The 922,746-nt window shown below is 35.2% G+C and carries 862 protein-coding genes, 7 tRNA genes, 1 other RNA gene, 35 pseudogenes, 1 riboswitch and 3 other annotated features (2 of these 909 running past the window's edge); of the genes and pseudogenes, 699 read left to right on the top strand and 206 right to left on the bottom strand.

The features are described 5' to 3' along the window. From tilS to EGX96_RS04960, 15 genes are all read right to left on the bottom strand, one after another. A protein-coding gene (gene tilS, locus EGX96_RS05035) for a tRNA lysidine(34) synthetase TilS (protein ID WP_000282856.1) crosses the window boundary here: on the bottom strand, positions 1–863 show its 5' portion. The gene continues 412 nt to the left of window position 1, outside the view; only the first 863 of its 1,275 coding nucleotides appear in the window; the start codon lies at positions 861–863; its stop codon lies beyond the left edge, outside the window. A 1-nt stretch (position 864) separates the two neighbouring features. Then, entirely contained in the window at positions 865–2,151 is a 1,287-nt protein-coding gene (locus tag EGX96_RS05030; protein ID WP_000757205.1) for a serine hydrolase, read from the bottom strand. Then, positions 2,151–2,285: an SP_0009 family protein gene (locus EGX96_RS05025; protein WP_001061058.1), complete on the bottom strand. Its 135-nt coding sequence runs from the start codon at positions 2,283–2,285 to the stop codon at positions 2,151–2,153. Before EGX96_RS05025 ends, EGX96_RS05030 begins: the two co-directional genes overlap by 1 nt. Before the next feature lie 2 nt (positions 2,286–2,287). Next, positions 2,288–2,659: a septum formation initiator family protein gene (locus EGX96_RS05020; protein ID WP_000042845.1), complete on the bottom strand. Its 372-nt coding sequence runs from the start codon at positions 2,657–2,659 to the stop codon at positions 2,288–2,290. Further along, positions 2,646–2,918, bottom strand: a complete 273-nt coding sequence (locus tag EGX96_RS05015; RefSeq protein ID WP_001234967.1) for an RNA-binding S4 domain-containing protein — start codon at positions 2,916–2,918, stop codon at positions 2,646–2,648. The genes EGX96_RS05020 and EGX96_RS05015 overlap by 14 nt, the downstream gene beginning before the upstream one ends. A gap of 290 nt (positions 2,919–3,208) precedes the next feature. Further along, positions 3,209–6,706 (bottom strand): transcription-repair coupling factor, encoded by a 3,498-nt coding sequence (mfd, locus tag EGX96_RS05005; protein WP_001021202.1) that lies wholly within the window; start codon positions 6,704–6,706, stop codon positions 3,209–3,211. Continuing rightward, complete coding sequence (gene pth, locus EGX96_RS05000) at positions 6,703–7,278, bottom strand: aminoacyl-tRNA hydrolase (RefSeq protein ID WP_000240196.1); 576 nt, start codon at positions 7,276–7,278, stop codon at positions 6,703–6,705. The genes mfd and pth overlap by 4 nt, the downstream gene beginning before the upstream one ends. A gap of 83 nt (positions 7,279–7,361) precedes the next feature. Then, a complete protein-coding gene (gene ychF / locus EGX96_RS04995; RefSeq protein ID WP_001218687.1) occupies positions 7,362–8,477 on the bottom strand; it encodes a redox-regulated ATPase YchF in 1,116 nt (371 codons plus the stop codon). Between the two features lie 159 nt (positions 8,478–8,636). Next, on the bottom strand, positions 8,637–8,840 hold the full coding sequence (locus EGX96_RS04990) for a hypothetical protein (protein WP_000369332.1): 204 nt from the start codon (positions 8,838–8,840) through the stop codon (positions 8,637–8,639). Between the two features lie 201 nt (positions 8,841–9,041). Continuing rightward, a complete protein-coding gene (locus EGX96_RS04985) occupies positions 9,042–9,239 on the bottom strand; it encodes a DUF951 domain-containing protein (protein WP_000285199.1) in 198 nt (65 codons plus the stop codon). Between the two features lie 9 nt (positions 9,240–9,248). Beyond that, entirely contained in the window at positions 9,249–10,142 is an 894-nt protein-coding gene (locus EGX96_RS04980) for a diacylglycerol/lipid kinase family protein (protein ID WP_000987446.1), read from the bottom strand. Positions 10,143–10,199: 57 nt separating this feature from the next. Beyond that, positions 10,200–11,336 carry a DNA polymerase III subunit beta gene (dnaN, locus tag EGX96_RS04975; RefSeq protein WP_000581132.1) on the bottom strand — a complete coding sequence of 379 codons (1,137 nt, stop codon included), beginning with the start codon at positions 11,334–11,336 and terminating at the stop codon, positions 10,200–10,202. A gap of 154 nt (positions 11,337–11,490) precedes the next feature. After that, a complete protein-coding gene (gene dnaA / locus EGX96_RS04970; protein ID WP_000138202.1) occupies positions 11,491–12,852 on the bottom strand; it encodes a chromosomal replication initiator protein DnaA in 1,362 nt (453 codons plus the stop codon). Between the two features lie 198 nt (positions 12,853–13,050). Continuing rightward, positions 13,051–13,824: a ParB/RepB/Spo0J family partition protein gene (locus EGX96_RS04965; RefSeq protein ID WP_000456087.1), complete on the bottom strand. Its 774-nt coding sequence runs from the start codon at positions 13,822–13,824 to the stop codon at positions 13,051–13,053. Positions 13,825–13,921: 97 nt separating this feature from the next. Continuing rightward, complete coding sequence (locus EGX96_RS04960; RefSeq protein WP_000728358.1) at positions 13,922–15,151, bottom strand: S1C family serine protease; 1,230 nt, start codon at positions 15,149–15,151, stop codon at positions 13,922–13,924. A gap of 200 nt (positions 15,152–15,351) precedes the next feature. On the opposite strand from EGX96_RS04960, the gene rlmH reads away from it, so the two are divergent. Continuing rightward, positions 15,352–15,831 carry a 23S rRNA (pseudouridine(1915)-N(3))-methyltransferase RlmH gene (rlmH, locus tag EGX96_RS04955; RefSeq protein WP_000768335.1) on the top strand — a complete coding sequence of 160 codons (480 nt, stop codon included), beginning with the start codon at positions 15,352–15,354 and terminating at the stop codon, positions 15,829–15,831. Positions 15,832–15,902: 71 nt separating this feature from the next. Here the strand turns inward: rlmH and EGX96_RS04950 are convergent. After that, positions 15,903–15,976 (bottom strand) — tRNA-Arg (locus EGX96_RS04950). A 191-nt stretch (positions 15,977–16,167) separates the two neighbouring features. Between EGX96_RS04950 and EGX96_RS04945 the strand changes: the two genes are divergently transcribed. Both EGX96_RS04945 and EGX96_RS04940 read left to right on the top strand, forming a co-directional pair. After that, positions 16,168–16,239, top strand: a tRNA-Glu gene (locus tag EGX96_RS04945). 29 nt (positions 16,240–16,268) lie between these two features. Further along, positions 16,269–16,342 (top strand) — tRNA-Asn (locus tag EGX96_RS04940). 67 nt (positions 16,343–16,409) lie between these two features. Here EGX96_RS04940 and EGX96_RS04935 read toward each other — a convergent pair. From EGX96_RS04935 to EGX96_RS04925, 3 genes are all read right to left on the bottom strand, one after another. Beyond that, the gene (locus tag EGX96_RS04935) at positions 16,410–18,989 is read right to left on the bottom strand and encodes a YfhO family protein (protein ID WP_000154437.1); all 2,580 of its coding nucleotides are present in this window, start codon (positions 18,987–18,989) and stop codon (positions 16,410–16,412) included. A gap of 122 nt (positions 18,990–19,111) precedes the next feature. Then, positions 19,112–20,731 (bottom strand): ABC-F family ATP-binding cassette domain-containing protein, encoded by a 1,620-nt coding sequence (locus EGX96_RS04930; protein ID WP_000958804.1) that lies wholly within the window; start codon positions 20,729–20,731, stop codon positions 19,112–19,114. Positions 20,732–20,796: 65 nt separating this feature from the next. Further along, on the bottom strand, positions 20,797–21,669 hold the full coding sequence (locus EGX96_RS04925; RefSeq protein WP_000037681.1) for a YitT family protein: 873 nt from the start codon (positions 21,667–21,669) through the stop codon (positions 20,797–20,799). Positions 21,670–21,912: 243 nt separating this feature from the next. Here EGX96_RS04925 and EGX96_RS04920 point away from each other — a divergent pair, with 243 nt between their 5' ends. Beyond that, positions 21,913–22,605: a YoaK family protein gene (locus EGX96_RS04920; RefSeq protein ID WP_123957847.1), complete on the top strand. Its 693-nt coding sequence runs from the start codon at positions 21,913–21,915 to the stop codon at positions 22,603–22,605. Between the two features lie 107 nt (positions 22,606–22,712). Then, on the top strand, positions 22,713–23,738 hold the full coding sequence (trpS, locus tag EGX96_RS04915) for a tryptophan--tRNA ligase (protein ID WP_000165475.1): 1,026 nt from the start codon (positions 22,713–22,715) through the stop codon (positions 23,736–23,738). Between the two features lie 109 nt (positions 23,739–23,847). On the opposite strand, the gene arcC (EGX96_RS04910) is transcribed toward trpS, so the two are convergent. From arcC (EGX96_RS04910) to EGX96_RS04885, 6 genes are all read right to left on the bottom strand, one after another. Next, on the bottom strand, positions 23,848–24,804 hold the full coding sequence (arcC, locus tag EGX96_RS04910) for a carbamate kinase (protein WP_000237848.1): 957 nt from the start codon (positions 24,802–24,804) through the stop codon (positions 23,848–23,850). Positions 24,805–24,824: 20 nt separating this feature from the next. Beyond that, positions 24,825–26,252 (bottom strand): arginine-ornithine antiporter, encoded by a 1,428-nt coding sequence (arcD, locus tag EGX96_RS04905; RefSeq protein WP_000410015.1) that lies wholly within the window; start codon positions 26,250–26,252, stop codon positions 24,825–24,827. Between the two features lie 62 nt (positions 26,253–26,314). Next, positions 26,315–27,328 (bottom strand): ornithine carbamoyltransferase, encoded by a 1,014-nt coding sequence (argF, locus tag EGX96_RS04900; protein ID WP_000195397.1) that lies wholly within the window; start codon positions 27,326–27,328, stop codon positions 26,315–26,317. Positions 27,329–27,343: 15 nt separating this feature from the next. Further along, complete coding sequence (locus EGX96_RS04895; protein ID WP_000772114.1) at positions 27,344–27,775, bottom strand: GNAT family N-acetyltransferase; 432 nt, start codon at positions 27,773–27,775, stop codon at positions 27,344–27,346. A gap of 5 nt (positions 27,776–27,780) precedes the next feature. Beyond that, complete coding sequence (gene arcA / locus EGX96_RS04890; protein ID WP_000194841.1) at positions 27,781–29,013, bottom strand: arginine deiminase; 1,233 nt, start codon at positions 29,011–29,013, stop codon at positions 27,781–27,783. A 266-nt stretch (positions 29,014–29,279) separates the two neighbouring features. Beyond that, positions 29,280–29,984, bottom strand: coding sequence for a B3/B4 domain-containing protein (locus EGX96_RS04885; protein WP_000159980.1), 705 nt, complete (start codon positions 29,982–29,984; stop codon positions 29,280–29,282). 207 nt (positions 29,985–30,191) lie between these two features. Here EGX96_RS04885 and EGX96_RS04880 point away from each other — a divergent pair, with 207 nt between their 5' ends. From EGX96_RS04880 to EGX96_RS04860, 5 genes are all read left to right on the top strand, one after another. Next, positions 30,192–30,872, top strand: coding sequence for a Crp/Fnr family transcriptional regulator (locus EGX96_RS04880; RefSeq protein WP_000628851.1), 681 nt, complete (start codon positions 30,192–30,194; stop codon positions 30,870–30,872). 9 nt (positions 30,873–30,881) lie between these two features. Next, complete coding sequence (locus EGX96_RS04875) at positions 30,882–31,367, top strand: arginine repressor (protein ID WP_001034427.1); 486 nt, start codon at positions 30,882–30,884, stop codon at positions 31,365–31,367. 156 nt (positions 31,368–31,523) lie between these two features. Next, positions 31,524–33,005, top strand: coding sequence for an IMP dehydrogenase (gene guaB / locus EGX96_RS04870; RefSeq protein WP_000073440.1), 1,482 nt, complete (start codon positions 31,524–31,526; stop codon positions 33,003–33,005). Between the two features lie 74 nt (positions 33,006–33,079). Then, entirely contained in the window at positions 33,080–33,742 is a 663-nt protein-coding gene (locus EGX96_RS04865) for a helix-turn-helix domain-containing protein (RefSeq protein ID WP_001865840.1), read from the top strand. Positions 33,743–33,797: 55 nt separating this feature from the next. Further along, a complete protein-coding gene (locus EGX96_RS04860) occupies positions 33,798–34,664 on the top strand; it encodes a GRP family sugar transporter (protein ID WP_000398683.1) in 867 nt (288 codons plus the stop codon). 11 nt (positions 34,665–34,675) lie between these two features. Here EGX96_RS04860 and recF read toward each other — a convergent pair whose 3' ends face one another. Both recF and yaaA (EGX96_RS04850) read right to left on the bottom strand, forming a co-directional pair. Then, on the bottom strand, positions 34,676–35,785 hold the full coding sequence (recF, locus tag EGX96_RS04855) for a DNA replication/repair protein RecF (protein WP_000264863.1): 1,110 nt from the start codon (positions 35,783–35,785) through the stop codon (positions 34,676–34,678). A 2-nt stretch (positions 35,786–35,787) separates the two neighbouring features. Continuing rightward, positions 35,788–36,141 (bottom strand): S4 domain-containing protein YaaA, encoded by a 354-nt coding sequence (gene yaaA, locus EGX96_RS04850; protein ID WP_000384871.1) that lies wholly within the window; start codon positions 36,139–36,141, stop codon positions 35,788–35,790. Positions 36,142–36,379: 238 nt separating this feature from the next. On the opposite strand from yaaA (EGX96_RS04850), the gene yfmF reads away from it, so the two are divergent. The 8 genes from yfmF to EGX96_RS04810 all read left to right on the top strand — a co-directional run bounded on the left by yfmF (position 36,380) and on the right by EGX96_RS04810 (position 43,583). Continuing rightward, complete coding sequence (gene yfmF / locus EGX96_RS04845; protein WP_000706188.1) at positions 36,380–37,624, top strand: EF-P 5-aminopentanol modification-associated protein YfmF; 1,245 nt, start codon at positions 36,380–36,382, stop codon at positions 37,622–37,624. A gap of 1 nt (position 37,625) precedes the next feature. Continuing rightward, positions 37,626–38,909, top strand: a complete 1,284-nt coding sequence (yfmH, locus tag EGX96_RS04840) for an EF-P 5-aminopentanol modification-associated protein YfmH (protein ID WP_000217754.1) — start codon at positions 37,626–37,628, stop codon at positions 38,907–38,909. Between the two features lie 122 nt (positions 38,910–39,031). Then, positions 39,032–39,574, top strand: a complete 543-nt coding sequence (gene pgsA, locus EGX96_RS04835) for a CDP-diacylglycerol--glycerol-3-phosphate 3-phosphatidyltransferase (RefSeq protein WP_000976003.1) — start codon at positions 39,032–39,034, stop codon at positions 39,572–39,574. Next, entirely contained in the window at positions 39,574–40,413 is an 840-nt protein-coding gene (locus EGX96_RS04830) for an energy-coupling factor ABC transporter ATP-binding protein (protein WP_000181757.1), read from the top strand. The genes pgsA and EGX96_RS04830 overlap by 1 nt, the downstream gene beginning before the upstream one ends. Continuing rightward, positions 40,389–41,231 (top strand): energy-coupling factor transporter ATPase, encoded by an 843-nt coding sequence (locus EGX96_RS04825; protein WP_000510606.1) that lies wholly within the window; start codon positions 40,389–40,391, stop codon positions 41,229–41,231. The genes EGX96_RS04830 and EGX96_RS04825 overlap by 25 nt, the downstream gene beginning before the upstream one ends. Continuing rightward, entirely contained in the window at positions 41,224–42,018 is a 795-nt protein-coding gene (locus EGX96_RS04820) for an energy-coupling factor transporter transmembrane component T family protein (protein ID WP_000359358.1), read from the top strand. The genes EGX96_RS04825 and EGX96_RS04820 overlap by 8 nt, the downstream gene beginning before the upstream one ends. A gap of 215 nt (positions 42,019–42,233) precedes the next feature. Further along, positions 42,234–42,773, top strand: a complete 540-nt coding sequence (locus tag EGX96_RS04815) for a LysM peptidoglycan-binding domain-containing protein (RefSeq protein ID WP_000029068.1) — start codon at positions 42,234–42,236, stop codon at positions 42,771–42,773. Positions 42,774–42,878: 105 nt separating this feature from the next. Further along, positions 42,879–43,583: a transglycosylase SLT domain-containing protein gene (locus tag EGX96_RS04810; protein ID WP_001042655.1), complete on the top strand. Its 705-nt coding sequence runs from the start codon at positions 42,879–42,881 to the stop codon at positions 43,581–43,583. Positions 43,584–43,717: 134 nt separating this feature from the next. Here the strand turns inward: EGX96_RS04810 and sdaAA are convergent, their stop codons facing one another. Together sdaAA and sdaAB are read right to left on the bottom strand one after the other, a co-directional pair. Continuing rightward, positions 43,718–44,590, bottom strand: coding sequence for an L-serine ammonia-lyase, iron-sulfur-dependent, subunit alpha (gene sdaAA, locus EGX96_RS04805; protein ID WP_000500146.1), 873 nt, complete (start codon positions 44,588–44,590; stop codon positions 43,718–43,720). A gap of 14 nt (positions 44,591–44,604) precedes the next feature. After that, a complete protein-coding gene (gene sdaAB / locus EGX96_RS04800; RefSeq protein ID WP_000681579.1) occupies positions 44,605–45,273 on the bottom strand; it encodes an L-serine ammonia-lyase, iron-sulfur-dependent subunit beta in 669 nt (222 codons plus the stop codon). A gap of 245 nt (positions 45,274–45,518) precedes the next feature. On the opposite strand from sdaAB, the gene mnmA reads away from it, so the two are divergent. The 9 genes from mnmA (at position 45,519) to EGX96_RS04755 (ending at position 55,039) form a co-directional block, all read left to right on the top strand. After that, positions 45,519–46,640, top strand: coding sequence for a tRNA 2-thiouridine(34) synthase MnmA (gene mnmA / locus EGX96_RS04795; protein ID WP_000131746.1), 1,122 nt, complete (start codon positions 45,519–45,521; stop codon positions 46,638–46,640). Between the two features lie 31 nt (positions 46,641–46,671). After that, entirely contained in the window at positions 46,672–47,283 is a 612-nt protein-coding gene (locus EGX96_RS04790; RefSeq protein WP_000623752.1) for a MarC family protein, read from the top strand. A gap of 169 nt (positions 47,284–47,452) precedes the next feature. Next, positions 47,453–49,354 (top strand): tRNA uridine-5-carboxymethylaminomethyl(34) synthesis enzyme MnmG, encoded by a 1,902-nt coding sequence (gene mnmG, locus EGX96_RS04785; protein ID WP_000149487.1) that lies wholly within the window; start codon positions 47,453–47,455, stop codon positions 49,352–49,354. A 66-nt stretch (positions 49,355–49,420) separates the two neighbouring features. Next, positions 49,421–51,403 carry a DHH family phosphoesterase gene (locus EGX96_RS04780; protein WP_123957822.1) on the top strand — a complete coding sequence of 661 codons (1,983 nt, stop codon included), beginning with the start codon at positions 49,421–49,423 and terminating at the stop codon, positions 51,401–51,403. 5 nt (positions 51,404–51,408) lie between these two features. Further along, the gene (gene rplI / locus EGX96_RS04775; protein ID WP_000864242.1) at positions 51,409–51,861 is read left to right on the top strand and encodes a 50S ribosomal protein L9; all 453 of its coding nucleotides are present in this window, start codon (positions 51,409–51,411) and stop codon (positions 51,859–51,861) included. Positions 51,862–51,903: 42 nt separating this feature from the next. Next, complete coding sequence (gene dnaB / locus EGX96_RS04770; RefSeq protein WP_000230635.1) at positions 51,904–53,259, top strand: replicative DNA helicase; 1,356 nt, start codon at positions 51,904–51,906, stop codon at positions 53,257–53,259. Positions 53,260–53,270: 11 nt separating this feature from the next. Next, positions 53,271–53,558, top strand: a complete 288-nt coding sequence (locus EGX96_RS04765; RefSeq protein ID WP_001278152.1) for a Veg family protein — start codon at positions 53,271–53,273, stop codon at positions 53,556–53,558. 329 nt (positions 53,559–53,887) lie between these two features. After that, positions 53,888–54,499, top strand: coding sequence for a 30S ribosomal protein S4 (rpsD, locus tag EGX96_RS04760; protein WP_000092759.1), 612 nt, complete (start codon positions 53,888–53,890; stop codon positions 54,497–54,499). 243 nt (positions 54,500–54,742) lie between these two features. Next, on the top strand, positions 54,743–55,039 hold the full coding sequence (locus tag EGX96_RS04755) for a DUF4298 domain-containing protein (protein WP_001052251.1): 297 nt from the start codon (positions 54,743–54,745) through the stop codon (positions 55,037–55,039). Positions 55,040–55,124: 85 nt separating this feature from the next. On the opposite strand, the gene EGX96_RS04750 is transcribed toward EGX96_RS04755, so the two are convergent. After that, positions 55,125–55,664 (bottom strand): TetR/AcrR family transcriptional regulator, encoded by a 540-nt coding sequence (locus EGX96_RS04750; RefSeq protein ID WP_000245860.1) that lies wholly within the window; start codon positions 55,662–55,664, stop codon positions 55,125–55,127. Positions 55,665–55,802: 138 nt separating this feature from the next. On the opposite strand from EGX96_RS04750, the gene EGX96_RS04745 reads away from it, so the two are divergent. The 5 genes from EGX96_RS04745 (at position 55,803) to EGX96_RS04720 (ending at position 63,379) form a co-directional block, all read left to right on the top strand. Continuing rightward, a complete protein-coding gene (locus tag EGX96_RS04745; RefSeq protein WP_123957821.1) occupies positions 55,803–58,121 on the top strand; it encodes a YhgE/Pip domain-containing protein in 2,319 nt (772 codons plus the stop codon). Between the two features lie 66 nt (positions 58,122–58,187). Next, positions 58,188–58,544: a DUF1304 domain-containing protein gene (locus EGX96_RS04740; RefSeq protein WP_000105939.1), complete on the top strand. Its 357-nt coding sequence runs from the start codon at positions 58,188–58,190 to the stop codon at positions 58,542–58,544. A gap of 133 nt (positions 58,545–58,677) precedes the next feature. Further along, positions 58,678–59,421, top strand: a complete 744-nt coding sequence (locus EGX96_RS04735) for an alpha/beta fold hydrolase (protein ID WP_000138570.1) — start codon at positions 58,678–58,680, stop codon at positions 59,419–59,421. After that, complete coding sequence (mprF, locus tag EGX96_RS04730) at positions 59,405–61,945, top strand: bifunctional lysylphosphatidylglycerol flippase/synthetase MprF (protein ID WP_000733242.1); 2,541 nt, start codon at positions 59,405–59,407, stop codon at positions 61,943–61,945. The genes EGX96_RS04735 and mprF overlap by 17 nt, the downstream gene beginning before the upstream one ends. 88 nt (positions 61,946–62,033) lie before the next feature. After that, a protein-coding gene (locus EGX96_RS04720) for an IS3-like element IS861 family transposase (protein WP_165727796.1) occupies positions 62,034–63,379 on the top strand; the annotation gives its coding sequence in 2 pieces (ribosomal slippage) (positions 62,034–62,490 and positions 62,490–63,379; 1,347 coding nt in all). A gap of 80 nt (positions 63,380–63,459) precedes the next feature. On the opposite strand, the gene EGX96_RS04715 is transcribed toward EGX96_RS04720, so the two are convergent. The 4 genes from EGX96_RS04715 to EGX96_RS04700 all read right to left on the bottom strand — a co-directional run bounded on the left by EGX96_RS04715 (position 63,460) and on the right by EGX96_RS04700 (position 68,046). Next, complete coding sequence (locus tag EGX96_RS04715) at positions 63,460–64,974, bottom strand: ABC transporter permease/substrate-binding protein (RefSeq protein WP_000209288.1); 1,515 nt, start codon at positions 64,972–64,974, stop codon at positions 63,460–63,462. Between the two features lie 2 nt (positions 64,975–64,976). Next, positions 64,977–65,699 (bottom strand): ABC transporter ATP-binding protein, encoded by a 723-nt coding sequence (locus EGX96_RS04710; RefSeq protein ID WP_000622721.1) that lies wholly within the window; start codon positions 65,697–65,699, stop codon positions 64,977–64,979. 221 nt (positions 65,700–65,920) lie between these two features. Then, positions 65,921–66,754, bottom strand: coding sequence for a DNA-binding domain-containing protein (locus EGX96_RS04705; RefSeq protein ID WP_000675241.1), 834 nt, complete (start codon positions 66,752–66,754; stop codon positions 65,921–65,923). Then, positions 66,751–68,046 carry an ATP-binding protein gene (locus tag EGX96_RS04700; RefSeq protein ID WP_000884296.1) on the bottom strand — a complete coding sequence of 432 codons (1,296 nt, stop codon included), beginning with the start codon at positions 68,044–68,046 and terminating at the stop codon, positions 66,751–66,753. The genes EGX96_RS04705 and EGX96_RS04700 overlap by 4 nt, the downstream gene beginning before the upstream one ends. A gap of 102 nt (positions 68,047–68,148) precedes the next feature. On the opposite strand from EGX96_RS04700, the gene argF (EGX96_RS04695) reads away from it, so the two are divergent. The 3 genes from argF (EGX96_RS04695) to EGX96_RS04685 all read left to right on the top strand — a co-directional run bounded on the left by argF (EGX96_RS04695) (position 68,149) and on the right by EGX96_RS04685 (position 71,732). Then, a complete protein-coding gene (gene argF / locus EGX96_RS04695; RefSeq protein WP_000793622.1) occupies positions 68,149–69,147 on the top strand; it encodes an ornithine carbamoyltransferase in 999 nt (332 codons plus the stop codon). An 11-nt stretch (positions 69,148–69,158) separates the two neighbouring features. Beyond that, on the top strand, positions 69,159–70,085 hold the full coding sequence (gene arcC / locus EGX96_RS04690) for a carbamate kinase (RefSeq protein ID WP_001074357.1): 927 nt from the start codon (positions 69,159–69,161) through the stop codon (positions 70,083–70,085). 93 nt (positions 70,086–70,178) lie between these two features. Beyond that, complete coding sequence (locus EGX96_RS04685; RefSeq protein WP_001114296.1) at positions 70,179–71,732, top strand: YfcC family protein; 1,554 nt, start codon at positions 70,179–70,181, stop codon at positions 71,730–71,732. 109 nt (positions 71,733–71,841) lie between these two features. Here EGX96_RS04685 and EGX96_RS04680 read toward each other — a convergent pair whose 3' ends face one another. From EGX96_RS04680 to EGX96_RS04645, 8 genes and pseudogenes are all read right to left on the bottom strand, one after another. Continuing rightward, on the bottom strand, positions 71,842–73,206 hold the full coding sequence (locus EGX96_RS04680) for a sensor histidine kinase (protein ID WP_000898853.1): 1,365 nt from the start codon (positions 73,204–73,206) through the stop codon (positions 71,842–71,844). Continuing rightward, the gene (locus EGX96_RS04675; protein ID WP_000699614.1) at positions 73,190–73,861 is read right to left on the bottom strand and encodes a response regulator transcription factor; all 672 of its coding nucleotides are present in this window, start codon (positions 73,859–73,861) and stop codon (positions 73,190–73,192) included. Before EGX96_RS04675 ends, EGX96_RS04680 begins: the two co-directional genes overlap by 17 nt. Positions 73,862–73,945: 84 nt before the next feature. After that, positions 73,946–74,617: a PepSY domain-containing protein gene (locus EGX96_RS04670; RefSeq protein ID WP_000186293.1), complete on the bottom strand. Its 672-nt coding sequence runs from the start codon at positions 74,615–74,617 to the stop codon at positions 73,946–73,948. 450 nt (positions 74,618–75,067) lie between these two features. Then, positions 75,068–75,877 (bottom strand): hypothetical protein, encoded by an 810-nt coding sequence (locus tag EGX96_RS04665; protein WP_001125681.1) that lies wholly within the window; start codon positions 75,875–75,877, stop codon positions 75,068–75,070. 227 nt (positions 75,878–76,104) lie between these two features. Further along, a pseudogene (locus EGX96_RS04660) lies at positions 76,105–76,830 on the bottom strand (Fic family protein); the annotation flags it as partial. Positions 76,831–76,845: 15 nt separating this feature from the next. Further along, positions 76,846–77,651 (bottom strand): IS5-like element IS1381A family transposase gene (locus EGX96_RS04655; protein ID WP_088181596.1). Its coding sequence is split into 2 segments (ribosomal slippage): positions 76,846–77,274 and positions 77,277–77,651, totalling 804 coding nucleotides; the frame shifts between segments, so codons are not numbered across the junction. Positions 77,652–77,685: 34 nt separating this feature from the next. Beyond that, positions 77,686–78,087, bottom strand: a pseudogene (locus EGX96_RS04650) (Fic/DOC family N-terminal domain-containing protein); the annotation flags it as partial. A gap of 20 nt (positions 78,088–78,107) precedes the next feature. Beyond that, complete coding sequence (locus tag EGX96_RS04645; RefSeq protein ID WP_000461681.1) at positions 78,108–79,028, bottom strand: helix-turn-helix domain-containing protein; 921 nt, start codon at positions 79,026–79,028, stop codon at positions 78,108–78,110. A 322-nt stretch (positions 79,029–79,350) separates the two neighbouring features. Here EGX96_RS04645 and EGX96_RS04640 point away from each other — a divergent pair, with 322 nt between their 5' ends. From EGX96_RS04640 to EGX96_RS04605, 8 genes are all read left to right on the top strand, one after another. After that, entirely contained in the window at positions 79,351–79,566 is a 216-nt protein-coding gene (locus EGX96_RS04640; protein WP_001077089.1) for a hypothetical protein, read from the top strand. Beyond that, positions 79,566–80,021 (top strand): hypothetical protein, encoded by a 456-nt coding sequence (locus EGX96_RS04635; protein WP_001008113.1) that lies wholly within the window; start codon positions 79,566–79,568, stop codon positions 80,019–80,021. The genes EGX96_RS04640 and EGX96_RS04635 overlap by 1 nt, the downstream gene beginning before the upstream one ends. Then, positions 80,018–80,227, top strand: a complete 210-nt coding sequence (locus tag EGX96_RS11290; protein ID WP_000860007.1) for a hypothetical protein — start codon at positions 80,018–80,020, stop codon at positions 80,225–80,227. The genes EGX96_RS04635 and EGX96_RS11290 overlap by 4 nt, the downstream gene beginning before the upstream one ends. A 69-nt stretch (positions 80,228–80,296) precedes the next feature. Next, the gene (locus EGX96_RS04625) at positions 80,297–80,728 is read left to right on the top strand and encodes a hypothetical protein (RefSeq protein ID WP_000159997.1); all 432 of its coding nucleotides are present in this window, start codon (positions 80,297–80,299) and stop codon (positions 80,726–80,728) included. A 2-nt stretch (positions 80,729–80,730) separates the two neighbouring features. After that, positions 80,731–81,759 carry a replication initiation factor domain-containing protein gene (locus EGX96_RS04620; RefSeq protein ID WP_000370558.1) on the top strand — a complete coding sequence of 343 codons (1,029 nt, stop codon included), beginning with the start codon at positions 80,731–80,733 and terminating at the stop codon, positions 81,757–81,759. Positions 81,760–81,824: 65 nt separating this feature from the next. Beyond that, positions 81,825–82,073: a hypothetical protein gene (locus EGX96_RS04615; RefSeq protein WP_000212595.1), complete on the top strand. Its 249-nt coding sequence runs from the start codon at positions 81,825–81,827 to the stop codon at positions 82,071–82,073. 9 nt (positions 82,074–82,082) lie between these two features. Next, positions 82,083–83,567, top strand: a complete 1,485-nt coding sequence (locus tag EGX96_RS04610; protein WP_001205484.1) for a tyrosine-type recombinase/integrase — start codon at positions 82,083–82,085, stop codon at positions 83,565–83,567. A 97-nt stretch (positions 83,568–83,664) separates the two neighbouring features. Then, positions 83,665–84,186 (top strand): ClbS/DfsB family four-helix bundle protein, encoded by a 522-nt coding sequence (locus EGX96_RS04605; RefSeq protein WP_011058389.1) that lies wholly within the window; start codon positions 83,665–83,667, stop codon positions 84,184–84,186. A 147-nt stretch (positions 84,187–84,333) separates the two neighbouring features. On the opposite strand, the gene rpmG (EGX96_RS04600) is transcribed toward EGX96_RS04605, so the two are convergent. After that, entirely contained in the window at positions 84,334–84,483 is a 150-nt protein-coding gene (rpmG, locus tag EGX96_RS04600) for a 50S ribosomal protein L33 (RefSeq protein WP_001265622.1), read from the bottom strand. Positions 84,484–84,498: 15 nt separating this feature from the next. Beyond that, positions 84,499–84,681, bottom strand: a complete 183-nt coding sequence (gene rpmF / locus EGX96_RS04595) for a 50S ribosomal protein L32 (RefSeq protein WP_000290414.1) — start codon at positions 84,679–84,681, stop codon at positions 84,499–84,501. Between the two features lie 219 nt (positions 84,682–84,900). Here rpmF and hisS point away from each other — a divergent pair, with 219 nt between their 5' ends. From hisS to EGX96_RS04575, 4 genes are all read left to right on the top strand, one after another. After that, the gene (gene hisS, locus EGX96_RS04590; protein ID WP_000775901.1) at positions 84,901–86,181 is read left to right on the top strand and encodes a histidine--tRNA ligase; all 1,281 of its coding nucleotides are present in this window, start codon (positions 84,901–84,903) and stop codon (positions 86,179–86,181) included. Positions 86,182–86,273: 92 nt separating this feature from the next. Beyond that, the gene (gene aspS, locus EGX96_RS04585; RefSeq protein ID WP_000830929.1) at positions 86,274–88,025 is read left to right on the top strand and encodes an aspartate--tRNA ligase; all 1,752 of its coding nucleotides are present in this window, start codon (positions 86,274–86,276) and stop codon (positions 88,023–88,025) included. Further along, positions 88,015–88,959 carry a YitT family protein gene (locus tag EGX96_RS04580; RefSeq protein WP_000857770.1) on the top strand — a complete coding sequence of 315 codons (945 nt, stop codon included), beginning with the start codon at positions 88,015–88,017 and terminating at the stop codon, positions 88,957–88,959. Before aspS ends, EGX96_RS04580 begins: the two co-directional genes overlap by 11 nt. Positions 88,960–89,066: 107 nt before the next feature. Beyond that, complete coding sequence (locus EGX96_RS04575) at positions 89,067–89,939, top strand: YitT family protein (RefSeq protein WP_000915479.1); 873 nt, start codon at positions 89,067–89,069, stop codon at positions 89,937–89,939. 26 nt (positions 89,940–89,965) lie between these two features. On the opposite strand, the gene EGX96_RS04570 is transcribed toward EGX96_RS04575, so the two are convergent. After that, complete coding sequence (locus EGX96_RS04570; RefSeq protein ID WP_001138859.1) at positions 89,966–90,274, bottom strand: bacteriocin immunity protein; 309 nt, start codon at positions 90,272–90,274, stop codon at positions 89,966–89,968. An 87-nt stretch (positions 90,275–90,361) separates the two neighbouring features. Next, entirely contained in the window at positions 90,362–92,053 is a 1,692-nt protein-coding gene (gene argS / locus EGX96_RS04565; protein WP_000379868.1) for an arginine--tRNA ligase, read from the bottom strand. Positions 92,054–92,274: 221 nt separating this feature from the next. On the opposite strand from argS, the gene argR reads away from it, so the two are divergent. After that, on the top strand, positions 92,275–92,712 hold the full coding sequence (gene argR / locus EGX96_RS04560; protein ID WP_001033152.1) for an arginine repressor: 438 nt from the start codon (positions 92,275–92,277) through the stop codon (positions 92,710–92,712). Positions 92,713–92,768: 56 nt separating this feature from the next. Beyond that, positions 92,769–95,345 carry a DNA mismatch repair protein MutS gene (gene mutS, locus EGX96_RS04555; protein ID WP_001118377.1) on the top strand — a complete coding sequence of 859 codons (2,577 nt, stop codon included), beginning with the start codon at positions 92,769–92,771 and terminating at the stop codon, positions 95,343–95,345. Positions 95,346–95,401: 56 nt separating this feature from the next. Here mutS and EGX96_RS04550 read toward each other — a convergent pair whose 3' ends face one another. Beyond that, positions 95,402–95,605, bottom strand: a complete 204-nt coding sequence (locus EGX96_RS04550) for a cold-shock protein (protein ID WP_000191849.1) — start codon at positions 95,603–95,605, stop codon at positions 95,402–95,404. A gap of 225 nt (positions 95,606–95,830) precedes the next feature. Between EGX96_RS04550 and mutL the strand changes: the two genes are divergently transcribed. The 17 genes and pseudogenes from mutL (at position 95,831) to nrdG (ending at position 111,082) form a co-directional block, all read left to right on the top strand. Then, a complete protein-coding gene (gene mutL / locus EGX96_RS04540) occupies positions 95,831–97,804 on the top strand; it encodes a DNA mismatch repair endonuclease MutL (protein ID WP_000034617.1) in 1,974 nt (657 codons plus the stop codon). A 31-nt stretch (positions 97,805–97,835) separates the two neighbouring features. Further along, the gene (locus EGX96_RS04535; RefSeq protein ID WP_000657476.1) at positions 97,836–99,068 is read left to right on the top strand and encodes an MDR family MFS transporter; all 1,233 of its coding nucleotides are present in this window, start codon (positions 97,836–97,838) and stop codon (positions 99,066–99,068) included. Position 99,069: 1 nt separating this feature from the next. Next, positions 99,070–99,660 carry a Holliday junction branch migration protein RuvA gene (gene ruvA, locus EGX96_RS04530; protein WP_000272487.1) on the top strand — a complete coding sequence of 197 codons (591 nt, stop codon included), beginning with the start codon at positions 99,070–99,072 and terminating at the stop codon, positions 99,658–99,660. A gap of 22 nt (positions 99,661–99,682) precedes the next feature. Then, complete coding sequence (locus EGX96_RS04525; protein ID WP_000817341.1) at positions 99,683–100,234, top strand: DNA-3-methyladenine glycosylase I; 552 nt, start codon at positions 99,683–99,685, stop codon at positions 100,232–100,234. An 88-nt stretch (positions 100,235–100,322) separates the two neighbouring features. Then, positions 100,323–101,584: pseudogene (locus EGX96_RS04520) on the top strand (competence/damage-inducible protein A). 73 nt (positions 101,585–101,657) lie between these two features. Then, positions 101,658–102,797, top strand: a complete 1,140-nt coding sequence (gene recA / locus EGX96_RS04515) for a recombinase RecA (protein WP_001085741.1) — start codon at positions 101,658–101,660, stop codon at positions 102,795–102,797. 215 nt (positions 102,798–103,012) lie between these two features. Next, positions 103,013–103,411, top strand: coding sequence for a transcriptional regulator Spx (gene spx, locus EGX96_RS04510; RefSeq protein ID WP_000591161.1), 399 nt, complete (start codon positions 103,013–103,015; stop codon positions 103,409–103,411). A gap of 201 nt (positions 103,412–103,612) precedes the next feature. After that, positions 103,613–103,879 carry an IreB family regulatory phosphoprotein gene (locus tag EGX96_RS04505; RefSeq protein ID WP_000507056.1) on the top strand — a complete coding sequence of 89 codons (267 nt, stop codon included), beginning with the start codon at positions 103,613–103,615 and terminating at the stop codon, positions 103,877–103,879. Then, positions 103,879–104,298 carry a Holliday junction resolvase RuvX gene (ruvX, locus tag EGX96_RS04500; protein WP_001222109.1) on the top strand — a complete coding sequence of 140 codons (420 nt, stop codon included), beginning with the start codon at positions 103,879–103,881 and terminating at the stop codon, positions 104,296–104,298. The genes EGX96_RS04505 and ruvX overlap by 1 nt, the downstream gene beginning before the upstream one ends. Before the next feature lie 25 nt (positions 104,299–104,323). Next, the gene (locus EGX96_RS04495; protein ID WP_000940932.1) at positions 104,324–104,641 is read left to right on the top strand and encodes a DUF1292 domain-containing protein; all 318 of its coding nucleotides are present in this window, start codon (positions 104,324–104,326) and stop codon (positions 104,639–104,641) included. 81 nt (positions 104,642–104,722) lie between these two features. Further along, on the top strand, positions 104,723–104,845 hold the full coding sequence (locus tag EGX96_RS11270; RefSeq protein WP_001285711.1) for a hypothetical protein: 123 nt from the start codon (positions 104,723–104,725) through the stop codon (positions 104,843–104,845). A gap of 45 nt (positions 104,846–104,890) precedes the next feature. Continuing rightward, positions 104,891–106,432, top strand: coding sequence for a membrane protein (locus tag EGX96_RS04485; RefSeq protein ID WP_000230040.1), 1,542 nt, complete (start codon positions 104,891–104,893; stop codon positions 106,430–106,432). A 98-nt stretch (positions 106,433–106,530) separates the two neighbouring features. Then, the gene (gene nrdD, locus EGX96_RS04480) at positions 106,531–108,729 is read left to right on the top strand and encodes an anaerobic ribonucleoside-triphosphate reductase (protein ID WP_000989500.1); all 2,199 of its coding nucleotides are present in this window, start codon (positions 106,531–106,533) and stop codon (positions 108,727–108,729) included. Between the two features lie 74 nt (positions 108,730–108,803). Then, on the top strand, positions 108,804–108,947 hold the full coding sequence (locus EGX96_RS04475; protein ID WP_000521645.1) for a hypothetical protein: 144 nt from the start codon (positions 108,804–108,806) through the stop codon (positions 108,945–108,947). 12 nt (positions 108,948–108,959) lie between these two features. Then, the gene (locus tag EGX96_RS04470) at positions 108,960–109,892 is read left to right on the top strand and encodes a Gfo/Idh/MocA family protein (RefSeq protein WP_000939688.1); all 933 of its coding nucleotides are present in this window, start codon (positions 108,960–108,962) and stop codon (positions 109,890–109,892) included. A gap of 8 nt (positions 109,893–109,900) precedes the next feature. Further along, positions 109,901–110,392, top strand: a complete 492-nt coding sequence (locus EGX96_RS04465) for a GNAT family N-acetyltransferase (protein WP_000776874.1) — start codon at positions 109,901–109,903, stop codon at positions 110,390–110,392. A gap of 72 nt (positions 110,393–110,464) precedes the next feature. Further along, positions 110,465–111,082 (top strand): anaerobic ribonucleoside-triphosphate reductase activating protein, encoded by a 618-nt coding sequence (gene nrdG / locus EGX96_RS04460; protein ID WP_001287943.1) that lies wholly within the window; start codon positions 110,465–110,467, stop codon positions 111,080–111,082. 356 nt (positions 111,083–111,438) lie between these two features. On the opposite strand, the gene yaaA (EGX96_RS04455) is transcribed toward nrdG, so the two are convergent. Both yaaA (EGX96_RS04455) and EGX96_RS04450 read right to left on the bottom strand, forming a co-directional pair. Further along, entirely contained in the window at positions 111,439–112,170 is a 732-nt protein-coding gene (gene yaaA / locus EGX96_RS04455) for a peroxide stress protein YaaA (protein WP_000590612.1), read from the bottom strand. A gap of 42 nt (positions 112,171–112,212) precedes the next feature. Next, positions 112,213–113,073, bottom strand: coding sequence for a VOC family protein (locus EGX96_RS04450; RefSeq protein ID WP_000121548.1), 861 nt, complete (start codon positions 113,071–113,073; stop codon positions 112,213–112,215). 185 nt (positions 113,074–113,258) lie between these two features. Here EGX96_RS04450 and EGX96_RS04445 point away from each other — a divergent pair, with 185 nt between their 5' ends. The 6 genes from EGX96_RS04445 to groL all read left to right on the top strand — a co-directional run bounded on the left by EGX96_RS04445 (position 113,259) and on the right by groL (position 119,380). After that, the gene (locus EGX96_RS04445) at positions 113,259–114,056 is read left to right on the top strand and encodes a Cof-type HAD-IIB family hydrolase (protein WP_000251908.1); all 798 of its coding nucleotides are present in this window, start codon (positions 113,259–113,261) and stop codon (positions 114,054–114,056) included. Between the two features lie 464 nt (positions 114,057–114,520). Beyond that, on the top strand, positions 114,521–115,483 hold the full coding sequence (locus tag EGX96_RS11195; RefSeq protein ID WP_000724426.1) for an ABC transporter substrate-binding protein: 963 nt from the start codon (positions 114,521–114,523) through the stop codon (positions 115,481–115,483). A gap of 15 nt (positions 115,484–115,498) precedes the next feature. Beyond that, positions 115,499–116,395 (top strand): ABC transporter permease, encoded by an 897-nt coding sequence (locus EGX96_RS11190; protein ID WP_000884162.1) that lies wholly within the window; start codon positions 115,499–115,501, stop codon positions 116,393–116,395. Between the two features lie 4 nt (positions 116,396–116,399). Further along, positions 116,400–117,203 (top strand): ABC transporter ATP-binding protein, encoded by an 804-nt coding sequence (locus EGX96_RS04435; RefSeq protein WP_000054430.1) that lies wholly within the window; start codon positions 116,400–116,402, stop codon positions 117,201–117,203. 174 nt (positions 117,204–117,377) lie between these two features. Further along, on the top strand, positions 117,378–117,662 hold the full coding sequence (gene groES, locus EGX96_RS04430; protein ID WP_000917302.1) for a co-chaperone GroES: 285 nt from the start codon (positions 117,378–117,380) through the stop codon (positions 117,660–117,662). 95 nt (positions 117,663–117,757) lie between these two features. Then, positions 117,758–119,380 (top strand): chaperonin GroEL, encoded by a 1,623-nt coding sequence (gene groL / locus EGX96_RS04425; RefSeq protein WP_001029978.1) that lies wholly within the window; start codon positions 117,758–117,760, stop codon positions 119,378–119,380. Between the two features lie 99 nt (positions 119,381–119,479). On the opposite strand, the gene EGX96_RS04420 is transcribed toward groL, so the two are convergent. Continuing rightward, positions 119,480–119,776 (bottom strand): hypothetical protein, encoded by a 297-nt coding sequence (locus tag EGX96_RS04420; protein ID WP_001181229.1) that lies wholly within the window; start codon positions 119,774–119,776, stop codon positions 119,480–119,482. Positions 119,777–119,788: 12 nt separating this feature from the next. Continuing rightward, a complete protein-coding gene (locus EGX96_RS04415; protein ID WP_001125581.1) occupies positions 119,789–120,526 on the bottom strand; it encodes a GntR family transcriptional regulator in 738 nt (245 codons plus the stop codon). 157 nt (positions 120,527–120,683) lie between these two features. Between EGX96_RS04415 and udp the strand changes: the two genes are divergently transcribed. The 5 genes from udp to EGX96_RS04390 all read left to right on the top strand — a co-directional run bounded on the left by udp (position 120,684) and on the right by EGX96_RS04390 (position 126,475). Further along, positions 120,684–121,463: a uridine phosphorylase gene (gene udp, locus EGX96_RS04410; protein ID WP_001182060.1), complete on the top strand. Its 780-nt coding sequence runs from the start codon at positions 120,684–120,686 to the stop codon at positions 121,461–121,463. Positions 121,464–121,483: 20 nt separating this feature from the next. Next, positions 121,484–122,686, top strand: a complete 1,203-nt coding sequence (locus tag EGX96_RS04405) for a NupC/NupG family nucleoside CNT transporter (protein ID WP_001159687.1) — start codon at positions 121,484–121,486, stop codon at positions 122,684–122,686. 29 nt (positions 122,687–122,715) lie between these two features. Next, the gene (gene deoC / locus EGX96_RS04400; protein ID WP_000453154.1) at positions 122,716–123,387 is read left to right on the top strand and encodes a deoxyribose-phosphate aldolase; all 672 of its coding nucleotides are present in this window, start codon (positions 122,716–122,718) and stop codon (positions 123,385–123,387) included. Positions 123,388–123,453: 66 nt separating this feature from the next. Then, positions 123,454–124,665: a phosphopentomutase gene (locus tag EGX96_RS04395; RefSeq protein WP_000077187.1), complete on the top strand. Its 1,212-nt coding sequence runs from the start codon at positions 123,454–123,456 to the stop codon at positions 124,663–124,665. Between the two features lie 169 nt (positions 124,666–124,834). Beyond that, positions 124,835–126,475, top strand: coding sequence for a zinc ribbon domain-containing protein (locus EGX96_RS04390; protein WP_000459236.1), 1,641 nt, complete (start codon positions 124,835–124,837; stop codon positions 126,473–126,475). 24 nt (positions 126,476–126,499) lie between these two features. Here the strand turns inward: EGX96_RS04390 and EGX96_RS04385 are convergent, their stop codons facing one another. Continuing rightward, on the bottom strand, positions 126,500–127,384 hold the full coding sequence (locus EGX96_RS04385) for an RluA family pseudouridine synthase (protein ID WP_000010476.1): 885 nt from the start codon (positions 127,382–127,384) through the stop codon (positions 126,500–126,502). Positions 127,385–127,427: 43 nt separating this feature from the next. Here EGX96_RS04385 and pbp2a point away from each other — a divergent pair, with 43 nt between their 5' ends. The 5 genes from pbp2a to nusG all read left to right on the top strand — a co-directional run bounded on the left by pbp2a (position 127,428) and on the right by nusG (position 133,423). Next, positions 127,428–129,749 carry a penicillin-binding protein PBP2A gene (gene pbp2a, locus EGX96_RS04380; protein WP_000764800.1) on the top strand — a complete coding sequence of 774 codons (2,322 nt, stop codon included), beginning with the start codon at positions 127,428–127,430 and terminating at the stop codon, positions 129,747–129,749. Between the two features lie 48 nt (positions 129,750–129,797). Continuing rightward, the gene (gene rpmG, locus EGX96_RS04375; protein WP_000057521.1) at positions 129,798–129,950 is read left to right on the top strand and encodes a 50S ribosomal protein L33; all 153 of its coding nucleotides are present in this window, start codon (positions 129,798–129,800) and stop codon (positions 129,948–129,950) included. 35 nt (positions 129,951–129,985) lie between these two features. Then, positions 129,986–130,159 carry a preprotein translocase subunit SecE gene (secE, locus tag EGX96_RS04370; protein WP_000497678.1) on the top strand — a complete coding sequence of 58 codons (174 nt, stop codon included), beginning with the start codon at positions 129,986–129,988 and terminating at the stop codon, positions 130,157–130,159. Positions 130,160–130,470: 311 nt separating this feature from the next. Further along, the gene (locus EGX96_RS04365; RefSeq protein ID WP_001063248.1) at positions 130,471–132,678 is read left to right on the top strand and encodes a YSIRK signal domain/LPXTG anchor domain surface protein; all 2,208 of its coding nucleotides are present in this window, start codon (positions 130,471–130,473) and stop codon (positions 132,676–132,678) included. Between the two features lie 205 nt (positions 132,679–132,883). Further along, the gene (gene nusG, locus EGX96_RS04360; protein WP_000887149.1) at positions 132,884–133,423 is read left to right on the top strand and encodes a transcription termination/antitermination protein NusG; all 540 of its coding nucleotides are present in this window, start codon (positions 132,884–132,886) and stop codon (positions 133,421–133,423) included. 46 nt (positions 133,424–133,469) lie between these two features. Here nusG and EGX96_RS04355 read toward each other — a convergent pair whose 3' ends face one another. Both EGX96_RS04355 and EGX96_RS04350 read right to left on the bottom strand, forming a co-directional pair. Then, the gene (locus EGX96_RS04355) at positions 133,470–134,675 is read right to left on the bottom strand and encodes a glycosyltransferase family 8 protein (protein WP_000409544.1); all 1,206 of its coding nucleotides are present in this window, start codon (positions 134,673–134,675) and stop codon (positions 133,470–133,472) included. A gap of 64 nt (positions 134,676–134,739) precedes the next feature. Then, positions 134,740–135,936, bottom strand: a complete 1,197-nt coding sequence (locus EGX96_RS04350; RefSeq protein WP_000222146.1) for a glycosyltransferase — start codon at positions 135,934–135,936, stop codon at positions 134,740–134,742. Between the two features lie 204 nt (positions 135,937–136,140). Here EGX96_RS04350 and EGX96_RS04345 point away from each other — a divergent pair, with 204 nt between their 5' ends. Beyond that, positions 136,141–136,986, top strand: coding sequence for a patatin-like phospholipase family protein (locus EGX96_RS04345; protein WP_000953624.1), 846 nt, complete (start codon positions 136,141–136,143; stop codon positions 136,984–136,986). A gap of 42 nt (positions 136,987–137,028) precedes the next feature. On the opposite strand, the gene EGX96_RS04340 is transcribed toward EGX96_RS04345, so the two are convergent. Beyond that, positions 137,029–138,276, bottom strand: a complete 1,248-nt coding sequence (locus EGX96_RS04340; protein WP_000074744.1) for an MFS transporter — start codon at positions 138,274–138,276, stop codon at positions 137,029–137,031. A 376-nt stretch (positions 138,277–138,652) separates the two neighbouring features. Between EGX96_RS04340 and leuS the strand changes: the two genes are divergently transcribed. Then, the gene (gene leuS / locus EGX96_RS04335; protein WP_000145178.1) at positions 138,653–141,154 is read left to right on the top strand and encodes a leucine--tRNA ligase; all 2,502 of its coding nucleotides are present in this window, start codon (positions 138,653–138,655) and stop codon (positions 141,152–141,154) included. 86 nt (positions 141,155–141,240) lie between these two features. On the opposite strand, the gene EGX96_RS04330 is transcribed toward leuS, so the two are convergent. From EGX96_RS04330 to EGX96_RS04315, 4 genes are all read right to left on the bottom strand, one after another. After that, on the bottom strand, positions 141,241–141,849 hold the full coding sequence (locus EGX96_RS04330; protein ID WP_000903268.1) for a hypothetical protein: 609 nt from the start codon (positions 141,847–141,849) through the stop codon (positions 141,241–141,243). A gap of 92 nt (positions 141,850–141,941) precedes the next feature. Next, positions 141,942–143,330, bottom strand: coding sequence for a sensor histidine kinase (locus EGX96_RS04325; protein ID WP_000730417.1), 1,389 nt, complete (start codon positions 143,328–143,330; stop codon positions 141,942–141,944). Beyond that, entirely contained in the window at positions 143,327–144,013 is a 687-nt protein-coding gene (locus tag EGX96_RS04320; RefSeq protein ID WP_000161338.1) for a response regulator transcription factor, read from the bottom strand. Before EGX96_RS04320 ends, EGX96_RS04325 begins: the two co-directional genes overlap by 4 nt. 232 nt (positions 144,014–144,245) lie before the next feature. Beyond that, the gene (locus tag EGX96_RS04315) at positions 144,246–148,958 is read right to left on the bottom strand and encodes a S8 family serine peptidase (RefSeq protein WP_001093389.1); all 4,713 of its coding nucleotides are present in this window, start codon (positions 148,956–148,958) and stop codon (positions 144,246–144,248) included. Between the two features lie 322 nt (positions 148,959–149,280). On the opposite strand from EGX96_RS04315, the gene EGX96_RS04305 reads away from it, so the two are divergent. The 5 genes from EGX96_RS04305 (at position 149,281) to EGX96_RS04285 (ending at position 155,836) form a co-directional block, all read left to right on the top strand. After that, positions 149,281–149,973 (top strand): AzlC family ABC transporter permease, encoded by a 693-nt coding sequence (locus EGX96_RS04305; protein WP_000410681.1) that lies wholly within the window; start codon positions 149,281–149,283, stop codon positions 149,971–149,973. Continuing rightward, positions 149,963–150,286: an AzlD domain-containing protein gene (locus EGX96_RS04300; protein ID WP_000610953.1), complete on the top strand. Its 324-nt coding sequence runs from the start codon at positions 149,963–149,965 to the stop codon at positions 150,284–150,286. The genes EGX96_RS04305 and EGX96_RS04300 overlap by 11 nt, the downstream gene beginning before the upstream one ends. Before the next feature lie 369 nt (positions 150,287–150,655). Then, the gene (metE, locus tag EGX96_RS04295) at positions 150,656–152,893 is read left to right on the top strand and encodes a 5-methyltetrahydropteroyltriglutamate--homocysteine S-methyltransferase (protein WP_000241563.1); all 2,238 of its coding nucleotides are present in this window, start codon (positions 150,656–150,658) and stop codon (positions 152,891–152,893) included. Positions 152,894–152,937: 44 nt separating this feature from the next. Next, positions 152,938–154,782: a bifunctional homocysteine S-methyltransferase/methylenetetrahydrofolate reductase gene (locus EGX96_RS04290; RefSeq protein ID WP_000032989.1), complete on the top strand. Its 1,845-nt coding sequence runs from the start codon at positions 152,938–152,940 to the stop codon at positions 154,780–154,782. A 346-nt stretch (positions 154,783–155,128) separates the two neighbouring features. Further along, a complete protein-coding gene (locus tag EGX96_RS04285; protein WP_000227144.1) occupies positions 155,129–155,836 on the top strand; it encodes a DUF1003 domain-containing protein in 708 nt (235 codons plus the stop codon). Positions 155,837–156,000: 164 nt separating this feature from the next. Here the strand turns inward: EGX96_RS04285 and EGX96_RS04280 are convergent, their stop codons facing one another. Both EGX96_RS04280 and EGX96_RS04275 read right to left on the bottom strand, forming a co-directional pair. Then, a complete protein-coding gene (locus EGX96_RS04280; protein ID WP_000210838.1) occupies positions 156,001–157,086 on the bottom strand; it encodes an iron-containing alcohol dehydrogenase family protein in 1,086 nt (361 codons plus the stop codon). A 200-nt stretch (positions 157,087–157,286) separates the two neighbouring features. After that, a pseudogene (locus EGX96_RS04275) lies at positions 157,287–157,827 on the bottom strand (DNA topology modulation protein). Between the two features lie 768 nt (positions 157,828–158,595). On the opposite strand from EGX96_RS04275, the gene cfb reads away from it, so the two are divergent. Both cfb and EGX96_RS04260 read left to right on the top strand, forming a co-directional pair. After that, positions 158,596–159,363 carry a CAMP factor pore-forming toxin Cfb-I gene (gene cfb / locus EGX96_RS04265; protein ID WP_001101136.1) on the top strand — a complete coding sequence of 256 codons (768 nt, stop codon included), beginning with the start codon at positions 158,596–158,598 and terminating at the stop codon, positions 159,361–159,363. A 172-nt stretch (positions 159,364–159,535) separates the two neighbouring features. After that, positions 159,536–159,838, top strand: a complete 303-nt coding sequence (locus EGX96_RS04260; protein ID WP_000162435.1) for a rhodanese-like domain-containing protein — start codon at positions 159,536–159,538, stop codon at positions 159,836–159,838. A gap of 156 nt (positions 159,839–159,994) precedes the next feature. Here EGX96_RS04260 and EGX96_RS04255 read toward each other — a convergent pair whose 3' ends face one another. The 3 genes from EGX96_RS04255 to EGX96_RS04245 form a co-directional block, all read right to left on the bottom strand. Then, complete coding sequence (locus tag EGX96_RS04255; protein ID WP_001071071.1) at positions 159,995–160,858, bottom strand: CPBP family intramembrane glutamic endopeptidase; 864 nt, start codon at positions 160,856–160,858, stop codon at positions 159,995–159,997. Positions 160,859–161,162: 304 nt separating this feature from the next. Then, the gene (locus tag EGX96_RS04250) at positions 161,163–161,723 is read right to left on the bottom strand and encodes a TIGR00730 family Rossman fold protein (protein WP_001223119.1); all 561 of its coding nucleotides are present in this window, start codon (positions 161,721–161,723) and stop codon (positions 161,163–161,165) included. Between the two features lie 16 nt (positions 161,724–161,739). Beyond that, positions 161,740–162,036, bottom strand: a complete 297-nt coding sequence (locus tag EGX96_RS04245; protein ID WP_000355473.1) for a MazG nucleotide pyrophosphohydrolase domain-containing protein — start codon at positions 162,034–162,036, stop codon at positions 161,740–161,742. 213 nt (positions 162,037–162,249) lie between these two features. Between EGX96_RS04245 and EGX96_RS04240 the strand changes: the two genes are divergently transcribed. The 14 genes from EGX96_RS04240 (at position 162,250) to EGX96_RS04175 (ending at position 172,912) form a co-directional block, all read left to right on the top strand. Beyond that, positions 162,250–162,864: a phosphatase PAP2 family protein gene (locus tag EGX96_RS04240; protein WP_001036318.1), complete on the top strand. Its 615-nt coding sequence runs from the start codon at positions 162,250–162,252 to the stop codon at positions 162,862–162,864. A 216-nt stretch (positions 162,865–163,080) separates the two neighbouring features. After that, a complete protein-coding gene (locus tag EGX96_RS04235; protein ID WP_123947962.1) occupies positions 163,081–163,884 on the top strand; it encodes an IS5 family transposase in 804 nt (267 codons plus the stop codon). Between the two features lie 87 nt (positions 163,885–163,971). After that, positions 163,972–165,048: a helix-turn-helix domain-containing protein gene (locus EGX96_RS04230; RefSeq protein WP_000900244.1), complete on the top strand. Its 1,077-nt coding sequence runs from the start codon at positions 163,972–163,974 to the stop codon at positions 165,046–165,048. A gap of 1 nt (position 165,049) precedes the next feature. Then, positions 165,050–165,256, top strand: a complete 207-nt coding sequence (locus tag EGX96_RS04225; protein WP_001090962.1) for a PLDc N-terminal domain-containing protein — start codon at positions 165,050–165,052, stop codon at positions 165,254–165,256. After that, entirely contained in the window at positions 165,253–166,155 is a 903-nt protein-coding gene (locus tag EGX96_RS04220) for an ABC transporter ATP-binding protein (RefSeq protein WP_000644459.1), read from the top strand. Before EGX96_RS04225 ends, EGX96_RS04220 begins: the two co-directional genes overlap by 4 nt. Continuing rightward, positions 166,152–166,913 (top strand): ABC transporter permease, encoded by a 762-nt coding sequence (locus EGX96_RS04215; RefSeq protein WP_000838139.1) that lies wholly within the window; start codon positions 166,152–166,154, stop codon positions 166,911–166,913. The genes EGX96_RS04220 and EGX96_RS04215 overlap by 4 nt, the downstream gene beginning before the upstream one ends. 168 nt (positions 166,914–167,081) lie before the next feature. Next, positions 167,082–167,570: a GNAT family N-acetyltransferase gene (locus EGX96_RS04210; protein ID WP_000403109.1), complete on the top strand. Its 489-nt coding sequence runs from the start codon at positions 167,082–167,084 to the stop codon at positions 167,568–167,570. Between the two features lie 521 nt (positions 167,571–168,091). Beyond that, positions 168,092–168,427 (top strand): PadR family transcriptional regulator, encoded by a 336-nt coding sequence (locus tag EGX96_RS04205; protein ID WP_000827865.1) that lies wholly within the window; start codon positions 168,092–168,094, stop codon positions 168,425–168,427. Beyond that, entirely contained in the window at positions 168,414–169,022 is a 609-nt protein-coding gene (locus EGX96_RS04200) for a DUF2812 domain-containing protein (protein ID WP_000589231.1), read from the top strand. Before EGX96_RS04205 ends, EGX96_RS04200 begins: the two co-directional genes overlap by 14 nt. A gap of 434 nt (positions 169,023–169,456) precedes the next feature. Then, positions 169,457–169,849 carry a DUF2785 domain-containing protein gene (locus tag EGX96_RS04195; RefSeq protein ID WP_001191784.1) on the top strand — a complete coding sequence of 131 codons (393 nt, stop codon included), beginning with the start codon at positions 169,457–169,459 and terminating at the stop codon, positions 169,847–169,849. A gap of 178 nt (positions 169,850–170,027) precedes the next feature. Beyond that, positions 170,028–170,882, top strand: coding sequence for an aminoglycoside 6-adenylyltransferase (locus tag EGX96_RS04190; RefSeq protein WP_123957820.1), 855 nt, complete (start codon positions 170,028–170,030; stop codon positions 170,880–170,882). A 485-nt stretch (positions 170,883–171,367) separates the two neighbouring features. After that, positions 171,368–171,511 (top strand): epipeptide YydF family RiPP, encoded by a 144-nt coding sequence (locus EGX96_RS04185; protein WP_223295589.1) that lies wholly within the window; start codon positions 171,368–171,370, stop codon positions 171,509–171,511. A gap of 57 nt (positions 171,512–171,568) precedes the next feature. After that, positions 171,569–172,186 carry an ATP-binding cassette domain-containing protein gene (locus EGX96_RS04180; protein WP_000470461.1) on the top strand — a complete coding sequence of 206 codons (618 nt, stop codon included), beginning with the start codon at positions 171,569–171,571 and terminating at the stop codon, positions 172,184–172,186. 3 nt (positions 172,187–172,189) lie between these two features. Beyond that, positions 172,190–172,912 carry an ABC transporter permease gene (locus EGX96_RS04175; protein WP_000901036.1) on the top strand — a complete coding sequence of 241 codons (723 nt, stop codon included), beginning with the start codon at positions 172,190–172,192 and terminating at the stop codon, positions 172,910–172,912. Between the two features lie 567 nt (positions 172,913–173,479). Here EGX96_RS04175 and EGX96_RS04170 read toward each other — a convergent pair. Next, the gene (locus EGX96_RS04170) at positions 173,480–175,048 is read right to left on the bottom strand and encodes an Nramp family divalent metal transporter (protein WP_001053209.1); all 1,569 of its coding nucleotides are present in this window, start codon (positions 175,046–175,048) and stop codon (positions 173,480–173,482) included. Between the two features lie 705 nt (positions 175,049–175,753). Between EGX96_RS04170 and merR the strand changes: the two are divergent. The 24 genes and pseudogenes from merR (at position 175,754) to EGX96_RS04050 (ending at position 197,779) form a co-directional block, all read left to right on the top strand. Continuing rightward, a pseudogene (gene merR / locus EGX96_RS04165) lies at positions 175,754–176,146 on the top strand (Hg(II)-responsive transcriptional regulator). A gap of 28 nt (positions 176,147–176,174) precedes the next feature. Then, on the top strand, positions 176,175–177,815 hold the full coding sequence (gene merA, locus EGX96_RS04160; protein ID WP_001031945.1) for a mercury(II) reductase: 1,641 nt from the start codon (positions 176,175–176,177) through the stop codon (positions 177,813–177,815). 159 nt (positions 177,816–177,974) lie between these two features. Continuing rightward, positions 177,975–179,228 (top strand): ISL3 family transposase, encoded by a 1,254-nt coding sequence (locus EGX96_RS04155; RefSeq protein ID WP_001281641.1) that lies wholly within the window; start codon positions 177,975–177,977, stop codon positions 179,226–179,228. Further along, a pseudogene (locus EGX96_RS04150) lies at positions 179,215–181,713 on the top strand (SspB-related isopeptide-forming adhesin); the annotation flags it as partial. The gene EGX96_RS04155 and the pseudogene EGX96_RS04150, both read left to right, overlap by 14 nt. A 59-nt stretch (positions 181,714–181,772) precedes the next feature. After that, positions 181,773–182,069 carry a hypothetical protein gene (locus tag EGX96_RS04145; RefSeq protein WP_000808311.1) on the top strand — a complete coding sequence of 99 codons (297 nt, stop codon included), beginning with the start codon at positions 181,773–181,775 and terminating at the stop codon, positions 182,067–182,069. 21 nt (positions 182,070–182,090) lie between these two features. Continuing rightward, complete coding sequence (locus EGX96_RS04140) at positions 182,091–182,552, top strand: hypothetical protein (protein ID WP_001062569.1); 462 nt, start codon at positions 182,091–182,093, stop codon at positions 182,550–182,552. 19 nt (positions 182,553–182,571) lie between these two features. After that, positions 182,572–184,273 (top strand): annotated as a pseudogene (locus tag EGX96_RS04135) (cell division protein FtsK). 287 nt (positions 184,274–184,560) lie between these two features. Then, positions 184,561–185,793: a replication initiation factor domain-containing protein gene (locus EGX96_RS04130; protein WP_000338839.1), complete on the top strand. Its 1,233-nt coding sequence runs from the start codon at positions 184,561–184,563 to the stop codon at positions 185,791–185,793. Positions 185,794–185,808: 15 nt separating this feature from the next. Next, positions 185,809–186,186, top strand: a complete 378-nt coding sequence (locus EGX96_RS04125; protein WP_000287186.1) for a hypothetical protein — start codon at positions 185,809–185,811, stop codon at positions 186,184–186,186. Next, positions 186,170–186,469, top strand: coding sequence for a helix-turn-helix domain-containing protein (locus EGX96_RS04120; protein ID WP_000737133.1), 300 nt, complete (start codon positions 186,170–186,172; stop codon positions 186,467–186,469). Before EGX96_RS04125 ends, EGX96_RS04120 begins: the two co-directional genes overlap by 17 nt. 196 nt (positions 186,470–186,665) lie before the next feature. After that, positions 186,666–188,015 carry an AAA family ATPase gene (locus EGX96_RS04115; RefSeq protein ID WP_000491712.1) on the top strand — a complete coding sequence of 450 codons (1,350 nt, stop codon included), beginning with the start codon at positions 186,666–186,668 and terminating at the stop codon, positions 188,013–188,015. A 2-nt stretch (positions 188,016–188,017) separates the two neighbouring features. Next, positions 188,018–188,587 (top strand): hypothetical protein, encoded by a 570-nt coding sequence (locus EGX96_RS04110; RefSeq protein WP_000010056.1) that lies wholly within the window; start codon positions 188,018–188,020, stop codon positions 188,585–188,587. Between the two features lie 134 nt (positions 188,588–188,721). Further along, positions 188,722–188,994, top strand: coding sequence for a hypothetical protein (locus EGX96_RS04105; protein ID WP_000017154.1), 273 nt, complete (start codon positions 188,722–188,724; stop codon positions 188,992–188,994). Positions 188,995–189,046: 52 nt separating this feature from the next. Beyond that, entirely contained in the window at positions 189,047–189,529 is a 483-nt protein-coding gene (locus EGX96_RS04100; RefSeq protein ID WP_000383283.1) for an antirestriction protein ArdA, read from the top strand. Positions 189,530–189,536: 7 nt separating this feature from the next. After that, positions 189,537–190,010, top strand: a complete 474-nt coding sequence (locus tag EGX96_RS04095) for a hypothetical protein (protein ID WP_000560386.1) — start codon at positions 189,537–189,539, stop codon at positions 190,008–190,010. Positions 190,011–190,154: 144 nt separating this feature from the next. Further along, the gene (locus EGX96_RS04090; RefSeq protein WP_000387490.1) at positions 190,155–190,421 is read left to right on the top strand and encodes a type II toxin-antitoxin system Phd/YefM family antitoxin; all 267 of its coding nucleotides are present in this window, start codon (positions 190,155–190,157) and stop codon (positions 190,419–190,421) included. After that, on the top strand, positions 190,414–190,668 hold the full coding sequence (locus tag EGX96_RS04085; protein WP_000481712.1) for a Txe/YoeB family addiction module toxin: 255 nt from the start codon (positions 190,414–190,416) through the stop codon (positions 190,666–190,668). The genes EGX96_RS04090 and EGX96_RS04085 overlap by 8 nt, the downstream gene beginning before the upstream one ends. A 52-nt stretch (positions 190,669–190,720) precedes the next feature. Further along, positions 190,721–191,674 (top strand): conjugal transfer protein, encoded by a 954-nt coding sequence (locus EGX96_RS04080; RefSeq protein ID WP_000565540.1) that lies wholly within the window; start codon positions 190,721–190,723, stop codon positions 191,672–191,674. 20 nt (positions 191,675–191,694) lie between these two features. Beyond that, positions 191,695–191,961, top strand: a complete 267-nt coding sequence (locus tag EGX96_RS04075; protein WP_001055037.1) for a hypothetical protein — start codon at positions 191,695–191,697, stop codon at positions 191,959–191,961. Positions 191,962–191,971: 10 nt separating this feature from the next. After that, positions 191,972–192,382, top strand: coding sequence for a conjugal transfer protein (locus EGX96_RS04070; protein WP_000390747.1), 411 nt, complete (start codon positions 191,972–191,974; stop codon positions 192,380–192,382). A gap of 20 nt (positions 192,383–192,402) precedes the next feature. Further along, positions 192,403–192,606 (top strand): annotated as a pseudogene (locus tag EGX96_RS11320) (hypothetical protein); the annotation flags it as partial. A gap of 36 nt (positions 192,607–192,642) precedes the next feature. After that, positions 192,643–193,445 (top strand): annotated as a pseudogene (locus EGX96_RS04060) (IS5 family transposase). A 46-nt stretch (positions 193,446–193,491) separates the two neighbouring features. Continuing rightward, a pseudogene (locus EGX96_RS04055) lies at positions 193,492–195,763 on the top strand (ATP-binding protein). 15 nt (positions 195,764–195,778) lie between these two features. Further along, positions 195,779–197,779 carry a hypothetical protein gene (locus tag EGX96_RS04050; protein WP_000357668.1) on the top strand — a complete coding sequence of 667 codons (2,001 nt, stop codon included), beginning with the start codon at positions 195,779–195,781 and terminating at the stop codon, positions 197,777–197,779. Between the two features lie 189 nt (positions 197,780–197,968). Here EGX96_RS04050 and EGX96_RS11185 read toward each other — a convergent pair whose 3' ends face one another. Further along, positions 197,969–198,043 (bottom strand): hypothetical protein, encoded by a 75-nt coding sequence (locus EGX96_RS11185; protein ID WP_228775696.1) that lies wholly within the window; start codon positions 198,041–198,043, stop codon positions 197,969–197,971. A 231-nt stretch (positions 198,044–198,274) separates the two neighbouring features. On the opposite strand from EGX96_RS11185, the gene EGX96_RS04040 reads away from it, so the two are divergent. The 6 genes from EGX96_RS04040 to EGX96_RS04015 all read left to right on the top strand — a co-directional run bounded on the left by EGX96_RS04040 (position 198,275) and on the right by EGX96_RS04015 (position 203,407). Then, entirely contained in the window at positions 198,275–199,648 is a 1,374-nt protein-coding gene (locus tag EGX96_RS04040) for a phage tail tip lysozyme (protein WP_000511832.1), read from the top strand. Next, complete coding sequence (locus EGX96_RS04035; protein WP_000829082.1) at positions 199,648–200,196, top strand: hypothetical protein; 549 nt, start codon at positions 199,648–199,650, stop codon at positions 200,194–200,196. The genes EGX96_RS04040 and EGX96_RS04035 overlap by 1 nt, the downstream gene beginning before the upstream one ends. Before the next feature lie 16 nt (positions 200,197–200,212). Continuing rightward, complete coding sequence (locus EGX96_RS04030; RefSeq protein WP_000048871.1) at positions 200,213–201,004, top strand: LPXTG cell wall anchor domain-containing protein; 792 nt, start codon at positions 200,213–200,215, stop codon at positions 201,002–201,004. Between the two features lie 80 nt (positions 201,005–201,084). Then, a complete protein-coding gene (locus EGX96_RS04025) occupies positions 201,085–201,717 on the top strand; it encodes a hypothetical protein (protein WP_000578743.1) in 633 nt (210 codons plus the stop codon). 192 nt (positions 201,718–201,909) lie between these two features. Continuing rightward, positions 201,910–202,236, top strand: a complete 327-nt coding sequence (locus EGX96_RS04020; RefSeq protein ID WP_001188031.1) for a DUF771 domain-containing protein — start codon at positions 201,910–201,912, stop codon at positions 202,234–202,236. Positions 202,237–202,285: 49 nt separating this feature from the next. Further along, on the top strand, positions 202,286–203,407 hold the full coding sequence (locus tag EGX96_RS04015; RefSeq protein ID WP_000257255.1) for a site-specific integrase: 1,122 nt from the start codon (positions 202,286–202,288) through the stop codon (positions 203,405–203,407). A gap of 100 nt (positions 203,408–203,507) precedes the next feature. Here EGX96_RS04015 and EGX96_RS04010 read toward each other — a convergent pair. From EGX96_RS04010 to EGX96_RS03995, 4 genes are all read right to left on the bottom strand, one after another. Beyond that, positions 203,508–203,580, bottom strand: a tRNA-Lys gene (locus tag EGX96_RS04010). Further along, a non-coding RNA gene (gene ssrS / locus EGX96_RS11315) (6S RNA) lies at positions 203,581–203,773 on the bottom strand. Between the two features lie 88 nt (positions 203,774–203,861). Then, entirely contained in the window at positions 203,862–205,130 is a 1,269-nt protein-coding gene (locus EGX96_RS04000; protein ID WP_000774760.1) for a replication-associated recombination protein A, read from the bottom strand. Next, complete coding sequence (locus EGX96_RS03995; protein ID WP_000586891.1) at positions 205,123–205,614, bottom strand: GNAT family N-acetyltransferase; 492 nt, start codon at positions 205,612–205,614, stop codon at positions 205,123–205,125. Before EGX96_RS03995 ends, EGX96_RS04000 begins: the two co-directional genes overlap by 8 nt. A 326-nt stretch (positions 205,615–205,940) precedes the next feature. Between EGX96_RS03995 and EGX96_RS03990 the strand changes: the two genes are divergently transcribed. The 4 genes and pseudogenes from EGX96_RS03990 (at position 205,941) to EGX96_RS03975 (ending at position 207,447) form a co-directional block, all read left to right on the top strand. Beyond that, on the top strand, positions 205,941–206,411 hold the full coding sequence (locus EGX96_RS03990; protein WP_001051348.1) for a DUF3013 family protein: 471 nt from the start codon (positions 205,941–205,943) through the stop codon (positions 206,409–206,411). A 5-nt stretch (positions 206,412–206,416) separates the two neighbouring features. Next, positions 206,417–206,560 (top strand): annotated as a pseudogene (locus EGX96_RS11310) (RNA-binding protein); the annotation flags it as partial. Beyond that, positions 206,547–207,005 (top strand): NUDIX hydrolase, encoded by a 459-nt coding sequence (locus tag EGX96_RS03980; protein ID WP_000350744.1) that lies wholly within the window; start codon positions 206,547–206,549, stop codon positions 207,003–207,005. The pseudogene EGX96_RS11310 and the gene EGX96_RS03980, both read left to right, overlap by 14 nt. Continuing rightward, a complete protein-coding gene (locus tag EGX96_RS03975) occupies positions 206,977–207,447 on the top strand; it encodes a GNAT family N-acetyltransferase (RefSeq protein ID WP_000631751.1) in 471 nt (156 codons plus the stop codon). The genes EGX96_RS03980 and EGX96_RS03975 overlap by 29 nt, the downstream gene beginning before the upstream one ends. A gap of 38 nt (positions 207,448–207,485) precedes the next feature. Here the strand turns inward: EGX96_RS03975 and EGX96_RS03970 are convergent, their stop codons facing one another. Continuing rightward, positions 207,486–208,202, bottom strand: coding sequence for a MerR family transcriptional regulator (locus tag EGX96_RS03970; RefSeq protein WP_000859572.1), 717 nt, complete (start codon positions 208,200–208,202; stop codon positions 207,486–207,488). 117 nt (positions 208,203–208,319) lie between these two features. Between EGX96_RS03970 and EGX96_RS03965 the strand changes: the two genes are divergently transcribed. The 17 genes from EGX96_RS03965 (at position 208,320) to EGX96_RS03885 (ending at position 224,338) form a co-directional block, all read left to right on the top strand. Then, positions 208,320–208,784 (top strand): MepB family protein, encoded by a 465-nt coding sequence (locus EGX96_RS03965; RefSeq protein WP_306341185.1) that lies wholly within the window; start codon positions 208,320–208,322, stop codon positions 208,782–208,784. Then, complete coding sequence (gene prmA, locus EGX96_RS03960) at positions 208,781–209,734, top strand: 50S ribosomal protein L11 methyltransferase (protein ID WP_001099294.1); 954 nt, start codon at positions 208,781–208,783, stop codon at positions 209,732–209,734. Before EGX96_RS03965 ends, prmA begins: the two co-directional genes overlap by 4 nt. Beyond that, the gene (locus EGX96_RS03955) at positions 209,734–210,474 is read left to right on the top strand and encodes a 16S rRNA (uracil(1498)-N(3))-methyltransferase (protein ID WP_001188235.1); all 741 of its coding nucleotides are present in this window, start codon (positions 209,734–209,736) and stop codon (positions 210,472–210,474) included. Before prmA ends, EGX96_RS03955 begins: the two co-directional genes overlap by 1 nt. Next, a complete protein-coding gene (locus EGX96_RS03950) occupies positions 210,471–211,058 on the top strand; it encodes an AAA family ATPase (protein WP_000582354.1) in 588 nt (195 codons plus the stop codon). The genes EGX96_RS03955 and EGX96_RS03950 overlap by 4 nt, the downstream gene beginning before the upstream one ends. 200 nt (positions 211,059–211,258) lie before the next feature. Then, positions 211,259–212,140 (top strand): substrate-binding domain-containing protein, encoded by an 882-nt coding sequence (locus EGX96_RS03945; RefSeq protein WP_000716331.1) that lies wholly within the window; start codon positions 211,259–211,261, stop codon positions 212,138–212,140. A gap of 14 nt (positions 212,141–212,154) precedes the next feature. Then, positions 212,155–213,000 carry a phosphate ABC transporter permease subunit PstC gene (gene pstC, locus EGX96_RS03940; protein WP_000814831.1) on the top strand — a complete coding sequence of 282 codons (846 nt, stop codon included), beginning with the start codon at positions 212,155–212,157 and terminating at the stop codon, positions 212,998–213,000. 1 nt (position 213,001) lies between these two features. Continuing rightward, on the top strand, positions 213,002–213,880 hold the full coding sequence (gene pstA / locus EGX96_RS03935; RefSeq protein ID WP_000427927.1) for a phosphate ABC transporter permease PstA: 879 nt from the start codon (positions 213,002–213,004) through the stop codon (positions 213,878–213,880). Further along, entirely contained in the window at positions 213,873–214,622 is a 750-nt protein-coding gene (pstB, locus tag EGX96_RS03930) for a phosphate ABC transporter ATP-binding protein PstB (RefSeq protein WP_000041121.1), read from the top strand. The genes pstA and pstB overlap by 8 nt, the downstream gene beginning before the upstream one ends. Further along, a complete protein-coding gene (phoU, locus tag EGX96_RS03925) occupies positions 214,619–215,275 on the top strand; it encodes a phosphate signaling complex protein PhoU (RefSeq protein ID WP_000621376.1) in 657 nt (218 codons plus the stop codon). The genes pstB and phoU overlap by 4 nt, the downstream gene beginning before the upstream one ends. Then, positions 215,275–215,952, top strand: coding sequence for a winged helix-turn-helix domain-containing protein (locus EGX96_RS03920; protein WP_000638639.1), 678 nt, complete (start codon positions 215,275–215,277; stop codon positions 215,950–215,952). Before phoU ends, EGX96_RS03920 begins: the two co-directional genes overlap by 1 nt. Beyond that, positions 215,945–217,600 (top strand): sensor histidine kinase, encoded by a 1,656-nt coding sequence (locus EGX96_RS03915; RefSeq protein WP_000162279.1) that lies wholly within the window; start codon positions 215,945–215,947, stop codon positions 217,598–217,600. The genes EGX96_RS03920 and EGX96_RS03915 overlap by 8 nt, the downstream gene beginning before the upstream one ends. Positions 217,601–217,757: 157 nt before the next feature. Further along, the gene (locus EGX96_RS03910) at positions 217,758–219,941 is read left to right on the top strand and encodes a PTS transporter subunit IIBC (protein ID WP_000795063.1); all 2,184 of its coding nucleotides are present in this window, start codon (positions 217,758–217,760) and stop codon (positions 219,939–219,941) included. Positions 219,942–219,994: 53 nt separating this feature from the next. Further along, a complete protein-coding gene (locus EGX96_RS03905; protein WP_001029867.1) occupies positions 219,995–220,810 on the top strand; it encodes an endonuclease/exonuclease/phosphatase family protein in 816 nt (271 codons plus the stop codon). A gap of 276 nt (positions 220,811–221,086) precedes the next feature. Beyond that, complete coding sequence (locus EGX96_RS03900; RefSeq protein WP_001019932.1) at positions 221,087–221,839, top strand: response regulator transcription factor; 753 nt, start codon at positions 221,087–221,089, stop codon at positions 221,837–221,839. A gap of 68 nt (positions 221,840–221,907) precedes the next feature. Continuing rightward, positions 221,908–222,207, top strand: a complete 300-nt coding sequence (locus EGX96_RS03895) for a GHKL domain-containing protein (protein WP_000002567.1) — start codon at positions 221,908–221,910, stop codon at positions 222,205–222,207. Between the two features lie 122 nt (positions 222,208–222,329). Further along, entirely contained in the window at positions 222,330–223,178 is an 849-nt protein-coding gene (locus tag EGX96_RS03890) for an ABC transporter ATP-binding protein (protein ID WP_000926594.1), read from the top strand. A 5-nt stretch (positions 223,179–223,183) separates the two neighbouring features. Beyond that, positions 223,184–224,338, top strand: coding sequence for an ABC transporter permease subunit (locus tag EGX96_RS03885; protein WP_000623418.1), 1,155 nt, complete (start codon positions 223,184–223,186; stop codon positions 224,336–224,338). On the opposite strand, the gene EGX96_RS03880 is transcribed toward EGX96_RS03885, so the two are convergent. Continuing rightward, positions 224,333–224,515, bottom strand: coding sequence for a hypothetical protein (locus EGX96_RS03880; RefSeq protein ID WP_001866975.1), 183 nt, complete (start codon positions 224,513–224,515; stop codon positions 224,333–224,335). The genes EGX96_RS03885 and EGX96_RS03880 overlap by 6 nt on opposite strands. A gap of 51 nt (positions 224,516–224,566) precedes the next feature. Here EGX96_RS03880 and EGX96_RS03875 point away from each other — a divergent pair, with 51 nt between their 5' ends. The 8 genes from EGX96_RS03875 (at position 224,567) to EGX96_RS03840 (ending at position 232,044) form a co-directional block, all read left to right on the top strand. After that, positions 224,567–225,601 carry a hypothetical protein gene (locus EGX96_RS03875; RefSeq protein WP_000369172.1) on the top strand — a complete coding sequence of 345 codons (1,035 nt, stop codon included), beginning with the start codon at positions 224,567–224,569 and terminating at the stop codon, positions 225,599–225,601. Positions 225,602–225,847: 246 nt separating this feature from the next. Continuing rightward, positions 225,848–226,273 carry a PTS mannose transporter subunit IIA gene (locus tag EGX96_RS03870; protein ID WP_000823120.1) on the top strand — a complete coding sequence of 142 codons (426 nt, stop codon included), beginning with the start codon at positions 225,848–225,850 and terminating at the stop codon, positions 226,271–226,273. 17 nt (positions 226,274–226,290) lie between these two features. Then, the gene (locus tag EGX96_RS03865; protein WP_000632643.1) at positions 226,291–226,782 is read left to right on the top strand and encodes a PTS system mannose/fructose/N-acetylgalactosamine-transporter subunit IIB; all 492 of its coding nucleotides are present in this window, start codon (positions 226,291–226,293) and stop codon (positions 226,780–226,782) included. Between the two features lie 15 nt (positions 226,783–226,797). Next, on the top strand, positions 226,798–227,607 hold the full coding sequence (locus tag EGX96_RS03860) for a PTS mannose/fructose/sorbose/N-acetylgalactosamine transporter subunit IIC (RefSeq protein ID WP_000605775.1): 810 nt from the start codon (positions 226,798–226,800) through the stop codon (positions 227,605–227,607). Further along, positions 227,604–228,431: a PTS system mannose/fructose/sorbose family transporter subunit IID gene (locus EGX96_RS03855; protein ID WP_000841957.1), complete on the top strand. Its 828-nt coding sequence runs from the start codon at positions 227,604–227,606 to the stop codon at positions 228,429–228,431. Before EGX96_RS03860 ends, EGX96_RS03855 begins: the two co-directional genes overlap by 4 nt. 137 nt (positions 228,432–228,568) lie before the next feature. Beyond that, positions 228,569–230,218 (top strand): sensor histidine kinase, encoded by a 1,650-nt coding sequence (locus tag EGX96_RS03850; protein ID WP_001215128.1) that lies wholly within the window; start codon positions 228,569–228,571, stop codon positions 230,216–230,218. A gap of 3 nt (positions 230,219–230,221) precedes the next feature. Beyond that, on the top strand, positions 230,222–230,995 hold the full coding sequence (locus EGX96_RS03845) for a response regulator transcription factor (RefSeq protein ID WP_000286068.1): 774 nt from the start codon (positions 230,222–230,224) through the stop codon (positions 230,993–230,995). Positions 230,996–231,006: 11 nt separating this feature from the next. Continuing rightward, positions 231,007–232,044 carry an extracellular solute-binding protein gene (locus EGX96_RS03840; RefSeq protein ID WP_000660662.1) on the top strand — a complete coding sequence of 346 codons (1,038 nt, stop codon included), beginning with the start codon at positions 231,007–231,009 and terminating at the stop codon, positions 232,042–232,044. A gap of 221 nt (positions 232,045–232,265) precedes the next feature. On the opposite strand, the gene EGX96_RS03835 is transcribed toward EGX96_RS03840, so the two are convergent. The 4 genes and pseudogenes from EGX96_RS03835 to EGX96_RS03820 all read right to left on the bottom strand — a co-directional run bounded on the left by EGX96_RS03835 (position 232,266) and on the right by EGX96_RS03820 (position 236,824). Next, positions 232,266–232,763: a kinase gene (locus EGX96_RS03835; protein WP_000226648.1), complete on the bottom strand. Its 498-nt coding sequence runs from the start codon at positions 232,761–232,763 to the stop codon at positions 232,266–232,268. Next, on the bottom strand, positions 232,763–233,800 hold the full coding sequence (locus EGX96_RS03830; RefSeq protein WP_000450417.1) for a M42 family metallopeptidase: 1,038 nt from the start codon (positions 233,798–233,800) through the stop codon (positions 232,763–232,765). The genes EGX96_RS03835 and EGX96_RS03830 overlap by 1 nt, the downstream gene beginning before the upstream one ends. Before the next feature lie 10 nt (positions 233,801–233,810). Next, the gene (nrdI, locus tag EGX96_RS03825) at positions 233,811–234,266 is read right to left on the bottom strand and encodes a class Ib ribonucleoside-diphosphate reductase assembly flavoprotein NrdI (RefSeq protein WP_001125401.1); all 456 of its coding nucleotides are present in this window, start codon (positions 234,264–234,266) and stop codon (positions 233,811–233,813) included. A 156-nt stretch (positions 234,267–234,422) separates the two neighbouring features. Beyond that, positions 234,423–236,824, bottom strand: a pseudogene (locus EGX96_RS03820) (bifunctional 2',3'-cyclic-nucleotide 2'-phosphodiesterase/3'-nucleotidase). A gap of 259 nt (positions 236,825–237,083) precedes the next feature. On the opposite strand from EGX96_RS03820, the gene EGX96_RS03815 reads away from it, so the two are divergent. The 4 genes and pseudogenes from EGX96_RS03815 to EGX96_RS03800 all read left to right on the top strand — a co-directional run bounded on the left by EGX96_RS03815 (position 237,084) and on the right by EGX96_RS03800 (position 243,539). Continuing rightward, positions 237,084–239,300, top strand: a complete 2,217-nt coding sequence (locus EGX96_RS03815; RefSeq protein ID WP_000237872.1) for a RelA/SpoT family protein — start codon at positions 237,084–237,086, stop codon at positions 239,298–239,300. Positions 239,301–239,309: 9 nt separating this feature from the next. Further along, the gene (gene dtd, locus EGX96_RS03810; protein WP_000691430.1) at positions 239,310–239,753 is read left to right on the top strand and encodes a D-aminoacyl-tRNA deacylase; all 444 of its coding nucleotides are present in this window, start codon (positions 239,310–239,312) and stop codon (positions 239,751–239,753) included. A gap of 254 nt (positions 239,754–240,007) precedes the next feature. Further along, the gene (locus EGX96_RS03805) at positions 240,008–240,931 is read left to right on the top strand and encodes a metal ABC transporter solute-binding protein, Zn/Mn family (protein ID WP_000822457.1); all 924 of its coding nucleotides are present in this window, start codon (positions 240,008–240,010) and stop codon (positions 240,929–240,931) included. 26 nt (positions 240,932–240,957) lie between these two features. Beyond that, positions 240,958–243,539, top strand: a pseudogene (locus tag EGX96_RS03800) (pneumococcal-type histidine triad protein). A 281-nt stretch (positions 243,540–243,820) separates the two neighbouring features. Here EGX96_RS03800 and EGX96_RS03795 read toward each other — a convergent pair. Continuing rightward, positions 243,821–244,597 carry a DeoR/GlpR family DNA-binding transcription regulator gene (locus EGX96_RS03795; RefSeq protein WP_000919197.1) on the bottom strand — a complete coding sequence of 259 codons (777 nt, stop codon included), beginning with the start codon at positions 244,595–244,597 and terminating at the stop codon, positions 243,821–243,823. Positions 244,598–244,806: 209 nt separating this feature from the next. Here EGX96_RS03795 and EGX96_RS03790 point away from each other — a divergent pair, with 209 nt between their 5' ends. The 13 genes from EGX96_RS03790 (at position 244,807) to galE (ending at position 258,842) form a co-directional block, all read left to right on the top strand. Continuing rightward, positions 244,807–245,280: a PTS sugar transporter subunit IIA gene (locus EGX96_RS03790; RefSeq protein WP_000458431.1), complete on the top strand. Its 474-nt coding sequence runs from the start codon at positions 244,807–244,809 to the stop codon at positions 245,278–245,280. 1 nt (position 245,281) lies between these two features. Continuing rightward, positions 245,282–245,587, top strand: coding sequence for a PTS sugar transporter subunit IIB (locus EGX96_RS03785; RefSeq protein ID WP_000590543.1), 306 nt, complete (start codon positions 245,282–245,284; stop codon positions 245,585–245,587). A gap of 39 nt (positions 245,588–245,626) precedes the next feature. Continuing rightward, complete coding sequence (locus EGX96_RS03780; RefSeq protein WP_001195834.1) at positions 245,627–247,075, top strand: PTS transporter subunit IIC; 1,449 nt, start codon at positions 245,627–245,629, stop codon at positions 247,073–247,075. A gap of 238 nt (positions 247,076–247,313) precedes the next feature. Continuing rightward, positions 247,314–249,764: a sialidase family protein gene (locus EGX96_RS03775; protein WP_000176333.1), complete on the top strand. Its 2,451-nt coding sequence runs from the start codon at positions 247,314–247,316 to the stop codon at positions 249,762–249,764. A 247-nt stretch (positions 249,765–250,011) separates the two neighbouring features. Continuing rightward, positions 250,012–250,437, top strand: a complete 426-nt coding sequence (gene lacA, locus EGX96_RS03770; RefSeq protein ID WP_000152527.1) for a galactose-6-phosphate isomerase subunit LacA — start codon at positions 250,012–250,014, stop codon at positions 250,435–250,437. A gap of 20 nt (positions 250,438–250,457) precedes the next feature. Continuing rightward, entirely contained in the window at positions 250,458–250,973 is a 516-nt protein-coding gene (lacB, locus tag EGX96_RS03765) for a galactose-6-phosphate isomerase subunit LacB (protein WP_000686152.1), read from the top strand. Between the two features lie 10 nt (positions 250,974–250,983). Further along, positions 250,984–251,916 carry a tagatose-6-phosphate kinase gene (locus EGX96_RS03760; RefSeq protein ID WP_000604238.1) on the top strand — a complete coding sequence of 311 codons (933 nt, stop codon included), beginning with the start codon at positions 250,984–250,986 and terminating at the stop codon, positions 251,914–251,916. A gap of 1 nt (position 251,917) precedes the next feature. After that, positions 251,918–252,895, top strand: coding sequence for a tagatose-bisphosphate aldolase (lacD, locus tag EGX96_RS03755; RefSeq protein ID WP_000524689.1), 978 nt, complete (start codon positions 251,918–251,920; stop codon positions 252,893–252,895). Between the two features lie 53 nt (positions 252,896–252,948). Further along, the gene (locus tag EGX96_RS03750) at positions 252,949–253,845 is read left to right on the top strand and encodes an aldose 1-epimerase family protein (RefSeq protein ID WP_001018631.1); all 897 of its coding nucleotides are present in this window, start codon (positions 252,949–252,951) and stop codon (positions 253,843–253,845) included. 94 nt (positions 253,846–253,939) lie between these two features. Further along, entirely contained in the window at positions 253,940–254,791 is an 852-nt protein-coding gene (locus EGX96_RS03745) for a helix-turn-helix domain-containing protein (protein WP_000345946.1), read from the top strand. A 100-nt stretch (positions 254,792–254,891) separates the two neighbouring features. After that, positions 254,892–256,025, top strand: coding sequence for an ABC transporter ATP-binding protein (locus EGX96_RS03740; protein ID WP_000229966.1), 1,134 nt, complete (start codon positions 254,892–254,894; stop codon positions 256,023–256,025). A 126-nt stretch (positions 256,026–256,151) separates the two neighbouring features. Then, a complete protein-coding gene (locus EGX96_RS03735) occupies positions 256,152–257,759 on the top strand; it encodes a glycoside hydrolase family 13 protein (protein ID WP_000716723.1) in 1,608 nt (535 codons plus the stop codon). An 87-nt stretch (positions 257,760–257,846) separates the two neighbouring features. Further along, positions 257,847–258,842, top strand: a complete 996-nt coding sequence (galE, locus tag EGX96_RS03730) for a UDP-glucose 4-epimerase GalE (protein WP_000279626.1) — start codon at positions 257,847–257,849, stop codon at positions 258,840–258,842. 12 nt (positions 258,843–258,854) lie between these two features. Here galE and EGX96_RS03725 read toward each other — a convergent pair whose 3' ends face one another. Both EGX96_RS03725 and EGX96_RS03720 read right to left on the bottom strand, forming a co-directional pair. Continuing rightward, on the bottom strand, positions 258,855–259,544 hold the full coding sequence (locus tag EGX96_RS03725; protein ID WP_000382775.1) for a response regulator: 690 nt from the start codon (positions 259,542–259,544) through the stop codon (positions 258,855–258,857). Position 259,545: 1 nt separating this feature from the next. After that, positions 259,546–261,072 carry a cache domain-containing protein gene (locus EGX96_RS03720; RefSeq protein WP_000728117.1) on the bottom strand — a complete coding sequence of 509 codons (1,527 nt, stop codon included), beginning with the start codon at positions 261,070–261,072 and terminating at the stop codon, positions 259,546–259,548. 171 nt (positions 261,073–261,243) lie between these two features. On the opposite strand from EGX96_RS03720, the gene EGX96_RS03715 reads away from it, so the two are divergent. The 12 genes from EGX96_RS03715 to EGX96_RS03655 all read left to right on the top strand — a co-directional run bounded on the left by EGX96_RS03715 (position 261,244) and on the right by EGX96_RS03655 (position 276,204). Then, positions 261,244–262,563 carry a 2-hydroxycarboxylate transporter family protein gene (locus tag EGX96_RS03715; RefSeq protein WP_306341182.1) on the top strand — a complete coding sequence of 440 codons (1,320 nt, stop codon included), beginning with the start codon at positions 261,244–261,246 and terminating at the stop codon, positions 262,561–262,563. Between the two features lie 24 nt (positions 262,564–262,587). After that, positions 262,588–263,751 carry an NAD(P)-dependent malic enzyme gene (locus EGX96_RS03710; RefSeq protein WP_001293702.1) on the top strand — a complete coding sequence of 388 codons (1,164 nt, stop codon included), beginning with the start codon at positions 262,588–262,590 and terminating at the stop codon, positions 263,749–263,751. A gap of 190 nt (positions 263,752–263,941) precedes the next feature. After that, complete coding sequence (locus tag EGX96_RS03700; protein ID WP_000286792.1) at positions 263,942–264,286, top strand: thioredoxin domain-containing protein; 345 nt, start codon at positions 263,942–263,944, stop codon at positions 264,284–264,286. Positions 264,287–264,362: 76 nt separating this feature from the next. Further along, on the top strand, positions 264,363–264,704 hold the full coding sequence (yajC, locus tag EGX96_RS03695; protein WP_000056607.1) for a preprotein translocase subunit YajC: 342 nt from the start codon (positions 264,363–264,365) through the stop codon (positions 264,702–264,704). A 166-nt stretch (positions 264,705–264,870) separates the two neighbouring features. Continuing rightward, entirely contained in the window at positions 264,871–265,623 is a 753-nt protein-coding gene (locus EGX96_RS03690) for an isoprenyl transferase (protein ID WP_000469562.1), read from the top strand. Between the two features lie 14 nt (positions 265,624–265,637). Next, the gene (locus EGX96_RS03685; protein WP_000664686.1) at positions 265,638–266,432 is read left to right on the top strand and encodes a phosphatidate cytidylyltransferase; all 795 of its coding nucleotides are present in this window, start codon (positions 265,638–265,640) and stop codon (positions 266,430–266,432) included. A gap of 30 nt (positions 266,433–266,462) precedes the next feature. Further along, a complete protein-coding gene (gene rseP, locus EGX96_RS03680; protein WP_123957819.1) occupies positions 266,463–267,722 on the top strand; it encodes an RIP metalloprotease RseP in 1,260 nt (419 codons plus the stop codon). Positions 267,723–267,813: 91 nt separating this feature from the next. Continuing rightward, entirely contained in the window at positions 267,814–269,667 is a 1,854-nt protein-coding gene (locus EGX96_RS03675) for a proline--tRNA ligase (RefSeq protein ID WP_000814045.1), read from the top strand. Positions 269,668–269,791: 124 nt separating this feature from the next. Continuing rightward, a complete protein-coding gene (locus tag EGX96_RS03670; RefSeq protein WP_000842268.1) occupies positions 269,792–270,376 on the top strand; it encodes a glycoside hydrolase family 73 protein in 585 nt (194 codons plus the stop codon). Between the two features lie 122 nt (positions 270,377–270,498). Further along, positions 270,499–274,905, top strand: a complete 4,407-nt coding sequence (locus EGX96_RS03665) for a DNA polymerase III subunit alpha (protein WP_001292137.1) — start codon at positions 270,499–270,501, stop codon at positions 274,903–274,905. Positions 274,906–275,031: 126 nt separating this feature from the next. Beyond that, the gene (locus tag EGX96_RS03660) at positions 275,032–275,457 is read left to right on the top strand and encodes a MarR family winged helix-turn-helix transcriptional regulator (protein WP_000526288.1); all 426 of its coding nucleotides are present in this window, start codon (positions 275,032–275,034) and stop codon (positions 275,455–275,457) included. Between the two features lie 132 nt (positions 275,458–275,589). After that, positions 275,590–276,204, top strand: coding sequence for a nitroreductase family protein (locus tag EGX96_RS03655; protein WP_000008878.1), 615 nt, complete (start codon positions 275,590–275,592; stop codon positions 276,202–276,204). 170 nt (positions 276,205–276,374) lie between these two features. Here the strand turns inward: EGX96_RS03655 and EGX96_RS03650 are convergent, their stop codons facing one another. The 5 genes from EGX96_RS03650 to dhuD all read right to left on the bottom strand — a co-directional run bounded on the left by EGX96_RS03650 (position 276,375) and on the right by dhuD (position 282,085). Next, positions 276,375–277,736 (bottom strand): hypothetical protein, encoded by a 1,362-nt coding sequence (locus EGX96_RS03650; protein ID WP_000440334.1) that lies wholly within the window; start codon positions 277,734–277,736, stop codon positions 276,375–276,377. A 1,198-nt stretch (positions 277,737–278,934) separates the two neighbouring features. Beyond that, positions 278,935–279,573 (bottom strand): bifunctional 4-hydroxy-2-oxoglutarate aldolase/2-dehydro-3-deoxy-phosphogluconate aldolase, encoded by a 639-nt coding sequence (locus tag EGX96_RS03640; RefSeq protein ID WP_000597408.1) that lies wholly within the window; start codon positions 279,571–279,573, stop codon positions 278,935–278,937. Between the two features lie 11 nt (positions 279,574–279,584). Further along, a complete protein-coding gene (locus EGX96_RS03635) occupies positions 279,585–280,592 on the bottom strand; it encodes a sugar kinase (RefSeq protein WP_000034943.1) in 1,008 nt (335 codons plus the stop codon). A gap of 25 nt (positions 280,593–280,617) precedes the next feature. Beyond that, the gene (dhuI, locus tag EGX96_RS03630; protein WP_000684791.1) at positions 280,618–281,256 is read right to left on the bottom strand and encodes a 5-dehydro-4-deoxy-D-glucuronate isomerase DhuI; all 639 of its coding nucleotides are present in this window, start codon (positions 281,254–281,256) and stop codon (positions 280,618–280,620) included. Positions 281,257–281,272: 16 nt separating this feature from the next. Next, the gene (dhuD, locus tag EGX96_RS03625) at positions 281,273–282,085 is read right to left on the bottom strand and encodes a monomeric 2-dehydro-3-deoxy-D-gluconate 5-dehydrogenase DhuD (protein WP_000139169.1); all 813 of its coding nucleotides are present in this window, start codon (positions 282,083–282,085) and stop codon (positions 281,273–281,275) included. Positions 282,086–282,361: 276 nt separating this feature from the next. On the opposite strand from dhuD, the gene EGX96_RS03615 reads away from it, so the two are divergent. The 7 genes from EGX96_RS03615 (at position 282,362) to EGX96_RS03585 (ending at position 289,313) form a co-directional block, all read left to right on the top strand. Then, positions 282,362–282,796, top strand: a complete 435-nt coding sequence (locus tag EGX96_RS03615; protein ID WP_000590444.1) for a PTS sugar transporter subunit IIA — start codon at positions 282,362–282,364, stop codon at positions 282,794–282,796. 2 nt (positions 282,797–282,798) lie between these two features. Then, positions 282,799–283,995 carry a glycoside hydrolase family 88 protein gene (locus tag EGX96_RS03610; protein WP_000975716.1) on the top strand — a complete coding sequence of 399 codons (1,197 nt, stop codon included), beginning with the start codon at positions 282,799–282,801 and terminating at the stop codon, positions 283,993–283,995. 54 nt (positions 283,996–284,049) lie between these two features. Beyond that, positions 284,050–284,544, top strand: a complete 495-nt coding sequence (locus tag EGX96_RS03605; RefSeq protein WP_000718802.1) for a PTS sugar transporter subunit IIB — start codon at positions 284,050–284,052, stop codon at positions 284,542–284,544. 35 nt (positions 284,545–284,579) lie between these two features. Next, positions 284,580–285,446, top strand: coding sequence for a PTS mannose/fructose/sorbose/N-acetylgalactosamine transporter subunit IIC (locus EGX96_RS03600; RefSeq protein ID WP_000355267.1), 867 nt, complete (start codon positions 284,580–284,582; stop codon positions 285,444–285,446). After that, positions 285,433–286,248, top strand: coding sequence for a PTS system mannose/fructose/sorbose family transporter subunit IID (locus EGX96_RS03595; RefSeq protein WP_000147949.1), 816 nt, complete (start codon positions 285,433–285,435; stop codon positions 286,246–286,248). Before EGX96_RS03600 ends, EGX96_RS03595 begins: the two co-directional genes overlap by 14 nt. A gap of 79 nt (positions 286,249–286,327) precedes the next feature. Further along, entirely contained in the window at positions 286,328–288,232 is a 1,905-nt protein-coding gene (locus tag EGX96_RS03590; RefSeq protein WP_000654954.1) for a heparinase II/III domain-containing protein, read from the top strand. A 79-nt stretch (positions 288,233–288,311) separates the two neighbouring features. Continuing rightward, positions 288,312–289,313 carry a LacI family DNA-binding transcriptional regulator gene (locus EGX96_RS03585; RefSeq protein WP_000038817.1) on the top strand — a complete coding sequence of 334 codons (1,002 nt, stop codon included), beginning with the start codon at positions 288,312–288,314 and terminating at the stop codon, positions 289,311–289,313. A 70-nt stretch (positions 289,314–289,383) separates the two neighbouring features. Here EGX96_RS03585 and def read toward each other — a convergent pair whose 3' ends face one another. Beyond that, a complete protein-coding gene (def, locus tag EGX96_RS03580; protein ID WP_001272875.1) occupies positions 289,384–289,998 on the bottom strand; it encodes a peptide deformylase in 615 nt (204 codons plus the stop codon). Between the two features lie 65 nt (positions 289,999–290,063). Next, complete coding sequence (locus tag EGX96_RS03575) at positions 290,064–290,708, bottom strand: cyclic nucleotide-binding domain-containing protein (RefSeq protein WP_000350703.1); 645 nt, start codon at positions 290,706–290,708, stop codon at positions 290,064–290,066. Positions 290,709–290,819: 111 nt separating this feature from the next. On the opposite strand from EGX96_RS03575, the gene EGX96_RS03565 reads away from it, so the two are divergent. Next, positions 290,820–291,983 carry an MFS transporter gene (locus EGX96_RS03565; RefSeq protein WP_000689135.1) on the top strand — a complete coding sequence of 388 codons (1,164 nt, stop codon included), beginning with the start codon at positions 290,820–290,822 and terminating at the stop codon, positions 291,981–291,983. Between the two features lie 45 nt (positions 291,984–292,028). Here the strand turns inward: EGX96_RS03565 and EGX96_RS03560 are convergent, their stop codons facing one another. Further along, positions 292,029–293,012 carry a Gfo/Idh/MocA family protein gene (locus EGX96_RS03560; RefSeq protein WP_000570859.1) on the bottom strand — a complete coding sequence of 328 codons (984 nt, stop codon included), beginning with the start codon at positions 293,010–293,012 and terminating at the stop codon, positions 292,029–292,031. A 147-nt stretch (positions 293,013–293,159) separates the two neighbouring features. On the opposite strand from EGX96_RS03560, the gene EGX96_RS03555 reads away from it, so the two are divergent. Then, positions 293,160–295,055 carry a M13 family metallopeptidase gene (locus EGX96_RS03555; protein WP_000599038.1) on the top strand — a complete coding sequence of 632 codons (1,896 nt, stop codon included), beginning with the start codon at positions 293,160–293,162 and terminating at the stop codon, positions 295,053–295,055. A 49-nt stretch (positions 295,056–295,104) separates the two neighbouring features. Here EGX96_RS03555 and EGX96_RS03550 read toward each other — a convergent pair whose 3' ends face one another. Next, on the bottom strand, positions 295,105–296,058 hold the full coding sequence (locus tag EGX96_RS03550; protein ID WP_000737091.1) for a S66 family peptidase: 954 nt from the start codon (positions 296,056–296,058) through the stop codon (positions 295,105–295,107). 166 nt (positions 296,059–296,224) lie between these two features. Here EGX96_RS03550 and EGX96_RS03545 point away from each other — a divergent pair, with 166 nt between their 5' ends. Both EGX96_RS03545 and EGX96_RS03540 read left to right on the top strand, forming a co-directional pair. Then, on the top strand, positions 296,225–296,461 hold the full coding sequence (locus tag EGX96_RS03545; protein ID WP_000080854.1) for a hypothetical protein: 237 nt from the start codon (positions 296,225–296,227) through the stop codon (positions 296,459–296,461). A 1-nt stretch (position 296,462) separates the two neighbouring features. Further along, positions 296,463–298,532, top strand: a complete 2,070-nt coding sequence (locus EGX96_RS03540; RefSeq protein ID WP_000393084.1) for a cation:proton antiporter — start codon at positions 296,463–296,465, stop codon at positions 298,530–298,532. Positions 298,533–298,603: 71 nt separating this feature from the next. Here EGX96_RS03540 and EGX96_RS03535 read toward each other — a convergent pair. From EGX96_RS03535 to ahpC, 3 genes are all read right to left on the bottom strand, one after another. After that, positions 298,604–298,674, bottom strand: a tRNA-Cys gene (locus EGX96_RS03535). Between the two features lie 134 nt (positions 298,675–298,808). Continuing rightward, positions 298,809–300,341, bottom strand: coding sequence for an alkyl hydroperoxide reductase subunit F (gene ahpF, locus EGX96_RS03530; protein ID WP_000242129.1), 1,533 nt, complete (start codon positions 300,339–300,341; stop codon positions 298,809–298,811). 17 nt (positions 300,342–300,358) lie between these two features. Then, on the bottom strand, positions 300,359–300,919 hold the full coding sequence (ahpC, locus tag EGX96_RS03525; protein WP_000060540.1) for an alkyl hydroperoxide reductase subunit C: 561 nt from the start codon (positions 300,917–300,919) through the stop codon (positions 300,359–300,361). 276 nt (positions 300,920–301,195) lie between these two features. Here ahpC and rpsB point away from each other — a divergent pair, with 276 nt between their 5' ends. Together rpsB and tsf are read left to right on the top strand one after the other, a co-directional pair. Next, positions 301,196–301,966, top strand: coding sequence for a 30S ribosomal protein S2 (rpsB, locus tag EGX96_RS03520; RefSeq protein ID WP_000268454.1), 771 nt, complete (start codon positions 301,196–301,198; stop codon positions 301,964–301,966). A gap of 93 nt (positions 301,967–302,059) precedes the next feature. Further along, positions 302,060–303,100, top strand: a complete 1,041-nt coding sequence (gene tsf / locus EGX96_RS03515) for a translation elongation factor Ts (RefSeq protein ID WP_000808080.1) — start codon at positions 302,060–302,062, stop codon at positions 303,098–303,100. Positions 303,101–303,258: 158 nt separating this feature from the next. Here the strand turns inward: tsf and EGX96_RS03510 are convergent, their stop codons facing one another. Then, on the bottom strand, positions 303,259–303,720 hold the full coding sequence (locus tag EGX96_RS03510; protein ID WP_123957817.1) for a COG2426 family protein: 462 nt from the start codon (positions 303,718–303,720) through the stop codon (positions 303,259–303,261). A gap of 172 nt (positions 303,721–303,892) precedes the next feature. On the opposite strand from EGX96_RS03510, the gene EGX96_RS03505 reads away from it, so the two are divergent. Together EGX96_RS03505 and EGX96_RS03500 are read left to right on the top strand one after the other, a co-directional pair. Further along, positions 303,893–304,357, top strand: coding sequence for a CtsR family transcriptional regulator (locus EGX96_RS03505; RefSeq protein WP_000985641.1), 465 nt, complete (start codon positions 303,893–303,895; stop codon positions 304,355–304,357). Beyond that, positions 304,354–306,801 (top strand): ATP-dependent Clp protease ATP-binding subunit, encoded by a 2,448-nt coding sequence (locus EGX96_RS03500; RefSeq protein ID WP_000020289.1) that lies wholly within the window; start codon positions 304,354–304,356, stop codon positions 306,799–306,801. The genes EGX96_RS03505 and EGX96_RS03500 overlap by 4 nt, the downstream gene beginning before the upstream one ends. A 219-nt stretch (positions 306,802–307,020) precedes the next feature. Here EGX96_RS03500 and EGX96_RS03495 read toward each other — a convergent pair whose 3' ends face one another. The 8 genes from EGX96_RS03495 to EGX96_RS03460 form a co-directional block, all read right to left on the bottom strand. Next, positions 307,021–307,512, bottom strand: coding sequence for a GNAT family N-acetyltransferase (locus EGX96_RS03495; protein WP_000586895.1), 492 nt, complete (start codon positions 307,510–307,512; stop codon positions 307,021–307,023). 13 nt (positions 307,513–307,525) lie between these two features. Beyond that, positions 307,526–308,167: a deoxynucleoside kinase gene (locus EGX96_RS03490; protein ID WP_000909526.1), complete on the bottom strand. Its 642-nt coding sequence runs from the start codon at positions 308,165–308,167 to the stop codon at positions 307,526–307,528. A gap of 120 nt (positions 308,168–308,287) precedes the next feature. Next, entirely contained in the window at positions 308,288–309,265 is a 978-nt protein-coding gene (dusB, locus tag EGX96_RS03485) for a tRNA dihydrouridine synthase DusB (RefSeq protein ID WP_000192730.1), read from the bottom strand. Next, positions 309,249–310,124 (bottom strand): Hsp33 family molecular chaperone HslO, encoded by an 876-nt coding sequence (hslO, locus tag EGX96_RS03480; protein WP_000357824.1) that lies wholly within the window; start codon positions 310,122–310,124, stop codon positions 309,249–309,251. Before hslO ends, dusB begins: the two co-directional genes overlap by 17 nt. Positions 310,125–310,263: 139 nt before the next feature. After that, entirely contained in the window at positions 310,264–311,520 is a 1,257-nt protein-coding gene (locus EGX96_RS03475; protein ID WP_001285393.1) for a toxic anion resistance protein, read from the bottom strand. Further along, the gene (locus EGX96_RS03470; RefSeq protein WP_000239572.1) at positions 311,517–312,335 is read right to left on the bottom strand and encodes a hypothetical protein; all 819 of its coding nucleotides are present in this window, start codon (positions 312,333–312,335) and stop codon (positions 311,517–311,519) included. The genes EGX96_RS03475 and EGX96_RS03470 overlap by 4 nt, the downstream gene beginning before the upstream one ends. A 123-nt stretch (positions 312,336–312,458) precedes the next feature. Then, positions 312,459–314,711 (bottom strand): bifunctional glutamate--cysteine ligase GshA/glutathione synthetase GshB, encoded by a 2,253-nt coding sequence (gene gshAB, locus EGX96_RS03465; RefSeq protein WP_000582678.1) that lies wholly within the window; start codon positions 314,709–314,711, stop codon positions 312,459–312,461. 169 nt (positions 314,712–314,880) lie between these two features. After that, positions 314,881–315,555: a helix-turn-helix transcriptional regulator gene (locus tag EGX96_RS03460; protein WP_000356661.1), complete on the bottom strand. Its 675-nt coding sequence runs from the start codon at positions 315,553–315,555 to the stop codon at positions 314,881–314,883. Between the two features lie 361 nt (positions 315,556–315,916). Here EGX96_RS03460 and EGX96_RS03455 point away from each other — a divergent pair, with 361 nt between their 5' ends. Together EGX96_RS03455 and EGX96_RS03450 are read left to right on the top strand one after the other, a co-directional pair. After that, positions 315,917–316,939, top strand: a complete 1,023-nt coding sequence (locus EGX96_RS03455; protein WP_001021300.1) for a PTS fructose transporter subunit IIC — start codon at positions 315,917–315,919, stop codon at positions 316,937–316,939. 370 nt (positions 316,940–317,309) lie between these two features. After that, complete coding sequence (locus tag EGX96_RS03450) at positions 317,310–318,602, top strand: adenylosuccinate synthase (protein ID WP_000205037.1); 1,293 nt, start codon at positions 317,310–317,312, stop codon at positions 318,600–318,602. 22 nt (positions 318,603–318,624) lie between these two features. On the opposite strand, the gene EGX96_RS11095 is transcribed toward EGX96_RS03450, so the two are convergent. Then, on the bottom strand, positions 318,625–318,918 hold the full coding sequence (locus EGX96_RS11095; protein ID WP_000600819.1) for a hypothetical protein: 294 nt from the start codon (positions 318,916–318,918) through the stop codon (positions 318,625–318,627). Between the two features lie 338 nt (positions 318,919–319,256). Here EGX96_RS11095 and EGX96_RS03440 point away from each other — a divergent pair, with 338 nt between their 5' ends. From EGX96_RS03440 to EGX96_RS03340, 20 genes are all read left to right on the top strand, one after another. Beyond that, positions 319,257–319,874 carry a hypothetical protein gene (locus EGX96_RS03440; RefSeq protein WP_001224528.1) on the top strand — a complete coding sequence of 206 codons (618 nt, stop codon included), beginning with the start codon at positions 319,257–319,259 and terminating at the stop codon, positions 319,872–319,874. Positions 319,875–320,041: 167 nt separating this feature from the next. After that, positions 320,042–321,481, top strand: a complete 1,440-nt coding sequence (locus EGX96_RS03435) for a PTS sugar transporter subunit IIC (protein ID WP_000427087.1) — start codon at positions 320,042–320,044, stop codon at positions 321,479–321,481. 27 nt (positions 321,482–321,508) lie between these two features. Then, positions 321,509–321,787 carry a PTS sugar transporter subunit IIB gene (locus EGX96_RS03430; RefSeq protein WP_000241475.1) on the top strand — a complete coding sequence of 93 codons (279 nt, stop codon included), beginning with the start codon at positions 321,509–321,511 and terminating at the stop codon, positions 321,785–321,787. Between the two features lie 66 nt (positions 321,788–321,853). Continuing rightward, positions 321,854–322,339, top strand: coding sequence for a PTS sugar transporter subunit IIA (locus EGX96_RS03425; protein WP_001049921.1), 486 nt, complete (start codon positions 321,854–321,856; stop codon positions 322,337–322,339). A 112-nt stretch (positions 322,340–322,451) separates the two neighbouring features. Continuing rightward, positions 322,452–323,117, top strand: a complete 666-nt coding sequence (locus tag EGX96_RS03420; protein ID WP_000166859.1) for a 3-keto-L-gulonate-6-phosphate decarboxylase UlaD — start codon at positions 322,452–322,454, stop codon at positions 323,115–323,117. A gap of 3 nt (positions 323,118–323,120) precedes the next feature. Then, a complete protein-coding gene (locus EGX96_RS03415; protein ID WP_000197821.1) occupies positions 323,121–323,984 on the top strand; it encodes an L-ribulose-5-phosphate 3-epimerase in 864 nt (287 codons plus the stop codon). Position 323,985: 1 nt separating this feature from the next. Next, a complete protein-coding gene (locus tag EGX96_RS03410) occupies positions 323,986–324,702 on the top strand; it encodes an L-ribulose-5-phosphate 4-epimerase (RefSeq protein WP_001129982.1) in 717 nt (238 codons plus the stop codon). A 10-nt stretch (positions 324,703–324,712) separates the two neighbouring features. Further along, positions 324,713–325,360 carry a fructose-6-phosphate aldolase gene (gene fsa / locus EGX96_RS03405; RefSeq protein ID WP_000873297.1) on the top strand — a complete coding sequence of 216 codons (648 nt, stop codon included), beginning with the start codon at positions 324,713–324,715 and terminating at the stop codon, positions 325,358–325,360. 163 nt (positions 325,361–325,523) lie between these two features. Beyond that, the gene (locus EGX96_RS03400; protein WP_000462134.1) at positions 325,524–326,507 is read left to right on the top strand and encodes a LacI family DNA-binding transcriptional regulator; all 984 of its coding nucleotides are present in this window, start codon (positions 325,524–325,526) and stop codon (positions 326,505–326,507) included. A gap of 234 nt (positions 326,508–326,741) precedes the next feature. Further along, positions 326,742–327,761, top strand: coding sequence for a hypothetical protein (locus EGX96_RS03395; protein ID WP_000700534.1), 1,020 nt, complete (start codon positions 326,742–326,744; stop codon positions 327,759–327,761). Positions 327,762–327,779: 18 nt separating this feature from the next. Then, positions 327,780–328,736, top strand: a complete 957-nt coding sequence (locus tag EGX96_RS03390) for an NAD(P)-dependent oxidoreductase (protein ID WP_000358398.1) — start codon at positions 327,780–327,782, stop codon at positions 328,734–328,736. A gap of 97 nt (positions 328,737–328,833) precedes the next feature. Then, on the top strand, positions 328,834–330,285 hold the full coding sequence (locus EGX96_RS03385) for a PTS galactitol transporter subunit IIC (RefSeq protein ID WP_000888344.1): 1,452 nt from the start codon (positions 328,834–328,836) through the stop codon (positions 330,283–330,285). Positions 330,286–330,306: 21 nt separating this feature from the next. After that, entirely contained in the window at positions 330,307–331,296 is a 990-nt protein-coding gene (locus EGX96_RS03380; protein ID WP_000717730.1) for an amidohydrolase family protein, read from the top strand. A gap of 65 nt (positions 331,297–331,361) precedes the next feature. Beyond that, complete coding sequence (locus EGX96_RS03375) at positions 331,362–332,879, top strand: FGGY-family carbohydrate kinase (RefSeq protein WP_000222918.1); 1,518 nt, start codon at positions 331,362–331,364, stop codon at positions 332,877–332,879. Positions 332,880–332,898: 19 nt separating this feature from the next. Then, the gene (locus tag EGX96_RS03370; RefSeq protein ID WP_000806822.1) at positions 332,899–333,660 is read left to right on the top strand and encodes a hypothetical protein; all 762 of its coding nucleotides are present in this window, start codon (positions 332,899–332,901) and stop codon (positions 333,658–333,660) included. Positions 333,661–333,725: 65 nt separating this feature from the next. Next, positions 333,726–335,405 (top strand): BglG family transcription antiterminator, encoded by a 1,680-nt coding sequence (locus EGX96_RS03365; protein WP_000584681.1) that lies wholly within the window; start codon positions 333,726–333,728, stop codon positions 335,403–335,405. Positions 335,406–335,721: 316 nt separating this feature from the next. Beyond that, positions 335,722–336,813 (top strand): L-ascorbate 6-phosphate lactonase, encoded by a 1,092-nt coding sequence (gene ulaG / locus EGX96_RS03360; protein ID WP_001134214.1) that lies wholly within the window; start codon positions 335,722–335,724, stop codon positions 336,811–336,813. 89 nt (positions 336,814–336,902) lie between these two features. Beyond that, positions 336,903–339,281, top strand: a complete 2,379-nt coding sequence (locus EGX96_RS03355) for a phosphoketolase family protein (protein WP_001288399.1) — start codon at positions 336,903–336,905, stop codon at positions 339,279–339,281. A gap of 376 nt (positions 339,282–339,657) precedes the next feature. Then, the gene (locus tag EGX96_RS03345) at positions 339,658–340,881 is read left to right on the top strand and encodes a quaternary amine ABC transporter ATP-binding protein (protein ID WP_000181803.1); all 1,224 of its coding nucleotides are present in this window, start codon (positions 339,658–339,660) and stop codon (positions 340,879–340,881) included. Positions 340,882–340,899: 18 nt separating this feature from the next. Beyond that, positions 340,900–342,627 (top strand): ABC transporter permease/substrate binding protein, encoded by a 1,728-nt coding sequence (locus EGX96_RS03340; RefSeq protein ID WP_000429363.1) that lies wholly within the window; start codon positions 340,900–340,902, stop codon positions 342,625–342,627. A gap of 398 nt (positions 342,628–343,025) precedes the next feature. On the opposite strand, the pseudogene EGX96_RS03335 reads toward EGX96_RS03340, so the two are convergent. Then, positions 343,026–344,191, bottom strand: a pseudogene (locus EGX96_RS03335) (IS30-like element ISSag9 family transposase). A 231-nt stretch (positions 344,192–344,422) separates the two neighbouring features. Between EGX96_RS03335 and EGX96_RS03330 the strand changes: the two are divergent. The 72 genes and pseudogenes from EGX96_RS03330 to EGX96_RS02975 all read left to right on the top strand — a co-directional run bounded on the left by EGX96_RS03330 (position 344,423) and on the right by EGX96_RS02975 (position 417,302). Beyond that, a complete protein-coding gene (locus EGX96_RS03330; protein WP_000712231.1) occupies positions 344,423–345,778 on the top strand; it encodes a YjiH family protein in 1,356 nt (451 codons plus the stop codon). A gap of 181 nt (positions 345,779–345,959) precedes the next feature. Next, a complete protein-coding gene (locus EGX96_RS03325) occupies positions 345,960–346,154 on the top strand; it encodes a hypothetical protein (protein WP_001016565.1) in 195 nt (64 codons plus the stop codon). After that, on the top strand, positions 346,154–347,128 hold the full coding sequence (locus EGX96_RS03320) for a replication initiator protein A (protein ID WP_000323285.1): 975 nt from the start codon (positions 346,154–346,156) through the stop codon (positions 347,126–347,128). Before EGX96_RS03325 ends, EGX96_RS03320 begins: the two co-directional genes overlap by 1 nt. After that, positions 347,121–347,285 (top strand): hypothetical protein, encoded by a 165-nt coding sequence (locus tag EGX96_RS11090; RefSeq protein ID WP_017646570.1) that lies wholly within the window; start codon positions 347,121–347,123, stop codon positions 347,283–347,285. Before EGX96_RS03320 ends, EGX96_RS11090 begins: the two co-directional genes overlap by 8 nt. 233 nt (positions 347,286–347,518) lie before the next feature. Further along, on the top strand, positions 347,519–347,845 hold the full coding sequence (locus EGX96_RS03315) for a hypothetical protein (protein ID WP_000067506.1): 327 nt from the start codon (positions 347,519–347,521) through the stop codon (positions 347,843–347,845). Positions 347,846–347,855: 10 nt separating this feature from the next. After that, positions 347,856–348,605: an LPXTG cell wall anchor domain-containing protein gene (locus tag EGX96_RS03310; protein WP_000756051.1), complete on the top strand. Its 750-nt coding sequence runs from the start codon at positions 347,856–347,858 to the stop codon at positions 348,603–348,605. A 33-nt stretch (positions 348,606–348,638) separates the two neighbouring features. After that, a complete protein-coding gene (locus tag EGX96_RS03305; protein WP_000268727.1) occupies positions 348,639–351,854 on the top strand; it encodes an SEC10/PgrA surface exclusion domain-containing protein in 3,216 nt (1,071 codons plus the stop codon). Between the two features lie 192 nt (positions 351,855–352,046). Beyond that, positions 352,047–356,570, top strand: a complete 4,524-nt coding sequence (locus tag EGX96_RS03300) for an SspB-related isopeptide-forming adhesin (protein WP_000066170.1) — start codon at positions 352,047–352,049, stop codon at positions 356,568–356,570. 217 nt (positions 356,571–356,787) lie between these two features. Continuing rightward, positions 356,788–357,015, top strand: coding sequence for a hypothetical protein (locus EGX96_RS03295; protein WP_000379151.1), 228 nt, complete (start codon positions 356,788–356,790; stop codon positions 357,013–357,015). An 80-nt stretch (positions 357,016–357,095) separates the two neighbouring features. Continuing rightward, the gene (locus EGX96_RS03290) at positions 357,096–357,653 is read left to right on the top strand and encodes a hypothetical protein (protein ID WP_001030969.1); all 558 of its coding nucleotides are present in this window, start codon (positions 357,096–357,098) and stop codon (positions 357,651–357,653) included. Positions 357,654–357,711: 58 nt separating this feature from the next. Then, positions 357,712–358,461 (top strand): hypothetical protein, encoded by a 750-nt coding sequence (locus EGX96_RS03285; RefSeq protein WP_000358017.1) that lies wholly within the window; start codon positions 357,712–357,714, stop codon positions 358,459–358,461. Between the two features lie 63 nt (positions 358,462–358,524). Further along, positions 358,525–358,985 (top strand): annotated as a pseudogene (locus EGX96_RS11305) (helix-turn-helix domain-containing protein). Between the two features lie 106 nt (positions 358,986–359,091). Continuing rightward, positions 359,092–359,448: a PrgI family protein gene (locus EGX96_RS03275; protein ID WP_001037294.1), complete on the top strand. Its 357-nt coding sequence runs from the start codon at positions 359,092–359,094 to the stop codon at positions 359,446–359,448. Continuing rightward, complete coding sequence (locus EGX96_RS03270; protein ID WP_001014608.1) at positions 359,423–361,783, top strand: VirB4-like conjugal transfer ATPase, CD1110 family; 2,361 nt, start codon at positions 359,423–359,425, stop codon at positions 361,781–361,783. The genes EGX96_RS03275 and EGX96_RS03270 overlap by 26 nt, the downstream gene beginning before the upstream one ends. Positions 361,784–361,826: 43 nt before the next feature. Beyond that, complete coding sequence (locus EGX96_RS03265) at positions 361,827–364,490, top strand: phage tail tip lysozyme (protein ID WP_000066069.1); 2,664 nt, start codon at positions 361,827–361,829, stop codon at positions 364,488–364,490. A 16-nt stretch (positions 364,491–364,506) separates the two neighbouring features. Next, a complete protein-coding gene (locus EGX96_RS03260) occupies positions 364,507–365,112 on the top strand; it encodes a hypothetical protein (protein WP_000564599.1) in 606 nt (201 codons plus the stop codon). Between the two features lie 11 nt (positions 365,113–365,123). Beyond that, positions 365,124–365,510 (top strand): single-stranded DNA-binding protein, encoded by a 387-nt coding sequence (locus EGX96_RS03255; protein ID WP_000934359.1) that lies wholly within the window; start codon positions 365,124–365,126, stop codon positions 365,508–365,510. A 15-nt stretch (positions 365,511–365,525) separates the two neighbouring features. Further along, entirely contained in the window at positions 365,526–365,801 is a 276-nt protein-coding gene (locus EGX96_RS03250; protein WP_001006384.1) for a hypothetical protein, read from the top strand. Further along, the gene (locus EGX96_RS03245; RefSeq protein ID WP_000488495.1) at positions 365,801–366,610 is read left to right on the top strand and encodes a hypothetical protein; all 810 of its coding nucleotides are present in this window, start codon (positions 365,801–365,803) and stop codon (positions 366,608–366,610) included. Before EGX96_RS03250 ends, EGX96_RS03245 begins: the two co-directional genes overlap by 1 nt. 14 nt (positions 366,611–366,624) lie before the next feature. Next, positions 366,625–367,116 carry a DUF3801 domain-containing protein gene (locus EGX96_RS03240; protein WP_000434501.1) on the top strand — a complete coding sequence of 164 codons (492 nt, stop codon included), beginning with the start codon at positions 366,625–366,627 and terminating at the stop codon, positions 367,114–367,116. Next, complete coding sequence (locus tag EGX96_RS03235; protein ID WP_000775822.1) at positions 367,116–369,182, top strand: VirD4-like conjugal transfer protein, CD1115 family; 2,067 nt, start codon at positions 367,116–367,118, stop codon at positions 369,180–369,182. The genes EGX96_RS03240 and EGX96_RS03235 overlap by 1 nt, the downstream gene beginning before the upstream one ends. Before the next feature lie 35 nt (positions 369,183–369,217). After that, on the top strand, positions 369,218–369,361 hold the full coding sequence (locus EGX96_RS11085) for a hypothetical protein (protein ID WP_000235823.1): 144 nt from the start codon (positions 369,218–369,220) through the stop codon (positions 369,359–369,361). A 76-nt stretch (positions 369,362–369,437) separates the two neighbouring features. Further along, entirely contained in the window at positions 369,438–369,872 is a 435-nt protein-coding gene (locus tag EGX96_RS03230) for a hypothetical protein (RefSeq protein WP_001202059.1), read from the top strand. A gap of 18 nt (positions 369,873–369,890) precedes the next feature. Beyond that, positions 369,891–370,211: a hypothetical protein gene (locus EGX96_RS11080; protein WP_153299004.1), complete on the top strand. Its 321-nt coding sequence runs from the start codon at positions 369,891–369,893 to the stop codon at positions 370,209–370,211. 591 nt (positions 370,212–370,802) lie between these two features. Continuing rightward, positions 370,803–372,539, top strand: a complete 1,737-nt coding sequence (locus EGX96_RS03220; protein ID WP_000876324.1) for a DNA topoisomerase — start codon at positions 370,803–370,805, stop codon at positions 372,537–372,539. 53 nt (positions 372,540–372,592) lie between these two features. Continuing rightward, positions 372,593–377,230: a PBECR4 domain-containing protein gene (locus EGX96_RS03215; RefSeq protein WP_000002616.1), complete on the top strand. Its 4,638-nt coding sequence runs from the start codon at positions 372,593–372,595 to the stop codon at positions 377,228–377,230. Positions 377,231–377,287: 57 nt separating this feature from the next. After that, positions 377,288–377,581 carry a hypothetical protein gene (locus EGX96_RS03210; RefSeq protein ID WP_000627206.1) on the top strand — a complete coding sequence of 98 codons (294 nt, stop codon included), beginning with the start codon at positions 377,288–377,290 and terminating at the stop codon, positions 377,579–377,581. A gap of 313 nt (positions 377,582–377,894) precedes the next feature. Next, positions 377,895–378,269, top strand: coding sequence for a plasmid mobilization protein (locus EGX96_RS03200; RefSeq protein WP_000763943.1), 375 nt, complete (start codon positions 377,895–377,897; stop codon positions 378,267–378,269). After that, on the top strand, positions 378,241–379,875 hold the full coding sequence (locus EGX96_RS03195; RefSeq protein WP_000261846.1) for a helical hairpin domain-containing protein: 1,635 nt from the start codon (positions 378,241–378,243) through the stop codon (positions 379,873–379,875). Before EGX96_RS03200 ends, EGX96_RS03195 begins: the two co-directional genes overlap by 29 nt. A 75-nt stretch (positions 379,876–379,950) precedes the next feature. Beyond that, positions 379,951–381,171, top strand: a complete 1,221-nt coding sequence (locus EGX96_RS03190) for a DNA cytosine methyltransferase (RefSeq protein WP_000204634.1) — start codon at positions 379,951–379,953, stop codon at positions 381,169–381,171. A 74-nt stretch (positions 381,172–381,245) separates the two neighbouring features. Then, complete coding sequence (locus EGX96_RS03185) at positions 381,246–382,556, top strand: NgoFVII family restriction endonuclease (RefSeq protein WP_000029653.1); 1,311 nt, start codon at positions 381,246–381,248, stop codon at positions 382,554–382,556. Positions 382,557–382,662: 106 nt separating this feature from the next. Next, the gene (locus EGX96_RS03180; RefSeq protein WP_000238803.1) at positions 382,663–383,247 is read left to right on the top strand and encodes a recombinase family protein; all 585 of its coding nucleotides are present in this window, start codon (positions 382,663–382,665) and stop codon (positions 383,245–383,247) included. Positions 383,248–383,355: 108 nt separating this feature from the next. Further along, entirely contained in the window at positions 383,356–383,721 is a 366-nt protein-coding gene (locus EGX96_RS03175; protein ID WP_000200816.1) for a hypothetical protein, read from the top strand. Positions 383,722–383,724: 3 nt separating this feature from the next. Continuing rightward, the gene (locus EGX96_RS03170; RefSeq protein ID WP_000687630.1) at positions 383,725–384,036 is read left to right on the top strand and encodes a hypothetical protein; all 312 of its coding nucleotides are present in this window, start codon (positions 383,725–383,727) and stop codon (positions 384,034–384,036) included. 20 nt (positions 384,037–384,056) lie between these two features. Then, positions 384,057–384,320 (top strand): hypothetical protein, encoded by a 264-nt coding sequence (locus EGX96_RS03165; RefSeq protein ID WP_000387308.1) that lies wholly within the window; start codon positions 384,057–384,059, stop codon positions 384,318–384,320. Between the two features lie 223 nt (positions 384,321–384,543). Further along, entirely contained in the window at positions 384,544–385,341 is a 798-nt protein-coding gene (locus EGX96_RS03160; RefSeq protein ID WP_000692236.1) for a ParA family protein, read from the top strand. Positions 385,342–385,408: 67 nt separating this feature from the next. Continuing rightward, positions 385,409–385,633: a hypothetical protein gene (locus tag EGX96_RS03155; protein WP_000863341.1), complete on the top strand. Its 225-nt coding sequence runs from the start codon at positions 385,409–385,411 to the stop codon at positions 385,631–385,633. Between the two features lie 119 nt (positions 385,634–385,752). Further along, entirely contained in the window at positions 385,753–386,577 is an 825-nt protein-coding gene (locus tag EGX96_RS03150) for a Fic family protein (protein WP_000364300.1), read from the top strand. 81 nt (positions 386,578–386,658) lie between these two features. Next, positions 386,659–388,008 (top strand): ISLre2 family transposase, encoded by a 1,350-nt coding sequence (locus EGX96_RS03145; RefSeq protein ID WP_000147286.1) that lies wholly within the window; start codon positions 386,659–386,661, stop codon positions 388,006–388,008. 421 nt (positions 388,009–388,429) lie between these two features. Further along, on the top strand, positions 388,430–388,564 hold the full coding sequence (rpmH, locus tag EGX96_RS03140) for a 50S ribosomal protein L34 (protein ID WP_000831903.1): 135 nt from the start codon (positions 388,430–388,432) through the stop codon (positions 388,562–388,564). Between the two features lie 355 nt (positions 388,565–388,919). Further along, positions 388,920–389,594, top strand: a complete 675-nt coding sequence (gene dltR, locus EGX96_RS03135) for a two-component system response regulator DltR (protein WP_001238594.1) — start codon at positions 388,920–388,922, stop codon at positions 389,592–389,594. Then, positions 389,594–390,781: a two-component system sensor histidine kinase DltS gene (gene dltS, locus EGX96_RS03130; RefSeq protein ID WP_000490535.1), complete on the top strand. Its 1,188-nt coding sequence runs from the start codon at positions 389,594–389,596 to the stop codon at positions 390,779–390,781. The genes dltR and dltS overlap by 1 nt, the downstream gene beginning before the upstream one ends. A 10-nt stretch (positions 390,782–390,791) precedes the next feature. Further along, positions 390,792–390,914 (top strand): teichoic acid D-Ala incorporation-associated protein DltX, encoded by a 123-nt coding sequence (gene dltX / locus EGX96_RS03125; RefSeq protein WP_000806142.1) that lies wholly within the window; start codon positions 390,792–390,794, stop codon positions 390,912–390,914. A 12-nt stretch (positions 390,915–390,926) separates the two neighbouring features. Continuing rightward, positions 390,927–392,462: a D-alanine--poly(phosphoribitol) ligase subunit DltA gene (gene dltA, locus EGX96_RS03120; RefSeq protein WP_000581010.1), complete on the top strand. Its 1,536-nt coding sequence runs from the start codon at positions 390,927–390,929 to the stop codon at positions 392,460–392,462. Continuing rightward, on the top strand, positions 392,459–393,724 hold the full coding sequence (dltB, locus tag EGX96_RS03115) for a D-alanyl-lipoteichoic acid biosynthesis protein DltB (RefSeq protein ID WP_000613599.1): 1,266 nt from the start codon (positions 392,459–392,461) through the stop codon (positions 393,722–393,724). Before dltA ends, dltB begins: the two co-directional genes overlap by 4 nt. A 14-nt stretch (positions 393,725–393,738) precedes the next feature. After that, positions 393,739–393,978: a D-alanine--poly(phosphoribitol) ligase subunit DltC gene (gene dltC / locus EGX96_RS03110; RefSeq protein ID WP_000351975.1), complete on the top strand. Its 240-nt coding sequence runs from the start codon at positions 393,739–393,741 to the stop codon at positions 393,976–393,978. Further along, positions 393,971–395,233 (top strand): D-alanyl-lipoteichoic acid biosynthesis protein DltD, encoded by a 1,263-nt coding sequence (gene dltD / locus EGX96_RS03105; protein WP_000919740.1) that lies wholly within the window; start codon positions 393,971–393,973, stop codon positions 395,231–395,233. The genes dltC and dltD overlap by 8 nt, the downstream gene beginning before the upstream one ends. 174 nt (positions 395,234–395,407) lie before the next feature. After that, positions 395,408–395,800, top strand: a complete 393-nt coding sequence (locus tag EGX96_RS03100; protein WP_000835879.1) for a DUF1310 domain-containing protein — start codon at positions 395,408–395,410, stop codon at positions 395,798–395,800. Continuing rightward, on the top strand, positions 395,800–397,092 hold the full coding sequence (locus EGX96_RS03095) for an Mbeg1-like protein (RefSeq protein ID WP_000416815.1): 1,293 nt from the start codon (positions 395,800–395,802) through the stop codon (positions 397,090–397,092). The genes EGX96_RS03100 and EGX96_RS03095 overlap by 1 nt, the downstream gene beginning before the upstream one ends. Then, the gene (locus EGX96_RS03090; RefSeq protein ID WP_123957816.1) at positions 397,083–397,475 is read left to right on the top strand and encodes a hypothetical protein; all 393 of its coding nucleotides are present in this window, start codon (positions 397,083–397,085) and stop codon (positions 397,473–397,475) included. The genes EGX96_RS03095 and EGX96_RS03090 overlap by 10 nt, the downstream gene beginning before the upstream one ends. Positions 397,476–397,484: 9 nt before the next feature. Beyond that, on the top strand, positions 397,485–397,766 hold the full coding sequence (locus EGX96_RS03085; RefSeq protein ID WP_000055643.1) for a hypothetical protein: 282 nt from the start codon (positions 397,485–397,487) through the stop codon (positions 397,764–397,766). 181 nt (positions 397,767–397,947) lie between these two features. Continuing rightward, positions 397,948–398,730, top strand: a complete 783-nt coding sequence (locus EGX96_RS03080; protein ID WP_000590336.1) for a TatD family hydrolase — start codon at positions 397,948–397,950, stop codon at positions 398,728–398,730. Further along, positions 398,717–399,277, top strand: a complete 561-nt coding sequence (rnmV, locus tag EGX96_RS03075; protein ID WP_000717745.1) for a ribonuclease M5 — start codon at positions 398,717–398,719, stop codon at positions 399,275–399,277. Before EGX96_RS03080 ends, rnmV begins: the two co-directional genes overlap by 14 nt. 18 nt (positions 399,278–399,295) lie before the next feature. Then, positions 399,296–399,787 carry a hypothetical protein gene (locus EGX96_RS03070; protein ID WP_000456288.1) on the top strand — a complete coding sequence of 164 codons (492 nt, stop codon included), beginning with the start codon at positions 399,296–399,298 and terminating at the stop codon, positions 399,785–399,787. A gap of 79 nt (positions 399,788–399,866) precedes the next feature. Beyond that, the gene (gene rsmA, locus EGX96_RS03065) at positions 399,867–400,739 is read left to right on the top strand and encodes a 16S rRNA (adenine(1518)-N(6)/adenine(1519)-N(6))-dimethyltransferase RsmA (RefSeq protein WP_001216818.1); all 873 of its coding nucleotides are present in this window, start codon (positions 399,867–399,869) and stop codon (positions 400,737–400,739) included. Between the two features lie 3 nt (positions 400,740–400,742). Next, the gene (locus tag EGX96_RS03060) at positions 400,743–401,594 is read left to right on the top strand and encodes a putative RNA methyltransferase (protein WP_000959497.1); all 852 of its coding nucleotides are present in this window, start codon (positions 400,743–400,745) and stop codon (positions 401,592–401,594) included. Between the two features lie 155 nt (positions 401,595–401,749). After that, a complete protein-coding gene (gene rsgA / locus EGX96_RS03055) occupies positions 401,750–402,622 on the top strand; it encodes a ribosome small subunit-dependent GTPase A (RefSeq protein ID WP_001162036.1) in 873 nt (290 codons plus the stop codon). A gap of 6 nt (positions 402,623–402,628) precedes the next feature. Continuing rightward, the gene (gene rpe / locus EGX96_RS03050; protein WP_000106173.1) at positions 402,629–403,291 is read left to right on the top strand and encodes a ribulose-phosphate 3-epimerase; all 663 of its coding nucleotides are present in this window, start codon (positions 402,629–402,631) and stop codon (positions 403,289–403,291) included. Then, positions 403,284–403,916, top strand: a complete 633-nt coding sequence (locus EGX96_RS03045) for a thiamine diphosphokinase (RefSeq protein WP_000160920.1) — start codon at positions 403,284–403,286, stop codon at positions 403,914–403,916. The genes rpe and EGX96_RS03045 overlap by 8 nt, the downstream gene beginning before the upstream one ends. A gap of 1 nt (position 403,917) precedes the next feature. Further along, positions 403,918–405,192, top strand: a complete 1,275-nt coding sequence (gene rmuC, locus EGX96_RS03040; RefSeq protein ID WP_000960187.1) for a DNA recombination protein RmuC — start codon at positions 403,918–403,920, stop codon at positions 405,190–405,192. Beyond that, on the top strand, positions 405,182–406,123 hold the full coding sequence (locus EGX96_RS03035; protein ID WP_000700694.1) for a 3'-5' exoribonuclease YhaM family protein: 942 nt from the start codon (positions 405,182–405,184) through the stop codon (positions 406,121–406,123). The genes rmuC and EGX96_RS03035 overlap by 11 nt, the downstream gene beginning before the upstream one ends. Positions 406,124–406,219: 96 nt before the next feature. Then, complete coding sequence (gene purR, locus EGX96_RS03030) at positions 406,220–407,032, top strand: pur operon repressor (protein ID WP_000776878.1); 813 nt, start codon at positions 406,220–406,222, stop codon at positions 407,030–407,032. A gap of 218 nt (positions 407,033–407,250) precedes the next feature. After that, entirely contained in the window at positions 407,251–407,664 is a 414-nt protein-coding gene (rpsL, locus tag EGX96_RS03020) for a 30S ribosomal protein S12 (RefSeq protein WP_001142328.1), read from the top strand. A 21-nt stretch (positions 407,665–407,685) separates the two neighbouring features. Continuing rightward, complete coding sequence (rpsG, locus tag EGX96_RS03015) at positions 407,686–408,156, top strand: 30S ribosomal protein S7 (protein ID WP_000087842.1); 471 nt, start codon at positions 407,686–407,688, stop codon at positions 408,154–408,156. 154 nt (positions 408,157–408,310) lie between these two features. Continuing rightward, positions 408,311–410,389 carry an elongation factor G gene (gene fusA / locus EGX96_RS03010; RefSeq protein WP_000090323.1) on the top strand — a complete coding sequence of 693 codons (2,079 nt, stop codon included), beginning with the start codon at positions 408,311–408,313 and terminating at the stop codon, positions 410,387–410,389. Between the two features lie 203 nt (positions 410,390–410,592). Then, a complete protein-coding gene (gap, locus tag EGX96_RS03005) occupies positions 410,593–411,603 on the top strand; it encodes a type I glyceraldehyde-3-phosphate dehydrogenase (protein ID WP_000260656.1) in 1,011 nt (336 codons plus the stop codon). A 208-nt stretch (positions 411,604–411,811) separates the two neighbouring features. Continuing rightward, complete coding sequence (locus EGX96_RS03000) at positions 411,812–412,681, top strand: 5'-nucleotidase, lipoprotein e(P4) family (protein WP_000858929.1); 870 nt, start codon at positions 411,812–411,814, stop codon at positions 412,679–412,681. 134 nt (positions 412,682–412,815) lie between these two features. Continuing rightward, on the top strand, positions 412,816–414,012 hold the full coding sequence (locus tag EGX96_RS02995; RefSeq protein ID WP_001096753.1) for a phosphoglycerate kinase: 1,197 nt from the start codon (positions 412,816–412,818) through the stop codon (positions 414,010–414,012). Positions 414,013–414,274: 262 nt separating this feature from the next. Next, positions 414,275–414,814 carry an FUSC family protein gene (locus EGX96_RS02990; RefSeq protein WP_000854121.1) on the top strand — a complete coding sequence of 180 codons (540 nt, stop codon included), beginning with the start codon at positions 414,275–414,277 and terminating at the stop codon, positions 414,812–414,814. Between the two features lie 79 nt (positions 414,815–414,893). Next, positions 414,894–415,265, top strand: coding sequence for a MerR family transcriptional regulator (locus tag EGX96_RS02985; protein WP_000664338.1), 372 nt, complete (start codon positions 414,894–414,896; stop codon positions 415,263–415,265). A 33-nt stretch (positions 415,266–415,298) separates the two neighbouring features. Next, positions 415,299–416,645, top strand: coding sequence for a type I glutamate--ammonia ligase (gene glnA / locus EGX96_RS02980; RefSeq protein ID WP_000156221.1), 1,347 nt, complete (start codon positions 415,299–415,301; stop codon positions 416,643–416,645). A 147-nt stretch (positions 416,646–416,792) separates the two neighbouring features. After that, entirely contained in the window at positions 416,793–417,302 is a 510-nt protein-coding gene (locus EGX96_RS02975; protein WP_000392202.1) for a CHAP domain-containing protein, read from the top strand. A gap of 157 nt (positions 417,303–417,459) precedes the next feature. Here EGX96_RS02975 and rnjA read toward each other — a convergent pair whose 3' ends face one another. Continuing rightward, positions 417,460–419,139 (bottom strand): ribonuclease J1, encoded by a 1,680-nt coding sequence (gene rnjA / locus EGX96_RS02970; protein ID WP_000065498.1) that lies wholly within the window; start codon positions 419,137–419,139, stop codon positions 417,460–417,462. 53 nt (positions 419,140–419,192) lie between these two features. Beyond that, a complete protein-coding gene (locus tag EGX96_RS02965) occupies positions 419,193–419,423 on the bottom strand; it encodes a DNA-dependent RNA polymerase subunit epsilon (protein ID WP_000639570.1) in 231 nt (76 codons plus the stop codon). Between the two features lie 178 nt (positions 419,424–419,601). On the opposite strand from EGX96_RS02965, the gene tsaB reads away from it, so the two are divergent. The 4 genes from tsaB (at position 419,602) to EGX96_RS02945 (ending at position 422,934) form a co-directional block, all read left to right on the top strand. Beyond that, positions 419,602–420,294 carry a tRNA (adenosine(37)-N6)-threonylcarbamoyltransferase complex dimerization subunit type 1 TsaB gene (tsaB, locus tag EGX96_RS02960; RefSeq protein ID WP_000978604.1) on the top strand — a complete coding sequence of 231 codons (693 nt, stop codon included), beginning with the start codon at positions 419,602–419,604 and terminating at the stop codon, positions 420,292–420,294. A 1-nt stretch (position 420,295) separates the two neighbouring features. Continuing rightward, a complete protein-coding gene (gene rimI, locus EGX96_RS02955) occupies positions 420,296–420,703 on the top strand; it encodes a ribosomal protein S18-alanine N-acetyltransferase (RefSeq protein WP_000445945.1) in 408 nt (135 codons plus the stop codon). Between the two features lie 75 nt (positions 420,704–420,778). Then, a complete protein-coding gene (gene tsaD / locus EGX96_RS02950; protein WP_000655087.1) occupies positions 420,779–421,789 on the top strand; it encodes a tRNA (adenosine(37)-N6)-threonylcarbamoyltransferase complex transferase subunit TsaD in 1,011 nt (336 codons plus the stop codon). Between the two features lie 119 nt (positions 421,790–421,908). Next, positions 421,909–422,934 (top strand): threonine aldolase family protein, encoded by a 1,026-nt coding sequence (locus EGX96_RS02945; protein WP_000902186.1) that lies wholly within the window; start codon positions 421,909–421,911, stop codon positions 422,932–422,934. 360 nt (positions 422,935–423,294) lie between these two features. Here the strand turns inward: EGX96_RS02945 and rpsN are convergent, their stop codons facing one another. Next, entirely contained in the window at positions 423,295–423,564 is a 270-nt protein-coding gene (gene rpsN / locus EGX96_RS02935) for a 30S ribosomal protein S14 (protein WP_001085659.1), read from the bottom strand. Between the two features lie 176 nt (positions 423,565–423,740). Here rpsN and EGX96_RS02930 point away from each other — a divergent pair, with 176 nt between their 5' ends. Further along, positions 423,741–424,505: a DUF4931 domain-containing protein gene (locus EGX96_RS02930; protein ID WP_001005780.1), complete on the top strand. Its 765-nt coding sequence runs from the start codon at positions 423,741–423,743 to the stop codon at positions 424,503–424,505. Positions 424,506–424,548: 43 nt separating this feature from the next. On the opposite strand, the gene EGX96_RS02925 is transcribed toward EGX96_RS02930, so the two are convergent. Further along, on the bottom strand, positions 424,549–425,721 hold the full coding sequence (locus tag EGX96_RS02925) for an NAD(P)/FAD-dependent oxidoreductase (protein WP_000683561.1): 1,173 nt from the start codon (positions 425,719–425,721) through the stop codon (positions 424,549–424,551). 134 nt (positions 425,722–425,855) lie between these two features. Here EGX96_RS02925 and EGX96_RS02920 point away from each other — a divergent pair, with 134 nt between their 5' ends. The 3 genes from EGX96_RS02920 to EGX96_RS02910 all read left to right on the top strand — a co-directional run bounded on the left by EGX96_RS02920 (position 425,856) and on the right by EGX96_RS02910 (position 427,875). Further along, the gene (locus EGX96_RS02920; protein ID WP_000215421.1) at positions 425,856–426,392 is read left to right on the top strand and encodes a DUF536 domain-containing protein; all 537 of its coding nucleotides are present in this window, start codon (positions 425,856–425,858) and stop codon (positions 426,390–426,392) included. A gap of 43 nt (positions 426,393–426,435) precedes the next feature. Further along, entirely contained in the window at positions 426,436–427,023 is a 588-nt protein-coding gene (locus EGX96_RS02915; protein ID WP_000811662.1) for a 3'-5' exonuclease, read from the top strand. 126 nt (positions 427,024–427,149) lie between these two features. Next, positions 427,150–427,875, top strand: coding sequence for a MerR family transcriptional regulator (locus EGX96_RS02910; protein ID WP_001292007.1), 726 nt, complete (start codon positions 427,150–427,152; stop codon positions 427,873–427,875). 69 nt (positions 427,876–427,944) lie between these two features. On the opposite strand, the gene EGX96_RS02905 is transcribed toward EGX96_RS02910, so the two are convergent. Together EGX96_RS02905 and EGX96_RS02900 are read right to left on the bottom strand one after the other, a co-directional pair. Next, positions 427,945–429,135 carry an SAM-dependent methyltransferase gene (locus EGX96_RS02905; protein WP_000244923.1) on the bottom strand — a complete coding sequence of 397 codons (1,191 nt, stop codon included), beginning with the start codon at positions 429,133–429,135 and terminating at the stop codon, positions 427,945–427,947. A 159-nt stretch (positions 429,136–429,294) separates the two neighbouring features. Then, complete coding sequence (locus EGX96_RS02900; RefSeq protein ID WP_000981511.1) at positions 429,295–429,594, bottom strand: YbaB/EbfC family nucleoid-associated protein; 300 nt, start codon at positions 429,592–429,594, stop codon at positions 429,295–429,297. Between the two features lie 882 nt (positions 429,595–430,476). Here EGX96_RS02900 and EGX96_RS02885 point away from each other — a divergent pair. The 7 genes from EGX96_RS02885 to cydC all read left to right on the top strand — a co-directional run bounded on the left by EGX96_RS02885 (position 430,477) and on the right by cydC (position 439,461). After that, a complete protein-coding gene (locus EGX96_RS02885) occupies positions 430,477–430,923 on the top strand; it encodes a hypothetical protein (protein WP_001037494.1) in 447 nt (148 codons plus the stop codon). A 408-nt stretch (positions 430,924–431,331) separates the two neighbouring features. Beyond that, positions 431,332–432,231, top strand: coding sequence for a prenyltransferase (locus tag EGX96_RS02880; protein WP_000174552.1), 900 nt, complete (start codon positions 431,332–431,334; stop codon positions 432,229–432,231). A 12-nt stretch (positions 432,232–432,243) separates the two neighbouring features. Beyond that, on the top strand, positions 432,244–433,452 hold the full coding sequence (locus tag EGX96_RS02875; protein ID WP_000659003.1) for an NAD(P)/FAD-dependent oxidoreductase: 1,209 nt from the start codon (positions 432,244–432,246) through the stop codon (positions 433,450–433,452). A 102-nt stretch (positions 433,453–433,554) separates the two neighbouring features. Further along, a complete protein-coding gene (locus EGX96_RS02870) occupies positions 433,555–434,982 on the top strand; it encodes a cytochrome ubiquinol oxidase subunit I (protein ID WP_000151499.1) in 1,428 nt (475 codons plus the stop codon). After that, a complete protein-coding gene (gene cydB / locus EGX96_RS02865; protein ID WP_001275291.1) occupies positions 434,983–436,002 on the top strand; it encodes a cytochrome d ubiquinol oxidase subunit II in 1,020 nt (339 codons plus the stop codon). After that, positions 436,002–437,720 carry a thiol reductant ABC exporter subunit CydD gene (cydD, locus tag EGX96_RS02860; RefSeq protein WP_000884540.1) on the top strand — a complete coding sequence of 573 codons (1,719 nt, stop codon included), beginning with the start codon at positions 436,002–436,004 and terminating at the stop codon, positions 437,718–437,720. Before cydB ends, cydD begins: the two co-directional genes overlap by 1 nt. After that, the gene (cydC, locus tag EGX96_RS02855; RefSeq protein ID WP_000472825.1) at positions 437,713–439,461 is read left to right on the top strand and encodes a thiol reductant ABC exporter subunit CydC; all 1,749 of its coding nucleotides are present in this window, start codon (positions 437,713–437,715) and stop codon (positions 439,459–439,461) included. The genes cydD and cydC overlap by 8 nt, the downstream gene beginning before the upstream one ends. 84 nt (positions 439,462–439,545) lie before the next feature. Here cydC and EGX96_RS02850 read toward each other — a convergent pair whose 3' ends face one another. The 4 genes from EGX96_RS02850 to EGX96_RS02835 are packed head-to-tail and all read right to left on the bottom strand — an operon-like array spanning position 439,546 to position 443,903. After that, the gene (locus tag EGX96_RS02850; RefSeq protein WP_000100665.1) at positions 439,546–440,526 is read right to left on the bottom strand and encodes a polyprenyl synthetase family protein; all 981 of its coding nucleotides are present in this window, start codon (positions 440,524–440,526) and stop codon (positions 439,546–439,548) included. Positions 440,527–440,571: 45 nt separating this feature from the next. Next, positions 440,572–440,931: a hypothetical protein gene (locus EGX96_RS02845; RefSeq protein WP_000771945.1), complete on the bottom strand. Its 360-nt coding sequence runs from the start codon at positions 440,929–440,931 to the stop codon at positions 440,572–440,574. A 3-nt stretch (positions 440,932–440,934) separates the two neighbouring features. Continuing rightward, positions 440,935–443,220, bottom strand: coding sequence for a Xaa-Pro dipeptidyl-peptidase (locus EGX96_RS02840; protein WP_001270172.1), 2,286 nt, complete (start codon positions 443,218–443,220; stop codon positions 440,935–440,937). A gap of 23 nt (positions 443,221–443,243) precedes the next feature. Further along, on the bottom strand, positions 443,244–443,903 hold the full coding sequence (locus EGX96_RS02835; RefSeq protein WP_001016380.1) for a Crp/Fnr family transcriptional regulator: 660 nt from the start codon (positions 443,901–443,903) through the stop codon (positions 443,244–443,246). Between the two features lie 156 nt (positions 443,904–444,059). Here EGX96_RS02835 and EGX96_RS02830 point away from each other — a divergent pair, with 156 nt between their 5' ends. The 3 genes from EGX96_RS02830 (at position 444,060) to gla (ending at position 446,748) form a co-directional block, all read left to right on the top strand. Continuing rightward, complete coding sequence (locus EGX96_RS02830; RefSeq protein WP_000389617.1) at positions 444,060–445,262, top strand: MFS transporter; 1,203 nt, start codon at positions 444,060–444,062, stop codon at positions 445,260–445,262. A gap of 17 nt (positions 445,263–445,279) precedes the next feature. Next, complete coding sequence (locus EGX96_RS02825) at positions 445,280–445,732, top strand: universal stress protein (RefSeq protein ID WP_000192462.1); 453 nt, start codon at positions 445,280–445,282, stop codon at positions 445,730–445,732. A 167-nt stretch (positions 445,733–445,899) separates the two neighbouring features. Further along, the gene (gene gla, locus EGX96_RS02820) at positions 445,900–446,748 is read left to right on the top strand and encodes an aquaglyceroporin Gla (protein WP_000570241.1); all 849 of its coding nucleotides are present in this window, start codon (positions 445,900–445,902) and stop codon (positions 446,746–446,748) included. A 78-nt stretch (positions 446,749–446,826) separates the two neighbouring features. Here the strand turns inward: gla and EGX96_RS02815 are convergent, their stop codons facing one another. Continuing rightward, positions 446,827–447,723 (bottom strand): sulfite exporter TauE/SafE family protein, encoded by an 897-nt coding sequence (locus EGX96_RS02815; protein WP_001006190.1) that lies wholly within the window; start codon positions 447,721–447,723, stop codon positions 446,827–446,829. A gap of 124 nt (positions 447,724–447,847) precedes the next feature. Between EGX96_RS02815 and EGX96_RS02810 the strand changes: the two genes are divergently transcribed. After that, the gene (locus tag EGX96_RS02810) at positions 447,848–448,603 is read left to right on the top strand and encodes a CppA family protein (protein WP_000171839.1); all 756 of its coding nucleotides are present in this window, start codon (positions 447,848–447,850) and stop codon (positions 448,601–448,603) included. Further along, complete coding sequence (locus EGX96_RS02805; RefSeq protein WP_000598176.1) at positions 448,600–449,529, top strand: serine hydrolase domain-containing protein; 930 nt, start codon at positions 448,600–448,602, stop codon at positions 449,527–449,529. Before EGX96_RS02810 ends, EGX96_RS02805 begins: the two co-directional genes overlap by 4 nt. A gap of 34 nt (positions 449,530–449,563) precedes the next feature. Here the strand turns inward: EGX96_RS02805 and EGX96_RS02800 are convergent, their stop codons facing one another. Both EGX96_RS02800 and pflB read right to left on the bottom strand, forming a co-directional pair. Beyond that, positions 449,564–449,938, bottom strand: a complete 375-nt coding sequence (locus EGX96_RS02800; RefSeq protein WP_000931877.1) for a pyridoxamine 5'-phosphate oxidase family protein — start codon at positions 449,936–449,938, stop codon at positions 449,564–449,566. A 100-nt stretch (positions 449,939–450,038) separates the two neighbouring features. Then, positions 450,039–452,351, bottom strand: a complete 2,313-nt coding sequence (pflB, locus tag EGX96_RS02795; RefSeq protein WP_000246708.1) for a formate C-acetyltransferase — start codon at positions 452,349–452,351, stop codon at positions 450,039–450,041. 184 nt (positions 452,352–452,535) lie between these two features. Here pflB and dinB point away from each other — a divergent pair, with 184 nt between their 5' ends. Beyond that, positions 452,536–453,630 carry a DNA polymerase IV gene (dinB, locus tag EGX96_RS02790; protein ID WP_000904560.1) on the top strand — a complete coding sequence of 365 codons (1,095 nt, stop codon included), beginning with the start codon at positions 452,536–452,538 and terminating at the stop codon, positions 453,628–453,630. A gap of 70 nt (positions 453,631–453,700) precedes the next feature. Here the strand turns inward: dinB and EGX96_RS02785 are convergent, their stop codons facing one another. The 4 genes and pseudogenes from EGX96_RS02785 to rnhC all read right to left on the bottom strand — a co-directional run bounded on the left by EGX96_RS02785 (position 453,701) and on the right by rnhC (position 458,348). Continuing rightward, a complete protein-coding gene (locus EGX96_RS02785) occupies positions 453,701–454,183 on the bottom strand; it encodes a hypothetical protein (protein ID WP_000255475.1) in 483 nt (160 codons plus the stop codon). A 331-nt stretch (positions 454,184–454,514) separates the two neighbouring features. After that, positions 454,515–456,717, bottom strand: a pseudogene (gene recD2, locus EGX96_RS02780) (SF1B family DNA helicase RecD2); the annotation flags it as partial. Between the two features lie 128 nt (positions 456,718–456,845). After that, positions 456,846–457,439: a signal peptidase I gene (gene lepB, locus EGX96_RS02775; RefSeq protein ID WP_000657514.1), complete on the bottom strand. Its 594-nt coding sequence runs from the start codon at positions 457,437–457,439 to the stop codon at positions 456,846–456,848. A 15-nt stretch (positions 457,440–457,454) separates the two neighbouring features. After that, complete coding sequence (gene rnhC / locus EGX96_RS02770; RefSeq protein ID WP_001092527.1) at positions 457,455–458,348, bottom strand: ribonuclease HIII; 894 nt, start codon at positions 458,346–458,348, stop codon at positions 457,455–457,457. Between the two features lie 110 nt (positions 458,349–458,458). On the opposite strand from rnhC, the gene zapA reads away from it, so the two are divergent. The 5 genes from zapA to trxA all read left to right on the top strand — a co-directional run bounded on the left by zapA (position 458,459) and on the right by trxA (position 462,638). Beyond that, a complete protein-coding gene (gene zapA, locus EGX96_RS02765; RefSeq protein ID WP_000448289.1) occupies positions 458,459–458,770 on the top strand; it encodes a cell division protein ZapA in 312 nt (103 codons plus the stop codon). A gap of 2 nt (positions 458,771–458,772) precedes the next feature. Further along, positions 458,773–459,315 (top strand): CvpA family protein, encoded by a 543-nt coding sequence (locus tag EGX96_RS02760; RefSeq protein ID WP_000949954.1) that lies wholly within the window; start codon positions 458,773–458,775, stop codon positions 459,313–459,315. 84 nt (positions 459,316–459,399) lie between these two features. After that, positions 459,400–461,739 (top strand): endonuclease MutS2, encoded by a 2,340-nt coding sequence (locus EGX96_RS02755; protein ID WP_001060323.1) that lies wholly within the window; start codon positions 459,400–459,402, stop codon positions 461,737–461,739. Positions 461,740–461,742: 3 nt separating this feature from the next. Beyond that, entirely contained in the window at positions 461,743–462,243 is a 501-nt protein-coding gene (locus EGX96_RS02750) for a phosphatase PAP2 family protein (RefSeq protein WP_000446812.1), read from the top strand. A 62-nt stretch (positions 462,244–462,305) separates the two neighbouring features. Then, on the top strand, positions 462,306–462,638 hold the full coding sequence (gene trxA / locus EGX96_RS02745) for a thioredoxin (RefSeq protein WP_001932060.1): 333 nt from the start codon (positions 462,306–462,308) through the stop codon (positions 462,636–462,638). Positions 462,639–462,683: 45 nt separating this feature from the next. On the opposite strand, the gene EGX96_RS02740 is transcribed toward trxA, so the two are convergent. Continuing rightward, complete coding sequence (locus EGX96_RS02740; protein WP_000402394.1) at positions 462,684–463,277, bottom strand: helix-turn-helix domain-containing protein; 594 nt, start codon at positions 463,275–463,277, stop codon at positions 462,684–462,686. Between the two features lie 176 nt (positions 463,278–463,453). After that, complete coding sequence (gene mutY, locus EGX96_RS02735) at positions 463,454–464,608, bottom strand: A/G-specific adenine glycosylase (RefSeq protein ID WP_000566235.1); 1,155 nt, start codon at positions 464,606–464,608, stop codon at positions 463,454–463,456. 1,063 nt (positions 464,609–465,671) lie between these two features. Between mutY and rpsF the strand changes: the two genes are divergently transcribed. The 19 genes and pseudogenes from rpsF (at position 465,672) to nusB (ending at position 480,278) form a co-directional block, all read left to right on the top strand. Then, positions 465,672–465,959 (top strand): 30S ribosomal protein S6, encoded by a 288-nt coding sequence (gene rpsF, locus EGX96_RS02730; RefSeq protein WP_001151773.1) that lies wholly within the window; start codon positions 465,672–465,674, stop codon positions 465,957–465,959. Between the two features lie 11 nt (positions 465,960–465,970). Next, entirely contained in the window at positions 465,971–466,462 is a 492-nt protein-coding gene (locus EGX96_RS02725; protein WP_000609585.1) for a single-stranded DNA-binding protein, read from the top strand. 44 nt (positions 466,463–466,506) lie between these two features. Continuing rightward, the gene (gene rpsR / locus EGX96_RS02720) at positions 466,507–466,746 is read left to right on the top strand and encodes a 30S ribosomal protein S18 (RefSeq protein WP_000068665.1); all 240 of its coding nucleotides are present in this window, start codon (positions 466,507–466,509) and stop codon (positions 466,744–466,746) included. Positions 466,747–466,915: 169 nt separating this feature from the next. Further along, on the top strand, positions 466,916–467,860 hold the full coding sequence (locus EGX96_RS02715; RefSeq protein ID WP_000812121.1) for a magnesium transporter CorA family protein: 945 nt from the start codon (positions 466,916–466,918) through the stop codon (positions 467,858–467,860). A gap of 24 nt (positions 467,861–467,884) precedes the next feature. Next, positions 467,885–468,556 (top strand): DUF1129 domain-containing protein, encoded by a 672-nt coding sequence (locus EGX96_RS02710; RefSeq protein WP_000174846.1) that lies wholly within the window; start codon positions 467,885–467,887, stop codon positions 468,554–468,556. Positions 468,557–468,687: 131 nt separating this feature from the next. Beyond that, a complete protein-coding gene (gene uvrA, locus EGX96_RS02705; RefSeq protein ID WP_001152939.1) occupies positions 468,688–471,516 on the top strand; it encodes an excinuclease ABC subunit UvrA in 2,829 nt (942 codons plus the stop codon). Between the two features lie 335 nt (positions 471,517–471,851). Then, the gene (locus EGX96_RS02695; protein WP_000208365.1) at positions 471,852–473,351 is read left to right on the top strand and encodes an MDR family MFS transporter; all 1,500 of its coding nucleotides are present in this window, start codon (positions 471,852–471,854) and stop codon (positions 473,349–473,351) included. A 1-nt stretch (position 473,352) separates the two neighbouring features. Then, entirely contained in the window at positions 473,353–474,069 is a 717-nt protein-coding gene (locus tag EGX96_RS02690) for a DUF4811 domain-containing protein (RefSeq protein ID WP_000584718.1), read from the top strand. A gap of 99 nt (positions 474,070–474,168) precedes the next feature. Continuing rightward, positions 474,169–475,236, top strand: a pseudogene (locus EGX96_RS02685) (M24 family metallopeptidase). 11 nt (positions 475,237–475,247) lie between these two features. Further along, a complete protein-coding gene (locus tag EGX96_RS02680) occupies positions 475,248–475,700 on the top strand; it encodes a deoxycytidylate deaminase (RefSeq protein ID WP_001081097.1) in 453 nt (150 codons plus the stop codon). A 301-nt stretch (positions 475,701–476,001) separates the two neighbouring features. Then, on the top strand, positions 476,002–476,166 hold the full coding sequence (locus EGX96_RS02675) for a hypothetical protein (protein ID WP_000927756.1): 165 nt from the start codon (positions 476,002–476,004) through the stop codon (positions 476,164–476,166). Positions 476,167–476,301: 135 nt separating this feature from the next. Further along, positions 476,302–476,742, top strand: a complete 441-nt coding sequence (locus EGX96_RS02665; protein WP_000927730.1) for a hypothetical protein — start codon at positions 476,302–476,304, stop codon at positions 476,740–476,742. 12 nt (positions 476,743–476,754) lie between these two features. Beyond that, complete coding sequence (locus EGX96_RS02660) at positions 476,755–476,925, top strand: hypothetical protein (protein WP_001033639.1); 171 nt, start codon at positions 476,755–476,757, stop codon at positions 476,923–476,925. 12 nt (positions 476,926–476,937) lie between these two features. Continuing rightward, the gene (locus EGX96_RS02655) at positions 476,938–477,168 is read left to right on the top strand and encodes a hypothetical protein (protein WP_000511719.1); all 231 of its coding nucleotides are present in this window, start codon (positions 476,938–476,940) and stop codon (positions 477,166–477,168) included. 417 nt (positions 477,169–477,585) lie between these two features. Continuing rightward, positions 477,586–477,885 carry a DUF4176 domain-containing protein gene (locus EGX96_RS02645; protein WP_000926393.1) on the top strand — a complete coding sequence of 100 codons (300 nt, stop codon included), beginning with the start codon at positions 477,586–477,588 and terminating at the stop codon, positions 477,883–477,885. A gap of 76 nt (positions 477,886–477,961) precedes the next feature. After that, positions 477,962–478,084: a hypothetical protein gene (locus EGX96_RS11265; RefSeq protein WP_016480118.1), complete on the top strand. Its 123-nt coding sequence runs from the start codon at positions 477,962–477,964 to the stop codon at positions 478,082–478,084. 728 nt (positions 478,085–478,812) lie between these two features. Then, positions 478,813–479,373 carry an elongation factor P gene (gene efp, locus EGX96_RS02630; RefSeq protein WP_000568636.1) on the top strand — a complete coding sequence of 187 codons (561 nt, stop codon included), beginning with the start codon at positions 478,813–478,815 and terminating at the stop codon, positions 479,371–479,373. Between the two features lie 88 nt (positions 479,374–479,461). Then, positions 479,462–479,851 carry an Asp23/Gls24 family envelope stress response protein gene (locus EGX96_RS02625; RefSeq protein ID WP_000206139.1) on the top strand — a complete coding sequence of 130 codons (390 nt, stop codon included), beginning with the start codon at positions 479,462–479,464 and terminating at the stop codon, positions 479,849–479,851. Further along, complete coding sequence (gene nusB, locus EGX96_RS02620; protein ID WP_000204940.1) at positions 479,844–480,278, top strand: transcription antitermination factor NusB; 435 nt, start codon at positions 479,844–479,846, stop codon at positions 480,276–480,278. Before EGX96_RS02625 ends, nusB begins: the two co-directional genes overlap by 8 nt. Positions 480,279–480,364: 86 nt before the next feature. Here nusB and EGX96_RS02615 read toward each other — a convergent pair whose 3' ends face one another. Further along, positions 480,365–481,327 carry a LacI family DNA-binding transcriptional regulator gene (locus EGX96_RS02615; protein ID WP_000225972.1) on the bottom strand — a complete coding sequence of 321 codons (963 nt, stop codon included), beginning with the start codon at positions 481,325–481,327 and terminating at the stop codon, positions 480,365–480,367. 1 nt (position 481,328) lies between these two features. Then, complete coding sequence (locus tag EGX96_RS02610; protein WP_001053051.1) at positions 481,329–482,768, bottom strand: sucrose-6-phosphate hydrolase; 1,440 nt, start codon at positions 482,766–482,768, stop codon at positions 481,329–481,331. 184 nt (positions 482,769–482,952) lie between these two features. On the opposite strand from EGX96_RS02610, the gene EGX96_RS02605 reads away from it, so the two are divergent. From EGX96_RS02605 to aroE, 11 genes are all read left to right on the top strand, one after another. Further along, a complete protein-coding gene (locus EGX96_RS02605; RefSeq protein WP_050153218.1) occupies positions 482,953–484,872 on the top strand; it encodes a sucrose-specific PTS transporter subunit IIBC in 1,920 nt (639 codons plus the stop codon). A 67-nt stretch (positions 484,873–484,939) separates the two neighbouring features. Then, complete coding sequence (scrK, locus tag EGX96_RS02600) at positions 484,940–485,821, top strand: fructokinase ScrK (protein ID WP_000164273.1); 882 nt, start codon at positions 484,940–484,942, stop codon at positions 485,819–485,821. 117 nt (positions 485,822–485,938) lie between these two features. Continuing rightward, positions 485,939–486,886, top strand: coding sequence for a mannose-6-phosphate isomerase, class I (manA, locus tag EGX96_RS02595; protein ID WP_001294263.1), 948 nt, complete (start codon positions 485,939–485,941; stop codon positions 486,884–486,886). Between the two features lie 108 nt (positions 486,887–486,994). Beyond that, the gene (gene secA, locus EGX96_RS02590) at positions 486,995–489,523 is read left to right on the top strand and encodes a preprotein translocase subunit SecA (RefSeq protein WP_001284141.1); all 2,529 of its coding nucleotides are present in this window, start codon (positions 486,995–486,997) and stop codon (positions 489,521–489,523) included. Positions 489,524–489,648: 125 nt separating this feature from the next. Next, positions 489,649–490,656 (top strand): 3-deoxy-7-phosphoheptulonate synthase, encoded by a 1,008-nt coding sequence (locus EGX96_RS02585; RefSeq protein ID WP_000505724.1) that lies wholly within the window; start codon positions 489,649–489,651, stop codon positions 490,654–490,656. A gap of 24 nt (positions 490,657–490,680) precedes the next feature. Further along, on the top strand, positions 490,681–491,040 hold the full coding sequence (gene acpS / locus EGX96_RS02580; RefSeq protein WP_000635015.1) for a holo-ACP synthase: 360 nt from the start codon (positions 490,681–490,683) through the stop codon (positions 491,038–491,040). Further along, positions 491,037–492,137, top strand: a complete 1,101-nt coding sequence (alr, locus tag EGX96_RS02575) for an alanine racemase (RefSeq protein ID WP_000625941.1) — start codon at positions 491,037–491,039, stop codon at positions 492,135–492,137. Before acpS ends, alr begins: the two co-directional genes overlap by 4 nt. Positions 492,138–492,229: 92 nt before the next feature. Then, positions 492,230–493,768 (top strand): CHAP domain-containing protein, encoded by a 1,539-nt coding sequence (locus EGX96_RS02570; RefSeq protein WP_000043255.1) that lies wholly within the window; start codon positions 492,230–492,232, stop codon positions 493,766–493,768. 79 nt (positions 493,769–493,847) lie between these two features. Continuing rightward, positions 493,848–495,863, top strand: a complete 2,016-nt coding sequence (gene recG, locus EGX96_RS02565; protein WP_047200354.1) for an ATP-dependent DNA helicase RecG — start codon at positions 493,848–493,850, stop codon at positions 495,861–495,863. Between the two features lie 290 nt (positions 495,864–496,153). Next, positions 496,154–497,068: an aldo/keto reductase gene (locus tag EGX96_RS02560; protein ID WP_000939997.1), complete on the top strand. Its 915-nt coding sequence runs from the start codon at positions 496,154–496,156 to the stop codon at positions 497,066–497,068. Positions 497,069–497,165: 97 nt separating this feature from the next. Further along, a complete protein-coding gene (gene aroE, locus EGX96_RS02555; RefSeq protein WP_001086864.1) occupies positions 497,166–498,044 on the top strand; it encodes a shikimate dehydrogenase in 879 nt (292 codons plus the stop codon). 34 nt (positions 498,045–498,078) lie between these two features. Here the strand turns inward: aroE and EGX96_RS02550 are convergent, their stop codons facing one another. Continuing rightward, positions 498,079–499,041 (bottom strand): asparaginase, encoded by a 963-nt coding sequence (locus EGX96_RS02550; RefSeq protein ID WP_000723059.1) that lies wholly within the window; start codon positions 499,039–499,041, stop codon positions 498,079–498,081. A gap of 68 nt (positions 499,042–499,109) precedes the next feature. On the opposite strand from EGX96_RS02550, the gene EGX96_RS02545 reads away from it, so the two are divergent. After that, positions 499,110–500,492 (top strand): HAD-IIB family hydrolase, encoded by a 1,383-nt coding sequence (locus EGX96_RS02545; RefSeq protein WP_050153216.1) that lies wholly within the window; start codon positions 499,110–499,112, stop codon positions 500,490–500,492. 55 nt (positions 500,493–500,547) lie between these two features. Here EGX96_RS02545 and EGX96_RS02540 read toward each other — a convergent pair whose 3' ends face one another. Then, positions 500,548–501,000, bottom strand: coding sequence for a universal stress protein (locus tag EGX96_RS02540; RefSeq protein WP_000080032.1), 453 nt, complete (start codon positions 500,998–501,000; stop codon positions 500,548–500,550). Positions 501,001–501,266: 266 nt separating this feature from the next. Here EGX96_RS02540 and EGX96_RS02535 point away from each other — a divergent pair, with 266 nt between their 5' ends. From EGX96_RS02535 to EGX96_RS02525, 3 genes are all read left to right on the top strand, one after another. Next, positions 501,267–502,478, top strand: coding sequence for a pyridoxal phosphate-dependent aminotransferase (locus EGX96_RS02535; RefSeq protein WP_000688108.1), 1,212 nt, complete (start codon positions 501,267–501,269; stop codon positions 502,476–502,478). Between the two features lie 125 nt (positions 502,479–502,603). Next, on the top strand, positions 502,604–503,389 hold the full coding sequence (codY, locus tag EGX96_RS02530; protein ID WP_001133183.1) for a GTP-sensing pleiotropic transcriptional regulator CodY: 786 nt from the start codon (positions 502,604–502,606) through the stop codon (positions 503,387–503,389). 66 nt (positions 503,390–503,455) lie between these two features. Beyond that, complete coding sequence (locus EGX96_RS02525) at positions 503,456–504,004, top strand: cysteine hydrolase family protein (protein WP_000158740.1); 549 nt, start codon at positions 503,456–503,458, stop codon at positions 504,002–504,004. Positions 504,005–504,050: 46 nt separating this feature from the next. Here EGX96_RS02525 and EGX96_RS02520 read toward each other — a convergent pair whose 3' ends face one another. After that, positions 504,051–505,016: a 3-hydroxyacyl-CoA dehydrogenase gene (locus EGX96_RS02520; RefSeq protein ID WP_000153115.1), complete on the bottom strand. Its 966-nt coding sequence runs from the start codon at positions 505,014–505,016 to the stop codon at positions 504,051–504,053. Between the two features lie 245 nt (positions 505,017–505,261). On the opposite strand from EGX96_RS02520, the gene EGX96_RS02515 reads away from it, so the two are divergent. From EGX96_RS02515 to EGX96_RS02425, 19 genes are all read left to right on the top strand, one after another. Beyond that, positions 505,262–505,834 carry a helix-turn-helix transcriptional regulator gene (locus EGX96_RS02515; protein ID WP_306536365.1) on the top strand — a complete coding sequence of 191 codons (573 nt, stop codon included), beginning with the start codon at positions 505,262–505,264 and terminating at the stop codon, positions 505,832–505,834. A gap of 10 nt (positions 505,835–505,844) precedes the next feature. Then, entirely contained in the window at positions 505,845–506,675 is an 831-nt protein-coding gene (locus EGX96_RS02510; RefSeq protein ID WP_000390093.1) for a pyruvate, water dikinase regulatory protein, read from the top strand. A 12-nt stretch (positions 506,676–506,687) separates the two neighbouring features. Then, positions 506,688–509,333, top strand: coding sequence for a pyruvate, phosphate dikinase (gene ppdK, locus EGX96_RS02505; RefSeq protein WP_000448266.1), 2,646 nt, complete (start codon positions 506,688–506,690; stop codon positions 509,331–509,333). Between the two features lie 137 nt (positions 509,334–509,470). Then, positions 509,471–509,773 (top strand): Asp-tRNA(Asn)/Glu-tRNA(Gln) amidotransferase subunit GatC, encoded by a 303-nt coding sequence (gene gatC / locus EGX96_RS02500; protein WP_000703032.1) that lies wholly within the window; start codon positions 509,471–509,473, stop codon positions 509,771–509,773. Further along, complete coding sequence (gene gatA / locus EGX96_RS02495) at positions 509,773–511,239, top strand: Asp-tRNA(Asn)/Glu-tRNA(Gln) amidotransferase subunit GatA (RefSeq protein WP_000009530.1); 1,467 nt, start codon at positions 509,773–509,775, stop codon at positions 511,237–511,239. Before gatC ends, gatA begins: the two co-directional genes overlap by 1 nt. Next, positions 511,239–512,681 (top strand): Asp-tRNA(Asn)/Glu-tRNA(Gln) amidotransferase subunit GatB, encoded by a 1,443-nt coding sequence (gene gatB / locus EGX96_RS02490; protein WP_001008627.1) that lies wholly within the window; start codon positions 511,239–511,241, stop codon positions 512,679–512,681. Before gatA ends, gatB begins: the two co-directional genes overlap by 1 nt. Before the next feature lie 129 nt (positions 512,682–512,810). Next, the gene (locus EGX96_RS02485) at positions 512,811–513,725 is read left to right on the top strand and encodes a DMT family transporter (protein ID WP_000161968.1); all 915 of its coding nucleotides are present in this window, start codon (positions 512,811–512,813) and stop codon (positions 513,723–513,725) included. Positions 513,726–513,841: 116 nt separating this feature from the next. Further along, positions 513,842–514,369, top strand: coding sequence for a YqeG family HAD IIIA-type phosphatase (locus EGX96_RS02480; RefSeq protein WP_000020580.1), 528 nt, complete (start codon positions 513,842–513,844; stop codon positions 514,367–514,369). Further along, complete coding sequence (gene yqeH / locus EGX96_RS02475) at positions 514,369–515,487, top strand: ribosome biogenesis GTPase YqeH (protein ID WP_000391739.1); 1,119 nt, start codon at positions 514,369–514,371, stop codon at positions 515,485–515,487. Before EGX96_RS02480 ends, yqeH begins: the two co-directional genes overlap by 1 nt. A gap of 92 nt (positions 515,488–515,579) precedes the next feature. After that, positions 515,580–515,897, top strand: coding sequence for a ribosome assembly RNA-binding protein YhbY (yhbY, locus tag EGX96_RS02470; RefSeq protein ID WP_123957815.1), 318 nt, complete (start codon positions 515,580–515,582; stop codon positions 515,895–515,897). 129 nt (positions 515,898–516,026) lie between these two features. Next, positions 516,027–516,659, top strand: a complete 633-nt coding sequence (locus EGX96_RS02465) for a nicotinate-nucleotide adenylyltransferase (protein ID WP_001162767.1) — start codon at positions 516,027–516,029, stop codon at positions 516,657–516,659. Continuing rightward, positions 516,656–517,243 (top strand): bis(5'-nucleosyl)-tetraphosphatase (symmetrical) YqeK, encoded by a 588-nt coding sequence (gene yqeK, locus EGX96_RS02460; RefSeq protein ID WP_000221169.1) that lies wholly within the window; start codon positions 516,656–516,658, stop codon positions 517,241–517,243. Before EGX96_RS02465 ends, yqeK begins: the two co-directional genes overlap by 4 nt. Before the next feature lie 62 nt (positions 517,244–517,305). Then, positions 517,306–517,827 (top strand): cysteine hydrolase family protein, encoded by a 522-nt coding sequence (locus EGX96_RS02455; RefSeq protein ID WP_000128173.1) that lies wholly within the window; start codon positions 517,306–517,308, stop codon positions 517,825–517,827. A gap of 1 nt (position 517,828) precedes the next feature. Next, positions 517,829–518,185, top strand: a complete 357-nt coding sequence (rsfS, locus tag EGX96_RS02450; RefSeq protein ID WP_000136424.1) for a ribosome silencing factor — start codon at positions 517,829–517,831, stop codon at positions 518,183–518,185. A 65-nt stretch (positions 518,186–518,250) separates the two neighbouring features. After that, positions 518,251–518,985 carry a class I SAM-dependent DNA methyltransferase gene (locus EGX96_RS02445; protein WP_000257073.1) on the top strand — a complete coding sequence of 245 codons (735 nt, stop codon included), beginning with the start codon at positions 518,251–518,253 and terminating at the stop codon, positions 518,983–518,985. A gap of 22 nt (positions 518,986–519,007) precedes the next feature. Beyond that, on the top strand, positions 519,008–519,259 hold the full coding sequence (locus EGX96_RS02440) for a hypothetical protein (protein ID WP_000583229.1): 252 nt from the start codon (positions 519,008–519,010) through the stop codon (positions 519,257–519,259). Next, on the top strand, positions 519,256–520,365 hold the full coding sequence (locus EGX96_RS02435; protein ID WP_000218985.1) for a nucleotidyltransferase: 1,110 nt from the start codon (positions 519,256–519,258) through the stop codon (positions 520,363–520,365). Before EGX96_RS02440 ends, EGX96_RS02435 begins: the two co-directional genes overlap by 4 nt. 92 nt (positions 520,366–520,457) lie before the next feature. Then, complete coding sequence (locus EGX96_RS02430; protein WP_000859559.1) at positions 520,458–521,171, top strand: MerR family transcriptional regulator; 714 nt, start codon at positions 520,458–520,460, stop codon at positions 521,169–521,171. Positions 521,172–521,309: 138 nt separating this feature from the next. After that, the gene (locus EGX96_RS02425) at positions 521,310–521,714 is read left to right on the top strand and encodes a cupin domain-containing protein (RefSeq protein ID WP_000675692.1); all 405 of its coding nucleotides are present in this window, start codon (positions 521,310–521,312) and stop codon (positions 521,712–521,714) included. Between the two features lie 264 nt (positions 521,715–521,978). Here the strand turns inward: EGX96_RS02425 and EGX96_RS02420 are convergent, their stop codons facing one another. The 4 genes from EGX96_RS02420 to dhaK are packed head-to-tail and all read right to left on the bottom strand — an operon-like array spanning position 521,979 to position 524,681. After that, positions 521,979–522,692 carry an MIP/aquaporin family protein gene (locus tag EGX96_RS02420; RefSeq protein WP_000191476.1) on the bottom strand — a complete coding sequence of 238 codons (714 nt, stop codon included), beginning with the start codon at positions 522,690–522,692 and terminating at the stop codon, positions 521,979–521,981. A 9-nt stretch (positions 522,693–522,701) separates the two neighbouring features. Next, on the bottom strand, positions 522,702–523,076 hold the full coding sequence (dhaM, locus tag EGX96_RS02415; protein ID WP_001279899.1) for a dihydroxyacetone kinase phosphoryl donor subunit DhaM: 375 nt from the start codon (positions 523,074–523,076) through the stop codon (positions 522,702–522,704). Continuing rightward, complete coding sequence (gene dhaL / locus EGX96_RS02410) at positions 523,076–523,654, bottom strand: dihydroxyacetone kinase subunit DhaL (RefSeq protein ID WP_000453282.1); 579 nt, start codon at positions 523,652–523,654, stop codon at positions 523,076–523,078. Before dhaL ends, dhaM begins: the two co-directional genes overlap by 1 nt. 37 nt (positions 523,655–523,691) lie before the next feature. Then, positions 523,692–524,681: a dihydroxyacetone kinase subunit DhaK gene (gene dhaK, locus EGX96_RS02405; RefSeq protein WP_000722647.1), complete on the bottom strand. Its 990-nt coding sequence runs from the start codon at positions 524,679–524,681 to the stop codon at positions 523,692–523,694. 173 nt (positions 524,682–524,854) lie between these two features. Here dhaK and dhaS point away from each other — a divergent pair, with 173 nt between their 5' ends. The 9 genes from dhaS (at position 524,855) to EGX96_RS02345 (ending at position 533,227) form a co-directional block, all read left to right on the top strand. Then, positions 524,855–525,391, top strand: a complete 537-nt coding sequence (gene dhaS, locus EGX96_RS02395) for a dihydroxyacetone kinase transcriptional activator DhaS (RefSeq protein WP_000204281.1) — start codon at positions 524,855–524,857, stop codon at positions 525,389–525,391. A 9-nt stretch (positions 525,392–525,400) separates the two neighbouring features. Beyond that, positions 525,401–526,387 (top strand): DhaKLM operon coactivator DhaQ, encoded by a 987-nt coding sequence (gene dhaQ / locus EGX96_RS02390; RefSeq protein ID WP_001232461.1) that lies wholly within the window; start codon positions 525,401–525,403, stop codon positions 526,385–526,387. A gap of 117 nt (positions 526,388–526,504) precedes the next feature. Beyond that, a complete protein-coding gene (locus tag EGX96_RS02380; protein ID WP_000532903.1) occupies positions 526,505–527,221 on the top strand; it encodes a YebC/PmpR family DNA-binding transcriptional regulator in 717 nt (238 codons plus the stop codon). Between the two features lie 154 nt (positions 527,222–527,375). Then, positions 527,376–528,065 carry a gamma-glutamyl-gamma-aminobutyrate hydrolase family protein gene (locus tag EGX96_RS02370; RefSeq protein ID WP_000956420.1) on the top strand — a complete coding sequence of 230 codons (690 nt, stop codon included), beginning with the start codon at positions 527,376–527,378 and terminating at the stop codon, positions 528,063–528,065. A gap of 101 nt (positions 528,066–528,166) precedes the next feature. Continuing rightward, positions 528,167–529,000 (top strand): amino acid ABC transporter substrate-binding protein, encoded by an 834-nt coding sequence (locus tag EGX96_RS02365; RefSeq protein WP_000152903.1) that lies wholly within the window; start codon positions 528,167–528,169, stop codon positions 528,998–529,000. 140 nt (positions 529,001–529,140) lie between these two features. Then, entirely contained in the window at positions 529,141–529,965 is an 825-nt protein-coding gene (locus EGX96_RS02360) for a MetQ/NlpA family ABC transporter substrate-binding protein (protein ID WP_000768250.1), read from the top strand. 133 nt (positions 529,966–530,098) lie between these two features. Then, positions 530,099–531,475, top strand: a complete 1,377-nt coding sequence (locus EGX96_RS02355) for a M20/M25/M40 family metallo-hydrolase (protein ID WP_000176657.1) — start codon at positions 530,099–530,101, stop codon at positions 531,473–531,475. Continuing rightward, complete coding sequence (locus EGX96_RS02350) at positions 531,468–532,538, top strand: methionine ABC transporter ATP-binding protein (RefSeq protein WP_000032379.1); 1,071 nt, start codon at positions 531,468–531,470, stop codon at positions 532,536–532,538. Before EGX96_RS02355 ends, EGX96_RS02350 begins: the two co-directional genes overlap by 8 nt. After that, complete coding sequence (locus EGX96_RS02345) at positions 532,535–533,227, top strand: methionine ABC transporter permease (RefSeq protein WP_000574037.1); 693 nt, start codon at positions 532,535–532,537, stop codon at positions 533,225–533,227. Before EGX96_RS02350 ends, EGX96_RS02345 begins: the two co-directional genes overlap by 4 nt. 48 nt (positions 533,228–533,275) lie before the next feature. Here the strand turns inward: EGX96_RS02345 and EGX96_RS02340 are convergent, their stop codons facing one another. Both EGX96_RS02340 and brnQ (EGX96_RS02335) read right to left on the bottom strand, forming a co-directional pair. Next, positions 533,276–534,331 carry a zinc-dependent alcohol dehydrogenase family protein gene (locus EGX96_RS02340; RefSeq protein ID WP_001200719.1) on the bottom strand — a complete coding sequence of 352 codons (1,056 nt, stop codon included), beginning with the start codon at positions 534,329–534,331 and terminating at the stop codon, positions 533,276–533,278. Between the two features lie 113 nt (positions 534,332–534,444). Continuing rightward, positions 534,445–535,812 carry a branched-chain amino acid transport system II carrier protein gene (gene brnQ, locus EGX96_RS02335; protein ID WP_000769341.1) on the bottom strand — a complete coding sequence of 456 codons (1,368 nt, stop codon included), beginning with the start codon at positions 535,810–535,812 and terminating at the stop codon, positions 534,445–534,447. Between the two features lie 175 nt (positions 535,813–535,987). On the opposite strand from brnQ (EGX96_RS02335), the gene sstT reads away from it, so the two are divergent. The 4 genes from sstT to EGX96_RS02315 all read left to right on the top strand — a co-directional run bounded on the left by sstT (position 535,988) and on the right by EGX96_RS02315 (position 540,429). Beyond that, entirely contained in the window at positions 535,988–537,196 is a 1,209-nt protein-coding gene (sstT, locus tag EGX96_RS02330) for a serine/threonine transporter SstT (RefSeq protein ID WP_000819596.1), read from the top strand. 168 nt (positions 537,197–537,364) lie between these two features. Next, a complete protein-coding gene (locus EGX96_RS02325; protein ID WP_001095696.1) occupies positions 537,365–537,913 on the top strand; it encodes an ECF-type riboflavin transporter substrate-binding protein in 549 nt (182 codons plus the stop codon). 16 nt (positions 537,914–537,929) lie between these two features. Next, on the top strand, positions 537,930–539,606 hold the full coding sequence (locus tag EGX96_RS02320) for an ABC transporter ATP-binding protein (RefSeq protein ID WP_123957814.1): 1,677 nt from the start codon (positions 537,930–537,932) through the stop codon (positions 539,604–539,606). Further along, positions 539,599–540,429 (top strand): energy-coupling factor transporter transmembrane component T family protein, encoded by an 831-nt coding sequence (locus EGX96_RS02315; protein ID WP_001118813.1) that lies wholly within the window; start codon positions 539,599–539,601, stop codon positions 540,427–540,429. The genes EGX96_RS02320 and EGX96_RS02315 overlap by 8 nt, the downstream gene beginning before the upstream one ends. Before the next feature lie 34 nt (positions 540,430–540,463). Here EGX96_RS02315 and EGX96_RS02310 read toward each other — a convergent pair whose 3' ends face one another. The 3 genes from EGX96_RS02310 to rsmG are packed head-to-tail and all read right to left on the bottom strand — an operon-like array spanning position 540,464 to position 543,255. Continuing rightward, a complete protein-coding gene (locus EGX96_RS02310; RefSeq protein WP_000850144.1) occupies positions 540,464–541,135 on the bottom strand; it encodes a potassium channel family protein in 672 nt (223 codons plus the stop codon). Positions 541,136–541,147: 12 nt separating this feature from the next. Continuing rightward, complete coding sequence (locus EGX96_RS02305) at positions 541,148–542,527, bottom strand: TrkH family potassium uptake protein (protein WP_000680112.1); 1,380 nt, start codon at positions 542,525–542,527, stop codon at positions 541,148–541,150. Positions 542,528–542,541: 14 nt separating this feature from the next. Continuing rightward, entirely contained in the window at positions 542,542–543,255 is a 714-nt protein-coding gene (rsmG, locus tag EGX96_RS02300; protein WP_000188793.1) for a 16S rRNA (guanine(527)-N(7))-methyltransferase RsmG, read from the bottom strand. A gap of 127 nt (positions 543,256–543,382) precedes the next feature. Here rsmG and EGX96_RS02295 point away from each other — a divergent pair, with 127 nt between their 5' ends. From EGX96_RS02295 to EGX96_RS02205, 18 genes are all read left to right on the top strand, one after another. Continuing rightward, complete coding sequence (locus tag EGX96_RS02295; RefSeq protein WP_000537055.1) at positions 543,383–543,937, top strand: LemA family protein; 555 nt, start codon at positions 543,383–543,385, stop codon at positions 543,935–543,937. A gap of 20 nt (positions 543,938–543,957) precedes the next feature. Further along, positions 543,958–544,848, top strand: a complete 891-nt coding sequence (gene htpX, locus EGX96_RS02290; RefSeq protein WP_000966817.1) for a zinc metalloprotease HtpX — start codon at positions 543,958–543,960, stop codon at positions 544,846–544,848. A gap of 104 nt (positions 544,849–544,952) precedes the next feature. Then, entirely contained in the window at positions 544,953–545,486 is a 534-nt protein-coding gene (locus EGX96_RS02285) for a YceD family protein (RefSeq protein ID WP_000927545.1), read from the top strand. A 234-nt stretch (positions 545,487–545,720) separates the two neighbouring features. Further along, positions 545,721–546,410, top strand: a complete 690-nt coding sequence (locus EGX96_RS02280) for a response regulator transcription factor (protein ID WP_123957813.1) — start codon at positions 545,721–545,723, stop codon at positions 546,408–546,410. Continuing rightward, on the top strand, positions 546,400–547,905 hold the full coding sequence (locus EGX96_RS02275; RefSeq protein ID WP_123957812.1) for a HAMP domain-containing sensor histidine kinase: 1,506 nt from the start codon (positions 546,400–546,402) through the stop codon (positions 547,903–547,905). Before EGX96_RS02280 ends, EGX96_RS02275 begins: the two co-directional genes overlap by 11 nt. Positions 547,906–548,053: 148 nt before the next feature. After that, positions 548,054–548,533, top strand: a complete 480-nt coding sequence (gene nrdR / locus EGX96_RS02270; RefSeq protein ID WP_001203682.1) for a transcriptional regulator NrdR — start codon at positions 548,054–548,056, stop codon at positions 548,531–548,533. After that, positions 548,533–549,708 carry a DnaD domain protein gene (locus tag EGX96_RS02265; protein ID WP_000074512.1) on the top strand — a complete coding sequence of 392 codons (1,176 nt, stop codon included), beginning with the start codon at positions 548,533–548,535 and terminating at the stop codon, positions 549,706–549,708. The genes nrdR and EGX96_RS02265 overlap by 1 nt, the downstream gene beginning before the upstream one ends. After that, on the top strand, positions 549,705–550,607 hold the full coding sequence (dnaI, locus tag EGX96_RS02260) for a primosomal protein DnaI (protein WP_000843626.1): 903 nt from the start codon (positions 549,705–549,707) through the stop codon (positions 550,605–550,607). Before EGX96_RS02265 ends, dnaI begins: the two co-directional genes overlap by 4 nt. A gap of 47 nt (positions 550,608–550,654) precedes the next feature. Then, entirely contained in the window at positions 550,655–551,965 is a 1,311-nt protein-coding gene (gene der, locus EGX96_RS02255) for a ribosome biogenesis GTPase Der (RefSeq protein WP_000244022.1), read from the top strand. A gap of 154 nt (positions 551,966–552,119) precedes the next feature. Continuing rightward, positions 552,120–555,218 carry a DEAD/DEAH box helicase gene (locus tag EGX96_RS02250; protein ID WP_000089135.1) on the top strand — a complete coding sequence of 1,033 codons (3,099 nt, stop codon included), beginning with the start codon at positions 552,120–552,122 and terminating at the stop codon, positions 555,216–555,218. A 164-nt stretch (positions 555,219–555,382) separates the two neighbouring features. Next, positions 555,383–556,000, top strand: coding sequence for a hypothetical protein (locus tag EGX96_RS02240; protein ID WP_001079334.1), 618 nt, complete (start codon positions 555,383–555,385; stop codon positions 555,998–556,000). Positions 556,001–556,009: 9 nt separating this feature from the next. Further along, complete coding sequence (gene murC, locus EGX96_RS02235; RefSeq protein ID WP_000048107.1) at positions 556,010–557,341, top strand: UDP-N-acetylmuramate--L-alanine ligase; 1,332 nt, start codon at positions 556,010–556,012, stop codon at positions 557,339–557,341. 85 nt (positions 557,342–557,426) lie between these two features. Further along, on the top strand, positions 557,427–557,930 hold the full coding sequence (locus EGX96_RS02230) for a GNAT family N-acetyltransferase (RefSeq protein ID WP_123957811.1): 504 nt from the start codon (positions 557,427–557,429) through the stop codon (positions 557,928–557,930). 86 nt (positions 557,931–558,016) lie between these two features. Beyond that, positions 558,017–559,819: an endolytic transglycosylase MltG gene (mltG, locus tag EGX96_RS02225; protein WP_000134312.1), complete on the top strand. Its 1,803-nt coding sequence runs from the start codon at positions 558,017–558,019 to the stop codon at positions 559,817–559,819. 72 nt (positions 559,820–559,891) lie between these two features. After that, positions 559,892–560,374, top strand: a complete 483-nt coding sequence (gene greA, locus EGX96_RS02220; RefSeq protein ID WP_000818772.1) for a transcription elongation factor GreA — start codon at positions 559,892–559,894, stop codon at positions 560,372–560,374. A 102-nt stretch (positions 560,375–560,476) separates the two neighbouring features. Beyond that, positions 560,477–561,937, top strand: a complete 1,461-nt coding sequence (locus EGX96_RS02215; RefSeq protein ID WP_000231326.1) for an amidase — start codon at positions 560,477–560,479, stop codon at positions 561,935–561,937. Positions 561,938–562,097: 160 nt separating this feature from the next. Continuing rightward, complete coding sequence (locus EGX96_RS02210) at positions 562,098–562,955, top strand: transporter substrate-binding domain-containing protein (RefSeq protein ID WP_000751026.1); 858 nt, start codon at positions 562,098–562,100, stop codon at positions 562,953–562,955. A gap of 23 nt (positions 562,956–562,978) precedes the next feature. Beyond that, on the top strand, positions 562,979–563,644 hold the full coding sequence (locus EGX96_RS02205; RefSeq protein WP_000611499.1) for an amino acid ABC transporter permease: 666 nt from the start codon (positions 562,979–562,981) through the stop codon (positions 563,642–563,644). A 199-nt stretch (positions 563,645–563,843) separates the two neighbouring features. Here EGX96_RS02205 and yidC read toward each other — a convergent pair whose 3' ends face one another. Both yidC and EGX96_RS02195 read right to left on the bottom strand, forming a co-directional pair. Next, complete coding sequence (gene yidC, locus EGX96_RS02200; RefSeq protein WP_000751931.1) at positions 563,844–564,776, bottom strand: membrane protein insertase YidC; 933 nt, start codon at positions 564,774–564,776, stop codon at positions 563,844–563,846. An 84-nt stretch (positions 564,777–564,860) separates the two neighbouring features. After that, the gene (locus tag EGX96_RS02195; protein ID WP_000755490.1) at positions 564,861–565,139 is read right to left on the bottom strand and encodes an acylphosphatase; all 279 of its coding nucleotides are present in this window, start codon (positions 565,137–565,139) and stop codon (positions 564,861–564,863) included. 31 nt (positions 565,140–565,170) lie between these two features. Between EGX96_RS02195 and EGX96_RS02190 the strand changes: the two genes are divergently transcribed. From EGX96_RS02190 to yidD, 15 genes are all read left to right on the top strand, one after another. Then, the gene (locus EGX96_RS02190) at positions 565,171–565,914 is read left to right on the top strand and encodes a TrmH family RNA methyltransferase (protein ID WP_000207505.1); all 744 of its coding nucleotides are present in this window, start codon (positions 565,171–565,173) and stop codon (positions 565,912–565,914) included. A 37-nt stretch (positions 565,915–565,951) separates the two neighbouring features. Continuing rightward, the gene (locus EGX96_RS02185) at positions 565,952–566,455 is read left to right on the top strand and encodes an HD domain-containing protein (protein ID WP_000760496.1); all 504 of its coding nucleotides are present in this window, start codon (positions 565,952–565,954) and stop codon (positions 566,453–566,455) included. Between the two features lie 22 nt (positions 566,456–566,477). Then, on the top strand, positions 566,478–567,167 hold the full coding sequence (locus EGX96_RS02180) for a Bax inhibitor-1/YccA family protein (protein ID WP_000999457.1): 690 nt from the start codon (positions 566,478–566,480) through the stop codon (positions 567,165–567,167). Positions 567,168–567,234: 67 nt separating this feature from the next. Then, positions 567,235–567,756: a transcription repressor NadR gene (locus EGX96_RS02175; RefSeq protein WP_123957810.1), complete on the top strand. Its 522-nt coding sequence runs from the start codon at positions 567,235–567,237 to the stop codon at positions 567,754–567,756. 61 nt (positions 567,757–567,817) lie between these two features. Then, positions 567,818–568,360: a hypothetical protein gene (locus tag EGX96_RS02170; protein WP_000039538.1), complete on the top strand. Its 543-nt coding sequence runs from the start codon at positions 567,818–567,820 to the stop codon at positions 568,358–568,360. Positions 568,361–568,517: 157 nt separating this feature from the next. Further along, a complete protein-coding gene (locus tag EGX96_RS02165; protein ID WP_000108275.1) occupies positions 568,518–568,757 on the top strand; it encodes a YneF family protein in 240 nt (79 codons plus the stop codon). 174 nt (positions 568,758–568,931) lie between these two features. Continuing rightward, entirely contained in the window at positions 568,932–569,726 is a 795-nt protein-coding gene (gene racE, locus EGX96_RS02160; RefSeq protein ID WP_000378349.1) for a glutamate racemase, read from the top strand. After that, positions 569,723–570,697, top strand: a complete 975-nt coding sequence (locus EGX96_RS02155; protein ID WP_000167813.1) for a nucleoside-triphosphate diphosphatase — start codon at positions 569,723–569,725, stop codon at positions 570,695–570,697. The genes racE and EGX96_RS02155 overlap by 4 nt, the downstream gene beginning before the upstream one ends. Continuing rightward, complete coding sequence (locus tag EGX96_RS02150) at positions 570,679–571,200, top strand: metallophosphoesterase (protein WP_001007722.1); 522 nt, start codon at positions 570,679–570,681, stop codon at positions 571,198–571,200. The genes EGX96_RS02155 and EGX96_RS02150 overlap by 19 nt, the downstream gene beginning before the upstream one ends. Beyond that, entirely contained in the window at positions 571,197–571,670 is a 474-nt protein-coding gene (gene cbpB, locus EGX96_RS02145; RefSeq protein ID WP_000560703.1) for a cyclic-di-AMP-binding protein CbpB, read from the top strand. Before EGX96_RS02150 ends, cbpB begins: the two co-directional genes overlap by 4 nt. Beyond that, positions 571,660–572,400: a site-specific tyrosine recombinase XerD gene (xerD, locus tag EGX96_RS02140; protein WP_000606411.1), complete on the top strand. Its 741-nt coding sequence runs from the start codon at positions 571,660–571,662 to the stop codon at positions 572,398–572,400. The genes cbpB and xerD overlap by 11 nt, the downstream gene beginning before the upstream one ends. Continuing rightward, positions 572,400–573,107: a segregation/condensation protein A gene (locus EGX96_RS02135; RefSeq protein WP_000351869.1), complete on the top strand. Its 708-nt coding sequence runs from the start codon at positions 572,400–572,402 to the stop codon at positions 573,105–573,107. Before xerD ends, EGX96_RS02135 begins: the two co-directional genes overlap by 1 nt. Next, positions 573,104–573,688, top strand: coding sequence for an SMC-Scp complex subunit ScpB (gene scpB / locus EGX96_RS02130; protein ID WP_000221690.1), 585 nt, complete (start codon positions 573,104–573,106; stop codon positions 573,686–573,688). The genes EGX96_RS02135 and scpB overlap by 4 nt, the downstream gene beginning before the upstream one ends. Beyond that, complete coding sequence (locus EGX96_RS02125; RefSeq protein ID WP_001222207.1) at positions 573,678–574,400, top strand: pseudouridine synthase; 723 nt, start codon at positions 573,678–573,680, stop codon at positions 574,398–574,400. The genes scpB and EGX96_RS02125 overlap by 11 nt, the downstream gene beginning before the upstream one ends. Next, positions 574,400–574,651, top strand: a complete 252-nt coding sequence (gene yidD, locus EGX96_RS02120) for a membrane protein insertion efficiency factor YidD (RefSeq protein ID WP_000920196.1) — start codon at positions 574,400–574,402, stop codon at positions 574,649–574,651. Before EGX96_RS02125 ends, yidD begins: the two co-directional genes overlap by 1 nt. A 23-nt stretch (positions 574,652–574,674) precedes the next feature. Here the strand turns inward: yidD and EGX96_RS02115 are convergent, their stop codons facing one another. Next, a complete protein-coding gene (locus EGX96_RS02115; RefSeq protein ID WP_001043409.1) occupies positions 574,675–576,114 on the bottom strand; it encodes a TrkH family potassium uptake protein in 1,440 nt (479 codons plus the stop codon). 4 nt (positions 576,115–576,118) lie between these two features. Beyond that, positions 576,119–577,468: a Trk system potassium transporter TrkA gene (trkA, locus tag EGX96_RS02110; protein WP_001220338.1), complete on the bottom strand. Its 1,350-nt coding sequence runs from the start codon at positions 577,466–577,468 to the stop codon at positions 576,119–576,121. Between the two features lie 205 nt (positions 577,469–577,673). Between trkA and EGX96_RS02105 the strand changes: the two genes are divergently transcribed. Next, positions 577,674–579,026 (top strand): APC family permease, encoded by a 1,353-nt coding sequence (locus EGX96_RS02105; protein WP_000427463.1) that lies wholly within the window; start codon positions 577,674–577,676, stop codon positions 579,024–579,026. A gap of 172 nt (positions 579,027–579,198) precedes the next feature. After that, positions 579,199–579,747, top strand: coding sequence for a tRNA (cytidine(34)-2'-O)-methyltransferase (locus tag EGX96_RS02100; protein ID WP_001019793.1), 549 nt, complete (start codon positions 579,199–579,201; stop codon positions 579,745–579,747). A 69-nt stretch (positions 579,748–579,816) separates the two neighbouring features. On the opposite strand, the gene EGX96_RS02095 is transcribed toward EGX96_RS02100, so the two are convergent. Further along, complete coding sequence (locus EGX96_RS02095) at positions 579,817–580,620, bottom strand: IS5 family transposase (protein WP_123947962.1); 804 nt, start codon at positions 580,618–580,620, stop codon at positions 579,817–579,819. Positions 580,621–580,741: 121 nt separating this feature from the next. Here EGX96_RS02095 and EGX96_RS02090 point away from each other — a divergent pair, with 121 nt between their 5' ends. From EGX96_RS02090 to EGX96_RS02045, 10 genes are all read left to right on the top strand, one after another. Continuing rightward, entirely contained in the window at positions 580,742–581,911 is a 1,170-nt protein-coding gene (locus EGX96_RS02090) for a MalY/PatB family protein (RefSeq protein ID WP_000634087.1), read from the top strand. Between the two features lie 109 nt (positions 581,912–582,020). Beyond that, positions 582,021–582,650, top strand: coding sequence for a uracil phosphoribosyltransferase (gene upp / locus EGX96_RS02085; RefSeq protein ID WP_000514490.1), 630 nt, complete (start codon positions 582,021–582,023; stop codon positions 582,648–582,650). Between the two features lie 124 nt (positions 582,651–582,774). Further along, the gene (locus tag EGX96_RS02080; RefSeq protein ID WP_000613483.1) at positions 582,775–583,365 is read left to right on the top strand and encodes an ATP-dependent Clp protease proteolytic subunit; all 591 of its coding nucleotides are present in this window, start codon (positions 582,775–582,777) and stop codon (positions 583,363–583,365) included. A 99-nt stretch (positions 583,366–583,464) separates the two neighbouring features. After that, positions 583,465–583,710, top strand: a complete 246-nt coding sequence (locus tag EGX96_RS02075; protein ID WP_001041186.1) for a DUF2129 domain-containing protein — start codon at positions 583,465–583,467, stop codon at positions 583,708–583,710. Positions 583,711–583,864: 154 nt separating this feature from the next. Next, positions 583,865–585,031, top strand: a complete 1,167-nt coding sequence (locus tag EGX96_RS02070) for an ABC transporter substrate-binding protein (RefSeq protein ID WP_000415515.1) — start codon at positions 583,865–583,867, stop codon at positions 585,029–585,031. A gap of 105 nt (positions 585,032–585,136) precedes the next feature. Then, the gene (locus EGX96_RS02065; protein WP_000941400.1) at positions 585,137–586,006 is read left to right on the top strand and encodes a branched-chain amino acid ABC transporter permease; all 870 of its coding nucleotides are present in this window, start codon (positions 585,137–585,139) and stop codon (positions 586,004–586,006) included. A 2-nt stretch (positions 586,007–586,008) separates the two neighbouring features. Further along, entirely contained in the window at positions 586,009–586,962 is a 954-nt protein-coding gene (locus EGX96_RS02060; RefSeq protein WP_000662323.1) for a branched-chain amino acid ABC transporter permease, read from the top strand. Then, the gene (locus tag EGX96_RS02055) at positions 586,963–587,727 is read left to right on the top strand and encodes an ABC transporter ATP-binding protein (protein ID WP_001185981.1); all 765 of its coding nucleotides are present in this window, start codon (positions 586,963–586,965) and stop codon (positions 587,725–587,727) included. Beyond that, positions 587,727–588,437, top strand: a complete 711-nt coding sequence (locus EGX96_RS02050; RefSeq protein WP_000178146.1) for an ABC transporter ATP-binding protein — start codon at positions 587,727–587,729, stop codon at positions 588,435–588,437. The genes EGX96_RS02055 and EGX96_RS02050 overlap by 1 nt, the downstream gene beginning before the upstream one ends. A gap of 18 nt (positions 588,438–588,455) precedes the next feature. Beyond that, positions 588,456–589,115 carry a CBS domain-containing protein gene (locus EGX96_RS02045; protein WP_001144248.1) on the top strand — a complete coding sequence of 220 codons (660 nt, stop codon included), beginning with the start codon at positions 588,456–588,458 and terminating at the stop codon, positions 589,113–589,115. Positions 589,116–589,366: 251 nt separating this feature from the next. Here the strand turns inward: EGX96_RS02045 and EGX96_RS02040 are convergent. Continuing rightward, a pseudogene (locus EGX96_RS02040) lies at positions 589,367–590,543 on the bottom strand (IS30-like element ISSag9 family transposase). A 208-nt stretch (positions 590,544–590,751) separates the two neighbouring features. On the opposite strand from EGX96_RS02040, the gene tmk reads away from it, so the two are divergent. Genes tmk through rsmI form a run of 4 tightly spaced genes read left to right on the top strand, consistent with a single transcriptional unit; the run spans position 590,752 to position 593,495 of the window. Beyond that, entirely contained in the window at positions 590,752–591,387 is a 636-nt protein-coding gene (gene tmk / locus EGX96_RS02035; RefSeq protein WP_000715592.1) for a dTMP kinase, read from the top strand. A 19-nt stretch (positions 591,388–591,406) separates the two neighbouring features. Then, on the top strand, positions 591,407–592,270 hold the full coding sequence (locus EGX96_RS02030; protein ID WP_000364565.1) for a DNA polymerase III subunit delta': 864 nt from the start codon (positions 591,407–591,409) through the stop codon (positions 592,268–592,270). Positions 592,271–592,299: 29 nt separating this feature from the next. Then, positions 592,300–592,626, top strand: coding sequence for a DNA replication initiation control protein YabA (gene yabA / locus EGX96_RS02025; RefSeq protein WP_000358198.1), 327 nt, complete (start codon positions 592,300–592,302; stop codon positions 592,624–592,626). Next, positions 592,626–593,495: a 16S rRNA (cytidine(1402)-2'-O)-methyltransferase gene (rsmI, locus tag EGX96_RS02020; protein ID WP_000425856.1), complete on the top strand. Its 870-nt coding sequence runs from the start codon at positions 592,626–592,628 to the stop codon at positions 593,493–593,495. Before yabA ends, rsmI begins: the two co-directional genes overlap by 1 nt. 269 nt (positions 593,496–593,764) lie before the next feature. Here rsmI and EGX96_RS02005 read toward each other — a convergent pair whose 3' ends face one another. Further along, positions 593,765–594,400 carry a copper homeostasis protein CutC gene (locus EGX96_RS02005; RefSeq protein ID WP_000603277.1) on the bottom strand — a complete coding sequence of 212 codons (636 nt, stop codon included), beginning with the start codon at positions 594,398–594,400 and terminating at the stop codon, positions 593,765–593,767. Between the two features lie 132 nt (positions 594,401–594,532). Here EGX96_RS02005 and serC point away from each other — a divergent pair. The 5 genes and pseudogenes from serC to EGX96_RS01980 all read left to right on the top strand — a co-directional run bounded on the left by serC (position 594,533) and on the right by EGX96_RS01980 (position 598,373). Continuing rightward, positions 594,533–595,625, top strand: a pseudogene (serC, locus tag EGX96_RS02000) (3-phosphoserine/phosphohydroxythreonine transaminase). 67 nt (positions 595,626–595,692) lie between these two features. Next, positions 595,693–596,241, top strand: coding sequence for an acetyltransferase (locus tag EGX96_RS01995; RefSeq protein ID WP_001167085.1), 549 nt, complete (start codon positions 595,693–595,695; stop codon positions 596,239–596,241). A 62-nt stretch (positions 596,242–596,303) separates the two neighbouring features. Further along, a pseudogene (locus EGX96_RS01990) lies at positions 596,304–597,484 on the top strand (phosphoglycerate dehydrogenase). 54 nt (positions 597,485–597,538) lie between these two features. Next, on the top strand, positions 597,539–598,015 hold the full coding sequence (locus EGX96_RS01985) for a methylated-DNA--[protein]-cysteine S-methyltransferase (protein WP_000966772.1): 477 nt from the start codon (positions 597,539–597,541) through the stop codon (positions 598,013–598,015). A gap of 1 nt (position 598,016) precedes the next feature. Then, entirely contained in the window at positions 598,017–598,373 is a 357-nt protein-coding gene (locus EGX96_RS01980; protein WP_000287944.1) for an arsenate reductase family protein, read from the top strand. Positions 598,374–598,412: 39 nt separating this feature from the next. Here the strand turns inward: EGX96_RS01980 and EGX96_RS01975 are convergent, their stop codons facing one another. The 3 genes from EGX96_RS01975 to EGX96_RS01965 all read right to left on the bottom strand — a co-directional run bounded on the left by EGX96_RS01975 (position 598,413) and on the right by EGX96_RS01965 (position 601,360). Beyond that, positions 598,413–599,240 (bottom strand): exodeoxyribonuclease III, encoded by an 828-nt coding sequence (locus EGX96_RS01975; RefSeq protein WP_000767484.1) that lies wholly within the window; start codon positions 599,238–599,240, stop codon positions 598,413–598,415. Positions 599,241–599,316: 76 nt separating this feature from the next. Continuing rightward, the gene (locus tag EGX96_RS01970) at positions 599,317–600,159 is read right to left on the bottom strand and encodes an alpha/beta hydrolase (protein WP_000735436.1); all 843 of its coding nucleotides are present in this window, start codon (positions 600,157–600,159) and stop codon (positions 599,317–599,319) included. Continuing rightward, positions 600,143–601,360 (bottom strand): PTS sugar transporter subunit IIC, encoded by a 1,218-nt coding sequence (locus tag EGX96_RS01965; RefSeq protein ID WP_000556335.1) that lies wholly within the window; start codon positions 601,358–601,360, stop codon positions 600,143–600,145. The genes EGX96_RS01970 and EGX96_RS01965 overlap by 17 nt, the downstream gene beginning before the upstream one ends. A gap of 335 nt (positions 601,361–601,695) precedes the next feature. On the opposite strand from EGX96_RS01965, the gene EGX96_RS01955 reads away from it, so the two are divergent. Then, positions 601,696–602,391 (top strand): YoaK family protein, encoded by a 696-nt coding sequence (locus EGX96_RS01955; protein ID WP_000039372.1) that lies wholly within the window; start codon positions 601,696–601,698, stop codon positions 602,389–602,391. Positions 602,392–602,548: 157 nt separating this feature from the next. On the opposite strand, the gene tehB is transcribed toward EGX96_RS01955, so the two are convergent. Then, complete coding sequence (gene tehB, locus EGX96_RS01950; RefSeq protein ID WP_000248364.1) at positions 602,549–603,424, bottom strand: SAM-dependent methyltransferase TehB; 876 nt, start codon at positions 603,422–603,424, stop codon at positions 602,549–602,551. 142 nt (positions 603,425–603,566) lie between these two features. On the opposite strand from tehB, the gene metG reads away from it, so the two are divergent. The 20 genes and pseudogenes from metG (at position 603,567) to EGX96_RS01845 (ending at position 621,945) form a co-directional block, all read left to right on the top strand. Next, positions 603,567–605,564, top strand: coding sequence for a methionine--tRNA ligase (gene metG / locus EGX96_RS01945; protein WP_000136757.1), 1,998 nt, complete (start codon positions 603,567–603,569; stop codon positions 605,562–605,564). 195 nt (positions 605,565–605,759) lie between these two features. Next, on the top strand, positions 605,760–607,097 hold the full coding sequence (gene brnQ / locus EGX96_RS01940; RefSeq protein ID WP_000239244.1) for a branched-chain amino acid transport system II carrier protein: 1,338 nt from the start codon (positions 605,760–605,762) through the stop codon (positions 607,095–607,097). Positions 607,098–607,461: 364 nt separating this feature from the next. Continuing rightward, the gene (locus EGX96_RS01935; protein WP_001006714.1) at positions 607,462–608,157 is read left to right on the top strand and encodes a polyphosphate polymerase domain-containing protein; all 696 of its coding nucleotides are present in this window, start codon (positions 607,462–607,464) and stop codon (positions 608,155–608,157) included. Positions 608,158–608,208: 51 nt separating this feature from the next. Then, positions 608,209–608,886 carry a DUF4956 domain-containing protein gene (locus EGX96_RS01930; protein ID WP_000654037.1) on the top strand — a complete coding sequence of 226 codons (678 nt, stop codon included), beginning with the start codon at positions 608,209–608,211 and terminating at the stop codon, positions 608,884–608,886. Next, positions 608,879–610,324 carry a CotH kinase family protein gene (locus EGX96_RS01925; protein ID WP_000533132.1) on the top strand — a complete coding sequence of 482 codons (1,446 nt, stop codon included), beginning with the start codon at positions 608,879–608,881 and terminating at the stop codon, positions 610,322–610,324. The genes EGX96_RS01930 and EGX96_RS01925 overlap by 8 nt, the downstream gene beginning before the upstream one ends. 6 nt (positions 610,325–610,330) lie before the next feature. Beyond that, positions 610,331–612,490: a hypothetical protein gene (locus EGX96_RS01920; protein ID WP_000760433.1), complete on the top strand. Its 2,160-nt coding sequence runs from the start codon at positions 610,331–610,333 to the stop codon at positions 612,488–612,490. 139 nt (positions 612,491–612,629) lie between these two features. Beyond that, on the top strand, positions 612,630–614,042 hold the full coding sequence (locus EGX96_RS01915; RefSeq protein ID WP_001173123.1) for a glycosyltransferase family 2 protein: 1,413 nt from the start codon (positions 612,630–612,632) through the stop codon (positions 614,040–614,042). A 239-nt stretch (positions 614,043–614,281) separates the two neighbouring features. Then, positions 614,282–614,782 (top strand): GNAT family N-acetyltransferase, encoded by a 501-nt coding sequence (locus EGX96_RS01910; protein ID WP_000752176.1) that lies wholly within the window; start codon positions 614,282–614,284, stop codon positions 614,780–614,782. Positions 614,783–614,979: 197 nt separating this feature from the next. Then, positions 614,980–615,228, top strand: coding sequence for an aminoacyl-tRNA synthetase (locus tag EGX96_RS01905; RefSeq protein ID WP_000411787.1), 249 nt, complete (start codon positions 614,980–614,982; stop codon positions 615,226–615,228). 89 nt (positions 615,229–615,317) lie between these two features. Continuing rightward, positions 615,318–615,554, top strand: a complete 237-nt coding sequence (locus EGX96_RS01900; RefSeq protein ID WP_000141918.1) for a DUF2829 domain-containing protein — start codon at positions 615,318–615,320, stop codon at positions 615,552–615,554. Continuing rightward, complete coding sequence (locus EGX96_RS01895; protein ID WP_000170241.1) at positions 615,547–616,245, top strand: 3-oxoacyl-ACP reductase; 699 nt, start codon at positions 615,547–615,549, stop codon at positions 616,243–616,245. Before EGX96_RS01900 ends, EGX96_RS01895 begins: the two co-directional genes overlap by 8 nt. A gap of 8 nt (positions 616,246–616,253) precedes the next feature. Further along, positions 616,254–616,487, top strand: a complete 234-nt coding sequence (locus tag EGX96_RS01890) for a DUF3977 family protein (RefSeq protein WP_079739338.1) — start codon at positions 616,254–616,256, stop codon at positions 616,485–616,487. Next, positions 616,484–616,935 (top strand): annotated as a pseudogene (locus EGX96_RS01885) (ASCH domain-containing protein). Before EGX96_RS01890 ends, EGX96_RS01885 begins: the two are co-directional and overlap by 4 nt. Further along, positions 616,932–617,888: a Gfo/Idh/MocA family protein gene (locus tag EGX96_RS01880; protein WP_000762189.1), complete on the top strand. Its 957-nt coding sequence runs from the start codon at positions 616,932–616,934 to the stop codon at positions 617,886–617,888. Before EGX96_RS01885 ends, EGX96_RS01880 begins: the two are co-directional and overlap by 4 nt. Before the next feature lie 88 nt (positions 617,889–617,976). Beyond that, positions 617,977–618,353 (top strand): annotated as a pseudogene (locus EGX96_RS01875) (VOC family protein). 12 nt (positions 618,354–618,365) lie between these two features. Beyond that, the gene (locus EGX96_RS01870; RefSeq protein WP_000237569.1) at positions 618,366–618,779 is read left to right on the top strand and encodes a VOC family protein; all 414 of its coding nucleotides are present in this window, start codon (positions 618,366–618,368) and stop codon (positions 618,777–618,779) included. Between the two features lie 243 nt (positions 618,780–619,022). Then, on the top strand, positions 619,023–620,402 hold the full coding sequence (glmU, locus tag EGX96_RS01860) for a bifunctional UDP-N-acetylglucosamine diphosphorylase/glucosamine-1-phosphate N-acetyltransferase GlmU (RefSeq protein WP_000073770.1): 1,380 nt from the start codon (positions 619,023–619,025) through the stop codon (positions 620,400–620,402). A 20-nt stretch (positions 620,403–620,422) separates the two neighbouring features. Continuing rightward, positions 620,423–620,977, top strand: a complete 555-nt coding sequence (locus EGX96_RS01855; protein ID WP_000344991.1) for an NUDIX domain-containing protein — start codon at positions 620,423–620,425, stop codon at positions 620,975–620,977. Then, complete coding sequence (gene macP, locus EGX96_RS01850) at positions 620,977–621,246, top strand: cell wall synthase accessory phosphoprotein MacP (RefSeq protein WP_000517852.1); 270 nt, start codon at positions 620,977–620,979, stop codon at positions 621,244–621,246. The genes EGX96_RS01855 and macP overlap by 1 nt, the downstream gene beginning before the upstream one ends. A gap of 9 nt (positions 621,247–621,255) precedes the next feature. Beyond that, entirely contained in the window at positions 621,256–621,945 is a 690-nt protein-coding gene (locus EGX96_RS01845; protein WP_000689757.1) for a 5'-methylthioadenosine/adenosylhomocysteine nucleosidase, read from the top strand. 39 nt (positions 621,946–621,984) lie between these two features. Here the strand turns inward: EGX96_RS01845 and EGX96_RS01840 are convergent, their stop codons facing one another. Next, on the bottom strand, positions 621,985–622,632 hold the full coding sequence (locus tag EGX96_RS01840) for a metal-dependent transcriptional regulator (protein WP_000188485.1): 648 nt from the start codon (positions 622,630–622,632) through the stop codon (positions 621,985–621,987). 166 nt (positions 622,633–622,798) lie between these two features. Between EGX96_RS01840 and EGX96_RS01835 the strand changes: the two genes are divergently transcribed. The 3 genes from EGX96_RS01835 to EGX96_RS01825 all read left to right on the top strand — a co-directional run bounded on the left by EGX96_RS01835 (position 622,799) and on the right by EGX96_RS01825 (position 625,447). Next, positions 622,799–623,725 carry a metal ABC transporter substrate-binding protein gene (locus EGX96_RS01835; RefSeq protein ID WP_000759089.1) on the top strand — a complete coding sequence of 309 codons (927 nt, stop codon included), beginning with the start codon at positions 622,799–622,801 and terminating at the stop codon, positions 623,723–623,725. A gap of 170 nt (positions 623,726–623,895) precedes the next feature. After that, positions 623,896–624,612: a metal ABC transporter ATP-binding protein gene (locus EGX96_RS01830; protein ID WP_000587174.1), complete on the top strand. Its 717-nt coding sequence runs from the start codon at positions 623,896–623,898 to the stop codon at positions 624,610–624,612. Position 624,613: 1 nt separating this feature from the next. Then, positions 624,614–625,447: a metal ABC transporter permease gene (locus EGX96_RS01825; RefSeq protein WP_000494347.1), complete on the top strand. Its 834-nt coding sequence runs from the start codon at positions 624,614–624,616 to the stop codon at positions 625,445–625,447. Between the two features lie 51 nt (positions 625,448–625,498). Here the strand turns inward: EGX96_RS01825 and EGX96_RS01820 are convergent, their stop codons facing one another. Beyond that, positions 625,499–626,302 (bottom strand): peptidylprolyl isomerase, encoded by an 804-nt coding sequence (locus EGX96_RS01820; protein ID WP_000721136.1) that lies wholly within the window; start codon positions 626,300–626,302, stop codon positions 625,499–625,501. A gap of 165 nt (positions 626,303–626,467) precedes the next feature. Here EGX96_RS01820 and EGX96_RS01815 point away from each other — a divergent pair, with 165 nt between their 5' ends. Both EGX96_RS01815 and pabB read left to right on the top strand, forming a co-directional pair. Beyond that, the gene (locus EGX96_RS01815; protein ID WP_000231576.1) at positions 626,468–628,918 is read left to right on the top strand and encodes a DNA translocase FtsK; all 2,451 of its coding nucleotides are present in this window, start codon (positions 626,468–626,470) and stop codon (positions 628,916–628,918) included. An 81-nt stretch (positions 628,919–628,999) separates the two neighbouring features. Continuing rightward, the gene (gene pabB, locus EGX96_RS01810) at positions 629,000–630,715 is read left to right on the top strand and encodes an aminodeoxychorismate synthase component I (RefSeq protein WP_123957809.1); all 1,716 of its coding nucleotides are present in this window, start codon (positions 629,000–629,002) and stop codon (positions 630,713–630,715) included. Positions 630,716–630,763: 48 nt separating this feature from the next. Here the strand turns inward: pabB and EGX96_RS01805 are convergent. From EGX96_RS01805 to EGX96_RS01790, 3 genes and pseudogenes are all read right to left on the bottom strand, one after another. Next, positions 630,764–632,107: pseudogene (locus EGX96_RS01805) on the bottom strand (IS3-like element IS861 family transposase). Between the two features lie 70 nt (positions 632,108–632,177). Continuing rightward, complete coding sequence (locus tag EGX96_RS01795; RefSeq protein WP_079398546.1) at positions 632,178–632,531, bottom strand: DUF3397 domain-containing protein; 354 nt, start codon at positions 632,529–632,531, stop codon at positions 632,178–632,180. A gap of 60 nt (positions 632,532–632,591) precedes the next feature. Next, complete coding sequence (locus EGX96_RS01790; protein ID WP_000795892.1) at positions 632,592–633,497, bottom strand: LysR family transcriptional regulator; 906 nt, start codon at positions 633,495–633,497, stop codon at positions 632,592–632,594. Positions 633,498–633,754: 257 nt separating this feature from the next. Here EGX96_RS01790 and EGX96_RS01785 point away from each other — a divergent pair, with 257 nt between their 5' ends. Continuing rightward, positions 633,755–634,969 carry a M20 family metallopeptidase gene (locus tag EGX96_RS01785; RefSeq protein ID WP_001262295.1) on the top strand — a complete coding sequence of 405 codons (1,215 nt, stop codon included), beginning with the start codon at positions 633,755–633,757 and terminating at the stop codon, positions 634,967–634,969. 7 nt (positions 634,970–634,976) lie between these two features. Continuing rightward, positions 634,977–636,359 carry an MFS transporter gene (locus EGX96_RS01780; RefSeq protein ID WP_000958259.1) on the top strand — a complete coding sequence of 461 codons (1,383 nt, stop codon included), beginning with the start codon at positions 634,977–634,979 and terminating at the stop codon, positions 636,357–636,359. Between the two features lie 333 nt (positions 636,360–636,692). Here EGX96_RS01780 and EGX96_RS01775 read toward each other — a convergent pair whose 3' ends face one another. Then, a complete protein-coding gene (locus EGX96_RS01775; protein ID WP_000160532.1) occupies positions 636,693–637,859 on the bottom strand; it encodes an IS30-like element ISSag9 family transposase in 1,167 nt (388 codons plus the stop codon). 261 nt (positions 637,860–638,120) lie between these two features. Here EGX96_RS01775 and rplK point away from each other — a divergent pair, with 261 nt between their 5' ends. From rplK to EGX96_RS01705, 14 genes are all read left to right on the top strand, one after another. Beyond that, positions 638,121–638,546, top strand: coding sequence for a 50S ribosomal protein L11 (gene rplK / locus EGX96_RS01770; RefSeq protein ID WP_001085802.1), 426 nt, complete (start codon positions 638,121–638,123; stop codon positions 638,544–638,546). 103 nt (positions 638,547–638,649) lie between these two features. After that, positions 638,650–639,339 carry a 50S ribosomal protein L1 gene (gene rplA / locus EGX96_RS01765; protein WP_001085664.1) on the top strand — a complete coding sequence of 230 codons (690 nt, stop codon included), beginning with the start codon at positions 638,650–638,652 and terminating at the stop codon, positions 639,337–639,339. 388 nt (positions 639,340–639,727) lie between these two features. Further along, entirely contained in the window at positions 639,728–641,344 is a 1,617-nt protein-coding gene (gene nikA, locus EGX96_RS01760) for a nickel ABC transporter substrate-binding protein (protein WP_001866044.1), read from the top strand. After that, positions 641,331–642,275 (top strand): ABC transporter permease, encoded by a 945-nt coding sequence (locus EGX96_RS01755; RefSeq protein ID WP_000281507.1) that lies wholly within the window; start codon positions 641,331–641,333, stop codon positions 642,273–642,275. The genes nikA and EGX96_RS01755 overlap by 14 nt, the downstream gene beginning before the upstream one ends. Further along, positions 642,275–643,081, top strand: coding sequence for an ABC transporter permease (locus EGX96_RS01750; protein ID WP_000044261.1), 807 nt, complete (start codon positions 642,275–642,277; stop codon positions 643,079–643,081). The genes EGX96_RS01755 and EGX96_RS01750 overlap by 1 nt, the downstream gene beginning before the upstream one ends. Then, positions 643,069–643,857, top strand: coding sequence for an ATP-binding cassette domain-containing protein (locus EGX96_RS01745; protein WP_000436149.1), 789 nt, complete (start codon positions 643,069–643,071; stop codon positions 643,855–643,857). The genes EGX96_RS01750 and EGX96_RS01745 overlap by 13 nt, the downstream gene beginning before the upstream one ends. After that, positions 643,844–644,524, top strand: a complete 681-nt coding sequence (locus tag EGX96_RS01740; protein ID WP_000959468.1) for an ABC transporter ATP-binding protein — start codon at positions 643,844–643,846, stop codon at positions 644,522–644,524. Before EGX96_RS01745 ends, EGX96_RS01740 begins: the two co-directional genes overlap by 14 nt. 120 nt (positions 644,525–644,644) lie before the next feature. After that, on the top strand, positions 644,645–645,373 hold the full coding sequence (pyrH, locus tag EGX96_RS01735) for a UMP kinase (protein ID WP_000433491.1): 729 nt from the start codon (positions 644,645–644,647) through the stop codon (positions 645,371–645,373). A gap of 15 nt (positions 645,374–645,388) precedes the next feature. After that, entirely contained in the window at positions 645,389–645,946 is a 558-nt protein-coding gene (gene frr, locus EGX96_RS01730; protein WP_000159519.1) for a ribosome recycling factor, read from the top strand. Positions 645,947–646,063: 117 nt separating this feature from the next. After that, positions 646,064–646,918, top strand: a complete 855-nt coding sequence (gene cvfB / locus EGX96_RS01725; RefSeq protein ID WP_001094275.1) for an RNA-binding virulence regulatory protein CvfB — start codon at positions 646,064–646,066, stop codon at positions 646,916–646,918. Between the two features lie 137 nt (positions 646,919–647,055). Continuing rightward, the gene (gene msrA, locus EGX96_RS01720) at positions 647,056–647,565 is read left to right on the top strand and encodes a peptide-methionine (S)-S-oxide reductase MsrA (protein WP_000438899.1); all 510 of its coding nucleotides are present in this window, start codon (positions 647,056–647,058) and stop codon (positions 647,563–647,565) included. Continuing rightward, positions 647,562–647,777: a YozE family protein gene (locus tag EGX96_RS01715; RefSeq protein WP_001232073.1), complete on the top strand. Its 216-nt coding sequence runs from the start codon at positions 647,562–647,564 to the stop codon at positions 647,775–647,777. Before msrA ends, EGX96_RS01715 begins: the two co-directional genes overlap by 4 nt. 156 nt (positions 647,778–647,933) lie before the next feature. Continuing rightward, the gene (locus EGX96_RS01710) at positions 647,934–649,706 is read left to right on the top strand and encodes an oleate hydratase (protein ID WP_001270884.1); all 1,773 of its coding nucleotides are present in this window, start codon (positions 647,934–647,936) and stop codon (positions 649,704–649,706) included. Positions 649,707–649,829: 123 nt separating this feature from the next. Then, entirely contained in the window at positions 649,830–650,816 is a 987-nt protein-coding gene (locus tag EGX96_RS01705) for a PhoH family protein (protein WP_001158916.1), read from the top strand. Positions 650,817–650,906: 90 nt separating this feature from the next. Here the strand turns inward: EGX96_RS01705 and EGX96_RS01700 are convergent, their stop codons facing one another. Next, positions 650,907–651,710, bottom strand: a complete 804-nt coding sequence (locus EGX96_RS01700; RefSeq protein WP_000349559.1) for a DUF4037 domain-containing protein — start codon at positions 651,708–651,710, stop codon at positions 650,907–650,909. Between the two features lie 191 nt (positions 651,711–651,901). On the opposite strand from EGX96_RS01700, the gene EGX96_RS01695 reads away from it, so the two are divergent. From EGX96_RS01695 to EGX96_RS01645, 8 genes are all read left to right on the top strand, one after another. Then, positions 651,902–652,378: an NUDIX hydrolase gene (locus EGX96_RS01695; RefSeq protein WP_000806807.1), complete on the top strand. Its 477-nt coding sequence runs from the start codon at positions 651,902–651,904 to the stop codon at positions 652,376–652,378. A gap of 321 nt (positions 652,379–652,699) precedes the next feature. Further along, a complete protein-coding gene (locus EGX96_RS01680; protein ID WP_000705140.1) occupies positions 652,700–653,506 on the top strand; it encodes a class I SAM-dependent methyltransferase in 807 nt (268 codons plus the stop codon). A gap of 394 nt (positions 653,507–653,900) precedes the next feature. Further along, positions 653,901–654,398 carry an rRNA maturation RNase YbeY gene (ybeY, locus tag EGX96_RS01675; RefSeq protein WP_001867191.1) on the top strand — a complete coding sequence of 166 codons (498 nt, stop codon included), beginning with the start codon at positions 653,901–653,903 and terminating at the stop codon, positions 654,396–654,398. Next, the gene (gene dagK / locus EGX96_RS01670; RefSeq protein WP_000365222.1) at positions 654,379–654,777 is read left to right on the top strand and encodes a diacylglycerol kinase; all 399 of its coding nucleotides are present in this window, start codon (positions 654,379–654,381) and stop codon (positions 654,775–654,777) included. The genes ybeY and dagK overlap by 20 nt, the downstream gene beginning before the upstream one ends. Positions 654,778–654,818: 41 nt before the next feature. Then, a complete protein-coding gene (era, locus tag EGX96_RS01665) occupies positions 654,819–655,718 on the top strand; it encodes a GTPase Era (RefSeq protein ID WP_000143288.1) in 900 nt (299 codons plus the stop codon). 236 nt (positions 655,719–655,954) lie between these two features. Continuing rightward, entirely contained in the window at positions 655,955–656,356 is a 402-nt protein-coding gene (locus tag EGX96_RS01660; protein ID WP_000551536.1) for a hypothetical protein, read from the top strand. A gap of 459 nt (positions 656,357–656,815) precedes the next feature. Next, positions 656,816–657,067 (top strand): hypothetical protein, encoded by a 252-nt coding sequence (locus EGX96_RS01650; RefSeq protein ID WP_000973012.1) that lies wholly within the window; start codon positions 656,816–656,818, stop codon positions 657,065–657,067. A 27-nt stretch (positions 657,068–657,094) separates the two neighbouring features. After that, positions 657,095–657,340 carry a CPBP family intramembrane glutamic endopeptidase gene (locus EGX96_RS01645; RefSeq protein WP_011058359.1) on the top strand — a complete coding sequence of 82 codons (246 nt, stop codon included), beginning with the start codon at positions 657,095–657,097 and terminating at the stop codon, positions 657,338–657,340. Between the two features lie 338 nt (positions 657,341–657,678). Here the strand turns inward: EGX96_RS01645 and EGX96_RS01635 are convergent, their stop codons facing one another. Continuing rightward, positions 657,679–657,873, bottom strand: a complete 195-nt coding sequence (locus EGX96_RS01635; protein ID WP_000606014.1) for a hypothetical protein — start codon at positions 657,871–657,873, stop codon at positions 657,679–657,681. Between EGX96_RS01635 and EGX96_RS01630 the strand changes: the two genes are divergently transcribed. Continuing rightward, a complete protein-coding gene (locus tag EGX96_RS01630) occupies positions 657,872–658,066 on the top strand; it encodes a hypothetical protein (RefSeq protein ID WP_001876109.1) in 195 nt (64 codons plus the stop codon). The genes EGX96_RS01635 and EGX96_RS01630 overlap by 2 nt on opposite strands. Before the next feature lie 50 nt (positions 658,067–658,116). Here EGX96_RS01630 and EGX96_RS01625 read toward each other — a convergent pair whose 3' ends face one another. From EGX96_RS01625 to shp2, 3 genes are read right to left on the bottom strand one after another with little or no spacing between them, the layout of a single operon-like run. Beyond that, entirely contained in the window at positions 658,117–658,293 is a 177-nt protein-coding gene (locus EGX96_RS01625) for a hypothetical protein (RefSeq protein ID WP_000039430.1), read from the bottom strand. 35 nt (positions 658,294–658,328) lie between these two features. Continuing rightward, positions 658,329–659,921 (bottom strand): transglutaminase domain-containing protein, encoded by a 1,593-nt coding sequence (locus EGX96_RS01620; RefSeq protein WP_000694240.1) that lies wholly within the window; start codon positions 659,919–659,921, stop codon positions 658,329–658,331. 60 nt (positions 659,922–659,981) lie between these two features. Continuing rightward, positions 659,982–660,050, bottom strand: coding sequence for a peptide pheromone SHP2 (gene shp2 / locus EGX96_RS11065; RefSeq protein WP_132833258.1), 69 nt, complete (start codon positions 660,048–660,050; stop codon positions 659,982–659,984). Between the two features lie 87 nt (positions 660,051–660,137). On the opposite strand from shp2, the gene rgg2 reads away from it, so the two are divergent. The 10 genes from rgg2 to smpB all read left to right on the top strand — a co-directional run bounded on the left by rgg2 (position 660,138) and on the right by smpB (position 669,780). Continuing rightward, on the top strand, positions 660,138–660,986 hold the full coding sequence (rgg2, locus tag EGX96_RS01615; protein WP_000410032.1) for a quorum-sensing system transcriptional regulator Rgg2: 849 nt from the start codon (positions 660,138–660,140) through the stop codon (positions 660,984–660,986). Positions 660,987–661,134: 148 nt separating this feature from the next. Next, positions 661,135–661,956, top strand: a complete 822-nt coding sequence (gene mutM / locus EGX96_RS01610) for a DNA-formamidopyrimidine glycosylase (protein WP_001114602.1) — start codon at positions 661,135–661,137, stop codon at positions 661,954–661,956. Beyond that, positions 661,947–662,540: a dephospho-CoA kinase gene (gene coaE, locus EGX96_RS01605; protein ID WP_000930246.1), complete on the top strand. Its 594-nt coding sequence runs from the start codon at positions 661,947–661,949 to the stop codon at positions 662,538–662,540. Before mutM ends, coaE begins: the two co-directional genes overlap by 10 nt. Before the next feature lie 123 nt (positions 662,541–662,663). Then, positions 662,664–663,365 (top strand): ABC transporter ATP-binding protein, encoded by a 702-nt coding sequence (locus EGX96_RS01600; RefSeq protein WP_000424353.1) that lies wholly within the window; start codon positions 662,664–662,666, stop codon positions 663,363–663,365. Further along, positions 663,355–665,001 carry a hypothetical protein gene (locus EGX96_RS01595; RefSeq protein ID WP_000200922.1) on the top strand — a complete coding sequence of 549 codons (1,647 nt, stop codon included), beginning with the start codon at positions 663,355–663,357 and terminating at the stop codon, positions 664,999–665,001. The genes EGX96_RS01600 and EGX96_RS01595 overlap by 11 nt, the downstream gene beginning before the upstream one ends. 195 nt (positions 665,002–665,196) lie before the next feature. Then, positions 665,197–666,366 (top strand): multidrug efflux MFS transporter, encoded by a 1,170-nt coding sequence (locus EGX96_RS01590; protein ID WP_000312381.1) that lies wholly within the window; start codon positions 665,197–665,199, stop codon positions 666,364–666,366. Beyond that, on the top strand, positions 666,363–666,509 hold the full coding sequence (gene rpmG / locus EGX96_RS01585; RefSeq protein WP_001873241.1) for a 50S ribosomal protein L33: 147 nt from the start codon (positions 666,363–666,365) through the stop codon (positions 666,507–666,509). The genes EGX96_RS01590 and rpmG (EGX96_RS01585) overlap by 4 nt, the downstream gene beginning before the upstream one ends. Positions 666,510–666,555: 46 nt before the next feature. After that, positions 666,556–666,792: a preprotein translocase subunit SecG gene (secG, locus tag EGX96_RS01580; RefSeq protein WP_000282513.1), complete on the top strand. Its 237-nt coding sequence runs from the start codon at positions 666,556–666,558 to the stop codon at positions 666,790–666,792. A gap of 112 nt (positions 666,793–666,904) precedes the next feature. Next, positions 666,905–669,310, top strand: a complete 2,406-nt coding sequence (gene rnr / locus EGX96_RS01575; protein WP_123957808.1) for a ribonuclease R — start codon at positions 666,905–666,907, stop codon at positions 669,308–669,310. Positions 669,311–669,312: 2 nt separating this feature from the next. After that, positions 669,313–669,780 carry an SsrA-binding protein SmpB gene (smpB, locus tag EGX96_RS01570; RefSeq protein ID WP_000238455.1) on the top strand — a complete coding sequence of 156 codons (468 nt, stop codon included), beginning with the start codon at positions 669,313–669,315 and terminating at the stop codon, positions 669,778–669,780. An 83-nt stretch (positions 669,781–669,863) separates the two neighbouring features. On the opposite strand, the gene EGX96_RS01565 is transcribed toward smpB, so the two are convergent. From EGX96_RS01565 to EGX96_RS01550, 4 genes are all read right to left on the bottom strand, one after another. Next, positions 669,864–671,252, bottom strand: a complete 1,389-nt coding sequence (locus tag EGX96_RS01565) for an amino acid permease (RefSeq protein ID WP_000042126.1) — start codon at positions 671,250–671,252, stop codon at positions 669,864–669,866. Between the two features lie 128 nt (positions 671,253–671,380). After that, positions 671,381–672,307: a glycosyltransferase family 2 protein gene (locus EGX96_RS01560; protein WP_001196763.1), complete on the bottom strand. Its 927-nt coding sequence runs from the start codon at positions 672,305–672,307 to the stop codon at positions 671,381–671,383. Positions 672,308–672,435: 128 nt separating this feature from the next. Continuing rightward, on the bottom strand, positions 672,436–672,828 hold the full coding sequence (gene gloA / locus EGX96_RS01555; protein WP_001116199.1) for a lactoylglutathione lyase: 393 nt from the start codon (positions 672,826–672,828) through the stop codon (positions 672,436–672,438). Positions 672,829–672,915: 87 nt separating this feature from the next. After that, entirely contained in the window at positions 672,916–673,590 is a 675-nt protein-coding gene (locus EGX96_RS01550) for an NAD(P)H-dependent oxidoreductase (RefSeq protein ID WP_000159251.1), read from the bottom strand. A 266-nt stretch (positions 673,591–673,856) separates the two neighbouring features. Between EGX96_RS01550 and EGX96_RS01545 the strand changes: the two genes are divergently transcribed. From EGX96_RS01545 to EGX96_RS01530, 4 genes are all read left to right on the top strand, one after another. Then, positions 673,857–674,699: an aldo/keto reductase gene (locus EGX96_RS01545; protein ID WP_000451355.1), complete on the top strand. Its 843-nt coding sequence runs from the start codon at positions 673,857–673,859 to the stop codon at positions 674,697–674,699. A 190-nt stretch (positions 674,700–674,889) separates the two neighbouring features. Then, on the top strand, positions 674,890–675,612 hold the full coding sequence (locus tag EGX96_RS01540) for a pseudouridine synthase (RefSeq protein ID WP_001234927.1): 723 nt from the start codon (positions 674,890–674,892) through the stop codon (positions 675,610–675,612). 84 nt (positions 675,613–675,696) lie between these two features. Beyond that, entirely contained in the window at positions 675,697–677,739 is a 2,043-nt protein-coding gene (locus EGX96_RS01535) for an amidase family protein (protein ID WP_000824615.1), read from the top strand. 109 nt (positions 677,740–677,848) lie between these two features. Then, positions 677,849–678,427: an LPXTG cell wall anchor domain-containing protein gene (locus EGX96_RS01530; protein ID WP_001865292.1), complete on the top strand. Its 579-nt coding sequence runs from the start codon at positions 677,849–677,851 to the stop codon at positions 678,425–678,427. Between the two features lie 33 nt (positions 678,428–678,460). On the opposite strand, the gene EGX96_RS01525 is transcribed toward EGX96_RS01530, so the two are convergent. Beyond that, complete coding sequence (locus EGX96_RS01525) at positions 678,461–679,702, bottom strand: aminopeptidase (RefSeq protein ID WP_000244040.1); 1,242 nt, start codon at positions 679,700–679,702, stop codon at positions 678,461–678,463. A 196-nt stretch (positions 679,703–679,898) separates the two neighbouring features. Between EGX96_RS01525 and EGX96_RS01520 the strand changes: the two genes are divergently transcribed. From EGX96_RS01520 to EGX96_RS01510, 3 genes are read left to right on the top strand one after another with little or no spacing between them, the layout of a single operon-like run. Then, positions 679,899–680,027, top strand: a complete 129-nt coding sequence (locus EGX96_RS01520; RefSeq protein ID WP_000863865.1) for a DUF4044 domain-containing protein — start codon at positions 679,899–679,901, stop codon at positions 680,025–680,027. Positions 680,028–680,087: 60 nt separating this feature from the next. Next, the gene (obgE, locus tag EGX96_RS01515) at positions 680,088–681,401 is read left to right on the top strand and encodes a GTPase ObgE (protein ID WP_000061665.1); all 1,314 of its coding nucleotides are present in this window, start codon (positions 680,088–680,090) and stop codon (positions 681,399–681,401) included. 25 nt (positions 681,402–681,426) lie between these two features. Next, positions 681,427–681,585 (top strand): hypothetical protein, encoded by a 159-nt coding sequence (locus EGX96_RS01510; protein ID WP_000502594.1) that lies wholly within the window; start codon positions 681,427–681,429, stop codon positions 681,583–681,585. 91 nt (positions 681,586–681,676) lie between these two features. On the opposite strand, the gene EGX96_RS01505 is transcribed toward EGX96_RS01510, so the two are convergent. The 3 genes from EGX96_RS01505 to EGX96_RS01495 all read right to left on the bottom strand — a co-directional run bounded on the left by EGX96_RS01505 (position 681,677) and on the right by EGX96_RS01495 (position 685,099). After that, the gene (locus tag EGX96_RS01505; RefSeq protein WP_000656279.1) at positions 681,677–682,027 is read right to left on the bottom strand and encodes a hypothetical protein; all 351 of its coding nucleotides are present in this window, start codon (positions 682,025–682,027) and stop codon (positions 681,677–681,679) included. A gap of 148 nt (positions 682,028–682,175) precedes the next feature. After that, positions 682,176–682,916 carry an amino acid ABC transporter ATP-binding protein gene (locus EGX96_RS01500; protein WP_000818887.1) on the bottom strand — a complete coding sequence of 247 codons (741 nt, stop codon included), beginning with the start codon at positions 682,914–682,916 and terminating at the stop codon, positions 682,176–682,178. Continuing rightward, entirely contained in the window at positions 682,916–685,099 is a 2,184-nt protein-coding gene (locus EGX96_RS01495; protein WP_000681005.1) for an ABC transporter substrate-binding protein/permease, read from the bottom strand. The genes EGX96_RS01500 and EGX96_RS01495 overlap by 1 nt, the downstream gene beginning before the upstream one ends. A gap of 182 nt (positions 685,100–685,281) precedes the next feature. On the opposite strand from EGX96_RS01495, the gene EGX96_RS01490 reads away from it, so the two are divergent. Continuing rightward, a complete protein-coding gene (locus EGX96_RS01490) occupies positions 685,282–686,202 on the top strand; it encodes a CPBP family intramembrane glutamic endopeptidase (RefSeq protein ID WP_001042316.1) in 921 nt (306 codons plus the stop codon). A 60-nt stretch (positions 686,203–686,262) separates the two neighbouring features. Continuing rightward, complete coding sequence (uvrB, locus tag EGX96_RS01485) at positions 686,263–688,254, top strand: excinuclease ABC subunit UvrB (RefSeq protein ID WP_000567072.1); 1,992 nt, start codon at positions 686,263–686,265, stop codon at positions 688,252–688,254. A 96-nt stretch (positions 688,255–688,350) separates the two neighbouring features. On the opposite strand, the pseudogene EGX96_RS01480 reads toward uvrB, so the two are convergent. Then, positions 688,351–688,638, bottom strand: a pseudogene (locus tag EGX96_RS01480) (helix-turn-helix domain-containing protein); the annotation flags it as partial. Positions 688,639–688,675: 37 nt separating this feature from the next. Here EGX96_RS01480 and EGX96_RS01475 point away from each other — a divergent pair. The 4 genes and pseudogenes from EGX96_RS01475 to EGX96_RS01460 all read left to right on the top strand — a co-directional run bounded on the left by EGX96_RS01475 (position 688,676) and on the right by EGX96_RS01460 (position 690,852). Continuing rightward, positions 688,676–689,479, top strand: a pseudogene (locus tag EGX96_RS01475) (IS5 family transposase). Positions 689,480–689,492: 13 nt separating this feature from the next. Next, positions 689,493–690,116: pseudogene (locus tag EGX96_RS01470) on the top strand (accessory Sec system glycosylation chaperone GtfB); the annotation flags it as partial. Positions 690,117–690,126: 10 nt separating this feature from the next. Beyond that, a complete protein-coding gene (locus EGX96_RS01465) occupies positions 690,127–690,315 on the top strand; it encodes a hypothetical protein (RefSeq protein WP_000728848.1) in 189 nt (62 codons plus the stop codon). Positions 690,316–690,398: 83 nt separating this feature from the next. Further along, a pseudogene (locus EGX96_RS01460) lies at positions 690,399–690,852 on the top strand (8-oxo-dGTP diphosphatase). A gap of 44 nt (positions 690,853–690,896) precedes the next feature. On the opposite strand, the gene EGX96_RS01455 reads toward EGX96_RS01460, so the two are convergent. The 4 genes from EGX96_RS01455 to EGX96_RS01440 all read right to left on the bottom strand — a co-directional run bounded on the left by EGX96_RS01455 (position 690,897) and on the right by EGX96_RS01440 (position 696,151). Then, the gene (locus EGX96_RS01455) at positions 690,897–692,369 is read right to left on the bottom strand and encodes a peptide MFS transporter (protein ID WP_000416074.1); all 1,473 of its coding nucleotides are present in this window, start codon (positions 692,367–692,369) and stop codon (positions 690,897–690,899) included. 230 nt (positions 692,370–692,599) lie between these two features. Beyond that, a complete protein-coding gene (locus tag EGX96_RS01450; RefSeq protein WP_001035401.1) occupies positions 692,600–693,436 on the bottom strand; it encodes a sugar ABC transporter permease in 837 nt (278 codons plus the stop codon). Next, entirely contained in the window at positions 693,436–694,806 is a 1,371-nt protein-coding gene (locus tag EGX96_RS01445) for a carbohydrate ABC transporter permease (RefSeq protein WP_001035541.1), read from the bottom strand. Before EGX96_RS01445 ends, EGX96_RS01450 begins: the two co-directional genes overlap by 1 nt. A gap of 97 nt (positions 694,807–694,903) precedes the next feature. Then, positions 694,904–696,151 (bottom strand): extracellular solute-binding protein, encoded by a 1,248-nt coding sequence (locus tag EGX96_RS01440; protein WP_000414616.1) that lies wholly within the window; start codon positions 696,149–696,151, stop codon positions 694,904–694,906. A gap of 255 nt (positions 696,152–696,406) precedes the next feature. On the opposite strand from EGX96_RS01440, the gene EGX96_RS01435 reads away from it, so the two are divergent. The 4 genes from EGX96_RS01435 to EGX96_RS01415 all read left to right on the top strand — a co-directional run bounded on the left by EGX96_RS01435 (position 696,407) and on the right by EGX96_RS01415 (position 703,117). Continuing rightward, positions 696,407–697,435, top strand: a complete 1,029-nt coding sequence (locus EGX96_RS01435) for a LacI family DNA-binding transcriptional regulator (RefSeq protein WP_000256312.1) — start codon at positions 696,407–696,409, stop codon at positions 697,433–697,435. Positions 697,436–697,555: 120 nt separating this feature from the next. Next, the gene (malQ, locus tag EGX96_RS01430; protein ID WP_000745458.1) at positions 697,556–699,052 is read left to right on the top strand and encodes a 4-alpha-glucanotransferase; all 1,497 of its coding nucleotides are present in this window, start codon (positions 697,556–697,558) and stop codon (positions 699,050–699,052) included. 11 nt (positions 699,053–699,063) lie between these two features. Continuing rightward, positions 699,064–701,328: a glycogen/starch/alpha-glucan family phosphorylase gene (glgP, locus tag EGX96_RS01425; protein WP_000197731.1), complete on the top strand. Its 2,265-nt coding sequence runs from the start codon at positions 699,064–699,066 to the stop codon at positions 701,326–701,328. Positions 701,329–701,743: 415 nt separating this feature from the next. Next, positions 701,744–703,117, top strand: a complete 1,374-nt coding sequence (locus tag EGX96_RS01415) for an MFS transporter (RefSeq protein WP_000914221.1) — start codon at positions 701,744–701,746, stop codon at positions 703,115–703,117. A gap of 157 nt (positions 703,118–703,274) precedes the next feature. Here EGX96_RS01415 and EGX96_RS01410 read toward each other — a convergent pair whose 3' ends face one another. Continuing rightward, entirely contained in the window at positions 703,275–703,580 is a 306-nt protein-coding gene (locus EGX96_RS01410; RefSeq protein WP_000220571.1) for a hypothetical protein, read from the bottom strand. Positions 703,581–703,742: 162 nt separating this feature from the next. Here EGX96_RS01410 and trhO point away from each other — a divergent pair, with 162 nt between their 5' ends. From trhO to EGX96_RS01320, 15 genes and pseudogenes are all read left to right on the top strand, one after another. Beyond that, the gene (gene trhO, locus EGX96_RS01405) at positions 703,743–704,729 is read left to right on the top strand and encodes an oxygen-dependent tRNA uridine(34) hydroxylase TrhO (RefSeq protein WP_001290916.1); all 987 of its coding nucleotides are present in this window, start codon (positions 703,743–703,745) and stop codon (positions 704,727–704,729) included. A gap of 339 nt (positions 704,730–705,068) precedes the next feature. After that, on the top strand, positions 705,069–705,383 hold the full coding sequence (locus tag EGX96_RS01395; RefSeq protein WP_000420682.1) for a YdcP family protein: 315 nt from the start codon (positions 705,069–705,071) through the stop codon (positions 705,381–705,383). A gap of 15 nt (positions 705,384–705,398) precedes the next feature. Further along, positions 705,399–705,785 (top strand): YdcP family protein, encoded by a 387-nt coding sequence (locus tag EGX96_RS01390; protein ID WP_000985015.1) that lies wholly within the window; start codon positions 705,399–705,401, stop codon positions 705,783–705,785. A 28-nt stretch (positions 705,786–705,813) separates the two neighbouring features. Further along, positions 705,814–707,199, top strand: a complete 1,386-nt coding sequence (locus tag EGX96_RS01385; RefSeq protein ID WP_000813488.1) for an FtsK/SpoIIIE domain-containing protein — start codon at positions 705,814–705,816, stop codon at positions 707,197–707,199. 177 nt (positions 707,200–707,376) lie between these two features. Then, positions 707,377–708,582, top strand: coding sequence for a MobT family relaxase (gene mobT, locus EGX96_RS01375; RefSeq protein ID WP_000398284.1), 1,206 nt, complete (start codon positions 707,377–707,379; stop codon positions 708,580–708,582). Between the two features lie 42 nt (positions 708,583–708,624). After that, positions 708,625–708,846, top strand: a complete 222-nt coding sequence (locus EGX96_RS01370; RefSeq protein ID WP_001009056.1) for a hypothetical protein — start codon at positions 708,625–708,627, stop codon at positions 708,844–708,846. Positions 708,847–708,962: 116 nt separating this feature from the next. After that, positions 708,963–709,460 (top strand): antirestriction protein ArdA, encoded by a 498-nt coding sequence (locus EGX96_RS01365; protein WP_000342539.1) that lies wholly within the window; start codon positions 708,963–708,965, stop codon positions 709,458–709,460. 88 nt (positions 709,461–709,548) lie between these two features. After that, a complete protein-coding gene (locus tag EGX96_RS01360) occupies positions 709,549–709,941 on the top strand; it encodes a conjugal transfer protein (protein ID WP_000723888.1) in 393 nt (130 codons plus the stop codon). Then, entirely contained in the window at positions 709,925–712,372 is a 2,448-nt protein-coding gene (locus EGX96_RS01355; RefSeq protein WP_000331160.1) for an ATP-binding protein, read from the top strand. Before EGX96_RS01360 ends, EGX96_RS01355 begins: the two co-directional genes overlap by 17 nt. Positions 712,373–712,374: 2 nt before the next feature. Then, the gene (locus tag EGX96_RS01350) at positions 712,375–714,552 is read left to right on the top strand and encodes a CD3337/EF1877 family mobilome membrane protein (protein WP_000804748.1); all 2,178 of its coding nucleotides are present in this window, start codon (positions 712,375–712,377) and stop codon (positions 714,550–714,552) included. After that, positions 714,549–715,550: a bifunctional lytic transglycosylase/C40 family peptidase gene (locus EGX96_RS01345; protein ID WP_000769868.1), complete on the top strand. Its 1,002-nt coding sequence runs from the start codon at positions 714,549–714,551 to the stop codon at positions 715,548–715,550. Before EGX96_RS01350 ends, EGX96_RS01345 begins: the two co-directional genes overlap by 4 nt. After that, positions 715,547–716,479, top strand: a complete 933-nt coding sequence (locus EGX96_RS01340; protein ID WP_001224319.1) for a conjugal transfer protein — start codon at positions 715,547–715,549, stop codon at positions 716,477–716,479. The genes EGX96_RS01345 and EGX96_RS01340 overlap by 4 nt, the downstream gene beginning before the upstream one ends. A 313-nt stretch (positions 716,480–716,792) precedes the next feature. Continuing rightward, positions 716,793–716,840, top strand: a pseudogene (locus EGX96_RS11280) (hypothetical protein); the annotation flags it as partial. Positions 716,841–716,855: 15 nt separating this feature from the next. Beyond that, positions 716,856–718,775: a tetracycline resistance ribosomal protection protein Tet(M) gene (gene tet(M) / locus EGX96_RS01325; RefSeq protein ID WP_000691727.1), complete on the top strand. Its 1,920-nt coding sequence runs from the start codon at positions 716,856–716,858 to the stop codon at positions 718,773–718,775. 100 nt (positions 718,776–718,875) lie between these two features. Then, positions 718,876–719,061, top strand: coding sequence for a cysteine-rich KTR domain-containing protein (locus tag EGX96_RS01320; RefSeq protein ID WP_011058338.1), 186 nt, complete (start codon positions 718,876–718,878; stop codon positions 719,059–719,061). 59 nt (positions 719,062–719,120) lie between these two features. Here EGX96_RS01320 and EGX96_RS01315 read toward each other — a convergent pair whose 3' ends face one another. Continuing rightward, positions 719,121–719,474: a helix-turn-helix transcriptional regulator gene (locus tag EGX96_RS01315; RefSeq protein ID WP_001227347.1), complete on the bottom strand. Its 354-nt coding sequence runs from the start codon at positions 719,472–719,474 to the stop codon at positions 719,121–719,123. A 504-nt stretch (positions 719,475–719,978) separates the two neighbouring features. Between EGX96_RS01315 and EGX96_RS01305 the strand changes: the two genes are divergently transcribed. From EGX96_RS01305 to EGX96_RS01285, 4 genes are all read left to right on the top strand, one after another. After that, positions 719,979–720,401 carry a sigma-70 family RNA polymerase sigma factor gene (locus EGX96_RS01305; RefSeq protein ID WP_000804885.1) on the top strand — a complete coding sequence of 141 codons (423 nt, stop codon included), beginning with the start codon at positions 719,979–719,981 and terminating at the stop codon, positions 720,399–720,401. Beyond that, positions 720,398–720,628, top strand: coding sequence for a helix-turn-helix domain-containing protein (locus EGX96_RS01300; protein WP_000857133.1), 231 nt, complete (start codon positions 720,398–720,400; stop codon positions 720,626–720,628). Before EGX96_RS01305 ends, EGX96_RS01300 begins: the two co-directional genes overlap by 4 nt. Before the next feature lie 460 nt (positions 720,629–721,088). Next, positions 721,089–721,292, top strand: coding sequence for an excisionase (locus tag EGX96_RS01290; RefSeq protein ID WP_000814511.1), 204 nt, complete (start codon positions 721,089–721,091; stop codon positions 721,290–721,292). An 81-nt stretch (positions 721,293–721,373) separates the two neighbouring features. Next, on the top strand, positions 721,374–722,591 hold the full coding sequence (locus EGX96_RS01285) for a tyrosine-type recombinase/integrase (RefSeq protein ID WP_001291561.1): 1,218 nt from the start codon (positions 721,374–721,376) through the stop codon (positions 722,589–722,591). Between the two features lie 212 nt (positions 722,592–722,803). Here the strand turns inward: EGX96_RS01285 and EGX96_RS01280 are convergent, their stop codons facing one another. Beyond that, positions 722,804–723,931 carry an NAD(P)/FAD-dependent oxidoreductase gene (locus tag EGX96_RS01280; RefSeq protein WP_047200365.1) on the bottom strand — a complete coding sequence of 376 codons (1,128 nt, stop codon included), beginning with the start codon at positions 723,929–723,931 and terminating at the stop codon, positions 722,804–722,806. Between the two features lie 103 nt (positions 723,932–724,034). Here EGX96_RS01280 and EGX96_RS01275 point away from each other — a divergent pair, with 103 nt between their 5' ends. The 4 genes from EGX96_RS01275 to rpsU all read left to right on the top strand — a co-directional run bounded on the left by EGX96_RS01275 (position 724,035) and on the right by rpsU (position 727,051). After that, positions 724,035–725,054, top strand: coding sequence for an ammonium transporter (locus tag EGX96_RS01275; RefSeq protein ID WP_001866555.1), 1,020 nt, complete (start codon positions 724,035–724,037; stop codon positions 725,052–725,054). A 324-nt stretch (positions 725,055–725,378) separates the two neighbouring features. Next, positions 725,379–726,185 carry a transporter substrate-binding domain-containing protein gene (locus EGX96_RS01270; protein WP_000037656.1) on the top strand — a complete coding sequence of 269 codons (807 nt, stop codon included), beginning with the start codon at positions 725,379–725,381 and terminating at the stop codon, positions 726,183–726,185. 82 nt (positions 726,186–726,267) lie between these two features. After that, positions 726,268–726,771 carry a YkgJ family cysteine cluster protein gene (locus EGX96_RS01265; RefSeq protein WP_000249815.1) on the top strand — a complete coding sequence of 168 codons (504 nt, stop codon included), beginning with the start codon at positions 726,268–726,270 and terminating at the stop codon, positions 726,769–726,771. 103 nt (positions 726,772–726,874) lie between these two features. Continuing rightward, the gene (rpsU, locus tag EGX96_RS01260; RefSeq protein ID WP_000048058.1) at positions 726,875–727,051 is read left to right on the top strand and encodes a 30S ribosomal protein S21; all 177 of its coding nucleotides are present in this window, start codon (positions 726,875–726,877) and stop codon (positions 727,049–727,051) included. A gap of 96 nt (positions 727,052–727,147) precedes the next feature. On the opposite strand, the gene mscL is transcribed toward rpsU, so the two are convergent. Further along, positions 727,148–727,525: a large conductance mechanosensitive channel protein MscL gene (mscL, locus tag EGX96_RS01255; RefSeq protein WP_000588846.1), complete on the bottom strand. Its 378-nt coding sequence runs from the start codon at positions 727,523–727,525 to the stop codon at positions 727,148–727,150. A 189-nt stretch (positions 727,526–727,714) separates the two neighbouring features. On the opposite strand from mscL, the gene dnaG reads away from it, so the two are divergent. From dnaG to EGX96_RS01150, 19 genes are all read left to right on the top strand, one after another. Further along, positions 727,715–729,523 (top strand): DNA primase, encoded by a 1,809-nt coding sequence (gene dnaG, locus EGX96_RS01250; protein ID WP_000540259.1) that lies wholly within the window; start codon positions 727,715–727,717, stop codon positions 729,521–729,523. A gap of 7 nt (positions 729,524–729,530) precedes the next feature. Further along, positions 729,531–730,640, top strand: a complete 1,110-nt coding sequence (gene rpoD / locus EGX96_RS01245; RefSeq protein WP_000818341.1) for an RNA polymerase sigma factor RpoD — start codon at positions 729,531–729,533, stop codon at positions 730,638–730,640. A 108-nt stretch (positions 730,641–730,748) separates the two neighbouring features. Continuing rightward, the gene (locus tag EGX96_RS01240) at positions 730,749–731,090 is read left to right on the top strand and encodes a metal-sulfur cluster assembly factor (RefSeq protein ID WP_000005640.1); all 342 of its coding nucleotides are present in this window, start codon (positions 730,749–730,751) and stop codon (positions 731,088–731,090) included. Between the two features lie 89 nt (positions 731,091–731,179). Beyond that, entirely contained in the window at positions 731,180–732,034 is an 855-nt protein-coding gene (gene rfbD / locus EGX96_RS01235) for a dTDP-4-dehydrorhamnose reductase (RefSeq protein WP_000600896.1), read from the top strand. Positions 732,035–732,150: 116 nt separating this feature from the next. Beyond that, the gene (gene cps2T, locus EGX96_RS01230; protein WP_001154382.1) at positions 732,151–733,305 is read left to right on the top strand and encodes a beta 1-4 rhamnosyltransferase Cps2T; all 1,155 of its coding nucleotides are present in this window, start codon (positions 732,151–732,153) and stop codon (positions 733,303–733,305) included. After that, positions 733,295–734,236: a glycosyltransferase family 2 protein gene (locus EGX96_RS01225; RefSeq protein WP_000867340.1), complete on the top strand. Its 942-nt coding sequence runs from the start codon at positions 733,295–733,297 to the stop codon at positions 734,234–734,236. The genes cps2T and EGX96_RS01225 overlap by 11 nt, the downstream gene beginning before the upstream one ends. A gap of 1 nt (position 734,237) precedes the next feature. Continuing rightward, entirely contained in the window at positions 734,238–734,969 is a 732-nt protein-coding gene (locus EGX96_RS01220) for a glycosyltransferase family 2 protein (RefSeq protein WP_000976127.1), read from the top strand. After that, a complete protein-coding gene (locus tag EGX96_RS01215) occupies positions 734,966–735,319 on the top strand; it encodes a DUF2304 domain-containing protein (RefSeq protein ID WP_000050394.1) in 354 nt (117 codons plus the stop codon). The genes EGX96_RS01220 and EGX96_RS01215 overlap by 4 nt, the downstream gene beginning before the upstream one ends. Next, on the top strand, positions 735,312–737,045 hold the full coding sequence (locus tag EGX96_RS01210; RefSeq protein ID WP_000037459.1) for a SpaA isopeptide-forming pilin-related protein: 1,734 nt from the start codon (positions 735,312–735,314) through the stop codon (positions 737,043–737,045). The genes EGX96_RS01215 and EGX96_RS01210 overlap by 8 nt, the downstream gene beginning before the upstream one ends. Before the next feature lie 24 nt (positions 737,046–737,069). Further along, on the top strand, positions 737,070–737,894 hold the full coding sequence (locus tag EGX96_RS01205) for a LicD family protein (RefSeq protein WP_000661823.1): 825 nt from the start codon (positions 737,070–737,072) through the stop codon (positions 737,892–737,894). Beyond that, positions 737,894–738,616: an IspD/TarI family cytidylyltransferase gene (locus EGX96_RS01200; RefSeq protein WP_000981011.1), complete on the top strand. Its 723-nt coding sequence runs from the start codon at positions 737,894–737,896 to the stop codon at positions 738,614–738,616. Before EGX96_RS01205 ends, EGX96_RS01200 begins: the two co-directional genes overlap by 1 nt. Further along, positions 738,616–739,674 carry an NAD-dependent epimerase/dehydratase family protein gene (locus EGX96_RS01195; RefSeq protein WP_000972791.1) on the top strand — a complete coding sequence of 353 codons (1,059 nt, stop codon included), beginning with the start codon at positions 738,616–738,618 and terminating at the stop codon, positions 739,672–739,674. Before EGX96_RS01200 ends, EGX96_RS01195 begins: the two co-directional genes overlap by 1 nt. A gap of 1 nt (position 739,675) precedes the next feature. Beyond that, a complete protein-coding gene (locus tag EGX96_RS01190) occupies positions 739,676–740,611 on the top strand; it encodes a glycosyltransferase family 2 protein (RefSeq protein WP_000241096.1) in 936 nt (311 codons plus the stop codon). A gap of 8 nt (positions 740,612–740,619) precedes the next feature. Then, positions 740,620–741,567 carry a glycosyltransferase gene (locus tag EGX96_RS01185; RefSeq protein ID WP_000241104.1) on the top strand — a complete coding sequence of 316 codons (948 nt, stop codon included), beginning with the start codon at positions 740,620–740,622 and terminating at the stop codon, positions 741,565–741,567. Position 741,568: 1 nt separating this feature from the next. Then, positions 741,569–742,933 carry a DUF2142 domain-containing protein gene (locus EGX96_RS01180; protein WP_001049706.1) on the top strand — a complete coding sequence of 455 codons (1,365 nt, stop codon included), beginning with the start codon at positions 741,569–741,571 and terminating at the stop codon, positions 742,931–742,933. Further along, positions 742,933–744,357, top strand: coding sequence for an oligosaccharide flippase family protein (locus EGX96_RS01175; protein WP_000771251.1), 1,425 nt, complete (start codon positions 742,933–742,935; stop codon positions 744,355–744,357). The genes EGX96_RS01180 and EGX96_RS01175 overlap by 1 nt, the downstream gene beginning before the upstream one ends. After that, positions 744,354–745,202 (top strand): glycosyltransferase, encoded by an 849-nt coding sequence (locus EGX96_RS01170; RefSeq protein ID WP_000875981.1) that lies wholly within the window; start codon positions 744,354–744,356, stop codon positions 745,200–745,202. Before EGX96_RS01175 ends, EGX96_RS01170 begins: the two co-directional genes overlap by 4 nt. Next, positions 745,192–746,331: a glycosyltransferase family 4 protein gene (locus EGX96_RS01165; RefSeq protein WP_000428969.1), complete on the top strand. Its 1,140-nt coding sequence runs from the start codon at positions 745,192–745,194 to the stop codon at positions 746,329–746,331. Before EGX96_RS01170 ends, EGX96_RS01165 begins: the two co-directional genes overlap by 11 nt. 289 nt (positions 746,332–746,620) lie before the next feature. Beyond that, positions 746,621–747,425 (top strand): IS5-like element IS1381A family transposase gene (locus tag EGX96_RS01150; protein ID WP_088181596.1). Its coding sequence is split into 2 segments (ribosomal slippage): positions 746,621–746,995 and positions 746,997–747,425, totalling 804 coding nucleotides; the frame shifts between segments, so codons are not numbered across the junction. Here the strand turns inward: EGX96_RS01150 and EGX96_RS01145 are convergent. After that, complete coding sequence (locus EGX96_RS01145; protein ID WP_253257584.1) at positions 747,414–748,772, bottom strand: helix-turn-helix domain-containing protein; 1,359 nt, start codon at positions 748,770–748,772, stop codon at positions 747,414–747,416. The genes EGX96_RS01150 and EGX96_RS01145 overlap by 12 nt on opposite strands. A 281-nt stretch (positions 748,773–749,053) precedes the next feature. Here EGX96_RS01145 and pilA point away from each other — a divergent pair, with 281 nt between their 5' ends. From pilA to EGX96_RS01080, 13 genes are all read left to right on the top strand, one after another. Continuing rightward, the gene (gene pilA / locus EGX96_RS01140) at positions 749,054–751,759 is read left to right on the top strand and encodes a PI-2a pilus adhesin PilA (RefSeq protein ID WP_001233997.1); all 2,706 of its coding nucleotides are present in this window, start codon (positions 749,054–749,056) and stop codon (positions 751,757–751,759) included. Between the two features lie 129 nt (positions 751,760–751,888). Further along, positions 751,889–754,006, top strand: a complete 2,118-nt coding sequence (locus EGX96_RS01135) for a pilin N-terminal domain-containing protein (RefSeq protein WP_000822370.1) — start codon at positions 751,889–751,891, stop codon at positions 754,004–754,006. 111 nt (positions 754,007–754,117) lie between these two features. After that, positions 754,118–754,999, top strand: a complete 882-nt coding sequence (locus tag EGX96_RS01130; protein WP_123957807.1) for a class C sortase — start codon at positions 754,118–754,120, stop codon at positions 754,997–754,999. Then, entirely contained in the window at positions 754,999–755,883 is an 885-nt protein-coding gene (srtC4, locus tag EGX96_RS01125; protein ID WP_000508990.1) for a PI-2a pilus assembly sortase SrtC4, read from the top strand. The genes EGX96_RS01130 and srtC4 overlap by 1 nt, the downstream gene beginning before the upstream one ends. Continuing rightward, the gene (gene pilC / locus EGX96_RS01120; RefSeq protein WP_000723817.1) at positions 755,880–756,806 is read left to right on the top strand and encodes a PI-2a pilus subunit PilC; all 927 of its coding nucleotides are present in this window, start codon (positions 755,880–755,882) and stop codon (positions 756,804–756,806) included. The genes srtC4 and pilC overlap by 4 nt, the downstream gene beginning before the upstream one ends. An 86-nt stretch (positions 756,807–756,892) precedes the next feature. Continuing rightward, positions 756,893–757,038: riboswitch (FMN riboswitch) on the top strand. A 68-nt stretch (positions 757,039–757,106) separates the two neighbouring features. Further along, positions 757,107–757,691: an ECF transporter S component gene (locus EGX96_RS01115; protein WP_000185809.1), complete on the top strand. Its 585-nt coding sequence runs from the start codon at positions 757,107–757,109 to the stop codon at positions 757,689–757,691. Then, entirely contained in the window at positions 757,672–758,313 is a 642-nt protein-coding gene (locus EGX96_RS01110) for a phosphatase PAP2 family protein (protein WP_000952715.1), read from the top strand. Before EGX96_RS01115 ends, EGX96_RS01110 begins: the two co-directional genes overlap by 20 nt. 92 nt (positions 758,314–758,405) lie before the next feature. Then, on the top strand, positions 758,406–759,341 hold the full coding sequence (locus tag EGX96_RS01105) for a TIGR01212 family radical SAM protein (protein ID WP_000747784.1): 936 nt from the start codon (positions 758,406–758,408) through the stop codon (positions 759,339–759,341). Then, the gene (locus tag EGX96_RS01100; RefSeq protein ID WP_000596036.1) at positions 759,334–759,900 is read left to right on the top strand and encodes a tRNA (mnm(5)s(2)U34)-methyltransferase; all 567 of its coding nucleotides are present in this window, start codon (positions 759,334–759,336) and stop codon (positions 759,898–759,900) included. Before EGX96_RS01105 ends, EGX96_RS01100 begins: the two co-directional genes overlap by 8 nt. A gap of 179 nt (positions 759,901–760,079) precedes the next feature. After that, positions 760,080–761,414 carry a hemolysin family protein gene (locus EGX96_RS01095; protein ID WP_001153940.1) on the top strand — a complete coding sequence of 445 codons (1,335 nt, stop codon included), beginning with the start codon at positions 760,080–760,082 and terminating at the stop codon, positions 761,412–761,414. Positions 761,415–761,481: 67 nt separating this feature from the next. After that, entirely contained in the window at positions 761,482–762,270 is a 789-nt protein-coding gene (gene pflA / locus EGX96_RS01090; protein WP_000807697.1) for a pyruvate formate-lyase-activating protein, read from the top strand. 116 nt (positions 762,271–762,386) lie between these two features. Beyond that, positions 762,387–763,322, top strand: a complete 936-nt coding sequence (locus EGX96_RS01085) for a manganese-dependent inorganic pyrophosphatase (protein ID WP_000036019.1) — start codon at positions 762,387–762,389, stop codon at positions 763,320–763,322. Positions 763,323–763,381: 59 nt separating this feature from the next. Further along, positions 763,382–764,035, top strand: coding sequence for a DUF1803 domain-containing protein (locus tag EGX96_RS01080; protein WP_000604056.1), 654 nt, complete (start codon positions 763,382–763,384; stop codon positions 764,033–764,035). Positions 764,036–764,063: 28 nt separating this feature from the next. On the opposite strand, the gene EGX96_RS01075 is transcribed toward EGX96_RS01080, so the two are convergent. The 5 genes from EGX96_RS01075 to EGX96_RS01055 all read right to left on the bottom strand — a co-directional run bounded on the left by EGX96_RS01075 (position 764,064) and on the right by EGX96_RS01055 (position 769,463). After that, positions 764,064–765,065 (bottom strand): FecCD family ABC transporter permease, encoded by a 1,002-nt coding sequence (locus tag EGX96_RS01075; protein ID WP_000615138.1) that lies wholly within the window; start codon positions 765,063–765,065, stop codon positions 764,064–764,066. Beyond that, positions 765,062–766,087 carry a FecCD family ABC transporter permease gene (locus EGX96_RS01070; RefSeq protein ID WP_000471519.1) on the bottom strand — a complete coding sequence of 342 codons (1,026 nt, stop codon included), beginning with the start codon at positions 766,085–766,087 and terminating at the stop codon, positions 765,062–765,064. Before EGX96_RS01070 ends, EGX96_RS01075 begins: the two co-directional genes overlap by 4 nt. Before the next feature lie 15 nt (positions 766,088–766,102). Beyond that, complete coding sequence (locus tag EGX96_RS01065) at positions 766,103–767,035, bottom strand: ABC transporter substrate-binding protein (protein ID WP_000719460.1); 933 nt, start codon at positions 767,033–767,035, stop codon at positions 766,103–766,105. A 23-nt stretch (positions 767,036–767,058) separates the two neighbouring features. Beyond that, positions 767,059–767,853 carry an ABC transporter ATP-binding protein gene (locus EGX96_RS01060; protein WP_000018231.1) on the bottom strand — a complete coding sequence of 265 codons (795 nt, stop codon included), beginning with the start codon at positions 767,851–767,853 and terminating at the stop codon, positions 767,059–767,061. Between the two features lie 155 nt (positions 767,854–768,008). Beyond that, positions 768,009–769,463 carry a UDP-N-acetylmuramoyl-L-alanyl-D-glutamate--L-lysine ligase gene (locus EGX96_RS01055; RefSeq protein ID WP_000628269.1) on the bottom strand — a complete coding sequence of 485 codons (1,455 nt, stop codon included), beginning with the start codon at positions 769,461–769,463 and terminating at the stop codon, positions 768,009–768,011. 123 nt (positions 769,464–769,586) lie between these two features. Here EGX96_RS01055 and EGX96_RS01050 point away from each other — a divergent pair, with 123 nt between their 5' ends. From EGX96_RS01050 to EGX96_RS01040, 3 genes are all read left to right on the top strand, one after another. Further along, a complete protein-coding gene (locus tag EGX96_RS01050) occupies positions 769,587–771,221 on the top strand; it encodes a putative polysaccharide biosynthesis protein (protein ID WP_000080002.1) in 1,635 nt (544 codons plus the stop codon). Positions 771,222–771,355: 134 nt separating this feature from the next. Beyond that, the gene (gene pepT / locus EGX96_RS01045) at positions 771,356–772,576 is read left to right on the top strand and encodes a peptidase T (protein WP_000119586.1); all 1,221 of its coding nucleotides are present in this window, start codon (positions 771,356–771,358) and stop codon (positions 772,574–772,576) included. A 28-nt stretch (positions 772,577–772,604) separates the two neighbouring features. Continuing rightward, on the top strand, positions 772,605–773,096 hold the full coding sequence (locus EGX96_RS01040; protein ID WP_000593178.1) for an EbsA family protein: 492 nt from the start codon (positions 772,605–772,607) through the stop codon (positions 773,094–773,096). Here EGX96_RS01040 and EGX96_RS01035 read toward each other — a convergent pair. Beyond that, on the bottom strand, positions 773,083–773,280 hold the full coding sequence (locus EGX96_RS01035; protein ID WP_000861358.1) for a ferredoxin: 198 nt from the start codon (positions 773,278–773,280) through the stop codon (positions 773,083–773,085). The two genes, EGX96_RS01040 and EGX96_RS01035, sit on opposite strands and share 14 nt — an antisense overlap. A 45-nt stretch (positions 773,281–773,325) precedes the next feature. Between EGX96_RS01035 and EGX96_RS01030 the strand changes: the two genes are divergently transcribed. The 5 genes from EGX96_RS01030 (at position 773,326) to rplT (ending at position 775,892) form a co-directional block, all read left to right on the top strand. After that, positions 773,326–773,850 carry an SAG1386/EF1546 family surface-associated protein gene (locus tag EGX96_RS01030; protein WP_001085536.1) on the top strand — a complete coding sequence of 175 codons (525 nt, stop codon included), beginning with the start codon at positions 773,326–773,328 and terminating at the stop codon, positions 773,848–773,850. A gap of 10 nt (positions 773,851–773,860) precedes the next feature. Then, a complete protein-coding gene (gene cmk / locus EGX96_RS01025; protein WP_001084720.1) occupies positions 773,861–774,544 on the top strand; it encodes a (d)CMP kinase in 684 nt (227 codons plus the stop codon). A gap of 20 nt (positions 774,545–774,564) precedes the next feature. Continuing rightward, positions 774,565–774,690: a sequence feature (ribosomal protein L20 leader region), on the top strand. 14 nt (positions 774,691–774,704) lie between these two features. Next, entirely contained in the window at positions 774,705–775,235 is a 531-nt protein-coding gene (gene infC / locus EGX96_RS01020; RefSeq protein WP_000691023.1) for a translation initiation factor IF-3, read from the top strand. 39 nt (positions 775,236–775,274) lie between these two features. Next, positions 775,275–775,475 carry a 50S ribosomal protein L35 gene (rpmI, locus tag EGX96_RS01015; RefSeq protein ID WP_001125940.1) on the top strand — a complete coding sequence of 67 codons (201 nt, stop codon included), beginning with the start codon at positions 775,275–775,277 and terminating at the stop codon, positions 775,473–775,475. A 57-nt stretch (positions 775,476–775,532) separates the two neighbouring features. Next, positions 775,533–775,892 (top strand): 50S ribosomal protein L20, encoded by a 360-nt coding sequence (gene rplT / locus EGX96_RS01010; protein ID WP_000124839.1) that lies wholly within the window; start codon positions 775,533–775,535, stop codon positions 775,890–775,892. 241 nt (positions 775,893–776,133) lie between these two features. On the opposite strand, the gene EGX96_RS01005 is transcribed toward rplT, so the two are convergent. Then, positions 776,134–778,278: an LTA synthase family protein gene (locus tag EGX96_RS01005; protein ID WP_000721255.1), complete on the bottom strand. Its 2,145-nt coding sequence runs from the start codon at positions 778,276–778,278 to the stop codon at positions 776,134–776,136. Between the two features lie 134 nt (positions 778,279–778,412). Between EGX96_RS01005 and EGX96_RS01000 the strand changes: the two genes are divergently transcribed. From EGX96_RS01000 to gorA, 6 genes are all read left to right on the top strand, one after another. After that, entirely contained in the window at positions 778,413–779,570 is a 1,158-nt protein-coding gene (locus tag EGX96_RS01000) for a class I SAM-dependent rRNA methyltransferase (protein ID WP_001037601.1), read from the top strand. Further along, positions 779,570–780,247, top strand: a complete 678-nt coding sequence (gene aroD, locus EGX96_RS00995; protein WP_000707048.1) for a type I 3-dehydroquinate dehydratase — start codon at positions 779,570–779,572, stop codon at positions 780,245–780,247. The genes EGX96_RS01000 and aroD overlap by 1 nt, the downstream gene beginning before the upstream one ends. 93 nt (positions 780,248–780,340) lie before the next feature. Continuing rightward, positions 780,341–781,408, top strand: a complete 1,068-nt coding sequence (gene aroB, locus EGX96_RS00990; protein WP_001195725.1) for a 3-dehydroquinate synthase — start codon at positions 780,341–780,343, stop codon at positions 781,406–781,408. After that, a complete protein-coding gene (aroC, locus tag EGX96_RS00985; protein WP_001269904.1) occupies positions 781,409–782,575 on the top strand; it encodes a chorismate synthase in 1,167 nt (388 codons plus the stop codon). It abuts the gene before it with no gap. An 83-nt stretch (positions 782,576–782,658) separates the two neighbouring features. Beyond that, complete coding sequence (locus EGX96_RS00980; RefSeq protein WP_000024629.1) at positions 782,659–782,994, top strand: YlbF/YmcA family competence regulator; 336 nt, start codon at positions 782,659–782,661, stop codon at positions 782,992–782,994. Between the two features lie 174 nt (positions 782,995–783,168). Further along, positions 783,169–784,518 (top strand): glutathione-disulfide reductase, encoded by a 1,350-nt coding sequence (gorA, locus tag EGX96_RS00975; protein WP_000043884.1) that lies wholly within the window; start codon positions 783,169–783,171, stop codon positions 784,516–784,518. A gap of 42 nt (positions 784,519–784,560) precedes the next feature. Here gorA and EGX96_RS00970 read toward each other — a convergent pair whose 3' ends face one another. Beyond that, the gene (locus EGX96_RS00970) at positions 784,561–785,013 is read right to left on the bottom strand and encodes a DUF6556 family protein (protein ID WP_000033715.1); all 453 of its coding nucleotides are present in this window, start codon (positions 785,011–785,013) and stop codon (positions 784,561–784,563) included. A 246-nt stretch (positions 785,014–785,259) separates the two neighbouring features. Here EGX96_RS00970 and EGX96_RS00965 point away from each other — a divergent pair, with 246 nt between their 5' ends. The 39 genes from EGX96_RS00965 (at position 785,260) to EGX96_RS00775 (ending at position 823,275) form a co-directional block, all read left to right on the top strand. Then, complete coding sequence (locus EGX96_RS00965; protein ID WP_000638895.1) at positions 785,260–786,405, top strand: cysteine desulfurase family protein; 1,146 nt, start codon at positions 785,260–785,262, stop codon at positions 786,403–786,405. Between the two features lies 1 nt (position 786,406). Next, complete coding sequence (gene thiI / locus EGX96_RS00960) at positions 786,407–787,621, top strand: tRNA uracil 4-sulfurtransferase ThiI (RefSeq protein ID WP_001200105.1); 1,215 nt, start codon at positions 786,407–786,409, stop codon at positions 787,619–787,621. Between the two features lie 101 nt (positions 787,622–787,722). Continuing rightward, positions 787,723–788,901, top strand: a complete 1,179-nt coding sequence (locus tag EGX96_RS00955; RefSeq protein WP_000101231.1) for a CapA family protein — start codon at positions 787,723–787,725, stop codon at positions 788,899–788,901. A 75-nt stretch (positions 788,902–788,976) separates the two neighbouring features. Continuing rightward, positions 788,977–789,056: a sequence feature (ribosomal protein L21 leader region), on the top strand. A 34-nt stretch (positions 789,057–789,090) separates the two neighbouring features. After that, positions 789,091–789,405: a 50S ribosomal protein L21 gene (gene rplU / locus EGX96_RS00950; RefSeq protein ID WP_000109135.1), complete on the top strand. Its 315-nt coding sequence runs from the start codon at positions 789,091–789,093 to the stop codon at positions 789,403–789,405. A gap of 6 nt (positions 789,406–789,411) precedes the next feature. Beyond that, complete coding sequence (locus EGX96_RS00945; protein WP_000588481.1) at positions 789,412–789,750, top strand: ribosomal-processing cysteine protease Prp; 339 nt, start codon at positions 789,412–789,414, stop codon at positions 789,748–789,750. A 21-nt stretch (positions 789,751–789,771) separates the two neighbouring features. Then, positions 789,772–790,065: a 50S ribosomal protein L27 gene (rpmA, locus tag EGX96_RS00940; protein WP_000916503.1), complete on the top strand. Its 294-nt coding sequence runs from the start codon at positions 789,772–789,774 to the stop codon at positions 790,063–790,065. A gap of 215 nt (positions 790,066–790,280) precedes the next feature. Next, on the top strand, positions 790,281–791,186 hold the full coding sequence (locus tag EGX96_RS00935; RefSeq protein ID WP_001025683.1) for a LysR family transcriptional regulator: 906 nt from the start codon (positions 790,281–790,283) through the stop codon (positions 791,184–791,186). An 8-nt stretch (positions 791,187–791,194) separates the two neighbouring features. Beyond that, on the top strand, positions 791,195–791,659 hold the full coding sequence (lspA, locus tag EGX96_RS00930; RefSeq protein ID WP_001226253.1) for a signal peptidase II: 465 nt from the start codon (positions 791,195–791,197) through the stop codon (positions 791,657–791,659). Next, positions 791,643–792,533 (top strand): RluA family pseudouridine synthase, encoded by an 891-nt coding sequence (locus EGX96_RS00925; protein WP_000406597.1) that lies wholly within the window; start codon positions 791,643–791,645, stop codon positions 792,531–792,533. The genes lspA and EGX96_RS00925 overlap by 17 nt, the downstream gene beginning before the upstream one ends. Before the next feature lie 175 nt (positions 792,534–792,708). Then, positions 792,709–793,230, top strand: a complete 522-nt coding sequence (gene pyrR / locus EGX96_RS00920; protein WP_000823056.1) for a bifunctional pyr operon transcriptional regulator/uracil phosphoribosyltransferase PyrR — start codon at positions 792,709–792,711, stop codon at positions 793,228–793,230. Between the two features lie 48 nt (positions 793,231–793,278). Next, positions 793,279–794,349 carry a carbamoyl phosphate synthase small subunit gene (locus tag EGX96_RS00915; RefSeq protein WP_001085243.1) on the top strand — a complete coding sequence of 357 codons (1,071 nt, stop codon included), beginning with the start codon at positions 793,279–793,281 and terminating at the stop codon, positions 794,347–794,349. A gap of 55 nt (positions 794,350–794,404) precedes the next feature. Then, on the top strand, positions 794,405–796,003 hold the full coding sequence (locus EGX96_RS00910) for an ATP-binding protein (protein WP_001865330.1): 1,599 nt from the start codon (positions 794,405–794,407) through the stop codon (positions 796,001–796,003). A gap of 201 nt (positions 796,004–796,204) precedes the next feature. Further along, complete coding sequence (locus tag EGX96_RS00905; protein ID WP_000044620.1) at positions 796,205–797,449, top strand: efflux RND transporter periplasmic adaptor subunit; 1,245 nt, start codon at positions 796,205–796,207, stop codon at positions 797,447–797,449. Positions 797,450–797,451: 2 nt separating this feature from the next. Then, positions 797,452–798,162 (top strand): ABC transporter ATP-binding protein, encoded by a 711-nt coding sequence (locus EGX96_RS00900; RefSeq protein WP_000210674.1) that lies wholly within the window; start codon positions 797,452–797,454, stop codon positions 798,160–798,162. A gap of 14 nt (positions 798,163–798,176) precedes the next feature. After that, positions 798,177–799,424, top strand: a complete 1,248-nt coding sequence (locus EGX96_RS00895) for an ABC transporter permease (RefSeq protein WP_000432854.1) — start codon at positions 798,177–798,179, stop codon at positions 799,422–799,424. A gap of 128 nt (positions 799,425–799,552) precedes the next feature. Further along, a complete protein-coding gene (rpsP, locus tag EGX96_RS00890) occupies positions 799,553–799,825 on the top strand; it encodes a 30S ribosomal protein S16 (protein ID WP_000268757.1) in 273 nt (90 codons plus the stop codon). 9 nt (positions 799,826–799,834) lie between these two features. Next, positions 799,835–800,077 (top strand): KH domain-containing protein, encoded by a 243-nt coding sequence (locus EGX96_RS00885; RefSeq protein ID WP_000379626.1) that lies wholly within the window; start codon positions 799,835–799,837, stop codon positions 800,075–800,077. Between the two features lie 131 nt (positions 800,078–800,208). Beyond that, entirely contained in the window at positions 800,209–801,720 is a 1,512-nt protein-coding gene (locus tag EGX96_RS00880) for a M protein trans-acting positive regulator PRD domain-containing protein (protein ID WP_000895685.1), read from the top strand. Between the two features lie 107 nt (positions 801,721–801,827). Continuing rightward, a tRNA-Gln gene (locus tag EGX96_RS00875) sits at positions 801,828–801,899 on the top strand. Between the two features lie 8 nt (positions 801,900–801,907). Then, positions 801,908–801,979: transfer RNA gene (locus tag EGX96_RS00870), tRNA-Glu, on the top strand. A gap of 62 nt (positions 801,980–802,041) precedes the next feature. After that, positions 802,042–802,560, top strand: a complete 519-nt coding sequence (rimM, locus tag EGX96_RS00865; RefSeq protein ID WP_000455620.1) for a ribosome maturation factor RimM — start codon at positions 802,042–802,044, stop codon at positions 802,558–802,560. Continuing rightward, positions 802,547–803,302: a tRNA (guanosine(37)-N1)-methyltransferase TrmD gene (gene trmD / locus EGX96_RS00860; protein WP_000975542.1), complete on the top strand. Its 756-nt coding sequence runs from the start codon at positions 802,547–802,549 to the stop codon at positions 803,300–803,302. Before rimM ends, trmD begins: the two co-directional genes overlap by 14 nt. Further along, positions 803,283–804,275, top strand: coding sequence for an NAD(P)/FAD-dependent oxidoreductase (locus tag EGX96_RS00855; protein WP_001044158.1), 993 nt, complete (start codon positions 803,283–803,285; stop codon positions 804,273–804,275). Before trmD ends, EGX96_RS00855 begins: the two co-directional genes overlap by 20 nt. Positions 804,276–804,411: 136 nt before the next feature. Continuing rightward, positions 804,412–805,482 carry a PTS sugar transporter subunit IIC gene (locus EGX96_RS00850; RefSeq protein WP_000185920.1) on the top strand — a complete coding sequence of 357 codons (1,071 nt, stop codon included), beginning with the start codon at positions 804,412–804,414 and terminating at the stop codon, positions 805,480–805,482. Between the two features lie 12 nt (positions 805,483–805,494). Further along, a complete protein-coding gene (locus EGX96_RS00845) occupies positions 805,495–806,418 on the top strand; it encodes a 2-dehydropantoate 2-reductase (protein ID WP_000964162.1) in 924 nt (307 codons plus the stop codon). Between the two features lie 211 nt (positions 806,419–806,629). Further along, entirely contained in the window at positions 806,630–808,264 is a 1,635-nt protein-coding gene (locus tag EGX96_RS00840; protein WP_000976031.1) for an SH3 domain-containing protein, read from the top strand. A gap of 143 nt (positions 808,265–808,407) precedes the next feature. Then, the gene (locus EGX96_RS00835) at positions 808,408–809,643 is read left to right on the top strand and encodes an aminoacyltransferase (RefSeq protein WP_000175197.1); all 1,236 of its coding nucleotides are present in this window, start codon (positions 808,408–808,410) and stop codon (positions 809,641–809,643) included. 130 nt (positions 809,644–809,773) lie between these two features. Then, entirely contained in the window at positions 809,774–810,517 is a 744-nt protein-coding gene (locus EGX96_RS00830) for a DeoR/GlpR family DNA-binding transcription regulator (protein WP_000920253.1), read from the top strand. Then, a complete protein-coding gene (gene pfkB / locus EGX96_RS00825) occupies positions 810,514–811,425 on the top strand; it encodes a 1-phosphofructokinase (protein WP_000640758.1) in 912 nt (303 codons plus the stop codon). The genes EGX96_RS00830 and pfkB overlap by 4 nt, the downstream gene beginning before the upstream one ends. Then, a complete protein-coding gene (locus EGX96_RS00820; protein WP_000701402.1) occupies positions 811,422–813,386 on the top strand; it encodes a PTS fructose transporter subunit IIABC in 1,965 nt (654 codons plus the stop codon). The genes pfkB and EGX96_RS00820 overlap by 4 nt, the downstream gene beginning before the upstream one ends. A gap of 188 nt (positions 813,387–813,574) precedes the next feature. Beyond that, positions 813,575–814,069, top strand: a complete 495-nt coding sequence (locus EGX96_RS00815; RefSeq protein WP_000598909.1) for a DUF2127 domain-containing protein — start codon at positions 813,575–813,577, stop codon at positions 814,067–814,069. A 50-nt stretch (positions 814,070–814,119) separates the two neighbouring features. Next, complete coding sequence (locus tag EGX96_RS00810) at positions 814,120–814,653, top strand: hypothetical protein (protein ID WP_000178080.1); 534 nt, start codon at positions 814,120–814,122, stop codon at positions 814,651–814,653. A gap of 71 nt (positions 814,654–814,724) precedes the next feature. Further along, complete coding sequence (locus tag EGX96_RS00805; RefSeq protein ID WP_000452063.1) at positions 814,725–815,105, top strand: DUF1149 family protein; 381 nt, start codon at positions 814,725–814,727, stop codon at positions 815,103–815,105. Then, positions 815,105–815,953: a DegV family protein gene (locus tag EGX96_RS00800; RefSeq protein WP_000761620.1), complete on the top strand. Its 849-nt coding sequence runs from the start codon at positions 815,105–815,107 to the stop codon at positions 815,951–815,953. Before EGX96_RS00805 ends, EGX96_RS00800 begins: the two co-directional genes overlap by 1 nt. Positions 815,954–816,137: 184 nt before the next feature. Next, positions 816,138–817,346, top strand: a complete 1,209-nt coding sequence (locus tag EGX96_RS00795) for a CCA tRNA nucleotidyltransferase (protein ID WP_001238959.1) — start codon at positions 816,138–816,140, stop codon at positions 817,344–817,346. 10 nt (positions 817,347–817,356) lie between these two features. Continuing rightward, positions 817,357–819,225: an ABC-F family ATP-binding cassette domain-containing protein gene (locus EGX96_RS00790; protein WP_001279326.1), complete on the top strand. Its 1,869-nt coding sequence runs from the start codon at positions 817,357–817,359 to the stop codon at positions 819,223–819,225. Next, positions 819,222–819,695 carry a GNAT family N-acetyltransferase gene (locus tag EGX96_RS00785; RefSeq protein WP_000586885.1) on the top strand — a complete coding sequence of 158 codons (474 nt, stop codon included), beginning with the start codon at positions 819,222–819,224 and terminating at the stop codon, positions 819,693–819,695. Before EGX96_RS00790 ends, EGX96_RS00785 begins: the two co-directional genes overlap by 4 nt. 66 nt (positions 819,696–819,761) lie before the next feature. Further along, positions 819,762–821,501, top strand: a complete 1,740-nt coding sequence (locus EGX96_RS00780; protein WP_050153232.1) for an ABC transporter ATP-binding protein — start codon at positions 819,762–819,764, stop codon at positions 821,499–821,501. Between the two features lie 4 nt (positions 821,502–821,505). After that, entirely contained in the window at positions 821,506–823,275 is a 1,770-nt protein-coding gene (locus EGX96_RS00775; RefSeq protein ID WP_001227935.1) for an ABC transporter ATP-binding protein, read from the top strand. Between the two features lie 40 nt (positions 823,276–823,315). Here the strand turns inward: EGX96_RS00775 and EGX96_RS00770 are convergent, their stop codons facing one another. Beyond that, positions 823,316–823,825 carry an HdeD family acid-resistance protein gene (locus tag EGX96_RS00770; protein ID WP_000870956.1) on the bottom strand — a complete coding sequence of 170 codons (510 nt, stop codon included), beginning with the start codon at positions 823,823–823,825 and terminating at the stop codon, positions 823,316–823,318. Between the two features lie 167 nt (positions 823,826–823,992). On the opposite strand from EGX96_RS00770, the gene gdhA reads away from it, so the two are divergent. Beyond that, positions 823,993–825,342, top strand: coding sequence for an NADP-specific glutamate dehydrogenase (gdhA, locus tag EGX96_RS00765; protein WP_000200435.1), 1,350 nt, complete (start codon positions 823,993–823,995; stop codon positions 825,340–825,342). A gap of 69 nt (positions 825,343–825,411) precedes the next feature. Then, positions 825,412–825,822, top strand: coding sequence for a peptide deformylase (locus EGX96_RS00760; RefSeq protein WP_000594935.1), 411 nt, complete (start codon positions 825,412–825,414; stop codon positions 825,820–825,822). 36 nt (positions 825,823–825,858) lie between these two features. On the opposite strand, the gene EGX96_RS00755 is transcribed toward EGX96_RS00760, so the two are convergent. Then, on the bottom strand, positions 825,859–827,931 hold the full coding sequence (locus tag EGX96_RS00755) for a surface-anchored 5'-nucleotidase (protein ID WP_000726920.1): 2,073 nt from the start codon (positions 827,929–827,931) through the stop codon (positions 825,859–825,861). Between the two features lie 268 nt (positions 827,932–828,199). Here EGX96_RS00755 and EGX96_RS00750 point away from each other — a divergent pair, with 268 nt between their 5' ends. The 11 genes from EGX96_RS00750 (at position 828,200) to EGX96_RS00700 (ending at position 839,082) form a co-directional block, all read left to right on the top strand. Next, entirely contained in the window at positions 828,200–828,640 is a 441-nt protein-coding gene (locus EGX96_RS00750; protein ID WP_000431168.1) for a MarR family winged helix-turn-helix transcriptional regulator, read from the top strand. A gap of 46 nt (positions 828,641–828,686) precedes the next feature. Further along, a complete protein-coding gene (locus EGX96_RS00745) occupies positions 828,687–830,504 on the top strand; it encodes an ABC transporter ATP-binding protein (protein ID WP_000481813.1) in 1,818 nt (605 codons plus the stop codon). Then, entirely contained in the window at positions 830,494–832,248 is a 1,755-nt protein-coding gene (locus tag EGX96_RS00740) for an ABC transporter ATP-binding protein (protein ID WP_123957806.1), read from the top strand. The genes EGX96_RS00745 and EGX96_RS00740 overlap by 11 nt, the downstream gene beginning before the upstream one ends. A gap of 107 nt (positions 832,249–832,355) precedes the next feature. Further along, positions 832,356–832,982, top strand: coding sequence for a GTP pyrophosphokinase (locus tag EGX96_RS00735; RefSeq protein ID WP_000449644.1), 627 nt, complete (start codon positions 832,356–832,358; stop codon positions 832,980–832,982). 1 nt (position 832,983) lies between these two features. Continuing rightward, positions 832,984–833,670 carry a response regulator transcription factor gene (locus tag EGX96_RS00730; RefSeq protein WP_001264419.1) on the top strand — a complete coding sequence of 229 codons (687 nt, stop codon included), beginning with the start codon at positions 832,984–832,986 and terminating at the stop codon, positions 833,668–833,670. Further along, on the top strand, positions 833,670–834,899 hold the full coding sequence (locus tag EGX96_RS00725) for a sensor histidine kinase (RefSeq protein WP_000489528.1): 1,230 nt from the start codon (positions 833,670–833,672) through the stop codon (positions 834,897–834,899). The genes EGX96_RS00730 and EGX96_RS00725 overlap by 1 nt, the downstream gene beginning before the upstream one ends. 115 nt (positions 834,900–835,014) lie before the next feature. Further along, the gene (gene mvk, locus EGX96_RS00720; protein ID WP_000659719.1) at positions 835,015–835,893 is read left to right on the top strand and encodes a mevalonate kinase; all 879 of its coding nucleotides are present in this window, start codon (positions 835,015–835,017) and stop codon (positions 835,891–835,893) included. Then, positions 835,875–836,819 (top strand): diphosphomevalonate decarboxylase, encoded by a 945-nt coding sequence (gene mvaD / locus EGX96_RS00715; protein WP_000348821.1) that lies wholly within the window; start codon positions 835,875–835,877, stop codon positions 836,817–836,819. The genes mvk and mvaD overlap by 19 nt, the downstream gene beginning before the upstream one ends. Beyond that, complete coding sequence (locus EGX96_RS00710; RefSeq protein WP_000241523.1) at positions 836,812–837,804, top strand: phosphomevalonate kinase; 993 nt, start codon at positions 836,812–836,814, stop codon at positions 837,802–837,804. The genes mvaD and EGX96_RS00710 overlap by 8 nt, the downstream gene beginning before the upstream one ends. Then, positions 837,801–838,796: a type 2 isopentenyl-diphosphate Delta-isomerase gene (gene fni / locus EGX96_RS00705; RefSeq protein WP_000184902.1), complete on the top strand. Its 996-nt coding sequence runs from the start codon at positions 837,801–837,803 to the stop codon at positions 838,794–838,796. Before EGX96_RS00710 ends, fni begins: the two co-directional genes overlap by 4 nt. Before the next feature lie 67 nt (positions 838,797–838,863). Further along, the gene (locus EGX96_RS00700; RefSeq protein WP_000594209.1) at positions 838,864–839,082 is read left to right on the top strand and encodes a DUF4649 family protein; all 219 of its coding nucleotides are present in this window, start codon (positions 838,864–838,866) and stop codon (positions 839,080–839,082) included. 45 nt (positions 839,083–839,127) lie between these two features. On the opposite strand, the gene EGX96_RS00695 is transcribed toward EGX96_RS00700, so the two are convergent. From EGX96_RS00695 to EGX96_RS00670, 6 genes are all read right to left on the bottom strand, one after another. Continuing rightward, positions 839,128–839,982 carry a glutathione S-transferase C-terminal domain-containing protein gene (locus tag EGX96_RS00695; RefSeq protein ID WP_000206690.1) on the bottom strand — a complete coding sequence of 285 codons (855 nt, stop codon included), beginning with the start codon at positions 839,980–839,982 and terminating at the stop codon, positions 839,128–839,130. 100 nt (positions 839,983–840,082) lie between these two features. Further along, positions 840,083–840,997: a diacylglycerol/lipid kinase family protein gene (locus tag EGX96_RS00690; protein ID WP_000833757.1), complete on the bottom strand. Its 915-nt coding sequence runs from the start codon at positions 840,995–840,997 to the stop codon at positions 840,083–840,085. A gap of 86 nt (positions 840,998–841,083) precedes the next feature. Then, the gene (gene trhA / locus EGX96_RS00685; RefSeq protein WP_000910676.1) at positions 841,084–841,740 is read right to left on the bottom strand and encodes a PAQR family membrane homeostasis protein TrhA; all 657 of its coding nucleotides are present in this window, start codon (positions 841,738–841,740) and stop codon (positions 841,084–841,086) included. Further along, positions 841,733–842,182 (bottom strand): DUF1836 domain-containing protein, encoded by a 450-nt coding sequence (locus tag EGX96_RS00680; RefSeq protein WP_001039194.1) that lies wholly within the window; start codon positions 842,180–842,182, stop codon positions 841,733–841,735. Before EGX96_RS00680 ends, trhA begins: the two co-directional genes overlap by 8 nt. A gap of 91 nt (positions 842,183–842,273) precedes the next feature. Further along, the gene (locus EGX96_RS00675; protein ID WP_000161685.1) at positions 842,274–843,557 is read right to left on the bottom strand and encodes a hydroxymethylglutaryl-CoA reductase, degradative; all 1,284 of its coding nucleotides are present in this window, start codon (positions 843,555–843,557) and stop codon (positions 842,274–842,276) included. A gap of 1 nt (position 843,558) precedes the next feature. Beyond that, the gene (locus tag EGX96_RS00670; protein WP_025195382.1) at positions 843,559–844,731 is read right to left on the bottom strand and encodes a hydroxymethylglutaryl-CoA synthase; all 1,173 of its coding nucleotides are present in this window, start codon (positions 844,729–844,731) and stop codon (positions 843,559–843,561) included. A 153-nt stretch (positions 844,732–844,884) separates the two neighbouring features. Between EGX96_RS00670 and EGX96_RS00665 the strand changes: the two genes are divergently transcribed. The 4 genes from EGX96_RS00665 to yihA all read left to right on the top strand — a co-directional run bounded on the left by EGX96_RS00665 (position 844,885) and on the right by yihA (position 848,349). Continuing rightward, a complete protein-coding gene (locus EGX96_RS00665; RefSeq protein WP_000158595.1) occupies positions 844,885–845,724 on the top strand; it encodes a thymidylate synthase in 840 nt (279 codons plus the stop codon). Between the two features lie 79 nt (positions 845,725–845,803). Continuing rightward, entirely contained in the window at positions 845,804–846,298 is a 495-nt protein-coding gene (locus EGX96_RS00660; protein WP_000166043.1) for a dihydrofolate reductase, read from the top strand. A 217-nt stretch (positions 846,299–846,515) separates the two neighbouring features. Beyond that, positions 846,516–847,742 carry an ATP-dependent Clp protease ATP-binding subunit ClpX gene (gene clpX, locus EGX96_RS00650; RefSeq protein WP_000918415.1) on the top strand — a complete coding sequence of 409 codons (1,227 nt, stop codon included), beginning with the start codon at positions 846,516–846,518 and terminating at the stop codon, positions 847,740–847,742. A gap of 10 nt (positions 847,743–847,752) precedes the next feature. After that, positions 847,753–848,349: a ribosome biogenesis GTP-binding protein YihA/YsxC gene (gene yihA / locus EGX96_RS00645; RefSeq protein ID WP_000796925.1), complete on the top strand. Its 597-nt coding sequence runs from the start codon at positions 847,753–847,755 to the stop codon at positions 848,347–848,349. A gap of 61 nt (positions 848,350–848,410) precedes the next feature. Here yihA and EGX96_RS00640 read toward each other — a convergent pair whose 3' ends face one another. After that, positions 848,411–848,959 carry a TetR/AcrR family transcriptional regulator gene (locus EGX96_RS00640; RefSeq protein ID WP_000140663.1) on the bottom strand — a complete coding sequence of 183 codons (549 nt, stop codon included), beginning with the start codon at positions 848,957–848,959 and terminating at the stop codon, positions 848,411–848,413. Between the two features lie 91 nt (positions 848,960–849,050). Here EGX96_RS00640 and EGX96_RS00630 point away from each other — a divergent pair, with 91 nt between their 5' ends. The 4 genes and pseudogenes from EGX96_RS00630 (at position 849,051) to mmuM (ending at position 852,817) form a co-directional block, all read left to right on the top strand. Further along, the gene (locus EGX96_RS00630) at positions 849,051–849,554 is read left to right on the top strand and encodes an HXXEE domain-containing protein (protein WP_000645482.1); all 504 of its coding nucleotides are present in this window, start codon (positions 849,051–849,053) and stop codon (positions 849,552–849,554) included. 157 nt (positions 849,555–849,711) lie between these two features. Beyond that, positions 849,712–850,362, top strand: a complete 651-nt coding sequence (locus EGX96_RS00625) for an HXXEE domain-containing protein (RefSeq protein ID WP_000120088.1) — start codon at positions 849,712–849,714, stop codon at positions 850,360–850,362. 129 nt (positions 850,363–850,491) lie between these two features. After that, a pseudogene (locus EGX96_RS00620) lies at positions 850,492–851,868 on the top strand (amino acid permease). Between the two features lie 4 nt (positions 851,869–851,872). Next, complete coding sequence (gene mmuM / locus EGX96_RS00615; RefSeq protein WP_000532339.1) at positions 851,873–852,817, top strand: homocysteine S-methyltransferase; 945 nt, start codon at positions 851,873–851,875, stop codon at positions 852,815–852,817. A 92-nt stretch (positions 852,818–852,909) separates the two neighbouring features. Here mmuM and EGX96_RS00605 read toward each other — a convergent pair whose 3' ends face one another. Next, a complete protein-coding gene (locus EGX96_RS00605; RefSeq protein ID WP_000002814.1) occupies positions 852,910–855,018 on the bottom strand; it encodes an AAA family ATPase in 2,109 nt (702 codons plus the stop codon). A 269-nt stretch (positions 855,019–855,287) separates the two neighbouring features. Further along, positions 855,288–855,421 (top strand) — a sequence feature (ribosomal protein L10 leader region). A gap of 29 nt (positions 855,422–855,450) precedes the next feature. Here EGX96_RS00605 and rplJ point away from each other — a divergent pair. Next, positions 855,451–855,951, top strand: a complete 501-nt coding sequence (gene rplJ / locus EGX96_RS00600) for a 50S ribosomal protein L10 (RefSeq protein WP_001287288.1) — start codon at positions 855,451–855,453, stop codon at positions 855,949–855,951. A 63-nt stretch (positions 855,952–856,014) separates the two neighbouring features. Further along, complete coding sequence (rplL, locus tag EGX96_RS00595; RefSeq protein ID WP_001196975.1) at positions 856,015–856,380, top strand: 50S ribosomal protein L7/L12; 366 nt, start codon at positions 856,015–856,017, stop codon at positions 856,378–856,380. Positions 856,381–856,514: 134 nt separating this feature from the next. Here the strand turns inward: rplL and EGX96_RS00590 are convergent, their stop codons facing one another. From EGX96_RS00590 to EGX96_RS00575, 4 genes and pseudogenes are all read right to left on the bottom strand, one after another. Beyond that, positions 856,515–857,750, bottom strand: a complete 1,236-nt coding sequence (locus EGX96_RS00590; RefSeq protein WP_000248014.1) for an AbiH family protein — start codon at positions 857,748–857,750, stop codon at positions 856,515–856,517. 86 nt (positions 857,751–857,836) lie between these two features. Further along, positions 857,837–858,642, bottom strand: a protein-coding gene (locus tag EGX96_RS00585; RefSeq protein WP_088181596.1) for an IS5-like element IS1381A family transposase whose coding sequence is annotated in 2 segments (ribosomal slippage) — positions 857,837–858,265 and positions 858,268–858,642 — 804 coding nt in all. Because the reading frame shifts where the segments join, the coding sequence is not laid out codon by codon here. Between the two features lie 93 nt (positions 858,643–858,735). After that, positions 858,736–859,839, bottom strand: a pseudogene (locus EGX96_RS00580) (IS3-like element ISSag2 family transposase). Positions 859,840–859,909: 70 nt separating this feature from the next. Beyond that, positions 859,910–860,433, bottom strand: a pseudogene (locus tag EGX96_RS00575) (transposase); the annotation flags it as partial. Between the two features lie 35 nt (positions 860,434–860,468). Here EGX96_RS00575 and EGX96_RS00570 point away from each other — a divergent pair. The 8 genes and pseudogenes from EGX96_RS00570 to EGX96_RS00535 form a co-directional block, all read left to right on the top strand. After that, a pseudogene (locus tag EGX96_RS00570) lies at positions 860,469–860,828 on the top strand (ParA family protein); the annotation flags it as partial. 68 nt (positions 860,829–860,896) lie between these two features. Continuing rightward, positions 860,897–861,127 carry a hypothetical protein gene (locus EGX96_RS00565; protein WP_000863581.1) on the top strand — a complete coding sequence of 77 codons (231 nt, stop codon included), beginning with the start codon at positions 860,897–860,899 and terminating at the stop codon, positions 861,125–861,127. 49 nt (positions 861,128–861,176) lie between these two features. After that, on the top strand, positions 861,177–861,785 hold the full coding sequence (locus tag EGX96_RS00560; protein WP_001866489.1) for a hypothetical protein: 609 nt from the start codon (positions 861,177–861,179) through the stop codon (positions 861,783–861,785). Positions 861,786–861,892: 107 nt separating this feature from the next. Continuing rightward, positions 861,893–863,226 (top strand): annotated as a pseudogene (locus tag EGX96_RS00555) (ISLre2 family transposase). 654 nt (positions 863,227–863,880) lie between these two features. Next, on the top strand, positions 863,881–867,333 hold the full coding sequence (scpA/B, locus tag EGX96_RS00550; RefSeq protein WP_001227841.1) for a C5a peptidase ScpA/B: 3,453 nt from the start codon (positions 863,881–863,883) through the stop codon (positions 867,331–867,333). Between the two features lie 581 nt (positions 867,334–867,914). Beyond that, positions 867,915–869,192, top strand: a complete 1,278-nt coding sequence (ltrA, locus tag EGX96_RS00545) for a group II intron reverse transcriptase/maturase (RefSeq protein ID WP_001292555.1) — start codon at positions 867,915–867,917, stop codon at positions 869,190–869,192. A 233-nt stretch (positions 869,193–869,425) separates the two neighbouring features. Then, positions 869,426–870,346: a metal ABC transporter substrate-binding lipoprotein/laminin-binding adhesin Lmb gene (lmb, locus tag EGX96_RS00540; protein WP_000755138.1), complete on the top strand. Its 921-nt coding sequence runs from the start codon at positions 869,426–869,428 to the stop codon at positions 870,344–870,346. Positions 870,347–870,358: 12 nt separating this feature from the next. Beyond that, positions 870,359–872,827 (top strand): pneumococcal-type histidine triad protein, encoded by a 2,469-nt coding sequence (locus tag EGX96_RS00535; RefSeq protein WP_000754589.1) that lies wholly within the window; start codon positions 870,359–870,361, stop codon positions 872,825–872,827. A 198-nt stretch (positions 872,828–873,025) separates the two neighbouring features. Here EGX96_RS00535 and EGX96_RS00530 read toward each other — a convergent pair. The 4 genes and pseudogenes from EGX96_RS00530 to EGX96_RS00515 form a co-directional block, all read right to left on the bottom strand. Beyond that, positions 873,026–873,265, bottom strand: a pseudogene (locus EGX96_RS00530) (integrase core domain-containing protein); the annotation flags it as partial. Between the two features lie 39 nt (positions 873,266–873,304). After that, positions 873,305–874,440 (bottom strand): annotated as a pseudogene (locus tag EGX96_RS00525) (IS3 family transposase). A gap of 220 nt (positions 874,441–874,660) precedes the next feature. Continuing rightward, positions 874,661–875,766, bottom strand: a protein-coding gene (locus EGX96_RS00520; protein ID WP_123957805.1) for an IS3-like element ISSag2 family transposase whose coding sequence is annotated in 2 segments (ribosomal slippage) — positions 874,661–875,490 and positions 875,490–875,766 — 1,107 coding nt in all. Because the reading frame shifts where the segments join, the coding sequence is not laid out codon by codon here. Between the two features lie 188 nt (positions 875,767–875,954). Further along, a complete protein-coding gene (locus EGX96_RS00515) occupies positions 875,955–876,551 on the bottom strand; it encodes an Ltp family lipoprotein (protein WP_123957804.1) in 597 nt (198 codons plus the stop codon). A gap of 221 nt (positions 876,552–876,772) precedes the next feature. Here EGX96_RS00515 and EGX96_RS00510 point away from each other — a divergent pair, with 221 nt between their 5' ends. From EGX96_RS00510 to EGX96_RS00500, 3 genes are all read left to right on the top strand, one after another. Beyond that, positions 876,773–877,270, top strand: coding sequence for a hypothetical protein (locus EGX96_RS00510; RefSeq protein WP_000582587.1), 498 nt, complete (start codon positions 876,773–876,775; stop codon positions 877,268–877,270). Positions 877,271–877,273: 3 nt separating this feature from the next. Next, positions 877,274–877,690, top strand: a complete 417-nt coding sequence (locus EGX96_RS00505) for a VOC family protein (RefSeq protein ID WP_000245056.1) — start codon at positions 877,274–877,276, stop codon at positions 877,688–877,690. A gap of 99 nt (positions 877,691–877,789) precedes the next feature. Then, the gene (locus EGX96_RS00500) at positions 877,790–879,130 is read left to right on the top strand and encodes an MATE family efflux transporter (protein WP_000285045.1); all 1,341 of its coding nucleotides are present in this window, start codon (positions 877,790–877,792) and stop codon (positions 879,128–879,130) included. A gap of 59 nt (positions 879,131–879,189) precedes the next feature. On the opposite strand, the gene EGX96_RS00495 is transcribed toward EGX96_RS00500, so the two are convergent. Beyond that, on the bottom strand, positions 879,190–879,957 hold the full coding sequence (locus EGX96_RS00495) for an epoxyqueuosine reductase QueH (RefSeq protein ID WP_000567585.1): 768 nt from the start codon (positions 879,955–879,957) through the stop codon (positions 879,190–879,192). A 158-nt stretch (positions 879,958–880,115) separates the two neighbouring features. On the opposite strand from EGX96_RS00495, the gene uvrC reads away from it, so the two are divergent. Then, on the top strand, positions 880,116–881,897 hold the full coding sequence (uvrC, locus tag EGX96_RS00490; RefSeq protein WP_001003958.1) for an excinuclease ABC subunit UvrC: 1,782 nt from the start codon (positions 880,116–880,118) through the stop codon (positions 881,895–881,897). Between the two features lie 41 nt (positions 881,898–881,938). Here uvrC and EGX96_RS00485 read toward each other — a convergent pair whose 3' ends face one another. Further along, complete coding sequence (locus EGX96_RS00485; protein WP_000942626.1) at positions 881,939–883,720, bottom strand: glycerophosphodiester phosphodiesterase; 1,782 nt, start codon at positions 883,718–883,720, stop codon at positions 881,939–881,941. A gap of 169 nt (positions 883,721–883,889) precedes the next feature. Here EGX96_RS00485 and EGX96_RS00480 point away from each other — a divergent pair, with 169 nt between their 5' ends. The 6 genes from EGX96_RS00480 to EGX96_RS00455 all read left to right on the top strand — a co-directional run bounded on the left by EGX96_RS00480 (position 883,890) and on the right by EGX96_RS00455 (position 892,354). Next, positions 883,890–884,492, top strand: a complete 603-nt coding sequence (locus tag EGX96_RS00480; RefSeq protein WP_000670189.1) for a nitroreductase family protein — start codon at positions 883,890–883,892, stop codon at positions 884,490–884,492. A 46-nt stretch (positions 884,493–884,538) separates the two neighbouring features. Beyond that, the gene (pepV, locus tag EGX96_RS00475; protein WP_123957803.1) at positions 884,539–885,945 is read left to right on the top strand and encodes a dipeptidase PepV; all 1,407 of its coding nucleotides are present in this window, start codon (positions 884,539–884,541) and stop codon (positions 885,943–885,945) included. Between the two features lie 96 nt (positions 885,946–886,041). Beyond that, positions 886,042–886,626, top strand: a complete 585-nt coding sequence (locus EGX96_RS00470) for a uracil-DNA glycosylase family protein (RefSeq protein WP_000130594.1) — start codon at positions 886,042–886,044, stop codon at positions 886,624–886,626. Positions 886,627–886,640: 14 nt separating this feature from the next. Further along, positions 886,641–887,375, top strand: coding sequence for a PHP domain-containing protein (locus EGX96_RS00465; RefSeq protein ID WP_001205490.1), 735 nt, complete (start codon positions 886,641–886,643; stop codon positions 887,373–887,375). Positions 887,376–887,543: 168 nt separating this feature from the next. Then, positions 887,544–891,302: a pullulanase gene (locus EGX96_RS00460; RefSeq protein WP_000823032.1), complete on the top strand. Its 3,759-nt coding sequence runs from the start codon at positions 887,544–887,546 to the stop codon at positions 891,300–891,302. A 134-nt stretch (positions 891,303–891,436) separates the two neighbouring features. Next, entirely contained in the window at positions 891,437–892,354 is a 918-nt protein-coding gene (locus EGX96_RS00455; RefSeq protein ID WP_000800363.1) for a TDT family transporter, read from the top strand. 41 nt (positions 892,355–892,395) lie between these two features. On the opposite strand, the gene EGX96_RS00450 is transcribed toward EGX96_RS00455, so the two are convergent. After that, positions 892,396–892,572 (bottom strand): DUF3042 family protein, encoded by a 177-nt coding sequence (locus EGX96_RS00450; protein WP_000239229.1) that lies wholly within the window; start codon positions 892,570–892,572, stop codon positions 892,396–892,398. Positions 892,573–892,682: 110 nt separating this feature from the next. Here EGX96_RS00450 and miaA point away from each other — a divergent pair, with 110 nt between their 5' ends. The 15 genes from miaA (at position 892,683) to rfbB (ending at position 909,077) form a co-directional block, all read left to right on the top strand. Further along, positions 892,683–893,573 (top strand): tRNA (adenosine(37)-N6)-dimethylallyltransferase MiaA, encoded by an 891-nt coding sequence (gene miaA / locus EGX96_RS00445; protein WP_001226480.1) that lies wholly within the window; start codon positions 892,683–892,685, stop codon positions 893,571–893,573. Between the two features lie 90 nt (positions 893,574–893,663). Further along, positions 893,664–894,902: a GTPase HflX gene (gene hflX / locus EGX96_RS00440; protein WP_000573352.1), complete on the top strand. Its 1,239-nt coding sequence runs from the start codon at positions 893,664–893,666 to the stop codon at positions 894,900–894,902. Then, positions 894,895–895,542 carry a cystathionine beta-lyase gene (locus EGX96_RS00435; RefSeq protein ID WP_000568321.1) on the top strand — a complete coding sequence of 216 codons (648 nt, stop codon included), beginning with the start codon at positions 894,895–894,897 and terminating at the stop codon, positions 895,540–895,542. The genes hflX and EGX96_RS00435 overlap by 8 nt, the downstream gene beginning before the upstream one ends. Positions 895,543–895,583: 41 nt before the next feature. Beyond that, positions 895,584–896,513 carry a ribonuclease Z gene (rnz, locus tag EGX96_RS00430; RefSeq protein WP_000405388.1) on the top strand — a complete coding sequence of 310 codons (930 nt, stop codon included), beginning with the start codon at positions 895,584–895,586 and terminating at the stop codon, positions 896,511–896,513. A gap of 1 nt (position 896,514) precedes the next feature. After that, positions 896,515–897,276, top strand: coding sequence for an SDR family NAD(P)-dependent oxidoreductase (locus tag EGX96_RS00425; protein WP_000124583.1), 762 nt, complete (start codon positions 896,515–896,517; stop codon positions 897,274–897,276). After that, positions 897,273–899,471, top strand: coding sequence for a single-stranded-DNA-specific exonuclease RecJ (recJ, locus tag EGX96_RS00420; protein WP_000622237.1), 2,199 nt, complete (start codon positions 897,273–897,275; stop codon positions 899,469–899,471). The genes EGX96_RS00425 and recJ overlap by 4 nt, the downstream gene beginning before the upstream one ends. Before the next feature lie 151 nt (positions 899,472–899,622). Beyond that, the gene (locus EGX96_RS00410; RefSeq protein WP_001247505.1) at positions 899,623–902,187 is read left to right on the top strand and encodes a GBS Bsp-like repeat-containing protein; all 2,565 of its coding nucleotides are present in this window, start codon (positions 899,623–899,625) and stop codon (positions 902,185–902,187) included. Between the two features lie 122 nt (positions 902,188–902,309). Beyond that, positions 902,310–902,828, top strand: coding sequence for an adenine phosphoribosyltransferase (locus EGX96_RS00405; protein WP_000365343.1), 519 nt, complete (start codon positions 902,310–902,312; stop codon positions 902,826–902,828). A gap of 117 nt (positions 902,829–902,945) precedes the next feature. After that, positions 902,946–903,626, top strand: a complete 681-nt coding sequence (locus EGX96_RS00400) for a DnaD domain-containing protein (protein ID WP_000221656.1) — start codon at positions 902,946–902,948, stop codon at positions 903,624–903,626. 103 nt (positions 903,627–903,729) lie between these two features. Continuing rightward, on the top strand, positions 903,730–904,413 hold the full coding sequence (locus EGX96_RS00395; protein WP_000365673.1) for a tRNA (adenine(22)-N(1))-methyltransferase: 684 nt from the start codon (positions 903,730–903,732) through the stop codon (positions 904,411–904,413). Beyond that, positions 904,403–905,191, top strand: coding sequence for a Nif3-like dinuclear metal center hexameric protein (locus EGX96_RS00390; protein ID WP_000647415.1), 789 nt, complete (start codon positions 904,403–904,405; stop codon positions 905,189–905,191). The genes EGX96_RS00395 and EGX96_RS00390 overlap by 11 nt, the downstream gene beginning before the upstream one ends. A gap of 8 nt (positions 905,192–905,199) precedes the next feature. Beyond that, the gene (locus EGX96_RS00385) at positions 905,200–906,303 is read left to right on the top strand and encodes an NAD(P)/FAD-dependent oxidoreductase (protein WP_000716829.1); all 1,104 of its coding nucleotides are present in this window, start codon (positions 905,200–905,202) and stop codon (positions 906,301–906,303) included. A 58-nt stretch (positions 906,304–906,361) separates the two neighbouring features. Next, a complete protein-coding gene (gene rfbA / locus EGX96_RS00380) occupies positions 906,362–907,231 on the top strand; it encodes a glucose-1-phosphate thymidylyltransferase RfbA (protein WP_000676114.1) in 870 nt (289 codons plus the stop codon). Continuing rightward, a complete protein-coding gene (locus EGX96_RS00375) occupies positions 907,231–907,824 on the top strand; it encodes a dTDP-4-dehydrorhamnose 3,5-epimerase family protein (protein ID WP_000139164.1) in 594 nt (197 codons plus the stop codon). The genes rfbA and EGX96_RS00375 overlap by 1 nt, the downstream gene beginning before the upstream one ends. A gap of 206 nt (positions 907,825–908,030) precedes the next feature. Continuing rightward, a complete protein-coding gene (rfbB, locus tag EGX96_RS00370; RefSeq protein ID WP_000134282.1) occupies positions 908,031–909,077 on the top strand; it encodes a dTDP-glucose 4,6-dehydratase in 1,047 nt (348 codons plus the stop codon). Between the two features lie 51 nt (positions 909,078–909,128). Here rfbB and hylB read toward each other — a convergent pair whose 3' ends face one another. Next, on the bottom strand, positions 909,129–912,347 hold the full coding sequence (gene hylB, locus EGX96_RS00365) for a hyaluronate lyase (RefSeq protein ID WP_000403401.1): 3,219 nt from the start codon (positions 912,345–912,347) through the stop codon (positions 909,129–909,131). Positions 912,348–912,563: 216 nt separating this feature from the next. Here hylB and EGX96_RS00360 point away from each other — a divergent pair, with 216 nt between their 5' ends. The 6 genes from EGX96_RS00360 (at position 912,564) to budA (ending at position 918,520) form a co-directional block, all read left to right on the top strand. Continuing rightward, positions 912,564–913,046, top strand: a complete 483-nt coding sequence (locus tag EGX96_RS00360; RefSeq protein WP_000163512.1) for an NUDIX hydrolase — start codon at positions 912,564–912,566, stop codon at positions 913,044–913,046. After that, a complete protein-coding gene (locus EGX96_RS00355; RefSeq protein WP_000796045.1) occupies positions 913,036–913,497 on the top strand; it encodes an NUDIX hydrolase in 462 nt (153 codons plus the stop codon). Before EGX96_RS00360 ends, EGX96_RS00355 begins: the two co-directional genes overlap by 11 nt. Before the next feature lie 91 nt (positions 913,498–913,588). Next, positions 913,589–914,779: an AI-2E family transporter gene (locus tag EGX96_RS00350; protein WP_001081540.1), complete on the top strand. Its 1,191-nt coding sequence runs from the start codon at positions 913,589–913,591 to the stop codon at positions 914,777–914,779. Continuing rightward, the gene (locus EGX96_RS00345) at positions 914,769–915,995 is read left to right on the top strand and encodes a tetratricopeptide repeat protein (protein WP_000934876.1); all 1,227 of its coding nucleotides are present in this window, start codon (positions 914,769–914,771) and stop codon (positions 915,993–915,995) included. Before EGX96_RS00350 ends, EGX96_RS00345 begins: the two co-directional genes overlap by 11 nt. Before the next feature lie 109 nt (positions 915,996–916,104). Continuing rightward, positions 916,105–917,787, top strand: coding sequence for an acetolactate synthase AlsS (gene alsS, locus EGX96_RS00340; protein WP_000140346.1), 1,683 nt, complete (start codon positions 916,105–916,107; stop codon positions 917,785–917,787). Positions 917,788–917,800: 13 nt separating this feature from the next. Beyond that, on the top strand, positions 917,801–918,520 hold the full coding sequence (budA, locus tag EGX96_RS00335) for an acetolactate decarboxylase (RefSeq protein ID WP_000005482.1): 720 nt from the start codon (positions 917,801–917,803) through the stop codon (positions 918,518–918,520). Positions 918,521–918,573: 53 nt separating this feature from the next. Here budA and EGX96_RS00330 read toward each other — a convergent pair whose 3' ends face one another. Next, positions 918,574–920,229, bottom strand: a complete 1,656-nt coding sequence (locus EGX96_RS00330; RefSeq protein ID WP_000006720.1) for an Rqc2 family fibronectin-binding protein — start codon at positions 920,227–920,229, stop codon at positions 918,574–918,576. Positions 920,230–920,586: 357 nt separating this feature from the next. On the opposite strand from EGX96_RS00330, the gene trpX reads away from it, so the two are divergent. The 3 genes in view from trpX to EGX96_RS00315 are tightly spaced (at most 12 nt apart) and all read left to right on the top strand, a layout consistent with a single transcriptional unit that may run on beyond the window. Continuing rightward, positions 920,587–921,591, top strand: a complete 1,005-nt coding sequence (gene trpX / locus EGX96_RS00325) for a tryptophan ABC transporter substrate-binding protein (protein WP_000790854.1) — start codon at positions 920,587–920,589, stop codon at positions 921,589–921,591. A gap of 12 nt (positions 921,592–921,603) precedes the next feature. Then, a complete protein-coding gene (locus EGX96_RS00320) occupies positions 921,604–922,467 on the top strand; it encodes an ABC transporter permease (RefSeq protein WP_123957802.1) in 864 nt (287 codons plus the stop codon). Next, positions 922,467–922,746, top strand: partial view of an ABC transporter ATP-binding protein gene (locus tag EGX96_RS00315; protein ID WP_000245079.1) — the beginning only. Its footprint extends 482 nt past the window's final position; 280 of the gene's 762 nt are visible here — the first part of the coding sequence; it begins with the start codon at positions 922,467–922,469; its stop codon lies off the right edge, out of view. The genes EGX96_RS00320 and EGX96_RS00315 overlap by 1 nt, the downstream gene beginning before the upstream one ends.

Genomic DNA, 922,746 nt, shown 5'->3' with positions numbered 1-922,746 from the left:
TGAAGAAAATAGCCCGATTTAATAGTATAGTCAATATTGGCTTTAGTTCTAATCAATTTTAATATTACTCTGAACTGTTCTTTACTCACTTGTAAATCTGGAAATTTGCTAATGTAATCTTGCAATAAAAATTCTTGGACAGAATGAGTTTGCCTTAAAAAATCATAGCAGTTTGTTACTTCGATGCTCCTTGTTAGGTCTGTTAAAGCCGTGAATAAACACTCTGTTTCCTCAGAGAGAGTTATGAGAGAATCTTTCAATTGATTATTTTCTCTTTCCAAAGCAGGAAAGTAGACGTTTCTTATTCGATTTCTTAAATAATCAGACGAAGCGTTGCTAGCATCTTCAAAATGAAAAATATTTGGTAATAACTCCTTTTTATATGGAAGAAATGGTCTAATCAATTGACCGTTTGCAAAAGCACTCACTTGCTTAATCCCTGATAAATAGCGTAGCCTGCTTCCTCTTAAAATTCTCATAAATACAGTTTCAGCTTGATCATCAGCATGGTGAGCTGTTACTAAAGCCGTGTAACCTTCTTCACGCATAACTTTTGAAAAAAAATTGTAGCGATGGTTACGTGCTCTATCTTCTGAAAATATTCCTTGAAAATAAGAGATAAAGACAGGGACATCATGTATCTGTCCCCACTGTCTGATATATTCTTCTTCTTTTTCTGATTCTTTTCGCTGTCCATGATTTATGTGTGCAATACCAATACTAATCGATAACTCTTTTTGATACTGGTATAAAAATTGCAACAAATTTATTGAATCAATGCCACCAGAAACAGCAATTAGAACTTTCTGATGAGCGGTAAATAACCCTTTGGATAAGGTATCTTTCAAAATAGTGTTATACATATTATTTTAAAACCTGGTAAACGTCGTCAGCAATCTTAGTGATATCATCGTAAGATGATTTATCCGTAAAGATAATCATAATAAAAGGTTGTTCTGCATAAACAATAGCCGCATCATGTTTGTAGTCATAAGCATCTCCAATTTTATGTGCTACTTTAACTGGTATATTTTTAGGGATTCTTGTATTATCAAAATCAGTCTTTGATAGGTAATTAACAATATCTCCATTTTGATAATAAATTGCTTCCATCATTTTACCCGCAGCTTGTGGAGAAATCTGGCGTTTTTTCATATCCCAGTGCATACCAGAAATTGTGTCTACTTGTGTTTGAAACATTGAATCATATTGATTATTGACATAATAACCTAGCATATTTGTTGCAACATTATCTGATTCCTTGGCAGTTGCTTCAAGTAACTCCTTAACGGTATATAATTTATGATCAGCTTTTTTCTCTAATTTCCCACTACCACTTGGATCATAGCTATTAGGAAATTGATTAACATTATCTTTGTATTCAAATTTGCTGTCCAATGACAGTTTTCCTAATTTTACTTGCTCTTGGCTAGCATAAAGTGTTGCTAATTTTGCAATACTTGCAGAGTACATTGACCTATCAATATTAATACCAGCTACTGTCTGTGTATTTAATTGTTTGATGTATATACCATATTTATCTTTATTATATTTTTCCAATAATACTTCTTGAACCTTAGCCATACGATTATCAGCAACCGATAGATCTTCTACTGATATCCAAAAACCACTGTCCGTTTTATAATAAATACCATGTTCTGTTTCTGCTTGTTCTACTAAATGCACTCTGGAATAAGGTTTTAAATTATTTTTAACTTCACTAACACCATTTGTGTAAGGTGCTTCATAAGTCACAAAAGAAGGTTTTAACCAATAATCCAATGAGACAGATTGCTGCTTAGAAACTAAATCATTAAAAATAGCTTCACGACTAGCCTTTATGAACTGTCCATTGGACAAAGTAAATACTGGAATTCCATTTGAATTAATTGTAAGAGAAACAATCGACAATAAAGTATTTGGAACTAAAGTCTCTCCTGTTATGGTTAAAGCTTCATCTTGAAAACTGCTTATTTCAATTTTTGTAGTTGGTCTCTCTGGAATAGCATCAAAATACATTTCCTTATCCACAACTGTCTGAGTTAAGGCGTATCGTCTATTTTGAGAAAGCGTTAATGGCTCCTCGGTACTTATAGCTGGGATTGATACAAAATATAAGCTACATAATAAGAAGGTTAAAACTTTCTTCATTACTTTTCTCTGCTCTCAATCTTTTCTTTTTCTACAATTGTTTGCCTAAGTTGATAGTTCTTATCAGCTAATTCTTCTAGTTTGTCATCCGAGTAGGCTAGAAAATGTTCTATTGTTTCAATTAAATTATTCATAATTATTTTGGTAAAAGGTCTGGTAATGGGTAAATCATTTCGCCGGTCTTAGAGAAATAATACTTAGCTCGAGCATATTTTTGAACGTAATCTGGATTTTTTAGTTGTTTTGCTAGCAACTTCTGGTTCTCAGTTCTATTAGTTAATGTCTGATAGTCTTTCGTTAATTTTACAACTTCTTGACGACGTTCTTGTAAAGTTCTGTAACTCTTAACTAAATTATAAGTGGGTAAAATAAATAAAAGCATGACAAAAATAAGAACCCAACCCATTAAACGATTTTTTCGGCGTAACTCCTCAGCTTCGTAACGTTTTTTTAGATTCTCATCGTTAATATATTGATTATTTAACTGAACAACATTAGGCTTGCTCATCTGTTTCTATCCTTGTTTCATTAATAATTTCATACATTTTGATAGCATCTTCTTTCTTAGTGCTATCTTTCATTTCTAATACTTTAACGGTCAACAATTTATTACCAAAACGAATTTCAACTTGGTCATTAAGCTTTAGGTCAGTTGATGACTTTGCTAATACGCCATTCACCTTGACACGTCCTTTGTCTGCAACTTCTTTAGCAACGGGACGACGCTTAATGATACGCGACACTTTTAGATACTTGTCTAATCTCACTGATGATCACATCCTTCTATCTAAATTAACTCTACTATTTTAGCATTTTTTTGGAAAAATATCTGAACTGATAATATTTGTCAATATAATGTAACAAAAAGAGAGCTAATAGCTCTCTTAATTCTCTCAAATATCAAGTAAAAAACTTCTATTTTAATAACCTCTAAAAATATTTATGTCTTTCAAAAGTTGAGATGTTTGACGTGAAACATAATGTTGCTCGTACTATTCTTCTTGAACCAAACATTTTCTAAAAGAGTATCCAAATTTCCTTGCAACTTTTCACTTAGTTATTCTTCTACTGGTTTACGTGACTTAATCTCGATAAAACATTCGGCAAATTTTAGAAGTTCTTCAATAATTTCATAATTTTTCTTATGTTTGATATTAAAAACAACTTCCATCTTACCATTTGTTTCGCTAATTCTAGCCTTAAGTTGAGTTTTTGATAGTGCTTCAAAATAATCTTGAGTTAAAAAATACTTCAAAGATGCTTTTTCAAATAGGATGCTTATTTCATTACCTTTTCTTTCTACTAATTCAGTAAAGGCAAGGTCCAGATAAGCTTTTAAAAGTCCTATTTCTAAAAGGTATGCAACTTGATCAGGATATTCTCCAAAACGATCTATTAACTCATCTTGTAAGGCTTCATAATCAGCCCTAGTTTCTAATTCACGAATACGCTTATATATTTCTATTTTTTGGCGCTCATCTGATATATATTCTGCTGGTAAATAGGCGTCAATTTGTAAGGCTAATTCAGCATTACCTTTTTGACGAATTAATGATTTCCCTTGTTTGGTGGCAATCGCTTGCTCTAGAAGCTGTGAATACATCTCGAATCCAACCGAATCAATAAAACCACTTTGTGAAGCTCCTAAAATATTTCCTGCACCACGTATAGATAAATCACGCATCGCTATTTTAAAACCAGATCCCAATTCTGTAAACCCTTTGATTGCATCTAGTCTTTTCTCAGAAATTTCTGTTAAAACTTTATCAGGTCTGTACATAAGGTAAGCATAAGCAATGCGATTACTTCTACCCACACGGCCTCTTAATTGATAAAGGGTTGACAAGCCCATATGATCTGCATTTTCAACAAAGAGGGTATTAACATTTGAAATATCGACTCCTGTCTCAATTATTGTCGTTGCAACTAAAACATCGTAATCTCCATTGATAAAGTCTATTAATGTATTTTCTAATTGAATTTCAGACATTTGACCATGAACAAAACCAATACTAGCTTCTGGTACTAACTCCTGAAGTTCTGAAACTTTCTGATCAATAGTGTCAACTTTATTGTAAACATAAAAAACCTGTCCTCCTCTGTCTATCTCACGAATAATAGCTTCTCTAACTAAACCAGGATTTGTCTCCAAAACGTAAGTCTGCACAGGATAACGATTAGTTGGAGGTGTTTCAATGACTGATAAGTCTCTAATGCCAAGCATTGACATATGTAATGTTCTAGGTATTGGGGTCGCTGTCAAAGTTAATACATCAACTTTTGTTTTTAATTCTTTTAACTTTTCTTTATGCTTTACACCAAATCGCTGTTCCTCATCAATAACTATTAACCCTAAATCCGAAAATACAACATCTTGAGAGAGAAGTCGATGTGTTCCAATAATAATATCAACTTGGCCCTTAGATAATCTTTTTAGTGTATCTGTTTGTTCTTTTTTGCTACGAAAACGACTAAGTACATCAACTGTAACAGGATAATTGCTAAAACGTTCTTTAAAATTTTCAAAATGCTGCTGGGCTAGAACTGTTGTTGGGACTAAAACAACAACTTGTTTATGGTCATTGACAGCTTTGAAAGCCGCACGCATAGCAACCTCTGTCTTACCAAAACCAACGTCTCCAACCAATAATCGATCCATCGGACGATTACCTTCCATATCCTGTTTAATTTCTTTTATAGACCGCAATTGATCCTCTGTCTCTACATATGCAAAATCATTATCAAAGTCATTTTGCATATTATCGTCAGGAGAAAATGCAAATCCTTGTAATTGACTACGCTCTGCATAAAGTTTCAACAAATCATCAGCAATATCTTCTACTTGCTTTGCAACTCTCTGTTTTGCTTTTTTGAAGCGACCATCATTTAACGTATTAATTTTAGGCTCTTTGCCATCTGCAGAGACATATTTTGTTAGAAGTTCAATTTGTTCTACGGGGATAGAGATACGATCAGCATTTTGATATTGAATAGTCAGATAATCACGATGAATACCTTGTATCTCAATTGTTTCAATACCTAAAAATTTTCCTACGCCATGAACATTATGAACAACATAATCGCCAACTGAAAGTTCATTATAATCTTTTAGACGTTCTGCATTACTAATATTACTGCGTCTAATTTTCCTTTTAACACGCCTATGATAAATCTCACGTTCAGTAATCAGAACAATTTTCTCATCTGCAAAATAAAAACCATTTGAAAGATGCCCAACAATAAGTTGTGACTCCTTTTGAACGATATCGTTTTTATCTGAAATGATTAAATCTAACCCATATTCTTTTAAATTTTCTTGAAGGAGATTTAAACCTTTTTGAGAATCTACTTGCAACAGTACTGTCGCTCCAGATTTCTTATAACGATTGATTTCATCGACCAACAATGGAAATTGATTAAAAAATTCTTGCATTCCATATTGAGTAAAATGATGAAGTTTATCAAATTTCAGATTTCCTAATCCTTTGTGGAAATTTGAAAAGAAGGTTGCTGGTTGGTATTGTCTTAATTGCTTATAAGGATCTGAAAAATAGTTCAAACTAGAATGAGACTTGCCTTGTTGTAAATCTTCCGTCAGAAGGCTAGCTATTTCTAAATCTAACTTAGCATTTCGATCTACAATTTTTTGAAAATCATCAACAAAAAGTGGAGTTCCCTCAGGAATATAGTCTAATATTCCCCATTCTTTTTCATAAAAGATACTTAGAAAACGACGAATATCTGAGTGCTTAAAATGATTCTCAGTTGTAGATAAAACCTCGCTCAAATAGGTGCGTTGTACCTCACTAGCTGTTACTAGATAGCCCTCAAGTTTTTTCTTTGCACGCTCGAAATCTGCATCTTGTAAAATAATATCATCTGCTGGCGAAATCTGTACTGACTCTAATTGTTTAAGAGACTTTTGAGTGTCAATATCAAACTGCCTGATGCCATCTATTTCATCTCCGAAGAATTCCAAGCGATAAGGATATTCTTGTGTCATCTCAAAAATATCTAAAATATCTCCTCTTTGGCTAAATTCACCAGGACTAAATACTTGAGAAACTTTCTGATAACCTAAATTGACTAGGTTCTTACACAATTTATCTAAATAACATTCTTGACCGATTTCAAACTTATATTGACTTTTCGAGAAAACTTCCGGATTTGGTAATAGTAACCTTAAACCACTGATACTAGTAATCAAAACACCGTTTTTTTCTGGATCTTTTAGAAACCTCAGGGCACTGAGTCGTGAAATTGATTTATCTAATGAAGAGAAAATAAACTCTGCTGCAGGAACGTCATCAGCAAAAAATTGATAAACGTTATCTTCTCCAATTAAACTTGATATATCACTTGATAATTTATCAGAATCGGTTTGAGTGGCAGTGACTACCATAATTTTTTTAGATAACTTCTCGTAGGCTGATGCTATGGCAATAGCTTTACTTGCTCCTGAAAACCCCATAACTAATTGGCGACTATTAGTTACTAATCCAGAGTGCCATGTCCGCACCACTTTATTTTGGCTAAATAATTCTATAATATTCATTTTAAACCGTTGTATTTCTGCATTGTTTTTTGAAAATCATTCGTCTGTAAATAATAATTGACAGCATTGTCAACCTTATCAAGGGTATTTAATATCATAATTTCATCATTTTTATCAAATTTCCCTAGAACATGATTAATAACTGTCATACGTCCATTCGGACGTCCTATACCTACTTTAATACGATCAAATTCTTGAGTACCTAAATGAGCAATAATAGACTTGATACCATTATGTCCCCCAGCAGATCCTTTTTGACGAAAACGTATTTTACCGACTTCCATGTCTAAATCATCATATATGATAATCATATCCTTAATAGAAATGTTGTAGTAAGTAAGCAGGGCTTTTACAGCAATACCACTGTTATTCATAAAAGTAGTCGGTTTGATAAAATAAATTTTTTCACCGTTGATAAAATCACTACCTATCTCTGCTTTAAAATTTTTATCTTCTGTAAAGTTGACGTCAAGGTCTTTTACAATTCTGTCAACAGCCATAAATCCAATATTATGTTTTGTATCATTATATTTACTTCCTGGATTTCCTAATCCAACAATCATTTTTACCATTATCTTCTCCATTAAAACGCAAAAATGGTTAAGGATATTAACAATATCCTTAACCTAAAAGTTAACAAATCGATTATTTATTACTAGACATTGAAACGGAATTCCATGATATCGCCATCTTGAACAATATACTCTTTTCCTTCTTCACGTAACCGGCCAGCTTCTTTTACTGCTTTTTCAGATCCATATTGAATAAGGTCATCATATGACATCGTTACTGCACGAATAAAACCTCTTTCAAAATCTGAATGGATAATACTAGCAGCTTGTGGAGCTTTTATACCACGCTTAAACGTCCAAGCGCGAACCTCTTTTTCACCAGCAGTAAAGTAAGTTCCAAGGCCTAAAAGATGATAAGCAGCTCGTGTTAATTTATCAACACCAGATTCTGTTAATCCAATAGCTTCTAAAAATTCTAACTTATCTTCATCATCAAGTTCAGATATTTCTTCTTCAGCTCGAGCAGAAATCACGACTACTTCTGCATTCTCTGTTTCTGCAAATGCACGAATTTGATTAACATAGTCGATATCATCAGGATCAGCTACTTTGTCCTCATCAACATTAGCAACATATAAAACAGGTTTAGTTGTTAATAAAAAAAGACCTTTAACAACTTTTGCTTCCTCTTCTGTAAACTCAATGGTACGAGCTGATTTCCCATCTTCCAAAACAGGTTTAATCTTTTGTAAAACATTGAACTCTGCTACTGATTCTTTATCTTTTTGAGTTCGTGCCATTTTTTCAACACGCGCATAACGTTTATTGATTGACTCTAAATCAGCTAAGATTAATTCAAGATTAATAGTATCAATATCTGCTATAGGATCAACGAAAGCATCCTCACGACCTTGTTCACGCATAACATTTTCATCATCAAACGCACGTACCACATGAACAATAGCATCCACTTCACGAATATTAGCTAAAAATTTATTACCTAGACCTTCCCCCTTCGAAGCACCTTTAACAATACCTGCAATATCAGTAAATTCAAAGGTTGTCGGAACTGTTTTTTTAGGCGTAATCAATTCTGTCAATTTTTGTAGACGCTCATCTGGTACTTCTACCATACCAACATTGGGATCAATAGTCGCAAAAGGATAATTAGCAGCTTCTGCTCCTGCTTTTGTAATTGCGTTAAATAAAGTTGATTTACCAACATTTGGTAAGCCTACAATACCTGCTGTTAAAGCCATTTAGTGAGTCTCCATTCAAATTTCAATCAAGACTATTATATCAAAAAATAGAAGAAAAAGCGGTATGATAAGAAGAAAATTTCAGATTTGCTTATCATTATGCCACTCTTTCACCTTCATTTAAATTATCCACTCCGAAACAAAGGGAATACCTAGAGCTTATAAGAAAGTTAATATAGCTAAAATAATTAGTAGAGATCGAATAATATTTCGAAAAATAAACCAATAAATTTTATTGTATTTTCGTAGATCAAGGGGTTTATTTTCATAAATACGTTCAACTTTAACTTCATTTGTTTTAGCTAAAACATGTTCATCTAAGCTCACGTCAAAAATCTCAGCTAACCTGATTAAATTATCCAAATCTGGTGTGGTATCCCCATTTTCCCATTTTGATATGACTTACCGAAAAATAAATAACTGTTCTGCAACTTTCGTCATTGTCAATGACCACCTTTCTTCTTTCGATAACATTAGAATAGCTAATTTTCCAACGGCATACTAGCATTATTTAGGAAAGTATTGGTTGCAAATATAGCTATAATTATTTGTTTAAAAGGACTTTCATGGTTGCAGTACTTTTTTTAATTTTCGCTCAAAATCATAACGACTCATCATAATCACATGCTGACAGTTAGTACACTGAATTTTAATATCAGCTCCTACTCTCAGTACCTTCCATTGATTAGCCTTTTTACCAGTTTCTTTAATTACACAAGCATGAGGTTTTTTCATTTCAACAAGTGATCCAACTTGATACATCTTTTCTCCTTACATATATAAATACCTTTTTTGACATTTTAAACTAATCTGATCTAACTCAACTATTTCGCCATCTATTTCAATCAAACTATTTTTAGGAAAATATACGGTCATAGCTTTGAAAGTCTGGTGTTTTATACTTTTAGAGGTAGTATGCCTTTTAAAAACCAAAGATAATAAAATACTTAATCGTTTTAGAAAAGTATGCCCTTTAGCGTAAACCATATCTAACTCTGCAGTTAAAGCACTTGCTTTAGGCCAAATAGTAATGCCACCTCCAAAATAAGTGTTATTTGCTAATGCGAAAAAATAAAGGTCATTTAGTTTTATCTGCTGTCCTGTCTCTCCTTCCACTAATACTTGTACTTTAGAAGAATGTAATAATGATTTGATAGCTATAACAATGTAAGTTATTTTTCCTAGACGATATCTATTCAAAATATTTTTTATTTTAGAGTTAGATGCTTTCCAAACGACATAGGCTGCAAAACCTAAATCTAAACTATTCAAAATCAGCCCTTTATCATAAATAAAGCAATTAATTTCCTTTAATCTTTCTGTCTGAATAGCGGTAAGGGTTTCTTTGAGGTTAGGAATTTTCAAAGCTCTGGCAAAATCATTTCCCGAACCAACAGGATAATAAGTGCACGGAATATGTTGGGGGAGATAAGTCATTACTTTTGATAAGGTACCATCTCCTCCTATAATCATTAGATGATCACTTTCTTTAAAAGACCTTAGTATATTAATGACTTGTTTTTTTTCATCATCTTTCTGTTCTGTATAGAACACAGAAATATCTTCAGTATGATAAAGCTCCTGAATTTTACCAACAATAGTGGAGGCATTTTTATTACCAGCATGGGGGTTAGCTATTATATATAGAGTCATATTACTCATCATTATAGCATATCTTAGAATAAGAAAACTACCCAAGAATAACTTGGGTAGTTTTCTTATTTAGTTAGTACGAACAGGAGTTATTAATTGGATGAAATCTTCAGTATCTTCACCAGGTGTCAAAGTAAATGGACGTACTGGAGAAATAAATCGAATCGTAACTGTTTCGCTTTTTACTGCTTTTAAAGATTCAATTAGGTAAGTTGGATTAAAGCTAATATTTAAACTATCACCTTTAAGACTAACAGTATCCAATTCCTCATTAACTTTACCAACTTCTGGAGAGTTTACATGAGCTGAGACTGTCTCATTTTGAATTTCTAAACGAACAGTACCGTTCTGAGTTGCATTCGAAATTAAATAAGCACGTTCCATAGCATGGCGTAAAGCATTTGTATTAAAGATAATTTCGGTTTCAAACTGATTAGTTAGGAGGCGATCAGTATCAGGGTAGTTTCCTTCAAGCAAACGTGTATAGAAGCTGATATTTTCACTTCTAAATAACATTTGACTATCTGAGAAGAAAACCTCTACAGTTTCAATATCATCTGTAAAAACAGCCGAAAATTCTCGAAGGGATTTACTTGGAACAACCAAATCAAAATTATTAGCCGATTTCTCTAATTGGAAAGTGCGTTGACTCATACGGTGTGAATCTGTCGCAACAGCCTTAAAGTATTTATTTTGACTGATAACCAAATGAACACCTGTTAAGATTGGACGGCTTTCTTGTTGGCTAGCAGCAAAAGCAGTTTCATTAATAATTGATTTTAACAGTTTAGTTTCTAATGTTAATGGAGTATCTGTTGTCATTTCCTGCAGACGAGGGTATTGATCGACATCCTTACCTTTCAAAGTAATCTCTGATTTTCCACTAGTAAGAACAATTTGATGTTGTTCAATCTCTGTAAATTCTAAAGTTACATCTGGTAAACTTGAAATAATATTAATAAAGAAACCAGCTTCTAACAAAATAGAGCCTGGATTCGTTACTAGTAAACCTGCATTTTCATTTGAAGCAGGAATAGTATTTTCAATTGAAATTTGTCCATTTGACCCCGTTAAAATGATAGCATCCCTAGTCACTTCTATTTTAACAGTTGAAAGGATTGGAATCGCATTTTTATGACTAATAGCTCGTTTGGTTACCGTTAGAGCATGCAAGAAGAAATTTTTATTTATTGAAAAATGAATCATAGTATATCCTTTATATATTAGTATAAATTTAGTAGTAATAGTAGGTCCTGTTAAAGTTGTGAATAAGTATTATAACTTTAATATTCATAAGGAAAATAACTTGTTCACAACCTGTGGAAAAGTCTCGTATTTTTCTGATACTTATCCACAAAGCCTATCTGATTTTATTTTTGATAGTTTCTATCTCAATTCGTAAGTTGTCATCTTGAGCAACCATATTTTTTATTTTATTATAAGCGTGGAGAACAGTTGAGTGATCTCGTCCCCCAAATTCTTTACCTATTTTTGGGAGACTGTTATCTGTCATCTCACGAGCTAAGTACATGGCTACCTGTCTTGCAAGGACAATATCTTGTGTTCTTTTAGTTGCTTTTATCTCTTTTACAGTTACGCCATAGAATTTACCAACTTGTATTTGAATTTCTTCTATAGGAATGACAGTAACAATAGGACCATCATTTTTACGTGCTCTGATAGCTTCTGCAGCTATATCTACTGTAATAGTTTTAGCATGCTTAAAGTCAGCAACTAGACTAATATTTTTCAAGGCTCCTTCTAATTCACGTACGTTGGAATCAAATTCTCCTGCTAAGTATTCAATGGTATCTTGAGGAAAATCATAAGGATATTCTTGAATTTTATTGGTTAAAATAGCAACTCGTGTTTCAAAATCAGGTGGTGTGATATTTACTGGGAGTCCCCAACTAAAGCGCGTGACTAGACGTTCTTCTAGATCATTTAATTGATTTGGATTTCGGTCACTGGTCAATACGATTTGTTTATCGTTTGTATGTAAAGCATTGAAAGTATTGAAGAACTCCTCTTGGGTCCCCCCTAAGGTTTTCTTAGCAAGCGACTGAATATCATCAATCAGGAGTAAGTCTAAGTTGCGAAACTTTTCTTTTAATTCTTCCATCGAATCTAAACGAATATGACTGACAAATTCATTAATAAAATTCTCAGCAGTGATGTATAAAACCCTCGCGTTTGGATTATCTCTTAAGACTTGATTTCCAATAGCATTTAGTAGATGCGTCTTTCCTAGACCAGGTCCCCCCCAGATAAATAGAGGATTATAAGTCGTGCCAGGACTATCAGCTACAGCAATTGATGCTGAAACAGCCCATCTATTTTCATCTCCTTGAACAAAATTAGCAAAAGTATATTTCTCTTTAAGGTTAGAGTCGATTTTTCTAATTGGTAAAGTATTTACTTCATTGCTAGATTGCTGGTAGTTAGAAAAACTAGTTTCTTGTAAATGTAAATCGTTTGAGACATAGTTAGCTGTAATTTCAGCATTGAAAATTTCAAAACCAGCTGTTAGGATAACAGGCCCCAAATTTTGTTCCCAGAATAGCTTTTTCATTTCAATGTTATCTAAAGTAATAACTGCAGTTTGATGTTCAATTTTGAGGAGTCTAGCCTCTAGAACAAAAAATTCATAAGCTGCTGGTGCTATTTGAGAACGAGATAGCTCTAGTACTCTATTCCAAAATAGTTGTTCGTTTTCCGTCATAGCTTCTTCCTTATTGTCTTGTGGATAATTATTGTTATATTGTACCATAAAAAAATAAAGTTTTCCACAGATGTTGAAGAATAAAATCAACAATGTTAATTAAAGTTTTCCACAGACTGTGGAAATTAGAGAATCAACAGAAAAATAGCAAAATACCTTGTGGATAAGTTTGATTAAATAAAAAAATAATCAACACCCTTATTTTAGAGTGTTGATAATTCTGTTTAATTCTTCTTGGTTAGCGAAAGCAATCTTTATATTGCCAGCACCATCTTTATTAATAGTAAGTTTCACTTTGCTACCTAGAAATTGAGCTAACTCATTTTCTTGATGTTTTAGAAAGACATCTTTATTTTGAAGTGACTTATGATTTGTTTTCTTTTCTTGTTTTAATAACTTCTCTAGTCGTCTTACACTAATATCTTCAGTGAGGATTCTCTGATACCAATCTTTCTGTTGACTAGCATCTGGTAGACTGAGTAGTGCACGCGCATGACCAGAGGAAAGTTTTCCTTCTTCAATAGCTGAAGTAATTAGTGGCGGTAAATTTAGTAGTCGTATCGTATTTGATATATAGGGACGAGATTTTCCCATATATTTTGCTAACTCTTCATGTGTCATACTTTTCTTTTGTAGAAGTTGAGAGTAGGCTTTAGCCTCTTCAATAGGTGACAAATTAGATCGTTGTAAATTTTCGACAATAGCTAATTGCATACTATCATCATTATTATAGGATTTTATAATTGCAGGTATACTTTCCAATTTAGCTAACTTTGCGGCTCTTAGCCGTCGTTCTCCGGCTACCAGTTCGTAACCAAAGACTGCTGACGGTCTTACAATAATGGGTTGGATAAGGCCATTAATTTTAATAGAGTTGGCTAATTCTTCTAGTTCTTTTGTATTAAATTCTAGGCGAGGTTGATACGGATTTGGAGCAATATGATTGATGTTGATCGTTTCTAAATATTCCATTTTAGACCTCAGATTCTATAGACTTACTAAAGGGATTGGTCTATCTGACCAACCCCTTTAATTTTACTATATCTTAGTTAAAATAACTAGAATTGATTTAGTTATTTGCTCGTTGTTTAGCTAAATCTTTACTAGTTTTAGTAAGTTTTATAGTGACTGTTTGTTTATTTTCACCACGATAAAAGGTTACTGTTATGGAATCCCCTACCTGGTGGCCATAGAGTAAACTTTGTAAATCACTTGGAGATACTACTTCTTTATCGTCAACTTTAGTAATGACATCGTATTTCTTTAGTTTGCCTTGAGCTGGCATGCCAGATTGGATAGATGCTACTACAATACCATTAGTAACATTACTTGGGATTTTCAGTTTACTAATAACATCGGATGGTAAATTACTTAATCCAGCCATAGAAATACCTAGAGCAGGTCTCTCTACTTGTCCGTTACTCTCAAGTTGATTGATAATCTTAACAACATCATTTGAAGGAATGGCAAATCCCATACCTTCAACGCTATTTCCTGACGATTGTCCTGAGGTTTGATTTGATGTAGAAGAAATTTTACTAGAATTAATTCCAATAACCTGTCCTTCAATATTGATAAGTGCTCCACCTGAATTACCAGGATTGATAGCAGCATCAGTCTGGATAGCATTTGTAGAAACTGTTTGTCCTTCTTCATTAGTCATTGTTACAGTTCTTTTTAAACTAGATACAATACCTTGAGTTACAGAATTTGCATACTCAGTTCCAAGAGGGCTTCCGATCGCTATAGCAGTTTCACCAATGTTGAGTTTTGATGAATCAGCAAATTCTGCAATATTTGAAACCTTATCTGATGGAATTTTGACGACGGCTAAATCAGAGTAGGTATCTGACCCAACAAGTTTCCCAACTGCTTTTGAGCCATCAGCTAGTTGAATTTCAATTTGTTTAGCCCCATCAATGACGTGGTTATTAGTGACAACATAGGCATTTTTACCATCTTTTTTATAGATGACTCCAGAGCCTTCACCGTAAACTTGTAAGCCCTTATCAGTGTTGCCCCCCTGATTACCAAAAAAATGACTATAGAAGTCTGATAGGTCAGAACGACTCTCTTGTTGTTTATAATTGATAACAGAAACAACACTATTTTGTACCTTTTTAACAGCTTTTGTTGTAGGCGTTATGTTATTATAATTTACTTTACTAGTTTTAGTGACACCACCATTTGGAATATTGTCATTATGATTCATGACAAAACTAGCAAATGCTCCACCAGCAAAGCTAACAATAATGATTAGAGAACACTTTAGAAGTGATGAGACTAATTTTTTTTTCACAAATAGCTACCTCCGTAAATTTTTATACTAATCTTATGACAAGCTTCTTAATTATACCTTAAAAGCTAAAAAAAGGAAATATCCACAACTTGTGGATAACCTTGATTATAGTTATAGAATACCTATAAAATAAGGGGATATGTAAGGATAAACATGTGGATAAATTGTGAAAATATTGTGGATTATGTTATAATGTAGCTATGAAATTAAAAATAATTACAGTTGGAAAATTGAAAGAGAAATACCTTAAAGAAGGTGTTGCAGAGTATCAGAAACGTCTGAATCGCTTTTCTAAAATTGAGACAATTGAGCTAGCTGATGAAAAGACACCTGATAAAGCTAGTATATCTGAAAATCAAAGAATTTTAGATATAGAAGGGGAACGTATTTTGAGTAAAATAGGTGAGAGGGATTATGTCATTGGTTTAGCTATAGAAGGGAAACAATTGCCATCTGAATCATTTAGCCATCTAATCGATCAAAAAATGATATCCGGCTACTCTACTATTACTTTTGTTATTGGTGGTAGTTTGGGTTTATCTCAAAAAGTGAAAAAACGTGCTGATTATTTAATGAGTTTTGGACTGTTAACCTTACCTCATCAACTTATGAAATTAGTCTTGATGGAACAAATTTATCGTGCTTTTATGATTCGTCAAGGCACTCCTTACCACAAATAATCGTTCCATTTATGAAACAACTGCTAAAAACAAATAAAAAGCCTAGATAATCTATCTAGGCTTTCAATATCTGATTCCAGCAGGATTCGAACCTGCGACCGTTCGCTTAGAAGGCGAATGCTCTATCCAGCTGAGCTATGGAACCATCAACTCTGTTATTCTACCAAAATATTAGGCAGGCTGTCAAGTTTTCATATGTACTATTTATGAGTTGGAAATATATTTTTTTGCTCATAAGTAGGTTCAATTTTTTTGTAAAAATTATTGAACAAAAGTATAGACAAACCTTTTTTTTCTGATATAATATTAAGAGTACTAAGGAAACACCTAACCTATGGTCCGTTGGTCAAGGGGTTAAGACACCGCCTTTTCACGGCGGTAACACGGGTTCGAATCCCGTACGGACTATTGATAACTGCTTTGCAGTTTTTTATTTATCCGGCATAGCTCAGTTGGTAGTAGCGCATGACTGTTAATCATGATGTCGCAGGTTCGAGTCCTGCTGCCGGAGTGATAAGACACATCTAAACGTTGATTTGTCGGCGTTTTTTTGTTAATAAAATAGGATGAGAATACTCTCATCCTATTTTATTTTTTCCAAATTTAAAATAATAGACAGTAAATAATACTATTCCAGTAATAGATAGGCCTACCCCAAATTTAAAGCCGTAAGGGATAAAAATTAATGTTACTTTGCCTTTTCCTTTAGGAATATTTATTTTCATAAAACCTTTCTGAGCTTTGAAAATTTTTATTTCTTTATTATTTTGATAAGCTTTCCAACCCCTATCATAGGGAATAGTGAAGAAAAGAGAACTTCTATTAGGACTTGTATAATTAGCAATAACTTTATTGTGATCAGTTCTTACTTTTACTTTTCGTTTATTAATAACAGTCATAGCTTTTTGATAAGCTTCTAACTTGAGCCCATAAAAGTGAGGAATTGGGAAAGAAACTTGATCATTGTGTGGAAATTGAAATTTTACTTTGATACGACTGTTTTCAGCAAAGGAACCAATATTAAAAAATGAATAAGCATTATCAAGAGTATTAGGTACAAATGGTCCATTATTAACGGAGATTTGAACAATTTTATTTTCCTCATTATTAAAATTTATAAACGGCATACTAACATATAACTGACTGTTTTTAGGGATAGTTATGTTATAGGTAATTTCAGTATTCCCTTGTTTATTCTTTTTAACAAATACTTGTTTATTAAGAGTGGTTTGCCCAGAAACGCTATTTGGAATAAGATGCTCAAAATACGTCTCTTTCAAACCACTTAATTGATTTAAAAGAGTTGTCTGATTATCCAAAGTATTCACAGTAAATGGTTTATCTTGATATACTTGATTCGTTAGTATAGCTAATTGACTGGCAAACTGATTTTTGTAAAGAATGGTTTGTTTATCTTGAGCTTTTTTGATAAAACCAAATTTATCAAAAGGATATTCTGTAAGGTTATACTTCACACCAAATAGACTATCTGCGATCAAAGTATTATTTTGATAACGTAAATTTAAATTTGTACCATCTGATTTAAAGCCAAGTCTATCAAGCACTTGACTTGAAGAACGATTTCTAATAGATGAAAATTGTGAAATACCATTATAATTATATTTCATAGAGTCGTTGCCGGTTTGTCCTAACCAGCGCTCTGTACGGAAGAATGTAGAGTTATTTCTCTCAGTCTTTCTGACAAGTTTGCTAATGCTGTGATTATATTTAGCATATCCTTGCCTAGATGGAAATATCCATTCATCGTTAAGACTATTTAGTTGGTAAAAGGTGTTTAATGTCATCTCTAATACAACAAAACCAATAAGAAAGGGATAAAAAACTAATTTAGGGATTTGCTTACTGACAAAACTAATAGTTAGAATAATATAAGCTGAGAGGAAAGTTAAGGTTAAAAGAAGTAATTCAAGATTAAGGTAATGATAATGCTTTTTAAATAAAAACGTGATTATGAAACCACTTACTAAAATTAAATTGACCCCTAAAATCTTTTTCCAAGAAATGTTGTCTAAATACTCAAGGCATTCAGCAGCTAGCAGACAGATAAGTACTGAAAGTACCCAAGAGTAGCGATGGAGAAACATATTTGGAGCATGCATCCCTTGCCAAAATAAATCTAGAGGTGTTATATAAAAACTAGCAATAACAAATATTATTAAAAATCCATATGCTAATCTAGTCCTTCGAGGAACTTCCTTTATTGTAAAGTAAAGTAAAGAAAGGAGTAAAGGAAGTAAACCTACATAAATCATAGGAATAGAGCCAAATTTTGTTGTATCATAGGCTCCAATCATATTTTTAGCAAACAAATCCATGTACCAAGAATTTTCTGTAAACATCTTCGATACCTTTGTCAACTTTTCACCATGAGTAGTTAAATCAAAATAAGTTGGCAAAATCATAATGCTACTAGTCATACCAGCTAAAAGAGATAAAAAGGTAAAATGAAGAAATTGTTTAAATGCAACCTTACTATCAGTATTACGGGTTATTTGTACGATGAAGTAAAGGCTAGTAAAGATGGCAGTCATAAAACCAAAATAATAGTTTTGGATGAATAAGGCTGTCAGAGAGAGGAAATAAAGTATAGGTTTTCTTTCCCATAGTAGCTGATCAACTCCTAAAACAACAAGGGGAATTAGAATAAATACATCTAGCCACATATTAATTTCAATTTGGCTAATTGAGAAACTCATTAAGCTATAGCAAGTAGAAATTACTAAAAGTAAGACACGATTAACTTTACAATGACGTTTACAAAGAGTGACAAACATTGACAAACCTATCAACCCTATTTTACATATTGTTAAAAGGTAGATAGCATCAGGCATATTTTTTAGGTTAAAGAAATAAACTATTGGGGATAAAAAACTTCCCAAATAGTAACTACTCAGAGCATAAAAATTTAAACCTAAACCGCTTGTAAAGGTATAGAATAAGCTGTTTGAACCATGAAGAATATTTCTTAATGCTTGATTAAAGATAACATATTGATGAAAGCCATCGCTTGCTAATATGGTTGTTGGACTTCCCCAATAAATATTCTTAGTAAAGAGGATACAGACTATGATTATGAAGGGAAGTAGAAAGCTTATTGTATAGTAAGGTATACGAAGCTTATAGTGGTTAATTGTCATATATATCTCCTAAGATAAAAAGGCTGGACACTATTTGTTCCAACCTTTTTATTTAAATGATTAATATAGTTTTAAGATTTTCAATCTTGACACGTTTATTAGGTTAGAGATATGCCAAAGGATTATTTCCAGAGTTGAGCGACCTTAGCTTGTACTTCGGTATTTTCAAGAAATTCATCGTAAGTTTCATCGATACGATCGATAACTCCGTTTTTAGAAAGAACAATAATATGGTTCGCTAAAGTTTGAATAAACTCGTGGTCATGACTTGCAAAAATAATAGATTCTTTGAAATCTTTTAGTCCATCGTTGAGACTTGAAATAGATTCCAAATCTAAGTGGTTTGTTGGATCATCAAGAACAAGAACATTAGATTTTAATAGCATTAATTTCGAAAGCATAACGCGTACTTTTTCACCCCCAGATAAGACATTAACAGATTTGTTAACCTCATCTCCAGAGAAAAGCATACGACCTAGGAAACCACGTAAGAAGGTATTATCGTCTTCTTCTTTACTAGCAAATTGACGAAGCCATTCTAAGATTGACTCGCCAGAAGCAAAATCTCGTGAATTGTCTTTTGGAAGGTAAGAACGACTAGTTGTTACTCCCCATTTGATTGTTCCTTCATATTCGATATCCCCCATCAATGCTCGAATAAGTGCAGTAGTTTGGATATCATTTTGTCCAATAAGTGCAGTTTTATCACCAGGACGAAGAATGAAACTGATATTATCAAGGATTTTTTCCCCATCAATAGTGACAGAGAGATTTTCAACGGTCAATAAATCATTTCCCATTTCGCGTTCGGCTTTAAAGTTAACGAATGGGTATTTACGGCTTGATGGTACAATCTCTTCAAGTTCAATTTTATCAAGCATTTTTTTACGAGAAGTTGCTTGTTTTGATTTTGAAGCATTCGCTGAAAATCGTGCAACGAATTCTTGAAGTTGTTTAATTTTTTCTTCTGCTTTAGCATTACGATCAGCTTGTAAACGAGCTGCTAATTCTGATGATTCTTTCCAGAAATCATAGTTACCGACGAACAGTTTAATTTTTCCAAAATCAAGGTCAGCCATATGTGTACATACTTTATTCAAGAAATGACGGTCGTGGGAAACTACAATAACTGTATTTTCAAAGTCAATCAAGAAATCTTCTAACCAAGTAATAGACTGGATATCAAGTCCATTGGTAGGCTCGTCAAGGAGAAGTACATCTGGTTTACCAAAGAGAGCTTTTGCAAGGAGAACTTTAACTTTGTCTCCATTAGCTAGTTCACTCATATTTTGATAATGAAGCTCTTCTGAAATATTTAGATTTTGGAGTAATTGAGAAGCCTCACTTTCAGCCTCCCATCCACCGAGTTCAGCAAATTCTCCTTCTAATTCCGCAGCGCGAACACCATCTTCATCAGAAAAATCTTCTTTCATGTAGATAGCATCCTTTTCTTTCATGATACTATAAAGTGTTTCATTACCCATGATAACGACATCAATGACGCGCTCATCTTCATAATCAAAATGATTTTGGCGAAGTACAGAAAGGCGTTCATCTGGGCCAAGTGCAATATGTCCTGTTGTTGGTTCAATATCACCAGCTAAAATTTTAAGGAAAGTTGATTTACCAGCGCCATTTGCTCCGATAAGACCATAGGTATTTCCTGCTGTAAAGTTAATGTTAACTTCATCAAATAATTTGCGATCACTAAAACGTAGTGAAACATCTGAAACTGTAAGCAATTTTGTTACCTCTTGTGTATATTCTATCTGCTATTCTACTAGAAAAAGCTTTAATTATCAATCGATTACATTGGCATAAGAATGTCTTCATCAAGACGTCCATGATTTTTTTGAAGACTAAATCCACGTCCAGAAGCTTGTGATGTTGGAGTTACTGTTATGAAGGCTGTTTCGTCAATTTCTGCTATTGCCTCTTGTAATTTAGCAAACTCATAACCAGCAATAGTTGTCATAAGCATGATTTGATTAGTTCCAGAATATCCCCCTTTAACGGGAATTTCTGTTACTCCTCTATCTGCGACAGTATTGATATATGTCTTAATTTTTTGGTGCTCTTGAGAAACGATTAAGACAGTGCTTAAGGTTGTAAATCCAGTTTGGATAGCATTAATAATATAACTAATAGTTATCAACCCAATAATAGAAAACATAACCGTATCACTGTCAAAAGCTAGGAAACCAACAATTGTAACAAGTCCATCAATCAATATAACCCCTTGTCCAAGGCTTATAGGAGTATATTTTCCTAAGAATTGAATGATAATCCCCGTTCCACCAGTTGAAGAGTCGCTCCAAAAAACAATCCCCAAACCACATCCTACAATAACACCTCCAAAAAGTGCTGCGAGGAGTGGGTTGTGGGTCAAAGTTGGTACACTTTGTGTTAACTTAATAAAAACAGGAAAAATCCAAGAACCATAGACAGTTTTTAAAAAGGTTTGTTTACCTAAGCCAAAGTAGCAAAGAAGGAGCAATGGAATATTGATAATCATAATAAAAAAAGCAGAATCCCAACCAAATACTTCATGAAAACTAACTGCCAAACCACTAATCCCCCCCGTGACAATATGATTATGAAGAAAGAAAGCGTTGAAACCAAATGCAACAATTAGAGATCCAATATTTAATAGTATAAAATTCTTAATTTTTTTAGACATGATAAGCTCCTTAACTTTAGTAATAATAACATGATAAAAAGAGAAAGCTGTCAATAAATAATATTGACAACTCAGTCATAACATTTTTATTTTATCAAAACTTATTATTACCTATTATCTAACAGCGAGACTTGGTAGTCAAGTAAATTTAGAAAAGAAATTTCTCGATATTTTTGAGTTGAATGCCTATTTTATTGGTATATAATAGAAAACATGATAATACAAGAAGGAGAATTTGCTATAATGCGCAGAGATGATATTATAATGCCACAAGATGGAAGAAAAATGGCTGTATTATTGGGTTTTATTGGTGGTTTTATTGACGTTTATAGTCACATGCAGTTTCACTCCCTTGTTGCAACACAGACAGGTAATATTATCTTGATGGTGGCAAATCTCGGACAAAATGATTTTCACTTTTTTATCACTAAATTATTTTCTATTTCCTTTTTTTCAATTGGTTTTTTGGTTGGTATTGTGATTAAAGAACGTGCAGTAACAGCTTTTTGGCGTCTATATGCATTATGTCCCCTTTTACTTTCTACGATGTTTATTCCTTTTGTTGAAAATGTAAACCACAATATCTGGGTAGCTTTATTAGCCTTTAGCACAGGTATTTTAATGTTGACATTTTCAGGAAGTCGCATTGAATCGGAACCATATACTATCTTAATGACTTCTGGTAATTATCGGAAAATGCTACAATTTTGGTATGAGTATATTGTTAATCGTCAGAGAACGGCTATGCAAAAAAGACGAGCTATCAATTATTCACTGGTAGTTCTAGCATTTATTATTGGAGCATTGGTAGCTGCAATAGTTTACGATATTTTTGCATATAGAGCTATTTTAGGTGTGACGATAACGCTTTTAATTATTATGATTCATTATACGATTGAAATTATTAAGAACGATTTAACGTTACATAATGTTTAATCATCTTAATAAGGTGAATGTTTCTTGTAGGGATGAATTGCAATAGGGCTTGTGACATGATAAGATAACTATATGAAATGATATCTTTGGTATATTAAGGAGTAAACATGACAAAACCAATTATCTTAACAGGTGATAGACCGACAGGAAAGTTGCATATTGGACATTATGTAGGTAGCTTAAAAAATAGAGTTCTACTTCAAAATGAGGGTAGCTATACTTTATTTGTCTTTTTAGCAGACCAACAAGCACTGACAGACCATGCTAAAGATCCGCAAACTATTGTTGAATCAATTGGTAATGTTGCACTTGATTATTTAGCTGTTGGGTTAGATCCAAACAAGTCGACTTTATTCATTCAAAGTCAAATTCCTGAGTTAGCAGAATTAAGTATGTATTATATGAACTTGGTTTCACTTGCACGTTTAGAACGTAATCCAACTGTAAAAACAGAAATTGCTCAAAAAGGTTTTGGTGAGTCTATTCCAGCAGGATTCTTAGTTTATCCTGTTGCACAAGCAGCTGATATAACCGCTTTTAAAGCTAACCTTGTTCCTGTAGGGACTGACCAAAAACCAATGATTGAACAAACACGTGAAATAGTTAGATCTTTCAATCATGCTTATAATTGTCAGGTTTTAGTTGAACCAGAGGGAATCTATCCAGAAAATGATGCAGCAGGTCGTCTGCCAGGGTTAGATGGTAATGCAAAAATGTCTAAGTCATTAAATAATGGAATCTTTTTAGCAGATGATATGGATACAGTTAAGAAAAAAGTTATGAGTATGTATACTGATCCAAACCACATTAAAGTAGAAGAACCAGGACAAATCGAAGGTAATATGGTATTTCATTACCTTGATGTTTTTGGAAGAGATGAAGACCAAAAAGAGATTACTGCTATGAAAGAACACTATCAAAAAGGTGGACTTGGGGATGTTAAAACAAAACGTTATCTACTTGATATCTTAGAGCGTGAATTATCACCTATTAGAGAACGTCGCCTCGAATATGCTAAAGATATGGGACAAGTTTATCAAATGTTACAAAAAGGTAGTGAGAAAGCTCAAGCTGTTGCAGCCTCTACTTTGGATGAGGTTAAATCAGCCATGGGTTTGAACTATTTTAAATAATATATGTCCTATAATAAAAGAGAGCTAGATATATCTAGCTCTCTTTTATTATAGGAATGCCTAAGGAGTGACATTAATAAGGAGTGTATGTAATGGTAATCTACATTGTTTAATTTGCAACAATTTGTGTCCCTGCATTTTGGGCTAAAACATTATCAATATTTTCAAGTGAAGTAATAATAGCTCGTGATTCAGGTTTATTTTCAACAAAAGCAATCGCAGCTTCGACCTTTGGTAGCATACTTCCAGGGGCAAATTGATTTTCAGTGATATATTGTTTCATTTGTGAAACAGTAACTTCTTCTAATTTTTCTTGATTAGGTTTATTAAAATTAACAAAAACGTTGTCAACGCCAGTTAAGACGATGAATAAGTCAGCATCAACAAGTTCTGATAAAGTTTGACTGGCAAAGTCTTTGTCAATAACAGCTTCAACCCCTTTTAATGCCTTTGTATTAGCATCTTCAATAACTGGTACACCTCCGCCACCTGCGCTAATAACAACCACACCAGAGTCCACTAACCGTCTAATAACAGAAGCTTCTTTGATACCAACCGGTTTTGGTGAAGGAACGACTTTACGCCATCCACGGCCAGCATCTTCTTTAAATTTTGAACCTGTTTCTTGGGCTTGTTTCTTGGCATCTTCTTCAGATAAGAATGGGCCAATAGGTTTTGTTGGATTAGTGAAAGCTTGATCTTTTTCATCTACAATAACTTGAGTTACCACTGTTGCAACCTCTTTGTCAATGCCTTGTTCTTGTAATTCATTGTTAAGAGCATTTTGTAACCAAAAACCAATACTTCCTTCTGTCATGGCAACACAAGTATCCAAAGGCATTGCTGGATTCTTTTCAGAATCTGAAGCTGCTTGCTGTAGCAATAAGTTACCAACTTGGGGACCATTTCCATGAGTAACAATGACATCATGGCCTTCTTTAATCAGTTTGACCAGTGATTTTGATGTGTTGATTAATGCTTCTTGTTGTGCTTTTGCTGAAGCATCTGTTGATAGAATAGCGTTGCCACCTAAGGCAACTACGATTTTTTGATGTTCTTTTACCAATTTATCCCTCTTTCTAATGACTAACCTGCTAGGATTGCAGCAATGTCAATTTGTCCAGTCATAATTTCAATAATACATAATAAGCAAAGCGCTAGAATGACAATGGCACTAATTTTTTCATATCCCACAAAGATAGGAAGCTTGTCATCTTTTCTCATTTTAATATAGAGAATCATACCTAGAGTGTAAGCAATCATTGTCAAAAGTAAGTAATCAAAACCACCAGCGTAGATAAGGTAAACAGCATAGATTGTAGCGAGGATACCGATAATTAAATTCTTTTGATGTCCTGGAGTTGACTTATCCTCACGGAGTGTGAATTGTAATTGATATAGTGCTGTAAAAGCATAAGGAATTAAGATAGCAGATGATGCTAATGCGAAACCAAAACGATAAGCACTTTGTGTGAATAAGAACGTGATTAAGAATGCTTGTACACAAAGATTAGTGACTAAGAGTGAATTGATTGGAGCTTTGTTTTTATTTTCTTTTGCAAAGAATTTAGGAAAAGCACCTTCTTTAGCAGCTTGATATGGTAATTCTGCTGCAAATAAAGTCCAAGCAAGAATAGCGCCAAATACTGAAATGATAACACCAAGGTTAACTAAGATAGCGCCCCAGTGACCAACAGCCTTTTCTAGAACGTAAGCCATAGCTGGTGTTTTTAAGTTTGCAAGTTCTGGACGTGACATGATACCAAGTGATAAAACAGAAATCAATACATAAAGTGAAATCATAGTGAATAATGCTAGGATACTTGCTTTACCAATATCAGAGTGTTTTTTAGCACGACCTGAGAAGACAACGGCGCCCTCAATACCAATAAATACCCAAACAGCGGTTTTCATAGTTGAATTGACTTGGTTGAAAATTGATTGATGTAATCCATTTCCCCAGATATCAAGACTAAAAATGTTAAATTTGAAAGCTAATAACGCTGAAATTAAGAAAATAATAACAGGTACTAATTTTGCAAAGGTAACTATGGTATTAATAAATGCAGCTGTATTAACACCTCTTAAAATTAAGAAATGGACAACCCAAATAACTATACTTGCTCCAATAATTGAGATGATATTATTTCCATTACCAAAGAATTTAAAGAAATAACCGAGTGAACTGAATAAGAGTGCAGCGTAGGCAACATTTCCAAGCCAAGCTGATAACCAATAACCCCATGCAGAGTTAAATCCCATAAAGTTTCCAAACCCCTCTTTAGCGTAACTAAAGATTCCAGCTGTTAGGTCCGGCCTTTTTTCAGATAAATTTTGAAAACTTAAAACGAAAGTCCCCATCCCGATAGCAGTAATTACCCAAGCAATAAGCATTGGTACCAAACCGGCTCTGGAACTCATATTTTGCATTAAATCAAAGATTCCGCCACCGATAAGAGAGCCAATGACAAGCATTGTTAGTGGTAAAAGACCTAATTTTTTTTCTTTTTCCATTTTATACCTCATTTCCTAAAATAGGGAATTGACTATATGTCAACTCCCTATAGTCGTTTAATTTAAACTTTTGGAATGAAAAGATTTCCAAGGGTTGCAGCCATTACAGCTTTAATAGTGTGCATACGATTTTCAGCTTGGTCGAAATGACGAGCATATTTGCTACGGAAGACTTCATCAGTAACTTCCATTTCCTTGACGCCAAATTTTTCAGCGACGTCTTTGCCGTAAACGGTATTTGTATCATGGAATGCAGGTAAGCAGTGTAAGAAGATAAGATTATCATTATTAGCTTTTTTAATCAGTTCCATGTTTACTTGATATGGTTGAAGAAGTTCAACGCGTTCTTTGAACTTATCTTCTTCTCCCATCGATACCCAGACATCAGTGTAAAAGACATCTGCTCCCTTTACAGCTTCGTCTACATTATCAGTAACGAGAACGTGAGCCCCGGACTCTTTGGCATATTCTTCAGCCAATTTAACAATCTCTTCAGCAGGGAAAAGTTCTTTTGGAGAAAAGATGTGTACATTGACCCCCATCAAAGTCCCAGCCACTAAAAGCGAGTTGGCAACATTGTTACGTCCGTCACCACAGTAAACAAGAGTAATACCTTCAAGTTTACCGAAGTTTTCTTTGATAGTAAGGTAGTCAGCTAGCATTTGTGTTGGATGCCATTCATCTGTTAAACCATTCCAGACAGGTACTCCAGAAAATTCAGCAAGCTCTTCAACCATTCTTTGGCTAAAACCACGGAATTCAATACCATCAAACATACGTCCTAAAACCTTAGCAGTATCTTCTGTTGATTCTTTTTTACCAAGTTGAATATCATTTGCACCAAGGTATTCCGGATGAGCGCCTAGGTCAATTGCTGCAGTTGTAAAGGCTGCGCGAGTACGAGTAGATGTTTTTTCAAATAAGAGAGCAATATTTTTACCTTCAAGATAATGATGAGGAACACCACGTTTTTTAAGGTCTTTTAAATGAGCTGAAAAATCAATAAGATATTCAAATTCCTCACGAGAAAAATCTTTTTCTGCTAAGAAACTACGTCCTTGAAATACTTGTGTCATATGTTAATGTCTCCTTTAAATTAAATATTTTTCGAGTGTTTGACAGGCTTCCCCGTCTTCCATATAAATATTCCCAGTAGCTTGATACCCAAGTGTCTGGTAGAAATCTTTTGCTGTCAATTCAGCATGTATAGTTAGATAGTGATAACCATTTTCTTTTGCATAATTTTCTAGTGCTATAATAATTTTGGTACCATAGCCGTTACCACGATAACCTTTTAAAGTCGCAATTCGAGTCAAACGAGCTTCTGTTTGAGTTTCAGGAAGAAAGCGTCCTGTTGAAACTGGCTGTTTCCCATCATAAAGAACAGCATAAATAGTATCTTGCTCGTCATTATCATCGAATTCTTCTTCCATTTTTATATTTCTTTCGATAACGAAAACAGAAAAGCGAATATATAGGCTTGCAGCTCTTTGGTAAGGCAAGTGATTGACTAATAGCTTCATAAATTTTAAAGGTCTTCACGTTCAAATGGCATTGACATGCAGCGTGGTCCACCACGCCCACGAACTAATTCACTTCCATTAATCTTAATTAATTTCAATCCTTTGGACTCTAAGATTGCATTTGTGATTGTATTTCTGTTGTAAACGATAACGACACCTGGTGCTATAGTTAATGTATTTGAACCATCATTCCATTGTTCACGTCCAGCAGCGACTAAGTTGTCACCCCCACAACGAATCAATTCCACTTTCTCAACTCCTAGGTTTTTCGCTAGAAGATCTGCCAAATCACCTTTTTCTTCTTCAATATGAAGATCTTGGTTTTCGTAAGTTACAGAGTAAACGCGAAGATCGCCTTCAATTTCTGGGTGAATTGTAAACTTGTCATAGTCAACCATTGTAAAGACTGTGTCAAGGTGCATAAATTTACGATTATTTGCAAATTCAAATGCTAAAACCTTTTTAAAACCTAAATTTTGTTTAAAAATATTGACTAAGAGTTTTTCAATAGAGGCAGCATCAGTACGTTGAGAGATACCAACGGCAAGGACATCTTTAGAAAGGACAAGCTCATCTCCACCTTCAATACGAGTTGTTTCTTCACGTTCATAGACCATAGGGACTTTTCCACCGTACTCTGGGTGATGTGTAAAGATATATTTACCGTATAAAGTTTCGCGATTACGTGTTTCAGAGAACATATGATTTAATGAAACTCCATTCCCAATAGTTGCAAATGGATCACGTGTAAAGTAAAGATTTGGCATCGGATCTATGGCAAATGGATAATTAGATTCGACAAGATCAGTTAGACCTTTTTCAGAAGATGGGATTTCAGGTAGCTCAGACTTTTGGATACCTGCCATAGTTTTTTCGATAAGTTCTTTATTATCTTTGATATTGAGTAATAATTCTCGAATAGCTTTTTTAGTAGCACGACCGCGAACATTTGCTTCGCCAATGTACTCATCGATAAACTGTTCACGAATTTCTTGGTTTGTTAACGACTCGGCAGCAAGATTTTCAAGGTAAAGTACTTCGACTCCTTCGTTGCGAAGTGCTTGTGCAAACGCATCGTGTTCTTTTTGTGCATCTTCCAAAAATGGGATATCATCAAACAAGAGTCTCTCTAAATAATCAGGCATCAGATTTTCTATTTCTTTACCTGGACGGTGTAGCATAACTTTTTTAAGTTTTCCAATTTCTGAGAAAACATGAATTGGATGTGTTTGAGTCATATTTTACTCCTTTCTTAGTTAGAGATTTGTATTGAAACAGGATTTATCTCTATATCTACATTTACATTCTACTTTCTTTTGAATATAAAATAGGGAAGTTATTCGCATTAAAAGTGTTAAGAATGTCACGATTATATCCAAAAAAATTTAAATTTATAGAAATGAAAGCGATTTCTATACAATTTCTTTCTTTTATCGTTGGAAAGTGAGAAATTATTAACCTAAAAAAATAACGAAAAGTAAAATTTTTACTTTTCGTTTTAATGTTATAGCGTTATTTCACTGTGTTCTTTATCTAATATGATGGTCTGTGTTTTAGCTTTTAGAAAACGATTTGTATTGGTGGCGATAAAGTCCAACGCTTCTTTAAAAATAATTTCTCTTCCATTATCAATTAATTCGATAACTAAAAAAGCATTCTGAGTATTATCGGTAATCATAGTACGTTTTCCATCACGCCAATTAAAACAGCGGCAAACTGCTCCAACATCATCAACATAGGCAAGCTCACCTGAAAGAGTTGGTCTGTTAAAATCTTCGCCAATCAAGTAAAATTCATCACCACCATTGGTAATAGTTAGTTTTAAATCACCTCTAAATGTATCACTATCCTCAGCACCAATAGGTAATCCAAACCTAAGGCTAGCGGCATTATAGATATCAACTAGAGGATTTATACTAGTAATTTCGTTTCCTGAATTAACTCGCTTCAATAATGCTTCGATACTTGAACGTGCACCTTTTTTAGTTTTAAAGGTTTGATATGCTTTGCGATAAGTTTGGATAACTCTGTTTTGACTGAATTCTTTCTCTTGCAAATATTTTTTTGCTAAAGAATGACTATCAGACAGTAACTGTTTAAGTTCTGTTTCAAGGTTTCTGTCCATGTGATAATCTTTGATTAAGATTACTCCAATTTTAGAAGTTGGAAACAAATTCCAGTACGATGAATCAACAATAAATTTAGTCATGAAGGCCTCTCAATTTTTTTAAAAGATATCAGAACAATTACATTTTCTCAAAAGCGTTTTCAAAATTCAACGAAAAACGTTCTTTCTACGAATTTTTTTGCTATAATGAAGGAGGATTTATCGTGACAAGAAAATTTTATACATTAAAAAATTTTCATTATACAAAAAATGTTTGCATCTAATGATTAGAAAGGTCTAGAAAATCAGGTGATTACAAAAGAACAATATTTTTATTTCAGACAACTAGATGATTTTAAACACTTTACTATTGAACAATTTGACCATATTGTGAGCCACATTAAACATCGTACAGCTCTAAAAAATCATACCTTATTTTTTGAAGGTGATTACCGTGAAAAACTGTTTTTAATCCAGTCAGGACATGTAAAAATTGAACAATCAGACGCTTCTGGTTCTTTCATTTATACAGATTATGTTAGACAAGGTACGGTTTTTCCTTATGGAGGTCTCTTTTTGGATGATGATTACCATTTTTCAGCAGTGGCTATTACGGATATTGAGTATTTTTCTCTGCCAATGGCTTTATACGAAGAATACTCTCTTCAAAATATCAATCAAATGAAGCATCTTTGTCGGAAATATTCTAAGCTATTACGAGTTCATGAAATACGACTTCGTAATATGGTGACTTCAAGTGCCAGTATGAGAGTTATCCAATCGCTTGCAACTCTACTTTTGCAAGTTCCTACAGAAAGGGGACATTTACCTTTTCCTATTACAACGATTGAAATTGCCAATATGAGCGGAACTACTCGCGAGACAGTTAGTCATGTTTTAAAGGAATTACGCCAAAAAGATATCGTTGAAATGAAAGGAAAGAAGCTTCTCTATAATAATAAAAATTATTTCAAGAAATTCATTGAATAAGGAGTTTATATGAATAAAAAAGAAACAAGACACCAATTAATTCGTTCCTTAGTCTCTGAGACTAAGGTGCGTACACAACATGAGTTAAGGGAATTACTAGAAAAAAATGGCGTTTCAGTGACGCAAGCAACATTATCTCGAGATATGAAGGAACTTAATTTAATTAAGGTTAACGAAAGCAGTGATAATGCTACAGAAACTTATTATGAGATTCATAGTATATCTCAGAAGCGTTGGGAAGAACGGTTACGTTTTTACATGGAAGATGCCCTAGTCATGCTGTTTCCAGTTCAAAACCAAATCGTTTTGAAGACACTACCTGGCTTAGCTCAATCTTTTGGCTCCATATTAGATTCGATTTTATTACCTGAGATCTTAGCAACTGTCTGTGGTGATGATACTTGTTTGATTATTTGTAATAATAGTGAAGAAGCTCAAAAGTGTTTTGAGAAATTAAGTCAGTATACGCCGCCTTTCTTCTTCTCAAAAAAATAGAAAATTAAGAAGATTTTTTCATTACTTTAAAGAGCTAGAAGCTATTAATTCTATGCTCTTTTTATATTGACAAATGATTTTAGCGTGATATGATAGTAACAATATAATTTTAATGGGATTTTTTATATCTACTATCTAAGAAAAGAGGATTTTTTGATGTCAAATTGGGATACTAAGTTTTTGAAAAAAGGTTTTACTTTTGATGATGTTCTGCTTATTCCTGCTGAAAGCCATGTTTTACCAAATGAAGTTGATATGAAGACAAAGTTGGCTGATAATTTGACATTAAACATTCCAATCATTACAGCTGCAATGGATACAGTTACAGATAGTAAGATGGCTATTGCTATTGCACGTGCTGGTGGGCTTGGTATCATTCATAAAAATATGTCAATAGTTGATCAAGCAGAAGAAGTTCGTAAAGTTAAACGCTCAGAAAATGGTGTTATTATTGACCCATTCTTCTTGACACCAGATAATACTGTCTCTGAAGCTGAGGAATTGATGCAAAACTATCGCATTAGTGGAGTTCCTATTGTAGAGACACTCGAGAATCGTAAATTAGTTGGAATTATTACTAACCGTGATATGCGTTTCATTTCTGATTATAAACAACTAATCTCAGAGCACATGACAAGTCAAAATCTTGTAACAGCTCCTATTGGTACAGATCTTGAAACTGCAGAGCGTATTCTTCATGAGCATCGTATTGAAAAGCTACCTTTAGTAGATGATGAGGGACGTCTTTCAGGACTTATTACTATTAAGGATATCGAAAAAGTTATTGAATTTCCTAAGGCAGCAAAAGATGAATTTGGACGTCTCTTAGTTGCAGGTGCAGTAGGTGTAACCTCTGATACTTTTGAACGTGCAGAAGCTTTGTTTGAAGCAGGTGCAGATGCTATTGTCATTGATACAGCACATGGACATTCAGCTGGTGTGCTCCGTAAAATTGCTGAAATTCGTGCTCACTTCCCTAATCGCACATTGATTGCGGGAAATATTGCTACAGCAGAAGGAGCGCGTGCACTTTATGATGCAGGTGTGGATGTCGTTAAAGTTGGTATTGGTCCAGGTTCAATTTGTACGACTCGTGTCGTTGCTGGGGTAGGTGTTCCTCAGATTACAGCTATTTACGATGCAGCGGCTGTTGCGCGTGAGTACGGTAAGACTATCATTGCTGATGGTGGTATTAAATATTCAGGTGATATTGTAAAAGCACTTGCAGCAGGTGGAAATGCAGTTATGCTAGGTTCAATGTTTGCAGGAACAGATGAAGCGCCAGGAGAAACAGAAATTTTCCAAGGGCGTAAGTTCAAGACATACCGTGGTATGGGCTCAATTGCAGCAATGAAAAAAGGTTCAAGCGATCGTTATTTCCAAGGTTCTGTAAACGAGGCTAACAAATTGGTTCCAGAAGGTATTGAAGGTCGTGTAGCATACAAAGGTTCAGTAGCCGATATTGTTTTCCAAATGCTTGGTGGCATTCGCTCTGGTATGGGATATGTAGGTGCAGCGAACATAAAAGAACTTCATGATAATGCTCAATTTGTTGAAATGTCAGGAGCTGGCTTGAAAGAAAGCCATCCCCATGATGTTCAAATTACAAATGAGGCACCAAATTATTCAGTACACTAAAATAAGGGCAAAAAGCATCCCCTATGAGGATGCTTTTTGTTGCATAAAAGAAACAAATATAGTAAAGTTTTTGTATGAAAAATTATGGAAAAATTTTAAAAGAGTTGAGAGAGGACAAAGGTATATCCCTAAGTTCTCTAGCCAAAAGTGCTCAATTATCAAAATCAACTCTATCACGTTTTGAAAATGGTGAGACACAAATAGGTATTGATAAATTTATTAAAGCTTTACAAACGTTGGAGGTTGGGGTAACTATCAATGAAGTATCCATTCTAGATTCAAAAGTTAAGGCTGGAACTTCTAATACTGATTTAGAGCAATTAACTTTACTGGAATCTTATCGAGATAATGAAGATATCATGAGAATTTTCAGTTTCCAAAAACAACAATCCTGTGATAGAATAGAAAGCAATGTTCTCAAAATATTGGCTAAACTTTTTATTTCAAATTTAGGGTTAAATATGAGGCTGCCTCAAGATGAGATTAACCTGGTAGTTACTTATCTGAATGGTGTGACACAGTACAATGATTTTTATTTCAAAGTCATCTGCTATTTTCAAGATATTTTACCTGAAGATGTTATTTTAAATAAGATTAGTAATATGACTAAAGAACAGTTACCTTATTCTAAATCACTGGTCAATTTATTGATAAAACAAGTCATTATAGCTTTGGAAAAAGATAGTGTTGATAAAGCTATAGTATTTGCTGATCTTGCTAATAAAGTTAGTCAATAGATTCTCTAGGATTGAAAATAGGTAATACTTAATATTCCATTGTAAGGAGAAAGAATTGGAAGGTTTACTTATTGCATTGATTCCCATGTTTGCGTGGGGAAGTATTGGATTTGTTAGTAATAAAATTGGAGGACGTCCAAATCAACAAACATTTGGAATGACTTTAGGAGCATTGCTATTTGCGATTATCGTATGGTTATTTAAACAGCCAGAGATGACTGCCTCATTGTGGATTTTTGGTATCTTAGGTGGTATCCTATGGTCAGTCGGCCAAAATGGTCAATTCCAAGCAATGAAATATATGGGAGTCTCTGTTGCTAATCCACTGTCAAGTGGTGCACAATTAGTAGGTGGAAGCCTAGTTGGTGCTTTAGTCTTTCATGAATGGACTAAGCCAATCCAATTTATTTTAGGATTGACAGCGTTGACATTATTAGTTATCGGCTTCTATTTCTCAAGTAAACGTGATGTCTCAGAACAAGCTTTGGCAACACATCAAGAGTTTTCAAAAGGATTTGCTACAATTGCTTATTCAACTGTAGGTTACATCTCATACGCAGTTTTATTTAATAACATTATGAAGTTCGACGCTATGGCCGTTATTTTACCCATGGCTGTTGGAATGTGTCTAGGTGCAATTTGTTTCATGAAGTTTCGTGTTAACTTTGAGGCTGTTGTTGTTAAAAATATGATTACAGGTCTCATGTGGGGCGTTGGTAATGTCTTCATGTTATTGGCAGCAGCTAAAGCAGGGCTAGCAATTGCTTTTAGTTTTTCTCAACTTGGAGTAATTATCTCTATTATTGGTGGTATTTTATTTTTAGGTGAGACAAAAACGAAGAAAGAGCAGAAGTGGGTTGTCATGGGTATCCTTTGTTTTGTTATGGGTGCTATATTACTTGGTATTGTTAAATCTTATTAAAAAGCAACAGATTAATCTGTTGCTTTTTTTTCATTAATACTAATAGTACCATCACTAACGTTAAAGATTTTGAGTTGATCAGGTAAAGCACTTAAATGTTCTAAACTTGTTGTAGTAATAAATGTTTGAACATTCTCTTTGATTCCCTCTAAGAGTTTTAGTTGACGATGGTTGTCAAGTTCACTCATGACGTCGTCAAGTAAGAGAATCGGATAATCGTTGGTAACGGTTTTTATTAGCTCAATTTCTGCTAATTTCAATGATAAAATAAGGCTTCTTTGTTGCCCTTGGCTAGCAAAAGTAGCATTGATATCATTAATAAAGAAAGTAATATCATCACGATGAGGTCCGATGCTTGTGTTTTTCTTAAAGATGTCTCTTGAGTGGCTTTTAGATAATTGGTTTAAAAAATGTTCCCTAATACTTGACTTATCTGTAAACTCTATTGACGATTTGTAGTGAATAGATAAATGTTCTAACTCAGTACTGATAATGTAGTGATGTTTGTCCGCTTCATCATTTAGGGCTTGGATAAAATCAAAACGGTGTTCAATGACACGACTTCCATAATCAGCTAATTGTTCATCAAGGACTGTTAAAAAAGTTTTGTCGACGTTATTAGTAGTTTTTAGATAAGTGTTTCTTTGTTTTAATACATGATTGTAATTTGAAAGTTCAGCTAAGTACGTTGGCTTAATTTGTCCAATATCTATATCTAAAAATTTTCGTCTTAGACTAGGTGCACCTTTAACTAATTGAAGATCTTCAGGGGCAAAAAGTACGACAGTCATAGCCCCAATATAATCAGATAATTTTGCCTGTTTAAGATGGTTAACTTTAGTGATTCTTCCTTTTTCAGATAATTGAATATCTAAGTTAAGATGGCCACTTTTGCGGATTACCTCACCTGTAATTTGTACATCATGGTGTTTAAAATGTACAAGTTCTTTATCAGAACGGGTACGGTGACTTCGAGTCAAAGCCAAGAAGTAGATTGCTTCTAAAAAATTTGTCTTTCCTTGAGCATTGCGGCCAATGAAAATATTGAGGTTGGGTGAAAAATCTACTTGTGCTTCTTCATAATTACGATAATGTTTTAAAGAAATATTTTTTATCCACATTTTTATGTCCCTGGAAAGCGAACTGGTTTTTTGCTAGTTTTTGATTTACCTTTGTTGGTGTTTTTATTCATTTCTTTAACGATTGCTGAAACACGCTGTTTTTCAGCTATTTCTATATTACGTTCTTCAATTTCTTGATCTGATGGCTTCCTTATAATGATCTCGATATTTTGATCAGGAATAGTAATAATATCCCCCAGGCGGAGTTTCTTTCCACGCCTATTTTCAAGGTCACCGTTAAACAATACTCGATTATCCGCTAAAAATTTTTTAATGGCTCCGCCACTTTGAATGATACCAATCTCTTTTAGAAGTGATTGTAAAGTAATATATTCATCAAATAATTTATAATCCATGACTTTTTAATCTCCAATTTTAGATATCACATCATTATAGCATAAAATTATTTTTTGAGTTGAACTTATGATATGGAGACAAGGTATAAAAAATGGGAGTAAATATTGGTTGACGACTTTGTCAATTTTGAAGAAGATTGAAATTTAGAATTAATCATATCTTGGATGTTTAATCTTTTTTAACGCCTTTAAAAATGATATAATCTTAGCTAACAATACAGAACACAAAGGATATTGAATGAAAATAGTTGAAGGCGTTTCTCTACATTTAATTAAAAACCAACAATTTAAGACTAATCATCTTACTTTTCGATTTTCAGGTGATTTTAATAATAAAACAGTAGCACGTAGATCGCTCGTTGCTCAAATGTTAGTTACTGCAAATGCTAAGTATCCTAAGGTACAAGAATTTCGAGAAAAGTTAGCTTCCTTATATGGCGCTAGTTTATCAACTAAGATTTCTACTAAGGGTCTTGTTCACATTGTTGATATTGATATTGTATTTGTTAAAAATACCTTTACTTTAGAACAAGAAAATATCGTTGAACAAATTATTACATTCTTGGAGGATATGCTGTTTTCTCCTTTAATTTCTTTAGAACAGTATCAAACATCTATTTTTGATACTGAGAAGAAAAACCTTATTCAATATTTAGAGGCTGATATTGAAGATAATTTTTATAGCAGTGACTTAGCACTAAAATCTTTATTCTACAATAATAAGACACTTCGTTTACCTAAGTATGGTACAGCATCTTTAGTGGAATCAGAAAATTCATTTACAGCTTATCAAGAATTTCAGAAGATGCTTAAGGAAGATCAATTAGATATTTTTGTCGTAGGGGATTTTGATGACTATCGAATGATTCAGGCTTTTAATCGTATGGCATTTGAGCCACGTCACAAAGTATTAGCTTTTGATTATACGCAGACTTATGAAAATATAACGAGAAGTCAAGTAGAAGATAAGGACGTTAATCAATCTATTATGCAATTGGCTTATCATCTTCCAATAACTTATAAAGATGAAGATTATTTTGCTTTAATAGTATTTAACGGTTTATTTGGTGCTTTTGCCCACTCCTTGTTGTTTACAGAAATTCGAGAAAAGCAAGGTTTAGCCTATACTATAGGTAGTCAATTTGACAGCTTTACAGGTCTCTTTACGATATATGCAGGTATTGATAAAGAGAATCGTGAGCGTTTTTTGAAGCTTATTAATAAGCAATTCAATAATATTAAGATGGGCAGGTTTTCTTCTACATTATTGAAACAAACAAAAGATATATTGAAAATGAACTATGTTTTAGCTTCTGATAATCCTAAGGTCATAGTTGACCACATTTATCATGAACATTATTTAGATCAGTTTCATACTTCAGCACTATTCATTGACAAAGTAGACGATGTAACAAAATCAGATATTGTCAGCGTAGCAACAAAATTAAAATTACAAGCTTTTTATTTTTTGGAAGGAAACTAGGATGACAGTTAATAAAATAACTTATCAGAACCTTCAGGAGGAAGTATATAAGTTAACATTAGAGAGCGGACTAAATGTATACCTTATTCCAAAGCCATCATTTAAGGAAACTGTTGGAGTATTGACAGCAAATTTTGGATCACTCCATACAAAATATACGAGGAATGGTTGTGTAGAACATTATCCGGCAGGAATTGCTCACTTCTTAGAACATAAATTATTTGAACTGGATAAAGGACAAGACGCTGCAACTCAATTTACTAAATATGGCGCCGAGAGTAACGCCTTTACAACTTTTGATAAAACTAGTTTTTATTTTTCAACTATAAGTCACATTACAAACTGCTTAGATATACTACTTGACTTTGTATTGACAACAAACTTTACAGAAGAGTCAATTACTAAAGAAAAAGATATTATCAAACAAGAAATTGAAATGTATCAAGATGACCCAGAATATAGGCTTTATCAAGGAGTGTTATCGAACCTTTACCCCAACTCTCCATTAGCATTTGATATCGCTGGAGATTACCAATCAATCTCTCAAATAACCTTAACCGATTTACAAGAAAATCACAAAGACTTTTATCAGTTGTCTAATATGAATTTAGTTCTTGTTGGACAATTTAGTCCACAAGAAATTATAACTTACCTTCAAAAAAATTCTCATTTCACAAGTTACTCACAGAATATTGACCGAGATTCTATTAGCCTTGAGCCTGTTATAAAAAACAACTCTTGCCATATGACAGTGACAAAACCTAAATTAGCTATTGGTTATCGAAAATCAAATCATATGATACATGGTTCTTACCTAAAAGAGAAAATCGGATTACAGCTATTTTTTGCAATGCTTTTAGGATGGACTTCTACAATTAACCAAGACTGGTACGAATCTGGTCAAATTGATGATTCTTTTGATATAGAAATTGAAGTTCATCCAGATTTTGAGTGCGTTATTATTTCTTTAGATACGACAGAGCCAATTGCTTTTTCAACTCAGTTGAGGTTATTGCTAAAAAATGCTTTGCAATCATCTGATCTTACCGAAAGCCACTTAAAAAACGTTAAGAGAGAGCTCTATGGCGATTTTTTAAGAAGCTTAGATTCTATTGAAAATCTCGCAATGCAATTCGTCACCTATTTATATGATGGAAAAACGATGTATTTGGATTTGCCATCTATCGTTGAAGAATTAGATTTGGAAGATGTCATTACGATTGGTAAGGATTTCTTAGATAATGCTGACACATCTGACTTCGTTATTTTTCCAAAATCTTCGTAAATAATCTGAAATTTTGATATAATAAGGAAGCTTAGACATCTATAAAGTTGGTATGTCAAAAGTCTTTTACTAGTTTTGAAATAACATAATATAGGAATACTATGTTTCCAAAAGGAGAATTTATGATGAAGAAAGAAAATATTCCGAATCTATTAACTGTAGTCAGAATTTTAATGATTCCGTTATTTATAGTATTAACTTCAGTAACAACAAGTACAACTTGGCATATTGTTGCAGCTATTGTATTTGCTATTGCAAGTTTGACCGATTACCTAGATGGTTATCTAGCACGTAAATGGCAAGTAGTAACAAATTTTGGGAAATTTGCAGACCCATTAGCTGATAAAATGCTAGTTATGAGTGCTTTTATCATGTTAGTTGGACTAGACTTAGCACCAGCTTGGGTTTCAGCTATTATCATTTGTAGAGAGTTAGCAGTTACAGGTTTGCGTTTACTTTTAGTTGAAACAGGTGGAACAGTACTTGCTGCAGCTATGCCAGGGAAAATAAAGACGGCTACTCAAATGTTTGCAGTTATTTTTTTGTTAGTACATTGGATGACACTTGGTAACATCATGTTATACATTGCTCTATTCTTTACCTTGTATTCAGGCTACGACTATTTTAAAGGTGCAGGCTTCTTATTTAAGGATACTTTTAAATAATGACAAATATTATTACCGTTAATAATCTCTTTTTTAAATATGATAGTAATCAAACACATTATCAATTGGAGAATGTATCGTTTCATGTGAAACAAGGAGAATGGCTATCTATTATTGGTCATAATGGTTCTGGGAAATCCACTACTGTTCGTTTAATAGATGGACTTTTAGAGGCGGAGTCTGGCCAGATTATCATTGATGGACAAGAGTTAACCGAAGATAATGTCTGGGAGTTACGTCACAAGATTGGCATGGTATTTCAAAATCCTGATAACCAATTTGTAGGGGCAACTGTTGAAGATGACGTCGCCTTTGGTTTGGAAAATAAAGGTATTCCTTTGAAAGACATGAAAGAAAGAGTGGACCAAGCACTTGATTTGGTAGGAATGTCTGAATTTAAAATGAGGGAGCCTGCACGTTTATCTGGAGGACAAAAGCAGCGTGTAGCCATTGCAGGAGCTGTAGCTATGCGTCCACAAGTTATCATCTTGGATGAGGCGACTAGTATGCTTGATCCTGAGGGACGATTGGAACTGATAAGAACGATACGAGCTATTCGTCAAAAATATAATCTTACTGTTATTTCAATTACACACGACTTAGATGAAGTTGCATTGAGTGATCGTGTCATCGTTATGAAAAATGGTAAAGTTGAGTCGACATCCACTCCAAAAGCGTTATTTGGTCGTGGAAATCGTTTGATTAGTTTAGGTTTAGATGTTCCCTTTACAAGTAGGTTAATGGCAGAACTGGCTGCTAATGGTCTTGATATAGGGACAGAGTATCTTACAGAGAAGGAATTAGAAGAACAATTATGGGAATTGAATTTAAAAATGTAAGTTATACCTATCAAGCCGGCACTCCTTTTGAAGGGCGTGCCCTTTTTGACGTCAATCTGAAAATTGAAGATGCTTCCTATACCGCGTTCATTGGGCACACAGGTTCTGGAAAATCAACTATTATGCAACTTTTGAATGGTTTACATATTCCTACAAAAGGTGAGGTAATTGTCGATGATTTTTCTATTAAAGCAGGGGACAAGAACAAAGAAATCAAATTTATAAGGCAAAAAGTTGGTTTAGTTTTTCAATTTCCAGAAAGTCAGCTTTTTGAAGAGACAGTTTTAAAGGATGTTGCTTTTGGACCACAAAATTTTGGTATTTCTCAGATTGAAGCTGAAAGGCTGGCTGAAGAAAAATTAAGGTTAGTTGGTATCAGTGAGGATTTATTCGATAAAAATCCATTTGAACTTTCTGGAGGGCAGATGAGGCGGGTTGCTATAGCTGGTATTTTAGCGATGGAACCCAAAGTACTAGTACTGGATGAGCCAACAGCTGGACTTGATCCTAAGGGAAGAAAAGAATTAATGACTCTTTTTAAAAATCTTCATAAAAAAGGAATGACTATCGTCTTAGTGACTCACTTAATGGACGATGTAGCGGATTATGCTGACTATGTGTATGTTTTAGAAGCAGGGAAAGTAACCTTATCAGGACAACCAAAACAGATTTTTCAAGAAGTAGAACTTTTAGAAAGTAAACAATTAGGAGTTCCCAAAATCACCAAGTTTGCTCAAAGACTATCTCATAAGGGATTAAATTTACCTAGTTTACCAATTACTATTAACGAATTTGTGGAGGCTATTAAGCATGGATAAATTGATTTTGGGACGTTACATACCAGGTAATTCTCTCATTCATAAATTAGATCCTCGAAGTAAGTTACTAGCCATGTTGCTTTTTATCATTATTGTTTTTTGGGCAAATAATGTAGTGACAAATGTGATCGTATTCATTTTTACGTTGGTTATTGTGGGTTTATCTCAGATAAAATTTTCCTATTTTTTCAATGGTATTAAACCGATGGTTGGTATTATTTTATTTACAACCCTCTTCCAGATGCTGTTTGCACAAGGCGGGCAGGTTATCTTCTCGTTTTGGATTTTTAGCATCACTAGCCTTGGGTTACAACAAGCAGCACTTATTTTTATGAGATTTGTTTTAATTATCTTCTTTTCGACATTACTTACCTTAACTACTACTCCGTTAAGTTTAGCAGATGCTGTTGAATCTTTGTTAAAACCATTGGAAGTACTGAGAGTACCAGCACACGAGATTGGTTTGATGTTATCCCTTAGCTTACGTTTCGTTCCTACTTTAATGGATGATACAACACGTATCATGAATGCTCAAAGAGCTCGTGGAGTTGATTTTGGAGAGGGAAACCTAATTCATAAGGTTAAGTCTATTATCCCTATTTTGATTCCATTATTTGCTTCTAGTTTTAAAAGAGCAGATGCGTTGGCAATTGCTATGGAAGCAAGAGGTTATCAAGGCGGAGCCAATCGTAGTAAGTACCGTTTATTGAAGTGGACTGTTCGGGATACTTTTAGTATATTACTTATGTTATTATTGGGTTTGAGTTTGTTTCTATTAAAAAATTAAAAGGTTAAGATCAGTTTATGGTCTTAGCCTTTTCATTTATATAATGTGAAAAGCTCAACAACTTTACTTAAAGAAAACTAAAAATTGTTTTTTGGAGGCCTTTTCTTTATTAATTTACAATTTATTTGTAATAAATTTCATCTAAGGCAAAACAATTAGTAATATTTACAAGGTATGATAGTACGCGTATCAATTAATGAAAGAGAGCATATATTATGTCAATAACCTCGGTTAAAAAATCAAAACCATTTAAATTAGGAGTGGCAGGTCTTTTAGTGGGTGCTTCATTAGCTTTACCACTTTCAGTAAGCGCAGCATCTTATACCGTGAAATCAGGTGATACCTTATCAGCTATTGCTAAAAATCATAAAACTACGGTACAAGAGTTAGTGTCTCTCAATAGTATCAGTAACGCTGATGTCATCAGTATAGGTGATGTTTTAAAATTGGATAATTCTACAGCTAGTCAAGCAGAAGCAAAATCTCAACCAACAATTGAAAATTCAATGAATTCTTCATCAAATTTGAGTTCAAGTGATTCAGCCGCAAAAGAAGAAATAGCTCGTCGTGAATCAAATGGTAGTTATACTGCACAGAATGGACAATATTATGGAAGATATCAACTGTCTCAATCTTACCTAAATGGCGACTTATCTCCTGAAAATCAAGAAAAAGTAGCGGACAATTATGTGGTTTCTCGTTACGGATCTTGGTCGGCAGCGCTATCATTTTGGAATAGTAACGGCTGGTATTAATAAAAGTTGATAAAACAAAGAGATTTACTTAAAATTAAATCTCTTTGTAATATTTTTAACATCTATTCAATTGCAAGGTAACAAATAAAGTATAATATAGGTAACATGAATAAAAGAAGAAAATTATCAAAATTGAATGTAAAAAAACATCATTTAGCTTATGGAGCTATCACTTTAGTAGCCCTTTTTTCATGTATTTTGGCTGTAATGGTCATCTTTAAAAGTTCACAAGTTACTACTGAATCTTTGTCAAAAGCAGATAAAGTTCGCGTAGCCAAAAAATCAAAAATGACTAAGGCGACATCTAAATCAAAAGTAGAAGATGTAAAACAGGCTCCAAAACCTTCTCAGGCATCTAATGAAGCCCCAAAATCAAGTTCTCAATCTACAGAAGCTAATTCTCAGCAACAAGTTACTGCGAGTGAAGAGGCAGCTGTAGAACAAGCAGTTGTAACAGAAAACACCCCTGCTACCAGTCAGGCACAACAAGCTTATGCTGTTACTGAGACAACTTATAGACCTGCTCAACACCAGACGAGTGGCCAAGTATTGAGTAATGGAAATACTGCAGGGGCTATTGGCTCAGCAGCTGCAGCACAAATGGCTGCTGCAACAGGAGTCCCTCAGTCTACTTGGGAACATATTATTGCCCGTGAATCAAATGGTAATCCTAATGTTGCTAATGCCTCAGGAGCTTCAGGACTTTTCCAAACGATGCCAGGTTGGGGTTCAACAGCTACAGTTCAGGATCAAGTTAATTCAGCTATTAAAGCTTATCGTGCTCAAGGTTTATCAGCTTGGGGTTACTAGTGAATAGCTATAAATTAACTTTACACTGTTGTCAACAATAATTACAGATTGCTAAAACAAATAAATAAAAACGCTACAGTAAAGCTGTAGCGTTTTTATTTATTTTCAGGGAAAGAGTAGAAAATTGATAAACTTTATTCCCCAAAAATTTCTTTACTATAACGTCTTCCTGTCGGCGTGGCAGCAAGTCCTCCTTCTGCAGTCTCACGAAAAGCAGTCGGTAAACTTGATCCAACTTGATACATTGCATCAATAACTTCATCTACTGGAATTTGCGATTCAATACCAGCCAAGGCCATATCAGCAGCAACAAGTGCAAAACTTGATCCAAGAGCATTCCGCTTCACACAAGGGACTTCAACTAAACCTGCAACAGGGTCACAGATAAGTCCAAGCATATTTTTAATAACAAATGCTATAGCTTGGCTAGCTTGGAAAGGAGTACCTCCAGCAGCCATAACTAAAGCAGCCGCAGCCATAGCACTAGCTGACCCAACTTCAGCTTGGCAACCTCCTTCTGCACCTGAGATAGAGGCATTATTACCAATGACGAGACCAAATGCGCCGGCTGTAAATAGAAAATCAAGTTGCTCTTCTTCTGTTAAATTAAGCTTTTCAATGGCTGTAGAAATCACAGCTGGTAAACATCCTGCACTACCTGCAGTTGGTGTTGCACAGACCAGTCCCATCTTAGCATTTAACTCATTAACAGCCATAGCATTCCTAACGGCAGCTAGGATTGTGGTATCTGAAATAGTTTTTCCTGATTGTAAATATTGATCCATCTTGACAGCATCACCGCCTGTTAAACCACTGATTGATTTACTAGGGGTTAATCCATCAATAACAGAAGCTTTCATGACTTCAAGATTTCGGGACATAATATAACGAATTTCTTCACGACTTCTACCAGTCATTTCAATTTCCGTTTGGATCATGAGCTCTGCTATGTTACCCTTATGTTGGCTATTAGCTTGCTCTACCAGCTCTTCAATTGTATAAAACATAGTTACCCTTTCTCTTAATCAAAGAAGTTGACATTGTGTAAATGAGGAATAGCTTCTATCTTTTTGACAGCTTGTTGACAATCTCGTGAATCTACTTCTATAATCATGATAGCTTTTTCTCCTGCACTTTCGCGTGTTACATTCATTTGAGCAATATTAATGTTAAAGTCAGATAAAATATCAGTTACTTTAGCAATCATGCCAGGTATATCTTGATGAACGATAATTAAAGTAGGAGTATTCATTGTTAATGAAACTGAGAATCCATTCAACTCAGTAACTTGGATGTTTCCGCCACCAATTGACACTCCTGTAATACTCATGCTCCTATCCCCATTTTTAACAGTTATTTTCGCAGTATTTGGATGTGGTGAATTACTATCTTTTAGGATATCCCAGTAAATCTTAATTCCTTTTTGATGAGCAATTTCAAGAGAGTTTTTAATATCTGGATTATCTGTATCCATTCCTAGAATCCCTGCAACCAATGCTTTATCAGTACCGTGTCCTTGGTAAGTTTTAGCAAAAGAATTGTATAAATGAAAGGTTACTTCACTAGGTTCACCAAAAATAGAATGGACAACTTTACCAATGCGGACAGCTCCTGCAGTATGACTACTTGATGGTCCAATCATAACAGGACCAATAATGTCGAAGACCGATTGAAATTTTAAATGTTTCATAGTTTTTCCTCGTGATTTTTGTACATTCTCATTATAACAGATTATTTCTAAAAAATATCATAAAAAGATAAAAAAACTGCAATGTAATAAATATTTATCACAACAAAAACATACAACTTGACAACAAATAGTGCTATAATATATAAGCACTTTTATAGTGTTTCTTAGTCAATATGATTGATCTAAGAACAACTTGGCCCTTCAAGCCTAAGTTAAAAATAAAACTTTTTGATGGGAGAATTCTTATGACTGATAATTCAAACATTCGTGTCGTTGTAGGCATGAGTGGAGGTGTTGATTCATCAGTAACTGCCCTGCTTTTAAAAGAGCAAGGTTATGATGTTATTGGTGTTTTTATGAAAAATTGGGATGACACAGATGAATTTGGTGTTTGTACGGCTACTGAAGATTATAAAGATGTTGCTGCTGTTGCTGATCAGATCGGCATACCATACTACTCTGTCAACTTTGAAAAAGAGTATTGGGACAGGGTTTTCGAATATTTTTTAGCAGAATATCGAGCAGGTCGTACGCCAAATCCAGATGTTATGTGTAATAAGGAAATTAAATTTAAAGCATTTCTAGATTATGCGATGACATTAGGTGCTGACTATGTAGCAACAGGTCATTATGCACAAGTAACACGTGATGAGAACGGAATAGTTCATATGCTTAGAGGAGCAGATAATAATAAGGATCAAACTTATTTTCTAAGTCAATTATCTCAGGAGCAATTGCAAAAAACGTTATTTCCACTTGGTCATTTACAAAAACCAGAAGTTCGCCGTATAGCTGAAGAAGCAGGACTTGCGACCGCTAAGAAAAAAGACTCTACTGGTATTTGTTTTATTGGAGAAAAAAATTTCAAGGATTTCCTGGGTCAATATTTACCGGCTCAACCAGGTCGTATGATGACTGTTGATGGTCGTGACATGGGTGAACATGCTGGTTTAATGTATTATACTATTGGTCAAAGAGGGGGCCTTGGTATTGGTGGGCAACATGGTGGAGATAATAAACCTTGGTTTGTAGTTGGAAAGGATTTAAGTAAAAACATTCTTTATGTAGGTCAAGGTTTCTATCATGACTCATTGATGTCAACTAGCTTGACAGCTTCTGAAATCCACTTTACACGTGATATGCCTAATGAATTTAAGCTAGAATGTACAGCTAAGTTCAGATATCGTCAACCTGACAGTAAAGTTACAGTTTACGTAAAAGGTAATCAAGCAAGGGTTGTGTTTGATGATTTACAACGAGCAATCACACCAGGTCAAGCTGTTGTTTTTTATAATGAACAAGAATGTTTAGGCGGTGGGATGATTGATCAGGCTTATCGTGATGATAAAATCTGTCAATACATTTAATTGACACTTAATTATTAAGTGAGGTAATCGTATGATTTCAAAATTTATTTTAGCTTTCATGGCTTTTTTCGCCATTATGAATCCCATTTCTAATTTGCCAGCTTTTATGGCTTTAGTAGCTGATGATGATCAGAAGATTTCACGTCGGATTGCAGCAAAAGGAGTATTACTTGCTTTTGTCATTATTGTAATCTTTGTATTAAGTGGCCACTTACTTTTTAACTTATTTGGGATTACCCTAGCCGCCCTAAAAATATCTGGTGGAATATTGGTAGGCATTATAGGTTATAAAATGATTAATGGTATACATTCACCAACCAATAAAAACCTAGAGGAGCATAAGGATGATCCAATGAATGTGGCAGTTTCACCATTAGCAATGCCCCTTTTGGCAGGTCCGGGTACTATTGCAACTGCTATGGGGTTATCAAGTGGTGGTTTATCTGGCAAACTCATTACTATACTTGCTTTTGCCATATTATGTGTGATAATGTATGTTATTTTAATAAGTGCAAACGAAATTACTAAATTTCTTGGAAAAAATGCAATGACTATAATCACCAAAATGATGGGACTTATTTTGATGACTATCGGGATAGAGATGCTAATAACAGGCATAAAAATTGGTTTTCATTTAACATAGCCTATCCCCTCTGGTTGACTTTTAAAAGATAAATGCTAAAATAAATTTAACAATAACTATGATGGTCAAAGCTCATGGAATTTGTAAGTCTTTTTGACGTACAATTTTCGAGAGTTTTGGCTATTTTTGTGTTTTAATGAATTAGACTTTGAAATTGGAAAGGAATAAAATGACACATAATTTTGCAGAAAACTATGATATTATCGTTGTTGGAGCGGGTCATGCAGGTGTGGAAGCTAGTCTAGCTGCTAGTCGTATGGGATGTAAGACACTTCTAGCCACTATCAACTTAGAAATGTTAGCATTTATGCCTTGTAATCCTTCTATAGGTGGCTCTGCTAAAGGTATCGTTGTCAGAGAGATTGACGCTTTAGGTGGTGAAATGGGTAAAAACATTGATAAAACCTATATACAAATGAAAATGCTTAATACAGGTAAGGGGCCTGCTGTCCGTGCCTTAAGAGCACAAGCTGATAAAGCCCTCTATGCACAAACAATGAAGCAAACTGTAGAAAAGCAAGAAAATCTTACCTTAAGACAAGCTATGATTGACGAAATACTTGTTGAAGATGGAAAGGTTGTGGGGGTTCGTACAGCAACTAATCAGAAATTTTCAGCAAAATCTGTTGTTATAACAACAGGTACTGCTCTTCGAGGAGAGATTATATTAGGTGATCTTAAGTACTCCTCGGGCCCTAATAATAGTTTAGCTTCTGTGACATTGGCAGATAATTTAAGAGACCTAGGATTAGAAATTGGTCGTTTCAAAACTGGAACACCTCCTCGTGTAAAAGCCTCCTCTATTAATTATGAAAAGACAGAGATACAACCTGGGGATGAGCAACCAAATCATTTTTCATTTATGTCTAGGGATGAAGATTATATTACTGACCAGGTACCGTGCTGGTTGACCTATACGAATACTTTGAGTCATGACATCATCAATCAAAATCTACACCGTGCTCCTATGTTTTCTGGAATCGTTAAGGGAGTTGGTCCTAGATATTGTCCGTCAATTGAAGATAAAATTGTGCGTTTTGCTGATAAAGAGCGCCACCAACTCTTCTTAGAACCAGAAGGTAGATACACTGAAGAAGTTTATGTTCAAGGGCTATCAACGAGTCTTCCTGAGGATGTTCAAGTTGATTTATTACGTTCTATAAAAGGGCTTGAAAATGCTGAAATGATGCGTACAGGCTATGCTATTGAGTATGATATTGTATTGCCTCATCAATTAAGAGCAACACTCGAAACAAAAGTAATTGCTGGTTTGTTTACTGCAGGACAGACTAATGGTACTTCAGGTTATGAAGAAGCTGCTGGTCAAGGGTTGGTTGCTGGGATCAACGCTGCTCTTAAAGTTCAAGGGAAGCCAGAACTTATTTTAAAACGAAGTGATGCTTACATTGGTGTCATGATTGATGATTTAGTTACCAAAGGGACTCTAGAACCATATCGTCTGTTGACAAGTCGCGCAGAATATCGTCTGATTCTTCGTCATGATAATGCAGATATGCGTTTAACAGAAATCGGTTATGAGATTGGCCTAGTAGATGAAGAGCGTTATGCGATATTTAAAAAGCGTCAAATGCAATTTGAAAATGAATTAGAACGTTTAGACTCTATAAAGTTAAAGCCAGTTTCTGAGACAAATAAACGGATTCAAGAATTGGGCTTTAAACCTTTGACAGATGCTTTAACTGCCAAAGAATTTATGCGCCGCCCACAAATCACATATGCAGTAGCAACGGATTTTGTTGGTTGTGCTGATGAGCCATTAGACAGTAAGGTTATTGAACTTTTGGAAACTGAAATTAAATACGAAGGCTATATTAAAAAGGCTTTAGATCAAGTTGCAAAAATGAAACGAATGGAAGAAAAACGTATTCCCCCTCATATTGACTGGGACGACATTGATTCTATCGCAACAGAAGCTAGACAAAAATTCAAAAAAATTAACCCAGAAACGCTAGGTCAGGCTAGTCGTATTTCAGGAGTTAATCCAGCCGATATTAGTATTTTAATGGTTTACCTTGAAGGAAGACAAAAAGGTCGTAAAAATATCAATTGATAATAGTGTTCGCCCCTGTTTATCAGGGGCGTTTTGTGTTATAATTAGGTCTTAAGAGGTTATTTAATGAAAAGATTTCGTTTTGCAACCGTCCATTTAGTTTTAATAGGCCTGATTTTATTTGGACTATTAGCTATTTGTGTTAGGTTATTTCAATCCTATACGGCTCTATTATTGGCTATTTTTGTTGCTTTATCTTTTGTTGTTGCCTTATTATATTACCAAAAGATAACTTATGAACTATCTGAAGTTGAACAAATTGAATTACTTAATGATCAAACAGAAGTTTCTCTTAAGAGTCTTCTTGAACAAATGCCAGTTGGTGTTATACAATTTGATCTTGAAACAAATGATATTGAGTGGTTTAACCCTTATGCAGAATTGATTTTTACTGGGGATAATGGTCATTTTCAGTCTGCTACTGTTAAAGATATCATTACTAGTAGACGTAATGGAACGGCTGGGCAATCATTTGAATACGGTGATAACAAATATTCAGCTTATTTGGATACAGAGACGGGTGTTTTCTATTTCTTCGATAATTTCATGGGGAATAGAAGAAACTATGATAGTTCAATGCTACGTCCAGTTATTGGTATTATTTCCATTGATAACTACGATGATATTATGGATACTATGTTAGAGGCTGATATGTCAAAGATTAACGCCTTCGTGACTAGTTTTATTTCTGATTTTACACAGTATAAAAATATTTTTTATCGTCGTGTCAATATGGATCGATACTATATTTTTACCGACTATAGCGTTTTAAATACATTGATAAAAGATAAATTTGATATTTTAAATGAGTTTCGAAAACGCGCTCAGGAAAACCATTTATCATTAACATTAAGTATGGGAATTTCTTATGGTGATGGTAACCATAATCAAATTGGGCAAATTGCTTTAGAAAATCTTAATACAGCACTCGTTCGCGGAGGAGATCAAATAGTAGTACGTGAAAATGATAGTAGTAAAAAAGCACTTTACTTTGGTGGTGGTGCTGTTTCAACTATTAAACGTTCACGAACACGTACCAGAGCTATGATGACTGCTATTTCTGACCGTTTGAAAGTAGTTGATAGTGTCTTTATTGTGGGACACAGGAAATTGGACATGGATGCACTAGGTGCATCTGTAGGGATGCAATTTTTTGCTAGTAATATTGTTAATGCCAGTTATGTAGTTTATGACCCAAATGACATGAATTCTGATATTGAAAGAGCAATTGATTACTTGCAAGAAGACGGCGAAACACGTCTCGTAAGTGTTGAGAGAGCTTTTGAATTAATTACTCAAAATTCTTTATTAGTCATGGTAGACCATTCTAAAACAGCTTTAACCTTATCTAAGGAATTCTTTAACAAGTTTGCAGATGTTATTGTGGTAGATCATCATAGAAGAGATGAAGATTTTCCAAAAAATGCTGTTCTTTCATTTATAGAAAGTGGCGCAAGTAGTGCCAGCGAATTAGTTACAGAATTGATTCAATTTCAACAAGCTAAAGATAAATTAAGCCGCAGTCAAGCAAGTATTTTAATGGCTGGTATCATGCTTGATACAAGAAATTTTGCATCTAATGTAACGAGTAGAACTTTTGATGTGGCAAGCTATTTACGCGGTTTAGGTAGTAATAGTATGGCTATTCAAAAAATATCAGCTACAGATTTTGATGAATATCGTTTAATTAATGAATTGATTTTAAAAGGTGAGCGTATTTATGATAACATCATTGTTGCTACCGGAGAAGAACATAAAGTTTACTCGCATGTTATAGCTAGTAAAGCAGCTGACACCATGTTGACAATGGCAGGTATTGAGGCTACTTTTGTTATTACTAAAAACAGTTCAAATATTGGTATTTCAGCGCGCAGTAGAAATAATATCAATGTCCAGCGTATTATGGAAAAACTTGGTGGTGGCGGACATTTTAGTTTTGCTGCTTGTCAAATACAAGACAAGTCTGTAAAGCAAGTTAGACGTATGTTACTGGAAATAATTGACGAAGATTTAAGAGAAAATAGTACAGTCGAAAATAGAAGGGATTAATTGAGATGAAAGTTATTTTTTTACAAGATGTTAAGGGGAAAGGAAAAAAAGGTGAGGTTAAGGAAGTACCTACTGGTTATGCTCAAAACTTCTTATTAAAAAAGAATCTAGCTAAAGAAGCAACGACACAAGCTATCGGTGAATTAAAAGGAAAACAAAAGTCCGAAGAAAAAGCACAAGCAGAAATTTTAGCACAGGCAAAGGAGCTGAAAACACAATTAGAATCCGAAACTACCCGAGTGCAATTTATTGAAAAGGTAGGTCCAGATGGTCGTACGTTTGGTTCTATCACAGCCAAAAAGATTGCTGAAGAGTTACAAAAACAATACGGCATTAAAATTGACAAACGTCATATTGATTTAGATCATACTATTAGAGCGATTGGTAAGGTTGAAGTACCAGTAAAATTACATAAACAGGTTTCTTCACAGATTAAGCTTGATATCAAAGAAGCGTAAACTGAGAGATGATAAAGGTTGACAAGTCAGGAGGAATGAAGTTTGGTAGAAGTATCTGAGCTAAGAGTACAACCTCAAGACCTGTTGGCAGAACAGGCCGTTCTAGGATCTATCTTTATCTCACCAGAGAAACTGATTATGGTGAGAGAATTTATAAGTCCAGATGATTTTTATAAATATTCACACAAAGTTATCTTCAGAGCGATGATTACCTTAGCTGATAGAAATGATGCAATTGATGCTGCTACTGTTAGAAATATTTTAGATGACCAAGGTGATCTTCAAAACATTGGTGGGTTGGGCTATATTGTTGAATTAGTTAATAGTGTTCCAACAAGTGCTAATGCGGAGTTTTATGCCAAAATAGTTTCTGAGAAAGCCATGTTGCGAGATATCATTTCTAAGTTGACAGATACTGTCAACATGGCCTATGAAGGAAATGATTCTGATGAAATTATTGCCACCGCTGAGAAGGCTTTAGTTGATATTAACGAACACAGTAATCGTAGCGGGTTTAGAAAGATATCTGATGTTTTAAAAGTTAATTACGAAAACTTAGAATTACGTTCACAGCAAACCTCAGATGTCACAGGTTTACCAACTGGATTTAGAGATTTAGACAGGATTACTACAGGTTTACATCCAGATCAATTAATCATCTTAGCGGCCCGTCCTGCAGTAGGTAAAACAGCCTTTGTTTTAAATATTGCTCAAAATGTTGGAACTAAACAAAATAGACCTGTAGCTATTTTTTCACTTGAAATGGGGGCTGAGAGTTTAGTTGACCGTATGTTGGCAGCAGAGGGAATGGTTGATTCTCATAGTTTACGAACTGGTCAGTTGACGGATCAAGATTGGAATAATGTAACGATTGCTCAAGGAGCTTTGGCGGATGCGCCAATTTATATTGATGATACGCCCGGGATTAAAATTACAGAAATTAGAGCACGCTCTAGGAAGTTATCTCAAGAAGTTGATGATGGTTTAGGTTTAATCGTCATTGACTACCTCCAATTAATTTCAGGAACTAGACCAGAAAATCGTCAGCAAGAAGTTTCTGAAATTTCAAGGCAGTTGAAGATTTTAGCTAAAGAATTAAAGGTTCCTGTTATCGCATTAAGCCAGCTCTCTCGTGGGGTTGAGCAAAGGCAGGATAAACGACCGGTCTTATCTGATATTCGTGAATCTGGATCGATTGAACAAGATGCTGACATTGTTGCTTTCTTATATCGAGATGATTATTATCGTAGAGAGGGCGAAGAAGCAGAGGAAATTGTAGAAGATAATACTGTTGAGGTTATTTTAGAAAAGAACCGTGCTGGTGCGCGTGGGACAGTAAAATTAATGTTTCAAAAGGAATATAATAAATTTTCTAGTATAGCTCAATTTGAAGAATAGGAGATGTTAATATGAGTGATGCATTTGCAGATGTTGCAAAAATGAAAAAAATAAAAGAAGATATCAAGTCACATGAGGGACAGATGGTCGAACTTACTCTCGAAAATGGTCGTAAGAGGGAAAAAAATAAAATTGGGCGCCTAATTGAAGTTTACCCATCTTTGTTTATCGTAGAGTATAAGGATACTGCAGCTGTACCAGGAGCAATTGATAATACTTATGTAGAGTCTTACACTTATTCAGATATTTTAACTGAGAAAACTTTAATTCGTTATTTTGATGACGAGTCAGCAGAATAGTATGAAAACCTCGACTGAGGTTTTTTGTTTCTATAAAAAAATTTACTAATTCTCTATTGGTGGTTAGAATTAAGAATCTTTCTTATTATAATTGGAAATACTTATTAGATGTCTATTTGTATTTAAGGTTTAAGAGACATAAAAACTTGATTCAATATTATTTTCATGATATAATATAGCTTGTGTGAAATAACAGCAGAAAAATATGAAGCTCGTCAACAGGTGGTTAACTAATCTAGTACCCTTTGCTGTTTAGGCGAAAATCCCCTGCACGAATCAGGATTTTTTAAATCGTTATTTCCTCAATTATTTTAGAGGAGGACATTTAGATGTCACGTTATACTGGTCCATCATGGAAACAATCACGTCGCCTTGGTTTATCACTTACAGGCACAGGTAAAGAATTGGCACGTCGTAACTACGTACCTGGTCAGCACGGTCCTAATAACCGTAGCAAGCTTTCAGAATATGGCTTGCAGTTAGCTGAGAAACAAAAACTTCGTTTTTCATACGGACTTGGTGAAAAACAATTCCGTAACTTGTTCGTACAAGCTACTAAAGCAAAAGAAGGAACTCTTGGTTTCAACTTTATGGTTCTTTTAGAGCGTCGTCTTGATAACGTTGTTTATCGTTTAGGACTTGCAACAACTCGTCGCCAAGCTCGTCAATTTGTTAACCATGGTCATATCCTTGTTGATGGTAAACGTGTTGATATCCCATCATACCGCGTTACTCCAGGACAAGTTATTTCAGTTCGTGAAAAATCAATGAAAGTACCTGCAATCCTTGAAGCTGTTGAAGCTACTTTAGGACGTCCAGCTTTCGTATCATTTGATGCTGAAAAACTTGAAGGTTCATTGACTCGCCTTCCAGAACGCGATGAAATTAACCCAGAAATCAATGAAGCACTTGTCGTTGAATTCTACAACAAAATGCTTTAATTATTACATTACATACTTTAAAAGCCTATTTTATAGGCTTTTTTTGCTATATACTTTTTAGTGAGTCATTATATTTAATGAACCAAAAAGATTTTAAACTAACATTAGAATAAAAATCAACACTGTCAGTTTGTAATGAGTAATTTTTTACTTTGTAAAAAGGATATAGTAGAGTTAACGTTACAAATACTTGAGAATGATAACTTATCTCGTCGAATCTTATATAACTAAGGAGATTTTATTATGAATCTAAATGATAGATTAAAAATAGAAGAAATGGAAGAGAAGTATGATAGCTTCAAACCTAGAATCAATGCATTAGTAGAAGCTATAGATGATTTTCAAAAGCACTATGAAGATTACGTGAAATTAAGAGAATTTTATGGTAGCGAAGACTGGTTTAGACTATCAGAACAAACAGAAAATAATCTCAAATGCGGTGTACTGAGTGAGGATCAGCTCTTTGATTTTATAGGAGAACATAACGAGCTTGTAGGCCAATTTTTAGATATGTCTTCTCAAATGTATCGTCATTTATAATGTCAGTCCTTATTAGTGTTGTTATCCTATAATGAGGATAAAATAAACCTAACTAAAAATGACCAGCCTATAAGGAAGGCTGGTTTTAAGTTTGAGGTAATAAACTGAGTAGCACTTGTGTAATTTGTTGAGGGCTTTCTTTTTTTCCTCGTGTTATCCACATTTGATAGACTCCAAAAATAGCATGACTGAGATAGACACTATAATACAAACGGTTGATATCAGACTTTGTTGCATCTGGATTGACCACAGGTAATTCTTTAGAAAGCATTAATTGTAATTTATTAAGGATGTAGGTCTGAATTTCTTTTGTTCCATTTTGGGTTAAGAGAGCAGCAAATAATGATTCTCTATCTAAGAATTGAAAAATTTCGAGCAAGGCATCTTCTTTTTTAAATTGATTGCGATCAAAAATATATTCGACTTTATTGAAGAGTGACTGTTGGTATTGATCAATCATTTCATATTTATCTTTATAATGAGTATAAAAACTAGAACGACTGATTCCAGCTGTTTTAGTTAGATTAATCGTTGAAATTTCATCGAAGCTCTGATCTTTTAATAACGTAATCATAGCTGCTTCAATAGCTCTTTTTGTTTTTTCTCTCCTCGTATCGTTTACCATATTAATTACCCCTTAATATTTTTGTACATTTTTAAACACAGTGTCCAAAAACGAGATTTTTATCTTGAAATTATCTATCATCACTGTATAATATATTTTATCAAAAAAATGAACAATATGTCCAAAATAGGAGAAAAAATGTTAGACGAATTAAAAGCAATCATAAAAAGCCCAAAATTATGGATTACGATGGCTGGGGTTGCACTGATTCCAACGCTATATAATGTTATCTTTCTAAGCTCAATGTGGGATCCTTATGGGAATACTAAAAATTTACCTGTGGCAGTCGTTAACCAAGATAAATCGGCTAAATTAAATGGAAAAACTATTTCAATTGGCAAAGATATGGAGGACAATTTGTCTAAAAATGATAGCTTAGATTTCCATTTTACAACAGCTAAAAGAGCAGAAAAAGAATTAGAAAAGGGTCACTATTATATGGTTATTACCTTTCCTAAAGATCTTTCTAGAAAAGCGACAACTCTCATGACAGAAAAACCAGAAAGGTTAAATATTACTTATAAAACTACTAAGGGGCGTAGTTTTGTAGCTTCAAAAATGAGTGAGACAGCAGCTAATAAACTAAAAGATGAGGTAGCAGAATCTATTACAGGGACTTATACTGAATCAGTTTTTAAAAATATGGGTTCTATGAAAACAGGTATCAATAAAGCTGCTGATGGGAGTCAAGAATTATTAAATGGTTCTAATAAGCTACAGGATGGGAGCCAAACCTTGACAAGTAATTTAGATGTTTTAGCAAGCTCTAGTCAAACTTTTTCTGGAGGAGCTAATAAACTAAATAGTGGAATAAACCTTTATACAGATGGTGTGGGGACCCTATCTAACGGGTTAGAAACATTATCAGATGGTGTTACTGCTTACACAACAGGTGTGCATAAGTTGAGTGAAGGTAGTCAAAAATTAGATGATAAGTCTCAAGCATTGGTGGAAGGATCAGAAAAGTTGACGGATGGTTTACAACAATTGTCACAAGCAACTCAACTAAAACCAGAGCAAGAACGTACTTTGCAGAACCTTTCAGATGGATTAAAGAATCTAAATCAGATTATTACAAATTTACAATCGACAGCAACTACTGATAGCGATACTAATAGTAAGTTATTTAATTTTTTATCAACTATTGAATCAAGTACAAAGGCTTTGATGAATACGGCTGCTGCTGATAAACAAAAGCAAATGACTGCGGTACAATCAACGTCAGCTTTTAAAAGTTTAACCCCTGAACAACAATCTCAAATCACCTCAGCGGTTACTGGAACACCTACTTCAGCTGAGACAATTGCAGCAAATATTTCTTCAAATATAGAAAATATGAAAACTGTGCTTAGTGAAGCATCTAGTTCAGCCCCTTCTAATAATGGATCACAAAATCTTCAAACTTTGTCAGGAACAGCTAACAATTTAGTATTAAAAGCTATCTCAGATTTAGATAAAATTCAAAAATTGCCAACGGCTACTAAGCAGTTATATCAAGGTAGTCAAACCTTGACAAAAGGAATCACGGATTATACGAATGCTGTAGGGAAATTACGCAAAGGTGCAGTAACTTTAGATAGTAAATCCAATCAATTGATTTCAGGAACACAAAAAGCAAGTCAGGGAGCTCAAACTTTAGATAGTAAATCGGATCAATTGAGAGACGGAGCGGGGCAATTAGCTAGTGGTTCTGATAGAATTGCAGATGGTTCTAATAAGCTTGCTGGGGGAGGACATCAGTTGACAGATGGGTTGACAGAGTTGTCAGGTGGTGTTTCTCAATTATCAAGTTCTTTGGGGAAAGCTGGGGACCAGTTGTCCATGGTTTCTGTAAATAAAGATAATGCCAATGCAGTATCTAGCCCAGTCACTATCAAGCATGAAGATTATGATAGCGTTGATACGAATGGTGTTGGAATGGCACCATACATGATTTCAGTTGCGTTGATGGTGGTAGCTTTATCAGCCAATGTTATTTTTGCGAAAGCTTTATCTGGCAAAGAGCCAGCTAATCGTTTTAGTTGGGCTAAAAATAAATTATTAATCAATGGATTCATTGCAACTCTAGCAGCAACTATCTTATTTTTTGCAGTTCAATTCATAGGTCTTAAACCAGATTACCCTGGAAAAACCTACTTTATTATCCTATTGACAGCATGGACTTTGATGGCATTAGTAACTGCTTTAGTGGGATGGGATAATAGGTATGGTTCCTTCTTGTCGTTATTAATATTATTATTCCAGCTTGGTTCAAGCGCAGGAACTTACCCAATAGAATTGAGTCCTAAGTTCTTTCAAACAATTCAACCATTTTTACCGATGACTTACTCTGTTTCAGGATTAAGAGAGACCATCTCGTTGACGGGAGACGTTAACCATCAATGGAGAATGCTAGTAATCTTTTTAGTATCATCGATGATACTTGCTCTTCTTATTTATCGTAAACAAGAAGATTAATAGAAAGTATCTAGTGATAGACTAACAGTATGATATGGTATGTCAAAGTATTTAGGAGGAGAAGATATGTCTACTTTAACAATAATTATTGCAACATTAACTGCTTTGGAACATTTTTATATTATGTATTTGGAGACGTTAGCCACCCAGTCAAATATGACTGGGAAGATTTTTAGTATGTCTAAAGAAGAGTTGTCATATTTACCCGTTATTAAACTTTTTAAGAATCAAGGTGTATACAACGGCTTGATTGGCCTATTCCTCCTTTATGGGTTATATATTTCACAGAATCAAGAAATTGTAGCTGTTTTTTTAATCAATGTATTGCTAGTTGCTATTTATGGTGCTTTGACAGTTGATAAAAAAATCTTATTAAAACAGGGTGGTTTACCTATATTAGCTCTTTTAACATTCTTATTTTAATACTACTTAGCCGTTCGATTTAGTTGAACGGCTTTTAGTAATCATTTTTTTCTCATAATACAGGTAGTTTAAGTAATTTGTCTTTAAAAATAGTATAATATAACTACGAATTCAAAGAGAGGTGACTTTGATTATGACTGAGAACTGGTTACATACTAAAGATGGTTCAGATATTTATTATCGTGTCGTTGGTCAAGGTCAACCGATTGTTTTTTTACATGGCAATAGCTTAAGTAGTCGCTATTTTGATAAGCAAATAGCATATTTTTCTAAGTATTACCAAGTTATTGTTATGGATAGTAGAGGGCATGGCAAAAGTCATGCAAAGCTAAATACCATTAGTTTCAGGCAAATAGCAGTTGACTTAAAGGATATCTTAGTTCATTTAGAGATTGATAAAGTTATATTGGTAGGCCATAGCGATGGTGCCAATTTAGCTTTAGTTTTTCAAACGATGTTTCCAGGTATGGTTAGAGGGCTTTTGCTTAATTCAGGGAACCTGACTATTCATGGTCAGCGATGGTGGGATATTCTTTTAGTAAGGATTGCCTATAAATTCCTTCACTATTTAGGGAAACTCTTTCCGTATATGAGGCAAAAAGCTCAAGTTATTTCGCTTATGTTGGAGGATTTGAAGATTAGTCCAGCTGATTTACAGCATGTGTCAACTCCTGTAATGGTTTTGGTTGGAAATAAGGACATAATTAAGTTAAATCATTCTAAGAAACTTGCTTCTTATTTTCCAAGGGGGGAGTTTTATTCTTTAGTTGGCTTTGGGCATCACATTATTAAGCAAGATTCCCATGTTTTTAATATTATTGCAAAAAAGTTTATCAACGATACGTTGAAAGGAGAAATTGTTGAAAAAGCTAATTGAAAAAGTCAAATCACTGACTTCTGTGATTAAAATTGTATTTTTTATATCTGTTTTAGTGCTTATTATTGTTGAAATGATTCATTTGAAACGAACTATTTCTGTTGAGCAACTAAAGAGTGTTTTTGGGCAATTATCTCCAATGAATCTTTTCTTAATTATCCTTGTGGGGGTTATCGCTGTCTTACCGACAACCGGATATGACTTTGTACTGAATGGACTTTTACGTACAGATAAAAGCAAAAGGTATATTTTACAGACTAGTTGGTGTATCAACACTTTTAATAACTTGTCAGGATTCGGTGGCTTAATCGATATTGGGTTGCGCATGGCTTTTTATGGTAAAAAAGGTCAAGAGAAGAGTGACCTAAGAGAAGTGACTCGTTTTTTACCCTATCTTATTTCTGGTCTGTCATTTATTAGTGTGATTGCCTTAATCATGAGCCATATTTTTCATGCCAAAGCTAGTGTTGATTACTATTATTTGGTATTAATTGGTGCTAGTATGTATTTTCCTGTTATTTATTGGATTTCTGGTCATAAAGGAAGCCATTATTTCGGAGATATGCCATCTAGTACTCGTATAAAATTAGGTGTTGTTTCTTTTTTTGAATGGGGATGTGCGGCCGCAGCATTTATAATTATCGGTTATTTAATGGGCATTCATCTACCAGTTTATAAAATTTTACCACTATTTTGTATTGGTTGTGCCGTCGGGATTGTATCCCTTATTCCCGGTGGATTAGGAAGTTTTGAATTAGTTCTATTTACAGGGTTTGCTGCCGAGGGACTACCTAAAGAAACTGTGGTTGCATGGTTATTACTTTATCGTTTAGCCTACTATATTATTCCATTCTTTGCAGGTATCTATTTCTTTATCCATTATTTAGGTAGTCAAATAAATCAACGTTATGAAAATGTCCCGAAAGAGTTAGTATCAACTGTTCTACAAACCATGGTGAGCCATTTGATGCGTATTTTAGGTGCATTCTTAATATTTTCAACAGCATTTTTTGAAAATATTACTTATATTATGTGGTTGCAGAAGCTAGGCTTGGACCCATTACAAGAACAAATGTTATGGCAGTTTCCAGGTTTATTGCTGGGGGTTTGTTTTATTCTCTTAGCTAGAACTATTGATCAAAAAGTGAAAAATGCTTTTCCAATTGCTATTATCTGGATTACTTTGACATTGTTTTATCTTAATTTAGGTCATATTAGTTGGCGACTATCTTTCTGGTTTATTTTACTATTGTTAGGCTTATTAGTCATTAAGCCAACTCTCTATAAAAAACAATTTATTTATAGCTGGGAAGAGCGTATTAAGGATGGAATCATTATCGTTAGTTTAATGGGAGTTCTATTTTATATTGCAGGACTACTATTCCCTATCAGGGCTCATATTACAGGTGGTAGTATTGAACGCCTGCATTATATCATAGCATGGGAGCCGATAGCATTGGCTACGTTGATTCTTACTCTCGTTTATTTATGTTTGGTTAAGATTTTACAAGGAAAATCTTGTCAGATTGGTGATGTGTTCAATGTGGATCGTTATAAAAAACTACTTCAAGCTTACGGTGGTTCTTCGGATAGCGGTTTAGCCTTTTTAAATGATAAAAGGCTCTACTGGTACCAAAAAAATGGAGAAGATTGCGTTGCGTTCCAATTTGTAATTGTCAATAATAAATGTCTTATTATGGGGGAACCAGCCGGTGATGACACTTATATTCGTGAAGCTATTGAATCGTTTATTGATGATGCTGATAAGCTAGACTATGACCTTGTTTTTTACAGTATTGGACAGAAGTTGACACTACTTTTACATGAGTATGGTTTTGACTTTATGAAAGTTGGTGAGGATGCTTTAGTTAATTTAGAAACGTTTACTCTTAAAGGGAATAAGTACAAACCTTTCAGAAATGCCCTAAATAGAGTTGAAAAGGATGGTTTCTATTTCGAAGTTGTACAATCGCCACATAGTCAAGAGCTACTAAATAGTTTGGAAGAGATTTCTAATACTTGGTTAGAAGGACGTCCTGAAAAAGGTTTCTCACTAGGATATTTTAATAAAGATTATTTCCAACAAGCCCCAATAGCTTTGGTAAAAAATGCTGAACACGAAGTTGTTGCTTTTGCTAATATTATGCCAAACTATGAAAAGAGTATTATCTCTATTGATTTAATGCGTCACGATAAACAGAAAATTCCGAATGGCGTTATGGATTTCCTCTTTTTATCATTATTCTCTTATTATCAAGAGAAGGGATACCACTATTTTGATTTGGGGATGGCACCTTTATCAGGAGTTGGTCGCGTTGAAACAAGTTTTGCTAAAGAGAGAATGGCGTATCTTGTCTATCATTTCGGTAGTCATTTCTACTCATTTAATGGTTTACACAAGTATAAGAAGAAGTTTACACCATTGTGGTCGGAACGTTATATTTCTTGTTCTCGTTCGTCCTGGTTAATTTGTGCTATTTGTGCCCTATTAATGGAAGATAGTAAAATTAAGATTGTTAAATAAGCTTTATTTGGCAATTAAAAAGAGCATGTCATGCTGAACTGCACCCCAAAAGTTAGACAAAAAATCTAACGATTGGGGTGCTTTTCTGATGAAATTAAGTTATGAAGATAAACTAGAAATATACGAGTTAAGAAAGATCGGGATGTCCTGGTCTCAGATTAGTCAACGATATGATGTTCGTATCTCGAATCTTAAATACATGATAAAACTCATGGATCGGTATGGTGTAGAAATCGTCGAAAAAGGTAGAAATGAGTATTATCCACCTGAATTAAAGCAGGAAATGATAGATAAAGTCTTGATTCATGGTTGTTCTCAACTCTCTGTTTCTCTTGATTATGCTCTCTCTAATTGTTCTATACTCACAAATTGGCTTTCCCAATTTAAGAAAAATGGTTATACTATTGTTGAGAAAACAAGAGGGAGACCGAGTAAAATGGGACGTAAGCGTAAGAAAACTTGGGAAGAAATGACAGAGCTCGAGCGACTTCAGGAAGAAAATGAGCGCTTGAGAACGGAGAATGCCTTTCTAAAAAAGTTGAGGGATTTGCGCTTGAGGGACGAAGCCTTACAGAGCGAACGGCAGAAACAATTAGAGAAATGGTCACAGGAGGATTCCGACTAGACCTCTTACTTGAGATAACTAAGATAGCTCGTGCAACTTACTATTATCAACTAAAGAAACTGAATAAACCAAATAAAGACAAAGCAATCAAATCTGACATTCAATCCATTTATGATGAACATAGAGGAAACTATGGCTATCGTCGGATTTATTTAGAACTGCGAAATCGTGGCTTTGTCATCAACCACAAAAGGGTGCAAGGCTTGATGAAAAGTATGGGCTTGACTGCTCGTATTCGTCGTAAGCGCAAGTATGCCTCTTACAAAGGTGAGGTTGGTAAGAAGGCTGATAACCTGATTCAACGCCAGTTTGAGGGGTCGAAGCCCTATGAGAAGTGCTATACCGATGTGACGGAGTTTGCTTTACCTGAAGGGAAACTTTATCTATCGCCTGTTCTTGATGGCTATAACAGTGAGATAATTGATTTTACCCTGTCTCGGTCTCCTGACTTGAAACAGGTTCAAACCATGCTTGAGAGGGCTTTTCCTGCGGCTTCATACAGCGAAACCATTCTCCACAGCGACCAAGGCTGGCAGTACCAGCACAAGTCCTACCATCAATTTCTGGAGGACAAAGGCATTCGTCCTTCTATGTCACGGAAGGGGAACAGTCCTGACAACGGTATGATGGAATCTTTCTTTGGGATTCTAAAATCTGAGATGTTCTATGGCTTGGAGAAGTCTTACAAATCACTTGATGACCTTGAGCAAGCTATCACAGATTACATTTTTTACTACAACAACAAGCGAATCAAAGCAAAACTAAAAGGACTTAGTCCTGTGCAATACAGAACTAAATCCTTCACTTAAAATAAATTGTCCAACTTTTGGGGGTCAGTACAATGCGACATGCTCTTTTTAAATCATTTAATACCATTGATTGCTTGAATCTACTTTATAATATGATGTGCTTTTAAATATTGTTTAGCTACTGTAGCTGCTGATTTATGCTTTACAGCTACTTGGTAGTTCATTTCTTGCATTTCTTTTTCAGTGATATGACCAGCAAGTTTATTGAGAGCTTTTTTTACTTGAGGGTATTTTTTAATCGTATCTTGCCTTAGTAGCGGTGCTCCTTGATATGGCGGAAATAGATGCTTATCGTCTTTGAGAATTTGAAGTTGATACTGGATTAATTCACTATCGGTAGAGTAAGCGTCAATAATATTGACATCTTTACTATTGATAGCTTGGTATCGTAAAGCAGGTTCTAAGGTTGAGATATCAAGGTTTAAACCATAATGTTTCTGTAAACCAATACTCCCATCCTCTCTATCCTTAAATTCTAAAGTGAAACCAGCTTTTAGTTTATCTAATTTTTTTAGGTCGCTGATATTTTTGAGTTGATTAGCTTCAGCGTAATCTTTTTTAACAGCTACAGCGTAGGTGTTTTGATAAGCCATAGGTGACAAAAGTGACAACTTATCTTGTTTTAAAATACCGTTTTTGGCTAAGTTGTAAACCTGTTTAGGGTTATTACTTACTTTAGGAGGATTTTTAAGTAAACTTGATGTAATAGTACCTGTAAACTCTGGGTAAAGATCAATATCACCAGATTTTAGGGCTTGATATAAGAAAGTTGTTTTTCCGAAATTAGGTTTAAGCTTAACTTTGATATCTGTCTGATCCTCAATAAGTTCTTTGTACATATTAATTAAAATATCTGGTTCAGTTCCTAACTTCCCTGCAACAGTTATCGTTGCAGTATTTGTTCCAGGCATCCATTTTGGAGCATAGGATAGTCCTAAGCCTGCTAGTAAAAGTATACCAGAAACGGCTATGGTTCGTAATCTAGCCTTTTCTAGTAATCCAATTAAACCACTAAATATAATAGCTAAGACAGCAGAAGAGATTGCCCCTATGAGAATTAGAGAAGGATTGTTGCGATCAATCCCTAACAAAATAAATGATCCAAGGCCACCAGCTCCGATAAGACTAGCTAATGTAGCTGTACCAATAATCATAACAGAGGCAGTTCTAATGCCTGAGATGATAACAGGCATACTTAAAGCTAACTCAAACTTTTTAAGCCTTTCCCAACGTGTCATTCCAAAAGCGGTTGCTGCCTCAATGAGATTAGCATCAATTTGCATCAGTACTGTTACAGTATTTTGTAAAATTGGAAATAGAGCGTAAATAATTAGTGCAACGACAGCTGGTACAGTTCCAATTCCCATAAAAGGTATAAATAAACCAAGCAAGGCTAAAGAAGGAATTGTTTGAAATATCCCAGTTATCTGAAGGACAACATGACTGATTTTTTTATAATGACTAATGATGATACCGAGTGGAATAGCAATTAAAGTTGCTAAAATAAGTGTTAGTAGTGATAGCTGGAGGTGTTCAATAAGACTTTGAGTCCAATCTCCAAAACGCTCTTGAAAGGTAGTGATTAGTGTTGTCATACTCAGTTCTCCTCTTCAAATAGGGTTCTAACAAATTGGTCAGAGGGATTATTTTGAATTATTTCTGGTCTATCCAATTGCACTATCTTACCTTCCTTAATAACACAAATTCTATCTGCAAGACGCATAGCTTCCTTCATGTCATGGGTGACAAACACTAATGTAATACCCAATTCAGACTGTAATTGTTTGGTGATATCTTGTAATTGACGTCTTGAGATAGGGTCTAAAGCAGAAAATGGCTCATCCATAAGTAGTACCTTAGGTTTAGCAACGATTGCTCGTAGGATACCTATGCGTTGTTGTTCCCCACCAGAGAGCTCATGAGGATAGCGATTAAAGTAGTCCTTAGCAGGTAAACCCACCTTATCAAGAAGGTCGCTAGCGGCTTTTTTTTGGTCACCTTTTGACCAGCCCTTCATTTCAGGGATAAGTTCTATATTTTCTCCAACTGTTAAATTAGGGAAAAGTGCAATTTGTTGCAAGACATAACCAGTTTCTAAGCGTAATTGTCGCAAATCAAGTGATGTAATGTTTTCCCCATCTAAAGTAATAGCGCCTTGGCTTGGTTCGATGAGACGATTAATCATCTTGAGGATGGTAGTTTTACCACTGCCACTGGCCCCCACAAGGACAAAGAATTCTCCTCTTTGAATATGGCAACTAATATTATCAATGATGGTATGATCACCATATGATTTACTAACATTTTCAAATGAAATCATGTAATTTACTTTCTAGTGCGTAACGAGTGTAGGTCGTATGATATTAGGGTTATATTAGCATAAAGTAGACATTCAAACAACTATCTGACATTTAAATTGTCAGAAACGATAAACTAGAAGCAAAAACAAACACCTTGCGGTAGACAAGGTGTTTGTTGGAGATTTATGAAAAGAAAAGTTTTAGGATGGTTATAGTATATAAGGCCATGCTTAAACAAGTCTTAAAACGTTTTACTCTGTAAAATAAGTTCATCGAAAAAATGTTTAAGTGAAATTTTACCACCATACATGCTTTTTCCTTGAATAAGTTGTGCCTCATTATGGATATTCTGAAATCCAAACAATGCATTAGCATATTGCAGTGTTAATTCATTTTCAAAATCATCAATGTACAGATGAGCCATATTTATCATAGCTTTTTTAACGGCACGACGAATACGTTGTAAAATGATTTTTTGTTGGTGTTCATCGATAGAAAGTTCTTTTTGAAAATCAAATTGGGCAAAATTTAATTCTTGTTTTAATAAAAGTTCACAGATGTTAAGAATATCTGTGTAGGCTGTCTCTGAAGTAATACCTAAATAACTGAGTATTGAACGGATTTTAGTGAGGTTACTAGTCGTTATAGGCTTTTGATATGATGGCGTATTTTCTAGGAGATTTTGGATTGTATTTAATTTTTTTTGCATTTCGATAGTATCAGTGACACGTTTCACGACGCTTTTTACTTCAATAATATTAATGGGTTTATTAATAAAAAATTCGATTCCTGCTTTATATGCTTCTTGTCGTAAATCATTATCTTTGACTTGGGAAATCATAATAAATTTTAAATCGGAACGCTGTTTATAGATTTTTTGGACTAATGTTACACCGTCTAATATTGGCATTAATAAATCAATCAATACGATATCAACATCTGCAATCAGCAATTCGTTGTATGCTTTACTGGAGACATTATTCACTCTGACTACTGTATTATTGAAATCTTCTTCAATAATATCTTGTAAAATCATAGTGATAGTGGGGTCATCATCAATAATATAGAATTTCACGTATTATCTCCTAACTTAAATCGATTTTTACGGAATAACAGTGTAAATGTTGTTCCATTTGGCTGATTAGGACAAACAGTTATCGTTCCTTGATATTGCTCTTCCATTAAAATACGCACGTGGGATAGCCCGATTCCTCGATAGATATCACCATTAGCATCAAATTTAGTCGAAAATCCAGGTTTGAAAATCATGTGTTTCATTTTATCAGGTATTCCTGGTCCGTTATCACTAATCTCAATTTTAATAAAATCTTCTAATTCTTCTGTGTGAACACTGATTGTACCCTTTTTTTGTTTATCAATAGCTTCTACTGCATTTAAAACGATATTGGAAATAATGGTTAGTAAATAGTAATAGTTTGATATTATCAAATTACATTTATTATTTTCGAGAATAATGATATCTTGATGCCGAAATTGAATAATACTCCTAGTATAAGATAAAACAATTTGAAAGATATCTTTCAATGCCATAGTTGATTCATTTTTTACACTAAAATAGGTTCCTAAGCCTTTAATAATATTTTGGTAATCTTTCTTAACTTCGTGAACGTCCCGCGAAATATCTAGAGAGAGGTGTTGGTATTCTTTAGGTAGATGATATTTGGATAACTCTTTATCTAATAAATAAGCATTTTTCATGATGTTTTCAATTTCAATGATATTTTTTTGCATAAAATAAACCTCGCTTTTAACGGCTGAAGTTGACCACATAAAATAATAGTATCGACGTTCGTGATCGTCTTTTTGTAAGAGAAGTGATAGATAACTATAAGTATAAGCCACAGCGCAACTAATAAAAGCTCGCAAAAGTGCTATGGCAAATAAAGTAGCGAATATAGTTATAGTATAATTGTTAAACTTTATGAGAAAACTAATTTCTACAAGGTTGGCAAAATAATCACAAATAATGATAGAAAAGAAAAAAGTACCTTTATTACGGTAGGAACGATGCCAATAAATAGTATAAAAGGTGATGCCATAACAAATATAAAACGCCATATCAGTTAAAACGAATTCAATTATTTGATGAATCTCAGCCTCGCCAGCGATACTTAATATGATTCCTCTGAAGATAGGAGAAGCAAAAGTAATTCCTAGACAGAGAAGAATTGGATTAATGTCGTCATTAAAATATAAAAAGACAGGCAAAATGAACAAAGATAAGGTCATAATAAACCCATCAGCAAGTATTGAGATATTGATTTGAGCAGCTAAGGCGATAGCTATTGCAGAGATAATAATACGCTGCCTTCTTTCTAGATGTTTTTCTGATAATATATCTAGCATATAAATGTCCTTAAAGTTTTTTTGAAGATTTTTGATGAATTTTGATTATTTTTGAAAGCGATATCTACAATAAGAGTATAAAAAAAAAGGAGGCAATAAGCAATGAAAAATTTACGTAACCGTAGTTTTCTTACTTTATTGGATTTTAGTACAGCAGAAGTTGAATTTCTTTTAAAACTTTCAGAAGATTTAAAACGTGCTAAATACGCAGGAATTGAACAACAAAAACTTGTTGGTAAAAATATCGCTTTGATTTTTGAAAAAGATTCTACACGGACACGTTGCGCTTTTGAAGTTGCTGCTCACGATCAAGGAGCTCATGTTACTTATTTAGGTCCAACAGGCAGTCAGATGGGTAAAAAAGAGACCTCAAAAGACACTGCGCGTGTGCTAGGTGGTATGTATGATGGTATTGAGTATCGTGGATTTTCTCAAGAAACAGTTGAGACTTTAGCCGAATTTTCAGGAGTTCCTGTGTGGAATGGTTTAACCGATGCTGATCATCCAACGCAAGTACTAGCCGATTTTCTGACCGCTAAGGAATGCTTACATAAGCCCTATAAAGATATTCGCTTTACGTATGTGGGTGATGGACGTAACAATGTCGCTAATGCCTTGATGATCGGTGCTTCTATTGTAGGCATGACTTATCATTTGGTTTGTCCTAAAGAATTAGAGCCAGATCCTGAACTACTCTCTAAATGTCAAGAAATTGCGAAAACTACTGGTGCTTCTATTGAAATCACTGCTGATATTGCAGAAGGCGTCAGAGATTCAGACGTCCTATATACAGATGTTTGGGTTTCAATGGGAGAACCGGATGAAGTTTGGAAAGAAAGAATAGCTCTTTTAGAACCCTATCGTATTACCCAAGAAATGCTTAATATGACAGAAAATCCAAACGTTATTTTCGAGCATTGCTTGCCCTCATTTCATAATATAGATACTAAAGTTGGATACGACATTTATGAAAAATATGGTTTGAAGGAAATGGAAGTATCAGATGAAGTTTTTGAAGGCCCTCACTCAGTTGTTTTCCAAGAAGCTGAAAATCGTATGCATACTATTAAAGCAGTTATGGTAGCAACTTTAGGTGATTAGGAGGAATTTTCATGGCAAAAATTGTTGTTGCACTAGGAGGAAATGCCTTAGGAAATTCTCCAGAAGAACAATTAAGATTAGTAAAACATACTGCAAAATCATTGGTGGCCTTGATAAAAAAGGGACACGAAATTGTTGTAAGTCATGGTAATGGACCACAAGTTGGTGCCATTAATTTAGGAATGAATTTTGCGGCTGAGAGTGGTCAAGGAACTAATTTTCCTTTTCCAGAATGTGGAGCAATGAGCCAAGGATACATAGGCTATCATCTCCAACAGAGCCTTTTAAATGAATTACGTCAAGAGGGAATAAATAAGGAAGTTGCTACAATTATTACCCAAATTGAGGTGGATGAATCAGACCAAGCATTTAGCGCACCTACCAAGCCTATAGGCACCTTTTATGATAAGGAGACATCAGAAAAGATTGCTATAGAGAAAGGGTATACTTTCGTAGAAGACGCTGGACGAGGGTATCGTCGTGTTGTTGCTTCACCTGAACCTAAAAAAATCATCGAAATTAATAGCATTAAAACACTTATTGAAAATGATACCCTAGTTATCGCAGGTGGAGGTGGAGGCATCCCTGTCATTAATAAGGGAGGTTATGAAGGTATTGCAGCTGTTATTGATAAAGACAAATCTAGTGCACTGTTAGCAGGAGAACTAGCTGCGGATCAATTGATTATTCTCACTGCAGTTGATTATGTTTATACTCAATTTGGTAAAGAAAATCAAAAAGCTTTAACAGAGGTTAATGAGAATCAAATGATTGATTACGTTAACCAAGGTGAGTTTGCAAAAGGAAGTATGTTACCTAAAGTAATAGCCTGTATGAGTTTCTTAGATCACAATCCGAAAGGAACAGCCTTAATCACCTCATTAAATGGTTTAGAAGATGCATTAGATGGGAAATTAGGAACACGTATAACTAAGTAATCTCAGATAAGTGCAAAGAAATGATTATTTAACCTTCATCTTTGCACTTTTTCTGATGAAGTCAATCTATTTTTATTATAGAGGAGGCGTGTCATGCCAGAAAAAATGACAAACAGTGAAAACAAAAGGAGTAAAGGTTTTCGAATGCCAGGTGCCTTTACAATATTATTCATTTTAACAATCTTTTCGGTTTTGGCTACATGGTGGATACCTGCTGGGTCCTATTCAAAATTACAATTTGATACAGCATCATCCAAACTAGTAGTAACAGATCCAAATGGTAAGACAGTTCATGTTCCAGCAACGCAAACACAGTTGGATAAGATGAATGTCAAAATTAAAATTAAAGAATTTACTTCTGGTGCTATTAGTAAGCCAGTTTCAGTTCCAAATACTTACAAACGTTTGAAGCAAAATCCAGCAGGCATTGGCTCCGTGACGACTAGTATGGTAAATGGAACCATTGAAGCTGTTGATATTATGGTATTTATCATGGTACTTGGAGGCATGATAGGAGTAGTTAGAAAGAGTGGCGCTTTTGAGTCTGGTCTTCTAGCTTTAACAAAGAAAACCAAAGGTAGAGAGTTTTTATTGATATTTTTAGTTTCCTTATTGATGGTTTTAGGCGGTACTCTATGTGGTATTGAAGAAGAAGCAGTTGCTTTTTATCCTATTTTAGTTCCAATCTTTTTAGCCATGGGTTATGATTCTATCATTTGTGTAGGTGCTATTTTCTTAGCAAGTTCTGTTGGGACATCATTTTCAACAATTAATCCGTTTTCTTCTGTTATTGCTTCAAATGCAGCTGGTATTAGTTTCACAGAAGGCTTATCATGGCGTACAGCAGGGTGTATTGCAGGTGCTATTTTTGTTGTGGTGTATCTACATTGGTATGCTAAAAAAATAAAAGCGAATCCAGAGTTTTCATATTCCTATGAAGATAGAGTAGAATTTAATGCTAAATGGGGCATGACAACTAACCATACACCCTCACTCTTTACTATTAGACAAAAAATTATTTTAAGTTTATTTGTTATTTCATTTCCTTTGATGGTTTGGGGAGTAATGTCACAGGGATGGTGGTTTCCAACCATGGCTTCTTCCTTTTTAGCTATTACAATTATTATTATGTTTTTAACAGCAACTGGGGCAAATGGTATTGGAGAAAGGGATGTTGTTGATGAGTTTGTTAATGGTGCATCAAGCCTTGTTGGGGTTTCATTAATCATTGGTTTAGCGCGTGGTATCAATATTATTTTGAGCCAAGGTTATATATCAGATACGATGCTTTACACAGCTTCAAAATTAGCTTCACATGTTAGTGGCTCTGTCTTTATCATTGTTATGATGTTTATCTACTTTGTGTTAGGATTTGTTGTTCCATCCTCGTCGGGTTTAGCAGTACTTTCAATGCCAATTCTAGCACCTCTTGCAGATACTGTTGGGATTCCTCGTTCAGTAGTAGTAATGGCTTATCAATTTGGGCAGTATGCAATGTTGTTTTTAGCACCTACTGGACTAGTTATGGCAACCTTGCAGATGTTAGATATGAAGTACTCCCATTGGCTAAAATTTGTGTGGCCGGTTGTTTTATTCCTCCTAATATTTGGTGGCGGTTTGTTAGTTCTACAAGTTTTAATACTTTAAAGATTTCAGCTATTAGTCTCAAAAATATCTGAAGAGATATAATAAATTGAGTTTAAGTTAAATAAAAAAAACGATAGGTGTAATCTATCGTTTTTTTTATTTCCTTTCTCTAGTCTTTCTTCAATTTTGGAAAGGTGAGCGTAAACTGACTGCCATCATCAGGTTTAGAATCAACCCATATTTTAGCACGGTGTATTGTAGCGATTTGTTTTACTAAAGATAGCCCTAAACCAATTCCAGACTGACTATCCTTGGTTCGAGCAGAGTCCACTTGATAGAAACGGTTCCAAATTTTACTTTGGTCATCAACTGAGATACCTAGACCATTATCTTTAATAGAGAAGACAATTTGATTATCGGACTGTCTTAGACTAATAGAAATATGATTGTTTGTAAATTTAATAGCATTTGAAAATAGATTATCAAAAAGCCGTTTGAGTAGTGTTTGTTGACCTATAATCCAAAGGTCATCTTCGATTTGAGAGTCAAGGTGTATAGGGGTATTATCTAATAATCTACTCGAATCGGATACTAGTTGCTTCATCATAATTGAGAAATTAAGAGGTTCTAACTGAATTGATAATGGATTTTCTGCCTTAGTCAATTCTAGAAGTTGCTCAACTAATTTTTTCATTGATAGTGACTGACGGTGTATAACCTCAAAGGATTCTTTTGCTTCACTTAAATTTTCTGCGTAGTTTTTTCCGTATTCACTTTCAGAAAGTATAACTGTTACAGGAGTCCGTAGTTCATGAGAAACATCATTGTTAAATTGTTTTTCCCGAACAAATGATGATTCAATAGAAGCCAACATAGTATTGATAACAGCTGCTAGCTCAGTTAATTCATTTTCGTTATTTTTAGTGATAATTCGCTTAGTATAGTCTTCATTTTGGGTAATAAATTGAGCGGTTTCAGTAATTTCTTGAATCGGTCTAAAAGTGCGCTTTAAAATTAAATAGCCACCAACAGTTATTATAATCAACATAAGAGGAAGAACGATACCCAAACTAAATAACAATTCAGTTAATTGCTTATCCAGTCTGTCAACAGTACGGATAGCACGTAACCACTGATTTTTCCCAGAAATTGGAATATCAACATACTGAAAGGTACGATTCTCCATGGAAAATAGAGATAATTTCTTTTTATGTTTATGTTGATGGTCTAAATCCCTTTTAAATCCTTTTGGAAAACCAGAATAGATAACTTTTCCATTTTGGTCATAGACTGAATAAAATATTCCATCTTCAAAAGCCTCATACCGATGACCTTTAGCTAACGCTTGACTCATTTGCACAGCTTTAGCTTCTAAATTTTTTTTAGATTTGTTTTCAGCAATGCTTTTTGAAATAAAAAATGAACCAATTAATACACCGATAACAAGGATAAAAATAAAAGAGCTGTACCAGAGGGTAATTTGAGTGATGATGCTAGACTTTTTAGGGTAATTTATTTTACTTTGGAATAACATATCCTAAACCTCGTTTAGTTTTTATTAGTGATCCATCTCGATTGTTATCTAGTTTTCGACGAAGGTTTTTGATAAGGACATCAATAATATTGGACTCTCCATAATAATCATAATCCCAAACGTGTTCACGAATTTGATGACGAGAGAGGACTTGGTCTCTGTGACGTGCCAAATACTCAAGGACTTCGTATTCCTTAGCTGTTAAATCAATCAAATTGTCGTTTCTCCAAACTTGCTTTGTAGATAAATTGATTGTTATATCTTGAATTTGAATATCATCAGAAGATACTTGTCTATTTGCACGTCGTAACATAGCTCGAATTCGGGCCATGAGTTCTCCAAATTCAAATGGTTTTACAAGGTAATCATCCGCACCAAAATCTAGACCTGCGATACGATCTTCAACGGCATCTCGAGCAGTCAACATAAGAATAGATACTTGACTTCCTTTGTTGCGAAGCAGTTTTAAAAAGGTGAAGCCGTCCATTTTTGGCATCATTACATCTAAGATAATCACATCATATTCTGCCACTGAAACAAATTGTAAGGCTTCTTCACCATTTGAAGCACTGTCAACACTGTAGTGTTGCTTTTTTAAAAGTTTTACAATACTACGGTTCAAGTCAAACTCATCTTCAACAACAAGGATTTTCATTTTTTGGCCTCCGTATGGCTTTTTTCCATTATATCACAAAAGGGAATGGAGTACTGAGGTCCTATTCCCTTTAATACACTAGTATTAGTCGTGATTTTTATGAGTTGTATTAAGCTTATTTGCCTTTATAAATGATGCTTTATCACTATCAAATTGGGCAATCTTAGGAGTATTTCCATCAAGTAGTTTTACTTTATAAACTAGCTTATTTGATTTGTTATTCGCAAGAGAAATTTCTTTTATTTTTGCATTTTTATATTTTGCTTGAATAGCTTGTAATGCAGTCTGAATATCTTTACTTGGTTGTTTTAATTGGGCATCTTTTGAATTGAGTTGATTATCTGATGTTGTTGAAAGGATCTTCCCAGAATTAGCATCAATTTTATATTTTTTAGCTATTTTATTATCAATAACTTTGATTTCATAAAAAGGTGTATCACCTTTGGTATTTAATTCAATTTGTGAAATAAAGCCTGAGCGAGCTTCTTTTTTGGCAGTTTCTAAGGCAGTCTTATAATCGATTTTTGTCGAGATATTCTTTAATGTTTTTAGTGAGTATTTTTCTCTATGATCGTGATGTTTATCGTGTCCTTCATGCTTATGTTCAAAAGACATGTGTTCTGAGTGATGGTTATGCGCTAATGCAGCTCCACTTACTCCTATAGCTCCCCCAATACCAAGTAGCGTAATGGAAGCTAACCCTACGTATAATTTATTGCTCATGAATTTTTTAAAGTTGTTTTTATAGTTTGTCATACTGACTTCCTTCTTTCTTTTTTCAAACCTTGGATTAGGTTTGTTACTTCTGAGTATATAGTCGTAAAATGAATCTAAAATGAATTTTTAAAATTAAGAACAATATTTTCAGTTATAAAAAAGTGAGTTTTAAAAGAATGACTAACTACCTGAAGGTAAGAGGTAAATTTATACTTTTTTGTCAGATTTTATTTTTAAAAATAAAAAGCCCAGAAATATTGATTTCATAGGCTTTTTTATAATCAATTATTTAACTTCAGTAAGCGTAATGTGTGATTTAGCAATATTTGTTACGTTCAGAAACGTTGATTTTACGGGCTTTTAAATCTTTCAATTATTGATGAAATAGAGTGATTTTGCCCTTGCATCAGTTTTAATCAGACAAAAATCAGACAAAATTTAGTTCACTGCTAATAAATTGGATAAGAGTGTGGTCGCTTTATTAGTGATTCACCCAAACTGGCATAACTTACTTGGATTAGTTATCCACGGAAGTGAATCGGGAGAAATTTCTTTAGGGGCAGAATATATCTCTACTCTTTCAATACTAACTGTTAGTGAATTTTCTTCATCTGACCTGTCTGCTTGAACTTGGTGGAAAATACGTAATTTAAACGATTGTTCGTACCAATTATTCAAGCAATCCTGAAAATAGATTGAAAATTTGATAGGAGAAATGAGCAAATGAAATTTATCTTCCTGATTAAATTCTTTAAGATAACCATTTTTTTCATAGAACATAAGATTAAGTTGTACCTTATGGTTTGAATATAAAATTGGATTAAGTTGATAATAATAGCCACCATCATCAAAATAAGTAGCTTCAAAATTTCCTATATATAAATTATACAATTCTCTAGTTCCAAGATTTTCCAGAGAGATGGTGACATTTGGAGTGTCAATATTATCCTTTCTTAAAAGGTTTGGATATGCTTTGGGGAATATAAAGTCAAATTGAATATACTTATCCTTGTAGCTATACTCGTCAACAGGTGACACATTAATCATAGGCTTTACAATCCGTTTAGTATCCTCTATCTGTGACTCATACTGACTGTTAATTGTTATAATTACACCATACAGAGTTAACCCGCTTCCTAAAAGCGTAGCGTAAATATTCCAAATTTCAATATTTAAAGTCTTTATATTAAAACCAAATTTCGTTGGAAGATTAACTATATCAAGGACTAATAGTAGAAAAGAGATTACTAAGATTAAGCCTCCTATATTGATGAAATTGTTTATCCTATTCTTGGGCATGGGTAAAATTCCTTTTATTCAGTATAAAAATAAAGTATAAATGATAAGTCACTTACCAGTCGCTAAGTGAAGCGAAATCCAACTCTGCTTCACATAATAAAAAACAAGTGAAGCCAAAACAGGTTTCGCTTCATTAAGAAATAGATAAGAGAAGTAAAGATGACTTTTGCTTCACTAAAAAAGAAATAAGTGAAGCAGAGGTGAACATTACTTCATTAAGAGATACCTTATTGAACGATTGAAAGAAGTTGAGGACAATAGTAGGTTCTATTCCTTTGAGCATTATCTGTTGAAAGATAACCTTCATCAATTAACTTATTTAGTAAAGTATAGGTAGTTCTCTTAGAAATTTTTAGGTGTTCACTAACTTGTTCTGCCTTAAAGATTGGAGCCGAGAATATAAAGTCAAGAAGCTGGATACCTGAAACAGAATTAAGTTTAGGGATGACTTGTTCCTTCATAATGTTATATAGGCTTAGTATGTCCTGAGCTTTTTTTGTACTCTCTTCTGCGGACAATATCACTCCTTCTAGGTAATACTCAAACCAGTCTTTCCAGTTGTTGTCTTTTGAAATGTTTGATAGGTGTGATATGTAAAGAGACCTATCTCTTTCAAAATACGAACTCATATAAAATGTTGGATAAGAAAGTAGTTCCTGATAGTACAGGAATAGTGGTATAAGCAATCGTCCAATTCGTCCATTACCGTCTTCAAAAGGGTGAATCATTTCAAATTGAGCATGGATAATTGCTGACTGAACCAATAAGTCTAAGTCATCATAATGGATATATTGCTCCAAATTAGACATGTATTCTGGTGTTTTTTCCGCGGGGACAGGAGTGTATGAAATCGAGGATACACTACCGATATAGTTTTGACTTCTCTTAAAATTACCAGGATTTTTACTACTACCTCTAACATTATCTAGAAGAATTTTGTGCATTTCTTTAATAGACTTCCTGCGAAACTAAAATCCTAGTTCACGGTTGATCATTCCAGCAATCAAATTCATTCGTAATCCAAACCGTTTGCGTCGATTTCGATAGGTTGTTGAAAATATTTTAAACGTTTTTACTTTGGCAAAAATATTCTCAACCTTGATTCTCTCTTTGGATAGCGTATGGTTATAGGTTTTATCTTCAAGAGTTAGTGGCTTAAGTTTGCTTGATTTCCTCGGAGTTTGCGCTTGTGAATACATCTTCATGATCCCTTGATAACCACTGTCTGCCAAGATTTTAGCAGCTTGTCCGATGTTTCTGCGACTCATTTTGAACAACTTCATATCGTGGCAATAGTTCACTGCAATATCCAAAGAAACAATTCTCCCTTGGCTTGTGACAATCGCCTGAGCCTTCATAGCATGACATTTCTTTTTACCAGAATAATTCGCTAGTTGATTTTTTTAGGACGATTGATTTTTACCTCTGTTGCATCCACAATCACCGTATCCTCAGCACTAAGATGAGTTTTTGAAATCGTAAAACCACTTTGAATAAGAGTTGATTCAACCCATTGACTTCGACGGATTAAGTTGCTTTCGTGAATGCCAAAATCAGCCGCAATTTGTTCATAAGTGCGGTATTCTCGCATGTATTGAAGAGTAGCCATGAGGAGATCTTCTAAGCTTAACTTAGGGGTTCGGCCACCTTTTGCGTGTTTACGTTGATAAGCTGTTTTTAACACAGCTAACATCTCTTCAAAAGTAGTGCGCTGAACACCAACAAGGCGCTTAAATCGTACATCAGTTAATTGTTTGCTTGCTTCATAATTCATAGAACTATTGTACCATATTTTGTTTCGCAGGAAGTCTAATAATTCTATTGGATAACGGTAATCCTTTAGAATCGATGTTGTTGATGGTGGAAATGTTTTCTAGAGCATAAAAGAGAGCCTTTCGGTAGTTAATGATTTCATGCAATTCATCACGCTCAATATCTACTTTATTACCAGCTTCATAATTAAGTAAGTCTTTCAAGGTGGCATGGGTCCCTTCAAGTTTTGAAGAGAGAACGGCTTCTTGGCTAAGCAAAGGGGAGATTAGTAGCATAGGGTTAATGATAGACTCTAGAAATCCTTCGTAAGTACCGATTGCAATATTTGCCCTAGTAGTTAATTTAATGATTTGTGGGTCAGTATATATTGACGTGTAGTCAAATGGGAGTTTTTGTGGTAAATGCCGTTTTGGGATATTTTTGAATTTGTTATCCATTTGCATCTTCCTTTCTAAAATCATTTCTCCGCCCAGTCAGTCCAATCATCAAAGGTCGTGTTATTGTAAAGTTCTATCAGCCGTGGTCTGACAGATTGGATAACCTCAACTAATTCGTGTCCCTCATGAAATTGTGAAAAAGGCATACCGACTGTTGCTTGTGACATATCTGAAAGTAATTGCCTTGTTGTTTGACTATCCGCAAGTGTATTTATTAGAAAACCAAGTAGGTAATTGGAATCATAGCTAACTTCTACACCTGCTTGAGGTGAATCTTTAAGCAGACGTTCATAGCTTTCTTTAACTTCTTGCTTGATTTTATCTTTAGAAAGATTTTCTAAATTTCCGACAAAATCATATGAGATGTAGATTTGGTTGGCAAAGTAATTAGAGAGTTCTTTGATTTTAGTATCGTCAAGTCCTTCTTGCTGACTTAGGTAGGTTTGAGCTTCCTGTCTAATTGAGTTCTTTAGAGTTTCACAAAGCATTTCAAAAAAGATATCATCTAGGTAGCCTTCATTTGGGTAACCAAAGTCATTTTCCCAATTAGGATTCTCAAATGTTCCAATGGTTACTCCCCCGTTAGTTGTGATTAATTGTTTTGGATTTGCTTTAATCCTAAAAAGCTCATCCTTTATCTTTAACGGTGTCTCAGGATATTCATCTAGGAATGTACCATAACCAAGTTTTCTAAGGTAAAGTTCAATATATTCTTCCAATTCTCCATAGTAAAACCAACCTACAGGTTTTCCATAGATTTTTGATACTTTTTCTAAAACTTCAAGAGGCGCTAAGTTATCTCCTCTTACATATGCGTTGATGGTTGATTTTTTTAGTCCAAGACGATTTCCAAAATCTGTAAAAGACAAATTTAACTCATCCTTGACTTGCCTCAATCTTTTCCCAACAGCCTTTTTATCAGGTTTAAGTATTTCAAACATAAGTTACCTCTCAGACCATTATAACATAGTAGTTTATAAAATCGTACATTTTTTTGTGGTTAATACTTGACATCGTATATGTTTTCGTATATAATTTTTAATGAGCATTAGGATTGTTCAAAAAATTTACAGCAATCGTATATAAAATCGTATATTATTGATAGAAAGGAGCTAACTTAACAATCAAAAAAGAAAGGAAGGTAGAAAAAATCCTTGAACAATCTGGTACATCGTTCAAGGACAGTAAATCTAATTACTGTAATTATACCAGATATTTCGGATAAATGCTAGTTGGATGCAAACGTCAGAAAAGAGGGTAATTATGAATCAAACAAGTATTGAACTACAAATGGTGGAGTGGGTTGCCTACTCGCCAGAGACACAAGAGAAAGTTTTCATCAAACCAGAGGACTGCAAAGATTTAGATGACAGAGAACTCTATCACCTTATCAAGAGTACGGGATTTGAACGATTGATTGAATCTAGAGCCTTGCAGATTGTGACCGACTTTCTCAATCAGAAAACACAGGTAAGCTAATGAATGAATATGATTATCAAGAAGTTGTGGATAGGGTTGACGGTCTTAACTCAGTTTCAACACTGAAAAAGTGGCGATTAAAAATTGAAAGCTTGACTGGTACTCAATTTAAAGAAAGTAGAGTGAGAACGGGTCGGAAATCTTATTCTAAAATCTATCTCTTTACAGATGATGACCTTGCCTACTTTCAAGCGGTCGCGGATAAGAAGTCCTCATTAGGGCTTGAGAGGGCAATTCTAAGCGTTTATGGGAGTTCCAAGGGAAAAGACCATCAGAAACCCATTAGAGAGCTTGTAGACGAGCTAGAAGTTTCTTTTATGGAAATTCAAGAGGATTACCAAAGAAACCTAACTGAGTTGAAACAGAAGTTAGAAGTGCTTCTTGTCAGAATTCAGAACTTAGAGAAAGAGACAGGGGATAAAACATCTAAGAGAATTGGTTTCTTCAAACGATGAAGACGGTTCGCCACCCCACCGCTGGGCGAGTGGTCAATACGGTAGCCCAGAGCAGGTGGGGAAGGTGGCAAACGGCTGAAATCGAAATTGAAATTGCACCCCGTTCCCTATTAGGGGGTGCACACATACACGAAATGTGGTCAAAACCCTTGATAAGCAAGGGGTTCAGCGATTTGAAGCAAATTTCACGAAAAAAATCTTTATAAAGCCCATGATATCAACGATTTATGACAGATTTCATGTAGGCGTAGCTTTTATGAACAGGAGAAAAACACATGACAAAATTTAACTTAACAGACGAAACCATAAAAGTTGGTGATTTGAAATTAGATAAATCACAATTTGACATTCCAAAGAAAGTGACTATCCTTTCTTCACGGGTTGCACCAGTCTATAAAAATGTCAATGGCGAAAGCATTGCGACAGATGAAGTGGCTAAAATCACTTGCTCTGTACAAGATACAGACAAAATTCAAGCCTTGAAAGACTTGGGCTATTCTTCTGATGACCTTAAGGGCATTCGCTTGGAGATTGTAGACAATCTTGACAAGTTGGCTAAATCCGTTGAAAAGGATGGGTTAAACTCCCTTGTGGTAGAACTTGTCAATCCAGAAGTCCATCTTGGTTGGCGAGCCAACAATAATGGTGGAGGGAATTGGGGTGGCTTAAAGCTAGTGGCAACCGATATTAAATTTATTGGAGCCTAGACATGGATAACTCAGTGATGTTAGACTATTTAGCCGTAACGATTAAAGGCTTGGCTCCAGATGATGTCATTGAGAAAATCCTCATTCTTCCTAAAGACAAGTTTGTCCTCAATGAATGGGGGATAAACAAGTATCAACGGCATTATTCCTTCTCAGAGATAAAGGTTTACTTCAATAAGGACTGGCAATCAAAGATGGGAGTCTTTATCGAACTGAGAGGGCAGGGGTGCCGTCAGTATGAAGAATATATGGAAAACAATGTCAATAACTGGGTAACCTTGATGAAACGCATTTCTGAATGTCATAGTAACGTTACGAGACTAGATATTGCCAACGATATCTTTGATGACAGTCTATCCGTCCCACTCATTTACAGTTATTGTAAAAAGCAACTCTGTATATCAACCGCTAAAACCTTTGATTACCATGAAAAGAGCCTTCTTGAAAATGGTGAAAAGGTCGGTGAAATGGTTACGATTGGTGTTAGAGGTACTCAGCAATGGTGTGTCTATAACAAATTGTTAGAACAAAAGCTAGACCAAGAATTGCCAAATACGCCCTTATCATGGACAAGAGCAGAGCTGAGGTGCTGGCAGGAAAAAGCAAATTTACTAGCCAAACAGATTAAAGAGGGGCGACCGCTCAAAGAGATTTACTTTGAAGTTATTAACGGACACTACCGTTTTGTCAGCCCGAGGGACAAGGATTCTAACCGTTGGCGAAGAAAGACGGTAAAATGGTGGAATGACTATCTAGAGACACAAGAAAAGACGGTCTTAAGCGTAAAACGGACAAAACCTACCCTAAAACGTTCTGAGAAGTGGACAGAGAAACAAGTCTCACGAACACTCGGAAAACTCTATGTCGCTAAGGCGGAATCTCACGGGCAAGAAAAGGCAGATAGCTATATCCAGCACTTACTTGAATTGGGGATTTCTAAGCTAACCGAAACAGACGAGACTGACATTCAGCAGTACAAACAAGAGCAACTAAGCTCAGCCTATTGGGGCATAAGAAAAGACGACCTGTAGCAAGCTACAAATCGCCTTTCCAAAAATAACTAACTTGATTATAACTAAAACAGAAGGAGAATTCAATGGCAACATTAAAAACAGAACATGATTTTGACTTAACCCGTAACTGGTACCGCAAATCCGTCTTTCTAGATGAGCTCTGGCATGGCATGACCGTTGCAACACTTAATAGTTACATTCGTCAGATGAAAGACAGCCCTTACGCTTTCGGTATCAAAGGAACACACGGCAATGTCTTTATCCACTCAGAAGTCTTTGTGGCGTGGTTTGACTACAAAATTGCCAATCAGTATGTCGCAAAGATGGCGTAGGTAGTCCCTATGAGAGATAATGGTTCAAGAGTACTTATCATCAGTTCTTGGCGACCAGACCCTTATAAGGCGGGTAATGTCTTGGTGAAATTCGCTATGCGATTCACCCACCCTATTACTAAAAAATCTCATAAGAAATACCTTTCTACAGGTGCTAGTAAAGGGTGGTTTACCACCAAGGCAACACCGAGCAAAAAGTTACCTTCTGGGAAAGAACGTCTCTTGGTCAGCGATATTAAAAACACACAATTAATTACTCAGGTCACGCAAGAACTGAATAAATTAGTTGATGACTATATCGCCGAGCTAATGGGCATTAAGCCTAAGAAAGCCAAGAAACTTTTAACCCTAGAAGAAATCGCCAAGCCATTTGATAAAGATGGAAATTTTTACGGTAAAGCCTTTAAAGCATGGCATGAAAGGGTCAAGCCAGCCAATAATACCCTTAAAACAAGGGTTACTATCTATAATCGCTATATTGAGCCGAACTTTGATACCAGAATGTCCATCACGAAATTTGCCTTTATGACAGATGAAATTCAAAATCTTATCAATGCTTCTTCTATGCACATGGCGAGAAATCTGCATATCTACCTTAAGATGATTTTTGACTGGTCAGTTGAAAATGGACAGATAACTCTTACACAAGACCCGATTGCCAGCAATAAGGTTAAAAGGCGAGTTCTGACAAAGAGTGAGGAGCAGGACAAGAAGCGTGAAGATATAGCAGAGAAGTATCTAGAAGCAAGTGAGGTTAACCATGTTCTCCGCCTGATAGAGAGCTGGACTAATCGACCTGATAACCAACTTATCGCAGATGTATTGAGAATGATTTTTCTAACAGGCATGCGACCAAGTGAGGTTTTAGGCTTAAATGAAGACATGCTTGATTTTGAGAAAAAGTGGATAAAAGTTCATTGGCAGAGGGCAAGTAAGAATAAATCGGATGATATGATGGAAGCACTCAATCTTGACGAAAAGGAACGCTACCGAGCAGACCTTAAGACCAAGGAAAGTGTCCGCACGATTCCAATGAGCCCTGAGGTTGAGAAGATTCTACGTCACTATATTGACAGAAATAAATTTCAAGCTCAATTCAGTCCGACTTACCAAGACTTAGGGTATCTCTTTACTAGAACCTATATTAGGGCAGGTAATCGACAAGGCTCTCCGCTTTATCACAACGAACTCTCACAATTCCTGAGAGGTGGCTCTAGTCAGTCAGCAAAGTATAACAAGAAAGCAGGCAAGCCCTATAAGGATATCGATAGCTTTCTAGACTTTGGCAGACCGATTCATGTCATCCCTCATATGTTCCGCCATAGCTTTATCTCTATTATGGCTAGCGAAGGTATTGACCTCCCTACTATTCGAGAATTTGTCGGACACTCGGAGGATTCCAAGGAGATTGAGCGTGTCTATCTCCATGTGATTAAGAAGCAAAAAGATACCATGAGAGGGGCAGTTGAAAAGCTAGAAAAGTTGATTGAATAAAATTCATTTGATATATAGAATTATAAAAGCTGTACTTCCTAAGAAAAAGAGAAAAGAATATGATACAATGAACTTGACTAAATTAAAGAGGAAAGAAATGAGAACATATTCAGATAAAAACGAACTTAAGGAAGAAGTACTAAAATCATATAAAAAATATATTGCTGAATTCAATGACATTCCTGAGAAGTTGAAAGATTTAAGAATTGATGAGGTTGATAGGACACCAGCGGAGAATCTAGCCTATCAGGTTGGCTGGACTACCCTGATACTAAAATGGGAGTCAGATGAACAGAGTGGCTTAGAAGTTAAAACACCAACTGAGACGTTTAAATGGAATCAACTTGGAGAGCTATATCAGCATTTTACTGAGACCTACGCTAGTCTAACCATCAAAGAACTTACGGCTCAACTCAATGATAATGTAGATGCTATAGGTAACATGATTGATTCAATGAGCGACGAAGTCCTATTTAAACCTCATATGAGAAATTGGGCTGATAGTGCGACTAAGAATGCAGTCTGGGAAGTTTATAAGTTTATTCATATTAATACGGTAGCTCCTTTCGGAACATTTAGAACTAAGATTCGCAAGTGGAAAAAAGTTGCTTTAAAGTGATTCCATAAAAACTTGGAAGTATGACGGATATAGGAGATGTTTGAATAGATAATATACTTTTAATCAGACAAAAATCAGACAAAACCACATTTTAAGCAAGCAAAAAAGCCTAGAAACGTTGATTTCATAGGCTTTCTGTATGATGTCTTATTTAACTTCAGTGAAAACAACGTGTTTACGAAGTTTTGGTGAGTATTTTTTCAATTGAAGACGGTCTGGAGTGTTACGTTTGTTTTTTGAAGTAAGGTACAAGCGTTCACCAGATTCTTTATGTTCAAGTGTAATATTTACGCGCATGGTATCTCCCTTCTATTATTTAGCTTCGTTAGCTTTAGCGATTTTACGTCCTTTGTAGTATCCTTTGAGTGATACACGGTGTGAACGTGAGTAATCTCCAGTAGTTTCGTCGAATTGTACAGATGGAGCTGTCAATTTGTAGTGTGTACGACGTTTGTTTTTCTTCGCTTTTGAAGTGTGACGTGCAGGTACTGCCATTTTCTTATTCTTCCTTTCGATGTGTAAGTTTTGATTTTCATCAACTTCACTATGATAACATATCTTTTTTGTAAAGTAAAGTTACTTGACAAAACTTTTTATTTTTACAATTTCACGGTGAAAATACTATCAAACTAAAGCAAATGATATATGCTTGTTTAAAATATAAGAAAAAATGGTAGAATGTTTAAAGAGAAAACTAATCGAAGAGGTAAACTTATGAAACTTCAAAAACCAAAAGGGACTCAGGATATCTTACCTGGAGAATCAGCAAAGTGGCAATACGTTGAAAATGTTATACGCAATCTCTTTAAACAATATCATTATGATGAAATTCGTACACCAATGTTTGAACATTACGAGGTTATTAGTCGCTCAGTTGGGGATACAACGGATATCGTTACAAAAGAGATGTATGATTTTCATGATAAAGGAGATCGTCACATTACGCTTCGTCCAGAAGGAACAGCACCTGTTGTACGTTCTTATGTTGAAAATAAACTATTTGCACCAGAAGTTCAAAAACCAACCAAAATGTATTATATTGGATCAATGTTCCGATATGAGCGCCCACAGGCTGGTCGTTTACGAGAATTTCATCAAGTAGGCGTTGAGTGCTTTGGATCAAATAATCCAGCAACTGATGTTGAAACAATCGCAATGGGACATCATCTATTTGAAGATTTAGGTATCAAAAACGTTAAACTTCATCTTAATAGTTTAGGGAATCCAGAAAGTCGTCAGGCCTATCGCCAAGCTCTTATTGATTACTTAACACCCATACGTGAACAATTGTCTAAGGATAGTCAACGTCGTTTGAATGAAAATCCATTGCGCGTACTAGACTCTAAGGAGCCAGAAGACAAACTAGCAGTTGAAAATGCTCCTTCTATTTTAGATTATTTAGATGAGTCAAGCCAAGCCCACTTTGATGCTGTGTGTCATATGCTTGATGCTCTAAATATTCCATACATCATTGATACTAATATGGTTCGTGGTCTTGATTATTATAATCATACTATTTTTGAGTTTATCACTGAGATTGAAGATAATGAATTAACGATCTGTGCTGGAGGCCGTTATGACGGCTTAGTATCCTATTTTGGTGGACCAGAAACACCAGCATTTGGTTTTGGATTAGGATTAGAACGCTTGCTCTTAATATTAGATAAGCAAGGGATTTCTTTACCAATAGAAAATACTATAGATCTGTATATAGCTGTATTAGGATCAGAGGCTAATCTAGCTGCCTTAGATTTGGCACAATCAATACGTCATCAGGGTTTTAAAGTAGAGCGTGATTATTTGGGTCGTAAAATCAAAGCACAATTTAAGTCTGCAGATACTTTTAATGCTAAAGTGATTATGACATTAGGTAGCAGTGAAGTAGATTCGAAAGAGGTCGGTTTAAAAAATAATCAAACACGTCAAGAAGTTAAAGTTAGTTTTGAAAACATTAAAACAGATTTTTCATCTGTGCTTAAACAATTAGGATTGTAAAACAGTTCCTAAAAACTCTCCTTAATGGGTGGGGTTTTTAGGTGCTTTTTGTTATAATAGGTTGGAATGAATATTTTAAATGGAGAAAACAGATGAAACGTAGTATGTATGCTGGGCGTGTTCGTAGTGAGCACATAGGAACATCGATTACTTTAAAAGGATGGGTTGGTCGTCGTCGTGACCTTGGAGGCCTTATTTTTATTGATCTTCGCGATCGCGAGGGAATCATGCAATTAGTTATTAATCCTGAAGAAGTATCAGCCTCAGTTATGGCAACCGCAGAAAGTCTCCGTAGTGAATTTGTTATAGAGGTTAGCGGTGTAGTGACAGCACGAGAACAAGCTAATGATAATTTACCAACAGGAGAAGTTGAATTAAAAGTGCAAGAATTATCGATTCTTAATACCTCGAAAACAACACCATTTGAAATTAAAGATGGTATTGAGGCAAATGATGATACACGCATGCGTTACCGTTACTTGGATCTTCGTCGTCCGGAAATGCTTGAAAATTTCAAATTACGTGCGAAAGTAACACACTCAATCCGTAATTACCTTGACAACTTAGAGTTTATTGATGTCGAAACTCCGATGCTAACAAAATCAACTCCAGAGGGGGCACGAGACTATTTGGTTCCATCACGTGTCAACCAAGGACATTTTTATGCCCTTCCACAAAGCCCTCAAATTACAAAACAGCTATTGATGAATGCGGGATTTGATCGTTATTATCAAATTGTCAAATGTTTCCGTGATGAGGATTTACGTGGAGACCGTCAACCTGAGTTTACACAAGTTGACTTAGAGACATCATTCCTTAGTGATCAAGAAATTCAAGACATTGTTGAGGGTATGATTGCTAAAGTAATGAAAGACACTAAAGGTTTAGAGGTTTCTTTACCATTCCCAAGGATGGCATATGATGATGCAATGAATAACTACGGGTCTGATAAGCCTGATACAAGGTTTGATATGCTTTTACAAGACTTGACAGAAATTGTCAAAGAAGTTGACTTCAAGGTGTTCTCAGAAGCTTCAGTAGTTAAAGCGATTGTTGTCAAAGATAAGGCGGACAAGTACTCTCGAAAAAATATTGATAAATTAACAGAAATTGCAAAACAATACGGTGCCAAAGGTTTAGCATGGCTAAAATATGCAGATAATACTATTTCAGGTCCGGTTGCTAAGTTCTTGACAGCTATTGAAGGTAGGTTGACAGAAGCTTTACAGCTAGAGAATAATGACTTAATTCTATTTGTAGCAGATAGTCTTGAAGTAGCTAACGAGACTTTAGGAGCGCTTCGTACACGCATTGCAAAAGAACTTGAACTCATTGATTATTCTAAATTTAATTTCCTATGGGTTGTTGATTGGCCAATGTTTGAGTGGTCAGAAGAAGAGGGACGATATATGTCGGCTCATCATCCATTCACCTTGCCAACAGCGGAGACAGCGCATGAGTTGGAAGGGGATTTGGCTAAAGTACGTGCAGTTGCCTATGATATTGTTTTGAATGGATATGAGTTAGGCGGTGGTAGCCTACGTATTAACCAAAAAGATACACAAGAGCGTATGTTCAAGGCTTTAGGATTTAGCGCTGAATCAGCTCAGGAACAGTTTGGTTTCTTACTTGAAGCTATGGATTACGGCTTCCCACCACATGGTGGATTGGCAATAGGCCTTGACCGCTTTGTTATGTTGTTAGCAGGCAAGGACAATATTCGAGAAGTTATTGCATTCCCTAAAAACAATAAGGCTAGTGATCCAATGACTCAAGCTCCTAGTCTCGTTTCAGAACAACAATTAGAAGAATTATCACTTACTGTAGAAAGTTATGAAAACTAGACGAACCCCTTTAGAAAAAAAGGTAAAATATATTATCAGTGTATGGGCTAAAAAATTTGGTCTCTTACACACTTTAAAAAGTATCTCACGAGAAAAATATGCAGAGAAAATTTCGGCTTCATTGCTGTATGGTATTCTATCCAGTGTTGCTGTCAATTTCTTTTTTCAACCTGGACATGTTTATTCAAGTGGAGCAACTGGTTTAGCTCAGGTTATTTCAGCTGTCAGTAAACACTGGTTTTCTTTTGAAATACCAGTTGCTTTAGCTTTTTATGCCATTAATATCCCTTTGCTGATATTATCTTGGCGTAAGATTGGACATAAATTTACTATTTTTACGTTTATCACAGTAACTGTAAGCTCTATCTTCATTCAACTAATGCCTCAAATCACCCTTACAACTGATCCCTTAATCAATGCTATCTTTGGTGGTTTAATTATGGGAGCTGGTGTTGGTTTTAGCTTTAAGTCTAGAATTTCTAGTGGGGGAACAGATATTATCAGTTTGACAATTAGAAAGAAAACAGGCAGAGATGTAGGTAGTATTTCTTTTATTATTAATGGTATTATTTTATTATTTGCAGGTCTTTTATTTGGTTGGAAGTACGCTTTGTACTCGATGGTGACCATTTTTGTATCAAGTAGAGTTACAGATGCCATTTTTACAAAGCAAAAAAAGATGCAAGCGATGATTGTTACCAGTAAGCCTGATTGCGTCATTAAACGTATCCATCGTGATTTACATCGTGGTGTAACCTGTATCAATGATGCTGAAGGTACTTATAATCATGAGAAAAAAGCAGTTTTAATAACTATATTAACACGTGAAGAATTTAGTGATTTTAAATATTTAATGCTAAAAGCGGATCCAAAAGCCTTTGTTTCCGTTGCAGAAAATGTTCATATTATTGGACGATTCGTTGATGATGATTAACTGTATATATGACTTTTGGTCAGCCACCACTAAGGAAACATTATGATGTTATTAAGCTAAGTTGTTTAAACAACTTTAGCTTTTTTGAATAAGGAAGGATTAAGCCTATGTTGAAACTGGATTTAAAAACAAAGATAAAAGAAACTATTTTAATTGCCTTTGGTGTGGCTCTCTATACTTTCGGTTTTGTCAAATTTAATATGGCTAATCATTTGGCTGAAGGAGGTATTTCCGGTGTCACTTTGATTATCCATGCACTTTTCGGAGTTAATCCAGCACTTTCATCACTTCTCCTTAATATCCCGTTATTTATATTAGGGGCTAGGATTTTAGGGAAAAAATCCTTATTGTTAACTATATATGGTACAGTGTTAATGTCTTTTTTCATGTGGTTTTGGCAACAAATCCCTGTAACAGTCCCTTTGAAAAACGATATGATGTTAGTTGCAGTAGCTGCTGGAATTTTAGCAGGAACTGGTAGTGGTTTAGTATTTAGATATGGTGCAACTACAGGTGGTGCAGATATTATTGGTCGTATTGTAGAGGAAAAATCTGGAATAAAATTAGGGCAAACCTTATTGTTTATTGATGCTATAGTTCTAACGTCTTCACTTGTTTATATTAATTTACAACAGATGCTATATACGTTAGTAGCTAGCTTTGTATTTAGTCAAGTGTTAACAAATGTTGAAAATGGGGGCTACACTGTTCGTGGAATGATCATTATTACCAAAGAATCAGAATCTGCAGCAGCAACCATTTTGCATGAAATTAATAGGGGTGTAACTTTTTTACGGGGCCAAGGTGCCTACTCAGGTAGAGAGCATGATGTCTTGTACGTAGCTCTTAACCCAAGTGAAGTGCGTGATGTGAAAGAAATCATGGCTGATTTAGACCCAGATGCTTTTATTTCTGTTATAAATGTAGATGAAGTTATTAGCTCAGATTTTAAAATTCGACGAAGAAATTACGATAAATAAAAATACAGGCTGTCTGGCCTGTATTTTTATTTTGGTCCTCCACTTAAGAAACTACCAAGCATAATAGCTGAGATAGCAGTTCCCTTGTAATGGCTAGCTTTTGTTTTTACCAAGCGACTAAGATCAAATATGCTTTTAGGAGCATCAAATTGATGTGTTAAGACGTATTGATTGATAAGTGAGTCAATTTTTGTAGCTAGGAGTGAGTTCATCCCCTCTTTTTCAAGTTGACTAGCGAGCTCGAAAATAGCTTGACGAAAATAATCATCTGCTTGTATTACTTCTTCGCTATAAACTTTACTAAGAGCATCTAATATTTCTTTTTCTGATGGCATGGCATTCTCCTGTAACTTGTTGTGCTATTATTATAATATAAAAAATTAAGACTGTCATAAATTTGACAGTCTTAGTAGTGTCATTTCTTACATTTCATTCGGAGCATCAACTCCTAGGAGGCGAAGAGATTCTTTTAATACTGTAGCAGTTGCATAGCAAAGTGCTAGACGACTACTGATTTCAGCGTCTTCATCTAAAATACGTGTGTGGGCGTAATATTTATTGAAGCACTGAGCTAAATTAATAGCGAATTTTGCAATAATAGAGGGCTCAAAATTATCTGCCGCACGTACAATAATACGAGGAAAATCTTGGATGAGTTTGATGATTTCCCAGCTTTCAACATCGTTGAGACTGTAATTATCGCTATTAGATGGGCTAAAGTTAGCTTTACGTAAGATTGATTGAATACGAGCATGTGCATATTGTACATATGGCCCAGTTTCACCTTCAAATGATACCATTGCTTCTAAGTCAAAGTCATAACCATTTGTACGATCAGTTTTCAAATCGTAAAATTTAATAGCACCTACACCAACTGCTTGAGCAACTTTATCTTTATCTGCTAGGTTAGGGTTTTTAGCTTCAATCTGAGATGCCGCACGATTAATAGCTTCTGCAACAGTAGGTTCAAGTAGAATTACATTTCCTTTACGAGTTGATAATTTTGCTCCTCCTTTTGTTACAAGGCCAAAAGGAACATGAGTCATATCATCGGACCAATCGTAGTCCATTTCTTTAAGCACAGCTTTTAGTTGCTTAAAGTGTGCAGACTGTTCGTTTCCTACAACGTAGATTGATTTTGCAAAATCGTAGGTACGTTTACGGTAAAGTGCAGCAGCTAAGTCACGTGTAATGTAGAGAGTTGCTCCATCGGATTTTTTAATGAGGGCAGGATGTTCAATACCGTATTTTTCTAGGTTAACAACTTGTGCACCTTTAGATTCGACTAGGAGGTTTTTAGATTCTAGCAGTTCAAGCACTTCATCCATTTTGTCGTTGTAGAATGCCTCGCCGTTATAGCTATCAAATGTAACATTCATTTGATCGTAAAGACGGTTGAATTCTAATAATGACTCGTCACGGAACCATTGCCATAATTCAGTTGCTTCAGGATCGTTAGCTTCAAGTTTACGAAACCACTCACGTGCCTCTTCATCAACGCTAGGGTCTGTCTCGGCTTCAGCATTAATACGGACATAAAGTTTTAAAAGTTCATCGATGGGATGAGCACGGACAGCCTCTTCATTGCCCCATTTTTTATAGGCAACGATTAACATTCCAAATTGTTTACCCCAGTCGCCAAGGTGATTAATTTTAACAGGATGATAGCCAATTTTATCAAAAATATTAGCTAAACTATCACCAATAACTGTTGAACGAAGGTGTCCAATTGAGAATGGCTTAGCAATATTTGGACTAGACATGTCAATGGCAACATTTCGTCCTTCACCAATATTTTGAGTAGCATAGGCAGAACCATCAGATAAGACTTGTTTTAAAACTTGACTTGAGATTGCGGCTTTATCAAGGAAAAAGTTAACGTAAGGTCCAACAGCTTCCACCTTTTCAAATTGGTCGCTTTTAATTTGTTCAGCAATGTCACTAGCAATTATTTGAGGTGCTTTGCGTAGAGTTTTAGCCAAAGAGAATGCTGGGAAAGCTAAATCTCCCATGCTCGAATTTTTTGGGGTTTCTAATAAAGAAAGAATGGTCGATTGTTCCATATCTGGAACAACTTTTTGAATTTCACTCGCAATTAGATGTTTTGTATCCATGGTATCTCCTATTTTAATTAGTAATATAGTCACCCTATTTTAACATAATTATGAAAAATAGACGAGAACTTGTTGATTAAATTCATAATGCATTCTGTAAAGAACTAGCCTACTTTATAGCTTTTTTACAGAATGATTACGATATCACTACTAAGTGAAAAAGACAATTTTTTTTGATATAATTTGGTAAGCATAATTCTAACTAAAAAGGATTGAATAACATGAATAAAATAGAACGCCAAAAACGTATTAAACGTTTGATCCAATCAGGGCAGATTGGCACACAAGAAGAAATTAAATTACATTTAAAAAATGAAGGAATCGATGTCACGCAAGCGACTCTATCAAGAGACTTGCGTGAGATTGGTCTTTTAAAATTACGTAGCCCAGAAGGTAAGCTATATTATAGTTTATCAACAGCTACTTCAAATCGATTTAGCCCAGCCTTACGCTCATATATTTTGAAAGTATCGCGAGCAAGTTTTATGTTAGTTTTAAATACTAATTTAGGGGAGGCTAGCGTTTTAGCAAACTTTATTGATGAGAAAGGGCTGCCAGAGATTTTAGGAACAATGGCAGGAGCAGACACCTTGTTGGTGATTTGTCAAAATGAAGATATTGCCAAAGTTTTTGAAAAAGAACTATCAGTAGGTTTATAAATATAATGATTGAGGAGCTGAGCATGGCAGCCAGCCCCGTTAGTTAGGAGTGAGAAATGGCCAAGCCAACGATATCACCGGGAATGCAACAGTATCTGGATATAAAAGAGAATTATCCAGATGCTTTTTTGCTTTTTAGAATGGGTGATTTTTATGAATTATTTTATGATGATGCGGTAAAAGCAGCACAAATCCTGGAAATTAGCTTGACTAGTCGAAATAAGAACGCAGAAAAGCCAATCCCAATGGCAGGAGTTCCCTATCACTCAGCTCAACAGTATATTGACGTTTTAGTTGAATTAGGTTACAAAGTAGCCATTGCTGAGCAGATGGAAGATCCTAAAAAAGCTGTGGGAGTGGTCAAGCGTGAGGTAGTGCAAGTTGTTACCCCAGGAACGGTTGTGGAGTCAACGAAGCCGGATAGTGCTAATAATTTCTTAGTAGCGATTGATTCGCAAGATCAACAAACATTTGGTCTAGCATATATGGATGTCTCAACTGGAGAGTTTCAGGCAACCCTTTTAACAGATTTTGAGTCCGTCCGTAGTGAAATACTAAATTTAAAAGCTCGTGAGATTGTAGTAGGATATCAATTGACGGACGAAAAAAATCACCTACTGACGAAGCAGATGAACTTGCTTTTATCATACGAAGACGAACGACTTAATGATATTCATTTGATTGATGAGCAGTTAACTGATTTGGAAATATCTGCTGCGGAAAAACTTTTACAATATGTGCATAGAACACAAAAGCGTGAACTTAGTCATTTACAGAAAGTAGTTCATTATGAAATAAAGGACTATTTACAAATGTCATATGCAACGAAAAATAGTCTAGATTTACTGGAGAATGCTAGAACAAGCAAGAAGCATGGAAGTCTTTACTGGTTGTTAGATGAGACTAAAACAGCGATGGGAACTCGAATGCTGAGAACTTGGATTGACAGGCCTTTGGTAAGTATGAATCGAATCAAGGAACGTCAAGATATTATTCAAGTGTTTCTTGATTATTTTTTTGAGAGAAACGATCTCACAGAAAGTTTAAAGGGTGTATATGATATTGAACGCCTAGCAAGTCGAGTATCTTTCGGAAAAGCCAACCCTAAAGATCTATTGCAACTCGGACAGACCTTATCACAAATTCCTCGGATTAAAATGATTTTACAGTCCTTCAATCAACCTGAGCTTGACATCATTGTCAACAAAATTGACACTATGCCTGAATTAGAAAGTTTAATTAATACGGCGATAGCCCCAGAAGCACAGGCTACTATCACTGAGGGAAACATTATCAAGTCTGGATTTGATAAGCAATTGGATAATTATCGAACAGTGATGCGTGAAGGTACAGGTTGGATTGCTGATATTGAAGCTAAGGAAAGAGCAGCAAGTGGTATCGGTACTCTTAAAATTGATTATAATAAAAAAGACGGTTATTACTTCCATGTTACCAATTCCAATTTATCACTAGTACCGGAGCATTTTTTCCGTAAAGCGACATTAAAAAATTCTGAACGCTATGGAACAGCAGAACTAGCCAAAATTGAAGGTGAAATGCTCGAAGCTCGCGAGCAATCTTCAAATTTAGAATATGATATTTTTATGCGTGTTCGTGCCCAAGTAGAATCTTATATTAAACGTCTTCAAGAGTTAGCAAAGACGATTGCAACCGTTGATGTTCTACAGAGTTTGGCAGTAGTTGCAGAAAATTATCACTATGTTCGTCCCAAATTTAATGATCAACATCAGATTAAGATTAAGAATGGGCGTCATGCAACTGTTGAAAAAGTGATGGGAGTGCAAGAATATATTCCCAATAGCATCTATTTTGATAGTCAGACAGATATCCAGTTGATTACAGGACCAAATATGAGTGGTAAGTCGACCTATATGCGCCAGTTAGCTTTGACAGTTATTATGGCACAAATGGGAGGTTTTGTATCGGCAGACGAAGTTGATTTGCCTGTATTTGATGCAATATTTACTAGGATTGGTGCTGCTGACGACTTAATTTCTGGGCAATCAACCTTTATGGTAGAAATGATGGAAGCGAATCAAGCTGTAAAACGAGCCAGTGATAAATCTTTGATTCTTTTTGATGAATTAGGTCGAGGGACAGCCACTTATGATGGTATGGCATTAGCTCAATCGATTATAGAATATATTCATGACCGTGTTAGGGCAAAAACAATGTTTGCGACTCATTACCATGAGTTGACAGATTTATCTGAACAGTTGACAAGGCTTGTCAATGTACACGTGGCTACTTTAGAGAGAGATGGAGAAGTTACCTTCTTACATAAAATTGAATCTGGACCTGCGGATAAGTCTTATGGGATACACGTCGCAAAAATAGCTGGTTTACCAATTGACTTATTGGATAGGGCAACTGATATTTTATCACAGTTGGAAGCTGATGCAGTACAGTTGATCGTATCGCCCTCCCAAGAAGCTGTTACTGCTGACTTAAATGAGGAACTAGATTCTGAGAAGCAACAAGGACAATTATCGCTTTTTGAAGAACCTTCAAATGCAGGTAGGGTTATTGAGGAGTTAGAAGCGATAGATATAATGAATCTAACTCCAATGCAAGCTATGAATGCTATATTTGACTTAAAGAAATTATTATAAAATAGCCTTTAGGCAACAAAAAAGAGACTAAATAATTCATTTAGGCTCTTTTTTAATTATTTAACAAGATTGATATTTGTTGCTTGTGGTCCACGTTGACCATCTTGAATATCAAATGTTACTTTTTGTCCTTCTTCAAGAGTTTTGAAGCCATCAACTTTAATCTCTGAAAAATGAGCGAAGACGTCTGTTCCAGTTTCGCTAGAAATAAAGCCAAAACCTTTTTCTGAGTTAAACCATTTCACTGTACCTTGTGTCATTTGTTTATTACCTTTCTAAAAATGTTACTGTAAAAAATAAAAAAGGTAAAAATGTTAAACAAAAATACAACTTCAAAACTTATTACGCTCCCTAAGTCTAACAGGTAATAGGAGTGATGTCAACTAAAAATTGTGTTATTGTCAAATTAATATTTTGAATATGGTATAATGGCTAAGATATCACAAAAAAAGTTACAAAAAATCATAAAAAAAGGAGGGATGAACTTGTCTAAAATTATTGAATTACCGGATATATTAGCTAACCAGATTGCTGCTGGTGAGGTTGTTGAAAGGCCTAGTAGCGTCGTTAAAGAATTAGTTGAAAATGCCATAGATGCAGGAAGTAGCCAAATTACCATAGAGGTTGAAGAATCTGGTCTTAAAAAGATTCAAATAACGGATAACGGTGAAGGGATGACTAGTGAGGATGCCGTTCTCAGTTTACGACGTCACGCTACATCCAAAATCAAAAGCCAGAGTGACCTTTTTCGTATTCGGACCTTAGGTTTTCGTGGTGAAGCTCTACCATCAATCGCTTCGATTAGTTTAATGACGATAAAAACAGCTACAGAGCAAGGGAAACAAGGGACGTTACTTGTTGCTAAAGGGGGAAACATTGAAAAACAGGAAGTTGTTTCAAGTCCTCGTGGAACAAAAATTTTAGTTGAAAATTTATTCTTTAACACGCCTGCCAGATTGAAATACATGAAGAGTTTACAGTCTGAACTAGCTCATATTATTGATATTGTTAATAGACTCAGTCTAGCGCATCCGGAAGTTGCTTTTACACTGATAAATGATGGTAAAGAAATGACTAAAACTAGTGGGACTGGCGATTTGAGACAGGCGATTGCAGGTATTTATGGTTTAAATACTGCAAAAAAAATGATTGAGATTTCAAATGCAGATTTAGATTTTGAAATTTCGGGTTATGTAAGTTTGCCTGAATTGACACGAGCTAACCGAAACTATATTACCCTATTAATTAACGGTCGTTACATTAAAAATTTTCTTTTGAACCGCTCAATTCTAGATGGTTATGGTTCAAAGTTGATGGTTGGAAGATTTCCAATTGCTGTCATTGATATTCAGATAGATCCTTATCTAGCAGATGTCAACGTTCATCCGACTAAGCAAGAGGTGAGAATTTCTAAGGAACGAGAATTAATGAGTTTAATAAGCACAGCAATTTCTGAGAGTCTTAAACAATATGACTTGATTCCGGATGCTTTAGAGAATTTAGCTAAAACTAGTACCCGAAGTGTAGATAAGCCTATACAAACAAGCTTCTCACTAAAACAGCCTGGTTTGTATTACGATAGGGCTAAAAATGACTTTTTTATAGGTGCAGATACTGTATCTGAACCTATTGCTAACTTTACAAACCTTGACAAAAGTGACGGTTCAGTTGACAATGATGTAAAAAACTCTGTTAATCAAGGAGCAACGCAGTCTCCTAATATAAAGTATGCTAGTAGAGATCAAGCTGATAGTGAGAACTTCATTCATTCTCAGGATTACCTTAGTAGTAAACAGTCACTTAACAAACTTGTTGAAAAATTAGATTCGGAAGAAAGTTCGACTTTTCCAGAGCTCGAATTTTTTGGTCAAATGCATGGGACCTACTTATTTGCTCAAGGGAATGGTGGGTTGTATATTATTGATCAACATGCAGCTCAAGAGCGTGTAAAATACGAGTATTACCGTGAAAAGATAGGTGAGGTTGATAATAGTCTTCAACAATTGTTAGTACCATTTCTATTTGAATTTTCAAGTTCAGATTTTCTTCAATTACAAGAAAAAATGTCATTATTACAAGATGTTGGTATTTTCTTGGAACCGTATGGTAATAATACTTTCATTTTAAGGGAACATCCAATTTGGATGAAAGAAGAAGAGGTAGAGTCTGGCATTTATGAAATGTGTGATATGTTGTTGCTCACTAATGAAGTATCAGTGAAAAAATATCGCGCAGAGTTGGCTATTATGATGTCTTGCAAGCGATCTATTAAAGCAAACCATACGCTAGACGATTACTCAGCACGTCATTTATTAGATCAGTTAGCGCAATGTAAAAATCCTTATAATTGCCCTCATGGAAGACCTGTTTTAGTTAATTTTACAAAAGCTGATATGGAGAAAATGTTTAAACGAATCCAAGAAAATCATACAAGCCTCAGGGATTTAGGAAAATATTGATAATTACTTGTTAGGGAAGAAGGGAGAAAAAGTGAAAGAGTTTTTTGCTTTGCCAAAACAGCTACAGTTAAGAGAATTATTGCGTTTTATTTCCATTACGGTTGGTTCAGCTATTTTTCCTTTTATGGCAATGTATTATGTTCAATATTTTGGAAATCTAGTTACAGGAATCTTGATCATCATAACTCAACTATCAGGGTTTGTAGCGACCTTATATGGAGGCCATTTGTCAGATGCTATGGGGAGGAAAAAAGTTGTGATTATAGGTTCACTGCTGGCAACCATTGGTTGGGCTATAACTATAGCTGCAAATGTTCCAAATCATATTACGCCACACTTGACCTTTGTAGGTATCCTTATCATTGAAATAGCTCACCAATTTTATTTCCCTGCCTATGAAGCTATGACCATTGATTTGACGAACGAACAGAATCGTCGCTTTGTTTACACTATAGGTTATTGGTTGGTTAACATCGCTGTAATGCTAGGTTCTGGAATTGCTGGGATTTTCTATGATCACCATTTTTTTGAATTATTAATAGTTCTTCTTATTATTTCAGCGATTTGTTGTTTCGTGGTCTACTTCAAGTTTGATGAGACAAAACCACAGGAGGGAACCTTCAAGCATGATAAAGGAGTTTTAGGAACTTTTAAAAATTATAGTCAGGTTTTAGTGGATAAAGCGTTTGTTGTTTATACTTTAGGAGCAATTGGTTCCAGTGTTGTCTGGCTCCAGGTTGATAATTATTTCTCGGTCAATCTTAAGCAAAATTTTGAAGTAGTGTCCATTTTAGGACATACAATCACAGGTGCTAAAATGCTTAGTTTAGCAGTCTTTACAAACACTCTATTAATTGTCTTACTAATGACAACTATAAATAAATTCATAGAGAATTGGCCTTTGAAACGTCAACTAATATTAGGGAGCTTGATTTGTGGTTTTGGAATGCTTTTTAATATTTCTCTAAACACTTTTGGAGCTATTTTGATTGCCATGACGTTTTTCACCTTTGGCGAAATGATTTATGTTCCAGCTAGTCAGGTTCTAAGGGCGGAGATGATGGTGGAGGGAAAAATTGGATCATATTCTGGATTTTTAGCTATCGCACAACCTGTTGCAAGTGTATTAGCAGGTGCCATGGTTTCGCTCAGCTATTTTACAGGAAAAATAGGTGTTCAAATAACATTGACCATTTTTATGTTAGCAGGTCTGGTTTTAATCTTATATGCTACCAAAATGAAAAATATTGAGATAGGAAAATAGAATGTACGATTATATTAAAGGAAAATTGAGTAAAATAACGGCTAAATTTATTGTTGTGGAAACAGCTGGATTGGGATACATGATATATGTGGCAAATCCCTACTCTTTTTCAGGTTACGTTAATCAAGAAGTTACCATCTACTTACATCAAGTCATTCGCGATGATGCACATCTTTTATTTGGCTTTCATACGGAAAATGAAAAAGAAATTTTTCTTAATTTAATTTCAGTATCAGGAATTGGTCCAACGACCGCTTTAGCAATTATTGCAGTCGATGACAATGAAGGTCTCGTAAGTGCCATTGATAATAGTGATATTAAGTATTTGACTAAATTTCCAAAGATAGGAAAAAAAACAGCACAACAGATGATCCTTGATTTGTCAGGGAAGTTTGTAGAAGCTTCTGGTGAGAGTGCGACTAGTCGTAAGGTTAGCTCTGAGCAGAATAGCAATCTTGAAGAAGCTATGGAAGCTTTGTTAGCGTTGGGGTATAAGGCGACTGAATTGAAAAAAGTAAAAGCCTTTTTTGAAGGTACGAACGAGACTGTGGAGCAATACATCAAATCTAGTTTGAAGATGTTGATGAAATAATTTAGAAGTAATGAGGTTTCACATGAAACGATGTTCTTGGGTGAATTTAGATAATCCATTATATGTAGCTTACCATGATAAAGAGTGGGGGAGAGCTGTTCATGACGATCATGTACTCTTTGAGTTACTATGTTTAGAAACTTATCAATCGGGTTTATCTTGGGAAACAGTATTAAATAAACGTCAGGAGTTCAGACAAGTTTTTCATCACTATAATATTGAAAAGGTAGCTGCAATGTCAGATGCGGATTTAGAGATAATCTTACAAAATCCTAGGGTTATTCGTCATCGTCTAAAACTTTTCTCAACACGACAAAATGCTAGGTCAATTATATTAATTCAGAAAGAATTCGGAAGTTTTGATCGCTACATTTGGTCTTTTGTAGATAATAAAGTACAGGTTAACTCAGTTAACAACTACAACGATGTGCCTGCAAGTACTACCTTATCCGAACGCTTATCTAAGGATTTAAAAAAACGCGGTTTTAAATTTGTTGGTCCAACTTGCCTCTATTCTTTTATTCAGGCCGCGGGTATGGTTAATGACCATGAAAATATATGTGATTTCAAGTAATATCAATGTGATATGTTTTAAGTAGCACTTTTGCTACTTTTTTTGCTAAAATGTAGTCATTATTTCGAATAGATAAGAGGGTGAAGTTGTGAGGGCTGAAATTATCGCTGTAGGAACAGAAATTTTAACAGGACAGATCGTTAATACAAACGCACAATTTTTGTCGGAGAAAATGGCAGAATTGGGAATTGATATTTATTTCCAGACAGCTGTAGGAGACAATGAGGAACGTTTATTATCGCTTTTAGATATAGCTAGTCAGCGCAGTCAATTGGTTATCCTATGTGGTGGACTTGGCCCTACAGAGGATGACTTAACGAAGCAAACTTTGGCTAAATTTTTAGGTAAATCATTAACAGTAGATTTATTAGCTAGTCGAAAATTGGATCGTTTTTTTTTGCAAGTCGTCCTCAGTTTGCTAGAACGCCAAATAATGAACGACAAGCTCAATTGGTTGAAGGCTCAATACCTCTACAAAACCTTACTGGTCTAGCTGTTGGTGGTATCGTTACATCTAAGGGAGTCCAATATATGGTTTTACCAGGTCCGCCTAGTGAATTAAAGCCAATGGTTATGGAGCAGGTAGTACCTATTTTGTCAAATAATGGCACAAAATTATATTCACGTGTATTGAGATTCTTTGGTATCGGTGAGAGTCAGTTAGTCACAATCTTAGAAGACATAATTAAGAATCAGACAGACCCAACTATAGCACCATATGCAAAGGTTGGTGAGGTAACTTTAAGGTTATCAACGAAAGCTGAAAATCAGGATGAGGCCGACTTTAAATTAGATAGCTTAGAAAAAGAAATACTTGCTCTTAAGACATTAGATAACCGTAAATTAAAAGATTTATTATATGGTTATGGTGATAATAATAGTATGGCACGTACTGTTTTAGAATTATTGAAAGTACAAAATAAAACGATTACTGCCGCAGAGAGCTTAACAGCAGGGTTATTTCAATCTCAGTTAGCAGAATTTTCTGGTGCTTCGCAAGTTTTTAATGGTGGTTTTACGACCTATAGTATGGAAGCAAAATCACAACTTCTCGGCATCCCTAAGAAAAAATTGCAAGAATATGGAGTTGTCAGTCATTTTACAGCTGAGGCAATGGCTCAGCAAGCTCGCCAACTTTTAAAAGCAGATTTTGGTATCGGTTTAACGGGAGTTGCTGGTCCTGATGAGTTGGAAGGATACCCTGCAGGTACAGTTTTTATTGGGATTGCAACCCCTGAAGGCGTTTCTTCTATTAAAGTATCGATTGGAGGGAAGAGTCGCTCAGATGTCCGTCATATCAGTACTTTACATGCTTTTGACTTGGTGCGTAGGGCTTTATTAAAGATATAATATTTGTTATAATTAGTAGAACGATTTCTAAATTTGAATCAACCTAGATTCATAGAAATATAAGGAGAAGACATTGGCTAAAAAAACGAAAAAAGCAGAAGAAATTACTAAGAAATTCGGTGATGAACGTCGAAAAGCCTTAGATGATGCTTTGAAAAATATTGAAAAAGATTTTGGTAAGGGCGCAGTGATGCGCTTAGGTGAGCGAGCTGAACAAAAGGTTCAAGTAATGAGTTCAGGTTCTCTTGCTTTAGATATCGCTTTAGGAGCAGGTGGATATCCTAAAGGACGTATCGTCGAAATTTATGGACCAGAGTCATCTGGTAAAACAACGGTTGCCCTTCATGCCGTAGCTCAAGCCCAAAAGGAAGGTGGGATTGCTGCCTTTATTGATGCTGAGCACGCTCTTGACCCAGCCTATGCTGCGGCTCTTGGAGTTAATATTGATGAGTTACTTTTGTCTCAACCTGACTCAGGTGAGCAAGGTCTTGAAATTGCAGGTAAATTGATTGATTCAGGCGCAGTTGATTTAGTTGTTGTCGATTCAGTTGCAGCCCTTGTTCCTCGTGCTGAGATTGATGGTGATATTGGTGACAGCCACGTTGGTTTGCAAGCTCGTATGATGAGTCAAGCAATGCGTAAATTGTCAGCATCCATTAACAAGACAAAGACAATCGCAATTTTTATCAACCAGTTAAGGGAAAAAGTAGGCGTTATGTTTGGTAACCCTGAAACAACACCTGGTGGTCGTGCTTTGAAATTTTATTCATCGGTTCGTCTAGATGTTCGTGGTAATACTCAAATCAAGGGAACTGGTGAGCATAAAGATCATAATGTTGGTAAAGAGACAAAAATCAAAGTTGTTAAAAATAAAGTTGCTCCACCATTCCGTGAAGCTTTTGTCGAAATTATGTATGGTGAAGGTATTTCTCGCACGGGTGAGTTAATTAAAATTGCTAGTGATTTGGATATTATCCAAAAAGCAGGTGCATGGTACTCATATAATGGTGAGAAAATTGGACAAGGTTCTGAAAATGCCAAAAAATATTTAGCAGATAATCCAGCAATTTTTGATGAAATTGACCATAAAGTGCGCGTGCACTTTGGAATGACTGAAGATGATTCGCCAGTTCAGTCTGAGCTCGTTGAAGAAAAAAATGAAGCTGATGATCTTGTTTTAGATTTGGACAATGCTATTGAAATTGAGGAATAAAATAGCAACTATACATCTTGAACTTGAATAAATGTAACTAAAATAAGTTCTGACAGTGGTTGGAACTTATTTTTATACTAAAAATAAGCTTAAAAATCCCTAAAATCTATTTATTTTTATTAGTAAATTGATAAAAAATAGGTCTTAAGTCCCATGTTTGATTTTTGTGACTATGTTAAACTATAACTATCATGGGATAGAAAGTGAGAAGGCACATGATTAAGATTTATACTATTTCAAGTTGCACAAGTTGTAAAAAAGCAAAAACTTGGCTAAATGCTCATCAACTTCCATATAAAGAACAAAACCTAGGTAAAGAATCACTAACACGTGATGAAATTTTAGAAATATTAACAAAAACTGAAAGTGGTATTGAAAGTATCGTTTCTTCTAAAAATCGTTATGCTAAGGCGCTCAATTGTAATATTGAGGAGTTGAGTGTAAATGAAGTTATTGATCTTATTCAAGAAAATCCACGTATTTTAAAGAGTCCAATTCTAATTGATGACAAACGTCTTCAAGTAGGTTATAAGGAAGATGATATTCGTGCTTTTCTACCTCGCTCTATTCGTAACGTTGAAAATGCAGAAGCTCGTCTTCGTGCAGCACTTTGAGCTTTAGATAAGCATAAGTGAGAGTCACACGATAACCTGTAAAAATCACCTATAAGGTAGGGAGTAAAGAAATCAAAGAATCACTTCTTGGTTTCTTGTGCTCCCTTTTTGATTTTCTAATATAGTGTTTATCAATTTCTTGTACAAATACTTTATTTAAGTTATAATAAGTGAAAGAATTAAAGGAAAGAAGGTGTAGGTATGGGATTTACAGATGAAACTGTTCGTTTTAGATTAGATGATAGTAACAAAGTAGAAATTAGTGAAACATTAACAGCTGTTTATCGTTCATTAGAAGAAAAAGGTTACAATCCCATCAATCAAATTGTTGGTTACGTATTGAGTGGGGACCCTGCTTATGTACCTCGTTACAATGATGCTCGCAATCAAATTCGTAAATATGAACGTGATGAGATTGTAGAAGAGCTCGTTCGTTATTATTTACAAGGAAATGGAATAGATTTGTAATGAGAATAATGGGACTTGACGTCGGCTCGAAAACTGTCGGCGTTGCAATTAGTGATCCACTCGGTTTCACTGCACAAGGTCTTGAAATCATTAAGATCGATGAAGAATCTGGAAATTTTGGTTTTGACCGCTTAGCAGAGTTAGTAAAAGAGTACAAAGTTGATAAATTTGTAGTTGGTCTACCTAAAAATATGAATAATACAAGTGGTCCTCGTGTAGAGGCTAGTCAGGCATATGGCGATAAAATCACTGAATTATTCAATCTTCCAGTTGAATATCAAGATGAACGTTTAACGACTGTTCAAGCAGAGCGTATGCTAGTTGAGCAAGCTGATATTAGTCGTGGTAAGCGTAAGAAAGTTATCGATAAATTAGCAGCTCAACTAATCTTACAAAATTATTTAGACCGCATGTTTTAAGCATTCGGCATAAAAAGGAGAAACAATGGCACATAATCATAACCACGATCATAACCATGAACATCAACATGAAGTAATCACTCTTGTAGATGAGAATGGGAACGAAACACTTTTTGAAATTCTATTAACTATTGATGGGCGTGAAGAGTTTGGCAAAAACTATGTTCTCCTCGTTCCTGCAGGTGCGGAAGAAGACGAACAAGGTGAAATTGAGATTCAAGCTTACTCATTTACAGAAAATGCCGATGGAACTGAAGGAGACCTTCAGCCTATACCAGAAGATTCAGATGCAGAATGGGACATGATTGAGGAAGTTTTCAACAGCTTTCTAGATGAAGAATAATATCGAAGCGATTGAGCAATTGTTCAGTCGTTTTTTTTTCGAATAATAATAGTGATGATGTAGTAAAAGGAGGTGATGTTAATGTCAGATACTCAGCTAACACTAGAAGAACAAGAATTTCTCAAACAATATATGTCTAGAAAATACCACTACTTTAGGGATATTATTCGTTACGGTCAAGTGTTGGCTAAATTGACTAAATAAGGTTTTCTGATATACTGGTAGTATGTAAATATGAGGAGAAAAATAGTGGTAGAAAACCTAGAAAAACCAATTGGAGTGAGCTATAAAAATAGCCCATCAATGAGTAAACGAACGGCTATCAGAATGAAGAAATCTAGTCGATTTTCAATTTTACTATATAGTGTTTTGTCAACTCTCTTAGCAATTGCAAATCCTTTATTGACTTATTTTGCAAATGGTTTGCAGACTCAGAATCTCTATACAGGTTTGATGATGACCAAAGGACAGATCCCTTATAGTGATGTTTTTGCTACAGGAGGATTTTTATACTATGTAACGATTGCTCTAAGTTACCTTTTAGGGTCTAGTATCTGGTTACTTATTGTACAGTTTATTGCTTACTATGTATCTGGAATTTATTTTTATAAATTAGTTTATTATGTGGCACAAAGTGAAATTGTCTCGATAGGCATGACGTTGATTTTCTATATAATGAATATTGTCTTAGGATTCGGTGGTATGTACCCAATACAGTGGGCATTACCTTTTATGCTCATTTCGCTATGGTTTTTAATTAAATTTTGTGTCGATAATATCGTTGATGAAGCATTTATATTTTATGGCATTTTAGCAGCATTCTCACTATTTATAGATCCCCAAACACTGATTTTTTGGCTTTGCTCTTTTGTTCTCTTAACAGCAACCAATATTAAGCAAAAGCAGTCACTACGAGGATTTTATCAGTTTTTATGCGTTGTTTTTGGTATGATTTTAATTGCTTATACTGTTGGTTACTTTATGTTTAATCTACAGATTATCTCTTCTTATATTGACAAAGCTATTTTTTACCCCTTTACGTATTTCGCTAGGACAAACCACTCATTCCTTCTTAGTTTAGCAATTCAAATTGTTGTCCTTCTAGGGTCAGGTTGTCTCTTTGGACTATGGGATTTTATTCAAAATCGTAAAAAAGCATCTTATCAAATCGGCTTGAACTTTATTGCCTGTATTTTTATTATTTACGCTATAATGGCCATTTTTTCAAGAGATTTTAACCTTTACCACTTTTTACCTGCTTTACCATTTGGTCTTTTGCTAACGAGTAATAAAATTACTATTCTTTACCAAAAAGTGATTGACAGACGTTCACATAGACGTCAGTATTTCTCTGGTAAATCTCTTATCGTAGACCTTTTTGTAAAGAAAACATATTATTTGCCCCTCTTACTAGTTTCCTTATCGATAGGGTTACTAGTTTATAATACTTATCAAAATGTTACTCTTAGTAAAGAAAGGCGTGACATTTCACATTATTTGACTACAAAAATTGATAGAGATGGTAAGATTTATGTTTGGGACAAAGTTGCTAGCATTTATAGCCAGACTCGGTTAAAATCTGCTTCTCAATTTGTTTTGCCACATATTAATACAGCGCAAAAAAATAATGAGAAAATTTTGAAGGACGAGCTGCTTCAGCATGGGGCTAAATACTTTATCTTAAATAAAAATGAGAAGTTACCAAATGAACTGAAATCTGATATTAAGAAGCACTACCAAGAAGTTCCTCTATCAAATATCACTCATTTTGTTCTATATCGTTTCAAATAGATTAAAAAATCAATATATTGTGTCTGAGCAAAAAACTTGACACAATATATTGATTTTTTTTCTTTGCATGCTATAATTGTCACTGGAGGATATTTCACATGATGGTATTGGAAAGAGAACGATTTATGACAGAATCTGATATCAAAGTGATTAAACGTGACGGGCGTTTGGTCAGCTTTGATAAGTATAAAATCTACACGGCTCTATTAAAAGCTAGTAATAAAGTTATCAAAATGTCTCCTTTAGTTGAGGCTAAACTTGAGATGATTGCAGATCATGTCATCGCTGAGATCTACAATCGTTTTAAAGATAACATCAAGATATATGAAATACAAAATATCGTTGAACATAAATTATTGGAAGCTAATGAGTACGCTATTGCACAAGAATATATCAATTATCGTACCCAACGCGATTTTGAGCGTTCACAGGCTACAGATATCAATTTTTCTATTGGAAAATTAATTAATAAGGATCAAACTGTTGTTAATGAGAATGCTAATAAAGACTCTGATGTGTTTAATACCCAACGTGATTTAACAGCAGGTATTGTAGGGAAATCAATTGGTCTGAAAATGTTACCTTCTCATGTAGCAAATGCACATCAAAAGGGTGATATCCATTATCATGATTTAGATTACAGCCCATACACTCCCATGACAAATTGCTGTTTAATCGATTTTAAGGGAATGCTTGCAAATGGTTTTAAGATTGGTAATGCAGAAGTTGAGAGTCCAAAATCTATTCAGACAGCGACTGCTCAGATTTCACAGATTATTGCGAACGTTGCTTCAAGTCAATATGGTGGCTGTACAGCAGATCGCATTGATGAGTTTTTAGCTCCTTATGCACAGTTAAATTATCAAAAACATTTAAAAGATGCAAAAGAATGGGTTATTGAAGATAAACAAGAAGACTATGCGCGCGCTAAAACACAAAAAGATATATATGATGCCATGCAATCTTTGGAGTATGAAATTAATACTTTATTTACTTCAAATGGGCAAACGCCATTTACTTCGCTTGGTTTTGGATTAGGAACTAATTGGTTTGAACGAGAAATTCAAAAAGCGATTTTGAAAATTCGGATTCAAGGTTTAGGAAGCGAGCATCGTACTGCTATTTTTCCAAAATTAATTTTTACGCTTAAAAAAGGTCTTAATTTAGAAGAAGATAGCCCCAATTATGATATTAAACAATTAGCATTAGAGTGTGCGACAAAACGGATGTATCCAGATGTCCTTTCTTATGATAAAATTATTGACTTAACGGGCTCTTTTAAAGCCCCTATGGGCTGTCGTTCTTTCCTACAAGGGTGGCGAGATGCAAATGGTCAGGATGTAACATCTGGTCGTATGAATCTTGGAGTTGTAACAGTTAATCTACCGCGTGTTGCCATGGAGTCTAACGGTGATATGGATAAATTCTGGGAGATATTTAATGAACGTATGAGTATTGCTAGAGATGCCTTGGTTTATCGTGTGGAACGTGTCAAAGAGGCTATCCCAGCAAATGCGCCCATTCTTTACCAGTATGGAGCATTTGGAGAACGTTTAGGAAAATATGACAATGTTGATCGACTCTTTAATCACCGCCGTGCAACGGTGTCTCTTGGTTATATTGGTTTATATGAGGTGGCGAGTGTTTTTTATGGTGGTGACTGGGAAGATAACCATCAAGCTAAAGCATTTACTGTAGACATCGTTCGTAAGATGAAGCAGTTATGTGCAGATTGGTCTGATGAGTATGATTATCATTTTTCAGTTTATTCGACACCATCGGAGAGCTTGACTGACCGGTTTTGTCGTTTAGATACTGAAAAATTTGGTATAGTAACTGATATTACTGATAAGGAATACTACACTAATTCATTCCATTATGATGTGCGTAAGAATCCAACACCTTTTGAAAAACTAGATTTTGAGAAAATCTATCCTGAAACGGGTGCATCAGGAGGATTTATTCACTACTGTGAATACCCTGTTTTGCAACAGAATCCAAAAGCTTTAGAAGCAGTTTGGGACTATGCTTATGATCGGGTAGGTTATCTAGGTACTAATACACCGATTGATAAGTGTTACCAATGTCAATTTGAAGGGGATTTTACACCGACAGATCGAGGTTTTACTTGTCCAAATTGTGGTAACAGCGACCCTAAGACAGTAGATGTTGTCAAACGTACATGTGGTTATTTAGGTAATCCACAGGCTCGTCCGATGGTTAATGGTCGTCATAAGGAAATCTCTGCTCGTGTAAAACATATGAACGGATCAAGTATTAAAAATCAAGGTAATTAATTAAAACCTCTATTAAAACCTCTGGTCTATTATATGTTAAAATAAGAAGATAAAATAGAAGGAGTTATTAAGATATGGGGAAATACCAATTAGATTACAAAGGGCAAGCACAAGTACAGAAGTTCCATGAGAAGCACTCTACTGGAGAGAATGCTAATCAAAAATCACGTCTAAAAGATTTAAGGAAACAATTTTTGGAAAAGGCAAAGAAAAAATAGAAGGAGGATGCTATGTTGCAACTTGGAATTGTCGGTTTAGGAGGTATTTCACAGAAAGCTTATCTACCTTATATGCGTCAAGTGACAGGTGTGCACTGGCATCTTTTTACACGCCAAAAACAGATTTTAGAAGAAGTTAATATGCTTTTTGGTTCTTCTACAGCTTATGACAGTTTAGATAGTCTAGCCGAGCATCCTTTGGATGGAGTCTTCATTCATGTCGCGACTAGTGCTCACTTTGATATAGCAAAGCTTTTTTTAAAAAAGGGTATTCCAGTTTTTATGGATAAGCCTTTGACAGAAGATTATACTTCAACTAAAGCATTGTATGATTTGGCGAAGGATCATAAAACATTTTTAATGGCAGGTTTTAATCGTCGCTTTGCACCACGTATTATGGAAATGAAAAAAGTAGAAGATAAAAACCATATTCGCACCTTTAAAAATGCTGTCAATGCACCAGCGGATTTTCAATATAAGCTTTTTGATATGTTTATCCATCCTTTAGATACGGCGCTATTTTTGACAAATAATGTTGTTAAAAGAGGATACTTTGTGACTAAACGTGATGGGAATAAGATATTACAAGTATCAGTAACGCTAGAAACAGACAGTGAGATAATAGAAGCAAGCATGAACCTGCAGTCGGGGTCTCGTCGAGAAATAATTGAAATAGAGTCGCCAGAAGTAACCTATTCATTAGATGATTTGTCAAATCTTTCTGTTATTGATGGCTTTGACCGTCGTGCTATCGGTTTTGGTTCTTGGGCAAGCACTCTAGAGAAACGTGGTTTTGAACCAATGATTGATGCTTTTATTCAAGCTATCACTACAGGTGTCAATCCTATATCACCAAAGTCTAGTTTATTGAGTCATTTTATTTGTGACCAGATTAATAAAGCGAATGCTCCTTTTGGAATGCTTAACTTGAAGATAATGGAATAGGAAACAATATGAAATTACGGCGCCCAGTGTTAGAAGATAAAGAAGAAATTTTAGCCATGTATAAAGAGTTTCAAAAAGAAAGTAGTTCAGTGGACGGTGGTTTTTATGAACCAACTATGCATTTTGAAGACTGGCTAGATCATAACCTAAATATGGAGTTAGGGGTAGGCGTTCCTGATAATTTTGTTCCATATATTCAGTTTGTGTCTTTTGACAATGACAATAATGCTATAGGTTTCTTAAATTTACGTTTAAGACTAAATGATACTCTTTTAGAAAAAGGTGGACATATTGGTTATTCCATACGACCTCGCCAGCGTGGCAAAGGTTATGCTAAAGAACAGTTGAAGCTAGGAATTGAGCAAGCACATCTAAAAAATATTAATGAAATACTTGTGACATGCCATGTAGACAATGATGCCAGCAAGTCAGTAATATTAGCTAACGGTGGTGTTTTAGAAGATTGTCTTCATCAGACAGAGCGTTATTGGATAACCTAAAATAGTACTTTAAGATAATAATAAAAAGACCAGTTAGTTCTGGTTCTTTTCATATCAATAGAGAGGTTAGAAATGTCAGAAGAAGCAAGTTGGAATACTCCAAAGCCTGGGGAGTGGAAAAGCGAAGAATTAAGTCATGGCCATATCATTGATTATAAAGCTTTTAATTTTGTAGATGGTGAAGGTGTTAGAAACTCACTCTACGTAGCTGGATGTATGTTCCACTGTAAAGGGTGTTATAATACTGCTACATGGTCCTTTCGAGCCGGAATCCCTTATACAAAAGAGCTTGAAGATCAAATTATGACAGATTTAGAACAACCTTACGTCCAAGGTTTAACGTTATTAGGTGGAGAGCCGTTCTTAAATACAGGTATTTTGTTGCCACTTCTTCAGCGTATCCGACGTGAATTGCCAGAAAAAGATATTTGGTCATGGACGGGGTATACTTGGGAAGAAATGATGCTGGAGACTCAAGATAAATTGGAGATGTTATCTTTGATTGATATTTTAGTGGATGGTAGGTTTGATCAAAGTAAGCGAAATTTAATGCTACAATTTAGAGGATCTTCAAATCAAAGAATCATTGATGTACAAAAATCTTTAAAAGAAGGTGAAGTCGTGATTTGGGAAGGATTAAACGATGGTGACAATAGTTATGAACAAGTCAAACGAGATGATTTACTCTAGTGTCAAAAATTAACTTTTAAATAAAAATTAAAAGTTATGTTTATCCACAACTTGTTTATAAGTATTTGACAGTCTGTGACAAGATGTTGACGTTTATTATTGTTAATTTAACAAGTATTTTTGAAATCTAAAGGTATATACAATGACATTAGTGTTAAGTAATCAACTTTATATAAACAGATTATCCTCTGTCTATCCCCATAGTTATCCACAAGTTGTTAATAACAATTATTTTTTGTTAATATTGTTTGAAACCTTGATATAGAGAGGTTTTTAGACCTTACAAGTTTGTCAAAAAGCAAGAGATACGATTATCTCTTGCTTTTTGTGTGAATAAATTGTGGATAAATAGTTACTTAAGTCTGTTTTTTAACAAAAGTTAATTGCTTAGAGTCTGAGAGTTCATTATCATAACAGAAGCCATCAAAGCGTAATTGCTTTAAGTGTTCTAGAGTTTGGCAATTATTTTCCATCATAGCAGTTAAACACTTTCCTCTTGCTTTTTTTGATATGGTAGAGTGGGTTTTTAATTGGCCATCTCGATCTTCAATAAAGTTAAGATGTATTAGTTTTTGACGCTCTTTAGGAGAAAAGACAGTTTCAAATTCATTAGAAAGCAAAGAAACCATAATGTCATCTGACTGCATAAAAGTATCGTAATTTTCACGCCAAAAAACTTTAAGAGAGTTATTGTTGATTTTGATTTTAGTGTTAAAATCTAAACGATGAGGGGATATTAGTGTCATAGCAGGAATGATGCCATAAAGAGCACTAGTAATAAAAACAGAATTTTCCATAAATTGTGCTTCACTTGTGGATAAGTTGTGCCTTTTGATATTGCGGTACATAAGACCGTTGAATAACTTAATAGCAGGATTCAGAGTAAGTTGTTTAGCTTTAAAATCTTGCCATCTTTGAGCCTCACAACGAGCTGCACTTGTATTAATTCTGTAGATATCCTCTAAGTCTGAAACAGTTAAAGTAGAAAAATAATCAATTATAATTTTCGTTTGAGCACTCAGTTTAGGCCATGCAATGTTTTGACACACTTTCATTTCTTTTGCAGTTGGGATCAAAATTTTTATCATATTGACATTATGTAAAATGAAGAGGCAAAAGTCAAGTGATGGTTAATTCTCTGGTTTTAGAACAACTTTAATTCGGATGCCATCAAAATCTTCAATAATATAATAATGATCTTGTTTTTCAAGGAAAGTCAGTTGGTAAAGTTGCGCTTTTTTTAAGCTATCTCTAAAAAGGTTGTCATCATTGTAAGCAATTGTCAATAAGGAAATTCCGGGTCTATCTTCTTGGTTTTTAGAAAGATTTGGACCAGCCCAATTATTAAAGGCTAGATGATGATGGTAGTTGCCGGATGCAATCCAACTAGCTGTCGGGATTGCAAATTTCTCATCAAGGCCAAAAACATTTTGATAGAGTTTTGAGCTAATCTTAGCATCTTTAACACTCAAATGAATATGACCAATACTAGTTTTTTCAGAAAGCTTATAATTATTAGGAACGTTGACAAGGCTGTCAAGTAAATTGTCAATATCTAGTCTTTCAGTAATACCAATAATTTGTCCACTCTCTCTGATATCCCACATAGAGATATCCTTATCATTATAAATTTCAATTCCATTACCTTCAGGATCACTTAGATAGATAGCATTGCTATAGCCATGGTCAGCTCCACCCTCTAGAGGGATATGCTGAGATAATAAATGATTTAGAGCTAGACTGAGATGGTATTCATCTGGTACTAAAATAGCAGTGTGATAAAGGCCATAGGTACTATGCTTTTCAAGTTCAGTTTTTTCAAGGATAATAAGAGGGATTTTTTGATTTACCCCTAGTAAGGCTCTAGTGCTTGATTTGTCAATAACAGTTAACCCAATGATATCGCTATAGAAGTTTACGAGGTTTTCGAGGTCATTTACTTTTAAGGTGATTGATTCAATGGAATGATTGGCTTTGTATGGATACGACATAGTTAATCCTCCTATTATTACTATATAGTAACATATTACACCGTTCATTGAGAGAAATAAACTAATTTGTTTTGAAATATAGCTTATATTAGTAGTCTCATTAGACCAGACGAAGTTTATTTGCGAAACAAAAATTTAAGTGTTAGACTAAAGTAAGCGTGTACAATTATATTTTGGAGGATAATATGGTAAGGCTAATATTTAGTGATATTGATGGTACTTTAATTAACAGTAATTTTAAAGTAACACCTAAGACACGGCAGGGAATTAAACAAATAGTAGCTCAAGGGGCTACTTTCGTTCCCATATCAGCTAGGATGCCTGAGGCAATTACTCCGATTATGGAACAAATTGGAATAGATTCTTATATTATTTCCTATAATGGGGCTTTAATACAAGATATGCAACAAAAAACAATTGCTTCCCACACAATGGATGGTCAAGTTGCCTTACAAGTTTGTTCTTATGTAAGCAAGCATTATTCGAAAATTGCATGGAATGTCTATCGTTATCATGAATGGTATTCCTGTGATAAAGAAAATGAGTGGGTCCAAAAAGAGGAGGAGATTGTTGGTTTACAATCTAAAGAGATGAGTTTGATGGAGTTAGAGAAGCAAGATAGGATTCATAAACTTCTCTTGATGGGAGAACCATCTCTGATGGGAGAATTGGAGAACACTTTGAAAGCTCAATATCCACATTTATCAATCGCACAATCTGCTCCTTACTTTATTGAAATAATGGCTCCAGGTATTGAAAAAGGAAAATCTGCTAAAACTTTAGCAGACTATTTAGATATTTCTCTTGCAGACTCTATTGCGTTTGGTGATAACTATAATGATTTAAATCTGCTTGAAATTGTGGGTAAAGGTTTTGTCATGGGGAATGCTCCTAAAGATTTACAAGAGAGAATTGGAAATGTAACTCAGGATAATGATAACGATGGTATTTATTATGCTTTAGTAGAGTATATGGAAAATTAAGGATAGCAAATCTAAATTTCCTTAAAAGCGTGTTATATCAACGAATGACTATTATTTAAATTATCTATCTAACAAGAATTTTCAAAAAAATCAAATTTAACTATTGACAATTATTTTTAAATGACGTAAACTTATAGGCAACCATAAACAAGGAGAGAATAATATGTTAATCAAATCGTCTATTATTAAACAAACAAATACTTATTATTACTTTAGTTTCTTTAGATAGACGTTTGTAGCCTCAAGGATACAAACGTCACGCAAAGTTTGTATCTATGAAGCTAAAGCATTTTATGATGAAAGCAGAGCCGATTAGATCATTTCAATAATCTAGTTGGTTAAGGCAATATTTTTTCGCCCTCCCGTGCACAGAGGAATTGAGAGAAATAATTAACCAACTAGATGTAGGGTCTAGTTGGTTTTTTGTTTTATGGAAAATTTGATGGTATTACAAGGAGATAGTAATGAAAAAAATAACAAAGATGGTAATTAGCAGCGTTTTAGCAACTGTTCTGATGACAGCTTGTTCACAATCTTCTCAAAATGGTCAATCTGATGTAAAACATATTGGTATTTTACAATATGTAGAACATCCCTCTCTAACTGCCACTAGGAAAGGATTTATAAAAGAATTAGCTAAAGAAGGCTATAAAGATGGCAAAAATATCAAAATTGAGTATAAGAATGCTCAAGGGGATCAGTCAAATATCCAATCAATTTCTGAAAAACTCATTAAAGATAATAAATTAGTATTGGGAATTGCGACTCCGGCGGCTCAATCGTTGACAACGGTGTCAACAGAAACACCTATTTTATTTACAGCAGTGACAGATCCGGTATCAGCCGAATTAGTAAAATCAATGAAAAAACCTGAAGGTTTAGCGACTGGTACAAGTGACATGTCTCCAATTAAAAAGCAAGTATCCCTTTTGAGAAAAGTAATGCCTAAGGTTAAACGTGTTGGTATTATGTATACCACTAGCGAGCGTAACTCAGAAGTTCAGGTAAAACAAGCAAAAAAAATCTTCCAAGAGGCGGGGATTAAAACAAGTGTTAAAGGTATTTCTTCCACTAATGATGTACAAGATACTGCTAAGAGTTTAATGTCTAAAACAGAGGTTATTTTTGTACCAACAGATAATATTATAGCCAGCTCAGTAACGCTGTTAGGGAATCTATCGAAAGAATTAAAAGTGCCTGTTGTGGGAGGTTCAGCAGATATGGTACCAAGTGGTTTGCTCTTTTCTTATGGGGCTGATTATGAGGCTTTAGGTCGTCAAACGGCAAGACAAGCTGTTAAAATCCTCAAAGGTAAAGACGTCGCTAAAGTTCCTTCAGAATATCCTCAAAATCTAAAAGTAGTAGTTAATGAAGATATGGCAAAAGAGCTTGGAATTGATGTTTCAAGTATTAAAAATAATAAATAATCAGAAAGGTATTGTATGTTAGATATTATCTTATCCGGAATTTCGCAAGGATTACTTTGGTCAATTATGGCAATTGGCGTGTTTATCACTTTTCGTATCTTAGACATAGCCGATCTCTCTGCAGAGGGTGCTTTCCCTATGGGGGCTGCAGTTTGCGCTTTATGTATCGTTAATGATATTAATCCAATTGTGGCAACCATAGCGGGCATGTTAGGTGGTATGTTGGCAGGACTAGTATCGGGTTTTCTTCATACTAAAATGAAAATACCAGCCCTCCTCACAGGTATTATTACGTTGACAGGACTTTACTCTATTAATTTACTTGTTTTAGGAAGATCAAACGTCTCTTTTGCTCTCAAAAATACTTTGGTTACAATGGTAACAAGATTAGGTTTAAATAAACTTTCAGCAGTTTTATTAATTGGAATTGTTTGTGTAGGCTTGGTTATCTTAATTTTGTATCTCTTTTTAAATACCCAACTAGGATTAGCTTTAAGAGCGACAGGTGATAATGAGGCTATGGGACAAGCCAATAGTATTAAAGTAGATCGGATGAAAATGCTAGGATATATGATTGGGAATGGCCTGATTGCTTTATCTGGTGCACTTTTAGCGCAAAATAATGGCTATGCAGATTTGAATATGGGAGTGGGTACAATCGTTATTGGATTAGCTTCAATTATCTTGGCAGAAGTAATGATAAAATACTTACCTCTTGGCAAAAGGTTATGGTCAATTGTATTAGGGTCTGTTTTATACCGTATGATTATTGTTTTCATATTAACAACCGATATTGATGCACAGATGATAAAGTTGGTTTCAGCAATTTTGTTGGCTCTCATTTTGTATGTCCCAGAATTACGAGCTAAACTAGGAGTAAAAACCTCTAAATCACTTACAAAGGAAGGATAAGAACATGTCATTACTTGAATTAGTCAATCTGCACAAAACTTTTGAAAAAGGAACTGTCAATGAGAACCATGTTTTACGTGGTTTAGATTTAACGATTGAAGACGGTGATTTTATTTCAGTAATTGGAGGTAACGGTGCGGGAAAATCAACCCTCCTTAACTGTATCGCTGGTCTGATCCCTATTGATCAGGGGGCAATCACATTAGACAACCAATCAATTACTAAAGACTCTGTAGAAAAACGATCTAAGGATATTAGTCGAGTCTTCCAGGATCCTAGAATGGGAACTGCAACAAATTTGACGATTGAAGAAAATATGGCAATTGCACATAAAAGAGGCAATAAGCGTCACATTTTTAGACAGTCAGTGACTGACGATGACCGTCAACTATTTAAAAAGTCTCTATCACAATTAGGTCTAGGCTTAGAAAATCGAATGAAGACTGATGCTGCATTTTTATCTGGCGGTCAGCGTCAAGCCCTCACGTTAGCTATGGCAACTCTTGTTCGTCCCAAATTATTATTACTGGATGAACATACAGCGGCTCTAGATCCCAAAACTAGCGATATGGTTATGGAATTAACACAGAAAGTGATAGAAGAACAACGATTGACAGCCTTAATGATTACGCACAATATGGAGCATGCCATTGCTTATGGTAATCGTCTCGTGATGCTCTACCACGGGAAAATTGTTGTTGATGTTAAAGGAGAAGCAAAGAGAAACTTAACAGTTGCAGAATTAATGGAACTTTTCCATAAAAACTCAGGTCAACAGTTGATAGATGATGCCCTTGTCTTAGGTTAAAATATAAATTTCTCTAGTGAATGGACAGGATAACTAGGGAAATTTTTCTTGTTTGAAACGTGCCTTTTCTCTTGACTAATTCTGACCAAGTGATAGAATAGTTTTTGTAGTTAGCACTCTCTGTATAGGAGTGCTAAAAAATCAAAATATATCTCGTATGGAGGTTCGTTTATTATGTTAAAACCATTAGGTGATCGTGTGATCATTTCGTTTGTTGAAACTGAAGAGAAATCTGTCGGTGGTTTTGTTCTTGCAGGAGCAAGCCATGATGCGACAAAGACAGCCAAAGTTCTTGCTGTGGGTGACGGTATTCGTACCTTAACAGGGGAATTAGTTGCACCGAGCGTTGCAGAGGGTGATACTGTTTTAGTCGAAAATGGTGCTGGTCTGGAAGTTAAAGACGGTAACGAAAAAGTGACAGTTGTTCGCGAAAGTGACATTGTTGCTGTCGTTAAATAGGTTTTATTAAGCAAGAAAGGATATAGGCCTATTAGAGAAAAGTTGCTTTGTAAAGAAAGTAGACTTTGTTAAATTTTAGGCCTGGGTATTAAATTATGGCAAAAGATATTAAATTTTCAGCAGATGCCCGCTCAGCAATGGTGCGTGGTGTTGATATTTTAGCTGATACAGTCAAAGTAACATTAGGTCCTAAAGGCCGTAATGTTGTTCTTGAAAAAGCATTTGGTTCTCCTTTAATTACAAATGATGGTGTGACAATTGCTAAAGAAATTGAGCTAGAAGATCACTTTGAAAATATGGGAGCTAAACTTGTGTCAGAAGTGGCTTCAAAAACTAATGATATTGCAGGGGATGGCACTACAACTGCTACTGTTTTGACCCAAGCTATTGTACGGGAAGGTCTTAAAAATGTAACTGCAGGGGCAAATCCGATTGGCATTCGTCGTGGTATTGAAACAGCTGTTTCAGCAGCAGTTGAAGAGCTAAAAGAGATTGCACAACCAGTTTCAGGCAAAGAAGCTATTGCTCAAGTTGCGGCTGTGTCTTCACGTTCTGAAAAAGTTGGGGAATACATTTCTGAAGCTATGGAGCGCGTGGGTAATGATGGTGTTATCACTATTGAAGAATCGCGAGGTATGGAAACAGAGCTTGAAGTTGTGGAAGGAATGCAGTTTGACCGTGGGTACTTGTCACAGTATATGGTAACTGATAACGAGAAAATGGTCTCTGAACTTGAGAATCCGTATATCCTTATTACAGATAAGAAAATTTCAAATATCCAAGAAATTTTACCATTATTAGAAGAGGTTCTTAAAACAAATCGTCCGTTGCTAATCATCGCTGATGATGTTGATGGAGAAGCTCTCCCAACGCTTGTTCTTAACAAAATTCGTGGAACTTTCAATGTCGTAGCTGTTAAAGCGCCTGGATTTGGTGATCGTCGTAAAGCCATGCTGGAAGATATTGCTATCCTAACAGGAGGAACTGTCGTTACTGAAGACCTTGGTTTAGACTTAAAAGATGCTACTATGCAAGTTTTAGGACAGTCTGCTAAAGTAACAGTAGATAAAGATTCTACTGTTATTGTCGAAGGTGCCGGTGACTCATCAGCAATTGCTAATCGCGTAGCTATCATTAAGTCACAGATGGAGGCTACAACTTCTGATTTTGATCGTGAAAAATTACAAGAACGACTTGCTAAGTTAGCCGGTGGTGTAGCAGTAATTAAAGTTGGTGCAGCGACTGAAACAGAATTAAAAGAGATGAAACTTCGCATCGAAGATGCGTTAAATGCAACGCGTGCTGCAGTTGAAGAAGGTATTGTTTCAGGTGGAGGTACGGCTCTTGTGAACGTTATTGAAAAAGTAGCGGCACTGAAACTTAATGGTGATGAGGAGACTGGACGTAATATTGTTCTTCGTGCTCTCGAAGAGCCTGTTCGTCAAATTGCTTACAATGCTGGATATGAAGGTTCAGTTATTATTGAACGTTTAAAACAGTCTGAAATTGGTACAGGATTTAATGCGGCCAATGGAGAATGGGTAGATATGGTTACCACAGGTATCATTGACCCTGTCAAAGTAACACGTTCTGCACTTCAAAATGCGGCATCTGTAGCAAGTCTTATCTTGACTACAGAAGCAGTAGTAGCAAATAAACCTGAACCAGAAGCTCCTACAGCTCCTGCAATGGATCCATCTATGATGGGTGGCTTCTAATCACTAACTTATCACAACATAAAACTCCCCTTTGACAAAGGGGAGTTTTATGTTGTGATAATAGAGATATGATAGTCACTACCACTTGCGGTAAGAAGATCATAAGGATAGGCCATCTAATATTTGCCAGTAGTGGGAGGAAAAAAGTAGCAAAACAATGATTGCTATTATCTTAGATTGAGATTGATAAGCTAAGAATTGAATTATAGCTAATAGAATTAAGTAACTAATAAGTATAAATAACAGAGAAAAGAGCATTCCGTACCCAGCACCCATTGACGGTTCCTTTGGAGGGGCTAGAAAATAACTTAACTTAAAATAAGCGCCAACTATTAGGCCCATAATTAATTCGGTAAAAGTTATGAAAAAAGCAACTTTTAATAGTCTATTTTGCATAGGCTTGCCTCCTTAATGAGAGGTAATGGACAATTCAAAGTGCTCAATGGGAACGTAATGCTTATTACACATTAGTATTTTCTCTTGCTTAAAAATTGTTTCTTGTATTAATATGAATTGTCCATGATCGGATAGGGTATATTTAGTTGCTGAAAAATTGCCAGATGTCGCATATCCCAAATGGCTTTGTGAGTGGCTTGATATGCCTTCTTGATAGATACCTTCTTCAATGAAGTTTAACAACTGTTTAGTATCATGTAAAGAAATCTCAGCATCTGAAATAAGTTCGATAGGGATAAAAGAAAGTGTGTAAGCTAATGGTCCATCATCGGTGTGGTACCAACGATCAGCAATAACAACTACAGGGGTTTCTTGTTTAAGTGAAGCTGTGATAGCTTCTGCAGGAACCTCTACACGAAATTCTAATTCTACTTCTGTAATTTTGGAAGTTAGACAAGTTTTAATAGGGTGTTGTCTATTTTCGTAACCGTTTTCAGACAAGTTGCTAGAATTTTCTCTAATGAAATTACCTTTTCCTCTGATATTTTTAACCAAATGGTCTTCTTGTAATAGTGCTAATGACTTTCGTAAAGTAGCTCGACTAACATTAAGTTGCCCTGCTAATTCGGGTTCAGAAGGTAATTGCATTCCAGGAGAATAAGTACCGTCTTGAATCATGTTAAAAATCTTATTGTAGACTTGTACATGCTTTAGTTTATTTAGTTTATTATTTAGTTCATTTTTAGGCATTGTAACCTCCGTATACAAGTTAGTTTAATTGAAAAAATTAGAAAAATCAAGTTAAAAAATAAAACGTTTTCTTTCGATAAAAGCGTTTACAAAGGTTGTCTTGTATGTTATTATACAAGTGTAAAAAAATAGACAAGACATTAAGGAGGTCTTTATCATGCAGAATTATTCAGGTGAAGTCGGATTGCAATATCACCTACAGATTCGTCCAGGTGATGTAGGTCGTTATGTTATCATGCCAGGTGATCCAAAACGTTGTGCAAAAATTGCAGAACATTTTGATAATGCAGTTCTTGTAGCAGACAGCCGTGAATATGTTACTTATACAGGTACATTAAACGGTGAAAAAGTCAGTGTTACTTCAACTGGTATTGGTGGTCCATCAGCGTCTATTGCGATGGAAGAATTGAAACTCTGTGGCGCTGATACCTTTATCCGTGTTGGAACATGTGGTGGTATTGACCTTGATGTTAAAGGCGGAGACATCGTTATTGCAACTGGAGCTATCCGTATGGAAGGTACAAGTAAAGAATATGCTCCGATTGAATTTCCTGCTGTAGCTGACTTGGAGGTAACGAATGCTCTAGTTAATGCAGCTAAAAAGCTTGGTTACACAAGTCACGCAGGAGTAGTTCAATGTAAAGATGCATTTTATGGACAACATGAGCCAGAACGTATGCCAGTTAGTTATGAATTATTAAATAAATGGGAAGCATGGAAACGTCTGGGAACAAAAGCGTCTGAAATGGAATCTGCAGCTCTTTTTGTAGCAGCAAGTCATCTAGGAGTTCGTTGTGGATCAGATTTCCTTGTTGTTGGTAATCAAGAACGCAACGCTTTGGGTATGGATAACCCAATGGCTCATGACACAGAAGCAGCTATTCAAGTTGCTGTTGAAGCACTCCGCACACTTATTGAAAATGATAAATCACAATAAGCGAGGTTTTGGAAGTCATCATGCAATTTATTTATAGTATTATTGGTATTTTATTGGTATTAGGAATTGTGTATGCAATTTCTTTCAATCGTAAGAGTGTTTCTCTAAGTTTAATTGGAAAAGCTCTTATCGTTCAATTCATTATTGCGCTAATCTTAGTACGTATCCCACTAGGTCAACAAGTTGTTAGTGTTGTTTCAACTGGAGTTACTAAAGTAATCAACTGTGGTCAAGCTGGATTAAATTTTGTGTTTGGTTCATTAGCAGATAGTGGAGCAAAAACTGGTTTTATTTTCGCCATTCAAACGCTTGGCAATATTGTTTTCTTATCTGCCCTAGTTAGTCTACTTTATTATGTAGGAATCCTTGGATTTGTAGTAAAATGGATAGGTAAGGGCGTTGGTAAAATTATGAAATCCTCAGAGGTTGAGAGTTTTGTTGCCGTAGCTAATATGTTTCTTGGTCAAACAGACAGTCCAATTTTGGTTAGCAAATACCTAGGTCGTATGACTGATAGTGAGATAATGGTTGTGTTGGTATCAGGTATGGGAAGTATGTCAGTTTCTATTCTTGGTGGCTACATTGCATTAGGCATTCCAATGGAATATCTCTTGATTGCTTCAACAATGGTTCCTATTGGCAGTATTCTCATTGCTAAAATCTTATTGCCTCAAACAGAACCTGTTCAAAAAATTGATGACATTAAGATGGATAATAAAGGTAATAACGCCAATGTGATTGATGCAATCGCTGAGGGTGCAAGCACAGGTGCACAAATGGCTTTCTCAATTGGTGCTAGTTTGATTGCCTTTGTTGGTTTAGTTTCTTTGATTAATATGATGTTAAGTGGATTGGGAATCCGCTTAGAACAAATCTTCTCATATGTTTTTGCTCCATTTGGTTTTCTTATGGGATTTGACCACAAAAACATTCTTCTAGAAGGAAACCTTCTTGGAAGTAAGTTGATTTTAAATGAGTTTGTTTCGTTCCAACAATTGGGTGACCTAATCAAATCTTTAGATTATCGTACAGCATTGGTAGCAACTATTTCACTTTGTGGTTTTGCTAATTTATCAAGTTTAGGTATTTGTGTTTCAGGTATTGCTGTTCTTTGTCCAGAGAAACGTGGCACCCTAGCTCGACTTGTTTTCCGTGCAATGATTGGTGGTATTGCTGTAAGTATGCTTAGCGCCTTTATCGTCGGTATTGTAACTCTATTCTAAAAGTTGACAAAAGAAAGAAGGATAGTAACGTGGAAGTAAAAGATATTTTAAAAACGGTAGACCATACTTTGCTAGCAACAACAGCAACATGGCCAGAAATCCAAACAATTTTAGATGATGCAATGGCTTATGAAACAGCTTCAGCATGTATTCCAGCCTCTTACGTCAAAAAAGCAGCAGAGTACGTTTCAGGTAAATTAGCTATTTGTACTGTTATTGGGTTCCCAAATGGCTATAGTACAACTGCAGCGAAGGTTTTTGAATGTCAAGATGCTATTAAAAATGGTGCTGATGAAATTGACATGGTCATTAATTTGACAGATGTTAAAAATGGGGATTTTGATACTGTTGAAGAAGAAATTCGTCAAATCAAGGCTGCATGTCAAGACCATATCTTAAAAGTTATCGTTGAGACATGTCAATTAACTAAAGAAGAACTTATCGAACTTTGTGGGGTTGTCACACGTTCAGGTGCAGACTTTATTAAAACCTCTACTGGTTTTTCGACAGCAGGTGCTACATTTGAAGATGTTGAAGTGATGGCAAAATATGTCGGCGAAGGTGTTAAAATTAAGGCAGCAGGTGGAATCTCATCATTGGAAGATGCTGAAAAATTTATTGCTTTAGGAGCTTCACGCTTGGGTACTAGCCGTATCATCAAGATTGTTAAGAACCAAAAAGTTGAAGAAGGCACTTATTAAATAATATAAAGGAAATAGGAAGGATGCTGGTCTGACTTCCTATTTTCAATTGATAAAGGAGAAGTTATGTCACAATTTGATCGCATTCACTTAGTTGTCTTAGATTCAGTGGGTATTGGAGCGGCACCAGATGCCAATGATTTTGTCAATGCAGGAGTTCCTGATGGTGCTTCAGACACGCTTGGCCACATTTCAAAAACAGTTGGACTTGCGGTGCCAAACATGGCTAAAATTGGACTTGGTAATATTCCTCGTCCCCAAGCGCTTAAGACCGTCCCTGCAGAAGAAAATCCAAGTGGCTACGCGACGAAGTTACAAGAAGTATCACTTGGTAAAGATACAATGACAGGGCATTGGGAGATCATGGGCTTAAATATTACAGAGCCATTTGATACTTTCTGGAATGGTTTTCCAGAAGATATTATCACAAAGATTGAGGATTTTTCAGGACGTAAAGTTATTCGTGAAGCGAATAAACCTTATTCAGGAACAGCTGTTATTGATGACTTCGGACCACGCCAAATGGAAACTGGTGAGCTCATCATCTATACCTCAGCTGATCCAGTCCTACAAATTGCAGCTCATGAGGATATCATTCCTCTAGAAGAACTCTACCGTATTTGTGAATATGCTCGTAGTATCACAATGGAGCGTCCAGCTCTCCTTGGTCGTATTATCGCTCGTCCATATGTAGGTGAACCAGGTAACTTTACGCGTACAGCCAACCGTCACGACTATGCAGTATCACCATTTGAAGATACCGTATTAAATAAACTAGATCAAGCTGGCATCGATACTTATGCTGTTGGTAAAATCAATGATATTTTCAATGGTTCAGGCATTAATCATGATATGGGACATAACAAATCAAATAGTCATGGTATTGATACTTTGATAAAAACAATGGGGTTATCAGAGTTTGAAAAAGGCTTCTCCTTTACTAATTTGGTTGACTTTGATGCTCTCTATGGTCACCGTCGTGATCCTCATGGTTATCGTGATTGTCTTCATGAGTTTGATGAGCGTCTTCCAGAGATCATTTCAGCAATGCGTGACAAAGACTTACTTTTGATCACTGCCGATCATGGTAATGACCCAACTTATGCAGGTACAGACCATACAAGAGAATACATTCCTCTCTTAGCCTATAGCCCATCCTTCACAGGAAACGGACTTATCCCAGTAGGGCATTTCGCAGATATTTCAGCAACAGTTGCGGATAACTTTGGTGTTGATACTGCGATGATTGGAGAAAGCTTCTTGCAGGACTTAGTATAATCATAGACAAAAATTTTAGAGGTTGAAATCGGATTATGGTTTCAATCCTTTTTTCGTTTTGTTATAATAGAAAAATAGCGGTTACAAGTACAAATACAGCTGTTTTATCAGTGTTGTAACTTTTCTTTAAGCAATTTACTTTAATATAAAGTGAATGAGAGGATAAGGTATGTTTGATTTTTTTAAGAAAAAAGTTGTTAAAGTGTGCTTAGTTATTTTTGGTATAGTTTTAGTATCACTTCTGAGTCTAGGATTCTTTTATTTTTCAAAGGGACAAGTACTTAGTCGTTTTGTAGCAGCACGTTCTCGTACGTCAGGTCAAGCGTTTGATAATATTAAAGAATACATGGTTTGGTCAGATACGGGAGAATCTATCACAAATGATGAGGCCAATTACGCTAATTTTGAGCCCTTGTCTAAAAGTGAGGCGCGTAAATTAGGGCAGGAAATAAAAGAAGGAAACAAAAATGATTCAATGTATCTAAAGCGTGTAGGTAGTCGCTTAGGTATATTCCCTGATTATCGTATTGCTAATAAGCCTATGTCTTTGACCTTGAAAACCAATGTTCCTAAATTGGATGTTTTGTTGAATCAAAAAAAGGTCGCGACAAGCAATTCAGATCATTTTTCAGTAACGGTGGAACGTTTACCTAGAACCCATTATACTGCTAGCCTTGAAGGGACTAGTGACGGAAAAGAGATTAAACTCAAAAAAGATTATGATGGTAAAAACCAAACTATTGATTTATCGGTCGCTTTTAAATCTTTTACAGTAACAAGTAATCTTATGGATGGTAATCTTTATTTTGGTGATAATCGTATTGCTAAATTAAAAGATGGTAGCCATTCCGTAGAGAATTATCCAGTGACTGATGGTTCAAAAGCTTATATCAAAAAGGTTTTTAATGATGGTGAGATAACCTCTCATAAACAAAAATTAATCTCTATCGCTGATAATCAGACAATCAAATTAGATGTTGATGGTTTATTAAATGAAAAAGAAGCTGGACAGAAATTGATAACTGCTTTCAATCAATTGATACTTTATGTATCAACTGGGCAAGACCCTCAGACTTTAGGAACAGTTTTTGAAAAAGGTGCCGAAAATGATTTTTACAAAGGATTGAAAGAAAGTATTAAAGCAAAATTTGTAACTGATAATCGTAAAGCGAGCCATTTCACTATTCCTAATATTGTCCTTAATAAAATGACACAGGTTGGGAAAGAAAGTTATCAAGTTAATTTTGCTGCCGATTATGATTTTAATTATGATAAATCAACAGATCCTGATAAGAAAACATATGGCCACATTATTCAGAATTTAACTGGTAATTTTATTATGAAAAAATCGGGAAATAGTTACCTTATTTCTAATGATGGTAAAAAAGATATCACAGTAGCTAAGGAAACTAATAAAGTTAAGGCTGATCCCGTTTCCATTTTTCCAGAGAACCTTGTAGGAAGTTGGAAAGGTGAAGTTGAGGACGGTACAGTAACGATGACTTTTGATAAGGATGGTAAAGTTACTCAGAAAAAAGTTTACAAGGATAGTAAATCTAAGGAAAGTAACCATTCTGCTAAAGTTACGAAGTTGGAGGATAAGGGAAATGGGCTCTACCTTTATCAATATGAATCAGGTACTGATACTACAACTTTTGTAACAGGAGGTATCGGTGGTCTTAAAGTTAAATACGCCTATGGAATAAAAATTGAAGGGAATAAGATCATCCCAGTGATCTGGCAGACATCTAGTGATGGAGAATTTGATTACCATAAACCACTACTCAGTAAGCCATTAACTAAGCAATAATGATTAAAAGGAGTTGGATAATTATTATCCAACTCCTTTTTTATAATTGTTTAAAATCTTCTCGAAAGTAGATGAAGGGGCCTCTACGCTAATAGTTTCGCAAGTTAATGGATGAGATAGAGTCAATCGGTGAGCGTGTAGCATTAACCTTTCATTATTAGAAGAAGGGTTGTAGAGGGGGTCTCCTATTAAGGGATGTCCATGATGAGATAAGTGAACGCGAATTTGATGGGTTCTTCCGGTTTCCAGTCGGCATTTTATGAGACTACTATTTTGGATATACTTCAAAACGTCAATGATTGTCATAGCATGTTGACCGTTTTTAGAATCAATGATTCGTTTACGTCTGTCATGACGGTTCCGTCCAATTTTGTCTCTCAAAACTTGATGCTTAGGTGAAAATTTTCCTTCAACTAAAGCCCAATATTCACGCCAAATTTCTTTTCGTTCTAAGCGTTGATTGATAAGGGGAAGTATAAATGGATTTTTAGCAAATAAAACAGCTCCACTGGTCTCCATATCTAGGCGATGAACAACATAGCATGTTTGTCCAGAATAGGCAGATACATGATTTAACAGTGCTATTTCATTTGGTTGGTTACCGTGAGTTTTCATACCTTCAGGTTTATTAACGATAATAAGATGTTCATCCTCATAAAGACAATCAATAAGCTCTGCTCTGCCCAGAGGAATTTTTTTAGTAGGGTAATCCTCATCATCAAAGATTAAGGTAATAGTATCGTTTTCTTGGACGACAGTTTGCCAATTAATAAATTCATTGTTTATAAGTACATGTTTTTTAACACGCAAAAAATGTCTAATCTTACGTGGAATCAAAAAATAATCTTCAAGGAGTTCTTTAACGGTATGTTCACCGTATGGATTTCTAATTTTTAATGAAAATGACATGGTTTTATTATAGCATTTTATTGAAAATTGATATAATAAGTCTATGAAATTATTTGATAAGTTTATAGACTTATTTCGTGTTGATGAAGACAACGACGAAATGACAAGAAAAAATGAACAAGAAACTAGAGAAGAAACTAGCAATTTGGATGGCGAAGAAGTCTATGATATTGATGATATTACCCGACCTAGTAAATCCCAGTATCAGCGAGGCATTCGTCACCAAAAGGAAAATGCTAAATCTCGACCTGAATGGCTACAAAAAGTTGATCGTTACCTCCCTTCTCCTAAAAATCCTATCCGTCGTTTTTGGCGGCGCTATCGTATTGGGAAGTTGCTTTTTATCGCCTTAATGGCTTTTATTCTTATATTTGGTAGCTATCTTTTTTATCTTTCTAAAACTGCTACAGTTAGTGATTTACAGAGTGCTCTAAAAACAACCACCACCATTTATGATAAGAATAAAGAATATGCTGGAAAACTTTCGGGACAAAAGGGAACTTATGTAGAGTTAAATGCTATTTCTGATCATCTCAAAAATGCTGTTATAGCAACTGAAGATAGAACTTTTTATGAAAATAATGGTGTAAACTTTAAGCGATTTTTTTTGGCAGTAGCTACACTTGGGAAATTTGGCGGAGGCTCAACTATTACCCAGCAATTAGCAAAAAATGCTTACTTGTCACAGGACCAAACGATTAAACGCAAGGCGCGTGAATTCTTTTTAGCGCTAGAATTGACTAAGAAATATAGCAAGGCTGAGATTCTGACCATGTATTTTAATAACTCTTATTTTGGTAATGGTGTTTGGGGTGTGGAAGATGCTAGTAGGAAATATTTTGGAACCAGTGCTGCTAATTTGACAGTAGATGAGGCTGCTACACTTGCTGGAATGCTTAAAGGACCAGAAGTTTATAATCCTTATTATTCTGTTGAAAATGCAACTAACCGAAGAGATACTGTTTTGGCAGCGATGGTTGATGCAGGTAAACTAACCAAGTCTCAAGCTAAAGAAGCTGCTTCAATTGGTATGAAAAATAGATTAGCAGATACCTATGCTGGTAAAATTAATGATTACAGGTACCCATCCTATTTTGATGCTGTTGTCAATGAAGCCATTGATACTTATGGTATTTCAGAAAAAGATATTGTCAATAATGGCTATAAGATTTACACTGCATTAGATCAAAATTATCAATCAGGAATGCAAAAAACATTTGATGATACTAGCCTCTTCCCTGTATCTGACTATGATGGTCAATCTGCCCAAGGTGCTAGCGTAGCTTTAGATCCAAAAACTGGTGGTGTAAGAGGTTTAGTTGGACGTGTTCAAAGTACTAAAGATGCACAGTTTAGAAGTTTTAACTACGCGACTCAATCAAAGAGAAGTCCAGCCTCAACCATAAAACCTTTAGTTGTTTATTCACCAGCTATTGCTTCAGGATGGTCAATAGATAAAGAACTTCCTAATAAAGTTCAAGATTTTCATGGTTATAAACCAAGTAACTATGGTGGGATTGAGACTGAAAGTATCCCGATGTATCAAGCACTAGCTAATTCTTATAATATTCCTGCTGTTTATACTTTAGACAAACTAGGAATCAATAAAGCCTTTACTTATGGCAGGAAGTTTGGTCTAAATATGTCATCAGCAAACAAAGAGCTAGGAGTGGCGCTAGGTGGAAGTGTAACCACTAATCCTTTAGAAATGGCACAATCTTACTCAACTTTTGCAAATGACGGTATAATGCATCGCGCTCATTTGATTACTCGAATTGAGACAGCTAATGGAAAATTAGTAAAGCAATTTACAGATAAGCCTAAGCGAGTTATTAGTCGCTCAGTGGCTAGTAAAATGACTAGTATGATGTTAGGAACATTCTCAAATGGTACAGCTATTAATGCCAATGTTTATGGTTATACAATGGCAGGTAAAACTGGAACAACCGAAACAGATTTTAACCCCAATTTATCTGGAGACCAGTGGGTAGTCGGCTATACGCCTGATGTCGTTATTAGTCAATGGGTTGGCTTTAAGAACACAGATAAACACCATTATTTGACAGATTCTAGTGCAGGTACAGCTTCAAATATATTTAGCACGCAAGCTTCATATATACTACCGTATACTAAGGGGTCTAGTTTTACTCATATTGAGAATGCTTATTTCCAAAACGGTATTGGTTCAGTTTATAATGCACAAGATGCTAGTAATACAACGAACCAAGAATCACGCTCAATTATTAATGATTTAAAAGATTCGGCAAGTAAGGCTGCACAAGATATTTCTAGAGCGGTGGAAGATTCAAATTTCCAAGAGAAGGTAAAAGATGCTTGGAATAGTCTAAAGGACTACTTTAGATAGCTTGCAGGATTATACAAATCATGTTAAAATAGCACTTATGGAGGCGTTATGGCACAAAAGAAAGCAAGCCTAGCGTGTACAGAATGCGGAAGCCGAAATTACTCAATCGGAGTAAGTAGCACCCCCAAGCCAACACGACTAGAAGTAAATAAATTTTGTAAATATTGTAAGAAGTATACAATACACAAAGAAACGCGTTGATATAGCGTAACAAACTGCAAAAAGGAGAACTGATAATGTTTGTCAAAGGGATTTTTCAAGTATTGCGTGACACTACTTGGCCAAATCGAAAACAACGTTGGAAAGATTTTATTTCCATCTTGGAATACACTGTATTTTTCACAATCGTTATCTACATCTTTGACAAACTGTTAGCCGCAGGAGTCATGGACTTGATTAATCGATTTTAATAATAGATTATTTTAGATAGAAACAACCCAAACCCTTAGATTTTACTAAGGGTTTTTTGTGTGGAAAATAACATATATATCCGATTAAATTATAAAAAAATAATCTTTTGATTATTTTTACTAGATTGTTGAGCAAAAAAACATTAAAAAAAAGATGTTTATTTTAATAAAATGTAAATAAATTAAAGAAAAGTGTTGAAATAAAAAACTCCAAGTTATATAATTAGTTAAGGAACTCAAATTAAATTAAAATAAACGTGGTCCTATCCTAATAAATTAGGATTTTCAACTAACTATATAAAGGAGCGAATATGAATAATAACGAAAAAAAAGTAAAATACTTTTTAAGAAAAACAGCTTATGGTTTGGCCTCAATGTCAGCAGCGTTTGCTGTATGTAGTGGTATTGTACACGCGGATACTAGTTCAGGAATATCGGCTTCAATTCCTCATAAGAAACAAGTTAATTTAGGGGCGGTTACTCTGAAGAATTTGATTTCTAAATATCGTGGTAATGACAAAGCTATTGCTATACTTTTAAGTAGAGTAAATGATTTTAATAGAGCATCACAGGATACACTTCCACAATTAATTAATAGTACTGAAGCAGAAATTAGAAATATTTTATATCAAGGACAAATTGGTAAGCAAAATAAACCAAGTGTAACTACACATGCTAAAGTTAGTGATCAAGAACTAGGTAAGCAGTCAAGACGTTCTCAAGATATCATTAAGTCATTAGGTTTCCTTTCATCAGACCAAAAAGATATTTTAGTTAAATCTATTAGCTCTTCAAAAGATTCGCAACTTATTCTTAAATTTGTAACTCAAGCCACGCAACTGAATAATGCTGAATCAACAAAAGCTAAGCAAATGGCTCAAAATGACGTGGCCTTAATAAAAAATATAAGCCCCGAAGTCTTAGAAGAATATAAAGAAAAAATTCAAAGAGCTAGCACTAAGAGTCAAGTTGATGAGTTTGTAGCAGAAGCTAAAAAAGTTGTTAATTCCAATAAAGAAACGTTGGTAAATCAGGCCAATGGTAAAAAGCAAGAAATTGCTAAGTTAGAAAATTTATCTAACGATGAAATGTTGAGATATAATACTGCAATTGATAATGTAGTGAAACAGTATAATGAAGGTAAGCTCAATATTACTGCTGCAATGAATGCTTTAAATAGTATTAAGCAAGCAGCACAGGAAGTTGCCCAGAAAAACTTACAAAAGCAGTATGCTAAAAAAATTGAAAGAATAAGTTCAAAAGGATTAGCGTTATCTAAAAAGGCTAAAGAAATTTATGAAAAGCATAAAAGTATTTTGCCTACACCTGGATATTATGCAGACTCTGTGGGAACTTATTTGAATAGGTTTAGAGATAAACAAACTTTCGGAAATAGGAGTGTTTGGACTGGTCAAAGTGGACTTGATGAAGCAAAAAAAATGCTTGATGAAGTCAAAAAGCTTTTAAAAGAACTTCAAGACCTTACCAGAGGTACTAAAGAAGATAAAAAACCAGACGTTAAGCCAGAAGCCAAACCAGAGGCCAAACCAAATATTCAAGTACCTAAACAAGCACCTACAGAAGCTGCAAAACCAGCTTTGTCACCAGAAGCCTTGACAAGATTGACTACATGGTATAATCAAGCTAAAGATCTGCTTAAAGATGATCAAGTAAAGGACAAATACGTAGATATACTTGCAGTTCAAAAAGCTGTTGACCAAGCTTATGATCATGTGGAAGAGGGAAAATTTATTACCACTGATCAAGCAAATCAATTAGCTAACAAGCTACGTGATGCTTTACAAAGTTTAGAATTAAAAGATAAAAAAGTAGCCAAACCAGAAGCCAAACCAGAGGCCAAACCAGACGTTAAGCCAGAGGCCAAACCAGACGTTAAGCCAGAAGCTAAGCCAGACGTTAAACCAGAAGCTAAGCCAGACGTTAAACCAGAAGCTAAGCCAGACGTTAAACCAGAAGCTAAGCCAGACGTTAAACCAAAGGCCAAACCAGACGTTAAGCCAGAAGCTAAGCCAGACGTTAAACCAGACGTTAAACCAGACGTTAAGCCAGAGGCCAAACCAGAGGATAAGCCAGACGTTAAACCAGACGTTAAGCCAGAAGCTAAACCAGACGTTAAGCCAGAGGCCAAACCAGAAGCTAAGCCAGAAGCTAAGCCAGAAGCTAAGCCAGAGGCCAAACCAGAAGCTAAGCCAGACGTTAAGCCAGAAGCTAAACCAGACGTTAAACCAGAGGCTAAGCCAGAAGCTAAACCAGAGGCTAAGTCAGAAGCTAAACCAGAGGCTAAGCTAGAAGCTAAACCAGAGGCCAAACCAGCAACCAAAAAATCGGTTAATACTAGCGGAAACTTGGCGGCTAAAAAAGCTATTGAAAACAAAAAGTATAGTAAAAAATTACCATCAACGGGTGAAGCCGCAAGTCCACTCTTAGCAATTGTATCACTAATTGTTATGTTAAGTGCAGGTCTTATTACGATAGTTTTAAAGCATAAAAAAAATTAAATTTATTTTTAAACATAAACCGAAAGGTCTATCCTTTCAAAATCTTAAGGCAAACCTCATCAGAACTTTGCCTTTTTTATTTGAATTTTAGAATGATTTAGTCGGTACTTTAATTGACAGCTTATTTTATTTTCTTTATAATATATATTGAAAATAGCAGTCCAATAAGCCGTAAAAGGCTTTTTTATTAAGGAAAGGAAAACTTATGTTAGATTCTTTTGATAAGGGTTGGTTTGTACTCCAAACCTACTCAGGTTATGAAAATAAAGTAAAGGAAAATCTCTTGCAACGTGCGCAAACTTATAATATGTTAGACAACATTTTGCGTGTGGAAATCCCTACTCAAACTGTAAATGTTGAGAAAAATGGGAAAACAAAAGAAATTGAAGAAAATCGCTTCCCGGGTTATGTACTTGTGGAAATGGTAATGACTGATGAAGCCTGGTTTGTTGTTCGTAATACTCCAAACGTTACTGGATTTGTTGGATCACACGGCAATCGCTCTAAACCAACACCGTTGTTAGAAGAAGAGATTCGTTCAATACTCATCTCAATGGGACAAACCGTTGATGTCTTTGATACTAATATCAAGGAAGGTGATGTTGTTCAAATCATTGATGGTGCTTTCATCGGACAAGAAGGACGTGTAGTTGAGATTGAGAATAACAAAGTTAAATTAATGATCAACATGTTCGGCTCAGAAACACAAGCAGAACTTGAGTTGTACCAAGTTGCAGAATTATAAAACTTCTGAAAAATCCATCTTAAAATAAAGATGGATTTTTGTTAATTTATAATTGATTTAGGTTTAATTCGTTAATTAAAACAACCATATTATCAATAGAATTATGATTAACGATATGTTTGGTTATATTCTCTTGATGAGACGTGTTGTTGAAAGAATAAATTGGCTTTTGTTTCAAATGAACTCTTTGTAAAATATTACCTACTTCTGGACCATGATTAATATCAAGGTATGCAGTGGCTAATGTTATTAATTTTTCAATTCTTGCCTCAATTAATTCAGGGTAAACTAGGACATTTGGATATTGTTCTAGTTTGCTAAGTTTATTTGACACTGTTGTGTAGGCACCAATATGGAATTGAACAGTAGGACATCTACAAATTAGCGATTCAATGTGTTCTAAATTATCGGAAGATGTAAGAGTGAAAAGATGAATATCTGAAACAGAAAGCAATTCCATGGACTTTTCGTAAGAAATCACTTTTCTTTGCTTGCCGGTTAATTGGCAAAAATCAAGTTGGAAGTAATACCACCATAGTTCTCTAAACCTTGCAACGCTATTTTCATTCCAAGGTTTGTCACTAGTTAAAAAATGTATAATATTAGGAGTTCTATTTTCTATGTTTAGATATAAATAAGATCGATGATTATAGCGGCTAACGACATCATAAGTTTGAAAGTTCCATGTTTTGTTCAGAGATAACCAACGATTATGGCAAACAATGTTCAAGATACTTTGATCCCCTGTTTTGACAACTCGGTGGAGTTCTTCAGCTGTTTTTAGTAATGTTTTAGTGAGCCCATCTTCCCGCCATAGTTCTAGATTAGCTAAAAGCATGCCAGCATTAAACCCTCCTTCTTCATTTTTATGGGGATCTTTGACGGCTGCTAAGTAATAACCTTTAAAATCTAGTTCAAATAAGTAATCAAGATTAGTGTTAACGATAATATCTGAATCTAAATAAAGTACACGTGAACTAGGTATATAATCTGCTAAAAATAATCTAAACCATGTACTAACAGTTAGAAAAGTCGTTAGATGAGCAATATCATAGTTATATATTTTAACATTAATCAGTTTTGATCCTAGAGGCTCTAGTTTCCTGTTTATATTACGTACCCATTCAACTGGGGTATCTTGATTGAATAAATAAAAAGTTATATTTCTATTATAAACACAAATAGACTTTATTGTTACTAAGGCTTTATCCAAGTAGTTTGAATCAACTGCAAGTGCAACTGCTTTTTCCATTTAAATTCTCCTAGTTAAGTGTTTAGAATAATGTTGGGTATATAGTGAATGGATGCCAATTTTTTTATATAGACTGAAGATAATTAATTAAATCATCGATAGATGCAAAAACTGTTTCTGGAACAAGCTGGCTATTGCATTCTCTTGTAGTAAGAATTGGTTTTTCAGATTGTGACATTTTCTGTAGAATGCCCTCCATTTTTCCAAAAACATTAATATCAAGATAAATATCAGCTTCTGCTAATAATTTATCAATAATAGGTGGAGTGTAAGTTTTATGAAGGCGGATATTTTCAAAAGCTAATAGGCTTATAAGAATGTCAGACATAACTGTTGGTGCTGCAATGTGAAATAGACAATCTGGAAGGGCAGTGACTAATTCTGAGATAGATGGTATACAATCAGAAGTTGTAACAATAAGGAAATTGAGACGATAATTTTGTGTTTTAATTGGGTGGTCTAAACCAAATACTTTTTTACTAGATATGATACTTGACCATTCAAGTAAATTATAGTGCCACCATACCTCACGGAGTCTCATATTTGATAATGTTTGCCAAGGTTTGATTCCCGAAATGTAGTGAATAATTTTTGGGAGTGGGGTAATTGGGATGTCAAAAATAAATTTATGCCCATCGATAGCAGCTCCCATATCAAAACCAATTTGAAAATTGTAGGTATCATCTAAATAAATTACCTGATTTTCAAACATGCGATTAAGAATTGTTTGATCCCCTTCGTTGGCATTCTCAATTTCCTTTTGATTTTTTTCAATTAATTTAATAGTCATATTTTCTTGTCGCCAACGTTGGTTGTTAATTACCATTACTCCAGCATTAAACCCATATCCAAGCCCAAAAAGAGCTGGAACTGCAGCTAAATATGCATTGTCTAGTGAAATTTGAAAGAGGTTATCTAAATTAGTAGTAACAACTAAGTCAGAGTCAAGATATAAAACTGTATCAGCTGAGATGTACTGAGGTATGAAATAACGAGCATAGGTCATATAATTAATATGATTAAGCTTTTTATTTTCCCATTTTGGGGATAAGTGATCATGGAAGAGCTTTACATCCTGAATTTGATTTCCAGTTTGTCCAACCCTATCTTTCATAGCTAAAAACCATTCTTGAGGAATATCTTGATTAAAAATAAAAATTGAGAGATTCTCATGATAGACACAGAGAGATTTTAATGTGGTTTCAATTTGTCTAATGTAGGAATAATCACCAGCCAAAACAACTGTTTTTTGATAAGTCATAAAAAATCCTTTATTTATATTAGTTAGATATAGTAAATATAAATTTAAAAACTATTAGTATTATTCTATCATAGGTGAGTGTGATTCAGAAATTATTATTAAATTAATTATGGAGTTTATATAGTACAACATATTCTTTTTCAGAAAAAACAGCTATATTTTGCTATACTTTAATCAAATATCAATATTAGAAAGTGATTGCCTATGTTGTCTGTTGGTTTAGTTTTAGAGGGTGGCGGAATGAGAGGTCTTTATACTGCTGGAGTTTTAGATGCTTTTCTAGATGCAGGAATAAAAATAGATGGTATCGTATCTGTCTCTGCTGGTGCATTGTTTGGTGTTAATTTTGTATCTAGACAACGAGAGAGGGCTTTGCGATACAATAAAAAGTATTTATCCCACCCTAAATATATGAGTCTAAGGTCATGGTTTCGAACAGGGAATTTTGTTAATAAAGATTTCACCTATTATGAAGTTCCTATGAAATTGGATGTATTTGACGATGAAGCATTTAAAAAATCAAGTATTGATTTTTACGTAGTTGCTACAGAGATGACATCTGGTAAACCTGAATATTTTAAAATTGATAGTGTTTTTGAACAAATGGAAATTTTACGTGCTAGTTCAGCATTACCAGTAGTCTCAAAGATGGTTGATTGGCAGGGGAAAAAGTACTTAGATGGTGGTTTATCTGATAGTATTCCCGTTGATTTTGCCCGTGGTTTAGGATTTGACAAGTTGATTGTTGTGATGACTAGGCCGCTCAATTATCAGAAAAAGCCTTCAAGTGGACGATTGTATAAAACTCTGTATAGGAAATATCCTAATTTTGTAAAGACAGCCTCGAATCGGTACCAACAGTATAATAATAGTCTTGAAAAGGTCATGAGCCTTGAAAAAACAGGCGATCTATTTGCAATTAGACCGAGTAAGAGCTTGGTTATTGGCCGCTTAGAGAAGAATCCGGATAAACTTGATAGTATTTATCAGCTTGGTATGAAAGATGCTAAAAGTGTGATGCCTGAGCTGAATAGTTATCTAATGAAATAAAGAAAACAGTATTTCTCAATTGAGGAATACTGTTTTGTAATATCAGTCAGTTGGTTTGACATCTAATTGTGTTAAATTAGTGTGATATTTTTGACGTTTTAATTGCTTAATGCTTAGCATTGATAAAAAACTAACGATATAGAGACTTGCTAAGAAAAGCATGACCATAGAGACATTTGAAACGTCTAGAATCATTCCGATGATAACAGATGAAAAGCCACCTATTGCACGACCAACATTTAAGATAAGATTGTTAGCTGTTGAACGAATATGATGTGGATAGAGACGTGTAATCATGGCACCATAGCCTGCAAACATACCATTAACAAAGAATCCGACAACTGCCCCGCCTATAATCATAGAAGGCATTGTTGTTGCGAATTGAAAGAGATAGACACAAATTGCAGATGATAGAAGGAAACACCCGTATACTAAACGCGGTCCAAATTTATCTAACAATTGACCAAATACTAGCATGCCAAGGCACATTCCAAGAATGGTTGCAATCATCCATAATGATGAATTCTTGACAGAAACGTTTAAGTTGGTTTGGATAATAGTTGGTAACCAGTTCATCATGCCAAAGTATCCGGCAATCTGAACAGTTGTCATAACCATTAGTGCTAGGCTCTGTGTGGCTAATACAGGAGTATCAAATAAAGCTTTTATACTGATATCTAGAGGTTCATCATCTGCGTCTGTATTATATTGATCTAAGATATCTTTATCATCAACAGCAAATTGCATCCATAGGACGAGAACTATAGGGAGAAGGCCAAAGAGAAAAAGTCCCCGCCAACCGAGTGCTGGAGCTAGCCATCCTGCTAAGAGTGCTGAGCTAATAGATCCAACTTGACCAGCGATACCATTTAGTGAAGAAATCCGGCCCATTTTATTAGTTGGGACAATTCCTGCCATAATGGCAATAGCGATACCATATTCGCCACCAACGCCAATTCCTGCAATGAAGCGCATGATATAGAGATATGATAAATTAGTAGTGAAGAAAACTAAACCAGTTGCGATTGAAAAGATTAGAATCGTCCATTTGAAAACTTTAAATTTATTGTAGCGATCAGCTAATAAACCAAAGATTAGTCCTCCCACGAGCATTCCCAAGTTGGTAATTGTCCCAATCCAACCAGCCTGTGCCGCAGATAAATGAAGATCAGTAATGATAGTTGACATAGAAAATGCAAGGAACATGATATTTAAATCATCGGTTCCGGATGCGACAATGGCAGCGATTAGGGCGCGCCAATTATTCTTATTGATATTTAATGGTGACATAAGTCTCCTCCTTTAATGATGGCTCACAGACCACCGTTATTAAATACTGTCAATAGAAAAAATTCTAAAACAGAGATGTCATAGCTGCTTCAACTCATTATAATGTAAAAGAAAAAACTCAAGCTGCTACCCTTGAGTTCTATAAACGCTCGCAAAAATAGTAGGATTTCTGTATAGAATCCTATTTTGGTCGCTTATATGTCTCACAGGACACGGTTAAAGCATTATGTCATTTGGAAATAGTATAGAGTAAGTTTAGTTTATTGTCAAGGATAAGTGGGGAGAGAACCTGCTGTTGAGGGTATTTTCACCTTTTTTATTGCTATTTTTCGTGTTATAATAAGAAGACTATACTTTTTTGACATGGAGAAGTGCGATGACATTCTATAATCACAAAGAAATCGAACCCAAATGGCAAGCTTTTTGGGCAGATAATCATACCTTTAAAACAGGAACAGACGCATCAAAACCTAAGTTTTATGCCCTAGATATGTTCCCATACCCATCTGGAGCTGGTCTCCACGTTGGTCACCCAGAAGGCTATACAGCAACGGATATTCTCAGCCGTTTCAAACGTGCCCAAGGTCACAATGTCCTCCACCCAATGGGTTGGGATGCTTTTGGACTTCCTGCTGAGCAGTACGCTATGGATACTGGTAATGACCCAGCTGAGTTTACAGCTGAAAACATCGCTAACTTCAAACGCCAGATTAATGCTCTTGGTTTCTCATACGACTGGGATCGTGAAGTTAACACAACTGACCCTAACTACTACAAGTGGACACAGTGGATCTTTACCAAGCTTTATGAAAAAGGTCTAGCTTACGAAGCTGAAGTTCCAGTTAACTGGGTTGAAGAATTGGGAACAGCTATCGCCAACGAAGAGGTTCTTCCAGATGGTACATCAGAACGTGGTGGCTACCCAGTTGTCAGAAAACCAATGCGCCAATGGATGCTCAAAATCACTGCCTATGCAGAGCGCTTGCTGGAAGACTTGGAAGAAGTTGACTGGCCAGAGTCAATCAAGGACATGCAACGCAACTGGATTGGTAAATCAACTGGTGCTAATGTAACCTTCAAGGTTAAGGATACAGATAAGGACTTCACTGTCTTTACAACACGTCCTGACACCCTTTTTGGTGCGACTTACGCAGTTCTTGCTCCTGAGCATGCCTTGGTTGATGCTATTACAACAGCTGACCAAGCAGAAGCCGTTGCCGAATACAAACGTCAAGCGAGTCTCAAATCAGACCTTGCTCGTACAGACCTTGCCAAAGAAAAAACTGGTGTCTGGACAGGTGCCTATGCCATTAACCCAGTTAATGGTAAAGAAATTCCAGTTTGGATTGCGGACTATGTCCTTGCTAGCTACGGTACAGGTGCTATCATGGCAGTTCCAGCTCACGATGAACGTGACTGGGAATTCGCAAAACAATTCAACCTAGACATCATTCCAGTTCTTGAAGGTGGGAATGTTGAAGAGGCTGCCTTTACAGAAGACGGTCTTCACATCAACTCAGACTTCCTAGATGGTCTCGACAAAGCGGCAGCTATTGCCAAAATGGTCGAGTGGCTTGAAGCAGAAGGTGTTGGTAATGAGAAAGTTACTTACCGTCTTCGTGACTGGCTCTTCAGCCGTCAGCGTTACTGGGGTGAGCCAATCCCAATCATCCACTGGGAAGATGGAACATCAACTGCGGTTCCTGAGAGCGAATTGCCACTAGTTCTTCCAGTTACTAAGGATATCCGTCCTTCAGGTACTGGTGAGAGCCCACTTGCTAACTTGACAGACTGGTTGGAAGTCACTCGTGAAGATGGCGTTAAAGGTCGTCGTGAGACCAACACCATGCCACAATGGGCAGGTTCAAGCTGGTACTATCTCCGCTACATCGATCCACACAACACTGAAAAACTAGCTGACGAGGAACTCCTCAAACAATGGTTGCCAGTTGATATCTATGTCGGTGGTGCAGAGCATGCCGTGCTTCACCTTCTCTATGCTCGCTTCTGGCACAAGGTTCTTTATGATCTCGGTGTCGTACCTACCAAAGAGCCATTCCAAAAACTCTTTAACCAAGGGATGATTTTGGGAACAAGCTACCGCGACAGCCGTGGTGCTCTTGTGGCAACTGACAAGGTTGAAAAACGTGATGGCAGCTTCTTCCATGTGGAAACTGGTGAAGAGCTTGAACAAGCACCTGCTAAGATGTCTAAATCACTTAAGAACGTTGTCAATCCAGATGATGTTGTTGAGCAGTACGGTGCTGACACCCTTCGTGTTTACGAGATGTTCATGGGACCACTCGATGCTTCAATCGCTTGGTCTGAAGAAGGTCTTGAAGGCTCACGTAAGTTCTTGGACCGTGTTTACCGTTTGATCACGACTAAAGAGATCACTGAGGAAAATAGCGGAGCTCTTGACAAGGTTTACAACGAAACTGTTAAGGCAGTTACTGAGCAAGTTGACCAAATGAAATTCAACACAGCTATCGCTCAACTCATGGTCTTTGTCAATGCAGCCAACAAGGAAGACAAACTCTTTAGCGACTATGCCAAAGGCTTTGTTCAATTGATTGCACCATTCGCACCGCACTTAGGTGAAGAACTCTGGCAAGTCTTGACAGCCTCAGGACAGTCAATCTCTTACGTGCCATGGCCAAGCTATGACGAAAGCAAATTGGTTGAAAACGAAATCGAAATCGTTGTCCAAATCAAAGGTAAGGTCAAAGCTAAACTCGTCGTTGCTAAAGACCTTTCACGCGAAGAATTGCAAGATCTTGCTCTTGCTAACGAAAAAGTCCAAGCCGAAATCGCAGGCAAAGACATCATCAAAGTCATCGCAGTACCAAACAAACTCGTTAATATTGTGGTGAAATAAGATAAAGATTTTACTAGAAATAGTGATATTTACGCGTATAAAATCCCAAAAGTTTAACTTTTGGGATTTTTCTATTTTTAGCTAAATCAGTCAGCTCGTACTGTTTTTTTAGCATAGTAAGTTTTTAATACCTCTTTTGTAATACCATGTTTTTGATAGATTTTTTCTATTTTTGACGTTAATATTTTTAGTTCTTTATTTTGGTTTTCAATAGAGTTATCAAATTTTTGATAGCGGTCGTTCAACCTTGTCTCAAGGTAAGCACGTTGTTCAAAATATAATTTTAATCTATCTTTTTCGTTAGTGGATAGGTTTGTCTTATCAATCAATTTTTTGACTTCACTTGTGCTATCCCATGTTTGATTATCAATAGAAGTATAGAATTTAGTTAGTAGACGTTTATTTTGCTTCTCTAGTTGGTTGATATCTTTGTTAATATACAATTCAATAACTTTTAAATCTTTTGCTTTTTTGACTTCAATATGTCGTTGGATATGGTCGATTTTAGCGTAGAGAGGAGCAGCTTCTTTATCTGCAACTTTTAACTTATGTTCAATAGTTTTTTGACTCATATGAACAGTTGATGTTTTTTGTGATTGTTCAGCCGTTACATGATTTGGTTGTAAACTCGTATATGTTGCTAAAGAGAGAACGGCAATAAGCGATAAGGAATGTATTTTTTTAGAATGTAACATATAAAAACTCACTTTCTTTTAGAATAACTTTTTGATCTATAGGTATTATAGGTTAAAAAAGCAATAACTTCTTTGAATTTTTGTAGGAAAAGTTAGGCAATTTTGTGGCAATTGAAATAAATCGTAAAAGTTGTTGAGGTCGAATCACTCTCAGCGATGATATTACCATGATGTTGCTTGATAATTTCTTTAGTCATTGCAAGTCCAATACCTGTTTGGCCGCCATGTCCTTTATAGAAGCGATCGAAAATATAAGGCAAGTCTTCTTTTGAAATGGCTGGTCCGTCGTTTGAGATAGTTAGTTTTTGATTTGTGTAAGAGATTTCAATATGAGAAACAGCATAGCGTAGTGCGTTACTAAGGATATTATTGATAGCTCGTTGAATCAACTCTTCGTTACCTTTTAGTAACTTTTCATGCTTGTCTGGTCTATAAGTAATACTAATCTTTTGTTTATTAGCTAGGGGTTTGAAATAAGCAATAATACTATTAAGTAATTCATTTAAAGAAAATTCATCTTTTTGATCACTTAAGTTACTATCTAATTTAGAGAGTAAGATAATATCGTCTACGAGCTGTTTCATTTTTTTGCTCTCTTGCAGAATAACAGAGTGTGCGAGCTCGGCATCAATAATACCCTCTTGAACTCCCTCAGTATATCCTTGGATGGACATTAAAGGTGTCCGTAACTCGTGGGAGGCATTTTGAAAGAAGTTTCTTTGGCTCTCTTCTGCTTGGTAGATTCGATTTGCCATTTCTTGGCTCTCAAGTAGAAGAGGATCGAAATCAGAAAAGACAATTTCTTTTTGACTAGATTGATGATTGCCTTGATTTTTCCAAAGGCTGGAAATATAAGTTTGTACTGATTGAATAGATTCTCTAATTCCAGTGAAAGTCTTCCTCATAATAAATAGCATGGGAATATAGGTTAGTACTAAGATAACTATAAGAAAATGATTAATTTTAGTAATTAGATGCTGGGTGTAAGTAATGTCTGAAAAGTTAATCACATGAAAAAGTTGCGACTGTGCTTTAGGAACTTTTTTTATGCTACCATCAACAAGGATACCAGAGTAGTCTTTGGTCATTACATAATAGGTTTTTTTCTTGATGGTTACAAACATACCATCTTTTTCCTTAGAAATTTGCCACAATCTTTTTTGGGTAAGATAGCGAATAATATCATGGCTCTCTTTTTTATGATTATCAGTGCCATATTTCATACGATAATGCTGGTCAAAAATAGCATAGTAAGACCAAACAAAGATGCTATCTTGGTTAACCATATTTTCATCTGGTATTTTCTTGTTGTTATAGATACTATCTAAAATGGTGAAATTCGCCTGCATGGAATTCCTTGTCATTTGATGGACATAGTCTTTAATGACATAGTTGACAGAAAAATAGATGAGGTAAAAACCAAGAAATAGAGTGATGCTATTAATAAGGATAAGATTGCTAATTAAACTTTTCTTTTTCATTTGTCCTCTTTGATTAATTTGAAGCCGTAACCCCAGACAGTTTTGATACTAACCTGACTGTGGTATTGCTTAAATTTTTTACGTAATCGTTTAATAGTGTCATCAACTGCTCTGCTTTCAATATCATCAAATCCCCAAATACGATTAAGCAGTGTTTCCCTAGAAAAAGCAGTTTCAGGTTTTTCAATTAATACTAAAAGAAAATCAAATTCTGTCTTGGTTAAGGGCATTTCTTCATTTGATAATAGGGCTATTCGCTTTTCGGTATCCAGAGTTAAATCTAGGAACTGATACTGAGTGTCATTTTTGATTGCTTTTTCATCAAGGCGTTTGAACAATGCTTTAACATGTAGACTAAGTTTTATAGGTGAAAAAGGCTTGGTGAAGTAATCGTCAGTTCCTAAATTAAAAGCCGTAATGAAATCAACATCAGAATCTCTAGCTGTTAACATGATAATAGGAATATTATCATATTGGCGGATGCTTTTCATAACATCTAAACCATTAGTTCCAGGCATCATTATGTCTAATATAACTAAATCGGGTTTTTGGTTTTTATAGGCTTCTAAGAGAAGGTCTCCAGTTTCAAATGCTCGAACAGTGAAACCATCATGTTCTAAAAAAGGAACCACCAAGTCACGAATATTCTTTTCATCATCAGCGAAATAAATTATTTTTGTCATGTATACCTCAATACCCATAGTTATAATTTGACTTTTAGCTAGCTGTTTATGTCATATCAAATATAACAAAAAAAGAGTTTTTTTCCCATTCTTTGAAGTGTTATGGTGTTATAAACCAAGATACTGCAGAGAAAAGGTCTTTAGGAACATCATTTTAAGCTCCTCAAAAAGGCACCAGTCACTAACTATTAATAGCTAGTAATTGATGCCTTGCTCTATTTTTTAAAGTATTTTATTCTCTTTTGATAGACTTTAGTTTGATTGTTGCCAGACCTAGCATAGAGAGACTAAATAGCAATATTGTATAGGTTATTTTAGGAGTGCTTTCGCCTGTTTTAGGAAGCTTGTTTGTCTTTACCTTTTGATTATCGGTTTGGCTAGTCACCCCTAAGACACGCTTCTGAGCAACCTCACTTTCTTTAGTCATGCCTTTTTTGAATATCAACGCCTGGGGCTGATTTGGCGGATTGATAGGTGTGGTATTGAGAGAGTCATTATCATTGAGTGATTGACTATAATTCTCTGCGGAAGAAACTCTATCACGGCCATCAAGCTCTTGTTCGGTTGCTTTTATTTGGTTTAATAACTCTTCAACTTGAGCTTGTGTAGCTTGTCTATTGGAAAGCAGCAATTCTGCTTTCTTGATAAGGTTATTATAATTTTCTTTAGCAAATTGACTGGCGTTCTGATATTTAGATGATGTTTGTTTCAGAACGTTTGCTTTAATTATCATATGGTGTAAACCAGAGTAATCAGTTTCATGACCATTTAATTGATTTTTAGCAATATCAAGATTTTCTAAGGCTTTGTCTACTTCTGATTGAGTGACGTTAGGTTTTTGTAGAAGGTTTTTCGCCAATTGGACTTGATTGATATAAGTTGATTGGCTTAATGGACTAGCATTAACAAATTGATAGTTTCCCTTGATTTCTGTTTCAGCTAAAATAGCTTTTGCCAGTAAAGAAGTATCTGTTTCTTTACCGTTAAGAGCTTGGCGACTTTCTCTCAAAGCAGCAATAGCATTATCAATACTTGTTTGTTCCACTCTATTTTTAATTAAAGTTTGTGCCTTTTCAAGATTAGCTAGGTAATTATTTTTTAAGTGAGTTCCAGCATTATAAAACACAGGCTGGGTAATAATATCAGTTTGTTCTGCTAGGGCATTAATCAGAGGAGCTTTATTAATCAGCGTCAATTTTGTTAGGTTTACCTGATCTTCTTTTACGGATACAAGTAAATCATCTAAGTTCTCTAAAGTGCTATACCCACTAGGCAGCGTTACGTTTAAACGATAGTCTCCTACAGGTATGTTTTTACCATAGTCAGTAGGAGAATAAGTTGCTTTTGGTAGATCAACAACAGTATTTGTCTTAGTAACCAACTGGACTGTTGCTCCTTTTGGTAAAAGCTTGTCAAATTCAACGAGTAAGGCTGCTTTCTTGAGTAAGTTAACTTTAAATAAGACGTCTTTAAGGCTATCTTTTTCAGAAATAGTTACAGTGACACTTTTGGGACTGATTAGATTTGCTCGTTCCTCATCGTATAAGAATAGATCAAACGTATAGGTACCAAAAGGCAATTTCAATAAATTGAGGTCTTTCCCGTGATGTTGCTTTTTGATGATATTACCTTTGTCATCTTTGACAGAGTAAGAGAAATCAATATCGACATTACTGTTAAGCTCAGGGCTAAACACTTTGACGTTTACTAAACCATTTTTATTGCCAATATTGATCAAATCTTCGAGTTTTGCTGATACTAGATTGCCTGCATAATCTTCAACAGTATAGTAGACATGAGAGAAATCGTTAACCTCTTTAGGTAGAATAAAGCTACCATCCTTTTCTTGTTTGATAAATACTTTGTTATCTTCAACAAGGATACCGTCTTCTCCTTGTTGACGTAAGACGCTATTATAATGACCATCTTTATCTTTTTTTAAGTAAAAAACTTGTTCTCTAAAGATACCAGATTCCCCGTGTTCTACTGCAGGACGAGCTTTGAAGATACGTCTATCTTTGTCATAAGTTGCTGTTGTTAGTGTAGGAGCTTGTCTATCCAAAGTGATATCAAACACCATTTGTTGTGGCTTAGAGCCAGGGACATCAGAGTAATAAGTTAAAACGTATTTGTATTTTCCATCTTCTAAAGGAATACCATCAGTAGTGGTTCCTTTCCATTCTGTGTCATATAAAAATGTAGATTTTGGATTTTCAGTATTTCCGCTGTAGTAATTTTTATCTCCTGCTTGGGGAGCACTTACCCATAGTGGTTTTTGTAAATTAACATCATCTGCACGATAGACTTTGGCTCTTAAATTATTGAAATTACGTAAGAAAACACCTTTCACTGCAACGGCATCTTGATTTTGGTCATCATTAGGTGAAATGGCTAGATGAGGCTGGCCTTTTTGATCTAGTTGTAAGATCCATTTTCCATCTATAGACTTATAGCTTCCCAAGGCTTTCAATTGGATAGGACTAGTACCGTCTGTTGAGTAGATAGGCTCTGAACTTGTAGTCATTAAGGCAGTATAATCTTCTGAACCAGGAACTTCGTTTGTTTGTTTTGGTTGGAAATAAAATCCCTTTTCTTTGTTAGCAACAAGCTTATAAATGGATTTTTCTAAAACTTCTAAGTTTTGGAATTCTCCCTTAAATCCAACATAAGGAATACTAAGAACTTCCCCACCATCAACAGGGTCTGTAAAACGTACGTAGCCTTCTAGGAAATAGCCGTTTGGCATTACTTTTTTTAACATGTCATGGTATTTCGAAACATCTATATCAATTGTAATCGTTTGGGTTTGCCCTGGTTCAATCCGTATCGTTTTCCCTGTAAATGTACCAAGTTGTTGAGGAGCCAATGTGACAAAGCCATCTTTAACTTGATCAGTATTTAAATAGGTTGTATAGTGTAAATCTTTTGCAACTTTATTGATATTATGAACAGTAACATCAAAGGAAATTTTATCTTTAATATTTCCTAATGTAACGCTGCCATAGTTGTTTTCCCCACCAGTTAGGTATAATCCTGTCTGAACTGCTGCTGCGACATCGATAATACCTGCTCCTTGTTGGCGTGGTGAGGTGTAAGCGCCTGTATCTTTGTTTAGGTGTGCTTTAGCAGTACTCATAAGAAGGTATTTGACAGTTCTTTCAATGTCACCTTTTTTAAGTTCTGGATGTTCTTTCAATAAGTATTGTTTAACTAGAGCAGTAGCACCAGCGACATGGGGAGAAGCCATACTTGTCCCACTCATCATATCATATTCATTATCATTGATAGCGGCGTAAATAGAGCCTCCAGGAGCAGATAAGTCAGGTTTTAATTGTCCGTCTGCTGTTAACCCCCAGCTTGAAAAGTCAGATAGGACACCTGCATTAGGGTTGGCTTGTTTATTTTTGATATTGTTAAATACAATTTTATAGTTGTTTTTAGCTAAAACATCTCCAAACTCTTTTTGGGTAAAAATAGCAGGAATAGCACTTGCTTCAGGATCTAAACTCATTGTTAGATTAGCTTCCCCAGCTTTGTTATTAAAGATAATAGCTCCCACAGCACCGTGATTAATAGCATTGACGACTTTTTTTGTAAAAGTAATATCTCCACGTTCAATTAAGGCGATTTTACCATTTAAAGTTTTGTCCTTATAATCATTGTCGTTTCCTTTTCCTACGAAAACATAATCATATTGTTTCCCTACTTCAAAGGTCTTATCACTAACTTTAGGATCTGCATAAGCAGCTAATCCGTTGTTGAGATTTCTGTTGTTTTCTAATCCGATAATGTTGAAGACTTTATTAACCAGTGTTGTATTATTATATGATGCTACAGAAATGGCCTCACGAGCTGTTGATGGACTACCAACTAAACCATAATCAGGATAAAGAGCAGAAGGCTTTGATGCTCCACTCCCAAATGTACCGTCGTTACCTGCTGCTATAACAACAGAAACGCCAGCGAGTCTAGCCATCTCTAAAGCTTTTATAAGTCGGTCATCGGCATTAACTAAAGACCCATTAGCTCCACCTAAACTTAAATTAATGCTGTCAGCACCGAGTTTAACGGCATCTTCAATAGCTTTAACATAAAGGGCTGGTCCAGTTCCTCTTTTTTCATCAGAGAAGACTCTCATAAACATTACTTGTGCTTCAGGAGCAACACCATAGATTAATTCATTTGTATCTTTCTTGCTAGGATTAGCTGTTGCGATACTGGTTACGTGCATACCATGAGAAGTGCTTTTCACCTCTTTTAGCTCTGTATTGACATCAACATAGTTGTGACCAAAGATTACTTTGTTGTTATACCATTTTCCATAGTTTATACCAGCTTTTGCTTTAGCAGCATTCATTTGCTGTTCGTTTTGGTATTTTGCTTTTGTCGAATCATTTAATTGGAGAGCATCGTGATTGATATCTAGTCCTGAGTCAATAATTGCTACAACAGTTCCCTCTCCTTTGTAGCCTGTGTTCCATACTTTGGGGACAGTGATAATTTTATTACTATCAATGTTTTGAGGGGTTTCTTTAGAAATAGCTGGTGTAGATTTGACTGCTAAATTTTGTTTGGTTAAAGGAGTTTTAGAAACTTCTTGAGTGCTTTCAACCGGTTGATTTGCGACTGGGGAAAATGTCTCGGTGGCTTGAGAGTGAGACTCAGCTACTGGTTGTGTTTCTGTTGGACTATTATTAGCCTTTGTAACAAGATTGTCTTGAGCTGTCGACGCAAGGGCTGATGACGTGTTGTTAGTAGGTGTCTCATTTGCTATGCTCGTTGGACTGTCTTTTACTTGCTGTTCAACTGCAATATCAGATGGCTTATTTATGACAGAATCAGCAGCTACATTTGTGATACCACCTAAAAAAAATAGGGTTCCCAAAAGTACAGATACGGCACCTAACTTATATTTCCGGATTGAAAAACGCTGTTTTGTGTTCATAAAAATCTCCTTTTCTTGTAACATAATAATTACAAAAACTATTAAAACATAAAAAATCAAAATTTTCTACAATTTTCTGAATTTTCATTACAAATTATTTTGTGGTAAATTTAAGACCGTACCTAAAGCATTTTTTAAAAATCATTCTATGAAAATAATAATATTGTCCAACTATATGGCTACAATATCAAAGGTTTATAGAATAATTACAGGATATTTATTAGTCTAATTGCTGGCAAAGATAAATAATCATTCCTCTTCTTTCTTAGTAATCACCGTTGTGCTATAATAACTGAATATACTGAAAATTTAGGGGGATATGATGGAAAAAGGATTTAAAGAGGGAGTGAAAGATGCCTTGCCCACAGCTTTAGGGTATATCTCAATAGGCTTGGCGTTTGGGATAGTTGCTTCAGCATCAGATTTATCTGCAATAGAAGTTGGTCTTATGAGTGCCTTGGTATATGGGGGATCTGCTCAGTTTGCTATGTGTGCGCTATTATTAGCAAAAGCAGACTTGATGACTATTACGATGACAGTATTTTTAGTTAATTTGAGAAATATGTTAATGAGTTTACACGCGACTACTATCTTCAAGTCTGCTCACCTAATGAATCAATTAGCCATAGGAACTCTAATAACAGATGAGAGCTACGGCGTTTTACTTGGAGAAGCATTACATCACAAAGTTGTATCGCCTAGTTGGATGCATGGTAATAATGTGATGAGTTATTTGACATGGGTAATCTCAACGATAATAGGAACTTTACTGGGGAGTACTATTCCTAATCCAGAAATGTTTGGTTTAGACTTTGCATTAGTCGCCATGTTTATAGGTCTCTTTGTATTTCAGTTGTTTGGGATGTTATCTGATGGAAAGCGACTTGTTGTATATGTTCTTGCTTCTGTAGGTTTAAGTTACTTCTTATTAGCTACTTTTTTGTCAGGAGCCTTATCAGTATTGCTTGCGACTGTTGTTGGATGTAGTGTGGGAGTTGTTTTAGATGATAAATAGTACCGTTTTTCTTGCTATTCTTTTAGGTTTTGTTGTTTCTTGGGTGCCAAGAGTCGCTCCATTCATATTTGTAAAATACAAAGGGCTACCAAATAGTCTTGTGAAATTTTTAAAATTTCTTCCTCTTTCTATTTTATTTGCCCTAACATTCTCTAGCTTTTTTTCAGTTAAATTAGGACAATTGCCAACACTAAAATGGTTAGATTTATTGGCTGGCATACCAACTCTAGTTGTCACTATTCGATATCGAAATTTATTTTACACTGTTCTTACTGGTATCGTTACTATGGCTTTATTGAGATTACTATTTTAACGTGTAGGAATGGAAGATTAATAAAAACACAAAAAACGCATCTATTTCTAGATACGTTTTTTGTGTTTTTGTCTAGACAGGAACTTTTGATAGCCGATGTGTAATAGTTTGACTAATTGTTAATAATATCAACAGATTTTTCTGTATCTTGATAATATGAGTTGATTGTAAGATTGCTTTTTAAAGATATCTACATGCTGCTGTTTTAAAATTTATAAAAAGGTCCATAGTGGTTTATATAGTTTAAAACTATATAAATCGCTAAAAATATAAAATATTAAAAGCTATTGATATTATAGTTTTCATGGACTAAAATAATTCATAAAACTAAAAGGGTTAGTTATTAGCTATAACTTGATGGAGGAAATTATGGTAAAAGTTTCAAATTTAGGGTATCCACGTCTTGGTGAACAGCGCGAATGGAAGCAAGCGATCGAAGCTTTCTGGGCAGGGAATCTTGAACAAAAAGATTTAGAAAAACAACTAAAACAATTACGTATCAATCATTTAAAGAAACAAAAAGAGGCAGGTATTGACCTTATTCCAGTGGGGGATTTTTCTTGTTATGATCATGTTTTGGATTTGTCATTTCAATTCAATGTAATCCCAAAGCGTTTCGATGAGTATGAGAGGAATTTAGACCTTTATTTTGCTATTGCAAGAGGTGATAAAGATAATGTCGCATCATCTATGAAAAAGTGGTTTAATACCAACTACCACTACATAGTCCCAGAATGGGAGGTTGAGACTAAACCTCACTTGCAGAATAATTACTTACTTGATCTTTATCTAGAAGCTAGGGAAGTAGTTGGTGATAAAGCAAAGCCGGTTATCACTGGTCCAATAACCTATGTTTCCTTATCATCAGGAATTGTCGACTTTGAAGCGACTGTTCAGCGGTTATTACCACTTTATAAGCAGGTCTTTCAAGATCTGATAGATGCAGGCGCCACCTATATTCAGATTGATGAGCCGATATTTGTAACTGATGAAGGTGAACTTTTAGTAGATATAGCTAAGTCTGTTTATGATTTTTTTGCAAGAGAAGTACCACAAGCCCACTTCATCTTTCAAACCTACTTTGAATCAGCAGTCTGTTTAGATAAACTCTCTAAGCTGCCAGTAACGGGATTTGGCCTTGATTTTATACATGGTAGGGCGGAAAATTTAGCTGCTGTTAAGCAAGGTCTATTCCGCGAAAAAGAATTATTTGCAGGAATTGTTAATGGTCGAAATATCTGGGCAGTAAATTTAGAAGAAACGTTGGCTTTATTGGAAGAGATAGGTCCCTTTGTTAAACGATTGACTCTTCAACCTTCTTCAAGTCTTTTACATGTACCGGTGACGACTAAATACGAAACACATTTAGACCCTGTGTTAAAGAATGGCTTATCATTTGCTGATGAAAAACTAAAGGAATTAGAACTATTAGCTAGTGCTTTTGATGGTAATAAAACAAAGGGATATCACGAAGCTTTATCTCGTTTTTCAGCTCTTCAAGCTGCTGATTTTCGTCATGTAGCATTGGAATCATTAGCAGAAGTAAAGCTTGAACGAAGTCCGTATAAATTACGCCAAGCTTTGCAAGCTGAAAAATTACAGTTACCGATTTTACCAACAACAACTATTGGATCCTTTCCTCAATCACCTGAAATTAGGAAGAAACGCCTTGCTTGGAAAAGAGGAAATCTATCTGACTCAGATTATAAAGATTTCATAAAAACTGAAATTAGAAGATGGATTGCTATTCAAGAAGATCTTGATCTTGATGTGTTAGTACATGGCGAATTTGAGCGTGTTGATATGGTTGAATTTTTTGGTCAAAAGTTAGCTGGTTTTACGACAACCAAATTAGGCTGGGTACAGTCTTATGGTTCAAGGGCGGTCAAACCACCTATCATTTATGGTGATGTCAAACATATTCAACCCTTAAGCCTTGAAGAAACGGTTTATGCCCAAAGTTTGACTAAGAAACCTGTTAAAGGCATGTTGACAGGTCCTATTACTATAACGAACTGGTCATTTGAGCGAGATGATATTAGCCGATCTGATCTTTTTAATCAAATTGCTTTGGCTATAAAAGATGAGATTCAACTTTTGGAACAATCAGGTATTGCTATTATACAAGTGGATGAAGCAGCCCTTCGAGAAGGTTTACCCTTACGCCAGCAAAAGCAACAGGCTTACTTAGATGATGCTGTTGCGGCCTTTAAAATTGCAACTTCATCTGTGAAAGATGAGACACAAATTCATACACATATGTGTTATTCAAAATTTGACGAAATTATTGATTCTATCCGTGCACTAGATGCAGATGTTATTTCTATTGAAACGAGTAGAAGTCATGGGGACATCATTGAAAGTTTTGAAACAGCAGTTTATCCTCTAGGAATTGGCCTGGGTGTTTATGATATTCATTCCCCTCGCATACCTACTAAGGAAGAAATTATTGTCAATATTCAACGATCACTAAAATGTCTATCAAAAGAGCAATTTTGGGTAAACCCTGATTGTGGCTTAAAAACACGCCGTGAAGCAGAAACAATTGCTGCCTTGGAGGTTCTTGTTTCAGCTACCAAAGAGGTTCGTCAGCAATTAGATAATTAATAGGTTAATCAGTAAAGGATTGCCATGAGGGAGGAGTAAAGAAGATGTCCAAGTTTTTAGAGAAATTAAAAACAGATATTCTAGTAGCTGACGGTGCAATGGGAACTCTCCTTTATACTTATGGGCTAGATACTTGTCATGAATCCTACAATGTAACACATCCAGAAAAGGTTCTAGCCATTCATCAAGCTTATATTGAAGCGGGTGCAGATGTTATTCAGACGAATACCTATGGGGCTCAACGTCATCGATTAAAGAACTACGGTTTGGAAGATCAGGTTGTCTCTATCAATCAAGCAGCAGTTAATATAGCTCATCAAGCGACTTTGGGTAAAGAAACATTTATTTTAGGTACTGTTGGAGGTTTTCGTTCTCAAAGACAATGCGATTTAACATTGGATAATATTGTAGAAGAAACTTTGGAACAAGTTGAGGCTTTATTGGCGACAGGACAGCTAGACGGATTATTGTTTGAAACTTATTATGATATTGAGGAGATAACGACAGTTTTAAAAATTGTGAGGGAGATGACTGATCTACCAATTATTACTAATATTTCTCTTCATGAAGCAGGGGTAACATCAAATGGAAAGCCTATTGTAGAGGCGCTCAGCCAATTAGTTATGCTAGGTGCAGATGTGATTGGCTTAAATTGTCACCTTGGACCCTATCATATGATCCAATCATTGAAGCAAGTTCCTTTATTTGCCCAGTCTTATTTGTCAGTTTATCCTAATGCAAGTCAGTTATCTTTAGATGGTGAGAATAGTCAATACCAGTTTAGTCAGAATTCAGAGTATTTTGGAAAATCTGCAGAACTTCTCGTAGCAGAAGGAGTTAGGCTTATTGGTGGTTGTTGTGGGACAACTCCAGATCATATTAGAGCTGTGAAACGATCTATTAGAGGATTGAAACCTATTGAACGAAAGGTTGTTACTCCTATAATACCTGTAAAAGATTTTGTTAGGCGTATCAGACGAACAGATACTCTAGTGGATAAGGTAAAAAAAGAAGTAACAATTATCGCAGAATTAGATCCTCCAAAGCATTTAGATATCGTTCAGTTTCAAAAGGCTATACGAGCGATTGACCAAAAAGGTATTGCAGCAATTACTTTAGCAGATAATTCACTATCTAATACACGTATTTGTAATTTAAGTATAGCTAGCTTGCTTAAAGATGAAATTAGCACACCCTTTTTACTACATATAGCTTGTCGTGACCATAATTTAATTGGTTTACAGTCTAGACTGTTGGGCATGGAATTATTAGGTTTTAACCATATTTTAGCCATAACAGGAGATCCGACTAAACTTGGTGATTTCCCAGGAGCGACTAGTGTTTATGATGTGACTTCCTTTAAACTCCTTTCTCTGATTAAACAACTTAATCAAGGTTTATCTTATAGTGGTGCTAGCTTGAGACGTCCAACAGATTTTACAGTTGCTGCTGCCTTTAATCCTAATGTGAAAAACCTTACTCGAACCGTAAAATTGATTGAGAAAAAAGTAGCTTCTGGTGCTGATTATTTTATGACACAACCAATATTTGATCACTCTGTGTTAAAGGAATTAGCTGATCTTACTAAAACAGTTGAACAACCCTTTTTTATCGGAATTATGCCAATAACAAGTTATAATAACGCTGTTTTTCTACACAATGAAGTTCCTGGTATTAAACTTTCTGAGTCATTTTTATCTGCTCTTGAAAAGGTAAAGGACGACAAAGAAGCTTGTTTAACTTTGGCCTTAAACGAGAGTAAGTCCTTGATTGATGAAGCCTTGAACTATTTTAATGGTATCTATTTGATTACTCCCTTTTTACGCTATGATCTGACTCTTGAGTTAATTGACTATATACAAAAAAAGCAAGTAAGAAAGTCCTCTTAACTTTCTTACTTTTTAGTTGGTCGTTTATTATTATAATAAAAGTTACGTACCAAAACAGAGGTTAAACTAGATTTTTAAGCCACCTTCTATACTAAGATAAATTAGTTAATTTAAGTTTTCTTTAAGTTTATAGACTTAGAATAAAGCGTTATTTTGATGGGTAGCATAAAATTAAGGCATAATATGGATGTCAGCGATTTTTTTAGACTAACGAAATAACGCTGTAAAGCTTAATAGGGGTGTATCAAATACTCACTTATATAGTACCAAAAGCCTATAGCCTGTTGGCTAGCTTGACCGTATTCAAATATTGAATAAATCTTGGTTGAGAAAGGGAGGTATAAAAATGGTATGTGTCGATTTTATTGATCAAAAAGTTTATAGTGAAGCAGAAGGCCTATTTGTTTCCGATTTAGACTTAGGCATTAAAGGTTTAATAAGAGCACGTTATCCTTTTGCTCTGGATAGTGACTTTATTTCGTATGGAAATTTAAGTCATTATTGTATGAATTATCTTGACGAAATTGTTCAGCGAGCGAATCAGAAAAATGAGAAGATAAAATATAATGTGACTACCTTGATGAAAGAAGAAGAGAAGCCCTTCAACGTTGAAGAGCGTTTGAACAAGCAAGCAACTATCGGTCAACGAATTGCTGATGATGTTGCACGTTTTGGCGGATCTTGGACTTTTATTATCGTTTTTGTATCCATTATGGCTATTTGGATGTTGGTTAATATCATGAAGCCTTTTGGTATTCAATTTGATCCTTACCCATTTATCCTGTTAAACTTAGCTTTATCAACGATTGCTGCAATCCAAGCACCACTTATTATGATGAGTCAAAATCGTGCTGCTGATTATGATCGTTTGCAAGCTCGAAATGACTTTAATGTCAATAAAACCTCTGAGTTAGAAATTAGATTATTGCACGAAAAGATTGATCATATGGTACAACAAGATCAGTTTGAATTGTTAGAGATTCAAAAGTTACAGACAGAAATGCTAGTATCATTGGGAAATCAGTTAGCACAATTGAAACAACTACAAAAATAATCTTTTAGCAGTTATTTAAAAATACTGATACAATACTAAGAATTTAAATTAATACTGCAACTTCCTATAATGGAGAGCAGTATTTTTACTTTATTAATAACAAAAACCCCTTAGATGATGTGTCTAAGGGATTTTTGTATCGGAATAATCGAGTTGGTGAATTATTAGGCTAGTGTCTGTCCGAAAGCGTCTGCTGCTAAAATAGCTTGAGCAAACATTTTGGGATCGAAAGGGGTATTTTTGTATTCATTAGTAGTCATTGCAATTTCAACAATTTTTGGAATATCTTTTTCTGATAAAGAGACGTCAGCTAGAGTTGTTGGCAAACCTAGTGACTTATTAAAACGAGCTACTTTTTCAAGTTCTTCTAGTTCGTTGAAATAAGCATGTAAAACTAACACACCAAACGCAACTACAACGCCATGTAAGAATTCACCTTGTCTTTGAATAGCGGTTGTACCATAGTAAAATGCATGCGCGTGACAAGAATTGTAGTAGAAATCAGGTTGATTAACTAAATTAGAAGCATAGCCAGTTGAGATTAAGATATCAAGCGCAATTTCTTCAACTGCACGCGAAGCTAAATTAGCTTCAACATCTTTTAGACCTTGTTCACCAAATTGATAAAAAGCTTCCTTTGAAGACAGAGCGACTGCTTGTCCTAACACTGCAGTATGTGGTAGTTTATTGGTCTTAGCCTCTAAGGTAGCACGTTCTACTTCAGGGGCTTTTGAAATACCGTCCCCAATACCAGCCCAAAAATATTTGCTTGGTGCCTGTGCAATAATCCGTGTATTGATAAAAATATGAAGTGGAGACTCGGGATAGCCGTATCTTAAGAAAGAATGGTCATCATTATATACAACTGCAATGGCAGTACCTGCGGAGCAATTAGAACAAATAGTTGGGATAGTAAAGCTATTTTTACCTAACTCTTTTGCTACCATTTTAGCTGTGTCTAAAGCTTTTCCACCGCCAAAACCTAAGATAGCATCAGCGGCTTGAACTTGTGGGTTGGCTACTAACTTGTCAATGTTAGATTGTGTTGAATCCGTTCCATAGACAAAGCTTCCTGTGACTTTAATATTTGCTTCCTCTAAAATAGAGCGAACCTCGGCTTCTGAGCTGTCTAGGGCACGTTTGCCACCGACGAAAGCAATGCTTTGAATACGGTAAGTTGCCAAAACGCTAGGAATTTCTTTGAAGCAATCTTCTCCGTAGCTATAATTTGCCATTACATTTGTTGTCATTCAGTGTCCTCCTCTATTCCAAAGGTCGATTAGAGACAGCTATTTTCTAAAAGTGAATAGTTTTTTGTCTCTTGACCAAGTGATTATCATATTATAGCAGAATATTCAGAAAATTGGAACATGAAAAACAATTTAATTTTCAAGAATAAGAATAGAAAAGGTAAAGCGAGATATACGAGTAAATACTGTCAGTATAATAATTACAAGCTCTTGAGAGGGTCTGTATTGGATGCAACAGGGAGTTCTTTTAGGTATTGATCAAGATCGCGTTGGTGTTTTAGAATCTTTATTTTTTGAGGGTAGTCCTCAACAACTTGTTTATAGTTTGATTTTTGTTTGTCAGAGCGACCGTCTTTAAGAATCCAACTGATAAATTCAAAATCTAATTTTTCCGGGCATCCATTGGCCATATCAGGTCTAGTCTTACCACGAAACTTACAGTAACGTTTGAATGCTCTCCACAAGCAGTTGAAGCGATTAAAGTCAAAAAAAAATAATCTCATCTGCATCTGCTAGACGTTCTTGATATAGCAGTTTTTTGTAGTTACCTTCTATAATCCATGTTCTTTTTTCTAACATGTTGCTGACATCGTCAATCATGTCATCATATTTTCTCTCTTCCCAATTTGGGGCGAAGTGAATACTATCAAGATGTAATACATTGCAATTATAGTAATTTCCCAATTTTCTTGCTAAAGTGGACTTACCCGACCCACTATATCCGATTATTGCTATTTTCATATACTACCTCCGTTAAATTGTTTACTTGAAGTTAATGCTGTACTTAGGATTTACTTATTTTATAAGGGTTATTCACTTTTTTAGATTAATATATTTTTGATATAAGTTATCCATACACATGGTAACATAGTTACCAGTAAATGTAATCTAGATATCAATACTATGGCTGACGATATTGTTAACTTTTGGTTCAAAAAATTGGGGTAAAAATCATCGGAGGGAACTGCCAAACAAACTCACAGTTTAAAATACTAAGTAATAAAAAGTCTTGAACTTATTATGTTTAAGGCTTTTTAAGTGTCTAAAATACTTGGTCTAGTATGAATTTCTAAACAGAAAGTAAAAATAATGAGTTTTAGTATGGTTTTTGGGCATAATGGAACGATTTTATCTAAAATAGTACGCTTCTTATTAAATTTATTTTTTAAGAAAAACATTAGGCTAATCTATTTGATAAAAATAGTGATAAGTAGAAATTTTCTAAAATATTTAGATTTATATAAGGTGGTAAATTATCGTTATGGTTTTTTACATGAAAATATAAATTAAATTATCAGAAATTAACAAAAGGATAGGCGCAAGTATATTATAGCAAAATGATAATATTAGTTTTATGAAAAAAATGCAGTTTATTTGTAATAATGTAAAATATAGGGGAAAAGAAAGCGCTTGACGACCTTTTGGACAAGTAGTAAGATACAAACATGGGCCCTGTAAATTAAAAATACTGCAGTAAAAGTGATTTTAGTTTAAAGGAGGAAATTCATTATGAACGTTAAACATATGATGTATCTATCTGGAACTCTAGTGGCTGGTGCATTGTTATTTTCACCAGCTGTATTAGAAGTACATGCTGATCAAGTGACAACTCCACAAGTGGTAAATCATGTAAACAGTAATAATCAAGCCCAGCAAATGGCTCAAAAGCTTGATCAAGATAGCATTCAGTTGAGAAATATCAAAGATAATGTTCAGGGAACAGATTATGAAAAAACGGTTAATGAGGCTATTACTAGTGTTGAAAAATTAAAGACTTCATTGCGTGCCAACCCTGAGACAGTTTATGATTTGAATTCTATTGGTAGTCGTGTAGAAGCCTTAACAGATGTGATTGAAGCAATCACTTTTTCAACTCAACATTTAGCAAATAAGGTTAGTCAAGCAAATATTGATATGGGATTTGGGATAACTAAGCTGGTTATTCGCATTTTAGATCCATTTGCTTCAGTTGATTCAATTAAAGCTCAAGTTAACGATGTAAAGGCATTAGAACAAAAGGTTTTAACTTATCCTGATTTAAAACCAACTGATAGAGCTACCATCTATACAAAATCAAAACTTGATAAGGAAATCTGGAATACACGCTTTACTAGAGATAAAAAAGTACTTAACGTCAAAGAATTTAAAGTTTACAATACTTTAAATAAAGCAATCACACATGCTGTTGGAGTTCAGTTGAATCCAAATGTTACGGTACAACAAGTTGATCAAGAGATTGTAACATTACAAGCAGCACTTCAAACAGCATTAAAATAATATTTGTATTTTTCGTGTGATGCTGTCGACTTCGTGATTTTGTACTACCATGGTTTTTATGATTAAAAGGTTTACGATAATAGTCATAATAGTAGAACGATGTCACCATTTTAAATAATAAAGTGATTAGTCATTTGACTAAATTTGCCAAGTATCAAAGGAAATAAAGATTATGACTAAAAAGATAACTGTTGTAGCATTAGAAACATTGATTGCCCAGCATAATAATATCCATTTGATAGACGTTCGTGAAGAGCATGAGTATCGTGGGGGGCATATTTCAGGTGCGATAAATCTTCCTTTGAGTCAACTCAGTCATAAGTTTGAACAGTTAGATAAAAATAAGGAATATTATCTTGTTTGTCAACGAGGGGGAAGATCTATTAGAGCATGCCAATTTCTTGAGTTGAAAGGCTACAAAGTAATCAATGTAGATGGCGGCACAGAAGCGTGGAGAGGAAATCTAGAAGTGTAAATATGTCCTGTGTAGTCTACCATATTTGATAATAAAAAAATTGACATTATCTCACTATTAATGACCTTTTAGTAAACATAAAGAAAAGTATGTGTTTTGAAAAGGAGGATGATTATCCTTTTCAAAACCATACTTTTTGTGTCTTGTGGCTTGGTCTTAATTAATAGTTGTTAGGACAATGTCGTAAATGACAAGGAGAATAAAAGGCCAACTAGTAAGTAATAATTTTGTATGTTGTTTAGAGTTTATTGAGTCAGCCTCTCGAACGTTAGAGTGCAGACTTATACGACGGCGAGCAGTATTCCTATGAGTAAAAAGGTAATATAATATAAATAAGATTGCTAAAATTAGCAATATATTTTCAAAATAAGTCCCGTATAACTCGTTTACTGTTGATAGCTGGGTGAAAATTTCTACGATAAAGTTATTGCAGATATGAAGGAGTAGGGCTACCTTAAAGGAATAATGGTAAGCGATAAAACCCATTATGATACCCGCAATAGATGTAGTCAATAGCTGAGAAATGTCTTGGTGCATTAAACCAAATAGGATGCCAGAAGTGATAATGGCAAACCATTTACCATACTTGGATAATAAATTCAATACTATTCCTCGGTATAAAACTTCTTCAAAAAAAGGACCTACAACAACAGAATAACTAATCATAAGTATATTGAATGTGGCATCATAATTTTGACTTTCCGATTCCATAATATTGAGATGATTTAGCACAACATCCCATATTGTGGAGACTATATTATTAGTAGTATATATAATGCTTAACAAGAATAAAATAGTGGTGAAAGTGATTGTATGATGGGTTGCCGTTAGATGTTTTTTTAAATTTTTAAAACCCATAAAAAAACAAGGAATGAGTAAGGCGATTAAAGTACTTGCTATACCTATCCAGACATCATTTTGTAAGATTTCAGCAAATAGTGTAGTCGCCAAACTTAAAACAATAGCCTGAGCTAAAAGTATCAGCCCGATTAGGTTAAGTCTCTTTTTTTCTTGATTCAATTGATTACCTCCTTATTAATAACGGTAACGACAAAGAAATATTATAATGTATAATGTATAGGTTTCTAAGTCATTAGTCAATAGGGACGAGCACTTGGATACTTCTAATAAGATAAAATACATAGACAAGACTATAGTTTTGGCTTCTCTAAAGATTACCTAAAAATTTATAAGTTCTCGAGCAGAAAGGATGAGTTTGGATATTGAGAGGATGGGCTTGACCAGCTGAAAGAAAAATGAACCAAGGGTAATCGCTTCGAAAAAAGAAGGAAATTTCAATTAGAAACTTCCTTTTTTTATCAATCTAGTATTGGCGCGTGCTAGGGACTTTATAATTCGTTATAAAATCTTCGATTTCAGTAATATCATCTGAGAATAGGACATTTTCTCTATCTTCCAGACTAAGAAAACCCTCACCAACCATATGATCAAACATATTTTTTAAATCATTAAAGTAGCCATTAACATTATATAAAATGCAAGGATTATCATTTTGACCGATGCGAGACCAAGAGATAACTTCGGAAATTTCTTCAAGGGTACCAGGTCCACCAGGTAGAGCGATAAAGGCATCTCCAAGTAGCATCATTTTTGCCTTACGTTCAGGCATATTATTTACTATGATAAGCTCTGATAAATTTTCATGTGCAATTTCACGATCTCTTAAAAATGTCGGAATAACACCAGTAGTGTAGCCACCATTTGCAATCACAGTATCAGCCATGACTCCCATTAAGCCAACTTTTCCTCCACCATACACCAGAGAATGTTTGTTTTGTGCCATCCATTGTGCTAAGGCAACTGTTTTTTCACTATAAACAGGATTTTCCCCAGTACTTGCTCCACAAAAAATAGTTATTCTCATGTTTCAAACCTCTTTTCTAATTAGTGCGATGTGCGCTGATAATCTCTTCTAGTGAGATATTATACTGATCAGCAAGTATGAAGATATTATCTAAGACATCTCCTAGTTCTTCTTTTATATCATTTAAGTTTTCCAAATCAGTTTGTTCGGTTTCGTCAGGTCTGTCACGTCCAATTTCATATTTGCGAATGGCTTGAGCCAATTCGCCGACTTCTTCTGAAAGAAAGTTACTTCTAATAAAAGAATTGTATTGATACCAGTTTCTTTTTTTATAGAATTCACTCACCCATTTTTGATAATCTGTAATATCCATTATTCCCTCCGTTTCAAGTATATTGTAGCAATATTGCTTTATTAATGAAAATTTGAACGCTAATTAATAGGAAAAGTTCGTATTTGGTATTTCTTCTAGTTTGTGAATAGTCATATTTAAACCTAAAAGGTTAGCGCGTACTTTAAGCATTTTTTAAATATTTTAAACCATAATGTATGAAGATTTATCTCTTTATTAAAGTGAGGTTATGTAGTGAACAAGAAATCCTTTTTCCAGTGTGTTATACTACTTGTTTCTTTTTTAGTGTTAACATTAGCAGTTAAATCTCAAAGTGATATGATAAGTTATTTGGATAATATCACTTCAGCTTTTTTTCAAAGCATACGAAATCCCGATTTAACTAACTTAATGACGATAATATCAACAGTTGTCAGCCCTTTGACAACGTCATTAATAGCACTTGTTATCCTTGGGTATCAATATTTTTTAAACCAAAGAATAGCTGTGTGGCTATTTATGTTATTTTTTGGTACCAATGCTTTGGCATTGCTTTTAAAAGATATCATCGCACGTCATAGACCTATGAATCAACTTGTTTTTGATTCGGGTTATAGTTTTCCCAGTGGACATACGATATCAACGTTTTTATTAATGATTCTTGTTTTAGTGGTTGCGAGACAGAGATTGAGAAGAGTATTGTCACAAGTAGTTTTCGTAATATTTGCATTAGTGATCCTTGCATCAGTTATTTTTTCAAGACTCTATTTAGAAAATCATTTTTTAACGGATATTTTAGGGTCGTTGTTACTAGGAGCATCGTCATATTATGGTTTGTCTGCTATTGTATCTTTGAAAGAGTTACAATAAAAATAGTAGTTACCAATGAATTATAAAAGAGCCTTTCTTAAGGGCTCTTTTATAATTCATTATTTTTCAATGACAAATATTAGTGAAGTTAATTTTTATTTAACCATTGTTATTATTAATGCTGTTTTGCCACTTATTAATCAACGAAAAAGTTTCTTCTAGGGAAACTTTTTTATATTAGACTTCCTGCGAAACAAAATATGGTACAATAGTTCTATGAATTATGAAGCAAGCAAACAATTAACTGATGTACGATTTAAGCGCCTTGTTGGTGTTCAGCGCACTACTTTTGAAGAGATGTTAGCTGTGTTAAAAACAGCTTATCAACGTAAACACGCAAAAGGTGGCCGAACCCCTAAGTTAAGCTTAGAAGATCTCCTCATGGCTACTCTTCAATACATGCGAGAATACCGCACTTATGAACAAATTGCGGCTGATTTTGGCATTCACGAAAGCAACTTAATCCGTCGAAGTCAATGGGTTGAATCAACTCTTATTCAAAGTGGTTTTACGATTTCAAAAACTCATCTTAGTGCTGAGGATACGGTGATTGTGGATGCAACAGAGGTAAAATCAATCGTCCTAAAAAATCAACTAGCGAATTATTCTGGTAAAAAGAAATGTCATGCTATGAAGGCTCAGGCGATTGTCACAAGCCAAGGGAGAATTGTTTCTTTGGATATTGCAGTGAACTATTGCCACGATATGAAGTTGTTCAAAATGAGTCGCAGAAACATCGGACAAGCTGCTAAAATCTTGGCAGACAGTGGTTATCAAGGGATCATGAAGATGTATTCACAAGCGCAAACTCCGAGGAAATCAAGCAAACTTAAGCCACTAACTCTTGAAGATAAAACCTATAACCATACGCTATCCAAAGAGAGAATCAAGGTTGAGAATATTTTTGCCAAAGTAAAAACGTTTAAAATATTTTCAACAACCTATCGAAATCGACGCAAACGGTTTGGATTACGAATGAATTTGATTGCTGGAATGATCAACCGTGAACTAGGATTTTAGTTTCGCAGGAAGTCTATTATATTTCCTGATAGGAACTTTTATTTTTGATTTAGAAACTCTATAATGGACGTGAAAGTAGATTGACCGATGCTTGGAGAGAATATCTATTTACAACGTACTCAGATTGGTATGACGCAAGAGAATTTGAGTGATTATCTGCATTTAACAAAAACTACAATTTCAAAGTGGGAAAATAATCAAGCTAAACCGGATATTGACTATCTTATTTTGATGGCTAATCTTTTTGATATTAGCTTGGATGACTTAGTCGGTTATCAAAAAACATTGTCAGATGATCAAAGAAATCAGCTCATTAAGGATCTAAAAATAAAAGCAAATGTATTGTCTGAGAGAGATTTCTTTCAGGAAGTTAAGGAATTATCAAAACAGTTCCCTAACGATTTTAAGACTCTGTTGATAATGATTAATATGGTCTTGAGCAACCTAACCAACCTTAATGATTCAGAAATGAAAGAGTGGTCACTAAGTACACTAAATAAAATTATTAGTAAAACAGTAGTTGAGTCTGACCTCCAGACGGCGATAATGTTCAAAACGGTCGTTCTTTTTCACAACCTTGAATATGATGAAGTGATAAACCTTTACCAGAATAGTCCCTATAAATTAGGTGAAGAATTACTTTTAGCTAATAGCTTTTTTGCAAAAGTCGATGTTTACCGAGCTAAGCAAGTATTACAGGTTGAAATTTATCAGCAGATTCTACTTGTATGCGAGTATCTATTGAGTTTATCAACTTTTGAAGTTGAAGAAAACAAAGGCGATATTTTTGAAAGGCTTGAACATATGATAGAAGCGTTTCAATTAAACTCTTTGCATCCCAACACAGTCATCAAGTGTTATTATAGTTTAGCTTGTCATTATAGTAAAAGTGATGATGATAAGGCATTAGGATACTTAAAACAATGTTTTAAATCTTTAAAACAATTGCTCCAAAGATTTGAATTACACGGTGATACTTTCTTTTATACCATCGATGATTGGTTAGAGACAATACCTACTGGTATTGCACCACCGACGAGTCAATTACAGGTAATAGAACGAGTTGAGGACTTATTTCAAAATTCACAATTTAAAGAACTATCAGGGCATAAAGAATTTCAACAAATGATTCAAAAACTTAACGATTTAAAAAAGGATTACTAATATGAATACAGAAATACCAAATCAATTATTACCATTCCTAGTTCCGTTGATTATGTTGCAAGGAGCTTTAATTATCATTTCTCTAGTCAAACTAAGTAAACTTAAGATGACTAAACACCTTTCAAAGCCAGTTTGGTTTTTGGTCATTATATTTCTTAATATAATTGGGCCAATTGCATTTCTTATTTTGGAAGGGAATAATGAATGAAAGCTATCTCATTTCAAAACGTTACAAAATCTTTTGGTCCTAAAAAAATATTAAATAATGTTTCTTTTGATTTAGAAGAAAATATGATTTATGGATTCGTAGGACCAAATGGAGCAGGTAAAACAACGACAATAAAAATGATTTTAGGATTGTTAAAATTTGATACGGGTTTCATAACAATTTTTGGTAAAAAAGTTAATTTTGGAAGAACAGATACCAATCAACTGATTGGCTATCTCCCAGATGTTCCCGAGTACTACGATTATATGACAGCTCTAGAATATCTTGATTTATGTTCTGGTTTAGCGAGATCAAAGCATAAGCTTTCTAACAAAGAACTACTTAGGTCAGTTGGACTTGACGATAATCACCAAAAGATTGCTACTTATTCTCGAGGAATGAAACAGCGTCTTGGATTAGCCCAAGCACTGGTTCATGATCCTAAAATTATTATTTGCGATGAACCAACCTCTGCATTAGACCCGAAAGGTCGCCAAGATATTTTAGATATTATTTCAAATCTTAGAGGAGAAAAAACTGTGATTTTTTCTACCCATATTCTCTCTGATGTCGAAAAAATATGTGATCATGTTCTGGTGTTAACTAAGTGTGGGATTTATTCTCTTGAAGAGTTAAAAGGAAAAAAATCAGAGGAAAATTATTCGGTTCGTATTTTAATAAAAGTGACAAAGTCTGAAGCTAAGGTACTATCTCATAACTATCAGATAGAAAAGAAAGATAATGAGTATGCACTGACTCTCAAAGGCTCTAAAATGGATAACAAAGCAGATTTACTAGCTGGTTTTTACCAAGATTTAGTTTCTTTAAAGATTAGCCCATCAGCTATTGAAGTCATTGACAATAGTTTAGAGGAGCTTTATTTGGAGGTTACCAAATGAAATCTTTAGCAGTAATGTTAAAAAAAGAATGGATGGAGAATGTTAGGACATACAAAGTTATATCTATTCTGATTACTTGTTCAATATTTGGTATATTAGGTCCCTTAACTGCACTTATGATGCCTGATATTATGGCAGGAATTTTACCTAAAAAACTACAGGGAGCGATACCAGAGCCTACCTATATTGATTCTTATATTCAGTATTTTAAAAATATGAATCAGCTTGGTTTAGTTATTTTAGTATTTTTATTTAGTAGTACACTGACGCAAGAATTTTCAAAAGGAACCTTAATTAATCTAGTTACGAAGGGATTAGCCAAAAAAGTTATAATCCTTGCTAAATTTATAGTAATTACCCTTCTATGGACAGTGTCATACTTATTAAGTGTTGTCATCCATTTTAGTTATACGTTATATTACTTTAGTAACGAAGGAAGTCATAAATTAATGGTTTACGGTGCAACATGGTTTATCGGTATTCTTTTCATAAGCTTAATACTCTTTTTTTCAGTTCTTTTTCGTAAAACTTTAGGGGGTTTGTTAGGTTGTCTTTTTATGGTGGTGTTATGTGTAGTATCTGGATTTTTTAAAATCAGTAAAAGCTATAATCCTATGCTTCTTATCCAAAAACAAGGAGAAATATTAAGTGGAAAGTTTAAAGTTCAAGACTTAATGGAACCGAGCATATTAGTGTTTTTGCTTATTATAATGACGTTATTACTTAGCATGTACATTTTTGAAAAAAGTGAAGTTTAATTTTGATAAGATATCAATAAGGCGATAGCTACTTTTTGAAAAAATAAAACCGAATTAAGAGCTTTGCTGCTATTTGACTTATCTAGATCAATATTTCCAACTAATATGATATCCTATGCATACCTCATTGCAGAAATATACTTTAAAGTCAAAATAAGGAAATATATTATGGAAATTAAAGAATACGAGAATAATCCGTACCATTTAGCACAGCTAGTAGATTTAATTAATTATTGTCAGAATATAGAAGCTAAACTTGATATAAAGATGGCTGAACAAGACGATATTTTTCAAATAGAAAATTATTATCAAAACAGAAAAGGTCAATTTTGGATTGCCTTAGAAAATGAAAAAGTAGTTGGTTCGATTGCGTTACTGCGTATTGATGATAAAACAGCTGTTCTAAAAAAATTTTTTACATATCCAAAATATAGAGGAAATCCTGTTCGACTTGGTCGAAAATTATTTGAAAGATTTATGCTTTTTGCTCGAGCTAGTAAATTCACAAGAATTGTCTTGGATACTCCAGAAAAAGAGAAAAGATCTCACTTCTTTTATGAAAATCAAGGATTTAAGCAAATAACAAGAGATGAACTAGATGTAGACTACATTTTTCCAGATAGAGATTCAAGGATATATGTAAAACTTCTTGATTAATTGTGAAAAAAACTAGTCAAACAGATGAATAAACCCAAATAACGATTATTTTAGATAATACATTGGAAAAGTGGTTGTAGAATATAGAAAAAGAAATTTTTAGGATTACTGTTATCATTGGTTATGGTAGCTTATTCAAGTAATATCATAAGAAATAAATCAATGGATATAAATTGAATAAAAAATAATAGAGGCCAGAGTGATGAACTCTAGTCTCTATTATTAATTTTAAAAACTATTGTGTTTATGAGGAGGTATTTTAACTGTATAGATTGGATAAGAAGTCATAATTAAAGGTATTAAGATCAGGATGAGATGAATAAACAACAGTACTATAGTCAATAGATTATAAAAAACTATAGTACTTTTGAGAAGTTACGACTAAAATAAAAAACTCCAAACGAATAATTGGATAGGCTATCTGTTCTTTTCTTTTTAATAAGTTTAAATATACAGTTGACTTATATAGTTGTATTGTATAGAATAACTATATAAAGTTTAACTGTATAGAAAGAAAATTGATGAAAAGGAATAAACATTTACCGTTAACAGAAACTACCTATTATATCTTATTAGCTTTGTTTGAGGAAGCACATGGCTATGCTATTATGCAAAAAGTTGAAGAAATGAGTGGCGGTGATGTTAGAATAGCCGCAGGGACAATGTACGGTGCCATTGAAAATTTACTTAAACAAAAATGGATAAAGTCTATCCCAAGTGACGATAGAAGAAGAAAAGTTTATATTATTACTGAGACAGGAAAAGAAATAGTAGAACTTGAAACGAATCGATTAAGAAAGTTACTTAATACTGCTAATCAGTTGGGTTTTGGGGGAGATAGTTATGATAAAGTTTAAATTATTTTTTAAATCCACAGAAAAAGAGGAAGAATGGATCGATAAGGTTCAAAAAAGTGGCTATGCTTTTACAGGCATTAACTCATTTCTTCCAGCCTTCTATTATTTTAAGAGAGATAAAGAAAAAGACAAGATGTCAATAAAAATGGATTTTAAAAAATACATGTCGAAAGATGACTATGCTAACTATATCACTTTATTTGAGGACAGTGGATGGAAGCATATTAGCGGTAGTCGTTGGGGAGGGCTGCATTATTTTCAAAAAATAAAGCCTGAAACCAGTTCAGAGATTTTTTCTGATCAAGAATCAAAATCAGCGATGGCTATGAGTTATTATAAATATACTTGTGAGCATGCGTTTTTCTCTTTATTTTATTTCTTTCTCTTGATAAGAACAACTTCTATCACCATATTTGATCCAAAAAGTTGGTATCTGACGCAAGGTCTATGGGAAATGCAAGGGAAAATATTTTGGTTAGCATTCTTATTTGAAACACCATTTGCCTTATTAAGAATATTACCTATGTTTTACTTTTTAATTTCTGGAATATACTATATTACACGAGCTGTAAAACCCAAGGAAATTATAAATTAAAGCAGAAGTATTTTAGATTTTTATACTTTCTATATTCTCTGGTAATTTTAGTTCTATCGTATATTTATAGTATGCCTCAATTTTTTCCTAATAGAGGTTACAAGGTAGGCCTTCGCTTTATTCCTAGAGTCAAAGAATAAGTACTAAAAATTTCTGATATAAAAGTGAGTATCCAAGTAAAAAATTAAAGTTACTATAATCATTTTAAAGTGAAAACGAAAACTCAAATGTTACACTTTGGAAAATATAAAATATAAAGTCATGCAAGGAGAAACATGGAAGCAAGTGATGTAATCAAAAAGATAGAAAATAATTATCCAATTGATGAGGATGTTTTATCTTTTTGATTACATCATATAGGAGATTGGAACCCAAGAGTTCGAGATGAAATAGTATATGGGTCTTGGGTTAAATTAGTAATAGAACATAAACTGATGCAAAGCCAGAAATTAAATGTCCTTCAGAGAGTTTTAAGGGATAAATTTCTTTTACAAGGATTAGGAGTACCCAACAGTAATACTGTGTTAAACAGATCTTTTACTGCTCTATTACTAGCTTTATTATTGGAGGACTCAAATAATAAAAGTTGGATATCTGAAGAAGATCAGATAAAAATTATGAATCAGGCATTCTCCTGGCTTATAGATGAACCTGATTTTAGAGGCTTTGACGAGGAGCTTGGATGGATACATGCCTTTGCTCATGGAGCTGATTTATTAACAGAAATAGTCAAGATGAAATGTTTTTCAAAAGATGATAGTTTAAAAATCTTAACTATCATAAAAAGAGTGATGATAACTGATGACATACTAACATTAAACGGTTGAAAATATTTGGAATCATAATCAGTTGTTAAGAAAAATTTAAAATTGAATCCTTGGAGGTCGTAAAGGTATGTCCATGCTAATTTAAGTCTATGATTACATGCTTAGAGAAAAATACAAGGGTAATATAAAGGTATTAGAAAAAACATGGTAATATAAAGTGAAGTAGGAGGTAGCCATTATGAGAGATGAGCAAGAAATATATAATTTGGTGTTAAACATAGCAAACCAAGATAAGAGAATCGAAGCTGTACTATTGAATGGATCTCGGGCTAACCCAAATGTACCGAAAGATGATTTTCAAGATTATGATATTGTTTTTGTTACTAATTTTATAGAAGATATTATTTCTGACACTAATTATCATAAAAAATTCGGTGATATTCTTATAATGCAGAAACCAAATGAGTTTAGAAATAAGACGGAATACAATTGCTTTGCTTACTTAATGCAGTTTCAAGATCTGACGAGGATTGATTTAAGACTTATTAAACCAGAATTCTTGGAGGATTATTTAGATGATGCTTTTCCAAAAGTACTTTTAGATAAAAAGAATAAATATCTTGATTATAATTTTGAAAGAAGTTCTCTGTACGAAACAAAGCAATTGTCAGAAGATGAAATCAACAAAATTCTTAATGAAATATATTGGGTTAGTACTTATGTAGTCAAGGGGATAGCAAGAAATGATATTATTTATTCAGAGTTTATGATATCTAATCCTATTAAAAATGCTTTTATTAAACTTCTAAAACAAAAAATATTAATAGAAAAAGAGCTTGATTCATTATCTTTTGGAAAGCTCGACAAGGATATCTTGCAATATATTACAGATAAAGATCAACTATTGAAAATTTTTTCAAATAAATCTTTAAAAGACATTGAGGCTAATTTGCGATTTTTATTGGATGAAACAAATCAAATGGCGAAATATATTTCTATTAATAGGAAACTTAATCTGAACCAAGGAGAATACCAATCAGCAATGAAATTTATGAATATCTTTTTGTCAAATTCATATCAAAATTTCAACTAATATTATTGTGTAAAGGATAATAGGCTGTGATTGTCTAAACTCAATTACCATTCATAAAGATTTTCAAGAAAAATAATAAATAATTTTGGGGACAAATGATGGGACAAATCCTCTTCTGTCAAGCAAAAAAGCCTTTAAATAAAGGCTTTTTCTTATGTAGTTTAATGCCCCTACAAAGTAACTATATGTATTTAAAGTTAATGTATAAAAAAAGAAAACAAGTAATATCAAGGAATTTATCACTTTTTGTTTATAAAAATTAATAAAGAAAGATAAATTTTCTAGAACAAATCTAGAACAAAAATAAGTTATTGAAGAAATACAAGATATACCTTTTTTAGAGTACTCAAATGTATTTGAATATTACATAAAAGATGAATATATTAATCTTAGTTGATTTTCAAAATTAAAAAAATCTCCAAAAATTTATTTTTAAATATATTTTTAGTTGTTATATAAAGTAATTTGACTATTGAAATAAAAATATTCAGAGAGAAGTAAAACCAATTCTAAATGATATGAGCTTTGCAAAAGTTCTAACTAAGAAAAATAAATTAGACAATGTAAACGATTTATGGTATTTTGTAAGAAATTCAAAAAATAGATGGGTTGCTGGTTCAGCCCATTAATTAGAGTTTAATCTTTATGGATAGGTTGCTGTCTGAAATAAGTAAATTGGAGTAGCTATGTTTATTAATAATTACACCTTAAAAATAGGAAATAGAATACTTTTAGAGAATACTAACTTAGACTTTGAAGAAGGGGAAATAAATCATCTTTTAGGTAGGAATGGATCAGGTAAATCTCAACTAGCTAAAGATTTTATCATAAATAGAGGGAATTATTTTTCAAATGATATTTATGAAGACACGCTGATTATTTCGAGTTATTCTAATCTTCCTAGTGATGTTACCATTAACGATTTAGAAAGGACAATTCCGTGGAAGCTTTCTAAAGAAATTTATCAGTTATTGAATATTAATCAAATAAGTAAAACGGTTAAGTTAAAGCAATTAAGTGATGGGCAGAAACAAAAGGTGAAATTATTAGTTTTGTTGTCTTTAGACAAGCATATTATTATACTTGATGAAATTACTAATGCTTTAGATAAAAAGTCTGTTGATGAGATAAACGTATTTTTGCAAAACTATATTCAGTATTATCCCGAAAAAATTATTATTAATATTTCACATGATATCAATAATATCAGGTCTTTAAAGGGAAACTATTTTCTAATTGATAATCAAAAAATTTGTAAAGTAGACACATTAGATGATGCTATTAGTTGGTATTTAGGAGAATAAAAAATGTTAGGATTGGAGTTTAGAAAGTCTATAAGAGGTAGAACATTATTTTATATTATATCTACTGTAGCTTTGACCTATGTATTAGGATATATTTTACCAGTAGGGATAGATAAAATAAGACATTTAACTTTGGGAGAATTTTACTTTAGTACCTACACAGTATTTACCCAATTTGGATTTTTAATATTCGGCTTTGTCATTGTATATTTCTTTAATAAAGATTACTCTGACAAATGTATTTTATATCACTATTTTTCAGGGTATCATCTAACTAAATACTTTTATACTAAACTGTTAGTATTATTTTCAGAATTTTTTATTGCTATAATAGTTTGCAATATATTAGCTTCATTGCTTTGGGGATATTCACTATTTTATTTTTTAACAACTACAATCTTATTTTCACTCGTTGTTCTACAGTATCTACTAGTCGTCTCAACTATTAGTATCCTGTTTTCTAATATGCTAGTTTCTATTGGAGTTACTATTTTTTATTGGATTACATCCATTATTTTAGTGGCAATTGGAGGAATTTTTAAAGTATCTGCTATTTTTGATGCTTCAAATTCTCTCTATAAAATAATAGGGAAACTTTTCTCACATCCGATGACTATTGATTTAACCGACTTTTTTATAATTGTTCCTTATATGATATGCCTTAGTGTAATTAGTTTTTTGATAGTGTGCTTATCAAATAGAAGATGGTTATTAAATGGAATGTAACCTCCTATGATAAGCTAGCCTTTATAAATAACTTTGCATTAAAAAGAGGAATTTGAGGTTATCAAAAATTTCATTTAAAATCGCAACGAATCCACTTCAAGGAACACTAAAAGCCCCATCCCTAGGGCTTTTTTTGTTGAGTTAGATGTCCCTATTAGTAATTAAAGTAATTTAAATTTAATTTCTAAATAAAAATATCTAGTAAAATCAAGGGATTTGTCATTTTGGGTTTTAAAAAAGATTAAAGTAATTTTTATATTCTAGAATAAAAATTTTTTAGTATAAGTTATCTAGAATATGGGAATATGTACATACATTTTTATCTCTAAGAATAAATTCTGAGTCCAGTTAGCACCAGCCACTAAGGCTGTATCTAATGATCTCTAAATATTTTAGGTTACAACAAGATTTTTTATACATATCAATAATATTATCAAAATAGATAGCAACTCCTTATGTTGAGTTCTTTTCAATGTTATAATTGACTTCTTAAAAAATAATATCAATAAAAGTAGTAGAATTATTCTACTACTTTTATCTTTACTTGAGGCTACCTAGTTTACTAAATTAAGTTGCACTTTGTTGCATCGTACTGTATTTTTTATTTCCTTTATACAATTCAACAATAGTCCATATTAAAGTTAGTATTACACTAATAATGATGATATGAGCTATTTGATGCGCAAGAATAATTTGTTGATGAGTTGGGTTATCTCCCCAAAAACCTTCAATTTGATTTGGCAATCCCTTCATATTGAGATAAATTAATCCTATAACTGAAAGCCAACCAAGAATCTTAATTATCCAAGTATTTTTAAAATCATCATCCATTTCAACTTTACTATTAGTAAATATTAGTAGAGGTAACATTGAGAATGGTAATGCAAATGCTAAGAAGACTTGAGAGTTATTCATTAAGTTATTAATAGCTATATGTTCTTCAACAGTACTTCTACCACTAGTTACTAAGACACAAATCATTACAGGAATAACAGAAATTAGGCGAGTAATGATACGACGGAACCAAATTGGAACTTTCATATGAATAAATCCTTCCATAATAATTTGACCTGTTAATGTTCCAGTAATAGTTGAATTCTGTCCAGATGCTAATAAAGCTATTGCAAATAAAAGTGATAAAATACCTGAACTTGCTATATGAGCTAAAATAGAATTACTCATAATAGTAGAATTAGATAGTGCTTTAAATAGACCAAAGAATGATGGATCAGTAACACTTCCTGTTTTGAAAACAGCAACGCCCATAATGAGTAATAGTGAATTAACAAAAAAGGCTACTGTTAATTGAATATTTGAATCAAAAGTTGAAAACCTAATTGCTCTAGCGATATCTTTTTTGTTATTATGATCTAGTTTTCGACTTTGAACAACTGAAGAATGTAGATAAAGATTATGTGGCATAACAGTTGCCCCAATAATGCCTAAGGCACCTGAAAGTGGTGTTTGTCCATTTACTGTATGAGAGGTTGAGAAAGCTTCAGATGTAGGTACTAAACCTTTAAAAATATCCGTCCATATAGGATGAGAAAGAGCCACTTGATATGCAAAAACTAAGAAAATAACCAATATTAAAGCAACTACTAGAGCTTCAATTTTTCGAAATCCTATTTTTGTCAACAATAATAAGAGTAATACATCAAATACTGTAATGAAAACAGCAATCGCAAGTGGAATATGAAACAGTAAATAAAGTGCAATAGCCCCACCAATAACTTCAGCAATATCTGTTGCCATTATAGCAAGCTCAGTGAGAATCCATAAGACAATTCCCAACTGTTTACTGGTCCTTGCTCGGATAGCTTGAGCAAGATCCATCTGAGTAACAATACCTAGCTTAGCTGACATGTATTGAAGTAGCATAGCAATTAAACTAGACATTAAGATAATTGAAATTAGTAAATATTGAAAATTTTGACCGCCAGTTATGGAAGTGGACCAATTTCCAGGATCCATATAACCAACAGCAACAAGTGCACCCGGTCCAGAATAAGCTAGTAAAGTTTTAAAAAAGCTCAAATCTTTAGGAACTTCAATTGTCCCATTTATTTCTTCTAGGGAAGGACCGTTTGCATAATGGATAAAACTATTTGTTTTATCATTTTTTTGTAGATTCATTGAACTATAAACCTTTCCATTGAAATAGTATGGTTAAATAATATATTAACCACACCTAATTTTAGTACAATGATAAAAATTTTTCAATGTTTAATTTTAAAAATAAAGAATTCTCTTATCAGGAATAAAAGTTTAAGGGAATCAGAATCTTACTCTTTTTTCAGATCGCTATAAAGTGTTTATGTTGATACCGAAATAAAATCTTATTTAAAAAGTTAATTTTATGGTGTGACTGAAACCGAACAAATTTAAATAGAATAGTAAAGGTATAATGAAATCAAAAGATAACAACTACTTATATTTTTAGAAGAATCGACATTTATACTGTTGGGCTTTTAACACTTTAAATATGGAAAATATAACATAGTCTGCTTTTTATATATTTTAATAAAATTTATTTTGTTGAGGTAAGATTAAATAAGAAACACGTATGAAATTTAATTGATTAGCATGAAAGTTCAGAAATATTTAGATTAACTTAAATTTAAAGGGTCTTCGGAATATATAGTGGAATTACTTTCTTAATAGTTTAAAAACAACTGGTGTTTAAATCGGATTTTCTGGTGGGATGTTAGGATAATCAATAGTATTATATAAAAGTATCAATCACATACGAGTGATACTTTGGGAAAAAAATAAAATAGTCCAATTTACTTGACCGTGTACTATGGTACATGGTTTATAATATTCAGGGGGTGAAATAAGATGATTTATCGCATTAGTGAGTTTGCAGATAAATGTGGAGTTAATAAAGAAACGATCAGATATTACGAGCGAAAAAATTTATTACAAGAACCTCACCGAACGGAAGCTGGTTATCGGATATATTCATATGATGACGTTAAGCGTGTTGGGTTTATTAAACGAATATAGGAACTTGGTTTCTCTTTAAGCGAGATTTATAAATTACTTGGTGTTGTAGATAAAGATGAAGTTCGTTGTCAAGATATGTTCGAATTTGTTTCTAAAAAACAAAAGGAAGTGCAAAAACAAATAGAGGATTTAAAACGAATTGAAACTATGTTAGACGACTTAAAACAACGATGTCCAGATGAAAAGAAATTACATTCGTGTCCAATAATAGAAACATTAACATGAGAGATTAATTAACGAAAGGAGCTTTTTTATGAATAAATTTAAGGTAAACATTTCAGGAATGACTTGTACGGGTTGTGAAAAACACGTAGAATCAGAACTTGAAAAGATAGGTGCTAAAAATATTGAGTCTAGTTATCGTCGTGGTGAAGCAGTATTTGAACTGCCCGATGATATTGAGGTTGAAAGTGCAATAAAGGCGATTGATGAAGCAAATTACCAAGCCGGAGAAATTGAAGAAGTATCATCACTAGAAAACGTGGCGTTAATTAATGAAGACAATTATGACCTTCTTATTATTGGTTCTGGTGCTGCTGCCTTTTCTTCGGCAATTAAAGCTATAGAATACGGTGCAAAAGTTGGAATGATTGAGCGTGGAACGGTTGGGGGAACCTGTGTGAATATTGGCTGTGTTCCGTCAAAAACTCTTCTTAGGGCAGGGGAAATCAATCATTTATCAAAAGACAATCCGTTTATAGGTTTACAAACATCCGCTGGAGAAGTGGATTTAGCTAGTTTAATCACGCAAAAGGATAAATTGGTGAGCGAACTTCGGAATCAAAAATATATGGATTTAATTGATGAATATAATTTTGATTTAATTAAAGGTGAAGCAAAATTCGTTGATGCTAGTACGGTTGAGGTCAATGGGACAAAGTTATCTGCAAAACGCTTTTTAATTGCAACAGGTGCATCGCCTTCGTTGCCCCAAATTTCAGGACTTGAAAAAATGGACTATTTAACTAGTACAACACTTCTTGAGTTAAAGAAAATACCAAAACGATTAACTGTAATTGGTTCAGGATACATTGGAATGGAGCTTGGACAACTATTTCATCATTTAGGTTCAGAAATAACGCTTATGCAAAGAAGTGAGCGACTTTTAAAGGAGTATGATCCTGAGATTTCAGAGTCAGTTGAAAAAGCGTTAATTGAACAGGGTATAAACCTTGTCAAAGGGGCAACTTTTGAGCGTGTTGAACAAAGTGGAGAGATAAAAAGGGTTTACGTAACAGTAAATGGCAGTAGAGAAGTCATTGAATCAGATCAGTTACTTGTTGCCACTGGAAGAAAACCAAATACGGATTCTTTAAATTTAAGTGCAGCAGGTGTTGAAACTGGAAAAAATAATGAAATCCTGATCAATGATTTTGGTCAAACAAGTAATGAAAAGATTTATGCAGCAGGAGATGTGACTTTAGGACCACAATTTGTATATGTAGCAGCCTATGAAGGTGGAATTATTACTGATAATGCTATTGGTGGATTAAACAAAAAAATAGATTTATCGGTAGTTCCTGCTGTTACGTTTACGAATCCGACGGTTGCAACGGTTGGTTTAACAGAAGAACAAGCAAAAGAGAAAGGGTATGATGTGAAGACATCTGTATTACCTTTAGGTGCTGTTCCAAGAGCAATTGTAAACCGTGAAACAACCGGTGTATTTAAACTAGTAGCAGATGCAGAAACACTAAAAGTATTAGGGGTTCATATTGTATCTGAAAATGCAGGAGATGTCATCTATGCAGCATCATTAGCTGTTAAATTTGGCTTAACGATAGAAGATTTAACAGAAACCCTAGCACCATATTTAACAATGGCTGAAGGGCTAAAATTAGTTGCACTTACGTTCGATAAAGATATTTCGAAATTATCTTGTTGTGCAGGCTAAGGGAACTTTTTTACAACTCCCTATTCAAGTGAACCAGCTAATGCTTTAAGGGATTTTCTAAGTGCATTTGTGGTCACAAAAATAATTTAACACTGATGATTTCGACATCAAATCTATAATTGATACCTTAACACCGCAGAGTAATAAAGGATGAATAATATGTCAGACTTATTATCCCTACCAGACATTAAAACAATAGAACCGCCACAAGAAAATGAAACCGATATGATGTTTAAAGTTGAAGCAGTCGGACCACCTGAACGTTGTCCTGAATGTGGTTTTGACAAGTTGTACAAACACAGTTCAAGAAATCAACTAATTATGGATTTGCCCATTCGTTTAAAGCGAGTGGGCTTACATTTGAACCGTAGACGATACAAGTGTCGTGAATGCGGATCTACCATATCTGTAGATGAAAAGCGTAGTATGACCAAAAGGCTTTTAAAGTCCATTCAAGAGCAATCCATGTCTAAGACCTTTGTAGAAGTCGCAGAAAGCGTTGGTGTTGACGAGAAAACCATTAGGAACGTTTTTAAGGACTATGTGGCACTCAAAGAACGTGAATACCAGTTTGAAACTCCTAAGTGGCTTGGGATAGACGAGATACATATTATCCGTAGACCTCGGCTTGTATTGACTAATATTGAACGCAGGACTATTTATGACATCAAGCCTAACCGTAACAAGGAAACAGTCATCCAACGTCTTTCAGAAATCAGTGACAGGACTTACATTGAGTACGTCACAATGGATATGTGGAAGCCCTACAAAGACGCAGTGAACACTATCCTTCCACAAGCTAAAGTTGTCGTAGATAAGTTTCATGTAGTTAGAATGGCTAATCAAGCCTTAGATAACGTCAGAAAGTCTTTGAAAGCCCATATGAGCCAAAAAGAAAGACGTACCCTTATGCGTGAAAGGTTTATCCTTCTAAAGCGTAAACACGATCTAAATGAACGTGAATCATTCCTCTTAGATACTTGGTTAGGTAATCTTCCTGCTTTAAAAGAAGCCTATGAACTCAAAGAAGAGTTTTACTGGATATGGGATACTCCTGATCCAGATGAAGGTCATCTTCGTTATAGTCAATGGAGACACCGTTGTATGTCCAGCAACTCTAAAGACGCATATAAAGACCTCGTGAGAGCCGTAGACAACTGGCATGTTGAAATATTCAACTACTTTGATAAAAGGCTCACTAATGCTTATACGGAGTCAATTAACAGCATTATTAGGCAGGTAGAGCGAATGGGTAGAGGTTACTCGTTTGATGCCTTACGAGCCAAAATCCTTTTCAATGAGAAGCTCCATAAAAAGCGTAAGCCACGATTTAATTCAAGTGCTTTCAATAAAGCTATGTTATACGATACTTTCAATTGGTATGAAGTGAATGATCACGACATTACAGACTAGTCAAGTGTCTGCTGATCAAGTTACAACTCAAGCAACAACTCAAACAGTAACGCAAAATCAAGCAGAAACAGTAACATCAACTCAACTTGATAAAGCAGTAGCTACAGCTAAAAAAGCAGCTGTAGCTGTTACAACCACAGCTGCAGTTAATCATGCGACAACTACTGATGCACAAGCTGATTTAGCTAATCAAACACAAACAGTTAAAGATGTTACTGCAAAAGCACAAGCTAATACACAAGCTATTAAAGATGCTACTGCTGAAAATGCAAAAATTGACGCAGAAAACAAAGCAGAGTCTCAACGTGTAAGTCAGTTAAATGCACAAACTAAAGCAAAAATTGATGCTGAAAACAAAGATGCACAAGCTAAAGCAGATGCGACTAATGCACAATTACAAAAAGATTATCAAGCTAAATTAGCGAAAATCAAATCAGTTGAAGCTTATAATGCAGGTGTACGTCAACGTAATAAAGATGCACAAGCTAAAGCAGATGCGACTAACGCACAGTTACAAAAAGACTATCAAGCTAAATTAGCACTTTATAATCAAGCTCTAAAAGCTAAAGCAGAAGCAGATAAACAGTCTATTAATAATGTTGCTTTTGATATCAAAGCTCAAGCTAAAGGTGTTGATAACGCTGAATATGGAAACTCAATCATGACTGCAAAAACTAAACCTGACGGAAGTTTCGAGTTTAACCATGATATGATCGATGGTGTGAAGACAATCGGCTATGGGAAATTGACAGGTAAAGTTAATCATCATTATGTTGCTAACAAAGATGGCTCTGTGACAGCATTTGTTGACTCTATCACTCTTTACAAGTACGAGTATCGTAATGTTGCTCAAAATGCTGCTGTTAATCAAAATATTGCTTTCAGAGTCTTAACTAAAGACGGACAAATCATTTTTGAGAAGAAACATAATGGTAACAAAACTTTTGCAGAAACTTTAAACAAAACTTTACAACTCAATCTTAAATATGAGCTTAAACCACATGGTTCTAGTGGAAGCGTTGAAGTCTTTAAGATTCATGATGACTGGGTACATGACACACATGGGTCTGCTTTAGTGTCTTATGTTAATAATAATGATGTTGTTCCTAACGTTGTTATACCAAAACAGCCAACACCACCGTCAACAGAAAAAGTGACTCCTGAAGCAGAAAAACCAGTACCTGAAAAACCAGTTGAGCCTAAATTTGTAACACCTACATTAAAAACTTACACTCCAGCTCAACCAAAAGTGAAACCACATGTGTCTATTCCTGAAAAGATTAACTACTCAGTTAGTGTTCATCCTGTTTTAGTTCCAGCTGCTAATCCTTCAAAAGCTGTCATTGATGAAGCAGGTCAATCTGTTAATGGTAAAACCGTATTACCAAATGCTGAATTAAATTACGTTGCTAAACAAGACTTTAGCCAATATAAAGGAATGACTGCATCACAAGGTAAAATAGCTAAAAACTTTGTCTTTATTGATGATTATAAAGATGACGCACTAGATGGTAAGTCTATGAAAGTGAACTCAATCAAAGCATCTGATGGCACAGATGTGTCACAACTCTTAGAAATGCGACATGTGCTTTCTACGGATACTTTAGATGAGAAACTTCAAACGCTTATTAAAGAAGCAGGAATCAGTCCTGTTGGTGAGTTTTACATGTGGACTGCAAAAGATCCACAAGCTTTTTATAAAGCTTATGTTCAAAAAGGTCTAGATGTTACTTATAACTTATCATTTAAAGTTAAAAAAGAGTTTACTAAAGGTCAAATTCAAAATGGTGTTGCACAAATCGACTTTGGCAATGGATATACAGGTAATATTGTAGTCAATGATTTGACAACTCCAGAAATACATAAAGATGTGTTAGACAAAGAAGATGGCAAGTCTATCAACAATGGTACTGTCAAATTAGGTGATGAAGTTACTTACAAATTAGAGGGTTGGGTAGTTCCAACAGGTCGTTCTTATGATCTATTTGAATACAAATTTGTGGATCAATTACAACGCACACATGATCTTTACTTACGTGATAAAGTGGTCGCTAAAGTTGATGTGACATTAAAAGATGGTACAGTCATTAAAAAAGGGACTAATTTAGGAGAGTACACAGAAACAGTTTACAACAAAAAGACAGGTCTCTATGAATTAGTCTTCAAGAAAGACTTCCTTGAAAAAGTTGCAAGTTCTAGTGAATTTGGGGCAGATGATTTTGTGGTGGTTAAACGTATCAAAGCAGGTGATGTTTACAATACCGCAGACTTTTTTATCAATGGGAATAAGGTTAAAACTGAAACTGTGGTAACACATACTCCTGAGAAACCAAAACCAGTTGAACCACAAAAAGCAACTCCAAAAGCTCCTGCTAAAGGATTACCTCAAACTGGTGAAGCAAGCGTTGCCCCTCTTACAGCACTTGGAGCAATCATCTTGTCAGCTATCGGTTTAGCAGGATTTAAAAAACGCAAAGAAAATTAAAAAGTCAATATTCAGAAGCACTTGAAAAAGTGCTTCTTATTTTTAGAAAAGAGGAAATTATGAAACAAGAAACATTAGTGTTACTTCCAAATTTTATTGGAGATGCAATTTATGAAGGATTTGAAGCTGGACCTGCTCAATTAAATGGTAAAAAAGGGTCTTATACAAGACACATTTTGTTTAATGAAAAACATGGTAAGTTTTATGTTTATACACCAGCATCTTCACGTGTGATTGGAAATGGAAAAATGGTAACTGTTGAAAAACCGTTATTGTTTATTGACAATACAATTAATGGTAGAAATATTGAACCTGCAAAAAATGTATGGGCTGAAAAGCTTATTGAAGTGAAATAAGGAAAGTAGAGGATTAGAAATATGGCAAAAATTGGTTTAAACTTTGGAGAAAAATTACAAATTGCAGATAAGGAATATCGTACCTTTAATGATGGATTGGATGTAAATGTTTTGTTAGGAGATTTAACTTGGAGACGATATGAAGAACCAGTTCAATTTACGGAAGATGATACGACACAACCACCAGATCGATTTGGTCGTTATCCACAAAAACCAACAGGTGAAGTGAAGTGGAATGATATTGCAGTATTTAGTACTGCTCAAAATGAAACAATTTTTGTTTCAATTACTGATATGCCTTCTTATGCAATCGAGGATTTAGGTCTTAAATTGGGTGACCCTATTGAATTAAGTGATGTTGTTGTGACATGGTCTAACGTTTCAGGTGGTATGTTTAAAATTTTTGCATCATCACTTAAGAAAAAGGATGTTGCAAATAATGGAAACGCATCAAAAAATGAAGCATCTAAAGTTAATAAATAAACGGTAAAGGAGGGGTAATTTGGCTCGTTTAATACCACAATATAGAGGGATTAAGGTAAAACCATATATGAGGTATATGAGTTATTACCTTTTTTCTTTTCTATTTATTTTGTTTTTGACACCTGTAGGCGTGTATAGTTATTACTATTTAGATTTGTTAAAAATGATGGATAAAATGTCTATGATCAGTGTAGGTACAGGTTTGTTTTTAGCATTTTTTGTTTCTTGGTATTTGACTTGGTTTTTGCAAGAAGCTAATCCATTATTTAATAAACTAGATCGATTAAAAAGAATGTCTAAGTTTTTATATGAGAATGGCTATGTTTATGAAAAACGTAAAAAATCAAATAAGAAAACGAAGACAAAATATCGTTTTCCAAAAGTTTATGTGAAACAAGGTAAGTATGATTTAAGTGTTTCATTTGAAATGGCTGGAGGAAAATTTCAAAAGAAATTTAAGGATATTGGTGGAGAATTAGAAGATACTTTTTTCATGGATTTTATGGAAAAAACTGATGATCCACGCTTTAAAATTTACAAATTAGCTTATTCGGCTTTCTTATCACGTATTACGGTTAAAGATGTGATATGGGATAAAGATAAGGGAATTAAGTTAATGGATGGCTATTATTGGGATTTCATCAATGATCCTCATTTATTAGTTGCTGGTGGTACTGGTGGAGGTAAAACAGTATTACTAAGGTCAATCCTTCGTTGTCTTGCGGAAATTGGAGTTTGTGATATATGTGACCCTAAAAGAGCCGATTTTGTTACTATGTCAGATTTATCAGCTTTTGAAGGTAGAATTGCCTTTGAAAAGGCTGATATTATTGAGAAGTTTGAAAATGCTGTTACGATAATGTTTGCACGTTATGATTTTGTTCGAAATGAAATGAAGCGTTTAGGTCATAAAGACATGAAAAAGTTTTATGATTATGGATTGGAACCTTATTTTTTTGTATGTGATGAATATAATGCTTTAATGAGTTCTTTGTCTTATCAGGAACGTGAGATTGTAGATAATGCATTTACTCAATATATATTGTTAGGACGTCAGGTTGGATGTAATGCGATTATAGCAATGCAAAAGCCGTCTGCAGATGATCTTCCCACTAAAATTAGATCTAATATGATGCACCATATCTCGGTTGGTCGTCTCGATGATGTTTGGTGATGAAAATAGAAATAAGGAATTTAGGTTTATTAAATATCTTGCAGGTCGTCGTGTTTATGGTCGAGGTTATTCAGCTGTTTTTGGTGAAGTAGCAAGAGAATTTTATTCTCCTTTATTACCTAAAAATTTCTCTTTTTATGATGCTTTTGAAAAAATAAATAGGCATGAGAATCCTTTTGATCCTACAGAAAATCAGGAAGTTTCTAAGGCGATTCTTAAAGACGAATCTTTGAGAGAGTTTGTGGAAAAAACGTCTGAAAATGAGTTACTTAAGGGTTCAGTAGGGTTTGATTTTGATGATGAAATGGAGGAAATGGAAAATATGAGTATTGGTGATTTAGCTAAGAAAACAGGTTTTTCATTTGGTAAGATTAAGAATTTAATAGATATGATTGAAAAAGATAATTATATGACTTTTAGTCGTGAAGATGAAAAGGTTGTATTAAATGATTCTGATGCAGTCGTCTTAGAAAGTTTACTGACACAAAAAGATGAATTTGAGGGTAGCTGGAAAGAGTTACTATTGAATTATTTTAAGGGTGAATAGTAGATGAAGGGTATTTTTTAAATATCCTTCTGTAAAGCCCTAGTGTAGCTGTAGGCGTAGTGTAGCGTAGCGAAAACGGACACGCCGGACACAGCGCACACACTAGGGCTTTACAGAGGGATTTATCAATTTTAAAACCCCCGTTTTCTAATAGGGGGGTAAGAAATGAAAAATTTCGAATTTTAACCCCCAAAAACCTATATGTATCAAGGGTTTTCAGATTTTTAAAGGTGGGTCATTTTAGTGAAAAAAGTGGGTCACTAATCCTAAGAAGGAGTTTGTTTATTGTGGATGCTATCTATTTAAAAAAATTTCGAAAGAAAACAGGTCTAAAACAAAAGGAATTTGCTTTAAGTTCTGGTTTGACATTGAAATCACTTAGAAACTATGAGCAAGGAAAGCGGAAGTTGACACTTGAAAAGTATCAAGAGATAAAATCACATTTTGGATATCTAGTAGAAAATGATAGTTCACGATTACAAGTGATGATTGACTATGTCAGAATTACGTTAAAGGATGTTAGGGATCTTGAATTTTTCTGTCGTAACTTTTTGCACTGTGCATTTAAAGAATTTCAGCCTTTTGAATCGAAGTTGATGAATTACAATCATCTTTGGAAACGTGGAGATATTTGGATATTTGATTTTGCGGATAAACATGAGACAGGTAATTTTCAAATAACTGTTCAATTGTCTGGTCGTGGATGCCGACAATTGGAATTGTTGATGGAAACTGAAAAATTTACATGGCATGATTGGTTAAGTTATCTAAGAAATTCATATCGTGATGATATGAATGTGACACGTTTTGATATTGCTATTGATGAATTGTATCTGGGTAAGGATAGAGAAAATGAACAGTTTCATTTGTCAGATATGATTTCAAAATATTATCGTCATGAGTTAGATTTTGAAAGTTTGAGAACTTGGAATTATATAGGTGGCGGTTCTTTAAATTTTTCGGATATGGAAGAGATTGAGCAGAATAGACAAGGAATATCGCTTTATTTTGGTAGTCGTCAATCAGAAATGTATTTTAACTTTTATGAAAAACGTTATGAAATTGCAAAGCAGGAAGGAATTACTGTTGAAGAAGCTTTAGAAATTTTTGAATTGTGGAATCGTTATGAGATACGGTTATCTCAAAGTAAAGCTAATGCGGCAGTTGATGAATTTATTTCTGGAGTGCCGATTGGTGAAATATCCAGAGGGTTAATTGTTAGTAAGATTGACGTGTATGATGGGAAAAATGAATATGGGTCGTTTCAAGCAGATAGAAAGTGGCAATTAATGTTTGGAGGTGTTGAGCCTTTAAAATTTGTTACAAAGCCAGAGGCTTATAGTATTGAACGAACCTTACGTTGGTTAAGTGATTCTGTTTCTCCGTCTTTAGCTATGATAAGAGAGTATGACATGATTGTGGATGGTGACTATTTACAAACCATTCTTAATTCTGGGGAAGTCAATGAACGTGGGGAGAAGATACTTGACAGTATCAAAGCTAGCTTAGGTATTTTGTAGGAGGTAAGTTTTGTTTTGTATAGTAACCGAGAATTTGCTTATTTTGTTAATAGACGAAATAATTTAGATAAAATGATTGATTTACTAGTTTTTATGATTCCTGATCGTGAGTTTTATTATCCTGAGATTCAAACAGGTGAGCTTAGAGATTATCAGATAGACATTTATGATTTGATTAAGATTGGTTATGTTGGTGTTTATGAAATTCAAAAAGACTACGAAGATAAGTTAAGGGAACTTGCTGATTTTAAACGGAAACTTTTAAAGTTTGGTTTGCTTATGCAACCTTTAGAAAAGCAAAAAGAGATAGTTATTCGTTTAGCTGGTAAATATCGTTTGGAAAAAAGAATTCTGATGAGAAGGGAAATGTTTAGAGATGAAGAAGTTGACTAATTTTCCACAAAAACTAAAAGAATTGCGTAAAGAAAAAAAACTAACTCAAACTGAGCTAGCGTCTAAATTAAATATAAGTCAAAAGTCATATAGTAATTGGGAAAGTGGTAAAGCTGAACCTACTTTAGATAATATAATAAAGTTAGCAAATATCCTAGATGTTACTGTAGATTATTTACTTGGTAGAAGTGATAATTTTAGTAATACTATTGTGCTTTCAAAAAACAATATGAAAAGTTTTTCTAAAAGACTGAAAGAGTTAAGGTTAGAAAAAGAATATTGATGAAAAGGGAATTATTTCGAGAATATGAAACTGACTAATTTGAGGAAGGTTTGGATGACTTCAGAATAATCAAAAGAGGTTATATATATTAATTTATAAAAGGATAATTTATCTTGTGTTTTTTAGTAAAGTGGTGTACAATTTGTATTGTACATATGTTAAAAACAAAAAATCGTAATAGAAACGAGGGATGCATATGTTTAGTAAAATAGAATTTAAAAACTTTATGTCCTTTTCAAATTTGACTTTTGATTTGCTGAATAGAGGAAAATGTAAGGATATTATTGCAATCTATGGAGAAAACGGTTCAGGAAAAACAAATATTGTTGAAGCTTTTAAGTTACTAGTTTTGTCATTACAATCAATGGAATCCTTAAATGAAAATACACGATTACAATCATTATTAAAAGAACAAACAAATAAAGAAGAAAATCAAAAAACTAACTTTGGTGATATATCAGAAATCTTAGATAAAATCAGTTTCTTCACCACTTTTAAGGGCATAGCGAAAAATACTCATAGAATTGCATCTGAAGGTAATACGATTCTAAAATATTATTTTAATATCGAAAAAGATAATGGTTATTACCTTCTAGAATATAATGAAAATAATGAACTAGTAAAAGAGGAGCTAGTATTTAAGATAAAATCCAATAAGGGAGTTCATTTCAGTATTACTAACATAGATGGTTTATCTCAATCATTAAATAAGACAATTTTTAAGAATACTATTTTTAAAGATTTGACTGAACAAATAGAAAAATATTGGGGTAAACATACATTCCTATCAATATTTAATAATTATTGTCTAGAAGTAAATGAAGAGTTTATTAATGAACAAGTTTCTATAAATTTTCAAAAAGTAGTTGATGAATTTGATAAAATTTTTATTTGGAGTGGTAATTTTAGAGGTCCTTTTCATTCGACAGAATTATTATTGAAAGATATTTCAAAAGGTAAAATTGATAAGTCGGAAAAAGAAAAACTTTCCTATACTGAGGAAATTATTTATAAATATTTTAGTGCATTATATATTGATATAAAAGATGTTAAATATAAGCAGGATGCTCAAGGTCAAGAAATAAAATATGAACTCATGATCCGAAAAAATATTGGAGGTGATCTTGTAGATGTACCAATAAGTTTAGAATCTCAGGGAACAAAAAATCTTCTGGATCTTCTAAAAGTTTTTAACAATGTGTTGGATGGGAAAATATGTATCGTTGATGAAATTGACTCAGGTATTCATGATCTTTTAATGAATAGTATTCTGAATGACTTGAAAGGAAGTGTGAATGGTCAGTTAATATTTACAACGCATGATACAACGTTATTGAAGGAATTATCACCGAGCTCAGCTTATTTTTTAAATGTAGATATTAAAGGTAATAAAGTTATCATTTCTGGCAATGAGGCAGATAAAAAAATAGGAGTAAATAACAATTTAGAAAAATTATATTTGTCTGGTTTCTTTGGTGCTGTACCAGATCCATTAGATATTGATTTTTCAGATTTATTTCTTGATCATAATTTAAGCGAGGACTAAAAATGAGTTTTCGTAAATACACAAAAGCCATAGTAATTGTTCACGGTAAAAGTGAACTGGATTTTGTTAAACATATTAAATCAAAACTGAGGCTTCCTCTTGAAATATACTCGAGGTCAAATGGGAAAACATCTATACAAATATCTTCGATTAATGATATTTTAAAAAATAGAGATTTTAAAACTAAAAAATGTTTTAAAGAAAAATTTTTCAAGGTTGAGTGCGATAAAAAAGGAAATCCCAAAAACGTTAAAATCTTTATTATCATGGATATTGATGATACATCGCAGGAAAAGATAGATTCCTATAAGAGTTCTACATTATTTGTAAAAGATTGGAAAAAAGATTTTATTGTTCCTATATGGAATGATAGCAATTTCGAGGAGGTCCTTAATGATATTGGTTATTGGTATGCTAAGAATGATAAAGAAAAGAGACACTACAAAAAGCTGTTTCCTGTAGAACGAGGGGAGCAGGATGTGGAGACGATAAAAGAGCTAAGAGATAAGTTAATTTCTTCAAATAAGAGTAATTTAGATGAATTTTTAACTTTCTGTATTGAATCCTCGTAATGTAATTTATATATGAGTAATTAGAACTTCTTTATAGGAGTTCTTTTTTTGTGGGTGAAAATTATGAAAATTAGATGTCCAACTGTAATAGGTTGATTTATTGTTAGAGTCTAAAGAAAAAAGAGGAAAATAAAATGTCAGGAACACGTTCAGAAGCAGATAAAAAGTTGTTAGTGGTTACTCAGGAGCTTTCAGAGCTGTTGGTCAGCCATCAGTATGAACAGTCATGGGAAAAAGCTGGAGAGTTAAATAGCTTACTTAAAAAGCGTGAAGAATTGACTTTACCAGGTTATATGGTCGACATGATTCAACAACATTTGAAATCATACTACTACCAAAATAATATGATTAATAAGGCTCATAAGTCTATGTCAGCGATTGGTCATAAACTACAAGAATTTCATTAAGGGTGAGAGCAAGTCAATGGCTTGCTCCTTTTTTAATTAAGGAGTGTCAAAAATGGATGTTAGTGCAATTGTTAGAGATATAAAAACTGGTAGAGCTACGTTAGTTTGTTTTCCTGTGGAAATGAGTGAGCTTAAGTTAGCTTTGGGGCTTCGTGAAGAAGATGATTTAGAGTATATTATTGCAGATTCGGATTGTCAGTTACTAAAAGAACATGATTCTATTGAGATGATTAATCAATTTGTTGAACTGGTAGAGAATGTTGATAGTGAACTTGTTAAAGCAGTGCATCAGGTAATAGGTTATACTGCCTCAGACTTTGTGGATTATGATTTTAATTTTGGTGATTGTTGTTTACTGTCTGATGTCACAACTAGACGAGAACTAGGTGAATATTATTTCGATGAATTAGGCGTACAAGGAGTTGGTAAAGAGGCTCTGGAGATGTATTTTGATCATGAAGCTTATGGTCGAGATATTGACTTAGAAAGCCAAGGTGGTTTTTCAGACTACGGATATGTCGAAATATCAGGGTAAGTAGATAATGATTGCAATTATAAGGACTCGTGAAAAAGGTAGAAGTCAATTTTTATGTGAGTTAGACATCATGCAGTTTACGGAAAATCAAGTAAGAAACCGTATGATAGAAAAAGGCATTAAGGATGATGCCTTTTTTATTTGTGGTTTTTCTGATTGGAATGTTGATAGGATTATGTCACTTACAGAAGTCTATCTTTTAAAAAGATGTATTGAAGGACTTTATGATGGTGATGACTATATTGTTCAATATCTTTTGAAAAAAGGTTTATCAGTTCATTCAATAGTGACAAAATATTATATATTTTTGTCAAATAATGAAAATAAAGTAATGAAATATATCTTAAGGAAAGTTGAATTTGATTCTTTAATTGATTTTTGGCAACGGTCAGTAACTTGGGTAAATGCTTTAAATGCTTATATTGAAGAAGGAATAGTATTAAACACCTCAAAAGGTTTTTACGTGTTAAAAACAGAATGAGGAGGTAATTGGAAGCTTAACGATAATTTATGTATTGTTATCATTTGTAAGTTATTTATTTAGTGATTATCAAAACCAAAACTTGTACAACATGTTGTCAAATGATATAATAACAACATATCTAGTAAAGTTGAGGTGATTAATATGGAGGCTATTGTTTATTCACATTTTAGAAATAATTTAAAAGATTATATGAAGAAGGTCAATGATGAATTTGAGCCTTTGATTGTAGTTAATAAAAATCCTGATGAAAATATAGTGGTTTTATCTCAAGATAGCTGGGAAAGTTTACAAGAAACGATTCGTTTGATGGAAAATGATTATCTATCACATAAGGTTATTAATGGTATATCACAAGTTAAAGAGAAGCAAGTCACTAAACATGGTTTAATTGAGGTAGAAGATGTTTAATTTTACTGAAGAAGCATGGAAAGATTATGTTTCTTGGCAACAGGAAGATAAAAAAATCTTGAAACGAATTAATCGTTTGATAGAAGATATTAAAAGAGACCCATTTGAAGGCATTGGAAAACCAGAACCTTTAAAATACCATTATTCAGGGGCTTGGTCTCGAAGAATTACAGAAGAACATAGGTTGATTTATATGATAGAAGATGGAGAAATCTATTTTTTATCTTTTAGAGATCATTATAAGTAGAAGTAGTCGCTAAAAAAAGTGACTGCTTTTTTATTTTATAGAAAGGGGTTAAATGATTGATATACAAAAAATAAAAAAGTTTCTATTGAGATATACAAAGAAAGAAGAGGGAGGTAAACAGCCTAAGACAAAAGAAGTAAAGCAAAGGACAGCCAATTTTATTGTCTATGGTATCTTAGGTTTGTTATTTATTGTAGGATTTTTTGGATCATTGAGGGCAATTGGCTTATCTAATCAGGTACAACATTTAAAAGAAACAGTTATTGCTGTAGAAAAAAAGTCAAAACATAAGAAAACTGATGATTCATTAGATATATCTAGAATTCAGTATTACATGAATAATTTTGTCTACTACTATATCAACTATTCACAAGATACTGCAGATCAAAGAAAAACAGAATTAGAAAATTATTATTCTTTCTCAACTGCCAGTATGACAGATGATGTTAGAAAGTCTAGGACTTTGCAGACACAACGTTTAATAAGTGTTGAAAAAGAAAAAGATTACTATATAGCTTTGATGCGTATTGGTTATGAAGTTGATAAAAAATCATATCAGATGAACTTGGCTGTTCCTTTTCAGATGCAAAGAGGATTGCTTGCAATCGTTAGTCAACCTTATACTGTGGCAGAAGATTTGTATTTAGGTAAATCTAAAGCATTTGAGAAGAAAACATTAGATCAAGTCAAGGAACTATCGAAAGAACAAGTAAGTTCTATTCAAAAGTTTTTACCAGTTTTCTTTAATAAATATGCCTTAAGTAACAAGACAGACTTGAAACTGTTAATGAAAACTCCAGAACTGATGGGGAAAGGATTTAAAGTTAGTGAGCTAGATCTTAATAATGCGATTTATTATCAAGAAAAAAAGCATCAAGTCGTGCAATTATCAGTAACTTTTGAAGATCTTGTAACAGGTGGCACACGATCAGAAAACTTTACATTATATTTATTTAAAGCAGACAATGGTTGGTATGTTGAAGAGATGTATCATTATTTTAAATAGAGGTGTAAGAGAGGGAAAAAATGAATTTAGTAAAAGTGAATAGTGTTATTTTAGCAGGTGGTCCCAACGTTTCAGGACTAAAGCAATTTTTTCAAGGTGATGGGATTTACCTCATTAGTGTAATTGCTGTCTTTATAATTATTAAGAATTGGAAAGAAGCTAATTGGTTAAAAGTTTTCTCAACCTTAGCTATTTATGCGATTATTGTATCAATGCTTAAAGGTCAACAGATTCTATCTTTTTTGGGTGGAATGCTTCGCTGGTTTGGTGTTGAGACGGGGTTATAAGTTATAAGTTATGGAAGAAGAAAAATATTTTGATTACAGCAGGGGCTTGAATGCTCCTTACTGGATTCAGGAAGTTAAAACGGCAAAAGGCAAAGTGATTTGGTATTTTTCTACACCTATGCAGTTATCATTTTTTATTGTTTTCTTTATCATCTTAATGTTGATGCTGACGGTATGTTCTCCATTAATGCAGGTGTTAAATGCTTTAACGCATTCCGTTTCAATGCTCTTGTATTGGTTTGTTCCAAGCAAGTTAGCGAAATTTTATGTAGAATATGAACCGCAAGGAAAAAAGATGCATATCTTTTTGTGGGATTATCTGGTTTATCTCAAAGATTTTGGGTTAAATAAAAAAGGTATCTATCAAGGAGAACGTGTTGATATTGAAGAAGAAATAGTTTTTGAGAAAACGAAAATATAAAGACTAAGAAAGGAGATCAGATGGTAAAAAAATTGGAATATCCGATTGATAGAATACATCAGAATTTAGCTTTACGAAAAGATAAAGTTGTTGTCGCATACTATCGTATTCCAAATACCCCAATCACTATTACAGATAGTGATAAGAAAGATAGTCACAAAACGAAAGTAGCACAGGTTATCAAAAAATTAGCTAAATATAAAAATTTTGATATTTCATTAATAGACTTCCTGCGAAACAAAATATGGTACAATAGTTCTATGAATTATGAAGCAAGCAAACAATTAACTGATGTACGATTTAAGCGCCTTGTTGGTGTTCAGCGCACTACTTTTGAAGAGATGTTAGCTGTGTTAAAAACAGCTTACCAACGTAAACACGCAAAAGGTGGCCGAACCCCTAAGTTAAGCTTAGAAGATCTCCTCATGGCTACTCTTCAATACATGCGAGAATACCGCACTTATGAACAAATTGCGGCTGATTTTGGCATTCACGAAAGCAACTTAATCCGTCGAAGTCAATGGGTTGAATCAACTCTTATTCAAAGTGGTTTTACGATTTCAAAAACTCATCTTAGTGCTGAGGATACGGTGATTGTGGATGCAACAGAGGTAAAAATCAATCGTCCTAAAAAATCAACTAGCGAATTATTCTGGTAAAAGAAATGTCATGCTATGAAGGCTCAGGCGATTGTCACAAGCCAAGGGAGAATTGTTTCTTTGGATATTGCAGTGAACTATTGCCACGATATGAAGTTGTTCAAAATGAGTCGCAGAAACATCGGACAAGCTGCTAAAATCTTGGCAGACAGTGGTTATCAAGGGATCATGAAGATGTATTCACAAGCGCAAACTCCGAGGAAATCAAGCAAACTTAAGCCACTAACTCTTGAAGATAAAACCTATAACCATACGCTATCCAAAGAGAGAATCAAGGTTGAGAATATTTTGCCAAAGTAAAAACGTTTAAAATATTTTCAACAACCTATCGAAATCGACGCAAACGGTTTGGATTACGAATGAATTTGATTGCTGGAATGATCAACCGTGAACTAGGATTTTAGTTTCGCAGGAAGTCTAATACCAAAAGATTATCTTCTTGGTGAAAAAATGTCGGATTTTGAAGCGGATCTAGCAGATGATGTTAAAGAATTAGGGTTAGAAACACTCGATTTTACAGTTGATACGTTAACACATGAAATGGAGATACCGTATCAGTTTGATTGGTTAATTGGAGTTGATCTTGGTAAAGGGCAATACAATGCTAATATAAAAGAATTTATTTATAATCAGTTTGAATCTATCGCATCAAACTTCGCTTCTTTAGCTGGTTATGAGGTAGAAGTAGATGAAGATTGGTATAAAGAACATTCAGAAGAAGAATTACTTGTCTATAGTTTATTGTCTACCCTGAAAGCCAAAAGATTAACGGATGTTGATTTATTTTATTATCAACGGATGCAATTTTTAAGATATGTTCCCCATACTAAAAGTGAGGTTATAGCTAATCGGAATATGTTAAATGTGACAGATACGTTGATTAAATCACTAGAAGGTGGTTTTTTAAAATTGGAGAGTGCTTATGGGAGTTCATTTGTATCCGTTCTTCCAGTAGGTCGGTTCTCTACCATATTTAATGGCTTTCATCTTGGTGAACTAGTTCAAAGAATGAGTTTTCCGGTTGAATTAAGATTTAAAGCGGAATTTATAGATAAGACAAAATTGGGTGGCACTATGGGTCGCTCAAATACACGCTATGATCAAATCATGAAAGAAGCTTATAACACAAATACGGTTCAACAAGATGATATCTTGATGGGAGCATATTCGCTTAAGGATCTTATGAAAAAAGTTGGAAATAAGGAAGAAATCATAGAGTATGGTTGTTATTTGGTAGTTGCTGGTTCTAGTTTAAATCAACTAAAACAACGTAGATATGCCATTTTAAGTTACTTTGATGATATGAAAGTCAATGTTTATGAAGCCAGTCATGATACACCATATTTATTTCAAGCGTTACTTTATGGTCAAGATTTACAAAAAACAACTCGTAAGTGGAATCATTTAGTAACTGCTCGAGGTTTTTCGGAGTTGATGCTTTTTTACAAATACCCAATCAGGTAACAGGATTGGTTGGTATATTGGACGAGTAGATAATCGTTTAACTGCTTGGGATTCTATTGACGAAGCTATTATGGGATCTAAAAATCTTGTCTTATTTAATGCGACAGTCGCGAATAAAGAAGATGTTGCTGGTAAGGTTACTAAAAATCCTCACGTGATTATAACTGGGGCGACAGGTCAAGGGAAATCATACTTAGCACAGATGATCTTTTTACATACTGCTCAACAAAATGTTCGTGTCCTTTATGTTGACCCTAAACGAGAACTACGGCAACACTATTTAAAAGTTGTTTCTGATCCAGAGTATGCACGTAAGTTTCCTCTACGTAAGAAGCAAATTGAGGAAACGAATTTTGTCACTCTTGATAGTTCTGTCAAAGAAAATCATGGTGTATTAGATCCTATTGTTATTCTTGATAAGGAAGGTGCTTCCTCAACGGCTAAAAATATGTTGCTTTATTTGTTAAAAAACGCTACAGAGATTAAATTAGATCAAACAACAGCTTTAACAGAAGCAATTAGTCAAGTCATTGCAAAACGTGAAGCTGGTGAAGTCGTTGGTTTTAATCAGGTTATTGAAGTTCTTATTGATTCTGAAAGTGATGAAGTTCAGTCAGTTGGTCGTTATTTTAAAGCTATTATTCAGAATTCTATTTTAGAGTTGGCATTTTCAGATGGTGATGTTGCTGGTCTTTCTTACGAAGAACGTGTGACAGTTTTAGAAGTTGCGGATTTATCATTGCCTAAGGACGGTTCAGATCATATATCTGATCATGAAAGTAATTCGATTGCTTTAATGTTTGCTTTAGGTGCGTTTTGTAAGCATTTTGGTGAGCGTAGTGATGATGAAACAGTTGAAATTTTTGATGAAGCATGGGTACTTATGCAATCCTCAGAAGGTAAGGCTGTTATCAAGTCTATGCGTCGTGTTGGTCGCTCTAAGTATAATGTGTTGATGCTAGTATCTCAATCGGTTCATGATGCAGAAAACGATGATGATACGACCGGCTTTGGGACAATTTTTTCATTTTATGAAAAATCGGAACGTGAAGATATTTTAAGTCATGTTGGTTTAGAAGTAACACCTAAGAATCTAGAATGGATTGATAATATGATTTCAGGTCAATGTCTTTATTATGATGTTTACGGTAACTTGAATATGATTTCGATACATAACATTCATCCAGATATTGATCCATTGTTAAAACCTATGAAGAAAACAGTATCAAGTCACCTTGAAAATAAATATGCTTCGTAGAAGGGAGGTAATCAGATGGACAAAATAGATGATGGTTTGATTGCTTCGACCTTTGCGAAGGTAAAAGATGTGGATATATTTGCGTTAAAGGCTTATATGGAGATAACTCACGGAGCTGAGACTGGAGCTCAAAGCATTTTGTTAGATGTTTTTGTTAATTTTCCCTTTTTCCTACTTAACTTGATTGTTGGTTTATTTTCTGTTATTCTACGCTTTTTTGAAAATTTCAGTTTGTATGATACCTATAAACAAACAGTTTATCATTCGTCTCAAAAATTATGGGAAAATCTATCAGGTAATGGGTCTTATACAAGCTCCTTGCTTTATTTATTGGTTGCGATTTCAGCTTTTTCAATATTTATTTCATATCTTTTTTCAAAAGGAGATTTTTCTAAACGTTTGATCCACTTGTTCGTGGTTATCATTTTAGGTATGGGTTACTTTGGTACGATTCAATCAACATCAGGTGGTATTTATATTTTAGATACCGTTCATCAACTAGCTGGTTCGTTTTCAGATGCGGTAACTAATTTATCACTGGATAATCCATCAGGTGGTAAAACAAAGATCACACAAAAATCATCAGTAGCTGATAATTATGTGATGAAAACTTCTTATACGGCTTATTTGTTTGTCAATACTGGTCAGTTAAATGGTAAGTTTCACAATAATCAAACAGGTAAAGAAGAAAAGTTTGATAACGAACAAGTTTTAGGTAAGTACGATAAATCAGGTAAATTTATCACTCCAAAACAAAAGGATATATTGAATTATACTGATAATTTGGGAGATAAGGCAACCGAAGGGGAGGAAAAAAATAGATGGCTTTCTGCAGTAAATGATTATCTTTGGATAAAATCAGGCTATGTTATCTTAAAGATTTTTGAAGCGGTTATACTCGCAGTTCCATTAATACTCATTCAGTTAATTGCTTTTATGGCAGATGTTTTAGTGATTATATTAATGTTTATTTTTCCATTAGCTTTATTAGTTTCATTTTTGCCTAGAATGCAAGATATCATTTTCAATGTTTTGAAAGTCATGTTTGGGGCTGTTTCCTTTCCTGCCTTAGCTGGTTTTTTAACCTTGATAGTCTTCTATACTCAAACTTTAATAGCCACCTTTGTTAAGAAAAAATTTACAGATGGTTCCCTGCTTAGTGGTAGTAATTTTAAAGGTCAGGCAATACTGTTTATGTTGCTAATAACAGTTTTCGTCCAAGGTTGTGTGTTTTGGGGAATTTGGAAATATAAAGAAACTTTCTTAAGACTGATTATAGGGTCTAGAGCTTCTCAAGTCATTAATCAGTCTGTAGATAAAATTAATGAAAAAGCAGAAAATCTAGGAATTACGCCAAAATCCATTTATGAGAGGGCACACGATATGTCAAGCCTTGCCATGATGGGAGCTGGCTATGGTGTTGGTACAATGATGAATGCACAAGATAATTGGAATGCTTTCAAAGAAAGACAACAAGCTAATTTAGATGATGGTCAGTCTAAAACTAATGATGCTGATAAGTATGATGAAGCTAATGCGGATGATACTGTTATTTCTAAAGAGGCTGAGCTGACTAATGAAGGTGAATATCAATCAGAGTTACCTAAAGAAGCAAGTAAAAGGATTGAACAATTGGGAAAGGAATCTTCTTATGAGCTATCGTTTATATCAGAAGGTAATTCAACAGAGGAAATTTTAAAAAATGTTAAGTCGGATAATCACACGTTTCAAGAAGGAGATGGAGATACTTCATTAACAAATCAGGATATGATAACAAATGATATAGAAAATCATTCAAATAACTATACTTCACCATTAAAACAGCGAAAGCTTAATAAGCTAGAGGGTGAATTAAGTCAATTTAATAGTGATGTATCCATGACAAAAAATCATGGTAAAAATGCTTTTGAAAAGGGATTTAATGCCAGTAAAACTAAGGAAGTTAGAAAGCAACATAATCTTGAACGACAGTCAAAAGTTTTGGAAGAACTAGAAAAGCTGAGAGAAGGTAAGTAGTACAAGGAGTTTTATGACATTGAGAGGTTTAGTAAACTATATATTAATTGACACTATTTTTTAGATTATGTATAATATAATTGTAAATAAAAAGCAGTTGCTTCTAACAACTGCTTAGCAGAACCGTTTAAGACGGTGGCAGAAAATAACCGTTAAAAAATAACCGTTAACTCGCCAAAGTTGAGACGGTTATTTTTTTGTCGATTTTACCAGTTCAAGGACTAACTTCACGAGAGCGATAACGAAGTTACCTGCTATAAACATGAGTGTTAAGACCTCAAAGGTAGACAAATCTAGCTCCTCCTTTCTGTTGGATTTTGATGAATTGCCCATGGGACCACCTACCTTTCAGAAATAAGAGCCACCGTCTTAACTTTTCTGCTTCATTATTATATCATATTTCATAGTGGTTTAAAGTATCAATTTTTGTTGGTGCTTTTTTATTTTGTTTGAAAGGAGGGAACTAAAGTAAAACATAAGAAAAAATTAGGCTGTTTGGGAATACTGATTGTATTTCCTTTTTTATTGGTTTTATTGTTGACTGCTTCGTCAAGTTCTCAACAAGATTGTCAAATTACACCAGATGTATCTTCACAAGTTGAAACCTCAAGTGAGAATGCTTCCAATAGTGATTGGACAAAAAAGGGAACAGTTGCAAATCAAACAGCAGAGAAGGTATTCAATGCTTGGGTAAGTAAAGGCTTATCTGGTGCGAGTGCATCAGGGATTGTTGGTTGGGTTAATTCAGAAGGTGGATTTGCTATGATAGGTCGAGCAGAAGGGCATTATGGTAATGATTTAAAAACAAATTCAATTGCCTTTAATGTGAGACCTACTGGGTTATCTTACTATACGACTGAAGCTGGAGGTGGTATTTATCAAATCACACCTTTCACAAAGTATGCCCCATTAGGCGATCCCAAATGGGAAGATGCAGATGCCATGAATGCCTTTGTTATGAAATCCATTAAATCAGGAGACTGGAATAAAGCAATGGATTTATCAGGTGGAAATCATTCTTTTGAAGAGATGGCACAGATGACTGATCCCAAGCAGGCCACTTTAGTTTGGAATGCTTACGAACGAGGAAATACTGCATATATTAATAAAGCTCAAAAGACTGCGGATGGGCAAAAAGCCTATGAAATATTTAATGGTTCAAAATATAAATTTGATGCAGAAAAATTTTCTAAAAGTTTTGGTGGTGGTTCAAAAACGTCCTCGTCTGGTAAGAGCGATATAATTTCTGATTCTACAGTTTTATCTCTTTGTGATTCAGCTAGTAATGCGGTACAGGGCTTATTTGGTAAAGATAAGTCAGGGAAAGTTAAATACACTTCTTATAATGCATGGAAACCAGATCAATTACCAAGTGATTTGAAAAAGTATGCAATAGATCCTAAGTCAGTTGGTTTATTTTATCGAACGTCTAGTGGATGGAATGCGATAGCTTCTACTGGTGGTCAATGTACAGATCTTTCAGCAAGTTTGATGTATGGTTTATGGCTTAAAGGCGGAATGCATCCAACGCAAAGAATGGGAAATGGTAATATGGTTGTTTCTAATTGGGTATCTGCATTCGGTGGACGCTCTGAAAATACTCCATCTTCTGGAGCTGTTTTTTCAAGTTCAGGTACTTCTAGTGCTGGGCATACTGGAGTGGTTAGTCATGTATTTGAAAATGGCGATATGTTAATAGTAGAGCAAAATTATTCAACTTATTCTGGAGATAATAGAGGATTTGGACCATATTCATGGAATTATCGTTATGTTTCTACTTTAGAATTAAAAAAAGAGCATTATAGTTTTTATAATCCCTCTAAAGCTGGTTATAAATTGTCTGATAAAGTGAAAACGGTAGGTAGTTAATGAAACGTAGAAAAATAGTTTTATTTTTAATGGTGTTAGTGATGGCTTTTATAGTTTATAAAGTTATTCAAAAAGATAATCCAGTGATTAAAACAAGTGGTAATCATACAAAAGTTGAACGAGTTGAACCGAAACATAAGGTTAAGTCTTATGATTCAACTAAAGAAGCAAAATCTACTTTGGAAGCTAGTGATCGTCAAGTATCTGATAAGGAAAAGGAGAAGGTTAAAAGATCTATAACTGTACCTATTGATTACCTTGTAAAAATCCCAACACAATCAGATATTAAGGGTGATTATCAAAATAAATTATCCATTACAAATCCTACAGTTGCCCAAACTGTAAAAACCATGTTGATGGCTGGTTATCATTTTGATTTGGAAAGTTTACAAGTATATGAGTCAGATGCGAGTAATGTTTATCAGTTTACTATTAATTTAGTAACAGATAAAAGAGACAAATTAAGTTTAGCTGGTAATTATGTATTAGGTACAGACCAATTTGAGATTGCGAGTGTACATGGTACACCTGTAAATGTAGTATTTTAAGAAAGAAGGAAAATTTATGTCAAAAGTAAAAGTTTTAAGTTTAATTACTGTTTCAGGACTATTTTTAATGGCTGGTAATTTATCAGCAAGTGCAGATGTTGTAACTAGTGGAGGTGATACTATAATGCTATCAGGGGTAGATGCAGGTGTATCTGATTCTATAATGCCACCACCATCAAGTATAAATCCAGTAACAGATACCACAGAACCAAGTGCGCCAACACCAAGTACAGATCCAATAACAGATACCACAGAACCAAGTGCGCCAACACCAAGTACAGATCCAATAACAGATACCACAGAACCAAGTGCACCAACACCAAGTACAGATCAAACAACAGGTACGACAGATTCAAGTACTCCATCATCAAGTACAACAAATCCAGTAGATGGAATTACTGATAATGGTACTAAACCAAATGCCGGTATTGACAAACCTTCTACGAATAAACCTAGTGATCATTCAGAATCATCTATAAAACCAGTAACAAAGCCAACTATTAATCAACCTATTACAACTGTAACAGGAGATCAAGTCATTGGTACTCAAGATGGTAAAGTTTTAGTACAGACACCATCAGGTACGCAATTAAAAGATGCTGCTGAAGTTGGTGGAAATGTTCAAAAAGACGGTACTGTAGCAATTAAAAAATCAGATGGAAAAATAGAAGTATTGCCAAAAACTGGTGAGGGTAAGACTATCTTTACAATAGTAGGTCTCTTGTTAATTGCTGGAGCAGTTTGGATTGGTTTTAAAGATAATATAAAAAAGTATTTAACCTTTTTCAAAAAGAAAAGTGAAAAATAAGATAATGCCATGATTAATTTCATGGCTTTTTTAATTAAATAATACAGATTGGAATAAAATGTGATAGAATAGGAGAAAAAATGATAGGGGATTATTCAGTAATGGATTGGGCTACTTTAGGTGGTGTTGTAGGAATTATTTTTACAAATGTGGGAGTTTTGATTTCAAACTCTAGGGATAATAAAGCTATTCAACGAGAACTTGAGCTTTTAGAAGAAGGTCAAGAGAAATTGGTAGACGAATTTTCCAAAATTTCGACAAATCAATATGATAAATATGTTCTGATACAAAGCAATTTATCAAACAATATTGAAAAGAATAAACAAGAATTAGTTCAAAAAAACTCATATGTTAAAGAAGATACTAAATATATCCGTGATGAAATGCTTATTGAGAAAAAGTCAAAGGAAGAAGTTTATAATCATGTGAAAAATGGAGATAAACTTATTGAAAAAATGGCTTTTGCTAATGAATTAATTTTGAAGTTTGGTGAAGTAAGCAGAGAAAATCAAATGTTAGGCTTAAAAGTTAATTCTTTAGAGGAAAAAATAGTCGATTTATCAAATCAACCTAAAAATGATGAAATATCAAAATTACGTAAATCAATTTCAAGTTTTGAAAGGGAATTATCTAGGTTTGAGGATGTCGGTTATAGCGAAGCAGAAGAAATAAAAAGTACTTTAAGAAGAATATTAAATGATCTTGAAGGATAAGAAGTTGATAGAAATAAAGTTGTGATTAATTTCATGGCTTTTTTTGTTTGTTTTTTTATTAAAGAATAATGTTCGGGGGATATGGATTTTAAATTAAAACTGCAACTGAAAAATAGTTCGGTTTTAAAGTGGAAAACCTAATTACCTGGAACAAATAACGTTCGGATTAAGCAAGTTATAAGGAGGATGAGTATGCAACAGGTTTTTAATGTGAGTGTTCCTGTACCAGATGATGTTGTTATTATTTCAAAAGAAGAATATTTAAATTTATTAAGTGATAATGAACAAGGCAAGTGGTGGGATATTGATAACTTGCAAGAGTTATTGGGAATTGGAAGGTCAAAATTGATTAATGATATTTTGTTAAATCCAGATATAAAAAAAGAAGTAGATTTATCAATTAATCCAAATGGTTTTATTGTTTATCCGAAAGGTAAAGGTAGTCGATATAAAATATTAGCAACAAAAGCTAGAAAATATTTTGAAGATAATTTTGGTTCTATTTTATTAAATAGTTAAATGATATAATATTGAGGATAAATTCCTTGATGTCTAAGAAAGGAGTAAAATGGCAACATATAGACAAAGAGGTAAAAAGAAATTATGGGATTATAGAATATTCAATGAAAAAAGTGAGTTAGTTGCTTCTGGTTCAGGTTTTAAGACAAAGCGTGAAGCTATGAATGAAGCTATGAGGATAGAGCAACAAAAGTTATTAGTAAATTCTATATCTTCTGATATAACATTGTATGATTTGTGGTTTGAATGGTACAGTTTAATTATAAAGCCTAGCAATCTAGCAGAGACTACAAAGAACAAATATTTTACAAGAGGTTCTGTTATTCGTAAACTTTTTGGAAATCAGAAAGTAAATAAAATAAAGCATAGTGCGTATCAGAGGAAATTAAATACGTACGCTGAAAAATACACTAAAAACCATGTTAGAAGGTTAAATTCAGATATAAAAAAAGCTATCCAATTTGCTAAAAGAGATGGTGTCTTATTATCTGATTTTACTGATGGAGTTGTCATAGCTGGTAGGAAATTTGTTAAGGATGCAGATGATAAATATCTACATAGTATTTTTGATTACAAGAAAGTGATATCTTATTTAGAAAACAATTTGGATTATTCAAATAGTATCGTTTATTATTTATTACTGGTGCTATTTAAAACAGGTTTACGAGTGGGTGAAGCTTTAGCATTAACTTGGGATGATGTTAATTTTGAAGATCTAGAAATTAAGACGTATCGAAGATTTAGTGGCGATAAGGGAACTTTTAGTCCACCTAAAACAAAAACTTCTATCCGCACTATTCCTATTAGTCAATCTTTAGCATTAATCTTAAGAGATTTGAAGGATGATCAGCAAGTTATGTTGAAAAACTTAAAAATTGTAAACATGAATAATCAAATATTTTATGACTATAGATATGGTGTTTCGACAAATAGTGCGATAAATAAAAGTCTTAAAAATGTTTTAAAAATATTAAATATTAATTCAAAAATGACTGCAACAGGTGCAAGGCATACTTATGGAAGTTACTTATTAGCAAAAGGTGTAGATATTTGGGTAGTTGCAAGATTAATGGGTCATAAGGATATTACACAGTTACTTGAAACTTATGGTCACGTCTTGACAGAAGTAATAAATAAGGAATATGAAACGGTCAGAAGTTTAGTATCTTAAAGCTAATTTTTAAAGAATATCTTCTAGAACAAATTTAGAACAAATCTGCTGAAACAAAGAAAAAAACCTTTAAAATCAAGGTTTTTGACAATATTATTAATGCCCCCTACAGGGCTCGAACCTGTGACCCATAGATTAAGAGTCTACTGCTCTACCAACTGAGCTAAGGAGGCTAGGAAGCTGTATTGGCACCGATGATCCACTTTTTGTATTGATCCCGCACAAAATAAGCAGGTGGGTAACTCGCACCTCTTTAAGTGGCTTCCGCGTGTTAACGGCTTGCGCACTAGAGATGACTTCGTTTCCCGAAATACAAAGAAATAGTCGGTCAACACTTAGATGTGGATTCGTATGCCACAGCAATGTTTCTATGTCTTTATGATACCACTTTTTATAAAATTTTCAAGCAAAATTATCGATTTTTGAAATCGATTGCGATTTTTAAAACTAGCAATCAGTCTGAGAGCTTATCAATGCGCTCTTTATTTGAACCAAGTGCGCGTTCGTATTTACCAGTTTCATTGGCTTCAAAGTAATTATGTCCTACTAGTTTATCTGGTAAGTATTGTTGTTTAACCCATTTTTCAGGATAGGCGTGAGGGTACTTGTAATCCCTTGCATTGCCCAAGGTTTTACTACCGCTGTAATGTCCATCTCTTAGGTGACGTGGAATAGGTAAATTTCCTGAACGACGTAAATCAGCTAAAGCTGCATCCATAGCCAAATAGGCTGAATTTGATTTAGGTGATAGAGCTAAATCCACAACAATGTTAGCAATAAGAATACGAGCTTCTGGAAAACCAATGCGTTGGGCAGCTTCCAATGCAGTCACAGTATGTATTTGTGCTTCGGGGTTAGCTAAGCCGATATCTTCATAAGCAATAATGGTCAAACGTCTTGCTAAACTAGGTAAATCTCCGGCTTCTACTAAACGAGCGGCATAGTGCAGGCTGGCATTGACATCAGAACCTCTAATTGATTTTTGTAAGGCTGATAGGATATCATAATGCCCATCTCCGTTTTTATCCATTGTAATATAACTACACTGCAGACTATTTTCCATTGTCTCTAGACTAATATGACGGCTACCATCTTCATTAGGAGAAGTAGACATGACTGCTAGATCCAAGGAATTATAAGCAGATCGTAGGTCTCCATTTGTGGCGGTAACAATAAAATCTAGCGCCTCATCATCAATTGTCACTAAAAAAGGAAATCCCCGTTCTTTATCGGAAATTGCTAGCTGAATGGCTTTTTTAATATCCTCGTTAGAAAGAGGTTCTAACTCAAAAATTTGTACCCTACTTCTAATGGCAGGAGTTACTGAAAAGAAAGGATTTTCAGTTGTTGCTCCAATCATAATAATATTGCCATTCTCAAGTAGAGGTAAAAGAAAATCTTGTTTTGTCTTGTCAAGTCTATGAATCTCGTCAAGTAATAAAACTAAGCCACCAGAAAATTTAGCTTCTTCTGCAATTTCTTGAAGACGTTTTTTACTATCAACAGTGGCATTAAAAGTACGAAAGGCATATTTAGTAGTACCAGCAATAGCAGAAGCAATAGAAGTCTTCCCAATACCTGGTGGGCCATATAGGATCATGGAAGATAACATATTAGCTGCAACCATTCGATCAATAATTTTGCCATTACCAACGAGATGTTGCTGCCCGATAACTTCATTAATATTGCGAGGACGCATACGTAGAGCAAGATTGTCAGCCATGATTATTCTCCAAATCTTTTGCGAAAATTAAAGCATCAACATAATGATTTTCAATGAAAAAGGCTTTAGTGATTCGAGCCTCTTCGGTAAACCCGTATTTTTGATAGAGGGAAATGGCTCTGCTGTTATTGCCCATGACATGCATGGCAATCTTGATGTAACCTTGAGCTTTAGCCTCAGTTAGCAGAGCTTTCAAGAGAGCTTTACCCAGTCCCTGACCTTGGTAGGGTTCAGCGATGAGAATGCCGAAAGTGGCAACATGCTTGCCAGCTGGGAAAGGATAGTAGGGACCAAAGTCCAAGACGCCAGCGATCTTATCATCGACCTCAGCGACAAAGAAGGACATGCCATTTGCCAGATTCTTCTCCAAATCACTCTCAGTCCACTTGCGGTCATAGACAGGAGAGGTAAGAGCAGTCCAGCCAGTATTTTGTAAGGTCAGAACTGCCTCACGGTCGCAGTCCTGCATAGGTCTGATAATCATAATTGATGATACAAAGGGACGGTTCGGTTTACCGAAAATTTTCGTAAAGAAATAGGGAACGACGAAGTGTCGTCAGACATTAGGAAGTTCATCTTTTCTTCTAGAAAATTAGTCCCGTATTCAAATCCTTTCTATTTTCTATATAGAGTTTTTCTCTTGGCTGACGCTTTTAACATAGTATGAAGTCAGTCAAAAACGGCTAGTCTTTGAGACTATTGTAACATAAAAATAAGTAGGAACTACCTTTTGATTAACCTGAGTCTGTAACGTTTTTCTTCTATTTCATGTTATAATAAGAAAGAATAAATAGAAAATAAGGACATAAGATGGCTAAATTTGGATTTTTATCGGTACTAGAAGAAGAATTGGATAAGCATTTACAGTATGACTTTGCCATGGATTGGGATAAGAAAAATCATACTGTAGAAGTCACTTTTATATTAGAAGCACAAAACAGCTCTGCTATTGAAACCGTGGACGACCAGGGGGAGACGAGTAGCGAGGACATCGTTTTTGAGGACTATGTACTCTTTTACAACCCTGTCAAGTCTCGCTTTGATGCTGAGGACTATCTGGTGACTATCCCCTATGAGCCTAAGAAGGGCTTGTCGCGTGAGTTTCTGGCTTATTTTGCGGAGACTCTCAACGAGGTTGCCACTGAAGGGTTGAGCGACCTCATGGACTTCCTCACCGATGACAGTATCGAAGAGTTCGGTCTTTCTTGGGATACGGATGCTTTTGAAAATGGCAGAGCAGAACTGAAAGAGACAGAGTTTTACCCTTATCCGAGATATTAGACTTGATGGATTTGCTAAAATGTGGATATACATTGGATGATATAGAAACAGCCAGACCAGAGGATATGGAACGTTATTATGCCCCTGAACAAATCAGAAAATATGGAGCTTTAGGAATAGAATTGAGGTTATTGCATGGATATTTTTGATGAGTTATTTGATTTCTCAGGTGCAAAGATCGCTCTTTTCTGCGAGGGAAAGATTTTGACCAGCCTAAGAGATGATTTTCCAGATTTGCCCTATGCAGGCTTTTGGGACTTACCAGGCGGTGGTCGTGAGGACAATGAAACACCTTTGGAATGTCTTTTTCGTGAAGTTGATGAAGAATTAAGTCTGACCTTAACTCGAAACCATATTGATTGGGTCAAGACTTATAGGGGTATGTTGAAGCCTGATAAATTATCAGTTTTTATGGTTGGACATATCAGTCAGAAAGAGTACGATAGCATTGTTCTAGGCGATGAAGGACAAGACTACAAACTCATGTCCATTGACGAATTTTTAAGCCATAAAAAGGTCATTCCTCAGTTGCAGGAGAGGTTGAGAGATTATTTGGAGGTGGAAGATGATTACTTTACAAAAGGCGGAAGCTAGTGATTTAGAGAAGATTATTGCCATTCAGAGAGCTAGCTTTAAGGCAGTCTATGAGAAATACCACGATCAATACGATCCCTATGTGGAAGAAGTTGAGCAGATTCGATGGAAACTAGTGGAGCGACCAGATTGTTTCTATCATTTTGTCCTTGTTGATGAGACAATTGTTGGTTTTCTTAGATTGGTTATCAAAGACGAGGAGAAGCGTGCTTGGCTTGGTACGGCGGCTATTCTTCCCCAATATCAAGGGCAGGGCTACGGCTCAGCAGCGATGGCTTTATTAGAGAAAACCTATCCTAAGCTTACAAAGTGGGATTTATGTACGATTGCGCAAGAAAAACTAATGGTCAGTTTTTATGAAAAATGTGGTTATCATTCAACCCATACCGAACCTGAGCAAGAAGGAATGGATATGGTCTATATGACAAAGAAGATAGAATAAAAAAAGAAAACTAGATGATTGTCTAGTTTTCTGATAGTTTATTGGCAATAGTAAGCAATAGCTTGGCTGACAAATTCACTTGTTCCTGCTCCACCAGCTTTGTCAATTGATTGACTAAACCGGTCATCTGATTGATACATTTGTCCTAGTCCAGCAAGGATTTCATTGGTACAGGTGTAAAAATGCTGAGAGATATAGTCTTGTAGCCGTTTCACACACATTTGAACAGATTCATCAGATACATTTTGTGTCTTTAATTGCCCAAATTGTACCATTATTTTTGCCATTTCTTGGCTAATTTGTGCAAAGTCATCTGAAGCATGTTTTTGAGCAAATTCTTTGTAGGCTGCTGTTTGTCCCCACTTTTCTTTTGCTTCAGCTTGTAATTGTTCTAATTCTGTTTTATTATAAACATCGAAATTCATATAATCATCTCCTTTTTCTTGTAATCGTTTCGCATGGGTGATAACCTGCTCAAGGTGCGATCTTTTCCATTCAAGCAATTTGATTTGTTGGGCTAATAAGTCTTGCCTTTCCTCTTTTGCTTGCTCAAGCAGGTATTTGATATCTTTGAGAGGGAATTCCAACTCACGAAATAGCAAAATTTCTTGCAGGCGAATCAATGCTTCATCGTCATAAAGTCGATAGCCTGCTTCGGATAGGGCGGTAGGTGGGAATAAACCGATTTTATCATAGTGATGCAAGGTGCGCACACTTACACCGCTTAAGATACTGACTTCTTTAACTGTTTTCATGGTAATAACCTCCTCTCACTTACATAGTATAAAGGATAACCTAAGGTCAGGGTCAAGCAAAAAATAAATTATTTTGAAAAGTATGGTTAATCATATTGATTTGAAGATAAAGGAGGGATAGTTATAGAAATAGTTGAGCTACTTAGGGAATGGTATTCTTCCTTTGAAGTTAAAGAAGAAAAGTGGAATGAAAAATATGAAGGTATCCTCATAAGAATTGAAGGCGATGGAAACTATAAAAGGTGTCGTTTAGCTCATAAGACAGCTAGCAAGATGGGGTATTTTACAGTATTTTGGCAGAAAGATGGAAATGGTAAAAATATTCCTTTTTATGAACAAGATGAAGTGGAAGATTTGATTATTGTCATTAAAGATGGTAGGTGGAAAGGTTTGTTCATCATTCCCAAAGAGGTTGCAGTGAGTAAGGGTATTCTTTCATCTGCTAACTCTCAAGGAAAGATGGCTATGCGATTTTACCCTCCTTGGTGTAGCGATTTAAATAGAACAGCTTTGGTGACACAGCGATGGCAGTTGAACTATTTTATTGATTTAAGTAGAAATAATGAAGGAGTTACTACATGAACACATGGAATGAACTAACGGTTCACGTGAATCGTGAGGCAGAGGAAGCTGTCTCGAATTTATTGATTGAAACTGGCAGTCAGGGGGTTGCCATTAGCGATTCGGCTGACTACCTTGGACAGGAGGATCGTTTCGGTGAGCTTTATCCTGAGGTGGAGCAGTCTGATATGATTGCTATTACTGCTTATTATCCTGATACGCTTGATATTGAGGCGGTTAAGGCTGATTTGGCTGATCGTTTAGCTAATTTTGAAGGCTTTGGTCTTGCGACGGGTAGCGTCAACCTTGACAGTCAGGAATTGGTCGAAGAGGACTGGGCTGATAACTGGAAGAAGTACTATGAGCCAGCTCGCATTACCCATGATTTGACCATCGTGCCGTCATGGACGGACTACGAGGCTAAGGCTGGTGAGAAGATTATCAAGATGGATCCTGGTATGGCTTTTGGGACTGGGACTCACCCAACGACTAAGATGAGTCTTTTTGCCTTGGAGCAAGTGCTTCGTGGTGGTGAGACGGTTATCGATGTGGGGACTGGTTCTGGCGTTTTGTCTATTGCTAGCTCTCTCTTGGGTGCCAAGGACATCTATGCCTATGATTTGGATGATGTTGCAGTGCGCGTGGCTCAGGAAAATATCGATATGAACCCTGGCACTGAAAATATTCATGTGGCTGCTGGTGATCTGCTCAAAGGTGTCCAGCAAGAGGTAGATGTTATTGTTGCCAATATTTTGGCGGATATTTTGATCCATCTGACAGACGACGCCTACCGTTTGGTCAAGGATGAGGGCTATCTCATCATGTCTGGTATCATTTCTGAGAAGTGGGACATGGTGCGTGAGAGTGCTGAAAAAGCTGGTTTCTTCCTTGAGACTCACATGGTTCAAGGTGAGTGGAATGCCTGCGTTTTCAAAAAGACAGATGATATTTCAGGAGTGATTGGCGGCTAATGCAACAGTATTTTGTAAATGGCGAAGCAGGTGCCTATGTGACCATCGAGGACAAGGATACCATCAAGCACATGTTCAATGTCATGCGATTGACAGAAGATGACCAAGTGGTCTTGGTTTTTGATGATGCCATCAAGCGTCTGGCAAAGGTGGTGGACAGCTCTGCTCATCGCTTCCAAATTCTAGAAGAGCTAGACAACAATGTTGAAATGCCAGTTCAAGTGACCATTGCCTCAGGTTTTCCCAAGGGAGACAAGTTGGATTTTGTGACGCAAAAGGCAACAGAATTGGGTGCTGCGGCTATCTGGGGATTCCCAGCTGACTGGTCAGTCGTCAAGTGGGACGGCAAGAAACTAGCTAAAAAAGAAGATAAGCTGGCAAAAATTGCTCTGGGCGCAGCGGAGCAGAGCAAGCGTAATCGTCTTCCTCAGGTTCGTTTATTTGAGAAGAAGGCTGATTTTCAAGCGGAGCTTGCAGGCTTTGATAAGATTTTTATCGCCTATGAAGAGTCTGCCAAGGAGGGTGAATTGTCAGCGCTAGCCCAGAACTTGCAGACTGTAAAAGCAGGTGACAAGCTCCTCTTCATCTTTGGACCAGAAGGGGGCATTTCTCCAAAAGAAATCGCAGCTTTTGAAGAGGTTGGAGCTATCAAGGTGGGCTTGGGGCCACGCATCATGCGCACAGAAACAGCGCCGCTCTATGCTCTAAGTGTTATTAGTTACTCAGCGGAGTTATTATGATTATTGCTATTCAAGGTGGTATGGCTGTAGGGAAAACCACAGCTTTGAAAATCATTGAGAATGTTTACCCCAAAATCGCTATTAGTTTTGAGGATATTTCTCCAGTAGTTGATAAGATTAATAAACATCAGCTTGATAACAATAAATTAGACGATTATTGTGAAATTCAACAACTATTTATTCAGCATGAGCGAGATAGATACGAACTTGTTAGAGATAATGAAATAGTGTTAATGGATTATGGAGCTGAGGAAATTGCTTTTTATACACAATACTTTCCAAAGGTGGCGGGTTATAGTTGGACTTTACCTTCTAATTTGTTACTAGAGGTAAATAGGCTAAAGGAATGTTTTGCTGATTATATTATTTTTCTAGATGCAGATGAGACGGTCCTATACCAACGTCAAAAAAATGATTTTAATAGACAGCGTCATTTTTTCAAATGGTATACTCATCACCTGCTGCCTGCTAAAAAACATTATTTAGACACATTTTCCAATGTTATTCATATTAATACAAATCATTTAAATGCTGAGGAAGTGGCTGAAAAAATCATTGACATCATTCGTAAGTTAACTCTATAATGGGATAGTTATACTCCAATTATGTGATGTAACAACTGTTTCAATCCGACTTACTGGCTGAATTACCATAATAGAAAAAAGGAGTTTGGATAATTTTCCAACTCTTTTTAATTTTACATTGATTTTACAAAAATCCTCAAAGAGATTTGATATTTCTTAACTATAATAAAATCAAATCAAAAAATATTTAGGAGTTCATCATGAAAAAACACAAAATGCTATCTCTTTTGGCGGTATCTGGTCTTATGGGAATTGGCATCCTAGCAGGATGCTCAAATGATTCATCATCTTCATCTAAAGGGACAATTAACATTGTTTCTAGAGAGGAAGGGTCTGGAACTCGTGGAGCTTTCATAGAGTTATTTGGGATCGAGTCAAAAAATAAAAAGGGCGAAAAAGTAGACCATACTTCTGATGCAGCAACTGTTACCAATTCAACTTCAGTTATGCTAACCACTGTCTCTAAAGACCCGTCAGCTATTGGTTATTCTTCACTAGGTTCATTAAATAGTAGCGTTAAAGTGCTTAAAATTGATGGCAAAAATGCGACTGTAAAAGATATTAAATCAGGAAGCTATAAGATTTCTCGTCCTTTCAATATTGTAACAAAAGAAGGTAAGGAAAAAGAAGCAACAAAAGATTTTATTGATTATATCTTAAGCAAAGATGGGCAAGCAGTCGTTGAGAAAAATGGCTATATTCCACTTGACAATGCTAAAGCATATCAAGCAAAAGTGTCATCTGGTAAAGTTGTTATAGCAGGTTCAAGTTCAGTAACGCCGGTTATGGAAAAGATTAAAGAAGCCTATCATAAAGTAAATGCAAAAGTAGATGTTGAAATTCAACAAAGTGATTCTTCAACTGGGATTACAAGCGCAATTGATGGATCAGCAGATATAGGTATGGCATCACGTGAATTGGATAAGACAGAGTCATCCAAAGGGGTCAAAGCTACTGTTATTGCAACAGATGGTATTGCAGTAGTTGTTAATAAGAAAAATAAAGTTAATGATCTATCAACAAAACAAGTAAAAGACATTTTTACTGGAAAGACAACGTCTTGGTCTGACTTATCAAAGTAAGGTAAGAGTAAACAATGAAACAAACAAAAGAAGGTCTTATGCAAGCTGTGTTTTTCATCACGGCTTGCGTCAGTGTTATATCAGCTATTTTAATTTGCCTCTTTCTCTTCTCTAGTGGTCTTCCAGCTATTACGAAAATCGGCTGGGGAAATTTTATATTTGGTAAAGTCTGGCATCCTAGTAATAATATTTTTGGCATCTTTCCAATGATTGTAGGTTCCTTATATGTTACAGCGGGAGCTTTACTTTTAGGAGGACCGATAGGTATCCTTACTGCTGTTTTTATGGCTTATTTCTGCCCAGAAAATATTTATAAGCCTTTAAAGTCAGCTATCAATTTAATGGCGGGAATCCCTTCAGTTGTTTATGGTTTCTTTGGACTCGTTGTTATTGTCCCTATGATAAGGCAATATATTGGTGGCTTTGGTATGGGAGTCTTAGCAGCTTCAATTTTGCTAGGAATTATGATTTTACCAACAATTGTTAGCATTTCAGAATCTTCTTTAAGAGCTGTTCCAGAGAGCTATTATGAAGGCGGTATTGCCCTTGGTGCCTCTCATGAACGAAGTGTCTTCTTTGCTGTTTTACCAGCTGCTAAACGTGGCATTTTAGCATCGGTTGTTTTGGGAATTGGACGTGCTATTGGTGAAACAATGGCTGTCATCATGGTAGCGGGTAATCAAGCTGTCTTGCCTCAATCGCTGACATCAGGCGTTAGAACTCTAACCACTAACATTGTTATGGAAATGGGCTATTCTTCTGGTTTGCATCGTCAAGCCTTAATTGGTACAGCTGTGGTACTCTTTATCTTTATATTAATGATTAATATCAGTTTTTCAGCATTACAGAAAGAGGAATAAGATGGAAAATATTAACCAAAGAACGTCAAAACAATATTTAGCATCTTTAAAAAAAGATCCCCTTTCCTTCTTTCTTTTTGCTATTGTCTATTTGGGAGCAATTCTAAGTTTTGCTACAATTGCATTTGTTGTTATTTATATTTTAGTTAAGGGGCTTCCTCATGTGAATACTGGCTTGTTTGCATGGACTTATAATACTCAGAACGTTTCACTATTACCAGCTTTCATTAACACTATCTTTATCATCGCCTTAACTTTATTATTTGCAGTTCCACTTGGTATTGGTGGATCAATTTATCTAACGGAATATGCTAGACGTGATAATCCTTATCTCAAAATTATCCGTGTTGCAACCGAGACATTGGCAGGGATACCTTCAATTATTTATGGTTTGTTTGGTGCATTATTTTTTGTAAAATACACACACTTAGGCTTATCTTTGATATCGGGTTCTCTGACTTTGAGCATCATGATTTTACCTTTGATTATGAGGACAACTGAAGAAGCTTTACTATCTGTTCCGGATTCTTATCGAGAAGGAGCCTTTGCGCTTGGTGCTGGTAAATTGAGAACCATATTTAAAATCGTATTACCTAGTGCTATGTCTGGTATTTTTGCTGGTATTATTTTAGCGGTAGGACGTATCATTGGTGAGTCAGCAGCACTTATTTTCACAGCTGGAACAGTTGCAAAAGTAGCACATTCGGTATTTAGTTCATCTCGTACTTTAGCAGTACATATGTATGCTATTTCGGGTGAGGGCTTATATGTTGACCAAACTTATGCGACTGCGGTCATCTTATTGCTTTTAGTTATTATTGTCAATTTTGTATCTGGACTAGTAGCCAAACGATTAGGAAGTGAGTCGAACAGTGAGTAAATTAGTAATTAATAATTTAGATTTGTATTATGGAGAATTTCACGCTCTGAAGGATGTTAATTTAGACATTGAAGAAAAAGAAATCACAGCCTTTATTGGACCTTCTGGGTGCGGAAAGTCTACTCTCTTGAAAAGTATTAACCGTATGAATGATTTGGTCAAAAATTGCAAAATCACAGGGGATATTACTTTAGAAGGCGAGGATGTCTATAGACAATTGGATATTAACCAATTGCGTAAAAAGGTTGGAATGGTGTTTCAAAAACCTAATCCGTTTCCAATGAGCATTTATGATAATGTTGCTTTTGGTCCAAGAACGCACGGTATTCATTCCAAAGCAGAGTTAGATGATATCGTTGAACGTTCCCTTAAACAGGCGGCTCTATGGGATGAGGTTAAAGATCGTCTTCACAAATCTGCTCTGGGTATGTCTGGCGGACAGCAGCAACGTTTGTGTATTGCGCGTGCTCTTGCTATTGAGCCTGATGTTTTACTTATGGATGAACCCACAAGTGCCTTGGATCCTATTTCAACAGCAAAAATTGAAGAATTGGTTATCCAACTGAAGAAGAACTACACTATTGTTATAGTGACACATAATATGCAACAAGCTGTTCGTATTTCTGATAAAACAGCATTCTTTCTGATGGGAGAAGTGGTTGAATATAACAAAACGAGCCAACTCTTTTCATTGCCACAAGATGAGCGTACAGAAAACTACATTACAGGGAGATTCGGATGATTCGTTCACGATTTGCAAGTCAACTTAATGACCTTAATAAAGAAATTATTTTTATGGGGGCATTGTGTGAGGACATCATTGGGAAGTCCTTAGGTGCTCTAACAAATAGTAATGACGTTTACCTTGACGATATTTCTGAAACTTATCACAAGATTGAACAAATGGAACGGGATATTGAGGAGAGATGTTTAAAACTTTTACTCCGTCAGCAACCAGTTGCCAAGGATTTACGCCGTATTTCTTCTGCATTAAAAATGGTTTATGATATGAAACGTATTGGTGCTCAAGCTTATGAAATTGCGGAAATTGTTAGTTTAGGTCATATTATCCAAGGTGCAGGTTCTGAAAGGGATCAACTTAACAGCATGTCTAATAATGTCATTAGTATGCTGACTAAGAGTATAGATGCTTTTATTTATGACAATGAAGAACAAGCGCATCAAGTAATTGAACAAGATAGGACAGTTAACCAGGAATTTGATACAATAAAGAAACAGTTAGTGTTATATTTTTCGGTACAGGATGTTGATGGTGAATATCCCATAGATGTTTTAATGATCGCCAAGTACCTAGAGCGTATTGGTGATCATACAGTAAATATTGCTAAGTGGGTGCTTTTCTCAATAACAGGTAACCTAGATGGAGAAGCGTAATGATATATTGTGTTGAAGATGATGCTGATATTCGCGAAATGATGCTCTATACTTTGCAAATGGCAGGTTTTAAAGCTCAAGGATTTTCGAGTTCAGAGCTTTTTTGGGAAGCTATTCAGGAGAAAGTTCCAGACTTGATTTTGCTTGATATTATGTTGCCGGGAGATGATGGTTTGACTATTTTAGAGCGTTTAAGGAGAAAACATCAAACGGAAATGATACCAGTAATCATGACAACTGCTAAAGGTAGTGAGTATGATAAAGTTAAAGGGTTAGATCTTGGAGCAGATGATTATCTCGTCAAACCTTTTGGGATGATGGAAATGATTTCACGAATAAAAGCAGTCTTGAGACGTAGCCGCCAAGTAGATTCAAAAGCTCATATTATCATTGGAAATTTAGAGATTGATCCGACTAATTATTGGGTCAAAAGGGGAACGGAAAAAATCCACTTAACCCTAAAGGAATTTGAGTTATTAGTATTATTCTTCCGTAATCCCAATAGAGTCTTTACAAGGCAAGAACTTCTGGATAAGGTTTGGGGAGAACAATTTTTAGGAGAAACTAGAACTGTGGATGTTCACATTGGGACACTGCGAACAAAACTTGGTGAGGATGGCTATTTGATTGCTACAGTAAGGGGAGTTGGATACCGTTTGGAGGAAAGACATGACTAAAAAAATTTTCCGTACAACTTTATCTGCTAGTTTGGGAATTGTTTTAGTTACAATTTTGATGATTATGGGATTTCTCTATAATTACTTCAATCACATTCAGCGAGAACAGTTGAGAACACAAACGGCACTGGCGTCACAAGGAATTTCCTTTGAAGGTAAAGATTATTTTGAAAATCTTAAAACTTCAAATGTGCGTATTACTTGGGTAGATAATAAGGGACAAGTGCTTTATGATACCCAATCAGATGCAAAACATATGAAAAATCACGCCAATCGTCAAGAAATTAAAGAAGCTATCAAGAGTGGTTATGGTGAGAGCACGAGGTGGTCAGCGACACTTACTGAGAAGTCTATCTATGCTGCGCAACGTTTAAATAATGGAACGATAGTTCGTTTATCAGTTGCGCAACAAACTATTTTTTATCTTCTCCTTGGTATGATAAGTCCCTTAGCAATTATCATCTTACTTGCTATTATTTTATCTGTATTAATTGCACGATATATAGCAAAAAAAGTATCAGAGCCTTTAAACAATATTGACTTAGATCATCCTTTATCAAATGATAGTTACGAGGAGATAACACCATTATTAAGGCGTCTTGATAGCCATCAGGCTAAGATTCAACATCAAAAACTGTTATTACAAAAGCGTCAAAAAGAATTTGATACCATTATTTCTAAAATTAAGGAAGGAATGATTCTTTTAGATGATCAAGCAAGAATCGTTAGTATCAACGCAGAAGCTTTAAAGTTATTCCAAATTAATGATGATTGGCATGGGCGCTTTATGATGGAAGTTAGCCGAGATTTAACTCTCAAAGACTTAATCGATCAAGGACTAAAAGGGAAAAAGAAAGAGGCTAATATTGGCATTGAAAATAATCATTACCGCGTCTTGGTAAGACCAACTACAGATAACAACCGAGTAACAGGATTGGTTGTTCTACTGTTTGATGTGACTGATCAACTCCAAATGGAACAACTTCAACGTGAATTTACTGCCAATGTCTCTCATGAATTGAAAACCCCGCTTCATGTTATTTCTGGTTACTCAGAACTGTTAGCTAATCAAATGGTTCCAAACGAAGAAGTCCCACAATTTGCAGCTAAAATTCATAAAGAATCTGAACGATTAGTTAAATTGGTTGAGGATATTATCAACCTTTCTCACCTTGATGAACAAGAAAAATTACCGCAAGAGACAGTAAATCTGTATGACTTAACACAAAAAGTTTTAGAAGGTTTACAAGCTAAAGCAGATAAGAAGCACATACAAATCAATTTTAATGGAGAAGAAGCTATTTTGCGAGGGAATCCAGTTTTATTGAATTCCTTGGTGTACAACTTGTGTGACAATGCTATCACCTATAACCATGAGAAAGGTCAAGTAAATGTGACTTTGAAAAATTCACCTGATACAATTACCTTAGAAGTTAGTGATACGGGACTAGGCATTGCAGAGAAGGACAAAAAACGTATTTTCGAACGTTTCTATCGCGTCGATAAAAGTCGCTCAAAAATAGTTGGGGGGACTGGTTTAGGTTTGTCTATTGTAAAGAGTGCTTTAGATTTTCACAATGGTAGTATAAAAGTGGACAGCCATTTGGGGCAGGGAACAACAATGACCGTTTTACTTCACAAACAATAAAAACTCACAAATAAAAGTCTAGATGATATTATCTAGACTTTTTTAGTAATTCAGAAAAAATATATAAGTAAGGGTTTACAAAAAACAAATAAGTGTTATAATAAAACCATAATAACGCAAACGCTTGCACTATTAAGTGCATAAAAGGAGATTGAAGATGAAAAATAATGTCAAACAGCTCTTTAGTTTTGAATTTTGGCAGAAGTTTGGGAAGGCTTTGATGGTTGTTATTGCTGTTATGCCAGCAGCAGGATTGATGGTTAGTATTGGTAACTCCATTAGTCTATTGGATCCATCAAATGTTTTATTAGGGCGCATAGCTAATGTTATTGCTCAAATTGGTTGGGGAGTTATTGGTAACTTACACATCTTATTTGCATTGGCTATTGGTGGTAGCTGGGCTAAAGAACGTGCCGGTGGTGCTTTTGCGGCTGGCTTATCCTTTATTCTTATTAACCTTATTACAGGGAACTTTTTTGGTGTTAAAACAGATATGTTAGCAGACAGTAAAGCAACTGTTCAAACGGTATTTGGTGCAACCATCAGAGTTTCAGATTACTTTGTTAACGTTCTTGGGCAACCTGCTCTTAATATGGGTGTATTTGTCGGTATTATTTCAGGTTTCGTTGGTGCAACTGCCTTTAATAAATATTATAACTATCGTAAATTACCAGATGCTTTAACTTTTTTCAATGGAAAACGTTTTGTTCCATTTGTTGTTATTTATCGTTCAGTCATTGTTGCATTAATTTTATCAGTATTTTGGCCGGTTGTTCAATCAGGTATCAATGGCTTTGGTAAATGGATTGCAAGTTCACAAGACAGTGCTCCAATATTAGCACCATTTGTCTACGGTACGTTAGAGCGTTTATTGCTCCCATTTGGTTTACACCATATGTTAACTATTCCAATGAACTACACGCAACTAGGTGGCACATACACTGTCCTTACAGGTGCAACTAAAGGAGCACAGGTGTTGGGACAAGATCCACTGTGGTTAGCATGGGTTGGTGATTTAATTAACTTAAAAGGCTCAAATTCAAGTCAATACCATCACTTATTGACAAGTGTCACTCCAGCACGTTTTAAAGTGGGGCAAATGATTGGTGCTTCAGGTATTTTGATGGGATTATCTTATGCTATGTATCGTAACGTTGATAAAGATAAAAAATTGAAATACAAGTCAATGTTTATTTCAGCAGCAGCGGCTACTTTCTTGACAGGTGTTACTGAGCCAATTGAGTACATGTTCATGTTTGCAGCAATGCCACTCTACCTTGTATATGCTGTCGTTCAAGGATGTGCGTTTGCTATGGCAGATATTGTTAACCTCCGCGTTCATTCATTTGGTAATATAGAATTTTTAACACGTGTTCCTATGGGCATAAAAGCGGGCCTTGGTGGTGATATTTTCAACTTTGTTTGGGTGACACTTCTTTTTGCAGTATTGATGTACTTTATTGCAAACTTTATGATTAAAAAATTCAATTTAGCAACAGCAGGACGTAATGGTAATTATGATAACGAAGAGGTTGATAATGCTCCTTCAACAGCTTCTGGTTCTGCTGATGCAAATTCTCAAGTTGTACAAGTTATTAATTTACTTGGTGGTCGTGATAACATTGAAGATGTAGATGCATGTATGACTCGTCTTCGTGTCACAGTTAAAGATGGAAATAGCGTGGGTTCTGAAGCAGCTTGGAAAAAAGCTGGTGCAATGGGATTGGTGTTAAAAGGTAATGGCGTTCAAGCTATTTACGGACCTAAAGCAGATGTCCTTAAATCAGACATTCAAGATTTGCTAGATTCAGGTACAGTTATTCCAATAGTTGATTTAGAAACAGGTCAACCTGTAGCAGCAGCCCCAGTTACAACTTATAAAGGAATAACAGAAGAAATTGTTTCGGTGGCTAATGGTCAAGTAGAAGCATTGGATGTTGTTAAAGACCCTGTCTTTTCTCAAAAAATGATGGGTGATGGCTTTGCTGTGGAACCAACTGATGGCAATATTTATGTTCCAGTTTCAGGTACAGTTACTAGTGTCTTTCCAACAAAACATGCTTTTGGTTTATTAACAGAAAGTGGCCTAGAAGTTTTAGTACATATCGGTCTAGATACAGTAGCTCTTGATGGTCAACCATTTGAGGTTAAAATTTCTAGTGGTCAAAAAGTGGTAGCAGGCGATCTTGCTGTAGTAGCAGATTTGGAAGCTATCAAAGCAGCTGGTAAAGAGACAAGTGTGATTATCGTCTTTACAAATGTTTCAGATATAAAAACTGTTAAACTTGAAAAATCAGGTCCACAAATAGCTAAAACAGTTGTGGCAAAAGTCGAACTGTAACAAACGATAGGAGCTGGGCAAGTCTCAGCTTCTTTCTGATGAAAGGATACTCTATGGCAAAATGCTTAACGTTAAATACTCATTCATGGATGGAAGTAAATGCTCTAAAGAAATTATTTGATTTAGCAGAGCATATCTTCCGTGAAAAATATGATATCATCTGCCTACAAGAGGTGAACCAGAGCATATCTTCCCCTCTTGCTAAGAGTAGTCCAAATTATCATCCGATTGAAGGTACACCAGCTCTTCATCAAGATAACTTTGCCTTGCAATTAGTGCATTACCTAAATCTTCAAGGTCTACACTATCATTGGACATGGGCTTATAATCATATTGGTTATAGTAAGTACCATGAAGGGGTAGCGATACTTTCTCTGAAACCATTAAAGCCAGAGGATATTTTAGTTTCAGCTGTAGACGATGAGACTGATTATCATACTCGTCGTGCTCTGGTAGCTGAGACCACTCTGAATGACAAAGTCGTTACAGTAGTTAGCCTCCATTTCTCATGGTTTGAGAAAGGATTTGCGGAGGAGTGGAAACGACTAGAAACTACCCTACTTGAGGTAGAAACTCCACTTTTACTCATGGGTGACTTTAATAATCCTACTGGAAATCAGGGTTATGAACTTGTTCTTAATAGTCCATTAGCATTAAAGGATAGCCACCAAATAGCCAATCATGTATTTGGGGACCATACTATTATGGCTGATATTGATGGTTGGGAAGGGAATAAAAAGGCTCTTAAAGTTGACCATATTTTTACTAGCGAAGACCTTTCAATCAGTTCAAGTCAAGTAGTTTTTGAAGGTGGTGAAGCACCTGTCGTTAGTGATCATTACGGCTTGGAAATTACCATGGATTTCTAATATCTTATAATAAAAGATACCCTTAGGTTCAGATAAAGTCTGTATCTAAGGGTATTTTAATAGAAATAATTTATTTTTAATACTTAACTACTTAATTAGGTGTTCAAATAGTTATATATATGTTAAAATTAGCATATATTTATTATGCTTTTAAAATTAGCCTCATGGACGTCACATATTAAGACGGGATAACTCATAAACGATACCTATGAGAAGAATATCGTAGTGGCTCTATTGTGACTATTAATATTCAAGTAATAAGATAGAGGATATAAGGTGAATATTTTTATACTTGAGGATGATTTTGTTCAACAAGCCCATTTTGAAAAAATCATTAAAGAGATTAGAGTACAGTACAATCTGCATTTCAAAACAGTAGAAACGTTTGCTAAACCAGTTCAATTATTGGAATCAATTTATGAAATAGGTTTACATAATTTATTTTTCTTAGATATTGAAATAAAAAATGATGAGCAGATGGGCTTAGAGGTAGCAAAACAAATTAGACAAGTTGATCCATATGCTCAGATTGTTTTTGTTACAACTCATTCAGAATTAATGCCTTTAACCTTTCGTTATCAGGTATCAGCTTTAGACTATATCGATAAAGGACTTTCACAGGAAGAGTTTAGCCAAAGGATTGAGGAAGTATTGTTGTACGTAGATGGCATTTGCAATAAGCCCTTAGTGGAAAATTCATTCTACTTTAAGTCGCGTTACAGCCAGGTACAATTACCTTTTAACGATCTTCTTTATATAGAAACATCCTCAAGATCACATAGAGTTGTCCTTTATACTGAAAAAGATAGAATGGAATTCACAGCCACTTTGGGGGATATTTTAAAACAAGAACCTAGGCTCTTTCAATGTCATCGCTCTTTTTTAGTAAATCCCTTAAATATTTTTAAAGTGGATAGGATAGATAGATTAGTTTACTTCCAAAATGGAACGACTTGTCTGGTTTCACGCAATAAAGTGAGAGATATAGTATCTATAGTGGATAAATATCAAAAGGATAGAAAAAGATGAGTTCTATTTTAGACCGTTACTTCAAAACTTCTTTACAGGAGAGGTTGGTTGTTCAAAGAAAACTCTAATTGGCTAATATGATAGATTATAGCCACCATATTGAAGTTTCTTTAGAGACAGATGAACCTAAGATAGCCATGTCTTATTTTACATTAAACCATAAGCAAATTTTTATCATAGAAAATTCGATAGTCGAGGAAAGAATAGATGCTTCACGTTTGTTTGGTTATGGAGCAAGTAGCAAGGGAGAAGATAGAGGGTTAGGCCTTTATAATGTCATGAAAGTTATTGACCGTTATCCCAATGCATCTATTAGTACAAATAGTGAACAACATACTTTCCGTCAGGGCTTAGAAATAATCTTTTAGCTATATTACTTTACAATCATTTAGAGAGTAAGTGAGAAAGCTCATTTTTAACCTTTAGCTCAGTCGCTATATTTTAGTAATTGATTTTTCAACTGTCTTAATTATTGAAAGGAGACAATACTATGTTATTACAGCTAGATAATATCACTAAAAGCTACGGAAAAAAAATAGTACTTAACCAGATTTCCTACCAGTTTACTCCTGGTTTGTATGGACTCTTAGGAGCAAATGGTACTGGCAAAACAACCTTATTAAATTTGATGAGCCACTTTACATTAGCAGATAGTGGGAATATTTATTGGAATGGACAGGAGCAGTCGGAAGAATTTTATCGTCACATTGGTTTTTTACCGCAACATTTTCGCTATTATGATCAATTTACTGGCATTGCTTTCTTAAATTATATCGCTACCTTAAAAGGTGTTGATAAAAAGAAAGCTAAACAAGAAATTCCTAGATTACTAGAGCTTGTTGGTTTAGGCGATGTAGGTAAAAAGAAGATTTCATCATACTCCGGTGGTATGAAGCAACGTTTAGGCATTGCTCAAGCACTTATCAATGATCCTGAAATACTCATTCTGGATGAACCAACTGTTGGACTTGATCCCAAGGAACGGGTTAAATTTCGCCATATTTTGAGTCAGTTATCCACCAATAAAATTATCATTTTATCAACGCATATTGTGTCGGATGTGGAAGCTGTTGCCAAAGAAATTATAGTATTAAAAAATGGTAAATTTATCGAACATGGCAACACCGCACAGCTGTTGAAAACTATTGAGGGAAAAGTGTGGGAAATAACGACTGAACCAGGTTTATCTCAGATACCCAATATTGCTATTGTTAATGAAAAAGTCTTTTCAGATAGTCGGGTATTTCGTGTAGTGAGTGATATTTGTCCGAGTGATTCGGCACAGTTGGTTGTTCCGACTCTAGAAGATTTCTACATCTATCATTTTAGAGGGGAGTAAGTAAGATGATATCAATTTTTCCTTTTGAATTAAAAAAACTTCTACAACGTAAGGCAGCATTTGGGGCTTTTATTATCTTCCTTCTTGCTATTTTTGGTCTATTTTACCAGCATTTTTTTGTTGGGCAAATTAGTGGCTATTCTGCAGATAAAATACATGGTCGAGAAGCGGTTGCCATTAATCGTAGAATAGCTGAAAAATATTCAGGGGATTTATCTGAAGAACGAGTAACAAATATTATTAAAAACTATGTTAATCCGCCAGCAGGACGCCCCCCTATATTTGATGTTTTTAGTTATTATGTGGCAGACACTTTTGATCGTGATTTTTTAATTTACTATAACCAATTGAAAGATGATAAAACAATTGATTTTAATAAAATAAATATTAAAGATCAAAAACAGTTGGGTTCTGCGCTACCACTAAAACAACTAAAGCTAGGTAACTTTGCTCCTTGGAATCAACTTTTCGAAGTAAGTAATAGTACTTATATTTTAATTGTCTTATTTACTCTATTCTTATCAGCTCCTCTTTTTTCAGGAGATAGGGCTAAGAAGATTAATCCTATACTACTGACGACTCGGTATGGACGTGGTCAGTTGACCTGGGCTAAGTTAGCTAGTACAATGACCATCGGTATTTCCACATTTATCCTAGCATATGCCCTCATTCTGACGGTATTTGCAGATTATTTTGGTTTTAGTGGTTGGGAGACAAGCGTTCAACTGAATTTATACTGGACATCACCTTTGGCTAATATTATGGGATTTCCTGTACCTATGACAATATCAACTGCTTTTGTTCATATTATTGTCTTACAATTTGTTGGACTCCTTTTTATAGCCAGTCTTAATTTCTTTATATCAAGTATCACAAATTCGCCATTAACATCTTTTGCTGTTTCAACGCTTGCCTTTTTTGCTCCTAGCTTTTTAATGGCTATGTTTAATAAAGGTGTGATAAACAAGTTATTAACTATTTTCTCAGTATCAACGACAGACACTTCAGCTTTACTTTTAAAATTATCACGTAATGGTAGTCATGGCTTTTTCTTTGATAGTTTTTCTGCTAATGAAATCTGTCTGATTAGTCTACGTATGTTAATTGCAGTGTTATTGATAGCCTATACCTATCGTTTAATGCGACGAAGAAGTTTATAGTTCCCACTGGTTATCTGAACAAGAAATTATTCTAAGCTGATTTTCTTTTGCGAAATCAGCTTTTTTATTTCCTAATATGGTTGATAAGGTATTAACAATAATTATCAGATACCATTTAAGGCGTTTCAATGACTTTTTGGGATAATTGAGATATTCTTCTGAAGAGATTGGTATCATAGTAATGATAACTTATAGAAAGTAATGTTAAGGATGAAGAGAAGTCAGTGCGTGGATAATAAGCAGCATAATACATCAATGATTAGTTTGCTACAATACCTTTTTTCCATACTGGTCATTTTAGTTCATAGTGGGAGGTTATTTAGTCAGGATGTCATTCATTTTACCTTTAAAAGTTTCCTAGGTCGGATGGCTGTTCCTTATTTTTTGATTTGTACTGCTTTCTTTTTGAGAGGTCGTATACAGCAAGGTTTGTGTAATCACTCCTACTTTCGTAAACTGATTAAAAAGTATAGCATGTGGACTATCATTTATTTGCCTTATGGTTATTTCTTTTTTGAATCTCTAAATATAGCGAAGATCTATTTGTTGCCGGGGTTTATTGTGGCATTTTTGTATTTAGGTATGTCACATACCCTTTGGTACATCCCTGCTGTTATTCTAGGTTGGGTCATTATTCAAGGATTATTGAAGTATGTAGGAACTAGGGGGACATTTATCACAGTTGTTGTACTCTATTGTATTGGAGCAGTAGAGACCTATTCTGTCTTTATACAGTCAACAAAATTTTATCCCCTGATGTCCACTTATATGTCAATTTTTCAGACAACACGAAACGGATTATTTTACACTCCAGTTTATCTTCTAGCAGGATATTTACTCTATGATTATTTTAATACTGACCTATTTACCAAATCGCGTGGTCTTAAGTATATTCTCTTCCTTTTACTTCTAGCTTTAGAGAATGTTCTTATTTATTTTAATCAAGGGTTGGATAAAAATTTCTTCTTATTAGCTCCTTTATGTGCAGTATTCTTATTTAACTGGAGTATACGTACATCACTGTTTAAGGAATATCGTTTAAGTCCTTTAAAACAGTTGAGTGTCTATTATTTCTTCCTTCCCCCTCTTTTTATTGGCATAGTGTCTTACTGTTTAAAATCAACTTCCTTAGTTGCACACCATCAAGGAAAAGTGATTTTTGTGGTGACCTTGGCATTAACACATGCTTGTGCTCTACTCATAATAAAGGTTGTTAATAAGATACCCTATCAAAAAATTATTCCATTATCTCTTTCGAAATAGTGATGCATATAAGAGAAAGTTTAAAGTTATAGTGATGTAAAGGTTGTGTAAACTATTAGGATACATGACCTTTTTATTGTTCTGTTTTTAAATATTAATTATGTAGAATAGTCCACATATAGAGTAGAATAGTCCATTTTTAAACCGCTTTCATTTGTTAGAATGATAGTAAAGGTTATCTTATTCAAAGTATTGATAAAACTTTCAGAACTAATTTAGGGTAATGTAATAAATAGGAGGAGAAAGATGAAGCGGAAATTCCTAATCGGCAGTCACGGAAAACTTGCGAGTGGGTTGCAGAGTTCTATTGATATTCTGACAGGCAAGGGACAAGAGATTCAGACAATAGATGCTTACATTGATGATAGTGACTATACTAAGTCTATTGTAGAATTTATTGATGAGATTGCACCAGATGAACAGGGGCTTATTTTTACAGATTTGTTAGGTGGCAGCGTTAATCAGAAAATGGCGACTGCTGTAATGAATAGTGGGAAAAATAATATTTTTTTAATAACGAACAGCAATTTAGCGACCTTGTTGTCATTACTATTTTTGAAACCTGAAGAGGAATTAACTAAAGAAGAAATTGTAACCGTTATCAATGAATCTCAAGTGCAGCTGGTAGATCTTAGCTTTAAAGCGGGTTCAGAAGATGACTTTTTCGATTAATAATTAGGAGGAAAAAAATGATTACTCAAATTCGTGTTGACGACCGTTTGATTCACGGGCAAGTGGCAGTTGTATGGACTAAAGAATTAAATGCACCACTTTTAGTGGTGGCTAATGATGAAGCTGCAAAAAATGAAATCACACAGATGACTCTTAAAATGGCTGTGCCTAATGGCATGAAATTATTAATCCGTTCAGTTGAAGAATCAATAGCTCTATTTAAAGATCCACGTGCAACTGACAAGCGCATTTTTGTGATTGTCAATTCTGTTAAAGATGCCTGTACAATTGCTAAAAATATAACCGATTTAGAAGCAGTAAACGTCGCTAATGTAGGACGCTTTGATAAGTCTGATCCAGCTACAAAAGTCAAACTAACATCAAGTCTCTTATTAAATACAGAAGAGTTGGAAGCCGCAAAAGAATTAGCCAGCTTACCAGATTTAGACGTCTTTAACCAAGTATTGCCTTCAAATACTAAGGTTAACTTGAGTCAGTTAGTCAAATAAAGTGAGGTATGACATATGATAATGCCAGCGACGATGGCAGCTTTAGCTGTATTGATTTGTTTTGGGGGAAATTACTTAACAGGTCAAAGTATGATGGAGAGACCACTTGTAGTTGGTCTTGTAACAGGAATGCTACTAGGTGATATTAAGGTTGGTATCCTAATGGGAGCCTCCCTAGAAGCGCTATTTTTGGGAAACGTTAATATTGGGGGTGTTATTGCCGCAGAGCCAGTAACAGCAACAGCGATGGCAACAACTTTTACCATTATTTCAAACATTGATCAAAAAGCAGCAATGACTCTAGCTGTTCCGATTGGAATGTTGGCAGCATTTGTTGTTATGTTTTTGAAAAACGTCTTCATGAATATCTTTGCACCGATGGTGGATAAAGCTGCAGCCGCAAACCATCAAGGTAAACTTGTGATGCTTCACTATGGTACATGGATTATTTACTATCTCATTATCGCTTCTATTTCTTTCATTGGTATTTTAGTAGGTAGTGGGCCTGTTAATAGTTTTGTCCATCATATTCCTCAAAACCTGATGAATGGTTTGAGTGCGGCGGGAGGCCTCCTTCCAGCTGTTGGTTTTGCCATGCTGATGAAATTATTATGGACAAATAAATTAGCTGTTTTTTACTTGCTTGGTTTTGTTTTAACAGCTTATTTAAAATTACCAGCGGTTGCAGTTGCTGCCCTAGGAGCAGTTATTTGCGTCATTAGTTCACAACGTGATATAGAATTAGACGCAATTACTAGAGGTGCGATCAGTAAACAGACAACCTTTGACTCTAAAGAATCAGAAGAGGAGGACTTCTTCGCATGAAATCACAGGATAATTTGACTAAAGAAGACCGTAAAATGCTTCGCTCAGTCTTCTGGCGCTCATGGACGATGAATGCCAGTCGTACTGGGGCAACACAATACCACGCAGTAGGAGTTATTTATACTTTACTACCAGTCATCAATCGTTTTTATAAGACTGATAAGGATAAAGCAGAGGCACTGGTCCGTCATACAACATGGTTTAATGCCACCATGCACATTAATAATTTTATTATGGGTCTTGTTGCATCTATGGAAAAGAAAAACAGTGAAGATCCTGATTTTGACGCTAGTGCTATCACCGCAGTTAAGGCTTCTTTGATGGGACCTATATCTGGTGTTGGTGATTCATTCTTTTGGGGAATTCTAAGGGTTATTGCGGCAGGTATCGGTATCTCCTTAGCAAGTACAGGCTCAGCCATGGGAGCTGTTGTCTTTCTACTCTTGTATAACATTCCAGCTTTTCTGATTCATTATTATAGTCTCTATGGAGGTTACTCTGTAGGTGCAGGGTTTATCAAAAAATTGTATGAATCAGGTGGTATTAAAATTGTTACTAAGACTTCAAGTATGCTTGGTTTAATGATGGTAGGCTCAATGACTGCTTCAAATGTTAAATTCAAGACAATCTTAACGGTAGCAGCTAAAGGAGCTAAGGAAGCAGCTTCCATACAAAGTTACCTTGACCAATTATTTGTTGGCGTAGTGCCACTGTTGGTAACGATATTAGCCTTCTGGCTTCTACGTAAAAAAGTCAATATCAACTGGATCATGTTTGGTATTATGGTGTTAGGTATTGTACTTGGTCTCTTAGGTATTTGCTAATAATCTCCTAGCATTAAAGGTAAGTGGAACAAGACGATACTTGTTTAGCTTATCTTTTTTTCTTTTGAAAGTTATTGTATGAAAGGAGTTGACTATCTTTATTGGATAGCTATTTGCTATAATAAAAGGAGATGGAAATGAGAGGATATAGAATGGAAGAACGCTTTAAGAAACGACTACAAGATGATATCTCTAAACATTTTTCCCGCCAGTCTTTAATTTTATCCTTGTTATTGATTGCACTTTTCGTCCTTTTTTCTTTAGCGCCTCAACAGATAGGTCTTTATAAAGATGTTAATTCAGTTTCCTATAGTTATAAGCAATTGATTCAAAAACATGATACCTTATTAGATGACTTAGGTAAAAATAGTTTGAAACCATTTGTCTCAGGACACTTAGGAAGTGCTGATTTGAGTAAGCAATATTATCATTTAAGGAATCATTTACAAAGTCAAACAGAACTTTTAGTATTCTCACCTAATCAAGAACTTTTGTTTGCTAGTAATTCACATTTAGGTAATTTTTTTAGTAAGTCTATTTACATTAGTGAAGTTTTAGATAAGGCTAAAATAAATCAAAGGCTACTAAAAATTATTGTGGATAGTGAGGGAGGGCATTACCTTGCACTCATTAAGCCAATTATAGTTAATAAAAAAGTTTCAGGTTATGCCTTTTTATTGATGAATGGGAAAGACTTTTTACTTCCAACGAAGGCTATTAACTCAGACTTGATTATTGCCGATCAGCTAAATAATAGCTTTACTTTTACTAATCGTGATTTTATCTCCTCTAGTTTAGATAAGGTAGATAGTCAATTCTTAACTAGATATTTTAGTTTTCACGATCATCGAGCTTTTGTTGTTAGGAAAGTAGCTCTGCAAGACAATATCCTACTTTACATGTATCGTCCCCTGATACCAGTAACTCTGGTCGTCCTTTTTTCTCTAGTATCATCAGTTATTATTTTTGTGATTTTACGACAAAAATCTAGAGTTCTAGCCGATCGCATCGCAGTAAAAAATTCTAGCGCCATAAATCAAATGGTGCTAGATATGGATGCCATTTCCCGCCAAGAAAAATCTAGTATTGAGCTTGATAGTCAAGATGAATTTCAATATCTATCTGTGCAAATCAATCAGATGGTTTCACGGTTAAAAGATTTACATGAGAAAACTCTTGATTTGGAAACACAAAAGTTGTTGTTTGAAAAGAGGATGTTAGAAGCTCAGTTTAATCCTCACTTCCTTTATAATACCCTTGAGACAATTTTAATAACCAGTCACTATGATTCACAATTAACAGAAAGAATCGTTATACAACTAACAAAATTATTGCGCTATAGCCTTAGTGGTAGCACAGAAGCAGCTGTGCTTAAGGATGATTTAGCAATCATTGAATCCTACCTTTTGATTAATCAAGTGAGATTTGAAGAATTAACTTACACTATTTCAGTATCTCCTGAACTTGAACACATGCGTGTACCAAAACTTTTCTTGTTACCGCTAATTGAGAATGCTATTAAATATGGCTTAAAAGAACGTCATGATGTAGCAATAAACATAGATATTTGGCAAGATAGTGATGGAATTTGGTTTACTGTTTCAAATAATGGATCAGGTATTAGTTTGGCTAGGCAACAAGCCATACGTACAATGTTAAGATCAACTCACTCGCATCATGGGCTTATTAATTCTTATAGACGATTACAATATCAATTTTCAACAGTATTGTTAGAGTTTACGAAGACAGATGATGCTTTTCGAGTTAGCTATATAGTAAAGGAGTGAGTTATGTATAGATTACTTATCGTTGAGGATGAGCACCTTATTCGTAAGTGGTTACGCTATGCTATTGATTATCAATCATTGAATATTTTAGTGGTTGGTGAAGCAAAAGATGGTAAAGAAGGAGCTCAATTAATTCAGGAAGAGCAGCCAGACATTGTTTTAAGTGATATTAATATGCCAATTATGACAGCATTCGATATGTTTGAGGCAACCAAAGGACAATCTTATGCCAAAATTATTTTATCTGGCTATGCTGATTTTCCAAATGCGCAATCAGCTATTCACTATGGCGTTCTTGAATTTTTAACAAAACCACTAGAAAAGCAAGCTTTGATTGATTGTTTAAAAACAATTATGGCTAGAATTGAGGAACATAAGGAGAAGCACCTACAAGAGCATACAGAATTGTATTTACCTCTACCACAAGCTAATGACCAAGTTCCTGAAGTTATTAAAGATATGCTAGCATGGATTCATAGCCATTTTCATGGGAAAATTGTGATTAGCCAGTTAGCTCACGATTTAGGTTACAGTGAAAGTTATCTTTACACAGTCACTAAAAAGCACCTTCATATAACTTTGAGTGATTATATAAATCAATATCGTATTAATCAAGCCATTCAGTTGATGTTTAGAGAACCAGACCTAATGGTTTACCAAATTGCAGAAGCTGTTGGTATTTATGATTATCGTTATTTTGATAGGGTTTTTAAAAAGTACTTGGGTCAGACAGTAAAAGCGTTTAAGGAAGAACATATTTTTAAACAAATGGATTAGGTAGGTGAAAGATGAAAGAAAAACAGTCGAAAAGGCTTATTTATATACTACTGGTTGTTTCCATTATTTTTATAAGTGTTTTTACATACAGTATTAGCCAGCCTTCTAAACTACTTCCACCAAAAGAATTAGTTATTCTAAGTCCAAATAGTCAAGCCATTTTAACAGGAACGATTCCAGCTTTTGAGGAAAAATACGGTATAAAAGTTAAGCTTATTCAAGGTGGGACAGGGCAACTAATAGATAGATTAAGTAAGGAGGGTAAGCAGTTGAAGGCGGATATTTTCTTTGGAGGAAATTATACGCAATTTGAAAGTCATAAGGCATTGTTTGAGTCTTACGTATCAAAGAATGTTCATACTGTTATTCCAGACTATATCCATCCAAGTGATACGGCGACACCTTATACTATAAATGGGAGTGTCTTGATTGTAAATAACGAATTAGCTAAGGGACTTACCATCAAGAGTTATGAAGATTTATTACAGCCTTCCTTAAAAGGTAAAATTGCCTTTGCAGATCCGAATACTTCCTCTAGTGCTTTCTCACAACTCACTAATATACTCTTGGCCAAGGGTGGTTACACCAATCCAAAAGCGTGGAACTATGTTAAAAAGCTACAACATAATATTAATGCTATCAAATCTTCTAGCTCTTCAGAAGTTTATCAATCAGTTGCAGAAGGAAAAATGATTGTGGGGCTGACTTACGAAGACCCTAGTGTCAATTTGCAAAAAAGTGGTGCCAATGTTTCTATTGTATATCCGACAGAAGGGACAGTTTTTGTCCCATCTTCGGTTGCAATTATAAAGAATGCTCCTTCTATGAAAGAAGCAAAGTTATTTATTAATTTTATGCTTTCTTTAGATGTTCAAAATGCCTTTGGGCAGTCAACGAGTAACCGACCTATTCGTAAAGATGCCCAAACGAGTAATGGCATGAAAGCTTTAAAGGATATTGCTACTCTTAAAGAAGATTATCGCTATGTCACTAAGCATAAGGGCCAAATCCTTAAAACCTATAATCGTATTCGTAGAAATGCTGATTAAATGAGAATATAGAAAAACTCCTTGGAATCATTGATTCCGAGGAGTTTAATCGTCGTCTTCGTCGCTTTCGAAATCTTTTTTCCAATAACGATAAAGACTAATACATGCCAGAAATCCGGCTATAATGGGAACGATAATAAATAAGAGGTCAATCACTGTATCCATGGGCAATATACTCCAATGATAAGAAGTCATTATTGTTTATAGTGCGTACAATAATGTTAAGGTAAAACGTCGGTCATTATAAGTTTTTTGACATCCTCTAAACTCATAGCTTTTGTTAATATTTTTTCAGGTATCTCTTTTAAGAAATCTTTCTCAAGCCACCATCTTGCAAGAGAATCTTCTCCAAATTCTAAAGATTTAAGTCGAGTTGAATGTCTTTTAACAGTTTCTTGAAAGCTTAAATCATAGTAATAAGCATAAGTATTGTTGGGGTTATGTTTTAAAATATGTTTCCAAACAGGCGTATACCAATCAGAACGAAGTATGCCTTCAAGGATGATGTAGGAACAGTTATGGTAACCATAATTTAGTAAATTGATCAAAAGGGGAATGGTAGTAGTATTTTCACCATCCTTAGTTCCTAACATCTCTCTACGAAGGTAATCCTGAGATAAGAGAAGGGTATTTTCCCCTAATTCGGCTTGAAGTTGCTTAGCTATTGTAGACTTTCCGCTAGCTGAATTTCCCCTGATAATAATGAGCGTGGCTACCATTAGTCCACCATATTGCTTTTGAGATAGGCATCCACTAAGAGTTCAGTTGCTTGAATAGAATCGATATGGGTACGTTCATAAGAATGACTAGATTCAATACCTGCACCAAGTAGCGCGTGTTTAACTTCCGCACCAGCACGCATGGCAGCGGAGGCGTCACTACCATAATAAGGATAAATATCAAGTTTATAAGGAATATTATTGTTTTCAGCTAGAGAAACAAGATGTTGACGTAATTCATAATGATAAGGACCAGAAGCATCTTTAACACAGATAGAGACAGTATATTCGTCAGTTTCTTGATCGTCTCCCATAGCTCCCATATCAACTGCTAGATATTCTACAGTTTCATTTGGGATGCTTGAATTTGCTCCATGTCCTAGCTCTTCAAAGGCACTAAAGTAGAAATGAGTAGTATAAGGAAGTTGAATGTCTTCTTTCTTGTAAACAGAAAGAAGTTCCATTAGGATACCAGCGGATACCTTGTCATCTAGGTAACGTGATTTAATAAAGCCGCTGTCTGTTATGATTGTACGCGGATCAAATGAAATGAAATCACCGACCTGGATGCCTAAAGCACGTGTTTCGTCAGCAGTTGTTACTTTCTCATCTAAACGAATTTCCATATTTGTTTGATTACGTTCAGCAGTTCCAGCGTCTTTGTAAACATGGACACTAGTTTGATGAATAAGAGCAGTTCCAGAAATTTCTTTACCATTTTTTGAGAGGTGTATAGTACAGTTTTCTCCTTCAATGGCATTGTATGTATATCCACCAATAAGGTCAATTTTTAACCGACCATCTGGTTTGATGGCCCTAACCATAGCACCAAGTGTATCAAGGTGAGCAGTTATCATGCGATGTTTAGTATCATTTTTTCCTTTTAGAGAAACCATGACGCCTCCCTTGTTTGTGCGAATTGGTGAGTAGCCAAACGCTTCCAATTCTTTGATGATATAGGTCATGATTGTTTGGGTAAACCCTGTTGGTGAAGGGATTGATGTCAGGGTTTTAATGTAGTTTAATGTTGTTTCCATACTATTTCCTTTAGGCTTTAAAGTTCGATAATGTTTCAACGATAATATTTGCGATACGTTCAACGTCGCTAGAAGTTCCTCGCAATTCAAAGTCTCCTAACATAGGAAATCCAAACCGTTCAGAGTATTGTTTTGCAGTTAAACAGTACTGATTGTTAAAATTTCTATTTCCAGAGCCAACAATTCCGATACAATTTTTGACATTATTGTGTGCAGCTATAAAATCACCAAGTGGAATGGTAAGAATTTCTTGATCGCCATTGTCAATGCCATTTCCTCCCTCAAGGTAAGTGGGTAATAGTGCTACGAAAGGTTGGTCAACAGGAAAGGTTTGATGATTTTGTTCCTTGATATTAATAGTCGAAACCTGACAGTTATGCCAAGTTGACAGTTGTTCACTAAGACGTTTGACAAAGCTTTGAGTATTGCCGCTAAGACTGATATAGACTAGGGTTAATTTAGGCATTTAGTACTCCTTAAATCTAAATTTCTTGTTATCAGTTTAGCAAAATCATGTCAGATAAACAAGCTAGAGTGATATCTCAATATCTGACTATTTAGAGAGAAAATCTATTGTTGAGACTAAAAACTGAGGTTGATTGGCCTCAGTTTTTAGTGATGACTATATTTGTTTCTTTTTAAGTAAACTTCCCACGAGTCCAAGTATTGCGACACCAAAGAAAGCCAGATAAGATTGTTTTTCTTGTCCAGTTTTAGGTAATGTTTTTTCTTTCTGTTGTGTATAGACAGTGCCTGTAATATTTGGAGAAGCTTTTGCTTTTGTATAAGCAGTTGCAACCATGTGGTGAATTTTTTGTTTTTCTATTTGGCTTAACTTTTCTTGATGTGATGGCTCAGTAAGGTCTACTTTTTCTTGTTCAGTATAGACAAATCGATAATCACCAAATCCTTCATCTTTGGTAGAACTAGCGATATACTGAATATCCTTGCTATTAGTAACAAGATTTTTAGCTTTATCGGCTGTTTGGAATCGTAAATCAAGGTCTTTAATAGACTCTGTGAAGCCCCAGTTATTATCAGCTGTAGGATTGATGGTTTTCTCTGAAATAATATAGTTGATAATAGTTTGGCGATTTTCTAAGTTCAGCAAACGGTTCATTGTGGCATTTTTAGCCCCAGGGAAGGTACCACTAGCACGGTAGTTATTGGTCACAATCATAAACTCTTGTTTGTCTGCAACAGGCTTACCATTGTACATTAAATCGCGTACTCGACTAGCTTGACTATTAACAACTTTTCCATCTTTATTGTATTTATTAGGTTGTGTAATATCAAATTTATAAGTCAAGCCGTCAATAACGTCAAAATTATAGGTACGATATTCGGTATTGATAATATTTTGTGGTGCTTTATTGTTAGGGTCAATTTGGTTAAATTGACCAGCGGACATTTCTAACCATTCACGTAAGTCTGCTCCGGTCACTTTTAAAGTGCAGTAACATTATCATAAAGGTAAAGATCAGCTACGTTTTTAATTGCAACAGGTCCAGCTGGAATATCAGTATATGCGGTAGCATCGCCGCGTGTTCCAGCTTTAAATGGTGCTGCAGCAGATAGAAGTGGTAAATTTGCCTCAGGTGTTCCTTTCAATTCATTTGCAACGTACCAACGTTGAGCGTTGTTAACAATTTGAACTGAAGGGTCATCTTTAACTAGTGCAAAGTAACTTGTAATTGGCGCAGTTGTTGTACCTACTTGTTGGCGAACATAGTTGATAGTGCCATCGTGTGCTTCCTTAGCCAATGCAATGATACGCTCGTCAGCAGTTGTTGAGTTCATATCAATTTTACGGATTTTAGCACTACTTTCGGAGACTTGCCATTTTCCATTAGTATAACTAAGTCCTAAATCAATAATACCAAGATGATCCCCGTACTTGCCTGCCATTGTAACAGGTGTTCCATTTATTTTTCCATTGATACCATCAACTCCAGTGTATTTTTCATAGAAGCCAGTACCGTTACCTGATGGAAATTCAGCGTGTGAGTGTCCCGTAACAACGGCATCCACTCCCTTGATGCTGGCAATTTGATAGCCAACGTTTTCTTCACCTTCTTCATATCGATCATCTCCAATGCCAGAGTGTGATAAAACGAGAATGACATCTGCTCCTTTAGCACGCATAGTAGGAACGATTTCTTCGATTGCTTTAACTGAATCTTTGACAATAACCTTTCCCTCTAGGTTAGCCTTGTCCCAGTTTAAGATTTGAGGAGGTACAATTCCTGTAATCCCAATATTTAGTGCAACAGCTCTTCCTGTTGAATCTTTGAAGGTTTTAGTAATGATGTCATAAGTTTTAAAAACTGGTTGATGTGTTTTGAAATCCAAAACATTTGCGTTGAGGATTGGAAGGTTGGCTGTAGCAATGATTTTTTTGAGGTAATCTAAACCGTAATTAAACTCATGATTACCTAGTGTTGATGCATCATAACCAAGAGCATTCATGGCTTGGTACATAGGATGTTCTTCATTTTCTGCGACAGGTTTAACGATTGCTTTATAAGTTCCTAAAGGTGTCCCTTGAATGACATCTCCGTTATCAACTAAGACGGTATTAGGATTTTCTTTTTTTGCTTCTTCAATAAGGACAGCAGTTTTTGCTAACCCTATTTTTTGAGATTCTTTATCTTGATAATAATCATAGTTAACTAAATTGGTGTGTAGGTCTGTGGTTGACATGATGCGAAGGTCAACTTTTTCACCTTCAATAGGTTTGAGATCACTAGTTGTGGCTTCTGTGGCAACAGGCTGTGGATTTTGGTTATTGGTAGTGGTATTTGTGCTTGTGGCTGTTGAAGCATCAGTTATTGCAGTTGGAGTAGAAGTAACGTTTGACTTTTCCTCTGCAATTGTGCTAGTGGGGGTAGTTGATTCAACCTTTGTAGAGGTTGAACTTGGTGTTGTAACAATGTCTTCTTCTTGAACAGCTAAACCACTTGTTGCTGTAGCTGTTAAGACAGTTAAAGCGAATACGCTTTTTGAAAAATAATGTTTTGACATAAATCTCCTCCATTAAAACATTACATGTATATTATCCTAATCTAAAAACTATTATAGCTTATTGAAAACGTTTAATCAATCTCATTTACGAATTATTTTTAGTGATTACACCAAAAACAATCGTTTATTTATAAAGGATAACTTAGTTAGACACATTTACTTGGTATTTAATTCTTTTTGAGCCTCTAACTTCTTTTATTTTTAGGTTAAAAAGTGATAAAATAGGTACAATCTATCACTATGATTAAAGAGGATAACTATGGTCAAAGAAATTAATTTAACAGGAGAAGAGGTTGTTGCAATCACATCCCAGTACATGAGTGAGACGGATGTTGCTTTTGTAAAATTTGCCTTAAATTACGCAACCGCAGCTCATTATTATCAAGCAAGAAAGTCGGGCGAGCCCTACATTATTCATCCAATTCAAGTAGCAGGTATTCTTGCAGATTTACACCTTGATGCCGTTACGGTAGCTTGTGGTTTTTTACATGATGTTGTAGAAGATACGGAAATTACCCTTGATGAGATTGAAACTGATTTTGGCAAGGATGTTCGCGATATTATTGACGGCGTAACAAAATTGGGTAAAGTGGAGTACAAATCTCATGAAGAACAGTTAGCAGAAAATCACCGTAAAATGTTAATGGCTATGTCTAAGGATATCCGTGTTATTTTGGTTAAGCTCGCTGACCGCTTACATAATATGAGAACCCTTAAACACCTCAGAAAAGATAAACAAGAGCGTATTTCACGTGAGACTATGGAAATATACGCTCCTTTAGCGCATCGTTTGGGGATTAGTCGTATCAAGTGGGAATTAGAAGATTTATCTTTTCGTTACTTGAATGAGACGGAATTTTATAAGATTTCTCATATGATGAGTGAAAAACGTCGTGAACGCGAAGAGTTGGTTGATATAATTGTCGATAAAATCAGATCCTATACTGAGGAACAGGGTTTATATGGTGATATTTATGGTAGACCAAAACACATTTATTCTATTTACAGAAAAATGCGTGATAAAAAGAAACGCTTTGATCAGATTTATGATTTAATTGCGATACGCTGTATCATGGAAACTGCTAGTGATGTTTATGCCATGGTGGGGTATATCCATGAGTTATGGCGTCCTATGCCAGGAAGGTTTAAAGATTATATTGCGGCACCAAAGGCCAATGGTTATCAATCTATTCACACGACGGTTTATGGACCTAAAGGGCCAATTGAAATTCAGATTCGAACTAAAGAAATGCATCAAGTTGCCGAGTTTGGTGTTGCAGCCCATTGGGCCTATAAAAAAGGAATCACCAGTAAGGTTAATCAAGCAGAGCAATCGGTTGGTATGGGATGGATTCAAGAATTAGTTGAGCTTCAAGATGAATCAAAAGACGCCAAGGATTTTGTTGACTCTGTTAAGGAAGATATCTTTACAGAACGCATCTATGTTTTTACCCCAAATGGTGCTGTTCAGGAATTGCCAAGGGAATCTGGACCAATTGATTTTGCTTATGCTATTCACACGCAAGTTGGAGAAAAAGCTACTGGCGCTAAAGTAAATGGACGTATGGTTCCATTGACTGCTAAGTTAAAAACAGGAGATGTTGTTGAGATTATCACAAACCCTAATTCATTTGGACCAAGTCGTGACTGGATTAAGATTGTTAAGACCAATAAAGCTCGCAATAAAATTCGTCAGTTCTTCAAAAACCAAGATAAAGAAACTTCTATTAATAAAGGTAGAGAATTACTGGTTGATTATTTCCAAGAACAAGGTTATGTGCCTAACAAATATTTAGATAAGAAACATATTGAAGAAATCCTTCCACGTGTCAGTGTTAAAAGTGAGGAAGCTTTGTATGCAGCCGTAGGTTTTGGTGATTTGAGTCCGATTAGTATTTTTAATAAACTGACGGAAAAAGAACGCCGTGAGGAGGAACGTGCTAAGGCTAAAGCGGAAGCAGACGAACTTATTAACGGTGGTGAAATCAAAACCGATAAGCGTGATGTTCTCAAAGTTAAGAGTGAAAATGGTGTTATCATTCAAGGAGCTTCAGGTTTATTAATGCGTATTGCAAAATGTTGTAATCCCGTTCCTGGAGATCTCATTGAAGGCTATATAACTAAAGGTAGAGGCGTGGCTATCCATCGTTCAGATTGTCAAAATTTAAAGAGTCAGGAGAACTACGAACAACGTTTGATTGATGTTGAGTGGGATGATGATGGATCTAAAAAAGAGTACATGGCTGAAATCGATATTTATGGTTTGAATCGTAGTGGCCTCCTTAATGATGTTCTTCAAACCTTATCAAATGCAACAAAGCTAGTATCGACAGTAAATGCACAACCAACAAAAGATATGAAATTTGCTAATATTCATGTTAGCTTTGGAATTTCAAATTTAGCACAATTGACAACTGTGGTTGATAAAATCAAAATTATCCCAGATGTTTATTCTGTTAAACGTACGAATGGTTAGGAGAGCAAAATGAAAATCATTATTCAACGTGTTAATCAAGCAAGTGTTTCTATTGAAGATGATGTAGTCGGATCTATTGAGAAGGGTTTAGTACTTCTAGTTGGGATTGCTCCAGAAGATACAACAGAAGATATTGCTTATGCAGTTCGTAAAATTACTAGCATGCGTATTTTTTCTGATGATGAGGGGAAAATGAACCTTTCAATTCAAGACATTAAAGGAAGCGTCTTATCTATCTCACAATTTACACTCTTTGCAGATACCAAAAAAGGAAATCGTCCAGCTTTTACTGGGGCAGCTGATCCTGTTAAAGCGAATCAGTTTTATGATATCTTTAATCAAGAATTAGCAAATCATGTTTCGGTAGAAACAGGTCAATTTGGAGCTGATATGCAAGTCAGTCTGATTAATGATGGACCAGTAACTATCGTTTTAGATACTAAAAATAAATAAAAAACCAAAGAGTTGGGCAGAATGCTTGGCTCTTTTTATTGTGGTTCTAATTATACTCCTTAACCCATTCATGTTTATGAAAAGATTTACTGTAGCTTGGAAAGGCATGAATAAAGGTTGTTGATATGAAATTAAGTGCACTTAACAATATTAAAAATAGAAAAATATTAGATTTATGGTTTTTCGTTGACACTAAAATAAGAATACTCTAAAATGTTAACTGGTTAAGTATTTTTTATTTTAAAGGAGGTTTAATGAAAAGGATACGGAAAAGCCTTATTTTTGTTCTCGGAGTAGTTACCCTAATTTGCTTATGTGCTTGTACTAAACAAAGCCAGCAAAAAAATGGCTTGTCAGTAGTGACTAGCTTTTATCCAGTATATTCCATTACAAAAGCAGTTTCTGGTGATTTGAATGATATTAAAATGATTCGATCACAGTCAGGTATTCATGGTTTTGAACCCTCATCAAGTGATGTTGCTGCCATTTATGATGCTGATCTATTTCTTTATCATTCGCACACACTAGAAGCTTGGGCGAGACGTTTGGAACCTAGTTTGCATCACTCTAAAGTATCTGTAATTGAAGCTTCAAAAGGTATGACTTTGGATAAAGTTCATGGCTTAGAAGATGTAGAGGCAGAAAAAGGAGTAGATGAGTCAACCTTGTATGACCCTCACACTTGGAATGACCCTGTAAAAGTATCTGAGGAAGCACAACTCATCGCTACACAATTAGCTAAAAAGGATCCTAAAAACGCTAAGGTTTATCAAAAAAATGCTGATCAATTTAGTGACAAGGCAATGGCTATTGCAGAGAAGTATAAGCCAAAATTTAAAGCTGCAAAGTCTAAATACTTTGTGACTTCACATACAGCATTCTCATACTTAGCTAAGCGATACGGATTGACTCAGTTAGGTATTGCAGGTGTCTCAACCGAGCAAGAACCTAGTGCTAAAAAATTAGCCGAAATTCAGGAGTTTGTGAAAACATATAAGGTTAAGACTATTTTTGTTGAAGAAGGAGTCTCACCTAAATTAGCTCAAGCAGTAGCTTCAGCTACTCGAGTTAAAATTGCAAGTTTAAGTCCTTTAGAAGCAGTTCCCAAAAACAATAAAGATTACTTAGAAAATTTGGAAACTAATCTTAAGGTACTTGTCAAATCGTTAAATCAATAGGTAGTTATATAAAGAAAGGACGCAGGATGAATCGTAAAAAAACAGTTATTATTAGTGCTTTATCAGTAGCTCTATTTGGTACTGGTGTAGGTGCTTACCAATTAGGTAGCTATAATGCCCAAAAATCAGACAATAGTGTTTCTTATGTGAAAACAGATAAATCTGATAGCAAAGCACAAGCAACAGCTGTAAATAAAACGCCCGACCAAATCAGTAAAGAAGAAGGCATATCTGCAGAACAAATCGTTGTTAAAATTACTGACGACGGTTATGTGACTTCTCATGGAGACCATTACCATTATTACAATGGGAAAGTGCCATATGATGCCATCATTAGTGAAGAATTGATTATGAAAGACCCTAGCTATGTCTTTAATAAAGCTGATGTCATTAATGAAGTCAAAGATGGTTATATTATCAAAGTTAACGGTAAGTATTACCTCTATCTTAAAGAAGGTAGCAAACGAACAAATGTTCGTACAAAGGAACAAATCCAAAAGCAACGCGAAGAATGGTCTAAGGGTGGTTCTAAGGGAGAATCAGGAAAGCATAGTAGTGCAAAAACTCAAGCTTTATCAGCCAGCGTACGTGAAGCGAAAGCTAGCGGTCGCTATACTACAGATGATGGTTATGTTTTTAGTCCAACAGATGTCATTGATGACATGGGAGATGCCTTTTTAGTACCACATGGCGATCATTTCCATTATATCCCGAAAGCTGATTTATCTCCATCAGAGTTATCAGCCGCACAGGCATATTGGAACCGCAAGACTGGCCGATCAGGTAATAGCTCAAAACCATCAAATTCAAGTTCATACATTCATGCAAGTGCACCAAGCGGTAATGTATCAACAGGAAGACATGCTAATGCCCCTATTTCTATTCCAAGAGTCACTCACGCAAATCACTGGTCAAAACCAGCTGGTAATCATGCTACGGCACCAAAACACCATGCACCTACAACCAAACCAATCAACAAAGATTCTGCTTTAGACAAAATGTTGAAACGTTTATATGCTCAACCGTTATATGCTCGTCACGTAGAAAGTGATGGTTTGGTTTATGACCCAGCACAAGTTAATGCTTTCACAGCAATCGGTGTTTCTATTCCGCACGGTAATCATTTCCACTTTATTCACTATAAGGATATGTCTCCATTAGAGTTAGAAGCAACAAGGATGGTGGCAGAGCATAGAGGACATCATATTGATGCATTAGGGAAAAAAGATTCTACAGAGAAACCAAAGCATATTTCTCATGAACCTAATAAGGAACCTCACACAGAGGAAGAACACCATGCAGTAACACCGAAAGACCAACGTAAAGGCAAACCAAATAGCCAGATTGTCTACAGTGCTCAAGAAATTGAAGAGGCAAAAAAGCTGGTAAATACACAACATCTGATGGTTACATTTTTGATGCCAAAGATATTAAAAAAGATACAGGTACAGGTTATGTCATTCCACATATGACACATGAGCATTGGGTACCAAAGAAAGATTTATCAGAGTCGGAATTAAAAGCAGCTCAAGAATTTCTTTCAGGAAAATCTGAAGCAAATCAAGACAAACCAAAAACAGGTAAAACAGCTCAAGAAATCTATGAGGCAATTGAACCAAAAGCAATTGTTAAACCTGAAGATTTATTATTTGGAATTGCACAAGCGACAGACTATAAGAATGGTACATTTGTAATTCCTCATAAAGATCATTACCATTATGTGGAATTAAAATGGTTTGATGAAGAAAAAGATCTTTTAGCTGATTCAGATAAGACATATTCTTTAGAAGACTATTTAGCTACGGCTAAATATTACATGATGCACCCAGAAAAACGTCCTAAAGTTGAAGGATGGGGTAAAGATGCTGAAATTTATAAGGAAAAGGACTCTAATAAAGCAGATAAACCAAGTCCTGCACCAACTGATAATAAATCAACATCAAATTCTAGTGACAAAAACTTAAGTGCTGCAGAAGTATTCAAACAAGCAAAACCAGAAAAAATTGTACCGCTTGATAAAATTGCTGCTCACATGGCATATGCAGTTGGATTTGAAGATGATCAATTGATTGTTCCTCATCATGATCATTATCATAATGTTCCTATGGCATGGTTTGACAAGGGTGGTTTATGGAAAGCACCAGAAGGCTATACATTACAACAACTCTTCTCAACAATTAAATACTACATGGAACATCCTAATGAATTACCAAAAGAAAAAGGTTGGGGACACGACAGTGATCATAACAAAGGCTCAAATAAAGACAATAAAGCCAAAAATTATGCTCCAGATGAAGAACCTGAAGATTCAGGGAAAGTAACTCACAACTATGGTTTTTATGATGTTAATAAAGGTTCAGACGAAGAAGAACCAGAAAAACAAGAAGATGAATCAGAGCTAGATGAATATGAACTAGGAATGGCACAAAACGCTAAGAAATATGGTATGGATAGACAATCTTTTGAAAAGCAACTCATCCAATTATCAAATAAATATAGTGTAAGTTTTGAAAGCTTTAATTATATTAATGGTAGTCAAGTTCAAGTTACTAAAAAAGATGGCTCTAAAGTGCTTGTTGATATTAAAACACTAACAGAAGTGAAATAATAAAAGAGTTGAGTAAACTTAGCTGACAACTAAAAACAAACAAGTCACCGTACTTGTTTGTTTTTTAGTTATGATTTCTAGCGTGCGAAGCTTTTAATGATATATCTAATTCTTCTTTTGAACAACCATTGTTTTACGCTTAAAAAGAGAGTTAATATATTTTTGTTTGAGGAAGTTTTCTTGTTTTGACTTTTATAAAACGACTAAAGTTATAATCACTAAATAAAGAGCCACTACTAAAAGCTGTATAACAGGTTTCTAGTAGTGGCTCACTTGTTTTATTACATGTAATTGTTATTAGTTAAAATTTTGGTGAAGCTACTGTATTGCTCCTTAACAACATTATCAATATTATGATCTGTTAATACAAAATCAATATCGTCTAATTGATAAAAAGTATAAAAATCATATTTACCAAATTTTTGGCTATCAACTAAAAGGAATTTTTCAAAGGAATTATTAAGAGCAATGCGCTGAATTTCACCTTCTCCCTCGTCGTAAGTAGCGATAGACTTTTCAAAAACACCATTACTACTAACGAAAGCTTTTGAAAAATTAAGTGATTTAATAGAGTTAATAGTAACAGAACCGACAAAAGCACCAGTAATTTCTCTGTACTCTCCCCCTACAAGGATAAGGTCAAGTGTTGAACTTTGATTCAGAATATTGAAAACAGGAAGGCTATTGGTTACTACCCTAATTTTAAAATCAAGTAATTGCGTGGCTAATTTCTCTAAGGTTGTTCCAGGCCCAATAAAGATTGTTTCACCATCATTGATGAATTGTTTTGCAAATTGGGCAATTTCTAATTTTTCATTTGTTTGAATATCGTATTTTTCAGTGTTTGATTTTTCATAATTTTGTGGAGTTGGTGATGCATTTACTTTTTGTGCACCACCATGGATGCGTATTAACAGTCCTGCTTTATCTAATTCATCCAAGTCACGCCTAACAGTCATGTCTGATACATCAAGTTCTTCCATGATTTCATTAACAGTGACAATGCCATTTATATTGACTTTTTCTATTATTTTTTGTAATCTTTCTCGCTTTAACATAATGACCTCTCCTACCTCTTCGTTATATATATCATACCATAAATAGAGCTAAAATAATAATAATTTTGAAAAAATAAACAATAATAAACAAAATAAAATAAAAAATGTCTTGTAATGTTTTATTTTGTTTTGTATAATATTGATGTAGATAAGTTGATAAGGCTTGTTTGCCTTACAACAAAAATGTAACCGCTTAACTAAGAAGAAAGGTGTTTGCTGTGACTCAAGATATTTTATTTATTGATGCCCATTCTCAGGAAGAATTATTTGACTTAGTATCAAAAGCATTGATAAAACAACACTATGTTAGTCCTAACTACCGACAGGCAGTAAAAGAAAGGGAGAGAGAGTTTCCAACGGGGTTAAAAATTGATTTAAAAGATGGGACTCCTATTCAATATGTTGCTATTCCACACACTGAAACGCAGTATTGTCTAGTAGATAGAATCTTTTATGTCAAAAATAGTCAGCCAATTACTTTCAAACATATGATTAATCCAGAAGAGGAGTGTAGGGTTCAGGATTTTTTCTTCATCATTAATAGTAGGAATAGTAACCAAAGTGATATTTTATCTAATTTGATTACCTTCTTTATTACAAAAGGAAACCTAGATCGGCTACATGAGCTTGGCGACAATAAAGAAAAAATTAATCATTATTTAATAGAAAAAGGAGTGTTTTAACATGATCAAAATATTAGCAGCTTGTGGTGCAGGCGTAAACTCAAGTCATCAAATTAAAGATGCTATCGAGACACAATTAGGAGATAGAGGTTACAATGTACATTGTGATGCTGTTATGGTTAAGGATATCACTGAGGAAATGGTCAACAAATATGATATCTTTACTCCTATTGCTAAAACTGATTTAGGTTTTAATGTACCAATTCCAGTTGTAGAAGCAGGACCTATTCTTTATCGCATACCAGTTATGAGCGAACCGGTCTTTACTGCTTTAGAACAAGTTATCAAAGAACACAATCTATCATAACATATTTAAAATTGGAATTAGTCTTAAAGGAGAAGGAACATGCAGGTATTTTTAAATATTGTCAATAAATTCTTTGATCCAATTATCCATATGGGTTCGGGAGTTGTGATGCTAATTGTCATGACAGGTTTAGCCATGATATTTGGAGTGAAGTTTTCTAAAGCACTTGAAGGTGGTATTAAGTTAGCTATTGCTCTTACGGGTATTGGTGCTATTATTGGTATTTTAACTGGTGCTTTTTCTGAATCACTTCAAGCTTTTGTTAAAAATACAGGAATCAATCTAAGCATTATTGACGTTGGTTGGGCTCCATTAGCAACTATTACATGGGGATCACCATATACGCTTTACTTCTTATTAATCATGCTTATTGTCAATATTGTTATGATTGTTATGAAAAAAACGGATACCTTAGATGTTGATATTTTTGATATTTGGCATTTATCTATCACAGGTCTTTTAATTATGTGGTATGCTAAAAAAAATAATCTACCAACACTTTTATCTGTCATTATTGCAACTGTAGCTATTATCTTCGTTGGTGTTCTAAAAATTATCAATTCTGATTTGATGAAACCTACCTTTGATGATTTATTGGGGACAGGTCCAACTTCTCCCATGACTTCAACGCATATGAATTATATGATGAACCCCATTATTATGGTTTTGGATAAGCTTTTTGATAAAGTTTTTCCAGGGCTAGATAAATATGACTTTGACGCGGCTAAATTAAATAAAGCCATTGGATTCTGGGGCTCTAAGTTCTTTATTGGTATGATTTTAGGACTTGTCATAGGGATTATGGGCAACCCCGTGTTCTCATTTGCAGCATTAGGTGGCTGGTTTTCTCTCGGTTTTACAGCAGGTGCTTGTTTAGAGTTGTTCTCTTTGATTGGTTCTTGGTTCATTGCTGCAGTAGAACCACTTTCTCAAGGAATTACTAATTTTGCTAATGGTAAAATGCATGGTCGTCGTTTCAATATTGGTTTGGACTGGCCATTTATTGCCGGACGTGCAGAGATTTGGGCATGTGCTAACATTCTTGCACCGATTATGCTAGTAGAAGCTATTTTACTCTCTAAAGTTGGTAATGGTATTCTACCGCTTGCTGGTATTATCGCAATGGGCGTAACCCCTGCTTTACTGGTTGTTACACGTGGCCGTTTAATTCGTATGATTACCTTTGGAACATTGCTATTACCGCTATTTCTTTTATCAGGAACAATGATTGCCCCATTTGCAACTGAATTAGCTAAAAAGGTAGGCGCATTCCCAGCTGGGGCGCGAGCAGGTTCACTTATCACTCACTCTACACTAGAAGGCCCTATGGAGAAAATCTTTGGTTACGTTATTGGTAAAGCGACAACAGGTCAATTATCAGCGATTATAACATTAATTATTTTTGCGACAGCTTATCTTGGTTTGTTTATGTGGTATGCTAAACAAATGAAACGCCGTAATGCAGAATATGCAGCTAATCAAAAATAAATAGAATAAAAAAACCTAGGAGAATGTTATATTTTCTAGGTTTTTGATATATTAAAGATTTTAAAAATAACATATATAATTAATTTTCGCTCATTTTAATAATAAAAAACTAGTAAAATTATAAAAATATATTGAAAATAGTGATAAGTTGGTATACAATCCTTTTTGGAAACATTACTGAACTCCCATTTTTCTAGAGTTGATGTATGCAACCAATATTTTAAGACTTGGAGTTTCTATGACATTAACCTTTGGGAAACCTTCTATAACGATACGCCGTCTAGGAGTGATAACTAGTACATATATGATGCTAGGTTTTATCTTATTATGTGGATTTTTGCATCCTAGTACAATTTATAGTGAGGAAATAAAATCTGATATAAACTCTTTTATATCAATAGATGATGAAAAAACTACTGTTCCCATATTTGACTCTACTTTAGATAAGCTTACTAATTCAATAGAGGAGAGGCAGTTAGAATTAGATTCTGATACATCGGACAGTTTAATAGTAGATGATCAAAAAGATAAAGATATGGTAATAGTCTTAGGTGATTCTGACAGTCAAGAAAAATTGTCACCTCCTCTAAAATCGGAAATAGCGACAGAAGAAAATCGTAAACAGGCAAATTTAGCAGAACTAAATGCAACTCAACCTAATAATAGAACTACCTATATTATACCCGAAAGCAGTCATTCCATTGCAGAACAACAGAGATTCCTGATAGAATCAAAGGGTTATTCGGTTGCATTACTTAATAGCGATGAATTTAGAAAGACAGCGAGAGAGGATAGAGGTTTTGAAAGGGATAAGTTGAGGTCTTTGGATATCATTCCTAAGGGAGATTTATCGACAAGTAATGTCATAGGTAATACGGACATTGCTAGTCAGATATCGTTGGGCTTTAAAAAGAATGCGATACAGGAACACCATCTTACTAAAACATTCTCTCAAAAGGATGGAAAGTTATCGTCTGTTATAGAGGGGATGCTTGCTATTGGCAAAGAGAAAGTAGAGAAGGAAATAAAATATAGTGGTAATTTATGGCAAAAATTAAAAGCTAAGGCACACTGCCTTGTTTGCTGTGTTGATAATTTGAATTTTGAAGATATAAAATCTTATTTTCAATATTATTGTCATCTAAACCATCAGCTCAAATTACCTAAAGGTGCTATACTTTCTGCTAAAACAGAAGTATATAGGGGAGGAGATTTTGGGAGAAAAAATAAAGATAATGTGTTTGGTTACCGTATCCCCTCATTATTAAAAACGGAAAAAGGAACTTTACTTGTGGGAGCTGATGAAAGAATTGAGCAAGCTTGTGATTGGGGAAACATAGGAATGGTTATTCGCCGTAGTGAGGATGATGGTGTCACTTGGGGAAAAAGAGAAACTATTGTCAATCTCCGTAATAACCCTAGAGTTCCGCTAGTTACTAGTGGTGACTATAGTGGCTCACCTATTAATATGGATATGGCATTAGTTCAAGATACTAGCTCTAAGACGAAACGTATTTTTTCAATATATGATATGTTTCCAGAAGGAAGAGGCGTTATTAGTATTGCTAACACACCTGAAAAAGAATATACCCAAATCGGAGGACAGTCTTATCTTAATTTATATAATAATGGAAAGAAATCGAAGGTTTTTACTATCCGTGACAAAGGTATTGTATATAATTTTAAAGGGAAAAAGACTGATTATCATGTTATAACAGAAACTACTAAAAGTGACCATTCAAATCTAGGGGATATTTATAAGGGAAAACAGCTACTTGGAAATATATATTTTACAAAACATAAAACGTCACCATTTCGTTTAGCAAAATCAAGCTATGTGTGGATGTCATATAGCGATGATGATGGTAGGACATGGTCATCACCTAGAGATATAACAGCAAGTCTTCGTCAGAAAGGCATGAAATTTTTAGGAATAGGACCTGGAAAAGGTATAGTTTTAAAATGGGGGCCACACGCTGGTCGTATTATTATTCCTGCCTATTCTACGAATTGGAAATCTCATCTAAGAGGTTCACAATCTTCACGCCTAATTTATTCAGACGACCATGGAAAAACGTGGCATACTGGAAAAGCAGTCAATGATAACCGTATACTTTCTAATGGTGAAAAAATTCACTCCTTAACAATGGATAATAAAAAAGAACAAAATACAGAATCCGTACCCGTTCAATTGAAAAATGGGGACATTAAGTTATTTATGAGGAATCTAACTGGTAACCTAGAAGTAGCCACAAGTAAAGACGGCGGGGAGACTTGGCAAAACCATGTTAAACGATATAAGGAAGTTCATGATGCTTACGTCCAATTATCAGCTATTCGCTTTGAGCATGACAAAAAAGAGTATATTTTATTAGTGAATGCTAATGGGCCAGGTAAGAAGCGTCAAGATGGATATGCACGTCTAGCGCAAGTTAATCGAAATGGTAGTTTTAAGTGGTTATATCACCATCACATTCAAGATGGTTCGTTTGCTTACAACTCTGTTCAACAACTTAATAATGATAAATTTGGTGTCCTTTATGAACATAGAGAAAAACATCAAAATAGTTTTACTTTAAATTACAAAGTTTTTAATTGGAGTTTTCTTAGTCAAAATACAGAGAAGCAAGGCACTTTATGGGAGAAAATGGCAGCAAATTGGCATGTTTTGTTTAAATTTTATTTATGATTATGGCTTGCGGAATAAGCGTTCCTACAAATAAAAATAATAAGAAGTATCAAACTTCGTGATAGCTAGCTAGTAGTGAATTTTAGTTGACATAGTTATCACGGAGTTTTTTTTGTTCATTTCAAACAAAAACAAAACAAAACATTGACAAAAACAAAAATAAGATATATGATGATATTACAAACAAAAACAAACAATATCTTCCAACTACATACAATTGTATTAAAAGTGAAATAAGGAGAAAGAAATGACAATTATTATTGGGGCGGATGCGCATGGTGTTGAACTTAAGGAAGTGATTAGACAACACCTTACAAGTTTAGGTAAGGAAATTATTGATTTAACGGATACTAGCAAAGATTTCGTTGATAATACCTTAGCAATCGTTGCTAAAGTGAATCAAAAAGAAGATAACTTAGGAATAATGGTTGATGCTTACGGTGTTGGTCCTTTTATGGTAGCCACTAAGGTTAAGGGGATGATTGCAGCAGAAGTTTCAGATGAACGCTCAGCTTATATGACTAGAGCTCATAATAACGCTAGGATGATTACTTTAGGTTCAGAGATTGTTGGTCCAGGAGTTGCTAAACATATAGTAGAGGGTTTTGTTGATGGGACTTACGATGCAGGTCGTCATCAAATTCGGGTCGATATGTTGAATAAAATGTGCTAAGCGTAAGAGAGGTAAAGCAGATGAAAATTGCGGTCGGTTGTGATCATATTGTAACTTATGACAAAATTGCAGTTGTGGATTATTTAAAAACAAAAGGGTATGAGGTTATTGATTGTGGAACTTATGATAATATCCGTACTCACTATCCTATTTATGGTAAGAAAGTAGGAGAAGCTGTCGCTAGTGGAAAAGCCGACTTAGGTGTATGTATTTGTGGAACTGGAGTTGGTATTAATAATGCTGTTAATAAAGTTCCAGGAATTCGCTCAGCTCTGGTACGTGATTTGACATCAGCTATCTATGCCAAAGAAGAATTAAATGCTAACGTTATCGGATTTGGTGGGAAAATTACTGGTGGGCTGTTAATGACAGATATCATCGAGGCGTTTATAAGAGCTAAATATAAACCAACAAAAGAAAACAAAGTATTAATTGAAAAGATAGCCGAGGTTGAGACTCATAATGCCCATCAAGAAGAGAATGACTTTTTCACAGAGTTCTTAGATAAATGGAATCGTGGTGAATATCACGACTAAGGAGATATCTATGATTTTAACAGTAACTTTGAACCCTTCTATTGATATTTCGTACTGCTTAGAAAACTTTAACATGGATACTGTAAATCGAGTTACCGACGTCTCCAAAACACCTGGGGGTAAGGGGTTAAATGTGACTCGTGTTCTTTCTCAACTTGGCGATAATGTAGTGGCAACTGGTCTATTAGGGGGGGATTTTGGAGATTTCATCCGAAGTGGCTTAGATGCATTGGAAATCAGACACCAATTTTTAAGTATTGGTGGAGAAACACGTCATTGTATTGCAGTTTTACATGAGGGTCAGCAGACTGAAATTCTAGAAAAAGGTCCACATATTACTAAAGATGAAGCAGACGCCTTTTTGAATCATCTAAAACTTATCTTTGATGCTGCAACTATCATAACAGTATCAGGAAGTTTACCAAAGGGACTCCCCTCAGATTATTATGCTAGGTTAATCTCCCTAGCGAATCACTTTAATAAGAAAGTTGTTTTAGACTGTTCAGGAGAAGCATTACGTTCGGTTTTAAAATCTAGTGCTAAGCCGACCGTCATTAAACCTAACCTTGAAGAATTAACACAATTAATTGGAAAACCAATTAGCTATAGTTTAGACGAATTAAAATCTACCTTACAGCAAGATCTTTTTAGAGGAATTGATTGGGTTATTGTTTCTTTAGGTGCTAGGGGAGCTTTTGCTAAACATGGGAATCACTACTATCAAGTGACGATTCCAAAAATAGAAGTTATTAATCCAGTTGGTTCAGGGGATGCAACGGTTGCAGGAATCGCGTCTGCTTTGGAACATCAACTAGATGATACAAATTTGCTTAAGAGAGCTAATGTCTTGGGTATGCTTAATGCACAAGAAACATTAACAGGGCATATCAATCTGACCTACTATCAAGAATTAATCAGTCAAATCCAAGTGAAAGAGGTATAGGATGGGATTAACAGAACAAAAACAAAAACATATGGAACAATTGAGTGATAAAAATGGTATTATTTCGGCCTTGGCTTTTGACCAACGTGGAGCATTGAAGCGATTAATGGCAAAATATCAATCTGAGGAGCCCACTGTTTCTCAAATAGAAGCACTTAAAGTTTTGGTAGCTGAAGAATTAACCCCTTACGCTTCATCAATGTTGTTAGATCCAGAATATGGGTTGCCAGCTACGAAAGTTTTAGATGACAATGCCGGTCTTTTACTTGCGTACGAAAAAACGGGTTATGATACCAGTAGTACCAAGCGACTCCCAGACTGTTTAGACATTTGGTCTGCGAAACGCATTAAAGAAGAGGGAGCAGACGCAGTTAAGTTCTTACTTTATTATGATGTTGATAGTTCGGATGAAGTAAACGAAGAAAAAGAAGCTTATATTGAACGGATTGGTTCTGAATGTGTTGCAGAAGACATTCCTTTTTTCCTTGAAATTTTGTCATATGATGAAAAGATTACGGATAGCTCAGGTATTGAGTATGCCAAAATTAAGCCACGTAAGGTTATTGAAGCTATGAAAGTTTTTTCAAATCCTCGATTTAATATTGATGTCTTGAAGGTGGAAGTGCCTGTCAATATGGACTATGTAGAAGGTTTTGCGCAAGGAGAGACTGCTTATAATAAAGCGACAGCTGCGGCATATTTTAGAGAACAAGATCAGGCGACACTACTCCCCTACATTTTTTTGAGTGCAGGAGTTCCTGCTCAGCTTTTTCAAGAGACTCTTGTGTTTGCTAAAGAAGCTGGTGCTAAATTTAACGGTGTCCTTTGTGGTAGAGCAACTTGGGCTGGAAGTGTTAAAGAGTATGTTGAAAAAGGAGAAGCTGGTGCACGTCAATGGTTACGTACAATAGGTTTCCAAAATATTGATGAACTAAATAAAATTTTGCAAAAAACAGCAACTTCTTGGAAGGAAAGATAATTGCTAGAGAAAAGCTGGTAAAGCAATTATTGTTCTTTATGAAAGGAAAAATAATGGCTATTACGATACAAAATCATGAGTTGCAAGTGACATTAAAAGCGTTAGGTGCAACAATGACTTCTATTACAGATAGTCAAGGCGTTGAGTACCTTTGGCAAGGGGACGCCACTTATTGGGGTGGGCAAGCTCCTATTTTATTTCCTATATGCGGAAGTGTTCGAAATGATTGCGTCATTTACAGACCAGCTCAAGCTCCACATTTTACGGGTATCATACCAAGGCATGGCTTTGTACGTCACAAAACATTCGACTATGATTACATATCGGATTCTTCTGTTCGTTTTACAATTAAAAGTAGTAAAGAAATGTTGATAAATTATCCTTATCGTTTTAGTTTAGAAATAACTTACACCTTAAGAAATAAAAGCATTGCCATTACATATATTGTCAAAAACTTAGAATCAGAAAAAAATATGCCATATGCTATCGGAGCTCACCCAGGCTTTAATTGCCCTTTGTTTGAAAAGGAAGTATTTAGTGATTACTATCTAGAGTTTGAACAGTTTGAAACTTGCACAATTCCTGAGTCGTTTCCGGATACAGGCTTGTTAGATTTACAAGCTAGACATCCTTTTTTAGAAAATCAAAAACAATTATCTCTTAATCATGCTTTATTTGAAAAAGATGCTATTACTTTAGACCAACTACGATCTAAGACGGTTTACTTAAAATCTAGAAATCATGCAAAAGGAATCCAACTTGACTTTGATGATTTTGAGAATCTTATTCTTTGGACAAGTAACAATGGTGGTCCTTTTTTGGCTTTGGAACCCTGGAGTTCTTTGTCAACTTCTATTGAAGAGTCTGATATTTTAGAAGATAAACAAAATATCGTACGGCTTAATCCAAAGCAGTCGAAACAGCATTCTATTCGGATCACTATTTTATAACAGAAATTTTCTGAGGAGACATTCTCCTCTTTTTCTGTGCTCAAAAAGAGGTTATAAATATGATATAATGAACAAAACTGTAGTGGAGGATGCCATGGATTTTAAGGAACTGTTTCCAGAAGTTATTACTAAACAGGAAGTTAAACAGAGTGAGGATTATATCATCGTTGAGCAAGATGGTCATGTCCTCCACTTTCCAAAATCTTCGCTAACTAAGCGTGAACTATACTTATTACAAATGACACCAAGCCTGGAAGATGCGAGTTCAGTGGATTCTCAGAATCCTTGGTACCGCTATCTAGTTGAAGGTCGTGGAAGGTTGCCCCAATCTCATTCGGCAGTCCAATTTATTTTTATTGAGCATCAATTTACCTTATCAGAAGAACTTAAGGATTTCTTGTCGCCTTTAGTAATAAACGTAGAAACAATTATGACAATTAATCAAACCCAAAGTGTCATGATTTTAAATCAGGATAATTTCTTTAATGCTACGGAATTACTAACAGATATTTTACCAACGATTGAAAATGACTTTAACACGCGTTTAAGGTGCTATTTTGGAAATAGTTGGACGCATCTACAAGCAGTGGACTGGAAAGAATTATATGAAGAAGAATATAAACTTTTTACGCTTTTTCTTAGTCACAAGGCCGAACAACATTACTGTCGATTTCCAAAGATGGCTTTATGGGCTTTGGCAAATCAATCGCCCATGCCTTCTATTAAAGCAAAATGTTTACAACATATCCTTGATACGAGTGATACTTCGGCTATAATAAAAGCCCTGTGGCAAGAGCAAGGAAATCTTGCTAAAACGGCTAAGGCACTTTTCATTCATCGGAATTCATTGCAATATAAATTAGATAAATTTACCCAATCTTCGGGACTTAATTTAAAAATATTAGATGATTTAGCCTATGCCTATTTGATTTCGATGGATACCTAAAATTTAGTTAGTTTGCACAAGAAATTTAGGCAAGGTTACCATTATATGAAAACCCTTTCTTTGCTATAATAAAATCACAATAATAAAAGAGGTCAATCTAATGGTAGAATTAAATTTAAATCATATTTACAAAAAATATCCAAGTGCATCGCATTATTCTGTTGAAGACTTTGACTTGGATATTAAAGACAAAGAATTTATTGTTTTTGTTGGACCATCAGGTTGTGGGAAATCAACAACACTTCGTATGATCGCAGGTCTTGAAGATATTAGTGAAGGTGAGCTCAAGATTGATGGCGAAGTTGTCAATGACAAATCACCTAAAGATCGTGATATTGCTATGGTTTTCCAAAACTATGCTCTTTATCCACATATGACTGTTTACGATAATATGGCTTTTGGGCTCAAATTGCGTAAATTCTCAAAACAAGAAATTGATAAGCGCGTTCGTGAAGCAGCAGCTAATATTGGCCTTACTGAATTCTTAGAGCGCAAACCTGCGGATTTGTCAGGTGGACAACGCCAACGTGTTGCTATGGGACGTGCTATTGTGCGTGATGCCAAAGTGTTCTTAATGGATGAGCCTTTATCTAACTTAGATGCTAAATTACGTGTTTCAATGCGTGCTGAAATTGCAAAAATTCATCAACGTATTGGTTCAACAACTATTTATGTTACCCACGACCAAACAGAAGCGATGACTTTGGCAGACCGTATTGTCATTATGTCAGCTACTAAGAACCCTGATGGTGATGGTACAATTGGTAAAATTGAGCAAGTTGGTTCACCACAAGAACTCTATAATCTTCCTGCCAATAAATTTGTTGCGGGATTCATTGGTAGCCCATCTATGAACTTCTTCAAAGTTAAAGTTGAAAATGGTATGATTATTAGTGAAGATGGTCTTCGAATCGCTATCCCTGAAGGTCAAGAAAAACTTTTAGAATCACGAGGCTATAAAGGAAAAGAATTGATTTTTGGTATTCGTCCAGAAGACATTTCAAGCAATCTTCTTGTCCAAGATACTTATCCAAATGCCAATGTTGAAGCAGAAGTTTTAGTTTCTGAATTACTCGGTAGCGAAACTATGCTTTATGTTAAGTTAGGTCAAACAGAATTTGCTTCTCGTGTTGAAGCGCGTGACTTCCATAATCCAGGAGAAAAAGTTAACCTAACGTTTAATGTTGCTAAGGGGCATTTCTTTGATGCAGATACTGAACAAGCTATTCGTTAAGGTATAAGCGATATTCATAAAAAGGTTGGGTTCCAGCCTTTTTATAATGTTTTACGCAAACGCTTGCACTAAAAGAGGAAAAACGTTAAAATAAAAGATGAATGAATTATTGATAGGAGAAGAATAATGAAGAAACACTGGTGGCATAAAGCTACGATTTATCAAATTTACCCACGTTCATTTATGGATTCAGATGGTGATGGTGTGGGGGACATTAAAGGGATTACTAGCAAACTAGACTACCTTGAAAAATTAGGGATTACTGCTATCTGGTTATCACCTGTTTATCAAAGTCCAATGGATGACAATGGTTATGATATTTCAGATTATCAAGCCATTGCAGATATTTTTGGTGATATGAATGATATGGACCAACTGTTACAAGAGGCAAATCAACGCGGGATTAAAATCATCATGGATTTGGTAGTGAATCATACCTCTGATGAACATGCTTGGTTCGTAGAAGCGCGAGAAAACCCTAATAGTCCTGAACGTGATTTTTATATTTGGCGAGATGAACCTAACGATTTGACTTCTATTTTTAGTGGCTCAGCTTGGGAATATGATAAAGTATCAGGTCAATATTATTTGCACCTTTTTAGCAAACGTCAGCCAGATCTCAACTGGGAGAATGAAGCTTTACGTCATAAAATTTATGATATGATGAATTTCTGGATTGATAAGGGTATTGGTGGTTTCCGTATGGATGTCATTGATTTAATTGGGAAAATTCCAGATAAGGGCATTACTGGTAATGGACCAAAACTTCATGATTATCTTAAAGAAATGAACAGAGCTAGTTTTGGAAAGCATGACTTATTGACGGTGGGTGAAACTTGGGGAGCAACGCCAGACATTGCAAAACAATACTCAAATCCCGATAATGAAGAATTATCTATGGTCTTTCAATTTGAACATGTAGGTCTTCAACATAAACCTGACGCTCCTAAGTGGGATTACAGTGACGGATTAGATGTTCCAGCATTGAAAGATATTTTTACAAAATGGCAAACACAATTGGAGCTTGGCCAAGGTTGGAATTCTTTATTCTGGAATAATCATGACCTTCCTCGAGTGCTCTCGATCTGGGGAAATGATAGTGATAACAGAAAACAATCTGCCAAGGCTCTAGCAATCCTACTACATTTGATGCGTGGAACGCCTTATATCTATCAAGGTGAAGAAATTGGTATGACTAATTATCCATTTGAGTGTTTAGCAGATGTAGATGATATTGAATCCCTTAACTATGCTAAAGAAGCCATGGATAATGGGGTATCTGAAGCAACAATTTTAGATAGTATTCGTAAAGTCGGTCGTGATAATGCTCGTACTCCAATGCAGTGGAGTCAAGAACATCAAGCTGGTTTTACTAAAGGTACCCCATGGCTAGCAGTCAATCCCAATTATCAGGAAATTAATGTGGAGGCAGCGTTAAATGATACGGAAAGTATTTTTTATACTTATCAAAAATTAGTTGCTTTACGTAAAGAACACGACTGGTTAGTTGATGCTGATTTTAAACTTTTGGAAACAGCAGATAAGGTATTTGCTTATGTTCGTCAAACAGATAAAGAACGTTATTTAATAGTTGCGAACTTATCCGATCAAAACCAATCTTTTGAATTTCCAGAAGCTGTTAAAGAAACTATTATTTCAAATACAGAGGTTCAAGAAGTACTATCAAGTAACACTCTCAAGCCGTGGGATGCCTTCTGCATAGAGCTATTCTAATTTCGGTAGATATTTGCAAAAAAAGCTTATTCTCAGTATAATGAGGTAACAAATGATGTTAAAAGAGTATTGAAATAGGAGAAAAATATGGCAGTTCTGATTTTAGGTGGCGCCGGCTACATTGGCTCGCATATGGTTGATCAGTTAATCACACAAGGAAAAGAGAAAGTTATTGTTGTTGATAACTTGGTAACAGGTCATCGTCAAGCGGTGCATTCAGATGCGATTTTTTATGAAGGAGATTTATCCGATAAAACGTTTATGCGTCAAGTTTTTAGGGAAAATCCTGATGTAGATGCTGTTATCCATTTTGCGGCATTTTCACTAGTTGCTGAGTCAATGGAAAATCCTTTAAAATATTTTGATAATAACACTGCTGGAATGATAAAACTTTTAGAAGTAATGAATGAATGTGATATCAAAAATATTGTCTTTTCATCAACAGCTGCAACATATGGTATTCCAGAACAAGTTCCTATTTTAGAAACAGCTCCTCAAAATCCTATTAATCCTTATGGCGAAAGTAAGCTTATGATGGAAACAATTATGAAATGGGCTGATCAAGCCTACGGTATTAAGTTTGTCGCTCTACGTTACTTCAACGTTGCTGGAGATAAACCGGATGGCTCAATTGGGGAAGATCATAAACCAGAAACACATTTGTTACCAATCATTCTTCAAGTTGCTCAAGGAGTACGTGACAAAATAATGATTTTTGGAGATGATTACAATACTCCAGATGGAACTAATGTTCGAGATTATGTGCATCCATTTGATTTGGCAGATGCTCATATATTAGCAGTTGATTACCTTCGCCAAGGGAATGAATCAAACGTGTTTAATCTCGGATCTTCGACAGGTTTTTCTAACCTTCAGATGTTAGAGGCAGCTCGTCGTATTACTGGGAAAGAAATTCCTGCTCAAAAGGCAGCTCGTCGTCCAGGAGATCCAGATACGCTTATTGCTTCCTCAGAGAAAGCTCGTCAAATCCTTGGGTGGGAGCCTAAATTTGATAATATTGATAAAATTATTTCATCGGCATGGGCATGGCATTCTAGTCATCCAAATGGCTACGAAGATTAAAAAAACTTAGGTCTACAGGCCTAAGTTTTTTTTTATAAGCTTATAAACTTTGTAAGGACGACCGACCTTAGTATAAATTTGCTGACTTGTCAGAAGGCCTTTTTCTTCCATATAGGCAATATATTTCCTAACAGAGACATGAGAAAATTGACTGCATTTTGCTAACTCTTGGATAGTGAAAGGCTGCTCTAACTCTTGAATGGCATCAAGAATATGCTGATAGGTAATTTCAGAGAGCCCTTTCTCATCAAGTTTAACCTCTCCCTCTAGCCATCCAGAATCTATTTTTTGAAAGTGATCGATGTTGTCTTGATAGATTTTATCAGCTTCAAATGTATGATAATGATTTAGGAATTTTTCAATACTAGACTCAAAGCGTTCAAATGTAAATGGTTTTATCAGGTAATCTACAATACCTAAATGAAATGCTTCTTTGACAGTGTGCGCCTCGTTGGCTGCTGAAATAACAATGACTTCGGTATTTTGGTGTTGATTGCGTAATAACTTTAATAATTCTAGACCATTGCCTTCTTTAATATGAATATCTAAAAGAACAAGTTGGATTTTAATGTCATTAAGATAAGCAATAGCTTGTGTTTGACTAGCAGTTGAATAGATGTTTTGAAAATAATTGAGTTTTTCAAGGTAATTGCGGTGGATAAATTCCACCATAGGATCATCTTCGATAATTAATACGTCCATACTAAGGCCCTTCTGAGTAGATAATATTTGTTCTTATAATAACCTTATTTTGTTTTAAAGAGATCTTATAAGTAGCTCTTGAATCTACAAGTAACTGTTGAAAATAAGCGTCGTTGAAATACTGATGGTAGTCATTGAGTAACCACTTCTCATTCTCCCATTGATAATCTGTTTCAATGAGGTTATTTTGATAATTTAAACGTAAAGAAACTAAAGTCGTTGAATTTAATAGCGTGAGTATCTTCGTATTAATATATCTGTGGAGCAAGAGATAGTTATTAACATCCTCAACAGTTGACTTGGTAGGGATTTCTACTAAAATTTCTGTGGATAGATTGATGTGTTTTTCTGCGAATTTTTCTCTTTCGCCAATAATGAAACTAGCCAGTCGAGGCTCTCTAACTAACATTGATAAGCGTGCTAAAAATTCATTTTGTGGCTCCAATAATTCTTTTAAATAAATTTTCAACTCGTCGTAGTATTCAATGTCTGCAAGTCCATAAATAACATGAAGTTGATTCATAAATTGATGTGTTTGGGCCTGTAGCGCAGAAGCATAAGCTGTAGTGTGTGCTAATTGATCCAAAGTGAAAAGTGTTTCAGTAACATTCCTTAAGAAGACAACATAGCCTCTATTTTGTGTTTTAACCGTAATTGGCGAGATAGATAGTAAATAGTCTTGTCCTTGAAAATGTAATACTTGTTCAGTTTTTTTTGAAAAATGATCCTGCTTGAGTTGAGGAATTAAAGATTCTAATAATTTACCTGAAAATAGGTCTCGTTGCCCCTCTTTTTTGAATAATAAACTAGCTGCAGGATTATTTCTTTTGATGATATGCCTCTGGTCAATAACAAATACAGCGGCTTGAATTTGGTCCAGTGTTGCATTGCGCTCTTCTAAATGTTGAAAAATATCACTTGGATGGAGGTTGTGAAGTTGTTTTTTTAAGCCATAAGAAATTATACTTGTGACGACTAAGCTAATCAAAATACTAATCAAGAGAGGCTTACTAAACTCTTTTATGCTACTTTGAGATAAGTCTCCAAGTGTCGTTAATTTTAAGCCAACTGCAATTGCCCCAACCTGTTTTTGGTGATCATATACTGGAATTAAGTATCGTAAAGATTTTCCTAAAGAACCTTCTGCAGTAGACATAATAGCTTTTCCCTTAAAAACAGCTTGTTCATCACCCCCTTGAAATGGTTTACCAATCTTAGTGGAGTCAGGGTGGGTAAAACGGATCCCTTTTAAATTTATAAGGACAATATAGTCTAAATTTGATTTTTTGCTAAGGAATAACATTTGTTTTTGGAGACTTTGATCATAGTGATTATCTTTGAGTGTTTGTATAACTTGTGGATTTCTCGATAAAGCATAACCAGTATTTTTTAAGATTTTTTCTTCCTGTACCCTTACCATACGATAGGACTGATGTATAGTGACATAATAAAAAATAGAAAATATACAAATGGTCATAGTGACTAAAATCAATGATAGAAATGCCCAAAGAGATAGTTTTTTTTTCATCAGCACCCTCCGAGTTTAGTATAACATAGCCTAAAAACTAGAATCCAGCTTAAATTAATTAAATAAGTTGAAATAATTCAATTACTTAAATAAACTTCCTTATCACTAAGTCCCAAAGTAAACTGTACATAAGAAGTAAAAGGAGGTGCTTTCATGGCAGACGTGAAGGTAGTGAATAATGAGGATTCTAGAGGTCAAAAGCAAGACTTAAAGGCTAAACTATTTCATATTAAGATAGGGTCAGTTCCCCTACCAGTATATGTTTGTTTAGCATTATTGATTCTTCTAGCAGGCTTTTTACAAAAATTGCCAGTCAATATGCTAGGAGGATTTGCAGTTATCTTAACAATGGGGTGGTTCTTAGGGACTATCGGAGCTAGCATTCCTGGTTTTAAAAACTTCGGTGGCCCAGCTATTTTATCTTTATTAGTACCATCTATTTTGGTGTTTTTCAACCTCATTAATAAAAATGTTTTAGAATCAACAAATATGTTGATGAAGCAAGCTAACTTTCTTTATTTTTATATTGCTTGTTTAGTGTCCGGTAGTATTTTAGGGATGAATCGGAAAATGTTGATTCAGGGATTGCTAAGAATGATTTTCCCCATGTTATTAGGAATGGTTTGTGCGATGATGGTAGGGACATTTGTCGGTGTTATTTTAGGCTTAGAGTGGCGACACACTTTGTTTTATATCGTAACACCCGTTTTAGCTGGTGGTATTGGTGAAGGTATTTTACCATTATCGTTAGGCTATAGTTCAATTACCGGTGTAGCTAGTGAACAACTAGTTGCTCAACTCATCCCAGCCACTATTATTGGTAATTTCTTTGCCATTTTATGTACTGCACTATTGAATCGTTTGGGAGAAAAGAAACCACACTTGTCTGGTCAAGGGCAATTAGTAAGGTTAAATAAAGGAGAGGACATGTCAGATATTATTGCTGATCATTCTGGCCCAATTGACGTTAAGAAAATGGGTGGAGGTGTTTTAACAGCATGTAGTCTCTTTATTTTTGGACATTTGTTGCAGCAATTAACTGGATTTCCTGGTCCCGTATTAATGATTGTTGCAGCAGCTATTTTGAAATATATTAATGTTATTCCTAGAGAAACACAAAATGGAGCTAAGCAACTTTATAAATTTATTTCTGGTAATTTTACATTTCCTCTAATGGCAGGTCTAGGATTGCTTTATATCCCGTTAAAAGATGTTGTGGCAACGCTTAGCATACAATATTTCATAGTTGTTATTAGTGTTGTATTTACAGTTATTTCTGTTGGATTCTTTGTATCGCGATTCCTTAATATGAATCCTGTTGAAGCAGGTATTATTTCAGCTTGTCAAAGTGGTATGGGAGGAACAGGAGATGTTGCCATTTTAAGTACAGCAGACCGAATGAACTTGATGCCATTTGCTCAAGTTGCTACGCGTTTAGGAGGAGCTATTACTGTTATCACAATGACAGCCATTTTACGCATGTTATTCTAATATTTATCAAAAGGAGTTATCAAAATGAGTGAAAATTTAGGTCAATTAGCTATCAACCAAGCTAGAGAAAATGGTGGAAAATTAGAAGTAATTTCAAAAGTTAAGGTGGAAGATAAGAGGGATCTTAGTATTGCCTATACCCCAGGGGTGGCGTCAGTATCATCAGCTATTGCAGAGGATGTGGAGCTTGCATATGAGTTGACGACTAAAAAAAATACAGTAGCCGTAGTGAGTGATGGTTCAGCTGTTCTTGGATTAGGAGATATTGGTCCTGAGGCAGCAATGCCAGTCATGGAAGGTAAAGCAGCACTCTTTAAACGTTTTGCAAATGTAGATGCTGTGCCAATTGTGTTGAAAACAAATGATACAGAGGAAATTATTTCTATAGTAAAAGCTATTTCGCCGACTTTTGGAGGGATTAATTTAGAGGATATTTCAGCACCACGTTGTTTCGAAATTGAACAACGCCTAATTGAAGAATGTGATATACCAGTTTTCCATGATGACCAACATGGTACAGCAATCGTAGTATTAGCGGCTTTGTTTAACAGTTTGAAGCTAGTTAAAAAAGACATTGAAGACATCAGAGTAGTTGTTAATGGTGGAGGTTCAGCGGGCTTATCTATAACAAGGAAGCTTCTATCAGCAGGAGCAAAACATGTAACGGTAGTTGATCGATTTGGCATTATTAACGATAAAGATCGGGAGTCATTAGCCCCTCATCACAAAGCGATTGCAAAATTGACTAATAGAGAATTCCAATCTGGATCCTTAGAAGATGCTTTGGAGAATGCCGATGTTTTTATAGGTGTTTCTGCTCCGGAAGCATTACATGCAGAATGGATTTCCAAGATGGCTGATAAACCTATTGTATTTGCAATGGCGAATCCTATTCCAGAAATTTATCCAGATCAAGCCTTAAAAGCCGGAGCTTACATAGTTGGAACTGGTCGTAGTGATTTTCCAAATCAAATTAATAATGTTTTAGCATTTCCGGGTATTTTCAGAGGAGCATTAGATGCTAGAGCAAAAACGATAACTGTTGAAATGCAAATTGCGGCAGCGAGAGGCATAGCTAGTTTAATACCGGAGGAAGAATTAAGCACAACTCACATCATTCCAAATGCTTTTCAAAATGATGTGGCCGATGTAGTTGCTAAAAGCGTCAGTAATGCTGTACAAAAATAAGGTGTAAAATAAAAACTGAGCTATGCTCAGTTTTTTTGATGAGTCATTTAAATATGAGTGAGCATTTTTGAGGATAGTTTGAAGCGAGAAGTGAGTTAATGATTTTGATAGGATCGTTGTTACTCTTGCCTTGCAAGTTTTGCCATCATAGGTTATTCTTTAAATATAAGATTTAGAAAGTTGGTTAACTATGTATTCTTTTGAAGAACTTTTGGCAACCATGACTTTGATAACGGCTGCCGAAATTGAAGATAAAATTGATTCAAATCAAGATTTTGTACTGTTCATTGGTCGTATTTCTTGTCCATTTTGTCACCTCTTTGTTCCTAAAATTGTAGAAGTAGCTGATGAAGATGAATTTGAATTATTCCATTTAGATAGTGAAGATTTTGATCATTGGACTGCAAATAAAGAATTTCGAAATAAATATGACATTCCTACAGTGCCAGGTTTGATGGTTGTTAAAAACGGAACTATCAAGGTGAAGTGCGATTCAAAAATGACAAAAGAAGAAATCCGTGAATTTATTGGCTAAGAGACAGTATCTCCTTGCAGATATAGCATAAATCTGCTATAGTAATGATTACGTAGAACACGGAAAGGAGAATCAAATGAGCTTACCTATTATTATGCTTGTTGTTATGGTTGGTATGATGTTCTTCATGCAACGTCAGCAAAAGAAACAAGCACAAGAACGTCAAAAACAATTGAATGCTGTTCAAAAAGGTGATGAAATTGTCACAATTGGTGGTCTTTTTGGAGTAGTTGATGAAGTTAATACTGAAGCACAACGAATGGTTTTAGATGTTGATGGTGTCTATTTGACGTTTGAGTTGGCAGCTATCAAATCTGTTGTCTCTAAGGCAGCAACACCAACAGAACCAGTTGAAGATGTTAAGATTATTGAAGTCAATGAAGACGAAAATAAAGAAACAGCCATCGAAACTGAATAAGATATGTAGGACCAGATGATTGTTCTGGTCTTTTTAGTTTGCTGTCACAAATGGCATTTTAATACTCAAAAATAAGTTGAAATGTGGTAAAATGTTATAGTATGGGATATTTCCAGCTCTTTTAAAAGGGCTGATAAGAAAAACGATTGCTAAATTAAGGAACATTATGTTTATATTTAAAAGAAAAAAACAAGTAGAAATGCCTTTGGAGAAAATACCAGCACATATTGGTATTATCATGGATGGTAACGGACGTTGGGCAAAAAAACGTTTAAAACCACGCGTTATGGGACATAAGGCGGGGATGGATGCTCTTCAAGAAGTTACAATAGCAGCTTCAGGATTAGGTGTTAAAGTACTAACTGTCTATGCCTTTTCTACAGAAAATTGGTCACGTCCAGATGATGAAGTTAAGTTTATTATGAACCTTCCGGTTGAATTTTTTGATAAATATGTACCAGAGTTAGATAAAAATAATGTACGTGTACAGGTCATCGGAGATACTCATAAATTACCTAAGGCAACATACGATGCAATGCAACGCGCTTGTTTGAGGACAAAACATAATTCGGGGCTCGTCTTGAATTTTGCGCTAAATTATGGCGGACGTTCAGAAATCACTAATGCCATTAAGGAAATTGCTCAGGATGTTTTGGAAGCTAAGTTGAATCCTGACGATATTACAGAGGATTTAGTAGCAAATCATTTAATGACAAATAGCTTACCCTATCTTTATAGAGACCCTGATTTGATTATCCGAACTAGTGGAGAGTTACGCTTGAGTAACTTTTTACCTTGGCAATCAGCTTATAGTGAATTTTACTTTACTCCCGTTTTATGGCCAGATTTTAAAAAAGACGAACTACATAAGGCCATTGTGGATTATAATCAACGCCATCGTCGATTTGGTAGTGTATAGAAAGAAGAGAGAAAATGAAAGAACGTGTTATTTGGGGAGCTGTCGCGCTTGCCATATTTATCCCTTTTTTAGTAATGGGTGGTTTGCCTTTCCAATTTTTAGTTGGACTTTTAGCTATGATTGGTGTTTCTGAATTACTTCGTATGCGTCGTTTAGAAATATTTTCCTTTGAAGGTGCATTAGCTATGATAGGAGCCTTTGTTTTAACAGTTCCTTTAGATAGTTATTTGTCCTTTTTACCAGTTGACGCTAGTTTATCAGCATACGGTATTGTTATTTTTATGATTTTGGCAGGTACTGTTTTGAACAGTAATTCTTACAGTTTTGAAGATGCTGCCTTTCCAATTGCGTCTAGTTTTTATGTGGGTATTGGCTTTCAAAATCTAGTCAGTGCTCGTATGGCTGGAATAGATAAGGTGTTGTTAGCTTTATTTATTGTCTGGGCGACTGATATCGGTGCTTATATGATTGGTCGTCAATTTGGACAACGCAAACTACTACCCTCAGTGTCTCCAAATAAAACAATTGAAGGGAGTCTAGGAGGGATTGCTTCAGCCATTGTGGTAGCTTTCTTTTTTATGCTTTTTGATAAGACCGTCTATGCGCCTCATAGCTTCCTAGTCATGTTAGTTTTAGTGGCTATCTTTAGCATTTTTGGTCAATTTGGAGATTTAGTTGAAAGTAGTATTAAACGTCATTTTGGTGTTAAAGATTCGGGTAAATTGATTCCGGGTCATGGGGGGATTTTGGATCGCTTTGATAGTATGATTTTTGTTTTCCCAATCATGCACTTCTTTGGCTTATTCTAAAATAATATATTGTATTTAGAGAGGAATTGAATGCTAGGAATTTTAACCTTTATTATTATTTTTGGTGTCATTGTAGTTGTTCACGAATTTGGGCATTTCTATTTTGCAAAGAAATCAGGAATTCTTGTTCGTGAATTTGCTATTGGTATGGGTCCAAAAATCTTTTCTCACATTGATAAAGAAGGAACAACCTATACTATTCGTATATTACCGCTAGGTGGTTATGTCCGTATGGCTGGTTGGGGTGATGATAAGACTGAAATTAAGACAGGGACGCCGGCTAGCCTTACTTTAAATAAAGAAGGCATTGTAACTCGTATTAATTTATCAGGAAAACAATTAGACAATACTTCTTTACCAATCAATGTAACAGCTTATGATTTAGAAGATAAACTAACTATCACAGGATTGGTCTTAAGTGAGACAAAAACCTATAGTGTTGATCACGATGCTACTATCATTGAGGAGGATGGTACTGAAATTCGTATTGCTCCCTTAGATATGCAGTATCAGAATGCTTCTGTATGGGGGCGCTTAATTACCAATTTTGCAGGTCCGATGAATAATTTTATTTTAGGTCTTGTAGTCTTTATTGCACTTGCTTTTATTCAAGGAGGTGTTCAAGACTTATCAACCAATCAGGTCCGTGTATCAGAAAATGGTCCTGCCGCTAGTGCAGGTTTAAAAAATAATGATCGTATTTTACAAATAGGGTCGCACAAAGTTTCTAACTGGGAACAGTTGACAGCAGCAGTAGAAAAGTCAACTAGGCATTTAGAAAAAAACCAAAAACTTGCCCTTAAGATTAAGAGCAAAGAGGTGGTGAAAACGATCAACGTTAAGCCACAGAAAGTTGATAAATCCTACATCATCGGCATTATGCCAGCTTTAAAGACAAGCTTTAAAGACAAACTTTTAGGTGGATTAAAACTAGCATGGGAAAGTTTCTTTAGAATTTTAAATGAATTAAAGAAACTTATTGCTCATTTTAGTATTAATAAATTGGGAGGTCCAGTAGCTCTCTATCAGGCTAGTAGCCAAGCTGCTAAAAATGGTTTCGTCACAGTTCTCAACTTAATGGGATTAATCTCTATCAACTTAGGTATTATGAATCTCATCCCTATACCAGCCCTTGACGGGGGTAAGATAGTGATGAATATTTTAGAAGCCATTCGTCGCAAACCACTTAAACAAGAAACAGAAACTTATATTACGCTCGCTGGGGTAGCAGTTATGTTAGTATTAATGATTGCTGTGACCTGGAACGATATCATGCGAGCTTTCTTCTAAAAGATAATAAAACGTGAAAGGAAATACGAATTTTTCAATTGCAATTCTCAATTGAAAAAGAATCAACTTTGATTAGTCGTATCTTATTGTAATGAAACAAAGTAAAATGCTTATTCCAACACTTCGCGAAATGCCAAGTGATGCTCAGGTTATCAGCCATGCTCTTATGGTTCGTGCAGGATATGTCCGCCAAGTTTCGGCTGGAATCTATGCTTATTTGCCTCTAGCTAACCGTACTATTGAAAAATTTAAAACAATTATGCGTCAAGAATTTGAGAAGATTGGTGCAGTTGAAATGTTAGCTCCAGCTCTTCTTACAGCAGATTTATGGCGTGAATCTGGGCGCTACGAAACATATGGTGAAGACCTTTATAAATTAAAGAATCGTGATCAATCGGATTTTATCTTAGGACCAACTCATGAAGAGACTTTCACAACTCTTGTTCGTGATGCAGTAAAATCTTATAAGCAATTACCACTAAACCTTTATCAAATTCAGTCTAAATATCGTGATGAGAAGCGTCCTCGTAATGGACTTCTTCGAACACGTGAATTTATCATGAAAGATGGATACAGCTTCCACAAAGATTATGAAGACCTTGATGTCACTTACGAAGATTACCGTAAAGCATATGAAGCCATCTTCACACGTGCTGGACTTGACTTTAAAGGCATTATAGGTGACGGAGGTGCTATGGGAGGTAAAGATAGCCAAGAATTTATGGCAGTAACTCCCAATCGTACAGATTTAAATCGTTGGTTAGTCCTTGATAAAACTATTCCTTCTATTGATGATATTCCAGAGGATGTTTTAGAAGAAATTAAGGTAGAACTCTCGGCTTGGCTAGTTTCTGGTGAGGACACTATTGCATACTCTACTGAATCAAGCTATGCTGCTAACCTTGAGATGGCAACGAATGAGTACAAACCATCTACTAAGGCTGCTACCTTTGAAGAAGTAACAAAAGTAGAAACTCCTAACTGCAAATCAATTGATGAGGTAGCTGGATTTTTATCAATTGATGAAAATCAAACTATCAAGACACTATTGTTTATTGCTGATGAACAGCCCGTGGTTGCTTTACTAGTTGGTAACGATCAAGTCAATGATGTGAAGTTAAAAAATTATTTAGCGGCTGATTTCTTAGAGCCTGCAAGTGAAGAGCAAGCAAAAGAGATTTTTGGTGCAGGTTTTGGTTCTCTTGGGCCAGTTAACCTACCTGACTCTGTTAAAATTATTGCTGATCGTAAAGTTCAAGACCTTGCTAATGCTGTGTCTGGTGCTAACCAAGATGGTTATCATTTTACTGGAGTTAATCCAGAACGTGATTTCACAGCTGAATACGTTGATATTCGTGAAGTAAAAGAAGGGGAGATTTCTCCAGACGGTAAAGGTACTCTGAAATTTGCTCGTGGTATTGAAATTGGACATATCTTTAAACTAGGTACCCGTTATTCAGATAGTATGGGAGCGAACATCCTTGATGAAAATGGCCGCTCAAATCCTATTGTTATGGGGTGTTATGGTATTGGTGTTAGTCGTATTCTCTCAGCTGTCATTGAACAACATGCCCGACTTTTTGTGAATAAGACACCAAAAGGAGCTTATCGCTTTGCTTGGGGGATTAATTTCCCAGAAGAATTAGCCCCATTTGATGTACATTTGATTACTGTCAATGTCAAAGATCAAGAGTCACAAGACCTTACTGAGAAAATTGAAGCTGATTTGATGCTTAAAGGTTATGAAGTCCTGACAGACGATCGTAATGAACGTGTTGGTTCTAAATTCTCAGACAGTGACTTAATTGGACTTCCAATTCGAGTAACTGTTGGGAAGAAAGCTTCTGAAGGTATCGTTGAAGTGAAAATTAAAGCAAGTGGTGATACGATTGAGGTTCACGCTGATAACTTAATTGAAACTTTAGAGATTCTAACAAAAAAATAAGCCGATAAAAAAGTTAGTCTGATGTGCTAACTTTTTTATATGGAGTGAAATTTAGTATGGTTCTTATTGGTAAAAAGCAACTGCCTTTTGTTATAATGAAATGATATTTTAGAAAGGAGCCATCATGAAAAGTCGAAAAAAAGATAAATTGGTATTGAGGTTAACAACAACACTATTGGTTTTTGGTTTGGGTGGGGTTTGGTTTTATAATTATAAAAATGATAATGTCGAACCGACAGTCACTAGTGCATCGGATCAAACGACGACTTTTATTCAAACGATTTCTCCAACAGCTATTGAAATTTCTAAGACCTATGATTTGTATGCGTCAGTCTTATTAGCACAAGCTATTTTGGAATCATCCAGTGGACAATCAGATTTGTCTAAGGCTCCTAATTATAACCTCTTTGGCATCAAAGGAGAATATAAAGGTAAATCTGTCCAAATGCCTACTTTAGAAGATGATGGGAAAGGCAATATGACTCAAATCCAAGCTCCTTTTCGCGCCTATCCAAATTATTCTGCTTCACTATATGATTATGCTGAGTTAGTATCTAGTCAAAAGTATGCATCTGTTTGGAAATCAAATACCTCTTCTTATAAGGATGCTACTGCAGCTCTAACAGGTCTTTATGCGACAGATACTGCTTATGCTAGTAAATTAAACCAAATTATTGAAACCTACAGTCTAGATGCTTATGATAAATAGTTTCAGTTAAGAGAGTGTTGTTAAGAAGGCTAATAAATTCCTTTTTTAACAGCCTCCTTTTGTTATCTCGAAATATTTACAGATATGTGATAAAATGGAAGTAAGATATTCAGGAGAAAACTATGTCAGAATTGTTCAAGAAACTTATGGATCAGATTGAAATGCCGCTTGAAATTAAGAATTCAAGTGTTTTTTCGTCTGCTGATATTATCGAGGTAAAGGTTCATTCTCTATCACGCTTATGGGAATTTCATTTTTCATTTCCAGAATTATTGCCAATTGAGGTGTATCGTGAATTACAAACTCGTTTAGTGAATAGTTTTGAAAAAGCAGATATAAAGGCTACTTTTGATATAAGAGCAGAAACTATTGATTTTTCTGATGATCTGCTACAGGATTATTATCAACAAGCTTTTTGTGAACCCTTGTGTAATAGTGCAAGTTTTAAGAGTTCTTTTTCACAATTAAAAGTTCATTACAATGGCAGTCAGATGATTATTTCAGCACCTCAATTTGTCAATAATAATCATTTTCGTCAGAATCATTTGCCGCGTTTGGAACAACAGTTTTCATTGTTTGGATTTGGTAAACTTGCTATTGATATGGTTTCTGATGAACAAATGACGCAAGACTTAAAATCATCATTTGAAACTAATCGCGAGCAATTGCTTGAAAAAGCTAACCAAGAAGCTATGCAAGCCTTGGAAGCACAAAAATCACTAGAAGATTCAGCGCCTCCATCAGAAGAAGTGACCCCAACTCAAAATTATGATTTCAAAGAGCGTATCAAACAACGTCAAGCTGGCTTTGAAAAAGCAGAGATTACACCCATGATTGAGGTGACAACAGAAGAAAATCGTATCGTTTTTGAAGGAATGGTTTTTAGTGTTGAACGAAAAACAACCCGCACTGGACGTCATATCATTAATTTTAAGATGACTGATTATACCTCAAGTTTTGCTATGCAAAAGTGGGCTAAAGATGATGAAGAATTGAAGAAGTACGATATGATTTCTAAAGGTTCGTGGTTGCGAGTCAGAGGGAATATTGAGAACAATAACTTTACTAAATCTTTGACAATGAATGTTCAAGATATCAAAGAGATTGTGCATCATGAACGTAAAGACTTAATGCCAGCAGATCAAAAACGTGTGGAATTTCATGCTCATACCAATATGTCAACGATGGATGCTTTACCAACTGTCGAGAGCCTCATTGATACTGCAGCTAAGTGGGGACACCCAGCTATTGCAATTACTGACCATGCCAATGTTCAAAGTTTTCCGCATGGCTACCACAGAGCAAAAAAAGCAGGTATAAAAGCAATTTTTGGATTAGAGGCAAATATTGTTGAAGATAAAGTGCCTATTTCCTACAACGAAGTTGATATGAATTTGCACGAAGCAACTTATGTTGTATTTGATGTGGAAACTACAGGTCTTTCTGCAGCTAATAATGACCTAATTCAGATTGCAGCATCAAAAATGTTCAAGGGTAATATTATTGAGCAATTTGATGAGTTTATTGACCCAGGTCATCCTCTTTCTGCCTTTACAACTGAATTGACAGGTATTACGGATAATCATGTCAGAGGTTCAAAACCTATTTTACAAGTCCTTCAGGAATTTCAGAATTTTTGTCAAGGTACGGTTTTAGTTGCGCATAATGCAACCTTTGACGTTGGTTTTATGAATGCGAATTATGAACGTCATAATCTGCCTTTGATCACACAGCCGGTCATTGATACCTTAGAATTTGCAAGAAATCTTTATCCTGAATATAAGCGTCATGGTTTGGGGCCTCTAACCAAACGTTTCCAAGTTGCTTTGGAACATCATCATATGGCCAACTACGATGCTGAAGCAACGGGTCGCTTACTCTTTATTTTCTTAAAAGAGGCGCGGGAAAATCGTGATGTGACTAATTTGATGGAGCTCAATACTAAATTGGTAGCTGAAGACTCTTACAAAAAGGCACGCATAAAGCATGCAACCATTTATGTCCAAAATCAGGTTGGACTTAAAAATATATTTAAGTTAGTTAGCCTTTCAAATGTTAAATATTTTGAAGGGGTGGCAAGAATTCCTAGGTCAGTTTTAGATGCTCACAGAGAAGGTCTCTTGCTAGGTACTGCCTGTTCTGATGGAGAAGTTTTTGATGCCTTGTTATCAAATGGAATTGATGCAGCAGTGACCCTAGCTAAATATTATGATTTTATTGAAGTCATGCCACCTGCTATTTATCGCCCCTTGGTAGTACGTGATTTAATTAAAGATGAGGTGGGGATTCAACAAATTATTAGAGACCTAATAGAGGTCGGTCGGCGTTTAGATAAGCCTGTTTTAGCTACGGGAAATGTTCATTATATTGAGCCTGAAGATGAGATTTACCGTGAGATTATTGTTCGTAGTCTTGGACAAGGTGCCATGATTAATAGGACTATAGGTCGTGGGGAGGATGCTCAGCCAGCGCCTTTGCCAAAAGCACATTTCCGCACAACAAATGAGATGTTAGATGAATTTGCCTTTCTTGGTAAAGATTTAGCCTATGAGATCGTTGTAACCAATACGAATACTTTTGCAGATCGATTTGAAGACGTTGAAGTTGTAAAAGGGGATCTCTATACTCCGTTTGTTGATCGTGCTGAAGAACGAGTTGCTGAATTAACTTATGCTAAAGCATTCGAAATATATGGTAATCCTCTTCCTGATATTATTGATTTACGTATCGAAAAAGAGTTAGCATCTATACTTGGTAATGGATTTGCCGTTATCTATCTTGCTTCGCAAATGTTGGTGCAACGTTCTAATGAACGTGGTTATCTAGTAGGATCACGTGGGTCTGTTGGGTCGAGTTTTGTAGCGACCATGATAGGAATTACTGAAGTTAATCCAATGCCACCTCATTATGTTTGCCCAAATTGTCAGCATTCTGAATTTATCACAGATGGTTCTTGTGGTTCAGGCTATGATTTACCAAATAAAAATTGTCCTAAATGTGGTACTTTGTACAAGAAAGATGGACAGGATATTCCGTTTGAAACTTTCTTAGGATTTGATGGAGATAAGGTTCCTGATATTGATCTGAATTTCTCTGGAGATGATCAACCTTCTGCTCACTTAGACGTTCGTGATATCTTTGGAGAAGAATATGCTTTTCGTGCAGGAACGGTAGGTACCGTAGCTGAAAAAACTGCCTTTGGTTTTGTCAAAGGTTACGAACGAGATTACAATAAATTTTATAACGATGCAGAGGTCGAACGGTTAGCGACTGGTGCTGCGGGAGTTAAACGTTCTACAGGTCAACACCCCGGTGGTATTGTTGTTATTCCTAACTATATGGATGTTTATGATTTTACTCCGGTTCAATATCCAGCAGATGATATGACAGCTGCTTGGCAGACAACTCACTTCAATTTCCATGATATTGATGAGAATGTCTTGAAGTTAGATATTCTAGGACATGATGATCCTACTATGATTCGTAAACTTCAGGATTTATCAGGAATTGATCCATCAAATATCCTTCCAGATGATCCAGACGTTATGAAGTTATTTTCTGGTACGGAAGTTTTAGGAGTGACAGAAGAGCAAATTGGAACTCCTACAGGAATGCTTGGTATTCCAGAGTTTGGTACGAACTTTGTTCGTGGTATGGTGAACGAAACCCATCCAACCACATTTGCAGAATTGTTGCAACTGTCAGGGCTATCACATGGTACGGATGTTTGGTTAGGTAATGCTCAAGACTTAATCAAGGAAGGTATTGCTACCTTATCAACTGTTATTGGTTGTCGTGATGACATCATGGTTTATTTAATGCACGCTGGCCTACAACCAAAGATGGCCTTTACAATCATGGAGCGCGTGCGTAAGGGGTTATGGTTGAAAATTTCAGAAGATGAGCGTAATGGTTATATCCAAGCAATGCGTGATAATAATGTCCCGGATTGGTATATTGAATCGTGTGGAAAAATCAAGTATATGTTCCCTAAAGCCCATGCAGCAGCCTATGTTTTAATGGCATTACGTGTGGCGTACTTTAAAGTACATTATCCAATATTTTATTATTGTGCTTATTTTTCTATTCGCGCCAAAGCTTTTGAATTACGCACAATGAGTGCTGGACTTGATGCCGTTAAGGCGCGCATGAAGGATATCACTGAGAAGCGTCAGCGTAATGAGGCGACGAATGTCGAAAATGATCTTTTTACGACATTAGAGTTGGTTAATGAAATGCTTGAGCGTGGCTTTAAATTTGGGAAATTAGATCTTTATCGTAGCCATGCGACTGACTTTATTATTGAAGAGGATACGCTAATCCCTCCATTTGTTGCTATGGAAGGCTTGGGAGAAAACGTTGCAAAACAGATAGTTCGGGCACGTGAAGATGGTGAATTTTTATCAAAAACAGAGCTTCGTAAACGAGGAGGAGTCTCAAGTACCTTAGTTGAAAAATTTGATGAGATGGGTATTTTGGGAAATTTACCAGAAGACAATCAGTTGAGTCTTTTTGATGATTTCTTCTAAGTAATAAGGTTGAGTAACTACTCAACCTTATTATTTGCCAGCTGCTTTTGATAGGGCAAAGATGATATTCTTGCTTGAAATAACTAATTAGTGATAAAATAAGAAAAAATACGTTTGGGAGATGAAATGGGAAACTTTAAAAATTCAGCGGTTAAATCTATGGTTGTCATGCGAAAAGCATTTAGAACAATAGACGGAAAAGTCTCAGAATCATTTAAAGAATTTGAATTAACACCAACTCAGTTTGCAGTTTTGGATGTTCTCTATGCTAAAGGCACAATGAAAATTGGAGAATTGATTGAAAATATGCTTGCTACATCAGGTAATATGACTGTTGTTATTAAAAATATGGAAAAAAAGGGATGGGTATTACGCCATTCTTGTCCGAATGATAAGAGAGCCTTTTTGGTGAGTTTAACAACTGAAGGAGAAGAAGTGATAAAAAAAGCTCTACCAGAGCATATTAAACGTGTAGAAGATGCTTTTTCAGTCTTAACAGAAACAGAGCAAGAAGACTTGATTAACCTTTTAAAAAAATTTAAAACCTTGTGAGTCACATTCTTTGACTTTATGATATAGTGGTAATATAATTACTACATAGTAATAAATAACTTTAATCTAATTCATATGTCACTAGAACAAATGTAGTAAGATATCTGAGATTGAAGAACAAGGAGAAAAAATATGTCATTTTTGGAAGAATTAAAAAACCGTCGCTCTATTTACGCTCTTGGTCGCAATACAGAAGTTTCTGATGAGAAAATAGTAGAGATTATTAAAGAGGCAGTTCGCCAATCCCCATCTGCTTTTAATAGTCAAACTTCCCGTGTTGTCATTTTATTGAATGATGAAGTTACTAAGTTCTGGGATGAATTGGTTGCTAATGATTTGGTAGAAACAATGAAAGTACAAGGTGCTCCAGAGACAGCTATTGCTGGAACTAAGGAAAAATTAGCTAGTTTTGGAGCTTCAAAGGGAACAGTACTCTTCTTTGAAGATCAAGATGTTGTCAAATCTCTTCAAGAACAATTCGTTCTTTATGCGGATAACTTTCCAGTTTGGTCTGAGCAATCAACAGGTATTGCCTCAGTAAATACTTGGACAGCCCTTTCTGCAGAACTTGGACTTGGTGGTAATTTACAACATTACAATCCAGTTATTGATGCATCAGTACAAGCTGTTTATGGTGTTCCAGCTAGTTGGAAACTTCGTGGACAACTAAATTTTGGTTCAATCGAAGCTGAAACAGGAGAAAAAGAATTCATGAATGATGATGACCGCTTTAAAGTCATCGGATAATACTGTACAAAAAAAGGCAAGGATAGCAATGACACTGCATCTATGAACTAAAATGAAAAAACACTCCTACTTCTAGTAAAATAGAGGTAGGAGTGTTTTTAGTATATTCAAAAAAGCTACAATTCGCTTGATACAGAGACTTCTGTTATTTGATGTAGATATTTGAAAGGTTAATTCGTGTTCGTTTCTCCTTTTTCGGGATTTTCACTTAGTTTCATTTCTCCTTCTTTTAATTGTGAATAGAATGTTTCATTCAAATTTAGACTTTTTGTAAACTCTGTGTACTCATGCTTGAATAATTTATCTTTTTGTAGTAGTTCTTCATATTCTTTCTCTAGATAATTTCGTATATTCTTTTCCCCAGGATTTTGTGTATTCTCTGGGATTTTTGATAATAATTCTTTATATTTATCAATCAAGTTGTTTTTTTCTGTTACTGAAACAAAATCATTGTTTTCAGCTGGAGTCTCCCTCTCTTTTACTGAATTTTCTCTTGGTTTTTCTTCTTTTTTGAGATTATCACTCGGTTTCATTTCTTCTTTCTTTAATTGTAGGTAGAATGATTCATTTAAATTTAGACTTTCTTTAAATTCTGCATGTTCATGCTCAAATAAATTATCTTTCTTTAATATTTCTTCATATTCATTTTTCAAATAATCTCTTATGTTTTTTTCTCCTGGATTTTGTGTGTTTTCAGGAATCTGTGACAATAATTTTTTATACTTATCTATCAGCTCGTTTTTTTCTTTTTCTGTTACTGGTACAAAATCATCTTTTGGTTTTTTATCTTTTAGAGCTGCAGATTCATTAATAAATAACATAGATTTGCTTCCATTATTATGTATCCAATTTTCAAACGCTTCATTTGATTCCATATACTTAACTTTAAATCTATTATTTGTTTTTGCGGGATCATAAACGTCATAACCATCTATACAGTATTCTTTAATAAAATCGGAATACGTTGTTTTGTAATTACCATTTTTCCAATATGTACTGGCTGTGATATCTATGATATGCCAACTTCTATTATAATACGCTCTCACAGCTGCATGAGATATTCCTTGAGGACTTTTACCAGAAACGACATAACTAGGTATCCCCATAATATTAAATGCCCTAGCGGCTGTTACACTATAGCCAACGCACATAGCAAGTTTTCTTTCTGTTACAGAAAATAAATCTGAAGCTCTGTAATATTCTGTGTCGACATTTCTAGCTCTGTAAGCTTCATTGTCATAATTAGTTATTTCACCTATATATTTAGTGAAAGCAATTACTTTTTCTTCATCTGTTAAGTTTTGATTATTAGCTCCAGATTTAACTATTAAATCTAGAATTTTTTGGTCATTTTCTTTTATTTTATCTTCACTAATATTAATGTTTGAAGAATATGAAGAATCTTTTGAATTATTTTCAAAGGCAAACTTATTAACTATAGATAATGTTTTAGTGTAAATAGGGATACCATTTACGCCCATATAATCAACTGGTTTACCCATAGATAACCCTGATGATTTCAATCTTTCCATGATAAAGTTTTCATCCTTAATTTCAAACGTAGAATGAACGGTATCATATGGGAACTTTCCTCTCTCAGTTAGCCTTTTTTGGGTTATCGTCTTAAATTCCTCTATATTTTTAAGTAATTTATGTTTTTTATTCATCAAGAATACGGTTGTATCATGTGCGATTTTCCCATTTAATTTGACAAAGACATATTCTTCATTTCTTTCTTTTTTTAATGTAGCTTGGATATTTTTAATTTCTTCTAAATTGATAAGGTTTTTGTAATAGCCTTTATCACCTAAAATCCAAACATTAAAACCTTTGAAATTTGGTATCTCTGTTTTATACCTATTTAACTCTTGAATAAACTTATCTTCACTGTTTTTTTCAACTAGATTAGTTTCTTGAATATTATTTTGATTAGCATATGATATATTTAAATCAGATAGGTTGAATAATGTTGAAGCTACAGCAAATGATAAGACACAAGTTAATTTTAATCTTTTTTCTTCATTTTTTAAAAATCTCCTAATTTATTAATAAATAAATAATAACATATTAAAAAATGTTTTTCAATAAAAATCTTGGGTTAATTTTGATTTTAAATGCGTCTATTTAAATAGGTGATTATAAAGAGATGTAACAGTAAAACGAGTCGTTATAAAAAATAAAATCAGTCAAATTAGAAAGGAGGTTTAGCGTGTCTAAAAAACGACTATTAATGATATCACTCAACTATCAAAACTTCAAAATAACGGTACACTCAAAAGCTGAGACGCAGAAAAAATACTTCTGTTGAAATCTAATAAACTATAATCAGAAATGTTTTTAATTATGTTTAAAAAATGTATTTGATAGGAGCTAAGTTAGTCTGTGTTGAGATAGGAAAAGCGGGTAAGCCTGATAGGTCATTGCTAAGTTTTTGGATATAAAAATGATATCAAATCTATTATTTGCTGAAATGATATGAGAATGATGAGCTTCACTACTTATATCAATCTGCGGGCAAGTAGTATATCTTTGGTGAAGACATGGATCAGTTGTCGGAAGTAGAACGGTTATGTCTACAGGAAGATTAGCTAAAAATTATCTCGGTCTGATAAGAAAATCGAGATAATGAGTCTGATTAAGATAAACGGTACTACAGAAAAATGGCTTTATAAAAGTTCTTTTCTTCTGTCTCATGATTGAGGTGTGGGGGTGCCTTGTCTTTTTATTGTGTTAATTCAGATTTAGCTGTATTTTGTATTGTTTAGCCATTTCTGTGATTTTATCAAATTCCCCCAAAGCTGCTAGTTTATTGAACTCTCCACCAATACCAATGGCTGTTACTCCAGATAGAAACCAGTCTTTGGCATTTGTGAGATTTACCCCACCAGTCACCATAATTTGTACTTGAGGTAAAGGTGCCTTTAGTGATGAGATGAAAGATGTTCCTAGAGTACCTCCTGGGAATATTTTAATTATTTCGCAACCGGCTTCAAGTGCTGTTGTTACCTCTGATAAGGTCATGCAACCTGGTAAATAAGGAATAGCATAACGATTACATAGTTTAGCAGTCTGTAGATTAAATGCGGGAGATACAATAAACTTTGCTCCTGCTAAAATAGCCATTCGGGCAGTTTCTGAGTCTAGAACAGTTCCTGCCCCAACGACAACTTGTTCTTGGTTAGTATATTGTGTGACTAGTTGTTCAATGACTTGGCTAGCTTTGCTATTAGTATAGGCGATTTCGATAGCAGAAATACCACCTTTTATGCATGCTTGAGCAGCTTGAAAAGCTTCTTCTTGGCTATTTCCACGAATGACAGCAACTATTTTTCCTTGCATTAATTGCAACAAAATCTTTGATTTTATCATAATTCTCCCTTCTAACGAATAATGTCTTTCGATTGATTTAGTACTTTGTTAACTGCGGTAACGGTCTCAAACATATTGTCCCCTTCCAAAGCACATTTTAAAGATGCACTAGCGACAGCGAAATCAATGACTGTCTTGCTGTCTGAGTGCTGAAGTAGTTGATATAGCGCTCCCGCCACAAAAGCATCTCCGCTTCCAATTCTCTGGTTTACAGCTGTGGTGATTTCTTTTGAAGTGACAAACTCTTGTTTACGATTTGCTATGTAAGCTTGGTAGTGGTTTCGTCCCCATTCATCCTGTAGACGTTTAGTATGGAAAATGACTTGAAAGTCAAAGTGATTTATAAGCGAAATCATTCGTTCTTTGACGTCCTCTATTGTAGCTTCATCGCGATTGAAGAAGGTAGTGTCCTGTGAGTCAACCATAAGAGGTTCAATACCAAAACAAATATCCGCAAAGGTAGCGAACTGAGAAAAAAGGATTTTGGCATTTTTAGGAGAAATTAGTTTACTGCGAAAATTGAGATCTAAGGAGATTGTTATCTCTCTTTTTTTAGCTTCTTTTAAAAGAAGCAGTGTTATCTCTTGGATAGACTCATCCAATGATAGTGTAATACCACTAAAATGAAAGAGAGAAACTCCTTCAAATAATTGATCGAAATCAATTTGATTTATCCTAAAGTCATGTAAACTACTATGATCGCGGTCGTAGACCACCTCACCTTTTCTGCAAGCAAAGGAATCTTCTAAAAAATATAACCCAACACGTTCTCCAACCCACTGAATAGAATGAGTATCAATACCCTGTGCTTTTAAAAATTGAAGAAAACTATTACCTATGGGATTATTGGGTAAGGCTGAGAGGAGTTTAGTATCTTGCCCAAAGCCTTGTAGAGCTCTTGCGGTATTAACTTCAGAGCCACCATAGAATAGTTTAGTTGAGATACTATCTGCAAAATAGTCATTTTCTTTTGGAGTGATGCGAATGAGAGGTTCACCGAAAAAAAGAATCTTAGACATAAAAGTCCTTTCTAAAACAGACGCTTTAGTCTAAGACAGATTTCAAGTAGTCTGCTATATTTTGATTTTGGCAATTAGCGAAGAAATATTCTTGGAAATGCTCCCCAGAAATAGTTTCCTTTAAGAAATCTTGATCAATTTCTTTTAAAACAGAGAGTAAATCTCTGTAAGTAATCTGTTTTATTTCGCTAAGGATACGTGCATTGCGTTGCTCAGGTACAGCCCTCTCTTTAGGGTATCCCCCTCCTTTTTCATCTTCGAAAAGACGTTCAAATAAATACCTCAGATTCAATTCAGCTCCCCAACCAAATCCTTTAGCAAAAGGAAGGGAAAGAGCATTTCCTCCGTTTACTTGAGAGAATAAGTAAGCGTCGACAGGATCAGCAGCGAATCCACAGACTACGCCAGGAAAACTATTACAAGCAAGCATCGCTCCAATTCCTGTCCCACAGCCTGTAATAACAAAATCTGCAGCACCGCTATTAAGTAAAATAGCAGTCAGTAAACCATTTTGTACATAAGTTAGCTGGCTTTCTTCTTCTTTGCCATACATTCCGTAGTTGAAAACTTCAAATCCTTTTTCATCAGAAACCGCTTTCAATTCTTTGTAGATAATAGTATTTTTACTTGCTTGGCTATTTTCGTTGATTAATGCAATTTTCATTTATATTACTCCTTTATTATTGAGGTTGTTTACCGATGTAAGCTAAAATACCGCCATCTACATAGAGTATGTGACCATTGATAAAGTTTGATGCATCACTAGCAAGGAAGATAGCTGGTGCACCTAAATCTTCTGCCTCACCCCAGCGAGCGGCAGGTGTTTTAGCGATGATAAATTGGTCGAATGGATGACGTGAACCATCATCTTGACGTTCACGAAGGGGAGCTGTTTGTGGTGTGGCAATATAGCCGGGCCCGATACCGTTACATTGGATGTTAGCAGAACCGTATTCAGAAGCGATGTTCTTGGTTAACATTTTAAGTCCCCCTTTGGCAGCAGCATAGGCAGCAACTGTTTCGCGTCCAAGCTCACTCATCATGGAGCAAATATTGATGATTTTACCATGTCCTTTTTGGATCATTCCAGGTAATACCGCTTTTGATACGATAAAGGGAGCATTCAAATCAATATCAATAACTTGTCGAAAATCTGCAGCGCTCATCTCTAGCATAGGGGTGCGTTTTATAATACCTGCGTTGTTAACTAGAATATCAATTACCCCAACATCTTGAGAAATTTTGTCCACCATTTCGTTGATTCCATCTTCATCTGTAACATCACAAACATAGCCATGGGCCTTAATGCCAAGTTTTTTATAGGCGGAGATGCCTTTGTCAACGAGTTCTTGCTTAATATCATTGAAGACAATAGTTGCTCCAGCTCTAGCAAAAGCAGTTGCTATTGAAAAACCAATGCCGTAAGAAGCGCCTGTTATTAAGGCGACTTTACCTTCTAGTGAAAAGTTGTCTTTTAAGAATTGTTCAGTCATAATATGACCTCCGTAAAAAATTCAGGAAATAAACCTGTTTACATGAATAGTAACAAAGTAAACCGGTTTTGTCAACTATAGAGTTCTTCTTCTATAAAACTTGGCAATATATATAACAAAGATTTATCTAGGTTATAATTCTTAAAGATAAAAAAGACATCATTATAAAAAATCAAGTAAACTGCTCAAAAAATATAAAAAAGATGTTGACACCTAAAAATGAAAGCGCTATAATCTGATTATAAAAGTAAACCGGTAAACTCAAGAGGAGAAAATATGATAAAAATTATTATTGTAGCACACGGCAACTTTCCAGATGGTATTTTAAGCTCTTTAGAACTTATTGCTGGGCATCAGGAATATGTTGTTGGTATTAACTTTATTGCAGGCATGTCTTCTAATGATGTTAGAGTTGCTTTGCAAAGAGAGGTTATCGATTTCAAAGAAATTTTAGTATTGACTGATTTGCTAGGTGGGACTCCTTTCAATGTTTCTTCCGCCTTATCAGTAGAATATACAGATAAAAAGATAAAAGTTTTATCGGGCTTGAACCTTTCAATGTTAATGGAAGCTGTTTTATCTAGAACGATGTTTGAACATGTAGATGATCTTGTTGATAAAGTTATAACATCATCTCATGAAGGAATTGTTGATTTTTCTACTTGCCTTGCTACACAAACTGCAGAAGCAACTTTTGAGGGAGGCATTTAATAATGATGAAAATAAAACCGGTCAAGGTTGAGTCAATTGAAAATCCAAAGCGTTTTTTAAACAGTAGATTATTAACTAAGATTGAAGTTGAGGAAGCGATTGAAAAAGCCTTGAAGCAACTTTATATTAATATTGATTACTTTGGTGAAGAGTATCCAACGCCTGCAACATTCAATAATATTTATAAAGTTATGGATAACACAGAATGGACAAATGGTTTTTGGACAGGGTGCTTGTGGTTAGCTTATGAGTATAATCAGGATAAAAAGTTAAAAAACATAGCCCACAAAAATGTATTGTCATTTCTAAATCGTATTAATAATCGTATAGCATTAGATCACCACGACTTAGGATTTCTTTACACACCATCTTGTACAGCAGAATATCGTATCAATGGTGATGTTAAAGCTTTAGAAGCCACTATAAAAGCTGCAGATAAATTGATGGAGCGCTATCAAGAAAAAGGTGGATTTATTCAGGCTTGGGGAGAACTCGGGTATAAGGAACACTATCGCTTAATTATCGATTGCTTACTTAATATCCAACTCTTATTTTTTGCTTATGAACAGACAGGTGATGAAAAGTATAGACAAGTTGCGGTGAATCACTTCTACGCTTCAGCTAACAATGTGGTGCGTGATGATTCTTCTGCTTTTCATACTTTTTATTTCGACCCAGAAACTGGAGAACCGTTAAAAGGTGTCACACGACAGGGTTATAGTGATGAGTCATCTTGGGCAAGAGGGCAAGCATGGGGCATCTACGGTATTCCGCTTAGTTACCGGAAAATGAAAGATTATCAGCAGATTATCCTTTTTAAAGGTATGACAAACTATTTTCTAAATCGTTTACCTGAAGACAAGGTATCCTATTGGGACCTTATTTTTACGGATGGCTCGGGCCAGCCTAGAGATACATCCGCAACAGCAACGGCTGTGTGTGGAATTCATGAGATGCTTAAATATTTACCAGAAGTAGATCCTGATAAAGAGACATACAAATATGCTATGCATACAATGCTTCGTAGTCTGATTGAACAGTATAGTAATAATGAACTTATAGCAGGACGTCCTCTTCTATTGCACGGTGTGTATTCGTGGCATTCAGGTAAAGGAGTAGATGAAGGTAATATTTGGGGAGATTATTATTACTTAGAAGCCTTAATAAGATTCTATAAAGACTGGGAACTTTATTGGTAAGAGTATTTTACTAACAAAATAAACAATAAATAATAGAAAACGAGGAGGTCAGAAATGGCAGCAGGACCAAATATTGTAATGACACGTGTTGATGAGCGTCTTATTCATGGACAAGGACAACTTTGGGTGAAATTTTTAAGTTGTAATACTGTTATTGTGGCAAATGATGATGTCTCCAAAGATCATCTTCAACAAACGTTAATGAAGACGGTGGTGCCAGAATCAATAGCATTGCGATTTTTTGATATTCAAAAAGTTATTGATATTATTCACAAGGCCAACCCAGCACAGACGATTTTTATAATTGTTAAAGATTTGAAAGATGTCTATAGACTTGTAGCAGGGGGCGTCCCAATTAAAGAGATTAATATTGGAAATATTCATAATGGAGAAGGTAAAGAGCAGGTAAGTCGCTCTATCTTCTTAGGGATGAAGGATAAAGAGATAATTAGAAAATTAAACCAAGAATATCACATTGCATTTAATACTAAAACAACTCCAACAGGTAACGATGGTGCTGTGGAAGTTAATATTTTAGATTATATTTAGTTGGACAAACTTACTATCATATAAAGGAGAAAAATATGGATATTAGTATTCTTCAGGCTGTCTTAATTGGACTGTGGACGGCTTTCTGTTTTAGTGGCATGTTGCTTGGCCTCTATACAAATCGTTGTATCGTTCTCTCTCTAGGCGTTGGTGTTATTTTAGGAGATATTCAAACAGCTTTGGCAGTTGGAGCAATATCTGAACTGGCTTACATGGGATTTGGTGTGGGAGCGGGAGGGACAGTTCCTCCAAACCCAATCGGTCCTGGGATTTTTGGAACTTTGATGGCTATTACAACAGCTGGAACTAAAGGAAAAATCACACCGGAAGCTGCTCTTGCATTATCAACCCCAATTGCAGTTGGTATTCAATTTCTTCAAACAGCAACTTATACTGCTTTTGCAGGGGCGCCTGAAACAGCTAAAAAAGCTTTGCAAGCAGGTAATTTCCGAGGATTTAAAATTGCAGCAAATGGTACAATTTGGGCATTCGCTGGATTGGGATTTGGTTTAGGAGTACTGGGTGCTCTTTCAACGCAAACTTTGACAGATTTATTTGCTCTCATTCCCCCTGTTTTGCTTAATGGTCTAACCTTAGCTGGGAAAATGCTTCCTGCAATTGGTTTTGCGATGATTCTCTCTGTAATGGCTAAAAAAGAACTCATTCCTTATATCCTACTTGGATATGTTCTAGCTGTTTATTTTGGTTTGCCAGTTCTAACTCCAACAGCAAATGGAGACGGAGTTTTAACATCAGTGGCTACTAACAGTGTGCTTGGGGTTCCAACTATCGGGGTAGCTATAATTGCAACAATATTTGCTTTGCTTGATATTTTCAGAAAACCAGCTGCACCTACTAAAGAAACTAAGACAGAAGGAGACAACCAAGATGACTGGATCTAAAAAATTAGCAAAAAGTGATTACACTAAAACAGCTTTACGTGCCTTTTATTTACAAAATGGCTTTAATTACAGTAACTATCAAGGTCTTGGTTATACTAATGTCATATATCCAGCTCTCAAAAAATATTATGGAGATGACAAAAAAGCTTTAGCGGGAGCTCTAGAAGAAAATGTGGAGTTTTACAATACAAACCCTCATTTCTTACCTTTTGTAACTAGCTTACATTTAGCAATGCTTGATAATGAGCGGCCAGAAGAAGAAATTCGCGGTATTAAGATGGCGCTTATGGGGCCTCTTGCAGGTATCGGTGATTCTTTATCACAATTTTGCTTAGCACCCTTGTTCTCAACGATTGCAGCCTCTTTAGCGACAGATGGTTTGGTGATGGGACCGATTCTGTTCTTTGTGGCTATGAATACTATTTTAACGGGAATTAAATTAGTTACTGGCATGTATGGTTATCGTCTTGGGACCAGTTTTATTGATAAATTGAGTGAACAAATGTCAGTTATCTCACGGGCAGCTAATATCGTTGGTGTAACGGTCATCTCAAGTTTAGCTGCAACACAAGTTAAGCTTACAATCCCTTACACTTTTGCTCCAGAAAAAGTAACTAGTACAACGCAAAAGATTGTTACTGTCCAAGGTATGCTTGATAAAATTGCACCAGCTCTACTTCCAGCACTCTACACTTTCCTTATGTTTTACCTTATTAAAAATAAAAAATGGACAACTTATAAGTTAGTTATCCTTACAGTTATTATTGGTATCCTTGGTAGCTGGTTAGGTATTTTAGCTTAATAAAATTTTGATAAATAAGGATTATGACATATCAATGACATAGTCCTTTTTATATCGGACGAGGACGTTTTGTAAAAAAATGAAAGATCGCTTATATAATAAATTCAAGGATTTTGATAGGGAATTTTGTCAAAAGTATATTAAAACATACCAATCTAATGCCTATCAAGAAATGAAAGCCTCTGTTAATTTGATGATGAGGAACACTTTTGTATTTAATGATAATTGGGATATGGAACCTTGTTCTAAAGCATATTGTCTTGATCCTTTGGAGTGGGATAAGCCAGTAACAGATGATCCAGAATGGTTGTATATGCTAAATCGTCAAACTTATCTTTTTAAATTCCTGGTGGTCTACATTGTTGAAGGCGATAAGTCTTACCTTAGACAAATGAAATATTTTATGTACCATTGGATTGATTGTCAATTTACACTAAAGCCAGAAGGGGCGGTAAGTCGTACTATTGACACTGGGATACGTTGCATGTCATGGCTCAAAGTTTTGATTTTTTTAGATTATTTTGGATTAATAACAGAAACTAAAAAAATTAAACTATTAACTAGTTTACGGGAGCAGATAACTTATATGAGGGACTATTATCGTGAAAAAGATAGTCTAAGTAACTGGGGAATTTTACAAACAACAGCAATATTGGCGTGTTTATACTATTATGAAGATGAATTAAATCTACCTGAAATTCAGAGTTTTGCTGAAGAAGAATTATTACTTCAAATCAAGCTTCAAATTTTAGATGACGGGAGCCAGTATGAACAATCAATTATGTATCATGTAGAAGTCTTGAAGTCCTTAATGGAACTAGTTATCCTTGCGCCTAAATATTATCTACCATTAGAAGAAACTATTGAAAAAATGGTTACCTATCTAATTGCTATGACTGGTCCGGATTATTGTCAACTAGCTATAGGGGACAGTGATGTGACCGATACTCGTGATATTCTAACTTTGGCAACACTTGTGTTGAAATCTTCTAAAACAAAATCATTTTCTTTTGATAATGTTAATTTAGAAACTTTACTTTTGTTTGGGAAGCCATCAATTTATCTTTTTGAAGAAATACCGCGTGCGACAATAGGAGAGTCTGCTTATCTTTTTCCAGATTCTGGTCATGTGTGTTTACGTGATGATAGGCGTTATATATTTTTTAAGAACGGTCCATTTGGTAGCGCTCATACTCATAGTGATAATAATAGTGTTTGTCTCTATGATAAAAAGAAACCTATTTTCATTGATGCAGGAAGATATACTTACAAAGAAGAACAACTAAGGTATGATTTTAAACGTTCGACTAGTCATTCAACATGTACCCTTGATGGGCAACCCTTAGAAATGATCAAGGACTCTTGGACATACAATTCTTATCCAAAATGTGACTATTGTCAGTTGACTTCAAAGGATAGGTACCATTTAGTCGAAGGACAACTACATGTCCAAAGAGCTTCTGATATCTATTACCATAAGCGATGGTTGTTAACTTTACCGCAGGCCATTACCTTAGTTATTGATAAGGTGAGTTGTCCAGGAGAGCATGTCTTAACAAATCAATATATTTTAGATGATCAGGTCATTTATGAAAATGGGTTTGTTAATGACTTGAAATTAGTAAGTCCTACGACCTTTAATCTAGAAGATTGCCTTATTTCTAAGCGGTATAATCAATTGACAGAAAGTCATAAATTAGTTAAGAAAATAAAATTTGTTGATGAGGTGATGGATTATACCTTGATAGTTGATCGGAACTGTCAGGTGAAATATGTTCCTTTAGTGCAAACGAACAGTCATAAGGAACTAAGTAATAGCATTGCATTTGATATTAGGTCTCAAGACTTTCATTATTTAATTGGAGTGCTTATGGATGATATTATCTTTGGGGATAAACTCTATTTGATGCAAGGGATAAAATGCAAAGGAAAAGTCATTGTATATGATAAAAATAATGGCAAAATGAGTCGTTTAAAAAATTAAGAGGGCTATTATTATGCTATACTAGTACTATATTAACCATAAAAAAATAAAATTAGTAAAATTAGAAAGGAGGTTTGTTATGTCTAAAAAAATGACCATTAATGACATCGCTCAATTATCAAAAACTTCCAAAACAACGGTTTCTTTTTTCTTGAATCAAAAATTTGAAAAAATGTCGGATGAGACGAGGCAACGTATTCAAGAGGTGATTGATGAAACAGGTTATAGACCAAGTACGATAGCAAGAAGTCTAAATTCTAAAAAAACAAAACTACTAGGTGTCTTAATTGGAGATATAACAAACACATTTTCAAATCAAATTGTAAAAGGAATTGAGCACATCACCAAACAAAAAGGCTATCAAATTATTGTGGGTAATAGTAATTACGATGCCAAAAGTGAAGAAGATTATATTGAAAATATGTTAAATTTAGGTGTTGATGGTTTCATTATTCAGCCTACATCAAATTTTCGAAAGTATTCTCGTATTTTAAAAGAAAAAAAGAAACCAATGGTATTTTTTGATAGTCAACTTTATGAACATAAGACGAGTTGGGTTAAGGCTAATAACTATGATGCTGTTTATGATATGACACAGGAGTGTCTAAATCGAGGGTATAAAAAGTTTATTATGATTACTGCTGATACGAGCTTGCTTAGTACACGTATTGAGAGAGCTTCGGGATTCATGGATGCTTTAAAGGACAATGGTTTCGGTTATGACACTTTGGTGATTGAAGATGATGATCATTCAAAAAGTGATATAGAAGACTTTCTAAAAGCGGTAGTTCCAGATAAGGAGGAGACATTAGTATTTGCACCAAATTGTTGGGCTTTACCAATGGTTTTTACTGCCATGAAGAATCTCAATTTTGATATGCCACGAGTTGGTTTAGTTGGGTTTGACAATATTGAATGGACAGACTTTTCATCTCCTAAAGTGTCAACAATTGTCCAGCCGGCTTATGAAGAAGGTGAACAAGTAGCACAGATTTTGATTAATCGTATTGAAGGAGATGACTCCGTCGATAACCAACAGATTGTAGATTGCCAGATGTTTTGGAAAGAGTCGACTTTTTAAAAAAGATTTCTTATTTTATTTGCTATTAAAAAATAAAACCTAGAGAAAATTATCTCTAGGTTATTTGTCCTTATTCTAAAATAAGTAAGCCTTCTTTGACAGCGAAAGGATTTTTCTCATTGATACGGTCGTAAAACATAATACCATCAATGTGGTCAATTTCATGTTGAACAACAATAGAGTTGTAACCTTTTAATTTGAGTCGATGTTTTTCACCAGTTTTGTCGAAATATTCAATAGTTACACGCGCGTGGCGGACGACATAGCCAGGTACTTCACGATCTACTGATAGGCATCCCTCCCCGTCAGATAAAGCAGCATCTTGAACAGAATGCGATACAACTTTAGGGTTGTACATTACTTCTTGGAGGCTATAAGCTTCTTTAGGTGGATTTCCTTGAGCATCCTCAACGTTTGGAACAAGGACGGCAATGATGCGTTTTGAGATGTCTAATTGTGGTGCGGCTAAACCAACACCACCACGTAAGCCTAGCTTCTCAGCCATAATTGGATCTTGAGAGTGTTTTAAAAATTGCATCATTTTTTCTCCGAGAATTTCTTCTTTCTCAGAAAGTGGGAATGTGACTTCTTCAGCCACTTTGCGAAGGGTTGGATTGCCTTCACGGATAATGTCATTCATGTCAATTAAATGACTAGCTTTTACTAATTTATCAATAGCAGACATATTTTCTCCTAACTGTATTCTCTGATTTAGTTTAGCATAAAATAATTAAATGATAAAGCTACGCTTCATGGCTGAATATTTAATGATTCTAGTGCGAAACGATTTTTGATAAAGTATTTTGGTTTTTCTTTTTGGATAAGGCCTTCTTTGACCATATCGTGGATAACTCTTAATAAATGACGATAACTGACGCCAAACGAATCAGCTAAACTACTTAACTCAAGTTGAAAGTAACCTTGTTCTTCAATTGCTAAAATATGACTTGCAAGTAACTCTTTGACGGTATACCCTAGATTAGTAGACGCTTTGATGTTTTGATCATGAAAAGCCTGAGCTAGCTCTTGACTAAGTTTTAGGAGGAAAGTTGCGTCTGTTAACAGTTTCTCTTTCCGTCCTTTAAGTGATAATTGAATGACTGTAAGATCCTCTAAGGCAATAACAGATGATACAATTTGTCTATTAGTCAAAAGTTCAATATCACCAATCAGTGTTGGTTTTGTTTTAATATCTAAAATATGTTCTTTGCCGTTAAAGAGTCGACGTACAATTTTAAAACGTCCCTTGACGATGTAGTGCAAGTATTCTAATTGTTCTCCCTGTTTACAGACGGATTGGCCGGCAGTTAGGGTGATTACTTGTAAATCCTTGAAATAATGTTTTGGAAAGATAGTCTCCAAACAGTAGTCTTGGCAGTAGTTTTCTATATCCATGTATTGACTCCCTATTTGAGATAGTTTTAGGACATATGTCATATATTTCTAGTTTAATATTGATTATACTTTATTTATCTAAAAAAAGACATCAGAAAGAGGTATTGTCACTTGAAAATCTTTATGGAGAAGCTAAGTTTACTCTCTTTATCACTTATCTTGCTATCAACTTTTTCGACATCACCAGCCCTACCACAAATGATATCTTATTATAGAGATAAGGGCTTACCATCACCCCAAGTTGAATTATTGTTTTCAATTCCTTCGATGGCTATTATCTTCATCTTGCTTATCACACCTTGGTTAAGTAAAAAACTTTCTGAGAAACATATGATTATCTTTGGGCTATTGCTAACAGCATTAGGGGGAGGATTGCCGGTTGTCAGTCAGAACTACCTTTTAGTATTTGTATCGCGTCTTTTATTGGGGAGTGGTATTGGTTTTATTAATGCTAGGGCCATTAGTGTGATTAGTGAATATTATCAAGGCAAAGAAAGAAGAAAACTCTTAGGATTAAGGGGGTCCTTTGAAGTTTTAGGAAATGCTGGTTTGACAGCTTTAGTTGGGCTGTTGTTGACTTTTGGTTGGTCCAAATCATTTATGATTTATTTTTTAGCTTTACCAATCTTAGTTCTATATCTTGTTTTTGCGCCTAAGAAAGTGGTGAAAGATACAAATGACAAGATTAAAACTAAAGGTCAAAAAATCCCTAAAGCTGATTTAACTTATATTGTCGCCTTAGCTATTTTAGCAGGATTTGTCATAACTATAAATACTGGGATTAATCTTAGGATACCTCTGCTAGTAGTAGAATTTGGTTTGGGTACGCCAGCTCAAGCTAGTCTTGTTCTTAGTGCGATGATGCTTATGGGAATAATAGCAGGTATGAGTTTTGGTCAGTTGATAGCTATGTTTCATAAACAATTAATTCCAATCTGCCTCGTCTTATTTTCTTTAACATTGCTTGGAGTTGGATTGCCTTCTAATCTAATGGTACTAACAATTAGTGCGATGGCATCAGGTTTCCTTTACAGCCTGATGGTCACTGCTGTGTTTAGCCTAGTAGCAGACCGTGTTGAATATTCGTTGGTTGGTTCTGCAACGACATTAGTTTTAGTATTTTGTAATATTGGTGGAGCTAGTGCGGCTATTCTTCTGTCTTGTTTTGATCATTTACTAGGACAAATAAATGCAGTTTTCTATGTTTATGCTATTTTAAGTTTAGCAGTTGGTATGATTTATTTCTTTAAACGCCTATTTTTTAAGAAAATGTAGTGTATATTAACTAAAAAGGGCTTGACAATCATTGTCAAGCTCTCTTCATTTTTCTTCTTCTGGGTAGGTAAATCCCCATTCTTGACGTAGCTGTGTCATGATATCCATAACGTCTTTGGTATAGTTTAAGTACATGTGGTTAGTTTTTCCTGAAACGGCTTCTTCCATATCAGCTACCTCATATTGGAGGGCATTTTCAGTTTTGCCAGCTTCGAGAATATCTTGATGCCCATCCTCAGTATAAGTAATAACTGCCTTTTGTCCTCGCGGATATTCAAAAAGTTCAATGTAGCCTTTATCGTAAGCGATAGTTGCTCGTTTAGGTTGTTTTGCATGTAAACTAAGGCTGACAGTCGCCATCTCATTTGCAGGATTGGTTAGTAGGATACCAACTTGTTCATCAACTCCTGTTGGTGCAAATGTAACTTGAGAGGTAATGTTGTGAGGTGCTTCTGACATAAACCAGCGAATACAAGAAAGTGCATAAACACCAATGTCCAGCAAAGCACCGCCTGCTAGGTCACGACTGAAAAAACGGTTAGTCATATCATATTCTTTATAACTTCCGAAATTCATTTGAATCATTTTTAACGGTCCTAATTTTCCACTATCAACTAATGTTTTTAATTGGCGATAAATTGGCATATGAAAAATAGTCATGGCTTCAGCTAAGACAACATGGTTAGTTTCGGCTAAATCTATGGCTTCTTTAAGTTCAGTGCTGTTTAAAGTAATAGATTTTTCGCAAAGAACGTGCTTACCATTTGCTAAAGCCTTTCGTAAAAATGAGATGTGAGTATTGTGGGGAGTAGAGATATAAATGATATCCACTTCAGGGTCTTCAAATACTTGATCTATGTGATCATAAACTTTTTGGATACCATATTTGGTAGCAAATTCAAGTCCTTTGTCGTAAGTTCTATTAGCTACAGAATATAATTTTTGTCCACGTGCTTCTAGTGCTTGGGCTAATTCGTTGGCAATAACGCCGGTTCCAAGCGTTGCCCAATTATAATATTTTTCAATCATAACAACCTCCTTGTTGGTTTATAGTATAGCAAAAATAACAAAATGATATTTAGAGAAAGCACCAATATGAGAGTATTTTTAATAGTCAAACTCTGAATTTTCTGTTAGACTGTAAGAGATTACATATGAGATATTAAGGAGAAAATAATGATAAAATATCAAGATGATTTTTACCAAGCGGTTAATGGGGAGTGGGCTAAGACAGCTGTTATTCCTGATGACAAACCAAGGACAGGTGGTTTTTCTGATCTTGCTGATGACATTGAAGCATTAATGCTGTCAACGACAGATAAGTGGCTGGCTGATGAAAATAAACCAAGTGATACGATTTTAAATCATTTTATTGCTTTTCATAAAATGACAGCTGATTATCAAAAACGTGAAGAGGTAGGAGTATCACCAGTATTACCATTAATTGAAGAATATAAAGGCCTACAATCTTTCTCTGAGTTTGCATCAAAAGTTGCAGAATATGAACTAGAGGGTAAACCAAATGAATTTCCATTTGGTGTGGCTCCTGACTTTATGAATGCTCAATTGAATGTACTTTGGGCTGAAGCGCCTGGGATTATTTTACCAGATACAACTTATTATAGTGAAGATAATGAAAAAGGAAAGGAACTCCTTGCTTTTTGGCGTAAAAGTCAAGAAGACCTACTGCCTTTGTTTGGCCTTTCAGAACAGGAAATTAAAGATATCTTGGATAAGGTTTTAGCATTGGATGCAAAATTGGCACAATATGTCTTATCTCGCGAAGAGAGTTCGGAATATGTTAAACTTTACCATCCTTATAACTGGGAAGATTTCACAAAATTAGCACCTGAACTTCCATTAGATGCTATTTTCCAAAAGATATTAGGACAAAAACCAGATAAAGTTATTGTTCCTGAAGAACGTTTCTGGACAGAATTTGCATCTGACTATTACTCAGAATCTAATTGGGAATTATTAAAGGCAGATCTTATTTTATCAGCTGCGAATGCCTATAATGCTTACTTAACTGATGATATTCGTATCAAATCGGGAGTTTACAGTCGAGCTTTATCAGGCACACCACAAGCAATGGATAAGAAAAAAGCAGCTTACTACCTTGCTTCAGGACCTTACAATCAAGCTCTAGGTTTGTGGTATGCAGGAGAAAAATTCTCTCCAGAAGCTAAAGCTGATGTTGAGCATAAGATTGCAACGATGATTGATGTCTATAAGTCACGCTTAGAAAAGGCGGATTGGCTTGCACAGTCAACGCGAGAAAAAGCTATTATGAAACTTAATGTTATCACACCACATATTGGATACCCTGAGAAACTACCAGAGACTTATACTAAAAAAATCATTGATCCTAAACTATCGCTTGTCGAAAATGCTACTAATTTAGACAAAATTTCAATAGCCTATGGTTGGAGTAAATGGAATAAACCAGTTGATAGAAGTGAATGGCATATGCCTGCCCACATGGTCAATGCGTATTATGATCCACAACAAAACCAAATTGTCTTCCCAGCAGCCATTTTACAAGAACCATTTTATGCTTTAGAGCAAAGTTCATCAGCAAATTATGGGGGAATTGGTGCAGTGATTGCACATGAAATATCACACGCTTTTGACACTAATGGAGCTTCATTTGATGAACATGGAAGTTTGAATAATTGGTGGACTGATGAAGATTTTGAAGCTTTCAAAAAACTTACAGATAAAGTAGTTGAGCAGTTTGATGGACTGGAATCTTATGGCGCAAAAGTCAATGGTAAACTAACAGTATCAGAAAATGTTGCAGATTTAGGTGGAGTTGCTTGTGCTTTAGAAGCTGCGCAGCGTGAGTCAGATTTTTCAGCGAGGGATTTCTTTATTAACTTTGCGACAATTTGGCGTATGAAGGCACGTGATGAGTATATGCAAATGTTAGCTAGTGTAGATGTTCACGCCCCAGCACAATGGCGAACTAATATTACAGTAACGAATTTTGAAGAATTCCATAAAGAGTTTGATGTTAAAGATGGTGATAACATGTGGCGTCCAGTTGAAAAACGTGTTATTATTTGGTAACTCTAAATGATAAACTCCCGTTACTCAGATGAGTAGCAGGAGTATTTTTTTATTCTTTTATAGATAGAGATAATGTAGTAGTGTCAACGCTTAGCTCAGCTCCAATAGTCACTGTCAAAAGAGGTTGGGTGTGCGCAAAATCCATATCATAAATAACAGGAATTTCCTTGAAAATAGCATGTTTTGAAAGGATATATTCAAAGACTTGTGGAGTCATGCCGCATTCTTTAGGAAAGCGCCCCATAAGAATAGCTTGTGGATGAGGATAAGCTTGTAAAATTGCAGCAAGGTTGCGGTCAAATTCATAAAAATTACTTTCCTCAGCCTCTTCAATCAAGAGGACATAGCGTTCAATTTTCGGTGCATAAGGAGTACCTCGAAGTAGGCCAAACGTAGAGAGATTACCTCCGATAATCGTACCGGAAGCTTTTCCGTGATTATAAATTTTCCATTCTGTTGGGAAAAATTGGCGTGGTTTGCTGGGATCATACCAGGGATCACTAGACCATTCTTCACTAGGCCAAAGTTCATAGTGGTTTTCTGTCATGGCAGTAAGCCAAGCTTGTGTTTGGTAAGGTTGACCTTCCTTCATTTTGAAAGAAGAATAAGCAGGGCCCATGTAAGTTTGGATTTTTGCTTTGGCAAAAATAGCATTAAGGAAGGCCGTTGAATCTGAGTAACCACAAATTATTTTGGGATTCTTAGAGATTAAATCATAATCTAAATATGGTAAAAGCTCGTTGGAATTGAATCCGCCAATGGTTGCTAATATGGCATCAACAGAAGGGTCGGCAAATGCTTCATGTAAATCTTCTACACGGCTAGTAATCGAAGCAGAATAGAGGATATCATTTTCTAGATAGTGCTTAGAGAATGACACTTGAAATCCCAGCTTTTCTAGTACTTCTTTGGCTAATAGGTTAGCCTCAAAACCACCCAGACGCTCAATGGAAGAAGAGGGACTAAGAACACGAATGTGGCTGCCTTTTGTTAATTTTTTCATTGGTTAACCTCCTATTTAAATTGTTGTTAGTCTACCACATATGGAGATAATGAGCAACGATATTCTTAAAATCTATCAATTTAAGAAATGCGTGTTATACTAGAGATAGCCGATGAAAGAAAAAATACTTATTATTAATAATTTGGTCATTAAATAGGAGGTCATGATGTCTCAATTATCTTTGGAAGAACAATTGAATCGACTAAAAGATAAATACCTTTCTTCTAAAAATCAAGAATTTTCAAATGTTCACTTAAGTAAAGTAAAGAAGAAAAAGAAGAAATTAATAATACTTGAAAAAGAAAGATGTCGCTGTCGATTGGAGAGAGAAGATACTAAAAAAATCGATGATAAAATTGAGAAATTGAAGAAAGAATTGATAGATGTTATGAAGGAGGAATAATATGGAAGAAACTATTCTAATAGTCAGCTTTCTCCTGTTTTTGATTTTATCTAATGTTATCAATAGGATATTTCCTAAATTACCATTACCATTTATCCAGTTGGTCTTTGGGATTCTCTCTGGCTTAGTTTTTCATAAGTCACAAGTCCATATCGATCCTGAGTTATTCCTTGCCTTTGTTATTGCTCCTTTGAACTTTAGGGAAGGTCAAGAAAGTGATATTGGTAGTTTTATAAAGTATCGGGCTATTATTCTTTACTTAATCTTACCAACGGTATTTTTAACAGCTATTGTCGTTGGTTATGTAGCAGGGCACCTTTTGCCAGTTAGTTTACCACTTGCGGCATGCTTTGCGCTTGGAGCAGCCTTAGGCCCAACAGATGCCGTTGCCTTTATATCGATTGCTAAGAGGTTTCAATTTCCTAAACGGGCAGAAAATATCCTCAAATTGGAAGGTCTTTTAAATGACGCTAGTGGTCTAGTTTCCTTCCAGTTTGCTTTAACAGCCCTTGTAACAGGTTATTTCTCCTTAGCAAAAGCTAGTCTCAAGTTAGCATTGGCCATAATGGGTGGTTTTTTAATTGGCTTGCTTTTTGCTTTTCTAATGAGGTTATGTCTCACTGTCCTAGAGAAATTTGATGCTGCTGATGTTACAGGGGCTCTACTTTTGGAATTAACCTTACCTTTTGTTGCTTATTTCGTTGCTGATTTGTTGGGATTTTCAGCTATTATTGCGGTGGTAGTGGCAGGAGTAATGCAAGCAAATCGTTTGAAAAAAGTGACTCTCTTTGATGCTCAAGTAGATCGCGTTACCTCTGTTATTTGGGAAACCTTAAATTTTATTTTAAATGGTTTAGTTTTCTTAATATTTGGAAGAGAACTGACACGTATCATTGGTCCTCTTTTAACAAGTAACGCTTATAGTAATTTTGATCTTATTAGTATTGTTGTTTTAGTTACTTGCACACTTTTTCTAGTTCGCTTTCTAGCAGTTTCTTGCTTTTATGCTTGGAGATCTTTCAAATACCATAAATCATTTAAAAAGTATTGGAGAGAGATTCAACTGTTGACTTTTTCAGGAGTTAAAGGAAGTGTTTCCATAGCAACAATACTCTTATTACCCAAGCACTCAGTCATAGGAGAGTTGGGGTATAGTTTGATTCTTTTCACTGTTGGTGCAGTAACGCTAATGAGTTTTTTAACGGGACTTTTAGTATTACCAAAGTTAGCGCCTCCCTTACAGGTGAAAGATGATTATTTAATACGTCTATCGATTTTAACAAAAGTATTATCTGTCTTAGAAGAAGATGGTAAGAGTTCTGAAAATCAAGCTTCATTTTATGCAGTTATAGATAATTATAATAGCCGTATTCGTCATCTCATTTTAGAACAAGAATCTAGTGACATTAAGAAGGACTTAGCTGAATTGCAACTGATGATGCTTAGTATAGAAAGCGATGGACTTGAAGCTGCTTATCGTTATGGCAATATTTCTATCAAAGAATATCGTATTTACCAACGTTATTTAAAATACTTAGAACGCCAAGTTAATCGTAGCTTTGTGTCAAATATCACTTATAGTTTAACGATTCTTATGCGTGTTATTCGTGGTATTGTTCATGAGTTTTTAACATTTGGACAAGGAATACGAAATCGGAAAAAACATTTCAAAAACAGGAAACGGTTGTTAGCAGAAGTCAATCGTCAGCACTTAACAGATTTGTACTTATCAAATAATGACCTCATTTTAGAAACGCTAGAAGATATGGAAGGTTATTATAATGCAACTTTGATAGATTTCTTACAAAATGAACGCATTCGAGACGCAGAATTAATTAAATCAGGTTTATTTGTAGAACGTGTCATTGCACGCATAACGCCAGATATTTTAAATGAAACCCTAAGAGGATATTACTTGGAACGCAGAACAATCTCTGAATTTGAAAGGGACGGTTTAATTAGTTCTAAAGAGTCTCAAATTTTAAGGGATAATGTCAATGAATTAGAAAGCTATTCATTAAGAGATAGTCAATCTTCTATACCTTATCAATTATTGGATTTAAAAAAATAATTCTGATAACAAAAAAATCAACGAACAATCGTTGATTTTTTGTTATCTTTGGATAAAATCTTTTATATTTAAGGCGGTAGACGGATTTGAACCGACGATCAAGCTTTTGCAGAGCCGTGCCTTACCACTTGGCTATACCGCCATAACAGATAATATTCTATCGAAAAAAAAAAGATTCGTCAAGCCTCTTTCGTAAAATAGCCAATTTTAGCCCTTAAACTTCCTCATATTACCCAAAAAAAGAGATTGATACCCATTGTATCAATCTCTTTTAGATTATTGTCTGATTAAATAATCAAATGCGCCAATGGCAGCTGTGGCACCAGACCCCATGGAAATAATGATTTGCTTGTAGGCAGCATCTGTACAGTCACCTGCAGCAAAAATACCAGGGATATTTGTTGAGCCAAATTTATCAACGACAATTTCTTGACGTTCATTGAGTTCAATGCCGCTATCCTTGAGCCAAGATGTACTTGGTACAAGACCAATTTGTACAAAAACACCTTCTAAATCAATGTGTTTTTCTTCGTTTGTATCACGATCGGTATAGTTTAAACCAGTGACATGATCTTCACCAACGATATCTTTAGTAGCAACATTCTTAAGAATAGTTAAATTGTCAGTTTTAGCTGCTCGTTCTTGCAGTACTTGGTCTGCTTTGAGCTCAGGTAAGAATTCTAGGACTGTAACATGTTTAGTGACACCGGCTAGATCTAAAGCAGCTTCCATACCTGAATTACCACCACCTATAACAGCAACATCTTTTCCTTCGAAAAGAGGGCCATCACAATGTGGACAGTAAGTAACACCTTTATTGCGGAATTCTTCCTCGCCAGGAACGTTGATATTTCGCCACTTAGCACCCAGAGCTAGGATAGCAGTTTTAGCTTGTAAAATAGCTCCGTTAGCCAGTGTTACCTCAACTAATTCTTTTTTCTCAATGCCAGTTGCTAATTGACTCTTGATAATATCAATATCGTAAGATTTGGTATGCTCTTCAATTTGAGCCATTAATTTAGGGCCTTCTGTGTACAGTGTACCAATCATGTTCTCAATACCAACTGTTTCGATAACTTGTCCACCAAAAGTTTCTGCTAAAATACCTGTTTTTAACCCTTTACGGGCGGCATAAATTGCAGCACTGTTACCTGCAGGACCACCACCAATAACTAGAACATCATAGACACCTTTGTCAGCAAATGCTTCAGCATCAAGAGGTCCATCTAGTTGTTCTAAAAGCTGTTCAATTGTAGCACGGCCAGAAGTAAATTCTTCTTGGTCCTTATAAACAGTAGGAACAGACATGATACCTTTTGATTTGACTTCGTCTTGATACATGCCTCCTTCAATCATAGTATGAGTGATATTCGGATTCAAAACAGCCATTATATTAAAGGCTTGAACGACATCTGGACAATTATGGCAAGTTAATGAAACATAAGTTTCTAGATTGATAGTTTTCTCAATCCCCTTAATTCGTTTGATAATATCTTCATCAACTTTTGGTGCGCGACCAGAGACTTGCAACAAAGCTAAAATGAAAGATGTGAATTCATGCCCCATTGGCAAGCCTGAAAAAATAACGCGACTTTCATGCCCTTTTTTTGCAATTCCAAAACTAGGTTGACGTTTTAAATGTGTTGATTCAAGGCTGATGCGATCAGACATAGCGACAATTTCATCTAGAAAATCCTTTACTTTTTGAGAATTATCGTTATCTCCTAAATCAGCTTGTAATACAATATCAGATTCTAGCAAATCTAAATATTGCGCTAATTGAGCCTTGATTTCTTTATCTAAGACCATGGATTACCTCCTGGTTATTAAATTTTACCTACAAGGTCTAAACTAGGAGTTAAAGTTTCAGCTCCTTCTTTCCATTTAGCTGGACAAACTTCACCTGTATGTTGGCGGATGTATTGAGCAGCACGGACTTTATCAATGAGAGTACTTGCATCACGTCCGATGCCATCAGCATTAATTTCCATCATTTGGATGACACCGTCTGGATCAATGATAAATGTACCACGTTGTGCTAGACCATCTTGTCCAAGGACATCAAAACCTTGTGAAATAAGGTGTGAAGGGTCACCAATCATAGGATATGTGATAGTACCAACGACATCTGAGTCATCATGCCATGCTTTATGAACAAAATGAGTATCAGTAGAGACAGAATAAACTTCTACATCAAGAGATTTAAGTGTTTCGTATTGCTCTTGAAGGTCACCAAGTTCAGTTGGGCAAACAAATGAAAAGTCTGCTGGGTAGAAACAAAAAACTGCCCATTTTCCTTTAACGTCTTCATTTGTAACAGTGATGAATTTTCCATCGTGATAAGCTTGAGCTGAAAATTCAATAATTTCTTTTCCGACTAATGACATAATAATGTCCTCCTTTATTTTTTAATAGCCTAATTATAAACGAAATACTTTTAAATCTCCAATAAAAACGTTTACATTTTTCTAAGAAAAGTATGATTTTTCTAATAGAGTAGAAGATTTTATAGCTTGTCAAATCTAACTTTTTTTGATAAACTATTATAGTTGCTTAAAGTGACAAATACTCATCTTAGATCAATTGTGGTCTTGTTGCCGAAAGGTTAGGCTGCAAGTCGAAGTCTGAGAGAGGAAAAAACATTTTTAAAGGAGAACTTACTCATGGCAGTAATTTCAATGAAACAACTTCTTGAGGCTGGTGTTCACTTTGGTCACCAAACTCGTCGCTGGAACCCTAAGATGGCTAAGTACATCTTCACAGAACGTAATGGTATCCACGTTATCGACCTTCAACAAACTGTAAAATTAGCTGACCAAGCTTACGAATTTGTTCGTGATGCTGCAGCAAACGATGCAGTTATCTTGTTTGTTGGTACTAAGAAACAAGCAGCTGAAGCTGTTGCTGAAGAAGCTAAACGTGCTGGTCAATACTTCATTAACCACCGTTGGTTAGGTGGAACTCTTACTAACTGGGGAACTATCCAAAAACGTATTGCTCGTTTGAAAGAAATCAAACGTATGGAAGAAGAAGGAACTTTTGAACTTCTTCCTAAGAAAGAAGTTGCATTGTTAAACAAACAACGTGCACGTCTTGAAAAATTCTTGGGTGGTATCGAAGATATGCCACGCATCCCAGATGTAATGTATGTTGTTGACCCACATAAAGAGCAAATCGCTGTTAAAGAAGCTAAAAAACTTGGTATTCCAGTTGTAGCTATGGTTGACACTAACGCTGATCCAGATGATATCGATGTTATCATCCCAGCAAACGATGACGCTATTCGCGCCGTTAAATTAATTACTTCTAAATTAGCTGATGCAGTTATTGAAGGTCGTCAAGGTGAAGATGCTGACGTTGACTTCGCTCAAGAAGCACAAGCAGATTCAATTGAAGAAATCGTTGAAGTAGTTGAAGGATCAAACAACGACTAATATTTAATTTATTGTAAATCCTAAAACGGGGCAGATGCAAACCGCTCTGTCTCGTTTTTTTAATCATTATTTGAAATTAAGAGGAGAACGAAAATGGCAGAAATCACAGCTAAACTTGTAAAAGAATTGCGTGAAAAATCAGGTGCAGGCGTTATGGACGCTAAAAAAGCATTAGTAGAAACTGATGGTGACCTTGATAAAGCGATTGAATTACTTCGCGAAAAAGGTATGGCTAAAGCAGCTAAAAAAGCAGACCGTGTTGCTGCTGAAGGTTTAACAGGTGTTTATGTTGATGGTAACGTTGCAGCAGTTATTGAAGTTAACGCTGAGACTGACTTTGTTGCTAAAAACGACCAATTTGTAACATTAGTTAATGAAACTGCTAAAGTTATTGCAGAAGGACGTCCTTCAAACAATGAAGAAGCACTTGCTTTAACAATGCCTTCAGGTGAAACTTTAGAACAAGCATTTGTAACTGCAACTGCTACAATTGGTGAAAAAATTTCATTCCGTCGCTTCGCTTTAGTTGAAAAGACTGATGAGCAACATTTTGGTGCATACCAACATAATGGTGGACGTATCGGAGTAATTACTGTTGTTGAAGGTGGCGACGATGCACTTGCTAAACAAGTATCAATGCACGTTGCAGCTATGAAGCCAACTGTTCTTTCATATACTGAACTTGATGCACAATTTGTTCATGATGAATTAGCACAGTTGAACCACAAAATTGAGCAAGACAACGAGAGTCGTGCTATGGTTAACAAACCAGCTCTTCCATTCCTTAAATATGGATCAAAAGCTCAATTGACTGATGAAGTTATTGCCCAAGCAGAAGAAGACATCAAAGCAGAATTAGCTGCAGAAGGTAAACCAGAAAAAATCTGGGATAAAATCGTTCCAGGTAAAATGGATCGTTTCATGCTTGACAACACTAAAGTTGACCAAGAGTACACACTCCTTGCTCAAGTTTACATCATGGATGATAGCAAAACAGTTGAAGCTTATCTTGAGTCAGTAAATGCTAAAGCAGTTGCTTTCGTACGTTTTGAAGTTGGAGAAGGTATTGAGAAAGCTTCTAACGACTTTGAAGCAGAAGTTGCAGCTACAATGGCAGCAGCACTTGAAAAATAATTAACACTCGCTTTATATTATAATTTGACAGCAAAATGTTGTCAGTAAATATATTTTAAAATAAGACACTTGGCTTAAGTCAAGTGTCTTATTTTGCTATCGAATTGGTGGATTGGCAAATATTAAAAAGGAGAGACAGTCATCTCACCTTAACTTTTCTAGAATAGGTTGAAGCCGATAATGGATAATGTTCCCATGATGCATCCAGCTAGTATAACACCTAGCATAACAGCAATAACACTATGTTTAAATTCCCAATCTAGGAGGCTAGCTGCAAGCGTGCCAGTCCAGGCTCCTGTTCCGGGTAAGGGAATGCCTACAAACAATAGCAAGGCAATAAACAATCCTTTTTCTCCAGCTACTTTTTCAAGTTTTTGACCACCGCTATGTCCTTTTTTAAGGCACCATGTGAAAAACTTACCAGTATAAGGTTTATCTGCTCCCCATTCTAGAACTTTGCGAGCAAAGAAGAAGATGATAGGTACAGGTAGCATGTTTCCAACAATACCGATAGCTAGCGCTTCCCACAAAGGTATTCCATTAGCGATTGCAAATGGCACAGCTCCTCGTAGTTCCACTAAGGGAATCATTGAAATCAAAAATGTAATAATGTAATTCATTAAATAAAACCTTTCTATGGTATTATTCCATTTTATCTTATCTTTCTAGTAATGACAACTAAAATCCGCGGTCATTCTAGTTTTACTGTCCTTAGATAGATTTCATTTCCGTATCTTTTAAAAATTTGATATAATAATAGTCAGTTATAGTCAAAGAGGAAGGAGTGAATTTGTGGCCATAAAAAATACTTCCGATAATATTGAAGAATATATAAAATCATTATTAGAACAATCAGGAATTGCTGAAATAAAGCGTTCCAATTTAGCTGATACTTTTCAAGTTGTTCCTAGTCAGATTAATTATGTCATTAAGACACGGTTTACTGAAAGCCGTGGTTATGTGGTTGAGAGTAAACGAGGTGGTGGAGGTTACATCCGCATTGCTAAGGTTCATTTTTCTGATCAACACCAATTATTTGGAAATATGTTATCAACGATTGGCGAGCGTATCAGTGAACAAGTTTTTGATGATTTGATTCAATTATTATTCGATGAAGAGATAATTACAGAACGTGAAGGAAATTTGATTCTGGCGACATCAGGTGATGACGTCTTAGGAGAGCAAGCCTCTGTTATTAGAGCTCGTATGCTCCGTAAATTATTACAACGATTAGATAGAAAAGGATTCCATTTATGAGTCATTATTCCATAAAATTACAAGAAGTATTCAGATTGGCGCAATTTCAAGCAGCACGCTATGAAAGTCACTATTTAGAAAGCTGGCATCTTCTTTTAGCAATGGTTTTAGTTCATGATTCAGTAGCTGGTTTGACATTTGCTGAATATGAGTCTGAAGTTGCAATTGAAGAGTACGAAGCAGCAACAATTTTAGCTTTAGGTAGAGCACCGAAAGAAGAGATTACCAATTATCAATTTTTAGAGCAATCACCAGCTTTGAAAAAGATCTTAAAGTTAGCAGAAAATATTAGTATCGTAGTAGGAGCTGAAGATGTGGGTACTGAACATGTCTTGCTTGCTATGTTGGTTAATAAAGATTTATTAGCCACACGTATCTTAGAGTTAGTTGGCTTTAGAGGTCAAGACGATGGTGAATCAGTTCGTATGGTTGATTTACGTAAGGCTCTAGAACGTCATGCCGGTTTTACAAAAGATGATATCAAAGCAATTTATGAATTACGTAATCCTAAAAAAGCAAAGTCGGGTGCTTCTTTTTCTGATATGATGAAACCACCGAGTACTGCTGGTGATTTAGCTGATTTCACACGTGATTTATCACAGATGGCGGTTGATGGGGAAATTGAACCTGTTATTGGGCGTGATAAAGAAATTTCACGTATGGTCCAAGTCTTAAGTCGTAAAACAAAGAATAATCCTGTCTTAGTTGGAGATGCGGGTGTCGGTAAAACAGCTTTGGCGTACGGTCTAGCACAACGTATTGCTAATGGAAATATTCCTTATGAGCTTAGAGATATGCGTGTTCTAGAGTTAGATATGATGAGCGTTGTTGCTGGAACTCGTTTTCGTGGTGATTTTGAGGAACGTATGAATCAAATCATTGCAGATATTGAAGAAGACGGTCATATTATTCTTTTCATTGATGAACTGCATACTATTATGGGTTCTGGCTCTGGTATTGATAGCACACTTGATGCTGCTAATATTTTAAAACCAGCTTTGGCCCGAGGCACTTTACGCACTGTTGGAGCAACAACTCAAGAGGAATATCAAAAGCATATTGAAAAAGATGCTGCTTTATCTCGTCGCTTTGCAAAAGTTTTAGTAGAAGAACCAAATCTTGAAGACGCATATGAAATTCTACTTGGATTGAAGCCAGCGTATGAAGCCTTTCATAATGTTACTATTTCAGATGAAGCAGTTATGACTGCTGTAAAAGTGGCTCATCGTTATTTGACAAGTAAGAATTTACCAGACTCAGCTATAGACTTACTTGATGAAGCTTCTGCCACTGTGCAAATGATGATTAAGAAAAATGCTCCTTCGCTTTTAACAGAAGTTGACCAAGCTATTTTAGATGATGATATGAAATCTGCTTCTAAAGCTCTAAAAGCAAGTTATAAGGGTAAAAAGCGTAAGCCTATTGCCGTAACAGAAGATCATATTATGGCAACTCTCAGTCGTCTATCTGGTATTCCTGTTGAAAAATTGACACAAGCTGATAGTAAAAAATACCTCAATTTAGAAAAAGAATTGCATAAACGTGTTATCGGTCAAGATGATGCAGTTACTGCCATTAGTCGTGCTATCCGTCGCAATCAATCTGGCATTCGTACTGGTAAGCGTCCTATTGGTTCCTTTATGTTCTTGGGACCAACTGGTGTTGGTAAGACAGAGTTAGCAAAAGCCTTGGCAGAAGTGTTGTTTGATGATGAATCAGCCCTAATTCGTTTTGATATGTCGGAATATATGGAAAAATTCGCAGCTTCTCACCTGAATGGGGCACCTCCAGGTTATGTTGGTTATGATGAAGGAGGAGAGTTGACTGAAAAAGTACGCAATAAACCATATTCAGTTTTACTTTTTGATGAAGTTGAAAAAGCTCATCCAGATATTTTTAATGTATTATTACAAGTGCTTGATGATGGCGTTTTAACAGATAGTCGAGGACGAAAAGTTGATTTTTCAAATACTATAATCATTATGACTTCTAATTTAGGAGCAACTGCATTACGTGACGATAAAACAGTTGGTTTTGGAGCTAAGGATATCAGCCATGATTATACTGCTATGCAAAAACGTATTATGGAGGAGCTTAAAAAAGCTTATCGACCAGAGTTTATCAATCGTATTGATGAGAAAGTTGTATTCCATAGTCTCAGTCAAGATAATATGCGTGAAGTTGTGAAAATTATGGTTAAACCTTTAATTTTAGCGCTTAAAGATAAAGGTATGGATCTGAAATTCCAGCCTTCAGCCTTGAAACACTTGGCAGAGGATGGCTATGATATAGAAATGGGTGCTCGTCCACTGCGTAGAACTATTCAAACGCAAGTAGAGGATCATTTATCAGAACTACTATTGGCAAATCAAGTGAAAGAGGGGCAAGTAATTAAGATTGGCGTATCCAAAGGCAAATTGAAATTTGATATTGCAAAATCATAAAACATTCCAGTACCGATGGGTACTGGAATTTTAATATAAAAAGAAAACGTCCAAAATATTTTGGACATTTTCTTATAGATTTATGAAAAGTAAAAGGATCTATATCTAACAATTGCACTTGTAGATATAGGTACGACTGAAAGTCGTTGAAAAATTTTAGGATAAATATATTATAATATCCTAATCTTTTGCTAACTTAAAATAAATCTAAAGATTACCTTAAGATTTCAATCGCTTTTGTAACCACACAATGTCATGCCATTGTTCAAATTTAAATCCGATTTTTGGGAAATGTGCGACTTGATTAAATCCTCTTTTTTTGTGGAATGCAATGCTTATATCATTTGGTAAACTGATACAAGCGAGTAGATTAACATACCCTTGGTTAACTAATTCTTTCTCCAATGTATCATATAGTTGGCTACCAATTTTTTTGCTACGTGCATCTTTATCAAGGTAAATAGAAAGCTCGCAAGTCCAGTCATAGGCAGCTCTAGCGTAGTAAGTTGAAGCATATGCATAACCTAATATTTTCCCATTTTCTTCAGCAACTAAATATGGGAAAGATTTGCTGATATTTTTGATACGATTAGTGAATTCCGATATACTAGGAATATCGTATTCAAACGTTATTGTAGTGTCAGCAACGTAGGGAGCATAGATAGCAAGTAATTCTTTAGCATCTGAGGGTAGGACAGGTCTTATAATCATAGATATCACCTAATTATAGTAAATCAAGTTTTTGCAATTCGGAATCAATAGTGTCAAGGACGTGTTGAAGATCCTCTGGATTTTTGACGAAATCAAGTTTGTTACCATCGATCCGAATTTTAGGTGAAACGTCGTAATTTTCATACCATTCTGGATATTCAGAATGGACTTGTTTGTAGTAGTCGTATAACTCTGGGTTAGAATCAACTTGCTCAAAGCTGCGTCCTCGTTTGTCAATACGTTCTAACATTTTATCAAATGAAACATCAATGTAGACTAGCAAATCAGGTCTCTTCTTAGGCATACCTTCTAATTCTTCCAACATATTTGCAAGAAGTTCTTTATAGATATCTAGCTCTGTTTTAGTCACATTTCCATTCTTATAATTTAGAGTGAGGAATAGTTCATCTTCAAAAATAGAACGATCCAAAACATTGTTGTTAGCCTTATAGGCTTCTTTTATAGATTGGAATCGTTTATTTAAAAAGAATATTTGTAGTAAAAAAGCATATTTTTGGGGATCTTGATAGTAAAGATCTAAAACTGGGTTATTATCAACCGCCTCATAGAAAACATCTGTCCCTAGGTGTTGTCCTAGAGCAGCTGCAAGGGAGCTTTTACCTGCTCCAATGGTTCCAGCTAAAACAATCAACATAATTCTCCTTAATTCTGTTATGCTAAAATAATTTGTTATACTTTTGAGTTTTCATTACACAATGATTTATGCTAAATTTGTACAGAGATAGGAAAAAACAGTCAAAGGACTGTTTTTGATTTAGCGTAAACCTGCAAAAAGTTCTTGAACTTCTGCTAGTGTTTCTGCACGTGAAACAGCTCCTCTAATTTTTGCTGCGCCTGATTTTCCACGCAGATAATGAGGTGCTAACCCTCGAAATTCACGAACGGCAATAGTTTCACCTTTTAAATTAACTAGTCGAGTGAGATGATCCTCGGCAACATCTAACATCTTCTCAAATGGTAGGTCAGGAAGGATTTCGCCTGTTTCAAAGAAATGATTAATTTGTGTAAAGATGTAAGGATTGCTACGAGCACCACGTCCAACCATTATAGCGTCAGCTCCAATCTCTTCAATCATAAATTTGGCATCGTGAACAGTACGAATGTCACCATTAGCAATAAAAGGAATACTAGTAACAGCTTTAGCGACCTTGCCAAGTGTTTCATGGTCACACGTGCCAGTATACATTTGTTCACGCGTTCGACCGTGCATAGCAAGTGCAGATACACCAGCAGATTCGGCAGCGAGTGCATTTTCTATAGCATTAGATGAGTCAGACCATCCTGTACGCATTTTTACTGTTAATGGAATGTCAAGTACAGACGTTACCTCTTTAACAATATGATAAATTTTTTCAGGGTCACGTAACCATTTAGCTCCAGCTTCGTTTTTAACAACTTTGTTAACTGGACATCCCATATTGATGTCTACGATATCTGCTTTCGTATTACTTTGGATAAAGTCAGCTGCACGTTTTAAGCCTTCTGCATCGCCACCAAATAGTTGAATTGACATAGGATGTTCATTTTCATCGATATGGAGCATATGTAAGGTCTTTTCGTTGTTATAAAGTAACCCTTTCTCAGAAATCATTTCCATAACAACGAGACCAGCACCAAATTCTTTAGCGATAGTACGAAAAGCAGAATTGGTAATACCTGCCATCGGTGCTAGTACGGTACGATGAGGAATTTCAACCTTCCCAATCATAAATGAACTATTTAATTGAGTCATTAATTATCTTCTCCAAATCTTCTTCTGTGAAATAGTAAGTCTGGTTGCAAAATTGACAAGTAATTTCAACACCTTTATCTTCATCCTTCATGGCTTGCAATTCTTTAGTTCCTAAAGTCAATAGAGCGGCTTCAAAACGTTCTTTTGAACAGTCACAGTAGAAGGCTAAAGAGTCTTCCGATAAGCGCTTGTAGTCGTCTTCTCCGTAAATAGCTGAAAGGAGAGATTCTATATGATTTTCAGACTCTAGCAGACTTGAAATAGAAGGCATCTCCTGAATGCGTTTTTCATAGCGAGAAATTTCTTCGTCAGAAGCACCTGGGAGCACCTGAAGCATGAATCCACCTGCAACTTTAACCTTATCCTCGTCATCTAAGAGGACATTTAAACCGACGGCAGAAGGTGTTTGCTCACTTTCGGTTAAATAATAAGCAAAATCTTCTCCAATTTCTCCTGTAATTAGTGGAGTTGTTGAAGTGTAAGGTTGCCCAGTTGCGTAATCGGTAATAACGACAAAGTGTCCATTACCCATGAAAGGTCCAACTAAGACCTCTCCAGTAGCTGTTTTCTTGATATCAACACCCGTATTTTGGATGTAACCTTTAACATTTCCTTTAGTATCAGCTACAGAAATAATATGACCAAAAGAGCTATCTCCAATAACCTTGACAGTTACTTTACTATTTCCTTTTTGATTTGCTGCTAAAATTTGATTTGCAATTAATGTTCTCCCAAGAGCTACAGTAGAACTTGAAAGTGTCTGATGTTTTTCTTGAGCTGTTCTTACAGTTTCTGTACAATCAAGGACATAAGCCCGGAAAGAACCGGAAGTTGAAATTGATTTTATAATTTTATCCATAAGTCATATTATAGCATAAAAGGCTTATTTTGCATTGGAGATAGTCAGGAAAATATAGATGAAAACGGTATAAATTAATGATATAAAAACGATACTGTGTTTTACAGTATCGTTTTTATTTAGTGGATATGATAGTAAGTTAAGACTCATCAACTTTTTCTTGGGTAGATTTACCTTCGTTGAGTAAGGCTTCAACTATTTTTTTATCACGAATTTTGACAGAATCATTGATTGTTTCAGCCGATTTAATAACAGCAGATTCCAATTGGGCACGTTCCTTACGTCCTTTGTCTATGGCAGCGATAATACCATTATTTTGAGCCACTAAGCTTTCAGCTAATGCAGTGACAGATTTAATAGAAACAGTGGGGCTTTGTGCGGTCTTCTCTAACATCGGAATCGCTTCTTTACTAGTTTCAGCCAGCATCTGCAATGCTGCATTATTAGCGTTGACAATAGCATCAGCAGTGACACCGGATTTGACAGATTGTTGCATCATGCCTAACTGAGCGATTGAGAGTTTCATTGTTGGAATGGTATTTCGACGTAACATGCCAAGTTTCTGACGCATATCTGACGATACTTTGACCAAGTTTCGCATCTGTGGTGTTGTTGCCCATGCAACGTAGAGACGGCTGACATATTCAGGATGTTGCTGTTCGAGGGTATTGATAACTTCAGTCATTCGAGCTAATTGGTTACTTTTAATTTGATACTCGGACGTTTGGCTATCTAATGCTAGAATTTCTTGTTGTAAGTGGCTTGCACGATTAGCAGCCTCGGCTTGACTCGATTCAATAAAAGCAATAACTCCAACCAAATTTTCAATAGATTTAGTATTATCTTCAATGAGCATTTCAGCAGAGACGATATTTCTTGCCAAAGTATCTTCTTGTTTGACAACATTCGCTGCCATCATATCCATTTTTTGCTCGATGTTTTGTGAGTCAAAATAAAATTCCTGTAGCGAGGTCTTGCTTTGTTTGAATAATTTTTGAATCAAGTTTGGTTTTTTCTCTAATTCTGCCGGAGTAGCATCTTTATATTTGGCAATAAATCCATTTAGTTCGCGATTAGCATTTTTTAGTAAATCATCAACTTGAGGAATTTGAATTTTTTTCTGCTCAGACAAGATATGATTAACAGTGGTATTAACGCCTTCTACTGCGGATTGTCCAAAATCAAGGAGCGCATTTTGATCGCCGACAAAAGTATCTACCAAAGCTGGTGTTTTTTCAGAGATAGCAGACTTTTGTGCTGGTGTTAGTTTTTCAAAAAAGGCAATTTGCCCAGTTTGGCTTGTTGTCTGGTTGGAAATAATTTCTGTTGTTTTATCTGTTTTAGTGATAGCATTGTCTGCAATTTGGTCAATATCAAAATTAAAGGTATCGCTCATTTACTGTTCCTTTCGTCTTGCATCATTCTTAGGCTAACGTCAAAATCTTTCATATCACTTTCATTCAATTGGCGCAGCGTTTCATCTAAATCTAAATTAAATTTTTTAATTGCTTGTAATGCTTGTTCTAGGCGTTCCTTAGCATTGTTAAAATTTTTAGGAGATTGTTTGATTCTGATGTAGCCAGCCAGAACATCTGTAAAACGTTTCATATTGGCTTGATGAATTGCTGCTAATTCAGCTTTGTTATCTGCCTCTTCAATCTTTTTTAAGATAGCAAAGTGGTCATCTTGAATATTGTGATAGAACGGTTTTAATTCCGGAGCAATGCGTATCATTTCATCTTCCTGATCAGAAATAGGTTCTAGTTCTGGAGAGGCATGTAGCTTTATTAGTTGTTCGTTAATCTCATTACTAAATGTATTTGCTTTTTTGGTGATACGTTTATAGATATTAGGCTCAATGGCTTTTTGTAGTTGGTTTGCTTCATTACGAATTAGGTCCAATTGAGGTAATATTTGATGTGCTAATTTGATATATTCCTTAGAACGATTGTCTTTTTTTAAAATTTCCAAGTGTCTAATGTCTTGGTCAGTCTCTTTAATATCGGATTTTAAAGCTTCAATACGTTGGTTTGATGTAAAACGTTTAAGACGCTTTTTATCATAAACGTAATAGGCACAATAACCACCACCAATAATTAACAGAGTAGCAATCACCTCACTCCAAAAGTCTGAAATCAGGGAAGCAAGAACAACAATACCAAGTAATGTTATTAGATTATGAGAATTTTTGGAATAGCGTTTTTTAACCATAATAATATTTAACCTAACTTTCTGTAGTTGTTAATATTTTATCTTAAATGAACTAGTGATGACAAGGGATAACTTTATTTTAACCAAAAATTCCTTAAGCTTAGCCTAAGGAACTCTTTTTAGTTATAATTCTGGGAACAGTTTAGCCAAAATTCGAGGTGTAATAGATTGACCAGGCCCCTCTTGACAGTAGGTGTGCATATACATCAATGGGTTAAAGTTTAGTTCAATGCAAGTAGCATTTTTCTTATCTTTTGAGTATGCTTGAGTGGCATTAGGAATAATTAAATCAACTCCACAAACCCAAGCCCCCATAGCCTCTGCCATCTCAGCTGCTAGTTGTTTATATGTAGGATCCATTGTATTTGTTACATCTATAGAGTCACCGCCAGTGGAAATATTAGAATTACGGCGAAGTTCTATTTTTGTTCCTTCTGGAGGGATACTGTTAACAGTGTATCCTTGTTGTTCCAACATTAACTGTTCTACTTCTCCGAGCTCAATAACCTCTAGAGGAGAGCGATGATCATAGCCTCTGAGAGGGTTTTGGTTTTTAAGTTTAACTAGCTGACTAATAGTATGAATACCATCTCCAACGACATTAGCTGCTACCCTAAGCAATACAGCAATACAGTCCCCCTCAAGGACGAAGAAACGGTATTCGGTACCCTCAATATATTCTTCCACAAGAATAGCACTATCTTCGGTAAAAGCGATGTCAATTGCTTTTTCATAAGAAGCTAAGTTAGCTGATGTTTTAAAAATAGAAATGCCTAAACCAAAGTTTGTAGATTTTGGCTTAACGACGATTGGTTTATCTTGGATTTGTGAAAAATAGTTAAGTGCCTCTTTACGGTCAGTAAATTCATCTCCAAAAGGAGTTGGGAAATGCTTTTCATCTAGGATTTTTTTTGTAACAACTTTGTTAGCCATAGCGAGCGGTACAATATAGTTATCTTTTGAGGTCATATTACCATTTTTAACGTACTCAATATGACTATTGTGCCATAATTTTAGGAATTGATCTTGTTCATCCAGCACTTCGAAGTTGACTCCTTTTTGGATAACGTCAAATAGTAGCAATTGGGTAGAAAGTTCCATCGTTTCATATCCCTTTAAGGCGTAGGGAGCTTCCCAAGCATAATCGTGATAAATTTGTCCTTGTCTTTGTCCAAATGTTTCTAAGGAAAGTCCTTCAATCATTTCTAAAAGTTGACCAGCTACCGTTAATTCAGGTGACTGAATTTGCCTTTTTACAGATTCCAATAGGTCTTGATAGTAAGGTGATAAGTTAAAATGTTGGATAACAGATTGCATAGCATCCACTAAGTCAGAAACTGGTGCTTGATTAGGTAATTTTTCTAATGGATGACTAAGTGCTATAAGGTCATTTAATCTATTGGCTTCCTTGATATCTTGGTCAATATGACTACTAGAATCTATCCACAAAAGCGCCAATAAGAAAAGGTGAACAGTATCAACAGTTTCCTGCGTTATACCGATTGGGCTAAATGGGTTGAGATCAAAAGTGCGAAACTCTAAATATGTAATTCCTTTTTCTAAATAATTACGACAGGCCTTACTACCACGGAGACGAACAGGTGAATAAAATTCTTTCTCAGCAATCAATTGCCCACTTTTTACAGCATTTTCTAGATCGTTGACATAATCCTTCAAGCTAGTATAAGAAATACGAATATCTTTATGATTCACATAACCTAAGTGACTATTTCTAAGTGACCGGACAGGGTTATTCAGTTTCTGATCTAAAAAGTCTTCTTCAGCTACTGGGCTCGCTCCGTATAGATAAGTTAGTAACCAACGGTAACGTAAAAAATTTTGAGACAATTTCATGTAAAGCTGGTTCTGAAAATCAATAGCATTATCTGCTTGACTCAATTCAAAGAGAGAAGTTAATAACTCTTGACCTAAACCGAGATTATAGTGAATTCCAGAGATGGATTGTATTAGTTTTCCATAAGTCTTCTCCAAATATTTGCGATAATCATATTCAAAAGCATCCTCTAATTGGGCAATCTGTATGTCTTCTTCCCTCACTTTGGGTGGCATAGAAAGCGGCCATAAGTATTCATCGTGGTTGATAGAGCGTCCAGCAACATCACTTATAGCTTTCAAAAATCGAATGGCTTCTTGGCTATCCTTTGCAATAGGTGTAATGAGTTCTAATTGAGGTTCACTATAATCCGTTTGGATATAAGGATGATAGTTACGACTCCCTAATGTTTTGGGATGGGGTGTTTGAGCAACCCTTTGAGTGGGTTGGTGAATACGAAGGCTTTCTCTCTCTAAGCCAAATGTAGCTTGTAGAATCGGTAGATGAGAGTGGCTTCTTTGTAACAGTCGATCGATAATCACGACAACATTCCTCCTAGTAACAGATGATACTAGTTTATCAAAAAAATAATAAAAACTAAGTTTTACGGCACAGAAAACTAAAATAATCTTATACCGGTGTCATAAAAAATAAAAGATTGAACTTTTGAGTCCAATCTTATTAATCTATAAGTTAAAAAGAGTTTTAGAGTTAATGAGTTTCAATTTTTTTAAGATAACGATAGACGCTTGGTTCGGAGATGTTGAGAACTTCAGCGACCTTTGAAACGGCACCTTTTAATTGGAATACACCTTTTTCGTGAAGTTTAGAAACAATTTCTACCTTAACTTCTTGACTTAAATGAATATTCTGATTTAAAAGACTAGGATCAACAATCTCACTAATAATATCCTGAATATTGCCTGATAGAACTTCTACAGGTTCCTCCTGTTGAGGGAGAGAAATTTTTTGAGGGGACTTAGGTAGTATTTTGTTAACATTTAAATTAACTAAGTCTAGAATATCCAAAGCAATATTTTGGTATGCAGAAATATCAAGGTTGATACATAACATCCCTTCAAGTTCATTTTGAGCATTCTTGATGAAGAAAGTAGATCCACGAACTTCTTTATTGAGAGGGCTGACAATCGCCTTATAGTTAGTAACAAAATCTTTTTCCTTATAAACTTTATTCTTGATTAAATCAAGGGCGAAAGTCGTTAGAGGTGAACTTATGGTTCGTCCACTAATGTGACTATTAACCAACTCACCAATATAGATATCATTTTCATCTACTACATGCAAAACAATTTCGTAATTATCACCTAAAACATTATGGAGAAACGTTATTATCGTTTTCCAATAGTCTAATTTTTCTTTATCCATATCGTAGTTCCTCTATGCTAATCTTACTATTATAGTAATATATTTATGGTTAAAAGACAATATCAGACTATTTTAAAAGATTAATGTAATAAAAAATTATCGTAATAAAAAAAAGTTAAGAAAATAAAAAATTATTATTGACTATGGTTATGCTTTTAGGTAAAATGTGATTATATTAGCAACTAAGGAGTAATCCATGAGATAAGCCTAATAATTATGTCGGACTTCTTTGTTGCACCTTATCCAGTTCGTAGTACAATTAAGTTTCAGTATTACCTAAAGGCGCCTTTATTGAAATTGAAGCAGTAGTACACAGACACTGAGAATAAAAAACTTAACTATTTTTAGCGGGAGTATATTTATGAATATCATTATTGGGACCAGTCTTTTAATACTTGTATTAGCGATTTTCACTTTATTTAATTATAAAGCACCCTACGGAACAAAAGCAATGGGAGCATTGGCATCTGCGGCTTGTGCATCCTTCCTTGTAGAAGCTTTTCAAGATTCTTTCTTTGGTAAAGTTTTGGGATTTCAATTTTTAAGTGAAGTGGGTGGTGCTAATGGTTCACTTTCTGGTGTAGCTGCAGCTATATTGGTTGCTATTGCTATTGGTGTAACCCCAGGATACGCAGTTTTAATTGGTTTATCTGTTTCTGGAACAGGTATTATTCCTGGTTTCCTTGCAGGATATTTAGTGGGATTTCTTGTTAAGTGGATGGAAAGAAATATTCCTGGTGGTTTAGATCTTATTTCAATTATTATTATTGGTGCACCATTAACACGTCTTGTGGCCAAACTGTTGACGCCGCTTATTAATAGCACTTTGCTCACCATTGGAGATATCTTAACATCAGGTGCTCATAGCAACCCTATTTTAATGGGGATTATACTTGGCGGGACAATTGTAGTAGTGGCGACAGCACCACTTTCTTCTATGGCATTGACAGCTATGCTAGGATTAACCGGAATGCCTATGGCTATAGGAGCCTTGTCTGTCTTTGGTTCGTCATTTATGAATGGTGTACTTTTCCATAAATTAAAACTTGGAAGTCGTAAAGATAATATAGCTTTTGCTGTTGAGCCTCTAACTCAAGCTGACGTGACTTCAGCTAACCCTATTCCAATCTATGTCACTAATTTTGTTGGTGGTGCAGCTTGTGGTATTTTAATTGCCTTGATGAAATTAGTTAATGATACTCCTGGAACAGCGACACCAATTGCAGGATTTGCTGTCATGTTTGCCTATAACCCAATGATAAAAGTACTAATAACCGCTCTAGGTTGTATTATCCTATCTTTACTAGCAGGCTATTTTGGAGGCATTGTTTTTAAAGATTATAAATTAGTTACAAAAGAAGAGCTACAGGCTAGAGATAACTAGTTACTTCATGAAAAGCTAATAGTAAATATCATTAATATAGATATGATATCTGACTTGTGATAACTGTTCTTGATAATTTAAAATTCAACGACTCTAATAAAAAGATCGTTGAATTTTTTTATTGTTAAGAATGCTGGTATCAGTAAATTTCAAGATTTCTTTATCAACTATAATGTTAGTTTTTTACCGTTTTTTTACACTTCTAATAATTATTTTTTTCTTTTTTTCCGATAATATTTGAGGAATTTGGCAAAAAAAAACATTTTTTGCTATAATAAGGTGTCAGACAAACTCGCAGGTGAAATTCCTGCCATGTTTTTCCAGAAAGGATTGGGGAGTCCCAAAAAGGCTCACTCAGTGTTAAATAAATATGACTTCAGTTGTTGTAGTAGGTACCCAATGGGGTGACGAAGGTAAAGGTAAAATTACAGATTTTTTATCTGCTGACGCAGAAGTAATTGCACGTTATCAAGGTGGTGATAACGCTGGGCATACTATCGTTATTGATAACAAAAAATTTAAACTTCATTTAATTCCTTCAGGAATTTTCTTCAAAGAAAAAATTTCTGTCATTGGTAATGGTGTTGTCGTTAATCCGAAATCATTAGTTAAAGAGTTAGCTTATCTTCACGGAGAAGGTGTAACAACGGATAACCTTCGTATTTCAGACCGTGCGCATGTTATCTTGCCATACCACATCAAGCTTGACCAACTACAAGAAGATGCTAAAGGTGATAATAAAATTGGAACAACCATCAAAGGAATTGGGCCAGCTTACATGGACAAGGCTGCGCGTGTCGGTATCCGTATTGCTGACCTTCTTGATAGAGAAGTTTTTGCTGAGCGTTTGAAAATTAATTTAGCTGAGAAAAATCGTTTATTTGAAAAAATGTATGACAGTACACCTCTTGAATTTGATGATATTTTCGAAGAATATTATGAATATGGTCAACAAATTAAGCAATATGTGACTGATACATCCGTTATCTTAAATGATGCTCTTGATGCCGGTAAACGTGTTCTTTTTGAAGGAGCACAAGGAGTTATGCTCGACATTGATCAAGGAACATACCCATTTGTAACATCTTCCAATCCAGTAGCAGGTGGTGTCACAATTGGTTCGGGAGTTGGACCAAGTAAAATTAATAAAGTAGTAGGTGTATGTAAAGCTTACACTAGCCGTGTCGGTGATGGACCATTCCCAACAGAACTTTTTGATGAGGTTGGTGACCGTATTCGTGAGATTGGTAAAGAGTATGGTACAACGACTGGTCGTCCTCGTCGCGTTGGATGGTTTGATTCTGTTGTTATGCGTCACAGCCGTCGAGTATCAGGTATTACTAATCTCTCTCTGAATTCAATTGATGTTCTTTCAGGGCTTGATACGGTGAAAATTTGTGTGGCTTATGACCTTGATGGGAAACGTATTGACTATTATCCAGCAAGCCTTGAACAGCTAAAACGTTGTAAACCAATCTATGAAGAATTACCGGGCTGGTCTGAAGATATTACAGCTTGCCGTAGCTTAGATGATCTTCCAGAAAATGCACGTAATTACGTTCGCCGTGTTGGCGAATTGGTTGGTGTTCGTATTTCTACTTTCTCAGTAGGGCCTGGTCGTGAACAAACAAACATTCTTGAGTCTGTTTGGTCAAATATTTAATATTAAAAGTCTGACTGTACAGTCAGACTTTTTGATGTTTACTTTTTCTTTTTAATAGATAGATACTAATAAGACTTAAGGACTTCCCAGAAATCAATAAAACTACTGTAATTGATAAAAAAAGAAGTGAATTGATATTGTGAATCAAAGTATGTAATAATACTAGCGATACAACTGTTAGAATATTACCAGTCATCAATAAGCGTTCCAGAGGATAGTAGCCATGTTGCTTATGCATTTCTAATTTTAATAGTAGACCAGCTGACAATTCTACTAGGAAACAAATAGGTAGAGCTATCAAATTAATAAGAATCATAGACCAACCAAATCCTTGACCATAACTTATATATGATAGACTATTTTTGGAAATTGTTGACGTGTGAATTATAAAATCAATCGTAAAGATAATGTCTATAAGAAGTAGTAGCGCTAACAGATAATGTAGTAAGGAGATTGTTCTTAACCGTTTATTAATTAATATTTCATTTCCTCCCACTTATTTACCAATAAGCTTATTATATCATAATGTGTAATCAAACATTCGTTAGTACTGATTAAAAGGTTAATGAAGGGGTGGTCACTATTGTTTCATTGAATTAGTAACTTTAACGACGAAATGTTATAATGTTATTAGTTTATAAAAGAGGAGATTGTATGCGTAAATTTTTCCAAGATGTTATTGTAGAGGTGGCTTATTATTTAGAGATTGCTTTGTCAGTTATTCTGGCAACAGCTATTATTTTTTTTAGTTTAGCACTCTTTCATGATTTGTTTAGCATGTTGTCTGTTGATCAAAATGTTGATAAGTTGTTCCAGACTTTCCTTGCTCGCGCCATGACAATAGCAGTCGGGATTGAGTTGATCAAAATGTTTTCAAAACCTTCCCCAGATACTTTAATTGAAGTGTTATTGTTTGCCTTAGCTCGTCAACTTGTAATTGAACATGGTAGTGTTTCAGATTACCTTATGGGGATTGCTTCAGTTGCTATTTTGTTTGCTGTTCGTAAATATCTTTTCACCCATTTTGATGGGTCAAGCAACATTGTTTTACGTGCTAATAACAAAGTCAAAAAAGCTAATATTTTAGCTAGGGTTCAACTACCTTGTCAACCCAATGAAACTTTAGGAGACTTACTTGTTCGTCATTTAAATGATGAGGAAAAGGACGTTGCTATTGGTTCAGTAGTCTATATTAATAACGTTGCATTGCGTGTTGATAGTATGCACGATGGTCTTGTGACGCGTGTAGAAATCATTAGGAGTCTACATTAAAAAATATAAAAAATCATGTATCCTAAGATACATGATTTTTTTGTAAATTAGGTTCAGCACAATTTTGCACACTTAAGTGTGTACTTCTTGGTCTTTTTTAAAACGCTTACAAAAAATATAATAAAGATACAAAAAAACATTACTTAAATAAAGAGAGGTCTTTAGTTATGGAAAACTTCCTAGCTCCCCTTAATTGGTTCTCGCAAAATATCTTGCAGAATCCAGCCTTCTTCGTAGGTCTATTGGTACTCATTGGGTATCTTTTATTGAAGAAACCACTTCATGATGTCTTTGCTGGTTTTATCAAAGCGACCGTTGGATATTTGATTTTGAACGTAGGTGCAGGAGGATTGGTTAATACATTCCGTCCAATCTTAGTTGCTCTTGCTAAAAAATTTAATTTAGAAGCTGCTGTTATTGACCCTTACTTTGGTTTAGCATCAGCAAATGCTAAGTTAGAAACAATGGGCTTTATCAGTGTTGCAACAACAGCACTCTTGATTGGTTTTGGGATTAACATTCTCTTGGTTGCTCTTCGTAAAGTAACTAAAGTCCGTACTCTTTTTATTACTGGTCATATCATGGTACAACAAGCTGCAACAATTTCAGTATTTGTACTGCTCTTGATTCCACAACTTCGTAATGGTTTTGGTGCATGGGCTGTTGGTATCATTTGTGGTCTATATTGGGCGGTAAGTTCTAATATGACCGTTGAAGCAACTCAACGCCTTACAGGTGGTGGCGGATTTGCCATCGGACACCAACAACAATTTGCAATTTGGTTTGTTGATAAAGTTGCGCCATTCTTCGGTAAAAAAGAAGAAAACCTTGATAACTTAAAATTACCAACATTCTTAAATATTTTCCATGATACAGTTGTTGCATCAGCAACATTGATGCTAGTTTTCTTTGGAGGAATCTTAGCTGTCCTTGGTCCAGACATTATGTCTAATGTTAAATTAATCGGACCTGGTGCATTTGTACCAACTAAGCAAGCTTTCTTCATGTACATCCTTCAAACATCATTGACATTCTCAGTTTACCTTTTCATTTTGATGCAAGGTGTACGCATGTTCGTTACAGAATTGACAAATGCCTTCCAAGGTATCTCAAACAAACTTCTTCCAGGATCATTCCCAGCAGTTGACGTTGCAGCTTCATATGGTTTTGGTTCTTCAAATGCAGTTCTTTCAGGATTTGCTTTTGGTTTGATTGGTCAATTAATTACAATCGCTCTACTTGTTGTCTTCAAAAATCCAATCTTGATTATCACAGGATTCGTTCCAGTATTCTTTGATAATGCGGCAATCGCTGTTTATGCAGATAAACGTGGTGGCTGGAAAGCAGCAGTAGCTCTATCATTTATCTCAGGTATTATTCAGGTGGCACTTGGTGCTGTTGCTGTAGGTCTTTTAGGACTTGCAGGTGGTTATCATGGAAATATCGACTTTGAATTCCCATGGTTAGCATTTGGTTACATCTTCAAGTATTTAGGTATCGCTGGTTACGTGATTGTATGTCTCTTCTTCTTAGCTATTCCACAACTTCAATTTATGAAATCTAAAGATAAAGAAGCATACTATCGTGGTGATGCGCCTGCAGAATAATAGAAATTTATAACGGAGGAAATAAAAATGGTTAAAGTTCTTACAGCATGCGGAAACGGCATGGGATCATCAATGGTTATCAAAATGAAAGTCGAAAATGCGCTTCGTCAATTAGGCGTTAGCAACTTTGAGTCAGCATCTTGCTCAGTCGGAGAAGCAAAAGGTTTAGCTGCAAACTACGATATCGTGGTTGCTTCAAACCACCTTATCCATGAATTAGACGGACGTACAAAAGGTCATTTAGTAGGTCTTGATAACCTTATGGATGACAATGAAATAAAAACAAAACTACAAGAAATTTTGTAAGTTAATAGACAAAGGGAGTGAGACAAAAGTTTCTCTCCCATATCTTTAGACTTTTAAGGAGAAATCATGAATTTAAAACAAGCCTTTATCGAAAATGACTCAATTCGTCTTAAATTATCTGCAAGCGATTGGAAAGAAGCAATCAAATTATCAATTGATCCATTGATTGAAAGTGGTGCTGTTGATGCGGAATATTACGATGCCATTATTGAATCTACAGAGGAATTTGGTCCGTACTACATTCTTATGCCGGGTATGGCGATGCCTCATGCTCGTCCAGAAGCAGGCGTAAAACGTGATGCATTTTCATTAATTACATTAACAGAGCCAGTAGTTTTTCCAGATGGCAAAGAAGTCTCAGTATTGTTAGCACTTGCTGCAACAAGTTCAGCTATTCATACTTCTGTTGCTATCCCTCAAATTATTGCCCTTTTTGAATTGGAAAATTCAATTCAGCGCTTGACGGAATGCCAAGAAGCAAAAGAAGTCCTTGCAATGGTAGAGGAATCAAAAAACAGCCCATATTTAGAAGGTTTAGATTTAGAAAGCTAATCAATAAACTGATATTAATAGAAAGGATAGGACCTATAAAAAATCTCTGTGATAAGAAACTCTTTGCCACAAATAAAATGAGTATTTTTATCAGGTCCTTAGAATAAACAACATGACAAAACGTTTACCAAATTTACAAGTTGCACTTGACCACTCAGATTTACAAGGAGCTATCAAAGCTGCCGTATCAGTAGGACATGAAGTTGATGTTATTGAAGCTGGAACTGTTTGCCTTCTTCAAGTAGGTAGTGAATTAGTTGAGGTCCTTCGCAGTCTCTTCCCTGACAAAATAATTGTTGCTGATACAAAATGTGCTGATGCTGGTGGGACTGTTGCTAAAAATAATGCTGTTCGCGGTGCAGACTGGATGACTTGTATCTGTTGTGCTACTATTCCAACAATGGAAGCAGCCTTAAAAGCTATCAAAGAAGAACGCGGCGATCGTGGAGAAATTCAAATCGAACTATATGGTGATTGGACTTATGAGCAAGCGCAACAATGGTTGGATGCAGGTATTTCACAAGCCATTTATCACCAATCTCGTGATGCGCTTCTTGCTGGCGAAACATGGGGAGAGAAAGACCTTAATAAGGTTAAAAAATTGATTGATATGGGCTTCCGAGTTTCTGTAACTGGTGGTTTATCAACTGATACTCTTCAATTATTTGAAGGTGTTGATGTCTTTACTTTTATTGCGGGTCGTGGTATTACAGAGGCAGATGATCCAGCCGCAGCAGCACGTGCATTTAAGGATGAAATTAAACGTATTTGGGGGTAATATATGACACGTCCAATAGGAATTTACGAGAAGGCAACACCAAAACATTTTAACTGGTTAGAACGCCTACAATTTGCTAAAGAATTGGGATTTGATTTTGTAGAATTATCCATTGATGAGTCAGATGAACGTTTGGCACGTTTGGAGTGGTCAAAAGAAGAACGACTTGAGTTGGTCAAAGCTATTTTTGAGACAGGAGTTCGTGTTCCAACAATTACATTTAGTGGTCATCGTCGTTTCCCAATGGGATCTAATAATCCTGAGAAAGAAGCGCGTGCGATGGATATGATGAAAAAATGTATCGTCTTTGCTCAAGATATTGGTATTCGTAATATTCAATTAGCAGGATATGATGTGTACTATGAAGAAAAATCTCCAGAGACACGTGCACGCTTTATTAAGAATCTTCGTCAAGCTTGTACTTGGGCCGAAGAAGCACAAGTTATTCTATCTATTGAGATTATGGATGATCCATTTATGAATTCCATTGAGAAATATTTGGCTGTGGAAAAAGAGATTGATTCTCCTTATCTCTTTGTCTACCCAGATACTGGAAATGTATCAGCATGGCATAATGATCTTTGGAGTGAATTTTATAATGGACATCGCTCAATTGCAGCGCTTCATATTAAAGATACTTATGCTGTTACCGAAACGTCTAAAGGTCAATTCCGTGATGTTCCATTTGGTCAAGGGTGTGTTGATTGGGAAGAAATGTTTGCTGTCATTAAGAAAACAAATTATAATGGTCCATTCTTGATTGAAATGTGGTCGGAGAACTGTGAGACTGTAGAGGAAACACGTGCAGCCATTAAAGAGGCGCAAGATTTTCTTTACCCATTAATGGAGAAAACAGGAGTGAAATAATATGGCAAAATCATTGCAAGAAATGCGTGAACGTGTGTGTGAAGCTAATAAATCACTACCAGTTCATAGTTTAGTTAAATTTACTTGGGGTAACGTTTCTGAAGTTGACCGCGAAGCAGGATTGATTGTTATCAAACCTTCAGGAGTTGACTATGACCAATTGACACCTGAAAATATGGTTGTCACAGACTTAGAGGGAAATATAGTGGAGGGGGATTTGAATCCATCATCTGATCTTCCAACTCATGTTCAACTTTATAAAGCATGGCCAGAAGTCGGTGGTATTGTTCATACTCATTCAACAGAAGCAGTTGGTTGGGCACAAGCGGGTCGCGATATTCCATTTTATGGAACAACACATGCAGATTATTTTTATGGGCCAGTACCATGTGCTAGGTCACTTAGTGAAGATGAAGTTAACACTGCTTATGAAAAAGAAACAGGTAGCGTTATTATAGAGGAATTTGAACGTCGGGATTTAGATCCAATGGCTGTTCCTGGTATTGTTGTACGTAATCATGGACCATTTACTTGGGGGAAAGATCCAGCACAAGCAGTTTATCACTCAGTCGTTCTTGAAGAAGTTGCTAAGATGAATCGTTTCACTGAACAAATTAATCCACGTGTTGAACCAGCTCCAAAATATATTATGGATAAACACTATTTACGTAAGCATGGACCAAATGCTTATTATGGTCAAAAAGGACAAGAACATTAAGGAGAATAATATGAAATACTTTTTAGATACTGCCGATGTTTCTGAAATTCGTCGTCTTAATCGTTTAGGAATCGTTGATGGTGTTACTACCAATCCGACTATTATTTCACGTGAGGGGCGTGACTTTAAAGAAGTTATTAACGAAATTTGCCAAATCGTTGATGGCCCAGTTAGTGCAGAAGTGACAGGTTTAACTTGTGATGAAATGGTTACCGAAGCTAGAGAAATCGCTAAGTGGTCACCAAATGTTGTTGTTAAAATTCCAATGACTGAAGAAGGTTTAGCAGCAGTTTCACAATTATCAAAAGAAGGTATAAAGACAAATGTGACATTAATATTTACTGTGGCTCAAGGTCTTTCGGCAATGAAAGCTGGTGCAACATTTATTAGTCCTTTTGTGGGTCGTCTTGAAGATATTGGAACAGATGCTTATGCTTTGATTCGTGACCTTCGTCACATTATTGATTTTTATGGTTTCCAATCTGAGATTATTGCTGCTAGCATTCGTGGATTGGCGCATGTGGAGGGCGTCGCTAAATGCGGTGCGCACATTGCCACTATTCCAGATAAAACATTTGCATCACTATTTACTCACCCGCTTACTGATAAAGGGATTGAAACTTTCTTAAAAGATTGGGATAGTTTCAAGAAGAAGTAGTGTTACGATAAAGCAAACTCTTAATTATACTAGTGCAAGACAAACTTTGATAATGGGTTTGTCTTTTTTTATAATCTTCTCCAATAAGAACACTTATTTTCATTTTTCTTATTAAATGATATAATACGGATAAATTAAGTCTAATTAGAATAAGGAAATAGAGATGTTTGAGAAGGTAACCATTAGTGATATTGCAAATTTAGTAGGTGTGTCAAAAGCTACAGTTTCCTATTATCTCAATGGGAACTATAAGAAAATGTCTCTGCAAACGAAAGAAAAAATACGTTTAGCTATTAAGGAGACTGGTTATCAACCAAGTAAGATTGCTCAAAGTTTAGTTACAAAAAATACCCGTACTATTGGGGTCGTTATTGCTGATATTACTAATCCCTTTATTTCGTCTGTGATGAAGGGAATACATGATACTTGTCAACAATTTGGTTACTCGGTTAACTTTACTAACTCGGATAATGATATTGACATTGAGTTGGAAAATTTAAACCGTTTAAATCAGCAAAACGTTTCAGGAATTATTTTAGATTCTGTAGATCCTAATCATTCATTTATAGAAACTTTGAGTAATGATCGTCTTGTCATGGTTGATAGACAAGCTAAAGATATTAAAGTAGATACTGTAGCATCCGACAATAAAGAATCGACTCAAATATTTCTTGAAAAAATGCAAGAAGCTGGGTATCATGACATCTATTTTGTCACTTATCCCATTGAAGGGATTTCAACCCGTGAGCTTCGTTACGAAGGTTTTAAAGAAGTGGTCAGTTCAAATCCTGATAAGTTGATTATTATCACTGAAGATGGTAGTACACAGAGAATTCTTGATATCATTGAACATTCAGAGCAAAAACCAGGGTTCTTAATGATGAACGGTCCAACTCTTTTGAATTTTATGAAAAAATTAAATCAATCAACGGTCAGCTACCCTGAGGATTATGGTCTTGGGAGTTATGAAGATTTAGAATGGATGCAGGTGCTTACACCAAACGTTTCCTGTATAAAACAGGATTCATATGGCATTGGTTGCCTGGCTGCCCAATGTTTAATTGAAAAAATTAGTCAAGGAAACGAACCAACTACTGCAAGGTTACTAGAAGTAAAAAATCAAATCGTTATTCGTCAATCTTTTTAAAAATGTTTGCGAGAGCAAGCATTTTTTTATAAAAAAGCAAAAAACACTATGTAAACGCTTGCTTTTATAGAAAATGATAGTATAATAGAATTATAAATGAGTTAACCGTTTAACTTAAGAATAGGTAAGCTTTTAACGAACCATCTCTAACTCTCTTAACTCAAATGTTTTTATTTTTTTGCACCATTAGTTAAACGGTTAACTCAAGTTTTATCTTCACCAAAGGAGGATAGAATGAAGATTAATAAATTATTGTCAGACAGACTTGAAGCTTGTTATTCAGTTTGTCGTTTGCAAAATCAAGACTATGATTTTTTATTAGTAGCTTCAGAGGTTGACCAAGCCTGCTTTGCTTATGATTTGAATAGCGATTTAGCAAAAATTGTTGTTTGGGAAGATGTGGGAGGTACCATGAGTATTATTCCAATTCCCGGAACCATGGATTTTTTGGCAACCCAGAAATTTTACCCAGGGTTTAAGGCCAAAGATTGTCAGGTTGTTTATGCAAGTTTTCAAGGAGATCATTGGGACATTTGTAACGCATTTGATTTTCCGTATTTACATCGCTTTGATCTCATTAAAGGTAAAGAAAATCAACTTTACTTTATAGGTTGTACAATTGCTAACAGTAAAGCCCACACTGAGGATTGGAGTGATAAAGGCCGAATTTTTGTTGCTCGTTTTAATACTCAAAACCATACATTGGAAGGATTGCAACAATTGCCTCAAACTTTATTAAAAAATCATGGATACTATGCCATTCAGGATGAAGGATATTCATTGATTACTTCAGTAGAAGGGGTATTCAAACTCACTTATCCAGAATTTTCTACTACAGGCGACTGGCAATTAGAACGGCTTTTCGATGAGGAGACAAGCGATGTGGTGAAAGTGGATATTAATCAGGATGGCAAGGATGAGTATGTGATTATCCAAGGTTTTCATGGAGATCGTTTACGCATCTTCACTGAAGATTTCGGTCGAGAATTATTCCATTATCCAGAAAAAACACCATTTGGTCATGCTATTTGGAGTGGTCGTTTACTTAATCAGACTTGTTTTGTATTCGGGTGGCGATCAGAAAAAGCAGAATTAAGGCTTTTTCACTTTGTAGATGGGCACTTGGTTTCAGAATTAGTAGATGCAAAAGCAGCTTCTAGTAATGTCTTAGCTTTTGAAAAAGATGGAAAAGCTTATCTTTTCTCAGCCAATAACGGACGTGGCGAAGTTGCTCTTTATCAATTAGTAAAATAAATTTAAGAAGGAGACAATATGGACAAGAAAAAAATCTTAGTAACGGGTATTGTGCCTAAAGAAGGTCTAAGAAAGCTTATGGATCGATTTGATGTTACTTATTCAGAAGATCGCCCATTTTCACGTGACTATGTGTTAGAGCATTTATCTGAATATGACGGATGGTTACTCATGGGACAAAAAGGCGATAAAGAGATGATTGATGCAGGTGAAAACTTACAAATTATTTCTTTAAATGCGGTTGGTTTTGATCATGTAGATACTGCGTATGCTAAAGAAAAAGGAATTATAGTCTCTAATTCCCCTCAAGCAGTACGAGTTCCGACAGCGGAAATGACTTTTGCTTTAATTTTAGCTGCCAGTAAGCGCCTTGCATTTTATGATAGTATTGTAAGAAGTGGAGAGTGGATTGATCCGAGCGAACAACGTTATCAAGGTTTGACTTTGCAAGGTTCAACATTAGGTATTTACGGAATGGGACGCATCGGTTTGACAGTCGCAAATTTTGCTAAAGCATTTGGGATGACTGTTGTTTACAATGATGTTTATCGACTTCCTGAAGATAAGGAAAAAGAGCTTGGTGTAACCTATCTCGAATTTGATCAGCTTATTAAAACAGCTGATGTCATAACCATCCACGCCCCAGCATTACCATCAACAATCCACAAATTCAATAAAGATGTTTTTGCTAAGATGAAAAATCGAAGCTACTTAATCAACGCTGCTAGAGGCCCAATCGTTTCTGAAGAAGCACTTATTGAAGCACTGAAAGAAGGTGAAATCGCGGGTGCGGGATTAGATGTTTTTGAGAATGAACCACAGGTATCTGAAGGATTGAGAAGCCTTGATAATGTTATCATGAGTCCACATGCTGGGACAGGTACTATTGAGGGACGTAGAACTTTGGCTGAAGAAGCAGCTGACAACATCATTGCCTTCTTTGATGGCAAGCCACAAAATATTGTCAATAAATAATTGGCTAGTGAGCGCAGAGCCATCTTTTGAAAAAATGGGACCTCCCATTTTTTTACGGGTAAATGTAAGCGCTTAATAATTTAATAAAGGTGAACTTATGCTAGAAGCTTTACATAAATTCTTTGAAGTCTTTGGTGCAGCAACTGTTGTACCCGCTATGATTTTTATTGTCAGCCTTTTTCTAAAGGTCAATCCAAGGCGAGCTTTCTTTAGCGCCTTACGAGCTGGTGTTGGACTCACAGGCTTTGGTTGGATTATATCAGCTTTTGCTCCTATGGTGACTAAGTATATCCAGCAGATGGTTAAAACTACTGGTCTCCATTTACCAATTGTAGATATTGGTTGGCAGGCTGGTTCTCTCACCGCCTTTTCTTCTGAGATTGGCCTCTCTTTCTTTGTTTTTGGCTTGCTAATTGAATTGGGGCTTTTCTTGCTTGGGATTACCCGAGTATTTGTCCCATCTAATCTTTGGAATAACTTTGGCTATATGATTTGGGGTACAATGGCCTATGCAGCAACAGGTAATTTTATATTGTCTTTCGCATTTATGGTTTTTGTCTTACTCTATTCATTAGTGATGTCAGAAGTATTGGCAGATCGATGGTCGGAGTATTACGGTGTTAAAAATGCAACGATCAACTCGATTCATAATATTGAAACCCTTATTCCAGCTCTTATTCTTGATCCTCTTTGGAACCTACTTGGTGTCAATAAGGTAAAGTTGAACCCAGAATCATTAAAGACTAAGTTAGGGATATTTGGTGAGCCAATGACACTTGGTTTTATACTTGGTGTGATTATTGGTGTATTAGGTAGTTTACGTAACCTTGCAAGTATTGATACTTGGGGAGGTATACTTGGTTTTGCAGTTGCTCTTGCAGCGGTTATGACTATTTTTCCTTTGATTACGGGGGTATTTGCTAGTGCTTTTGCTCCTCTTGCTGAAGCAGTTGAACGCAATAAGAAAAAAGAAAGTCAAGCTGAGCAAGGAGCACTGGATAAAAAACGTTGGTTTATTGCAGTTGATGACGGTGTTGGTTTTGGTGAACCAGCAACTATTATCGCAGGTCTCATTTTAGTACCAATAATGGTTGTTATTTCCTTGATTTTACCTGGAAATGAAGCTTTACCAGTCGTTGACCTTATTGCTATCCCTTTTATGATTGAAGCTATGATAGCTGTGTCAAAAGGAAATATTCTTAAAGCTATTTTGAATGGAATCATATGGTTTTCACTAGGTCTTTATGCTGCTAGTGCCCTAGGTCCAATCTACACAGAAGCTGTTAAGCATTTTGGAACTGCTTTACCAGCAGGGGTAACTTTGATTATGAGCTTTAATCTCCTAGCTCATCCTTTGACAGCTCTAGTCTTCTTTGCTTGGATATCTGGGAACCCACTCTATATTGGTGTGACAGTTGTTATCTATCTTGCTTTCTTGTTCTTGCTTCGTACTCATCGTGAATCTATTTACGCATACCTTAAAACTATGGCTGATAAGAATAGCGGATATGAAGGTAGTTGTGAAAAAATCTTTATTGCTGAAGATTAAAAATCTGTTGGAGGAATACTCATGAAAAAAATTGATGGACATGCTCATATTGTTGATACAATTGCAGGATTTAATGGTAAAGGACGTCTTAATGCCCTTGGAAACGGTTATGCTATTTGGGATGATGGTGATTTAATTAAGCTCATCCCAGACGAATACGGTGACAAAGCATTTACAGCTGAAGCTTTTTTGAAGTATATGGATGCTAATGGTGTAGATAAAGCAGTCATTTTGCAAGGTCATCTTAATGGTTATCAAAATTATTATACGCATTTAGCTATTAAACGTTATCCAGAACGTTTTACAGGCGCATTCTCTGTTGATCCATTTGCAGATAACGCAATGCAAATTGTAAAACGTCATGTTGAAGTCCTTGGTTTTCGAGCTATTAAATTTGAAATTAGTCAAGGAGGGGGTATCCATGGATACCGTGGACAAAAAACGCCTTTCCGTCTTGATACAGACCCACATGTGAGTCGTATTTTGACTTATCTGTTAGACTATCCAGGATTTGTAGTTACAGTTGATTATGGCAATTGGGATCAAATTAGTCACCAACCTGATGCTATTGCTAATTTAGCTCGCCTTTATACGAGTCTCGATTTTGTTGTTTGTCACCTCTCTTTTCCACATGTTGAGCATTCAAATCGATTGCGTGCTGAACTTAATATGTGGAAAAACTTCAACAATATCTATACTGATATTTCAGCTATTCAAGATATTGATGCCCCAGATAGTTTTCCTTTTCCAAAATCAGAACAAAATGTACGTATTGCTAAAGAAGTTCTTGGGGCTAAGCGTATCATTTGGGGAACTGATTCTCCATGGTCAGCGACCTTCAATACTTACGAAGAATTAGCTACTTGGCTAGAGAATGTTGATATTTTCAGTCAAGAGGAACTAGAAGATGTTATGTACAATAATGCTGAGCGTGTTTACTTTAAAGAAGAACATGTAAAGGCTAACAGAGCAGGTATAGATGATACAACCAAAGAGCTCAATCTCTATTAGAAGAGTTTTCAAGGTACAAGAGTTTCTTGTACCTCCTTTTTAAATCAACAATGAGGAGACAAATTATGACTTATTACCTTAGTATTGACTACGGCGGTACAAATACCAAGGCGCTTATTTTTGACAAATTAGGACACCAAATCGCTGTTTCGAGTTTTGAAACTTTAAAAAATGAGACTCAATCTGGTCATCGTCAAGTAAACCTTGTTAAAACGTGGAATGCTATAACTTCTGCTATTAGAGAGGTTATTCAAATCTCAAAACTCAGCCCTGAGCAGATTAGTGCAGTAGCATGTATTGGACATGGGAAAGGTCTTTATCTGCTAGATAATAAGTTGGAGCCACTTGAACAAGGAATTTTGTCTACAGATAATCGTGCCAAAGATTTGGCGCAATATTTCGAATCTAAACTTGATAATATTTGGGAGTTGACTCGGCAACATATTTTCCCTTCACAAAGTCCAGTTATTTTACGTTGGCTTAAAGATTATCAGCCCGAAACCTATAAATCAATAGGGGCGGTCCTTTCTGCAAAGGACTTTATTCGGTATAAGCTTACAGGAAAAGTACAGCAAGAATATGGTGACGCTTCAGGTAATCATTGGATAAATTTCCAAACAGGAACTTATGATCCAGCTATTTTAGATTTTTTTGGCATTAGAGAGATAGAAAACTCACTTCCTGAACTTATAGATAGTGCAGATTTAGTTCCTGGGGGAATTAGTTCTCAAGCAGCAAAAGAGACTGGTCTTGTAGAAGGGACCCCCGTTGTTGGAGGGCTCTTTGACATCGATGCTTGTGCTCTTGGATCAGGTGTTTTAGAGTCAGATACTTTTAGTGTTATTTCGGGAACTTGGAATATTAATACATATCCAAGTTTAAAACCAGCAAAGCAAGATAGTGGTCTTATGACTTCCTATTTTCCAGATCGTCGTTATCTCTTAGAGGCAAGTAGCCCTACTTCTGCAGGGAATCTTAATTTTATGTTAAAAATGCTCATGCATCAAGAAATTGATAACGCTAAATCTAGTGGAGGTTCTATCTATGATAATTTAGAAGAATTTCTCACTCATACTGATGCTACACATCATGGACTTATTTTCTTTCCGTTTCTTTACGGTAGTAACACATCACAAGATGCTAGCGCTTGCTTTTTTGGGCTAACAACTAAATCGACGAAATCTCAGATGATACGTGCGGTATATGAAGGTATTGCGTTTGCACATAAGCAGCATATCACTGATTTAATAAAAAGTAGGGGCAGTGTGCCAAAAATAATTCGTTTCTCTGGCGGAGCTACCAACTCACCAGCATGGATGCAAATGTTTTCTGATATCTTAAACTTTCCTATTGAAACAGTAGAAGGCACAGAATTAGGAGGGTTAGGAGGAGCTATTTTAGCACGTCATGCTTTAGATAAGATTTCGTTAAAGGAAGCAGTCCAAGATATGGTTCGTGTAAAAGCTATTTATAAACCTCAATTATCCGAAGTAAAGGGGTACAAAAAAAAATATCACGCTTACCAAAAATTATTAGAAACACTGGATCCTATTTGGTCGGAACTCGGTCATCTGAATAAGTAGGGATATCAAAGGAGTTGTTATGAAACAAGAAGATATTATTATCAATAGTATTGTATTCAAAAAACAGTTAGACAAAGGTTTTACACAAGTTCAGCTCATTAAGTTAGTAAAGGATTTAGGATTTTCACGATTTGAGATACGTCAAGAATTGCTTCAAGATCCAGATAGAGAGCTACCCGCTTTAAAAGCAGAGGCTGACTTTTATGATATCAATCTTTACTATAGTGCTAATGAAGACCTTATCAAAGGAGGGAAAGTTAATCCTTATCTTAATAAAGGCCTTAAAGAAGCATCACAGTTAGGAGCTCCTTTCATTAAGCTAAATGTTGGACAAACCAGAAACTTAAGTAAAGAAGAGTTAGAACCTCTTAAAGAGATATTGAAAAGCCAAACTATTGGTATAAAGGTGGAAAATAATCAAGACCCTAAAGCAGCTACAGTGGAGAATTGCCAATATTTTATGACTCTAGTGAAAGAATTACAAATACCAATAAGTTTTGTTTTTGATACTGCTAATTGGGCCTTTATCAACCAAGACCTATACCAAGCGGTAAATAACTTAGCTTGTGATACCACCTACCTTCACTGTAAAAATTTTATACAGGTAGCTGGAAAGCCCCACCTCTCGAAGAGCCTCTTCGAAGGAGAGATTAATCTGACTGATTTGTTAAAGAGTTTCTCTAATTGTGAGTATCTAGCTCTAGAATACCCCACAGAGTTGGAGATATTAAAAAGGGATGTTCAACGTTTAATCTCTATCAGTAATAGTCAAAACTTTTAATGAAAAGGCTTTAAAAAGATGTTATAATAAGTCTGTATGAATTCGAGTAGAAAAGAGGTATATTCTTGATTATTCTCGATAAAAAAAGTTATGACCTCCTCTTTTACCTATTGAAATTAGAGGAACCTGAAACAGTTATGGCAATTGCCAACGCACTTAATCAGTCTAGACGTAAAGTGTATTATCACTTAGAGAAGATAAACGATGCACTGCCTAGCGATGTGCCTCAGATTGTTAGTTATCCACGTGTAGGAATCTTGCTAACAGAAAAACAAAAAGCAGCCTGTCGTCTTTTATTAGATGAAGTGACTGATTATAGTTACGTCATGAAAAGTAGTGAGAGGTTGCAGCTGTCTTTAGTATCTATCGTAGTAGCTAAGGACCGCGTAACGATTGATAGGTTGATGCAACTAAACGATGTTTCTCGAAATACTATCTTAAACGATTTAAACGAATTAAGAAGTGAGTTAGCAGAGAAAGAATATAATTTACAGTTACAATCAACAAAATGTCGTGGTTATTTTTTAGATGGTCACCCATTGTCCATTATCCAGTACTTATATAAGCTCTTAGATGATATCTACCATAATGGAAGTAGTAGTTTTATAGACCTTTTTAATCATAAACTGTCTCAAGCTTTTGGTGCCAGCACTTATTTTTCTAAAGAGGTTCTTGATTATTTTCATCATTATCTCTTCATTTCTCAACGAAGTCTAGGTAAGAAAATCAACAGTCAAGATGGTCAGTTTATGATTCAGATTTTGCCTTTTATACTAATGGCTTATCGTAAGATGCGATTAAGTCCTGAAGTACAGACCTCTCTTAATAGTGATTTTAGCTTGGTTTGGCAACGTAAGGAATATGAGATTGCTAAAGAGTTGGCTGATGAGCTGGAAGAAAATTTTCAGTTATCACTGGATGAGATTGAAGTGGGACTAGTAGCCATGCTTATGCTTAGTTTCCGCAAGGACCGTGACAATCATTTAGAGAGCCAGGATTATGATGATATGCGAGCTACTCTAACCAGTTTTTTGAAAGAATTGGAAGAACGATATCACCTTCACTTTGTTCATAAAAAGGACTTACTAAGACAACTTCTTACTCACTGCAAGGCACTCTTATATCGTAAACGTTATGGTATTTTTTCTGTTAATCCTTTAACAGAGCATATTAAAGACAAATATGAAGAACTTTTTGCCATAACCTCGTCTTCTGTAAAGCTTTTAGAGAAAGCTTGGCAAATCAAATTGACCGATGATGATGTAGCATATCTAACGATTCATTTAGGAGGGGAACTTCGTAATAGTCAACAATCTCCTAATAAACTTAAGTTAGTTATTGTATCTGATGAAGGAATAGCGATTCAGAAACTTCTTTTAAAGCAATGTCAACGCTACTTAACAAATAGTGATATAGAAGCTGTTTTTACAACCGAACAGTATCAAAGTGTGAGTGATCTTATGCATGTAGATATGGTTGTCTCTACTAGTGATGCTTTAGAATCTCGTTTTCCGATGTTAGTAGTTCACCCTGTTTTGACAGATGATGATATTATTCGCTTGATTCGCTTTTCTAAAAAAGGTAACTGTGCAAATAGTAATCAATTTACCAATGAACTTGAAAAAACAATTGCTCAATATGTCAAGGAAGATAGTGAACGCTACGTGCTGAAATCTAAGATTGAGAAACTTATTCATCAAGAATTGCTCCAAGACGTCCTTCCCCTTCAAAGTACAGTTTGTTAAAATATAATTTTATGGTAGCCTCTCAGCTTTTCTGAAGACAGAAAAAGAAGCTGGGGCTTTTTTGGTGCTTTTAAACAATGTGCTAGATATTTAATCGCAATGAGTTCCTCTATGACATGATAATTAAAGTTGAGAAAGCTAGTACTTTTAATGGGAGTACTTTTTATTTGTGCTTATTTTAATTAAAATTATGAGTCTAATTTGGAACAGACAGCCCAGTTTTGAACACATAAATGTGTGACACTTGGTCTTTTTTTCAAAAGTATTTGAACTTATACTAGTAGATGTAAGAAACAATTAATCAGGAGGAAATAAAATGCCTAACGTTAAAGATATTACTAGAGAATCATGGATTTTATCAACATTCCCAGAATGGGGTACATGGCTAAACGAAGAAATTGAAGAAGAAGTTGTTGCTGAGGGCAACTTTGCAATGTGGTGGTTAGGAAACTGTGGTGTTTGGATTAAAACACCAGGTGGTGCTAATGTTGTTATGGACCTATGGTCAAACCGCGGTAAATCAACAAAAAAAGTAAAAGATATGGTTCGTGGACACCAAATGGCTAATATGGCAGGTGTTCGTAAACTCCAACCAAACTTACGCGCACAACCAATGGTTATTGATCCATTTGCTATTAATGAATTGGATTACTATCTTGTTTCACATTTCCACAGTGACCACATTGATATCAACACTGCGGCAGCCATTATTAATAATCCTAACTTAGACCATGTTAAATTTGTTGGGCCATATGAATGTGGTGAAATTTGGAAAAAATGGGGAGTTCCAGAAGAACGAATCATCGTGATTAAACCAGGTGAATCATTTGAGTTTAAAGATATCAAAGTTACTGCTGTTGAATCATTTGACCGTACTTGCTTGGTGACACTTCCAGTAGATGGTGCAGAAGAACATGATGGAGAACTTGCTGGTTTAGCCGTGACTGATGAAGAAATGGCTCGTAAAGCAGTTAACTATATTTTTGAAACACCAGGTGGAACAATCTATCATGGAGCTGACTCACATTTTTCAAATTATTTTGCTAAACATGGTAAAGACTACAAGATTGACGTAGCTATTAACAACTATGGTGATAACCCAGTTGGTATTCAGGATAAAATGACTTCAATCGATCTTCTTCGTATGGCAGAAAATCTCCGTGCCAAAGTCATTATTCCTGTACACTACGATATCTGGTCTAACTTCATGGCTTCTACAGACGAAATCTTACAATTGTGGAAAATGCGTAAAGAACGCCTTCAATATGACTTCCATCCATTTATTTGGGAAGTTGGAGGTAAATACACTTATCCACAAGATAAAGATAGAATTGAATACCATCACCCACGTGGTTTTGATGATTGCTTCGAACAAGAATCAAATATTCAATTTAAAGCACTTCTATAATGGCTAATGAGAGACTGTATGTCGCATGATATGCAGTTTTTCAATTTTAAAATATGTTACTAAAATCACAATTAAGATTAGGAGAAATAATGTCAGAATTTGATACAAAATCATATTTAGAAAAACTTGATGCATGGTGGAGAGCAGCTAATTATATTTCTGCAGCACAAATGTATCTAAAGGATAACCCTCTCTTGAGACGAGAGCTGGTTGAAAACGACTTAAAGGTTCATCCAATTGGTCACTGGGGCACTGTACCTGGACAAAATTTTATCTATGCTCACTTAAATCGCGCTATTAATAAATACGATTTAGACATGTTCTATATTGAAGGTCCAGGTCATGGTGGTCAAGTTATGGTATCTAATTCATATTTAGATGGTTCATATACTGAATTAAACCCAAATATTGAGCAAACAGAGGATGGCTTTAAGCAGTTATGTAAAATCTTCTCTTTCCCATGTGGAATTGCATCCCATGCTGCACCAGAAACACCAGGGTCAATTCATGAAGGCGGTGAACTTGGTTACGCACTTTCTCATGCGACAGGTGCCATCCTAGACAATCCAGATGTTATTGCTGCGACTGTTATTGGTGATGGTGAAGGTGAAACAGGACCACTTATGGCTGGTTGGCTATCTAATACCTTTATCAATCCAGTAAATGATGGTGCTGTTCTACCAATCTTCTATTTAAATGGTGGTAAAATCCATAACCCAACTATCTTTGAACGTAAGACAGATGAAGAATTATCTCAGTTTTTTGAAGGATTAGGTTGGAAACCTATTTTTGCAGATGTTGTTGAACTCTCTGAGGATCATGCGGCTGCTCATGCTTTGTTTGCAGAAAAATTAGATCAAGCTATTCAAGAGATTAAAACCATTCAATCAGAAGCACGACAAAAACCAGCAGAAGAAGCTATCCAAGCAAAATTCCCTGTCTTAGTTGCACGTATTCCTAAGGGTTGGACTGGTCCAAAAGCTTGGGAAGGAACACCAATTGAAGGTGGCTTCCGCGCTCACCAAGTACCAATTCCAGTAGATGCCCACCATATGGAACATGTTGATTCTCTTTTGTCATGGCTTCAATCATACCGTCCAGAAGAATTATTTGATGAAAATGGTAAAATCGTTGATGAGATTGCTGCTATTTCACCAAAAGGTGATCGTCGCATGTCCATGAATCCAATAACCAATGCTGGTATTGTTAAAGCAATGGATACAGCAGATTGGAAGAAATTTGCTCTTGATATTAATGTTCCAGGTCAAATTATGGCACAAGATATGATTGAATTTGGAAAATATGCAGCAGATTTGGTAGATGCTAATCCAGATAATTTCCGTATTTTTGGTCCAGATGAAACGAAATCAAATCGTCTTCAAGAAGTGTTTACACGTACTAGCCGTCAATGGCTTGGTCGTCGTAAACCAGATTATGACGAAGCTTTAAGTCCAGCTGGACGTGTTATTGATTCCCAATTGTCTGAACACCAAGCAGAAGGTTTCTTAGAAGGTTATGTTTTAACTGGTCGTCACGGCTTCTTTGCTTCATACGAATCATTCCTTCGCGTTGTAGATTCAATGGTAACACAACATTTCAAATGGTTACGTAAATCAAAAACACACACAACATGGCGTAAAAATTATCCAGCGCTTAACCTAATTGCAGCTTCAACTGTTTTCCAACAAGATCATAATGGTTATACTCACCAAGATCCAGGTATTTTAACTCATTTAGCTGAAAAAACACCTGAATACATTCGTGAATATTTACCAGCAGATACTAACTCACTTCTAGCTGTTATGGATAAAGCGTTTAAAGCTGAAGATAAAATTAATTTAATTGTGACATCTAAGCACCCTCGTCCACAATTTTACTCTATTGCTGAAGCAGAAGAGTTAGTGGCAGAAGGATATAAGGTGATTGACTGGGCTTCAAATGTGTCGCTTAATCAAGAGCCAGATGTTGTCTTTGCTGCGGCGGGAACAGAACCTAACTTAGAAGCTTTGGCAGCTATTAGCATTCTTCATAAGGCTTTCCCAGAACTTAAGATTAGATTTGTTAATGTATTAGACATCCTAAAACTTCGTCATCCTTCACAAGATGCTCGCGGTTTATCAGATGAAGAGTTTAACAAAGTCTTTACCACAGATAAACCTGTTATTTTTGCTTTCCATGGTTATGAAGATATGATTCGAGATATTTTCTTTAGTCGTCACAATCATAATTTGCATACGCATGGTTACCGTGAAAATGGTGACATCACAACACCATTTGATATGCGCGTGATGTCAGAATTGGACCGATTCCATCTGGCACAGGATGCAGCTCTTGCTTCTTTAGGAAATAAAGCACAAGCCTTCAGTGATGAAATGAATCAAATGGTTGCTTATCACAAAGACTATATTCGTGAACACGGAGACGATATTCCAGAAGTACAAAATTGGAAATGGGAAAATATCAAGTAGTCACTTTTTTCAGGCCTATACTTACAAACAAAAACACTTTTAGATTTTTTCTAAGGGTGTTTTGTTATTTTATAGAAGAATGACCGCTTTTTCAAAAGTATTAAGTGGTCACTTTTAAAGTTGTAATATTAATACTAATAAGTCTTTAAATAATTCAATAATGCCATAACAATAATGGTGTGGGCTAATTAAAATATCTCTAAGCAAAGGTGTTGACATAAAGAGACCATACATGATATTATAGTTATGTTCTGTTTCGGCAGTTTATTTTTTTGAGTAAAAAAGTGACTACCCTTTTACGATAACTTAACGTCACTTTATAGATAAGACACATAACCTTAAAAATAAGATACGAAATTTTTAGTAGGAGATAAGAATGACAAATATTTTAGAAGTGAAGAATTTAACCAAAATTTTTGGGAAAAAGCAAAAAGCTGCTCTTGAAATGGTTAAGCAAGGAAAAAGTAAGACAGAAATTCTTGAAAAAACAGGAGCGACTGTAGGTGTCTATGATGCGAGTTTTGAAATAAAAGAAGGCGAAATTTTCGTTATCATGGGACTTTCTGGTTCAGGAAAATCAACTTTAGTTCGGATGTTAAACCGTTTGATTGACCCATCATCAGGAAATATCTATTTAGATGGTAAAGATATTGCAAAGATGAATGTAGAAGATTTACGTAACATTCGTCGTCATGATATCAACATGGTTTTCCAAAATTTTGGTCTTTTCCCACATCGTACAATTTTAGAAAATACAGAGTTTGGGTTAGAGATGCGTGGTGTTTCTAAGGAAGAACGTACAACGTTAGCTGAAAAAGCTTTGGACAATGCAGGTCTATTACCGTTTAAAGATCAGTACCCCAGTCAATTATCAGGAGGAATGCAACAGCGTGTTGGTTTAGCACGTGCCCTTGCTAACAGCCCTAAAATCCTTCTGATGGATGAGGCCTTCTCAGCTTTAGACCCATTAATTCGTCGTGAAATGCAAGATGAGCTTCTTGATCTTCAAGACACGAATAAACAAACTATTATTTTTATCAGCCATGATTTGAATGAAGCGTTACGTATTGGTGATCGTATTGCTCTGATGAAAGATGGAGAAATCATGCAGATTGGTACAGGAGAAGAGATTTTGACTAATCCGGCTAATGATTTTGTTCGTGAGTTTGTTGAAGACGTTGATCGCTCAAAAGTGTTAACTGCTCAAAATATTATGATAAAACCTTTAACAACTGTTTTAGAAATTGATGGCCCACAAGTTGCTTTAACAAGAATGCATCGTGAGGAAGTCTCAATGTTAATGGCAACGAATCGTCGTCGCCAACTTCTGGGATCCCTAACTGCAGATGCTGCAATTGAAGCTCGTAAGAAAGATTTGCCGCTTTCTGAAGTGATTGATAAAGATGTTGTAACGGTCTCAAAAGATACAGTTATTACAGATATCATGCCTTTAATTTATGATTCATCTGCTCCGATAGCCGTTACTGATGATAATGATAGACTCCTAGGGGTTATCATTAGAGGACGTGTGATCGAAGCACTTGCTAACGTTCAAGATGAAACAGTAGTAGAATCGCCAAAAGAAACGGTAGAAGCTTAATAGAGAGGACAAATCATTTTGGAAAATTTATTACAACATAAGTTACCGGTCGCACCATTTGTAGAGTCAACGACCAATTGGATTACGAAAACTTTTTCTGGTTTATTTGACTTTATCCAGACAATCGGTAATGCATTGATGGATTGGATGACAAAAACATTACTATTCATTAATCCTTTACTTTTTATTGTACTAATTACAATTGCTGTATTTTTCTTAGCTAAGAAAAAATGGCAATTACCGACATTTACTTTCATTGGTTTGCTATTTATCTATAACCAAGGGCTGTGGGAACAGTTGATTAATACTTTTAACTTGGTTTTAGTAGCAAGTTTAATTTCTATTATTATTGGTGTACCACTAGGTATTTGGATGGCAAAAAGTGATAAAGTTAAACAAGTTGTTAATCCAATTCTTGACTTTATGCAAACTATGCCGGCATTCGTTTACCTTATTCCTGCAGTAGCCTTCTTTGGTATCGGTATGGTACCAGGTGTCTTTGCCTCTGTTGTATTTGCTCTGCCTCCAACAGTGCGCTTTACTAACTTGGCTATTCGTGAAATCCCACTTGAATTAATAGAAGCATCTGATTCATTTGGTTCAACAGTTAAGCAAAAATTATTCAAAGTTGAACTACCACTTGCTAAGAACACTATTATGGCAGGAATCAATCAAACTATGATGTTGGCTCTTTCTATGGTGGTTACAGGATCTATGATCGGTGCACCTGGACTTGGTCGTGAGGTGTTATCGGCGCTTCAACATGCTGATATTGGTACAGGATTTGTTAGTGGTCTATCGCTAGTTATTTTAGCAATCGTGTTAGACCGTGTTAGTCAATTCTTTAATTCCAAACCGGGTGAGAAGCAAGCTAAAACATCAAAAGTTAAAAAATGGGTAGGTTTAGGGGCCCTGGCTCTCTTCATTCTAGCAGCTCTTGGTCGCATTGTTGTCAATATGACTTCAGGAAATGAAGCCAAAGGTCAAAAAGTGAAGATAGCTTATGTCCAATGGGATTCAGAAGTTGCTTCAACCAACGTTATTGCTGAAGTTTTAAAATCTAAAGGATATGATGTTGAATTGACACCACTTGACAATGCGGTCATGTGGCAAACAGTCGCCAATGGGAATGCTGATTTTACAACAAGTGCTTGGTTACCAAAGACCCACGGGCAATATTTTAATAAATACAAAAATAGTTTAGATGACTTAGGTCCTCACGTTGAGAACGTCAAAATAGGTTTAGTTGTTCCTAAATACATGAACGTAAATAGTATTGAAGAATTATCAAATCAAGCAGATAAACAAATTACAGGTATCGAACCAGGTGCAGGTATTATGAAGTCTGCTAAACAATCCCTTAAAGATTATCCAAACCTTTCAAGTTGGAAGTTGTTATCAGCATCAACAGGAGCTATGACAACAACCTTAGGGAAGGCTATCAAAAACAAAGATCAAGTAGTCATTACAGGTTGGTCACCTCACTGGATGTTTGCTAAGTATGATTTAAAATACCTTAAAGATCCTAAGAAATCATTTGGTGGTGAAGAACATATCAATACAATAGCACGCAAGAATTTGAAAAAAGATATGCCAAAAGTATATAAAATTATCGATAAGTTCAAGTGGACTAAAGAAGATATGGAATCTATCATGTTAGATATGGATAAAGGTATGGAGCCTGCTAAAGCAGCTCAAAAATGGATTAAAAACCACAAAAAAGAAGTTTCAGAGTGGACTAAATAGTATAGAAAAAAACACGTCTCTTTTAGAGCGTGTTTTTTAATGTGACTTAAGTCGTTTTAGCTATTTAATATAAGTTTTATATTATTTTAATACATCAAAAGTGAGAGAATGAAAGAAATGGCAGGTTATAAAGTATTACTAAGCTAAATTCTCAAAGTAAGTTCCACCTCTAGTAGAAATGGAATTTAGTCTGATAAAAACCAATAAAAACCAACGAAAATCCGTCTCAGACTAAGTTCCGTTGGTTTTTATAATACTTGATTTCATAGGTTTTCAGAGTTAAAAATCGCAAAAAAAGGGTACAAGAAAACATCCTCATCTGAAAGCGTTTCAGATTAAGTTCCGCTATGGTTGAAGTTAGTGTGAGACGTTTAGGTTGTATCAGTTAGTTGATTAGGTTAGATTTTGTCTTTTAATAGTTTGGGAGATTGGCAGACGTCTTCCGCAGTAATTTCCTCAATACCGAGTATACTTGCGATGTCTTTTCCGTAAGTAAAAGAGAATAGCTCATAAGCCGTTTTACCATTTAGAGCCTGTCTCTTAACGCTGTTGATATGAGATAGTGCCAGATTAATGTCCTCTTGAGTCAAGTTGTCGAAGGAAGTCCCCTTAGGCAGTATGTCTCTCACGAGGGTATGATTCTTCTCGATTCTTGCTTTCTGGTCAGACCGATTAGGGTCACAAAAGAAGAGTTGAGACTGTCCACAAACATCTATCTCAATATCATCCACTCTAGCGAATTCCCCACCATTATCCGTTAGGATAACAGGAAAGAGTTCGAAGAAGTCTCTCTTGTTATCATAGAGTGTCCTCTTAATGACCTGTATGTGTTTAGCAGTTTCGATAGCTGTCTTAGAATCCATCAGTTTGGCAAAGATGAAGTTACAGAAGGCGACATTGAAGGTGAGAAGGACCTTTCCACCAATCCGTCCAATAACCGTGTCCATTTCAAGCCAGGAGTTCAGCTCTGATTGGTTCATGTGTTCTATAAAATCCTCGTACCGTCGCCCTTCTTTAATCGCTTTTGGAATAGGAGGGAGTGTGCTCTTTCGCCTTTTTTGAACTTCACAGCTCTGGGTAGGTCGATTGGTGTGATGGATAGGTAGCCTTTCTTGATGTGTCGATAAACGGTTGAAGAACTCACTTCTAGATCGTTGGTTTTGAGGATATGATAGATACGTTGGCCCTTCTTGACCCCATTAGAAAGCACTCTATCTATTTTCCAGAAGGTCTCTTTGTTCAAAGGGATTCCTTCTCTAGATTCAACTAAAAGTTTTTCATAGTTTCTTTGAGCTTGCTTAGCAAGATAGAAGGTCTTCTTGTAACCACAGTTGATCCTCCTCTTTGGACACCCATTACAAACATAGGGAGCTTTTCTTAGTAGCGGACAGTCTAGGCAGTCTTTGGTTGATTCTCTTAGTTGCTTATTTCGTTTGACTTCTTTTGCGATAGTAGTAGGGTGTTTCAGTAGATTAAGCCCGATGGCTTTAAAGGTTTCTCCTCTATCCAAACCAGATTGGATGTCATTACGGTCTAAGAGAGTTAGGTGTTTGTGTTTTGTCATGATGGATAAACTCATTTCTAACCCAAACGTCTCAGACTTAATTCCACCATAAAAATCCTTTTCACACTAACTTCCGGTTTTGGAGGGCAGACGGAACTTACTTTGAGAAATTACTAAAGTATTACTAAGTAAAATTTTCTTTAATTCAAGGTTGTTTTTTTTATTATAAAATTTTACAATGGAAGTTATGAGTATATTTAGAAACAATTCCATATTATCCAGGAGGATTGTATGAAAAAAGAAAGTATATCTATTAAAGATATCTTGTGGTTTATTATTCCGTCGTTATTTGGAGTATTATTATTAATGACTCCATTTAAATATAATGGTATGACAACAGTAGCTGTCTCTGTAATCTCTAAGACAATTAATCAATGGATTAACGCTGTTTTTCCTATACATTATATTATTTTACTAATCATTTTTATTTCATGTGTGTTAGCACTTTGTTATCGTCTGTTTAGACCTAGCTTTATTGAAAAAAATGACTTGCTAAAAGAAATTTCTGACATTACCATTTTCTGGCTGATTATTCGTTTGATCGGTTTGGCACTTGGTCTGATGACGGTTTTACATATTGGTCCTGAAATGGTATGGGGGAAAGAGACAGGCGGCCTTATCCTTTTTGATTTGATTGGTGGTTTGTTTACCATTTTCCTTGCTGCGGGTTTTATTCTTCCATTTTTGACAGAATTTGGTCTACTGGAGTTTGTTGGTGTCTTCCTAACTCCCATTATGCGTCCATTCTTTCAGCTACCTGGTCGGTCAGCAGTTAATTGTGTAGCCTCATTTGTAGGTGATGGTACTATTGGAATTGCTTTGACCGATAAGCAGTATGTTGAGGGTTATTATACCAGTAGAGAAGCTGCAACGATTTCCACTACTTTTTCAGCAGTATCAATCACTTTTTGTCTTGTTGTTTTGCAGAATGTTGGCTTAACTGATTATTTTGGCCATTTTTATCTAACAGTCATCATTAGCAGTGTTGTCTGTGCATTCATTATCCCTTATATCCCTCCCTTATCTCGTCAATCAAATAGTTATTACACTAAACCAAAGAAAGAAACATCTGAGGTAATTCCGGATGGTTATAACAAGATAGAGTGGGGACTTAAGCTTGCCATCGATAAATCAAAAGCAAATGGAAACATGAAGACTTTTGTCAATAATGCCTCTAAGACAGTACTTAGTTTATGGTTTGGCGTTATGCCAACAATTATGACTGTCGGAACAATAGCTTTGATTATTTCAGTATCAACACCTATTTTTAAAATTTTAGGTACACCATTCCTTCCGTTCCTTGAACTTTTAGGGATTCCAGAAGCAGATATTGCGAGTCAAACCATGATTGTTGGTTTTTCAGATATGGTTGTTCCTTCGATAATGGCGGCTGAAATTCACAGTGAGATGACAAGATTTATTGTCGCAACAGTTTCTATTGTGCAATTAATTTATATGTCTGAGACTGGTGCGGTGATATTAGGTTCCAAGATCCCTATCAACATTCTAGAATTATTTATCATTTTTATAGAGAGAACAATTATTTCATTACCTATTATTGTTTTGATGGCACATCTTTTCTTTTAGTTGGAGAAAATAGAGAAGCATTTCTTGCTAACAAATGGAACTATTTACTGAAAAAAGACAAATGAACTTGAAAGTAAGTGTCTAGAGTTTTGAGAAATTAGTAAAAATAGATCTATAAATCAAGAGAGCAATGAAAATTGTTCTCTTTTTCTATGCTAAAAATGTTACGAAAGGATAACGTATGAATCATTCAGACAAGAAAAGATTACGTGCTAAACAAAGACAATCAAGAAATTTAGTTATTATGTCTATAATGCAACAGACAGGTTGGGCTCGTAATAAAGTAGCCATCTCTTTAAAAGAACTTGAAGACTATGACTTGATTAAATTTCCAAGTCGAGGTGGCATGATGGTAAAAGTTGGCGAGGTAAGGTAATGGCATATGGACGGATTTCCTTAGAACAAGTACTAAATAGTGAAGACTTTTATCAACTTCCTAAAATGATGATAAAAGCAAAATATTATCGAAAGTTACGAGCTGAAGCTAAATTAATATTCGCACTTTTTAGAGATAGAATTACTGCATCGCTTACAAACGTCAAACAAGGTGATATGCGTTTCGTTGATGAAAATGGCGATATTTTCATTTATTATCCGATTGAAGAACTAGTTCAAGATTTAGGTTGGGGACGTGATAAAGTAATGAACCTAAAAAAAGATCTTATTCGTTATGGATTAATTGATGAAGTTCGACAAGGTGTTACAAAAGCAAATCGTATTTATGTTAAAAATATTATTACTGATATTAATATTCTAAATATGGATTTTGATGAAGCAAAACCTTTTGTAAATGCAGTAAAATCAACTGAAGTCGGGAAATTCGACTTCAAGAAATCGGGAAATTCGACTTCAAGAAATCGGGAAATCCGACTTCAAGAAATCGGGAAAATCGACTCAAGTAAGAATAAAGAGAGTAAGAATAAAGAGAGTAAGAATATTAGTTCTAGAAAGACTGAGAAAAATTCTAACGAATTTTCACAGTCTGCTGAAACTTATCAGTCATCATCAAAAAATCAATCAATTCCATTCGTTGAACAAAAATATTATTCGCTCTTACAAATAATTGCTGATAAATACAATGATCAAATGTTTGGTTTTCCAGATGTTTTGACAATGACTCACAAGCAAAAAATGCAAATTGGTCAATATTTAGCAGAAGGTTATGTTACAAGCACTGAAGTATTAAACATGATTGAACGTATTCCGAAGGATAGTGCATCACCATTAGCCTATTTGCTAAAATCTTTGGAGAATTTGAAGCAAGAACGTCAATTTGAACAAAAAAGAATGGCTCATTTAAACGCGGAAAATTACTACAGTATGAAAAAAGAAGGTATTGAAAATGGTTAATTTGATCTTAGTTTTAATTGCAGCAGTTATTGTATTTATCTTTGTTTTCTTAGCAGTTGAAATTCATGATACCCCTTTAATGGCTGACGATGAGATGACAGTTATATCATCACCCAAACACGATCACGATGAGCATCATTCACAAAAAGCTGCTTAATATTACTCTTGACCCAAGCAAGTCTTTAAACTACTTGATTAGATCTTTGATAATTTAACACAAACACCGACCTGATCAGCAAGCCTATAGGATAACAATGAATAAGGAAGGCGGTGTAACAGCCTGCTAAAGTAGCAGGCACGTCTTGGCTTACCTCTTTTTGAAGAGGTGTGAGTATTACTCATGCGTTTTTGCAGATGGAAAAATCCACATAAGCAAGAAAGGAGTTTGTTATGTCAAACTTGCTACAAGTATCTGATAAACCATTTTTAACATTATCAGATTTACGTCTTTTAGGACGTCAAGGTGAAGCGATGGCTTATCTTGACGATGGAAGACAAGTTATTATCAAACCTAAATTTGCCGTTGTTCAGAAAAAAAGAACAATTAACGGTAAAATCACAATTGTTGGTGAAGATATTTTAAGGTTTCATGAAATTTATTCAGCTATTAAATTCATTAAGCGAAAACACTTTATCATCGCTGAACGAGTTAAACGAAACGGAAAATATGTCCTCGTTTTAACAGGAAGAGGTTATCATCGACAAAGGAAAGAATAAAGGAGCAAACATGAAAAAAGTAAAAGCGTTAGCTTTATTTTCAACAGCTATTTTAGCGACAGCATCAACAGGAGTTTATGCAGATGAAGTTATTTCAGATGGGACCACTTCTCCATCAACCGAGCAAGTCGATCCAACACCTGCTCCTTCATCATCAGAAGTAACACCTGGAAGTGAATCGAATATCCCAACTCCATCATCATCTTCTTCAACAGAAGCTCCTGAAGGAAGTAAACGAGGATCTGAAACAACAGAAACAGAACCAACGCAACCAGCTACAGAGCCTGAAAAGTCAACAGAAACACCATCAGAGCAGCCTGGAGAGGTAGAAGTCCCAACTACAGATGGTGGTAAAGCTACCGTAGTTCCTGATACAAGCGTTCCAACGAACAATCCAAATATTACAGCAGAAACAGCTCAAAATGCTGGAGCTTCGCAGGTCGGAACAACTTCAACAGTAACTGGTCAAGTTGTTCGTGATGTGACTCGTAGTAATCCTGTGACACTGTACAACGGTGCAAGTCTTGTTGATATTCGAGACGGTTTAGTCACTCTCTCAACAGGTGAAAAAGTAGCTCCTGAAGTTGTAGGTGTTAAATCTAATGCTGATGGAACTTACACAGCCAAAACCATTCAAGGTGATACAGTCACTTTACCGCATACTGGTGAAAAAAATTCAACTGTTTTATCAGTTGTAGGTGCCCTCATTTTATCAGTTCTTGGTTTTGGCTTGAAAAAACGCAAAAATCAAGAAATTTAATTTCAAAGTGCTAAAATAAGGAAGAATAAGAAAATGGCAGTTAAAGGAGTAAAAGACGTTATGAATAAAGCAAAAGTAGTTACAGCAGCAGCGACAGTGGTAGCAAGTTTTGGAGTTGTTACCCAAGTACATGCTGATGACACTGATTTAGCGACAGTATCAAATAATACGGAAGTAGCACAAAATCAAGCAACAGAAAATGTTACAAAATCTGATGTTGATGTAGCAAAAGCTAATCTTGATACAGCTAACCAAGCAGTTAGCAATCAAGAACAAGTTGTGAGTGATGCAACACAATCAGCAGATAAAGCACAAACAGCGTATGACAAAGCTCAACAGGAAACAAGTGAAGCTCAAAAACTCGTTGATCAAGCAACACCAGAAAATATTGCTACCGCCCAAAATGATGTTACAGAAGCGGAAAAAGAAGTAGCACAAGCTCAAGGTGCTGAAAAAGTGGCAGAAGATGTAGTCAACAAAGCGCAAGAAGCGGTTAGCAATCAATCTTCAGTTGTTAGTCAAGCACAACAATCTGTTAATGATTCCCAAGCAGCTGTAGATGCAGCTCAAAAAGATGTTAACGACAAGCAAGCTATCTTGGACGGTACAGGTCAAGCTGAAATTATTGCAAATCGTGACAAAGCCCAAAATGATGTTAATTCAGCTCAAGAGCAAGTTAAACAATCACAATCTGATTTAACTAAAGCGCAAGAAGCGGATGCCAATCGTCAAGAAGCGATTGATAATGCTCAGAAAACAGTTGATGAAGCTAACCAAACTGTTACGTCAACCAAATCAGATTTAGATGCTAAAACAGCAACGGTAACTCAGACACAAGCTATTGAAGATGCAGCTCAATCAGCTGTAGATGCAGCACAAAAAGATGTCAATGACAAGCAAGCAATCCTAGATGGTACAGGTCAAAAAGCCATTTTGGATGAAGCTGATGCTGCTAAAGTTGATAAAGCAAATAAAGAAACAGCGTTAACTGATGCTCAAAAAGGTTTGAAAGAAGCACAAGAAGCTGATGCAAATCGTCAAATAGCAATTGATAACGCTAAAACAGCCGTTGATACAGCAAATCAAAATGTTACTTCAACAAAATCAGATTTAGATGCTAAAACAGTAACAGCTCAACAAACTGAACAAGCTCTAAAAGATGCTGAAGCTGCATATAAAACAGCTGAAAATGATTATAAAGCTATTAACAAAATTACTTTGACTCAAGCTTATGTTGAAGCGTTGAAAAAATATAATGATTATTCATTGTCTTCTGAAGAACGTCAACAAGTATTGAAAACATTAGTTGAAGAATCAGAAGCCTTAGCTAAATTGAATAGCTATAAGAGTAATCCTAACGATGATAATTCAACAAAATATCAAATTAACGATCTTCCAGAAGATGTTATTAAAGAATTATCTCAATTTGCTGCTGATTTAGTTAATCAAATCAGAAAAGCTTTCGGAACACCACAAGTTTCAGTTACTAGTTCATCTGTAAAATTTGCAGATCTTGTTACTGATGGATATGTTTCAGATGGTTGGAATGTTACAAAAGCTATAAACGAAGGTCAAGTTGGTCATGATGCTAAAGCTGTCAATAATGCAGCTCGATACTTTGGATTGCCAACTTCACCATCTGACGATGAAGCAACAGGTGGTCAATATTATGAAGATTGGGCTTCTTCAGCAGTTTATGACTGTATTACATTTGCTACATTAAAACAAAGAGTATATGAAGCTGTCACAGACTTTATGTTTAATGCGGATGAATGGCGCCATGCTCGAGATATTGTTGGCGGTGGAGATGTCAATTCTCATGTTTACTTTGCTATCGACTTTTCAAAACCTTCATCAGAAAATGGAGCTTTTGCTGGTGTACACTTTATTTCTGTTGCGGAAGATCAACTAGTAACTAAAAATAATAATTTTGATACAATTGCTATTGCTAATCCAAAATCAGCTGAAAATGTAACTGCCACTTACAATGCAGCTAAAGATAGTTACAATCAAGCAACAGTAGCTAATACAGCAGCTCAATCAGCAAAACCAACAGCTCAAGCAGCATACGATAATGCAATTTCACAATTATCGTCAGCAAGTTCTGCTTTAACGCAAGTCCAATCAGTGGCTGTTCAAACTCCGACTGCTCAAGCTAATCTTACTTTAGCAGAGACAGCTTTAACTAAAGCACAAGAACGTTTAACAAAAGCAACTCAAGCAGTAGAAGATTTGAATGCTGATATTAAAGCTAAACAAGAAGCATTAACTTCAGCTAAAGCAGTTCTTGAAACAGCCCAATCAACTTTGGCACAAGCCCAATCAAAAAAATCAACTGCCCAACAAGCTAAAGCTACTGCTCAAGCAGCATACGATAATGCAATTTCACAATTATCGTCAGCAAGTGCTACCTTAACACAAACACAGTCAGTAGCTATTCAAACGCCAACTGCTAAAGCTAACCTTGCTTCAGCTCAATCAACATTGAAGCAAGCACAGGAAAGTCTTGTTAAAGCTCAAAAAGCAGTAGATGATTTAAATGCTGATATTACAGTTAAACAAGCTAATCTAGCATCTGCTAAACAAGTTCTTTCTACCAAACAAGCGACATTAGCCACTAAGGAAGCAAATCTTACGGCTGAACAAGCTCGTTTAGTTGGTTTGCAAAATAGTCTTGCTACTGCTCAAGATAATGTTAGTAGTGCTCAAGCAAATGTCGTAGCTACAAAAGCTAATTTAGACAAAGCTAAACATTATTTGACAAGTTTGCAAACTGCCCCTCAATTATTAGCTGATGCTAAAAAACAAGAAGAAACAGCAAGAACTCATTTGCTAGATGCTCTTGATACGTTAGAAACAGAATTACTTAAATTAAAAGACTTACAAGTTAAACAAGCAGTAGCACAAGCGGTTTATGATACAACTTCAAAAGCTTATCAAACTATTCTGGATGCTCAAGAAAAACAACGATTGCAAGATGAATATAATGCTATTGTTGCTCAAGGAAAAACTCCAGTTCCGATTGTTGATAAAACTGGTAAGATTTTAGGTTATCGAGTTGAAGATCCTCAAGTAGAAATTCAATCTTCAACTTCTTCATCATCAGTTAAAGCAGTAGAAGAAGTTCCAGCTGTTAAAGCTAGTGTACTTCCAGAAACTGGTGAAAATAGTTCTATTCTTACAATCCTTCTTGGTTGTCTAATGACACTTTGGGGATTGATTGAAGTACGCCGTAACAAAGCTAAATAATGTCAAAGCAACTCTATGGTTATTAATCATAGAGTTTTTGCTTTATTCATAACGTCTTTTACTCCTGACCTAAGCAGGTCGATAAACTACTTTTCCTTATTCTTTTCTTCAATTTTTAAGTAGACCCGAACATGTCAATAAACTGTTCGTTTTTTATTGCTGTAATTTTTTAGGAAAAACCAGAAGGTTATTATGTCAAATAAATTTATTCAACAATCACAAATCAAAAAGGGACACGGATTTTTCCGCAAGAAAAAATGGGCGAAAGGTCTAGCTTCAGGGATTGCTCTTGGAGCAGTCGTTACATTTTCAAGTTCAGCATATGCTGATGATATAGCGAATACAGTTGATACTCAACCAGAGGTAACAATTGTTTCGGATAGTAATGCTACTAATTTAGCAGATGCTCAAGCTGATAACAGTCAAGAGCACACTGGTTTAACCAATCAATCAGGTGAGCAGACAGGTCAAATGACTGACAAAATAACATCAGATGGTTTAGATCAATCAGTCTCTGATGCTCAAACAGCAGGAGTTGAAGTAGATCAAAATGGTACTGTAACTCATTCTAGTTATGCAGATGCTCAAGCTGATTTAGCCAAGCAAAAAGAAGCCATTGACCAAGCTGTTGAAACACAAAAAGAAGTTGACAATGCTAAAGCAACAGCTGAAGAAGCAGCTAAAGCAGCAGGTGTTGAAGTCTCAACCGAAGCAAGCAAATCAGCAAAAACGTATACTTCAGTTGATGATGCCAAGGTTGATGCTAAAAAACAAGTAGATAATCTTTCTACTGTGACTGAAGCTCAAAAGCAAGTCAATGAACAACTTCCTAAAGCAGTGGAAGCAGCTACGGGGTCAGGTGTAAAAGTGAGTGTTAAAGCTGGTGCTAAAACAACTGATGCTAAAAAAGCTCTTGAAAATTTAGCAAATCAAGTTGCTAATTTGAAAAAAGCTCAAGATACTCAAAACACCATTAGCAATTCAATGGCACAAGCTCTTGAAGAAGCTAAAAAAGCAGGTGTTACAGTCAGCACAACTGGTTCAAAATCATATGATGATCTATCTAAAGCTTTAGCAGATGCTCAAGCTCAAGTCGCTAAACTTACTGAATTTAAAGAAACACAAGCTAGCATCGATGAAGCTATTAAAAAATCGGCTGATAATGCTAAAGCTTCAGGGGTAACAGTTTCAACTGGAGATGCAAAAACATACACTTCAGCAGCAGATGCTCAAGCTGATAGTGATAAACAAACAGCAACTTTAGATAAAGCAGCTGAAACTCAAAAAGTAGCTGATAAAGTTATTTCAGATTTAACTAAAGAAGCTCAAAATGCTGGCTTAGATCTTACAAAAGGAACATCACAAACATACACTTCAGTTGAAGAAGCTAAAAAAGATATTGCTAAACAAGAACGAGCTCTAAAAGATGCTACAACAGCCAAAGCAAATGCTGAAACTACTAATTCATCTAACAAAAAAGCTGCAGCAGATGCTCAAGCAGCTGCAAATAAAGCTATCAATGATGCTATTGCTAAGGCAACTGCTTCTGGAACAACAGTTACTAAAACTAGCACTATTGAAACAACTGTAGAAGAAGCGCAAAAGATTGCTAAAGAGCAATCTGATAAAGTTAATGACGTTGCTGCAAAAAACGAACAAATTCAAAATGAAAATACTGCAAAGAAAAATGCCTATGATGCTAAAAAAGCTGAAGTAGACAAAAAGAATAAAGCAGCGTTTGATCGTGCTGGGTTGAATTACACTGGTGATTATGCAACAGATAAAGCAACAGCTGATAAATTTAATTCAGATGAAATCGAACGAGTTAAATCTCAATTTGAGAAAGCTAATGACAACAATGTACTTGGTGCAACTGATGGTTGGGTTCAACACGTTGGATCAAACGGATACACTCAATCAGGTACAAGTCAATTCAAGAAGGTTCAAAACGTTAATGGTGTAGAAATTGTTGCAAACGGTTCTCTAGAACCAGGGAAAGCAACTGTTTACGTTAAAGGTAATGTTAATCAATCTCATGTTGTTGCAAATATGAACTGGGGAAATGTTGCGCCACAAGGTGATAATCTTACTAGTAACATTGGTTCAAAATGGGCTGAAGCATACGATTATAACGCAGATGGTACAACGACTCAAATTTGGAAGGGTAAAATTCTAAAGTGGTATCGTATTCCAAATGCTATTACTATGCTTGATGGCTCACGACACGATGCGTACGTACTGTTCCATACTGATACTTCAGGGCTTTCATCACCAGGAGATGAAGTTGTTTTTTGGAATCAAGATGGTGCTATTAATGCTGTAGACGGTTATCGTTACGGAGTTAACGATAAATCTGATGGTATTCGTACAGTTATTCGTGTTGACTCACCAGATAATAACGATAATTATCTCTGGATTTCCCTTTTAGGAGACTTTGATATTGGTCAATTCCTAGAAGCAGACGGCGTAACTGTCCTTGGTGTTGGCGGTGGATTTGCAACAAATTCAGGTGTTGGCGGACACCGTGTTGCTGTCGATGAAAACTTAGGACTTACTTATGGTAAAAATACAACTCCAACTAGTGCATTGACTGGTTTTAACTCAGCTCCCGATGGCGTCGCTCTGATTGCACAATATAGCAATCAATATTCAACTGTTATTCGAAATACTGCTGGTGGTAACGGTGTTGCCGTTGCTCGTACTGATTTTGGGGCACAAGCAAAAGTTAGTATCGTAACACCACGTCATGTGAATGTTGAAAATGTTGAAACGCCAACATATACAGAGTTATTACCAGTTTCAGTACAAGATGTACATATTACACCTGGACAAGTAACTGTACCTAAAGCTGTAACTCTTCACGATGTTAATGTTCAAGCTGAAACTCACGCTATCAAACTTGCTACTGAAGTTGCTCCAGTTACTGTTGAAACAGAAGTAACGACACCAGCTCTTTCAGCAACTGTTCATGATATTACACTTAAAACAGCAGTTCATCCTGTTGAAGTAACTCAAAAACCAACAAACGAAAAAGCAGTTACTAACAATGACAATGTTGATATTAATGGTAAAACTGTTGCTAAAGGCTCAATAGTAAACTGGGTACTAAAAAATGGTAACCTCTTAGCAGGTCGTGAAGAATTGACTGCTGTTGTGATGAATGATCCATTCCCAGCAGGTTTTGAAGTAGATAGTGAAGCCACTGCTAAAGCAAATGCTGACTATTATACACTTAAAACAACCGAAAATGGTTATCAACTTGCAGGAACAGCTAAATTATTGTCACTTTTGAACGCTCATCGTGATCAAGATGTTGAAGTTCCAGGTTTTGTTTTTGTTGGTAAACCACTTAATGATAATGCTCATTATGATAATGCTTTTGAAACGATTTATTCAACCGCTAAAGGTTATTATAAAGTTGTTTCAAATATTCCTTCAATTGACACTCCAGATAATCCAAAACCAACTAAAACTGTTACAGATAAAGCGGGTAGTGATATTGATGGTAAAACAGTATTTGATAAAGATGTTACCTTCCATTTGATTACAGATTATAGTACTTACGTTAATACAGTTGTTGATGTTAATACAACAACAAAAGCAGCAGGTATTTATGATGATACTGATGATGCGACTGTCAAACCTGACGTAACAAAAGCTACTGTAACAGATAGTAAAGGCAATGATATTACTGCCAAAGGAACATTTTATGATATTGAAGCAGGTCAACCAATTCCAACTGAAATTCAAACTTTCTTGGATGGTGCGAACCTTACTCCAAATGGTGAATTTATTGTATGGATTCCAAATGATTTGAAAGATTACTACGAAAATTATGTTCTAACTGGTAATAACGTTACTGTAAACTTACCAGTTGAAGTTATTGCTCAACCAGGCGAAAAAGCTGAAAACACCTTTGTGCAAGTTGAATTTGGTAATGGTTATCAATCAAATATTGTCTTTGTAAAAGTTCCAGATGTTTCACCAGAAAAACACGCTATTAGCAAAGATGGTACAGTTCTTGATGGTCAAGAAGTCGGACTTAATCAAGTCTTTAACTATAAACTGGATGGTGTGACTGTTCCAAAAGATCATGACACACTTTGGCAATATGATGGTAAAGATAAGTTAGATATTGAACATGACCGCTACACAGGAAACTGGAAAGGTGTCATTACTGGTACAGAGTATACTGCCAAAGAAGATATGACGTTAACATACGATGTTATTACTGAAGATGGTACAGTCATTAAAGCAGGCGATACTATCGCAGCTGGAACAAACTATCATTTTATCTTTGAGTTCAATCAAGATACTAATGATGATTTCATTAATAAAATTGTTAAGGTTACTTGGGATGCTCAAAAAGGTGAATGGGCTTATAGCATTGATGAAGATTTTCTTAAATCACTAGGTGTTGAAGGTACTTTCGATGCTGACTTTTGGATTGAAGTGGAACGTATTAAAGATGGTGAAGTTGAAAATACTTTCATCAACACTATTAATGGTCGTGAGTTAGTTGCTAAAGTAACAACTCATACACCAACACCAGAAACACCTGCTAAACCAGTGGAAGAAGTTCCAGCTGTTAAGGCTAGTGTCCTTCCAACAACTGGTGAAAAAACTACAGCATTAAATGTTTTAGCATCTATCGTAGGTCTTGTTATGACTGTTGGTGTAGCGTTTGGTCTTCGTAGAAAAGAAAAACATAACTAATTAAAACAAGAACAGGCATTGCCTGTTCCTAGAAGAGTATTATCTTGCCTAATTAATGTTACGTCTAAATCTCCAGATAATACTCTTCTAGGAGCAGGTAATTGCCCACTTGGTTGGAAAAGGCTGTAAAAATAACTGATAAGACTATTTACAGCCTTTTATTTTTATTAAACATTTTATTTAATTAAACATTTTATTTAAAGGAGAAAATTTATTTATGGACACAGCAGTTCGTGTAGTTACAGCTCTAGGAGCTATTTTATCAATCATCGGTTTGGGCTGGGTATTAACAGGAGCCTTTGATTATTTTGCAGGGCGTAAAAATGGTAATCCGGCAATGATGGACCAAGGCATGACAGCAATGGTTTCAGGTGGAGCTGTTGCAGTTATTTCAGCAGGTGTTGCAGCTGCAATTGTTGCGGCTATGCACTCAATTTCATTCTAATAACTTACATACATGTAAGATAATCAGTTGAAAAAGTGGTATAATAAAGGTAAGTAAAAGGGTTACAAGGAGAAAAGAAAATGAACAAGGAATTTGATTATGTAGCTTTTGCAAAAAACTTTGAAGCCACTAATGGACGTCCACCAACAGCGGATGAACTTGATAATGCTAAATGGGAACATTTTGGTATTAGATGGCATACGCCAGAAGAGTCACAAGCTGAGTTGGAACGTATTAACGCATCTTATAAGCCAACATTGGGCGAACACTTAAAGGATGCTTTAGGCTTTCTAGGACGTGGATTTTTCAAAGCTTTATTTTTTGTTCTTATGTCTCCACTATATTTAACAATGCTTTTCTTTAATTTAATCAAATCAGCACTCGGTGTATTCTTGGTTTGGTTTGTTTCTAAATTTATGTTTCTGCTTGTTATTGGGATGATTGCAGACTTAAGAGGCGAGAGTGAAATTACTGGCGTTTCAAAAAGTCTAGTTGATTGTCTTTTTGGTTCAGATTTTATATCTACAGGAAATCCGAATTTTTTCCCACACCCTGTATTAGATGCTTGGATTATAGGAATTGTCATTGTTTTACTTGCATTAGTTGCCACTTTTTCAAAAGTAGAAGAACACAAATAATTATAGGATGAGAACCTTATTTTCAAGGCTCTTTTTTATTATGCTAGAAAGGAGAGATATGGATAAAATTGTTTCGGAATTGACTGAGACTTTAGGAAGTTATAATAAAACAGTTAATTCATCAATTGGTGCAATCAACAAGTCTTTGATGGCAATAGGTTATATTCTGATTTCGATTTTATTTTTAATTGAAATGCTCTCTTGGTACAGATTTATTCGGAACCAAGGTGGTGAGATGACTTGGAAGCTTTTCTTAGAAGTGGCGGTTAAATATTTTATTGCCTACTTTTTAGTAGCTCAATCAGGTGCAGTTTTAAATGCAATTATGTGGTTTACTAATGGTATTACCAAGCTGATTGGTGTTGATTTTAAAGGTGCAGGTTTTCAATATGTTCCGATTAAACACGGTAAATATGGAATTAGATTGATGATTGACGGTATTGGTTTTATTGTTGGTGCCGCAGCAACTCTATCTTTAAAAGTAATCGTTCTATTGCGTTTCATTGAACTTTATTTCTTTAAAGCAATAGCACCTGTAATCGTTGCTTTTTGGATGAGTGATAATACACGTCATATTGCTGTTAACTTTTTAAAAATGTTTGGAGCAGTTGCTCTTCAGGGTGCTGTAATAATTCTATTGCTTGCCATTTGGCAAGGATTTAGGGTTGATACATTAGTTCAATTAGATAAAAATAGTTGGTTAGGAGCATATGCTTCAGGTTTTAGCTATATAGGTAAATGTGTAGTATTCTTAATTTTATTGATTGGTTCCCAACGTAAAGCTAAACAATTGTTGAATGTATCATAGAGGTAAAAATATGAATGATTTATTTTTCGATAAACCTAAAAATAGATTTAGAAAGAGGGAATTATGAAGAATAATATTGAAAAGCTTATTAAAGAAAGTCAAAAAAATTAACAACGATTAGTGAGGAAACTGGGATTGCTTATCCAACTTTGTCGGGATATAATCAAGGAATAAGAACACCGAAAAAGAAAAATGCCCAGATACTTGCAGATTATTTTGGTGTATCTGTTCCATATTTACTTGGCTTGGACGATAACCCGCCAGCATTAAATGACTCATTAGAGAAAATAATGGTAATTCATGAAGTGCTAAATGCAGGAGATAATATCTTAGTTGCTCAAGAGTTGTTAAAAAATTCCTTAGAGACTTTAGTTAAGTATGCTGATAACGATTATAGGGTGCAATTCAAACATCACTTACTGATATCAAATACTTTATCAGAAGTCATAGGAAAATTAGATATTGTTACTGAAAACGATGAATTGAATTTTACACCAGATAAATTGAATTTATCTAATAATTAAATGTTAGAGATAACAAAAAATTAATCGAAGTTTATTTAAAGATTATGGATTATGTAAGTGAAAAGCAGTTCTTTAAAAACTGCTTTTTTTGATGGAAAGGAGAAAAATGAACAAATTAGGTTCTGAGTTTTTTAAAGCCATTGATCAATTTGAACGAAGTGTTGTTGGTGGTTTTACTTTGAGACAACTCATTATGCTAATCGGGATTGTCATTGGTGTTGCTTTAGCAACATTGATCTCTTTCTTGAAATTGCCTGATATTTTGTTTTATCTGGTATTAGCTTTGACGGTTCCACCATCATTTATCTATGGTATAAAAAAAGACGAACAAATTAAAGAAGTTTTGATGTTTAAATTTACAGTACAAGAACGTGCTTATCAAACAGATTTTGAAAGTGAGGATATGAATGGTACGTTTATTCAACAAAAGGGCGTCCATGAATGGAACGACACCTTTGACTAAAGAAGATAAAGAGCGAGCAAAACAGCTCAAAAAAGCTTTGAAAGCTAGTACTCAAAACACAATTAAATATACGTCTTTGTTTGAGGACGGTTTGATGCACATTGTTGATGAGGAGTACTCAAAAACCTGGGAACTTGGCGATACAAATTATCTCACGGCAGATGAAGATGAAAAACTTGATATTATTGATTATTATGTTGAAGCTTTAAACGGCTTAGATAGTGATAATACTTATCAATTACTAATTATTAATCGTCCTGTTCCGTCAACACTTTTAAGCCAAATTACCTATGAACTTGAAAGTGATGACCGTGATGTTTATCGTCAAGAATACAATGATATGATTACATCACGTTTTGCAACCGACCAAAATAATTTCAAGGTTGAAAAATTTATCACGGTTTCAACTTCTGCACGAGATCGTAAACAAGCTTATCGTAAATTGAATGATGTTGAAAACAATTTTTCAAAACAATTTCAAGTGATTGATATTCCTTTTACGCCTTTGACAGGAACAGAGCGATTAAATATTTTTGCTGATTTGTTACGTGGCAATCCTTATTTGAATGTTGATTATAAAGATGTACGTATTAGTGGTTTAACAACAAAATCTTTTGTTGCTCCTGGACGTATTTGGTTTCAACAGGATCAATTTATGATAGATAAGAAATACTGTAAAGTTCTTTTTGCTAGAAGTTTTCCAGCTTTTCTAAATGATCGTCTAATCAAGTCAATTACCGACATTGGGATTGAATTAGCGATTACAATTCATGCTAAACCGTATGACCCAGCAGATGCTGTTCAGAAAATCAATACAGCTGAGGCAGGGGTAAAAATGGATATGATTAAGTCTCAAAAGGTTGCTGCAGACAAAGGTATTTCAGGAAATTTAGCAGTATCAGGTGTAGCTCAAGCTACTGCTGAAGAAGCCGCTAAATGGAGTACTGAAATTAATGATAATGACCAAAAAATGTTCTCAGGTATTTTTGCAGTCATGTTAAAAGCAGATACACCTGAAGAACTTGCTGATTATACAAACCGTGTCAAACAAGCTGGACGTAAGCATGTGGTTGATTTTGAAGAAACTTACTACCATCAAGAAGAAGCGCTTAATACTATTTTGCCAATTGGAAAAACTTATCTTGATGTTAAACACCGCTTCATGCGTGATATGACAACAACAAACATTGCTACACAAATTCCATTTACGAATACTGATTTGCAAAGTAGCAGTCCTATGGCTATCTACTATGGGCAAAATCAAATTTCAAACAATATTATTACGCTTGACCGTCAACGTGATTTGAACACGTCATCTGGTGTCATTTTAGGTTCTTCAGGTTCTGGTAAGTCTGTTTTTGTTAAAACCAGTGAAGTTATCCCAACTATTTTGAGGTATCCTGATGACCGTATTATTATTGTAGACCCTGAAGATGAGTATTCGGACATTGGTCGTGCATTTGATGCCCAACTAATTGATATTTTCCCAGGTTCACAGACACACTTGAACTTGATGGATTTACCAGATGAAGAAAATTTATCAGCTGAAGATGCTGATCCGATTGGTGAGAAGTCATCACTTATCATGGGGCTTTTTGAAAATATTCTGCAAGAAGTTACTGATGAAGACTTCTCAATCATTGACCGTGTGACTCGTCTTTGTTATGAACGAATTACTGATAGAACACCAACTTTGAAAGATTGGTACGACATTTTAGTTGAACAACCTGAAGAAGTTGCCCAAGATTTAGCATTAAAATCTGAGTCATATACGAACGGGTCTCAAGATATTTTTGCTCATGAAACTAATGTTAACTTGAATAATCAAGTGGTTATTTTCAATCTGAAAAAATTGGATGGTAAGTTAAAACCATTTGCTTTAATGGTTGTACAAGATTATATCTGGAACCAGGTCGTTAATAATCAAGGTAAGCTAACAACTCGTATCTACTTTGATGAAATGCAAAATCAATTCTTAACAGATAATCAAGCAGAGTTCTTTACTAACCTTTACGCCCGTGTTCGTAAGTATGGTGCTATTCCAACAGGTATCACTCAAAACGTTGAAACTTTGTTGAATCGTACTGAAGGACGTAAGTTGATTTCAAACAGTGAATTTATTGTTTTGTTGAAGCAAAAGAAAACAGACTTAGCTTATCTAACACAAACCATTAATTTGACAGATGCACTTATTCGTTATATTGAAAAACCAAAAGCAAAAGGGACAGGATTAATCATTGCTGGTCAAACGGCAGTACCATTTGAAAATCCAATTCCTAAAAATACCGAACTATTCCGCTTAGTGGCAACGGATGCTTACCGTCAAATTGATTAATCAATTTATTTATCAGGATAGTTAGAAGGAGAGGGGGTGAATCATGTCTAACAAAGATGATTTAAGAAAGCGTGTGGTTAGAAAACGTCATATTAAAGAAAGTGTTCAACGTCATAATCAGTTGTCAGCTAAGAAAGCTCAAAATGCTGCTAAAAAAGAGCATCGTGAAGCTAAGATTAAGGTGAAACATGCTAGAGCAGCTTTAAGAAGAGCTGAGAAAGGTATTGATAAAGATGTTGATGGTGAAAAGATTGTAGACGACTTAGAGAAAGCGCTAGCTGAAAAGAAAGCTACTAAGAAAATCAAAAAGAAAGTCAGAAAGACTAATCCAACCATCGGTCAGAAAGCTAGACGGACTGGTAAAAACATTGCATTAAATGCTAGTCATCAAATTAAATCTACTGCCATGGATCAAGATGATACTTTGTCAGATTTACAAAATCTACAGTATCGAACAAGACAATCAAAAGCAGTTGCTAAGCAGGCTGGTAAGGTGACTTGGCGAGGAGCTAAACTAGCTTATCGAAAAAGCAAAGGTATGGTAAACGTTAGCCGTGGAGCTTATAGAAGTGCTAAGGATAGCGCTAAATTTGCCACTAAAACCACTGCTAAGGTTGCTACAAAAGTAGCACAGACCACTGCTTCAGCTGTAAAAACGGCAACAAGTGCAGCAGCAACTATATTAGCTAACCCTATGACGTGGATTGTTAGTGCTGTTGTTGGTTTTACTTTATTTTTGGTAATCCTTGTATCCTCAATCTTTTCAAGCAATGTTATTCAACAAAATGATTTTACACTTAATCAATCCTGGCTTCATATTTCACAAGTTGACCGCCAAAAATCATCTGACCAAGTTGAATATTACACGGATATTGATTCTATCTTGCTTTACATGAACTTTCGCTATGGTGGTGAATGGGAACCAGATGCTAACTGGGATGATGGGACAGGTGGTAAATTGACAGGAGCGCTTGGGTTTAATCATTTTTCGGATGCGCTGGATGATATTTGGAAAGAAGAAAATAGCGATATTGATAACCTAAAAACTATGGCTGAGCTTTATACTAACGGTAAAGCTTGGATGAAGTTGGATAAAGATGACTTAGCAGATTATAAAGAAATTCTTGAGAGCCAATCCGAAACAGGAAAATACTTAGCTACTCAAGAATTGATTAATCCATTTTATTCGGCAGATGATGCTAAGAGCGATACAGATTACCTTACGATTTCTAAGCGATATGGTTATACTTCAAAGGATAAAATCGATCCAACAACCACACTTCAAGCTCAGTCAGGTCAAAAGCTTTATGCAGTCATGGATGGTAAAATTACCGTTACAACAAAAGATTTGAAGGGTAACGAAACTAAAACAACTAATTTAATTATTTCAGATAACGATGCTCGTTTTATTTTTTATAACATATCAGCTATTCGAGTTAAAACAGGTGATAAGGTAGAAGCAGGAGCCGAGCTTGGAACAGTTTCTGGTGGTTCACAAAAGATTGCCTATGCCAAAAACTATGGTGAAGTTGATAGTAAAGATTCTCAATGGTTACAAGACATAAAAAATAAAGATGTTTCATATGGATATACGGAGCAGACAAAGAAAAATAAGACAAACGTTTGGGTGTTAGTTAATCCTGGTTTTTATTTCCCATTTGTTAAGTACGCTCAAACAACTGTCGTTATGCGAACATCATCTGAATTGAGTGGACGTGCTAAACAATTTTATGACTTGATGAAGAAGTTTTATCCAAGCGCTACTGATAATGGTATTGCTGCAGTGGTTGGGAACTTTGCCGTTGAGTCATCTATTACCCCAAAACGAGCTGAAGGTGATTATCTTAACCCTCCTATTGGTGCATCTGATGGCTGTTGGGATGATGTTAATTGGTTGAATATGGGTGGTACAGCGATCTACGGTGGTGGTTATCCTAATATCCTTCATCGTGGGCTTGGACTTGGTCAATGGACGGATACCACCGATGGCGGTACTCGTCATACCATGTTAATCAATTATGCTAATTCAATTGGTAAAAAATGGTATGAGCTAGAAACACAAATTCGATTTATGCTAGAAGGTGATTCACCTTACTATCAAAACATTTTAAAAAGTGTGTTAACCTCTAATTCTGATACAGATAGTCTTACCAGAACCTTCTTAACAAAATGGGAAGGTATCAACAACGGAACACTTTCGCAACGTCAAAGTTATGCCAAACAAGCGTTATCTTGGTTTCATCAATCAATTGCTGGTGGTGGAACAATGGCTTCCTCTTGGAATTTTCCTGAAGAGTATCGGGATAAAATTAAGAGTATGCCAACTGGTGTTAGTATGACAACACAACCTGGTAGTGGTTATCCTGCAGGTCAATGTACCTGGTATGCTTATAATCGTCTGGTTGAATTAGGTGAAATCACGGATTTATCAGGAAGTTATGGTCACCTTGGCGATGGTAAAAGCTGGGTAGGAAATCTTGTCGCAAAAGGTTGGAAATTTAGTACGATGCCAACGGCAGGAGCTGTTTGTTCAACAGCTGGTGGCTTTGATAGCACTTATCCACAATATGGACACGTTATGATTGTTGAAGTGGTTAATGCTGATGGTAGTTTTTTGGTATCTGAATGTAACTATGCAGGTAACAAAAGCCAAATTCACTGGCGTGTTTGTCGTAACGCTCCGTACTACACGTTTGCAACCCCTTAAAAATGAAAGGAAAAAAATGATAGATGAATTTAAAGTGACTTTTTTCAAACGGGTCATGATGATTGTAGGGATTATTATTATCTTTCTCATTGGCTTAGGTTTTGGGTCAATGAGCAAGAAAACAGATAATCAATCTTCAAGTCATACAACTTTAACCAAAAAGGTTAAAGAAGGTCATCAGTTGACTGAGGGTTGGGTTAAGCAGTTTTTGATTGCTTATTACACTAAAAAAGATCTTGAAGAAAATCGTAACAGATACAAAGATTATATGACTGATGGCATGTATAATGCTGCTGTTTCTGAAGAAGAGACAGCACAAAATCAAGCTTATAAAGGCTTTGTTGTTAATTTTGAGTTTAAAGATGCTCAAATTTATATTGATAAAACCAATGATAAAGTTATTTGCTATGTTAATTACACAAATGATTTACTTCAGAAAAAGAATTCAACTGAAGGTGCTCAAACAGGCGTAGATAATAACACTATTATTCAATTAACTTACAATAAAGTTGATGGCAAATATCTCGTAAATAACATGAGTACGCTTTTAATTACAGATTTTCAAGATCCGACAGCTTCACAAAATTCTTATGGAGATGTCATTGCTAGTAATGATGAATAGGAGAGAAGGCAATGTTAAATCAAAGTATTATTACAGGACGTCTGACTAAAAATACAGAGTTAAGAAAAGTCAACGACCGTTCGGTTATTTCTTTTACACTTGCTTCAAGTAGAGACTATAAAACAGAGGATGGTTCTTATCCAGCTGACTTTATTGACTGTGTCTTGTGGGGAGCACCTGCTGAAAGCTTTAACACGTTAACAGCCAAAGGTGACACTCTTCAGGTAACAGGACGACTACAAACTAGAACTTATAAAGATAAAAAAGAAGTTACTCATAAAGTAACTGAAGTTCAAGTTGATAAATGGTATATTGTTGCCGTTAATCAAAATCAAGGTGATTATCCTGTTAAAGAGAAAACAATTGTTAATGATAGCTTAGATAATTTATCACTATAAAAGGGAGAAAAGAAAATGAATGAAACTACTTTTGGAACAGAACAACACACTTCAAAATCAGCACGCCGTCAAAAATCAACAAGTGATCGCTTAAAAGATAAGTTGAAACAACTTAATAAAGCGAAAGCATCCCTTGAAGCTGCTCAAAAGAAAATTAAACAGTTGGAAGCTGATATTAAAGAACTTGAAGCTAAACGCCAACAAGAAATTCTTAAAGAATATGGTATGAGTCTATCGGACTTAGAAGCCTTTTTAGCTGATAACAAGGATAAACTTGGGGGTGATGCGTAATGTTTCGCATTACAAACCTAAGTAATGGTCAACAGCGCGATTTTCAAAATCGTGAAGAATTAGAGTTTTATCTGGAAGGGGAAGAAAACCGTTGTTTACAGCTCAATACAACAGCAACCTTTCAGCTTTTTCATCTTGATAAAAATGGAGAATTACTAGAGTCGATGGAGCTTACTATTCCATCTTCTGGAGATCAAGACGTTAAAGAGTTATTAGGTGAGTTTGGCTTAAAGAAGGATAAAAAATTCTTTTGGAGTCGTGGTAGTAAGCAAGTGAATGTTCAAAAGGTAGCGGAAAAGCCAACTAAAAAAATTAAAGCAAAGAATAAGCTGACTAAACCCACGTCTAGCGCCAGAGTAACACACACTTCAACTAGTCATCACCACTTTTGGACAATGATTGCTTTGTTATTTTCAATTTTTAGTTTAGCAATTTCTCTTACTAATCATTACAACAATAAAGTAGTGGATAAACCTAAAATTGAAAAGACTACTATTAACCAGGGCGCAGATGTTTTTTGCCGCTATTTTATTAGTAATTATTTTGCTAACTCATCAGCTCGAGAAGATTTTATTTCAAATTCACTTAATTTAAATCAATTTGATACTGATAAAGCAACAACAGTCAGTGTCTTGCTAGAAAAAGAAGTGATGACGAAAAAAGTAACGACTTTGACCTATGTTATCAATTGTCGCTATGACGATAATACAACAGCCAACAAACGTTTAACATTAACAGTAAAACAAAACAAAGAAGCTAAATATGGCTATTTAGTCTCAAAAGCTCCTGAATTAACTGCTTATCCATAAAGGGGGAGAAGATTATGGAACAAGAACAAATTCTTGATAGAGGTGCACGTGTTACACTTGAAACAGGTAAACAATTGTTTCATTTTTTAGCTTATGCAGCGCAACAACTGTATAAAGCTTATGATGAACAAAAACTTGTGGGACAACAATCTTGGAAAAATTTTAACCAGTCGTCTTTGACGAAAGATCATATTGATTTTTTAGAAGCAGATGTTAACCTTAAAAAATTTACAGATGAACTTAAAAAATCAGGTGTACGCTTTGCTTTTAAAGATTTAGGTGATGGCACTAAACAAGTCTGGTTTGAAGCGCCTAATAGGGAAGTTATTGCGGATGCTTTAAGAAACACCCTTAATGAAATCATTAACGACCCTAAGAAAGCTAAAGAAAAGTACATGAAATCAGAGAAAGAATTGACACCCAAAGAACAGATTAACAAAATCAAGAAAAACACTAAAGAAAAACTTGATACTGTCCAAACTAAGAAGAAAGGAAAGAGTATCTGATGAAACTTCAAAAGAAACCTCTTATCCCTTATCTAATCATTAGTCTGGTTTTAGCTTTTCTAACTCACAGAGCTTATGCATTATATAGCATAGCTCCTAAACCAGATATGACAAATTTATTTAGCCAGTATACTTTTGTTCTGGAAAAATATGTTGAACCACCATACTTTTATCCTAACTTCAGTCCATTTGCTATTTTAGCTGCAATGGTTGGTTTCTTTATTGGGATGATGTTTTATTTAAAAATAAAACCTGATGAGAATTATCGTCATGGTGAAGAAGCAGGTTCAGCAAAATTTGCGATTGCTCAAGAGATTGCTGGCTTTAAAGATCCAGAGCCAACCAACAATATGATTTTCACAAAGAATGCCCAAATGGGCTTATTTAATAAAAATCTTCCGTTTCAATGGCAATTGAATAAAAATGTTCTTGTTGTTGGTCTTCCTGGTGATGGTAAAACATTCACTTATGTTAAACCTAATCTCATGCAAATGAACTCAAGTTTTGTGGTTACCGATCCAAAAGGGTTGTTAGTTCGTGAAACAGGTAAGATGCTTGAAGAACACGGTTACCAGGTTAAAGTTTTTGACCTGGTCAATTTAACTAATTCAGATATGTTCAATCCTTTCAATTATATGAAATCTGAACTAGATATTGACCGTATTACCGAAGCGTTGGTTGAAGGTGCTTCTGAAAATGAACACAAAGGAGAACCTTTTTGGGATAAAGCTCAATTACTTTTAAATCGTGCTCTGATTGGTTATCTATATTTTGACAGCAAAACTAGAGATTATATACCTAATCTTTCTATGGTTGCTGAATTGCTTCGTAACATAAGGCGTCCAAATGATAAAGAACCTAGTACAGTTGAAAAGATGTTTGTGGAACTTGAAGAGTCAATGCCTGGTAATTATGCTTGCAAGCAATGGAATTTGTTCAACGATAACTTTGACGCTGAAACAAGAACCAGTGTTTTTGCGATGGTTGCTACACAATATTCTGTTTTTGACCACCAAGCAGTTACAGATTTGATTAAGTCTGATACCATGGAAATGGATACTTGGAACACTGAGAAAACAGCCGTCTTTGTCGCTATTTCAGAAACCAACAAAGCTTTTAGTTTCTTAGCATCTACTTTGTTTACAGTCATGTTTGACCAGTTAACACACAATGCTGATGCCATTATTCAAGGTCAGAAAGATGGTTATACAGCTGACGATTTAGTACACGTTCAATTTATTTTTGATGAATTTGCTAACATTGGTAAAATCCCTCATTTCAATGAAGTTTTGGCATCTATTCGTAGTCGTGAAATGTCTGTTAAAATCATCATTCAAGCCATTAGTCAACTTGATACGATTTATGGTGATAAAGCAAGAAAATCCATGGTTAATAACTGTGCAACCTTGCTATTCTTAGGAACCAATGACGAAGATACTATGCGTTACTTCTCAATGCGTGCTGGTAAACAAACCATTACACAAAAAAGCTATTCTGAACAACGTGGTCAACGTGTATCAGGATCTACAAGTACACAAGCTCATCAGCGTGACTTGATGACACCTGATGAAATTGCACGTATCGGTGTTGATGAAGCATTAGTATTTATCTCAAAACAAAATGTTTTCCGAGATAAAAAGGCTATGGTAACAGACCATCCTATGAAGGATGAATTATCCAATAATCCAAATGATGAGAAATGGTATGATTATACTCGTTTTATGGTTGAAGATCCAGAACTCTTTAATAATGCACGCGATGGAAAAATTGACCCTAAAAATATCTGGTATCCAGATATGAAAGGTTATGATCAGTTTGTTAAAGATAATGATATTGATACTTCAAAACTAACTGAAATTGAAGCAGCACAAGCTGATGAAGCAAGCACGCAAGCCACAGAAGAGCCTGTTTATGAACAAGTACCCGTTCAATTACCTGAAATGACCGTAGAAAGCCAATCTCAGACACAAGAAAGTGAAATAAAAGCAGTGGATTTTGCGACTGGTGAAATCTTTGAACTTCCGCCAGAAGATGAGGAAGACGATGAGTATTATGGTGAAGTTTAGCGTGTAATAAAGTATAATAGTTCCAAGAGGTTTATATGGCTACATCAAAACAAAGTCCATTTTTTAAAACACTGGGAATTTCAGAAGATGAATTATTACATTATCTAAAGGAACATCCAGACGATCCTTTGGTTACTAAACTTGAACAGTTACTATTAAACTTATCAGATAAAAAATAAGCTACATCGTTAAACGGTGTAGCTTTTGTTTTTGTAAAATCGTGATTTACTTAAAATATATAAAGGAGAATTAACAATGAGAGCACTTAAAAAATTGATAGAAGGCAACTTATCATCTCTAGGTCTTATAGAGTTAATTGATGACCGACATGATAAATTTGGGGGATATTATTTATTATATAGTCTCTCGTTGACTGCTATCACTCCAGAATTTTCAGAATCAGGGACCCTTGATATTGAAGTTAGTTTTAACGATTATCAGGAGCTGACTTACGAGTTGGGCAAATATTCTACCCCTTTTTATGTTAACAGTAAAGACGAACTGAAGTGTTTATTGGAGGGGATAGTAGATCTTCCACTCCCTTTTTCAGTTAGTTATAAACCAATTAAGGAGGTAACATGGGATAGGTATATAGTTAGTATTGATGGTGTTGAAACCACACGGATAATTGAACTTGTTAAAATGATAAAAGTCTTAGAAGATTACCTCAGTCAAGTACTAAGAGGCTAATATATAAAGGGGATAAAAATGAAACTATTTAAACGTAAACATCCTATTAAACAGGAGTTAAAACCAGAAATAGATGTAGAAAATCTTATTGGTATTGGCTATGTCAGACATCCTAATTTTGATAATATGTATCGTCAATATACTTCTGAACAGCTGGAAGAATTGATTGCTTCTTTAAAAGAGACGATTCGGTTCTTAGAATACCAAAAATCCCTTTCTGTTGCTTTTCATGAAGGGCAGACTCAAGAAGTGCAACATCTTCTAGAAAACAAAATAGAAGGTAACTTATCCTATCTTCGAAAAGATGAGGGGTGGTTGCTAAGAATTTTGAAGAGATAACTTGAGAGTTGATAGTGTCAATTCTTTTCTTTTTAGCATAGTCAATTCTATGATTGCCATCTAGAACAAAGTTGAAAAAGAAATCAGAGTTACAAACTATTACTGGATTCGAGCTAACAGTTTTTAAAGATTTATCAATAGCATACCCAATTAGTTGAGAATTAGTCATTAGAGATAGTCTATTTTGAGAATTGTTTTCAATAAACTGTTGGGTAGATATTGATATAGTTGGAATATTAACCTTATCTATTTCTTCTAATAGATTACCTATGTTGAACTGAATGTTTATGGTAGTATTTTCTGAAACATTAATAGGAAGTGAAAAGCATTCATTGAATCGTATTTTTAGTTCTTCTGGTAAAGGATTTGAAATTACTTTAGAAAATAATTTTATCCAACGTTGTTGGTAATCAATCAGTATTTTATTGCTTTTAAAAGAAAGATAGGACTTCGTGTACATATTAATAAATAAAATAAGATCAGAAAGCATTGGTTACCTCTAAATAATTTTTAGTCTATTTTATCATTTATTTTCTTAATAAAAAATATTTTATAACTATGGTAGAAATAATGAAAAGGAGAGTGATTTTATTGAAATATTTACTTTTAGCAGAAAAGCCTGACCAGGCTAAAAAGTATGCGAACGCTTTAGGAAACCCTAAAAACGATAAAGGTGTTTGGCGTGTTCAGTCATCTGTATTGAATGCTGAAGTGATTGTTGCTCCTGCCGTTGGTCATTTAGTAGAACGTATTAATCCATATACTAACTTTGAAAATTGGGATATGGCTAATCTTCCAGCTTTACCAGATGGATTTTCTTATGAGCCTAAAAAAGATACTGCCAAACGATTTAAGGCTATCAAACAAGCTGTTAAAGAAGTTGATGCCATCATTATTGGAACAGACCCTGACCGTGAAGGAGAAGCCATTGCTTATCGAATTTTAGAATTAATACCAGGTGCGCTAAGAAAAATTAAATATCGCTTGTGGGCAAACTCTTTAACGAAAAAAGGTTTAGAGCAAGCTTTTTCAAAGCTTAAAAATCCAAAAGACTCCATCAACTATTTTCATGAAGCTGATGCAAGAGGTGATGCTGATTGGTTGGTTGGTTTTAATCTAAGTCCTTTTGTAACCATTAAAATGAAAGAAGAAGGGTATTTAGACAAGAAAGATCATTCTATGTCTGTTGGACGAGTTCAAACACCTATTGTTAGTCTAATCGTTCGAAATGATGAAGCCATTGAAAATTTCAAACCTAGTCCTTATTGGCAGCTAAAACTGATTGATCCTGAAGCTAAAGTTACATTTAGCAATGATACTAAATATCAATCAAAAGCTGAAGCAGAACAGATGCTACAACAGTTAGCTAATATAGCAGTTGTCAAAACGGTTACGAATGAAGAAAAAGTGCAAGAAGCACCTAAGCTTTATAATTTAACTAATTTTCAATCAGAAATGAGTAAGCTATACCATTTTGATGCGACTAAAACCAAAGAATTGGTTCAAAGTCTTTATCAAAAAGGATATCTTTCTTATCCACGTACAGACTCAACCTTGATTACAACCAATGAATTTGCTTATTTGGTTGAACATATAGATGATTATCAAATAGCAATCCATAGGCAATTAGAAACACCTAATCGCTCACCAAGAAAAAATTATGTGAATGATAAGAAAGTTCTAGAACACTATGCTATTATTCCAACTGAAAATATTCCTGATTTAAATGAGCTAAGTGATGATGAAAAACTCATTTATCAAAAGGTAGTTTTCAGAACCTTACTGATGGTTACCCCTGACTATCGCTATCAATCAACCAGTGTTATTCTCGATAATCGTGGGATTGAATTTAAAGCAACTGGTGCTGTAACTAAGGATAAGGGATGGCGTAACTATTTAGCGGTAAAAAAAGAAGATAGGGAGCTACCAGATTACCAGGAAGGGAAAAATCTTGTTGTTGATTGCAAACTCTTAGAGGAAATGACAAAGCCGCCAACACGAATTACAGAACAAATTCTATTAAAGAAATTGTTACCAAAATATAATTTAGGTACATCCGCAACTCGTGATGGGATGATTGATTTAATTCAAGATAAGGGTTATGTCACAAAAAATAAGAAAACAGGACAGTTTTTCCCGACAGAAAGAGGAAAATTACTTATTCATTATCTAGATCAGCTAGAGATTGCTTATACTAACCCTGAAACAACAGGAAAATGGGAAGAAATATTGGCACAAATAGGGCAGGGAAAAATTCATAAAGAAGCCTTTGTTAATAAAATCAAGTGGGCTATCACAAAACAAATTGAAAAAGGAAAACAATTGTAAGTGCTACTGTTTATATAAAATAGTGGCACTTTTTGGTTTGAAAGGAGAAATTTATGGCAAATATGCAAGAATTACTTTCTCAACGCTTTGAAGCGCGAAAACAAAAGCTAGTCAGTATGGATATTGTAGCTGTTGCTGAATCCTTAGGGATGAAATTAAAACCAGGTTCGAGCGGTGCTTATTATTGGGAAGAACACGATAGTTTTCATATCTATCCGAATACAAACTCTTTCTGCTGGTGGTCAAGAAGTGTTGGCTCAAATACTATCGACTTGGTTCAAGTGGTACGAGAAGAATTGACAGGTCATAAGCCAAGTTTTAAGGAAGCTGCAGCTTTTCTTGAGACTGGTCACTTTGAGAATGTCACTGTTCAACCACCTGTAAGAGAACCATTTGAATACTATTTAGAGCGTTATGAACATTCTGATTTTAATATTGGTAGACAATATTTGAAAGAAGAACGTGGCTTATCTGATGATACGATTAACACTTTTTTAGCATCGGGGAATCTTGCATCAGCAACACGCAAAAAAGGTGACTATTTTGAACCTGTTATTGTATTCAAAAGTCGTGATAATGATGGCAAGATGATTGGCGCTAGTCTTCAGGGGATCGTTGAAAATCGTGTGCAGCATTCAGAACGTGGACGTCTTAAACAGATTATGAAGAATTCAGATGGGACTGCAGGTTTCAGCTTAGATATTGGAAATCCAAAACGTTTAGTCTTTGCTGAAGCTCCAATCGATCTGATGTCTTACTATGAATTACATAAAGACGAGCTACAAGATGTTAAGTTAGTAGCCATGGATGGGCTTAAAAAGAGTGTCATTAGCCGTTATGTAGCTGATATGTTGACTGATGGTAAATACTCTCAAACCATGTCAAATGAGCAAATTAGAGGTGCTTTAGATGCTTTAAATAAAACGACAAACATTTTACAAGAGCATCCAGATTTAATTACTTTAGCGGTTGATAATGATGAAGCTGGTCAAAACTTTATTAAAGGCTTACAAGAGGATGGTATCCCTGTAGTATCAGATTTACCACCACGTCAAGCTAATCAAATAAAAATGGATTGGAATGATTATCTCAAACAAGAAACTAATCCTAAAGAAAATATCGCTAATAAAGCTTGGGATATTGATGATATTCAAGAACAGTTGTCACAAGAAAGTGAGTTAGTAGGAACTCAAACCGTTGATGTTGTCTATATGAATGAGTTTTATTTAAATCAAGGGTATAGTCTTTCATTAGCTGTTCATAGCAACGAAGAAGTAGAAAATCTAGCAGATGATGTAGCACCTTGGACACTTGAAGTTATGAAGAATGGTCAATCACTTGGTTTTCTTGCTTATGGTGAAGATTGGGGAAATGCTTTTGAAATTGAAGCTGAGTTAGCCAATCTTGAAAAATGGGTAAAAGAAAACCAAGTATCTAATCATCTATATAGTCAAAAAGATGTTAATGCGTTTTTAGCTACTATACAAGCAGTTGAACCAAAAAGGGGTGAATTTGTTCTTAAAGGTGGTGGTATCTATGATTTTGGAGAAAGTCAAGAAGAAGGAGAAGAATTACGTCAACGTGCACTTGATGGGATGATTGCAGATATTACTGATGGTGAAACTTACTATTTATGGTACGATGAAGAATTAGAAAATTTAAACGCACCAGATGAAGCCTTCATCAATTTTCATTATCATCTAAAAGATATTGAATATAATCAAGATAATATCCATCTTTATGTGGCAGACTCAACAACGGATGGAGTTACGGGATATCTTTCACTAGACGGAGATTCCATTGAACCTACCGCTCTTGAAGATTATTTGACGGAACAAAATTGGACCTTTGATCAAAAAGTATTGTTCCTTAAAAATTTAAAGACTGCAATTGATGAAACCTGGGATAAGGTTATTAATCACTATGATGAACAATTTAATGCAATTGTAGCTCAATATGGCTTATCTTCAGCAAAAGAAAAAGCTCCTGAATTACTTCAAGAGACAGAAAAAGCTAATTTTGAGCAACAAAAAAAGGTTGAGAACCCAATCGGGGATTTACCTGAGCAAAGTCAGGAGGCAGCACCTCTACCTAGTACTCGTGAAGAGTACTCTTTGAATGAGTCGTCACCGACTCATTCTCAGTCTCAACCTTTGCTTCATTTTACCATTTCAGAACCTGAAAAGTCAATTTATAAGATTGGTTATCATCCAGTTAACAAGAAAGAATTAAATAAGTTAAATCGATATGCAGCACAAATTCAAGAAAATGCAAATTGGTATAAAAATGAATTGGCTGATAGTAATGTAACTTATTTTTATAAGAACAATGACAATCTAGAAGCTTTAAAGGTAACTTTTAAAGCAGAACAATATCCACACCTGGTTGGTATTTTTGCTATCGATGATGACCAAAGCGCAAGTAAAACGTTAGATGATCTAGCATCTGGTAAAGGTGATTATCAAAATATTATGGTTGCTAATCGAGGGGCTACCTTTAGTAAAATTCAAGTATTACCTGATTTTAAAGCTGTTGTTGACTCAAATAGCTTTATTTTTGATGATTTGTCTGAAGTAGAACGCATGAATCGCCTAGACTTAGCAAAAGCTATCCGAACAGAGGATAAGGATGTTTTGATTGCTTTTAGAAACGTTGATGGTGAGTATCTTCCAGCTTCATTAATGAAAGTTACTAATAAGCTAGAATCTGAATTATCAATGGCAAATAACAAAGATGTTTTAGGTATCATTGGCGAGAAAGACGGAGAATTTAAAGTCTTATCTGTTAATGAAGAAGTTATCAAAGATGGTGGTGAAAAAATGTTATCAATTGTAAAAAATGGACAACTTGAAGACTTATCAAATACAGTCCAAAAAGCTGAATGGGTTGTTGAATTTAATGAAGCTAATTTATCAGGTAATGTAGAAATTCCTAATTTTACAGGCGCAGGTCTAACAGAAGAATTACTTGAACGTATTAAAGATTATGATTATCGTTTGTATTTAGCAAGTCTAAATGATGAAGGAGAAGGCTATTATAAGTTTTACTTTAATAAAGTTCAAGATGGTAAGGTCGTTAAACAAGTACGTCTTGATGTAGGTGATGGTTTGGAAAGAAATGAAGAAATTTACAAATTCCTTGAACAAGAGCTAGCACCTGAAAAAGCTGTTAAGGTAGTTGAAAAAGAATTGACTGCTGAAGACTTTACTAAAGTTTTAGATGCTGTTTACAATGTTGGTGTTCAAGTTGGTAAAGACAACAGGACTAATATTCCAGAAGAATTGTATCCAGCTTGGGATAAATACTATGAATACGCTGAAAGATATGATAACAATTTTGATGTTATTGTTAAAGCAGCAAGAGCGGATAATCTCTTTGATGAAAATTCTGATTTTTATAAAGATGTCTGGCTTCGAAAAATTCAAGAAGAAAATCAGAAAGTAAAAGATTCTGATGGTGATGGTCTAACAGATGATGAAGAAATTGCACTAGGTACTAATCCATACAGTCCAGATACGGATGGAGATGGTATTTTAGATAGCGTTGAAAAAGCTAGTGGTACGGATGCCACTAATCCATCAGATACACCAGACAGTCGAAAAGAAGAAATGAATAAACGTGACTTAACATTATCAGAAATGATTAAAGCTAAAAATACAGCAGCACTCAATCAACATTTACAAGAAGGAATTAAAGATTATTTTGATAGTGACAACTATAAGAACTTCCTTGAAGGAATGTCACACTTTAATAACTATTCTGTAAGAAACATTCAATTAATCAAAGCTCAATTACCAGAAGCAAGTATGGTAGCTTCTTTCAATGAGTGGAAGAAAAGAAATGGTCATGTTAACAAAGGTGAAAAAGCCCTTTATGTTCAAGCGCCAGTCACTGTTATTAAGAAAGATGTTGATGGCAACCCTATCATTAATTCTGAAACGGGAGAAAAAGAAACTCTTACATACTTTAAACCTGTTCCTGTTTTTGATATTAGTCAAGTATCACCTGTAAAAGGTAAAGAATTGAATTTACCTAAAATGGGTGAAGTAATTCCAAGCCAAATTACTAAAGAGTATTATCAAAATGTTTATCGCTCATTAAGAGATATTTCTCAAAAAGAAAATGGTATTCCAATTCGTTTTAGAGAACTTGAAAAATCAGATGGCTCTTACAGCCGAAAAACAAACGAAATCACAATTAAAAAAGGGATGACTTATGAGCAAACTCTTTCAACACTAATCCATGAAATGGCACATTCTGAATTACATAATAAGAAGAGTTTGACAGAACGTTTTGAAGGCAAATTAACTCGTTCTTCAAAAGAACTACAGGCTGAGTCAATTGCTTATGTTGTATCTAATCATTTAGGTTTTGATACAAGTAATGATTCATTTGCTTATCTAGCTTCTTGGTCAAAAGAACCAGATGGTTTAGAAAATCTAAAAGCTCAACTTGAAATTGTTCAGGAAGAAGCAAGCTCTCTTATGAAACGTATTGACAAGCATTTAGAAAAATATCAAAATCTAACGGTTTCAAAAGATGAAAAATTAAATGAAAATCAAAAACGTGAATTAGAAAAAACAGCTAATCCATTTTATCAAAGTTTACAAAAAGCAAAAGGTGAAACTGTTCAAACCGCACCTGCTAAAGAAGAACAATCAAAAAAAGTCAATCGACCTATGAAGCAGTAACGCAGCGTAGGTCGCATAAAAAAGGATTGACTTTAAAAGTGGAAGGAGAAATAAGTTATGATAACAGAAGAAATGATGATGATAACTGAAATGTTATTAATGAGCTATTATTTTGATATGAGTGAATGGCTCAAAGGAGTTAAAACAGTTAATATTGATATTATCCAAAAATCAAAAGATGATTTATTGGATATGTTAAAATCTGATTTTGAAGAATTGTCTACAGAAGATAATAATGAGTATCTCGATGACCTTTCTGTTTGTATCGCTACACTAGAAGAGCTGTCAGAAGATGCTTATCAAAATATAAAAACAGAAGTTTTCTCCTGGGAGCCAGGTCAAAAAAACTAAAAATGACATGAGAAGGAATGCTGACAATTTGAAAATTGTCAGTTTTTCTATTGTTGCATTTTATCAAAATGCAGTTATCAAAAATTGTCATTTTTGAAAAATGCACGAAGTGCCAAATAGGGGATTGGGGATTTCCCCAAAGTGTAAAAAGTTAAAAGTCTGTTTGTGGGGGTGTCCCACAAATAGGCTTTTTTGCTTTTTATTTTCGTAAGTGGGGTACCACTTGCTAATCTTGCCAGAGTAAAAGTAGTCCTCCTCTAGGGGCTGGGCAAAAAGCTCCATTTTATCAGATTTTTAGAAAGGAAATCAGTTCATGGCGGATAAAAAACGAAAACGTTCAGTTGAATTTAAATTAAGAGCTAATGAAGAGGAAGCTGCTAAAATTCGTCAACGGTTTTCTCGCGCTAACAAAAAAACGTTTCAAGCATATGCTTTAGAGATGTTACAAAATGGAAAAATAGCAACTTATGATTATTCAGAATTGCAAAAATTAAGGATTGAAGTTAATCGCATTGGTCAAAACGTCAATCAATTAGTTCGCTATGTTAACACTTTTGATGAGATTGATAATGAACTATTTAAAGCTTTACAAGCTGAAATTGATGACATGAAGAAATTACTTTTTGATGAATTTAAAACGAAAGGACGTGCTAAATTAAATGGTAGTGACGAAAGTTCTTCAGATTAAAACAAGTCGTAACTTAAAGCGTGCAATTGATTATATTACACGTGATAATGCAACCTTAAAATTAGATACTGAACATTTGGAAGGTGACGAAAATTATTCTTACGAGATTGTTGATGGTCAAGTGATGAAACGTTTGGTATCTGGTCATGATTTAACAGATATATCTGATCCGCAAACGATTTATGAAGATTTTATTTTACTAAAACAATCTGTTGACGTTCTGTACAATAATGAAACATTATCCGATTTGAAAAATGATCAACGAGTTTTAGCTCATCATATCATTCAGTCTTTTTCTCCAGAAGATGGTTTAACACCTGAGCAAGTTAATGAGATTGGAAGAAAGACCGCTTTAGAATTAACTGGTGGTGATTATCAATTTGTGGTTGCAACACATATGGATAAAGGTCATCTACACAACCATATTATTTTTAACACAACGAATGAAGTCACTTTAAAAAAATTTCGATGGCAGAAAAATACAGCTCGAAACTTATTTCAAATTTCAAATAAATATGCTGAGCTTTATGGTGCAAAAGTTTTAGAACCAAGGCTTAGAAATTCCCACACAGAATATGCTGCATGGAGAAGAAAAAATAATTATCGTTTTGAGATTAAAGAACGGTTGAACTTTTTGTTAAAACACTCTTTAGATATGAATGACTTTTTACAAAAAGCAAAAGCCTTAAACTTGCAAATTGATACAAGTGGTAAGTACGTTAAATATATGTTAATGGATCAACCACAAGAACGTTTTGTTCGTGATCGTACGTTATCAAAAAAAGGAAAGTTTTCACTTGAAAAAATCAAAGAACAAATTGCAACAAACGAAGTTGTTTATGATTTAAATGTCATAAAAGAAAAATATGATGAAGAACAGGAAAGCAAACAAGATGATTTTGAATTACAGGTTACAATTGAACCTTGGCAAGTGCAGCAACTTACTAGTCAATCTATTTATGTTCCAATTACTTTCGGCTTAGATCGAAAAGGAACGGTTTCTATTCCAGCAAGAATGCTTGACCAAAATGAAGATGGAACATTTACAGCTTTTGTTAAAAAGAATGATTTCTTTTACTTTTTAAATGCTGACCATTCCGAACAAAATCGTTTCATCAATGGAACAACTTTAATCAAGCAACTATCTGCTCAAAATGGTGAAATGATTTTGACTAAAAATAAAAATATTACCAACTTAGATAGATTAGTTGATGAATTTAACTTTTTGGCAATTAACAAGGTTACTAACTCAAAACAATTTGAAGAATTACAAACTCAGTTTTTGAAACAATTGGAAGAAACAGATAAGACTTTAGATGTGTTAGACGAAAAGATGACTTATCTTAATAAATTGATGGGAGCTTTATCAGATTATCAAAATAATATTGTTCCATCTGAAGTAAGTCTTGAACTTCTTGAAACTGGTAAAATTAATAAAACCACAAAACTAGAAGAGCTACAAAAAGAAATTAAAGAGCTTCAAATTGAACGTGATACGCTCAAAAAGCACAGAGATAAGATTGTAAAAGATTATGACTTTGCTAAAGAGATGAAAGAAGAGCATGAGAAAGCAAAATATAAAAATAGCAATAAAATTAAAATATAAGTTGATTGCTTGGCTGCAATTTTTTATATTTAGTGTTATACTATACTAGTTATTGTTAATATAGGAGGAATATACATGACAAGTTCTGTAAGTTCCCAACAATCTAAGAAATATAACCTAGCTGGTTTTTTTAGTGGTGTTGGAGGAATTGAGTTAGGTTTCACACAAACTAACGAGTTCAGAGTGGTGTATGCCAATGAGTTTGATAAGTATGCCAGAATGACATATAAGCTAAACTATCCAGATACTAACTTGGACAGTCGAGACATTCATGCTGTTGACCCAAAAGAAATTGGGCAAGAAAATATTGATATTATTGTGGGTGGCTTTCCTTGTCAAGCATTTAGTATTGCTGGTTATCGCAAAGGTTTTGAAGATGACCGAGGAGATTTGTTCTTTGAGTTACTTCGTATGATTGAAGATAGAAAACCTAGAGCTATTTTTATTGAAAATGTTAAAAATTTAGTATCGCACGATCATGGAAATACATTTAAAGTTATCCGAGAAGCTTTAACTGAAAACAATTATTTTATAAAATGGAAAGTGTTAAACGGAAAAGATTATGGAAATGTTCCACAAAAACGTGAACGTATTTATGTAGTTGGTTTTAACAATAAAACAGCCTATGATTTATTTGAGTTTCCAAATGAAATTAATTTAACAACTTCTTTGAGAGACGTTATTGATTTTACAGAAAATAAAGACGAGATATTCTACTATAGAGAAGGTAAACAAAAATTTTATAGTGAACTTGAGCAGGTGATGACAAAACAAGATACTGTTTATCAATGGAGACGTCAGTATGTTCGAGAAAATAAAAGTGGTGTCGTTCCCACATTGACTGCCAACATGGGAACAGGTGGACACAATGTTCCATTAATTCTTACTGATAATGGAGATATTCGAAAATTAACACCTAAAGAAACATTTAATGTTCAAGGATATCCTAAATCTTTTAAAGTTCCAGAGAATGTTTCAAACGGACAACTTTATAAGCAGGCAGGAAACAGTGTTGTTGTACCCGTTATTAAACGAATTGCTACTAATGTAGCTAAGGCTTTAAATAATTCAACAACAGCTAAATCAGAGCAATCTACAGGAAAAGTAGCTATTATTTATACTAAAATCAATGGTCAATTTGAAGGAGCATCCTACGTTAAAGAATTTGTGGATAGCTATGAACATGCCTTGGCAAGACTTGAGTCTTATCAGGATAACTTACCTATTTTGAGTGATGAAGAATACCTAAAAATTATCAAACGAAAATCAAAACGAGAATTTTATAGTATAGTTTAAAAATGAAGCTAGTGATAAACTAGCTTCATTTTGATATAATATGAACAAAATTAAGTAAAGGTATTTGGATTATTATGTCAATTTGGGAACGTTATTCTAAAGAGGAAAGAGAAGAATATATCAAATTCCTTAAAGTTTATGGAGCTTTGACTAATTTATTTAGACAAAAGCATGAAAATCTTATTCCCTATCTAGATTCAAAATTTCAAGAAACAATCTACGCAAAAGTATTTAATAGTGAAAATGTTGATATTGGAAATACACCACATGATATTTTATCAGTGTTTGGAGATGACCGAATTGGTATCGGCTTAAAAACGTGGATGAATTCACGACCATCTTTTCAAAAAGTGATGCAATTAAAACGTTATAAAGCTGATATTGACCCTTACTTCAATAAAAGTGATGAGGAGCTAGCGCTTAAGCTTTCTGAATTAAAAAATGAAAGAATGCTAATTGATTACAATCGATTAGGTCTAGCAAAAGATAAAAATATTTATCATTATGTTACTAGGGATGAAGGAAAATTTGTTATTCAGGAAACCTTGTACCCTCTTGTAGATTTAAATAAACTAGGAAAATTCAAAAGAACTAACACTGCTTTTACGTGGAGTGATGGTCACAAAACTTATAAGTACACGTATGGAGACTCTCAAATATGGCAATATTTTAATTCTGATGCTGATGATACATTAGTTTTAAATCAATTTGATGTCAATATTATTGAAGATCCGTTTGACTTCTTACTGAAATCATATTTTAGTTTTGTTGATGATTTTAAGAAAGCAGAAAATTCAGATGATATTGTAGAAGTTTATTTGCCTCTTTATTCTTATCGAACAAAAGAAGTAGAACTAAAATCTGGACTTAATGCTTGGAATGCAGCACTTAAAAATAAAAACAGTGCCACCTTAAGACCCCTAAACGAGGTCTATATTCCAATTCCTCTAGAATTTCACAAGAAATACCCTGATTTCTTTTGTTCAGATGTTTTTGAGATTCAAAGACGTCAAAAGAATTATGTTGGTAACAAAAAGAATAAACCACAAGTTAGGTTCCATTTACAGTTGCCAAATGGGAAAAAGATTCCAGCGCTCCTGACCCAAAGTGACATGAAGAGCTTGCAATCAGGAAGTCTAACAGAAAAAGATCCAAATACTGGGAAACTTTATGGACAATCTGCGCTTGGTCAATGGCTTCTTGTTGATGTTCTAGGTTTAAAAGAACGACAACCTGTTACAAGAGAGTGGCTAGAGAAGAAAGGAACAGATGCAGTTCGATTGTGGCATAAGAAAGATGATTATAATACTATTAATATTGATTTTGCTCCAATTGGAAGTTTTGAAACGTTTATGAAAGACGAAATAAACAATAGTGATGATTAGTTGTGTAAAGGACAAATAAGTATACCTTATTGTCCTTTTTGTTTTACCTTGATTTTAAAGGATTTTTGAATAGGACAATAGAGTTAGGCAAAATAGAGGAGAAAAAATGGTGAAAATCGGTTATGCAAGGGTCAGTTCAGCTGACCAAAATTTAGATAGGCAGTTAAAACAATTAAATAACGTTGAAAAGATTTTTAAAGAGTCTGTCAGTGGAGCAAGTAGAGAGCGTCCTCAGTTGATTGCAATGCTTGATTATATTCGTGATGGTGATATAGTCGTTGTAACTGAATTGGAGCGACTAGGAAGAAATAACAAAGAATTAACCGAAGTTATGGATGAGATAAAATTAAAAGGTGCAACCTTGGAAGTTCTTAATCTCCCCACCCTTAGAGGGATTGAAGATGATAATCTAAGACGTCTATTAAATAATTTGATATTGGAATTATATAAGTATCAGGCGCAAGCTGAAAGAGAACGTATTAAAGAGCGTCAGGCACAAGGAATTGCCATTGCAAAAGCCCAGGGTAAATATAAGGGACGTAGGGCACTGTTTTCAGCTGATGACAGCAGACTGCAGCATGCTTTTGGCTTGTTTCTTTCTGGAAAGTCAGATAGAGATGTTGCAAAATTGACAGGAATTAATGAACGAACGTTTAGACGTTATCGAGAAAAATATGGCATTCATAGGTAGTATAACAATATTACATACAATAATATTTATAATTATATATATAAATATATTTACAATTATATATAAAAGTGCTATAATATATTTAGAAAGTGAAACGAGGTGTGATAAATGACAAGCATACAGGTAAAATTTGATGTGGTAAGTTCAATGAATCTAGAAAACTTACAAAGTTTGATTGAAACTATTTCAAGACGATATCAATTAATTCATTTGTATTTAGCTGATTTTAATCAAAGAACTAACGATTGTGAAATAACACTTGTCATTTCCTCGCAAGATAATAACGTTAAAAATTTTAGTGACTTACAAGACTTATTAAGACAATGTCTAAAAGGTACAAGCGAATTAGATCAAATTGAAGATGATTTTGATAATCAAAATATTAAAACACTTCAAGAAGCATGGAAAATAATTATCGATGATTTAGCAGAAAATATCATTGAATGGATTGAAGAAGAATTTGAAGGAGAATAAAAAATGAAAATTGAAATTTACTGCACTAAGGCAACATTCAAATTGGTTGATAGCTATGAATTATCTTCAAATAAATTTGAGAGTTTTAAAGAACTTATTTTTCGTTTAACATGGGGAGATTATGCTAAAGGTGGTCTTCATACTGCTTACGTCATTGATAAAGAAAAAAATATTGATTATAAACTTGATGCTGTGATGTTGAGTGGTGTGGTAGATGACGAAGATGAGCGAGGATTATTTGATATGCTTTTAAAAGCCGAAAGCAATCAATCTATTCAAGAATTTTCAACATATTATCTAGAATTAGAACGTTAATGGTATTTTAGGGGTATGATATGGAAGCAATAATTGACTTACACGGTTGTCATGTCAATCCGAAAGAAACTGTTATGACAGCCCTTAATCAAATTATCAATGAAATTGAAGAGGAACTATCAATTTTAGAAGATAATTATGAGGATACAAGGTATGAAGAGATACAGGCTATCACTGATTCTGAAAAGGAAGAATTAATTGAAACAGAATTAGAACTAAGTAGTCAATTTGATGGTGTTAAAGATGAATTGAGAGATTTTTTTACTACTGTAGAACTTTTATAAAATTCACCGTATACTATTAAAAATTATACTTATAAAGAAGATTATCAAAAAGATAAGGGATTACATGAAATTAATCTTTTTAACGAAGAAAAATCAGTCTTCTACGGTGAAAAAATTATTTTTGAGACGGATCTAAGCGACTATATTATCAATCAAATTGAGAAAAAGTTGTTGTTGAGATAATACAAATATAAATATATTGAAAAAGTAAAGGAGAAATAACATGAAAATCATTACATTTGCTGCTATTAAAGGTGGTGTAGGAAAAACAACATTAGCATATAATTATGCTGAATGGTTAGCCGAACAAAACTATCAAGTGCTTTTGATTGATTTAGATCATCAATGTAATCTAACTCAAACGTATGATGTCTTTGAAAGTGAGAATACAGTCGCTAATATCTTTAAACGAAAAGGAGACGTTAATATTCATCATCTTAAAGATAACATTGATTTAATAGCAGGTTATATTCGATTAGATAGTCTAGAAAAAGAGCTTGAAACCAAAAATTATAAAGATATGCTATTGTACATGTGGTTAGAAGACAATTATGAATCTAAGAATCTTGGCAAATATGATTTTATTTTGATTGATTGTCATCCCGATTTTTCAACAGCAACACGTAACGCTGTTGTAGTAAGTCATGCTGTTTTAAGTCCTGTTGTTCCGTCAAAATTTGGGTATTCTGCAACATTCAATATTAAAGAACGTCTAGAAGAATTTAAAGCAGAAACATTTGATTTTAAAACTCGTAAAAGCTATGTTACAGCTGATTTATATTTCTTAGGTAATATGATAAAGCATAACACTAATTCTTCGAGAGAACTTGTAAAGCAACTTCAAGATAACGATAATGTTTTATCAACTATCCCTTATAAAGAATTATTCAATCGTTCAACTTTAGATAAGATTTCTCTTTCAGAAATGAAACAAGATAAAGCACTTTATCAAAAGCACAGAAAATTCTTTGATAGTATTGACTGTACTTTTAAAGAAATTACTGATAAAATAGCAGTATAAATATATTGATATTGATGATTATATTTATATTTGTAAATATAAATTTACTGAAAAGATGGGAGAAAATATGGCATTTGATAATAACCAAGAAAAAATTAGCACACTTCTAAAATCAACCGAAACCACAACTAAAAATAACACTAATTCAAATTTTGAGTTTGAAAGAACTAAACAGTTTATGTTTTCGTTACAACCATCTGTACGAGAAAAAATAACACAAATTGCTCATAATCGCGGTTATCGATCTGCATCATCATTTCTAAATGATTATTTTAAAAATTTTGAATTATAAAAAATAATTTTATTTATGGTTTTACATAAAATAGTATATATAATCATAAATATATTTACAAATATATTTATATTTAATGTTATAAATATGAATATACTGCCCATTAAAGGAGAATAATCATGGATTTAATTACAAGACTTAAAGTTGAACGAGATGGCAGAGTTTATGGTGGCATTTATGATATTACTCAGAAGCGTTTTGCATTTAATTCAAATAAGATTGAAGGCAGTCGTTTAACTGAAGAGCAAACGAGTTTCATTTATGAAACAAAAACAATCGCAAATATTGGTGGAACAGGTATCAAAATTGATGATCTTGTTGAAACTACTAATCATTTTAAATGTTTTGATTATATTATTAATACAGTTGATGAGCAGCTAACAGAAGACTACGTTAAAAAACTACATAGCATTTTAAAAGCTGGAACAAGCTCAGAATATAATGAATATGTCCCAGTTGGACGTTATAAGGTATTTGAAAACGAAGTAGGACAGATTGCTACAGCTGCTGTTGATCAAGTTGAAGAGGAAATGTACTCACTACTTTTGGGTTATAATTTCAAAAAAGAAAAAGATTTAGCTTATCTAGCATCTTTCTATGCACGTTTTGAGCAAATTCATCCGTTCGCTGATGGTAATGGTCGTGTTGGACGTTTGATCCTCTACAAGGAATGTTTAAAAGAAGGAATAACTCCATTCATTGTAGATGATACAAGAAAAGCAGATTATTACAATGCACTAGAACAATTTCAAGTTTATGATAACCATCAACCTTTGATTGATTATTTTGCGATTGAACAAAAATTTTATGCAAATTACCTTAAAAACAAAGGATTTGTGGGAAAAATAAACGATAGCAAAGACAGAGATGTTATCAATAAAAAAAGTAAAAGTGCTGATGATAGCCATAAAAGGCCAAACAAAACAAAAGGTTTTTCGTTATAAATATAGTTATATTTAAAAATCTTCATTTCCATGAGGAGTTTTTTGTGTGATAGTTTATCCAAAATTAGGTAAAATACCTGTATGACAGGTATGAGATTTGATGAAAAGGTTTTTGTTGTTGAATTAGATGATAAACGTAAATACGACTTTTTAAAAAGAGTTAAAACGTATGATGCAAATATCGCCTCAGCAATGCGGATAGCTGGATACAAACGTATCAATCAAACAGAGAGAACGGTTGCTTTTACTTTTGGAGAAGTAACATTCTCTAGGTCACGTTGGCGAAAAGGAAATAAAACACGTTGTCCTATAGATGAATGGTTAGGGCTTAAAAAGTATATGCGTTTTTCTCCTGAATTGATTTGCCATATAGCTAAAATGGCTACAGTGATGTCGTATCGTCAAGTGTGTCATTTTGTTAAAGAATTTTATCATCTTGAGATTACTAAGGATACTGTTTTAAAAGCTGTTAAGCGAGCTGGGGATTTGCTGTCTGAAAAAGAAAAGTTTCGCTTTTGGCTAGAGGAAGAACCTACCAAGAAAATTAAACCAAAAATCCTTTATATTGAAGGAGATGGCGTGATGGTGAAATCATCAGATTCTGCTAGAGATGACAAAAGAAATGTTGATTTAACGCACTTTCTTGTTCATACTGGTTCTAAAAAAATTGCTCAAAATCGTTATGTCCTAGAAAATAAACATGAGATAATCCATACAAATTACGAAAAGGCAAAAGAAGAATTACTAGACTATTTGTATAATCATTACGAGATCACAGATGAGACGATATTAATCACTAATTCTGATAATGGTAAAGGCTATACTCCAAAAGTTTTTCAAGAAATAAAAAAAGCGCTTGGTATCAAAAGACACGAGCACTTTTGGGATGCTTTTCACTTACATGAAAAGATAAAAATATTTTTTAAAAAATATCCAGCTGAATTAAAAGAATTAGCTTTTGAGGCAATTAATACTCACAAAAGAGAGTTAATGAAAACAGTTCTTGATACCACAGAGTCTTTAATCGATGGTGAAGGTGATGAATACTATAATTATTTTAATTTTCGCCGTAAAATTCTTAATAATTTCAAATATACGAAGCCTGCTAAATTAAGAAATTTGTCTTCTAAAGGAATAGGTGTCATGGAAAGTCAGCATCGAAAAATAACCTATCGAATGAAACACAGAGGTATGTATTGGTCTTTGAAAGGGGCATATACAATGTCCAGGTTAATCATTTTAGAGAGAATCAATCTTGTTGATGATTTATTTTTTGGTGATTGGCGAAAAGAGTATCAATACTATCAAAATCAACGTTTTAGCGTTGGTTACCTTAAGGAGATAAAAGCAGAGACGATTATAAAAACAAGAAAAATATTTCAGCGTGCTGGGAAGTTTACTTCACTTGATCGTCAAAAATTTAAGTATTAAAGACTTTAAAATTTTTTGATTTTAAGGCTTTTTTCAGCTGTTTTCGTTTGCATTTTTCTGACAATTTTGTTATAATATCATTGTAGAAAATCAAAAAAGGAGCAGAAGCGGTAACTTCTACTCCACCGATTAAGACAAATCTACACTTTGCTTAATCAGTCTGAAGTTATTGTAACACGAAAAAGCCAATAAAGTCAAGACTGAAGCAAGGAAACCTTTGTTTCGGTATTTTTTGGAAAAAATAATTGAGAAATCTCTTGATTTATAGGCTGGTGAGTATTCTCAAAAAATTAGACACTTACAACTTGAAAGTATTTCTTGACAAGAGGCCTAAAATTGTTATAAAATAGTATGGTATGTTTAGTAACTGATCAAAATAGCCGGCTAAACGAATACGAAAATCTATCAGGAGGTATTCAACGTGAAACGTACTTATCAACCAAGTAAAATCCGTCGCCAACGTAAACACGGATTCCGTCACCGTATGTCAACTAAAAACGGACGTCGCGTGCTTGCTAGCCGCCGTCGTAAAGGACGTAAAGTGTTATCAGCTTAATATAGATAGCAAAATAATATCAAGCCAACAGGTACTCGAGTCTGGTGGCTTTTTTGGTACCTTCATAACGATAAAGGTTTTTGTGAGAGTAGTTTGAGTATATTATAGATAAAGTTAATGAAAAGTGAGTTTATAATGCGGAAATTCGTAGACAAATAGCCCCTATTTTTGTTAAAATATGAGGAGATTTCTTATTGAGAAATATCTTTATAGCGAGTGATATTTTATTTTTTAGACGCTTGTATTATTGAAGTAGTTTAGTGACTTAGGAAATACTTTTATTAATATCGTTTTTTCAAGGTTATTTCAATTTTGCTAGTTTATACTATAATATATATGGTAAGGTGACTAGAAAATGAGACTTCTTGTAGTTGAGGATGAAAAAAGTATAGCAGAGGCTATTCAAGCTTTATTGGCAGATAAAGGTTATTCTGTTGATTTAGCATTTGATGGAGATGATGGGTTAGAATACATTTTGACAGGTCTCTATGATTTAGTCCTGTTGGATATTATGTTACCCAAACGCTCAGGATTATCTGTTTTAAAAAGAGTGAGGGAAGCTGGTTTAGAAACCCCAATAATCTTTTTAACTGCAAAATCACAGACTTATGATAAAGTTAATGGTTTAGATTTAGGGGCAGATGATTATATCACAAAACCCTTTGAAGCAGATGAATTGCTAGCTAGAATTAGGCTGAGAACCAGACAATCTTCTCTAATCAGAGCAAATCAATTGCGGCTTGGAAATATAAGGCTTAACACAGATTCACATGAGCTAGAATCTAAAGAAAGTAGTGTAAAATTATCCAATAAAGAATTTCTCTTGATGGAAGTTTTTATGCGAAATGCAAAGCAGATTATTCCTAAAAATCAGTTGATTTCTAAGGTTTGGGGACCTTCAGACAATTCAGAATATAACCAGTTAGAAGTATTTATTTCTTTTTTGCGAAAAAAATTGCGCTTTTTAAAAGCAGACATTGAAATAATAACCACTAAGGGCTTTGGATATTCCTTGGAGGAGAGGACATAATGTTTAGTGATTTACGCAAAAAATTTGTCTTTTTGACCATGTCAATCCTTATTGTCGTTGTTCTCTTTCTATTTGCAGTTAGTAATCGCTACAATCAATATTGGGATGAATATGATGCATATAGGATTGTTAAATTAGTTGCCAAAAATGATTATTTAGGAATACCAGGCGATGAACCGATTGCTTTGGTGACTATAGATAACCAAAAGATGGTTAAGATTCAAAGCAATAATACTGATTTGACAAATGATGTTATCGAAAAATCTAGTTTGAAGCTCCTTGAGCAAGGAAAGAAGTCACGAAAATGGAAGTCTTTTATATATTCCATAAAAGAATATAAAGATAAAACCTACACCATAGCTATTATGGATTTGGCTAGTTATGAAGTCCCTTATGCAAGGCGTTTTCTAATTCTTGTTTTTACTATTTTTGGATTTTGTTTATTAGCAGCTGTAAGTCTTTATCTTTCTCGATTTATTGTAGGACCTGTAGAGACAGAAATGACTCGCGAAAAACAGTTCGTTTCAGATGCGAGTCATGAGCTGAAGACCCCTATTGCAGCTATACGAGCCAACGTTCAGGTTCTGGAACAGCAAATTCCAGGGAATCGTTATCTGGATCATGTTGTTTCGGAGACTAAGCGAATGGAGTTTTTAATTGAAGATTTGCTTAATTTGTCTAGACTTGATGAAAAACGCTCCAAGGTAAATTTCAAAAAGTTAAACTTATCTGTCTTATGTCAAGAAGTACTTCTAACATATGAAAGTTTGGCATATGAAGAAGAAAAGTGTTTAAATGATACGATTGAAGATGATGTCTGGATTGTTGGAGAAGAGAGTCAGATTAAGCAAATTTTAATAATTCTTTTGGATAATGCTATTAGGCATTCTTTGTCAAAATCAGCAATCCAGTTTAGTCTTAAACAAGCTCGAAGAAAAGCTATTCTGACAATATCAAATCCAAGTGCTATCTATTCCAAAGAGGTTATGGATAATCTCTTTGAGCGTTTTTATCAAGCTAAAGATGATCATGCAGATTCTCTCAGTTTTGGTCTAGGCTTATCTATTGCTAAAGCAATCGTGGAACGCCATAAGGGGAGAATTAGAGCATATCAAGAAAAAGACCAATTACGTCTTGAAGTCCAGTTACCAATTGATGGATTTTGGACCAATACCATGATTAATTAAAGGAAGAATGATGAAACCATATTTATCTTTTATTGGTAGAACGTTATTATACTTCGGTATTTTATTGTTACTAATTTACTTTTTTGCATACCTTAGTCGCGGACAAGGCAGTTTTATTTATAATGAATTCTAGGAGATGGTACAAATGATACATGATATGATTAAAACAATTGAGCATTTTGCTGAGACACAAGCTGATTTTCCAGTGTATGATATTTTAGGGGAAGTCCATACTTATGGACAACTTAAAGTAGACTCTGACTCTCTAGCTGCTCATATTGATAGCCTAGGCCTTGTTGAAAAATCACCTGTCTTAGTATTCGGTGGTCAAGAATATGAAATGTTGGCGACATTTGTTGCTTTAACAAAGTCAGGGCATGCTTATATACCGGTTGACCAACACTCTGCTTTGGATAGAATACAGGCTATTATGACAGTTGCTCAACCAAGCCTTATCATTTCAATTGGTGAATTTCCTCTTGAAGTTGATAATGTCCCAATCCTAGACGTTTCTCAAGTTTCAGCTATTTTTGAAGAAAAGACTCCTTATGAGGTAACACATTCTGTTAAAGGTGATGATAATTACTATATTATTTTCACTTCAGGGACTACTGGTTTACCAAAAGGTGTGCAAATTTCACATGACAATTTATTGAGCTTTACAAATTGGATGATTTCTGATGATGAGTTTTCAGTTCCTGAAAGACCGCAAATGTTGGCTCAACCGCCATATTCATTTGACTTATCAGTTATGTATTGGGCACCAACACTAGCTATGGGAGGCACCCTGTTTGCCCTACCAAAGACAGTAGTTAATGATTTCAAAAAACTATTCGCTACCATTAATGAATTGCCAATACAGGTTTGGACTTCGACACCATCATTTGCTGATATGGCGCTACTATCTAACGATTTCAATTCAGAGACCTTGCCACAGTTAACACATTTTTATTTTGATGGGGAAGAGTTAACTGTCAAGACTGCACAAAAACTTCGTCAACGTTTTCCAAAAGCTCGTATCGTTAATGCATATGGGCCAACAGAAGCAACAGTTGCTCTATCCGCAGTAGCAATTACTGATGAAATGTTAGAAACATGCAAACGCCTTCCAATTGGTTACACTAAAGATGACTCACCAACGTATGTGATTGATGAAGAAGGTCATAAATTACCAAACGGAGAGCAAGGTGAAATCATTATTGCTGGACCAGCAGTATCAAAAGGCTATCTTAACAATCCAGAAAAGACAGCTGAGGCATTTTTCCAATTCGAAGGTCTACCTGCTTACCATACCGGTGACTTAGGAAGTATGACCGATGAAGGTCTTCTGCTTTACGGTGGGCGTATGGATTTCCAAATTAAATTTAACGGCTATCGTATTGAATTAGAAGATGTTTCTCAAAACTTAAACAAATCGCAGTATGTAAAATCAGCAGTAGCAGTGCCACGTTATAACAAGGATCATAAAGTTCAAAACTTATTAGCCTATATTGTCTTAAAAGAAGGTGTAAGAGATGATTTTGAACGTGATTTGGATTTGACAAAAGCAATTAAGGAAGACTTAAAGGACATTATGATGGATTACATGATGCCATCTAAATTTATCTATCGAGAGGATTTACCTTTGACACCAAATGGGAAAATTGATATCAAAGGTCTTATGAGCGAGGTAAACAAGTGATACAGGCATTTTTAGAAAAACTTCCTCACTTGGATGTTTATGGGAATCCACAATATTTCTTCTACCTTATCTTAGCTGTCCTACCAATTTACATCGGCTTATTCTTTAAGAAGCGTTTTGCCTTATATGAGATTATTTTTAGTCTAAGTTTTATTGTAATGATGTTGACTGGTAGTACTTTTAATCAATTGAAGTCACTATTGGCATACGTTGTCGGACAGTCTCTGCTAGTTTTTATCTATAAAGCTTACCGGAAACGATTTAATCATACTTTGGTCTTTTATGTAACGGTTTGTTTATCTATTTTTCCGCTATTTTTGGTAAAATTAATTTCAGCTATATCTGAGGATGGGCATCAGTCACTTTTTGGGTTTCTAGGAATTTCTTACCTTACTTTTAGAGCTGTTGCTATGATTATTGAAATGAGAGACGGTGTCTTGAAAGAATTTACTTTATGGGAATTCTTAAGATTTTTACTCTTCTTTCCAACTTTCTCAAGTGGACCAATTGATCGTTTTAAACGATTCAATGAGGATTACATTAATATCCCAGATCGAAACGAACTCCTAGATATGTTAGGTCAAGCGATTCATTATTTGATGTTAGGTTTTCTCTATAAGTTTATTTTAGCCTATATTTTTGGAAGTCTGATTATGCCTCCTCTAAAAGAATTAGCGCTAGAACAGGGTGGTGTGTTTAATTGGCCAACACTTGGGGTTATGTATGCCTTTGGTTTTGATTTGTTCTTTGATTTTGCAGGTTACACAATGTTTGCGTTGGCTATTTCTAACCTAATGGGGATTAAGTCTCCGATTAACTTTGACAAACCTTTCAAATCACGCGACCTAAAAGAATTTTGGAATAGATGGCATATGAGCCTTTCTTTCTGGTTTAGAGACTTTGTTTTCATGAGGCTTGTTAAGCTTTTAGTTAAAAATAAAGTTTTTAAAAACCGTAATGTTACTTCAAGTGTAGCTTATATTATCAATATGCTTCTTATGGGATTCTGGCATGGGTTAACTTGGTACTATATAGCCTATGGTCTCTTTCATGGGATTGGCCTAGTTATTAATGACGCTTGGGTACGTAAGAAGAAAAATATTAATAAAGAAAGAAGATTGGCTAAAAAACCACTTTTACCAGAAAACAAATGGACTTATGCTTTGGGTGTCTTCATCACCTTTAATGTAGTTATGTTTTCTTTCTTGATTTTTTCAGGATTTTTAGATCTTTTGTGGTTCCCACAACCGCATAACAAATAATAAGGAGTATTATAATGGATATTAAATCAGAAGTATTAGCAATTATTGATGACCTATTTATGGAGGATGTTTCTTCTATGATGGATGAAGACTTATTTGACGCAGGAGTTCTAGACAGCATGGGTACTGTTGAACTAATTGTTGAGTTGGAAAGCCACTTTAATATTGATATTCCGATTGCGGAATTTGGTCGTAATGACTGGAACACAGCTAATAAAATTGTTGCTGGAGTAACGGAGCTCTGCAATGCTTAAACGTCTAGGTAAAGTATTTGGACCTCTAGTTTGTGCTTTACTATTGTTGGTAGGATTATATTTTGTTTTTCCTGTTTCTCAGCCTCATCATTTAGGTAAGGAAAAAAACAGTGCAGTAGCGTTGACGAAGGCAGGTTTTAAAAGCAGAGTTCAAAAAGTTAGAGCTTTCAGTGATCCTAAAGCCAATTTTGTCCCTTTCTTTGGTTCAAGTGAGTGGCTAAGATTTGACGCAATGCATCCATCAGTTTTAGCAGAGGCTTACAATAGGTCTTATATCCCATATCTTTTAGGTCAAAAAGGGGCGGCTTCTCTGACACAATACTATGGCATTCAACAGATTAAAGGACAAATCAAAAATAAAAAAGCTATCTATGTTATTTCTCCGCAATGGTTTGTTCGCAAGGGAGCCAACAAAGGTGCTTTTCAAAACTATTTCAGCAACGATCAAACCATTCGATTTTTGCAAAATCAAACAGGGACAACCTACGATAGGTATGCTGCTCGTCGATTGTTAAAATTATATCCTGAAGCTTCTATGTCAGATTTGATAGAAAAAGTTGCAGATGGCCAAAAACTATCAAATAAAGACAAACAAAGACTAAAGTTTAATGATTGGGTATTTGAGAAGACAGATGCTATTTTTAGCTATCTACCACTAGGAAAAACTTATAATCAGGCAATAATGCCTCATGTTGGTAAATTACCGAAAGCATTCTCATATAATCATTTATCGCGTATTGCATCACAAGATGCTAAAGTAGCAACGAGATCAAATCAATTTGGTATTGATGATCGCTTTTACCAAACAAGAATTAAAAAGCACTTAAAAAAATTGAAAGGGTCACAACGACATTTCAATTATACTAAGTCACCAGAATTTAATGATTTACAGTTGGTTCTTAATGAATTCTCAAAACAAAATACAGATGTCCTTTTTGTCATACCACCAGTAAATAAAAAGTGGACAGACTACACAGGGCTTGATCAAAAAATGTATCAAAAATCTGTAGAAAAAATAAAACACCAACTTCAAAGTCAAGGTTTCAATCATATCGCTGACCTTTCTCGAGATGGAGGTAAGCCATACTTTATGCAAGATACAATCCATTTAGGTTGGAATGGTTGGTTAGAGCTAGATAAGCATATCAATCCATTTTTAACAGAGGAAAACAGCAAGCCGAATTATCACATTAATAATAAATTTTTGAAGAAATCTTGGGCAAAATATACAGGACGTCCAAGTGATTACAAGTAAATAGTAGAGTCAGATGATTTATAGCATTAGAGCTATTAATCATCTTTTTTAATATCTTTGTATTTGGTAATCCTAAGATAACTAATCCATGTTTTATAGTTTTTCATTTATAATGAGAATAAATTTATGATAAACTAGATATCAAATGAGTGTTATATGATAAAAGGAGGAGAGATGAAGTCAATAAAATTACTTAGTTTTATTGTAATAATCCTTTTAGGGCTTGGTTTCACTGTAGGAGGTTTAAAAGTGACTGAAAACAATAAACAACAAGAATTATGGGAAATAGCTAATAGCAAAGACGCTAAAAATGCTTATCAAAAGTGGATTTATGCAGAAGATGAAGATGCTTTCAAAGAGAATGCTGTTATTAAGTCGTATGATATTGACAAAGAAAGTATCAAAAAAAATCCTATGGGAGGGATTTCGGTAAGGTTAATCATTAATAAAGATCCTAACTTATATATTACTTGTAATTTGGATAGGGATAATCAAGGGCATTTGGTCAGTCAAAGTAGCCATCAATCTCCCCAGTTAACTCATTTATTGGAAAGTAGAGGTCATTAATGGAAAAAGTCTTGACTGATTTAGATAGGGTAAATATAGCGAAGCAAGAGTATGAATTAGGTAGCCAACTTGATACACTAGTCAAAATAATGAGCCAAGATAAGGTACTCCCCATCGGTAAAGTTGCTCACGTTCAAGATGGAGGCAAAGAAACCGGGGAACAAATTTATACCATCACTCCAAATGGAACTTTAGACAAGCCAGAGGATGTTAAGGAAGTTACGGTTTTATTTAAGGGGTCAACAGCACCGTTTGGAGGGGATGATTGGAAAACAGACTGGTTTAAAAATGATATTCCAATAGCTAGTAAACTATTATTAAAGAAATTTGGTTCACAAAGTGTATCTCATAAACAAGGTACAAAGCAGTTAGAACAATCAGCTCATCTGCTAAAAGAAGTTATGAATAAATATCCTAACGCAAAAATTTCGGTCTACGGACACTCGTTAGGGTCAATGAATGCACAGTATGCTATTGCAGAATTGGATGATAATCAAATTTACCGAGTTCAAGGAGCTTGGATATATAACGGTCCAAACCTTTATAGTATTTTGACAGATAAACAAAAAGAACAGGTTGATAAAATAAAAGGGGTGGTCAATAATTACGTTGATTCCAAGGATAAAATTGGAATAGGTTATCCTAAAGAAGGAAGCGATAATGCTGTCGGAATTGTTAAAATAGTTGACAGTAAAGCTGTTTCAGGAGGTAGCTGGGTTGCTAATTTTACCAATCAGCATATTTGGGGAGGCTACCAGTACAATCCAGATGGTTCTTTAAAATTAGCAGAAGATAAATTTGCTTACAAAGAAAACTATTCAGTAGTTCATACGAATGTGAATCAAAGAATGCATGCTATTAAAGCGAAACTTAGTAGCTTTAAAAGTACGGGAAAAGAAGTTAGTAAGAATCAAGCTATTTTCCTAGATAGTCAACAAGCAAAAGTGATCTCTAGTGGTTTGGTAACGATATCAAAAGAAGCAGTTGAAGAAGTTAAAAAAGTTGAGCAAAAAGCAGTTGCTAAAGCAGAAGAGCTTTATCAATCTTTAAAAGTAGCTCCTACAGGAGTTACTGAACTAAGTCCTCAAGAATTGGAAGAAGCGTATGCTCAGTCAGGTGTTAGCTATGCGAGCATTGTCGGAGAAGCTCAAACCTTTTTCTCAAATAAAACTCAAGCGGCAGAAAGCATTTCTCACGCTTACGTTGAATTAGAAAACCAAATTAATAAAGGAGTTGAAGCTATGTTGCGACAAGATAGTAACTTGTCAGGGGAGTTTAAACAATGGCACTGATTGATATCATTGAAAAACAATTAGCTGATACTCAGAGGAAAATATCAGATTTAGATGATGCCTATCACCATAGTTGTTGCCAGTTTGAAGAAAAATTAGACGATCTCTCAGTAAGAAAAAATAAGATTATTAATATGCTTCAAGAAACTTACGACGCTGTTGAATATGATTTGAGATATAGTAATGATAGCTCAGATATGATGACGCTCAATCGTATTTTAGATTCTTATCATGACGACTTAGAGCAAGCTTACCATAAAGAGTACTATGCCTTGTCCGCTCAAGAAGAAGAATATAGAGCTAACTATATTCGGCAACGTTCAGAACATGAACTAACCTTTGAAGAGTTGCAAAGGGAAAGGAAAAGAGAATTAATGAAGTAGGAGAAATTATTGAGTTTAATGTGGGATGTCCTGACTGGTAAGGAGTCAGTAAGGACTTTAAAAAAACAATTGGATAAAGAATTGATACATAGCGTGTACGCGCCACGCAAGAGATCTAAGTTTCACGATATTATTACGTCGCATCATAAAGAAATAGACGAAGTAGCCATCAACACAAAGACAGCTATTCATAAAGTTGCTAATCAATTGGACGAGGCAATAAAAGGAGAATTTCGTTCAAAGGTTGAGGAGGCTATTGAAAGCAATCAGCAAAAATATAATCATTTATAGTCTAGTTTCTCTACCATTAGCTAGACACTTGTAGAGGATTTTTACAGCAAGTATTCAAAAGTCAGAGCAAAAATGTTTTGACTTTTTTGATTTACTCTTTCTGATCAGAATGCTTCAGTCTTATGTTATAATAATAAAGATTAATGCTTGTAGCTACGATAAGCAAAGAAAGAACGATGATATGATAAAAATATTTGATACCCATACCCACCTTAACGTAGAAAATTTTGAAGGAAAGATAGACGAGGAAATTAATTTAGCTAGCGAACTCGGTGTTACAAAAATGAATGTTGTCGGCTTTGACCAAGATACCATTTCAAAATCTTTGGAATTATCTTCCCAATATGCACAGGTATATAGCACAATAGGATGGCATCCAACTGAAGCTGGTTCTTATGATGATAATATTGAGTCAATGATTATCAGTCATTTAGAAAATCCCAAGGTTATTGCACTTGGTGAAATTGGTCTGGATTATTATTGGATGGAGGATCCCAAAGATATTCAGATCGAGGTGTTTAAGCGTCAAATTGAACTTTCAAAAGAGTATAACCTTCCTTTTGTCGTTCATACACGTGATGCGTTAGAAGACACTTATGAAGTCATTAAGGAATCTGGAGTTGGGCCTTTTGGTGGTATAATGCACTCTTTTTCTGGTTCTTTGGAAATGGCTCAGAAATTTATTGATTTAGGGATGATGATTTCCTTTTCTGGTGTTGTGACCTTTAAGAAGGCATTAGATGTACAAGAAGCTGCACGAGAGTTGCCATTAGATAAGATATTAGTGGAAACAGATGCTCCTTATTTGGCTCCTGTACCTAAAAGAGGTCGAGAAAACAAAACCGCTTATACGAGATATGTCGTTGAAAAAATAGCAGAGCTACGAGGCATAACTGTGGAAGAGGTAGCGGAGGCTACATACCAAAATGCAGTAAGGATATTTAGACTTGATGAAAAAAATTGATATTCAAGAAGTGATCGTTGTCGAAGGGAAAGATGATACTGCTAATCTGCGACGCTTTTACAATGTTGATACCTATGAAACTAGAGGTTCAGCAATTGATGAAGATGATTTAGAGCGTATCGAACGTTTGCACAATTTGCGGGGAGTTATCGTCTTTACAGACCCAGATTATAATGGCGAGCGTATCCGTAAAATCATCATGAATGCCATTCCGACAGTCCGCCATGCCTTCCTCAATCGAGACGAGGCAAAGCCAGGCTCAAAGACCAAGGGACGATCTCTGGGTGTCGAGCATGCCAGCTTTGAAGATTTGCAGAAGGCACTCTCAAAAGTGACTCAGCATTTCGATGATGAAGATCATTTCGATATCACCCAAGCAGACCTCATTCGTTGGGGATTCATTACTGCTAGCGATAGCCGAAAACGCCGTGAGTATCTTGGGAATCAACTCCGTATCGGCTACTCAAATGGTAAACAACTCCTCAAACGCCTCAGACTCTTCGGAGTGACCAAGGCAGAAGTTGAAGAGTGTATGGAGGGGTATTAATAGAAAAGGAGAAAAATAGTGGAGTATAATGTAACGGAAGCATTGACTAGAGCTGGGGTAGATTTAGCAACGCTTGCAGTCAAAGGGACTGCAACTATGGTAACCAGTAAAATTCAATCAATAAAGGATGTAAAAGATGCTGCAACATTGAGAGCTACTTATGATGATTTAATTAACGAATTATTAGCTGAACGGGAGCAAGCAATTCGCATTGCACAGTCATATAAAGAAGAGTATGAAAAAATTAATATAGATGATGAGGATATTGAATATCTATCCAATACTCTCGAGCAAGGAATCTCATTGTTATATAATTTTTCTGGTCTAAATGAGGAACAGGAACGAACAATGAAACAATTGGTTACATTATTGAATAAAGATACTTTAAAAACAATGCAGTTGATTGGATTTAATTATAAGCAAGCAATAGGAGGACCACTAACCGAAGCTTGTGCAACTGCAATTAAAAATAAGTTTATAACTCAGAATAGTAAAGGCAAAAGGAAGTAGTGGTATAATCCAGTTGTAATATCACAAATAGCCTCAAATGTTATTTCAAAAATGATCAATATTAAGAAATAGAGGAATTATGAGAATCGCAGATAAAACCGTTACCCGCGCTATTTTGGAGCGTCATGGGTTTACATTTAAGAAATCATTCGGTCAGAACTTTTTGACCGATACTAATATTTTACAGAAGATTGTTGACACGGCAGAGATTGACAAGGGTGTCAACGTGATTGAGATTGGTCCTGGTATCGGGGCTTTGACAGAGTTTTTGGCTGAGAATGCAGCTGAGGTTATGGCTTTTGAGATTGATGATCGTCTCATTCCTATCCTTGCTGATACGCTTGCGCGTTTTGACAATGTCCAAGTGGTCAATCAGGATATCCTCAAGGCTGATTTGCAGACCCAGATTCAGGCTTTCAAGAATCCTGATCTGCCTATCAAGGTGGTCGCAAACCTACCTTACTACATCACAACACCAATCCTTATGCACTTGATTGAGAGCAAGATTCCTTTTGCGGAGTTTGTGGTCATGATACAAAAAGAAGTGGCAGATCGTATTTCAGCTATGCCAAATACTAAAGCATACGGTTCTTTGTCAATCGCAGTGCAGTATTATATGACTGCCAAAGTATCATTTATCGTTCCGAGAACTGTTTTTGTTCCTGCTCCAAATGTAGATTCAGCTATTTTGAAAATGGTCCGTAGAGATCAACCAGTAGTGAGTGTTCAAGATGAGGATTTCTTTTTCAGAGTGTCAAAAGTAGCCTTCGTACATCGTCGTAAAACACTTTGGAATAATCTAACGAGTCATTTTGGAAAATCAGAAGATACTAAAGCAAAATTGGAAAAAGCATTAGAAATAGCAAAAATTAAGCCATCTATTCGCGGAGAAGCCTTATCTATCCCTGATTTTGCAAGTTTAGCAGATGCCTTGAAAGAGGTTGGGATATAAACTATGTTGGTTGACAAGAAGTGGCGTTTTGAAGATAGTGCAAGTTATTTCGCTTGTCCTAAATGTCAAAATCCCTTGATAAAAGAAAGTAATAGCCTCAAATGCTCTGATAATCATTGTTTTGATTTATCCAAATTTGGATATGTTAATCTTCTTGGAGGAAAGAAGGTAGATGAACATTATGATAAAAAATCATTTGAAAATCGGCAGCTTGTCTTAGAAAACGGGTATTATAATCATATTTTAGAAGCTATTTCAAAGGTTTTGGAAAATAATTCTCAGTTTCATTCGGTTTTAGATATTGGTTGTGGAGAGGGCTTTTATTCTCGTCAATTAGTTAACAAGCATGAGAAGACTTTCTTGGCTTTTGATATTTCTAAAGATTCGATTCAATTAGCTGCTAAAAGTGATCAGTCTAGGCTTGTGAAATGGTTTGTTTCTGATTTAGCTAACCTTCCTATTCAAGACTCATCAATTGATATCATTTTAGACATTTTTTCTCCTGCAAATTATAAAGAATTTAGGCGGGTGCTGAGTGATGATGGTATCCTTGTAAAGGTTGTTCCTGTAGCTGAACATGTTCAAGAATTGCGAGAAAAAGCTAGTCAATACTTGAAACAGAAAGATTACTCTAATCAAAAAATTCTAGATCACTTTAGAGAAAATTTTGAAATTATTTCTGAGCAGAAAGTTGTTCAAAGCTATAACTGTTCTCAACAAGAACGTCAAGCTTTTATTGATATGACACCGTTGTTATTCAGCGTAGATAAAACGACTATTGATTGGGCGAGTATATCAGAAATTACAGTAGGTGCCTTAATAGTAATTGGAAAAAAGCGCAGTGTATCTAAATAAGATCACTGCTTTTATGTTGGGAATTCATAAAATTGAGGTTATTTGAGAGAAATCGAACACCTGCAAATAGTTTCTATTTAGCTTATCTCTGAGAGTAGAGCTTATTTCTCATTTTATGATATAATAGTGGTATTCTAAACAATTAAGGAGAACAATTGCAAGGTAGAATTGTCAAGTCGCTAGCAGGTTTTTATTATGTGGAATCTGACGGTGTTGTTTATCAGACACGTGCGCGTGGAAATTTTAGAAAAAAAGGTCAAATTCCCTACGTTGGGGATTGGGTTGAATTTTCTTCGCAAGATCAATCAGAAGGATATATTCTATCAATTGAAGAGCGTAAAAATAGCCTCGTACGACCACCTATTGTTAATATTGATCAAGCTGTCGTTATCATGTCTGCTAAAGAACCTGATTTTAACGCTAACTTATTAGACCGGTTCTTAGTACTTCTAGAATATAAGATGATTCAGCCTATCATTTATATTTCCAAGTTGGATTTGTTAGACGATTTGGTTGTTATTGATGATATTCGCGAACATTATCAGAATATAGGCTACGTTTTCTGTTATTCTCAAGAGGAACTCTTGCCTCTGTTAGCAAATAAAGTGACTGTTTTTATGGGCCAGACAGGTGTCGGAAAATCAACGCTTCTCAACAAAATTGCTCCTGAGTTGAAACTTGAAACTGGTGAAATTTCGGGTAGTTTAGGCCGTGGCCGACACACCACAAGAGCAGTTAGTTTCTATAACGTTCATAAAGGAAAAATTGCAGACACTCCTGGTTTTTCTTCTTTGGACTATGAAGTGGATAATGCAGAGGACTTAAACGAATCCTTTCCAGAGCTTCGTAGACTTAGTCATTTTTGTAAATTCCGCTCGTGTACGCATACACATGAGCCTAAATGTGCTGTAAAAGAAGCCTTAACTCAAGGTCAGTTATGGCAAGTCCGCTATGATAACTACCTCCAATTTTTAAGTGAAATTGAGAGCCGTCGTGAAACATATAAGAAAGTTATTAAAAGAAAGTAGGTTTCTATGTCAACCAATAAAATTGCCCCATCGATATTAGCAGCAGACTATGCTAATTTTGCTAACGAATTGAAACGTATTGAAGAGACAACAGCAGAATACGTTCATATTGATATCATGGATGGTCAATTTGTCCCTAATATTAGTTTTGGTGCGGATGTTGTATCCAGCATGCGTAAACACAGTAAACTTGTTTTTGATTGTCATCTGATGGTTGTTGATCCAGAACGTTATATTGAGGCTTTTGCTCAAGCTGGTGCTGATATCATGACCATTCATGTTGAAGCAACGAAACATATACATGGTGCGCTTCAAAAGATAAAAGAGGCAGGAATGAAAGCAGGTGTGGTTATTAACCCAGGAACACCCGTAGAATCTCTTATTCCTATCTTAGATTTGGTTGACCAGATTTTAATTATGACTGTTAATCCTGGCTTTGGTGGACAAGCCTTTATTCCAGAAATGATGTCAAAAGTAAAGACAGTTGCAGCATGGCGCAAAGAGTACGGTCATCATTATGATATTGAAGTTGATGGCGGTATAGATAATACTACAATTAAGGCAGCAGCAGAGGCTGGTGCAAATGTCTTTGTTGCAGGTTCTTATCTCTTTAAAGCAAGTGATTTACCTGCACAAGTAGAAACCTTAAGGGTGGCGCTCGATGACTAAAATTGCTTTATTTGCTGGCGGTGACTTAACTTATTTTGAATATGATTTTGACTATTTTGTCGGAATTGACCGTGGAAGCCTATTTTTATTAAAAAATGGGCTTTCTTTGGACATGGCAGTGGGTGATTTTGATTCTATAACAGAAGATGAACTGCTTTATATCAAACACTATTGTAGCAATATCGTTTCTGCTAGTGCAGAAAAAAATGATACAGATACAGAATTAGCTTTAAAAACTATTTTCAAAGAATTTCCAGAAGCTCAGGTGACCGTATTTGGAGCATTTGGTGGCAGGATTGACCATATGATGTCTAATATCTTTTTACCAAGTGACAGAGATCTAGAACCATTTATGTCACAAATCAGACTCAAAGATGAACAAAACATAGTGACTTATCTACCATCCGGGAAAAATCAAGTCTCAAGGATTGAAGGGATGTCCTATGTCTCGTTCATGCCTGAGAGTGAGTCTACTTTGCAGATTTCTGGGGCTAAATATGAATTGAACAAAAGTAATTATTTTAAGAAAAAAATGTATTCCAGTAATGAATTTATGACTTCGCCAATTGAAGTAGAGCTCAAAGATGGTTACTTAATCATTATTTATAGTAAGGATAGAGGTTAATATGCTTGTCATCATTTTGATCATTGTACTAGCTAGTCTGACAGTGACGATAATTTCTTACCAAAAAATGACGGAATTAACAAAGTCCGTTGAAAAACAACTTGAAGATAATGCTGATAATCTATCAGACCAACTGACATATCAGATAGAAGTGGCGCAAAAAGATCAAATTCTAACGTTGACTAATCAGCTAAACCGTATGCAACAGGAAATTTATCAGTTGCTTACCGATATGCGTACAGAATTAAATCAGCATTTAACGGAGAGTCGAGATCGATCAGACAAACGCTTGGAATTGATTAACTCCAATTTATCTCAGTCAGTTCAGAAAATGCAAGATTCCAATGAAAAACGCTTGGATCAAATGCGCCAAACTGTTGAGGAAAAGCTAGAAAAAACGCTACAAACGCGTTTGCAAACTTCTTTTGAAACTGTATCGCGTCAACTAGAGAGCGTCAATCAAGGTCTTGGGGAGATGAAAACTGTTGCCCAAGATGTTGGTACACTGAACAAAGTCTTGTCAAATACTAAGACAAGGGGAATATTAGGGGAGTTACAACTCGGCCAAATTATAGAAGATATTATGACAGTTAGTCAATATGAGAGAGAATTTCCTACGGTGTCTGGCTCTTCTGAGCGTGTTGAATATGCTATTAAATTACCTGGAAATGGTCAGGGAGATTATATCTATTTGCCTATTGACTCTAAGTTTCCTCTAGAAGATTATTACCGATTGGAAGATGCTTATGAATTGGGTGACAAGGTTCAAATAGAACTCTATCGTAAATCTTTACTGGCAAGTATTCGTAAATTTGCAAAAGATATAAACAATAAGTACTTAAATCCTCCTGAAACGACAAATTTTGGTATCATGTTCTTACCAACTGAAGGGCTCTATTCTGAAGTGGTAAGAAATGCAACATTCTTTGATAGTCTAAGACGTGACGAAAATATTGTAGTAGCTGGACCGTCAACCTTATCTGCTTTACTAAATTCATTATCTGTTGGCTTTAAAACCTTAAATATTCAAAAGAATGCTAATGATATTAGTAAAATTTTAGGGAATGTCAAGGTTGAATTTGGAAAATTTGGTGGCATGTTATCAAAAGCTCAAAAACAATTAAATACAGCAAGTAAAAGTATTGATAGTTTACTCACAACGCGGACAAACGCTATTATCAGAGTCTTAAATACAGTTGAAGAACATCAAGATCAAGCAACCACTAGCTTGTTAAACCTTCCTATAACAGAAGAAGAGGAAATTAATGAAAATTAACCAAATGAAAAAAGACGAGCTTTTTGAGGGGTTTTACCTTATAAAGAAAGCAGAAGTTCGTAAAACGCGTGCAGGTAAAGACTTTATTGCCTTTACCTTTCAAGATGATACTGGCGAAATTTCAGGAAATATGTGGGATGCACAGACCTATAATGTAGAAGAGTTTGTAGCCGGTAAAATTGTTCATATGAAAGGGCGTCGTGAAGTTTATAATGGAACTCCCCAAGTCAACCAAATTACATTAAGAAACATCAAAGATGGTGAACCTAATGATCCTAGAGATTTTAAAGAAAAACCTCCAATCAATGTTGACAACGTGAGAGAGTACATGGAACAAATGCTCTTTAAAATTGAAAATGCAACCTGGCAGCGTGTGGTAAGAGCACTTTATCGTAAATACAATAAGGAATTTTTTACCTATCCAGCCGCCAAAACAAACCACCACGCTTTTGAATCAGGATTGGCATATCACACGGCAACAATGGTTCGTTTGGCAGATAGTATCGGAGATATCTATCCAGAACTTAATAAAAGTTTGATGTTTGCTGGTATTATGCTACATGATTTAGCCAAGGTCATTGAGTTATCGGGTCCTGATAATACAGAATATACTATTCGAGGTAATCTTATCGGTCATATTTCACTTATTGATGAGGAATTAACAAAAATACTAGCAGAGCTTAATATTGATGATACAAAAGAAGAGGTTACAGTGTTACGCCATGTTATTCTGAGTCATCATGGACAATTAGAATATGGAAGCCCGGTTCGTCCTAGAATCATGGAGGCAGAAATTATCCATATGATCGATAACATTGATGCAAATATGATGATGATGACAACAGCTTTAAACCGTGTCAACGAAGGTGAAATGACAAATCGCATTTTTGCCATGGATAACCGTTCTTTTTATAAACCGAACATTAAATAATTTAGGTAGAATAATTAAGACCTAAAATAAAATGTTCGTTTTTAGCATTTGTTATGTTATACTATATGTAAAGAATGCTATGAATAAGGAGAAAATATGAAATTAAGACGTAGCGAACGCATGGTTGTTATTTCAAATTACCTAATAAATAATCCCTATACATTAACTAGTTTAAATACATTTGCTAGTAAATACGGTGCCGCGAAATCTTCGATTTCAGAAGATATTGCTATTATCAAAAAAGCTTTTGAACAAGCTCAAATCGGAGATATTAAAACTGTGACTGGTGCAAGTGGAGGTGTTATCTTTACACCAACTATTGCTGAAGCAGAAGCGAAAGAAATCGTTGAAGAATTAAGACAGCGTTTATCTGAAAACGATCGTATTCTTCCGGGAGGTTACATTTATCTTTCAGATCTACTCAGTACACCAAAAATGTTACAAAGTATTGGTCGCATTATAGCGAACGCTTACAGAGGTCAAAAAATTGATGCTGTCATGACGGTTGCAACAAAAGGTGTTCCTTTAGCAAACGCAGTAGCAAATGTTTTAGATGTTCCTTTTGTTATTGTGAGACGTGATTTGAAGATTACGGAAGGTTCTACTGTGTCAGTAAACTACGCTAGTGGTTCAAGTGGCCGTATTGAAAAAATGTTTCTTTCTAAGCGTAGCTTAAAACCTAACAGTCGAGTTTTAATAGTTGATGATTTCTTGAAAGGTGGAGGTACTGTTTCGGGGATGATTAGTTTACTCTCAGAATTCGATAGCACATTAGTAGGTGTCGCTGTATTTGCAGAAAATGCTCAGGAACAACGTGAGAAGATGGCCTATAAATCTCTTCTGAGAGTATCTGAAATTGATGTAAAAAATAATAGAGTCTCTGTAGAAGCGGGGAATATATTTGATTAAAGAGTCAAGGTGACATCCTTGATTCTTTTTGCTTGTAAAAGTAATAAAAGCTTGACACATTATGTGTAAAATGATACTATGATAAACGGTACTTTTACTTTTGGTCTCTCAAAAGTGTACAGAGACGTGCTGACAATTGTTGCAAAAGTACACGCAGATATAGGCTGTCACCAAGTGCTATATCAACCAAAAATAAAAAACTTACAGGAGAAATGTAGATGCCTACAATTAACCAGTTGGTACGTAAACCACGTAAATCTAAAGTTGAAAAATCAGATTCACCTGCTTTGAATATTGGTTACAACAGTCACAGAAAAGTTCACACTAAATTATCTGCACCACAAAAACGTGGTGTTGCAACTCGTGTTGGAACTATGACACCTAAAAAACCTAACTCTGCCCTTCGTAAATTTGCTCGTGTACGTTTGAGCAACCTTATTGAAGTTACTGCTTACATTCCAGGTATCGGACACAACTTGCAAGAACACAGTGTTGTGCTTATCCGTGGTGGACGTGTAAAAGACCTTCCAGGGGTACGTTACCATATCGTTCGTGGTGCACTTGATACTGCAGGTGTAGCTGATCGTAAACAAGGCCGTTCTAAATACGGTGCTAAACGTCCTAAAGGGTAATTAGAAGGGGGATAAGAGAAAATGAGTCGTAAAAATCAAGCGCCTAAACGCGAAGTATTGCCAGATCCATTGTATAACTCAAAAATCGTTACACGTCTTATCAACCGTGTAATGCTTGATGGTAAACGTGGTACTGCTGCAACTATCGTATATGATGCTTTTGAAGCAATTAAAGAAGCTACTGGAACAGATGCTCTTGAAGTGTTCGAAACAGCTATGGAAAACATCATGCCTGTCCTTGAGGTACGTGCACGCCGTGTTGGTGGATCAAACTACCAAGTTCCTGTCGAAGTTCGTCCAGAACGTCGTACAACTTTAGGACTTCGTTGGTTGGTTAACGCATCACGTGCTCGTGGTGAACACACTATGAAAGATCGTCTTGCAAAAGAAATCATGGATGCTGCAAACAACACAGGAGCATCAGTTAAGAAACGTGAAGATACTCACAAAATGGCTGAAGCTAACCGTGCCTTTGCACACTTCCGTTGGTAAGATTACTCTCTTTTTGAGACTTATCATAGCTACTAAACAAATTGTTTGGTAGATAGCAATGTTAGCAATTAGAACGGGTAGGTCCTGCCTATCCGTTTTTTATAAATAGTGTTATAATAAAGAAGTAAATAATTTAAAATATAGGAGAAACCAAATGGCTCGCGAATTTTCACTTGAAAAAACTCGTAATATCGGTATCATGGCTCACGTCGATGCTGGTAAAACAACAACAACTGAGCGTATTCTTTACTATACTGGTAAAATCCACAAAATCGGTGAAACACACGAAGGTGCTTCACAAATGGACTGGATGGAACAAGAACAAGAACGTGGTATCACAATTACATCAGCTGCAACAACAGCACAATGGGATGGTCACCGTGTTAACATCATCGATACACCAGGACACGTGGACTTCACAATTGAAGTTCAACGTTCACTTCGCGTACTTGATGGTGCGGTAACAGTTCTTGATGCTCAATCAGGTGTAGAACCTCAAACTGAAACAGTTTGGCGTCAAGCAACAGAATACGGAGTTCCACGTATCGTTTTTGCTAATAAAATGGATAAAATCGGTGCTGACTTCCTCTATTCAGTACAATCACTTCATGACCGTCTTCAAGCGAATGCACACCCAATTCAATTGCCAATTGGTTCAGAAGACGATTTCCGTGGTATTATTGACTTAATCAAAATGAAAGCTGAAATCTATACTAATGACCTTGGTACAGATATCCTTGAAGAAGATATTCCAGCAGAGTATGTTGATCAAGCAAATGAATATCGTGAAAAATTAGTAGAAGCAGTTGCTGATACTGATGAAGATTTGATGATGAAATACCTTGAAGGTGAAGAAATCACTAACGAAGAGTTGATGGCTGCTATTCGTAAAGCAACTATCAATGTTGAATTCTACCCTGTATTGTGTGGTTCAGCCTTCAAGAATAAAGGTGTTCAATTGATGCTTGATGCTGTTATTGATTACCTTCCAAGCCCACTTGATATTCCTGCAATCAAAGGTATTAACCCTGATACTGACGAAGAAGAAACACGTCCTGCTTCAGATGAAGAGCCATTTGCAGCGCTTGCCTTCAAGATCATGACAGATCCTTTCGTGGGTCGCTTAACATTCTTCCGTGTGTACTCAGGTGTTCTTAATTCAGGTTCATACGTGTTGAATACATCTAAAGGTAAACGTGAACGTATCGGACGTATCTTACAAATGCACGCAAATAGTCGTCAAGAAATTGAAACTGTTTATGCTGGGGATATCGCAGCGGCTGTTGGTTTGAAAGATACAACTACAGGTGATTCATTGACTGATGAAAAATCAAAAGTTATTCTTGAATCAATTGAAGTTCCAGAACCAGTTATCCAATTGATGGTTGAGCCAAAATCTAAAGCTGACCAAGATAAAATGGGTATCGCCCTTCAAAAACTTGCTGAAGAAGATCCAACGTTCCGCGTTGAAACTAACGTTGAAACTGGTGAAACAGTTATCTCAGGAATGGGTGAACTTCACCTTGATGTCCTTGTTGACCGTATGAAACGTGAATTCAAAGTTGAAGCAAACGTTGGTGCACCTCAAGTATCATACCGCGAAACATTCCGCGCTTCTACACAAGCACGTGGATTCTTCAAACGCCAATCTGGTGGTAAAGGTCAATTTGGTGATGTTTGGATTGAATTTACACCAAACGAAGAAGGTAAAGGATTCGAATTCGAAAATGCTATCGTCGGTGGTGTGGTTCCTCGTGAATTTATTCCAGCCGTTGAAAAAGGACTTGTAGAATCTATGGCAAACGGTGTTCTTGCTGGATATCCAATGGTTGACGTAAAAGCTAAACTTTACGATGGTTCATACCATGATGTTGACTCATCTGAGACAGCCTTCAAGATTGCTGCATCACTTGCACTTAAAGAAGCTGCTAAATCAGCGCAACCAGCTATCCTTGAGCCAATGATGCTTGTTACAATTACAGCTCCAGAAGACAATCTTGGTGACGTTATGGGTCACGTGACTGCACGTCGCGGTCGTGTTGATGGTATGGAAGCACGTGGTAATACACAAGTTGTTCGTGCCTTTGTTCCACTTGCTGAAATGTTTGGTTATGCAACAGTTCTTCGTTCTGCAACACAAGGACGTGGCACATTCATGATGGTATTTGACCACTACGAAGATGTTCCTAAGTCAGTTCAAGAAGAAATCATCAAGAAAAACTCTGGTGAATAATTTCTGAAAACTTATGAAAGGTACTCGAAAGAGTATCTTTTTTTCTTTTTGAAAGTGGTAAATTCATTGCAATTTTTCTCGAAAAAAGATATAATAATTGTGTTGAAAGATTTTTGCACATATGTACAAGTTAATCTTTTCACATTGGTTAGGGGGATCCCTAAAATAAAATATTTGAGATTTTCATAAGGAGGAAATCACTAATGGTAGTTAAAGTTGGTATTAACGGTTTCGGTCGTATCGGTCGTCTTGCATTCCGTCGCATCCAAAACGTAGAAGGTGTTGAAGTTACTCGTATCAACGACCTTACAGATCCAAACATGCTTGCACACTTGTTGAAATATGACACAACTCAAGGTCGTTTCGACGGTACTGTTGAAGTTAAAGAAGGTGGATTCGAAGTTAACGGTCAATTTGTTAAAGTTTCTGCTGAACGCGAACCAGCAAACATTGACTGGGCTACTGATGGCGTAGAAATCGTTCTTGAAGCAACTGGTTTCTTTGCATCAAAAGAAAAAGCTGAACAACACATCCATGAAAATGGTGCTAAAAAAGTTGTTATCACAGCTCCTGGTGGAAACGACGTTAAAACAGTTGTTTTCAACACTAACCACGATATCCTTGATGGAACTGAAACAGTTATCTCAGGTGCTTCATGTACTACAAACTGTCTTGCTCCAATGGCTAAAGCTTTACAAGACAACTTTGGTGTTAAACAAGGTTTGATGACTACTATCCACGCATACACTGGTGACCAAATGATCCTTGACGGACCACACCGTGGTGGTGACCTTCGTCGTGCTCGTGCAGGTGCTGCAAACATCGTTCCTAACTCAACTGGTGCTGCAAAAGCTATCGGACTTGTTATCCCAGAATTGAACGGTAAACTTGATGGTGCTGCACAACGTGTTCCTGTTCCAACTGGATCAGTAACTGAATTGGTTGCAACTCTTGAAAAAGACGTAACTGTCGAAGAAGTAAATGCAGCTATGAAAGCAGCAGCTAACGATTCATACGGTTATACTGAAGATCCAATCGTATCATCTGATATCGTTGGTATTTCATACGGTTCATTGTTTGATGCTACTCAAACTAAAGTTCAAACTGTTGACGGTAACCAATTGGTTAAAGTTGTTTCATGGTACGATAACGAAATGTCATACACTTCACAACTTGTTCGTACACTTGAATACTTTGCAAAAATTGCAAAATAATTTTTAATTAATATGATGTAAAAGAGGGATTTATCCCTCTTTTATTTTTATAAATAAAAAATAATACGAATGTTTTTTCATTTTATTATAGAAAATTATCAGAAAATAAATGAAAAATGAATTATATTGACTATAAGTTAAAATAAGGTTTGATTTTGAAAGTAAGCAGTGGTATGATTTAATTGAAAAAATATAGAGGAGAAGTTTTATGAAGACTACAAAAGTTTTTTCAGTTTTATCGTTATCTGTTGCTGTATTTATGATGACAGCATGTCAGTCAAACCACAGTACTAAAAAAGCTGATATGTCTCCAGATAAGGTGGAGCAAAAGACGAAATTTAAAAATATTTCTCTAAGTTCTAATAAACTGTTGGCTAAGGAAAACACTATGTCTGTCCTTTGGTATCAAAATTCTGCAGAAGCCAAGGCTTTATATTTACAAGGTTATAATGTTGCTAAAATGAAGTTAGATGATTGGTTACAAAAGCCCAGTGAAAAACCATATTCAATTATCTTAGATTTAGATGAAACAGTTTTAGATAATAGCCCATATCAAGCAAAGAATATTAAAGATGGCTCTAGTTTCACGCCAGAGAGTTGGGATAAATGGGTGCAAAAGAAATCAGCTAAGGCTGTTGCGGGTGCCAAAGAATTTTTGAAGTATGCTAATGAAAAGGGAATAAAAATTTATTATGTCTCAGATCGTACAGATGCTCAAGTTGATGCGACTAAAGAAAATTTAGAGAAGGAAGGTATACCTGTTCAAGGGAAAGACCACTTGCTTTTCCTTAAAAAAGGAATGAAATCTAAAGAGAGTCGCCGTCAGGCAGTTCAAAAAGATACCAATTTAATTATGCTTTTTGGAGATAATTTAGTTGATTTTGCTGATTTTTCTAAATCATCTAGTACAGATAGAGAACAACTACTAACTAAACTTCAAAGTGAGTTTGGTAGTAAATTTATTGTTTTCCCAAATCCTATGTACGGTTCTTGGGAAAGTGCTATTTATCAAGGAAAACATCTGGATGTTCAAAAACAATTGAAAGAACGACAAAAAATGTTGCATTCGTATGATTAATAAGTATACGAATTCTCTTGAAAACAACTAGGAAAATCTATGAAATCTATTTGTGAAAAAGTAATCAATAATTACAACTGTTCACAAAAATATGTTATAATAAATAATATCAAATTATATAAGGAGTTTTACTAATGGCTAAATTGACTGTTAAAGACGTTGATTTGAAAGGTAAAAAAGTCCTCGTTCGTGTTGACTTTAATGTGCCTTTGAAAGACGGCGTTATCACTAACGACAACCGTATCACTGCGGCTCTTCCAACAATCAAGTATATCATCGAACAAGGTGGTCGTGCTATCCTCTTCTCTCACCTTGGACGTGTTAAAGAAGAAGCTGACAAAGAAGGAAAATCACTTGCACCGGTAGCTGCTGATTTAGCTGCTAAACTTGGTCAAGATGTTGTATTCCCAGGTGTTACTCGTGGTGCAAAATTAGAAGAAGCAATCAATGCTTTGGAAGATGGACAAGTTCTTTTGGTTGAAAACACTCGTTTTGAAGATGTTGACGGTAAGAAAGAATCTAAGAATGACGAAGAACTTGGTAAATACTGGGCTTCACTTGGAGATGGAATCTTCGTTAACGATGCATTTGGTACAGCACACCGTGCTCATGCATCAAACGTAGGTATTTCAGCAAACGTTGAAAAAGCTGTAGCTGGTTTCCTTCTTGAAAACGAAATTGCTTACATCCAAGAAGCAGTTGAAACTCCAGAACGCCCATTCGTAGCTATTCTTGGTGGCTCAAAAGTTTCTGATAAGATTGGTGTTATCGAAAACCTTCTTGAAAAAGCTGATAAAGTTCTTATCGGTGGTGGTATGACTTACACATTCTACAAAGCTCAAGGTATCGAAATCGGTAACTCACTTGTAGAAGAAGACAAATTGGATGTTGCTAAAGACCTCCTTGAAAAATCAAACGGTAAATTGATCTTGCCAGTTGACTCAAAAGAAGCAAACGCATTTGCTGGTTATACTGAAGTTCGCGACACTGAAGGTGAAGCAGTTTCAGAAGGGTTCCTTGGTCTTGACATCGGTCCTAAATCAATCGCTAAATTTGATGAAGCACTTACTGGTGCTAAAACAGTTGTATGGAACGGACCTATGGGTGTCTTTGAAAACCCTGACTTCCAAGCTGGTACAATCGGTGTAATGGACGCTATCGTTAAACAACCAGGCGTTAAATCAATCATCGGTGGTGGTGATTCAGCAGCAGCTGCTATCAACCTTGGCCGTGCTGACAAATTCTCATGGATCTCTACTGGTGGTGGAGCAAGCATGGAATTGCTCGAAGGTAAAGTATTACCAGGTTTGGCAGCATTGACTGAAAAATAATAGTCATTATAATTTATATTAAAGGACATGCTGATGCATGTCTTTTTTTAGTTGATAATGTAGAGTTATTGAACTTTCCTTGACTTCATTTATCATTTACTAGTTTTTAGATATAGTGGTATTTGGTTGACACTGCAATTTTCAAAAGTTTATGACGATTTGATATAAATTGGTTTATAAAAGATATACTAGTAATAAATAAAACGTTTACAAAAAGGGTTTTATGGATTGATATGTTAGAATATATAGTGAAGGGATAGGTATGAAAACGTTAAAAAAATTATTATCTAATTACAAGTTTGATATTAAAAAGTTTAAATTGGGAATGAGAACATTTAAAACAGGCTTATCGGTCTTTTTAGTTTTATTGGTTTTTCATTTATTTGGTTGGAAAGGGCTTCAAATTGGTGCTCTAACTGCTGTATTTAGTTTAAGAGAAGACTTTGATAAAAGCGTGCACTTTGGTTTTTCTAGAATTATTGGTAATAGTATAGGTGGCTTACTCTCCTTAGTATTTTTTGCATTCAATGAGATATTTCATCAAGCTTTTTGGGTCACTTTATTAATTGTTCCTATTTGTACCATGTTATGTATCATGATTAATGTTGCTTGTAATAATAAATCAGGTATTATTGGGGGAACAGCCGCATTACTTATTATAACTTTATCTATCCCAAGCGGAGAGACAATTCTATATGTTTTTGCACGTATTTTTGAAACTTTTTGTGGTGTTTTTATTGCAATGATGGTTAATACAGATATTGAAATACTTCGGAAAAAACTAAAAAATAACAAATTATAGTTTGATGTCATAAAATCTCACATGAGAGTTGACATCAAACTTTTTAAAGTTTATAATGGTTTAATGAAAGGAGGCCATCATGAAAGAAAGAGAACTTAGGCGTACAATGGCTGTATTCCCGATTGGAGCTGTTATGAAGTTGACAGATTTGACTGCCAGACAAATTCGCTATTATGAGGATCAAGGGTTAATCACACCTGAACGTACTGAAGGTAACCGCCGCATGTTTTCACTGAATGATATGGACCGCTTACTGGAAATAAAAGACTTCATTAGCGATGGTTTGCATATTTCTGATATTAAAAATGAATACATGCAAAGACAACATAAGTCCAAAGAGAAACAAAAGTCATTATCAGATGCCGAGGTTCGTCGACTTTTACAAGATGAGCTCCGTAATCAAGGGCGTTTTTCAAGTCCTTCACAGCACATTGGAAATATGCATTTGTAAACATGCAGTCAAGCTAGATATTAAGGAGACTATATGACTATCACAGCAGAAGATATTCGTCGCGAAGTTAAGGAAAAAAATGTTACCTTCCTCCGTTTGATGTTCACAGATATCTTAGGAGTAATGAAAAATGTCGAAATTCCGGCTACAGATGAACAATTAGACAAAGTTTTATCAAATAAAGCAATGTTTGATGGATCTTCTATTGAGGGCTTTGTTCGTATCAATGAATCTGATATGTATTTATATCCTGATTTAGATACTTGGATTGTCTTTCCTTGGGGAGATGAAAATGGAGCTGTTGCAGGTCTAATCTGTGATATCTATACAGCAGAAGGAGAACCTTTTGCCGGAGATCCACGTGGAAATCTTAAGCGTAATATGAAACGTATGCAAGAGATTGGCTATAAGTCATTTAACTTAGGACCAGAACCTGAATTTTTCCTATTTAAAATGGATGAAAATGGTAACCCAACACTTGATGTTAATGACAAAGGAGGCTACTTTGACTTAGCTCCAACAGACTTAGCAGATAATACACGTCGTGAAATTGTTAATGTCTTAACACAAATGGGCTTTGAAGTTGAAGCTAGTCATCATGAAGTAGCAGTTGGACAGCATGAAATTGACTTTAAATATGATGATGTTTTAAAAGCCTGTGACAACATTCAATTATTTAAATTGGTTGTTAAAACAATTGCTCGTAAGCATGGTTTATATGCTACTTTTATGGCAAAACCTAAGTTTGGTATCAATGGTTCAGGTATGCATTGTAATATGTCTCTTTTTGATAATGAAGGGAACAATGCTTTCTTTGATCCAGAAGATCCACGTGGAATGCAATTATCAGAGGATGCCTACTACTTTTTAGGTGGGTTAATGAAACACGCTTACAATTACACAGCTATCATTAATCCAACTGTTAATTCTTATAAACGTTTGGTACCAGGATACGAAGCACCAGTTTACGTTGCTTGGGCAGGTCGCAATCGTTCGCCACTTATTCGTGTACCTGCATCTCGAGGTATGGGAACACGCCTAGAATTGCGCTCGGTTGACCCAACAGCAAATCCTTATCTTGCTTTATCAGTACTTTTGGGATCAGGACTTGAGGGAATCGAGAATAAAATTGAAGCACCAGAACCAATTGAGACAAATATCTATGCTATGACTGTAGAAGAACGTCGTCAAGCAGGTATTGTTGATTTACCATCTACTCTTCATAATGCTCTTAAAGCACTTGAAGAAGATGAAGTGGTAAAAGCGGCCCTAGGAACTCATATCTATACTAATTTCTTAGACGCTAAGCGTATTGAATGGGCAAGTTATGCGACTTATGTTTCACAATGGGAAATTGATAATTACCTAGATTTATATTAATCATAAGAATGTTTATAACTAGTTTTAGGCTTTATTTTGTAAAGTCTAAAACTAGTTTTTTTGTAAATTATTGTAAAAAATTGCCTAAAACTTGTTACAGGTTTTCATTTGTCTGTTATATGGATTTGATAAACTAGGAGTCATCAGATGGAGGAAAACATGAACATAAAACAATTAAAGTCTAAAACAATGCTTGGAACAGTGGCTTTGGTGTCCGCTTTTTCATTTGCTTCAACAAATGCAGATGCGAATACATATAACTATGCAGTAGATGTAGACTACCTAGCAAGTGCGGAGGAAATTGCTCAAGCACATCCAGCTAGTAATACGTTTCCACTAGGTCAATGCACATGGGGTGTAAAGGAGATGGCAACATGGGCAGGTAACTGGTGGGGAAACGGTGGTGATTGGGCTGCGAGCGCCGCATCAGCTGGTTATACAGTAGGGACACAACCGCGCGTGGGTTCTATCGTATGTTGGACTGATGGTAGTTATGGACATGTGGCTTATGTTACAGCTGTAGATCCTGTCACTAATAAAATTCAGGTTTTAGAATCTAATTATGCAGGTCATCAATGGATTGATAATTATCGTGGTTGGTTTGATCCACAAAATACAGTAACACCAGGGGTAGTTAGCTACATTTATCCGAATTAATCTATAAAGAACTCCTCACATAGACGGTATAAAAGTACGATACTGTTTGGAGTTCTTTTATATTCTATAGTTATCCCAGAAGTAATTTGATATATTAACTTATTTTGCTAATATAGGCAATTAAAAAGAACGGAGAAAGTATTTTCCGTTCTTTTGTTTATTTATCAGGGGTAAGGACCATAGGAATAATGATAGGCTCACGCTCAGTTTTTTCATATAAGAATGGGCGTAAGGCATTAACAATAGCTCCATTTACTGATTGGATACTTGCATCTTTATTTTTCAGTGCAATACGAATAGCATTGAATAAGATATGTTGGCTTTCGCGAATAAGGTCCCCAGATTCTCTCATATAGATAAAGCCTCGGCTAAGGATGTCTGGTCCAGCTAAAATCATTTTTGAATCGAAATCAACGGTAGCAACGGCAAGGACAACACCATCTTCAGATAAGTCGTGGCGGTCACGTAGAACTGCCGCACCAATATCGCCAATACCATTCCCATCAACGTAGATATCTTGAGCATTGAAATGTCCAGCAATACGAGCAGAGTCGCTCGTTAAAGCTAAAACATCACCGTTTTCCATAATGAAGATATTCTCTTTAGGAATACCTGTGTCAACTGCTAAACCAGCATGGACTTTTTGCATGCGATACTCACCGTGTACGGGCATGAAATACTTTGGTTTAATCAAGCGTAACATTAATTTTTGTTCTTGTTGACCACCATGGCCGGAGGTATGGATATTGTTAATTTTACCATGAATAACATCGACACCAGCTTCTTGAATGGTATTGATTAATTTATTGACACTTGTTGTATTACCAGGGATTGGGCTTGATGAGAAAATCACAGTATCACCAGGCTGCAAAGTAACTTGACGATGAGTACCATTAGCGATACGAGCAAGTGCTGCCATAGACTCACCTTGACTACCTGTACACATAATTAAAACTTCACTAGCATGAAGATTTTTAAGTTCGCTTGGCTCAATGAAGGTACCTTTTGGAACTTTAATATAGCCAAGTTCAATACCGTTAACAATTGCCTTTTCCATTGACCGTCCAAAAACAGCAATTTTACGACCAGTTTTAACAGCAGCTTCAGCAGCCTGTTGGAGTCGGAAGATGTTTGAAGCAAAAGAGGCGAAAATAATACGTCCCTCGATACCTTCGATAATCTTCATAATAGATTGCCCAACAATTTTTTCGGAATTAGTGAAGGTTGGAACTTCAGCATTTGTCGAGTCTGATAAAAGGCAGAGGACACCATCTTCACCTAGAGCAGCCATACGATGTAAGTCAGCGGGCTCCCCAACAGGTGTAAAGTCAAATTTGAAGTCACCTGTACAAATAACCTTACCTTGAGGGGTATGAATAACAATACCTAATGGTTCAGGAATGGAGTGAGTAGTGCGGAAAAATGTAACGCTTAAGTTTTTAAAAGTCAGCTCTGTATTAGCGTGGATTTCGTATAATGTAGCGTCACGAAGTAAACCATGTTCTTCTAACTTACCTTTGATTAGAGCAAGAGCGAGAGGACCTGCATAAATCGGTAAATTAGCTTGTTTTAATAGAAAAGGAATACCACCGATGTGGTCCTCGTGCCCATGAGTTATAACAAGGGCCTTGATACGGTCAATGTTTTCAACGATATATGAATAGTCTGGGATAACATAATCTATTCCCAAAAGATCATCTTCAGGGAATTTAATACCAGCGTCTACAATAATAATTTCGTCTTGATATTCGATACCGTAAGTATTTTTTCCGATTTCACCGAGACCACCAATCGCATAAACCCCAACTTCTTCGGGTTTTAAGTTGATATTTGACATAATAAGTTTATCATAATGGGTAGATTACTCTAGCTATTATGTTTAACTCCTTTCTAGAACTCAGTGAGCTCGAAAACACCAGTTTCTTTTTCATATTCAAGGTGTTTGTCTGAAAGTAACTCGATGAATTCGATATTGTAAGCTGTATTTTCTTCAACTAGTTTACGTGCAGCAATGCGACCTTCTAATTCATTAGCTGCATCAATAGTAACGTAAAGTGTTTTGGTTTGCTCACGACGTGGGTTGCGTTCTTTTGTTTCTTGATAGAAAACTTTATAAATCATAATAATCCTTTCTTATCTCTCGGTTTTTCTAACTATAAAAAAATGGGTCAATGCCGTTAAGTGAGACAATGACAAACCATTATTAAGTTTTTATAGAGTAATAGAATTAACCTTGATTCGTTGCAATTATCATGATTATATCATAAAATAAGAGGTAGAATCAAGTAAGGGAAGTTAAATGATGAAAGTTTTAGCCTTTGATACTTCAAGCAAAGCACTATCAGTGGCTGTACTAAACAATATGGAATGTTTAGCGACTGTCACTATCAATATCAAAAAGAATCATAGCATTAATTTGATGCCAGCCATTGATTTTTTAATGCAATCAATTGATTTAGAACCTCAAGATTTGGACCGTATCGTAGTAGCAGAGGGTCCAGGATCTTATACGGGCTTACGTGTAGCTGTTGCTACAGCAAAAATGCTAGCTTATACGCTTAAGATTGACTTAGTTGGAGTATCTAGCCTGTACGCTTTAACAAATGGATTTTCAGAAAATGATTTATTGGTACCACTTATAGATGCACGACGTAATAATGTTTATGTTGGTTTCTATCAAAATGGTGATACTGTTAAACCAGACTGTCACACTTCTCTTGAAGAAGTCTTACAAGAGGTGGGGAATAAAGCCAATGTTCATTTTGTCGGAGAGGTTGCAGCATTTTTTGATCAGATTAAGAAAGCCTTACCACATGCTAAAATTACAGAAACTTTACCTTGTGCAGTAGCAATTGGGCGCAAAGGACAAAAAATGAAAAGCGTTAATGTAGATGCGTTTGTTCCACGATACTTAAAACGTGTTGAAGCTGAGGAAAATTGGTTAAAAAACCACTGTGAAACGAATACAGAAGAATATATTAAGAGAGTTTGAGATGGAATCATCAGAACAAGCACTGGCTATATGGAGCGTACTATCTGATGTCTATGACAAATCTCCGTGGAGTTTATCGCAGATTTCAGAAGATTTAAAAAAAGATTCAACAGATTATTTTTTTGTTTATAATGACGGTGAAGTCATTGGTTTTTTGGCTCTTCAACAATTGGTAGGTGAAGTAGAAATTACTAATATTGCTGTTAAAAAAAATTATCAAGGTAAAGGTTATGCTTACCAGTTAATGTCAATGATCGCTGATATAGAGGTGCCAGTTTTTCTTGAGGTTCGTTATTCAAATATCGTAGCACAAAAACTTTATGAGAGGTGTGGTTTTGTAGTTTTAAGAAAGCGCAAAAATTATTACCATGATCCAATTGAAGATGCTATAGTGATGCGCAAGGGATAAATAGTTGATGATAGAAAGGATATGAATAGTCCTCAATACTAATGGAAAAGACGATATTGATGGATTAATATCATTATGAAAGATAGATATATTTTAGCAGTGGAAAGTTCATGTGATGAAACTAGTGTTGCTATTTTAAAAAATGATAAAGAGTTACTAGCTAATATTATTGCAAGTCAAGTTGAAAGTCACAAACGTTTTGGTGGTGTTGTTCCTGAAGTGGCAAGCCGTCATCACGTTGAAGTAGTAACAACCTGTTTTGAGGATGCTCTTCAAGAAGCAGGTATTGTTGCTAGCGATTTGGATGCTGTTGCTGTAACATATGGTCCGGGATTAGTAGGAGCCTTATTGGTAGGTATGGCTGCAGCAAAAGCTTTCGCTTGGGCAAATAAATTACCTCTAATTCCTATAAACCACATGGCAGGTCATTTAATGGCAGCACGTGACGTTAAGGAACTTCAATACCCATTGTTAGCTTTGCTTGTCAGTGGGGGACATACAGAATTAGTATATGTTTCTGAACCGGGAGATTACAAAATAGTAGGAGAAACTCGGGATGATGCTGTTGGAGAAGCTTATGATAAAGTAGGCCGTGTTATGGGCTTAACTTATCCAGCAGGTCGCGAGATTGATCAGTTAGCTCATAAGGGTCAAGATACTTACCATTTTCCTAGAGCGATGATCAAAGAAGATCATCTTGAATTTTCTTTTTCTGGATTAAAATCTGCATTTATCAATTTACATCATAATGCAGAACAAAAGGGTGAAGCATTGGTTCTTGAAGATTTATGTGCTTCCTTTCAGGCGGCTGTTTTGGATATTTTATTGGCCAAAACTCAAAAAGCTTTGCTAAAGTATCCAGTGAAAACTTTAGTCGTTGCTGGTGGAGTTGCAGCTAATCAAGGACTTCGGGAACGCTTGGCTACTGATATTTCTCCTGATATTGATGTGGTTATTCCTCCTCTTAGATTATGTGGGGATAATGCAGGAATGATTGCATTAGCAGCAGCGATAGAGTTTGAAAAAGAGAATTTTGCTTCTTTAAAATTGAATGCCAAACCTAGTTTAGCTTTTGAGAGTTTATAGGTGTTCATAATATCAAAACGCTTGTTTTGATATTTTTTATTTGTTATAATGATTGAATATTCAAAAATATTAGCAAATGATATTGTCGCTATTTTTTTAACTAATAAAGGAGTTAAGGAATGTTACATTTTGAAAATGATTATAATAAAGGAGCTCATCCAGAGCTTTTAAATGCCCTTATTGAAACTAATGATCAAGGTCTATCGGGATATGGGACAGATAGTTACTGTCAACAAGCGGCAGATAAAATTCGAGAAGTCTGTTCCTGTCCACAAGCTGAAGTTGAGTTTTTAGTGGGTGGTACTCAAACAAATCAAGTAGTTATCAGTAGTATGCTTGCTTCTTATGAAGGAGTTATTGCTGCAGAAACAGGTCATGTGAGTAGTCATGAAGCAGGAGCCATAGAATTTTCAGGGCATAAGGTATTGACTTTACCTTCTCATAATGGGAAATTACTCGCAAGCGAAGTCGCAACTTATATTGAGACTTTTTATGCTGATGGTAATTACCAACACATGGTTTTTCCAGGAATGGTTTATATATCACATCCAACAGAATATGGAACACTTTATAGTAAAGCAGAACTAGAAGAGTTATCGAAGATTTGTAAACATTATCAAATCCCCTTATTTATTGACGGTGCTCGTCTGGGGTATGGTTTGGCTGCGAAAGATACAGATGTTGATTTCCCAACGATTGCAGCCTTATCAGATGTTTTTTATATTGGTGGAACCAAAATGGGGGCTCTTGCTGGGGAAGCAGTTGTTTTCACAAAGAAAAATCGTCCAAAACAGTTTACTACAATTGTAAAGCAGCATGGTGCGTTATTAGCCAAGGGAAGATTGCTGGGGCTTGCTTTTGATCGTTTCTTTACGGATAACCTTTACTTAAAAATTGGAAAGCATGCGATCGACTTAGCAGAGGAATTAAAAATCATTTTAGAAGAAAAAGGTTACTCATTCTATTTAAAATCACCAACTAATCAACAATTTATTATTGTAGAAAATACAAAACTAGCAGATTTAGCAAAGAATGTAGCTTATAGTTTTTGGGAAAAATATGATGACCATCATACTGTAATACGTCTAGCAACTAGTTGGTCAACTAGTCGCGAAGATGTAACTGCTTTAAGAAATGTCTTGTGAGTTTTTAATAAAAGAAATATTATTCAGTAGTGACTATTACAAAATAATAGTCTTGTTTTTGGGATTAACTAAAAGAATTTTATCAGTATTTATAATAATAAAAAGCTCGGTATCTTGGCATACCGGGCTTTTTGAAAATAAATAAATTGGCATCTATGATTTGAGATAAGAAAAATTTTTTCATCTTTTATTATTAGTCATTTAAGGATTGATGAGATCCTACATTCCTATGATAATAAAATTTTGAAGAAGTTTGTAATAGCTGAGTAAATACTCAACAGGTTAAATAATTACAATGTATTAACTATTCGTCCACACTCAATAGAATAGTCATAAAAAGTAACTATTTGTCTTCACGAATTACCAGCTTGCTTTTTTAATGCCAGGAATTTGGCCTTTGTAAGCTAGGTTACGGAAGTTAATACGACTCATACCGAATTTACGCATGTAAGCGTGAGGACGGCCATCGATTAAATCACGATTTTTAAGTCGGTTAGGGTTAGAATCTTTAGGAAGTTTACGAAGTGCTTCGTAATCACCCTTTTCTTTTAACTCACGACGTAGTTCAGCATATTGTTCTACGAGTTTTTGCTGTTTTTGAAATTTAGCAATTTTTGATTTCTTAGCCATGATTTCTCCTTTCCCAAAAAGATTTTTCTATCCCAAAACAGGGTACCTAGTTTACTGGTAATTAACCAGTAAACAAGACATGATTCTATTATACTCTTTTCAGCTAAGAATGCAAGGAAAATGTTAACTGGATAAGTATTATATTGTAATGGTGATGAATGTGTTACAATAACAGTATGAATGAAAGATATATCCGATTTAACCCTAATATCGCGAAACAAAAACCCAGCAATAAAGACAAATGTCCATTTTGTGATAAAAGCCAATTAGGAAAAATCCTAGACGTGAAAGACGATATGATCTGGGTAGAAAATAAATACCCAACTTTAGAAGAAACCTATCAAACATTGGTGATTGAATCAAATGATCACAATGGGGATATTTCAGTTTATAGTGAGTCAAAGATGCGCCAATTGTTAGATTATCTTTTGTCAAAATGGCAATTAATGGAAGAAAGTGGTCATTACCGTTCGGTCGTTCTTTATCGAAATTTTGGGCCCTTATCTGGCGGAAGTTTACGACATCCTCATAGCCAAATTGTTGGCTTAAAAAACGTAGATGCTTATGAAACGTTGAACTTAGATTGGTTTGATGGTATCGAGGTTTGTTCGGAAACGAGTCAACAAGCAGAGATTAGTATTGCCAATCGTCCTATGCTTGATTTCACAGAGTTCACAATTAAAGTATCCAAATTGGAAAACGCTATTTTGATTGCAGATAGTTTACCAATTTTGTGTCATTATATTTTAAATGAATTCTTGGGAGGGCGCTGTAAATCTTATAATCTCTTTTTCTATAAGCATGATGGGGGTCTTATTTGTAAAATTGTTCCTCGTTTTATAGTATCCCCTTATCAGATTGGGTATGCTATTCATCAGGTAAATTTACCAGATGAATTGGAAAAAATCAAAGAAGCCTTAAGAGCCAAATATTATCTTTAAATTCTATATAAAAAAGCTGACGGAATTGTTCAGCTTTCATGTATTAATAGTGTAAGCTACCAGCTACCCAGCCTGTACATAAGGCAGAAGTAATGTTAAACCCTCCCGTATGAGCATTGATGTCTAGGACTTCACCAGCAAAATGTAAACCAGCTACCTTTTTACTTTCAAGTGTTTTGGGGTTTATTTCTTTAAGATCAACTCCCCCTTTTGTTACAAAGGATTTTGCTAGAGACATCTTGCCAGTTACTAAAATAGGAAGTTTTTTAAGTTTTTGAATTAACATTTCTAAGTCTTTTACAGATACTTGTTTTACTTTTTCGGGTAAGTCTTCAGCGTAAAATTCAGCTAAACGCTCAGGAAGAAGTATTTTAAGAGCGTTTTTCAAAGATTTTTCTCTTTCATTTTGGAAGTGTATTTCCAATTCTTTAACAGAGATATTGGGCAAAACATCTAGGTATATAGTTTCTCCGCCTTTGACAAAGCTAGAAATTCGCAAGGCTGCTGGTCCTGATAATCCAAAATGAGTAAAGAGAAGATCGTGTGTAATAATATGCTTTTCAAATGACAAAGTGACATCATCTAAGGAGATACCTTGTAGTTTTTTATGGGGAAAATCAGTTAAAAGAGGGCTTTCGGCGGCTTCCATATCTGTGACTTCTAATTTAAAGTGACGAGCAATGTCATGACCGAAACCAGTAGAACCTGTAGACGGATAGGATTTACCACCAGTTGTTACGATAAGTTTATCGGATGCGAACTGTGTATCTTTAGTTTTGATATAGAATGAATCTCCTATCTTTTTGACAGAGACAACTTCTGTGTCAGTCATAATTTGACCACCAAGTTCTTTTATTTTATTTTCAAGGGCGTTAATGATAGTACGAGATTTATCAGTAGTAGGGAACATACGCCCATGATCTTCTTCTTTTAGTGTGACGCCGTTGTCTTGAAAGAAGTTAATAATATCATGGTTATCAAATTGTGAGAAGACGCTATATAGGAAACGGCCATTTCCAGGTATACCAGCTAAGAGCTCATCAAGGTTTCCATTATTGGTAACATTACAGCGGCCACCACCTGTTCCAGCTAGTTTTTTGCCTAAACGTTTATTTTTCTCAATAAGAAGTGTTTTGTTGCCGTAAAAATTTGAGGAAATAGCTGCCATCATTCCAGCAGGTCCACCACCTATAATTATTGTGTCATAATGCTTCATAATCTTATTCTAGCATATAAATAGAGAAATAGACGTCAAAATGTCTTGTTTGACACTTTAAGTTGACAGTAAATTGACACTAGATTAGGATTGTGATATTCTTTTATAAGAAAATCAGTACAAAAGAGGAAGTTATGACAGTTGAAAAGACGGTTAGTGAATTAGCTGAAATTTTAGGGGTTAGTCGTCAAGCGATGAATAACAGAGTTAAAACACTCCCTGAAGAATGTGTGGAAAAGAATAGTAAAGGCGTTACAGTTGTTAATCGTGATGGCTTGATTAAATTGGAAGAAATCTATAAAAAAACTATTTTGGAAGAGGAACCAATTGACGAAGAAGCATCAAGACGAGAACTTTTAGAAATTCTCGTTGATGAGAAGAATACTGAAATCACACGTTTATATGAACAGTTAAAAGCAAAAGATATTCAGATTGCTTCAAAAGACGAGCAGTTACATGTAAAAGATATTCAAATAGCAGAGAAAGATAAGCAATTAGATCAACAACAGCAATTGACTTTAACTGCTATGGAAGATACGCAACGTCTGCAACTTGAGTTAAATGAAGCTAAAGCAGAGGTTGAGGAGATTCAAGAAGCCAAAGAAGAAAAAATTCAAGAATTAGAAGCTGTTAAAAAAAGTTTCTTTGGACGTTTCTTCAATAAAAAATAGAATAAAAGCGTAAGGAGTTTCCTTGCGCTTTTTAGGAGAAATAATGAAACAATTACAAGAATATATAGCTTTTGATTTAGAGTTTAACACGGTTGGTGAGCATAGCCATATTATTCAAGTGTCGGCCGTTAAATATTCTAATCATCAAGAGATTGCTTTATTTGATACTTATGTTCACACAAAAGTTCCATTACAAAGCTTTATTAATGGTTTAACAGGTATTACAGCTAGAGATATTATAGGGGCTCCTAAAATTGAGATAGTTTTGACAGACTTTCAGAGTTTTGTTGGAGATACACCACTGATTGGTTATAATGGGTATAAATCGGATTTACCCCTTTTAGTTGAAAATGGTTTGGATCTAACTAGTCAATATCAGGTGGACTTATATGATGAAGCTTTTGTGAGACGCAGTACAGATTTAAATGGTATTGTCAACCTTAAATTGACTACTGTTGCTGACTTTTTAGGAATAAAGGGTAAAGCACATAATAGCTTAGAGGATGCCCGTATGACTGCGCGTGTTTATGAAAAATTTCTGGACTTGGATGAAAATAAAATCTATTTAAAACAGCAAAAAGAGGTAGCAGTTGATAGCCCATTTGCGACTTTAGGAAATTTGTTTGATTAATTGTTGTAGTTTTATTTAAAGTTAAAAATACTTAGCGTTATTACTTGCTTATTACCTTAGGTCATTTGATATAGTAAAGGTGTTTCTGATAAAGAAGTGTTTACTATATTAAAGGAGGTGTGAAACATGTCAGAAAAATATTCCACTGGTGACTTAGCTAAAGAAGCAGGAGTTACTGTTCGTACTGTTCAGTACTATGACAAAAGAGGAATTTTATCCCCATCAGAACTATCTGAAGGAGGTAGGAGGGTTTATAGTATTGCTGATTTAGAAAAGCTTAGACAAATTATTTATTTACGAGATTTAGATTTTTCAATTGATAATATCAAAAATCTATTTACTGAAGACAATGCTAGCCAGATTTTAGAGCTTTTTTTACAAGTGCAGATAAGAGAATTAAGGCTAGCTATTGATAGTAAAAAAGACAAACTTGACAAAGCTGTCAACCTACTAAAAACTGTAGAAAAACAAGATAGTAAAACATTAGGCTATCTTTCTGACATTGTGCTTATGGAAGAAAACAAAAGAAAATGGGGTATACTACAAAAAAGCATAGTGCTACAAGTCGTTATGATTATTATGGTCTATATTACGTTAATAATAGCAGCAGTTTCTCTAAATCAAAGATGGCTTATGTGGATAGCAGTAACAGTATTCTTAATAGCTATGAATGGTATGGTTTGGTATTTTAAACAACAGGTTGTTTATCTTTGTCCAAATTGTCATCAAACCTTTACACCGACATATCAAGCATTTAATCTAGCGAAACATACCCCTAAGACGCGAAAAGTATTCTGTCCACATTGTCACCAAAAGTCACATTGTATAGAGTTAGCCAGAGAAGAACGTTAAAGAACTCCCTTGAATTCAAGAGAGTCCTTTTTATTTAGAATAAGTTGGAATACTATAATATTAACTATATCAATTAGCAGAATACATATAATCGCGTGTCATAGGCATAGTGTCTTTTGAAACACCTTTTGAAAGCAAGTATTGAAAAATATCAATATTGCCAGATTCAAAAGAGGCCGCACAAGATTGAAGATAGAGGTCCCACATATTGATAAAACGCTTATCATGAGTTTTCTGAACTTCAGGAAGGGCATTGTGGAAATTTTTTGTCCATAATTCGAGAGTCTTTTGATAGTGACGACGAAGCGGTTCTAAGTCAGCAATTTGAAGTCCAGCACTAGCTATATGATTTAAATTTTCAGTTAAACGAGGGATATATCCTCCTGGGAAGATATACTTATTAATCCAAGAATTAGTTCCACTACCATGATTACCACCCACTTGTCCAGTAATACCATGAATAAGAGCTAGACCATTGATGTTGAGTCTTTTAGAAATGGTTTGGAAGTATTGAGATAAATTTTCTTTTCCTACATGTTCAAACATACCAACACTAGTGATATAATCGTATGTTTCACGAATGTCACGATAATCTTTAATGAGGACTGTTACTTTATTTTCCAACCCTTCTTCCTTGATACGCTTAGTAATGAAAGAAGCCTGCTCTTCACTTAAGGTGATACCTGTCGCATTTAAGCCATATTCTTTAGCAGCAGTAATGATAAGTGTCCCCCAGCCACAACCGATGTCTAGTAATTTCCCTCCCGGCTGAGCATTTAATTTATTAAGAATATGGTGTACTTTGTTTAGTTGAGCTTGCTCTAGACTATCATTTTCATGTTTAAAATAGGCGCATGAATAAGTCATGGTATCATCAAGCCACAGTTTATAGAAATCATTTCCGATGTCATAATGCTTTTGAATGTCGGATTTACTGTGTTTTTTATCATGAAATTGTTTAGGAATCAATTTGCTAAATTTACTATTACGTAGAAAGCTGTCTCCACAGCGGTAAGCTGATAAAATTAATTCTTGTATAGAACCATAAATTTCAATGTCTCCATCCATAACAGCTTCACCCAATACTATGGAAGGGTCTTTTGATAGCTCCGAGACGGAGAAATTTTTGTTTAGTTTAAGTTTGACGTGGGGATTGCTACCATTATAAGTTTCAATATTCCCATTTGGATAAGTGACTTGTAAGGGTATATCAAATGTACTCTTAATCAACTGTTTTATGATTAGACTATCCATAACCATGGTTAGTCACCTTCTCTCTAATATTTTCAATGTTATTATACCTCTCTGCTGATTTTTTGCAAATATTTTTTGAAAATAAAACTTGTTTTCGTGAAAAAATGAAAGAAGTTTGAAATAAAAATCACATTTACAGGTGATTCAGTAAATGTGATTTATTTTTTAGAATGGCATTTTACCCGCAAATGCTCCCATAATTTTTTTTGTAGCATCGTCAACTTGGCTTAAAGCGTCATTGATAGCTTGAGTTGTCATGTCTTGTAGTGTTTCAATATCTTCAGGGTCTACCACAGCTTCTTTGTAATCAATTGAAATTAGCTTTTTATCGCCTGTAAATGTCACGGTAACGAGCTCTTGAGCAGATTTTCCAGTAAACTGGCTAGCTGCTAAATCAGCTTGCTTTTGTTCCATTTGTTTTTGAAGCTTTTGTGCTTGACGCATCATATTTTGCATATTCATCATAAGACTATATTCTCCTAAATTTTGATACCTTACTATTATAGCATAGGATGAGAGAAAAAAGTGATAAACTAAAGTAAGTAGAAGGATTAGATTTATTGAATTTTATTAACCTTAGTTGTTAAATGCTTGTTTTATTAAGTGTTTATACTAAAGATAATGGTATGGGATATCAAGAAGAATTATGTATGCATAAAAGGTTAAAATGGTTAGTGGCAGCTATGTGTTTATGATTCATCTTATAGGGACGTCAGCTGATTAGTAAGAAGTAGGGTCAAAAAAATGCTCTCAAGTATCAGTAAGTACGAAAGATAAAAGCACGTTAAAGAAGAACAACTAGCTTACCTCAAAGAACATGAACAAGAAATTGTTGATGTTCTAAATCACAGAATGATAAGACAGAATCTGTTCAATTCGATTCGTCAAGTGTAAAGGTTGAACAGATTGGTAATAGGACACCTCAAGGTGGATGATATAATTTATCATTAACTGGAAAATTTAATAATAGGGACAATACGGAATTATCTGTTGATTTCTATATGGAACATGAAGAGAATGTGCCCACCATTAAGGGTATAGGAATGTTAAATCAATCTTGTATATATGAAGAAGGTGTTTGGCACATATTTGTAGGGATCATTATAATACACTAGGGCTAATTCCAAACTAGATGCAAATATAATTTATTCATTACTAGCTCAGAAGTAAAAGCCTTTATTCTACTTTTACTTTTGAGCTAGATACCAAATTTTTTGTTAGTGTATGATTTTATGGTTTCCTAAGAATGACTTAAGAATTATTTTATATTTAGTTTAACCTTACTTTATTTCTTGTTGTTATACTTAGTTCATAAAATAAATAACCCAAAAGAAAGAGGTAATTCTTATGAACAAACTTATTACAGAAAAAAAAGTCAACAACGTCTCAACTGCTAACTATTTGAAACTTGGTCTTGTCTCAGCAATGTTTGCTGGAGGAGCATTCGTAGCTCTTGGTTCTACACAAGGTGTTTCAGCTTCAACTTTCACAGCACCGCAAGCAACACCTCCAAAAGCAGAACGTCAGTTAACGGATTCAGAACTTTATGAACGTGCCCAAAAACAAGTATTGCCAAGATATATCCAAGGTTCTCTCTCAGGTATCCTTAACCAGCATTCAACACTTTACAAACAACAAAATGCAGCAGTGACACCGCAAGTATCAAGCCCCAAATCAGAACGTCAGTTAACAGATTCAGAAATCTATGAACGTGCTCAAAAACAAGTATTGCCAAATTATATTCAAGGTTCTCTCTCAGGTATCCTCAACCAACATTCAACTTTAAATGCTTAAATATATAAAGTAGATTAATGATTAAATAGTTAAGCTATTTAAAACAAATTGGAGCTAGTGTTACACTTTTCAAAGTGTAATACTAGTTTTTTTAGTATGCTGATGGCTCTTAGAGATCATACAGCTGATGAAAATACTAACTAAGCAGTGCAATCAGAGGACTTTCAAAGGCTGGTGCCAACATAAGGGATAGTTGAGGGTTGCAATACTATTTTTCCGAATATTACATGGCATAGTGTGATGAATAGGACTCCTCAAAATAGTATTTAGTGTTCTAAGTGTGATTAACTCATTTTAAGAAAAATTTTTTGTATTTTTAATCAAAAATCAAGCCCTATTGTTTTAAAAATGGTAGAAATTGCATTATAATAGTATTGTTGAAGATTATGTATAGAGAGGACTTTAATAATGACATTACCAATCTTTCTAGAGTTGGTAGAAATGAAAGCCAAAACAGCTAGTGTTTTACCATTTTTGATTGGTTTGTGTTTTAGTGCTTATTACTACAATTCAGTACACCCTGTATATGTCGGTTTATTCTTCGTTGCTATGTTTTTATTCAATATGTTCGTTGACATTTGGAATAATTACAATGATTATCGGAATGCTGTGGATTTGGATTATAAGAATGACACTAACATTATTGGTCGTGAGAACCTATCCCTACGCCAAATAGAAGTTATTATGGCAAGTTTAGTCATTACTTCTAGTATGATTGGTTTAGTTTTAGTTTCCCAAGTCGGTCTGCCTCTTTTATGGATGGGACTTTTTTGTTTTGGAATTGGTGTTTTATATTCCTTTGGTCCAAGACCTTTATCTAGTCTGCCCTTAGGAGAAGTATTTTCTGGCTTGACAATGGGATTTATGATTAGTTTAATTTGTGTATATCTAAACACTTATCAAAACTTTTCGTGGGATATCCTCAACTTAAGCAAAATTTTCTTGATTTCCTTGCCGAACACCTTATGGATTGCCAATCTAATGTTGGCGAATAATCTGTGCGACAAAGAAGAAGATGAAAAAAATCATCGCTATACCCTTGTACATTATACAGGGATAAGAGGTGGACTCTTGCTGTTTGCTATTTCTAATAGTATAGCTTTATTGGCAATTGTTTTTGAATTTCTTTTTGGACTTGCGCCTGTTACAGTACTCTTGAGTTTGTTATTAATACCATTTATTTATAAGCAGACAAAACTATTGTGGCAAAAACAGGTTAAGAGAGAAACATTTGTTTGTGCGGTACGTATTCTAGCACTGGGATCTGCAACCCAAGTCTTAACGTATCTAATTGGAATCATTTTTTAGAGGAGTTTTATCATGAAAGAAATCCTAGTTTTAGGTGCTGGTTATGCCGGTTTGAAAGCAGTTCGTAATTTACAAAAACAATCAGGTGATTTTCATATTACCCTTGTTGACATGAATGATTATCACTACGAAGCTACAGAATTACATGAAGTAGCTGCAGGCTCTCAGCCAAAAGAAAAAATTACATTCCCAATTAAGGATGTTATCAACACTAATAAGGTTAACTTCATGCAAGATGAGGTGCTTAGAGTCGATGCTGAAAATAAAACAGTAACAGTTAAAAATAACGGTGAACTCCATTATGATTATGTCGTAGTTGCCTTAGGCTTTGTATCTGAAACTTTTGGCATCAAGGGTGCTATGGAGAATGCTTTGCAGATGACCAATATTTCGCAAGCAGAAAACATCCATAATCACATTGTTAATACAATGAAGTTGTACCGTGAGACAAAAGATGAAAATCTTCTCAAACTCTTAGTATGTGGTGCTGGTTTTACAGGTATTGAGTTAGCCGGAGCTATGGTTGATGAGCGACCAAAATATGCTGCTTTAGCGGGTGTAAAACCTGAACAAATTGAAATTATTTGTGTAGAGGCAGCAACTCGCATCCTACCAATGTTTGATGATGAATTAGCGCAATATGGTGTCAACTTAATTAAGGATTTAGGTATTAATTTGATGCTTGGAAGTATGATTAAGGAAATCAAACCGGGTGAAGTTGTTTATGGTACTAGTAAAGAGGATGAAGAACTCAAATCTATTACCGCAGGTACTATCATTTGGACAACAGGTGTTAGTGGAAGTCCGGTTATGGGAGAATCAGGATTTGATCAACGTCGTGGACGTGTAATGGTCAACAGTGATTTGCGTGATCCAAAATACGATAATGTTTATGTTATCGGTGATGTGTCTGCATTTATGGACACTGAGTCTGGTCGCCCATTCCCAACAACAGCTCAAATTGCAACTCGTATGGGAGCTCATGTTGCTAAAAACCTTTTACATCAAATCAAAGGTGAAGCTACAGAAGACTTTTCGTATAGTCCGCAAGGCACAGTTGCTTCAGTAGGAAATACGCATGGACTTGGTGTTGTTGGAAAAACTAAAATTAAAAAATACCCTGCGTCGGTTATGAAGAAGATTATCATGAACAAATCACTTGTTGATATGGGTGGACTTAAAGAACTTCTAGCTAAGGGACGTTTTGATTTATATCATTAAGATATTAAAGTAAGTTATTTACCAATTGTTACGAAGCTAGGAAACTAGCTCTTGCAGATATTTCTATAAAAGAAATGATTAAAACAAAATAAGAGGTTTTGTATGACAATTGAAACTTTAGCTCGTTTTCAATTTGCGATGACTACAGTTTTCCACTTTTTCTTTGTACCATTTACAATTGGTACATGCCTAGTGGTTGCTATTATGGAGACAATGTATGTTATCACAAAAAATGAAGAGTATAAAAAATTGACAAAATTTTGGGGTAATATCATGCTCCTTAGTTTTGCGGTTGGTGTTGTGACAGGTATCATTCAAGAGTTCCAATTTGGAATGAACTGGTCAGACTATTCACGTTTCGTAGGTGATATTTTTGGAGCTCCATTGGCTATTGAAGCTTTATTAGCTTTCTTTATGGAATCTACTTTCCTTGGTTTATGGATGTTTACATGGGATAACAAAAAAATTAGTAAAAAATTACATGTGACATTCATTTGGCTAGTGGTTTTTGGCTCATTAATGTCAGCGATGTGGATTCTTACTGCTAATAGCTTCATGCAACATCCTGTTGGTTATGAAGTTGTAAACGGTAGAGCGCAAATGACTGATTTTCTTGCACTTGTAAAAAATCCACAGTTCTTCTATGAATTTACCCATGTTATTTTTGGTGCCATTACGATGGGTGGTACAGTGGTTGCTGGTATGTCAGCCTTCCGCCTCTTAAAATCAGAACAGCTGAAAGATACAACGGTTGAACTTTATAAGAAATCGGTTCGTATTGGTTTAGTAGTAGCACTTCTTGGTTCAATTTCAGTTATGGGAGTTGGGGATTTACAAATGAAAGCCTTGATTCACGATCAACCAATGAAATTTGCTGCTATGGAAGGTGATTATGAAGATTCGGGTGATCCTGCAGCTTGGAGTGTAGTTGCTTGGGCAAATGAAGCAGAACACAAACAAGTTTTTGGGATTAAGATTCCTTATATGTTGAGTATTTTATCTTACGGGAAACCATCTGGTTCTGTGAAAGGTATGGATACAGCTAATAAAGAATTGGTTGCTAAGTATGGTAAAGATAACTACTATCCAATGGTTAACCTACTTTTCTATGGTTTCCGTACAATGGCGGCGATGGGAACAGCTATTATGGGTGTTTCTGTTTTAGGACTCTTTTTAACTCGTAAGAAAAAACCAATTCTTTATAAACACAAATGGATGCTTTGGATTGTTGCTTTAACAACCTTTGCACCATTCTTAGCCAATACATTTGGTTGGATTGTGACAGAACAAGGACGATACCCTTGGACTGTCTATGGTCTTTTCAAGATTAAGGACTCTGTCTCTCCAAACGTTTCAGTTGCATCATTATTTGTTTCCAATACTGTGTATTTCTTGTTGTTTGGTGGTTTAGCGGTGATGATGATAAGCCTAACAATAAGAGAATTGAAGAAAGGGCCAGAGTATGAAGATGAACACGGACATCATGGTGCATATACTTCAATTGATCCCTTTGAGGAAGGAGCATACTAAATGAGTGCTTTACAATTCTTTTGGTTTTTCCTAATCGGCCTCCTATTTTCAGGATTCTTCTTCCTTGAAGGATTCGACTTTGGGGTTGGGATGGCTGTTCAAACTTTAACACATAATGAGCATGAAAAAGATCAAGTAGTAGAAACCATTGGCCCAGTTTGGGATGGTAATGAAGTTTGGCTTCTTACCGGTGGTGGAGCAATGTTTGCTTCTTTTCCATACTGGTATGCTTCACTATTTAGTGGTTACTATTTGATTCTCCTTACGATTCTCTTTGGATTAATTATTCGTGGTGTTTCCTTCGAATTTAGACATAAAGTTCCTGCAGAGAAAAAGCAGTTTTGGAACTGGACCTTAACAATTGGTTCCGCTATTGTTCCATTCTTCTTTGGGATTATGTTTATAAGTTTGATTCAAGGTATGCCACTTGATGCCAGTGGTAACTTATCAGCTCAATTCAGTGATTACTTTAATATATTCTCGTTGGTGGGTGGAGTTGCAATGGTATTGCTAGCCTATCTTCATGGTTTAAACTACATTGCATTGAAGACAGAAGGGCCAATTAGAGAGCGTGCCCGTAATTATGCTCAGTTGCTTTATTGGGTACTCTATCTTGGTTTAGCCTTGTTTGCAGTTCTCTTGTATTTCAAGACAGATTTCTTTAGCAATCATCCGATAGTTACGACAATTATGGTTTTGGTTATTGTTGTATTAGCTGTATTAGCGCATGCTTCAACTTTTAAAGGAGCAGAGATGACAGCATTTTTAGCGAGTGGTCTCAGTCTTGTTTCAGTGGTTGTTCTGTTGTTCCAAGGTCTATTCCCACGAGTTATGATTTCATCAATTAGCCCTAAATATGATTTGCTGATTCAAAATGCATCCTCAACGCCATATACTTTAAAAGTAATGTCGATTGTCGCAATTACTCTAGTTCCCTTTGTTCTAGCTTATACAGCATGGGCATATTATATCTTTAGAAAACGTATTACCTTGCCAGTGATTGTGACAGGAGAAAAATAATGCTAGATAAAGCGGTTATGCGCTTGTCAGGTATTCATAAGTTGTTAGGATTGCTTGCGGGACTTGATGTTCTTCAAGCAATCTTTATTATCGGACAAGCTTATTATTTGAGTCTTTCTATAACTGGTTTGTGGGAAGGGCAAAAACTTTCTTCTCAAACGGTTTATATTTTGTTATTTATGGTCTCATATTTAGGCCGTCATGTTATTGATTACATCAAAAATAGAAAACTTGATGACTTTTCAACAGCACAATCTAGTCTTTTGAGACGTCAATTATTAGATAAGTTATTTGATCTAGGTCCTAAAGTCGTTCAAGAACAAGGAACTGGTAATGTTGTTACAATGGCATTAGATGGCGTTTCTTTAGTTGAAAATTATTTACGTTTAGTCTTGAATAAGATGATTAACATGTCTATTATCCCATGGATTATTCTAGCTTATATTTTCTATTTAGATATTGAATCAGGTGCAATTTTACTTATCGTTTTTCCTTTAATTATCATCTTTATGATTATTTTAGGCTATGCGGCTCAAGCTAAAGCAGATAAACAATATGAATCCTATCAAGTACTTTCTAATCATTTTTTAGATTCATTACGAGGCATTGATACTCTCAAATATTTTGGTCTTAGTAAACGTTATGGTAAAAGCATTTATCAAACTAGTGAATCTTTTCGTAAAGCAACAATGAGTACTTTGAAAATTGGTATTTTATCAACGTTTGCTTTAGACTTTTTTACAACTTTATCCATTGCTATCGTTGCTGTTTTTCTAGGTTTACGATTATTAAATGAGCAGATTTACCTTTTACCGGCTTTAACAATTTTGATTTTATCCCCTGAATACTTTTTACCCGTAAGAGATTTTTCTAGTGATTATCATGCAACGTTAGACGGGAAAAATGCATTTCAAGCGATTCAAAAAGTTCTAAACAAAACTGGTATTAAAGGTGAGCAATTAGTCATAGATGATTGGTCTAAAGAGAGTCGTTTGGATTTAGAAAACATTGCTATTGCGTACGACCAAAAACGTGTTGTTGAGGATGTAACCTTACGATTTAGAGGACATCAAAAGGTTGCTTTAGTAGGAGTTAGTGGTTCAGGTAAGTCTAGCTTAATTAACCTTCTGAGTGGTTTTTTAGGGCCTGATAATGGTTCTTTAAAAGTGGATGGTAGAGAAGTGACTAACCTTGATCAAGAAGATTGGCATAAACAGATGATCTATATTCCTCAAACTCCTTATGTTTTTGAAATGTCATTACGTGATAATATTACCTTCTATACTCCCAATGCTAGTGACGAAGAGGTGGTAAGAGCGATTCATATGGTAGGTTTAGATAGCTTGCTAAGCGAGTTACCTGACGGTTTAGAAACGCGTATTGGTAATGGAGCGCGTCCGCTTAGTGGAGGACAAGCCCAGCGTATAGCTCTGGCTCGTGCTTTTCTTGATCAAAATCGTCGTATTATGGTTTTTGATGAACCAACTGCTCATTTAGATATTGAAACAGAGTTAGAATTAAAAGAGAAAATGTTGCCACTGATGTCAGATCGTTTAGTTATCTTTGCAACTCATCGTCTTCACTGGTTGAACCAAATGGATGTTATAGTCGTTATGGAGAAGGGGAGAGTTGCAGAAGTAGGCTCTTATCAGGAATTATTAGCTAAAAAAGGATATCTCTATCAACTGAAGCATGCTATGGGAGGAAATGATGTTTAAAATCCCTTTGTTTAAAGAATTAAAGACAGATCAATGGATAAAACCATTTTTCAAACAATATAAAGTTTCCTTAGTAATTGCTCTTTTCCTTGGTTTTATGACTTTCTTTTCTGCCAGTGCTCTTATGTTTAATTCGGGCTATCTGATTAGTAAGTCAGCTTCACTACCGAGTAATATTCTTCTAGTATATGTTCCAATTGTACTAACACGTGCTTTTGGCATTGGACGTCCTGTTTTTCGTTATATAGAACGCCTAACGAGTCACAATTGGGTATTACGAATGACTTCACAGCTGCGCTTGAAGCTTTACCATTCCTTAGAAAGCAATGCTATCTTTATGAAGCGTGATTTTCGTTTAGGAGATGTTATGGGGCTTTTAGCGGAGGATATTAATTATTTGCAAAATTTGTATCTTAGGACAATATTTCCAACGATTATAGCGTGGATATTATATAGCTTTATTATTATTGCAACAGGCTTCTTTTCTCTATGGTTTGCTTTAATGATGTTGCTTTATTTAGCTATTATGATTTTTCTTTTTCCACTTTGGTCGATTTTAGCTAATGGTGCTCGTCAGACTCGTGAAAAAGAATTAAAAAATCATCTTTATACTGATTTGACGGATAATGTCTTAGGTATTTCAGACTGGATTTTTAGTCAACGTGGTCAAGAGTACGTCGCCTTGCATGAGCGTTCGGAAAGTGAACTCATGGCTGTTCAGAAAAAAATTCGTTCCTTTGATAATCGTAGAGCTCTTATTGTGGAATTAGTTTTTGGCTTTCTAGCTATTTTGGTTATTATTTGGGCTAGTAATCAGTTTATTGGTCACAGAGGTGGCGAAGCTAACTGGATTGCAGCATTTGTTCTAACAGTATTTCCCTTGTCAGAGGCATTTGCTGGTTTGTCTGCTGCTGCTCAAGAAACAAATAAATATTCTGATTCAATTCATCGTCTTAATGAATTATCAGAAACGTATTTTGAAACAACTCAAAATCAGTTGCCTAATAAGCCATACGATTTTTCCGTCAAGAATTTAAGTTTCCAGTATAAGCCACAAGAGAAATGGGTTTTGCATCATTTAGATTTGGATATTAAAGAAGGAGAAAAAATTGCTATTTTAGGGCGTAGTGGTTCTGGCAAGAGTACCTTAGCCAGTCTACTTCGTGGCGACTTGAAAGCAAGTCAAGGGGAGATTACCCTAGGCGATGCTGATGTTTCAATAGTTGGTGATTGCATTTCTAACTATATTGGAGTGATACAACAAGCGCCCTACCTTTTTAATACAACCCTGCTAAATAACATTCGCATTGGAAACCAAGATGCTAGTGAAGAAGATGTATGGAAAGTTCTTGAACGAGTTGGATTGAAAGAGATGGTCACTGATTTATCAGATGGTCTCTATACAATGGTTGATGAAGCTGGACTTAGGTTTTCAGGTGGCGAAAGGCATAGAATTGCTTTGGCTAGAATCTTACTAAAAGATGTCCCAATTGTTATCTTAGATGAGCCAACTGTTGGACTTGATCCTATTACTGAACAAGCCTTACTAAGGGTATTTATGAAAGAATTGGAAGGTAAGACCTTAGTTTGGATTACACATCACTTAAAAGGTATTGAACATGCTGATCGTATCTTATTTATAGAAAATGGGCAATTAGAGTTGGAAGGTTCTCCTCAAGAATTGTCTCAAAGTAGCCAACGTTACCGTCAGCTGAAAGCCTCTGATGATGGTGATCTATGATGATTGATAGGTGCGATAAATAAATGATAATAAAAAAACATTCCCTAACTGCTTTTCTAGCATTGTGGAATGTTTTTTTATTATTTAAATTTTGCGTTTTAAAAGGTAATTAGTTAATTGTAGCAACTGTTTTTTTGCAGAGCTCTGGGGTAGCTTATTTATGTCACTAATAGCTTTTTCAGTAAATTTACGAGCTAGATGGCGAGCTTTGTCAACACCTCTATGGGAAACGACGAGATAAGCAATTTTTTCCATGTCTTCAGTAGCCATATCTGTTTTTTTATCTAAAATAGGTTTGAAAATATCAGGATTTTCTTCAATGGCAAGAAGTAGAGGAAGGCTGTAAATGCCTTGTGCTAAATCCTCTAAGACAGGCTTGTTAAATGTTTTTTTATCTGCAGTATAATCCAGGATATCATCCAAAATTTGGAATGTCATACCAATGTTAAAGCCGATATGGCCTGCTAGACGAACAACCTCCTTCTCTGCACCACCAAAGTAAGCTCCTTCTTTGCTAGCTAATTTAAAGAGTTCGGCTGTCTTACCTGAAATCGCACGTAAATAGTGATGGATACCTTGTTGTTGATTGTAACGAAGGTGCATCTGGTCCAATTCTCCCATGAGAATTTTACGCATAGATTTTGCATTAATCCTCATAAATGGTGTATCAGCCATAGATTCTAAAATAAGATCGAAAAAGACTGTGAAAAGTAAATCCCCAGTGTAAACTGCGATGTCTTTGCCAAACTTGCTTTGAATGGTCATATTTCCACGTCTTAGTGGTGAGTCATCAATGACATCATCATGGATTAATGTAGCAACGTGAAGGATTTCTAAAGAAGCAGCGATTTTCTTTAGTTGCTGAGTATCTTGATTCTCCTTATTACCAAGTTGAGAAAAAAGGTAAAAGAATGCTGGTCTGAGCTGTTTTCCTCCCGCAGCTGTGAGTTGGCTTAGCGCCGCTTCAATATCTTTATTTCTGACCTGTATTCTTTCTTGAATTAGTTGATTGGTTTCATCAATATTTTTTTTAAGTTCAGGATAGTTATTCCAATAAGATGACATTAATCAGTCTCCCTCGCGTTGCTTTGTCACTCCATTCTACCTTATTTATTGAAATATTGCTAGGGTATCGTTTAGAGCTTCGAGTTGAGTTTGGAGGAGACTCTTCCAATTATTTATAGCTATTAAATTGAGTGCAAAGTCAAAGTCCTTTAAATTAACCTGAATATAGAATTTTCGATTTAAATGAGCAATCATAAGGATGGAAGTATCAGTAGTATTGCCAAAATACCAGAAATAATTCGAACTTCCGGAACCTTGTAAATCATCAACAATAGTTGCAACAACCTGTGGAATGTTTTTATTATCATGGTCAAAAACTGCTCCGAAGTTACTCTCTTGTAATAAATTGATCTGGTACCAAAAGTGTTGAGAATCATCAAACCGTTCTTTAGTGAGAAGTTTCATAAGTTAATTTCCTTGATTAGTTGGGATAGTTAAATAAGATTGACTTAAATCTACTGTTATAGAGTAACTAGCATTATCTCGAATGGTATGTTCAAAATCAGTTGTATAAAGGATAATCCTTAGATTATCACCTTTACTCAATTGATATATACTTGGTTGGAGGCTAAACTCGATATCAAACCATTGTTCTGGCTCGATAGCCTCAATTGTAAGTAAGTCTGTACGATTTTGAAGGTTCAAGACACCTTTACTGATGACACGATAATGATCTTTAGTAAACGGGAGTTCACGTAAAGCTTCTCTGGCAAAATTTTTACCATTATCAAGGCTGTTTAAGAATTTGATGGTTGGTGTATCTTTGAATCGTTTTTTAGGACCATAGTCTAAGATTTGGGCTGATAAAATGGCCTTTTTGTCACTAGTTTTAACACGTAGATGGAGTTTGCACTGTCCATTCAGGAGATAATTTTTCTTTAGAGGAAGATTAATAGTGATTTGATTGGTTTTATTATTTCCCTTGAAAAGATCATTTTTGAACACATTGAAGTCTTTACAATAAGTATCAAAGGCTTCTTTGTCATAATGGTTATCAATAAGTTTTTTACTATCACCTAAACCAATTTGCTCTTGATGGTTTCCTCCGAAAGCATCTAAAACTTGCCAAGTTTGCTCAGTAGTATTATCTTGCCAAATGACCTCTTCTAATTGGAAATGATTGTCAATGCCAAGTAGTTCTTGGCTTAGTAAGGCATTCATGCTTTCACGAAAATCAATCGACTGCCAATTATGCATATACACATGTTGACCTTGATGTAAAAAAAGGTGTTTTTTGATGGTTTGAGGCAATGCATTGAAAACTTTATAGACATGTCTTGGCTTAACATTCCAATCCTGTAGTCCATGAGTGTAAACTACTCGACTTTTGACATTATTGACGTGAGTTAGGTAATTACGGTCATGCCAGTATTGGTTGTAATCCCCACTTTGACGGTCAATTGCTTTTGATTGTTCATTTAACAATGCTTGATAGCAATCGTTGTTTTTGATGTAATCACCAGCTAAGAGGTTTCGTGAGTATGTTAATTCTGTTAAAACGTCTAAATCTTCACCGGGGTAGCCGCCTGGACTACACACAAGCCCATTTTCTCGATAATAATCATACCATGTGGAGATTGCGGCTTCAGCGATAATGACTTTCAGCCCCTCAACGCCAGTTGTTGCTAAACCAGTTGACATGGTACCAAGATAAGATTTACCTGTGGTTGCTACAAGGCCATTTGACCAATTAGCCTTGACTTGTTTATCTCGTTTATGACTTGTGAATGCAGTAACCTTACCATTTAACCAATCAATGACTGCTTTAAAGCTTTGTATTTGTTGGTAATCCCCACTGGTCATGAAACCCGTAGAGCCAGCAGTACCCACACCTGAAACGTATATATTAGCAAAACCCCGAGAAAGAAAATAGTCATTGAGACTATAACTGTCAATGTGTGTGAAGCTTTCAGTTGCAGGGCTGATGGGTAATTTTGAAGGATGTTTTACTTCTTCTTTAAATGGTTTTGTGTCAACTTGTATGTGTTTAGGTTGTTTAACTGCTAGCGCACCCTCCATTTGGTATGTTTTTTGGTCTGCGGCAGGATCATTGATACCTTGATGATAGGGGCTAGCTGTCATCATCGTAGGGATAGTATGCTCGGTAGTGGGTCTGATAATGTTAACTTTTACTAAATCATGTTCACCACTAGACATAGTATCTAAGGATGTTTCAACATAGACAACTTCGCGAATCAATTGGTTAGTATTGAAAGTGGCCAGAGACTTCCCATTGAAAAAATGGTAGTGATTATCTGCATGAAGTAAACCATCAGCAACTAATTGGTCGATTAATGTATTGCCAGATTTTCCACGACAGGCGAGTAAGTGATGTAGACTTTGAAAAATATTGTCATATGAGACTGGGAAGTTAATATCTTGTAAGAATGCTTTAGGGTCTTTAAAGTCTACAAAAGGGATAAAGCCTAATAACTGTAAATAAATCCATTGTAAATTTTCTAGTGTTAAGTCACTATTTGATTTAAAAAAGGTTAGAGCATCGGTTTTTGCATCAACGATAAGGAGACTAAGAGCGTAATCAGTATCAGTTTGATTTAAAAAAGAATGTCTGAGAAAAGCTTCCAAATTAGCTTTATCAGAATTCTTTTTGTTTAATGGAAAACCTAGTCCTTTGAGCTCTTCAAAAGCTTCGTTAGGTTTAGTTGGAATGTAGCTGAATTGATTATAACGCATAATATATCCTTTCTATTGTTATATTAAAATACAATATGATCTTTTAATTTCTCAACATTTGTAATAATGATATGTTGTTTTTCAATACGAATAATATGATCGTCTTTTAGTTGTTTCAAAATGCGGCTCACGCTACTTCCTGTGGATATTCCGCAAAATTTACCAAGTTCTTCGTTCGTGATAACAAAATTAATATAGATATCACCGTTATCTCGTTCTTCACCAAACATCTTACTGAGGTCATATAATTGTGTGGAGATAGCACCAATTCGACCATTAGTGAGCATACATTGCATTTTTTTCATAGATTTTTCAAGGCGGTTATGATAGAAATCTTTCACATATCCTTGCAGTTCAATATCATTATTGATATCTTTTAGGAAGGTAGAGCGACGTACTTTGTAAAAGTGGGCAGTTTCGGATTCGATTCGAACGTTGTAAGGTTCTCCCATGTGTTGGGAGTAGTCTGTATTTAGGATAGAAGTGATTTCTAAGCCTGTCACATAACGCAGATTGAACTCAGTACCATATTTAGAGAGAACACTTTGTTTAACAATACCATCTTTTAGGATATAAGTATAGTCTTCTTCTAAACTTTCAAATGTAAGGTATTTATGGTAGTCTTTTTCGATAATTGGAAGATTATGACTATTAATGTAATTTTGTAAAATTTGATGATTCATGACTTCCTCCAAATGTTTTAGGTTTGATAGACCACCTTAACATTTGTTAATGCAGTCTGATACTAGCACTTATATTATACCATTGAAATATCGTATCTTCTAATATTTTTGTAAAATGTTTATGAAAATGAAATTGAAAAAAAGGAGCCATTTGCATTGGAAGACAAATTATTCAACAAACATTTTATAGGCATTACTATTTTAAACTTTATTGTTTATATGGTCTATTATTTGTTTACCGTTATCATAGCTTTTATTGCGACTAAAGAGTTAGGTGTTAGCACTAGCCAAGCAGGATTAGCAACGGGGATTTATATTGTAGGGACTTTGATTGCTCGTCTTATATTTGGCAAGCAATTAGAAGTTCTAGGACGTAAGTTAGTTTTACGTGGAGGGGCTATTTTTTACTTACTAACAACTTTAGCTTATTTTTATATGCCAAGTATCGGAGTAATGTATTTAGTTCGTTTCCTAAATGGTTTTGGTTATGGCGTCGTGTCAACAGCAACTAATACTATTGTAACAGCCTATATACCAGCTGATAAAAGAGGTGAGGGGATTAACTTTTACGGTCTATCAACAAGTTTAGCCGCAGCTATTGGTCCTTTTGTAGGAACATTTATGCTAGACAACCTTCATATTAACTTTAAAATGGTTATTGTATTATGTAGTATTTTAATTGCGATTGTAGTGTTGGGAGCATTTGTTTTCCCAGTCAAAAATATTACTTTAAATCCAGAACAGTTAGCTAAATCAAAATCATGGACTATTGATAGTTTCATTGAGAAAAAAGCAATTTTTATCACAATTATTGCATTTTTGATGGGTATCTCCTATGCTTCCGTGTTAGGTTTCCAAAAATTATATACAACAGAAATTAATTTGATGACAGTAGGAGCTTATTTCTTTATTGTTTATGCACTTGTCATCACTTTAACCAGACCATCTATGGGAAGATTAATGGACGCTAAGGGAGATAAGTGGGTGCTTTATCCAAGTTATCTGTTCTTAACTTTGGGACTTGCTTTATTAGGGAGTGCTATGGGAAGTGTTACCTACCTTCTATCAGGTGCTTTGATTGGTTTTGGTTATGGCACCTTTATGTCTTGTGGCCAAGCAGCATCAATCAAAGGTGTTGAGGAACATCGTTTCAATACAGCCATGTCAACTTACATGATAGGTCTTGATTTAGGGTTAGGTGCTGGACCTTACATTTTGGGACTTGTTAAAGATGGTTTTCTTGGAGCTGGTGTGCAATCCTTTAGAGAATTATTCTGGATAGCAGCGATTATTCCTGTTGTTTGTGGTATTCTATATTTCTTAAAATCATCTAGACAAGTTGAAACTAAAACTATATAAAAGGGAGGAATTAAGCTATGACACAAAAATATGAGCGTATTCTTATTGCTATTGATGGGTCTTACGAGTCAGAATTGGCGGTAGAAAAAGGGATAAATGTTGCTCTTCGTAATGATGCTGAATTACTGCTAACGCATGTTATAGATGCTCACGCTTACCAAAGTGAGGGAGTCTTTAGTGACTATGTTTTTGATAGGCAAGAACAAGAGTCAGCAGATGTGCTAGCCTATTTTGAGAAATTAGCACATTCAAAAGGCCTTACAAAGATTAAAAAAATTACTGAAATCGGAAATCCTAAGACTCTTTTGGCAAAGGATATCCCCATAAGGGAAAAAGCAGATTTAATTATGGTAGGCGCAACAGGATTAAACACTTTTGAAAGACTATTGATCGGCTCAACTTCAGAATACATTTTACGTCATTCGAAAGTTGATATGCTAGTCGTTCGTGATAGTAAGAAAACCTTATAAACTAAATAAAATAGAGTACTAGGTAGTCCGAACCTAGTACTCTATTTTTTATCAAATATATTTGGTTAAAAATTTTATTAATTTTATTTTGTGATAAGCTTTACAATATTAAGCTTACTTGGTAGAATGGTTAATGTTGTAAATATTTTTTTGGGAGGAAACAAGGATTGATCGAAATCACTTGGACTGTGAAGTATATCACAGAATTTATCGCAACCGCTTTTCTTATCATCTTAGGAAATGGGGCTGTAGCTAACGTTGACTTAAAAGGCACAAAAGGAAATAATTCAGGTTGGATTATTATTGCAATTGGTTATGGTTTAGGTGTTATGATGCCAGCGCTTATGTTTGGTAATGTCTCTGGAAACCATATTAACCCAGCTTTCACACTTGGATTGGCATTTTCAGGTCTTTTCCCTTGGGCACACGTTGGACAATACATTCTTGCACAAATTTTAGGAGCAATGTTTGGACAGTTAGTTGTCGTTATGGTTTATCAACCTTACTTTGTTAAGACAGAAAATCCAAATCATGTTCTTGGATCATTTTCAACTATTTCTGCATTAGATGATGGACAGAAATCAAGTCGTAAAGCGGCTTACATTAATGGTTTCTTAAATGAATTCGTTGGTTCTTTTGTTCTTTTCTTTGGAGCTTTGGCTTTAACGAAGAACTATTTTGGTGTAGAACTTGTTGGTAAACTTGTTCAAGCTGGTTATGACCAAACGACAGCAGCGACAAGGATTTCACCATACGTAACTGGTTCACTTGCTGTAGCTCACTTAGGTATTGGTTTCTTGGTAATGACTCTAGTTGCTTCTTTAGGTGGACCGACTGGACCTGCATTGAACCCTGCGCGTGACCTTGGTCCACGTATTGTTCACCGCTTATTACCAAAACAAATTCTTGGACAAGCTAAAGAAGATTCAAAATGGTGGTATGCATGGGTGCCAGTTTTAGCACCAATCGTAGCAAGTATACTCGCTGTAGCCTTGTTCAAACTATTATATCTTTAATAGTTAAAGAAAGATCGGTTTACCGGTCTTTTTTTGTTTTAAATATAAAAATCAGCCAGTCTTGCTAGCTGATTTCGTTTAATGATGACTTTTGGGCATAGTTTTTTTAAAGGAAGAACGTATTAACATTGCTCCAGTAAATAAAACAATACCTACAACCAGTGTTTTCAAGCTGTTAAGATCAAGGTTAGTTAAGAAGAGAACAGCGACAATAACGCCTAATATTCCCCCAGTAACCAGACCGGCAAAGCCGTTCCAATTAACACGACCACTCTTGATAAATTGTGTACTAGAAGCTGTCATTATCATAGCTGCATCTAGCATCATGACAGGCATAGCAACTGCAGGACTCAGTCCCATTAGGGAGAAGAAGATAAGTTCGGGAGCATAATTACCTAGTCCCATAGTCATTAATACACCAATAATAAAATTGAAGCCGATACCAACAAATAACCAAATGCCGTGTAGACCATGCACTGAATCTGAAATACCAGCGCCAGGGTTAGTGATCATACGATAGAGCATAATAATAGCAGCTGTGATGAGCAGTGTTCCTAGAATACGTTGAACAGTAGGAGCGTGCCAATTTTTAGTCATTTTAGCTCCAACAAAAGCCCCAATAAAAGCTGCACCAGCCATTGTTATTAGTGTTAAAGCCTCTACTTTTACAACAAAAATAAAACAGAGTGACTGCAACAAAACTGGAAGTACGTGTGCAGCTGTCATTGTTGCGGGTATCTTACGATCGTCTTCAACAAGCTTAGTTAGTTTAAAAAATGTGGTCGTTGTTGCAAAAGAGCCGATACCAAGAGTATCGAGAGCATCAGTTACAAAACCGATCCACAAACCAGTGAAAAATCGTTTGAAAGGATTTATTTTTTGAGACCTAATATGTCTAACAATCTGATAAAAAGTGATAATCATGGCGATAATCAGAATAAGCTGAATCCCATGTAATAGTAGTGTTTCATTCATAATATCCAGTCTACAAAAAAATAGTGAAACTGTCAATTTGACTTTATGGTATTGAGAGCACAAAGATTCTTGCTAAATTATCTAAAATTATCTAAAATAGACTAGACTGAACAAGGAGGAATTTATGACGTTATTTCATTCATTGACATTTAAACACCCAGTATTACGTGTTAATAATAGAGACTTGAATATTGCATTTTATCAGGAGTCTCTTGGATTTAAATTGATAAGTGAAGAAAATGCAATCGCAGTTTTCTCAGCATGGCAGAACAAAGAGGCTAGCTTTATTATTGAGGAATCCCCAACTTATCGTACTCGTGCGGTGAATGGTACTAAGAAGTTAGCAAAGATTATTGTTAAGTCTCAAGATGCAAAAGATATTGAAAAGCTTTTGGCAAATGGTGCGCAAGCCATTCAAGTATATCAAGGTCAAAATGGTTATGCCTATGAAACAGTTTCGCCCGAGGGAGACCTTTTCTTACTTCATGCTGAAGATGATTTGTCACAATTAGTGGCAATTGAGCGCCCAGAGTTAGAAAAAAAAGATGACACTACAGGTCTATCAAACTTTGCTTTCCAATCTATTAGTTTGAATGTACCTGATGCCGTGAAAGCTGAAGCTTTTTACGATAAAGTATTTGCTGGGAAGTTCCCAATTAATTTATCTTTCAAAGAAGCACAGGGACAAGATTTGCAAATTGCTCCAAATGAAACTTGGGATATTGAGATACTAGAATGCTGTGTTAATGAAGATACTAATTTAAATGACTTGAAATCAACTTTTGAATCATTGGGACTTGATGTTTACCTTGATTCTAAAGAAAAGATTTTAGTCATCTCTGACACTAGTAATATTGAGATTTGGATTTCAAAAGAATGATTAAAACTAATACTGTTTTAGAACTCATTAAGGAGCAAATCAAAGATAATCTTTATCATGGTGCAAGCTTAGCTATTTATGAAAATGGAGAGTGGCACGAACATTACTTGGGGACAATTGATGGCAATGAGAAAGTTAAAGCGGGATTGGTCTATGATCTAGCCAGTGTATCAAAAGTTGTCGGCGTGGGAACTTTACTAGCAAAGTTAGTTTATCAAGGGACTATTGATATTGATAAGCCATTAAGGTATTATTACCCTACGTTTCATCATCAGACGTTAACTGTAAGGCAATTAGCTACACATAGCAGTGGAATTGACCCTTTTATTCCAAATCGTGATCAGTTGAATGCTACTCAGCTGAAAGATGCCATTAATCATATCAAGGTTTTGGAAGATAAATCGTTTAAATACACTGATATTAATTTTCTTTTACTTGGTTTTATGTTAGAAGAGGTATTAGGGGATAGTTTGGATAAACTTTTCAAACGTTATATTTTCACTCCTTTTCAGATGAAAGAAACCTCTTTTGGTCCTAGAGTAGAAGCTGTTCCAACTGTAGCCGGTATTAACGATGGTATTGTACACGATCCTAAAGCTAAGGTATTAGGAAAGCATACTGGTTCTGCAGGTTTATTTTCAACTATTGATGATTTACAAAGATTTTCTATTCATTATTTAAAAGATGATTTTGCGAAGCCTTTGTGGAATAATTATAGTTTGAGTAAATCAAGATCATTAGCTTGGGATATAGATAAGGATTGGATAAACCATACTGGTTATACTGGTCCTTTTATTGCACTAAATTATCAAAAGCAGGCAGCAGCTATTTTTTTGACAAACAGAACCTTTTCCTATGATGACCGTCCACTTTGGATTAAGAAACGACGACATGTACAAGAGGCGATAACATCGTACTTTGAATAAAAAACTTCTCCTAGAATTTTCTAGGAGAAGTTTTTTATAAAAGTTGGATAACATTTATGGGAGTTACTTCCAATACTTTACGCAGAAAAGGGTATTTTTCTTTAACAATTTCAAAATCGCTTCCTGCTTCTAATAGCTTAGCAGTTCCTTCAATTCTAAAGCCTGTACCTTGATAACCATCACGACCCTCGACTTCACGGCTGCCCAGAGTCATAATAATTTTAGAATTATTATTGAGATCATTTTCAAGATGAGTCATTCCTGCTGCAGGAGCTAATATACGCTGGTCATCTGTAATAGTCAGGTAGCTATTCCAAGTGTTTGTAACGTGAGGAGCTAATTCGATCCAGCTTGTTATCGAAACGACACCCTCATATTTTAGAACTTGAAGAAATTTGTGATTTAACATTAGGCCCCTCCTTGAGGTTATATAAAGAAGTAATTAGTACTATTGATAATATAGATAAAAGTAGGTTTGATATAATCAAACCTACTTCATCGAATACAAACTAGTTAGTTAATGCATCGTCCATTGAAAGTACTTCATGGAAGACACGTTGTGTCAACTCAGTTTTTTGCTCAGGAGTTAGATATTTAGTATTGACACAGTAACCTGAGATACGAACGATAACATCTTCACCATTCATAATCTTGTCATAGACATCTTTAAGGTCCATGACATTCAAGTTAACGTGTTGACCACCGTTTTCAAAGTAACCATCAAGGACTGTTACCAAGTTATCAACTTGTTCATCAAATGTTTTACCAAGAGCGCGTGGAGAAACTTGAGTTGTCAATGAAATACCATCATTTGCATGAGCGAAATCAAGTTTAGAAAGTGAATTCAAGTTTTGTAACCAGCCACCTTTAGCTTTGTTAGAAGGGTTAGCACCTGGTGAGAAGAATTCTACTTTAGAAAGGTTTACACTACCATCTTCATTGAGATATACTCCTTTATGTACCGGTGAGTTACCAGTTTGTTTAGAGTAAGCAACGTTTGATGTGATTGTAAGAAGAGAAACAGTTGCTTCAGCATCTTTGTAAAGTTTGTGTTTAGCAAGGCGTCCATGGAAGGCTTCAAGTAACCATTCAGCGATTGAGTCAACACGATCATCATCTTCACCATAACGTGGGAAGTCACCAACTGTTTCGTAGTCGTAGATGTAACCATCTTCGTCACGGATTGGTTTAACAGTAGCGTATTTAATCGCAGATAATGAATCGACAGTATTTGCAAAACCACAGATACCAAATCCCATATTAGCACGTACATGTGAAGGTAAGAATGCCATTTGTACAGCTTCATAGTTGTATTTATCAGTCATGTAGTGGATGATATTCATCGCATCAACATAAGTATCAGTCAACCAGTCAAGAGATTTTTCAAAGTTAGCTTTTACAGTGTCAAAGTTGAGTACTTCGTCACGAATTGGGTCGATGTCAAATACTTTGTAATCTTTATGAACATCATCATAACCACCGTTAAGACCAGTAAGAAGTGCTTTCATAACGTTAACACGAGCACCAAAATATTGAAGGTTGTGACGTTTGTCTTCGTTTTCTGGATCAAGTGGAGATACACAACATGAAATACATGACATTTCACCGTAGCCTTCTTTAGCCATTGTTGATACACCTTCATATTGGATTGAAGAGTGTTTATGACTCATTGACATACAGTAGCGACGGAAAGCATATGGTAATTGATCTGACCAAAGAACAGTTAAGTTTGGTTCTGGTGAGTTACCGATATTGTCAAGTGTATTTAAGAAACGATAGTCCATTTTGGTAACACGATGACGTCCATCAGCTCCCATACCTGCCATTGAAGTTGTGATAAAGGTTGGGTCACCTGAGTAAAGGGCATCATAAGCTTTAGTACGAGCAAATTTTACAGTACGGAGTTTAAGGACAAAATCATCAACAAATTCTTGGATTTCTGATTCTGTGAATGTACCGCGAGCGAGGTCACGTTCTGCAAAGATATCAAGGACAATAGGAACACGTCCAAGTGATGTTGCAGCACCATTGATAACACGACATACAGCCATGAAAGCAATGTTCACCCATTGAATGGCTTCTTTAGTGTTCATGGCTGGTTTACGAACATCTACGCCGTAAAGGTCACCAAGTTTTACAACTTCACCAAGAGCTTGGTATTGAAGGTTGATTTCTTCACGAAGACGAATTGACTCTTCATCAATATCATTCAATGCATTCCAGTCATTAACTTTTTCTTGCATCAAGTAGTCAGCACCGTAAACAGCTAGACGAGCATATACACCAATGATACGTCCGCGTGAATAAGCGTCTGGAAGACCAGTAACAGTGTGTGCATGGCGAGCACGACGAATGTTAGAAGTATAAGCGCGGAAGATACCATCATTTACTGTTGTAGCGTACTTAGTGAAGATTTCGTGAACAGCTGGATCAGGTTCATAACCATTTTCTTTAAGTGTAGTTTCCGCCATACGGATACCACCTTTAGGCATGAAGTTCAATTTGAAAAGCTCGTCGTTTTGAATACCAAAGATAAGCTCGTTATCTTTGTCGATAAAACCAGCTGGTAATTCAGAAATTGAAGCAACACGAGTATCCATTGGGAAGCGAGTTTCTTCATAGTGAGCTTTTGTTTCTTCAATCACTTTTTTGATGTGAAGTGAACGTTCAGTTGCTCCAGCTAAGAAGCTTTCATCTCCATCGTAAGGTGCATAGTTTGCTTGAACGAAGCGAGCAATACTTGCTTTTTCTTTCCAATCAACACCTTTAAAGCCTTCCCAAGCTTGTTCAAAGATATCTGTGTTTGTTTTAACTGTTGCCATAGTTTTCTCCTTAAACATTGTGACAGATTTAATTTTGTTTACATATCCATTTTAGGAAAAAGTAAACGTTTTCGCAAGCATATTTCTTGACAAAATTATGATTCTTTTATAATACAGTTTTTTTAATCTGTATCATTAAGTTGTAATCTGTTATAATGGAGTAGAGAGAATGGGGGAGAGAACAATGTTAATTTTTCCTTTAATAAATGATACGTCGCGTAAAATTATCCACATTGATATGGATGCTTTTTTTGCATCTGTGGAAGAGCGTGACAATCCCTCTCTTAAAGGAAAGCCTGTTATTATTGGTTCTGATCCCAGAAAAACCGGCGGCAGAGGGGTTGTTTCTACTTGTAATTATGAGGCTCGAAAGTTTGGAGTTCATTCAGCTATGTCTTCAAAAGAAGCGTATGAACGATGCCCTCAAGCTATCTTTATTTCGGGAAATTACCAAAAATATCGCCAAGTAGGAATGGAAGTACGAGATATATTTAAAAAGTATACGGATTTGGTTGAACCGATGAGTATAGACGAAGCTTATTTAGATGTAACTGAAAATAAAATGGGAATAAAATCAGCTGTTAAACTTGCTAAAATGATACAATACGATATTTGGAATGATGTCCATTTGACCTGTTCAGCGGGTATTTCCTACAATAAATTTTTGGCAAAATTGGCTTCTGACTTTGAGAAACCAAAAGGACTTACCCTCATCCTACCAGATCAAGCTCAAGATTTCTTGAAGCCCTTACCAATAGAGAAATTTCATGGTGTTGGTAAACGCTCCGTCGAAAAATTACATGCTTTAGGGGTTTATACTGGTGAGGACCTCCTTTCCTTATCTGAAATTTCTTTAATTGATATGTTTGGTCGTTTCGGGTATGACCTTTATCGTAAGGCAAGAGGGATTAATGCTTCCCCGGTAAAACCTGATAGAGTTCGTAAATCAATAGGAAGTGAGAAAACCTATGGGAAATTACTATATAACGAAGCAGATATCAAAGCTGAGATTTCAAAGAACGTTCAGAGAGTTGTTGCTTCTCTGGAGAAAAATAAGAAAGTTGGTAAGACAATCGTTTTAAAAGTTAGATATGCGGATTTTGAAACATTGACGAAACGTATGACATTAGAAGAGTATACTCAAGATTTTCAAATCATTGATCAAGTTGCTAAAGCGATATTTGATACCTTAGAAGAGTCAGTTTTTGGCATACGACTCTTAGGTGTTACAGTAACGACCCTGGAAAATGAACATGAAGCTATCTATTTAGATTTTTAAAAGTTGGGACGATGACTATATTTAACTCTCTTTGAAAAGAAAAAAGCACTAGATTCTAGTGCTTTTACTTTTAGTTAGTCTCTTCAAGATCACGTTCGTTGAGTTTTTGTGCTTTTTGATAAGCATGGAAATAAAGAAGACCGAAAATAGCTTGGAAGACGATATTTATAGCTATTGCCCATGGTGCTTTAGTAGTTAGAAAACCCAAAATAACAAGTCCTACAGTAATGGCGAAGCCAAGGTAATAAGGAAGGTAATTAACCATTTGATTTCTTTTAATTGCTCTTAAATTTTTAATACAGAAAATAACAATGGCAATGTTGACTAATACTATTAAAGCAGTGACAAATAGCATAAATGGTGTTGTGGCGCTCAAGACTGCTTCGATATGTTCTTTAGGAAGATTACCTGTGTTCCCTTTATTAATTTCAGTTTTGGCTAGCTGCACTGAAATTCCTGTAAACAATCTGAATACTAAAGACAAACTATTTAATACAATGATAGTGATTGTAGCTGTGCGCAGAGAGCGGCGGACTTTTTCATATGAAACCATAATATCTCCTTTTTCTAAATAAACCTTAATAAAAGTATTAAATTTGAACTACGTTCTTAATACAATGATATTATAACATATTTGGAAGAGTTTTCAAGATTTTATGAAAAAATTTATTTACTATCAAAAATTGCACTTATATCTTGTTGATTAATACCAATCATTGGATCGATTGTTAAATAATTTTCTTCAGTTAGGCGATAAGTTATTTTTGAAAGATTAGTCTGCTCAATTGGTGTTGCTGTTTTTGGAATGGACGTATTAATTATTGTGTTGTCAATCTTTTGATCTATTGAGCTATCTTCAATTTTTTGAGAATTAGCTATTTCTTGCTTGTTTTCAAATCTTTCTATCAGATAAGTATTGCGCTTTGCCCCCTCGTTTTTAACAGCGAAATCAAATGCACCAATTTCTCCTAAAAGTATTAGTTTACTTTTAGATCTCGTAATAGCTGTATAAATAAGGTTTCGCTGTAACATTCGACCACTCTGTCTCGTTATTGGCAGAATAACAACTTGAAATTCAGAACCCTGTGATTTATGAATACTCATAGCATAGGCTAGTGTTATTTTAAGCCATTCTTTGCGTTGATAGATAACTTCTTGACCGTCAAAAGTCATATAAATCTCATCTTGCTTGCTCTCAGTATATTTGGCTGGTATAAGGTCCGTTATGTAACCAATATCCCCATTAAAAACATTAAGCTCTGTATCGTTGACTAAATGTAACACTTTATCTCCTATTCGGAAATTTATATCATTAAAAGTAAATTGGTTATTATCTTTTAATGGATTGAGGAGATTTTGCATGATAAGGTTAAGATTATTAATACCTGCTTGGCCGCGATACATAGGAGCTAAAATTTGAATTTCATGAGCTTCAATACCGCTCTTAAGTGCAGATTGAACAATTTTAGAAATCATATTTGGGATGATATTAGCAGATGCTTCAAAGTATGAGCGATCGGCTTTTTTAGCTGTAAAGTCCTCTGGCAAAAAGCCCTGTCTCATTTGATTAGCTAAAGTCACAATAGTTGATTCTTCTGATTGTCTAAAAATCTTTTCAAGTTTAACGTGTGGAAGTGCATTTATATTTAAAAGATCTGCTAGAACTTGTCCTGGACCTACAGACGGTAATTGATCACTATCTCCGACAATAATAACTTGTGTGTGCGAGTCCAAAGCGTCAAATAATTGATTAGCAAGCCAAGTGTCAACCATTGAAAATTCATCAATGATAATTAAGGAACAATCTAGATAGTCATCTAGACTTTGATAGTCACTATCTCCGTTTAATCCCAAATGCCTATGAATAGTAGCACTCGGTAAACCGGTAAGTTCATTCATGCGTCTAGCAGCACGACCTGTAGGAGCAGCAAGTACAATAGGAATATCATTTTTGTTTAAATCAATATGATGTAACTCGGAATAGGCTTCAATAATACCATTTATAACTGTTGTTTTACCTGTTCCTGGGCCACCAGTCAAGATAAATACCTTACTTAGTAAAGCTTCTCTAATAGCTTTTTCTTGGATATTATCGTAGTGGATATTTAAAGATTTTTGAATATCTCTGATTTCACGGTCAATATCTTTGTGATTTAGTTGTTTATCAAGAGGCTGATTTAGTATTCGTTGTAAGTTTTTTTTGATGCCTTCTTCGGCAAAAAATAGAGTATTACTAAAAATTTTAGTTCCAATATGTTGCACTTTATCTTCTGCAATTAAATTTGTCAATTCCTTAGCAACAATTGAAGGATCTAGTTCGATTTGACGAGCTTCTTCAAGGAGAGTAATGGTTTTTTCCAAGAGAGTACGAGCCTCAATATAGGTATCTCCTTGCTCCATAGAAGACTCAACTAAAGTATGAATAATAGCAGCACGAAAGCGTTTAGGAGAATCACTTTCAATACCGACTTGTTCAGCAAGTTGGTCAGCTATTTTAAAACCGATACCTTGGATATCCTCAACAAGTTGATAAGGATTTTCGTTTATCACTTCAAGTGATTCTTCTTTATAGTGATCAAATATTTGAATAGCAGCACGATTGCTTAACCCATATTCAGCGAGTTTAGCTAAAACTTGCTCTGTTCCATAATTGAGTTTCAGTTTAGCGATGAATGCTTCTCTATTAATTTTTGATAGTCCTGAGATTGTACTTAACTGTTCAGGGGATTCAAGGATTTTATCAATGGTATTATCTCCATAGAGTTCTACGATGCGTTGGGCAGTCTTTTTACCAATTCCTTTAAATTGTTCGCTAGAAAAGTATTTCACAAGGCCACCTGAAGTAGGCTTGGCTCTTTCATAGCGTACACTTTGTAGTTGCTCGCCGTATTTTGGATGTTGGGTTAGTGTTCCCCAAAAAGTATATTCTTCTCCCTCTATAACGTCGGCCATAGTACCAGTAATAATTACTTCTACATCATCAAAATCGCTATCCGTATCTTCGATTTCCAGAAGTAATATTTTAAAAAAATTGCTGGCATTTTCAAATATAATGCGTTCAATGGTTCCTGTAAAAAATACTTCCATTGTACCTTCCTTTTTAATAAACAGTTAAAGGGAGTGATTGTAAATCCCTATTTTAAATGGATTTGTCACTCCCTATTTTCAATATAATATGCTATTTCAACTTTTGTCAGGTGAATTTTTAATTTCCTTTAGTTGATAGTTCCAAAACGACGAATTGGCCAGAAGCGGAATTTAACCTCTCCCACAATCGTTGATTTTTTGAAGGGACCGACGGCACGACTATCTTTAGAGACAATTCGGTCATCACCAACAAGATAGTAGTGGCCTTTAGGCACGACAGTAGTAAATTCGCTGCTGCCATTGCTGTCAGTGGTGAAAGCGGTAGAGCTTTGTGCTAGGTCTTGGAAAAGTGGGTTATACGAATATTTTTCCTGTAATTTATCCTTTTTAAATAATTTAGTATATTCCTTGAGGTAAGGTTCTTCTGTTTTTTTATTGTTAATAGTTAAGGTGTCATTTTTATATTTGATGACATCACCTGGCATACCAATGACACGTTTAACAATTTTTTTCTTTTGGCCGCCTTCTTCTTCGTTAGCCACTACAATATCGAATCGATTGATTTTTGTTTGTTTGAGAACTACTAGCTGTTCCTTGTCAGCTAAAGTTGGATCCATGGAGTGTCCGTCAACTTTAACGAATTGCCATAAAAAGATACGCGATAGTAAAAAAAGTGAGAGGATGAGGATAAAGACACCCCATTCTTTAATAAATTCTTTCATAATTTTCCCTGCTATTTATTTTAATAATGCTTGTGCTTTTTTGGTGTTGGCAAAATGAAGTTTTGCGCAGTGTTCAAGCGAAGAGATACCATAAGCTTTGAGTAATTGGCTAGCGACCTTATCAGATTGGTGACCAGCTCCACTTGGAAGTTTATATCCTACGTCGTCGCTTAATTTGTTAAGGTTTTCTAAGAATAGATTACGTGCAATAATAGAACTGACCGCTACAGCTAGATATTTATTTTCAGCTTTTTCTTCCAGAGTAATCGTTTGTTTAAATTGATTCTTTTCATTTTTCAAATAATTTTGATAGTTTTTGGAGCTAGTAAAAGCATCAATAACGATTTTTTCTGGTTCAAAACCATCTTGAAGAAGAAGGAAGATAGCTTGATTGTGTAAAGCAACTTTTACGGAGACAGCATTATGTTTGTTATTTGGACTAACCACTTGATTATATTTTTGAGGCGATAACAATAATGCTTTGTGTGGAATTGCTTTTTCCAAAAGAGGCGCGATTTGCTTAATTTTTTGATCAGTAAGTGTTTTTGAATCACCAACACCTAATTTTTTGAGGTAAGCATGGTCCTTAGGAGTTACAAAACTAGCTACCACTGCCAGTCCACCAAAGTAAGAGCCATTTCCCACTTCATCAGTACCAATTATGGGAATATCTTGACTCTCAGAGGAACAACTTTCTTTTTGCTCAATAAAACCATACTTTTGGGCGATATGTGAAGCGTTAGAACCCTGGAAGACAAGTTTTCCAGAAGTATATAAAAGAACAGTAGCTCCTGATATTTTAGCTGAAAATACCACATAAGGATTGTTATTACTTATATGATGTTGAGCTAAATCGGTTCTTATCTTTTCTTGCAATTTTTTATCTGCTTGCATGACGATTGTGTTCATAGACAATATTCTATCATAAAAAAGAGGAATAAGGGAATAGACAAGTAATGATAAGGGGTAGAATTTTACGAAAGCCCTATTTTACGGTATAATGCTAGCAGAGGTATAGTATGGAAACAAAAATAAATAATAGTCAGAAAAATCGTTATAAATTTGTCTTTGGAGATAAGCCTCTCACATTGACGACAGATAAAGACAACCTTTTTATGGAAGAGATTGAGCGTGTAGCTACAGAAAAGTATGAAGCTATTAAAGAAAAATTACCTAATGCTGATAATGAAACGATTGCTATTCTCATGGCAATTAATGCTTTATCAGTGCAACTAAGTCGAGAAATTGACATTGAAAAAATGGAAGATGAGCTCAATAAGTTACGCTCCAAAACGATTTCGGACATTAAAGAAAAAGTGAGTGAGGATTAATCATGCTATCATTGCTTTTGCTGATTATTGTTATTTGGCATTTTTATATTGGCTACAGTAGAGGTATTTTTTTACAAGTCTTTTACGTGTTAATGTCAATGGTATCTTTGATGATTGCTAGTCAATTTTACCAAGAATTAGCTAGTCAGATTACGTTATGGGTACCGTATTCTAATCCTGTACAAGGAGTAGAAGTTTACTTTTTTAAAGATATTAGCAAATTTCAATTGAGTCATGTTTATTATGCAGGTGTTGCCTTTGTTTTTATCTACAGTTTATCTTACTTAGTAGGTCGCTTGTTAGGTGTTTTACTACATTTAGCACCAGTTGAACATTTTGATAGCTTGCAAAATAATATTATTAGTGGTTTTTTAGCCGTCCTGGTTTGTCTCTTATTTATGAGTATGTGTTTGACTATTCTGGCAACAGTCCCTATGTCATTTGTTCAAGAAAAGTTATGGAATAGTCTGTTTGTTAGATTTTTAATTAACGACTTACCATTCTTCTCACAGTTTTTGGTAAGGACTTGGGCGGTAGGTCTTTGAATATAATGTTTAGTAAGGTTGGAGTAAGAGTTCCAACCTTTTTAACGTTGTCATTTTGTGATAAATTTAGGTATAATGAAGAGTATGAATAACAAGATTTTAGAACAGTTAGAATTTAACAAAGTTAAGGAATTGATATTACCTTATCTCAAGACAGAACAATCACAAGAAGAATTATCAGAGCTGGAGCCGATGACGGAGGCTCCTAAAATAGAAAAAAGTTTTAATGAAATTTCTGACATGGAACAGATTTTTGTTGAACATCACTCATTTGGCATAGTCAGCCTAAGTTCAATCTCTGAGAGTTTAAAACGCTTAGAGCTTTCAGCTGATCTTAATATTCAAGAACTTTTGGCTATCAAAAAAGTTTTACAGAGTTCTTCGGATATGATTCACTTTTATTCTGATTTGGATAATGTTTCTTTCCAATCTTTGGATCGTTTGTTTGAAAATTTGGAACAATTCCCTAATCTGCAAGGGTCTTTTCAAGCTATCAATGATGGTGGTTTTTTAGAACATTTTGCGAGTCCAGAATTAGAGCGTATCCGTCGTCAATTAACAAACAGTGAACGACGGGTTCGTCAGATTTTACAGGATATGCTTAAGGAAAAAGCAGAGCTTTTATCAGAGAATCTAATCGCTAGTCGTAGTGGACGAAGTGTCCTACCAGTAAAAAATACTTATCGGAATCGTATTTCTGGTGTGGTTCATGACATCTCTTCTTCAGGAAGTACTGTTTATATTGAGCCTCGTGCTGTAGTTACACTAAACGAAGAGATAACGCAGCTTAGAGCTGACGAACGTCATGAAGAAAGTCGTATTTTACACGCATTTTCAGACTTGTTAAGACCCCATGTCGCCACTATTAGAAATAATGCATGGATTCTTGGGCATCTTGATTTTGTAAGGGCTAAATATCTTTTTATGTCTGATAATAAGGCGACGATACCTGAGATTTCTAATGACAGCACGTTAGCATTAATCAATGTTCGTCATCCTCTGTTAAGTAACCCTGTGGCTAATGACTTACATTTTGATCAAGATTTAACTGCAATTGTCATCACTGGTCCCAATACTGGTGGTAAGACGATTATGCTAAAAACACTCGGTTTAGCACAATTAATGGGCCAGTCTGGTTTGCCAGTATTAGCGGATAAAGGTAGTAAAATTGCAGTATTTAACAATATCTTTGCAGATATTGGCGATGAGCAATCTATTGAACAAAGTCTATCAACTTTTTCTAGTCATATGACGCACATAGTCAGTATTTTAAACGAGGCTGACCACAATAGTTTAGTCCTCTTTGATGAACTGGGAGCAGGAACGGATCCTCAAGAAGGTGCTAGTTTGGCTATGGCTATTTTAGAACACCTTAGGTTAAGTAATATCAAAACGATGGCGACCACGCACTATCCAGAATTAAAAGCTTATGGGATTGAGACAAATTTTGTAGAGAATGCGAGCATGGAATTTGATGCCGAAACGCTTAGCCCTACGTATCGCTTTATGCAAGGAGTTCCTGGACGATCAAATGCATTTGAAATTGCTTCTCGCCTTGGTTTAGCTCCATTTATTGTTAAACAAGCTAAGCAGATGACAGATTCTGACTCAGATGTTAACCGTATTATTGAACAGTTAGAGGCACAGACACTTGAGACACGTAGAAGACTGGATCATATTAAAGAAGTTGAACAAGAAAACCTCAAATTCAATCGTGCGGTTAAGAAACTCTATAATGAATTTTCACATGAGCGCGATAAAGAGTTAGAAAAAATCTATCAAGAAGCTCAAGAAATTGTAGATATGGCTTTGAATGAGAGTGATACTATCTTAAAAAAACTCAATGATAAGAGCCAATTAAAACCTCACGAAATTATAGATGCTAAGGCACAAATAAAAAAATTAGCACCTCAAGTTGATTTATCAAAAAATAAAGTCTTAAATAAGGCTAAAAAAATTAAAGCAGCTCGTGCTCCTAGAATTGGTGATGATATTATAGTGACTAGCTATGGACAGCGAGGTACCTTAACTAGTCAATTAAAAGATGGACGTTGGGAAGCACAAGTGGGAATTATCAAAATGACATTAACACAAGATGAATTTACCCTTGTTAGAGTCCAAGAAGAACAGAAAGTCAAAAGTAAACAGATTAATGTGGTTAAAAAGGCTGATAGTTCTGGACCAAGAGCTCGACTTGATCTTAGAGGTAAAAGATACGAAGAAGCTATGCAAGAGTTAGATAATTTTATTGATCAAGCATTGCTTAACAATATGGGACAAGTTGATATCATTCATGGTATTGGTACAGGCGTTATCCGTGAGGGAGTGACAAAATATCTTCGTCGTAATAAGCACGTTAAGCATTTTGCTTATGCCCCACAAAATGCAGGGGGATCTGGCGCCACAATTGTAACGTTAGGGTAAATTATGGAATCATATGAACAATTTTATGCCAAACTATCTCAACCTTTTAGAAAATCCCCACAGTTAATAATTCTTTTAAATTTTTTACTAAAAATAGTCACAGGAATGATGTACATACTCTATCCATCTTTTCTGATATTTACTCTTTGGCAAGGGATGACATTTCAATTATGGTTAAGGCTATTAATTATCCCTGCTGTTGGCTTTATAGCTTTGTCTTACATTAGGAAACGCCTTGATTTTCCACGACCATATGAAAAATGGAATATTAAACCTTTAATTTATAAGGATACTGAGGGAAGGTCAATGCCTAGCAGACATGTTTTTTCAGCTACGATGATTAGTATGTGTTTGTTACGATATTATGTTTACTTTGGAATAGTTTGTTTAATATTATCGGTTCTATTGGCAATTTGCCGTGTGATAGCAGGTATTCACTATCCTAAGGATGTTATTGTAGGTTACCTTATTGGCTTGATTTTAGGGCTTTGTTTATTTATTTAGCGAGTTCGTAGCAAATAGTTTCAAAAACAACTAGATTCTTGTACAATAGGCTTATCATTAAGATGAAATGGAGAAAAAAGATGGCATTAGAAGTAACAGATGCTACATTTGTAGAAGAAACTAAAGAAGGTTTAGTACTCATTGATTTTTGGGCAACTTGGTGTGGTCCATGTCGTATGCAAGCACCAATCTTAGAACAGTTATCTCAAGAAATCGATGAAGATGAACTCAAAATTTTGAAAATGGATGTTGATGAGAATCCGGAAACTGCCCGTCAGTTTGGTATTATGTCAATTCCAACATTGATGTTTAAAAAAGACGGAGAAGTGGTTAAACAAGTTGCAGGTGTTCATACTAAAGACCAACTGAAAGCTATTATTGCTGAATTGAGTTAAATAAAATAAAGCCCAGTGTCACGCTGAGCTTTATTTTATTATCTACTAACTTAAATGGAACAACCATGTGAAAATAAAACGACTTGCAAAAAAGGTGGCAACAGTAATGAGGAAAAATACAGTGACAATAAGGGGTTTCTGATAAGGAAGTTTTGCTCTTTCTTCCCGTTTTTCGATTTCGTCTAATAATTTTCCACTTGAAACAGCTAGGATTTCCTTATAAGTTTGCACATCATATTTTTTCTTAAAACGTTCCACACGATTAGCATAAGTCATAGTAATTATCGATAATAAAACAAAAATGCCAAGTCCTAGCCACTCTAAGAAATAGACTAATGGATAACTTGAAATCATTAATAGTATCATCAATGTCACCATTACTTTGGTATCTCGTTCAAAATTCTTTTTATCAACCTGAGTGATGGTATATTTCATTTTCTCAATGTCTCCTTTAATTAGTTGGTCTAAGCTCACTTGAAAAATTTGACTTAGGAGTAAGAGGCTATGGATGTCTGGGTAAGTTTTGTCATTTTCCCAGTTAGATATGCTCTGACGGCTTACATAGACTTTCTCGGCTAATTCTTCTTGCGAGAGCGCTTGTTGTTTACGGTAGCGAATAATTTGCTGACCAATTTCCATAAATATCTCCTTTCATAATATTAGTATAAGGATGATAAGCTAACGGGTCTATCAAATGTATTTGACATTAGGGATAGACCACTATTTATAGGGTATTAAAAGATAATCTGAGGAAAACTTTACAGCGGCGTAAAGGAATTGTAAACAAAAAGTGAACCGTCATAGTTCACTTGTGATTAAGCATTTTTCTGTTTTAAGTAGGTCTCTAGCATTTTCTTTTGTGGTGTTGCAAAGGGATACAGAGAAAAGTCCTCAATTGCTACCCACTTTAGGTGAGGAGCATTAGGTAAATCTGTTGCTTTGACCACCCCCTCTATGAGTTCTATTGTCCACTTCTGGTGACTAAAAGTGTGCTTAATATTTGGAAAGTGATTATCAGTCCATTGGGGCTTTAATTGATATTCTCTTTGGAAAGTTTCATTTTGGGTTTGCCAGATTATGGGGTTGGATTGATTGTCATCAAATAAATCTAATTGTTGAGAAAGAGGTGACGTTTCGATAATAGGAAATGACCAAAAACCCCCTAGAAGTCTCCCTTTAGTATTTTTCTCCAGTAGATATTGACCATTTTGGTTACGAATGACAAAAGCCTGAATTCGCATTGGTTTAGGCTTTTTCTTAGGATTTTTTATGGGATATTTACTATAAGTACCATTCAAATAAGCAGCATTAAAGAAACGAATAGGGCTTTCATCAGGTCTAGGTGTCTTAGCGGATTCGATGTCTGTACCCAGATCCATAAGTGCTTGGTTAAAATCACCGGGTCTGTCAGGGTCAATTAGTATTTCCATAATAGCTTGAAAAATTTTACGATTTTTAGGGTCACCGATGTCATAATTAACTTCAAACAAACGAGCCATGACACGCATCACATTGCCATCAACAGCAGGCTCTGGTAAGTTGAATGAGATGCTGGCGATAGCACCTGCAGTATAAGGACCAATCCCTTTTAATGAAGCAATATCATCATAAGTGTGAGGAAATATGCCACCAAAATCAACCATCACTTGCTGTGCAGCCTTTTGCATATTACGCACCCGAGAATAATAGCCTAGTCCCTCCCATGCCTTTAGTAATTGTTCTTCAGGAGCGTCTGCCAAATCTTTTATTTGAGGAAACCACTCTAGAAAACGTTTATAATAAGGGATTACTGTATTAACTTGTGTTTGTTGCAACATGATTTCAGAAACCCAAATATAGTATGGATTAGTAGTTCTTCGCCAAGGGAGATCACGTTTTTCTTGGTCATACCACCCTAAAAGTGTGCGACGAAAAGAAGCGATTCTATCTTCAGGCCACATCTCAATTCCATAGTCTTTTAAATCTATCATAGATTAATTGTATCAAAGAAAGAGGATTTGACAAAGAGGTATGTTGACTAGATCGTACTTAATGATGAAGAAAAATGTTGCATCAATATTTTTTTCTTGACTTAAGGAAGCGTTTACACTATAATTAATTTATAAAGATAAAGTTTAAATCAAGGAGGTTATCCATGATCTATTACAATATCTCTAGGTATAAGAATGGAGACTAGTCTCCAAAAGAAAGATTGGTAGGCAAGCTAACTTTAGTTAATGGAGGTAGCGCTTATGTTAATTTTTAATATGGGTCGCTATAAGAATGGCGATACACTAAAATTGTTATCAATGCATTGATGTTGCAAACAGTCACAAGGATTTGAAGTTTTCTTCATTTCCTAGAAATAGTTGGAGGGGCACTTATGTTAGGTTTAGATGTAGGTCGCTACAGTAACGGTGACACATAAGTCCTTATATAATTTAAGGAAGACAGACAATGTGGTAATAGTTCATTACCATTAGCGCATGCTTGCTTGAGGTAATCATGAACAAATATAAACTAGGGTATACCCCTAGATGTGTTAGTAATTTTTGTTAGTCAAGGAGGTATTGCTAATCAAATATCTCAATATGAAAGATGTAAAATGGTAACACATATGAATAAAAGTTCGTGTATGTTTTGGTGTTACCAAAGGTAATAAAACATAATGAGGGACTCCCTAAATAGTATTTTAATATTTAAAAATATAAAATCGGAGACACTGAATTTTTCTCCAACGAAAACTTAAACCAATAAAGAATTCTTTAAATAATATGTTGAAGGTGAGGTGTAAACCTCGCCTTTTTATTTTTTAATTGAATTATAGAATGGGGATTGAACATAAGTCAGTAAAAGAAAATGGCTACATAGGTTTGATATAAGGCATATTTCAATAAAGAAAAATAAAAAATGTCTTTAAATGATATCAGGGAAATAAAAACATAAAAACCTTGCATTATTAACTTATTTCTACTATAATAATATCTTGTGAGCATAACCTCACTTACTCATGAAAAATTCATGAGTCATTAGACCAAAAGGAGGAACATATCAATGGCTAAATACGAAATTCTTTATATTATTCGTCCAAACATTGAAGAAGAAGCTAAAAACGCTTTGGTAGCACGTTTTGATTCTATCTTATCTGACAACGGTGCAACTGTTGTTGAATCAAAAGATTGGGAAAAACGTCGTCTTGCATACGAAATCCAAGATTTCACTGAAGGACTTTACCATATCGTTAACGTTGAAGCTGAAGATGCAGTAGCTCTTAATGAGTTTGATCGTCTTTCAAAAATCAACGGTGACATTCTTCGTCACATGATCGTTAAAGTAGACTAAGAAGGTAGTTTATGATTAATAATGTAGTACTTGTAGGTCGCATGACCCGTGATGCAGAACTTCGTTATACACCAAGTAATCAAGCGGTAGCCACTTTTTCACTTGCAGTTAATCGTAATTTTAAAAATCAATCTGGCGAACGTGAGGCTGATTTTATTAACTGTGTTATTTGGCGCCAACAAGCTGAAAACTTGGCTAACTGGGCAAAAAAAGGTGCTTTGGTTGGAATTACAGGTCGTATCCAAACGCGTAATTATGAAAACCAACAAGGTCAACGTGTCTATGTAACAGAAGTTGTTGCGGAAAGTTTCCAATTATTGGAAAGTCGTGCTACACGAGAAGGTGGTTCACCTAACTCTTATAATAACGGTGGCTATAACAATGCTCCGTCAAATAATAGTTATTCAGCTTCTTCTCAACAAACACCTAATTTTAGTCGTGATGAGAGTCCGTTTGGTAACTCAAATCCAATGGATATTTCAGATGATGATCTACCATTCTAATATAATAGATGGACAGAATTTAAAACTATAAAGGAGAAATAAACATGGCTCAACAACGTCGTGGCGGATTCAAACGCCGTAAAAAAGTTGATTATATCGCAGCTAACAAGATTGAATATGTTGATTACAAAGATACAGAGCTTCTTAGCCGTTTCGTTTCAGAACGTGGAAAAATTTTACCACGTCGTGTAACAGGAACTTCAGCTAAAAACCAACGTAAAGTAACAACAGCAATCAAACGTGCTCGTGTTATGGCTCTTATGCCTTACGTAAATGAAGATTAATATAAAATAGCCCTAGCGGCTATTTTTTTATTCTTTTTACCATTATTATTGGTATTTACGAGTCAAATAATAGAAAAATTTAGGATACCACCGTATTAACCGTGCAAAACAAATGGTTTTCCTGTATAATATTAAGGTATGGATTTTTTATAACAAAGGAGGAATCGCCATGAAGCAAATGTTTCTTTCAACGGCAATTGAATTTAAAGAAATTGAAACATTCGAGCCAGGTGCTTGGATAAATCTGGTTAATCCCTCCCAGGAAGAATCCGAACAAGTAGCTGATCAATTTGGTATTGATATTGATGATTTACGTGCTCCCCTCGATGTGGAAGAAACTTCCCGTATCTCGGTTGAAGATGATTATACTTTAGTTATTGTTGACGTTCCTACCTATGAAGAACGCAATAACAAAAGTTATTATATGACTATTCCTATGGGCATTATCGTTACTGACAACGCTGTTATTACTACTTGCCTAGAACATTTGACGCTGTTTGATCACTTTTATAGACGACGTGTCAAAAATTTTTATACCTTTATGAAGACACGTTTTGTTTTCCAATTGCTTTATCGCAATGCCGAATTATACTTACAGGCTTTGCGTACTATCGATAGGCAGAGCGATAAAATTGAAGCACAACTAGAGAGTGCAACTCGAAATGAGCAATTGATCGATATGATGGAATTGGAAAAATCTATTGTCTATCTAAAGGCCTCTTTAAAATTTAATGAGCGAATCGTCAAAAAATTGACCAGTAGTACCAGTAGTTTAAAAAAATACATTGAAGATGAAGATCTGCTTGAAGATACATTGATCGAAACTCAGCAGGCTATTGAAATGGCAAATATCTATGAAAATGTCTTAAATGCCATGACAGAAACGACTGCTTCAATCATCGGTAATAATCAGAATACCATTATGAAAACCTTAGCCCTAGTAACTATGACATTGGATATTCCAACGGTTATTTTTTCGGCGTATGGGATGAACTTTCAAAATAATTGGATGCCTTTGAATGGTCTCGCACATGGCTTTATCTATGTTGTTCTTTTGGCCTTTTTGATGAGTTCATTTGTTGTATTTTATTTTATTCGTAAAAAATGGTTTTAATAGTATATTAATCAAGGAGTTCACATGACTTTACAAGACTTAACTAAAAAGAATCAAGAGTTTGTTCATATTGCAACTAATCAACTTTTAGCTGATGGAAAATCAGATGCAGAAATCAAAGCTATTTTAGAAGAACATCTCCCAGAGATTATAGATAATCAGAAAAAAGGAATTACCGCACGCTCACTCTTAGGAGCACCAACTACTTGGGCAGCCTCATTCACTGAGCGACCTGAGGATAAAGCTAGAGTATCTGTACAAAAAAATACCAATCCTTGGTTGATGTGGTTAGATACTTCCTTACTATTTCTTGGCTTAGTAACTGCTTTGAATGGTTTAATGTTGCTATTTGGTCAATCTAATGTCAATACAGGGCTTATTTCAATTTTAACTCTTGGTTTTGGTGGTGGTGCGGCCATGTACGTTACTTATTACTATATTTATCGCCATATGGGTAAACCAAAATCTGAAAGACCAGGCTGGCTTAAATCTTTCGCAGTACTGGCACTAGTTATGTTAGTTTGGTTTGCCTTATTTGCAGTAGTACCTCTTCTACCTGCAACTATTAATCCTAAACTTCCTGAGGTTGTTTTGTTTATTATTGCTTTAGCATCGTTTGGTTTGCGCTTTTATTTACAACGTAAATATAATATTCAAAGCTCAATGGCACCAGTGGCACCACAACAAAGAAGATAATAACAAAGAGTATGAACGTATTAGTTCATCTCTTTTTTCTATGAAATTTAAAACTAAAAAAATACTGACTTTATTAAAATTTGATATAATAAGTCAACACTATTCAAAAAGGAGTGCTGAGGCACAACATTATGCAAGATAAATTAATGATAAGAGGAGCAAGAGCTCACAATTTAAAAAATATAAGTGTCGACATTCCACGAGACAAGTTAGTTGTCGTTACGGGACTATCAGGATCAGGTAAGTCTAGTTTGGCCTTTGACACTATCTATGCAGAAGGACAACGTCGTTACGTTGAAAGTCTTTCTGCTTACGCGCGCCAATTTTTGGGAAATATGGAAAAGCCTGATGTAGATTCTATTGATGGCCTTAGTCCAGCTATTTCTATTGATCAGAAAACAACAAGTAAGAATCCTCGCTCTACTGTTGGGACTGTAACAGAAATTAACGATTATTTACGTTTGCTTTATGCTCGTGTTGGAACCCCATATTGTATCAATGGTCACGGAGCCATCACAGCATCTTCTGTAGAGCAAATTGTGGATAAGGTACTAGCGCTTCCAGAGCGAACAAAGATGCAAATTTTAGCCCCAATTATACGTCGAAAAAAAGGACAACACAAATCAACATTTGAGAAAATACAAAAAGATGGTTACGTTCGTGTTCGTATTGATGGTGATATTCACGATGTTACTGAGGTGCCTGAATTATCAAAAAGTAAGATGCACAATATTGATATTGTAGTAGATCGATTAATTAATAAAGAGGGCATTCGTTCCCGCTTATTTGATTCCGTTGAAGCGGCTCTACGTTTGTCGGATGGTTATGTCGTTATTGATACAATGGATGGCAATGAGTTATTGTTTTCAGAACATTATTCTTGTCCTGAATGTGGTTTTACTGTTCCTGAATTAGAGCCACGCCTTTTTTCTTTTAATGCTCCCTTTGGTTCTTGTCCGACCTGTGATGGCTTAGGAATTAAGTTAGAAGTAGATATAGATTTGGTTATTCCAGATAGAAGTAAGACCCTTAGAGAAGGGGCCTTAGTTCCTTGGAATCCAATTTCATCAAATTATTATCCAACGATGCTAGAGCAAGCTATGACTCAATTTGGTGTTGATATGGATACGCCATTTGAAAAATTAAGCAAGGCGGAGCAGGACCTAGCCCTATATGGTTCAGGCGAACGAGAGTTCCATTTCCATTATATTAACGATTTTGGAGGCGAGAGAAATATTGATTTGCCTTTTGAAGGGGTTGTCAATAATATTAATCGTCGTTACCATGAAACTAATAGCGATTACACACGCAATGTTATGCGAGAATATATGAACGAGCTAAAATGTAACACTTGTCATGGCTATCGTCTCAATGATCAAGCACTTTGCGTAAGAGTTGGGGGAGAAGAAGGTCTTAATATTGGGCAAGGCTCAGATTTATCGATAGCAGACCATTTAGAACTTTTAGAAACATTGCGTTTATCTTCAAATGAACAATTAATTGCTCGACCAATTATCAAAGAAATCCATGACCGTCTAAGTTTCTTAAATAATGTTGGACTTAATTATTTAAATCTGTCACGTTCTGCAGGAACACTTTCCGGGGGCGAGAGTCAACGTATTCGTTTGGCTACTCAAATTGGGTCTAATTTATCAGGTGTCCTTTATGTACTTGATGAGCCGTCCATTGGACTTCATCAGCGAGACAATGACCGTTTGATTGATAGTCTTAAGAAAATGCGTGATTTGGGTAATACGCTTATTGTTGTTGAACATGATGAAGATACAATGATGGCAGCTGATTGGTTAATCGATGTGGGACCTGGCGCTGGTGCGTTTGGTGGTGAGATTGTGGCCTCTGGTACACCGAAGCAAGTAGCTAAAAATACTAAATCTATTACAGGACAATATTTGTCAGGTAAGAAAGTGATTCCTGTGCCATCTGAACGAAGAGTAGGTAATGGTCGCTTTTTAGAAATCAAAGGTGCGGCAGAAAACAACCTACAAAATTTAGATGTCAAGTTCCCTCTCGGTAAATTTATTGCCGTAACTGGTGTCTCAGGTTCTGGAAAATCAACCTTAATTAATAGTATTTTGAAAAAAGCTGTTGCGCAGAAGCTTAACCGTAACTCAGATAAACCAGGTAAATATGTTTCTTTAGAAGGCATTGAATATGTTGATCGATTGATTGATATTGATCAAAGTCCAATTGGTCGGACTCCACGTTCTAATCCCGCAACCTATACAGGTGTTTTTGATGATATTCGTGATCTTTTTGCTCAAACTAATGAGGCAAAGATTCGAGGTTATAAAAAAGGACGCTTCTCATTTAACGTCAAAGGTGGACGTTGTGAGTCTTGTTCTGGCGATGGTATCATCAAAATTGAGATGCATTTTTTACCAGATGTCTACGTTCCTTGTGAAGTATGCCACGGCACGCGCTATAATAGTGAGACTCTGGAAGTACATTACAAAGAAAAAAATATTGCACAAATTCTTGATATGACAGTGAATGATGCAGTTACATTTTTTGCAGCTATTCCTAAAATTGCTCGTAAGTTACAGACTATTAAGGATGTTGGTTTGGGATATGTCACTTTGGGGCAACCAGCTACAACCTTATCAGGAGGAGAAGCTCAGCGAATGAAGCTGGCAAGTGAATTACATAAGCGTTCGACAGGTAAGAGTCTTTACATATTAGACGAACCAACAACGGGGCTTCATGCAGATGATATTGCTCGTTTACTTAAGGTTTTGGATCGTTTTGTAGATGATGGTAATACAGTGCTTGTTATTGAGCATAACCTTGATGTTATTAAAACTGCTGACCACATTATTGATCTTGGCCCTGAAGGAGGTATTGGTGGCGGACAAATTGTAGCTATCGGAACACCAGAAGAAGTTGCTGAAAATCCTAAATCCTATACAGGATATTATTTAAAAGAGAAGTTAGCAAGATAGTTTATTGGGAGCTGAGTAATATTACTCAGTTCCTTTTTGTAAGCTAACATTGCGTAGAAGTCATTAAATGGAGAACGCTTTATTAGGAAAAATAGTGGGGAGATATTTTAAAAAAAGGAAATAATGATGTTTTGAAAAAAATAGTTTCTATGAGAATCTTTTTCTTGACAATAAAATTTAGCTATTATAAAATAGTTCTCACGATAACTAAAATAATGATTTTTTCAGAAAATAATATTATTTCTTGATTAAAAAATCAAAAAATAACCTTATAAGACCTATTTGTTATTCTTAAAAGATATTAGTTAAAATCAGAAATAGAGATTGGAGATAAAATGACTACAAAAGCAAAACATGATATTCATGGCAAACCATATAATCGTACAGCCATGATCACCTTATTGTTGATTGCTACATTTGCAGGGGTATTAAATCAGACAAGTTTGGGAACGGCTATCCCAACTTTGATGAATAGCTTTAACATTTCGTTGTCAACGGCTCAACAAGCAACAACATGGTTTTTATTAGCGAATGGGATTATGATTCCTGTTTCAGCTTATTTAGCGACACGTTTTTCAACAAAATGGTTGTATGTGACATCCTACGTTGTTTTACTTATTGGACTGTTAATGACGACGTTAGCACCTACATCTAACTGGAACCTTTTTTTAGTAGGACGTATTATTCAAGCGATTTCTGTAGGGATTTCTATGCCTTTGATGCAGGTTGTTATGGTGAATGTTTTTCCTCCAGAGCAGCGTGGTGCCGCTATGGGACTTAATGGTTTGGTGGTTGGTCTTGCCCCAGCTATTGGGCCTACATTAGCAGGGTGGATTTTAAAACAAGAATTTCATTTTGCAGGGCATGATTTAACATGGCGTGCAATTTTCCTTCTTCCTTTACTAATTTTAACGGTCACTACAATTTTATCCCCCTTTGTTCTAAAAGATGTGGTTGATAATAAGTCAGTTAAATTGGAAGTGCCTTCCCTTATCCTTTCAATAATTGGCTTTGGTAGCTTTTTGTGGGGCTTCACAAATGTGGCAACTTATGGATGGGGAGATATTGGATATGTTATTTCTCCTATTATGGTTGGTATTATTTTTATCGCCTTATTCATTCATCGTCAATTAAAACTAGAAACACCGTTCTTAGATATCCGTGTTTTCAAAAATAAACAATTCTCAGTAACAACAGCAGCTATTGCACTTTCAATGATGGCGATGATGGGTGTTGAAATGATGCTACCGCTTTACTTGCAAAATGTTCATGGTCTCTCTGCACTTGATTCTGGTTTAGCTTTATTACCAGGTGCCTTGATGATGGGGATAGTTAGTCCAATTTCTGGAGCTGTATATGATAAAGTTGGTGCAAGACGTATGGCTATGATTGGTTTTACCATACTAGGTGTAGCGACGTTACCTTTTGTTTTCTTAACGACTACAACACCAGATCATTTTATTACCCTCTTATATGCAGTACGTATGTTTGGTATTGCTATGGTTATGATGCCATTGACAGCAAGTGCGATGAGCGCACTTCCACCACATGAGGCCGCACATGGAACAGCAGCTAATAATACTGCTCGTCAAATTGCTTCAGCAGTTGTAGTTGCATTGCTTTCAAGTGTTGCTCAAAATATTATCACCAACAATAAACCATCAAAAGATTTGCTAACAATGAATCCTTTAAAATATGCAAATCAGATGTTGAATGCTAGTCTTGATGGCTTCCATGTTTCTTTTGCCATTGGTTTTGTATTTGCGGTTCTTGGTTTACTGGTATCTCTTTTCCTGAGAAAAGGGAAAATTATTGAGACGGAAAAGGAGGTATAGCATGATTATTTTGATTATTGCACTGGCAACTATTTTGACATTTGTCACATGGATGTTGATTCGTCCAAAAGCTCTACGGTATATTCTAGGCCTTCTCTCATTAGCTTTGTTGTTTGCCTCAGTTTGGATGTTAACGGATCACTTTATTAATCATACAGGTATGACTATTGAAACTAAGACAAAGACACGTGAGATTTATAGTGCGGGTGATAGTAAGGCTCCATTTGGTCTCATGATTTATAAAGAGATTGGTACTCATTCGAGTAATAATGTTTTAGTTTATCGAACAGATTTAAATCAAAAAGAAGCAAAAGCTCACTTTGTTCCAAATACAAAAGAAGTGACAAGTGCTGTGAAAAAATCTGCTAGCTACCAATTAGCTGATGTGAAAAAAGCCACAGTAACAACAAAGACTAAACGTTATGTGTGGAAAGATAGTCTTTCGAAACTACTTTATGGCTTTGCAGGTGAAAATGGAGAATTGATTTCTCAGAAATCAGTTGCTAAAATACCACGAAAAACTTGGCTAGTTTTGACTAAAGAGCAGTCCGAACACTTAGAATCGGCTGCGGCTAAACTAAAAGAACAAATGACTTCGCAAGCAAAAGTAAACCCAGTGAAAGCTATGGAGATAAAGACATTAGCTAAGACAAATCCAGAAGCTTATGCTGAGATGCAAGTTAAAGCATTAAAAGAAGCTCTTAATATAAAAGAATAGTAAAGTAAAAGCAACTGAAATGAGTTGCTTTTCTTATAGCTAAATGTTTTAAAAGATGATAAAATTAACCTAATTAAGGTTAGAATAGCGAGGTTTCTTATGGGTTTTGAACAACGTCTAACTAGATGTCAAACAGCAATTTCACAATTATCATGTGACGCACTCTTAATAACAAATTTAACAAATATTTTTTATTTGACTGGTTTTTCAGGAACTAATGCAACGGTACTCATTAGTCCAAAACACCGGATTTTTGTTACAGATTCACGATATGCCTTGATAGCAAAGAATACTGTAAGAGAGTTTGATATTATCATTAGCAGAGAACCACTTGCGGCTATTTTGAAAATTATTCGCGATGACGCATTGATAGCGATTGGTTTTGAAACTGATATTTCTTATCATATGTACAAACATATGGTGGAAGTTTTTGAAGATTATCGCTTGATAGAAGCTCCATCTGTTGTTGAAAAGTTACGTATGATTAAAGATGTAACATAACTTGCGATCATCCGTCAAGCCTGTCGTATTTCGGACCAAGCTTTTTTAGATGTGTTGGATTTTATAAAGCCTGATCGAACAACTGAATTGCAAGTTGCTAATTTTTTAGACTTTCGCATGAGAGAATTAGGAGCAACTGGTCCTTCATTTGATTTTATTGTAGCATCTGGATATCGATCAGCGATGCCACATGGGGTTGCGAGTCAGAAGACTATTCAATCGGGAGAAACTCTGACTTTAGATTTTGGTTGTTACTATCAGCACTATGTTAGTGATATGACACGTACGATTCATATCGGTCATGTCACTGATCAGGAACGCGAGATTTACGATATCGTTTTGAAAAGTAATCAAGCTATTATTGGTAATGTAAAATCAGGAATGAAGCGTTGTGATTATGATTACTTGGCGCGACAAGTCATTGAAAATTCTGGATACGGTAATCATTTTACCCACGGTATAGGGCATGGTATGGGGCTTGATGTTCATGAAATTCCTTATTTTGGTAAGTCAGAGGGAGTGATTGCATCTGGGATGGTAGTGACTGACGAGCCAGGAATATATCTCGATAATAAATACGGTGTTCGTATTGAAGATGATTTATTAATAACGGAAACAGGTTGCGAAGTATTGACATCTGCACCTAAAGAATTAATTGTACTTTAAAGGAAAATAGAATGAATAGACTTTCTTGGGAAGATTATTTTATGGCAAATGCAGAGTTGATTTCTAAACGTTCTACCTGTGACCGTGCTTTTGTTGGAGCTGTTTTAGTCAAAAATAATCGCATCATTGCTACAGGTTATAACGGAGGAGTCTCTGAGACAGATAACTGTAACGAAGTGGGACATTATATGGAAGATGGTCACTGTATTAGGACTGTTCATGCTGAGATGAATGCCCTTATTCAGTGTGCTAAAGAAGGTATTTCTACTAATAATACAGAAATTTATGTGACGCATTTTCCTTGTATCAATTGCACCAAGGCGCTCTTGCAAGCCGGGGTTAAGAAAATTACTTATAAAGCTAATTATCGCCCACACCCATTTGCTATTGAACTTATGGAAGCAAAAGGAGTTGCTTATGTTCAACATGATGTTCCAGAGGTAACACTAGGGATGGAAGAGTAAAGAGGAAGATAGAGTATATGCCTATCTTCCTTGAAGGTTTTATCGTTTAAGCTAAGGGCCAGTTATGTTAAATATATTGAACGAGATAATTCTCAAAATTGGTCAATTGTTAGTCATGGGATTACTGAAAATGGCCTAAAAAAGGTGATCACCAGTTAATAGTCATTATTCCTAATGATTTTTCACAGAAAGTTTTAGATGTTGATAATAGAATAGCTGATCCATCTATTATCAACATCTAAAATTAGTACTGCTGGGAATCTCGAATTGCAAAAATAATTTACAAAAAAGAGAAAAGATATTGTTGCTGACCTCAATAGATGTAAATCCAGTTTATGCTAATATGGCATTTGATTGGGTGTATGATAACTATAAAGATGATATCATCAATTATGGACAAGAAACTATCAAAAATATTGGTAAATCCATTTCAGCTAATAATAGTTTAGGTACTTTATATAATTAAGGAGCAAGATTTGAAAACGGAAATAGAAACAAATAATCTTATTAATTTAGGATGGTTTCATGATAATGCTGTTTATTATGATATGAAAACGAAAAAATTATATAAATCTAATCTAAAAAAAATAGCACAGGTATAATGCTACTAACTCCTATTATTTCAACTATTATTGGAAAAATAATTCAAAGTATAAGTGAAAATCTAGAAATTTCAAATTTTTCAATTTTATTTTCTATTGTATATTTATCTTTATTGATACTAGTTTCAGGATTTACAGTAAAATTGATGAGAAGAAAAAATGATTATGAAGAGCTAGAAATTTTCCCTGGACAGTTAAAAAAATTTATTAAAGATGCTAAAGTACATAATATATTAATAATTTCAATCTCTTTCATATTAAGTTTTAGTATCCTACTTTTATTTAAATTATTTCTACAAGTTTTAGATTTCAATTTATTCATTATTTTGGGAATACTTTTTGTGTCTGTACTAATATTAATATTGGAATATAGACCTTATAAAAGAAAAAAGGTATTGATCGAATTAGAAAAAAATAGTAATAGTGGAACCAATATATAAAAGGAGTTGTGATTGAATAAGATATTAGCAATTGGTACTGAAATTGCACCTGTGATAGGAGCAGTTGCTTCGATTGGTGTAAAAGCATTGTATAATAATTCTAAATCATTTAGAAATGTTATAAGTAGTACAGGAAATGTAATTAACAATATTGATAAACATTTTACAAAAATAAATAGTTAGGTACGTGAACTAATGGGAATAAAAAGTTATAGACGGGTTGAGCTTGTAGCAAAACTTAATTTTAGATATTATCTAGTTAGTATTAGTGGACGTTATTACATTATTGATTATGCCAATCCTAGTGATATAAAAGATTATTTTATAGGTATTTTTCCAGAAAGAGTAGAAAAATATCAAATTTATGATGTGACTGCGGATTATAAGAATTTTTTAGTAAACAAAAAAAGTCGCCTTTATCTTTAAAACCTTTTACAATTTTATTTTTATTTTATTTAGTTCATATCTCAATTTTTCCAAAAAATATAAATATTGCATACTTAACAAGATCGCATTTAATATTAGAACATTTTTATCTTTTTATTTTATTGAGCATATTTAGTCTTGTTTTAGCTAAATCAGAGAAATAAAGCATTAGATCTTTCCAAATATAAATCTAGTTTTTTGAAATATAATAATCAAAAACGGAAGAGCCCATTTATAGTAATATTATCAATCATAATTTCTTATATCGTTCTATGGGGAATGGCATTGTGGGACGAAAACTTTTCAAACTTATTTTTATTTGGATTTATTTTTTCAAACAGTTTATTTTTTATAAAGTTCATTGAGTTTCAACCATCGTTAAATGGGAAAAATTATTATATTGGGGAGAACTGAAGTATGTTATTACCAGTAGGGAGTGTTGTCTATCTTATTGATGGCAATCAAAAATTAGTTATTGTAAATAGAGGTGCAATTGTTGAGCAAGAAGGACAAGAAGTTTATTTTGATTACCTAGGTGGAATTTTTCCTGAGGGTTTAAATCTTGAACAAGTTTACTATTTTAATCAAGAAGATATTGATGAGGTTGTTTTTGAAGGTTACCATGATGAGGAGGAAGAAAGAGTTTCTCGTCTCATTGAAAAATGGAAAAATACAGAGGGAAAGAATCTTCCAAAGGGAAAGACTAGTGTAGAATAGAAATAATCTAAAAAGTAAATTCTACTCAAAAACAAATCAATATGCTACTAGTGTGAATATGCTATTGATAGATGTCATGATACACTTATCAGAAGAAAACGAAAAGGGCTTTACTAAATTACAATTCTTTACTCGACAAATTGTGGTTGGTGTAAACTGGTATGTACTTCCCAAAATTGATAACTATTTCAACCCCTAAAAGATAAGAAAAAATACTTTTGAAAATAGACTGTACTTTAGGAAAATCCCGTATAAAAGAATAGCTAATAAAGCCAGCGCAGGTATCTGTACGATTAGAAAACGACATAGTTGTAACTTTCTATAATGAGACATATTAAAATTCATCATTCCACCTCCTAAATTAGTAATTCAATGATCAGTGGACTAGGGCTCCTTCAATACCAATGACAGCTCTTATTCCAATTGCATATGGCACTAAAACAGAGAGCTACCTGATGTAGTAAGCAAGATTGGTATCACCAAGCTCAGTACCAATGCTTAGCGCACGTCCACTAACACCACCCCGATTTCCTTTACCAGCTTCAATAGAGCAAATTAAGTTCGTATCTAAAACTTATATCGAGAATAACTACATTTTCATACGAATAGCTCCGTAGGTGATTTATTTTATCTGTTTCAATAAGACAACTATAGTTTACTACCTTTATCAAAATTTACTAAAAAGTCACTAAAAACACCTAAACAGTATTTCAATCTTAGTCAAGATATCGGTATAATATTAAAACTGTTATCAAAACTGAAGTAAGAGGAAAGTGTCAAGTGCTTCAGTCTTATTTACGCCCTCTTGGTGATTTTATTTATTTATCAAGAAATCAGACACATACCAAATCAATAAACTATTTGAGAAAGCAGGTTATTTGTGATAAAATGAGTTGATAAATAATTTTTACAAAGAGGTATTAATAAATGATTGAAGCAAGTAAGCTTAAAGCAGGCATGACTTTTGAAACGGCTGATGGGAAATTAATCCGTGTTCTTGAAGCTAGCCACCACAAACCAGGTAAAGGTAACACAATCATGCGTATGAAATTGCGTGATGTTCGTACTGGTTCAACTTTTGATACAAGTTACCGTCCTGAAGAAAAATTTGAGCAAGCTATTATTGAAACTGTACCTGCTCAATACCTTTATAAGATGGATGATACAGCTTACTTCATGAATAATGAAACTTACGATCAATATGAAATTCCAACTGTTAACATTGAAAATGAATTACTCTACATTCTTGAAAACTCAGAAGTAAAAATTCAATTCTATGGAACAGAAGTTATTGGTGTTCAAATTCCAACAACTGTTGAATTGACAGTTGCTGAAACTCAACCATCAATCAAAGGTGCTACTGTAACTGGTTCAGGAAAACCTGCAACTATGGAAACAGGACTTGTTGTTAACGTTCCAGATTTTATTGAAGCTGGACAAAAGTTAGTAATCAATACAGCAGAAGGAACTTACGTTTCACGCGCCTAATGACTCTCAAAAAAGTGTTAAGTAGATTCATGATGAATTTACTCTATTAAGGAAAAACCTTAGTAAACACTAAAAGAAAGGATAAGCTATGACAACTGAAAATCTTGGAGAAATTGTCATTTCACCACGTGTACTTGAGGTAATTACAGGTATTGCTGCAACTAAAGTTGATGGTGTTCATTCGTTACGTAACAAAGCGGTAACGGATAGCCTTAGTAAGAAATCTCTAGGTAGAGGTGTCTACCTTAAAAATGAAGAAGATGATACAGTAGCTGCAGATATTTATGTTTACTTGCAGTATGGTGTAAATGTACCAGCAGTTTCAATTGCTATTCAACAAGCTGTCAAAACAGCTGTATATGACATGGCAGAAGTAAAAATTTCTTCGGTCAATATCCATGTTGAAGGTATTGTTCCAGAGAAAACACCAAAACCAGACTTGAAGTCATTGTTTGATGAGGATTTCTTAGATGACTAGTGTATTTAAAGATTCAAGACGTGATTTACGTGAACGTGCTTTTCAAACACTATTTAGCTTAGAAACTGGTGGAGAGTTTATTGATGCGGCTCACTTTGCTTATGGTTATGATAAAACAGTATCTGAAGACAAAGTTTTAGAGGTTCCAATCTTTTTACTTAATCTTGTTAATGGTGTTGTAGATCACAAAGATGAATTAGATACTTTGATTTCTAGTCACTTAAAATCAGGATGGAGCTTAGAACGTCTAACATTGGTTGATAAATCTCTCTTACGCTTAGGCCTCTATGAAATTAAATATTTTGATGAAACGCCTGATCGTGTAGCTCTAAATGAGATTATCGAGATTGCTAAAAAATATTCAGATGAGACGTCAGCAAAATTTGTCAATGGTTTATTAAGTCAATTTATAACAAATGAAAATTAAAAATGTGGAAGAATCTTCTTCCACATTTTTAATTTGCTTTGAAAAATAACTATCGGTACTAAAAATTATTTCATAAATATGATTTCCTAAACGCTACTACCAGGGATGAGACTGACTGGTAAAATATAATCCTTATTTGTCTTTTGCCCCTCAATCTTAGCTAGGAGTATCTCAACCATCAATTGCGCAATTTCTCGAATAGGTTGTTTAATAGTGGTTAGATGTGGGACGTAATCTTGAATGAAACTTGTACCATCATATCCAATCACTTTGATATCTTCTGGAATGGACAACCCTAGTTGGCTGATAAGTTTGATTACTAATAAAGCAGTTAAGTCGTCTGATGTAAAAATACCATCTGGTTTGTGAGTCGAGATAATTGATTTTAATTCCATCTCACGTCTCATGTTAGATAGCCCATTTGTGACTGTGATAACTTTGGATTCCTTTGATTCATAGGAAAAACCTAGCCGCCTAAGTCCAGTAGGAGAATCTGAATTATCATTCCCTGTAATCATAATCATCTTTTGACAGCCATGTTTTTTAAGGGTTTGAGCAGCCATTTTTCCTCCAAAGAAATTATCAGATGAGACGATAGGGATGTGTGGAGCTAAATTTCTATCGAATGCTACTATGGGAGCCTCAACTTTCTCGTAATCATCAATTCCTAGGTTGTGACTACTTGAAATGATACCGTCTACTTGATTTGCTCCTAGCATTTCGAGGTATTCTTTTTCTTTGATAGGATCCTTTTCACTATTACATAAGATAGTTTTATAACCATGCTTAAACAACTCAATTTCAAGGTGTTCAATTAATTCAGCGTAAAAAATGTTACGGATGTTGGGGAAAATGAGTCCAATTAATTTAGCGGACTTTCCCTGTAAGCTACGTGCTAAATTATTAGGTTTATAACCAAGGGTTCTCATGGCTTCATTGACTTTGGTGACTGTTTTTTGAGATAAATAGCCTTTTTTGTTAATAACGCGTGATACAGTCGTTGGGCTAACACCGGCAAGTGCAGCAACATCTGTTAATTTTGCAACCATATTAATATTTTAATTCAAAATATTTACCATGAACGTGCCCTTCTTTTAGTTGAATCCCTGATTGTTCTGCATCTGGAAAGACTCGTCCCGTAAATACTTTTTCTCCTTTATTTATAAAGATTTCAAAGATGGACTTATCGATAAAAATATTGATACTAGTAGCATCTTTTGGAATGTCACACTGGCGACTAGTACCAAATTCTGTGGCGTACTGCTGTCCGGCTTGTGAGCGGTCAATGATAACTTTCCCCTTTACAGTATCAATAGTAATGGATAGTCCTTGTCCTTTCGGATTAGCAAAGAGAACAAATGAAGAAAGATCATTTCTAGGAACCAGTAATTCTAATTCATAGGTGTTGTTAGTTTGAAGTTGTGTTTTAAATTCTGCTTGATGTTGACGAAGATTTTTCATAGCAGGAACGGGATATTGATAAAGGTTCCCATTTTTTATGCTTAACTCTTTAACTAAACTCATAGCTCCTTGATAATCAAATTGATCGCTAGGATAATCAATATCTGGCAAGCCTATCCAACTCACGATAAAGGCACGACCATCAGAAGTGTTAAATCCTTGAGTAGCATAGGCTTCAAAACCATAATCTAAATTATAGATAGGGGATGGTTCAACTATCTTAGATGAGTTAGCATCGAAATATTGTCCGATTTTGTAGGTATTTGGATAAATGTTTTGGTAGTCCAATTCGTTTTTATCTAGTCCTTGAGGACTATAAAGTAATACAGGTTTTCCTTTGACAAAAATAATATTTGGACATTCAATCATATACTCAGATCCAGTACCACCAAAATCTAAATCTCCCACAAACTCCCAATGATGGATGTCATTATTAAGTGCTTTATATAATTTAATGAATCCGCATTTTTTACTATTTTGCGCCCCGATAACAGCATAGAATTGATTATCATAATTGAAAATCTGAGGGTCACGAAAATGCTCAGTGACATCATTTGGTTGTGAAATAAGGACTTTATCAAATTTTGTAATCTTGCCATCATTTGTCATCCATGCTCCAATTTGGCGGGGGTCACGGTTCCATTTCATGTCACGGACATTACCAGTATAAAAAAGAAAAAGCTTATCGTCAATGGCTAATGCAGAACCGGAGTATGCACCATGGCTATCATTGACATGGTCAGGTTTAAGCTTGATTCCTGTTTCTTTGAAATGAACTAAATCATCTGATTCTGTATGTACCCATTGTTTTAAACCATGTGCAGCTCCAAAGGGCCAATTTTGGTAAAAAAGATGGAATTTTCCATTAAAGTAAGAGAAGCCATTTGGGTCATTTAAAAGCCCTGTTTTAGCTTCTAAGTGATAAGTTGCTCTCCAAGGGGATTTTGAGACATTCTTTACAATATTTTCCTTATCTTCTTCAGTCCATTCATCATAAGGACGATAGCGGATTTCAGTGGGTAAATTCATTTGATACTCCTTGACTGTCTTAATATCTAATAACTATATAGTAAACGTTTTCTCTTTTGAAATCAACACTTTATATCGAAAAATATTATTTTATGTCAAACGCTTGACATATATTTATGAGACGTGCTAGAATATTAGAGTAAATAAAATGAAACGCTTTCAAAATATCAAAGGAGATTTATAGATGGCTTCAAATACAGAAATTGCTAAACAAGTCATTAATGCGATTGGTGGTGCTAGTAATGTGCGTAGCGTAGCACACTGTGCCACTCGTCTTCGCGTTATGGTAAAAGATGAGACAGTCATTGATAAAAATACTGTTGAAAATATCGAAAAAGTTCAGGGAGCATTTTTCAATTCAGGTCAATATCAAATTATTTTTGGAACTGGTACTGTTAATAAGATTTATGATGAAGTAGTGGCTCAAGGTTTGCCAACTTCGTCAACCTCTGATCAAAAGGCAGAAGCAGCTAAACAAGGGAATGCTTTCCAACGAGCTATTCGTACTTTCGGTGATGTTTTTGTTCCATTGTTGCCAGCCATTGTTGCTACTGGTTTATTTATGGGGATTCGCGGTGCGATTAATAATGATACAGTTTTAGCTTTATTTGGGACGACTTCAAAAGCATTTTCAAGTTCTAATTTTTATACCTATACTGTCGTTTTGACTGACACGGCCTTTGCTTTTTTTCCTGCCTTGATTTCTTGGTCAGCTTTTAGAGTTTTTGGTGGAAATCCTGTTATCGGTCTCGTATTAGGATTGATGATGGTCAACTCTGCCCTTCCAAACGCTTGGGCAGTGGCCTCAGGTGATGCCCATCCCATAAAATTTTTCGGTTTTATTCCAGTAGTTGGTTATCAAAATTCAGTATTGCCGGCATTCTTTGTAGGTTTACTTGGTGCTAAACTTGAAAAATGGTTGCATAAGAAAATCCCAGATGTTCTTGATTTACTATTAGTGCCGTTCCTAACTTTTACAGTTATGTCAATTTTAGCACTTTTTGTCATTGGTCCTATTTTCCATTCAGTTGAAAACTATGTTTTAGCAGGGACAAAATTTGTCCTTAATTTACCTCTTGGCCTGTCAGGTCTTATTTTAGGTGGTGTTCATCAGATAATCGTTGTTACAGGTGTTCATCATATCTTTAATTTACTTGAAGCTCAGTTAATTGCTGCTGATGGGAAAGATCCATTTAATGCTATTATTACAGCTGCTATGACAGCACAAGCAGGTGCCACTTTGGCAGTTGGTGTTAAAACAAAAAATAAAAAATTAAAAGCCCTTGCTTTTCCGGCAGCGCTTTCAGCTGGACTTGGTATTACAGAACCGGCTATATTTGGAGTAAACTTACGTTTTGGTAAGCCATTTATTATGGGATTAATTGCAGGAGCAGCAGGTGGCTGGTTAGCTTCAATATTGAAATTAGCAGGAACTGGTTTTGGTATTACCATTATCCCAGGAACATTACTTTATTTAAATGGTCAAATTGTTAAGTACCTTATTATGGTAATTGGAACTACGTCTTTGGCTTTTGTATTAACTTATATGTTTGGATATGAAGATAAAGATGAAAAAGCAGTAGCTGAAGTTAGTCCTTTGGTTGAAGAAACAGATGACGATCCAACAATTACTCAAACTAGCCAATTAAGGTCAGAAACGATTGTTAGCCCTCTTGATGGACAGGTTATTGCTCTTGATACAGTAAGTGACCCAGTTTTTTCATCAGGTATTATGGGAGATGGCCTTGCTATTAAACCAAGAGGTAATACAATTTACTCACCTGTTGATGGTTTTGTCCAAATTGCTTTTGAAACAGGTCATGCTTACGGTATCAAATCAGATAAAGGTGCAGAAATTTTGATTCATATAGGTATTGATACTGTCACCATGAATGGCACAGGGTTTACTTCTAAAGTCAAGGCAGACCAAAAAGTGAAAAAAGGTGATATTCTTGGCACCTTTGATTCAGCCAAGATTGCAGAAGCAGGTCTGGATAATACAGCTATGATTATTGTGACTAATACAGCTGATTTTGCTGATGTTGTACCATTGGTAAAAGAGGGTGTTGTTACTACAGGTGACATGATTATTGATGTTAAGTGAGGATTAAAGGTTGGGATAATTATCCCAACCTTTGTCTTTGAGATAGAGATTATAGATAGGAAAAAAGATGACAAAGTTATATGGTAGTATTGAAGCAGGTGGGACAAAGTTTGTTTGTGCAGTTGGTGATGAGGAATTAAAAGTTGTAGAAAAAATGCAATTTCCAACAACGACGCCTCAAGAAACGATTAAAAAGACTGTTGATTTCTTTAAAAGATTTGAAAAGAAGTTAGAGGCAGTTGCTATTGGTTCTTTTGGTCCCATTGATATTGATAAAAAATCAAAGACATACGGTTATATCACAACGACCCCAAAGTTGCATTGGGCTAATGTTGATTTACTCGGCTTAATTTCTAAAGATTTCAATGTTCCATTTTATTTCACAACAGATGTTAATAGCTCTGCCTATGGTGAAGTTATAGCTCGTAACAATATTGATTCACTTGTTTATTACACCATTGGTACGGGAATTGGTGCAGGAGCTATACAAAAGGGTGAATTTATAGGAGGAACTGGTCATACTGAAGCAGGTCATACTTATATGGCGATGCATCCGCAGGACCAAGCAAATGATTTTAAAGGTATCTGTCCGTTTCATAATAGCTGTTTAGAAGGTTTGGCATCTGGTCCAACTCTAGAAGCTAGGACTGGTATTCGTGGTGAATTGATTGAAGAAAATTCAATGGTTTGGGATGTTCAAGCCTATTATATTGCTCAGGCTGCAATACAAGCAACTGTATTATATCGTCCACAAGTCATTGTATTTGGTGGAGGCGTCATGGCACAAGAGCACATGTTAAGACGTGTTCGCCAGACATTTGCAACTTTATTAAATGGGTATTTACCAGTTCCCGATTTGTCTGATTATATTGTGACACCAGCTATAGAAGAAAATGGTTCTGCAACGTTAGGAAATTTTGCTTTAGCAAAGAAAATATCAAAAGGTTAATAAAACCCTTAAGCCACTACTTAGTTTAGTTAGCAAATAAAAGATTAAAAAAAGTAAGCGATATGATGGATAAAATGCTATAATAGGCTTGAATTTTACAAAAGATAGGGGATTCTTATGTCGGAACCATTATTTTTAGAAGCAAGCATGCACGATAAAATCTGGGGTGGAACAAAGTTAAGGGATGAATTTGGCTATGATATTCCAAGTGAAACAACAGGAGAATATTGGGCTATTTCAGCTCATCCTAACGGTGTCTCAAGAGTTAAGAATGGTCGCTTTAAAGGTTGTTTTTTAGATAAGCTGTATCAAGGTGAAAAAAGCTTATTTGGCAACCCTGATGATACTGTCTTTCCTTTACTAACTAAAATCTTAGATGCTAATGACTGGCTTAGTGTACAGGTTCATCCGGATGATGCTTATGCTCTTAAACATGAAGGTGAACTTGGTAAAACAGAATGTTGGTATATTATTTCTGCTGATGAAGGATCTGAAATTATCTATGGTCATAATGCTAAAACTAAAGAAGAACTTCGCCAAATGATTGAATCTGGAGATTGGGAACATCTTTTAACCCGAATTCCTGTTAAATCAGGGGATTTTTACTACGTTCCAAGTGGGACAATGCATGCTATAGGTAAAGGGATATTAATTTTAGAAACACAGCAATCTAGTGATACTACTTATCGTGTTTATGATTTTGATCGTCCAGATGCTTCAGGAAAATTACGTGATTTACACATTGAACAATCAATAGATGTTCTCACGATTGGTAAACCTGCCAATACTGTTCCTGCCAATATGAAGTTAAAACATCTATCTTCAACTTTATTAGTTTCAAATGATTTCTTTACAGTTTATAAATGGGAAATTTCTGGTGTTACCAACTTTAAACAATTTGCACCCTACCTTTTGGTTAGTGTCTTAGACGGAGCGGGTCACATTACAGTAGATAACAAAGTTTATACACTTAAAAAAGGTGACCACTTTATCTTGCCAAATGATGTTGTCAAATGGGATATTGATGGACAGTTAGAAATTATAGCAAGTCATGTTAAAAAATAATGAGAGTGGGGATACCACTCTTTTTAATCTCGATTAAAACGACCATTTATTGAAAGACAACATTATTTATGGTAAAATGTGGTGATAAGAGTATCGAAAGGAATTAGAATGGCAAATATTCTACGCACTGTTATTGAAAATGACAAGGGTGAATTAAAAAAATTAGATAAAATAGCTAAGAAAGTTGACTCTTACGCAGATCATATGGCTGCGTTATCAGATGAAGCTTTACAAGCAAAAACTCCAGAATTTAAAGAACGTTATCAAAATGGTGAAACTTTAGATCAATTGTTACCGGAAGCGTTTGCGGTAGTTCGTGAAGCTTCTAAACGTGTATTAGGTTTATACCCATACCACGTCCAAATTATGGGTGGTATCGTTCTTCACCATGGTGATATTCCAGAAATGCGTACTGGTGAGGGAAAAACTTTAACAGCGACAATGCCTGTTTATCTAAATGCTATCTCAGGATTAGGTGTTCATGTTATTACTGTTAATGAGTATTTATCAACACGTGATGCGACCGAAATGGGTGAGGTTTATAGTTGGCTTGGATTATCTGTAGGGATTAACTTAGCAGCTAAGTCACCATTTGAAAAACGCGAAGCTTACAATTGTGATATCACATACTCAACTAACGCAGAAGTCGGATTTGACTACCTTCGAGACAATATGGTTGTTCGCCAAGAAGATATGGTGCAACGCCCACTCAACTATGCTTTGGTTGATGAGGTTGACTCTGTATTAATCGATGAAGCTAGGACGCCATTGATTGTTTCAGGTCCTGTAAGCTCTGAGATGAACCAACTGTATACACGTGCGGACATGTTTGTAAAAACGCTTAATAGCGATGATTATATCATTGATGTTCCAACAAAAACAATTGGTTTATCAGATACAGGTATTGACAAGGCTGAAAACTATTTCCATCTAAATAACTTGTATGATCTCGAAAATGTTGCCTTAACTCACTACATTGATAACGCTCTTCGAGCTAACTATATTATGTTGTTAAATATTGATTATGTGGTTAGTGAAGAACAAGAGATTTTAATTGTGGACCAATTTACCGGTCGTACGATGGAAGGACGTCGTTTCTCAGATGGCTTACACCAAGCTATTGAAGCAAAAGAGTCAGTGCCAATCCAAGAAGAATCAAAAACGAGCGCTTCAATTACTTACCAAAATATGTTCCGTATGTACCATAAATTAGCAGGAATGACTGGTACTGGTAAGACTGAGGAAGAAGAGTTTCGTGAAATTTATAATATGCGCGTTATTCCTATCCCAACAAATCGTCCTGTTCAACGTATAGATCATTCAGATCTACTTTATCCAACTCTTGACTCTAAATTTAGAGCGGTGGTAGCAGATGTCAAAGAACGTTATGAACAAGGACAACCTGTACTGGTTGGTACAGTAGCTGTTGAAACGTCAGACTTAATTTCTAGAAAATTAGTTGCTGCTGGAGTACCACATGAAGTTTTGAATGCTAAAAATCACTTTAAAGAAGCTCAAATCATTATGAATGCTGGGCAACGTGGTGCTGTTACAATCGCAACCAACATGGCTGGTCGTGGTACTGATATCAAGCTTGGTGAAGGGGTTCGTGAACTTGGTGGTTTATGTGTTATTGGTACAGAGCGTCATGAAAGCCGTCGTATTGATAACCAGCTTCGTGGTCGTTCGGGTCGTCAAGGAGATCCAGGTGAATCACAATTCTATCTTTCGTTAGAAGATGATTTGATGCGTCGCTTTGGTACAGATCGTATTAAAGTGGTTCTTGAGCGAATGAATTTAGCTGAAGATGATACAGTTATTAAATCAAAAATGTTGACACGACAAGTTGAATCAGCTCAACGCCGCGTTGAAGGTAATAACTATGACACACGTAAACAAGTCTTGCAATACGATGATGTTATGCGTGAACAACGTGAGATTATTTATGCTAACCGTAGAGAAGTGATTACTGCTGAGCGTGATTTAGGACCAGAGCTCAAAGGGATGATTAAACGTACGATTAAAAGAGCAGTTGATGCACATAGCAGAAGCGATAAAAATACTGCAGCAGAAGCTATTGTTAATTTTGCAAGATCGGCGTTATTAGATGAAGAAGCTATCACAGTTTCAGAACTTCGTGGTCTAAAAGAGGCTGAAATTAAAGAACTTCTTTATGAACGTGCCTTAGCTGTTTATGAGCAACAAATTGCTAAATTAAAAGATCCAGAAGCTATTATCGAATTCCAAAAAGTCTTAATCTTGATGGTAGTGGATAATCAATGGACAGAGCATATTGATGCCTTAGATCAATTACGTAACTCCGTTGGACTTCGTGGTTATGCTCAAAATAACCCAATCGTTGAGTATCAATCAGAAGGTTTCCGTATGTTCCAAGATATGATTGGTTCGATTGAGTTTGATGTGACACGTACATTGATGAAAGCTCAAATTCATGAACAAGAGCGTGAACGTGCTTCTCAACATGCTACGACAACAGCAGAGCAAAATATCTCGGCACAACATGTACCTATGAATAATGAATCACCAGAATACCAAGGGATTAAACGTAATGATAAATGTCCTTGTGGCTCTGGCATGAAGTTTAAAAATTGTCATGGTCTGAGATGTTTACAATAACAATGATTTTAAAATAAAAATAAAACAGTCTGAGAAGACTGTTTTATCATTACTTGTCTAATAGTATGACGACTATATTGTATAGCAGAGCTTATTAATAGACTTAGGTTGTATTAGGAAAAAACATGGGATTTCATCAGTTAAGTGATAAAATTAATATTGAAATATTGAAGCAGAAAACTAGCTTAGATCTAGAAGTTAGCCAAAAAAAATTAGCCAAAGAAGAAGAGTTAAAAAATATCATAAAAGGTGAGGATCAGCGGTTTCTAGTAATAGTAGGTCCTTGTTCTGCGGATAATCCAAAGGCGGTGCTAACTTATGCAAAGCGTTTAGCTAAATTGGAAGCTGCCTTTAAAGATAAAATGTTTTTGGTTATGAGAGTTTATACCGCTAAGCCAAGAACGAATGGTGATGGTTATAAAGGCTTAGTTCACCATTCTGACAAACTAGGAGTTTTTTTTCAAGCACGTAAGATGCACTATGACATCATTCGAGAGACTGGACTCCTGACAGCTGATGAATTACTTTATCCAGAGATGTTATCAGTGATGGATGATTTAGTTTCTTACTATGCTATTGGTGCGCGTTCAGTGGAAGATCAGGGACACCGTTTTATATCTTCAGGTATAGATGCACCAGTAGGTATGAAAAATCCAACGTCTGGTAATTTAAGAGTCATGTTTAATGCGGTCTATGCAGCACAAAATCAACAGGAATTATTCTATCAAAATAAGCAAGTTAGAACAGATGGTAATTTGCTGTCACATGTTATTTTGAGAGGATATCATAATGCCGACTATCGAAGTATCCCTAATTATCATTATGAAAACCTTTTAGAAACTATTACTCATTATGAAGAGACTGATTTGCAAAATCCCTTTATTGTTGTTGATACAAATCATGACAATTCAGGTAAGCAATTTTTAGAACAAATTCGCATTGTGAAATCAGTACTTGCAGACCGACAGTGGCATACTAAAATTAGAAACTATGTTCGTGGTTTTTTGATAGAATCTTATTTAGAAGATGGAAGACAAGATAAACCAGATGTTTTTGGTAAGTCTATCACAGATCCATGTCTAGGTTGGGATAAAACAGAAATGCTAATTAGGGATATTTACAATAGTTTGTAAGTATCGAACTTATAGGAGTTACACATGATTGTTGGACACGGAATTGATTTACAAGAGATAGAGGCGATTACTAAAGCATATGAGCGTAATCAACGTTTTGCAGAACGCGTTTTGACCGAACAAGAATTGCTTCTTTTTAAAGGAATTTCCAATCCCAAGCGTCAGATGTCTTTTTTAACAGGGCGATGGGCAGCAAAAGAGGCTTATAGCAAAGCACTTGGAACAGGAATTGGGAAAGTTAATTTTCATGATATCGAAATTTTATCGGATGATAAAGGAGCGCCTTTGATTACAAAAGAACCGTTTAATGGAAAATCTTTTGTTTCAATATCTCATAGTGGTAATTATGCACAAGCTAGTGTTATTTTGGAGGAAGAAAAATGATTTCAAGTTATCATAGACCAACCAGAGCCTTGATAGATTTAGAGGCGATTGCAAATAACGTTAAATCTGTACAAGAGCACATTCCAAGTGATAAAAAAACATTTGCTGTAGTTAAGGCTAATGCTTATGGGCATGGTGCTGTTGAAGTTTCAAAATACATTGAGTCTATTGTAGATGGTTTTTGCGTATCCAATTTAGATGAGGCTATTGAGCTACGTCAAGCAGGAATTGTAAAAATGATATTGGTATTAGGTGTTGTTATGCCTGAGCAGGTTATACTAGCCAAAAATGAAAATATTACTCTAACAGTTGCTAGCTTGGAGTGGTTACGTTTATGTCAGACATCAGCAGTAGATTTATCTGGTCTAGAAGTACATATCAAAGTTGATAGTGGAATGGGACGTATAGGTGTTCGCCAGTTAGATGAAGGAAATAAGCTAATTTCTGAATTGGGGGAAAGTGGTGCCTCTGTCAAGGGGATTTTCACCCATTTTGCAACAGCTGATGAAGCCGATAACTGTAAATTCAATCAACAACTTACTTTTTTTAAAGACTTTATTTCAGGATTAGATAATTGTCCGGACCTTGTTCATGCTAGTAATTCTGCTACAAGCCTTTGGCATAGTGAGACAATTTTTAATGCCGTTAGATTGGGTGTTGTTATGTACGGCTTAAATCCAAGTGGAACTGATTTAGACTTACCTTACCCTATAAACCCTGCTTTAAGTTTAGAGTCTGAGCTAGTACATGTTAAACAACTACACGATGGTTCTCAAGTTGGCTATGGCGCAACCTATCAAGTTACTGGAGACGAATTTGTTGGAACAGTACCGATTGGCTACGCTGATGGATGGACACGAGATATGCAAGGATTTTCAGTTATAGTAAATGGAGAACTTTGTGAAATTATTGGGCGTGTCTCGATGGATCAAATGACTATCCGTTTACCTCAAAAATATACTATCGGAACTAAAGTAACCTTGATTGGTCAACAAGGTAGTTGTAACATTACAACTACGGACGTCGCTCAAAAAAGACAGACGATTAATTATGAAGTACTTTGTCTTTTAAGCGATCGTATTCCGAGATATTATTAAAAACAAATGACACAGTAGTTAACTGTTTTAAAAAATTTAAAAATATGTTAAACTAATCAGTGACAATTTTTATAGAAGGAAATCATTAGTATATGTCAAAACAAAAAGTAATGGCAACTTTGTTGTTATCCACTTTAGTCTTATCGCTATCATCACCTTTAGTGACCTTAGCAGAAACTATTAATCCAGAAACAAGCCTGACAATGGCAACAGCATCAACAGAAAGTTCTTCTGAAGCAGAGAAACAGGAAAAAACACAACCTACAGATTCAGAAACTGCTTCACCTTCAGCCGAAGGAAGTATCTCAACAGAAAAAACAGAGATTGGTACGACAGAGACATCATCAAGCAATGAATCATCATCAAGTTCATCACATCAATCTTCTTCCAACGAAGATGCTAAAACATCTGATTCTGCTTCAACAGCATCTACTCCTAGCACTAATACTACAAACAGTAGTCAAGCAGACAGTAAGCCAGGTCAATCAACAAAGACTGAATTAAAACCTGAGCCTACCTTACCATTAGTAGAGCCTAAAATAACTCCCGCTCCGTCTCAGATAGAAAGTGTTCAGACAAATCAGAATGCTTCTGTTCCTGCTTTATCCTTTGATGATAACTTATTATCAACACCGATTTCACCAGTGACAGCAACGCCATTCTACGTAGAACACTGGTCTGGTCAGGATGCCTACTCTCACTATTTATTGTCACATCGTTACGGTATCAAAGCTGAACAATTAGATGGGTACTTAAAATCTTTAGGGATTCAATATGATTCTAATCGTATCAATGGTGCTAAGTTATTACAATGGGAAAAAGATAGTGGTTTAGATGTCCGTGCTATTGTAGCTATTGCTGTCCTTGAAAGTTCATTGGGAACTCAAGGAGTGGCTAAGATGCCAGGTGCTAATATGTTTGGTTATGGTGCCTTTGATCATGACTCTAGCCATGCTAGTGCTTATAATGATGAAGAAGCAATTATGTTGTTGACAAAAAATACAATTATTAAAAACAACAACTCTAGCTTTGAAATCCAAGATTTGAAAGCACAGAAATTATCTTCTGGACAACTTAATACAGTTACTGAGGGTGGTGTTTATTATACAGATAACTCTGGAACTGGTAAACGTCGTGCCCAGATTATGGAAGATTTAGACCGCTGGATTGATCAACATGGAGGGACACCAGAAATTCCTGCTGCCTTGAAAGCTTTATCGACAGCAAGTTTAGCAGATTTACCAAGTGGTTTTAGCTTATCAACAGCAGTTAACACAGCTAGCTATATTGCATCAACTTATCCATGGGGTGAATGTACATGGTATGTCTTTAACCGCGCTAAAGAGTTAGGTTATACATTTGATCCATTTATGGGTAATGGTGGAGATTGGCAACATAAGGCTGGTTTTGAAACAACACATTCACCAAAAGTAGGCTATGCTGTATCATTTTCACCAGGACAAGCTGGTGCTGATGGCACTTACGGTCACGTAGCTATTGTTGAAGAAGTTAAAAAAGATGGTTCAGTTCTTATTTCAGAATCTAATGCAATGGGACGTGGTATTGTCTCTTACCGTACTTTTAGTTCAGCACAAGCTGCACAATTAACTTATGTTATTGGCCATAAATAATTAGACATAATAAAGGCGCTCTTGAGGCGCCTTTTTGGTGATCTTTTAGTATAATAAAAGATATTAGAAGGAGAATCTTATGCTATTACAATCACCAATTTCTAATCTTAAGGGATTTGGACCAAAATCAGCAGAAAAATTTCAGAAATTAGATATTTATACAGTAGAAGATTTACTTCTTTATTATCCGTTTCGCTATGAAGATTTTAAATCAAAATCTGTTTTTGATTTAGTGGATGGTGAAAAAGCAGTCATTACAGGCCTAGTCGTTACTCCAGCTAATGTACAATATTATGGTTTTAAACGTAACCGTTTAAGTTTTAAGTTGCGTCAAGGGGAAGCTGTCTTAAATGTTAGTTTTTTTAATCAACCCTATTTAGCTGATAAAATAGAACTTGGTCAAGAGGTAGCTGTCTTTGGTAAATGGGATGCAACTAAATCAGCTATTACTGGGATGAAGGTTTTAGCTCAAGTTGAAGATGACATGCAACCTGTTTATCGCGTAGCTCAGGGAATTTCACAGTCTACTTTGATTAAAGCTATTAAGTCAGCTTTTGAAATCAGTGCGCATTTGGAATTGAAGGAAAATTTACCAGCTACTTTATTGGAAAAATACCGATTGATGGGTCGTAGTCAGGCTTGTTTAGCTATGCATTTCCCAAAAGATATCACAGAGTATAAGCAAGCGCTCCGTCGGATTAAATTTGAAGAATTATTTTACTTTCAAATGAACCTTCAAGTTTTGAAATCCGAAAATAAATCTGAAACAAATGGTTTGCCTATTCTTTATAGTAAACATGCTATGGAGACAAAAATTTCCTCTTTACCTTTTATTCTAACGAATGCTCAAAAGCGCTCTTTAGATGAAATATTATCTGATATGTCATCGGGAGCTCATATGAATCGTTTATTGCAAGGAGATGTAGGATCAGGAAAGACAGTCATTGCTGGTCTATCAATGTATGCAGCTTATACAGCAGGTTTTCAATCGGCTTTGATGGTTCCAACGGAAATCCTAGCTGAACAACACTACATTAGTCTGCAAGAGTTATTTCCAGATTTATCAATCGCTATATTAACTTCGGGTATGAAAGCAGCTGTTAAGCGTACGGTTTTAGCAACTATTGCAAATGGCTCGGTTGATATGATTGTAGGAACTCATGCTCTTATCCAGGACTCGGTACAGTACCATAAACTGGGGCTTGTAATTACAGACGAGCAACATCGTTTTGGTGTTAAACAGCGTAGAATTTTCCGTGAAAAGGGAGAAAATCCTGATGTTTTAATGATGACAGCCACCCCAATTCCCCGAACTCTAGCAATCACAGCTTTTGGAGAAATGGATGTTTCTATTATTGATGAATTACCTGCCGGTCGTAAACCTATTATTACACGCTGGGTGAAACACGAGCAGCTAGGTACTGTGTTGGAATGGGTAAAAGGTGAATTGCAAAAAGATGCTCAAGTGTATGTCATTTCACCGTTGATTGAAGAGTCAGAAGCTTTAGATTTAAAGAATGCAGTAGCATTGCATGCTGAATTATCTACTTATTTTGAAGGAATTGCTAAGGTTGCTCTTGTACATGGACGTATGAAAAATGATGAAAAAGATGCTATAATGCAAGATTTCAAGGATAAAAAAAGTCATATTTTAGTATCTACAACAGTTATTGAAGTAGGGGTAAATGTCCCAAATGCAACGATCATGATTATTATGGATGCCGATCGTTTTGGATTAAGCCAGCTACATCAACTTCGTGGGCGTGTTGGTCGTGGATATAAACAATCATACGCTGTTTTAGTGGCTAATCCCAAAACTGATTCTGGGAAAAAACGAATGACAATCATGACAGAAACGACAGATGGTTTCGTTTTAGCTGAGTCGGATTTAAAAATGCGTGGTTCTGGTGAAATCTTTGGTACTCGTCAGTCTGGAATTCCAGAATTTCAAGTAGCTGATATCGTTGAGGATTATCCTATTTTAGAAGAAGCCAGACGTGTTGCTAGTGATATTGTCAAAGATAATAATTGGAAAGAAAATACAGAATGGGCACTTATTCTAGATAATTTACGCCAACATTCAGATTTTGATTAAGTTTCTATTAAGGCTGTGCTAAGCTCAGTTTAAGCTTGCTGTCATATGATATTCCTATCACAGATGTGGAGGTATGTTATGACAATAATGATTACTGTAATTTATAATAGTACTTTTCAGAATAGATTTTTCTTACCGACTTATTTAGTCAATAATGAGTATCAGAAAAAAAGTTGAGTTAAATTTACTCAGCTTTTTGCATTTGTAATAGTAAGCCTTTTCATAGAAATTTTGTTATAATGAATTGATTAATCTTTCTGTTAATACAAACAGATTAGAATGGGGTGCATATGTTACAAAACATTGGACAAACAGGCATTCAAGCAACTCGAATTGCTTTAGGTTGTATGAGAATGAGTGACTTGAAAGGAAAACAAGCTGAAGAAGTAGTTGGAACAGCATTAGATTTGGGTATTAATTTTTTTGATCATGCTGATATTTATGGGGGAGGGCTATCTGAATTACGCTTTCGAGATGCAATCAAACATTTAAATGTCAATCGTGACAAAATGATTATTCAATCTAAATGTGGGATACGAGAAGGTTACTTTGATTTTTCTAAAGAGTATATTTTATCATCAGTAGATGGTATTTTAGAAAGATTAGGGACAGAATATTTAGATTTTCTCATTCTTCATCGTCCAGATGTATTAGTTGAGCCTGAAGAAGTAGCAGAAGCATTTACCAAACTGAGGGCAGAAGGTAAAGTAAAACACTTTGGTGTTAGCAATCAAAACCGGTTTCAAATGGAGTTGTTACAATCCTACCTTGACGAGCCCTTAGCAGTGAATCAACTTCAGTTATCGCCAGCACATACACCAATGTTTGATGCAGGGTTAAATGTTAACATGTTAAATAAAGCTTCAATTGAACATGATGATGGCATTGTTGATTATTGTCGTCTTAAAAGAGTTACCATTCAAGCTTGGTCTCCATTTCAAATTGATTTATCTCGTGGTTTATTTGTTAATCATCCGGATTATAAGGAATTAAATGAAACCATAGCTAAACTGGCAAAAAACTACAATGTTAGCAGCGAAGCTATTGTGATTGCATGGATTTTACGTCATCCTGCCAAAATGCAGGCGATTGTTGGTTCAATGAATCCATCTCGTTTAAAGGCGATTGATAAGGCTAATGATATCGCTTTAACCCGTAAAGAATGGTATGATATTTACCGTAGTGCAGGTAATATATTGCCTTAAACTAAGGGAGAGAGTATAAATTACATACTCTCTTTTTAATTGAGTCAGTTTTTGGTAAAATGAACTGAAATAAATTGTTAAGAAAGAAGGTTATACAATGAATTCATTAAATGGGGAAACTTTACTAACTGGTCTAATTGCCAATCCTGCACGCCACTCTCTATCCCCGTTAATGTGGAATACCTCTTTTCAAGAAAAAAACATGAATTATGCCTATCTGACATTTGAAGTAGAAGAGGGTAAATTAACAGAAGCTGTTCGAGGTGTCAGGGCATTGGGTATTCGTGGTGTTAATGTTTCAATGCCATTTAAACAGAGTGTTATCCCTTTGCTAGATGATTTATCTCCTCAAGCTAAATTAGTGGGTGCTGTAAATACTATCGTTAATCAAGGTGGAACCGGACGTTTAGTAGGCCATATGACAGATGGCATTGGTTGTTTTAAAGCTTTAGCAGCTCAAGGTTTCAGTGCTAAAAATAAAATAATTACAATAGCTGGTATTGGTGGTTCAGGTAAAGCAGTTGCAGTTCAAGCAGCTATGGAGGGAGTTGCGGAAATTAGATTATTTAATCGTAACAGCTCAAATTACGATAAGGTCATTGACTTATCAGATAAAATTAAAAAACAGTTTCAAATAAAGGTAGTCGTTGATTATCTAGAAAATAAGACAGCATTTAAAGACGCTATTAGAACTAGTCATTTTTATATTGATGCTACTAGTTTAGGAATGAGGCCATTAGATAATTATAGTTTAATTAACGATCCAGAAATTTTAACACCGAATTTAGTAGTTGTCGACTTGGTTTACAAGCCTAAAGAAACAGCATTGTTACGATTTGTTAGACAAAATGGAGTGAAACATGCTTATAATGGTCTAGGGATGCTGATTTATCAAGGAGCAGAAGCATTTCAATTAATAACGAATCAAGAAATGCCTATTAGCAGTGTTGAGAGAGTATTACAAACTGAAAATTAATAAAAAACTCTAGAAATATTTCTAGAGTTTTTTATCAACCTTCAATATAGTCTTTTAGATTTTGCCCTGTGAGACCTGCATTGAGTGCAATGAGTAATTTGAGTCTGGCTTTGGGAGCGTTTAGTTCTTTAACAAACATGACACCAGATTCTTGTAATTTTGCTCCGCCACCTTCATATCCGTAAACTGGCTCAGCAATACCATTAAAACAGCGAGACACTAGAACAACAGGGACACCTTGCTCAATTAATTCTTCGATTTCTTGTGCAGCTTTTGGGGGCATATTCCCTGCACCGAGTGCTTCAATAACTAATCCGCTAATATTTTGAGAATTTAAAAAGCTAATGATACCACTATCACCCATGCCAGCATATGCTTTCACGATAGGAACAGTTCCTGTAATTTTATCTAAATCAAAACGAACTCTCTCTTCAGTTGCTTTAAAGAAAAGCAGGTCTTGTTTCATAATAATCCCAAGGGGGCCATGTGTAGGGGTTTGGAATGTCGAAACGTTTGTTGTATGTGTTTTTGTGACATATTTAGCAGCATGTATCTCATCATTCATGACAACTAGCACCCCCTTGTCGGCAGCTTTAGTACTATTAGCGACACGGAGGGCTGATAGGTAATTATAAACGCCATCGCTACCAAGTTCATTTGTGCTTCTCATAGCACCGGTAATGATGATTGGGATTTTAGGGAGTATCATTGTGTCTAAAAAATATGCTGTTTCTTCTAAAGTGTCAGTCCCATGCGTAATGACAACACCATCAAAATTACTGGCATGTTGCTTCAGATAGTGATAGATATCAAGCATATGATGAGGGGTGATTTGAGGACTGGGAAGATTTAGAAAATCTACAACAGTCAAATCAAGGTCATCTAATGATAAATCAACGTATTTCATTGGGTTATCGGCGCTGGACATGACCTGTCCCTTCTCGTTAGCATTCATGGAAATCGTTCCACCTGTGTGTAGAACAAGGATTTTTTTCATTGATTTTATACTTCTTTCAAGTTGTGATATAATTTATTTTATCATAAAAAAGAGGGGATGTTGACCCAGTGGCAATTAAGGCAGTATTTTTTGATATTGATGGTACACTTCTTAATGATCGTAAGAATGTACAAAAGTCAACAATTAAAGCAATTCGAAATTTGAAAGACCAAGGAATACTAGTCGGTTTAGCAACGGGGCGAGGTCCTAGTTTTGTACAACCTTTTTTAGAAAACCTTGGTTTAGATTTTGCTGTAACCTATAATGGTCAATATATCTATAGTAGAAGTGAAATTATTTATACCAATCAATTATCTAAGACAACTGTCTATCGTCTGATTCGTTATGCTGGAGCAAGAAGAAGAGAAATTTCATTAGGAACAGCCTCAGGATTACTCGGTTCAGGTATTATTGGTCTAGGAACTAGCCGTTTGGGGCAGATTGTATCTAGCCTTGTTCCGAGAAAATGGGCAAAAGCGATTGAACGAAGCTTTAAGCATTTTATTCGTCGGATTAAACCTCAAAATATTGATAGCCTCATGGTTATCTTACGAGAACCTATTTATCAGGTCGTTTTAGTTGCAACAGAGGGCGAATCAGAGCGAATTCAAAAACAATTTCCTCGTGTTAAATTAACAAGAAGCAGTCCTTACTCAATGGATGTCATTTCTGAAGGGCAGTCAAAAGTTAAGGGAATTGAACGTGTTGGTCAACGCTATGGTTTTGATCTATCCGAAGTGATAGCATTTGGAGATTCTGATAATGATATTGAGATGTTATCTCAAGTTGGCATTGGTGTTGCCATGGGGAACGCTAGTCAGCAAGTGAGAGAAAATGCACGTTATACAACTGCTGACAATAATGATGATAGTATCTCTAAGGCATTAGCCCATTATGGACTTATCCAATTTGAGATTGAAAAAACATTCAGTAGTCGTGACGAGAATTTCAATAAAGTAAAATCCTTCCATCTATTAATGGATGGTGAAACTATTGAAACGCCACGCTTATATGACAGTAAGGAAGCTGGTTTCAGGTCAGACTTTAAAGTAGAAGAAATCGTTGAGTTCTTGTATGCTGCTAGTCAAGGTAACCAAAAAGTATTTGACCAATCTATCCGTAATTTACACTTAGCTATTGATAAAGCAAGAGATAAGGTTATTTCTAAAGACCATCCAGAAACACCATTAGTGGGAGAAGTGGATGCCTTAACAGATTTACTTTATCTGACTTATGGCTCCTTTGTTCTTATGGGAGTCGACCCAAAACCTCTTTTTGATACAGTACATGAGGCCAATATGGGGAAAATCTTTCCAGATGGCAAAGCTCATTTTGATCCTGTTACTCATAAAATTTTAAAACCAGACGACTGGGAAGAACATTTCGCTCCTGAGCCATCAATTCGACGTGAATTAGATAGCCAAATTCAGAAATCCTTAAATCGAAAATAAAAATATCCTGAGTTAATATAACTCAGGATATTTTAGAAAGTGAGCGTATTTAAATTTACATTGTTTTATTAGGGTCACGTACAATGAGTAAATCTACTTTAGCGTGACGAAGGATGTATTCTGAGGAAGATCCGATAAGGAAACGTTCAAAGGTATTAAGACCTGTTGCACCAACCATAATCAAGTCTACTTTTTCTTTTTCTGGAATATCATGTGCAAGTAATGTTTTGGGATTACCAAATTCAATGACTTGTCTAACTTTATCTGCTCCTTTTTCACGAGCTTGTTTTTCATATTCCTCAAGGACATCTTTTGCTTCTTTTTCTAATTTTTCATAGATATAAGTATCAAATGTCGCAAAGCTTTGTAAAGCACGTGTATCTATAACATGTGTCAAGATTAATTCAGAATCATTGCGAAGAGCAACGTTAACTGCCTTTTCAAAAGCAAGTTCAGATTCTGTTGATCCATCAATAGCGACAAGGATGCGTTCATATTTTTGTGACATAAGCCTGTCCTCCTCTAAATATAACCAAAAGAGATAACCTCTTGCACTCAACTAGCCATCTTATCAGAAGGAGTGAGTGATGAGTAAGTTAGATATGTTGGTTATTCATTTTATAGCTATATTATAACGTTTTTTCTAGAAAAATGAAAGCGTTTTATGTTAGTTTTCTGAAATAGCTTAATATTAACTTAATCGCTTGATAAACCGCAGTAAAAGTTTCAATTTTGAGAATATTTGTTTTATAATGGAAGATACGAGGTATTTTTATGAAGATATTTGATAAATCAATGAAGCTGGAACATGTAGCTTATGATATTAGAGGCCCTGTTTTAGAAGAGGCGGACCGCATGAGGGCAAATGGTGAAAAGATATTGCGGTTAAATACTGGAAATCCAGCTGCCTTTGGCTTCGAAGCGCCAGATGAAGTCATTCGTGATTTAATTACGAATGCGCGTGAATCAGAAGGTTACTCTGATTCGAAAGGTATTTTTTCAGCTCGTAAGGCTGTTATGCAGTATTACCAGTTACAAAACATCCATGTTGACATGGATGATATATACATTGTTAATGGTGTTAGTGAGGGAATCTCTATGTCAATGCAAGCTTTGCTTGATAATGATGACGAGGTTCTAGTTCCAATGCCAGATTACCCGTTATGGACAGCTTGTGTTAGCCTTGCTGGTGGAAATGCTGTGCATTATATTTGTGATGAGGAAGCTAATTGGTATCCTGATATTGATGATATCAAATCAAAAATCACATCCAAAACAAAAGCAATTGTCCTCATTAATCCAAATAATCCAACTGGAGCAGTCTATCCGCGTGAAATTCTGCAAGAGATTGTGGATATCGCTAGACAAAATGACTTGATTATTTTTTCAGACGAGGTTTATGACCGTTTAGTTATGGATGGAATGGAGCATATCCCAATTGCTTCTATTGCAGAGGATATTTTTACAGTTACTTTATCTGGCTTATCTAAATCACATCGCATCTGTGGTTTCCGCGTTGGTTGGATGGTATTGTCTGGTCCGCGACAACATGTTAAAGGTTATATTGAAGGTTTGAATATGTTAGCTAACATGAGGCTGTGTTCAAATGTTCTTGCTCAACAGGTTATTCAAACATCGTTAGGCGGACAGCAATCTATTGATAGTATGTTGTTGCCAGGAGGTCGTATCTACGAGCAACGTAATTATATCCATAAAGCAATTAATGAAATACCTGGTTTATCTGCTGTAAAACCAAATGCTGGACTGTATCTTTTCCCTAAAATTGATACAGATATGTACCGTATTGATAATGATGAAGAGTTTGTGCTTAATTTCTTAAAACAAGAAAAAGTATTACTAACACACGGTAGAGGATTTAATATGAATACCGCTGACCATTTTAGAATTGTTTACTTACCACGTGTTGATGAATTGACTGAACTACAAGAAAAAATGGCTCGCTTTTTAAGCCAATACAAGCGCTAGAATGAATTTTTATTAGATAAACATTAAATTAACAATAGAAGTTCTTAAAATGTACTGATATCGATTTGCAAAAGCTAAAATGCTTTGATATAATTGTAACGCAAAACATACAAAGGATGAAGGAAATGCCGAATTTATTAGAAAAAACTAGAAAAATTACATCCATCTTACAGCGTTCCGTAGATAGCTTAGATGCCGAACTACCATATAATACAATGGCGGCTCAATTAGCTGATATTATTGACTGTAACGCATGTATTATTAATGGTGGTGGTAACTTACTTGGCTATGCCATGAAATATAAAACAAACACTGACCGTGTGGAAGAATTTTTTGAAACAAAACAATTCCCAGATTACTATGTTAAATCTGCTAGTCGTGTTTATGATACAGAAGCTAACTTATCAGTAGATAATGATTTGTCAATTTTCCCAGTTGAGACAAAGGAAAACTTCCAAGATGGTATTACAACAATCGCTCCAATTTATGGTGGTGGAATGCGCTTGGGAACATTTATTATCTGGCGTAATGATAAAGAATTTAGCGACGATGATTTGATTTTAGTTGAAATTGCAAGCACCGTTGTTGGTATTCAATTACTTAACCTTCAAACAGAAAATCTAGAAGAAAATATTCGTAAACAAACAGCGGTGACAATGGCTATCAACACTCTATCTTATTCAGAAATGAAAGCTGTAGCTGCTATCTTAGGAGAATTAGATGGACTTGAAGGACGCCTAACGGCATCTGTTATTGCAGACCGTATTGGAATTACACGTTCCGTTATTGTAAATGCTCTTCGTAAATTGGAGTCTGCGGGAATCATTGAGAGCCGCTCACTCGGTATGAAGGGAACATACCTCAAAGTTATTAACGAAGGTATTTTTGACAAATTAAAAGAATATAATTAATCATAGCATGGGACTGGGAGTAGCTTTCAGTTCCTTTTTTGAAATCAAGAGGAGATAAGAAGAAAAATGACAAAAGCACTCATCTCAATAGACTACACATATGATTTTGTGGCAGATGATGGGAAATTAACGGCAGGTAAACCAGCGCAATCTATCGCTTCAGCTATAGCTGACGTTACAGAGAAAGCATACCGGTCAGGGGATTATATTTTTTTTGCGATTGATAATCATGATATTGGAGATGTTTTTCATCCAGAGAGCAATCTTTTTCCTGAGCATAATATTAAAGGGACTTCTGGTAGAAACCTATATGGTCCTTTGGGAACTCTATATGAAACTATTAAGGAAGATAGTCGTGTTTTTTGGATAGATAAGCGTCATTATTCTGCCTTTTCTGGCACTGATTTAGATATTCGCCTACGTGAAAGACGAGTAGATACTTTGATATTGACAGGAGTATTGACAGATATTTGTGTATTACACACAGCAATTGATGCTTATAACTTAGGTTATAAAATTGAGGTCCCAGCAGCAGCTGTAGCTAGCTTAAATGATAGTAATCATCAATGGGCTTTAAATCATTTTAAAACTGTTCTTGGTGCAACTATTCTTTAGTTGAATTATAAAAGAGGTTAGATTTTTATCTAACCTCTTTTATAGTTTAGTCGTAATCATAAAAGCCGTGTCCAGCAGCTTTACCGGTACGTCCTTTATCAATGAATTCTTCTTTAAGCATTTTTGCAAGGTGAGCATGAAGACTATTAGGATCGCTGTTGGTATCTGAATAATTCTTCATGATATTATAAGCGGTATCGATGCCAATAATATCTAAAATTTCTAAAGGTCCCATCGGTGCTCCTGTTCCTAACTTCCAGGTTTTATCAATAGTTTCAGAATCAGAAACCTTATCATAGTACAATGCTAGTGCACTCTCTAAGAATGGAACTAGTATTGAATTAAGAATATAGCCAGGTTGTTCTTTATGAATATGTAAAGGCACCATACCAATATCTTTTGAGAATGCCAAAGCTTCTTTGATAACCTCGTCGTCAGTTCCCTTATGTCCCATAATTTCAACAATATTATTTTGCCAAATATTGTTAGCGAAATGCATTGCTAAAAATTTGTCAGGCCGTCCTGTTATATCAGCAAACTGACTTGGAACAAGTGTTGAAGAATTTGTTGCAAAGATTGTCTTTGAAGGTGCCACTTTAGCTAATTGTTTATAAAAATCTTCTTTTATACTAACTGTTTCTGGGACAGCTTCGATTACTAAATCGGCGTCACTTACAGCTTGGTCTAAGTTTTTTGAAAAAGTAATTTGGTTTGGTAAATCAGCAATCAAGTCTAATGAATCGGCAACTTTTGAAAGAAAAATATGGTCTAAGCTAGGCAATAAGTTTTTATTATACTTGATACTTTTAGCTTTATCACTATATGCTTCTTTTGCTGTTTCAATTTCTGATTGATAGACTTTAGCTAATTTTTTGATGCGTTCTTTTCCCTTATTTAAAGCTTCATCGTTAATGTCATATATGGTGACAGACATTCCTTTGTAAGCTGCTTGAAAGGCGATTTGACTACCTAGAACGCCACTTCCTGCAACAGTGAGATTTTTAATTGTCATATTACAACCTCCGATACTTATATTCGAAAACGTTTTCGAAGAAAGTTTAACAAAAGATATGTCTAAAAGCAAATATATAGTATGATTATTTTTAAAATAGTATCTTTTTTTACTTGATTTCAGTAAAAAAAGATATATAATATAACATATAAAATAAATAGTATACAATATATAAAGAAGGTGATCTTATTCAATTAAATCAAAGGCAAGAAAGAATTATTGATATTATCAAACAGTTTCAGCCCATTACTGGTGAGCTAATAGCTGAGAAATTAGGAGTAACAAGAGCAGCACTAAGGTCTGATTTGGCGGTTTTAAGTATGCTAGGTATCATAGATGCAAAACCTAAGGTTGGTTATTTTTATTTAGGACAGTATCATGCTTCAATAGGGACAAGTCATTTTGAAAAGATGACAGTTTCAGAAATTATGGGGATCCCTCTGACAGTTCATCAAAAAGATTCAGTTTATGATGTTATTGTACATATTTTTATGGAAGATGCTGGTTGTGCTTTTATCTTGGATGATGATGATTTTCTCTGTGGAGTCGTGTCACGTAAAGATTTACTAAAAATCAGTATTGGCGGAGGAGATCTTTCTAAAATGCCAATAGGAATGGTGATGACACGTATGCCACACGTGACAACTGTTTTAGAAAATGAAAGTCTTTTTGCGGCAGCTGATAAATTAGTGAGCAGAAAAGTGGATAGTCTCCCTGTCGTTCGTCATGATAAGCAATATCCCGAAAAATTTAAAGTGATCGGGAAATTATCTAAAACAATCCTCGCTAGTTTGTTTTTAGAAATAAGAGATTATTAGGAGGAAACTGATGGAAGATCAACTCACTATATTTATTATTTCAGATTCTTTAGGGGAAACAGCCAAAGCTATTGCGAAAGCATGTTTGTCACAATTTCCAGGACATGATGATTGGCATTTTCAACGTTTTTCCTATATTAACAGTCAGGAACGCTTAGAACAAGTTTTTGAAGAGGCTAGCCAGAAGACAGTATTTATGATGTTTAGTTTAGTTGATGTTGCTTTGGCTTCCTATGCACAGAAACGATGTGAAAGTGAACATTATGCTTATGTTGACTTATTAACAAATGTTATTCAAGGAATATCAAGGATATCGGGTATAGATCCTTTGGGAGAACCAGGGATTTTACGACGCTTAGACAATGATTATTTCAAAAGAGTAGAATCAATAGAATTTGCAGTAAAATATGATGATGGGAGAGATCCGCGAGGTATTTTACAAGCAGATTTAGTTATTATAGGAATTTCAAGAACTTCTAAAACACCATTAAGTATGTTTTTAGCAGATAAAAATATTAAAGTTATTAATATTCCTTTGGTTCCAGAGGTTCCTGTTCCTAAAGAATTACGTATGATTGATTCTAGAAGGATTATCGGACTAACTAATTCGGTTGATCATCTTAATCAAGTCCGAAAAGTTCGATTAAAGTCCTTAGGTCTTTCTAGTACGGCAAATTATGCCAGTTTAGAACGGATTTTGGAGGAGACGAGGTATGCTGAAGAAGTTATGAAAAATTTAGGTTGCCCAATCATTAATGTATCTGATAAAGCAATCGAAGAAACAGCAACGATTATTTTAGAAATCTTAAAAACAAATGGACAAGTAGCTAAAAATCTGTAAAAGGAGACGCTGATGGAAACTAAGTTTGTGTATCATTTTGATGAAGGTTGTAAGGAAATGAAGGAACTGCTAGGTGGTAAGGGGGCTAATCTAGCTGAAATGACGAGTATTGGGTTACCGGTACCACAAGGTTTTACTATTACAACACAGGCTTGTAATGATTATTATGATAACGCTTGCCATATCCGAGAGAGTATTCTTAGTCAAATTGATCAAGCAATGGCACAATTGGAGGTTGAACAGAACAAGCAATTAGGAAGTGTTGATGATCCTTTGTTGGTGTCAGTTCGGTCAGGATCAGTTTTTTCAATGCCTGGTATGATGGACACAGTTTTAAATTTAGGGTTAAATGATCGTAGTGTCCAAGGTTTAGTGAAAAAGACAGAAGACGAGCGTTTTGCTTATGACAGTTATCGTCGTTTTATCCAAATGTTTGCAGATGTGGTTACAGGCATTCCAAAATATAAATTTGATACCATTTTAGATCGACTTAAGACAGATAAATGTTATCAAGATGACACAGAACTAACTGGTTCAGATTTAAAGAGACTTGTTGAATTTTACAAGGAACTATATCAAAAAGAAGCAGGAGAAAAATTTCCGCAAGATCCTAAAAGGCAGCTTTTGTTAGCAATTGAGGCAGTTTTTAAATCATGGAATAATCCAAGAGCTAAGATTTATCGTAAATTAAATGATATTCCGGAGACGCTTGGGACAGCCGTTAATATCCAAGCTATGGTTTTTGGGAATATGGGAAATAACAGCGGAACGGGAGTTGCTTTTACACGAAACCCATCAACTGGAGCAGCAAATTTATTTGGTGAGTATTTGATTAATGCACAAGGAGAAGATGTTGTTGCAGGTATCAGAACACCACAATCCATATCAAAATTGGCAGAACAAATGCCTATTATTTACCAAGAGTTTGTAAGCGTTACCCAAAAGTTAGAAGCTCATTATCGCGATATGCAAGATATGGAGTTTACAATTGAAAATGGTAATCTTTATATGCTTCAGACGAGAAGCGGTAAGCGTACAGCGAAGGCAGCTATCAAAATAGCAGTAGATCAAGTAAATGAAGGCCTAATTAGTAAAGAAGAAGCTATACTACGTATCGAGCCCAAACAATTAGATCAGTTATTACACCCTTCTTTTGACTTGAAAAGTTTAAAGAAAGCTATTATTTTGACGACAGGACTTCCAGCTTCTCCTGGAGCTGCTTATGGGAAAGTTTATTTCCATGCAGAAGATGTTGTTAAAGAGATGAAAAAGGGAAATCCAGTGCTATTGGTCAGACAAGAGACATCACCTGAAGATATCGAGGGGATGGTTAGTGCAAACGGGATTATAACAGCAAGAGGCGGAATGACTTCCCATGCGGCAGTAGTAGCCAGAGGAATGGGGAAACCATGCGTTGCAGGCTGTAGTCAATTATTGGTTGATGAAGTAAGACGAGAAATTTCTATTGGGCATCAAACGATAAAAGAAGGTGAGATGTTATCAATCGATGGTGCTACAGGAAATGTTTATATAGGACAAGTTCCGATGGCAGAGACTAGCGTAGATCGTGATTTTGAGATATTTATGAAATGGGTAGATGAAAATCGAGATATGATGGTGTGTTCAAATGCAGATAATCCGAGAGATGCTCAAAAGGCCTTGGACTTTGGAGCAGAAGGAATAGGTCTTTGTCGCACGGAACATATGTTTTTTGACGATGAACGTATTCCAGTCGTTAGAGAAATGATTTTAGCGGATGAAATATTGAGCCGAAGGAAGGCTCTAGAAAGGCTTTTATCTTTCCAAAGAGACGATTTTTATCAAATTTTTAAAGTATTGAAAGGTAAAGCTTGTACGATTCGTTTGCTTGACCCTCCTTTACATGAATTCTTACCCCATGATAAAGAGTCTATAGAATCTATGGCAAGACAAATGGGGATATCTACTTTAGCTATTGAAAAACGGATTCAAACATTAGAAGAATTCAACCCTATGTTAGGTCATCGTGGTTGTAGACTTGCGATTACCTATCCGGAAATTTACCAAATGCAGGTGAGAGCTCTTGTACAAGGCGCTATACTTGCAATGAAAGAGGGATATGAGGCAAAGCCAGAAATTATGATTCCTTTAGTGACAGCGCATGAAGAAATCTCTATAATACGTGATCTGATTGAAGAGACAATTGTTGAGGAGAGTAAATCTAAAAAAATTAACTTATCATTCCCTATTGGGACAATGATTGAAACACCAAGAGCTTGTATGATAGCGGATGATATTGCAAAGTTTGCGGATTTCTTTAGTTTTGGGACCAATGATTTAACACAAATGAGCTTTGGATTTTCACGAGATGATGCTGGAAAATTCTTAGGAGAATACGTTGATAAAGGACTTCTAAAAAAAGACCCTTTCCAAGTTTTAGATCAAAAAGGAATAGGAAGGTTTATTGGGCAGGCAGTGAGGTTAGGAAAAGAAGTTAAGCCAAACCTTAAAATAGGTATCTGTGGAGAGCATGGTGGAGAACCATCATCTATTGAGTTCTGTTACCAACTGGGGTTACATTATGTATCGTGTTCGCCGTTTAGGATTCCTATTGCTAAATTAGCGGCTGCACAGGCTAAAATCAAACAAAGCAGAAATGATATAACAATAGATAAATAAACAGTAAACGCTTCTTATCATAGGTAAGAAGCGTTTATTATGAAAAGCTGGGATAATGTGATAACATTGAGAGTTTAATATGCTATAATAGTAGAGACTATCTTAAAACGAAAATGATACAGAGATAAGGAGAACTCATGAAAATTTCTGAAGAAGAAGTGCGTCATGTTGCCAATCTGTCAAAATTGCGCTTTTCTGATCAAGAGACTAAAGAATTTGCGTCAAGTTTGTCAAAGATTGTTGATATGATTGAACTCTTAAATGAAGTTGACACAGAAGGCGTACCAGTAACAACGACCATGGCAGATCGCAAAACCGTGATGCGTGAAGATATTGCTCAACCAGGCCATAATCGTGATGACTTATTTAAAAATGTACCACAGCATCAAGATTATTATATTAAAGTACCTGCAATTCTTGAGGATGGAGGAGATGCCTAATGTCGTTTAATAATCAATCAATTGATCAGTTGCATGATTTTCTCGTTAAAAAAGAAATTTCAGCAACTGAATTAACAAAAGCTACATTGGAAGATATTCATGCGCGTGAACAAGCGGTTGGATCTTTTATTACTATTTCTGATGAGATGGCAATAGCTCAAGCCAAAGAAATTGATGATAAAGGAATTGATGCTGATAATGTTATGTCAGGTATTCCCTTAGCAGTTAAAGATAATATTTCAACAAAGGGGATTCTTACAACAGCTGCTTCTAAAATGCTCTATAACTATGAGCCAATCTTTGATGCTACGGCTGTTGAAAAGTTATATGCTAAAGATATGATTGTGATTGGTAAAGCAAACATGGATGAATTTGCCATGGGAGGCTCTACAGAAACATCTTATTTTAAAAAGACAAATAACGCTTGGGACCATAGTAAAGTTCCGGGAGGATCATCAGGTGGTTCTGCAGCAGCAGTAGCTTCAGGACAAGTACGTTTATCATTGGGCTCTGATACAGGTGGTTCAATTCGCCAACCGGCTTCATTTAATGGAATCGTTGGTATGAAGCCAACTTACGGACGTGTATCACGCTTTGGTTTGTTTGCTTTCGGTAGTTCGCTTGACCAGATTGGACCGATGTCTCAAACAGTAAAAGAGAATGCACAGCTTTTGACAGTTATTTCTGGGTATGATGTAAGAGATTCAACTTCTTCTGAGCGTACTGTAGGCGATTTTACTGCTAAAATTGGTCAAGATATTCAAGGAATGAAAATTGCTTTACCAAAAGAATATTTGGGAGAAGGAATAGCGCAAGGAGTTAAAGAAACGATTATTAAGGCCGCAAAACATCTGGAAAAACTAGGTGCAGTTATTGAGGAAGTTAGTTTACCGCATTCTAAATACGGTGTTGCTGTTTATTATATTGTTGCTTCATCGGAAGCTTCTTCAAACTTACAACGTTTTGATGGTATTCGTTATGGATACCGTACAGAAAATTATAAAAACTTGGATGATATCTATGTCAATACACGATCTGAAGGTTTTGGAGACGAAGTTAAGCGTCGCATTATGCTGGGAACGTTCAGTTTATCTTCTGGGTATTACGATGCTTATTATAAAAAAGCAGGTCAAGTTCGTAGTTTGATTATTCAAGATTTTGAAAAAGTTTTCGCAGATTATGACTTGATTTTAGGTCCAACAGCTCCAACAACAGCCTTTGACTTAGATTCTTTAAATCACGATCCAGTTGCAATGTACCTAGCTGATATTCTAACAATACCAGTTAATTTGGCTGGTTTACCAGGTATTTCAATCCCTGCTGGTTTTGATCAAGGTCTACCGGTTGGTATGCAGTTGATTGGTCCGAAATTCAGTGAAGAAATAATATATCAGGTTGCTGCTGCCTTCGAAGCAACGACAGATTATCATAAACAACAACCTAAAATTTTTGGAGGTGAGAACTAATGAATTTTGAAACAGTCATTGGACTTGAAGTCCATGTTGAATTAAATACGAACTCTAAAATTTTCTCACCTTCTTCCGCTCATTTTGGTCAGGAACAAAATGCTAATACAAATGTAATTGACTGGTCTTTCCCAGGTGTCCTTCCAGTCATGAATAAAGGAGTTATTGATGCAGGAATCAAGGCGGCACTTGCCTTGAATATGGATATCCATCAAAACATGCATTTTGATCGTAAAAATTATTTCTATCCAGATAATCCTAAAGCTTATCAAATTTCACAGTTTGATGAGCCTATTGGTTACAATGGTTGGATTGAAATCGAATTAGAAGATGGTACACGAAAAAAAATTCGTATTGAGCGTGCCCACCTCGAAGAAGATGCAGGAAAAAATACACATGGGACAGATGGTTATTCCTATGTTGACCTTAATAGACAAGGTGTTCCACTGATTGAAATTGTATCAGAAGCTGATATGCGTTCTCCTGAGGAAGCTTATGCTTATTTGACAGCTCTCAAAGAGATTATCCAATATACTGGAATTTCTGACGTTAAAATGGAAGAAGGTTCTATGCGTGTAGATGCCAATATTTCACTTCGTCCTTATGGTCAAGAAGAGTTTGGTACTAAAGCAGAACTTAAGAACCTTAACTCATTCAATAATGTACGTAAAGGTTTGATACATGAAGAAAAACGTCAAGCACAAGTTTTACGATCTGGTGGTCAAATTCAGCAAGAGACTCGTCGTTTTGATGAAACAACAGGTGAGACTATTTTGATGCGTGTCAAGGAAGGCTCATCAGATTATCGCTATTTCCCTGAACCAGATTTACCACTATTTGATATCTCGGATGAATGGATTGATCAAGTTCGTTTAGAATTACCAGAATTTCCACAGGAACGTCGTGCGAAATATGTATCGTCTTTTGGTCTATCATCTTATGATGCTAGCCAATTAACAGCTACAAAAGCAACTTCTGATTTCTTTGAAAAAGCTGTTGCTATTGGGGGTGATGCAAAACAAGTTTCCAATTGGTTACAAGGAGAAGTGGCGCAATTTCTTAACAGTGAATCAAAATCAATCGAAGAAATTGGTCTGACTCCTGAGAATTTGGTTGAGATGATTGGCTTGATTGCTGACGGTACAATTTCATCCAAAATTGCTAAAAAAGTTTTTGTGCATTTAGCTAAAAATGGTGGTTCAGCTGAAGAATTCGTTAAAAAGGCTGGTTTAGTTCAAATTTCAGATCCTGAAGTATTAATCCCAATTATTCATCAAGTCTTTGCAGATAATGAAGCTGCTGTGATTGACTTTAAGTCAGGAAAACGCAATGCTGATAAGGCCTTCACAGGTTATCTAATGAAAGCAACAAAAGGACAAGCTAATCCACAAGTTGCTCTGAAGCTGTTAGCGCAAGAATTAGCAAAATTAAAAGAAGAATAGAAATCAGCCTTTTGGCTGGTTTTTATTCGCTAATTTAGCACGAACACCTAGGGATAAATAATTAAGAAGCTAAGATATTTATCAGATGACTTTAACTACAGTGTTTAAGAAATAAAAATGAGGGGAAAAATGACTAAAAAGGAAAAAGGAACAATGATGACCTTAGCTGCCGGACTAGCATGGGGCATTTCTGGAATTAGTGGTCAATACTTGATGTCGCACGGAGTACACGTTAACCTTTTGACTTCTTTACGATTGTTGATAACAGGTATCTTTCTCTTGTCTTTAGCTAGATCAAAACAAAAGGAGCATTTAGTAGCAGCGTGGAAACAGCCAAAATTTTTAAAGCAGGTTTTACTTTTTTCTATATTTGGTTTAGTTTTAAATCAATATGCTTTTCTCAGAGCGATTCATTTAACAAATGCTGGAACTGCAACGGTTTTGCAATATATGGCACCAATACTTATTTTGAGTATTGTTTGTATCCTAAACAGACAAAGACCAACATCTTTTGAAATAATAGCAATTGCTATGGCAATTTTAGGAACCTATATGATTGCAACGCATGGGAAGTTAGGAAGTTTAGCTATCACACCGAAAGGATTAATGTGGGGGCTTGGTTCCGCCATTACTTATTCTATTTATATTTTATTACCTGTGAAACTTATTCATGAATGGGGAAGTACGATTGTTATTGGTTCAGGAATGTTTATAGGTGGGATTTTATTTAGTTTGGTGACAAAAGCGTGGCAATACCCCTTACAAATTAATGTGATGAGTATACTTGCTTATATTGGCATTATTGGTATTGGGACTATTTTTGCTTACACTTTTTTCCTTAAAGGGGTTAGTATTGTAGGTGCTGTCAAGGGTAGCTTATTAGCATCGGTAGAGCCAGTTTCTTCGGTATTTTTGACAGTACTTGTTTTAGGAGAAATTTTTTATCCAATAGATTTACTTGGGATGCTGTTTATTTTTCTTGCTGTAACTCTAATCTCTTACAAAGATTTAATTGCATTGAAGAAAATGAAACGAGTAAGATAGTATCTTTTGGGGTTGAAACCCTAATTTAAAGGTCTTTAAAGACCTTTTTTCTTTACTCGCTATCTCTTAAGAATTATGGTAGAATGAATAGTAAAATATATTTTTTGGAGATGAAATTGAGTATAGATGATTATAGGCCGACCTTCGTGGTTGAGGCAGTTTATGATTTAAGAGCAGAAGATTTATTACGTCATGGCATTCGTGCGGTTTTAGTTGATTTAGATAATACACTCATTGCTTGGAATAATCCAGATGGTACTGCTGAGGTGCGTGCATGGTTAGATGAGATGACAACAGCGGATATTTCAGTTGTAGTAGTGTCTAATAACAATCATGCTCGCGTAGAACGTGCAGTATCACGTTTTGGTGTGGATTTTGTAAGTCGTGCGATGAAACCATTTACTCGTGGTATAAACATGGCAATTGAGCGTTATGGCTTTGATCGTGACGAGGTGATTATGGTTGGAGATCAATTGATGACAGATATTCGTGCTAGTCATCGCGCAGGAATAAAGTCCGTATTGGTAAAACCAATTGTTAAATCTGATGCTTGGAATACCAAGTTCAATCGCTTACGTGAACGTCGCGTTTGGAAAAAAATAGAAGAGAATTACGGTAAAATCGTATATCAAAAAGGAATTTAATGGAAGAGTTATTTTGTATTGGCTGCGGAGCCAGGATTCAAACTGAAAATAAAGATGCTGCTGGCTATACACCTCGTGCAGCACTTGAAAAAGGTTTAGAGACAGGAGAATTATACTGTCAGCGTTGTTTCAGATTGCGCCACTATAATGAGATTACTGACGTTCATATCACTGATGATGAATTTTTGAAATTACTACATGAGGTTGGAGATAGTGATGCCCTTGTGGTGAATGTCATTGATATTTTTGATTTCAATGGTTCAATTATTCCTGGTCTTAGTCGTTTCGTTGCAGGAAACGATATTCTTTTAGTAGGAAATAAAAAAGATATTCTTCCCAAATCGGTTAAAGATGGAAAAGTAACACAATGGTTAACTGAGAGAGCTCATGAAGAGGGGCTTCGTCCTGTTGATGTCATCTTGACAAGTGCCCAAAATCATCATGCTATTAAGGATTTGATTGATACGATTGAAAAGTATCGTCATGGTCAAGATGTTTATGTTGTTGGGGTTACTAATGTTGGAAAGTCAACTCTTATTAACGCTATTATTCGTGAAATTACTGGTAGTCGTGATGTTATTACGACCTCACGTTTCCCAGGTACAACGTTAGATAAAATAGAAATACCTCTTGATGATGGTAGCTATATTTTTGATACCCCGGGTATTATTCATCGTCATCAAATGGCTCATTATTTGACAGCAAAAAATCTTAAATATGTTAGTCCTAAAAAAGAAATAAAACCCAAAACTTATCAGCTTAATTCAGAACAAACATTATTCTTGGCTGGCCTAGCACGTTTTGATTTTATTTCTGGTCAAAAACAAGGTTTTACGGCATATTTTGATAATAACCTGAATTTACACCGCACTAAACTAGTTGGAGCAGATGAATTTTACACTAAACATGTTGGAAAATTATTGACACCACCAACAGGTAAGGAAGTTTCAGATTTTCCTAAATTAGTTCGTCATGAATTTACAATCAAAGATAAAATGGATATTGTTTATTCGGGTCTTGGTTGGATACGTGTGAAATCAGAAGCAGAAAATCCAGTAGTAGTAGCTGCTTGGGCTCCAGAAGGCGTGGCAGTTGTTTTACGCAAAGCTTTAATTTAATAACTAAATTAACCAGCAACATATGACGGTTTTTCATCTAATTTAGCTGATGATACAGTCATAATCCTATAATAGATAAAAAGGAAACTAATATGTTAACATCTAAACAACGTGCTTTCTTAAAATCAGAAGCACATTCTATGAAAACCATTATTCAAATTGGGAAAAATGGTTTAAATGATCAAATCAAAACAAGCGTACGTAATGCACTCGATGCACGTGAGCTAATCAAAGTAACCCTTTTACAAAATACCGATGAAGATATCCACGATGTCGCTGAAGTTCTGGAAGATGAAATTGGCTGCGATACTGTCCTTAAAATAGGACGTATCTTGATTCTTTATAAAGAGTCAGCGCGCAAAGAAAATCGTAAAATTTCAGTTAAAGTAAAAGCAGTAAAATCAAACTAAACTACAATAGATTAAGAAATAGAGTATAGAACTAAAAAACGATTTACCTAAGTTACACTTCCGTATGATAGCTGATCATGATAATCAGTGTTTGTTTTTTTAGAGATACTACTTGTTCATGGAGGAATTATGGCACTCGAATTGCTAACACCATTTACAAAAGTTGAATTAGAAGAGAAAAAGCGAGATACTAACCGAAAACAAATTGGAATTATGGGAGGAAATTTTAACCCTGTTCATAACGCCCACCTTGTTGTTGCAGATCAAGTACGTCAGCAATTGTGTTTAGACCAAGTTCTGTTGATGCCTGAATTTCAGCCACCACATATTGATAAAAAAGAGACAATTGATGAACAGCATCGTCTCAAGATGCTTGAATTAGCAATAGAAGGCATTGATGGTTTATCTATTGAACCAATTGAAATTGAACGTAAAGGTATCAGCTATACATACGATACGATGAAGCTTCTAATTGAAAAAAATCCAGATGTTGATTATTATTTCATTATTGGGGCAGATATGGTGGAATATCTACCTAAGTGGCATCGTATTGATGAACTTGTTAAAATGGTGCAGTTTGTTGGTGTTCAACGTCCAAAATATAAAGCTGGTACATCATATCCCGTTATTTGGGTGGATCTGCCATTGATGGATATCTCATCAAGTATGATTCGTCAATTTATTAAAAGTAATCGTCAGCCCAACTATTTACTGCCTAGAGAGGTATTAGATTATATCAGGAAAGAAGGTCTTTACAAATGACCTACAAAGATTACACAGGTTTAGATCGGACTGAACTTTTGAGTAAAGTGCGTCATATGATGTCCGACAAACGTTTTAATCATGTGTTAGGAGTAGAGCGTGCTGCAATAGAGTTAGCAGAACGGTATGGTTATGACAAGGAAAAAGCGGGTCTAGCTGCTTTATTACATGATTATGCTAAGGAACTATCTGATGATGAATTTCTTAGATTAATTGATAAATACCAACCAGATCCCGACCTAAAAAAATGGGGTAATAATATTTGGCATGGTCTTGTTGGCATTTATAAAATACAAGAGGATCTAGCTATCAAAGATCAAGATATTTTAGCTGCTATTGCAAAACATACTGTTGGTTCAGCCCAAATGTCCACATTGGATAAAATCGTTTATGTAGCAGATTACATTGAACACAATCGAGATTTTCCAGGAGTTGAAGAAGCTCGTGAGTTAGCGAAAGTTGACCTTAATAAAGCAGTAGCTTATGAGACTGCTAGAACAGTTGCGTTTTTAGCAAGTAAGGCTCAGCCTATCTATCCTAAAACGATTGAAACCTATAATGCTTATATACCTTATCTCGACTAATTCTTTTATTGAATAATGGTCATGATAGGTTTGGCGATGCAGTGGTCATTTTGGAGGAAAGTATGACTTGTGCACTTTTACTAATTGATATCCAACAAGGTATTATGGATAAGAAACCAAAGCATTTAACAAATTTTGCAGTGCTTTTAGATGATTTACTTTTAAGTGCCAAAGGTTCTAATTGTGAAGTGATATGGATAAGGCATCATGATAAGGAATTGCCTCAAGGTTCTCCACAGTGGGAAATTTGGGAACAGCGACATCTTGTGACGCATCACAAAATAATTGATAAAACTTACAATAGTTGTTTTAAAGATACTCATTTACATGATTACTTGCAAAGTAAGCATATTAGTCAATTAATCATGATGGGACTTCAAACAGAATACTGTTTTGATACATCAGTAAAAGTTGCTTTTGAATATGGTTATGATATCTTTATTCCACAAGGTGGACACCTAACATTTGATACACCAACTTTAAGTGGGGATTCTATTAAAAAACATTACGAGAATATTTGGCATCATCGTTTTGCGACAATGGTAGCAAAAGATAGCTTATTGAAATTAATAAACGAGGAATAAAATGACAGAAAAAGACTTACTACAGCTAGTCGTTAAGGCTGCGGATGAAAAACGAGCAGAAGATATTGTAATTTTAGATTTACAGCCTGTAACGAGTGTTGCAGATTACTTTGTGATTATGAGTGCAAGTAATAGTAGGCAGTTAGAAGCAATCGCAGACAATATCCGTGAACAAGTAAAAGGAAATGGTGGGGATGCTAGCCACCTTGAAGGCGATAGTAAAGCTGGTTGGGTACTTCTTGACCTCAATAGCGTCGTGGTTCATATCTTCTCTGAAGATGAGAGACAGCACTATAACCTTGAAAAACTTTGGCATGAAGCACCATTGCTTGATGCTGAAGTCTTTATGACAGAATAAAGCTAAGCAGTCTTGGGACTGCTTTTTGAGAGATGTAATATCAAGAAAGATTTGAGAACTATTATATGGCAACGTATGAAACTTTTGCAGCTGTTTATGATGCTGTCATGGATGATACTTTATATGCTAAATGGACTGATTTTTCACTTCGTCATTTTCCAAAAGGTAAGAAAAAACTTTTGGAATTAGCATGTGGTACGGGAATTCAGTCTGTTCGATTTGCACAAGCTGGTTATGCTGTTACAGGACTTGATCTTAGTGGCGATATGCTGAAACTTGCCAAAAAACGTGCAACTTCTGCTCACCAAAGTATCCAGTTTATTGAAGGAAATATGTTAGATTTATCTAATGTTGGTAAATATGATCTCATCACGTGCTATTCAGACTCTATTTGTTATATGCAAGATGAAGTCGAGGTTGGTGATGTTTTTATCGAAGTCTATAAGGCCTTAGAAGAAAATGGCGTCTTTATTTTTGATGTTCATTCGACTTATCAAACAGATAAAGTATTTCCTGGTTATTCTTATCATGAAAATGCAGATGACTTTGCTATGGTGTGGGATACTTATGAAGATGATGCACCTCATTCTATTGTCCATGAATTAACATTTTTTGTTCAAGAAGAAGATGGTCGATTTACACGTCATGATGAAGTTCATGAAGAGCGTACTTATGATATTTTGACTTATGATATTTTACTTGAACAGGCAGGTTTTAAAGATGTTAAGGTGTATGCAGATTTTGAAGATAAAAAACCAACTGCAACTTCTGCTCGCTGGTTTTTTGTAGCTCATAAATAAGTAATAATTTGGAGGTAAAAAGATGATAATATTCTTATACGCTTGTCTGATGATATTTGGGATACTTTATATTATTGAACGTCGGGTAAGTCAGAAAAAGTCTAAAGTTATTTTGGAATTATTGATGAACCCTAAACTTCATTTGGATTTATTATCGGCATTAAAACCATTTGAAAAAGAAACAGATCGTCTCATATACCTTCGTAAAACTTATCACCTAGATATTATTGATGCTGTTACTTTAAATAATCAATTGAAAGAGAAAGAAGTATGACAGTTACAGGAATTGTTGCCGAATTTAATCCCTTTCATAATGGGCATAAGTACCTTTTAGAACAAGCTCAAGGCATAAAAGTAATAGCCATGTCGGGTAATTTTATGCAACGTGGTGAGCCGGCGATTGTAGATAAATGGACCCGTTCCCAGATGGCACTAGAAAATGGTGCTGATTTAGTGATTGAACTCCCTTTTCTGGTTTCGGTACAGTCAGCGGATTATTTCGCTAGTGGAGCTGTGTCTATCCTGGCACGATTAGGTGTGGATAACTTATGCTTCGGTACCGAAGAAATGCTTGATTATGCCCGTATTGGGGATATTTATGTGAATAAAAAAGAGGAGATGGAAGCTTTTTTGAAAAAACAATCGGATTCTCTTTCCTATCCACAAAAAATGCAAGCTATGTGGCAAGAATTTGCAGGGATTACATTTTCGGGACAAACCCCAAATCACATTTTAGGCTTAGCCTACACCAAAGCAGCTAGCCAAAATGGTATTCGATTAAATCCGATACAACGTCAAGGAGCTGGTTATCATTCATCAGAAAAAACAGAGATATTTGCTTCTGCAACAAGTCTTCGTAAACATCAATCTGATCGTTTCTTTGTAGAAAAAGGTATGCCTAACAGTGACTTGTTTTTGAATAGTCCACAAGTAGTTTGGCAAGATTATTTTAGTTTACTCAAATATCAGATAATGACGCATTCTGATTTGACACAAATTTATCAAGTGAATGAAGAGATAGCCAATCGTATAAAAAGTCAAATTCGTTATGTGGAGACTGTGGATGAGTTAGTTGATAAAGTCGCAACTAAACGGTATACCAAAGCAAGAATTCGACGTTTATTAACCTATATCTTGATAAATGCTGTGGAAAGTCCTATACCAAATGCTATTCATGTCTTAGGTTTTACACAAAAAGGTCAACAGCATTTAAAGTCTGTGAAGAAGTCTGTGGATATCGTGACGAGGATTGGTTCACAAACGTGGGATAGTTTGACGCAACGAGCAGATTCTGTTTATCAGATGGGAAATGCTAATATAGCAGAGCAAACATGGGGACGTATCCCTTTTTATCAACCTGTTAGTCAAAGTGACCTTTGATTTAAGCTTTATAAATTAATCATCACAAAATAATATTTTTCCCTTGACCCTTACTTAACGTTATACATTATACTCTTTACAGAGAGGTTATTATGAAAACAGTTAAAGAAATAAGTCACATTTCTGGTATTAGTGTGCGCACACTTCATTATTATGATGAAATAGATTTGTTATCTCCTTCATTTGTAGGAGAGAATGGTTATCGTTACTATGATGATGAATCACTGATTAAGTTACAAGAAATTTTGTTATTTAAGGAACTGGAATTTCCTCTTAAAAAAATAAAAGAGATAATGGATAGTCCAAATTATGATCGTAATCAAGCACTTCTTGATCAAATTAGGTGGCTGGAACTAAAGAAACAGCGACTAGAAGAAGTAATTGAACATGCAAAGTCTATCCAGAGGGGTAAAAATATGTCAGATTTTACAGCTTATAATCAAGAAGAATTAGAAGCATTTCAAGAGGAAGCTAGAACACGCTGGGGGGATACAGATAGTTACAAAGAATTTGAAAATAGCCATAGTAAGAATGATTTTTCAATGATTTCACAAGCTATGAGTCAGATTTTTAAAGACTTTGGACAGTTGAAAGAACTTTCTCCGACAGATGAGAAAGTTCAAAAACAAGTTCAGATTTTACAAGATTATATCACAGCTCAGTTTTACAACTGCACTAACGATTTATTAGCAAGTCTTGGAATAATGTACATCCAAGATGAGCGTTTCCAAAAGTCTATTGATAATTGGGGAGGCCAGGGAACAGCATTATTTGTTTCTAAAGCTATAGATAGCTATTGTCATTAGGCTATATTTTAGGTTTGCAATGAAATGATAGGAATCAAGGAACAGTAGATATTATTAAAAATGTCAGACTCTTATCTAAATTTTTGACAGTAAGGAGCAAAAAGAGTAGACTGTAGGCATAGAAAGGTAGGTATCGTTATGAAAGGATTTCATGGGAATATCGAAAAATTGACACTAGGAAATACAAATTTCCGCCAAGTCCTCTATACCGCAGAACATTGTCAACTCGTTTTAATGACACTGCCTGTTGGTGGAGAAATTGGTAGCGAGATTCATGCAGAAAATGATCAGTTTTTCCGTTTTGAAGCTGGTCATGGTAAGGTTGTCATTGATGGTAATGAATATGAAGTTGCAGATGGAGACGCTATAATAGTTCCGGCAGGTGCTGAACATAACGTAATTAACACTTCTGAAACTGAGATGTTAAAACTCTATACAATTTACAGTCCAGCTCATCACAAAGATGGTATTATCCGTGCCACAAGAGAAGAAGCTGAAGAAAATGAAGAAGATTTTGATGGAGTTACTACTGAAACTAAATAATACTAGACTAAAAAGCGCTATGTCAATAGCGCTTTTTAGCTTAATAGTAGTCATTTCTTGGAGAATATAAATAGTAATTTAGGAAGTAATGTTAATAACCGAGCTTTTAAGGAAACGTTAAGTAAGGGCGGTTATACTATAAACATCCTAAACTTTTTTCATAAAATCTCCAGAAAGAACACTAAGTATTTTGGTGTTTTTTCTATTTTGAAAGCATACTGCAACTATGAAAAACCAGAAAGTATTAACTTTCTGGTTTTTTAGTTAAACTAAAGTCAAAGCAATATTGTATAAGATAGCCCCAAGGACACCGCCGATAATTGGACCTACAACTGGAATCCAAGCGTATGACCAATCTGAGTTACCCTTATTTTCAATAGGTAAGATAGCATGCATAAGACGAGGCCCTAGGTCACGTGCAGGGTTAATAGCATAACCAGTTGTTGGACCAAGAGAGAATCCTACTGCGAAAATAACTATACCAACGATAATTGGACCAAGACCTGCTGCAACTTTACTAGGACCAATTGCCATAATTGTAATCACAAGAATAGCAGTACCGATAATTTCACCAAGGAGATTCGATGGTGTATGGCGGATAGCAGGTCCGGTTGAGAAGCTGGCAAGGATAAGTCCACTATCTTTTGTTTCTTTCCAATGAGGATAATAGTGTAACCATAAAATAGTTGCCGCAACCATTGCTCCTAACATCTGTGCAATGATAAAGGGGATAACTTGTCCCCAAGAAATTGCTCCAATAGAAGCCATTGCTAATGTGACTGCTGGATTTAGATGAGCGGGACTGAATAATCCAGAAACATAAACAGCAACGGTACAAGCAATTCCCCAGCCAAAAACAATAGCAGTCCATCCAGTTCCTTCTTCTTTGGTTTTACTGAGCACATTTCCTGCAACTACGCCATCCCCAAGAAGAACCAAAATAAATGTTCCTAAAAATTCCCCAAGAAATTGAGTCATAATATCTCCTTATTTATTGATAGTTAATTCAGCTAATTGTGATTGAATACTATCCAGGTCAGCACCTGCCTGTAGAAGAGCAGCAGCGGTGTAAGCTCCCTCCACTACTGGGACAGAGTTAATGATAATATTTTTTTCTGAAAAATCAGCTACTAACTCTAAATTCATTTTTGCTGAACCTAAATCAAAGAAAGCTAATAACGTCTTTTTATCATTTTGCTCTACAATCTGTTGAACTTGATCAAAAGAAGTACCAATCTCACCATCTTCTGTTCCACCCACGTAAGTTATTGAGACATCCTTTGCTACCTCTGAAATAAGATCAACAACTCCTTGAGCAATATTTTTAGAGTGAGAAACAACAATAATACCAATATCAGACATTAGACACCTCCAACTTCTAGTAATGCTTTAAATAATAATCCTGAAGAAAATGATCCTGGATCAATGTGTCCTACTGAGCGTTCTCCAACATAAGAAGCGCGTCCTTTTGTTGCTTTCATCCCTTTTGTAGCATCTACTAAGGAATCGATACGGTCTTCAGTCAATTCATTTTTTTCAATCGCTTCAATAACACCGTGCCAAACATCAACCATTGTTTTTTCATTAAGTTCAGCTTTACCACGTTTTTGAATCATTTCAAGTCCTGCGCCAAGTGCCTCTGAAATGGTACTTTTACTCTGTTCAGCTTTTGTAATTCCCATAAATGCAGAACCATAGAGTGGTCCAGATGCTCCGCCTACTTTGCTTAAAAGTTGCATGGACACGGTTTTGAAAACATCGGCAGCACTACTAAATTCATTGTTATCAAGGTTTTCAATAACAGCAGTCATACCACGCGCCATATTGCCACCATGGTCGCCATCACCTATTGGAGTATCTAGTTCGGATAAATAGTCCTTGTTGGATTGAATTTTTTGGTTAAAAGTGTGCATCCATTCTATTGCAGTTTTTACTTCCATAAGAGTTCCTTCCTTTTGTTCTAATTAACAGGAATGATTACCAAGCAATGGTTGTAACGTCACTATTAAGTGCTTCTAACCACTCTTGATTTTCCAGTTTAATCAAGGTTAGTGATAAACCAGCCATATCAATTGAAGTCATATAGTTACCAAGTTTTTTGTAATTCACTTCAATGCCTTTATCCTCAAGGAGTTTGGCAACATCGTTAGCAAAGACATATTGTTCCATAAGTGGGGTTGCACCCATACCGTTAATAAGGACACCATATTTTTCGCCAGATTTAGCATCGAACGATTCAATTAACTTATCAACTAATTCTGTCGCTAAAGCCTTTGAAGGTTGCATTTTTTCTTTACGATAACCTGGTTCACCATGAATACCGATACCAAATTCAATTTCATCTTCTGCAAGAACAAATCCTGGCTTGCCTACTTCAGGAACAGTAGCCCCGCTTAGTGCAAGTCCAACAGTGTGAATGTTTGGTACTAATTCATCAGCAATAGCTTTGATTTCCTGAAGTGATTTGCCATGACGAGCAGCATGTCCTAGAATTTTATGGACGAGTATCGTACCAGCTACACCACGTTTTCCTTGTGTGTAAAGACTGTCTTCGACTGCAATATCATCATCAACGACCACACTTGCAACTTCTATGCCTTCCATTTCAGCCATATCTTGTGCCATTTCAAAGTTCATGATATCCCCTGAATAATTTTTGATAACCATGAAAACTCCAGCCCCCTCATCAGCTTCTTTAATTGCTTCAAGAACTTGGTCAGGAGTTGGAGAAGTAAATACTGCACCACACACAGCTGCAGATAACATTCCTTCGCCTACGAAACCAGCATGTGAAGGCTCATGTCCACTTCCTCCGCCAGAAATGAGAGCCACTTTTCCTGACTTCTCTTCATTGCGAGCAATGATATCAAAACCTTCTATGCGATGTACTAAATCATTATGAACATATGCTAATCCATCTAGCATTTCAGTAACAACATCAGTTGGTTGATTGAGAATTTTTTTCATTTGGAAACTCCTTTTATGTTTAATTCTCTTTTATTATAAAATTTGTAAGCCTTTTCTGGAATGGACAGATTTTCTTGTTTGTCCGCTTTGTTAGGGTTTTCAATAATCATAAATCATGTTACACTAAACCATAATAAATCATCAGCAATTCAATATAAAATAAAGGAGAAATTATGACTTCTTCGCTTATTACTAAGAAAAAAATAGCCAAGTCATTTAAACGTTTATTTATTTCGCAAGCTTTTGACAAAATATCGGTGAGTGATATTATGGAAGATGCAGGTATTAGACGTCAAACATTTTATAATCACTTTGTTGATAAATATGCTTTATTAGAATGGATTTTCCAAACAGAATTAAGCGAACAAGTTACGGATAATTTAGACTATATCTCAGGTTTTCAGTTGTTATCAGAGTTGTTGACTTTTTTTAAAATGAATCAAGAATTCTATATTAAATTATTTCAAATTGAAGATCAAAATGATTTTTCTTCGTATTTTGAGTCTTACTGTGAGCAGTTAGTAGATAAGCTTCTTTCTGATTATAGTAAATCTAACTTTAATCAGAAAGAAAGAGTTACATTTATTAATTATCATAGTAAAGCCCTCTCTTATTTTATAAAATATGAGTTAATAAATAACTCAAAAGAAGAATTATTTAATAGGAAAGTCATTGAAAAAATTATCAGAACATCAATAGAAAATTATTAGGACAAGGATATGAGAAAAACAGAACATCATAAAATGGAATATGTTTTTGAAACAATAAAAGCAATCACTAAAACTAATCCTAAAGTAGAGCAAATAAAAGATTTGCCCGCTATTCATTATTTAGGGCAATCCGAGCAAGTAATTCCGATTTTATCAGGAGGAGGCAGCGGACATGAGCCGGCTCACTTTGGATATGTTGGTGAGGGAATGCTATCGGCAGCGATTAGTGGTCCTATTTTTGTACCACCATGTGCTAGTGATATTCTAGAGACTATTAGATTTATCAATCGAGGCAAAGGTGTCTTTGTTATTATCAAAAATTTTGAAGCTGATTTGGAAGAATTTTCCCAAGCGATTGAACAGGCTCGTCAAGAAGGCATTCCAATCAAATACATCGTTTCTCATGATGACATCTCTGTTGAAACATCAAATTTTAAAATTCGTCATCGAGGCGTTGCTGGTACTGTGTTGCTACATAAAATTATTGGACAAGCTGCTTTAGAAGGAGCAAGCTTAGATGAATTAGAACAGCTAGGACTATCTTTGACAACTTCAATGGCTACTTTAGGTGTAGCAAGTAAGTCAGCCACTATTTTAGGTCAGCATCAACCTGTTTTTGATTTAGAAGAAGGTTACATCTCATTTGGAATCGGTATTCATGGTGAGCCAGGATACCGGACAATGCCTTTCGTGTCCATGGAACATTTGGCAAACGAACTAGTTAACAAATTGAAAATGAAATTACGTTGGCAAGATGGAGAAGCATTCATTCTATTGATAAATAATCTTGGAGGAAGTTCTAAAATGGAGGAATTACTTTTTACAAATGCTGTCATGGAATTTCTGGCTTTAGACGATTTACAATTACCTTTTATTAAAACAGGCCACCTAATTACAAGTTTAGATATGGCTGGTTTATCAGTTACCTTGTGTCGTGTAAAGGATAGTAGATGGATTGATTACTTAAAACATAAGACAGATGCTAGAGCTTGGTGATAGAATTTCCATTTTACCAATTGCTATCAAAGTGCTATAATAATAGAGTTAAAATTAAGATTGCTTGCCAATATGAGCCAGCAGGTTATTAAAAATGAAATCAAAGGAGATTTTCCAATGGGACGTAAGTGGGCCAATATTGTTGCCAAAAAGACTGCTAAAGATGGTGCTAACTCAAAAGTATACGCTAAATTCGGTGTTGAAATATATGTTGCTGCAAAGCAAGGTGAACCAGACCCCGAGTCAAACTCAGCTCTAAAATTCGTTTTGGACCGTGCTAAGCAAGCACAAGTTCCAAAGCATGTTATTGATAAAGCGATTGATAAAGCCAAAGGAAACACAGATGAAACTTTCGTAGAGGGACGCTATGAAGGTTTTGGTCCAAATGGTTCAATGATTATTGTGGATACTTTGACATCAAATGTTAACCGTACGGCAGCAAATGTACGTACTGCTTACGGTAAGAACGGTGGCAATATGGGAGCTTCAGGATCGGTATCCTACTTATTTGATAAAAAAGGTGTCATCGTTTTTGCTGGTGATGATGCTGACACTGTCTTCGAACAATTACTTGAAGCGGATGTAGACGTAGATGATGTTGAAGCAGAAGAGGGAACAATAACAGTTTATACCGCCCCAACAGATCTTCATAAAGGTATCCAAGCACTTCGCGATAATGGTGTAGAAGAATTCCAAGTTACTGAACTTGAAATGATTCCTCAATCAGAAGTAGTATTGGAAGGTGATGACCTTGAAACTTTTGAAAAGCTTATTGACGCACTCGAATCAGATGATGATGTTCAAAAAGTTTATCATAATGTAGCAGATTTCTAAAAAATAAAACCGTAGTATTAATACTATGGTTTTTATTTTTGTGAGAGTTGATAGGTATTGTTAAAGAAGTGATAGGTAAAAAATATTATTCAAAAAGTTTTTTTAGGTGTAAAATGATAATTATTAGACAGTTGTTGGTTGATGAGGGAGCAAAATGTTAACAAAGCCTATTATTGGTATTACAGGAAATGAAAGAGAAATGTCAGATATTCCAGGTTATTATTATGATTCGGTATCTAGGCATATTTCGGAAGGAGTTAAAAACGCAGGCGGGTTACCAGTTATCCTACCAATAAGTGAAGCAGAAAGTGCCAAAGCTTATGTTGAGATGATAGATAAGCTGATCATATCTGGTGGCCAAAATGTTTTACCATCCTATTATGGTGAAGAGAAGATAATTGAGAGTGATGATTATTCACTTGCGCGTGATATTTTTGAATTTGCATTAGTCGAAGAAGCGTTGAAACAAAATAAACCAATCTTTGCGATTTGCCGTGGCATGCAGTTAGTAAATGTGGCGCTTGGTGGTACACTTAATCAATCTATTGATAATCACTATCAAGAGCCTTACATTGGATTTGCTCATTATTTAAATGTGGAAAAAGGGAGTTTTCTAGAAGGCTTTATATCAGGTGATTTTAAGATCAATTCTCTTCATAGACAAAGTGTTAAACTGTTAGCTGAAGGTCTGATAGTTAGTGCTAGAGATCCTAGAGATGGGACAGTAGAAGCTTATGAAAGTCGAACAGAACAATGTATTATAGGTGTTCAATGGCATCCAGAATTAATGCTTCACCAAATTGAAAACCAAACCTTATTTGGTTATTTTGTTAATGAAACGTAGCATCCATATAATAGCAAAAACTCTCAGACGATAGAAGATAAGTGTTAGTTAAAAACTTAAAGATGTTATGATGTCGTGTACAATTAAAGAGGAGAAAAAAGATGACAATAAAAAAAGTGTTAAGTGTAACAGGAATTATTTTAGTGACAGTAGCGTCTCTAGCTGCTTGTAGCTCAAAATCTCATACTACTAAGACGGGCAAAAAAGAAGTTAATTTTGCAACTGTTGGAACAACGGCACCTTTTTCTTATGTGAAGGATGGGAAACTGACTGGCTTTGATATTGAAGTAGCCAAAGCTGTTTTTAAAGGTTCAGATAACTATAAAGTCACTTTTAAAAAAACAGAATGGTCATCGGTATTTACCGGCATTGATTCAGGAAAGTTTCAAATGGGTGGAAATAATATTTCTTATTCATCAGAGAGATCTCAAAAATATTTATTTTCATACCCAATAGGCTCTACTCCTTCAGTTTTAGCAGTTCCTAAGAATAGTAATATCAAAGCTTATAATGATATTAGTGGTCATAAAACACAGGTTGTCCAAGGAACGACAACTGCCAAGCAATTAGAAAATTTCAATAAAGAGCATCAGAAAAATCCTGTTACTCTAAAATATACTAATGAAAATATTACACAGATTCTAACGAATTTGAGTGATGGAAAAGCTGATTTTAAACTTTTTGACGGACCAACTGTTAACGCTATCATAAAGAATCAAGGTCTCACGAATTTAAAAACCATCCCTTTGACTATGAGAGATCAGCCTTATATTTATTTCATCTTTGGTCAGGATCAAAAAGACTTGCAAAAGTATGTGAATAATCGCCTTAAACAATTACGTAAAGATGGGACACTTTCAAAAATAGCTAAAGAATACCTTGGAGGTGATTACGTACCAAATGAGAAAGATCTCGTTACTCCTAAGGAGAAGTAGTAATAAAAACTAAGGAGATGTCAATCCTTAGTTTTTTGTTATATAGTTTAAAACTATAACAAGAGACAGTTTATAACAATTTGATTCTAATAACTTCCTATGGGATAATATCTTTATCACAAAAATTGAGGGAATTTATTATGAAGTTAAAACATATTGTCTTAGGATTAGCCTTAACAACACTTTTAGGAGTCACATTTAGTAATCAAGAAGTTTCAGCAAGCTCAACTTCAAGTAAAGTTGTTAAAGTTGGTGTTATGACCTTTTCTGACACTGAAAAAGCACGTTGGGATAAAATTGAAAAGCTAGTAGGTGATAAAGCTAAAATCAAATTTACAGAATTTACAGATTATACACAACCAAATCAAGCGACAGCCAATAAGGATGTGGATATTAATGCCTTTCAACATTACAATTTCTTAGAAAACTGGAATAAGGAAAATAAGAAAAACTTAATTCCACTTGAAAAGACTTACTTAGCTCCAATTCGTATCTATTCTGAGAAGGTAAAATCTCTTAAAAAATTGAAAAAAGGAGCCACTATTGCAATTCCAAATGATGCAACAAATGGTAGCCGTGCATTGTATGTCCTTCAGTCAGCAGGTTTAATCAAATTGAATGTTTCTGGTAAGAAGGTTGCAACAGTTGCTAATATCACATCTAATAAAAAGGATATTAATATTCAGGAGTTAGATGCGAGTCAAACACCACGTGCACTCAAAGATGTAGATGCAGCTATTATTAATAATACATACATTGAGCAAGCTAATTTAAAACCTTCAGATGCTATCTTTGTTGAGAAATCAGATAAAAATTCAAAACAATGGATTAATATCATTGCGGGACGTAAAAATTGGAAAAAGCAAAAGAACGCTAAAGCTATCCAAGCTATCTTGGATGCTTATCACACAGATGAAGTGAAAAAAGTTATCAAAGATACTTCAGCTGATATTCCACAATGGTAACGTGAATTGACTGTATAAGTTTAACAGGGAATCCTAATAGGATACAACTTATCAGCCATATAGCCATAAAGGGCCTGGGACGAATACAATGTGCCAGGCTCTTGGATTGTTTTTGAAGGAAGGTGGATGAAAGATGACTTTAACAAACGAAGAAAATCAAATTCAAAAGTTTCTATCTGATACTATTGTTCAGGATGATATCAATATTTTAAGAGATTTAATTGCAATTAAGTCAATTTTTGCTCAGAAAGTTGGTTTAAATGACTTATCAAGCTATCTTGGAGAAGTTTTCATAAAAGCTGGCGCAGAAGTCATTATAGATGACAGCTATAGCGCTCCCTTTATCGTGGCAAATTTCAAATCATCAAAAGTAGATGCTAAGCGTATTATTTTTTACAATCATTATGATACTGTACCAGCAGATGAGGTAGAACAGTGGACTGAGGACCCTTTTACACTTTCACTTCGATATGGTAAGATGTATGGACGTGGTGTAGATGATGATAAAGGTCACATTACCGCACGTTTATCAGCAGTTAAAAAATATTTATCAAGACACAAAGGGGAACTTCCTCTAGATATCACTTTTATTGTGGAAGGAGCAGAGGAATCAGCTTCAGTAGGCCTTGATTATTATTTAGAAAAGTATCAAGAGCAGCTACAAGGGGCTGATTTGATCGTGTGGGAAGATGGCCCTAAAAATCCTAAAGGACAGTTGGAAATTGCTGGTGGAAATAAAGGCATTGTCACTTTTGATTTATCAGTAAGTTCAGCGGATGTTGATATTCATTCATCCTTTGGTGGGGTTGTTGATTCCTCGACATGGTATTTAATTCAAGCCCTCAATACGTTAAGGGATAACAAAGGTCATATATTGGTAGAAGGTATTTATGATAAAGTTATTCCCCCTACTAAGAGAGAGTTAGAATTAGTTGAAAAATATTCTTATAGATCTGCAAAGGCGCTAGAAGGTGCTTACCAATTAGTTTTGCCCAGTTTAGCAGATAGTCATAAAACTTTTTTGAGAAAGCTTTATTTTGAACCTTCTATAGCCATTGAAGGTATAACCTCAGGTTATCAAGGTGAAGGCGTCAAAACAATTTTACCTGCTTATGCTAAATGTAAAGCAGAGGTTAGGTTAGTACCAGGGTTAACCCCGAAAGGTGTACTAGATTCAATACAAAATCATTTGAAAGAGAATGGCTTTAAAGACATTGAGCTAACCTATACCCTTGGTGAAATGTCTTATCGTAGTGATATGTCAGCGCCATCTATCCTAAAGGTTGTTGATTTAGCTGAGCAATTTTATCCAGAAGGGATATCTCTGTTACCTACCTCACCAGGTACAGGACCAATGTATTTAGTTCATCAAGCTCTAAGAGCGCCAATTGCAGCTATTGGCATAGGACATGCCAATAGTCGAGACCATGGCGTTGATGAAAATGTTAGTATTGCTGATTATTACACCCATATTGAATTAGTGGAGGCTTTAATAGAATCATATGAGTAAAGAACCAATTATTAAATTAGACAACATTGATGTTACTTTCCACCAAAAGAAACGTGAGATTAATGCTGTTAAAGATGTTACTATCCATATTAATCAAGGTGATATATATGGAATTGTCGGTTATTCAGGAGCCGGAAAATCTACCCTTGTTCGTGTTATTAATTTGCTACAAGAACCTTCAGCAGGTAAAATTACTATTGATGACCAAGTTATTTACGACAACAAGGTGACACTGACTAGCACACAATTACGCGAACAGCGCCGTGAAATTGGAATGATTTTTCAACATTTTAACCTAATGTCACAGTTGACAGCAGAGCAGAATGTAGCTTTTGCTCTTAAACATTCAGGTTTATCAAAAGAGGCGAAAGCAGCTAAGGTTGCTAAATTATTAGAACTTGTTGGATTATCCGATCGTGCTCAAAACTATCCTTCACAATTATCAGGAGGGCAAAAACAGCGTGTTGCCATTGCGCGTGCATTGGCTAACGATCCTAAAATCTTAATTTCAGATGAGTCTACCTCTGCACTTGACCCTAAAACAACAAAACAAATACTTGCCCTTCTCCAAGATCTGAATAAAAAATTGGGACTTACGATTGTTTTGATTACACATGAGATGCAAATTGTCAAAGACATTGCTAATCGCGTTGCTGTTATGCAAAATGGTAAATTGATTGAAGAAGGATCAGTTTTAGACATTTTTTCACATCCTAGAGAGAGTCTTACACAAGATTTTATAAAAATAGCTACTGGTATTGATGAGGCAATGCTTAAGATTGAGCAACAAGAAGTTGTCAAAAATCTACCAGTAGGTAGCAAATTAGTTCAACTGAAATACGCTGGGCATAGCACGGATGAGCCGCTTTTAAATCAAATTTATAAAGAATTTGAAGTAACTGCTAACATCCTCTATGGGAATATTGAAATTTTAGATGGTATTCCAGTTGGAGAAATGGTAGTTATCTTATCAGGTGACGAAGAAAAATTAAGACAAGCCTGCCAAGCAATTACAGATTCGCAAGTTCAATTAACGTTATTGAAAGAAGGTGGTAAAGCATGATAGAGTGGATTCAAACACATTTACCAAATGTATATCAAATGGGTTGGGAAGGTGCTTACGGCTGGCAGACAGCTATTGTACAAACCCTTTATATGACTTTTTGGTCGTTCCTTATTGGAGGTTTAATGGGATTGTTAGGAGGTTTATTCCTTGTTTTAACTAGTCCTAGAGGAGTTATTGCTAATAAATTAGTATTTGGAGTTTTAGATAAAGTTGTTTCTGTTTTTAGAGCTCTGCCCTTCATTATTCTTCTTGCTTTGATTGCGCCAGTAACTCGCGTAATTGTAGGAACAACACTTGGTTCACCAGCAGCTTTGGTACCTCTTTCTTTGGCAGTTTTCCCATTTTTTGCTCGTCAAGTTCAAGTTGTTTTAGCTGAACTTGATGGTGGAGTTATTGAGGCTGCACAAGCCTCAGGTGGAACACTTTGGGATATTATTGTAGTTTATCTTCGTGAAGGTCTACCAGATTTAATTCGAGTATCAACGGTTACTTTGATTTCTTTAGTAGGTGAAACAGCTATGGCTGGCGCTATTGGTGCAGGAGGATTGGGTTCTGTTGCTATTACTAAAGGATATAACTATTCTCGTGATGATATTACTTTAGTAGCGACTATTCTGATTTTATTATTAATTTTCTTTATCCAATTTTTAGGTGATTTTTTAACACGTCGCTTGAGTCATAAATAAAAATGTGAGAAGGCTATTCTTCTCACATTTTTATTTGTTTAAAAATTATCAGGCTGGAGTAATATCGTTTTCGATGATAACTTTGAGAGTATTGTTTTCTTCAGCAGCTTTAAATACCTTATAAGCTTCTTCGATTTCAGATAGCTTGAAGTGATGTGTTACTAGTTGTGTTGCATCGATTTTGCCTGTCTCAAGAACTTCAAGGAGCATTTCAGTTGTATTAGCATTAACTAATCCAGTATTAAGGGTTATATTTTTTATCCATAAATCTTGGAGGTTAAATTCAACAGGTTTACCATGAACACCAACATTTGCGATATGTCCTCCAATAGAAACTACATTTTGACAAATATCAAATGTTGCAGGATAACCAACACATTCTAATACGACATCAACGCCACGGCCTTTGGTAATTTTATCAATTTCTTCTTTAACTTCTTGAGTAGACGTTGATAGAATGGTGTGTGTTGCACCAAATTTTTTAGAGGCTTCAAGTCGTTTTTGAGATAAATCAACCATAATAATTTTGGCAGGAGAATAGAATTGTGCAGTTAGTAAGGCAGATAGTCCAATTGGTCCAGCGCCTACAATACAAACAGTATCACCTGGTTTAATGTGAGAAGGTAAGACGCCGATTTCGTATGAAGTTGGTAAAATATCAGATAACATAACCAATGCATCGTCACAAACACCTTCAGGTGCATGATAAAGGCTACCATCTGCATGTGGAATATGAACATATTCTGCTTGAGTACCTTCAATAAGATGTCCTAAAATCCACCCGCCATCTTCACAATGTGAAGGCAACTGGTGCTTACAGTAATAGCAAGTATTACAGGCAGTGACACAAGAAATAATTACTTTATCTCCGACTTTAAAATGATTGACAGCAGAACCAACTTCTTCGACGATACCAATGCCTTCATGACCTAAAGTTGTTCCTGGTTTACAAGCAGGAACATCGCCACCAAGGATATGTAGATCAGTACCACAAATGGTTGTTTTGACAAGTCTTACAACCGCATCTGTGGGTTTTATTACTTGAGGTTTAGCCTTATCAGTAAGTGATAATTCATTAGCTGAAAGATAAGTTGCAGCTCTCATATTAGAGTTCCTCCAAAAATTATTTATTTTCAAGGCTATTATACCACCAAAAGAAAGCGGTTACAATAATTATTTTAAAATAAAAGCAGTAATTTTCGTACTGCTTTAAATTATTATGCTTTTACTTTTTTTAGAATAAGACCAACTAAGACACCACAAATTGCAAAACTAATCCATCCCATAGAATATTCACCTAAAGGAACAACTTTAGTAAAGAATGTGGTCAAAGCGGATGGAATGGTAAATAAACCAGTCATTTCGCCGAGTTTTGATAAGGCATCGTATAAAGCAGCGACAGCAGTGGCGGCAATAGAAGTTTGGTAGACAATGCGGCTACTTTCAAATTTTTGATCAAAAAAGACTAAGAAAATTAAGACTATAGTTAATGGATAGAGAAGGTAGAGAACTGGTAGTGACCAACGGATAATCTCTGATAAACCACCAAAATAGAACGTAATAGCAATTAAAGTAAAGATTGTAGCCCAAGTAATGTGACTAATCTTTGGAAGTAATTTGTGGAAGTATTCCGCACAAGCAGTGATTAATCCAGTAGCTGTTGTTAAGCAAGCAAGAAAAATAGCCGTACCTAAAATAGCTTGTCCCACAATTCCTAAATAGAAGTTAGCTGATTGACTAAGAACATGCCCACCGTCTATTGGAGTATTGTGAAGTAAGAAGGAACCATTTGCAAATTTAAACAAGCTTTGTGAAGTTGCACCAATACGTCCTACAAAAATATAAATAAAAGCTAAAAGAAATGTAGCGATAGCACCAGATTTAAGTGCCATAGAAGTAATTTCTTTTTTGGTAATTGCTCCGTACTGTTTACTTGCTTGAATAACGATAATAGCAAAAGCAATTGATGCAAGGGCATCCATTGTACCATACCCCTGAATCAGTCCTGCTAGGAATGGTAAATCCTTGAAAGCATCGCTGACATTCGTTGAAGCGTTATGTGGTGTTCCAACGATAGCAGCTGGATGGATGAGTGAGGCAATAATTAAAATACTAATAACAGTTAGTAAAAAGGGAGTTAGATATTTACCAATACGATCTACAATCTGACTAGGTCTAATAGCTAAGAAATAAGAAATACCAAAGAAAATTAAACCATAGATAATTTTGACTAAGGAGCTGTCGCCTAAGATAGGTTGAATACCAACTGAGAATGAGGTTGCCCCTGTTCGAGGAATGGCAAAGAAAGGTCCAATAGATAGGTATAGTGCTACTGCAAAGAAAATAGCATATGTTTTAGAGACAGGTTTGGTGAAGCTTTCAACATCGGTTGCTCCTGAGTACGCCACAGCTGCAACACCAAGTAGGGGTAAAGTTACGCCTGTTAAGCAGAACCCAATGATAGCCCACGCCCAATTAGAACCAGAGTAGATACCTAAGTAGGCTGGATAAATAAGATTACCGGCTCCAAAGAACAGCGCAAAAAGCAACAAGCCGATAATGATATAAGTGTTTTTTAGTTTCATCAATGTACCTTTCTGTACAAAAAAATATTTTATTTTCGAAATTGATTGAATATTTCAAAAAGTAATTATATCAGAAAAATTTAGAATTCGTCAACCTCTAAAAAATAAAAAAGGTATTTGACGAATCTTTTTTTTTATCATATCATAGAGTTTAAGAATTTTTTAGGAGTTTAGTATGAAACGATTTTTAAAAGCTTGGAGAAAAACAAGCTTGATAAAAAAAATAACAATTGGAGTCGTTATTGGCTTATTCTTGGGTATTTTAGTCCCTAAAGCCTCTGCGATTGGTTTACTTGGTCAACTTTTTGTAGGAGGGTTGAAAGCTATTGCCCCTCTTTTAGTTTTCACTTTAGTTATTAGTGCCTTGTCGCAACACCGTGAGGGCGGTAAGACCAATATGTCAACGATAATTGGTTTGTATATCACTGCAACTTTTGCAGCGGCCCTAATCGCTGTTGTTGTGAACTATATTTTCCCTTTGACACTGATATTGAAAACGCCAGCAAAGACAGACTTATTACCTCCCAAGGGGATTTCAGAAGTCTTTCAATCTCTTTTGTTGAAAATTGTTGATAATCCCATTCATGCCATTACCGAGGCCAATTATATGAGTATTCTATTTTGGGCGGTTATTTTTGGTTTGGCGATGCGAAGCAGTAATCAGCGTACAAAAGATTTAATGCAAACTTTTGCTGATGCTACTTCACAAGTTGTCAAATGGATTATCAATTTGGCCCCAATTGGTATTATGGGGTTGGTTTTCACTAGCATTTCAGAAAACGGTATTGGTATACTAGGTGATTATGGTCTTTTAATATTAGTTTTGGTGGGTACGATGTTATTTGTAGCTCTTGTCGTTAACCCAATCATTGCTTTTGTTATGATGCGTAAAAATCCTTACCCTTTGGTATTACGATGCTTAAAGGATTCAGGTATTACAGCTTTCTTTACACGTAGTTCTGCGGCGAATATTCCTGTTAATATGAGACTATGTGAGGATTTAGGATTAGATAAAGACACTTACTCAGTATCTATCCCGCTTGGTGCAGCTATCAATATGGCTGGTGCAGCTATTACAATTAATATCCTGACTTTAGCAGCAGTAAATACTTTAGGAATTACTGTTGATTTTCCAACAGCATTCTTATTAAGTGTGGTTGCTGCTGTATCAGCATGTGGAGCTTCTGGTGTAACTGGTGGTTCACTTTTATTGATTCCGGTGGCATGTAGCTTATTTGGTATTTCAAATGACGTTGCAATGCAAGTCGTAGGAGTTGGTTTCATTGTAGGGGTGATACAGGATTCGTGTGAGACAGCCTTAAATTCATCGACAGACGTTCTGTTCACGGCTGTAGCTGAAAAATCAGTTTTTGGAAAAAAATAAACTAATGAAGGTCTTAGGTATTCTATCTGAGATCTTTTTTGGTATTTAATATTATTTTCAATCGTTTTTCAGTTCTTCTTGTCAATAAGGTTTCAAATCAGCTTGAAATATGATAAAATAGAACAGATTGTAAGTGACTGTTTAAGCTTGTTTTTCAGAGAGGTTTTTATGAATACAAACACAATAAAAAAGGTTGTAGCGACTGGAATTGGAGCTGCACTTTTTATCATTATAGGTATGCTAGTTAATATACCAACACCAATTCCAAATACTAATATTCAATTGCAGTATGCAGTTTTAGCATTATTTGCAGTTATTTATGGACCAGGAGTTGGTTTTTTTACTGGTTTTATCGGACACGCATTGAAAGATTCGATTCAATATGGTTCTCCGTGGTGGACTTGGGTTTTAGTTAGTGGTCTTTTAGGTTTGATGATAGGCTTTTTTGCTAAAAAATTAGCTATTCAATTATCTGGCATGACTAAGAAGGATTTGCTTCTATTTAATGTAGTTCAAGTTATTGCTAACCTTATAGGTTGGTCTGTCGTTGCACCGTATGGTGATATTTTCTTTTATAGCGAACCTGCAAGCAAAGTTTTTGCACAAGGTTTCTTATCAAGCCTTGTGAATTCCATTACTATTGGAGTAGGTGGTACGCTTTTGTTGCTAGCATACGCTAAATCACGACCACAAAAAGGTAGTTTATCCAAAGATTAGGATAAGAGAGTAATCTATGAAAGATTTTATTGAATGGAAGGATTTTACCTTTCAATATGACGTTCAATCTGAACCAACTTTAAAAGGGATTAACTTAAGCATTCCTAAAGGTGAAAAGGTCTTGATATTAGGACCTTCAGGGTCGGGGAAGTCAACGCTTGGTCATTGTTTAAATGGTATTATCCCAAATACTCATAAAGGCCAATATAGTGGTATTTTTACGATTAACCATAAAAATGCTTTTGACTTGTCAATATATGACAAGTCTCATTTAGTTTCTACGGTTTTACAAGATCCAGATGGCCAATTTATAGGATTGACAGTAGCAGAAGATATTGCTTTTGCATTAGAAAATGATGTTGTAGCACAGGAAGAAATGGCCTCTATCGTTGAAATGTGGGCAAAACGTTTAGAAATAGCTCCTCTTTTGTCTAAACGTCCACAAGACTTGTCGGGAGGACAAAAACAACGGGTTAGTTTAGCTGGAGTTTTAGTAGACGATAGCCCAATTCTATTATTTGATGAGCCTTTGGCTAATCTAGATCCACAATCGGGACAAGATATCATGGCATTGGTTGACCGTATTCATCAAGAGCAAGATGCGACCACTATTATTATTGAACATCGATTGGAAGATATTTTTTATGAGCGAGTAGATCGTGTAGTTCTTTTTAGTGATGGACAAATTATTTATAATGGGGAGCCGGATCAACTTTTAAAAACTAATTTTTTATCTGAATATGGTATTCGAGAACCACTGTATATTTCTGCTCTCAAAAATTTAGGATATGACTTTGAAAAACAAAATACAATGACGTCTATTGATGACTTTGATTTCAGTGAACTATTGATACCTAAAATGCGAGCATTAGATTTAGATAAACATACAGATAAATTATTATCAGTACAGCATTTGTCGGTGTCATATGATTTAGAGAATAATACTTTAGATGATGTTTCGTTTGATTTATATAAAGGTCAGCGGTTAGCTATCGTTGGGAAAAATGGTGCAGGTAAATCTACTTTAGCTAAAGCGTTATGTCAATTTATCCCTAATAATGCTACTCTAATTTATAATAATGAAGATGTCAGTCAAGACTCTATAAAAGAAAGAGCAGAACGAATTGGCTATGTTTTGCAAAATCCCAATCAGATGATAAGTCAAGCGATGGTTTTTGATGAAGTTGCTCTGGGTCTCCGTTTAAGAGGTTTTAGTGATAATGATATAGAAAGTCGTGTCTACGATATATTAAAGGTTTGTGGGCTCTACCAATTTAGGAATTGGCCTATATCGGCTCTATCATTCGGTCAGAAAAAACGTGTTACGATTGCTTCGATACTGATTTTAAATCCAGAAGTTATTATTTTGGATGAACCAACAGCTGGTCAAGATATGAAGCATTATACTGAAATGATGTCTTTCCTTGATAAACTAAGTTGTGATGGACATACCATTGTTATGATTACACATGATATGCAGCTTATGTTAGAGTATACAGATCGTGCAATTGTAATCGACAATGGTCTGATTGTTGCAGATGATCATCCTATTAACATCCTTTCAAATACAGAGCTTTTGAAAAAGACTCATTTAAAGAAAACGAGTTTATTTGCTTTAGCAGACAGATTAGGGATATCTCCACAGAAACTAACACAATGGTACATTGATAATCAAGGAGGTAAGAATGGCTAAACAATTAATTGGTTATCAAGAGGGTTATGGCTTTCTATACAGGCTATCAGGTGCCAGTAAGTTACTATTTTTTATTTTAGTTTCTGTTGCTTGCATGACCACTTATGATACAAGATTTTTAATTGTTGTTTCATTGGGATCGCTAGTCTTATTTAGATTAGCAAAAATCAAATGGCAACAGGTGTCCTTTGTTATGACTTTAGTTGTTGTATTCGCTGTTTTAAATATTATAATGGTCTATCTTTTTGCTCCCCATTATGGTGATAAGATTTATGGTAGTTCTTCTTTATTGTTAAAAGGAATTGGCCCATATGATGTGACTAGCCAAGAGTTGTTTTACCTCTTTAATCTGATTTTAAAATACTTTTGTACAGTGCCTTTAGCTCTTTTGTTTTTGATGACAACTAATCCTAGTCAGTTCGCATCAAGTTTAAATCAATTAGGTTTATCATATAAAATAGCTTATGCTGTTAGTTTGACCCTTAGATATATACCTGATGTTCAAGAAGAATTTTATACAATACGTCGAGCACAAGAGGCAAGAGGAATAGAATTATCAAAAAAATCGAACTTAGTAGCACGCATTAAGGGGAATTTGCAGATTGTCACACCATTAATTTTTAGCTCTCTAGAACGTATTGATACAGTAGCAACTGCTATGGAACTTCGACGATTTGGTAAAAATAAAAGACGTACTTGGTACTCTAAGCAATCTTTGGAAAAAAGTGACATTGTCTTAATCATACTTGCTCTAGCTAGTCTGTTTGTAAGCCTTTATTTAATTCACCTTAATCATGGACGTTTCTATAACCCATGGCAATAAAAAACTGACCTTAATAGTCAGTTTTTTATTTTCTTTAGTTAAAGTATCCTAAATAGTCATAGCGTTGGAAGGCATCTGAGTTAGCGATAGCCACTAGAATAATACCTTCTTCAAGTGGACTATTGATTGGAACTTCGGTATCGACAGGTTTGTTTTTTGCTTTTCTGATACCTATGAGGTTAAGATCAAACTTGTGACGGATATTTAATTGTTCGACAGTTTTCCCTACCCATGATTTGGGAATTTTAAATTCAATGACAGAAATATCAGATTCAATCTGGAAGACATCTGTAATTTTATTTCTCATGAGGTTTGCAGCAACATTTTGCCCAGATTCTCGCTCCGGAGAGATAACCAAATCAGCACCAATTTCATAAAGTACTTCTTCGTATACAAGGTTTCGAGCTTTAGCAATAACTTGTGGGACGCCTAACTTTTTACAGTGCATTACGGCCAATACTGAGCTCTCTAAACTGTTTCCTGTAGCAATAATAACAGTATCACAGTCACTGATCCCGATGTGTTTTAGGAAAGCTAAATCAGTAATGTCTCCGATAGCTGCTTTTGTAACAACTTCGGCGACAGCTTGTACATTTTCAGGATTGCTGTCAATAGCAATAACATCTTGTTCAAAGTTACTTAGTTCTTGTGCGAGTGTTTGTCCAAATATTCCTAGACCAAGTACACCAATAATTTTTGTTTTCATAAAAGACCTTTTCTAACCTAGAATAATTTCTGTTTCAGCATAGTGAATTTCCTTCTCTTTTTTCTGAAGAATTGATAGCAGTACGGTAATTGGACCGACTCGACCAATAAACATGAGGAACATAATTACAATTCGACCGCCCAGAGTTAATTGATTGGTAGTGTTCATTGTTACACCCACGGTTGCTAAGGCACTAGATGCCTCAAAGAAAAGAGAAAAAGGATCTATATGGGGATTGAGTTCCAGAAGAAGGAGATAGCCGCTAATAAGTATGATAAAAAAGAAAGTTAAAATCGATAGTGTTTGTTTAATAATACTGGAAGGAATTGTTCGATAATGAAAAGTCACTTGGCTTTGGCCACTCAGTTCGGCTTTAAATAGTAAGAGTAAAATGGCGATAACAGTGACTTTAAATCCTCCTGCCGTTCCACCAGGAGCTCCTCCAATTAACATTTGGATAATATAAACAAGGTTGGTTGCGAAATCAGTTTGGGTATAATCAATAGTTGAAAATCCAGCGGTACGCATCGTAACTGTTTGGAAAAAGCTGACCATTAGTTGTTTAGGTAGAGATAAATTAGCAATTGTTCTAAAATTTCCAAACTCTAACAACCAAGAAAGCAAAGTTCCTGTTAGTAAAATAATGGTTGTTGTTTTTAAAACCAGTTTAGAATGGTTGCTGAGGCGTTTTGGAAATGTCTTGATTAATTTTGGTCCCTTGTGAGATGTTTGTATAGTAGCTTCAATTAAATCTTTCCATACGGCAAATCCAAGTCCTCCTGAAATAATCAAGAAACAAACGATAATGTTAACCAAAGGATTTAGTTTAAATTGAGCTAAGCTCGTTGCCCCTAGATTATCAAAACCGGCATTACAAAAGGCTGAGACAGCTAAGAATATACTATTAAAGATACCATGACCCAAACCAAATCGAGGAATAAAATCTATGGCTAAAATGCTGGCTGCTAAAACTTCTAAAGTTAAAGTTACTTTAAAAATCATATAGAGATATTTTTTTAAATCTGTCGAACTGTTATAAGTTATCGCTGACTGCAAAAGGGTCTGATCATTTAACGACATTTTACGTCTTAGGGTATAGTAAGACAACGACATTAGTGTTACTAAACCAAGTCCCCCTGTTTGCATGAGTAAAATAGCTACAATCTGCCCCCAACCGTTATAAACCTTACTGATAGGAAAAACAGATAAACCAGTTACACATACCATTGAAACAGTCGTGAAAAGGTGATCAATGTAATGTGTTTTAGGGGCGTTAGCATATTGAAAAATTGGAAGTGAAAGTAAAATACTTCCCAATAGGATAACAGCGATAAAACTAATGCTGAGTTTACGTGCGACAGACATTGTCTTGTAATCAAAGAAATGTTTCATACTAGCTCCCAACTTTACAAAGGCTTCTTGTTTGGAGTACCAGCTTTACGAGGGTATTTATTAGGCGTTTCTTTTTTCTTGCTAACGATTGTGATATTTCGGTCATCACCATTAGGTAACTTATAATTTTTATTTACAGTTACTTGTGAAAATAGTGTTTTCAAAGCTTTTTCTGCAGAAATTAATTCCTCTTCAGCAGCTGCAGCTTTCAGTGCAATCAAGCGACCATTAACTTTAAGAAAAGGTATTGTCAATTCTGCTAGAACCTGCATTTTAGCTACTGCACGAGCTGTTACGATATCAAATTTAGCTCGAAATACTCTATCTTGACCAAAGTCCTCAGCGCGCCCATGGAAGAAGTGAACTCCTGAAAGTTCAAGTTCATTAGCTAATATGTTTAGAAAATTAATGCGTTTATTCAGTGAATCAATAATAGTAATATCAATTTCAGGATAAAGGATTTTCATAGGAATACTAGGAAAACCTGCACCAGCACCAATATCTAAAATGCTAAGAGGACTATTGTCAATATAACCTTGTAAAATCGGCGCAATAGAATCATAGAAGTGCTTTAAGTAAACCTCTTCCTTATCTGTAATAGCTGTTAGGTTAATTTTCTCATTCCATTCAACAAGAAGTCTAAAATAAGTTTCAAATTGTTTTTTCTGTTTGTCAGTAAGTGTAATACCATGCTCTATCAGAACTTGATAAAATGCTTGGGGTGTCATAGTAAACCTCAATTTCTATATCGTATAATGACTCTATTTTATCACAAATACTAATAATGGGAATAACAGGACTTTCCTAATCTAAAGAAAATTGCTATAATGGAAAAAATGTAAAGGAGCTACTACTATGGGAACTATGATTTTAATAGCAATTATTGCTTTGTTTGTTATTTGGTTGATTGTTGCTTATAACAGTTTAGTTAGAAGTCGCATGCATACTAAAGAATCATGGAGTCAAATAGACGTTCAATTGAAACGTCGTAACGATTTAATTCCAAACCTAATCGAAACTGTTAAAGGCTATGCTGCGTACGAAGGGAAAACACTTGAGAAGATTGCAGAACTGCGTGCTCAAGTTGCTAAAGCTAACACACCTGCTGAAGCAATGACAGCAAGTAATGAGCTAACAAGACAGCTTTCAAGTATTTTAGCGGTTGCTGAAAATTACCCAGATTTAAAAGCCAACAATAGCTTTGTTAAACTTCAAGAAGAACTAACTAATACGGAAAATAAAATTTCTTATTCACGTCAGTTATATAACACAACAACATCCAATTATAATGTGAAATTAGAAACTTTCCCAAGTAATATTGTTGGAAAACTATTTGGGTTCAAACCAAGCCAATTCTTAGAAACTCCTGAAGAAGAAAAAGAAGTGCCAAAAGTTTCCTTTGACTTTTAATTGAGAAGGGAGAGAGGCTTTTGCTGTATCAACAAATTGCAAGTAATAAGAGAAAAACAGTTGTCTTGTTAATTGTCTTCTTCTGTCTTTTAGCAGCTATTGGAGCAGCTGTAGGTTATTTGGTATTAGGCAGCTACCAATTTGGGCTTGTTCTAGCTCTAATTATTGGGGTTATCTATGCAGTAAGTATGATTTTTCAATCAACTAATGTTGTTATGTCAATGAACAATGCGCGTGAAGTTACAGAAGATGAGGCGCCAAATTATTTTCATATTGTTGAAGATATGGCAATGATAGCTCAGATACCTATGCCACGCGTTTTCATTGTTGAAGATGACTCCCTAAATGCCTTTGCCACAGGCTCTAAGCCAGAAAATGCTGCTGTTGCAGCAACGACAGGCCTATTAGCTGTTATGAACCGCGAAGAGCTAGAGGGTGTTATTGGACATGAGGTTAGTCATATTCGTAATTATGATATCCGTATTTCAACCATTGCAGTAGCTTTAGCGAGTGCTGTAACTCTAATATCAAGCATTGGTAGCCGTATGTTATTTTACGGCGGAGGTCGTAGGCGTGATGATGACAGAGAAGATGGTGGAAACATCTTGGTTTTGATTTTCTCTATTTTATCACTAATCCTTGCACCATTAGCCGCTAGTTTAGTTCAATTAGCTATTTCAAGACAGCGCGAATACTTAGCAGACGCTAGTTCTGTTGAGTTAACAAGAAATCCACAAGGAATGATCTCTGCTTTAGAAAAACTTGATCGTTCTGAACCTATGGGGCATCCAGTAGATGATGCTAGTGCGGCTCTCTATATCAATGACCCAACGAAAAAAGAAGGGTTAAAGTCTTTATTTTATACGCATCCACCAATTGCAGATCGTATTGAGCGTTTGCGTCATATGTAGTCGTTAACAAAACGTAGGGTAGCTATGCCTTGCGTTTTGTTTTTTTAAGACAAAGCCTGTAAAACTTGATATAATATGACATATACTATAAAGGGAGATGGCACGTGTTACTTACAGAAATCAAAAAATCACCAGAGGGGCTTTATTTTGATAAAAAAATAGATATCAAAGAGTCGCTTATGGAGCGTCATTCAGAGATAATGGATATTTCTGATATTCAAGTTTCAGGTCATGTGGTGTATGAAGATGGTCTCTATCTACTTGACTATAATATGGCTTACGATATTACATTACCGTCTAGTCGTTCTATGAAACCAGTTGTTTTATCTGAAAAGCAAACTATTAATGAAGTTTTTATTGAAGCTGAAAATGTTAGCACTAAAAAAGAGCTCGTTGATCAGGAGTTGGTCTTAATATTAGAGGAAGATGATATTAATTTAGAAGAAAGCGTTATCGATAATATCTTGTTAAATATACCTCTTCGTGTTCTGGCAGCTGATGAGGTTGGGGTAGAAGCGGATTTATCAGGTAAAAATTGGTCGTTAATGACTGAAAAGCAGTATGAAGAAAAACAAGCTAAAGAAAAAGAAAAATCTAATCCTTTCGCAGCCTTAGAAGGTATGTTTGATAGTGATTAGATAAAAATTATTAATAACATCAGTTGATATTTTAATTTTTTTTTAGTAGAATTGAAAAGTGACAGAGGACACTACTCAATAATAAAAATTAAGTCTCGCTATCGAACAATTGTTTGGGATGGCGATTTATTTATTTAAAGAAACGTTAGTAAAATGTGGGCTATCTTGTTTTTTATCTAGATATTCTAAAAAATAATTGATAGTGTTAAGTAAAGAATAAGAAGGTTGGTGTAGATGGGTAAAAAGATCTTAATAATCGAAGATGAGAAAAATTTAGCTCGCTTCGTCTCGTTAGAACTACTACATGAAGGATATGATGTTGTTGTTGAAACAAACGGTCGTGAAGGATTGGACACAGCATTAGAAAAAGATTTTGATTTGATTCTACTGGATTTAATGCTTCCAGAGATGGATGGTTTCGAAATCACACGTCGCCTGCAGGCTGAAAAAACAACCTATATCATGATGATGACAGCACGTGATTCTGTTATGGATATTGTAGCTGGTCTTGATCGTGGAGCAGATGATTATATTGTTAAGCCGTTTGCAATCGAAGAATTATTAGCACGTGTTAGAGCGATTTTCCGACGCCAAGAAATTGAAACGAAGACAAAAGAAAAAGGTGATAGTGGTAGTTTCCGTGATTTGTCATTAAATACTCATAATCGTTCAGCGATGCGTGGTGATGAGGAAATTTCACTAACAAAACGTGAATTTGATTTGTTGAATGTCTTGATGACAAATATGAATCGTGTTATGACACGAGAAGAGTTGCTAGAACATGTTTGGAAATACGATGTGGCAGCAGAGACAAACGTTGTTGATGTTTATATCCGTTACCTAAGAGGTAAAATTGATATCCCAGGTCGTGAATCATATATTCAAACTGTTCGCGGAATGGGCTATGTGATTCGTGAAAATTAAAAAAGATCAGTTTATAGGGGTAAAACAACCTCTGTCAAAAAAATTATCGCAATTAGTTTTTATCTTATTTTTTAGCCTATTTACAGTATTTTCTGTTTTAGTTTATACTTCGGCAACAAGATACGTCCTTCACAGGGAAAAAATTAATGTCGGTAGGTCATTAGAAAAAACTAGAGTTCGTTTGTCGCAAGCGAACTCTAGTTTGACATCCGATGATATTTTAGAGATCCTGTACAACCAGGTTTTTGCGGATGACATCTATCCTCATAAGCGTCAAAATGGAATTGTTAGAACGGGCGAGTCAATCGATAGTATTCTTTATGTTAATCAAGAAATGACCCTATACGATGTCAACAGGAAACCAGTTTTTTCTACACTGAGAACGGGTATGCCAACTATTGGTAAATCCATGGGAAAAGTTATCATCTCTAAAGTTGCAGATATGGAAGGTTTTGTTGGTACAAAAGCAATCTACTCTCAAAAAACAGGACAGTTGCTTGGATACGTTCAAATTTTCTATAATTTAGGTCGTTATTATAGTATGAGGCAAAACATCATTGTTTTCTTGATTATGATGGAAGTTTTAGGGACTGTTTTAGCCTTGGTCGTTATTAATAGTGCTACTAAGCGTATTGTTCGTCCGGTTAAAAATTTACACGACTTAATGCATCAGATATCTGAAAATCCTAGTAATTTAGAAATTAGAAGTAAGGTCCGTTCAGAAGACGAAATTGGAGAATTGTCTAGGATTTTTGATGGGATGTTGGATCAGTTGGAAGACTATACTCGTCGACAATCACAATTCATTAGTGATGTTAGTCATGAATTAAGAACGCCTGTCGCTGTTGTAAAGGGTCATATTGGTTTATTACAACGTTGGGGGAAAGATGATCCAGAAATTCTTGAAGAAAGTTTAGCAGCGGCATACCATGAGGCAGATCGTATGTCCTTAATGATTAATGACATGTTAAATATGATTCGCGTCCAAGGAAGCTTGGAACTTCATCAAGATGAAGTGACAGATTTATCAAGCTCTATATCAGTTGTTATTGAAAATTTCCGTATTTTGAGAGAAGATTTTCAATTTATTTTTGAAAATAATATTTCAGATATCGTTTGGGGAAAGATATATAAGATACATTTTGAGCAAGCTCTCATGATCTTAATTGATAACGCTATCAAGTACTCTCCTAGTTATAAAGAAGTCAGTGTTGTTTTATCAGTAGACAATGATTTTGCGACAGTAGTTGTAAAAGATAAAGGAGAAGGTATCTCAGATGAAGATATTGAGTTTATCTTTGATCGTTTTTATCGAACTGATAAATCACGTAACAGAGAAAGTACACAAGCTGGTTTAGGTATCGGGCTTTCAGTGTTTAAACAAATTATGGATGCTTACCATTTAAAGGTGGATATTAAAAGTGAACTAAATCAAGGGACTGAATTCATTGTTCGCATTCCTATAAAAAAATTTGAAGAAACTAAAGAAATATAAGAAAAATCCTTATGCTTAATGATAAAAGGCATAAGGATTATTTTGTGTTTTGATATGATGAGGTGATAAGAGAGGCGCTTCTTTTGTTATTACTGAATTTGTGTTAAAATAAGATGATTAAATGATATGATAGAATAGGGGTGTTGACATGCGTTGTCCAAAATGTGGCTATAATAAATCTAGTGTGGTTGATAGCCGACAAGCTGAAGAAGGTACGACTATCAGACGCCGGAGAGAGTGCGAAAAATGTGGCAACCGCTTTACAACATTTGAACGTTTGGAAGAATTGCCTCTTTTAGTCATAAAGAAAGATGGTACTCGCGAGCAATTTTCTCGAGATAAAATTTTGAATGGTATTATTCAGAGTGCTCAAAAACGCCCTGTTTCGAGCGAAGATATTGAAAATTGTATCTTACGTATCGAACGTAAAATTAGGAGTGAGTATGAAGATGAGGTTTCTAGTATCACTATCGGAAATTTAGTGATGGATGAACTCGCCGAATTAGATGAGATTACTTATGTGCGCTTTGCTAGTGTTTATAAATCTTTTAAAGATGTAGATGAAATTGAAGAACTACTTCAACAAATTACAAAGCGCGTACGGAGTAAAAAGAGTGGTAGCGTGTGATGAGTCCAATAGATGAGTTTACATATATTAAGCAAAATAAGATTGTTTATGATAGTAATAGTTTAATACAATTGTATTTCCCAATTATGGGAAGTGATGCCATGGCACTCTATGATTATTTTGTTCATTTTTTTGATGACGGAATACGACGTCATAAATTTTCAGAGGTTCTCAATCATCTGCAATACGGGATGCCAAGATTTCAAGATGCATTGGTAATGTTAACAGCTTTGGATTTGTTGACTGTTTACCAAGCCACAGGTACTTACCTTGTTAAGTTGAATCAAGCTATGTCAAATGAGTTATTTTTATCTAATCCCATCTATCGTCGTTTGTTAGAAAAACGTATAGGAGAGGTAGCAGTGGCAGAATTAGATATGAAAATACCTAAAAATGCTAGAGATATCTCTAAAAAATTTACAGATGTTTTCTCGGATTTAGGACAACCAAAACAAGAGGTAAACCGGAGTAAAAATGTTTTTGACTTGGAAAGTTTCAAACGTTTGATGATGCGAGATGGCTTACGTTTTAACAATGAAAAAGATGATGTCTTAGGTATTTATAGTGTATCAGAACTTTATCATTTAAATTGGTATGATACCTATCAATTAGCAAAACAAACAGCTATCAATGGAATGATTGCGCCTCAGCGAATGAAAGTTCAACAAAATGAGGGGCAGCATATTAAAGATAATCAGAGTTTTACAAATAATGAAAAGGTCATACTAAGGGAATCTAAAAATGATAGTGCTCTAGTGTTCCTTGAAAAAATCAAGAGAAGCCGTAAGGCAGTGACAACAAGTGGTGAGAAGACTTTACTTGAGGATTTGGCAAAAATGAATTTCCTAGACGAAGTCATTAATGTTATGGTTTTATATACCTTGAATAAGACAAAATCTGCTAACTTAAATAAGGCCTATATCATGAAAGTTGCTAATGATTTTGCTTTTCAGAATGTTATGACGGCCGAAGATGCTGTGCTTAAAATTCGTGATTTTTCAGATCAAAAAGTAAGGACTAAAACAGAAACGAAGAAGAAACAATCGAATGTTCCTGAATGGAGTAATCCTGATTATAAAGATGAGGTTAGCCCAGAAAAAGAAATTGAATTAGAACAGTTTAAAACAGATGCCCTCAAGCGTTTAGAACGATTAGGAAAGGATGGTGAATCATGAAATCAGTGGGACAAGCATTAGAAAATCAAGGGAGAGTGCCTCGTAATACAAATGATGAGCTTATTCAAATGATTTTAGCAGATGCTCAGGTAGCGGAGTTCATTAAAACCCACCAACTTTCTCAGCGTGAAATAAATATCAGCATGTCTAAATTTAATCAATTTTTGATTGAGCGTCAGAAATTTAAAAATAAGGATAGTCAATATATTGCTAAAGGCTATGAGCCTATTTTGGTTATGAATGAAGGTTATGCAGATGTTTCTTATTTAGAAACACGAGAGTTAATTGAAGCACAAAAAAAACAAGCTATCAGTGATCGTATTAATTTAGTTAATCTACCCAAGTCCTATCGGAATATCAGAATGACTGACTTTGATATTAATAACGAGAGTCGAATGAAAGCTATGTCACAACTGCTTGATTTTGTAGAGACTTATCCTTCATATAATCACAAGGGGCTTTATTTATATGGAGATATGGGGGTTGGGAAATCCTATTTAATGGCAGCAATGGCGAGGGAATTATCAGAGAGAAAGGGTGTGTCAACGACTCTTCTTCATTTCCCTAGTTTTGCTATTGATGTCAAAAATGCTATTTCAAGCGGAACTGTAAAAGATGAAATTGATGCTGTGAAAAGTGTTCCGATTTTGATTTTAGATGATATTGGGGCTGAACAGGCAACGTCCTGGGTTCGTGACGAGATTTTACAAGTTATATTACAACATCGTATGCTAGAAGAGTTGCCCACTTTCTTTACGTCAAATTATAGTTTTAACGATTTGGAAAGAAAATGGGCTAATATAAAAGGAAGCGACGAAACTTGGCAAGCAAAACGAGTTATGGAGCGCGTACGGTATTTAGCGATAGAATTCCACTTAGAAGGACCGAATCGCCGTTAATAAAATAGAATGGAATTGGGAGTATTCCCAATAGTGAGAGGAGAATTATGGTATTACCTACAGTTGCTATTGTTGGTCGTCCGAATGTTGGAAAATCAACATTATTTAACAGAATTGCAGGAGAACGTATTTCCATTGTTGAGGACGTTGAAGGAGTCACTCGTGATCGTATCTATACAACGGGTGAGTGGCTAAATCGTAAGTTTTCATTAATTGATACTGGTGGGATTGATGATGTTGATGCACCGTTTATGGAGCAAATTAAGCACCAAGCAGACATTGCTATGACAGAGGCTGATGTTATTGTGTTTGTTGTGTCGGGTAAAGAAGGTGTGACTGATGCAGATGAGTATGTCTCACGTATTCTTTATAAGACCAATAAACCGGTTATTTTAGCTGTTAATAAGGTAGATAATCCTGAGATGCGCAATGATATTTACGATTTCTACTCTCTTGGTTTAGGGGATCCTTATCCCTTGTCATCAGTTCATGGTATTGGTACTGGTGATATATTGGATGCTATTGTGGAAAATCTTCCGGTAGAAGAGGAAAATGAAAATCCAGATATTATTCGTTTTAGTTTGATTGGACGTCCAAATGTTGGGAAATCTAGTTTAATTAATGCCATCCTTGGGGAAGACCGTGTTATTGCTAGCCCAGTTGCTGGTACTACGCGCGATGCTATTGATACTAATTTCGTTGATAGCCAGGGGCAAGAGTATACTATGATTGATACTGCTGGTATGCGTAAATCTGGTAAGGTATATGAAAACACAGAGAAATATTCTGTTATGCGTTCTATGCGCGCCATCGACCGCTCAGATGTTGTTCTTATGGTGATTAATGCAGAGGAAGGTATTCGTGAGTATGACAAGCGTATTGCAGGGTTTGCACATGAAACTGGTAAAGGTATTATTATTGTAGTTAATAAATGGGATACTATCGAAAAAGACAATCATACTGTCAGTCAGTGGGAAGCTGATATACGTGATAACTTCCAATTCTTGTCTTATGCGCCAATTATCTTTGTTTCTGCAGAGACAAAGCAACGTTTGCACAAGTTACCAGATATGATTAAACGTATTAGCGAAAGTCAAAACAAACGTATTCCGTCTGCTGTATTAAATGATGTGATTATGGATGCTATTGCTATTAATCCAACACCAACTGATAAAGGAAAACGTCTTAAGATTTTCTACGCAACTCAAGTTGCTGTTAAACCACCAACTTTCGTTGTTTTTGTTAACGAAGAAGAATTGATGCACTTTTCATATCTTCGTTTCTTAGAAAATCAAATCCGTGAAGCATTTGTTTTTGAAGGAACACCAATTAATCTAATAGCACGTAAACGTAAATAACATCTTATTGTTGAAATTGAAATAGAAGGTTAGGACAGTTGTTTTAGCCTTTTTTATTTGTTACTGTATCAAAAAACAATCAATTTAGTATTTTTACAAGAAATTGGACTTGAATTTTGTTATAATTAAGGGATAAGATGAAGGTGGTAGCATAATGAGTAGAATGATTCCAGGACGTATTCGAAATCAAGGTATAGAACTCTACGAACAAGGTTTGGTGTCCTTGATTTCTCAAGAAGGTAATCTATTAAAAGCTAAAGTTGGGGATTGTCAGATTGAATATTCATTAGTAACAGAAGAAACAAAATGTTCTTGTGATTTTTTTGCAAGAAAAGGCTATTGTCAACATTTAGCTGCTCTGGAGCATTTCTTGAAAAACGATCCAGAAGGTAAAGCAATCTTATCTAAAGTTCAAGTTCAACAAGAAAGTCAACAAGAAACTAAGAAGAAAACCTCTTTTGGTAGTGTTTTTTTAGATAGTCTAATTATTAATGAAGATGATACTATAAAATATCAATTATCGGCTCAAGGAGAACAAAATCCTTATGCTAATGATATCTGGTGGACTTTAAAAATTAGACGACTGCCTGATGATAGAAGTTATGTTATTCGTGACATCAAAGCCTTTTTAAATACTGTTCGAAAAGAAGCTTATTATCAGATTGGAAAACAATACTTTGAAACTTTGTCTTTAATACAGTTTGATGAGACCAGTCAAGAATTGATAGAATTTTTATGGAGGCTCATTCCAAGTCATTCAAGCAAAATTGATCTAGAGTTTATTTTACCAAATCAAGGTCGTCACCTTAGTCTCACTCGTGGTTTTTTTGAAGAGGGTGTTACTTTGATGAATGCTTTAGAAAATTTTTCATTTGAAAGTGATTTTCATCAATTTAATCACCTCTACTTTAAGGAATTAGAAGGTGAGGATCATCTTTATCAATTTAAGGTTATTGTCCATAGGCAATCAATTGAATTAGAAATCAAAGAGAAAGACTTAAAACCACTATTTGCGAATTCTTATTTGTTTTATCGCGATACTTTCTACCATCTTAATTTGAAGCAAGAAAAGATGGTAACGGCTATTCGTAGTCTTCCCATTGAGGGAGATTTAGCAAAACATATCCATTTTGATTTAGATGATCAAGATAAGTTAGCAGCTCATTTACTGGATTTTAAGGAGATTGGACTAGTGGATGCTCCACGGAGCTTCTCTATTCATGATTTTAAGGTAAATTTTGAGTTCGATATTAATAGTCAAAATGAAATTTTATTGCAAATGGTATTTGATTATGGTAATGATTTAACTGTTCATAATCGTCAAGAACTAGAACAGTTAACATTTGCTAGTCACTTCAAACATGAAGAAAAAGTATTTAAACTCTTAGAAAAATATGGCTTTGCACCCCACTTTTCAACCAGCCATCCAGCATACAGTGCACAAGAATTATACGATTTTTATACCTATATGCTTCCACAATTTAAAAAAATGGGAACAGTGAGCTTATCCGCAAAATTGGAAAGTTATCGTCTCATAGAACGACCGCAAATTGATATTGAAGCTAAGGGAAGCCTGCTAGATATTTCTTTTGATTTCTCTGATTTACTGGAAAACGATGTTGATCAAGCTCTGGTAGCTTTGTTTGACAATAATCCTTATTTTGTGAATAAATCAGGGCAATTAGTTATTTTTGATGAAGAAACTAAGAAAGTAAGTGCAACTTTGCAAGGGTTGAGAGCTAGACGAGCAAAGAATGGGCATATTGAATTAGATAATATTGCAGCCTTTCAATTATCAGAACTGTTTGCAAATCAAGATAATGTTAGCTTTTCACAACATTTTTACCAATTGATTGAAGATTTGAGACACCCAGAAAAGTTTAAAATACCTGGTCTATCTGTTTCAGCTTCCTTGCGCGATTATCAGCTTACAGGTGTCCGTTGGTTAAGTATGTTAGATCATTATGGCTTTGCAGGGATTTTAGCTGATGATATGGGGCTTGGAAAAACACTTCAAACGATTTCATTTTTAAGTACAAAACTAACTAGAGATTCTCGTGTGCTTATTTTATCACCATCAAGTTTAATTTATAATTGGCAAGATGAATTCCACAAATTTGCGCCAGACGTAGATGTAGCAGTTGCCTATGGTTCTAAGATTCGTAGAGATGAAATTATTGCTGAACGTCATCAAGTAATCATTACAAGTTATTCATCATTTAGGCAGGATTTTGAGACTTATTCTGAAGGAAATTATGATTATTTAATTTTGGATGAAGCACAGGTTATGAAAAATGCTCAAACTAAAATAGCCCATAGCTTGAGATCTTTTGAGGTCAAAAACTGTTTTGCATTATCGGGAACACCTATTGAGAATAAACTGTTAGAAATTTGGTCCATTTTCCAGATCATTTTACCTGGTTTATTACCTGGTAAGAAAGAGTTTTTGAAGTTGAACCCTAAACAAGTTGCTCGTTATATCAAACCATTTGTGATGAGACGTCGAAAAGAAGAAGTTCTCCCAGAATTACCGGATTTGATTGAAATGAACTATCCAAATGAAATGACAGACAGTCAAAAAGTTATCTATTTGGCGCAATTACGCCAAATTCAAGAAAGTATCCAACATTCTAGTGACGCTGACTTAAATCGTCGTAAAATTGAAATTTTATCTGGCATCACACGATTACGTCAAATTTGTGACACTCCACGTCTTTTTATGGATTATGATGGTGAAAGCGGTAAGTTAGAAAGCCTACGTCAACTTTTAACACAAATTAAGGAAAATGGACATCGTGCTCTGATTTTTTCTCAGTTCAGGGGTATGTTAGATATCGCAGAACGTGAGATGGTAGCTATGGGGCTTACAACTTATAAAATTACTGGTTCTACACCAGCAAATGAACGTCATGAAATGACCAGAGCATTTAATGCAGGATCAAAAGATGCTTTCTTGATTTCTTTAAAAGCTGGTGGCGTTGGTCTCAACCTTACAGGAGCTGATACCGTTGTTCTGATTGACTTGTGGTGGAATCCAGCTGTTGAAATGCAGGCGATTAGTCGCGCACATAGGTTGGGGCAAAAAGAGAATGTCGAGGTTTATCGCTTGATTACTAGAGGCACAATCGAAGAAAAAATTCTAGAAATGCAAGAAACTAAAAAACATTTGGTTACAACAGTTCTGGATGGAAATGAAACCCATGCTAGCATGAGCGTAGATGATATTCGAGAGATACTTGGAGTTTCTAAATAAATATGATGATGTGACTATAATATAAAAAAGAAAGTGGTCTCTCGCTTTCTTTTTTATATAAATGAATGAAAAATACCAATCTGATAAGCTTTACTTAGTTGAAAACTTTGAAAAAACAGAAAAATTAGTTTATAATAGGTCTGTTGTAGAAAGGAAGTGATAATGTGAATAGAGGCTCTAGACGATTTCCGTTGATAGCAGATGATGAACCAGTAATGTCTCCGCTTGTAAAGATGAATCTTTATGATAATGAAGATTTAATTAACAACATTCGAGACTTTTATCAAGAAAAAACATATCAAAGCATGGTCAAAAGCAATTATGAACATGAAGAAATATCACATCCTAAGGTAATTGAAAATGATCCTGTACCACCGCAGAGTTTTGTAAAAAAAGCGACAGAGTTGAGCAAATCTCGACAAGAGGCAAAGAGGTCTGTTCGGGAGAAACGACAAGCTTACTATGCGAAACAGGAATTTAAGGCGCCATCAAAGGAAGCTTTTCAGCAACAATTGAAGGCAACAGTACCGAAAAAACAAACTCAGCGAAAGGTGACTGAACTAAGTCATCTTTCTGATCGTTTACAGCAGGAAAGCTATATATTAGCAGAAATTCCAATCATATTTCAAGAACCTGATAATACACCGAACCCAAAAACAAAGAAAAATAATTTTGATTTTTTGAAACGCAGTCAAGTTTACAATAAACAAGACAATCAGTTTCATAAAGAAAGAGCCAAGGCTCAAGAATTAAATCTGACACGTTTTAAAGACATTAATTAAGGAGAGACCATGTCAAAAACTTATCATTTTATTGGTATTAAAGGATCCGGAATGAGTGCCCTAGCACTGATGCTTCATCAAATGGGACATAACGTCCAAGGAAGTGACGTTGACAAATATTATTTTACCCAACGTGGTTTAGAGCAAGCAGGTGTAACTATATTACCTTTCTCACCGAATAATATCAGTGAGGATTTAGAGATTATTGCAGGAAATGCTTTTCGTCCAGATAACAATGAAGAGTTGGCTTATGTTATTGAAAAGGGCTATCATTTTAAACGATATCATGAATTTCTCGGAGATTTTATGCGTCAGTTCACTAGTCTAGGTGTAGCTGGGGCACATGGAAAAACCTCAACGACAGGTTTATTAGCTCATGTTTTAAAAAATATTACAGACACTTCTTTCCTAATTGGAGATGGTACAGGACGTGGTTCTGCTAATGCTAATTACTTTGTGTTTGAAGCTGATGAATACGAACGTCATTTTATGCCGTACCATCCAGAATACTCAATTATTACCAATATTGATTTTGACCATCCTGATTATTTTACAGGCTTAGAGGACGTATTCAATGCCTTTAATGACTATGCTAAGCAAGTTCAAAAAGGTTTATTCATTTATGGAGAAGATCCAAAACTTCATGAAATCACTTCTGAGGCACCAATATATTATTATGGTTTTGAAGATTCAAATGATTTTATAGCAAAAGACATCACTCGAACTGTTAATGGTTCTGACTTTAAGGTTTTCTATAACCAAGAAGAAATTGGTCAGTTTCATGTACCAGCATACGGTAAACATAATATCTTAAATGCAACTGCTGTTATTGCTAACCTTTACATAATGGGAATTGATATGGCATTAGTAGCTGAGCATTTGAAGACATTTTCAGGGGTAAAGCGTCGTTTTACTGAGAAGATTATTGACGATACTGTCATTATTGATGACTTTGCTCACCATCCTACTGAGATTATTGCGACATTAGATGCTGCTCGACAAAAATACCCGTCAAAAGAAATTGTAGCTATTTTCCAACCGCATACGTTCACTCGTACGATAGCTCTTTTAGACGAATTTGCCCATGCCTTGAGTCAAGCGGATAGCGTTTATCTCGCTCAAATATATGGTTCTGCTAGAGAAGTAGATAATGGTGAGGTGAAGGTAGAAGATTTAGCTGCTAAGATTGTCAAACACTCAGATTTAGTGACAGTCGAAAATGTCTCGCCTTTACTCAATCATGATAATGCTGTCTATGTCTTTATGGGTGCTGGAGACATTCAATTGTATGAGCGCTCTTTTGAAGAATTATTAGCTAACCTAACTAAAAATACACAATAAGTTGATGGTAAGGGCTGAGAGAAGTTTCTCAGTCCTCTATCTGACTTTATCAAGAGAATTTCATAAAGAAATTAAGGAGATGAGTATGATTATTAGAAATGGTTGCCTAGAGGATTTACAGCAAGTCATTAGTATTGAACAAATAAATTTTTCAGAAGCAGAGGCTGCGAGTAAAAAAGCAATGCAAGAACGTTTAACGATAATGACTGATACTTTTTTAGTTGCAGAGATTAATGGTCGTTTAGCAGGTTACATTGAAGGACCGGTTATTAAAGGTCGGTACTTAACGGACGATTTATTCCATAAAGTTTCTGAATTCCCTGTAAGGGTAGGTGGTTTCATAGGAATTACTAGTCTATCAATACATCCTGATTTTAAAGGTCAGGGGATTGGTACAGCATTATTAGCAGCGATGAAAGACCTGGTTGTTTCTCAAGAACGAGATGGTATAAGTTTAACTTGCCATGATGATTTAATTTCCTTCTATGAAATGAATGGATTTAAAAATGAGGGAGAATCTGACTCCAAACATGGTGGTTCGCTTTGGTATAATATGATTTGGAATAATCCAACACGATCAATTTGTTAAAAGTAGATAACATTGTCAAAGTTTTGTTGATTTTATAGACTATTTAAGATATAATTGCCTGTGATTATTATTAGGAGGAAATCTCTTTGACCGAATTTAATGACGATCAGCATTCTAACCATGATCAGAAAAGTTTTAAAGAACAAATTCTGGCAGAGTTAGAAGAAGCTAACCGTTTGAGAAAGTTGCGTGAAGAAGAACTCTATCAAAAAGAGCAAGAAGCCAAAGAAGCTGCTCGCAGAACAGCACAATTGATGGCAGATTATGAAGCGCAACGTTTGAAAGACGAACAAGAAGCTAGAGCAAAGGCGCTAGAGACTAAGCAACGCTTAGAAGAGCAAGAGAAGGCTCGGATTGAGGCGAAACTTCTGGCAGAAGCTGCTCGAGAAGAAGAAAGACGTCAGGCGGAACAAGCATTAGCTTCCCAAGAAGAACAAGTTATCAATCAAGGGATGGAACCTTCAAGAGAGCTTGATAGCGGCTCCAAATCTAGTGAATTTAGGACAACTGAAAATGTACCTGACATAGATTTAAAAGCAGATAAGACTGATGTTGCAACTGCTGTGCCTAATCAAGAAACGGAAGAAATCTTTCTTGTGAGAGCAACAGATATTCCTACAGAAGGTGAAAATGTAAAACTTGGTGAGATATCAGAGTTAGAGCCCGTAGCAAAGGAACCTATCCGAGTAGAGGATTTGTCAAAAGAAGAAGAGGGTATAGCTTTGTCAGCCAAGAACAAACATAACAAGCGTGAAAGACGTCAGAAAGCAGATAATGTGGCAAAACGAATTGCACGTATTCTGATATCAATTATCATACTTGTATTGCTCTTGACAGCATTTGTAGGTTATCGTTTTGTAGATAGTGCTATTAAACCTGTTGATTCCAATTCAAATAAATTTGTACAAGTTGAAATTCCGATAGGATCTGGGAATAAATTAATTGGTCAAATTTTAGAAAAAGCAGGAGTCATTAAGAGCGCCACAGTCTTTAATTACTATTCCAAGTTCAAAAACTATAGTAATTTTCAAAGTGGATACTACAATCTTAAAAAAAGTATGACTTTAGATCAGATTGCTGCTGAATTGGAAAAAGGCGGAACTGCAGAACCGACAAAACCAGCTTTAGGTAAGATATTAATTACCGAGGGTTACACTATTAAACAGATTGCTAAAGCTATTGAGTCTAATAAAATTGATACAAAGACTACAAGTACACCTTATAAAGCTGATGATTTCTTGAAACTTGTTCAAGATGAAACGTTTATTAAAAAAATGGTAGCTAAATATCCAAATTTACTAGGAAGTTTACCTGATAAATCAAAAGCTATTTATCAATTGGAAGGATATTTATTCCCAGCTACCTACAACTATTATAAAGATACAACCTTAGAAGGACTTGTTGAAGATATGATTTCAACAATGAATACTAAGATGGCACCTTACTATAACACTATTAAAGCGAAGAATATGTCTGTAAATGATGTTTTGACATTATCATCTCTTGTTGAAAAAGAGGGATCAACAGACGAAGATCGCCGTAAAATAGCAAGTGTCTTTTATAACCGATTATCAGCCGGTCAAGCTCTTCAAAGTAACATTGCAATTTTGTATGCTATGGGGAAATTAGGTGATAAAACAAGTTTAGCTGAAGATGCTCAAATTAATACTTCAATTAAATCACCATACAACATCTATACTAATACTGGTTTGATGCCTGGACCAGTTGATAGTCCAAGTATCTCAGCAATTGAAGCGACTATAAAACCTGCTTCAACAGATTACCTTTATTTTGTCGCTGATGTGAAGACCGGAAATGTATACTACGCTAAAGATTTTGAAACACACAAGGCTAACGTTGAAAAATATATCAATAGTCAAATTAACTAAGCTTATAAACATGGTGCGAGTCATCATGTTTATATCTTTGACTTGAAAAAATGAAAAGAAAAGAGAAATAAAATGGCAGAAAAAACTTACCCAATGACACAAGTGGAAAAAGATCAACTTGAAAAAGAACTTGAAGAGTTAAAATTAGTTCGTAGACCAGAAGTTGTAGAGCGTATCAAGATTGCTCGTTCTTATGGTGACTTATCAGAAAATAGCGAATATGATGCAGCAAAAGACGAACAAGCATTTGTTGAGGGTCAAATTCAAATTTTAGAAACAAAAATTCGTTATGCTGAAATTATTGATAGTGATGCAGTTGCTAAAGATGAGGTTGCAATTGGTAAAACTGTCCTTGTCCAAGAAGTTGGTACAAATGATAAAGATACTTACCATATCGTTGGTGCTGCTGGAGCTGACATTTTTTCAGGAAAAATTTCGAATGAAAGCCCAATTGCTCATGCTTTAATTGGTAAAAAAACAGGAGACTTAGCTACAATTGAATCACCTGCTGGTAGCTATCAAGTTGAAATCATTAGTGTTGAAAAAACAAATTAATAGTATAAATCATAGAATAATATCTAGAGTCTAGACGTTATTCTATTTTTTTAAGTATTTTTTGTTATCTTATAATAAAAATACATTTTATGAGGTGTTTATATGGTTTTTAAAGATGCTACCGCTATGGTACAAGCGATAAAACAGCATAAGATTTCGTCGCAAGAATTAGTAGAGCAAGCAATCTACAAGATCGAGGAACAGAATGTAAGCGTTAATGCTGTTGTCAGCAAGCAATATAATGAGGCGCGTCAAGCAGCCAAATACGCAAATGAATCAAATGCTCCTTTTGCAGGAGTTCCTATTCTTCTGAAAGATTTGGGACAGAATCAAAAAGGACAACTCTCAACCTCAGGTTCACAATTATTTAAACACTATCATGCTAAACAAACGGACTATTTAGTGCAGTCCTTTGAAAAATTAGGGTTTATTATTTTAGGAAGAACAAATACCCCTGAATTTGGTTTTAAGAATATTAGTGATGGTCAACTTCACGGGAATGTTAATCTTCCATTTGACCATTCAAGAAATGCTGGAGGCTCTAGTGGTGGTGCAGCCGCAGCTGTTAGTTCAGGAATGGTTCCAATTGCAGGAGCTAGTGATGGAGGAGGGTCAATCAGAATTCCAGCAAGTTTTAATGGTTTGATTGGTTTAAAACCGAGTCGAGGACGTATACCTGTTGGACCTTCATCCTATAGAGGTTGGCAAGGGGCTTCTAGTCATTTTGCTTTAACAAAGTCAGTTAGAGATACAAAACGACTATTATATTATTTACAATCATATCAAGTAGAAAGCCCATTTCCCCTGAAAAAACTCAGCAAAGAGAGTCTTTTCGAGTTTAGCGTTAGTAAACCCCTAAAAATAGCAGTATTGATGGATTCTCCCTTAAAAACAAAGGTATCAAGTGAGGCTAAAGCAGCTATTAAAGAAGCCGCAGATTTTCTGTCTCAAAAAGGGAATCATTTAGAATTAGTAGAACAACCTTTAGATGGTATTCATTCTATGAAAACTTATTGTATGATGAATAGCGTTGAAACAGCAGCAATGTTTGATGACATCGAAAAGAGTTTAGGGCGTTCAATGGAATTTAGCGATATGGAATTAATGACCTGGGCTATGTATCAGAGTGGACAAAGGGTATTGGCTAAAGATTACAGTAAACTCTTAGATTCATGGGATCAATTTGCAGCTACCATGGCGAGGTTTCATGAAAATTATGATTTAATTTTAACAGCAGCAACTAATCAACCAGCTCCTTTTCATGGACAATTTGATTTAGACGAGACACTCCAGAAACAATTGAGGCATATGGGAGAATTCTCAGTAAGTGAACAACAGGATTTAATTTGGAAAATGTTTGAAGACTCAATGGCCTGGACACCTTTTACACATCAGCCAAACTTGACAGGGCAACCTTCTTTAGCCATACCAACTCATCTAACTAAAGAGGGGCTACCTTTAGGTGTACAATTGACAGCGGCTAAAGGGAGAGAAGATTTATTGCTTGCTGTTGCAGAGTTGTTTGAAAAAGAGAAGCAATTCAAAGGGCCTGTTTACCATTAATTTGAAAAGTAAACAATATTTTTGCGAAAACGGATACAATATGGTACTCTTAACAATGGTTGTATTATTATCGTAAATTTATGTATTAATTTTCATTAAATTTAATTTTCGATAGAGTACGCCAAACCATTTTAATATAATTTAATCTACAGGAGTACTTATGAAAAAGACAATTTTACTTGGTTTAGTCGGTTTATCTGCAATGACATTAGCAGCTTGCTCAAATGGTCAATCTAGCAAAGAAACAACATGGGACAATATTAAAAAAGATGGTGTCCTTAAGGTTGCTACCCCTGCAACGCTTTATCCAACAAGTTATTATGATGACCATAAAAAATTGACTGGTTATGAGATTGATATGATGAAAGCGATTGCTAAAAAACTTAAGATAAAAGTTAAGTTTGTTGAAGTTGGAGTTGCTGAATCATTTACTTCTGTAGATAGTGGTAAGGTGGATGTTGCTGTCAATAACTTTGACACAACTCCCGAGCGTTTGAAAAAATACAATTTCTCTCAACCTTATAAATATTCTGTTGGAGGTATGATTGTACGTGCAGATGGTTCTTCAAAGATTACAGCAAAAGATTTATCTGACTGGAAAGGTAAAAAAGCTGGTGGTGGCGCTGGAACGCAATATATGAAAATTGCAAAACAGCAAGGTGCTGAACCTGTTATTTATGACAATGTAACTAATGACGTTTACCTTCGAGATGTATCAACTGGACGTACAGATTTCATTCCGAATGATTACTACACACAAGTCATTGCTGTAAAATATGTAACAAAACAATATCCAGATATCAAAGTAAAAATGGGTGATGTGAAGTATAATCCGACTGAGCAAGGTATTGTGATGAGTAAAAAAGATAAGAGCCTCAAAACAAAAATTGATGCAGCTATCAAGGATATGAAGAAAGACGGTTCTTTGAAAAAAATCTCTGAAAAATATTATGCTGGTCAAGATCTCACAAAAGAACCTGCTGGAACGGATAAAATTCCAGTAATTAAAGTTAAATAAAAAATTTCGAGAGGAGTAGATAAGTGATAAACTGGGATGCCATTTTTAATTTGGAACTAGCTGTTAAGGCTTTTCCAAGTGTTATTCAGGGGTTACCATATACCATTGGATTATCCTTGGTTGGCTTTATTTTAGGAGCTATCGTAGGATTCTTTGTAGCTCTAATGAAGATGTCTCATTTCCGCTTACTGAGGTATCTAGCTAATATTCATATTTCCTTAATGCGTGGGATTCCTTTAATGGTTCTACTCTTTCTTATCTACTTTGGTTTGCCTTTTATAGGGATACAGTTAGATGCTGTGACTGCTTCTATCGTAGGTTTTACCATGATGTCTAGTGCATATATATCAGAAATTATCAGAGCAGCTCTTTTAGCTGTTGATCATGGTCAGTGGGAAGCTGCTAGAGCTTTAGGGTTAAAAACACCGACGATTTATAGAGGCATTATTATTCCGCAAGCAACAAGAATTGCACTCCCTTCTTTAAGTAATGTTTTGCTAGATATGGTCAAGAGTTCCTCATTGACTGCGATGATTACGGTACCTGATATCTTTAATAATGCTAAAATAGTTGGGGGAACCTACTCCGACTATATGACCGCCTATATCTTAGTAGCCCTTATCTATTGGGTAATTTGTACGCTTTATGCAATTATTCAAGACTGGTGGGAAAAACGATTACTTTATTAATAAGGTAGTCTGTTAGCTAGATTACTTGCACTTTAAAAGCTAGATTTTTATCTGACTTTTAGGGTGCTTTTTATATGAAAAGTTAGGCAAAACTAAAAAGACTTAGCTATGTAGGACATAGAACTAAGTCTTTTTTACTTGAATTACATAATAATCTTTAACTGTTTAGGACAACACACCATTATTTAGTATGCTTGTTTTATCCCCGTCTTTTTTGTTTTCCGGCGTTACGATTTGTTTTTTTAGATGTAATAATTGCTTGATTAGATTCAGTGGCTTTAGTTGAATTTGTAACATCTTTTCGTGCGTTATTAGCTTTGTAGGCTTTAGGAGGATTTTTAGTATATTCTTCTTCTACTTTTCGGCGTAGTTTAGGCTTAAGTACATAAGTCGTAACTAGCTGCTGGATAATACTGAAAATACCACCAATAAACCAATAAAGCGCAACACTAGCAGGTAAACTAATAGACATGAATACCATCATTATTGGCATCAGATACATCATTGTTTTCATTTGCTGACGTTGTTCATCTGGAACACCTTGCATTGACAACCAAGATTGTACAAAATAAAGAATGGCGATAATGACAGTAAGTGTCAGACTCTTTTGACCTAAGTTAAGTCCCAAGAAGGTTGCACTAGAGACTCCAGGAGTATAGCGTGCAGCAAAGAAAATAGCTGAGAAAAATGGCATCTGAATGAGTAATGGCAAGCAGCCAATACCGCCAAACATGCTAAGGCCATTCTCACGTTGAGCTGTCATTAATTCTGTCTGAGCTGCTAATTTTTCTTCTTGTGTTTTAGCATTGCGTAGTCGTTCATTAATAGGTTCAAATAAAGGCTTAAAGTATGCCATTTTTTCAGCTTGATAGCTAGCTTTCCAAGACTGATAAAGTCCAAGTGGTAAGATAACGACACGTACGATGACGGTTACAATAATGATAGCGACACCAAAACCAAGCCCTTGGTGTTGAGCGAAATAAGTAATGAGGTTGGCCATAGGCACTCCAAGAGTATTCCAGATAACTCCATAGGGTTTTCCAGCCTTATCAACGCTAACACATCCTGTCAATAATAATAACATAGACAAAGATAAGCTAGAGAATAAGATACGTTTCAATGTTTTTTTCAATGTTTTTAGTTCCTCTAATTTTTAATATACCTATCTATTTTACTTTTTTTTTAAGAATTAAACAATACTTCCGCAGAATGATTTTTAATTACTCATTTTAAAGTCATTAAAATCATCGAAGTTATCTAGTTTAATATCAACATAAGTTACTTTAGACCATTTTGAAGGTCCTTTTCGAATTTTCTGAATAAATTGTGTCATTTTATTTGAATCTGTAGATTGTGCTAAAATTTCAACAGTTCCATCATCGTTATTCCAAACGCGACCGTAAATATCACCTATTTCTAAAGCTAAGGAATAAGTTGCATAGCGAAATCCGACTCCTTGAACGCGCCCTGAGACAATTAAATGAACTTTTTTCATAACTTGACCTCTTTTCTGATATAATAGGTTTATGACTACTATTATAACTTCAAAATCAAATAATCTCATTAAAAAAACGAAAAAGTTGTTACAAAAAAAATATCGGAAATCTTCATATCTTATTGAAGGCTGGCATTTATTTGAGGAAGCTGAAAAATATGGTGCACAATTTTTAAATATTTTTGTGACAGAAACGGCAATAGATCGTTTGAGAAAACCCGAGAGAGCTATTGTTGTTACAGATGATGTTTTGAAAGAATTAACTGACTCACAGACTCCTCAAGGGATTGTAGCTGAGATTGCCTTTCAAGAGACAAGATGGACAGATATTAAAAAAGGACGTTTTCTTGTATTAGAAGATGTGCAGGATCCAGGAAACCTAGGAACAATGGTTCGAACTGCAGATGCAGCGAATTTTGATGCTGTTTTTTTATCTCAGAAATCTGCTGATTTGTATAACCAAAAAACACTTCGTTCTATGCAAGGCAGTCACTTTCATTTACCAGTATTTAGGGTAGAAATAGAGCAGTTTGTTAACTTTTGTAAAGCAGAAGGGATAACTATGATTGCGACAACTTTATCTGAACAATCGGTAAATTATAAGAATCTCCCTAAATATGATTATTTTGCTTTAATCATGGGAAATGAGGGACAGGGAATTTCCAAAACTATGACAGAAGAAGCAGATGTTTTAGCACATATTGAAATGCCTGGACAAGCAGAAAGTCTTAATGTAGCAGTAGCTGCGGGAGTAGTCATTTTCAGCTTAATTTAAGTTCATATGTTATAATATCCCCAGAGGGGTGATTATAATGAAAAAGTATCAAGACGATAAGGACTTCATGGATTTGGTCGGTCACCTTATTGACCATCCACGTTTCCAAAAACTCGAAGCTATTGTCCAACATCATCACTCAACTCGCTTAGAGCATTCTATAAATGTTAGTTATACAAGTTATAAAATTGCTAAGAAGTTTGGTTGGGATGCGAGTAGTACTGCTCGAGGTGGTTTACTACATGATTTCTTTTATTATGATTGGCGTGTAACGAAATTTAACAAGAGCCATGCCTGGGTTCATCCAAGGATAGCGGTTCGTAATGCGCGAAAATTAACTGATTTAAACGCTAGAGAAGAAGATATTATTTTGAAGCACATGTGGGGAGCGACTATTGCACCGCCACGTTATAAAGAAAGTTATATTGTGACTATGGTTGATAAGTATTGGGCAGTACGAGAGGCTTCTCGTCCACTCAAACGTATTTTTAAGAAACCTATCCGTTTTAGTCGCAAATTCTTAGGTAGTCATAATCATTAAAATTTAGAATAGGAAAATACATATGAATGATAACGTCATTTACACACAATCTGATTCAGGGCTGAATCAATTTTTTGCTAAGATTTACGGTCTTGTAGGGATAGGAGTAGGTTTGTCAGCTGCTGTTTCTGCGATTATGCTGTATATGTTTCCACAAAATATGATTGCCATCATGCAAAAAATGCCAGGGTTGTATTTTGGAGCAATCATCTTAGAATTGGTTTTAGTCTTTGTTGCTAGTGGAGCGGCGCGTCGAAACACACCAGCTGCATTACCATTATTTTTGATTTATTCAGCTTTGAATGGGTTTACTTTAAGTTTCATTATCGCAAGGTACACGCAAACTACAGTTCTTCAAGCTTTTATAACATCTGCGGCTGTTTTCTTTGCAATGGCTTTGATTGGAGCTAAGACTAAAAAAGATTTATCAGGTATGCGTAAAGCGTTAATGGCTGCTTTAATTGGGATTTTAATTGCAAGTCTTGTTAATTTATTTATCGGTAGTGGGGGTATGAGTTATATCATTAGTATCGTATGTGTCATCATCTTTTCTGGATTGATTGCTTACGATAACCAAATGATTAAATATGTCTACAATAGCCAAGGCGGCCAAGTCGCAGATGGTTGGGCAGTTTCGATGGCACTAAGCCTTTATCTTGATTTTATTAATCTATTCTTAAATATTCTTCGTCTTTTTGCACGAAATGATTGAGGCTAACTGGTTAGATATTCTAGCCAGTTTTTAATTGTGAAATAACACCAAAGAAGGAATTTGTTATATGAAGGCACAGGAGCGTCGAGAAAATATTTTAACGACTTTAAAAGGAACAAAAGAAGCTATATCGGCAAGCACATTAGCAAAGATTTTTAGTGTTAGTAGGCAGGTGATTGTTGGAGATATTGCCTTATTGCGTGCACAACAATGTGATATTATTTCTACCCCAAAAGGATACCTTATGTCCAGTGCTCTAAGTACTCATCAATTCACAGCTAGATTGGTTTGTCAGCATGGCATAGAACAGACAGAAGAAGAACTGGAAATTATTTTGCGGTATCAAGGAATCATTATGAATGTGGAGGTAGAGCACCCTATTTATGGGATGCTGATTGCTCCCTTAAACATTCAAAGCCAAAAAGACATTGATAATTTTACTGCTAAATTAAAAGTTTCCAATGCAGAATTGCTATCCTCTTTGACAGATGGTCTACATACACATATGATTTCTTGTCAAGATCAGTCAGTTTTTGACCAAATATGTGAGGCTCTAAAAAAAGCAGGAATTTTATACATAGACAAATAACCTTACAGGTGTCTTTACACCTGTAAGGTTATTTTGTATAATAGCTTCAAAGGAGATAAAAATGTCAAAAAAAACAACACAAATGGTTTCTTATACTTCTATTTTAGTAGCTTTTGCAATCATGATTCCTATAATCATGCCTGCTAAAATAATTATTGGGCCTGCTTCTTTCACCTTAGCAAGCCATGTACCTTTATTTTTAAGTATTTTTATATCTGTTCCAGTTGCAATATTGGTAGCTTTAGGGACAGGACTTGGATTTCTACTAGCTGGTTTTCCGATTGTAATCGTTCTTAGAGCTTTATCACATATCGGATTTGCATTAATTGCGGCTTTCTTGATTAAGTCAAAGCCCTCTTTATTGATGAGTAAATGGCAAACATTGTTATTTGCTGTAGCTATTAACATAATTCATGGTCTGCTCGAATTTATTACTGTTTATATAATCACAATGACTTCTAACAGTAGTTCAACTTATTTATGGTCACTATTTTCTTTGATAGGACTAGGCTCTTTGCTACATGGATTGGTAGATTTTTACATAGCTCTCTTCATTTGGAAATGGATGACACAAAAGTTGGGGAAAACACTTAGGATAAGATAAAGGACTCGACTATGTGCTTAACCATGCTCTAGTGAAAATTTAATAGTGTATTGACGTGACAAGGACGATAGAGGCTTTGATTTTGTTTACATATATTTGTAAACTCTTTCTTTTTTTGCTATAATGAGTCATGTAAATAAATGAGGAGAATGAATAGATGTCAACAACTATTTGGATTTTATTAATTATCGTCGCTTTGTTTGGTGGTCTCGTGGGAGGCATTTTTATTGCTCGTAAACAAATTGAAAAAGAGATTGGAGAGCACCCTCGTTTAACACCGGATGCTATTCGTGAAATGATGAGTCAAATGGGACAAAAACCTAGTGAAGCTAAAGTTCAACAAACATACCGTAATATTGTAAAACACGCAAAAACAGCTATCAAAACTAAAAAATAAGAGTGTTTTAGCATTGAAGCGTTTAGTGATGAAATAGTGAGTGATAGTCCATCAGATTTCTAGACAAGATTTGGGCAAACTTGGTCAAGTGTAGATTTGACTGATTGGTTATTGTATAGAGAGGCTAGGACTGTTGTCCAGCCTCTTTTAGTCACTAATATTGGAGGAATAAAAATGGATAGTAGGCCTATTGGCTTTCTAGATTCTGGTGTAGGTGGTTTAACGGTTGTTAAGGAAATGTTCCGTCAACTTCCAGAAGAGGAAGTAATCTTCATTGGAGATCAGGCTAGAGCTCCGTATGGTCCTAGACCTGCTCAACAGATTAGAGAGTTTACCTGGCAGATGGTTAACTTCTTATTGACTAAAAATGTTAAGATGATTGTTATAGCTTGTAATACAGCAACTGCAGTTGCCTGGCAAGAAATTAAAGAAAAACTAGACATCCCTGTTTTAGGCGTTATTTTACCAGGAGCTAGCGCAGCTATCAAATCAACTAATTTAGGGAAAGTTGGTATTATAGGTACTCCCATGACTGTTAAATCAGATGCTTATCGTCAAAAAATTCAAGCTTTGTCTCCAAATACTGCTGTGGTATCCCTTGCTTGTCCGAAATTTGTTCCAATTGTGGAATCAAATCAGATGTCTTCTAGTTTAGCCAAAAAGGTGGTTTATGAAACGTTGTCCCCATTAGTTGGTAAATTAGATACTTTAATTTTAGGTTGCACGCATTATCCCCTATTACGTCCCATCATTCAAAATGTTATGGGGGCTGAGGTTAAATTAATTGATAGTGGCGCAGAAACCGTTCGTGATATTTCTGTTTTATTGAACTATTTTGAGATAAACCATAATTGGCAAAATAAACACGGTGGTCATCACTTTTACACAACCGCCAGCCCAAAAGGTTTTAAAGAAATTGCAGAACAATGGCTTAGTCAAGAAATAAATGTGGAGCGTATCGTATTATGACAAAAACAATTTTTGAAAGTAAAACTGAAGGCAATTGGTTTTTAGGTAGTTTCCAAGCTTTTAATTATTTTACTTGTTTTGGTAATGATGAATCTTACGAAGCCATCCAAGATGTTTTTCATCGTCTATTATCAACTTTGAAAGTTGAAGGTCTACAGCTTCACGTTGTGCAGATGACTTCGGATTTTCAATTATTAGCATTCCTCGTTGATATGATTAATCAAGAGTATTCAAGGCATATCAAAGTGACTCAACATAAAGGGGCCATCTTAGTTAGTGAAGATGATCAGTTGTTCTTAGTTCACTTACCTAAAGAGGGCACTTCTTTAGAAAAATTCTTTGATTTAAAGAATGATAATAATTTTGGGGATACCATATTAATTGCGACTCACAATGAAGGAAAAACGAAGGAATTTAGAGAATTATTTGGGAAATTAGGACTCAAAGTTGAAAATTTAAATGATTACCCAGATTTACCAGAAGTTGAAGAGACTGGTATGACCTTTGAAGAAAATGCTCGACTTAAAGCAGAGACTATTTCAAAATTAACTGGAAAAATGGTAATTTCAGATGATTCCGGATTAAAAGTAGATGCTTTAGGTGGTTTGCCAGGGGTATGGTCTGCTCGTTTTTCAGGTCCTGACGCGACAGATGCTCGTAATAATGCCAAATTATTGCATGAATTAGCCATGGTATTTGACAAAGAAAGACGTTCAGCACAGTTTCATACAACCTTAGTCGTGTCAGCTCCAAATAAAGAAAGTTTGGTAGTTGAAGCAGAGTGGCCAGGTTATATTGGTACGGAACCTAAGGGGGAAAATGGCTTTGGTTATGATCCGCTCTTTATTGTCGGAGAAGGTAGTAGGACAGCAGCTGAATTGAGCGCACAAGAAAAAAATAATCTATCACATCGTGGGCAAGCTGTCCGTAAATTGATGGAGGTATTTCCAAAATGGCAATTAGAAAATTAGTTGTAATGAGTGATTCTCACGGAGATCGTGACATTGTAAAAGATATAAAGAATCATTATTTGGGAAAAGTGGATGCTATTTTTCACAATGGGGATTCCGAACTTCCTAGCTCAGATCCTATATGGGAAGGCATTCATGTGGTCACAGGAAATTGTGATTATGATTCAGGTTATCCGGAAGTTTTGGTTACAAAAATAGATAATGCTGTTATTGTTCAAACCCATGGTCATCTCCATCAGATTAATTTTACCTGGGATAAATTGGATTTATTAGCTCAGCAAGAAGACGCGGATATTTGTTTATATGGTCATCTTCATCGTGCAGATGCTTGGAAAAATGGTAAAACTATTTTTATCAATCCAGGTAGTGTTTTGCAGCCAAGAGGACCAATAAATGAGAAGCTTTACGCTGTTGTAACTATAACAGATAGTAAGGTTTTGGTAGAGTATTATACTCGCCAACACCAACCCTATCCTAACTTGACAAAGGAATTATCAAGATGATTGCTAAAGAATTTGAGTCGTTTTTGCTAAATCATTTGGACCACTATCTAATTCCAGCTGAAGACGTTGCTATTTTTGTGGATACACACAATGCAGACCACGTTATGTTACTATTAGCAAGTAATGGTTTTTCACGTGTACCAGTTATCACTAAAGAGAAAAAATATGTAGGTACTATTAGTATCTCAGACATTATGGGCTACCAATCTAAAGGTCAATTAACAGATTGGGAGATGGCACAGACTGATATTGTTGAGATGGTTAATACAAAAATCGAGCCGATTAATGAGGCAGCTACTCTGACAGCAATTATGCATAAGATTGTAGATTATCCATTTTTACCTGTTATCAGTGATCAAAATGATTTTAGAGGCATTATAACCCGTAAATCGATTTTAAAAGCTATTAATAGCCTCCTACATGATTTTACAGACGAATATACTATCACTCCTAAAAACAATGATAAATGATATTAATAATTTTATTGAGAGTAAGAAATTATCTCTCAATTCGCGTAAGTCCTATCACTATGATTTAAAGCAATTTTATAAAATAATTGGTGGACATGTAAATTCTGAAAAACTGGCATTGTATCAACAGTCTCTAAGTGAATTTAAGTTAACAGCTCGTAAGCGAAAGTTATCTGCAGTCAATCAATTTCTTTTCTTTTTATATAATAGAGGAACGCTGAAGGAATTTTACAGACTACAAGAGACTGAAAAAATCACTTTGGCTCAGACAAAGTCTCAAATAATGGATTTATCAAATTTCTATCAAGATACTGATTATCCGAGTGGTCGTTTGATTGCTTTGTTGATTTTATCTTTAGGTTTAACTCCGGCTGAAATTGCTAATTTGAAGAAGGCTGATTTTGATACAACTTTTAATATCTTAAGTATTGAAAAATCGCAGATGAAGCGTATTTTAAAACTTCCAGAAGACTTGCTTCCTTTTCTTTTGGAATCTTTAGAGGAAGATGGTGACTTAGTCTTTGAGCATAACGGTAAGCCTTATTCTAGACAATGGTTTTTTAATCAATTAACAGATTTCTTAAATGAGAAGAATGAGCAACAACTAACTGCACAACTTCTGCGAGAACAATTTATTCTAAAGCAAAAAGAAAATGGCAAAACGATGACGGAGCTCAGTCGCCTTCTAGGCTTAAAAACTCCTATCACTTTAGAGAGATATTATAGATAATGGATATTAAGTTAAAAGATTTCGAGGGGCCCCTAGACTTACTCTTGCACCTCGTATCTAAATATGAGGTTGATATATACGATGTACCGATTGTGGAAGTTATTGAGCAGTACCTTGCTTATATAGCAACATTACAGGCGATGCGTCTAGAAGTAGCTGGTGAGTATATGCTTATGGCAAGTCAGCTGATGTTGATAAAAAGCCGTAACTTATTACCTAAAGTAGTGGAGTCAAATCCTATTGAAGATGATCCAGAAATGGAATTGTTGAGCCAATTAGAGGAATATAGACGTTTTAAAGTGCTAAGTGAAGAGTTAGCTAATCAGCATCAGGAACGCGCCAAATATTTTTCAAAACCAAAACAAGAAGTTATCTTTGAAGATGCAATTCTTCTACACGATAAATCGGTGATGGATCTTTTTTTGACTTTTTCTCAAATGATGTCCCAAAAACAAAAAGAATTGTCAAATAGTCAAACGGTAATTGAGAAAGAAGACTACCGTATTGAAGATATGATGATCGTTATTGAAAGACATTTTAATCTTAAAAAGAAAACGACATTACAAGAAGTGTTTGCGGATTGCCAAACAAAATCTGAAATGATAACTTTATTTTTGGCAATGTTAGAGTTGATAAAATTACATCAAATCACAGTAGAACAAGACAGTAATTTTAGTCAAGTTATCTTAAGAAAGGAAGAGAAATGACTTATTTAGGCTCAATAGAAGCTCTTCTTTTTGTTGCAGGTGAAGATGGACTGAGTTTGCGTCAAATGGCAGAATTATTGTCTTTGACACCATCAGCATTAATACAGCAACTAGAAAAGTTGGCTAAACGATATGAAGAAGATGACGATTCTAGTCTATTATTGCTTGAGACAGCACAAACTTATAAATTGGTAACAAAGGATAGTTATATGACTTTGTTGAGAGATTATGCGAAGGCTCCGATTAATCAGAGTCTATCTCGGGCAAGTTTGGAAGTTCTATCTATTATTGCTTATAAACAACCTATTACTAGGATTGAAATTGATGATATTCGTGGCGTGAATTCCAGTGGAGCTATAACGAGACTGATAGCTTTTGGTTTAATTAAAGAGGCTGGAAAGAAAGAAGTGTTGGGACGTCCTAACCTTTATGAGACAACTAATTATTTCTTAGATTATATGGGAATTAATCAGTTAGATGACTTAATTGACGCCTCTTCAATTGAATTAGTTGACGAAGAAGTATCGTTATTTTCAATGGATTCAATTAATACAGAAGATAAGGAAAACAATGAGAATTAATAAATATATTGCGCATGCAGGGATTGCAAGTCGTAGAAAAGCTGAGGAATTAATCAAGCAAGGAATGGTCACGATTAATGGTCAAGTGGTTAATGAATTGGCGACCCAAGTAAAGGCTGGTGATCTGGTTGAAATTGAAGGAAGTCCAATTTACAACGAAGAGAAGGTATATTATCTCTTAAATAAACCACGTGGTGTTATTTCAAGTGTCTCAGATGATAAAGGACGTAAGACAGTTATTGACTTGTTGCCACAAGTCAAAGAACGGATATATCCTGTTGGTCGCTTGGATTGGGATACAACTGGACTTTTAATTTTGACTAATGATGGTGATTTTACTGATAAAATGATTCATCCTCGTAATGAAATTGATAAAGTTTATTTAGCACGTGTTAAAGGAATAGCTACTAAAGAAAACCTTCGACCATTAACGCGTGGCGTTGTTATCGATGGTAAGAAAACAAAACCTGCTCGCTATACTATCATAAAAGTGGATCATGAAAAAAATCGTTCAGTAGTTGAATTAACTATTCATGAAGGTCGTAATCATCAAGTTAAGAAAATGTTTGAACAAGTTGGGTTATTAGTGGACAAGCTATCTCGTACACAATTCGGTACCTTAGATTTAACGGGTCTCCGTCCTGGGGAAGCACGACGATTAAATAAAAAAGAAATTAGTCAGTTGCATAATGCGGCTATTAATAAATCTTAATGCTTAAATCTTTTTTGATTTTCTTAGTTCGCTTTTACCAAAAAAATATTTCTCCAGCTTTCCCAGCTAGCTGTCGTTATCGTCCAACTTGCTCTACGTATATGATAGAAGCTATTCAAAAACATGGTCTAAAAGGTGTGTTGATGGGGATTGCACGTATTTTGCGATGTCATCCCTTAGCCCACGGAGGAAATGATCCTGTCCCTGATCATTTTAGCTTAAGACGTAATAAAACGGATATATCAGATTGATATATCCGTTTTATTATTTGTAATTATAGTTTTGACCATGTTTTAGGAATAAACATCAATAAAACAGGGTATATTTCTAAACGTCCTGCTATCATAGCAAATGAAAGAAGGAGTTTTGAGAATGGACTAAAGAATGAGAAAGTTTCATTGCTACCTAAGAGTGGGCCTATGTTGTTAAAACATGAGGCTGCAGCACTGATAACAACCAAAAAATCATTAGTATCAAGCGTTAAAACAAGAACGAGTGCCATGAAGATAGCTAAATAGATAGTTAGATATTTTAAAACACCATGTTGTGTATTTTTATCTAGAACGCTTTTATTAATGTGTAGTGACATGACTCTATTAGGATAGAGTGTAGACAATACTTGGTTACGTGCAATCTTTGCTAGGATTAAGCTACGCATGACTTTAAAGCCCCCAGCTGTAGAGCCAGCAGAACCACCGATAAACATCAAGAATAGCAAAATAACCTGTGAAAACAAAGGCCAACGAGTGATATCAGTCACGCCAAAACCAGTTGTCGTAATAATAGCTGATACTTCAAAGAAAATATGTTCGAGGCCTTGTCGAAAATTATCATACATACCGATGACGTTTAGAGCAATCATGAAAGTTGCTATTGCCACGATGCGGAGATAGGTTTTTAGTTCCTCATCACCAAAGAATGCTTTAATTTTTCGGAGTAAAAGAAGATAGTAAAGATTAAAGTTAACCCCGAAGATAAGCATACCAATAGAAACTAAGTTAGTTATCAGAGGACTATTATAATGAGCAATGCTATCATTGTAAACTGCAAAACCACCTGTACCTGCAGTTCCCATCGCTATGATAATACTATCAAAGAAAGGCATACCTGCAAAATATAATATTACTGCAAATACTGCAAACATAAGAAGATATAACAAATACAAAATTTGTGCAGTTTTTTTAAGTTTCGAGACAACTTTACCAAATACAGGTCCAGGAACTTCAGCTCTCATAACCTCTAAATGGCTATTTTTAGAATTTTCCATGATGGCAAGGGCAAATACTAAAACCCCCATTCCACCGATAAGATGGGTAAAGCTACGCCAAAATAAGAGCGCGGGTGATAAGACACTGACGTCATCAAGAATAGTTGCTCCTGTTGTCGTAAAACCAGAAGATACTTCAAAGAAAGCATCGATAATATTAGGGATTTGCCCTGAAATAACAAATGGAAGGGCGCCAAAGAAGGACCAAAGTATCCAGCAGAGTGCAACAATTAACATGCCTTCTTTAGTGTAGATATGATAATTTTTAGGTTTAAAGAGAGAACCCAGTAATCCAAGGATGATTAAAATAATCATGGTAATGACTATACTCATCATGACACTTTGCGGTTCACGGTAAATAAGTCCAACAGTTAGAGGAATCGCTAGAAGAGCAGCTTCAATTAGCAAAAGTTTTGAGAGAAGGAAACGAATCATACTTTTATTCATATTCCTACCTCGCTAACATATCACTAGTTCTAGTAATATTTTTTAATAAGGTGATAACAACGATACGATCACCCACTGTTAAAACATCCTCACCAGTTGGGAAAATCGTTTTATTATTGCGAATAATCGCTGCAATTAAAATATTTTGCTTTAATTTTAAAGATGCAAGGCTACGATTTGCTAATTTGCTAGTTTCTTTTATTTCAAATTGTAAGGTTTCAATGCGATCGTTAGCAATATGATGCATAGCTTCTAGGTTGGAATCCTGAGCATTTACACGCCCGCGTACAAAGTGCATCACATGGTCTACGGCAATACGCTTGGGTGTGATAATGCTTGATAGTTGTTTATCGTCAATGATTTCTAGTAGGCTAGTTCGATTAACTTTGGTAATGTTTTTAGGGATACCGATACTTTCTAAGAACATTGAGGTAATGATATTTTCTTCATCAACACCAGTCAAAGTAGCAACTGCGTCAAAACTTGTAACGCTTTCTTCTAACAAAATATTTTTAGCAGTACCATCCCCATGAACGACAGGAACATTGGGAAATTCTTGACTAAAATATTCAGCTTGCTCTTGGTTGAGTTCAACTAGTTTGACGTGTGTATTGGTATTTTTAAGGATATTGAGTAGGTAGTAGGCGATGCGTCCTGCACCGATAACCATCAAGTTTTTGACAACTTTATTTTTAACGTAATTATGGAAAAGTATCATTTCAATACGATTTCCAGTTACAAAGATTTTATCTTTGACTTGGATAGTTGCATCGCCATCAGGAATAATCAATTTGCCATCGCGTTCAATTGCGCAAATAACAATATTACCAAATTTTTTACGAATTTGACTCATTGAAGTATGACAGAGTTTATTTCCTTCTAAAATTTTAAATTCCATTAACATCACACGCCCGTTGGCGAAGTGTTCAACTGAAGTTGCATTTGGAAATTCTATGGTATTAGCGATATATTGTGCTGCTAACAATTCAGGGTTGACAACTGAAGAGAAGCCAAGAAAGTTTTTATCTTTGAAGTAAGGATTAGAATACTCAGGATTACGCATGCGAACAACAGTCTCTTTTGCCCCCATTTTTTTGGCAAGAACTGCTGAAATCATATTAACTTCATCTCGATCAGTGATAGCGATAAAAATATCACAATTTTTGACTTCGGCTTGTTCTAAAATTTTATAGTTTGCTCCATTCCCAACAATTCCCATAATATCATGCTGTTTAGTGACACGTTTAAGGACGTTTTCTTTTTTCTCAATTAAAACAACATCGTGCTTTTCAGCAACAAGTGAGCGACAAAGTGCGGTTCCGACTTTACCTCCGCCGACAACAATTATTCTCATTTTTACCTCCAATAATAAACTCTATGATACCTTTTTTTTAGTAAAAATGCACGAGAATTATGGTTAAAAAACGTTTTCATCTTTCTGATAAGAGTAATATGATTCTCTTATCAGAATCTGGTGAAAAATAACACAGATAAACTTGTGACAAGCCCTAAATTAGGTTATAATTAACCTTTAAGCGTACAGTAGAAATGGAGATATTATGGAGAATCATAATTCTATTAAACAGACCTATGGATTAATGACTACAATTGCTATGATTGTAGGTGTAGTGATTGGTTCAGGCATTTATTTTAAAGTTGATGACATCCTTAAATTTACTGGTGGAGATGTCTTTTTAGGCATGGTAATTTTAGTACTAGGTTCTTTTTCGATTGTTTTTGGAAGTTTGTCAATTTCTGAGCTAGCTATTAGAACGAGTGAAAGTGGTGGTATTTTTTCTTACTACGAAAAATATGTTAGCCCAGCTTTAGCAGCAACTTTAGGCTTGTTTGCGTCTTTTTTGTATCTTCCAACTTTAACAGCAATCGTTTCATGGGTAGCTGCATTTTATACTTTAGGTGAATCATCAAGTTTGGAATCACAGATTATTTTAGCTGCTGTTTATATTTTAGCGCTTAGTCTCATGAATATCTTTGCTAAGCGTATTGCAGGGGGATTCCAATCTTTAACGACCTTTGTAAAAATGATTCCTTTAGTTCTAATTGCTTTAATTGGTGCTTTTTGGTCTGATAAAGCTCCACAACTTCCACAACATTTAACAGCTATTCAACCGTCAAATGTTGGATGGAGTTGGGTGTCAGGTCTGGTACCATTGTATTTTGCATATGATGGTTGGACAATTTTTGTTAATATTGCACCAGAAGTCAAGAATCCCAAGAAGAATTTACCACTTGCCTTTGTCATTGGTCCAGCGCTTATCTTATTATCATATTTGGCATTTTTCTATGGTTTGACACAAATTTTAGGTGCTAGCTTTATTATGACAACCGGTAATGATGCTATTAATTATGCAGCTAATATTATTTTCGGTCCTAGTGTTGGGCGTTTATTATCTTTCATTGTTATTCTATCTGTATTAGGTGTTGCCAATGGACTTTTACTTGGGACGATGCGTCTACCTCAAGCTTTTGCGGAACGCGGATGGATCAAAAGTGAGAGGATGGCTAACATAAATTTGAAGTATCAAATGTCATTGCCAGCTAGTTTGACGGTGACGGCTGTAGCTATTTTTTGGCTTTTTGTTCATTTTATGGTTACAAAATTTAACTTATTGCCGGGTAGTGATATTAGTGAAATTGCTGTGGTGTTTAATAATACCAGTTTAATCATTCTTTATGTTTTAGTACTCAGCCTTTATCTCAAAAAAGATATTAAAAATAAATTTACCGGCTTAGTTTCACCGATTCTAGCAATTTTAGGCGGTTTGATCCTCCTTATCGGGAGTTTGTTAAGTAATTTCTTTACGGTTTTAATTTTCCAATGTTTTTGCTTATTATTCTGTTTGATTTGTCATTATATCTATCAAAAAAATAACCCAAAAACTCATGAATAGGTTGACTTTGTAGACTGAAGTGCTATAATAGTGTCAACGATTTGTTAGTTTAAATCAAACCTGTTATGATTTAAGTTAACAAACCACCATAAACCACATTGTTTGCTGAGATTGACTCCGAGCAGTGTGGTTTTTTTGCGAGTCAGAATGAGTTCTAGAAAGTGATGATGAGATGAATATTGAAACACTAACGCAGAAAAATCATCGTTCCGATAGCGGACGAAATCATATTGTTTTATTTGAACCACAGATTCCAGCAAATACTGGTAATATTGCTAGAACTTGTGCGGCAACAAATGCTCCTTTGCACATCATACGACCGATGGGATTTCCTATTGATGATAAAAAAATGAAACGAGCGGGACTGGATTACTGGGATAAGCTAGATGTTAGTTTCTATGATGGTTTGGAAGAATTTATGTTGTCATGTCGAGGGAAAGTTCACCTAATTAGCAAATTTGCTGACAAGGTTTACTCAGATGAAAATTACAATGATGATCAAGACCATTATTTTATGTTTGGTCGTGAAGATAAAGGATTGCCAGAAACTTTTATGCGCGAGCATGCCGAAAAGGCCTTACGAATTCCCATGAACGATGAGCATGTGCGTAGCTTGAATGTTTCAAACACTGTTTGTATGATTGTTTATGAAGCCCTTAGGCAGCAAAGCTTTCCTAATTTAGAATTAAGCCATACTTATGAAAATGATAAATTAAAATAATAAAGAAAGTGATCGTTTAAAATGGTCACTTTTATCTTTAGAATGTTAATTAGTAGACTTCCTGCGAAACTAAAATCCTAGTTCACGGTTGATCATTCCAGCAATCAAATTCATTCGTAATCCAAACCGTTTGCGTCGATTTCGATAGGTTGTTGAAAATATTTTAAACGTTTTTACTTTGGCAAAAATATTCTCAACCTTGATTCTCTCTTTGGATAGCGTATGGTTATAGGTTTTATCTTCAAGAGTTAGTGGCTTAAGTTTGCTTGATTTCCTCGGAGTTTGCGCTTGTGAATACATCTTCATGATCCCTTGATAACCACTGTCTGCCAAGATTTTAGCAGCTTGTCCGATGTTTCTGCGACTCATTTTGAACAACTTCATATCGTGGCAATAGTTCACTGCAATATCCAAAGAAACAATTCTCCCTTGGCTTGTGACAATCGCCTGAGCCTTCATAGCATGACATTTCTTTTTACCAGAATAATTCGCTAGTTGATTTTTTAGGACGATTGATTTTACCTCTGTTGCATCCACAATCACCGTATCCTCAGCACTAAGATGAGTTTTTGAAATCGTAAAACCACTTTGAATAAGAGTTGATTCAACCCATTGACTTCGACGGATTAAGTTGCTTTCGTGAATGCCAAAATCAGCCGCAATTTGTTCATAAGTGCGGTATTCTCGCATGTATTGAAGAGTAGCCATGAGGAGATCTTCTAAGCTTAACTTAGGGGTTCGGCCACCTTTTGCGTGTTTACGTTGATAAGCTGTTTTTAACACAGCTAACATCTCTTCAAAAGTAGTGCGCTGAACACCAACAAGGCGCTTAAATCGTACATCAGTTAATTGTTTGCTTGCTTCATAATTCATAGAACTATTGTACCATATTTTGTTTCGCAGGAAGTCTAGTATATAGTATCAAAAACAAATGGTAAAATAGTCACCAAGGCGACAAGGGATATTTTTAGCTGTAGAATAGTCAGGAGTAATTATGATTACATATGATTTCACAAGTTTACCAGAACGTTTTTCAAGTAATACCATAAAATGGAAGGCGGTTCAAAAAGACCAAGAAATCCTTCCCCTTTGGATTGCGGATATGGATTTTCCTATCTTTCCAGAAATGTCGGAGGCTATTGAAGATTTTTCACACCAAATGGTTTTTGGCTATGATAGTCCTAAAGACAGTTTATACCAAGCTATCTCTAATTGGGAAGTGCAAGAACATGGTTATCAATTTGATAAAAAATCATTATTATTAATTGATGGGGTTGTACCAGCGATTTCAGTTGCTATACAAGCCTTCACAAAGGAGGGAGATGCTGTTCTAATTAATACCCCAGTCTATCCGCCCTTTGCTAGAACTATAAAATACAATAATCGTCATTTAGTTTCAAATAGTTTACTTAATAATAATCAGTATTTTGAGATTGACTTTAAACAATTAGAAAAAGATATCATTGAAAATAATGTAAAGCTTTATATTTTTTGTAGTCCACACAATCCCGGTGGGCGTGTCTGGACAAAAGGAGAAATTCAAAAAATAGGAGATATCTGTAAACGATATAATGTTATCCTCGTTTCTGACGAAATACATCAAGATTTGGTATTATTTGATAATGTACACCATAGCTTTAATACTGTTGATTCTAGTTTTAAAGAATTGAGTGTTATTTTATCTAGTGCAACTAAAACGTTTAATATTGCAGGGACTAAAAATAGTTTTGCAATAATTGAAAATGAAAAGTTACGCTCGGATTTTAAGAAGAGGCAAATAGCTAACAATCAACAAGAAATTTCTTCATTGGGGTTATTAGCTACAGAAGTTGCCTTTACAAAAGAGAAACAATGGTTAAAGGCCCTAAAAATGGAGTTAGAAGGATCAATAGAATACCTTTATGAGCAATTAACGCAAAAAACTCATATCAAAGTGATGAAACCAGAGGGAACTTATCTTGTTTGGTTAGATTTTTCTGCTTATAATTTAACGCATTTAGAAATTCAAGAAAAACTTCGATATGATGCCAAATTAATATTAAATGATGGTTTAACTTTTGGAAAAGAAGGGAAAAAACATGCTAGAATCAATGTCGCAGCTCCTAGGTCTGTTATTGAGGAGGCAGTTTTGCGATTAGTGACAAACTTTAGAAAAAATGACTAGACTATAAAAAAAGTCGCATGGAAAGGGTTTTTATGTTATAATACTTTGAATGTAAACAAGCATTAGAATGTTTTTAATGCTCAAAATTAAATAGAAAGCGGTCATTATAATGGGAAAATTTCAAGTCATTTCACATCCACTTATTCAACATAAACTGTCAATCTTACGTCGCACTACAACATCTACTAAAGATTTTCGTGAGTTAGTTGATGAGATTGCGATGTTAATGGGCTATGAAGTGTCTCGTGATTTGCCTTTAGAAGATGTTGAAATCCAAACACCAGTAGCGACAACTGTACAAAAACAATTAGCTGGGAAAAAGTTAGCAATTGTTCCAATTTTACGTGCAGGTATTGGTATGGTTGATGGTTTCTTAAGCCTTGTGCCAGCTGCTAAAGTTGGTCATATCGGTATGTATCGTGATGAAGAGACTTTCCAACCAGTCGAATATTTAGTTAAGTTACCTGAAGATATTGATCAACGTCAGATTTTTGTAGTTGATCCAATGCTTGCTACAGGTGGGTCTGCTATTTTAGCAGTAGATTCTCTAAAAAAACGTGGCGCAGCTAGTATCAAATTCGTTTGTTTAGTAGCAGCTCCAGAAGGAGTGGCAGCACTTCAAGAAGCACATCCAGATGTAGATATTTATACCGCTGCTTTGGATGAAAAACTCAACGAACATGGCTACATTGTTCCTGGACTCGGAGATGCTGGGGATCGCTTATTTGGTACAAAATAAGATTTGAGATGAATAAGGCTTTTCTGAAGAACTCAGAAAGCCTTTTCTTAAAAAAGTTATTATTTGACCTTTGTTGACCAAATGATTATAATAGTGACAGTGATAAAAAGAAATGGAGAAAGATATGATTCCAGTAGTTATTGAACAAACAAGTCGTGGTGAACGTTCTTATGATATTTACTCACGTCTTTTAAAAGATCGTATTATTATGTTGACAGGCCAAGTTGAGGATAATATGGCCAATAGTATCATTGCACAGTTATTGTTTCTCGATGCACAAGATAATACAAAGGATATTTACCTTTATGTCAATACACCAGGTGGTTCAGTATCGGCTGGACTTGCTATTGTGGACACCATGAACTTCATTAAATCGGACGTACAGACGATTGTTATGGGGATGGCTGCTTCGATGGGAACCATTATTGCTTCAAGTGGTGCTAAAGGAAAACGTTTTATGTTACCGAATGCAGAATATATGATCCACCAACCAATGGGCGGAACAGGCGGAGGTACACAGCAATCTGATATGGCTATCGCTGCTGAGCATCTTTTAAAAACGCGTCATACTTTAGAAAAAATCTTAGCTGATAATTCTGGTCAATCTATTGAAAAAGTCCATGATGATGCAGAGCGTGATCGTTGGATGAGTGCTCAAGAAACACTTGATTATGGCTTTATTGATGCTATTATGGAAAATAATAATTTACAATAATAGATTTAAAAGAGTTGAGTTTACCAACTCTTTTTTTATTTGTTGGAATTATGTTATAATCTTAGTAATTACAGATATGACGCAGAAAGGAAAAAATTATTGAATAAACAAGAGCGTTTAGGAATGAGCGTTTATCTTTACTATAATCGTGACGCTCGTAAATTATATAAATACGGAGATGTTCATTATCATTCTCGTAGATTAAGATATCTAGTCATTTATGTTAATAAAGAGGATATTGTTAGCGTTAGTAAAGAGATAAAACATTTAAAATTTGTTAAGGATGTTCGGTTATCAGCAATTGATGATATTGATCAGGATTTTGTTGGAAACTTATATCGTTAAGATATTTACTAGTAGTTATTAGAAAGAAGGAGTTCAGATGTCCTTCTTTTTTATTTAGTTTCTATAATTTTCAAAAAAACAATTTAAAAACTATTGACAATATTCTGATAATTCTGTATTATTTTAGTTACCATTTTCAAAAAAGGAGAAAAATATGGAAAAGAGACTTAGTTTAGGAGCGCTTGTTTTAGCTAGTACAGTTCTTTTAGCAGCATGTGGAAATGTCGGAGGAGGAGCATCTTCGACAGGAACAAAAATAGGGAAAGATATTAAGGTAGGGTATAACTGGGAATTATCAGGAAACGTTTCTTCGTATGGAAATTCAATGAAGAATGGAGCTGACTTAGCAGTAAAAGAAATTAATGCTGCTGGAGGGGTTGGCGGCAAGAAGTTAAAAGTCCTATCACAGGATAATAAATCAGAAAATGCAGAGGCAGCAACGGTTGCCACAAACTTGGTTACCAAAGGAGCTAATGTCATTATCGGACCAGCAACATCGGGTGCAGCTGCATCTTCAACTCCAAAAGTAAATGCAGCAGCAGTTCCAATGATTGCACCTGCTGCGACACAAGACAATTTAGTCTATGGTTCTGATGGAAAAACCTTAAATCAGTATTTCTTCCGAGCTACTTTTGTCGATAATTATCAAGGAAAGCTATTGTCTCAGTATGCTACAGACAACCTTAAAGCTAAAAAAGTTGTTCTATTTTATGATAATTCATCAGATTACTCAAAGGGGGTAGCAAAATCATTTAAGGAAAGTTATAGTGGAAAAATTGTTGATAGTATGACATTCTCCGCTGGTGATACTGATTTCCAAGCGTCATTGACTAAGTTGAAAGGGAAAGAATATGATGCTATTGTGATGCCAGGTTACTATACCGAGACAGGATTAATAGTTAAGCAAGCGCGTGATTTAGGTATCTCTAAACCGGTTCTTGGGCCTGATGGTTTTGATAGTCCGAAATTTGTGCAATCGGCAACACCTGTAGGAGCTTCAAACGTTTATTATTTGACAGGTTTCACTACACAAGGATCAACCAAAGCTAAAGCTTTCCATGATCATTACGTTAAGGCATATGGTGAAGAACCATCCATGTTCTCGGCTTTATCATACGACGCTGTGTATATGGCAGCTAAATCTGCTAAAGGAGCTAAAACTTCAATTGATATTAAAAAAGCTTTAGCTAAGCTGAAAGATTTTAAAGGTGTGACAGGGAAAATGTCTATTGATAAAAATCACAATGTTGTTAAATCAGCTTACGTTGTCAAATTAGAGGATGGAAAAACAAGTAGCGTTAACATTATTTCAGCAAAATAAGTATTCTCTAGAAAAATGGGAGTTTAATTTTCAGCTCCCCTTTTTTAAAAAGTAATTTTTCAGAATAATTCGACAATAATATATAATAGAAAGTATGGTTATAATATGCTTCAACAGCTCGTTAATGGACTTATCTTAGGATCCATATATGCTTTACTTGCCTTAGGATATACTATGGTATATGGCATTATTAAGCTGATTAATTTTGCTCATGGGGACATCTATATGATGGGCGCTTTCATGGGCTATTATTTGATTAATCATCTTCATCTTAATTTTTTCCTAGCTTTATTAATTGCAATGCTGGGGTCTGCTTTCCTAGGTGTTGTAATTGAATATTTAGCTTATCGTCCACTGAGAAAATCAACTAGAATTGCCGCGTTAATTACAGCTATTGGTGTTTCTTTTCTTTTGGAGTACGGGATGGTATACCTTGTTGGAGCGGATACTAGGGCATTTCCGCAAGCCATTCATACTGTTAAATATAATTTAGGACCGATAACTATAACCAATGTTCAGCTCATCATTTTAGGTATTGCGCTATTACTAATGCTTACTTTACAGTTCATCGTTCAAAAAACTAAAATGGGGAAAGCTATGAGAGCTTTATCAGTGGATAGCGATGCCGCACAATTGATGGGAATTAATGTTAACCGTACCATTAGTTTTACATTTGCGCTGGGGTCTGCTTTAGCTGGAGCAGGTGGAGTACTGATTGGGCTTTATTATAATTCTGTTCAACCTCTTATGGGGGTAACTCCAGGGTTGAAAGCATTTGTTGCAGCTGTCTTAGGTGGTATTGGTATCATTCCGGGAGCGGCTATCGGTGGTTTTGTTATTGGCATTTTAGAAACTTTAGCGACTGCACTTGGTGTGTCAGATTTTCGAGATGGTATCGTTTATGCTATTTTAATTCTCATTTTCTTGATCCGTCCAGCAGGAATTCTTGGAAAAAATATTAAGGAGAAGGTCTAGGCATGAAAGAAAATATGAAATCAATTTTATCTTGGTTAGCTATAGTAGTGTTAGATTATCTCTTGATTAGCGTGCTAATATCTATGGGTATATTTAACCTCTATCATATTCAAATTATTGAAACAATTGGGATTAATGTTATTTTAGCAGTTGGTTTGAACCTAATTGTAGGTTGTTCGGGACAGTTTTCACTAGGACATGCAGGTTTCATGGCTATTGGCGCTTATGCAGTTGCTATTATCGGCGTTAAAATGCCAACTTATGTAGGTTTTTTGATAGCTATACTTGTTGGAACTCTTGTTGCAGGAGGTATTGCCTTAGGTGTAGGAATTCCTACTTTGAGACTAAAAGGTGATTATTTAGCTATAGCTACTTTAGGTGTTGCTGAGATTATCCGTATTTTGTTGGTTAATGGAGGTGATATTACGAATGGTGCTGCGGGTATCATGGGGATTCCGCCTTTTACAACCTGGTCTTTAGTTTATGGGGTGGCAGTTGTGAGCCTTATCCTTGCAATGAATTTTTTGCGTAGTCCCTTAGGGCGTAATACAATTGCTATACGAGAAGATGAAATTGCAGCAGAGTCTATGGGTGTGGATACAACAAAAGTGAAAGTAATTGTTTTTGTTTTTGGAGCTATTTTAGCTTCTATCGCTGGTAGTTTACAGGCTGGCTACGTTGGAACTGTTATGCCAAAAGACTTTTCATTTATGATGTCTGTCAATGTTTTAATTATTGTTGTTTTAGGTGGTTTAGGTTCAATGACAGGGACAGTTTTAGCAGCAATTTTATTAGGATTATTGAATATGTTACTACAAGACTACGCTTCTGTTCGAATGATTATCTATGCTTTAGCCCTGATTTTAATTATGATTTTTAGACCTAGCGGTTTATTAGGAACGAAAGAGTTAACTCTATCTCATCTATTTCGTAAGACGAGTAAGGGAGGCAATTAGATGGCACTTCTTGAAGTAAAAAATTTAAGTAAACATTTCGGTGGCCTAACTGCTGTAGGTGATGTTTCGATGAAATTACATAAAGGTGAATTAATTGGCTTAATCGGCCCCAACGGTGCGGGTAAGACAACGCTTTTTAATCTCTTAACAGGAGTATACCTTCCTAGTAAAGGGACAATATCAATTGATGGTAAGATATTAAATGGGAGGAAACCAGCTAAAATAGCTTCTTTAGGTTTAGGTAGAACTTTTCAAAATATCCGACTTTTTAAAAATATGACTGTTTTAGACAATGTACTAGTAGGACTCAGTAATCATCACTTATCACATCCTATTGCTAGTTTTTTACGATTACCCAAATACTATCATAGTGAAAAAGCCTTAAGGAAAAAGGCACTGGAGCTATTAGAGATTTTTGGTTTGAAAGCATATCAAGATGCTCTTGCTAAGAACCTCCCTTATGGAAAACAACGGCGTTTAGAAATTGTTCGTGCTTTAGCAACAGAACCAAAAATATTGTTTTTGGATGAGCCCGCGGCAGGAATGAATCCTCAAGAAACTGCAGAATTGACGCAGTTAATTAGTCAAATAAAGAGTGATTTTGATATTACTATTATGCTGATTGAACATGATATGAACTTGGTTATGCAAGTAACAGAGAGAATTTATGTATTGGAATATGGTCGTCTGATTGCTCACGGGACACCTGAAGAAATTAAAAATAATAAACGTGTTATAGAAGCATACTTGGGGGGTGAGCTATAATGACCATGTTGAAAGTAGAAAATCTATCTATTCACTATGGTGTTATTCAAGCGGTGAATGATGTCTCGTTTGAAGTTAACCAAGGTGAGGTTGTAACCTTAATTGGAGCCAATGGTGCAGGAAAGACATCAATTTTGAGGACAATTTCTGGTTTAGTAAGACCAAGTCAGGGTTCTATTTCTTTTATGGGGAAACCTATACATAAGTTAGCAGCTAGAAAAATTGTTGGCAATGGTTTAGCTCAGGTTCCAGAAGGGCGCCACGTTTTCTCAAGTTTGTCTGTTATGGAAAATTTAGAAATGGGAGCCTTTCTTCAAAAGGATCGTGAACAAAATCAAAAAATGTTAAAAAAAGTGTTTGATCGTTTTCCTCGCTTAGAAGAACGTAAAAACCAAGATGCAGCAACCTTATCAGGTGGTGAGCAGCAAATGCTCGCTATGGGGCGTGCATTGATGAGTCGTCCTAAATTATTACTTTTAGATGAACCGTCAATGGGCCTAGCTCCAATTTTTATTCAAGAAATTTTTAATATCATTGAAGACATCAAAAAACAAGGGACTACAGTTCTTTTAGTTGAACAAAATGCAAATAAAGCTCTGACGATTGCTGATAAAGCATATGTTCTAGAGACTGGGAAGGTTGTTTTATCAGGGACAGGTAAGGAATTACTAGTTTCAGATCAAGTTCGTAAAGCTTACTTAGGTGGATAATATTTAGAGGAGTCAGGTATGCCAGTGAAAGATTTTATGACAAAAAAATTAGTTTATGTCTCTCCAGATACTACAGTTGCAGAAGCTGCTGATTTATTGAGAGAACACCACTTAAGGCGTTTGCCAGTTGTTGAAAATGATCAGCTAGTGGGGTTAGTGACAGAAGGGACAATGGCAGAAGCACAACCTTCTAAAGCAACCAGTCTTTCTATATATGAGATGAACTATCTTCTTAATAAGACAAAAATTCGAGATATTATGATTAAAGATATTGTGACTGTTTCACAGTATGCTAGCCTTGAGGACGCTATTTATTTGATGATGTCTCGAAAGATCGGTGTTTTACCAGTAGTTGATAATGGACAACTTTATGGGATTGTCACGGATAGGGATGTTTTTAAAGCCTTCCTTGAAATTGCGGGGTATGGTCAAGAAAGTTATCGCTTGGTTATATTAGCTGATGAGGGGATAGGGGTACTATCAAAAGTCCTAAATCGTCTTTCTAGTGCAAATTTAAGTGTTAAACGTTTAGTCATTATTGAACGAAAAGCAGGTAAGAAAGCGGTCGAGATACAACTAGAAGGATACGCTGACAAGGATGTTTTAAAACAAGAACTAGTATTTGATGATGTTATTGTGGAAACTTTAGAAAAGACCATGAAAAAACCACTTTCTTAAAAATATCAGCTAAATTCTCAAAGTAAGTTCCACCTCTAGTAGAAATGGAATTTAGTCTGATAAAAACCAATAAAAACCAACGAAAATCCGTCTCAGACTAAGTTCCGTTGGTTTTTATAATACTTGATTTCATAGGTTTTCAGAGTTAAAAATCGCAAAAAAAGGGTACAAGAAAACATCCTCATCTGAAAGCGTTTCAGATTAAGTTCCGCTATGGTTGAAGTTAGTGTGAGACGTTTAGGTTGTATCAGTTAGTTGATTAGGTTAGATTTGTCTTTTAATAGTTTGGGAGATTGGCAGACGTCTTCCGCAGTAATTTCCTCAATACCGAGTATACTTGCGATGTCTTTTCCGTAAGTAAAAGAGAATAGCTCATAAGCCGTTTTACCATTTAGAGCCTGTCTCTTAACGCTGTTGATATGAGATAGTGCCAGATTAATGTCCTCTTGAGTCAAGTTGTCGAAGGAAGTCCCCTTAGGCAGTATGTCTCTCACGAGGGTATGATTCTTCTCGATTCTTGCTTTCTGGTCAGACCGATTAGGGTCACAAAAGAAGAGTTGAGACTGTCCACAAACATCTATCTCAATATCATCCACTCTAGCGAATTCCCCACCATTATCCGTTAGGATAACAGGAAAGAGTTCGAAGAAGTCTCTCTTGTTATCATAGAGTGTCCTCTTAATGACCTGTATGTGTTTAGCAGTTTCGATAGCTGTCTTAGAATCCATCAGTTTGGCAAAGATGAAGTTACAGAAGGCGACATTGAAGGTGAGAAGGACCTTTCCACCAATCCGTCCAATAACCGTGTCCATTTCAAGCCAGGAGTTCAGCTCTGATTGGTTCATGTGTTCTATAAAATCCTCGTACCGTCGCCCTTCTTTAATCGCTTTTGGAATAGGAGGGAGTGTGCTCTTTCGCCTTTTTTGAACTTCACAGCTCTGGGTAGGTCGATTGGTGTGATGGATAGGTAGCCTTTCTTGATGTGTCGATAAACGGTTGAAGAACTCACTTCTAGATCGTTGGTTTTGAGGATATGATAGATACGTTGGCCCTTCTTGACCCCATTAGAAAGCACTCTATCTATTTTCCAGAAGGTCTCTTTGTTCAAAGGGATTCCTTCTCTAGATTCAACTAAAAGTTTTCATAGTTTCTTTGAGCTTGCTTAGCAAGATAGAAGGTCTTCTTGTAACCACAGTTGATCCTCCTCTTTGGACACCCATTACAAACATAGGGAGCTTTTCTTAGTAGCGGACAGTCTAGGCAGTCTTTGGTTGATTCTCTTAGTTGCTTATTTCGTTTGACTTCTTTTGCGATAGTAGTAGGGTGTTTCAGTAGATTAAGCCCGATGGCTTTAAAGGTTTCTCCTCTATCCAAACCAGATTGGATGTCATTACGGTCTAAGAGAGTTAGGTGTTTGTGTTTTGTCATGATGGATAAACTCATTTCTAACCCAAACGTCTCAGACTTAATTCCACCATAAAAATCCTTTTCACACTAACTTCCGGTTTTGGAGGGCAGACGGAACTTACTTTGAGAAATTACTCTTAAAAATATCAGACATGCACAATCAAGTTGTGGGTGTCTTTTTTTGATAAATTTTGATAGAATAGTAGTAATTATAAATAAAGGATGTACCATGAAAAAAGGACTAATGATTTCTTTTGAGGGCCCAGATGGTGCGGGTAAAACAACCGTTTTAGAAGCTGTTTTACCCTTGCTCAGAGAAAAATTATCACAAGATATTCTCACCACCAGAGAGCCTGGTGGCGTAACTATTTCAGAAGAAATTCGTCATATTATTTTAGATGTTAAACACACGCAAATGGATAAAAAAACAGAGCTATTGCTTTACATGGCTGCTCGACGCCAACATCTAGTGGAAAAGGTACTCCCAGCTCTAGAAGAAGGGAAAATAGTCCTAATGGATCGTTTTATTGATAGTTCTGTTGCCTATCAGGGATCAGGAAGAGGATTAGATAAGTCACATATAAAATGGCTTAATGACTATGCGACTGATAGTCATAAACCTGATTTAACTTTATATTTTGATGTTCCTTCTGAAGTAGGTTTAGAGCGTATTCAAAAAAGTGTTCAAAGGGAGGTAAATCGTCTAGATCTCGAGCAATTAGATATGCATCAACGCGTCCGTCAAGGTTACCTTGAATTGGCGGATTCGGAGCCAAACCGCATTGTGACGATTGATGCCTCCCAACAGCTAGATGAAGTAATAGCTGAGACATTCTCTATTATTTTAGATCGTATCAACCAATGAATCAGGAAGTACAAAGGTCATGGATTTAAAGCGAACACAACCCAAATTGCTGGAAAAGTTTAATACTATTTTACAGTCAGATAGGATGAGTCATGCCTATCTTTTTTCGGGAAATTTTGCAAGTCTAGATATGGCACTTTATTTAGCACAAAGTCAGTTCTGTGAAAAGCGCCAGAGTGGTTTACCATGTCAAGAGTGTAGAGCCTGTCGTTTAATCGCTAATGGGGAATTTTCAGATGTTAAAATCATAGAACCACAGGGGCAACTTATTAAGACAGAGACTATAAAAGAGCTGACTAAAGATTTTTCAAGATCAGGTTTCGAAGGGAAATCACAGGTCTTTATCATCAAAGATTGCGAAAAAATGCATGTCAATGCAGCCAACAGTCTTTTGAAATTTATTGAAGAACCTCAAAGTTCATCTTATGTCATCTTATTGACTAATGATGAAAACAATGTTTTGCCAACAATTAAGAGTAGAACGCAAATTTTTCGTTTTCCAAAACAATTGGACATGTTGGTTCATCAAGCTGAACAAGCAGGATTGCTAAAATCACAAGCTAGCTTATTAGCTCAAGTAGCAGACGATCCTAAACATTTAGAAATATTGTTGACTAACAAAAAGTTATTAGATTACTTGAATTTAAGTCAACAGTTTGTGACGACTTTGGCAAAAGATAGGCAAACTGCTTATTTAGAAGTATCTCGCTTGACATCGCAAGTTGTAGATAAAAATGATCAGGCATTTGTTTTTCAATGGCTGACAATAATGCTGGCTAAAGAAGGCCAACTTTATGATTTAGAAAATACTTATAGAGCTCAGCAAATGTGGAAGAGCAATGTTAGTTTTCAAAATAGTTTAGAGTATATGGTGCTTTCTTAGAAAATAATACGCGCAGAGAGGAAGAGTGAATGGATAAAAAAGACTTGTTTGATGCCTTTGATGATTTTTCACAAAATTTATTAGTTGGGTTGTCTGAAATTGAGACTATGAAAAAACAAATCCAAAAATTATTGGAGGAGAATACTGTTCTACGCATTGAAAATGGTAAACTTCGTGAGCGTCTGAGCGTTATTGAAGCAGAAACAGAAACTGCAGTTAAAAATTCTAAACAAGGAAGAGAATTACTCGAAGGCATTTACAATGATGGCTTTCACATTTGTAATACTTTCTATGGTCAACGTCGTGAAAATGACGAAGAATGTGCTTTTTGTATTGAATTATTATATAGAGATTGATGGAAATGCAAGTTCAAAAAAGTTTTAAATCAAATATACATTACGGAACACTCTATCTAGTCCCAACTCCAATTGGTAATCTAGATGATATGACTTTTCGTGCCATTAGGATTTTAAGAGAAGTTGATTTTATTTGTGCAGAGGATACACGAAATACGGGACTTTTACTCAAGCACTTTGATATTACTACTAAACAAATTAGTTTTCACGAACACAATGCTTACGATAAAATCTCTGGGTTAATTGATTTGTTAAAAGAAGGGAAATCTTTAGCCCAAGTATCTGATGCAGGAATGCCCTCTATTTCTGACCCAGGACATGACCTTGTCAAGGCTGCTATTGAAGGGGATATCCCAGTTGTATCTATACCAGGAGCTAGCGCTGGTATTACTGCTCTCATCGCTTCAGGTTTAGCTCCACAACCTCATATTTTTTATGGCTTCTTACCACGTAAGAAAGGTCAACAAATAACTTTCTTTGAAACAAAGCAAGATTACCCTGAAACACAAATCTTTTATGAGTCACCGTTTCGAGTCTCTGATACGCTAAAACACATGAAAGAGATTTACGGAGATCGCCAAGTTGTTTTAGTACGCGAATTGACGAAACTCTATGAAGAGTATCAAAGAGGAACCATTAGTCAACTTTTAGAGCATATTGAAAAGGTCCCTCTCAAAGGTGAATGCTTAATTATTGTTGATGGTAAGAGAGATACCGAGCGAGTGAAAGACAGTAGCCAACAAGATCCACTAGTATTAGTAAAAGAATATATCGCTAATGGTGATAAAACTAATCAAGCGATAAAAAAAGTAGCAAAAGAATTTAATCTCAATAGACAAGAACTCTATGCTAGTTTCCATGATTTATAAGTAATAATATAAAAAGGTTGCCAAAGAAAAATTTGGCAACCTTTTATAATCTCCGATTTAGCTATTGGAATAAAGAAGTAAGATACTTCCAATTTCCTTAAAATTTTTAATTTCAGCTCTTTTGAATACCATTGCAAATTGGATTTTATTTCTGAGAGTAGGTTATAAAAGATGGTATGCTCTTATTCCGGTTCTTTCAGGTTTTAGAAAACATGAGAGAACTTAGTAGTAAATATACTAAAGAAACTTATAGCCCTGTTTCGAATTTTTTATTGAGTTATTCTAGTACCATGGGCTTGTTTAACCCCAGTTTCTTGGCAAATATATTGATAGTTTTCAGCAGTCACACCGCCGCCAACCATAATTTCAATACGATTATTAGCATATTCAACTAATGCTTTGATATGTTTGATATTTTCTATAATTGGTTCGCCATTAGATGAACCATGTAGGAGAATCCTTGTAAAGCCTAAAGCAACTAATTGATCTATTGATTTTTTTTGGTCAGATTTCGGGATAACATCAAATGCCATATGAAAAACAAGTGGCAAACCTTGGGTAGCAGGTAGAAGTTGTTCAATGGCTTCAGTATCAATATGATTATTTGAAGTTAATATTCCCAAAACAAGAGCATCTGATTCTAACTCAACAGCACGTAGGATATCCTCTTCCATAATACGTAATTCTAAATCATTGTATACAAAATTTCCTCCACGGGGACGAATCATAACAGCGACACTAATACCTTTTTCATGTAAATATTGATTAGCTTCTTTGATAACACCGTAGCTAGGAGTAGTGCCTCCGACAGCAAGGTTATCACAAAGCTCGACACGTGAAATAATAGCTTTATCTAATCTGGTTAAGTCTGTTAAATTCTCTGCACAAAATTCCCTCAAAATCATAAATTACTCCTTTAAACTTGATTGTTCGCCTTTACCATTATATCACGAATAAAAAGCAAAATTAATCAAAAAAATCTTTACAATATTCAAAATACTGTGCTATAATCTTACACAATTATATGGAGGTGTTATATGACAATTTATAATTTTTCTGCAGGTCCTGCAGTCTTACCAAAACCAGTGCTTGTAAAAGCCCAATCTGAACTCCTTAATTATCAAGGGTCTAGTATGAGTGTTTTGGAGGTATCGCACCGCTCCAAAGAGTTTGATGATATTATCAAAGGTGCTGAGCGTTACTTAAGAGATTTGATGGGAATTCCGGATAATTATAAAGTAATCTTTTTACAAGGTGGTGCATCCTTACAGTTTAGTATGATTCCCTTGAATATTGCCAGAGGGCGTAAAGCTTACTATCATGTTGCTGGTTCGTGGGGGGAAAAAAGCTTATACAGAGGCTGTAAAACTATCAAAAACAATTCCTTTTGAACCAATTCTATTAGCTTCATCAGAAGAATCAGTTTATGATTATATTCCAGAGTTTGATGAAAAAGAGATTGATCCTAAAGCTGCCTATGTTCATGTGACAACAAATAATACCATTGAAGGAACATCGCTTTATGATATTCCTAAAACTAATGAAGTGCCTGTTATTGCGGATATGTCTTCTAATATATTAGCTGTAAAATATAAAGTAGAAGATTTTGCAATGATTTATGCAGGAGCTCAAAAAAATATTGGACCTGCTGGTGTAACGGTAGTTATTATCCGTGAAGATATGATTAATGAGGAACCAACTTTATCATCAATGTTGGATTATAAGATTCAGTCAGATGCTGGTTCTCTTTATAATACGCCGCCTGCTTACAGTATTTACATTGCTAAATTAGTCTTTGAATGGGTGAAAAGTCTAGGTGGTGTTGATGCTATGGAAAAAGCTAATCGTGAAAAATCAGGACTTCTCTATGATTATATTGATTCCTCAGAATTTTATAGTAATCCTGTCAGAGATAAAAAGAGTCGTTCTCTATGTAACATTCCTTTCATAACTATTAATAAAGATTTAGATTAAAAATTTGTAAAGGAAGCGACAGAACGTGGATTTAAAAATATTAAAGGACATCGTTCGGTAGGTGGTATGAGAGCTAGCCTTTATAATGCCTTTCCTAAACAAGGTGTCATCGAATTAATTGATTTTATGAAAACATTTGAAGCAGAAAATACATAGTAAATGTTATCACGAAAGAAAATTAAACCGTTATTATAGTCTATAATATATAAAAGTGGGTAATATAATGCAAATCAGATTAGCTTTTCCAAATGAAATTGACCAAATTATGCTTCTTATTGAGGAAGCGCGTGCCGAAATTGCTAAAACAGGAAGTGATCAATGGCAAAAAGAAGATGGATACCCTAATCGTAACGATATTATTGATGATATCTTGAACGGTTATGCTTGGGTTGGTATTGAAGATGGGATGCTAGCGACTTATGCGGCTGTCATTGATGGTCATGAAGAGGTTTATGATGCTATTTATGAGGGAAAATGGCTCCATGATAACCATCGCTATCTTACATTTCATCGTATTGCGATCTCAAATCAATTTCGTGGTAGAGGACTAGCACAGACATTCCTTCAAGGGTTAATTGAAGGTCATAAAGGACCTGATTTTCGTTGCGATACTCATGAAAAAAATGTCACTATGCAGCATATTCTAAATAAATTAGGCTATCAATATTGTGGTAAAGTACCTCTAGATGGGGTACGATTGGCTTATCAGAAGATAAAAGAAAAGGGAGAAACGAGCATCTATCGTGAGATTGATGAAAGAAATCCCATGTAAGAAAAAAAGAAAGGGGTTATTTTGGTCAATGATGACTAAAGAGATAACCTTAGTGAAAAAGAATGGTTTTTAGTGTCAAAACATTTAATAATATTAATCAAATTGGTTTACAAGAGTTAGGGAATCGTTTCCAGATTGATGGGGATATGTCAGAAAATCCTGATGCCTATATTATTCGTAGTCAAAATTTGCATAATCAGGATTTCCCAAGTAACCTCAAAGCTATTGCTAGGGCGGGTGCAGGAACAAATAATATTCCTATTGAAGAGGCAAGTGCACAGGGAATAGTCGTGTTTAATACCCCAGGTGCAAATGCTAATGCTGTAAAAGAAGCGGTCATTGCTGCCTTATTACTTTCAGCTCGTGATTATTTAGGAGCTAACCGATGGGTTAATACTCTAACTGGAACAGATATTCCCAAACAAATTGAAGCAGGAAAGAAAGCTTTTGCTGGTAATGAAATTGCAGGAAAAAAATTGGGAGTTATCGGCCTTGGTGCCATTGGAGCTAGAATTGCGAATGATGCTAGACGCTTAGGAATGACAGTTCTTGGTTATGATCCCTATGTTTCAATTGAAACAGCTTGGAATATTTCAAGCCATGTTCAAAGGGTTAAAGAGATTAAGGATATTTTTGAAACTTGTGACTATATCACAATTCATGTTCCCTTAACAAATGAAACTAAGCATACTTTTGATGCGAAAGCTTTTTCAATCATGAAAAAAGAACTACGATTATCAACTTTGCTCGTGCAGAATTAGTCAATAACCAAGAGCTATTTGAAGCGATAGAAACTGGTGTTGTCAAGCGCTATATTACTGATTTTGGAGACAAAGAATTATTAAACCAAAAAGGAATTACAGTCTTTCCTCATGTAGGCGGATCAACAGATGAGGCAGAGCTAAATTGTGCTATTATGGCAAGTCAAACCATTCGTTGTTTTATGGAGACAGGAGAAATCACTAATTCAGTTAATTTCCCCAATGTACATCAAATTCAAACCGCACCATTTCGTATTACTTTAATTAACAAGAATGTTCCTAACATTGTGGCTAAAATTTCAACTGCTGTATCAGAGTTAGGTATAAATATTGATAACATTATTAACCGTTCAAAGGGTGACTACGCCTACACACTAATAGATTTAGATGAAACGGATAATAACAAGATTTCTACTTTAATTGAAGAATTTGAAGGTGATGAGAATATCGTCCGTGTACGTTTAATTGCAAAACAACAATAAAGAACTAAAAAGTCATGAATTGCTTTTCATGGCTTTTTAAGTTATGCTTATCATATGTTATATCAAGAATTCTATCAGTCCCCTCTTGGAGAAATTCGCCTTCTAGCAGACAATCTAGGTTTATCAGGGCTTTATTTTGTTGGGCAAAAATATGATATGCTAGCAGTCAACCAAGAGGAAATTGTTAATATGTCAAATTCCTATACTTTACTTGGTAAGAAGTGGTTAGATGCTTATTTTTCACAGCAAAATTTACCTAGTATTCCATTATCATTGAGAGGGACAGCATTTCAGACGAGAGTATGGCAGGAATTACAGAAAATCCCTTTTGGAGATACCAAAACTTATGGAGAATTAGCGAAAGAGCTAAATTGTCAATCTGCACAGGCTGTTGGAGGAGCAATAGGTAAAAATCCTATTTCTCTAATTATACCTTGTCACCGTGTTTTAGGAAGATATGGTCAATTAACTGGTTATGCTGGTGGCTTAGAAAGAAAATCTTGGTTATTAGAATACGAAAAGGAGAAATAATATGTATACGTTTTATGAATACCCCAAATGTACCACTTGTCGTTCAGCAAAAAAAGAGTTAACTGAACTCGGCTTGACTTTTGAAGCGATTGATATAAAAAGCAATCCTCCCAAAGTTTCGTTATTAAAAGAATTGTTAGAGAATTCGCCTTATGACCTTAAAAAGTTTTTCAATACTTCAGGAAATTCTTACAGAGAATTAGGCTTAAAAGATAAATTTGATGATTTAACTCTTGACCAAGCTTTGGACTTATTGGCATCGGATGGAATGCTTATTAAGCGTCCATTGCTAGTTAAAGATAATAAAATTCTTCAGATTGGCTACCGTACTAAGTATAAAGACCTCAACTTAGTATAAAAAGATGATTGAGTTATAACTCAATCATCTTTTTTTGGTTTATAGTTCAATCTCCAAAATAATTGGTGTATGATCTTGACGATCACCAGAATGAATCATTTCTGACTTGGTAATTTTATCTGCGACACGGTTACTTGTTAGCCAATAATCAATTCTCCACCCTGTATTGTTGATTTTGGATGTACGACTTCGTTGTGCCCACCAGCTATAAACATTTGGAACATCGCCATGAAGGTAACGAAAAGTATCTGTAAAACCTTTGGCTAGTAGATTTGTAAAGCCTTGGCGCTCTTCAGCTGTGAATCCAGCAGAACGACGATTACTGCTAGGATTAGCTAGGTCTATTTCCTTGTGGGCTACGTTATAGTCACCTGTTGCTAGAACAGGTTTTTGACTATCCAATGTTGCTAAATACTCAGCATATTTAATATCCCATATTTGACGGTCAGCTAAGCGCTTTAGGCCATCACCTGCATTTGGAGTATAGACCTGTGTGATATAGCAGTTTTCCAATTCGAGAGTAATAATGCGACCTTCATTATCCATTGTAGTAGGAGCATCGATTTCAGGGAAGCTAACAATAGGATTTAACCCTTTACGATATAAGAACATTGTACCAGCATAGCCCTTACGAGCAGGTTCGACTGATGATCGCCAAACCAAATCATATTCTGGGAAGTAAGTTTCAAGTACTTCCAAATGTTTTTTAGTAGGTCCTTTGGCAGACAGTTTAGTTTCTTGAATCGCAATGATGTCGGCATCTTCAGCAACTAAAGTATCAATAACTTGGCGTGACATTAAAGCACGTGTTGATTCACTTGTTAATGCCGCATTGAGGGAATCAATATTCCATGAAATGAGTTTCATAATAATATCCTTTTTTATTTAGTTTAATTCGCAATATATTATATCAAAATACCAGAGGCGTTGCTATTTTACAGCTTTAGTGAGGTTTTGGTAATTTACCTTTCTCATTTTTAAGAATTTTTTCTGCGACATATTGGATAACTTCAGGATTATCAGGCAAGTCAGAATGTGTAGCATTATTACCAGTTACTGTTAGTTGGGTATAGTGTTTAGCGGTTTCTTGGAAAATATATTTACCAGTCTCCACACTAGCAAATGGAACAATTTTATCACCATCATATGAATTAGTTCCTGCCAAATTGTATACCATGAGACTTGATGGAATATTTCCTTTATTACTGATTAAATCTTTAAGCATTTGAGTATGATTTGAGGTGTTACTTTCTTCAAAGTTAAAAGGTGTTCCCATTGTTAACAATGATTTCATATCAAATTCATCAGAGTCGTAATAATCTTCTAGGAAAATAGTCCATGATAAGCCACCATTTGAATGACCGATAGCGTTAAAACGTTTAAATTTATATTTCTTCTGAAGATCATTCATAGCAATCTGTAGCCATTTTGTTTGTTTTTTGATGTTACTATAACCATCTTCATTATTTTCAAATCCAATGACAATGTAGGGTTTGTGGTCATTGCCGCTAATTTGTCCATTGTAGATAATGCTATTGTCTTTTTTGACAGTTAACTTTAAAACGCTATGTTTTTCTCCCATTTGGTTGAGCTGTGCTAACATGCTGTTAAATCGTTCTTGAGTAGCACTGGATCCTGGAATTAAAATAGTAGGAGTCATTCGAGAGTTATAGAGTTTTATTTTGTGAGCTGTTACTTTATTGATATAGGACTTACCTAAGATAGTCATTCCTATAAGGATAATAATGAAAAGTACAGGAGGAAGCCATCTAAGTAATTTTTTCATATTGCTCCTCCTTAGCGAAAGCGATTTTGACAAACGGACGATAAATAAAGAAGCCAACAACTAGAATAATTGCAGTGACTGGAAGGTAACGCCAATCCCCATTTGAAGCAAGAAAGCCAAATAGTAGACTAGGTGTACCACTTGGGACAGTATAAACTGCAGGGTCGACAAATTTTAGGTAGAGCATAAGAGCTCCAAAAGCCTCTGCAAAGATAGTTGTTAATACCATCGGAATGAATAATATTGGTTGTAAAATGACAGGTAGACCTACTAAAAATGGTAAATTTTGATCAAAAATAAGAGGAGTTAAGGTCAGTAATGTCAATTTATAGTAATTCTTCGATTGTAGTTTTCTACTTTCATATAAAACTGCTAAAAATAAGGATAATAGGATTCCAATACCGCCAAACATAGCAAAGCTATTTTTAACAGTATAAAAGGTATACAGATAAGGGATTTTATCTGTATGTTGGCTCAAGGCAGCATTTAAATTTTCGCTAACTACTGAAAAATAGGAGTAAGGACGAAATAAAATATCTGGTACAAAAAGACCTGATAAGGTTAGAAAAATAGCTAAGATAGACCAAAGCATAATAGGAATTAATTGATGTGGCCCATCACCCAGCCATTGAGAAAAGTGATTTTGTATAAGGTATTCTAAATCAATATTAGGATAACGATATAAGATATGTGACAAAATAGAAGAGATTAATAGTAGTATAGCTAACATACTATACTGGAAAATATGATGTCGATTTTGAAGCAGTCGAGTTAAAAAGATAAAAAGATACGAAATCAAAGCCAGCATAAGCCAAATGGGTTGGCTAGGATAGTGATAATCTGTACCTGGAACAACTGAAGTTAGAAGCAACCAAACAGTGGCAAAGCCAAGTAAACTTGCAGAAAAACTTTCTTTAGTTTGGTTAGATAAGTCTCTCCATACTAAACTAGCCACAAAATAACTAGCCATAAAGTAGATTAGTAAATGAGATAAATCATAAAGAGTATTGGAAACCGTATATAACCACTCGTTTTTATAAATACTGGACTTTGTTGTTTGAGCTAAAAAAGAATCATCTGATATAACGAGTTTTTGAAGGATTTCAATCCAAGAAAAAATGAGAGCAAAAGGAAAGATATCTTTAAAACTTTTATAAATTAGATAACGGCAATGATGACATTTATAAATAGTGCTGTGCATAATCTGTACTGACCTCCTAATAGGTTGTATTTATTGTAACAAATGTTAAGAATGGTGCAAGTTTTTTGGTAGTAAAATTAAAAGTAACTAATTAAACTTCAAATTAAGGGTAAATGACTTATGAGATTTTCTTTATCCTTTCATAAAGTGAGATTGCTTCAATGCTGAGGTTATGATATACTAAAACTACATTTATCATTGCTTAATAATTTATTTAGAACTGTTAGGCTAGCTAGTGCTAATATTAATACTATTTTAAACCAATCTATTAGAAAAAAAGTGCTGAGCAAGATTGCCCAGTCTTATTTTTGTTTGCCATAAAGTTAGAGGAAAATATGTCTAAAAAGTCTCACCGTCAATATCAAATATATGAAGGGCTCAGGTGTGCGGTTGCACTCTGTTTTATTTCAGGTTATATCAATGCTTTTACTTATGTAACACAAGGAAAACGTTTTGCAGGTGTACAAACAGGGAATTTGTTATCTTTTGCTATTCATCTTAGTAATAAGCATTATAGTCAAGCGCTTGCTTTTTTGCTACCTATAATGGTTTTCATGTTAGGTCAATCGTTTACTTATTTCATGAATCGTTGGGCGAATAAACATCAACTGCACTGGTACCTATTATCTAGTTTTGCGTTGACACAGGTTGCTATAGTAACAATTATATTGACTCCTTTCTTACCATCGTCGTTTACTGTGGCAGGACTAGCCTTCTTTGCTTCAATACAAGTAGATACCTTTAAATCGCTCAGAGGAGCACCTTATGCTAATATGATGATGACTGGTAATATCAAGAATGCTGCTTATTTATTAACAAAGGGACTTTACGAAAAAAATTCTGATATTTTCTTAATTGCTAGAAATACGATTATTATTATTGGAGGATTTATCTTTGGTGTTGTTTGCTCGACTTATTTTTCAAGTAAACTGGGCGAATGGAGCTTATCATTAATATTAATTCCTCTTTTATATGTCAACTTGCTGTTAGGCCATGAATTTTATAACCTACAAGTAGAAAGGCACTCCTAATGTATGGCGTTTTATGTTGAAGAGCTATACTAAAGCTGATTGTTACAATAATGATTTGAAATATCATCTCTATATATTTTATAGGATAATTATGTATGGGTTTAGAATATACTTATTACCTAACCAAAGATAAAAGTGAGTAGATTTCTACTCACTTTTATGATCTTAATTTTCGAGCTAATAAAGTCGCAAACTGTAATTTTAAGCGATTACCGTTTTCATCCACCCTGTGCAATTCACCTAAATTTTCATTATATTTGATGATTTCCCAGTCATTGTAATAAGATTTCAATTGTCCTTCTTTGAAGGTAAAAGGGAATGGAAGCGGGCAAGGATTTTCAGCGGTATCCATAGCAGAAACGATAAGATTGTATCCTCCAATCTGAGTATGTGATTGCATTTGTAAAATAATATCAGAAATGCAGTCGGGATTTAAAAACATAAATACCACAGTTGATAAAATAAAATCATAGTGCCCTTCAATAGCAGCAGTATTAATATCATACCTTTTTATATTGTAAGGAAGCTCTTCTTCTAATGCCATATTTTCTAAAGCTACAAGGCTCTGTCCGTTTGAATCGACAGAAGTCACTTGATGTCCCAGCAGCGATAAATAAAGTGAGTTTCGCCCTTGACCACACCCAAGGTCTAATATATTACTCTTCTCAGATAAGAGAGGTGCACTGGCGATAACCTCAGAATGTGTGCGCGTGAGACCATATTTTTTATGGAAGTAATCTTCTTTTTGGCAGTAAAAAGTTAGATAGCAACTTAAGTCTGGACTATTCGGCGAAACTTTATGCCAGACTTGTGGATCAACAAAAGGAATATCACTACTAGCATCAAAAATATGCCGCGAGATTTCCTCTCCATCAGGAGATAACTGGTAAAATACTAAAGAACCACTTAGAATGGTTAGTTTTGCCCAGGTGCCTTCCTTAGTATTATGCTTTTCTAAAAATGCCTTTGGAATAGACTGTGCAGTCCAAACCGGCATAGTTTTGTAGGGGAGAAGTGTTTTTGTATTAACCATATATTAACTCTCTATTTTTAATACCTTTATTATAGCAAAAGTAGATATATTATTCAGAGATATATCCAGTTGAAAAAGATTTTATGTTATAATGTATCATGATAAAAAACACCTCTCATTAGGGTGGCTTATAGGAGAAATCATGACAGAAAAAAAATCATTTTACATTACTACCCCAATTTATTACCCATCAGGTAAATTGCACATCGGTTCTGCCTATACAACGATAGCATGTGATGTTTTGGCACGTTACAAACGCATGATGGGCTTTGATGTTCAGTATTTGACTGGTCTTGATGAGCATGGTCAGAAAATTCAACAAAAGGCTGAAGAAGCAGGCATTACACCACAGGAATATGTTGATGGCATGGCTGAAAGTGTCAAAACATTATGGGAACTTTTAGATATTTCCTATGACAAATTCATCCGTACAACAGATACTTACCATGAAGAAGCGGTTGCTAAAATTTTTGAACAATTGTTGGCACAAGGGGACATCTATCTTGGTGAGTATACCGGATGGTATTCTGTTTCAGATGAAGAATTTTTTACTGAAAGCCAATTAGCAGAAGTTTATCGTGACGAAAACGGTAATATGATTGGTGGTGTTGCGCCATCTGGTCATGAAGTTGAAAAAGTTTCTGAAGAATCTTATTTCTTCCGCATGAGCAAATATGCAGATCGTTTAAAAGCGTACTACGCTGAGCATCCAGAATTTATTCAGCCAGATGGTCGTATGAATGAAATGCTTAAAAACTTTATAGAACCAGGTTTAGAAGATTTAGCAGTGTCTCGTACAACTTACACATGGGGAGTTCAGGTACCATCAAATCCAAAACATGTTATTTATGTCTGGATTGATGCTTTGATGAACTATATTTCTGCTCTTGGTTATGGTTGGTCTGACGATCTCAGTCAATATCATAAATTTTGGCCAGCAGACATTCATATGATTGGTAAAGATATTCTTCGTTTCCACTCTATTTATTGGCCTATCATGTTGATGGCGCTGGATTTGCCATTACCAAAACGTCTAGTTGCTCATGGTTGGTTTGTGATGCAAGATGGTAAAATGTCTAAATCAAAAGGGAATGTCGTTTATCCAGAAATGTTAGTAGAGCGTTTTGGTCTTGATCCACTCCGTTATTATCTCATGCGTTCATTGCCTGTTGGTTCAGACGGAACTTTTACGCCAGAAGATTATGTTGGACGTATTAACTATGAACTTGCTAATGATTTAGGAAACCTTCTCAACCGCACTATTGCTATGGTTAACAAGTATTTCGATGGAGAAGTACCAAGGTTTGCTGTTGCAACTGACTTTGATGCCGATTTAGCTTCTGTTGCGACAGATAGTATTGAAAACTATCATAAACAAATGGAAGCGGTGGATTTCCCACGTGCCCTTGAAGCTGTATGGAATCTTATTTCACGAACTAACAAATATATTGATGAAACAGCACCGTGGGTACTTGCAAAAGACGAAACAGATCGTGATAAGTTAGCAGCTGTAATGAGTCATTTAGTTGCTAGTCTACGTGTTGTTGCTCACCTCATTCAACCGTTCATGATGGAAACTTCCGATGCCATTATGGAACAACTTGGTTTAGGGGCAACATTCGATCTTGAAAAATTGACTTTTGCTGATCTACCAGAAGGTGTTCGAGTTGTTGCAAAAGGTTCACCAATTTTCCCAAGGTTGGATATGGAAGACGAAATTACTTATATCAAAGAACAAATGAATGCTGGAAAAGCACCAGTGGAAAAGGAGTGGGTTCCTGAAGAAGTTGAATTGACATCAAGCAAAGGTCAAATCAAGTTTGAGGATTTTGACGCTGTTGAAATCCGCGTTGCAGAAGTAATTGAAGTTGAGAAAGTGGAAGGTTCTGATAAACTTCTTCGTTTCCGTCTAGATGCTGGTGATGAGGGCCATCGTCAAATCTTATCAGGGATTGCAAAATTTTACCCAAATGAACAAGAGTTAGTAGGGAAAAAACTCCAAATTGTTGCTAACCTCAAACCACGTAAAATGATGAAAAAATATGTCAGTCAAGGCATGATTCTCTCAGCAGAACATGATGGTAAATTGACAGTGTTGACGGTCGATTCAGCAGTGGCAAATGGATCAATTATTGGTTAATCGAAAAGAGCATTATGCTCTTTTTTTGTTTTCAAGAAAAAAGTGACTGAATAGTTGGAAAATTATGAAAATGACCTAGAATTTATTTTTATTTTTGATATAATAAAAGACATCGATTCTAAGCATTTAGATAGAATTTGATAAGGAGAATTTATGGAAAGGGTGTAAATAGATTATTTACACTAATGGTTGCTTATGGTAAAAAAAGGCTTTTTAACGGGATTACTCTTATTTGGTATCTTCTTTGGTGCAGGGAACCTCATTTTTCCACCAGCATTAGGTGTAGCATCTGGACAAGATTTCTGGCCAGCGATTTTAGGATTTTGTTTGTCAGGAGTTGGATTAGCTATTATTACCCTCCTACTAGGCACACTAACTAATGGTGGTTATAAGACAGAGATGTCGGAAAAATTTAGTCCGTGGTTTTCTTTAACATTTTTAGTTATACTCTACCTAACTATTGGTCCACTTTTTGCTATTCCTAGAACAGCAACGGTTTCTTTTGAAATTGGGGTTGCTCCAATTGTAGGGCATAGTCCGATTGCTCTTTTGTGTTTTACAGCCTGTTTTTTTGCTGCAGCTTATTATCTCGCTATTAGACCAAATGGTATATTAGATAGTGTTGGAAAAATCTTAACGCCTGTTTTTGCCTTTTTAATTCTCTCTTTGGTTGTTGTTGGAGCTATTGCTTATGGAAACTTGGAGAGTGCTAAGGCGAGTGCTGACTATGCAGGAAAAGCGTTTGGAAGTGGTGTCTTAGCAGGCTATAATACACTTGATGCACTTGCAGCAGTTGCTTTTTGTCTAGTAGCAACAGAAACGCTTAAAAAGTTTGGTTTTAAAACTAAAAAAGAATATTTATCAACCATTTGGATTGTTGGAATTGTTACTAGTTTAGCATTTAGTATTTTATATATTGGCTTAGGTTTTTTAGGGAATAAGTTTCCTGTCCCAGCTGATATTTTAGCTGACCCAAATGTTAATAAAGGAGCTTATGTATTATCACAAGCATCTTATAAATTATTTGGAAATTTTGGTCGTTATTTCTTGAGTATTATGGTAACATTGACATGCTTTACAACAACAGTTGGGCTTATTGTGTCAGTATCTGAATTTTTTGATAAGAACTTTCGTTTTGGGAATTATAAATTATTTGCTACTGTTTTTACTTTGATTGGCTTTTTAATTGCTAATCTTGGTTTAAATGCTGTAATTACTTTTTCAGTTCCTGTGCTAACTTTATTGTATCCGATTGTTATTGTTATTGTCTTAATTATTTTGATTAATAAGTGGTTGCCGCTTTCAAAAAAGGGAATGTCTTTGACAATTGGTCTTGTCACTTTAGTGTCGTTTGTTGAGGTTCTAGCGGGACAATGGCAAGAAAAAACATTAACTCAGTTAGTTGGATTCCTCCCCTTTCATACTATTTCAATGGGGTGGCTAGTTCCAATGTTGATTGGTATAGTATTTTCTTTGGTGCTGTCAGATAAACAAAAAGGCCAAGCATTTGATTTAGAGAAATTTGAAGGATAGCACTATTTCAATTTTATAGATATGTCAAAAAGGTTAAAACTTAGTTTTAGCCTTTTTTATATCAGATTTTTTTAAATGATATATAGATTGTAGTAAGGTGTGATTAAACTAAGATATAAACACTTTTTAAAAATTATTTTATAACAGCTGTGGATTGAAAATATACATTTTTCTTCTAGGTTTAAATGAGCGTAACAATCATATTTATAGTATAAAAATAAAGTTTGAAATGCCTTCGTATAAAAAAATATACATTATATATTTTCCTGTTGACAAGGTGTATAATTTCTGATATATTTATTTTTGCTTAATTTATTGTTAATATTTATATATAAATTAATATTTAATTAAACATAGGTGAGTGATGAACGAAGTTCTTAGACAGGAAAAAAAATATTTAATATCACTTGAAGATTACTATCTTTTATCTAAGAAATTTTCCCAAGTAATGACGCTCGATTCGCATAGTTCAGACGACGGCTATACTATCCGTTCGCTATACTTTGATTCTTTAGAAGATGTTGATTGGCAAGAAAAGGAAGATGGTGTTGAGATACGAAGAAAGATTCGTTTGCGCAATTATGGTAGTCAAAGCAATTTTGCGAAATTAGAAATGAAACAAAAACAAGGTGCTAATCAAAAAAAGCGCTCTCTAAAATTAAGCAAGACAGATGCTCAAGCGCTGATTAATGGTAACAATAGTGTTTTATTAAATTATCCGGATACATTTGCTGCGGAGTGTTGTTCAAGGATAACAACGCAACTTTATCAACCTAAAACGGTTATTGAGTACCAAAGAAAAGCTTTTGTTGCTAAGGAAAACAATATCCGAATCACCTTTGACCACCATATAATAGGTACAGAGGCTAGTTATGATATTTTCTCAGAGGATTTAAATCAAAATTATTTATTAGATCCTTATCTTGTTATTTTAGAAGTTAAATATAATGGATTTTTATTGTCTTATATTAAAGAACTCTTAGATTCGGTAGATAGAAGTGAACTTTCAGCGAGTAAGTATTGTTTAGGAAGAGCTGTTAGTAAACATTATCGTTTTTAGTGAAAAAGTATATACGTTAATTATTATTAAATGTGAGAGGATAACAAAAAAATGAAAGACCTATTACGAAATAGTCTAGAGCAAAGTGGAAATTTAAGTTTTCAAGATATGATTTTACATATTCTTGTAGCAGCTTTATTGAGTGTAGTTATTTATGTTTCCTATGCTTATACGCATAGTGGAACTGCCTATAGTAAAAAGTTTAATGTTTCATTAATGACATTGACGGTCTTGACTGCAACAGTAATGACCGTTATTGGTAATAATGTAGCCTTGTCATTGGGTATGGTCGGTGCCTTGTCAGTTGTTCGTTTTAGGACAGCCATAAAAGATTCAAGAGATACAGTTTATATTTTTTGGACCATAGTTGTTGGTATCTGTTGTGGTGTCGGTGACTATGTGGTAGCTGCATTAGGAAGTAGCGTTATCTTTATCTTATTATGGGTTATGGGACGTGTTAAAAACGAGAATCGTATGTTATTGATTGTGAAGTGCGATAGAACACTAGAAGTTGATTTAGAAGGAATTTTCTTCCAATATTTTGACGGAAAAGCTGTTCAGCGTGTTAAAAATTCAACAACTAATACTATTGAAATGATTTTCGAAATCTCTAGAAAAGATTACGATAAGCAACTCCATGTAGATAATCAGTTAACTGAAAAAGTGTACCAATTGGGAAATATTGATTATTTCAACATTGTTAGCCAAAGCGACGAAATCAATGGGTAGACTTATGAGAGGGAAGGTTATTTACGGCACAACCCTTATAGGTCTTTTTCTATTCTTATTTTTCTATTTTTGGATTCCTAAGCATCACATCGAGAGAATACATCATCATCGTATAAAGCAGGTAGATGCGAAGAGTGATTTAACAGGATTTAAAACCCATTTGCCCATTATCAGCATTGATACAAAGCAACAAGTTATTCCTCTTGTTACAAAAGAAGGCGGAAAATATGTCAAAGCTAGGGATAATATTAATGTTGATATCGAATTACGGGATTCTCCAAGTAGATCACATCATTTATCAGAAAAGCCGAGAATTAGGACAAAAGGGTTAATATCATATAGAGGAAATTCCTCTCGTTACTTTGATAAGAAGTCATTGAAAGTTAAGTTTGTTACTAATAAGTTAAAGGAAAAGAAGCATCGATTAGCAGGAATGCCTAAAGAATCGGAGTGGGTATTGCATGGTCCCTTTCTAGACAGAACATTATTAAGAAATTATCTGAGTTATAATATTGCTGGTGAGATTATGTCCTATGCCCCAAACGTTCGCTACTGTGAGTTATTTGTCAATGGTGAATATCAGGGAGTATATCTAGCAGTTGAGAATATCGAACAAGGTGAGCAACGAGTTCCCATTGAAAAAAGTGATAAAAAGTTGCATAAAACACCTTATATCGTTGCTTGGGATCGTGAACATAAGGCAAAGCAAAAGTTAGATAACTATGTACATTATACACACCAGTCTGGTATCTCAGCTCTTGATGTGAAATATCCAGGTAAACAAAGATTGACATCAAAACAATTAGAGTTTATTAATAAGGACATCAATCATATTGAAAAAGTCCTTTATTCTTATGATTTTTCACAATATCCTAAATATATTGATAGAGAATCATTTGCAAATTATTTTGTCATCAATGAATTTTTTAGAAATGTGGATGCGGGTAAATTTTCAACCTATCTATATAAAGATCTTCGTGATAGAGCAAAACTAGTAGTTTGGGATTTTAATAATGCTTTTGATAATCAAATTGAAGGACGTGTTGATGAGGCAGATTTTACCTTGACGGATGCACCGTGGTTCAATATGCTCATTAAGGACAAAGCATTTATAGACCTGGTTGTTCATCGCTATAAAGAATTACGAAAGGGAGTTCTAGCGACAGAATATTTATCTAATTACATAGACGAGACAAGGCATTTTTTAGGTCCAGCTATTGATCGAAATTATAAAAAATGGGGCTATGTCTTTGATTTAAAGAATACTGATCCAAGGAATTATTTGATTCCTACTGAACGCAATGTGACAAGTTATCACAAATCAGTAGAACAATTAAAAGATTTTATCAAAAAGCGTGGCAGATGGATGGATAGAAATATTGAGACCTTGTATCAATATAGTGCACCATCGAAAAATACTAATACTTTACTGGAGTAGAACATTATGAAAAAATATCTAAGTATTGTAGCCCTTTTAACTATTTTGTTTAGCTCTATTTATTATTTGTATTACTTTGATGGTAGTTTGTATTTACCAAAGGGCTTATTAAAAGAAAATACAAGAACTAACTTTGTTGTTAAAGGTGATACTGTACTTCACAAGCCCACCAATAAACCTTTTGTTGTTAAAGGAGTAGACGTTGAGTCTTCCTTAGCGGGTTATCATCACAACGATTTTCCTATTACTCAAAAAACGTATCGTGAATGGTTCCATTTAATTTCCAACATGGGGGCAAATACTGTAAGAGTCAAGGTACCGATGAATGTTGCATTTTACGATGCCTTATATCACCACAACAAAGCATCAAAGAGGCCACTGTATTTGTTGCAAGGAATACGTATAGATTCTTATCGCAATAATGCTTCTATAACAGCTTTTAATGATAATTATAGGGGGTATTTAAAACGAGAAGCAAAAGGCGTTGTGGATATTCTCCATGGGCGTAAGCAAGTATGGAATACTGATTTGGGTAGCCGTCATTATCATTATGATCTTAGTCCTTGGGTACTTGGTTATGTCGTAGGGGATGATTGGAATAGTGGTACTGTCGCTTATACTAATCATCAAGAGAAAAAAACGCAATATAAAGGACGTTATTTTAAAACTTCTGTGGCAGCTAATCCATTTGAGGTCATGCTAGCTCAAGTAATGGATGAATTGACACATTATGAGACAGCTAAATATGGTTGGCAACATTTGATTAGTTTTTCAAACTCACCAACAACAGACCCTTTTCATTATCGAAAACCATTTGAGGCACAGGCTCCTAAATACGTACAACTAAATGTAGAAAATATTCAAGCTAATTCAAATGTTAAAGCAGGTATGTTTGCAGCATATAAAGCTATTGATTTCCATCCTCGATACAAGGATTATCTATTATTTGATAAAGAGAATATCAGTAAAGAAGATAGACAAAAGATTAAAGAACTTTCTTTGTCACAGGGATACGTTAAACTGCTAAATGCTTATCACAAAATCCCTGTTCTAGTCACGGGTTATGGCTATTCGACAGCGAGAGGTATTGCCCAAAAAGAAATTGATAAACGTCCTCTGCCGATTAATGAAAAAGAACAAGGTCAGCGTTTACTAGAAGATTATGAATCTTTTATATCATCCGGTAGTTTTGGAGCGACTATCAATGCATGGCAAGACGATTGGAATGCAAGGGCGTGGAATACATCTTTCGCCACAAATAAACATAGTCAATTCCTATGGGGGGATGCACAAGTATTTAATCAAGGTTATGGTTTATTAGGCTTTAAAAACGCAAAACATCATTATCAAGTTGATGGTAAAAGAGGCAAAGGAGAGTGGAAACATCCTCTGATGACTAGTGCAACAGGAGATGACTTATATGCTAGCAGTGATGAAAGCTATCTCTACCTTGCGATTAAAACAAAACCTGAAAAACTAAAAGAAAAACGATTATTACCAATAGATATTACACCAAAATCTGGTAGTAGAAAAATGAATGGTAGTAAGGTCACATTTTCTAAATCTAGTGACTTTGTATTGTCTATTGATCCAAATGGCAAGTCTGAATTATTTGTCCAAGAGCGCTATAATGCCTTAAAAGCGAACTATCTTCGACAGCTTAACGGTAAAGATTTTTATGCTTTCCCACCAAAGAAGAACAGTAGTAATTTTGAGCAGATAAATATGGTATTGAGAAATACAAAGATTGTTGAAGACATGGAAAAAGTAAAAGCAACAGAGAGGTTCTTACCAACTCATCCTACTGGTCTTCTCAAAACAGGAACAACTGATAGGCACCAAAAAACATTTGATTCACAAACAGATATTTCGTTTGGAAAGGACTTTATAGAGGTCAGAATTCCGTGGCAGTTGTTGAATTTTTCTGATCCATCATCTCAAAAAATTCACGATGATTACTTTAAACATTATGGTGTGAAGGAGTTAGAAATTGAGAGCATTGCTTTAGGATTAGGTGCTAATAGCAAAGAAAACACACTGATAAAGATGGCAGATTATCGTTTGAAAAATTGGGAGAGACCCGATACCAAAACCTTTTTAAAAGACTCCTATTATAGTATTAAGAAAGAATGGTCTAAAGAAAGAGAGAGAACATATGGTACATAATATTTTATATTTTTACATTTTGATTTGCTTAGCAATTATTGTTTTTAACATTCACTATATCTTAAGACAACGATTAGATAAGCTTAGTTGGCTTCGTATTCGGAAAAAGGATATAAATATCAAATAAAGGGGATTTTCTATGGCATTATTTTTTACCTTCCTAAAGGTATCTCAAGTCATTTTCTTAGTATTATTGATTGCCTATGCCAGCTTTTTAGTGATTTCATTAGTCATTGGAGGTGTTCATCTCTATGAAAAAAATGAGCGCAAAAAAAGTTTAACTAGAAATAAAGAAAAAATTCCAATTTCAATTATTGTACCAGCCTATAATGAATCAACAACCATTGTGAGTTCGATTGATTCGTTATTGCACCTTGATTATGAAGCGTATGAAATTATCGTTGTGGATGACGGTTCCAGTGACAATACTTCAGATGTTCTCAAGGAAGAGTTTGCATTAATGAAAATCTCGAATACGATTGATTCAATTATTGCTACTCAAACTTGTAAAGATGTCTTTCAGAGACAGGTTGGTAAGGTTAAACTGACACTCATTGTTAAAGAAAATGGTGGCAAAGGGGATGCCTTAAATATGGGGATCAATGCTGCTAATTACGATTATTTTCTATGTCTAGATGCAGATTCTATGTTGCAGGTAGATTCTTTGAGTCAAATTAGCAAATCCATACAGGTAGATCCGACGGTTATAGCAGTGGGAGGGCTCGTCCAAGTTGCCCAAGGTGTTAAGATTGAGCAGGGGAAAGTAGCATCTTATCGTTTGCCTTGGAGAATTATTCCTTGTGCACAAGCACTTGAGTATGATTCATCATTTTTAGGAGCTCGAATCTTTTTAGACTATTTAAGAGCTAATTTAATTATTTCGGGGGCTTTCGGTCTTTTTAAGAAAGACCTTGTTAAAGCGGTGGGAGGATATGACACCCAGACTCTAGGAGAAGATATGGAGTTGGTGATGAAATTACATTTCTTCTGTCGTAATAATAATATTCCTTATCGTATTTGTTATGAAACAGATGCTGTTTGTTGGAGTCAAGCACCAACGAATTTAGGGGATTTACGTAAACAGAGACGCCGATGGTATCTTGGCTTGTACCAATGTTTAAAAAAATATAAAAGTATTTTTGCCAATTATCGCTTTGGAGCTGTAGGATCAATTTCTTATATTTACTATATTTTATTTGAATTACTGACCCCTTTTATAGAATGTTTTGGTATTGTCATTATATTTTTGTCCTTATTATTTAATCAATTAAACATCCCATTCTTTATATCATTGGTGAGCCTTTATATCTTTTACTGTGTTTTAATTACATTAAGCTCTTTCTTACACCGTATTTATTCTCAGCAACTAGTAATAGGAATTTTAGATATTGTTAAAGTATTTTATATTGCTGTTTTTAGGTATCTTATCCTACATCCTGTATTAACTTTTGTTAAGGTTGCAAGTGTTATTGGCTATAAAAATAAAAAAATGGTTTGGGGGCATATTACGAGAGAGAAACAAATGAAGGATTTTGAAACAAGTGTTACTTAGAAGTTATAGCGATTCATATATATAAAATAATCACTAAAAGAGCGTAATTATCTACGCTCTTTTAGTGATTATCAATAATTGGCCTAATCTGAGGTTAATGTTTAAAACCATCTAAAATTTTAGAAATATAATGATAAATGAGAACCAGAACTGTTCAAAATAAAAATTAATATCACGAAAATGGTATAATTGGAGTAGTTATCAGGCAGTTAATAATAATTTTTGAAAGGATTTTAGTTATGGCTTGCATAATCAGGAGAGCAAGATTAGGAGATGAAGTCAATTTAGCTTATATTCAAACGGAGAGCTGGAAAGCTGCTTTTGGTAAGATACTACCTGAGGATATCATTCAAAAAACTACGGAAATAGAACCTGCCATAACAATGTATCAACAGCTACTACACAAGGAGGTTGGTAAGGGGTATATATTGGAAGTAGATAGCAATCCTCATTGTATGGCTTGGTGGGATAAAAGTAGAGAAGATGGTATGCTTGATTATGCAGAACTCATTTGTATACATAGTCTTAAAGAAGGTTGGGGAAAAGGTTATGGGTCTCAAATGATGAATCATGTACTATCAGAGATACAACAAGCAGGTTATAATAAAGTGATACTTTGGGTATTTACAGAAAATACACGCGCAAGGAAATTTTACGATAGGTTTGGTTTTTCTTTTAAGGGTAAATCAAAAACTTATTTTGAAAAGGAAGAAATGTGTTATGAGAAGATTTTGCACTAGCGAGATAAAGCATCCGATAATACAATAGTATAAACATCCTATTTTGAAAAACAATTTCCTTTAAGGGGAACAAATTTGTAAAAGAAAATTGTTATAGGTATAATGAAGATTATGAAGGTAAAATTTTTTGAGTGAAAAACAGTGTATCAATTTTAGGTTCTCTAGTCTACAAATAGTTATGCTAACTCTATGGAAGAATGGAGAAAATTACGAATGATTTTGAAAAAGTTATAGCTGTGCTAAATCAACTAAGTATTTCTTATGAATTAGTGGAAAATGGACCTGTTTTGTTGACGGAGCAAGCAGATAACTTTATTGTGGGAATTGAAGGAGTAAGAACAAAAATAATGTTCTTGACCAACAAGAAAAAGACGAAATATTATTTACTAATAATGGATGACCAGAAACTATTTTATCCTATGAAAACAATAGTAGCCTTTAGATGAACTAAAAGGCGAAGAAACTTTAAATTATGATTTTAAATAAGCAATAAACCTTGATATATCAATGGTTAAAGACAATAAAGGAGAACAATATGACATTTGAAGAAATTTTACCAGGTTTAAAAGCAAAGAAAAAATATGTACGTACAGGTTGGGGGGGCGCTGAAAATTATGTTCAGTTATTTGATACCCTTGAAGTTAATGGGAAAGTACTACAGGCTACACCTTATTTTCTTATTAATGTTACTGGTGAAGGTGAAGGTTTTTCCATGTGGGCACCAACACCATGTGATGTTTTAGCAGAGGATTGGATCGAGGTCAATGACTAAAGTTGTTTTAGTGACGGGCTGTGCTAGTGGAATTGGTTATGCACAGGCTCAATATTTTTTGAAACAAGGGTATCAAGTATATGGTGTGGATAAGTCGGATAAACCGAACTTAAATGGTAATTTTAACTTTATAAAGTTGGATTTATCCTCTGATTTATCCCCACTATTCACAATGGTACCGACTGTTGATATTTTGTGTAATACTGCAGGTATTCTAGATGCCTACAAGCCACTTCTAGAAGTAAGTGATGAAGAACTGGAACACCTATTTGATATTAATTTTTTCGTGACTGTTAGGCTAACACGTCATTATCTTAGACGTATGGTGGAAAAGAAGTCAGGTATTATTATCAATATGTGCTCAATAGCAAGTTTTATAGCGGGTGGCGGTGGAGCTGCATATACTAGTTCTAAACATGCCCTTGCGGGATTCACACGTCAATTGGCTTTGGATTACGCAAAAGATTGTATTCAAATTTTTGGTATAGCGCCAGGTGCTGTACAAACTGCTATGACTGCTAGTGATTTTGAACCTGGTGGATTAGCAGAATGGGTAGCTAGTGAGACGCCAATTGGTCGTTGGACTAAACCAAGTGAAGTTGCTGAATTAACTGGATTTCTTGCTTCAGGAAAAGCGAGATCAATGCAAGGTGAAATTGTCAAAATTGATGGTGGCTGGAGTTTGAAATGAGAAAATAGATTGAATTTGGTTGTGGTAATACTTGGTTATTACGTACGGAATTTGAAGCATCTGATGGTACTGAGCGGGAAGTTAAAGGAATATCAGGTGATATTTTAATAAAATCTGTTTATTTACGTGTTTGGATTGGTCAAACTGTTTATATTTTAGATGTTAAAGAAGGATTTAAAAGACAAAGAAAAATGAGTAACGCAGTTAAGTTTGTTGTGGGAATTGCTTCGGAGGTAATATGAAGGCACAAGAATTATGGAATAAGTTTAAATCTTTGAATCCTTCAATCGGTGATGAGATAGACGCATGGCAATTTGGAGCAGAACCAGATCTTCTGGCAAAGTTAGTTGTAGATGGGACAAAAACTGCAACGGCCTCTGCCTATGATTTATATGAATTAGATGAGGAAGGGTTACACAAGTTGGTTCATATGATATTATTTTGGATAGCAATGATGAAGCTATCTGTATTATTGAAATAACTAAAGTTGATATTGTCCCTTTTAAAGATGTCTCTGCAGACCATGCTTTTAAAGAAGGAGAAGGAGATAAAACTTTAGAATGGTGGAGAAAAGCTCACATTGATTTCTTTAAACCTTATTTTGAGGAGTTTGGTTTAATGTTTAGTGAGGACTCTAGGATAGTTTTAGAGGAATTCCAAGTGGTTTACCCAAAGGAGATTAACGAATGAAATTAGCGGTTTTGGGGACAGGTATGATTGTTAAGGAAGTTTTGCCTGTCTTGCAGAAAATTGAAGGTATTGATCTAGTTGCTATCTTATCAACAGTTAGAAGTTTGGAGACAGCTAAAGATCTAGCTAAGGAATATAACATGTCTCTAGCTACGAGTGAATATAAGGCTGTCTTGGACAATGAGGAGATTGACACAGTCTATATTGGACTGCCGAATCACTTGCATTTTGACTATGCTAAGGAGGCACTCTTGGCAGGAAAACATGTCATTTGTGAGAAGCCATTTACATTAGAAGCAAGTCAATTAGAAGAACTTGTATCTATTGCCAATACTAGGCAACTAATATTACTCGAAGCAATTACAAATCAATATTTACCTAATTTTGACCTTGTAAAAGAACATTTAAGCAACCTTGGAGATATTAAAATTGTAGAATGTAATTATTCCCAATATTCATCGCGTTATGATGCCTTTAAACGTGGGGAAATAGCACCAGCTTTCAATCCTGAAATGGGTGGAGGTGCGTTGAGAGACCTTAATATTTATAATTTACATTTAGTAATTGGACTTTTTGGAGAACCTATAACAGCACAGTATTTACCAAATATAGAGCGTGGTATTGATACTTCAGGAGTTCTAGTCCTAGACTATGGGCACTTTAAAACAGTCTGTATTGGAGCAAAAGATTGTAGTGCAGAAGTAAAATCTACTATTCAAGGTGATAAGGGGTCTATAGCGATTTTAGGGCCAACTAATACTATGCCTAAAATTTCATTAACTATGAATGGACAAGAAAGTCATGTTTATCAATTAAATGGTGATAGGCACCGCATGCACGATGAATTTGTTATTTTTGAAGGTATTATTAGCAATTTAGATTTTAAGCGTGCTGCTCAAGCTTTAGAACATAGTAGAACGGTGATGAAAGTTCTAGATATGGTAACGAAATAAGTAAATGACTCTTTTGAGTCATTTTTTACTTATTTTAAATACTGTATGTTATACTAATTAGTAATAAAACCGAAAGTGAGATAATAAAATGATTTCATCAATTGGACAGGTAATGCTCTACGTTAGCAATGTTGAAGCATCAGCAGATTTTTGGAAAAACAAGGTGGGTTTTGAGCGTGTTGAAAAACAGACACAAGGAGATTATGTAACCTATATAGTTGCACCGAAGTTGGATAGTGAAGTTAGCTTCGTCTTACATGACAAAGCAATTATAGCTCAAATGAGTCCTGAGCTAGATTTAGCAACTCCCTCTATTTTATTTGAAACTACTGATATTGACAGTACATATCAAGAATTAACAGCAAATGAGGTTATGACAAATCCTATTGTTGATATGGGAGTATGAGAGTTTTTAATTTTTCCGATAATGACAATAATTACTTTGCAATCCGTGAAGTAAAATAAAAAGGAGAACTTATGGTTAAAGCACTAGAAACATACATCGTAACAAATGGAAATGGGCGACAAGCGGTTGATTTTTATAAAGATGTCTTTCAAGCGGATTTAGTGAATATGATGACATGGGAAGAGATGGACCCCAACTGTCTTGAAGACCGCAAGGATTTAATCATTAATGCTCAGCTTATTTTTGATGGCATTCGTCTTCAAATCTCGGATGAAAATCCAGATTTCGTGTATCAAGCTGGTAAAAATGTTACAGCCGCTATTATTGTGGGTAGCGTAGAGGAGGCGCGTGAAATTTATGAAAAATTAAAGAAGAGTGCACAAGAAGTTCAGTTAGAGTTACAAGAAACTTTCTGGAGTCCTGCTTACGCAAACTTAGTAGACCAATTTGGTGTGATGTGGCAAATTTCAACAGAGTTAAACTAATCGTTTTTACCATCTGAGCATTGCAATGATAGATTTATAAAAATACTGATTGCAAACAGAGAAGAAAAAATTAACGGATTTCATGTATTGAATAGCTACCAAAAGGTAGCTATTTTATTCCTAATTGAAGTAAGCTATTTTAGCTAAAGTCTATTGTAATAGGGATTTAAAGGGGTATTAGTGATAAGTTGAAGGCATTATGATATAATAGGTTGAATTATATTCAGAGATAGAGGAATTAATATGTCAAATTATGCCATTATTTTAGCTGCGGGTAAGGGAACTCGCATGAAATCTGATTTACCAAAAGTTATGCATAAAGTATCTGGTATTACCATGCTTGAGCATGTTTTCCGTAGTGTGCAAGCTATTGAGCCAAGTAAAATTGTTACTGTTATTGGACATAAGGCGGAGCTTGTACGTGATGTTTTAGGTGACAAATCAGAGTTTGTAATGCAAACAGAACAGCTAGGAACTGGCCATGCTGTAATGATGGCGGAAGAAGAATTAGCGACATCAAAAGGACATACACTAGTTATTGCAGGTGATACACCCCTGATTACTGGAGAAAGTTTAAAAAACTTAATTGATTTTCATGTCAATCATAAAAACGTTGCAACAATCTTAACAGCCGATGCTGCAAATCCATTTGGATATGGTCGTATTATCCGTAATTCAGATGATGAAGTTACTAAAATTGTAGAACAAAAGGATGCTAATGACTTTGAGCAGCAGGTTAAAGAGATTAATACTGGAACTTATGTTTTTGATAATCAAAGTCTATTTGAAGCACTTAAAGACATTAATACAAATAACGCTCAAGGAGAGTATTATCTAACTGATGTTATTGGAATTTTCAAAGAAGCGGGTAAAAAGGTAGGTGCCTATAAACTTCGTGACTTTGACGAAAGTCTAGGAGTTAATGATCGTGTAGCACTTGCAACTGCTGAAAAAGTGATGCGTCACCGAATTGCACGTCAACATATGGTTAATGGGGTCACAGTGGTTAATCCTGATTCCGCTTATATTGATATTGATGTTGAGATTGGAGAAGAATCTGTAATTGAGCCTAATGTGACTTTAAAAGGACAGACGAAGATTGGTAAAGGTACTTTATTAACCAATGGTAGTTATTTAGTAGATGCTCAAGTCGGAAATGATGTTACCATCACTAATTCGATGGTTGAAGAATCCATTATTTCTGATGGAGTAACCGTAGGCCCTTATGCGCATATTAGACCAGGAACAAGTCTTGCAAAAGGTGTTCATATTGGTAATTTCGTTGAAGTAAAGGGTTCTCAAATAGGTGAGAATACGAAGGCAGGTCATTTAACTTATATCGGCAATGCAGAGGTAGGTTGTGATGTTAACTTTGGCGCAGGGACGATTACTGTCAATTATGATGGACAAAATAAATTTAAAACAGAAATCGGAAGTAATGTCTTTATCGGAAGTAATTCTACTCTGATTGCACCACTTGAAATTGGTGATAATGCTTTAACAGCAGCTGGATCTACCATCACAGATAATGTTCCAATTGATAGCATAGCTATTGGAAGAGGACGTCAAGTCAATAAAGAAGGATATGCCAATAAAAAACCACATCATCCTTCACAAAAGTAACACTTATTTGGGAGGTTCTTATGGATTTTGAAGAAAAAACAATTAATCGTCAAACTGTTTTTGATGGACAAATTATCAAAGTAGCTGTTGATGATGTAGAGTTGCCAAATGGATTGGGACAATCCAAACGTGAACTTGTTTTTCATGGAGGAGCTGTTGCTACTTTGGCGGTAACTCCTGAGCATAAAATTGTTTTAGTGAAACAGTATCGTAAGGCTATTGAAGGTATTTCTTACGAAATTCCAGCAGGGAAACTTGAGACGGGTGAGTCAGGTTCTAAGGAAGAAGCTGCCCTTCGGGAATTAGAAGAAGAGACTGGCTACACAGGGAATCTTGAAATTCTTTATAGTTTCTACACTGCTATTGGTTTTTGTAATGAGAAAATCGTCCTCTATCTAGCTACTGATTTACAAAAAGTTGAAAATCCTAGGCCACAAGATGATGATGAGGTCCTTGAGCTTCTAGAGTTAAGTTATGAGGATTGTATGCAAATGGTAGAAAAAGGCATGATTCAAGATGCGAAAACGATCATTGCTTTACAATATTACGGTTTAAAAATGGGAGGTCATTCTTAATGGGAAAACCATTGTTAACAGATGATATGATTGAACGTTCAAATCGAGGTGAAAAAGTTTCAGGTCAAACAATCTTAGATCAAGAAACTAAAATTATTTCTACAGAAGATGGCATGGAGCAACTAACTGACGAGAACGGTAAACATATCTACAAGAGTCGCCGGATTGAGAATGCAAAACGAAATGAATTTCAACGTAAGTTGAATTTAGTTTTATTCATTTTGCTTATTTTGTTGGCTCTCTTGTTTTATGCAATTTTTAAATTATAAGGAAATATCATGAAAATTGGAATTATTGCAGCCATGGAGGAAGAGTTAAAACTCCTTGTGGAAAATCTTGAGGATAAATCTCAAGAGACAGTATTATCAAATGTATATTACAGTGGACGTTATGGTGAACATGAGCTTGTTTTAGTACAGTCTGGTGTTGGGAAAGTCATGTCAGCGATGAGTGTTGCTATTTTAGTAGAAAGCTTTAAAGTTGATGCTATTATTAATACAGGATCAGCTGGTGCAGTAGCAACAGGATTGAATGTAGGAGACGTCGTTGTCGCAGATACATTAGTTTATCACGATGTAGATTTAACCGCCTTTGGTTATGACTATGGACAAATGTCAATGCAGCCACTTTATTTTCATTCGGATAAGACTTTTGTTTCCACTTTTGAAGCAGTTTTATCTAAAGAAGAAATGATTAGTAAAGTTGGTTTAATTGCAACTGGGGATAGTTTTATTGCTGGCCAGGAAAAGATTGATGTTATTAAGGGGCATTTTCCACAGGTTTTAGCTGTCGAGATGGAAGGTGCAGCAATTGCCCAAGCTGCTCAAGCTACAGGAAAGCCCTTTGTGGTGGTACGTGCTATGAGTGATACTGCAGCTCATGATGCCAATATCACATTTGATGAATTTATCATTGAAGCTGGTAAACGCTCTGCCCAAGTATTAATGGCATTTTTGAAAGCATTATAAAAAAGCCCGTGTATCTAATGAATACACGGACTTTTTTATTTATGTAGCAGATACATATATTTGACTTGCGATACGCTCAGGGATTGTTAGATTTTCATCGTTATAGGTGATGTGATAAGTTTTTGCATAAGGGTCAATTTGTGTCAATTCAATGGTATCGTTGATATGCAAACGGTGTTGTTCTAGGTATTTCAGTAGCTGAAAATCATCATGAACACGACTGATAACATATGTGCCAAGCTGACTAATTTGGTCCAATGTCATTTGGTTAATTTCTACTAAAAACTCTCCCTTTTTAGGAATAGTCCCACCGTGTGGACAAAATTGTGGAAAGTCTAACAACTTTTCTAATTGATCAACAAAAGTTGTTGATACAGTATGTTCTAAAACTTCCGCTTCTTCATGAATATCATCAGCAGTATAGTGCAAATGGTTAACTAAAAATACCTCTACTAGACGATGTTTACGGTAAAGGTCAGAAACAACTAATAAACCTTGTTTGGTAAGATAATATCCTAAATCTTTATCTTTAACAATCAGTTGTTCACTTATCATTTTTTTAATCATTTCTGACACGGCAGGAGCCGAGACTTGCATCATTTCAGCGATTTTCTTATTGGAAATTTTGTTGTTTTTTTCACCTAATTCATGAATGCATTTTAGGTAATCTGCTTTATTTGGAGTCATATTCAGTCTTTCTTATACTTCTTAAAATCTATTTTTCTAAGACCATTATATCAAAAAATACTGAAAAAGTATTTGACAAATACTTTATAATAGGTTATGCTAATATCAAAATTAAGTTAACTTAATTTAATACATAACTTATATTAATTTTAAAAGGAGCATTTTGATGAAAAAGTGGTTAGTTATTGTATCATGTTTTGTAGCATTTTTAGGCTTAGGTGCCTGTGCTAACAAGCAGGATCAAGCCAAAAACGAAAAATTAAAAGTAGTTGTAACCAACTCTATTTTGGCAGATATAACAAAAAATATAGCCGGTAACAAAATCGACTTACATAGTATTGTACCTGTTGGTAAAGATCCTCATGAATATGAGCCATTACCAGCAGACGTTGAAAAAACAACTCAAGCAGACCTTGTTTTTTACAACGGAATTAATCTTGAAACAGGCGGTAATGCTTGGTTTACAAAATTAATAAAGAACGCTAAGAAGAAAGAAAACAAAGATTACTTTGCGGTTAGCGATGGAGTTGATGTTATTTATCTAAATGGTCAAAGCGGAAAAGGTAAAGAAGACCCACATGCTTGGTTGAACCTTGAAAATGGTATTATTTACTCAAAAAATATTGCTAAGCAATTAATTGCTAAAGATCCAAAAAACAAAGCTACTTATGAGAAAAACAGAGATGCTTATGTAGCTAAATTAGAAAAATTGGATAAAGAAGCAAAATCTAAATTTAATGCCATTCCAGCTAATAAAAAATTAATTGTTACTAGTGAAGGTTGCTTTAAATATTTCTCAAAAGCTTATGGAGTTCCATCAGCATACATCTGGGAAATTAACACTGAAGAAGAAGGTACACCAGATCAAATTACTAGCTTAGTTAAGAAATTAAAACAAGTAAGACCTTCAGCTTTATTCGTTGAATCAAGTGTTGACAAGCGTCCTATGAAATCTGTTTCAAGAGAATCAGGTATCCCAATTTACGCAGAAATCTTCACAGACTCAATTGCTAAAAAAGGTCAAAAGGGTGACAGCTACTACGCTATGATGAAATGGAATCTTGATAAGATTGCAGAAGGTTTAGCAAAATAAGAGTGAGAATCGACATTGAAATCATAATGAAATCAATGATGTAGTATTCTCGCTTAAGGCTGAGTTGTAACAATGTCGAAATCCTAATCTAAAAACTGACTTAGCTTTAATAAATACAGAGAAGTGGAGTCTGGTTTTATAACCAGCTCCATTCTACTTTTGGAGGAAAAATGATTATTAGTAAACACTTAAGCGTAAGTTATGATAATAATTTAGTGCTAGAAGATATTAATTTACGCTTAGAAGGCTCCGGAATCATTGGTATTTTAGGGCCTAATGGGGCGGGGAAATCTACGCTTATGAAAGCTCTTCTTGGTTTGGTTGATTCTACTGGAGAATCAGGGATTGGGGGAGATTTGCTACCTTTAATGGGGAGAGTAGCATATGTTGAACAAAAAACTAATATTGATTACCAATTCCCTATAACTGTTGGAGAATGCGTTTCTTTAGGATTATATAAGGAACGAGGCCTCTTCAAGCGACTATCAAAAACTGACTGGGAAAAAGTATCCCGAGTGATTGATCAAGTTGGTTTGAGAGGGTTTGAAAATAGACCAATTAATGCCTTATCAGGTGGACAATTTCAACGTATGCTTATGGCAAGATGTCTCGTTCAAGAAGCGGATTACATTTTTTTAGATGAGCCGTTTGTAGGGATTGATTCCATTAGTGAACAAATCATAGTTAATTTACTAAAAAAATTAAGTAAGGCCGGAAAATTAATTTTAGTCGTCCATCACGATTTGAGTAAAGTTGATCATTATTTTGATCAAGTAATTATTTTGAACCGTCATCTAATTGCTTGTGGACCAATAGATCAGGCATTTACCCGTGAGAATTTAAGTGCTGCTTACGGTGATGCTATTTTGTTAGGACAAGGAGACTAGAATGTTTACGAAATTTTTTGAAGGCTTATTGACTTATCATTTTTTGCAAAATGCTTTTATAACTGCAATTGTGATTGGTATTGTAGCGGGTGCAGTAGGCTGTTTTATTATCTTGCGCTCAATGTCTTTGATGGGTGATGCTATTTCTCACGCTGTTCTACCAGGTGTTGCTATATCTTTTATTTTAGGGATTAACTTTTTTATAGGTGCTATTGTCTTTGGTTTGTTGTCTTCGATTATCATTACTTATATTAAAGAAAATAGTGTCATAAAAGGAGATACTGCTATTGGAATTACTTTTTCGTCCTTTTTAGCCTTAGGTATCATTTTAATTGGACTTGCTAATAGTACAACTGACCTCTTTCATATTCTTTTTGGGAATATTTTGGCAGTACAAGATAGTGATAAATATATGACTATTATTGTGGGATTAATTGTACTGACTCTGATTACTATCTTCTTTAAAGAATTATTATTGACTTCTTTTGATCCTGTTTTAGCAAAATCAATGGGAATGAGAGTTTCTTTTTATCATTATTTATTGATGATTTTGTTAACATTAGTTGCAGTAACAGCTATGCAGAGTGTGGGAACAATATTGATCGTAGCACTTTTAATTACACCAGCTGCAACAGCATATCTTTATGTTAAAAGTCTCAGAACAATGTTGTTTTTATCATCTGCATTAGGAGCAGTAGCATCTGTTCTGGGGTTATATATCGGTTATACATTTAATATTGCCGCAGGATCAAGTATTGTTTTAACATCTACTTTTATGTTTTTACTTGCTTTCCTATTTTCTCCTAAACAAAGTTTGTTTAAAAAGAAACAATAGTGTTGTTAAAAAATGAGACTAGAAAATGTTCTAGTCTCATTTTTGATAGAATTATTTAAATTTGTAGTCTTTAATAACTTTGATACTTGTAATAGTAATTTTTTCTTTTGGTTGATCTGATTTTGTAACTTCTACCGAAGCAATTTTATCCACAGTTTCCATGCCAGAGATTACTTGTCCAAAGACGGTATAACCACCATCTAAACTTGGATTTCCTCCCTCTGAATAGGCTTTAATAATCACCTTAGGAACTTTTTTATCTGACAGTTGTTTGGAATGATCTTGCTGGCTTTGATTGATAAAGAATTGGCTGCCATTAGTATCAGCTCCAGCATTTGCCATTGCTAAACTTCCCCTGATATTGTAGAGGTAAGGGGATATTTCATTAACAAAACCATTTCCAGAATCTTTCTTTTTATCTTTGCTATTCCATATAGATTTTCCACCGGTCCCGTCTCCATTAGGGTCACCAGATTGTATCATAAAATCTTTGATAACTCTGTGGAAACTTAACCCATTATAGTATCCTTCTTTTGCATGTGTTAGAAAATTTTCAACAGCTAAAGGAGCATATTTTGGAAATAACTTGATATTTATATCACCTTTAGAGGTTTTTATAAGCACTTGTGCCTCGTTTTTGGCAACAGCCTTGTCCAATTGAGGAAAAGCTTTTTTATCAGCTTTTAAGGCTTGCTTAGTTTTTTTGTTTAGTTGTTCAGTAGCTTCCTTTGAAGAGTTTTCAGCTAGTTTTTGGTCAACATAACGGTCTCCTTTTAGAGAACGCTCAATTGACTCGCAACCACTTAAAGTTAATATACTGACACAGGCTAAACCAAGATAAATAATTTTTTTCATACATACTCCTTGATTAAGTTATTAAGATGATTATATTTTATCATAAATTTTTAAATAATTTATAAAAGTAAATAGTAAACCTATTGGGGGACTTGTTGAAATTATGATAGAATAGTATAGCATGAGTTGATAGAGAAAGTGAGGAACAAGTATTTCACTTGAAATATGGTATTTATGGCAAATAAGAAAAAAACAAAAGGAAAGAAAACCAGAAGACCTACTAAGGCAGAAATAGAGCGTCAAAGAGCTATTCAAAGGATGATTACTGCTCTTGTTTTAACAATTATTCTCTTCTTTGGTATTATCAGATTAGGTATTTTTGGTATTACAGTCTATAACGTCATCCGTTTTATGGTAGGTAGCTTGGCTTACTTATTTATTGCGGCAACTTTAATCTACCTTTATTTCTTTAAATGGTTGCGAAAGAAAGATAGCTTAGTAGCAGGTTTTTTGATAGCTTCTTTAGGATTATTGATTGAGTGGCATGCTTACCTTTTCTCAATGCCTATTTTGAAAGATAAAGAAATTTTGCGTTCAACTGCTCGATTAATTGTGTCTGATTTAATGCAATTTAAAATCACTGTTTTTGCCGGTGGAGGTATGTTGGGTGCTTTGATTTACAAGCCAATTGCTTTTCTCTTTTCTAATATTGGTGCCTATATGATTGGTGTTCTCTTCATCATTTTGGGTCTCTTTTTAATGAGTTCTCTGGAAGTTTATGACATCGTCGAATTTATTAGAGCTTTTAAAAATAAAGTGGCAGAGAAGCACGAGCAAAATAAAAAGGAGCGTTTTGCTAAGCGAGAGATGAAAAAAGCAATCGCTGAACAAGAGCGCATAGAGCGTCAAAAAGCTGAAGAAGAAGCTTATTTAGCTTCGGTTAATGTAGACCCTGAAACGGGTGAGATTCTAGAGGATCAAGCTGAGGACAATTTGGATGATGCGCTACCACCTGAGGTAAGTGAAACATCAACTCCGGTATTTGAGCCAGAGATCCTTGCTTATGAGACATCGCCTCAAAATGATCCTTTACCAGTAGAGCCGACAATTTATTTAGAAGACTATGATTCGCCGATTCCTAATATGAGAGAAAATGATGAGGAAATGGTTTATGATTTAGATGATGATGTAGATGATAGTGATATAGAAAATGTCGACTTTACACCTAAAACGACACTGGTTTATAAATTACCAACGATAGATTTATTTGCACCAGATAAGCCTAAAAATCAATCCAAAGAAAAGGATTTAGTCCGAAAGAATATCAGAGTTTTAGAAGAAACATTTAGAAGTTTTGGTATCGATGTAAAAGTAGAACGTGCTGAAATTGGACCATCAGTTACTAAATATGAAATTAAACCAGCAGTTGGAGTTCGTGTGAATCGTATTTCAAATCTATCTGACGACCTAGCTCTTGCTCTTGCAGCAAAAGATGTGCGTATAGAAGCACCAATTCCTGGAAAATCATTAATAGGTATTGAAGTTCCTAACTCAGAAATTGCAACGGTTTCTTTCCGCGAACTTTGGGAACAATCTGATGCCAATCCTGAAAACCTTTTAGAAGTACCACTAGGAAAAGCTGTTAACGGCAATGCTCGCAGTTTTAACTTAGCTAGAATGCCGCATCTTTTGGTAGCTGGTTCAACTGGTTCAGGTAAATCTGTGGCAGTTAATGGAATTATTTCAAGTATTTTGATGAAGGCACGTCCAGATCAAGTTAAGTTTATGATGATTGATCCCAAAATGGTTGAATTATCTGTTTATAATGATATTCCACATTTATTAATCCCTGTTGTAACCAATCCGCGTAAAGCAAGTAAGGCACTCCAAAAAGTTGTTGATGAAATGGAAAATCGATACGAGTTATTTAGCAAAATTGGTGTGCGTAATATAGCAGGTTATAATACAAAGGTTGAAGAGTTTAATGCTTCCTCTGAGCAAAAACAAATACCTTTGCCTTTAATCGTTGTCATTGTAGATGAATTGGCTGACTTGATGATGGTTGCTAGTAAAGAAGTTGAAGATGCTATTATTCGTTTGGGGCAAAAAGCACGTGCTGCAGGTATCCATATGATTCTTGCAACTCAACGTCCATCCGTAGATGTTATTTCTGGTTTGATTAAAGCAAATGTTCCGTCGCGTATTGCATTTGCTGTTTCAAGTGGTACTGATAGCCGTACGATCCTTGATGAAAATGGTGCTGAAAAGCTCTTGGGACGGGGTGACATGCTCTTTAAGCCTATTGATGAGAATCATCCAGTACGACTACAAGGTTCCTTTATTTCAGATGATGATGTTGAAAGGATCGTTGGTTTTATCAAAGACCAAGCCGAGGCTGACTATGATGATGCCTTTGATCCTGGAGAAGTATCTGAAACAGATAACGGCTCTGGTGGTGGCGGCGGAGTACCTGAAAGTGATCCTCTTTTTGAAGAAGCCAAGGGACTCGTTTTAGAGACGCAAAAAGCAAGTGCCTCAATGATTCAACGCCGATTGTCTGTTGGTTTCAATAGAGCAACAAGACTAATGGAAGAATTAGAAGCAGCGGGGGTTATTGGTCCAGCAGAAGGAACCAAGCCACGAAAAGTTTTAATGACTCCAACTCCGAGTGAATAAGAAAAAACTAATCTGACAAGAAATTGTCGGATTAGTTTTTTATGTTATAATGAAGCAAATAGATGAAGAAGAAGGTTACGAATGCATATTGAGACTGTTATTGATTTCAAAGAATTAGGAAAAAGATATCGTTTTAAAAATCCTACAAAAGAATTAATAGCTGATACTTTAGAACAAGTCTTAGAAGTGATAAAAGAAGTTGATTATTATCAATCTCAAAATTATTATGTTGTTGGTTATTTATCTTATGAAGCATCTGCTGCTTTTGATTCACATTTTAAAGTTTCTCAACAGAAGTTGGCTGGAGAACATCTAGCTTATTTTACAGTACATAAAGATTGTGAGAACGAAGCTTTTCCTTTAAGTTATGAAAATGTTAGATTAGCAGATAATTGGACTGCTAATGTTTCTGAGCAAGAATATCAAGAGGCAATTGCTAATATTAAAGGACAAATTAGACAAGGAAATACTTATCAAGTAAATTATACACTAGAGCTTAGCCAACAATTATGCTCGGATCCCTTTAGTGTTTATGAACGCCTAATGGTAGAACAAGGAGCAGGATATAATGCTTATATTGCCTACGACGATAAAAGGATTTTATCTGTAAGCCCGGAATTGTTCTTTAAGAAGAAGGATGAAGTCTTAACAACTAGACCAATGAAGGGAACAAGCGCTAGAAAGCCTACTTATCAAGAAGATGTGGCGGAGCGAGATTGGTTGGCAAATGATCCTAAAAATCGTTCTGAAAATATGATGATTGTTGATTTATTAAGAAACGATATGGGCCGTATCTGTGATGTTGGAACAGTTAAGGTAAAAAAACTATGTCAAGTGGAGCAGTATGCAACTGTGTGGCAAATGACATCAACTATTGAAGGAGTTTTATCGCCAGAAGTGACACTTATGTCTATTTTTCAAGCTCTATATCCTTGTGGATCTATCACTGGAGCTCCTAAGATATCAACAATGGCTATTATTAATGAGTTGGAAAAACGGCCAAGAGGTATTTATTGTGGGACGATAGGACTTTGCATGCCAGACGGACAAGCTATTTTTAACGTTCCTATTCGCACAGTACAAATGAAAGGTCAACAAGCCTATTACGGCGTTGGTGGAGGTATTACGTGGGAGAGCCAGACAGATTCTGAATATGAAGAAACCCGTCAAAAATCAGCTGTTTTAACACGTGTCAATCCAAAATTTCAATTAATAACTACAGGAAGAGTGACTGAAAATAAACTTCTTTTCTCTCAACAACATGTCGAGAGATTAGTTGAATCAGCGTCTTATTTTGCTTATTCTTTTGATAAAAGTAAATTCGAAAGGGAACTGAAAAAATACCTTCATCAGCTAGATGAGAAGGATTACCGCTTGAAAATAATGCTTGATAAAACTGGTAAGGTAACGTTTGAGGTAAAACAACTAGTGAATTTATCAAAAAAGTTTTTAACGGCAGAGGTGGTCGTACAAGACTACCCTATTAAATTATCCCCGTTTACTTATTTTAAAACTTCTTATCGCCCACATATTATTGAAGGTCAGAATGAAAAGATATTTGTATCTCCTGAGGGGTTGCTATTGGAAACAAGTATTGGGAATATTGTTTTAGAAAAAAATGGAAGGTTTTTAACCCCAGATTTATCAGAAGGAGGGTTGAATGGGATTTATCGTCGTCATCTCCTTAAAACCCAAAAAGTAATTGAAGCACCACTAACTTTAAAAGATTTAGAATCAGCCGATGCTATATACGCCTGTAATGCTGTTAGAGGGCTTTATCCTCTAAACCTAAAGTAAAAAGAGTTGGAAATTTTGTACTGACCCCCAAAAGTTGGACAATTTATTTTAAGTGAAGGATTTAGTTCTGTATTGCACAGGACTAAGTCCTTTTAGTTTTGCTTTGATTCGCTTGTTGTTGTAGTAAAAAATGTAATCTGTGATAGCTTGCTCAAGGTCATCAAGTGATTTGTAAGACTTCTCCAAGCCATAGAACATCTCAGATTTTAGAATCCCAAAGAAAGATTCCATCATACCGTTGTCAGGACTGTTCCCCTTCCGTGACATAGAAGGACGAATGCCTTTGTCCTCCAGAAATTGATGGTAGGACTTGTGCTGGTACTGCCAGCCTTGGTCGCTGTGGAGAATGGTTTCGCTGTATGAAGCCGCAGGAAAAGCCCTCTCAAGCATGGTTTGAACCTGTTTCAAGTCAGGAGACCGAGACAGGGTAAAATCAATTATCTCACTGTTATAGCCATCAAGAACAGGCGATAGATAAAGTTTCCCTTCAGGTAAAGCAAACTCCGTCACATCGGTATAGCACTTCTCATAGGGCTTCGACCCCTCAAACTGGCGTTGAATCAGGTTATCAGCCTTCTTACCAACCTCACCTTTGTAAGAGGCATACTTGCGCTTACGACGAATACGAGCAGTCAAGCCCATACTTTTCATCAAGCCTTGCACCCTTTTGTGGTTGATGACAAAGCCACGATTTCGCAGTTCTAAATAAATCCGACGATAGCCATAGTTTCCTCTATGTTCATCATAAATGGATTGAATGTCAGATTTGATTGCTTTGTCTTTATTTGGTTTATTCAGTTTCTTTAGTTGATAATAGTAAGTTGCACGAGCTATCTTAGTTATCTCAAGTAAGAGGTCTAGTCGGAATCCTCCTGTGACCATTTCTCTAATTGTTTCTGCCGTTCGCTCTGTAAGGCTTCGTCCCTCAAGCGCAAATCCCTCAACTTTTTAGAAAGGCATTCTCCGTTCTCAAGCGCTCATTTTCTTCCTGAAGTCGCTCGAGCTCTGTCATTTCTTCCCAAGTTTTCTTACGCTTACGTCCCATTTTACTCGGTCTCCCTCTTGTTTCTCAACAATAGTATAACCATTTTTCTTAAATTGGGAAAGCCAATTTGTGAGTATAGAACAATTAGAGAGAGCATAATCAAGAGAAACAGAGAGTTGAGAACAACCATGAATCAAGACTTTATCTATCATTTCCTGCTTTAATTCAGGTGGATAATACTCATTTCTACCTTTTTCGACGATTTCTACACCATACCGATCCATGAGTTTTATCATGTATTTAAGATTCGAGATACGAACATCATATCGTTGACTAATCTGAGACCAGGACATCCCGATCTTTCTTAACTCGTATATTTCTAGTTTATCTTCATAACTTAATTTCATCAGAAAAGCACCCCAATCGTTAGATTTTTTGTCTAACTTTTGGGGTGCAGTTCAATTTATCCAACTCTTTTTATTGTACTTTGATAAAGATGATAACCAATAATCCTAGGTAAAAAAGGAAAGTTAGAATAAAGCCAGATCTCCAAAATAATTTTAAAAAACGTTTATAAGAAAAAAGAGTCTTTGTTCGTAGAAGCTTTATTGTAATTCCGATTGCCAGTAATGAAATGAGAATCAGATAGTAAGGTAAAAGATTTTGTTTTAACAGACTAGATGATATTAATGGAATTAAAAAAACAAAAATAGGAAAAGCAACATCTGGAAACATAATGTTAAATTTTTTAAGTTTAAATATTTTGACAAGAACCTGTGAAAATATAGGGATTAAAACAAGAAATAAAGAAGAAATAATTTTGTATATCATAGGTCTATTTTATACCGATTTTGGTAAGAAGTAAACTGATTTTCAATAGAATTAGCGAAACTACTTGGTTAAAAAAGCTTTATAAAGTAGGAGAGCAATTCCAGATAATTCAACATCTTTTTTATAAATCATAATGTACTCTGAAAATAACTTATTCTTATGAAAATGGTAGACATTGCACTCTTTATCCAAATAGCGATGAATGAGAGTTTGTGGAACAAATGTTGCTCCCATCCCTGACAAAGATAGGCTAGCTGCTGTAGGAACGGTACTAGTTGTAATCATCTGATTTAATGACATGTGATGAAGCTCATAGAATTGTGCAATTGTTTTGCCAATTCCGTACTCTAATGGTGTTAGGATAAGAGGTTCATTGTCTAGAACTGAAATAGGATATTCAAAAGGAATAATCTGTCCACGTTTTTCAGCGTTGTAGAGTTGGCTGGTGGTAGGTATCATTAAAAACAATTCGTCGCGGTAAATAGTGGTTGATGCAATTCCATCTTTATAAAGGATAGGAGCCATCCCAACAGCTAGGTCAATATCACCACTCGCTACCAATTGTTCAGAAATATTTTGATTGTTTTCGAGTAATTTGACAGAAATTTCTGGGTGCTCCAAGTTAAATTTGGGAAGTACATTTGCCAGAATAGAACTTGCTAAGCCAGAGTTAATCCCAAGTGTGATTTCTCCTTTTTTATCAGAACGGATGAGATATAGTTCTTTGGCCATTTGACGCTCAATCATATCAATTTCTTTTAGGTAGAATAGATATCTCTGTCCAGCATAAGTTAAAAAGGTTTGGTGTCCTTGGCTCTGGATGAGTTTTATTTCTAACTCATTTTCTAATTGCTTGATCACTTTGCTTAGGTAAGGTTGAGAAATAAAAAGGTGTGCAGCGGCTTTAGTGATGTTTGAGTATAGCTCGATACTCTCTAGATACATTAATTTTTGTTGATTTTTCAAGACTTTATAACCAGTTTGATATCCTTAGATTAATAATAAGTTATGATACGTTATGGCTATAAGTTTACTATCATTTTGAGCTAAAATCAATCTATTTAATTTAGTAGTATAACATGATATATTCATAACTATTTAGTTATAGAAATATCTAAAAAAATTTATTTGTAAAAAATTATTTTCAAAAGTAGACTATATAAGAGCAGATTGTTAGAATAATAGCCTTATTTTAACTGTTCATATTTTAAGGAGGAAAGCAAATGGCCAATGCATCTTTGCGACATCAATTATTTGAAAAACTTGACCAAAAATGTGATCAAATGGTTGCTATTCGTCGCTATTTACATGAAAATCCCGAATTATCATTTAAAGAGACAAAAACAGCAGCTTATATTTCAGATTTTTATAAAGGTAAGGACTGTCATGTTCAGACACAATTTGGTGGTATGAATGGCGTCGTAGTTGATATCTATGGTGATAAAGCGACAGATAAGCCCATCAAACACATTGCTTTGAGAGCCGACTTTGATGCTCTTCCAATTCAGGAAGAGACAGGGCTTTCTTTTGCTTCAAAAACAGCGGGCGTCATGCATGCTTGTGGACATGATGCCCATACAGCTTATTTATTGATTTTGGCTGAGAGCTTGATTGAATTAAAATCAGAATTTTCAGGTCATATCCGTATCTTACATCAACCGGCTGAAGAGGTGCCACCAGGCGGAGCAAAAGCAATGATTGAAGCAGGATGTTTAGATGGCATTGATGCTGTCCTTGGTATCCATGTTATGTCAACGATGGAAGAGGGAACGGTACAATATCACGCAGGTCCCATTCAAACAGGGCGTGCCACTTTTAAAGTTATTTTGCAAGGTAAGGGTGGACATGGTTCCATGCCACATCGTGCAAATGATACAATTGTTGCAGCTTCTAGTTTTGTTATGGCAGCGCAAACGATTGTCAGTCGTCGAGTTAATCCATTTGACACAGCAGTAGTTACTATCGGATCTTTTGATGGTAAAGGTTCTGCTAATGTGATCAAAGATAGTGTAACCTTAGAAGGTGATGTGCGCGTGATGTCTGAAGAGACACGAGGTGTTGTTGAGGAGGAATTTAAGCGTATTCTAGATGGAATAGCACAAACTTATGGTGTTAGTTATCAGTTAGACTATCAGAATGATTATCCTGTTTTAGTTAATAACAGTGAAGTGACACAGAAAGTTGCAAATAGTTTAAAATCTGTTGCTATAAAAGAAATTTTAGATGTCATTGATTGCGACCCTCAAACGCCGTCTGAAGATTTTGCCTATTATGCTCAAACAATCCCAGCTTGCTTCTTCTATGTTGGAGCACATGAAGAGGGGCAACCATATTACCCACATCATCATCCAAAATTCCAAATTGCAGAATCATCATTGATGGTATCTGCTAAATCAATGGCAACAGCAGCGCTTGCTATGCTTGTAGAAGGAGAATAGATAACATATGTTAACGACAAAGGAAAATTTCAAAGGAAATAACAAATTATTGGTGGGAATTGTACTCGCTGTACTATCATTTTGGTTATTTGCACAGTCTATTTTAAACATGGGACCAGATGTTCAGTCATCATTAGGTATTTCATCTGGTGCAATGGATATTGGTGTCTCAAGTACGGCATTGTTTTCAGGTTTATTTATTGTTGTAACTGGTGGTTTAGCAGATAAACTTGGTCGAGTTAAATTTACTTTTATTGGTCTTTGCTTAAATATTATTGGTTCTCTACTAATTGTTTTAGCTAATGGAGCAGTGCTATTTATTATGGGACGTATTTTTCAAGGATTGGCAGCAGCTTTTATTATGCCATCAACAATGGCCTTGGTTAAAACGTACTATGATGGTAAAGATAGACAACGTGCAGTTAGTTTCTGGTCAATCGGATCGTGGGGTGGCTCAGGTCTATGTTCTTATTTTGGTGGAGCGGTGGCAAGTACTCTAGGTTGGCGTTATGTCTTTATCTTTTCAATCATCGCATCAGTAGTTAGTTTTCTATTAATTTTAGGAACCCCAGAAAGTAAAAATGTTGGACAAAAAACTCACTTTGATTACCTTGGTTTAATTATTTTTATTATTTCAATGTTATCGTTAAATATTGGGATATCTATGGCTCAGGAACATGGATTGATGAACGTTATTCCATTGAGTCTTTTTACAGTGATGCTTATTGGATTTGTTCTGTTTTATTATGTTGAAACACGTAAATCTAATAGTTTTATTGACTTTCATCTGTTTGAAAATCGATTTTACTTAGGTGCGACAATATCAAATTTCTTACTGAATGCAGTTGCAGGAACTCTGATTGTTATTAATACTTACATGCAACAAGGTCGCCAGCTAACACCAAAGGTTGCAGGTGAAATGTCTTTAGGCTATTTGGTTTGTGTACTAATTGCTATCCGAGTTGGTGAGAAAATTTTACAACGTTTTGGTGCCCGTAAGCCAATGCTTTTGGGAGCTATGAGTACATTTGTTGGGATATTTTTAATGACTTTGGTCAATATTCAAGGACCTTTGTATCTTGTGTTAGTCTTTGTTGGTTATGCTTTATTTGGAACAGGCTTGGGGATCTATGCGACACCATCAACAGATACAGCTATTTCTAGTATTCCTAATGAAAAAGTAGGTTCTGCATCTGGAATTTACAAAATGGCAAGTTCACTAGGTGGTGCAATTGGTGTAGCAACTTCAATTGCGATTTATCATGCTTTTTCTGGTAATGCAGATTTTCACAAAGCAGCTTTGTGTGGATTAATTTTAAACCTAGTTTTTTGTAGTCTATCGATCTTATCAATTCTTTTTGTTATCCCTAAGAAAATTGAGGATAAATAAATAACAATACTTGAGATTCAAAATCTCAAGTATTGTTGTAATAATGTAAAAGGAATTGGGAAAGAAATTTAAAATATGCTAAATTCTCAAAGTAAGTTCCACCTCTAGTAGAAATGGAATTTAGTCTGATAAAAACCAATAAAAACCAACGAAAATCCGTCTCAGACTAAGTTCCGTTGGTTTTTATAATACTTGATTTCATAGGTTTTCAGAGTTAAAAATCGCAAAAAAAGGGTACAAGAAAACATCCTCATCTGAAAGCGTTTCAGATTAAGTTCCGCTATGGTTGAAGTTAGTGTGAGACGTTTAGGTTGTATCAGTTAGTTGATTAGGTTAGATTTTGTCTTTTAATAGTTTGGGAGATTGGCAGACGTCTTCCGCAGTAATTTCCTCAATACCGAGTATACTTGCGATGTCTTTTCCGTAAGTAAAAGAGAATAGCTCATAAGCCGTTTTACCATTTAGAGCCTGTCTCTTAACGCTGTTGATATGAGATAGTGCCAGATTAATGTCCTCTTGAGTCAAGTTGTCGAAGGAAGTCCCCTTAGGCAGTATGTCTCTCACGAGGGTATGATTCTTCTCGATTCTTGCTTTCTGGTCAGACCGATTAGGGTCACAAAAGAAGAGTTGAGACTGTCCACAAACATCTATCTCAATATCATCCACTCTAGCGAATTCCCCACCATTATCCGTTAGGATAACAGGAAAGAGTTCGAAGAAGTCTCTCTTGTTATCATAGAGTGTCCTCTTAATGACCTGTATGTGTTTAGCAGTTTCGATAGCTGTCTTAGAATCCATCAGTTTGGCAAAGATGAAGTTACAGAAGGCGACATTGAAGGTGAGAAGGACCTTTCCACCAATCCGTCCAATAACCGTGTCCATTTCAAGCCAGGAGTTCAGCTCTGATTGGTTCATGTGTTCTATAAAATCCTCGTACCGTCGCCCTTCTTTAATCGCTTTTGGAATAGGAGGGAGTGTGCTCTTTCGCCTTTTTTTGAACTTCACAGCTCTGGGTAGGTCGATTGGTGTGATGGATAGGTAGCCTTTCTTGATGTGTCGATAAACGGTTGAAGAACTCACTTCTAGATCGTTGGTTTTGAGGATATGATAGATACGTTGGCCCTTCTTGACCCCATTAGAAAGCACTCTATCTATTTTCCAGAAGGTCTCTTTGTTCAAAGGGATTCCTTCTCTAGATTCAACTAAAAGTTTTTCATAGTTTCTTTGAGCTTGCTTAGCAAGATAGAAGGTCTTCTTGTAACCACAGTTGATCCTCCTCTTTGGACACCCATTACAAACATAGGGAGCTTTTCTTAGTAGCGGACAGTCTAGGCAGTCTTTGGTTGATTCTCTTAGTTGCTTATTTCGTTTGACTTCTTTTGCGATAGTAGTAGGGTGTTTCAGTAGATTAAGCCCGATGGCTTTAAAGGTTTCTCCTCTATCCAAACCAGATTGGATGTCATTACGGTCTAAGAGAGTTAGGTGTTTGTGTTTTGTCATGATGGATAAACTCATTTCTAACCCAAACGTCTCAGACTTAATTCCACCATAAAAATCCTTTTCACACTAACTTCCGGTTTTGGAGGGCAGACGGAACTTACTTTGAGAAATTACTAAATTTAAAATATAATGAAATTAATGGCTTAAAACTATTGCTTTTATTTATGATTATAGTATAATGGTAAGGTATGTTATAAACATGCCTGTGGGAGGTAAAAATTTCTAATTACCGCCAAAACCACAACAGGAGGATTTTTAAAAATGGCTAAAAAAGTTGAAAAACTTGTAAAACTTCAAATTCCTGCTGGTAAAGCAACTCCAGCTCCACCAGTTGGACCAGCACTTGGTCAAGCAGGAATCAACATCATGGGATTCACTAAAGAGTTTAACGCTCGTACAGCTGATCAAGCTGGTATGATTATTCCAGTTGTTATCTCAGTATATGAAGACAAATCATTTGATTTCATCACTAAAACACCACCAGCTGCTGTTCTTTTGAAAAAAGCTGCAGGTGTTGAAAAAGGATCAGGTGAACCTAACAAAACTAAAGTTGCAACAATTACTCGTGCGCAAGTACAAGAAATTGCTGAAACTAAAATGCCAGATTTAAACGCTGCAAACCTTGAGTCTGCAATGCGTATGATCGAAGGTACTGCTCGTTCTATGGGATTCACTGTTACTGACTAATCAGAAACACCCACATAACCCGCAAGACTTCATCGTAGTTTGATGAGTGACGTGGGAGATTTTAAATCAAATCGATTGACCACATTACAAGGAGAATTTTAAAATGGCTAAAAAAAGTAAAAACTTACGTGCTGCTCTTGAGAAAATTGACAGCACTAAAGCATACAGCGTAGAAGAAGCTGTAGCTCTTGCAAAAGAAACTAACTTTGCTAAATTTGATGCAACTGTTGAAGTTTCTTATAACCTTAACATTGACGTTAAAAAAGCTGACCAACAAATCCGTGGTGCTATGGTTTTACCAGCAGGTACTGGTAAAACTTCACGTGTTCTTGTTTTTGCTCGTGGTGCTAAAGCTGAAGAAGCTAAAGCAGCAGGTGCAGACTTTGTCGGTGAAGATGACTTAGTTGCTAAAATCCAAGGTGGATGGCTTGACTTTGATGTTGTTATCGCAACACCAGATATGATGGCACTTGTTGGACGTCTTGGACGTGTCCTTGGACCTCGTAACTTGATGCCAAACCCTAAAACTGGTACAGTAACTATGGACGTTGCTAAAGCAGTTGAAGAGTCTAAAGGTGGTAAAATTACTTACCGTGCTGATAAAGCAGGTAACGTCCAAGCCCTTATTGGTAAAGTTTCATTTGATGATGCTAAATTAGTTGATAACTTCAAAGCATTTAATGATGTTATTGTTAAAGCTAAACCAGCTACTGCAAAAGGAACTTACATCACAAACCTTTCAATTACAACAACACAAGGTGTTGGTATCAAAGTTGATCCTAACTCACTTTAATCAATAAAAAACTAGGAATTCCTTCCTAGTTTTATTTATTCTATATACTTAACTAGTTAAGTATATATTTTAATAATCAAAGGATATTATATGTGTTTCTTTTGAAAAATAGCTTTTTATCTGTATTAACCTTCTTAAAGACTAATGAATGTGCGATGTGTTTTAAGTAACAGATGAGAATAAGGAAAAATGAAATTGGCGATATGGTATGTGACTATTATGATTATTCTTTAGCAATAATCTATTAAAATGAGTTCGCAGGGAATAAGTAAATTTTGTATCGTTGTAGATTTTTTATTTTAAGATTCTTGACAAGACATTACTAAAATGATCTAATTAAGTTTGCTTAAAAAAATAATTAACTAAACTTAAAAGAAAGTTGGTAAAAATGAGACGTAACATATTATTGAGCATTACTTGTTTATTGATGGTGACTCTGACTGCATGCCATTCACAGGATAGCAAAAGTCATAAACTAAACAGTGATAAACTCACGCTTGCTTGGGGAGAAGACTTTGGTGATGTTAATCCGCATCGCTATAACCCTGATCAGTTTGTTATCCAGGATATGGTTTATGAGGGGTTGGTACGATATGGTGACAATGGGAAAATTGAACCAGCTTTAGCGAAAAGCTGGAGCATTAGTCAAGATGGAAAAACCTACACTTTTAAATTGAGAAATGCTAAATATTCTGATGGCAGTAACTTTAATGCTGCGAATGTCAAACGTAATTTTGATAGTATTTTTTCGAAGTCTAATAGAGGTAATCATAATTGGTTTAATTTAACGAATCAATTGGAAAATTATCGTGCCTTGAATCAAAGTACTTTTGAAATTAAACTGAAACAAGCTTATAGTGCTACTTTATATGATCTCTCTATGATTCGACCAATTCGCTTTTTATCTGATAGCGCTTTCCCTAAAGGTGATGATACAACTAAGAAGAATGTAAAAAAACCAATTGGAACGGGTCAATGGGTTGTGAAAAGTAAAAAGCAAAATGAATATATTACCTTCAAACGTAATGAGAATTACTGGGGAAAGAAACCAAAATTAAAAGAAGTAACCGTAAAAGTTATACCCGATGCTCAGACGCGTGCTTTAGCATTCGAATCAGGTGACGTTGATTTGATCTATGGGAATGGCATTATTGGTTTAGACACTTTTGCCCAATATACGAAGGACAAGAAATATGTCACAGCTATTTCTCAACCTATGTCAACAAGACTTTTGTTGCTAAATGCTAAGGAAAGTATTTTCCAAGATAAAAAAGTTCGTCAGGCAATGAATCATGCTATTGACAAGGTTTCTATTGCTAAGAACACCTTTAGAGGAACAGAAAAGCCAGCAGACACTATTTTTTCAAAATCAACATCTCACTCAGATGCTAAGTTAAATCCTTATAGCTATAATGTTGATAAAGCAAATCAGCTATTGGATCAAGCTGGTTGGAAGATGGGAAAAGATAAGGTTCGTGAAAAAGATGGTAAAACTCTAACCTTACGTCTTCCTTATATCGCCACTAAGGCAACTGATAAAGACCTGGTAACTTATTTCCAAGGAGAATGGCGTAAAATCGGTATTAATGTTTCTCTTATTGCTATGGAAGAAGATGATTATTGGGCTAATGCTAAAAAGGGTAATTTTGATATGATGTTAACCTATTCTTGGGGAGCACCATGGGACCCTCATGCTTGGATGTCGGCATTAACTGCCAAGGCAGATCATGGACATCCAGAAAATATAGCTTTAGAAAATCTAGCAACTAAAACTGAAATGGATAGACTTATTAAGTCAGCTCTAGTAGATCCTAAGGAAGAAAATGTTGATAGAGACTATAAGAAGGTTCTTGAATTATTGCATGATGAGGCTGTATATATCCCATTAACTTATCAATCGGTGATTTCTGTTTATAGGAAAGGTGATTTTAAAACCATGCGTTTTGCGCCAGAAGAAAATTCATTCCCATTACGCTATATAGAAAAAAACAATGTATCTAAGTAGTTCGATCATCAAAAAAATATTGTCAGCTTTTTTGGCATTGTTTTTCATATCACTTCTAACATTTATTCTTATCAAACTATCAACAGTTAATCCAGCAGAAAATTACCTTCGTTTATCAAAAATAAGTGTTAGTCCAGAAGCGCTAAAAGAAGCAGAGCACTATTTAGGTTTAGATAAGCCATTATGGAAGCAGTACTGGCTGTGGTTCCAAAAAGCATTAACAGGAGATTTTGGATATTCTTATGTGCTCAGGTTGCCAGTATTAGATTTGGTTTTACAACGGTTTTTGGCTACTTTATTTTTAGGCACGAGTGCCTTCTTGCTAATTGTTACCATTTCTACCCCGTTAGGTGTGTGGGCTGGCTTACATGAATCTGCTCGGAGTGATCACTTGATTCGATTTTTGAGTTTTTCTAGTGTGTCTATGCCAAATTTTTGGGTTGCTTACTTGTTGATGCTGCTATTTTCGGCAAAATTAAATCTTCTGCCTGTTTCAGGAGGTAACGATTTACAAAGTTTAATTTTGCCAAGTATTACCTTAAGTTTTTCTACCGTAGGTCAATACATAGCCCTTATTCGAAAAGCTATTAGTCAAGAAAATAGAAGTTTAAATGTGGAAAATGCCCGATTAAGAGGAGTAAAAGAACGTTATATTGTCACACATCACCTCCTTAGAAATGCCTTACCTGCGATAATGACAGCACTTAGCTTGACTTGGGTTTACTTATTAACAGGATCAATTATTGTTGAAGAAATTTTTTCATGGAATGGAATAGGACGTTTATTTGTGACCAGTCTAAGAACTTCAGATCTTCCAGTAATACAAGCTTGTATGCTAATTTTTGGAACCTTATTTTTAGCTAATAATTTTATGACACAGTGTTTTATGAATTGGGTTGATCCTCGGTTACGAAAGTCAAGGGAGAAATAATATCAAAAAGAATTTATTTTTCGAGTAGCTTACTGGTATTGTTAGTGATTAGTGCCATTTTTGCCCCTATTCTATCTAGCTTTGATCCACAATACGTAGATTTATCACAAAAATTATTGGCTCCCAATAATGTTCATTTGTTAGGGACTGACCAATTGGGTAGAGATGTATTATCTCGCTTGCTTTATGGTGCTAGATATTCACTGTTTTTAGCTATTATTATTAGCTTATTGGAATTAACGATTGGTATGTTTGTGGGTCTTATTGTTGGTTGGTATCAAGGAAAGTTAGAAAACCTCTTTTTATGGATAGCTAATATTATTTTAGCTTTTCCGAGCTTTTTGCTCTCTCTTGCAACCGTGGGGATCTTAGGTCATGGTCTAGGGAATTTAATTTTTGCAATTGTCTTTGTGGAATGGGTTTACTATGCTAAATTAATGACCAATTTAGTTAAGAGTGCAAAAAAAGAGCCTTATGTGATAAATGCGCAAATTATGGGACTTTCAGTCTGGCATATTTTAAGAAAACATATTTTTCCTTTTGTGTATCAGCCAATCCTCGTTATGGTCCTTATGAATATAGGAAATATTATTTTAATGATTTCTGGCTTTTCTTTCTTAGGGATTGGTGTGCAACCTAATGTCACAGAATGGGGAATGATGTTGCACGATGCTAGAGGATATTTTAGGACAGCTACTTGGATGATGTTATCTCCTGGAATTGCGATTTTTTTAACAGTATTTTCCTTTAATACTTTAGGCGATGCCATAGATAAAAAAGATTGGAAACGACAATGGAACAGTTAGAAATAAGAAAATTGTCATTACAGATAGGAGAGGTCCCTGTACTAAGAGATTTTAGTTGTAAAATAGATATGGGAGAATCGCTAACTATTATTGGTGAGAGTGGTTCAGGGAAAACCCTCTTGGCAAAATTATTGGTTGGTCACATTCCACAAGGTATGACAGTTAGAGGAAACATATTTTTTAAGGGAGTTGATTTAGGTAAACTAACTGTAAAGCAGTGGCAGAAATTAAGGGGACGAGATATTGCCTATTTAGTGCAAAATCCCATGTCTATGTTTAATCCTTTTCAAAAAATTGAAGCGCATATTTTGGAAACAATCCTTAGTCATGAGAAATGTTCAAAGAGAGTAGCCTTATCTAAAGCGTTAGAATGGATGAAACGTTTAAATTTAGATGATGCGATATCCCTGTTAAAAAAATACCCTTTTGAGCTTAGTGGAGGAATGCTACAAAGAATTATGTTAGCCACTATATTATCTCTTGATCCTCAGGTAATCATATTAGATGAGCCGACCTCAGCGGTTGATTGTCATAATTGTTCTACTATATCAGCTATTTTGCAGGAATTGCAAAATAATGGAAAAACCTTGATTACTGTAACGCATGATTATCAGTTAGCTAGAGACCTGGGGGGACAATTATTAGTTATAAGTGAGGGAGAAGTTGTTGAACAGGGACAAACCCAAGCTATTTTAAGCAATCCTCAACATAACTATACGAAAGCACTGACAGTGCAAATGGAGTATGAAGGAGATATTCTTAATGTTGGTTTGTAATCATGTCGGAAAAACATTTGGACGACAAGAGGTTTTAAAGGACTGTCATTTTCATCTTAAAAGAGGAGAAATAATTGGTATAATGGGTAAAAGTGGCAGTGGTAAAAGTAGCCTTGCCCGACTCATTATAGGACTAGATAGTCCTACTTGTGGTTCGATATATTTTCAAGGAAAAATTTACACACCTAAAGATGGTAAGGCGCAGATTATCCTTGTTTTTCAAGATGCGCTTAGTTCGGTCAATCCATATTTTAGTATTGAGGAAATTTTGAATGAAGCTTTTTATGGAAAAAAAACAACTTTTGAATTATGTCAAATATTAGAAGCGGTGGGTTTAGATGGAACTTATCTAAAATATAAAGCTAGACAACTTAGTGGTGGTCAGCTACAGAGAGTTTGTATCGCTAGAGCTTTACTCTTAAAGCCTAAAATTATTATTTTTGATGAATCCTTAAGTGGATTAGACCCAGTAACTCAAATTAAAATGCTACGTTTATTACAAAAAATAAAACGCCGTTATGAATTAAGTTTTATAATGATTTCTCATGACCCTAAAATTTGTCAAGCTATCTGTAACCGGGTCTTTCTGATAAAAAATGGTTATTTAGTAGAAGATAATGAATTCTTGAAGAGAGCGTGTTCTACTAACTGTTTGACCAATCTCTGAATTATTATGTTTTTCTTATTTTAGGAGTTGATAAAGAAATCAACTTACTAGTGTCATTGCTCTATTAAAATTTTGCCTTTTATGGTAAAATAATAAAGACAAAATAAGGAGAACATAGTAGTGGAACCTAAATATCAACGTATATTAATTAAGTTATCTGGTGAAGCATTGGCGGGAGATAAGGGTGTCGGTATTGACATTCCTACCGTTCAATCTATTGCAAAAGAAATTGCCGAAGTACACAATTCAGGTGTTCAAATAGCGCTTGTCATTGGTGGAGGTAATCTTTGGCGTGGAGAACCTGCAGCAGAAGCAGGGATGGATCGTGTTCAAGCTGATTATACAGGGATGTTAGGGACAGTAATGAATGCTCTTGTAATGGCTGATAGCCTTCAACAATATGGGGTAGATACTAGAGTTCAAACAGCTATTCCAATGCAAACTGTTGCTGAGCCTTACGTACGTGGTCGTGCTTTACGTCATCTAGAGAAGAATCGTATTGTTGTCTTTGGAGCGGGTATTGGTTCGCCTTATTTCTCAACTGATACAACAGCAGCGCTTCGTGCTGCTGAGATTGAGGCAGAAGCAATTTTAATGGCTAAAAATGGAGTAGATGGTGTTTATAATGCTGATCCAAAGAAAGATGCCAATGCTGTCAAATTTGATGAATTAACTCACGTTGAAGTAATAAAACGAGGGTTAAAAATCATGGATGCAACCGCATCAACTATTTCAATGGATAATGATATTGACCTTGTTGTTTTCAATATGAATGAGACTGGTAATATTAAGCGTGTTGTTCTTGGAGAACAAATCGGAACAACTGTTTCAAACAAAGCATCTGAATAGGAGTGTATAAAAAATATGACTAAGGAAATCGTTACAAAAGCTCAAGAGCGTTTTGAGCAATCACACCAAAGTTTATCAAGAGAATTTGCAGGGATTCGTGCAGGACGTGCTAATGCTAGCTTGCTTGATCGTATTCAAGTTGAGTATTATGGAGCGCCAACCCCCCTTAACCAATTAGCTTCTATTACTGTACCTGAAGCTCGTGTCCTTTTAATTTCACCATTTGATAAATCATCAATCAAAGATATTGAGCGTGCTATTAACGAATCAGATTTAGGTATTAATCCTGCAAATGATGGTTCAGTTATTCGTCTTGTTATTCCAGCTTTGACAGAAGAAACACGTCGTGATTTAGCTAAAGAAGTGAAAAAAGTCGGAGAAAATGCTAAGATTGCTATCCGTAATATTCGCCGTGATGCTATGGATGAAGCTAAGAAGCAAGAAAAGAATAAAGAAATTACAGAAGATGACTTGAAATCTCTTGAAAAAGATATTCAAAAGGCTACTGATGATGCTGTAAAACATATTGATGAGATGACTGCTAATAAAGAAAAAGAATTGTTGGAAGTTTAATAGTAACGTTTGCTATCTTTATTATGATTGGCAAGTAATAAAATGATTATGGAGGTAACTGATAGAATCAAAACCAGATGGATTTGGTTTGTCGGTTACCTTTTTAAAAGGAGAAAAATGAATACATTATTAGCGACAGTCATAACAGGCTTAGTAACTGATGAAAACAAAGATTTTTACTTTATCCAAAAAGATGGCTTTACCTTTGCATTATCAAAGTCAGAAGGAGAGCATCACATTGGTGAAATGGTTAAAGGATTCGCCTATACAGATATGCAACAAAAAGCACGTCTTACAACTAAAGAAACATTTGCGACTCGAGATCATTATGGTTGGGGGACAGTTACTGAGGTACGTAAAGACTTGGGAGTATTTCTTGATACTGGTCTTCCAGATAAGCAAGTGGTTGTTTCTTTGGATGTTCTTCCTGAATTGAAAGAACTTTGGCCTAAAAAAGGTGATCGCCTCTACGTTTGCTTAGATGTTGATAAAAAAGATCGTCTCTGGGCTCTCCCTGCAGATCCTGAAGTGTTTCAACGAATGGCAACCCCTGCATATAACAATATGCAAAATCAAAATTGGCCAGCAATCGTTTATCGCTTAAAATTGTCAGGAACTTTTGTTTATCTACCAGAAAATAATATGCTCGGCTTTATTCACCCTAGTGAACGTTACAGTGAACCTCGTTTAGGGCAAGTGCTGGATGCACGAGTTATTGGCTTCAGAGAAGTTGATAGAACCTTAAATTTATCATTAAAGCCTCGTTCTTTTGAAATGTTAGAAAATGACGCACAAATGATTTTAACGTATTTAGAAAGTAACGGAGGATTCATGACTTTAAATGATAAATCTTCTCCAGAGGAAATTAAAGCTACTTTTGGAATTTCCAAAGGTCAGTTTAAAAAAGCACTTGGAGGACTCATGAAAGCTAAAAAGATCAAACAAGATCAGCTAGGTACAGAATTATTATAAACTTTTGAACTTTTAAAGTTTTCTCACGAGGTCGTTTTAGTTATAGCTAGAATTAATGGCTAATTATAGAAAAAAGCTGAGAGGAAATTTTGGCTTTTTTTGTTATAATGTATCTATTAAAAAGAATGGAGAACGATATGGAACGTGCGATTTTTGCTGGAGGTTGTTTTTGGTGTATGGTACAACCATTTGAAGAATTAGATGGTATTGAATCTGTTTTATCTGGATACACTGGAGGACATGTTGAGAATCCAACTTATAAAGAAGTTTGTAGTAAAACTACTGGACATACAGAAGCTGTTGAAATTATTTTTAATCCTGAAAAAATCTCTTATGCAGATTTAGTTGAGTTATATTGGGCACAAACAGATCCAACAGACGCTTTTGGTCAGTTTGAAGATCGTGGGGATAATTATCGTCCTGTCATCTTTTATGAGAATGAAGAGCAACGTCAGATTGCTCAAAAATCAAAAGATAAGCTACAAGCTTCGGGTAGATTTGATAGACCAATTGTAACCAGCATTGAGCCTGCTGATACTTTTTACCCAGCAGAAGACTATCATCAAGCATTCTATCGGACTAACCCTGCTCGTTACGCCTTGAGTAGTGCCAGAAGACATGCATTTCTAGAGGAGAACTGGCATTGAGAAAATCATTTTACAGTTGGTTGATGACACAAAGAAATCCAAAATCAAATGAACCAGTAGCAATCCTAGCAGATTACGCTTTTGATGAAACCACTTTTCCAAAACATAGTTCGGATTTTGAAACAGTTAGTCGCTATTTAGAAGATGAGGCCAGTTTTTCCTTTAATTTAACAGATTTTGATGATATTTGGGAAGATTATCTCAATCATTAACAATAATATAGAGATTGTATTTTCAATCTCTTTTTTAGGTTATAGAAATTGGACACATTGTCTAAGACTGTCTGAAAAGCAGGTTTTTTAATGGCAATCGTTTTCACAAAGGAGTAGAATATAGTCATCTAAAATATAGCCCTAGGGAGGTTGTTTATGAGATATACAAATGGAAATTTTGAAGCCTTTGCAAGACCTCGAAAACCTGAAGGTGTGGATAAAAAATCCGCTTATATTGTTGGTTCTGGTTTAGCAGGATTAGCTGCCGCTGTCTTTTTAATACGTGACGGTCAAATGGATGGTCAACGTATTCATATTTTTGAAGAACTACCTCTTTCTGGAGGATCACTTGACGGTGTCAAACGACCTGATATCGGTTTTGTAACGCGTGGTGGTCGTGAAATGGAAAATCACTTCGAATGTATGTGGGATATGTACCGTTCCATCCCCTCTCTCGAAGTTCCAGATGCTTCTTATCTAGATGAATTTTATTGGCTTGACAAGGATGATCCCAATTCATCTAACTGTCGCCTCATTCATAAACAGGGGAATCGCTTAGAATCTGATGGTGATTTTACACTCGGAACACATTCCAAAGAGTTAGTTAAGCTAGTCATGGAGACTGAAGAGTCTTTAGGTGCTAAGACGATTGAAGAAGTTTTTTCAAAAGAATTTTTTGAAAGTAATTTTTGGACTTATTGGGCTACTATGTTTGCCTTTGAGAAATGGCATTCAGCGATTGAAATGCGTCGATATGCTATGCGCTTTATCCATCATATTGGTGGTCTGCCTGATTTCACTTCATTAAAATTTAATAAATATAATCAATATGATTCTATGGTGAAACCAATCATCAGTTATTTAGAGTCTCATAATGTAGATGTTCAATTTGATAGCAAGGTAACTAATATCTCCGTAGACTTTAAGAACGGTCAGAAGCTTGCAAAAGCTATTCATCTCACAGTTGGTGGTGAAGCAAAAACAATTGATCTTACTCCAAATGATTTTGTTTTTGTAACGAATGGTTCTATCACTGAAAGTACGAACTATGGTAGTCATGATACTGTAGCTAAACCTAATACCGATTTGGGAGGTTCTTGGAATCTTTGGGAAAACTTAGCTGCTCAATCTGATGAATTTGGACATCCTAAAGTCTTCTACAAAGATATTCCAAAAGAGTCATGGTTTGTTTCTGCTACTGCAACAATAAAAGATCCAGCTATTGAACCTTATATAGAGCGTTTAACACATCGTGACCTCCATGATGGTAAAGTAAATACCGGAGGCATTGTTACAGTTACAGATTCTAATTGGATGATGAGTTTTGCTATCCATCGCCAACCGCATTTCAAAGAGCAAAAGGAAAATGAAACAATTGTTTGGATTTATGGACTCTATTCAAATGTGGAAGGTAATTATATTAAAAAACCAATTGAAGAATGTACTGGTCGAGAAATCACAGAAGAGTGGTTATATCACTTAGGTGTTCCTGAAATGAAGATTCATGATTTATCTGATAAACAATATGTAAGTACAGTTCCTGTTTATATGCCTTACATTACTAGTTATTTCATGCCTCGAGTTAAAGGTGACCGACCAGATGTTATCCCACAAGGATCTGTTAACCTAGCCTTCATTGGTAATTTTGCAGAATCTCCATCCAGAGATACAGTATTTACAACGGAATATTCTATTAGAACTGCTATGGAAGCTGTTTATACTTTCTTAAATATTGAACGTGGTGTTCCAGAAGTCTTTAATTCAGCATTTGATATTCGTGTCTTGTTGCAATCTTTATACTATCTCAATGATAAGAAATCTGTTGAAGATATGGATTTACCAATACCTGCCTTAATGCGTAAAGTAGGCATGAAAAAAATTAGAGGAACTTATTTAGAAGAATTACTTCGAGAAGCTCATCTTTTATAATGTAAAATAAAATCGAGAAAACTTGTTTTTCTCGATTTTTTAGTTTTACAACGACTAAAATCACCAAAGAAAATGAAATTTTGTTATAATGTAGTCACTTACTGTACGAAAAGGAAGAATAATTTGCAAGAATACTCTATCGAAATTACTTTACAACATCCAGATGATATGATGTCACTCTTTGGCAGCAATGAGCGCCATTTAAAATTAATCGAAGAAAATTTAGATGTTATCATTCATGCTAGAACTGAACGTGTTCAGGTATTAGGTGACTCTGAAGAAGCAGTAGAAACCGCTCGGTTAACCATTGAAGCATTATTAGTGCTTGTTAACCGCGGGATGACTGTGAATACTTCAGATGTTGTAACAGCCTTATCCATGGCACAAAATGGTTCAATTGATAAATTCGTTGCCCTTTATGAGGAAGAAATTATTAAGGATAGCTATGGTAAGCCTATCCGTGTTAAGACTTTAGGGCAAAAAATATACGTTGATAGCGTTAAAAATCATGATGTTGTTTTTGGTATTGGGCCTGCTGGAACGGGAAAAACTTTTTTAGCAGTCACTCTAGCAGTAACGGCACTAAAGCGTGGTCAAGTTAAACGAATAATCTTAACGAGACCAGCGGTTGAAGCTGGTGAAAGCCTTGGTTTCTTGCCTGGAGATCTCAAAGAGAAAGTTGATCCTTATTTGAGACCAGTTTATGATGCCCTATATCAAATTTTAGGTAAAGAGCAAACAAGTCGCTTAATGGAGCGTGAAATCATCGAAATTGCTCCATTGGCTTACATGCGTGGTCGTACTTTAGATGATGCATTTGTCATATTAGATGAAGCGCAAAACACCACTATAATGCAAATGAAAATGTTCCTAACACGTCTTGGCTTCAATTCTAAAATGATTGTAAATGGCGATGTTAGCCAAATTGACTTACCAAAGAATGTTAAATCTGGTTTGATTGATGCTGTTGAGAAATTACGAAATATCAAAAAGATTGACTTTATTCATTTATCAGCAAAGGATGTTGTAAGACACCCTGTCGTTGCTGAAATAATAAATGCTTATTCAGATTCAGAAAGTAGTCACAAGCTACAATCTGATAAGGACTGATGTTTGCCACTAGGAGACGTTGTTAGAGAGTGTGTCAATATGTAAAAAACGCCTAATGCTTTAGGCGTTTTTATGATGGTGTACTTCAACTTAACCTATAAAGTGTTGAAAATTTTCTTTAAGCATGACGTCGAGATGCATTATTATATCGTTTAATGTTTCTTTAACAGTGTGTTCGTTGGAGTTGTGATGACATAGTTTAATGATATTTTCTTCGAAATGTTTAGGAAGCAATGTAGCATTCTTCTTAGCATAGGAAATCATTCTTTTTTCGCCAGGATGTGTCAACTTATTAAGTGCAAAAATAATATCAAAGTAGGAATCTAAGAAAGCAGTAGTTCTATGGTGAGTACTAACAAAGTCTTGGCGTTTAAGGGCTTTTATAATTTGTTTATCGTAAGAGGGAAGCTTGCCAGTTAATAAGTTACGATTTTGAATGATAATTTGTTTTTGTAACTGACTGGGATAAGAAACTTCGAATCTCTCTTTGAGTGATTGTAATTGATTTTCAGGATCATAGAGTATTTGGCAATTGATGAGGTTATGCCAAAAACAAGTAGTGTATCCAATTCGAGAATTGTGGTGTTCAACGACATCTTCTAGGTCTGATAAAAAGTTATCTATGTTACGATAGAGAATATCAATATCAGTTCCGTCGTTTAAAGTACCATTATCTTCAAGCTCCCAGTAATGATTGTTAAGTTCAATGTAATGACAGTGCTTGTTAAGGATACGTTTACGACTAGTGATATCAGGAGTTGCTGCACAATAAACATACAAATCATAATCGGAAGATTGGTCAAAACTGTCACCAGAGCGTGAGCCTCCGAGTGCTATAGCAACAACATTTGGAAGTTTAGAGAAATCTTGCCAGAGTTTTGTGAAATGGTCCATAAATGCTCTCCTAAAAATGTAAAATATTGATGTGTCTCCATTCTACAGGGCTATCTCTTTTTAGTCAATAATTAATAGTAAGTTAATAAAAGAGGTAACGGTTCTAATATTCAAGAAGTGTATATGAGTGATTTGAAAAGGAGATATTTTATGCTACAATACGTACATATTAGTTTAAACAAGGTGATAGAATGAAACAAGATTATATTTCCTACATTAGGTCAAAAGTTGGACATGAGACTATCTTTTTAACATATTCTGGTGGTATTTTGACAGATGGTAAGGGACGTGTCTTACTCCAATTAAGAGCTGATAAGAATTCTTGGGGAATTATTGGTGGATGTATGGAGTTAGGTGAGTCATCAGTAGATACATTGAAAAGAGAATTTTTCGAAGAAACTGGATTGAGAGTGGAACCAATCAGACTGTTAAATGTTTATACTAACTTTCAAGACTCTTATCCCAATGGCGATAAAGCACAAACCGTCGGTTTTATTTATGAAGTAAGCTGTCCAAAACCAGTTAATATAGAAGGTTTTCATAATGAGGAAACATTGCAATTGGACTATTTTTCTAAAGAAGACGTCAAAAATATTACGATCGTAAATGAACAACACCAATTAATTTTAGATGAATATTTTTCACAAACATTCCAAATGGGGCGTTAAAAGGATGGGAAATACTAGGTGTGACTTTAAAGAACTTCTAACTTTTATTGATATGTTGTTAGGCATTCTTGTAGAAACAAATGTTAAGAAAATAAGGAGTTCTCATTTGTATATTTTATAATTATTAAAAAGAAAAACAGTAGCTTGCAATAATTTAGTGACTGTTTTTTTAGAAAGCATAAGAAGTACAGAAAAAGAAAATTATGGAATATTTGATGGTGGGGATATGCTTTACTTACGGTATTGGAATGATATACTTAAAGAAATCCAGTTTTAGAAATCCAAATTTCTAAGTAAAATAGCATAAAGGAGAGTAGATGAATGAAGATAACATTACACGGCGTTGCTGAAACGTTATTAATCACCTTATATATTAGGGCTAAAGATGCGATGGCTAAACATCCGATACTTAATGATCAAAAATCCTTAGCAATTGTTGAACAGATAGAATATGATTTTGATAAATTCGATAATTCAGAAGCTTCTTTTTATGCAACATTAGCTAGAATTCGCGTTATGGATAGAGAAATCAAAAAATTTATTAGAGAAAATCCAAATAGTCAAATCCTTTCAATTGGTTGTGGACTTGATACAAGGTTTGAAAGAGTCGATAATGGACAAATTAGGTGGTATAACCTTGATTTGCCAGAGGTTATGGAGATAAGAAAATTATTTTTTGAAGAGCATGAAAGAGTTACTAATATAGCAAAATCAGCCCTAGATGAAACTTGGACACGGGAGGTAAATCCCCAAAATGCCCCTTTTCTAATCGTGTCAGAAGGTGTTTTAATGTTTCTAAAAGAAGATGACGTAGAGACTTTTCTTCATATCCTGACAAATTCATTTAGCCAATTTATGGCACAATTTGATTTGTGTCATAAGGAAATGATTAATAAAGGAAAGCAACATGATACAGTAAAGTATATGGATACAGAATTTCAGTTTGGTATCACAGATGGTCATGAGATTGTGGATTTAGACCCTAAATTAAAGCAAATAAATCTGATTAACTTTACAGATGAGATGAGCAAATTTGAGTTAGGCACACTTCGCTCTTTACTTCCAACAATTCGTAAATTTAATAATTGTTTAGGTGTGTACGAATATAAAGCATCTGAGAAAAAGTAACAAAAATCTATTTATATAAAGAGACATTCTAAATGTAAATTTGTCATAATCGTTATAGCATTTGTAGCTTTGTTTATTTAGGAATTAGTTTTACGTAAGTTAGGCGCTCTAAAGTTTGTATTTTGAAGTAAATACTAATTCATAAGTCAGAATTTTATTGAAATGGATTATAAGTGTGTAATAGTGATTATTAGCTTTCTCTCCCTTTTTTAATACTCTTATGGTATAATGATGTGAAAGAATAGCTTGAAGGAAGGAAGAGAACGCACTTTTATTTTGAGAACTAGTTTTAGATAAAAGTGAAAAACTTAGGAAAGTAGATGTGTCGATTATTTAGAATTATGCATTACACTTTATCTTTTCTAAACGTTTTGGGTCGTTCTTACTATATAAGATGTACGTTGAAATGATTGATGAAACTGGACAAGTTTCAGAAGATATCAAAAAGCAAACTCTTGATTTGTTAGAGTTTGCAGCACAAAAAACAGGTAAAGAGAATAAAGAAATGGCTGTAACGTTTGTCACTAATGAACGTAGCCATGAATTGAATTTAGAGTATCGAGATACCGATCGTCCGACTGATGTTATCAGTTTAGAATATAAGCCTGAGGTTGATATTTCTTTTGATGAAGAAGATCTGGCTGAAAATCCTGAACTTGCTGAGATGCTAGAAGATTTTGATTCTTATATTGGTGAACTTTTTATTTCTATTGATAAAGCTAAAGAACAAGCAGAAGAGTACGGTCACTCTTATGAACGTGAAATGGGTTTTTTAGCTGTACATGGTTTTTTGCATATTAACGGTTATGATCATTATACACCCGAAGAAGAAAAAGAGATGTTCAGCTTACAGGAAGAAATTTTAACTGCTTATGGACTTAAACGACAATAATCAAAAAAAATGGAAAAATCGCACCTTAACATCAAGCATGGAATTTGCTGTTACAGGGATTTTTACAGCTTTTAAAGAAGAAAGAAATATGCGTAAGCATTTGGTTTCTGCCATTTTAGTAATACTTGCTGGTCTTACTTTCCAAGTATCTATGGTGGAGTGGTTATTTCTTTTATTGAGTATTTTTTTGGTAATTACTTTTGAAATTATCAATTCAGCTATTGAAAATGTAGTTGATTTGGCAAGTAATTACCATTTCTCGATGCTGGCTAAAAATGCTAAAGATATGGCAGCAGGAGCGGTTTTAGTTGTTTCCTTATTTGCCGTATTGGTGGGATTGATTATTTTTATACCCAAGATACTTGCTTTACTTTTATGATGAGAAGTATTACGAATAAATTGAATGGAGAAAGAAAAGAAATGACATTTAAGTCAGGATTTGTAGCAATTTTAGGTCGTCCAAATGTTGGAAAATCAACCTTCCTAAACCATGTTATGGGACAAAAAATTGCTATCATGAGTGATAAAGCTCAAACAACACGTAATAAAATTATGGGGATTTATACAACAGAAACTGAGCAAATTGTTTTCATTGATACCCCAGGAATTCATAAACCAAAGACCGCCCTTGGTGATTTTATGGTTGAATCTGCTTATAGTACTTTACGTGAAGTTGAAACAGTTCTTTTCATGGTTCCTGCCGATGAAAAGCGAGGCAAAGGCGATGATATGATTATTGAACGTCTTAAGGCTGCCAAGATTCCTGTTATTTTAGTAATCAACAAAATTGATAAGGTTCATCCAGACCAACTTTTGGAACAGATTGATGACTTCCGTAGTCAAATGGATTTTAAAGAAGTAGTGCCAATTTCTGCCCTTCAAGGAAATAATGTGCCAACCCTAATCAAGTTATTGACTGATAATCTTGAAGAAGGTTTCCAATATTTCCCAGAAGATCAGATTACTGATCATCCGGAACGATTTTTAGTATCAGAAATGGTTCGTGAGAAGGTACTTCATTTAACGCAACAAGAGGTTCCTCACTCAGTAGCTGTTGTTGTCGAATCCATGAAACGTGATGAAGAAACTGATAAAGTGCATATTCGTGCAACTATCATGGTTGAACGTGATAGTCAAAAAGGCATTATCATTGGAAAACAAGGTGCTATGCTCAAGAAAATAGGAAAAATGGCGCGCCGTGATATTGAACTTATGTTAGGTGATAAAGTTTACCTAGAGACTTGGGTAAAAGTCAAGAAAAACTGGCGTGATAAAAAGCTTGATTTAGCTGATTTTGGCTATAATGAAAAAGAGTATTAATGAGTTTATTTTGAGATCCGCAAGTTAGTGGGGAAGAGTTAGATAAGTTCACCGTGAGACTTGATTCGCACAGAAAAAGCAATTCACGAGGATAAAACCAACTAGTCATAATTTTGAGATTATATTCACAAATTAATTAAAGGGAGCCAAACATGCTTGTTGGCCCCTTCTTAAATAAAGGAGAGCACATGACTCAAGATTATATTTGCTACCTATAAAGTAGAGGAGGTGAGGATATGCATAATATATTAAGATTTTTAGGCATTGTTATTATTTCTGCAGTGATTCTATTTAGTATAGGTAGTTTCTACGATTTAACATTAATGAAAAATATACTACTTATCTGTTGGAGTTTTCTCTTTGATCTATTGGTTTTTGTCTTCAAACAAAGACAAACGACAGAAGTACTCACATGGTATCAAGTTGTTAAGCAATTTTGGTTATTTATTAAGTGTACTATTCTTATTCCTATCTTAGTTGCTTTTATTATAATGAAAGGATGTTTGACAAGTATATCAGATATATTAATTTACTTTTATTTACACCTTGTCGTTGTTTATTATACGATAGGAATGATTTTATCATTAGGTCGTATCATTTCTCCTGAACACTCTATGTTTAATAAACTTAGAAAGTGAAATGAATTATATTTAAAATTTGTTTTCAACAGAGCGGATTTGACCATCTGTTGTTTGCCATGCCTTTCATAATTTTTCAGTAATTATGATAGTTGTTCTGTTCTCCCAATCATAAAACTTTAAATAAGATTCTATTAGTTCTTGCCTCACTCTCCTTAAGTTTTTGGTAAAAATCGAAAAGTTACCAGACTTTAAAGGGGAGTTTTTTATTTGTCAACAGTTAGTAGAAAAACGATATATTGCTCCATTTAGATTAATTATGGAGATAACCAAATAATAGCTTGTGATAAGAAGATACCTTTGAAGTTTCAGAAACAATCTGTTTTCCATCCTGCTATATTCATCTTTGCCAAAGTTGCAACAACACAATAATAACAATTGCTTGGGCATTGGGTGATTAGTTTACTATCAATAGGGTTAGAGTGGAGTTGGAGTATATGGATTGGCATTAATCTTATAATGATGATTCTGTTGAGTTATGTGCTAACAAAAACTGAGCCAATCAGTAACTACCAAGAGTCATCATCTAACCTCAAAAAATGGCTATTTGCAATAGGTGCTTTTAGCGTTTTATTTTGCTGGGCACTACTAGTAAAAACATTTTTCCCAATAAGGCAAAACCAGGAGGGATTAATAGCTGATATGAATCAGGTCAATCACTACTTTCGAGTTGTCTTATTATTGACTATCTGTCTTATTGCCCCAATTTAAGAAGAGATAACGTTCAGGTTGTTTGTCATGAGAACATTTGGGAACTCCCTGAGTGGTCCCTTGGTTGTGATCTTATCTTCTATACTATTTAGCTGGTCTCACTTACATGGTCTATCTGTCGTCGACTTTGTTGTCTATTTTGGTATGGGTTTGATTTTCGCTAGTTTGCACCACTATACAAAATCCATTCATTATTCGATTGGCGAGCATATTGTTTGGAATAGTTTGTCATATATTTTTTATTTTCTAACATTTTTGCTTGATTTACTCTAAGTAATAAGATTGAGAGACTAATCACATTACTAAGACATTTTTGTCAGTTTAAAAGAGCTTTTTGGCTCTTTTGTTATTCGTTTTTTTAATGAATAAAATGTTATTATTTTATTGTTAACTAAATAAAGTTCGTAACTTTATATGATTTATATAGAATTACGAGTTTTTTGTTAGATAAATATGAGAAAATATAGTATGACGAATTCCTAAATAAAAAATAATGAAAGGAACATGATGTTAAAAGATGTTAATGTTGGAATGAGTCATTTATTAGTTAGAGGTGCTATTATTCTAGTAGTAGGGATTGTTTTTCTGTTGCAACAGATTCAGTAAGTACTTCAAGTGGGAGCTTTGGAATAGGTTATCGAGAAGAAAAGACCCAGACGTTCTCTTTGGATCAGCTGTCCCAAGTGATTTTGTATTGCGGGGAGCCCAATACTGTTAGATTTACTTATACAAATAGCTTCTATATGATGAAAGATATTTATATCGCTCTGGATGGTGCTGGTAGCTCTTTGACCACTCATGATCATGCTGTTCCTAATGATTAAACCAGATTATATAAGGTATTTCAAAGTCATTGACGATATGCATGATACCATGTACCAACAGACTGTTTTTCATGTTCAACTGCAAGCTTGGAAATACACCATGAAATCGATTGATCAATTAGTTGTAGATGATTTGAATCATATCAGTAATGAGAAAACCACTTTGGTTAAATAAAAAGGAACACTGTCAAAAATGGCAGTGTTCCTTTTTATTTTAGGAGAGAGCTAAGATTGGTCATCTAATGGGATTTCCACATGTTCAACTGTCATAGTAATGACAGGTTTGATAACACAATCTCTGTCTTTAGGGATAGTCTCCTGTTGCAGAGGCGCCTCATCGCTCCAAATTTTCTTGTCAGAACAATTGGAATGTAGATAATTTGAATCAGTCTTTTTAGACATTTCATATCCTTTCCAGGCTCAATACAATTTTTGAGTTATGCACCTTGATGGCGATCAGCTGGAATATCTTTAGCTAATGCATTGTATTGACTATCCAAAAGATGATCAGCATCCATTATTGTTTTACCAACAAGGAAATATTTATTGCTTTTTATATTATTATCCCATGTTGTATCAACATAATATTTAACGCCATTAATAGTAACAATGTTCCAAGCGTGATTTCCACCTCCAGCTTGACCAGTTACATACCATACTGATAAGCCAGCAGTAGCAGCCATATCTTTAAACATTACTGCAAAGGCTTGACAAACACCACGTTTATCTTTGTAGAGTGCTTCAGGAGCATGGATACTGATACCACTAGCAGTTTCACGAGTGGTTGCCAGTTCTTCAGTCGCGTAAGTGTAATTATTAACCAAGTGGTCATGAATTACTTTAGCTTTTTCATAATCACTTGTGATATTTTTGTTAGTAATATTTTCTTTGACAAAAGAATCTACAAACTGTTTATATTCTTTATGTAATCCTACCATGTCACCTTTAAGAGTATAGGTGATTGTGATGTCGCTTTTTACAATAATGCGTTGGATTTGTCCACCAAGAGTATAAGTGCTAATGTTACTTTTGGCATTGAATTCAGTTGCTGTTCCAAGTGTATCTCCAATTTCCCGGATGATGCTTCCGAGATTTTTTTGGTATTCGTCAACTTGTTCTTGAGTTTTAAACTCCATTTGAACACTGATGTGTGGTACTTGGTTGCTAATATTATTTCGTAAAACTTCTTTTAAACTATCGTAATCGGCAATATTAGCTGACTCAGGCTGTGATGCCTTTGCATCAGAGGTAGCCTGTTTTTCCTCACTCTTAGTTACTTCTTGTTTATTGCCTGACGCTTCTGATTGAGTAGTTTTTTCTTCTACTTTGTTTGCAGGAACAGAAGTATTTTCGCTAACTTTGAGAGTAGCAAGTTTAGAAGTCTCAGTTTCAATAGCCGCTGTTGATAGGGCATCTACTTCTTGTTGAAGGATTGCCATAGCAGCTTTGTAATTATTAACTTCAGCTACAAGAGGTTCAATTTGATTTCTGAGTGAATGAAATAAATTTTCAGCTTCTTGTATAGAATTCACAGAGTTGTAGTTTACAGTTGCTAAAATAGCTTGAATTTTGTTAACAACCTGATTACGTTGCCCCACGAGCTGAGCTGCTTTATTTTGACTTGTCTGAAGCTTATTATGATTTTGGTCAATCAGATTTTGAACAGTTTGGTTAATGACATTACGTTGATTAACGATAGCATTATAGTTACTGGGAGAGAGATGACCAGCTTTCACCTGGTTAAATAATTGCTCATCTTTTTGTTTAAATAATGTTATAGCTCTATTTAACTGTTCAATAGTTGGATTAGCATTTAGTTGAGTGAATGAGTTGACATTATCAACAACAAATTGATTGAGCAAACGATGTTGTTCCTTGATGTAACTAATAAGCTGCTCTTCATTATTTTGCTTACTGATATAGTGATACTCACTGGTGGTGTCATCAGCTTTAACCTCATAGTTAATAGTTGATAGTGAACTGATAATTAAAGCTGCGGCAAGGCCACTAATAATTTTTTTAATCTTCATTAGTTCTCCTGTTATAAACTAAATAAAATGGGATTCCATAACAACCATTTGTGGGGAGTTTTATCCACCAACGATAATTAGGATATCCATGATTAATGTGAACAACAAAGCTTTGTTAATTTTTTTCATGACTATCTCCTTTCTGATTTTCTATTTTGTACTTGTATTATATAATGGATTTAAAGGGTCTTTTAAATTGTTGTGAAAGTGGGAAAAATGGAAAAAGAATTAGGAAAAACACTAAGAAGATTACGTAAAGGAAAAAAAGTTAGTATTTCTTCTTTAGCAGATGAGCACCTATCCAAGTCACAAATCTCAAGGTTTGAGAGAGGAGAGTCAGAAATTACTTGTAGTCGTTTGCTTAATATTTTAGACAAACTCAACATCACTATTGATGAATTTGTGTCGATTCATTCTAAGGCGCACACTCATTTTTTTATCCTTTTAAATCGAGTAAGAAAATATTGTGCTGAAAAAAATGTAACTAAATTAGTGGCTCTCTTAGAGGATCATAACCATAAAGACTATGAAAAGATTATGATTAAGGCTCTTATTTTTTCAATTGATCAATCAATAGAGCCTAATCAAGAAGAATTAGCACGCTTAACAGACTATCTTTTTACGGTGGAGCAGTGGGGATATTATGAAATTATTCTCTTAGGAAATTGCTCACGTCTCATTAATTACAATACTTTATTTTTATTGACCAAAGAAATGGTTAATTCGTTTGCTTATTCAGAACAAAATAAAACCAATAAAATCCTAGTTACACAATTAGCAATTAATTGTCTAATCATCAGCATTGATCACTCTTACTTTGAGCATAGCCACTACTTAATTGATAAGGTTAGATCATTGTTACAGGATGAAGTTAATTTCTATGAAAAAACTGTTTTCTTATATGTAACTGGATACTATCATTTAAAACTTGGTGATACTTCTTCAGGAAAAGAAGATATGAGGAAAGCTTTACAGATTTTTAAATATTTAGGTGAAGATTCATTTTACAATACTTATAATGAACATTATTGTCAAAAAGTACTTGGCAATAATAAAGAATGCTAATGAGTGCAAGTTTATGAGTAATTTTTAAAGCTTTTGTCTCAAAATGATAATAAGAAAGGAAAATAGAAATCGAATGGTCAGGTGACATCAAGAACGTTTGGAAATTATTGCTCTAAGCAATGACTATTGATTTTTAGACTATATATTTATGCCAGAATTACCAGAAGTAGAAACCGTTAGAAAAGGACTAGAAAGACTTGTAGTTAATCAAGAAATAGCTTCTATAACGATTAAAGTCCCTAAAATGGTGAAAACTGATTTGAATGACTTTATGATAAGTCTACCAGGAAAAACAATTCAACAGGTATTGAGACGAGGGAAGTATCTTCTTTTTGATTTTGGTGAAATGGTTATGGTATCACATTTACGCATGGAAGGAAAATATCTACTCTTCCCAAATAAAGTACCAGATAACAAACATTTTCACCTTTATTTCAAATTGACTAATGGCAGCACATTGGTTTACCAAGATGTCCGTAAATTTGGGACATTTGAGTTGGTTCGTAAATCATCTCTCAAAGATTATTTTACTCAAAAAAAATTAGGTCCTGAGCCAACTGCTGACACATTTCAATTTGAGCCTTTTTCAAAAGGCTTAGCAAACTCCAAAAAGCCAATAAAACCTTTACTATTAGATCAGAGATTAGTAGCAGGACTTGGAAATATTTACGTAGATGAAGTCTTGTGGGCAGCAAAAATTCACCCACAGCGTTTGGCTAATCAATTGACCGAATCTGAAACAAGCTTATTACACAAGGAAATTATTCGCATTTTAACTTTAGGCATCGAAAAAGGTGGCTCCACGATTAGAACATATAAGAATGCTCTTGGAGAGGACGGTACGATGCAAAAGTATTTACAGGTCTATGGTAAAACTGGGCAACCGTGTCCAAGGTGTGGTTGTTTAATTAAGAAGATAAAAGTAGGAGGGAGAGGGACGCATTATTGCCCTCGGTGTCAATGCTTATGACAAAAATAATAGGACTGACAGGAGGGATAGCTTCTGGAAAGTCAACGGTAACAAAAATAATACGAGAATCAGGTTTTAAAGTCATAGATGCGGATCAAGTGGTTCATAAATTGCAAGCTAAGGGTGGGAAACTTTACCAAGCTTTATTAGAATGGTTGGGTCCCGAGATACTTGATGCTGATGGTGAGTTGGATAGACCAAAGCTTTCTCAAATGATTTTTGCTAATCCAGACAATATGAAGACATCAGCTAGGCTACAAAATAGTATCATTCGTCAAGAGTTAGCATGTCAGCGCGACCAATTAAAACAAACAGAAGAGATATTTTTCATGGATATTCCTTTATTGATTGAAGAAAAGTATATAAAATGGTTTGATGAGATTTGGTTGGTATTTGTTGATAAAGAAAAACAATTACAACGATTAATGGCCCGTAACAACTACAGTCGAGAAGAAGCAGAATTACGACTTTCACACCAAATGCCTTTAACAGATAAAAAAAGTTTCGCTAGTCTTATTATTGACAATAATGGTGATTTAATAACTTTAAAAGAGCAAATATTGGATGCTCTTCAACGTTTATAGAACTACTAAATGGATAATGTATTTATCCATTTTTTGTCTTTATTACACTAGTTTTAAAAAACTTGCGATTAAACCACAGTAATAGTACAATGATATAAAAGGTTTACTTTCAAAGGAGTTTTTATGGAGTTAGTAATTAGAGATATTCGTAAGCGGTTTCAGGAAACAGAGGTCTTGAGAGGAGCAAGTTACCGATTTTATTCAGGTAAAATAACAGGGGTCTTAGGTAGGAATGGTGCTGGGAAAACAACTTTATTTAATATACTTTATGGGGATCTTGCAGCTGACAACGGGACCATTTGTTTATTGAAGGATAATCACGAGTATCCTCTTACCGATAAGGATATTGGTATTGTTTATTCCGAAAACTACCTTCCAGAATTTTTAACAGGGTATGAATTTGTAAAATTTTACATGGATTTACATCCTTCAGATGATTTAATGACAATAGATGATTATTTAGATTTTATGGAAATAGGACAAACAGAGCGTCATAGAATTATCAAAGGATATTCTGATGGAATGAAGAGTAAGCTCTCATTAATTTGCCTGATGATTTCTAAGCCAAAAGTAATTTTACTAGATGAGCCACTGACTGCAGTTGATGTTGTATCAAGTATTGCAATAAAACGCCTTTTGTTGGAATTAAGTGAGGATCATATTATTATATTATCAACTCATATAATGGCCTTAGCAGAAGATCTATGTGATATTGTGGCTGTATTAGACAAAGGAAAACTCCAAACATTAGATATTGATCGTAAACATGAACAATTCGAAGAGCGTCTTCTTCAAGTGTTGAAGGGAGATGAATATGACAAGTAAAGCATTAATATGGTCTATATTACAGATTGATAGTGCTAGAGCTTATAATAGTTTTTTATATTACCTTCAGAAAATCCCCTGGTTGGGAAGAAAAATCCCTAACCGATGGTTTAAAACCGATGATATAAAAGGTGTAGTACTATTTATTCGTATCATTTTCTTTTTCTTAAGAGGTTTTGGTCGTTCCATAGGTTACGTACTATATTGTTATGTTTTATCATTTTTTGTTAGAAGTGGCATGAAGCAGTTAAATATTTTACCGCAAGAAGGTTTTACCCTAACTTTAACATTGATGGTGATTACCTCTCTTTTAATTGTCATAAATTTCTATATAAAACTTATAGAACCTAATGATATGCAACAAACTCATATGATTCGCCTTTTCAGAATTGAGCCATCGAGGTATTTCCAATCCGCTGAACTTTTAGAAGCCAGTAGTGAACTATTTTTTAGAAGTTTGAGCTTTGGCATATTTTTCCATTTAAATCACTTTGCTTTTTGGCATGGTTTGACTTTTGCTTTATTTTTAGCAGGTAGTCGCCTTGGAATCAAGGTGCTCTGTTTACCTTTATATGGTAGAGGTAAAGACCAAGAGAATCCAGAGTCTTTACTAAATATTTTATTTTACTTAGGGATTGGTATAGGAGTCTTCCTTTCTCTCTTTTTCCTTCTTCTTGGCAAACAGTTCTCTCCATATCCATTTTTTTCATGGTACACCGGTATTGCAGGACTTATCATATGGTTAGTTAGTTACTATCGATTAAAAACTTATTCTAAACTTAACCACTTGACCTACCTTACCCTAACGCATGAGACGATGAAGGAGAAAATTGCAAAGATTGATAATATAGAGCTGCTTGGGATTGAAATGAAAGATAGGGATATAAATGTCAGTGAACTTTCTCCCCTGCTATTTGAAAATTTATCAGGTATTTCATATTTAAACGCTATCTTTTTAAAACGGATGAGTATATACTTGCAAAGGAAAATTTTGGTACGTTTAGCTGTTTTAAGTGTTCTGTTTGGAATAGAACTCCTTTTCCTGCTATTTTTTAAAGAAAAGATAAATATTCCGATGAATGAGCATAGTTTTTCAAAATTCCTATTTTTGAGTGCAGTTCCAGGATATCTAATATATATCGGTGAATCCTATTCAAAATTTTGTTTCTATCATTTGGATCGTCCATTATTAAGATATAATTTCTATCGTGAAAGAGAAAATATCTTAGCAACCTTAAAAATACGTTTCCTTTATAGTATAAAACTTAATTTCCCCATTTTTGTAGCTTTAAACATATGTTTTGGAACCTATTATTTTAATTTTTTCACCCCTAAGATTGATCAGATTATCATATTAGTAATTACACAAGCTATATCAATGATTTTATTTAGTTTTTACTTTTTGTATCTTTATTTCTTCTTACAGCCTTTTACAGAAGGATTAAAATCAAAGAGTGCTATGTATAATATTTTAACCTTTATTATATACTATATGGGATATAAGCTATTTACCTTTACTAAATCTATAACGATGCCAATATTATTAGTAAGCCTAGGAATTATAGTTGTTATTTTAATTATTGGCTATTTAGCAGTTGTAGTATTTGCTCCAAAAACTTTCCGTTTAAAAAGTTAATTTTAATTGTGGTATAATAACAGAGGCATGTGATAACATAGGTTTAGTTACATAAAGGAAATTATAATGGAAATAACATCTCAAATAGATGTTAAATCTCAATAAAACTGCTAAGATAGTTAGTGGTAGAAAAGTTTAGAAAGAAGATGATGTTTTATCTCAGTTGAAACGGTTAACTGGAAGCAAAATTTAAAAGTGGCTTGGCTCGGTAATTTTTTTACTGGGGCAAGCTTTTCACTTGTTATGCCTTTTATGGTATTATATGTAGAACAATTAGGAGCACCTAGCAACAAAGTAGAGTGGTATGCAGGCCTATCAGTATCCTTATCAGCCTTGTCTTCAGCTTTAGTTGCCCCATTATGGGGGCGCTTAGCTGATAAATATGGTAGAAAACCGATGATGGTAAGAGCAGGGTTGATGATGACTTTTACTATGGGAGGTCTTGCTTTCATTCATAGTGTTACAGGACTTCTGATTTTACGTATATTAAACGGCATTTTTGCAGGCTATGTACCTAACTCTACAGCTTTGATAGCAAGTCAAGCTCCTCAAGAGGAATCAGGATATGCCTTAGGAACCTTAGCGACAGGAGTGACTGGAGGTATGTTAATTGGTCCACTTTTAGGGGGACTTTTAGCAGAGTGGTTTGGTATTAGGGAAGTTTTTTTATTAGTGGGAACCATATTGTTAATATCTACTTTAATGACCATTTTTATGGTAAAGGAAGATTTCAAACCCATTTCTAACGAAGAAACCATGCCAACTACAGAAGTGTTCAAAAGCGTTAAAAGCTTACAAATTTTAATAGGGCTGTTTGTAACAAGCATGATTATTCAAATTTCTGCACAATCAATTGCACCTATTTTAACACTTTACATTCGTCATTTAGGACAGACTGAAAACTTGATGTTTGTTTCCGGATTAATTGTTTCTGGTATGGGATTCTCTAGTATTCTGAGTAGTCCAAAGCTAGGAAGAATCGGGGATCGCATAGGCAATCATCGTTTGCTATTATTAGCTCTACTGTATAGTTTCCTCATGTATGTCTTATGTTCATTGGCACAGACTTCATTACAGCTAGGGGTTATTAGATTCCTGTATGGTTTTGGAACAGGTGCCTTGATGCCGAGTATTAATTCAATCTTGACTAAAATTGCTCCAAGACAAGGTTTATCAAGGATTTTCAGTTATAACCAAATGTTTAGCAATTTAGGACAAGTATTAGGTCCTTTTGTCGGTTCAGCAGTTTCTATTCATTTAGGATTCCGATGGGTTTTCTTTGTGACTAGCTTCATCGTTTTAGCTAATTTTGTTTGGTGTTTTATTAATTTTAGAAAATATATTAGAGTTAAGGAAATTGTGTGAGAGTTAAAATTAATTTAAAGTGTAGCTCTTGTGGTAGTAAGAATTATTTAACCAGTAAGAATAAAAGTAATCATCCCGATAAAATCGAGGTTCCAAAGTATTGCCCAAAGGAGAGAAAAGTAACACTACATATTGAATCTTAATAAGTTTTATGTTAGAATGTACTTTGACCATAGTGGAGGAATTAATATGTATAACCTATTACTCACCATTCTACTTGTTTTATCAGTATTATTGATTATCTCAATTTTCATGCAACCACAAAAGAATCCAAGTAGTAATGTTTTTGATAGTAGCGGTTCTGAAGCCCTTTTTGAACGTAGTAAAGCTCGAGGATTTGAAGCTTTTATGCAACGTTTTACAGGTGTTTTAGTCTTTTTCTGGCTACTAATCGGCTTAGTATTATCTATTTTATCAAGTCATTAATGATAGCTAAATACAGATAAGTGAGGATGGGGGATAGCCCAACCTCACTTTTTGTTAGTAGAATGGTTGTAGAGTAATAATAAAGTGACTAAAGTTACTAGAAAAGGAAATAATGAAAGAAAAAATTATAAAATATTTGGAAGAACACGGTAAAACCAGCGTTAATGATTTAGCTGCTGCCCTAGATATGGCAGGCGCAAAAGCATTTCCAAAATTAATCAAAACAATCTCAAATTTGGAGAGCCACAGGCAATTAAGATTTGACGATAATGGAAGTCTTTCTCTTCAAAAGAAAGAAGCTAAGAAAAAGGAAATCACAGTAAGGGGTCTTTTTAGAGCAAATAAAGCAGGATTTGGTTTTCTTAGTATTGACCAAGACGAAGATGATATGTTTATCGGAAAAAACGATATTGCTTATGCTATTGATGGTGACACGGTAGAAGCTGTTGTAAAGAAACCAGCGGACCGTCTTAACGGGACTGCAGCAGAAGTGCGTGTTGTTAATATTGTTGAACGTAGTTTAAAGACGCTTGTTGGTAAGTTTGTCTTAGACGATGAGCGCCCTAAATACGCAGGATATATCAAATCGAAAAATCAAAAAATCAATCAAAAGATTTATATACGCAAAGAACCGGTCGTTTTAGACGGAACAGAAATTATCAAAGTAGATATTGATAAATATCCGACACGAGGACATGATTACTTCGTAGCAAGTGTTCGTGATATCGTTGGACATCAAGGAGATGTTGGTATTGATGTTTTAGAAGTCTTGGAAAGTATGGATATCGTCTCAGAATTTCCTGAGGACGTTATTGCAGAAGCCAATGCTATCCCAGATGCTCCAACGGAGAAAGATTTAATTGGGCGTGTTGATTTACGTCAAGAGGTCACTTTCACTATTGATGGAGCGGACGCCAAAGATTTAGACGATGCTGTGCATATTAAATTACTGGATAATGGTCATTTTGAACTTGGAGTTCATATCGCAGATGTATCATACTACGTTACTGAAGGCTCTGCCTTAAATCGTGAAGCACTTAGTCGTGGTACGTCCGTATATGTCACAGATCGCGTTGTACCAATGTTACCAGAGCGTCTATCTAACGGTATATGTTCATTAAATCCAAATCTTGATCGTTTAACGCAGTCTTGTATTATGGAAATTGACCAAAATGGGAGAGTTGTTAATCATCAAATTACACAGTCAGTGATTAATACCACTTATCGTATGACTTATACCGCTGTAAATGATATTATTGCTGGCGATGAGGAAATCTGCTCAGAATATGAGTCTATTGTGTCCTCAGTACAGCATATGGTCACTTTACACCATACTTTGGAAGCTATGCGTACGCGTCGTGGAGCGCTGAATTTTGACACATCTGAAGCAAAAATTATGGTTAATGATAAGGGAATGCCAGTTGATATTGTTATTCGCAACAGAGGCATTGCTGAACGCATGATTGAGTCATTTATGTTGGCGGCAAATGAAACGGTTGCTGAACATTATGCTCGTCTAAAACTGCCATTTATTTATCGTATACACGAAGAGCCTAAAGCTGAAAAATTACAAAAATTCATCGATTATGCTTCTGTTTTCGGTGTTCAGATTCAAGGAACAGCAACTAAAATCACCCAATCTGCTTTACAGGACTTTATGAAAAAAGTACAAGGGCAGCCAGGAAGTGAAGTGTTATCTATGATGTTATTGCGCTCGATGCAACAAGCTAGATATTCTGAACACAACCATGGACATTATGGACTTGCTGCGGAATATTACACTCACTTTACTAGCCCCATTCGACGTTATCCAGACTTGTTAGTTCATCGTATGATTCGTGATTATGATGATAAAGCGATGGATAAAGCTGATCATTTTGCTAACCTTATCCCAGAAATTGCAACTCAAACGTCTAGTCTTGAGAGACGTGCCATTGATGCTGAACGTATTGTAGAGGCAATGAAGAAAGCCGAATATATGGAAGAATATGTTGGTGAGGAATTTGAAGGTGTGGTTGCAAGCGTTGTTAAATTTGGTATGTTTGTAGAATTACCAAATACTATTGAAGGATTGATTCACGTAACGACCTTGCCTGAATATTATCACTTTAATGAACGTACGCTGACGCTTCAAGGTGAGAAATCTGGGAAAGTTTTCCGTGTTGGTCAACAAATTAAGGTTAAGTTGATTCGTTCTGATAAGGAAACTGGTGATATCGATTTTGATTATTTACCATCAGATTTTGATATTGTTGAAAAGGTAAGTAAAAGTTCGCGTGAGGGTCGTCCTAATAGAAGTTCTAAACGAGAACATCAGCATAGAATTTCTGATCGTGATAATAAGAATAAAAATACATCTAAGAAAAAAGCATCTCGAAACCCCAAAAGGAACTCGGATAGCAAATCACATCATCATAAAGACGATAGAACAACAGGTTCAACCAAGAAAAAAACGAAAAAACCTTTCTATAAAGGCGTTGCTAAGAAAGGTCAGAAACGGAAATCTAAGAAAGGTTAAGTATGGTTAAAGGTCAAGGAAACGTTGTAGCACAAAATAAAAAAGCGCATCACGACTATACTATCGTTGAAACAATAGAAGCAGGAATTGTTTTGACAGGAACAGAAATCAAAAGTGTCCGCGCAGCGCGTATTACATTGAAAGATGGACATGCACAAATAAAAAATGGTGAAGCGTGGTTGATTAATGTTCATATTACACCATATGATCAAGGTAACATATGGAATCAAGATCCTGATCGTACACGAAAGTTATTACTAAAAAAACGTGAGATTGAAAAAATATCAAATGAACTGAAAGGGACTGGTATGACTCTGGTACCTCTAAAAGTTTACTTAAAAGATGGTTTTGCTAAAGTTCTATTGGGTTTGGCAAAAGGAAAACATGATTATGATAAGCGAGAGTCTATCAAACGTCGTGAGCAAAACCGTGATATTGCCCGTCAGTTAAAAAACTATAATTCACGATGATTATCAAAAGGTTAGGCAATTGCCTAACCTTTTTTGGACGAAAAAAGTGAAGTTGATTGACCAACTTCACTAATAATATAGACTTAATGTGATTTATGTTTGAAGTGACTATATAAACCAAATCCAATAATCCAGATGGTTGCTCCAATAGCCCCGATGTATGTTGAATCTTGCAAGAAGAGAGAAACGAATACAAAGAGGAAGAAGAGAAGTGTGATTGGTGAAAGGATTTTGTAGGCAGGCATTTTATAACCATCTTCCATAAAATCAGGTGATTTACGATATTTCCAATGTGCAATCATAATAAGAACATAGATAGAAATGTAAACACCAGAAGATGATGCAGTAATTAAGGAGAAGGCATCTGAAATACCAGGTAAAACACTGATAAGTGCTGAAGCTCCAACGATTACAGCTGATGCAATAATAGCTCGACTTGGAACGCTTTGACGAGATAATTGGTCTAATTTTAACGCTTTTGTAAGAGCATTTGGTGATTCATTAGCCAATTGGAATAAATGACGCCCTGTTGAGTACAAAGTAGAATTAAGAGCAGATGCTGCAGACGTTAGGACAACAAAGTTAATCAAAGCGGCAGCCCACTTAATCCCAGCTAGTTTGAATACTGTAACGAAAGGTGACTCATTAACTGGTAACTGTTGCCATGGGAAGATGGCCATAATTGCTAATAATGAACCTGCGTAGAATAAAATAATACGCATCGGAATTTCTTGGATTGCTTTTGGTAAAACTTTACGTGGATTAGCTGTTTCAGAAGTTGTTACTCCGACAAATTCAATAGCTAAATAAGCAAAGAATACCATTTGGAAAGCCATGAAGAAATTCAATTTACCTTTAGGGAACCATTCAAAATGATTGGTGATATTTGAGATTGAAGCATGGTATCCGTGACCGGTGTCAAAGTTTGTCAATACCATAAAGATACCGGTTGCTATTAAACCAAGAATTGCAATAACTTTTATCATAGCAAACCAAAACTCGGTTTCTCCGAATGCTTTTACAGCAATTAAGTTGATAGAACTTAGGATAGCTAAAAAAACAATTTGGATAATCCAGGATGGCCATTCAGGGAACCAAAATTGAACATACTCTCCTACGGCTGTAATCTCTGCCATACCGATAAATATTAGGGAAATCCAATAAGAAAGTGTTGAGAAAAATCCCCAACCGGGTCCTAAATATTTGGTAATGAAATTAATAAAAGTATGCTGATTTGGATCTTGATAAAGCATCTCTCCAATAGCACGCATCATGAAGAACATGAAAGCGCCAGTGATAGCATAGACAAGAACTATTGAAGGACCCGTCAGGCTAATTGAACGACCTGCACCAAGAAAAAGCCCAGTTCCGATTGTCCCTGCAATCGCAATTAACTGTACGTGACGATTTTCTAGGCCGCGTACCATACCATTCTCAGATTTTTGAGTGTGGTCATTATTATTTTTTGACATTATAAATACTCCATCTATTTTTGAAAAACTCCTTTATTATATAATTTTTTTGCAAAATTCGCAATAATTACTATACAATATTTTTCTATGATAAAATCTCCTAGCTAAGTGAGCTAAGAGATTTCAATTCATCCCTCTTCCTTGACAATATAGACTGGGCGTTTTTTAGTTTCTAGGAAAATCTTAGAGATGTATTTGCCTATAATTCCTAGCGACAATAACTGAATACCACCCATAAAAAGTACAATGGTAACTGTGCTTGCCCAACCTGAAACGGGATCCCCAAATAGTAATTTTCGAATTATAATAAAAATGATAGCTAAAAGTGATAGTACTGAACTAAGGGTTCCAATCCAGGTAGCTATAGCTAATGGAATTTCTGAGAAGTTGATGAAACCGTCTAGAGAGTATTTTAAGAGATTAAAGAAACTCCATGAGGTCTTACCCGCAATTCGTTCTCGATTCTCATAACTAATATAAGCGACATCATATCCAATCCAGGAAAAAATCCCTTTTGAGAAGCGATTCACTTCATTTAGCTCGAGAATACTGTCAACAACTTGTTTTGTCATGAGACGAAAATCACGCGCACCATCAACCATTTTAGTATCTGACACTTGATTGATTAATTTATAAAAAAGCTTGGCAAAAAGAGAGCGTATCAACGGCTCCCCTTTACGATCTTTTCGCCTTGTAGCGACAATATCATAACCTTCTTGAAGTTTTAGGTACATTTCTGGTAATAAAGTGGGTGGATCTTGCAAGTCAACATCCATAACAGTGATAAAATCACCAGTAGTATGTTCTAAACCAGCCAATAAAGCAGCATCTTTACCAAAATGGCGTGAAAATGAAAGGTAATGAACATTGTCAAATTGTTTAGCTGCTTTCTTAAGAAGTTCGAGTGTACGATCAGTAGAACCATCGTTTACGAAAATGTATTCAAAATGGGTGTAACGAGCCATTTCGGATTCAACTTTTTTGATTTCTGTTAAAAAAGTTGAGACAGTCTCTTGTTCATTATAACAAGGGACAATAACTGATAATAAAGCCATTTGTAATTCTCCGTATCATTCTTGCTTAAATTTTAACATAATATGGGAAAAAATAGAAAGATTATAAGGTAATCATAAAAAGGACTAGGTTTTTGCCTCAGTCCTTAACTTAATATGATGAGATGTTATTAGTCAGCTTTAAATTGACTGAGTCGAATAACTTCAATTTTATAGCCATCTGGATCTTGAATAAAGTAGAACATATTAGGTTTACCTGGTAATCCAGAAATTTTTGTTACAGAGTAACCTGCTTTCTGATGGGCATCATAAGTAGTTTCCAAATCGTCTACACCAACAGCAATATGACCATACCCATTTCCTAAATCATAAGCTTCGTGATCATAGTTATAGGTTAACTCTAATTCGTAACTAGGGTCGTCCTCTAGGGCCATATAGACTAAAGTAAATTGATTTTCAGGAAAGTCATTACGACGAACTTCCTTAAAACCAAGTGCTTCTTGATAAAAAGCAATTGAGGCGTCCAAATCTTTAACGCGAATACAAGTATGTAAAAATGGCATAGTCTCTCTCCTATTTCTTTATTAGACGTATTATGTCAAAATAAAATTGTCTTTTCAAAAATATTGATTATAAATTAGGCTGTCTATTTACTCAACCCAAGTAATGACTTCTTGGCGTTCTTTCCTAGCACGGGAATGTTTAGGTTCACGCAAACGATAACCAAATGAAACCATACAAGAAATAGCTTCTTTCTTATCGTCTATTAATCCTTCTTTACTAAGGATATTATTGACCTTTTCATAGTCAAATCCTTCAATTGGGCATGAATCTACGCCGATCATAGCAGCAGCCGTCATCATATTACCGAGTGCGATATAAGTTTGTTTTGCTGTCCAATCCCAAAGAGAACGTTCAGAATCAATTTTCATATCGTTTTCTTGGAAGGATTTGTAGAGAGGTATCCTACTCTCAAGGGCAGCTGGATCACCTAGACCACGTCGAATGAGACTGTTAATCATGCTATCAGCGTTATAATAAGCACCTTTTTCAGCTAGTAGTAAAACAAAGTGACTAGCAGTATCTAGTTGATATTGTGCTCCCCAAGCAACTTCCTTAAGTTTATCTCGAAATTTTGCAATTGTTTGTCTATCTAGTACCAAAAATCGCCAGCCTTCTAAACCGACTGAAGAAGGACTCAACCAAGCAGTATCTAAAATATACTCCATATCTTCTTTAGGAATATCATTATTATTATAAACACGAATCGCCATACGAAAATCAAAAGCTCTTCGAACTTGTTTTTTGATATCTTCTTTTGTCATTTTAGATCCTCCTGTTATTAATGCTATCATATCACAATTTAGAAAAAATCTCAGCAGGCGATATCGTAGCAAAGTAGAGCTACAAAATTCTAATGACTGTCAGAAAAATAAAGGGAATGAACAAAATGATAGGGTTTTGATGAAGAAAGTTATATAATTTTACATAAGGAGGGGATAATACCATATATCAAACTATCATTTAGATGTTTAAAATAGATGTTTTTCACTATGAAATTCATTTTTGTCACATAGAAAAGGAGATTGTTATGGAAACATATACTTTATCGAATACTCTTAACATTCCTAAAATTGGTTTTGGGACATGGCAACTAACTGAAGGTGAAGAAGCTTATAAGGCAGTGACTCATGCTTTAAAAGTTGGTTATACTCATATTGATACTGCTCAGATTTATGGTAATGAACATAGTGTTGGACGTGCTATAAGAGACAGTGGTTTGGCAAGAGAAAGTATCTTTTTGACAACTAAGATTTGGAATGACAAACATGACTATCATTTAGCCAAAGCTTCTATTGATGAATCTCTGCAGAAATTAGGTGTTGATTATATTGATCTTCTTTTGATTCATTGGCCAAATCCAAAAGCTCTTCGTGAAAATGATGCGTGGAAAGCTGGGAATGCAGGCACTTGGAAAGCGATGGAAGAAGCTTATAAAGAAGGAAAGGTAAAAGCTATTGGTGTTTCGAATTTCATGAAACATCACTTAGAGGCTTTATTTGAAACTGCCGAAATAAAACCTATGGTTAATCAAATTATCCTAGCACCAGGTTGTGCTCAAGAGGATTTGGTTCGCTTCTGTAAAGGAAATGATATCTTATTAGAAGCTTACAGTCCATTTGGAACAGGTGCTATTTTTGAAAATGAATCTATAAAAGCTATTGCTGAAAAATATGGTAAATCAGTTGCGCAAGTAGCTCTTCGCTGGTCACTTGATAATGGCTTTTTACCATTACCTAAGTCAGCGACTCCCAAAAATATTGAAGCAAACCTTGATATTTTTGATTTTCAATTAAACGAAGATGATATTGCTACCTTAATACAACTAGATTCAGGTATTAAACCCAAAGATCCAGATAATGTCTCATTTTAATAAGAAAAGATGGAAATGTATTTCCATCTTTTTTATGTGGGATAGTTCCTTAAAGTTAAGAAAACCATTAAGACCTCCATTGACGAGGAGAATATATTAATGATAGTATTACTAGAAAAGTAGTAATAAAGGATGAGTATGGAAAAATCCTTTACAATATATCATTATCGAAAGAGGTTATAACATCTAAATGAGACTTGATAAATTTTTAGTAGAATGCGGACTTGGTTCACGTACTCAAGTCAAATTAATATTGAAAAAAAAGCAGATTAGTGTTAATGGTAATAGCGAGACATCTCCAAAAGTACAGGTAGATGAATATAGAGATGAGATTAAATATAATGGAACTCTAGTGTCATATGAAAAGTTTGTTTATTATATGCTTCATAAACCCAAAGGTGTTATATCAGCAACGGATGATCCTTCGCATAAAACCGTGTTAGATTTGCTAGACAAAACTGCTCGAGATAAAGCTGTTTTCCCAGTGGGGCGTTTAGATATTGATACAACAGGCCTTTTGTTATTAACTAATAATGGGGAATTAGCGCATAAAATGTTATCACCTAAAAAACACGTTGATAAATGCTATGAGGTAAAAATCTCAGGGATAATGACAGAAGACGATATTTTGGCATTTGATAAAGGGATTATTCTGAAAGATTTTACTTGTTTACCAGCATTATTAGAAATTGTGGAAGTAAATCAGGTGAAGAAGCAGAGTCTTGTTAAAATCACCATTAAGGAAGGAAAATTCCATCAAGTTAAACGTATGGTTGCTGCGTGTGGTAAGGAAGTCTTAGAGCTAAAGCGTCTAAGGATGGGAAATCTACAATTAGATAAACAGCTAGAAAGTGGACAATGGAGACGGCTAACAATAAAAGAAATAGAAAAATTAGAAAAATATATGCAATAATATAAAACAACAGTTAATATTTTAGCAATTTGATAACACTTAGATTATAATGTAAACGTATACTTTTTTAGATTGGAAGATCAAATGAAACGTAAATACTTTATTCTTAATACGGTGACGGTTTTAACGTTAGCTGCTGCAATGAATACTAGCAGTATCTATGCTAATAGTACTGAGACAAGTGCTTCAGTAGTTCCTACTACAAATACTATCGTTCAAACTAATGACAGTAATCCTACCGCAAAATTTGTATCAGAATCAGGACAATCTGTAATAGGTCAAGTAAAACCAGATAATTCTGCGGCGCTTACAACAGTTGACACGCCTCATCATATTTCAGCTCCAGATGCTTTAAAAACAACTCAATCAAGTCCTGTCGTTGAGAGTACTTCTACTAAGTTAACTGAAGAGACTTACAAACAAAAAGATGGTCAAGATTTAGCCAACATGGTGAGAAGTGGTCAAGTTACTAGTGAGGAACTCGTTAATATGGCATACGATATTATTGCTAAAGAAAACCCATCTTTAAATGCAGTCATTACTACTAGACGCCAAGAAGCTATTGAAGAGGCTAGAAAACTTAAAGATACCAATCAGCCGTTTTTAGGTGTTCCCTTGTTAGTCAAGGGGTTAGGGCACAGTATTAAAGGTGGTGAAACCAATAATGGCTTGATCTATGCAGATGGAAAAATTAGCACATTTGACAGTAGCTATGTCAAAAAATATAAAGATTTAGGATTTATTATTTTAGGACAAACGAACTTTCCAGAGTATGGGTGGCGTAATATAACAGATTCTAAATTATACGGTCTAACGCATAATCCTTGGGATCTTGCTCATAATGCTGGTGGCTCTTCTGGTGGAAGTGCAGCAGCCATTGCTAGCGGAATGACGCCAATTGCTAGCGGTAGTGATGCTGGTGGTTCTATCCGTATTCCATCTTCTTGGACGGGCTTGGTAGGTTTAAAACCAACAAGAGGATTGGTGAGTAATGAAAAGCCAGATTCGTATAGTACAGCAGTTCATTTTCCATTAACTAAGTCATCTAGAGACGCAGAAACATTATTAACTTATCTAAAGAAAAGCGATCAAACGCTAGTATCAGTTAATGATTTAAAATCTTTACCAATTGCTTATACTTTGAAATCACCAATGGGAACAGAAGTTAGTCAAGATGCTAAAAACGCTATTATGGACAACGTCACATTCTTAAGAAAACAAGGATTCAAAGTAACAGAGATAGACTTACCAATTGATGGTAGAGCATTAATGCGTGATTATTCAACCTTGGCTATTGGCATGGGAGGAGCTTTTTCAACAATTGAAAAAGACTTAAAAAAACATGGTTTTACTAAAGAAGACGTTGATCCTATTACTTGGGCAGTTCATGTTATTTATCAAAATTCAGATAAGGCTGAACTTAAGAAATCTATTATGGAAGCCCAAAAACATATGGATGATTATCGTAAGGCAATGGAGAAGCTTCACAAGCAATTTCCTATTTTCTTATCGCCAACGACCGCAAGTTTAGCCCCTCTAAATACAGATCCATATGTAACAGAGGAAGATAAAAGAGCGATTTATAATATGGAAAACTTGAGCCAAGAAGAAAGAATTGCTCTCTTTAATCGCCAGTGGGAGCCTATGTTGCGTAGAACACCTTTTACACAAATTGCTAATATGACAGGACTCCCAGCTATCAGTATCCCGACTTACTTATCTGAGTCTGGTTTACCCATAGGGACGATGTTAATGGCAGGTGCAAACTATGATATGGTATTAATTAAATTTGCAACTTTCTTTGAAAAACATCATGGTTTTAATGTTAAATGGCAAAGAATAATAGATAAAGAAGTGAAACCATCTACTGGCCTAATACAGCCTACTAACTCCCTCTTTAAAGCTCATTCATCATTAGTAAATTTAGAAGAAAATTCACAAGTTACTCAAGTATCTATCTCTAAAAAATGGATGAAATCGTCTGTTAAAAATAAACCATCCGTAATGGCATATCAAAAAGCACTTCCTAAAACAGGTGATACAGAATCAAGCCTATCTCCAGTTTTAGTAGTAACCCTTTTATTAGCTTGTTTTAGCTTTGTAACAAAAAAGAATCAGAAAAGTTGATTGTAATGTAAAATAATTCCTATTTTTCACTTTTTAGTATCATATTTTCGATTTTTATGTTGTAATAAATTATAATGAAGATGTAAGGAATTATAAAATAGGAAATAATATGAAAGTGAAAAATAAGATTTTAACGATGGTAGCACTTACTGTCTTAACATGTGCTACTTATTCATCAATCGGTTATGCTGATACAAGTGATAAGAATACTGACACGAGTGTCGTGACTACGACCTTATCTGAGGAGAAAAGATCAGATGAACTAGACCAGTCTAGTACTGGTTCTTCTTCTGAAAATGAATCGAGTTCATCAAGTGAACCAGAAACAAATCCGTCAACTAATCCACCTACAACAGAACCATCGCAACCCTCACCTAGTGAAGAGAACAAGCCTGATGGTAGAACGAAGACAGAAATTGGCAATAATAAGGATATTTCTAGTGGAACAAAAGTATTAATTTCAGAAGATAGTATTAAGAATTTTAGTAAAGCAAGTAGTGATCAAGAAGAAGTGGATCGCGATGAATCATCATCTTCAAAAGCAAATGATGGGAAAAAAGGCCACAGTAAGCCTAAAAAGGAACTTCCTAAAACAGGAGATAGCCACTCAGATACTGTAATAGCATCTACGGGAGGGATTATTCTGTTATCATTAAGTTTTTACAATAAGAAAATGAAACTTTATTAAATATAAAAAGGAGGACTAACCTCCTTTTTATATTTAAATAGCCCATTCGCCATTTCTAAAGATTGGGACAGCAGTTCCATCTGCACGAATACCATCAATATCCATTTGTTCTGAACCAATCATAAAATCAACATGTGTTGAAGAACGATTTAAACCAGCTTCATCCAATTCTTGACTTGTCATTTCTGTTCCTCCTTCTACATTGAAGGCATATGCAGTTCCAATAGCGAGGTGATTAGAGGCATTTTCATCGAATAAAGTATTAAAGAAAATCAGTCCAGATAGTGAAATTGGTGTTTTATGTGGGACAAGTGCAACTTCCCCAAGCGATCTTGCCCCATCATTTTCCTCGATTAAGCGTTGGACTGTTTCTTGCCCTTTTTCTGCAGTGACATTGATAATTTTACCGTCTTTAAAGGTAAATGTCATATTTTCGATAATAACGCCAGCATAACTGAGAGGTTTTGTACTTGTCACATACCCATCTGCACGACGGTAATCAGGTGCTGAAAAGATTTCTTCAGTAGGCATATTAGCGATAAAAGTCTCTCCCTGAGCGTTGAGACTACCGGCTGCCTCCCAAATATGATTTTTAGGCATACCAAGCGTTAAATCTGTACCTGGTGCGGTATAATGAAGAGCATCAAATTGTTCTTGATTTAGTCTAGTAGCTTTTTCTAATAATTTAGCTTCATGTGCGTCCCAAGCAGCAATAGGATCATCTTCATAAATACGATTTAATTTGAAAATGGTATCCCAAAGAGCATCAACTTGTTGGTCGCTTGTTTTTAATTCTGGGAAGACAAGTGCAGCCCATTCTCTACCAGCAGCTGCAGCCACGTTCCAAGATACTTTATTAGCTTGTATTGCTCTACTTTGTTCCTCTAAGGCAATAGCGGTTGCTCTAGTTGTTTCAGATAAACGTTTAGGATCAACAGTAGCGAAAGCGTTAGGGTTAGAAGATTTCACAACTAATCGACTAGCCTTCTTATTTAATAGTGCTAAAGATTTATCAACGGTATACTGTGGAACATTCGTGAGAACTTCGTCTGAAGCATGAAGTAGTCGCTGGCGCGTGATAAAATCATCTGTATAATCAACAATAACTTCACTTGCTCCCTTTTCATAAGCGGCTTCAGTTAAAAGCCTTGCTAAGTGGACTTGTTCCACATCGATTGTTAAAGCGAGAGTGTGCCCTTTTTGGACATTTAAACCTTTAGAAATAATTAATTGGGCATATTTTTTTAAAAGGTTGTCGAAATCTTGTAAAACCATACTAGCTCCTTTAAATTTACTATTTTTTATAATTTATCATAAACTCTTATAAAGCACAAGGAAATATGGAAGCGATTTAATAAAGATATATTGATTTAATAAAGATATATTTAAGCTAACGGTTTGTAGTTTGCGAAATAAGACGTTTCGTGTTAATATAGACTTAACTATATATTCAGTAAATGAGGTGACATGAGTGGCTTTTGGAGATAACGGACAACGAAAAAAAACTGGGTTTGAAAAACTAACTCTTTTTGTTGTTATTTTGATGGTACTAGTAACAGTTGGTGGTTTGGTATTTGGTGCTATTAGTGCAATCATGTAATGAGAAACGCTGTAAAGCGTTTTTTTATACTGAATAGAATAAAGAATAGGAATTTTAGAAATGAGTATGTTTTTAGATACTGCCAAAATTAGTGTTAAGGCAGGTCGCGGTGGTGATGGCATGGTTGCTTTTCGCCGTGAGAAATATGTCCCCAATGGAGGCCCGTGGGGCGGTGATGGCGGTAAAGGCGGATCGGTCATTTTTAAAGTAAACGAAGGTTTACGAACTTTGATGGATTTTCGATATAACCGTAATTTTAAAGCAAAAGCTGGTGAAAAAGGGATGACTAAAGGTATGCACGGTCGAGGTGCAGAAGACCTTATTGTGTCATTACCACCTGGAACAACTGTTCGTGATGCTACTACAGGTAAGGTTATTACCGACCTTGTGGAGCATGATCAGGAATTCGTTGTAGCCAGAGGTGGCCGCGGTGGTCGTGGAAATATTCGCTTTGCAACCCCACGTAATCCAGCTCCTGAAATTGCTGAAAATGGGGAGCCTGGTGAAGAACGTGAATTACAATTAGAATTAAAAATTTTGGCTGATGTTGGTCTCGTTGGTTTCCCATCAGTTGGGAAGTCGACGCTACTTAGTGTTGTTTCAGCAGCAAAGCCTAAAATTGGTGCCTATCATTTTACGACAATTGTCCCTAATTTAGGGATGGTTCGTACAAAATCAGGTGATAGCTTTGCAATGGCTGATCTTCCTGGTTTGATTGAAGGGGCTAGTCAAGGTGTCGGATTAGGAACTCAGTTTCTTAGACATATTGAGCGTACACGTGTTATTCTACATGTTATTGATATGTCGGCAAGTGAAGGACGAGACCCTTACGATGACTATGTTTCAATTAATAATGAGTTGGAAACTTACAATCTTCGATTGATGGAACGTCCGCAAATTATTGTTGCCAATAAAATGGACATGCCTGATTCAGAAGAGAATTTGGCAGCATTCAAAGAAAAATTAGCAGCAAACTATGATGAGTTTGATGACATGCCTATGATTTTTCCAATTTCAAGTTTAGCACATCAAGGACTAGAAAACCTTATGGATGCGACGGCTGAATTATTAGCCAATACAGAAGAGTTTCTTCTTTATGACGAAACTGACATGCAAGAAGATGAAGCATACTATGGATTTAACGAAGATGAACGTCCATTTGAGATTACACGTGATGATGATGCAACGTGGGTATTGTATGGTGATAAGCTAGAAAAACTCTTTGTTATGACAAATATGGAACGCGATGAATCAATAATGAAATTTGCTCGTCAGTTACGTGGTATGGGCGTTGATGAAGCCCTTCGAGAGCGCGGAGCTAAGGATGGAGATATTGTTCGTATAGGTAACTTCGAATTTGAATTTGTAGATTAATGCAGTACTTGATTGGAGGTTTTTTATGGGAGATAAACCGATATCATTTCGTGATAAAGATGGGAATTTTGTTTCAGCGGCCGATGTCTGGAATGCTGAAAAATTAGAAGAACTCTTTAACACATTAAATCCTAATCGTAAACTTCGTTTAGAACGCGAAAAATTAGCAAAAGAAAAAGGATAGTTAAGTAACTATCCTTTTTAGTTATTTTGGTATGAAAAAAGACTCTAAAACATAATTGATAGAGTGTTAAGGTACAGATTACTTTATTATTTTAAACGTTTTTGAGCTTTTTGATATACTGAAGAGCATTTTTTACAATGGTTGGAGTATAAGTAATAAATTTATAAGCAAAATAAAAAGCACAAACTAAAGTTATAAAAAATAGTAAGTAAATAATAGGGTTTTGCGTTAAGAATCCTTGAAAAAGAAGTACAAGGTTAAGAATTACGGTAGAGATACTTAAGATAAAAATAACTAAATAAGCAATAATAGTTGTCCAAAACCTTAAATGGATGTTACTCACCTTTTCCCATTTAATATCTAAAAAGTCATCTATAAAGTTGACATGATAAGTCATATGTTCTTTAATAAAGTGCAATATTCTGTTAATATAGTCTTTCATACTGCTATATTATCATACTGAAAGCCCTTGTGCAACATTATTCAAACATTCTAGCTGATGTTTTGCTAATTTTAGAAGAAAACTTATCCTATTATAATTTGTTTGTGATTAGGATATAAAAAAAGATGACACGAAGTCATCTTTTTTATTAAACGTTTAAAACTTTATTAAGGAAGTCTTGGAGACGTGGGTGTTGAGGTGTATCAAAGATTTGCTCAGGTGTCCCATCTTCGAGGAAACGACCACCATCTGTAAAGATAACACGATTGGCAACTTGACGAGCAAATCCCATTTCGTGTGTCACAATTAACATAGTCATACCTTGTTCAGCTAAATCTTTCATAACATTGAGAACATCTCCAACCATTTCTGGATCAAGTGCAGAAGTTGGTTCGTCAAAAAGTAAGATATCTGGATTCATCGCTAAGCTTCTTGCGATAGCTACACGTTGTTTTTGTCCTCCAGATAAACTATCTGGTTTGGCATTAGCTTTATCGGCTAAACCAACTTTTTCAAGTAATTCCATCCCATGCTTTTCAGCTGCTTCTTTAGATTCTTTACCAAGTTCTATAGGAGCAAAAGTGATGTTTTCAAGAACTGACATATGTGGGAAAAGATTGAAGTGTTGAAATACCATTCCGATATTTTCACGTGCTTTGTCTATGTCTGTTTTTGGGTTTGATAACTCAAAGCCGTCCACAACAACTTTTCCACTTGTGATTGATTCAAGTAAGTTCAATGTGCGAAGGAAAGTTGATTTTCCTGAACCAGAAGGTCCAATAATACAAACAACATCACCTTCATAAAATTTAGCATCAATACCTTTTAAAACTTCATTTTGCCCATACGACTTGTGTAAATCTTGGACATCAATTTTTAATTCTGCCATTATTTAAGCCTCTTTTCTAAACGTTTTGCTAGACGGGTGAGAAGGGTAATGATTACAAGATACATAATTGCAAGGATAGCATACATACGGAATGATTGATAGTTACGTGCAATTATGATTTTACCAGTTTGGAAGAGTTCCACAAGTCCGATTGCTGATACAATTGTTGTATCCTTTAATGAGATGACAAATTGGTTGATAAAGTTTGGTAACATAAGGCGTACTGCTTGAGGCAAGATAACCTTTTGCATAGTTTTGCCGTAAGAAATACCTAAACTACGACTTGCTTCCATTTGACCAGAAGGAACAGCTTCAATACCACCACGTACAATTTCAGCAATGTACGCACCACCATTTAAAGAAAGAGCGATAGTAGCAGCAACGAAGTCATTAATTGGACTTTGGTGACCTGTGATGCTTTCGATTAAATTAGGAATACCCCAGAAAATAAAAGCGGCCACAATCATGAGTGGAATACCACGGACAATATCAACAAAAATCATTGAAATTGTGCGGAGAGTATTACTTGGTGATACGCTCATCATACCAAAGATAATACCAATAACCATAGCAATCGCAAATGAGATAAGAGTTAAACTTAAAGTAGTTCCAATACCAGATAGCAATTGTTTGTAGTTATTAGAAATTAACCCTAAAATAGTTGATTCATCTACAGGTTTAGCAGCTTTATCGTTTGAAGAGGTGCTGGCTGTGGAAAGGTATTTTTTAACAAGTTTATCGTACTCACCCGATTTTTTGAGTGAAGCAAGACCGTTGTTAAACATTTTAATTAATTCTGGATTTGCCCCTTTTTTCACTGCAAATCCGATATCGCCTGATTTTTCACCTTTGATAGGTGTTTCAAATTTACGACCTTGATTAATAGCGTAAGCAAGAACTGCTTCGTCATCCATTAGAGCATCAATTGAACCTGAGTTCATACTATCATACATTGTAGATGCTTCATCAAATGCTTTAACATGATAGTTGTACTTATCTGCGTGGTCTGATAACCAAGTATATGAGGCAGTACCATTTTTAGCACCAACTGTTTTTCCTTTTAAATCTTGGTATGATTTGACATTGCTTCCTTTTTTAACCGCTAAGATAACGCTAGATGTGTAATAAGGATCAGAAAAATCAAAGATTTTTTGGCGTGCTTCTGTGATTGTAGCTCCTGCAATAACACCGTCAGCTTGTCCAGATTGGACAGCATTTAAAGCGGCATCAAAACCTGGATTTGAGATATCAAGTTTAAAACCTTGCTGTTTAGCAATTTTCTTGATTAATTCCATATCAAAACCAGTATATTTCCCTTTACCGTTTTGATATTCGAATGGTGCGAATGAAGAATCAGAAACAATTTTATAACTTGGCTTTACAGGAGTTGCTTTTTCATTGGCATTACCTGTTGCTTTGCCGCTTGTTTTTGTAGCGTCTTTCCCAAGCCATTTATCCATGATGTCATTATAAGTGCCATCTGATTTCATTTGTGCAAAAGCTGTGTTAAATTCTTTAATTAGGTTATCGTGTCCACTACCTTTTTTGACAGCAAATGCAAAGCTACCAACTGCCTCGCCTTCCATGTTAATGGCGTAAGCTTTTCCTTGATTTATCGCAAATTGCACAACTGGTTGATCGTCCATAGCGGCGTAAATAGAACCAGAATCAAGGCTGTTATTCATTAGGTCACTTGTATCAAATGTTTTAACTTTATAGCCGTATTTAGATTTATTTTCCTCTAAGAAGCTTTGAGCAGCTGTTCCATTTTTTACACCGACTACTTTTCCTTTTAGTTGTTTGTAGTTTGTGACTTTATTATTATTTTTAGTATAAAGAATAACGGAAGTATCGTAATAAGTATCTGAGAAATTAAAGACTTTTTTACGTGCTTCAGTAACAGTAGTTCCGGCCATTAGCGCGTCTGCCTGTCCAGATTGAACAGCGTTAACTGCGGCATCAAAACCTGGGTACGTCATGTTAACATTCCAGCCAGCACGCTTAGCGACTTCGTTAACGATGTCAACATCGATTCCTTTATAAGTTTGATCAGAATCTTTAAATTCGAATGGAGCGTATGCTGTATCAGAAACAATATTCACAGTCTCTGCACTGACCTTTCCACCAAACACAAAGAATATTGAGAGTAAAGCAAGCGTAAAAGCTTTTAACTTGTGCTTCATGTAAATCTCCTTTTTATAAATATGTGTTTTATTATATCAAAATAAATAAGATAGAGCAACAAAATGTCATTTCTATGTTAGAAAACGTAACATGTATGTTATGTTAATTTTATATATATCTTTAGTTAGTATTATGATATAATCGTTCTAGTGTTATCACACAAAAAGGATTTAGGATTATTATGAATAAAAGGATTTTAAATAGTCAGTTCGCTGTCTATAAAAACTGGCCGTCATGGCTATTATTGTTATTTGCTTGTTTTATGGTATACCTATTTTTTTTCGTTGGTCTAACTCTAGGTGGTGTGGGAATTGTTCTAGTGTCTTCTGTACTCTATAAGTTTTCTTCCTATACTTTTTTTGAGTTTATTAATTTATTTAATAATATCTATGGAGAATTAGGAACCTTTAGTTTTTCAGCATTCCTTTTGCTTATCTGGGTAAAATTCGTAGAAAAAAGACCTTTTTCAGAATTGGGGTTTTCTACAAAGTTTAAAAGAACTCTGTGGTCACTTATAAAAGGCTGGAGTATAGGTTTTATTCTATTTTCAATTTCTGTCATCACTGCTTATATATTGGGAGGACTTGACTTTCATAGCTATGATGTTTCTAAGGCAACGATTTTCTATGTTGTAACTCTCCTTCCTTTTTGGCTTATTCAAAGCGGTACGGAAGAATTGCTAACACGAGGGTGGCTTCTTCCTCTAATTAATCATCGTTTTCATTTAGCTGTTGCCATAGGGGTCTCATCCACTTTATTTGGCATTTTGCACTTGGTAAATGCCCATGTCACTTTTCTTTCTATTGTAAGTATTATATGTTCGGGAGTTTTAATGTCCTTGTATATGATTAAAAGTGGTAATATTTGGAGTGTTGCAGCCTTACATGGAGCTTGGAATTTTAGCCAAGGTAATCTCTATGGTATTGCCGTAAGTGGTCAGAAAGCAGGAGCATCTCTTTTGCATTTTACCGTTAAAGAAAACGCACCGGACTGGATATCAGGTGGTGCATTCGGAATAGAAGGAAGTTTGATTTCTATTTTTGTTCTCTTAGCAGCAATTATATACCTTCTATGGCTAATTAAGACTGAAGAAACAGATTGAGTGTTGCAGCTCAGTCTTTTTCTTTTTTCTATGTTAAAATAAAGTAATCGAGGTAAAGAAATGATAGATAGAAAAGATACTAACCGATTTAAATTAGTTTCCAAATATAGCCCTTCGGGAGATCAACCTCAAGCTATTGAAACGTTGGTTGACAATATTGAAGGAGGAGAAAAAGCTCAGATTTTAAAAGGTGCTACTGGTACTGGTAAAACCTACACAATGAGCCAAGTTATCGCCCAAGTTAACAAGCCAACCTTGGTGATTGCACATAATAAAACCTTAGCAGGTCAACTTTATGGAGAGTTTAAAGAATTTTTTCCTGACAATGCCGTAGAGTACTTTGTTTCATATTATGATTATTATCAACCAGAAGCTTATGTGCCTTCTTCGGATACTTATATTGAAAAAGATAGTTCAGTCAATGACGAAATTGACAAATTACGTCACTCAGCGACTTCTTCGTTATTAGAAAGAAATGACGTTATTGTTGTAGCATCTGTTTCTTGTATTTACGGTTTAGGTTCTCCTAAAGAGTATGCAGACAGTGTTGTTAGCCTTAGGCCAGGTCAAGAAATTTCACGTGATCAGTTATTGAACAATCTCGTTGATATTCAATTTGAGCGTAACGATATTGATTTTCAACGTGGAAAATTTCGCGTTCGTGGCGATGTTGTAGAAGTTTTTCCTGCGAGTCGTGATGAGCATGCCTTTCGAATTGAATTTTTTGGTGATGAAATTGATCGTATAAGAGAAATAGAATCGTTAACAGGGCGTGTGCTAGGAGAAGTGGAACATTTAGCTATTTTCCCAGCAACACACTTTATGACAAATGATGAACATATGGAAGAAGCTATTTCAAAAATACAAGCTGAAATGGAAAATCAAGTAGAACTTTTTGAAAAAGAAGGGAAATTGATTGAAGCGCAACGTATTCGACAAAGGACAGAATATGATATTGAAATGCTTCGTGAAATGGGATATACAAATGGTGTTGAGAACTACTCACGTCACATGGATGGTAGAAGTGAAGGTGAGCCACCTTTTACTTTGTTAGATTTCTTCCCAGAAGATTTTTTGATTATGATTGATGAGAGTCACATGACAATGGGGCAAATCAAAGGGATGTATAATGGAGACCGTTCGCGTAAAGAAATGTTGGTTAATTACGGTTTCCGTTTACCATCTGCCTTAGATAACCGTCCACTTCGTCGTGAAGAATTCGAAAGCCATGTCCATCAAATTGTCTATGTATCTGCAACGCCAGGAGACTATGAAATGGAGCAAACAGATACAGTTGTTGAGCAAATTATCCGGCCAACAGGACTTCTTGATCCAGAAGTTGAAGTTAGACCAAGTATGGGGCAGATGGATGACTTGCTTGGTGAAATCAATTTGAGGACTGAAAAAGGTGAGCGTACCTTTATTACAACATTGACAAAGCGTATGGCAGAAGACTTAACAGATTATCTCAAAGAAATGGGAGTTAAAGTTAAGTATATGCACAGCGATATTAAAACCTTAGAACGTACAGAGATTATTCGTGATTTACGACTTGGTGTGTTTGATGTTTTAATTGGTATTAATCTCTTACGTGAAGGAATAGATGTTCCTGAGGTTTCCCTTGTTGCAATCTTAGATGCTGATAAGGAAGGTTTCCTTCGTAATGAGCGTGGTCTTATCCAAACAATCGGACGTGCAGCACGTAACAGTAATGGTCATGTTATTATGTATGCTGATAAAATAACAGATTCTATGCAAAGAGCTATGGATGAAACCGCTCGCCGTCGTCGTTTACAAATGGATTATAATGAAAAGCATGGAATTGTGCCACAAACAATTAAAAAAGAAATCCGTGATTTAATTGCTATTACTAAAAGTAATGACAGCGATAAGCCTGAAAAAGTTGTCGATTACAGTAGTTTATCTAAAAAAGAAAGGCAAGCTGAAATTAAAGCTCTTCAACAGCAAATGCAAGAAGCAGCTGAATTATTGGACTTTGAGCTAGCTGCACAAATCCGAGATGTTATCTTAGAACTAAAAGCAATCGATTAATACGATGAACAGAATTAATAAAACGACTAGAGTAGTTAATGAAGTGCTCTAGTCGTTTTATTAATAATTGAAATCAAAAGAATACAGTAGGTGATGTTATATTTTATCAAAGATTTTTCGATATTTTTCTTCTTTAATATTAGAAATAATAGTTTGGATATTACTGATTTGAGAGGGTGTATCGTTGTAATCAATATGAGCGACTAAACTATTTGTAGCTAGTTCCTTTGTAACATAGGTAAACAGTTTTCGATTAGTGATAATTAAATCGGGTTTTAAGGTCGATATTTGACTAATATTATCTGTCAATAAGTAATAGGAATGAAATCTAATTTTATCTGTTGAAAGGGATTGCAAAATATAGTCTTTTAAAATTTCATTATTAGACTTCCTGCGAAACAAAATATGGTACAATAGTTCTATGAATTATGAAGCAAGCAAACAATTAACTGATGTACGATTTAAGCGCCTTGTTGGTGTTCAGCGCACTACTTTTGAAGAGATGTTAGCTGTGTTAAAAACAGCTTATCAACGTAAACACGCAAAAGGTGGCCGAACCCCTAAGTTAAGCTTAGAAGATCTCCTCATGGCTACTCTTCAATACATGCGAGAATACCGCACTTATGAACAAATTGCGGCTGATTTTGGCATTCACGAAAGCAACTTAATCCGTCGAAGTCAATGGGTTGAATCAACTCTTATTCAAAGTGGTTTTACGATTTCAAAAACTCATCTTAGTGCTGAGGATACGGTGATTGTGGATGCAACAGAGGTAAAAATCAATCGTCCTAAAAAATCAACTAGCGAATTATTCTGGTAAAAAGAAATGTCATGCTATGAAGGCTCAGGCGATTGTCACAAGCCAAGGGAGAATTGTTTCTTTGGATATTGCAGTGAACTATTGCCACGATATGAAGTTGTTCAAAATGAGTCGCAGAAACATCGGACAAGCTGCTAAAATCTTGGCAGACAGTGGTTATCAAGGGATCATGAAGATGTATTCACAAGCGCAAACTCCGAGGAAATCAAGCAAACTTAAGCCACTAACTCTTGAAGATAAAACCTATAACCATACGCTATCCAAAGAGAGAATCAAGGTTGAGAATATTTTGCCAAAGTAAAAACGTTTAAAATATTTTCAACAACCTATCGAAATCGACGCAAACGGTTTGGATTACGAATGAATTTGATTGCTGGAATGATCAACCGTGAACTAGGATTTTAGTTTCGCAGGAAGTCTATTGAACAATCCTTCCCCAAACACTAAAATTGTAATTCAAAGTTATGAAGCTTATGCTAATGCTATGAGGTTATTAACTGACGAAGAACAAAAACAAGTTAGCTTTTTAGGATTTATGTATCCTCTTAAAGAGACAGAAAAATTACATAACCAAGCTCTTATTTTGACGAATTCTGATCAAATCGAAGCATTAGAAAGTTTAGTGACTTCTCTTCCTAATTTGACTTTTAACATAGGTGCTTTGACCGAGATGTCTAGTGATCTCATGAATTTTGGCAAATATGATAATGTTGTACTCTACCCAAATATCACAACAAATCAAATACAATATTTATCAAATATTTGTGCTTTTTATCTTGATATTAATCATCATAATGAGATATTATCAGCAGTTCGCTCTGCTTTTGAACATCAACAGTTAATTTTTGCTTTCGAAGAGACTAGTCATCAAATTCGTTTTGTATCACCTAAAAATATTTTCCCAAAAAAAGATATTTTTACATTTATTTCGCACTTGCAGCCACTAATTGGCAATAAATGTAATATAGAAAAAGCATTAAAACAGCAGCTTGAAGATTGTCATGTTTCAAGCTCTACTCAGTATCAATCTGTAATTAATTAAGGGGAAAATTTTGAAAAAAAAGAATTTACTTCAGGAGAGTATTAATAAACGTCTATCTGAAGAGCGATATCAAATTCCTAAAGAAAAAAGAGAGAAAAAACGATTTGACATGCAGCTTATTCTGATTATTTCTATTTTAATAGGGTTAATCATGTCTATTATCGGAATTATTCGATTTTTCTTAACCTACAGTAGTTAAGTTACTATCCTTTATTTTGTAGAAAAATTGATAAATAAATGGTATTGTAACTCTATCACTAAATTTATATACTAGAGGAAAAAATGTCACGCAGTCAAAAAGTTATTTTAACTAATATGTGTCTTATTGAAGATAATAAAGGACGTATTGTGATGCAAATCCGTGATCCTAAACGTTATTCTTGGTCAGGAGCTGCTTTACCAGGCGGCCATATTGAAGAAGGAGAATGCTCTCGTTCGAGAAGTTCACGAGGAGACAGGTTTAACAATAAGTAATCCCAAATTAGTTGGTATGAAGCATTGGTACACAGATGAAGGCATCCGCTATTTGGTATTCCTTTATAAAACATATGATTTTTCAGGTGAATTACAATCGTCAGATGAAGGTGATGTTGTATGGATTGAACGTTCACAACTTGATAAGATTGAACTAGCATATGATATGCTTAACCTTTTGAGAGTATTTGACGAAGATGACATCTCAGAGATGTTTTATAGTAAGCGACTTGAAGATGGTTTTATAAGAAAATTTTATTAAACAAAAAAGAACTAGGAATGTAACCTAGTTCTTTTTAGATGTCTTTATTTAACTCCAGACATTAGTTTTTCAATGCGTGGAACATAAAATAAGAGGATAAATCCAAATACAACTGTTATACCACCAACAACACCATAATAAAGAGTTTGAGTATCAGGTGTGTACAATTTAACGATTTGAGCGTTAATAGCTTGTGCTGCAGCATTACTTAAGAACCAGATGCTCATCATTTGAGCTTGGAATGCTTTAGGTGCGAGCTTACTAGTTGCTGATAATCCAACTGGTGAGATTAGCATTTCCCCAACGATGACAATAGCCCAACTCATTGTTAACCAAAGAGGGCTTACTTTAGCGTTAACTCCAAAGAGTAAACCTGGTAGCATCATCCATAAGAATGAAGCTCCAGCAAAGAAAAGTCCATACGCAAATTTTTTAGGTGATGAAGGTTGCTTACTTCCCCATTTAGCCCATAACCAAGCAAAGAATGGTACATAAAGCATAATGAAGAGAGGGTTCATACTTTGGAAATAACTTGATGGGAAATTAATATGATGCCCAAAGAAGTTAAGGTAAAGTTTTGTTTGTTCATCTGCAAATAAGGCTAAGACAACTGAACCTTGTTCTTCAATTGACCAAAATAGAATTGAGGCGATAAAGAGAGGGATATATGCCCACACTCGAGAACGCTCAACAGAAGAAATCTTTTTACTACTTAAAATCTTGATAAAATAAATAATTGGGATGGCGATTGCAATAATACTAAAAATATCGATAATTACTTCAATTGTTAGCATATGCATCAAGTGAAGTAGAATAAGTACAATAACAATACCAATAAGGATAAGCCCAACTTTTTTATATAGAGAGGACTTTTCTTCAGGACTTAAAGGATCGTTTGGTCTGAGACTCTCTTCAGTCAAATATTTTTTTCCATCTAAGGTATATTGGAGGAGACCAAAGAACATACCAATAGCAGCAAGTGAGAAACCAAGATGGAAATTTACTTCTTGTCCGAGGTACCCCACTACAATGGGTGAAATAAAAGCACCAAGGTTAATACCAAAAACAAAGATACTAAAACCAGCATCACGACGAGAATCATTTTCTCCATATAAATTACCAACCATCTCTGATACATTTGGTTTTAATAGTCCAGTACCAAGGATAATTAGAGCAATCGAAATGAATAGAGCTGTTTGACCAAATGGTGTAGCTAGAGCAATATGACCTAGCATGATTAGAATACCACCATACAGAACAGTTTTACGACTACCTAGAATACGGTCGCTGACAAAACCACCAATTACTGATGAGAGATAAACCAGTGAACCATAGACAGCCATGATTGATGCAGCGACAGTCTTGTCCATACCAAGGCCACCTTGAGAAACACTATAGTACATATAGTACAGCAAAATAGCACGCATACCATAGTATGAGAATCTTTCCCACATTTCAGTAAAGAAAAGAGTGGACAAACCACGAGGATGTCCAAAGAATGATTTTGTTTTTTCCATGAAAAACGCTCCTTTTGTAGATAACACTATTAATAATATAGTAAATAGAAGCAACTGTCAAATTACTTAGCACTATCAAGTTATTTTTTTGTAGAGGTTAACACCCTTGGTAAACCAAGTTTTTTAACTATCTAGCTTAGAAAAAGGCTTGAATTCAATAGAACCCAAGCCTTTTTTAGAAAAGAAACCACAGTGAAATAAAAATGTCGTGTCTTTAAATTATCTGAAGATTATTTTACAGATCCACCTGTAATACCTTCAACATAGTATTTTTGCATGAACATGAAAAGTATTGTGATTGGAATTGCAATAATAACAGATCCTGCTGTAAATGACATGAACCACTGGTTGATGGTATCTTGTTGCAACATTGAAAAGAGACCAATAGCGACTGTGTACTTGCTCGTAGCATCACCTAAAATAACTTTTGCAAAGATAAAGTCCATCCAAGGGCCCATAAAAGCGATTAATGCAGTATAAACGATAATGGGTTTTGACAATGGTAGGGTGATTTTAAGGAAAATATCCAAACGGGTCGCCCCATCAATCATAGCAGACTCATCCAAAGAGTATGGAATAGTATCAAAGAAACCTTTTGCGATGTAGAAGGTTAATGCTGCTCCTGCAGAATAGACAAATATTAAAGCGGTTAATGTTTGGTCTAGATTTAGAGCTTTTAGGATGTAGTAAACTGCAATCATTGACATGAACCCAGGAAACATATTCAAGACTAAAGCTAGCTTTAGGAAACCATTACGGTGTTTGAATTTGATTCTGCTGAGAGAATAAGCCATTGCTACAGTGATTAAAGTTGATAGTATACAAGTACATGTAGCGACAAATAATGTATTTAAGAACCATTGACCAAATGGGAATGTGTTTTGGGTGAAGAGTTTAGCGTAGTTGTCTAATGTCCAAGTTTTAGGAATAAAGTAGTTGACAAAGGCACTTCCTTCACCACGGAAGCTTGTGAGAACGACCCAAACAATGGGAAAGAGCCACATAATTGATAGTACTATCAATAAAATATAAACAAAAGTAAGGTTAAGACGTTTTTTCTTATTCATTATTTAGCTGCCCCTTCCTTGTAAGAATTTGTTCTTGTGTAAGCTAGTAAACTAAATACTGCTGAAAGAATAAAGATTAAGATACCAACAACAGATGCTAAGTTATAATCTGCAGCAGTTACTGTCAAATTGTATAGCCAAGTGACAAGTAAATCGGTGCTACCTGCTTGGTAGTATGTTGAGTTTGTTGGTCCACCTTGAGTGAGTAGGTAGATAACGTTGAAGTTGTTAATATTTCCGATAAATTGTTGAATTAAAGTAGGAGTCATAATCAACAAAATTTGTGGGAAAGTAATTGATTGAAAGACTTGGAACTTATTCGCCCCATCAATTTCAGCAGCTTCAATTTGTTCTGCAGGTAAATTCATGATGATACCAGTAGCAACAAGCATTGTTACAGGAATACCAACCCACATATTAACAAAGATGATTGAGAATTTCGCCCAGACCGGATCAGAAAGGAATGGAAGGGGATGTGCTGAAGAAATAAGTCCCCATTTTATTAACAAGGCGTTAACCGGTCCAGCGTCACTTAAGAGGTTTCTCATGATTAAGAGAGAGATAAATTGAGGGACAGCCATGGTAATAACAAAAATAGTACGCCACATCTTTTTGAATTTCAAACCTTTTGTATTAATTAGTAAGGCAAGAATAATACCAAAGAAGAAATTCGTTACAGTAGCGAAAACAGCCCAAATTAATGTCCAAGATAGAACAGGGAAGAAAGTACTGGCCATACGCCCGCTAAAGATATTACCGAAGTTAGCAAAACCAACCCAGTCAAATAAACTTTTTGGCGGTAAGTGGTTATGATCATAGTTAGTAAATGCCAAACAAATCATATAAACTAACGGAAGGATTGTAAATAGAAGCACCCCTATTAAAGGAATAGACATTAAAGTCATATGGAAGCGTCCATCTGTCAAGCTTTTAATATCTTTTTTGAAGGATGGAATTTCTCTTCCTTCTTCTTTCAAGGTCAATAAATGTGCTGCGCTTTTAATGTTTGACCAGTAAATATAGGCAAATACGCAACAGAAGATAAGCGAAGCTAATCCAAAAATTAGCATTAACATAGAGTTATCACCTTGTGTCGCAACTTGGATTTTAATACCATCCACAGTTTTAGTTGTCATACCTTGTTCTTGGGTCCCTAAGGAAATAAGACCTTTTACAGCTGGGATAACTTGGTAAACAAAGGTAATTAAAAACAGAATTTCACTGATTAAAAATAAAAGTCCCTTGACAATTTGTTTATTTTTGAGGTTAGCAAGTCCCATAATTAAGAATGATAGTTTAGTTGCTAAATCACCTTTTTGAAAGACCTCTTTTAGGGACATACCATCAAGTGAGATCAGTTTTTTATTCATAATGGTCTCCTTTAATTGTTATTTTACAAAATAAGAGATGGGAAGCACTCTCAATTGAAAGGAAGAGTACTCACCTCATCTCATTACTCTAGACGTACTATTTTGTTTTAGCGATGTCTTTATCGAATTGTTTTAGACGTTTAAGGTAATCGCTAGATTTGATTTTACCACTGTAAGTATCGCTAAGAATAGCAGCACTTTCTGTCCAGAAGGTTGACATTTGACTCAACTTAGGCATAACCGTTGTATATTTATCTGAGCTACCCATTTCGATAACTGCTTTTGCAAGTTCATCTTTTTGGACGCTATCAGAAGATTGAATTGATGAGTTAGCAGGAACGATATGACGTTTTTCGAATTGAATTTTTTGACTTTCAGCATTAGTTAGATATGCAGCGAGTTTGTAGCTAGCTGAGATTCGTTTAGTGTTTGAACCAGCAGGTGCTTGGTTAACGGCATAAAGTTTAACGCCCAAGAATGCTTTTTGTTGAACTTCTTTGTCACCGATTTTCATTGTTGGGTAAACAGCAACACCGATTTTATCTTCACCGACAGCTTTTTTAGCAGCGTCGTAATCCCATGGTCCACTTTCAAAAGCATGAACAGAACCATCGCCAAATTTAGACATTGTATTTTCAGCTGTCAAGTTGACAAAACCATCATTTTTCTTTTGATCTGCAATCCATTTAAGGACAGAAACACCTGCTTCATTACCCCAGTTAGTGCCTTTAGCATCTTCACCAGATTTACCAAATAAAGTGTCGCCTACAGAAAGGAAAAGAGGACCTGTTACATATGAGTTAGCTGCTTTAAGCTGTTGACCGAATTTCCCTTTGCTTGTAATTGTTTCGTATGATTTAACGTCGTCAGCAGTTAACTTTGTTTTATTATAATAAAGAACTTGAGATTCAATACCAAATGGGAATGCATAAGTTTTCCCTTTATATTGTGCACCAGTAAGTGATTGTTTAGTGTCGTTTTTAGCAATTTCTTTTGAGTATTGCTCTGGAATTTCTTGGATAACACCAGATTCTACTAATTGACCAAGTTGGTCATGTGGAAGTGAGAATACATCGGCTGCCTTGCTTGGGTCTTTTTTTACGTTTTCTTGAGCTTTGGAGTCATTAGACTCAATCATTTTTACAGTAACGCCTTTGTTTTCCTTCTCGAATTTTTTAACAATTGCTTTATAAGACGCTTTTGAATCTGTTGGGACCCAAAGTTTGATAGTTGTTTTTGAAGCAGCATCAACTGAGTTAGAGTGAGTAGCAGCAATTGCTCCTCCTGCAACTACTGAAAGAGCAGCAGTACTAACAAGTAATTTTTTCCAAGTATTTTTTTCCATTTTGGTTCTCCTCCTAGAGAATATTTTAATTACACCTATATTATGCAACCGTTTGCAAAAAAAGTCAAGTCTTTTTTTAAAAAAAATAAGAAAAATAAAAAAATAATATCAATTAATACTAAATGAGAAGATTATTTTAGTGAGAGTATTACATTTGCAGAGAAGGCAAACGTTTGTTTTTTTCTTAGATTAGAGTATAATAGACAAAGGACTATACCAAAAGGTATAAAATGATTAGAATGAAGAGGTCGTAGGATGGTAACTATAAAAGATGTTGCTGCCAAAGCTGGTGTTAATCCATCGACAGTAAGTCGTGTACTAAAAGATAATGCATCTATTTCAAGTAAGACGAAAGAGCGCGTGAAAAAAGCTATGGAAGAGCTGGGCTATGTTCCTAATGTTGCAGCACAAATGTTGGCTAGTGGTTTAACGCAAAATATTGGAGTTATTTTTCCTCCACTGGTTTTACCAGACCGCTTAAGTGAACCCTTTTTCATGGAGATTCTTTCTACATCAACTAATGAAGCAAAAGAGCATGGGTTTACAGTTTCTATTGCAACAAGTATGTCTTCTGAGGAGTTGTTAGAACAAGTAAAATTAATGCATCTACAAAAACGAGTGGATGGTTTTATTGTTCTCTATTCGGATCAAAAAGATCCTATCAGAGAGTATTTATTAAAATATAAACTGCCCTTTGTTGTTGTTGGTGCTGCTAATGGCTATGAAAATGAGATTACTTATATTGATAATGATAATCAGCTGATGGGGAAATCTGCCATTGATTATCTCTATAAAAAAGGACATAAAAGCATCCAGTTTGTTACAGATGATTTAAATTCAGAAGTATCAGAAGAGCGCTATTTAGGGTATTTTAAAGGTGCTAGAAAGTTAGGTTTAAACCAAAAGCCAGCTCTTTTATTTGACAGAGGCAATCCGCAAGTTTTAGAGGAATTTATAAATAGAGTCAAAGAAGAAGAAACAACTGCTTTAATTGTTATTGGTGATACTGTCTCTGTTAGAGTAATGCAATTTCTTTCTTTCTATAAATTAAAAGTTCCAGATGACATTTCTATCATGACCTTTAATAATTCTCTCTTCTCACATCTGATTCATCCTTACCTAAGCACATTTGATATTAATGTTAATAATCTAGGAAGGACAAGCGTTCGTCGTCTGATTGACATCATTAAATCTCCAGACAAAGTCTTTAGTGAGACTATTATTGTGCCTTTTACTTTAGAAGAGCGTGAAAGTGTCCGAGATATTTCTAAAAATAATAATTAAGCTATGATATAAAGACTTCTATCAATTTTCGATAGAAGTTTTTTTAAATTATGCTTGACTTATGCAATCGCTTGCGTTAAGATGGAGGAGTAAAGTAAGTAATCGAAAAGGAGAATCAATATGAAAAAACGTGCAAGTGGTGTCTTAATGCACATCACTTCTCTACCAGGTGATTTAGGTATTGGAACATTTGGACGAGAAGCCTACGCTTTTGTTGATTTTTTGGTCGAAACTGATCAAAAATTTTGGCAAATTCTTCCCTTAACAACAACAAGCTTCGGGGACTCTCCTTACCAGTCTTTTTCTGCAGTAGCTGGTAATACACATTTAATTGATTTTGATTTGCTAACGCTTGAAGGTTTCATTTCGAAAGATGACTACCAAAATATTAGTTTTGGACAGGATCCAGAAGTTGTTGATTATGCTGGTCTGTTTGAAAAACGCCGTCCAGTTTTAGAAAAAGCAGTTAAAAATTTCTTGCAAGAAGAGAGAGCTACGAGAATGCTATCTGATTTCTTGCAAGAAGAAAAATGGGTAACTGATTTTGCTGAATTTATGGCGATCAAAGAACATTTTGGTAATAAGGCGCTTCAAGAATGGGATGACAAGGCTATTATACGCCGCGAAGAAGAAGCCTTAGCAGGATATCGTCAAAAGCTTAGTGAAGTGATAAAATATCATGAAGTAACGCAATATTTCTTTTACAAACAATGGTTTGAGTTAAAAGAATATGCTAATGATAAAGGGATTCAAATTATCGGTGATATGCCAATCTACGTTTCTGCCGATAGTGTAGAAGTTTGGACAATGCCTGAACTGTTTAAATTAGATCGCGACAAACAACCACTTGCTATTGCTGGTGTACCAGCGGATGATTTTTCTGACGATGGTCAGCTTTGGGGCAATCCTATTTACAATTGGGATTACCACAAAGAGTCAGATTTTGACTGGTGGATTTATCGTATTCAATCTGGTGTTAAGATGTATGACTATTTGCGTATTGATCATTTTAAAGGTTTTTCAGATTATTGGGAAATTCGAGGAGATTATCAAACAGCTAATGATGGCTCATGGCAACCAGCTCCCGGTCCAGAATTATTTGCAACTATCAAAGAAAAATTAGGTGATTTACCTATTATTGCTGAGAATTTAGGCTATATTGATGAGAGAGCAGAGAGATTACTGGCTGGAACAGGGTTCCCAGGTATGAAAATCATGGAATTCGGTTTTTATGATACAACAGGAAATAGTATTGATATTCCTCATAACTACACAGAAAATACAATTGCATATGCTGGAACTCATGATAACGAAGTTATTAATGGCTGGTTTGAAAATCTTACAGTCGAACAGAAAGCTTATGCAGAAAATTACATGCGTCGTTTGCCAAATGAGCCCATTACTGAGACTGTACTGCGTACCTTGTATGCAACCGTTAGTCAAACAACGATTACATGTATGCAAGATCTACTAGATAAACCTGCAGATAGCCGTATGAACATGCCAAATACCGTTGGAGGTAACTGGCAATGGCGTATGAGAAAAGAAGACTTAACAGAAAATCGCAAAGCATTCTTAAAAGAGATTACAACTATTTATAATAGAGGGAATAAATAAGGAATATTATCATGACAAGAAATTTTACAACTTACGTTGGACAACAAGGAAAAGTATTATCAGAATTAACAAATGAAGAGATTTACGTTGAATTGTTAAATTTTGTAAAAGAAGAAGCTGCCGCTAAATCAAAAAATAGCTCTCAACGTAAGGTATACTATATTTCAGCTGAGTTTCTAATTGGTAAATTACTTTCAAATAATTTGATTAACTTAGGGATTTATAAAGATGTCAAAAAAGAGTTAGAACTTGTAGGTAAATCAATTGCTGAAATAGAAGATGTAGAGCCAGAACCATCACTTGGTAATGGTGGTTTAGGGCGTTTAGCATCATGTTTTATTGACTCGATTTCTTCTTTAGGTATTAATGGTGAAGGTGTTGGTTTAAACTATCACTGTGGGCTTTTCAAACAAGTATTTCGCAACAATCAACAAGAAGCAGAAGCTAACTACTGGATTGAGAATAATTCTTGGTTAGTACCAACAGATATTTCTTATGATGTTCCTTTCCGTGACTTTACTTTAAAATCACGCCTAGATAGAATTGATGTATTAGGTTATAAGAAAGATACTAAAAATTATTTGAACCTTTTTGATATTGATGGACTTGATTATAACCTTATTGAAAAAGGTATCACTTTTGATAAGACAGAAATCAAGAAGAATTTAACCTTGTTCTTGTATCCAGATGATTCAGATAAAAATGGAGAATTATTACGTATCTATCAGCAATATTTCATGGTTTCAAATGCTGCTCAATTATTAATTGATGAAGCAATCGAGCGTGGTTCAAACCTTCATGATTTAGCTGAATATGCTTATGTTCAAATTAATGACACTCACCCATCTATGGTCATCCCTGAGTTGATTCGTTTATTGACAGAAAAACATGGTTTTGAATTTGACGAAGCTGTGTCAGTTGTTCGCAATATGGTTGGCTATACAAACCATACCATCCTTGCAGAAGCTCTTGAAAAATGGCCTTTAGAGTATCTTAATGAGGTAGTACCCCACCTAGTAACAATCATTAAAAAATTAGATCAAATGATTCGTGAAGAGCAAACAAATCCAGAGGTTCAAATTATTGATGAAGCTGGACGTGTTCACATGGCGCATATGGATATCCACTTCTCAACAAGCGTTAATGGTGTAGCAGCATTACATACAGAAATCCTTAAAAATAGTGAATTAAAGGTTTTCTATGATATTTACCCAGATAAGTTTAACAATAAGACAAACGGTATTACATTCCGTCGCTGGTTGGAGTTTGCTAACCAAGATTTAGCAGATTACTTGAAAGAACTAATTGGGGATAGCTATCTTACTGATGCGACTCAGCTCGAAAAATTGTTAACTTATGCTGATAGCAATGAAGTTCATGATAAATTAGCTGCTATTAAATTTAAAAACAAACTGGCTCTTAAACGTTACCTTAAGGAAAATAAAGGTATTGAATTGGATGAATACTCAATTATTGATACACAAATCAAACGATTCCACGAATATAAGCGCCAACAAATGAATGCTTTATATGTTATTCATAAATACTTAGAAATTAAACGTGGGCATTTCCCATCACGTAAATTAACAGTTATTTTTGGTGGTAAAGCTGCTCCAGCCTATACTATTGCACAGGATATCATTCACTTAATTCTCTGCTTATCAGAATTAATTAATAATGATCCAGAAGTTAATAAATACCTTAATGTCCATTTAGTAGAAAATTACAATGTGACAGTAGCGGAAAAGTTAATCCCTGCAACAGATATTTCGGAACAAATTTCATTGGCTTCCAAAGAAGCATCTGGTACAGGTAACATGAAATTTATGTTGAATGGTGCTCTTACTCTTGGTACTATGGATGGGGCAAATGTTGAAATAGCTGAATTAGCTGGCAAAGAGAACATCTACACATTTGGTAAAGACTCTGATACTATCATTAATCTTTATGAAACATCTGGTTATCGTTCAAAAGATTACTATGATAAAGACAAAGTAATTCGTGAAGCTGTTGATTTTATCATTAGTGATGATATAGTGTCACTCGGTAATGCAGAACGACTAAAGAGATTGCATGATGAGTTAGTAGGTAAAGATTGGTTCATGACATTGATTGATTTGAAAGAATACATTGCTGTTAAAGAACAAGTGCTTGCTGATTATGAAGATTATGAATCATGGAATAAGAAAGTTATACACAATATTGCTAAAGCAGGGTTCTTCTCATCAGATCGTACAATCGAACAATATAATCAAGATATTTGGCATTCAAATTAAAAAGTCTCTAAAAGTAAGGTTTTCAACCTTACTTTTTTCTTGTCTAATAAAACTATAAGTATTTATTTTTGTCCGTAGACTTTAAAAATAGAACTGAGCAGAACTTATTCTAAATATTTAATTGCATGTGTATTTATATTCTATATAATATAAAAATATGCACCCTGTGATACTTGGTTATAGGGTGTTTTAATTTTTGAAATATAAACTAAAATTAAAAAATATAATTTGATTTCAAAATACAGAAAAATCAGATAAAAAGCTTTATAATATAGTATTATCCACACTTTAAAGAGTATTATCCACATTTAAAAAAATAAGATAAAATGATAAAAAATAAATTATTAATTAATTGACAGTGTGAATTCATAGTTGTATAATTAAACACATCTAAAAATCGGAAAGGTAATTTGCTATGTTGAAAAAACTATTTGCACCCCCTCAGAAAAGAGAACGTTTATCAGCTGAGGAAATTAAGCATAAATATCCTCGTTATCGTGTACAAGTCCTTATTTCTATTTTTGTAGGTTATATGGGATACTATTTTGTTCGTAATACGACTTCAATTTTATCTGGTATCCTTAATATGTCTGCTACTGAGATTGGTATTATTACCTGTGCTAGCTACATTGCTTATGGTCTCTCTAAATTTATTTCTGGTTTGATTTCAGATGAATCGAATTCTAAAATTTTCCTTCCAGTTGGTTTGTTTCTTACAGGACTAGTTAATGTGTTAATCGGTGTTATTCCATCTGTAATTACTAGTATCTGGCTCTTTACTATCATGTATCTTATTAATGGTTGGTTACAAGGGATGGGATACCCTCCTGGAGCGCGTACATTAGTCTATTGGTATGATAATAAAGAAAGAATTAAATATGCTACCATTTGGAATTTATCTCACAATTTTGGTGGAGCAATAGCGCCGATTTTAACTGGTGTAGGTCTAGCTCTTGCTGGTAATGATTCTCTTAATCAAGCGCGTGCTGCTTATTGGTTTCCAGGGGTGGTGGCTTGTCTTTTGGCTGTTCTTGTTTACTTTTTACAAGAAGATACTCCAGAATCTATCGGACTTCCGCCTATAGAAGAGTATCATAAAGAGCAATATACTAATGTTGTGGATTCAAGTGACATTTTAGAAGAGCCTGAAGTTTTGGGTATGGGCGAAATTATAAAAAAATATATTCTACCAAATACTAAACTGATGTGGGCATCCTTGTATTCAATATTTGTATATATTTTACGTTACGGTATTGTCTCATGGACTCCTAAGTTTTTAGCGACGAGTGTGCAAGATGGTGGAAAAGGTATTACTGCAACAGCTGGTATGGGTGGTTTTTCACTTTTTGAAATAGGTGGTATTATTGGGATGCTAACAGCAGGATATCTATCTGCCAAAGTGTTTAAAAACTCTAAACCTTTAACCAATGTAGCCTTCTTAGTTGTAGCAATCTTATTACTAGCTGCCTATTGGTTTATTCCAGCAGGACCTCAATATATGGCATTAGACTTCATTATTTTACTAGGTTTGGGGGCATCAATCTACGGTCCTGTTATGATGGTTGGCCTGTATGCTATGGAGTTAGTTCCAAAAGCAGCAGCTGGAGCAGCTTCAGGATTGACTGGCACATTTAGTTATGTCGGAGGAGCAACGATCGCTACTCTAGCTATTGGTATTATTATTGACCACTTTGGTTGGGGAGTAGCATTTATAATATTTGGTATTTCTGGATTTGCGGCTATTGTCTGTACCTTGCTTTCAAGAGATAAGAGTCTAGAGTATTGGTGATATTATTTGGTAAAAGTATCATTTAATATTTAGTGAGATAAGTTATGAAAAAAGGCCTCTTGAAAGAGACCTTTTTTGTTTTAGATAATCTATTTGTTGAAGTAATTAGTGATATCGATTGTTTTTAATAGATAGTTTCTACCTAGTTAAAATAAAACTACCCCATTAATAATGATTCAATTTTAATGTCATATTCAGGGTAGTGTATGCTTAAATGTTCGATAATCACATGATAAATTTGTGTGATTTTTGCTCTTTTTTCTGGGAAGTCATGACCAATATAGTGGAAGGAACATTCTATCGTTAAAAAGAGCTCATGGAATAAGGTATTGACTTCTTCTAAAAGTTCTAAAAGTTTTTTATCTTCAGTAATAAACGCAGGTGCAGTATTGATTTCATCAGCCCAAGCATCTACAGGTCTAAGTGGATAAGTACCGTATTCTAGACATAATTCATAAGTCATAAAAGTCCTCCTAGTCTTTTACTATTTTAACATATGTGTGTTCTTAAGAAGAATAATTTGTCTTTAAAGCAAAGAATATGTCCTAAGCGTATTTTTTGCTATGTTGTAAGGAGTCGTTATATAATGAAGTATACTAACTTATTTTGCAGATGAGGAGAAAAAATGTCAGAAAAAATCAGAGTTTTACTCTATTATAAATATGTTTCAATTGAAAATGCGGAAGAGTACGCTGCGAAACATCTAGAATTTTGTAAATCTATTGGGCTTAAAGGTCGTATTTTGATTGCGGATGAGGGGATTAATGGAACTGTTTCTGGAGATTATGAAACAACTCAGAAGTATATGGATTGGGTCCACAGCGATGAGCGTTTTGCTGATCTTTGGTTCAAGATTGACGAGGAAAATCAACAAGCTTTCCGTAAAATGTTTGTTCGTTATAAGAAAGAGATTGTGCACCTTGGGTTAGAAGATAATAACTTTGATAGCGATATTAATCCTTTGGAAACAACAGGTGAGTATTTAAATCCTAAACAATTTAAAGAAGCCTTGCTTGATGAAGATACTGTTGTTTTAGATACGCGTAATGATTATGAGTATGACTTAGGTCACTTCCGTGGAGCAATTCGTCCTGATATTCGCAATTTCCGTGAGTTACCACAATGGGTACGTGACAACAAAGATAAGTTTATGGAAAAACGTGTTGTTGTGTACTGTACCGGTGGTGTTCGTTGTGAGAAATTCTCGGGTTGGATGGTTCGAGAAGGTTTTAAAGATGTTGGACAATTACACGGTGGTATTGCAACATATGGAAAAGATCCGGAAGTTCAAGGTGAACTTTGGGATGGTGCGATGTATGTTTTTGATGATCGTATCTCGGTGCCAATTAATCATGTTAATCCAACTGTTATTAGTAAAGATTATTTTGATGGAACACCTTGTGAACGTTATGTCAATTGTGCAAATCCGTTTTGTAACAAACAAATTTTTGCTTCAGAAGAAAACGAAGCGAAGTATGTTCGAGGGTGCTCGCCTGAATGTCGTGCACATGAACGTAATCGCTATGTGCAAGAAAATGGTTTATCACGTCAAGAATGGGCAGAACGTTTAGAAGCTATTGGAGAATCCTTACCTCAAGTAGCAAATGTTTAATTTAAAAATAGCATAAAAATCCAGTTATCCGCATAAAAACTGGACTTATCACACTTTATCAAGGTCAAAACCACTCAATTTACTACTAATTTACTACTTATGAATGAGCTTTGATACGACGATTTATCCTTGAAAAGTGAAGATATAAAGATACTTCCAATAAAATTTGAATATTTAATAGGTAGACACTTCAAAAAATGAGGTGTCTATTTTTTTACCCGATTTTGAAAGGAAGTGAACTTATGAAAACAAAAAATCAAGAATCAAAAGGTCGTTCCCCACTCTTTAAGACCATCAAACATTCATTCAGCCAATAAAAAAGAAAGGATAGGTAAAAATATGGAACTTAAATTTGTGATTCCCAACATGGAAAAAACATTCGGCAATTTAGAATTTGCTGGCGAGGATAAAGTCGTTCAGCGAAGAATCAACGGACGGCTAACTGTCTTATCAAGAAGCTATAATCTCTATTCTGATGTTCAAAGAGCAGATGATATTGTGGTGGTGCTTCCTGCTGAAGCTGGCGAAAAACATTTCGGCTTTGAGGAACGTGTGAAGTTAGTCAATCCACGTATTACCGCAGAGGGCTACAAAATCGGCACTCGTGGTTTTACAAATTACCTTTTACATGCTGACGACATGATAAAAGAATAAAGAAAGAGAGGAAAAATGATGAGATTAGCAAATGGCATTGTATTAGATAAAGACACGACTTTTGGAGAATTGAAATTCTCTGCTCTACGTCGTGAAGTGAGAATCCAAAATGAAGACGGGTCGGTTTCAGATGAAATCAAGGAACGTACCTATGACTTAAAATCCAAAGGACAAGGACGCATGATTCAAGTAAGTATTCCTGCCAGCGTGCCTTTGAAAGAGTTTGATTATAACGCACGGGTGGAACTTATCAATCCCATTGCGGACACCGTTGCTACTGCCACCTATCAAGGAGCAGATGTTGACTGGTATATCAAGGCAGACGATATTGTGCTGACAAAGGATTCTAGTTCATTCAAAGCTCAACCACAAGCAAAGAAAGAACCGACACAAGACAAATAGTCGCTAGGTAGAAAGGAGACTTTTTCGCATGAAACAGCGTGGTAAAAGGATTCGCCCATCTGGTAAAGATTTAGTCTTTCATTTTACGATAGCGTCACTCCTGCCTGTTTTCCTGCTGGTTGTCGGACTGTTTCATGTGAAGACAATCCAGCAGATCAACTGGCAGGATTTTAACCTATCACAAGCAGATAAGATTGACATTCCCTATTTAATTATCAGTTTCAGTGTCGCAATTCTTATCTGCTTGCTGGTAGCGTTTGTATTCAAACGGGTTCGCTATGATACGGTTAAACAACTTTACCACCGTCAAAAACTGGCAAAGATGATACTTGAAAACAAGTGGTATGAATCTGAACAGGTCAAAACAGAGGGTTTCTTTAAAGATAGTGCTGGTCGTACAAAGGAAAAGATAACCTACTTCCCTAAAATGTATTATCGACTTAAAAATGGCTTGATACAGATACGGGTGGAAATCACGCTGGGAAAATATCAAGACCAACTCTTACACTTGGAAAAGAAATTAGAGAGTGGCTTGTACTGTGAGCTGACGGATAAAGAGTTAAAGGATTCCTATGTGGAATATACTTTGCTCTATGACACCATAGCCAGTCGTATTTCTATTGATGAAGTAGAAGCTAAAGATGGTAAACTTCGCTTAATGAAAAACGTATGGTGGGAATATGATAAGCTCCCTCATATGTTGATTGCTGGTGGTACAGGTGGCGGTAAAACTTACTTTATACTGACACTGATTGAAGCCTTGCTTCATACAGATTCAAAACTGTATATTCTTGACCCGAAAAATGCTGATCTTGCGGACTTAGGTTCTGTGATGGCAAATGTCTACTATAGAAAAGAAGACTTGCTTTCTTGCATTGAAACATTCTATGAAGAAATGATGAAACGTAGTGAGGAAATGAAGCAGATGAAGAACTATAAGACTGGCAAAAATTATGCTTACTTAGGTCTCCCGGCACACTTCTTAATCTTTGATGAATACGTCGCTTTCATGGAAATGCTGGGAACAAAAGAAAACACCGCAGTTATGAATAAGCTGAAACAGATTGTCATGTTAGGTCGTCAAGCTGGCTTCTTTCTAATACTGGCTTGTCAACGTCCAGACGCAAAATATTTAGGCGACGGAATCCGTGATCAGTTTAATTTCAGAGTGGCTTTAGGTCGTATGTCTGAAATGGGCTATGGCATGATGTTTGGCAGTGACGTACAAAAGGATTTCTTCTTAAAGCGAATCAAAGGTCGTGGCTATGTTGATGTAGGAACAAGTGTCATATCAGAGTTTTATACTCCCCTTGTACCAAAAGGATATGATTTCTTGGAGGAAATTAAAAAGTTATCCAACAGCAGACAGTCCACGCAGGCGACGTGCGAAGCGGAAGTCGCAGGTGTGGACTGATCTTGCTGGCTGGTGTGGCAATAGCCACGCCAGCACTTAACCCCCCGTATCTAACAGGGGGGTACAAATCGACAGGAAACAGTCAAAAAAACATTAGAAAATCCTTTGGTTACAAGGGATTTACAAAATTTCAGCGTATGTCAAATGGGCTTTAAAAGTTGACATACGCCTTTTTGATTGGAGGGATTTTTACTGAATGAACAAACTTGGTTACAGCATTTAAAAGAAAAACGCTTGGCTTATGGACTATCTCAAAACCGTTTAGCTGTTGCGACTGGTATTACAAGGCAGTATCTAAGCGATATTGAAACAGGAAAAGTCAAGCCATCAGAGGATTTACAGCAGTCCCTTTGGGAAGCTCTGGAACGCTTCAATCCCGACGCTCCCCTTGAAATGCTGTTTGATTATGTAAGAATTCGCTTTCCGACAACAGACGTACAGCAGGTGGTCGAAAACATCTTACAACTGAAACTGTCCTATTTTCTTCATGAGGACTATGGTTTCTATTCTTATTCAGAGCATTATGCTTTAGGCGACATATTCGTCCTTTGCTCCCATGAACTGGACAAAGGAGTTCTGGTGGAATTGAAAGGTCGTGGGTGCAGACAATTTGAAAGCTATCTTCTGGCACAACAAAGAAGCTGGTATGAGTTCTTTATGGACGTTTTGGTGGCTGGCGGTGTGATGAAACGCCTTGACCTTGCCATTAACGATAAGACAGGGATTTTAAATATCCCTGTACTCACTGAAAAGTGCCAACAGGAAGAATGTATCTCCGTCTTCCGCAGTTTTAAAAGCTATCGCAGTGGCGAACTGGTACGCAAAGAGGAAAAGGAATGTATGGGAAACACCCTCTATATCGGTTCATTACAAAGTGAAGTTTATTTCTGTATCTATGAAAAGGACTACGAGCAGTACAAGAAAAATGATATTCCCATTGAAGACGCAGAAGTAAAAAACCGTTTTGAGATTCGATTGAAAAATGAGCGTGCCTATTATGCAGTCCGTGATTTACTCGTCTATGACAATCCAGAGCATACCGCCTTTAAAATTATCAATCGGTATATCCGTTTTGTAGATAAAGACGATTCCAAACCTCGTTCTGATTGGAAACTGAATGAAGAATGGGCTTGGTTTATTGGGAACAATCGTGAACGATTAAAACTAACCACAAAACCAGAGCCTTACTCCTTCCAAAGGACGCTGAACTGGCTATCTCATCAAGTTGCCCCGACCTTAAAGGTTGCGATTAAACTTGATGAAATCAACCAGACGCAGGTTGTAAAAGACATTCTCGACCATGCGAAACTGACAGACCGACACAAGCAGATTTTGAAGCAACAGTCAGTAAAAGAACAGGACGTGATAACAACAAAAAAATAACTCAAATACAAATTCATTGAATATAGAGAGGAGAACATTTTTATGAATTTTGGACAAAACCTTTATAACTGGTTTCTATCAAACGCTCAATCACTGGTGCTTTTAGCAATCGTTGTGATTGGCTTGTATCTTGGCTTCAAGCGTGAGTTTAGCAAACTGATTGGCTTTTTAATTATTGCGATTATTGCGGTTGGCTTAGTCTTCAACGCTGCTGGAGTAAAAGACATTTTACTAGAGCTATTCAATCGCATTATTGGTGCTTAAATAAAACCGTTCTTTTGTGGAATATAAGTGGTTTTCTTATGTTCCGCAAAGGAATGGTACACCAAACGAAGTGCGGTAGGGATTTTTGAATCTCTACAAAGAAAGGACGTGAATATATGGACGATATGCAAGTCTATATTGCGAATTTAGGCAAATACAATGAGGGCGAATTGGTCGGTGCGTGGTTTACCTTTCCCATTGACTTTGAGGAAGTCAAAGAGAAAATCGGCTTGAATGATGAATATGAGGAATACGCCATTCATGACTACGAGTTACCCTTTACGGTTGACGAATACACTTCCATTGGCGAACTCAATCGACTATGGGAAATGGTATCGGAATTACCCGAAGAATTACAATCGGAGCTATCTGCTCTGCTCACTCATTTTTCAAGCATTGAAGAACTAAGCGAACATCAAGAGGATATTATCATTCATTCCGATTGTGATGATATGTATGACGTGGCACGCTACTACATTGAAGAAACGGGTGCTTTAGGCGAAGTACCAGCTAGTCTTCAAAACTATATTGATTATCAAGCCTATGGTCGGGATTTAGACCTTTCAGGAACGTTTATCTCAACCAATCATGGGATTTTTGAAATCGTCTATTAAATCTGTCGGTACATTACTACTGGCAGATTTTCTATTTTACGGGGTGGCTCAATCAGCTACCCCTATTTTTTATGAAAGGATTGATTACATGAAGAAAATACGAAGCTATACCAGTATCTGGTCTGTGGAAAAGGTACTGTATTCTATCAATGATTTTAGACTTCCGTTTCCCATAACCTTTACGCAAATGACATGGTTTGTCGTGTCACTCTTTGCAGTGATGATACTTGGCAACTTGCCCCCTCTTTCCATGATAGAGGGAGCATTTCTCAAATACTTTGGGATTCCTGTGGCTTTCACATGGTTTATGTCTACAAAAACTTTTGATGGTAAAAAGCCTTATGGATTTTTGAAGTCTGTCATTGCTTATGCACTGCGACCAAAGCTGACCTATGCAGGAAAAAAAGTAACGCTTGGCAGAAACCAGCCACAAGAAGCCATTACAGCAGTTAGGAGTGAATTTTATGGCATATCCAATTAAATACATTGAAAACAATCTCGTCTGGAATAAAGACGGGGAATGTTATGCTTACTATGAGCTTGTTCCTTACAATTACTCATTTCTAAGTCCAGAACAGAAAATACAAGTGCATGATTCTTTCAGACAGCTTATCGCACAAAATCGTGATGGCAAAATTCATGCTTTACAAATCAGTACAGAATCCAGCATACGTTCTGCACAAGAGCGTTCCAAAAATGAAGTCACTGGCAAGCTCAAAGCGGTTGCCTATGACAAAATCGACCAACAGACAGACGCTTTAATATCCATGATTGGCGAAAATCAAGTGAACTACCGTTTCTTTATCGGCTTTAAGTTGCTTCTCAACGATCAGGAGTTTTCTATGAAAAGTCTTACCGTTGAAGCAAAAAATGCTTTGTCTGATTTTGTCTATGATGTGAACCATAAGCTGATGGGCGATTTTGTTAGTATGAGTAATGATGAAATCCTGCGTTTTCAGAAGATGGAAAAGCTCTTAGAAAATAAAATCTCTCGTCGTTTCAAAATCCGCAGGTTAGATAAGGACGACTTCGGCTATCTGATTGAACACCTTTACGGACAGACAGGCACTGCCTATGAAGAGTATGAGTACCATCTATCAAAGAAAAAGCTGGATAATGAAACGCTGATTAAATACTATGACTTGATTAAGCCTACTCGCTGTTTGGTGGAAGAAAAACAGCGATATTTGAAAATCCAGCAGGAAGATGAAACCGTCTATGTAGCTTACTTTACCATTAACAGCATTGTCGGAGAACTGGACTTCCCGTCCTCTGAAATCTTCTACTACCAGCAACAGCAATTTACATTCCCGATTGATACGTCAATGAATGTGGAAATTGTAGCGAATCGTAAAGCCCTATCTACTGTCCGCAATAAAAAGAAAGAACTGAAAGACTTGGATAACCACGCTTGGCAAAGTGATAATGAAACCAGCTCCAATGTGGCGGAAGCTCTGGAAAGTGTGAATGAGCTGGAAACCAATTTAGACCAAAGCAAGGAATCTATGTACAAGCTGTCTTATGTGGTAAGGGTATCAGCAAATGATCTTGACGAACTCAAACGTCGTTGTAATGAAGTGAAAGATTTTTATGACGATTTAAGCGTAAAACTGGTACGACCATTTGGGGATATGCTCGGCTTACATGAAGAATTTTTACCTGCCAGCAAGCGTTATATGAATGATTATATTCAATACGTGACCTCTGATTTCCTCGCTGGTTTAGGTTTTGGTGCTACTCAAATGCTGGGGGAAAATGAGGGGATTTATGTTGGCTACAGCTTAGATACTGGACGCAATGTCTATCTGAAACCTGCTCTTGCCAGTCAAGGGGTTAAGGGTTCAGTAACCAATGCGTTAGCGTCGGCTTTTGTTGGTTCGCTGGGTGGTGGTAAATCCTTTGCGAATAACCTTATCGTCTATTATGCGGTGCTTTATGGGGCACAAGCAGTGATTGTAGACCCAAAAGCAGAACGTGGCAGATGGAAAGAAACCTTGCCAGAGATTTCCCATGAAATCAATATCGTCACTCTGACTTCTGATGAGAAAAACAAAGGCTTACTTGACCCTTATGTGATTATGAAAAATCCCAAAGATTCTGAATCACTGGCTATTGATATTCTGACATTCCTTACGGGGATTTCCTCTCGTGATGGGGAACGCTTCCCAATCCTTAGAAAAGCCATTCGTGCAGTAACCAATAGTGAAGTACGAGGGTTGATGAAAGTGATTGAGGAATTACGGGTTGAGAATACGCCACTAAGTACCAGTATAGCCGACCATATCGAAAGTTTTACAGACTATGACTTTGCACATTTATTATTCAGTAATGGTTATGTGGAGCAGTCTATCAGCTTAGAAAAACAACTGAACATTATACAGGTTGCGGACTTGGTACTTCCCGACAAGGAAACTTCCTTTGAGGAATATACCACTATGGAGCTTTTATCCGTTGCTATGCTGATTGTCATTAGTACCTTTGCTTTAGACTTTATCCATACAGACCGAAGCATTTTCAAGATTGTAGATTTAGACGAAGCATGGAGCTTTTTACAGGTAGCACAAGGAAAAACACTATCTATGAAGCTGGTTCGGGCTGGTCGTGCTATGAACGCTGGGGTATATTTCGTGACCCAAAATACAGACGACCTCTTAGATGAAAAACTGAAAAATAACCTCGGCTTAAAATTTGCATTTCGTTCCACTGACCTTAACGAGATTAAAAAGACCTTAGCCTTTTTTGGTGTAGACCCAGAGGACGAAAACAATCAGAAGCGATTGCGTGATTTGGAAAACGGGCAATGCCTTATCAGTGATTTATATGGTCGTGTCGGTGTGATACAGTTCCACCCTGTATTTGAAGAACTGCTCCATGCCTTTGATACCAGACCACCTGTGCGAAAAGAGGTGTAAATGTGAAACCATCAATAGTAAACAGAATAAAATCAAACTGGACGCTGAAACGTCTAGGTAAAGTGGCAATGACAGTGGCTTTCACACTTGTGATTGCCATTTTTCTTTTAGCCATGCTGGGAACGGTGGTTCAAGCTGCGGGCTTGGTAGATGATACGGTCAATGTGGCAAATGAATACAGCCGATACCCACTTGAAAACTATCAACTGGATTTTTATGTGGATAATAGCTGGGGCTGGCTTCCGTGGAACTGGTCGGACGGGATTGGAAAACAGGTCATGTATGGACTATATGCCATTACCAATTTTATTTGGACAATCAGTTTGTATGTTTCCAATGCGACAGGTTACTTAGTACAGGAAGCCTATTCCTTAGACTTCATTTCCGCTACAGCAGATTCCATTGGTAAGAATATGCAGACCTTAGCTGGTGTGAGTGCAAACGGATTTTCAACAGAGGGTTTCTATGTTGGATTCCTCTTACTCTTGATTTTGGTTCTTGGGGTTTATGTTGCCTATACGGGACTGATAAAGAGAGAAACCACAAAGGCAATTCATGCCATTATGAATTTTGTGCTGGTGTTTATCCTATCGGCTTCCTTTATTGCCTACGCTCCCGACTACATTAAAAAAATCAATGACTTTTCATCAGACATCAGTAATGCCAGTTTATCACTTGGCACGAAGATTGTCATGCCCCATTCCGATAGTCAAGGCAAGGACAGCGTGGACTTAATCAGAGATAGCCTGTTTTCCATACAGGTTCAGCAACCGTGGCTACTGCTTCAATACAACAGTTCAGACATTGAAAGTATCGGTATTGACCGTGTGGAAAGCCTGCTCTCCACCAGCCCAGATTCCAACAATGGCGAAGACAGAGAAAAAATTGTTGCGGAAGAAATTGAAGACAGAAGCAATACCAATCTAACCATTACAAAGACCATTAACCGTTTAGGTACAGTCTTCTTCCTATTTGTCTTCAATATTGGGATTTCCATATTTGTATTCCTATTAACAGGAATCATGATTTTCTCGCAGGTACTTTTTATCATCTATGCTATGTTTCTGCCTGTGAGCTTTATTTTAAGCATGATTCCATCATTTGATGGTATGTCAAAACGAGCCATAACAAAGCTCTTTAATACCATTTTGACACGAGCTGGAATCACATTGATTATTACGACAGCATTTAGTATTTCAACCATGCTCTATACCTTATCGGCTGGTTATCCGTTCTTTTTGATTGCTTTTCTACAGATTGTGACCTTTGCAGGAATCTACTTCAAGCTGGGCGATTTAATGAGTATGTTTTCTCTACAGAGTAACGATTCTCAAAGTGTGGGAAGTCGTGTGATGAGAAAACCTCGTATGCTTATGCACGCTCACATGCACCGTCTACAGCGGAAACTTGGACGTTCCATGACTACTCTAGGGGCTGGGTCTGCCATTGTTACAGGTAAAAAAGGACAGTCGGGTTCGGGGAGTTCTGCAAGGACACAAGCAGATCACTCCCGACCAGACGGAAAGGAAAAATCAACACTTGGAAAACGTATCGGTCAAACCATCGGTACAGTAGCTGATACCAAAGACAGAATGGTAGACACTGCTAGTGGTTTGAAAGAACAGGTTAAAGATTTGCCGACCAATGCAAGATATGCAGTATATCAAGGAAAATCCAAAGTAAAAGAGAATGTCCGTGATTTAACCAGTAGTATTTCTCAAACCAAAGCGGACAGAGCCAGTGGACGCAAGGAACAGCAGGAACAAAGGCGAAAAACCATTGCGAAGCGTCGCTCTGAAATGGAACAGGTCAAACAGAAAAAACAGCCTGCTTCTTCTGTTCATGAAAGACCGACTACAAGACAAGAACAATATCATGATGAACAGACCTCAAAACAGTCTAATATTCAGACTTCATATAAGGAATCTCAACAAGCCAAACAAGAGCGTCCAGCAGTTAAGTCCGATTTTTCAAGTCCAAAAGTGGAACGCCAAGGCAATACCGTTCAAGAAAAAACCGTTCAAAAGCCAGCAACTTCAACCACTACAGCAGATAGAACTTCACAACGTCCAATCACAAAAGAACGTCCGTCTACTGTTCAAAGAGTACCACTACAAAATACAAGAAGTAGACCACCAATCAAAACCGCCACCATTAAGAAAGTCGGTAAGAAACCATGAAGTTGAAAACTTTAGTGATTGGTGGTTCTGGATTATTCTTGATGGTCTTCTCACTGCTTCTGTTTGTTGCCATTTTATTTTCAGATGAACAGGACAGCGGAATTTCCAATATTCATTATGGAGGTGTGAATGTTTCCGCAGAAGTGCTGGCTCATAAGCCTATGGTAGAAAAATATGCCAAAGAATATGGCGTTGAAGAATATGTCAACATACTTCTTGCGATTATACAGGTGGAATCGGGCGGTACTGCGGAAGATGTTATGCAGTCCTCGGAATCCCTCGGTCTTCCACCTAATTCATTGAGTACAGAAGAATCCATTAAGCAAGGTGTGAAGTATTTCAGTGAATTATTAGCCAGTAGCGAAAGGCTCAGTGTAGATTTAGAATCGGTTATCCAGTCCTACAATTATGGTGGTGGTTTCTTAGGGTATGTGGCTAATCGTGGAAATAAATATACCTTTGAACTGGCTCAAAGTTTCTCAAAAGAGTATTCAGGTGGCGAAAAAGTGTCTTACCCCAATCCCATAGCCATACCTATCAATGGGGGCTGGCGATACAACTATGGCAATATGTTTTATGTGCAACTGGTAACGCAGTATCTTGTCACAACAGAGTTTGATGATGATACGGTACAAGCCATCATGGACGAAGCACTGAAATATGAGGGCTGGCGATACGTTTACGGTGGAGCTTCCCCGACTACTTCTTTTGATTGTAGCGGACTGACACAATGGACGTATGGAAAAGCTGGAATTAACTTACCACGAACCGCACAACAGCAATATGATGTGACCCAGCATATCCCACTATCGGAAGCACAAGCTGGCGATTTGGTTTTCTTTCATTCTACCTATAACGCTGGCTCTTATATTACTCATGTTGGGATATACCTTGGCAATAACCGTATGTTTCATGCAGGCGACCCAATCGGTTATGCCGACTTAACAAGCCCCTACTGGCAACAGCATTTAGTGGGAGCAGGACGAATCAAACAATGAGAAAGGAAGATTTAATGATGAAATTTAGAAAAAATCAGAATAAAGAAAAACAGATACCAAAGGAAAAGAAACCTCGTGTCTATAAGGTCAATCCTCATAAAAAGGTTGTGATTGCCTTGTGGGTACTTTTAGGGCTTAGTTTCAGCTTTGCGATATTCAAGCACTTTACAGCTATAGATACTCATACTATTCACGAAACAACTATCATAGAAAAGGAATACGTTGATACTCATCATGTAGAAAATTTTGTAGAGAACTTTGCGAAAGTCTACTATTCATGGGAGCAATCCGATAAGTCCATTGATAATCGAATGGAAAGTCTAAAAGGCTATCTGACAGATGAACTTCAAGCTCTCAATGTTGATACAGTACGCAAAGATATTCCTGTATCGTCTTCTGTAAGAGGATTTCAGATATGGACGGTAGAGCCAACTGGCGACAATGAGTTTAATGTAACCTACAGTGTAGACCAGCTCATTACAGAGGGAGAAAATACAAAGACCGTCCACTCTGCTTATATAGTGAGTGTCTATGTAGATGGTTCTGGAAATATGGTACTGGTTAAGAATCCGACCATTACCAACATACCTAAGAAATCAAGTTATAAACCAAAAGCCATTGAAAGTGAGGGGACGGTTGATTCCATTACAACCAATGAAATCAATGAGTTTTTAACGACGTTCTTCAAGCTCTATCCTACAGCGACAGCCAGTGAACTTTCCTACTATGTGAATGACGGGATATTAAAACCAATCGGAAAAGAGTACATCTTTCAAGAACTGGTAAATCCTATTCACAATCGTAAGGATAATCAAGTCACGGTATCGCTGACAGTGGAGTATATCGACCAGCAGACCAAAGCAACGCAGGTATCTCAATTTGATTTGGTACTTGAAAAGAACGGGAGTAATTGGAAGATTGTAAAATAACAAATATTGGTACATGATTACAGATACTTTGTAATCATGTACTCTTTTTGATAAAAAATTGGAGATTCCTTTACAAATATGCTCTTACGTGCTATTATTTAAGTGACTATTTAAAAGGAGTTAATAAATATGCGGCAAGGTATTCTTAAATAAACTGTCAATTTGATAGCGGGAACAAATAATTAGATGTCCTTTTTTAGGAGGGCTTAGTTTTTTGTACCCAGTTTAAGAATACCTTTATCATGTGATTCTAAAGTATCCAGAGAATATCTGTATGCTTTGTATACCTATGGTTATGCATAAAAATCCCAGTGATAAAAGTATTTATCACTGGGATTTTTATGCCCTTTTGGGTTTTTGAATGGAGGAAAATCACATGAAAATTATTAATATTGGAGTTTTAGCTCATGTTGATGCAGGAAAAACTACCTTAACAGAAAGCTTATTATATAACAGTGGAGCGATTACAGAATTAGGAAGCGTGGACAAAGGTACAACGAGGACGGATAATACGCTTTTAGAACGTCAGAGAGGAATTACAATTCAGACAGGAATAACCTCTTTTCAGTGGGAAAATACGAAGGTGAACATCATAGACACGCCAGGACATATGGATTTCTTAGCAGAAGTATATCGTTCATTATCAGTTTTAGATGGGGCAATTCTACTGATTTCTGCAAAAGATGGCGTACAAGCACAAACTCGTATATTATTTCATGCACTTAGGAAAATGGGGATTCCCACAATCTTTTTTATCAATAAGATTGACCAAAATGGAATTGATTTATCAACGGTTTATCAGGATATTAAAGAGAAACTTTCTGCCGAAATTGTAATCAAACAGAAGGTAGAACTGTATCCTAATATGTGTGTGACGAACTTTACCGAATCTGAACAATGGGATACGGTAATAGAGGGAAACGATGACCTTTTAGAGAAATATATGTCCGGTAAATCATTAGAAGCATTGGAACTCGAACAAGAGGAAAGCATAAGATTTCATAATTGTTCCCTGTTCCCTGTTTATCACGGAAGTGCAAAAAACAATATAGGGATTGATAACCTTATAGAAGTGATTACGAATAAATTTTATTCATCAACACATCGAGGTCCGTCTGAACTTTGCGGAAATGTTTTCAAAATTGAATATACAAAAAAAAGACAACGTCTTGCATATATACGCCTTTATAGTGGAGTACTACATTTACGAGATTCGGTTAGAGTATCAGAAAAAGAAAAAATAAAAGTTACAGAAATGTATACTTCAATAAATGGTGAATTATGTAAGATTGATAGAGCTTATTCTGGAGAAATTGTTATTTTGCAAAATGAGTTTTTGAAGTTAAATAGTGTTCTTGGAGATACAAAACTATTGCCACAGAGAAAAAAGATTGAAAATCCGCACCCTCTACTACAAACAACTGTTGAACCGAGTAAACCTGAACAGAGAGAAATGTTGCTTGATGCCCTTTTGGAAATCTCAGATAGTGATCCGCTTCTACGATATTACGTGGATTCTACGACACATGAAATTATACTTTCTTTCTTAGGGAAAGTACAAATGGAAGTGATTAGTGCACTGTTGCAAGAAAAGTATCATGTGGAGATAGAACTAAAAGAGCCTACAGTCATTTATATGGAGAGACCGTTAAAAAATGCAGAATATACCATTCACATCGAAGTGCCGCCAAATCCTTTCTGGGCTTCCATTGGTTTATCTGTATCACCGCTTCCGTTGGGAAGTGGAATGCAGTATGAGAGCTCGGTTTCTCTTGGATACTTAAATCAATCATTTCAAAATGCAGTTATGGAAGGGATACGCTATGGTTGCGAACAAGGATTATATGGTTGGAATGTGACGGATTGTAAAATCTGTTTTAAGTATGGCTTATACTATAGCCCTGTTAGTACCCCAGCAGATTTTCGGATGCTTGCTCCTATTGTATTGGAACAAGTCTTAAAAAAAGCTGGAACAGAATTGTTAGAGCCATATCTTAGTTTTAAAATTTATGCGCCACAGGAATATCTTTCACGAGCATACAACGATGCTCCTAAATATTGTGCGAACATCGTAGACACTCAATTGAAAAATAATGAGGTCATTCTTAGTGGAGAAATCCCTGCTCGGTGTATTCAAGAATATCGTAGTGATTTAACTTTCTTTACAAATGGACGTAGTGTTTGTTTAACAGAGTTAAAAGGGTACCATGTTACTACCGGTGAACCTGTTTGCCAGCCCCGTCGTCCAAATAGTCGGATAGATAAAGTACGATATATGTTCAATAAAATAACTTAGTGTATTTTATGTTGTTATATAAATATGGTTTCTTGTTAAATAAGATGAAATATTTTTTAATAAAGATTTGAATTAAAGTGTAAAGGAGGAGATAGTTATTATAAACTACAAGTGGATATTGTGTCCTGTATGTGGAAATAAAACACGATTAAAGATAAGGGAAGATACTGAATTAAAAAAATTCCCCCTCTATTGTCCGAAATGCAGACAAGAAAATTTAATTGAAATAAAGCAGTTCAAAGTAACTGTGATTACAGAGCCAGACGCAAAGACGCAGAGCCGATAAAATGAGATTAATACAATCTCATTTTATCGGCTCTTTCCGTTATGTATGGATTCTTTTAATTAGTCTTCGATGTTTCTTGCTTCGTTGATACCGCTGGCTAAAGATTCCATTAAGGATAGTTCTTTGTCTGTAAAGCTATCCATGTATTTCTCTATCTGTAATCGTCGGGTGCTTTTTACCAAGTTATTAGCAGGTAAGAAAAATTCATCAACGGAAACATGAAGTAACGATACAAGGTCATAAAGAACTTGTATGCTGGGGTGTTGCCCTTTATTTTCAATATTAGTTAAGTACCGTGGGTCAATTTCAATCAATGCTCCCACTTGTTCACGAGTTAAACCTCGTTTCAATCGAGCTTCTTTAATGGCTAAACCAAAGGCTCTAAAATCATATTTATCTTCTTTTTTACGCATAGTAGACCACCTCTATACATTTTATTGTTCCTACTGAATTAAAAACAGGTATAGAAAAACGTGTTATATGGTTTATAGGTTTATATTTAATAAAAAGCACTACTAAACGCCAATAAAAAAAACCGTTATATGGTAGTGCTATTTACGCTGTTAAAATATTGTATATTACTTCCAAATGGCGGTTTGTTGGAGGTCAACGTCGCCATGAAGTACATCATATACAATAAATTTCCTTACATTGGGTTCTTGTCAAAAAAAGTCGTCTATCTGCAATAGATAAGTACGTCCACCAATGTGGTTTTATAAATCATATAGATAGAATAACAGAAGCATGTAAACAGAGAAATAAATCTGTTTATATGCTTTTTTGGCTATTCAGAACTTTTTTACAAAGTTTATTTATCAGTAATGCAACAAATCCCCCTTTCACATTGGGACTAAGAGTGAAAGGAGATAAACGAGCAAGGCTCACTTCCTTTCCTAGACAGAAAGGGGGTGAGAAACATGAAACCATCTTCTTTTCAGACCACAATAGAAAATCAGTTTGACTATATCTGTAAACGTGCTATGGAAGACGAGCGAAAGAATTATATGCTTTATCTTTCAAGGATTGCAAAGCGTGAGGTGTCCTTTTCGGATGTTGGCGATTATCTTGTTAGCCAGTTTGCGACAACAGATAACTATTCAACTGACTTTCAGATTTTTACACTCAATGGGTTATCAGTAGGCGTTGAAAATGATTTGTTGAGTGAAGCATTACGTGAGTTGCCAGACAAGAAACGTGAAATTCTACTGCTGTTTTACTTTATGGACATGAGCGATTCAGAAATTGCAGACCTGTTGAAATTGAACCGTTCTACTGTCTATCGGCATAGAACCAGTGGACTAGCCTTAATTAAAAAGTTTATGGAGGAATTTGAAGAATGAAAACACAATATCCTATGATTCCCTTTCCTCTCATTGTAAAGGCAACAGATGGCGATACCGAAGCGATTAACCAGATTCTACATCATTACAGAGGGTACATAACGAAGCGTTCCCTACGACTTATGAAAGATGAATATGGCAATCAAAGTATGGTCGTTGATGAAGTCTTACGTGGAAGAATGGAAACCAGACTGATTACAAAGATTTTGTCATTTGAAATTAAGTAATATCCTCTCTCCTTTCGTGGAAGCGTGCTAAACCATTCCACGCTTCCCGAACAGGGAGGTTTGTTATTCCACCAAAGCATATTGAGCTTTCAATGTGTTTTGATAGGCTAACGAGCCATTGTTCTTTGAAAACTGAATAAAAGTAATCGAATACGTTTCGATAAGAAAAGAGCCAACGGAACTAACCGCCATGACCTATCTTATAAAGATAGCGAGCGATTCATGTTAGTGATCCGAGAAGCAATCTTTAGCAGGATTGCCTGCAACGACATTCTTATCGTGATAATGATACTCCCATACAGTCAATAGTCCGAGCGTGATAAAACCGTCGCAGGCAATGAGTATGGCTACATGAGAACCATGCAGGGGTGGAACTCCCGTGAGCTTTGCTAAAGCTGTTCGATTGCTGGTAAAACAACTTTTATGAAATCCAAATAAGTGATTTGGAAAGGAGGATTTTATGAAGCAGACTGACATTCCTATTTGGGAACGTTATACCCTAACCATTGAAGAAGCGTCAAAATATTTTCGTATTGGCGAAAACAAGCTACGACGCTTGGCAGAGGAAAATAAAAATGCAAATTGGCTGATTATGAATGGCAATCGTATTCAGATTAAACGAAAACAATTTGAAAAAATTATAGATACATTGGACGCAATCTAGCGTCGCCAAAGGGTCTTGTATATGATAAAATAGTATTAAGTCGTATCAAGGCTCTTTCCATAAAGGAAAGGAGCAAATGCCATGTCAGAAAAAAGACGTGACAATAAAGGTCGAATCTTAAAGACTGGAGAGAGCCAACGAAAAGACGGAAGATACTTATACAAATATATAGATTCATTTGGAGAACCGCAATTTGTTTACTCGTGGAAACTTGTGGCTACAGACCGAGTACCAGCAGGAAAGCGTGATTGTATCTCACTTAGAGAGAAAATCGCAGAGTTACAGAAAGACATTCATGATGGTATTGATGTTGTAGGAAAGAAAATGACACTCTGCCAGCTTTACGCAAAACAGAACGCTCAAAGACCAAAGGTTAGAAAAAACACTGAAACTGGACGCAAATATCTTATGGATATTTTGAAGAAAGACAAGTTAGGTGTAAGAAGTATTGACAGTATTAAGCCATCAGACGCTAAAGAATGGGCTATTAGAATGAGTGAAAATGGTTATGCTTATCAAACCATCAATAACTACAAACGTTCTTTAAAGGCTTCATTCTATATTGCTATACAAGATGATTGTGTTCGGAAGAATCCATTTGACTTTCAACTGAAAGCAGTTCTTGATGATGATACTGTCCCTAAGACCGTACTAACAGAAGAACAGGAAGAAAAACTGTTAGCCTTTGCAAAAGCTGATAAAACCTACAGCAAAAATTATGATGAAATTCTGATACTCTTAAAAACAGGTCTTCGTATTTCAGAGTTTGGTGGTTTGACACTTCCAGATTTAGATTTTGAGAATCGTCTTGTCAATATAGACCATCAGCTATTGAGAGATACTGAAATTGGGTACTACATTGAAACACCAAAGACCAAAAGTGGCGAACGTCAAGTTCCTATGGTTGAAGAAGCCTATCAAGCATTTAAGCGAGTGTTAGCGAATCGAAAGAATGATAAGCGTGTTGAGATTGATGGATATAGTGATTTCCTCTTTCTTAATAGAAAGAACTATCCAAAAGTGGCAAGTGATTACAACGGCATGATGAAAGGTCTTGTTAAGAAATACAATAAGTATAACGAGGATAAATTGCCACACATCACTCCACATAGTTTGCGACATACATTCTGTACCAACTATGCAAATGCAGGAATGAATCCAAAGGCATTACAGTACATTATGGGACATGCTAATATAGCCATGACGCTGAACTATTACGCACATGCAACATTCGATTCTGCAATGGCAGAAATGAAACGCTTGAATAAAGAGAAGCAACAGGAGCGTCTTGTTGCTTAGTAGTACAAATGAATTTACTACTTATTTACCACTTCTGACAGCTAAGACATGAGGAAATATGCAAAGAAACGTGAAGTATCTTCCTACAGTAAAAATACTCGAAAGCACATAGAATAAGGCTTTACGAGCATTTAAGAAAATATAAAAAGATAATTAGAAATTTATACTTTGTTTAATATTAAAAAATCGCTAGCAATAAAGCTAGCGATTTTTTAGCAATCACAATTGACATCGCAACAAGCTAGGTTATCAAGGTACATTTGATTTTCTTTAAAGAATTCAAGGGTATCTTCGTCTAATATAATCCCTTCTCGTTGTGCGATATGATTAATAACAGGGACAAAGCGCTGTCTGAATTTATAAATATAGCAGAAAATAGTATCTCTTTGTCGTAAGCTTGGACCAATTAAGAAACAGTTATTAACGATAGTAGATTCGTCATCTTCAGTAACTATTGGCAACTGATTTTTATCGTATTCAAATAAAGCGATTCCGTCAATGAGATGACAGGTATTTAGAAAACCTGTGGAAAGAATAGGTTTATGGAAAGACTCCGCAGTACTACCGTCATCAAAAGTAACTTGATATTGTTTTCCAATTTGTTTAATCTCAATGGCTTTCTTGCCTTCAGAGATACTATAATATTCTTTTTTGTGGTCTTGTATATGTTTTAAACGTTCTTTAGTTAGGGGGGATAAAGAGATGCTTGGATCGGGATTGCTCTCTTTACGACCAAACGTATCTGTATATAATTCGACTTGATTTCCCAAATATACTAGATGTGTTAGTGCATCACAAGCACTTTCGTTTCCACCAATGATGATAAATGGATTGTCAGATTTGATATGGAAATTATCAACTTGACCATAGTGCATTCCTAGATCTGTACCTTTAATATCAATGGTATTTGGATTTTGAAATTCTCCTGTTGCCATAATAAGATAATCAGCAGAAAAATCTCCCTTTGAAGTTTTAATAACAAAAAGGCTATCTCGTTTATCAATAGATAGAACAGATGTTTCGTTTTGGATAGGGAGATTATAATGAGCAGCAACTAATTGTAAGTAGCGTGCATATTCCACTCCAGAAAGATGTTCTTTTTCAAATGAGAAAGCAGGAGAAGTATCTGGAATAACAGCGTTTAGATCTGGAAAACCAAAGCCATTGGTAGTGAAGGAAGGTGTGATAAATTGTGTTGTTCTGGGCCATCTTAAAAAAGATTCTCCAATGTGCCCTTTTTCAATGATAAGAAAATTTGTAAGTCCTAATCGTTGCATGGCAGAACCAAAACCGATTCCTGCAGCGCCTGCACCGATAATTATGGTTTGATAATGTTTCATGTCTTCTCCTTGACAAAAATAAATGTGTAAGATAAAATACTTAACCAGTTAACAATAATACAGTTTAACAAATAAAAGAGTGTTTGTAAAGAAAGGACTATTTGTGTTTTTACTATTATGTATTTTATCGATGTGGCTCATGATTTTTGGGGTTGCATTCTATTACTTTGGGTCGCTACATCAATCATTGACTTCAAGGATTATTTATCAGTTTGTACTTACTGTTTTGCTAACGACAACAGCTTGGTTCATGGGTGCCTATTTTTTAGCATTTGAAGGTCATTTTAAAACTGTCTTTCAATTCCAAGAAGCAGATGGTAAACAAATTGTAAATTGTTTATTTCAACTTTGTTTCGCCCTTTACGCAGTAGTAATGCTTATTGGGTCAATTATTGATAGAGTTCAGACGAAGCGACTTTTATTAGCTGTTGTTTCTTGGCTTTTCTTGGTGTATACGCCCTTAGCTTATTTAATTTGGAATTCAGAGGGTGTTTTTGCAAAGATGGGAGTACTTGATTTTTCAGGCGGAATGATCGTTCATTTATCTGCAGGGCTTTCTTCGTATATTTTAGCTCATGTTATTGGCAAGAGTGAACATCAGCACAATAAGGTTAAAAATGATAGTCTCTTTTTAGGAATGATACTTATTACATTTGGTTGGTTTGGATTTAATATGGGTCCAGTTGGTGAGTGGAATTCACAAGCCATTATGATACTTTTAAATACTATATTTGCTATTATAGGTGGTGGTTTGGCGTGGACATTGGCTGCTAAGTGGAATGGTGAGGAAGAGAAAACAGGAAGCTTATTGAATGGCATTATTGTTGGTCTTGTGACGAGTACAGCAGGAGTTGGGTATCTCTTAACTTGGCAATTATTAGCTGTAACATTCTTTGCATCCCTCTTCACCTACTTTGTAACGGATTACGTTGCGAAAGCTTTTGCCATTGATGATGTCGTTTCCTCCTTTGGAATGAATGGTATTGGGGGATTGTTGGGAAGTTTAGGAGTTGGTCTCTTTAAATTATCACATATGCCAGTTCAACTGTTAGCATTAGCTACCACAATTCTTTTGTCAATTATAATGACCTATATCATATCTAAAGCGATTTTTAGAAAATAATAAATAAGGTTGAGATGTACATCTCAACCTTATTTATTATTTTAGCAAGGAGAGTGACTAAATCGAATTATTATCATTTTCTTACTAGACAGCAACTGTACAAGGTTCTGAAAGTTAGTTGATTATTAATGATAGTTAGCATTTTTTAAGAATTGGAATACTTTTAAAAGGTGATTGTTTTAATTAGTTATAGTTGTTATTAAAAATCGTCTAACAGCAAGCATAGTTATCGGTGTAATTTACTGAATTTTTATTCAAAAAAACTTGACTTATGTATAAAGATGATTTATACTTGTTCCTATCATAATAAAAGGAAGATAGTTTATGTCAAAAAAAATAATATTAGGAATTTTATCTCTTTTATCTGTCGTTACTTTGGTGGCGTGTGGTTCATCAGACAAACAGCTACAAGATAAAGTTGAGAAAAAAGGGAAGTTAGTTTTAGCGGTGAGTCCAGATTATGCTCCCTTTGAGTTTAAAGCGCTTGTTAATGGGAAAGATAAAGTTGTCGGCGCAGATATTGAGTTAGCTCAAGCTATTGCTGATGAGCTTCATGTCAAACTAGAGGTATCTCCTATGAGTTTTGACAATGTTTTATCAAGTTTACAAACAGGTAAGGCTGATATGGCTATTTCTGGATTATCATATACTAAAGAGCGTGCTAAAGTCTATGATTTTTCAAAACCTTATTACACTACAGAAAATGCGGTTCTTGTTAGGAAGTCTGATTTAGGAAAATATACTTCAATCGAAAGCCTTAAAGGTAAAAAAATAGCAGTACAAAAAGGAAGTATCGAAGAGGGAGTTTCTAAGAAATCATTCAAAAATTCTCACGTCGTGTCACTGACAGCGATGGGAGAAGCGATTAGTGAGTTAAAATCAGGCAAGGTAGAAGCTGTTGATTTAGAAAAACCCGTAGCTGAAGGTTACTTGGCCCAGAATCCAGACCTTGTTCTTGCTAAGTTTGCCCTTAAAACAGGAGAAGGGGATGCTAAGGCTGTAGCTTTACCTAAAGACAGTGGAAAAATGTTGAAGACTGTTAACAAAGTGATAAAGAGACTTGAAAAAGAAGATAAATATAAAGTTTATATTTCAGATGCGGCTAAATTAACTGGCAATCAAGTTGAATAATATTAAAAAGCCTAGTCATAGGCTTTTTTGGATGTTATAATATGGCTTGACTAAGAATAATAGCATAAAGGCAGAGGAATATATGGTTCAGGGTTCAATTAATATTGAAAAATATAAAGATTTGGCGCTCCAAAAACAAGGCGAGCATCGTAAATTTTTAGCAAGTTTAAAAAAGAAAGCTCCTAAAAACTTAGATAAAATAGTCCAACAGATACATCAAGAGGTTTTTCAAGAAATTGATTGTACAGCATGTGCTAATTGTTGTAAAACTTTGGGTCCTCTATTTACAGAAGCTGATATTTCTAGGATTTCTAAACATTTCCGGATGAAGTTATCGGCTTTTGAAGATTTATTTTTAGAAGTAGATGAAGATGGAGATAAAGTATTTAAAGCGATGCCTTGTCCGTTTTTAGGCGATGATAACTTATGTAGTATATACGATGTCAGACCTAAAGCTTGTCGTGAATTTCCACATACTGATCGTAAGAAAATCTATCAAATTAATAACTTAACGATAAAAAATACTCTTACTTGTCCAGCGGCATACCTTTTTGTGGAAAAATTGAAATCACGTATAGGGAAATAATAACCCAGAGAAAGTATCATAAAAATATTGACAATCTGCTTTTATTTGGGTATCCTAGTAAGTGAACGTGAAAATGTTACAATATCTTGAGGAGGTGAAACATATGTCAAAAACAGTAGTACGTAAAAACGAATCACTTGACGATGCACTTCGTCGTTTCAAACGTTCTGTGACTAAAGCTGGTACTCTTCAAGAATCACGTAAACGTGAATTCTACGAAAAACCTTCTGTAAAACGTAAACGTAAATCAGAAGCAGCTCGCAAACGTAAAAAATTCTAATTAGATAGAATATGAAAAAACAGTTCAGAATTGAGCTGTTTTTTCATATATTATAACTATAAGTTAATAAAAAAACTCGGTAATCCGAGTCTTTTATTATTTGTTAGCGAGTAAGTCGCGGATTTCAGCAAGTAATTGCTCTTGTGTTGGTTCAACAACTTCAATAATTTCTTCTTCAGCAGGTTTCTTAGCCATAACCTTGTTAGCAGCTTTAACGATGAAGAATAAAGTAGTACCAACGATTAAGAAATTAATAACTGCACTTAAGAAATTACCGTAAGCAACACCATTCCATGAAAGCTGTGCGATATTTGAAACGCCAGCAGCTTTTAATACAGGATTAAGGATAAGCGGTGTAATAACGTCTTTAACAAGTGAAGTGATGATAGCATTAAAAGCTGCACCTAAAATAACAGCAACAGCAAGGTCTAAAACATTACCCTTAAATAAAAATTCTTTTAGTTCTTTAATCATGTGAACAAGCTCCTTAATATTATTTAATTCACGTTCATTATAGCAGATTTCTTTTGAGAAATCCAAGTAATAGGTTTCAAATTATCTGTAAATTTTTATATTAAATCAGTGAAGAAGAAATCCTTGAAAAAGCTTTTGAAAAAATTTACACAGAAAAGAAAAAATGATATAATCAAATGTAAAACTATAATGGGTTATTTCTGTGGAGGTCATGACTTGGCAATTGATAAAGAAAAAATTTCTGAAATCAAGAACAGTGTTAACATTGTTGATGTCATCGGTGAAGTTGTCGGTTTGACAAAAACAGGACGCAATCATCTTGGTTTATGCCCATTTCATAAAGAAAAAACGCCATCTTTTAATGTTATCGAAGATAGGCAGTTTTTTCATTGTTTTGGTTGTGGTCGCTCTGGTGATGTCTTTAAATTTGTGGAAGATTACCAACATATTAGTTTTTTAGATAGTGTACAAGTTCTAGCTGAACGTTCAGGAATACCTCTAGATACTAATTTTAAGGGGCAAGTTCCTAAAAAACCTAAAGCTAATCAGTCGCTTTTAGATATTCATAGAGTTGCTTCGGGATTTTACCATGCCTATTTAATGACAACTAATGATGGTGAACGCGCTAGACAATACCTTGCCGAGCGCGGAGTGACAGAGGACTTAATTAAACATTTTCAAATAGGATTATCGCCGGGAGGGCAGGATTTTCTATATCGTCGTCTGGCAAAAGAGTTTGATGAAAAAACTTTGATGTCTTCTGGTTTGTTCAATTATTCAGAAAATAGCAATCAGTTTTACGATTCATTTAATAATAGAATTATGTTTCCGTTAACTAATGATATTGGTGAAGTCATTGCGTTTTCAGGACGAGTTTGGACTCAAGAGGACATTGATAGAAAACAAGCTAAATATAAAAATTCTCGTGCCACCCCTATTTTTAATAAGTCTTACGAGCTTTACCATTTAGATAAAGCGCGTGCTGTAATTAATAAAGCACACGAAGTTTACCTAATGGAAGGCTTTATGGATGTTATTGCAGCTTATCGTGCAGGAATTGAGAATGTTGTTGCTTCTATGGGGACCGCTTTAACCAATGAACATGTTAGACACCTTAAAAGATTTACTAAGAAAGTTGTTCTGACTTATGATGGTGATAGAGCTGGTCAAAACGCAATTGACAAGTCTTTAGAACTGCTATCAGATATGACTGTTGATATCGTTAGGATACCTAATAAAATGGACCCTGATGAATTTCTACAAGCAAATTCAGCAGAAGATTTTAAACAACTCTTAGAAAATGGGCGCATCAGTAATACAGAGTTTTATATCCACTACTTAAAGCCTGAAAACACCGATAATTTACAATCTGAAATTGCTTATGTTGAAAAAATAGCGAAATTAATTGCTAAATCTCCATCGATAACAGCACAAAATTCATATATTACAAAAGTGGCTGAACTCTTGCCAGATTTTGATTATTTTCAAGTAGAACAATCGGTTAATAACGAACGATTGCATCATAGAAGTCAACAGCAAGCTTCATCTTCAGTACAAACAAGTGCTACAGTGCAATTACCACAGACAGGTAAGTTATCAGCTATCACTAAAACAGAAATGCAATTGTTTCATCGATTATTGAATCATCCCTACCTGTTAAATGAATTCCGTAATAGGGATAATTTTTATTTTGATACAACAGAAATACAAGTTTTATATGAGTTGCTAAAAGAAAGTGGTGAGATCACGTCTTATGATTTATCACAAGAAAGTGACAAAGTTAATCGTACTTATTATATAATTTTAGAGGAACAATTACCTGTAGAAGTATCTATTGGAGAGATTGAAGCCGTCGAAAAGGCACGTGACCGTTTATTGAAAGAACGTGATTTAAGAAAACAAAGCCAGTTAATTAGACAATCTAGTAATCAAGGTGATGAAGAAGGAGCCTTGGCTGCATTAGAAAATTTAATTGCTCAAAAAAGAAATATGGAATGAGGAACCTATGGCAGAGAAAAAAGGAAATACAACTTTTAATGTTCAAGTTGCGGATTTTATTCGCAATCATAAAAAACAAGGTACTGCAATTGATGATGAGGTAACAGAAAAACTTGTTATTCCTTTTGTTTTAGATGCAGATCAAATTGATGATTTGTTAGAACGATTGACAGACGGTGGCATTTCAATCACAGATAAAGAAGGCAATCCTTCAACAAAGTATGTGGTAGAAGGGCCAAAACCTGAAGAATTGACTGATGAAGAGCTCATAGGAAGTAATTCTGCTAAAGTCAATGACCCAGTACGTATGTACTTGAAGGAAATTGGTGTTGTTCCTCTTTTAACGAATGAAGAAGAAAAAGAATTGGCTGTTGCGGTTGCTGAGGGAGATTTAATGGCTAAACAACGTTTAGCTGAAGCAAACCTTCGTCTTGTTGTCTCAATTGCAAAACGTTATGTTGGACGTGGAATGCAATTTCTTGATTTAATTCAAGAGGGTAACATGGGGCTCATGAAAGCTGTTGATAAATTTGATTATTCAAAGGGATTCAAATTTTCAACTTATGCAACATGGTGGATTCGTCAAGCTATAACACGTGCAATTGCAGATCAAGCACGTACGATTCGTATTCCTGTTCATATGGTTGAAACGATTAATAAATTGGTCCGTGAACAACGTAATCTTCTTCAAGAACTTGGTCAAGATCCAACTCCTGAGCAAATCGCAGAACGCATGGATATGACACCAGATAAAGTACGTGAAATCCTAAAAATTGCTCAAGAGCCGGTATCGCTAGAAACGCCAATCGGTGAGGAAGATGATAGCCATTTGGGTGATTTCATTGAAGACGAAGTTATTGAAAATCCAGTAGATTATACTACACGTGTTGTTCTTCGTGAGCAATTAGATGAGGTTTTAGATACTCTTACTGACCGTGAAGAGAATGTTCTTCGTTTACGCTTTGGTCTTGACGATGGTAAAATGCGTACGTTAGAGGACGTAGGTAAAGTATTTAATGTTACTCGTGAGCGCATTCGTCAGATTGAAGCTAAAGCCCTTAGAAAACTTCGCCATCCTAGTCGTAGCAAGCAACTTAAAGATTTCATGGAAGATTGATTGCTTCTCGATAATCGTTTTTAGAATAGGAAGTTTAGTTTCTAATAAAAATGATTTGCAAAGGAGTTATCTTAAAGACGGTATTAATATTTTCAGAGAGGTATTATAATGTCAGAAGTAAAGCAATATAGCGAAGAAGAAGTTGGAAAAATAAAAGATCGTATCCTAGAAGCTTTGGAGATGGTTATCGATCCTGAATTGGGAATAGATATTGTTAACCTTGGGTTAATTTATGAGATTCGCTTTGAAGATAACGGTCGAACTGAAATTGATATGACTTTAACGACTATGGGATGCCCGTTAGCAGATTTATTGACAGATCAAATTCATGATGTTATGAAAACAGTCCCAGAGGTAACTGAAACCGAGGTGAAATTGGTATGGTACCCAGCCTGGTCTGTTGATAAGATGAGTCGTTATGCTCGTATCGCTTTGGGAATTCGTTCATAAGATAAAGAGTAAAGGGATGAAATATTCCCTTTTTTAGTGTACAATAAACGAAGAATTAAAAGTTAAACTTATTTTTAAAGGAGCAAGGAATGATTTTAATTACAGGGGCAAACGGGCAATTAGGTAGTGAATTACGTCACCTTTTAGACGAACGAACTCAAGAGTATGTTGCTGTTGATGTAGCTGAAATGGATATTACAAATGCCGAGATGGTGGACAAAGTCTTTGAAGAGGTGAAGCCATCTTTAGTTTACCATTGTGCAGCTTACACAGCTGTTGATGCGGCAGAAGATGAAGGAAAAGAGCTAGACTTTGCAATCAATGTCACTGGTACAGAGAATGTCGCTAAGGCTGCTGCTAAACATGATGCAACACTTGTTTACATTTCGACGGACTACGTGTTTGATGGTGAAAAACCAGTGGGGCAAGAATGGGAAGTAGATGATCTGCCTGATCCCAAAACAGAGTACGGTCGTACAAAACGTATGGGTGAAGAGTTAGTTGAAAAATATACTTCAAAATTCTATACCATTCGCACAGCGTGGGTATTTGGTAACTATGGTAAAAACTTTGTCTTTACGATGCAAAACCTTGCAAAAACACACAAAACTCTAACTGTTGTTAACGACCAACATGGACGACCAACATGGACACGTACTTTGGCTGAGTTTATGACTTATTTAGCTGAAAATCAAAAAGATTTTGGTTACTATCATTTATCAAATGATGCTAAAGAAGATACAACATGGTATGATTTTGCGGTTGAAATCTTAAAAGACACAGATGTGGAGGTTAAGCCTGTTGATTCTAGTCAATTCCCAGCAAAAGCAAAACGTCCTTTAAATTCAACTATGAGTTTGGAAAAAGCGAAAGCAACAGGATTTGTGATTCCTACTTGGCAAGATGCTTTAAAAGAGTTCTACAAGCAGGAAGTTAAAAAATAAGATCAAAACAAAGAGTAGTAAGGCTAGAGAATCCTTTTAGCTTACTGCTCTTTTTAGCTAACTTTTCTAATTTATGGTATAATTGTATGGATTGTTTAGCTAGAATGGAGAAGATGATGCAAGATGTTTTCATTATAGGAAGTAGAGGGTTGCCAGCTCGTTACGGTGGTTTTGAAACTTTTGTTTCAGAATTGATTAATCATCAAAAAAGTTTCGACATAAAATACCATGTTGCATGCCTTAGTGATAAAGAACATCATACTCATTTTAACTTTGCTGACGCTGATTGTTTTACTATAAATCCTCCCCAATTAGGGCCAGCACGTGTGATTGCTTATGATATTATGGCCATTAATTATGCCCTTGACTTGGTTAAGACACATGATTTAAAAGAGCCTATTTTTTATATTTTAGGAAATACAATTGGTGCCTTTATTTGGCATTTTGCCAATAAAATACATAAAGTCGGTGGCTTATTGTATGTTAATCCGGATGGTTTAGAGTGGAAGCGATCAAAGTGGTCTCGTCCCACACAGCGTTATTTAAAATACGCCGAAAAATGTATGACTAAAAATGCAGACCTAATTATTTCTGATAATATTGGTATTGAAAATTACATTCAATCTACCTACTCTAATGTGAAGACAAGGTTCATTGCTTACGGTACAGAGATTAATTCTAGGAAATTATCGTCAGATGATCCACGTGTCAAACAGTTGTTTAAAAAATGGAATATTAAGTCTAAGGGTTACTATCTAATCGTTGGTCGATTTGTCCCTGAAAACAATTATGAAACGGCTATTAGGGAGTTCATGGCTTCAGATACTAAGCGTGATTTAGTTATTATCTGTAACCATCAAAATAACCCCTACTTTGAAAAGTTGTCCTTAAAGACAAACCTTCAACAAGATAAAAGAGTTAAGTTTGTAGGTACGCTCTATGAAAAAGATCTGCTGGATTATGTTCGTCAACAAGCCTTTGCTTATATTCATGGGCATGAAGTTGGCGGTACTAATCCAGGACTGCTTGAGGCTTTAGCTAATACTGATTTGAATCTTGTTCTAGATGTTGATTTCAACAAATCAGTAGCAGGTCTCTCAAGTTTTTACTGGGCTAAAAAAGAGGGGGATTTAGCTAAGCTTATTAACGATAGTGATCAACAACAGGATTTATCTACTTACGGTGATCGAGCAAAAGCCATTATTCAAGAAAACTATACTTGGAAAAAAATTGTTGAAGAATATGAGGATTTGTTTTTAAATGAAAGTTAATATTTTAATGGCCACCTACAATGGAGAGAAGTTTCTGGCGCAGCAAATCGAAAGTATCCAAAAGCAAACCTTTAAAGAGTGGAACCTCCTAATCAGAGATGATGGTTCAAGTGACAAGACATGTGATATTATTAGAAACTTTACTGCTAAAGATTCTCGAATTCGTTTCATTAATGAAAATGAGCACCATAATTTAGGAGTTATTAAATCATTTTTTACGCTAGTTAATTACGAAGTTGCAGATTTCTATTTTTTTAGTGATCAAGATGATGTATGGTTGCCAGAAAAGTTATCTGTAAGTTTAGAGGCAGCAAAGCATAAAGCATCTGATGTACCATTACTTGTTTATACTGATTTGAAAGTTGTTAATCAAGAATTAAATATTTTACAAGACAGCATGATTCGGGCTCAATCGCACCATGCCAATACGACATTATTACCAGAACTAACTGAGAATACTGTTACTGGTGGGACTATGATGATAAATCATGCATTAGCTGAGAAGTGGTTTACTCCTAATGATATCTTAATGCATGATTGGTTTTTAGCACTCTTAGCAGCAAGTTTAGGAGAAATCATTTATTTGGATTTACCAACTCAACTATACCGTCAACATGACAATAATGTTTTGGGGGCGAGGACAATGGATAAGAGATTTAAGATACTTCGTGAAGGTCCTAAATCTATATTTACAAGGTATTGGAAACTTATCCATGACTCACAAAAGCAAGCTTCCTTAATTGTTGATAAGTATGGTGATATTATGACAGCTAATGATCTTGAGCTCATTAAATGTTTTATAAAAATTGACAAACAGCCTTTTATGACAAGATTAAGGTGGTTATGGAAATATGGTTATAGCAAAAATCAATTTAAGCATCAAGTTGTGTTTAAATGGTTGATTGCAACAAATTATTACAATAAGAGATAAGATGATGAAAAAAATTTTACTAGTGATACCTGCTTATAATGAAGAAGGTAGTATTGCAAAGACAGTCCAGACTATTGTAGATTTTAAGGCGTCTCGCTCACTACCTTTTGAGCTGGATTATATTGTTATTAACGATGGGTCAACCGATGGTACTCCAGAGTTATTAGATAGATTGGGTTTAAATCATATTGACCTTGTTCAAAATCTAGGTATTGGTGGCTGTGTGCAGACAGGATACTTATACGCTAATCGTAATCATTACGATGTTGCCGTTCAATTTGATGGTGATGGTCAACATGATATTAGAAGCATTGAAGATGTTGTTATGCCAATCTTAAATGACGAAGCAGATTTTGTTATTGGTTCTCGCTTTGTTGATAAAAAACATCAAAATTTTCAATCGACAGCAATGAGGCGTCTTGGCATAAATTTAATATCTGCTGCTATAAAATTAACGACGGGACACAAAGTCTATGATACAACAAGTGGTTATAGGGCAGCCAACGCGGCGCTAATAGCTTATTTATCGTGTCATTATCCAGTACAATACCCAGAGCCTGAATCAACTGCTCGGATTTTGAAAAAAGGCTATCGTTTGAAGGAAGTCACAGCTAATATGTTTGAACGTGAGGCAGGTACTTCAAGTATAAGTTCCCTAAAATCGATTTTTTATATGACGGATGTTTTAACATCAATTATTATTGCAGGGTTTATTAAGGAGGATGATAAATGAGTTTAGCATTGCAAATTGAAATGTTTATTTTAGCCATTGTCCTACTTTATATGATTATAAGAATGGTTAATAAAAACACATTTTCTGTTAAACGTTCTTTACCTTGGCTATTAGTTGGTTTAATTCTAGTCTTTATTAGTGTATTTCCTGGGGTGGTCTCATTTATCGCTCATCACCTTGGATTCGCTTTAACGATGAATTTCTTGTTATTTGGTGCTATTTTATTTCTGTTTTGTTTAGAATTATTTGATACTAGTAGCAATACCAAAAGAGATGAGCAAATTAAACGCCTGATTCAAGAGGTTTCTTTGTTGAAAAAAGAGATAGAGGATAGCACTTTAGATGAGTAAAAAACATATTTTTATTTGTCTGTTTTTCATGCTTTTTTTAGTAGGTTGCCAAAATAATAAAAAAGTAAAAACAGATAAAAAAGTAGATATTACAGCTTATTATTATCATAATAATACCCCGCAATACAGTGTTCAGATTAATGCTATTCATTTACAAACAGCATTGGATAAAGTGAGGACGGGGGAGTTTGAGAGCAAAGACTTTACACACTATACTTTTGATAGTATCAAGCGGAAGTACCAAGTTAGTGGTAAAAAAGTCCTTATGGATAATAACTATAGATTTGGTTCTGGTATAAAAAATACTAGACAGGATGCTATTGCTATTGTAAGGTTACTGCTTGAAAAGAATAAAGATTATTTAATTTACATGAATGGCTTAGAAGAGCCAAGTGTTTTATATAATCCAGAAAATAAACGTTATAAGTTCACAAATAACAAAGGAAAAGCAATTGGTAATATTCCAGTTGGTTTAACTGCTTTTGAAAACAGCGCAGAAACTCAAGAATATGTGTTGAAAAATATTCAGAAAAACGAAACGATTTATCTTGGTAATACCCGAGTAGATAATCCTCGAGTAACTGTTAATAACAAAAAAAGAGATACTATAGGAGTTGAATACGGTAAACGTATTACTTATAGGATTCCAATTTATTCAAAGCAGCTGACTGTCAGAGTTAGCCCTAATTTTGTAGTAGATAGTACTAATTATAATTACCGACTTTCTCAAGCGCCTATTATTGCGGAAGAAGGTAAAGAGGGACGTTTGTATCCAATAGATAGCAGTATTAGTGTCGATGGTGATAAAATTGTTTTAAATAGTAGTGGTGATGAAACAGAGCAAAAAGAATTATTACAAAATAGCCTGTATAAACTTCACTCTATTGATAAGTTAGACTTTGATTTGACAAATGCTGATATTAAAGAGTTAGAGATTACAGGACATGTTGCTTCAAAAAGAGATTATAATTTGTCTGTTGCTCAGGAAAAGAAAGGCGTCATAGAGACTAAACGGAGTCTAATTTCTGTTGATAATCAAAAACAAGATCAAGGGATTTTTGTCGAGGATTCTAAAGGCTATATAAAGACACCTAGTTTGAGCAGTTATGGTATAAATTTTGCCATGTATGACGACAATCAAAATAGATTATTACAAGGTTCAGAGTATATTTTAGGAAGATTGAATGCAGATAAAAAAGTATCTCTATATCAACCTAATGGCTTTTGGATAAATACTCAAAAAACGATTAAGAGTTTAAATAAAGAATATCTTAACCAAAATGCTTACCATATTAGAGGAAATAACATTATAGGTATTGATGGCTATTCAAATGACATAGACTTGAATCCTAGGTTATGGGCTTATAACTATAAAAAACAAGTGAAAAGTAACCAATCATTATTTAAATTACGAGGTTTGTCTAATAAATATAAGTATTTCTTAATACAGACAAAATCTCCAAAAGGCTACTTACAAAGCAATAAACCATTTTATTTTACAGTAAATAAAGATAGTGTTTCTAAAGCACAATTTGGTAACTATAATATAAATGGTTATATAATGGACATGCAGTACAACAAACAAGAATACAATGCACTTGCAAACACTCCAAAAGGTCAAAAAACAAAGAAAACTTTCAAACCCATGACCCTAGTGATTCTTTTTGCAGTAGCTTTATTTATTTTCTATATTACAGCTATAAGATTTGTATTTAAAAGAATGTGAGTTAACTGTTAGACAGAGGTAATTATGAAAGAAATGACGGTCTCAGAAATAAGAGAAGTTCAACTTGAAATGTTAGCTTATATTGATAAAGTTGCGCGTGATAATAAAATTGAATATTCTTTAGGCGGAGGCAGCCTACTGGGAGCAATGAGACATAAAGGATTCATTCCATGGGATGACGATATTGATTTGATGCTAGAAAGAAGCCAGTATGAGCGTTTGATGAAAGCATTAGCTGATGCTAATAATAGCGATTTTAAATTGCTACATCATTCTGTTGAAAAAAATCTATGGCCATTTGCCAAGCTGTATCACACAAAGTCAATGTACTTAAGTAAAACAGATAGAATTCATCCTTGGACAGGGATTTTTATTGATATCTTCCCACTTGACCGATTACCAGAGAGTGCAGAAGAACGTCAAAGATTCTTTAAAAAAGTTCACTCTGCTGCTGCAAATTTGATGTGTACGACTTACCCCAATTTTGCTAGCGGTTCCCGAAAGCTTTATGCAAATGCAAGGCTAATTTTGGGGCTACCCCGATTCATCGCTTATCACGGCCAAGCTAAAAAACGTGCTGAAATTGTTGATCAAGTGATGGAAACATATAATAATCAAGAGGTTCCTTACATGGGTTATACCGATTCAAGATATCGCTTGAAAGAATATTTTCCAAGAGAAATTTTTTCTGAGTATGAAGATGTTATGTTTGAAAACATTAAAACCCGAAAAATTAAAAATGAGCATGCTTATCTGAATCAATTATATGGGGGTAGTTATATGGAATTACCTCCAGAAAGTAAGAGAGAAAGTCATAGTTATTACACTTGGTACTGGAAAGAAGGTTAATGATGAATATTGGAGTTATTTTTGCAGGTGGTGTTGGTCGTCGCATGAATACCAAAGGTAAACCAAAGCAATTCCTAGAAGTGCATGGTAAACCCATTATTGTACACACAATTGATATTTTCCAAAATACAGAAGCTATTGATGCTGTAGTAGTTGTCTGTGTATCAGACTGGCTAGATTATATGAATAATCTGGTAGAGCGTTTCAACCTTACGAAAGTAAAAGCAGTTGTTGCAGGTGGAGAAACTGGCCAAATGTCAATTTTTAAGGGGCTTGAAGCCGCTGAACAGCTGGCTACAGATGATGCCGTTGTTTTAATTCATGACGGAGTACGTCCATTGATTAATGAAGAAGTTATTAATGCTAATATACAGTCAGTAAAAGAAACAGGAAGTGCGGTAACTTCAGTTCGTGCTAAAGAGACAGTTGTTCTAGTCAATGATTCTTCTAAAATATCTGAAGTTGTTGATCGTACTCGTTCCTTCATTGCTAAAGCGCCACAAAGTTTTTATCTATCAGATATCCTTTCTGTTGAACGTGATGCCATTAGCAAAGGGATTACTGATGCAATTGATTCTAGTACTTTGATGGGTATGTACAATCGTGAACTCACTATTGTTGAGGGACCATATGAAAATATCAAGATAACAACACCAGATGATTTTTATATGTTTAAAGCTTTGTATGATGCTAGAGAAAATGAACAAATTTATGGGATGTAATGATGATTAAATTTAGTAATAAAATTGTACAAGAAGATTTAGCACTTATTAGTAACCAAAATTATATTAATTGGGAAAGAATTGCTAATAAAGGCGTTTTAATAAGTGGTTCTAATAGTATGTTAGCGAGTTATATGGTATTTTTACTAGCCTATCTCAATGAGACAAGAAATTACCAAACGCAAATTATTGCGACAGCTAGAAACATTGAAAAAGCCCGTGATAAATTTTCAGATTTAGTTGGGAAAGATTATTTCACCTTAATTCCTTATGATGTAGAAGAACGCCTAGAGTATGATGGAAAAGTGGATTACATTATCCATGCAGCAAGCAATGCTAGTCCAACTGCTATTTTGAGTAATCCTGTTAGCATCATAAAAGCTAATACAATTGGTACATTGAATTTATTAGACTTTGCAAAGGAAAAAACAATTGAAAACTTCTTGTTCTTATCAACGCGTGAAGTATATGGAACATCTATTAAAGAAGTGATTGATGAAGAAGCTTATGGTGGATTTGATATTTTAGCTACTAGAGCTTGTTACCCAGAAAGCAAACGTATGGCTGAAACTCTACTGCAAAGTTACTATGATCAATATAAGGTACCCTTTACTATTGCTCGTATTGCACATTCATTTGGTCCTGGTATGGAGCTTGGTAACGATGGTCGTATTATGAATGATCTTTTATCGAATGTCATTGATGGCAAAGATATCGTTTTAAAAAGTAGTGGTACAGCAGAGCGTGCTTTCTGTTATTTAGCAGATGCTGTATCAGGGTTATTTACTATTTTATTAAATGGTGAAGTTGGTCAAGCTTACAATGTAGCAAATGAAGATCAACCCATTATGATTAAGGATTTGGCACAAAAGTTAGTTGATCTCTTTTCTGATAAAAATATTTCAGTAGTATTCGATATTCCTAAAACTATGAGTGCAGGTTATAGCAAAATGGGGAGAACACGTCTCACTATGGCCAAATTAGAAGCGTTGGGATGGAAGCGAGAAGTTTCTCTTGAATCTGGAATATTAAAAACAGTACAAGCATTTGAGGAGTAATATGGTAAAGACAGCAGTTTTAATGGCGACATACAATGGCGAAAAATTTATATCTGAACAACTTGATTCAATTCGCCAACAGACATTAAAACCAGATTATGTATTATTGAGGGATGATTGTTCAACGGATGAAACAGTCAATGTCGTCAATAACTATATCGCAAAACATGAGTTAGAAGGCTGGAAAATTGTTAAAAACGACAAAAACTTAGGCTGGCGTTTAAATTTTCGTCAATTACTTATTGATGTGTTAGCCTATGAGGTTGACTATGTCTTTTTTAGTGATCAAGATGATATTTGGTATCTTGATAAAAACGAACGACAGTTTGCCATTATGTCAGATAAACCTCAAATTGAGGTTTTGAGTGCAGACGTTGATATCAAAACGATGTCTACAGAAGCCAGTGTTCCACATTTTCTAACTTTTTCTTCTAGTGATAGAATCAGTCAGTATCCTAAAGTATATGATTATCAAACATTCCGTCCCGGATGGACCATTGCTATGAAGAGAGATTTTGCGCAAGCTATCGCTGATAATTGGACTTTTGGAGCTAATATTTCGCACGATAATCTTATCGAGACAACTGCCAGTATTATTGGAAATGGTTATAACCTTAACGAAAGCGTAGGAGTTCATATTCGATATGGAGGAAACGCAAGTGGTAATAGCAAATTTGTTTTGAATTGGAAGTCGCCTAAAACACAACATATCACAGGATTAAAAACATTTGTTGATTTTTACGAAACCATGCAGAAGGTTGTCAACAAATATCAAAATGATGTCGCTTTAAATCAACGCTTAGCCTTTGAAAAAGAAAGATTGGAAGCTTCTAAATTGTCATTAATTCATAATAGTGCTTTTGTGATTAAAAATTGGCGACTCTATAACTCTAATAGTGGACGTATGAGAGATTTATTATTTGCGTTTAAAAAGTAAGGAATAATATGGTAAAAACAGCAGTTTTGATGGCAACATATAATGGTCAAGGTTTCATCCACGATCAGCTAGATTCAATTAGAAATCAAACGTTGAGACCAGACTATGTCTTAATGAGGGACGATGGCTCTACTGATGATACTGTAAAGGTGGTTGAAGACTATATAAAAGAGCACCGTTTAGATGGTTGGTCAATAACTAGTAATGATAAAAATTTAGGTTGGCGTTTAAATTTTCGTCAATTACTTATTGATGTGTTAGCCTATGAGGTTGACTATGTCTTTTTTAGTGATCAAGATGACACATGGTATCATCATAAAAATAAGATGCAAGTTGATATTATGGAAGAACGCCAAGATATAAACCTTCTTAGCGCCGATATTGATATCAAAAAGTTATCAGAAGAGGCTACTATTCCCAATAATTTTAAGTTCAATGGTGAGGAAACAATTTCTAAGTATCCATTAGACTTTTCATATCATAACTATCGTCAAGGTTGGACTTTTTGTTTACGCAAGTCGTTTGTTGATCAAGTAATGACTTTTTACAGTGATAATTTAATTTTGTCACATGATAATCTTTTTGCAGGGGTATCTGGTGTCATTGGTTCAGGTTACAATTTAAACAGAAGTGTTGGTGAACATAAGCGACATGCTGAGAATGCAAGTGGGAATATCTTGAATATGAGCTCAAGTTACGAAAGGCATTTACAAGAACTGTATTTTGTTTTGAGTTACTATATCATCCTTGTACCATTTTTAGAAAAAAGTAGCTCTAGTCAATTAAGGGAAGCTAAAGCTTATCTGGATTTTAATCAGCAACGTTATAAAAATGCTCAAAATAAAGATTTTGTAGCAATACTTAAACAAATGATGACTAAAAAACGGTTCTATGATAGCTTTTCAAATCGCATTCGTGACTTGGTGTTTTTATTAAAAGATATAAAAAGGAGTTAATATGAACCTCAAAAAAGTTCGTCTATTTGAAAAGTTTTTTCTAGACAAGAACTTGCATAAAACATATTTTATATTAGGCTTAACGATTACTATTGTATTGAGCCTATTAATGCCATTTTTCAATGAACCTGATGGACAATACCATTTAGCTGTGTCTGGTCGTATTTCAAATAACATTATTGATACTTCTTACTATGGAGAATATAATATTGATTCAGGTATGAGACGACAATCGACCTCCTATAGAGATGGTACTAGATTTGAAAAATACTATTTAAATAAAGCCAATTTTGTTGATGGTAATCATTTGCCTCGTGAGATAAACTATTCTAAACATAACTTTGTTTTTTGGGGTCATCTTGTGCCAGCAGTTGGCTTATTTTTAGGCAAATTTGTGTATCCTTCTATGGGGGTAATGATTACAGTAGCAAGGTTATTTAGTTCCTTTGTCTCAATCACCTTGGTTGCCCTCATTATCCGGTATGTGAAAAAAGGAAAGTTAATCTACTTTGCTATTTTCCTCAGTCCCGTAGTTCTAAATTCATTTGCTAGTCTATCTTATGACTCGACTGGATATATTGTATTTGGAGCATTTTTATCGCTTTTGATAAATCTTTTAGTTGATAAATCGTTGACTAAAAATCTTAGTATTGCTCTTATAGGATTGATTCTTTTAGTCATTGTTGCATGTAAGCAGAATTACTGGCTGTTTTTATTGCTAGTAATACCGGTATTATTGCAGGTTAACAATCCTAAATTAATGGGCTATAATCAGAAGCTATCACATTTATTTCAAGGTCTTAAATCTAAAAAGCTATTTTGGCTATGTCTAACCTTTTTGTCACTTGCTATAGTTTATGTTCTGACCGCAAGACATGGTGGTGTCCTTGCTGTTTTAAGACGTTATGTAATGACATTTGGCTATAATTATGCTGGTATCAATATTTTAAGTAATGACATTACTTCCTGGCTTGCCTCTCCATATCCAAGTCAGAATTTTATTCCCACTTGGGTATCATCAGTATGGTATCTCATGGTCTTTCTAGTATGGTTTTCTGAAGAAAAATTTGTTAAGTCAAAAAATATGGGATTTCTTTTCTTAGCTAGTTTCTTTGTGGGAATTCTTGGTGTCTTTTTTATCATGTTAGAATATCGTGGAGCGCCAACAAGCTACATTGAAGGAGTTCAAGGACGTTACTTTACTGTTACATTGCTTTTGGTACAAGTTTTTGCATCAAGTATTCCAGCGCGTCTAAATGAGGCAGGAAGGAAAGTGGTGCCGTATGCGTTAACTGGCTTGGTAATTGTATCAAATGCCTTATTGTTATTTGATACTGTTATTAGTTTAATTATGAGGAGAAACTAATGAAACTTTTGAAAAATATGTTTTATAATACCTCATACCAGTTATTGACTTTGTTGTTACCTTTAGTAACAGTTCCTTATGTTTCCCGTGTACTATCTCCTCAAGGCATCGGTATTAATGCCTATACGAGCTCCATTGTCATGTACTTTACTTTATTTGGTGCTTTAGGGATATCTTTGTACGGTAATCGTGAGATAGCTTTTGTGCAGTCAAATAAGTATAAGAGAAGTAAGATATTTTGGGAATTAGTTGTATTAAAACTTGCCTCTGTATCTATAGCAACGTTATTATTCTTTGGATTTGTCTTACTTACAAACGAATGGCAATTATTCTATTTAATTCAAGGTATTAATTTATTAGCGACTGCAACTGATATTTCGTGGTATTTTATTGGAGTTGAAGACTTTAAGATAATTGTCATTCGTAATACCATTGTTAAGCTTATTACAGTTGTTTTGACCTTCTTAGTTGTGAAGACGCCAGATGACCTAGCACTTTATATGTTTTTAATTGCATTTGCATCATTACTCGGAAATTTAACAGTCTGGCATCATTTAAAGCATGAAATCATCAAGATACCATTTAGTAGATTAGATATCTTAATACATCTAAGACCAACTTTAATGTTATTTTTACCCCAAATCACCATGCAGATTTATCTCTCTCTTAACAAGAGTATGCTGGGAGCAATGGATAGTGTGGTCAGTGCTGGATATTTTGATCAATCTGATAAAATTATTCGTATTTTATTTACCATTGTTTCAGCAATCGGAGGAGTTTTCTTACCAAGGCTCTCCAGTCTATTTTCTTCAGGAAAAGAAAAGCAAGCTAAGGCTTTACTTTTGAAACTTGTTGATTTAAGCAATGCTATCTCAATGTTAATGATTGCGGGAGTGGTAGGAGTTTCGTCGACATTTGCCGTCTTCTTTTTTGGGAAAGGGTATGAAGCTGTCGGTCCGCTAATGGCTGTTGAGTCTTTGATGATCATTTGCATTTCTTATGGTAACGCTTTAGGGACACAGTATCTACTGGCTTCAAGACGTACAAAAGCTTACACAATGTCTGCAGTTATTGGACTTGTGGCAAATGTTGTGCTTAATATACTTTTAATACCAATTTTAGGTGCTATGGGAGCTATTATCTCTACAGTTATTACTGAATTTATTGTCTCCCTATATCAAGCTATCTCTTTAAGAGATGTATTTACTTTTAAAGAATTAACAAGAGGAATGCTGCGCTATTTAATTGCTGCTACTCTTAGTGGAGCTGTACTCTATTATATCAATACTCAAATGTCAGTATCATTGGTAAATTATGTCATTCAAAGTTTAGTAGCAGTAACTATCTATGTCGGTATCGTTTTTATAACCAAAGCACCAGTCATTCAGTTATTTAGAGATTTTAGAAAAGAGCATAGAACATGAAATATTTAGCGGGTATTGTCACCTTTAACCCCAATATTGAACGCTTAGATCAGAACATTCGAGCAATTTATCCTCAAGTAAGCCACATCTATATCGTAGATAATGGCTCGAAAAATAAGGAAGAAATTTCTCAATTAGTAGCCGATTATAATGAAGAGGGGCACCTAACTGTTGATTATTTAACAGAAAATAAAGGGATTGCATATGCTTTGAACTGTATCGGTCAATTTGCAGTAGCACAAGAATTTGATTGGTTCTTGACTTTAGATCAAGATTCGGTTGTCCTAGGTGATTTGATAGATAATTATGAAAATTACCTTCATTTACCTAAGGTCGGTATGTTATCTTGTTTGTATCAAGATATGAACCGTGAAAATTTAGTGATGCAAGAATTTGACTATAAAGAAATTGAAGAGTGTATTACTTCGGCTGCTTTAATGAAAACGAGCGTTTTCGAAGAAACATCTGGCTTTGCAGAAGAGATGTTTATTGATTTTGTTGACTCTGAAATGAATTATCGTCTGTCAGAGATGGGATATAAGACTTATCAGGTTAATTTTATTGGTCTGTTACACGAAATTGGACACTCTTCACGAGTTAAAAAATTTGGCCATGTTTTTCATGTATTGAATCATTCACCATTTCGAAAATATTACATGATACGCAATGCGATCTATATTATAAAAAAATATGGTAAGAAGAAGCGATACAAATATTTAGTATTTATGCGAAATGAATTTGTTCGAGTGTTGGTAGCAGAAGAGCAAAAGAGCAAAAAAATAGTTGCTATGATTAAAGGCTTAAAAGATGGCTTATTGATGAAAGTGGATAAATATGGAAAATAAGGTAAAAACAGTTGCTGTTTTCTCAGGATATTATCTACCCTTCCTCGGAGGTATTGAACGTTATACAGATAAAATGACAGCAGATTTGGTTAAGCGTGGCTACCGTGTTGTTATTGTAACAACTAATCATGGTGATTTACCGATTATAGATGAAGACAAGGGTAGAAAAATTTACCGTTTACCGACCAAAAATATTGTCAAGCAGCGCTATCCTATTATTAACAAAAATCGAGAATACAACACGCTGATGAAATATGTTTCAGATGAAAATATTGATTTTGTGATTTGTAATACACGTTTTCAGTTAACAACGCTAGAAGGGCTATCTTTTGCAAAGAATCACCATTTACCTAGTATTGTTTTAGACCATGGGTCAAGTCATTTTTCTGTCAATAATCGTTTTTTAGATTTCTTTGGAGCTATCTATGAACATCTTCTCACAGCGCGTGTTAAGCATTATCGTCCAGATTTTTATGCGGTATCCAAGAGAAGCGTTGAATGGTTAAAACATTTTAATATAGAAGCTAAAGGAGTTATTTATAATTCGGTATCTGAAAGTCTAGGCTCTGATTTTGCTGGTACGGCTTACCTTGAAAAATCTGCTGATGATATTTTCATCACTTATGCTGGTAGAATTATTAAAGAAAAAGGCATTGAATTGCTCTTAGAAGCATTTTCGATGTCACAGTACTCTGAAAATGTTTATTTACAGATTGCAGGAGACGGACCTGAATTAGCACATTTGAAAGAGAAATATCAGTCCAAACAGATTAACTTTTTGGGGAAATTAAACTTTGAACAGACTATGTCTTTAATGGCACAGACTGATATCTTTGTTTACCCTTCAATGTATCCAGAGGGATTACCAACCTCTATTTTAGAAGCTGGTCTACTTTCAAGTGCTATTATTGCAACAGATCGCGGTGGAACAGTTGAAGTTATTGATAGCCCTGAGTTAGGAATCATCATGGAAGAAAATACTCAGTCACTCCATGAATCTCTTGATTTATTAGTAAAAGATAAGGCATTAAGAGAGAAACTACAACAGAATATTGCTAAAAGAATTAAAGAACATTTCACATGGGAAAAAACAGTTGAAAAGTTGGATTATATTATTCAAAAAAATTAACATTAAAAAGCTAGAGCATTACACAATGCTCTAGCTTTTTAATGTTAATTTTTAAGAGTTATAGGAGCTACGATTAGTTATTTCATTAGTTTTTGCAAAAAGTTTGCAATATTTTTCTTCCTGTATTGATGAAATAATTTTTTGGATTTGATTGATTTGGTCTGAAGTATTAATCAGATCAATATATGTAATTAAACTCTCTGAAGAAATCTCATGTTTGATAAAGGGAGAAAGCTTTTTATTGGTAATAATAGACTTCCTGCGAAACAAAATATGGTACAATAGTTCTATGAATTATGAAGCAAGCAAACAATTAACTGATGTACGATTTAAGCGCCTTGTTGGTGTTCAGCGCACTACTTTTGAAGAGATGTTAGCTGTGTTAAAAACAGCTTACCAACGTAAACACGCAAAAGGTGGCCGAACCCCTAAGTTAAGCTTAGAAGATCTCCTCATGGCTACTCTTCAATACATGCGAGAATACCGCACTTATGAACAAATTGCGGCTGATTTTGGCATTCACGAAAGCAACTTAATCCGTCGAAGTCAATGGGTTGAATCAACTCTTATTCAAAGTGGTTTTACGATTTCAAAAACTCATCTTAGTGCTGAGGATACGGTGATTGTGGATGCAACAGAGGTAAAAATCAATCGTCCTAAAAAATCAACTAGCGAATTATTCTGGTAAAAAGAAATGTCATGCTATGAAGGCTCAGGCGATTGTCACAAGCCAAGGGAGAATTGTTTCTTTGGATATTGCAGTGAACTATTGCCACGATATGAAGTTGTTCAAAATGAGTCGCAGAAACATCGGACAAGCTGCTAAAATCTTGGCAGACAGTGGTTATCAAGGGATCATGAAGATGTATTCACAAGCGCAAACTCCGAGGAAATCAAGCAAACTTAAGCCACTAACTCTTGAAGATAAAACCTATAACCATACGCTATCCAAAGAGAGAATCAAGGTTGAGAATATTTTTGCCAAAGTAAAAACGTTTAAAATATTTTCAACAACCTATCGAAATCGACGCAAACGGTTTGGATTACGAATGAATTTGATTGCTGGAATGATCAACCGTGAACTAGGATTTTAGTTTCGCAGGAAGTCTAATAATGTCTGGATTAAGATTAGTAATATTGGAAAGATCATCAGTTAATAAATAGTAAGGGTGGAAATGAATCTTTTTAGAAGAAAATCTCTGTAATAAGCATTCTGTTAAAATTTGGTTATTAATAAAGTCTGTAGTTAGTACGGCTATCTGTATCGGAGGAATATGATTTTTGATGATTCTTTCTAGATGAGTACAAAGGAGAAGAAAATGTTGTTCTTTAAACGTGTATTCTCCAATTTTACTTAACCAATTTGTAATTATCGGTCGGAGAATAGTAGTTAATTTATCATGTCTATGATAGTTCCATGAAGGAAATGAAATTGTTTCAGGGATTAATTGATTTAATCCTAAAATAAATGTTCGGAAAAAAAAGATAGCAACTTTTACCAACTCATCATGATAGGAGCCAGATAAGGGAAGAGCATCTTTGAGTGGCTGTAATAATTTTTGGAATTTGGGATAATTTTCGAAAATAGCTATTACATTATCGATACGCTTCTCAGTCCAATTTGGATTAGAAAAAGAGTTATGGGAAGTAAGGTAAGCAAGAAAAATATAGTCTATATCGTCTTTTTTTAAATTAATTTTAAAGGAATCTATAATAACATTTTTGACACAATATTGTAATGTATCATAGATAAATATATTTTGTAGTTCAGTGAAAAGGGATGAGTAAGGGACAACTACATTATAATTAATACGTTTCCATGATAGAGACAACAATGTATCAAAGAAAATAAATGTATTTGGGAAGTAATGAGAAGCAGTAAAAGTAGTTGAGTGTTCTAATAACAATCGTTTGATGAGCAATTTATCCATCTTAGACATGGGATAAACTTCTATACCAAATTGAGCATTTAAAAATGCGATTAAATAGCGAATTCGATACTCGTCACCGGTAATAGTATTTTTGACAATCTGAAATCCAAGTTTTTCTAGTAATGGACTAATATGTTTTCGTATGCGATAAGCAGTTGCACAAGATAGTCCAAATTTTTCACTAAAGTAAGTTAAAGGTAACCTGCCTGAATCATTCGTGATCAAAAATTTTAAAAGTTGTAAAACGTGTGATTGATGATAAATATATTTGAAAGCTTGTTCTCTAGTTACACCATTAGATTGGTAGACTATTGTACTCTTTTCGATATTCAGAGAGAGTTGACTGTTAAATAAAGTTGTTAAATCATGACAATATTTCCTAATAAGTAGTTCAGATAAACCAAGTTGATGACATGATTTGTCTAGAGTAATGGAAGGGTAGTAATCATAGCATAAAGTTAGAAGTTTTATTTGATTAAGGATGTCTTTTTCTAAATAATTTTCAATCAATTCAGTAAACTCTCTCAAACATTATTTTTAAGCAATATTTTAAAACATAAAAAAAGAAAAATCAACTACTTAAGCTCATTGAAATATTTCTAAGATAATAAAAAATAAGATTATCAAATAAAAGGAAAAATTATTCAAAAATTGGGAAAAAACATTAAAATTCCATACCTTATAATAAGAAATTATTGATATCATAATAAGTGATAGTTTGTATATTCTAGGATATTCTGTATCTGATCTTAGATTTAGAAACGACATTTCGGCACAATAGGAGTTGTAAAATGAGAAAATACCAAAAATTTTCTAAAATATTGACGTTAAGTCTTTTTTGTTTGTCGCAAATACCGCTTAATACCAATGTTTTAGGGGAAAGTACCGTACCGGAAAATGGTGCTAAAGGAAAGTTAGTTGTTAAAAAGACAGATGACCAGAACAAACCACTTTCAAAAGCTACCTTTGTTTTAAAAACTACTGCTCATCCAGAAAGTAAAATAGAAAAAGTAACTGCTGAGCTAACAGGTGAAGCTACTTTTGATAATCTCATACCTGGAGATTATACTTTATCAGAAGAAACAGCGCCCGAAGGTTATAAAAAGACTAACCAGACTTGGCAAGTTAAGGTTGAGAGTAATGGAAAAACTACGATACAAAATAGTGGTGATAAAAATTCCACAATTGGACAAAATCAGGAAGAACTAGATAAGCAGTATCCCCCCACAGGAATTTATGAAGATACAAAGGAATCTTATAAACTTGAGCATGTTAAAGGTTCAGTTCCAAATGGAAAGTCAGAGGCAAAAGCAGTTAACCCATATTCAAGTGAAGGTGAGCATATAAGAGAAATTCCAGAGGGAACATTATCTAAACGTATTTCAGAAGTAGGTGATTTAGCTCATAATAAATATAAAATTGAGTTAACTGTCAGTGGAAAAACCATAGTAAAACCAGTGGACAAACAAAAGCCGTTAGATGTTGTCTTCGTACTCGATAATTCTAACTCAATGAATAACGATGGCCCAAATTTTCAAAGGCATAATAAAGCCAAGAAAGCTGCCGAAGCTCTTGGGACCGCAGTAAAAGATATTTTAGGAGCAAACAGTGATAATAGGGTTGCATTAGTTACCTATGGTTCAGATATTTTTGATGGTAGGAGTGTAGATGTCGTAAAAGGATTTAAAGAAGATGATAAATATTATGGCCTTCAAACTAAGTTCACAATTCAGACAGAGAATTATAGTCATAAACAATTAACAAATAATGCTGAAGAGATTATAAAAAGGATTCCGACAGAAGCTCCTAAAGCTAAGTGGGGATCTACTACCAATGGATTAACTCCAGAGCAACAAAAGGAGTACTATCTTAGTAAAGTAGGAGAAACATTTACTATGAAAGCCTTCATGGAGGCAGATGATATTTTGAGTCAAGTAAATCGAAATAGTCAAAAAATTATTGTTCATGTAACTGATGGTGTTCCTACGAGATCATATGCTATTAATAATTTTAAACTGGGTGCATCATATGAAAGCCAATTTGAACAAATGAAAAAAAATGGATATCTAAATAAAAGTAATTTTCTACTTACTGATAAGCCCGAGGATATAAAAGGAAATGGGGAGAGTTACTTTTTGTTTCCCTTAGATAGTTATCAAACACAGATAATCTCTGGAAACTTACAAAAACTTCATTATTTAGATTTAAATCTTAATTACCCTAAAGGTACAATTTATCGAAATGGACCAGTGAAAGAACATGGAACACCAACCAAACTTTATATAAATAGTTTAAAACAGAAAAATTATGACATTTTTAATTTTGGTATCGATATATCTGGTTTTAGACAAGTTTATAATGAGGAGTATAAGAAAAATCAAGATGGTACTTTTCAAAAATTGAAAGAGGAAGCTTTTAAACTTTCAGATGGAGAAATCACAGAACTAATGAGGTCGTTCTCTTCCAAACCTGAGTACTACACCCCTATCGTAACTTCAGCCGATACATCTAACAATGAAATTTTATCTAAAATTCAGCAACAATTTGAAACGATTTTAACAAAAGAAAACTCAATTGTTAATGGAACTATCGAAGATCCTATGGGTGATAAAATCAATTTACAGCTTGGTAATGGACAAACATTACAGCCAAGTGATTATACTTTACAGGGAAATGATGGAAGTGTAATGAAGGATGGTATTGCAACTGGTGGGCCTAATAATGATGGTGGAATACTTAAGGGGGTTAAATTAGAATACATCGGAAATAAACTCTATGTTAGAGGTTTGAATTTAGGAGAAGGTCAAAAAGTAACACTCACATATGATGTGAAACTAGATGACAGTTTTATAAGTAACAAATTCTATGACACTAATGGTAGAACAACATTGAATCCTAAGTCAGAGGATCCTAATACACTTAGAGATTTTCCAATCCCTAAAATTCGTGATGTGAGAGAATATCCTACAATAACGATTAAAAACGAGAAGAAGTTAGGTGAAATTGAATTTATAAAAGTTGATAAAGATAATAATAAGTTGCTTCTCAAAGGAGCTACGTTTGAACTTCAAGAATTTAATGAAGATTATAAACTTTATTTACCAATAAAAAATAATAATTCAAAAGTAGTGACGGGAGAAAACGGCAAAATTTCTTACAAAGATTTGAAAGATGGCAAATATCAGTTAATAGAAGCAGTTTCGCCGGAGGATTATCAAAAAATTACTAATAAACCAATTTTAACTTTTGAAGTGGTTAAAGGATCGATAAAAAATATAATAGCTGTTAATAAACAGATTTCTGAATATCATGAGGAAGGTGACAAGCATTTAATTACCAACACGCATATTCCACCAAAAGGAATTATTCCTATGACAGGTGGGAAAGGAATTCTATCTTTCATTTTAATAGGTGGAGCTATGATGTCTATTGCAGGTGGAATTTATATTTGGAAAAGGTATAAGAAATCTAGTGATATGTCCATCAAAAAAGATTAAAAATTATGCGCTTTAGTATTCTTAATTAATTAACTAAAATTCCATGACTTGAAGGGAGTGGTGCTGCGGTGTATTAAAATCCGCATATTATTAATCATGTTGATTAACTAAAATAAGAAGGAGATAGAAATGAAAAGAATCAACAAATATTTTGCAATGTTCTCGGCATTGTTACTGACTTTAACGTCATTGCTCTCAGTTGCACCAGCGTTTGCGGATGAAGCAACAACTAATACAGTGACTTTGCACAAGATTTTGCAAACCGAATCAAATCTTAACAAAAGTAACTTCCCAGGAACTACAGGTCTTAACGGAAAAGACTACAAAGGTGGAGCTATTTCTGACCTTGCTGGTTACTTTGGCGAGGGATCTAAAGAAATCGAAGGTGCGTTCTTTGCTTTAGCTTTGAAAGAAGATAAAAGTGGTAAAGTGCAATATGTTAAGGCAAAAGAAGGTAACAAATTAACACCAGCCTTAATTAATAAAGATGGTACTCCTGAAATAACAGTAAATATTGATGAGGCCGTGTCTGGATTGACACCAGAGGGAGATACTGGACTTGTTTTCAACACCAAAGGATTGAAAGGCGAGTTTAAAATTGTTGAAGTTAAATCAAAATCTACTTACAACAATAATGGTTCCCTCCTGGCTGCTTCAAAAGCGGTTCCAGTTAACATCACTCTTCCATTGGTAAATGAAGATGGTGTTGTTGCTGATGCCCATGTTTATCCAAAGAACACTGAAGAAAAACCAGAAATTGATAAAAACTTTGCTAAAACAAACGATTTGACAGCATTGACAGATGTTAATAGACTTTTGACAGCTGGCGCAAATTATGGTAATTATGCACGTGACAAAGCAACTGCTACTGCTGAAATCGGTAAAGTTGTTCCTTATGAAGTTAAAACAAAAATTCACAAAGGTTCTAAATACGAAAACTTGGTTTGGACAGATATAATGTCAAATGGTTTGACAATGGGTTCAACTGTTAGCCTTAAAGCTTCAGGAACTACAGAAACTTTTGCTAAGGATACAGACTATGAACTTAGCATTGATGCCCGTGGTTTCACATTAAAATTCACAGCTGATGGATTGGGCAAATTGGAAAAAGCAGCTAAAACAGCTGATATTGAATTTACATTGACTTATAGTGCTACTGTTAATGGTCAAGCAATTATTGATAATCCAGAATCCAATGATATCAAATTGTCGTATGGTAACAAACCAGGTAAAGACTTGACTGAACTTCCTGTTACACCTTCAAAGGGTGAAGTAACAGTTGCTAAAACTTGGTCTGACGGAATTGCACCTGATGGTGTAAACGTTGTTTACACATTGAAAGATAAAGATAAAACTGTTGCTTCAGTATCATTGACAAAAACATCTAAAGGTACAATCGACCTTGGAAATGGTATCAAATTTGAAGTATCTGGTAACTTCTCGGGTAAATTCACTGGTCTAGAAAACAAATCATACATGATCTCAGAACGTGTTTCTGGTTACGGAAGTGCAATAAATCTAGAAAATGGTAAAGTAACCATTACCAATACCAAAGATTCTGATAACCCAACACCATTGAACCCAACTGAACCAAAAGTTGAAACTCATGGTAAGAAATTTGTCAAAACTAATGAACAAGGTGACCGTTTGGCTGGTGCACAATTCGTTGTGAAAAACTCAGCAGGTAAATACCTTGCTCTTAAAGCAGATCAATCAGAAGGTCAAAAAACTTTAGCTGCTAAGAAAATAGCTTTAGATGAAGCTATCGCTGCTTATAACAAGTTGTCTGCAACAGACCAAAAAGGTGAAAAAGGAATTACTGCAAAAGAACTTATCAAAACTAAACAAGCAGATTACGATGCAGCCTTCATTGAGGCTCGTACAGCTTATGAGTGGATAACAGATAAGGCTAGAGCCATTACCTACACTTCAAACGATCAAGGTCAATTTGAAGTTACAGGTCTTGCAGACGGTACTTACAACCTTGAAGAAACACTTGCTCCAGCAGGATTTGCTAAGTTGGCAGGTAATATTAAGTTTGTAGTTAATCAAGGGTCATACATAACAGGTGGTAACATTGACTACGTTGCTAACAGCAACCAAAAAGATGCGACACGTGTAGAAAATAAAAAGGTAACAATCCCACAAACAGGTGGTATTGGTACAATTCTTTTCACAATTATTGGTTTAAGCATTATGCTTGGAGCAGTAGTTATCATGAAAAGACGCCAATCAAAGGAAGCTTAAGGCTAGTCTTTGATGATGTATAAGCGCAGTTAAAGCTGTGCTTATGATCTAAGGGTATTTCAGTAGAAGTACTCTTAGATCATAAGCAAGAGCCATTATCTAGGAGATGACGTGAAGACTAAAAAAATCATCAAAAAACCAAAAAAAAAGAAGAAGTCAAATCTTCCTTTTATCATTCTTTTTCTAATAGGTCTATCTATTTTATTGTATCCAGTGGTATCACGTTTTTACTATACGATAGAATCTAATAATCAAACACAGGATTTTGAGAGAGCTGCTAAAAAACTTAGTCAGAAAGAAATCAATCGACGTATGGCTCTAGCACAAGCTTATAATGATTCTTTAAATAATGTCCATCTTGAAGATCCTTATGAGAAAAAACGAATTCAAAAGGGGGTAGCAGAGTACGCCCGTATGTTAGAGGTAAGTGAAAAAATCGGAACAATTTCAGTTCCTAAGATAGGTCAAAAACTCCCTATATTTGCAGGTTCAAGTCAAGAAGTTCTATCTAAAGGAGCAGGGCATTTAGAAGGTACCTCTCTTCCAATTGGGGGCAATAGTACACATACTGTTATAACAGCGCATTCAGGAATTCCAGATAAAGAACTCTTTTCTAACCTTAAAAAGTTAAAAAAAGGAGATAAGTTTTATATTCAAAACATAAAAGAAACGATAGCATATCAAGTAGATCAGATAAAAGTCGTTACACCCGATAACTTTTCAGATTTGTTGGTTGTTCCTGGACATGATTATGCAACCTTATTGACTTGCACCCCGATTATGATCAATACACACAGACTTTTAGTAAGGGGACATCGTATCCCTTATAAAGGTCCTATTGATGAAAAATTAATAAAAGACGGTCATTTAAACACGATTTATAGATATCTATTCTATATATCTTTAGTTATTATTGCTTGGTTACTTTGGTTAATAAAACGTCAACGTCAAAAAAATCGTTTAGCAAGTGTTAGAAAAGGAATTGAATCATAATGGGAGGAAAATTTCAGAAAAACCTTAAGGAATCGGTCGTTTTAAATCGATGGATGAATGTAGGCTTGATACTATTGTTCTTAGTTGGTCTTTTGATAACCTCATATCCTTTTATTTCAAATTGGTACTATAATATTAAAGCTAATAATCAAGTAACTAACTTTGATAATCAAACCCAAAAATTAAATACTAAAGAGATTAATAGACGATTTGAGTTAGCAAAAGCTTATAATAGAACACTGGACCCAAGCCGCCTATCAGATCCCTATACTGAAAAGGAAAAAAAAGGTATTGCTGAATACGCCCACATGCTTGAGATTGCTGAAATGATTGGATATATTGATATACCGTCTATCAAGCAAAAATTACCTATCTATGCGGGGACTACCAGTAGTGTTCTTGAAAAAGGAGCAGGACACCTTGAAGGAACCTCCTTGCCAATTGGTGGAAAAAGTTCACATACTGTTATCACAGCTCATCGCGGCTTACCTAAAGCTAAGTTATTTACAGATTTAGATAAACTTAAAAAAGGAAAAATTTTTTATATTCATAATATCAAAGAAGTTTTAGCCTATAAGGTTGATCAAATAAGTGTTGTAAAGCCAGATAATTTTTCTAAATTATTGGTTGTTAAAGGTAAGGATTATGCGACTTTGCTAACATGTACACCTTATTCGATTAATTCACATCGTTTACTAGTTAGAGGGCATCGAATCAAGTATGTACCTCCTGTTAAAGAAAAGAACTATTTAATGAAAGAATTGCAAACACACTATAAACTTTATTTCCTCTTATCAATCCTAGTTATTCTTATATTAGTCGCTTTACTATTATATTTAAAACGAAAATTTAAAGAGAGAAAGAGAAAGGGAAATCAAAAATGAAAAAGATTAGAAAAAGTTTAGGACTTCTACTATGTTGCTTTTTAGGATTGGTACAATTAGCGTTTTTTTCGGTAGCCAGTGTAAATGCTGATACCCCTAATCAACTAACAATCACACAGATAGGACTTCAGCCAAATACTACAGAGGAGGGGATTTCTTATCGTTTATGGACTGTGACTGACAACTTAAAAGTTGATTTATTGAGCCAAATGACAGATAGCGAATTGAACCAGAAGTATAAGAGTATCTTGACTTCTCCTACTGATACTAATGGTCAGACAAAGATAGCACTCCCAAATGGTTCGTACTTTGGTCGTGCTTATAAAGCTGATCAAAGCGTTTCAACAATAGTACCTTTTTATATTGAATTACCAGATGATAAGTTATCAAATCAATTACAGATAAATCCTAAGCGAAAAGTTGAAACAGGCCGATTAAAACTTATTAAATATACAAAAGAAGGAAAGATAAAGAAAAGGCTATCCGGAGTAATATTTGTATTATACGATAACCAGAATCAGCCAGTTCGCTTTAAAAATGGACGATTTACGACCGATCAAGATGGGATTACTTCATTAGTAACTGATGATAAGGGAGAAATTGAGGTTGAAGGTTTATTACCTGGTAAGTATATTTTTCGAGAAGCAAAAGCACTAACTGGTTACCGTATATCTATGAAGGATGCTGTAGTTGCTGTAGTTGCTAATAAAACACAGGAAGTAGAGGTAGAAAACGAAAAAGAAACTCCTCCACCAACAAATCCTAAACCATCACAACCGCTTTTTCCACAATCATTTCTTCCTAAAACAGGAATGATTATTGGTGGAGGACTGACAATTCTTGGTTGTATTATTTTGGGAATTTTGTTTATCTTTTTAAGAAAAACTAAAAATAGCAAATCTGAAAGAAACGATACAGTATAGTAATTTGGTATTAATATGATTTTTAATCACTACTACTAATTAGTAATTAAAAAACTTGCAATTGCAAGTTTTTTTTGTTATGCTATAGGTGTCTTCAGGGCAGGGTGTAATTCCCGACCGGCGGTAATCGCTTCCAACTTATTTGTCAGTTGTGAAGCATCAGTCCGCGAGCGAAAGCTGATGTGGTGAGATTCCACAACCGACAGTAAAGTCTGGATGGGAGAAGACAAAGGTTTTTTCGCGTACATACGCTTACCTTTGGAGCTTCTTTCAATTTATTTAAATTGGAGGAATTTTTTTATGACAAATACACGTAAAATGGTGACAATCGCCATTCTTTCTGCCTTATCTTTTGTATTGATGATGGTTTCATTTCCATTAATACCAGGAGCAGAATTTTTAAAGGTTGATTTTTCAATCCTTCCGATGTTAGTTGCTTTTATTTTATTTGATTTGAAATCAAGTTATGGTGTACTCTTATTAAGATCACTTTTAAAAGTTATACTTGCTAATCGTGGTCCAGAAACGTTTATTGGTTTACCGATGAATATGGTTGCTCTAGCTTTATTTTTAGCAAGTTTCGCTATTTTCTGGAAAAATAGAGAGAGTGCAAAAGATTTTATTAAAGCTAGTCTATTTGGTACAGTTAGCTTGACCGTATCTATGGTAGCTCTCAACTATGTCTTTGCGATTCCTTTGTATGCTATATTTGCTAACTTTGATATCAGAACATTTATTGGTGTAGGCAATTACCTTTTAACAATGGTTATTCCATTTAATATCGTTGAGGGAATTTTAATTTCGATTGTTTTCTATCTAACTTACGTGGCTTGTTTGCCAATATTAGAAAGATATAAAAAGACTAATGTTATCTCGTCAAAATAGTAAACTTATTCAAGCATTTATTGCTATTATCTTATTTTTCAGTTTAGGATTGGTCATCAAATATTGGCCCGACACTGTAATTTCATTTGACCAAACTATTCAAGAAAGTGTTAGAGGACAGTTGCCAAATCTTTCTACAAGATTTTTCAAGTTAATCACTGTGATTGGTAATACTGTAAGCCAGATAGCTATTGCGATTATGAGCGTCACTTTCTGTTACCTTAAGAAGTGGTATCCTCAAGCTAGATTTATCGCAGTAAATGCTATTATCTCTGGTATATGTATACTTTCTTTAAAACTTATTTTTCAAAGAGTAAGACCAACTTTAACCCATTTAGTATTTGCAGGTGGCTATTCGTTTCCCAGTGGGCACTCGATGGGAACATTTATGATATTTGGGAGTATTATTATTTTATTGCAGTACTATATGCCTAAGAGTATATGGAAACTGTTGTGCCAAGGTACTTTGGGTTTGCTCATTTTTTTAATTGGGTTATCTCGTATTTACCTAGGGGTTCATTTTCCGACAGATGTTTTAGCTGGTTTTATACTTGCTTATGGTATTTTGAATCTAACTGCGTATATCTTTTTAGCCAAGGATTGGTTAAAGAAAGTGAAGTAAATAAAAGATTGGGACTAACTGACGTTCCAATCTTTTTTAGTTTTATTGTAGTAGTGAGGTTATTTTAGTTAAAATTGTGATACAATTATCCTATGAAAAAACGTTATCGTGCGATTAATGATTATTATCGAGAACTCTTTGGAGAAAAAATATTTAAATTACCTATAGATGCTGGTTTTGACTGTCCTAACAGAGACGGAACAGTTGCTAGAGGAGGGTGCACTTTTTGCACAGTTTCTGGTTCAGGGGATGCTATAGTTGCTCCAGAAGCTCCTATTCGTGAACAATTCTATAAAGAAATTGATTTCATGCATAGAAAGTGGCCTGAGGTTAATAAATACTTAGTCTATTTTCAAAATTTTACCAATACCCATGCTAAGTTAGAGATAATTAAAGAGCGTTACGAACAGGCTATTAATGAGCCAGGAGTTATCGGAATCAACATCGGAACAAGGCCGGATTGCTTACCTGATGAAACTATATACTATCTCGCTGAACTTTCTGAAAGAATGCATGTGACTTTAGAATTAGGCCTTCAGACAACTTATGAAGCAACTTCTGCATTAATAAATAGAGCACATTCATATGACCTTTACAAAAAAACTGTTAAGAGAATACGAGAATTAGCTCCTAAAGTAGAAATCGTTTCTCACCTAATAAATGGCCTTCCAGGGGAGACACATGATATGATGGTGGAAAATGTTCGTCGATGTGTTACGGATAATGATATTCAGGGTATAAAATTACACCTTCTGCATCTTATGACTAATACAAGAATGCAGAGAGATTACCATGAAGGTCGTTTACGTTTGTTAAGTCAAGAAGACTATATTTCGATTATTTGTGACCAACTGGAGATTATTCCAAAACATATTGTTATTCACCGAATTACTGGTGATGCGCCACGTCATATGTTAATTGGACCGATGTGGAGCCTTAATAAATGGGAAGTGCTTAATGCCATTGACAAAGAAATGGAGAAAAGACAGTCATATCAAGGATGTAAAGCTGAGGTAAAACATGATTAAAAGACCAATTCATCTTTCTCATGATTTTTTAGCAGAAGTTATTGATAAAGAAGCAATAACGCTTGATGCAACTATGGGAAATGGGAATGATACTGTTTTTTTAGCGAAAAGTTCTAAAAAAGTTTATGCATTTGATATTCAAGAAGAAGCAATAGCAAAAACGAAAGCAAAGCTCACGGAGCAAGGGATCTCTAACGCTGAACTTATCTTGGATGGGCATGAAAATTTGGAACAATATGTTCATACACCTTTAAGAGCGGCTATATTTAATCTGGGATACTTACCCTCAGCGGATAAAACAGTTATTACAAAACCACACACAACTATCAAGGCAATCAAAAACGTTTTAGACATTTTAGAAGTAGGTGGACGTCTATCACTTATGGTTTATTATGGTCATGATGGTGGAAAAAGTGAGAAAGATGCGGTGATAGCATTCGTGGAACAATTACCACAGAATAATTTCGCTACAATGCTTTATCAACCACTCAATCAAGTTAATACGCCTCCCTTTTTAATTATGGTAGAAAAGTTACAATCATATGAAAATGAGGTGTAACTATCTTTAGGCAATTAGCTAAAATGATAATTTCTATAAAATGCCATAAACAATATTATCGACTATGCGCTCAGTGCTATTATATGATATAATGATAGCATTATCTAATAGAAGAACAGTTGGTAGAGTTAATCGCTATCAGCTAAATTCAAATAATTTTTATTTAGGAGTAATTTTCCATGCAAGACCCTGGCAGTCAGAGTTTGTTACTACAATTTGTTATTTTATTAATATTAACCCTATTTAACGCCTTCTTTTCAGCATCTGAAATGGCTTTAGTATCGCTAAACCGCTCTAAAGTAGAACAGAAAGCTGAAGAAGGGGACAAAAGGTATCGACGTCTTTTGGACGTTCTTGAAAATCCCAATAATTTTTTATCAACAATTCAAGTTGGTATTACTTTTATTAGCCTTTTGCAAGGGGCTAGTTTATCTGCCTCACTAGGACATGTGATTTCAGGGTGGCTAGGAAATTCAGCAACAGCCCGTACAGCAGGGAGTATTATTGCGCTAATCTTTTTAACATATGTCTCTATTGTTCTAGGAGAATTATATCCTAAGCGTATTGCTATGAATTTGAAAGATCGTCTAGCAATTGTTTCAGCTCCCATTATTATCTTTCTAGGGAAAATCGTAAGCCCCTTTGTATGGTTGCTCTCAGCTTCAACTAACTTATTGAGTAGAATCACTCCGATGACTTTTGATGATGCTGACGAGAAGATGACACGTGATGAAATTGAATATATGTTGACGAATAGTGAAGAAACTTTGGAAGCTGAAGAAATTGAGATGCTGCAAGGGATTTTCTCGCTAGATGAAATGATGGCGCGTGAAGTTATGGTTCCGCGCACTGATGCTTTCATGATTGACATCAACAATGATGCACAATCAAATATTGAAGGAATTTTATCACAAAACTTTTCTCGTGTCCCTGTTTTTGATGACGATAAAGATAGAGTTGTTGGTGTTTTACATACCAAGCGCTTATTGGAAGCGGGCTTTAAAACTGGTTTTGATACTATCGACTTGCGAAAAATACTTCAGGAACCTCTTTTTGTTCCAGAAACGATTTTTGTAGATGACCTTTTAAAAGCATTACGCAACACTCAAAATCAAATGGCCATTTTACTAGATGAATATGGTGGCGTTGCTGGTTTAGTAACTCTAGAGGATTTATTGGAAGAAATTGTCGGCGAAATTGATGATGAAACAGATACAGCTGAACAATTTGTCAGGGAAATCGATGAGAATATCTATATTGTTCTAGGAACTATGACGCTTAATGAATTTAATGATTATTTTGAGACAGAGTTAGAAAGTGATGATGTTGATACAATTGCGGGTTATTATTTAACTGGTGTGGGTAGTATTCCAAACCAAGAGGAAAAAGTAGCTTACGAAGTAGACAGCAAAGATAAACACATCACTTTGATTAATGATAAAGTTAAAGATGGTCGTATAACAAAATTGAAGGTGCTATTGTCTGATATAGAACAGAATATTGAAAAAGACTAAGATTACTTAGTCTTTTTTTCATGAAAATGATATAATAAAGTCATAAAAACGGTTACAAGGTGATGAAATGGCAGAAATAGACTATAAAAAAGTAACAGGAATGATCCATTCTACAGAAAGTTTCGGCTCTGTGGATGGGCCAGGTATTCGTTTTATCATTTTTATGCAAGGATGTAAAATGCGTTGTCAATACTGTCATAATCCTGATACTTGGGAAATGGAAACTAACAATTCAAAGGAACGTACCGTTGAGGATGTTCTAAAGGAAGCTCTCCGTTATAAACATTTTTGGGGAAAAGATGGAGGTATCACAGTTTCAGGTGGTGAAGCAATGCTGCAAATTGACTTTATTACAGCCCTCTTTATTGAGGCTAAGAAACTAGGTATTCATACGACGCTAGATACTTGTGGTTTTGCTTATCGAGCAACACCAGAATACCATGCTATCCTTGAAAAATTGTTAGATGTTACTGATTTGGTACTCCTTGACTTAAAAGAAATTGATCCAGAACAACATAAAATTGTAACTCGTCAGTCTAACAAAAATATTTTACAGTTTGCTAGATATTTATCTGATAGAGGTACTCCGGTATGGATTCGTCATGTTTTAGTTCCTGGATTGACTGATATTGATGACCATTTAAAACGTTTGGGTGAATTTGTCCAAACACTTGATAATGTCGATAAATTTGAAGTATTGCCTTATCATACTATGGGAGAGTTCAAATGGCGTGAATTAGGAATTCCGTATCCATTAGCTGGTGTGAAACCACCAACTCCAGAACGTGTTAAAAACGCTAAAGATATCATGAAAACAGAATCCTATACAGAATATCTAAAAAGGATTCAAAATTAGTTTTAAGTTGAATTTTATTCAACTTTTTTAGTTGCAAAGGGCTTCCTAGTAAGATTTTTTGCTAAGTTATTCAATTTTTGCTACAATAAGGTGAATATAAAAGAAGAGGTAAAAACATGTCTAAAATTTTAGTCTTTGGTCACCAAAATCCAGATTCAGATGCTATTGGATCATCAGTTGCTTTTGCATATCTAGCTAAAGAAGCTTGGGGGCTTGACACAGAGGCCGTTGCTTTAGGAACTCCAAATGAAGAAACAGCATATGTTTTAGATTATTTTGGTGTTCAAGCACCTCGAGTAGTAGAATCTGCAAAAGCAGAGGGTGTAGAGACAGTCATTTTAACTGACCATAACGAATTCCAACAATCTATTTCTGATATTAAAGATGTGACAGTTTATGGTGTTGTTGATCATCATCGTGTTGCTAACTTTGAGACTGCCAATCCGTTATATATGCGTTTGGAACCAGTTGGCTCAGCATCATCGATTGTTTACCGTATGTTTAAGGAAAATGGAGTATCAGTACCCAAAGAGTTGGCTGGTTTATTATTATCAGGTTTGATTTCAGATACTCTTCTTTTGAAATCACCAACAACTCATGCTTCAGATATTCCAGTTGCAAAAGAACTAGCAGAGCTTGCAGGTGTAAACTTAGAAGAATATGGTTTAGAAATGCTTAAAGCAGGTACTAACCTCTCAAGTAAGACTGCAGCGGAGTTGATTGATATTGATGCTAAAACATTTGAATTAAATGGAGAAGCTGTTCGTGTTGCACAAGTTAATACTGTGGACATTAACGATATTTTAGCACGTCAAGAAGAGATTGAAGTTGCTATTCAAGAAGCAATTGTCACAGAAGGTTATTCTGATTTTGTATTGATGATTACTGACATTGTTAATTCAAATTCAGAGATTTTAGCTCTCGGTTCAAATATGGCTAAAGTTGAAGCAGCTTTTGAATTTACACTTGAAAATAACCACGCTTTTCTTGCTGGGGCAGTATCACGCAAAAAACAAGTTGTTCCTCAATTGACAGAAAGCTACAATGCTTAATTAATCATGTAAAACGGGCTGCGTCCCGTTTTTTTAGTCATACATTTAGGAGCGCTTTTATGATATTAACGTTTAATCCAGGAAAGTTAGAAAGACAAGAGTTTTTTAAGGAGCTTATTAACTATCTTTGGATACATGATGATGTAACACTAAGAAAAATAAAGTCCCACTTTACAGACTATTCTAAAATTGACCGTTTGTTAGAAGAATATATTAATCATGGATATATCCTTCGCCAAAATAAACGCTACAGCCTTAATCTTCCTTTTCTGAGTTCGCTAGATGGATTAGTATTAGATGATTTGGTTTTCATAGATTCTGATAGTCAAATCTATCAGTTATTACAGAAGCGAAAATTTGTGACAAATTTAGATAACCCAACCAATCACTTGGTATTTGTAGAAGAGACAGATTTTGAAAGAAACACTTTGACTCTTTCTAATTATTTCTATAAACTAACTAACGGTTATCCACTTTCAAGAGAACAAAAAAAGCTTTATCAACTTTTAGGAGATGTTAATTCGGAATATGCTTTAAAATATATGTCAAGCTTTATATTGAAATTTCTTCGCAAGGATAGTGTTAAGCAAAAACGTACAGTTATTTTTATCCAAGCTTTAGAATTACTTGGATATATTAGCTTAAACCAAGATACTACCTATCGTTTAAATGCTAAACTTGATGTTGAAGCTTTAAAGATTTACTTAACATAAAAAAGACTGGAAGTTTGTCCAGTCTTTTTTAGTCAACTTTTGTCATCAACCAGAGAAAATAGGGGGCACCAATTATTGATACAACCAATCCAGTGGGAATACCCGTACCAACTAAGAGGAGACGACCTATAGTATCTGATACCAATAGGATAATAGCACCAATAAGAAGACAGCTAGGTAGTATAATTTTATGGTTATTTCCTAATAGTCGTCTACTTAAGTGCCCAGCGAGTAAGCCTATAAAAGTAATATTACCAATTAAGACGACGCTAATAGCAGCGAGGCTACTTGTCAGCATCAAAGTATATATTCTTTCCTTTTTTAAATGAAGTCCTAGAGCGAGAGCAGTCTGCTCGTTTAGGTTCATAATATTAAGGTGGCGACTGCGACTATATGCTAATCCCCATAACAAAATGAGAATCGGGATAAAAGTGATAATGGTAGTCCAGGAACTAATTGTAATTTTTCCACTAAGCCATTCAACGATCATATCCATTTTTTGATTATTAGACTGACTAATAATCAAAATCATAACGCCTGAAATAATTGTAGATATTCCGATACCAGTGACGATTAATCGTGTAGGGCTAATATTGTGATTTCTTCTGTATGACATAAGATAGATAAGAAAAATAGTTACCAACCCTCCAAACATAGCAAATAGGGGTAAAAAGTATAATATAGTTGGATTGCTAACATTAAATGTTCCTATGGTTAGAGCGATTACTAATCCAGCTCCAGCATTGATACCAAGAATACCGGAATCAGCTAGTGGATTTTTGGTTAACGTCTGTAATAGCAACCCAGCAATTCCTAAAGAAGCTCCCCCAAAGATACAGACAATAATACGAGGTAAACGAATGTTAGTAATGATAAAAAGGAAGGCATCATCAGATTTTCCACTTATTAGTTTTAAAACGTCAATAACGGAAGTATTAGCATAGCCAAGTGAAATTGATACTAGTATTAATAATAGTAGGATAATGACAGATGATATTAAAACAAAAGGAGCTTTATTTTTTTGAATCATAGATTTTTCCCTTTTCTAATTAACCATAGGAAACATGGAAGCCCTACGATACTGATTATAGAACTAATTGATGTCTCTGAAGGGGGATTTATAATACGAGATGATAAGTCTACCCAGATCATGAAAGTAGCCCCTGAAAATCCTATTAAAGGTAATAACAGACGATAATCTTTGGGAATAAAAAGCTTAATAAAATGTGGAATAATCAATCCAATGAAAGAAACGGTTCCTATCAAAGCGACTGATGAAGCTGATAAAAACAAAACAATAAGTAATAGAAACGCAGTCATTAATTGAGTTTTTTGTCCCAATGCTTTGGCCACAGATTCATTAAGGCTCAAGATAGTTAATTGATGTGCTAGGAGTTGTGAAATAAGTAAACCTAAAATAATGATAGGTGCTATTATGATTAGCATTTTCCAGTTAATTTGGGATAAACCACCTGCTTGCCAACCGATAACAGTTCGATTGAGTTTAAAGTATAATGTAACCACTTGTCCAACAGACGTAAAAAGTGTGGAGATCATCGCTCCGGCTAAAATGAGTCGTAGTTGGTGGTAACCCTTTTGCTTTGTATAAGAGAGTGTGAAGACTAAAAGACAAGAAATGACAGACCCTAGTAAGCAGACTATGAGAATCGTACTATAGTGCATGCTCCCTAAAAAAGCATATGCTACAACAAGGGCTAACCCAGCTCCGGCGTTAATACCTAGTAGTCCAGGATCAGCAATGGCGTTTCGAGTGACTCCCTGCATAATAGCACCTGCTTGTGACATAGCTGCACCTACTAAGATAGCTGCAATTATGCGTGGTAGTCTAATGTCAAAAATAACATCCTGAGCATTAGAGTTTTTTAAGGGATTTTTTAAAACAGTTATTAAATCACTAGTCTTGAAATTGATAGCACCAAATCGTAAGCTGGCGTAACAACCAATAAGAAATAGTATAAGTGTTATGAAAAAAACAAGCCAAAAATGATTTGACTTATTTTTTTGAACGAGTTTTTTTGAAGCTTTAAACATAAGAGGAGCTTTCTTTTAATTTGTATTTTCTTTGATAGCCTTTGTAAATGATTTTAATTGAGCTTCTAAAGATAGAGGGTCAGAGAAATAAAACACGTCGTAGTTACTTTCTATGATGTGCCCTTTTTTGACAGCTGGTAAATTCTTCCAGACATCACTTTCTTTAAGTGATGAAGCTGCTTTTTTAGTCGTTTTGTTTATATTAACAAGGGCATAATCTCCAACGTAATCACCGATTGCTTCTTGCGAAACGGTAAACCACCCTTTTTTAAAGACATCTTTTTTGACTTTTTCTGGGGCAGCATAACCTAGTGAATCATAGATTAGTTCTCCACCGCGTCCAAAATTATTACCATATAAATAGATATTTTTATCATAAAAATCCATAATAGTAAAAGTAGTGTTAGGCTTTAAGATATGGTGTAAATCTTTTTTGACAGCGAGAGTTTTAGTTTTCCATTGGCTAACCCACTGATTAGCTTCTTTTTCTTTACCGAATACTTTCCCCAAGGCTGGCATCATATCTAAATAATTTTGTGCACCATATTTAATAACTAAAGTTGGTGCAATTTTTTTCAGAGTATTGATGTTTGGATCTTGATCGAAAACCATGATTAAATCAGGTTTTTGTGCGGCAATAGCTTCTGTATCATCAGCAGTTAATTTTTTAGCTTCTTTCAGTTGTTTACCAAAAACGGGGCTATCTTTTTCTAAGTCTAAACTGTAACTTGAAACATTAACACCTAGTTTTAATAAATACCCAGTGTAAGAATATGTAAAATTAATTACTTTTTTCGGATTTTCAGGAATTTTTCCATAATAGGTGAAGCCTTCAATTTTAGGCATTTTAGAAATAGTTGTTTTAGTGCTTTCTTGTTTAGTTTGTTGTCCGCAAGATACCAAAAAGAAGGTCAGTAGTGTGAGGACAATAATTCCAATTTTTTTCATAAGATAACATCTCCTAAATAATATTAATTTTGATCAGTTGATAATTGATAAGATAACAAAACAGGTTGTTTACTAATAGGGTCCTGAATGATATGAGCATCAATCTTAAAAATATCTTTGATAATATCTTTAGTCATGATCTGACTAGGACTACCTTCATAGATAATTTTACCGGTTTTCATTGCAACTAGATAATCAGAATAGCGCGCAGACAGGTTTAGGTCGTGTAGGACCATAATAATTGTTTTTTGCGTTTCGTCATTAAGTTTTTTGAGCAATTCTAAGACTTCTAATTGATGATTCATGTCAAGATAAGTTGTAGGTTCGTCTAAAAAGATAGTATCTGTATCTTGTGCTAAAGCCATAGCAATCCATACTTTTTGCCTCTGACCTCCTGAAAGGTCATCAACATCTCTATTAGCAAATTGCGCTACGTTAGTCATTTCCATCGCCCAATGGATTTTACTGCGATCGTCATTTGTCAAATTGCCAAGGTATTTTTGGTGTGGGAACCGTCCATAAGATATTAGTTCATAAACTGTTATCCCTTCAGTTGCTTCTAACACCTGTGGGAGAAGTGCAATCTTCTTAGCAATTTCCTTTGTGGGTAAATGTGCAATATCATGACCATCAATAGTGATAGTACCATCTTTTATTTTATGGATGCGTGTGAGAGCCTTCAAAAGAGTAGACTTTCCACATCCATTGGCACCAATAATCGTTGTTATTTTTTGGTTAAGTATACTGAGGGAAAGATTATTGATGATTTCTTTCTGATCGTAAGATACGATAATGTTTTCTGCTTTTATGTGAGACATAGAGAACCTTTCTAGCAAAAAATTAAGTTCATTATAACATAGAAAAAAGACTTACAAAAGCCTTTTTTAGCATTAATTAAGAAAAATGTGAACAAAATGATAATTATTTGGAATGATTCAAAATAGTATCAATAATCATTATTGTTTAGCTTTTTTTATCGTTTAAGGTATTTTTTCGCAACTTCTAAATCTCCAGAGTAATTGTCACGATTTCCTTTGATAATTTGATAAGCATCTGCTCCTTTACCAGCGATAATAATTGCATCTAGTTTGCAATTAGTAAGAGTACTGGCATTAGCAATTGCTTCTTCTCGATCAATGATGATAGTAACCGGACGATTAATATGGCTTGCTATTTCTTGTGAGATAACTAAGGGATCTTCAAAATTAGGATCATCTGCAGTGAGTATCACTTGTAGATTAGGATGTTGATTAATGACATCTCCAAAGTCTTTACGACGGCTTTGACCTTTATTACCAGGAGCTCCGAGTACTAATATAATATCCCCTTTTTGGTGTTCCTCAACAACAGCTAATAATTTCTTCAAACTGTCTCCGTTGTGGGCATAGTCAACGAAAATCTTTGCGCCGTTGGTTTGTGTTAGGACTTCCATGCGGCCAGGGACGGTAGTTTGTGCAATTCCGTTTTTTATATCTTCAATTGAAACACCAAGTCGGAGACAAGCAAGTCCAGCTGCGATAGCATTTTCTTGATTGAATTTTCCAATCAGCTTGATATCGTAGGTGTTCTCCAACTTTCCTTTGACATGGAAAGAAAAGGCCTTTGATTCTGTGATAACATTTTCAGAATAATCTCCATAGAAATCATGAGGAATATATTCGACCTGTTCTTTGACAATATTAAAATGATCCATCTGACTATTTACAACAACAGCATTGCTATTCTCCATCAAGAGCCGTTTGTGGAAAAAATAATCTTCGAATGTAGGGTGCTCGATAGGACCAATATGATCGGGACTAATATTTAAGAAAACGCCAACGTCAAAGGTTAAACCATAAACACGTTTGGTTAGGTATGCTTGGCTTGATACTTCCATAATTAAGTGTGTCATTTGATTCTCAACGGCTGTAGCCATCATCCGAAATAAATCAAGACTCTCGGGGGTTGTGAGATGTGATTTAAAGAAAGATTTACCATCTAATGTTGTGTTCATAGTTGAGAGCATAGCAGGACGATGGTTTACTTTTAACATATGATAAGCAAAGTAAGCCGCAGTTGTTTTTCCTTTTGTTCCAGTAAAAGCTAGAAGTTTAAGTTTGTTTTGTGGGTTATTATAGAAAGACATAGATATCAAACTCATGGCTTTTTTGATATCATTGACTAATATCACTGGAATATCGGCGCCGTAATCTATCTCAGAAACGTAAAAAGAAAGGCCTGCTGTGATTGCAGAATCTAGATATTCTTTTTTAAAAGTAGCACCCTTAGCGAAAAATAAAGTATCAGATGAAATTTGACGACTATCATATGATAAGGCATTAAAAGTTACATTTTGTGTCCAGTTATAATAATAATGCTCATGAAACAAAATCTCTCTGAAATTATGGTCATTTTTTAAAATTTCTAAAATTTTATCTATTGTAATCATACTCCTTATTTTAGACTTTATGTTCTCGTTTTACAAGTCTAAGGTAAAAGTTTATAATAAAGTGATATTTCTGAGATTTTTGTCTTTTAAATGCTAAATAATATTGAAAATAGAAAGTTTACCATGTCACAAAAAACAACAAAAGTTAGTCAGCAAGAACAAATGGTCAAAGGGACGGCTTGGTTAACAGCAGGGAATTTCATTAGTCGCTTGCTGGGAGCCATCTATATTATCCCTTGGTATGCTTGGATGGGAAAGCATGCTGCCGAAGCAAATGCTTTATTTGGGATGGGATATGAAATCTATGCTTTATTTCTTTTGATATCAACTGTTGGAATTCCAGTAGCAGTTGCAAAACAGGTATCTAAGTATAACACTTTAGGTAAAGAAGAGATGAGCATTTATCTGGTTCGGAAAATCTTGCAGTTTATGCTGATTTTAGGTGGAATTTTTGCATTAATTATGTATATTGGTTCACCTCTATTTGCTTCACTTAGTAAAGGAGGGCAAGAACTCGTTCCAATATTGCGTAGTCTAACTCTAGCTGTTTTAGTTTTTCCTTCAATGAGTGTTTTACGTGGTTTTTTTCAAGGTTTTAATAATTTAAAACCGTATGCCATTAGTCAAGTCGCTGAGCAGATTATACGTGTCATATGGATGTTATTAACTGCTTTCTATATTATGCGTCTAGGATCAGGAGATTATATTGCCGCTGTGACACAGTCAACATTCGCCGCCTTTGTCGGTATGTTTGCTAGTATAGCTGTGCTGCTTTATTTCTTATGGCGTTATAATATGCTATCTGCCTTGATTGGTAAAACTCCAAAGCACATTAAATTAGATACTAAAGAAATCCTAATTGAGACTATTAAGGAAGCAATCCCTTTTATTATTACTGGTGCAGCAATTCAAATTTTCAAACTGATTGATCAGTTTTCATTTGGGAATACGATGGCGCTCTTTACGAATTATTCAAGTGAAGAATTACGGGTTATGTTTGCTTACTTTTCAAGCAACCCTGGTAAAGTTACGATGATTCTAATTGCTGTTGCTACCGCAATTGCTGGAGTTGGTATTCCATTGTTAACAGAGAATTTTGTTAAGAATGATAAAAAAGCCGCCGCTCGTTTGGTTGTTAATAATCTACAAATGTTACTAATGTTTTTACTGCCAGCTGTTGCAGGATCCGTTATTTTAGCAAAACCTTTGTATACAGTCTTTTATGGGTTACCGCAGGGACAAGCTTTAGGACTTTTTGTCATATCTCTTATTCAAACAATTATTTTATCTATTTATACTGTTTTAGCACCAATGCTACAAGCATTGTTTGAAAATCGTAAAGCTATTATTTACTTCCTATATGGTCTGGTGGCAAAAGTTATTTTACAACTTCCCTCCATTTTCCTTTTCCATGCCTATGGACCACTTTTCTCAACGACAGTAGCTCTTTGTATCCCAGTAATTCTTATGTATTTGAAAATACATGAAATTACAGGATTTAAACGCCAAGCTATTCGTCGTACAAGTGCTTTAGTCCTTATTCTAACGCTATTGATGAGCTTTATTATTTCTATGATAATATGGTTAATGAATCTGGTTATTGTACCCGATAGTAGACTGGTAAGTCTAGTTTACATTATCGTTATCGGTGCAATAGGTTTAGGGGTATATGGCTTTATGGCACTGGCCACCCATCTACTTGATAAAATGATTGGTAGTCGTGCTCAAGACTTACGCCGAAAGTTGCACCTTAACTAATGAAAAACTAGGTTAGACAGAATTGTTTAACCTAGTTTTTTGACGACCAAAATTATTTGTGAAATTTTAAGGTAGTCACAATATAGTGAGCTTATTTTTATGTTATAATTAAATGGAGAAATATGAGGTGAAAGATGTCTTACGAAAAGCTTTTAGAACGATTTTTAACATACGTCAAAATAAATACAAGAAGTAATCCTAATAGTACACAAACGCCAACAACTCAAAGTCAAGTTGACTTTGCTTTAACAGTTTTAAAACCAGAAATGGAAGCAATTGGTTTAAAAGATGTTCATTATTTACCTTCTAATGGGTATTTGGTTGGAACCTTACCTGCTACAAGCGACCGCTTACGCCATAAAATAGGTTTTATATCCCATATGGATACAGCTGATTTCAATGCTGAAAATATTACTCCACAAATTGTTGACTATAAAGGTGGAGATATTGAACTTGGAGACTCAGGTTACATTTTAAGTCCAAAAGATTTTCCAAATTTAAATAATTACCATGGGCAAACACTGATTACAACAGATGGTAAAACCTTACTGGGAGCAGACGATAAGTCTGGTATAGCAGAAATCATGACAGCTATGGAATATTTGGCTTCGCATCCAGAAATTGAGCATTGTGAAATTAGAGTTGGCTTTGGACCAGACGAAGAAATTGGTATAGGTGCAGATAAATTTGATGTTAAAGATTTTGATGTTGATTTTGCCTATACAGTGGATGGTGGACCACTAGGAGAATTACAGTATGAAACCTTTAGTGCAGCTGGTTTGGAGCTTACATTTGAAGGACGAAACGTTCACCCTGGAACTGCAAAAAATCAAATGATTAATGCTTTACAGCTTGCTATGGATTTTCATAGTCAATTACCAGAAAATGAACGTCCTGAACAAACAGATGGCTATCAAGGATTTTATCACTTATATGATTTAAGTGGAACAGTTGATCAAGCTAAAAGTTCATATATCATTCGAGATTTTGAGGAAGTTGATTTCTTAAAGCGTAAGCACTTGGCTCAAGATATCGCTGATAATATGAATGAAGCATTACAATCTGAACGTGTAAAGGTTAAACTATACGATCAATATTACAACATGAAGAAAGTTATTGAAAAAGACATGACACCTATCAACATTGCTAAAGAAGTAATGGAAGAGTTAGACATCAAGCCAATCATAGAACCGATTCGTGGTGGTACAGATGGCTCTAAAATTTCCTTTATGGGAATCCCTACTCCTAATCTTTTTGCAGGTGGTGAAAACATGCATGGACGCTTTGAATTCGTTAGTCTACAAACAATGGAAAAAGCAGTTGATGTTATTTTAGGCATCGTTGCTAAGGATTAGTAAAGAAATATCAGATTGGAGTGGTTAAATGATAAAATTATTTGGGAAGATACGTTATCACTGGCAACCTGAACTTTCTTGGGCTATTATTTATTGGTCAATAGCCATTGCACCAATTTTTATTGGTTTATCTCTGCTATATGAAAGAACTGAGATTCCGAGTCAGGTATTTGTTCTATTTGCCATCTTTATTGTTTTAGTGGGCATTGGATTTCATCGCTATTTTGTTATTGAAGAAGACGGATATCTTAGGATTGTATCTTTTAACTTTTTAAGACGAACTAAGTTTCCAATTGAAGATATTGCTAAAATTGAGGTCACTAAATCAAGTGTTACTATCAAATTTAATAATAACCATGAGCGTATTTTTTACATGCGAAAATGGCCTAAAAAATATTTTTTAGATGCACTAGCTATTGAACCTACATTTAAGGGAGAAGTGGAGCTTCTCGATAATTTGATTAAAATGGATTATTTTGAATGTTATCGCTACGATAAAAAAGCTCTTACAAAATCGTAAGAGCTTTGGTGGGACATGATTTAACTGCTAAAACAGTATCTTGATCAGAACTTGGAATTTCTTTTTCTAGGTTATCTGTATCGGAAAATTTAACGATACCATCATCTTGATAATCAAAAATATTTGAATATGTTTGGCAAAGCCCGCAGGCAATACATTTTTCTGGAATTAGTGCAACTTTCATAGTATTATTGTAATACTTATTGATACGATTAACAAGGGGGAAGTCATGGCGAAAAAACCATGGGAAAAAAAAGTTGTGGAAAACAATAGTCATAGAAAAGACAAAATTACAAGAACGAGTAGAGGTGTGGTGTCAAGTACTCCTTGGATTACCGCTTTCTTGAGTGCATTCTTTGTTATTGTCGTTGCTATTTTATTTATAGTATTTTATACTTCAAATAGAGGAGAAGACAGAGCAAAAGAAACTTCTGGTTTTTATGGTGCTTCAAGCCAAAAAGTTAATAGTTCTAAAACGAAAAAAGCATCTACAAGTAAGAAAACAACGTCATCATCAAAAACTAAAACTAGTGATAAATCAACAACATCTTCTAGTACTGTAGCAAGTTCGAGTGAGACATCGACATCATCTTCAGTAAACGGTGGAACAATCGTAGTTCAACCAGGTGAGGGAGCAGCCTCCATAGCTGCTCGTGCAGGTATCTCAGTTGCTCGTTTACAAGAACTTAATCCCAGTCATATGACCTCAGGGTATTGGTATGCTAATCCAGGCGATCCTGTGGTTGTAAATTAAGGGGAGGATTATGAACTCAATTAATATTGCTATTGATGGACCAGCATCAAGTGGAAAAAGTACTGTCGCTAAGATTATTGCTAAAAATTTGAATTACACTTACCTTGATACAGGTGCTATGTATCGTTGTGCTACTTATCTGGCTTTACAGCATGGATATGAAGCACAAGATGTTTCGAAAATTCTAGGACTCCTAGCTGAAAGACCAATTTCTTTTGGTAAAGCAGAAGATGGCAGCCAGACAGTCTTTCTTGGCACAGAAGAAGTTACTTTAGCTATCCGTCAAAACGATGTTACTAACAATGTCTCGTGGGTTTCTGCTATCCCAGAGATTCGAGAAGAGTTAGTAAACCAGCAGCGTCGTATAGCCAAAGATGGTGCTATTATAATGGATGGTCGTGACATAGGAACAGTTGTTTTGCCAGATGCAGAATTGAAGATTTTTTTAGTGGCTTCTGTTGATGAAAGAGCTGAGCGTCGCTTTAAAGAAAATCAAGAAAAAGGCATTGAGAGTGATTTTGAAACACTGAAATCAGAAATTGCTGCTCGTGATTATAAAGATAGCCATCGAGAAGTTTCACCATTAAAGGCAGCAGAAGATGCTATTGAATTTGATACTACAGGAGTATCAATTGAAGGTGTTGTAACTTTTATTCAAGAAAAAGCAGAAAAAATAATTGACATGAAGAATTAGTCATGATATACTAGTTGCAATGAGAAAAGCAGAAGTGAGAACTTCTCGCCTTGCGACTTAGGTTGTCTGGCCCAACATGTCAAGATTCCATCTAGGAAGATTATATGTGCGGGCTTGATTTATCAAGTCCGCTTTCGTTTTTCTCTAAAAAAATAAAGAGGTGAAGATCATAGCTAAAAAAGATCTATTCATTAACGATGAAATTCGCGTTCGTGAAGTTCGTCTGGTTGGTCTCGAGGGTGAACAATTAGGTATTAAACCATTGTCTGAAGCTCAAGCAATTGCAGATGATGCTAATGTTGATTTAGTTTTAATTCAGCCACAAGCTACACCACCTGTTGCGAAAATTATGGACTATGGTAAGTTCAAATTTGAGTATCAAAAGAAACAAAAAGAACAACGTAAAAAACAAAGCGTTGTTACTGTTAAGGAAGTTCGTCTTAGCCCAGTTATTGATAAAGGGGATTTTGAAACAAAACTTCGTAACGGTCGTAAGTTCCTTGAAAAAGGTAACAAAGTTAAAGTTTCTATCCGATTCAAAGGACGTATGATTACTCATAAAGAAATTGGAGCAAAGGTATTGGCGGAATTTGCTGAAGCGACACAAGATATCGCTATTATTGAGCAAAGAGCTAAGATGGATGGTCGCCAAATGTTTATGCAGCTTGCACCAATTCCAGACAAGAAATAATTGTCGACTTTATAGTATTATTTAAGAGGAGAATTTAAAATGCCAAAACAAAAAACACACCGCGCATCAGCTAAACGCTTTAAACGCACAGGTTCAGGTGGATTGAAACGCTTCCGCGCGTTTACTTCACACCGTTTCCACGGTAAAACTAAAAAACAACGTCGTCATCTTCGTAAAGCTACTATGGTTTCATCAGGAGATTTCAAACGTATTAAAGCAATGCTTACTCGCCTTAAATAATAAGGTCTCTGTAAACATTTACTACATATTATAAAGGATTATTTGGAGGAAATATAAATGGCTCGTGTTAAAGGTGGAGTTGTTTCACGTAAACGTCGTAAACGCGTACTTAAATTAGCTAAAGGTTACTATGGTGCAAAACATATCTTGTTCCGTACTGCAAAAGAACAAGTAATGAATTCTTACTACTATGCATACCGTGACCGTCGTCAGAAAAAACGTGACTTCCGTAAATTATGGATCACTCGTATCAATGCGGCTGCTCGTATGAATGGTTTATCATATTCACAATTGATGCACGGTTTGAAATTAGCTGAAATCGAAGTTAACCGTAAAATGCTTGCTGATTTAGCAGTTAACGATGCAGCAGCTTTCACAGCTCTTGCAGATGCAGCTAAAGCTAAACTTGGTAAATAAGAATTAAAAAAGTTGGGTTTGCCTAACTTTTTTTAATTACTAGAAAGAAAGTACCTATATTATAATTTTAGTGAAAAGTTTCGTTCTATATATGTAGAATGAAACTTTTTTGTTTTATTTCGATATATTTATTATTGTTATAATTTCCCTTTTTGATTTTTATTGTTTTATAGTATTATTCCGTATAAAAAGCACCTCAATCGTTGGATTGAGGTGTGGATTAAACTTTAAATGGCAAGGATTATTTTTTAGATGTTTTATGTGTCTTATTAGGATCTTGCAATTCCAAGTAACTTGGAGCATGGAAGAGATCAACTGTTGATTTGTTGTTATGTTTGCTGTATATGCTTGTTGAACGATCTTTCAATTTACGTTCTTTAGCTTTGAGTGCTTTAAGAGAATGTGTGTAATTGAATTTTTCAACTTCTACAGTTTTCAAACCATTGTTTTCATCAAATCGTAGTAAATCTCCAGTTTGAATCGAATCACTTGTAGATAATTGTTTATTAGTAGCATCTCGAATAGCTTTTATTTCAGCTTTAGTTGTTTCATCAGGATTTGTGATTTCTTGTCCTGAATCAGTGTAATAGAGATGTCCACTATAGTTAGTGTATTTAGGAGTAATATACTGACCAGTTGTTCTCATAGCGACCATTTGTTTATTATCTTTAGATAATAAGTCTTGTCCTAACTGAGTATATTTAGACGTATCTATTCCTAGAATATGAAGTAAAGTTGGTAAATTATCTACCTCACCACCGTATGTATTACTGATAAAACCTTTTGAATAGCCAGGAATGTGAATCATATATGGAACACGTTGTAACATAGCGTTGTCGTATTCAGACCATGTTTCAGGGTCTTTACCTAATAATTCAGCTAAGCTAGGATTGCGTGTATTAGAAATACCGTAGTGATCCCCATACATTACAATAATAGAATTATCATACACACCAGCAGCTTTTAGATATTCAAAAAATGATTTAAGAGCTGTATCAAGGTAGTTTGCTGTGGCAAAATAACCGTTAATCGTTTCATCGTTAGTCTTTGCAAGTGGGAATCCCTCTTCGTCAGACTCTCCCTTCAAACTTGTGTAAGGGTAATGGTTACTTACTGTAATAAATTTAGTATAAAATGGTTGTTGCATGTGCTCTAGATATTTGATAGAGTCAGCAAACATATATTTATCATTCAAACCGTATTGGAATGAATTATCTTTGGTTTGTTTTGAGAAGTAGCTAGAGTCAAAGAAGTAGTCATAACCCCACTGTTTGTAAGCATTATTTCTATTCCAAAATGTTCCGACGTTTCCGTGGAAGACCGCACTACTGTAACCTCCATTTTGAGCTAAGATATGTGGAGCAGCAAATTGTGTATTTTCACCACCATAATTAACCATGAATGAACCACTACTTAGACCAAAAAGTGAGTTTTCCATGAGTGTCTCAGCATCGGATGTCTTACCAGCTTTGACTTGATGGAAGAAGTTAGAGAAGGAGACAGTCTCTTTCGAATGATAAAGGCTGTTAATAAATGGAGTAACCACATGTTCTTTACCATCAATATTTAATTTATAGTCAATCAAGAATTGTTGAAAACTCTCCAAATGAATCATGATAACGTTTCGCCCTTTTCCGATACCATAATATTCTGGATTGGGTTTGGCATAATGCTCTGCTACATATTTTTTGGCAGTCGCTAATTCTTGTGCAGTGGCACCATTTCTTTCTTTCTGTGCTTGATAAGTTTGATTACCACTATAAATCGAAAATGATGGCAAGCCAAGAGCTTTAACAATATAGGTGTTTGAAAAACCACGACTTAGTAGTTCTGGACGATCAATTTCAGCTAAGAATAAGTTAATTGAAAAGAGTAAACCAGACAAAGCTGTGATAGAAAAACTAGCACGTTTATTAAATGGACGATCATCTAAGTGGATTTTCTTGGTTGCAAATAAGAAAATAAGGATAATGAAATCGAAAACGTAGACAAGATCCCAAATTCTCAATAGATTAAGAGCAGAGTCTCCAAGGCCAGCCGAAGTTTTACTACTAGCCAAGACGGCGCTAACTGTAATGAAATCGGAAAACTCTCTATAGTAGATTGCGTTTGCAATTAGAAGGATATTTACGATAGCATAGGTGATAAAAGCGGTAATATAAAAAGCTTTGGTTCGCTTAACATATAAGGCCAAACCTATGATTAAGAGTCCTAAGGGGATGGGGTTTATAATGGTCAAAAACAACTGATAGGAATTTTCTAAACCTAAATTAAAATCAGTATGGTAAGCCCAAATTGTCTTTAACCAATATATAACTACTAACAATAAAATAAAGCCGAGTCGTGTATTGATCGCACGGCTAGCAAAATCTTTAATTTTTTTCACAGTAGGAACTTCCTTTAATTTTTTTCCTAAAGATAAAATCTCAGATTAAATTATAACATAAAATTTTGTAACATACGGTAAAGAAAGGTCGAATTCAGTATGAAAAAAGATAAAAATTTGTTATAATACTGTTTATGAATAAACTTAAAGTGAATTCTGTCGTTGAAAGAAAAATCAAATCAGGTGCTCAGTTACTGGAAAAAAAAGATTTTGATACCAGTTTAGTTAACCAGTTGGTTCAACTTTTTTCACAGTCAAATCAATTCTTAGGGATGGCCTATCTTTCACCACAAAATAAAGGTATTGGTTGGTTACTATCAAGACAAGTTTTTGATTTTAACCATGATTACTTTGTATCGCTATTCGAAAAATCTAGAGAGAAGCGTCAAAAATTTGAAAAATCTAGCCAAACAACAGCCTACCGCTTGTTTAATCAGGATGGAGATAACTTTGGTGGCCTAACTATAGATTTTTATAGTGACTATGCTCTTTTTTCGTGGTACAATGAATTTGTTTATACTAATCGACAAATGATTGTTGCAGCCTTTAAGCAGGTCTATCCTAATATTAAAGGGGCATATGAAAAAATTCGTTTCAAAGGTTTAGACTTTGAAAGTGCTCATTTGTACGGTCAAGAGGCTCCTGAATCATTTTTGATTTTAGAAAATAATATCAAATATAGTGTCTTTTTGAATGATGGATTAATGACAGGTATTTTCCTTGACCAACATGATGTCAGAAAAGCCTTAGCAACTAATCTATCAGAAGGTAAAAAAGTTCTAAATATGTTTTCATACACTGCGACTTTTTCTGTAGCTGCAGCTGTTGGAGGAGCATTAGAGACAACTTCTGTTGATTTAGCAAAACGCTCGCGTGAACTTTCAAAAGCACACTTTGATGCTAATCAGATTGTCACAGATAACCATCGATTTATCGTTATGGATGTTTTTGAATATTATAAGTATGCCAAAAGAAAACATCTATCATATGATGTGATTGTTATTGATCCACCAAGTTTTGCTCGAAATAAAAAACAAACTTTTTCGGTTACTAAAGATTACTATAAATTAATTGAACAAGCTTTAGATATTTTAACCCCTGGTGGAACTATCATTGCATCAACTAACGCAGCTAATCTAACCGTATCACAATTTAAGAAACAATTGGAAAAGGGGTTTGGTAAAGCTTCACATAATTACATTAGCTTACAGCAGTTGCCTGAAGATTTCACTATAAATGATAAGGACCAACAAAGTAATTATTTAAAAGTATTTACAATAAAGGTAAAATAATGAAAATAGTAGTACCAGTAATGCCTCGCAGTCTTGAAGAGGCTCAAGAAATAGATTTATCAAAATTTGATAGTGTTGATATTATTGAATGGCGAGCTGATGCCTTACCAAAGGATGACATTATTAATGTAGCTCCAGCTATTTTTGAGAAATTCGCAGGTCATGAAATTATTTTTACTCTTCGTACAACGCGTGAAGGTGGTAATATTGTCTTATCTGATGCTGAGTATGTTGAGTTAATCCAGAAAATTAATTCTATCTACAATCCAGATTATATTGATTTTGAGTATTTTTCACATAAAGAAGTTTTTCAAGAAATGCTAGAATTTCCAAATTTAGTCCTGTCTTATCACAATTTTCAAGAGACACCGGAGAATATTATGGAGATATTTTCAGAATTAACAGCCCTAGCACCACGAGTTGTGAAAATCGCAGTAATGCCAAAGAATGAACAAGATGTCTTAGACGTTATGAATTACACTCGCGGTTTCAAGACTATTAATCCTGATCAAGTTTATGCGACGGTATCTATGAGTAAAATTGGACGTATTTCTCGTTTTGCTGGTGATGTAACTGGATCTAGTTGGACATTTGCATATTTAGATTCATCTATCGCACCCGGACAAATTACTATTTCAGAGATGAAGCGTGTCAAAGCATTGCTTGACGCTGACTGATATGAGATAACAAAATGTTAAATATACTGATGAGATCCCTAGCAATTGCTTAGGGTTTTTGTCTTATTAAAACAAACATGAGAGGACATTAGAATGCAGGTTGAAGTTGACTTACCGAATCACCCTTATCATATTAAAATTGAAGAAGGATGTTTTTCTGAGGCTGGTGACTGGGTATCACATTTATGGCAGAAACAAATGATAACTATTATCACAGATAGTAACGTAGAAATATTATACGGGGAGTCGCTTGTCAACCAGTTAAAAAAACAAGGTTTTACAGTACATGTTTTTAGTTTTGCTGCGGGTGAAGCTAGTAAAACTTTGGAAGTTGCTAATCGTATTTATGCTTTTTTAGCAAAGCATCATATGACCAGAAGCGATGGGATCATTGCACTTGGTGGAGGCGTCGTCGGAGATTTAGCAGCGTTTGTTGCTTCTACTTATATGCGGGGAATCCATTTTCTTCAAATTCCAACTAGTTTAACAGCACAGGTTGATTCTTCCATTGGCGGAAAAACAGGAGTCAACACTTCATTCGCTAAAAATATGGTAGGTACTTTTGCACAACCTGATGGTGTACTGATAGATCCTGTTACTCTAAAAACATTGGGCAATCGTGAATTAGTTGAAGGTATGGGAGAAGTCATCAAATATGGCTTGATTGATGATATAAAACTCTGGCATATTTTAGAAGAGATGGATGGGACTATTGATAGTATCCTTGATAATGCATTAGCTATTATTTATCACTCTTGTCAAGTTAAACGAAAGCATGTTTTAGCTGATCAATATGATAAAGGGTTAAGGATGCATTTGAATTTTGGCCACACTATCGGTCATGCTATCGAAGTACATGCTGGCTATGGAGAAATAATGCATGGAGAAGCTGTTGCAATTGGAATGATCCAGCTTTCTCGTGTGGCTGAGCGTAAAAATCTTATGCCAAGAGGTATCAGTCAAGATATTTATAATATGTGTTTAAAATTTGGCCTTCCGGTCCACTATGCGGAATGGGATAAGGACGTCTTATTTGACATATTGAGTCATGATAAAAAAGCAAGTGGACAATTTATTAAAATTGTTATACTGCCTCAATTAGGTAGTGCAACAGTCCACCAAATACCTTTAGAAGAAATGAGAGATTATTTGGAGAAATAGATGAGATATTTAACTGCTGGTGAGTCACATGGACCTAGTTTAACAGCTATTATCGAAGGGATTCCTGCGGGACTGAAATTATCTGCTAAAGATATTAATGAAGATTTAAAACGCCGCCAAGGTGGTTATGGTCGTGGGAATCGAATGAAAATTGAAACTGATCAAGTGATCATTAGTTCTGGTGTGCGCCATGGAAAAACCTTGGGTTCACCTATTACACTGACAGTAACTAATAAGGATCATAGCAAATGGCTGGACATCATGTCAGTCGAAGACATTGAAGAGCGCCTAAAGCAAAAACGTCGTATTAAGCATCCTAGACCTGGGCACGCAGATTTAGTAGGTGGAATTAAATACCGTTTCGATGATTTGAGAAATGCTTTAGAGCGTTCTTCGGCTCGTGAGACCACAATGCGAGTAGCTATTGGTGCGATTGCTAAACGTATCTTGAAAGAAATTGGTATCGAAATTGCCAACCATATTGTAGTTTTTGGTGGCAAGGAGATTACTGTCCCTGATAAGCTAACAGTTCAACAAATCAAAGTGTTATCTAGTCAATCGCAAGTAGCTATCGTCAATCCATCCTTCGAACAAGAAATCAAGGATTATATTGACAGTGTGAAAAAGGCTGGAGATACTATCGGAGGAGTGGTTGAAACTATCGTTGGAGGAGTTCCCGTTGGTTTAGGCTCTTATGTACACTGGGATAGAAAGTTAGATGCTAAGATAGCGCAAGCAGTTGTATCTATCAATGCTTTTAAAGGTGTTGAATTTGGTCTAGGTTTTAAGTCAGGGTTTTTAAAAGGAAGTCAAGTAATGGACTCCATATCATGGACAAAGGACCAAGGTTATATACGTCAGTCAAATAATTTAGGCGGTTTTGAAGGCGGTATGACTAATGGAGAGCCTATTATCGTTAGGGGAGTAATGAAACCAATTCCTACGCTTTACAAGCCACTAATGTCAGTTGATATTGATACTCACGAGCCTTATAGAGCTACAGTGGAACGTTCTGATCCCACGGCACTTCCGGCTGCAGGTGTCGTTATGGAAGCTGTAGTAGCCACCGTCCTGGTGACAGAAGTGCTAGAAAAATTTTCTTCAGACAACATGTATGAACTAAAAGAAGCTGTAAAACTATATCGCAATTATGTTGATCATTTTTAAATGAAAACTAGTAGTATTCAATTGCAAAAAAAGGTATAAAAGTCTAAAATAGTGGTAAGTTCAAGTAGAAAAAGGAGTAACTTATGGCTAATGTATATGATTTAGCAAATGAATTAGAACGTGCTGTTCGTGCTTTACCAGAATACCAAGCAGTTTTAACTGCAAAATCAGCTATTGAAAGTGATGCGGATGCACAAGTGCTTTGGCAAGACTTTTTGGCTACCCAATCAAAAGTTCAAGAAATGATGCAATCTGGCCAAATGCCAAGTCAAGAAGAACAAGATGAAATGTCTAAACTTGGGGAAAAAATTGAATCCAATGACCTTTTAAAAGTTTATTTTGACCAACAACAACGGTTGTCTGTCTATATGTCTGATATCGAAAAAATTGTCTTTGCACCCATGCAGGACTTGATGTAATATTATAAAAGAGAGAGCTCCTTGAGTTTTCTCTTTTATAATATTTCAATTTATGATAGTCTACTGAACTAGTATTGCCCACATTATATTGGTTTTGCATTCTACGTAGCAGAAAATTGTGACTGTAAACACTTTGTGATAGAGTATAGGTATCAATGATTCAAGGAGAGAGTAATGTCAAAACAATATGATTATATCGTTATTGGTGGAGGTAGTGCAGGCAGTGGTACCGCTAATAGGGCAGCCATGTATGGAGCAAAAGTCCTGTTAATTGAAGGTGGACAAGTAGGTGGAACTTGTGTTAACTTAGGTTGTGTACCGAAGAAAATCATGTGGTATGGTGCACAAGTTTCTGAGACACTCCATAAGTATAGTTCAGGTTATGGTTTTGAAGTCAATAATCTTAATTTTGATTTTACTACTCTAAAAGCTAATCGCGATGCTTACGTGCAGCGGTCTAGACAGTCGTATGCCGCTAATTTTGAGCGTAATGGAGTCGAAAAGATTGATGGATTTGCTCGTTTTATTGATAACCATACTATTGAAGTGAATGGTCAGCAATATAAAGCTCCTCACATTACTATTGCAACAGGTGGACACCCTCTTTACCCTGATATTATTGGAAGTGAACTTGGTGAGACTTCTGATGATTTTTTTGGATGGGAGACCTTACCAGATTCTATATTGATTGTTGGGGCGGGCTATATCGCGGCGGAACTTGCTGGAGTGGTTAATGAATTAGGCGTTGAAACCCATCTTGCATTTAGAAAAGACCATATTCTACGCGGATTTGATGACATGGTAACAAGTGAGGTTATGGCTGAAATGGAGAAATCAGGTATCTCTTTACATGCTAACCATGTACCTAAATCTCTTAAACGCGATGAAGGTGGCAAGTTGATTTTTGAAGCTGAAAATGGGAAAACGCTTGTCGTTGATCGTGTAATATGGGCTATCGGCCGTGGACCAAATGTAGACATGGGACTTGAAAATACCGATATTGTTTTAAATGATAAAGGTTATATCAAAGCAGATGAATTTGAGAATACTTCTGTAGATGGCGTGTATGCTATTGGAGATGTTAATGGGAAAATTGCCTTGACACCGGTAGCAATTGCAGCAGGTCGTCGCTTATCAGAAAGACTTTTTAATCATAAAGATAACGAAAAATTAGATTACCATAATGTACCTTCAGTTATTTTTACTCACCCTGTAATTGGGACGGTAGGACTTTCAGAAGCAGCAGCTATCGAGCAATTTGGAGAAGATAATATCAAAGTCTATACATCAACTTTTACCTCTATGTATACGGCTGTTACCACTAATCGCCAAGCAGTTAAGATGAAGCTCATAACCCTAGGAAAAGAGGAAAAAGTTATTGGGCTTCATGGTGTTGGTTATGGTATTGATGAAATGATTCAAGGTTTTTCAGTTGCTATCAAAATGGGGGCTACTAAAGCAGACTTTGATGATACTGTTGCTATTCACCCAACTGGATCTGAGGAATTTGTTACAATGCGCTAACGCTATCAAAGAATACAAAAAAAGCTAGGGAACCTAGCTTTTTTAAGGTGTTGTTGTATTTTCAATAGTTGAGGTATCGGTAGTAGTATTATTTGTTTGATCATTGTTAGTACTAGATGATGTTTGATCGTTATTGGCAGCAGAATTTGAACTGCTACTCGGAGTACTACTAGCAGAGGAATTTTCTAGTGTTTGGCTGGATGATGCCCTTGTCTCATCTTTTTCAGTAGAAACTTGGTTACTAGAATTTTGTCCACTTTCTCTTATAATGACGGTTTTTGAAGTAGAAGAATCAGTCTTACTAGAGTCTTTGTGATTATTAATCGCATTAGTAATAGTAATAGAGGCAACAATAATACTTAAAACACTACCGACTAATGCAATTGTTTTTTGAAGTGCAGAAAAACCTGTTTTTATATGCTTAGCGGGTGATTGAGTTGAATCAGTATTAGTCTTAGTAGACTTTTTCTGTTGTCTTGAATATCCTTTTGACATGACGCCCTCCTTAAATGTACATCAACTATTATATGATTTTATCCTAAAAAAAGCTAAAGAAAAAATAATTTAAAACATTTAAATAAGCAACCTAGGTTATTAAGCTATGTTAGTGTAATAGGTAGTGAGTTTTGTGATAAATTATGAGAATTATCATAAATATTGTTTTGGGATGTTCACAAACTAATATAAATAGTAGGAAAATTATGCTATAATAACACTGATTGACTTTAGAAGGACAGATTTATGATTTATTTTGATAATTCGGCAACTACTATTCCCTATCCAGAAGTTTTAAGGACTTATCAAGAAGTAGCTAGTAAAATCTATGGAAACCCCTCAAGTTTACATGAGCTAGGAACAACATCTTCTCGGATTTTAGAGGCTAGCCGTAAACAAATTGCTAGTTTACTTGAGCTTAAAGCAAATGAAATTTTCTTTACCTCTGGTGGTACAGAGGCCGATAATTGGGTTATTAAGGGTCTTGCGTTTGAGAAACAACATTTTGGAAATCATATTATTGTTTCTGATATCGAACACCCAGCTGTTAAAGAGTCTGCTAAATGGCTTGGAGAGTATGGGTTTGAGATTGATTATGCGCCAGTAGATGATAAAGGATTTGTAGACGTAGAAGCACTGGTCAAATTAATTAAACCAGAAACGATTCTTATTTCAATTATGGCAATAAACAATGAAATTGGTTCTATTCAGCCAATAAAAGCTATTTCAGACTTGTTGTCAGATAAACCTACTATATCGTTTCATGTTGATGCTGTTCAAGCAATAGGTAAGATACCGACTAAAGATTATTTGACTGAGCGAGTTGATTTTGCATCTTTTTCTAGTCATAAATTTCACGGCGTTCGTGGGGTTGGCTTTCTATATATTAAAGAAGGAAAACGTATTTCACCATTACTAACAGGTGGTGGACAAGAAACTGATTTACGTTCAACTACTGAGAATGTCGCAGGGATTGCAGCTACTGCTAAAGCTTTACGAATGGTTATGGACAAGGAAGTAGTAGCTATTCCTAAAATAAGTAAAATGAAAACCATTATTCATGATGAATTAGCCAAATATGAGGATATTACGTTATTTTCGGGTAAGGAAGATTTTTCACCTAACATTATCACGTTTGGTATCAAGGGTGTCCGAGGAGAAGTTCTTGTCCATGCCTTTGAGGGACATGATATTTTTATCTCGACAACTAGCGCTTGCTCTTCTAAAGCAGGTAAACCAGCAGGAACTCTTATAGCAATGGGAATTTCAACTAAGTTAGCCCAAACTGCTGTACGTATCAGCTTAGATGATGATAATGATATGGGACAAGTAGAGCAATTTTTAACTATTTTTAAACAAGTTTATGAAAAAACTAAGAAAGTTAGAGGATAAGATGCAGTATTCAGAAATTATGATTCGTTATGGAGAACTCTCTACTAAGAAGAAAAACCGTATGCGCTTCATCAATAAGTTAAAAAATAATATGGAGCATGTACTCTCCATTTATCCAGATGTTTCAGTAAAAACAGATCGTGATAGAGGACATGTATATCTCAATGGTACAGATTATCATGAAGTTGCAGAGTCCTTAAAAGAGATTTTTGGTATCCAAGCTTTTTCTCCATCTTTTAAAGTAGAAAAAAATGTTGATACATTGGTAAAAGCTGTCCAGGAAATTATGACTTCCGTTTATAAAGATGGGATGACTTTTAAAATTACCGCAAAACGTAGTGACCACTCATTTGAATTGGATAGCCGTGCTCTAAATCATACTTTAGGAGATGCTGTTTTTTCAGTCTTGCCAAATATTAAGGCTCAGATGAAGCAACCAGATATCAATCTTAAAGTCGAGATACGAGATGAGGCTGCTTATATTTCATATGAGGATATTAGGGGTGCAGGAGGATTACCAGTAGGAACATCTGGAAAAGGGATGCTGATGTTGTCTGGTGGGATTGATTCTCCGGTAGCAGGTTACCTAGCGTTAAAACGTGGTGTAGATATAGAAGCAGTCCATTTTGCAAGTCCTCCTTATACTAGCCCAGGTGCATTGAAAAAAGCACATGATTTAACACGTAAATTGACAAAATTTGGTGGTAATATTCAATTTATTGAAGTTCCATTCACAGAAATTCAAGAGGAAATTAAGGCAAAAGCTCCCGAAGCCTACTTGATGACGTTAACACGTAGGTTTATGATGCGTATTACAGATCGTATTCGTGAGGACCGAAATGGTCTTGTTATTATTAACGGTGAAAGTTTAGGACAGGTGGCAAGCCAAACGTTAGAAAGTATGCAAGCTATTAATGCTGTCACTGCAACACCGATTATTCGTCCTGTGGTCACGATGGATAAGCTAGAAATTATTGATATTGCTCAAAAAATAGATACTTTTGATATTTCAATTCAACCATTTGAGGATTGCTGTACGATTTTTGCACCAGATCGCCCAAAAACTAACCCTAAAATTAAGAATACAGAACAGTATGAGAAACGTATGGATGTAGAAGGTCTTGTAGAGAGGGCAGTTGCAGGGATTATGGTAACTACTATTCAACCTCAAGCAGATAGTGATGATGTTGATGACTTGATTGACGATTTATTATAATGAATTTTTAAACTACAGATTTACTCTGTAGTTTTTTATTAAAATGATTGCGCTATCATAAGGTTATAAAAAATGCTATAATACGAATAAAGGAGGCAAGTATGGCAAGAATCCCTTATCAGAAAACACTTATTTTTTGTGTAGCCGTTATTATTGCTATTTTTATTTTGGGGTTATCTAAGGATTTAGCACAATCTAAAGGGCAAAAGGTTGCAAATAATAATACTGTAAAAACAGCACGTGTGGTTGCAAACGGAGATATTTTGCTGCACGATGTACTATATGCCAGTGCGCGCCAACCCGACGGCACTTATAATTTTACTCCTTATTTTAAAGAGGTAAAATCTTGGATTGAGAGCGCTGATTTAGCGATTGGTGATTATGAAGGGACGATTAGTTCAGAATATCCTTTAGCGGGCTATCCTTTATTTAATGCTCCTAATGAGATTGCAACTACTATGAAAGAAACTGGATATGATGTCGTTGACTTAGCACATAATCATATTCTGGATTCACAACTGGCAGGTGCTATCAATACTGTCAAGACTTTTAATCGTCTGGGATTGGATACTATTGGGGTTTATTTAAAGGATAGAAATAAAGAAGATATCTTAATTAAGCATGTAAATGGTATTAAAATTGCTATTTTAGGTTATTCGTATGGCTACAATGGTATGGAAGCTAATGTTTCAAAGAGTGACTATGAAAAACATATGTCTGATTTAGATACTAAAAAGATTAAGCAAGATATTAAAAAGGCTGAAAAAGAAGCAGATATCACCATTGTCATGCCACAGATGGGGATAGAATATCAAAAAAAACCTACTACAGAACAAGTAATGCTTTATCATAGTATGATTAAATGGGGGGCAGATATTATATTCGGAGGACACCCTCACGTTGTTGAACCGTCTGAAGTGATAAAAAAAGATGGCCAGAAAAAATTTATTATTTACTCTATGGGAAATTTTATTTCAAATCAGCGTTTAGAAACGGTTGATGATATCTGGACAGAAAGAGGATTATTAATGGATGTAACCATAGAGAAAAAAGGTCAAAAAACAGTAATTAAAAAAGTTAAGGCGCATCCAACACTAGTAGAAGCAAAACCAAATGGCCGTTATGTTGAAGAAGGCTTTCCAGCTTATGATTATAGGACGCTAGTTTTAGAGGATTATATTGAAGGTGGTAAGAAACGTTCTACGATTGATCAGACTATGAAAGATAAAGTTGATAAAGCATATAAGGAGATGAATGAGTTAGTTAATTTGAAGTGGTAAAGTTGATAATTTTATTTTGTTTTATCTTGCATAAAAAAAGAGTTTATGATAAAATTTGAATGTTGACTAAATGCACATCCTGTGCAACCGCGCGAAAATCGTTAGATTAAGTAGAGCAAGGCTCTCACGATTTATAGGCGAGTCTTCACAGAGGGAAACCTCACAAGAAATTTTTATAGGAGGTGCATCATGAGCACATACGCAATCATCAAAACTGGTGGTAAACAAGTTAAAGTTGAAGTAGGACAAGCTATCTACGTTGAAAAACTTGACGTTGAAGCAGGAGCAGAAGTTACATTTAACGAAGTTGTTCTTGTTGGTGGTGAAACAACTAAAGTTGGTACTCCAGTTGTTGAAGGAGCTACTGTTGTTGGTACTGTTGAAAAACAAGGCAAACAAAAGAAAGTTGTTTCTTACAAATACAAACCTAAAAAAGGTAGCCACCGTAAACAAGGTCACCGTCAACCTTATACAAAAGTTGTTATCAACGCAATCAACGCTTAATTTTTCATGATTAAAGCAACTTTTACTCGTAATCAATCAGGCTATCTTTATAGTGCTGAAATCAGCGGTCATGCTGGTAGTGGCGAGTACGGCTTTGATGTGATTTGTGCAGCTGTTAGTACTTTATCAATTAATTTTATTAATTCATTAGAGGCTTTAACAACCTGCCAAGCGCAATTGATTATCAATGACGTTGAAGGTGGTTATATGAAGATAGATTTATCTTCTATACCACAACATAAAGAGGATAAGGTTCAATTATTATTTGAGTCTTACCTTCTTGGAATGACTAATCTGTCTAAAGATTCTTCTGAATTTGTTAGTACAGTAGTCATGACACACTAATTTAAGAGAGGACACAACATTATGTTAAAAATGAATCTTGCTAACTTGCAACTTTTCGCCCACAAAAAAGGTGGAGGTTCTACATCAAACGGACGTGATTCACAAGCAAAACGTCTTGGAGCTAAAGCAGCTGACGGACAAACAGTATCAGGTGGATCAATTCTTTACCGTCAACGCGGTACACACATCTATCCAGGTGCTAACGTTGGACGTGGTGGGGACGATACACTTTTTGCTAAAGTTGAAGGTGTTGTTCGTTTCGAACGTAAAGGACGCGATAAAAAACAAGTGTCTGTTTACCCAATCGCAAAATAATGCCTAGTTAAGACTTTATGACTATTCATAAGGTCTTTTATTATTGTCAGAGCTTTCATTTTGTAACAAAAGACAATATGTTAAGAGATTTATCATTAATACTCATAAACTTTGTTGTTCTTTTATAGTGAAATAGTCCTAATTCATGAAGAATTTTCCGCAAGGATAGTTATTTTTTGGTATAATGAAGGGTACTAAAATGAGGAAGTGATAAAATGAATATTCAACAACTGCGTTATGTTGTTGCTATCGCAAATAGTGGTACTTTTCGTGAAGCAGCTGCAAAACTATTTGTTAGTCAGCCAAGTTTATCTGTTGCCGTTCGTGATTTGGAAACAGAATTAGGGTTTCAGATTTTTACGCGTACAACTACTGGTGCAGTGTTGACCAATCAAGGCATGACTTTTTATGAGAATGCTTTAGAAGTTGTGAAAAGCTTTGATTCATTCGAAAAACAGTTTTCGCAATCTGAAGCTACAGAGCAAGAATTCTCAATAGCAAGTCAACATTATGATTTTCTACCTCCTTTAATCACAGCGTTTTCAAAATGTAATGATAATTTTAGCTATTTCCGTATTTTCGAATCAACAACAATACGTATCTTAGATGAAGTTGCTCAAGGGAATAGCGAAATAGGTATCATTTATATCAATAGTCAAAATAAAAAAGGTCTACTTCAGCGGTTGGACAAATTGGGGTTAGAGTTTGTAGAGCTTATTCCTTTTAAAACTCATATTTATCTTGGGAAAGACCATCCCTTGGCTAGTAAAACATCTCTGATAATGACAGATTTAGAAGGATTACCAACCGTACGTTTTACACAGGATAGAGATGATTATCGGTATTACTCGGAGAATTTTGTGGAAGTACTTGATAGTTCTGTTACCTATAATGTTACTGATAGAGCAACATTAAATGGTATTTTAGAAAGAACCCAAGCTTATGCGACGGGCTCAGGATTCTTGGATAGCCGCAGTGTGAATGGTATCACTGTTATTCCATTAGAAGATCATCTAGATAACCAAATGATTTATATCAAACGAAAAGATCGTAATTTATCTCAGATGGCTTTAAAATTTGTTGCTGTTATGGAAGAGTATTTTAAGGGATTTAATTCATAGGAGAAGTAATGAGAAAGATTATTATACCAATAATAACTATTTTGTTGATTGCTTTAGATCAACTATCTAAGTTATGGATTGTTAAACATATTGAACTAAACCAAATTAAGGAATTCATTCCAAATATCGTTAGTCTAACTTATCTGAGAAATTATGGTGCTGCATTTTCTATTTTGCAAAATCAACAATGGCTTTTTACCTTAATTACAATCTTTGTTGTTGGTGTTGCTATTATTTATTTGATGAAACATATTAATGGAAGTTATTGGTTATTAATTTCTCTAACCTTAATCATCTCTGGTGGATTAGGAAACTTTATAGATCGCTTAAGATTAGGTTATGTCGTTGATATGGTGCATTTAGATTTTATTAATTTTGCTATCTTTAATGTAGCAGACTCATATCTGACAATCGGTATTATTTGCTTAATGATTGCACTTTGGAAAGAGGAAAGTAATGGAAATCACAATTAAAATAGCAGGAGTTAGGCTAGATAAAGCTTTAGCGGATAATTCTGAACTGTCGCGTAGTCAAGCTAATGAAGAAATTAAAAAAGGGATTGTGTTAGTAAATGGACAAGTAAAAAAAGCGAAATATACTGTTCAAGAAGGAGATCGGATTACTTTTGATATTCCTAAAGAGGAAGTACTAGATTATCAAGCTGAAAATATCCCTTTAGATATTATCTATCAAGATGATGACGTTGCTGTGGTTAATAAGCCGCAAGGGATGGTTGTTCACCCTTCTGCAGGCCACAGTTCGGGCACCTTAGTTAACGCCTTGATGTATCATATTAAGGATTTATCATCAATTAATGGCGTTGTTCGCCCAGGGATCGTTCATCGTATTGATAAAGATACTTCTGGTTTATTGATGGTTGCAAAAAATGATAGAGCTCACCAAGTGTTGGCTGAAGAGTTAAAAGATAAAAAATCGCTTCGTAAATATTTAGCAATTGTGCATGGTAATTTACCAAATGATCGAGGTGTGATTGAGGCTCCGATTGGTAGAAGCGATAAAGATCGTAAGAAGCAAACCGTGACTGCTAAAGGTAAGCCAGCAATAACTCGTTTTCATGTTTTAGAACGTTTTGGTGATTATACCTTAGTTGAATTGTCATTGGAGACAGGTCGAACACACCAAATTCGGGTTCATATGGCTTATATTGGCCATCCTCTAGCCGGTGATCCTGTCTACGGTCCCCGTAAGACTTTAGGGGGTAAAGGACAGTTTTTGCATGCACAAACACTAGGTTTTACGCACCCTAGTAACGGAGAGAATTTGATTTTTTCAGTAGAGGTTCCGGAAATTTTTCAGACAACCTTAGAAAAGTTGAGAAAAAATTAAGTTTTTCTTGAAAAATACTTTTACCATTTGCTATAATATAAGCAAATCATTCCTTTAACCTTATCCAGTGAGATAGTTAAGGAGAAACTTCAGACTAAATCAATGCCTGAGCGGCTTTGTCATTCTAGAGAGTCTCCTTTTGAAGGGGCTCTTTTATCTTAGAGAGGATACTGCAATGAAAAGAAAAGAAATTATTGATGATGTGACCATGAAACGTGCTATTACACGTATTACCTACGAAATTATAGAACGTAACAAAAATTTAGATAATATTGTCTTAGCAGGCATTAAAACAAGAGGTGTTTTTTTAGCCAAACGCATTCAAGAACGCTTGAAGCAATTAGAAAATTTAGATATTCCCGTTGGAGAATTGGATACTAAACCTTTCCGTGATGATATGAAAGTTGAAGTTGACACCACAACTATGCCAGTTGACATCACTGATAAAGATATTATATTAATTGATGATGTTCTCTATACAGGTCGCACTATTCGAGCTGCTATTGATAATCTTGTTAGTTTAGGGCGTCCGAGTCGTGTCAGTTTAGCTGTATTAATTGACCGTGGGCATCGTGAACTACCTATTCGTGCAGATTATGTGGGGAAAAATATTCCAACAAGTCAATTTGAAGAAATTCTAGTTGAAGTGATGGAACATGATGGTTACGATCGTGTGAGTATTATTGATCCGAGTTAAGTAGACGACTATTATTTACGATGATTTTATAGAAGGGGAAGAACCACAATGGCAAAAAAATTGTTAATTCTAGAGGATGGTACGGTTTTTGAAGGACTATCCTTTGGTTCATCTCTTGATGTAACTGGCGAATTAGTTTTTTGTACGGGGAATACCGGCTATCAGGAAATAATAACGAATCCTTCACATAATGGAAAAATTTTAGTTTTTACCTCACCGCTAATAGGAAATTATGGTATTCATCGCAGTTACTCTGAAGCCATTATTCCCACTTGTTTAGGAGTTGTTGTTGCAGAGTATTCCAGATGTGTAAGTAGCGATACTAGCAAGATGAATCTAGATGAATTTTTGAAAATGAAAAAGGTTCCTGCAATGTCGGGGGTCGATACAAGGTATTTGATGCAAGTTATTAAAGAAAAAGGATTTGTAAAAGCTACTTTAGCAGAAGCAGGTGATGTTTTATCACATTTACAGGATCAATTAATAGCGACAGTATTACCGACAAATAATGTGGAACAAGTTTCGACAAAAACAGCTTATCCGTCGCCTGCTAGCGGTCGAAATATTGTTGTACTTGATTTTGGTCTTAAACATTCTATTTTGAGAGAATTGTCTAAACGTCAGTGTGACGTGACTGTCATTCCCTACAATACGTCTTTAGAAGGTATTAAAAATCTATACCCAGAAGGTATCATATTATCTAATGGTCCGGGGAATCCAGAAAAGCTTCAGGAAATCTTAAACACTATTAAAGAATTACAAAAATCTGTTCCTATGTTAGGTATTGGTTTGGGGCACCAATTAATTGCCATGGCAAATGGTGCAGAAATTATGAGACTCCCAGTTGCTAAGAAGGGGCCAAATTATCCCATGAGAGATATTGCTACGGGTCGTTTAGAAACAGTTAGTCAGTTTAATCATTTTACCGTTAACCGGCTAAATCTTCCGCATGATTTACTGGTAACACACGAAGGTTTGAATGATCAAGAGATTGTTGCTCTAAGGCACCGCTCATTTCCAGTGATGTCCGTGCAATTTTACCCAGAGGCTGCTCCAGGCCCTCATGATGTGACCTATTTTTTTGATGAATTTTTAGAAATGATTGGATCACGCGCTTAAACATAAGGTATTATTTAAAGTCAGTCGGTGAGCTGATTAATAAGGAGGTGCGTATATGCTAAATACAAAGGATAAACAGCCTATTTTGCTTATTATTTTCGGACAGAAAATGAAAGAATATGACGATTTAATTAGATCAACTGTTGAGAGGTTATCTAAAAGGGATAGACCTGTTAGTATTCTTATCTCGAAGGAGCTAAACCATGTGATTCACCATTATGATGCACAATTTGAAAATCTTGAGACGCTTGTGGGGTATATAAATACACATGAAGATAGTTTGATTTACCCCCTTTGCTTAGATAAAAATCATGAGCTATTTCAAGAGTTTTTAGCGTGGCAGAGTCATTATTCAAGGCAGTATATCAGCGATAATTTATCAGAAAAAAGTGTTCAGGCAATAGACAATAATCAAGACTTTGTGCAAGTAGATTGTTTAGTAATGAGAGACTCTTTGAATAATTGTTTATATGTCTCTGATTTAGAATATATTGAATCTAATAAAACAACTGGTAAGTCTCTAGCGATTGTACCAAGTCAAACTTTATCCGATGCTGCTAGGCAAACAATTCGAGATGTTGCATTTGATGTGTGTCGAAAAGCAAACATTATTGGAGTATGTTACTTTAGTTTCTTAATAGATTTGAACAGTTTGGATTATCATATAATTAGTTTATCATCTGGTTTGTCTCATCAAAGCATTTTATTTGAGACTATTACGACCTATCCTGTTTTAGAGATAGCAACTAAATTGACAGTGGGATATACTTTTAGTCAACTGAAGCATTCTTATTACCCAAATACCTCTGCCTTTTTAGAGCCGCAATTAGACTATGTAGCTACCGTATCTTTTAGTTTTGAAAAAGTTGACTATATCTTTTTTGCTCGTAATATAGAGCAATTATTTTTAAATTTACTCGAGGCTAGCAGTCATGATCATTTTCCATTTCTGAGTGATATTAGCGAGGAAGATTTGATGTTTGCTTTGATTCAGAAAAAAGAAAATCGTCTAGCTTATCTTTTGGAGGCTTTTAGACGTGGCTTTGATTTGTATGATTTATCCTCAGTTACTAAAATCAACCCTTTTTACTTAGATAAATGTTTACATATTGTAGAGTTGTATGAAAACCTGAATAAAAGCCAATATAATGTAGATATTTATAAGGAAGCTAAAAGGTATGGTTTTTCGGATGACTATATTGCTAGTAGTTGGCAAATCTCTTTGATAGACATGTTAGAATATCGAAAAAAACATAGTGTCGCACCTGTTCTGAAGCAAGTCGAACAAAGTTCTGGTGTTCTAACTGGCCATCAAATTCAGTATTTTCGAAGCTATGATTGGCATTCAGACTACATTTCTAGCGGTTGTCAAAAGGCTTTGATAATGGTAGACAAGGGTTATTCCCTAGTAAAATTAAATGAGTTAATTAAGCAAATCAAACAAACTCATTTAGAATTATTAATTGTTACCAATCAACCTCTCCTCATAGAACAATTAAATGATACATCTATAATTTTTGACACTATAGGTATTGAGACCATATTAACAATTATGGGTATAGAAGAGGTGGAAGAAGTGTATTTATTGGGAGAAAGTCAAGCAGACATGTTTTCAAAAATGAAAAATTTTTCTATCTCTTGTCAGTCTATTTAGCAATTCTTAATAAAAGCTGAGATCTATATCTCAGCTTTTATTTGTGGTAAAAAGTAAAGTACTTTCAATTTTGTAAGTTCTTTCTATGAGCAAAATAGTATACTTAATGAGTAAAAATATTATTTTTAAAGAATTTTCTTGACAATATTATTTAAAAATAATACACTTGTTCTATATTAATAATACAAACAGGAGATGGACATGAGTAAACGACAAAATTTAGGAATTAGTAAAAAAGGAGCAATTATATCAGGGCTCTCAGTGGCACTAATTGTAGTAATAGGTGGCTTTTTATGGGTACAATCTCAACCTAATAAGAGTGCAGTAAAAACTAACTACAAAGTTTTTAATGTTAGAGAAGGAAGTGTTTCGTCCTCAACTCTTTTGACAGGAAAAGCTAAGGCTAATCAAGAACAGTATGTGTATTTTGATGCTAATAAAGGTAATCGAGCAACTGTCACAGTTAAAGTGGGTGATAAAATCACAGCTGGTCAGCAGTTAGTTCAATATGATACAACAACTGCACAAGCAGCCTACGACACTGCTAATCGTCAATTAAATAAAGTAGCGCGTCAGATTAATAATCTAAAGACAACAGGAAGTCTTCCAGCTATGGAATCAAGTGATCAATCTTCTTCATCATCACAAGGACAAGGGACTCAATCGACTAGTGGTGCGACGAATCGTCTACAGCAAAATTATCAAAGTCAAGCTAATGCTTCATACAACCAACAACTTCAAGATTTGAATGATGCTTATGCAGATGCACAGGCAGAAGTAAATAAAGCACAAAAAGCATTGAATGATACTGTTATTACAAGTGACGTATCAGGGACAGTTGTTGAAGTTAATAGTGATATTGATCCAGCTTCAAAAACTAGTCAAGTACTTGTCCATGTAGCAACTGAAGGTAAACTCCAAGTACAAGGAACGATGAGTGAGTATGATTTGGCTAATGTTAAAAAAGACCAGGCTGTTAAAATAAAATCTAAGGTCTATCCTGACAAGGAATGGGAAGGTAAAATTTCATATATCTCAAATTATCCAGAAGCAGAAGCAAACAACAATGACTCTAATAACGGCTCTAGTGCTGTAAATTATAAATATAAAGTAGATATTACTAGCCCTCTCGATGCATTAAAACAAGGTTTTACCGTATCAGTTGAAGTAGTTAATGGAGATAAGCACCTTATTGTCCCTACAAGTTCTGTGATAAACAAAGATAATAAACACTTTGTTTGGGTATACAATGATTCTAATCGTAAAATTTCCAAAGTTGAAGTCAAAATTGGTAAAGCTGATGCTAAGACACAAGAAATTTTATCAGGTTTGAAAGCAGGACAAATCGTGGTTACTAATCCAAGTAAAACCTTCAAGGATGGGCAAAAAATTGATAATATTGAATCAATCGATCTTAACTCTAATAAGAAATCAGAGGTGAAATAATCGTGACAACTAATCGAAAAGAACTGATTAGATTGCATCAGATTGTTAAAAGTTATCAAAATGGGGATCAAAAACTTCAAGTCTTAAAGAACATTGATTTGACGGTTTATGAAGGTGAATTTCTTGCAATCATGGGGCCATCTGGTTCAGGGAAATCCACACTAATGAATATTATTGGCTTGTTGGATTCTCCAACTTCAGGAGATTATAGTTTAAATGGTAAACGTGTCGAAGAACTAAGTCAAACAAAATTAGCTCAAGTTCGAAATAAGGAAATTGGTTTTGTCTTTCAACAATTTTTCTTGTTATCTAAACTAACGGCTTTACAAAATGTTGAATTACCCTTAATTTATGCGGGTGTACCTCCTAAAAAGCGTAAAAATTTAGCAAAACAATTTTTAGATAAAGTTGAATTAAGAGAGCGTATGAACCATCTGCCAACAGAATTATCTGGGGGACAGAAGCAACGTGTAGCAATCGCGCGTGCTTTGGTGAATAGCCCATCTATTATTCTAGCAGATGAGCCGACTGGTGCCTTGGATACAAAGACGGGTGAGCAAATTATGCAGTTCCTAACGGAATTAAATCAAGAAGGTAAAACCATTATCATGGTAACTCATGAACCAGAAATCGCCGATTATGCGACTCGTAAAATTGTTATTCGTGATGGCGAAATTACAGCAGATACTACTGATAGTATTAGAATTGATTAAGGGGAGATTCGATTATGGAAAATTGGAAGTTTGCCCTATCATCGATTCTAGGGCACAAGATGCGTGCTTTTCTGACCATGTTAGGGATCATCATTGGGGTTGCATCAGTTGTGTTAATTATGGCCTTAGGTAAGGGCATGAAAGATTCGGTTACAAATGAGATTACAAAGTCTCAGAAGAACCTTCAGATTTATTATAAAACAAAAGAAGACCAAAAAAATGAGGATAACTTTGGAGCTCAAGGGGCTTTCATGCAAGGTAGTGATACCAACCGTAAGGAACCAATTATTCAAGAATCATGGTTAAAAAAGATTGCTAAGGAAGTAGATGGTGTTAGTGGCTACTATGTAACCAATCAAACAAATGCTCCAGTAGCTTACCTTGAAAAAAAGGCAAAGACGGTTAATATAACAGGAATTAACCGCACTTACCTTGGTATCAAAAAGTTCAAAATTAAAAGTGGTCGTCAATTCCAAGAGGAGGATTATAACCAATTCTCGAGAGTTATTTTACTAGAAGAAAAATTAGCTCAGAGATTATTCCAGACAAATGAAGCAGCGTTAAATAAGGTGGTGACTGTAAAAAATAAATCTTACTTAGTAGTGGGGGTTTATTCGGATCCAGAAGCTGGTTCAGGCTTATATGGAAGTAATTCTGATGGGAATGCTATTTTAACCAATACACAGTTAGCTTCGGAGTTTGGTGCTAAAGAAGCAGAAAACATATATTTTCATCTTAATGATGTATCGCAATCCAATCGCATTGGTAAAGAAATAGGCAAACGTTTAACAGACATTAGTCATGCTAAGGATGGGTACTATGATAATTTTGACATGACATCTATAGTTAAATCTATCAATACCCAAGTTGGTATTATGACAGGTGTTATTGGAGCGATTGCAGCAATTTCTCTCCTAGTTGGTGGTATCGGAGTGATGAATATTATGTTAGTCTCTGTAACTGAGCGCACGAGAGAAATTGGCCTTCGTAAAGCCCTTGGGGCAACTCGACGTAAAATTTTAGCTCAATTTTTAATTGAATCAATGGTCTTAACGATTTTGGGTGGATTAATTGGGTTATTACTAGCCTATGGAGGTACGATGTTAATTGCTAATGCGCAAGATAAGATTACTCCTTCTGTGTCACTTAACGTGGCTATAGGCAGTTTAATTTTCTCAGCATTTATTGGAATTATATTTGGTTTATTACCTGCTAATAAAGCCAGCAAATTAAACCCAATTGATGCTTTACGATATGAATAAAAAAACATGTACTCTGTCAAGATTTTTTCTTGACAGAGTTTGTATTTATGTTATACTTAGTAAGGTAAAGTTGTTAGTTAAGCTATCAACGACCAAATATAAAGAAAAAGAAAAGAGACTATTTAAAAATGGCAGTAAAAATCCGTTTAACTCGTATGGGTTCTAAGAAGAAACCTTTCTACCGTATCAATGTTGCAGATTCACGTGCACCACGTGACGGACGTTTTATTGAAACTGTTGGAACATACAACCCATTAGTTGCAGAAAACCAAGTTACAATCAAAGAAGAACGTGTTCTTGAATGGTTATCAAAAGGTGCACAACCTTCAGATACAGTTCGTAACCTTCTTTCAAAAGCTGGAGTTATGACTAAATTCCACGATCAAAAATTCTCAAAATAATAAAAGCTTATGGATACCATTGAAAATCTCATTATTGCTATTGTGAAACCTTTGATTTCACAACCAGATCAGTTAACCATAAAAATTCAGGATGGCCCAGAATTTTTAGAGTACCATCTTGATTTAGATACCCAAGACATCGGTCGTGTTATCGGCAAAAAGGGTCGTACAATTACAGCGATAAGGTCGATTGTCTATTCGGTACCAACACAAGGGAAAAAAGTAAGACTCATCATTGATGAGAAAGAATAATTTATTCTAAAAGATAGGAACTTCCTGTCTTTTTTGTTATATCTACACAAAAATTGTGAGTTTTTTAGTCTTTTAGAATATAATGGATGTGAAAGGGAATTTTCTGATTTTTTATTAAGGAGGATAAGATATTGCTATTTGATTTTCTCGAAGAAAAAATAAAACTGAAAGCATACCTGATGACCGCCTTACTTGATGATGGAGAAATTAACCTTGATCACTTTAAAACAGAATATGCTTTGAGTGAAAAGATTTTACAAGGTCTTATTTCGGAACTACAAATACTTTATTCTGATTTCTACCTTGTTGTCAAAAGTAGAACAATGGTATTGTTCCATTACGAAACACTTTCTAAGCTAGAGACTTTGCATACCATTTATCGAGAGTCTAATACGTTACAGTTTTTGGCATATTTTATTGCTCCTCAAAATGTCAGTTTTTCTGAATTCACGGCTAAGAAATTCATATCCGTCGCAAGTGCCTACCGAATAAAGAAAAACTGTAAACTTTATTTGGAGAGTGTTAAGTTATCAATACAAAAAAATAAAGTGACAGGTCCAGAATATCAGATTAGGCTGCTGATTGCTTTGTTACAGTATCATTTTGGTTTTATTATTTATCCTTTTGATGCTACAAGTGAGGTAATGATAAGGGATTTTATTGAATACTCGAATTTTAAAGGGTGTGACTACGACCTTAAAGACTTATCTGAAGAATATTACTATTTTTATATTTTGGTGAATTTAGTTTGGAAAAGAAAAGAATATAAAGTAGAAATTCCTCAAACAGAATCCTTTAATCAACTAAAAAAATCTATTCTCTACATGGAGTTATCCAAAGCAGCTCAAAAGAGTATTGCTATACATCTTGGTATAGAGTTGAATGAAGGTTTACTTGATTATCTATATTTAGTGTTTTGTATTAGTGATGGTCCTCTATTTAGCAATCGAGATGATATCAATATCAACGAAGAATTTATTTTTGCTTCTTATAAGATATCAAAGTCTAAAGCCTTTAAGAATTTTTGTGGTCGATTATTGGGTAGAGAATTTATTGACTCGCAGCATTTTAAAGATATTAATGCCTATTTTTTGAGACATTTTATTTGTTATTGTTATTATTTTATTCCTGATTTTTATTTTTTAAATACATCAAGGCTGAGCTATTCTAAGGATTTATATCACCTATTAGATAAAGGTCTGGCTGATATTTTTAACCTTAAAGGAGGGAATTTAACTTTTTCAAAACATGAGACAGTGCTACTAACAATGCAATTATCTAACTTAATAGAGACTTTCTTAGCTCCTCTTTCTGTATATGTAATTTCATCTAGTAATATTAGATTACAAACCTATCAAGTAATGTTAAACCAATATTTTACATCTAAGATAGCGGAATTCTTTTTTGTAAACTATCAAACGACTCAGATAGATGAAAAATTACTAAAAAAAGCAGATATCATTATTGCTGAGAGACGCTATATATCTTCTTTAAAAAATGACTCAGGTGTGGCTATACAAGATATATTAGAAATTGGGATGAATAATAAGCAGTACCATGAACTACTTTTACAAGCTATTATCGAAAAAAGGGACCAAAAAGTTTTTGAATATATTTCAAAAATGAAACATAAAATACTTTGATAGACTCTATATGAGCTTTATTAAAAGGGATAAAATCGAAATTTAAAATTTAATTCGAAAAGATATTGACAGTAATCTAGAATTTCGATATACTAGATTTTGTCTTTTGGGGTATAGCCAAGCGGTAAGGCAAGGGACTTTGACTCCCTCATGCGTTGGTTCGAATCCAGCTACCCCAGTTTCACATGGTCCGTTGGTCAAGGGGTTAAGACACCGCCTTTTCACGGCGGTAACACGGGTTCGAATCCCGTACGGACTATCGTGGCCAGTTGCATTTTAGCGGCTGGTTTTTCTTTTATTTTCAAAAATATCGGAGTTACTATGGAATACTTTAACGTTGGAAAAATTGTCAATACACAAGGATTACAAGGCGAAATGCGTGTATTAAGCGTGACTGACTTTGTAGAAGAACGCTTTAAAAAAGGTCAAGTGTTAGCTTTATTCGATGAAAAGAATCAGTTTGTTATGGATATTGAAATTGCTAGTCATCGTAAGCAGAAGAATTTTGACATTATAAAATTCAAAGGAATGTATCATATTAATGATATTGAAAAATATAAAGGTTTCACACTGAAGGTGGCAGAGGATCAACTGAGCGACCTTAAAGATGGTGAATTTTATTATCATGAAATTATTGGCTTAGATGTCTATGAAGGGGAAGAGCTGATTGGAAAAATCAAAGAAATTTTACAACCAGGAGCAAATGACGTTTGGGTTGTGGAACGTCATGGAAAACGTGATCTTTTATTACCCTATATCCCGCCAGTAGTATTAGAAGTGGACCTTTCTAATCAGCGTGTTCAAGTTGAATTGATGGAAGGTTTAGATGATGAAGATTGATATTTTAACTTTATTTCCTGAAATGTTTGCCCCTCTGGAACATTCTATAGTTGGTAAGGCAAAAGAAAGAGGACTTCTTGAAATTAATTATCACAATTTCAGAGAAAATGCTGAGAAGTCTCGACATGTTGATGATGAGCCTTACGGTGGGGGGCAAGGGATGCTTTTACGTGCTCAACCTATTTTTGATACAATTGATAAAATAGATGCTCAAAAAGCACGTGTTATTTTGCTAGACCCAGCGGGCAGAACATTTGATCAGGATTTTGCAGAAGAACTATCCAAAGAAGATGAATTAATTTTTATTTGTGGTCACTATGAAGGTTATGATGAACGTATAAAATCATTAGTAACAGACGAAGTATCTTTGGGAGATTTTGTTCTTACGGGAGGAGAATTGGCGGCTATGACAATGGTCGATGCTACCGTTCGTCTGATTCCAGAAGTTATAGGTAAAGAAACAAGTCATCAGGATGATTCATTTTCATCGGGCCTATTAGAATATCCTCAGTATACGCGCCCATATGATTATTTAGGCATGACAGTTCCTGATGTTCTCATGAGTGGTCATCATGAAAATATCCGAAAATGGCGTTTAGAACAAAGTTTGCGAAAAACACTAGAACGTCGACCAGACTTGTTAGAAAATTATGCAATGACGGATGAAGAGAGACTTATCTTAGAGAAAATTAAAACAGAAATAGAAAGAACAGATACAGTAAATGAACAAAACAATTTATGATATCACTATTGTAGGAGGCGGACCAGTAGGTCTCTTTGCTGCTTTTTATGCTGGACTACGCGGAGTATCCGTTAAAATTATTGAAAGCCTTTCGGAATTAGGAGGCCAGCCAGCTATCCTTTATCCTGAGAAAAAAATCTATGATATTCCTGGTTATCCGGTGATTACTGGACGTGAATTAATTGATAAACATATTGAACAATTAGAGAGATTTAAAGATTCTATTGAAATCTGTTTAAAAGAAGAAGTTTTATCATTTGAAAAAGTAGATGATGTTTTCACAATTCAAACAGATAAAGATCAACATTTGTCACGTGCTATTGTTTTTGCTTGTGGCAACGGTGCTTTTGCTCCGCGTTTACTAGGTTTGGAAAATGAAGAAAATTATGCAGATAATAATTTATTCTATAACGTTACAAAGTTAGAACAGTTTGCAGGTAAACATGTTGTTATTTGTGGTGGAGGCGACTCAGCTGTTGATTGGGCCAATGAATTAGATAAGATTGCAGCTAGTGTAGCGATTGTTCATCGTAGAGATGCTTTTAGAGCGCATGAGCATAGTGTGGATATACTAAAGGCATCAGGTGTTAGAATTTTAACCCCTTATGTCCCAATTGGTTTAAATGGAGATAGTCAGAGAGTTAGCAGCTTGGTCGTTCAAAAAGTTAAAGGTGATGAAGTAATTGAATTACCTTTAGACAACTTGATTGTTAGTTTTGGCTTTTCTACTTCTAATAAAAATTTACGTTATTGGAATTTGGATTATAAACGGTCTAGTATCAATGTTTCTTCACTTTTTGAGACGACTCAAGAAGGCGTGTATGCTATTGGAGATGCTGCTAATTATCCAGGAAAGGTAGAATTGATTGCAACAGGATATGGGGAAGCACCAGTCGCTATAAACCAAGCTATCAATTATATTTATCCTGATCGAGATAACCGTGTAGTCCATTCAACATCATTGATAAAATAACTATAAATAAAACTGATAAGTTTATAAAAAAGGATTATATATATTGTTAAAAAAATAACAAAGCTTCCTATTTATTTTGTGATATAATTAACTTTGTCGTTATGAATGATATTAAATAAATGAAGCGAGGTATTTTATGACAAATACGGTAACACCAAAAGAGACGGCTGGTTCTTTTATCAATAAAGTGTTAGGTGGGACAGCAACTGCAATCGTTGTAGCACTCATCCCAAATGCTATCCTAGCCACTTTTTTGAAACCATTTTTATCTTACGGACTTGCTGCAGAGTTCTTACACATCGTGCAGGTATTCCAATTTTTCACACCAATTATGGCAGGATTTTTGATTGGTCAACAGTTTAAATTCACCCCAATGCAACAGCTTGCTGTTGGAGGTGCTGCATATATTGGTTCTGGTGCGTGGGCTTACACAGAAGTTATTCAAAAAGGAGTTGCTACTGGTAGTTTCCAATTGCGTGGGATTGGTGATCTCATCAATATGATGCTAACAGCAGCTTTAGCAGTTTTAGCAGTTAAGTGGTTTGGTAATAAATTTGGTTCCCTAACCATTATCTTGTTACCTATTATCATAGGTACAGGCGTAGGCTATTTAGGATGGAAATTACTCCCTTACGTTTCATATGTGACAACACTTATTGGTCAAGGAATTAATTCTTTTACTACTTTACAACCAATTGCGATGTCAATTCTAATTGCGATGGCTTTTTCAATGCTTATTGTAAGTCCTATTTCAACAGTAGCGATTGGTCTAGCGATTGGTCTTAATGGTATGTCAGCAAGTGCAGCTTCAATGGGAGTTGCTTCAACAACAGCAGTGCTAGTTTGGGCAACGATGAAGGCTAATAAGTCTGGAGTTCCAATTGCTATTGCTTTAGGTGCAATGAAGATGATGATGCCAAATTTCCTAAAGCATCCAGTAATGGCGATTCCAATGCTTATGACTGCTACAGTAAGTTCTCTAACAGTCCCATTGTTTAAATTGGTGGGGACACCAGCTTCGTCTGGTTTTGGGCTTGTTGGTGCAGTAGGTCCGATTGCTTCATTTGAAGCAGGAGCAAGTATGTTGATTGTTATCTTATCTTGGCTCGTTATTCCTTTTGCAGTAGGTTTTGTATCACACAAAATTTGTAAAGACATTCTGAAACTTTATAAAGACGATATTTTCGTTTTTGAAGGTCAAAATTAATTTGGAGGTTGTATGTTAGTTTATATTGCTGGTTCAGGCGCTATGGGATGTCGTTTTGGATATCAAATTTCTAAAACAAATCATGATGTTATTTTACTTGATAATTGGGCAGACCATATTATGGCTATTAAAGAAAATGGCTTGAAGGTAACAGGTGATACAGAGGACCTTGTTAAACTTCCTATCATGAAGCCAACTGATGCGACAGAAGAAGCAGATTTAATTATTTTGTTTACTAAAGCAATGCAGTTGCCAAATATGCTTCAAGATATTAAAAAAATTATTGGTAAGAAAACAAAGGTCTTATGTCTTTTAAATGGATTAGGACATGAAGATGTCATTCGTCAATATATCCCTGAACACAATATTTTGATGGGAGTAACAGTTTGGACTGCAGGGTTGAAAGGACCAGGGCATGCTCATCTGGAAGGAGTTGGTTCTGTAAATCTTCAAAGTATCGATCCTAACAATCAAGAAGCAGGTCATCGCGTTACTGAATTGCTTAATGAAGCAAAATTACAGGCTACTTATGACGAAAATGTTTTGCCAAATATTTGGAGAAAAGCTTGTGTTAACGGAACGATGAATTCAACTTGCGCCTTGCTAGATTGTACAATTGGTCAACTCTTTGCTAGTGAAGACGGCGTAAATATGGTACATGAAATTATCCATGAATTTGTTACTGTTGGAAAAGCAGAAGGTGTAGAGCTTGATGAAGAAGAAATAACAAAGTACGTTATGGATACATCTGTTAAAGCAGCCCATCATTACCCTTCAATGCATCAAGACTTAGTTCAAAATCAGCGCTTAACTGAAATTGATTTCTTAAATGGCGCAGTGAATAAAAAAGGTGAAAACCTAGGCATTGATACACCTTACTGTCGATTAATCACACAATTAATTCACACTAAAGAAAATGTACTTAGCATAAAATAATAATCAACCGGGAGAATAGTGCCCGGTTTTTTGATATGCTTAATGATAATGATTTTGTTATACTAAGAATAATAAGAGTTGGGTATTTTTTTCGAGAAGTATTTACAGCATAAAATATTACATTTGTATTACAGATATTTCTAAAATATGTTGACATGTTACAAAAAGGATATTATAATAGTAGTGTAAATAAATAAGGAAGTAGGTGTTTATGATGAAAAAAGGACAAGTAAATGATACTAAGCAATCTTACTCTCTACGTAAATATAAATTTGGTTTAGCATCAGTAATTTTAGGGTCATTCATAATGGTCACAAGTCCTGTTTTTGCGGATCAAACTACATCGGTTCAAGTTAATAATCAGACAGGCACTAGTGTGGATGCTAATAATTCTTCCAATGAGACAAGTGCGTCAAGTGTGATTACTTCCAATAATGATAGTGTTCAAGCGTCTGATAAAGTTGTAAATAGTCAAAATACGGCAACAAAGGACATTACTACTCCTTTAGTAGAGACAAAGCCAATGGTGGAAAAAACATTACCTGAACAAGGGAATTATGTTTATAGCAAAGAAACCGAGGTGAAAAATACACCTTCAAAATCAGCCCCAGTAGCTTTCTATGCAAAGAAAGGTGATAAAGTTTTCTATGACCAAGTATTTAATAAAGATAATGTGAAATGGATTTCATATAAGTCTTTTTGTGGCGTACGTCGATACGCAGCTATTGAGTCACTAGATCCATCAGGAGGTTCAGAGACTAAAGCACCTACTCCTGTAACAAATTCAGGAAGCAATAATCAAGAGAAAATAGCAACGCAAGGAAATTATACATTTTCACATAAAGTAGAAGTAAAAAATGAAGCTAAGGTAGCGAGTCCAACTCAATTTACATTGGACAAAGGAGACAGAATTTTTTACGACCAAATACTAACTATTGAAGGAAATCAGTGGTTATCTTATAAATCATTCAATGGTGTTCGTCGTTTTGTTTTGCTAGGTAAAGCATCTTCAGTAGAAAAAACTGAAGATAAAGAAAAAGTGTCTCCTCAACCACAAGCCCGTATTACTAAAACTGGTAGACTGACTATTTCTAACGAAACAACTACAGGTTTTGATATTTTAATTACGAATATTAAAGATGATAACGGTATCGCTGCTGTTAAGGTACCGGTTTGGACTGAACAAGGAGGGCAAGATGATATTAAATGGTATACAGCTGTAACTACTGGGGATGGCAACTACAAAGTAGCTGTATCATTTGCTGACCATAAGAATGAGAAGGGTCTTTATAATATTCATTTATACTACCAAGAAGCTAGTGGGACACTTGTAGGTGTAACAGGAACTAAAGTGACAGTAGCTGGAACTAATTCTTCTCAAGAACCTATTGAAAATGGTTTAGCAAAGACTGGTGTTTATAATATTATCGGAAGTACTGAAGTAAAAAATGAAGCTAAAATATCAAGTCAGACCCAATTTACTTTAGAAAAAGGTGACAAAATAAATTATGATCAAGTATTGACAGCAGATGGTTACCAGTGGATTTCTTACAAATCTTATAGTGGTGTTCGTCGCTATATTCCTGTGAAAAAGCTAACTACAAGTAGTGAAAAAGCGAAAGATGAGGCGACTAAACCGACTAGTTATCCCAACTTACCTAAAACAGGTACCTATACATTTACTAAAACTGTAGATGTGAAAAGTCAACCTAAAGTATCAAGTCCAGTGGAATTTAATTTTCAAAAGGGTGAAAAAATACATTATGATCAAGTGTTAGTAGTAGATGGTCATCAGTGGATTTCATACAAGAGTTATTCCGGTATTCGTCGCTATATTGAAATTTAAAGCTAAATCTTTTTAGATTTAGCTTTACTAATATTATGTGTGTTGGAAAAAACAGTGGAGATTTACGTCAAAATTATATTATTTGGATAGTATCGAATAGATAGAATGTGGAGAAAAGTAGGAAATAGTTAAGAAAGGTATTTATGACGCTTCGAGAATTAACAATAGAAGAATTTAAAGAACATTCAGGAAATTATGATTCACAATCATTTTTACAAACACCTGAGATGGCTAAACTTTTAGAAAAACGCGGCTATGATGTTAGGTATTTGGGATATCAAGTAGAAAATAAACTAGAGATAATCAGTTTATCTTATATTATGCCAGTCACTGGTGGTTTTCAAATGAAAATTGATTCAGGACCAGTTCATTCAAATTCTAAGTATCTAAAACAATTTTATAAAGCATTGCAAGGCTATGCCAAATCCAACGGTGTTCTAGAATTAATAGTTGAGCCTTATGATGATTACCAATTATTCACTAGTTCGGGAGTTCCTAGTAATCAGGGAAATGATAATCTGATTGAAGATTTTACCAGTTCAGGTTATCACCATGATGGTTTAACAACTGGTTTTACTGGTAAATATTTATCTTGGCACTATGTTAAAAATTTAGAAGGTGTCACTTCTGAAACGTTACTATCTTCATTCTCTAAGACAGGACGAGCTTTGGTTAAGAAAGCAATGTCTTTTGGAATCAAGGTTCGCGTTCTTAAACGTGATGAGCTACATTTATTTAAAGAGATAACAACTTCTACGTCAAATAGACGTGATTATATGGATAAGTCCTTAGATTATTATCAAGATTTTTACGATAGCTTTGAAGGCAAGGCTGAATTTGTGATTGCCACTTTAAATTTTAGAGAATACGACCATAACTTGCAAATAAAAGCTGAAGCATTGGAAAATAAGCTTAAATTGCTTGATGAACGTTTTAGGGAAAATGCAGACTCTCCTAAGTATCATAGGCAACGCTCTGAAATAATTAATCAACTGGCTAGTTTTGAAACACGACGACAAGAAGTTCAGTCATTTATTCAAAAGTATGATAACCAAGACGTTGTTTTAGCTGGTAGTCTATTTGTTTATAGTCTTAAGGAGACAGTTTATTTCTTTTCAGGATCCTACACAGAATTTAATAAATTTTATGCACCAGCAGTTCTTCAGGAATATGTTATGCAAGAGGCTCTCAAAAGAGGTTCTACTTTCTATAACCTCCTAGGTATTCAGGGAACTTTTGATGGTTCAGATAGTATTCTTCGCTTTAAACAGAATTTTAATGGTTGTATCATTCGTAAAATGGGAACTTTTAACTATTATCCAAGTCCTTTTAAATACAAAGGAATTCAGCTTCTTAAAAAGGTTTTGAAGAGAAATTAAAGTATTTGTAAAAGCTAATCTTTAGATTAGGCTTTTTTAGTTTATTGATAGTTTTTGGAAGAAAATGCTTGACATTGAAAGAAAAAGAGATATAATTAAATTGCAAACGATTTCAATTCAAGGAGGGACTATGCTAAAGTCAAAGAGAAAAGAAATTATCTTATCACGACTTGAGCAAAATAAGAGTGTTACTTTAGATGAATTAACGTCTATCTTAGAGACTTCTGAATCTACAGTTCGCAGGGATTTAGATGAACTTGAATCTGAAGGTTTTTTAAAAAGGGTGCATGGTGGTGCTGAATTACCATACTCACTTGGCCAGGAATTAAGTAATCAAGAAAAAGCTATCAAAAACGTTCAAAAAAAATTGGATATTGCTAGACAAACTGCAAAGCTGATAGCAAAGCAAGATGTTATATTTATTGATGCCGGAACTACGACAGAATTATTAATTGATTTTCTCCCTCACGAGCAATTAACGGTGGTGACGAATTCTATTCATCATGCTGCAAAGTTAGTTGATAGAGGGATAAAAACAATCATTATCGGAGGAGCGGTTAAACATTCAACAGATGCTAGTATTGGCCAGGTAGCCATTAATCAGATTAGGCAGATAACGGTTGACAAAGCTTTTCTGGGGATGAATGGTATAGATGAAGTTTATTTAACTACACCAGATTTAGAAGAAGCTGCTATTAAAGAAGCTATTATTAATAATAGTCAACAAACCTTTATTCTAATGGATTCATCTAAAATTGGACAAGTTACATTTGCTAAAGTGAAAGAGATAAATGACATTAATTTAGTAACTAATAAGACTGATTCAGAACTTATGACAATAATAAAAGAGAAAATGAAGGTGATTCAAGTATGATTTATACAGTAACATTAAATCCATCGATTGATTTTATTGTTCGTCTAGATACACTATTGTTGGGTAGTGTTAACCGTATGACTAGCGATGATAAATATGTAGGTGGTAAAGGAATTAATGTTAGTCGCATATTAAAACGCTTAAAAATTGACAATACTGCTACAGGTTTTATCGGTGGATTTACAGGACATTTTGTTGAAGATGGACTTGTATCAGAAGGTATCAAAACTGACTTTGTTTCTGTTAATGAAGATACACGTATCAACGTTAAAGTAAAAGCAAAAATTGAAACTGAAATCAATGGCGGGGGTCCTAGGATAACAAATGAACAACTTCATCGTCTAGAGAAACTTCTTTCGAGACTAACACCTGAGGACACAGTAGTTTTCGCAGGTTCAGCACCAGCTAGCCTTGGAAATAAGGTCTATAATACATTGATTCCAATTGCTAAAAAGACAGGAGCGGAAGTTGTTTGCGATTTTGAAGGTCAGACACTTTTAGACGCTCTTGCTTATCAGCCTCTTTTAGTAAAACCGAATAACCATGAATTAGCAGATATTTTTGGCGTAGAGCTAGAAGGTCTGCCTGATATCGAAAAATATGCACATAAGATTCTAGATAAAGGAGCTAAGAATGTTATCGTTTCTATGGCAGGGGATGGTGCATTGTTAGTAACTCCAGAAGCTTCATATTTTGCAAAACCGATTAAGGGTGAAGTGAAAAATTCCGTTGGGGCTGGTGATTCAATGGTAGCTGGCTTTACAGGAGAATTTGTTAAGTCAAAAAATCCAGTAGAAGCACTAAAATGGGGCGTAGCTTGTGGTACAGCAACCACTTTCTCAGATGATTTAGCAACAGCTGAGTTTATCCAAGATATTTATAATAAAGTTGAGGTAGAAAAATTATGAAAATCCAAGACCTACTAAAAAAAGAAGTTATGATTATGGATTTAAAAGCAACCAGTAAAGAGGCTGCAATTGATGAAATGATTACAAAATTAGTTGACACAGGTGTTGTGACAAACTTTGCTATTTTTAAAGATGGTATCATGAAGCGTGAGGCACAAACATCAACTGGATTAGGTGATGGTATCGCTATGCCACATAGTAAAAATGCTGCCGTTAAAGAAGCTACTGTCCTTTTTGCAAAATCTGCATCAGGTGTTGATTACGAAGCACTTGATGGACAGCCAACTGATTTATTCTTTATGATTGCTGCGCCAGATGGTGCTAATGATACGCATTTAGCTGCCTTGGCAGAACTATCTAAATATCTTTTAAAAGAAGGGTTCGCTGATCAATTACGTCAAGCAAAAACGCCAGATGACATTATTGCTACTTTTGATAGTAATAGCATTTCTCAAGAAACAGTAGCTCCACAAACAGTACAATCAACAAGTAAAGGTTCAGATTATATTGTTGCAGTAACAGCTTGCACTACGGGAATTGCCCACACGTATATGGCAGAAGAAGCTTTAAAGAAAAAAGCAGCTGAAATGGGTGTAGGTATTAAAGTTGAAACAAATGGCGCTTCTGGTGTAGGAAATAAGTTGACTTCAAGTGATATTGCAAGGGCTAAGGGTGTTATTATTGCAGCAGATAAGGCTGTAGAGATGGATCGTTTTGATGGCAAACCTTTGGTATCACGTCCGGTAGCTGATGGTATTAAAAAAAGTGAAGACTTAATTAACATTATTCTCGATAATAAGGCACAAACCTATCATGCAAAAAATCAAAATGATAAACAATCAGGTGAATCTGATGGAAAATCAGGCTTAGGCTCTGCTTTTTATAAACACCTTATGGGTGGTGTATCACAAATGTTACCATTCGTTATTGGTGGTGGTATTATGATTGCGATTGCTTTCCTTTTTGATAACATACTTGGTGTACCAAAAGACCAATTAAGTAATTTAGGTTCATACCATGAAATTGCAGCCTTATTCAAAAATATCGGTGGCGCAGCATTTGCATTTATGTTACCAGTATTGGCAGGTTATATCGCTTATTCAATAGCTGAAAAACCAGGACTAGTAGCTGGCTTCGTAGCTGGTTCAATTGCATCAAGTGGACTGGCATTCGGTAAAGTACCTTTTGCAGAAGGTGGGAAAGCAACCTTAGCATTAGCAGGTGTGCCATCAGGTTTCTTAGGGGCTTTAGTAGGTGGTTTCTTAGCTGGTGGAGTTATCCTACTACTTAGAAAATTACTTTCAGGTCTCCCAAAATCGCTTGAAGGTATTAAATCAATTCTTCTATACCCATTGTTAGGTGTTTTGATTACAGGTTTCTTGATGTTGCTCGTAAACATTCCAATGGCAGCTATCAACACAGCTCTTAACACTTTCTTACAAGGTTTATCTGGTAGTTCAGCAGTCTTGATGGGCTTACTAGTTGGTGGTATGATGGCTGTAGATATGGGTGGGCCTGTTAATAAAGCAGCTTATGTTTTTGGTACAGGTACTCTTGCAGCAACTGTTGCAAATGGCGGCTCTGTTGTTATGGCAGCTGTAATGGCTGGAGGAATGGTTCCACCGTTAGCAGTATTTGTGGCAACTTTATTATTTAAAGATAAATTTAATAATGAAGAACGTCAATCTGGTCTAACAAATATCGTTATGGGGTTATCTTTTATCACTGAAGGTGCTATTCCGTTTGGTGCTGCTGACCCAGCTCGTGCAATCCCTAGCTTTATTGTAGGTTCAGCCTTAACTGGAGCACTTGTTGGTTTAGCTGGTATCAAGTTGATGGCTCCTCATGGAGGGATTTTTGTCATCGCATTAACAAGTAATCCTTTACTTTATATTCTATTTATTCTAATTGGAGCGGTAGTCTCAGGTGTACTCTTTGGCTTGTTCCGTAAAATAAAATAGTTAATCTCAACTTATCCAAATTTACATTGAATAAAAGGTGAATAAACTATCGTTATTGGGTCTATTCGCCTTTTTATGTTGTAAAAGAATGGTAGATTAATCATTAATAATTGCTAATCTTTTTTCAATAGGATATGATTTATTTAAGCAAAAAAATGGATAATATGATTGAGGAAAGGAGGTAAGCAATGATTAAATGGAATGAAAAAGAAACAAAACTAGTTGATACAAGTTTTTCAATTATGTTGTATCTAAAAACGCTATTTGCAGTCGGACAAGTAGTAGCTGGCGTTTTATTATATTATTTTAAACCTACACAAATAAAACATCTCCTATTTCTTTTAACTGAAGGTGAAGTTCACGGTGGGATTCATGGTTTTATTTCTGCTCATTTCTTGAAAATAAGCAGTTATATTAATGATTCGGCTAGTCATTTAGCCGCTATCTATCTATTAATTCATGGCGGTATCAAATTAGTAGCACTTATTTTATTACATAAAGAGAAATTATTTGCTTACCCTTTATCAATTTTAGTTTTCGTTGGGTTTATCATTTTCCAACTAAGGGAATATTTTTCTAGTCATAGCATTTTAATGATTTTTCTATGTGTATTTGATGTTATCATGATAATTTTAACATGGTTAGAATATCAGAAAATGAAATTGAATTTTTCAAAAAGGTGACTTCCCCCATGCCTTAGCGCTTGTTTTTATAAGCGCTTTTTTGCTACAATATGACTATGAAAACTATTGAAGAAATTTACAAAAATTATCCTAATATCCCCTATATCTCACCTGAAAGAGACTTGGCTGAAATTAATTTTAGTAAAGTTGTTCCTAGGAAAAATATGGAAGAAACTAGTGAAGGACTCTTGCCTGGAGATATTATCTTATTATGGCGTATACAGTTTGGAACTTTCACAACTGAAACAAGTTTTTCAAAATATTTTGAATACATTTATGGTATAAATGGAAAAGAACACCTAGAATTTTTAATAAAAAATGGATTTGTAAGAATGGAGTCACCGCTTGATTCTTTAGATCACTTATCTGCTCCACTTTTAAAACTATTCTTAAAAGAAAAAAACGTAAAAGGCTTGTCAAAGATGAAACGCTCTGATTTAGATCAGGCAATAGCTATTGCTTTTACAGAAGAGGAATTAGGGAAGTTGTTTGTTGTCAGAGGGTTGGCACTTACAGAAAAAGGTTTAGCAGCCTTGAGTAACAATCAAGAAGTGATTGATAGACATCCTAAGAAGAAGTTCTAGATTCCCACCTGCTTTAAGAATCTACAAATTTATGCTATAATAATACATATTGTCTATCAAGGAGAAAATACATGGAAGTCATTCGTGAACAAGAATTTGTCAATCAATACCACTATGATGCGCGCAATTTAGAATGGGAAGAGGAAAATGGTACCCCAAAAACAAATTTTGAAGTTACTTTCCAATTAGCTAATAGAGATGAAGCAGCAAAAGTAACGAGCATTGTAGCAGTGTTACAATTTGTTATTGTACGTGATGAGTTTGTTATTTCTGGTGTCATTTCACAAATGGCTCATATCCAAGGGCGCCTTATCAATGAGCCTAGTGAGTTTAGTCAAGATGAAGTTGAGAATCTAGCAGCTCCTCTTTTAGAAATCGTTAAACGTCTGACTTATGAAGTTACAGAAATTGCTTTAGATAGACCAGGAGTAACATTGGAGTTTAATAGTTAATGAAATTAGCACTTATTACGGATACCTCAGCTTACTTGCCTGAGGCTATCGAAAATCATGAAGATGTCTATGTTTTAGATATTCCAATTATCATTGATGGTAAAACTTATATTGAGGGACAAAATCTGACATTAGACCAATATTATGATAAGCTAGCGGCATCAAAAGAATTACCTAAAACAAGTCAGCCTAGCTTAGCTGAACTAGATGATCTCTTATGTCAATTGGAGAAAGAAGGGTATACACACGTCCTTGGTTTATTCATTGCAGCGGGGATATCAGGTTTCTGGCAGAATATTCAGTTTCTTATTGAAGAACATCCAAATTTGACAATTGCTTTTCCGGATACTAAAATAACTTCAGCACCACAGGGCAATTTAGTTAGAAATGCTTTGATGTGTTCACGTGAAGGGATGGATTTTGATGTCATAGTTAACAAGATACAATCACAAATTGAAAAAATTGAAGGATTTATTGTTGTTAATGATTTGAATCATCTAGTAAAAGGTGGTAGATTGTCAAACGGTTCAGCTATCATTGGTAACCTTTTAAGTATCAAGCCGGTCTTACATTTTAATGAAGAAGGTAAAATCGTTGTCTATGAGAAAGTGCGTACAGAGAAAAAAGCCTTAAAACGCTTGGCTGAGATTGTCAAAGAAATGACAGCAGATGGTGAATATGATATTGCTATTATTCACTCTAGAGCACAAGATAAGGCAGAACAATTATATAATTTGTTAGCTAAAGCTGGTCTTAAAGACGATTTAGAAATTGTATCATTTGGTGGCGTTATTGCAACTCATCTTGGTGAAGGTGCGGTTGCCTTTGGTATTACCCCCAAAAATTGATGTGTGATAAAAAGAGTTGCTTGGAGGTTGATCCTTATTGCAGATATCAAAGAAGAAGTTAGGAGATTCTTTTTTGATAATTTGAGTAGGTAGGGAGTGTCCCTTAGGCAGTTCTTTTTGTTTCTGAATCCATTTATAAGAAATAATAATGCGACTTTAGTTCGTTTAGATTTGGAATAGTATGATGAGATTAAATTATTTGCCTTCTGAGTTTCAGAAGGCTTTACCAATATTAAAAAAGATAAAAAAAGCCGGTTATGAAGCATACTTTGTAGGTGGTAGTGTTCGGGATGTTTTACTTGACCGTCCAATTCATGATGTTGATATAGCAACGTCATCTTATCCAGAAGAAACAAAGCAGATTTTTAAAAGGACAGTTGATGTTGGTATTGAACATGGAACAGTCTTAGTATTGGAAAAAGGTGGTGAATATGAGATTACCACTTTTAGGACTGAGGAGGTTTATGTTGATTATAGGCGTCCGAGTCAGGTCAATTTTGTTAGGTCGCTAGAAGAAGATCTAAAACGTCGAGATTTCACAGTTAATGCCTTTGCTTTAAATGAAGATGGAGAAGTTATTGATCTCTTTCATGGATTGGATGATTTAGATAATCACCTTCTTAGAGCAGTAGGACTCGCCAGTGAGCGTTTTAATGAAGATGCTCTTCGAATTATGCGAGGTTTGCGTTTTTCTGCTAGTCTAAATTTTGATATCGAAACAACAACTTTTGAGGCAATGAAAAAGCACGCGTCATTATTGGAGAAAATATCTGTTGAGCGTTCTTTTATTGAATTTGATAAACTTCTATTAGCACCTTATTGGCGTAAAGGAATGCTGGCACTAATAGATAGTCATGCTTTTAATTATCTACCATGCTTAAAAAATAGGGAATTACAATTAAGCGCCTTTTTGTCCCAGTTAGATAAAGATTTTTTATTTGAGACATCAGAACAAGCTTGGGCATCACTCATCTTGAGTATGGAAGTTGAACACACAAAGACTTTTTTAAAAAAATGGAAGACATCAACTCACTTTCAAAAAGATGTTGAGCATATAGTGGATGTTTATCGTATTCGTGAACAAATGGGATTGACTAAAGAACATCTTTATCGTTATGGAAAAACTATAATAAAACAAGCGGAAGGTATTCGCAAAGCAAGAGGCTTGATGGTTGATTTCGAAAAAATAGAACAACTAGATAGTGAGTTAGCAATCCATGATAGGCATGAGATAGTTGTCAATGGTGGCACCTTAATCAAGAAATTAGGAATAAAACCTGGTCCACAGATGGGAGATATTATCTCTCAAATTGAATTAGCCATTGTTTTAGGACAACTGATTAATGAAGAAGAGGCTATTTTACATTTTATTAAGCAGTACTTGATGGATTAGAGAGGATTATATGAGCGATTTTTTAGTAGATGGATTGACTAAGTCGGTTGGTGATAAGACGGTCTTTAGTAATGTTTCATTTATCATCCATAGTTTAGACCGTATTGGGATTATTGGTGTCAATGGAACTGGAAAGACAACACTATTAGATGTTATTTCGGGTGAATTAGGTTTTGATGGTGATCGTTCCCCTTTTTCATCAGCTAATGATTATAAGATTGCTTATTTAAAACAAGAACCAGACTTTGATGATTCTCAGACAATTTTGGACACCGTACTTTCTTCTGACTTAAGAGAGATGGCTTTAATTAAAGAATATGAATTATTGCTTAATCACTACGAAGAAAGTAAGCAATCACGTCTAGAGAAAGTAATGGCAGAAATGGATTCTTTAGATGCTTGGTCTATTGAGAGCGAAGTCAAAACAGTATTATCCAAATTAGGTATTACTGATTTGCAGTTGTCGGTTGGTGAATTATCAGGAGGATTACGAAGACGTGTTCAATTAGCGCAAGTATTATTAAATGATGCAGATTTATTGCTCTTAGACGAACCTACTAACCACTTAGATATTGACACTATTGCATGGTTAACGAATTTTTTGAAAAATAGTAAAAAGACAGTGCTTTTTATAACTCATGATCGTTATTTTCTAGACAATGTTGCAACACGTATTTTTGAATTAGATAAGGCACAGATTACAGAATATCAAGGCAATTATCAGGATTATGTCCGACTTCGTGCAGAACAAGACGAGCGTGATGCTGCTAGTTTACATAAAAAGAAACAGCTTTATAAACAGGAACTAGCTTGGATGCGTACTCAGCCACAAGCTCGTGCAACGAAACAACAGGCTCGTATTAATCGTTTTCAAAATCTAAAAAACGATTTACACCAAACAAGCGATACAAGCGATTTGGAAATGACATTTGAAACAAGTCGAATTGGGAAAAAGGTTATTAATTTTGAAAATGTCTCTTTTTCTTACCCAGATAAATCTATCTTGAAAGACTTTAATTTGTTAATTCAAAATAAAGACCGTATTGGCATCGTTGGAGATAATGGTGTTGGAAAGTCAACCTTACTTAATTTAATTGTTCAAGATTTACAGCCGGATTCGGGTAATGTCTCTATTGGTGAAACGATACGTGTAGGTTACTTTTCACAACAACTTCATAATATGGATGGCTCAAAACGTGTTATTAATTATTTGCAAGAGGTTGCAGATGAGGTTAAAACTAGTGTCGGTACAACAAGTGTGACAGAACTATTGGAACAATTTCTCTTTCCACGTTCGACACATGGAACACAAATTGCAAAATTATCAGGTGGTGAGAAAAAAAGACTTTACCTTTTAAAAATCCTGATTGAAAAGCCTAATGTGTTACTACTTGATGAGCCGACAAATGACTTAGATATTGCTACATTAACTGTTCTTGAAAATTTTTTACAAGGCTTTGGTGGTCCTGTGATTACAGTTAGTCACGATCGTTACTTTTTAGATAAAGTGGCTAATAAAATTATTGCGTTTGAAGATAACGATATCCGTGAATTTTTTGGTAATTATACTGATTATTTAGATGAAAAAGCATTTAATGAGCAAAATAATGAAGTTATCAGTAAAAAAGAGAGTACCAAGACAAGTCGTGAAAAGCAAAGTCGTAAAAGAATGTCTTACTTTGAAAAACAAGAATGGGCGACAATTGAAGACGATATTATGATATTGGAAAATACTATCACTCGTATAGAAAATGATATGCAAACATGTGGTAGTGATTTTACAAGGTTATCTGATTTACAAAAGGAATTAGATGCAAAAAATGAAGCACTTCTAGAAAAGTATGACCGTTATGAGTACCTTAGTGAGTTAGACACATGATTATCCGTCCGATTATTAAAAATGATGACCAAGCAGTTGCACAATTAATTCGACAAAGTTTACGCGCCTATGATTTAGATAAACCTGATACAGCATATTCAGACCCTCACTTAGATCATTTGACCTCATACTACGAAAAAATAGAGAAGTCAGGATTCTTTGTCATTGAGGAGAGAGATGAGATTATTGGCTGTGGCGGCTTTGGTCCGCTGAAAAATCTAATTGCAGAGATGCAGAAGGTGTACATTGCAGAACGTTTCCGTGGTAAGGGGCTTGCTACTGATTTAGTGAAAATGATTGAAGTAGAAGCTCGAAAAATTGGGTATAGACAACTTTATTTAGAGACAGCCAGTACTTTGAGTAGGGCAACTGCGGTTTATAAGCATATGGGATATTGTGCCTTATCGCAACCAATAGCAAATGATCAAGGTCATACAGCTATGGATATTTGGATGATTAAAGATTTATAAGTTGAAAGTGGATTAGTGAACATGGATTAATTATTTTGAGATAAGAGGAAAGAAAAGGAGACATATATGGCATATATTTGGTCTTATTTGAAAAGGTACCCCAATTGGTTATGGCTTGATTTACTAGGAGCTATGCTTTTTGTGACGGTTATCCTAGGAATGCCCACAGCCTTAGCGGGTATGATTGATAATGGCGTTACAAAATGTGATCGGACTGGAGTTTATCTGTGGACGTTCATCATGTTTATATTTGTTGTACTAGGTATTATTGGGCGTATTACGATGGCTTACGCATCTAGTCGCTTAACGACAACAATGATTAGAGATATGCGTAATGATATGTATGCTAAGCTTCAAGAATACTCCCATCATGAATATGAACAGATAGGTGTATCTTCACTAGTGACACGTATGACAAGCGATACTTTTGTTTTGATGCAATTTGCTGAAATGTCTTTACGTTTAGGCCTAGTAACTCCTATGGTAATGATTTTTAGCGTGGTTATGATACTAATTACGAGTCCATCTTTGGCTTGGCTTGTAGCGGTTGCGATGCCTCTTTTGGTAGGAGTCGTTTTATATGTAGCTATAAAAACAAAACCTTTATCTGAAAGACAACAGACTATGCTTGATAAAATCAATCAATATGTTCGTGAAAATTTAACAGGGTTACGCGTTGTTAGAGCCTTTGCAAGAGAGAATTTTCAATCACAAAAATTTCAAGTCGCTAACCAACGTTACACAGATACTTCAACTGGTCTTTTTAAATTAACAGGGCTAACAGAACCACTTTTCGTTCAAATTATTATTGCAATGATTGTGGCTATCGTTTGGTTTGCTTTGGATCCCTTACAAAGAGGTGCTATTAAAATAGGGGATTTAGTTGCTTTTATCGAATATAGCTTCCATGCTCTCTTTTCATTTTTGCTATTTGCCAATCTTTTTACTATGTATCCTCGTATGGTGGTATCAAGTCATCGTATTAGAGAGGTGATGGATATGCCAATCTCTATCAATCCTAATGCCGAAGGTGTTACGGATACGAAACTTAAAGGGCATTTAGAATTTGATAATGTAACATTCGCTTATCCAGGAGAAACAGAGAGTCCCGTTTTGCATGATATTTCTTTTAAAGCTAAGCCTGGAGAAACAATTGCTTTTATTGGTTCAACAGGTTCAGGAAAATCTTCTCTTGTTAATTTGATTCCACGTTTTTATGATGTGACACTTGGAAAAATCTTAGTAGATGGAGTTGATGTAAGAGATTATAACCTTAAATCACTTCGCCAAAAGATTGGATTTATCCCCCAAAAAGCTCTTTTATTTACAGGGACAATAGGAGAGAATTTAAAATATGGAAAAGCTGATGCTACTATTGATGATCTTAGACAAGCGGTTGATATTTCTCAAGCTAAAGAGTTTATTGAGAGTCACCAAGAAGCCTTTGAAACGCATTTAGCTGAAGGTGGGAGCAATCTTTCTGGGGGTCAAAAACAACGGTTATCTATTGCTAGGGCTGTTGTTAAAGATCCAGATTTATATATTTTTGATGATTCATTTTCTGCTCTCGATTATAAGACAGACGCTACTTTAAGAGCGCGTCTAAAAGAAGTAACCGGTGATTCTACAGTTTTGATAGTTGCTCAAAGGGTGGGTACGATTATGGATGCTGATCAGATTATTGTCCTTGATGAAGGCGAAATTGTCGGTCGTGGTACCCACGCTCAATTAATAGAAAATAATGCTATTTATCGTGAAATCGCTGAGTCACAACTGAAGAACCAAAACTTATCAGAAGGAGAGTGATTGTATGAGAAAAAAATCTGTTTTTTTGAGATTATGGTCTTACCTAACTCGCTACAAAGCTACTCTTTTCTTAGCGATTTTTTTGAAAGTTTTATCTAGTTTTATGAGTGTTCTGGAGCCTTTTATTTTAGGGTTAGCGATAACAGAGTTGACTGCTAACCTTGTTGATATGGCTAAGGGAGTTTCTGGGGCAGAATTGAACGTTCCTTATATTGCTGGTATTTTGATTATTTATTTTTTCAGAGGTGTTTTCTATGAATTAGGTTCTTATGGCTCAAATTATTTTATGACTACTGTCGTTCAAAAAAGTATCCGTGATATCCGTCATGATTTGAATCATAAAATCAATAAAGTTCCTGTATCGTATTTTGATAAGCACCAATTTGGAGATATGTTGGGACGTTTTACAAGTGATGTTGAAACGGTCTCAAATGCTTTACAACAGAGCTTTTTACAGATTATCAATGCTTTTTTAAGTATTATTTTAGTAGTCGTTATGGTACTTTATCTAAATGTACCATTAGCCATGATTATCATTGCTTGTATTCCTGTAACTTATTTTAGTGCACAAGCGATACTAAAAAGATCCCAACCTTACTTTAAAGAACAGGCAAAGATTCTGGGAGAACTGAATGGTTTTGTACAAGAGAAATTAACTGGTTTCAATATCATAAAATTATATGGTAGAGAAGAGGCGTCTAGTCAAGAATTTCGTGATATAACGGATAATCTACGTCATGTAGGTTTCAAAGCTAGCTTCATTTCAGGAATTATGATGCCAGTATTGAATGGTATCTCTGATTTTATTTACCTTATCATTGCATTTGTTGGCGGTTTACAAGTTATTGCTGGTACCTTAACAATTGGTAACATGCAGGCATTTGTGCAGTATGTTTGGCAAATTAGTCAACCCGTTCAAACCATTACACAATTATCAGGTGTTTTGCAAAGTGCAAAATCTTCCTTAGAACGTATTTTTGAAGTCTTAGATGAAGAAGAGGAAGCCAATCAAGTTACTGAAAAATTGAGCCATGACTTAACCGGTCAAGTCAGCTTTCATGGTGTCGATTTTCACTATTCTCCGGATAGGCCACTTATCCGCGACTTTAACTTAGACGTAGAACCAGGGCAAATGATTGCAATTGTAGGGCCAACAGGTGCAGGTAAGACAACACTTATAAACTTACTCATGAGATTCTACGATGTTAGTGAAGGTGCTATCACCGTAGATGGTCACGATATTAGACACCTATCACGCCAAGATTTCCGGCAACAATTTGGCATGGTGTTGCAAGATGCTTGGTTATATGAAGGTACAATAAAAGAAAATCTTAGATTCGGTAATCTTGAAGCCAGTGATGAGGATATAGTTGCTGCTGCCAAAGCTGCGAATGTTGACCACTTTATTCGAACGTTACCTGGTGGCTACAATATGGTGATGAATCAAGAATCAAGCAATATCTCCTTAGGACAAAAGCAACTGTTGACTATTGCACGTGCTTTATTAGCAGATCCTAAAATTTTAATTTTAGATGAAGCGACTTCATCTGTTGATACAAGGTTGGAATTGCTTATTCAAAAAGCTATGAAAAAATTGATGGAAGGAAGAACTAGTTTTGTCATTGCACACCGTCTATCAACGATTCAAGAGGCAGACAACATTTTAGTTCTAAAGGATGGTCAAATCATCGAACAAGGTAATCACCAGAAACTCCTAGCAGATAAAGGATTTTATTACGAATTATATAATAGCCAATTTTCAAATAGTAAATGACGTCATCAATAGATAAAAAAAGGACACGAAACATGTCCTTTTAATAATTAATACGAGTAAAAGTGTAAATAGCCGAAGCTCCAATTGCTATTAATATAAAGGCTACAAATCTTCCAATGATGGCTGCTGATAAGGTAGGTTGAACCAGTAAAATAATACCTAAAATGAGTGCAATATAAGCCGAACGTTTATAGGATTTGGCACCTGGGAAATTAATTTTTTGCATTTGGAAACCACCCAAAAGTCGTAAAATACCAGATACCAGTAGCCAGTATGCTAAAATAGTCATGACAGTATTTGAAAGTGACATTGCTGAGCTGGATAGTAAAATGATACCAAAAATAATAGCAAGGATACTCTGAACCAGATACCAAGGGCTACGGTGATAAGAATCAGCTTGCAAGTAGCGTACTAAATTTGAAATGCCATAAATAAAGATAAATAAAGCAATGAACCAACCCAGAGTTGCAACAACCGTTACAGGATTTATAAAGAGATAGAAGCCAGCTAATAAGGCAATTATACCTCCAACAAGTGGGAACCATTTCATATAGATACTCCAATCAAATATTTGTCTCATTATAGAACGAAAGTCAGTAAAAGTCAAATAATTACCTTTAAAATTGCTCCTAATAATGATACCATAGCAAATAGTTGACAAGAAAATTCTGACAATTTATAATGCTAACTATATTAAAACAATACGGAGGAAAATAAATGACAAGCGGAAAGACATATGTAGCAAGTGTTTTAGAGAAAGTGAAGAAGCAAAATGAGCATGAGGAAGAATTTCTACAAGCGGTTGAAGAGGTTTTTGAGTCACTAGTACCAGTTTTTGATAAATACCCTCAGTACATTGAAGAAAATCTTTTAGAACGTTTGGTTGAGCCTGAGCGCGTGATTTCTTTTAGAGTTCCATGGGTAGATGATAAAGGCCAAGTTCAAGTTAACCGAGGATATCGTGTACAATTTTCATCAGCTATTGGTCCTTATAAAGGTGGTTTACGTTTTCACCCTACAGTAACACAATCTATTGTCAAATTTTTAGGATTTGAACAAATTTTTAAGAATTCACTGACAGGTCTACCAATTGGTGGTGGCAAAGGAGGGTCGAACTTTGATCCAAAAGGGAAATCAGATAATGAAGTGATGCGTTTCACACAAAGTTTTATGACCGAACTTCAAAAATACATTGGACCAGATTTAGATGTGCCAGCTGGCGATATTGGAGTAGGTGGACGTGAAATTGGTTATCTTTATGGTCAATATAAGCGTTTAAATGGTTATCAAAATGGGGTTTTAACCGGAAAAGGACTGACTTATGGTGGCTCTTTGGCTCGTACAGAAGCAACTGGTTATGGGGCAGTCTATTTTGCTAAAGAAATGCTGGCAGCGTGTGGTCAAGATTTAACTGGCAAAGTTGCACTGGTTTCGGGATCTGGTAACGTGGCTATTTATGCTACTGAAAAATTACAAGAGTTGGGTGCAACTGTTGTAGCTGTGTCAGATTCTTCAGGTTATGTTTATGATCCAGACGGTATTGACCTTGAAACATTGAAACAGATAAAAGAGGTTGAAAGAGCACGTATTGTTAAATATACGGAGAAACATCCAAAAGCTAATTTCACACCAGCAGATCAAGGTAGTATCTGGTCTATTAAAGCAGATTTAGCTTTCCCGTGTGCTACTCAAAACGAATTAGACGAAGAAGACGCTAAGTTATTAGTTGAAAATGGTGTCTTGGCAGTAACAGAAGGAGCAAATATGCCATCTACCTTGGGTGCTATTAAAGTTTTCCAAAAGGCAGGGGTTGCTTTTGGTCCTGCTAAAGCTGCCAATGCAGGAGGAGTAGCTGTTTCAGCGCTTGAAATGGCACAAAATTCTAGTCGTAGGGCATGGACTTTTGAAGAAGTTGATCAAGAATTGCAACGTATTATGAAAACTATTTTTGTGAATGCTTCCAAAGCGGCTGATGAATTTGGCGATAGTGGTAACCTGGTTCTAGGTGCTAACATTGCAGGCTTTTTAAAAGTTGCTCAAGCTATGTCTGCACAAGGTATTGTTTAATCTCTTATCATAGTCCTTAGCTAACCTATGGTATACTAGTATTATCATAATAGAGTTAGGTTAAAATAAATGATAAAACCAATTGTTAGAGATACTTTCTTTTTACAACAAAAATCACAAATGGCTAGTAGAGCAGATGTGAGCTTAGCAAAAGATTTACAGGATACTTTGCATGCTAATCAAAATTATTGTGTAGGTATGGCAGCCAATATGATTGGTAGTCTGAAGCGTGTCATTATCATCAATGTGGGTATTACAAATTTAGTAATGTTTAACCCTGTATTAGTTGCAAAATCGGATCCATATGAGACAGAAGAATCTTGCCTTTCTCTCGTAGGTTGCAGAAGTACACAACGATATCATCACATTACGATTTCTTATCGTGATATCAATTGGAAAGAACAGCAAATCAAGTTGACAGATTTTCCAGCTCAAATTTGTCAACACGAGTTAGATCATTTGGAAGGCATATTGATATAAAAATAGGTTTGGATATTTTATCCAAACCTATTTTTATTATTTCATATGTTTTTTCTTTGTATTTAAAGCAATTCCTATAAGTCCAACACCAAAGACAGACATAAGGAATGATTGTCCATATTCAGAGTTTGTTTTTGGTAATTGTTTTGATTTTACAGTAGTGGAGTTTGATGGTTTGCCATAATTTCTCATAGGGTTAATAGCTGTAAATTGGTGTAATTGTTTTTTGTGAATTGTAGTTACAGGGTTGATTTTTGTAGATTTTGATTTTGTTTGGTTTAAAGTGTCTGATACAATCTCTTGTGCTACAATATTTCCTTGTCGATCTAAATAAAGTTTCTTAATAATGCTATATGTACCATCATTTTGTGTAATAGTTTCATTAACCATCTTCATAGTGACATAGATTTTAGGTTTATTATTTGGAACGCTCACTTTTTTACCAGCTTTTTCTAAATCAGTGATATAGGCCATAAATACCTCTGTATCGGGATTAATGGCTCCTAGAAGTTTGGCATTTCTGAAGCTTGCAAAGCCATCACCACCACCGAATAAAAAGTCATTGATAACTAATTTGTATTTTGCATCAGGATTGATTTCCTCACCATTTGATTTATAAGCTTTTACAACTTTAAATGGTGTTTCTTCCCCGCCCTCTTTATTATCTGTGTAAGTGTATCGCAGACCAGCTATTTGAAGGAAGAAATTTTGTTTTTGGTCGTATTGTTCGTTGAGTGCTTTATAAAGATCTCTACCAGTAATTTCGACGACTTGTAAGATATTACCAAAAGGTTGAACTGCTTGTGCAGCTCCCCAGGTGATTGTTCCATCTGGTTTGATGAGTAAGTCAGCACGAATGCCACCATTATTTGTCATGGCAAAATCGATATCTGGCCAGCTTTTTCGAGCAATTGCTAGTTGAGCCTCTGTGATGAGGCTGCCTACCGGACTAACATTATCTTGATCAACAGAACGCGTAATCATGCCACTTACCTCGGCAGTACCAATTTTAGCTTCTGTTACTTGTTTAACGATAGTATTAGCTTGGTCAACAATGGCTTGAATATCGGCACTACCTGTTTTTTTACCAGGAGCAACTGCAATTACTTTAGCTGAAGGGGTTTCAATGAAATCTTGTGTATCAGTATCTAGGACACCACGTACATCAGCATAGGCTTTTCCTTGAGAGAGCGCTTGTACAATACGAGTTTTACCAACAAGACCATTTGTATATTGATGATTGTGTCCAGCAAAGACAATATCTACGCTATTTTCAGGGAAGAGTTGATTGACTTTTTTCATCATTTCTGCTGCTTCACCTTCAGCAATATCATCCTTGCTTGTTGCAGGTACATGAGCAAGGACTACAATAGCCTTGACATTTTTAGCTTGTAATTCTTTGGCGTATTTAACGATTGTTTCAGCTTCATCTAAAAATTCATATTGTTCATAATTTTTACGTAAGACAAGGTTTGGGATGTCTTTGGTAACGATTCCGATAAAGCCAACGTTCACACTTTTGTTATTTACAGGAATATTTTTAATAGTGTAAGGTTTCCAATTGTAAGGGATTTGTTTGTTAACTTTATCAATAACGTTTGCCACTACAATTTCTTGTTTTGCAGCTTCGTGTGGGTATGATTTCGTAATATTATTTATATTAGAATCTGGAGCAGGGGCCTTTCCAGTAACGATACGATTGTATTCTGCCAAACCTTCATCAAATTCATGGTTACCTAATGTGCCATACTCAACATTCTTTGCATTAAATGTTTTAACGGTTGGTTCATCTTGAAGAAGCCCTGAGTTAGCTGGACTTGCTCCAACCATATCACCAGCTTGAACTCTAATGCTTTCACCATTAGGGTTAGTTTGTTTGAAATCTTTTTGAGCATCATCCATATAAGCATCTAATTGAGCAGCAGTGCCAGCATTAGTAACTTTTCCGTCAGGCATATTTGCTGTTCCAGTATTGTCAAGTGCACCATGAAAGTCATTGACGCCTATAACTTGGACGCCGACTTGGTCAGCGAATACGCTTGAGAACATAATAGAAGTCCCAGCGACTAAACCAAGGACACTACTTTTCAAAATAATTTTCTTTTTCATTTAAATCTCCTGTAAATTAAATAAGTATTACATTTGTATTTTACTATCATTTACATTAAAAATCAATATAAATTTATAATTAAAAATATAAAAAACGAACATATATTTTTAATATTAAAAAGTAAGCGAAGTCATTTTTTATTTGACGAATGATAGGTGTTTTTTAGAAATATTAATGTAAAAATAGTTCTCACGGTAACTTTTAATTGACAATTAATAAAGGTTGTTTTAAAATAGTTCTCACGATAACTATTAAAGGAGTATTATTATGGAGAATCCTCTTCAAAAAGCACGAATACTTGTTAATCAACTTGAAAAGTATTTAGATCGTTATGCAAAAGAGTATGATGTTGAACATTTAGCGGGTCCACAAGGACACTTAGTGATGCATCTCTATAAACATCCTGACAAGGATATGTCTATAAAAGATGCTGAAGAAATTTTACACATTTCTAAGTCTGTAGCGTCTAATTTGGTAAAACGGATGGAAAAAAATGGATTTATTGCGATTGTTCCATCTAAGACAGATAAGCGTGTGAAATACCTTTATTTGACTCATCTAGGTAAACAAAAGGCTACACAATTTGAAATTTTCTTAGAAAAATTGCACAGTACCATGTTAGCAGGTATTACTAAAGAAGAGATACGTACTACCAAAAAGGTTATTAGAACATTAGCTAAAAATATGGCGATGGAAGATTTTGATTAACTATTTTAGGATAATAGGATAAATATGAAAGTAAAAGGAGTTTGCGATGTTTAATATTTTCAAGCGACTCAATGGTAAAGAATGGTTGATGATTGTGGCGAGTACTATATTAGTGTGTCTAGCGGTTTGGATGGACCTAAAGACTCCAGAATATATGTCTGATATCACACGTATGTTGCAAACTAAAGGTACAAAGTTAGAGGCTCTTTGGGATCCTGGACTAAAAATGCTTGCTTTTTCATTTGGTAGTTTTTTAGTAGCAGTAATGGTAGGTTTTTTAGGTGCTAGGACAGCAGCTAGTTTTACTAGTCGATTACGTTCAGATATTTTTAACCATGTGATGGATTATTCTGATGCAGAAATTAAGCGATTTTCTATCCCCTCTCTATTAACGCGCACAACTAACGACTTGACTCAGCTACAGATCCTTATTGTAATGGGAATGCAGGTTGTTACCCGTGGACCAATTATGGCAATATGGGCCTTGACTAAAATTTGGGGTAAAAGCGATCAATGGACTGGGGCAGCTGGAGTAGCGGTTATTATCGTTATGATATTACTTAGCGTTCTACTCTTACTTGCTTTTCCGAGACAACGTCAAATCCAAGGTTTTACAGATGCGCTTAATGCAACTACTAGAGAGGCACTCTCTGGTGTTAGAGTTATTCGTGCCTACAATGCTGAAAAGTATCAAACAGATAAGTTCAAACGTGAAAATGACGATTTAACAAAATTGAACCTTTTTGTTTATAGATTGATGTCGCTTATGAATCCTGTGATGACAGTGGTTTCATCTGGATTGACTTTAGCTATTTATTGGATTGGCTCTTATTTGATTAATGATATTTCTGTGCCTAAAGTTACAGGAACAAGTGTATCTGTATTGGCTGCTAAATCAGCTATCACTGATCGAGTGGATCTTTTTTCAAACATGGTTGTTTTTTCATCTTATGCTATGCAAGTTGTTATGGGATTTATGATGATGGTAGCTATTTTTATCATCATGCCTCGTGCTTTAGTATCGGCTAGACGTATTAATGAGGTACTAACTTTAGCCCCAACAGTAACTTTTAAAGAAAATAGTCATATCCAAAGTGCACCAAAAGGTCAAATTGAGTTTCAAGATGTGTCATTTCATTATAGTAAAGATTCTGAAGCGGTTATTGAACATGTATCTTTCAAAGCAGATACTGGTCAGACAGTGGCATTTATTGGGTCTACAGGTTCTGGAAAATCCACTTTAGTCAATTTAGTTCCACGTTTTTATGACGCCACAGAGGGGTCAATTAAACTTGATGGCATTGATATAAAGGAATACTCTCACAATGATTTGAATAATAAAATTGGCTATATTCCACAGAAAGCTGTTCTCTTTAGTGGGACAGTACGTTCTAATATGATTTTTGGAGAGAGTGGCAGGGAGGAACTTAGTGATGAACAAATTTGGCAAGCACTCGAATTAGCGCAAGCTAAAGAATTTATAGAAGCTAAAGAAAAAGGATTAGATACAGAAGTCGCTCAAGGTGGTAGTAACTTTTCAGGAGGACAAAAACAACGCTTGGCAATCGCACGTGCTTTAGCACGTCACCCTGAAATTCTCATTTTTGATGACTCATTTTCAGCGTTAGATTATAAAACAGATCATATTTTACGCCATGTGCTGAAAGAAAAAACAGCTGCTATGACGAAATTAATTGTCGCTCAACGCATTTCAACTATCATGGATGCTGATCTCATTTTAGTGCTAGATCAAGGTAAAGTTGTTGGGCAAGGAACACATAAGGAATTGTTATCAAATAATGAAGTATATCAAGAGATAGCCTATTCTCAATTGTCTAAGGAGGAATTGGAAAATGAAAACTAAATCACAAAAAACGTCTTTTTTCTCTAATTTATCTCCGTACCTCAAAGGTTACAAACTTCTTTTTGCGTTAGCAATTGTGTTAGCAACTTTATCAAGCTTGACAACAGTTATAGGACCAGACCGTCTTAAAGAGATGACGGATCTTATGGTAAAAGGCTTGGCTGGTAATATTGACTTAGCCAAAATCGGTCATATTGCAGGGCAATTGGCAGTATTATATGTTTTAGGTGCATTAGTATCCTATCTAGCAAGTTTTATTGTGACGACTATTATTCAAAAATTTGCTCAAGGTATGCGCAATGCTATTGCTGATAAAATCAATAAAATACCTTTGAGTTATTTTGATAGCCATACTCAAGGTGATACTTTATCTCGTGTTACAAATGATGTGGATTTGATGACACAGTCTTTTAACCAAAGTTTAGTTACTATGGTTGCATCTACAGTGTTATTGGTTAGTTCATTAATTATGATGTTCAAAACAGATTGGCATTTAGCAACAACGGCGATTATATCGGTATTTTCAGGATTCGCTCTTTCTTCAATCATTATGGTGAAGAGTCAGCCTTTATTTAAAAAGCAACAGGTGAATTTGGCTAATATATCTGGATATGTAGAAGAAATTTACTCAGGACACAACATTGTTACTAGTCATAATGCAAGACAGCAGGCTAAGTCAGATTTTCAACTATTAAATGATAAACTTCACAGTTCCATGTGGAAATCACAATTTTTCTCTGGAATTATGATGCCTCTGATGCAGTTTATTGGTAATTTTGGTTATGTGATGGTGTGTGTGGTTGGTGCCATGTTAGCTATCAAAGGAACAATTACTATGGGTACAATTGTTGCTTTTATGACCTATGTTCGTATTTTTACACAGCCTATTGGTCAGATTGCTCAAGGAATTACACAATTACAGTCTGCTAGTGCAGCCATGGGACGTGTTTTTGAATTTTTAAATGAAACAAATATGCAAGAGGATAAACACAAAGTGTTAAATTTTCCTAAGTTTAAGGGGCATGTGTCCTTTGAACATGTCAAGTTTGGTTATAGTGATAACAAGACTATTATTCATGACTTTACTTCGGAGGCACAGCCTGGTCAGAAAGTTGCTATTGTAGGACCAACTGGCGCAGGTAAAACGACAATTGTTAATTTATTGATGCGTTTTTATGATGTTAATTCAGGTAGTATTTCCATAGATGACATCAATATCCAAGACATGAAACGTAGTCAAGTTCATGATGCTTTCTCGATGGTTCTTCAAGATACATGGTTGTTTGAGGGAACTATTAAAGAAAATTTGATTTTTAACCAGACGACAATCAGTGATGATGAGGTTCAAGAAGCTGCTAAGGCAGTCGGTATACATCATTTTATAATGACACTACCTAAAGGGTATGATACTGTCCTTGATGACGCTGTGACATTGTCAGTTGGACAAAAGCAATTATTAACCATTGCTCGAGCTCTTTTGAAAAATTCTCCCTTACTTATCTTAGATGAAGCAACTTCATCTGTTGATACACGTACAGAAGAGTTAATTCAAAAAGCTATGGACAAACTTATGGAAGGAAGAACATCATTTGTTATCGCACATCGTTTATCAACGATTAAAAACGCAGACTTGATTTTGGTCATGAAAGATGGGAATATCATTGAGCAAGGCAATCATGATGTTTTGATGTCTCAAAGTGGTTTTTATGCTGATCTGTATAATTCTCAATTCGAATCAGCTTAACATAAACATTTTAGAAGGAAATGGGAAGAAAAAATTCTCATTCCTTTTTAGTTTGCCTTAAGTTTCTATGATATAATGGAGCTTAAGAGAGAATAGGAAGGTTTCTTATGGAAACAAATATTTATGGAGATTATGGTCGATATCTACCATTAATTTTAGAAGATTTCAGTCAGCGTATCCAATTAGAAAATGATAAAGCTAAGGTTGAAACAGGCTATAAATTGTACGAACATATCATTGGTCGTATTAAGACATCAGATAGTATGATAGAGAAATGTCGTCGTAAACAGTTACCTGTAACAGTAGATTCTGCACTAAAAGTTATTAGAGATAGTATTGGAGTCCGTATTATTTGTGGTTTTGTTAACGACATTTATCAAATTGTAGAACGTATTAAGACATTTGATGATTGTCGTATTGTAGTTGAAAAAGACTATATCCAGCATGTTAAGCCAAATGGGTATCGCTCTTACCATGTGATTTTAGAAATTGATACTCCCTATCCGGACTGTTTGGGTAATTCAGAAGGTAAATATTACATGGAGATTCAGTTGCGTACAATTGCGCAAGATTCTTGGGCTAGTTTAGAACATCAGATGAAATACAAGCATGATATTGAAAATCCCGAACGAATTGTAAGAGAATTAAAACGTTGTGCTGATGAAATAGCATCTGTTGATTTAACGATGCAAACGATTCGTCAATTGATAGAGAGTGGAACAAAGAAGGAATAAAATGAGAGTATTAATTGCAGAAGATGAAGAACAGATGTCACGCGTCCTTAGTACGGCAATTAGTCATCAAGGTTATGTTGTTGATGTCGCCTACGATGGTCAGACTGCTATTGATTTAGCTAATCAAAATGCATATGATGTCATGGTTATGGATGTCATGATGCCTGTTAAAACAGGTGTTGAGGCTGTCAAAGAAATTAGACAATCAGGAAATAAATCTCACATTATTATGCTAACAGCCATGGCAGAAATTGATGATAGAGTAACAGGTCTAGATGCTGGTGCAGATGATTATTTAACAAAACCCTTCTCTCTAAAAGAATTATTAGCAAGGCTTCGCTCTATGTCCCGAAGATTGGAAGATTTCACACCTAATGTATTGTCATTGGGAAGAGTAACCTTATCAGTCGGTGAACAAGAGTTGCAATGTGAAAACACTATTCGTCTAGCGGGTAAAGAAGCTAAAATGTTAGCATTTTTCATGTTGAACCATGATAAAGAATTATCTACACAACAACTTTTCGAACATGTCTGGGGAGCAGATAAGGACCAAGAAGATGTAGATGAGGGATACGTCTTTATCTATGTTTCTTATTTGAGACAAAAATTGCAGGCAATTGGTGCTAACTTGGAGATTATTGGTCAAGAAGGTAGTAGCTATAAATTAAGTGAAATAAATGGTGGCTAATGTTTAGAAATTTACGACTTCGTTTTATCGGAATAGCTGCGCTAGCTATTCTTGTTGTCTTATTTTCAGTAGTCGGTGTCCTCAACTCTGCTAATCACTATCAAACGAAGAATGAAATTTATCGTGTGTTAACTATCCTTGCAGACAACAATGGACGTATACCGAATAAACTTGAATTTAGTAAAGAATTAGGTGATGACCTATCAACGGACGCTATTTTCCAATTCCGTTATTTCAGTGCGCGAACAGATGCAAAAGGTAACGTGACTAGTTTTGATTCTAGAAATATCTTTGAAGTAAGCGATAGGCAAATAAAAAATTATGCCAAGCGTATCGTATCACAAAATAGTCATTCAGGTCATATCACCTATAATTTTAGTACTTATTCTTATCTACTAAAAAAGGTTGGTAAAAATGATTATTTAGTGGTATTTTTAGATACAACCAACCAATATCTTGATAATCAAAGATTATTGCAACTTTCAATATGGATGTCCTTGGTAAGTTTTATCGTCTTCATGGTAATTGTTTCAGTTTTATCAGGGAGAGTTATCTTACCATTTGTTGCTAACTATGAAAAGCAAAGGCGTTTTATTACCAATGCAGGACATGAACTAAAAACTCCACTTGCTATCATCTCCGCTAATAATGAATTGGTGGAAATGATGAGTGGTGAATCAGAGTGGACTAAATCTACAAATGATCAAATCCAACGTTTAACGGGTCTAATTAATGGCATGGTCAGTCTTGCCCGCTTTGAAGAACAGCCTGATATAAGTATGGTTGACTTAGACTTTTCACATATTACAAAAGATGCTGCAGAAGATTTTAAAGGTCCAATCATTAAAGATGGTAAAGACTTTATAATGAGTATCCAACCAGGTATTCATGTCAAAGCTGAAGAAAAATCATTATTTGAATTGGTTACATTATTGGTTGATAATGCTAATAAGTATTGTGATCCGATGGGGACTGTGACAGTTAAGTTATCACGTTCAAGTCGTTTGAGACGAGCTAAGCTTGAAGTTTCAAATACTTATAAGAATGGTAAAGACATAGACTATAGCAAGTTTTTTGAACGATTTTATCGAGAGGATGAGTCACATAATAACAAAAAATCGGGATATGGTATTGGTCTTTCTATCGTAACTAGTTTAGTGCATCTATTTAAAGGAAGTATCGATGTGAATTATAAACATGATACCATTACCTTTGTCATTTACATTTAAGATTAAAGGGACTGCAATTGTAGTTCCTTTAATTTATGTTATTATCACGTTAAAGTCGCTTTTTTTAAGGATTTATATTAAAATAGTAAGGTAATAGAATTGTAAAGAGAAAAAGATGAAAGAAAAGTTTGGTATAGGAAAGGCTCATAGCAAGATTATCTTGATGGGTGAGCACTCAGTAGTATATGGTTATCCAGCCATTGCTATTCCTTTAAAAAATATTGAAGTAACTTGCCTTATTGAAGAGGCTCCTCAATTAATAGCATTAGATATGACTGATCCTTTGTCGACAGCCATTTTTGCTGCCTTGGACTATTTAGGTAAAACTTCTTCTAAAATTGCATATCATATTGAGTCACAAGTCCCAGAAAGACGTGGTATGGGATCATCAGCTGCAGTTGCTATTGCAGCTATTCGTGCAGTTTTTGATTATTTTGATGAAGATTTGGAGGCAGATTTGTTAGAATGCCTTGTTAATCGAGCAGAAATGATAGCACATTCAAATCCGAGTGGATTAGATGCAAAAACTTGTCTTAGTGAAAATACTATTAAATTTATCCGCAATATTGGTTTTTCAACAGTACCCATGCATTTGAATGCTTATTTAGTTATTGCTGATACAGGAATTCATGGGCATACTAAAGAAGCAGTGGATAAGGTGAAATCATCTGGCGAGGCAGTACTACCCTTTTTAAAAGAATTAGGTTATTTAGCAGAGGCATCAGAGGATGCTATTCATAAAAGTGATTCCAAACAACTTGGTAGCTTGATGACTAAAGCACATCAAAGTTTAAAACAATTGGGTGTCTCAAGTTTAGAAGCTGATCATCTGGTAGAGGTAGCTATTAGTTGTGGTGCTCTAGGCGCTAAAATGAGTGGCGGCGGATTAGGTGGTTGTATTATCGCACTTGTAAAAGAAAAAAGAGAAGCTGAGCGCTTAAGTCAGCAATTAGAAAGAGAAGGAGCTGTCAACACATGGACGGAAAAAGTATAAGTGTTAAGTCTTATGCTAACATTGCTATTATCAAATATTGGGGAAAAGCAGATGCTGAAAAAATGATTCCAGCTACCAGTAGTATTTCTCTAACACTTGAAAACATGTACACTGAAACACGTTTGACTGCCCTTGGGAAGGATGCTAAGAAAGATGAATTTTACATCTCTGGTGTTCTTCAAAATGATCATGAACATGACAAAATGTCAGCTATCTTGGATCGCTTTCGACAAAATAAGTCCGGCTTTGTAAAGATTGAAACAACTAATAATATGCCAACAGCTGCAGGCTTATCATCGTCATCAAGTGGTTTATCAGCCTTAGTAAAGGCCTGCAATGATTTTTTTGGTACTAACCTTAGCCAATCACAGCTAGCTCAAGAAGCCAAGTTTGCTTCAGGCTCCTCTTCACGCTCTTTTTTTGGACCTGTTGCTGCTTGGGATAAAGATAGTGGTGATATCTATAAAGTTCACACTAATTTAGATTTAGCTATGATTATGCTGGTCTTAAATGACAAAAGAAAGCCGATTTCAAGCCGTGAAGGTATGAAAATCTGCACCGAAACTTCAACTACTTTTAATGAATGGGTAAGGCAATCTGAACAAGATTATCAAGATATGTTAGTATACCTAAAAAATAATGATTTTCAAAAGGTAGGTCAACTGACAGAGCGTAATGCACTTGCAATGCACTCAACAACTAAAACAGCAACTCCAGCCTTTTCATATTTGACAGAAGAGACATATAAAGCTATGGATGTTGTGAAGAAACTTCGCGAAAAAGGTCATGAATGTTATTATACGATGGATGCGGGTCCAAATGTTAAAGTACTTTGCTTACGTCAAGACCTTGAGGCATTAGCTGCTATCTTGGAGAAAGATTATCGTATTATTGTTTCAACGACAAAGGAATTAGCAGATGGTTAAGGTGCAAACAGGTGGCAAATTATATATTGCAGGTGAATACGCGATACTGTATCCTGGGCAAGTAGCTATTTTAAAGAACGTTCCTATTTATATGACTGCATTAGCTACTTTTGCAGATAACTACAGCCTTTATTCTGATATGTTTAACTATACGGCAAGCTTACAGCCAGATAAGCAATATAGTCTCATTCAGGAAACGATATTGCTTATGGAAGAATGGTTGATTAATTTTGGCAAAAATATAAAACCGATTCACCTCGAAATTACGGGAAAATTAGAGCGCTATGGACTTAAATTTGGTATAGGCTCTAGCGGAAGTGTTGTCGTTTTGACTATTAAAGCTATGGCTGCGCTTTATGAGATAGAGATGCCAAGCGACTTGCTTTTTAAATTATCTGCCTATGTTATCTTAAAAAGAGGTGATAATGGCTCAATGGGAGATATTGCTTGTATTGCTTATGAGCATTTAATTTCTTATTCAGCTTTTGATCGTAGGGCTGTTTCAAAAATGATTGAAACAAAACCTTTGGAACAAGTATTGGAAGCTGAATGGGGTTATCGTATTACCAAAATACAAGCTTCATTGGAGATGGATTTTTTAGTGGGATGGACAATGCAACCGTCCATTTCAAAAGAAATGATAAATATAGTTAAATCAACTATTACGCAGCGTTTTTTAGATGATACAAAGTATCAAGTTGTCCAGTTACTTTCAGCCTTTAAAGAAGGAGATAAAGAAGCGATTAAGAGATGTTTAGAAGAAATTAGCTTGCTATTATTTAATCTTCATCCATCTATTTACACCGATAAACTTCAAAAGCTTAAAGAGGCAAGCAAAGGCCTAGATATAGTCACAAAATCTTCAGGATCTGGAGGAGGCGATTGTGGTATAGCCATATCCTTTAATAAAAATGATAATCAAACTCTAATCAAGCGTTGGGAGAGTGCTGGTATTGAACTACTTAGTAAGGAGACACTGTCATGACAAATCGAAAAGATGATCACATAAAATATGCTCTTAAATATCAGTCGCCTTATAATAGTTTTGACGATATTGAGTTAATACATTCATCCTTACCAAAATATAATGTCAACGATATCGATTTATCAACACATTTTGCTGGTCAAAGCTTTGAATTTCCTTTTTATATCAATGCTATGACAGGCGGTAGTGAAAAAGGGAAAGCAGTCAATCATAAATTGGCACAGGTTGCTCAAGCTACAGGGATTGTTATGGTGACAGGTTCATATTCGGCAGCTCTCAAAAACGATGAAGATGATTCCTACCCAACAACAGACTTGTATCCTGATTTAAAACTGGCGACAAATATAGGGTTAGACAAGCCTGTACCAGCAGCAGAGTCAACCGTTAAGGCTATGAACCCCATTTTTTTACAAGTTCATGTTAATGTGATGCAAGAACTTTTGATGCCTGAAGGAGAGCGTGAATTTCACATGTGGCGTTCTCACTTAAAAGAATACGTCGACAATATCCAATGCCCACTTATTTTAAAAGAGGTTGGTTTTGGGATGGATTTACAATCAATAAAGGATGCTTACGATATAGGTATCACAACTGTAGATATTTCGGGGCGTGGGGGGACTAGTTTTGCTTACATCGAAAATCAACGTGGACGCGACCGTTCGTATCTCAATACCTGGGGGCAAACAACAGCTCAATCCTTAATAAACGCTCAATCTATGATGGACAAAATGGATATCCTAGCATCTGGTGGCATTCGTCATCCTTTAGATATGGTAAAATGTTTAGTGTTGGGTGCTAAAGCTGTTGGACTTTCTAGAACAGTTTTAGAATTAGTTGAGCGTTATCCTGTAGATGATGTTATTGCAATTCTCAATTCTTGGAAAGAAGATTTAAGAATGATAATGTGTGCACTGAATTGTAAAAAAATAACTGATTTACGACAAGTCAATTATATATTGTATGGTCAATTGAAGGAAGCCAATGCTAAATGATATTATTTTTGTGAAGTAGATATAGCTTACTGTCAAAGTTTCCTTGTAAAACGTCAGAGGTAATAAGATGATTAAACTGTATTATAAAGATGCTTACGACACTGAACGATGCCAAGTTTTTGAAAATCCAAATGATTTTATTCGAGTTTTAATGGGATGTGTTACTGTTCCTGATAATTATCCTATTACGAAAATGACTTATAAAGATAAAGATATTGCTTACAGTGGTACTTATGGAGATCTCTTCAAGACTTTTATTGAATTTGATTGGTCCACTTTGGACTAGTATAGCTAAAAAGCTAAGGCTGTGAATTGCCTTAGCTTTTTAGCTTTATTTTTCCCATTTTGCCATATTTGGACCTGTTGGGACGATGGTATGATGACGAACAGCTCTTCCAAATTTGCCTAAGTAATAGTTATTTTTTATGGATTGTGGATTGGTTAATGTTTTTAAATTAAAGTCATTGTATAAAGTTTTAGCCCAAGAAAAAATATTTGGGTAGTCTTCTAGCGCTTTCTGATTAAGTAGTAGAAGATCACGCCCAGCAATATCCCATCGGACTAATGGTGTAAAGAAATGAATATCAACCTCACTTAGATTATCTCCGAGCAAGAAAGGACGTTGTCCTAGTAAGTGTTCTTTTTGATCTAGAAAAGTGAAGAATTCCTTACTATAAGTATCATAATCTGCTTGTTTATCAAGAAAAGCTAACTTATACATTAAGCTTTGGAAGTTCTTATTAATGTCTTTAATGTCATTATCAATAAGTGAAGCAGTTTCTTGGCTGAAAAGGACAGGAGCATCCTCTTGATGCAAATCAGAGAAATCTGTAGTAAAAAGTCGAAGCAAATCTGCAGATTCCTTACAGACAATACGATTATCGGTCTTGTCAATTAAAATTGGGATAGTATAAGGACCTTGGTAGGTCGGGTCAGTCAAATGATAAATATCACGAAGCGACTTAGCACCAGTAACCTGTTCTGGTTGACTAAAAATAAGTCCTATATCACTTGGAACATCATCCACAAAACTGATAGAAATATGTTTATCCAAACCAAGCAGTTGGCGCGCAATCTGCGGACGTTGTGCATAAGGACAAAATTCCCCAACAATCATATGGTAGCGACCTGATTCTACTGGGACTTCCCACTCTTGGTCAATAAATTTAGCAGTAAATGTTGTCATCGTATACTTCCTTTCAATGATATTTATTGCTTTAAGTATAACAAAAAAGAACCTAGACAGATAGTATTTACTCTAATACTTATGTCTAGGTCCTTTTATATTATGGTAATGAGTTAGGAATGATAAACTTTAAGGCTTTAGGGATGACTTCAACTTTTACAGGTAATTGGTCACCTGGATCGCCATCAATACGAACTTTAGGGATAGCTGATTTTTTACGTTTAAAAGTTGAAATAGTCAGATTATTGGTATGAAAATGTTTTATCTCCTTTGCTTGACTAAAATCTCCCTTACGAAATTGTCTTAGATGCAACAATAATTTGAAGAAGTGAATATGTTCCATAGTGTAGACTCTAAAAAGTCCATCATCAATTGTTGCTTCTGGAGAGAAGGCTGGCATACCGGCAATCGAATTGGTCATGGTAATAAGGAGTAACCGCGTGCGTAAAGACCGTACATTATTATCGTAAGCAAGAGTGATAGAATATGATCGATTACGCTTTAATATACGGTAGGCATCACCTAAGAAAGCAAAAGGGCCTAATTTACGCTTCATTTCAGAAGTGACATTAGCAGCAATATCAGCAAGGAGACCAAGTGTTAAACTGCTAATCATGTAATCGTCATTAACTTTACAGATATCTACGGACTTTACATGACCGTTTAGAAGGTTTTCAAGAGCGAGATTCCTCTCTTGCGGGATGTTCAAAGCTTTTGAAAAGTTATTGACGGTCCCGGCAGGTACTAGTCCGATAGTAGGATAAGCACCACCAGCGTAGACACCACCACAGATTTTATTAATAGTGCCATCTCCCCCTAAAGGAATAACCAAGTCGATATGGTCTTCAGATGCTTTTTTTGCTAAGGCGACAGCTTCCTCAACAGATGAAGGTGTAATAATACGAACATAATCGTCTTGAAAATCATGTTCTATTAAATAAGATTTTACTTCTTGTGCCAATGCTTGTTCATCTTTACCAGATTTTGGATTAAAAAAGATATAAGCACTTTTCATATGTCCACGCCTTCTCTCTAAGATTTAGATGATTATTATTATATCATGGTTTAGCAAAAAAATAATCAATAAAATGTAGTTAAATTTTATAGCATGAAGTAGACAATTCCAATGTATTGTAAAATAGAAGCTAATAGAATAAAAAGGTGCCAAATCATGTGATCATAAGGACGTTTGCGAGCATAAAAGAGTGCACCGATAGTATAGCAAATACCACCAGCCAAGAGTAATCCCCAAAAAGCTGGTCCAGTTTTTGTGATAATAGCAGGGAAAATAAAGATAACCAGCCATCCCATAATGAGGTAAAGTACAAGGCTAAATTTATCATTGATTTTGGGAGCGAAGATTTTATAAAGGATACCAAATAATGTAATCCCCCATTGTAAAAAAATGATGAGATATCCTAACCAGCCGCCAATAAGTGACAATGCGACAGGAGTATAACTACCTGCAATAGCAATATAAATCATAGAGTGATCAATCATGCGTAGAACATATTTTTGAAGACTGTTATAAGTCATGGAGTGGTAAATACTTGATGATAAAAACATCAAAAATAAAGAAGTGACGAATATTGAGGTACCAAGTGCTGCTTGTAATCCGAAGTGGTTGTGACTATAGACAGCGGTGATTGGTAATAGGATTAGCATAAGCAAAGCTCCTACAGCGTGAGTGATACTATTTGCAAGCTCTTCGCCAAAGGAAAGTTGAGGACTTAATTTGATAGACATTTCTTTAAGCATTTTTATTTTTTCCTCCTAGTTCTAAAACTAATTTTTGTGTTTCTTGATAAAGGTTCAACGTCTGACAGGCACTAATGACAACTGGTGGTAAATCGTGAACCTCTTCTTTGTTCATACAAGCAGCAAATCCGTTATATGCTTCTTCAGAATGATTGTCAGCTGTCAGAAGTTCTAATGTTTGACTGATTTCTTGAATAGCAAAAACTTGTTTAAAAGCTGTAATAACAATCAATCGTGCTACTTGACGGCGATTGTATTTTTTTTTTATAGGTTTGGATATATAATTATGTTTGACATAATTGTTGATCATCGAAGCGGTGAGTAGTTTATCGTTAGTTATTGTTTTAGGATTAATTAATTGATTCACATAGAGAAGTACTTGGTCAAGATACAAATCTAGTTCAGGTAATTCTTCCCATTTTGGGTATTGATTTTTATTCATTTTAAAACTCCATATAATCTAGTCTTTATAACTAGATTATACACTTATGGAAATTCAAGTCAAGTAAAAAAAGAATTTGAGAAAAATCATCTCAAATTCTTTTTTTACTTTTAGTAAGTTTATTGACAATTTTTTGTGCTGTCTCTAGATTCATGTGTTTAGAGTCTAGAAGCTGTTTAACGACTTCTGAAATTTGTTCTTCTTTAGCTCCAGCAAGTAGTGCCAACGACTTTGCTTGAAGTTTCATGTGACCAGCTTGAATTCCTGTGCTAACCAATGCCTTAAGAGCCGCAAAATTTTGAGCTAGTCCAATCGAAAGAATAATACTTGCCAACTCTTTAGCATTAGGACGACCTAGTAGATCGTGAGCTAGGTGGACACTAGGGTTAATACCAATGGATCCACCTTTTGTTGCAACAGGCATCGGTAGCGTCAGAGTACCTTCTAGGCAATTATCATCAACCTTATAAGACCATCTAGATAATCCTCGATATTGCCCATCTTTGACAGCATAGGTATGCGCTCCAGCTTCAATAGCTCGCCAATCATTTCCAGTAGCTAAGACGATAGCATCAATGCCATTAAAAATACCTTTATTATGTGTGCTAGCACGATAAGGGTCTACTTGAGCTAATTGACTTGCCATCGTCATTTTTTGAGCTAACTTGATGGCCTCCTCTTTTTGGCGACTTAGAAATCTTAAATCAACTCGGCATGTAGCAGTCACTAAAGATTCGGTAGCATAGTTAGATAAAATTGACATTAAGCTTTTGCCTTTTGAAATGTCTTCTAATGGCGAAGATAATGCTTCCATCATGGTGTTAACCATATTAGCACCCATGGCTTCTTTTGTATCAACCATAAGGTAAACAATCAAAAAGTCTTCTTTAATCTCAATAGTTAGGTCGCAAGCACCGCCTCCACGCTTGACTATTGATGGATGAGCAGCGTTGGCTATTTCTAATAATTGCTGTTTTTGATTTAATATAGATTCTTTAGTGTGTTGACTATCTTGTACATCATAAATGGCTACTTGTCCAATCATTTTACGATTATGGACAGTTGTCAGAAAACCACCAGATCGTTTTATAATTTTAGCAGCAAAACTTGCAGCAGCAACAACTGACGGTTCTTCAGTGACATATGGGACTTGATAGACTTTACCGTTAACCAAAACATCTGGGACAAGTGAAAATGGTAAGGCTATTCGACCGATGACATTTTCAGCCATTTGATTGGCTAGTGATAAAGAGAGTAAGTCCTGATTCGTCACTATTTCTAGGGAAGAATCAGCTAAAAAATCTTGTTCTTCAAGGTAATGAATACGTTCTTCAGGGGATTTTTTTGAAAATCCTGTCCAGGAAATTTTTGTCATATTAATTATTAATTTTCTTGTAGATACGTTGATGTTCGCAAATAGAGTCTAGAGAAAAAGTGCCAGTCCGGTAGGTGTTGAAGTTAGCATTTCCATTTTCGTCTAGGATTGTTTTTTCAAAGAAGAGTTTCTCATACTCAGTTACTGTAATTTTTTGACGTTTATTGAGTTGATCCATACGATCGCTCTGAAGTTTATTTTGGTAGCCGTCTACTAACTGACCGGTAAAAATTTCAGCAACAGCTCCGCTACCGTATGAAAAGAAGGCAATTTGATCACCTGCTTTTAAATTTTGACTATTTTCTAGTAACGATAGAAGTCCTAGATACAATGAGCCAGTATAGCAATTTCCAATTTTCTTACTATAGGTAATAGAGTGCTCAAAATTTTCTTGTAGTTCAGCTTTCTTTTGTTCATCTAAGTTATTATCTAGAATTTTATTAAAGCCCTTTAAAGCTAATTTTGGAAAAGGAATATGGAAACAAAAAGCAGCATAGTCACTTAGACTAGTATTAAAACGTTTTTGATATTCTTTCCAAGTAGTTTTTAGCATATCTAGATATTGTTTTGTTGAAAACATGCCATTAACATAAGGAACATCAGAATAATTTGGTCGCCAAAAGTCCATAATATCACGGGTTTGCGCTAGATGGTCCTCTTTTAGCTCTAGAATGGATGGATTTTGACTAATAAGCATAGCGATACTGCCTGCACCTTGAGTGGATTCTCCAGTAGATTTAATGCCATATTTAGCAATATCTGAAGCTATCACTAATACTTTAGAATCTGGATGTTTTTCTACATGTAATTTAGCGTAATCAAGAGCAGCAGTTGCGCTATAGCATGCTTCTTTCATCTCGAATGACCTTGCGAAAGGTTGAATCTCTAAAAGTTGATGTACATAGACAGAAGCCGCCTTACTCTGATCGATACTTGATTCTGTAGCGACAATCACCATATCAATAGTTTCTTTGTCCTCATCAGATAAAATATCATTAGCTGCAGAAGCTGCAAGTGTAACGATATCTTCTGTAACTGGCGTAATACTAAGTGAATCTAACAATAATCCCTTGCTGAATTTTTCAGGGTCAACTTGGCGAGCAATAGCCAAATCAGTCATTTCAAGGACATATTGACTGGTTGCAAAACCAATCTTATCAATTCCTATTTTCATTGGTAAACCTTTCTGAATAAAAGTCATTTTTGCTAAATTCCATTTTACCATAAAGAAGCTAAAAATATGAAAAAAAGCTTTAACCTTCAAAGTCTTGTTTCTCACTAGAATATCTTTTTAAAATCTGATAAAATAAGACTTTGGAGGTATCTCATGACAAAAGCCGATTTATTATTTAAAGACAATATCACGAAAATTATGTCTGAAGGTGTATTTAGCGAGCAAGCCAGACCTAGATATAAAAATGGGGAAATGGCTAATTCTAAGTATATTACAGGTGCCTTTGCAGAGTATGATTTATCAAAGGGTGAATTTCCTATTACAACTCTACGTCCAATTCCAATAAAATCTGCTATTAAAGAAATTTTCTGGATTTATCAAGATCAGACAAATGATTTAGCAGTTTTGAATGATAAATATGGTGTGACATACTGGAATGATTGGGAAGTTGGCCATACTGGCACGATAGGTCAGCGCTACGGTGCAGTTGTTAAAAAACATAATATTATATCAAAACTCTTAAAACAGCTTGAAGATAACCCTTGGAATCGTCGTAATGTTATTTCATTATGGGACTATGAAGCATTTGAAGAAACAGAAGGCCTACTACCTTGTGCTTTTCAAACGATGTTTGATGTGAGACGCGTTAATGGTGAGCTTTATTTGGATGCCACATTAACACAACGTTCTAATGACATGTTAGTTGCACATCATATTAATGCTATGCAGTATGTAGCACTTCAGATGATGATTGCAAAGCATTTTGGTTGGAGAGTTGGGAAGTTTTTCTATTTTATCAATAATCTTCATATTTATGATAACCAGTTTGAACAAGCTCAGGAACTCTTAAAACGCCAACCGTCTGAGTGTAACCCCAAACTAGTATTGAATGTTCCAGATGGAACAGACTTTTTTGATATTAAACCAGATGATTTTGCGTTAGTTGATTATGACCCAATTAAACCTCAATTACGTTTTGATTTAGCAATCTAACTATCTCATGTTTTTTAACAAGCAATTTGAGGTAAAATTTGTTAGAATATCTAGAGATAAGTTAGTGAGGAAAAAAGTCATGACAAAGCAAATAATTGCCATTTGGGCTGAAGATGAAGACCATTTGATTGGAGTTAATGGCGGTTTACCATGGAGGCTTCCTAAAGAGTTACATCACTTCAAAGAAACGACCATGGGGCAGGCTTTGCTTATGGGACGAAAGACCTTTGATGGAATGAACCGTCGTGTTTTACCTGGTAGAGAGACAATCATCTTAACAAAAGATGAACAATTCCAAGCAGATGGAGTGACAGTCCTAAATAGTGTTGAACAAGTTATAAAATGGTTTCAGGAACATAATAAGACCTTATTTATTGTAGGTGGTGCAAGTATTTATAAAGCATTTCTGCCTTATTGTGAAGCAATCATAAAAACTAAAGTTCATGGAAAATTTAAAGGTGATACCTATTTTCCTGATGTTAATCTATCTGAGTTTAAAGTTATCTCTAGAGATTATTTTGAAAAGGATGAGCAGAATGCTCATGCTTTTACTGTGACATATTTTGAAAAATAAGGAAGGAATACTATTCAATGCAACGTAGCCTTTTTGGGGTCTTTACCGCATTTTTAGCTGTGATTTGTGTTTTATGTGCAATTCCTGCTATAAAGAAAAAAAGATATGGATTAGGAACAGTTTTTTTGATGAATGCTTTCACTAACCTTGTCAACACAATCCATGCCTTTTATGGAACATTATTTTAAATTAAATGAATAGAAAAGTTGAGGAAAAAATGGCTGGGAATCGTAATAACGATATGAATGTCTATTGTTCATTTTGTGGCAAAAGCCAAGATGAAGTAAAAAAAATTATTGCAGGTAATGGTGTTTTCATTTGTAATGAATGTGTGGCCTTATCACAAGAAATTATTAAGGAAGAATTAGCTGAGGAAGTACTGGCTGATTTAGCAGAAGTACCAAAACCTAAGGAACTATTAGAAATATTAAATCAATATGTTGTAGGGCAAGATCGTGCTAAACGTGCTTTAGCAGTTGCTGTCTACAATCATTACAAGCGTGTTAGTTATACCGAGAGTAGTGACGATGATGTAGATTTGCAAAAATCCAACATTTTGATGATTGGTCCAACTGGCTCAGGAAAAACCTTCTTAGCACAAACACTGGCTAAAAGCCTTAATGTACCGTTTGCTATTGCAGATGCGACTTCATTGACCGAAGCAGGATACGTTGGAGAAGATGTTGAGAATATTCTTCTTAAATTGATTCAAGCTGCTGATTATAATGTCGAACGTGCTGAGCGTGGTATTATCTACGTTGATGAAATAGATAAAATTGCTAAGAAAGGCGAAAATGTTTCTATCACACGTGATGTGTCTGGTGAAGGTGTACAGCAAGCCCTTCTTAAAATTATTGAGGGTACGGTAGCAAGTGTTCCCCCACAGGGTGGGCGTAAACATCCTAACCAAGAAATGATTCAAATTAATACCAAGAACATCCTTTTTATTGTCGGTGGTGCTTTTGATGGTATTGAAGACCTTGTGAAGCAACGTTTAGGCGAAAAAGTTATTGGTTTTGGACAGACAAGCCGTAAAATTGATGACAACGCTTCTTATATGCAAGAGATAATTTCTGAGGATATTCAAAAGTTTGGACTGATTCCAGAGTTTATTGGCCGTTTACCAGTAGTTGCAGCGTTAGAACTTCTTACTGCAGAAGATCTGGTTCGTATTCTGACAGAACCACGCAATGCTTTGGTTAAACAATACCAAACCTTATTATCTTATGATGGTGTAGAATTGGAATTTGACCAGGATGCTCTATTGGCTATCGCTGATAAGGCTATCGAGCGCAAGACTGGTGCACGTGGTTTACGTTCTATTATTGAAGAAACGATGCTTGATATCATGTTTGAAATTCCAAGCCAAGAAGATGTAACAAAAGTTCGTATCACAAAGGCTGCTGTTGAGGGTACTGACAAGCCTGTTTTAGAGACGGCTTAGGGAGATAGAGATGGCAGAAGAATTTTTAAATACTCATAATGCGTCTATTTTATTGAGTGCAGCTAACAAGTCACATTATCCTCAGGATGATCTCCCAGAAGTTGCTCTCGCTGGTCGTTCAAATGTTGGTAAATCAAGCTTTATCAACACGCTTCTTGGTCGTAAAAACCTAGCGCGTACGTCGAGTAAGCCAGGTAAGACACAACTGCTCAACTTTTATAACATTGATGACAAACTGCGTTTTGTCGATGTCCCTGGATATGGCTACGCTAAGGTGTCTAAAACTGAGCGTGCTAAGTGGGGCAAGATGATTGAAGAGTACCTTGTAACACGTGATAACCTTCGTGTTGTTGTTAGTTTAGTTGATTTTCGTCATGATCCAAGTGCGGACGATATTCAAATGTATGAATTTCTTAAGTACTATGAGATTCCAGTAATTATTGTAGCGACAAAGGCAGATAAAATACCTCGTGGCAAGTGGAATAAACATGAGTCGTCTATTAAGAAGAAATTAAACTTTGATAAAAAGGACCATTTCATCGTCTTTTCATCTGTTGACCGCACAGGTCTTGATGAATCATGGGATACTATTTTATCTGAGTTATAATTTGAGAGTTTATGACAAAAAGAGCTTTGCAGTAGCTGTTGAGACTACTGCAAAGCTCTTTTTAATTTTTTAAATGATTGATAATATCGAAGGAAACTTGAGTTAATTCTTCGATACTTGTTTGGCAGTCCTGATGAATCCACTCAATTAGAACACTGAAAATACCACCAATCGCAAATCGCTGAGCATAGGTATTGGAAGATAAATCACCACGACCTAACTCTATCAAATCAATATGTCGGAACCAGGATTGTTGAAATTGAGGGAGTAGGTCATTCTTTCTAAGAATGAGAAGAAGGGATTTATAATCAGACCAATAACTAAAAAAATTTTGGAAAACTTGGCTAAAAGTAGGTTGCTCCAATTGACCAAGTTGCTTAAAGAGATTTAATGTTAGTCTTTCGATGAAAAGGGTAAGTAGGTCATCTCGACTGTCAAAGTGTCGGTAAAAGGTCCTTCTAGCATAGCCAGATTTCTTGGCAATTTGGCTAATCTGAATTTTCTCATAGGGATACTCTTCCAAAAGTTGGCCAAAAGCTGTTAAGATATCCTCTTGTGTTTGAGTGATTTGTTTTATTCTCTTTTTATTAACTGTCACACTTTCAGTCATTTGTGCATAAAACCTCCAAAGGTATTGATATTATAGGTTCACTTGATTATACTATATGGTATCAAATGTCACAAATCTTGGAGGTCATCTTATGAAAGCATTGATAACAAAATGGTACCTCTTTTGTCCCTATCTTGCTTCTCTTTTTGCCTTAGCATTATTTTTTGGAAATTGGGATTTACGAGTGCAGTCACTACTTATTTCGGGACTTTTTATTCGATTACACTTTTTCGAAGAATTTGGTTTCCCTGGAGGTTTTCCGCTTATCACTATGCTAGTTGAACTTAAATCGGTTGAAACTGATACTGGTAAGTGGGACTTAAACCATCTATCAGCCTTTTTCGGGAATCAGTGGTTTGCAGTGATTGTTTATCTTTTGCCGATTTTTTGTCCCAATATACCATTTTTAACACTTGCAGTCATGATTTTTGCATTTGCAGAACTTGCCATGCATCTTTTCTTTTTTAATCTTTCCTTGAAGAAGTGGTATAATCCAGGACTTCTTACGACCTTAGTAGGTCTTGTCCCTGTTTCTGTCTATTATTTAGCTCATGATTGGAAGTTGTATTCTGGACTTGATTGGTTTTTAGGCTGATATGGATTGTTCTTAACTACTTTATAGCCTTTCGTTCCCCAATCTATAGGCGTTTAGGTCGACATTCAAATTACGCATTTAGTGATGTTGATCTTTCACGCTCAAAACCATTTTTAACACATTTTCGTGAAACACAGTTTAAATAGGAGGTATTATCATGTCATATTTTAGAAATTACTGGTATCGTTTTGGAGCAATTTTATTTATTATTTTAGCAGTAATATTGCTTGTTTTTAGACCTGACTGGTCAATGCTTCACTATCTATTGTATTTTAACTTTATGGCACTTCTAGCGCATCAATTTGAAGAATATCAGTTTCCCGGTGGGGCATCACCTATCATTAACTATGTTGTTTATGATGAAGAAGAGCTGATGGATTGTTTTCCAGGCAATACTCAGTCTATTATGTTGGTTAATACTATTGCTTGGTTGCTTTACATTGCTAGTATTGCTTTTCCTCAAGCTTATTGGCTTGGATTAGGAGTCATGTTCTTTAGTCTAACGCAGCTCTTGGGTCATGGTTTTCAGATGAATATTAAACTTAAAACTTGGTATAATCCTGGTCTAGCAACGACAGTATTTCTCCTAGTACCAATAGCTTGCGCATACATCTATCAAGCTAGTGCAGAAGGAATGCTCACTTGGGGAGATTGGCTAGGTGGTTTTATCATGTTGATTGTCTGTGTACTAACTAGCATTATTGCACCTGTACAGCTATTGAAGGATAAGGAGACCAATTATATTATTAGTCCTTGGCAAATGGACCGTTTTCATAAGGTCGTTAATTTTGTAAGGATAAAAAAATAAGGTTACCGCTATTTATGATTCGCTGATTTTTTGTAATAGTTTTTCTTTATCATATATGATAGCTAATACCTATTCCCCAATACGACTAGATTGTGGTAGGATAAAAGTATTAGTTTCTTGGAGGTTGTTATGGAAAATCATCGTTATGAAGATGAAGGTAAATTCCAGCGTAAGATGACCAGTCGTCATCTCTTTATGTTATCGCTAGGTGGTGTTATCGGGACTGGGCTTTTCTTGAGTTCAGGTTATACCATTGCACAGGCTGGTCCGCTTTGAGCTGTGCTGTCTTATTTGATTGGTGCCGTTGTGGTTTATTTGGTCATGCTATCACTTGGGGAATTGGCGGTTGCCATGCCGGTGACGGGGTCATTCCACACTTATGCCACTAAGTTTATCAGTCCTGGAACAGGTTTTACTGTTGCTTGGCTATATTGGATTTGTTGGACGGTCGCCTTGGGGACTGAATTTTTAGGTGCTGCCATGCTGATGCAGCGCTGGTTCCCAAATGTGCCGGCTTGGGCATTTGCTTCCTTTTTTGCCCTTGTGATTTTTGGTTTAAATGCTCTTAGCGTACGCTTTTTTGCAGAAGCAGAGTCTTTCTTCTCAAGTATTAAGGTTATTGCTATCATTATCTTTATTATCTTGGGCTTAGGTGCTATGTTTGGTCTAGTTTCCTTTGAAGGTCAGCACAAGGCTATTCTCTTCACTCATCTGACTGCCAATGGTGCCTTTCCAAATGGTATCGTTGCAGTTGTCTCAGTCATGTTGGCTGTTAACTATGCCTTCTCTGGTACTGAGTTAATTGGTATTGCGGCTGGTGAAACGGATAATCCCAAAGAAGCTGTACCAAGGGCTATTAAAACGACAATCGGTCGCTTGGTTGTTTTCTTTGTACTGACAATTGTTGTCCTAGCTTCGCTATTGCCAATGAAAGAGGCAGGCGTATCCACAGCACCATTCGTTGATGTCTTTGACAAGATGGGAATCCCTTTTACGGCGGATATCATGAACTTCGTTATCTTGACAGCCATCCTGTCTGCTGGTAACTCAGGTCTCTACGCATCAAGCCGTATGCTCTGGTCCCTTGCCAATGAAGGTATGTTGTCAAAATCTGTTGTGAAAATCAATAAACACGGTGTCCCAATGCGTGCTCTTCTCTTGTCAATGGCAGGAGCAGTGCTGTCGCTCTTTTCAAGTATTTACGCTGCAGACACAGTTTATCTAGCCTTGGTTTCAATCGCGGGCTTTGCTGTTGTTGTCGTATGGCTAGCCATTCCAGTCGCACAAATCAATTTCCGCAAGGAATTCTTGAAAGAGAATCAACTAGAAGATTTGTCTTACAAAACACCTTTTACACCAGTTCTCCCTTATATCACAATCATTTTGCTCTTGATTTCGATTGTAGGGATTGCTTGGGATAGCTCACAACGTGCTGGGCTTTACTTCGGTGTTCCATTTATTATTTTCTGCTATATTTATCACAAACTACGTTACAAGAAATGGTGATCTTATGGGAAGATTTAAAGAACTTTTAGAGAGTAAAAAAACTCTCATCCTACATGGTGCCTTGGGGACCGAGCTTGAGAGTAGAGGTTGTGATGTTTCTGGGAAACTTTGGTCAGCCAAATATCTGATTGAGGATCCAGCAGCTATTCAGACCATTCATGAAGATTATATTCGTGCTGGCGCTGATATTGTGACGACATCAACTTATCAGGCGACTTTACAAGGACTAGCTCAAGTTGGTGTCTCTGAAAGTCAGGCAGAAGATTTGATTCGCTTGACTGTTCAGTTGGCAAAAGCTGCGCGTGAGCAAGTTTGGAAAAGTTTGACAAAAGAAGAAAAATCAGAGAGAATCTATCCTTTGATTTCTGGGGATGTTGGTCCCTACGCTGCCTTTTTAGCGGATGGCTCTGAGTACACTGGACTCTACGATATTGATAAGCAAGGTCTTAAAAACTTCCATCGCCATCGTATTGAGCTTCTTTTAGATGAGGGTGTTGACATTCTGGCACTTGAAACCATTCCAAACGCTCAGGAGGCTGAGGCTCTTATTGAGCTACTTGCCGAGGATTTCCCTCAGGTTGAGGCTTATATGTCATTCACCTCTCAAGATGGTAAGACCATCTCAGATGGTAGTGCTGTTGCAGACTTGGCGAAAGCTATTGATGTTAGCCCACAGGTCGTGGCGCTGGGCATTAACTGTTCAAGTCCATCGTTAGTTGCTGATTTCTTGCAAGCAATAGCAGAGCAGACTAACAAGCCTCTTATGACCTATCCAAACTCTGGAGAGGTTTATGATGGGGCAAGCCAATCTTGGCAATCTAGCCCTGATCATTCACACACCCTACTTGAAAATACAAGTGACTGGCAAAAACTTGGCGCCCAAGTTGTCGGAGGTTGTTGCCGAACTAGACCAGCTGATATTGCTGACCTCTCTGCACATTTAAAATAAGTAAAGTATCTTGAAGAAGGTTAGGGTAAGTTTGATTTCCTTTTTCAATCCACTAGAAAACCCGCTTGGATTCTTCCAAACGGGTTTTGTTTTTATCTTTCAGAAATGACGATTTGGCCATCTTGCAAATTAGCTTTTAGGTGTTTAACGTCTGTATGATCGAGATAGTAGTCTGTGATGCGATCTCGAATTTCTTGCTCGATGACACGGCGCAATGGACGTACTCCCATTGCTTCGTCATAACCCAGTTCAATTAAGTGTGATTTAACATTTTCATCTACCACAAGGTCAATTCCTTTTTTGCTAATTGTTTGGTTAACTTCATCAAGCATCAAATCTACAATTTCGCTTAAGTCATCTTTGCTTAGGTGAGAGAATTCAATAACACCATTGAAACGATTTAGAAATTCTGGACGGAAATATGGAGAAATTCGTTCCATAATTTTCAAGTCTTTATCGCTGTCACCTGTAAATGCTTCGTTTCCAAAACCTGCATTTGAGGTTGCAATGATAACAGTATTTTTAAAGTTAATAGTGTTTCCTTGACCATCAGTTAAACGGCCATCATCTAGAACTTGAAGGAGAAGCGTGATAACTTGCGGGTCAGCTTTTTCGATTTCATCAAGAAGAACAATAGAATAAGGATTTCGACGGATACGTTCTGTTAGTGTATTACTATTGTCGTCATAACCAACGTAACCAGCAGTCGCTCCAATTAGCTTAGAAACTGCTGTACGATCATTATATTCAGACATATCAAGTCTAACGATAGCATCCTTTGATCCGAACATATCAAAAGCTAATTGCTTTGCTAGCTCGGTTTTACCAACTCCAGTTGGTCCAACAAATAGAAAGCTACCAATCGGACGATTACCATCATCGAAACCAGCACGATTTCGGCGAATAGCTCTCGCAACTGCCTCAACAGCATCATTTTGACCAATGACTTTACCTTTTAGACGATTGCCAAGTTCTTTTAAGCGTTCAATATCACTAGCACCCATATTTGATACAGGAACTCCAGTTAGACGCTCAATTGACATAGCGATATCGTTGATAGTTGCAGTGACTTTTTGTCCTTCGGTATGATTATCAATCTGGTTTTGTAACTCTTCAATGCGTGTCTTGACCTTAAGAGCTTCTTCAAAATCTTCAGTATTGACAGCTTTTTCTTGCTTGTCTCTTTGCTCAGCGATTTCTTTTTCTAAGGATTTAAGGTCAGTTACGGGATGTTGCGCAGCTAGGTGTGCAGCAGTCATATCAATAAGGTCAATTGCTTTATCAGGGAGACTTCTTTGTGGGATGTATTGAATAGATAAATCTACAGCTGCTTTCAAAACAGAGTCAGGTAAAACAACATTATGATGTTGCTCATAGAGGTTTCTTATCCCCATAAGGATATTGAAAGTATCTTGTGCAGAAGGTGCATTGACTTTAACTTCGTTAAAGCGACGTGCTAAGGCAGCATTCTTGAGAATGGTGTTACGATATTCATCTTGAGTAGTTGCACCTATAACCGTTAACTCACCACGTGAAAGTGCAGGCTTAAGTATATCTGCGAGCCCCTTAGAGCCACTATCACCACCAGTTGAACCGGCTCCTAATATTTGGTGTATTTCATCAAAGAAGAGAATAATATTTCCTGTTTCCTTAACTTCTTTTATGATATTTTGAATATTTTCTTCAAAACTACCCCTATATTGGGTGCCAGCTTCAAGGCTAGAAATATCTATCGAAATGATTTCTTTATTTTTGATAGCAGCAGGGACATCACCATTTATAATTGCTTGTGCCAAACCTTCAATAACAGCTGTTTTACCAACACCTGCATCACCAACCAGAACAGGATTATTTTTAGTACGACGAGCTAGAATTTCTGCAGTTTCCTGAATTTCTTTGTTTCGTCCAATAACTGGATCTAGCAAATGCTGACGTGCTTGATCGGTTAAATTAGTTCCTAATTTAGTCAAAACACTATCTGCAGAGACTTGGTTTGTAGGAGTGTTTTGGTTATTTAGCTCTTGACCGGGGAGTTTTCCAGTTTGACGATATTGACTGAATTCTTCAGGAGTAACTTCCCGTCCATTGATTAAGTATCGCTTATTCTCACTGTTATAGCCCCCCATATTTCCCATTAGAGAATTAAAAATATCATCCATATTTCCAAAAGGGTCACGATTATAAAAATTATTATTTGCCATATATTAAATACCTCAATTGATTTTAATTTTTGAAAGTTAATTATTGATTCCTATACTTTAATACATATAGAGAGGTCTAATTTAAATATTTAATTATCTTTCTGGTACTATAATACACCTTTAGTCAGTAAAGGTCAATAAATAAATACTAAAATATTATTTTTTTGATATAAAGATAACTATTTTAGTATTTTTTGGTACTATAAAATTATTTCAGAAAAATAATAAAAATTATTGACAATGCTAGAATTATAAGTTATACTATTTAAAGTTTCTGATGAAACTGACCTAAGACAGTAGGGGAGCAGTGCTCATAATATTCCTACCGAGGCACAAAACGTCATTATAAAATAACGTATTGTACTTTCGTGTCTAGGTTTAGGTGCGATTTTTTTGTGCCTATCCCAAAAAATAAAAACGGAGGTAAAACTAATGAGTGAAGCAATTATTGCAAAAAAAGCTGAACAAGTTGAACTTATTGCTGAGAAAATGAAAGCAGCAGCAAGTATCGTTGTTGTTGATTCACGTGGTCTTACTGTTGAGCAAGATACTAACTTACGTCGTTCACTTCGTGAAAGCGATGTTGAGTTTAAAGTTATCAAAAACTCAATTTTAACTCGTGCAGCTGAAAAAGCAGGTCTTGAAGACCTTAAAGAACTTTTTGTTGGTCCATCAGCAGTTGCGTTTTCTAACGAAGATGTTATTGCACCAGCTAAAGTTATTAGCGATTTCGCTAAAGATGCAGAAGCTCTTGAAATCAAAGGTGGTTCAGTAGACGGTAAATTCACTTCAGTTGAAGAAATTAACGCTCTTGCTAAATTACCAAACAAAGAAGGTATGCTTTCAATGCTCCTTTCAGTACTTCAAGCGCCAGTACGCAACGTTGCATATGCTGTCAAAGCAGTTGCAGAAAAAGACGAAGAAGTGGCATAAGCACTCTTCAAGTAGCCTAGCTACATAATTTTATATTAAAACATATTTTTGGAGGAAATAACAATGGCATTAAACATTGAAAATATTATTGCTGAAATTAAAGAAGCTACAATTCTTGAACTTAACGATCTTGTAAAAGCTATCGAAGAAGAATTTGGTGTAACTGCTGCTGCTCCTGTAGCTGCTGCCGCTGCTGGTGGTGAAGCTGTTGCTGCTAAAGACTCATTTGACGTTGAATTAACAGCTGCTGGAGACAAAAAAGTTGGCGTTATCAAAGTTGTTCGTGAAATCACAGGCGAAGGTCTTAAAGAAGCTAAAGCTATCGTTGATAACGCACCATCAGTTATCAAAGAAGGTGCTTCAGAAGCAGAAGCTAACGAAATCAAAGAAAAACTTGAAGCTGCAGGTGCTTCAGTTACTCTTAAATAATCATCTATTGGTTGTTTAAAGGTGAAAGCCTAGTTTTAAAGTCTTTTCGTTAAAGTTAAGGCGATTAAAAAAGGAAAGATTCAATTGAATCTTCCCCACAAACACCCTCACAATATTTTGTGGGGGTGTTTTGTTTAATATGGATTTAGAATATCATTATAAAGTATTTCTTGAATAATTAAACGATTTTCTAATTGAAGTTTTGTGAATAAATTTCTGCCATGATTCTTATTATTAAAAGTATCTCCATATTTTTCAATTAATTTATGTACTGCATGAACTTGTTGAGATTTAATTTGTTCCCTAATATTCTCGTTATAACAACTCCAATAGAAAATTAGTACAGTGTCACTGGAATAAAGATTAATTGAGTCAAAAATTGATTGAAAATAAGAATAGTCTGCTTCACCCAGACCATGACCATAAAATTTTATAAAAGTTAGTTCAGAGGGAATTGGATATTGAAATATATTTCCGTTCTGTAATATCCTGTATGATTTGGTAAATTCAACAGGCAGGGTAACATTTTTATCTTTTTGTATATCAATTAAAGAATCATAATCTATTCCAAAAATAATATTTTTATCATTCAGGGTTCCATGAATATTACGTTGTAATTTATCTATTCTAGGTAATGTATAATTAAAATTCAATATTGATGTTTCAACATTAAATTCATTATTACTTTCTAAGTCATAAATGTAGCTAAGAAATCCTTCATAGGAATTGAAACAATTTTCGTTATGAAAATCATGTAGTGCAACAAAAGAATTACATGTGAATGCACTAGAAATATTACTTTTATACAAGAGTTCAAAAATAATTCGAGATTTTAATAAGTAATTATTTCCCAATTTAGTTATATCTTTAAAATAATCATCTTTTGATTGTTCCTGGATCTCTATTTGATTAGTTAAATAAGAACAAAACTCATCTTCGACTATTTTTAAATCTTTTTGAATTAGTAATAATAAATTATCTAGTTCTGGAACAATAGGTATACCATTATGATTCCACAAAAAATTATGGAGTGCTTTTTGCGTTAGCTCCTCACTGGTAGAGTAATCATTTCTTGAGTAATCAGTGCTTAATGTTTCGATATATATACTCTCAATATCTTTGCCACTTAAAATTGTTTCGTTATTATATAGTGTTATAATGTTTTTTAGATGTACTGAAATTAATTTCTCAATATCACTCCATAAATCGCTAGACAATTTTTTATTATAACATGATCTCAAAATATAATACCAAAAACTACTAGTACTGTCTGAATCTTTAAATCTAAAATTGAAAAAATCCATATATCCTGACTTTAAATCCGAAGCTCTATCAAATCCATTTCCTAAAATTATTAATTGGTTTACCATTTCTTAAGTCTCCTAAATAATCTAAATATATTATAATTCATTATTAGATTATTTGTTATAGAAAATTTATTAGACTTCCTGCGAAACTAAAATCCTAGTTCACGGTTGATCATTCCAGCAATCAAATTCATTCGTAATCCAAACCGTTTGCGTCGATTTCGATAGGTTGTTGAAAATATTTTAAACGTTTTTACTTTGGCAAAAATATTCTCAACCTTGATTCTCTCTTTGGATAGCGTATGGTTATAGGTTTTATCTTCAAGAGTTAGTGGCTTAAGTTTGCTTGATTTCCTCGGAGTTTGCGCTTGTGAATACATCTTCATGATCCCTTGATAACCACTGTCTGCCAAGATTTTAGCAGCTTGTCCGATGTTTCTGCGACTCATTTTGAACAACTTCATATCGTGGCAATAGTTCACTGCAATATCCAAAGAAACAATTCTCCCTTGGCTTGTGACAATCGCCTGAGCCTTCATAGCATGACATTTCTTTTTACCAGAATAATTCGCTAGTTGATTTTTTTAGGACGATTGATTTTTACCTCTGTTGCATCCACAATCACCGTATCCTCAGCACTAAGATGAGTTTTTGAAATCGTAAAACCACTTTGAATAAGAGTTGATTCAACCCATTGACTTCGACGGATTAAGTTGCTTTCGTGAATGCCAAAATCAGCCGCAATTTGTTCATAAGTGCGGTATTCTCGCATGTATTGAAGAGTAGCCATGAGGAGATCTTCTAAGCTTAACTTAGGGGTTCGGCCACCTTTTGCGTGTTTACGTTGATAAGCTGTTTTTAACACAGCTAACATCTCTTCAAAAGTAGTGCGCTGAACACCAACAAGGCGCTTAAATCGTACATCAGTTAATTGTTTGCTTGCTTCATAATTCATAGAACTATTGTACCATATTTTGTTTCGCAGGAAGTCTATTTAAAAAGATTGAAAAGGCAACACTTTTCTGTACAACATTTATAAAGTGTTTTTCTAGGCAATTAATCTTTTAGTCATTGGTGTTTGGTAGTTGAGACTACCATGAATGCGGTGGTAATTCCACCAATGAACATAGTCTTTAGTCTTAAGAGCTAGTTCTTCCAGCAATTGAAAGGTTTCTTGATAAACAAATTCAATTTTGAAAGCACGATACGTACTTTCAGCTACGGCATTGTCATAAGGACAACCAGTCTGACTAAGCGAACGTGTGATTCCAAAGGCTTCCAATATTTCATCAATTAACTGATTATCAAACTCTTTGCCACGATCTGAATGGAACATCTTGACTTTGGTCAGGGCGTAAGGGATGCTTTGTATGGCTTGCTTAACGAGTTCAGCGGTCTTGTGCCAACCAAGAGACAGGCCGATGATTTCACGGTTGTATAGGTCAATGATGAGGCAAACATAAGCCCAACGATTGCCTACACGAACATAGGTTAAGTCAGTGACTAAGGCCTGTAGTGGTCTTTCTTGCTTAAATTGCCTGTCTAAGTGGTTGGGAATAGGGGCTTCATTCTTGCCTCTAGAATGTGGTTTGAAGGTGGCTTTCTGATAAACAGAAACCAAATTGAGTCGCTTCATAATGCGTCGAATCCGACGACGTGAAAGTGTGATACCTTCGTTATTCAAGCATATTTTGATTTTCTGGATCCGTATCTGGACTCGCTATCGAGGAAATTCTTTTAATAGTTTCTTCAAACTCCGTTTCAGATACTGACTCCACGGCTTGATAGTAATAACTTGAGTGTGGCATATTCAGCCAGCGACACATCTTTGAAATGCTGTATTTATCCTTATTAGCAGTGATTATTTCCCTTTTTGTGCCATAATCACCGCTGCTTGCTTTAGGATATCTAATTGCATTTCGAGTTCTTTATTGTGTTTTCTGAGTTCAATTAGCTCCCGCTGTTCATCTGTCAGATTATCAACAGACTTGAATGAACCAGTTGTTTTGGCTTGTCTAACCCACTTATCGAAGGTGGAAGGGGTTAGCTCATATACCTTGATGAGACTGCTACGCTTTCTACCAACATTGTAAAGGTCAACAATTTGTTGCTTAAAATCATCGGTGAAGTGACGACGTACTTTTCTAGACATGGTTTTTCTCCAGTTTTTCTTAAGTGTAGAACACTTTATAATTTCTGTCTAGTTTAGTGTAACCTATTCAAATTCTTCCTTCAGAGATTTTTGTGTCATAGTCTCTTTGAAGAATGACCTTGATAGACTTCACACCAAGTCTTTTGTTCGCTTTGGTATAAATCTCAAGTATTTGTTTTCTATAAATTTGATTATCCAATTCTCTTTTTGAGGGCTTATGTTTTAGAAATTTATAGTAAGTGGAGCGATTGACACGTAAAACACGACACAAGGTTGTTGTGGCGTGTTCAAAGCGTAACCGATAGACAGCGAGGAGTCTTACTTTAAGTTTTGCATGAATATGGCACTTGCTTTTTTTAGGATAAGGTTCTCCTCTTCAAGCTGCGCATTACGTTTTTGTAACTCTTGTATTTGCTTGGCAGTAAGTACAGAATTATCTTCGAGTTTGACTTGGGAATACTGTTTGATCCATTTTGCAAGCGTAGAAGTGGATACCCCATAGTCTTTACAGAGTTCAGACTGAGTTTTTCCAGTTTGATAAAGGTTAACAAGAGATTGTTTGAATTCTTCATCATAGCGTTTAAATGTTGACATAGGTTGTCCTTTCGTTTTTGTGTCTTTTAAAACAGATTGTAACACACAAAGTTTTGTCTACTTTTATAGTATACATCCATCTTTCTGAAAGACTTGAAGAATTTAAAACAGAGGCATTTGACTTTAAAACTCGAGCAAGTTATGTCACAGCAAAATTATTCTTTTTAGGTAATATGATAAAGCATAATACCAACTCTTCAAAAGAATTAATAAGATCACTAAAGAATGATAAATCAGTTCTTGCAATGATTCCTCATAAAGAGTTATTTAACCGCTCAACATTGGACAAAAAGTCTCTATCTTATATGATGTCTGATAAAGAATTATATTCAAGAGATAGTAAATTCTTCAAAGAAATTGATTTTACATTTAGGAAAATTACTGATAAACTATAAATATAATTACAAATATAAACATAGTTATATACATAAATATGACTATGTTTATAAGAAAGAGGATGAATATGGCATTTGAACCAAAAAATTCGGAACTAACAAAAGTTCTAAAAGAAAGTTTAGATGAAGAAAAGAAAGAAATTTTCTCATCTGAAATGAATATTAGGGACTTTGAACGTACAAAACAATATCAATTTACACTTCAACCTTCAGTCCGAAAAAAAATTGATAGGCTATCAAAAGAAAAAGGCTATCGTTCAGCATCATCTTTTATAAATGACTTTTTTAAAAATTTGTAAACAAAGTTTGAATTATATTTATTATGGAAATCATTATTAGATGGGAAAAATGGTTAAGAAAAAAGTAAAGAAAAAAAGTGGTTGTGGTGGATGTTTAAGTTTAATAATAGTGATAATTATTGTTAGTAGTGTTATAAATTTATTTACAGGTTCTGAAAGCAGTAATACTTCTAAAAAGAATAAGACAAATCCTAGTGGTGCGACAAGTGCAAAAGTCGTTAAACACAAAAAAACTGATGAAGAACGAGCAGAAGATTATATAAAAACGTTAGGATTAAACCCGAGTGATTATATAAAAGAAATGGATTATTCAAAGGTTGATTTTAAGGGGGATTTATCATCAGTATCAGGTAATTATAATAATTTTACTGTTGAAAACATCAATCAAACTTTTGAAAAAGGTGATAAATCTTTAAAAGATATTATTGAAATTTTTGGAAAGCCTGATACAATTTGGGTTAATTACGTTGACAATCAGTACAATACTGATTTGTACTGGAAAAAAGATGACACAGATGATTCTAATTATATTCATGCAGAATGGTCTGAGCCAAAAGATGAATATGATGTTCAAAGTTTAAGTGGCACGGCTTCAAATTCAGGTACTGGCAAGTTTCAGTCATTCATTGGATTAGATGGATTTGAGCCTGCACAGTAGGATAAATAGAAAGATCACGTTATTAAATGTGGTCTTTTACTTTAACTTTTCGAATAAAAAATAGCAATAATATTCTAATCCTGTAACAAAAATTGTAAAATATTATCATGGAAGTTAAAAAATTCTCGGAAAAAGATTTTGTAAATGAAATAAATAAAATAAAACAGAAACAATTTTTAAGTCAAATTGAACAGTATGAAAGCTATATCGCTCCTCAAATGAGAACGAAAGGCTATAAGAGGATCAATCAGTCTGAACGTACGGTTGTTTTCTCTTTTGGAGAAATAACATTTAGTAGGAGTCGCTGGACAAATGGCTTTGAAACTAGAATACCAGTAGATGAGTGGTTAGGTCTTGAAAAATATAAGAGATATTCAATAGAATTCTTATATCATGTTGCAAAATTGGCTACAATGATGCCTTATCGTCAAGTTTGCAAAGTAATAGATAGCACTTTGCAAACAATCATAACAAAAGACTGTGTTTTAAAAGCAGTAAAATTTGTAGAAAAATTGTTAAAAGAAAAAGAACGCTATCGTTTTTATTTGGAAGAGCCACCCGAACGTAAAAAAGTGAAAAAACTGTATGTTGAGGGTGATGGAGTCATGATTAAAAGCACAGATTCTAGAGAGGAAAGAAGGTATTTAGATTTAACACATTTTGTTATTCATACAGGCTCAAAAAAAGTTTCTACTAAAAGATATGAATTGCGGGACAAGCACGAAATATTACAGCTTAATTATGATAAAGCTAAATATAATCTTTTAGATTATATTTATAATAACTATGAAGTAGATGACTATACTATTTTAATCACTAACTCTGATATGGGTAAAGGCTATACTAGTAGAGTTTTTAAGGAATTAGGAAAAGCACTTAAGGTAAAGAAACATGAGCATTTTTGGGATATCTATCATGTTAAAGAAAAGTTAAGTTCATACCTTAGAAAATATCCAATTGAATTAACCGATTTTGCTTTAGATGCGGTAAAAAAATATAATTCTGATAAGCTTGAATTAGTTTTTGATACTGTTGAATCACTGATTTGTGATGAACTTGAAGATCAAGAATTTCAGAAGTTTAAGAAAAAAGTATTAAATAATTTCAAATATATAAAACCAGCTCATCTTAGAAATCTTTCAAATCGTGGTATTGGTATCATGGAATCACAACACAGAAAGATAACGTATAGAATGAAGCGACGTGGCATGTATTGGTCAAAGTGGGGAATCTCCACAATGGCAAATATGATTATACTTGAAAGAGCTAACGGTTTACGAGAATTATTTTTCGGTTCTTGGAGAAAGGTATACAGTGAGTATAAAGAAGGTTCATTAGTGCAGGGCGACTTTTTAAAAAGACAGATGAATTAGATAAATTTTCTAAGCCCCTTCTAAAAAATGGCAGAAAATGGAGTATAACAGGAATCAAAACAAAATAGAAAAAGTCTAAAGATACCTTTATTTCTAGCGTTTTTTTGCATGTTTTAACTTGCATTAAATCTTCTAAAGTAGTATAATTATATTAAAGAAAAGCAAAAAAGGTGAAGGAGCGCGAACTCCTACACCAAACCGATTAAGACAAATACCACTTGCTTAATCAGTCGAACCTTATTGTAGCATAACTAAAACAATACCGTCAAGACTGAACAAGCAAAAAATACTTGTTTTGGTCTTTTTAAGAATAATTCAAGTTTTCTTAAATTTATGAGGTATCGACTAATCTCAAAATTTCAGACACATACCTGAGTGAACATCAAGAGAGAACCGATCGGTTCTCTCTTTTATGTCTAAAAGAATGAGGTTAAGGAGGTCACAAACTAAACAACTCTTAAAAAGATGACCTTTACTAATAATCGTCTTTGTTTTATAATAAAGATGTTAGTAATATAATTGATAAATGAGATACATTTAATCATTATGGCAAAAGCAAGAAAAATAGCTGTGTCATATGCAAATAACCCCTGTTTGCTCTTTAAAAAAGACGTTATCCTTATTTCTCTACACACAGACGGATAGCTAGGAGAGAATCGTTTGATTCTCTCTTTTCTTAATGGTCATAAAGACAAAGTCTCTCATCATGAAAGGACGACACATTGCGTAAAAAACAAAAACTACCATTTGATAAACTTGCCATTGCGCTTATATCTACGAGCATCTTGCTCAATGCACAATCAGACATTAAAGCAAATACTGTGACAGAAGACACTCCTGCTACCGAACAAGCCGTAGAACCCCCACAACCAATAGCAGTTTCTGAGGAATCACGATCATCAAAGGAAACTAAAACCTCACAAACTCCTAGTGATGTAGGAGAAACAGTAGCAGATGACGCTAATGATCTAGCCCCTCAAGCTCCTGCTAAAACTGCTGATACACCAGCAACCTCAAAAGCGACTATTAGGGATTTGAACGACCCTTCTCATGTCAAAACCCTGCAGGAAAAAGCAGGCAAGGGAGCTGGGACCGTTGTTGCAGTGATTGATGCTGGTTTTGATAAAAATCATGAAGCGTGGCGCTTAACAGACAAAACTAAAGCACGTTACCAATCAAAAGAAAATCTTGAAAAAGCTAAAAAAGAGCACGGTATTACCTATGGCGAGTGGGTCAATGATAAGGTTGCTTATTACCACGACTATAGTAAAGATGGTAAAAACGCTGTTGATCAAGAACACGGCACACACGTGTCAGGGATCTTGTCAGGAAATGCTCCATCTGAAATGAAAGAACCTTACCGCCTAGAAGGTGCGATGCCTGAGGCTCAATTGCTTTTGATGCGTGTCGAAATTGTAAATGGACTAGCAGACTATGCTCGTAACTACGCTCAAGCTATCAGAGATGCTGTCAACTTGGGAGCTAAGGTGATTAATATGAGCTTTGGTAATGCTGCACTAGCTTACGCCAACCTTCCAGACGAAACCAAAAAAGCCTTTGACTATGCCAAATCAAAAGGTGTTAGCATTGTGACCTCAGCTGGTAATGATAGTAGCTTTGGGGGCAAGCCCCGTCTACCTCTAGCAGATCATCCTGATTATGGGGTGGTTGGGACACCTGCAGCGGCAGATTCAACATTGACAGTTGCTTCTTACAGCCCAGATAAACAGCTCACTGAAACTGCTACGGTCAAAACAGACGATCATCAAGATAAAGAAATGCCTGTTATTTCAACAAACCGTTTTGAGCCAAACAAGGCTTACGACTATGCTTATGCTAATCGTGGTACGAAAGAGGATGATTTTAAGGATGTCGAAGGTAAGATTGCCCTTATTGAACGTGGCGATATTGATTTCAAAGATAAGATTGCAAACGCTAAAAAAGCTGGTGCTGTAGGGGTCTTGATCTATGACAATCAAGACAAGGGCTTCCCGATTGAATTGCCAAATGTTGACCAGATGCCTGCGGCCTTTATCAGTCGAAGAGATGGTCTCTTATTAAAAGACAATCCCCCAAAAACCATTACCTTCAATGCGACACCTAAGGTATTGCCAACAGCAAGTGGCACCAAACTAAGCCGCTTCTCAAGCTGGGGTCTGACAGCTGACGGCAATATTAAGCCGGATATTGCAGCACCCGGCCAAGATATTTTGTCATCAGTGGCTAACAACAAGTATGCCAAACTTTCTGGAACTAGTATGTCTGCACCATTGGTAGCGGGTATCATGGGACTGTTGCAAAAGCAATATGAGACACAGTATCCTGATATGACACCATCAGAGCGTCTTGATTTAGCTAAGAAAGTATTGATGAGCTCAGCAACTGCCCTATATGATGAAGATGAAAAAGCTTATTTTTCTCCTCGCCAACAGGGAGCAGGAGCAGTCGATGCTAAAAAAGCTTCAGCAGCAACGATGTATGTAACAGATAAGGACAATACCTCAAGCAAGGTTCACCTGAACAATGTTTCTGATAAATTTGAAGTAACAGTAACAGTTCACAACAAATCTGATAAACCTCAAGAGTTGTATTACCAAGTAACTGTTCAAACAGATAAAGTAGATGGAAAACACTTTGCCTTGGCTCCTAAAGCATTGTATGAGACATCATGGCAAAAAATCACAATTCCAGCCAATAGCAGCAAACAAGTCACCGTTCCAATCGATGCTAGTCGATTTAGCAAGGACTTGCTTGCCCAAATGAAAAATGGCTATTTCTTAGAAGGTTTTGTTCGTTTCAAACAAGATCCTACAAAAGAAGAGCTTATGAGCATTCCATATATTGGTTTCCGAGGTGATTTTGGCAATCTGTCAGCTTTAGAAAAACCAATCTATGATAGCAAAGACGGTAGCAGCTACTATCATGAAGCAAATAGTGATGCCAAAGACCAATTAGATGGTGATGGATTACAGTTTTACGCTCTGAAAAATAACTTTACAGCACTTACCACAGAGTCTAACCCATGGACGATTATTAAAGCTGTCAAAGAAGGGGTTGAAAACATAGAGGATATCGAATCTTCAGAGATCACAGAAACCATTTTTGCAGGTACTTTTGCAAAACAAGACGATGATAGCCACTACTATATCCACCGTCACGCTAATGGCAAACCATATGCTGCGATCTCTCCAAATGGGGACGGTAACAGAGATTATGTCCAATTCCAAGGTACTTTCTTGCGTAATGCTAAAAACCTTGTGGCTGAAGTCTTGGACAAAGAAGGAAATGTTGTTTGGACAAGTGAGGTAACCGAGCAAGTTGTTAAAAACTACAACAATGACTTGGCAAGCACACTTGGTTCAACCCGTTTTGAAAAAACGCGTTGGGACGGTAAAGATAAAGACGGCAAAGTTGTTGCTAACGGAACCTACACCTATCGTGTTCGCTACACGCCGATTAGCTCAGGTGCAAAAGAACAACACACTGATTTTGATGTGATTGTAGACAATACGACACCTGAAGTCGCAACATCGGCAACATTCTCAACAGAAGATAGTCGTTTGACACTTGCATCTAAACCAAAAACCAGCCAACCGGTTTACCGTGAGCGTATTGCTTACACTTATATGGATGAGGATCTGCCAACAACAGAGTATATTTCTCCAAATGAAGATGGTACCTTTACTCTTCCTGAAGAGGCTGAAACAATGGAAGGCGCTACTGTTCCATTGAAAATGTCAGACTTTACTTATGTTGTTGAAGATATGACTGGTAACATCACTTATACACCAGTGACTAAGCTATTGGAGGGCCACTCTAATAAGCCAGAACAAGACGGTTCAGATCAAGCACCAGACAAAAAACCAGAAGCTAAACCAGAACAAGACGGTTCAGGTCAAACACCAGATAAAAAAAAAGAAACTAAACCAGAAAAAGATAGTTCAGGTCAAACACCAGGTAAAACTCCTCAAAAAGGTCAATCTTCTCGTACTCTAGAGAAACGATCTTCTAAGCGTGCTTTAGCTACAAAAGCATCAACAAGAGATCAGTTACCAACGACTAATGACAAGGATACAAATCGTTTACATCTCCTTAAGTTAGTTATGACCACTTTCTTCTTGGGATTAGCAGCTCATATATTTAAAACAAAACGCCAAAAAGAAACTAAAAAATAGTATTACTTAAACTGATAAGAGCTTATTTAATAGAGAGAACCAATTTGGTTCTCTCTATTTTTTTATAGTACGACGGGCATGTCGTACATCTGAGGTGCAAGTCCTCTGTGGGCACCCGCTACCGGTGAACCCAATAGCGACTCCCAAGCTTGACTATCGTGAGGTAGCGGGGAGAGGAAGGGATAGCGAAATCGTGGCTCTACGAACAGAAACGTGATATGAAGGCGTATATAGCGGATGAGGGGGCTATAAACTCTAAAGTCCAAATAGGTAGTCGTAACCTATATACGTAAATCACGAGAGTAAACCAGGAAAGATGTCCGACTTATCCCGTGAGGTCCTGTCGAGGGTAAAACCTAGTAACAACGAACGACAAGAAGTCAGCCGAACCCATAGTAGTGATGAAGTTTCTGTAATGGAAATGGAACGAAGGGGTGAACAACTAATCGAAGTAATCCTACTTCACTTGTGTCTGTAAAACAAACGGTCTGATAGAACTAGATGCGGTTACGTATTGACTAGAGGAAGGTTCACCAATGTAAGATATCATGCAGACAACGAAAAAAGAAAGGAATACGCACATGTCAGAATTGCTAGATAAGATATTATCTCGGAACAATATGCTTGAAGCTTACAAGCAAGTGAAATCAAACAAAGGTTCTGCTGGTATCGATGGGGTCACTATCGAGCAGATGGATGACTATCTTCACCAAAATTGGCGAGAAACCAAGCAACTCATCAAAGAGAGGAGCTATAAACCTCAACCGGTTCTCAGGGTTGAAATCCCAAAACCAAACGGAGGAGTTCGTAACCTAGGTATCCCGACGGCTATGGATAGAATGATTCAGCAGGCCATCGTTCAAGTTTTGAGTCCACTCTGCGAAAAACATTTTTCAGAGTATAGCTATGGGTTCAGACCCAATCGCTCCTGCGAAACAGCCATTGTTCAGCTACTTGAGTATTTAAACGATGGCTACGAGTGGATTGTGGACATTGACTTGGAAAAGTTCTTCGATACTGTTCCGCAAGACAGATTGATGTCCCTGGTTCATAATATCATTCAAGATGGCGATACGGAGTCACTGATTCGTAAGTACTTCCATTCGGGAGTTGTTATTAACGGACAGCGACATAAGACTTTAGTCGGGACACCTCAAGGCGGGAATCTATCACCCCTCCTATCTAATATTATGCTTAATGAGTTAGACAAAGAGTTGGAAAAGCGAGGTCTTCGCTTTGTCCGTTACGCCGATGACTGTGTCATCACTGTCGGAAGCGAAGCAGCTGCTAAGCGGGTCATGCATTCGGTCAGTAGCTATATTGAGAAGCGATTAGGGTTGAAAGTCAACATGACTAAGACCAAGATTGTCAGACCGAACAAACTCAAATACCTCGGATTTGGTTTTTGGAAATCTCCAAAAGGTTGGAAGTGTCGTCCTCACCAAGACAGCGTTCAGAGCTTTAAGCGAAAACTGAAGCAACTGACGATGAGGAAATGGAGCATTGACCTGATAACTCGCATTGAACGATTGAACTGGGTCATTCGAGGATGGATAAACTATTTCTCGCTTGGCAATATGAAGAGTATCATGACACAAATAGATGAGCGTCTGCGAACCCGTATTCGAGTGATTATCTGGAAGCAATGGAAGAAGAAAGCAAAGCGCCTATGGGGACTCTTAAAACTAGGAGTTGCTAGATGGATAGCCGATAAAGTTTCTGGATGGGGTGACCACTATCAGTTGGTAGCTCAGAAGTCGGTACTCAAACGTGCTATATCAAAACCAGCCCTCGCAAAGCGAGGACTGGTCAGTTGCTTAGATTACTATCTTGAACGACATGCGTTAAAAGTTAGTTGAACCGCCGTATGCCGAACGGCACGTACGGTGGTGTGAGAGGGGCTAGAGATTAGCCTCTACTCGATTGTGCTACCTCATCAAAAAGAAGTTAGGACAAATAGCTGTCAACAATTGCCTTTTGCTTATCCCTTCAGTTGATGTGATAAAAGATGGTAGTTGTCATTGACAAAGCATTGATAAAGGAGTAAAATTAACTGGTTAATAACTGGTTAAATTATAATTGAGGAGGTACTATGAAAAAAGTTTTTTTTCTCATGGCTATGGTTGTGAGTTTAGTAATGATAGCAGGGTGTGATAAGTCAGCAAACCCCAAACAGCCTACGCAAGGCATGTCAGTTGTAACCAGCTTTTACCCAATGTATGCGATGACAAAAGAAGTATCTGGAGACCTAAATGATGTGAGGATGATCCAATCAGGTGCAGGCATTCATTCCTTTGAACCGTCTGTAAATGATGTGGCAGCTATTTATGACGCGGATTTGTTTGTTTACCATTCACATACCTTAGAAGCTTGGGCAAGGGATCTAGACCCTAATTTAAAAAAATCAAAGGTTAATGTGTTTGAAGCGTCAAAACCTCTGACACTAGATAGAGTCAAAGGGCTAGAAGATATGGAAGTCACACAAGGCATTGACCCTGCGACACTTTATGACCCACATACCTGGACGGATCCCGTTTTAGCTGGTGAGGAAGCTGTTAATATCGCTAAAGAGCTAGGACATTTGGATCCTAAACACAAAGACAGTTACACTAAAAAGGCTAAGGCTTTCAAAAAAGAAGCAGAGCAACTAACTGAAGAATACACTCAAAAATTTAAAAAGGTGCGCTCAAAAACATTTGTGACGCAACACACGGCATTTTCTTATCTGGCTAAACGATTCGGCTTGAAACAACTTGGTATCTCGGGTATTTCTCCAGAGCAAGAGCCCTCTCCTCGCCAATTGAAAGAAATTCAAGACTTTGTTAAAGAATACAACGTCAAGACTATTTTTGCAGAAGACAACGTCAACCCCAAAATTGCTCATGCTATTGCGAAATCAACAGGAGCTAAAGTAAAGACATTAAGTCCACTTGAAGCTGCTCCAAGCGGAAACAAGACATATCTAGAAAATCTTAGAGCAAATTTGGAAGTGCTCTATCAACAGTTGAAGTAAAGGAGATTATTAGTGAAGAAAACATATGGTTATATCGGCTCAGTTGCTGCTATTTTACTAGCTACTCATATTGGAAGTTACCAGCTTGGTAAGCATCATATGGGTCTAGCAACAAAGGACAATCAGATTGCCTATATTGATGATAGCAAAGGTAAGGTAAAAGCCCCTAAAACAAACAAAACGATGGATCAAATCAGTGCTGAAGAAGGCATCTCTGCTGAACAGATCGTAGTCAAAATTACTGACCAAGGTTATGTTACCTCACACGGTGACCATTATCATTTTTACAATGGGAAAGTTCCTTATGATGCGATTATTAGTGAAGAGTTGTTGATGACGGATCCTAATTACCATTTTAAACAATCAGACGTTATCAATGAAATCTTAGACGGTTACGTTATTAAAGTCAATGGCAACTATTATGTTTACCTCAAGCCAGGTAGTAAGCGCAAAAACATTCGAACCAAACAACAAATTGCTGAGCAAGTAGCCAAAGGAACTAAAGAAGCTAAAGAAAAAGGTTTAGCTCAAGTGGCCCATCTCAGTAAAGAAGAAGTTGCGGCAGTCAATGAAGCAAAAAGACAAGGACGCTATACTACAGACGATGGCTATATTTTTAGTCCGACAGATATCATTGATGATTTAGGAGATGCTTATTTAGTACCTCATGGTAATCACTATCATTATATTCCTAAAAAAGATTTGTCTCCAAGTGAGCTAGCTGCTGCACAAGCCTACTGGAGTCAAAAACAAGGTCGAGGTGCTAGACCGTCTGATTACCGCCCGACACCAGCCCCAGGTCGTAGGAAAGCCCCAATTCCTGATGTGACGCCTAACTCTGGACAAGGTCATCAGCCAGATAACGGTGGTTATCATCCAGCGCCTCCTAGGCCAAATGATGCGTCACAAAACAAACACCAAAGAGATGAGTTTAAAGGAAAAACCTTTAAGGAACTTTTAGATCAACTACACCGTCTTGATTTGAAATACCGTCATGTGGAAGAAGATGGGTTGATTTTTGAACCGACTCAAGTGATCAAATCAAACGCTTTTGGGTATGTGGTGCCTCATGGAGATCATTATCATATTATCCCAAGAAGTCAGTTATCACCTCTTGAAATGGAATTAGCAGATCGATACTTAGCCGGCCAAACTGATGACAACGACTCAGGTTCAGATCACTCAAAACCATCAGATAAAGAAGTGACACATACCTTTCTTGGTCATCGCATCAAAGCTTACGGAAAAGGCTTAGATGGTAAACCATATGATACGAGTGATGCTTATGTTTTTAGTAAAGAATCCATTCATTCAGTGGATAAATCAGGAGTTACAGCTAAACACGGAGATCATTTCCACTATATAGGATTTGGAGAACTTGAACAATATGAGTTGGATGAGGTCGCTAACTGGGTGAAAGCAAAAGGTCAAGCTGATGAGCTTGTTGCTGCTTTGGATCAGGAACAAGGCAAAGAAAAACCACTCTTTGACACTAAAAAAGTGAGTCGCAAAGTAACAAAAGATGGTAAAGTGGGCTATATTATGCCAAAAGATGGCAAGGACTATTTCTATGCTCGTTATCAACTTGATTTGACTCAGATTGCCTTTGCCGAACAAGAACTAATGCTTAAAGATAAGAAGCATTACCGTTATGACATTGTTGATACAGGCATTGAGCCACGATTTGCTGTAGATGTGTCAAGTCTGCCGATGCATGCTGGTAATGCTACTTACGATACTGGAAGTTCGTTTGTTATCCCACATATTGATCATATCCATGTCGTTCCGTATTCATGGTTGACGCGCAATCAGATTGCAACAATCAAGTATGTGATGCAACACCCCGAAGTTCGTCCGGATGTATGGTCTAAGCCAGGGCATGAAGAGTCAGGTTCGGTCATTCCAAATGTTACGCCTCTTGATAAACGTGCTGGTATGCCAAACTGGCAAATTATCCATTCTGCTGAAGAAGTTCAAAAAGCCCTAGCAGAAGGTCGTTTTGCAGCACCAGACGGCTATATTTTCGATCCACGAGATGTTTTGGCAAAAGAAACTTTTGTATGGAAAGATGGCTCCTTTAGCATCCCAAGAGCAGATGGCAGTTCATTGAGAACCATTAATAAATCTGATCTATCCCAAGCTGAGTGGCAACAAGCTCAAGAGTTATTGGCAAAGAAAAATGCTGGTGATGCTACTGATACGGATAAACCTGAAGAAAAGCAACAGGCAGATAAGAGCAATGAAAACCAACAGCCAAGTGAAGCCAGTAAAGAAGAAAAAGAATCAGATGACTTTATAGACAGTTTACCAGACTATGGTCTAGATAGAGCAACCCTAGAAGATCATATCAATCAATTAGCACAAAAAGCTAATATCGATCCTAAGTATCTCATTTTCCAACCAGAAGGTGTCCAATTTTATAATAAAAATGGTGAATTGGTAACTTATGATATCAAGACACTTCAACAAATAAACCCTTAACCAAAAGAAGATCTCATTGTTAAAGCACTGCTTTGTCAAAGCAAGTTACGGTGATTTTGAAGTCATTCTATGTAACGAGTAGTGATAAAAGTTGGATAATAGCGGTTTTCTTTTGCAAAGAAATGGTATCCATGTTAGAATAGTAAAAAAAGAGGAGGATTCTTGGACTAATGTCAAATAAGTAGACAGAAAACTGTGTTATTTTATTGCGTTAAAATAATTTTCTTCTTTCTGATTAGGGGTTAGTCCTAGATTAGCCGTATGTGGGATGTAATTGTTATAAAAATTCTCAATGTATTCAAAGCAGTCTAATTGAACCTGTTTGATATTTTGATAATGTTTTCGGTTGATTTGTCTATGCTTTAAATACTTGAAAAATGCTTCAGTTACGGCATTATCATAAGGATATCCAGGATTAGAAAAAGAATGCATGATATTGGCACTGCACCCTAATAGTGAGACGCAAGAAAAACACTTTTAGGCAATCAGTTTTCTGTACTGTACAGGCGACTGGTCGTTTAATCTCTGTTGAATTCTAGTTTCATTATAAAATGTAATGTAATTTTTAACAATATTTGTTATACTATCTTTGTTGTATTTTCTCCTATTATGGAAATAAAAGGTTTCAGTCTTTAGGACGGTGTGAAACCATTCAATACAGGCATTATCTGCAGGTGTTCCTTTTCGAGACATTGAGCGGATAATGTCTTTTTCCGTGCAAGCCTGGTAGTAAGCCATAGAAGTATACACTGAGCCTTGGTCACTGTGTAAGATTGCTCCTTTATTTAGGCAATTTTAACTGATTAAGGGTGTCTAGTACAAAATCCGTGTCCTGACAATCTGAGATAGTGTAAGCTATAATTTCTCGGTTATAGAGATCCATAATTGATGAGAGATACAATTTACAGTTACCGAAATATAGGTAGGTAATATCTGTTACGAGCTTTTCCTTAGGCTTATCGGCATGGAAATCCCGACTCAATTTATTATCTGTTAAATAATAAGCTTTACCCAAATTGGGAACTTTCTTGGTACGTGTCCGACAAAGCCAGCCATTATTTTTCATGATACGATAGACTTTCTTTGTATTAACAGTCAATCCGTGGATTTTTTTGAGCAATCGTGTAATGGTACGATAGCCATAAATAAAGTGATTCTCCATACAGAGCTGTTCAATTAATTCAATAAGGTCATCTTTTTTTGCGGCTTCTCATACTCCTTTTTCCAACGGTAATAGGTCGACCGCTTGACCTTAAAACAGTCTAGAATGAAAACTATCGGGTAGTTGTTTTTATAGTCTTCCACAAGCTTGATAAGACTTACTTTATCGATTTCCTTATCAAGCCTCGATACTTTTTTAAGAGGTCAACCTGTAATTGTAATTGTTCCACTTCAGACAGATGTTCCAAGCCTTTACCGTAGGTATATTGCTTGCCAACACCTTGATGAAAACGATAAAGCTCCTCGTTTTCGTACCATTTCATCCAAGTATAGATTTGACTATTATTTTTGATGCCTAAAGTCTCCATAATAACTCTGTTAGACTTGCCTGCTTTCTTCATATCGATGCAAGCCAGCTTAGTTTCCCATGAATATGCTTTTTTAACCATAATAAAACACTCCTGTTTCTAGTTTACTAAATTTCAACAGGAGTGTTTTTCTTTTGTCTCATTTTAGGGATTCAGTGCCTATTGTTGTCATCAATTATTTTTCTAAATTCCCCGGACTTAAATTGTGACCCTTGGTCGGAATGAAAGAGAAGTGTTCCTTCAATCTTTCTTTTATTAAGTGAAAAGGCAACACTTTTCTGTACAACATTTATAAAGTGTTTTTCTAGGCAATTAATCTTTTAGTCATTGGTGTTTGGTAGTTGAGACTACCATGAATGCGGTGGTAATTCCACCAATGAACATAGTCTTTAGTCTTAAGAGCTAGTTCTTCCAGCAATTGAAAGGTTTCTTGATAAACAAATTCAATTTTGAAAGCACGATACGTACTTTCAGCTACGGCATTGTCATAAGGACAACCAGTCTGACTAAGCGAACGTGTGATTCCAAAGGCTTCCAATATTTCATCAATTAACTGATTATCAAACTCTTTGCCACGATCTGAATGGAACATCTTGACTTTGGTCAGGGCGTAAGGGATGCTTTGTATGGCTTGCTTAACGAGTTCAGCGGTCTTGTGCCAACCAAGAGACAGGCCGATGATTTCACGGTTGTATAGGTCAACGATGAGGCAAACATAAGCCCAACGATTGCCTACACGAACATAGGTTAAGTCAGTGACTAAGGCCTGTAGTGGTCTTTCTTGCTTAAATTGCCTGTCTAAGTGGTTGGGAATAGGGGCTTCATTCTTGCCTCTAGAATGTGGTTTGAAGGTGGCTTTCTGATAAACAGAAACCAAATTGAGTCGCTTCATAATGCGTCGAATCCGACGACGTGAAAGTGTGATACCTTCGTTATTCAAGCATATTTTGATTTTTCTGGATCCGTATCTGGACTCGCTATCGAGGAAAATTCTTTTAATAGTTTCTTCAAACTCCGTTTCAGATACTGACTCCACGGCTTGATAGTAATAACTTGAGTGTGGCATATTCAGCCAGCGACACATCTTTGAAATGCTGTATTTATCCTTATTAGCAGTGATTATTTCCCTTTTTGTGCCATAATCACCGCTGCTTGCTTTAGGATATCTAATTGCATTTCGAGTTCTTTATTGTGTTTTCTGAGTTCAATTAGCTCCCGCTGTTCATCTGTCAGATTATCAACAGACTTGAATGAACCAGTTGTTTTGGCTTGTCTAACCCACTTATCGAAGGTGGAAGGGGTTAGCTCATATACCTTGATGAGACTGCTACGCTTTCTACCAACATTGTAAAGGTCAACAATTTGTTGCTTAAAATCATCGGTGAAGTGACGACGTACTTTTCTAGACATGGTTTTTCTCCAGTTTTTCTTAAGTGTAGAACACTTTATAATTTCTGTCTAGTTTAGTGTAACCTATTCATATTGATAAAAACCCTCCTAAGTCTTAATGAACTTAGGAGGGTTTTTGCTATTTTACAGCTGGAATATTAGCATAAGCTATCAATTCTATTACATAAGGATAGACTATTGGTATGTCATCATTTCAAATGATCTACAGCATATTGGGCTTCATCATTTGTGAATTTATCGCCCAGCGTAGATGTCAATTGTTTATAGATTTCTTCTTTGGATAAAGAAGAACTACTTTGATAACTTTTAGCAGTCTCAAGAGCATTTTCTTTGAAATCTACTTTGAGATGGTCTATAGCATATTGGGATTCTTCTTTTGTAAATTTATCAGAGTGGGTTGCCTTATCTGGAGACTCCGAATAGAGCTGTTCAAAGATAGATTGTTTAGATAAATTCATGGTCTTTGAATAAATTTTGGCAGAAATCAAGGCATTTTTTTTGTAATCAACCTTGAGGTTATTAATCACAAAGTTGATGTCTTCTTGACGATATTTCTTAGAATCCTTTTTAAATTTTTCAATGATACTATCTTTAGACATATGGCCAGACTTAGCATATTCTCTTGCTTTTTTGACAATTTTTTTTTGAGTTTTATTAAATTTAATTTTTGCTTTCTTGGTGGCAGCATAAACGTTGTTATGATTAAAAATAGAAGTTGTTGGTGTATATAAGGCTATTCCTACTAAAAGAGTAGCGCAGATAAATAAGAATATCTTTTTGGTCATGTTTAGCTCCATCAGCTTTTTAGGTGAATCAGGTTTACACCTTGATTGATGCTTTGACATTAAGTCTAGATTAATTATAAGTATTAAGTAGAGAAAGGTCAAGAAATTACTGAGGTGGTAGTGTTCTAAATGTACTACTTTTTATAAGTGATTAGAATGTACTTTTTCTTCAAAAAAGAGTATACTAAATTATCGAAGATTTTAATCAAAAAGGAAAGAACATGATTATCGACTTTAAAACCGTTTCAACTAAAGGTTTGGAGACTTCTCCAGTGGCAGAAGCCTTGGCTGGTTTGCGTGCAAATGAAGCTCGCTATTTCTGGAATAAATTCAAAGTAGCCTACGAAACATTTCCAGTATCAGACTATCCAGAATTGATGGCAGATATTAATCACCTTCTAAAAAATGAACGTAACCTTGTTTTTGCTGCAAAGCCTTTAGAGATTTCACAGCTTTTTTTAGAGAATCGTATTTTATGGACACATGTTTTCTATGAGGATGGTTTAGCCATTAATATTTTATATGAATTAGATAATCCTAAAAAGAGAGCTGTAGGTTTAAAATTATCAGATGGAATGGATATTCCTATTGAATTAGCGGACAAGTTTAAGTTTGCTCGTCAAAAGTCAAAACTCGCAGGTATAATACGTGGTTCTTATTTTACCCTAAAAGGGGAAAATGAAACTCTGATGCAGCGTTGGTTGGATAATATGAAGTGAGGTATGGTAATGAAAGCAATTGAAATTTATATGAATATTAATGGTCGTGGGGCCGAAGCTATTACATTTTATGAAGAGGCTTTTAATACAAAAGCAGAACACGTCACAACTTTTGCACAGGGTTGGCCAGATTGTCCGCCAGAACTTGAACATTTAATTATGAACGCTCAATTTAATATTGATGGTATTCGAATGCAACTTTCTGACAATAATCCTATTTTTGATTTTCAAATTGGACAAAATATGACAGCAGCTTTAATTGTGGAATCTGTAGAAGAAGCGCAAGAGTTATTCAATAAGCTTTCTCGAGATGCAATGAACATTAAAATGCCTCTACAAGCAGTTCCGTGGAGTCCAGCTTATGGAAATGTGACTGACAAATATGGTATGACATGGCAAATCAATACTGAGCTTAGCTAAAATGGGGTTGAGGATTATTTCTCAACCTTTTTAAATAGCATTGACAGAGTATCCTAGCTAAGCTAAAATAAATTGATTAAGGTGAAAAGGAGAAAAAAGATGTATCAAACTCAGACAAATAAGGAAAAATTTGTTTTATTTTTGAAATTATTTATCCCAGTATTGATTTATCAATTTGCTAATTTTTCAGCTACTTTTATTGATTCGGTTATGACTGGACAGTATAGTCAGCTACATTTGGCAGGTGTGTCAACTGCTAGTAATTTATGGACTCCGTTTTTCGCTTTATTAGTAGGTATGATTTCAGCATTAGTACCAGTAGTTGGTCAACATTTGGGTAGAGGAAATAAAGAACAAATTCGCACAGAATTTCATCAATTTCTATATTTAGGTTTGATACTGTCCTTAATATTATTTTTAATCATGCAATTTATTGCTCAACCTGTCTTGGGGAGTTTGGGTTTAGAAGATGAAGTTCTAGCAGTTGGTCGTGGTTATTTAAATTATATGTTGATTGGAATCATGCCGCTGGTGTTGTTTAGCATTTGCCGTTCATTCTTTGATGCATTGGGGTTAACAAGGTTATCTATGTATCTGATGCTTTTAATTCTACCCTTTAATTCATTTTTTAATTATATGCTTATCTACGGTAAATTTGGTATGCCTAGACTAGGAGGTGCGGGGGCAGGTCTTGGAACTTCTTTAACTTATTGGGCTATTTTTATTGTTATTATTATTGTGATGTCACTTCATCCTCAAATTAAAACATATCATATATGGACTCTGGAAAGAATAAAAGCTCCTTTGATTATTGAAGATATTCGATTGGGATTACCGATTGGTTTACAAATTTTTGCAGAAGTTGCAATTTTTGCAGTAGTAGGCTTATTCATGGCAAAATTTTCTTCAATCATTATTGCAGCACATCAGGCTGCTATGAATTTTTCATCATTAATGTATGCCTTTCCTTTAAGTATTTCCACTGCTCTAGCTATTACAATATCGTTTGAAGTAGGGGCAGAGCGCTTTCAGGACGCAAACACTTATAGTAGGATAGGACGCTTAACAGCGGTAGGGATTACATCAGGAACCTTACTATTTTTATTTCTATTTCGTGAGAATGTAGCAGCAATGTATAATAGTGACCCTCACTTTGTCGCTATTACAGCTCAATTCCTAACTTATAGTCTCTTTTTCCAGTTTGCAGATGCTTATGCAGCTCCTGTACAGGGGATTTTACGAGGCTATAAGGATACAACAAAACCATTTATGATCGGTGCGGGCTCTTATTGGTTATGTGCTTTGCCATTAGCGGTTATCTTAGAAAAAAATAGCCAGTTAGGTCCGTTTGCCTATTGGATTGGTTTAATCACAGGTATTTTTGTTTGTGGTCTATTTCTAAACCAACGTCTGCAAAAGATTAAGAAGTTGTATTATTAAAGTTTGACAAGATTTATACCAAAAAAGGCTTAGTTCTTTACTAAGTCTTTTTTTATCATTTACATTGACTTGCCATTAAATGTGAAGCGTATATTAGGAAATTCTTCTTTGCCGTCTTTATCACTCACGAAAGCTTTCGCATCTTTTTTGATTTGGAGAAGATTTATCCCTTGATCTTTAGCACCGAAGATACACCCACAGTAACATTGTCGGTAGATATCATAATCTTTACACATCTCAACGGAACGTTGGTAACCTTTATTTTTTTTAAGGTCGCTAGGAAGATACTGAGTATCATAAATTTTTTGGACATCAATACCAATAGTATTGATTGTTTGAGAGTTTTTGTGAGGACTAATAGTTAGGGCACTGCCAAAGTAATCAAAACCTAGTTCAACGGCTTTTTCCGCTGTCTTATCAAGACGGAAATCATAGCAAACTTTACAACGATCCCCACCTTCAGGTTCTTCTTCTAACCCATGAACAATTTTGAAAAATTCATTTGGTTCATATGGTGCTGATAAGAATTGTACAGAATATCCAGTATTTTTGTTGAAATCATGAACAAATTTTTGAGTAACATATTCGCGGCGATAATATTCATCTTTAGGATGGATATTTGAATTAGCAAAATAGATGGTAACATCTGCCCATTGTGATAAGTATTCAAGGGTATATGTACTACAAGGAGCACAGCAAACATGCATCAGAATTTTCGGACGGATATCACTAGCTTGCCACTGCTTAACCATTTGTTGCATGACCCAATCGTAATTGATTTTTTGGTTAGGTTTCATTTTTTCAAGAATATTCTCAACGTCTATCATAAAAACTCCTCAATAATTCACTTGTTTAAAGTGTAACATAAAATAATTGCTTAGACTAGGAGTATTGGGGTTTTATTCAAGTATTGGAAGATACAATAGATGTTGGGGAATAGTATTTATTTCGTAAAGATTACAGTACATTTTGTTATAATAGTTCTATGAATGAACTGATTAAACATAAGCTAGAATTGTTACCAGACAGTCCTGGTTGTTACCTTCATAAAGATAAGAATGGGACAATTATTTATGTAGGTAAGGCTAAAAATCTTAAGAATCGTGTGAAAAGTTATTTTCATGGGAGTCATAATACTAAGACAGAACTTTTGGTCTCTGAGATTGAAGACTTTGAATACATTGTGACAACATCTAATACCGAAGCTCTATTATTGGAAATTAATTTAATCCAAGAAAATATGCCGAAGTATAATATTCGATTGAAAGATGATAAGTCTTACCCATATATCAAAATAACAAATGAACGTTATCCTCGTCTTATGATTACACGTCAAGTAAAAAAATCAGATGGCACTTATTTTGGACCTTATCCGGATTCTGGGGCAGCAACTGAGATTAAGCGGTTACTAGATAGGCTCTTTCCTTTTAAGAAATGTACTAATCCAGCAAATAAAGTATGCTTTTATTATCATTTAGGGCAATGCAATGCACATACAGTTTGTCAAACTAATAAAGCTTATTGGGATAGTCTGAGAGAAGATGTAAAACAGTTTCTTAATGGTAAAGATAATAAAATTGTTAACGGATTAACTGAAAAAATGAAGAGCGCTGCTATGACTATGGAATTTGAGCGTGCGGCTGAATATCGAGATTTGATCGAAGCAATTAGTTTGTTGCGTACTAAGCAGCGTGTTATTCATCAAGATATGAAGGATAGAGATGTTTTTGGTTATTTCGTTAATAAGGGTTGGATGTGTGTACAGGTCTTTTTTGTTCGAAATGGAAAATTGATTCAGCGTGACGTGAATATGTTTCCTTATTATAATGAACCAGAGGAAGATTTTCTAACTTACATAGGGCAATTTTATCAAGATACAAAACATTTTCTACCCAAAGAAGTCTTTATTCCACAGGATATTGATGCTAAGTCGGTTGAAACAATTGTAGGCTGTAAGATTGTTAAACCACAACGTGGTGAAAAGAAACAGTTAGTAAATCTGGCAATAAAAAATGCTCGTGTCAGTTTACAACAGAAGTTTGACTTACTGGAAAAAGATATTCGTAAAACTCATGGGGCAATTGAAAATTTAGGTAATCTTCTTAATATCCCTAAACCAGTACGCATAGAAGCATTTGATAATTCCAATATTCAAGGGACAAGTCCAGTAGCTGCTATGGTGGTATTTGTGAATGGAAAGCCAAGTAAAAAAGACTATCGAAAGTTTAAAATTAAGACTGTTATCGGACCAGATGATTATGCTAGTATGAGAGAAGTCATTCATCGGCGTTATAGTAGGGTTTTAAAAGATGGCTTGACACCTCCGGACTTGATTGTAATTGATGGTGGTCAGGGGCAAGTAAATATAGCGCGTGATGTTATTGAGAACCAATTAGGTTTAGCCATACCTATTGCAGGTTTGCAAAAGAATGATAAACACCAAACACATGAATTACTTTTTGGAGATCCTTTAGAAGTAGTAGAATTACCGCGTAATTCAGAAGAATTTTTCTTACTTCACCGTATTCAAGATGAGGTACATCGTTTTGCTATTACTTTTCATCGTCAATTACGCTCCAAAAATTCCTTTTCTTCAAAATTAGATGGTATCACTGGGTTGGGACCAAAACGTAAACAATTGCTAATGAAACATTTTAAAAGCTTACCTAATATCCAAAAAGCTGATATTGAGGACATTATTATGTGTGGTATTCCTAGGACAGTTGCAGAAAGTCTCCGAGATTCTCTTAATGATCCTCCTAAATAAAAAACTTAGTAGAACAGTATCTACTAAGCTTTTTATTTAATTTAACCCTCGCTATCAATAAGTTGGAGAGCTCTTTGATAATAATTAGGGCTATTTTTGATATCTTTATTAATGACCTTGAAAAGATTGAGTTTATCTGTGATGATTCCATTAACTGGGCTTTGTAAATAACGTATCATAAGGTTATCACGGTTAATAGTCCAAACATAGAGCTGTTTATTATATTCTTGGGCGAGATATGCAATCCAATCATTGTATGAAAATTCCTCAATCCCATAAAAGTCAACGTTATGATTTTGAAGCGTTCCCCAATGTAGTGGGATTAGGTAACCTGTATCAAGTTGTGGCAATTTTTTCTCAACCTTTTCAATGAGTGTCAAGTTGAGAGACATTACTTTATGCTTGGTTGATAGACGAAGCTCTTTAAATTCTTTGATAAATTCATCCGCATAGATATCGAGGTTTTGATTATACGGTTTCAATTCAATCATGATTTTTTGATCTAGTGACTGAGCGGTCTTCATAAATTCTGCAAATGATGGAATGTAACTAGCAAAATGCCCTTGGTGAATTGGGATTTTTGTAACTTGATCTAAAGTTAGTTTAGAAACATCTTTGTTCATACCAGAGAGTCGTTTGAGATTATCATCATGAATGACTACTAATTTATGATCTTTTGTCATGATAACATCCATCTCTGAATAATCTGCTTTTGCTTTATGGGCTACTTTTAATGCTTCAATAGAATTTTCAACGCCATGTGATGTATCACCACGATGGGCTATTAATTCTTTTTTAATTGAAATGTTATCTTGTAAGAGAGCCAGAGCTATAGCATTTTTTAAGGCAGTGGTACCAATAGCTAGAGCTAGAATAACACAAGCAATGTGTTTAAATTTTTGCTTATGGTGGACGCCTTTCCAAGCTCTCCATTGTTGAACAATACTTTTATTTTGTTTAATATCTGCTAATAGGTGACTTATGATTAAACATTTAATAAGAAGTGTTACGGCAAAAAGTATTGATTTTAAAAGGTTATAGAAAGTGGCTTGAAGAGGAAAATTGTTTCCAGAATGATCAATGAATGAAAGTGTACCAGCAACAACAGCTAGTGCAACTGTTCCGATTACAGATATAAATAAACTGGTTAAAATAATTTTACTTAGAAGACGCCACTGACGCTTTCCGCGGCTAAATTTCCAACTCTCTAAAAGTGCTTCTTTAGCATTGTAGTCAGTTAAAATGGTCAGCGGGAGAAAATAAATTAATCGAAGGTTTAAGTAACAAATAAGCAGTAAAAGGGTAGAGTAACCTATCTTTCCAAAGACTGTCTTTGTTAACTCGCCAGAAATAAAGTCAGGAATTTTAAGATGCTCTAGTATACTTGACCTTAGACCAAGGTTAGCTAGAGGAATTGTCAAAAGTAAGTAGATTGATACCCAAATTAGCTGTGGTCCTAAAAGTGATTTTATTTTTTTAGGAAAGATTGTTAGCCATTTTTTGATACTGAGAGAAAATTCAGTTTTCAGTATGGCAATAGTATAGATAGTGAACTCAGTATAGATGAACCCAATTAGGATTACGATATAAAGTATAAAGAGTAATAAAGCTAAGGGATGATTAAAAAGCAAAGTCCAATTGTCTTTAGTCACTGCGGGAGTATTTGATAATATCAATATCCGACGAAAGATAAAACTCAGAATTCCTTTTACTAAATAAGCAACTAAAGTTTGGATTAAGATACCAGTTCCAATGTAAACCCAAAATTGATTTTTTAAAGAGGTTAAGGTTAGAAAAAAATCTTCTTTTAATGCTCGTAGCATGAATAGCTCCTTTTTTATAGTCATTAGATATTGTACCACAAGTTTGTTTGTTTTTATGGTAGTTTTCAAACCGGTTTCACTTTTTTATCAATTTTGCCTTCAAAAGCTGAAACGTATTTTAAAAAGTGATAGAATAGTAGGGAAAATCAAATAGAATAGGAGGTTTTTTATGAAATTTCTAGAATTAAATAAGAAGCGCCATGCTGTGAAACATTTTAATGATAAGCCAGTCGACTTTAAAGATGTTAGAACTGCTATTGAAATTGCGACATTAGCGCCATCTGCTAATAATATTCAGCCTTGGAAGTTTGTTGTTGTCCAAGAAAAAAAATCTGCTCTAGCAGAAGGTTTACCGGAAAGTAATTGTAACCAAATTAATCAAGCGCAGTATGTTATTGCTTTATTTACAGATACAGATTTAGGACAGAGATCACGGAAAATAGCTCGTATTGGTCGTAGATCTCTTCCTGATGATTTAATTGGTTATTATATGGAAACTCTACCACCACGCTATGCTTTATATAGTGAAAAACAAACTGGAGAGTATCTCTCTTTAAATGCAGGTATCGTTGCTATGAATTTAGTACTTGCCTTGACAGATCAAGGTATTAGTTCTAATATGATTTTAGGGTTCGATAAAGCGATTACCAATGATGTCTTAGAGATAGATAAACGTTTTAGACCAGAAATATTAATTACTGTTGGTTATAGTGATGAAAAGGTTGAGCCTAGTTATCGTTTGCCAGTTGATCATATTATTGAAAAACGTTAATTTTTAAGCACAAACTACATAATATTTTATAGAAGGAGTTGCCGTAATGACAATTGATTTTAGAGCAGAAGTAGACAAACGCAAAGACGCTTTGATGGACGATTTAATAAATCTTCTTCGTATTAACTCGGAGCGTGATGATTCACAAGCTGATGCAGAGCATCCATTTGGTCCTGGACCTGTAAAAGCCTTGGAATTTTTCCTTGAGATGGCTGAGCGAGATGGCTACGAAACAAAAAACGTAGATAATTATGCGGGACACTTTACATTTGGTCAAGGCGAAGAAGAACTAGGTATTTTTGGGCATTTAGATGTTGTTCCTGCAGGCAGCGGTTGGGATACAGACCCTTATGAACCAGTTATCAAGGATAACCGTTTATATGCTCGAGGGTCATCAGACGATAAGGGACCAACAATGGCATGTTATTATGCTCTAAAAATTATTAAAGAGCTTGGGCTACCAACATCTAAGAAAGTTCGTTTTGTTGTAGGAACTGATGAAGAATCTGGATGGGGAGATATGGATTACTACTTCGAACATGTTGGTCTTCCAAAACCTGATTTTGGTTTCTCTCCAGATGCAGAATTTCCAATTATAAATGGTGAAAAAGGTAATATCACTGAATATTTACATTTTTCAGGAGAAAATAAGGGAGCTGTTAGACTGCATAGCTTTTCTGGCGGACTTCGCGAAAACATGGTTCCAGAATCAGCCACAGCACGTTTCACAAGTCATTTAGATCAGACAACACTTGGAGCTAGTCTAGCTGATTTTGCAGGTAAACATAATTTGAAAACAGAATTATCTGTAGAAGATGGGCAGTATATAGCTACAGTTTATGGTAAATCTGCTCATGGTTCAATACCACAAGAAGGTGTTAATGGGGCGACTTATTTAGCTCTTTATCTAAGTCAATTTGATTTTGAAGGTCCTGCTCGTGCTTTCTTAGATGTCACAGCCAACATTATTCACGAAGACTTCTCAGGTGAAAAACTTGGAGTAGCTTATGAAGATGACTGTATGGGATCGTTGAGCATGAATGCAGGTGTCTTCCAGTTTGATGAAACTAATGATGATAATACTATCGCTCTTAATTTCCGTTACCCACAAGGGACAGATGCTAAAACTATCCAAACTAAGCTTGAGAAACTTAACGGAGTTGAAAAAGTGACTCTTTCTAACCATGAACACACACCACACTATGTACCTATGGACGATGAATTAGTATCAACCTTACTAGCTGTCTATGAAAAGCAAACTGGTCTTAAAGGACATGAACAGGTTATTGGTGGTGGGACATTTGGTCGCTTACTTGAACGGGGTGTTGCATACGGTGCCATGTTCCCAGGAGATGAAAACACTATGCATCAAGCTAATGAGTACATGCCTTTAGAAAATATTTTCCGTTCGGCTGCTATCTACGCAGAAGCTATCTATGAATTAATCAAATAAAATAATCCTTAAACTAAATATGTGATCAATGATAAAGGGTGGTGAATACATGAAAGTGTCTTTGCCTCTTTTCATAAGGTTAGATTTGGAGACTTTATGACTGACTTGGAAAAAATTATTAAAGCAATAAAAAGTGATTCACAGAATCAAAATTATACAGAAAATGGTATTGATCCTTTGTTTGCTGCTCCTAAAACAGCTAGGATCAATATTGTTGGCCAAGCACCTGGTTTAAAAACTCAAGAAGCAAGACTCTATTGGAAAGATAAATCTGGAGATCGTCTACGCCAGTGGCTTGGAGTTGATGAAGAGACATTTTACCATTCTGGAAAATTTGCTGTTTTGCCTTTAGATTTTTATTACCCAGGCAAAGGAAAATCAGGAGATTTACCCCCTAGAAAAGGTTTTGCGGAGAAATGGCACCCTCTTATTTTAAAAGAAATGCCTAATGTTCAATTGACCTTGCTAGTTGGTCAATATGCTCAGAAATATTATCTTGGAAGCTCTGCACATAAAAATCTAACAGAAACAGTTAAATCTTACAAAGACTATCTACCCGATTATTTACCCCTGGTTCACCCATCACCGCGAAATCAAATTTGGCTAAAGAAGAATCCATGGTTTGAAAAAGATCTAATCGTTGATTTACAAAAGATAGTAGCAGATATTTTAAAAGATTAAGGATAGGAGTTAGTATGAGAGATAATCATCTACACACGCATTTTTCCTATGATTGTCAAACGGCATTTGAGGACTATATTAATGGTTTTACAGGTGAATTTATCACAACAGAACATTTTGATTTATCAAATCCTTACACCGGTCAAGACGATGTTCCTGATTATAGTGCTTATTGTCAAAAAATAGATTATCTTAATCAGAAATATGGAAATCGATTTAAAAAAGGAATTGAAATCGGTTATTTTAAAGATAGGGAATCAGATATTTTAGATTATTTAAAAAATAAAGAATTTGATTTAAAACTATTGTCAATCCATCATAATGGTAGGTATGATTATCTGCAAGAAGAAGCACTGAAAGTACCAACAAAGGAGCTTTTAGCAGATTACTTTAATCGTATGGAATTTGCCATAGGCCGTGTGGAAGCGCACGTTTTAGATCACTTTGATTATGGTTTTCGTAAGTTAAACTTAGATGTAGAAGATTTAAAACCGTTTGAAACGCAATTGAAGCGCATTTTCAGAAAGATGTTATCTAAGGGGTTAGCTTTTGAACTAAATACCAAATCCCTTTATCTATATGGGAATGAAAAACTTTATCGCTATGCTTTAGAGATACTAAAACAGCTTGGTTGTAAACAATACTCTATAGGCTCTGACGGTCATATTCCTGAACATTTTTGTTATGAATTTGATAGACTTCAATGTCTGCTAAAGGACTATCAAATTGATGAAAATCATTTGATATGAGGAAATTTTTGATAAAAAAGCTAGGCAATATTGCTTAGCTTTTTTGTAATGTCATTGATAGTTTTAGTGAAAATTTCAAAAAAATAAAGAAATCATTTACTTGTTGCAAGCGCTTGCGTAAATTGTTATGATTTTATTGGTAACAATTCATTAAAAAAGGAGAATGATATGAAAAGAAAAGACTTATTTGGTGATAAACAAACTCAATACACGATTAGAAAGTTAAGTGTTGGAGTAGCTTCAGTTGCAACAGGGGTATGTATTTTTCTTCATAGTCCACAGGTATTTGCTGAAGAAGTAAGTGTTTCTCCTGCAACTACAGCGATTGCAAAGTCGAATATTAATCAGGTTGACAACCGACAATCTACTAATTTAAAAGATGACATAAACTCAAACTCTGAGACGGTTGTGACACCCTCAGATATGCCGGATACCAAGCAATTAGTATCAGATGAAACTGACACTCAAAAAGGAGTGACAGAGCCGGATAAGGCGACAAGCCTGCTTGAAGAAAATAAAGGTCCTGTTTCAGATAAAAATACCTTAGATTTAAAAGTGGCACCATCTACATTGCAAAATACTCCCGACAAAACTTCTCAAGCTATAGGTGCTCCAAGTCCGACCTTGAAAGTTGCTAATCAAGCTCCACAGATTGAAAATGGTTACTTTAGGTTACATCTTAAAGAATTGCCTCAAGGTCATCCTGTAGAAAGCACTGGGCTTTGGATATGGGGAGATGTTGATCAACCGTCTAGTAATTGGCCAAATGGTGCTATCCCTATGACTAATGCTAAGAAAGATGATTACGGTTATTATGTTGATTTTAAATTATCTGAAAAACAACGAAAACAAATATCTTTTTTAATTAATAACAAAGCAGGAACAAATTTAAGCGGCGATCATCATATTCCATTATTACGACCTGAGATGAACCAAGTTTGGATTGATGAAAAGTACGGTATACATACTTATCAGCCCCTCAAAGAAGGGTATGTCCGTATTAACTATCTGAGTTCATCTGGTAACTATGACCACTTATCAGCATGGCTCTTTAAAGATGTTGCAACCCCCTCAACAACTTGGCCAGATGGTAGTAATTTTGTGAATCAAGGACTATATGGAAGGTATATTGATGTACCACTGAAAACTAATGCCAAAGAGATTGGTTTTCTAATCTTAGATGAAAGTAAGACAGGAGATGCAGTGAAAGTTCAACCCAACGACTATGTTTTTAGAGATTTAGCTAACCATAACCAAATTTTTGTAAAAGATAAGGATCCAAAGGTTTATAATAATCCTTATTACATTGATCAAGTGCAGCTAAAGGATGCTCAACAAACTGATTTAACAAGTATTCAAGCAAGTTTTACAACTCTAGATGGGGTAGATAAAACTGAAATTTTAAAAGAATTGAAAGTGACAGATAAAAATCAAAATGCTATACAAATTTCTGATATCACTCTCGATACTAGTAAATCTCTTTTAATAATCAAAGGCGACTTTAATCCTAAACAAGGTCATTTCAATATATCTTATAATGGTAACAATGTCACGACAAGGCAATCTTGGGAATTTAAAGACCAACTTTATGCTTATAGTGGAAATTTAGGTGCAGTTCTCAATCAAGATGGTTCAAAAGTTGAAGCCAGCCTCTGGTCACCGAGTGCTGATAGTGTCACTATGATTATTTATGACAAAGATAATCAAAACAGGGTTGTAGCGACTACCCCCCTTGTGAAAAATAATAAAGGTGTTTGGCAGACGATACTTGATACTAAATTAGGTATTAAAAACTATACTGGTTACTATTATCTTTACGAAATAAAAAGAGGTAAGGATAAGGTTAAGATTTTAGATCCTTATGCAAAGTCATTAGCAGAGTGGGATAGTAATACTGTTAATGACGATATAAAAACGGCTAAAGCAGCTTTTGTAAATCCAAGTCAACTTGGACCTCAAAATTTAAGTTTTGCTAAAATTGCTAATTTTAAAGGAAGACAAGATGCTGTTATATACGAAGCACATGTAAGAGACTTCACTTCTGATCAATCTTTGGACGGAAAATTAAAAAATCAATTTGTTACCTTTGCAGCCTTTTCAGAGAAACTAGATTATTTACAGAAATTAGGAGTTACACACATTCAGCTTTTACCGGTATTGAGTTATTTTTATGTTAATGAAATGGATAAGTCACGCTCAACAGCTTACACTTCCTCAGACAATAATTACAATTGGGGCTATGACCCACAGAGCTATTTTGCTCTTTCTGGAATGTATTCAGAGAAACCAAAAGATCCATCAGCACGTATCGCCGAATTAAAACAATTAATACATGATATTCATAAACGTGGCATGGGGGTTATACTTGATGTCGTCTATAATCACACTGCAAAAACTTATCTCTTTGAGGATATAGAACCTAATTATTATCACTTTATGAATGAAGATGGTTCACCAAGAGAAAGTTTTGGAGGGGGACGTTTAGGAACCACTCATGCAATGAGTCGTCGTGTTTTGGTTGATTCCATTAAATATCTTACAAGTGAATTTAAAGTTGATGGTTTCCGTTTTGATATGATGGGAGATCATGATGCGGCTGCGATTGAATTAGCTTATAAAGAAGCTAAAGCTATTAATCCTAATATGATTATGATTGGTGAGGGCTGGAGAACATTCCAAGGCGATCAAGGTAAGCCGGTTAAACCAGCTGACCAAGATTGGATGAAGTCAACCGATACAGTTGGCGTCTTTTCAGATGATATTCGTAATAGCTTGAAATCTGGTTTTCCAAATGAAGGTACTCCAGCTTTCATCACAGGTGGCCCACAATCTTTACAAGGTATTTTTAAAAATATCAAAGCACAACCTGGGAATTTTGAAGCAGATTCGCCAGGAGATGTGGTGCAGTATATTGCTGCACATGATAACCTTACCTTGCATGATGTGATTGCAAAATCAATTAATAAAGACCCTAAGGTAGCTGAAGAAGAGATTCATAGACGTCTGCGTTTAGGAAATGTAATGATTTTAACATCTCAAGGGACAGCATTCATTCATTCTGGTCAAGAGTATGGTCGTACGAAGCGTTTACTTAACCCTGATTACATGACAAAAGTTTCAGATGACAAATTGCCTAATAAAGCAACACTTATTGAAGCTGTTAAAGAATATCCATATTTTATTCATGATTCATATGATTCTTCAGATGCCATTAATCATTTTGATTGGGCAGCAGCCACAGATAATAACAAACACCCAATTTCAACGAAAACACAGGCCTATACAGCAGGTTTAATCACATTAAGGCGTTCAACAGATGCTTTCCGGAAATTGAGCAAAGCAGAAATTGATCGTGAGGTTAGCTTGATTACAGAGGTAGGTCAAGGTGATATTAAAGAAAAAGATTTGGTTATTGCTTACCAAACAATAGATTCTAAAGGCGATATTTACGCAGTATTTGTTAATGCTGATAGTAAAGCTAGAAACGTTTTACTAGGTGAAAAATATAAACACCTTTTAAAAGGGCAAGTAATTGTTGATGCTGATCAAGCGGGGATTAAACCAATCTCAACTCCTAGAGGTGTTCATTTTGAAAAAGATAGTTTGCTGATTGATCCATTAACAGCAATTGTGATTAAAGTTGGCAAAGTTGCTCCTAGCCCTAAGGAGGAATTGCAAGCAGATTATCCCAAAACACAATCTTTCAAGGGATCTAAAACGGTAGAAAAAGTAAATAGAATAGCTAATAAGACCTCAATAACTCCTGTAGTTTCTAATAAGACCGATTCATATCTGACAAATGAAGCTAATTTGCCAAAAACTGGAGATAAGTCATCAAAAATACTAAGTGTAGTAGGAATAAGCATTCTAGCAAGTCTACTTGCTCTACTAGGTCTCTCTTTAAAGAGGAATCGTCACTTAAAATAAAAGCAAACTTTAGAAGAGCTTAAAAAAGAAGTTAGTCAATGGGCTAGCTTCTTTTCATTAAGTTAATAAAATCACTTATCAGCAAAATCTAATTGTGTTATAATGGATGTAAACGTTTTTTTATGAGGTATATGATGAAAAATTGGGAAAAACCACCATTAGTGATGGCGGGATTAGTATTGGGGCTATTAGCTTTGGGGAACCTTCTAGAGGGATATGGCACCTATTTTCGCTATTGTTTAGGGCTAGTAGCACTTGTTTTTTGGATTTTTTTAATCAAAGGAATATTAAAAAATAAAAAAGAAAGCAGGAAGGAGTTAAGCAATCCTTTGATTGCTTCTGTCTTTACTACTTTTTTTATGGCAGGTATGATTTTATCGACCTATATCTTATTATTTAGAAGTTTAGGAATATGGGTAGCAGTTCTGTCAAAAGGTGTATGGTGGTTGTCATTTATTGCGTTAATCATTCATATGGCTATTTTTTCATGGAAATATTTGAGACACTTTTCGATGGCTAATCTTTTTCCTTCTTGGTCTGTCCTCTATGTTGGTATAGGGGTAGCTAGCCTGACAGCACCAATTAGTGGACAATTCACTATTGGGAAAATAGTTTTTTGGTATGGTTTTATTGCAACTTTAGTATTATTACCATTTCTATTCATTAAAGCATATAAAATCGGGCTACCTTCGGCAGTTAAGCCTAATATAACTACTATTTGCGCTCCAATGTCGCTAATCACAGCGAGATATGTCAATAGTTTTGTGTCACCAAATAGAGGTTTATTATTGCTATTAATCGTAATGGCACAATTTCTTTATTTTTTCATTCTTTTTCAGGTGCCTAAATTACTGATTGGTGATTTTACACCAGGTTTCTCAGCCTTTACTTTCCCCCTTGTTATCTCAGCTACCTCACTTAAATTAAGTATTCAGCATCTATCATTACCAGTTGATATACAGGGGCTAGTCCACTTTGAAATTGGGACAACAACTCTTATTGTTATGATAGTAATGGTACGTTATATTTTCTTTTTAAGGCGAACAATTTAATATAAAATAACTCCCTTACTAGCTAGTAAGGGAGTTATTGTTTAATGAGAGACACGTTTACGTGCAGCTTTTTTACGATTTTCTTCGATAAAAGCTATTTTTTCTTCCTCAGGTTCAATAATTGTTTTTTTGATAGCAAATGCAGCACCTGCAAGAGTAGCAGCTGTTGCAACGACTCCTGTTGCTATTCCTTTAGCAAATGCGAATTTTTTAACCATAATAATTCTCCAATCTATGATGAAGACTCTGCTTCTATCTATGATATAATTATGGTAACGAAATACTAGTTAAATTTCAAGTAAAAACCTTTATAGAATTGAGAAGTATCATGAGAAAAATCAAGCTTATAGCAGTTGTTGGTCCAACTGCGGTTGGGAAGACAGCATTAGGAATTGAATTAGCTAAAACTTTCAATGGCGAAATCATTAGTGGCGATAGTCAGCAAGTTTATCAGAAGTTAGATATCGGAACGGCTAAAGCTAGTAAAGAAGAGCAAGAACAAGCTTATCATCACTTGATTGATGTTCGTGAAGTAAATGAGAATTATTCGGTTTATGATTTTGTCAAAGAGGCAAAAGTAGCTATTGATACGATTATTTCTAAGGGGAAAATCCCTATTATTGTTGGAGGTACTGGCCTATATTTACAGAGTTTGTTTGAGGGCTATCATTTAGGAGGCGAAGTCAATCAAGAAACTCTTAAGGCCTATCGTGAAAAATTAGAGTCTCTAAGTGATGAAGATTTATTTGAAAAGTTGACAGAACAATCCATTGTTATACCGCAAGTTAATCGTCGACGTGCCATCCGTGCATTAGAATTGGCGAAGTTTGGGAATGATTTGCAAAATAGTGAAAGTCCGTATGATGTTTTATTAATTGGATTGAATGATGATCGTCAGGTGCTCTATGATCGTATCAATAGACGAGTTGATTTGATGATAGACAATGGTCTCTTAGATGAAGCTAAATGGCTATACGATAACTACCCTAGTGTTCAAGCAAGTAGAGGAATTGGCTATAAAGAATTATTTCCTTACTTTTCAAAGCAAATACCATTAGAAGAAGCTGTTGATAAACTAAAACAAAATACCAGACGTTTTGCAAAACGCCAATTAACATGGTTTAGAAACCGTATGAATGTCGAATTTATTATGGTTGGTGAGGAAAATTATCAACAAAAAATCAAGCGAAAAGTCAGTGATTTTTTATCATCAAAGTAAATAAAGCCGTTTCTCGCATTTAAAGGGCATTATGTTATAATAAAGATTACGTATTTAGAACAAGAAAAAAATATTGAAAGGAGATTATAGGTGATAGAAACTAAAGAAGAGCAAGAACGTGTTATTTTAGTTGGGGTAGAACTTCAAGATACTGAGAATTTTGAAATGTCCATGGAAGAACTTGCTAGCTTAGCTAAGACAGCAGGAGCAAATGTTGTTAATCATTATTATCAAAAAAGAGATAAATATGATAGTAAATCATTTATCGGATCTGGTAAATTAGAGGAGATAAAAGCTATTGTAGAAGCAGATGAGATTGATACCGTTGTGGTTAATAATCGTTTGACTCCGCGACAAAACTCTAATTTGGAAGCTGAACTTGGTGTTAAAGTTATTGACCGTATGCAACTTATTTTAGATATCTTTGCTATGCGTGCTAGAAGTCATGAAGGAAAATTACAGGTTCATCTAGCGCAATTGAAATATATGTTACCACGCTTAGTTGGACAAGGTATTATGCTTAGTCGTCAAGCAGGAGGAATCGGAAGCCGAGGTCCAGGAGAATCTCAGTTAGAGTTGAATCGTCGTTCCATTCGTCATCAAATTTCTGATATCGAAAGACAATTGAAGATTGTAGAAAAAAATCGCGAGACAGTTCGAGAAAGACGTGTTGATTCGACAACCTTTAAAATTGGATTAATTGGATATACAAATGCTGGCAAGTCAACTATTATGAATGTTTTGACCGATGATAAGCAATATGAAGCCAGTGAATTATTTGCAACGTTAGACGCTACAACCAAGCAGATCTATTTACAAAATCAATTTCAAGTCACTTTAACAGATACTGTTGGTTTTATTCAAGATTTACCTACAGAGTTAGTTGCGGCTTTCAAGTCTACCTTAGAAGAAAGTCGACATGTCGATTTATTACTTCATGTTATTGATGCTAGTGACCCTAATCATGAAGAACACGAAAAAGTTGTTATGGAGATTCTTAAAGACTTAGATATGATAGATATTCCTCGTTTAGCGATATACAACAAGATGGATGTCACTGAGCAGCTGAATGCAACAACTTTTCCTAATGTGAGAATTGCAGCCAAAAAACAAGGGAGTAGGGATTTATTACGCCGTCTTATTGTGGATGAAATACGACATATCTTTGACGAATTTTCGATTAGAGTGCATCAAAATCAAGCATATAAGCTCTATGATCTCAATAAAATAGCATTGCTTGACACCTACACCTTTGAAGAAGAATACGAGAATATTACAGGCTATATTTCTCCTAAACAAAAATGGAAGCTGGAAGAATTTTATGATTGATTATATTGATTTGGCTTTGACTTATGGTGGTTTTACGAGCTTAGATAAAGTTTATCTAGAGAAAAAACTAGATGGCCTCTCTAAGCAACAACGACTTGATTTTATCACTCCACCTCCTAGTGTGATTAATGCTTATTTTGCTGAAATATATCAAAAGCAAGGGCCAGAAGCGGCAACTGATTACTATTTTGATCTTTCCAAAGCCTTGGGCTTGTTTCCAAAACATTTATCGTTTGATGAAGAAAAACCTTTTATTCGTTTGAATTTATCAGGAAAATCATTTGGTTTTGCTTACCTAAATGATCAAGAAGAAGCGAGTGTTTTTTCTGAAGTTAAAGAAGTCATTACACCGCAGTTACTCTTAGAAATTGCACAGATTTTTCCTCAATATAAAGTCTATCAAGATCGGTCTGGTATCAGAATGGCAAAAATAGATTTTGACGAAACAGAATCTCAAAATATTACACCAGAAACAAGTTTACTAGGGAATGTCTTACAACTTAAAAAAGATATTATTAAAATAACTAGTTTCAATCAAGAAGAGCTATTAGAGTTGGTTAAAACAAAGTCAGGTAAATACTATTATTCTAGTCAAGGACGTGAGTCAGTTATTTATATTGATACTAAATCTACTAATTAAATTTATTAAGTTATGGAAGGATTATAAAAAAGTCAACAAGTATGGAAATTCAATTTTTAGGAACTGGAGCTGGTCAACCAGCGAAAGCTCGTAATGTTTCAAGTTTAGTCTTGAAATTATTAGATGAAATTAACGAGGTTTGGATGTTTGATTGTGGAGAGGGTACACAGCGTCAAATTTTAGAAACCACGATTAAACCTCGTAAAGTCAAAAAAATTTTTATCACGCACATGCACGGAGACCATGTTTTTGGTCTTCCAGGTTTTTTATCCAGTCGGGCTTTTCAAGCCAATGAAGAACAGACAGATTTAGATATTTATGGACCGGTTGGTATAAAAAGTTTTGTTATGACTGGCTTAAGGACATCAGGTTCACGTTTACCTTATCGAATCCATTTTCACGAGTTTGATGAATCATCACTCGGAAAAATTATGGAAACAGATAAATTTACCGTTTATGCAGAAAAGCTAGATCATACTATCTTTTGTATGGGATATCGTGTTGTGCAAAAAGACCTTGAGGGCACTTTAGATGCTGAAGCATTGAAACTAGCAGGTGTTCCATTTGGTCCCCTTTTTGGGAAAGTCAAAAATGGTGAGAATGTTACCTTAGAAGATGGTAGAGAAATTATTGCTAAAGATTATATTTCTGAACCGAAAAAGGGTAAAGTAATCACTATTTTGGGAGATACTAGAAAAACAGATGCAAGTATTAGGTTAGCTTTGGGCGCTGACGTTTTAGTGCACGAATCTACTTATGGTAAGGGTGATGAGCGAATTGCTAAATCGCATGGGCATTCAACCAATATGCAAGCAGCTGATATCGCTAAACAAGCAAATGCTAAACGACTATTATTAAATCATGTTAGTGCTCGTTTTATGGGGCGAGATTGTTGGCAAATGGAAGAAGATGCAAAGACGATTTTTTCAAATACCCATCTTGTTAGAGATTTGGAAGAAGTAGGTATATAAAATGGCAAGAACGATACTGATTACAGGAGCTTCTGGTGGTTTAGCACAGGCAATTATTAACCAATTACCCCAAGACGACCATTTAATTGTCACAGGGAGATCAAGAGAAAAACTTGAAAAGCTTTATGGAAAGAGACCAAACACCTTATGTTTATCACTAGACATAACTAATGACAATGCTGTAACGAATATGATTGAAAAAATTTATGGTGAATTTGGTCAAATTGATATTTTAATTAATAATGCTGGATTTGGTTCTTTTAAAGAATTTTGGGATTATAGTGATGAAGAAGTCAAAGACATGTTTGCTGTGAATACATTTGCAACGATGTCTATAGCTCGTCAGATAGGACATAAGATGTCTCTTGTAAAATCTGGTCATATCGTTAATATTGCAAGCATGGCTGGCCTCATAGCAACAAGTAAAGCTAGCGTTTATGGGGCTAGTAAGTTTGCTGTCGTTGGATTTTCGAATGCTCTTCGTTTAGAATTAGCAGAAAAAAATGTTTATGTGACAAGTGTAAACCCTGGACCAATCAAAACAGGATTTTTTGCTCAGGCTGATCCAAGTGGTGATTATTTAGCAAGTATAGGTCGTTTTGCTCTAACACCAGAAAAAGTATCTAAAAAAGTAGTTTCTATTCTTGGAAAAAATAAGAGAGAATTAAATCTTCCTTTTATATTAGCTTTTGCGCATAAATATTATAGTTTATTTCCAAAAACAGCTGATTATTTTGCCAGAAAGGTATTCAATTATAAATGATATCTGCTAAGTATAGTTGGGTCCTCAATAACCAAAAGCCAGACGCTGGCTTTTTTGAGGCTTCAAAAAAAGAAAAGATAAGTGAAGCGGTGGCTTCCTTAATTTATTCGCGAGGTATTAAGACATCAGCGGAATTACATCATTTTTTACAAACTAATTTGGAAAATCTCCATGATCCTTATTTGTTAAATGATATGGATAAAGCTGTTAATCGTATTAGACGAGCTATTGAAAATAATGAAACTATTTTAGTTTATGGAGACTATGATGCTGATGGAATGACATCAGCATCAATCATGAAAGAAGCATTAGATATGATGGGAGCTGAAGTCCAGGTTTATCTCCCAAATCGCTTTACAGATGGTTACGGTCCAAATCAAAGTGTTTATAAATATTTTATTGAACAACAAGATGTTTCATTAATCATTACGGTTGATAATGGTGTGGCAGGGCATGAAGCAATTACATATGCTCAAAATCAAGGTGTGGACGTGGTAGTTACTGATCATCACAGTATGCCAGCAGATTTACCTTGTGCTTATGCTATTATTCACCCAGAACATCCTGATGCTAATTATCCATTTCCTTATTTAGCAGGGTGTGGTGTTGCTTTCAAAGTAGCTTGTGCTCTCTTAGAAACAATCCCGACAGAAATGTTGGATTTGGTTGCTATTGGGACGATTGCAGATATGGTTAGCCTAACTGATGAAAATCGTATCATGGTAAAAGCTGGACTTGAAGTTATGAAAGATAGTGAAAGAATAGGCTTACAGGAGCTAATATCTTTATCAAATATTGATTTAAAAACACTAAATGAAGAAACTATTGGATTTAAAATTGCTCCACAATTAAACGCTTTAGGAAGACTTGATGACCCTAATCCAGCTATTGAATTACTAACAGGGTTTGATGATGAAGAATCTCAAGCAATAGCCCAAATGATTGATCAAAAAAATGAAGAGCGCAAAGAAATCGTTCAAACTATCTTTGACCAAGCTATGCAAATGCTTGATCAAACAAAGCCTGTACAAGTTTTAGCAAAAGAAAATTGGCATCCAGGGGTTTTAGGTATTGTGGCGGGTCGTATTTTAGAGAGAACTGGACAACCTGTTATTGTTTTGAATATTGAAGATGGTATTGCTAAAGGAAGTGCCAGAAGTGTAGAAGCACTTGATATTTTTCAAGCTTTTGACCAGCATCGAGAATTATTCATTGCTTTTGGAGGTCACAGCGGAGCAGCAGGCATGACTTTAGAGGAAAGTAAAGTAGGTGATCTTTCTCAAGTTTTATGTGACTATATCTCTAAAAAACAATTGGACATGAGTCAGAAAAAAACTCTGACAATTGATAGTGAGCTACGTTTTGACGAACTTAGTTTAGACACTGTTAGAGATTTTGAAAAGTTAGCGCCATTTGGAATGGATAATAAAAAACCAGTCTTTTTGTTAAAAGATTTTAAAGTGAGTCAAGCCAGAGTCATGGGGCAAAACGGTGCTCATCTGAAATTAAAACTAGAACAAGATGGACAAGCACTTGATTTGGTAGCATTTAATATGGGGAGTCAACTACAAGAGTTTCAACAAGCACAACATTTGGAGTTAGCTGTCACTTTATCTGTTAATCAATGGAATGGTGCCACAACCCTACAATTAATGTTGGAGGATGCGCGTGTAGATGGTATACAATTATTTGATATTAGAAGCAAAGCAAGTAGCTTACCTCATGGAGTGCCAATCCTGTCTCAAGAAGAGCAGAGCAAAGAAGTTATTCTTTTGACTGTTCCCGATCATCCACAAGAATTAAAACAAATGACTCAAGGTAAACAGTTTGATGCTATCTATTTTAAAAATGAGATACCAAAAAATTATTTTATATCTGGTTATGGTACACGTGATCAATTTGCTAGTTTATATAAAACAATATATCAATTCCCAGAATTTGACGTTCGTTATAAGTTAAAAGAGCTCAGTTCCTACCTTCATATTCCTGATATTTTATTAATTAAAATGATTCAAATTTTTGAAGAACTACATTTTGTTACGATTACAGAGGGGATTATGACAGTCAATAAAGAAGCAGAAAAGCGAGATATCTCTGAGAGTCAAATTTATCAAGAATTAAAAGAGACAGTTAAGTTTCAAGAATTAATGGCTTTAGGGACACCTAAAGAAATATATGATTTTATGATGAGTTGATAATATACTAAAGAAGCCACTTTTTAAGTGGTTTTTTTGGTATATAAATAAGTTATTTCAATAATAATATTGCAAATTTTATTAAAATATAATAAAATTAAGAAAATAATGGAATTTTTGATAAAGAATATTAAAGGTGAGGATAAAATCTATGAGACCTATCGTTAGAAAAAAGATGTACAAAAAAGGTAAATTTTTGGTCATTGCAGGTATCGTTACTATTTTAGGTGGTAGTGCAATTCTTGGTCAAGATGTCAAGGCAGAACAGGCAGAAGCAGCAACTTCAACGATCTCAGAGAAAACTGATAGCAGTCAGACTATTTCGGATACTTCCAAGTTAACGTTACCTGTTAATTCCTCGGAGGCTATGAAAAATAGTGCAGAGCCTTTAATAAAAACAGGCTTTGCTACATCTGTTTCATCTAATCCTAGAGAGATAGCAGCTACCCCAGTCAAAACCTTTGATGCTAGTTCAAAAGTTGTTGTAAAAGCTAGTACTGCTGAGCACTCAGCAAATCAAACAAATTCTAATGTTAATCAAGTAGCTAATGATAGTGAAGTTATTACTCAACAAAATTCAACAAAGCAATTACCAAAAGTGACTTACTCTGCTCATGTTCAAGATATTGGATGGCAAAAGTCGGTTGATAATGCAACAGTTTCAGGAACAGTAGGACAGGAAAAGCAGGTTGAGGCAATAAAATTGTCTATTAAAGCCCCTGAAGGAATAACAGGAAAACTTAGCTATAAAACTTATGTTAAAGGACAAGGTTGGCAACCTTCAGTAGAGAGTGGTCAAGTTAGTGGTACTGTTGGTCAGAGTAGACCTATTGAAGCACTAAGCATTAACCTTACTGATAATTTACAAAAATTATATGATGTCTATTATCGTGTTCATGTTCAAGATATCGGGTGGATGGCTTGGGCTAAAAATGGAGCTTACGCTGGGACTTTGGGAATGTCAAAGCGCCTTGAAGCTTACGAAGTAAAGTTTACCCTTAAAGGACAATCTGTTTTAACACCAACTATACTTAAGGAAGAGAGACCTGTCTTAAATTATCAGGTTAAGGTAGGCCAAAATGGTTGGCAATCTAATAAACTTGAAGGACAAATGGCGGGAACTTTAGGAGAATCCAAAGCCCTAGATGGAGTAAAATTCACTCTTAGCACCTTGAAGTATGGGGACATTCTCTATCGTACTCATGTACAAGATAAAGGTTGGGGAGAAATTTTAGGTAGTCAAACAAGTAAGGATTATCAAGGAAAAAGACTAGAAGCTATTCAATTGGACTTAAGTGGGAATTTAAAACAAAATTATGATATTTATTATCGCGCTCACGTCCAAGATAAAGGTTGGATGGCTTGGCAAAAAAATAATAGTGTAGCAGGTACAGTCGGAGAATCGAAACGTTTAGAGGCTTTGGAAGTAAAACTAGTAGCTAAAGCTTCAGATTTTAGTTCCCAAACAAATCATTCATTCTTAGAAATGAAGCATCCTGGATTAAGTTATCAAACTTATCTTCAAAAAGATGGTTGGAAACCAACGGTTTTGGAAGGCCAATTAGGAGGTAGTATTGGACTTTCAAAATCTATAAAAGCCATCAAACTTAACTTAGGTAGTACAGCTCTAGGAAATATAGAATATAGAACTTTTCTTAATGGTTCAGGTTGGCAAACTGTTGTTAATTCAGGGAGAGAAAGTAATGTACCAAATGAATCTCAACAAGTAGAAGCTATTCAGATGCGATTGACAGGTCTGCTATCGAAAACCTATAGTGTGATGTATCGAGTTCACATGCAAGATTATGGTTGGCAGGATTGGACTTATAACAATGACATCGCTGGTAGTACTAACCAAGGAAAACGAATTGAAGCAATCGAAATTAAATTAGTTGAGACTGCTAAAATACCTATAACTGTCCAAACGACCTATAAGGGAACTGGAAACTATAATGTACGAGTGACAAATGTTATTAGTCCTGGGAATTTAAAAATTGCTATTTGGTCAGATAAAAACAATCAGGATGACCTTAAGTGGTATACCGTCACACCCAAAAATCATGAAGCTAGATTGACATTTAATGTTACAAATCATAGAGACAATGGTAAATACTTTATCCATGTTTATCAGGAAAATGCTTCTAATCAAAAACAATTATTGGTAAAAACTTCTCTACAAGTCGCACATTCAAATTATAATACTCCTTACTTTAGCCAACGTGATGGAAGGTGGGCAAGTCGAAGATATGGTATGGCAACTTTAGGAGAAACTGGTTGTGTACCAACTTCTCTAGCTATGATTTTGTCTTCTTTGAAAGGAGAAACTGTTTTACCAACGCAAATTGCAGATTACCTTTACCATAAGACAGTTGAATTTAATCGTGGTGTTCAAGGAACAACTTCTAGAGGAATCTTAAAAGCAGCCAAAGAATGGGGTGTAACAGCAACTGCATTAGGAACTCAAGCTAACCTTGTACAAGCGTTGAAGGATGGTTATCATGTCCTAGCGGCAGTACAAAATAATGTTTTTGTTCTTCATGGAAGTCATGAAATCGTTCTCAAAGGATATAATAACGGACTGACACATGTCTCTGACCCTTACACACCGTCCTTGTCTGGTTGGTATCCAATTTCACAACTTTGGAAAGAACAGAGCTATTATAGTGAGGATAGAATTGATATTGGAGAACCTTTTGTCAAGGTAACAGATGCCTAATTTTTAAAACCATATGCAAAACTAGCATATGGTTTTAAAGTTTCCAGTACTATTTTATTTAATTTTATGATATAATGAAGAGTAAAACATTTTAGGGGTTTCCCCTTAGAAAGACAAGTGAAATGGATTTAAATAATTACATCGCTTCAATTGAAAACTATCCTCAAGAAGGAATTACTTTCCGTGATATCTCCCCATTAATGGCTGATGGTAAAGCATACAGCTATGCTGTTCGTGAAATTGTACAATATGCTGCTGATAAAGATATTGATATGATTGTTGGACCAGAAGCTCGTGGCTTTATTGTTGGTTGCCCAGTTGCTTATGCTCTTGGTATTGGTTTTGCTCCAGTCCGTAAACCAGGTAAATTACCACGCGAAGTTATTTCAGCTGACTATGAAAAAGAATATGGTCTTGATACATTGACAATGCACGCAGATGCTATTAAACCAGGTCAACGTGTTTTAATTGTTGATGACCTTTTAGCTACTGGTGGAACAGTAAAAGCGACAATTGAAATGATTGAAAAACTTGGTGGCGTTGTCGCAGGCTGTGCTTTCCTAGTTGAACTTGATGGATTAAATGGTCGTAAAGCTATTGAAGGTTATGATACTAAGGTATTGATGAACTTTCCAGGATAAGGCCTATTCAAGATAGATGAATGATAAGGGCGCCTCTAAGTGCTATGATAATAGTTGAGAGGTGCTTTTTGTTACACATTTCATAATTTTAGGACGATAGAGAGGATTTGAAAGGTTATGACTTATTTGGAACAATATCAGTCAGGGCAATTGACTCTACCAAGTGCTTTATTTTTTCACTTTAAATCTATTTTTAAGACAGCAGACGATTTTTTAGTTTGGCAATTTTTCTATTTACAAAATACAACTAATTTATCCGATCTAACACCGAGCCGTATTGCGACATCACTTGATAAAACAGTGGCAGATATCAATCGTTCTATATCGAATTTAACAAGTCAAGGTTTACTAGATGTCAAAACAATTGAGTTGAATCACGAAATCGAGATTATCTTTGATACAAGCCCTGTGTTTGCTAAATTAGATAAACTTTTCGAAGAGGATAATCAAGTAATAATAGACAATAAAACCGCTGATTCGAATCGTCTGAAAGATTTAGTAGGAGACTTCGAACGTGAATTAGGTCGCTTATTAAGTCCTTTTGAATTAGAAGATTTACAAAAGACACTGCAAGAAGATCAGACAGATCCTGATATTGTTAGGGCAGCTCTTAGAGAAGCGGTTTTCAATGGGAAAACAAGTTGGAATTATATCAATGCTATCCTTCGCAACTGGCGGCGTGAAGGATTGACGACACTTCGACAAATTGAAGAGAGAAAACAAGCACGTGAAGATAACCAAATGAAAGATTTAGCGATTTCGGATGATTTTAAAAATGCAATGAATTTATGGGAATAAGTTTACTAGGAGGAGACAGAATGGTTGATACATTAGGTCTGTTCCTTTTCTTTTGATGTTAATGATGTTATACTTTTAACAGAGAAAAACTGAAGGAAATACAATGGATTTACAATTATCAAAACGATTACAAAAAGTTGCAAACTATGTTCCAAAAGGAGCTCGGTTATTAGATGTAGGAAGTGATCATGCTTACTTACCTATTTTTTTGTTGCAGATGGGATACTGTGATTTTGCCATTGCTGGTGAAGTGGTGAATGGACCGTATCAGTCTGCGTTGAAAAACGTTTCAGAACATGGTCTCACTTCAAAGATAGATGTTCGCTTAGCAAATGGTTTGTCAGCTTTTGAAGAAGCAGATAATATTGATACGATAGCTATCTGTGGAATGGGTGGTCGTTTGATTGCTGATATTTTGAATAACGATATAGACAAACTTCAGCACGTTAAAACACTAGTCTTACAACCTAATAATCGGGAAGATGATTTAAGAAAATGGTTAGCTGCAAATGATTTTGAAATAGTAGCAGAAGATATCTTGACTGAAAATGACAAATGCTATGAAATTTTAGTTGTTAAGCATGGTCATATGAATTTAACTGCTAAAGAATTGCGATTTGGTCCATTTTTATTATCCAATAACACAACAGTTTTTAAAGAAAAATGGCAAAATGAGCTTAATAAATTAACTTTTGCTTTAAACTCTATTCCCAATAGTAAAATGGAAGAACGTGCTATTTTGGAAGATAAAATACAGGATATAAAGGAGGTTCTTGATGAAAGCTAGAGAACTTATTGATGTATATGAAACTTATTGTCCACAGGAATTATCTATGGAAGGAGATATTTCAGGTCTTCAAATTGGATCTTTAGATAAAGAAATAAAGACAGTCATGGTAGCTTTAGATGTTCGAGAGACTACAGTAGCTGAAGCAATTGAACGTCAAGTAGATCTTCTTATTGTAAAGCATGCTCCTATTTTTCGTCCATTAAAGGATTTGGTAGCAACACCGCAAAATAAGATTTATATAGACCTTCTTAAATCAGACATTGCTGTTTATGTGAGCCATACTAATATAGATATCGTTCCTAATGGACTTAACGACTGGTTTTGTGAATTATTAGATATTCAATATCCCGATATATTATCTGAGACAAGTAATGGTTATGGTATTGGTCGCATTGGTGATGTTAGACCCCAGAGTTTTGAATTTTTTGCATGGAAAATTAAAGATGTGTTTGGTTTAGATAGCGTTCGTTTAGTTTCATATGATAAATCTAATCCTGAAATTCAACGAGTTGCTATTTGTGGGGGTAGTGGGCAAAGTTTCTACAAAGAAGCTATTGCAAAAGGAGCAGATGTTTTTGTAACGGGAGATATTTATTATCATACTGCACAAGAAATGATCACAAATGGTTTGCTTGCGATTGACCCAGGCCATCATATTGAGGTTTTATTTGTTTCTAAAATAGCTACTATGATTGAGCAGTGGAAACTTGAAAAAGGCTGGGATATTTCAGTTTTAGAGAGTAAAGCTCCAACAAATCCCTTTTACCATATGTAGGAGCTATTATGAAAAAGATAGCAATTATTGGTGCAGGAGCAGTCGGAGCGACACTAGCCTATTACTTATCAAAAGAAAAGGATATTCAGGTTACTGTTTTTGATTATGGAGTTGGACAAGCAACTAAGGCTGCTGCGGGGATTATTAGCCCATGGTTTTCAAAACGTCGTAATAAAGCCTGGTATCGCATGGCGAGGTTGGGGGCTGATTTTTATTCAAAGCTAGTCACGGATTTACAAAAAGATGGTTTTGAAACAAAATTTTATCAGCAAACTGGTGTTTTCTTATTAAAAAAGGACGAGAGTCAGTTAGAGTCATTGTTTGCACTAGCAGATAAACGTCGACTAGAATCTCCTCTAATAGGTGATTTACAAATACTAAATAAAAGTGAAGCAAATACTCACTTTCCTGAGTTAGATGGCTATGAACAGTTACTTTATGCGAGTGGAGGAGCGCGAGTAGAAGGGGCGGACTTAACACGAATATTGTTAGAAGCAAGTGGTGTTAATGTCATCAAGGATGAAGTTCACTTTACGATAACTGATAATGGCTTTCGTGTTCAAGGAATTGATTTTGATAAACTTGTTTTAGCGAGTGGAGCCTGGCTAGCTAAGATATTAGATGAGCACAACTATCAGGTAGATATTCGCCCTCAAAAAGGGCAATTGCGAGACTATTATTTTAGCAATATTAATACAGGAAAATATCCTGTTGTAATGCCAGAAGGCGAGCTAGATATTATCCCATTTGATAATGGTAAAGTCTCTGTAGGTGCAAGTCACGAAAATGATATGGCTTTTGATTTAAACATTGATTTTAAAGTCTTAGACAAGTTTGAAGAGCAAGCTATTGGCTATTTTCCGCAATTAAAAAAAGCAGATACGACTTCTGAACGTGTTGGAATTCGTGCCTATACAAGTGATTTTTCTCCATTTTTTGGCCCTGTCCCTTGTATGGAGGGTGCATATGCTGCAAGTGGATTAGGATCAACTGGCTTAACAGTGGGCCCATTAATTGGTTATGAATTATGTCAATTAATCTTAAATAAAGAAAATCAGCTAAATTTAGAGGATTACGATATTACGAAATACGTGAAAAAGATTAGTAGATGATAGCGTTTAAAAAAAGTGTTATAATATGTAGGATTAATATAAATAAGGAGACCTTACTATGAAAGGTATTATTTTAGCGGGAGGTTCAGGTACTCGCTTGTACCCATTAACTCGTGCTGCATCAAAACAATTGATGCCAATTTATGATAAACCAATGATTTATTATCCATTGTCAGTTTTGATGTTGGCAGGAATAAAAGAAATACTGATTATTTCTACTCCACAAGATTTGCCTCGCTTTGAAGATATGCTTGGAGATGGTTCAGAACTAGGAATCTCTCTTTCTTATGCTGAACAACCAAGCCCAGATGGGTTAGCACAGGCCTTCATTATCGGTGAAGAATTTATTGGCGATGATCACGTTGCCTTAGTATTAGGTGATAATATTTACCATGGACCAGGTTTATCTGCAATGCTACAACGTGCAGCTAGTAAAGAAAGTGGAGCAACCGTCTTTGGCTATCAAGTAAAAGATCCAGAACGTTTTGGTGTTGTCGAGTTTGATACTGATATGAATGCCATTTCTATTGAAGAAAAACCAGCGCAACCTAAGTCTAATTATGCTGTCACAGGTCTTTATTTCTATGATAACGATGTGGTTGAAATAGCTAAAAATATTAAGCCAAGTCCTCGTGGAGAACTTGAAATTACTGATGTTAACAAAGCCTACCTTGATAGAGGTGATTTATCAGTTGAGTTAATGGGACGTGGATTTGCGTGGTTAGACACTGGAACTCACGAAAGTCTTCTTGAAGCAGCACAATATATTGAAACAGTACAACGCATGCAAAACGTTCAAGTTGCTAACCTTGAGGAAATTGCTTACCGCATGGGCTACATCACTCGTGAACAAGTCCTTGAGTTGGCACAACCACTTAAGAAAAATGAGTATGGTCAATACCTACTTCGTTTGATTGGAGAAGCCTAATGACTGAACAATTTTTTGATAAAGAATTAACTTGTCGCCCAATTGAAGCCATTCCTGGATTGTTGGAATTCGATATTACCGTTCGTGGAGACAACCGTGGATGGTTCAAAGAGAACTTTCAAAAAGAAAAAATGATACCGCTTGGTTTCCCAGAAAGCTTCTTTGAGGCAGACAAACTACAAAATAATATTTCGTTTAACAAAAAAAATACATTGCGAGGTCTCCATGCAGAGCCTTGGGATAAATATGTTTCGATCGCTGATGAAGGACGTGTGATCGGTACTTGGGTTGACCTCCGTGAAGGTGACAGTTTTGGTAACGTTTACCAAACGATTATCGATGCCTCAAAAGGTATCTTTGTTCCACGCGGCGTTGCTAATGGTTTCCAAGTTCTTTCAGATAAAGCAGCTTATACTTATCTCGTTAACGATTATTGGGCACTTGAACTCAAACCAAAATATGCTTTCGTTAACTATGCAGATCCAAATCTAGGCATTCAGTGGGAAAACCTTGAAGAAGCAGAAGTCTCAGAAGCAGATAAGAATCACCCACTTCTCAAAGATGTAAAACCTTTGAATAAGGAAGATTTGTAATTTTCAACTTCTTAAAAGGCATTAACCTTAGCAAGTAAAAACGAATTAGCAATGTTGTTTGACGCAAGGGTGAAAGGAAACATGCAAAAGGCCTGTTCCCTCAGGGATTTGAAATATTGATTTCTTAGGCATGACATTCCATAGAACTACTTCTAACAGAACAGTATCCTTCAAACAGCAAAAAGAAAAAATTTTTCGGAGAAAAAATGACTGAATTTAAAAACATTATCGTAACTGGTGGAGCTGGTTTCATCGGATCAAACTTTGTACACTATGTTTACAATAACCACCCATATGTTCATGTAACTGTCCTTGATAAATTGACATATGCAGGTAACCGTGCTAACATTGAAGCCATTCTTGGTGATCGTGTTGAGTTAGTTGTTGGTGACATCGCTGACGCTGAATTGGTAGACAAATTGGCTGCCAAAGCGGATGCTATTGTTCACTATGCGGCTGAGAGTCACAACGATAACTCATTGGAAGATCCAAGTCCATTTATCCATACAAACTTTATCGGAACTTACACTTTGCTTGAAGCAGCTCGTAAATACGATATCCGTTTCCACCACGTGTCAACTGATGAAGTTTATGGAGATCTTCCACTTCGTGAAGACCTTCCAGGAAATGGTGAAGGACCAGGTGAAAAATTCACTGCTGAAACAAAATACAATCCATCATCACCTTACTCATCAACTAAGGCAGCTTCTGACCTTATCGTTAAGGCATGGGTACGTTCCTTCGGCGTAAAAGCGACCATTTCGAACTGTTCAAATAACTATGGACCATACCAACACATCGAAAAATTCATTCCACGTCAAATTACAAATATCTTGGCAGGAATCAAACCAAAACTTTATGGTGAAGGTAAAAACGTCCGTGACTGGATCCACACAAATGACCATTCAACAGGTGTCTGGGCTATTTTGACTAAGGGTCGTATTGGTGAAACATACCTTATTGGTGCCGACGGTGAGAAAAACAACAAGGAGGTTCTTGAACTTATCCTTGAGAAAATGGGTCAACCAAAAGACGCTTACGATCACGTAACTGACCGTGCTGGTCATGATCTTCGTTACGCTATCGATTCTACAAAATTGCGTGAAGAACTCGGCTGGGAACCACAATTTACAAACTTTTCAGAAGGTTTGGAAGAAACTATTAAATGGTATACAGAAAATGAGACATGGTGGAAAGCAGAAAAAGATGCTGTAGAAGCCAAGTATGCTAAAACTCAAGAAGTCATTAAGTAATTGAACCAAAAAACCTATCATTTTGATGATAGGTTTTTTATGTACGGCTAGTTAGATAGCTAATTGGTCTGTTTTTGTCATGGTTTGAGGTTGGTAATAGACATTTTGATAGTCATTACCAACTTTTTGTACTAGGTAAAGTCCCGCTTTATTCATTTTGAATTGATTGTTAATGAGACTCTCTTGATTATCGTGTTTGATAACAGCCCAAGTTTGACTGTTTTTATCATAGATAACTTGTTGTTTTGAACTATTTTCTAGTAATTCTACTTCTTTGCTGTTGGCTAATTTATCAAAACTTGTGCGATCAATGTTTGGAACCATCATGTAACCATAGCTATCACCTTTGTTGTCATGCTTTTGGCTTATAGTGATAAAAGGATTGCTAACGATTGAGGTATTTTTAGAAGTACGATTAATGCTGTTCCAAGTACCTGTTTGCTCTTTGCGTTCAATATCAATAGTGCTATTTTTAAAGAAGATATAACCAATATTGCGACCAGGTTCTTTTGATTCTAAAAAGACACTTTTTGTATCTGTAAATTGTTGAGAACTTGCTTGTTTTAAATCAATAGTTTTTCCATTGACGTATGTAGTATAAGGTGTTTTAGAATCGTCTTTTCGTTGATCAATTGTTGTAGAAACATTTCCAATGCCGTTAGTATTCTTGATGTTGCTACCTAAAAAGACAATCTTATCATTTAAGATAACCCAACCTTTTTGTGCTGTTAAGGTGCGATCCCAGTTAGTAAAATCCATAGCGGCAAGAGCAAAGTGATCATTAAGTTTGACGGAACCAACAAAGTCAGATGTTCCTGTAACTTGACCGGTTTTTTCTTTAGCGTCTTTGCTATGTTTGCTCATGAATTCCTTAGTGGTATCTTCACGCTTAGCATCTTTTTCAGTTGTTCCAGCCATTTTATAAGGATTGACGGTTGGCCAAAAATGATTACTATAATGAGATTGATCACTATTATAAAGATAGAACATACCATCTCCGGTATACCAACCACGTGTATTTTCATCATTCATTCCTTCATAGTTGAGGGTACGTTTAGAATGTAATGAAAGCGCGAAACCAAAGTCTTTCTCGGCATTATAATAAGCTAAGCGGTCCATGCTATTAAAGGTTGATAAATTACTTTTTAAAGGTTTAGTAGCGACTGTACTGTCATTAAGCATCTTATTCATGTTGGCAATATCGGAATACGATTTGAGGTTATTGAAGACATTGTAGAATTTATTTGAAGTGATAATCGTTTTAATAGTTGATTTGAGGTCTAAGTTTCGCTCTTCATTAGACATGTTAGCCAATCTGAGGAAACCTCTGAGAACTTCAACTGCAGCCGCATGCGAAGAAGCTGCCTCTCTACTAATTGAGCGTCCACGACTCATATCCATTAACTCACCTTTTACAATTAAAGGTAAAAATGATTGATTAATCCATTTATAAACCATATCAAGTTCTTGATTAGAGATTTTATAGTCAGTTTCTTGAATGATAGGCAGCAATTGTGTCAAACCATCTATCAGAACATTACCATAGGCGCCAGTATAAGCAACATTTGTATGGTCGATGTAAGAACCGTCAGCATAGAAACCTTCAGCTTTAGTAGCAGTAGTAAAAAGATTTTTTAGAGAATGAGAAGTTTTTTCGATAATAGTATTGTCTTTACGAAGTAAACCTTCAATGATTTTAACGCGCCCCATATCGACTAGATTACCACCAAGGGCTTTAAATGGATTGTCAAGCGTTTTACGGAAATATCCTGCATCAGGAACAAAGTGTTCAATTGGGTCGGTATAAGTTTTTATTTCAGCGTCAGTGAAGTAGTTATTCATGAGAGCTAGGGTAGCTGTAATTGAGCGAGGGACACCGATTTCAAAATCCCACCAATTGGCAGAGCCTTCTATATCTTTATTAACATTGTAGAAGTTTTGATGAAGCCAAGCCAGACTCTCTTTTACAGTACGAATAGCTTTTTCATTTTTGTAAATAGTAGAGTGGGGATTGGTGATTTGTTTAGCTAAATCTTCCAAACGACGATAAGTAGCGGTTAACTGTGCTGAATTATTGAGATTATCTAAATCTTTCCAAAGGAAAGTGTGATTAGAATCCAGTTTGATAGTTTTGATGTTTTTGGCGTTAGTTTCATCTAATTTCTGATTAATCTTTTGCATGTTCGAATCATTAGTATCGTAAACATGATTACCAATAGTCACGTCGTTCCATTTGTCGAGGAGTTTTGTAAACTTATCTTCTGTTGAAGCTGTAACTGATAACGGTACTTCTTTAATTATTTTACCAGATTTATCAGATATTTTAACAGTTGTTGAACCAGTAGCGTTTGGATACAATATTCCACCAACAATTTTCCCGAGAGACGGATTGGTTAGAGTGTATTGGTAGTCAGCTTTATTAAAAACGTAATTTTTGTTTAAAGCCGTATTAACGCTTTCTTCAATTTGTGTTGTGACGGGTTGTGGATGCTCTGAGTCTTTAGGGCCTTTTGCTTTCATTGATATATTATCAAAAGTAGCAGAACCAGTTCCTTTTTCATAATAAAGTTCAAGTGTCACCTCGGAGACATTTAACTTTGGGTTATATATCTTTGTTAAGGTATGTTTGTTAGTAGTACCGCTGGTCATCTCAGAAAGCCAAAGTCGCGTATTGTTGTCTTTTTTCTCCATAATACGAAGGAAAGCTTGTCCAGCCTTGTTACTTGTTTCAATATCAAACTTGACCTCATATTTTTTAGTGGGATCAATGTTCACTTTTTGTGTTACAGCACCTCTAAAGCCTTTGTCGCTGGATAGGCTTACTTGGCCTTGTTCGGTACGTTGGATAATAGGTGATTTATCAGCAGTATTTTCTTTATCAATCCAAGCAGACCATTCCCTAGCGCTTGTATGTGACCAGCTTCCAGATACAGGGTTAGTTTGATTAAAATCTCCGTTTTTCACCAGCTCCTTATTTTGAGTTTGATTATCTACTACTTGTTTCATTGTGCTATGAGTGGCTGTTGCAGTTGCGGTTGAAGCTGTGGGGTTAGACAGATCTTGTTGTGTGGTTGTGGTGCTAGTCTCTTTGACAGTGGTACTTTCAGTCTGGAGAACTTCAATATTATTAGTTTGAGTATCTCTTATTTGGGACGTTGAGGTAGTTTTGGTAAGCTCTTCAGCTTTAGCTTGGTAACTATTGTTAACCAATATTGTTCCTAAAATAAGGGCTGAATAAAGCATAATACGATGTTTCTTTTTGATTTCCATTTTTACTCCTTAGGGTTTAAAATTGTAAACCGGTTTTTCCTAATTATAGCATGCTTTAAAGGTTTATGATAAAGAACCTTTAAAATGTCATCAAAGTGAAAAGTAAATAACTGGTAAACAAAATAATTTGTTTAATCATTTGTGTGCTACTTTGATAGTAAATTGCCTAAATAAAGGCTATTTTTTGTTATAATATGAGAATGAGAGGAGTTTGAAATGACTAAATTAGCAACAATTTGTTACATTGACAATGGCAAGGAATTACTTCTATTGCACCGCAACAAAAAAGAGAATGATGTTCATGAGGGAAAGTGGATCTCGGTAGGCGGTAAACTGGAGGCAGGTGAAACTCCGGATGAATGTGCTAAGCGTGAAATTCTAGAAGAAACCCATTTAACAGTAAAAAAAATGGATTTTAAAGGAGTCATCACTTTTCCTGAATTTACGCCAGGTCATGATTGGTATACCTATGTCTTTAAAGTAACAGATTATGAAGGAGAGTTAATTTCAGATGATGAATCACGAGAAGGAACCTTAGAATGGGTACCATATGATCAAGTTCTCTCTAAGCCAACGTGGCAAGGAGATTACGAAATTTTTAAATGGATTTTAGAAGATGTTCCTTTCTTTTCTGCTAAGTTTGTTTATGATGAACACCAAAATTTAATTGAAAAGACGGTTAATTTTTATGAAAAATAGAGATTTTAGGGTTAGAGACCAGCTCGAAACATTCGGAGTCAGAGTTTCTGCTTTAATCATAGAAAATCAAAAACTGCTATTAATATATGCTCCTCATCTCGATAAATACTATTTGCCAGGTGGGGCGCTTCAAGTTGGAGAAGATAGCAATAAGGCTGTTGCGAGAGAAGTACTTGAGGAAATAGGTCTTCACAGCCAAGTTGGTGATTTAGCCTATATTGTTGAGAATCAGTTTAATATTAAGAGACATCATTATCACTCAGTTGAATTTTTATATTTTGTTAATCTCTTGGGTCAGGCGCCAGAATCTATCAAAGAAGGAACGCATAAGCGACATTTTGTATGGCTTCCAATAAAAGAATTAACAAAAATTGATTGTAATCCTAATTTTTTAGCACAGGATTTGATAGAATGGCCAGGTCATGTTGTGCATAAAATCGTTCAAAATTAACTTTTTACACTCTTGTTTTGAGTTTAATTTAATTTAACGTGTTATAATAAATGAGAATTAAAATTAGAATTCATCTTGAAAGGATATGTGAATGAATCGACCATCAGAAAAAGAATTTAAAAATAGTTTGTTTTTTAAATGGATCTTAAATAATCAAGCAGTTATTGCTCTCATGATTACCTTTTTGGTATTTTTAACGATTTTTATTTTTACCAAAATCTCTTTTATGTTTAAACCTGTGTTTGATTTTCTTGCTGTGCTGATATTGCCGCTTGTAATTTCTGGATTGCTTTATTACCTATTAAAACCTATGGTTACATTTTTAGAGAAGCGGGGAATTAAGCGTGTAACAGCGATATTATCAGTTTTTACTATTATAATCCTTCTGTTAATTTGGGCAATGTCTAGTTTTATTCCCATGATGAGTAATCAATTACGCCATTTTATGGAAGATCTCCCTTCATATGTGAATAAAGTGCAAATGGAAACAAGTTCGTTTATAGATCACAACCCTTGGTTAAAATCTTATAAAGGGGAAATATCGAGCATGTTATCTAATATCAGTAGCCAAGCGGTCTCTTATGCTGAAAAATTTTCAAAGAATGTTTTAGAGTGGGCAGGAAATTTAGCTAGTACAGTTGCACGTGTGACAGTAGCAACAATCATGGCTCCCTTTATTTTGTTTTATCTTTTAAGAGATAGTCGCAACATGAAGAATGGTTTCTTAATGGTTTTACCAACCAAACTACGCCAACCAACTGATCGTATTTTGCGAGAAATGAATAGTCAAATGTCAGGATATGTGCAAGGACAAATCATTGTTGCTATTACTGTTGGTATTATTTTTTCAATAATGTATAGTATTATAGGCCTTAGATATGGCGTGACATTAGGGATTATTGCCGGTGTGTTAAATATGGTTCCCTATTTGGGAAGTTTTGTCGCCCAAATTCCAGTGTTTATCTTAGCGCTTGTCGCAGGACCTGTTATGGTTGTTAAAGTTGCGATTGTTTTTGTTATTGAGCAAACTCTAGAGGGACGCTTTGTCTCACCCTTGGTTTTAGGTAATAAACTTAGCATTCATCCAATTACAATTATGTTTATTTTATTAACCTCTGGAGCGATGTTTGGTGTTTGGGGAGTATTCCTCAGTATTCCGATTTATGCATCTATCAAAGTTGTTGTTAAAGAATTGTTTGATTGGTACAAAGCTGTCAGTGGGCTATATACAGTAGATGTTGTTACTGAAGAAAGAAGTGAAGAAGTTAAAAATGTTGAATAGTGAAAAAATGATTGTTTCTATCCAAAATCAGGATTTAGAACATGCTAACAAGTATTTCGAAAAAGCGTTGAAAAATGATCCTGAGGAAGTCTTATTGGAACTAGGAGCTTATTTGGAGAGTATTGGTTTTTTACCCCAAGCAAAACGTCTCTATGATCAAATCCGACCAAATTATCCAGAAGTTGCTATCAATTTAGCTCAAATTGTTGCCGAAGATGGAGATATTGAACAAGCATTCTTATACTTAGATTATATCTCAGAAGACAGTCAAGAGTATGTTTCAGCCCTCCTTGTTATGGCTGACTTATATGATATGGAAGGCTTGACTGATGTTGCGCGTGAAAAGCTTTTGCTAGCCAGCAAACTTAGCGATGACCCATTGGTTACATTTGGTTTAGCTGAAATGAACCTTAGTTTGGAACATTATCAAGAAGCGATAGAAGGATATGCTTCACTTGACAATCGAGAAATCTTAGAAACGACTGGGGTTTCAACTTATCAGCGTATTGGTAAATCCTACGCTATTATGGGGAAATTTGATGCAGCTATCGAATTTTTAGAAAAAGCCGTTGACATTGAGTATGATGATTTAACAGTTTTTGAGTTAGCAACAATCCTTTATGATCAAGAAGAATATCAAAAAGCTAACCTTTATTTTAAACAGTTGGATACTATTAATCCAGACTTTGATGGCTATGAATATATCTATGGTTTATCTCTTCGTGAGGAGCATAAATCTGAAGAAGCTTTACGTCTAGTTCAGCAAGGTCTTCGTAAAAATAGTTTTGATGGTCAACTTCTCTTACTAGCCTCACAATTATCGTATGAATTACATGATGTTTCTTCGTCGGAGTCTTATTTGAAACAAGCTGAAAAAGTTTCTGAAAACCAAGATGAAATTGTTATGAGATTGTCAAATTTGTATCTTGAAGAAGAGCGGTTTGAGGAAGTCTTGGAATTAGACAATGATGATTTAGAAAATATCCTTGCAAAATGGAATATCGCTAAAGCACACAAGGCTTTAGAAATGGATGATAGTGTAGACTATTATCAATCTTTGTATAATGATTTAAAAGATAATCCAGAATTTTTACAAGATTATGCTTACATTTTGAGAGAATTTGGTTACCTTGATAAGGCACAAGAAGTAGGAAAGGCTTATTTAAAATTAGTTCCAGATGATATAGAGATGTCAGAATGGGTGAATAACATTTAAATAGGAAAACACTTACAGAAAAAATTAAAAAATTCACAAGTAAATTTTCACAATCTGATGTAAAAACTGTGATATAATTGAACCATTCTTGTGAAAAGAGGGAGATAAAATGACAGAATCACATAATCAATATGGGGCTGACTTAATTGTCGATAGCCTCATTAATCATGATGTCAAATATGTTTTTGGTATCCCAGGAGCTAAGATTGACCGCGTATTTGACACTCTAGAAGATAAAGGTCCAGAGTTAATTGTTGCTCGTCATGAGCAGAACGCGACTTTTATGGCTCAGGCTGTCGGGCGTATTACGGGAGAACCAGGAGTTGTTATTGCAACTAGTGGACCTGGGATCTCGAACTTGGCAACAGGGTTAGTTACTGCGACAGATGAAGGTGATGCTGTTCTTGCAATTGGTGGACAGGTTAAGCGAGGAGATTTATTGAAACGTGCTCATCAATCAATGAATAACGTTGCTATGCTAGAACCTATTACAAAATATTCTGCTGAGGTTCATGACCCTAATACTTTGTCAGAAACTGTTGCAAACGCCTATCGTCTTGCTAAATCTGGTAAACCAGGAGCAAGTTTTATCTCTATTCCTCAAGACGTTACAGACAGTCCAGTCTCAGTAAAAGCAATCAAACCTCTTAGTGCACCTAAATTGGGTTCGGCATCTGTTTTAGATATTAATTATTTAGCGCAAGCTATTAACAATGCTGTTTTACCGGTACTGTTATTAGGAAATGGCGCATCTTCAGAGGGAGTAACTGCTGCCGTACGTCGACTTCTTGATGCTGTTAAACTACCAGTAGTAGAAACTTTCCAAGGTGCGGGTATTGTGTCACGTGAGCTCGAGGATGAAACATTCTTTGGTCGTGTAGGCCTCTTCCGTAATCAACCTGGAGATATGCTTTTGAAGCGTGCAGACCTAGTTATTGCTATCGGGTATGACCCTATTGAATATGAAGCGCGTAACTGGAATGCTGAAATTTCTGCTCGTATTATTGTTATTGACGTTGAACAAGCAGAAATTGATACGTATTTCCAACCCGAGCGAGAACTGATTGGAGACATGGCACATACACTTTATTTACTTTTACCAGCTATTAAAGGATATGAATTGCCTGAAGGTTCAAAAGAGTATTTGAAAGGGCTTCGTAATAACATTGAAAATGTTAGCGATGTTAAATTTGATCGTGACTCAGCTCATGGACTTGTTCATCCTCTTGATCTCATTGATGTACTCCAAGAAAATACCACCGATGATATGACTGTTACAGTTGATGTGGGGAGTCATTATATTTGGATGGCTCGCTACTTTAAATCATATGAAGCGCGTCACTTGCTCTTCTCAAACGGAATGCAAACATTAGGAGTTGCTCTACCTTGGGCAATTTCTGCGGCTCTTTTGCGTCCCAACACAAAAGTTATTTCAGTTTCTGGTGATGGTGGCTTCTTATTCTCAGCTCAAGAGTTAGAAACTGCAGTTCGTCTTCATCTACCAATTGTTCACATTATTTGGAACGATGGAAAATATAACATGGTTGAATTCCAGGAAGAAATGAAGTATGGGCGTTCTTCAGGTGTTGACTTTGGACCAGTTGATTTTGTAAAATACGCTGAAAGTTTCGGTGCTAAAGGTTACCGTGTAGACAGCAAAGACAGTTTTGAAGAAACACTCAAACAAGCTCTAATCGATGCTGAAAATGGACCAGTGTTGATTGATGTGCCTATCGACTATAAAGATAACGTGACACTAGGTGAAACAATCTTACCTGACGAGTTCTACTAAGACGAGGTCTAATATGTCAGAAACAGTTAAATTATTTCAATACAGCACCTTGAGTTCACTGATGGCAGGATTGTACAAAGGCAGTCTAACTATCGGAGAATTATTAACTCACGGTGACTTAGGAATCGGTACTGTTCATATGATTGATGGTGAATTGATTGTATTGGATGGGAAAGCTTATCAAGCTATTGGTACAGATGGTAAAGCAGAGATTATCCAATTATCAGATGATGTGACAGTACCCTATGCAGCGGTTTTACCACACTATATCCAAAAACAATTTGATATCAATGCTGAGACAGATAATAAGGATTTGGAAGAGATGATTCTAAAAAACTTTGAAGGTCAAAATCTCTTTAAGTCTTTAAAAATCAAAGGAACGTTTTCAAGAATGCACGTTCGTATGATTCCAAAATCTCTACAACATAAACGTTTTGCAGATATTGCATCTAATCAGCCAGAATTTACCAGAGAGAATGTATCTGGTACGTTGGTTGGGATTTGGACGCCGGAATTATTTCATGGTGTGGGGGTAAAAGGGTTCCATGTCCACTTTATTTCAGACGATTTAACTTTCGGTGGGCATGTTATGGATTACTCGCTCACACAAGGAAAAGTTGAAATTGGGAAGGTTGACCAACTTGACCAATGTTTCCCAACTCAAGATCAAGAATTTTTGGAAGCTAACTTTGACCTACAAAAGCTTAGAGAAGATATTGATTTAAGTGAATAAGAATACCTATAAATAATTAATAACACTAAAAATAGACAGGGATATGTCCCAGTCTATTTTTTTAGTTTAAGGCTATCTATTTTTCCTTGTGTGGGAGTGACTCGTAAGGTTTTTTGACCAGTGTAAGTTACAAAACCTGGCTTAGTACCACTTGGTTTATTGAGTTTTTTTGCTTCAATCATGTCTACTTGAACAAGATTGGAGAGACGAGCTTTAGAGTAATAAGCAGCTAACTCGGCGGCATCTGTCTTAACCTCGTCACTTGGATTGAGGTTATCCCGAATTAACACATGACTTCCGGGGATATCCTTGGCATGAAACCACAACTCCCCTTTACGAGCCATTTTAAATGTTAACTCGTCATTTTGGAGATTATTACGTCCCACCATAATAATAGTCTTGCCATCGGATGCTAAATATTGTTCAGGTTTTTTGCGCTTATGTTGTTTATCATGTGCGCGTCGCTTAATAAATCCAGTTTCAACAAGTTCTTCACGAATATCATTGATATCTTCCATAGAAGCATGATTTAGCGATGTTTCAACAGATTCAAGGTAGGTGATTGTATTTTCCGTATCTGAAATAATTCCTTTTAAATGTTTTACAGCTTCTTTTAATTTTTGATATTTTTTAAAGTAGCGTTGGGCATTTTGGTTGGGTGTTAAAGCTCGATCAAGTGAAATCTCAATGGTTTGGTTGGTGTAATAATTATCAAGCACAACGACATCTTGATTATTTGGTACCATAGAGAGATAGGTAGTTAGAAGCTCTCCTTTTTGGCGAAACTCCTCTGCATTTTCAGTAGCTAGAAGTTCGTCTTGTTGCTTAGCTAGTTTTTTGATATTTTTCTCTAACTCACTTTGAACACGGTGGATGAGGTCACTAGCTTGCTGTGCTATGCGATCTTTTTCAGCCTTCTCTTGGTAGTAATAATCTAACAATTGTCCAAGAGACTGAAATGTTTCGTGACTGCTTGAGAATTGGACAGCGGAAAAGGATTTTTCTGTTAGGCTGGGATAATATTCTCTCGAAAAGAATTGACGAAAATCGTTAAGTTTATTGTCTTTCAAACAGTGAGATAATTCTAGCGCAGTATCGCGTCCTAAACCTTGGAAGAGCTGTTGGAGGTTTTTAGGGCTTAGATCATTGGTTTGAAGCAGCTCAAATAGAGTTTGATCAGAAATATCAAAAGGATTGATTGCTTTTGTTTTGGGTGGGGCAATGTAAGTCGAACCAGGAAGGATAGTACGATAGGAGTTTTGTGAGAAACCAACATGCTTAATTGATTCAATAATTTTATGTTCATTTTTATCAATCAAGATAATGTTACTGTGTTTTCCCATGATTTCAACAACAAGTGTTGCTTTAATGTGATCACCGATTTCGTTTTTATTAGACACGATGATTTCTAATATACGGTCATTTTCAATTTGTTGAATGGTTTCAATCACTGCACCTTGCAAATACTTTCTCATGATCATTGTAAAAGTATTTGGATTTTGAGGATTTTGGAAATTTGCTTCGGTAGTTTGGATACGTCCAAATACAGGGTGAGCAGATAGGAGTAGTTTATAGTTGCGACGATTATTGCGTATTGTTAATACCAATTCATGGTCAAAAGGTTGGTTAACTTTTTGGATACGTCCTTTTTCAATCTGTTCTTGTAATTCATTTGTGAGGTGATGTAAAAAAAATCCATCAAAAGACATGGCGTCCCCCTTATTCTAAAAATTATAGTTTATTTATTATACCATAGGCTGAGCTAAAAATATTTTTTATAACGCAAAAGGCTTGCAATTTTCAGAATATAGTATATAATTATAGAAAAATTCATGAGAAAGGATGACTAGTAAATGACTAAAACATTATTTACCAATTGGCAAAACTGGCGTAGATAAAGTTGTGTTTATGGGTGCATAGATACGACTTTTTGGAGTACTTCAAAAAAGTATCTATGCGCTGGTCTAGTCTAACAATAGAGAGCGCAAGGTAAGTTATTTATCAGGCGCTTTTTCTTTTGCGCTAAACTCCAGAAAGTCAGAGTATTATTAAAGTGAGGAGAAAATATGAAAAATAAAGGACTGATAGCTACGCTAATTCTATTGACCATATTAGTGGTTGGGGAATTATTTTATAACAAATCAGAAAAACATCTTAATTTATCAGAAAAGCAAGTTGTTAAAATTGGTATTTTACAGTATGTACCCCATGATGCTTTGGATGCTATTGAAAAGGGAGTTGAAGATGGTCTAGCTCAAGAAGGATATAAAGGGAAAAAAGTTAAATTAACCGTTTTAAACGCCGAAGCTGATCAAAGTAAAATTCAAGCGATGAGTAAACAATTAGTTAATCATCACAATGATATTTTGATTGGAATTGCGACACCATCAGCACAAGGTTTAGCAGCTTCGACTAAGGATACTCCTATAATCATGGGAGCTGTTTCTGATCCTTTAGGGGCCAAGTTAGTAACGAATATGAAGAAACCAACAACTAATGTTACAGGATTATCAAACGTTGTTCCGACCAAGCAAACTGTGCAATTAATCAAGGATATAACTCCCAATGTTAAACGTATAGGAATTCTTTATGCTAGTAGCGAAGATAATTCTGTGTCACAAGTAACTGAGTTTACAAAATATGCTCAAAAAGCAGGACTAGAAGTTCTTAAATATTCTGTACCATCTACAAATGAAATTAAGACAAGTATGTCAGTCATGACCAAAAAAGTAGACGCTGTCTTTGTTCCACAAGATAATACTATTGCGAGTGCTTTTAGAACAGTTATCGTAGCAGCAAACCAAGCTAATATACCTGTGTATTCCAGTGTTGATACTATGGTTGAACAAGGAAGTATAGCATCAGTAGCGCAGAGTCAATATGGCTTAGGGTTAGAAACTGCAAAACAGGCCATTAAAGTCCTAAGAGGGAAGCCGGTTAAAGATGTACCAGTCAAAGTTATTGATACAGGGAAGCCAAGCCTCAATTTGAAAGCAGCCAAACACTTAGGAATTAAAATTCCTAAGAAGATTATGAAACAGGCAGAAATTACCGTTAAGGTTGACGATTAGAAAGAGGGTTTTATGATTATTTCATCAGTTTCACAAGGTTTATTATGGGGAATATTAGGATTAGGGATATACTTAACCTTTAGAATCTTAAAATTTCCAGACATGACAACAGAGGGCTCCTTCCCTCTAGGGGGAGCGGTTTGTGTTACCTTAATGAATCAGGGGGTTAATCCTATTTTGGCGACGATTCTAGGCATGCTATCAGGGATGTTAGCGGGATTTGTTACTGGTTTACTTTATACTAAAGGAAAGATACCGACGGTTTTAGCAGGAATTTTAGTAATGACCTCATGCCACTCCATTATGCTAATGGTTATGAAAAGAGCAAATCTAGGTTTAAATGAGATTCAAACATTGAAAGATTTTCTTCCGTTTTCAAATGATTTAAATCTTCTCGTATTAGGTTTGATAGCTATTCTCTTGGTGATTTCTGCCTTAATTTATTTTCTCTATACACGCTTGGGGCAAGCTTATATTGCAACAGGAGACAACCCTGATATGGCAAAGAGCTTCGGCATTGATACCGACAAAATGGAAATGCTTGGCTTAATTGTATCAAATGGCTTAATTGCTTTATCAGGAGCTTTAGTAAGTCAACAAGATGGATATGCTGATGTATCAAAAGGTATAGGTGTTATTGTTATTGGGTTAGCTAGTATTATTATTGGAGAGGTACTTTACTCTACTGGTTTAACTCTCTTTGAACGTTTAATTGCTATAGTGGTGGGTTCTATTCTTTATCAATTTTTAATAACGGCAGTAATCGCCTTAGGATTTAATACGAATTACCTAAAATTATTTAGTGCAATAGTGCTTGGAATTTGTTTAATGGTTCCTGTCCTAAAAACGAAGATTTTGAAAGGAGTACGCTTATAATGGTGATGAAAATCATAGAGTTAAAAGAAGCAACCGTACAAGTCAGTAATGGTTTAGCAGAAATGAAAACGATATTAGACCATGTTAATTTGAGTATTTATGAACATGACTTCATTACAATATTGGGTGGAAATGGAGCTGGAAAATCAACGCTTTTTAATGTAATTGCAGGTACCTTGATGTTAAGCGGTGGAAATATTTACATCATGGGACAAGATGTTACTAATTTACCAGCAGAAAAACGAGCTAAATATTTATCACGGGTATTTCAAGATCCGA

The organism is Streptococcus sp. FDAARGOS_520, assembly GCF_003812685.1.
GTDB lineage: Bacteria > Bacillota > Bacilli > Lactobacillales > Streptococcaceae > Streptococcus > Streptococcus agalactiae.
Note: the sequence above shows the minus strand (reverse complement) of the source record. Positions and strands in the feature narration are given on the sequence as shown.

Excerpts from the sequence above, each read along its gene's own strand:
- EGX96_RS05030 (WP_000757205.1), bottom strand. The coding sequence starts at position 2,151 with ATGAAGAAAGTTTTAACCTTCTTATTATGTAGCTTATATTTTGTATCA.
- EGX96_RS05025 (WP_001061058.1), bottom strand. The coding sequence starts at position 2,285 with ATGAATAATTTAATTGAAACAATAGAACATTTTCTAGCCTACTCGGAT.
- EGX96_RS05020 (WP_000042845.1), bottom strand. The coding sequence starts at position 2,659 with ATGAGCAAGCCTAATGTTGTTCAGTTAAATAATCAATATATTAACGAT.
- mfd (WP_001021202.1), bottom strand. The coding sequence starts at position 6,706 with ATGAATATTATAGAATTATTTAGCCAAAATAAAGTGGTGCGGACATGG.
- pth (WP_000240196.1), bottom strand. The coding sequence starts at position 7,278 with ATGGTAAAAATGATTGTTGGATTAGGAAATCCAGGAAGTAAATATAAT.
- ychF (WP_001218687.1), bottom strand. The coding sequence starts at position 8,477 with ATGGCTTTAACAGCAGGTATTGTAGGCTTACCAAATGTTGGTAAATCA.
- EGX96_RS04985 (WP_000285199.1), bottom strand. The coding sequence starts at position 9,239 with ATGTATCAAGTTGGATCACTTGTTGAAATGAAAAAACCTCATGCTTGT.
- EGX96_RS04980 (WP_000987446.1), bottom strand. The coding sequence starts at position 10,142 with ATGATGAGTAATATGACTCTATATATAATAGCTAACCCCCATGCTGGT.
- dnaN (WP_000581132.1), bottom strand. The coding sequence starts at position 11,336 with ATGATTCATTTTTCAATAAATAAAAATTTCTTCTTGCATGCTCTAACG.
- dnaA (WP_000138202.1), bottom strand. The coding sequence starts at position 12,852 with ATGACGGAAAACGAACAACTATTTTGGAATAGAGTACTAGAGCTATCT.
- EGX96_RS04965 (WP_000456087.1), bottom strand. The coding sequence starts at position 13,824 with ATGGAATATTTAGAAACGATCAACATCAATCATATTGCTCCAAATCCG.
- rlmH (WP_000768335.1), top strand. The coding sequence starts at position 15,352 with ATGAAATTAAAAATAATTACAGTTGGAAAATTGAAAGAGAAATACCTT.
- EGX96_RS04935 (WP_000154437.1), bottom strand. The coding sequence starts at position 18,989 with ATGACAATTAACCACTATAAGCTTCGTATACCTTACTATACAATAAGC.
- EGX96_RS04925 (WP_000037681.1), bottom strand. The coding sequence starts at position 21,669 with ATGTCTAAAAAAATTAAGAATTTTATACTATTAAATATTGGATCTCTA.
- EGX96_RS04920 (WP_123957847.1), top strand. The coding sequence starts at position 21,913 with ATGCGCAGAGATGATATTATAATGCCACAAGATGGAAGAAAAATGGCT.
- trpS (WP_000165475.1), top strand. The coding sequence starts at position 22,713 with ATGACAAAACCAATTATCTTAACAGGTGATAGACCGACAGGAAAGTTG.
- arcD (WP_000410015.1), bottom strand. The coding sequence starts at position 26,252 with ATGGAAAAAGAAAAAAAATTAGGTCTTTTACCACTAACAATGCTTGTC.
- argF (WP_000195397.1), bottom strand. The coding sequence starts at position 27,328 with ATGACACAAGTATTTCAAGGACGTAGTTTCTTAGCAGAAAAAGATTTT.
- EGX96_RS04895 (WP_000772114.1), bottom strand. The coding sequence starts at position 27,775 with ATGAAGCTATTAGTCAATCACTTGCCTTACCAAAGAGCTGCAAGCCTA.
- arcA (WP_000194841.1), bottom strand. The coding sequence starts at position 29,013 with ATGACTCAAACACATCCAATTCATGTTTTCTCAGAAATTGGAAAACTT.
- EGX96_RS04885 (WP_000159980.1), bottom strand. The coding sequence starts at position 29,984 with ATGACTAAATTTATTGTTGATTCATCGTACTGGAATTTGTTTCCAACT.
- EGX96_RS04875 (WP_001034427.1), top strand. The coding sequence starts at position 30,882 with ATGAATAAAAAAGAAACAAGACACCAATTAATTCGTTCCTTAGTCTCT.
- guaB (WP_000073440.1), top strand. The coding sequence starts at position 31,524 with ATGTCAAATTGGGATACTAAGTTTTTGAAAAAAGGTTTTACTTTTGAT.
- EGX96_RS04865 (WP_001865840.1), top strand. The coding sequence starts at position 33,080 with ATGAAAAATTATGGAAAAATTTTAAAAGAGTTGAGAGAGGACAAAGGT.
- recF (WP_000264863.1), bottom strand. The coding sequence starts at position 35,785 with ATGTGGATAAAAAATATTTCTTTAAAACATTATCGTAATTATGAAGAA.
- yaaA (WP_000384871.1), bottom strand. The coding sequence starts at position 36,141 with ATGGATTATAAATTATTTGATGAATATATTACTTTACAATCACTTCTA.
- yfmF (WP_000706188.1), top strand. The coding sequence starts at position 36,380 with ATGAAAATAGTTGAAGGCGTTTCTCTACATTTAATTAAAAACCAACAA.
- yfmH (WP_000217754.1), top strand. The coding sequence starts at position 37,626 with ATGACAGTTAATAAAATAACTTATCAGAACCTTCAGGAGGAAGTATAT.
- pgsA (WP_000976003.1), top strand. The coding sequence starts at position 39,032 with ATGATGAAGAAAGAAAATATTCCGAATCTATTAACTGTAGTCAGAATT.
- EGX96_RS04830 (WP_000181757.1), top strand. The coding sequence starts at position 39,574 with ATGACAAATATTATTACCGTTAATAATCTCTTTTTTAAATATGATAGT.
- EGX96_RS04825 (WP_000510606.1), top strand. The coding sequence starts at position 40,389 with ATGGGAATTGAATTTAAAAATGTAAGTTATACCTATCAAGCCGGCACT.
- EGX96_RS04820 (WP_000359358.1), top strand. The coding sequence starts at position 41,224 with ATGGATAAATTGATTTTGGGACGTTACATACCAGGTAATTCTCTCATT.
- EGX96_RS04815 (WP_000029068.1), top strand. The coding sequence starts at position 42,234 with ATGTCAATAACCTCGGTTAAAAAATCAAAACCATTTAAATTAGGAGTG.
- EGX96_RS04810 (WP_001042655.1), top strand. The coding sequence starts at position 42,879 with ATGAATAAAAGAAGAAAATTATCAAAATTGAATGTAAAAAAACATCAT.
- sdaAA (WP_000500146.1), bottom strand. The coding sequence starts at position 44,590 with ATGTTTTATACAATTGAAGAGCTGGTAGAGCAAGCTAATAGCCAACAT.
- sdaAB (WP_000681579.1), bottom strand. The coding sequence starts at position 45,273 with ATGAAACATTTAAAATTTCAATCGGTCTTCGACATTATTGGTCCTGTT.
- mnmA (WP_000131746.1), top strand. The coding sequence starts at position 45,519 with ATGACTGATAATTCAAACATTCGTGTCGTTGTAGGCATGAGTGGAGGT.
- EGX96_RS04790 (WP_000623752.1), top strand. The coding sequence starts at position 46,672 with ATGATTTCAAAATTTATTTTAGCTTTCATGGCTTTTTTCGCCATTATG.
- mnmG (WP_000149487.1), top strand. The coding sequence starts at position 47,453 with ATGACACATAATTTTGCAGAAAACTATGATATTATCGTTGTTGGAGCG.
- EGX96_RS04780 (WP_123957822.1), top strand. The coding sequence starts at position 49,421 with ATGAAAAGATTTCGTTTTGCAACCGTCCATTTAGTTTTAATAGGCCTG.
- rplI (WP_000864242.1), top strand. The coding sequence starts at position 51,409 with ATGAAAGTTATTTTTTTACAAGATGTTAAGGGGAAAGGAAAAAAAGGT.
- EGX96_RS04765 (WP_001278152.1), top strand. The coding sequence starts at position 53,271 with ATGAGTGATGCATTTGCAGATGTTGCAAAAATGAAAAAAATAAAAGAA.
- rpsD (WP_000092759.1), top strand. The coding sequence starts at position 53,888 with ATGTCACGTTATACTGGTCCATCATGGAAACAATCACGTCGCCTTGGT.
- EGX96_RS04755 (WP_001052251.1), top strand. The coding sequence starts at position 54,743 with ATGAATCTAAATGATAGATTAAAAATAGAAGAAATGGAAGAGAAGTAT.
- EGX96_RS04750 (WP_000245860.1), bottom strand. The coding sequence starts at position 55,664 with ATGGTAAACGATACGAGGAGAGAAAAAACAAAAAGAGCTATTGAAGCA.
- EGX96_RS04745 (WP_123957821.1), top strand. The coding sequence starts at position 55,803 with ATGTTAGACGAATTAAAAGCAATCATAAAAAGCCCAAAATTATGGATT.
- EGX96_RS04740 (WP_000105939.1), top strand. The coding sequence starts at position 58,188 with ATGTCTACTTTAACAATAATTATTGCAACATTAACTGCTTTGGAACAT.
- EGX96_RS04735 (WP_000138570.1), top strand. The coding sequence starts at position 58,678 with ATGACTGAGAACTGGTTACATACTAAAGATGGTTCAGATATTTATTAT.
- EGX96_RS04715 (WP_000209288.1), bottom strand. The coding sequence starts at position 64,974 with ATGACAACACTAATCACTACCTTTCAAGAGCGTTTTGGAGATTGGACT.
- EGX96_RS04710 (WP_000622721.1), bottom strand. The coding sequence starts at position 65,699 with ATGATTTCATTTGAAAATGTTAGTAAATCATATGGTGATCATACCATC.
- EGX96_RS04700 (WP_000884296.1), bottom strand. The coding sequence starts at position 68,046 with ATGCTAGATATATTATCAGAAAAACATCTAGAAAGAAGGCAGCGTATT.
- argF (WP_000793622.1), top strand. The coding sequence starts at position 68,149 with ATGAAAAATTTACGTAACCGTAGTTTTCTTACTTTATTGGATTTTAGT.
- arcC (WP_001074357.1), top strand. The coding sequence starts at position 69,159 with ATGGCAAAAATTGTTGTTGCACTAGGAGGAAATGCCTTAGGAAATTCT.
- EGX96_RS04685 (WP_001114296.1), top strand. The coding sequence starts at position 70,179 with ATGCCAGAAAAAATGACAAACAGTGAAAACAAAAGGAGTAAAGGTTTT.
- EGX96_RS04680 (WP_000898853.1), bottom strand. The coding sequence starts at position 73,206 with ATGTTATTCCAAAGTAAAATAAATTACCCTAAAAAGTCTAGCATCATC.
- EGX96_RS04675 (WP_000699614.1), bottom strand. The coding sequence starts at position 73,861 with ATGAAAATCCTTGTTGTTGAAGATGAGTTTGACTTGAACCGTAGTATT.
- EGX96_RS04670 (WP_000186293.1), bottom strand. The coding sequence starts at position 74,617 with ATGACAAACTATAAAAACAACTTTAAAAAATTCATGAGCAATAAATTA.
- EGX96_RS04665 (WP_001125681.1), bottom strand. The coding sequence starts at position 75,877 with ATGCCCAAGAATAGGATAAACAATTTCATCAATATAGGAGGCTTAATC.
- EGX96_RS04645 (WP_000461681.1), bottom strand. The coding sequence starts at position 79,028 with ATGTTTGAAATACTTAAACCTGATAAAAAGGCTGTTGGGAAAAGATTG.
- EGX96_RS04640 (WP_001077089.1), top strand. The coding sequence starts at position 79,351 with ATGAATCAAACAAGTATTGAACTACAAATGGTGGAGTGGGTTGCCTAC.
- EGX96_RS04635 (WP_001008113.1), top strand. The coding sequence starts at position 79,566 with ATGAATGAATATGATTATCAAGAAGTTGTGGATAGGGTTGACGGTCTT.
- EGX96_RS11290 (WP_000860007.1), top strand. The coding sequence starts at position 80,018 with ATGAAGACGGTTCGCCACCCCACCGCTGGGCGAGTGGTCAATACGGTA.
- EGX96_RS04625 (WP_000159997.1), top strand. The coding sequence starts at position 80,297 with ATGACAAAATTTAACTTAACAGACGAAACCATAAAAGTTGGTGATTTG.
- EGX96_RS04620 (WP_000370558.1), top strand. The coding sequence starts at position 80,731 with ATGGATAACTCAGTGATGTTAGACTATTTAGCCGTAACGATTAAAGGC.
- EGX96_RS04615 (WP_000212595.1), top strand. The coding sequence starts at position 81,825 with ATGGCAACATTAAAAACAGAACATGATTTTGACTTAACCCGTAACTGG.
- EGX96_RS04610 (WP_001205484.1), top strand. The coding sequence starts at position 82,083 with ATGAGAGATAATGGTTCAAGAGTACTTATCATCAGTTCTTGGCGACCA.
- EGX96_RS04605 (WP_011058389.1), top strand. The coding sequence starts at position 83,665 with ATGAGAACATATTCAGATAAAAACGAACTTAAGGAAGAAGTACTAAAA.
- rpmG (WP_001265622.1), bottom strand. The coding sequence starts at position 84,483 with ATGCGCGTAAATATTACACTTGAACATAAAGAATCTGGTGAACGCTTG.
- rpmF (WP_000290414.1), bottom strand. The coding sequence starts at position 84,681 with ATGGCAGTACCTGCACGTCACACTTCAAAAGCGAAGAAAAACAAACGT.
- hisS (WP_000775901.1), top strand. The coding sequence starts at position 84,901 with ATGAAACTTCAAAAACCAAAAGGGACTCAGGATATCTTACCTGGAGAA.
- aspS (WP_000830929.1), top strand. The coding sequence starts at position 86,274 with ATGAAACGTAGTATGTATGCTGGGCGTGTTCGTAGTGAGCACATAGGA.
- EGX96_RS04580 (WP_000857770.1), top strand. The coding sequence starts at position 88,015 with ATGAAAACTAGACGAACCCCTTTAGAAAAAAAGGTAAAATATATTATC.
- EGX96_RS04575 (WP_000915479.1), top strand. The coding sequence starts at position 89,067 with ATGTTGAAACTGGATTTAAAAACAAAGATAAAAGAAACTATTTTAATT.
- EGX96_RS04570 (WP_001138859.1), bottom strand. The coding sequence starts at position 90,274 with ATGCCATCAGAAAAAGAAATATTAGATGCTCTTAGTAAAGTTTATAGC.
- argS (WP_000379868.1), bottom strand. The coding sequence starts at position 92,053 with ATGGATACAAAACATCTAATTGCGAGTGAAATTCAAAAAGTTGTTCCA.
- argR (WP_001033152.1), top strand. The coding sequence starts at position 92,275 with ATGAATAAAATAGAACGCCAAAAACGTATTAAACGTTTGATCCAATCA.
- mutS (WP_001118377.1), top strand. The coding sequence starts at position 92,769 with ATGGCCAAGCCAACGATATCACCGGGAATGCAACAGTATCTGGATATA.
- EGX96_RS04550 (WP_000191849.1), bottom strand. The coding sequence starts at position 95,605 with ATGACACAAGGTACAGTGAAATGGTTTAACTCAGAAAAAGGTTTTGGC.
- ruvA (WP_000272487.1), top strand. The coding sequence starts at position 99,070 with ATGTACGATTATATTAAAGGAAAATTGAGTAAAATAACGGCTAAATTT.
- EGX96_RS04525 (WP_000817341.1), top strand. The coding sequence starts at position 99,683 with ATGAAACGATGTTCTTGGGTGAATTTAGATAATCCATTATATGTAGCT.
- spx (WP_000591161.1), top strand. The coding sequence starts at position 103,013 with ATGATTAAGATTTATACTATTTCAAGTTGCACAAGTTGTAAAAAAGCA.
- EGX96_RS04505 (WP_000507056.1), top strand. The coding sequence starts at position 103,613 with ATGGGATTTACAGATGAAACTGTTCGTTTTAGATTAGATGATAGTAAC.
- ruvX (WP_001222109.1), top strand. The coding sequence starts at position 103,879 with ATGAGAATAATGGGACTTGACGTCGGCTCGAAAACTGTCGGCGTTGCA.
- EGX96_RS04495 (WP_000940932.1), top strand. The coding sequence starts at position 104,324 with ATGGCACATAATCATAACCACGATCATAACCATGAACATCAACATGAA.
- EGX96_RS11270 (WP_001285711.1), top strand. The coding sequence starts at position 104,723 with ATGTCAGATACTCAGCTAACACTAGAAGAACAAGAATTTCTCAAACAA.
- nrdD (WP_000989500.1), top strand. The coding sequence starts at position 106,531 with ATGATGGTATTGGAAAGAGAACGATTTATGACAGAATCTGATATCAAA.
- EGX96_RS04475 (WP_000521645.1), top strand. The coding sequence starts at position 108,804 with ATGGGGAAATACCAATTAGATTACAAAGGGCAAGCACAAGTACAGAAG.
- EGX96_RS04470 (WP_000939688.1), top strand. The coding sequence starts at position 108,960 with ATGTTGCAACTTGGAATTGTCGGTTTAGGAGGTATTTCACAGAAAGCT.
- EGX96_RS04465 (WP_000776874.1), top strand. The coding sequence starts at position 109,901 with ATGAAATTACGGCGCCCAGTGTTAGAAGATAAAGAAGAAATTTTAGCC.
- nrdG (WP_001287943.1), top strand. The coding sequence starts at position 110,465 with ATGTCAGAAGAAGCAAGTTGGAATACTCCAAAGCCTGGGGAGTGGAAA.
- yaaA (WP_000590612.1), bottom strand. The coding sequence starts at position 112,170 with ATGATAAAAATTTTGATCCCAACTGCAAAAGAAATGAAAGTGTGTCAA.
- EGX96_RS04450 (WP_000121548.1), bottom strand. The coding sequence starts at position 113,073 with ATGTCGTATCCATACAAAGCCAATCATTCCATTGAATCAATCACCTTA.
- EGX96_RS04445 (WP_000251908.1), top strand. The coding sequence starts at position 113,259 with ATGGTAAGGCTAATATTTAGTGATATTGATGGTACTTTAATTAACAGT.
- EGX96_RS11195 (WP_000724426.1), top strand. The coding sequence starts at position 114,521 with ATGAAAAAAATAACAAAGATGGTAATTAGCAGCGTTTTAGCAACTGTT.
- EGX96_RS11190 (WP_000884162.1), top strand. The coding sequence starts at position 115,499 with ATGTTAGATATTATCTTATCCGGAATTTCGCAAGGATTACTTTGGTCA.
- EGX96_RS04435 (WP_000054430.1), top strand. The coding sequence starts at position 116,400 with ATGTCATTACTTGAATTAGTCAATCTGCACAAAACTTTTGAAAAAGGA.
- groES (WP_000917302.1), top strand. The coding sequence starts at position 117,378 with ATGTTAAAACCATTAGGTGATCGTGTGATCATTTCGTTTGTTGAAACT.
- groL (WP_001029978.1), top strand. The coding sequence starts at position 117,758 with ATGGCAAAAGATATTAAATTTTCAGCAGATGCCCGCTCAGCAATGGTG.
- EGX96_RS04420 (WP_001181229.1), bottom strand. The coding sequence starts at position 119,776 with ATGCAAAATAGACTATTAAAAGTTGCTTTTTTCATAACTTTTACCGAA.
- EGX96_RS04415 (WP_001125581.1), bottom strand. The coding sequence starts at position 120,526 with ATGCCTAAAAATGAACTAAATAATAAACTAAATAAACTAAAGCATGTA.
- udp (WP_001182060.1), top strand. The coding sequence starts at position 120,684 with ATGCAGAATTATTCAGGTGAAGTCGGATTGCAATATCACCTACAGATT.
- EGX96_RS04405 (WP_001159687.1), top strand. The coding sequence starts at position 121,484 with ATGCAATTTATTTATAGTATTATTGGTATTTTATTGGTATTAGGAATT.
- EGX96_RS04395 (WP_000077187.1), top strand. The coding sequence starts at position 123,454 with ATGTCACAATTTGATCGCATTCACTTAGTTGTCTTAGATTCAGTGGGT.
- EGX96_RS04390 (WP_000459236.1), top strand. The coding sequence starts at position 124,835 with ATGTTTGATTTTTTTAAGAAAAAAGTTGTTAAAGTGTGCTTAGTTATT.
- EGX96_RS04385 (WP_000010476.1), bottom strand. The coding sequence starts at position 127,384 with ATGTCATTTTCATTAAAAATTAGAAATCCATACGGTGAACATACCGTT.
- pbp2a (WP_000764800.1), top strand. The coding sequence starts at position 127,428 with ATGAAATTATTTGATAAGTTTATAGACTTATTTCGTGTTGATGAAGAC.
- rpmG (WP_000057521.1), top strand. The coding sequence starts at position 129,798 with ATGGCACAAAAGAAAGCAAGCCTAGCGTGTACAGAATGCGGAAGCCGA.
- secE (WP_000497678.1), top strand. The coding sequence starts at position 129,986 with ATGTTTGTCAAAGGGATTTTTCAAGTATTGCGTGACACTACTTGGCCA.
- EGX96_RS04365 (WP_001063248.1), top strand. The coding sequence starts at position 130,471 with ATGAATAATAACGAAAAAAAAGTAAAATACTTTTTAAGAAAAACAGCT.
- nusG (WP_000887149.1), top strand. The coding sequence starts at position 132,884 with ATGTTAGATTCTTTTGATAAGGGTTGGTTTGTACTCCAAACCTACTCA.
- EGX96_RS04355 (WP_000409544.1), bottom strand. The coding sequence starts at position 134,675 with ATGGAAAAAGCAGTTGCACTTGCAGTTGATTCAAACTACTTGGATAAA.
- EGX96_RS04350 (WP_000222146.1), bottom strand. The coding sequence starts at position 135,936 with ATGACTTATCAAAAAACAGTTGTTTTGGCTGGTGATTATTCCTACATT.
- EGX96_RS04345 (WP_000953624.1), top strand. The coding sequence starts at position 136,141 with ATGTTGTCTGTTGGTTTAGTTTTAGAGGGTGGCGGAATGAGAGGTCTT.
- EGX96_RS04340 (WP_000074744.1), bottom strand. The coding sequence starts at position 138,276 with ATGTCACCATTAAATATCAATAAGAATAATTGGCGCGCCCTAATCGCT.
- leuS (WP_000145178.1), top strand. The coding sequence starts at position 138,653 with ATGACATTCTATAATCACAAAGAAATCGAACCCAAATGGCAAGCTTTT.
- EGX96_RS04330 (WP_000903268.1), bottom strand. The coding sequence starts at position 141,849 with ATGTTACATTCTAAAAAAATACATTCCTTATCGCTTATTGCCGTTCTC.
- EGX96_RS04325 (WP_000730417.1), bottom strand. The coding sequence starts at position 143,330 with ATGAAAAAGAAAAGTTTAATTAGCAATCTTATCCTTATTAATAGCATC.
- EGX96_RS04320 (WP_000161338.1), bottom strand. The coding sequence starts at position 144,013 with ATGACAAAAATAATTTATTTCGCTGATGATGAAAAGAATATTCGTGAC.
- EGX96_RS04315 (WP_001093389.1), bottom strand. The coding sequence starts at position 148,958 with ATGAACACAAAACAGCGTTTTTCAATCCGGAAATATAAGTTAGGTGCC.
- EGX96_RS04305 (WP_000410681.1), top strand. The coding sequence starts at position 149,281 with ATGGAAAAAGGATTTAAAGAGGGAGTGAAAGATGCCTTGCCCACAGCT.
- EGX96_RS04300 (WP_000610953.1), top strand. The coding sequence starts at position 149,963 with ATGATAAATAGTACCGTTTTTCTTGCTATTCTTTTAGGTTTTGTTGTT.
- metE (WP_000241563.1), top strand. The coding sequence starts at position 150,656 with ATGGTAAAAGTTTCAAATTTAGGGTATCCACGTCTTGGTGAACAGCGC.
- EGX96_RS04290 (WP_000032989.1), top strand. The coding sequence starts at position 152,938 with ATGTCCAAGTTTTTAGAGAAATTAAAAACAGATATTCTAGTAGCTGAC.
- EGX96_RS04285 (WP_000227144.1), top strand. The coding sequence starts at position 155,129 with ATGGTATGTGTCGATTTTATTGATCAAAAAGTTTATAGTGAAGCAGAA.
- EGX96_RS04280 (WP_000210838.1), bottom strand. The coding sequence starts at position 157,086 with ATGACAACAAATGTAATGGCAAATTATAGCTACGGAGAAGATTGCTTC.
- cfb (WP_001101136.1), top strand. The coding sequence starts at position 158,596 with ATGAACGTTAAACATATGATGTATCTATCTGGAACTCTAGTGGCTGGT.
- EGX96_RS04260 (WP_000162435.1), top strand. The coding sequence starts at position 159,536 with ATGACTAAAAAGATAACTGTTGTAGCATTAGAAACATTGATTGCCCAG.
- EGX96_RS04250 (WP_001223119.1), bottom strand. The coding sequence starts at position 161,723 with ATGAGAATAACTATTTTTTGTGGAGCAAGTACTGGGGAAAATCCTGTT.
- EGX96_RS04245 (WP_000355473.1), bottom strand. The coding sequence starts at position 162,036 with ATGGATATTACAGATTATCAAAAATGGGTGAGTGAATTCTATAAAAAA.
- EGX96_RS04235 (WP_123947962.1), top strand. The coding sequence starts at position 163,081 with ATGAATTATGAAGCAAGCAAACAATTAACTGATGTACGATTTAAGCGC.
- EGX96_RS04230 (WP_000900244.1), top strand. The coding sequence starts at position 163,972 with ATGCTTGGAGAGAATATCTATTTACAACGTACTCAGATTGGTATGACG.
- EGX96_RS04225 (WP_001090962.1), top strand. The coding sequence starts at position 165,050 with ATGAATACAGAAATACCAAATCAATTATTACCATTCCTAGTTCCGTTG.
- EGX96_RS04220 (WP_000644459.1), top strand. The coding sequence starts at position 165,253 with ATGAAAGCTATCTCATTTCAAAACGTTACAAAATCTTTTGGTCCTAAA.
- EGX96_RS04215 (WP_000838139.1), top strand. The coding sequence starts at position 166,152 with ATGAAATCTTTAGCAGTAATGTTAAAAAAAGAATGGATGGAGAATGTT.
- EGX96_RS04210 (WP_000403109.1), top strand. The coding sequence starts at position 167,082 with ATGGAAATTAAAGAATACGAGAATAATCCGTACCATTTAGCACAGCTA.
- EGX96_RS04205 (WP_000827865.1), top strand. The coding sequence starts at position 168,092 with ATGAAAAGGAATAAACATTTACCGTTAACAGAAACTACCTATTATATC.
- EGX96_RS04200 (WP_000589231.1), top strand. The coding sequence starts at position 168,414 with ATGATAAAGTTTAAATTATTTTTTAAATCCACAGAAAAAGAGGAAGAA.
- EGX96_RS04195 (WP_001191784.1), top strand. The coding sequence starts at position 169,457 with ATGCAAAGCCAGAAATTAAATGTCCTTCAGAGAGTTTTAAGGGATAAA.
- EGX96_RS04190 (WP_123957820.1), top strand. The coding sequence starts at position 170,028 with ATGAGAGATGAGCAAGAAATATATAATTTGGTGTTAAACATAGCAAAC.
- EGX96_RS04180 (WP_000470461.1), top strand. The coding sequence starts at position 171,569 with ATGTTTATTAATAATTACACCTTAAAAATAGGAAATAGAATACTTTTA.
- EGX96_RS04175 (WP_000901036.1), top strand. The coding sequence starts at position 172,190 with ATGTTAGGATTGGAGTTTAGAAAGTCTATAAGAGGTAGAACATTATTT.
- EGX96_RS04170 (WP_001053209.1), bottom strand. The coding sequence starts at position 175,048 with ATGAATCTACAAAAAAATGATAAAACAAATAGTTTTATCCATTATGCA.
- merA (WP_001031945.1), top strand. The coding sequence starts at position 176,175 with ATGAATAAATTTAAGGTAAACATTTCAGGAATGACTTGTACGGGTTGT.
- EGX96_RS04155 (WP_001281641.1), top strand. The coding sequence starts at position 177,975 with ATGTCAGACTTATTATCCCTACCAGACATTAAAACAATAGAACCGCCA.
- EGX96_RS04145 (WP_000808311.1), top strand. The coding sequence starts at position 181,773 with ATGAAACAAGAAACATTAGTGTTACTTCCAAATTTTATTGGAGATGCA.
- EGX96_RS04140 (WP_001062569.1), top strand. The coding sequence starts at position 182,091 with ATGGCAAAAATTGGTTTAAACTTTGGAGAAAAATTACAAATTGCAGAT.
- EGX96_RS04120 (WP_000737133.1), top strand. The coding sequence starts at position 186,170 with ATGAAGAAGTTGACTAATTTTCCACAAAAACTAAAAGAATTGCGTAAA.
- EGX96_RS04115 (WP_000491712.1), top strand. The coding sequence starts at position 186,666 with ATGTTTAGTAAAATAGAATTTAAAAACTTTATGTCCTTTTCAAATTTG.
- EGX96_RS04110 (WP_000010056.1), top strand. The coding sequence starts at position 188,018 with ATGAGTTTTCGTAAATACACAAAAGCCATAGTAATTGTTCACGGTAAA.
- EGX96_RS04105 (WP_000017154.1), top strand. The coding sequence starts at position 188,722 with ATGTCAGGAACACGTTCAGAAGCAGATAAAAAGTTGTTAGTGGTTACT.
- EGX96_RS04100 (WP_000383283.1), top strand. The coding sequence starts at position 189,047 with ATGGATGTTAGTGCAATTGTTAGAGATATAAAAACTGGTAGAGCTACG.
- EGX96_RS04095 (WP_000560386.1), top strand. The coding sequence starts at position 189,537 with ATGATTGCAATTATAAGGACTCGTGAAAAAGGTAGAAGTCAATTTTTA.
- EGX96_RS04090 (WP_000387490.1), top strand. The coding sequence starts at position 190,155 with ATGGAGGCTATTGTTTATTCACATTTTAGAAATAATTTAAAAGATTAT.
- EGX96_RS04085 (WP_000481712.1), top strand. The coding sequence starts at position 190,414 with ATGTTTAATTTTACTGAAGAAGCATGGAAAGATTATGTTTCTTGGCAA.
- EGX96_RS04080 (WP_000565540.1), top strand. The coding sequence starts at position 190,721 with ATGATTGATATACAAAAAATAAAAAAGTTTCTATTGAGATATACAAAG.
- EGX96_RS04075 (WP_001055037.1), top strand. The coding sequence starts at position 191,695 with ATGAATTTAGTAAAAGTGAATAGTGTTATTTTAGCAGGTGGTCCCAAC.
- EGX96_RS04070 (WP_000390747.1), top strand. The coding sequence starts at position 191,972 with ATGGAAGAAGAAAAATATTTTGATTACAGCAGGGGCTTGAATGCTCCT.
- EGX96_RS04050 (WP_000357668.1), top strand. The coding sequence starts at position 195,779 with ATGGACAAAATAGATGATGGTTTGATTGCTTCGACCTTTGCGAAGGTA.
- EGX96_RS04035 (WP_000829082.1), top strand. The coding sequence starts at position 199,648 with ATGAAACGTAGAAAAATAGTTTTATTTTTAATGGTGTTAGTGATGGCT.
- EGX96_RS04030 (WP_000048871.1), top strand. The coding sequence starts at position 200,213 with ATGTCAAAAGTAAAAGTTTTAAGTTTAATTACTGTTTCAGGACTATTT.
- EGX96_RS04025 (WP_000578743.1), top strand. The coding sequence starts at position 201,085 with ATGATAGGGGATTATTCAGTAATGGATTGGGCTACTTTAGGTGGTGTT.
- EGX96_RS04020 (WP_001188031.1), top strand. The coding sequence starts at position 201,910 with ATGCAACAGGTTTTTAATGTGAGTGTTCCTGTACCAGATGATGTTGTT.
- EGX96_RS04015 (WP_000257255.1), top strand. The coding sequence starts at position 202,286 with ATGGCAACATATAGACAAAGAGGTAAAAAGAAATTATGGGATTATAGA.
- EGX96_RS04000 (WP_000774760.1), bottom strand. The coding sequence starts at position 205,130 with ATGGCTGACAATCTTGCTCTACGTATGCGTCCTCGCAATATTAATGAA.
- EGX96_RS03995 (WP_000586891.1), bottom strand. The coding sequence starts at position 205,614 with ATGATTATCAGACCTATGCAGGACTGCGACCGTGAGGCAGTTCTGACC.
- EGX96_RS03990 (WP_001051348.1), top strand. The coding sequence starts at position 205,941 with ATGGCTAAATTTGGATTTTTATCGGTACTAGAAGAAGAATTGGATAAG.
- EGX96_RS03980 (WP_000350744.1), top strand. The coding sequence starts at position 206,547 with ATGGATATTTTTGATGAGTTATTTGATTTCTCAGGTGCAAAGATCGCT.
- EGX96_RS03975 (WP_000631751.1), top strand. The coding sequence starts at position 206,977 with ATGATTACTTTACAAAAGGCGGAAGCTAGTGATTTAGAGAAGATTATT.
- EGX96_RS03970 (WP_000859572.1), bottom strand. The coding sequence starts at position 208,202 with ATGAAAACAGTTAAAGAAGTCAGTATCTTAAGCGGTGTAAGTGTGCGC.
- prmA (WP_001099294.1), top strand. The coding sequence starts at position 208,781 with ATGAACACATGGAATGAACTAACGGTTCACGTGAATCGTGAGGCAGAG.
- EGX96_RS03955 (WP_001188235.1), top strand. The coding sequence starts at position 209,734 with ATGCAACAGTATTTTGTAAATGGCGAAGCAGGTGCCTATGTGACCATC.
- EGX96_RS03950 (WP_000582354.1), top strand. The coding sequence starts at position 210,471 with ATGATTATTGCTATTCAAGGTGGTATGGCTGTAGGGAAAACCACAGCT.
- EGX96_RS03945 (WP_000716331.1), top strand. The coding sequence starts at position 211,259 with ATGAAAAAACACAAAATGCTATCTCTTTTGGCGGTATCTGGTCTTATG.
- pstC (WP_000814831.1), top strand. The coding sequence starts at position 212,155 with ATGAAACAAACAAAAGAAGGTCTTATGCAAGCTGTGTTTTTCATCACG.
- pstA (WP_000427927.1), top strand. The coding sequence starts at position 213,002 with ATGGAAAATATTAACCAAAGAACGTCAAAACAATATTTAGCATCTTTA.
- phoU (WP_000621376.1), top strand. The coding sequence starts at position 214,619 with ATGATTCGTTCACGATTTGCAAGTCAACTTAATGACCTTAATAAAGAA.
- EGX96_RS03920 (WP_000638639.1), top strand. The coding sequence starts at position 215,275 with ATGATATATTGTGTTGAAGATGATGCTGATATTCGCGAAATGATGCTC.
- EGX96_RS03915 (WP_000162279.1), top strand. The coding sequence starts at position 215,945 with ATGACTAAAAAAATTTTCCGTACAACTTTATCTGCTAGTTTGGGAATT.
- EGX96_RS03910 (WP_000795063.1), top strand. The coding sequence starts at position 217,758 with ATGAAAAATAATGTCAAACAGCTCTTTAGTTTTGAATTTTGGCAGAAG.
- EGX96_RS03905 (WP_001029867.1), top strand. The coding sequence starts at position 219,995 with ATGGCAAAATGCTTAACGTTAAATACTCATTCATGGATGGAAGTAAAT.
- EGX96_RS03890 (WP_000926594.1), top strand. The coding sequence starts at position 222,330 with ATGTTATTACAGCTAGATAATATCACTAAAAGCTACGGAAAAAAAATA.
- EGX96_RS03885 (WP_000623418.1), top strand. The coding sequence starts at position 223,184 with ATGATATCAATTTTTCCTTTTGAATTAAAAAAACTTCTACAACGTAAG.
- EGX96_RS03880 (WP_001866975.1), bottom strand. The coding sequence starts at position 224,515 with ATGATACCAATCTCTTCAGAAGAATATCTCAATTATCCCAAAAAGTCA.
- EGX96_RS03870 (WP_000823120.1), top strand. The coding sequence starts at position 225,848 with ATGAAGCGGAAATTCCTAATCGGCAGTCACGGAAAACTTGCGAGTGGG.
- EGX96_RS03865 (WP_000632643.1), top strand. The coding sequence starts at position 226,291 with ATGATTACTCAAATTCGTGTTGACGACCGTTTGATTCACGGGCAAGTG.
- EGX96_RS03860 (WP_000605775.1), top strand. The coding sequence starts at position 226,798 with ATGATAATGCCAGCGACGATGGCAGCTTTAGCTGTATTGATTTGTTTT.
- EGX96_RS03855 (WP_000841957.1), top strand. The coding sequence starts at position 227,604 with ATGAAATCACAGGATAATTTGACTAAAGAAGACCGTAAAATGCTTCGC.
- EGX96_RS03850 (WP_001215128.1), top strand. The coding sequence starts at position 228,569 with ATGAGAGGATATAGAATGGAAGAACGCTTTAAGAAACGACTACAAGAT.
- EGX96_RS03845 (WP_000286068.1), top strand. The coding sequence starts at position 230,222 with ATGTATAGATTACTTATCGTTGAGGATGAGCACCTTATTCGTAAGTGG.
- EGX96_RS03840 (WP_000660662.1), top strand. The coding sequence starts at position 231,007 with ATGAAAGAAAAACAGTCGAAAAGGCTTATTTATATACTACTGGTTGTT.
- EGX96_RS03835 (WP_000226648.1), bottom strand. The coding sequence starts at position 232,763 with ATGGTAGCCACGCTCATTATTATCAGGGGAAATTCAGCTAGCGGAAAG.
- EGX96_RS03830 (WP_000450417.1), bottom strand. The coding sequence starts at position 233,800 with ATGGAAACAACATTAAACTACATTAAAACCCTGACATCAATCCCTTCA.
- nrdI (WP_001125401.1), bottom strand. The coding sequence starts at position 234,266 with ATGCCTAAATTAACCCTAGTCTATATCAGTCTTAGCGGCAATACTCAA.
- EGX96_RS03815 (WP_000237872.1), top strand. The coding sequence starts at position 237,084 with ATGGTCAAAGAAATTAATTTAACAGGAGAAGAGGTTGTTGCAATCACA.
- dtd (WP_000691430.1), top strand. The coding sequence starts at position 239,310 with ATGAAAATCATTATTCAACGTGTTAATCAAGCAAGTGTTTCTATTGAA.
- EGX96_RS03805 (WP_000822457.1), top strand. The coding sequence starts at position 240,008 with ATGAAAAGGATACGGAAAAGCCTTATTTTTGTTCTCGGAGTAGTTACC.
- EGX96_RS03795 (WP_000919197.1), bottom strand. The coding sequence starts at position 244,597 with ATGTTAAAGCGAGAAAGATTACAAAAAATAATAGAAAAAGTCAATATA.
- EGX96_RS03785 (WP_000590543.1), top strand. The coding sequence starts at position 245,282 with ATGATCAAAATATTAGCAGCTTGTGGTGCAGGCGTAAACTCAAGTCAT.
- EGX96_RS03780 (WP_001195834.1), top strand. The coding sequence starts at position 245,627 with ATGCAGGTATTTTTAAATATTGTCAATAAATTCTTTGATCCAATTATC.
- EGX96_RS03775 (WP_000176333.1), top strand. The coding sequence starts at position 247,314 with ATGACATTAACCTTTGGGAAACCTTCTATAACGATACGCCGTCTAGGA.
- lacA (WP_000152527.1), top strand. The coding sequence starts at position 250,012 with ATGACAATTATTATTGGGGCGGATGCGCATGGTGTTGAACTTAAGGAA.
- lacB (WP_000686152.1), top strand. The coding sequence starts at position 250,458 with ATGAAAATTGCGGTCGGTTGTGATCATATTGTAACTTATGACAAAATT.
- EGX96_RS03760 (WP_000604238.1), top strand. The coding sequence starts at position 250,984 with ATGATTTTAACAGTAACTTTGAACCCTTCTATTGATATTTCGTACTGC.
- lacD (WP_000524689.1), top strand. The coding sequence starts at position 251,918 with ATGGGATTAACAGAACAAAAACAAAAACATATGGAACAATTGAGTGAT.
- EGX96_RS03750 (WP_001018631.1), top strand. The coding sequence starts at position 252,949 with ATGGCTATTACGATACAAAATCATGAGTTGCAAGTGACATTAAAAGCG.
- EGX96_RS03745 (WP_000345946.1), top strand. The coding sequence starts at position 253,940 with ATGGATTTTAAGGAACTGTTTCCAGAAGTTATTACTAAACAGGAAGTT.
- EGX96_RS03740 (WP_000229966.1), top strand. The coding sequence starts at position 254,892 with ATGGTAGAATTAAATTTAAATCATATTTACAAAAAATATCCAAGTGCA.
- EGX96_RS03735 (WP_000716723.1), top strand. The coding sequence starts at position 256,152 with ATGAAGAAACACTGGTGGCATAAAGCTACGATTTATCAAATTTACCCA.
- galE (WP_000279626.1), top strand. The coding sequence starts at position 257,847 with ATGGCAGTTCTGATTTTAGGTGGCGCCGGCTACATTGGCTCGCATATG.
- EGX96_RS03725 (WP_000382775.1), bottom strand. The coding sequence starts at position 259,544 with ATGGACGTATTAATTATCGAAGATGATCCTATGGTGGAATTTATCCAC.
- EGX96_RS03720 (WP_000728117.1), bottom strand. The coding sequence starts at position 261,072 with ATGAAAAAAAAACTATCTCTTTGGGCATTTCTATCATTGATTTTAGTC.
- EGX96_RS03710 (WP_001293702.1), top strand. The coding sequence starts at position 262,588 with ATGAGTGAAAATTTAGGTCAATTAGCTATCAACCAAGCTAGAGAAAAT.
- EGX96_RS03700 (WP_000286792.1), top strand. The coding sequence starts at position 263,942 with ATGTATTCTTTTGAAGAACTTTTGGCAACCATGACTTTGATAACGGCT.
- yajC (WP_000056607.1), top strand. The coding sequence starts at position 264,363 with ATGAGCTTACCTATTATTATGCTTGTTGTTATGGTTGGTATGATGTTC.
- EGX96_RS03690 (WP_000469562.1), top strand. The coding sequence starts at position 264,871 with ATGTTTATATTTAAAAGAAAAAAACAAGTAGAAATGCCTTTGGAGAAA.
- EGX96_RS03685 (WP_000664686.1), top strand. The coding sequence starts at position 265,638 with ATGAAAGAACGTGTTATTTGGGGAGCTGTCGCGCTTGCCATATTTATC.
- rseP (WP_123957819.1), top strand. The coding sequence starts at position 266,463 with ATGCTAGGAATTTTAACCTTTATTATTATTTTTGGTGTCATTGTAGTT.
- EGX96_RS03675 (WP_000814045.1), top strand. The coding sequence starts at position 267,814 with ATGAAACAAAGTAAAATGCTTATTCCAACACTTCGCGAAATGCCAAGT.
- EGX96_RS03670 (WP_000842268.1), top strand. The coding sequence starts at position 269,792 with ATGAAAAGTCGAAAAAAAGATAAATTGGTATTGAGGTTAACAACAACA.
- EGX96_RS03665 (WP_001292137.1), top strand. The coding sequence starts at position 270,499 with ATGTCAGAATTGTTCAAGAAACTTATGGATCAGATTGAAATGCCGCTT.
- EGX96_RS03660 (WP_000526288.1), top strand. The coding sequence starts at position 275,032 with ATGGGAAACTTTAAAAATTCAGCGGTTAAATCTATGGTTGTCATGCGA.
- EGX96_RS03655 (WP_000008878.1), top strand. The coding sequence starts at position 275,590 with ATGTCATTTTTGGAAGAATTAAAAAACCGTCGCTCTATTTACGCTCTT.
- EGX96_RS03650 (WP_000440334.1), bottom strand. The coding sequence starts at position 277,736 with ATGGAAAGATTGAAATCATCAGGGTTATCTATGGGTAAACCAGTTGAT.
- EGX96_RS03640 (WP_000597408.1), bottom strand. The coding sequence starts at position 279,573 with ATGATAAAATCAAAGATTTTGTTGCAATTAATGCAAGGAAAAATAGTT.
- EGX96_RS03635 (WP_000034943.1), bottom strand. The coding sequence starts at position 280,592 with ATGTCTAAGATTCTTTTTTTCGGTGAACCTCTCATTCGCATCACTCCA.
- dhuI (WP_000684791.1), bottom strand. The coding sequence starts at position 281,256 with ATGAAAATTGCATTAATCAACGAAAATAGCCAAGCAAGTAAAAATACT.
- dhuD (WP_000139169.1), bottom strand. The coding sequence starts at position 282,085 with ATGACTGAACAATTCTTAAAAGACAACTTTTCACTAGAAGGTAAAGTC.
- EGX96_RS03615 (WP_000590444.1), top strand. The coding sequence starts at position 282,362 with ATGATAAAAATTATTATTGTAGCACACGGCAACTTTCCAGATGGTATT.
- EGX96_RS03610 (WP_000975716.1), top strand. The coding sequence starts at position 282,799 with ATGATGAAAATAAAACCGGTCAAGGTTGAGTCAATTGAAAATCCAAAG.
- EGX96_RS03605 (WP_000718802.1), top strand. The coding sequence starts at position 284,050 with ATGGCAGCAGGACCAAATATTGTAATGACACGTGTTGATGAGCGTCTT.
- EGX96_RS03600 (WP_000355267.1), top strand. The coding sequence starts at position 284,580 with ATGGATATTAGTATTCTTCAGGCTGTCTTAATTGGACTGTGGACGGCT.
- EGX96_RS03595 (WP_000147949.1), top strand. The coding sequence starts at position 285,433 with ATGACTGGATCTAAAAAATTAGCAAAAAGTGATTACACTAAAACAGCT.
- EGX96_RS03590 (WP_000654954.1), top strand. The coding sequence starts at position 286,328 with ATGAAAGATCGCTTATATAATAAATTCAAGGATTTTGATAGGGAATTT.
- EGX96_RS03585 (WP_000038817.1), top strand. The coding sequence starts at position 288,312 with ATGTCTAAAAAAATGACCATTAATGACATCGCTCAATTATCAAAAACT.
- def (WP_001272875.1), bottom strand. The coding sequence starts at position 289,998 with ATGTCTGCTATTGATAAATTAGTAAAAGCTAGTCATTTAATTGACATG.
- EGX96_RS03575 (WP_000350703.1), bottom strand. The coding sequence starts at position 290,708 with ATGGATATAGAAAACTACTGCCAAGACTACTGTTTGGAGACTATCTTT.
- EGX96_RS03560 (WP_000570859.1), bottom strand. The coding sequence starts at position 293,012 with ATGATTGAAAAATATTATAATTGGGCAACGCTTGGAACCGGCGTTATT.
- EGX96_RS03555 (WP_000599038.1), top strand. The coding sequence starts at position 293,160 with ATGATAAAATATCAAGATGATTTTTACCAAGCGGTTAATGGGGAGTGG.
- EGX96_RS03550 (WP_000737091.1), bottom strand. The coding sequence starts at position 296,058 with ATGAAAAAATTAACAAAAGGCAGCCACATTCGTGTTCTTAGTCCCTCT.
- EGX96_RS03545 (WP_000080854.1), top strand. The coding sequence starts at position 296,225 with ATGTCTCAATTATCTTTGGAAGAACAATTGAATCGACTAAAAGATAAA.
- EGX96_RS03540 (WP_000393084.1), top strand. The coding sequence starts at position 296,463 with ATGGAAGAAACTATTCTAATAGTCAGCTTTCTCCTGTTTTTGATTTTA.
- ahpF (WP_000242129.1), bottom strand. The coding sequence starts at position 300,341 with ATGGTCTTAGATAAAGAAATCAAGGCTCAATTAGCGCAATATTTAGAT.
- ahpC (WP_000060540.1), bottom strand. The coding sequence starts at position 300,919 with ATGTCATTAGTCGGAAAAGAAATTATTGAATTTTCAGCTCAAGCTTAT.
- rpsB (WP_000268454.1), top strand. The coding sequence starts at position 301,196 with ATGGCAGTAATTTCAATGAAACAACTTCTTGAGGCTGGTGTTCACTTT.
- tsf (WP_000808080.1), top strand. The coding sequence starts at position 302,060 with ATGGCAGAAATCACAGCTAAACTTGTAAAAGAATTGCGTGAAAAATCA.
- EGX96_RS03510 (WP_123957817.1), bottom strand. The coding sequence starts at position 303,720 with ATGAATTACATTATTACATTTTTGATTTCAATGATTCCCTTAGTGGAA.
- EGX96_RS03500 (WP_000020289.1), top strand. The coding sequence starts at position 304,354 with ATGAGTCATTATTCCATAAAATTACAAGAAGTATTCAGATTGGCGCAA.
- EGX96_RS03495 (WP_000586895.1), bottom strand. The coding sequence starts at position 307,512 with ATGATTATAAGACCTGTCCTACCCTCAGATGCTAAAGAATTACTTGCT.
- EGX96_RS03490 (WP_000909526.1), bottom strand. The coding sequence starts at position 308,167 with ATGTTGATTGTTTTAGCTGGAACCATTGGAGCAGGTAAAAGCTCCCTT.
- dusB (WP_000192730.1), bottom strand. The coding sequence starts at position 309,265 with ATGACTCAATTAAATAGTTCATTTATGATTGGGAAGGTTGAAATTCCT.
- hslO (WP_000357824.1), bottom strand. The coding sequence starts at position 310,124 with ATGGATAAAATTATAAAATCAATTTCAACTTCCGGTTCTTTCCGGGCT.
- EGX96_RS03475 (WP_001285393.1), bottom strand. The coding sequence starts at position 311,520 with ATGAGCGATACCTTTAATTTTGATATTGACCAAATTGCAGACAATGCT.
- EGX96_RS03470 (WP_000239572.1), bottom strand. The coding sequence starts at position 312,335 with ATGGTTAAAAAACGCTATTCCAAAAATTCTCATAATCTAATAACATTA.
- EGX96_RS03460 (WP_000356661.1), bottom strand. The coding sequence starts at position 315,555 with ATGGATAAAGAAAAATTAGACTATTGGAAAACGATAATAACGTTTCTC.
- EGX96_RS03455 (WP_001021300.1), top strand. The coding sequence starts at position 315,917 with ATGAATATCATTATTGGGACCAGTCTTTTAATACTTGTATTAGCGATT.
- EGX96_RS03450 (WP_000205037.1), top strand. The coding sequence starts at position 317,310 with ATGACTTCAGTTGTTGTAGTAGGTACCCAATGGGGTGACGAAGGTAAA.
- EGX96_RS11095 (WP_000600819.1), bottom strand. The coding sequence starts at position 318,918 with ATGATTCTTATTAATTTGATAGCTCTACCTATTTGTTTCCTAGTAGAA.
- EGX96_RS03440 (WP_001224528.1), top strand. The coding sequence starts at position 319,257 with ATGCGTAAATTTTTCCAAGATGTTATTGTAGAGGTGGCTTATTATTTA.
- EGX96_RS03435 (WP_000427087.1), top strand. The coding sequence starts at position 320,042 with ATGGAAAACTTCCTAGCTCCCCTTAATTGGTTCTCGCAAAATATCTTG.
- EGX96_RS03430 (WP_000241475.1), top strand. The coding sequence starts at position 321,509 with ATGGTTAAAGTTCTTACAGCATGCGGAAACGGCATGGGATCATCAATG.
- EGX96_RS03425 (WP_001049921.1), top strand. The coding sequence starts at position 321,854 with ATGAATTTAAAACAAGCCTTTATCGAAAATGACTCAATTCGTCTTAAA.
- EGX96_RS03420 (WP_000166859.1), top strand. The coding sequence starts at position 322,452 with ATGACAAAACGTTTACCAAATTTACAAGTTGCACTTGACCACTCAGAT.
- EGX96_RS03415 (WP_000197821.1), top strand. The coding sequence starts at position 323,121 with ATGACACGTCCAATAGGAATTTACGAGAAGGCAACACCAAAACATTTT.
- EGX96_RS03410 (WP_001129982.1), top strand. The coding sequence starts at position 323,986 with ATGGCAAAATCATTGCAAGAAATGCGTGAACGTGTGTGTGAAGCTAAT.
- fsa (WP_000873297.1), top strand. The coding sequence starts at position 324,713 with ATGAAATACTTTTTAGATACTGCCGATGTTTCTGAAATTCGTCGTCTT.
- EGX96_RS03400 (WP_000462134.1), top strand. The coding sequence starts at position 325,524 with ATGTTTGAGAAGGTAACCATTAGTGATATTGCAAATTTAGTAGGTGTG.
- EGX96_RS03395 (WP_000700534.1), top strand. The coding sequence starts at position 326,742 with ATGAAGATTAATAAATTATTGTCAGACAGACTTGAAGCTTGTTATTCA.
- EGX96_RS03390 (WP_000358398.1), top strand. The coding sequence starts at position 327,780 with ATGGACAAGAAAAAAATCTTAGTAACGGGTATTGTGCCTAAAGAAGGT.
- EGX96_RS03385 (WP_000888344.1), top strand. The coding sequence starts at position 328,834 with ATGCTAGAAGCTTTACATAAATTCTTTGAAGTCTTTGGTGCAGCAACT.
- EGX96_RS03380 (WP_000717730.1), top strand. The coding sequence starts at position 330,307 with ATGAAAAAAATTGATGGACATGCTCATATTGTTGATACAATTGCAGGA.
- EGX96_RS03375 (WP_000222918.1), top strand. The coding sequence starts at position 331,362 with ATGACTTATTACCTTAGTATTGACTACGGCGGTACAAATACCAAGGCG.
- EGX96_RS03370 (WP_000806822.1), top strand. The coding sequence starts at position 332,899 with ATGAAACAAGAAGATATTATTATCAATAGTATTGTATTCAAAAAACAG.
- ulaG (WP_001134214.1), top strand. The coding sequence starts at position 335,722 with ATGCCTAACGTTAAAGATATTACTAGAGAATCATGGATTTTATCAACA.
- EGX96_RS03355 (WP_001288399.1), top strand. The coding sequence starts at position 336,903 with ATGTCAGAATTTGATACAAAATCATATTTAGAAAAACTTGATGCATGG.
- EGX96_RS03345 (WP_000181803.1), top strand. The coding sequence starts at position 339,658 with ATGACAAATATTTTAGAAGTGAAGAATTTAACCAAAATTTTTGGGAAA.
- EGX96_RS03330 (WP_000712231.1), top strand. The coding sequence starts at position 344,423 with ATGAAAAAAGAAAGTATATCTATTAAAGATATCTTGTGGTTTATTATT.
- EGX96_RS03325 (WP_001016565.1), top strand. The coding sequence starts at position 345,960 with ATGAATCATTCAGACAAGAAAAGATTACGTGCTAAACAAAGACAATCA.
- EGX96_RS03320 (WP_000323285.1), top strand. The coding sequence starts at position 346,154 with ATGGCATATGGACGGATTTCCTTAGAACAAGTACTAAATAGTGAAGAC.
- EGX96_RS11090 (WP_017646570.1), top strand. The coding sequence starts at position 347,121 with ATGGTTAATTTGATCTTAGTTTTAATTGCAGCAGTTATTGTATTTATC.
- EGX96_RS03315 (WP_000067506.1), top strand. The coding sequence starts at position 347,519 with ATGTCAAACTTGCTACAAGTATCTGATAAACCATTTTTAACATTATCA.
- EGX96_RS03310 (WP_000756051.1), top strand. The coding sequence starts at position 347,856 with ATGAAAAAAGTAAAAGCGTTAGCTTTATTTTCAACAGCTATTTTAGCG.
- EGX96_RS03305 (WP_000268727.1), top strand. The coding sequence starts at position 348,639 with ATGGCAGTTAAAGGAGTAAAAGACGTTATGAATAAAGCAAAAGTAGTT.
- EGX96_RS03300 (WP_000066170.1), top strand. The coding sequence starts at position 352,047 with ATGTCAAATAAATTTATTCAACAATCACAAATCAAAAAGGGACACGGA.
- EGX96_RS03295 (WP_000379151.1), top strand. The coding sequence starts at position 356,788 with ATGGACACAGCAGTTCGTGTAGTTACAGCTCTAGGAGCTATTTTATCA.
- EGX96_RS03290 (WP_001030969.1), top strand. The coding sequence starts at position 357,096 with ATGAACAAGGAATTTGATTATGTAGCTTTTGCAAAAAACTTTGAAGCC.
- EGX96_RS03285 (WP_000358017.1), top strand. The coding sequence starts at position 357,712 with ATGGATAAAATTGTTTCGGAATTGACTGAGACTTTAGGAAGTTATAAT.
- EGX96_RS03275 (WP_001037294.1), top strand. The coding sequence starts at position 359,092 with ATGAACAAATTAGGTTCTGAGTTTTTTAAAGCCATTGATCAATTTGAA.
- EGX96_RS03270 (WP_001014608.1), top strand. The coding sequence starts at position 359,423 with ATGAATGGAACGACACCTTTGACTAAAGAAGATAAAGAGCGAGCAAAA.
- EGX96_RS03265 (WP_000066069.1), top strand. The coding sequence starts at position 361,827 with ATGTCTAACAAAGATGATTTAAGAAAGCGTGTGGTTAGAAAACGTCAT.
- EGX96_RS03260 (WP_000564599.1), top strand. The coding sequence starts at position 364,507 with ATGATAGATGAATTTAAAGTGACTTTTTTCAAACGGGTCATGATGATT.
- EGX96_RS03255 (WP_000934359.1), top strand. The coding sequence starts at position 365,124 with ATGTTAAATCAAAGTATTATTACAGGACGTCTGACTAAAAATACAGAG.
- EGX96_RS03250 (WP_001006384.1), top strand. The coding sequence starts at position 365,526 with ATGAATGAAACTACTTTTGGAACAGAACAACACACTTCAAAATCAGCA.
- EGX96_RS03245 (WP_000488495.1), top strand. The coding sequence starts at position 365,801 with ATGTTTCGCATTACAAACCTAAGTAATGGTCAACAGCGCGATTTTCAA.
- EGX96_RS03240 (WP_000434501.1), top strand. The coding sequence starts at position 366,625 with ATGGAACAAGAACAAATTCTTGATAGAGGTGCACGTGTTACACTTGAA.
- EGX96_RS03235 (WP_000775822.1), top strand. The coding sequence starts at position 367,116 with ATGAAACTTCAAAAGAAACCTCTTATCCCTTATCTAATCATTAGTCTG.
- EGX96_RS11085 (WP_000235823.1), top strand. The coding sequence starts at position 369,218 with ATGGCTACATCAAAACAAAGTCCATTTTTTAAAACACTGGGAATTTCA.
- EGX96_RS03230 (WP_001202059.1), top strand. The coding sequence starts at position 369,438 with ATGAGAGCACTTAAAAAATTGATAGAAGGCAACTTATCATCTCTAGGT.
- EGX96_RS11080 (WP_153299004.1), top strand. The coding sequence starts at position 369,891 with ATGAAACTATTTAAACGTAAACATCCTATTAAACAGGAGTTAAAACCA.
- EGX96_RS03215 (WP_000002616.1), top strand. The coding sequence starts at position 372,593 with ATGGCAAATATGCAAGAATTACTTTCTCAACGCTTTGAAGCGCGAAAA.
- EGX96_RS03210 (WP_000627206.1), top strand. The coding sequence starts at position 377,288 with ATGATAACAGAAGAAATGATGATGATAACTGAAATGTTATTAATGAGC.
- EGX96_RS03200 (WP_000763943.1), top strand. The coding sequence starts at position 377,895 with ATGGCGGATAAAAAACGAAAACGTTCAGTTGAATTTAAATTAAGAGCT.
- EGX96_RS03195 (WP_000261846.1), top strand. The coding sequence starts at position 378,241 with ATGGTAGTGACGAAAGTTCTTCAGATTAAAACAAGTCGTAACTTAAAG.
- EGX96_RS03190 (WP_000204634.1), top strand. The coding sequence starts at position 379,951 with ATGACAAGTTCTGTAAGTTCCCAACAATCTAAGAAATATAACCTAGCT.
- EGX96_RS03185 (WP_000029653.1), top strand. The coding sequence starts at position 381,246 with ATGTCAATTTGGGAACGTTATTCTAAAGAGGAAAGAGAAGAATATATC.
- EGX96_RS03180 (WP_000238803.1), top strand. The coding sequence starts at position 382,663 with ATGGTGAAAATCGGTTATGCAAGGGTCAGTTCAGCTGACCAAAATTTA.
- EGX96_RS03175 (WP_000200816.1), top strand. The coding sequence starts at position 383,356 with ATGACAAGCATACAGGTAAAATTTGATGTGGTAAGTTCAATGAATCTA.
- EGX96_RS03170 (WP_000687630.1), top strand. The coding sequence starts at position 383,725 with ATGAAAATTGAAATTTACTGCACTAAGGCAACATTCAAATTGGTTGAT.
- EGX96_RS03165 (WP_000387308.1), top strand. The coding sequence starts at position 384,057 with ATGGAAGCAATAATTGACTTACACGGTTGTCATGTCAATCCGAAAGAA.
- EGX96_RS03160 (WP_000692236.1), top strand. The coding sequence starts at position 384,544 with ATGAAAATCATTACATTTGCTGCTATTAAAGGTGGTGTAGGAAAAACA.
- EGX96_RS03155 (WP_000863341.1), top strand. The coding sequence starts at position 385,409 with ATGGCATTTGATAATAACCAAGAAAAAATTAGCACACTTCTAAAATCA.
- EGX96_RS03150 (WP_000364300.1), top strand. The coding sequence starts at position 385,753 with ATGGATTTAATTACAAGACTTAAAGTTGAACGAGATGGCAGAGTTTAT.
- EGX96_RS03145 (WP_000147286.1), top strand. The coding sequence starts at position 386,659 with ATGACAGGTATGAGATTTGATGAAAAGGTTTTTGTTGTTGAATTAGAT.
- dltR (WP_001238594.1), top strand. The coding sequence starts at position 388,920 with ATGAGACTTCTTGTAGTTGAGGATGAAAAAAGTATAGCAGAGGCTATT.
- dltS (WP_000490535.1), top strand. The coding sequence starts at position 389,594 with ATGTTTAGTGATTTACGCAAAAAATTTGTCTTTTTGACCATGTCAATC.
- dltX (WP_000806142.1), top strand. The coding sequence starts at position 390,792 with ATGAAACCATATTTATCTTTTATTGGTAGAACGTTATTATACTTCGGT.
- dltA (WP_000581010.1), top strand. The coding sequence starts at position 390,927 with ATGATACATGATATGATTAAAACAATTGAGCATTTTGCTGAGACACAA.
- dltC (WP_000351975.1), top strand. The coding sequence starts at position 393,739 with ATGGATATTAAATCAGAAGTATTAGCAATTATTGATGACCTATTTATG.
- dltD (WP_000919740.1), top strand. The coding sequence starts at position 393,971 with ATGCTTAAACGTCTAGGTAAAGTATTTGGACCTCTAGTTTGTGCTTTA.
- EGX96_RS03100 (WP_000835879.1), top strand. The coding sequence starts at position 395,408 with ATGAAGTCAATAAAATTACTTAGTTTTATTGTAATAATCCTTTTAGGG.
- EGX96_RS03095 (WP_000416815.1), top strand. The coding sequence starts at position 395,800 with ATGGAAAAAGTCTTGACTGATTTAGATAGGGTAAATATAGCGAAGCAA.
- EGX96_RS03090 (WP_123957816.1), top strand. The coding sequence starts at position 397,083 with ATGGCACTGATTGATATCATTGAAAAACAATTAGCTGATACTCAGAGG.
- EGX96_RS03080 (WP_000590336.1), top strand. The coding sequence starts at position 397,948 with ATGATAAAAATATTTGATACCCATACCCACCTTAACGTAGAAAATTTT.
- rnmV (WP_000717745.1), top strand. The coding sequence starts at position 398,717 with ATGAAAAAAATTGATATTCAAGAAGTGATCGTTGTCGAAGGGAAAGAT.
- rsmA (WP_001216818.1), top strand. The coding sequence starts at position 399,867 with ATGAGAATCGCAGATAAAACCGTTACCCGCGCTATTTTGGAGCGTCAT.
- EGX96_RS03060 (WP_000959497.1), top strand. The coding sequence starts at position 400,743 with ATGTTGGTTGACAAGAAGTGGCGTTTTGAAGATAGTGCAAGTTATTTC.
- rpe (WP_000106173.1), top strand. The coding sequence starts at position 402,629 with ATGTCAACCAATAAAATTGCCCCATCGATATTAGCAGCAGACTATGCT.
- EGX96_RS03045 (WP_000160920.1), top strand. The coding sequence starts at position 403,284 with ATGACTAAAATTGCTTTATTTGCTGGCGGTGACTTAACTTATTTTGAA.
- rmuC (WP_000960187.1), top strand. The coding sequence starts at position 403,918 with ATGCTTGTCATCATTTTGATCATTGTACTAGCTAGTCTGACAGTGACG.
- EGX96_RS03035 (WP_000700694.1), top strand. The coding sequence starts at position 405,182 with ATGAAAATTAACCAAATGAAAAAAGACGAGCTTTTTGAGGGGTTTTAC.
- purR (WP_000776878.1), top strand. The coding sequence starts at position 406,220 with ATGAAATTAAGACGTAGCGAACGCATGGTTGTTATTTCAAATTACCTA.
- rpsL (WP_001142328.1), top strand. The coding sequence starts at position 407,251 with ATGCCTACAATTAACCAGTTGGTACGTAAACCACGTAAATCTAAAGTT.
- rpsG (WP_000087842.1), top strand. The coding sequence starts at position 407,686 with ATGAGTCGTAAAAATCAAGCGCCTAAACGCGAAGTATTGCCAGATCCA.
- fusA (WP_000090323.1), top strand. The coding sequence starts at position 408,311 with ATGGCTCGCGAATTTTCACTTGAAAAAACTCGTAATATCGGTATCATG.
- gap (WP_000260656.1), top strand. The coding sequence starts at position 410,593 with ATGGTAGTTAAAGTTGGTATTAACGGTTTCGGTCGTATCGGTCGTCTT.
- EGX96_RS03000 (WP_000858929.1), top strand. The coding sequence starts at position 411,812 with ATGAAGACTACAAAAGTTTTTTCAGTTTTATCGTTATCTGTTGCTGTA.
- EGX96_RS02995 (WP_001096753.1), top strand. The coding sequence starts at position 412,816 with ATGGCTAAATTGACTGTTAAAGACGTTGATTTGAAAGGTAAAAAAGTC.
- EGX96_RS02990 (WP_000854121.1), top strand. The coding sequence starts at position 414,275 with ATGAAAACGTTAAAAAAATTATTATCTAATTACAAGTTTGATATTAAA.
- EGX96_RS02985 (WP_000664338.1), top strand. The coding sequence starts at position 414,894 with ATGAAAGAAAGAGAACTTAGGCGTACAATGGCTGTATTCCCGATTGGA.
- glnA (WP_000156221.1), top strand. The coding sequence starts at position 415,299 with ATGACTATCACAGCAGAAGATATTCGTCGCGAAGTTAAGGAAAAAAAT.
- EGX96_RS02975 (WP_000392202.1), top strand. The coding sequence starts at position 416,793 with ATGGAGGAAAACATGAACATAAAACAATTAAAGTCTAAAACAATGCTT.
- rnjA (WP_000065498.1), bottom strand. The coding sequence starts at position 419,139 with ATGTCAAATATCAACTTAAAACCCGAAGAAGTTGGGGTTTATGCGATT.
- EGX96_RS02965 (WP_000639570.1), bottom strand. The coding sequence starts at position 419,423 with ATGATTTATAAAGTTTTCTATCAAGAAACAAAAGAACGCAACCCACGT.
- tsaB (WP_000978604.1), top strand. The coding sequence starts at position 419,602 with ATGATGAAAGTTTTAGCCTTTGATACTTCAAGCAAAGCACTATCAGTG.
- rimI (WP_000445945.1), top strand. The coding sequence starts at position 420,296 with ATGGAATCATCAGAACAAGCACTGGCTATATGGAGCGTACTATCTGAT.
- tsaD (WP_000655087.1), top strand. The coding sequence starts at position 420,779 with ATGAAAGATAGATATATTTTAGCAGTGGAAAGTTCATGTGATGAAACT.
- EGX96_RS02945 (WP_000902186.1), top strand. The coding sequence starts at position 421,909 with ATGTTACATTTTGAAAATGATTATAATAAAGGAGCTCATCCAGAGCTT.
- rpsN (WP_001085659.1), bottom strand. The coding sequence starts at position 423,564 with ATGGCTAAGAAATCAAAAATTGCTAAATTTCAAAAACAGCAAAAACTC.
- EGX96_RS02930 (WP_001005780.1), top strand. The coding sequence starts at position 423,741 with ATGAATGAAAGATATATCCGATTTAACCCTAATATCGCGAAACAAAAA.
- EGX96_RS02925 (WP_000683561.1), bottom strand. The coding sequence starts at position 425,721 with ATGAAGCATTATGACACAATAATTATAGGTGGTGGACCTGCTGGAATG.
- EGX96_RS02920 (WP_000215421.1), top strand. The coding sequence starts at position 425,856 with ATGACAGTTGAAAAGACGGTTAGTGAATTAGCTGAAATTTTAGGGGTT.
- EGX96_RS02915 (WP_000811662.1), top strand. The coding sequence starts at position 426,436 with ATGAAACAATTACAAGAATATATAGCTTTTGATTTAGAGTTTAACACG.
- EGX96_RS02910 (WP_001292007.1), top strand. The coding sequence starts at position 427,150 with ATGTCAGAAAAATATTCCACTGGTGACTTAGCTAAAGAAGCAGGAGTT.
- EGX96_RS02905 (WP_000244923.1), bottom strand. The coding sequence starts at position 429,135 with ATGGTTATGGATAGTCTAATCATAAAACAGTTGATTAAGAGTACATTT.
- EGX96_RS02900 (WP_000981511.1), bottom strand. The coding sequence starts at position 429,594 with ATGATGAATATGCAAAATATGATGCGTCAAGCACAAAAGCTTCAAAAA.
- EGX96_RS02885 (WP_001037494.1), top strand. The coding sequence starts at position 430,477 with ATGAACAAACTTATTACAGAAAAAAAAGTCAACAACGTCTCAACTGCT.
- EGX96_RS02880 (WP_000174552.1), top strand. The coding sequence starts at position 431,332 with ATGACATTACCAATCTTTCTAGAGTTGGTAGAAATGAAAGCCAAAACA.
- EGX96_RS02875 (WP_000659003.1), top strand. The coding sequence starts at position 432,244 with ATGAAAGAAATCCTAGTTTTAGGTGCTGGTTATGCCGGTTTGAAAGCA.
- EGX96_RS02870 (WP_000151499.1), top strand. The coding sequence starts at position 433,555 with ATGACAATTGAAACTTTAGCTCGTTTTCAATTTGCGATGACTACAGTT.
- cydB (WP_001275291.1), top strand. The coding sequence starts at position 434,983 with ATGAGTGCTTTACAATTCTTTTGGTTTTTCCTAATCGGCCTCCTATTT.
- cydD (WP_000884540.1), top strand. The coding sequence starts at position 436,002 with ATGCTAGATAAAGCGGTTATGCGCTTGTCAGGTATTCATAAGTTGTTA.
- cydC (WP_000472825.1), top strand. The coding sequence starts at position 437,713 with ATGTTTAAAATCCCTTTGTTTAAAGAATTAAAGACAGATCAATGGATA.
- EGX96_RS02850 (WP_000100665.1), bottom strand. The coding sequence starts at position 440,526 with ATGTCATCTTATTGGAATAACTATCCTGAACTTAAAAAAAATATTGAT.
- EGX96_RS02845 (WP_000771945.1), bottom strand. The coding sequence starts at position 440,931 with ATGAAACTTCTCACTAAAGAACGGTTTGATGATTCTCAACACTTTTGG.
- EGX96_RS02840 (WP_001270172.1), bottom strand. The coding sequence starts at position 443,220 with ATGCGTTATAATCAATTCAGCTACATTCCAACTAAACCTAACGAAGCT.
- EGX96_RS02835 (WP_001016380.1), bottom strand. The coding sequence starts at position 443,903 with ATGAATCATCAAATTTTACAAAATTACATTAATAGTCATAATCTTCCA.
- EGX96_RS02825 (WP_000192462.1), top strand. The coding sequence starts at position 445,280 with ATGACACAAAAATATGAGCGTATTCTTATTGCTATTGATGGGTCTTAC.
- EGX96_RS02815 (WP_001006190.1), bottom strand. The coding sequence starts at position 447,723 with ATGAATGAAACACTACTATTACATGGGATTCAGCTTATTCTGATTATC.
- EGX96_RS02810 (WP_000171839.1), top strand. The coding sequence starts at position 447,848 with ATGACGTTATTTCATTCATTGACATTTAAACACCCAGTATTACGTGTT.
- EGX96_RS02805 (WP_000598176.1), top strand. The coding sequence starts at position 448,600 with ATGATTAAAACTAATACTGTTTTAGAACTCATTAAGGAGCAAATCAAA.
- EGX96_RS02800 (WP_000931877.1), bottom strand. The coding sequence starts at position 449,938 with ATGTTAAATCACAAATTTCTTCAAGTTCTAAAATATGAGGGTGTCGTT.
- pflB (WP_000246708.1), bottom strand. The coding sequence starts at position 452,351 with ATGGCAACAGTTAAAACAAACACAGATATCTTTGAACAAGCTTGGGAA.
- dinB (WP_000904560.1), top strand. The coding sequence starts at position 452,536 with ATGTTAATTTTTCCTTTAATAAATGATACGTCGCGTAAAATTATCCAC.
- EGX96_RS02785 (WP_000255475.1), bottom strand. The coding sequence starts at position 454,183 with ATGGTTTCATATGAAAAAGTCCGCCGCTCTCTGCGCACAGCTACAATC.
- lepB (WP_000657514.1), bottom strand. The coding sequence starts at position 457,439 with ATGAAAGAATTTATTAAAGAATGGGGTGTCTTTATCCTCATCCTCTCA.
- rnhC (WP_001092527.1), bottom strand. The coding sequence starts at position 458,348 with ATGAACACAATCGTCATGCAAGCAGATAAAAAATTGCAAGAAAAGATA.
- zapA (WP_000448289.1), top strand. The coding sequence starts at position 458,459 with ATGGAAACAAAAATAAATAATAGTCAGAAAAATCGTTATAAATTTGTC.
- EGX96_RS02760 (WP_000949954.1), top strand. The coding sequence starts at position 458,773 with ATGCTATCATTGCTTTTGCTGATTATTGTTATTTGGCATTTTTATATT.
- EGX96_RS02755 (WP_001060323.1), top strand. The coding sequence starts at position 459,400 with ATGAATAACAAGATTTTAGAACAGTTAGAATTTAACAAAGTTAAGGAA.
- EGX96_RS02750 (WP_000446812.1), top strand. The coding sequence starts at position 461,743 with ATGGAATCATATGAACAATTTTATGCCAAACTATCTCAACCTTTTAGA.
- trxA (WP_001932060.1), top strand. The coding sequence starts at position 462,306 with ATGAAATGGAGAAAAAAGATGGCATTAGAAGTAACAGATGCTACATTT.
- EGX96_RS02740 (WP_000402394.1), bottom strand. The coding sequence starts at position 463,277 with ATGGAAATTGGTCAGCAAATTATTCGCTACCGTAAACAACAAGCGCTC.
- mutY (WP_000566235.1), bottom strand. The coding sequence starts at position 464,608 with ATGATAGATTTAAAAGACTATGGAATTGAGATGTGGCCTGAAGATAGA.
- rpsF (WP_001151773.1), top strand. The coding sequence starts at position 465,672 with ATGGCTAAATACGAAATTCTTTATATTATTCGTCCAAACATTGAAGAA.
- EGX96_RS02725 (WP_000609585.1), top strand. The coding sequence starts at position 465,971 with ATGATTAATAATGTAGTACTTGTAGGTCGCATGACCCGTGATGCAGAA.
- rpsR (WP_000068665.1), top strand. The coding sequence starts at position 466,507 with ATGGCTCAACAACGTCGTGGCGGATTCAAACGCCGTAAAAAAGTTGAT.
- EGX96_RS02715 (WP_000812121.1), top strand. The coding sequence starts at position 466,916 with ATGAAGCAAATGTTTCTTTCAACGGCAATTGAATTTAAAGAAATTGAA.
- EGX96_RS02710 (WP_000174846.1), top strand. The coding sequence starts at position 467,885 with ATGACTTTACAAGACTTAACTAAAAAGAATCAAGAGTTTGTTCATATT.
- uvrA (WP_001152939.1), top strand. The coding sequence starts at position 468,688 with ATGCAAGATAAATTAATGATAAGAGGAGCAAGAGCTCACAATTTAAAA.
- EGX96_RS02695 (WP_000208365.1), top strand. The coding sequence starts at position 471,852 with ATGACTACAAAAGCAAAACATGATATTCATGGCAAACCATATAATCGT.
- EGX96_RS02690 (WP_000584718.1), top strand. The coding sequence starts at position 473,353 with ATGATTATTTTGATTATTGCACTGGCAACTATTTTGACATTTGTCACA.
- EGX96_RS02680 (WP_001081097.1), top strand. The coding sequence starts at position 475,248 with ATGAATAGACTTTCTTGGGAAGATTATTTTATGGCAAATGCAGAGTTG.
- EGX96_RS02665 (WP_000927730.1), top strand. The coding sequence starts at position 476,302 with ATGCTACTAACTCCTATTATTTCAACTATTATTGGAAAAATAATTCAA.
- EGX96_RS02655 (WP_000511719.1), top strand. The coding sequence starts at position 476,938 with ATGGGAATAAAAAGTTATAGACGGGTTGAGCTTGTAGCAAAACTTAAT.
- EGX96_RS02645 (WP_000926393.1), top strand. The coding sequence starts at position 477,586 with ATGTTATTACCAGTAGGGAGTGTTGTCTATCTTATTGATGGCAATCAA.
- EGX96_RS11265 (WP_016480118.1), top strand. The coding sequence starts at position 477,962 with ATGATACACTTATCAGAAGAAAACGAAAAGGGCTTTACTAAATTACAA.
- efp (WP_000568636.1), top strand. The coding sequence starts at position 478,813 with ATGATTGAAGCAAGTAAGCTTAAAGCAGGCATGACTTTTGAAACGGCT.
- EGX96_RS02625 (WP_000206139.1), top strand. The coding sequence starts at position 479,462 with ATGACAACTGAAAATCTTGGAGAAATTGTCATTTCACCACGTGTACTT.
- nusB (WP_000204940.1), top strand. The coding sequence starts at position 479,844 with ATGACTAGTGTATTTAAAGATTCAAGACGTGATTTACGTGAACGTGCT.
- EGX96_RS02615 (WP_000225972.1), bottom strand. The coding sequence starts at position 481,327 with ATGGTTGCAAAATTAACAGATGTTGCTGCACTTGCCGGTGTTAGCCCA.
- EGX96_RS02610 (WP_001053051.1), bottom strand. The coding sequence starts at position 482,768 with ATGAATTTACCCACTGAAATCCGCTATCGTCCTTATGATGAATGGACT.
- EGX96_RS02605 (WP_050153218.1), top strand. The coding sequence starts at position 482,953 with ATGGCTTCAAATACAGAAATTGCTAAACAAGTCATTAATGCGATTGGT.
- scrK (WP_000164273.1), top strand. The coding sequence starts at position 484,940 with ATGACAAAGTTATATGGTAGTATTGAAGCAGGTGGGACAAAGTTTGTT.
- manA (WP_001294263.1), top strand. The coding sequence starts at position 485,939 with ATGTCGGAACCATTATTTTTAGAAGCAAGCATGCACGATAAAATCTGG.
- secA (WP_001284141.1), top strand. The coding sequence starts at position 486,995 with ATGGCAAATATTCTACGCACTGTTATTGAAAATGACAAGGGTGAATTA.
- EGX96_RS02585 (WP_000505724.1), top strand. The coding sequence starts at position 489,649 with ATGGGATTTCATCAGTTAAGTGATAAAATTAATATTGAAATATTGAAG.
- acpS (WP_000635015.1), top strand. The coding sequence starts at position 490,681 with ATGATTGTTGGACACGGAATTGATTTACAAGAGATAGAGGCGATTACT.
- alr (WP_000625941.1), top strand. The coding sequence starts at position 491,037 with ATGATTTCAAGTTATCATAGACCAACCAGAGCCTTGATAGATTTAGAG.
- EGX96_RS02570 (WP_000043255.1), top strand. The coding sequence starts at position 492,230 with ATGTCAAAACAAAAAGTAATGGCAACTTTGTTGTTATCCACTTTAGTC.
- recG (WP_047200354.1), top strand. The coding sequence starts at position 493,848 with ATGCTATTACAATCACCAATTTCTAATCTTAAGGGATTTGGACCAAAA.
- EGX96_RS02560 (WP_000939997.1), top strand. The coding sequence starts at position 496,154 with ATGTTACAAAACATTGGACAAACAGGCATTCAAGCAACTCGAATTGCT.
- aroE (WP_001086864.1), top strand. The coding sequence starts at position 497,166 with ATGAATTCATTAAATGGGGAAACTTTACTAACTGGTCTAATTGCCAAT.
- EGX96_RS02550 (WP_000723059.1), bottom strand. The coding sequence starts at position 499,041 with ATGAAAAAAATCCTTGTTCTACACACAGGTGGAACGATTTCCATGAAT.
- EGX96_RS02540 (WP_000080032.1), bottom strand. The coding sequence starts at position 501,000 with ATGTCACAAAAATATGAACGCATCCTTGTCGCTATTGATGGATCAACA.
- EGX96_RS02535 (WP_000688108.1), top strand. The coding sequence starts at position 501,267 with ATGAAGATATTTGATAAATCAATGAAGCTGGAACATGTAGCTTATGAT.
- codY (WP_001133183.1), top strand. The coding sequence starts at position 502,604 with ATGCCGAATTTATTAGAAAAAACTAGAAAAATTACATCCATCTTACAG.
- EGX96_RS02525 (WP_000158740.1), top strand. The coding sequence starts at position 503,456 with ATGACAAAAGCACTCATCTCAATAGACTACACATATGATTTTGTGGCA.
- EGX96_RS02520 (WP_000153115.1), bottom strand. The coding sequence starts at position 505,016 with ATGACAATTAAAAATCTCACTGTTGCAGGAAGTGGCGTTCTAGGTAGT.
- EGX96_RS02510 (WP_000390093.1), top strand. The coding sequence starts at position 505,845 with ATGGAAGATCAACTCACTATATTTATTATTTCAGATTCTTTAGGGGAA.
- ppdK (WP_000448266.1), top strand. The coding sequence starts at position 506,688 with ATGGAAACTAAGTTTGTGTATCATTTTGATGAAGGTTGTAAGGAAATG.
- gatC (WP_000703032.1), top strand. The coding sequence starts at position 509,471 with ATGAAAATTTCTGAAGAAGAAGTGCGTCATGTTGCCAATCTGTCAAAA.
- gatA (WP_000009530.1), top strand. The coding sequence starts at position 509,773 with ATGTCGTTTAATAATCAATCAATTGATCAGTTGCATGATTTTCTCGTT.
- gatB (WP_001008627.1), top strand. The coding sequence starts at position 511,239 with ATGAATTTTGAAACAGTCATTGGACTTGAAGTCCATGTTGAATTAAAT.
- EGX96_RS02485 (WP_000161968.1), top strand. The coding sequence starts at position 512,811 with ATGACTAAAAAGGAAAAAGGAACAATGATGACCTTAGCTGCCGGACTA.
- yqeH (WP_000391739.1), top strand. The coding sequence starts at position 514,369 with ATGGAAGAGTTATTTTGTATTGGCTGCGGAGCCAGGATTCAAACTGAA.
- yhbY (WP_123957815.1), top strand. The coding sequence starts at position 515,580 with ATGTTAACATCTAAACAACGTGCTTTCTTAAAATCAGAAGCACATTCT.
- EGX96_RS02465 (WP_001162767.1), top strand. The coding sequence starts at position 516,027 with ATGGCACTCGAATTGCTAACACCATTTACAAAAGTTGAATTAGAAGAG.
- yqeK (WP_000221169.1), top strand. The coding sequence starts at position 516,656 with ATGACCTACAAAGATTACACAGGTTTAGATCGGACTGAACTTTTGAGT.
- EGX96_RS02455 (WP_000128173.1), top strand. The coding sequence starts at position 517,306 with ATGACTTGTGCACTTTTACTAATTGATATCCAACAAGGTATTATGGAT.
- rsfS (WP_000136424.1), top strand. The coding sequence starts at position 517,829 with ATGACAGAAAAAGACTTACTACAGCTAGTCGTTAAGGCTGCGGATGAA.
- EGX96_RS02445 (WP_000257073.1), top strand. The coding sequence starts at position 518,251 with ATGGCAACGTATGAAACTTTTGCAGCTGTTTATGATGCTGTCATGGAT.
- EGX96_RS02440 (WP_000583229.1), top strand. The coding sequence starts at position 519,008 with ATGATAATATTCTTATACGCTTGTCTGATGATATTTGGGATACTTTAT.
- EGX96_RS02435 (WP_000218985.1), top strand. The coding sequence starts at position 519,256 with ATGACAGTTACAGGAATTGTTGCCGAATTTAATCCCTTTCATAATGGG.
- EGX96_RS02430 (WP_000859559.1), top strand. The coding sequence starts at position 520,458 with ATGAAAACAGTTAAAGAAATAAGTCACATTTCTGGTATTAGTGTGCGC.
- EGX96_RS02425 (WP_000675692.1), top strand. The coding sequence starts at position 521,310 with ATGAAAGGATTTCATGGGAATATCGAAAAATTGACACTAGGAAATACA.
- EGX96_RS02420 (WP_000191476.1), bottom strand. The coding sequence starts at position 522,692 with ATGACTCAATTTCTTGGGGAATTTTTAGGAACATTTATTTTGGTTCTT.
- dhaM (WP_001279899.1), bottom strand. The coding sequence starts at position 523,076 with ATGTCTGATATTGGTATTATTGTTGTTTCTCACTCTAAAAATATTGCT.
- dhaL (WP_000453282.1), bottom strand. The coding sequence starts at position 523,654 with ATGGAAGTAAAAACTGCAATAGAATGGATGCACACTTTTAACCAAAAA.
- dhaK (WP_000722647.1), bottom strand. The coding sequence starts at position 524,681 with ATGAAAAAAATTCTCAATCAACCAACTGATGTTGTTACTGAAATGCTA.
- dhaS (WP_000204281.1), top strand. The coding sequence starts at position 524,855 with ATGACTTCTTCGCTTATTACTAAGAAAAAAATAGCCAAGTCATTTAAA.
- dhaQ (WP_001232461.1), top strand. The coding sequence starts at position 525,401 with ATGAGAAAAACAGAACATCATAAAATGGAATATGTTTTTGAAACAATA.
- EGX96_RS02380 (WP_000532903.1), top strand. The coding sequence starts at position 526,505 with ATGGGACGTAAGTGGGCCAATATTGTTGCCAAAAAGACTGCTAAAGAT.
- EGX96_RS02370 (WP_000956420.1), top strand. The coding sequence starts at position 527,376 with ATGTTAACAAAGCCTATTATTGGTATTACAGGAAATGAAAGAGAAATG.
- EGX96_RS02365 (WP_000152903.1), top strand. The coding sequence starts at position 528,167 with ATGACAATAAAAAAAGTGTTAAGTGTAACAGGAATTATTTTAGTGACA.
- EGX96_RS02360 (WP_000768250.1), top strand. The coding sequence starts at position 529,141 with ATGAAGTTAAAACATATTGTCTTAGGATTAGCCTTAACAACACTTTTA.
- EGX96_RS02355 (WP_000176657.1), top strand. The coding sequence starts at position 530,099 with ATGACTTTAACAAACGAAGAAAATCAAATTCAAAAGTTTCTATCTGAT.
- EGX96_RS02350 (WP_000032379.1), top strand. The coding sequence starts at position 531,468 with ATGAGTAAAGAACCAATTATTAAATTAGACAACATTGATGTTACTTTC.
- EGX96_RS02345 (WP_000574037.1), top strand. The coding sequence starts at position 532,535 with ATGATAGAGTGGATTCAAACACATTTACCAAATGTATATCAAATGGGT.
- EGX96_RS02340 (WP_001200719.1), bottom strand. The coding sequence starts at position 534,331 with ATGAGAGCTGCAACTTATCTTTCAGCTAATGAATTATCACTTACTGAT.
- brnQ (WP_000769341.1), bottom strand. The coding sequence starts at position 535,812 with ATGAAACTAAAAAACACTTATATCATTATCGGCTTGTTGCTTTTTGCG.
- sstT (WP_000819596.1), top strand. The coding sequence starts at position 535,988 with ATGAAACGATTTTTAAAAGCTTGGAGAAAAACAAGCTTGATAAAAAAA.
- EGX96_RS02325 (WP_001095696.1), top strand. The coding sequence starts at position 537,365 with ATGAATACAAACACAATAAAAAAGGTTGTAGCGACTGGAATTGGAGCT.
- EGX96_RS02320 (WP_123957814.1), top strand. The coding sequence starts at position 537,930 with ATGAAAGATTTTATTGAATGGAAGGATTTTACCTTTCAATATGACGTT.
- EGX96_RS02315 (WP_001118813.1), top strand. The coding sequence starts at position 539,599 with ATGGCTAAACAATTAATTGGTTATCAAGAGGGTTATGGCTTTCTATAC.
- EGX96_RS02310 (WP_000850144.1), bottom strand. The coding sequence starts at position 541,135 with ATGAAAACAAAAATTATTGGTGTACTTGGTCTAGGAATATTTGGACAA.
- EGX96_RS02305 (WP_000680112.1), bottom strand. The coding sequence starts at position 542,527 with ATGAAACATTTCTTTGATTACAAGACAATGTCTGTCGCACGTAAACTC.
- rsmG (WP_000188793.1), bottom strand. The coding sequence starts at position 543,255 with ATGACACCCCAAGCATTTTATCAAGTTCTGATAGAGCATGGTATTACA.
- EGX96_RS02295 (WP_000537055.1), top strand. The coding sequence starts at position 543,383 with ATGGGAACTATGATTTTAATAGCAATTATTGCTTTGTTTGTTATTTGG.
- EGX96_RS02280 (WP_123957813.1), top strand. The coding sequence starts at position 545,721 with ATGGGTAAAAAGATCTTAATAATCGAAGATGAGAAAAATTTAGCTCGC.
- nrdR (WP_001203682.1), top strand. The coding sequence starts at position 548,054 with ATGCGTTGTCCAAAATGTGGCTATAATAAATCTAGTGTGGTTGATAGC.
- EGX96_RS02265 (WP_000074512.1), top strand. The coding sequence starts at position 548,533 with ATGAGTCCAATAGATGAGTTTACATATATTAAGCAAAATAAGATTGTT.
- dnaI (WP_000843626.1), top strand. The coding sequence starts at position 549,705 with ATGAAATCAGTGGGACAAGCATTAGAAAATCAAGGGAGAGTGCCTCGT.
- der (WP_000244022.1), top strand. The coding sequence starts at position 550,655 with ATGGTATTACCTACAGTTGCTATTGTTGGTCGTCCGAATGTTGGAAAA.
- EGX96_RS02250 (WP_000089135.1), top strand. The coding sequence starts at position 552,120 with ATGAGTAGAATGATTCCAGGACGTATTCGAAATCAAGGTATAGAACTC.
- murC (WP_000048107.1), top strand. The coding sequence starts at position 556,010 with ATGTCAAAAACTTATCATTTTATTGGTATTAAAGGATCCGGAATGAGT.
- EGX96_RS02230 (WP_123957811.1), top strand. The coding sequence starts at position 557,427 with ATGATTATTAGAAATGGTTGCCTAGAGGATTTACAGCAAGTCATTAGT.
- greA (WP_000818772.1), top strand. The coding sequence starts at position 559,892 with ATGGCAGAAAAAACTTACCCAATGACACAAGTGGAAAAAGATCAACTT.
- EGX96_RS02215 (WP_000231326.1), top strand. The coding sequence starts at position 560,477 with ATGGTTTTTAAAGATGCTACCGCTATGGTACAAGCGATAAAACAGCAT.
- EGX96_RS02210 (WP_000751026.1), top strand. The coding sequence starts at position 562,098 with ATGAAAAAGACAATTTTACTTGGTTTAGTCGGTTTATCTGCAATGACA.
- EGX96_RS02195 (WP_000755490.1), bottom strand. The coding sequence starts at position 565,139 with ATGAAAAAAGTTCATTTAATTGTCTCAGGGCGCGTTCAAGGAGTCGGA.
- EGX96_RS02190 (WP_000207505.1), top strand. The coding sequence starts at position 565,171 with ATGACTACTATTATAACTTCAAAATCAAATAATCTCATTAAAAAAACG.
- EGX96_RS02185 (WP_000760496.1), top strand. The coding sequence starts at position 565,952 with ATGAAAAAGTATCAAGACGATAAGGACTTCATGGATTTGGTCGGTCAC.
- EGX96_RS02180 (WP_000999457.1), top strand. The coding sequence starts at position 566,478 with ATGAATGATAACGTCATTTACACACAATCTGATTCAGGGCTGAATCAA.
- EGX96_RS02175 (WP_123957810.1), top strand. The coding sequence starts at position 567,235 with ATGAAGGCACAGGAGCGTCGAGAAAATATTTTAACGACTTTAAAAGGA.
- EGX96_RS02170 (WP_000039538.1), top strand. The coding sequence starts at position 567,818 with ATGTCAAAAAAAACAACACAAATGGTTTCTTATACTTCTATTTTAGTA.
- EGX96_RS02165 (WP_000108275.1), top strand. The coding sequence starts at position 568,518 with ATGTCAACAACTATTTGGATTTTATTAATTATCGTCGCTTTGTTTGGT.
- racE (WP_000378349.1), top strand. The coding sequence starts at position 568,932 with ATGGATAGTAGGCCTATTGGCTTTCTAGATTCTGGTGTAGGTGGTTTA.
- EGX96_RS02155 (WP_000167813.1), top strand. The coding sequence starts at position 569,723 with ATGACAAAAACAATTTTTGAAAGTAAAACTGAAGGCAATTGGTTTTTA.
- EGX96_RS02150 (WP_001007722.1), top strand. The coding sequence starts at position 570,679 with ATGGCAATTAGAAAATTAGTTGTAATGAGTGATTCTCACGGAGATCGT.
- cbpB (WP_000560703.1), top strand. The coding sequence starts at position 571,197 with ATGATTGCTAAAGAATTTGAGTCGTTTTTGCTAAATCATTTGGACCAC.
- xerD (WP_000606411.1), top strand. The coding sequence starts at position 571,660 with ATGATAAATGATATTAATAATTTTATTGAGAGTAAGAAATTATCTCTC.
- EGX96_RS02135 (WP_000351869.1), top strand. The coding sequence starts at position 572,400 with ATGGATATTAAGTTAAAAGATTTCGAGGGGCCCCTAGACTTACTCTTG.
- scpB (WP_000221690.1), top strand. The coding sequence starts at position 573,104 with ATGACTTATTTAGGCTCAATAGAAGCTCTTCTTTTTGTTGCAGGTGAA.
- EGX96_RS02125 (WP_001222207.1), top strand. The coding sequence starts at position 573,678 with ATGAGAATTAATAAATATATTGCGCATGCAGGGATTGCAAGTCGTAGA.
- yidD (WP_000920196.1), top strand. The coding sequence starts at position 574,400 with ATGCTTAAATCTTTTTTGATTTTCTTAGTTCGCTTTTACCAAAAAAAT.
- EGX96_RS02115 (WP_001043409.1), bottom strand. The coding sequence starts at position 576,114 with ATGAATAAAAGTATGATTCGTTTCCTTCTCTCAAAACTTTTGCTAATT.
- trkA (WP_001220338.1), bottom strand. The coding sequence starts at position 577,468 with ATGAGAATAATTGTTGTCGGCGGAGGTAAAGTCGGAACCGCACTTTGT.
- EGX96_RS02105 (WP_000427463.1), top strand. The coding sequence starts at position 577,674 with ATGGAGAATCATAATTCTATTAAACAGACCTATGGATTAATGACTACA.
- EGX96_RS02100 (WP_001019793.1), top strand. The coding sequence starts at position 579,199 with ATGAATATTGAAACACTAACGCAGAAAAATCATCGTTCCGATAGCGGA.
- EGX96_RS02095 (WP_123947962.1), bottom strand. The coding sequence starts at position 580,620 with ATGAATTATGAAGCAAGCAAACAATTAACTGATGTACGATTTAAGCGC.
- EGX96_RS02090 (WP_000634087.1), top strand. The coding sequence starts at position 580,742 with ATGATTACATATGATTTCACAAGTTTACCAGAACGTTTTTCAAGTAAT.
- upp (WP_000514490.1), top strand. The coding sequence starts at position 582,021 with ATGGGAAAATTTCAAGTCATTTCACATCCACTTATTCAACATAAACTG.
- EGX96_RS02080 (WP_000613483.1), top strand. The coding sequence starts at position 582,775 with ATGATTCCAGTAGTTATTGAACAAACAAGTCGTGGTGAACGTTCTTAT.
- EGX96_RS02070 (WP_000415515.1), top strand. The coding sequence starts at position 583,865 with ATGGAAAAGAGACTTAGTTTAGGAGCGCTTGTTTTAGCTAGTACAGTT.
- EGX96_RS02065 (WP_000941400.1), top strand. The coding sequence starts at position 585,137 with ATGCTTCAACAGCTCGTTAATGGACTTATCTTAGGATCCATATATGCT.
- EGX96_RS02060 (WP_000662323.1), top strand. The coding sequence starts at position 586,009 with ATGAAAGAAAATATGAAATCAATTTTATCTTGGTTAGCTATAGTAGTG.
- EGX96_RS02055 (WP_001185981.1), top strand. The coding sequence starts at position 586,963 with ATGGCACTTCTTGAAGTAAAAAATTTAAGTAAACATTTCGGTGGCCTA.
- EGX96_RS02050 (WP_000178146.1), top strand. The coding sequence starts at position 587,727 with ATGACCATGTTGAAAGTAGAAAATCTATCTATTCACTATGGTGTTATT.
- EGX96_RS02045 (WP_001144248.1), top strand. The coding sequence starts at position 588,456 with ATGCCAGTGAAAGATTTTATGACAAAAAAATTAGTTTATGTCTCTCCA.
- tmk (WP_000715592.1), top strand. The coding sequence starts at position 590,752 with ATGAAAAAAGGACTAATGATTTCTTTTGAGGGCCCAGATGGTGCGGGT.
- EGX96_RS02030 (WP_000364565.1), top strand. The coding sequence starts at position 591,407 with ATGGATTTAAAGCGAACACAACCCAAATTGCTGGAAAAGTTTAATACT.
- yabA (WP_000358198.1), top strand. The coding sequence starts at position 592,300 with ATGGATAAAAAAGACTTGTTTGATGCCTTTGATGATTTTTCACAAAAT.
- rsmI (WP_000425856.1), top strand. The coding sequence starts at position 592,626 with ATGGAAATGCAAGTTCAAAAAAGTTTTAAATCAAATATACATTACGGA.
- EGX96_RS02005 (WP_000603277.1), bottom strand. The coding sequence starts at position 594,400 with ATGATTTTGAGGGAATTTTGTGCAGAGAATTTAACAGACTTAACCAGA.
- EGX96_RS01995 (WP_001167085.1), top strand. The coding sequence starts at position 595,693 with ATGCAAATCAGATTAGCTTTTCCAAATGAAATTGACCAAATTATGCTT.
- EGX96_RS01985 (WP_000966772.1), top strand. The coding sequence starts at position 597,539 with ATGTTATATCAAGAATTCTATCAGTCCCCTCTTGGAGAAATTCGCCTT.
- EGX96_RS01980 (WP_000287944.1), top strand. The coding sequence starts at position 598,017 with ATGTATACGTTTTATGAATACCCCAAATGTACCACTTGTCGTTCAGCA.
- EGX96_RS01975 (WP_000767484.1), bottom strand. The coding sequence starts at position 599,240 with ATGAAACTCATTTCATGGAATATTGATTCCCTCAATGCGGCATTAACA.
- EGX96_RS01970 (WP_000735436.1), bottom strand. The coding sequence starts at position 600,159 with ATGAAAAAATTACTTAGATGGCTTCCTCCTGTACTTTTCATTATTATC.
- EGX96_RS01965 (WP_000556335.1), bottom strand. The coding sequence starts at position 601,360 with ATGCACAGCACTATTTATAAATGTCATCATTGCCGTTATCTAATTTAT.
- EGX96_RS01955 (WP_000039372.1), top strand. The coding sequence starts at position 601,696 with ATGTCTAAAAAGTCTCACCGTCAATATCAAATATATGAAGGGCTCAGG.
- tehB (WP_000248364.1), bottom strand. The coding sequence starts at position 603,424 with ATGGTTAATACAAAAACACTTCTCCCCTACAAAACTATGCCGGTTTGG.
- metG (WP_000136757.1), top strand. The coding sequence starts at position 603,567 with ATGACAGAAAAAAAATCATTTTACATTACTACCCCAATTTATTACCCA.
- brnQ (WP_000239244.1), top strand. The coding sequence starts at position 605,760 with ATGGTAAAAAAAGGCTTTTTAACGGGATTACTCTTATTTGGTATCTTC.
- EGX96_RS01935 (WP_001006714.1), top strand. The coding sequence starts at position 607,462 with ATGAACGAAGTTCTTAGACAGGAAAAAAAATATTTAATATCACTTGAA.
- EGX96_RS01930 (WP_000654037.1), top strand. The coding sequence starts at position 608,209 with ATGAAAGACCTATTACGAAATAGTCTAGAGCAAAGTGGAAATTTAAGT.
- EGX96_RS01925 (WP_000533132.1), top strand. The coding sequence starts at position 608,879 with ATGGGTAGACTTATGAGAGGGAAGGTTATTTACGGCACAACCCTTATA.
- EGX96_RS01920 (WP_000760433.1), top strand. The coding sequence starts at position 610,331 with ATGAAAAAATATCTAAGTATTGTAGCCCTTTTAACTATTTTGTTTAGC.
- EGX96_RS01915 (WP_001173123.1), top strand. The coding sequence starts at position 612,630 with ATGGCATTATTTTTTACCTTCCTAAAGGTATCTCAAGTCATTTTCTTA.
- EGX96_RS01910 (WP_000752176.1), top strand. The coding sequence starts at position 614,282 with ATGGCTTGCATAATCAGGAGAGCAAGATTAGGAGATGAAGTCAATTTA.
- EGX96_RS01905 (WP_000411787.1), top strand. The coding sequence starts at position 614,980 with ATGGAGAAAATTACGAATGATTTTGAAAAAGTTATAGCTGTGCTAAAT.
- EGX96_RS01900 (WP_000141918.1), top strand. The coding sequence starts at position 615,318 with ATGACATTTGAAGAAATTTTACCAGGTTTAAAAGCAAAGAAAAAATAT.
- EGX96_RS01895 (WP_000170241.1), top strand. The coding sequence starts at position 615,547 with ATGACTAAAGTTGTTTTAGTGACGGGCTGTGCTAGTGGAATTGGTTAT.
- EGX96_RS01880 (WP_000762189.1), top strand. The coding sequence starts at position 616,932 with ATGAAATTAGCGGTTTTGGGGACAGGTATGATTGTTAAGGAAGTTTTG.
- EGX96_RS01870 (WP_000237569.1), top strand. The coding sequence starts at position 618,366 with ATGGTTAAAGCACTAGAAACATACATCGTAACAAATGGAAATGGGCGA.
- glmU (WP_000073770.1), top strand. The coding sequence starts at position 619,023 with ATGTCAAATTATGCCATTATTTTAGCTGCGGGTAAGGGAACTCGCATG.
- EGX96_RS01855 (WP_000344991.1), top strand. The coding sequence starts at position 620,423 with ATGGATTTTGAAGAAAAAACAATTAATCGTCAAACTGTTTTTGATGGA.
- macP (WP_000517852.1), top strand. The coding sequence starts at position 620,977 with ATGGGAAAACCATTGTTAACAGATGATATGATTGAACGTTCAAATCGA.
- EGX96_RS01845 (WP_000689757.1), top strand. The coding sequence starts at position 621,256 with ATGAAAATTGGAATTATTGCAGCCATGGAGGAAGAGTTAAAACTCCTT.
- EGX96_RS01840 (WP_000188485.1), bottom strand. The coding sequence starts at position 622,632 with ATGACTCCAAATAAAGCAGATTACCTAAAATGCATTCATGAATTAGGT.
- EGX96_RS01835 (WP_000759089.1), top strand. The coding sequence starts at position 622,799 with ATGAAAAAGTGGTTAGTTATTGTATCATGTTTTGTAGCATTTTTAGGC.
- EGX96_RS01830 (WP_000587174.1), top strand. The coding sequence starts at position 623,896 with ATGATTATTAGTAAACACTTAAGCGTAAGTTATGATAATAATTTAGTG.
- EGX96_RS01825 (WP_000494347.1), top strand. The coding sequence starts at position 624,614 with ATGTTTACGAAATTTTTTGAAGGCTTATTGACTTATCATTTTTTGCAA.
- EGX96_RS01820 (WP_000721136.1), bottom strand. The coding sequence starts at position 626,302 with ATGAAAAAAATTATTTATCTTGGTTTAGCCTGTGTCAGTATATTAACT.
- EGX96_RS01815 (WP_000231576.1), top strand. The coding sequence starts at position 626,468 with ATGGTATTTATGGCAAATAAGAAAAAAACAAAAGGAAAGAAAACCAGA.
- pabB (WP_123957809.1), top strand. The coding sequence starts at position 629,000 with ATGCATATTGAGACTGTTATTGATTTCAAAGAATTAGGAAAAAGATAT.
- EGX96_RS01795 (WP_079398546.1), bottom strand. The coding sequence starts at position 632,531 with ATGATATACAAAATTATTTCTTCTTTATTTCTTGTTTTAATCCCTATA.
- EGX96_RS01785 (WP_001262295.1), top strand. The coding sequence starts at position 633,755 with ATGGCCAATGCATCTTTGCGACATCAATTATTTGAAAAACTTGACCAA.
- EGX96_RS01780 (WP_000958259.1), top strand. The coding sequence starts at position 634,977 with ATGTTAACGACAAAGGAAAATTTCAAAGGAAATAACAAATTATTGGTG.
- EGX96_RS01775 (WP_000160532.1), bottom strand. The coding sequence starts at position 637,859 with ATGACAAAACACAAACACCTAACTCTCTTAGACCGTAATGACATCCAA.
- rplK (WP_001085802.1), top strand. The coding sequence starts at position 638,121 with ATGGCTAAAAAAGTTGAAAAACTTGTAAAACTTCAAATTCCTGCTGGT.
- rplA (WP_001085664.1), top strand. The coding sequence starts at position 638,650 with ATGGCTAAAAAAAGTAAAAACTTACGTGCTGCTCTTGAGAAAATTGAC.
- nikA (WP_001866044.1), top strand. The coding sequence starts at position 639,728 with ATGAGACGTAACATATTATTGAGCATTACTTGTTTATTGATGGTGACT.
- EGX96_RS01755 (WP_000281507.1), top strand. The coding sequence starts at position 641,331 with ATGTATCTAAGTAGTTCGATCATCAAAAAAATATTGTCAGCTTTTTTG.
- EGX96_RS01745 (WP_000436149.1), top strand. The coding sequence starts at position 643,069 with ATGGAACAGTTAGAAATAAGAAAATTGTCATTACAGATAGGAGAGGTC.
- EGX96_RS01740 (WP_000959468.1), top strand. The coding sequence starts at position 643,844 with ATGTTGGTTTGTAATCATGTCGGAAAAACATTTGGACGACAAGAGGTT.
- frr (WP_000159519.1), top strand. The coding sequence starts at position 645,389 with ATGACTAAGGAAATCGTTACAAAAGCTCAAGAGCGTTTTGAGCAATCA.
- cvfB (WP_001094275.1), top strand. The coding sequence starts at position 646,064 with ATGAATACATTATTAGCGACAGTCATAACAGGCTTAGTAACTGATGAA.
- msrA (WP_000438899.1), top strand. The coding sequence starts at position 647,056 with ATGGAACGTGCGATTTTTGCTGGAGGTTGTTTTTGGTGTATGGTACAA.
- EGX96_RS01710 (WP_001270884.1), top strand. The coding sequence starts at position 647,934 with ATGAGATATACAAATGGAAATTTTGAAGCCTTTGCAAGACCTCGAAAA.
- EGX96_RS01700 (WP_000349559.1), bottom strand. The coding sequence starts at position 651,710 with ATGGACCATTTCACAAAACTCTGGCAAGATTTCTCTAAACTTCCAAAT.
- EGX96_RS01695 (WP_000806807.1), top strand. The coding sequence starts at position 651,902 with ATGAAACAAGATTATATTTCCTACATTAGGTCAAAAGTTGGACATGAG.
- EGX96_RS01680 (WP_000705140.1), top strand. The coding sequence starts at position 652,700 with ATGAAGATAACATTACACGGCGTTGCTGAAACGTTATTAATCACCTTA.
- ybeY (WP_001867191.1), top strand. The coding sequence starts at position 653,901 with ATGTACGTTGAAATGATTGATGAAACTGGACAAGTTTCAGAAGATATC.
- dagK (WP_000365222.1), top strand. The coding sequence starts at position 654,379 with ATGGACTTAAACGACAATAATCAAAAAAAATGGAAAAATCGCACCTTA.
- era (WP_000143288.1), top strand. The coding sequence starts at position 654,819 with ATGACATTTAAGTCAGGATTTGTAGCAATTTTAGGTCGTCCAAATGTT.
- EGX96_RS01660 (WP_000551536.1), top strand. The coding sequence starts at position 655,955 with ATGCATAATATATTAAGATTTTTAGGCATTGTTATTATTTCTGCAGTG.
- EGX96_RS01650 (WP_000973012.1), top strand. The coding sequence starts at position 656,816 with ATGATGATTCTGTTGAGTTATGTGCTAACAAAAACTGAGCCAATCAGT.
- EGX96_RS01645 (WP_011058359.1), top strand. The coding sequence starts at position 657,095 with ATGAGAACATTTGGGAACTCCCTGAGTGGTCCCTTGGTTGTGATCTTA.
- EGX96_RS01630 (WP_001876109.1), top strand. The coding sequence starts at position 657,872 with ATGCTGTTCCTAATGATTAAACCAGATTATATAAGGTATTTCAAAGTC.
- EGX96_RS01635 (WP_000606014.1), bottom strand. The coding sequence starts at position 657,873 with ATGATCATGAGTGGTCAAAGAGCTACCAGCACCATCCAGAGCGATATA.
- EGX96_RS01625 (WP_000039430.1), bottom strand. The coding sequence starts at position 658,293 with ATGTCTAAAAAGACTGATTCAAATTATCTACATTCCAATTGTTCTGAC.
- EGX96_RS01620 (WP_000694240.1), bottom strand. The coding sequence starts at position 659,921 with ATGAAGATTAAAAAAATTATTAGTGGCCTTGCCGCAGCTTTAATTATC.
- rgg2 (WP_000410032.1), top strand. The coding sequence starts at position 660,138 with ATGGAAAAAGAATTAGGAAAAACACTAAGAAGATTACGTAAAGGAAAA.
- mutM (WP_001114602.1), top strand. The coding sequence starts at position 661,135 with ATGCCAGAATTACCAGAAGTAGAAACCGTTAGAAAAGGACTAGAAAGA.
- coaE (WP_000930246.1), top strand. The coding sequence starts at position 661,947 with ATGCTTATGACAAAAATAATAGGACTGACAGGAGGGATAGCTTCTGGA.
- EGX96_RS01600 (WP_000424353.1), top strand. The coding sequence starts at position 662,664 with ATGGAGTTAGTAATTAGAGATATTCGTAAGCGGTTTCAGGAAACAGAG.
- EGX96_RS01595 (WP_000200922.1), top strand. The coding sequence starts at position 663,355 with ATGACAAGTAAAGCATTAATATGGTCTATATTACAGATTGATAGTGCT.
- secG (WP_000282513.1), top strand. The coding sequence starts at position 666,556 with ATGTATAACCTATTACTCACCATTCTACTTGTTTTATCAGTATTATTG.
- rnr (WP_123957808.1), top strand. The coding sequence starts at position 666,905 with ATGAAAGAAAAAATTATAAAATATTTGGAAGAACACGGTAAAACCAGC.
- smpB (WP_000238455.1), top strand. The coding sequence starts at position 669,313 with ATGGTTAAAGGTCAAGGAAACGTTGTAGCACAAAATAAAAAAGCGCAT.
- EGX96_RS01565 (WP_000042126.1), bottom strand. The coding sequence starts at position 671,252 with ATGTCAAAAAATAATAATGACCACACTCAAAAATCTGAGAATGGTATG.
- EGX96_RS01560 (WP_001196763.1), bottom strand. The coding sequence starts at position 672,307 with ATGGCTTTATTATCAGTTATTGTCCCTTGTTATAATGAACAAGAGACT.
- gloA (WP_001116199.1), bottom strand. The coding sequence starts at position 672,828 with ATGCCATTTTTACATACTTGTATTCGCGTTAAAGATTTGGACGCCTCA.
- EGX96_RS01550 (WP_000159251.1), bottom strand. The coding sequence starts at position 673,590 with ATGACAAAAGAAGATATCAAAAAACAAGTTCGAAGAGCTTTTGATTTT.
- EGX96_RS01545 (WP_000451355.1), top strand. The coding sequence starts at position 673,857 with ATGGAAACATATACTTTATCGAATACTCTTAACATTCCTAAAATTGGT.
- EGX96_RS01540 (WP_001234927.1), top strand. The coding sequence starts at position 674,890 with ATGAGACTTGATAAATTTTTAGTAGAATGCGGACTTGGTTCACGTACT.
- EGX96_RS01535 (WP_000824615.1), top strand. The coding sequence starts at position 675,697 with ATGAAACGTAAATACTTTATTCTTAATACGGTGACGGTTTTAACGTTA.
- EGX96_RS01530 (WP_001865292.1), top strand. The coding sequence starts at position 677,849 with ATGAAAGTGAAAAATAAGATTTTAACGATGGTAGCACTTACTGTCTTA.
- EGX96_RS01525 (WP_000244040.1), bottom strand. The coding sequence starts at position 679,702 with ATGGTTTTACAAGATTTCGACAACCTTTTAAAAAAATATGCCCAATTA.
- obgE (WP_000061665.1), top strand. The coding sequence starts at position 680,088 with ATGAGTATGTTTTTAGATACTGCCAAAATTAGTGTTAAGGCAGGTCGC.
- EGX96_RS01510 (WP_000502594.1), top strand. The coding sequence starts at position 681,427 with ATGGGAGATAAACCGATATCATTTCGTGATAAAGATGGGAATTTTGTT.
- EGX96_RS01505 (WP_000656279.1), bottom strand. The coding sequence starts at position 682,027 with ATGAAAGACTATATTAACAGAATATTGCACTTTATTAAAGAACATATG.
- EGX96_RS01500 (WP_000818887.1), bottom strand. The coding sequence starts at position 682,916 with ATGGCAGAATTAAAAATTGATGTCCAAGATTTACACAAGTCGTATGGG.
- EGX96_RS01495 (WP_000681005.1), bottom strand. The coding sequence starts at position 685,099 with ATGAAGCACAAGTTAAAAGCTTTTACGCTTGCTTTACTCTCAATATTC.
- EGX96_RS01490 (WP_001042316.1), top strand. The coding sequence starts at position 685,282 with ATGAATAAAAGGATTTTAAATAGTCAGTTCGCTGTCTATAAAAACTGG.
- uvrB (WP_000567072.1), top strand. The coding sequence starts at position 686,263 with ATGATAGATAGAAAAGATACTAACCGATTTAAATTAGTTTCCAAATAT.
- EGX96_RS01455 (WP_000416074.1), bottom strand. The coding sequence starts at position 692,369 with ATGGAAAAAACAAAATCATTCTTTGGACATCCTCGTGGTTTGTCCACT.
- EGX96_RS01450 (WP_001035401.1), bottom strand. The coding sequence starts at position 693,436 with ATGAATAAGAAAAAACGTCTTAACCTTACTTTTGTTTATATTTTATTG.
- EGX96_RS01445 (WP_001035541.1), bottom strand. The coding sequence starts at position 694,806 with ATGAATAAAAAACTGATCTCACTTGATGGTATGTCCCTAAAAGAGGTC.
- EGX96_RS01440 (WP_000414616.1), bottom strand. The coding sequence starts at position 696,151 with ATGGAAAAAAATACTTGGAAAAAATTACTTGTTAGTACTGCTGCTCTT.
- EGX96_RS01435 (WP_000256312.1), top strand. The coding sequence starts at position 696,407 with ATGGTAACTATAAAAGATGTTGCTGCCAAAGCTGGTGTTAATCCATCG.
- malQ (WP_000745458.1), top strand. The coding sequence starts at position 697,556 with ATGAAAAAACGTGCAAGTGGTGTCTTAATGCACATCACTTCTCTACCA.
- glgP (WP_000197731.1), top strand. The coding sequence starts at position 699,064 with ATGACAAGAAATTTTACAACTTACGTTGGACAACAAGGAAAAGTATTA.
- EGX96_RS01415 (WP_000914221.1), top strand. The coding sequence starts at position 701,744 with ATGTTGAAAAAACTATTTGCACCCCCTCAGAAAAGAGAACGTTTATCA.
- EGX96_RS01410 (WP_000220571.1), bottom strand. The coding sequence starts at position 703,580 with ATGACTTATGAATTATGTCTAGAATACGGTACTTATCCACTTAGACCT.
- trhO (WP_001290916.1), top strand. The coding sequence starts at position 703,743 with ATGTCAGAAAAAATCAGAGTTTTACTCTATTATAAATATGTTTCAATT.
- EGX96_RS01395 (WP_000420682.1), top strand. The coding sequence starts at position 705,069 with ATGGAACTTAAATTTGTGATTCCCAACATGGAAAAAACATTCGGCAAT.
- EGX96_RS01390 (WP_000985015.1), top strand. The coding sequence starts at position 705,399 with ATGATGAGATTAGCAAATGGCATTGTATTAGATAAAGACACGACTTTT.
- EGX96_RS01385 (WP_000813488.1), top strand. The coding sequence starts at position 705,814 with ATGAAACAGCGTGGTAAAAGGATTCGCCCATCTGGTAAAGATTTAGTC.
- EGX96_RS01370 (WP_001009056.1), top strand. The coding sequence starts at position 708,625 with ATGAATTTTGGACAAAACCTTTATAACTGGTTTCTATCAAACGCTCAA.
- EGX96_RS01365 (WP_000342539.1), top strand. The coding sequence starts at position 708,963 with ATGGACGATATGCAAGTCTATATTGCGAATTTAGGCAAATACAATGAG.
- EGX96_RS01360 (WP_000723888.1), top strand. The coding sequence starts at position 709,549 with ATGAAGAAAATACGAAGCTATACCAGTATCTGGTCTGTGGAAAAGGTA.
- EGX96_RS01355 (WP_000331160.1), top strand. The coding sequence starts at position 709,925 with ATGGCATATCCAATTAAATACATTGAAAACAATCTCGTCTGGAATAAA.
- EGX96_RS01345 (WP_000769868.1), top strand. The coding sequence starts at position 714,549 with ATGAAGTTGAAAACTTTAGTGATTGGTGGTTCTGGATTATTCTTGATG.
- EGX96_RS01340 (WP_001224319.1), top strand. The coding sequence starts at position 715,547 with ATGAGAAAGGAAGATTTAATGATGAAATTTAGAAAAAATCAGAATAAA.
- EGX96_RS01315 (WP_001227347.1), bottom strand. The coding sequence starts at position 719,474 with ATGCGTAAAAAAGAAGATAAATATGATTTTAGAGCCTTTGGTTTAGCC.
- EGX96_RS01305 (WP_000804885.1), top strand. The coding sequence starts at position 719,979 with ATGAAACCATCTTCTTTTCAGACCACAATAGAAAATCAGTTTGACTAT.
- EGX96_RS01300 (WP_000857133.1), top strand. The coding sequence starts at position 720,398 with ATGAAAACACAATATCCTATGATTCCCTTTCCTCTCATTGTAAAGGCA.
- EGX96_RS01290 (WP_000814511.1), top strand. The coding sequence starts at position 721,089 with ATGAAGCAGACTGACATTCCTATTTGGGAACGTTATACCCTAACCATT.
- EGX96_RS01285 (WP_001291561.1), top strand. The coding sequence starts at position 721,374 with ATGTCAGAAAAAAGACGTGACAATAAAGGTCGAATCTTAAAGACTGGA.
- EGX96_RS01280 (WP_047200365.1), bottom strand. The coding sequence starts at position 723,931 with ATGAAACATTATCAAACCATAATTATCGGTGCAGGCGCTGCAGGAATC.
- EGX96_RS01270 (WP_000037656.1), top strand. The coding sequence starts at position 725,379 with ATGTCAAAAAAAATAATATTAGGAATTTTATCTCTTTTATCTGTCGTT.
- EGX96_RS01265 (WP_000249815.1), top strand. The coding sequence starts at position 726,268 with ATGGTTCAGGGTTCAATTAATATTGAAAAATATAAAGATTTGGCGCTC.
- rpsU (WP_000048058.1), top strand. The coding sequence starts at position 726,875 with ATGTCAAAAACAGTAGTACGTAAAAACGAATCACTTGACGATGCACTT.
- mscL (WP_000588846.1), bottom strand. The coding sequence starts at position 727,525 with ATGATTAAAGAACTAAAAGAATTTTTATTTAAGGGTAATGTTTTAGAC.
- dnaG (WP_000540259.1), top strand. The coding sequence starts at position 727,715 with ATGGGTTATTTCTGTGGAGGTCATGACTTGGCAATTGATAAAGAAAAA.
- rpoD (WP_000818341.1), top strand. The coding sequence starts at position 729,531 with ATGGCAGAGAAAAAAGGAAATACAACTTTTAATGTTCAAGTTGCGGAT.
- EGX96_RS01240 (WP_000005640.1), top strand. The coding sequence starts at position 730,749 with ATGTCAGAAGTAAAGCAATATAGCGAAGAAGAAGTTGGAAAAATAAAA.
- rfbD (WP_000600896.1), top strand. The coding sequence starts at position 731,180 with ATGATTTTAATTACAGGGGCAAACGGGCAATTAGGTAGTGAATTACGT.
- cps2T (WP_001154382.1), top strand. The coding sequence starts at position 732,151 with ATGCAAGATGTTTTCATTATAGGAAGTAGAGGGTTGCCAGCTCGTTAC.
- EGX96_RS01225 (WP_000867340.1), top strand. The coding sequence starts at position 733,295 with ATGAAAGTTAATATTTTAATGGCCACCTACAATGGAGAGAAGTTTCTG.
- EGX96_RS01220 (WP_000976127.1), top strand. The coding sequence starts at position 734,238 with ATGATGAAAAAAATTTTACTAGTGATACCTGCTTATAATGAAGAAGGT.
- EGX96_RS01215 (WP_000050394.1), top strand. The coding sequence starts at position 734,966 with ATGAGTTTAGCATTGCAAATTGAAATGTTTATTTTAGCCATTGTCCTA.
- EGX96_RS01210 (WP_000037459.1), top strand. The coding sequence starts at position 735,312 with ATGAGTAAAAAACATATTTTTATTTGTCTGTTTTTCATGCTTTTTTTA.
- EGX96_RS01205 (WP_000661823.1), top strand. The coding sequence starts at position 737,070 with ATGAAAGAAATGACGGTCTCAGAAATAAGAGAAGTTCAACTTGAAATG.
- EGX96_RS01200 (WP_000981011.1), top strand. The coding sequence starts at position 737,894 with ATGATGAATATTGGAGTTATTTTTGCAGGTGGTGTTGGTCGTCGCATG.
- EGX96_RS01195 (WP_000972791.1), top strand. The coding sequence starts at position 738,616 with ATGATGATTAAATTTAGTAATAAAATTGTACAAGAAGATTTAGCACTT.
- EGX96_RS01190 (WP_000241096.1), top strand. The coding sequence starts at position 739,676 with ATGGTAAAGACAGCAGTTTTAATGGCGACATACAATGGCGAAAAATTT.
- EGX96_RS01185 (WP_000241104.1), top strand. The coding sequence starts at position 740,620 with ATGGTAAAAACAGCAGTTTTGATGGCAACATATAATGGTCAAGGTTTC.
- EGX96_RS01180 (WP_001049706.1), top strand. The coding sequence starts at position 741,569 with ATGAACCTCAAAAAAGTTCGTCTATTTGAAAAGTTTTTTCTAGACAAG.
- EGX96_RS01175 (WP_000771251.1), top strand. The coding sequence starts at position 742,933 with ATGAAACTTTTGAAAAATATGTTTTATAATACCTCATACCAGTTATTG.
- EGX96_RS01170 (WP_000875981.1), top strand. The coding sequence starts at position 744,354 with ATGAAATATTTAGCGGGTATTGTCACCTTTAACCCCAATATTGAACGC.
- EGX96_RS01165 (WP_000428969.1), top strand. The coding sequence starts at position 745,192 with ATGGAAAATAAGGTAAAAACAGTTGCTGTTTTCTCAGGATATTATCTA.
- pilA (WP_001233997.1), top strand. The coding sequence starts at position 749,054 with ATGAGAAAATACCAAAAATTTTCTAAAATATTGACGTTAAGTCTTTTT.
- EGX96_RS01135 (WP_000822370.1), top strand. The coding sequence starts at position 751,889 with ATGAAAAGAATCAACAAATATTTTGCAATGTTCTCGGCATTGTTACTG.
- srtC4 (WP_000508990.1), top strand. The coding sequence starts at position 754,999 with ATGGGAGGAAAATTTCAGAAAAACCTTAAGGAATCGGTCGTTTTAAAT.
- pilC (WP_000723817.1), top strand. The coding sequence starts at position 755,880 with ATGAAAAAGATTAGAAAAAGTTTAGGACTTCTACTATGTTGCTTTTTA.
- EGX96_RS01115 (WP_000185809.1), top strand. The coding sequence starts at position 757,107 with ATGACAAATACACGTAAAATGGTGACAATCGCCATTCTTTCTGCCTTA.
- EGX96_RS01110 (WP_000952715.1), top strand. The coding sequence starts at position 757,672 with ATGTTATCTCGTCAAAATAGTAAACTTATTCAAGCATTTATTGCTATT.
- EGX96_RS01105 (WP_000747784.1), top strand. The coding sequence starts at position 758,406 with ATGAAAAAACGTTATCGTGCGATTAATGATTATTATCGAGAACTCTTT.
- EGX96_RS01100 (WP_000596036.1), top strand. The coding sequence starts at position 759,334 with ATGATTAAAAGACCAATTCATCTTTCTCATGATTTTTTAGCAGAAGTT.
- EGX96_RS01095 (WP_001153940.1), top strand. The coding sequence starts at position 760,080 with ATGCAAGACCCTGGCAGTCAGAGTTTGTTACTACAATTTGTTATTTTA.
- pflA (WP_000807697.1), top strand. The coding sequence starts at position 761,482 with ATGGCAGAAATAGACTATAAAAAAGTAACAGGAATGATCCATTCTACA.
- EGX96_RS01085 (WP_000036019.1), top strand. The coding sequence starts at position 762,387 with ATGTCTAAAATTTTAGTCTTTGGTCACCAAAATCCAGATTCAGATGCT.
- EGX96_RS01080 (WP_000604056.1), top strand. The coding sequence starts at position 763,382 with ATGATATTAACGTTTAATCCAGGAAAGTTAGAAAGACAAGAGTTTTTT.
- EGX96_RS01075 (WP_000615138.1), bottom strand. The coding sequence starts at position 765,065 with ATGATTCAAAAAAATAAAGCTCCTTTTGTTTTAATATCATCTGTCATT.
- EGX96_RS01070 (WP_000471519.1), bottom strand. The coding sequence starts at position 766,087 with ATGTTTAAAGCTTCAAAAAAACTCGTTCAAAAAAATAAGTCAAATCAT.
- EGX96_RS01065 (WP_000719460.1), bottom strand. The coding sequence starts at position 767,035 with ATGAAAAAAATTGGAATTATTGTCCTCACACTACTGACCTTCTTTTTG.
- EGX96_RS01060 (WP_000018231.1), bottom strand. The coding sequence starts at position 767,853 with ATGTCTCACATAAAAGCAGAAAACATTATCGTATCTTACGATCAGAAA.
- EGX96_RS01055 (WP_000628269.1), bottom strand. The coding sequence starts at position 769,463 with ATGATTACAATAGATAAAATTTTAGAAATTTTAAAAAATGACCATAAT.
- EGX96_RS01050 (WP_000080002.1), top strand. The coding sequence starts at position 769,587 with ATGTCACAAAAAACAACAAAAGTTAGTCAGCAAGAACAAATGGTCAAA.
- pepT (WP_000119586.1), top strand. The coding sequence starts at position 771,356 with ATGTCTTACGAAAAGCTTTTAGAACGATTTTTAACATACGTCAAAATA.
- EGX96_RS01040 (WP_000593178.1), top strand. The coding sequence starts at position 772,605 with ATGATAAAATTATTTGGGAAGATACGTTATCACTGGCAACCTGAACTT.
- EGX96_RS01035 (WP_000861358.1), bottom strand. The coding sequence starts at position 773,280 with ATGAAAGTTGCACTAATTCCAGAAAAATGTATTGCCTGCGGGCTTTGC.
- EGX96_RS01030 (WP_001085536.1), top strand. The coding sequence starts at position 773,326 with ATGGCGAAAAAACCATGGGAAAAAAAAGTTGTGGAAAACAATAGTCAT.
- cmk (WP_001084720.1), top strand. The coding sequence starts at position 773,861 with ATGAACTCAATTAATATTGCTATTGATGGACCAGCATCAAGTGGAAAA.
- rpmI (WP_001125940.1), top strand. The coding sequence starts at position 775,275 with ATGCCAAAACAAAAAACACACCGCGCATCAGCTAAACGCTTTAAACGC.
- rplT (WP_000124839.1), top strand. The coding sequence starts at position 775,533 with ATGGCTCGTGTTAAAGGTGGAGTTGTTTCACGTAAACGTCGTAAACGC.
- EGX96_RS01000 (WP_001037601.1), top strand. The coding sequence starts at position 778,413 with ATGAATAAACTTAAAGTGAATTCTGTCGTTGAAAGAAAAATCAAATCA.
- aroD (WP_000707048.1), top strand. The coding sequence starts at position 779,570 with ATGAAAATAGTAGTACCAGTAATGCCTCGCAGTCTTGAAGAGGCTCAA.
- aroB (WP_001195725.1), top strand. The coding sequence starts at position 780,341 with ATGCAGGTTGAAGTTGACTTACCGAATCACCCTTATCATATTAAAATT.
- aroC (WP_001269904.1), top strand. The coding sequence starts at position 781,409 with ATGAGATATTTAACTGCTGGTGAGTCACATGGACCTAGTTTAACAGCT.
- EGX96_RS00980 (WP_000024629.1), top strand. The coding sequence starts at position 782,659 with ATGGCTAATGTATATGATTTAGCAAATGAATTAGAACGTGCTGTTCGT.
- gorA (WP_000043884.1), top strand. The coding sequence starts at position 783,169 with ATGTCAAAACAATATGATTATATCGTTATTGGTGGAGGTAGTGCAGGC.
- EGX96_RS00970 (WP_000033715.1), bottom strand. The coding sequence starts at position 785,013 with ATGTCAAAAGGATATTCAAGACAACAGAAAAAGTCTACTAAGACTAAT.
- EGX96_RS00965 (WP_000638895.1), top strand. The coding sequence starts at position 785,260 with ATGATTTATTTTGATAATTCGGCAACTACTATTCCCTATCCAGAAGTT.
- thiI (WP_001200105.1), top strand. The coding sequence starts at position 786,407 with ATGCAGTATTCAGAAATTATGATTCGTTATGGAGAACTCTCTACTAAG.
- EGX96_RS00955 (WP_000101231.1), top strand. The coding sequence starts at position 787,723 with ATGGCAAGAATCCCTTATCAGAAAACACTTATTTTTTGTGTAGCCGTT.
- rplU (WP_000109135.1), top strand. The coding sequence starts at position 789,091 with ATGAGCACATACGCAATCATCAAAACTGGTGGTAAACAAGTTAAAGTT.
- EGX96_RS00945 (WP_000588481.1), top strand. The coding sequence starts at position 789,412 with ATGATTAAAGCAACTTTTACTCGTAATCAATCAGGCTATCTTTATAGT.
- rpmA (WP_000916503.1), top strand. The coding sequence starts at position 789,772 with ATGTTAAAAATGAATCTTGCTAACTTGCAACTTTTCGCCCACAAAAAA.
- EGX96_RS00935 (WP_001025683.1), top strand. The coding sequence starts at position 790,281 with ATGAATATTCAACAACTGCGTTATGTTGTTGCTATCGCAAATAGTGGT.
- lspA (WP_001226253.1), top strand. The coding sequence starts at position 791,195 with ATGAGAAAGATTATTATACCAATAATAACTATTTTGTTGATTGCTTTA.
- EGX96_RS00925 (WP_000406597.1), top strand. The coding sequence starts at position 791,643 with ATGGAAATCACAATTAAAATAGCAGGAGTTAGGCTAGATAAAGCTTTA.
- pyrR (WP_000823056.1), top strand. The coding sequence starts at position 792,709 with ATGAAAAGAAAAGAAATTATTGATGATGTGACCATGAAACGTGCTATT.
- EGX96_RS00915 (WP_001085243.1), top strand. The coding sequence starts at position 793,279 with ATGGCAAAAAAATTGTTAATTCTAGAGGATGGTACGGTTTTTGAAGGA.
- EGX96_RS00910 (WP_001865330.1), top strand. The coding sequence starts at position 794,405 with ATGCTAAATACAAAGGATAAACAGCCTATTTTGCTTATTATTTTCGGA.
- EGX96_RS00905 (WP_000044620.1), top strand. The coding sequence starts at position 796,205 with ATGAGTAAACGACAAAATTTAGGAATTAGTAAAAAAGGAGCAATTATA.
- EGX96_RS00895 (WP_000432854.1), top strand. The coding sequence starts at position 798,177 with ATGGAAAATTGGAAGTTTGCCCTATCATCGATTCTAGGGCACAAGATG.
- rpsP (WP_000268757.1), top strand. The coding sequence starts at position 799,553 with ATGGCAGTAAAAATCCGTTTAACTCGTATGGGTTCTAAGAAGAAACCT.
- EGX96_RS00885 (WP_000379626.1), top strand. The coding sequence starts at position 799,835 with ATGGATACCATTGAAAATCTCATTATTGCTATTGTGAAACCTTTGATT.
- rimM (WP_000455620.1), top strand. The coding sequence starts at position 802,042 with ATGGAATACTTTAACGTTGGAAAAATTGTCAATACACAAGGATTACAA.
- trmD (WP_000975542.1), top strand. The coding sequence starts at position 802,547 with ATGATGAAGATTGATATTTTAACTTTATTTCCTGAAATGTTTGCCCCT.
- EGX96_RS00855 (WP_001044158.1), top strand. The coding sequence starts at position 803,283 with ATGAACAAAACAATTTATGATATCACTATTGTAGGAGGCGGACCAGTA.
- EGX96_RS00850 (WP_000185920.1), top strand. The coding sequence starts at position 804,412 with ATGACAAATACGGTAACACCAAAAGAGACGGCTGGTTCTTTTATCAAT.
- EGX96_RS00845 (WP_000964162.1), top strand. The coding sequence starts at position 805,495 with ATGTTAGTTTATATTGCTGGTTCAGGCGCTATGGGATGTCGTTTTGGA.
- EGX96_RS00840 (WP_000976031.1), top strand. The coding sequence starts at position 806,630 with ATGATGAAAAAAGGACAAGTAAATGATACTAAGCAATCTTACTCTCTA.
- EGX96_RS00835 (WP_000175197.1), top strand. The coding sequence starts at position 808,408 with ATGACGCTTCGAGAATTAACAATAGAAGAATTTAAAGAACATTCAGGA.
- EGX96_RS00830 (WP_000920253.1), top strand. The coding sequence starts at position 809,774 with ATGCTAAAGTCAAAGAGAAAAGAAATTATCTTATCACGACTTGAGCAA.
- pfkB (WP_000640758.1), top strand. The coding sequence starts at position 810,514 with ATGATTTATACAGTAACATTAAATCCATCGATTGATTTTATTGTTCGT.
- EGX96_RS00820 (WP_000701402.1), top strand. The coding sequence starts at position 811,422 with ATGAAAATCCAAGACCTACTAAAAAAAGAAGTTATGATTATGGATTTA.
- EGX96_RS00815 (WP_000598909.1), top strand. The coding sequence starts at position 813,575 with ATGATTAAATGGAATGAAAAAGAAACAAAACTAGTTGATACAAGTTTT.
- EGX96_RS00810 (WP_000178080.1), top strand. The coding sequence starts at position 814,120 with ATGACTATGAAAACTATTGAAGAAATTTACAAAAATTATCCTAATATC.
- EGX96_RS00805 (WP_000452063.1), top strand. The coding sequence starts at position 814,725 with ATGGAAGTCATTCGTGAACAAGAATTTGTCAATCAATACCACTATGAT.
- EGX96_RS00800 (WP_000761620.1), top strand. The coding sequence starts at position 815,105 with ATGAAATTAGCACTTATTACGGATACCTCAGCTTACTTGCCTGAGGCT.
- EGX96_RS00795 (WP_001238959.1), top strand. The coding sequence starts at position 816,138 with ATGAGATTAAATTATTTGCCTTCTGAGTTTCAGAAGGCTTTACCAATA.
- EGX96_RS00790 (WP_001279326.1), top strand. The coding sequence starts at position 817,357 with ATGAGCGATTTTTTAGTAGATGGATTGACTAAGTCGGTTGGTGATAAG.
- EGX96_RS00785 (WP_000586885.1), top strand. The coding sequence starts at position 819,222 with ATGATTATCCGTCCGATTATTAAAAATGATGACCAAGCAGTTGCACAA.
- EGX96_RS00780 (WP_050153232.1), top strand. The coding sequence starts at position 819,762 with ATGGCATATATTTGGTCTTATTTGAAAAGGTACCCCAATTGGTTATGG.
- EGX96_RS00775 (WP_001227935.1), top strand. The coding sequence starts at position 821,506 with ATGAGAAAAAAATCTGTTTTTTTGAGATTATGGTCTTACCTAACTCGC.
- EGX96_RS00770 (WP_000870956.1), bottom strand. The coding sequence starts at position 823,825 with ATGAAATGGTTCCCACTTGTTGGAGGTATAATTGCCTTATTAGCTGGC.
- gdhA (WP_000200435.1), top strand. The coding sequence starts at position 823,993 with ATGACAAGCGGAAAGACATATGTAGCAAGTGTTTTAGAGAAAGTGAAG.
- EGX96_RS00760 (WP_000594935.1), top strand. The coding sequence starts at position 825,412 with ATGATAAAACCAATTGTTAGAGATACTTTCTTTTTACAACAAAAATCA.
- EGX96_RS00755 (WP_000726920.1), bottom strand. The coding sequence starts at position 827,931 with ATGAAAAAGAAAATTATTTTGAAAAGTAGTGTCCTTGGTTTAGTCGCT.
- EGX96_RS00750 (WP_000431168.1), top strand. The coding sequence starts at position 828,200 with ATGGAGAATCCTCTTCAAAAAGCACGAATACTTGTTAATCAACTTGAA.
- EGX96_RS00745 (WP_000481813.1), top strand. The coding sequence starts at position 828,687 with ATGTTTAATATTTTCAAGCGACTCAATGGTAAAGAATGGTTGATGATT.
- EGX96_RS00740 (WP_123957806.1), top strand. The coding sequence starts at position 830,494 with ATGAAAACTAAATCACAAAAAACGTCTTTTTTCTCTAATTTATCTCCG.
- EGX96_RS00735 (WP_000449644.1), top strand. The coding sequence starts at position 832,356 with ATGGAAACAAATATTTATGGAGATTATGGTCGATATCTACCATTAATT.
- EGX96_RS00730 (WP_001264419.1), top strand. The coding sequence starts at position 832,984 with ATGAGAGTATTAATTGCAGAAGATGAAGAACAGATGTCACGCGTCCTT.
- EGX96_RS00725 (WP_000489528.1), top strand. The coding sequence starts at position 833,670 with ATGTTTAGAAATTTACGACTTCGTTTTATCGGAATAGCTGCGCTAGCT.
- mvk (WP_000659719.1), top strand. The coding sequence starts at position 835,015 with ATGAAAGAAAAGTTTGGTATAGGAAAGGCTCATAGCAAGATTATCTTG.
- mvaD (WP_000348821.1), top strand. The coding sequence starts at position 835,875 with ATGGACGGAAAAAGTATAAGTGTTAAGTCTTATGCTAACATTGCTATT.
- EGX96_RS00710 (WP_000241523.1), top strand. The coding sequence starts at position 836,812 with ATGGTTAAGGTGCAAACAGGTGGCAAATTATATATTGCAGGTGAATAC.
- fni (WP_000184902.1), top strand. The coding sequence starts at position 837,801 with ATGACAAATCGAAAAGATGATCACATAAAATATGCTCTTAAATATCAG.
- EGX96_RS00700 (WP_000594209.1), top strand. The coding sequence starts at position 838,864 with ATGATTAAACTGTATTATAAAGATGCTTACGACACTGAACGATGCCAA.
- EGX96_RS00695 (WP_000206690.1), bottom strand. The coding sequence starts at position 839,982 with ATGACAACATTTACTGCTAAATTTATTGACCAAGAGTGGGAAGTCCCA.
- EGX96_RS00690 (WP_000833757.1), bottom strand. The coding sequence starts at position 840,997 with ATGAAAAGTGCTTATATCTTTTTTAATCCAAAATCTGGTAAAGATGAA.
- trhA (WP_000910676.1), bottom strand. The coding sequence starts at position 841,740 with ATGCTTAAAGAAATGTCTATCAAATTAAGTCCTCAACTTTCCTTTGGC.
- EGX96_RS00680 (WP_001039194.1), bottom strand. The coding sequence starts at position 842,182 with ATGAATAAAAATCAATACCCAAAATGGGAAGAATTACCTGAACTAGAT.
- EGX96_RS00675 (WP_000161685.1), bottom strand. The coding sequence starts at position 843,557 with ATGACAAAAATTTCCTGGACAGGATTTTCAAAAAAATCCCCTGAAGAA.
- EGX96_RS00670 (WP_025195382.1), bottom strand. The coding sequence starts at position 844,731 with ATGAAAATAGGAATTGATAAGATTGGTTTTGCAACCAGTCAATATGTC.
- EGX96_RS00665 (WP_000158595.1), top strand. The coding sequence starts at position 844,885 with ATGACAAAAGCCGATTTATTATTTAAAGACAATATCACGAAAATTATG.
- EGX96_RS00660 (WP_000166043.1), top strand. The coding sequence starts at position 845,804 with ATGACAAAGCAAATAATTGCCATTTGGGCTGAAGATGAAGACCATTTG.
- clpX (WP_000918415.1), top strand. The coding sequence starts at position 846,516 with ATGGCTGGGAATCGTAATAACGATATGAATGTCTATTGTTCATTTTGT.
- yihA (WP_000796925.1), top strand. The coding sequence starts at position 847,753 with ATGGCAGAAGAATTTTTAAATACTCATAATGCGTCTATTTTATTGAGT.
- EGX96_RS00640 (WP_000140663.1), bottom strand. The coding sequence starts at position 848,959 with ATGACTGAAAGTGTGACAGTTAATAAAAAGAGAATAAAACAAATCACT.
- EGX96_RS00630 (WP_000645482.1), top strand. The coding sequence starts at position 849,051 with ATGAAAGCATTGATAACAAAATGGTACCTCTTTTGTCCCTATCTTGCT.
- EGX96_RS00625 (WP_000120088.1), top strand. The coding sequence starts at position 849,712 with ATGTCATATTTTAGAAATTACTGGTATCGTTTTGGAGCAATTTTATTT.
- mmuM (WP_000532339.1), top strand. The coding sequence starts at position 851,873 with ATGGGAAGATTTAAAGAACTTTTAGAGAGTAAAAAAACTCTCATCCTA.
- EGX96_RS00605 (WP_000002814.1), bottom strand. The coding sequence starts at position 855,018 with ATGGCAAATAATAATTTTTATAATCGTGACCCTTTTGGAAATATGGAT.
- rplJ (WP_001287288.1), top strand. The coding sequence starts at position 855,451 with ATGAGTGAAGCAATTATTGCAAAAAAAGCTGAACAAGTTGAACTTATT.
- rplL (WP_001196975.1), top strand. The coding sequence starts at position 856,015 with ATGGCATTAAACATTGAAAATATTATTGCTGAAATTAAAGAAGCTACA.
- EGX96_RS00590 (WP_000248014.1), bottom strand. The coding sequence starts at position 857,750 with ATGGTAAACCAATTAATAATTTTAGGAAATGGATTTGATAGAGCTTCG.
- EGX96_RS00565 (WP_000863581.1), top strand. The coding sequence starts at position 860,897 with ATGGCATTTGAACCAAAAAATTCGGAACTAACAAAAGTTCTAAAAGAA.
- EGX96_RS00560 (WP_001866489.1), top strand. The coding sequence starts at position 861,177 with ATGGTTAAGAAAAAAGTAAAGAAAAAAAGTGGTTGTGGTGGATGTTTA.
- ltrA (WP_001292555.1), top strand. The coding sequence starts at position 867,915 with ATGTCAGAATTGCTAGATAAGATATTATCTCGGAACAATATGCTTGAA.
- lmb (WP_000755138.1), top strand. The coding sequence starts at position 869,426 with ATGAAAAAAGTTTTTTTTCTCATGGCTATGGTTGTGAGTTTAGTAATG.
- EGX96_RS00515 (WP_123957804.1), bottom strand. The coding sequence starts at position 876,551 with ATGACCAAAAAGATATTCTTATTTATCTGCGCTACTCTTTTAGTAGGA.
- EGX96_RS00510 (WP_000582587.1), top strand. The coding sequence starts at position 876,773 with ATGATTATCGACTTTAAAACCGTTTCAACTAAAGGTTTGGAGACTTCT.
- EGX96_RS00505 (WP_000245056.1), top strand. The coding sequence starts at position 877,274 with ATGGTAATGAAAGCAATTGAAATTTATATGAATATTAATGGTCGTGGG.
- EGX96_RS00500 (WP_000285045.1), top strand. The coding sequence starts at position 877,790 with ATGTATCAAACTCAGACAAATAAGGAAAAATTTGTTTTATTTTTGAAA.
- EGX96_RS00495 (WP_000567585.1), bottom strand. The coding sequence starts at position 879,957 with ATGATAGACGTTGAGAATATTCTTGAAAAAATGAAACCTAACCAAAAA.
- uvrC (WP_001003958.1), top strand. The coding sequence starts at position 880,116 with ATGAATGAACTGATTAAACATAAGCTAGAATTGTTACCAGACAGTCCT.
- EGX96_RS00485 (WP_000942626.1), bottom strand. The coding sequence starts at position 883,720 with ATGCTACGAGCATTAAAAGAAGATTTTTTTCTAACCTTAACCTCTTTA.
- EGX96_RS00480 (WP_000670189.1), top strand. The coding sequence starts at position 883,890 with ATGAAATTTCTAGAATTAAATAAGAAGCGCCATGCTGTGAAACATTTT.
- pepV (WP_123957803.1), top strand. The coding sequence starts at position 884,539 with ATGACAATTGATTTTAGAGCAGAAGTAGACAAACGCAAAGACGCTTTG.
- EGX96_RS00470 (WP_000130594.1), top strand. The coding sequence starts at position 886,042 with ATGACTGACTTGGAAAAAATTATTAAAGCAATAAAAAGTGATTCACAG.
- EGX96_RS00465 (WP_001205490.1), top strand. The coding sequence starts at position 886,641 with ATGAGAGATAATCATCTACACACGCATTTTTCCTATGATTGTCAAACG.
- EGX96_RS00460 (WP_000823032.1), top strand. The coding sequence starts at position 887,544 with ATGAAAAGAAAAGACTTATTTGGTGATAAACAAACTCAATACACGATT.
- EGX96_RS00455 (WP_000800363.1), top strand. The coding sequence starts at position 891,437 with ATGAAAAATTGGGAAAAACCACCATTAGTGATGGCGGGATTAGTATTG.
- EGX96_RS00450 (WP_000239229.1), bottom strand. The coding sequence starts at position 892,572 with ATGGTTAAAAAATTCGCATTTGCTAAAGGAATAGCAACAGGAGTCGTT.
- miaA (WP_001226480.1), top strand. The coding sequence starts at position 892,683 with ATGAGAAAAATCAAGCTTATAGCAGTTGTTGGTCCAACTGCGGTTGGG.
- EGX96_RS00435 (WP_000568321.1), top strand. The coding sequence starts at position 894,895 with ATGATTGATTATATTGATTTGGCTTTGACTTATGGTGGTTTTACGAGC.
- rnz (WP_000405388.1), top strand. The coding sequence starts at position 895,584 with ATGGAAATTCAATTTTTAGGAACTGGAGCTGGTCAACCAGCGAAAGCT.
- EGX96_RS00425 (WP_000124583.1), top strand. The coding sequence starts at position 896,515 with ATGGCAAGAACGATACTGATTACAGGAGCTTCTGGTGGTTTAGCACAG.
- recJ (WP_000622237.1), top strand. The coding sequence starts at position 897,273 with ATGATATCTGCTAAGTATAGTTGGGTCCTCAATAACCAAAAGCCAGAC.
- EGX96_RS00410 (WP_001247505.1), top strand. The coding sequence starts at position 899,623 with ATGAGACCTATCGTTAGAAAAAAGATGTACAAAAAAGGTAAATTTTTG.
- EGX96_RS00405 (WP_000365343.1), top strand. The coding sequence starts at position 902,310 with ATGGATTTAAATAATTACATCGCTTCAATTGAAAACTATCCTCAAGAA.
- EGX96_RS00400 (WP_000221656.1), top strand. The coding sequence starts at position 902,946 with ATGACTTATTTGGAACAATATCAGTCAGGGCAATTGACTCTACCAAGT.
- EGX96_RS00395 (WP_000365673.1), top strand. The coding sequence starts at position 903,730 with ATGGATTTACAATTATCAAAACGATTACAAAAAGTTGCAAACTATGTT.
- EGX96_RS00390 (WP_000647415.1), top strand. The coding sequence starts at position 904,403 with ATGAAAGCTAGAGAACTTATTGATGTATATGAAACTTATTGTCCACAG.
- EGX96_RS00385 (WP_000716829.1), top strand. The coding sequence starts at position 905,200 with ATGAAAAAGATAGCAATTATTGGTGCAGGAGCAGTCGGAGCGACACTA.
- rfbA (WP_000676114.1), top strand. The coding sequence starts at position 906,362 with ATGAAAGGTATTATTTTAGCGGGAGGTTCAGGTACTCGCTTGTACCCA.
- EGX96_RS00375 (WP_000139164.1), top strand. The coding sequence starts at position 907,231 with ATGACTGAACAATTTTTTGATAAAGAATTAACTTGTCGCCCAATTGAA.
- rfbB (WP_000134282.1), top strand. The coding sequence starts at position 908,031 with ATGACTGAATTTAAAAACATTATCGTAACTGGTGGAGCTGGTTTCATC.
- hylB (WP_000403401.1), bottom strand. The coding sequence starts at position 912,347 with ATGGAAATCAAAAAGAAACATCGTATTATGCTTTATTCAGCCCTTATT.
- EGX96_RS00360 (WP_000163512.1), top strand. The coding sequence starts at position 912,564 with ATGACTAAATTAGCAACAATTTGTTACATTGACAATGGCAAGGAATTA.
- EGX96_RS00355 (WP_000796045.1), top strand. The coding sequence starts at position 913,036 with ATGAAAAATAGAGATTTTAGGGTTAGAGACCAGCTCGAAACATTCGGA.
- EGX96_RS00350 (WP_001081540.1), top strand. The coding sequence starts at position 913,589 with ATGAATCGACCATCAGAAAAAGAATTTAAAAATAGTTTGTTTTTTAAA.
- EGX96_RS00345 (WP_000934876.1), top strand. The coding sequence starts at position 914,769 with ATGTTGAATAGTGAAAAAATGATTGTTTCTATCCAAAATCAGGATTTA.
- alsS (WP_000140346.1), top strand. The coding sequence starts at position 916,105 with ATGACAGAATCACATAATCAATATGGGGCTGACTTAATTGTCGATAGC.
- budA (WP_000005482.1), top strand. The coding sequence starts at position 917,801 with ATGTCAGAAACAGTTAAATTATTTCAATACAGCACCTTGAGTTCACTG.
- EGX96_RS00330 (WP_000006720.1), bottom strand. The coding sequence starts at position 920,229 with ATGTCTTTTGATGGATTTTTTTTACATCACCTCACAAATGAATTACAA.
- trpX (WP_000790854.1), top strand. The coding sequence starts at position 920,587 with ATGAAAAATAAAGGACTGATAGCTACGCTAATTCTATTGACCATATTA.
- EGX96_RS00320 (WP_123957802.1), top strand. The coding sequence starts at position 921,604 with ATGATTATTTCATCAGTTTCACAAGGTTTATTATGGGGAATATTAGGA.